Origin of the sequence: Roseibium sp. (assembly GCF_965233565.1) — a bacterium.
Classification (GTDB): domain Bacteria; phylum Pseudomonadota; class Alphaproteobacteria; order Rhizobiales; family Stappiaceae; genus Roseibium.
Window position 1 is genome coordinate 790,683 of record NZ_OZ247494.1, and the last position, 914,278, is coordinate 1,704,960.

The 914,278-nt window shown below is 59.7% G+C and carries 863 protein-coding genes, 4 tRNA genes, 2 other RNA genes, 2 pseudogenes and 1 riboswitch (2 of these 872 only partly in view); of the genes and pseudogenes, 424 read left to right on the forward strand and 447 right to left on the reverse strand.

Annotated elements, in window-relative coordinates; all coding sequences use genetic code 11:
- The 4 genes from ACO6TG_RS03800 to ACO6TG_RS03815 all read left to right on the forward strand — a co-directional run.
- Positions 1-277, forward strand: the 3' portion of a protein-coding gene (locus ACO6TG_RS03800; protein ID WP_422376937.1) for a curlin. Its footprint begins 158 nt before the window's first position; 277 of the gene's 435 nt are visible here — the last part of the coding sequence; its start codon lies off the left edge, out of view; its stop codon occupies positions 275-277.
- 78 nt (positions 278-355) lie between these two features.
- Positions 356-745, forward strand: a complete 390-nt coding sequence (gene csgH / locus ACO6TG_RS03805) for a curli-like amyloid fiber formation chaperone CsgH (RefSeq protein WP_422376938.1) — start codon at positions 356-358, stop codon at positions 743-745.
- 26 nt (positions 746-771) lie between these two features.
- Positions 772-1,176: a curlin gene (locus ACO6TG_RS03810; protein WP_422376939.1), complete on the forward strand. Its 405-nt coding sequence runs from the start codon at positions 772-774 to the stop codon at positions 1,174-1,176.
- Positions 1,177-1,411: 235 nt separating this feature from the next.
- Positions 1,412-1,795: a hypothetical protein gene (locus ACO6TG_RS03815; RefSeq protein ID WP_422376940.1), complete on the forward strand. Its 384-nt coding sequence runs from the start codon at positions 1,412-1,414 to the stop codon at positions 1,793-1,795.
- 29 nt (positions 1,796-1,824) lie between these two features.
- On the opposite strand, the gene ACO6TG_RS03820 is transcribed toward ACO6TG_RS03815, so the two are convergent.
- Together ACO6TG_RS03820 and ACO6TG_RS03825 are read right to left on the reverse strand one after the other, a co-directional pair.
- Positions 1,825-2,118 carry a hypothetical protein gene (locus tag ACO6TG_RS03820; protein WP_422376941.1) on the reverse strand — a complete coding sequence of 98 codons (294 nt, stop codon included), beginning with the start codon at positions 2,116-2,118 and terminating at the stop codon, positions 1,825-1,827.
- A gap of 195 nt (positions 2,119-2,313) precedes the next feature.
- Complete coding sequence (locus ACO6TG_RS03825; RefSeq protein ID WP_422378836.1) at positions 2,314-3,699, reverse strand: homospermidine synthase; 1,386 nt, start codon at positions 3,697-3,699, stop codon at positions 2,314-2,316.
- A gap of 52 nt (positions 3,700-3,751) precedes the next feature.
- Between ACO6TG_RS03825 and ACO6TG_RS03830 the strand changes: the two genes are divergently transcribed.
- Entirely contained in the window at positions 3,752-4,588 is an 837-nt protein-coding gene (locus tag ACO6TG_RS03830; protein WP_422376942.1) for a hypothetical protein, read from the forward strand.
- 246 nt (positions 4,589-4,834) lie between these two features.
- Here the strand turns inward: ACO6TG_RS03830 and ACO6TG_RS03835 are convergent, their stop codons facing one another.
- The 3 genes from ACO6TG_RS03835 to ACO6TG_RS03845 all read right to left on the reverse strand — a co-directional run bounded on the left by ACO6TG_RS03835 (position 4,835) and on the right by ACO6TG_RS03845 (position 7,936).
- Positions 4,835-5,386 carry a GNAT family N-acetyltransferase gene (locus ACO6TG_RS03835; protein ID WP_422376943.1) on the reverse strand — a complete coding sequence of 184 codons (552 nt, stop codon included), beginning with the start codon at positions 5,384-5,386 and terminating at the stop codon, positions 4,835-4,837.
- An 11-nt stretch (positions 5,387-5,397) separates the two neighbouring features.
- Positions 5,398-6,528 carry a type III PLP-dependent enzyme gene (locus ACO6TG_RS03840; RefSeq protein ID WP_422376944.1) on the reverse strand — a complete coding sequence of 377 codons (1,131 nt, stop codon included), beginning with the start codon at positions 6,526-6,528 and terminating at the stop codon, positions 5,398-5,400.
- A 517-nt stretch (positions 6,529-7,045) separates the two neighbouring features.
- On the reverse strand, positions 7,046-7,936 hold the full coding sequence (locus ACO6TG_RS03845) for a LysR family transcriptional regulator (RefSeq protein ID WP_422376945.1): 891 nt from the start codon (positions 7,934-7,936) through the stop codon (positions 7,046-7,048).
- 104 nt (positions 7,937-8,040) lie between these two features.
- Here ACO6TG_RS03845 and ACO6TG_RS03850 point away from each other — a divergent pair, with 104 nt between their 5' ends.
- From ACO6TG_RS03850 to ACO6TG_RS03860, 3 genes are all read left to right on the forward strand, one after another.
- Entirely contained in the window at positions 8,041-8,331 is a 291-nt protein-coding gene (locus ACO6TG_RS03850) for a putative quinol monooxygenase (protein WP_422376946.1), read from the forward strand.
- A gap of 354 nt (positions 8,332-8,685) precedes the next feature.
- Positions 8,686-9,243 carry a thioredoxin family protein gene (locus ACO6TG_RS03855; protein WP_422376947.1) on the forward strand — a complete coding sequence of 186 codons (558 nt, stop codon included), beginning with the start codon at positions 8,686-8,688 and terminating at the stop codon, positions 9,241-9,243.
- Complete coding sequence (locus tag ACO6TG_RS03860) at positions 9,243-9,623, forward strand: VOC family protein (protein ID WP_422376948.1); 381 nt, start codon at positions 9,243-9,245, stop codon at positions 9,621-9,623. The genes ACO6TG_RS03855 and ACO6TG_RS03860 overlap by 1 nt, the downstream gene beginning before the upstream one ends.
- A 268-nt stretch (positions 9,624-9,891) precedes the next feature.
- Here the strand turns inward: ACO6TG_RS03860 and ACO6TG_RS03865 are convergent, their stop codons facing one another.
- Both ACO6TG_RS03865 and ACO6TG_RS03870 read right to left on the reverse strand, forming a co-directional pair.
- Positions 9,892-11,541: a pyridoxamine 5'-phosphate oxidase family protein gene (locus ACO6TG_RS03865; protein WP_422376949.1), complete on the reverse strand. Its 1,650-nt coding sequence runs from the start codon at positions 11,539-11,541 to the stop codon at positions 9,892-9,894.
- A gap of 74 nt (positions 11,542-11,615) precedes the next feature.
- A complete protein-coding gene (locus ACO6TG_RS03870) occupies positions 11,616-12,236 on the reverse strand; it encodes a glutathione S-transferase family protein (RefSeq protein ID WP_422376950.1) in 621 nt (206 codons plus the stop codon).
- 166 nt (positions 12,237-12,402) lie between these two features.
- On the opposite strand from ACO6TG_RS03870, the gene ACO6TG_RS03875 reads away from it, so the two are divergent.
- Positions 12,403-13,299 (forward strand): LysR substrate-binding domain-containing protein, encoded by an 897-nt coding sequence (locus ACO6TG_RS03875; RefSeq protein ID WP_422376951.1) that lies wholly within the window; start codon positions 12,403-12,405, stop codon positions 13,297-13,299.
- A 2-nt stretch (positions 13,300-13,301) separates the two neighbouring features.
- Here the strand turns inward: ACO6TG_RS03875 and ACO6TG_RS03880 are convergent, their stop codons facing one another.
- The 7 genes from ACO6TG_RS03880 to ACO6TG_RS03910 form a co-directional block, all read right to left on the reverse strand.
- Positions 13,302-14,909 (reverse strand): HAMP domain-containing sensor histidine kinase, encoded by a 1,608-nt coding sequence (locus ACO6TG_RS03880; RefSeq protein ID WP_422376952.1) that lies wholly within the window; start codon positions 14,907-14,909, stop codon positions 13,302-13,304.
- Complete coding sequence (locus tag ACO6TG_RS03885; protein ID WP_422376953.1) at positions 14,906-15,619, reverse strand: response regulator; 714 nt, start codon at positions 15,617-15,619, stop codon at positions 14,906-14,908. The genes ACO6TG_RS03880 and ACO6TG_RS03885 overlap by 4 nt, the downstream gene beginning before the upstream one ends.
- 65 nt (positions 15,620-15,684) lie before the next feature.
- Complete coding sequence (locus ACO6TG_RS03890) at positions 15,685-17,922, reverse strand: VIT and vWA domain-containing protein (protein WP_422376954.1); 2,238 nt, start codon at positions 17,920-17,922, stop codon at positions 15,685-15,687.
- 19 nt (positions 17,923-17,941) lie between these two features.
- Positions 17,942-19,405: an exosortase T gene (gene xrtT / locus ACO6TG_RS03895; protein ID WP_422376955.1), complete on the reverse strand. Its 1,464-nt coding sequence runs from the start codon at positions 19,403-19,405 to the stop codon at positions 17,942-17,944.
- A gap of 63 nt (positions 19,406-19,468) precedes the next feature.
- A complete protein-coding gene (locus tag ACO6TG_RS03900; protein WP_422376956.1) occupies positions 19,469-20,269 on the reverse strand; it encodes an ABC transporter ATP-binding protein in 801 nt (266 codons plus the stop codon).
- Positions 20,262-21,281 carry a FecCD family ABC transporter permease gene (locus ACO6TG_RS03905; RefSeq protein WP_422376957.1) on the reverse strand — a complete coding sequence of 340 codons (1,020 nt, stop codon included), beginning with the start codon at positions 21,279-21,281 and terminating at the stop codon, positions 20,262-20,264. Before ACO6TG_RS03905 ends, ACO6TG_RS03900 begins: the two co-directional genes overlap by 8 nt.
- On the reverse strand, positions 21,281-22,270 hold the full coding sequence (locus ACO6TG_RS03910; RefSeq protein ID WP_422376958.1) for a FecCD family ABC transporter permease: 990 nt from the start codon (positions 22,268-22,270) through the stop codon (positions 21,281-21,283). The genes ACO6TG_RS03905 and ACO6TG_RS03910 overlap by 1 nt, the downstream gene beginning before the upstream one ends.
- 94 nt (positions 22,271-22,364) lie before the next feature.
- On the opposite strand from ACO6TG_RS03910, the gene ACO6TG_RS03915 reads away from it, so the two are divergent.
- From ACO6TG_RS03915 to ACO6TG_RS03925, 3 genes are all read left to right on the forward strand, one after another.
- A complete protein-coding gene (locus ACO6TG_RS03915) occupies positions 22,365-23,273 on the forward strand; it encodes an ABC transporter substrate-binding protein (RefSeq protein WP_422376959.1) in 909 nt (302 codons plus the stop codon).
- Positions 23,274-23,404: 131 nt separating this feature from the next.
- Positions 23,405-23,782 (forward strand): VOC family protein, encoded by a 378-nt coding sequence (locus ACO6TG_RS03920; RefSeq protein ID WP_422376960.1) that lies wholly within the window; start codon positions 23,405-23,407, stop codon positions 23,780-23,782.
- A 67-nt stretch (positions 23,783-23,849) separates the two neighbouring features.
- The gene (locus tag ACO6TG_RS03925) at positions 23,850-24,434 is read left to right on the forward strand and encodes a YceI family protein (RefSeq protein WP_422376961.1); all 585 of its coding nucleotides are present in this window, start codon (positions 23,850-23,852) and stop codon (positions 24,432-24,434) included.
- Positions 24,435-24,444: 10 nt separating this feature from the next.
- On the opposite strand, the gene ACO6TG_RS03930 is transcribed toward ACO6TG_RS03925, so the two are convergent.
- Both ACO6TG_RS03930 and ACO6TG_RS03935 read right to left on the reverse strand, forming a co-directional pair.
- Complete coding sequence (locus ACO6TG_RS03930) at positions 24,445-25,446, reverse strand: hypothetical protein (RefSeq protein WP_422376962.1); 1,002 nt, start codon at positions 25,444-25,446, stop codon at positions 24,445-24,447.
- Between the two features lie 468 nt (positions 25,447-25,914).
- On the reverse strand, positions 25,915-26,901 hold the full coding sequence (locus tag ACO6TG_RS03935; protein WP_422376963.1) for an EF-hand domain-containing protein: 987 nt from the start codon (positions 26,899-26,901) through the stop codon (positions 25,915-25,917).
- Between the two features lie 223 nt (positions 26,902-27,124).
- On the opposite strand from ACO6TG_RS03935, the gene ACO6TG_RS03940 reads away from it, so the two are divergent.
- Both ACO6TG_RS03940 and ACO6TG_RS03945 read left to right on the forward strand, forming a co-directional pair.
- The gene (locus ACO6TG_RS03940; RefSeq protein ID WP_422376964.1) at positions 27,125-27,865 is read left to right on the forward strand and encodes a response regulator; all 741 of its coding nucleotides are present in this window, start codon (positions 27,125-27,127) and stop codon (positions 27,863-27,865) included.
- Complete coding sequence (locus tag ACO6TG_RS03945; protein WP_422376965.1) at positions 27,862-29,301, forward strand: ATP-binding protein; 1,440 nt, start codon at positions 27,862-27,864, stop codon at positions 29,299-29,301. The genes ACO6TG_RS03940 and ACO6TG_RS03945 overlap by 4 nt, the downstream gene beginning before the upstream one ends.
- A gap of 11 nt (positions 29,302-29,312) precedes the next feature.
- Here ACO6TG_RS03945 and ACO6TG_RS03950 read toward each other — a convergent pair whose 3' ends face one another.
- Genes ACO6TG_RS03950 through ACO6TG_RS03965 form a run of 4 tightly spaced genes read right to left on the reverse strand, consistent with a single transcriptional unit; the run spans position 29,313 to position 31,337 of the window.
- Positions 29,313-29,735 (reverse strand): (R)-mandelonitrile lyase, encoded by a 423-nt coding sequence (locus ACO6TG_RS03950; RefSeq protein ID WP_198338384.1) that lies wholly within the window; start codon positions 29,733-29,735, stop codon positions 29,313-29,315.
- On the reverse strand, positions 29,732-30,652 hold the full coding sequence (locus ACO6TG_RS03955) for a DMT family transporter (RefSeq protein ID WP_422376966.1): 921 nt from the start codon (positions 30,650-30,652) through the stop codon (positions 29,732-29,734). Before ACO6TG_RS03955 ends, ACO6TG_RS03950 begins: the two co-directional genes overlap by 4 nt.
- 11 nt (positions 30,653-30,663) lie before the next feature.
- A complete protein-coding gene (locus ACO6TG_RS03960; protein WP_422376967.1) occupies positions 30,664-31,008 on the reverse strand; it encodes an antibiotic biosynthesis monooxygenase family protein in 345 nt (114 codons plus the stop codon).
- The gene (locus ACO6TG_RS03965; RefSeq protein ID WP_422376968.1) at positions 31,005-31,337 is read right to left on the reverse strand and encodes an NIPSNAP family protein; all 333 of its coding nucleotides are present in this window, start codon (positions 31,335-31,337) and stop codon (positions 31,005-31,007) included. Before ACO6TG_RS03965 ends, ACO6TG_RS03960 begins: the two co-directional genes overlap by 4 nt.
- Positions 31,338-31,429: 92 nt before the next feature.
- Here ACO6TG_RS03965 and ACO6TG_RS03970 point away from each other — a divergent pair, with 92 nt between their 5' ends.
- Positions 31,430-32,116, forward strand: a complete 687-nt coding sequence (locus tag ACO6TG_RS03970) for an ArsR/SmtB family transcription factor (protein WP_422376969.1) — start codon at positions 31,430-31,432, stop codon at positions 32,114-32,116.
- 425 nt (positions 32,117-32,541) lie between these two features.
- Positions 32,542-33,183 (forward strand): LysE family translocator, encoded by a 642-nt coding sequence (locus tag ACO6TG_RS03975; protein WP_422376970.1) that lies wholly within the window; start codon positions 32,542-32,544, stop codon positions 33,181-33,183.
- Positions 33,184-33,307: 124 nt separating this feature from the next.
- On the opposite strand, the gene ACO6TG_RS03980 is transcribed toward ACO6TG_RS03975, so the two are convergent.
- The 4 genes from ACO6TG_RS03980 to ACO6TG_RS03995 form a co-directional block, all read right to left on the reverse strand.
- Positions 33,308-33,451, reverse strand: a complete 144-nt coding sequence (locus tag ACO6TG_RS03980; RefSeq protein ID WP_422376971.1) for a hypothetical protein — start codon at positions 33,449-33,451, stop codon at positions 33,308-33,310.
- 220 nt (positions 33,452-33,671) lie between these two features.
- Positions 33,672-37,400 (reverse strand): methionine synthase, encoded by a 3,729-nt coding sequence (metH, locus tag ACO6TG_RS03985; RefSeq protein ID WP_422376972.1) that lies wholly within the window; start codon positions 37,398-37,400, stop codon positions 33,672-33,674.
- Between the two features lie 233 nt (positions 37,401-37,633).
- Positions 37,634-38,545, reverse strand: coding sequence for a methylenetetrahydrofolate reductase [NAD(P)H] (gene metF, locus ACO6TG_RS03990; RefSeq protein ID WP_422376973.1), 912 nt, complete (start codon positions 38,543-38,545; stop codon positions 37,634-37,636).
- A gap of 1 nt (position 38,546) precedes the next feature.
- Positions 38,547-39,557, reverse strand: a complete 1,011-nt coding sequence (locus ACO6TG_RS03995; RefSeq protein WP_422376974.1) for an ArsR/SmtB family transcription factor — start codon at positions 39,555-39,557, stop codon at positions 38,547-38,549.
- A gap of 319 nt (positions 39,558-39,876) precedes the next feature.
- Here ACO6TG_RS03995 and ACO6TG_RS04000 point away from each other — a divergent pair, with 319 nt between their 5' ends.
- The gene (locus ACO6TG_RS04000; protein ID WP_422376975.1) at positions 39,877-41,076 is read left to right on the forward strand and encodes a multidrug effflux MFS transporter; all 1,200 of its coding nucleotides are present in this window, start codon (positions 39,877-39,879) and stop codon (positions 41,074-41,076) included.
- 100 nt (positions 41,077-41,176) lie between these two features.
- Here the strand turns inward: ACO6TG_RS04000 and ACO6TG_RS04005 are convergent, their stop codons facing one another.
- From ACO6TG_RS04005 to ACO6TG_RS04015, 3 genes are all read right to left on the reverse strand, one after another.
- Entirely contained in the window at positions 41,177-42,052 is an 876-nt protein-coding gene (locus ACO6TG_RS04005; protein ID WP_422376976.1) for a hypothetical protein, read from the reverse strand.
- 7 nt (positions 42,053-42,059) lie between these two features.
- Entirely contained in the window at positions 42,060-43,109 is a 1,050-nt protein-coding gene (locus ACO6TG_RS04010) for a hypothetical protein (RefSeq protein WP_422376977.1), read from the reverse strand.
- A 159-nt stretch (positions 43,110-43,268) separates the two neighbouring features.
- The gene (locus ACO6TG_RS04015; RefSeq protein ID WP_422376978.1) at positions 43,269-43,835 is read right to left on the reverse strand and encodes a hypothetical protein; all 567 of its coding nucleotides are present in this window, start codon (positions 43,833-43,835) and stop codon (positions 43,269-43,271) included.
- A gap of 58 nt (positions 43,836-43,893) precedes the next feature.
- On the opposite strand from ACO6TG_RS04015, the gene ACO6TG_RS04020 reads away from it, so the two are divergent.
- Entirely contained in the window at positions 43,894-44,031 is a 138-nt protein-coding gene (locus ACO6TG_RS04020; RefSeq protein WP_422376979.1) for a hypothetical protein, read from the forward strand.
- Between the two features lie 7 nt (positions 44,032-44,038).
- Here the strand turns inward: ACO6TG_RS04020 and ACO6TG_RS04025 are convergent, their stop codons facing one another.
- The 3 genes from ACO6TG_RS04025 to ACO6TG_RS04035 form a co-directional block, all read right to left on the reverse strand.
- Complete coding sequence (locus ACO6TG_RS04025) at positions 44,039-44,605, reverse strand: hypothetical protein (RefSeq protein WP_422376980.1); 567 nt, start codon at positions 44,603-44,605, stop codon at positions 44,039-44,041.
- Positions 44,606-44,721: 116 nt separating this feature from the next.
- Positions 44,722-47,118: a mechanosensitive ion channel family protein gene (locus ACO6TG_RS04030; protein ID WP_422376981.1), complete on the reverse strand. Its 2,397-nt coding sequence runs from the start codon at positions 47,116-47,118 to the stop codon at positions 44,722-44,724.
- 158 nt (positions 47,119-47,276) lie between these two features.
- Positions 47,277-48,362, reverse strand: a complete 1,086-nt coding sequence (locus ACO6TG_RS04035; protein ID WP_422376982.1) for a DUF2336 domain-containing protein — start codon at positions 48,360-48,362, stop codon at positions 47,277-47,279.
- 448 nt (positions 48,363-48,810) lie between these two features.
- Here ACO6TG_RS04035 and ACO6TG_RS04040 point away from each other — a divergent pair, with 448 nt between their 5' ends.
- The gene (locus ACO6TG_RS04040; protein WP_422376983.1) at positions 48,811-49,029 is read left to right on the forward strand and encodes a hypothetical protein; all 219 of its coding nucleotides are present in this window, start codon (positions 48,811-48,813) and stop codon (positions 49,027-49,029) included.
- Positions 49,030-49,115: 86 nt separating this feature from the next.
- Here the strand turns inward: ACO6TG_RS04040 and ACO6TG_RS04045 are convergent, their stop codons facing one another.
- Entirely contained in the window at positions 49,116-52,637 is a 3,522-nt protein-coding gene (locus tag ACO6TG_RS04045; protein WP_422376984.1) for an indolepyruvate ferredoxin oxidoreductase family protein, read from the reverse strand.
- Positions 52,638-52,784: 147 nt separating this feature from the next.
- Here ACO6TG_RS04045 and ACO6TG_RS04050 point away from each other — a divergent pair, with 147 nt between their 5' ends.
- Positions 52,785-53,264, forward strand: a complete 480-nt coding sequence (locus ACO6TG_RS04050) for an Lrp/AsnC family transcriptional regulator (protein WP_006939550.1) — start codon at positions 52,785-52,787, stop codon at positions 53,262-53,264.
- A gap of 130 nt (positions 53,265-53,394) precedes the next feature.
- Here ACO6TG_RS04050 and ACO6TG_RS04055 read toward each other — a convergent pair whose 3' ends face one another.
- The 4 genes from ACO6TG_RS04055 to ACO6TG_RS04070 all read right to left on the reverse strand — a co-directional run bounded on the left by ACO6TG_RS04055 (position 53,395) and on the right by ACO6TG_RS04070 (position 56,280).
- Entirely contained in the window at positions 53,395-53,670 is a 276-nt protein-coding gene (locus tag ACO6TG_RS04055; RefSeq protein ID WP_422376985.1) for a PepSY domain-containing protein, read from the reverse strand.
- A gap of 111 nt (positions 53,671-53,781) precedes the next feature.
- The gene (locus tag ACO6TG_RS04060) at positions 53,782-54,354 is read right to left on the reverse strand and encodes a helix-turn-helix transcriptional regulator (protein ID WP_422376986.1); all 573 of its coding nucleotides are present in this window, start codon (positions 54,352-54,354) and stop codon (positions 53,782-53,784) included.
- A 200-nt stretch (positions 54,355-54,554) separates the two neighbouring features.
- Positions 54,555-54,863 (reverse strand): PepSY domain-containing protein, encoded by a 309-nt coding sequence (locus tag ACO6TG_RS04065; RefSeq protein WP_422376987.1) that lies wholly within the window; start codon positions 54,861-54,863, stop codon positions 54,555-54,557.
- Positions 54,864-55,011: 148 nt separating this feature from the next.
- On the reverse strand, positions 55,012-56,280 hold the full coding sequence (locus ACO6TG_RS04070; protein ID WP_422376988.1) for an NAD(P)/FAD-dependent oxidoreductase: 1,269 nt from the start codon (positions 56,278-56,280) through the stop codon (positions 55,012-55,014).
- Between the two features lie 107 nt (positions 56,281-56,387).
- Between ACO6TG_RS04070 and ACO6TG_RS04075 the strand changes: the two genes are divergently transcribed.
- The 3 genes from ACO6TG_RS04075 to rpe all read left to right on the forward strand — a co-directional run bounded on the left by ACO6TG_RS04075 (position 56,388) and on the right by rpe (position 58,967).
- On the forward strand, positions 56,388-57,353 hold the full coding sequence (locus tag ACO6TG_RS04075) for a sodium:proton symporter (protein ID WP_422376989.1): 966 nt from the start codon (positions 56,388-56,390) through the stop codon (positions 57,351-57,353).
- 77 nt (positions 57,354-57,430) lie between these two features.
- Complete coding sequence (locus ACO6TG_RS04080) at positions 57,431-58,174, forward strand: DUF2259 domain-containing protein (RefSeq protein WP_422376990.1); 744 nt, start codon at positions 57,431-57,433, stop codon at positions 58,172-58,174.
- A 121-nt stretch (positions 58,175-58,295) separates the two neighbouring features.
- A complete protein-coding gene (gene rpe, locus ACO6TG_RS04085) occupies positions 58,296-58,967 on the forward strand; it encodes a ribulose-phosphate 3-epimerase (RefSeq protein ID WP_422376991.1) in 672 nt (223 codons plus the stop codon).
- Positions 58,968-59,166: 199 nt separating this feature from the next.
- Here the strand turns inward: rpe and ACO6TG_RS04090 are convergent, their stop codons facing one another.
- Positions 59,167-59,511, reverse strand: coding sequence for a GIY-YIG nuclease family protein (locus tag ACO6TG_RS04090; RefSeq protein WP_422376992.1), 345 nt, complete (start codon positions 59,509-59,511; stop codon positions 59,167-59,169).
- Positions 59,512-59,886: 375 nt separating this feature from the next.
- Here ACO6TG_RS04090 and ACO6TG_RS04095 point away from each other — a divergent pair, with 375 nt between their 5' ends.
- On the forward strand, positions 59,887-61,497 hold the full coding sequence (locus ACO6TG_RS04095) for an APC family permease (protein ID WP_422378837.1): 1,611 nt from the start codon (positions 59,887-59,889) through the stop codon (positions 61,495-61,497).
- 41 nt (positions 61,498-61,538) lie between these two features.
- Here ACO6TG_RS04095 and ACO6TG_RS04100 read toward each other — a convergent pair whose 3' ends face one another.
- Positions 61,539-61,880, reverse strand: coding sequence for a hypothetical protein (locus ACO6TG_RS04100; protein ID WP_422376993.1), 342 nt, complete (start codon positions 61,878-61,880; stop codon positions 61,539-61,541).
- Positions 61,881-61,963: 83 nt separating this feature from the next.
- The gene (locus ACO6TG_RS04105; protein WP_422376994.1) at positions 61,964-62,446 is read right to left on the reverse strand and encodes an NUDIX hydrolase; all 483 of its coding nucleotides are present in this window, start codon (positions 62,444-62,446) and stop codon (positions 61,964-61,966) included.
- Between the two features lie 159 nt (positions 62,447-62,605).
- Between ACO6TG_RS04105 and purB the strand changes: the two genes are divergently transcribed.
- From purB to ACO6TG_RS04120, 3 genes are all read left to right on the forward strand, one after another.
- Positions 62,606-63,934 (forward strand): adenylosuccinate lyase, encoded by a 1,329-nt coding sequence (gene purB, locus ACO6TG_RS04110; protein ID WP_422376995.1) that lies wholly within the window; start codon positions 62,606-62,608, stop codon positions 63,932-63,934.
- Positions 63,935-64,117: 183 nt separating this feature from the next.
- The gene (locus ACO6TG_RS04115) at positions 64,118-64,867 is read left to right on the forward strand and encodes a metallophosphoesterase family protein (RefSeq protein WP_422376996.1); all 750 of its coding nucleotides are present in this window, start codon (positions 64,118-64,120) and stop codon (positions 64,865-64,867) included.
- A 77-nt stretch (positions 64,868-64,944) separates the two neighbouring features.
- Positions 64,945-65,463: a BA14K family protein gene (locus tag ACO6TG_RS04120; protein WP_422376997.1), complete on the forward strand. Its 519-nt coding sequence runs from the start codon at positions 64,945-64,947 to the stop codon at positions 65,461-65,463.
- Positions 65,464-65,477: 14 nt separating this feature from the next.
- On the opposite strand, the gene ACO6TG_RS04125 is transcribed toward ACO6TG_RS04120, so the two are convergent.
- Positions 65,478-68,945, reverse strand: a complete 3,468-nt coding sequence (locus tag ACO6TG_RS04125; protein WP_422376998.1) for an autotransporter domain-containing protein — start codon at positions 68,943-68,945, stop codon at positions 65,478-65,480.
- A gap of 535 nt (positions 68,946-69,480) precedes the next feature.
- On the opposite strand from ACO6TG_RS04125, the gene ACO6TG_RS04130 reads away from it, so the two are divergent.
- Positions 69,481-70,035 carry an RBBP9/YdeN family alpha/beta hydrolase gene (locus tag ACO6TG_RS04130; protein WP_422376999.1) on the forward strand — a complete coding sequence of 185 codons (555 nt, stop codon included), beginning with the start codon at positions 69,481-69,483 and terminating at the stop codon, positions 70,033-70,035.
- 18 nt (positions 70,036-70,053) lie between these two features.
- On the opposite strand, the gene ACO6TG_RS04135 is transcribed toward ACO6TG_RS04130, so the two are convergent.
- Positions 70,054-70,860: an HpcH/HpaI aldolase family protein gene (locus tag ACO6TG_RS04135; RefSeq protein ID WP_422377000.1), complete on the reverse strand. Its 807-nt coding sequence runs from the start codon at positions 70,858-70,860 to the stop codon at positions 70,054-70,056.
- A gap of 285 nt (positions 70,861-71,145) precedes the next feature.
- Here ACO6TG_RS04135 and ACO6TG_RS04140 point away from each other — a divergent pair, with 285 nt between their 5' ends.
- A complete protein-coding gene (locus tag ACO6TG_RS04140) occupies positions 71,146-71,340 on the forward strand; it encodes a hypothetical protein (protein WP_422377001.1) in 195 nt (64 codons plus the stop codon).
- A gap of 223 nt (positions 71,341-71,563) precedes the next feature.
- Here ACO6TG_RS04140 and ACO6TG_RS04145 read toward each other — a convergent pair whose 3' ends face one another.
- The gene (locus tag ACO6TG_RS04145) at positions 71,564-71,887 is read right to left on the reverse strand and encodes a DUF1476 domain-containing protein (RefSeq protein WP_422377002.1); all 324 of its coding nucleotides are present in this window, start codon (positions 71,885-71,887) and stop codon (positions 71,564-71,566) included.
- A gap of 320 nt (positions 71,888-72,207) precedes the next feature.
- Between ACO6TG_RS04145 and purC the strand changes: the two genes are divergently transcribed.
- The 6 genes from purC to ACO6TG_RS04175 all read left to right on the forward strand — a co-directional run bounded on the left by purC (position 72,208) and on the right by ACO6TG_RS04175 (position 75,057).
- Complete coding sequence (purC, locus tag ACO6TG_RS04150) at positions 72,208-72,972, forward strand: phosphoribosylaminoimidazolesuccinocarboxamide synthase (RefSeq protein WP_422377003.1); 765 nt, start codon at positions 72,208-72,210, stop codon at positions 72,970-72,972.
- Positions 72,973-73,088: 116 nt separating this feature from the next.
- Complete coding sequence (locus ACO6TG_RS04155) at positions 73,089-73,628, forward strand: hypothetical protein (RefSeq protein ID WP_422377004.1); 540 nt, start codon at positions 73,089-73,091, stop codon at positions 73,626-73,628.
- 107 nt (positions 73,629-73,735) lie between these two features.
- On the forward strand, positions 73,736-73,975 hold the full coding sequence (purS, locus tag ACO6TG_RS04160; protein WP_094071342.1) for a phosphoribosylformylglycinamidine synthase subunit PurS: 240 nt from the start codon (positions 73,736-73,738) through the stop codon (positions 73,973-73,975).
- 14 nt (positions 73,976-73,989) lie between these two features.
- Entirely contained in the window at positions 73,990-74,097 is a 108-nt protein-coding gene (locus ACO6TG_RS04165; protein WP_422377005.1) for a phosphoribosylformylglycinamidine synthase-associated small membrane protein, read from the forward strand.
- A 17-nt stretch (positions 74,098-74,114) separates the two neighbouring features.
- Entirely contained in the window at positions 74,115-74,780 is a 666-nt protein-coding gene (gene purQ / locus ACO6TG_RS04170; protein ID WP_094071344.1) for a phosphoribosylformylglycinamidine synthase subunit PurQ, read from the forward strand.
- A gap of 22 nt (positions 74,781-74,802) precedes the next feature.
- Positions 74,803-75,057 carry a DUF2164 domain-containing protein gene (locus tag ACO6TG_RS04175; protein ID WP_422377006.1) on the forward strand — a complete coding sequence of 85 codons (255 nt, stop codon included), beginning with the start codon at positions 74,803-74,805 and terminating at the stop codon, positions 75,055-75,057.
- 182 nt (positions 75,058-75,239) lie between these two features.
- On the opposite strand, the gene ACO6TG_RS04180 is transcribed toward ACO6TG_RS04175, so the two are convergent.
- A complete protein-coding gene (locus tag ACO6TG_RS04180; RefSeq protein WP_422377007.1) occupies positions 75,240-76,043 on the reverse strand; it encodes an AraC family transcriptional regulator in 804 nt (267 codons plus the stop codon).
- A gap of 110 nt (positions 76,044-76,153) precedes the next feature.
- Between ACO6TG_RS04180 and ACO6TG_RS04185 the strand changes: the two genes are divergently transcribed.
- On the forward strand, positions 76,154-76,690 hold the full coding sequence (locus ACO6TG_RS04185; RefSeq protein ID WP_422377008.1) for a peroxiredoxin-like family protein: 537 nt from the start codon (positions 76,154-76,156) through the stop codon (positions 76,688-76,690).
- Between the two features lie 175 nt (positions 76,691-76,865).
- On the opposite strand, the gene ACO6TG_RS04190 is transcribed toward ACO6TG_RS04185, so the two are convergent.
- Positions 76,866-77,093, reverse strand: a complete 228-nt coding sequence (locus tag ACO6TG_RS04190; protein ID WP_422377009.1) for a DUF1127 domain-containing protein — start codon at positions 77,091-77,093, stop codon at positions 76,866-76,868.
- Between the two features lie 101 nt (positions 77,094-77,194).
- Between ACO6TG_RS04190 and ACO6TG_RS04195 the strand changes: the two genes are divergently transcribed.
- The 9 genes from ACO6TG_RS04195 (at position 77,195) to ACO6TG_RS04235 (ending at position 84,648) form a co-directional block, all read left to right on the forward strand.
- Positions 77,195-78,697, forward strand: a complete 1,503-nt coding sequence (locus tag ACO6TG_RS04195) for a PLP-dependent aminotransferase family protein (RefSeq protein WP_422377010.1) — start codon at positions 77,195-77,197, stop codon at positions 78,695-78,697.
- Between the two features lie 109 nt (positions 78,698-78,806).
- Positions 78,807-79,250: a hypothetical protein gene (locus ACO6TG_RS04200; protein ID WP_422377011.1), complete on the forward strand. Its 444-nt coding sequence runs from the start codon at positions 78,807-78,809 to the stop codon at positions 79,248-79,250.
- 148 nt (positions 79,251-79,398) lie between these two features.
- The gene (locus tag ACO6TG_RS04205) at positions 79,399-80,364 is read left to right on the forward strand and encodes a calcium/sodium antiporter (RefSeq protein WP_422377012.1); all 966 of its coding nucleotides are present in this window, start codon (positions 79,399-79,401) and stop codon (positions 80,362-80,364) included.
- Positions 80,365-80,493: 129 nt separating this feature from the next.
- On the forward strand, positions 80,494-82,692 hold the full coding sequence (purL, locus tag ACO6TG_RS04210) for a phosphoribosylformylglycinamidine synthase subunit PurL (protein WP_422378838.1): 2,199 nt from the start codon (positions 80,494-80,496) through the stop codon (positions 82,690-82,692).
- A gap of 43 nt (positions 82,693-82,735) precedes the next feature.
- Positions 82,736-82,969, forward strand: a complete 234-nt coding sequence (locus ACO6TG_RS04215) for a BolA family protein (RefSeq protein WP_094071352.1) — start codon at positions 82,736-82,738, stop codon at positions 82,967-82,969.
- Between the two features lie 98 nt (positions 82,970-83,067).
- A complete protein-coding gene (locus tag ACO6TG_RS04220; RefSeq protein WP_422377013.1) occupies positions 83,068-83,199 on the forward strand; it encodes a hypothetical protein in 132 nt (43 codons plus the stop codon).
- 13 nt (positions 83,200-83,212) lie between these two features.
- The gene (gene grxD, locus ACO6TG_RS04225; protein ID WP_094071353.1) at positions 83,213-83,548 is read left to right on the forward strand and encodes a Grx4 family monothiol glutaredoxin; all 336 of its coding nucleotides are present in this window, start codon (positions 83,213-83,215) and stop codon (positions 83,546-83,548) included.
- 86 nt (positions 83,549-83,634) lie between these two features.
- Positions 83,635-84,147: an NADAR family protein gene (locus ACO6TG_RS04230; RefSeq protein ID WP_422377014.1), complete on the forward strand. Its 513-nt coding sequence runs from the start codon at positions 83,635-83,637 to the stop codon at positions 84,145-84,147.
- A gap of 219 nt (positions 84,148-84,366) precedes the next feature.
- Positions 84,367-84,648, forward strand: a complete 282-nt coding sequence (locus tag ACO6TG_RS04235) for an antitermination protein (RefSeq protein WP_422377015.1) — start codon at positions 84,367-84,369, stop codon at positions 84,646-84,648.
- Between the two features lie 14 nt (positions 84,649-84,662).
- Here ACO6TG_RS04235 and ACO6TG_RS04240 read toward each other — a convergent pair whose 3' ends face one another.
- The 4 genes from ACO6TG_RS04240 to ACO6TG_RS04255 form a co-directional block, all read right to left on the reverse strand.
- Positions 84,663-86,291 (reverse strand): DUF427 domain-containing protein, encoded by a 1,629-nt coding sequence (locus tag ACO6TG_RS04240; RefSeq protein WP_422377016.1) that lies wholly within the window; start codon positions 86,289-86,291, stop codon positions 84,663-84,665.
- A 27-nt stretch (positions 86,292-86,318) separates the two neighbouring features.
- A complete protein-coding gene (locus ACO6TG_RS04245) occupies positions 86,319-86,960 on the reverse strand; it encodes a GDSL-type esterase/lipase family protein (RefSeq protein WP_422377017.1) in 642 nt (213 codons plus the stop codon).
- A gap of 112 nt (positions 86,961-87,072) precedes the next feature.
- The gene (locus ACO6TG_RS04250) at positions 87,073-87,675 is read right to left on the reverse strand and encodes an NAD(P)H-dependent oxidoreductase (protein ID WP_422377018.1); all 603 of its coding nucleotides are present in this window, start codon (positions 87,673-87,675) and stop codon (positions 87,073-87,075) included.
- A 106-nt stretch (positions 87,676-87,781) separates the two neighbouring features.
- Positions 87,782-88,276 carry a nuclear transport factor 2 family protein gene (locus ACO6TG_RS04255; protein ID WP_422377019.1) on the reverse strand — a complete coding sequence of 165 codons (495 nt, stop codon included), beginning with the start codon at positions 88,274-88,276 and terminating at the stop codon, positions 87,782-87,784.
- A gap of 211 nt (positions 88,277-88,487) precedes the next feature.
- Between ACO6TG_RS04255 and ACO6TG_RS04260 the strand changes: the two genes are divergently transcribed.
- The 7 genes from ACO6TG_RS04260 (at position 88,488) to ACO6TG_RS04290 (ending at position 92,223) form a co-directional block, all read left to right on the forward strand.
- Positions 88,488-89,399, forward strand: a complete 912-nt coding sequence (locus tag ACO6TG_RS04260) for a LysR family transcriptional regulator (RefSeq protein ID WP_422377020.1) — start codon at positions 88,488-88,490, stop codon at positions 89,397-89,399.
- Complete coding sequence (locus ACO6TG_RS04265) at positions 89,396-89,713, forward strand: MazG-like family protein (protein ID WP_422377021.1); 318 nt, start codon at positions 89,396-89,398, stop codon at positions 89,711-89,713. The genes ACO6TG_RS04260 and ACO6TG_RS04265 overlap by 4 nt, the downstream gene beginning before the upstream one ends.
- Before the next feature lie 135 nt (positions 89,714-89,848).
- On the forward strand, positions 89,849-90,193 hold the full coding sequence (locus tag ACO6TG_RS04270) for a hypothetical protein (protein ID WP_422377022.1): 345 nt from the start codon (positions 89,849-89,851) through the stop codon (positions 90,191-90,193).
- 120 nt (positions 90,194-90,313) lie between these two features.
- The gene (locus tag ACO6TG_RS04275; RefSeq protein ID WP_422377023.1) at positions 90,314-90,592 is read left to right on the forward strand and encodes a hypothetical protein; all 279 of its coding nucleotides are present in this window, start codon (positions 90,314-90,316) and stop codon (positions 90,590-90,592) included.
- Positions 90,589-91,053 carry a DUF411 domain-containing protein gene (locus tag ACO6TG_RS04280; RefSeq protein WP_422377024.1) on the forward strand — a complete coding sequence of 155 codons (465 nt, stop codon included), beginning with the start codon at positions 90,589-90,591 and terminating at the stop codon, positions 91,051-91,053. The genes ACO6TG_RS04275 and ACO6TG_RS04280 overlap by 4 nt, the downstream gene beginning before the upstream one ends.
- A gap of 7 nt (positions 91,054-91,060) precedes the next feature.
- Complete coding sequence (locus ACO6TG_RS04285; protein WP_422377025.1) at positions 91,061-91,726, forward strand: L,D-transpeptidase; 666 nt, start codon at positions 91,061-91,063, stop codon at positions 91,724-91,726.
- Positions 91,726-92,223 carry a c-type cytochrome gene (locus ACO6TG_RS04290; RefSeq protein WP_422377026.1) on the forward strand — a complete coding sequence of 166 codons (498 nt, stop codon included), beginning with the start codon at positions 91,726-91,728 and terminating at the stop codon, positions 92,221-92,223. Before ACO6TG_RS04285 ends, ACO6TG_RS04290 begins: the two co-directional genes overlap by 1 nt.
- A 42-nt stretch (positions 92,224-92,265) precedes the next feature.
- Here ACO6TG_RS04290 and ACO6TG_RS04295 read toward each other — a convergent pair whose 3' ends face one another.
- On the reverse strand, positions 92,266-93,690 hold the full coding sequence (locus ACO6TG_RS04295; RefSeq protein ID WP_422377027.1) for an aldehyde dehydrogenase family protein: 1,425 nt from the start codon (positions 93,688-93,690) through the stop codon (positions 92,266-92,268).
- A complete protein-coding gene (locus ACO6TG_RS04300) occupies positions 93,687-94,679 on the reverse strand; it encodes an NAD(P)-dependent oxidoreductase (protein ID WP_422377028.1) in 993 nt (330 codons plus the stop codon). Before ACO6TG_RS04300 ends, ACO6TG_RS04295 begins: the two co-directional genes overlap by 4 nt.
- 118 nt (positions 94,680-94,797) lie before the next feature.
- Between ACO6TG_RS04300 and ACO6TG_RS04305 the strand changes: the two genes are divergently transcribed.
- Both ACO6TG_RS04305 and ACO6TG_RS04310 read left to right on the forward strand, forming a co-directional pair.
- Entirely contained in the window at positions 94,798-95,673 is an 876-nt protein-coding gene (locus ACO6TG_RS04305; RefSeq protein WP_422377029.1) for a LysR substrate-binding domain-containing protein, read from the forward strand.
- Between the two features lie 103 nt (positions 95,674-95,776).
- The gene (locus ACO6TG_RS04310; RefSeq protein ID WP_422377030.1) at positions 95,777-96,403 is read left to right on the forward strand and encodes an HAD family hydrolase; all 627 of its coding nucleotides are present in this window, start codon (positions 95,777-95,779) and stop codon (positions 96,401-96,403) included.
- 41 nt (positions 96,404-96,444) lie between these two features.
- Here the strand turns inward: ACO6TG_RS04310 and ttcA are convergent, their stop codons facing one another.
- Positions 96,445-97,386, reverse strand: a complete 942-nt coding sequence (gene ttcA / locus ACO6TG_RS04315) for a tRNA 2-thiocytidine(32) synthetase TtcA (protein WP_422377031.1) — start codon at positions 97,384-97,386, stop codon at positions 96,445-96,447.
- 226 nt (positions 97,387-97,612) lie between these two features.
- Between ttcA and ACO6TG_RS04320 the strand changes: the two genes are divergently transcribed.
- The 4 genes from ACO6TG_RS04320 to ACO6TG_RS04335 all read left to right on the forward strand — a co-directional run bounded on the left by ACO6TG_RS04320 (position 97,613) and on the right by ACO6TG_RS04335 (position 100,061).
- Positions 97,613-98,101, forward strand: coding sequence for a LysM peptidoglycan-binding domain-containing protein (locus ACO6TG_RS04320; protein ID WP_422377032.1), 489 nt, complete (start codon positions 97,613-97,615; stop codon positions 98,099-98,101).
- Between the two features lie 118 nt (positions 98,102-98,219).
- Complete coding sequence (locus ACO6TG_RS04325) at positions 98,220-98,405, forward strand: hypothetical protein (protein ID WP_422377033.1); 186 nt, start codon at positions 98,220-98,222, stop codon at positions 98,403-98,405.
- Positions 98,406-98,553: 148 nt separating this feature from the next.
- Positions 98,554-99,174, forward strand: a complete 621-nt coding sequence (locus tag ACO6TG_RS04330) for a hypothetical protein (protein WP_422377034.1) — start codon at positions 98,554-98,556, stop codon at positions 99,172-99,174.
- Between the two features lie 47 nt (positions 99,175-99,221).
- Complete coding sequence (locus ACO6TG_RS04335; protein WP_422377035.1) at positions 99,222-100,061, forward strand: hypothetical protein; 840 nt, start codon at positions 99,222-99,224, stop codon at positions 100,059-100,061.
- An 80-nt stretch (positions 100,062-100,141) separates the two neighbouring features.
- On the opposite strand, the gene rpsD is transcribed toward ACO6TG_RS04335, so the two are convergent.
- Positions 100,142-100,759, reverse strand: a complete 618-nt coding sequence (gene rpsD / locus ACO6TG_RS04340) for a 30S ribosomal protein S4 (protein WP_422377036.1) — start codon at positions 100,757-100,759, stop codon at positions 100,142-100,144.
- A gap of 479 nt (positions 100,760-101,238) precedes the next feature.
- Between rpsD and ACO6TG_RS04345 the strand changes: the two genes are divergently transcribed.
- On the forward strand, positions 101,239-103,035 hold the full coding sequence (locus ACO6TG_RS04345; protein WP_422377037.1) for an EAL domain-containing protein: 1,797 nt from the start codon (positions 101,239-101,241) through the stop codon (positions 103,033-103,035).
- A gap of 164 nt (positions 103,036-103,199) precedes the next feature.
- Here the strand turns inward: ACO6TG_RS04345 and murI are convergent, their stop codons facing one another.
- Genes murI through ACO6TG_RS04360 form a run of 3 tightly spaced genes read right to left on the reverse strand, consistent with a single transcriptional unit; the run spans position 103,200 to position 105,748 of the window.
- Positions 103,200-103,991, reverse strand: a complete 792-nt coding sequence (murI, locus tag ACO6TG_RS04350; protein ID WP_422377038.1) for a glutamate racemase — start codon at positions 103,989-103,991, stop codon at positions 103,200-103,202.
- A gap of 9 nt (positions 103,992-104,000) precedes the next feature.
- Positions 104,001-104,813, reverse strand: a complete 813-nt coding sequence (locus tag ACO6TG_RS04355; RefSeq protein ID WP_422377039.1) for an RNA methyltransferase — start codon at positions 104,811-104,813, stop codon at positions 104,001-104,003.
- A 53-nt stretch (positions 104,814-104,866) separates the two neighbouring features.
- Positions 104,867-105,748 carry a LysR family transcriptional regulator gene (locus ACO6TG_RS04360; protein WP_422377040.1) on the reverse strand — a complete coding sequence of 294 codons (882 nt, stop codon included), beginning with the start codon at positions 105,746-105,748 and terminating at the stop codon, positions 104,867-104,869.
- A 92-nt stretch (positions 105,749-105,840) separates the two neighbouring features.
- On the opposite strand from ACO6TG_RS04360, the gene ACO6TG_RS04365 reads away from it, so the two are divergent.
- From ACO6TG_RS04365 to ACO6TG_RS04375, 3 genes are all read left to right on the forward strand, one after another.
- Positions 105,841-106,920 carry an L-dopachrome tautomerase-related protein gene (locus ACO6TG_RS04365; RefSeq protein WP_422377041.1) on the forward strand — a complete coding sequence of 360 codons (1,080 nt, stop codon included), beginning with the start codon at positions 105,841-105,843 and terminating at the stop codon, positions 106,918-106,920.
- Positions 106,921-107,107: 187 nt separating this feature from the next.
- The gene (locus ACO6TG_RS04370) at positions 107,108-107,923 is read left to right on the forward strand and encodes a substrate-binding periplasmic protein (protein WP_422377042.1); all 816 of its coding nucleotides are present in this window, start codon (positions 107,108-107,110) and stop codon (positions 107,921-107,923) included.
- 261 nt (positions 107,924-108,184) lie between these two features.
- Positions 108,185-108,619: a DUF2267 domain-containing protein gene (locus tag ACO6TG_RS04375; RefSeq protein WP_422377043.1), complete on the forward strand. Its 435-nt coding sequence runs from the start codon at positions 108,185-108,187 to the stop codon at positions 108,617-108,619.
- A gap of 37 nt (positions 108,620-108,656) precedes the next feature.
- On the opposite strand, the gene ACO6TG_RS04380 is transcribed toward ACO6TG_RS04375, so the two are convergent.
- Entirely contained in the window at positions 108,657-109,334 is a 678-nt protein-coding gene (locus ACO6TG_RS04380; protein WP_422377044.1) for an AraC family transcriptional regulator, read from the reverse strand.
- A 60-nt stretch (positions 109,335-109,394) separates the two neighbouring features.
- Here ACO6TG_RS04380 and ACO6TG_RS04385 point away from each other — a divergent pair, with 60 nt between their 5' ends.
- The 7 genes from ACO6TG_RS04385 to ACO6TG_RS04415 all read left to right on the forward strand — a co-directional run bounded on the left by ACO6TG_RS04385 (position 109,395) and on the right by ACO6TG_RS04415 (position 116,413).
- Entirely contained in the window at positions 109,395-109,934 is a 540-nt protein-coding gene (locus ACO6TG_RS04385) for an STM3941 family protein (protein ID WP_422377045.1), read from the forward strand.
- Between the two features lie 7 nt (positions 109,935-109,941).
- Positions 109,942-110,610 carry a hypothetical protein gene (locus tag ACO6TG_RS04390; protein WP_422377046.1) on the forward strand — a complete coding sequence of 223 codons (669 nt, stop codon included), beginning with the start codon at positions 109,942-109,944 and terminating at the stop codon, positions 110,608-110,610.
- A gap of 86 nt (positions 110,611-110,696) precedes the next feature.
- Positions 110,697-111,206, forward strand: a complete 510-nt coding sequence (locus ACO6TG_RS04395; protein ID WP_422377047.1) for a hypothetical protein — start codon at positions 110,697-110,699, stop codon at positions 111,204-111,206.
- 178 nt (positions 111,207-111,384) lie between these two features.
- Positions 111,385-113,610, forward strand: coding sequence for an NADP-dependent isocitrate dehydrogenase (locus tag ACO6TG_RS04400; RefSeq protein ID WP_422377048.1), 2,226 nt, complete (start codon positions 111,385-111,387; stop codon positions 113,608-113,610).
- Between the two features lie 334 nt (positions 113,611-113,944).
- A complete protein-coding gene (locus ACO6TG_RS04405; protein WP_422377049.1) occupies positions 113,945-115,138 on the forward strand; it encodes an RNA ligase RtcB family protein in 1,194 nt (397 codons plus the stop codon).
- A complete protein-coding gene (prfH, locus tag ACO6TG_RS04410) occupies positions 115,135-115,776 on the forward strand; it encodes a peptide chain release factor H (RefSeq protein ID WP_422377050.1) in 642 nt (213 codons plus the stop codon). The genes ACO6TG_RS04405 and prfH overlap by 4 nt, the downstream gene beginning before the upstream one ends.
- A 490-nt stretch (positions 115,777-116,266) precedes the next feature.
- The gene (locus ACO6TG_RS04415; RefSeq protein ID WP_422377051.1) at positions 116,267-116,413 is read left to right on the forward strand and encodes a hypothetical protein; all 147 of its coding nucleotides are present in this window, start codon (positions 116,267-116,269) and stop codon (positions 116,411-116,413) included.
- Between the two features lie 96 nt (positions 116,414-116,509).
- Here the strand turns inward: ACO6TG_RS04415 and ACO6TG_RS04420 are convergent, their stop codons facing one another.
- Complete coding sequence (locus ACO6TG_RS04420; RefSeq protein ID WP_422377052.1) at positions 116,510-118,603, reverse strand: putative bifunctional diguanylate cyclase/phosphodiesterase; 2,094 nt, start codon at positions 118,601-118,603, stop codon at positions 116,510-116,512.
- A gap of 296 nt (positions 118,604-118,899) precedes the next feature.
- Complete coding sequence (locus ACO6TG_RS04425; protein WP_422377053.1) at positions 118,900-120,330, reverse strand: MFS transporter; 1,431 nt, start codon at positions 120,328-120,330, stop codon at positions 118,900-118,902.
- 133 nt (positions 120,331-120,463) lie between these two features.
- Between ACO6TG_RS04425 and ACO6TG_RS04430 the strand changes: the two genes are divergently transcribed.
- From ACO6TG_RS04430 to ACO6TG_RS04445, 4 genes are all read left to right on the forward strand, one after another.
- On the forward strand, positions 120,464-120,913 hold the full coding sequence (locus ACO6TG_RS04430; RefSeq protein ID WP_422377054.1) for an Rrf2 family transcriptional regulator: 450 nt from the start codon (positions 120,464-120,466) through the stop codon (positions 120,911-120,913).
- A gap of 24 nt (positions 120,914-120,937) precedes the next feature.
- Entirely contained in the window at positions 120,938-121,429 is a 492-nt protein-coding gene (locus ACO6TG_RS04435) for a hypothetical protein (protein WP_422377055.1), read from the forward strand.
- A 42-nt stretch (positions 121,430-121,471) separates the two neighbouring features.
- Positions 121,472-121,993 (forward strand): hypothetical protein, encoded by a 522-nt coding sequence (locus ACO6TG_RS04440; RefSeq protein ID WP_422377056.1) that lies wholly within the window; start codon positions 121,472-121,474, stop codon positions 121,991-121,993.
- A 178-nt stretch (positions 121,994-122,171) separates the two neighbouring features.
- Positions 122,172-123,389, forward strand: a complete 1,218-nt coding sequence (locus ACO6TG_RS04445; RefSeq protein WP_422377057.1) for an NADP-dependent isocitrate dehydrogenase — start codon at positions 122,172-122,174, stop codon at positions 123,387-123,389.
- Between the two features lie 94 nt (positions 123,390-123,483).
- Here ACO6TG_RS04445 and ACO6TG_RS04450 read toward each other — a convergent pair whose 3' ends face one another.
- The 3 genes from ACO6TG_RS04450 to ACO6TG_RS04460 are packed head-to-tail and all read right to left on the reverse strand — an operon-like array spanning position 123,484 to position 126,999.
- The gene (locus ACO6TG_RS04450; RefSeq protein WP_422377058.1) at positions 123,484-124,311 is read right to left on the reverse strand and encodes a hypothetical protein; all 828 of its coding nucleotides are present in this window, start codon (positions 124,309-124,311) and stop codon (positions 123,484-123,486) included.
- Positions 124,312-124,334: 23 nt separating this feature from the next.
- Positions 124,335-125,318 (reverse strand): hypothetical protein, encoded by a 984-nt coding sequence (locus tag ACO6TG_RS04455; RefSeq protein WP_422377059.1) that lies wholly within the window; start codon positions 125,316-125,318, stop codon positions 124,335-124,337.
- The gene (locus tag ACO6TG_RS04460; protein ID WP_422377060.1) at positions 125,308-126,999 is read right to left on the reverse strand and encodes an Hsp70 family protein; all 1,692 of its coding nucleotides are present in this window, start codon (positions 126,997-126,999) and stop codon (positions 125,308-125,310) included. The genes ACO6TG_RS04455 and ACO6TG_RS04460 overlap by 11 nt, the downstream gene beginning before the upstream one ends.
- Positions 127,000-127,158: 159 nt before the next feature.
- Here ACO6TG_RS04460 and ACO6TG_RS04465 point away from each other — a divergent pair, with 159 nt between their 5' ends.
- Positions 127,159-127,422: a hypothetical protein gene (locus tag ACO6TG_RS04465; RefSeq protein WP_422377061.1), complete on the forward strand. Its 264-nt coding sequence runs from the start codon at positions 127,159-127,161 to the stop codon at positions 127,420-127,422.
- 75 nt (positions 127,423-127,497) lie between these two features.
- Positions 127,498-128,136, forward strand: coding sequence for a glutathione S-transferase family protein (locus tag ACO6TG_RS04470; RefSeq protein ID WP_422377062.1), 639 nt, complete (start codon positions 127,498-127,500; stop codon positions 128,134-128,136).
- 35 nt (positions 128,137-128,171) lie between these two features.
- On the opposite strand, the gene ACO6TG_RS04475 is transcribed toward ACO6TG_RS04470, so the two are convergent.
- Complete coding sequence (locus ACO6TG_RS04475) at positions 128,172-129,281, reverse strand: vWA domain-containing protein (RefSeq protein WP_422377063.1); 1,110 nt, start codon at positions 129,279-129,281, stop codon at positions 128,172-128,174.
- 325 nt (positions 129,282-129,606) lie between these two features.
- Here ACO6TG_RS04475 and ACO6TG_RS04480 point away from each other — a divergent pair, with 325 nt between their 5' ends.
- Both ACO6TG_RS04480 and ACO6TG_RS04485 read left to right on the forward strand, forming a co-directional pair.
- Positions 129,607-130,032, forward strand: a complete 426-nt coding sequence (locus ACO6TG_RS04480; RefSeq protein ID WP_422377064.1) for a hypothetical protein — start codon at positions 129,607-129,609, stop codon at positions 130,030-130,032.
- A 16-nt stretch (positions 130,033-130,048) separates the two neighbouring features.
- Positions 130,049-130,507, forward strand: a complete 459-nt coding sequence (locus ACO6TG_RS04485; RefSeq protein ID WP_422377065.1) for a cupin domain-containing protein — start codon at positions 130,049-130,051, stop codon at positions 130,505-130,507.
- Positions 130,508-130,511: 4 nt separating this feature from the next.
- On the opposite strand, the gene ACO6TG_RS04490 is transcribed toward ACO6TG_RS04485, so the two are convergent.
- A complete protein-coding gene (locus tag ACO6TG_RS04490) occupies positions 130,512-131,798 on the reverse strand; it encodes a cyclic nucleotide-gated ion channel (protein ID WP_422377066.1) in 1,287 nt (428 codons plus the stop codon).
- Positions 131,799-131,985: 187 nt separating this feature from the next.
- Between ACO6TG_RS04490 and ACO6TG_RS04495 the strand changes: the two genes are divergently transcribed.
- The gene (locus ACO6TG_RS04495; RefSeq protein WP_422377067.1) at positions 131,986-132,111 is read left to right on the forward strand and encodes a hypothetical protein; all 126 of its coding nucleotides are present in this window, start codon (positions 131,986-131,988) and stop codon (positions 132,109-132,111) included.
- Between the two features lie 183 nt (positions 132,112-132,294).
- Positions 132,295-133,260 (forward strand): glycerophosphodiester phosphodiesterase family protein, encoded by a 966-nt coding sequence (locus ACO6TG_RS04500; RefSeq protein ID WP_422377068.1) that lies wholly within the window; start codon positions 132,295-132,297, stop codon positions 133,258-133,260.
- A 61-nt stretch (positions 133,261-133,321) separates the two neighbouring features.
- On the opposite strand, the gene alaS is transcribed toward ACO6TG_RS04500, so the two are convergent.
- Both alaS and recA read right to left on the reverse strand, forming a co-directional pair.
- The gene (gene alaS, locus ACO6TG_RS04505; RefSeq protein WP_422377069.1) at positions 133,322-135,979 is read right to left on the reverse strand and encodes an alanine--tRNA ligase; all 2,658 of its coding nucleotides are present in this window, start codon (positions 135,977-135,979) and stop codon (positions 133,322-133,324) included.
- A gap of 271 nt (positions 135,980-136,250) precedes the next feature.
- A complete protein-coding gene (gene recA / locus ACO6TG_RS04510) occupies positions 136,251-137,321 on the reverse strand; it encodes a recombinase RecA (RefSeq protein ID WP_422377070.1) in 1,071 nt (356 codons plus the stop codon).
- Positions 137,322-137,653: 332 nt separating this feature from the next.
- Between recA and ACO6TG_RS04515 the strand changes: the two genes are divergently transcribed.
- Together ACO6TG_RS04515 and ACO6TG_RS04520 are read left to right on the forward strand one after the other, a co-directional pair.
- The gene (locus ACO6TG_RS04515) at positions 137,654-138,595 is read left to right on the forward strand and encodes a PfkB family carbohydrate kinase (protein WP_422377071.1); all 942 of its coding nucleotides are present in this window, start codon (positions 137,654-137,656) and stop codon (positions 138,593-138,595) included.
- Between the two features lie 89 nt (positions 138,596-138,684).
- Entirely contained in the window at positions 138,685-139,614 is a 930-nt protein-coding gene (locus ACO6TG_RS04520; RefSeq protein WP_422377072.1) for a pseudouridine-5'-phosphate glycosidase, read from the forward strand.
- 5 nt (positions 139,615-139,619) lie between these two features.
- On the opposite strand, the gene ACO6TG_RS04525 is transcribed toward ACO6TG_RS04520, so the two are convergent.
- Positions 139,620-142,037 carry a DUF3772 domain-containing protein gene (locus ACO6TG_RS04525; RefSeq protein ID WP_422377073.1) on the reverse strand — a complete coding sequence of 806 codons (2,418 nt, stop codon included), beginning with the start codon at positions 142,035-142,037 and terminating at the stop codon, positions 139,620-139,622.
- Positions 142,038-142,532: 495 nt separating this feature from the next.
- On the opposite strand from ACO6TG_RS04525, the gene ACO6TG_RS04530 reads away from it, so the two are divergent.
- The 4 genes from ACO6TG_RS04530 to ACO6TG_RS04545 all read left to right on the forward strand — a co-directional run bounded on the left by ACO6TG_RS04530 (position 142,533) and on the right by ACO6TG_RS04545 (position 146,866).
- Entirely contained in the window at positions 142,533-143,738 is a 1,206-nt protein-coding gene (locus tag ACO6TG_RS04530; RefSeq protein ID WP_422377074.1) for a cell surface protein, read from the forward strand.
- 57 nt (positions 143,739-143,795) lie between these two features.
- Positions 143,796-144,722, forward strand: coding sequence for a DUF6384 family protein (locus tag ACO6TG_RS04535; RefSeq protein WP_422377075.1), 927 nt, complete (start codon positions 143,796-143,798; stop codon positions 144,720-144,722).
- A gap of 37 nt (positions 144,723-144,759) precedes the next feature.
- On the forward strand, positions 144,760-146,199 hold the full coding sequence (locus ACO6TG_RS04540; RefSeq protein WP_422377076.1) for a hypothetical protein: 1,440 nt from the start codon (positions 144,760-144,762) through the stop codon (positions 146,197-146,199).
- Positions 146,200-146,371: 172 nt separating this feature from the next.
- Complete coding sequence (locus tag ACO6TG_RS04545) at positions 146,372-146,866, forward strand: hypothetical protein (protein WP_094071405.1); 495 nt, start codon at positions 146,372-146,374, stop codon at positions 146,864-146,866.
- 141 nt (positions 146,867-147,007) lie between these two features.
- On the opposite strand, the gene ACO6TG_RS04550 is transcribed toward ACO6TG_RS04545, so the two are convergent.
- Entirely contained in the window at positions 147,008-147,436 is a 429-nt protein-coding gene (locus tag ACO6TG_RS04550) for a VOC family protein (protein WP_422377077.1), read from the reverse strand.
- A 108-nt stretch (positions 147,437-147,544) separates the two neighbouring features.
- Here ACO6TG_RS04550 and ACO6TG_RS04555 point away from each other — a divergent pair, with 108 nt between their 5' ends.
- Entirely contained in the window at positions 147,545-148,153 is a 609-nt protein-coding gene (locus tag ACO6TG_RS04555; protein ID WP_422377078.1) for a TetR/AcrR family transcriptional regulator, read from the forward strand.
- Positions 148,154-148,661: 508 nt separating this feature from the next.
- Complete coding sequence (locus ACO6TG_RS04560; RefSeq protein WP_422377079.1) at positions 148,662-149,057, forward strand: VOC family protein; 396 nt, start codon at positions 148,662-148,664, stop codon at positions 149,055-149,057.
- Here ACO6TG_RS04560 and ACO6TG_RS04565 read toward each other — a convergent pair.
- The 8 genes from ACO6TG_RS04565 to qhpG form a co-directional block, all read right to left on the reverse strand.
- A complete protein-coding gene (locus ACO6TG_RS04565; protein ID WP_422377080.1) occupies positions 149,009-149,683 on the reverse strand; it encodes a helix-turn-helix domain-containing protein in 675 nt (224 codons plus the stop codon). The genes ACO6TG_RS04560 and ACO6TG_RS04565 overlap by 49 nt on opposite strands.
- A 61-nt stretch (positions 149,684-149,744) precedes the next feature.
- On the reverse strand, positions 149,745-150,383 hold the full coding sequence (locus ACO6TG_RS04570) for a hypothetical protein (protein ID WP_422377081.1): 639 nt from the start codon (positions 150,381-150,383) through the stop codon (positions 149,745-149,747).
- Positions 150,380-152,107 carry an ABC transporter ATP-binding protein gene (locus tag ACO6TG_RS04575; RefSeq protein WP_422377082.1) on the reverse strand — a complete coding sequence of 576 codons (1,728 nt, stop codon included), beginning with the start codon at positions 152,105-152,107 and terminating at the stop codon, positions 150,380-150,382. The genes ACO6TG_RS04570 and ACO6TG_RS04575 overlap by 4 nt, the downstream gene beginning before the upstream one ends.
- 514 nt (positions 152,108-152,621) lie before the next feature.
- On the reverse strand, positions 152,622-153,713 hold the full coding sequence (gene peaD, locus ACO6TG_RS04580) for a quinohemoprotein amine dehydrogenase subunit beta (RefSeq protein WP_422377083.1): 1,092 nt from the start codon (positions 153,711-153,713) through the stop codon (positions 152,622-152,624).
- Positions 153,714-153,742: 29 nt separating this feature from the next.
- Positions 153,743-154,075, reverse strand: coding sequence for a quinohemoprotein amine dehydrogenase subunit gamma (qhpC, locus tag ACO6TG_RS04585; protein WP_094071412.1), 333 nt, complete (start codon positions 154,073-154,075; stop codon positions 153,743-153,745).
- Entirely contained in the window at positions 154,072-155,508 is a 1,437-nt protein-coding gene (gene peaB / locus ACO6TG_RS04590; RefSeq protein WP_422377084.1) for a quinohemoprotein amine dehydrogenase maturation protein, read from the reverse strand. Before peaB ends, qhpC begins: the two co-directional genes overlap by 4 nt.
- A 17-nt stretch (positions 155,509-155,525) precedes the next feature.
- The gene (gene peaA / locus ACO6TG_RS04595; RefSeq protein WP_422377085.1) at positions 155,526-157,091 is read right to left on the reverse strand and encodes a quinohemoprotein amine dehydrogenase subunit alpha; all 1,566 of its coding nucleotides are present in this window, start codon (positions 157,089-157,091) and stop codon (positions 155,526-155,528) included.
- Positions 157,088-158,434 (reverse strand): flavin-dependent monooxygenase QhpG, encoded by a 1,347-nt coding sequence (gene qhpG / locus ACO6TG_RS04600; protein ID WP_422377086.1) that lies wholly within the window; start codon positions 158,432-158,434, stop codon positions 157,088-157,090. The genes peaA and qhpG overlap by 4 nt, the downstream gene beginning before the upstream one ends.
- 162 nt (positions 158,435-158,596) lie before the next feature.
- Between qhpG and qhpR the strand changes: the two genes are divergently transcribed.
- From qhpR to ACO6TG_RS04645, 9 genes are all read left to right on the forward strand, one after another.
- A complete protein-coding gene (gene qhpR / locus ACO6TG_RS04605) occupies positions 158,597-159,700 on the forward strand; it encodes an AraC-like transcriptional regulator QhpR (protein ID WP_422377087.1) in 1,104 nt (367 codons plus the stop codon).
- 175 nt (positions 159,701-159,875) lie between these two features.
- On the forward strand, positions 159,876-161,477 hold the full coding sequence (locus ACO6TG_RS04610; RefSeq protein ID WP_422377088.1) for an arylsulfatase: 1,602 nt from the start codon (positions 159,876-159,878) through the stop codon (positions 161,475-161,477).
- A 106-nt stretch (positions 161,478-161,583) separates the two neighbouring features.
- Complete coding sequence (locus ACO6TG_RS04615) at positions 161,584-163,296, forward strand: alkaline phosphatase family protein (protein ID WP_422377089.1); 1,713 nt, start codon at positions 161,584-161,586, stop codon at positions 163,294-163,296.
- An 11-nt stretch (positions 163,297-163,307) separates the two neighbouring features.
- Positions 163,308-164,303, forward strand: coding sequence for an AAA family ATPase (locus ACO6TG_RS04620; RefSeq protein WP_422377090.1), 996 nt, complete (start codon positions 163,308-163,310; stop codon positions 164,301-164,303).
- 11 nt (positions 164,304-164,314) lie between these two features.
- On the forward strand, positions 164,315-165,301 hold the full coding sequence (locus ACO6TG_RS04625; protein ID WP_422377091.1) for a DUF58 domain-containing protein: 987 nt from the start codon (positions 164,315-164,317) through the stop codon (positions 165,299-165,301).
- Positions 165,298-165,777 (forward strand): DUF4381 domain-containing protein, encoded by a 480-nt coding sequence (locus ACO6TG_RS04630; protein ID WP_422377092.1) that lies wholly within the window; start codon positions 165,298-165,300, stop codon positions 165,775-165,777. Before ACO6TG_RS04625 ends, ACO6TG_RS04630 begins: the two co-directional genes overlap by 4 nt.
- Positions 165,774-166,760 carry a VWA domain-containing protein gene (locus ACO6TG_RS04635; RefSeq protein ID WP_422377093.1) on the forward strand — a complete coding sequence of 329 codons (987 nt, stop codon included), beginning with the start codon at positions 165,774-165,776 and terminating at the stop codon, positions 166,758-166,760. Before ACO6TG_RS04630 ends, ACO6TG_RS04635 begins: the two co-directional genes overlap by 4 nt.
- Positions 166,757-168,277: a VWA domain-containing protein gene (locus tag ACO6TG_RS04640; RefSeq protein WP_422377094.1), complete on the forward strand. Its 1,521-nt coding sequence runs from the start codon at positions 166,757-166,759 to the stop codon at positions 168,275-168,277. The genes ACO6TG_RS04635 and ACO6TG_RS04640 overlap by 4 nt, the downstream gene beginning before the upstream one ends.
- Positions 168,274-169,539 carry a hypothetical protein gene (locus ACO6TG_RS04645; RefSeq protein WP_422377095.1) on the forward strand — a complete coding sequence of 422 codons (1,266 nt, stop codon included), beginning with the start codon at positions 168,274-168,276 and terminating at the stop codon, positions 169,537-169,539. Before ACO6TG_RS04640 ends, ACO6TG_RS04645 begins: the two co-directional genes overlap by 4 nt.
- Before the next feature lie 11 nt (positions 169,540-169,550).
- Here ACO6TG_RS04645 and ACO6TG_RS04650 read toward each other — a convergent pair whose 3' ends face one another.
- From ACO6TG_RS04650 to denD, 5 genes are all read right to left on the reverse strand, one after another.
- Positions 169,551-170,585 carry a glutathione S-transferase C-terminal domain-containing protein gene (locus tag ACO6TG_RS04650; RefSeq protein WP_422377096.1) on the reverse strand — a complete coding sequence of 345 codons (1,035 nt, stop codon included), beginning with the start codon at positions 170,583-170,585 and terminating at the stop codon, positions 169,551-169,553.
- A 10-nt stretch (positions 170,586-170,595) separates the two neighbouring features.
- A complete protein-coding gene (locus ACO6TG_RS04655) occupies positions 170,596-171,162 on the reverse strand; it encodes a hemerythrin domain-containing protein (protein ID WP_422377097.1) in 567 nt (188 codons plus the stop codon).
- A 138-nt stretch (positions 171,163-171,300) separates the two neighbouring features.
- Positions 171,301-171,999 (reverse strand): HAD-IA family hydrolase, encoded by a 699-nt coding sequence (locus ACO6TG_RS04660; RefSeq protein ID WP_422377098.1) that lies wholly within the window; start codon positions 171,997-171,999, stop codon positions 171,301-171,303.
- A 299-nt stretch (positions 172,000-172,298) separates the two neighbouring features.
- Positions 172,299-173,072, reverse strand: coding sequence for an SDR family oxidoreductase (locus ACO6TG_RS04665; protein ID WP_422377099.1), 774 nt, complete (start codon positions 173,070-173,072; stop codon positions 172,299-172,301).
- Positions 173,069-174,046 (reverse strand): D-erythronate dehydrogenase, encoded by a 978-nt coding sequence (gene denD / locus ACO6TG_RS04670; protein ID WP_422377100.1) that lies wholly within the window; start codon positions 174,044-174,046, stop codon positions 173,069-173,071. Before denD ends, ACO6TG_RS04665 begins: the two co-directional genes overlap by 4 nt.
- 288 nt (positions 174,047-174,334) lie before the next feature.
- Between denD and ACO6TG_RS04675 the strand changes: the two genes are divergently transcribed.
- Positions 174,335-175,639, forward strand: a complete 1,305-nt coding sequence (locus tag ACO6TG_RS04675; RefSeq protein WP_422377101.1) for a peptidoglycan-binding protein — start codon at positions 174,335-174,337, stop codon at positions 175,637-175,639.
- A 46-nt stretch (positions 175,640-175,685) separates the two neighbouring features.
- Positions 175,686-177,152, forward strand: coding sequence for a peptidoglycan-binding protein (locus ACO6TG_RS04680; protein ID WP_422377102.1), 1,467 nt, complete (start codon positions 175,686-175,688; stop codon positions 177,150-177,152).
- Between the two features lie 98 nt (positions 177,153-177,250).
- Here the strand turns inward: ACO6TG_RS04680 and ACO6TG_RS04685 are convergent, their stop codons facing one another.
- The 10 genes from ACO6TG_RS04685 to ACO6TG_RS04730 form a co-directional block, all read right to left on the reverse strand.
- Positions 177,251-177,517, reverse strand: coding sequence for a hypothetical protein (locus ACO6TG_RS04685; protein WP_422377103.1), 267 nt, complete (start codon positions 177,515-177,517; stop codon positions 177,251-177,253).
- A gap of 74 nt (positions 177,518-177,591) precedes the next feature.
- A complete protein-coding gene (locus ACO6TG_RS04690) occupies positions 177,592-178,293 on the reverse strand; it encodes a NapC/NirT family cytochrome c (protein ID WP_422377104.1) in 702 nt (233 codons plus the stop codon).
- A 24-nt stretch (positions 178,294-178,317) separates the two neighbouring features.
- Positions 178,318-178,761: a nitrate reductase cytochrome c-type subunit gene (locus ACO6TG_RS04695; RefSeq protein ID WP_422377105.1), complete on the reverse strand. Its 444-nt coding sequence runs from the start codon at positions 178,759-178,761 to the stop codon at positions 178,318-178,320.
- 21 nt (positions 178,762-178,782) lie between these two features.
- On the reverse strand, positions 178,783-179,694 hold the full coding sequence (napH, locus tag ACO6TG_RS04700; protein WP_422377106.1) for a quinol dehydrogenase ferredoxin subunit NapH: 912 nt from the start codon (positions 179,692-179,694) through the stop codon (positions 178,783-178,785).
- Positions 179,691-180,509, reverse strand: coding sequence for a ferredoxin-type protein NapG (gene napG, locus ACO6TG_RS04705; protein ID WP_422377107.1), 819 nt, complete (start codon positions 180,507-180,509; stop codon positions 179,691-179,693). Before napG ends, napH begins: the two co-directional genes overlap by 4 nt.
- A gap of 23 nt (positions 180,510-180,532) precedes the next feature.
- Positions 180,533-183,025 (reverse strand): nitrate reductase catalytic subunit NapA, encoded by a 2,493-nt coding sequence (gene napA / locus ACO6TG_RS04710; RefSeq protein WP_422377108.1) that lies wholly within the window; start codon positions 183,023-183,025, stop codon positions 180,533-180,535.
- Positions 183,026-183,039: 14 nt separating this feature from the next.
- Positions 183,040-183,282: a chaperone NapD gene (locus ACO6TG_RS04715; protein ID WP_422377109.1), complete on the reverse strand. Its 243-nt coding sequence runs from the start codon at positions 183,280-183,282 to the stop codon at positions 183,040-183,042.
- Positions 183,283-183,299: 17 nt separating this feature from the next.
- Positions 183,300-183,740, reverse strand: coding sequence for a ferredoxin-type protein NapF (gene napF / locus ACO6TG_RS04720; protein WP_422378839.1), 441 nt, complete (start codon positions 183,738-183,740; stop codon positions 183,300-183,302).
- A gap of 181 nt (positions 183,741-183,921) precedes the next feature.
- Positions 183,922-184,725 (reverse strand): SDR family NAD(P)-dependent oxidoreductase, encoded by an 804-nt coding sequence (locus tag ACO6TG_RS04725; RefSeq protein ID WP_422377110.1) that lies wholly within the window; start codon positions 184,723-184,725, stop codon positions 183,922-183,924.
- A complete protein-coding gene (locus ACO6TG_RS04730) occupies positions 184,722-186,254 on the reverse strand; it encodes a class I adenylate-forming enzyme family protein (RefSeq protein ID WP_422377111.1) in 1,533 nt (510 codons plus the stop codon). The genes ACO6TG_RS04725 and ACO6TG_RS04730 overlap by 4 nt, the downstream gene beginning before the upstream one ends.
- Before the next feature lie 398 nt (positions 186,255-186,652).
- On the opposite strand from ACO6TG_RS04730, the gene ACO6TG_RS04735 reads away from it, so the two are divergent.
- The gene (locus tag ACO6TG_RS04735) at positions 186,653-187,198 is read left to right on the forward strand and encodes a LuxR C-terminal-related transcriptional regulator (protein ID WP_422377112.1); all 546 of its coding nucleotides are present in this window, start codon (positions 186,653-186,655) and stop codon (positions 187,196-187,198) included.
- 30 nt (positions 187,199-187,228) lie between these two features.
- Here ACO6TG_RS04735 and ACO6TG_RS04740 read toward each other — a convergent pair whose 3' ends face one another.
- Complete coding sequence (locus ACO6TG_RS04740) at positions 187,229-188,467, reverse strand: DUF1963 domain-containing protein (protein WP_422377113.1); 1,239 nt, start codon at positions 188,465-188,467, stop codon at positions 187,229-187,231.
- Positions 188,468-188,603: 136 nt separating this feature from the next.
- Here ACO6TG_RS04740 and ACO6TG_RS04745 point away from each other — a divergent pair, with 136 nt between their 5' ends.
- On the forward strand, positions 188,604-189,644 hold the full coding sequence (locus tag ACO6TG_RS04745) for a PLP-dependent cysteine synthase family protein (RefSeq protein WP_422377114.1): 1,041 nt from the start codon (positions 188,604-188,606) through the stop codon (positions 189,642-189,644).
- A gap of 15 nt (positions 189,645-189,659) precedes the next feature.
- On the opposite strand, the gene ACO6TG_RS04750 is transcribed toward ACO6TG_RS04745, so the two are convergent.
- Positions 189,660-190,541 carry an alpha/beta fold hydrolase gene (locus tag ACO6TG_RS04750; RefSeq protein ID WP_422377115.1) on the reverse strand — a complete coding sequence of 294 codons (882 nt, stop codon included), beginning with the start codon at positions 190,539-190,541 and terminating at the stop codon, positions 189,660-189,662.
- A 126-nt stretch (positions 190,542-190,667) separates the two neighbouring features.
- On the opposite strand from ACO6TG_RS04750, the gene ACO6TG_RS04755 reads away from it, so the two are divergent.
- Positions 190,668-191,558, forward strand: coding sequence for a LysR family transcriptional regulator (locus ACO6TG_RS04755; RefSeq protein ID WP_422377116.1), 891 nt, complete (start codon positions 190,668-190,670; stop codon positions 191,556-191,558).
- Positions 191,559-191,591: 33 nt separating this feature from the next.
- On the opposite strand, the gene ACO6TG_RS04760 is transcribed toward ACO6TG_RS04755, so the two are convergent.
- Together ACO6TG_RS04760 and ACO6TG_RS04765 are read right to left on the reverse strand one after the other, a co-directional pair.
- Complete coding sequence (locus ACO6TG_RS04760) at positions 191,592-192,338, reverse strand: alpha/beta fold hydrolase (protein ID WP_422377117.1); 747 nt, start codon at positions 192,336-192,338, stop codon at positions 191,592-191,594.
- Between the two features lie 117 nt (positions 192,339-192,455).
- Positions 192,456-193,913 (reverse strand): diguanylate cyclase domain-containing protein, encoded by a 1,458-nt coding sequence (locus ACO6TG_RS04765; RefSeq protein ID WP_422377118.1) that lies wholly within the window; start codon positions 193,911-193,913, stop codon positions 192,456-192,458.
- A 260-nt stretch (positions 193,914-194,173) separates the two neighbouring features.
- On the opposite strand from ACO6TG_RS04765, the gene ACO6TG_RS04770 reads away from it, so the two are divergent.
- On the forward strand, positions 194,174-194,860 hold the full coding sequence (locus tag ACO6TG_RS04770) for a DUF1287 domain-containing protein (RefSeq protein ID WP_422377119.1): 687 nt from the start codon (positions 194,174-194,176) through the stop codon (positions 194,858-194,860).
- Positions 194,861-194,882: 22 nt separating this feature from the next.
- On the opposite strand, the gene ACO6TG_RS04775 is transcribed toward ACO6TG_RS04770, so the two are convergent.
- Positions 194,883-196,067: a mandelate racemase/muconate lactonizing enzyme family protein gene (locus tag ACO6TG_RS04775; RefSeq protein ID WP_422377120.1), complete on the reverse strand. Its 1,185-nt coding sequence runs from the start codon at positions 196,065-196,067 to the stop codon at positions 194,883-194,885.
- 15 nt (positions 196,068-196,082) lie between these two features.
- A complete protein-coding gene (locus ACO6TG_RS04780; RefSeq protein ID WP_422377121.1) occupies positions 196,083-197,660 on the reverse strand; it encodes a trimethylamine methyltransferase family protein in 1,578 nt (525 codons plus the stop codon).
- A gap of 95 nt (positions 197,661-197,755) precedes the next feature.
- Between ACO6TG_RS04780 and ACO6TG_RS04785 the strand changes: the two genes are divergently transcribed.
- The gene (locus tag ACO6TG_RS04785) at positions 197,756-198,727 is read left to right on the forward strand and encodes a LysR substrate-binding domain-containing protein (protein WP_422377122.1); all 972 of its coding nucleotides are present in this window, start codon (positions 197,756-197,758) and stop codon (positions 198,725-198,727) included.
- On the opposite strand, the gene ACO6TG_RS04790 is transcribed toward ACO6TG_RS04785, so the two are convergent.
- Positions 198,719-199,645 (reverse strand): LysR family transcriptional regulator, encoded by a 927-nt coding sequence (locus ACO6TG_RS04790; protein WP_422377123.1) that lies wholly within the window; start codon positions 199,643-199,645, stop codon positions 198,719-198,721. The genes ACO6TG_RS04785 and ACO6TG_RS04790 overlap by 9 nt on opposite strands.
- A 127-nt stretch (positions 199,646-199,772) precedes the next feature.
- Here ACO6TG_RS04790 and ACO6TG_RS04795 point away from each other — a divergent pair, with 127 nt between their 5' ends.
- From ACO6TG_RS04795 to ACO6TG_RS04815, 5 genes are read left to right on the forward strand one after another with little or no spacing between them, the layout of a single operon-like run.
- Positions 199,773-200,933, forward strand: a complete 1,161-nt coding sequence (locus ACO6TG_RS04795) for an acyl-CoA dehydrogenase family protein (RefSeq protein ID WP_422377124.1) — start codon at positions 199,773-199,775, stop codon at positions 200,931-200,933.
- A 2-nt stretch (positions 200,934-200,935) separates the two neighbouring features.
- Positions 200,936-202,030, forward strand: a complete 1,095-nt coding sequence (locus ACO6TG_RS04800) for a CaiB/BaiF CoA transferase family protein (RefSeq protein ID WP_422378840.1) — start codon at positions 200,936-200,938, stop codon at positions 202,028-202,030.
- 1 nt (position 202,031) lies between these two features.
- Entirely contained in the window at positions 202,032-202,877 is an 846-nt protein-coding gene (locus ACO6TG_RS04805; RefSeq protein WP_422377125.1) for an FAS1-like dehydratase domain-containing protein, read from the forward strand.
- Positions 202,871-203,671 (forward strand): HpcH/HpaI aldolase/citrate lyase family protein, encoded by an 801-nt coding sequence (locus ACO6TG_RS04810; protein ID WP_422377126.1) that lies wholly within the window; start codon positions 202,871-202,873, stop codon positions 203,669-203,671. Before ACO6TG_RS04805 ends, ACO6TG_RS04810 begins: the two co-directional genes overlap by 7 nt.
- The gene (locus ACO6TG_RS04815; protein WP_422377127.1) at positions 203,668-204,408 is read left to right on the forward strand and encodes an alpha/beta fold hydrolase; all 741 of its coding nucleotides are present in this window, start codon (positions 203,668-203,670) and stop codon (positions 204,406-204,408) included. Before ACO6TG_RS04810 ends, ACO6TG_RS04815 begins: the two co-directional genes overlap by 4 nt.
- Positions 204,409-204,479: 71 nt before the next feature.
- Here ACO6TG_RS04815 and chrA read toward each other — a convergent pair whose 3' ends face one another.
- From chrA to flgB, 10 genes are all read right to left on the reverse strand, one after another.
- Entirely contained in the window at positions 204,480-205,766 is a 1,287-nt protein-coding gene (chrA, locus tag ACO6TG_RS04820; protein WP_422378841.1) for a chromate efflux transporter, read from the reverse strand.
- 35 nt (positions 205,767-205,801) lie between these two features.
- Positions 205,802-206,620 carry a chromate resistance protein ChrB domain-containing protein gene (locus ACO6TG_RS04825; RefSeq protein WP_422377128.1) on the reverse strand — a complete coding sequence of 273 codons (819 nt, stop codon included), beginning with the start codon at positions 206,618-206,620 and terminating at the stop codon, positions 205,802-205,804.
- Between the two features lie 165 nt (positions 206,621-206,785).
- The gene (locus ACO6TG_RS04830; RefSeq protein WP_422377129.1) at positions 206,786-207,121 is read right to left on the reverse strand and encodes a cupin domain-containing protein; all 336 of its coding nucleotides are present in this window, start codon (positions 207,119-207,121) and stop codon (positions 206,786-206,788) included.
- A gap of 51 nt (positions 207,122-207,172) precedes the next feature.
- On the reverse strand, positions 207,173-209,725 hold the full coding sequence (cckA, locus tag ACO6TG_RS04835) for a cell cycle histidine kinase CckA (protein WP_422377130.1): 2,553 nt from the start codon (positions 209,723-209,725) through the stop codon (positions 207,173-207,175).
- Positions 209,726-209,876: 151 nt separating this feature from the next.
- Entirely contained in the window at positions 209,877-210,956 is a 1,080-nt protein-coding gene (flhB, locus tag ACO6TG_RS04840) for a flagellar biosynthesis protein FlhB (RefSeq protein ID WP_422377131.1), read from the reverse strand.
- A 9-nt stretch (positions 210,957-210,965) separates the two neighbouring features.
- Positions 210,966-211,739, reverse strand: a complete 774-nt coding sequence (fliR, locus tag ACO6TG_RS04845; protein ID WP_422377132.1) for a flagellar biosynthetic protein FliR — start codon at positions 211,737-211,739, stop codon at positions 210,966-210,968.
- A 10-nt stretch (positions 211,740-211,749) separates the two neighbouring features.
- Entirely contained in the window at positions 211,750-212,016 is a 267-nt protein-coding gene (fliQ, locus tag ACO6TG_RS04850; RefSeq protein ID WP_094071449.1) for a flagellar biosynthesis protein FliQ, read from the reverse strand.
- Positions 212,017-212,040: 24 nt separating this feature from the next.
- Complete coding sequence (locus ACO6TG_RS04855; protein ID WP_422377133.1) at positions 212,041-212,355, reverse strand: flagellar hook-basal body complex protein FliE; 315 nt, start codon at positions 212,353-212,355, stop codon at positions 212,041-212,043.
- A 27-nt stretch (positions 212,356-212,382) separates the two neighbouring features.
- Positions 212,383-212,793, reverse strand: a complete 411-nt coding sequence (gene flgC / locus ACO6TG_RS04860; protein ID WP_422377134.1) for a flagellar basal body rod protein FlgC — start codon at positions 212,791-212,793, stop codon at positions 212,383-212,385.
- 31 nt (positions 212,794-212,824) lie between these two features.
- The gene (flgB, locus tag ACO6TG_RS04865) at positions 212,825-213,229 is read right to left on the reverse strand and encodes a flagellar basal body rod protein FlgB (protein WP_094074645.1); all 405 of its coding nucleotides are present in this window, start codon (positions 213,227-213,229) and stop codon (positions 212,825-212,827) included.
- A gap of 421 nt (positions 213,230-213,650) precedes the next feature.
- Between flgB and ACO6TG_RS04870 the strand changes: the two genes are divergently transcribed.
- From ACO6TG_RS04870 to ACO6TG_RS04880, 3 genes are all read left to right on the forward strand, one after another.
- Positions 213,651-215,339 carry a flagellar biosynthetic protein FliO gene (locus ACO6TG_RS04870; RefSeq protein ID WP_422377135.1) on the forward strand — a complete coding sequence of 563 codons (1,689 nt, stop codon included), beginning with the start codon at positions 213,651-213,653 and terminating at the stop codon, positions 215,337-215,339.
- 38 nt (positions 215,340-215,377) lie between these two features.
- Positions 215,378-216,106 (forward strand): flagellar type III secretion system pore protein FliP, encoded by a 729-nt coding sequence (gene fliP / locus ACO6TG_RS04875; RefSeq protein WP_422377136.1) that lies wholly within the window; start codon positions 215,378-215,380, stop codon positions 216,104-216,106.
- A gap of 104 nt (positions 216,107-216,210) precedes the next feature.
- Positions 216,211-217,281, forward strand: coding sequence for a DUF2336 domain-containing protein (locus tag ACO6TG_RS04880; protein ID WP_422377137.1), 1,071 nt, complete (start codon positions 216,211-216,213; stop codon positions 217,279-217,281).
- A 29-nt stretch (positions 217,282-217,310) separates the two neighbouring features.
- On the opposite strand, the gene ACO6TG_RS04885 is transcribed toward ACO6TG_RS04880, so the two are convergent.
- From ACO6TG_RS04885 to ACO6TG_RS04905, 5 genes are all read right to left on the reverse strand, one after another.
- Complete coding sequence (locus ACO6TG_RS04885; RefSeq protein ID WP_422378842.1) at positions 217,311-221,528, reverse strand: hypothetical protein; 4,218 nt, start codon at positions 221,526-221,528, stop codon at positions 217,311-217,313.
- Between the two features lie 172 nt (positions 221,529-221,700).
- Positions 221,701-222,441 (reverse strand): MotE family protein, encoded by a 741-nt coding sequence (locus ACO6TG_RS04890; RefSeq protein WP_422377138.1) that lies wholly within the window; start codon positions 222,439-222,441, stop codon positions 221,701-221,703.
- Positions 222,438-222,992: a DUF6468 domain-containing protein gene (locus ACO6TG_RS04895; RefSeq protein WP_198338388.1), complete on the reverse strand. Its 555-nt coding sequence runs from the start codon at positions 222,990-222,992 to the stop codon at positions 222,438-222,440. The genes ACO6TG_RS04890 and ACO6TG_RS04895 overlap by 4 nt, the downstream gene beginning before the upstream one ends.
- Positions 222,989-224,218, reverse strand: a complete 1,230-nt coding sequence (gene fliM, locus ACO6TG_RS04900) for a flagellar motor switch protein FliM (protein WP_422378843.1) — start codon at positions 224,216-224,218, stop codon at positions 222,989-222,991. Before fliM ends, ACO6TG_RS04895 begins: the two co-directional genes overlap by 4 nt.
- 17 nt (positions 224,219-224,235) lie before the next feature.
- Positions 224,236-224,751, reverse strand: coding sequence for a flagellar basal body-associated FliL family protein (locus ACO6TG_RS04905; protein ID WP_422377139.1), 516 nt, complete (start codon positions 224,749-224,751; stop codon positions 224,236-224,238).
- A 285-nt stretch (positions 224,752-225,036) separates the two neighbouring features.
- Between ACO6TG_RS04905 and flgF the strand changes: the two genes are divergently transcribed.
- The 6 genes from flgF to ACO6TG_RS04935 all read left to right on the forward strand — a co-directional run bounded on the left by flgF (position 225,037) and on the right by ACO6TG_RS04935 (position 231,804).
- Positions 225,037-225,777 (forward strand): flagellar basal-body rod protein FlgF, encoded by a 741-nt coding sequence (gene flgF, locus ACO6TG_RS04910; RefSeq protein ID WP_422377140.1) that lies wholly within the window; start codon positions 225,037-225,039, stop codon positions 225,775-225,777.
- Positions 225,778-225,798: 21 nt separating this feature from the next.
- The gene (flgG, locus tag ACO6TG_RS04915) at positions 225,799-226,581 is read left to right on the forward strand and encodes a flagellar basal-body rod protein FlgG (protein WP_422377141.1); all 783 of its coding nucleotides are present in this window, start codon (positions 225,799-225,801) and stop codon (positions 226,579-226,581) included.
- Between the two features lie 15 nt (positions 226,582-226,596).
- Positions 226,597-227,580 (forward strand): flagellar basal body P-ring formation chaperone FlgA, encoded by a 984-nt coding sequence (flgA, locus tag ACO6TG_RS04920; RefSeq protein ID WP_422377142.1) that lies wholly within the window; start codon positions 226,597-226,599, stop codon positions 227,578-227,580.
- Positions 227,580-228,329 carry a flagellar basal body L-ring protein FlgH gene (gene flgH / locus ACO6TG_RS04925; RefSeq protein WP_422377143.1) on the forward strand — a complete coding sequence of 250 codons (750 nt, stop codon included), beginning with the start codon at positions 227,580-227,582 and terminating at the stop codon, positions 228,327-228,329. Before flgA ends, flgH begins: the two co-directional genes overlap by 1 nt.
- Positions 228,330-228,737: 408 nt before the next feature.
- Positions 228,738-229,634, forward strand: a complete 897-nt coding sequence (locus ACO6TG_RS04930) for a dienelactone hydrolase family protein (RefSeq protein WP_422377144.1) — start codon at positions 228,738-228,740, stop codon at positions 229,632-229,634.
- A gap of 187 nt (positions 229,635-229,821) precedes the next feature.
- Entirely contained in the window at positions 229,822-231,804 is a 1,983-nt protein-coding gene (locus tag ACO6TG_RS04935) for a bifunctional 2',3'-cyclic-nucleotide 2'-phosphodiesterase/3'-nucleotidase (RefSeq protein WP_422377145.1), read from the forward strand.
- Between the two features lie 156 nt (positions 231,805-231,960).
- Here the strand turns inward: ACO6TG_RS04935 and ACO6TG_RS04940 are convergent, their stop codons facing one another.
- The 3 genes from ACO6TG_RS04940 to ACO6TG_RS04950 all read right to left on the reverse strand — a co-directional run bounded on the left by ACO6TG_RS04940 (position 231,961) and on the right by ACO6TG_RS04950 (position 234,711).
- Positions 231,961-233,463: a hypothetical protein gene (locus tag ACO6TG_RS04940; RefSeq protein ID WP_422377146.1), complete on the reverse strand. Its 1,503-nt coding sequence runs from the start codon at positions 233,461-233,463 to the stop codon at positions 231,961-231,963.
- A gap of 246 nt (positions 233,464-233,709) precedes the next feature.
- Entirely contained in the window at positions 233,710-234,126 is a 417-nt protein-coding gene (dksA, locus tag ACO6TG_RS04945; protein ID WP_094071462.1) for an RNA polymerase-binding protein DksA, read from the reverse strand.
- A 165-nt stretch (positions 234,127-234,291) separates the two neighbouring features.
- A complete protein-coding gene (locus ACO6TG_RS04950; protein WP_422377147.1) occupies positions 234,292-234,711 on the reverse strand; it encodes a flagellar assembly protein FliX in 420 nt (139 codons plus the stop codon).
- Between the two features lie 315 nt (positions 234,712-235,026).
- Here ACO6TG_RS04950 and ACO6TG_RS04955 point away from each other — a divergent pair, with 315 nt between their 5' ends.
- The 9 genes from ACO6TG_RS04955 to flaF all read left to right on the forward strand — a co-directional run bounded on the left by ACO6TG_RS04955 (position 235,027) and on the right by flaF (position 244,146).
- Positions 235,027-236,169 carry a flagellar basal body P-ring protein FlgI gene (locus ACO6TG_RS04955; RefSeq protein ID WP_422377148.1) on the forward strand — a complete coding sequence of 381 codons (1,143 nt, stop codon included), beginning with the start codon at positions 235,027-235,029 and terminating at the stop codon, positions 236,167-236,169.
- A complete protein-coding gene (locus tag ACO6TG_RS04960) occupies positions 236,169-236,492 on the forward strand; it encodes a rod-binding protein (protein WP_422377149.1) in 324 nt (107 codons plus the stop codon). Before ACO6TG_RS04955 ends, ACO6TG_RS04960 begins: the two co-directional genes overlap by 1 nt.
- The gene (locus ACO6TG_RS04965) at positions 236,489-236,983 is read left to right on the forward strand and encodes a flagellar protein FlgN (RefSeq protein WP_422377150.1); all 495 of its coding nucleotides are present in this window, start codon (positions 236,489-236,491) and stop codon (positions 236,981-236,983) included. The genes ACO6TG_RS04960 and ACO6TG_RS04965 overlap by 4 nt, the downstream gene beginning before the upstream one ends.
- Positions 236,984-237,243: 260 nt before the next feature.
- On the forward strand, positions 237,244-237,645 hold the full coding sequence (locus ACO6TG_RS04970) for a hypothetical protein (RefSeq protein WP_422377151.1): 402 nt from the start codon (positions 237,244-237,246) through the stop codon (positions 237,643-237,645).
- A gap of 601 nt (positions 237,646-238,246) precedes the next feature.
- Positions 238,247-239,749 carry a flagellin gene (locus ACO6TG_RS04975; protein ID WP_422377152.1) on the forward strand — a complete coding sequence of 501 codons (1,503 nt, stop codon included), beginning with the start codon at positions 238,247-238,249 and terminating at the stop codon, positions 239,747-239,749.
- Between the two features lie 259 nt (positions 239,750-240,008).
- Positions 240,009-241,511: a flagellin gene (locus tag ACO6TG_RS04980; protein ID WP_422377153.1), complete on the forward strand. Its 1,503-nt coding sequence runs from the start codon at positions 240,009-240,011 to the stop codon at positions 241,509-241,511.
- Between the two features lie 287 nt (positions 241,512-241,798).
- Positions 241,799-243,292 carry a flagellin gene (locus ACO6TG_RS04985; protein WP_422377154.1) on the forward strand — a complete coding sequence of 498 codons (1,494 nt, stop codon included), beginning with the start codon at positions 241,799-241,801 and terminating at the stop codon, positions 243,290-243,292.
- 91 nt (positions 243,293-243,383) lie between these two features.
- Entirely contained in the window at positions 243,384-243,881 is a 498-nt protein-coding gene (flbT, locus tag ACO6TG_RS04990; RefSeq protein ID WP_422377155.1) for a flagellar biosynthesis repressor FlbT, read from the forward strand.
- Entirely contained in the window at positions 243,811-244,146 is a 336-nt protein-coding gene (flaF, locus tag ACO6TG_RS04995) for a flagellar biosynthesis regulator FlaF (protein ID WP_422377156.1), read from the forward strand. The genes flbT and flaF overlap by 71 nt, the downstream gene beginning before the upstream one ends.
- Positions 244,147-244,203: 57 nt before the next feature.
- Here flaF and ACO6TG_RS05000 read toward each other — a convergent pair whose 3' ends face one another.
- The 4 genes from ACO6TG_RS05000 to ACO6TG_RS05015 form a co-directional block, all read right to left on the reverse strand.
- The gene (locus ACO6TG_RS05000; protein WP_422377157.1) at positions 244,204-251,598 is read right to left on the reverse strand and encodes a hypothetical protein; all 7,395 of its coding nucleotides are present in this window, start codon (positions 251,596-251,598) and stop codon (positions 244,204-244,206) included.
- A gap of 294 nt (positions 251,599-251,892) precedes the next feature.
- The gene (locus ACO6TG_RS05005) at positions 251,893-253,428 is read right to left on the reverse strand and encodes a flagellar protein (protein ID WP_422377158.1); all 1,536 of its coding nucleotides are present in this window, start codon (positions 253,426-253,428) and stop codon (positions 251,893-251,895) included.
- A 14-nt stretch (positions 253,429-253,442) separates the two neighbouring features.
- Entirely contained in the window at positions 253,443-255,296 is a 1,854-nt protein-coding gene (locus ACO6TG_RS05010) for a flagellar hook-associated protein FlgK (protein ID WP_422377159.1), read from the reverse strand.
- A gap of 73 nt (positions 255,297-255,369) precedes the next feature.
- Positions 255,370-256,758 carry a flagellar hook protein FlgE gene (locus tag ACO6TG_RS05015; RefSeq protein ID WP_422377160.1) on the reverse strand — a complete coding sequence of 463 codons (1,389 nt, stop codon included), beginning with the start codon at positions 256,756-256,758 and terminating at the stop codon, positions 255,370-255,372.
- Positions 256,759-257,064: 306 nt separating this feature from the next.
- Here ACO6TG_RS05015 and ACO6TG_RS05020 point away from each other — a divergent pair, with 306 nt between their 5' ends.
- From ACO6TG_RS05020 to ACO6TG_RS05055, 8 genes are all read left to right on the forward strand, one after another.
- Complete coding sequence (locus ACO6TG_RS05020) at positions 257,065-257,910, forward strand: AAA family ATPase (RefSeq protein WP_422377161.1); 846 nt, start codon at positions 257,065-257,067, stop codon at positions 257,908-257,910.
- Positions 257,911-257,936: 26 nt separating this feature from the next.
- Entirely contained in the window at positions 257,937-258,470 is a 534-nt protein-coding gene (locus ACO6TG_RS05025; RefSeq protein WP_422377162.1) for a hypothetical protein, read from the forward strand.
- Positions 258,471-258,529: 59 nt separating this feature from the next.
- Positions 258,530-259,054, forward strand: a complete 525-nt coding sequence (locus ACO6TG_RS05030) for a SixA phosphatase family protein (RefSeq protein WP_422377163.1) — start codon at positions 258,530-258,532, stop codon at positions 259,052-259,054.
- Between the two features lie 44 nt (positions 259,055-259,098).
- On the forward strand, positions 259,099-260,613 hold the full coding sequence (locus ACO6TG_RS05035) for a YcjX family protein (protein ID WP_422377164.1): 1,515 nt from the start codon (positions 259,099-259,101) through the stop codon (positions 260,611-260,613).
- A complete protein-coding gene (locus ACO6TG_RS05040; protein ID WP_422377165.1) occupies positions 260,610-261,656 on the forward strand; it encodes a YcjF family protein in 1,047 nt (348 codons plus the stop codon). The genes ACO6TG_RS05035 and ACO6TG_RS05040 overlap by 4 nt, the downstream gene beginning before the upstream one ends.
- A gap of 160 nt (positions 261,657-261,816) precedes the next feature.
- Positions 261,817-264,684: a beta strand repeat-containing protein gene (locus ACO6TG_RS05045; RefSeq protein ID WP_422377166.1), complete on the forward strand. Its 2,868-nt coding sequence runs from the start codon at positions 261,817-261,819 to the stop codon at positions 264,682-264,684.
- A 181-nt stretch (positions 264,685-264,865) separates the two neighbouring features.
- Positions 264,866-266,041 (forward strand): vWA domain-containing protein, encoded by a 1,176-nt coding sequence (locus ACO6TG_RS05050; RefSeq protein ID WP_422377167.1) that lies wholly within the window; start codon positions 264,866-264,868, stop codon positions 266,039-266,041.
- Entirely contained in the window at positions 266,038-267,153 is a 1,116-nt protein-coding gene (locus ACO6TG_RS05055) for a hypothetical protein (RefSeq protein ID WP_422377168.1), read from the forward strand. The genes ACO6TG_RS05050 and ACO6TG_RS05055 overlap by 4 nt, the downstream gene beginning before the upstream one ends.
- Before the next feature lie 7 nt (positions 267,154-267,160).
- On the opposite strand, the gene ACO6TG_RS05060 is transcribed toward ACO6TG_RS05055, so the two are convergent.
- The 4 genes from ACO6TG_RS05060 to ACO6TG_RS05075 form a co-directional block, all read right to left on the reverse strand.
- Entirely contained in the window at positions 267,161-267,589 is a 429-nt protein-coding gene (locus tag ACO6TG_RS05060; protein ID WP_094071485.1) for a universal stress protein, read from the reverse strand.
- Positions 267,590-267,656: 67 nt separating this feature from the next.
- Complete coding sequence (locus ACO6TG_RS05065; protein ID WP_422377169.1) at positions 267,657-268,445, reverse strand: AraC family transcriptional regulator; 789 nt, start codon at positions 268,443-268,445, stop codon at positions 267,657-267,659.
- Positions 268,446-268,605: 160 nt separating this feature from the next.
- Positions 268,606-268,803, reverse strand: coding sequence for a helix-turn-helix transcriptional regulator (locus tag ACO6TG_RS05070; protein WP_422377170.1), 198 nt, complete (start codon positions 268,801-268,803; stop codon positions 268,606-268,608).
- Complete coding sequence (locus ACO6TG_RS05075) at positions 268,803-269,186, reverse strand: hypothetical protein (protein WP_422377171.1); 384 nt, start codon at positions 269,184-269,186, stop codon at positions 268,803-268,805. The genes ACO6TG_RS05070 and ACO6TG_RS05075 overlap by 1 nt, the downstream gene beginning before the upstream one ends.
- A gap of 254 nt (positions 269,187-269,440) precedes the next feature.
- On the opposite strand from ACO6TG_RS05075, the gene ACO6TG_RS05080 reads away from it, so the two are divergent.
- Positions 269,441-270,667: an MFS transporter gene (locus tag ACO6TG_RS05080; RefSeq protein WP_422377172.1), complete on the forward strand. Its 1,227-nt coding sequence runs from the start codon at positions 269,441-269,443 to the stop codon at positions 270,665-270,667.
- Positions 270,668-270,952: 285 nt separating this feature from the next.
- Here ACO6TG_RS05080 and ACO6TG_RS05085 read toward each other — a convergent pair whose 3' ends face one another.
- The 3 genes from ACO6TG_RS05085 to ACO6TG_RS05095 form a co-directional block, all read right to left on the reverse strand.
- A complete protein-coding gene (locus tag ACO6TG_RS05085) occupies positions 270,953-271,273 on the reverse strand; it encodes a 2Fe-2S iron-sulfur cluster-binding protein (RefSeq protein ID WP_094071489.1) in 321 nt (106 codons plus the stop codon).
- A 116-nt stretch (positions 271,274-271,389) separates the two neighbouring features.
- The gene (locus tag ACO6TG_RS05090) at positions 271,390-271,752 is read right to left on the reverse strand and encodes an Hpt domain-containing protein (RefSeq protein WP_422377173.1); all 363 of its coding nucleotides are present in this window, start codon (positions 271,750-271,752) and stop codon (positions 271,390-271,392) included.
- Between the two features lie 252 nt (positions 271,753-272,004).
- Positions 272,005-272,319 carry a hypothetical protein gene (locus tag ACO6TG_RS05095; RefSeq protein WP_422377174.1) on the reverse strand — a complete coding sequence of 105 codons (315 nt, stop codon included), beginning with the start codon at positions 272,317-272,319 and terminating at the stop codon, positions 272,005-272,007.
- 276 nt (positions 272,320-272,595) lie between these two features.
- Here ACO6TG_RS05095 and ACO6TG_RS05100 point away from each other — a divergent pair, with 276 nt between their 5' ends.
- Both ACO6TG_RS05100 and ACO6TG_RS05105 read left to right on the forward strand, forming a co-directional pair.
- On the forward strand, positions 272,596-278,262 hold the full coding sequence (locus ACO6TG_RS05100) for an antitoxin (protein WP_422377175.1): 5,667 nt from the start codon (positions 272,596-272,598) through the stop codon (positions 278,260-278,262).
- 1,427 nt (positions 278,263-279,689) lie between these two features.
- The gene (locus ACO6TG_RS05105; protein WP_422374345.1) at positions 279,690-280,202 is read left to right on the forward strand and encodes an Hcp family type VI secretion system effector; all 513 of its coding nucleotides are present in this window, start codon (positions 279,690-279,692) and stop codon (positions 280,200-280,202) included.
- Positions 280,203-280,444: 242 nt separating this feature from the next.
- On the opposite strand, the gene ACO6TG_RS05110 is transcribed toward ACO6TG_RS05105, so the two are convergent.
- Positions 280,445-280,801: a cupin domain-containing protein gene (locus ACO6TG_RS05110; RefSeq protein WP_422377176.1), complete on the reverse strand. Its 357-nt coding sequence runs from the start codon at positions 280,799-280,801 to the stop codon at positions 280,445-280,447.
- Between the two features lie 33 nt (positions 280,802-280,834).
- Between ACO6TG_RS05110 and ACO6TG_RS05115 the strand changes: the two genes are divergently transcribed.
- Together ACO6TG_RS05115 and ACO6TG_RS05120 are read left to right on the forward strand one after the other, a co-directional pair.
- Positions 280,835-281,779, forward strand: coding sequence for an AraC family transcriptional regulator (locus ACO6TG_RS05115; protein ID WP_422377177.1), 945 nt, complete (start codon positions 280,835-280,837; stop codon positions 281,777-281,779).
- A gap of 512 nt (positions 281,780-282,291) precedes the next feature.
- Positions 282,292-283,068 carry a substrate-binding periplasmic protein gene (locus ACO6TG_RS05120; RefSeq protein ID WP_422377178.1) on the forward strand — a complete coding sequence of 259 codons (777 nt, stop codon included), beginning with the start codon at positions 282,292-282,294 and terminating at the stop codon, positions 283,066-283,068.
- A gap of 113 nt (positions 283,069-283,181) precedes the next feature.
- Here the strand turns inward: ACO6TG_RS05120 and argE are convergent, their stop codons facing one another.
- From argE to ACO6TG_RS05140, 4 genes are all read right to left on the reverse strand, one after another.
- A complete protein-coding gene (gene argE / locus ACO6TG_RS05125) occupies positions 283,182-284,384 on the reverse strand; it encodes an acetylornithine deacetylase (protein WP_422377179.1) in 1,203 nt (400 codons plus the stop codon).
- Positions 284,371-285,858, reverse strand: a complete 1,488-nt coding sequence (locus ACO6TG_RS05130; RefSeq protein ID WP_422377180.1) for a tripartite tricarboxylate transporter permease — start codon at positions 285,856-285,858, stop codon at positions 284,371-284,373. Before ACO6TG_RS05130 ends, argE begins: the two co-directional genes overlap by 14 nt.
- Before the next feature lie 124 nt (positions 285,859-285,982).
- A complete protein-coding gene (locus ACO6TG_RS05135) occupies positions 285,983-286,492 on the reverse strand; it encodes a tripartite tricarboxylate transporter TctB family protein (RefSeq protein ID WP_422377181.1) in 510 nt (169 codons plus the stop codon).
- A 26-nt stretch (positions 286,493-286,518) separates the two neighbouring features.
- Positions 286,519-287,493 (reverse strand): Bug family tripartite tricarboxylate transporter substrate binding protein, encoded by a 975-nt coding sequence (locus tag ACO6TG_RS05140; protein ID WP_422377182.1) that lies wholly within the window; start codon positions 287,491-287,493, stop codon positions 286,519-286,521.
- Between the two features lie 154 nt (positions 287,494-287,647).
- Here ACO6TG_RS05140 and ACO6TG_RS05145 point away from each other — a divergent pair, with 154 nt between their 5' ends.
- Positions 287,648-288,556, forward strand: a complete 909-nt coding sequence (locus tag ACO6TG_RS05145; RefSeq protein WP_422377183.1) for a LysR substrate-binding domain-containing protein — start codon at positions 287,648-287,650, stop codon at positions 288,554-288,556.
- Between the two features lie 18 nt (positions 288,557-288,574).
- Here ACO6TG_RS05145 and ACO6TG_RS05150 read toward each other — a convergent pair whose 3' ends face one another.
- On the reverse strand, positions 288,575-289,108 hold the full coding sequence (locus tag ACO6TG_RS05150; RefSeq protein ID WP_422377184.1) for a MarR family winged helix-turn-helix transcriptional regulator: 534 nt from the start codon (positions 289,106-289,108) through the stop codon (positions 288,575-288,577).
- Positions 289,109-289,269: 161 nt separating this feature from the next.
- On the opposite strand from ACO6TG_RS05150, the gene ACO6TG_RS05155 reads away from it, so the two are divergent.
- Genes ACO6TG_RS05155 through ACO6TG_RS05165 form a run of 3 tightly spaced genes read left to right on the forward strand, consistent with a single transcriptional unit; the run spans position 289,270 to position 292,122 of the window.
- The gene (locus ACO6TG_RS05155) at positions 289,270-290,298 is read left to right on the forward strand and encodes a TRAP transporter substrate-binding protein (protein WP_422377185.1); all 1,029 of its coding nucleotides are present in this window, start codon (positions 289,270-289,272) and stop codon (positions 290,296-290,298) included.
- Positions 290,299-290,300: 2 nt separating this feature from the next.
- A complete protein-coding gene (locus ACO6TG_RS05160) occupies positions 290,301-290,810 on the forward strand; it encodes a TRAP transporter small permease (protein WP_422377186.1) in 510 nt (169 codons plus the stop codon).
- A 4-nt stretch (positions 290,811-290,814) separates the two neighbouring features.
- Positions 290,815-292,122, forward strand: a complete 1,308-nt coding sequence (locus ACO6TG_RS05165) for a TRAP transporter large permease (protein ID WP_422377187.1) — start codon at positions 290,815-290,817, stop codon at positions 292,120-292,122.
- A gap of 20 nt (positions 292,123-292,142) precedes the next feature.
- Here ACO6TG_RS05165 and ACO6TG_RS05170 read toward each other — a convergent pair whose 3' ends face one another.
- On the reverse strand, positions 292,143-294,344 hold the full coding sequence (locus ACO6TG_RS05170; protein ID WP_422377188.1) for a non-ribosomal peptide synthetase: 2,202 nt from the start codon (positions 294,342-294,344) through the stop codon (positions 292,143-292,145).
- A 301-nt stretch (positions 294,345-294,645) separates the two neighbouring features.
- Between ACO6TG_RS05170 and ACO6TG_RS05175 the strand changes: the two genes are divergently transcribed.
- Positions 294,646-295,557: a homocysteine S-methyltransferase family protein gene (locus ACO6TG_RS05175; RefSeq protein WP_422377189.1), complete on the forward strand. Its 912-nt coding sequence runs from the start codon at positions 294,646-294,648 to the stop codon at positions 295,555-295,557.
- A 127-nt stretch (positions 295,558-295,684) separates the two neighbouring features.
- On the opposite strand, the gene ACO6TG_RS05180 is transcribed toward ACO6TG_RS05175, so the two are convergent.
- From ACO6TG_RS05180 to folE, 3 genes are all read right to left on the reverse strand, one after another.
- Positions 295,685-296,194, reverse strand: coding sequence for a fasciclin domain-containing protein (locus tag ACO6TG_RS05180; protein ID WP_422377190.1), 510 nt, complete (start codon positions 296,192-296,194; stop codon positions 295,685-295,687).
- 278 nt (positions 296,195-296,472) lie between these two features.
- Positions 296,473-296,949 carry a phosphoribosyl-AMP cyclohydrolase gene (gene hisI / locus ACO6TG_RS05185; RefSeq protein ID WP_422377191.1) on the reverse strand — a complete coding sequence of 159 codons (477 nt, stop codon included), beginning with the start codon at positions 296,947-296,949 and terminating at the stop codon, positions 296,473-296,475.
- The gene (gene folE, locus ACO6TG_RS05190; RefSeq protein ID WP_094071508.1) at positions 296,949-297,587 is read right to left on the reverse strand and encodes a GTP cyclohydrolase I FolE; all 639 of its coding nucleotides are present in this window, start codon (positions 297,585-297,587) and stop codon (positions 296,949-296,951) included. Before folE ends, hisI begins: the two co-directional genes overlap by 1 nt.
- 229 nt (positions 297,588-297,816) lie before the next feature.
- On the opposite strand from folE, the gene ACO6TG_RS05195 reads away from it, so the two are divergent.
- The 4 genes from ACO6TG_RS05195 to ACO6TG_RS05210 are packed head-to-tail and all read left to right on the forward strand — an operon-like array spanning position 297,817 to position 300,816.
- Positions 297,817-298,305 carry a nuclear transport factor 2 family protein gene (locus tag ACO6TG_RS05195; RefSeq protein WP_422377192.1) on the forward strand — a complete coding sequence of 163 codons (489 nt, stop codon included), beginning with the start codon at positions 297,817-297,819 and terminating at the stop codon, positions 298,303-298,305.
- An 8-nt stretch (positions 298,306-298,313) separates the two neighbouring features.
- Positions 298,314-299,543: a CobW family GTP-binding protein gene (locus ACO6TG_RS05200; protein ID WP_422377193.1), complete on the forward strand. Its 1,230-nt coding sequence runs from the start codon at positions 298,314-298,316 to the stop codon at positions 299,541-299,543.
- Positions 299,540-300,529, forward strand: coding sequence for a CobW family GTP-binding protein (locus ACO6TG_RS05205; RefSeq protein WP_422377194.1), 990 nt, complete (start codon positions 299,540-299,542; stop codon positions 300,527-300,529). Before ACO6TG_RS05200 ends, ACO6TG_RS05205 begins: the two co-directional genes overlap by 4 nt.
- The gene (locus ACO6TG_RS05210) at positions 300,526-300,816 is read left to right on the forward strand and encodes a nitrate reductase (protein ID WP_422377195.1); all 291 of its coding nucleotides are present in this window, start codon (positions 300,526-300,528) and stop codon (positions 300,814-300,816) included. The genes ACO6TG_RS05205 and ACO6TG_RS05210 overlap by 4 nt, the downstream gene beginning before the upstream one ends.
- A gap of 51 nt (positions 300,817-300,867) precedes the next feature.
- On the opposite strand, the gene ACO6TG_RS05215 is transcribed toward ACO6TG_RS05210, so the two are convergent.
- From ACO6TG_RS05215 to ACO6TG_RS05225, 3 genes are read right to left on the reverse strand one after another with little or no spacing between them, the layout of a single operon-like run.
- Positions 300,868-301,953, reverse strand: coding sequence for a flavin monoamine oxidase family protein (locus ACO6TG_RS05215; protein ID WP_422377196.1), 1,086 nt, complete (start codon positions 301,951-301,953; stop codon positions 300,868-300,870).
- The gene (locus ACO6TG_RS05220) at positions 301,953-302,630 is read right to left on the reverse strand and encodes an SDR family NAD(P)-dependent oxidoreductase (RefSeq protein WP_422377197.1); all 678 of its coding nucleotides are present in this window, start codon (positions 302,628-302,630) and stop codon (positions 301,953-301,955) included. The genes ACO6TG_RS05215 and ACO6TG_RS05220 overlap by 1 nt, the downstream gene beginning before the upstream one ends.
- 1 nt (position 302,631) lies before the next feature.
- Positions 302,632-303,312, reverse strand: a complete 681-nt coding sequence (locus tag ACO6TG_RS05225; RefSeq protein ID WP_422377198.1) for a cupin domain-containing protein — start codon at positions 303,310-303,312, stop codon at positions 302,632-302,634.
- A gap of 297 nt (positions 303,313-303,609) precedes the next feature.
- Between ACO6TG_RS05225 and ACO6TG_RS05230 the strand changes: the two genes are divergently transcribed.
- Complete coding sequence (locus ACO6TG_RS05230) at positions 303,610-304,158, forward strand: TetR/AcrR family transcriptional regulator (RefSeq protein WP_422377199.1); 549 nt, start codon at positions 303,610-303,612, stop codon at positions 304,156-304,158.
- Between the two features lie 136 nt (positions 304,159-304,294).
- Here the strand turns inward: ACO6TG_RS05230 and ACO6TG_RS05235 are convergent, their stop codons facing one another.
- Positions 304,295-305,179, reverse strand: a complete 885-nt coding sequence (locus tag ACO6TG_RS05235) for a LysR family transcriptional regulator (RefSeq protein ID WP_422377200.1) — start codon at positions 305,177-305,179, stop codon at positions 304,295-304,297.
- 96 nt (positions 305,180-305,275) lie between these two features.
- On the opposite strand from ACO6TG_RS05235, the gene ACO6TG_RS05240 reads away from it, so the two are divergent.
- Positions 305,276-305,746: a c-type cytochrome gene (locus tag ACO6TG_RS05240; protein ID WP_422377201.1), complete on the forward strand. Its 471-nt coding sequence runs from the start codon at positions 305,276-305,278 to the stop codon at positions 305,744-305,746.
- A 16-nt stretch (positions 305,747-305,762) separates the two neighbouring features.
- Positions 305,763-306,323 (forward strand): luciferase family protein, encoded by a 561-nt coding sequence (locus ACO6TG_RS05245; protein ID WP_422377202.1) that lies wholly within the window; start codon positions 305,763-305,765, stop codon positions 306,321-306,323.
- A 66-nt stretch (positions 306,324-306,389) separates the two neighbouring features.
- On the opposite strand, the gene ACO6TG_RS05250 is transcribed toward ACO6TG_RS05245, so the two are convergent.
- On the reverse strand, positions 306,390-307,268 hold the full coding sequence (locus ACO6TG_RS05250; RefSeq protein ID WP_422377203.1) for a LacI family DNA-binding transcriptional regulator: 879 nt from the start codon (positions 307,266-307,268) through the stop codon (positions 306,390-306,392).
- Between the two features lie 326 nt (positions 307,269-307,594).
- Between ACO6TG_RS05250 and ACO6TG_RS05255 the strand changes: the two genes are divergently transcribed.
- The gene (locus ACO6TG_RS05255) at positions 307,595-308,491 is read left to right on the forward strand and encodes a DUF5996 family protein (protein ID WP_422377204.1); all 897 of its coding nucleotides are present in this window, start codon (positions 307,595-307,597) and stop codon (positions 308,489-308,491) included.
- 164 nt (positions 308,492-308,655) lie between these two features.
- Here the strand turns inward: ACO6TG_RS05255 and ACO6TG_RS05260 are convergent, their stop codons facing one another.
- Genes ACO6TG_RS05260 through ACO6TG_RS05280 form a run of 5 tightly spaced genes read right to left on the reverse strand, consistent with a single transcriptional unit; the run spans position 308,656 to position 313,489 of the window.
- The gene (locus ACO6TG_RS05260) at positions 308,656-308,844 is read right to left on the reverse strand and encodes a hypothetical protein (protein WP_422377205.1); all 189 of its coding nucleotides are present in this window, start codon (positions 308,842-308,844) and stop codon (positions 308,656-308,658) included.
- 37 nt (positions 308,845-308,881) lie between these two features.
- Positions 308,882-309,487 (reverse strand): ABC-type transport auxiliary lipoprotein family protein, encoded by a 606-nt coding sequence (locus tag ACO6TG_RS05265; RefSeq protein ID WP_422377206.1) that lies wholly within the window; start codon positions 309,485-309,487, stop codon positions 308,882-308,884.
- Positions 309,488-309,513: 26 nt separating this feature from the next.
- Entirely contained in the window at positions 309,514-311,508 is a 1,995-nt protein-coding gene (locus tag ACO6TG_RS05270) for an MlaD family protein (protein ID WP_422377207.1), read from the reverse strand.
- A gap of 14 nt (positions 311,509-311,522) precedes the next feature.
- Positions 311,523-312,332: an ABC transporter ATP-binding protein gene (locus ACO6TG_RS05275; RefSeq protein ID WP_422377208.1), complete on the reverse strand. Its 810-nt coding sequence runs from the start codon at positions 312,330-312,332 to the stop codon at positions 311,523-311,525.
- An 8-nt stretch (positions 312,333-312,340) separates the two neighbouring features.
- On the reverse strand, positions 312,341-313,489 hold the full coding sequence (locus tag ACO6TG_RS05280; protein ID WP_422377209.1) for an ABC transporter permease: 1,149 nt from the start codon (positions 313,487-313,489) through the stop codon (positions 312,341-312,343).
- A 92-nt stretch (positions 313,490-313,581) separates the two neighbouring features.
- Between ACO6TG_RS05280 and dgcN the strand changes: the two genes are divergently transcribed.
- Together dgcN and dgcA are read left to right on the forward strand one after the other, a co-directional pair.
- Positions 313,582-314,595 (forward strand): N-acetyltransferase DgcN, encoded by a 1,014-nt coding sequence (gene dgcN / locus ACO6TG_RS05285; RefSeq protein ID WP_422377210.1) that lies wholly within the window; start codon positions 313,582-313,584, stop codon positions 314,593-314,595.
- Positions 314,592-315,575 (forward strand): N-acetyl-D-Glu racemase DgcA, encoded by a 984-nt coding sequence (gene dgcA / locus ACO6TG_RS05290; protein ID WP_422377211.1) that lies wholly within the window; start codon positions 314,592-314,594, stop codon positions 315,573-315,575. Before dgcN ends, dgcA begins: the two co-directional genes overlap by 4 nt.
- Positions 315,576-315,760: 185 nt before the next feature.
- Here dgcA and ACO6TG_RS05295 read toward each other — a convergent pair whose 3' ends face one another.
- Positions 315,761-316,930 carry an MFS transporter gene (locus ACO6TG_RS05295; RefSeq protein WP_422377212.1) on the reverse strand — a complete coding sequence of 390 codons (1,170 nt, stop codon included), beginning with the start codon at positions 316,928-316,930 and terminating at the stop codon, positions 315,761-315,763.
- Positions 316,931-317,051: 121 nt separating this feature from the next.
- On the opposite strand from ACO6TG_RS05295, the gene ACO6TG_RS05300 reads away from it, so the two are divergent.
- A complete protein-coding gene (locus ACO6TG_RS05300) occupies positions 317,052-318,239 on the forward strand; it encodes a protein phosphatase CheZ (RefSeq protein ID WP_422377213.1) in 1,188 nt (395 codons plus the stop codon).
- A 181-nt stretch (positions 318,240-318,420) separates the two neighbouring features.
- Here the strand turns inward: ACO6TG_RS05300 and ACO6TG_RS05305 are convergent, their stop codons facing one another.
- The 5 genes from ACO6TG_RS05305 to ACO6TG_RS05325 all read right to left on the reverse strand — a co-directional run bounded on the left by ACO6TG_RS05305 (position 318,421) and on the right by ACO6TG_RS05325 (position 324,055).
- On the reverse strand, positions 318,421-319,134 hold the full coding sequence (locus ACO6TG_RS05305; RefSeq protein WP_422377214.1) for a DUF4272 domain-containing protein: 714 nt from the start codon (positions 319,132-319,134) through the stop codon (positions 318,421-318,423).
- 268 nt (positions 319,135-319,402) lie between these two features.
- Positions 319,403-320,731: a protoglobin domain-containing protein gene (locus tag ACO6TG_RS05310; RefSeq protein WP_422377215.1), complete on the reverse strand. Its 1,329-nt coding sequence runs from the start codon at positions 320,729-320,731 to the stop codon at positions 319,403-319,405.
- A 283-nt stretch (positions 320,732-321,014) separates the two neighbouring features.
- The gene (locus tag ACO6TG_RS05315) at positions 321,015-322,025 is read right to left on the reverse strand and encodes a threonine ammonia-lyase (protein ID WP_422377216.1); all 1,011 of its coding nucleotides are present in this window, start codon (positions 322,023-322,025) and stop codon (positions 321,015-321,017) included.
- A gap of 180 nt (positions 322,026-322,205) precedes the next feature.
- Entirely contained in the window at positions 322,206-323,255 is a 1,050-nt protein-coding gene (locus ACO6TG_RS05320) for a glycosyltransferase family 4 protein (RefSeq protein ID WP_422377217.1), read from the reverse strand.
- Complete coding sequence (locus ACO6TG_RS05325; RefSeq protein WP_094071529.1) at positions 323,252-324,055, reverse strand: UDP-2,3-diacylglucosamine diphosphatase; 804 nt, start codon at positions 324,053-324,055, stop codon at positions 323,252-323,254. The genes ACO6TG_RS05320 and ACO6TG_RS05325 overlap by 4 nt, the downstream gene beginning before the upstream one ends.
- A gap of 236 nt (positions 324,056-324,291) precedes the next feature.
- On the opposite strand from ACO6TG_RS05325, the gene ACO6TG_RS05330 reads away from it, so the two are divergent.
- Together ACO6TG_RS05330 and ACO6TG_RS05335 are read left to right on the forward strand one after the other, a co-directional pair.
- Complete coding sequence (locus ACO6TG_RS05330; protein WP_422377218.1) at positions 324,292-325,071, forward strand: SDR family oxidoreductase; 780 nt, start codon at positions 324,292-324,294, stop codon at positions 325,069-325,071.
- A gap of 612 nt (positions 325,072-325,683) precedes the next feature.
- On the forward strand, positions 325,684-327,885 hold the full coding sequence (locus tag ACO6TG_RS05335; protein WP_422377219.1) for a cation:dicarboxylate symporter family transporter: 2,202 nt from the start codon (positions 325,684-325,686) through the stop codon (positions 327,883-327,885).
- Positions 327,886-328,262: 377 nt separating this feature from the next.
- Here the strand turns inward: ACO6TG_RS05335 and ACO6TG_RS05340 are convergent, their stop codons facing one another.
- From ACO6TG_RS05340 to ACO6TG_RS05370, 7 genes are all read right to left on the reverse strand, one after another.
- Positions 328,263-329,780, reverse strand: a complete 1,518-nt coding sequence (locus tag ACO6TG_RS05340) for an ABC-F family ATP-binding cassette domain-containing protein (RefSeq protein ID WP_422377220.1) — start codon at positions 329,778-329,780, stop codon at positions 328,263-328,265.
- A 423-nt stretch (positions 329,781-330,203) separates the two neighbouring features.
- A complete protein-coding gene (locus ACO6TG_RS05345) occupies positions 330,204-331,454 on the reverse strand; it encodes a hypothetical protein (RefSeq protein ID WP_422377221.1) in 1,251 nt (416 codons plus the stop codon).
- Positions 331,441-332,298 carry a hypothetical protein gene (locus tag ACO6TG_RS05350; RefSeq protein ID WP_422377222.1) on the reverse strand — a complete coding sequence of 286 codons (858 nt, stop codon included), beginning with the start codon at positions 332,296-332,298 and terminating at the stop codon, positions 331,441-331,443. The genes ACO6TG_RS05345 and ACO6TG_RS05350 overlap by 14 nt, the downstream gene beginning before the upstream one ends.
- 207 nt (positions 332,299-332,505) lie before the next feature.
- Positions 332,506-333,768 carry an OmpP1/FadL family transporter gene (locus ACO6TG_RS05355; RefSeq protein ID WP_422377223.1) on the reverse strand — a complete coding sequence of 421 codons (1,263 nt, stop codon included), beginning with the start codon at positions 333,766-333,768 and terminating at the stop codon, positions 332,506-332,508.
- Positions 333,769-334,306: 538 nt separating this feature from the next.
- Positions 334,307-335,407 (reverse strand): TRAP transporter substrate-binding protein, encoded by a 1,101-nt coding sequence (locus ACO6TG_RS05360; protein ID WP_422377224.1) that lies wholly within the window; start codon positions 335,405-335,407, stop codon positions 334,307-334,309.
- Position 335,408: 1 nt separating this feature from the next.
- Positions 335,409-336,215: a bifunctional hydroxymethylpyrimidine kinase/phosphomethylpyrimidine kinase gene (thiD, locus tag ACO6TG_RS05365; RefSeq protein ID WP_422377225.1), complete on the reverse strand. Its 807-nt coding sequence runs from the start codon at positions 336,213-336,215 to the stop codon at positions 335,409-335,411.
- A gap of 32 nt (positions 336,216-336,247) precedes the next feature.
- Positions 336,248-337,021, reverse strand: a complete 774-nt coding sequence (locus ACO6TG_RS05370; protein ID WP_422377226.1) for a hydroxyethylthiazole kinase — start codon at positions 337,019-337,021, stop codon at positions 336,248-336,250.
- A riboswitch (TPP riboswitch) is annotated at positions 337,013-337,123 on the reverse strand. It overlaps the preceding gene by 9 nt.
- A gap of 137 nt (positions 337,124-337,260) precedes the next feature.
- On the opposite strand from ACO6TG_RS05370, the gene ACO6TG_RS05375 reads away from it, so the two are divergent.
- Positions 337,261-337,497: an Lrp/AsnC ligand binding domain-containing protein gene (locus ACO6TG_RS05375; protein ID WP_094071534.1), complete on the forward strand. Its 237-nt coding sequence runs from the start codon at positions 337,261-337,263 to the stop codon at positions 337,495-337,497.
- Positions 337,498-337,527: 30 nt separating this feature from the next.
- Complete coding sequence (locus tag ACO6TG_RS05380; RefSeq protein WP_422377227.1) at positions 337,528-337,941, forward strand: hypothetical protein; 414 nt, start codon at positions 337,528-337,530, stop codon at positions 337,939-337,941.
- Between the two features lie 166 nt (positions 337,942-338,107).
- On the opposite strand, the gene ACO6TG_RS05385 is transcribed toward ACO6TG_RS05380, so the two are convergent.
- From ACO6TG_RS05385 to ACO6TG_RS05415, 7 genes are all read right to left on the reverse strand, one after another.
- Complete coding sequence (locus ACO6TG_RS05385) at positions 338,108-339,109, reverse strand: DMT family transporter (protein ID WP_422377228.1); 1,002 nt, start codon at positions 339,107-339,109, stop codon at positions 338,108-338,110.
- A gap of 232 nt (positions 339,110-339,341) precedes the next feature.
- Positions 339,342-340,601, reverse strand: coding sequence for a peptide antibiotic transporter SbmA (gene sbmA, locus ACO6TG_RS05390; RefSeq protein ID WP_422377229.1), 1,260 nt, complete (start codon positions 340,599-340,601; stop codon positions 339,342-339,344).
- Positions 340,602-340,843: 242 nt separating this feature from the next.
- Complete coding sequence (locus ACO6TG_RS05395) at positions 340,844-343,141, reverse strand: xanthine dehydrogenase family protein molybdopterin-binding subunit (protein ID WP_422377230.1); 2,298 nt, start codon at positions 343,139-343,141, stop codon at positions 340,844-340,846.
- 147 nt (positions 343,142-343,288) lie between these two features.
- Complete coding sequence (locus ACO6TG_RS05400) at positions 343,289-344,350, reverse strand: succinylglutamate desuccinylase/aspartoacylase family protein (protein WP_422377231.1); 1,062 nt, start codon at positions 344,348-344,350, stop codon at positions 343,289-343,291.
- Positions 344,347-345,252 carry a 30S ribosomal protein S6--L-glutamate ligase gene (gene rimK, locus ACO6TG_RS05405; protein WP_422377232.1) on the reverse strand — a complete coding sequence of 302 codons (906 nt, stop codon included), beginning with the start codon at positions 345,250-345,252 and terminating at the stop codon, positions 344,347-344,349. The genes ACO6TG_RS05400 and rimK overlap by 4 nt, the downstream gene beginning before the upstream one ends.
- Before the next feature lie 53 nt (positions 345,253-345,305).
- Entirely contained in the window at positions 345,306-345,779 is a 474-nt protein-coding gene (locus ACO6TG_RS05410) for an ATP-dependent zinc protease (RefSeq protein WP_422377233.1), read from the reverse strand.
- Positions 345,780-345,920: 141 nt separating this feature from the next.
- The gene (locus ACO6TG_RS05415; protein WP_422377234.1) at positions 345,921-346,505 is read right to left on the reverse strand and encodes a VOC family protein; all 585 of its coding nucleotides are present in this window, start codon (positions 346,503-346,505) and stop codon (positions 345,921-345,923) included.
- A gap of 195 nt (positions 346,506-346,700) precedes the next feature.
- On the opposite strand from ACO6TG_RS05415, the gene ACO6TG_RS05420 reads away from it, so the two are divergent.
- The gene (locus ACO6TG_RS05420; RefSeq protein WP_422377235.1) at positions 346,701-347,675 is read left to right on the forward strand and encodes a DMT family transporter; all 975 of its coding nucleotides are present in this window, start codon (positions 346,701-346,703) and stop codon (positions 347,673-347,675) included.
- 1,180 nt (positions 347,676-348,855) lie between these two features.
- Here ACO6TG_RS05420 and ACO6TG_RS05425 read toward each other — a convergent pair.
- Positions 348,856-350,526, reverse strand: coding sequence for a long-chain-fatty-acid--CoA ligase (locus tag ACO6TG_RS05425; RefSeq protein ID WP_422377236.1), 1,671 nt, complete (start codon positions 350,524-350,526; stop codon positions 348,856-348,858).
- A 303-nt stretch (positions 350,527-350,829) separates the two neighbouring features.
- Entirely contained in the window at positions 350,830-351,987 is a 1,158-nt protein-coding gene (locus tag ACO6TG_RS05430) for an AAA family ATPase (RefSeq protein ID WP_422377237.1), read from the reverse strand.
- Positions 351,988-352,068: 81 nt separating this feature from the next.
- Here ACO6TG_RS05430 and ACO6TG_RS05435 point away from each other — a divergent pair, with 81 nt between their 5' ends.
- On the forward strand, positions 352,069-352,611 hold the full coding sequence (locus tag ACO6TG_RS05435; RefSeq protein WP_422377238.1) for a hypothetical protein: 543 nt from the start codon (positions 352,069-352,071) through the stop codon (positions 352,609-352,611).
- Positions 352,612-352,722: 111 nt separating this feature from the next.
- Positions 352,723-353,322, forward strand: coding sequence for a hypothetical protein (locus ACO6TG_RS05440; RefSeq protein WP_422377239.1), 600 nt, complete (start codon positions 352,723-352,725; stop codon positions 353,320-353,322).
- Positions 353,323-353,329: 7 nt separating this feature from the next.
- On the opposite strand, the gene ade is transcribed toward ACO6TG_RS05440, so the two are convergent.
- Entirely contained in the window at positions 353,330-355,051 is a 1,722-nt protein-coding gene (ade, locus tag ACO6TG_RS05445) for an adenine deaminase (RefSeq protein WP_422377240.1), read from the reverse strand.
- A gap of 503 nt (positions 355,052-355,554) precedes the next feature.
- Here ade and ACO6TG_RS05450 point away from each other — a divergent pair.
- From ACO6TG_RS05450 to ACO6TG_RS05490, 9 genes are all read left to right on the forward strand, one after another.
- Complete coding sequence (locus tag ACO6TG_RS05450; protein WP_422377241.1) at positions 355,555-357,399, forward strand: hypothetical protein; 1,845 nt, start codon at positions 355,555-355,557, stop codon at positions 357,397-357,399.
- Between the two features lie 281 nt (positions 357,400-357,680).
- A complete protein-coding gene (locus tag ACO6TG_RS05455; protein ID WP_422377242.1) occupies positions 357,681-359,003 on the forward strand; it encodes an ROK family transcriptional regulator in 1,323 nt (440 codons plus the stop codon).
- Between the two features lie 24 nt (positions 359,004-359,027).
- The gene (locus tag ACO6TG_RS05460) at positions 359,028-360,044 is read left to right on the forward strand and encodes a sugar ABC transporter substrate-binding protein (protein WP_422377243.1); all 1,017 of its coding nucleotides are present in this window, start codon (positions 359,028-359,030) and stop codon (positions 360,042-360,044) included.
- 74 nt (positions 360,045-360,118) lie between these two features.
- Entirely contained in the window at positions 360,119-361,201 is a 1,083-nt protein-coding gene (locus tag ACO6TG_RS05465) for an ABC transporter permease (RefSeq protein ID WP_094071551.1), read from the forward strand.
- Complete coding sequence (locus ACO6TG_RS05470; RefSeq protein WP_422377244.1) at positions 361,201-361,974, forward strand: ATP-binding cassette domain-containing protein; 774 nt, start codon at positions 361,201-361,203, stop codon at positions 361,972-361,974. The genes ACO6TG_RS05465 and ACO6TG_RS05470 overlap by 1 nt, the downstream gene beginning before the upstream one ends.
- Positions 361,975-362,243: 269 nt before the next feature.
- A complete protein-coding gene (locus ACO6TG_RS05475) occupies positions 362,244-363,191 on the forward strand; it encodes a carbohydrate kinase family protein (protein WP_422377245.1) in 948 nt (315 codons plus the stop codon).
- 108 nt (positions 363,192-363,299) lie between these two features.
- Positions 363,300-364,772 carry a glucose-6-phosphate dehydrogenase gene (gene zwf, locus ACO6TG_RS05480; RefSeq protein ID WP_422377246.1) on the forward strand — a complete coding sequence of 491 codons (1,473 nt, stop codon included), beginning with the start codon at positions 363,300-363,302 and terminating at the stop codon, positions 364,770-364,772.
- A gap of 133 nt (positions 364,773-364,905) precedes the next feature.
- Positions 364,906-366,726 carry a phosphogluconate dehydratase gene (gene edd, locus ACO6TG_RS05485; protein ID WP_422377247.1) on the forward strand — a complete coding sequence of 607 codons (1,821 nt, stop codon included), beginning with the start codon at positions 364,906-364,908 and terminating at the stop codon, positions 366,724-366,726.
- A 23-nt stretch (positions 366,727-366,749) separates the two neighbouring features.
- Entirely contained in the window at positions 366,750-367,388 is a 639-nt protein-coding gene (locus tag ACO6TG_RS05490) for a 2-dehydro-3-deoxy-phosphogluconate aldolase (RefSeq protein WP_422377248.1), read from the forward strand.
- Positions 367,389-367,414: 26 nt separating this feature from the next.
- Here ACO6TG_RS05490 and ACO6TG_RS05495 read toward each other — a convergent pair whose 3' ends face one another.
- On the reverse strand, positions 367,415-368,032 hold the full coding sequence (locus tag ACO6TG_RS05495) for a PilZ domain-containing protein (RefSeq protein ID WP_422377249.1): 618 nt from the start codon (positions 368,030-368,032) through the stop codon (positions 367,415-367,417).
- Positions 368,033-368,462: 430 nt separating this feature from the next.
- On the opposite strand from ACO6TG_RS05495, the gene pgi reads away from it, so the two are divergent.
- From pgi to ACO6TG_RS05520, 5 genes are all read left to right on the forward strand, one after another.
- Complete coding sequence (pgi, locus tag ACO6TG_RS05500; RefSeq protein ID WP_422377250.1) at positions 368,463-370,085, forward strand: glucose-6-phosphate isomerase; 1,623 nt, start codon at positions 368,463-368,465, stop codon at positions 370,083-370,085.
- 228 nt (positions 370,086-370,313) lie between these two features.
- Complete coding sequence (locus ACO6TG_RS05505) at positions 370,314-370,583, forward strand: glycine zipper domain-containing protein (protein WP_094071559.1); 270 nt, start codon at positions 370,314-370,316, stop codon at positions 370,581-370,583.
- A gap of 54 nt (positions 370,584-370,637) precedes the next feature.
- On the forward strand, positions 370,638-370,907 hold the full coding sequence (locus tag ACO6TG_RS05510) for a lipoprotein (protein ID WP_422377251.1): 270 nt from the start codon (positions 370,638-370,640) through the stop codon (positions 370,905-370,907).
- Between the two features lie 45 nt (positions 370,908-370,952).
- Positions 370,953-371,222: a bacteriocin gene (locus ACO6TG_RS05515; protein ID WP_094074664.1), complete on the forward strand. Its 270-nt coding sequence runs from the start codon at positions 370,953-370,955 to the stop codon at positions 371,220-371,222.
- A 93-nt stretch (positions 371,223-371,315) separates the two neighbouring features.
- Positions 371,316-371,588, forward strand: a complete 273-nt coding sequence (locus tag ACO6TG_RS05520; protein ID WP_422377252.1) for a hypothetical protein — start codon at positions 371,316-371,318, stop codon at positions 371,586-371,588.
- Positions 371,589-371,626: 38 nt separating this feature from the next.
- Here ACO6TG_RS05520 and ACO6TG_RS05525 read toward each other — a convergent pair whose 3' ends face one another.
- Positions 371,627-371,962: a hypothetical protein gene (locus tag ACO6TG_RS05525; protein ID WP_422377253.1), complete on the reverse strand. Its 336-nt coding sequence runs from the start codon at positions 371,960-371,962 to the stop codon at positions 371,627-371,629.
- Positions 371,963-372,768: 806 nt separating this feature from the next.
- On the opposite strand from ACO6TG_RS05525, the gene ACO6TG_RS05530 reads away from it, so the two are divergent.
- On the forward strand, positions 372,769-373,404 hold the full coding sequence (locus tag ACO6TG_RS05530; protein WP_422377254.1) for a hypothetical protein: 636 nt from the start codon (positions 372,769-372,771) through the stop codon (positions 373,402-373,404).
- 86 nt (positions 373,405-373,490) lie between these two features.
- On the opposite strand, the gene ald is transcribed toward ACO6TG_RS05530, so the two are convergent.
- Entirely contained in the window at positions 373,491-374,630 is a 1,140-nt protein-coding gene (gene ald / locus ACO6TG_RS05535; RefSeq protein WP_422377255.1) for an alanine dehydrogenase, read from the reverse strand.
- 182 nt (positions 374,631-374,812) lie between these two features.
- On the opposite strand from ald, the gene ACO6TG_RS05540 reads away from it, so the two are divergent.
- Both ACO6TG_RS05540 and ACO6TG_RS05545 read left to right on the forward strand, forming a co-directional pair.
- Complete coding sequence (locus ACO6TG_RS05540) at positions 374,813-375,280, forward strand: Lrp/AsnC family transcriptional regulator (protein ID WP_422377256.1); 468 nt, start codon at positions 374,813-374,815, stop codon at positions 375,278-375,280.
- 112 nt (positions 375,281-375,392) lie between these two features.
- A complete protein-coding gene (locus ACO6TG_RS05545; protein WP_422377257.1) occupies positions 375,393-376,283 on the forward strand; it encodes an SMP-30/gluconolactonase/LRE family protein in 891 nt (296 codons plus the stop codon).
- A 29-nt stretch (positions 376,284-376,312) separates the two neighbouring features.
- Here the strand turns inward: ACO6TG_RS05545 and ACO6TG_RS05550 are convergent, their stop codons facing one another.
- From ACO6TG_RS05550 to ACO6TG_RS05560, 3 genes are all read right to left on the reverse strand, one after another.
- Complete coding sequence (locus tag ACO6TG_RS05550; protein ID WP_422377258.1) at positions 376,313-376,537, reverse strand: hypothetical protein; 225 nt, start codon at positions 376,535-376,537, stop codon at positions 376,313-376,315.
- A gap of 32 nt (positions 376,538-376,569) precedes the next feature.
- A complete protein-coding gene (locus ACO6TG_RS05555) occupies positions 376,570-377,157 on the reverse strand; it encodes a hypothetical protein (RefSeq protein ID WP_422377259.1) in 588 nt (195 codons plus the stop codon).
- A gap of 92 nt (positions 377,158-377,249) precedes the next feature.
- A complete protein-coding gene (locus tag ACO6TG_RS05560; RefSeq protein ID WP_422377260.1) occupies positions 377,250-378,080 on the reverse strand; it encodes a rhodanese-related sulfurtransferase in 831 nt (276 codons plus the stop codon).
- A gap of 342 nt (positions 378,081-378,422) precedes the next feature.
- Here ACO6TG_RS05560 and ACO6TG_RS05565 point away from each other — a divergent pair, with 342 nt between their 5' ends.
- From ACO6TG_RS05565 to ACO6TG_RS05575, 3 genes are all read left to right on the forward strand, one after another.
- On the forward strand, positions 378,423-378,950 hold the full coding sequence (locus tag ACO6TG_RS05565) for a PAS domain-containing protein (RefSeq protein ID WP_422377261.1): 528 nt from the start codon (positions 378,423-378,425) through the stop codon (positions 378,948-378,950).
- Entirely contained in the window at positions 378,925-380,262 is a 1,338-nt protein-coding gene (locus tag ACO6TG_RS05570; RefSeq protein WP_422377262.1) for a methyl-accepting chemotaxis protein, read from the forward strand. The genes ACO6TG_RS05565 and ACO6TG_RS05570 overlap by 26 nt, the downstream gene beginning before the upstream one ends.
- Before the next feature lie 145 nt (positions 380,263-380,407).
- Entirely contained in the window at positions 380,408-381,088 is a 681-nt protein-coding gene (locus ACO6TG_RS05575; protein WP_422377263.1) for a GntR family transcriptional regulator, read from the forward strand.
- A 270-nt stretch (positions 381,089-381,358) separates the two neighbouring features.
- On the opposite strand, the gene ACO6TG_RS05580 is transcribed toward ACO6TG_RS05575, so the two are convergent.
- The 7 genes from ACO6TG_RS05580 to ACO6TG_RS05610 all read right to left on the reverse strand — a co-directional run bounded on the left by ACO6TG_RS05580 (position 381,359) and on the right by ACO6TG_RS05610 (position 387,375).
- A complete protein-coding gene (locus ACO6TG_RS05580) occupies positions 381,359-382,228 on the reverse strand; it encodes a dioxygenase (protein ID WP_422377264.1) in 870 nt (289 codons plus the stop codon).
- 9 nt (positions 382,229-382,237) lie between these two features.
- On the reverse strand, positions 382,238-383,545 hold the full coding sequence (locus ACO6TG_RS05585; RefSeq protein WP_422377265.1) for a TRAP transporter large permease: 1,308 nt from the start codon (positions 383,543-383,545) through the stop codon (positions 382,238-382,240).
- Entirely contained in the window at positions 383,542-384,102 is a 561-nt protein-coding gene (locus ACO6TG_RS05590) for a TRAP transporter small permease subunit (protein ID WP_422377266.1), read from the reverse strand. The genes ACO6TG_RS05585 and ACO6TG_RS05590 overlap by 4 nt, the downstream gene beginning before the upstream one ends.
- A 133-nt stretch (positions 384,103-384,235) precedes the next feature.
- The gene (locus ACO6TG_RS05595) at positions 384,236-385,321 is read right to left on the reverse strand and encodes a C4-dicarboxylate TRAP transporter substrate-binding protein (RefSeq protein ID WP_422377267.1); all 1,086 of its coding nucleotides are present in this window, start codon (positions 385,319-385,321) and stop codon (positions 384,236-384,238) included.
- A gap of 30 nt (positions 385,322-385,351) precedes the next feature.
- Positions 385,352-385,810: an OsmC family protein gene (locus ACO6TG_RS05600; RefSeq protein WP_422377268.1), complete on the reverse strand. Its 459-nt coding sequence runs from the start codon at positions 385,808-385,810 to the stop codon at positions 385,352-385,354.
- A 6-nt stretch (positions 385,811-385,816) separates the two neighbouring features.
- Complete coding sequence (locus ACO6TG_RS05605) at positions 385,817-386,497, reverse strand: malonic semialdehyde reductase (protein ID WP_422377269.1); 681 nt, start codon at positions 386,495-386,497, stop codon at positions 385,817-385,819.
- Positions 386,494-387,375, reverse strand: coding sequence for a fumarylacetoacetate hydrolase family protein (locus ACO6TG_RS05610; RefSeq protein ID WP_422377270.1), 882 nt, complete (start codon positions 387,373-387,375; stop codon positions 386,494-386,496). The genes ACO6TG_RS05605 and ACO6TG_RS05610 overlap by 4 nt, the downstream gene beginning before the upstream one ends.
- A gap of 102 nt (positions 387,376-387,477) precedes the next feature.
- Here ACO6TG_RS05610 and ACO6TG_RS05615 point away from each other — a divergent pair, with 102 nt between their 5' ends.
- From ACO6TG_RS05615 to ACO6TG_RS05630, 4 genes are all read left to right on the forward strand, one after another.
- Positions 387,478-387,864, forward strand: coding sequence for a YciI family protein (locus ACO6TG_RS05615; protein ID WP_422377271.1), 387 nt, complete (start codon positions 387,478-387,480; stop codon positions 387,862-387,864).
- Positions 387,865-387,965: 101 nt separating this feature from the next.
- A complete protein-coding gene (locus ACO6TG_RS05620) occupies positions 387,966-389,243 on the forward strand; it encodes a malonyl-CoA decarboxylase (RefSeq protein ID WP_422377272.1) in 1,278 nt (425 codons plus the stop codon).
- A gap of 213 nt (positions 389,244-389,456) precedes the next feature.
- Positions 389,457-390,512, forward strand: a complete 1,056-nt coding sequence (locus ACO6TG_RS05625) for an MBL fold metallo-hydrolase (protein ID WP_422377273.1) — start codon at positions 389,457-389,459, stop codon at positions 390,510-390,512.
- Between the two features lie 143 nt (positions 390,513-390,655).
- The gene (locus tag ACO6TG_RS05630) at positions 390,656-391,522 is read left to right on the forward strand and encodes a hypothetical protein (protein ID WP_422377274.1); all 867 of its coding nucleotides are present in this window, start codon (positions 390,656-390,658) and stop codon (positions 391,520-391,522) included.
- 10 nt (positions 391,523-391,532) lie between these two features.
- On the opposite strand, the gene ACO6TG_RS05635 is transcribed toward ACO6TG_RS05630, so the two are convergent.
- Both ACO6TG_RS05635 and ACO6TG_RS05640 read right to left on the reverse strand, forming a co-directional pair.
- Entirely contained in the window at positions 391,533-392,255 is a 723-nt protein-coding gene (locus ACO6TG_RS05635; protein ID WP_422377275.1) for an HAD family hydrolase, read from the reverse strand.
- The gene (locus ACO6TG_RS05640) at positions 392,252-393,097 is read right to left on the reverse strand and encodes an alkaline phosphatase family protein (RefSeq protein ID WP_422377276.1); all 846 of its coding nucleotides are present in this window, start codon (positions 393,095-393,097) and stop codon (positions 392,252-392,254) included. Before ACO6TG_RS05640 ends, ACO6TG_RS05635 begins: the two co-directional genes overlap by 4 nt.
- A gap of 321 nt (positions 393,098-393,418) precedes the next feature.
- Here ACO6TG_RS05640 and ACO6TG_RS05645 point away from each other — a divergent pair, with 321 nt between their 5' ends.
- On the forward strand, positions 393,419-394,288 hold the full coding sequence (locus ACO6TG_RS05645) for a LysR substrate-binding domain-containing protein (RefSeq protein WP_422377277.1): 870 nt from the start codon (positions 393,419-393,421) through the stop codon (positions 394,286-394,288).
- Between the two features lie 16 nt (positions 394,289-394,304).
- Here ACO6TG_RS05645 and ACO6TG_RS05650 read toward each other — a convergent pair whose 3' ends face one another.
- On the reverse strand, positions 394,305-395,318 hold the full coding sequence (locus ACO6TG_RS05650) for a class 1 fructose-bisphosphatase (RefSeq protein ID WP_422377278.1): 1,014 nt from the start codon (positions 395,316-395,318) through the stop codon (positions 394,305-394,307).
- 226 nt (positions 395,319-395,544) lie between these two features.
- Between ACO6TG_RS05650 and ACO6TG_RS05655 the strand changes: the two genes are divergently transcribed.
- The 3 genes from ACO6TG_RS05655 to ACO6TG_RS05665 all read left to right on the forward strand — a co-directional run bounded on the left by ACO6TG_RS05655 (position 395,545) and on the right by ACO6TG_RS05665 (position 397,766).
- Positions 395,545-396,837, forward strand: coding sequence for a hypothetical protein (locus tag ACO6TG_RS05655; RefSeq protein ID WP_422377279.1), 1,293 nt, complete (start codon positions 395,545-395,547; stop codon positions 396,835-396,837).
- Between the two features lie 127 nt (positions 396,838-396,964).
- Positions 396,965-397,195, forward strand: coding sequence for a hypothetical protein (locus tag ACO6TG_RS05660; protein ID WP_422377280.1), 231 nt, complete (start codon positions 396,965-396,967; stop codon positions 397,193-397,195).
- A 79-nt stretch (positions 397,196-397,274) separates the two neighbouring features.
- Positions 397,275-397,766, forward strand: coding sequence for a phage regulatory CII family protein (locus ACO6TG_RS05665; protein WP_422377281.1), 492 nt, complete (start codon positions 397,275-397,277; stop codon positions 397,764-397,766).
- A gap of 3 nt (positions 397,767-397,769) precedes the next feature.
- Here ACO6TG_RS05665 and ACO6TG_RS05670 read toward each other — a convergent pair.
- Positions 397,770-397,845: transfer RNA gene (locus tag ACO6TG_RS05670), tRNA-Lys, on the reverse strand.
- A 668-nt stretch (positions 397,846-398,513) separates the two neighbouring features.
- On the opposite strand from ACO6TG_RS05670, the gene ACO6TG_RS05675 reads away from it, so the two are divergent.
- The 3 genes from ACO6TG_RS05675 to ACO6TG_RS05685 all read left to right on the forward strand — a co-directional run bounded on the left by ACO6TG_RS05675 (position 398,514) and on the right by ACO6TG_RS05685 (position 402,250).
- Positions 398,514-400,289, forward strand: a complete 1,776-nt coding sequence (locus tag ACO6TG_RS05675; protein ID WP_422377282.1) for an acetolactate synthase 3 large subunit — start codon at positions 398,514-398,516, stop codon at positions 400,287-400,289.
- A 27-nt stretch (positions 400,290-400,316) separates the two neighbouring features.
- Entirely contained in the window at positions 400,317-400,889 is a 573-nt protein-coding gene (gene ilvN / locus ACO6TG_RS05680) for an acetolactate synthase small subunit (protein WP_094071589.1), read from the forward strand.
- Positions 400,890-401,434: 545 nt separating this feature from the next.
- The gene (locus tag ACO6TG_RS05685; protein WP_422377283.1) at positions 401,435-402,250 is read left to right on the forward strand and encodes an arylamine N-acetyltransferase family protein; all 816 of its coding nucleotides are present in this window, start codon (positions 401,435-401,437) and stop codon (positions 402,248-402,250) included.
- Between the two features lie 30 nt (positions 402,251-402,280).
- Here ACO6TG_RS05685 and ACO6TG_RS05690 read toward each other — a convergent pair whose 3' ends face one another.
- Positions 402,281-402,763, reverse strand: coding sequence for an SRPBCC family protein (locus tag ACO6TG_RS05690; protein ID WP_422377284.1), 483 nt, complete (start codon positions 402,761-402,763; stop codon positions 402,281-402,283).
- Positions 402,760-403,200, reverse strand: a complete 441-nt coding sequence (locus ACO6TG_RS05695; RefSeq protein ID WP_422377285.1) for an SRPBCC family protein — start codon at positions 403,198-403,200, stop codon at positions 402,760-402,762. The genes ACO6TG_RS05690 and ACO6TG_RS05695 overlap by 4 nt, the downstream gene beginning before the upstream one ends.
- A gap of 45 nt (positions 403,201-403,245) precedes the next feature.
- Between ACO6TG_RS05695 and ACO6TG_RS05700 the strand changes: the two genes are divergently transcribed.
- Both ACO6TG_RS05700 and serA read left to right on the forward strand, forming a co-directional pair.
- Entirely contained in the window at positions 403,246-403,578 is a 333-nt protein-coding gene (locus ACO6TG_RS05700) for an ArsR/SmtB family transcription factor (protein ID WP_422377286.1), read from the forward strand.
- Positions 403,579-403,722: 144 nt separating this feature from the next.
- Positions 403,723-404,967 (forward strand): phosphoglycerate dehydrogenase, encoded by a 1,245-nt coding sequence (gene serA, locus ACO6TG_RS05705; protein ID WP_422377287.1) that lies wholly within the window; start codon positions 403,723-403,725, stop codon positions 404,965-404,967.
- A gap of 120 nt (positions 404,968-405,087) precedes the next feature.
- Here the strand turns inward: serA and ACO6TG_RS05710 are convergent, their stop codons facing one another.
- From ACO6TG_RS05710 to ACO6TG_RS05720, 3 genes are read right to left on the reverse strand one after another with little or no spacing between them, the layout of a single operon-like run.
- Positions 405,088-406,146 (reverse strand): cupin domain-containing protein, encoded by a 1,059-nt coding sequence (locus ACO6TG_RS05710; protein ID WP_422377288.1) that lies wholly within the window; start codon positions 406,144-406,146, stop codon positions 405,088-405,090.
- Positions 406,146-407,144, reverse strand: coding sequence for a 4-hydroxythreonine-4-phosphate dehydrogenase PdxA (pdxA, locus tag ACO6TG_RS05715; RefSeq protein ID WP_422378844.1), 999 nt, complete (start codon positions 407,142-407,144; stop codon positions 406,146-406,148). The genes ACO6TG_RS05710 and pdxA overlap by 1 nt, the downstream gene beginning before the upstream one ends.
- Positions 407,144-408,202 carry a four-carbon acid sugar kinase family protein gene (locus ACO6TG_RS05720; protein ID WP_422377289.1) on the reverse strand — a complete coding sequence of 353 codons (1,059 nt, stop codon included), beginning with the start codon at positions 408,200-408,202 and terminating at the stop codon, positions 407,144-407,146. The genes pdxA and ACO6TG_RS05720 overlap by 1 nt, the downstream gene beginning before the upstream one ends.
- 75 nt (positions 408,203-408,277) lie before the next feature.
- Here ACO6TG_RS05720 and ACO6TG_RS05725 point away from each other — a divergent pair, with 75 nt between their 5' ends.
- On the forward strand, positions 408,278-409,162 hold the full coding sequence (locus ACO6TG_RS05725; RefSeq protein WP_422377290.1) for a LysR family transcriptional regulator: 885 nt from the start codon (positions 408,278-408,280) through the stop codon (positions 409,160-409,162).
- A gap of 337 nt (positions 409,163-409,499) precedes the next feature.
- Here ACO6TG_RS05725 and ACO6TG_RS05730 read toward each other — a convergent pair whose 3' ends face one another.
- Complete coding sequence (locus ACO6TG_RS05730; RefSeq protein ID WP_422377291.1) at positions 409,500-410,129, reverse strand: hypothetical protein; 630 nt, start codon at positions 410,127-410,129, stop codon at positions 409,500-409,502.
- A 14-nt stretch (positions 410,130-410,143) separates the two neighbouring features.
- Between ACO6TG_RS05730 and ACO6TG_RS05735 the strand changes: the two genes are divergently transcribed.
- Positions 410,144-410,908, forward strand: a complete 765-nt coding sequence (locus ACO6TG_RS05735; protein WP_422377292.1) for a hypothetical protein — start codon at positions 410,144-410,146, stop codon at positions 410,906-410,908.
- Between the two features lie 181 nt (positions 410,909-411,089).
- On the opposite strand, the gene ACO6TG_RS05740 is transcribed toward ACO6TG_RS05735, so the two are convergent.
- The 7 genes from ACO6TG_RS05740 to ACO6TG_RS05770 all read right to left on the reverse strand — a co-directional run bounded on the left by ACO6TG_RS05740 (position 411,090) and on the right by ACO6TG_RS05770 (position 415,649).
- Positions 411,090-411,359, reverse strand: coding sequence for an Lrp/AsnC ligand binding domain-containing protein (locus tag ACO6TG_RS05740; protein ID WP_422377293.1), 270 nt, complete (start codon positions 411,357-411,359; stop codon positions 411,090-411,092).
- Positions 411,360-411,386: 27 nt separating this feature from the next.
- Positions 411,387-411,554 (reverse strand): AsnC family transcriptional regulator, encoded by a 168-nt coding sequence (locus tag ACO6TG_RS05745; RefSeq protein WP_422377294.1) that lies wholly within the window; start codon positions 411,552-411,554, stop codon positions 411,387-411,389.
- Between the two features lie 28 nt (positions 411,555-411,582).
- Positions 411,583-411,894: a cupin domain-containing protein gene (locus ACO6TG_RS05750; RefSeq protein WP_422377295.1), complete on the reverse strand. Its 312-nt coding sequence runs from the start codon at positions 411,892-411,894 to the stop codon at positions 411,583-411,585.
- Positions 411,895-411,918: 24 nt separating this feature from the next.
- Positions 411,919-412,662: an SDR family NAD(P)-dependent oxidoreductase gene (locus tag ACO6TG_RS05755; protein WP_422377296.1), complete on the reverse strand. Its 744-nt coding sequence runs from the start codon at positions 412,660-412,662 to the stop codon at positions 411,919-411,921.
- A gap of 116 nt (positions 412,663-412,778) precedes the next feature.
- Positions 412,779-414,059, reverse strand: coding sequence for a TRAP transporter large permease (locus ACO6TG_RS05760; protein WP_422377297.1), 1,281 nt, complete (start codon positions 414,057-414,059; stop codon positions 412,779-412,781).
- Between the two features lies 1 nt (position 414,060).
- Positions 414,061-414,591, reverse strand: a complete 531-nt coding sequence (locus ACO6TG_RS05765) for a TRAP transporter small permease (RefSeq protein WP_422377298.1) — start codon at positions 414,589-414,591, stop codon at positions 414,061-414,063.
- Positions 414,592-414,656: 65 nt separating this feature from the next.
- On the reverse strand, positions 414,657-415,649 hold the full coding sequence (locus tag ACO6TG_RS05770) for a TRAP transporter substrate-binding protein (protein ID WP_422377299.1): 993 nt from the start codon (positions 415,647-415,649) through the stop codon (positions 414,657-414,659).
- 554 nt (positions 415,650-416,203) lie between these two features.
- Between ACO6TG_RS05770 and ACO6TG_RS05775 the strand changes: the two genes are divergently transcribed.
- Both ACO6TG_RS05775 and ACO6TG_RS05780 read left to right on the forward strand, forming a co-directional pair.
- Positions 416,204-416,920, forward strand: a complete 717-nt coding sequence (locus ACO6TG_RS05775) for a ribonuclease activity regulator RraA (protein ID WP_422377300.1) — start codon at positions 416,204-416,206, stop codon at positions 416,918-416,920.
- A 26-nt stretch (positions 416,921-416,946) separates the two neighbouring features.
- Complete coding sequence (locus ACO6TG_RS05780; RefSeq protein ID WP_422377301.1) at positions 416,947-417,627, forward strand: FadR/GntR family transcriptional regulator; 681 nt, start codon at positions 416,947-416,949, stop codon at positions 417,625-417,627.
- 21 nt (positions 417,628-417,648) lie between these two features.
- Here the strand turns inward: ACO6TG_RS05780 and ACO6TG_RS05785 are convergent, their stop codons facing one another.
- Complete coding sequence (locus ACO6TG_RS05785; protein ID WP_422377302.1) at positions 417,649-418,071, reverse strand: Lrp/AsnC family transcriptional regulator; 423 nt, start codon at positions 418,069-418,071, stop codon at positions 417,649-417,651.
- Between the two features lie 230 nt (positions 418,072-418,301).
- On the opposite strand from ACO6TG_RS05785, the gene ACO6TG_RS05790 reads away from it, so the two are divergent.
- Positions 418,302-419,363 carry a saccharopine dehydrogenase C-terminal domain-containing protein gene (locus ACO6TG_RS05790; protein WP_422377303.1) on the forward strand — a complete coding sequence of 354 codons (1,062 nt, stop codon included), beginning with the start codon at positions 418,302-418,304 and terminating at the stop codon, positions 419,361-419,363.
- A gap of 270 nt (positions 419,364-419,633) precedes the next feature.
- On the opposite strand, the gene ACO6TG_RS05795 is transcribed toward ACO6TG_RS05790, so the two are convergent.
- The 3 genes from ACO6TG_RS05795 to ACO6TG_RS05805 form a co-directional block, all read right to left on the reverse strand.
- On the reverse strand, positions 419,634-420,260 hold the full coding sequence (locus ACO6TG_RS05795) for a DUF1826 domain-containing protein (protein WP_422377304.1): 627 nt from the start codon (positions 420,258-420,260) through the stop codon (positions 419,634-419,636).
- On the reverse strand, positions 420,257-421,471 hold the full coding sequence (locus tag ACO6TG_RS05800) for a GTP-binding protein (RefSeq protein WP_422377305.1): 1,215 nt from the start codon (positions 421,469-421,471) through the stop codon (positions 420,257-420,259). The genes ACO6TG_RS05795 and ACO6TG_RS05800 overlap by 4 nt, the downstream gene beginning before the upstream one ends.
- A 320-nt stretch (positions 421,472-421,791) precedes the next feature.
- Positions 421,792-423,051, reverse strand: coding sequence for a diguanylate cyclase (locus tag ACO6TG_RS05805; protein ID WP_422377306.1), 1,260 nt, complete (start codon positions 423,049-423,051; stop codon positions 421,792-421,794).
- A gap of 353 nt (positions 423,052-423,404) precedes the next feature.
- Here ACO6TG_RS05805 and ACO6TG_RS05810 point away from each other — a divergent pair, with 353 nt between their 5' ends.
- From ACO6TG_RS05810 to ACO6TG_RS05835, 6 genes are all read left to right on the forward strand, one after another.
- Positions 423,405-423,830: a thiol-disulfide oxidoreductase DCC family protein gene (locus tag ACO6TG_RS05810; protein ID WP_422377307.1), complete on the forward strand. Its 426-nt coding sequence runs from the start codon at positions 423,405-423,407 to the stop codon at positions 423,828-423,830.
- Complete coding sequence (locus ACO6TG_RS05815) at positions 423,823-425,529, forward strand: DUF4166 domain-containing protein (protein ID WP_422377308.1); 1,707 nt, start codon at positions 423,823-423,825, stop codon at positions 425,527-425,529. Before ACO6TG_RS05810 ends, ACO6TG_RS05815 begins: the two co-directional genes overlap by 8 nt.
- Entirely contained in the window at positions 425,493-425,966 is a 474-nt protein-coding gene (locus ACO6TG_RS05820; RefSeq protein ID WP_422377309.1) for a hypothetical protein, read from the forward strand. Before ACO6TG_RS05815 ends, ACO6TG_RS05820 begins: the two co-directional genes overlap by 37 nt.
- A 117-nt stretch (positions 425,967-426,083) precedes the next feature.
- A complete protein-coding gene (locus ACO6TG_RS05825; RefSeq protein ID WP_422377310.1) occupies positions 426,084-426,833 on the forward strand; it encodes a pyridoxine 5'-phosphate synthase in 750 nt (249 codons plus the stop codon).
- Positions 426,834-427,418, forward strand: a complete 585-nt coding sequence (locus ACO6TG_RS05830; protein ID WP_422377311.1) for an HD domain-containing protein — start codon at positions 426,834-426,836, stop codon at positions 427,416-427,418. It begins immediately after the preceding gene.
- 59 nt (positions 427,419-427,477) lie between these two features.
- The gene (locus ACO6TG_RS05835) at positions 427,478-428,101 is read left to right on the forward strand and encodes a LysE family translocator (protein WP_094071612.1); all 624 of its coding nucleotides are present in this window, start codon (positions 427,478-427,480) and stop codon (positions 428,099-428,101) included.
- 23 nt (positions 428,102-428,124) lie between these two features.
- On the opposite strand, the gene ACO6TG_RS05840 is transcribed toward ACO6TG_RS05835, so the two are convergent.
- On the reverse strand, positions 428,125-428,589 hold the full coding sequence (locus ACO6TG_RS05840) for an Lrp/AsnC family transcriptional regulator (RefSeq protein ID WP_422377312.1): 465 nt from the start codon (positions 428,587-428,589) through the stop codon (positions 428,125-428,127).
- 153 nt (positions 428,590-428,742) lie between these two features.
- On the opposite strand from ACO6TG_RS05840, the gene ACO6TG_RS05845 reads away from it, so the two are divergent.
- Positions 428,743-429,762, forward strand: coding sequence for a 1-aminocyclopropane-1-carboxylate deaminase (locus ACO6TG_RS05845; RefSeq protein WP_422378845.1), 1,020 nt, complete (start codon positions 428,743-428,745; stop codon positions 429,760-429,762).
- A gap of 59 nt (positions 429,763-429,821) precedes the next feature.
- Here the strand turns inward: ACO6TG_RS05845 and ACO6TG_RS05850 are convergent, their stop codons facing one another.
- From ACO6TG_RS05850 to ACO6TG_RS05865, 4 genes are all read right to left on the reverse strand, one after another.
- Complete coding sequence (locus tag ACO6TG_RS05850) at positions 429,822-430,619, reverse strand: siderophore-interacting protein (RefSeq protein ID WP_422377313.1); 798 nt, start codon at positions 430,617-430,619, stop codon at positions 429,822-429,824.
- Between the two features lie 711 nt (positions 430,620-431,330).
- Entirely contained in the window at positions 431,331-431,825 is a 495-nt protein-coding gene (locus tag ACO6TG_RS05855) for a YHS domain-containing (seleno)protein (RefSeq protein WP_422377314.1), read from the reverse strand.
- Positions 431,826-431,977: 152 nt separating this feature from the next.
- A complete protein-coding gene (locus ACO6TG_RS05860) occupies positions 431,978-432,568 on the reverse strand; it encodes a TetR-like C-terminal domain-containing protein (protein WP_422377315.1) in 591 nt (196 codons plus the stop codon).
- Complete coding sequence (locus ACO6TG_RS05865; RefSeq protein ID WP_422377316.1) at positions 432,561-432,929, reverse strand: darcynin family protein; 369 nt, start codon at positions 432,927-432,929, stop codon at positions 432,561-432,563. The genes ACO6TG_RS05860 and ACO6TG_RS05865 overlap by 8 nt, the downstream gene beginning before the upstream one ends.
- Before the next feature lie 165 nt (positions 432,930-433,094).
- Here ACO6TG_RS05865 and gatC point away from each other — a divergent pair, with 165 nt between their 5' ends.
- From gatC to ACO6TG_RS05880, 3 genes are all read left to right on the forward strand, one after another.
- On the forward strand, positions 433,095-433,382 hold the full coding sequence (gene gatC, locus ACO6TG_RS05870; protein WP_094074670.1) for an Asp-tRNA(Asn)/Glu-tRNA(Gln) amidotransferase subunit GatC: 288 nt from the start codon (positions 433,095-433,097) through the stop codon (positions 433,380-433,382).
- 48 nt (positions 433,383-433,430) lie between these two features.
- A complete protein-coding gene (gene gatA, locus ACO6TG_RS05875; RefSeq protein WP_422377317.1) occupies positions 433,431-434,915 on the forward strand; it encodes an Asp-tRNA(Asn)/Glu-tRNA(Gln) amidotransferase subunit GatA in 1,485 nt (494 codons plus the stop codon).
- 199 nt (positions 434,916-435,114) lie between these two features.
- Positions 435,115-436,215, forward strand: a complete 1,101-nt coding sequence (locus ACO6TG_RS05880) for an NAD(P)/FAD-dependent oxidoreductase (RefSeq protein ID WP_422377318.1) — start codon at positions 435,115-435,117, stop codon at positions 436,213-436,215.
- Between the two features lie 3 nt (positions 436,216-436,218).
- Here the strand turns inward: ACO6TG_RS05880 and ACO6TG_RS05885 are convergent, their stop codons facing one another.
- From ACO6TG_RS05885 to ACO6TG_RS05905, 5 genes are all read right to left on the reverse strand, one after another.
- A complete protein-coding gene (locus ACO6TG_RS05885) occupies positions 436,219-436,569 on the reverse strand; it encodes a ribbon-helix-helix domain-containing protein (protein ID WP_094071621.1) in 351 nt (116 codons plus the stop codon).
- Positions 436,570-436,934: 365 nt separating this feature from the next.
- Positions 436,935-437,528: a DJ-1/PfpI family protein gene (locus ACO6TG_RS05890; RefSeq protein ID WP_198338394.1), complete on the reverse strand. Its 594-nt coding sequence runs from the start codon at positions 437,526-437,528 to the stop codon at positions 436,935-436,937.
- Positions 437,529-437,754: 226 nt separating this feature from the next.
- Positions 437,755-438,435: a DUF998 domain-containing protein gene (locus ACO6TG_RS05895; RefSeq protein WP_422377319.1), complete on the reverse strand. Its 681-nt coding sequence runs from the start codon at positions 438,433-438,435 to the stop codon at positions 437,755-437,757.
- Positions 438,436-438,844: 409 nt separating this feature from the next.
- On the reverse strand, positions 438,845-439,615 hold the full coding sequence (locus ACO6TG_RS05900; RefSeq protein ID WP_422377320.1) for a class II aldolase/adducin family protein: 771 nt from the start codon (positions 439,613-439,615) through the stop codon (positions 438,845-438,847).
- The gene (locus ACO6TG_RS05905; RefSeq protein ID WP_422377321.1) at positions 439,612-440,742 is read right to left on the reverse strand and encodes a TauD/TfdA family dioxygenase; all 1,131 of its coding nucleotides are present in this window, start codon (positions 440,740-440,742) and stop codon (positions 439,612-439,614) included. Before ACO6TG_RS05905 ends, ACO6TG_RS05900 begins: the two co-directional genes overlap by 4 nt.
- 167 nt (positions 440,743-440,909) lie before the next feature.
- Between ACO6TG_RS05905 and ACO6TG_RS05910 the strand changes: the two genes are divergently transcribed.
- Complete coding sequence (locus ACO6TG_RS05910) at positions 440,910-441,806, forward strand: LysR substrate-binding domain-containing protein (RefSeq protein WP_422377322.1); 897 nt, start codon at positions 440,910-440,912, stop codon at positions 441,804-441,806.
- Between the two features lie 36 nt (positions 441,807-441,842).
- On the opposite strand, the gene ACO6TG_RS05915 is transcribed toward ACO6TG_RS05910, so the two are convergent.
- The 3 genes from ACO6TG_RS05915 to ACO6TG_RS05925 all read right to left on the reverse strand — a co-directional run bounded on the left by ACO6TG_RS05915 (position 441,843) and on the right by ACO6TG_RS05925 (position 445,007).
- Complete coding sequence (locus tag ACO6TG_RS05915) at positions 441,843-442,286, reverse strand: hypothetical protein (protein WP_422377323.1); 444 nt, start codon at positions 442,284-442,286, stop codon at positions 441,843-441,845.
- A 113-nt stretch (positions 442,287-442,399) separates the two neighbouring features.
- Complete coding sequence (locus tag ACO6TG_RS05920) at positions 442,400-444,373, reverse strand: putative bifunctional diguanylate cyclase/phosphodiesterase (protein ID WP_422377324.1); 1,974 nt, start codon at positions 444,371-444,373, stop codon at positions 442,400-442,402.
- A gap of 241 nt (positions 444,374-444,614) precedes the next feature.
- On the reverse strand, positions 444,615-445,007 hold the full coding sequence (locus ACO6TG_RS05925) for a L,D-transpeptidase (RefSeq protein ID WP_422377325.1): 393 nt from the start codon (positions 445,005-445,007) through the stop codon (positions 444,615-444,617).
- A 320-nt stretch (positions 445,008-445,327) separates the two neighbouring features.
- Here ACO6TG_RS05925 and ACO6TG_RS05930 point away from each other — a divergent pair, with 320 nt between their 5' ends.
- Both ACO6TG_RS05930 and ilvC read left to right on the forward strand, forming a co-directional pair.
- The gene (locus tag ACO6TG_RS05930; protein WP_094071629.1) at positions 445,328-445,978 is read left to right on the forward strand and encodes a TetR/AcrR family transcriptional regulator; all 651 of its coding nucleotides are present in this window, start codon (positions 445,328-445,330) and stop codon (positions 445,976-445,978) included.
- A 98-nt stretch (positions 445,979-446,076) separates the two neighbouring features.
- On the forward strand, positions 446,077-447,096 hold the full coding sequence (gene ilvC, locus ACO6TG_RS05935; protein WP_094071630.1) for a ketol-acid reductoisomerase: 1,020 nt from the start codon (positions 446,077-446,079) through the stop codon (positions 447,094-447,096).
- A gap of 83 nt (positions 447,097-447,179) precedes the next feature.
- Here ilvC and ACO6TG_RS05940 read toward each other — a convergent pair whose 3' ends face one another.
- On the reverse strand, positions 447,180-450,917 hold the full coding sequence (locus ACO6TG_RS05940) for a tetratricopeptide repeat protein (protein ID WP_422377326.1): 3,738 nt from the start codon (positions 450,915-450,917) through the stop codon (positions 447,180-447,182).
- A gap of 412 nt (positions 450,918-451,329) precedes the next feature.
- Here ACO6TG_RS05940 and ACO6TG_RS05945 point away from each other — a divergent pair, with 412 nt between their 5' ends.
- The gene (locus ACO6TG_RS05945; RefSeq protein ID WP_422377327.1) at positions 451,330-452,487 is read left to right on the forward strand and encodes a GGDEF domain-containing protein; all 1,158 of its coding nucleotides are present in this window, start codon (positions 451,330-451,332) and stop codon (positions 452,485-452,487) included.
- Positions 452,488-452,493: 6 nt separating this feature from the next.
- Here the strand turns inward: ACO6TG_RS05945 and ACO6TG_RS05950 are convergent, their stop codons facing one another.
- From ACO6TG_RS05950 to ACO6TG_RS05970, 5 genes are all read right to left on the reverse strand, one after another.
- Positions 452,494-453,390, reverse strand: a complete 897-nt coding sequence (locus ACO6TG_RS05950; RefSeq protein WP_422377328.1) for a D-alanyl-D-alanine carboxypeptidase family protein — start codon at positions 453,388-453,390, stop codon at positions 452,494-452,496.
- Positions 453,391-453,418: 28 nt separating this feature from the next.
- Positions 453,419-454,180 (reverse strand): ABC transporter permease, encoded by a 762-nt coding sequence (locus ACO6TG_RS05955; protein ID WP_094071636.1) that lies wholly within the window; start codon positions 454,178-454,180, stop codon positions 453,419-453,421.
- Between the two features lie 14 nt (positions 454,181-454,194).
- Positions 454,195-454,668 carry a GNAT family N-acetyltransferase gene (locus tag ACO6TG_RS05960; RefSeq protein ID WP_422377329.1) on the reverse strand — a complete coding sequence of 158 codons (474 nt, stop codon included), beginning with the start codon at positions 454,666-454,668 and terminating at the stop codon, positions 454,195-454,197.
- Between the two features lie 6 nt (positions 454,669-454,674).
- On the reverse strand, positions 454,675-455,598 hold the full coding sequence (locus tag ACO6TG_RS05965) for an ABC transporter ATP-binding protein (protein WP_422377330.1): 924 nt from the start codon (positions 455,596-455,598) through the stop codon (positions 454,675-454,677).
- 161 nt (positions 455,599-455,759) lie between these two features.
- The gene (locus ACO6TG_RS05970) at positions 455,760-456,410 is read right to left on the reverse strand and encodes a pyridoxamine 5'-phosphate oxidase family protein (protein WP_422377331.1); all 651 of its coding nucleotides are present in this window, start codon (positions 456,408-456,410) and stop codon (positions 455,760-455,762) included.
- Positions 456,411-456,815: 405 nt separating this feature from the next.
- Between ACO6TG_RS05970 and ACO6TG_RS05975 the strand changes: the two genes are divergently transcribed.
- From ACO6TG_RS05975 to ACO6TG_RS05990, 4 genes are all read left to right on the forward strand, one after another.
- Complete coding sequence (locus ACO6TG_RS05975) at positions 456,816-457,718, forward strand: pirin family protein (protein WP_422377332.1); 903 nt, start codon at positions 456,816-456,818, stop codon at positions 457,716-457,718.
- 91 nt (positions 457,719-457,809) lie between these two features.
- Positions 457,810-458,736, forward strand: a complete 927-nt coding sequence (locus ACO6TG_RS05980) for a cobaltochelatase CobT-related protein (RefSeq protein ID WP_422377333.1) — start codon at positions 457,810-457,812, stop codon at positions 458,734-458,736.
- A 68-nt stretch (positions 458,737-458,804) separates the two neighbouring features.
- Positions 458,805-459,956, forward strand: a complete 1,152-nt coding sequence (locus tag ACO6TG_RS05985) for a GNAT family N-acetyltransferase (protein WP_422377334.1) — start codon at positions 458,805-458,807, stop codon at positions 459,954-459,956.
- 255 nt (positions 459,957-460,211) lie between these two features.
- Positions 460,212-461,123, forward strand: coding sequence for a PhzF family phenazine biosynthesis protein (locus ACO6TG_RS05990; protein ID WP_094071642.1), 912 nt, complete (start codon positions 460,212-460,214; stop codon positions 461,121-461,123).
- 20 nt (positions 461,124-461,143) lie between these two features.
- Here the strand turns inward: ACO6TG_RS05990 and ACO6TG_RS05995 are convergent, their stop codons facing one another.
- Both ACO6TG_RS05995 and ACO6TG_RS06000 read right to left on the reverse strand, forming a co-directional pair.
- Entirely contained in the window at positions 461,144-462,043 is a 900-nt protein-coding gene (locus ACO6TG_RS05995; RefSeq protein ID WP_422377335.1) for a DMT family transporter, read from the reverse strand.
- Between the two features lie 157 nt (positions 462,044-462,200).
- Positions 462,201-462,851, reverse strand: coding sequence for a glutathione S-transferase family protein (locus ACO6TG_RS06000; RefSeq protein WP_422377336.1), 651 nt, complete (start codon positions 462,849-462,851; stop codon positions 462,201-462,203).
- Between the two features lie 147 nt (positions 462,852-462,998).
- On the opposite strand from ACO6TG_RS06000, the gene ACO6TG_RS06005 reads away from it, so the two are divergent.
- Genes ACO6TG_RS06005 through ACO6TG_RS06015 form a run of 3 tightly spaced genes read left to right on the forward strand, consistent with a single transcriptional unit; the run spans position 462,999 to position 464,541 of the window.
- A complete protein-coding gene (locus ACO6TG_RS06005; RefSeq protein WP_247646213.1) occupies positions 462,999-463,322 on the forward strand; it encodes an ArsR/SmtB family transcription factor in 324 nt (107 codons plus the stop codon).
- On the forward strand, positions 463,319-463,831 hold the full coding sequence (locus tag ACO6TG_RS06010) for an SRPBCC family protein (RefSeq protein ID WP_422377337.1): 513 nt from the start codon (positions 463,319-463,321) through the stop codon (positions 463,829-463,831). The genes ACO6TG_RS06005 and ACO6TG_RS06010 overlap by 4 nt, the downstream gene beginning before the upstream one ends.
- A 2-nt stretch (positions 463,832-463,833) precedes the next feature.
- The gene (locus ACO6TG_RS06015; protein WP_422377338.1) at positions 463,834-464,541 is read left to right on the forward strand and encodes a DUF899 domain-containing protein; all 708 of its coding nucleotides are present in this window, start codon (positions 463,834-463,836) and stop codon (positions 464,539-464,541) included.
- An 87-nt stretch (positions 464,542-464,628) separates the two neighbouring features.
- On the opposite strand, the gene ACO6TG_RS06020 is transcribed toward ACO6TG_RS06015, so the two are convergent.
- Complete coding sequence (locus ACO6TG_RS06020) at positions 464,629-466,602, reverse strand: AAA family ATPase (RefSeq protein WP_422377339.1); 1,974 nt, start codon at positions 466,600-466,602, stop codon at positions 464,629-464,631.
- Between the two features lie 724 nt (positions 466,603-467,326).
- On the opposite strand from ACO6TG_RS06020, the gene ACO6TG_RS06025 reads away from it, so the two are divergent.
- From ACO6TG_RS06025 to ACO6TG_RS06060, 8 genes are all read left to right on the forward strand, one after another.
- A complete protein-coding gene (locus ACO6TG_RS06025) occupies positions 467,327-468,883 on the forward strand; it encodes a 2-isopropylmalate synthase (RefSeq protein ID WP_094071646.1) in 1,557 nt (518 codons plus the stop codon).
- A gap of 520 nt (positions 468,884-469,403) precedes the next feature.
- A complete protein-coding gene (locus ACO6TG_RS06030) occupies positions 469,404-470,321 on the forward strand; it encodes a hypothetical protein (protein ID WP_422377340.1) in 918 nt (305 codons plus the stop codon).
- A gap of 92 nt (positions 470,322-470,413) precedes the next feature.
- Positions 470,414-473,545, forward strand: a complete 3,132-nt coding sequence (locus ACO6TG_RS06035) for a DUF2169 domain-containing protein (protein ID WP_422377341.1) — start codon at positions 470,414-470,416, stop codon at positions 473,543-473,545.
- The gene (locus tag ACO6TG_RS06040) at positions 473,538-474,659 is read left to right on the forward strand and encodes a pentapeptide repeat-containing protein (RefSeq protein ID WP_422377342.1); all 1,122 of its coding nucleotides are present in this window, start codon (positions 473,538-473,540) and stop codon (positions 474,657-474,659) included. The genes ACO6TG_RS06035 and ACO6TG_RS06040 overlap by 8 nt, the downstream gene beginning before the upstream one ends.
- Positions 474,660-474,694: 35 nt before the next feature.
- Positions 474,695-475,060, forward strand: coding sequence for a PAAR-like domain-containing protein (locus ACO6TG_RS06045; RefSeq protein ID WP_422377343.1), 366 nt, complete (start codon positions 474,695-474,697; stop codon positions 475,058-475,060).
- Between the two features lie 78 nt (positions 475,061-475,138).
- Entirely contained in the window at positions 475,139-475,780 is a 642-nt protein-coding gene (locus tag ACO6TG_RS06050) for a DUF3540 domain-containing protein (protein ID WP_422377344.1), read from the forward strand.
- Positions 475,781-475,813: 33 nt separating this feature from the next.
- Positions 475,814-477,658, forward strand: coding sequence for a tetratricopeptide repeat protein (locus tag ACO6TG_RS06055; RefSeq protein ID WP_422377345.1), 1,845 nt, complete (start codon positions 475,814-475,816; stop codon positions 477,656-477,658).
- Between the two features lie 159 nt (positions 477,659-477,817).
- Positions 477,818-478,363: an adenylate kinase gene (locus ACO6TG_RS06060; protein ID WP_422377346.1), complete on the forward strand. Its 546-nt coding sequence runs from the start codon at positions 477,818-477,820 to the stop codon at positions 478,361-478,363.
- Between the two features lie 52 nt (positions 478,364-478,415).
- Here ACO6TG_RS06060 and ACO6TG_RS06065 read toward each other — a convergent pair whose 3' ends face one another.
- Positions 478,416-478,889, reverse strand: coding sequence for a hypothetical protein (locus tag ACO6TG_RS06065; RefSeq protein ID WP_422377347.1), 474 nt, complete (start codon positions 478,887-478,889; stop codon positions 478,416-478,418).
- A 30-nt stretch (positions 478,890-478,919) separates the two neighbouring features.
- Positions 478,920-479,336 (reverse strand): 4-oxalocrotonate tautomerase, encoded by a 417-nt coding sequence (locus ACO6TG_RS06070; protein WP_422377348.1) that lies wholly within the window; start codon positions 479,334-479,336, stop codon positions 478,920-478,922.
- Positions 479,337-479,453: 117 nt separating this feature from the next.
- On the opposite strand from ACO6TG_RS06070, the gene ACO6TG_RS06075 reads away from it, so the two are divergent.
- The gene (locus ACO6TG_RS06075; RefSeq protein ID WP_422377349.1) at positions 479,454-480,044 is read left to right on the forward strand and encodes a TetR/AcrR family transcriptional regulator; all 591 of its coding nucleotides are present in this window, start codon (positions 479,454-479,456) and stop codon (positions 480,042-480,044) included.
- Positions 480,045-480,047: 3 nt separating this feature from the next.
- Here the strand turns inward: ACO6TG_RS06075 and ACO6TG_RS06080 are convergent, their stop codons facing one another.
- From ACO6TG_RS06080 to miaA, 4 genes are all read right to left on the reverse strand, one after another.
- On the reverse strand, positions 480,048-480,578 hold the full coding sequence (locus ACO6TG_RS06080; RefSeq protein ID WP_422377350.1) for a GNAT family N-acetyltransferase: 531 nt from the start codon (positions 480,576-480,578) through the stop codon (positions 480,048-480,050).
- Positions 480,579-480,663: 85 nt separating this feature from the next.
- Complete coding sequence (locus ACO6TG_RS06085; RefSeq protein WP_422377351.1) at positions 480,664-481,179, reverse strand: GNAT family N-acetyltransferase; 516 nt, start codon at positions 481,177-481,179, stop codon at positions 480,664-480,666.
- An 82-nt stretch (positions 481,180-481,261) separates the two neighbouring features.
- Positions 481,262-481,804, reverse strand: coding sequence for a GNAT family N-acetyltransferase (locus ACO6TG_RS06090; protein WP_422377352.1), 543 nt, complete (start codon positions 481,802-481,804; stop codon positions 481,262-481,264).
- A gap of 203 nt (positions 481,805-482,007) precedes the next feature.
- The gene (gene miaA, locus ACO6TG_RS06095; protein WP_422377353.1) at positions 482,008-482,964 is read right to left on the reverse strand and encodes a tRNA (adenosine(37)-N6)-dimethylallyltransferase MiaA; all 957 of its coding nucleotides are present in this window, start codon (positions 482,962-482,964) and stop codon (positions 482,008-482,010) included.
- Here miaA and serB point away from each other — a divergent pair.
- Positions 482,963-483,853 carry a phosphoserine phosphatase SerB gene (gene serB / locus ACO6TG_RS06100; protein WP_422377354.1) on the forward strand — a complete coding sequence of 297 codons (891 nt, stop codon included), beginning with the start codon at positions 482,963-482,965 and terminating at the stop codon, positions 483,851-483,853. The genes miaA and serB overlap by 2 nt on opposite strands.
- Positions 483,854-484,047: 194 nt before the next feature.
- Entirely contained in the window at positions 484,048-484,992 is a 945-nt protein-coding gene (locus ACO6TG_RS06105) for a pyridoxal-phosphate dependent enzyme (protein WP_422377355.1), read from the forward strand.
- Between the two features lie 241 nt (positions 484,993-485,233).
- On the opposite strand, the gene ACO6TG_RS06110 is transcribed toward ACO6TG_RS06105, so the two are convergent.
- The 6 genes from ACO6TG_RS06110 to ACO6TG_RS06135 all read right to left on the reverse strand — a co-directional run bounded on the left by ACO6TG_RS06110 (position 485,234) and on the right by ACO6TG_RS06135 (position 490,419).
- The gene (locus ACO6TG_RS06110; protein WP_422377356.1) at positions 485,234-486,721 is read right to left on the reverse strand and encodes a DegQ family serine endoprotease; all 1,488 of its coding nucleotides are present in this window, start codon (positions 486,719-486,721) and stop codon (positions 485,234-485,236) included.
- 139 nt (positions 486,722-486,860) lie between these two features.
- Complete coding sequence (locus ACO6TG_RS06115; protein ID WP_371681844.1) at positions 486,861-487,034, reverse strand: DUF2065 domain-containing protein; 174 nt, start codon at positions 487,032-487,034, stop codon at positions 486,861-486,863.
- Positions 487,035-487,042: 8 nt separating this feature from the next.
- On the reverse strand, positions 487,043-487,978 hold the full coding sequence (hflC, locus tag ACO6TG_RS06120) for a protease modulator HflC (protein WP_422377357.1): 936 nt from the start codon (positions 487,976-487,978) through the stop codon (positions 487,043-487,045).
- 2 nt (positions 487,979-487,980) lie between these two features.
- Entirely contained in the window at positions 487,981-489,171 is a 1,191-nt protein-coding gene (gene hflK / locus ACO6TG_RS06125) for an FtsH protease activity modulator HflK (RefSeq protein WP_422377358.1), read from the reverse strand.
- Between the two features lie 228 nt (positions 489,172-489,399).
- Positions 489,400-489,861: a GNAT family N-acetyltransferase gene (locus ACO6TG_RS06130; protein WP_422377359.1), complete on the reverse strand. Its 462-nt coding sequence runs from the start codon at positions 489,859-489,861 to the stop codon at positions 489,400-489,402.
- Between the two features lie 45 nt (positions 489,862-489,906).
- Positions 489,907-490,419, reverse strand: coding sequence for a dihydrofolate reductase (locus ACO6TG_RS06135; RefSeq protein WP_422377360.1), 513 nt, complete (start codon positions 490,417-490,419; stop codon positions 489,907-489,909).
- Positions 490,420-490,580: 161 nt separating this feature from the next.
- On the opposite strand from ACO6TG_RS06135, the gene ACO6TG_RS06140 reads away from it, so the two are divergent.
- Genes ACO6TG_RS06140 through ACO6TG_RS06150 form a run of 3 tightly spaced genes read left to right on the forward strand, consistent with a single transcriptional unit; the run spans position 490,581 to position 493,050 of the window.
- A complete protein-coding gene (locus ACO6TG_RS06140) occupies positions 490,581-490,955 on the forward strand; it encodes a TfoX/Sxy family protein (protein WP_422377361.1) in 375 nt (124 codons plus the stop codon).
- Positions 490,952-491,641: a DUF2461 domain-containing protein gene (locus ACO6TG_RS06145; protein ID WP_422377362.1), complete on the forward strand. Its 690-nt coding sequence runs from the start codon at positions 490,952-490,954 to the stop codon at positions 491,639-491,641. The genes ACO6TG_RS06140 and ACO6TG_RS06145 overlap by 4 nt, the downstream gene beginning before the upstream one ends.
- A gap of 59 nt (positions 491,642-491,700) precedes the next feature.
- Positions 491,701-493,050: a GH1 family beta-glucosidase gene (locus ACO6TG_RS06150; RefSeq protein ID WP_422377363.1), complete on the forward strand. Its 1,350-nt coding sequence runs from the start codon at positions 491,701-491,703 to the stop codon at positions 493,048-493,050.
- A 192-nt stretch (positions 493,051-493,242) separates the two neighbouring features.
- Here the strand turns inward: ACO6TG_RS06150 and ACO6TG_RS06155 are convergent, their stop codons facing one another.
- Positions 493,243-494,313, reverse strand: a complete 1,071-nt coding sequence (locus tag ACO6TG_RS06155; RefSeq protein WP_422377364.1) for a serine hydrolase domain-containing protein — start codon at positions 494,311-494,313, stop codon at positions 493,243-493,245.
- Positions 494,314-494,473: 160 nt separating this feature from the next.
- Here ACO6TG_RS06155 and ACO6TG_RS06160 point away from each other — a divergent pair, with 160 nt between their 5' ends.
- On the forward strand, positions 494,474-495,859 hold the full coding sequence (locus ACO6TG_RS06160) for a multicopper oxidase domain-containing protein (protein WP_422377365.1): 1,386 nt from the start codon (positions 494,474-494,476) through the stop codon (positions 495,857-495,859).
- Between the two features lie 57 nt (positions 495,860-495,916).
- On the opposite strand, the gene ACO6TG_RS06165 is transcribed toward ACO6TG_RS06160, so the two are convergent.
- Together ACO6TG_RS06165 and ACO6TG_RS06170 are read right to left on the reverse strand one after the other, a co-directional pair.
- Positions 495,917-496,888, reverse strand: a complete 972-nt coding sequence (locus tag ACO6TG_RS06165; RefSeq protein ID WP_422377366.1) for a hypothetical protein — start codon at positions 496,886-496,888, stop codon at positions 495,917-495,919.
- Between the two features lie 89 nt (positions 496,889-496,977).
- The gene (locus tag ACO6TG_RS06170; protein WP_422377367.1) at positions 496,978-497,772 is read right to left on the reverse strand and encodes a thymidylate synthase; all 795 of its coding nucleotides are present in this window, start codon (positions 497,770-497,772) and stop codon (positions 496,978-496,980) included.
- A 152-nt stretch (positions 497,773-497,924) separates the two neighbouring features.
- Here ACO6TG_RS06170 and ssrA point away from each other — a divergent pair.
- The 5 genes from ssrA (at position 497,925) to ACO6TG_RS06195 (ending at position 501,236) form a co-directional block, all read left to right on the forward strand.
- Positions 497,925-498,295: a transfer-messenger RNA gene (gene ssrA / locus ACO6TG_RS06175) on the forward strand.
- Positions 498,296-498,469: 174 nt separating this feature from the next.
- On the forward strand, positions 498,470-499,051 hold the full coding sequence (locus ACO6TG_RS06180; protein WP_422377368.1) for an SspB family protein: 582 nt from the start codon (positions 498,470-498,472) through the stop codon (positions 499,049-499,051).
- Positions 499,052-499,077: 26 nt separating this feature from the next.
- Positions 499,078-499,287: a DUF4169 family protein gene (locus ACO6TG_RS06185; protein WP_422377369.1), complete on the forward strand. Its 210-nt coding sequence runs from the start codon at positions 499,078-499,080 to the stop codon at positions 499,285-499,287.
- A gap of 6 nt (positions 499,288-499,293) precedes the next feature.
- Positions 499,294-499,521, forward strand: coding sequence for a ribbon-helix-helix domain-containing protein (locus ACO6TG_RS06190; RefSeq protein WP_422377370.1), 228 nt, complete (start codon positions 499,294-499,296; stop codon positions 499,519-499,521).
- A gap of 113 nt (positions 499,522-499,634) precedes the next feature.
- The gene (locus ACO6TG_RS06195; protein WP_422377371.1) at positions 499,635-501,236 is read left to right on the forward strand and encodes an EF-hand domain-containing protein; all 1,602 of its coding nucleotides are present in this window, start codon (positions 499,635-499,637) and stop codon (positions 501,234-501,236) included.
- 13 nt (positions 501,237-501,249) lie between these two features.
- Here ACO6TG_RS06195 and ACO6TG_RS06200 read toward each other — a convergent pair whose 3' ends face one another.
- Both ACO6TG_RS06200 and ACO6TG_RS06205 read right to left on the reverse strand, forming a co-directional pair.
- Complete coding sequence (locus tag ACO6TG_RS06200; RefSeq protein ID WP_422377372.1) at positions 501,250-505,062, reverse strand: AsmA family protein; 3,813 nt, start codon at positions 505,060-505,062, stop codon at positions 501,250-501,252.
- A 194-nt stretch (positions 505,063-505,256) separates the two neighbouring features.
- A complete protein-coding gene (locus tag ACO6TG_RS06205; RefSeq protein ID WP_422377373.1) occupies positions 505,257-506,681 on the reverse strand; it encodes an FAD-binding oxidoreductase in 1,425 nt (474 codons plus the stop codon).
- A gap of 129 nt (positions 506,682-506,810) precedes the next feature.
- Here ACO6TG_RS06205 and ACO6TG_RS06210 point away from each other — a divergent pair, with 129 nt between their 5' ends.
- Positions 506,811-507,311: a thioesterase family protein gene (locus ACO6TG_RS06210; RefSeq protein WP_422377374.1), complete on the forward strand. Its 501-nt coding sequence runs from the start codon at positions 506,811-506,813 to the stop codon at positions 507,309-507,311.
- Positions 507,312-507,428: 117 nt separating this feature from the next.
- A complete protein-coding gene (locus tag ACO6TG_RS06215; protein WP_422377375.1) occupies positions 507,429-509,072 on the forward strand; it encodes a chloride channel protein in 1,644 nt (547 codons plus the stop codon).
- A 30-nt stretch (positions 509,073-509,102) separates the two neighbouring features.
- On the opposite strand, the gene ACO6TG_RS06220 is transcribed toward ACO6TG_RS06215, so the two are convergent.
- Both ACO6TG_RS06220 and ACO6TG_RS06225 read right to left on the reverse strand, forming a co-directional pair.
- Positions 509,103-510,137, reverse strand: coding sequence for a phytanoyl-CoA dioxygenase family protein (locus ACO6TG_RS06220; RefSeq protein WP_422377376.1), 1,035 nt, complete (start codon positions 510,135-510,137; stop codon positions 509,103-509,105).
- A 64-nt stretch (positions 510,138-510,201) separates the two neighbouring features.
- A complete protein-coding gene (locus ACO6TG_RS06225) occupies positions 510,202-512,016 on the reverse strand; it encodes an aminopeptidase P family protein (protein ID WP_422377377.1) in 1,815 nt (604 codons plus the stop codon).
- A 351-nt stretch (positions 512,017-512,367) separates the two neighbouring features.
- Between ACO6TG_RS06225 and ACO6TG_RS06230 the strand changes: the two genes are divergently transcribed.
- Positions 512,368-512,571, forward strand: a complete 204-nt coding sequence (locus ACO6TG_RS06230; RefSeq protein ID WP_422377378.1) for a hypothetical protein — start codon at positions 512,368-512,370, stop codon at positions 512,569-512,571.
- 96 nt (positions 512,572-512,667) lie between these two features.
- Here ACO6TG_RS06230 and ACO6TG_RS06235 read toward each other — a convergent pair whose 3' ends face one another.
- Entirely contained in the window at positions 512,668-513,558 is an 891-nt protein-coding gene (locus ACO6TG_RS06235) for a 50S ribosomal protein L11 methyltransferase (protein WP_422377379.1), read from the reverse strand.
- Positions 513,559-513,697: 139 nt separating this feature from the next.
- On the opposite strand from ACO6TG_RS06235, the gene ACO6TG_RS06240 reads away from it, so the two are divergent.
- Positions 513,698-514,264, forward strand: coding sequence for a tetratricopeptide repeat protein (locus ACO6TG_RS06240; RefSeq protein ID WP_422377380.1), 567 nt, complete (start codon positions 513,698-513,700; stop codon positions 514,262-514,264).
- A 90-nt stretch (positions 514,265-514,354) separates the two neighbouring features.
- Here ACO6TG_RS06240 and ACO6TG_RS06245 read toward each other — a convergent pair whose 3' ends face one another.
- A complete protein-coding gene (locus ACO6TG_RS06245) occupies positions 514,355-515,707 on the reverse strand; it encodes a sensor histidine kinase (protein ID WP_422377381.1) in 1,353 nt (450 codons plus the stop codon).
- Complete coding sequence (locus tag ACO6TG_RS06250; protein ID WP_422377382.1) at positions 515,691-516,419, reverse strand: response regulator; 729 nt, start codon at positions 516,417-516,419, stop codon at positions 515,691-515,693. The genes ACO6TG_RS06245 and ACO6TG_RS06250 overlap by 17 nt, the downstream gene beginning before the upstream one ends.
- A gap of 202 nt (positions 516,420-516,621) precedes the next feature.
- On the opposite strand from ACO6TG_RS06250, the gene ACO6TG_RS06255 reads away from it, so the two are divergent.
- Positions 516,622-517,089 carry a hypothetical protein gene (locus ACO6TG_RS06255; protein WP_422377383.1) on the forward strand — a complete coding sequence of 156 codons (468 nt, stop codon included), beginning with the start codon at positions 516,622-516,624 and terminating at the stop codon, positions 517,087-517,089.
- A 569-nt stretch (positions 517,090-517,658) separates the two neighbouring features.
- On the opposite strand, the gene ACO6TG_RS06260 is transcribed toward ACO6TG_RS06255, so the two are convergent.
- From ACO6TG_RS06260 to ACO6TG_RS06375, 24 genes are all read right to left on the reverse strand, one after another.
- On the reverse strand, positions 517,659-520,097 hold the full coding sequence (locus ACO6TG_RS06260) for an ATP-dependent helicase (protein ID WP_422377384.1): 2,439 nt from the start codon (positions 520,095-520,097) through the stop codon (positions 517,659-517,661).
- 1,355 nt (positions 520,098-521,452) lie between these two features.
- Positions 521,453-523,510: a methyl-accepting chemotaxis protein gene (locus ACO6TG_RS06265; protein ID WP_422377385.1), complete on the reverse strand. Its 2,058-nt coding sequence runs from the start codon at positions 523,508-523,510 to the stop codon at positions 521,453-521,455.
- Between the two features lie 276 nt (positions 523,511-523,786).
- Complete coding sequence (gene ligA, locus ACO6TG_RS06270; protein ID WP_422377386.1) at positions 523,787-525,943, reverse strand: NAD-dependent DNA ligase LigA; 2,157 nt, start codon at positions 525,941-525,943, stop codon at positions 523,787-523,789.
- A gap of 8 nt (positions 525,944-525,951) precedes the next feature.
- Positions 525,952-527,619: a DNA repair protein RecN gene (gene recN, locus ACO6TG_RS06275; protein ID WP_422377387.1), complete on the reverse strand. Its 1,668-nt coding sequence runs from the start codon at positions 527,617-527,619 to the stop codon at positions 525,952-525,954.
- Between the two features lie 103 nt (positions 527,620-527,722).
- Complete coding sequence (locus ACO6TG_RS06280; protein ID WP_422377388.1) at positions 527,723-528,535, reverse strand: outer membrane protein assembly factor BamD; 813 nt, start codon at positions 528,533-528,535, stop codon at positions 527,723-527,725.
- Positions 528,536-528,799: 264 nt separating this feature from the next.
- Entirely contained in the window at positions 528,800-529,744 is a 945-nt protein-coding gene (lpxC, locus tag ACO6TG_RS06285; protein ID WP_422377389.1) for a UDP-3-O-acyl-N-acetylglucosamine deacetylase, read from the reverse strand.
- A 256-nt stretch (positions 529,745-530,000) separates the two neighbouring features.
- On the reverse strand, positions 530,001-531,767 hold the full coding sequence (gene ftsZ, locus ACO6TG_RS06290; protein WP_422377390.1) for a cell division protein FtsZ: 1,767 nt from the start codon (positions 531,765-531,767) through the stop codon (positions 530,001-530,003).
- Positions 531,768-531,882: 115 nt separating this feature from the next.
- Positions 531,883-533,205: a cell division protein FtsA gene (gene ftsA / locus ACO6TG_RS06295; protein ID WP_094071688.1), complete on the reverse strand. Its 1,323-nt coding sequence runs from the start codon at positions 533,203-533,205 to the stop codon at positions 531,883-531,885.
- The gene (locus ACO6TG_RS06300) at positions 533,202-534,116 is read right to left on the reverse strand and encodes a cell division protein FtsQ/DivIB (RefSeq protein WP_422377391.1); all 915 of its coding nucleotides are present in this window, start codon (positions 534,114-534,116) and stop codon (positions 533,202-533,204) included. Before ACO6TG_RS06300 ends, ftsA begins: the two co-directional genes overlap by 4 nt.
- On the reverse strand, positions 534,104-535,030 hold the full coding sequence (locus ACO6TG_RS06305; RefSeq protein ID WP_422377392.1) for a D-alanine--D-alanine ligase: 927 nt from the start codon (positions 535,028-535,030) through the stop codon (positions 534,104-534,106). Before ACO6TG_RS06305 ends, ACO6TG_RS06300 begins: the two co-directional genes overlap by 13 nt.
- A complete protein-coding gene (murB, locus tag ACO6TG_RS06310; RefSeq protein WP_422377393.1) occupies positions 535,031-536,002 on the reverse strand; it encodes a UDP-N-acetylmuramate dehydrogenase in 972 nt (323 codons plus the stop codon).
- Between the two features lie 12 nt (positions 536,003-536,014).
- Positions 536,015-537,415 (reverse strand): UDP-N-acetylmuramate--L-alanine ligase, encoded by a 1,401-nt coding sequence (gene murC / locus ACO6TG_RS06315; protein WP_422377394.1) that lies wholly within the window; start codon positions 537,413-537,415, stop codon positions 536,015-536,017.
- Positions 537,412-538,518 (reverse strand): undecaprenyldiphospho-muramoylpentapeptide beta-N-acetylglucosaminyltransferase, encoded by a 1,107-nt coding sequence (murG, locus tag ACO6TG_RS06320; RefSeq protein WP_422377395.1) that lies wholly within the window; start codon positions 538,516-538,518, stop codon positions 537,412-537,414. Before murG ends, murC begins: the two co-directional genes overlap by 4 nt.
- 17 nt (positions 538,519-538,535) lie before the next feature.
- On the reverse strand, positions 538,536-539,693 hold the full coding sequence (locus ACO6TG_RS06325; protein WP_094071693.1) for an FtsW/RodA/SpoVE family cell cycle protein: 1,158 nt from the start codon (positions 539,691-539,693) through the stop codon (positions 538,536-538,538).
- A 1-nt stretch (position 539,694) separates the two neighbouring features.
- Positions 539,695-541,098 carry a UDP-N-acetylmuramoyl-L-alanine--D-glutamate ligase gene (murD, locus tag ACO6TG_RS06330; protein WP_422377396.1) on the reverse strand — a complete coding sequence of 468 codons (1,404 nt, stop codon included), beginning with the start codon at positions 541,096-541,098 and terminating at the stop codon, positions 539,695-539,697.
- Positions 541,099-541,102: 4 nt separating this feature from the next.
- A complete protein-coding gene (gene mraY / locus ACO6TG_RS06335; RefSeq protein WP_094071695.1) occupies positions 541,103-542,188 on the reverse strand; it encodes a phospho-N-acetylmuramoyl-pentapeptide-transferase in 1,086 nt (361 codons plus the stop codon).
- A 15-nt stretch (positions 542,189-542,203) separates the two neighbouring features.
- Complete coding sequence (locus tag ACO6TG_RS06340; RefSeq protein WP_422377397.1) at positions 542,204-543,634, reverse strand: UDP-N-acetylmuramoylalanyl-D-glutamyl-2,6-diaminopimelate--D-alanyl-D-alanine ligase; 1,431 nt, start codon at positions 543,632-543,634, stop codon at positions 542,204-542,206.
- Positions 543,631-545,100: a UDP-N-acetylmuramoyl-L-alanyl-D-glutamate--2,6-diaminopimelate ligase gene (locus ACO6TG_RS06345; protein ID WP_422377398.1), complete on the reverse strand. Its 1,470-nt coding sequence runs from the start codon at positions 545,098-545,100 to the stop codon at positions 543,631-543,633. Before ACO6TG_RS06345 ends, ACO6TG_RS06340 begins: the two co-directional genes overlap by 4 nt.
- A gap of 100 nt (positions 545,101-545,200) precedes the next feature.
- Positions 545,201-546,913 (reverse strand): peptidoglycan D,D-transpeptidase FtsI family protein, encoded by a 1,713-nt coding sequence (locus ACO6TG_RS06350; RefSeq protein WP_094071698.1) that lies wholly within the window; start codon positions 546,911-546,913, stop codon positions 545,201-545,203.
- Positions 546,914-546,923: 10 nt separating this feature from the next.
- Positions 546,924-547,277 carry a cell division protein FtsL gene (ftsL, locus tag ACO6TG_RS06355; protein ID WP_094071699.1) on the reverse strand — a complete coding sequence of 118 codons (354 nt, stop codon included), beginning with the start codon at positions 547,275-547,277 and terminating at the stop codon, positions 546,924-546,926.
- 2 nt (positions 547,278-547,279) lie between these two features.
- A complete protein-coding gene (gene rsmH / locus ACO6TG_RS06360) occupies positions 547,280-548,317 on the reverse strand; it encodes a 16S rRNA (cytosine(1402)-N(4))-methyltransferase RsmH (protein WP_422378846.1) in 1,038 nt (345 codons plus the stop codon).
- The gene (locus tag ACO6TG_RS06365) at positions 548,317-548,784 is read right to left on the reverse strand and encodes a division/cell wall cluster transcriptional repressor MraZ (protein ID WP_094071701.1); all 468 of its coding nucleotides are present in this window, start codon (positions 548,782-548,784) and stop codon (positions 548,317-548,319) included. The genes rsmH and ACO6TG_RS06365 overlap by 1 nt, the downstream gene beginning before the upstream one ends.
- Before the next feature lie 447 nt (positions 548,785-549,231).
- A complete protein-coding gene (locus tag ACO6TG_RS06370) occupies positions 549,232-552,270 on the reverse strand; it encodes a hypothetical protein (RefSeq protein ID WP_422377399.1) in 3,039 nt (1,012 codons plus the stop codon).
- A 196-nt stretch (positions 552,271-552,466) separates the two neighbouring features.
- Positions 552,467-553,465: an AraC family transcriptional regulator gene (locus ACO6TG_RS06375; protein WP_422377400.1), complete on the reverse strand. Its 999-nt coding sequence runs from the start codon at positions 553,463-553,465 to the stop codon at positions 552,467-552,469.
- A gap of 161 nt (positions 553,466-553,626) precedes the next feature.
- Between ACO6TG_RS06375 and ACO6TG_RS06380 the strand changes: the two genes are divergently transcribed.
- Both ACO6TG_RS06380 and ACO6TG_RS06385 read left to right on the forward strand, forming a co-directional pair.
- Positions 553,627-554,073, forward strand: coding sequence for a cupin domain-containing protein (locus ACO6TG_RS06380; RefSeq protein ID WP_422377401.1), 447 nt, complete (start codon positions 553,627-553,629; stop codon positions 554,071-554,073).
- 32 nt (positions 554,074-554,105) lie between these two features.
- Positions 554,106-555,593, forward strand: coding sequence for a flavin-containing monooxygenase (locus ACO6TG_RS06385; RefSeq protein ID WP_422377402.1), 1,488 nt, complete (start codon positions 554,106-554,108; stop codon positions 555,591-555,593).
- Positions 555,594-555,608: 15 nt separating this feature from the next.
- Here ACO6TG_RS06385 and rnpB read toward each other — a convergent pair.
- An RNA gene (gene rnpB, locus ACO6TG_RS06390) (RNase P RNA component class A) lies at positions 555,609-556,009 on the reverse strand.
- A 466-nt stretch (positions 556,010-556,475) separates the two neighbouring features.
- Here rnpB and ACO6TG_RS06395 point away from each other — a divergent pair.
- The 4 genes from ACO6TG_RS06395 (at position 556,476) to ACO6TG_RS06410 (ending at position 559,111) form a co-directional block, all read left to right on the forward strand.
- Positions 556,476-557,042 (forward strand): carboxymuconolactone decarboxylase family protein, encoded by a 567-nt coding sequence (locus tag ACO6TG_RS06395; RefSeq protein WP_422377403.1) that lies wholly within the window; start codon positions 556,476-556,478, stop codon positions 557,040-557,042.
- 52 nt (positions 557,043-557,094) lie between these two features.
- A complete protein-coding gene (locus tag ACO6TG_RS06400; protein ID WP_422377404.1) occupies positions 557,095-557,691 on the forward strand; it encodes a TetR/AcrR family transcriptional regulator in 597 nt (198 codons plus the stop codon).
- A gap of 116 nt (positions 557,692-557,807) precedes the next feature.
- The gene (locus tag ACO6TG_RS06405; protein WP_422377405.1) at positions 557,808-558,461 is read left to right on the forward strand and encodes a CoA transferase subunit A; all 654 of its coding nucleotides are present in this window, start codon (positions 557,808-557,810) and stop codon (positions 558,459-558,461) included.
- Positions 558,461-559,111 (forward strand): 3-oxoacid CoA-transferase subunit B, encoded by a 651-nt coding sequence (locus ACO6TG_RS06410; protein ID WP_422377406.1) that lies wholly within the window; start codon positions 558,461-558,463, stop codon positions 559,109-559,111. Before ACO6TG_RS06405 ends, ACO6TG_RS06410 begins: the two co-directional genes overlap by 1 nt.
- 29 nt (positions 559,112-559,140) lie before the next feature.
- On the opposite strand, the gene ACO6TG_RS06415 is transcribed toward ACO6TG_RS06410, so the two are convergent.
- A complete protein-coding gene (locus ACO6TG_RS06415; protein ID WP_422377407.1) occupies positions 559,141-560,619 on the reverse strand; it encodes a PLP-dependent aminotransferase family protein in 1,479 nt (492 codons plus the stop codon).
- 82 nt (positions 560,620-560,701) lie between these two features.
- Here ACO6TG_RS06415 and ACO6TG_RS06420 point away from each other — a divergent pair, with 82 nt between their 5' ends.
- The gene (locus ACO6TG_RS06420; protein WP_422377408.1) at positions 560,702-561,376 is read left to right on the forward strand and encodes a pyridoxamine 5'-phosphate oxidase family protein; all 675 of its coding nucleotides are present in this window, start codon (positions 560,702-560,704) and stop codon (positions 561,374-561,376) included.
- Positions 561,377-561,451: 75 nt separating this feature from the next.
- Here ACO6TG_RS06420 and ACO6TG_RS06425 read toward each other — a convergent pair whose 3' ends face one another.
- Positions 561,452-562,084, reverse strand: coding sequence for a transglycosylase SLT domain-containing protein (locus ACO6TG_RS06425; protein ID WP_422378847.1), 633 nt, complete (start codon positions 562,082-562,084; stop codon positions 561,452-561,454).
- A 442-nt stretch (positions 562,085-562,526) separates the two neighbouring features.
- On the opposite strand from ACO6TG_RS06425, the gene ACO6TG_RS06430 reads away from it, so the two are divergent.
- Positions 562,527-563,225, forward strand: coding sequence for a hypothetical protein (locus ACO6TG_RS06430; protein WP_422377409.1), 699 nt, complete (start codon positions 562,527-562,529; stop codon positions 563,223-563,225).
- Positions 563,226-563,263: 38 nt separating this feature from the next.
- On the opposite strand, the gene ACO6TG_RS06435 is transcribed toward ACO6TG_RS06430, so the two are convergent.
- Positions 563,264-564,028, reverse strand: a complete 765-nt coding sequence (locus ACO6TG_RS06435; protein ID WP_422377410.1) for an N-acetylmuramoyl-L-alanine amidase — start codon at positions 564,026-564,028, stop codon at positions 563,264-563,266.
- On the reverse strand, positions 564,025-564,717 hold the full coding sequence (locus ACO6TG_RS06440) for a TerB family tellurite resistance protein (RefSeq protein WP_422377411.1): 693 nt from the start codon (positions 564,715-564,717) through the stop codon (positions 564,025-564,027). Before ACO6TG_RS06440 ends, ACO6TG_RS06435 begins: the two co-directional genes overlap by 4 nt.
- Before the next feature lie 266 nt (positions 564,718-564,983).
- Here ACO6TG_RS06440 and ACO6TG_RS06445 point away from each other — a divergent pair, with 266 nt between their 5' ends.
- Positions 564,984-567,176: a putative bifunctional diguanylate cyclase/phosphodiesterase gene (locus tag ACO6TG_RS06445; protein WP_422377412.1), complete on the forward strand. Its 2,193-nt coding sequence runs from the start codon at positions 564,984-564,986 to the stop codon at positions 567,174-567,176.
- Positions 567,177-567,184: 8 nt separating this feature from the next.
- On the opposite strand, the gene arsH is transcribed toward ACO6TG_RS06445, so the two are convergent.
- The 7 genes from arsH to ACO6TG_RS06480 form a co-directional block, all read right to left on the reverse strand.
- The gene (arsH, locus tag ACO6TG_RS06450) at positions 567,185-567,928 is read right to left on the reverse strand and encodes an arsenical resistance protein ArsH (RefSeq protein ID WP_422377413.1); all 744 of its coding nucleotides are present in this window, start codon (positions 567,926-567,928) and stop codon (positions 567,185-567,187) included.
- A complete protein-coding gene (gene arsC, locus ACO6TG_RS06455; RefSeq protein WP_422377414.1) occupies positions 567,921-568,325 on the reverse strand; it encodes an arsenate reductase (glutaredoxin) in 405 nt (134 codons plus the stop codon). Before arsC ends, arsH begins: the two co-directional genes overlap by 8 nt.
- 15 nt (positions 568,326-568,340) lie before the next feature.
- The gene (locus ACO6TG_RS06460; RefSeq protein WP_422377415.1) at positions 568,341-568,679 is read right to left on the reverse strand and encodes an ArsR/SmtB family transcription factor; all 339 of its coding nucleotides are present in this window, start codon (positions 568,677-568,679) and stop codon (positions 568,341-568,343) included.
- A 65-nt stretch (positions 568,680-568,744) separates the two neighbouring features.
- Positions 568,745-569,203 (reverse strand): winged helix DNA-binding protein, encoded by a 459-nt coding sequence (locus tag ACO6TG_RS06465; protein ID WP_422378848.1) that lies wholly within the window; start codon positions 569,201-569,203, stop codon positions 568,745-568,747.
- 201 nt (positions 569,204-569,404) lie between these two features.
- Positions 569,405-570,709, reverse strand: coding sequence for a TRAP transporter large permease (locus tag ACO6TG_RS06470; RefSeq protein ID WP_422377416.1), 1,305 nt, complete (start codon positions 570,707-570,709; stop codon positions 569,405-569,407).
- A complete protein-coding gene (locus tag ACO6TG_RS06475; protein ID WP_422377417.1) occupies positions 570,709-571,266 on the reverse strand; it encodes a TRAP transporter small permease in 558 nt (185 codons plus the stop codon). The genes ACO6TG_RS06470 and ACO6TG_RS06475 overlap by 1 nt, the downstream gene beginning before the upstream one ends.
- Positions 571,267-571,549: 283 nt before the next feature.
- Positions 571,550-572,545 carry a TRAP transporter substrate-binding protein gene (locus ACO6TG_RS06480; RefSeq protein WP_422377418.1) on the reverse strand — a complete coding sequence of 332 codons (996 nt, stop codon included), beginning with the start codon at positions 572,543-572,545 and terminating at the stop codon, positions 571,550-571,552.
- A 220-nt stretch (positions 572,546-572,765) separates the two neighbouring features.
- On the opposite strand from ACO6TG_RS06480, the gene ACO6TG_RS06485 reads away from it, so the two are divergent.
- Positions 572,766-574,220 carry a glycosyltransferase family 39 protein gene (locus ACO6TG_RS06485; RefSeq protein WP_422377419.1) on the forward strand — a complete coding sequence of 485 codons (1,455 nt, stop codon included), beginning with the start codon at positions 572,766-572,768 and terminating at the stop codon, positions 574,218-574,220.
- Between the two features lie 17 nt (positions 574,221-574,237).
- Here ACO6TG_RS06485 and ACO6TG_RS06490 read toward each other — a convergent pair whose 3' ends face one another.
- Entirely contained in the window at positions 574,238-574,477 is a 240-nt protein-coding gene (locus ACO6TG_RS06490) for a hypothetical protein (protein WP_422377420.1), read from the reverse strand.
- Between the two features lie 211 nt (positions 574,478-574,688).
- Here ACO6TG_RS06490 and ACO6TG_RS06495 point away from each other — a divergent pair, with 211 nt between their 5' ends.
- The 4 genes from ACO6TG_RS06495 (at position 574,689) to ACO6TG_RS06510 (ending at position 581,744) form a co-directional block, all read left to right on the forward strand.
- A complete protein-coding gene (locus tag ACO6TG_RS06495; protein ID WP_422377421.1) occupies positions 574,689-578,273 on the forward strand; it encodes a hydantoinase B/oxoprolinase family protein in 3,585 nt (1,194 codons plus the stop codon).
- Between the two features lie 165 nt (positions 578,274-578,438).
- Positions 578,439-580,298 (forward strand): methyl-accepting chemotaxis protein, encoded by a 1,860-nt coding sequence (locus ACO6TG_RS06500; protein WP_422377422.1) that lies wholly within the window; start codon positions 578,439-578,441, stop codon positions 580,296-580,298.
- 299 nt (positions 580,299-580,597) lie between these two features.
- Positions 580,598-580,795, forward strand: a complete 198-nt coding sequence (locus ACO6TG_RS06505) for a hypothetical protein (RefSeq protein ID WP_422377423.1) — start codon at positions 580,598-580,600, stop codon at positions 580,793-580,795.
- 49 nt (positions 580,796-580,844) lie between these two features.
- Entirely contained in the window at positions 580,845-581,744 is a 900-nt protein-coding gene (locus ACO6TG_RS06510; protein ID WP_422377424.1) for a diguanylate cyclase, read from the forward strand.
- Between the two features lie 31 nt (positions 581,745-581,775).
- On the opposite strand, the gene ACO6TG_RS06515 is transcribed toward ACO6TG_RS06510, so the two are convergent.
- Positions 581,776-582,396 carry a DUF1062 domain-containing protein gene (locus ACO6TG_RS06515; protein WP_422377425.1) on the reverse strand — a complete coding sequence of 207 codons (621 nt, stop codon included), beginning with the start codon at positions 582,394-582,396 and terminating at the stop codon, positions 581,776-581,778.
- A 335-nt stretch (positions 582,397-582,731) separates the two neighbouring features.
- Positions 582,732-583,508 (reverse strand): HugZ family protein, encoded by a 777-nt coding sequence (locus ACO6TG_RS06520; RefSeq protein ID WP_422377426.1) that lies wholly within the window; start codon positions 583,506-583,508, stop codon positions 582,732-582,734.
- A 184-nt stretch (positions 583,509-583,692) separates the two neighbouring features.
- On the opposite strand from ACO6TG_RS06520, the gene ACO6TG_RS06525 reads away from it, so the two are divergent.
- On the forward strand, positions 583,693-584,127 hold the full coding sequence (locus tag ACO6TG_RS06525; protein WP_422377427.1) for a BA14K family protein: 435 nt from the start codon (positions 583,693-583,695) through the stop codon (positions 584,125-584,127).
- 96 nt (positions 584,128-584,223) lie between these two features.
- On the opposite strand, the gene ACO6TG_RS06530 is transcribed toward ACO6TG_RS06525, so the two are convergent.
- Both ACO6TG_RS06530 and ACO6TG_RS06535 read right to left on the reverse strand, forming a co-directional pair.
- Positions 584,224-585,444 carry an alanine racemase gene (locus ACO6TG_RS06530; RefSeq protein WP_422377428.1) on the reverse strand — a complete coding sequence of 407 codons (1,221 nt, stop codon included), beginning with the start codon at positions 585,442-585,444 and terminating at the stop codon, positions 584,224-584,226.
- Between the two features lie 72 nt (positions 585,445-585,516).
- Positions 585,517-586,296 (reverse strand): extensin family protein, encoded by a 780-nt coding sequence (locus ACO6TG_RS06535; protein ID WP_422377429.1) that lies wholly within the window; start codon positions 586,294-586,296, stop codon positions 585,517-585,519.
- A 92-nt stretch (positions 586,297-586,388) separates the two neighbouring features.
- Between ACO6TG_RS06535 and ACO6TG_RS06540 the strand changes: the two genes are divergently transcribed.
- Positions 586,389-587,015 (forward strand): LysE family translocator, encoded by a 627-nt coding sequence (locus ACO6TG_RS06540; RefSeq protein WP_422377430.1) that lies wholly within the window; start codon positions 586,389-586,391, stop codon positions 587,013-587,015.
- Positions 587,016-587,018: 3 nt separating this feature from the next.
- On the opposite strand, the gene ACO6TG_RS06545 is transcribed toward ACO6TG_RS06540, so the two are convergent.
- The 5 genes from ACO6TG_RS06545 to ACO6TG_RS06565 form a co-directional block, all read right to left on the reverse strand.
- Positions 587,019-588,164: a DUF2336 domain-containing protein gene (locus tag ACO6TG_RS06545; RefSeq protein ID WP_422377431.1), complete on the reverse strand. Its 1,146-nt coding sequence runs from the start codon at positions 588,162-588,164 to the stop codon at positions 587,019-587,021.
- Between the two features lie 733 nt (positions 588,165-588,897).
- The gene (locus tag ACO6TG_RS06550; RefSeq protein ID WP_422377432.1) at positions 588,898-589,494 is read right to left on the reverse strand and encodes an FMN-dependent NADH-azoreductase; all 597 of its coding nucleotides are present in this window, start codon (positions 589,492-589,494) and stop codon (positions 588,898-588,900) included.
- Positions 589,495-590,148: 654 nt separating this feature from the next.
- Positions 590,149-590,496, reverse strand: coding sequence for a hypothetical protein (locus ACO6TG_RS06555; protein ID WP_422377433.1), 348 nt, complete (start codon positions 590,494-590,496; stop codon positions 590,149-590,151).
- Complete coding sequence (locus ACO6TG_RS06560) at positions 590,493-590,957, reverse strand: lysozyme (RefSeq protein ID WP_422377434.1); 465 nt, start codon at positions 590,955-590,957, stop codon at positions 590,493-590,495. Before ACO6TG_RS06560 ends, ACO6TG_RS06555 begins: the two co-directional genes overlap by 4 nt.
- Positions 590,947-591,246 (reverse strand): hypothetical protein, encoded by a 300-nt coding sequence (locus ACO6TG_RS06565; RefSeq protein ID WP_422377435.1) that lies wholly within the window; start codon positions 591,244-591,246, stop codon positions 590,947-590,949. The genes ACO6TG_RS06560 and ACO6TG_RS06565 overlap by 11 nt, the downstream gene beginning before the upstream one ends.
- Before the next feature lie 572 nt (positions 591,247-591,818).
- Here ACO6TG_RS06565 and ACO6TG_RS06570 point away from each other — a divergent pair.
- Entirely contained in the window at positions 591,819-592,028 is a 210-nt protein-coding gene (locus ACO6TG_RS06570; protein ID WP_422378849.1) for an integrase core domain-containing protein, read from the forward strand.
- Positions 592,029-592,229: 201 nt separating this feature from the next.
- Here the strand turns inward: ACO6TG_RS06570 and ACO6TG_RS06575 are convergent, their stop codons facing one another.
- The 16 genes from ACO6TG_RS06575 to ACO6TG_RS06650 all read right to left on the reverse strand — a co-directional run bounded on the left by ACO6TG_RS06575 (position 592,230) and on the right by ACO6TG_RS06650 (position 608,695).
- Positions 592,230-592,751, reverse strand: coding sequence for a hypothetical protein (locus ACO6TG_RS06575; RefSeq protein ID WP_422377436.1), 522 nt, complete (start codon positions 592,749-592,751; stop codon positions 592,230-592,232).
- A complete protein-coding gene (locus tag ACO6TG_RS06580) occupies positions 592,748-594,733 on the reverse strand; it encodes a hypothetical protein (RefSeq protein WP_422377437.1) in 1,986 nt (661 codons plus the stop codon). Before ACO6TG_RS06580 ends, ACO6TG_RS06575 begins: the two co-directional genes overlap by 4 nt.
- Positions 594,734-594,843: 110 nt before the next feature.
- Positions 594,844-596,322, reverse strand: coding sequence for a hypothetical protein (locus ACO6TG_RS06585; RefSeq protein WP_422377438.1), 1,479 nt, complete (start codon positions 596,320-596,322; stop codon positions 594,844-594,846).
- The gene (locus ACO6TG_RS06590) at positions 596,315-596,839 is read right to left on the reverse strand and encodes a virion core protein, T7 gp14 family (protein ID WP_422377439.1); all 525 of its coding nucleotides are present in this window, start codon (positions 596,837-596,839) and stop codon (positions 596,315-596,317) included. The genes ACO6TG_RS06585 and ACO6TG_RS06590 overlap by 8 nt, the downstream gene beginning before the upstream one ends.
- A gap of 2 nt (positions 596,840-596,841) precedes the next feature.
- The gene (locus ACO6TG_RS06595; RefSeq protein ID WP_422377440.1) at positions 596,842-599,199 is read right to left on the reverse strand and encodes a hypothetical protein; all 2,358 of its coding nucleotides are present in this window, start codon (positions 599,197-599,199) and stop codon (positions 596,842-596,844) included.
- A 71-nt stretch (positions 599,200-599,270) separates the two neighbouring features.
- Positions 599,271-599,858, reverse strand: a complete 588-nt coding sequence (locus tag ACO6TG_RS06600) for a hypothetical protein (protein ID WP_422377441.1) — start codon at positions 599,856-599,858, stop codon at positions 599,271-599,273.
- A 26-nt stretch (positions 599,859-599,884) separates the two neighbouring features.
- Complete coding sequence (locus tag ACO6TG_RS06605) at positions 599,885-600,244, reverse strand: hypothetical protein (RefSeq protein ID WP_422377442.1); 360 nt, start codon at positions 600,242-600,244, stop codon at positions 599,885-599,887.
- Between the two features lie 75 nt (positions 600,245-600,319).
- Complete coding sequence (locus ACO6TG_RS06610; RefSeq protein WP_422377443.1) at positions 600,320-601,357, reverse strand: hypothetical protein; 1,038 nt, start codon at positions 601,355-601,357, stop codon at positions 600,320-600,322.
- A gap of 165 nt (positions 601,358-601,522) precedes the next feature.
- The gene (locus ACO6TG_RS06615) at positions 601,523-602,539 is read right to left on the reverse strand and encodes a hypothetical protein (RefSeq protein ID WP_422377444.1); all 1,017 of its coding nucleotides are present in this window, start codon (positions 602,537-602,539) and stop codon (positions 601,523-601,525) included.
- Between the two features lie 30 nt (positions 602,540-602,569).
- Positions 602,570-603,091 (reverse strand): hypothetical protein, encoded by a 522-nt coding sequence (locus ACO6TG_RS06620; RefSeq protein ID WP_422377445.1) that lies wholly within the window; start codon positions 603,089-603,091, stop codon positions 602,570-602,572.
- 244 nt (positions 603,092-603,335) lie between these two features.
- Positions 603,336-604,313 (reverse strand): glycoside hydrolase family 73 protein, encoded by a 978-nt coding sequence (locus ACO6TG_RS06625; protein WP_422377446.1) that lies wholly within the window; start codon positions 604,311-604,313, stop codon positions 603,336-603,338.
- A 463-nt stretch (positions 604,314-604,776) separates the two neighbouring features.
- On the reverse strand, positions 604,777-605,520 hold the full coding sequence (locus ACO6TG_RS06630) for a hypothetical protein (RefSeq protein ID WP_422377447.1): 744 nt from the start codon (positions 605,518-605,520) through the stop codon (positions 604,777-604,779).
- A 134-nt stretch (positions 605,521-605,654) separates the two neighbouring features.
- Positions 605,655-605,966 carry a hypothetical protein gene (locus ACO6TG_RS06635; RefSeq protein ID WP_422377448.1) on the reverse strand — a complete coding sequence of 104 codons (312 nt, stop codon included), beginning with the start codon at positions 605,964-605,966 and terminating at the stop codon, positions 605,655-605,657.
- On the reverse strand, positions 605,956-607,659 hold the full coding sequence (locus tag ACO6TG_RS06640) for a portal protein (RefSeq protein ID WP_422377449.1): 1,704 nt from the start codon (positions 607,657-607,659) through the stop codon (positions 605,956-605,958). Before ACO6TG_RS06640 ends, ACO6TG_RS06635 begins: the two co-directional genes overlap by 11 nt.
- Entirely contained in the window at positions 607,659-607,886 is a 228-nt protein-coding gene (locus tag ACO6TG_RS06645) for a hypothetical protein (protein WP_157738880.1), read from the reverse strand. The genes ACO6TG_RS06640 and ACO6TG_RS06645 overlap by 1 nt, the downstream gene beginning before the upstream one ends.
- A 410-nt stretch (positions 607,887-608,296) precedes the next feature.
- Entirely contained in the window at positions 608,297-608,695 is a 399-nt protein-coding gene (locus ACO6TG_RS06650) for a rhodanese-like domain-containing protein (protein WP_422377450.1), read from the reverse strand.
- 78 nt (positions 608,696-608,773) lie between these two features.
- On the opposite strand from ACO6TG_RS06650, the gene ftrA reads away from it, so the two are divergent.
- Both ftrA and ACO6TG_RS06660 read left to right on the forward strand, forming a co-directional pair.
- Positions 608,774-609,778 (forward strand): transcriptional regulator FtrA, encoded by a 1,005-nt coding sequence (ftrA, locus tag ACO6TG_RS06655; RefSeq protein WP_422377451.1) that lies wholly within the window; start codon positions 608,774-608,776, stop codon positions 609,776-609,778.
- Between the two features lie 339 nt (positions 609,779-610,117).
- Positions 610,118-611,782, forward strand: a complete 1,665-nt coding sequence (locus ACO6TG_RS06660; protein WP_422377452.1) for a B12-binding domain-containing radical SAM protein — start codon at positions 610,118-610,120, stop codon at positions 611,780-611,782.
- Here the strand turns inward: ACO6TG_RS06660 and ACO6TG_RS06665 are convergent.
- The 4 genes from ACO6TG_RS06665 to ACO6TG_RS06680 all read right to left on the reverse strand — a co-directional run bounded on the left by ACO6TG_RS06665 (position 611,757) and on the right by ACO6TG_RS06680 (position 616,894).
- A complete protein-coding gene (locus ACO6TG_RS06665) occupies positions 611,757-613,415 on the reverse strand; it encodes a hypothetical protein (protein ID WP_422377453.1) in 1,659 nt (552 codons plus the stop codon). The genes ACO6TG_RS06660 and ACO6TG_RS06665 overlap by 26 nt on opposite strands.
- A gap of 932 nt (positions 613,416-614,347) precedes the next feature.
- Positions 614,348-614,815: a hypothetical protein gene (locus tag ACO6TG_RS06670; protein ID WP_422377454.1), complete on the reverse strand. Its 468-nt coding sequence runs from the start codon at positions 614,813-614,815 to the stop codon at positions 614,348-614,350.
- A gap of 44 nt (positions 614,816-614,859) precedes the next feature.
- Positions 614,860-616,440, reverse strand: a complete 1,581-nt coding sequence (locus ACO6TG_RS06675; protein ID WP_422377455.1) for a hypothetical protein — start codon at positions 616,438-616,440, stop codon at positions 614,860-614,862.
- Positions 616,355-616,894, reverse strand: coding sequence for a hypothetical protein (locus tag ACO6TG_RS06680; protein ID WP_422377456.1), 540 nt, complete (start codon positions 616,892-616,894; stop codon positions 616,355-616,357). Before ACO6TG_RS06680 ends, ACO6TG_RS06675 begins: the two co-directional genes overlap by 86 nt.
- A gap of 436 nt (positions 616,895-617,330) precedes the next feature.
- On the opposite strand from ACO6TG_RS06680, the gene ACO6TG_RS06685 reads away from it, so the two are divergent.
- The 6 genes from ACO6TG_RS06685 to ACO6TG_RS06710 are packed head-to-tail and all read left to right on the forward strand — an operon-like array spanning position 617,331 to position 623,938.
- Entirely contained in the window at positions 617,331-618,545 is a 1,215-nt protein-coding gene (locus tag ACO6TG_RS06685; protein ID WP_422377457.1) for an ROK family transcriptional regulator, read from the forward strand.
- Complete coding sequence (locus ACO6TG_RS06690) at positions 618,545-619,804, forward strand: M20 family metallopeptidase (RefSeq protein WP_422377458.1); 1,260 nt, start codon at positions 618,545-618,547, stop codon at positions 619,802-619,804. The genes ACO6TG_RS06685 and ACO6TG_RS06690 overlap by 1 nt, the downstream gene beginning before the upstream one ends.
- 25 nt (positions 619,805-619,829) lie before the next feature.
- A complete protein-coding gene (locus tag ACO6TG_RS06695) occupies positions 619,830-620,900 on the forward strand; it encodes a substrate-binding domain-containing protein (RefSeq protein ID WP_422377459.1) in 1,071 nt (356 codons plus the stop codon).
- 60 nt (positions 620,901-620,960) lie between these two features.
- The gene (locus ACO6TG_RS06700; protein ID WP_422377460.1) at positions 620,961-621,914 is read left to right on the forward strand and encodes an ABC transporter permease; all 954 of its coding nucleotides are present in this window, start codon (positions 620,961-620,963) and stop codon (positions 621,912-621,914) included.
- Positions 621,915-621,926: 12 nt separating this feature from the next.
- The gene (locus ACO6TG_RS06705) at positions 621,927-623,138 is read left to right on the forward strand and encodes an alanine racemase (RefSeq protein ID WP_422377461.1); all 1,212 of its coding nucleotides are present in this window, start codon (positions 621,927-621,929) and stop codon (positions 623,136-623,138) included.
- Positions 623,135-623,938: an ATP-binding cassette domain-containing protein gene (locus ACO6TG_RS06710; protein WP_422377462.1), complete on the forward strand. Its 804-nt coding sequence runs from the start codon at positions 623,135-623,137 to the stop codon at positions 623,936-623,938. Before ACO6TG_RS06705 ends, ACO6TG_RS06710 begins: the two co-directional genes overlap by 4 nt.
- On the opposite strand, the gene ACO6TG_RS06715 is transcribed toward ACO6TG_RS06710, so the two are convergent.
- Complete coding sequence (locus tag ACO6TG_RS06715; RefSeq protein ID WP_422377463.1) at positions 623,935-629,214, reverse strand: choice-of-anchor D domain-containing protein; 5,280 nt, start codon at positions 629,212-629,214, stop codon at positions 623,935-623,937. The genes ACO6TG_RS06710 and ACO6TG_RS06715 overlap by 4 nt on opposite strands.
- Positions 629,215-629,875: 661 nt before the next feature.
- On the opposite strand from ACO6TG_RS06715, the gene ACO6TG_RS06720 reads away from it, so the two are divergent.
- From ACO6TG_RS06720 to ACO6TG_RS06740, 5 genes are all read left to right on the forward strand, one after another.
- Positions 629,876-630,376 carry a phage tail protein gene (locus ACO6TG_RS06720; protein WP_422377464.1) on the forward strand — a complete coding sequence of 167 codons (501 nt, stop codon included), beginning with the start codon at positions 629,876-629,878 and terminating at the stop codon, positions 630,374-630,376.
- Between the two features lie 12 nt (positions 630,377-630,388).
- Complete coding sequence (locus ACO6TG_RS06725) at positions 630,389-630,907, forward strand: phage tail protein (RefSeq protein WP_422377465.1); 519 nt, start codon at positions 630,389-630,391, stop codon at positions 630,905-630,907.
- A gap of 9 nt (positions 630,908-630,916) precedes the next feature.
- A complete protein-coding gene (locus ACO6TG_RS06730) occupies positions 630,917-631,441 on the forward strand; it encodes a phage tail protein (protein ID WP_422377466.1) in 525 nt (174 codons plus the stop codon).
- 67 nt (positions 631,442-631,508) lie between these two features.
- Positions 631,509-632,732, forward strand: coding sequence for a hypothetical protein (locus ACO6TG_RS06735; RefSeq protein WP_422377467.1), 1,224 nt, complete (start codon positions 631,509-631,511; stop codon positions 632,730-632,732).
- Positions 632,729-633,298, forward strand: a complete 570-nt coding sequence (locus ACO6TG_RS06740) for a GNAT family N-acetyltransferase (RefSeq protein ID WP_422377468.1) — start codon at positions 632,729-632,731, stop codon at positions 633,296-633,298. Before ACO6TG_RS06735 ends, ACO6TG_RS06740 begins: the two co-directional genes overlap by 4 nt.
- A 12-nt stretch (positions 633,299-633,310) precedes the next feature.
- On the opposite strand, the gene ACO6TG_RS06745 is transcribed toward ACO6TG_RS06740, so the two are convergent.
- Entirely contained in the window at positions 633,311-633,604 is a 294-nt protein-coding gene (locus ACO6TG_RS06745) for a DUF6916 family protein (RefSeq protein WP_422377469.1), read from the reverse strand.
- A 257-nt stretch (positions 633,605-633,861) separates the two neighbouring features.
- On the opposite strand from ACO6TG_RS06745, the gene pnuC reads away from it, so the two are divergent.
- On the forward strand, positions 633,862-634,461 hold the full coding sequence (gene pnuC / locus ACO6TG_RS06750) for a nicotinamide riboside transporter PnuC (protein WP_422377470.1): 600 nt from the start codon (positions 633,862-633,864) through the stop codon (positions 634,459-634,461).
- On the forward strand, positions 634,458-635,462 hold the full coding sequence (locus ACO6TG_RS06755; protein WP_422377471.1) for an AAA family ATPase: 1,005 nt from the start codon (positions 634,458-634,460) through the stop codon (positions 635,460-635,462). Before pnuC ends, ACO6TG_RS06755 begins: the two co-directional genes overlap by 4 nt.
- Positions 635,463-635,493: 31 nt before the next feature.
- Here the strand turns inward: ACO6TG_RS06755 and ACO6TG_RS06760 are convergent, their stop codons facing one another.
- The 3 genes from ACO6TG_RS06760 to ACO6TG_RS06770 form a co-directional block, all read right to left on the reverse strand.
- A complete protein-coding gene (locus ACO6TG_RS06760; RefSeq protein WP_422377472.1) occupies positions 635,494-635,838 on the reverse strand; it encodes a DUF6362 family protein in 345 nt (114 codons plus the stop codon).
- Between the two features lie 66 nt (positions 635,839-635,904).
- Positions 635,905-636,084 carry a hypothetical protein gene (locus tag ACO6TG_RS06765; RefSeq protein WP_422377473.1) on the reverse strand — a complete coding sequence of 60 codons (180 nt, stop codon included), beginning with the start codon at positions 636,082-636,084 and terminating at the stop codon, positions 635,905-635,907.
- Between the two features lie 153 nt (positions 636,085-636,237).
- The gene (locus tag ACO6TG_RS06770; protein ID WP_422377474.1) at positions 636,238-636,654 is read right to left on the reverse strand and encodes a hypothetical protein; all 417 of its coding nucleotides are present in this window, start codon (positions 636,652-636,654) and stop codon (positions 636,238-636,240) included.
- A 558-nt stretch (positions 636,655-637,212) separates the two neighbouring features.
- On the opposite strand from ACO6TG_RS06770, the gene ACO6TG_RS06775 reads away from it, so the two are divergent.
- The gene (locus ACO6TG_RS06775) at positions 637,213-637,947 is read left to right on the forward strand and encodes a LexA family protein (protein ID WP_422377475.1); all 735 of its coding nucleotides are present in this window, start codon (positions 637,213-637,215) and stop codon (positions 637,945-637,947) included.
- Between the two features lie 198 nt (positions 637,948-638,145).
- A complete protein-coding gene (locus ACO6TG_RS06780; RefSeq protein ID WP_422377476.1) occupies positions 638,146-638,460 on the forward strand; it encodes a hypothetical protein in 315 nt (104 codons plus the stop codon).
- 29 nt (positions 638,461-638,489) lie between these two features.
- Here ACO6TG_RS06780 and ACO6TG_RS06785 read toward each other — a convergent pair whose 3' ends face one another.
- Positions 638,490-639,431, reverse strand: coding sequence for a GlxA family transcriptional regulator (locus tag ACO6TG_RS06785; protein WP_422377477.1), 942 nt, complete (start codon positions 639,429-639,431; stop codon positions 638,490-638,492).
- 77 nt (positions 639,432-639,508) lie between these two features.
- Here ACO6TG_RS06785 and ACO6TG_RS06790 point away from each other — a divergent pair, with 77 nt between their 5' ends.
- From ACO6TG_RS06790 to ACO6TG_RS06815, 6 genes are read left to right on the forward strand one after another with little or no spacing between them, the layout of a single operon-like run.
- Complete coding sequence (locus ACO6TG_RS06790) at positions 639,509-640,669, forward strand: acyl-CoA dehydrogenase family protein (protein WP_422377478.1); 1,161 nt, start codon at positions 639,509-639,511, stop codon at positions 640,667-640,669.
- A 3-nt stretch (positions 640,670-640,672) separates the two neighbouring features.
- Positions 640,673-642,700 carry an acetate--CoA ligase family protein gene (locus ACO6TG_RS06795; protein ID WP_422377479.1) on the forward strand — a complete coding sequence of 676 codons (2,028 nt, stop codon included), beginning with the start codon at positions 640,673-640,675 and terminating at the stop codon, positions 642,698-642,700.
- The gene (locus tag ACO6TG_RS06800) at positions 642,700-643,482 is read left to right on the forward strand and encodes a carnitinyl-CoA dehydratase (protein ID WP_422377480.1); all 783 of its coding nucleotides are present in this window, start codon (positions 642,700-642,702) and stop codon (positions 643,480-643,482) included. The genes ACO6TG_RS06795 and ACO6TG_RS06800 overlap by 1 nt, the downstream gene beginning before the upstream one ends.
- A 9-nt stretch (positions 643,483-643,491) precedes the next feature.
- Complete coding sequence (locus ACO6TG_RS06805) at positions 643,492-644,409, forward strand: 3-keto-5-aminohexanoate cleavage protein (RefSeq protein ID WP_422377481.1); 918 nt, start codon at positions 643,492-643,494, stop codon at positions 644,407-644,409.
- A 2-nt stretch (positions 644,410-644,411) separates the two neighbouring features.
- Entirely contained in the window at positions 644,412-645,176 is a 765-nt protein-coding gene (locus ACO6TG_RS06810; RefSeq protein ID WP_422377482.1) for an SDR family oxidoreductase, read from the forward strand.
- The gene (locus ACO6TG_RS06815) at positions 645,173-646,597 is read left to right on the forward strand and encodes a carnitine 3-dehydrogenase (RefSeq protein WP_422377483.1); all 1,425 of its coding nucleotides are present in this window, start codon (positions 645,173-645,175) and stop codon (positions 646,595-646,597) included. The genes ACO6TG_RS06810 and ACO6TG_RS06815 overlap by 4 nt, the downstream gene beginning before the upstream one ends.
- Positions 646,598-646,618: 21 nt before the next feature.
- On the opposite strand, the gene ACO6TG_RS06820 is transcribed toward ACO6TG_RS06815, so the two are convergent.
- From ACO6TG_RS06820 to ACO6TG_RS06845, 6 genes are all read right to left on the reverse strand, one after another.
- Positions 646,619-648,031: an exonuclease domain-containing protein gene (locus ACO6TG_RS06820; RefSeq protein ID WP_422377484.1), complete on the reverse strand. Its 1,413-nt coding sequence runs from the start codon at positions 648,029-648,031 to the stop codon at positions 646,619-646,621.
- Entirely contained in the window at positions 648,031-648,552 is a 522-nt protein-coding gene (locus tag ACO6TG_RS06825) for a hypothetical protein (protein ID WP_422377485.1), read from the reverse strand. The genes ACO6TG_RS06820 and ACO6TG_RS06825 overlap by 1 nt, the downstream gene beginning before the upstream one ends.
- Before the next feature lie 50 nt (positions 648,553-648,602).
- Positions 648,603-650,432, reverse strand: coding sequence for a DUF294 nucleotidyltransferase-like domain-containing protein (locus ACO6TG_RS06830; protein ID WP_422377486.1), 1,830 nt, complete (start codon positions 650,430-650,432; stop codon positions 648,603-648,605).
- Between the two features lie 105 nt (positions 650,433-650,537).
- The gene (locus ACO6TG_RS06835) at positions 650,538-652,325 is read right to left on the reverse strand and encodes a sodium:solute symporter family protein (protein ID WP_422377487.1); all 1,788 of its coding nucleotides are present in this window, start codon (positions 652,323-652,325) and stop codon (positions 650,538-650,540) included.
- Positions 652,326-652,339: 14 nt separating this feature from the next.
- Positions 652,340-652,600 (reverse strand): DUF4212 domain-containing protein, encoded by a 261-nt coding sequence (locus tag ACO6TG_RS06840; protein WP_094071759.1) that lies wholly within the window; start codon positions 652,598-652,600, stop codon positions 652,340-652,342.
- 487 nt (positions 652,601-653,087) lie between these two features.
- Positions 653,088-653,609, reverse strand: coding sequence for a CBS domain-containing protein (locus tag ACO6TG_RS06845; protein ID WP_422377488.1), 522 nt, complete (start codon positions 653,607-653,609; stop codon positions 653,088-653,090).
- A gap of 84 nt (positions 653,610-653,693) precedes the next feature.
- Between ACO6TG_RS06845 and ACO6TG_RS06850 the strand changes: the two genes are divergently transcribed.
- On the forward strand, positions 653,694-653,876 hold the full coding sequence (locus ACO6TG_RS06850) for a hypothetical protein (RefSeq protein ID WP_094071761.1): 183 nt from the start codon (positions 653,694-653,696) through the stop codon (positions 653,874-653,876).
- Between the two features lie 2 nt (positions 653,877-653,878).
- Here the strand turns inward: ACO6TG_RS06850 and nqrM are convergent, their stop codons facing one another.
- On the reverse strand, positions 653,879-654,118 hold the full coding sequence (nqrM, locus tag ACO6TG_RS06855; RefSeq protein ID WP_094071762.1) for a (Na+)-NQR maturation NqrM: 240 nt from the start codon (positions 654,116-654,118) through the stop codon (positions 653,879-653,881).
- A gap of 18 nt (positions 654,119-654,136) precedes the next feature.
- The gene (locus ACO6TG_RS06860) at positions 654,137-655,174 is read right to left on the reverse strand and encodes an FAD:protein FMN transferase (RefSeq protein WP_422377489.1); all 1,038 of its coding nucleotides are present in this window, start codon (positions 655,172-655,174) and stop codon (positions 654,137-654,139) included.
- 168 nt (positions 655,175-655,342) lie between these two features.
- Between ACO6TG_RS06860 and ACO6TG_RS06865 the strand changes: the two genes are divergently transcribed.
- From ACO6TG_RS06865 to ACO6TG_RS06895, 7 genes are all read left to right on the forward strand, one after another.
- Positions 655,343-656,686, forward strand: coding sequence for a Na(+)-translocating NADH-quinone reductase subunit A (locus ACO6TG_RS06865; RefSeq protein ID WP_422377490.1), 1,344 nt, complete (start codon positions 655,343-655,345; stop codon positions 656,684-656,686).
- Positions 656,687-656,689: 3 nt separating this feature from the next.
- A complete protein-coding gene (locus ACO6TG_RS06870; protein WP_094071764.1) occupies positions 656,690-657,889 on the forward strand; it encodes an NADH:ubiquinone reductase (Na(+)-transporting) subunit B in 1,200 nt (399 codons plus the stop codon).
- The gene (locus ACO6TG_RS06875; protein ID WP_422377491.1) at positions 657,882-658,694 is read left to right on the forward strand and encodes a Na(+)-translocating NADH-quinone reductase subunit C; all 813 of its coding nucleotides are present in this window, start codon (positions 657,882-657,884) and stop codon (positions 658,692-658,694) included. Before ACO6TG_RS06870 ends, ACO6TG_RS06875 begins: the two co-directional genes overlap by 8 nt.
- Positions 658,694-659,347 carry an NADH:ubiquinone reductase (Na(+)-transporting) subunit D gene (locus ACO6TG_RS06880; RefSeq protein WP_094071766.1) on the forward strand — a complete coding sequence of 218 codons (654 nt, stop codon included), beginning with the start codon at positions 658,694-658,696 and terminating at the stop codon, positions 659,345-659,347. The genes ACO6TG_RS06875 and ACO6TG_RS06880 overlap by 1 nt, the downstream gene beginning before the upstream one ends.
- Positions 659,347-659,955, forward strand: coding sequence for an NADH:ubiquinone reductase (Na(+)-transporting) subunit E (nqrE, locus tag ACO6TG_RS06885; protein ID WP_094071767.1), 609 nt, complete (start codon positions 659,347-659,349; stop codon positions 659,953-659,955). Before ACO6TG_RS06880 ends, nqrE begins: the two co-directional genes overlap by 1 nt.
- 12 nt (positions 659,956-659,967) lie before the next feature.
- Positions 659,968-661,188, forward strand: coding sequence for an NADH:ubiquinone reductase (Na(+)-transporting) subunit F (gene nqrF / locus ACO6TG_RS06890; protein WP_094071768.1), 1,221 nt, complete (start codon positions 659,968-659,970; stop codon positions 661,186-661,188).
- 226 nt (positions 661,189-661,414) lie between these two features.
- Complete coding sequence (locus tag ACO6TG_RS06895) at positions 661,415-661,849, forward strand: carboxymuconolactone decarboxylase family protein (protein ID WP_422377492.1); 435 nt, start codon at positions 661,415-661,417, stop codon at positions 661,847-661,849.
- Positions 661,850-662,168: 319 nt separating this feature from the next.
- Here ACO6TG_RS06895 and ACO6TG_RS06900 read toward each other — a convergent pair whose 3' ends face one another.
- The 5 genes from ACO6TG_RS06900 to ACO6TG_RS06920 form a co-directional block, all read right to left on the reverse strand.
- Positions 662,169-662,636 carry a DUF2165 family protein gene (locus ACO6TG_RS06900; protein ID WP_422377493.1) on the reverse strand — a complete coding sequence of 156 codons (468 nt, stop codon included), beginning with the start codon at positions 662,634-662,636 and terminating at the stop codon, positions 662,169-662,171.
- Positions 662,636-664,063 carry an MFS transporter gene (locus tag ACO6TG_RS06905; RefSeq protein WP_422377494.1) on the reverse strand — a complete coding sequence of 476 codons (1,428 nt, stop codon included), beginning with the start codon at positions 664,061-664,063 and terminating at the stop codon, positions 662,636-662,638. The genes ACO6TG_RS06900 and ACO6TG_RS06905 overlap by 1 nt, the downstream gene beginning before the upstream one ends.
- A gap of 176 nt (positions 664,064-664,239) precedes the next feature.
- Positions 664,240-665,157 carry a sigma-70 family RNA polymerase sigma factor gene (locus ACO6TG_RS06910; protein WP_422377495.1) on the reverse strand — a complete coding sequence of 306 codons (918 nt, stop codon included), beginning with the start codon at positions 665,155-665,157 and terminating at the stop codon, positions 664,240-664,242.
- 149 nt (positions 665,158-665,306) lie between these two features.
- Entirely contained in the window at positions 665,307-666,173 is an 867-nt protein-coding gene (locus tag ACO6TG_RS06915; RefSeq protein ID WP_422377496.1) for an NmrA family NAD(P)-binding protein, read from the reverse strand.
- 36 nt (positions 666,174-666,209) lie between these two features.
- Positions 666,210-667,634: an MATE family efflux transporter gene (locus tag ACO6TG_RS06920; RefSeq protein ID WP_422377497.1), complete on the reverse strand. Its 1,425-nt coding sequence runs from the start codon at positions 667,632-667,634 to the stop codon at positions 666,210-666,212.
- Positions 667,635-667,726: 92 nt separating this feature from the next.
- Between ACO6TG_RS06920 and ACO6TG_RS06925 the strand changes: the two genes are divergently transcribed.
- Complete coding sequence (locus tag ACO6TG_RS06925) at positions 667,727-668,584, forward strand: LysR family transcriptional regulator (protein ID WP_422377498.1); 858 nt, start codon at positions 667,727-667,729, stop codon at positions 668,582-668,584.
- 648 nt (positions 668,585-669,232) lie between these two features.
- Here the strand turns inward: ACO6TG_RS06925 and ACO6TG_RS06930 are convergent.
- From ACO6TG_RS06930 to ACO6TG_RS06945, 4 genes and pseudogenes are all read right to left on the reverse strand, one after another.
- Positions 669,233-669,358 (reverse strand): annotated as a pseudogene (locus ACO6TG_RS06930) (BA14K family protein); the annotation flags it as partial.
- Between the two features lie 244 nt (positions 669,359-669,602).
- Positions 669,603-669,914, reverse strand: a complete 312-nt coding sequence (locus tag ACO6TG_RS06935) for a BA14K family protein (RefSeq protein ID WP_422377499.1) — start codon at positions 669,912-669,914, stop codon at positions 669,603-669,605.
- Positions 669,915-670,183: 269 nt separating this feature from the next.
- Positions 670,184-672,463 carry a nitrate- and nitrite sensing domain-containing protein gene (locus tag ACO6TG_RS06940; RefSeq protein ID WP_422377500.1) on the reverse strand — a complete coding sequence of 760 codons (2,280 nt, stop codon included), beginning with the start codon at positions 672,461-672,463 and terminating at the stop codon, positions 670,184-670,186.
- A gap of 176 nt (positions 672,464-672,639) precedes the next feature.
- Entirely contained in the window at positions 672,640-673,338 is a 699-nt protein-coding gene (locus tag ACO6TG_RS06945; protein WP_422377501.1) for a Crp/Fnr family transcriptional regulator, read from the reverse strand.
- A 124-nt stretch (positions 673,339-673,462) separates the two neighbouring features.
- Here ACO6TG_RS06945 and ACO6TG_RS06950 point away from each other — a divergent pair, with 124 nt between their 5' ends.
- Together ACO6TG_RS06950 and ACO6TG_RS06955 are read left to right on the forward strand one after the other, a co-directional pair.
- Positions 673,463-673,975 (forward strand): FecR domain-containing protein, encoded by a 513-nt coding sequence (locus ACO6TG_RS06950; protein WP_422377502.1) that lies wholly within the window; start codon positions 673,463-673,465, stop codon positions 673,973-673,975.
- Entirely contained in the window at positions 673,972-675,819 is a 1,848-nt protein-coding gene (locus ACO6TG_RS06955; protein WP_422377503.1) for a CHASE2 domain-containing protein, read from the forward strand. Before ACO6TG_RS06950 ends, ACO6TG_RS06955 begins: the two co-directional genes overlap by 4 nt.
- Positions 675,820-675,837: 18 nt before the next feature.
- Here the strand turns inward: ACO6TG_RS06955 and ACO6TG_RS06960 are convergent, their stop codons facing one another.
- The 3 genes from ACO6TG_RS06960 to ACO6TG_RS06970 all read right to left on the reverse strand — a co-directional run bounded on the left by ACO6TG_RS06960 (position 675,838) and on the right by ACO6TG_RS06970 (position 677,581).
- Positions 675,838-676,056: a GDCCVxC domain-containing (seleno)protein gene (locus tag ACO6TG_RS06960; RefSeq protein ID WP_422377504.1), complete on the reverse strand. Its 219-nt coding sequence runs from the start codon at positions 676,054-676,056 to the stop codon at positions 675,838-675,840.
- A 117-nt stretch (positions 676,057-676,173) separates the two neighbouring features.
- Positions 676,174-676,743 carry a cytochrome b gene (locus ACO6TG_RS06965; RefSeq protein ID WP_422377505.1) on the reverse strand — a complete coding sequence of 190 codons (570 nt, stop codon included), beginning with the start codon at positions 676,741-676,743 and terminating at the stop codon, positions 676,174-676,176.
- 154 nt (positions 676,744-676,897) lie between these two features.
- Entirely contained in the window at positions 676,898-677,581 is a 684-nt protein-coding gene (locus tag ACO6TG_RS06970; RefSeq protein ID WP_422377506.1) for a hypothetical protein, read from the reverse strand.
- A 107-nt stretch (positions 677,582-677,688) separates the two neighbouring features.
- On the opposite strand from ACO6TG_RS06970, the gene ACO6TG_RS06975 reads away from it, so the two are divergent.
- Positions 677,689-678,432, forward strand: a complete 744-nt coding sequence (locus ACO6TG_RS06975; protein WP_422377507.1) for an SDR family NAD(P)-dependent oxidoreductase — start codon at positions 677,689-677,691, stop codon at positions 678,430-678,432.
- A 10-nt stretch (positions 678,433-678,442) separates the two neighbouring features.
- On the opposite strand, the gene ACO6TG_RS06980 is transcribed toward ACO6TG_RS06975, so the two are convergent.
- Complete coding sequence (locus ACO6TG_RS06980) at positions 678,443-680,053, reverse strand: alpha/beta fold hydrolase (RefSeq protein WP_422377508.1); 1,611 nt, start codon at positions 680,051-680,053, stop codon at positions 678,443-678,445.
- A 122-nt stretch (positions 680,054-680,175) separates the two neighbouring features.
- On the opposite strand from ACO6TG_RS06980, the gene ACO6TG_RS06985 reads away from it, so the two are divergent.
- The 3 genes from ACO6TG_RS06985 to ACO6TG_RS06995 are packed head-to-tail and all read left to right on the forward strand — an operon-like array spanning position 680,176 to position 683,484.
- The gene (locus ACO6TG_RS06985; protein WP_422377509.1) at positions 680,176-681,003 is read left to right on the forward strand and encodes a hypothetical protein; all 828 of its coding nucleotides are present in this window, start codon (positions 680,176-680,178) and stop codon (positions 681,001-681,003) included.
- A 58-nt stretch (positions 681,004-681,061) separates the two neighbouring features.
- Positions 681,062-682,504: a VWA domain-containing protein gene (locus ACO6TG_RS06990; RefSeq protein ID WP_422377510.1), complete on the forward strand. Its 1,443-nt coding sequence runs from the start codon at positions 681,062-681,064 to the stop codon at positions 682,502-682,504.
- A 44-nt stretch (positions 682,505-682,548) separates the two neighbouring features.
- A complete protein-coding gene (locus ACO6TG_RS06995) occupies positions 682,549-683,484 on the forward strand; it encodes a hypothetical protein (protein ID WP_422377511.1) in 936 nt (311 codons plus the stop codon).
- 39 nt (positions 683,485-683,523) lie between these two features.
- Here ACO6TG_RS06995 and ACO6TG_RS07000 read toward each other — a convergent pair whose 3' ends face one another.
- Genes ACO6TG_RS07000 through ACO6TG_RS07010 form a run of 3 tightly spaced genes read right to left on the reverse strand, consistent with a single transcriptional unit; the run spans position 683,524 to position 686,976 of the window.
- Entirely contained in the window at positions 683,524-685,137 is a 1,614-nt protein-coding gene (locus ACO6TG_RS07000) for a 5-guanidino-2-oxopentanoate decarboxylase (RefSeq protein ID WP_422377512.1), read from the reverse strand.
- Positions 685,125-686,321, reverse strand: coding sequence for a pyridoxal phosphate-dependent aminotransferase (locus ACO6TG_RS07005; protein WP_422377513.1), 1,197 nt, complete (start codon positions 686,319-686,321; stop codon positions 685,125-685,127). The genes ACO6TG_RS07000 and ACO6TG_RS07005 overlap by 13 nt, the downstream gene beginning before the upstream one ends.
- A 10-nt stretch (positions 686,322-686,331) precedes the next feature.
- A complete protein-coding gene (locus tag ACO6TG_RS07010; RefSeq protein WP_422377514.1) occupies positions 686,332-686,976 on the reverse strand; it encodes a TetR family transcriptional regulator C-terminal domain-containing protein in 645 nt (214 codons plus the stop codon).
- Positions 686,977-687,218: 242 nt separating this feature from the next.
- Between ACO6TG_RS07010 and ACO6TG_RS07015 the strand changes: the two genes are divergently transcribed.
- The 6 genes from ACO6TG_RS07015 (at position 687,219) to ACO6TG_RS07040 (ending at position 693,554) form a co-directional block, all read left to right on the forward strand.
- Positions 687,219-687,992 carry an ABC transporter ATP-binding protein gene (locus tag ACO6TG_RS07015; RefSeq protein WP_422378850.1) on the forward strand — a complete coding sequence of 258 codons (774 nt, stop codon included), beginning with the start codon at positions 687,219-687,221 and terminating at the stop codon, positions 687,990-687,992.
- 115 nt (positions 687,993-688,107) lie between these two features.
- The gene (locus ACO6TG_RS07020) at positions 688,108-688,887 is read left to right on the forward strand and encodes a transporter substrate-binding domain-containing protein (RefSeq protein WP_422377515.1); all 780 of its coding nucleotides are present in this window, start codon (positions 688,108-688,110) and stop codon (positions 688,885-688,887) included.
- A gap of 80 nt (positions 688,888-688,967) precedes the next feature.
- Positions 688,968-689,696, forward strand: a complete 729-nt coding sequence (locus tag ACO6TG_RS07025; RefSeq protein ID WP_094071784.1) for an ABC transporter permease — start codon at positions 688,968-688,970, stop codon at positions 689,694-689,696.
- 1 nt (position 689,697) lies between these two features.
- Positions 689,698-690,513 carry an ABC transporter permease gene (locus tag ACO6TG_RS07030; protein WP_422377516.1) on the forward strand — a complete coding sequence of 272 codons (816 nt, stop codon included), beginning with the start codon at positions 689,698-689,700 and terminating at the stop codon, positions 690,511-690,513.
- A gap of 14 nt (positions 690,514-690,527) precedes the next feature.
- Complete coding sequence (locus ACO6TG_RS07035) at positions 690,528-691,691, forward strand: M20 aminoacylase family protein (protein ID WP_422377517.1); 1,164 nt, start codon at positions 690,528-690,530, stop codon at positions 691,689-691,691.
- Between the two features lie 291 nt (positions 691,692-691,982).
- Positions 691,983-693,554 carry a glycosyltransferase gene (locus tag ACO6TG_RS07040; RefSeq protein ID WP_422377518.1) on the forward strand — a complete coding sequence of 524 codons (1,572 nt, stop codon included), beginning with the start codon at positions 691,983-691,985 and terminating at the stop codon, positions 693,552-693,554.
- On the opposite strand, the gene ACO6TG_RS07045 is transcribed toward ACO6TG_RS07040, so the two are convergent.
- Positions 693,551-694,471, reverse strand: a complete 921-nt coding sequence (locus tag ACO6TG_RS07045) for a formyltransferase family protein (RefSeq protein WP_422377519.1) — start codon at positions 694,469-694,471, stop codon at positions 693,551-693,553. The two genes, ACO6TG_RS07040 and ACO6TG_RS07045, sit on opposite strands and share 4 nt — an antisense overlap.
- Positions 694,472-694,748: 277 nt before the next feature.
- Here ACO6TG_RS07045 and rffA point away from each other — a divergent pair, with 277 nt between their 5' ends.
- Both rffA and ACO6TG_RS07055 read left to right on the forward strand, forming a co-directional pair.
- A complete protein-coding gene (rffA, locus tag ACO6TG_RS07050; RefSeq protein ID WP_422377520.1) occupies positions 694,749-695,927 on the forward strand; it encodes a dTDP-4-amino-4,6-dideoxygalactose transaminase in 1,179 nt (392 codons plus the stop codon).
- Positions 695,928-696,029: 102 nt separating this feature from the next.
- Positions 696,030-696,809 carry a class I SAM-dependent methyltransferase gene (locus ACO6TG_RS07055; RefSeq protein WP_422377521.1) on the forward strand — a complete coding sequence of 260 codons (780 nt, stop codon included), beginning with the start codon at positions 696,030-696,032 and terminating at the stop codon, positions 696,807-696,809.
- A 52-nt stretch (positions 696,810-696,861) separates the two neighbouring features.
- Here ACO6TG_RS07055 and ACO6TG_RS07060 read toward each other — a convergent pair whose 3' ends face one another.
- Both ACO6TG_RS07060 and ACO6TG_RS07065 read right to left on the reverse strand, forming a co-directional pair.
- Complete coding sequence (locus ACO6TG_RS07060; RefSeq protein ID WP_422377522.1) at positions 696,862-698,361, reverse strand: B12-binding domain-containing radical SAM protein; 1,500 nt, start codon at positions 698,359-698,361, stop codon at positions 696,862-696,864.
- 50 nt (positions 698,362-698,411) lie between these two features.
- Positions 698,412-699,545 carry a PAS domain S-box protein gene (locus ACO6TG_RS07065; RefSeq protein WP_422377523.1) on the reverse strand — a complete coding sequence of 378 codons (1,134 nt, stop codon included), beginning with the start codon at positions 699,543-699,545 and terminating at the stop codon, positions 698,412-698,414.
- A gap of 346 nt (positions 699,546-699,891) precedes the next feature.
- On the opposite strand from ACO6TG_RS07065, the gene ACO6TG_RS07070 reads away from it, so the two are divergent.
- From ACO6TG_RS07070 to ACO6TG_RS07100, 7 genes are all read left to right on the forward strand, one after another.
- Complete coding sequence (locus tag ACO6TG_RS07070) at positions 699,892-701,460, forward strand: ABC transporter substrate-binding protein (protein WP_422377524.1); 1,569 nt, start codon at positions 699,892-699,894, stop codon at positions 701,458-701,460.
- Positions 701,450-702,253 (forward strand): ATP-binding cassette domain-containing protein, encoded by an 804-nt coding sequence (locus ACO6TG_RS07075; RefSeq protein WP_422377525.1) that lies wholly within the window; start codon positions 701,450-701,452, stop codon positions 702,251-702,253. The genes ACO6TG_RS07070 and ACO6TG_RS07075 overlap by 11 nt, the downstream gene beginning before the upstream one ends.
- Positions 702,254-702,260: 7 nt before the next feature.
- Positions 702,261-703,064, forward strand: coding sequence for an ABC transporter ATP-binding protein (locus ACO6TG_RS07080; protein ID WP_422377526.1), 804 nt, complete (start codon positions 702,261-702,263; stop codon positions 703,062-703,064).
- Entirely contained in the window at positions 703,061-704,068 is a 1,008-nt protein-coding gene (locus ACO6TG_RS07085; protein ID WP_422377527.1) for an ABC transporter permease, read from the forward strand. Before ACO6TG_RS07080 ends, ACO6TG_RS07085 begins: the two co-directional genes overlap by 4 nt.
- Positions 704,065-704,946: an ABC transporter permease gene (locus ACO6TG_RS07090; RefSeq protein WP_422377528.1), complete on the forward strand. Its 882-nt coding sequence runs from the start codon at positions 704,065-704,067 to the stop codon at positions 704,944-704,946. The genes ACO6TG_RS07085 and ACO6TG_RS07090 overlap by 4 nt, the downstream gene beginning before the upstream one ends.
- Positions 704,947-704,948: 2 nt before the next feature.
- Positions 704,949-705,836 (forward strand): DMT family transporter, encoded by an 888-nt coding sequence (locus tag ACO6TG_RS07095; protein WP_422377529.1) that lies wholly within the window; start codon positions 704,949-704,951, stop codon positions 705,834-705,836.
- 230 nt (positions 705,837-706,066) lie between these two features.
- Positions 706,067-706,837, forward strand: a complete 771-nt coding sequence (locus ACO6TG_RS07100; RefSeq protein ID WP_422377530.1) for a substrate-binding periplasmic protein — start codon at positions 706,067-706,069, stop codon at positions 706,835-706,837.
- Here ACO6TG_RS07100 and ACO6TG_RS07105 read toward each other — a convergent pair.
- The 11 genes from ACO6TG_RS07105 to ACO6TG_RS07155 form a co-directional block, all read right to left on the reverse strand.
- Positions 706,827-707,237: a universal stress protein gene (locus tag ACO6TG_RS07105; protein ID WP_422377531.1), complete on the reverse strand. Its 411-nt coding sequence runs from the start codon at positions 707,235-707,237 to the stop codon at positions 706,827-706,829. The two genes, ACO6TG_RS07100 and ACO6TG_RS07105, sit on opposite strands and share 11 nt — an antisense overlap.
- Positions 707,238-707,345: 108 nt before the next feature.
- Positions 707,346-708,353 carry an Ldh family oxidoreductase gene (locus tag ACO6TG_RS07110; protein WP_422377532.1) on the reverse strand — a complete coding sequence of 336 codons (1,008 nt, stop codon included), beginning with the start codon at positions 708,351-708,353 and terminating at the stop codon, positions 707,346-707,348.
- A 55-nt stretch (positions 708,354-708,408) separates the two neighbouring features.
- Entirely contained in the window at positions 708,409-709,590 is a 1,182-nt protein-coding gene (locus ACO6TG_RS07115; RefSeq protein WP_094071801.1) for a UxaA family hydrolase, read from the reverse strand.
- A gap of 12 nt (positions 709,591-709,602) precedes the next feature.
- Positions 709,603-709,893 carry a UxaA family hydrolase gene (locus ACO6TG_RS07120; protein ID WP_094071802.1) on the reverse strand — a complete coding sequence of 97 codons (291 nt, stop codon included), beginning with the start codon at positions 709,891-709,893 and terminating at the stop codon, positions 709,603-709,605.
- Positions 709,894-709,903: 10 nt separating this feature from the next.
- Positions 709,904-710,911 carry a zinc-dependent alcohol dehydrogenase gene (locus tag ACO6TG_RS07125; RefSeq protein ID WP_422377533.1) on the reverse strand — a complete coding sequence of 336 codons (1,008 nt, stop codon included), beginning with the start codon at positions 710,909-710,911 and terminating at the stop codon, positions 709,904-709,906.
- A complete protein-coding gene (locus ACO6TG_RS07130) occupies positions 710,908-711,660 on the reverse strand; it encodes an SDR family NAD(P)-dependent oxidoreductase (RefSeq protein ID WP_422377534.1) in 753 nt (250 codons plus the stop codon). Before ACO6TG_RS07130 ends, ACO6TG_RS07125 begins: the two co-directional genes overlap by 4 nt.
- A gap of 4 nt (positions 711,661-711,664) precedes the next feature.
- Positions 711,665-712,978 carry a histidinol dehydrogenase gene (hisD, locus tag ACO6TG_RS07135; protein ID WP_422377535.1) on the reverse strand — a complete coding sequence of 438 codons (1,314 nt, stop codon included), beginning with the start codon at positions 712,976-712,978 and terminating at the stop codon, positions 711,665-711,667.
- An 8-nt stretch (positions 712,979-712,986) separates the two neighbouring features.
- Positions 712,987-714,318, reverse strand: a complete 1,332-nt coding sequence (locus ACO6TG_RS07140; protein ID WP_422377536.1) for a TRAP transporter large permease — start codon at positions 714,316-714,318, stop codon at positions 712,987-712,989.
- A gap of 11 nt (positions 714,319-714,329) precedes the next feature.
- Entirely contained in the window at positions 714,330-714,845 is a 516-nt protein-coding gene (locus ACO6TG_RS07145) for a TRAP transporter small permease (RefSeq protein WP_422377537.1), read from the reverse strand.
- 114 nt (positions 714,846-714,959) lie between these two features.
- On the reverse strand, positions 714,960-716,102 hold the full coding sequence (locus ACO6TG_RS07150) for a TRAP transporter substrate-binding protein (RefSeq protein ID WP_094071807.1): 1,143 nt from the start codon (positions 716,100-716,102) through the stop codon (positions 714,960-714,962).
- Between the two features lie 33 nt (positions 716,103-716,135).
- Positions 716,136-716,315, reverse strand: coding sequence for a hypothetical protein (locus ACO6TG_RS07155; protein ID WP_422377538.1), 180 nt, complete (start codon positions 716,313-716,315; stop codon positions 716,136-716,138).
- 111 nt (positions 716,316-716,426) lie between these two features.
- On the opposite strand from ACO6TG_RS07155, the gene ACO6TG_RS07160 reads away from it, so the two are divergent.
- The gene (locus tag ACO6TG_RS07160) at positions 716,427-717,545 is read left to right on the forward strand and encodes a LacI family DNA-binding transcriptional regulator (RefSeq protein WP_422377539.1); all 1,119 of its coding nucleotides are present in this window, start codon (positions 716,427-716,429) and stop codon (positions 717,543-717,545) included.
- Positions 717,546-717,861: 316 nt separating this feature from the next.
- On the opposite strand, the gene ACO6TG_RS07165 is transcribed toward ACO6TG_RS07160, so the two are convergent.
- Positions 717,862-718,578 carry an HD domain-containing protein gene (locus ACO6TG_RS07165; protein WP_422377540.1) on the reverse strand — a complete coding sequence of 239 codons (717 nt, stop codon included), beginning with the start codon at positions 718,576-718,578 and terminating at the stop codon, positions 717,862-717,864.
- Positions 718,579-719,448: 870 nt separating this feature from the next.
- Between ACO6TG_RS07165 and ACO6TG_RS07170 the strand changes: the two genes are divergently transcribed.
- Complete coding sequence (locus tag ACO6TG_RS07170) at positions 719,449-721,083, forward strand: hypothetical protein (protein WP_422377541.1); 1,635 nt, start codon at positions 719,449-719,451, stop codon at positions 721,081-721,083.
- A 288-nt stretch (positions 721,084-721,371) separates the two neighbouring features.
- Here ACO6TG_RS07170 and ACO6TG_RS07175 read toward each other — a convergent pair.
- Positions 721,372-721,448 (reverse strand) — tRNA-Ile (locus tag ACO6TG_RS07175).
- 213 nt (positions 721,449-721,661) lie between these two features.
- Between ACO6TG_RS07175 and ACO6TG_RS07180 the strand changes: the two genes are divergently transcribed.
- Positions 721,662-722,729, forward strand: coding sequence for an AI-2E family transporter (locus ACO6TG_RS07180; protein ID WP_422377542.1), 1,068 nt, complete (start codon positions 721,662-721,664; stop codon positions 722,727-722,729).
- 5 nt (positions 722,730-722,734) lie between these two features.
- On the opposite strand, the gene ACO6TG_RS07185 is transcribed toward ACO6TG_RS07180, so the two are convergent.
- On the reverse strand, positions 722,735-723,313 hold the full coding sequence (locus ACO6TG_RS07185; protein ID WP_422377543.1) for a hypothetical protein: 579 nt from the start codon (positions 723,311-723,313) through the stop codon (positions 722,735-722,737).
- Between the two features lie 214 nt (positions 723,314-723,527).
- On the opposite strand from ACO6TG_RS07185, the gene ACO6TG_RS07190 reads away from it, so the two are divergent.
- Complete coding sequence (locus tag ACO6TG_RS07190; RefSeq protein WP_422377544.1) at positions 723,528-724,274, forward strand: SIMPL domain-containing protein; 747 nt, start codon at positions 723,528-723,530, stop codon at positions 724,272-724,274.
- 12 nt (positions 724,275-724,286) lie between these two features.
- Here ACO6TG_RS07190 and ACO6TG_RS07195 read toward each other — a convergent pair whose 3' ends face one another.
- From ACO6TG_RS07195 to ACO6TG_RS07210, 4 genes are all read right to left on the reverse strand, one after another.
- A complete protein-coding gene (locus tag ACO6TG_RS07195) occupies positions 724,287-725,171 on the reverse strand; it encodes a substrate-binding periplasmic protein (protein WP_422377545.1) in 885 nt (294 codons plus the stop codon).
- 183 nt (positions 725,172-725,354) lie between these two features.
- Complete coding sequence (locus ACO6TG_RS07200) at positions 725,355-726,125, reverse strand: substrate-binding periplasmic protein (protein ID WP_422377546.1); 771 nt, start codon at positions 726,123-726,125, stop codon at positions 725,355-725,357.
- Positions 726,126-726,356: 231 nt separating this feature from the next.
- The gene (locus tag ACO6TG_RS07205) at positions 726,357-726,944 is read right to left on the reverse strand and encodes a GNAT family N-acetyltransferase (protein WP_422377547.1); all 588 of its coding nucleotides are present in this window, start codon (positions 726,942-726,944) and stop codon (positions 726,357-726,359) included.
- Positions 726,945-727,100: 156 nt separating this feature from the next.
- Positions 727,101-728,198 (reverse strand): NAD(P)/FAD-dependent oxidoreductase, encoded by a 1,098-nt coding sequence (locus ACO6TG_RS07210; protein WP_422377548.1) that lies wholly within the window; start codon positions 728,196-728,198, stop codon positions 727,101-727,103.
- A gap of 382 nt (positions 728,199-728,580) precedes the next feature.
- Between ACO6TG_RS07210 and ACO6TG_RS07215 the strand changes: the two genes are divergently transcribed.
- Positions 728,581-729,270: a dimethylsulfonioproprionate lyase family protein gene (locus ACO6TG_RS07215; protein ID WP_422377549.1), complete on the forward strand. Its 690-nt coding sequence runs from the start codon at positions 728,581-728,583 to the stop codon at positions 729,268-729,270.
- 691 nt (positions 729,271-729,961) lie between these two features.
- On the opposite strand, the gene ACO6TG_RS07220 is transcribed toward ACO6TG_RS07215, so the two are convergent.
- From ACO6TG_RS07220 to ACO6TG_RS07250, 7 genes are all read right to left on the reverse strand, one after another.
- Entirely contained in the window at positions 729,962-730,813 is an 852-nt protein-coding gene (locus tag ACO6TG_RS07220; RefSeq protein WP_422377550.1) for a transglutaminase domain-containing protein, read from the reverse strand.
- A gap of 11 nt (positions 730,814-730,824) precedes the next feature.
- On the reverse strand, positions 730,825-731,940 hold the full coding sequence (locus tag ACO6TG_RS07225) for a permease (RefSeq protein ID WP_422377551.1): 1,116 nt from the start codon (positions 731,938-731,940) through the stop codon (positions 730,825-730,827).
- On the reverse strand, positions 731,933-732,289 hold the full coding sequence (locus tag ACO6TG_RS07230) for an ArsR/SmtB family transcription factor (protein WP_422377552.1): 357 nt from the start codon (positions 732,287-732,289) through the stop codon (positions 731,933-731,935). The genes ACO6TG_RS07225 and ACO6TG_RS07230 overlap by 8 nt, the downstream gene beginning before the upstream one ends.
- A gap of 101 nt (positions 732,290-732,390) precedes the next feature.
- On the reverse strand, positions 732,391-733,197 hold the full coding sequence (locus tag ACO6TG_RS07235) for an SDR family NAD(P)-dependent oxidoreductase (protein WP_422377553.1): 807 nt from the start codon (positions 733,195-733,197) through the stop codon (positions 732,391-732,393).
- A 4-nt stretch (positions 733,198-733,201) separates the two neighbouring features.
- Positions 733,202-734,188, reverse strand: coding sequence for an LLM class oxidoreductase (locus tag ACO6TG_RS07240; RefSeq protein ID WP_422377554.1), 987 nt, complete (start codon positions 734,186-734,188; stop codon positions 733,202-733,204).
- A gap of 18 nt (positions 734,189-734,206) precedes the next feature.
- Positions 734,207-734,992, reverse strand: a complete 786-nt coding sequence (locus ACO6TG_RS07245) for a CmcJ/NvfI family oxidoreductase (protein ID WP_422377555.1) — start codon at positions 734,990-734,992, stop codon at positions 734,207-734,209.
- Positions 734,993-735,042: 50 nt separating this feature from the next.
- Entirely contained in the window at positions 735,043-735,345 is a 303-nt protein-coding gene (locus ACO6TG_RS07250) for a DUF1330 domain-containing protein (protein ID WP_422377556.1), read from the reverse strand.
- A gap of 120 nt (positions 735,346-735,465) precedes the next feature.
- On the opposite strand from ACO6TG_RS07250, the gene ACO6TG_RS07255 reads away from it, so the two are divergent.
- Entirely contained in the window at positions 735,466-736,374 is a 909-nt protein-coding gene (locus tag ACO6TG_RS07255) for a LysR family transcriptional regulator (protein ID WP_094071826.1), read from the forward strand.
- Between the two features lie 72 nt (positions 736,375-736,446).
- Here ACO6TG_RS07255 and ACO6TG_RS07260 read toward each other — a convergent pair whose 3' ends face one another.
- Both ACO6TG_RS07260 and aroQ read right to left on the reverse strand, forming a co-directional pair.
- Positions 736,447-737,520: a Gfo/Idh/MocA family protein gene (locus ACO6TG_RS07260; protein ID WP_422377557.1), complete on the reverse strand. Its 1,074-nt coding sequence runs from the start codon at positions 737,518-737,520 to the stop codon at positions 736,447-736,449.
- The gene (gene aroQ / locus ACO6TG_RS07265) at positions 737,517-737,984 is read right to left on the reverse strand and encodes a type II 3-dehydroquinate dehydratase (protein ID WP_422377558.1); all 468 of its coding nucleotides are present in this window, start codon (positions 737,982-737,984) and stop codon (positions 737,517-737,519) included. The genes ACO6TG_RS07260 and aroQ overlap by 4 nt, the downstream gene beginning before the upstream one ends.
- A 149-nt stretch (positions 737,985-738,133) precedes the next feature.
- On the opposite strand from aroQ, the gene ACO6TG_RS07270 reads away from it, so the two are divergent.
- The 7 genes from ACO6TG_RS07270 to ACO6TG_RS07300 all read left to right on the forward strand — a co-directional run bounded on the left by ACO6TG_RS07270 (position 738,134) and on the right by ACO6TG_RS07300 (position 744,918).
- Positions 738,134-738,829 (forward strand): GntR family transcriptional regulator, encoded by a 696-nt coding sequence (locus tag ACO6TG_RS07270; protein WP_422377559.1) that lies wholly within the window; start codon positions 738,134-738,136, stop codon positions 738,827-738,829.
- Positions 738,830-738,937: 108 nt separating this feature from the next.
- Positions 738,938-739,954 (forward strand): sialic acid TRAP transporter substrate-binding protein SiaP, encoded by a 1,017-nt coding sequence (locus tag ACO6TG_RS07275; protein WP_422377560.1) that lies wholly within the window; start codon positions 738,938-738,940, stop codon positions 739,952-739,954.
- 176 nt (positions 739,955-740,130) lie between these two features.
- Complete coding sequence (locus ACO6TG_RS07280; RefSeq protein ID WP_422377561.1) at positions 740,131-740,637, forward strand: TRAP transporter small permease; 507 nt, start codon at positions 740,131-740,133, stop codon at positions 740,635-740,637.
- Positions 740,634-741,929 carry a TRAP transporter large permease gene (locus ACO6TG_RS07285; RefSeq protein ID WP_422377562.1) on the forward strand — a complete coding sequence of 432 codons (1,296 nt, stop codon included), beginning with the start codon at positions 740,634-740,636 and terminating at the stop codon, positions 741,927-741,929. Before ACO6TG_RS07280 ends, ACO6TG_RS07285 begins: the two co-directional genes overlap by 4 nt.
- Positions 741,926-742,801 carry a shikimate dehydrogenase gene (locus ACO6TG_RS07290; RefSeq protein WP_422377563.1) on the forward strand — a complete coding sequence of 292 codons (876 nt, stop codon included), beginning with the start codon at positions 741,926-741,928 and terminating at the stop codon, positions 742,799-742,801. Before ACO6TG_RS07285 ends, ACO6TG_RS07290 begins: the two co-directional genes overlap by 4 nt.
- 42 nt (positions 742,802-742,843) lie before the next feature.
- Positions 742,844-744,736 carry a bifunctional sugar phosphate isomerase/epimerase/4-hydroxyphenylpyruvate dioxygenase family protein gene (locus ACO6TG_RS07295; protein WP_422377564.1) on the forward strand — a complete coding sequence of 631 codons (1,893 nt, stop codon included), beginning with the start codon at positions 742,844-742,846 and terminating at the stop codon, positions 744,734-744,736.
- Positions 744,737-744,792: 56 nt separating this feature from the next.
- The gene (locus tag ACO6TG_RS07300) at positions 744,793-744,918 is read left to right on the forward strand and encodes a hypothetical protein (RefSeq protein ID WP_422377565.1); all 126 of its coding nucleotides are present in this window, start codon (positions 744,793-744,795) and stop codon (positions 744,916-744,918) included.
- A gap of 133 nt (positions 744,919-745,051) precedes the next feature.
- Here the strand turns inward: ACO6TG_RS07300 and ACO6TG_RS07305 are convergent, their stop codons facing one another.
- On the reverse strand, positions 745,052-745,540 hold the full coding sequence (locus tag ACO6TG_RS07305) for a DUF6428 family protein (RefSeq protein WP_422377566.1): 489 nt from the start codon (positions 745,538-745,540) through the stop codon (positions 745,052-745,054).
- A 72-nt stretch (positions 745,541-745,612) separates the two neighbouring features.
- Here ACO6TG_RS07305 and ACO6TG_RS07310 point away from each other — a divergent pair, with 72 nt between their 5' ends.
- The gene (locus ACO6TG_RS07310; RefSeq protein WP_422377567.1) at positions 745,613-745,939 is read left to right on the forward strand and encodes an ArsR/SmtB family transcription factor; all 327 of its coding nucleotides are present in this window, start codon (positions 745,613-745,615) and stop codon (positions 745,937-745,939) included.
- Between the two features lie 97 nt (positions 745,940-746,036).
- Here the strand turns inward: ACO6TG_RS07310 and ACO6TG_RS07315 are convergent, their stop codons facing one another.
- On the reverse strand, positions 746,037-746,477 hold the full coding sequence (locus ACO6TG_RS07315) for a ketosteroid isomerase-related protein (RefSeq protein ID WP_422377568.1): 441 nt from the start codon (positions 746,475-746,477) through the stop codon (positions 746,037-746,039).
- A gap of 366 nt (positions 746,478-746,843) precedes the next feature.
- Between ACO6TG_RS07315 and ACO6TG_RS07320 the strand changes: the two genes are divergently transcribed.
- The 4 genes from ACO6TG_RS07320 (at position 746,844) to ACO6TG_RS07335 (ending at position 749,269) form a co-directional block, all read left to right on the forward strand.
- Positions 746,844-746,919, forward strand: a tRNA-OTHER gene (locus ACO6TG_RS07320).
- A gap of 1 nt (position 746,920) precedes the next feature.
- A tRNA-Phe gene (locus tag ACO6TG_RS07325) sits at positions 746,921-746,984 on the forward strand.
- A 396-nt stretch (positions 746,985-747,380) separates the two neighbouring features.
- The gene (locus ACO6TG_RS07330) at positions 747,381-748,535 is read left to right on the forward strand and encodes a slipin family protein (protein WP_422377569.1); all 1,155 of its coding nucleotides are present in this window, start codon (positions 747,381-747,383) and stop codon (positions 748,533-748,535) included.
- 188 nt (positions 748,536-748,723) lie between these two features.
- Entirely contained in the window at positions 748,724-749,269 is a 546-nt protein-coding gene (locus ACO6TG_RS07335) for an RNA 2'-phosphotransferase (RefSeq protein WP_422377570.1), read from the forward strand.
- Positions 749,270-749,282: 13 nt separating this feature from the next.
- Here the strand turns inward: ACO6TG_RS07335 and ACO6TG_RS07340 are convergent, their stop codons facing one another.
- Complete coding sequence (locus ACO6TG_RS07340; RefSeq protein WP_422377571.1) at positions 749,283-751,871, reverse strand: KAP family P-loop NTPase fold protein; 2,589 nt, start codon at positions 751,869-751,871, stop codon at positions 749,283-749,285.
- Positions 751,872-752,483: 612 nt separating this feature from the next.
- Between ACO6TG_RS07340 and ACO6TG_RS07345 the strand changes: the two genes are divergently transcribed.
- Positions 752,484-753,941: an MFS transporter gene (locus tag ACO6TG_RS07345; protein WP_422377572.1), complete on the forward strand. Its 1,458-nt coding sequence runs from the start codon at positions 752,484-752,486 to the stop codon at positions 753,939-753,941.
- 12 nt (positions 753,942-753,953) lie between these two features.
- On the opposite strand, the pseudogene ACO6TG_RS07350 reads toward ACO6TG_RS07345, so the two are convergent.
- A pseudogene (locus tag ACO6TG_RS07350) lies at positions 753,954-755,417 on the reverse strand (MFS transporter).
- Between the two features lie 195 nt (positions 755,418-755,612).
- On the opposite strand from ACO6TG_RS07350, the gene ACO6TG_RS07355 reads away from it, so the two are divergent.
- Positions 755,613-756,575: a M91 family zinc metallopeptidase gene (locus ACO6TG_RS07355; protein ID WP_422377573.1), complete on the forward strand. Its 963-nt coding sequence runs from the start codon at positions 755,613-755,615 to the stop codon at positions 756,573-756,575.
- An 84-nt stretch (positions 756,576-756,659) separates the two neighbouring features.
- A complete protein-coding gene (locus ACO6TG_RS07360) occupies positions 756,660-757,226 on the forward strand; it encodes a hypothetical protein (protein WP_422377574.1) in 567 nt (188 codons plus the stop codon).
- 26 nt (positions 757,227-757,252) lie between these two features.
- On the opposite strand, the gene ACO6TG_RS07365 is transcribed toward ACO6TG_RS07360, so the two are convergent.
- From ACO6TG_RS07365 to ACO6TG_RS07380, 4 genes are all read right to left on the reverse strand, one after another.
- Entirely contained in the window at positions 757,253-758,455 is a 1,203-nt protein-coding gene (locus ACO6TG_RS07365; RefSeq protein ID WP_422377575.1) for a DUF930 domain-containing protein, read from the reverse strand.
- 111 nt (positions 758,456-758,566) lie between these two features.
- Complete coding sequence (gene rpoD, locus ACO6TG_RS07370; RefSeq protein WP_422377576.1) at positions 758,567-760,561, reverse strand: RNA polymerase sigma factor RpoD; 1,995 nt, start codon at positions 760,559-760,561, stop codon at positions 758,567-758,569.
- Between the two features lie 465 nt (positions 760,562-761,026).
- Positions 761,027-762,952: a DNA primase gene (gene dnaG / locus ACO6TG_RS07375; RefSeq protein ID WP_422377577.1), complete on the reverse strand. Its 1,926-nt coding sequence runs from the start codon at positions 762,950-762,952 to the stop codon at positions 761,027-761,029.
- Positions 762,953-763,123: 171 nt separating this feature from the next.
- Positions 763,124-763,624: a GatB/YqeY domain-containing protein gene (locus ACO6TG_RS07380; protein WP_422377578.1), complete on the reverse strand. Its 501-nt coding sequence runs from the start codon at positions 763,622-763,624 to the stop codon at positions 763,124-763,126.
- Between the two features lie 246 nt (positions 763,625-763,870).
- Here ACO6TG_RS07380 and carA point away from each other — a divergent pair, with 246 nt between their 5' ends.
- Positions 763,871-765,052: a glutamine-hydrolyzing carbamoyl-phosphate synthase small subunit gene (gene carA, locus ACO6TG_RS07385; protein ID WP_422377579.1), complete on the forward strand. Its 1,182-nt coding sequence runs from the start codon at positions 763,871-763,873 to the stop codon at positions 765,050-765,052.
- A gap of 552 nt (positions 765,053-765,604) precedes the next feature.
- On the forward strand, positions 765,605-766,441 hold the full coding sequence (locus ACO6TG_RS07390; protein ID WP_422377580.1) for a hypothetical protein: 837 nt from the start codon (positions 765,605-765,607) through the stop codon (positions 766,439-766,441).
- 95 nt (positions 766,442-766,536) lie between these two features.
- On the opposite strand, the gene ACO6TG_RS07395 is transcribed toward ACO6TG_RS07390, so the two are convergent.
- Positions 766,537-766,974: a MerR family transcriptional regulator gene (locus tag ACO6TG_RS07395; protein WP_422377581.1), complete on the reverse strand. Its 438-nt coding sequence runs from the start codon at positions 766,972-766,974 to the stop codon at positions 766,537-766,539.
- 806 nt (positions 766,975-767,780) lie between these two features.
- On the opposite strand from ACO6TG_RS07395, the gene ACO6TG_RS07400 reads away from it, so the two are divergent.
- The 4 genes from ACO6TG_RS07400 to ACO6TG_RS07415 all read left to right on the forward strand — a co-directional run bounded on the left by ACO6TG_RS07400 (position 767,781) and on the right by ACO6TG_RS07415 (position 772,778).
- Entirely contained in the window at positions 767,781-768,059 is a 279-nt protein-coding gene (locus tag ACO6TG_RS07400) for a helix-turn-helix domain-containing protein (protein ID WP_422377582.1), read from the forward strand.
- 173 nt (positions 768,060-768,232) lie between these two features.
- Complete coding sequence (gene carB, locus ACO6TG_RS07405) at positions 768,233-771,595, forward strand: carbamoyl-phosphate synthase large subunit (protein ID WP_422377583.1); 3,363 nt, start codon at positions 768,233-768,235, stop codon at positions 771,593-771,595.
- A gap of 122 nt (positions 771,596-771,717) precedes the next feature.
- Positions 771,718-772,191, forward strand: a complete 474-nt coding sequence (gene greA / locus ACO6TG_RS07410; protein ID WP_422377584.1) for a transcription elongation factor GreA — start codon at positions 771,718-771,720, stop codon at positions 772,189-772,191.
- Positions 772,192-772,292: 101 nt separating this feature from the next.
- Positions 772,293-772,778: a hypothetical protein gene (locus ACO6TG_RS07415; protein WP_422377585.1), complete on the forward strand. Its 486-nt coding sequence runs from the start codon at positions 772,293-772,295 to the stop codon at positions 772,776-772,778.
- A 47-nt stretch (positions 772,779-772,825) separates the two neighbouring features.
- On the opposite strand, the gene ACO6TG_RS07420 is transcribed toward ACO6TG_RS07415, so the two are convergent.
- Positions 772,826-773,293: an Lrp/AsnC family transcriptional regulator gene (locus tag ACO6TG_RS07420; RefSeq protein ID WP_094071847.1), complete on the reverse strand. Its 468-nt coding sequence runs from the start codon at positions 773,291-773,293 to the stop codon at positions 772,826-772,828.
- A 198-nt stretch (positions 773,294-773,491) separates the two neighbouring features.
- Between ACO6TG_RS07420 and ACO6TG_RS07425 the strand changes: the two genes are divergently transcribed.
- From ACO6TG_RS07425 to ACO6TG_RS07435, 3 genes are read left to right on the forward strand one after another with little or no spacing between them, the layout of a single operon-like run.
- On the forward strand, positions 773,492-774,490 hold the full coding sequence (locus ACO6TG_RS07425) for a mitochondrial fission ELM1 family protein (protein ID WP_422377586.1): 999 nt from the start codon (positions 773,492-773,494) through the stop codon (positions 774,488-774,490).
- Between the two features lie 52 nt (positions 774,491-774,542).
- Positions 774,543-775,511 carry a thioredoxin-disulfide reductase gene (gene trxB / locus ACO6TG_RS07430; RefSeq protein ID WP_422377587.1) on the forward strand — a complete coding sequence of 323 codons (969 nt, stop codon included), beginning with the start codon at positions 774,543-774,545 and terminating at the stop codon, positions 775,509-775,511.
- 31 nt (positions 775,512-775,542) lie between these two features.
- Complete coding sequence (locus ACO6TG_RS07435; RefSeq protein ID WP_422377588.1) at positions 775,543-776,439, forward strand: LysR family transcriptional regulator; 897 nt, start codon at positions 775,543-775,545, stop codon at positions 776,437-776,439.
- 25 nt (positions 776,440-776,464) lie between these two features.
- On the opposite strand, the gene ACO6TG_RS07440 is transcribed toward ACO6TG_RS07435, so the two are convergent.
- Complete coding sequence (locus tag ACO6TG_RS07440; RefSeq protein ID WP_422377589.1) at positions 776,465-778,156, reverse strand: M20/M25/M40 family metallo-hydrolase; 1,692 nt, start codon at positions 778,154-778,156, stop codon at positions 776,465-776,467.
- A gap of 139 nt (positions 778,157-778,295) precedes the next feature.
- Between ACO6TG_RS07440 and ACO6TG_RS07445 the strand changes: the two genes are divergently transcribed.
- Positions 778,296-778,715, forward strand: coding sequence for an Lrp/AsnC family transcriptional regulator (locus tag ACO6TG_RS07445; protein WP_422377590.1), 420 nt, complete (start codon positions 778,296-778,298; stop codon positions 778,713-778,715).
- 451 nt (positions 778,716-779,166) lie between these two features.
- On the opposite strand, the gene msrP is transcribed toward ACO6TG_RS07445, so the two are convergent.
- Positions 779,167-780,129 carry a protein-methionine-sulfoxide reductase catalytic subunit MsrP gene (gene msrP, locus ACO6TG_RS07450; RefSeq protein WP_422377591.1) on the reverse strand — a complete coding sequence of 321 codons (963 nt, stop codon included), beginning with the start codon at positions 780,127-780,129 and terminating at the stop codon, positions 779,167-779,169.
- A 325-nt stretch (positions 780,130-780,454) separates the two neighbouring features.
- Positions 780,455-782,518, reverse strand: a complete 2,064-nt coding sequence (locus tag ACO6TG_RS07455) for an elongation factor G (RefSeq protein ID WP_422377592.1) — start codon at positions 782,516-782,518, stop codon at positions 780,455-780,457.
- Between the two features lie 453 nt (positions 782,519-782,971).
- On the opposite strand from ACO6TG_RS07455, the gene ACO6TG_RS07460 reads away from it, so the two are divergent.
- Positions 782,972-783,271, forward strand: coding sequence for a hypothetical protein (locus ACO6TG_RS07460; RefSeq protein WP_422377593.1), 300 nt, complete (start codon positions 782,972-782,974; stop codon positions 783,269-783,271).
- A gap of 218 nt (positions 783,272-783,489) precedes the next feature.
- Here the strand turns inward: ACO6TG_RS07460 and ACO6TG_RS07465 are convergent, their stop codons facing one another.
- Together ACO6TG_RS07465 and ACO6TG_RS07470 are read right to left on the reverse strand one after the other, a co-directional pair.
- Entirely contained in the window at positions 783,490-783,969 is a 480-nt protein-coding gene (locus ACO6TG_RS07465; protein WP_422377594.1) for a DUF992 domain-containing protein, read from the reverse strand.
- 101 nt (positions 783,970-784,070) lie between these two features.
- Complete coding sequence (locus ACO6TG_RS07470) at positions 784,071-784,676, reverse strand: hypothetical protein (RefSeq protein ID WP_422377595.1); 606 nt, start codon at positions 784,674-784,676, stop codon at positions 784,071-784,073.
- 197 nt (positions 784,677-784,873) lie between these two features.
- On the opposite strand from ACO6TG_RS07470, the gene ACO6TG_RS07475 reads away from it, so the two are divergent.
- From ACO6TG_RS07475 to ACO6TG_RS07485, 3 genes are read left to right on the forward strand one after another with little or no spacing between them, the layout of a single operon-like run.
- On the forward strand, positions 784,874-785,383 hold the full coding sequence (locus ACO6TG_RS07475) for an SRPBCC family protein (RefSeq protein WP_422377596.1): 510 nt from the start codon (positions 784,874-784,876) through the stop codon (positions 785,381-785,383).
- 19 nt (positions 785,384-785,402) lie between these two features.
- Entirely contained in the window at positions 785,403-785,756 is a 354-nt protein-coding gene (locus ACO6TG_RS07480; protein WP_422377597.1) for a YciI family protein, read from the forward strand.
- On the forward strand, positions 785,753-786,955 hold the full coding sequence (locus ACO6TG_RS07485) for an RNA polymerase sigma factor (RefSeq protein WP_422377598.1): 1,203 nt from the start codon (positions 785,753-785,755) through the stop codon (positions 786,953-786,955). The genes ACO6TG_RS07480 and ACO6TG_RS07485 overlap by 4 nt, the downstream gene beginning before the upstream one ends.
- Positions 786,956-787,003: 48 nt before the next feature.
- On the opposite strand, the gene ACO6TG_RS07490 is transcribed toward ACO6TG_RS07485, so the two are convergent.
- From ACO6TG_RS07490 to ACO6TG_RS07500, 3 genes are all read right to left on the reverse strand, one after another.
- Positions 787,004-788,203, reverse strand: a complete 1,200-nt coding sequence (locus tag ACO6TG_RS07490) for a pyridoxal phosphate-dependent aminotransferase (RefSeq protein WP_422377599.1) — start codon at positions 788,201-788,203, stop codon at positions 787,004-787,006.
- 156 nt (positions 788,204-788,359) lie between these two features.
- A complete protein-coding gene (locus tag ACO6TG_RS07495; protein WP_422377600.1) occupies positions 788,360-789,490 on the reverse strand; it encodes a hypothetical protein in 1,131 nt (376 codons plus the stop codon).
- A gap of 248 nt (positions 789,491-789,738) precedes the next feature.
- Positions 789,739-790,341: a TetR/AcrR family transcriptional regulator gene (locus ACO6TG_RS07500; protein WP_422377601.1), complete on the reverse strand. Its 603-nt coding sequence runs from the start codon at positions 790,339-790,341 to the stop codon at positions 789,739-789,741.
- A gap of 39 nt (positions 790,342-790,380) precedes the next feature.
- Between ACO6TG_RS07500 and ACO6TG_RS07505 the strand changes: the two genes are divergently transcribed.
- The 3 genes from ACO6TG_RS07505 (at position 790,381) to ACO6TG_RS07515 (ending at position 791,578) form a co-directional block, all read left to right on the forward strand.
- Positions 790,381-790,788 (forward strand): RidA family protein, encoded by a 408-nt coding sequence (locus ACO6TG_RS07505; protein ID WP_422377602.1) that lies wholly within the window; start codon positions 790,381-790,383, stop codon positions 790,786-790,788.
- A gap of 307 nt (positions 790,789-791,095) precedes the next feature.
- Positions 791,096-791,317, forward strand: coding sequence for a hypothetical protein (locus tag ACO6TG_RS07510; protein WP_422377603.1), 222 nt, complete (start codon positions 791,096-791,098; stop codon positions 791,315-791,317).
- Positions 791,318-791,374: 57 nt separating this feature from the next.
- Positions 791,375-791,578 carry a hypothetical protein gene (locus ACO6TG_RS07515; RefSeq protein ID WP_422377604.1) on the forward strand — a complete coding sequence of 68 codons (204 nt, stop codon included), beginning with the start codon at positions 791,375-791,377 and terminating at the stop codon, positions 791,576-791,578.
- A 74-nt stretch (positions 791,579-791,652) separates the two neighbouring features.
- Here ACO6TG_RS07515 and ACO6TG_RS07520 read toward each other — a convergent pair whose 3' ends face one another.
- The 4 genes from ACO6TG_RS07520 to ACO6TG_RS07535 all read right to left on the reverse strand — a co-directional run bounded on the left by ACO6TG_RS07520 (position 791,653) and on the right by ACO6TG_RS07535 (position 793,851).
- Positions 791,653-792,147, reverse strand: coding sequence for a hypothetical protein (locus tag ACO6TG_RS07520; RefSeq protein ID WP_422377605.1), 495 nt, complete (start codon positions 792,145-792,147; stop codon positions 791,653-791,655).
- 34 nt (positions 792,148-792,181) lie between these two features.
- Positions 792,182-792,853, reverse strand: coding sequence for a L,D-transpeptidase (locus ACO6TG_RS07525; RefSeq protein ID WP_422377606.1), 672 nt, complete (start codon positions 792,851-792,853; stop codon positions 792,182-792,184).
- 21 nt (positions 792,854-792,874) lie between these two features.
- The gene (locus ACO6TG_RS07530; protein ID WP_094071863.1) at positions 792,875-793,450 is read right to left on the reverse strand and encodes a L,D-transpeptidase; all 576 of its coding nucleotides are present in this window, start codon (positions 793,448-793,450) and stop codon (positions 792,875-792,877) included.
- Between the two features lie 65 nt (positions 793,451-793,515).
- A complete protein-coding gene (locus ACO6TG_RS07535) occupies positions 793,516-793,851 on the reverse strand; it encodes a hypothetical protein (RefSeq protein WP_422377607.1) in 336 nt (111 codons plus the stop codon).
- 535 nt (positions 793,852-794,386) lie between these two features.
- On the opposite strand from ACO6TG_RS07535, the gene ACO6TG_RS07540 reads away from it, so the two are divergent.
- The 3 genes from ACO6TG_RS07540 (at position 794,387) to ACO6TG_RS07550 (ending at position 796,241) form a co-directional block, all read left to right on the forward strand.
- On the forward strand, positions 794,387-794,797 hold the full coding sequence (locus tag ACO6TG_RS07540; RefSeq protein WP_422377608.1) for a DUF3775 domain-containing protein: 411 nt from the start codon (positions 794,387-794,389) through the stop codon (positions 794,795-794,797).
- Positions 794,798-795,086: 289 nt separating this feature from the next.
- Positions 795,087-795,212, forward strand: a complete 126-nt coding sequence (locus ACO6TG_RS07545) for a hypothetical protein (protein WP_256386434.1) — start codon at positions 795,087-795,089, stop codon at positions 795,210-795,212.
- A gap of 84 nt (positions 795,213-795,296) precedes the next feature.
- The gene (locus tag ACO6TG_RS07550; RefSeq protein ID WP_422377609.1) at positions 795,297-796,241 is read left to right on the forward strand and encodes a heparan-alpha-glucosaminide N-acetyltransferase; all 945 of its coding nucleotides are present in this window, start codon (positions 795,297-795,299) and stop codon (positions 796,239-796,241) included.
- Between the two features lie 255 nt (positions 796,242-796,496).
- Here the strand turns inward: ACO6TG_RS07550 and ACO6TG_RS07555 are convergent, their stop codons facing one another.
- On the reverse strand, positions 796,497-797,411 hold the full coding sequence (locus ACO6TG_RS07555; protein WP_422377610.1) for a phosphotransferase: 915 nt from the start codon (positions 797,409-797,411) through the stop codon (positions 796,497-796,499).
- 44 nt (positions 797,412-797,455) lie between these two features.
- On the opposite strand from ACO6TG_RS07555, the gene ACO6TG_RS07560 reads away from it, so the two are divergent.
- Together ACO6TG_RS07560 and ACO6TG_RS07565 are read left to right on the forward strand one after the other, a co-directional pair.
- Positions 797,456-797,746, forward strand: a complete 291-nt coding sequence (locus ACO6TG_RS07560) for a SelT/SelW/SelH family protein (RefSeq protein WP_422377611.1) — start codon at positions 797,456-797,458, stop codon at positions 797,744-797,746.
- A gap of 89 nt (positions 797,747-797,835) precedes the next feature.
- A complete protein-coding gene (locus ACO6TG_RS07565; RefSeq protein WP_422377612.1) occupies positions 797,836-798,582 on the forward strand; it encodes a substrate-binding periplasmic protein in 747 nt (248 codons plus the stop codon).
- Positions 798,583-798,633: 51 nt separating this feature from the next.
- Here ACO6TG_RS07565 and ACO6TG_RS07570 read toward each other — a convergent pair whose 3' ends face one another.
- The gene (locus ACO6TG_RS07570; protein WP_422377613.1) at positions 798,634-799,866 is read right to left on the reverse strand and encodes an alpha/beta fold hydrolase; all 1,233 of its coding nucleotides are present in this window, start codon (positions 799,864-799,866) and stop codon (positions 798,634-798,636) included.
- Between the two features lie 68 nt (positions 799,867-799,934).
- Between ACO6TG_RS07570 and ACO6TG_RS07575 the strand changes: the two genes are divergently transcribed.
- Positions 799,935-800,432 (forward strand): MarR family winged helix-turn-helix transcriptional regulator, encoded by a 498-nt coding sequence (locus ACO6TG_RS07575; RefSeq protein WP_422377614.1) that lies wholly within the window; start codon positions 799,935-799,937, stop codon positions 800,430-800,432.
- A 22-nt stretch (positions 800,433-800,454) separates the two neighbouring features.
- Here ACO6TG_RS07575 and ACO6TG_RS07580 read toward each other — a convergent pair whose 3' ends face one another.
- Complete coding sequence (locus ACO6TG_RS07580; protein ID WP_422377615.1) at positions 800,455-801,114, reverse strand: hypothetical protein; 660 nt, start codon at positions 801,112-801,114, stop codon at positions 800,455-800,457.
- 2 nt (positions 801,115-801,116) lie between these two features.
- Entirely contained in the window at positions 801,117-801,410 is a 294-nt protein-coding gene (locus ACO6TG_RS07585) for a hypothetical protein (protein WP_422377616.1), read from the reverse strand.
- A 275-nt stretch (positions 801,411-801,685) separates the two neighbouring features.
- On the opposite strand from ACO6TG_RS07585, the gene ACO6TG_RS07590 reads away from it, so the two are divergent.
- Both ACO6TG_RS07590 and ACO6TG_RS07595 read left to right on the forward strand, forming a co-directional pair.
- Entirely contained in the window at positions 801,686-804,199 is a 2,514-nt protein-coding gene (locus ACO6TG_RS07590; RefSeq protein WP_422377617.1) for a methyl-accepting chemotaxis protein, read from the forward strand.
- 128 nt (positions 804,200-804,327) lie between these two features.
- A complete protein-coding gene (locus ACO6TG_RS07595; RefSeq protein ID WP_422377618.1) occupies positions 804,328-805,185 on the forward strand; it encodes a LysR family transcriptional regulator in 858 nt (285 codons plus the stop codon).
- 168 nt (positions 805,186-805,353) lie between these two features.
- Here ACO6TG_RS07595 and ACO6TG_RS07600 read toward each other — a convergent pair whose 3' ends face one another.
- Positions 805,354-806,928, reverse strand: coding sequence for an ABC transporter substrate-binding protein (locus ACO6TG_RS07600; RefSeq protein ID WP_422377619.1), 1,575 nt, complete (start codon positions 806,926-806,928; stop codon positions 805,354-805,356).
- A gap of 211 nt (positions 806,929-807,139) precedes the next feature.
- Between ACO6TG_RS07600 and betC the strand changes: the two genes are divergently transcribed.
- Together betC and ACO6TG_RS07610 are read left to right on the forward strand one after the other, a co-directional pair.
- Positions 807,140-808,657: a choline-sulfatase gene (gene betC, locus ACO6TG_RS07605; protein ID WP_422377620.1), complete on the forward strand. Its 1,518-nt coding sequence runs from the start codon at positions 807,140-807,142 to the stop codon at positions 808,655-808,657.
- A 68-nt stretch (positions 808,658-808,725) separates the two neighbouring features.
- Positions 808,726-809,628 carry an HNH endonuclease gene (locus ACO6TG_RS07610; protein WP_422377621.1) on the forward strand — a complete coding sequence of 301 codons (903 nt, stop codon included), beginning with the start codon at positions 808,726-808,728 and terminating at the stop codon, positions 809,626-809,628.
- A gap of 73 nt (positions 809,629-809,701) precedes the next feature.
- On the opposite strand, the gene ACO6TG_RS07615 is transcribed toward ACO6TG_RS07610, so the two are convergent.
- The gene (locus ACO6TG_RS07615) at positions 809,702-810,055 is read right to left on the reverse strand and encodes a hypothetical protein (RefSeq protein WP_422377622.1); all 354 of its coding nucleotides are present in this window, start codon (positions 810,053-810,055) and stop codon (positions 809,702-809,704) included.
- A 326-nt stretch (positions 810,056-810,381) separates the two neighbouring features.
- Here ACO6TG_RS07615 and uvrB point away from each other — a divergent pair, with 326 nt between their 5' ends.
- Positions 810,382-813,249, forward strand: coding sequence for an excinuclease ABC subunit UvrB (gene uvrB / locus ACO6TG_RS07620; RefSeq protein WP_422377623.1), 2,868 nt, complete (start codon positions 810,382-810,384; stop codon positions 813,247-813,249).
- Positions 813,250-813,428: 179 nt separating this feature from the next.
- Positions 813,429-813,803 carry a hypothetical protein gene (locus ACO6TG_RS07625; protein WP_422377624.1) on the forward strand — a complete coding sequence of 125 codons (375 nt, stop codon included), beginning with the start codon at positions 813,429-813,431 and terminating at the stop codon, positions 813,801-813,803.
- 817 nt (positions 813,804-814,620) lie between these two features.
- Here the strand turns inward: ACO6TG_RS07625 and ACO6TG_RS07630 are convergent.
- Positions 814,621-814,794, reverse strand: coding sequence for a hypothetical protein (locus ACO6TG_RS07630; RefSeq protein ID WP_422377625.1), 174 nt, complete (start codon positions 814,792-814,794; stop codon positions 814,621-814,623).
- On the opposite strand from ACO6TG_RS07630, the gene ACO6TG_RS07635 reads away from it, so the two are divergent.
- Positions 814,793-814,921 (forward strand): hypothetical protein, encoded by a 129-nt coding sequence (locus ACO6TG_RS07635; RefSeq protein ID WP_422377626.1) that lies wholly within the window; start codon positions 814,793-814,795, stop codon positions 814,919-814,921. The two genes, ACO6TG_RS07630 and ACO6TG_RS07635, sit on opposite strands and share 2 nt — an antisense overlap.
- Before the next feature lie 164 nt (positions 814,922-815,085).
- On the opposite strand, the gene ACO6TG_RS07640 is transcribed toward ACO6TG_RS07635, so the two are convergent.
- Positions 815,086-816,228, reverse strand: coding sequence for a caspase family protein (locus ACO6TG_RS07640; RefSeq protein ID WP_422377627.1), 1,143 nt, complete (start codon positions 816,226-816,228; stop codon positions 815,086-815,088).
- Positions 816,229-816,344: 116 nt separating this feature from the next.
- Positions 816,345-817,649 (reverse strand): adenylate/guanylate cyclase domain-containing protein, encoded by a 1,305-nt coding sequence (locus tag ACO6TG_RS07645; RefSeq protein ID WP_422377628.1) that lies wholly within the window; start codon positions 817,647-817,649, stop codon positions 816,345-816,347.
- A gap of 194 nt (positions 817,650-817,843) precedes the next feature.
- Here ACO6TG_RS07645 and ACO6TG_RS07650 point away from each other — a divergent pair, with 194 nt between their 5' ends.
- Positions 817,844-819,034 (forward strand): DUF1176 domain-containing protein, encoded by a 1,191-nt coding sequence (locus ACO6TG_RS07650; protein ID WP_422378851.1) that lies wholly within the window; start codon positions 817,844-817,846, stop codon positions 819,032-819,034.
- 90 nt (positions 819,035-819,124) lie between these two features.
- On the opposite strand, the gene ACO6TG_RS07655 is transcribed toward ACO6TG_RS07650, so the two are convergent.
- Positions 819,125-819,499: a hypothetical protein gene (locus ACO6TG_RS07655; RefSeq protein WP_422377629.1), complete on the reverse strand. Its 375-nt coding sequence runs from the start codon at positions 819,497-819,499 to the stop codon at positions 819,125-819,127.
- A 163-nt stretch (positions 819,500-819,662) separates the two neighbouring features.
- Here ACO6TG_RS07655 and ACO6TG_RS07660 point away from each other — a divergent pair, with 163 nt between their 5' ends.
- Entirely contained in the window at positions 819,663-820,565 is a 903-nt protein-coding gene (locus tag ACO6TG_RS07660; RefSeq protein ID WP_422377630.1) for a dienelactone hydrolase family protein, read from the forward strand.
- 206 nt (positions 820,566-820,771) lie between these two features.
- Complete coding sequence (locus tag ACO6TG_RS07665) at positions 820,772-822,262, forward strand: hypothetical protein (RefSeq protein WP_422377631.1); 1,491 nt, start codon at positions 820,772-820,774, stop codon at positions 822,260-822,262.
- Positions 822,263-822,356: 94 nt separating this feature from the next.
- Here ACO6TG_RS07665 and ACO6TG_RS07670 read toward each other — a convergent pair whose 3' ends face one another.
- The 3 genes from ACO6TG_RS07670 to ACO6TG_RS07680 all read right to left on the reverse strand — a co-directional run bounded on the left by ACO6TG_RS07670 (position 822,357) and on the right by ACO6TG_RS07680 (position 825,801).
- Complete coding sequence (locus ACO6TG_RS07670; protein ID WP_422377632.1) at positions 822,357-823,355, reverse strand: NAD-dependent epimerase/dehydratase family protein; 999 nt, start codon at positions 823,353-823,355, stop codon at positions 822,357-822,359.
- Positions 823,356-823,487: 132 nt separating this feature from the next.
- Positions 823,488-823,790, reverse strand: coding sequence for an ATP-dependent Clp protease adapter ClpS (gene clpS / locus ACO6TG_RS07675; RefSeq protein ID WP_094071888.1), 303 nt, complete (start codon positions 823,788-823,790; stop codon positions 823,488-823,490).
- Between the two features lie 274 nt (positions 823,791-824,064).
- Positions 824,065-825,801 (reverse strand): methyl-accepting chemotaxis protein, encoded by a 1,737-nt coding sequence (locus tag ACO6TG_RS07680; protein WP_422377633.1) that lies wholly within the window; start codon positions 825,799-825,801, stop codon positions 824,065-824,067.
- A gap of 338 nt (positions 825,802-826,139) precedes the next feature.
- Between ACO6TG_RS07680 and ACO6TG_RS07685 the strand changes: the two genes are divergently transcribed.
- From ACO6TG_RS07685 to ACO6TG_RS07700, 4 genes are all read left to right on the forward strand, one after another.
- The gene (locus tag ACO6TG_RS07685; protein WP_422377634.1) at positions 826,140-826,706 is read left to right on the forward strand and encodes a chalcone isomerase family protein; all 567 of its coding nucleotides are present in this window, start codon (positions 826,140-826,142) and stop codon (positions 826,704-826,706) included.
- Positions 826,703-828,061, forward strand: coding sequence for an MFS transporter (locus tag ACO6TG_RS07690; RefSeq protein WP_422377635.1), 1,359 nt, complete (start codon positions 826,703-826,705; stop codon positions 828,059-828,061). Before ACO6TG_RS07685 ends, ACO6TG_RS07690 begins: the two co-directional genes overlap by 4 nt.
- A 34-nt stretch (positions 828,062-828,095) precedes the next feature.
- Entirely contained in the window at positions 828,096-828,437 is a 342-nt protein-coding gene (locus ACO6TG_RS07695; protein WP_422377636.1) for a DUF6665 family protein, read from the forward strand.
- 232 nt (positions 828,438-828,669) lie between these two features.
- Positions 828,670-829,674, forward strand: coding sequence for a DUF1402 family protein (locus ACO6TG_RS07700; protein ID WP_422378852.1), 1,005 nt, complete (start codon positions 828,670-828,672; stop codon positions 829,672-829,674).
- A gap of 21 nt (positions 829,675-829,695) precedes the next feature.
- Here ACO6TG_RS07700 and ACO6TG_RS07705 read toward each other — a convergent pair whose 3' ends face one another.
- Positions 829,696-830,334 carry an MBL fold metallo-hydrolase gene (locus ACO6TG_RS07705; RefSeq protein WP_422378853.1) on the reverse strand — a complete coding sequence of 213 codons (639 nt, stop codon included), beginning with the start codon at positions 830,332-830,334 and terminating at the stop codon, positions 829,696-829,698.
- A 247-nt stretch (positions 830,335-830,581) separates the two neighbouring features.
- Here ACO6TG_RS07705 and ACO6TG_RS07710 point away from each other — a divergent pair, with 247 nt between their 5' ends.
- The 8 genes from ACO6TG_RS07710 to ACO6TG_RS07745 all read left to right on the forward strand — a co-directional run bounded on the left by ACO6TG_RS07710 (position 830,582) and on the right by ACO6TG_RS07745 (position 836,924).
- The gene (locus ACO6TG_RS07710; protein ID WP_422377637.1) at positions 830,582-831,667 is read left to right on the forward strand and encodes a DUF1176 domain-containing protein; all 1,086 of its coding nucleotides are present in this window, start codon (positions 830,582-830,584) and stop codon (positions 831,665-831,667) included.
- A gap of 214 nt (positions 831,668-831,881) precedes the next feature.
- Complete coding sequence (locus ACO6TG_RS07715) at positions 831,882-832,694, forward strand: cold-shock protein (protein WP_422377638.1); 813 nt, start codon at positions 831,882-831,884, stop codon at positions 832,692-832,694.
- 160 nt (positions 832,695-832,854) lie between these two features.
- Positions 832,855-833,379 (forward strand): GNAT family N-acetyltransferase, encoded by a 525-nt coding sequence (locus tag ACO6TG_RS07720; RefSeq protein WP_422377639.1) that lies wholly within the window; start codon positions 832,855-832,857, stop codon positions 833,377-833,379.
- Positions 833,376-834,224: a 23S rRNA (adenine(2030)-N(6))-methyltransferase RlmJ gene (locus ACO6TG_RS07725; RefSeq protein ID WP_422377640.1), complete on the forward strand. Its 849-nt coding sequence runs from the start codon at positions 833,376-833,378 to the stop codon at positions 834,222-834,224. The genes ACO6TG_RS07720 and ACO6TG_RS07725 overlap by 4 nt, the downstream gene beginning before the upstream one ends.
- Before the next feature lie 96 nt (positions 834,225-834,320).
- The gene (locus ACO6TG_RS07730; RefSeq protein WP_422377641.1) at positions 834,321-834,767 is read left to right on the forward strand and encodes a cytoplasmic protein; all 447 of its coding nucleotides are present in this window, start codon (positions 834,321-834,323) and stop codon (positions 834,765-834,767) included.
- A gap of 26 nt (positions 834,768-834,793) precedes the next feature.
- Entirely contained in the window at positions 834,794-835,447 is a 654-nt protein-coding gene (locus tag ACO6TG_RS07735; RefSeq protein WP_422378854.1) for a ribonuclease T2 family protein, read from the forward strand.
- A gap of 52 nt (positions 835,448-835,499) precedes the next feature.
- A complete protein-coding gene (locus ACO6TG_RS07740) occupies positions 835,500-836,153 on the forward strand; it encodes a glutathione S-transferase family protein (RefSeq protein ID WP_422377642.1) in 654 nt (217 codons plus the stop codon).
- Between the two features lie 141 nt (positions 836,154-836,294).
- The gene (locus ACO6TG_RS07745) at positions 836,295-836,924 is read left to right on the forward strand and encodes a LysE family translocator (protein WP_422377643.1); all 630 of its coding nucleotides are present in this window, start codon (positions 836,295-836,297) and stop codon (positions 836,922-836,924) included.
- A 27-nt stretch (positions 836,925-836,951) separates the two neighbouring features.
- Here ACO6TG_RS07745 and ACO6TG_RS07750 read toward each other — a convergent pair whose 3' ends face one another.
- The 3 genes from ACO6TG_RS07750 to ACO6TG_RS07760 all read right to left on the reverse strand — a co-directional run bounded on the left by ACO6TG_RS07750 (position 836,952) and on the right by ACO6TG_RS07760 (position 842,513).
- On the reverse strand, positions 836,952-840,131 hold the full coding sequence (locus ACO6TG_RS07750; RefSeq protein ID WP_422377644.1) for an efflux RND transporter permease subunit: 3,180 nt from the start codon (positions 840,129-840,131) through the stop codon (positions 836,952-836,954).
- Between the two features lie 38 nt (positions 840,132-840,169).
- On the reverse strand, positions 840,170-841,660 hold the full coding sequence (locus tag ACO6TG_RS07755) for an efflux RND transporter periplasmic adaptor subunit (protein ID WP_422377645.1): 1,491 nt from the start codon (positions 841,658-841,660) through the stop codon (positions 840,170-840,172).
- A gap of 184 nt (positions 841,661-841,844) precedes the next feature.
- The gene (locus ACO6TG_RS07760) at positions 841,845-842,513 is read right to left on the reverse strand and encodes an outer membrane protein (protein ID WP_422377646.1); all 669 of its coding nucleotides are present in this window, start codon (positions 842,511-842,513) and stop codon (positions 841,845-841,847) included.
- A gap of 366 nt (positions 842,514-842,879) precedes the next feature.
- On the opposite strand from ACO6TG_RS07760, the gene ACO6TG_RS07765 reads away from it, so the two are divergent.
- The 4 genes from ACO6TG_RS07765 (at position 842,880) to ACO6TG_RS07780 (ending at position 847,852) form a co-directional block, all read left to right on the forward strand.
- The gene (locus tag ACO6TG_RS07765) at positions 842,880-843,899 is read left to right on the forward strand and encodes a calcium/sodium antiporter (RefSeq protein WP_422377647.1); all 1,020 of its coding nucleotides are present in this window, start codon (positions 842,880-842,882) and stop codon (positions 843,897-843,899) included.
- A gap of 84 nt (positions 843,900-843,983) precedes the next feature.
- The gene (uvrC, locus tag ACO6TG_RS07770) at positions 843,984-845,942 is read left to right on the forward strand and encodes an excinuclease ABC subunit UvrC (RefSeq protein WP_422377648.1); all 1,959 of its coding nucleotides are present in this window, start codon (positions 843,984-843,986) and stop codon (positions 845,940-845,942) included.
- 127 nt (positions 845,943-846,069) lie between these two features.
- Positions 846,070-847,176: an endonuclease/exonuclease/phosphatase family protein gene (locus ACO6TG_RS07775; RefSeq protein WP_422377649.1), complete on the forward strand. Its 1,107-nt coding sequence runs from the start codon at positions 846,070-846,072 to the stop codon at positions 847,174-847,176.
- A gap of 97 nt (positions 847,177-847,273) precedes the next feature.
- A complete protein-coding gene (locus ACO6TG_RS07780) occupies positions 847,274-847,852 on the forward strand; it encodes a thymidine kinase (protein ID WP_422378855.1) in 579 nt (192 codons plus the stop codon).
- 61 nt (positions 847,853-847,913) lie between these two features.
- Here ACO6TG_RS07780 and ACO6TG_RS07785 read toward each other — a convergent pair whose 3' ends face one another.
- The 10 genes from ACO6TG_RS07785 to ACO6TG_RS07830 form a co-directional block, all read right to left on the reverse strand.
- Positions 847,914-848,330, reverse strand: a complete 417-nt coding sequence (locus tag ACO6TG_RS07785; RefSeq protein ID WP_422377650.1) for a VOC family protein — start codon at positions 848,328-848,330, stop codon at positions 847,914-847,916.
- Positions 848,331-848,374: 44 nt separating this feature from the next.
- Positions 848,375-848,902 carry a 2,4'-dihydroxyacetophenone dioxygenase family protein gene (locus tag ACO6TG_RS07790; RefSeq protein WP_422377651.1) on the reverse strand — a complete coding sequence of 176 codons (528 nt, stop codon included), beginning with the start codon at positions 848,900-848,902 and terminating at the stop codon, positions 848,375-848,377.
- A 9-nt stretch (positions 848,903-848,911) separates the two neighbouring features.
- Positions 848,912-849,613, reverse strand: a complete 702-nt coding sequence (locus tag ACO6TG_RS07795) for an SDR family NAD(P)-dependent oxidoreductase (protein ID WP_422377652.1) — start codon at positions 849,611-849,613, stop codon at positions 848,912-848,914.
- Positions 849,610-850,533, reverse strand: a complete 924-nt coding sequence (locus ACO6TG_RS07800; RefSeq protein WP_422377653.1) for a sugar kinase — start codon at positions 850,531-850,533, stop codon at positions 849,610-849,612. The genes ACO6TG_RS07795 and ACO6TG_RS07800 overlap by 4 nt, the downstream gene beginning before the upstream one ends.
- Before the next feature lie 59 nt (positions 850,534-850,592).
- On the reverse strand, positions 850,593-851,786 hold the full coding sequence (locus ACO6TG_RS07805; protein WP_422377654.1) for an L-dopachrome tautomerase-related protein: 1,194 nt from the start codon (positions 851,784-851,786) through the stop codon (positions 850,593-850,595).
- 69 nt (positions 851,787-851,855) lie between these two features.
- The gene (locus tag ACO6TG_RS07810) at positions 851,856-852,470 is read right to left on the reverse strand and encodes an RraA family protein (RefSeq protein WP_422377655.1); all 615 of its coding nucleotides are present in this window, start codon (positions 852,468-852,470) and stop codon (positions 851,856-851,858) included.
- A gap of 124 nt (positions 852,471-852,594) precedes the next feature.
- On the reverse strand, positions 852,595-853,563 hold the full coding sequence (locus tag ACO6TG_RS07815) for a C-terminal binding protein (RefSeq protein ID WP_422377656.1): 969 nt from the start codon (positions 853,561-853,563) through the stop codon (positions 852,595-852,597).
- Positions 853,564-853,582: 19 nt separating this feature from the next.
- Complete coding sequence (locus tag ACO6TG_RS07820; protein WP_422377657.1) at positions 853,583-854,587, reverse strand: DctP family TRAP transporter solute-binding subunit; 1,005 nt, start codon at positions 854,585-854,587, stop codon at positions 853,583-853,585.
- Between the two features lie 27 nt (positions 854,588-854,614).
- Positions 854,615-855,901 carry a TRAP transporter large permease gene (locus ACO6TG_RS07825; protein WP_422377658.1) on the reverse strand — a complete coding sequence of 429 codons (1,287 nt, stop codon included), beginning with the start codon at positions 855,899-855,901 and terminating at the stop codon, positions 854,615-854,617.
- Positions 855,898-856,410: a TRAP transporter small permease gene (locus ACO6TG_RS07830; RefSeq protein WP_422377659.1), complete on the reverse strand. Its 513-nt coding sequence runs from the start codon at positions 856,408-856,410 to the stop codon at positions 855,898-855,900. The genes ACO6TG_RS07825 and ACO6TG_RS07830 overlap by 4 nt, the downstream gene beginning before the upstream one ends.
- Positions 856,411-856,578: 168 nt before the next feature.
- Here ACO6TG_RS07830 and ACO6TG_RS07835 point away from each other — a divergent pair, with 168 nt between their 5' ends.
- Positions 856,579-857,244 (forward strand): GntR family transcriptional regulator, encoded by a 666-nt coding sequence (locus tag ACO6TG_RS07835; RefSeq protein WP_422377660.1) that lies wholly within the window; start codon positions 856,579-856,581, stop codon positions 857,242-857,244.
- 217 nt (positions 857,245-857,461) lie between these two features.
- Here ACO6TG_RS07835 and ACO6TG_RS07840 read toward each other — a convergent pair whose 3' ends face one another.
- The gene (locus tag ACO6TG_RS07840) at positions 857,462-858,295 is read right to left on the reverse strand and encodes an SDR family NAD(P)-dependent oxidoreductase (RefSeq protein ID WP_422377661.1); all 834 of its coding nucleotides are present in this window, start codon (positions 858,293-858,295) and stop codon (positions 857,462-857,464) included.
- Positions 858,296-858,355: 60 nt separating this feature from the next.
- Positions 858,356-859,240, reverse strand: a complete 885-nt coding sequence (locus ACO6TG_RS07845) for an SDR family oxidoreductase (protein WP_422377662.1) — start codon at positions 859,238-859,240, stop codon at positions 858,356-858,358.
- 95 nt (positions 859,241-859,335) lie between these two features.
- Between ACO6TG_RS07845 and ACO6TG_RS07850 the strand changes: the two genes are divergently transcribed.
- The 6 genes from ACO6TG_RS07850 (at position 859,336) to ACO6TG_RS07875 (ending at position 863,537) form a co-directional block, all read left to right on the forward strand.
- Positions 859,336-860,250, forward strand: a complete 915-nt coding sequence (locus ACO6TG_RS07850; RefSeq protein WP_422377663.1) for a LysR family transcriptional regulator — start codon at positions 859,336-859,338, stop codon at positions 860,248-860,250.
- Positions 860,251-860,448: 198 nt separating this feature from the next.
- The gene (locus ACO6TG_RS07855) at positions 860,449-860,739 is read left to right on the forward strand and encodes an HlyU family transcriptional regulator (RefSeq protein ID WP_422377664.1); all 291 of its coding nucleotides are present in this window, start codon (positions 860,449-860,451) and stop codon (positions 860,737-860,739) included.
- Positions 860,740-860,800: 61 nt separating this feature from the next.
- Positions 860,801-861,373 carry a CDP-diacylglycerol--glycerol-3-phosphate 3-phosphatidyltransferase gene (gene pgsA / locus ACO6TG_RS07860; protein ID WP_422377665.1) on the forward strand — a complete coding sequence of 191 codons (573 nt, stop codon included), beginning with the start codon at positions 860,801-860,803 and terminating at the stop codon, positions 861,371-861,373.
- A gap of 27 nt (positions 861,374-861,400) precedes the next feature.
- The gene (moaD, locus tag ACO6TG_RS07865) at positions 861,401-861,652 is read left to right on the forward strand and encodes a molybdopterin converting factor subunit 1 (RefSeq protein WP_094071905.1); all 252 of its coding nucleotides are present in this window, start codon (positions 861,401-861,403) and stop codon (positions 861,650-861,652) included.
- A gap of 4 nt (positions 861,653-861,656) precedes the next feature.
- Positions 861,657-862,118 carry a molybdenum cofactor biosynthesis protein MoaE gene (locus ACO6TG_RS07870; protein WP_422377666.1) on the forward strand — a complete coding sequence of 154 codons (462 nt, stop codon included), beginning with the start codon at positions 861,657-861,659 and terminating at the stop codon, positions 862,116-862,118.
- A 108-nt stretch (positions 862,119-862,226) separates the two neighbouring features.
- Positions 862,227-863,537, forward strand: coding sequence for a multidrug effflux MFS transporter (locus ACO6TG_RS07875; RefSeq protein ID WP_422377667.1), 1,311 nt, complete (start codon positions 862,227-862,229; stop codon positions 863,535-863,537).
- Between the two features lie 26 nt (positions 863,538-863,563).
- Here ACO6TG_RS07875 and ACO6TG_RS07880 read toward each other — a convergent pair whose 3' ends face one another.
- Positions 863,564-864,646 (reverse strand): alcohol dehydrogenase family protein, encoded by a 1,083-nt coding sequence (locus tag ACO6TG_RS07880; protein ID WP_422377668.1) that lies wholly within the window; start codon positions 864,644-864,646, stop codon positions 863,564-863,566.
- A gap of 65 nt (positions 864,647-864,711) precedes the next feature.
- Between ACO6TG_RS07880 and ACO6TG_RS07885 the strand changes: the two genes are divergently transcribed.
- Positions 864,712-865,257, forward strand: a complete 546-nt coding sequence (locus tag ACO6TG_RS07885) for a TetR/AcrR family transcriptional regulator (protein WP_422377669.1) — start codon at positions 864,712-864,714, stop codon at positions 865,255-865,257.
- 348 nt (positions 865,258-865,605) lie between these two features.
- Here the strand turns inward: ACO6TG_RS07885 and ACO6TG_RS07890 are convergent, their stop codons facing one another.
- Positions 865,606-866,508: a branched-chain amino acid aminotransferase gene (locus ACO6TG_RS07890; RefSeq protein WP_422377670.1), complete on the reverse strand. Its 903-nt coding sequence runs from the start codon at positions 866,506-866,508 to the stop codon at positions 865,606-865,608.
- A 292-nt stretch (positions 866,509-866,800) separates the two neighbouring features.
- Here ACO6TG_RS07890 and ACO6TG_RS07895 point away from each other — a divergent pair, with 292 nt between their 5' ends.
- From ACO6TG_RS07895 to ACO6TG_RS07910, 4 genes are all read left to right on the forward strand, one after another.
- A complete protein-coding gene (locus ACO6TG_RS07895; protein ID WP_247646283.1) occupies positions 866,801-867,310 on the forward strand; it encodes a MarR family winged helix-turn-helix transcriptional regulator in 510 nt (169 codons plus the stop codon).
- A gap of 32 nt (positions 867,311-867,342) precedes the next feature.
- On the forward strand, positions 867,343-868,041 hold the full coding sequence (locus ACO6TG_RS07900) for a response regulator (RefSeq protein ID WP_422377671.1): 699 nt from the start codon (positions 867,343-867,345) through the stop codon (positions 868,039-868,041).
- A 59-nt stretch (positions 868,042-868,100) separates the two neighbouring features.
- Positions 868,101-869,468, forward strand: coding sequence for an ATP-binding protein (locus tag ACO6TG_RS07905; RefSeq protein WP_422378856.1), 1,368 nt, complete (start codon positions 868,101-868,103; stop codon positions 869,466-869,468).
- A gap of 131 nt (positions 869,469-869,599) precedes the next feature.
- Entirely contained in the window at positions 869,600-870,934 is a 1,335-nt protein-coding gene (locus ACO6TG_RS07910; RefSeq protein ID WP_422377672.1) for an 8-oxoguanine deaminase, read from the forward strand.
- A gap of 28 nt (positions 870,935-870,962) precedes the next feature.
- Here the strand turns inward: ACO6TG_RS07910 and ACO6TG_RS07915 are convergent, their stop codons facing one another.
- From ACO6TG_RS07915 to ACO6TG_RS07940, 6 genes are all read right to left on the reverse strand, one after another.
- Positions 870,963-871,694, reverse strand: coding sequence for a DUF1194 domain-containing protein (locus tag ACO6TG_RS07915; RefSeq protein WP_422377673.1), 732 nt, complete (start codon positions 871,692-871,694; stop codon positions 870,963-870,965).
- Between the two features lie 89 nt (positions 871,695-871,783).
- Positions 871,784-872,125, reverse strand: coding sequence for a tRNA-binding protein (locus ACO6TG_RS07920; RefSeq protein ID WP_422377674.1), 342 nt, complete (start codon positions 872,123-872,125; stop codon positions 871,784-871,786).
- Positions 872,126-872,227: 102 nt separating this feature from the next.
- The gene (locus ACO6TG_RS07925; protein WP_422377675.1) at positions 872,228-872,926 is read right to left on the reverse strand and encodes a TetR/AcrR family transcriptional regulator; all 699 of its coding nucleotides are present in this window, start codon (positions 872,924-872,926) and stop codon (positions 872,228-872,230) included.
- A gap of 92 nt (positions 872,927-873,018) precedes the next feature.
- Positions 873,019-873,837 (reverse strand): pyrroline-5-carboxylate reductase, encoded by an 819-nt coding sequence (proC, locus tag ACO6TG_RS07930; RefSeq protein ID WP_422377676.1) that lies wholly within the window; start codon positions 873,835-873,837, stop codon positions 873,019-873,021.
- Complete coding sequence (locus tag ACO6TG_RS07935; protein ID WP_094071918.1) at positions 873,834-874,334, reverse strand: YbjN domain-containing protein; 501 nt, start codon at positions 874,332-874,334, stop codon at positions 873,834-873,836. The genes proC and ACO6TG_RS07935 overlap by 4 nt, the downstream gene beginning before the upstream one ends.
- A gap of 342 nt (positions 874,335-874,676) precedes the next feature.
- Positions 874,677-874,943: an accessory factor UbiK family protein gene (locus tag ACO6TG_RS07940; protein WP_422377677.1), complete on the reverse strand. Its 267-nt coding sequence runs from the start codon at positions 874,941-874,943 to the stop codon at positions 874,677-874,679.
- Positions 874,944-875,117: 174 nt separating this feature from the next.
- On the opposite strand from ACO6TG_RS07940, the gene lgt reads away from it, so the two are divergent.
- The 11 genes from lgt (at position 875,118) to ACO6TG_RS07995 (ending at position 887,138) form a co-directional block, all read left to right on the forward strand.
- Positions 875,118-875,951, forward strand: a complete 834-nt coding sequence (gene lgt / locus ACO6TG_RS07945; RefSeq protein WP_422377678.1) for a prolipoprotein diacylglyceryl transferase — start codon at positions 875,118-875,120, stop codon at positions 875,949-875,951.
- Positions 875,948-877,036, forward strand: a complete 1,089-nt coding sequence (locus ACO6TG_RS07950) for a class I SAM-dependent methyltransferase (RefSeq protein WP_422377679.1) — start codon at positions 875,948-875,950, stop codon at positions 877,034-877,036. The genes lgt and ACO6TG_RS07950 overlap by 4 nt, the downstream gene beginning before the upstream one ends.
- Before the next feature lie 47 nt (positions 877,037-877,083).
- Positions 877,084-877,848 carry a peptidoglycan editing factor PgeF gene (gene pgeF / locus ACO6TG_RS07955; RefSeq protein ID WP_422377680.1) on the forward strand — a complete coding sequence of 255 codons (765 nt, stop codon included), beginning with the start codon at positions 877,084-877,086 and terminating at the stop codon, positions 877,846-877,848.
- A 9-nt stretch (positions 877,849-877,857) separates the two neighbouring features.
- Positions 877,858-879,015, forward strand: coding sequence for a M24 family metallopeptidase (locus ACO6TG_RS07960; RefSeq protein WP_422377681.1), 1,158 nt, complete (start codon positions 877,858-877,860; stop codon positions 879,013-879,015).
- Between the two features lie 88 nt (positions 879,016-879,103).
- The gene (locus ACO6TG_RS07965; RefSeq protein WP_422377682.1) at positions 879,104-879,625 is read left to right on the forward strand and encodes a hypothetical protein; all 522 of its coding nucleotides are present in this window, start codon (positions 879,104-879,106) and stop codon (positions 879,623-879,625) included.
- Between the two features lie 241 nt (positions 879,626-879,866).
- Positions 879,867-880,799: a ribose-phosphate pyrophosphokinase gene (locus tag ACO6TG_RS07970; RefSeq protein WP_422377683.1), complete on the forward strand. Its 933-nt coding sequence runs from the start codon at positions 879,867-879,869 to the stop codon at positions 880,797-880,799.
- Between the two features lie 368 nt (positions 880,800-881,167).
- Positions 881,168-882,175, forward strand: coding sequence for a BMP family protein (locus tag ACO6TG_RS07975; protein ID WP_422377684.1), 1,008 nt, complete (start codon positions 881,168-881,170; stop codon positions 882,173-882,175).
- 95 nt (positions 882,176-882,270) lie between these two features.
- Positions 882,271-883,815, forward strand: a complete 1,545-nt coding sequence (locus tag ACO6TG_RS07980; protein ID WP_422377685.1) for an ABC transporter ATP-binding protein — start codon at positions 882,271-882,273, stop codon at positions 883,813-883,815.
- Positions 883,812-884,894 (forward strand): ABC transporter permease, encoded by a 1,083-nt coding sequence (locus ACO6TG_RS07985; RefSeq protein ID WP_422377686.1) that lies wholly within the window; start codon positions 883,812-883,814, stop codon positions 884,892-884,894. The genes ACO6TG_RS07980 and ACO6TG_RS07985 overlap by 4 nt, the downstream gene beginning before the upstream one ends.
- Positions 884,891-885,835, forward strand: coding sequence for an ABC transporter permease (locus tag ACO6TG_RS07990; RefSeq protein WP_422377687.1), 945 nt, complete (start codon positions 884,891-884,893; stop codon positions 885,833-885,835). The genes ACO6TG_RS07985 and ACO6TG_RS07990 overlap by 4 nt, the downstream gene beginning before the upstream one ends.
- Positions 885,836-885,845: 10 nt before the next feature.
- Positions 885,846-887,138, forward strand: coding sequence for an amidohydrolase family protein (locus ACO6TG_RS07995; protein WP_422377688.1), 1,293 nt, complete (start codon positions 885,846-885,848; stop codon positions 887,136-887,138).
- A 159-nt stretch (positions 887,139-887,297) separates the two neighbouring features.
- On the opposite strand, the gene ACO6TG_RS08000 is transcribed toward ACO6TG_RS07995, so the two are convergent.
- Positions 887,298-888,053, reverse strand: a complete 756-nt coding sequence (locus ACO6TG_RS08000) for a hypothetical protein (RefSeq protein ID WP_422377689.1) — start codon at positions 888,051-888,053, stop codon at positions 887,298-887,300.
- A gap of 86 nt (positions 888,054-888,139) precedes the next feature.
- Between ACO6TG_RS08000 and ACO6TG_RS08005 the strand changes: the two genes are divergently transcribed.
- Positions 888,140-888,688, forward strand: coding sequence for a MarR family winged helix-turn-helix transcriptional regulator (locus ACO6TG_RS08005; RefSeq protein ID WP_422377690.1), 549 nt, complete (start codon positions 888,140-888,142; stop codon positions 888,686-888,688).
- A gap of 15 nt (positions 888,689-888,703) precedes the next feature.
- Positions 888,704-889,396 carry an MOSC domain-containing protein gene (locus tag ACO6TG_RS08010; protein ID WP_422377691.1) on the forward strand — a complete coding sequence of 231 codons (693 nt, stop codon included), beginning with the start codon at positions 888,704-888,706 and terminating at the stop codon, positions 889,394-889,396.
- A gap of 3 nt (positions 889,397-889,399) precedes the next feature.
- Here ACO6TG_RS08010 and ACO6TG_RS08015 read toward each other — a convergent pair whose 3' ends face one another.
- Complete coding sequence (locus ACO6TG_RS08015; protein ID WP_422377692.1) at positions 889,400-889,741, reverse strand: TfoX/Sxy family protein; 342 nt, start codon at positions 889,739-889,741, stop codon at positions 889,400-889,402.
- 309 nt (positions 889,742-890,050) lie between these two features.
- On the opposite strand from ACO6TG_RS08015, the gene ACO6TG_RS08020 reads away from it, so the two are divergent.
- Positions 890,051-890,683 (forward strand): 50S ribosomal protein L25/general stress protein Ctc, encoded by a 633-nt coding sequence (locus ACO6TG_RS08020; RefSeq protein ID WP_422377693.1) that lies wholly within the window; start codon positions 890,051-890,053, stop codon positions 890,681-890,683.
- 119 nt (positions 890,684-890,802) lie between these two features.
- The gene (gene pth, locus ACO6TG_RS08025; protein ID WP_422377694.1) at positions 890,803-891,552 is read left to right on the forward strand and encodes an aminoacyl-tRNA hydrolase; all 750 of its coding nucleotides are present in this window, start codon (positions 890,803-890,805) and stop codon (positions 891,550-891,552) included.
- A gap of 16 nt (positions 891,553-891,568) precedes the next feature.
- Here the strand turns inward: pth and ACO6TG_RS08030 are convergent, their stop codons facing one another.
- Both ACO6TG_RS08030 and ACO6TG_RS08035 read right to left on the reverse strand, forming a co-directional pair.
- The gene (locus tag ACO6TG_RS08030) at positions 891,569-892,150 is read right to left on the reverse strand and encodes an OmpA family protein (protein WP_422377695.1); all 582 of its coding nucleotides are present in this window, start codon (positions 892,148-892,150) and stop codon (positions 891,569-891,571) included.
- 10 nt (positions 892,151-892,160) lie between these two features.
- Positions 892,161-893,855, reverse strand: a complete 1,695-nt coding sequence (locus ACO6TG_RS08035; RefSeq protein WP_422377696.1) for a DUF4384 domain-containing protein — start codon at positions 893,853-893,855, stop codon at positions 892,161-892,163.
- Between the two features lie 230 nt (positions 893,856-894,085).
- Between ACO6TG_RS08035 and ychF the strand changes: the two genes are divergently transcribed.
- The 4 genes from ychF to ACO6TG_RS08055 all read left to right on the forward strand — a co-directional run bounded on the left by ychF (position 894,086) and on the right by ACO6TG_RS08055 (position 897,434).
- Positions 894,086-895,186 carry a redox-regulated ATPase YchF gene (gene ychF, locus ACO6TG_RS08040; RefSeq protein ID WP_094071937.1) on the forward strand — a complete coding sequence of 367 codons (1,101 nt, stop codon included), beginning with the start codon at positions 894,086-894,088 and terminating at the stop codon, positions 895,184-895,186.
- 87 nt (positions 895,187-895,273) lie between these two features.
- On the forward strand, positions 895,274-895,921 hold the full coding sequence (locus ACO6TG_RS08045; protein ID WP_422377697.1) for a DUF255 domain-containing protein: 648 nt from the start codon (positions 895,274-895,276) through the stop codon (positions 895,919-895,921).
- Between the two features lie 66 nt (positions 895,922-895,987).
- Positions 895,988-896,656, forward strand: coding sequence for a pyroglutamyl-peptidase I (pcp, locus tag ACO6TG_RS08050; protein WP_422377698.1), 669 nt, complete (start codon positions 895,988-895,990; stop codon positions 896,654-896,656).
- 94 nt (positions 896,657-896,750) lie between these two features.
- Positions 896,751-897,434 carry a fumarylacetoacetate hydrolase family protein gene (locus ACO6TG_RS08055; protein ID WP_422377699.1) on the forward strand — a complete coding sequence of 228 codons (684 nt, stop codon included), beginning with the start codon at positions 896,751-896,753 and terminating at the stop codon, positions 897,432-897,434.
- 54 nt (positions 897,435-897,488) lie between these two features.
- Here the strand turns inward: ACO6TG_RS08055 and ACO6TG_RS08060 are convergent, their stop codons facing one another.
- The 3 genes from ACO6TG_RS08060 to ACO6TG_RS08070 form a co-directional block, all read right to left on the reverse strand.
- Complete coding sequence (locus ACO6TG_RS08060) at positions 897,489-897,656, reverse strand: hypothetical protein (RefSeq protein ID WP_157738910.1); 168 nt, start codon at positions 897,654-897,656, stop codon at positions 897,489-897,491.
- 172 nt (positions 897,657-897,828) lie between these two features.
- The gene (locus tag ACO6TG_RS08065; RefSeq protein ID WP_422377700.1) at positions 897,829-899,157 is read right to left on the reverse strand and encodes an ATP-binding protein; all 1,329 of its coding nucleotides are present in this window, start codon (positions 899,155-899,157) and stop codon (positions 897,829-897,831) included.
- A gap of 42 nt (positions 899,158-899,199) precedes the next feature.
- Positions 899,200-899,877, reverse strand: a complete 678-nt coding sequence (locus ACO6TG_RS08070; RefSeq protein WP_094071941.1) for a response regulator transcription factor — start codon at positions 899,875-899,877, stop codon at positions 899,200-899,202.
- A 204-nt stretch (positions 899,878-900,081) separates the two neighbouring features.
- Here ACO6TG_RS08070 and ACO6TG_RS08075 point away from each other — a divergent pair, with 204 nt between their 5' ends.
- The 3 genes from ACO6TG_RS08075 (at position 900,082) to ACO6TG_RS08085 (ending at position 902,657) form a co-directional block, all read left to right on the forward strand.
- Positions 900,082-900,441 carry a PepSY domain-containing protein gene (locus ACO6TG_RS08075; RefSeq protein ID WP_094071942.1) on the forward strand — a complete coding sequence of 120 codons (360 nt, stop codon included), beginning with the start codon at positions 900,082-900,084 and terminating at the stop codon, positions 900,439-900,441.
- 71 nt (positions 900,442-900,512) lie between these two features.
- Positions 900,513-900,734 (forward strand): hypothetical protein, encoded by a 222-nt coding sequence (locus ACO6TG_RS08080; RefSeq protein ID WP_422377701.1) that lies wholly within the window; start codon positions 900,513-900,515, stop codon positions 900,732-900,734.
- Positions 900,735-900,881: 147 nt separating this feature from the next.
- Positions 900,882-902,657, forward strand: coding sequence for an SLC13 family permease (locus tag ACO6TG_RS08085; protein WP_422377702.1), 1,776 nt, complete (start codon positions 900,882-900,884; stop codon positions 902,655-902,657).
- A 151-nt stretch (positions 902,658-902,808) separates the two neighbouring features.
- Here ACO6TG_RS08085 and ACO6TG_RS08090 read toward each other — a convergent pair whose 3' ends face one another.
- Positions 902,809-903,708, reverse strand: coding sequence for an AraC family transcriptional regulator (locus ACO6TG_RS08090; RefSeq protein ID WP_094071945.1), 900 nt, complete (start codon positions 903,706-903,708; stop codon positions 902,809-902,811).
- Positions 903,709-903,885: 177 nt separating this feature from the next.
- Here ACO6TG_RS08090 and ACO6TG_RS08095 point away from each other — a divergent pair, with 177 nt between their 5' ends.
- From ACO6TG_RS08095 to ACO6TG_RS08110, 4 genes are all read left to right on the forward strand, one after another.
- Positions 903,886-904,785 (forward strand): NAD-dependent epimerase/dehydratase family protein, encoded by a 900-nt coding sequence (locus ACO6TG_RS08095; RefSeq protein ID WP_422377703.1) that lies wholly within the window; start codon positions 903,886-903,888, stop codon positions 904,783-904,785.
- Positions 904,786-904,923: 138 nt separating this feature from the next.
- Positions 904,924-905,286: a hypothetical protein gene (locus ACO6TG_RS08100; RefSeq protein WP_422377704.1), complete on the forward strand. Its 363-nt coding sequence runs from the start codon at positions 904,924-904,926 to the stop codon at positions 905,284-905,286.
- Between the two features lie 74 nt (positions 905,287-905,360).
- Positions 905,361-905,819, forward strand: a complete 459-nt coding sequence (locus ACO6TG_RS08105; protein ID WP_422377705.1) for a MaoC family dehydratase — start codon at positions 905,361-905,363, stop codon at positions 905,817-905,819.
- Positions 905,816-906,307, forward strand: a complete 492-nt coding sequence (locus ACO6TG_RS08110) for a MaoC family dehydratase (RefSeq protein ID WP_422377706.1) — start codon at positions 905,816-905,818, stop codon at positions 906,305-906,307. Before ACO6TG_RS08105 ends, ACO6TG_RS08110 begins: the two co-directional genes overlap by 4 nt.
- A gap of 39 nt (positions 906,308-906,346) precedes the next feature.
- On the opposite strand, the gene ACO6TG_RS08115 is transcribed toward ACO6TG_RS08110, so the two are convergent.
- From ACO6TG_RS08115 to ACO6TG_RS08150, 8 genes are all read right to left on the reverse strand, one after another.
- Positions 906,347-907,399 (reverse strand): dipeptidase, encoded by a 1,053-nt coding sequence (locus ACO6TG_RS08115; RefSeq protein ID WP_422377707.1) that lies wholly within the window; start codon positions 907,397-907,399, stop codon positions 906,347-906,349.
- Positions 907,400-907,522: 123 nt separating this feature from the next.
- Complete coding sequence (locus ACO6TG_RS08120) at positions 907,523-908,215, reverse strand: FadR/GntR family transcriptional regulator (RefSeq protein WP_422377708.1); 693 nt, start codon at positions 908,213-908,215, stop codon at positions 907,523-907,525.
- 120 nt (positions 908,216-908,335) lie between these two features.
- A complete protein-coding gene (locus ACO6TG_RS08125; RefSeq protein ID WP_422377709.1) occupies positions 908,336-909,436 on the reverse strand; it encodes an ABC transporter ATP-binding protein in 1,101 nt (366 codons plus the stop codon).
- Between the two features lie 5 nt (positions 909,437-909,441).
- Positions 909,442-910,359, reverse strand: coding sequence for a carbohydrate ABC transporter permease (locus ACO6TG_RS08130; RefSeq protein WP_422377710.1), 918 nt, complete (start codon positions 910,357-910,359; stop codon positions 909,442-909,444).
- Entirely contained in the window at positions 910,356-911,237 is an 882-nt protein-coding gene (locus tag ACO6TG_RS08135) for a carbohydrate ABC transporter permease (RefSeq protein ID WP_422377711.1), read from the reverse strand. The genes ACO6TG_RS08130 and ACO6TG_RS08135 overlap by 4 nt, the downstream gene beginning before the upstream one ends.
- A gap of 136 nt (positions 911,238-911,373) precedes the next feature.
- The gene (locus ACO6TG_RS08140; RefSeq protein ID WP_422377712.1) at positions 911,374-912,621 is read right to left on the reverse strand and encodes an ABC transporter substrate-binding protein; all 1,248 of its coding nucleotides are present in this window, start codon (positions 912,619-912,621) and stop codon (positions 911,374-911,376) included.
- A 21-nt stretch (positions 912,622-912,642) separates the two neighbouring features.
- Positions 912,643-913,836: an aminotransferase class I/II-fold pyridoxal phosphate-dependent enzyme gene (locus ACO6TG_RS08145; RefSeq protein WP_422377713.1), complete on the reverse strand. Its 1,194-nt coding sequence runs from the start codon at positions 913,834-913,836 to the stop codon at positions 912,643-912,645.
- 408 nt (positions 913,837-914,244) lie between these two features.
- A protein-coding gene (locus ACO6TG_RS08150) for a hypothetical protein (protein ID WP_422377714.1) crosses the window boundary here: on the reverse strand, positions 914,245-914,278 show its 3' portion. It continues 476 nt past the right edge of the window; the window shows 34 of its 510 coding nt (coding positions 477-510); its start codon lies beyond the right edge, outside the window; it ends in the stop codon at positions 914,245-914,247.

Genomic DNA, 914,278 nt, shown 5'->3' on the forward strand with positions numbered 1-914,278 from the left:
GGACGGCCATCACAATGAAGGTCTCAGCCGACAGTTCGGCAACGGCAACACGGCCGCTATCGGCCAGACCGGCGCTCACCATTTCGCGGACACCTGGCAAAACGGCTTCGGCAATTCCGCAGGTGTCGGCCAGTTCGGAACCGATCACAATGCAATCATGACCCAGGACGGCAACGGCAACATCGCCGCCGGTGTCCAGGTCGGACATGGCTGCGACGCCTCTGTGAACCAGGCCGGCTCCGGCAACGTTGCCGCATTCGTCCAGACCTGCCCGTAAGCCGGGTCTTCCCTGACCCTTCCCGCATTATCGGTGGCCACTCCATGGCCACCGAAGCGACCCTGAGGAGCCCCTCTCATGCGCAACTTTGCAAAAATCGGATTTCTGGCTGTGGTCGCCGCGACGGCGGCCGCCTGTCAGGCGGTGTCCGGATCGAACGCCCAGGAAACGGACTATCAGTCCGCCTGCACCATTGAAACGCTTTCAACATCAGGCGCGACGGTCCTGACCGGCATCGCCAGAGGCGTTCAAGGCGAGACAGGTCTGTACAGGCTGACGCTCAAGGGCGGCGATGGCCGCAACAGCACCAGCACTAGCCAGGGCGGCGCCTTTGCCATCGGATCGAGCGGTGAAGCAAAAACCGGCACCATTCGCCTTGCCAGCTCCGGCGTCTACGACGCAGACCTGCAGATCTCGCTCGCCGGCAAGACACATTCCTGCAGCAAACGCATTGGCAACAACATCTAACTGAACGCGATCCAGGAGCTTCTTCAATGACTTACAAGATCAAATCCCTGTCCGCCGCAGCCGTGATCATGAGCGGCCTGTCCACCTCGCCTGCCCTTGCCGGTGGATCTTTTTCCTTCACGTTGAATCCTCAAAACCACGAGCAGCAGCAATTGATGCGCGCTGGCCTGATCGCCGCCGGCATTGCCAACGAGATGAGCAAACAGGGCGGAATCAAGCAGAACGGTTTCGGCAACGCGGCAGGCATCCTGCAAAACGGTTTCGGCAATCACGGCATTCTTGTCCAGGACGGCAACGGTCATAACGGCACCATTCAGCAGCATGGCAACAATCATGCCTATGGCCTGTTTCAGTTCGGCAAGAACACAAACGGCCATGTGGTGCAAAACGGCTACGGCCAGACCGGAACAACGTTCCAGTTCGGCTGGTAATCAGGTGGCACCATTGCCCCGCCCCACTGCCTTCCGCGCCCCAACGGGTGCCGCCAATTGCCTGACAGCAATCCGGCACCCGGCAAATAGGGCAACAAAAAGATTTGTTTGCGGACCTCTGGCATGTGTATCAATCAATCCCCATCTGCTCCTTCAGCGTTGATTGCTCCTGAACAATATCAATGAACTGACGGCGTCCGGCAGCCCCTTCTGCCCGGAGCACTGAGAGCGGAATATGCAACACTTCGACAAAGTCTGGACCTTTCTGTCCACCTACCACATCGCCGACGCGGGACTGCTGCTGCTGATCACGGGCCTGTTCTGCGCCACCGTTTATGCCTATCTGCGTGTCTCCGGCTTCTTCCAGTCCAGACGCCGCCGGGGTTTCTTTTCCGGGGATGGAATGGCCTTCGCATTGGCGGGCGCCCTGTTCCTGGCTTTCACCGGCAGTTTTCTGGAAATCTTCGCGTTGTCTTTCCGTTTGCCATTCGGTGCCTACCCCGACCTTCTGATCGGTCTGGGGGCCGTTGCCGCCGCCGTGGTCCTGGCGCGGCTGCTGGCACTGAAGGTCGCGAACCGGAAGCTTCAAAAGGCGGTCTCCGACCAACAGCCCACCTGACACGAATGAAACTGCGGGGCGCAAGCCCCTCAGCCCGGGACAGCCGGGACGGCGCGCCGCAAATCAGGCTCGTCATGGATGAAGGTAACGTTGAGCGTAACCCGGATTTCAACAGACGGGGCCCCGGCCGTGCCGGTCACCTTTGCCACGGTCTCCCTGCTCTCCTCATCGAGACGCACCTCTAACGGCTCGAGCTTGTCAGCCAGGACCTGAAGTCCTTTGACGGGAAGTTCAAGCTTGAAAACCGTTGCGATGTTGGACAGCAACGTGTGACCTTCGACCCAACCACCTGAGTGCAAAACAGCGTCATTCACCTCGGTCATCACCTGGTGTCGATCTTTCCGGGTCACCCCCGAAAGCATGATGATCCTGTTCCTCAAACGCCCTGTTCCAAAATCTTTGCCGGAGAGCATTCCGATCTGGCGGATTGCCCCTCTATCCTGCCCAACGGGGGAGACACCGCCCATTGGGGCGGTGTCTTCAAAAACCTATCTTTGGGCGAGACGTCGCTGTCAGACTTATCGCACAAGGATGTTGCGGAACTGCCAGGGGTCCTTGGTATCAATGTCTTCCGGATAAAAACCCGGCCGGCCTTCCAGCGGTGTCCAGTCGGTATAATACCCCTTGACCGGACCGAGATAGGGCCGCTGGATTTCCAGGCAGCGCTTGTAGTCCATCTCGTCGGTTTCAACGATGCCGGCTTCCGGATTCTCCAGCGCCCAGACCATGCCGGCGATGACGGCGGAGGTCACCTGCAGGCCGGTGGCGTTCTGGTAAGGCGCCAGCTTGCGTGTCTCTTCAACCGAGAGCTGGGATCCATACCAATAGGCATTTTTCTTGTGGCCGTAGAGCAGGACGCCGAGCTCGTCGATGCCATCCTGAAGTTCATTTTCGTCCAGAACATGAAGCTTCTGCTGGATCTTGCCAGCCGACCCGAACAGTTCGTGCAGCGACAGAACCGCGACGTTGGCGGGGTGATAGGCATAGTGACAGGTCGGACGATAGCTGACCTTCTTGCCCTCGCCGACGGTGAAATAGTCGGCGATGGAAATCGCTTCATTGTGGGTTACCAGGTAGCCGTACTGGGCACCCGGTGTCGGGCACCAGGTTCTGACGCGCGTATTGGCGCCCGGCTGTTCCAGGTAGATGGCTGCCTTGCAGCCCTTCTTGTGTTTCCTGGCGTTGGACGGTTTCCAGGTTTCATGGGTCCCCCAGCCGAGTTCCGCCGGCTGAAAGCCTTCTGACAGAAAGCCTTCCACGGACCAGGTGTTCCAGAATTCACCGGCCGGTTTCGGTTCCTTGGCTCGCTGGGTGTCGCGCTCCGCAATGTGGATTCCCTTGACGCCGACCTTCTTCATCAGCTTGCCCCAGTCCTTGCGGGACTTGGGCTCCTTGAACTTGACGCCCGTCTCCGTGGCAATGTCGACCAGGGCCTGTTTCACGAACCAGGAGACCATGCCCGGATTGGCGCCGCAGCAGGACACGGCTGTTGTACCGCCCGGTTTCCTGGCTTTTTCCTTGCGCACGGTTTCGCGCAAGGCATAGTTCGTCCGGTCCGCCGCAGAAGCGGTCTCGTCGAAATAAAAACCAAGCCACGGTTCGACGACGGTGTCGATATAAAGTACGCCGAGCTTGCGGCAGAGCTTCATCAGATCGAGCGACGACGTATCGACCGACAGGTTGACAACAAACCCTTGCCCCTCTCCTTCGGTCAGGAGCGGTGTCAGGATGTCCTTGTAATTGTCCGGCGTCAGCGCAACCTTTTGGAACGCGTAGCCACGGTCCGTGACCAGCTTTGCGTCCGTGTCGACCGGGTCGATCACGGTGAAGCGGGAGGCGTCGAAATTGAAGTGCCGTTCGATCAGCGGCAACGTGCCCTTGCCGATGGAGCCCAGACCGATCATCACCACCGGACCGGTGATGGTGCCGTGAATCGTCCCTTTCGCAGGTCCCGCTTTGGCTGCGGGCTTTCTGGCAGGTGCTTTTGCAGCTGTAGCCGGCTTTGCCACCGTTGACTTGGCCGACGGTTTCGCAGCAGCAGGTTTCTGCGTCGCCGGCTTCTTGGCGGCCGCTGCCGTCTTTGGGGCTGCCGGCGCCTTGGCGGCCGGCTTTGCGGTTGCCTTGACAGTGGCCGGTTTCCGGGTGGCTGCAGGTTTTCTGGCGGTCGTTTTCATGGGCGCAGCCGCTTTTGTCGCGGCGGGCTTGCTCGCTGCCTGTTTCGCAGCAGGCGTTTTCGGCGTGGCCGGTTTCCGGGCAGCTGCATTTGTCTTTGTTGCGGCCGGTACCTTGGCGGCTGCCCTTGACGTGGCTGTCTTGGTGGTGGCCGCCTTGGTGGTGGCCGCCTTGCGGGTTGTGGCTGGTTTCTTGGCCGCCGCCGTTTCTGACGCTGCCGGTGCCTTTGCGGTCGCAGTCTTTGCCGCCGCAGGCGGTTTTGCGGCGGTCTTCGTGGCAGCTGCCTTGGTGGCAGCCGGTTTCCGGGCAGCGTTTGACTTGGTGGCTGCAGTCGTTTTGGCTGCGGCTGGCTTTGCAGCTGCCGGCGGTCTGACCGCAGACGACGTTTTCGTGGATTTGCTTGAAGCGGCCCTGGCGGCCGGTTTCGCCGCGGTCTTCGCTGCCGCAGACGGTTTGGCGGCTGTCTTGCGTGACGTGGAGCTGGCCGATTTGGCAGCGGCTGGCTTGCCCGTTGCCGCCTTCGTCGCCGGTTTACGCGCCGTAGCCGGTTTCCGAGCTGGTTTCTTTGGCACGCCGCCGTTGCTGTCGTCGGTCATTCTCAAGCTCCAATCTTGTCCATGATCGCCGCCCCCTCTCCTGGAGCTGGGTCCGGCCCGCTGGGAATCCCTTCATTCACCAAAGCGCACTTAATGCGCCTTTTCTAAGGTGTGACCGGTTTCTGCTGAAATTTCAAGTCTTGCGTCCGCTTTTCCTGGTCAGGACGATCAACAGACTTTTGCCTGTTTGTACTTCTCAGCAAACAAAGTCAGTCAGGAAAACGTAAGAGATGGCGGCGAAGAAATCACAGCCTTCCGTCGGGACTGCAAGTCAAGCAAGCTTTGATACCGGATAAAGATCTTGGGTCGCTGCAGTCGGTCCTGCAAGGTCTGCAAGCCCGGCAGCTGACAGCGGACCGTTCAGGCCAGCCAGATGTCCAGCCGCAAATTCAAGGCCAAGAAACCGCTCCCGGGAAACCGGACCCGGCAAACTAGCCTCGTCCAGCCGCCCCGCCTCGAACCCGAAACGCGTGTAATAAGGCAGATCGCCGACCAGGATCACCGATCCGTGGCCATGGAGTGCGCACTGGTTGAGCGCATGACGCATCAACCGGTCTCCCACCTTGCTTCCCCGGCAGGCCGGGTCGACGGCAAGAGGTCCGAGCAACAGACATAGTTTGCCGTTGCGGTCCGCCACAGACCAGAGCCTTACCGTGCCGACCAGCCTGCCAGATTCGTCCAACGCTGAAAATGCGAACACGGGCAGACGGCCCTCACGCAAGCGCTCCGAAGTTTTTGTGAACCGCTCGTCGCCGAAACAAAGGTCGAGCAGCGCTTCGCGGGCGCCGGCGTGAGCCGGCACCTCCTCGACAATGTCGATCATGGCAGGAGGCCTCAGATGACGTGGGATGCCAGCGGCGCGAAACCGTTGAAGCCAACCGTGGAATAGGTGGTCGTGTAAGCCCCGCAGGCTTCAATCAGCACCTTGTCACCGATGGAAAGGCTAACCGGCAAATGGTAGGGCGTCTTTTCGTAGAGCACGTCGACACTGTCGCAGGTCGGGCCGGCCAGCACGCAAGGTTCGGTCCGGTCGCCGTCGCGGGCAGTCCGGATCGGGTAGCGGATCGCCTCGTCCATGGTTTCGGCCAGGCCGTTGAACATGCCGATGTCGAGATAGACCCAGCGGGTTTCATCCTGTTCGGATTTCCGCGAGATCAGCACCACTTCGGCCTCGATCATACCGGCATTGCCGACCATGCCGCGGCCCGGCTCGATGATGGTCGACGGCAGCTGGTTGCCGAAATGCTTGGTCAGCGCATGGAAGATCGCTTCGCCATAGCTCGGCACACCCGGAATGTCTTTCAGGTAACGGGTCGGGAAGCCCCCACCCATATTCACCATCTTCAGCTCGATGCCGCGCTGCGCCATTTCCTTGAAGACCCCTGCCGCCATGGCGAGAGCGAAATCCCAGGCTGAGAGGTTGGCTTGCTGGGAGCCGACATGGAAGGAGACGCCATAGGCGACGAGGCCGAGACGGTGCGCGTGCTCAAGGACGTCGGGCGCCATGTCCGGGTCACAGCCGAATTTGCGGGAAAGCGGCCATTCGGCGCCGGCACCGTCACACAGGACCCGGCAGAAGACTTTGGATCCCGGAGCGACGCGGGCGATCTTTTCGACTTCTTCAACACAGTCGACGGCAAAGAGGTGGATGCCATGCTGATAGGCGCGCGCAATGTCCTTCTCCTTCTTGATGGTGTTGCCGTAGGAAATGCGGTCGGCGGTGGCACCGGTGGCCAGCACCATTTCGATCTCGCCAACGGAGGCGCAGTCGAAAGAGGACCCCAGGCTTTCCAGGAGCGACAGGATTTCCGGTGCCGGGTTGGCCTTCACGGCGTAGTAGATGGACGTGTCCGGGAGGGACCTGGCAAAGGCTTCGAAGTTCTCGCGCACAATGTCGAGATCGACCACAACACAAGGGCCATCGTCGTCCCGTCGGCGGAGGAAGTCGCGGATACGGTCGCTCATGGGGAATTCCCCTTTCTCAAATCAATCTGCAAACGCGCATCAAGTCGGTTGGCGCGCAGCAAGTCACGTCGCAGGGTGCTGCGGAACGCACCGGGCCTCCCCCGGGATGGAACCGGAGGCCGGGTTGACCGCAGCGACGGTTGGGCCTTGCAGCTGGGACCAGCGCAAAACTTTCCCGCGTCGGGAATGCCGTTGATTGGATCGGAGAGACCGAGCCGCACGTCGGGCAAGGATGTAACAAGTGCCTCTTCAGTGACCCCGGAGGTTGGAAACCCCGGCCGAGACTAAAAAAGCCCTCTTACGTCGTTGCTTTAAGCCGTCCGGACCTGCAGCCCGCCCCTTGGCGGTTGAATTGGCTGCTGCCCCTTAAGAGATGCCTTGTGAGACACCCCATGAACGACCACGGGCACGTGCGAATTTGGGCAGCGCGTGTATGCGCCCGTTTGTCCGATGGCGCAAGGAGAAAATCTTCGTTTCAGATATTTTTTTTCCGCTGGTTAATCGGCCCGCTCAAACACTAGCCAAACGTTTTGAAGGCCGCGGTGACATGATCCGCAAATGCCTTCACGCGTCGCGGCGCAGCCTTGCCGGGTGGAAAGAGCAACTGCAAAGGCGCAGTCGACATTTCAAATTCGGTCAGCAGCTCGCACAGACGTCCACTGCGCAGATCCTCCCGAATATCGAATTCGGATTTCAGCATCACGCCGCGGCCTTCCAGTCCCCATTGGCGCACCAGCGCGCCGTCATTGGCAACGAGAAAACCGGGCACCGTCACGGCCTGCCTTGAGGCGCCCGATCCAAACACCCACAGATTGTCGATGTTCTGGCCGAACCGCATGATCAGACACCGGTGACTTTTCAGATCTTCCGGTGTGGTCGGGGCTCCGAACCTGTCGAGATAAACCGGTGCTGCACAGACGATGCGCCGCTTGGCGGGCAGTGCCCGCACCCGGAGCGAGCTGTCTCCGATCGCCCCGAAGCGCACCGCAAGGTCGAGGCCGGAGCCAACGATGTCCACATAACCGTCTGACAAGGTAAGGTCGATCGAGATGCCCGGATGTTGCTCCTGAAACGAACGGATGGCTTCGGAGATAATGGTCCGGCCGAGATCATTAGGTGCGCTCAGGCGGATCTGGCCTGATAGTGTCCGGGCACCGAAACGAATCCTGTTTTCAAGATCCGAAACCTCCTCCAGCACGGGTTTGGCGCCTTCAACCAGCATGCGCCCTTCTTCGGTAAGACTGATGGAACGTGTCGTCCGATTCAACAAGGTGACGCCATAATGACCTTCCAGCGCAGCAAGCCGTTCTGAAACGGTCGTCGGGGACACCCCGATCTCCCGACCAGCGGCAGCCAGGCTGCCTTTTTCCACGATCAGCAGGAAGAGTGAGATGTTGTCGAGCAGCATTATACGGAAATTCCGGATTAACAATCCGATTTCTGACCGTTTATCCGACAATGTCAAGCGGCTACTCAATGAACATCAATGTTCAGACACCAAGGAGACAGGCCATGACCAAACTGACCATCGTTGCCAATATCAAAGCACATCCGGACAAGATCGACCTTGTCAAAGCCGAACTGCACAAACTGATCGACATCACACGTGCGGAACCCGGATGTCTCAATTACGACCTGCACCAGGACAATGAAAATCCGGCACATTTCATGTTCTACGAAAACTGGGAAAGCCGCGAGCTTTGGCAGACCCACATGAATGCTCCGCACCTTGCGGCCTACATGACTGCAACAGAGGGCGCCGTAGCCGATTTCACCTTGAACGAGATGACCGTGATCGGCTGAACCGGCAATCACTGAAACGAGATTTGTTGAAAATTCTCGTCGAAACTCTTTACGGTCAGGCCTCACCAATTTGATCGAAATGGCGCGACAATCGGCAACAAGCTGCAAGGAAAAGCAGGCTTGCGGCAGTTGATCAAACTCGTTTGTGAACTCTTGCGACATAAGGTGAATTTGAGAGGCGAAGTCGTTGCAAATCTTGGGAAGTCGGACGGTTCCCGCAGTATTGCGCCTCGTCTCCGAGCAAATTTGTCCCTATCATTTCACTCAAACTAATGGGTCCTGACCCTAAGCACTGGGAAGCCGGCGCGCCGGCTTCTATTGTTCGATGAAACGCATCAGCGAAAAGAGGTTCCAATGGCTGCCCTAAACCCTCCGGTCTGCGATTTCGACTGGCAGGCACCCCATTTCCAGTTGCCCGCAACAGATGGCGGTCTGCACAGTCTTGACAGTGTCCGGGGTGAGAACGGCACGCTGGTGATGTTCATCTGCAACCACTGCCCGTTCGTGCTGGCCATTCTCGACAAGATCGTTCGTGATGCGGATGAACTGAAGCAACACGGCATCGGTGTGGCCGCGATCTGCTCCAACGATCCGGTCGCCTACCCGGCGGACAATTTCGAGAACATGCAGAAGATGGCCCTGGAGCGCAGCTTTTCCTTCCCCTATCTGCACGATGCCGATCAGAGAATTGCAAAGGCCTATGGCGCCGTCTGCACGCCGGACTTTTTCGGGCTCAATAGCGATCACGGCCTGCAGTATCGTGGCCGTCTGGACGCAACCCGCATGGGGGCTTCCTCCCCGGACCTGCGTCGCGAGCTTTTTGAGGCGATGAAGCAGATTGCCGAAACGGGCAAGGGCCCGGCCGAGCAGGTCCCCTCCATCGGCTGCTCGATCAAATGGAAGGCAGCCTGATGCAGATCGGCAAACTGGACCATGTCAACCTGCGCACGACGCAACTCGACGCGATGATCGCCTGGTACGGTGACATCCTGGGCATGAAGCCCGGTCCGCGTCCGGATTTTCCCTTTCCAGGTGCCTGGCTCTATGCTGGCGACGCGGCCGCCATTCACCTGGTCGGCATCGACGGCGGCCCGGCCGTCGGGTCGGAAGAGCGGCTGAAGCTGGAGCATTTTGCCTTCACCGCGACGGGCGCCGAAGCCTTCGAAGCCCGGCTCAAGGAGCGTGGCGAGACCTACCGCCGCTCCGTCCAGCCCGGGTTCGGCAGGGTCTCGATCAATGTCTGGGACCCGGATGGAAACCACATCCATATCGACTTCGCACCGGAAGAGTGACGAGCAGGTTCGAACGGCAGCTGACATTTTCAATTCGGCACTTACGCGAACCACCGGTGTCACCCCGGACAAGCGAAGCGCAGATCCGGGGCCCACTCGCCGCAAAGCTTGCTGAAACTGATCGAAACTCTTCCAACACGTGCTGCAAAACAGCAGCGCTCTGGAAATGAGTAGGCCCCGGGTCTCGCTTTGCTCACCCGGGGTGACACCGGTGGGTAGCAACGCGGGATACGGAGCGACGGGTCCCAGGATCTGGGCCTTAACTCGTTCAAAACGTCTCGAACGAGATCCTGTCCTCCGGCACGCCATGCCGCTGCAGGTCTGCGGTCACTTCAGCCAGAAATCCGGCCGGACCACACAACAGGTAGCGCGCATCGGGCTGGCTAACGAGGTCAATCAGAAACTTACCTGATACCCTGCCCTGCGTGTCGAAGGAGCGCTTTTCCAAATCGATCGCTGATGGCTGGCTGTAGACGCTGTGCAGCTGGATGTTCGAACGCGTCGACGCGAGCCTTGCGGCCTCTTGTCTGAACGGGTGATGGGCTCCGTCACGCACACCCTGCACGAACCAGACTGGCCGTGTGTCGCCGGCAGAGACAAGTTCGTGCAGCATGCTCATGAGCGGCGTGATACCGATCCCGGCACCGACCAGAACCAGCGGTGCAGCATCCTGCGGCAAAACAAAATCACCCGCCGGCTTGCTGCTGCCAATGATCGAATCGACTTCCAGCGCATCATGCAGAACCCGCGACACCAGCCCTCGCGGTTCGCGCTTGACCGAAATCCGATAGTGCCTGTCCGCTGGTGAGCCGGACAACGAATAGCTGCGCTGAACCTTGCCGAGATCGCCGGCAAGATGCAGTTCGATCGGCAGATGCTGGCCCGCCCGAAACGGGGACAGCGGGCCGCCGTCGCGGGATTCAAGGTAAAACGATGTGACATCCGCGCTCTCCCGGACCTTGTTGACCAGGCGCAGGTCCCGTGCTGATGCCGCGTCCTCCTGCCAGCGCAGGCGCAGCATGGAGCGCAGCTCCACGATCTCGTCGATTTCCAGCGTGATCAGCTGGCGCGCCCCCGGCACTCGAGCAACGGCGCTGGAGTCCCAGTCGATGCTGGCCCGGCCAGTCACTTGCAAGAGGCTGCCGGAGGCAAAATCGACGAACAAGAAGCCCACGCGCGGGTCCTTCAGGATATTGCCAATCGTGTTGTAGAACCGGTTGCCGGCATAGTCCGGAAAGCGCAGGGTTCTCTCGTCCAGGACCTCGACAAAACCGGCCTCGCCGCCACGGTGCGAGATGTCCATGCCGTAGGCGGGATTGTCGTCCTCGCCCCGATAGCCGGAAGCGATGAAAAACGTGTCGGCAGCTCTGATCCAGGCTTGCTGGCTCTCCGTCAACGCGGCGCCCCGGGTCGCTGAACCCTCGGGTTTATCCGGCGACCACCAGTATTTGCGGGCACGGATATATTGCGGGCAATTGCCAAAGGACTGGCCGAGCGCGAAACGGATACCGCCACCATCGTTCGCCGCCACCCGTCCATTAGCCCGGTTGCGGCGGCGCGTTGCCAGCTCGATGCCGAGGAGGCCGATATCGGCTCCCTCTGCAAAAGCCCCGTCCAATGCATCGCCAGTCATAGGACGGGCCGAGATGTCGAGCGTGGTTGCTTCCGGCGACTGCACAAAACCCGGGCCGCCCTCTAGAAGCGTGGCCCACGGCCGTCCCTCGCCGTCCCGACCGGAAACGACAAGAAACGGCTGTTGCTCGAAAAAGACCCTGTGCTGATCTGGCATGAAGCTGCGAATGGCGCCACTTGCCCAGCGCTGCACATCGCTGTCACCGAGCTTTGCCTGCACATGACGCTCACCGTCGTGAAAGGGCGACGCGGCCGTTTGTGCTCTGGTCTGGTCTGGGTCAAACATGTCCGATCCTCACAGGTTTCAGGAATGGGTTTGGGGCCGGAAGTCTCGGAACACGTCCGGCCCTTTGATCGCACTCAGGCAGCAAGCCCGACCGGTGTTGCCGGCATGGCGACAAAGCCCGGCAAGGCCTCGACGCGCTTCAGGAAAGCCCGGATGTTGGGATAAGGCTCCAGCGAGACATTTCCTTCCGGTGCATGGGCGGTGTAGCTGTAGATCGCGACATCGGCGATGCTCGGCCGGTTGCCGACCAGCCAGTCGCGGCCGTCCAGAAGCCCCTCGAGCAGATCGAACGCATAGGCCGCGATCCCCTTGGCCTTGTCGGCATCAAGCTGCGCGCCGAACACGGTCACGAGGCGCGCCGCGGCCGGTCCATTGGCGATTTCATTGGCCGCCAGCGACAGGTATCTCTGGACAAGCGCCTCTTGCGCCGGATCAGCCGGCAACCAGTCCGGGGCGTATTTACGGGCAAGATAAACAAGGATCGCGTTGGAATCGGCCAGGACGAAGTCGCCGTCCTCGATCACCGGAACCTTGCCGGCCGGATTGAGTGACAGGAACGGCTGCTGCTTGTGCTCACCGGCTGCAAGGTCGACCTTGATCAGCTCGTGATTGAGCCCGGCAAGCCCGGCAAAGAGCTCGATCCTGTGGCAATGGCCGGAGAGCGGAAAGGTGTGAATGCGAATGGCGTTGGACATGACGGTCTCCATTTGACTGAACTTTCGCGGCGGCGGGGTGGTCCTGCCGGATCCGCTGACCGCAATATGTCACCCAACGCCATCAGAGATAATCCTCGACTTCATTCAATGATTGTGAACAAATTGAGGACAATACGAGTATTCGATTTCCAAACGGAGACCGGCCTTGGACAAGATCGAAACCATGCGCGCCTTTGTGGCAGTGGCGCAGGACCAGTCCTTCACCGCAGCCGGCAAACGGCTCGGACTGTCGACCAAACTGGTCAGCAAATATGTCCAGCACCTGGAAAGCCAGCTGAAGACACAGCTCTTCAACCGGACGACGCGCAGCGTGTCCCTGACCGACGTTGGAACCGCCTACCTGGAACGCTGCCGGCCGATCCTGGAGCAGATGGACGAGCTGGACGATCTCGTGCGAGAAAAACAGGGCGCACTGGCCGGTCCGATCCGCCTGACCGCTCCGACCGGATTTGGCAGCACCAAGCTTACGGAGGCGCTGATCCCGTTTCTGCAGGCCCATCCTAGTGTCGAACTTGACATGAAACTGACCGACAGCCGGGTGTCCGTCGTCGAGGAAGGTCTCGATCTGGCGGTCCGGATCGGCGCCTTGCGGGACTCCGCCCTGATTGCCCGGAAACTCGCCGACATGCCGCTGGTCTTGAGCGCCTCCCCGGACTATCTCAACCGCAACGGCCGGCCGCGCAGCCCCGAGGCGCTTGCCACGCACACCTGCCTTGTCAACAGCAACCAGATGGAACCCAATATCTGGCGTTTTTACAGAAGCGGCAAGGAGCATGTGATCCGCATGCAGGGCGCGGTCACGTCCAATTCACCGGCCGCCCTTGCCCGGATGGCCATTGGCGGTCTGGGCATAGCCATGTCGCCCTTCTATCCGGTCGAGACCGCACTGCGCGACGGGCAGCTGGAACGGGTCCTGCCGGATTATGCTACCGACACCTATGGCGTCTATGCGCTTTACCCGCCCAACCGGCACCTGACGCGGCGACTGAGAGCCCTGATAGACCATCTGGCGGCTGAGTTCAGTGCACGATGGACTGACTGACATCAGTTCCGCATCGGAAGCTCCAGCTCGAAACAGGCACCGACATTGTCTGCCGGCAGCAGGCTGATCGAAGCGCCGTGGGCTTTCAGAAGGGCCTGGATGATGCCGAGCCCCATGCCCGTACCGCCACTGTCACGCCGCGTGGTGAAAAACAGATCGAAGATCTGATAGGCGTTGCCGGCGGAGATGCCTTCGCCATTGTCCTGTACCCTCACCTGCAGATGCTGACGGTCCGTCGTTATCGAAATCGTGACATGGTCAGCCCCGTGACGCATGGAATTGTCGATCAGATTTTCAAACACGATCCGCGCATTTTCCGCCGACATCGGCAGTCGGGCCTCTTTCGGGCACGCGATCTGAACGCCTTCAAAACGGCTTCGCAGGTCGGCAACGACCGACGCCAGCTGGCAGGCCCCCGCAATCTCGACACTGTCCGCCCTGGCAAGCTCACGCAGCCTGTTCAAAAGCAAGGACGCCCGGTCCGTGTCGCGCAGGATATTGTCCAGGAAACGCGCCCGGTCCGCGTCGCTGAGGTCACTGCCGCCATCTTTCATCAGCTCCGCTGTGCCCTGGATCGCGGTCAGCGGCGACTTCAGTTCATGGGTGACGTGATTGGCGAAGGTGTTGATGTAGTCGTTGCGCTCAAACAGCTTGCGCGACATGTCGAGCATGCTTTCCGACAGCGCGTGGATTTCCCGGTTGCCGTGGATGGCGAGCGGCTTCAGGGCGTCGCGATCGCCGGCACCGATCTGGAGCGACCGGCGGGTCAGGGCCCGGATCGGTCCGGAAATCGCGCGCACGAAAATCAGGCCGACGATGAAGGTCGCGCCCAGCACAAATAGAGCCAGCCAGAAGACCGCTTCCCGCTTCAGGAACAGTTCCTTCAGGATGTTGCTGGGCGTGCGCGAGGCATAAACAACGCCCGCGACCTTGTTGTCCACGATGATCGGCATCGCGATGAAAACGCGGACACTGGTGCCGCGGCTGATGGAATAGATCGGCTGCGGGTTGCCGACAACCCGCTCGCGCAAGGCACTGGCATAGCGGCCGGTCAGCGCCTGTTGCACCTCTTCGACATGAGCGAGGGACTGGCCCAGCTCGTCGCGGCCCGCGATCACCGTACCGTTGAAATCGAGCAGCCGAAACCCGGCCAGGGTCAGCTTCTGGGTTTCAAGCAGGATCTGGTCGAGATGGCCTCCGGTCTCCTCATAGACCGGATGCACGGCCTCCGTTGCCGGCAGCGGATCGGGCCGGCCCGGCAAAATTGGCGTCTTGGTCAGATCGAGACGGGTCAGAACCGGGGTCCACCCCCCGGTCAGATATTGAACGACAAGACCGCCGCGGTAGGACTTGGCGGGCGCACTGGCAACGGCCTCGCCAAGTGGCAGATCGGTGCCACCAAGTTCCTTCAGCCGCTGCGCGGTCGCCGCGGCAATTGCGGCCGACTGGGTAATCAGTTCAGCTTCCGTCGTTTCGATCAACTGGTTTTCATAGACCCGGAAAAAAAATATCCCCGCCAGCGGCACCAGCAGCATGATGCCGAGGACGGCCGCCACCACCAGAAACAGGGGCGGCCGCCATTTGTCGGGGAACGTCCGGGAGAGGGTCATGCGCTTTCAATCCGGCAGGGCCCGAGACGAAAGCCGACACCATGCACCGTTTCAATCGCATCACGGCACCCAGCGCCGGTCAGCTTGGCGCGGATGTTGCGGACATGGCTGTCTATGGTCCGGTCCGAAACGTGGATGTTGTCCTTGTAGGCCTGCTGCAGGATCTGTTCCCGGGAAAAGACGATCTTCGGCCGTGCAAGCAGCGTGGCGAGGATATCGAATTCGATCGCGGTCATGGAGACGGGAGCCTCGCCCGCCGTCACCTCGCGCTGAGCCTTGTCGAGGCGCAGGCCGCCATGCTCCAGCACGGGCGCCTCCTTGCTCTCCTGGTCTTGGACGGGCGCACCATAGCGTTTCAGGATCGCGCCAACCCTGGCAATCAGCTCGCGCGGGCTGAACGGTTTGGTGACATAATCGTCTGCCCCGAGTTCCAGACCCACAATCCGGTCGATTTCATCGTCCCGTGCCGACAGGAACAGGATCGGCACTTCGGAGGTCCGGCGAAGGTGCCGGCAAACATCGAGGCCGTCCATTTCCGGCAGGCCGATATCGAGCACGATCAGCGCAGGATCATGGAGCGTTGCCTTGTCCAGCGCCTCCTTGCCATCGGCGGCCACTTCATAGCGATAGGAGGCTTTCTGGAGGGCGAAACAGATCACGTCCCGGATGGCCGGGTCGTCATCAACAACGAGAATGGTCTTGTCTTGCAATGCAGTCTTCCTGAAAAGAGCTCCCGCGGCTGGCCGCGGAAGCGTTATCAATAGCCGAGCGTCGATCAGCTTTCCAGCCACCAGCTGTCCCGACGCAGACCTCTGGGAAGCCGCCGGTCCAGAGCCAGGGCGGGCTCATCCGAGGCATTGACTTCGGACCGCTGGATCCTTGCCACCCGTGTCCTCAAGCGAGACGAGATCTGCTTCCGGAAGCGAGCGAGCAGCGCCAGAAGGATCATCATCACCCCCAGAATGCCTTCCGGTTCCGGCGCCGAGCTGCCACTCAGGTTGAGCGACGGATAGGCCGCTTTTGAGACGCCAGACACCTGCGGCAGCGGAACGTTCTTCTGACTGGCCGAGGCCGGGTCCGTATTGGCCACTTTTTCCGACACCGCAACGAAGGAGGTAAACCGGGACTGAAGCGCATAGGTCAGACCAAGCTCGGTGATTTCCTGTTCAAGCTGCCTGTCCCGGCTGCCACCGATCGTATAGGCGCGGTTCTTGTCGAAGATCTGTTCACGGGCCCAAAGCAGCGGCAGCGCTTTTGCCGCCTGGTCGCCTGCAGCAGCGGTGCCGGGAAGGTCGATCTCGATCGGCAGGCTGGCAGCCCGGCCATTGACGAGGCCATTGACGAAGGCCGTGTGTTTGCCGCCTGCCTGATAGCGGCCCAGTAGCCGGACAGCACCACCTTCGAACAGATCCGGGATCCTGGCCGGTGTCTGGTCTGCCACCTTGAGCCCGTTCCAGTCGATGGAAATATCGGTCAGGAGCGGCGACTTCAGTCTGGCGGCAAAGGCCTCGGCGGCCACCCTGGCCTCTTCGCCTAGACCGACATACCGGGCATATCCCCTGCCCTCTCGCGCCATCGCATCCAACAGAAAGCGGTTGACCGCATCGCCAACACCAAACGCATAGATCCGGGCATTGCCGATCCGCCGCGCGATGGAGTCAATCACGTCCCGCTCGGCGCCAATGTAGCCGTCGGTCAGGAACACCACGATACGTGTCGTCTCTTTCACCGGGGCAAGATCAAAGGCAGTGTTGATCGCCCGGTTGAGCTCCGTGCCGCCATCTGCGCTCAGACCGGCAACAAAGTGGAGTGCCCTTTGCTTGTTGCGTTCTGTTGCCTTGACGGCACCGCGGGCAAACTGGGACGTGGTGTTGGAAAAGCGCAGGATGCGAAAGTGGTCTTCAGGCCTCAGGCCCTTGATGGCCTCTTCCATGAAGACCTTGCTGGCCTGAAGCGGCTCGCCGCTCATGGACCCGGACGTATCCAGCACGAAGACCAGTTCCCGGCGCCCGATCGTGTCTTCTGCCGGCAGTTTCGGTGGCTCGATCAGCATGGAGAAATAGCCGCCGCGTTCTGCGTCAAAGAATGCGGAAACACCCGCTGCCACATCCTGTTCAGCCGACAGCTCGTAGCGCAGCACGAAGTCGCGGTTGTCGATGGCCTTGTTGCCGGCAAACCGGATGGTCTTGACCTTGCCCTCGTCGGCCACATCCAGCGCATGGGTCTTGCTCCAGAGCGCGGTGACCGGCATCGGCGCCGTCAGCCTGAGGTCAAGCGAGACCCGTTTCGGATCGATCTCGTCCGGCGCGTCCTGACCGATCACGGGCGAATAAGCCGGAAGCCTGTCGATCTGCCAGCCGGAAACTGTCTCGGTCCCGGAAACCGAGACAATATCGTCATCATAGGCGATGCGGTCGTCGGTTTTGGTGCCGCTCAATTGAACATCGGTCTTGAGGTCCGGCCCGTCAAAGCGTGGCCCCACCAACAGCGGCACGACCAGTTCGTAGGCGCCATCGATCTTCGGCACATGCTGAACATATTCCAGTGTGATCCGAACCGGACGGCCGGGCATCAGATGAGCGATGTCCTGGGTGAACATGTTAGGGCGGTGCTGGGTCAGGAGCGCCGCGGCCTTGCCCTCGGCCTTGGCCGCTTCGAAGGTTTTCTGGGCCTCGGCCTTTTTCTGGATGCGGGCAATGACGGTCTCGCCGTCCAGATCCATCTTCATGGCGTGGATGGCCGCCTTCTGGTTCAGGGGAAACAGATAGGTCGCATGAAGCGGTGTCCGGGTCGGGTTGAGAAAGGTCTGGGTCAGTTCGACATGAGCGGCATCACCATCGATCCGGACGGAATAGTCCGATGAAAGCAGCGGCAGGTGGATCTCCTTGCCGTCCACATTGGCAACGACGCTGCCGGCAAGGTCATCAAGGTCCGGGTCGGCGGCAGCCGGCCCCAGGCCGAACGTCAGCGCGGCAAGCGCCAAAGGCAGCATTTTCTGGAACGACGTCAACATGGAGGCAACTCCTTCTGGGTCAGAGTTCCGGGGAGGTCAGGTCAAGTGCGGCACGGGTGGCCGCTTCGAAGGCCGTCTGCCGATCCTCGGCAAGAGACCAGGGTGTGATGCGCTGGATGCTGGTCCAGCGGCTGCCGGGCGCTTTGAGCCACAGCCAGATCGCTTCGGCGATGTTGTGCGTGACCGCACCCGTGCTGGACGTGAAGGTGACCGCGACCCGCCAGTCGCCGCCGTCCGCGGAGGTCGCGCGGTAGTAGGCCGTCGGCACCGGATCGAAACGGGTGCCGAGAAAGGTCACTTCGAAACCCAGACCGCGCAGGCAATCATCCGGCGCGTGCAGATGCCGCAAGGGTGAGGACGTATGCACCAGCGTCAGCGCCATCGGCCCGTAGCGGCGTTTCTGGGCGTGGCCGCCATAAAGTTCGAAATAGCGCTGTTCGACCGGCAGCAGGGCTTCATCCATGCCGATCTCGCCACCAAGGCGAACCGGCAGCGGCTGAGGTTTTGTTGTTGCGGAGACATCAAGTGCCTGGCGCGGCAGCGACACGATCACGGCGGCAAGGCTGAGGAACAGGAGTGCGGACAAGGACCGGGCCGCTCTGGACATCGGCGGCAAAGGCATCTGCCAGATCGCGGCTGTGTGTGCCTTGGCCTTCGGCCGATAGAGGACAAACACCGGGACCATCGACAGGGCGAGCGTCAGATATCCGATCAGGTCATGCAGCGGCCCTGCCATGACATCCGCCCCGAGCACCGCCTCCGGAAAGGCAAGGCCGACTGCAAGCAGCATGATCCTCAGCGCATTGCCCAGCACCGCGAAGAGGAAGGCGAGCCCCAGCCAGAGGACAGCGGTCATCAGGGCCGGCCGGTAGAGCGCGTTCAAAAGCACGACAAAGGCCATGGCAAGCATCAGGCCGGAGGTCCCGGAACATGGCAGATCGACCAGCACATCGCGGCCGGCCAGCGCAATGCGAATGCCGGAACAGGAAAGATCTGTAAAAAACAGGTCAAGGCCCGCGCAGGACAGGTTCGCAGACAATTCCTGCAAGGGATAGCCGATCAACCGCTGCAGGATCCGCTCCACCGGCAGCGTGAACAGGAACAGGACCGACAGCCAGAAGGGCGACACGGCCCGGCGGCGTTCACCGGTCTTGAAAAAGGTTGCCAGGGCGAACACATCCAGCGCCAGGGCCAGACCGCCGATCACGTTGATGGCCAGCACCTGGCTGGCCAGCCGGATCAGCGCCGAGGCGACCAGCAACAGCACGGCGATCTGCCGATGGTGCGTCTCTGCGGTTTTGACCGGACTTGAGAGCGACCAGACACCCAGCGCCAAAAGGGCTGCGAGATAGATCAGTCCGCTGGAGGCATAGGACGGGTCCTGCCAGGAGCCCAGCAGCCAGCGCAGCGGCTCATAGGCCAGAATGGTGGAAGCCAGAACGAAGGCGGTGGAGGTCGGTGAAAGATTTGCCAGACGGGTCATGGCGGTCTTTCTGCCGGACCCGGTTGCAGGGCGTTGTCAGCCTATGTGCAGATTTTGCGCAAACTACCTTTCAGTGAGCTTTTGGCCCCACGACACCAGCACCGGGCGCTCCAGTCCTTCCAAAGGCAAAATCCGGCAGGCAACGCCGAAGACGGACGTGACACGTTCTTCGGTGAGAATGTCCAGAGCCGGTCCGCTGGCAGAAACCTGGCCCCTGTCGAACAGGACCACGTGATCGGCGTAGCGCATCGCCATGTTCAGATCATGCAGGACGATCACGAAGCTTCTTGCCTCAATTCGGCTCAAACGGTGGACGAGATCCAGCAGTTCATAGGCATGGGCAATGTCGAGATGGTTTGTCGGTTCGTCCAGGAAGATGCGGGGAGCTTCCTGGGCCAGCACCATGGCCACCCAGGCCCGCTGCAGTTGACCGCCGGACAATTGCGACAGGGCGCGGTCCCTGAAGTCTGAAAGCTCGGTCACCGCAAGCGCCTTCAGACAGCTTTCCTGGTCCTCTGTCGTCGGGCCGGCAAACCGGTTTCTATGTGCAAAACGCCCCATCATGACCAGATCGCCCACGGTCAGGTCGGACGGCGCCTCGGGCGACTGGGACAGCATCGCAACCTGTTGTGCCAGATTCCTCGGCGTCCAGTCGGAAAGGGCCTTGCCGGCGATCGTGACCTCGCCGGCATCCGGTGCATGCAACCCGCGCATCACCTTGAGCGCGGTCGACTTGCCACTGCCATTGGGGCCGCAAAAGGCAACGATCTTGCCGTCCGGCAAATCGAGAGACAGCCGGTCGAGCGCCAGGGCACCACCATAGGCGGCACGCACATTCGCAAGGCTTGCCATCAAGTCAGGCATGAGAGCGGCGTCCTTTCATGAGGAGGTACAAAAACAGCGGCGCCCCGACCAGAGCAGTCAGGGCGCCTGCCGGCAATTCCAGCGGCGGCGCAATGATCCGTGCCAGGATATCGGCGCCAAGAACAAGAGCACTGCCGGTAAGCGCGGTTGCCACCAGATAAACCGGCCGGAACTGCCCGTACCAGACACGCGCAAGATGCGGTGCGATCAGACCGACAAATCCGATTGCGCCGACATGGGCGACCGCAGCACCGGTCAGAAAAACCGCAATCGCCAAAAAGGCATAATTTGCGCGATCGACGGAAAGCCCCGTCACTGCGGCGCTGTGCGGATCAAGGGCGAGCTGTTGGAAGGTCAGGCGAAGCGCAACGAGCAAGGGCAGGCTCAGAAGGAGGCAGGCGCCAAGCACAAGAACATCCTGCCAGTGCGCCGTGCCGACAGATCCGGTGAGCCAGGTCAGGGCCTGGCTGGCGCGGTATACGGGACCCAGGATGATCAACAGCGTAACGGCCGCCTTGGCAAGAGCCGCAAGCGCGATGCCGTAGAGCACCACTGTGAGCGTCCGGTTGCCGCTCCGATCTGCCGCCGCAAGCCATAGAACCAGCCCGCCAAAAAGAGCTGCCCCCTGAAACGCGGCCAGCGGTTGCCAGTGAATGGAAACCGTCAGCGTGTTGGCCTGGTCGGAAAACAGCCAGAGAAACAGCACAACACCAACGGCAGCTCCATCCGTTATCCCAAGAACGGACGGTGACGCCATCGGATTGCGGACAATGCGCTGGAGCAAGGCCCCGGCCAGAGCCAGTGCTGCACCGGCCAGAATGGCGAGTGCGACACGAGGCAATCGCAGCTTCCAGAGGATGACCTCGTCCATCCGGCTGCCCTGCCCCAGCAGCGCTGCGACCACACGTTCGGGGGACATGAAACTCGATCCGATACCCGCTGCTGCGACAGTCAGCAGGGCGAGCGCGGCAAAAAGCGGAACGAGCCGGGAAAAGGAATTGGGTAAAACCATCAGTTGGCCAATCCTTTTCGCCGCCTGAGAATGTGGATCAGCATGGGAACGCCGATCAGCGCCAGCACTGCGCTCATCGGAGCTTCACCGGGTGCCACGACGACGCGCGCCAGGATATCGGCGGCAACAGCAAGATTGGCTCCGGTCAACGTGGTCAGGACAATCAGCTGCCGGGTCGACGGCAAGACGTTTCCGGCCATAAGCCGCGCTAGATGCGGGGCTGCAAGCCCCAGGAACATGATCGGCCCCGCCATGGCAACCGTCCCGGCCGCCAGCAGGGCCGCCAGGGTCAGCGCGCTCAGCCGCACCGCGGCAACATTCAGGCCCACCGCTTGAGCACTCGCATCGTCCAGCCGCAAAACATCCAGCGCTGTTGCAAGAAAAAGACTGCCGCATACACCGACAACCAAAAGCGGCGCCCCCAGCCACAACAGGTGCAACGGCCTGTCAGCAAAACTGCCGGACAGCCAGAAGAGCAGCGTTTCCAGGGCGCTCTCGTCAATCAACAGCAGGGTCTGGCTGAAAGAGGCCGTCAGCGCGGCAACCGTGAAACCTGCAAGCAGCGTCGTCGCAGGGTTGCCGACGCCGCCTGACGACATGGAGATCAGGAAAACCAAGGCCGTTGTCAGAAGCGCACCGAGGATTGCCGCGATCCCCAGTCCTGCAAGGCCCGTTCCCCCCAGGACAATCACACAGAGAATGACGGCAAAGGCGGCGCCGGAATTGACGCCGAGCAAACCTGGTTCGGCGACGGGATTGCGGGTGACCGACTGCATCAGGAGGCCAGACAGCCCCAAAGCCGCGCCGGCCACAAGACCGATCAGCGTGCGGGGTAAACGAAGCGTTGTGATGATTAATGCTTCGGCGCTTTGTCCATCGGCAAAGGCATCCCAGACCTTCTGCGGTCCGTAAAACACCAGACCTGCATGCAGGCTGAGCAATACTACCGCACAGAGCGCAAGGCCCAACGCCAGAACCAGCCGCCCCATTTTCCCACTCTCCCGATAATTGACAATCCCGAACGTTCGTCACATACACGGGAATAATACTGGAGGCAATTACTCAACTTTTGGAGTCGTTCTAATGAAGACTGTGCTTGCGCTCCTGCGCGCCCTGCCCCTTTGTGCCGCGCTTGTGGCTGCCCCCGCCCTTGCCCGGGATGTCACCGACAGCATGGGGACCGTCGCCGTGCCGGATGAACCGAAGCGTGTCATCGTTCTCACGAATGAGGGCACGGAGGCTCTTCTTGCGCTTGGAGTGACGCCGGTCGGTGCAGCAAATTCCTGGCTGGGAAATCCCTGGTGGGATCATATCCGCGATGGAATGGAGGGCGCGGAACCGGTCGGCAAGGAAAGTGCGATCAACCTGGAGCTTGTCGCAGCGCTCGAACCGGATCTCATCCTCGCCAACAAGCAACGTCACGAAGAGATCTATCCGCAGCTGACAGCGATTGCTCCGACGGTCATGTCGAAAGAATTGCGTGGCGACTGGAAGATCAATTTCCGCCTTTATGCAGAGGCACTTGGCAAGACAGAAGAAGCCGACGCCGCCATTGCCGACTATGATGCTGCCGTCGCCGGACTACGTGGCAAGCTGGGTGACAAGCTGAATGAAGAGGTCTCCGTGATCCGCTTCGTGCCCGGGCAGATCCGGATCTACCAGCTCGACAGTTTTTCCGGCGTTCTCCTGAAAGATATCGGTTTCAACCGTCCGGCCAATCAGAATGTCGAGGAATTTGCGATCCGCACCGGCAAGGAGAGCATTCCCAACATGGATGGCGACCGGATCTTCTATTTCACCTATGACAGCGGCGACGGCAAGGGCACATCGCTGGAAGAAGACGTCCTGGCCGATCCACTCTGGCAGTCTCTTTCCGCAGTTGAGGCAGGCAAGGTACACCAGGTCAGTGATGCCATCTGGAACACGGCGGGCGGCATCCTCGCTGCGAAGTTGATGATCAAGGATCTTGGCAAGATTTACGAGGTCGACTAAGTTTTCAAGGCTCCGGTTTCGGCCGGAGCCTAACCATTCCAGGCACCGCCCTGGCATTGCGCGCTGCATTTGGCCAAACCGGCATCGCCCGGCGCCAACCCTGCGCGTTTTCCAGCAAAGGTGGGTTCGCCATGACACCTGACCCCTCATCCAGTCTCCGGCTAGGCCGTATCGCAGCAACACTCGGCGTGAGCGATATCCAGCGCGCCAGTGCGGTCTATCAGGCCGTCTTCGGCTTCGAAAAGGTCTTTGAAAACGGAAATCCGACCGGTTTCATGATCCTGCAGAAAGACGACGCGGAATTGCATCTCTCCCTGCAAAAAACCTACAAGCCGCCGGCCTTCAACCAGGCGCACATGCTGGTATCGAATGCCGACGCCGCCTACAAAGCCTGTGAGGCCCATGGCCTCAGGATCATCAGGCGCCTTGAAGACAAGGACTATGGCTTGCGCGCCTTTGTCTTTGCAGATCCTGACGGCAACCGGATCGATGTCGGTCAGATCGTCTGACCCCATTGCCTCCACGCGAAACCGCGCTAGCTGGGATCGGGTGGGGGCAGTCAAGACGAGGTGGGTCATGCGGAACGTGTTTGGAAGTGCATTTGCAATCGGTCTGATGGCCACCCCTGCCCTGGCCGAATCTCACCGCTATGAACTTGATCCCGAACACACCACCATCGCCTTCATGGTCGATCACCTCGGTTATGCCGACACGCTCGGTCTGTTCCTGGAATTCGAGGGCGGGTTTACCTATGACATGGAAAGCCAGGAACTGTCCGATGTCTCAATCACGGTGCAGACCGCCAGCGTGAATTCCTTCAACGCCGCGCGCGACAACCATGTGCGCAACAAGGATTTCCTGAATGTCGAGACCTTCCCGGTGATGACCTTCACGGCGACCGGCGGCACGCCGACGAGCGACACAACAGGGACTGTGGAAGGCAACCTGACCCTCTTGGGCCAGACCCATCCGCTGACGCTGGAAGTCACCTTGAACAAGGCGGCCAACTATCCGTTTGGCCATGGCCGGTTCACGCTTGGCATCAGTGCCAGGGGAACCGTGATCCGCAGCCGGTACGGCATGACTTATGCGGTCGACAATGGATTTGTCGGCGATGAAGTTCAGCTGATCCTGGAAACGGAAGCCATGCGGGTCGAGTAAGACCGTTTCGTCAAAATGCCTTGTCCAGAAGCGGCTGCAGGGAAGGATGAATGGTCGGGCTTTCTTCGCGCAGAAAACGCAGGAGCGCCTTCTCATTCTCGTGCAACTGCCCGTCCCGGCCGATGCGCTCCACCAGCCAGCCGGTTTCGTCACCGGTGACCACCTCATTGACCGCGATTTCGGTTTCCATGGCCGCGCCGCGTTCCGCAAAGGGGTCCGGCTGGTCCCGATAGGCCTCACGCACACCGCTGACACCGCCGGAGACCATCTTCTTGAAAAATCCGCCAATGCCGCCTTCAAAACCACCGGGCTGCTCGAGCCAGTCTTCCCGCGCCAGGGCCACTTCGCGCGGTGGCGGGGCAAATCCGGACAGCGCCATCAAATGATTGGCAACGGCCTTGGTGAACAGTTCCGACCAGGCCGGGGCGTTTTCCGCTTCCACCGTCGCATCGTTGAGATCGAACAGGACTTCCGCCTCCGCCCTGGAAATGGCCATGCCACCGCAGCCGGCGCCGGCATAAAGCACACGGCGCAACAGCTCCACCTCCCCGTCGGAGATCACACCCGGCTTCAGCTCCGCACCGGAGCGCGTGGCCCCCGTCCCGGAAATCACGGATTGAGCCACCGCACGCAGCGCGAACTGTTCAAGATTTTCCGGCGCCTTGCGCGCTCTTTCCAGAATGTGCAGGACCGCATCCAGCTCGGTGCGGCTGCAGACATGCCCGTCCGCCGTCACCTGCCCGATCAGCCAGGCGGCATTGTCTTCGGAAACATAGCCAGAGGGCCGGACCTGATTGACAAGAATGTCGGCCATCGCTTCGGGAAATAGGTCGTACCAACTGTCTGGAAAACCCTGCGCTGCCGCGTTCAATCTGAACAGGGCAGCCCCTTCCTCGAGCGAGACGACCATGTCGCTATAGATGTAACGGCGCAGCGTGATGACATCATCTTCGCTGACGACGCCCTCCGCGATCTTCGCCTCGACAAAATCCATCAAACTCGGCTTGGTCATGTCGTCCCCCGGATGTAACCCGGGCGGGAGAATGGCCGAAAATCCTTGAAATTCCCGTAACGCGCTACAGCACCGCGCGATGCAGCTCTATTACTGAAGCAATCGCAAAAGTCAGATCAGTTCAAGCAGTTCTCCCTCCCCGACCGTCATCCTGAGGAGGGCCACCAGGCCCGTCTCGAAGGATGGGCCGTGACAACGGGACAAGACAAGTGGCCCATCCTTCGAGACAGCGCGGCCGCGCTTCCTCAGGATGAGGCGGTTGTTGCTGACCGCATTTGTGCGAAAACAACCTTTGAGCCTTTCACGGTTAGATCGAAGCATCGGGCGGCGTCTTCCGCATTCTGTGATGGCTGCCCAAAGTAGAAAAAAGGAGCCGCGGCTGCGGCTCCCAAGATGTCTCCCCGCAAGGAGGGGGTATGGAAGAGCGGGGAAACGGCTCCGGAGGCGGGTCCGGAGGGTGCTTCAGGCTTAGCCGCGCTGGTTCTTGTGCCAGCCCTTGCCTTTGCCCTTGCCTTTCTTGCCGCCCTTGAAGTCGGCCTTGGTGATGACGCCGTCCTTGTTGCGGTCGGCGCGGTCCATCAGCTTGTCCAGGCGCTTGTCATGTTCCTCGGCTGTGATCCCGAGGCTGCCATCAGCATCCGCACGCTGGAACATGTTGACGATGCGGTTTTCATTCAGCGCCAGCCACAGCGGGCCGAACTCTTCGATGGTGAAGGAACCGCTGCCATTGGTGTCGGCAAGCGCGAACAGTTCGGCGCGCTTGGCATCGAAGTCTTCGCGGGTGACCTGGCCGTTGCCGTCGGTGTCGAACAGGCTCAGGAACATGGCGCCCTGACCACCGCGGCCACCACGGCGTCCGCCGCGTTCGCCCCGCTCGCCCCGTTCACCGCGGTCTGCGCGCTGCTGGCGATCCCCTTCTTCGGCGCCCTGGCCACGATTGCCACGGACACGCTCGACAACGCCGTTGCCGTCCCGGTCGAGCCGGTTGAACATACGGTTGGCGACCGCGTCGACTTCAGCCTGGGTCACGGTGCCGTCACCGTCACTGTCCAGGAACTGGAAGGCACGGACCATGCGGTCATTCGACCGTTCCATGAAAGCCGCCTTGAATTCCTCCAGGCTGATCTCGCCATTTCCGTCGGTATCGGCCGCGGCAAAATCCTGCGCCCGGACTTCCTCGATTTCGGCCTGGGTGATGACGCCATCCTTGTTCACGTCGAAGCGCTCGAACAGGCGCTCTGCGCGCCGCTCGCCGCCGCGATGGCCACGGCCCCAACCGCGTCCGCCGCGTTCTCCCTTATGGGCCATGCGCTGGCCCTCGGTCTGCTGAATCTGTTTGCCCCCGTCCCCGGCTGCTGCCGTGTCCTGGGCGAGAGCGGGAAGGCCGGCGGTCAGCGCGGTACCCGCGACGCTCGCAGCCAGGGCGGCAATTGCAATCTTCTTGAACGGTTTCATTCCAACAACTCCTTGGTTCGTTGATGAGCTGAAGGTAAGAAGCAATTGTCGCAGGATTACCCGTGGAAGAGGCCCGAAGTGTCGCCATCTGTCCCCAAGGGCTGCTGCGATACACTTTGTTACAAGTTCGGCTCGCACCTTTCCGCGCGGAAGACTATTTTACCCATAGAAACAGCAAGATCCGTGGCTTCGCAGATTCAATGTCTGAAAGGACGCCACAAGAATGGAGACAGATGTGAGCGACCCGAGCCCGCATATCCTGGTCGTCGACGATCATCGCGACATCCGCGAGACACTGGCGCGTTATCTGGTCAAGAACGGTCTGCGCGCAACGACGGCCGAAAATGCCGCCCATGCACGCAAGGCGCTCAAGGCCGCCTCCATCGATCTGGTGGTGCTCGACATCATGATGCCGGGGGAAGACGGCTTGTCGCTGTGCCGGCACCTTGTGGAGACCGGATCCATGCCGGTCATCCTTCTGACCGCCATGGCCGATGATACCGACCGGGTCATCGGACTGGAGATCGGCGCGGATGATTATGTCACCAAGCCCTTCAACCCGCGTGAACTGCTGGCCCGGATCCGGGCGGTGCTGCGGCGCACATCGCTGGTTCCAAGAGAACGTGACCCGATCGAACAGGACAGGCTGCATTTCGACGGCTGGTCGCTGAATGTTGCCCGCCGCGAGCTACTCGATCCGGAGGGAACCTCTGTCGCCCTGTCCAGCGGGGAGTTCCAGCTGCTCTGCGCCTTTTTGAAACGCCCGAAAATGGTGCTGAACCGGGACCAGCTCATGGACCTGACGACCGGCCGTACGCCAGCCGTCTTTGACCGGTCGATCGACAACCAGGTCTCCCGCCTGCGCCGCAAGATCGAGGAAGACCCGAAAGAACCCAAGCTGATCAAGACGGTCTGGGGCGGTGGTTACATGTTCACGTCCGAGGTGAAAGACGCCGCCGAATGAACCGGACCGCCCTCCCCCGCAAGATTGCAGCGTTTCTCTGGCCCAGTTCCCTGGCCTCCCAGCTGATCGTGCTGATGCTGGCCGCGATTGTCGCCGCCCAGGCGCTCAGCATCTGGATCTTCCAGGATGAACGCCGCATCGCACTGGTCGCCGCGGCCCGTGACAATCTTCTGGCCCGCGCCGTCGCCCTGTCGGAGCTGATGGAGGACACGCCGGTTGCCCTGCAGGACCGGATCCTGGAAGCCAGCAGCAGCCGCTACGCCGTCTTCTGGCTGGGCGATACACCGCTTGCGCCCGAGCCGGGCACCTCCCGGTTCGAACAGCGACTGCAAGGTTACATGTCCCGCGACCTCGCCACGGGCCAGGTAGTCCATCTCAACATTCACGCAGACGAAAAGCGCGGTCCCGGCAGGCGAGAGGCCAGGGACGACGACAAGGCCAGCTGGCGTGACGTTCCCAAACGCGAGCGGCCGCACAATTTGCGCAAGATAATGAACAAGCCGGAAGACCTGTCCCTGTCGATCCAGATGACCAACGGCCGATGGCTGAATGTCGCGACAAGTTACCGGCCTCCCTCCGGTGCGTTCTTTGCTCTCATGGTACAACTCGGCCTCACTGCTCTGCTGACGGTGCTCATCATCGGTCTTGCCGTGCGTCGTGTCACACGGCCGCTCAAGGATCTCGCCACAAGTGCGGAAAAACTCGGCCGCGGCGAAGAACAGGAACCGTTGACACCGAGCGGACCCAGGGAAGTCCGTGCGCTGACCTCTGCCTTCAACGACATGCAGGACCGGCTGACACGCTTCGTCCAGGACCGAACCCGCATGCTGGCGGCCATCAGCCATGATCTGAGAACCCCGATCACGTCTTTGCGCCTTCGGGCGGAATTCATTGACGATGACGAAAACCGCGACAAGATGATCGAGACCCTGGATGAAATGGCGGCCATGACCGAAGCTGCCTTGCGCTTTGCCAAGGACGAGGCTCAGGCGGAAACGGCCGAAAACGCCGACCTGGGGGCGCTTCTGGAAGCGATCGCGGGTGATCAGCAGGATCTCGGTCACAACTGCAGCGTGGAAACGAGCGAGCGTATTATTGTCCCCTGCCGTCCGATGGCCCTCAAGCGGGCCCTGCGCAATCTGATCGAAAACGGCATCCGCTACGGCGAAGCCGTTTCCATCAAGGCCAGCAAGAAAGGACAAGAGGCGATCATCCGCGTCCGTGACAAGGGACCCGGCATTCCTGACGACCGTTTGAAGGACGTCTTCGAGCCGTTCGTTCGACTGGAAGAATCCCGTAGCGAAGAAACCGGGGGCATTGGGCTGGGCCTTGCCATTACGCGTTCCATCATCCACGCCCATGGCGGGCGGATCGATCTGCGCAACCGTGAGGCAGGTGGCCTGGAAGCCGAGGTGCGGTTACCGCTCGGAAGCTGAAGGGCCGCCGGTCAGCGGCGCGCCTCGATGCCACCGGCATAGGTGGCATCATCGACAGCCTCGAGCCACTCGGCCACCGACCCGTCCAGCTCTTCCTGGATCGCCAGATGCACAAGCGCGGTTGTCGGCCCGGCGCCGTGCCAGTGCTTCACACCAGGCGGGATCCAGATGACATCGCCCGGCAGGATCGAGAGTTTTTCCTGCCCCCACAAATGCACAAAGCCTGCCCCCTCGAGCACCTGCAAGGTCTGCCCGAGCGGATGCGTGTGCCAATGCGTGCGCGCACGCGGTTCGAATGTCACCCGGATTGCCCTGACCCGCGCCGGCGCCGGAGCCTCGATCACCGGATCCTGCCAGACCGTGCCGGTGAAATAGTCCGGATTGGCGCGTTTTGTCGGCCGTGACCCGGCCTCGAATACCGTCAGCACACTCATGACACCTCCTTGCCCGGACTTGGGGCGGCCTGACGTTTTGCCTTCTGAGGCCAGTTGATCAGAACAACCCCGAAAATGGCAAGGCAGATTCCGGCAAAGGTTTCCAGATCGAGGCTTTCCGACAGGAACACGACGCCCAGAAAGACGCCGACGCCGGAGCGCAGATAGGCCTGGCTGGCGGTGCCCATGGGGCCAAGCGTGTTCAACAGGCGGAAATAGATCAGGAAGGCGAAAGCCGTACAGATGACGCCCAGAATCAGCGCCGACAGAATGCCGGTTGCGTCCAGTGTCTGCTCCCAAGGGCTCTCCGTTAGGAGGCTCAACGGAACAAGCACGGCAGAGGCACAGATCAGCGTGCCGGTAGCAGCGACAATTGGCGGATACTCTGCAAAGAGCGGCCCGCGCAAAGCGGCGATACCGTATAGGACCGCTCCCAGAAGCACCACGAGCTGCGGCACGAGGGTTTGCCCGATATCCTGAAGCGCGCCGACCCCGACGATCAGAACGATGCCGCCAAAGCCGAACAACGCGCCGATCAACTGAAGCACGCCCGGCCGCTGACCTCTTTGCAGAAGCAGAAAGGACAAGGCGAACACCCAGAGCGGTGAGGTCGAATTAAGCACACTGGAAACAGCCGTCCCCGCATATTGCTGCCCCCAGGCCAGCATCAGCCAGGGACCGGTGCTGTTGACCAGCGACTGCACCATGAACAGCCGCCAGCTGCGGCCATCCTTCGGCAAGGCAATGCCCTGGGCAGCAAGGATAGCCAAAAGCACCAGCGAAGCCGACAGGACCCTGATCGCAATCAGGGTCGCAGGAGGAAAGGAGGGCAGCGCCAGGGCGATCCACATGTAAGAGGAGCCCCACAGCAGGGCGAGAACACCCAGCAGGAAGAACTCGAAAGATCTGGAAGGCATGAGACGCGGCTTTACCCGTGCAGCTCACGGCTGTCGGCCGGGGCCTCCGCTCGCTCGTCCATGCCGTAATCCCTGAGGACATGCGCAATGCGCAGCCTGTAGTCCTTGAAGTAAGAGGTCCGCCCGGCGGTCTGGGCCTTGCGGTGCTGTGTCAGCTGCCGCCATTCGTCGAGCGCTGCCTCATCGCGAAAGAAGGACAGAGAGAGAAGTTTTTCAGGATTGGTCAGGCTTTGAAACCGCTCCACCGACAGGAAGCCGTCGATTTGATCGACCAGTGGCCGCATTTCAGCTGCCACGTCCAGATAGTCCTGTTTCTTGTCCGCATGCGGCATCACTTCGAAAATCACGGCTATCATCGTCCACTCTCTCCCCTCGCATGCGGTGCGGAGGCCAGTTTCAGGAAGGTGCGGTCTTCCCGCAAGATGAATTTTTCCGCCATGGCGAATTCATAATTCTCCCTGCCGAGTGAATCGGCGGCCAGCCGCGCCCGATAGGCTTCATAAGCTGCCAGGTTCTCGACGGAATAAACGCCATAGGCGAGCGTCGTGGAGCCTTCATGCGGTGCGTAATAACCGATCAGGTCGGCCCCGCAACGGGGGATCGCCTGCCCCCAGTTGCGGGCATATTGCTCAAAGGCGGCCTTCTTGGTCGGGTCGATGTGATAGCGGATGAAACAGGTAATCATGGAGCGGTCCTTTGCGCTGGTCTAACGATCCGCTCTATGCCATGCTCCGCGACGCGAATGCTTCGACAGCGATCGAACCATGGAGGCTGAATATGAAGGAAGGACCGGACATTGCCCGTATTGGCGCCCTGATCGGCGATCCTGCCCGCGCCAACATTCTGAGCGCGCTTTTAAGCGGCAAGGCGCTGACGGCAACCGAACTGGCAACGGAAGCCGGCATCACCGGCCAGACCGCCAGTTCACACCTGAAAAAACTGATGGAAGGAGGCCTGCTCGCCCAGGCCAAACAGGGCCGCCACCGCTATTTCACGCTGGCCGGGCCGGAAGTCGGCACCGTTCTGGAAGCCATTATGGGGCTTGCCGCCCGCAAGGGACATCTACGCACGCGCACCGGCCCCCGCGATCCTGCCATGCGTGCCGCTCGTGTCTGCTACGATCACCTCGCCGGCGACATGGCGGTCCGGATCTATGACAGCCTGCAGATGCGGGACATGCTGACAGCCTCATCCGACAAGGGCGGTCTCGCGCTGACCGAGAAAGGCGCCACCTTCATCTCGGAGATCGGCATCGAACTTGGCGCCCTGAACGCGAGCCGCCGCCCCATGTGCCGTGCCTGTCTCGACTGGAGCGAACGGCGCAATCATCTGGCCGGCAGCCTGGGTGCGGCCCTCCTCTCCCATTTCCAGGACCAGCGCTGGCTGCGCCGGGAAGAGAACAGCCGCATCGTGCATATCTCGCCCAAGGGAGAAGCGGCGATGAAGGAGCTGTTTCCACTTTGATTTGCAACTTCGGGCCGCCCCTAACGTTCGAACATCATCCCGAGGAACCGCATTAGCGGCGTCTCGAAGGACCGGAAGCATGGTCCCTACCCCGTGGCCCATCCTTCGAGACGGACCTGGCGGACCTCCTCAGGATGACGTCGATGGGCGTGGCCGATGCCGTCAAAAACGAACAATCGATTGTCACCCCGATTTAATGCAGCCAAGACCGGGATCCAGTAGGGCGCAGCGCGATATTCCAAGAAAGCGCCAGTGACTACTGGATCCCGGCTCTCCGCTACGCTGCGGCCGGGATGACAAACCGGGATGCGCGGGCTGTCCTTCAAGCGATTGTTTTTGATTTCTGTCACACTTCGATCCAGACCGAGGCATTACTCGTCCATATCCTCTTATGGTGCTCTGACCAGACGACAAGAGAGACGATCATGGACCAGCTTTCCCTCTACCTGCCGGGCATATTGCTCGCCTATTCCGCTTTTCTGCTGGCCATCGCCAGTCCGGGCCCAAACATACTGGCGGTCCTTGGAACATCCATGAGCGCCGGGCGCAGATCAGGCGTAGCACTCGCGCTTGGCGTCGCCACAGGATCCCTTACCTGGGCCATGTTGACGGTTCTGGGCCTCTCCGCCCTTCTTGCCACCTATGCCTCCGCACTGACGGCGATCAAGATTGCCGGCGGGCTCTACTTGCTTTGGCTGGCCTGGAAGTCGCTGAAGTCGGCCTTGTCACGGCACGACATCGACGCAAAACAGCTGGCTGGGGGCCCGCGCACACCGATCGGTTATCTGATCAGGGGCTATGTGATCCAGATGACCAACCCCAAGGCTGCTCTCGCCTGGATCGCAATCATTTCCCTCGGTCTCAAGCAGGATGCGCCTGTCTGGGTCGGCGCGGTGATCGTGCTGGGCACCTTCGTGCTTTCCGTCCTTGTGCACGTGCTATACGCAGTCGCCTTTTCAACACCGGCTATGCTCCGGCTCTACGGCAAGGCCCGCCGCAGCATTCAGCTGCTGCTCAGCGGTTTCTTTGCATTTGCGGGTGTGAGACTTCTTTTGAGCAGATCCTGAACCCGGAAGACAAAAAACCCGGCCGAAGCCGGGTTCTGTAAGGATGTGGTCGGACATTTGGGGCAACGAAACGTCCGTGGGCAATTTTATTGTTGTCGTTGGGGCCGAACGAGGTCTGGCCCGTTCAGGCGGCCTTTGAAGCCTCCTGATCCTTTGGCTTCGCTTCCCGCCAGGAGCGGTAAAGACGTGACGGCAACCACGAAAGGCGGTCCCGGTTGTAGTCCTGGCGGTGGTCCACCAGAAGCATTCTGGCGATTTGCACAGTCATTTTTCTTCTCCTTTGGCGAACGCGAACCTGCAGTGCATTCGCCTTATGCGTTTATATATACGCGCACTTTGTGCACCTATCAAGAGCGCACAATGTGCATTTTTTCAAAAAAACGTGTTATTTTCCTTACGTCATTAAATTCACAGACAAAAATAAACGGCCTCCGGGATTTATCCACCGGAGGCCGTTCAGTTTTTAATCGGTTTTAGGAGAAACGCGCCTATTCGGCTGCAATCATGCGCGCCGGATCGTAGTTCAGAATCGGGGCCAGCCAACGTTCCGCATAGGCCAGATCCCAGCCCTTGCGCAGCGCGTAGTCCTCCACCTGGTCCTTTTCGATCTTGCCGACACCAAAATAGTGGCTGTCCGCATGGCCGAAATAGAGACCGGATACCGAAGACCCCGGCAACATGGCCTTGCTTTCCGTCAGCTGAATGCCGGTCAGGCGCTCCGCATCGAGAAGCTTGAAAAGCGTGTCCTTTTCCGTGTGGTCCGGCTGGGCCGGATAGCCAGGCGCCGGGCGAATGCCCTGGTACTTTTCGGCAATGATGTCCTCCACGGACAAGGCCTCGTCTTTGGCGTAGCCCCAAAGATCCGTGCGAACGATCTGGTGGAGCTTTTCCGCAAAGGCTTCCGCCAGCCGGTCCGCCAGAGCCTGGGACAGGATCTTGTTGTAGTCATCCCCTTCCCGGGCATAGCGCGCGGCAAGCTCGTCTTCGCCGTGACCGGCTGTCACCGCAAATCCACCGATCCAGTCGGAGATGCCGCTGTCCTGCTGCGCCACGAAGTCGCTCATTGCAACATTCGCGCGCCCGCCGGCGGAACGCGCCATCTGCTGGCGCAGGGTGTGGAAGGTTGCCAGGGTCTCGGACCGGGTCTCGTCGGTAAAGACGCGGAGGTCGTCGCCCACGGCATTTGCCGGCCAAAGTGCGGCGACACCACGCGCGGTCAGCAGCTTCTTTTCGACGATCTCGTCCAGCATGCGCCGGGCGTCGTCATAAAGCGCCTTGGCTGCCGGGCCATAGCGATTGTCCGTCAGAACGGCCGGATAACGGCCCTTGATTTCCCAGGTCGCGAAGAATGGTGTCCAGTCGATCAGCGGCACGAGGTCTTCCAGCGGGAAGTCGTCGAAAACCGTTGAGCCCGGTTTCTTCGGCGCGACCGGCGGCTTGCCGGTAAAGTCCGCCTTGAAGGCATTGTCCCGGGCGGCCTTCAGCGACGTGCGCTGCTGGTTGCCCCGGCCGGCAGCATGTTTTTCGGCAATGTCGGCATATTCGGCACGGACGTCTGCATAGTAAGGCACCCGCCCGCCTTCGCTCATCAGCTTGGACGCCACCCCGACCGCCCGGCCGGCATCGGTCACATAGATCGCCTGGCCGCGGGCATAGTTCGGATGGATCTTCACAGCCGTGTGGATCTTCGATGTGGTCGCACCGCCAATCAGGAGGGGCACATCCAGGCCTTCACGTTCCAGTTCGGCCGCGACATGGCACATTTCATCGAGCGACGGCGTGATCAGACCGGACAGCCCGACCATATCGACCTTTTCAGCCTTGGCCGTTTCCAGGATCTTGGCAGCCGGCACCATCACGCCGAGGTCGATCACCTCGAAATTGTTGCACTGGAGAACCACGCCGACGATGTTCTTGCCGATGTCGTGGACGTCGCCCTTCACGGTCGCCATCAGGATCTTGCCGGCCGACGACTGGCCAGTGATGCCTTTTTCTTCCTTTTCCTTCTCCATGAAGGGCATCAGGTAGGCGACGGCCTTTTTCATCACTCGGGCGGACTTGACCACCTGGGGCAGGAACATCTGGCCGGACCCGAAGAGGTCACCGACCACATTCATGCCGTCCATCAACGGGCCTTCGATCACGTGAAGCGGCCGGTCAAACGCCTGCCGGGCTTCTTCCGTGTCCTCGACCACGAAGTCATCGATCCCGTGCACCAGGGCATGTTCCAGCCGCTTGGCCACACCCCAGGTGCGCCAGGTCAGATCGGCTTCGCGTTTCTTGCCGCCCTCACCTTTCCAGCGTTCGGCCGCGTCCAGCATGCGATCCGTTGCATCGTCCCGGCGGTTCAGGACCACGTCCTCGCACAGCTCGCGCAATTCGGTGTCCAGATCGTTGTAGACCGCCAACTGACCGGCATTGACAATGCCCATGTCCATACCGCGCTGAATGGCGTGATAGAGGAACACGGAATGCATGGCCTCGCGCACGGCCTCGTTGCCGCGGAAGGAGAAGGACAGGTTCGAAACGCCGCCCGACACATGGGCATGCGGCAGATTTTCGCGGATCCAGCCTGTCGCTTCGATGAAGTCGACACCGTAATTGTTGTGTTCCTCGATGCCTGTGGCCACCGCAAAGATGTTCGGGTCGAAAATGATGTCCTCCGGCGCGAACCCGACCTTCTCCGTCAGCACCTTGTAGGACCTTGAACAGATCTCGGTCTTGCGCTCGAAGGTATCTGCCTGACCCTTCTCGTCGAAGGCCATCACCACAACGGCGGCGCCATAGCGGCGTACCAGCCTGGCATGCTTGATGAACTCCTCCTCGCCTTCCTTCAGCGAGATTGAGTTCACGACCCCCTTGCCCTGAATGCATTTCAGGCCGGCTTCAATGACGGTCCATTTGGAACTGTCGATCATCACCGGCACCTTGGCGATGTCCGGCTCGGCGGCCACCAGGTTGAGGAAGGTGACCATCGCCTCTTCGGAGTCCAGCAGGCCTTCATCCATGTTGATGTCGATAATCTGCGCGCCGTTTTCGACCTGCTGGCGGGCGACATCGAGCGCGGTCGCATAGTCGCCTTCCTTGATCAGCTTGCGGAAGCGGGCCGACCCGGTGACGTTGGTGCGTTCGCCGACATTGACGAAATTGGTTTCCTTGGTGACCACGAACGGTTCCAGGCCCGACAGGCGCATATGCCTGTCGATTTCAGGGATCGCACGCGGTGTCTTGTCCGCAACGGCCTCCGCAATCGCCTTGATATGCGCCGGGGTGGTGCCGCAGCAGCCACCGACAATGTTGACAAGCCCGGCAGAGGCAAATTCCTCGATCAGCCCGGCCATGTGCTCCGGGCTCTCGTCATATTCGCCAAACTCGTTGGGCAGACCGGCATTCGGATAGGCGCAGACCAGCGTGTCGGCAACCCGGCCAAGCTCGTCCACATGGGCGCGCATTTCTTTGGCGCCAAGGGCACAGTTGAGGCCGATGGCGAGCGGGCTGGTGTGACGTACGGAATTCCAGAAGGCCTCCGGTGTCTGGCCGGAAAGCGTACGGCCGGACAGATCGGTGATGGTGCCGGAGACGAGGACCGGCAAGGTCGTGCCGACCTCTTCAAAGACTTCCTCGATCCCGAACAGGGCCGCCTTGGCGTTGAGCGTGTCGAAGATCGTTTCGACCAGAAGGACATCAGCGCCACCAGCAATCAGACCGCGTGCAGCTTCCGCGTAAGCAATGCGAAGATCATCAAAGGAAACAGCGCGGTAGCCGGGGTTGTTCACATCCGGCGAGATCGAAGCCGTCCTGTTGGTCGGGCCAAGGGCCCCGGCGACGAAGCGCGGCCGCGACGGGTCCTCGGCCATGACCTTGTCACAGGCTTCCCGTGCCAGTTTGGCGCTCTCGAAATTGAGCTCATAGGCCAGTTCCTCCATGCCGTAGTCGGCCTGGGCAATGGTTGTGGAGGAAAACGTGTTGGTCTCGATAAGGTCGGCACCGGCATGAAGATAATCGACATGGATCTGCCGGATTGCGTCGGGCTGGGTCAGGCTCAAAAGATCGTTGTTGCCTTTGACGTCGCTCGGCCAGTCCTTGAACCTGTCCCCGCGATAGGCAACTTCATCCAGTTTCAGGAGCTGGATTTCAGTTCCCATGGCGCCGTCAAGCACGAGAATACGGGTCTTGGCGAGGTCACGAAGGCGCTCAAAGGCGTCGGACTTGGTCACGGGATCATTCCTTCCAGAAGCTCTGGTTCAATGTGGTCAGGCGCCTTCCTGCATGGAAGGCGCGGATAATCGTGTCGTGTCACCTGCCGAGGAATTCGGCGGTCGAACTTAGAACCCGTTTTGCCCCTCCGGTGGGGAACAAGAGAAGCGTCGGGTGCCCCGTCAAAAAGGCTGGGCCCCTTCACGGGCATGTCCTGCGGGCCGCAGGGTCAAACCTGACAGGCTGCCTGGTTTCAGGCTGCCAGGTTTTCCGGTTCCTGCCGTCCCATGCCAAGCATGTGGCAGATGGCATAAGTCAGATCGGCGCGGTTCATGGTGTAGAAGTGGAAGTCGTTGATGCCCTTGTCGACGAGATCCATGACCTGTTCGCAGGCCACCGAGACACCGACCAGCTTGCGGGTTTCCGGATCGTCCTTCAGGCCGGCAAAGCGACGGGCAAGCCATTGCGGGATCGAAGTGCCGCACTTGGCGGAGAACACCATGGTCTGCTCGAAATTGTGGATCGGCAGGATGCCCGGGATCACAGGAATGTTGATGCCGGCGGCCGCGATCCGGTCGAGATAGGCATCAAAAAGATCATTGTCGAAGAAATACTGCGTGATGATCCGGTCGGCCCCGGCATCCACCTTGCGCTTCAGATTGTCGATTTCTTTTTGCCAGGAGCCGCTTTCCGGGTGCTTTTCCGGATATCCGGAGACGGAAATGTCGAAATTGGCGATCTTCTTGATGCCTGCGACGAGATCGGTCGCGTAGGCATAGCCGCTTTCATGAGGCACGTAGCGCGAGCCGATTCCTTCCAGCGGATCTCCGCGCAGGGCCACCAGATGGCGAACGCCCAGATCCCAGTATTCCCGAACGATCTCGTTGACTTCGTCCTGAGATGCCCCGACGCAGGTCAGGTGAGCCGCAGGCGCAAGATCCGTTTCCTTCAGGATCCGTTCGACAGTCTTGTGCGTGCGCTCACGCGTCGACCCGCCGGCGCCATAGGTCACGGAGACAAAGGACGGCGCAAGCGGGGCCAGCCGCTGAACCGTGTTCCACAGCGTCTCGGCCATCTTGTCGCTCTTGGGCGGAAAGAACTCGAACGACGCGGTGATCGGCGACGGAGCCGCCTGATGCGAGCGGCGGTTGGACGTGTCAGTCATTTCAGGCGACCTCTCGGGACGTATCTCTTGCTGGCAGGTCGGTGACGATGCGTCGATCACGGGCAAGCCAGAGGGTAACGGTCAGGTTGGTTTCGTTGTCTTCTCCAGGAACCAGGTCGGTCACCTGTTCCAGATCCAGTTCAAGCGCATCCAGCCAACGCTCCATCTGGTCATGGGCAAATCCAAGACGGCGATGGGCATGGTTGTCGCGCAGGAATTCAAGCTCGTGCGGGGCAAAATCGATGATCAGCAAGCGGCCTCCGGGGCGCAGCGCCCGGGCAGCTTCACTGAGCGCTCGTGCCGGTTCATCCAGAAAGTGCAGCACCTGGTGGATGGTCACCACATCAAAGGAGCGCGGCGGCACGTTGAGCGCATAGGCGTCGCCATGGCGCACCTGGGCATTGGAAAGGCCTGCCTTGGCAAGATTGGCCCGGGCAACAGCCAGCATGTCGTGGGAGGCATCGATGCCGAGGGCTGTCGTGTACTGGTCCGCGAACACCTCGAGAAGACGGCCCGTTCCGGTCCCCAGATCGAGAAATGACTGGAACGGTGTGTCGCCAAGCGCCGCCCGCATGGCGGCCTCAACATCCTCTTCTGAGACATGCAGCGACCGCTCGCGATCCCACGTGAGCGCGCGCGCGGCAAAATAGGCAGCCGCCTCTTCCGCCTTGGCCTTGCGAATGCCTTGAAAGCGCTCCTGGTCGGCAGCCAGGACAGCGTCATCGGTCGAGATGCGGGCGACAAGGTCACGCGCCAGCTGCCCGGCAGGGCCGTCGGCCAGCCGGTAATAGACCCAGGATCCTTCCGGATAGCGCTTGATCAGATCGGCCTCGGCAAGAAGCTTCAGATGGCGCGAAATACGGGGCTGGCTCTGACCGAGAATGGCGGTCGCATCCTTTACCGTGAGCTCACTCTCCGCCAACAGGGCGATCAGGCGAAGACGTGTCGTCTCGCCCACGGCCCGAAGGGCTGTCAGAGTGTCTTCCACGGAAAGGGTATGCTCATCAGTCATCAGCTTCGCCATCAATGTCGATATAAAGATATCTTTATATCAAACGCTCAGTTGATGCAAGCGATCAAAACATTTGCGACATGGATTGGTTTATATGCGCCTAATATGACCAAATTCACCGGGTAAAAAGCCGTGTTCCGCCTCATGCAGCGGCCAGTTTCCCGACACTGCGTACGCACGTCGAAAGGACCAGCCACAGATTACCATTGCAAATTGGATCGGCGGTCTGTTGTCTGGGGAGGCTCGAGATGCAGAACGGCGTTGTCATCGGCACCGACAGCTCATTGTTCAATTTCGCTGACCCAGATGTGCCCCGATCATGCAAAGTCCCGCCGCCGGCCCACGCCTCTCCACCTTGATCCTGCTGTCGGCCCTTTGCATCCTTCCCATCAACATCTTCCTGCCATCGCTGACCAACATGGCTGCAGAGTTCGACGTGGATTACGCCATTGTCGGCCTGTCCCTGGCGGCCTATGCCGCCGTCTCGGCCATCCTGCAACTGGTGCTTGGGCCGCTCTCCGACCGATTCGGCCGCCGGCCGGTCATCCTGGGCGGACTTGTGATTTTCCTGGTTGCAACACTCGGCTGCATTCTGGCCCGGGACATCTGGTGGTTCTTGACCTTCAGGCTGATCCAGGCCGTCATCGCCCCGACCTATGCCGTGGCACTCGCCGTCGTGCGCGACACGACCAGCAAGCAGGATGCCGCCAGCAAGATCGGCTACATCGCGATGGCCTGGGCTGTTGCCCCCATGCTCGGCCCCGGTTTCGGCGGCCTGCTGGACGAAACCTTCGGCTGGCGGGCCAGTTTCTGGTTCCTGGCAGTCTTTGGTGTCTCGGTGCTGGTATTGTGCTGGTTTGACCTCAAAGAAACCAACCGGTCGCCTTCCGACACGATCCTCGAACAGTTCCGGACATACCCTGAGCTCATAAAATCACGCCGCTTCTGGGCGTACACGGTCTGCATGGGCTTTTCGATCGGTGCCTTTTTCGCCTTCCTGGCCGGCGCGCCGCTCGCGGCCAACGCGGCCTTCGACCTGTCACCGGGCGTGCTTGGTCTTTTCATGGGTTCCATCACGGGCGGCTTCATGATCGGCAGTTTTCTGTCCGGACGGTTTGCCGGCCGCGTTCGGCTGACCACAATGATGCTCACAGGCCGGATCATTGCCTGTACAGGCCTCCTGCTTGGTCTTGGCCTCTACGCGACCGGGGTAGACCATGTTCTGGCCCTCTTCGGTCCCTGCATGCTTGTCGGGCTCTCCAACGGCTTGACATTGCCCAGCGCCAATGCGGGCGTTTTGTCTGTCAGGCCCAAGCTCGCCGGAAGCGCGGCCGGCCTGGCAGGGGCTTTCACGGTCATGTCAGGCGCAATCATGTCCTGGATCGCCGGGATGACCTTGTCTGATGAAAATGTCCGCTATGGCCTGCTGGTGATCATGCTTGGATCGGCAACGATCGCGCTCGTTGCCGCCGTCGCGGCCCGTCGCTACGAACACTTTTACGGCAGCGAGGGCACGTAGGTCGCGCCCGACGGGAGCGGTTCGAAGGCCCATGACCTGCTGTCACGGGAGGTGAACACCGGGCGCCCCTTTGACCGACCTATGCTCGCGGACGCTTGTCTCAGCTTGCCGGAGCCCGTTCGCCGGTCTCCAGCATGTGAGCAAATGCTCCGTCGCGGGCGCAGCGCGGCAAATCCTTGAGCGGAACAAGTTCGGTGCCGATCAGCTCCCGCTCGTAGAGCTCCTCGATGTTGCTGGTATCGACCGTCTGCCCGTGCACCACGGAGGCAAGCTTGGTTCTGAAAGCTTCAAGTCCCCCCATCGACGAGAAGTGCCACCCAGCATCGGGAACAATCGTGACCGGACGGCTGATGCCGGAGAGGTTGTTGTTGCGGATCCTGAGGAAAGGCTGGGTCAGAAATCCGGGAACATAACTCTTCTTGGTCAGCCGCGCCTTTGTGCGCCGAAGCTGCTGCGGCGTCGTCAGGTATTTCTTTTCGATCATGCGCGAGCCGAGCAGCCAGGTCTTGCCGGGAACGATCCGGTTGAGATGATGCTTGTGCAGGCTCTGCTCGAAGACCAGAAGGCGGTTCCTGTAAAGCCTATCGTTCAACACCTTCGCAAGGACAGGCTTGCGGATAACTTCATCCACATCCGACAACAGGATCAGGTCGTCCGGCGCACAGTCTTCGAGCGCTTGGCCGATGCAGTTGCGCTGATAGTTCTCGCGCTCCCAGTCTTTTTTGCGCCGGTTCTTGTAAACCCCGAGCGCCGGGGGCAATTCCGCCGGAAACTCGATTTGCAGGTCGATGATCTTGTCGGCCCAGGGCGCAAAACGTTCCCGGTTTTCGGCGAAATAGTAAGGTTTGGCGCCGCCGCGCTGCGTCTGGTTGGCTTCCACGAGGACAAAATGGTCGACATGGTCCTCCATTTCCCGCAGACGGATTTCCAGGAGATCAAACTCGTTGTGAAAGACAAAACAGTCGTAAAGCTTCATGTCCGGCCTACAGGCTCTTCCATAGTCTGAATTGCGCCCTGAGCGCCTTTTCCTGGAGATAGCGCTTGATCTTGAACGAGGCCGGCAATGTGAGACCGTCCGCAGACCATTTCCCGGACAAGAACACCTCGTCAAATTTCTGCATGACGGGACCCGGCAGATAGGCCGCCACGGAATCACGTGCAAGATCGGAATCCTGCAGGGACGGCGTATAGTGTGACAGCAGGCGCACGAGGTCCCGCTGCGTCCGGTAGATCCACTCCGATTTGGGTGTCATGACGACATGGTTCTGATCCATCCCGCCGGCCCAGCTGTAAACCGGTTTGCCGAACATCAGGAATTCCGCGATGGCCAGTCCGAAACTCTCGCCGATTTTCTTGGCGTTGAGCCCGGCATCGCAGGTTGCAATGAAACGCGACTTTTCCAAGGGGTCGATGATCGGCGGCAGAAACAGCGCGCGTTCGTGATCGATAAACTTGTGCGTGTTGACGAACAGAAACCAGAGATTCGCCCGTTTGCCCAATGCCTCTTCAACAGCTGCCTGCGCAAACGGAATGTTGAACTGGTCAGCGCCGCCATAGCGTCCCACCACATGAGCGTCCGCCGGAATGCCAAACTCGGCGCGCAGCGTGCCGGTCGGTAACGGCAGATCGACAATATGCGGTACGGCCGGGGCAAGTCCGCCGGTCATCCAGTCGGCCAGCCAGTCCGACACATAGGCATAGACATCGCCATGCGGCTCGAAATGGCGGAACACGGAATGAACGCCTGATCTGTTCGCGGCAACGTCCAGCGGACCAAGGCGCCCCTCGCGAATGTAGTAGCAGAAGTCGAGTTGCAGCGGCTCGCTGACCCGGCGAGCGTCAACTCCCGGTTCGACCGGCACCATGGTCAGGGACTGTCCGAATTTCTCCACCACGGATGGTGTGCTCTTGGCTGCCTTGTAAAAGACGAAGGCCTCGTGACCGAGCTTGTCCTGGACCCCAAGCGCATAGTCGTGAAGCGCGACACTCATGCCACGCTCGTTCAAAGTGCCTGCCTGAAATCCAATCCGCATTCCGGTTCCGTTGTCTCGCACCAATGCGCGTCAGCTCATAACCTTGCGCCGCCGCGGATTGGCATTCCCGCCGGGAGCGATAAAGGATTTCGCGGCAGAGGTCCACGCCTTCATGTGATAACACGCCATTGCACCGGTCTTATCCTGCCGTTTGCACGATCACCGGACGACAAAAGGCAAAGCAGCCGTCGCCTCATCTTTGCCGATCTGGTCACTGATTTTCACAAGAAAAGTGTAGTTCCCCGCGCGCGCGTCGGTCAGGTCCAGCTTCAGGTTGGCATAGGAACCCGGATCGGTTCCCCGGCTCTTGATCTTCATTTCGCCGAACCGGTCATTGTTCATGATCGGCGTGCCATCGGACAACTGAACCTGCGCGCTGATCACATAGTCCACAGAGTATTGGCCATCTGCGAAAACCAGGTCCAGTCCCTGGGGTTCCACGAAGAGCCGCAATGTTTCCCCGCTCGAAAAAACATGGCTGCCGCGTTCTTCAGGTCGGCCAAGTGGACCGACCGTGTCGGTGACATAGGCCAATCTGGCGATGGCCACGGGCAGGTTCTGTCGCGCCTCCAGAAACGCAGATCGCATGAGCGTCACCGCAGCCAGAGTGTCTCCGCGGTCAATTGCCTCTTCCACCGCAACAGCCTTGTCGACAATCGTACCGGCCTGAGCCGGTCCGACACACATGGCGCTTAACAGCAGCCCTCCAAAGAATTTCAAAACCATTGCCAGCTCCAAAACATGATCAGGTCAGCAAAACCTGACGGAACTGGCAGAAAAGGCTGTGGCCTCCATCACAAACACCGGTGACTGCCGACACTTCCTGACGGGCCAATGCAACGTGCTGCATTTCGGCGTTCTGAAAGAGCAAGTCCTGACCCTTGCCTGGGCCAGAGAGTTGCTTCAGTCGAAAGACAAGTAAATACGGCCTACTTGATCGAGAAAGGCAGTTCGACTTTCGCCGAACCACCGCCATGTTCGTCATTGACCGTCAAGACAAGCACATAGTCACCGGCGGGTGCACCGCTGACATTCAGTGTCAGGTTCGCCATGTACTCGGTGTTCGGCACGTGGCTCTTGAAATCGAACCGGCCAAAGCCCTTCTGACCGGCGAGCACCTTGCCGTCCGGGGACGTCAGATCGAAATCGACCGTCAGAAGGGAGTTGTAAAGCCCGTCCTGCTGCTTCCAGTCAAAGCCGACCGGCTCAAGATAGATCAACAGTGGTTCACCTTCAGCAAAACTGTTGTCGTCCCGCGCGGTGTAGATGCCATAGCCGTCTGCTGGGGCCACGACGTAAGTCGACGTCGGAATGGCGAGCGGCGCCTCCTTCCAGACGTCAGACAGAGCTTCCCGCATCAGCTGGATGGCTTCAACGCCCTTGCCTGCAGCCAGCGCCGTTTCCGCGTCCCCTGCCTTGTCCTGCAAGGGACCCGCCCAAGCTGTTCCGGCAAGTCCGAGACCGAAAACCATTCCGGCAAAACCACTTCTGAGCATGCTTCCCCCCAATGCCTGGACCTGGTGAGAGGGAAGCATATCATCGTGACAGAGCCTTCGCACAAAGCAATCGTGCGGCTTCGTGCAATCAGGCCGTTTTGCCGGTGGCGTACCGGTCAGATCTGGTCCGTTCCGCCACCGTTGTCTCCTTCAAGGTCATCGAAGCTGCTATGGGCTGCACCGCCGGCGAGCGCTGCCTGGGCTGCGGCCTGAGCGGCTGCTGCCCGTTGAGCGTCCGTAGGCGCCTCACCGTCCTCCCCTGCGACCCGCACGGTCACCTGGCGATGCGCAAACTTGATGCCGTTCTGTTCAAACAGATCCCGAAGGCCGGCATAGACGATCTTCCTGAGCTCGAACTGCTTGCCCGGCTTGGTGGTGAATTTCACCCGTGCGATCATGGCGCTGTCTTCCATCGACATGATGCCCTGGGACTTGAGCGGAGCCAGGAACATCGGCCCGTAATACTCGTCGTCCAGAAGCTCCTTGCCGAAATTCTTGATCAGCTTGCGCATCTTTTCCACGTCCGTGTCGTACGTGACCCGGAAGGCGAGTTTCATAACGGCCCAGTCGCGTGAGAAATTTTCCACCTGCTGGATTTCCCCGAACGGGATCGTCGTCAGCGCGCCGCGATGGTGGCGCAGCTGCATGGACCGGATCGAGATTTTCTCGACCATGCCCTTTGCGCTGCCGATGTCGATATATTCGCCTTTCCGGAAGGCATCGTCGATCAGATAGAAGGCGCCAGAGAAAATATCCCGGATGAGCGTCTGGGCACCGAAGCCGATGGCCAGACCGACAACACCCGCACCGGCAAAGAGCGGCGCAATATTCACCCCGAGTTCCGCCAGCACCACCATGGCCGCAATCACCACGATGGTGATCAGCAGGAAATTCCGGAAGATCGGCAACAGCGTTGCAATCCGGCTTTCGCCCGCGCCGCCAACCTCGGCCTCTTCGTCCTTTTCGGCAGGCGCTTCCTTGGCAATCTGGCGATCAATGACGATCTTGACCGCCTCGTAGGCCATGTAGCCCAGGAACACGACCAGCAGCACCTCGATGAAGGAGCCGATCAGGGAACCGCTGCCGGCAAGCGGCACGCCCCATTGGTGAGCCAGTATGTCAATGGCACCGAAAACGACAATGATCGCGGCCCCCCGGTCGAACAGGTCCCGGAAGGGGGATCGCATCGCTTCTCGTTCGGCGGCTTCCGCCCGCGCCTGAGCCTGAGCGCTTTCCGGATCTTCGTCTCCCGCTCCTTCGTTCTCTTCGGCGCGCTGAATGTCTTCCGCGATCTTCGCCTGCGCGTCGGCCGTATCGAGACGTGGCAGCAACACGCGGTCGATGATCAGGATCAGCAGACCGTAGACGATCGCAGCCAACAGGATCACCTGGAGCGGCGCGCCGACGAGGCCGGTGGCATCCGGCAGATCAAGCAGGATGCGCACCGCGGAAATGCCCCAGGCGATCACGAAATAGAAAATCGCGATGTAGTGCCAGGACCCGGCGATGAAGCGCCGCCAGACGGGCACGTCCCCCTCGCCCCGGATCAACCGGGCGATCGCCTTGCGATACGCAAGAGCGATGCCGCTCAGAATGATCATGGACAGGGCCGACGCGCCGATGAGAGCAACCTTGTGCGCGTCCTCATTCAATCCGAGTCGTTCCATCCAGAGACAGAAAGCGACCGCAAACAGCGAGACACCTGCGCCAACCAGAAGGCTCTTGTAAAGGCCGTTCGCCTCGGCGTTGGTAAAGGAAATCAACCGGTGGCTTTCCGCATCAGGCACCAGAAGATTGAGCCAGATGATCCTCAGTGCCATGAAGACTGCGACCACTCCGAACACGACCATGGCGGTTTCGTTGGCCGCTTCCAGTCCGGATCCGATCAGGAGGAAGACTACGACTGAAACGGCGAAGAACAGAATGACGCCGACGATCATCAAAAGGGCGCGCAGATAGAGATAGATGATCTTGTCGGACCGCGAATAGACATCCTCCTTGTACATGGAGGCAAACTGGCGCCGTCCCCAGCGCGCAAGCAGAATGGACGCTGCAATGCCGAAAGCGGCTGCAATGACGATGTCGATCAGTGCGGCGGGAATCCAGCTCAGCCCCTGCCCCTCACCTTCGTCCTGCAGCGTTTCCAGCATCGTGTCGTGGATGGTCGGAATTTCCTTCAGGATGGATTTGAAGACGTCCCTAGCCGCAACCGCCTCATCGGCAAATTCGTCGACGGAACCCAGAATTCCACCGCCTTCTTCGTCGCCCTCTTCATGAGAGGCTTCGTCATCATCCGTTTCGGTGGCCACCTTGCCGTTTTCAGGTTTGTCCTCCGTTTCGCCTGACGCGGCCATGCCGGAGATCACACCGGTCAGGCCCTGTGCTTGAACAGGCAGGGATGCGGCGCTGAAAACAAGCAGGATAGTGAACAGGACACTCAGAAACCGGACCCCGTGCCAGACGCGGGCAGGTTTCAGATCGAGTGAATGATTGGGCGTATAAGGCAGACGCATGAGAGCTCCGTGTCGAGTCGCATGAAAAACTGCGTCCTTCTTTGCACGGATCTGTTTGATTTGAAAGAAACTGGGCCAAAAGGGACCGGATCAAAAAACAAACCCGGCTCTGACGAGCCGGGCTTCAGGTCTCAGCAGGATGCGCCTCGCTGGTAAATTCAGTGCAGAACGTTGTTGCTCCAATGCGCCATCTTGCGCTTGGCTTCTGCGATGGTCATGCGTTCGAAGGTTGCCATGGCGTCGCTGCGCACTTCCGGCGTCAAACGGTGGCGCCAGGGGCCGATGCCGAGCAGCGAGCCGACCGTGATGGAGGAAAAGCCCGAGGCCTTGGCCAGGATAACGAAGGGCTCCGGATCCGGCCGGACCATCCAGTGGCTGACTTCCTCGACCCCGCAGCGCACCAGCCAGGCAAATGTCGCCACCGCTTCGGCAAACCGGTCCTCGGAGGCAAACCGGCGCAGCGCCGCTTCATTGACCATGCCGCGCTTGGCCAGGAGCAGGATCCGGCTGCGCGCGGTTTCAAAGTCGTACCGGCCCAGCCAGTACTGGTTCGACATGCGCTGTGCGGCGACGTCTGCGGCTTCGTCGACCCGTGCCGCCTCCTGTCCGCGACCCTGCGCATGCAGCTTGCGCCGCACTTCTTCGCTCGCCACGGAGATCAGGCTGGCAATATGGGCTTCTGCCAGGTCGGCGCGTTCGCTCAGCGAAAGCTGCAAAGTGGCATCGGACGCCGCATCACTGATCAGGGAGATGATCGACAGGTTCGACAGGCTGGCACCGTCATTGCTGGCAACCTTGCGCTTCACCTTCAGGTCGCCCTGGCGCACCAGAACATCCGTCAGCTGTTCGGAAAGCACCTCGCGCTGCGCAATTGCAAACCGATGGGAGTTGCCCCGCTTTTCCGCGATCTTGATCAGGTCGGTGTCTCGCAGAACGGTTGACCGCAGCAGGATCGGTTCGGCAACCTCAATGTCGTCATCTGCCAGGCGGCGGATGGTTTCTTCCGGTCCGCGGCGCAGACTGGCCATCTGTTCGGCAACGTAGCGACGCACCTCGGATTCGACCATGTCAACAAGACGCAGCAGCACGCTGTCATAGATATCAACCTGTTCATCCGAACAACGGTCGGAGGTCAGGGCGAACAGCGTTGCGACATGCCGGGCCAATTCGGCCCGACGGGCGCTGCCAGCTTCACCGGTCAGCTCCGAGAAGTTCACCAGTTCTGTTTTCAACGCTTCAGTCATTCTTCGATACCAGTTGTCAAAAGGGTGCCGGTCCGGCGTTGGTACCGAAAATGAAGGTGAGATTTAAAGAAGGTCGAAACGCGCTTTTCGAGAATGTAATCGTCTTTTTGTAAAACTTTCTGAGAATTCTACACATATGCCATGTATTCAGTATAGGTAGTTGATTTTTATATATTATTCCTTTTTTCCAGCAAGGAAACGATGGGTAAATAGCCAGCTGAAATTGTAAAAAAATAATTGCGAAAAAAGCTTCCGGGCAGCGCTGGTGCGCGACTTGGGTGGTTGGCATTTACCCACCTGTTAAAGAACCAAATGCCGGTTTCTATCGCGGAAAACCGCGACGGATCGCCATGCGTAACTGAATTAAAAAATAATTTTCTTTCCTTATTGATGAGTTGATTTGCCTCCCCATATAAAGAAAGGAAATTCTTTTTTAATGGAGAGAGCCATGCCCCGCCCGCACCCCGCACACCTTCATCTGGTCCCGCCCTCCAGCGATTCCCGCGGTCTCGAAAACTGGGCGACGGCTTTGAAACAGCTGTTCCGGAAAAAACCGGCCTATGGTGCAATTCCGCATGACCTGCTCGCCGACGTTCTGGCAGACAACGGATTGCGCGCACGGGAAGAGGAACGGCAACGGCCGCAAATCAGCGGTCTCTGGAGCTGAAGTCGCCGAAAGGCATTCAAAAACAAACAACCCGGCGCCCTGTGGCACCGGGTCTGAGTTCATCATGTTCCGAAGGAACGTCCAGCCTATTCCGCCGCTGCCAGAAATTCCTTGGTCCCCACCTGATCGTCGCTGCCATCGTCATTGCTCTTGTGGAGCTGGCTGAGCAGGTGGCGGCGTTTGTCGGCGGCCTTTTCCAGATTGGCCTCTTTCACGGGTCCAAAGCCCCTTACGAGATCCGGCACCCGGGCAAGTTCGACCAGCAGACCGTAATTTCTGTCCGGTAACCGGTTGAGGATTTCGGCAATATCGGCCTCGTATTGAACGATCAGCGCTCGTTCGGCCCTGCGCTCGGCGGTGCGGGCAAACGGATCGTACCATTTGCCGCGCATGCCCTTGAACCCGGCCAGCAGCCTGAACGCACTGAAGATCCAGGGCCCGAAGGCGATCTTTTCCGGACGACCGGTCTTGGGATCAATCCGGTGCGCCAGCATTGGCGGCGCCAGATGCACTTTCAGCTGCCGCGGATTTTCAAATCGCTGCGCGATCTTCTCCTTGAAGGCCGGATCGGAATAAAGCCGGGCCACCTCGTATTCGTCCTTGTAGGCCATCACCTTGTAGAGCATGTCGGCGACGGTCTGGGTCAGGCGCAGAGTGCCGGGGCCGTGAGCTTCATCGGCGGCTTTTACCTTGGCAATCAGAGAAAGATACCGGTCCGCATAGGTGCCATCCTGATAGGCGGTCAGCTCGGCCGCGTTGAACGCAATCTTTTCGTCCAGCGAAAAGACCCGTGGCTTGGCTTCCGACGGCAGCGAGGAAAGCAGTTTTTCCGGCTCGGCCGCCAGGACCCGCCCGGCCCGGAACGCCTTGATATTGTTCTTCACTGCAGCGCCATTCAGCTCCAGCGCGGTCTCGATGGCGTAGTCGGAGATCGGCAACGCACCACTCTGATAGGCCATGCCCACAAGAAGCATGTTGGCGTAGATGGCATCGCCCAGCAGTTTTTCGGCAACATCAGCTGCATTCACCGGCAGATATGTGCTCGACGCCTGGCGCAGGGCATTGTCCATACGCTGCTCGTCGAAGGACAGCGTCTGCTTCAGGACAAATTCCGCAGTCGGCGCCACCTTGGTGTTGGCCACCGTCAGCGTATGACCCCGATGGGCGAGCGCCAACTGGTCCGCATTGGCAGCGACCACCATGTCGCTGGCAATCAGAAGATCCAGGCTTGCCGCCGGCACACGCGGTCCCTCGATGGATTTGTCGAGCGCGGCAAAGCGGACATGGGAGGTGACCGGACCGCCTTTTTGCGCCAGACCGGTCATGTCCAGCGTCGAGGCCTGTTTGCCATCGACATGAGCGGCCATGGCCAGCACCGCGCTGATCGTGGTCACACCCATGCCACCGATACCGGCAACCAGCGTGTTCTGCGTGCGCTCCAGCGACGCCAACTCCGGCTGCGTCAGCGCTTCGACCAGGACGTCGACATCAACATCGGCCTTTTTCGGCTTCTTGAGCGCGGCGCCGTCGATCTCGACAAAGGAGGGGCAGAAGCCCTTGATGCAGGAGAAATCCTTGTTGCAGCTGGACTGGTTGATGGTCCGCTTTTCTCCGAACGGGGTCGGCAGCGGTTCCACCGACAGACAGTTCGACTGGACCGAGCAGTCACCGCAGCCCTCGCAGACGCGATCATTGATGAACAGACGCATGTCCGGATCCGGGAAGGAGCCGCGCTTGCGCCGGCGGCGCTTTTCTGCCGCGCAGGTCTGGTCATAGACAATCACGGAAACGCCCGGATATGTCTGCAACTCTTCCTGCACATCCATCAGTTCATCGCGGTGATGTACCTTCGTGCCCGGCGCAATCGGCGACCAGGAGCCATAGCCTTCCGGGTTTTCAGAGACAATGGCAATACGCTCTACACCTTCTGCTTCCAGCTGGCGGGTGATCTGCGGCACGGTCAGCTGGCCATCGACCTTCTGACCACCGGTCATGGCAACGGCGTCGTTGTAAAGCACCTTGTAGGTAATCGGCACCTTGGCCGCGAGCGCCTGACGGATGGCCAGGATGCCGGAGTGGAAATAGGTTCCGTCACCGACATTGGCAAAGACGTGGCTGTCGCCGGAGAACGGCTGCTGGCCAACCCAGAGCACCCCCTCACCACCCATGGCGATCTGCCCCTCGGTTGTGCGGCCCGCCATTTCGGTCATGGCGTGGCAGCCGATGCCCGGCATCGAGCGGGAGCCTTCCGGTGTCCTGGTCGAGGTCGAATGCGGGCAGCCGGAGCAAAAATAGGGAATGCGGGCGGCGCGTTCCGCGTGCCCCTGGGCCCACATGGCCTGCTTGTTCATCCGCGCAGCAACGGCGCGCATTTCGTCGTTGACCACGTCCGCGGGCAACCACTTCATCAGCCCTTCGATGAGTTCGGCGACCGAAATCTCCAGTACGTCGGACAGGAACGGAGCCCCGTCCGGGCGGCGCTTGCCCCAGATTTCCGGGCGGCTCATTTCCGGCCAGTGATAGGAGACTTCCTTGATCTGCGTTTCCATGAAGGCACGCTTGTGCTCGACCACCAGCAGGCGTTCCGCACCGCGGGCAAATTCGCGCAGGCCGAGCGGTTCCAGCGGCCAGGTCATGGCGACCTTGTAGACCCCGAGCCCCAGACGCCTGGCGAAATCCTCGGTGATACCCATCAGGTCGAGAGCCTGAAGCAGATCCCTATAGGCCTTGCCGGAGGTCACGATCCCCAGTTTGGCGTTGCTGCGGGTGCCGAAGGCGACCCGGTCGAGGCCATTGGTGCGCACATAGGCCTGGGCGGCCGGCACACGCAGATCGCGCACCAGACGCTCTGTTTCCAGCCGGTTGCCCAGAAGCAGGTCGCGGTTCTGGCGGTAGTCCTTGCGCGGATCGCCCTCAAGCGGACGCACCAGCCGCAGCCGGTTGGGCGCTACGTTGATGGTGGCAGACGCATCCATCGTGTCTGCGACACAGATCAGTGCGGTCCACAAGCTGGTAAAGCGTGACATTTCCAGCCCATGAAGGCCGTAGTCGAGCACTTCCTGAATGTCTGCCGGATTAAGCACAGGCATTTCGGCATGTTCGAAGAAGAATTCACTCTGGGCCGGAAGAATGGAGGATTTGGCCAGGTGATCGTCCCCGGCCAGCGCGAGAACGCCACCGTTGCGGTCGGTTCCGGACGCATTGGCCTGACGCAGAGCGTCGCCGGCACGGTCCACCCCGGGTGCCTTGCCGTACCAGATCCCGAAGACCCCGTCATAGGCGGTTGGCCGGCCCACACCACCTTCACCGCGCAATTTCTGGCTACCCCAGACGGCCGTTGCACCAAGCTCTTCATTGACCCCGGGCTTGAAGACAACGTCATAACCCTGGAGATGTCGGTGCGCGCGCATCAGTTCGGTGTCATAGCCTGCAAGCGGCGAGCCGCGGTACCCGGAGATGAACCCACCGGTCTTCAGACCGGCCTCCCGATCCAGACGGGCCCGGTCGAGCGCCAGCCGGACCAGTGCCTGTATGCCCGTCAGATAAACCCGCCCTTCCGTGGCGACATATTTGTCCTCCAGGGTCACGGTTGGCATATGCACATTCATCCGAATTCCTCCTCATACCGCACCTGGGGCGGCCAGGCCCGGCGGCAACCTCTCTTTCAGATTAATATCATCCTTTTCTCCGGCAAATTCTGTGCTATCGTCACGGGCAATCATCCAGGGGCAGAATAAAAATTCCTAAAATAACCAATGACCGACAAATATCTTCTCGACCCGTCTGACATACGTGTCCTGCGCGTCCTGCAGCGGGATGCTTCGCTCTCCATTGCCGAAGTCGCAAAGGAAGCGGGCATGAGCCAAACACCCTGCTGGCGGCGCATCAAGCGCTTGAAGGAACAGGGGATCATCCGCCAGATCACCGCCATTATCGACCGCGAATCCGTCGGTCTCGGGTTCGTGGCCTATTCCTTCGTCAAGCTTGCTGTTCCCAGCCGCGAGAACATGGAAACTTTCGACAAGCTGGTGCATCACTGGCCGGAAGTCGTCACATGCGAGCGTATCACCGGTGCCGTCGACTACCTAATCAAGGTCGTCACCGATGATATCAAAACCTACGACAATTTTCTGCGTTTGAAACTGCTCGACAACACGCTGGTGTCCGACGTGCAATCGCGTATCGTCGTCAATACGGTCAAGGATACGGTGGCTCTGCCTTTGCGCGAGAGCTGAGACAGGGCCAGGGAAGGACGCGGACGCCAACAGTGCGTCTGCGTTTTGGTCCCTCGTCAGGTTCTGGTGCACCCAGTTCTAGTGGACCCGGTTCTAGTGGCCCCGGTTCTCGTGCACTCAGTGATCGCGGCTAGTCGTGTTCAACGCGCGTGACGAGGCCCGACTGAGGATCGACCTTGATCTCCAGTTTCTCGCCTTCGATCACAACCTCAACCTCGACACGGTCGGGTTTGACCTCGATCTCCTGTATCTCGTAACCATTGTCCTCAAGGCTCCTGGCAATCTCGGAAATCTTCAGGCCGACCGAATGACCGGGCTGCACCTGTGCCAGGGCCACCTGCCCCGAAACCACCAGAAAAGCAGGAACAATTGCGGCCACAAGTCCATGGCGCAGGGTTGGTAACATCTCGTGTCTCCCGTTGGGTTTTCACCATTGTTCGGGACACAGATGGGAAGCCCGGGCAACTTTCCTAATTACAAATGGGACACGTTGGGCCAAGCCGGAATGCAATCCACATCAAACCCTTTGCGGGTGTGAGGTCGAAACTGACCCGGAGGCGTCCGGTTTCTTTGTATCCGGATCATTTTCAGAAATCAGGGAACCATAGAGCAACTCGTCAATGAACAGGGACAGCAGCTGCGGACGGCCCGACACGCCGGCTTTCCTGTAAATCGCGTTGCACTGAGCCTTCACGGTTCCTTCCGCGGTTTTGCGAATTGAGGCGATTTCAGAGATTGTAAACCCCTTCAACGCAAGCAGGGCAACGTCACATTCGGACGGTGTCAAACCCCAGGTCTCGAAATGCTCTTCCAGCATCGTGGCAAAGGCACCGGAGGCGGCTTTGACCTGTTGTTCCAGACGTTTTTGACGGGTCATTGTCTTTCGTACTTCAAAGCCGGTGGCCACCAGACTGACGACCAGTGCCGCCACGACCAGGTTTTCCACGATGTCGTTGCCGATCACCGAAGCAGGGTTTTCCCCCCAGACCCAGTCGACCACTTCCTCCGTCACGAGAAAAAAAACGCAAATCGCCTGCAGACCGAAGAGAAGCCAGGGCCAGGCAATTTTCCAGTTGGGCAAGGTCGGCATAATTCGAAATCATCTCCCTGAAGGCAGGCATGAGAGCGTCAGCCGCGACGCCGGTCTGATGGGCCGTATGATGCGGTGTTTCCAGGGGTAAACCAAGGCTGTTTATCGGATGGTGCACCGATGGCAGAATTCGGGTTGGCCCCCGGCCGGGTGGTCGGGGCGGACCACGGCGGGTCCGGCCGGGGTTGGCCGGTCAGATGTCAGTCGTCGTCTTTCTCGCCATCCTCGTCCTGATCGTCCAGTTCCATTTCCAGAACCAGGCCGGACTTGGCATCGACAACAACTTCCATCTCCTTGCCATCCAGAGAGACTTCGGCCTCAATTTCACCTTTCTCGGTTTCAATCTCTTCCACCTTGTAGCCTTCGGCGGTCAGCGCGGCGCGGATCTCCTCCTCCGTCGTGCCAAGCGTATCGCCGACGGAAACAGCGGCCATGGCAAAGCTTGTCCCGGCCAGAAATCCGGTTAAGGAGAACAGGGAAAACGCGGTAGATTTGATCGGGAGCGTCATGGGGGTGTCCTTTGGCGGTTGGAAATTCGGGCCAACGGCAATGTCAGCGCCGTTGCTCCCGATTTGCCCGTCGAACGCCGGGCGCACCATCCCTCAAAGGCTTATAAACCCGCGGCTCAACCAAGGTTTAGGCAGGTTTAGAAGAAGATTATTGAAAGAAACGTCCCGGCGACAGGCCAGCCGGATCGAGCAACGGGTCCTTGCCCGCGATCATTGAAGCGAGCAGACGTCCAGTAATCGGTCCAAGCGTGAAGCCGTCATGGGCATGACCGAAATTCAGCCACAGGCCCGGCGTCAACGGAGACGGCCCCACGACCGGCAGGGAATCGGGCAGGCACGGCCGGCATCCCATCCAGACTTCGTCTTTCAGACTTCGGCCGAGTGGGAACAGCTCCTCGGCCCGCCTTTTTGTCCGTTTCAGGACCGCCGGATTCGGCGGTGCGTCACGCGCCGCAAGTTCCACACCTGTCGTCAGGCGAATACCGTTGTCCGTCGGTGTCAGGGCAAACCCGTTTTCAACATCGACGACCGGACGAGACAGCGACGCCCCGGACAGAGGCCGGTAATGCATGTGATAACCGCGTTTGACGGCAAGCGGATAGGTTTCGCCGAGCCGCGTCAGGAGGTCGTCGGACCAGGCACCCAGCGCCACCACGGCCTGGGAAGCCGTGATCTCACCGCGCTCACAGCTTAACTGCCAGACGCTCCGGTGGCGGGTCAGCCGCCGCGCGTCGCCCCGAAAGGAGCTGCCTCCTTCCCGAATGAAACCTCGCCAGAACGCGTCGACCACTGCCCCCGGATTGGAAACGGAGCAGCTTTCCAGCCAGTGCAGAGCCTTCAGCCCGCCGGTTTTCAGTCCGGGCTCCAGAGCATTGATCGCGCTGTCTCCAAGTTCATCATAGGCAACGCCGAACACCCTGGCGTATTGGCGCTCCGCATTGCTCTCCTTGAAGCCATCCTCGCTACGATAGAGATGCAGCCAGCCACCCTGGCGGTAGAAGCGGTCGGCATTGGTGCTGCGTGCCAGCTCCAGATGCTCTTGCACCGCGAACGCTCTCAAGGGCGCAACCACTCTTGAATAGATCTCCGCACCGCGCTCGCTGCCCGCCTTCTGGAACTGCCTGATCCATGGCAGCAAGCGGAGCACGGTGGCCGGATCAAGCGAAACTGCGCTGGACTGGCCCAGAAATATGCCAAGCAGCTTCAGCGGGTGCGTCGGCACCTTGTGGGGGACGAATCCGTTGCGCTGAACAATGCCGGCATTGCCAAACGATGCTTCCTCCCCCGGATGTTTCCGGTCGACCAAAGCCACTTCCAGTCCCAGGCGGCGCAAGTGCAGGGCTGTGGTAACGCCGACGATGCCGGCGCCAAGCACGATCACGTCAAAGGATTGCGTCTGTCTTGTTTTTGCTGTCATACCTGTTCCGGTCGGTCCAGGGTCATTGGGTCTTGCTTGAGGTCCCGCCATCCGTCAATTCGGGCCGAGACACCTGCCAAGAAAGCCACGCCAGGAGACAACACTAGATGATTCGGATGATCGGGGCAGGCCTTGCGTGGATTGGACGCCACGGTACGGCCGCACTTGTTGTGAGTATCTTTATCGGCGTCGCCCTGCCCGCCCTGTCCGCTTACCTGCGCCCGTATCTCGCCGTCGCTGTGTTCAGTCTGCTGACGCTTGCTTTCCTGCGCGTTGACCAGGACGCCATCGTCCGTCGCCTGCGCCGCCCGGCTCTGCTGATCGCAGCTCTTGTCTGGACAATGCTTGGCGCGCCGCTCCTGACCTGGCTGGCCATTCTGGCCATCGGCCCGGACACCCTTGGCCCCGACATCGTCCTTGCGCTCTATATTGCCACCGCGGCACCGCCCGTCATGGCCGCTCCGGCCTTTATCTACCTGCTGGGCCTCGACGGCACGTTGAGCCTTGCGCTCTCGGTCGCCGCACTGATCGTCACCCCTCTGACCGCTCCCCTTGTCGGGGAACTCATGCTGGGCGCGGCGCTGCCCTTGAGCGTCGGCGGCCTGGCCCTGCAATTGTCCGCTCTTCTGGTCGGCGCCTTTCTGTTGTCATTTGTCTTCCGCCGACTGGCCGGGCGTGAACGGCTGGCACGCTCTTCCCACCACATCAGCGGACTGAACGTTCTGCTGCTTCTGGTCTTCGCAATTGCTGCCATGGACGGGGTCGCGGCGAGCTTTGCGGCAAAGCCTGGCTTTACGCTTGGACTGACCGCCCTCACCTTTGCGCTGGCGCTTGTGCAGATGCTGCTGTCGCTTGCTCTCTTCGCGCCCGCAAGCCGCGAAGACGCCTATGCCATCGCACACACCTGCGGCACCCGCAACATGGGCCTGATGGTGGCCGCCCTTGGCGGCACCTTGCCCGAACTCACCTGGCTTTGGTTCGCCGTTGGCCAGTTCCCGATCTACATGCTGCCGATGATGCTGAAACCCTTCGTGCGGCTCTACTGCGGGCCGAACGCCGGAAGTGTGACGTAGCTGGTCTTTTCGATGGCCATGCTATGCTTATCTGCCGCTTCAGGATGACACCAACCGACCCTTGAAGGAGCCTGTCCGTGACTTTTCTCCGCGCACTCAGATGCCTGTCCCTTCTCGTCACTGCCGGTCTTCTGTCCCCGGCAGCCTTTGCCGGCGACACGGCGAAACTTCATGTGCTCGGCTTTTCCAAGACCGGCAGTTTCTTCGCCTTTGAACAATACGGCTTCCAGGATGGCTCCGGCTTTCCCTATTCGGAAATCTTCGTGGTGGATGTCATCGGCGACAGCTGGGTGAAACCCTCGCCTTTCCGCCTGCGCAAGGACGTCGATGTGGGCCTGGGGGACGCCGCCGACAACGCACTGACGGCTGCACGCTCTGAGAACCGCCTTGCCGCACAACCACTTCTGAAGGACAAGGCAATCGCCGGCAAGGGCGACACGGTCGGCTTCAGTCCGCTTACGGAACTGACATCCGATCCCCATAAGATGGTCGTCGCCCCACGTGTGTTCTTTCAGGAGGGGGACAGCCCGGTGGAGCTCACCCTGTCCGAATACGCGCTGCCCGACGCGAAGTGCCAGGGCTACGGTGCGGAAACCAGGGGCTTCCGCCTCACCATGGTGCATGACGGCGTTACGCGCATTCTCAACGAAGACAAATCCGTTCCCAAGAGCCGCAAGTGCCCGCTCAGTTATCGGATCGAGCGGTTCGTGACCTTCTTCCCTGCCGAAGCACCGCCGGTTTTTGCCGTCCTCCTTCAGATGGACAGTGTCGGATTTGAAGGTCCGGACAGACGGTATCTGGCGATTACCGGACGGCTTTGAGCAACTAAACCGATTGATGCCTGCCGCGCCGCCTTGCCCGCAAGGGCCAGAAATGCTAGCGCGGCGGCACAAGATTTCCGCGGCCCAAGTCGAGGCCGCACGGGCCATTCGGGAGACTGCCATGCCGCGCGACATCAAGATCGCTCCGTCCATCCTCGCCTCCGATTTTTCCAAACTCGGCCAGGAGGTCCGCGACGTGGTGGAGGCCGGCGCCGACTGGATCCATCTCGATGTCATGGACGGCCATTTTGTTCCCAACATCACCTTCGGCCCGGACGTGATCGCAAAACTCCGGCCCCATACCGACAAGATCTTCGACACCCACCTGATGATCGAACCTTGCGATCCCTATCTGGAAGCCTTCGCCAAGGCCGGGTCGGACATCATCACGGTGCATGCGGAAGCAACCACCCATCTCGACCGCTCGCTCCAGGCCATCCGCAACCTCGGCAAGAAGGCCGGCGTGTCGCTCAATCCGGCCACCCCTGAAAATGTTCTGGAATATGTGCTTGACCGGCTCGACCTCATCCTGGTCATGACCGTGAACCCGGGGTTCGGTGGACAGAAATTCATCGAGTCCCAGGTCGAAAAGACCCGGCGCATCCGCGAGATGATCGGCGACCGTCCGATCGATCTGGAAATCGACGGCGGCGTCACCCCCGCGACCGCCCCGCTCGTGGCCGCTGCCGGCGCCAATGTGCTTGTGGCCGGCTCTGCCGTCTTCAAGGGCGGGTCCGTGGAGAGCTACCGGGAGAATATCTCGGCGATCCGCAAGGCGGCGGCAGAAGCTTAGGGAAATGGCGTAGACGGCCGCAAACGGCCGATCCTTCGAGACCGGCCTGCGGCCCTTCTCAGGATGAGGCCGTTGATTGCTGCATTGCCAGAATTTGCAGGATGAACCGATACCAAAGATTGCCGTCTGAGCCTTAAAGTCCCACAAACCTAACTGTTCGGTAGTGCCACACCCTCAGACCTCATCCTGAGGAGGACCGCTAGGTCCGTCTCGAAGGAGGGGCCGCTCGCTCCCCGTTTTCTCCGGCAATATTACTGTGTTTTTTCCCTCGCCGAGAAAGCTTCGGAAGCGCTTCAAAATCGCCCCGGATCAGCGCCTCCTTCTTTTCTCGCCGCCATTTCTTGACCTGACGCTCAAAGGCAATCGCGTCCGTGATCCGCTCAAAGTGACAGTTAAAGACAAGCGTCAGCGGCCGACGGCGCGCTGTGAAGCCGTCATAAACACCTTGCTGATGTTCACTTAGGCGGGTTTCAAGGTCCTTTTCAGTGACCCCGGCATAGTAGCTGCCATCGGCACAGCGCAGAATGTAAACGGTCGCACTCATACGACATGCTTAACACAGCAGTCACAACCATTGCGAGAAACACTGAGCAAGTAGCCCATCCTTCGAGACAGCGCTAACGCGCTTCCTCAGGATGAGGTCTGGAAGTTGGCTGTCACTGGAAAGAGATGGACGCTAAGCGCTGTTTCAATCGGCAGAAACCGAGCGGTTACCAAACCCAACAATCTCTTCCTCAGGAGGGCCACAGGCCCGTCTCGAAGGATCGACCGCTTGCTGAAGGAGATCTAAAGCCTCAAAAGTCAGGGATTTCCGCGCAACACCATCACAACCGCAACAACCCGTCTTCCCGATGAGACACTCCCTCGGTTAAGCTCCCAGTTCGAAGACAAAGATCCGGGGGGATTCGTCTTGGCACATATGGAACGCAGTATCGGGTTGCTTGGGCTGACTTTTGTCGCCATCAGCGGCATTCTCGGCTCTGGCTGGCTGTTTGCCCCGCTTCTGGCCGCCCAGGCGGCTGGCCCCTCGTCCCTGATTGCCTGGATGATCGGCGGCTTTGCCATGCTGCTTTTGGCCGCGACCTTTGCAGAGATCGCAACGATCCTGCCTGTGGCCGGCGGTATTGGCCGGGTGCCGCATTTTTCCCATGGTTCGGTCGTTTCCATGACCATGGGCTGGACCGCCTGGATCGGCTACAACACGACGGCAACAATCGAGGTCGAAGCCGTCTTGCGCTACTCGAAGAGCATGGCGCCCTGGCTTTACGGACCGGATGGTCTGCTGACACCCGCCGGGCTTGGAGTCGCCTGCCTGCTCTTGCTGTTTTTCACCGTGCTCAACGCCTTTGGCGTGAAGTTCTTTGCCAGGATCAACACGGCACTCACCTGGGTCAAGATCGTCATCCCCGCCCTGCTTGCCGCCGTGATCCTGACCTCCGAGTTCCGCTACGCCAATTTCAGCGACTATGGCGGTTTCGCACCGGAAGGGCTCAAGGGGATCCTGTCAGCCATCTCCACCGGTGGCGTGATCTTCGCCCTGATCGGTTTCCGGCACGTGATCGACATGGCCGGCGAAGCCCGGAACCCGAAAGTCAACGTGCCCTTGGCGCTTGTGCTGTCACTCGTGGTCTGCCTGGTGATCTACGGCGGTCTGCAACTCGCCTTTCTGGGCGCGCTGGATCACGCACAGCTGTCGGATGGCTGGCCGGCGCTGCATTTTACCGGTGAACTCGGTCCCATGGCAGCCCTTGCGACAGCGGTCGGCGCACTCTGGATCGTCAGCATTCTGGACACCAGCGCACGCATTTCCAGCTTCGCCTCGGGGCTTGTCTCCGTTGGCTCCAACGCCCGCCTGGGTCTCGCCATGGCACAGAACGGCCTGTTCCCCAAATTCATGGAAACCTTGTCCGCCCGTGGTGTGCCGCTGTTTTCGCTTCTGGTCAATTTTGCAGTCGCGTCGCTGTTCTTCGTGCTTCTGCCCTTCAAGGAAGTGCTCGCGCTCAACACCTCCTCGATCGTCCTGTCGTTCATTGTCGGACCGATCGCCGTTTTGTCCTTCCGGCGTTTGCTGCCCGACACACCTCGCGCCTTCGTCCTGCCCGCTGCCCCGATCACAGGCTGTCTTGCATTTGTTGTCGCCAGCCTGATCATCTACTGGAGCGGTTGGCACACGATGCTGCATCTCGGCATCTGCCTTGCCATCGGCTTTGCGCTCATGCTGGTGCGCAGCAAACAGGGCGGGTTCGACAGTCTCGACTGGCGCGAAGCGGCCTGGCTGCCGCCTTACCTGATTGGCCTTGTGTGCTTTTCCTATCTGGGGTCTTTTGGCGGAGGCTCCGGCATGCTGCCGGTTGGTCCCGACATGATTGCCATAGCCCTGATGGCCACGGGCATCTACCTGCTGGCGGTCCGGCTCAGCCTGCACAAGGACAAGTTCAACCGCTATATCGCCGAGGAAGAACTCGACGAGATGCTGGAATATGACAGCGTCGACGACGCCCCGGTCGAACGGTCCGACTTCAAGCGCTGAAGCAGCCGATATGTCGCGCGTGAACCCGCCGCCGAGCGGGCCTAGGGCAACTGTGTCAGGCTCTCCAGATACAGCACACCACCGTAATTGACGAATTTCGCCAGCACGCCCTTGTCGTAAAGCTCTCCGGCCTCGTCTCCGCCAGGATCATACTGGCAACCGACATAGACGTGGTCCGGGTTTTCCTTGTCGAGATCCGGATCAAAGCCCAGGGACCATTGCGGCGTTGTCGCGCAGGGTCCAAGGCTGCCGATGGCCGCACTCAGTCCGGCAGCACCGGAGGGCGACGCCATGAACCTGGAAAAGTCAGGCTCTGCCGCCAGAGCCGACCCGGCACTGGTGACAAGGGTCATGACAGCGATGGCAAGAGGGCGAAAAATCATCTGTAGTCCAATCAATCAATGAAGTCGGCCGCAGTCGGTACGGCCAGTTTGGTTATGAGGCTCAAAGGGGGAGAGCAACCGGGTCAGCTGAACAAACGGCCGGGTTTCTGACCCGGACTGGGTGGGGAAAGTTTTTGCGCGAGGCCCGCCGGGTAGAGTTCCAGCCCCTTGGCGGTGAGTTCCTCAAGTGTGATCCACTTTGCCGTGCCCATGGTATCGTCATTGATCTCGTAAATGACGGTATCCATGCGGTAGTAACTGCTGTCCGTGAAATGGGCATGGCACAGGAAAACGATCTCGTGACCCGTGACACCGTGATGCTCATAGATGTTTTCCATCACGAAGTGATTGTCGAGCAGTGTAATCCGCGTGCCCAGCTCTTCGAGAAATTCACGCTGAAGCGCGTCACGCCAGGGCTCACCGAACTCCACGGATCCGCCGAGCGGGCGCATGCCCGTCACCCGGCCGGCGTCATCACGGATTTCAGACAAGAGCAAGGCGTCATCCTGCCAGATCAGGGCCATTGCCTTGACCGTTATGGAACTGGACGGGCGCCAGATCGTCATGCACCGCTCCTTTTGAACAGCTAAGCCACGGGTCTGAGAGGTAAAATTCACATTGTACGGCGGCGCTGCAAGCAAAAACCGCCGTGCCGCATTGAAGCGCCCTCCTCCATTTGCTATGCCGCAGCCAGAAATTCTCTCAAAAATGAGGTCCTGCCTGCGATGATCCCGCGCTATTCCCGTCCCAACATGGTTGCCATCTGGTCGCCGGAATCGAAATTCCGCATCTGGTTCGAGATCGAGGCCCATGCTTGCGACGCACTGGCGGAACTCGGTGTGATTCCCAAGGAAGCCGCCAAGACCATCTGGGAAAAGGGCGGCAGCGCGACGTTCGACATTGATCGCATCGACGAGATCGAGCGGGAAACCAAGCACGATGTCATCGCCTTCCTGACGCATCTCGCCGAAATCGTTGGCCCGGATGCGCGTTTCGTGCACCAGGGCATGACCTCTTCCGACGTGCTCGACACTTGCTTCAACGTTCAGCTGGTCAAGGCGACCGATCTCCTGCTCGCCGACATGGACGCGCTGCTTGCCGCGATCAAGCGCCGGGCCATGGAACACAAGGACACGGTCTGCATCGGCCGGTCCCACGGCATTCACGCCGAGCCGGTCACGTTCGGCCTGAAGATGGCCGAGGCCTATGCCGAGTTCAACCGCTGCAAGACTAGGCTTCTGGCCGCCCGCGAGGAAATCGCCACCTGCGCCATTTCCGGTGCCGTCGGCACCTTCGCCAATATCGATCCGTCCGTTGAAGAGCATGTTGCCAAGGCCATGGGCCTGCAGGCCGAGCCGGTTTCCACCCAGGTGATCCCGCGTGATCGTCATGCCATGTATTTTGCAACGCTCGGCGTTATCGCCTCGTCGATCGAGCGCGTGGCCACCGAAGTCCGGCACCTGCAGCGCACCGAAGTGCTCGAAGCCGAGGAGTTCTTCTCCAAGGGTCAGAAGGGCTCGTCGGCCATGCCGCACAAACGCAATCCGGTCTTGACCGAAAATCTCACCGGCCTTGCCCGCATCGTGCGCGGCTATTCCATCCCGGCCATGGAAAATGTGGCGCTGTGGCACGAGCGGGACATCTCCCACTCTTCCGTGGAACGCATGATCGGCCCGGACGCAACCGTCACCCTGGATTTCGCCCTGGTGCGCCTCACCAACGTCATCGACAAGCTGATGGTCTATCCGGAGCGCATGATCGGCAACATGGACCGTCTCGGCGGCCTTGTGCATTCCCAACGTATCCTGCTGGCCCTCACCCAGGCCGGGTCGTCCCGTGAAGACGCCTACCGCCTGGTCCAGCGCAACGCCATGAAGGTCTGGGACAGCTACCAGGTGGCCGGCTCCGCGTCGGTCGATTTCCTGAGCGAACTGCTGGCGGATGAAGACGTGCGCAAGTACCTGTCGGAAGAAGAGATCCGCGACCGCTTCGATCTTGGCTATCACACCAAGAATGTCGATGTGATCTTCGAACGGGTCTTCGGGGAAAGCTGATCGGCGACACTTCGCGGTCATCGGGTCCCTGTCCCCAATCAAGGCACAACACGGTGGCGGCAATCGGTCTGATCCTGAGGAAGCGCGCTGCGCTTCCTCAAAATGCGGTCTCGCGTTAGGCAAACCCGCGCATACCTGGTCTTCCAGGTTTCCCGTCGGCAACGGAATTACCGGAGCGCATTCATGAAAATCGCAGTTGTGTCCGACATTCACGGCAATGTCCTTGCGCTGGAAGCCGTTCTGGCGGATCTCAAGCTGGAAGCCCCTGACCTCGTCGTTAATCTGGGTGATTGCGTGTCAGGCCCGCTCTGGCCGGAGGAAACGGCCGCAATTCTGCGCGAAACCGGCTGGCCGACCATTCGCGGCAATCACGACCGGATCGTGCTGGACAATCCCATCGACAAGATGGGACCCACAGATGCTTTCACAGTCGAGCGCCTGAGCGATGCGAGCCAGGACTGGCTGTCCACCTCCCAGCCGACAATCCGGCTGACGGAAGACATCTTCCTGTGCCACGGCACCCCGGACAATGACGACCGCTACCTGACCGAGAAGGTCGATGGCCCGAAGGGCCACCTGCCGGACGAGGAGACGCTTCTCGCCGAGTTGAAGGGCGAAGCCGCTCCGGTCGTCTGCTGTGGCCACACGCACATTCCCAGGGTGATCCGGTTGCAGAAAACCGGTCAGATCCTGCTCAATCCGGGCAGTGTCGGCCTGCCGTCCTACGAGGACGACCATCCGCACCGCCATGTCATGGAGGCCGGCAGCCCGCATGCACGCTACGCCACCATGACCAACAACAACGGCGCCTGGAACTTCCAGGAAAAAATCCTGAGCTACGATTGGGACAAGGCCGCGCGCGAAGCTGAAAAAAACCGCCGGTCGGGCTGGGCACGCTCGCTTCAGCACGGCTTTTATGGCCCGCTCTCCTGAACTGACCGGACAAACACCAAAGCGAGAGTTGACGTTGCGTAAATAATCCGGGAACCATCATCGGATAGTTTCATTCGATGCAGTCGGAGACCGGAGTGCCGTTGCCCAGTTCCTTTTTGACATTTCTGCTGGTTGGAAGTCTTGCTTTGTGGCCAACGCGCGCCCTGGCTGGCGGCATTGGTCTAACGGACACTGAAAGGCACTTTTCCGCGTCCGGCGAAGCACCGGTCCTGCAGATCGACCAAAGAAGCGGAAACCTTTCCTATCACAGACGGCGCGAGCATTTTCTGGGTTACCGTGGTGACCCGAAATATCATCCCGGCTATCGCTGGTACGATGGTTGGTGGTATCCACCAACGGCCTTCCGTTTCGGGTTCAATGTCGTCCCGCCGCCAAAAGAAATCATTCGCCCGCCCCTCGAACTTGGGCCGGCCAGGAGAGGTTCTTTTCAACCGCCTGACATTGTTGTCCCGGCTCTGAGCCCGGCCCACTATGAATGGTGCGACCGGCGGTACCGCTCCTACCGGGCCGCTGACAACAGTTTCCAGCCCTACAAGGGCCAAAGGCGGGCTTGTCTCTCGCCTTATGGCCCCTGAGTCGTCTTGGAGGCTCAGAACTCCAGCGAAAACCCGGCGCGCGCGCCATGATCCTGGGCACTGTTGCCAAATTCGCCCGTGTAACCCAAATCAAGGCTGAGGGCGCTGCCATGACTCCAGGTCATGGCAGCGGAGATCTGTGCCGTATCCCGGTCAATCGGCGTCCCGCTGACAGTAAACGCGTTTCCGCCATCAAATCGCATGCTGTTTGCCGGCGTCACGTCGCCGAATGTATGCCGCCAGGCCAAAGACCCGCTGAAATGCAGGAAACTCTCACCCAGGAGAAGCGGAGCGGTTTCTCCGCGCACACCAAGTGTGGTCGTGCCTGTGGTTTCCTGTCCGGATGACACTTTCAACGCTGCGGAACCGCCTTTTTCAGAAAAGCCGTCGCTCTGCGTTGAAACGATCGATGCCCCCAGGAAGGGCGACACCCGGACCTGCTGGAATTCAACCGTATAGGCCGCCTCGGCAAAGAGCTGGCCCGTCCAGGCGGAATAGTCGGATGTCAACGTTTCGTTCAGACCGGTAAAGCGTACACTGCGGGTCATGTCGACCCCATGCCAGGTAAGCGACGAACCGGCGTGCAGGTTTATGGCTCCCAGGAGATGGCCGGAATAGACACCTGCGGTCAGATTGGTGGTGTTCCCGCTTGAGGCGCGCGCATCGACGTCAAAGGAGGTGGTCCCGAATCCGCCAAAGGCTCCGAGGCGCCACGTGCTGCTCACGGCCTTGTCCACACCCGCCACGAGGCCGCCGCCGGAGCGCGTATACCCGGCCGAATTGGCACTGCCGTCACGCTCTCCCCAAGCCCCGTAAACCTCGCCCCACAGCTGCCAGCCGCCTGTCAGATCCTGACTGATCTGCCCGTTGAAAGCCGTCTCTCCCAGCGCCGCAACGCTGTCAAATCCGGACCGGATCCGGCGTTCCACCGCGTCCTGGGCCGGACGAACATCCTGCGAAAGCTGACCACGCACGGAGGCATGGGCTTCGCCGGAGAGTGCGTCAAAGGCTGCTTCGGTTTCGCCGTCCGGCAACAGCAGAACGGCGTCGAACAGCGTTCCTGACCCCAGCGAGGCGACGCCTGCAGAAGTAGTCCTCTGATTTCGGGTCGTTGTTCCGGCGGCGAACACGGCTTCGGGCGTATCCGTCTCGCTCCTGGCCAAGGTGAGATAGACCGACGTTGGATCGTAGGTCAGCTCAGCGCTCAGAAAAGCGAATGTATCGGTCACCGAGCCGAAGGTCCCGGTTATGCCGTCGCTGGACTGGAGTATGGTGTAGGTAGTCTCCGCGGCGTAGCCTGCCCCGGTATCCGTCCGGTTTTCAGCCAGGACGGCAACGCTGGCAGCGGAGTCGATGGTCGTGCCGTTTTCGACGATCGTCAGGTCCGAATTGCCGGAAGAATCCACCTCAACCTCGTAGACGGACCCTGCACCAAAAGCCAGGCCACCGGAAACGCGTGACGTTCCGATCGAATTGCCCGGGGCAAAAATGCCGCCATTCTGAATATCCAGACTGTTGAAGGTTCCGGCGCCGGAAAGAATGCCACTGCCGCTGACCGAAAGCGCCCCATCAAAGAGGCCATCGTAACTGAACCTGCCCGCCTCCACGGCCACGTTGCCATGAAAGCCGCTCAGGTCCCGAACGGTGAGCTGGCCTGCGCCCGCCTTCACAAACTCCCCTGATCCGCTCAGGAGGCCGCCATAGATGCCATCTTCACTTTCATCAAAAACCAGCCGGCCTTCATTCTCGATCGGACCGGTCAACATCGAGCTGGCGGCCGTCAGCGTTGCCCCCTCGTCGATGCCGACGGTGCCGGCAAAACCCGTTCCACTGCGCAATGTCGTTGAGCCGCCGGCAACATTCATGTGTCCGCTGCCCGACAGGTCCGTCTCAAGGAGATACGCCTCGCTTGAGTGATTGAGGATAAGTTCCCCACCTGTCTCAACCAGGAGGCTCGGCGTCGTCAAAGTCCCCGGCGCATAAAGATCCCGCCCTTTCGGCGCTCCGATGAAGAAAAGACTGTCCGATCCAACCGACAGGCCACCTGCAGCAGTTAGGGAACCGTTCTCAACTAGGGCGACAGCTCCGACGCCGTCTCGGCCGATTTCCATCGTCTCTTCGAGCGACAGATGGCCGCCATAGAGGATCAGCTCACCGCCACTGTCTTCTGCGCTGCCCATCACAAGGGACCTTGCCGTCATTCGCGCCCCGTCGGCCAGCATCACTGCCCCGCCACCGGACTGGCCAATAACCAGATCGCTTTCGACGGCCAGCAGTGTGTCCGTGCCCTCAAGTTGCAGAACGCCAGAACCGGTTCTTTCCGCGCCGAGCACAAGTGACTGCATCGACATATGCGCACCGTCCTGTGCGCTGACGCTGCCTTCGCCGTCCTGGCCAAGTGTGACGGGTCCCTCTGCTGCCCAACGCACACCAGCACCGCGCAGATCAATCGTTCCCTTACCATCTTCGTTCGAGCCAAGCACCGTTTGCCCACCTGTCTCAAGGACGCCGTTGTCGCTCAGGAGGACATCGCCAACTCCGGTCTGGCCGACAATCAGGTTCGCGCGGGTGGTCAGCGCACTACCGTCGCCATTGATCGTTACTGTTCCACGCCCCTTGCCGTTTCTTCCGACCGTGACATTTCCCGCCTCAAGCCGGCCTCCGTCCAGAAGCTCCAGCTCACCATCCGAAACATCACCAACCACAACACCGCCGGCCCGTGATTCCCAAATGGAGTTTTCACCGGTTACCGTGACCAGCGCGGCATTGTCTTCTGTTCCGGAGATCTGCATGCTGGCACTGATCAAAGCACCGCCATCTTCAATTGTGAGCGCGTTGGTGCCACCGCCGCTGATGTAACCGCTACCAGCCATGATCAGGCTCGAGCCTTGTCCGGAGATCGTCACCATGGCCGCCGACCTCTCCGCGGCTGTCAGGCGCAGTGCAGAGGTTTCCGCCTCAGCACCATCGCTGATCAGAACCGAGGCATGTCCCTCGTCACCAAGTCGCAAATCACCATTCACGATCCAGGCGGATCCGCTCCCCGTCAGCACCACATCGCCCTGACTGCCGACGCCAGAGCCAATTGACGTTTCACCGCTTTGGACTGTCCCGCCATTGGCAATGGTCAGACCAGCAGTGGTCCCGTCACCACTGCCAAGCACCAGGGCACCTGAGGTCTCCCACGCAGAGCCTGCACCGGAAACGACCACAGACGCGTCGGAGTTCTGCCCAAGGACACCGGTTGTATTGGTGACCCGGCCGCCCTGCGAGATTTCCAGGACACTTTCCGTGCCGCTGCCGTCGCCCAGTGTCAGACTGTTGCCGATGTCCCAGTTGGCAGGGCGTGTGCCGCTGCCATCACCAATCACGGTTTCATGGGTTCCATCGATCACCTCTTGTGCGTGAAGGGCATGAACAAGCGAAACGCTGACGAGAGCTGATGTAGAAAACAGGACGAGACGGAAATAGCTCTTCCGCATGGCAATTCCTTTTCAGGCGCGATCAAATTCAAAAAACGCCCGCAGAAATAACCAGCAACAAAGAAGAGTCAACGTTAACATCAATGCATTTACTTGATGACAATCACTGACAATTTCATTTTTTCATGATCATTATTCAGGTAATCAACTTGAATTAAGTATTAAAATTGAATACATGCTGACAAAACGAAAAACGTCACATAAATACAGCAAACAATCACTCCGAGACACCAAATCTCAGCCACTTTTGTTTGAGTGGCCATGAAAGTGCCGCAAAGACTTTTTGCAACAGATCCCCATTGGCAAAAGTGACCTAGTGTTCCTGCTGACATGTTGAAAAGAAAGGATGTTTCGACTTCAGAAACACTCCTGACGCACCCTGACGCCTCCCGGTGCTCCCTCTGCAAGGCTGATCGGTGCACATGTCTCGATGCACCACGCTGGAATCAGTCTGGTCGACACCGGTTCGAATTGACATTTTCGGCATCAACGGTATGCAGACGCCTGCGCTCTACAAGGATGGGACCCAGTTACTGTGAAGATCTCAGAAACCGACATTCTGCTTGTTCCCGGCTACGGCCAGATTCTCCCTGGCCACTGGCTGCTGCGCTGGCGCGACAAGATGCCGACTGCCAGGGTCGTCAAGCAGGCCGAACTGCATCAGCCTGAGCGCAATGACTGGCTGGACACGCTGGTTGCCGAAGTCGAAGCCTGCGACAAACCGGTCGTTCTGGTCGCCCACTCTCTGGGCTGTATTCTGGTGGCTCACGGCGCGCATGCTTTGAGGGACAAGATCCACGGCGCCTATCTCGTTGCCCCGTCCGACTGGGACAGGGACGGTCTGGTTCCGGAATTTGATGGTGGGGATTTCAAGCCCGTGCCATTGCAACCCCTGCCCTTCCAGGCACATCTGGTCGCCAGCCGAAACGATCCTTATTGCGTCTATGAGCGCGCGCAGGCCTTTTCAAAGGCCTGGGGCACAACGTTTCAGGACGCAGGCGAAGCCGGCCACATCAATGTGGAAAGCGGGCATGGTCCCTGGCCCGAAGGCCTGATGTCCTTTGCCCATTTCATGAAACGGCTTGACTGAGGCCGGCACGGGCTAAGCTCAATACCCCGTTTCCGGGCGATCCTTGACGTCTCCCAGCCAGGCAACTTCCCTGAGGCAGGTGCGAGCGGAATGATCCAGGAATATGGTGTCGATGCCATGCGACATCAGGCGAAAGCCCTGGTGATAGGCTTCCTCGACCTTGTCGGCGTTCAGACAGAAGATGCCGGCCAGCTTTCCGGCGGCCAGGGTCTTTTCAGCTATATCCGCGCAGGCTTCCGAAGTCCGCGCGCCATTGGGATCAAGCGCCTCGCCTTTTGACAAGGCCAGGGACAGATCACTCGGCCCGACAAAGACGCCGTCCAGACTGTCGACGGTCAGGATGTCATCGAGCGCGTCCATGGCCTCCTCGGTCTCGATCATCGCTAGCGCCAGGGTCTGCCGATTGGCGTTTTTCAGATACTGGTCGCTGGTCTGTTCGCTCAGCATCGCCGCCCGGAACGGCGACCAGCTGCGCTCACCGTCCGGTGGATATTTGACAGCCCTTGCAAATTCTTCCGCTTCTTTCCGGGAATTGATCATCGGCGCGATCAGGCATTCCGCGCCCATATCCACCAGCCGTCCGGCCAGCGCATTGTCACCGACCGGAATGCGGGCGATACGGTGAGCGCCGCCAAGGGCGATGGCCGCCAGTGTGGTGCAGGCGTCATCAAAATCATACATGCCGTGCTGCAGATCAATGGTCACGGCGTCATAGCCGGCCCTGGCAAACAATTCAGGCACCATCGGTTCGGACAGAAGCGACCAGCCGGTGACAACGGCCTGTCCGGAGCGCAATTTGTCGGCGAGAAACAGTTTGTCGGTCACGTCGGGCCTCCTCGTGTTGCGCCTATCAAACTGGGAGTCCTTGAGGACTGCAAGCGCCAAGTTTGTGAAAATCCCGCAATCCGCTCAATTACTTGAACGCCGCTGTTCCTGCGAAGAGTACGCAGCCTCCCAATCTGGTGGAAAGTGACCCCAATTCTCCATTCGACAAAATTACGCCGTAAATCTTGCCAATGAGGACCGCTTGGCTGTGTCAGCCAATCGGCAGGAAGTATCAACACAATTTCACGGCAACCAGGGCAATCAGCCGCGAAACAGGAAGACAACATGAAAAAGAACTTCATTCTTGCGGCAGCTGCGGCGGCCCTGACACTGTCCGTTGCTCAGGCGGCTGCGGAAGACCTCGATTTCTCCCTTGTCAACGACACCGACACCCCCATCACGGGTTTCTTTGTTTCGCCAGCCAGTTCGAATGACTGGGAAAACAACCTCATGACCGGAGGCATCCTGGATGCCGGGTAAGAAACCGACGTCTATATCGCAGATGGCCTGAGCACCTGCGTTTACGATATCCGTGCGGTTTTTTCAGACGGCGAAGCCCTGGAGGACTACGGTCTAAACCTGTGTGAGCTTGGGTCCTACACGTTCGAATAGACGTCTCGAAGACACTTGCGCGAAAACAAAAAAGGCGCCCGCCTGCAAAGGTGGGCGCCTGTTTCATGGCCAGGTTAAAACGTGGCGCTGATCAGCCTTCGTTCTGGAGCTGGTCGACGGCAGTTGCCATCAGTTCTTCCATGTTGCGGCGAATCTGATGGTCGGACTGCTCGACATTGTTCTTGTCGAAATCTTCGCGCAGCTTGCGGAAGACATCTTCGTCGCCCGGCTCTTCGAAGTCGGCACGAACGACTTCCTTGGCATATTCCTCGGCCTTGTCGCCCTCATAACCAAGAAGCCCGGCAGCCCACAGGCCCAGCAGCTTGTTGCGCCGGGCGTTTGCCTTGAACCGCAGCTCCTCGTCATGCGCAAACTTGTTTTCAAATCCCTGCTCGCGCTTGTCGAATGTGCTCATATTCATCGTCTCCTGAACTGCGCTGATGCACTGCCCCCTATATGGGGTTGATTTGGCCTCTTGCATATCCCCGCAGGGCCAGCAAATCAACGCAGTACCTTCACTCATGCGTCAAAAGCATAACGGCCCCGCAAAAACCTTAGGCATGGTGCGGGAAACCAGGATTGTACTTTTCTCCCGCTTCGGGTAAGTTCCGCGCCGCAAAATAGGGCTTGCAGCCTTAGGGCGCCCGCCGGTTGACGTAAAAAACTCCCAGCGGATGGACGACAAGGTGAGCAGGAACCCGCTACAGGTTTCTCTAATAACAAACGGTATAGCCTATGAACCGCCGCCGGCGCATTTACGAGGGTAAAGGCAAGATCCTTTACGAAGGTCCGGAACCGGGAACCCTGGTTCAGCACTTCAAGGACGACGCGACCGCCTTCAACAACAAGAAGCACGAGATCGTTGACGGCAAGGGAGTGCTCAACAACCGCATCTCCGAATTCGTCTTCAATCATCTCAATGCCATTGGCATCCCGACCCATTTCATCCGCCGCCTCAACATGCGCGAGCAGCTGATCCGGGAAGTCGAGATCATTCCGCTGGAAGTCGTGGTGCGCAATGTCGCCGCCGGCTCCATCGCCAAGCGGCTCGGTCTGGAAGAAGGCACGCAGCTGCCCCGCTCCATCATCGAGTTCTATTACAAGAACGACGAGCTCGACGATCCGATGGTCGCCGAAGAGCACATCACGGCCTTCGGCTGGGCCACGCCTCAGGAACTGGACGACATGATGGCACTTGCCATCCGTGTCAACGATTTCCTGTCCGGCCTGTTCCTGGGTGTCGGCATCCGTCTGGTCGATTTCAAGATCGAATGCGGCCGCCTGTTTGAAGGCGACATGATGCGCATCGTCGTTGCCGACGAGATCTCGCCTGACAGCTGCCGTCTGTGGGACATCGAGACCAACGACAAGATGGACAAGGACCGCTTCCGCCGCGATCTGGGCGGCATGCTGGAAGCCTACCAGGAAGTCGCCAAGCGCCTCGGCATCATGCTCGGCAGCGAACGGCCCGTAGGGTCAGGTCCGACCCTGGTGAAGTAACAGTGATGCAATCGGGACACATGTCGGATTCTATTTGACAAATCGGACCTTGCGTCACGATTGCTCCTGTAAAAAACACCCATTAAACGCCCTCTTGTTTTCAACAAGGGGGCGTTATGTCTTTTCAATCAAAATCCATTCTCAAGGCGGTTGCCGTCACATTGCTTTGCGGCCTTCTGGCTGCCTGTCAGACGACTGGTCTGAAGCCGGGAAGCATTCAGACGAACTACGCACCGGCCGGCTGGACCAAAAAAACATCGAACGGCTTCACTGGCTATGTCTGCCATGCGCCACGCTGCAAGTCGGATCGCCTGATCGCTCACGGCCCGGTCAAGGTGTCCGGGGACATGGAAAAGGCAATCAAGGACGGGGTTCTGTCCCGTGAACTCTTCAACGCCATCGCCAATGTCTACAATATTGCTTCCAAGGATCAGGAAAAGATCACGATCACGCGGCGCGTCGTGAAAAAGGACTACGCCGGGTTTGATTTCACCGCCTACTTCAAGGACCGTGAGGGTCGTATCTGGATGACGGGCCGTTTCATTATCCAAAACAACCGGGGATCGGTTCTCGTTGCAGCTTCGCGCTCACGGAGTGTCGCGAACACCTATTTCAAGCGGTACCTGAGCAACACGACCATCAAACGGCTGCCGTAAACCACCGCTTTTGTCCACATTGCTCTTCCTCTTCTGGGGCTCCTCGTGTATGGGGAGCCCCAAACTGTTTGTTTTGCGCTCAGCGCAAGTGTTGCGGGGACCCACACATGAAAGCACGCGTCATCGTCACCTTGAAAAACGGTGTGCTCGATCCTCAGGGGAAAGCCATTGAAGGCGCGCTTGGCGGCCTCGGATTTGGCGATGTCGGTTCCGTCCGTCAGGGCAAGGTGTTCGATGTCGAGCTGACGGGTTCCGATGAAGCGGCTGCCAAGGCCGAGCTGGAGCAGATGTGCGAAAAGCTGCTCGCCAACACCGTTATTGAGAATTACGCCATCGAGATCGCCTGAGGCCGGGAGCCATCATGGATGAAGACGCCCGCAAGGCGATGACTTTTCTGGCCCTGAAGGCGGCCATCTTCATCCTTGTGCCCGCCCTTGCAGCTCTCCTTGCCGTATTCTTCCTGCTCTGACTTCCGGACCCAAACACATGAAAACCGCTGTTATCGTTTTCCCAGGCTCCAACCGCGACCGAGACATGTTCCACGCCCTGGAACTGATCACCGGAACCCGGCCACAGAGTGTCTGGCACACGGAAAGTACGCTGCCCGATGTCGATCTGGTGGTGGTGCCGGGCGGCTTTTCCTATGGCGACTATCTGCGCTCCGGCGCGATCGCCGCGCGCTCGCCAATCCTGAAGGACCTGGTGGCCAAGGCTGACAGCGGTGTATCGGTCCTGGGCGTCTGCAACGGTTTTCAGATCCTGACCGAAGCCGGCCTGTTGCCCGGTGCACTGATGCGCAACGCCGATCTTCACTTCGTCTGCAAGGAAGTGATGATGGAAACGGTCAACACGGCAACCCGCTTCTCCTCCAAATTCGAGAAGGGCCAGGTCTGGCGCTGCCCCGTCGCCCATCACGACGGTAACTATTTCGCCGACGAAGACACGCTCAAGCGGATCGAGGACAACGGCCAGGTCGTGTTCCGGTATGCCAACGGCACCAATCCGAACGGCTCGATCAACGACATTGCCGGCATCATGAACGACAAGGGCAATGTACTCGGCATGATGCCGCATCCGGAAAACCTGGTCGAACCGCTGCATGGCGGCCTCGACGGCCGGACGCTGTTCGAGAGCCTTGCCGACGCGGCCTGACAGATCACACAGGGAGGCGGGAATGACGGAACTTAAGCTCGACAAGGACGTCCGACCCCGCCTCGCCCAGCAGATCAAGCGTTATCTTGACGAAGACCTGGACATCGATATCGGCAACATGGATGCCGAGCTGCTGATAGATTTCCTCACGCCGACCCTGGGCGCGCATTTCTACAATCTCGGCCTGAAGGACGCCCAGGCGCTGTTCGCACGCAAGGCCGACGATATCAATGACGAACTTTATGCCCTGGAGCGCCGTATCGACGAGCGCGGTTAGGACCGGGCTCTGCGCAAATAGTTGGTCGTCATCGTCAGGCCTGATCCGGCAGTCCCTGTCGCCTCCACCACATAGTTGCCAGGTGCATGCGGAACCTCAATCGGCAGGAAAGCCATGGTCTATCTGTGGCTTGACGACGGGGCAATTCCGGCAAGGATCCGAGCTGTCGCTCTCTATGTTCCTCACGCAGCTTCAACCGGACGCTTCTTGGGCGAATAGCCGAACCGGCGGGAGAAGGCACGGGAGAAAGCCGCCGGACTGGCAAAGCCACATAAAGTGGCAACGGCCTTGACCTGCCGCCCGGCTTCCAGCTCCGCACGCGCAATGTCCAGCCGCCAGTTCGACAGATAGCCCATCGGCGTGATACCCACGAGGTCCTTGAAGGTCACCGCAAACTGGGTACGAGACATGCCGGCCGCAGTCGCCAGTTTTTCAAGGGTCCAGGCTTCGCCGGGTGCCTCGTGAATCGCGACCAGCGCGGCGGCGATCCGTGGATGCGCCAGTCCGTTCAGAAGGCCCGTATCCGCCTTGCCTTCCTCCATCGCGTGCCGCAGGAGGCGGATTACCACCACTTCGCAAAGGCGCTGAAACACGGCCTGTCCGCCGCAGCGGGGCTGCGTCACTTCCTCAATCAGGGGCGTCACCACCGCATTCAGATAGGGCTCTTCGGCAAGCGGCACGGAAATGCAGTCCGGCAGCGCGTTGATCAGCTGGCGGCCAATGCCTGAAATCGTGATCCGCGCCGCAACAAGCGTCGTTTCCCGCTCGCAGGGTGCCACGTCGGCGCAATCGCCAATACCGTCTTGCCGCAGCGGACAAAAAACAAGGCGCAGCGCCTCGTCGTCAGACTTGTAGATCCGGAAATTGGCCGTATCCAATTCGGTGCCACCTGCAAGAGTATTGGCCACGTGAACGCGTAGCCGGTCGATCAGGGAAGACAGCCGGTCCAGTTTGCCATTGAAGGATGTGCGATAGGGAACCTGCATTTTCCGTACTCCAAGGCAACTTTTTAGAATGTTTATGTCACAATCGTTCACTAACTTAGGGGCATCCGCAAGGAAAAAACACGCCTTGCCCAATGGAAAAGAGGTAAACCATGCTTGTACCCCGCCAGTCCGTTCCTGCGCTGACCGTCGAAACGCTTGAAAACGGAACCTTCGACCTGTCCGGCGATGGTGCGGATTTCGCGACTCTGGTCGTGTTCTATCGCGGCCTGCACTGCCCGATCTGCGCCACCTATCTGAAGGAACTCGGTCGTCTCACCGAGGATTTTGCCGCCAAGGGTGTCAAGACAATCGCGATTTCCTCCGATGATCAGGATCGCGCTCAGAAGATGTCCGACAAGGTTGCCCAGCCAGGCCTGCGGTTCGGCTATGGTCTGCCGCTGACGGTCGCACGTGCCTGGGGGCTGTTCATCTCCACCAGCCGGGGCACGACCTCGATCGGTATTGAGGAACCTGCGCTGTTTTCCGAGCCGGGTGTGTTCCTGGTCAAGCCCGATGGCACGCTCTATTTCGCCTCTGTCCAGACGATGCCGTTTGTGCGCCCGCATTTTCAGGAGATGGTCGGCGCGCTCGATTTCGTTCAGAAGAACGACTATCCGGCGCGCGGCGAATATACCGGCGCGGTCTGAACGCGAAATGCCGGACACGGGACTGCATCCGTGTCCGGCAGTCAACAAGGCTCCGCCGGGGGCAGCGGTCCTTGTCAGGGGCTGAATTGCTCAGGCCGGGGCTTTTGCACCAGGGCCTTTCCGGGTCAGACAGGTCTGGTCTGACCCGGAAAGACCCTGGTTTGGAAAATGGGCTTCAAGACAGGCCCTCGCGCCGGTCGCCAATGTCCCAGAACGGACGCATGGCTTCTCTCCGTGCGGCTTCCCGGCTCAGTCCGAGATCTTCCAGCTCATGATCGGTCAGTTCCAACAAATCCAGCCGCGTCCGCCTTGCCCGCAGGAACAGGAACAATTGGGTCCTGATCTCCGACAAGAAGCTTGAAGGGGCGCTTGGCGCGCCGGTCAGCGTGTGTATTGCACTCATTTCTTACTCCAGAGGGTTACAATTTGTGTTGCACCAAACATTGTAGCGCTACAATCATATGAATTGACTCAATGACGGATGCAATATATTAAATTGTCACCATGACAAATTGGCACCCAGAAATCCCGGACGGCCAGGGGCCGCTCTATATCCGCCTTGCCGACCGGATCGGTGAAGACATCGCCACGGGCGCACTTGCAGCCGGCGCGAAGCTGCCGCCGCAACGCGACCTTGCCTATGACCTCGGTGTCACCGTCGGCACGATCGGACGCGCTTATGCAGTGATCCGGCAAAGAGGTCTTGTGAGCGGTGAAGTTGGCAGGGGCACATTTGTACTTGGCAGTGCCCCGGAACCGACGCTGGAGGAAAACACAAAGCCGGATCTCGACAGACCGCCGCACGCACCGGCCGGCAGCGCCTCCCGGGCGACATCCTGGCTGCAGGGCGCCATGGCCGCCCCCCGCGACACGGCCTTCGCCGGAACACGGATCTCGGTCCCCTCCCCGGAAGCCATCCGGTTCGACAGCACCTCCGCGCCGGAAATCGGCCAGGCAGAGGCGATCTGCAGTCTGACGGCGGAGATCACGCGGGAGGCGGCCTACGAAATTGCCAGCTATACTCGCACCGTGCCGGACAGCTGGCGGCAGGCCGGGCGCATCTGGCTGTCCCGCGCCGGCTGGGAACCGTCGGAAGGCAGTATTGTGCCGACAACCGGCGCCCAGGCCGCCATCATGGCCATCATTGCCGCCACAACGGCGCCCGGTGACCAGATCGCCTTCGAGGACCTCACCTACAGCTCGATCGCCCGCGGCGCAGCGCTTAGCGGCCGGCGGCCAATCCAGGTTGCCCGGGACAATGAGGGCCCCTTGCCGGAGGATCTGGCGCGGGTCTGTGCACAAAAACACCCGAAGCTGATGTTTTTGATGCCGAGCATGCACAATCCGACCGTTCGCGTGATGAGCGCCAGGCGCCGGCAAGAGATTGCCGACGTGGCCCGGCAGCACAATCTCTGGATCATCGAGGACGAAGTCTACGGCTCCTTGCGCGAGGCCGACCTTCTGCCGATCGCCGCCCTTGCCCCGGAACGCACCTTCCATGTCGGGTCTCTGTCAAAGTCGGTGACCGCAGGTGTGCGTGGCGGCTGGGTCTCCAGCCCCCTCTCCCATGCCCAGCGGGTCTATACGGCGCACAAGATGCTGACCGGCGGGATTTCCTTTCTGCTGTCGGAACTCTCCGCCCGCCTGGTCCTGTCCGGTGCCGCAGAGGATTTCCGCAAGAAGATCCTGGCTGAAATCGCGGCCCGTCACGCTCTGGTGAAGACGCATCTCGGCAAATACGAGATGGAGGCGGCCCCGGATGCGCCGTTCCTCTGGCTCAAGCTGCCCGAGCCCTGGCTCTCAGGTACTTTCAAGGCCGCTGCCGCGTCGGAAAACGTGCTGATCGACGACGAGGACGAATTCAAGGCAGGCCGCTCCGGCAAGGTCTATCACCGGGTGCGCATCGGCATCACCAATCCGCGCAGCCGCGAGGAAACCGCCAAGGGCCTTCAGGTCCTGCAGGACCTGCTGGAAGACAATTGTGTCTGTTACGACAGTTTCGAATAGAACCTGCCGCCGATCCTGACAGCGAACATTCCGCGGACCGACGACGCGAATCTGGGCTAGACTACGAGCTCAAACGCGCAGGTGCTGTGCTCAAAAGCGGTGGTTGCCCATGTCCGAATCCGGTCTAGTCGCCCTGATCATCCCAGGATTTCTCGTCGGCTTCACCTTGCTATGGTCGGCAATCGTGTTTGCATCGGCCCGCATCAGCGGCTGGGCGTCGCTGGCGCGGACCTATCCGGGAACGGAGCCCGTCTCAGGCCAGAGCTGGCATTTCACCAGCGCCACTTTCGGCAGGTTGTCCAGCTATCGAAACGTGCTCACGGTGATGACGTCGCCCTCCGGCCTCTATATGCGTCCAATCCTGCCGTTCCGGATCGGCCACGAACCGCTCCTGATCCCCTGGAACGCAATCGCCGAGGCCGACCGCATCAACCTCTTTTTCACGCAGGCCCTGCGGCTTGAAATTCGCGATCCGCGCATCGCCGGGACCCGGCGGGTCACGTTTTACGGCAAGGGCCTGGTGGAGGCGCTGGAAGCACAAATCGGGGGATGAAGTGAAATGGATGCAGACACGCTTTCCTTCTGTCCTCGTGCCTAGAACCAACTTTGCTGGCTGCGCCTGGTAGGCTCCCGGACCTTAGCCATTGCAAACCGCAGCGGCGCCTCCTATCTGCCGATCGCATTTCCATTGGATCTCGACCATGACCGTCCTTGAAATTCTGCTTGGCCTAGTGCTTCTCGTGGCAGGTGGTGACCTGCTTGTGCGCGGTTCCGTGGGCCTCGCGCAGCGGTTCGGCATTTCCGAATTGCTGATTGGTCTGGTTCTGGTCGGTTTCGGCACCTCGACACCGGAACTCATGACCAGCATCCTGGCCGCCCTGAACGGTTCACCCGGCATTGCCGTAGGCAACGTCGCCGGGTCGAACATCGCCAATATTCTATTGATCCTTGGCCTGACCGCGCTGATCTGTCCCTTGCGCGTCGATCCAGCTGCCCTCATGCGGGACGGTCCTGCAAACGCCTTGGCAGCACTCGCCTTTACCGGCCTTGCCCTGGCCGGCCTGATCGGCCGGGAAGCAGGCCTTGCGCTCGTACTCGCCCTTGTCACCTATCTTGTGATCACCTACCGGATGGAAAAGGGTCAGAAAACGCCTGCGGCAGAGCTTCATCGCAGCGGGACAGAGCTTGTCATCCCCCAGCCGAAACCGTCGCAGTTGCCACTTAATCTGCTCATGGCCTTTGGCGGCCTTGTCATGATTCTCGGTGGCGCGCATTTTCTGGTGGCCGGCGCAAGCACGATTGCCAGGGCAGCCGGTGTCAGCGACGCCGTGATTGGCGTGACGATCGTGGCCGTCGGCACCTCGCTGCCGGAACTTGTCACTTCAGCCATGGCCGCGCTCAAACGCCAGACAGACATCGCGCTCGGCAACATTCTGGGCTCGAACCTCTTCAACATCCTGGGCATTCTCGGCCTGACGGCAGTGATCTCTCCCTTGCAGGTTCCGCAGGAAATCATGCGGCTCGACATCTGGGTATTGCTCGGTGCAACCGCTGCCTTGCTGGTCTTTGCCATGAGCGGATGGCGCCTCAGCCGCCGCGAAGGCGCGCTCATGCTGCTGGCTTATGTCGGCTATACGGGCGTTATTCTGGCGAAAGCTCTTGGATGAGCGGCAATTTCCGGATTTTCTTTGAACCGCGAGGCTCCCCATTTCCCGGACAATCTGCTAAAGGGCGGCATCACTGCCAGCCTGCGCCAGCGCGGCCCCGCCGCAGCGGCCTCAAATGACCGGACCGACATGATCCCGAACGACATCAAGATCACGCCCGACCTGATTGCTTCCCACGGCCTGAAGCCCGATGAATATGAGCGCATCCTGGAGCTGATCGGCCGCGAGCCCAGCTTCACCGAACTCGGCATCTTTTCGGCCATGTGGAACGAGCATTGCTCCTACAAGTCTTCCAAGAAATGGCTGAAAACCTTGCCTACGGAAGGCCCCCGCGTCCTGCAGGGACCGGGTGAGAACGCCGGTGTTGTCGATATCGGCGACGGCCAGGCGGTCGTCTTCAAGATGGAGAGCCACAACCACCCCTCCTATATCGAGCCCTACCAGGGCGCTGCGACCGGGGTCGGCGGCATTCTGCGCGATGTGTTTACCATGGGCGCCCGTCCGGTGGCTGCCATGAACGCATTGCGGTTCGGCGAGCCTGATCATCCGCGCACCAAGCATCTGGTCTCCGGTGTCGTGTCCGGGGTCGGCGGCTACGGCAACTCTTTCGGCGTGCCGACAGTCGGCGGCGAAGTCGAGTTTCACGCCCGCTATAACGGCAACTGTCTGGTCAACGCCTTTGCAGCCGGTCTTGCCAAGTCCGACGCGATTTTCCTCGCCAAGGCCGAAGGTGTCGGCCTGCCCGTCGTTTATCTCGGCGCCAAGACCGGACGCGACGGCGTCGGCGGAGCCACCATGGCCTCGGCCGAATTCGACGATACGATCGACGAAAAACGCCCCACGGTTCAGGTCGGTGACCCGTTCACCGAAAAATGCCTTCTGGAAGCCTGCCTTGAACTGATGGAAACCGGCGCAGTCATCGCCATCCAGGACATGGGCGCCGCCGGTCTCACCTGCTCCGCCGTCGAAATGGGCGCCAGCGGCGACCTCGGCATCGAACTTGATCTCGACAAGGTGCCGGTGCGCGAAGAGCGCATGAGCGCCTACGAGATGATGCTTTCCGAAAGCCAGGAGCGCATGCTCATGGTGCTGCGTCCGGAAAAGGAACACGAGGCCGAGGCCATCTTCAAGAAATGGGGCCTCGACTTCGCCATTGTCGGCAAGACCACCGACACGCTGCGCTTTGTCGTCAAGCACCAGGGCGACATCGTTGCTGACCTGCCCATCAAGGAACTGGGCGACGAGGCTCCCGAATATGACCGGCCCTGGGTCGAGCCCAAGAAGCTGCCTGTCCTGACCGCCTCGGATGTCGCCGAGCCGGCGGACTATGCCGAAGCTCTGAAGACGCTTGTCGGCAACGCCAACGGTTCGTCCCGCCGCTGGGTCTATGAGCAATATGACACGCTTATCCAGGGCAACACGGCGGCAACACCGGGCGGCGACGCCGGCGTCATCCGTGTGGACGGCGGCCGCAAGGGCCTGGCCTTCTCCGTCGACGTGACGCCGCGCTACTGCGAGGCAGACCCGTTTGAAGGCGGCAAACAGGCCGTGGCCGAAGTCTGGCGCAACCTGACTGCCGTTGGCTCCGAACCGCTGGCAGCGACAGATAACCTCAATTTCGGCAACCCGGAAAAGCCGGAGATCATGGGCCAGTTCGTCGGCTGCATCAAAGGCATCGGCGAAGCCTGCCGCGAACTGCAATTCCCGATCGTTTCCGGCAATGTCTCGCTTTACAACGAGACCCATGGCGAGGCGATCCTGCCGACCCCGGCCATTGGCGGCGTCGGCCTGCTGCCGGACGTGACTGTCCGAGCCGCGGCTGCCTTCGCGCAAGAAGGCGATGCGATCCTGGTAATCGGCGGCCTTGGTACCCATCTTGGCGCGTCCCAGTATCTCGCAGACATTCTCGGCCGCGAGGAAGGTGCTCCGCCGCCGGTAGATCTGGCCGCAGAAAAACGCCGTGGCACGCTGGTCCGCCAGCTGATCGGCGCAGCCCGCCTCACCGGCGTACATGACATTTCTTCCGGGGGCCTGGGCGTTGCGCTTGCCGAAATGGCCATGGCCGGCGGCCTCGGCGCCACGGTCAAGGTAGACGGCCCCGCCCATGCCGCGCTTTTCGGCGAGGACCAGGGCCGCTACGTTCTGACCGTCGCGCAGGACAAGGTCGAGGCTGTGATGGAAGACATTCTGGACGCCGGCGTCGACGTTCAACAAATCGGCACAACGGGCGGATCGGATTTGACTGTGGAAGGCATCCTCACCATATCCGTTGCAAACTTGAAAAAAGCGCACGAAGATTGGTTCCCGAACTATATGGCGACGGCTTAAGCTCGTTGCCGTTCAGGCGCTTATACAAAAGGACTGATGCACAATGCCGATGAACGCGAATGAGATCGAAACCCTGATCAAGGAGGCGCTGCCCGACGCTCAGGTGGAGATCCGCGACCTGGCCGGCGATGGCGATCACTACGCGGCCAATGTCGTTTCCGAAGCCTTCCGGGGCAAGAGCCGCGTCCAGCAGCATCAACTGGTCTATGAAGCCCTGAAGGGCAACATGGGCGGTGCCCTGCACGCCCTTGCGCTTCAGACCAAGGCTCCGGATTGAGCAAAAACGGCCTGACAGGTTGCCGCGCAGGCGCATGAACACTTGATTCTTGCCTCTCACCTGTCCAGATAGCAGGGAAGTCGATCGGAGATCTGAACATGATGCTCGCCTTATTGCTGACCGTGTCCTTGCTTGCCATGCTGGTCATGGAACTGCGGATCTGGCGCTCCGTATCGAAACTGGTTTACCGCACCGGCAAATCGCTTCTGGCGCCGCCGGCGAAACAATGAGGACGTGAAACCCATGAGCATCCAGGACTGGATCAAGAACGAAGTCGACAGCAACGATGTTGTGCTGTTCATGAAAGGCACCCCGAACTTCCCGCAATGCGGTTTTTCCGGGCAGGTTGTGCAGATCCTCGACTATGTCGGCGCGCCGTACAAAGGCATCAACGTGCTGGAAGACGATGAGCTGCGCCAGGGCATCAAGGAATTCACCAACTGGCCGACCATTCCCCAGCTCTATGTGAAGGGTGAATTCGTCGGCGGCTGCGACATCATTCGTGAAATGTTCCAGAACCAGGAACTGCAGGGCATGCTCACCGAAAAAGGCGTCGAGACCAGCCAGCAGACGGCCTGAGCCGCCAGCACCTGCATGAGTCGAAGTTTCAAGGGGCGGTTTTCCGCCCCTTTTTTTGCCGATGTCTTGCCCATGAGGACAAGGTTTTGACCAACACCGCCGACCGAGTTCATTTCTTTTGGAGCGGGCCGTTCAGCCAGTGGCAGAAATCCGCGTTCGATCTCGACGGCAAGACCTTCAACACCGCCGAACAGGCCATGATGTATTTCAAGGCGCTTCTGTTCGATGATCTCGAAACGGCTGCCAAAATCGCGGCCGCTTCAGATCCGGGGCGGCAAAAAGCGCTTGGCCGGCAGGTCCGCAAATTTGAGGAAACTATCTGGCAGGCCCAAAGGGAAGAGATCGTTTACCGTGTGAATCACGCGAAGTTCAGCCAGAACAAGGGGCTCAGGCGCAAGCTCTTCCAGACAGGCGACAAGCTGCTCGTCGAAGCCAGCCCCACCGACCTGATCTGGGGCATTGGTCTTGACGCGCAAACGGCGGCCCGGACCGAACCGGAAAACTGGCCGGGACAGAATCTTCTGGGCAAGATCCTGACCGATGTCCGGAACCAGCTTCGGTTGGAGCATCCGGACGAGGTGACCCAGACGGAGCTCTGACACCCCCGTCAAAACCACCTAGACTTGCGTTTTATCCAACGTTAACCCGAATCGAAATCGTAGCTTCTGGCGCCAAACCTCGGCAATATCAGACGAATCGCCTAAGCTGAACGTCAGGTGAATGCGGATGTCAGGGTGAGTACAGGTGTGTTCCGCCATTCTCCGTCCATATCACGAGGCCCTTGAACTGTTCGGGGCCGGGAAATGGGACCGGGGACAATGAAGAAGATTGCTGTTGCAGCCACCACCACTTTCGCGCTTGCACTGGCCGGCGTGAGTCTCGCCTTGTCCGGAGGCGTGAAAACCGACACGGAACTGCGCCGAGTCGATTGCCAGGCCATCACCATGTTCACGCCCGCTCAAAAGAAGAGCGCTGAAGAGCTTTGCGCCAATTACGGCGGCGTCGCCGCAAAGAACGCCGGACCGTCCGACGAAGGTCTCGTGATCCTGGTGCGCAACCAGCCGATGGGCGGGTTTGCAGGCGAAAAAAGCCTTCACTGAACCGGGAACGAACTTCAGTCTTCAACGAATACCGTACTGGCCGCGATCCGGTCCTTGACATTGTGCAGCTCCACGCCGCCAAGACTGTCGGTCCTGAACCGGCCCTCCACCGCAACCTCGTCCGTTGCCACCACCGGCTGGCCGATGACCTTGCCATATTCGCCAAGCCGGGCAGCAACATTCGCCGCACTGCCGATCACCGTAAAATCCAGCCGTTCCTTTGACCCGACATTGCCATAGGTCACCTCGCCATAGGCAATGCCGATGGCGCAGGATAGCGACATGTCATTCGTCTCCGGATCCGGGTCCTTCAGCCTTGAGACAATCTCATGCGCACTTTCCACCGCATGGGCGCAGGCCGCCGCATGTCCGGCCCCGGCCGGAAAGATCGCCAGCACTGCATCGCCGATGAATTTGAGCACCTCGCCTTCATGCGAGTTGACGATGTCCGTGGTGACTTCAAAGAAGCGGTTGAGCTGCTCCACATAGGCTTCACGGCCCAGCTCCGTCTCCAGCCGTGTGGAATGGCGCAGGTCGCAGAACAGGATTGCCGCGTCGATGACATCGCCGTCGCCCCGGCGGATCTCTCCGCCCAGTACCCGGGCACCTGTGCGTTTGCCGAGATAGGTTTCCAGCAGCGAGGTCGCGCTGGAGGTCAGGGCAAAGACCTCAAACAGGCGGCTGATCAGGGCGGAACACTCAAAAATGAGCCCGAGATTGGCGGTGGTGAAACCATTCGGATGATCGGATGCAAGCGTCAGGACGTTGATGCGCCCGTCGGAGAACGGCAAGGGCATCGCGACATAATCGGTCACGCCCTTCTCCTTCAGATCTTCCATGATCGGGAAATTGAATTCGTCCGGATTGGTGTCGAGCTTCTGACGCACACCGCCGAGGCCGTCGGCGACGTGCTGGAACGGGCTGTCGGTAAAGACCGGGCTTTCCAGAATCTCGTAGGACGGATAGCGGCTGATGACTTCGTCTTCGTCGCGCGACCAGATGCAGTTCTGCCCGGCGATCATCGGATGCAGGGACCAGATCAGAATGCTGAGGCGGGAAACGGCAACGCCGTCCTCAACCAGTTTACGGCCGAGCGCTGCCAGCAGCTCGTCCGGCGACTTGGCAAGCCAGGCCTCGCGCAGGAGCCAGTCGACCACCGGCCCGGTGATATTACCGATCGGCAGCGCCTCGATCTCCGCGCCCTCATGCTCGATCCGGTCTGCAACACCGGGCATGAAGGCAAAACAGCCGTCGACCGCCTGGCCTTCCGGCAGGGCCTTGGGATAGTGCCAGGCGCCGTTTTCCATGCGCTCCTTGCCGGCCTTCACATGGCTGTAGGACGCCGTGCCCTTGAAAGGACAGAACGTCTTGTGCTCCGGTGCCGGCTCCAGCTCCGCCAGAATGTCCTCTTGCGGGAAATAGACCACCGGCGACAGCCGGGTCTCATACATGACCTTCGCCCTGTTGGAACGGGCTATGACCTCTCCGCGCCGCCAGGCAATCACTTCGCCGGCAAGCGGTTCCACGACGATACCGTAGTCATTGGATGTCTGTTGTGCACGCAAGGTCATGGGAAAGAGATAGGGGATGGTTGAAACGTCGTCCAGCCGCTCACACCGACGCTCCGCCGAAAAGATGAGCAAGACGCTTCAACTCAGCCCCGTCCATTTCTACACCTTGAACCAGTCCGACCAGGCGGGCCAGGCATCCACCAGGTCCGCAATCCGGGCATAGCCCTGTCCGTCCGGATGCATTCGGTCTCCTCGGGTCAGGCTGTTTAGATAGGCTGTATCGCCGAGCAGAGGGGTCTGAATGTCGAGATAGGCAACGCCCAACGCGGAGGCCAGGTCCTCGAAGGCCCTGTTGAGTGCAATCGCGTCTTCCTGGCGAAAACTGATTTCAAGCCCGGCGCTTGGATGCATCGGAGAGCATGCGACATTTGCCGGTGGCAGACCGACCCACAAGGTCGGGTAGGCCGCTGCTGCTGCCGAAACCAGCTCCGCAGCGCTCGCAAGAGACACTTCGGGGGCAACATGCCGCCCCTGCCCGGTAATCACGGCAACATCATTGATGCCGAACTGCAGAACCACCCGGTTGTCGGCGCCCTCCGGCAGCCGCGGTGTGCACTCGCTATGCCAGCGTGCGCCGATCTGATCGGTGGTTTCCCCGCGAATGCCGAGATCGTAGCGGGTCAGGCGCAGGTCCCCGGAGGTTCGCCGGGCACAAAGACGCCCGGTCCAACCGAGGCCTGTTTCGTCTCCGCTGCCATTTACATAGCTGTCGCCCACAAAACAGATCCGCAAATCCCGCATGTCACCTCCCGCAAGTCCGCTTCCCAGCAGACTGGCCCGAACGGCGCACCGGGTCCAGTCTTGAGGAGGGGAAGATGCGGGCGGAGCGGCGGACCCCGCCTCTGGCACTCACTCAGCTGACCGCAGCAGCCTTTTGAGGATCTGCTTCAATCTCGCGCAGCAGTCGGGACAGCCGGACCTTCGGATCAAGTTCGGCATCCGTGATATGGGCCAACATCTCAGACCGACTGGCTGAAATCACTGCCGGATCAGCCTGGGCCAGGCCATGAAACACGAATGGGCGCAGATAGGTCATGCCGGTTAGATTGGCGGTTTGCTGGAAAGGTTTCAGAAATTCATCCATGGAGAAGCTGTTATAGCCGCCGGCGTGATAACTGCTTTCAGGTCCGCCCGTTGAAACCAGGCAAAGAAACTCGCGCCCTTTCAGCTTGTCACCTCCCGGCCCATAGGCAAAACCGTAGCTGAGCACGGCATCCATCCACGCCTTCAGGACCGGTGGAGAGGAATACCAGTAGAACGGAAACTGAAACACAATGCGGTCATGAGCAAGCAGCAAGGCCTGCTCGTCGCGGCGGTCAAATGTCATCATCGGGCCACCGACCGCCGTCAGGTTGCGCGCGGTTACGCCGGGGCTTTGCATCAGGGCCTGATACCAGGCGCGGTTTATCCGAGAAGACGACAAGTCGGGATGGGCGGTTAGAACGAGGATTTTCATCTTGTTTCGCTCCGTTGTCGCAAGCACCGTCAGCATGCTTGGCGGCAGGTCTGTCAGAAGGAACAGGGTCTGGGATCGCAAGCCGGAAAAGCGGCATCAGGCGAATTCATCTGGCCAGGCGCTCCGGCACCGGTGCCAGACGGTACTGAGACCAGAAAAACGTGTTGGCAGCATCCTGGTCGGCGCTGAGATTGGTCGCCTCAACGATCTTGCCATCCTCAATGCGATAGACCAGGGCCCAGATCGTATCGACATTGGGCTTGTCTGCCACGTTGGACCACCCCCGGTGAATGTCCACCACATGGGTCTCGTCCGCCCCGAAATAGATCGGTTCGGCCTTGAACCCCGCCGCGCCAAGTTCCGCGAAAAACGCAAGGACTTCGTCCCGGCCGGTCTTGGTGCCTGAGAGCGGGTGGCGCCCGGGGATATGCCAGCGCACATTTTCGTCCATGACCGCGGCAATGCCATCGAGATCATTGGCCCCATATGCGGCAAAGAAGTCCTGCACCACCTTGACGTTTTCATCGGGAGATCCGGCAAGCGCCGGTGTTGCGGCAAACAGCGCGGACGCAATTGTGATGGTTTTCAAGACAGAGTTCATACCAGCCTCCTCAGGCATTCGGCTGCAACCAGCAGACGGGTTTCGCCGTTGTCGCTGCAGTTTGGAAACGGAAACCGGATCACAGGTGTCCGGTTCAGGGCATGCTGGCCAGCACAAGAGAACCCTAAAGAACTTGACTGAGTTCATGAATTACCCGATTTTTAATCACACTCATGTATAAAATCGAATAATGACTCTTGCTGGAACCTGGATGCGTCTCCCCCTCGCAACACTCGAGATTTTCATTGCGATTGCGCAGCACGGGAGCCTGAAAGCGGCGGCCGACGCGCTGGGGATCAAGCCCTCGACGGTCAGCCATCAATTGCGCAATCTTGAGGAAAGGCTGGGAACAGCGCTCTTTGTCCGCACGACGCGCTCAGTCAATCTGACGGAAGCCGGCCGTACCCTGATGCGCGGGGCAGGCCCTGCATTCGAGCAACTCGCAGCCGCCCTGGAAAGCGCACGAACGACCGGGCATGCCGCCCGCGGCAGCCTTCGGCTGGCCGTGCCGGACTTCGCCTACAGGCTTGTGCTCGCGCCGATCATGAAATCCTTTCGAAAAGCCTTTCCTGAAATCGACCTCGAACTGTCTCTGACGGATGCCCTGTCGGACCTTCTCGATGAAAAGCTGCATGCCGGCTTTCGCATCGGAGATCGCATCGCCGACGACATGATCGCCGTCAGGCTGACACCACCGCTTCGTCTGCTGGTCGCCGCCAGCCCAGAATACGTCGAAGAGCATGGTCGCCCTGAAGCCCCGCAGGAGCTGCTCCACCACAGCTGCATCAGTTATCGTTTCCAGACATCTGGAAAAATCGCCGAGTGGCGTTTTTCCGGTCCCGATGGCGACTACTCGGTTGCCACGGGAGGCAATCTTGTTGTCAACACGCTGCCAGCCTCGGTCGACCTTGCCAGACGGGGACTTGGTCTGGTCTATACGTTCCGGGATTTCTGTTCAGAAGATATTGCCGCGCAGCGTCTGATCCCGGTTCTGGAGGACCACCTCTCAAAAGCCCCGGGCCTTCATATCTATTTCCCGCGCGAATATAAAAACATGGTCCCGCTCAGGCTGCTGATAGAACATCTGCGCGGGCCGTCCAAACAGGCACCGGTGAAAACATGACAGAGACCACGTCAGCCGAAGATATTGCAGCCTTTTTGGCCAGACACGGCCTGAATTGCGCTCCGGAGCAGCGCCTGCTCGACATCACCAGCGAACTTGGTGAGGTCAGCAAGGAAGTCCTGAAGGCTTCAAACTACGGCCGGTCCAGACCTGACATCACCGCCGATCTGAAAGAGGAAATCGGCGACCTGCTGTTCGCCGTCCACGCGCTCGCCATCGAATGCGGCCTCGATCCGGAAAAGAGCCTGCTGGCCGCTTTGCGGAAATATCAGGCAAGAGCCGACCTGAAGGGTGACATCGGATCAGGACGCTAGACCGATCCGTGCACCAGTCGCCGCCAACAGCGCTTCAGTCACGGTTTGACCGCAATTCGCCCTTACCTGCGGGGTCAGGCTGCATTGGCTCAAGTGGTGAGTCTGTGCGGGCAAGAAGTGGAAAACAGGTCAGGCATGCGCGCCATCCTCGTCACATTGCTGTTGCTGTTGTTTTTGGGGGTCAACATGGCCGCCGCCTTCAGCGGTGCCAAGACGACTGCCGGTGCCATTGTCCCGCTTGAGACTGGCGTTTCATCAACAACGCCTGCTCTTGAACTGCCTCATCACGCATGCTGTGAACAGGGCGGCCGACAGGCTCCCGGCACCAAATCCGCCCAATGCAGCGCGGACTGTCTGTCTTTGCTGCTGGCGTCTCTGACGCTTCCCGTGGCGGCCGAAGTGGAAATCGAATCAACCTCATCGCCCCTCCTGATCGCGCATGGGCCTGGCCCCGTCCTTCAGCCTCCCATCGGTTTCTGATCACTCGTCCCCGGTCCGACAGGCCCGGGATCATCAGAAACTGCAAGGTTGAACGAAGCTGATCCGGGCGCCTTTACCCGGCCCGGGCTTCGCCTCACCTCACATACAGGTAATCGCTCAATGAGCTTTGAGGACACCACCAATCGGGCTCCGTCCGCCACGACACCGATCGCCGGTCGCGGCTTCCTGAACGCCCACACGTTTTTCATGGCTGCCTGCTGTCTGGCCATGCTCGCCGGCACGGGGCTCCTGATCTATTCGGCCCCTTCCGGACTGACCTGGACGGAAACCCTTCTCCTGGCCGGGCCGATGCTCGGCTGCGTTGCCATGCATGCGGTCCTGCACCGTTTCATGGGCAAATCCTGCCAGGCCACCAACAAGACCGGAGCCGACCAATGACCAAGACCAAATTGATGCTTGCCGCACTCGGCAGCGCCCTGTTCCTGTCTGCCGCAGCGCAGGCCGGGGACGAGACGACAATCACTGTCTACAAGACGCCCTGGTGCGGCTGCTGCGAGGTCTGGACCGACGCCGTTGAAGCCGCGGGCTACACGGTTGTCGTCGAGAACCACGAGGACCTCACCGCGATCAAGAAACAGGCTGGCGTCCCGGACGACGTGCAGGCCTGCCACACTGCGGTGATCGGCGATGAGCGCAAATACATCCTCGAAGGCCATGTGCCGCTGGAGGCCATGGAAAACCTGATGAGCGAGCGCCCTGACATTCGCGGGATCGCCGTGCCGGGAATGCCGCAAGGTTCCCTCGGCATGGGGCACGACCCGAATGCCCGTTACACCGTCTACGCAATCGGGGCAAAAGGCTCTGAAAGCGCCAAACCCTACATGGAAATGGGTCAGTAACAACAAGATGAAACACCTGACAAGAAGACACTTTCTTGCCGGTTCGGCGAGCCTTGCAGGGCTCGCCGTCACCGGCTGCGCGTCGACCAGCAAGGCGCCCGTTCCCCTGTCGCCCGCAGAGGATCCGGCCAATCTCGCCATGTATCGCGCCATGCCGGAAGAGCGATTTTCGCTGCCGGCGGTCGATCTGAAAAAAGTGCCCGAGCGTTTCTTTCGACAGCAGGTCGATTACCCGACCAGTGAACGGGTCGGGACCCTGGTGGTCGACACCAACAACTATTACCTCTACCTGGTCCAGGAACAGGGCAAGGCGATGCGCTATGGCGTCGGTCTTGGCCGGGCCGGGTTCGAATGGTCCGGACGGGCCAGGATCGCCCGCAAGGCCGCCTGGCCGAAATGGACGCCGCCTGAGGAGATGATTGCCCGCGAACCGGAACTGGAGCAGTGGAGCTGGCGCAATGGCGGCATGCCGCCGGGATTGCAGAACCCGCTTGGCGCCCGGGCGCTCTATATCTTTCAGGGCAACAAGGACACGCTCTACCGCGTTCACGGCACGATGGAATACTGGACCATCGGCTCCGCCGTCTCCAGCGGTTGCGTCCGGCTGATCAATCAGGACATTATCGACCTCTACAGCCGCGTTCCCGACGGCTCGCCTATCGTTGTGCTGTAATGATCCTTCGGCCAAAAGTCGTCTGGCCGGCATGCGCGGCCTTGATCACCGCCGTGGCTGCGGCGGTCGGATACGTCACCTGGCCGCAAGGGTCTTCAAACTCTGCTTCGGCCGGCCTTCTCCGCCCGGACGATCCGGCGCTGGTCCGTCAGGGTGCCGGCATCTATGAGCAGGCCTGCGCTGCCTGCCACGGCAATCAGCTTCAGGGAGAACCGGACTGGCAGACCGCGAATGCCGACGGCACGCTGCCCGCGCCACCGCATGACCAAACAGGCCATACCTGGCACCATTCCGACGACCTTCTCTTCCGGATCACCAAATTCGGAACCCGAAAAGCGCTGGGACTGGAGACCGTTGCCTCAAACATGCCGGCGTTTGAAGAGACGCTGACAGACGAAGACATCGTCGCGGTTCTGTCCTTCATCAAGGCCAGCTGGCCGGAAGACATCCGCACACGGCACGACCTGCTCAACAGGTCGACGGACACTAGGAACTGATCCGGCAGTTCGACGTCAAACCGCAAATGCGGCGTTCAAACGTCAGCCCGTAATCGCCTTCAGCTCCAGGAAATCCTCCAGGCCGAATTCGCCATATTCCCGGCCGTTGCCCGATTGCTTGTAGCCGCCGAAAGGCACGTCCCAGTCCGGGCTGGCGCCATTGATGTAGACACTGCCCGCTCTCAGCTTCCGCGAGACACGTTTGGCCCGTTCCGGGTCGCTGGTCTGAAGATAGGCGGCCAGGCCATAGGGCGTGTCATTGGCCATGGCAATCGCCTCGTCTTCCGTTTCGAAGGGGATCATGACGAGAACGGGTCCGAAAATCTCGTTGCGGGCAATCGACATCTCGTTGGTGACATCGGCAAAGACCGTCGGCTTGACGAAATAGCCGGTCTCGAACCCGTCCGGTTTTCCCGGACCACCGGCAACAAGCCGGGCGCCATCGGCAATGCCGCGCTCGATATGCCCCTGGATCTTTTCATATTGCAGATCACTGATCACGGGACCGACGTGATCGCCGGGCCTGGCCGGATCGCCCACCCTGGTTTCCGCCGCGATTGTTCCTGCAAGAGCAACTGCATCCTCATAGACGCTTTGTTCCACCAGCAGGCGGGTCGGCGCGTCGCAGGACTGGCCGGTATTGGAAAAGCAGCTGCCAAGGGAAAAACGCAGAGCGGTTTCCAGGTCCGCATCCGCAAACACCAGGTTGGCCGACTTGCCGCCCAGCTCCAGCGCCACGCGCTTGACTGTCTCCGCGGCGTTCTGCGTGACGGAGATGCCGGCTCGGGTGGAACCGGTGAAGGACATCATGTCGATGCCGGGATGGGACGACATGGCAGCGCCAACCCCGGGACCATCGCCATTGACCAGATTGAACACGCCCGCCGGACAGCCGGCCTCGTCCAGCATCTCGGCAAAGAGAAGCGCGGACAGCGGCGCTATTTCGCTCGGCTTCAGAACCATGGTGCAGCCGGCGGCGAGCGCCGGGGCCACCTTGGCGGCGATCTGGTTGATCGGCCAGTTCCAGGGTGTGATCAGGCCGCAGACACCGATCGGTTCGTGGCGCAGAAGGCTGCCCCCGCGCGGGCTGGGTTTTTCGAACCGGTGGTTCCGCAACGCTTCCAGGGTGGCCTGCAGGTGGCCCGTCCCGGCAGGTGTCTGCTGCTCGCGGGCGAAATCGATCGGCGCGCCCATTTCCAGGCGGATCGCCTCGTCCATCTCGCCAGACCGGCGCTCATAAATGGCAATGACCCGCTCCAGCAGGGCCGCCCGTTCCTCGACAGAGGTCTGCGACCAGGTGTCGAAGGCAGCCTGCGCGGCAGCAACGGCCCTGTCGACATCGGCAGCGGTGCCGAGCGAAATCACGGCAACCGGCTGCTCGGTGGCCGGGTTGATCACGGTCAGGTCGTTCGGCTCAATCGGCTCAACCCAGGTGCCATCGATGTAAAACTGCCGCTTTTCGATCATCCGCCTGCCGCTTCCCGTTTGTCTGACGCCGGTTCACCCCGATGGGGCACAACTTCATAGCCGGATTCTTCCGGCTCGTCGTCAAGCATTTCAGCGGGAAAACCGGGCGCAAGCACATTGAGGCTGGTTGCGTCTTCGAGCCGCTTGATGATGTTTGGCGAGAGCTCCCGCGGGCCATACCGCTCGATGCCATCGGCAAAAATCCGGTTCAGCAGGGGCGACAGTTCCAAAGGCACGTCATTGTCCTCGGCAATCTTCTGAAAGAGACCGATATCCTTGGCCACCAGGTCCATGGTGAAGGAGATGTCGCGCGAGCCGTTCAGGATGACCTGGCTCTCCGTCTCGTGCACAAAGGAATTGCCCGAGGAAATCCGGATCGCCTCATAAGAGGTGTTCAGATCCATGCCAGCGGCCTTGCAGGTGGTCAGCGCCTCCGCAAGAGCGACGAGATTGGCCGTTGCCAGGTAGTTGGTCACCACTTTCAGGATCGAGGCCGATCCGATGTCGCCCGTATGCAGCACGCGTCGGCCGAGCACGGTCAGGAACGGCAGCGCCTTTTCAAAGGTGGGCCGCGCGCAGCCGGCAAAGATCGAGATGTTGCCGGTCGCCGCGCGGTGGCATCCACCGGAAACCGGACATTCGATCGCCTCCGCCCCATTGGCGATCACAAGCTCTGCCAAACGCCTGGTCTCAGCCGCGTCGGTCGTCGACATCTCCGCCCAGATCCTGCCCGGGCCGATCCCTTCAAGAATGCCGTTTTCGCCTTCGACCACGGCAGCACACGCCGCCGGGCTCGGCAGGCAGGTGATGACAACATCGCAGCTTTCCGCCAACTGTTTCGGACTGTCGCCGCGTGTTGCGCCCATGGCGACAAAACTCTCCACCAGCAGCGGGTTGAGGTCGAGCACGGTGAGCTCGAAACCGTTGCGCAGGATGCTGCCGGCAAGTTTGCCGCCGACATTGCCAAGACCGATGAAACCGACACGCATGAGACGCAGCCTTCTGAAGGAGTGAAACAGGAGCTCTCAGCTTGCGCCTCGCCAAATCAAAATAGAAACGATATAATCTGACAAGTTTACTTCGAATTTTTTATGAATAGGCTGCCTGATGTCCTCCCTCCCCAATATGCAGTGGTTGCGAAGCTTCGAGGCGGCCAGTCGGCTGGGCAGCTTCACCGCGGCCAGCGCGGAGCTTGGCCTGACCCAGGCCGCCGTCAGCAACCATGTCAGCTCCCTGGAAAACCAGCTCGGCCACCAGCTTCTGGAACGCACCACGCGCAAAGTCGATCTCACCGCAAGCGGGCGCGCCTATTTGCCGTCCGTGCGCAAGGCCTTGCTGGACCTTGCCGCAGCCACCAACTCTCTCTTCGGCACCAGGTCATCCGGCACGGTCACCCTCCGCGCTCCGATCTCCGAGGCGGCCCTGATCATCGCTCCTGCCCTGCCCGCCCTTCAGCGACGGCACCCGGGTCTTTCCATCCGGCTTCTCTCCGCCATCTGGGCGGACACCATGCTGGAAACGGGGATCGATATTGAAATCCGGTTGGGTACAGGCAACTGGCCGGGAGCGCAATCCGAAGCCATCGGCACGGAAACCATTCTGCCTGTCTGCCATCCGGACCTTGGAAAGCAATTGCGACAACCGGAAGACCTTCTAGGCCAGCCCTGGATCAACATTCTGGGTTTTGACGATCACTGGCCGAATCTCCTCGAGACTGCCGGTTTGAAAGCCCCGGACCAGCGCCGTGGCATCACGGTCGACACATCTCTTGCGGCGGTTGAACTGGCTGCCTCCGGCGGCGGTATCGCCCTGCTCCTGGGCAAGGTCGCCAGACAGCTGGAAAGAAGCGGCCGCTTAGCGATCCCGTTCAACATCACCCTGCCCTCGACACGAACACATCATCTGCTTCATCGTGACAGCGCACGCCCGGCAAGACCGGCGGTTCGAACGGTCGAAAGCTGGTTGAGGGAGATTTTCGCCTAAATCCGACCTTGCAACGGGTTTTTCATGAATTTCACCAGACAGACAGACTGGCTATGCTTAGCTCAGCCCAGATTTCCCGCATTTTCAAAGGATCAGATCAAGAATGGTGCATCTAGATCGGGCGTATTCGGCGGTTCTGTTCGATATGGACGGAACGCTCCTGGATTCCAGTGCCGTCGTTGAGCGCGTGATGACGGATTGGGCCGTTCAGAACGGTATCGACCCTAAGGCCTTGCTCGCCGTTTGCCAGGGCCGACGGACAATCGACACCATCCGGGACTTTGCACCAGCAGACATGGACTGTGAAGCGGAGGCCGCAAGACTTGAGGCGGCAGAGGTCTCGGATGTGCGCGGCATCATCGCCGTCCCGGGCGCCGCCGATCTGCTGGACCGGTTGCCACCCGACCGGTGGGCCATCGTGACATCCGCGGGACGCGATCTCGCCACCCGGCGCCTGACGGCCGCCGGTTTGCCGATTCCGGAAGTGTTCGTGACGGCGGAAGATATCCAAAAGGGCAAACCCGATCCTTCCGGCTATCTCCTCGCCGTGAAACGGCTGAGCGTGCCTCCCCGGGCGTGTCTGGTGTTCGAGGACGCCCCTGCCGGGATCGAGGCTGGCCTAAGGGCAGGCTGTGACGTTGTCGCAATCGATTTTGCGCGTCCCGAAGTTGCAGCGCACGACTGTCCGCGGGTTTCAGACTTCCGGGAGATCACATTCAGCTTGAGCTGAGGACAGCACACATTCGCAATTTTCGAACTTTCGGCTGAATGTCACTCCGCAGCAAACAGCTTGGCGGTCATGGCGAGGCTTGCGCCGCAGGGTTCCTCAGCCTCGCCGCTTTCTTCCTTGCCCTGCCCCTCCGCCGGACGCAGGTTGATGAAGTCATAGAGCGTGCGGTCGAGCAAATGCGACGGCCGGGTGTGGCCAAGCGCCCTTGCCATCACGCCGAGGCGGCCCGGGTTGGCCTTTTCCCAGCCCTGCAGCATGCGCTTGACTTCTTCCCGCTGCAGACCGTCCTGCGAACCGCAGAGATTGCACGGGATGATCGGGAACTGCATGCCATTTGAAAACTTGGCAATGTCGCTCTCAGCCGCGTAGGCCAGCGGGCGCAGAACAAGAAGATCCCCCTCGTCGTTGATCAGTTTCGGCGGCATGGAGGCAAGACGGCCGCCATGGAAGAGATTCATGAAGAAGGTTTCAAGAATGTCTTCCCTGTGATGGCCCAGTACGATCGCCTCGCAACCCTGCTCCCGCGCCACCCGGTAAAGAATGCCCCGGCGCAGGCGCGAGCACAGCGAGCAATAGGTGCGATGCTCGGGGATCTTGTCCGTGACGATCGAATAGGTGTCCTCGCGGATGATCAGGTGTTCAATGCCATTGTCTTCAAAGAATTTAGGCAGGACATCGGCTGGAAACCCCGGCTGGGCCTGGTCCAGATTGCAGGCAATCAGGTCAACCGGCAGCAGGCCGCGCCATTTCAGCTCGATCAGGACGGCCAGCAGCGTGTAGCTGTCCTTGCCGCCGGACAGGCACACAAGCCATTTCGGCTTGTTCTCCTGCGTTGCCTGCGCAGACACCATGCCGAAGTCGCCGATCGCCTCGCGCGTCTGCCGCAGAAGCCGCTTGCGCAGCTTCTTGAACTCCACGCTTGAAGGTGCGTTTCGCAGGAGCGCCGGAACATCCGTGTCGGCGGTATCGGCAATGTCGTTCATGATCGCGGCCTTGGGGCTCTGTGGCTGTTTGCGGTGACATAGCGGATCGCTGGCGCAGGGAAAAGCAAAAAGCAGCCGCTTTCAAAGGTCCACCAGGTTATCGTTCGCGCCAATCCCTCACGCCCTCCTAGTGTGCCGAACACGTTTTCGCCCAGAAATTGTGACTGACTAAGCACCTGTCGAGGGCAGTTTTGACATCCGGAGCACGTATCAGGAGGCAATCGAGATGACCGTGACACTCGACATTCAGCAGCCACAACCCTTCGACCTCGTCGGCCCAAGGATCTTGATCGCGGGCAATGCAACAGCCTTTGAAGGTACGCTCAGTGTCCGCGTTTCCGAAGGTCACGACGAATATGCGTCGTTTGTCCAGGTCGGCTCCCTGGGCCTCCGGCAGTTTCAGGGTTTCATCGACATTCCGGACACCAACAGCTTCGAACTGACCCGCCTGTTTCTGACCCTGGCCGACGACAGCGGCAATGAGAACGGCCCCTCGGTGGTGATCCCGGTCCTCTTTGGCCCCAGGATCCTGTCCGGCTATCGCGGCTGGCAGCCCTATACCGTCAGGCCCGGCGACACTTTGACGAAGATCGCGCAACAGCACTACGGCAACACGATCTATCAGCCGATCTTTGAAGCCAATCAGCATCTACTCAGCAATCCCAACCTGATATTGCCCGGCCAGGTGCTTCGCATTCCGCGCAATGACATCTGACCCGGTGGAGGACGATCAGCCGCGATACCGCAGGGATGTGCCGAAGATCACACAACCAGAATGACATGTTTGCTAAGGTGCACCCGTCACATTCATTCAGCAATGCGAGTTGGTTCAAATGAACAATCTGATGTCGAACGACCGGATTTTCGCACGCCTTGCCCCTTTGCAGGACGCCCCGAAGGTCACGGTTACCGTCTGGAGCGGACAACCTGGCTCCGATCACACGGAAAGCCCCCGGGAACTGTTTCCGGTCGCCGCAGCCTCGGGCCGCCGTACCGCCAGTCCCAAAACCGTCAACTGACCGGCCTCGTTGCCAAAGGCCGCAAAGGCCTTGAGCAAGAGGCCTCAGGAGGCTGCGTGAGCAAGGCGGCCTTCCGTCGAGGCTCAGAAGGGAAGCAAGGCCCCTAGAGGACTGGGCCATAGGATACCGTTGAAGAGGAGACCGGATCATGAGCAGCTCCGCCTCGAAATGGATCTCAATCGGCCTCGTCTCGGTTGCGATCGGCTATTTTCTGATACACATGTTTCGTGGAACCGGGCCGCTGGAGACGACTGAAGCAGACAGGCTTCTGGCAAGGAAACTTCAGTTTTCGCCGGCCGAAGATGTCTATGCGATCGCGCCAGATGGCGCGTTCGTTCAAGCCTCCACCCGGGAGATCAACGACTATCGCGCAATCGCCTGCCCCAAACTCGGCAGCGATTTGGGGTCCTTGCCAGGCAGATACGGGACCGGCGGCAAGACCTATGGCGTCGCGGTCTTTGAGTGTCTCTTGAAAGGCAGAACCCAGTCCGGCATTGAGCTCCTCACCTCGATTTATGTCTATCGGTCAGCAGATCCGGCTCAAAAGGGCCTCTATGACGGACACCACTTCAGTTTTCAAAGAGAGGCCAAAACCCGCGCCTTGATGAGGCAGCTCAAGCAGACAACGCGTCATCATGAAAAGGCGGAACAAACGGCCCTGTGGACCAGTCTCGCCGACGATGGCGTCTATGTACCTGCCGACAAGACCCAGAAATCGCCGATCGAAAAGGCAATGGATCTGCATATGAAAAGATTGCGCGCTCAATAGCCCGGGCCCGACTGACTTTGGCCTCATTTGCCCGGCCACAGTCGCACATGACTTTTCTTTTTGCCTATTTTATCGTTTTGCTCCTGCTCATGACCATTCGACTGGTCGACTGGCGCGCCCCTGAGTGCATGCCGGCAATGCTGGTTTACACCCGTTTCTGGGCGACTTGCCTCATTCCTCCAATCGTGTTTCTCGCCTTTCTGTTTTGGCTCGGTCTGGAAACTGGGGCGATGTTTGCCTTAGTTGGCCTTTCACACGTTTTGGTTCTTTTTGTGCAATTCGCAAGAGGCCGAAAATCCTATGGATTTGTCCTGGCACCGCTGTTTGCGCTTCTGGGTTTTCCCTTTCTCTGGGACCTTGCAACAACGGGAGGCTTCGGCCTGATGATGATGCCATACCATCTGGGTATTCCCTGGGTGCTAATCATCGGCTGCCTCACTTTGACTCTTACCGCACCTCTTTTTTTGCTTGAGCCCGGAGCCTATTTTCGCCTCCAAGTCCTGCCCCGCAACTGGCGGCGCTCCGGTCCGGCAGCGGCCCTGGCCCTTCTCGTCGCCGGTCTGGGTGTCTGGCTCTTTTTCATCGCAAGTGTCGGATATCAAGCACGTGCGCTTGCAGAGGGCGCCGGCTGGTGCCTACAGGATGGCAATGACAACAGGACCCGCAGTGTCCTGGATCTTGTGCCCAGCCAGGTTCTGCTTCTGAACCGGCATGAGACTGTGATCCGGCCTTACCTGTTGCTCCGGGTTGATGGCCATGGCTGGGATCACCACTGGAGCTTCCGCTCCGGCGGCTTTGTGGAACACGAGGACCCGGCCCCTTTCCAACAGGCAAGAAATTTCTTTCGCCCTCCGTCGGAGGACACGGATTGCGGCAACAAAGACTGAGACCGATGAACCGGCACCCGCTCAAAAGAAAAGGCCCGCCAGATGGCGGGCCCTTCCCTTCAAACCATATTCGGCGCTGATTAGCGCGAATAGAATTCGACGACCAGGTTCGGTTCCATCTGCACCGGATAAGGTACATCGGAGAAACCCGGAATGCGCGCGTAGGTCGCGGTCATCTTGTTGTGGTCGACGTCGACATAATCCGGCACGTCACGCTCTGCGGACTGGACAGCTTCCAGGACCAGGGCGAGCTGCTTGGACTTTTCGCGGACTTCGATCACGTCACCCGGACGCAGCTGGTAGCTCGGGATGTTGACGCGCTTGCCGTTGACCTTGATGTGGCCGTGGTTGATGAACTGACGGGCAGCAAACACGGTCGGGACGAACTTGGCACGGTAGATGACGGCGTCGAGGCGGCGCTCCAGCAGACCGATCAGGTTCTCAGACGTATCGCCTTTCAGACGGGACGCTTCAGCGTAAACCTTGCGGAACTGCTTTTCGGAAATGTTGCCGTAATAGCCTTTCAGCTTCTGCTTGGCGCGGAGCTGAACACCGAAGTCGGACAGTTTGCCTTTGCGGCGCTGACCGTGCTGACCCGGGCCGTATTCACGCTTGTTGGCCGGGCTCTTCGGACGACCCCAGATGTTTTCGCCCATCCGGCGGTCGATTTTGTACTTAACGCTATGGCGCTTCGACATATCGCGGTTTCCTTTGAATTCGCGTTGTTATTTAAAAGGAAACGCGCCCTCCTTTATCGTCACAACCTGCTTATGCGGGAAGATCGGATCGACAGGGACCCGGCTAGACGGCGCCGGCCGGATGCCCACGGGTGCGTAGATCCGGAAGACAAAGCCCACCGGACCGCGCGGAGATACAGAATGGGTCCACGAATGTCAATGCACGAACCAGGAAACTCGCCCGTGCGAGCCTGTTTTCGCAGGTTTTTGTTGGACAACTTCGACTTTCAGGTCGCACCTAAAAGGATATCCACCCCTAATTGATGACGTTACGTTCACAAGACGCGGAAAACAATGCATACATTTAGGAAATTTTAATTGCAGCTTTTCACTATGCAATCGCCGTTACAACCCTAGAGAATAATAGCAGGGAAACGGCACTCTCAAATCCCCATCACACAAGTGGAAGCATATCGGCCGGACGAGGCACAGGAACAAGCATGTCAGCGAACAGTCAATCAGCTCTGCAGGCAGAACCGGACGATACCGGTGCAGTCTGCTGTGCGCCGAAAGACACGCTCGACGCGCTCGATTATGCCCTGCAGCCGGTCGTCGATATCGGCACGGGCGTTGTTTACGGGTACGAGGCTCAGATCCGCAATTGCGACCTTGTCGGGGCCCGGTCGGTAGATGATCTGATCGACGAGGCACACGCATCCGGGTATCTGCCGGAGCTGGAAGCGAAGCTGATCGAAAAGGCCCTTGCCCGATTCGCCAGCCTCAAGATCGCACAGGGCACCAAACTCTATTTCAAGCTGGACGGACGCGACCTCGGCGAGGAAAACGATCCTCGTATGAACTTGAGCGAGATCGTGTCCAGGGCCGGACTGCAGATAAATCAGATCTGCCTGGAGTTTTCCGAACGCCATCAGCAGACGTTCACCGACGTCACCCATCACGCAATCAACGACTTGCGTCAGATCGGGTTCCTGATTGCACTGGACGATTTCGGCCGCGGCTCTTCCGAGCTGCGCCTGCTGCACGACATGTCACCCGACTATGTCAAGATCGACCGCTTTTTCCTGAACGGCATCGACAGCGACGCAAGACGCAAGCTGTTTGTCACGACGGTTGCCAACCTCGCCCACGTGCTGGGCGCCAGGGTTATTGCCGAAGGCGTGGAGACGGAACGCGAATTCAAGGCGTGCCGGGAAGCCGGCTGCGACCTGATCCAGGGCTATTTTGTCGCCAAGCCGTTTCAGAAGGCCTCCTCTGCGAAACTGTTTTACGACCACGTGCGGGCACCGGGCACCGGCGGCAAGCGGCGCGAGGAACAGGACCGGATCCGCAATGAGCTGGTCCAGCTGCCGACAATCAGGTTCGACGCGTCCATGAACGAATTGCTCGACATGGTCGTCCACAATCAGGATGCCAGCGTGGTGCCTGTGCTGGACAGCAACAACGAGCCGCGCGGGCTGATCCACGAGCGCGATCTCAAGGCATATCTTTATGCCGGGGGGCCGGATGACGACGACGCCAAGGCCGCGCTCGATTTTCCGTTACGCTCATTCGTCCGCGCCTGTCCGATTGCCGACATCGATTCAAACGCCGACATGCTGCTGGTAACCTTTGCCTCTTCGATCAACTCGGACGGCATTATCATCACGGAGAATTTTCGATACGCCGGCTTTCTGTCGGCAACGTCTCTTCTGAAGATCATCCACGAAAAGCGCCTTCAGGAGGCGCAGGACCAGAACCCGCTGACCCGCCTGCCCGGCAATGGTGCCATTGCCAAGTTCATCGCCGATTCCGCGCGCAAGGGCACACAGGACCGACATCTGGTCTATCTCGATTTCGACAATTTCAAACCGTTCAACGATACCTATGGCTATCGTCAGGGGGACCGGGCCATCATCCTGTTCGGCGAGCTCCTGCAACGCCATATATCAGGCTCCGGAACCTTTCACGGCCATATCGGCGGCGACGATTTCTTCGTCGGCTTTCACAACATCGACCAGACCGATGTCGCCGCGCGCATGCTCGCGCTCAAACGCGCTTTCCGGCTCGATGTGGAAAGTTTCTATGAGCCCGAACACCGGGAACGCGGCTATATTGAGGCCCAGGACCGGTTTGGCACCACCCGGCAATTCCCTCTGCTGCAGTGTTCGATTTCGATCCTCAGCCTTGCCAAGGGCACAACCGTCCATCCCGAAACGCTCAACCATGAAATCATGGAACTGAAGCGGGCGGCCAAACGCTCCGACGACGGCCTCGTGGTCAAGAGCCTGGCGGCCTGAGCCCAACTAGATGCAACGTAAACACTTGTTCAGCGTTGTCCTGAGGAGCGCGCCCGCGCGTGTCTCGTGGGACCGGCTGCAAATTCAGATGCTTGTGGCTCATCCTTCGAAACAGCGCTAACGCGCGTCCTCAGGATGACGCCTTGGGTTGGGGTTTCCGGCCTTCAAACCAAAGCCAGCCCGAACCCGGCAAGCAATCGGATCAGCACGGCGCTCTGCGACCTGGACGTGAAAACAGCCCGGTCCGGCCCAAGTGACGGCTGCGTCGCGGCCCCCGCCCCCAGAACGCGCACCAGCTGGCGGGCAATGGCCTCGGCCGGATCCAGCCAGTCGACCGGCCAAGGGGCAATCTTGCGGAAACGATTGGCGAGAAACGGATAATGCGTGCAGGCGAGCACGACGATATCCGTCCGCAGCTCATTCTGCTCCAGGAAACAGTCAGAGATCTCGGTCAGGAGCTCTTCGTCAGCGACGCTGTCGCCGCGCAGATGCCGTTCGGCCAGCTCCGCCAGCATGTCGGACCCGACCAGGCGCACATGGCACTTGCCGGCGAAGCTGTCGATCAGGCTTTTGGTATAGGCTCGGCGCACGGTCCCCGGCGTCGCCAGTACCGAAATCAGCCCGGAGGACGTCCGTTCTGCCGCAGGCTTGATCGCCGGAACCGTTCCGACAAAGGGGATATCAGGATGGGCTTCCCTCAGGGCCTCTCCGGCCAGCGTGAAAGCCGTGTTGCAGGCAATCACCACCGCCTTCGGTGCATGACGGGCGATCAAATCGTCAAACAACGCCAGGAGCCGTGCTTTCAGCTCCACCTCCTGCCAGCGTCCGATCGGGAAGGCGGCATCGTCGGCAACATAAAGGAACTGCTCGTAGGGCAGCAGGTAGCGTGCCTCACGCAGAACCGTGAGCCCGCCAAGACCTGAATCAAAAAACAGAACCGGTCCCGAGCCGCTCACGTTCCGCTCCTAGTCTTCTGTTTCCGAAGCGCCCTTGTCCTTGCGCGGACGGGTTTCGCGCTTTTCCAGGCTCGCAATGACACCGCGGAGCGCGCGGACTTCCTGCTCGGTCAGTTCCGCTTTCTGGAAGATGTTGCGCAAGGTGCGCACCATATGCGGGCGCCGTTCGGGCGGGCGGAAGAAAGTTGCCTTGTCGAGCGCACCTTCCAGATGTTCGAAGAAGCGCAGGATATCGTCCTTCTTTGCCGGCGGATGTTCTTCTTCGGACAGGATAAAGGGCAGCGCACCGGATGTTGCGGTCTTGCGCCATTCATAAGCGCAGACCAGCACGGCCTGGGCAATGTTCAGCGAGGCAAAGTCCGGATCGACCGGCAAGGTCACGATCTCGTCGGCCAGTGCCACTTCCTCGTTGTTGAGACCCCAGCGCTCCCGGCCAAACAAATAGCCGGTGGCGGCTCCCGTCTCACCGAGTTCAACGGATTTTTTCGCAGCTTCATCCGGCCCGCGCACAGGTTTCGGCACTTCGCGAGAACGCGCCGTGGTGGCGTAGACAAATTGCAGATCGGCAATCGCGGCCTCGACGCTGTCGAACACCTGAACCTTGTCGATGACGTGATCGGCCCTGCTGGCGGCCGCACGTGCCTTTTCACTCGGCCAGCCATCACGCGGATTGACGATCCTGAGATCGACCAGTCCGAAATTCGCCATGGCCCGCGCCGCAGTGCCGATGTTTTCACCAAGCTGCGGCTCACACAGGATCACCGCCGGCGGCCGGGCGGTCACGGCCCGGGCTTCATCTCTGATATGTGCGTTTTTGCTCATGGGCGGGGGATGTACCCGGTTCTGCCGAAAATGGGAAGTTGCCGACCGCAATATCAACGTCGAAAGGCCACCCGCGCAAGGTCCAGAAACGCCCGCGTCTTGGAGCTGCTGCGCGTTTCAGCCGAATAGACAAAGGAGATCGGCGCCTCTGGCGCGTGCAACCGGCCCGGCATCACCTCCACCAGTGCGCCCGCATCAAGTTCGTCCTGGACCGCAAGGCGCGATTTGACCGCGAAGCCCAAGCCTTCGATGGCTCCCGCCGTCAGCATGTCGGAATTCGACACAGCCACGCTGCGAGCAACGGAGATCTGCCGTTTTCGCCCTTTCCGATCAACCAGATCGAACCGTGTTTGCCAGGGCAGGCATACCCAGGGGGCGTCTCGCAGGTCTTCAATCAGTTCCGGTCTTCCCTGCTCCTCCAGGAACCGCGGCGCCGCGCAAATGATCCTGTGGTTGTCACAGAGTTTCGCGGCGATCAGGGAACTGTCGGCCAGCTGTCCGACACGGATGGCGCAGTCCTGTGCTTCCTCGACCAGCGGCACATAGCGATCAACCGCCAGGAATTCGACCGACAGATCCGGATGCTGCCGGCGAAACTCCGGCAACACCGGCATGACAAACCGCGACAGGATCCAAGGCGACATGGTCACCCGCAAATGGCCCCTCAGCTGAGCGGTTCCGCTGCCGATTTCCAGTTCCGCCTGTTGCAGCTCTTCTAGAATGGTCTCCACCCGCTCAAGGAAGAGCTGCCCTTCCTCTGTCAGGCGAAAGCTCCGGGAGTTCCTGTGAACCAGCGTCACGTTCAGACTGCTTTCCAATTTGGCCAGCCTGTGGCTGGCCGTCGCGGCCGAAATGCCCTGTTGCGCGGCGGCCGAGGTGATGCCACCGGATTTGGCCAGCGCCACGAAGCTCTGCAGATCTGCGATGTTGTACATTTGAATTTTTCGAATGCTGCTTTAGATTTTGAATATCTTACTCTCAAAATCCAAAAACTTTAAACCCTCCCCATCAACCGATGGAGGAGTGAATGAAACATATTCTTGCTGCAGCCATGATGTTGTCCGCCCTTGCTGCGCCGGCCAGTGCTGAAGGTCTGGAAACCTATCTGCAATTCGACAAGTCCATGCCGCCCGGCAATCTTGCCATTGGCCCGGATGGCCGCATGTTCATGTCCGTACACGAGTTTTATGGCCCGGAACTGCGCGTTGTGGAGGTGTTCCAGGACGGCACGACAAAACCCTATCCGAGCGAAACCTGGGCAAGAGCGCCGGAAGAGGACGGCAACGGTCTCAACGGTGTTCTGGGCCTGAGGGCCGACCGGAACGGCATCTTGTGGATGCTGGACGGACAGGGTGAAAACCAGACCGGGCGTGTGGTCGGCTGGAACACCAACACCGAACAGCTCCATGCCATCCACTATATCGGCGCGCCGGTGGCCCGTCCGACGTCTTTCCTCAACGATCTCGCGGTCGACCGGGATCACGGCGCAATCTACATTTCCGACACGGGAGACGGCGTAAACTCTGCCCTGATCGTTCTGGATCTGGAGACGGGCCGCGCACGCCGCGTTCTGGAAGGCTCCCGCTTCACCACACCGGAAGACACGCCGATGGTCATTGACGGGCGCGAAATTCTGCTCGGCGGCAGTCCGGCCAGGATTGGTGTGAACCCGATTACCATCGATCCGACCAATACCTGGGTCTATTTTGCGCCCATGACGGCCAGCGCCATGTACCGGGTCCAGACAAAGGATCTGCTCAACGAAAGCCTGAGCGAAGAGGACTTGATCGAACGGGTGGAGCGCTACGGCGACAAACCGATCTCCGACGGCTCGACGGTGGACACGGGCGGCAATGTCTACATCACCGCCATGACGGACAATGCCATCGGTGTCACAAGACCGGATGGCAGTTATGAAGAGCTTTTCCAGTCGGACGAGGGATTGCCCTGGCCAGATGGCTTTTCCATCGGAGCCGACGGCTATGTCTATGCCACCATCAACGAGCTACACCGCTCACCTGTGCTGAATGGCGGCGAGGATGCTTCACTCGGCACCTATCGCATCGTGCGTTTTCCGGCCCTCAGCCCGGCGGTCAGTGGTCGCTGATCCGGGCATCCAGGCAACGAAAGGAGGGGTGCGGACAGGATCTGCACCCCTTCACTTACAGGCTCGGCGTGCAAAGCGGACCAGTACCACTTTATCTTATTAAGTAATAATACCAAGACTGAAATTGTTTCGACTTTTTTACAGTCTAATCAAGAGTAATTTCACGTTTCAAAGCCATGTTTTACGCATGCACAAGGCCCGAACGAGCCCTATCACCAGCAAGTCCCTGGCAGTGACGTGCGTCCTGCTTGCGCTTTGCGTCGCGCTGCCGGGACAACCAGCCCACGCTGTGGACTGTCCGCGGGACGGCACCCTGATCGCAGGGGCCGGAGACTACAGACCCTACAACATCGTGGAGGGGAATGCGGTCAGCGGCATGGATTTCGAGGTCATCGAAACCATCCTGAACAAGATGGGTTGCCGGCTCACCAAGGTGCCCCTGCCCTGGGCCCGCCATCTGAATGCCATGCAGAATGGCACGGTGGATATTGCGACGCCTGTCACAAAAACGCCGGATCGAGAGGCATTCGCCCATTTCACCGCGCGATATATTGTCGCCGACGAAATCCTGTTCGTCACCGCCGGCACCAGGCCGCGTTACAAGTCCCTGGCGTCCTTCTTCGAACAGGGCAACCGGCTGGGCGTCATCCGCGAATACGCGTATGGCGGGGACTTTCCGAAGCTCAAGGAGGCTTATTCCGGGCAGATCGAGACAACCGACAGTCTGGAACTCAATCTGAAACAATTGGTGCTTGGCCGGGTCGACGCAATCCTCGGTGAAACCTTTGTCGTGTCGGCGGAAATCGCCAAACTGCGCCTCGCCGACAAGATCAAGGTGACGGACGTCGTCGTCGCCTCGGAACCCAATTACATCATGTTCGCCAAGAAGAGCGTGTCGGCCGAATTCGTCGCTGCATTTGATGCAGAGTTACAAGCCATAAAGGACAGTGGCGACTTCGAGCGGATCACCGGGAAATACAGGTCCGCCGAGGTGCTTTATTAATCCGGAACAATGCCGTCCTCTCCCTGAGCACGCTCATGGGTTTCTGAAACGGTCATTTTCATCCCGGTTTGGCGTAGCCAAGGCCTGAACCCAATAAGCTGTCGTCCTTGCGCTTGTGCATAGAACCTCCCACCGTGTGGCCCGGATCCCTTATCGCCGCCGCACTGCATGCGGAATGACAATCACGGGCAAGCATGAGGGTGACAGACAGAACGAGCCGGGACAGACTGGAGGACAAACGAATCTTCCCCGGTGCCTGCCATGCCGATGCCCCAGACCTATTTCCTCGCTTCCCAGGACTTCGATGCCTTCATCAAAGACGTGCGCGACACCTGCATGCTGCAGACCCATCATCAGGCCTATCACACGCTGCGCGCCGTTCTGCACACCTTCCGCAGCCACCTGACCACGCAGCAGGCTCTTGTATTTGCAAATGTGCTGCCGGCCGTGCCACGGGCGATCTTCGTCGAGGACTGGACGCTCTCAGACACCCCGCCCCCCTTTCCGGACCGGGCGTCGCTGATCCGGGAGATGAAATCCGTGCGCAAGGATCACAACCTGGCCCCGGAAAGCGCGATCGAAGACGTCGCGGCCGCCCTGCGCCGGTCCTCCATTGATGAGCGGGAGCTGGACCGGGTGTTGGCGGGACTGCCGGACGGGGCGGTGGCGTTCTGGAGCGCTGAAGCACGTTTCTAAACGGCACCCATTCGGTTTCACTTCCAGTCGTCGTCCATCAGGCCTTTGGATGGAAGTGGCTTTGCGGCAACAAGTCGGCCTGCAGGAACCCGCCCTGACCGGCAATAACCTTGCCCTTCGGGATGGTGAGATTGCGAGCCGGCCCACTTCCCTTCAGCAAACCGCCTCTTAGATCGGGATCAGGCTCGTCATGAGAGCCGCCGCCTTCCAAGACGCAACTGTCCACGAGGATACTTCCCAGGAGCTGGCAGCCATCACCGAGTGTCGTTTCCCCAAAAACGCTGGGATTGTTCTGATAACGGCCAACATCTCCGATCTCTATCCGCGCCCCTTGCCGGTTTGCCTTGGCGATAAACCCGCCCTCACCGAAACAGTTGCCGCTTCCAACGATGATGTCCCCCTGCGAGGCTTCGAAGAGGCATCCTGCATGGAGAAGATTGCAATCCGCCATCACCAGTCTGGAAGAGCCGGACGCCTTGAGCGTGACCCCGGGATAGAGAATGTTGCCCTTTCCAAGTTGAACGCCTGCCGTCACGAGCGTCGAAAACGGATCCAGTACATGGTTGCCTTCCAGCGTTTCCATCATGGCTTCGACGGTCAGATAGCCGCAGGCTACCCGAGCGGAATCAATTTTTTCAAGGAGCGTGTTCATGCCGAGGAGATGGACAGAGACATGGGCTTTTGACAAGCCTGCAGGTAAAACTCGCTTTGCCATCCATCTCATCAATACCAGCCGTGGCTCGCCAACCGCGCACGTCCAGAACCGCAAGATCACATGACTATCGACCCCAACGAGACACTCCGCTTCAAACGTTCCCTTGCCAGGACGCTGCTGCTGTTGAGCCTGAGCATCCCTTTCGCGGGTCTTGGATACGTGCTGACAACGGGCGTCTTCGACGCTCCCGGCAGCGAGGGCGACGGCCAGGTCCTCGGCATTGTCTGCATGGCGTTTTTCGGCGGTCTCGGCCTTTTTGGCGCGATCCGCCTGCTGCTGAAGCCCGATCAGGCCATCGAGATCGGCCCCGAGGGCATCCGGGACGAACGGATTTCAGCGGACTGGCTGCCCTGGGCTCACATCACCGGGATATCCACCTGGCGAAGCCGCGGCTCATCCTTCATCATGCTGGACCTCGACGAGACCTTCGAGGCCACCTTGAATCAGTCTGTCGTCTACAAGGCTTACCGGCTCGCAAATGCGCTGGTCGGTGCACAAGGGCATTGCCTGAACCCGATGGGTTTTGGTGTGTCCTTCAGGGACTTGCAGTCGATCGTCCTGGCCTACGCCGAGGCGCATGGAGCGCCTGCAGTAGGATAGTGCTGAAATGCGAACAGCCGACGGGCCCGCCACACCTAAAAGAACACCACAACCTCCTTCACAACTTATATTTAACCGCGCGCGCCTATGGTCAACTCGCTTTTTCAATACCGGCGAATTTGACATGGAAATAGACACAAACAAGAAGCGAAAGTTCTATCGATCAGCAGCAAAATTCATCGTAAATTTCTTAATAGTAATTGCTATGACTTTCGGAATGATGCTCGCCACCTACAACGAATACATTGAAGGCAATATCTTAGAAGATAAAGGAATATTGGCAATTTCCGTCACTATATTTCTCCTTATATTGGTTCTAGGTATGTTTTATCAATTGGCAATTTTCAATGACAAGCCGTGGCTAGAACTCAGTCCGGAAGGGGTTACTTACGTACACCAACATTGGTTCGTCCCCTGGCACGCAGTTACGCGCATTCGAGTACTTTATATCGCGCGAGGTAGACTAAAGCATCTTGTGCTCTACACGGACGAATTGCACTACACGAAAAACCCTTCATCAGTTGGAAACACGTTGCGCAATCCGACGAAGGTGTTCACCAAACGCGATGTAGCCATCATGCTTTACGGCTACAAGCTCTCACGCAAAGAAGTCGAACGCATGATACGCGCATACGCCAAGGCGCATGGCGCTCCCGCCACGAGTGACTGGGACTAGCCCTTTTTGTTCGCTCTGCGTATGCGACTACTGGAAATTTACTTCGGGCGAGTATCCGACGCTACCAACAGAGCCAAAGACGACCTATGGAACTCACCTACTCCAAAAAACGGATCTCATTTTTCAAATGGGCGTTTGGGATTTTTTTCGCATCGACCATTGTACTTGCGCCTATATTCGTCGCTGAAGTTTTCAAGGGGGAAAGATCAGCTTGGGATCTGGTGCTTCTGCCGGTTGGCGTCTCGGTCATCGGCTATTTGTTCTTCCGCTTGAGATCCCTACAACGGCACGAGGGGCCTGATGTGATCCTTTCCGGAAAGGGCCTCGCATTTCCTGAGACAGGAACCGCTCTAGTTCCCTGGTCATCCATCAACGCAATTTGGGCCCAGGAGGCACAGCTGATCATCAAGTTGAACCCCGGAGAAATTGAAAAGTTGGGCCTGCGGGACTGGAACACTTTGACCAGAAAGCTGGACCTGATCGGCGGAGACCGACTTTCCATCAGTTTGTTGCTTCTGAATATCTCGGAATTCGAACTTTTAAACGAAATCAGAAATCAGGCGCGCGCCGCCGGTGCGGACCACATCGACATCTGACCACCGCCTCTCCCCCGTTTGCCTTTTCCCACCCGTTTGCTAGAACACCGCCGGACAATTCGCCCTACGCCTTCCGAAGGGCTTTCAATTGATTGCGTACAATTGTATACGCTAGTCGAAATTCCAGTCGGGCCGGTGTCGTGCCGCCCCGAAAGACCCACTTCGAACACCGGGAAAAGTGACCGCCATGGCTGATATCATCTACACCAAGGTCGACGAAGCGCCGGAACTGGCAAGTGCCTCGTTCCTGCCGATCATCCGCTCCTTCACCAAGGCTGCCGGGCTGACCATCGGCACCCGCGACATCTCGCTGGCCGGCCGTATCCTGGCGAACTTCCCGGACTATCTCACCGACGACCAGAAACAGTCGGACGACCTTGCCGAGCTCGGCGAAATGGTCAAGCAGCCGGACGCCAATGTCATCAAGCTGCCGAACATCTCCGCTTCCCAGCCGCAGCTGAACGCGGCCATCAAGGAGCTGCAGGAGCAGGGTTACAAGCTGCCGGACTATCCGGCCGATCCGCAGTCGGATGAGGAAAAATCCGTCAAGGCCCGCTATGACGCCATCAAGGGCTCCGCCGTGAACCCGGTGCTGCGCGAGGGCAATTCCGACCGCCGCGCACCGAAGGCCGTCAAGGAATATGCCAAGAAGAACCCGCACCGCATGGGGGAATGGGTCAGCTCCTCCAAGACCCATGTCGCCACCATGGGTGAAAGCGATTTCCGCTCCAACGAGAAATCCGTGACCGTTGGCGCCGCCTCCGCAGGCACCGCCAAAATCGAATTCGTTGCCAAGGACGGCAGCGCCACCACGCTGAAGGGTGACTGGCCGCTGGAAGACGGTGATGTCATCGACGCGACCTATATGAGCGTGCGCGCGCTGGCCGACTTCCTGGAGCAGCAGATCGAGGACGCCAAGAACCAGGGCATCCTGTTCTCCCTGCACATGAAAGCGACCATGATGAAGGTCTCCGACCCGATCATCTTCGGTCACTGCGTGAAAGTGTTCCTGAAGGACGTCTTTGCCAAACACGCCGCCACTTTTGCCGAGCTCGGCGTCAATCCGGATCTCGGCATCGGCGACCTGGAAGCCAAGGTTGCCACCCTGCCCGCCGACAAGGCCGCCGAAATCCAGGCGGACATCAAGGCTGCGCTCGACAACGGTCCGGCCATGTACATGGTGAACTCCGACAAGGGCATCACCAACCTGCATGTCTCCTCCGACGTCATCATCGACGCCTCCATGCCGGCCGTCATCCGCGCAGGCGGCAAGGGCTGGGGCCCGGACGGCAAGGAAGCCGATACCAAATGCGTGATTCCGGATAGCTCTTATGCGGGCGTCTATTCCGCCGTCATCGACTTCTGCCGCGAGAACGGCGCGCTTGATCCGGCCAAGATGGGCACCGTGCCGAATGTCGGTCTGATGGCCCAGAAGGCCGAGGAATACGGCTCCCATCCGCAGACCTTTAAGGCCCCGGCCGACGGCACCATCCGGGTCGTTGATGCCGCCGGCACCACCCTGATCGAGCACGGTGTTGAAGAAGGCGACATCTGGCGCGCCTGCCGCACCAAGGACGCTCCGATCCGCGACTGGGTCAAGCTCGGCGTCACCCGCGCCCGCCTTTCCGGCATGCCGGGCGTCTTCTGGCTGGACGAAACCCGCGGTCACGATGCGGAGCTGATCAAGAAGGTCAACGCCTATCTGCCGGATCACGACACGTCCGGTCTGGACCTGAAGATCATGGCACCGACCGAAGCGGCAAAATACTCCACCGAGCGGATCGCCCGCGGTGAAGACACGATCGCCATCACCGGCAACGTCCTGCGCGACTACCTCACCGATCTCTATCCGATCCTGGAAGTCGGCACCTCGGCCAAGATGCTGTCCATCGTTCCGCTGATGAATGGCGGCGGCCTGTTCGAGACCGGTGCCGGCGGTTCGGCTCCGAAACATGTGCAGCAGCTGCAGGAAGAAAACTACCTGCGCTGGGACTCGCTCGGTGAGTTCTGCGCCCTCGGCGCGTCGCTGGAGCACCTCGCCAACGTCAAGGACAACGCCAAGGCCCAGGTTCTGGCCGACGCGCTCGACAAGGCGATTGAAGGCCTGCTCGACAACAACAAGTCCCCGGCCCGCAAGGTGGGCGGCCTCGACAACCGTGGCAGCCACTTCTACATCGCCCTCTACTGGGCCCAGGCACTTGCAGCCCAGGACCAGGACGCCGAGCTGAAGGCGCATTTTGCGCCTGTCGCCGAAGCCCTTTCCAGCAATGAGGACGCCATCGTGGCCGAGCTCAATGGGGTCCAGGGCGGTGCAGCCGACACCGGCGGCTACTACCATGCGCCGCAGGCCAAGGTCGATGCGGTCATGCGCCCGAGCGCGACGCTGAACGGCATTATCGGCTGACACTGTTTCAGCTGATTACTCTTGAAGGGCGGCCTCGGCCGCCCTTTTTGCGTCCAGGGACACGTGACCGAATTGCCACAGGAGCAGCGCGTCGATCGCGCTCCGCCTGAAAGACCCTTGCGCACGCTCAAGCGGGCGCTTATCTCCCTCCCACCCGCGACAGGCGGCACCAACGATTTCTTTTGAAAACGGGACACCGGACATGACGACCATGCACCGCGCGCCCTCAAGGGCAGCACCCCTCCGCTAATCCGCGTTCGCGGTGCGCCGGAGGCACATCAGGACAGGCAAGGCCTGACCCTGTGCTTTACCCGTTTTCAAAAAGGTTCCCGACATGGGCACTTCTCCAAAGGCTGGGGCTGCGCAAGAAGGCGCGGCGCCCATCCATCGTTATTATTCAAGTCAGGCCTGGATCGAGGGCGCTGCGGAAGACCAGCTCGCCCTTGTGGCCGGCATGGCCGGCGTGTCTGCCGTCGCCGCCTTTCCGGACCTGCATCCTGGAAAATGCGGACCGGTCGGCGCGGCAATCCTGGCTGACCGGATTTACCCTCAGCTGATCGGCAACGATATCGGCTGCGGCATGAGCCTTTATGCGCTCAGCCTGCCTGCCCGCAAGCTGCGGCTGGACAAGGCCGCCGCCAGGTTACGCCAGCTCGAAAGCGTCTGGGACGGCAATGCCAGGGCGCGCCTCGCAGCCAGCGACTTGCCGACCGGACTTCACGGCCAGGCCCTTGGCACGATCGGTGGCGGCAATCACTTCTGCGAGGTCCAGCAGATTGACGACAGCACCAATGCCGGCGCGCTGAAGGCCGCCGGTCTTGCCAAGGGAGACCTCGTTCTACTGGTTCATTCCGGGTCCCGTTCGCTGGGCATGGCAGTGTTTGAAACCGTGCTGAACCGGTTCGACGGCCTTGCCCCGGAAAGCCCCGACGGCAAGTCCTATCTGGAAGCGCATGACCAGGCGGTGCGATGGGCTACCCTGAACCGGGCCCTGATTGCGGAACGGGCGGCTGACGCCCTGCGCTGCGAAGTCAGCCTTGTCGCCGACGCCCCGCACAATCTCATCGAGGGTCGAGGCGACGGCTTTCTGCACCGCAAGGGGGCTGCGAAGGCCGATCGGGCGCTTGTGCCACTCGCCGGATCGCGCGACGCGCTCAGCTATCTGCTCGCCCCCTGCAGCGGGCGACCGGAGGCACTGGCCTCCCTTGCCCATGGTGCAGGCCGCAAGTTCGACCGCCGCTCCATGGCCGGGCGGGCGGGCGATACAAGGTCGGCCCGGGAGAAACTCGCCCGGACATCATTCGGCGGGATCGTCATCTGCGAGGATCGTCAGCTGCTGATCGAGGAAGCGCCGAATGCTTACAAGGACCCGTCGCAGGTCCTCAATGACCTGCAATCAACAGGACTTGCCGCACCTGTCGCCGCCCTGAAACCGCTGCTGACCTACAAAAGGGCCGTTCCGCAGGCGGTTGAAAGCGCCCGGCAGGACAAACGCAGGCGCCAGATCGAACGCAGGGGGTTGCGATGAACACAGCTTCACACCAGCACCTTCTGGTGACCAGCGGTGACGGTCCCCGGGAGTGCCGCAGGGCGGTTTTGCTTGTGCTGCGCAGGATCGAGAGGGAAGCGTTGCTGAAAGGGCTTCGCTTCTGTGCCACCGTTCCGGACTGCAGCTGCGAACGTGATCCGGCATCGGCCCTGATCACGTTGACGGGACCGGACGCGAACGGTCTTGCAAGTGCCTGGTCGGGCACCGTCAAGTGGACCTGCAAAAGCCCGTTCCGGCCGCATTACAAACGGCAGAACTGGTTTGTCGGCGTCTTTCCCGTGACCCGGCAGGAACATGGCGATCTCCGGTTGGACCCCAAGGACCTTCGGATCGAGACCTTTCGGGCCGGCGGGCCGGGTGGGCAGCATCAGAATACAACAGACAGTGGTGTCCGGATCACCCATCTGCCGACCGGTGTCTCCGCCCAATCGACCGATGAGCGCTCCCAGCATCGCAACCGGCAGGTGGCGCTGGACCGGTTGCGAGCCCGTTTCCTCTTGAAAAGCCAGGAGCAGGCCGCCCGGAACAGATCCGATCATTACCGCAAACACAGGCAGCTGGAGCGCGGCAACCCGGTCAGAACCTTCAAGGGGGAGCGCTTTGAAGAGGCACGATGACGCCGCCTTACCGGCACCAGCTCCTTTGCAGTCAGAACGCCCAGGTCCTTCCCGGCACGAATGTGCCGGGAAGAAACCTCCTTCTGCCGGACCTGACTGACTTGCGGACCGCACTCCACCTCCGGGCGCCCAAGTCGTGCAAACTCAAGGTGCAGCTGCGTCTGTTTCCGAACTGGAAAACAAGAAATTGCCAGCCCTATCTGTAGATAATCTATTGCTTTCACACCGTAATATTTTGTTTTTCCTCAATATTAGCAGGAGATCAGGAAATGAAATTCGAAATATACTTCTAATATAATTTGCATAAAATTTTCATCATTTAGTAATTTACGATTTTATACTTGCAATAACAATAACAATTGGTAACCTCGAAGGCATACACTAGACTTCGAGAGACTTCGCAATGCCCTTTACCAAATTGGGAACGTTTATCGCTGGAGTTGTATTTTTCCTTGGCTGCATGCAAGTTGGCCTGGCCATCAGCGTTGCCATGGATATCGTAACCGAGCCTCGCCCCGGGCTGTTTCTGGGAAACATGCGCCCGGAACAGGCGATCGACAGCGGTCTCCTGAAGATCATGGCTGCCGTGGCTTTTGGTGTGATCACCGAAATCAGCCGGTCGGTAGAGCGAAAATAAGCGGTGCTTTCGAAGTCACTGTGACCTTCGATTGACATGGCGACTTCGCCGTCAAGGGGCAGTCCTATTGTGGTTTGGCGGCAGGTGGCCTGGCGCTCAGGAGGCCGCTGCCTGTGGTGCAGTCAATCCAGCCTCCTCCGGATTGAGTACCATTTTCCGGAACTCTCCATAAGGTACGGCCGGGCTCCACAAATAGCCCTGTCCGAGCGTTCCGCCCCACAGATTGATGTAATCCATCTGCAACTGGGTCTCGACCCCCTCCGATACCGTGGTCAGGTGGAGCTGCCGTGCCATCATCAGGATCAGTTCGACGATGGTCCGCCGGTCTTCCGACTTGTCGATATCCATGATGAAGGACCGGTCGATCTTGAGCGTGTCAAACGGCATGCTGGCAAGGCTGTGGAGCGACGAATAGCCGGTACCGAAATCGTCGATCGCAAATTTCACCCCTTCCCGCTTGATCGGCATGATCTGGTCAAGCAGCGTCTGGGAGTAATCGACAAGGCTGGACTCGGTCACTTCAAGTTCCAGCCGGCGCCTTGAAAATCCGCTGTCCTTGATGATGCCCAGTGTCCGGTCGCAGAAATCGGGGGATTGCAACTGTAACGGTGCGACATTCACCGCGACACACACATCAGCGCCATTGTCGTTGAGTGCCTTCATGTCGCGCAGAGCTGTCTCCAGGACAAATTCACCGATCGGCCCGATGAGACCGCTCTCCTCTGCCACCGGGATGAACTTGAACGGCGGCACCTGGCCAAGCTCCGCATCCTTCCAGCGCAGCAGCGCTTCCGATCCGGCGATCCTGCCGGTCGAAAGGTCGACCTTCGGCTGGTAATGCACGGACAGGGACCGCTCTGAAAGCGCCGTTTTCAGCCTGTCACGGATCTGTTCGCGCTCGGTCATGCGTTCGCGGATCTGGTCATTGTAGGTGACTGACTGTGCTCTTCCCGACGCCTTGGCCTCGTACATCGCCATGTTGGCGTTGCGCAGCACTTCCTCAGATGTTTTGCCATGTTCGGGATAGCGCACGACACCCACGCTGACGGTGACCGACAACGACAGACGACCGATCCTGTGCGCACCGCCCAATCGGTCCACGACGGCTTCCGCCAGGCGTTCCAGGGCGTCCGGATCGCTCAGGCCGGGAAGCAGAACAACAAATTCATCACCGGAGAACCGGGCCACGCAGGGCGGTTTCGAGGTCATGGGCCCGGCCATCTGGTCGATGAAACGCGACAGGCGGACGGAAATAAGCCGGAGCAATTTGTCGCCTGTAGCATGGCCATGCAGATCATTGATCAGCTTGAAGCGATCAAGCCCGATATAGAGCACGCTGCCCTCGCCATTAGGGCGCAGGTCGATCTGTGTCAGCGCCGAATTGTCCAGCTTGGCGCGGTTTGGCAGGCCGGTGATCCGGTCTGTATAGGCGAGCTGCTCGATCTTCACGATGTTTTCGCGCAGCTTGATCATCATGCCGCGAAACGCGGATTGCAGATCGCCAACCTCACCGGGGGCGTCCGTCTTCAAACCGCAATCCAGAAAGCCGGCCGCCGCCTCATTGGCGGCCTGCGTCACACGGCTGACACCGGCGGTGGCCCGGTACATCAAAAAGACCAGCACCGGAACAAAGGCCAGGAGCAGCAGCCCGAGCACGATGGCGACCTGCATGATCTTGTCCCGCAGGATGCCTTGCATCTCGGTTTTGGAAATCCGGACCAGAACGCTGCCGACCGCCTCACCTCCCAGGAATGCGGGCAGCAGGTATTCGATGGTCGTGGCGGTCTCGATATGCGCCGACTGGCCCGTCTGCGCTGCCGTCAAAGCGGCTTCGTTCAGGCTGACTTCACTGGAGGGCGTGGCGGAAGTGAAATCACTGGCAAACTCATGCCCGAACCGGTTGTAGACCTTGGCAGCGACGATGTAGCGGTCACCGGCAATGGCGTTCAACAACCGCTCCAACTCGCCGTAATTCTTGTTCTGGATTTCGCGGGCCGCGATATTGGTGACGAACAGCGCCTTGTCATGTGCCGTGCGTGCCAGCCGATCGCCGATCTTGCTCATCTGCGAATAGTAGTCGATGACGATCAGGGCCAGCGAAAACGCCACCAGACCGAATACTCCATAAAGAGTGGCCCGGACAAAAACACGCTTGAAAAGCTCGTGAGACCAGAAACGAAGAGCACTCAACACAAAACAGCTCCCGAGTAACAAAGAAATGCCGCGTCTGCCAGCGGCCGCCCAGCCCTTTCAGTGTTCCCTTCGCCCCTCAACAAATTATAAACGCAGAAGTAGAATCACGGCCCTAATTTCGTATTTCCCGACGAAACGAAATAAAGTTTCCAAACCTGATAATTTTCACATGGGGCAAAACGCATATAACTCTACGAGCTTTTTCAATTAAAGACATATGAACCGATCCCCGCACCTCAAGAAGATGACCTAAGACTTGCTAAGCGCGATGGCGACATGTCTCGGACGCCTGATTAATTGTCCGGCGTCCTGCGAAATCTCCACCACACGACCCAGGCCACCGCGAGAAGCCCTGCGAGCACACCGACCGGATAGATCAGCGTGACCGCGGCCGCCTCCGGAAAGGCACCTTCTTTCCAGCTTGCTCCAAGACCGCCGAAGAAGATCTGCCCCTGAATGGCGATGCCAAGCGCCATGCCGATCTGCTGAAAGGCCTGTAAAACGCCGGACCCGGCCCCGGCGTCGCTTCCGGAGACCCGCGACAGGACCAGCTGAAACAAAGCTGGTATCCCGGTTCCGACACCGAGGCCGACGGCCAGCAGCGATACCAGAAAAAAGGCTTCTGCCAATTGGGCAGACACGGTCGCGCGCAGCGCGACCAGACCACAAAGAACAATCAGGCAGCTGATCACGATGCGCCCGTTCAGCCAGCGCGTACCCAGACGGCCCGTCAGCGTCGACGCCAGGATGACTCCCACCGGATGCGGCGCCAGCAAGAGACCGGCCACAAGAGGCGTATGGCCCTGACCAGCCTGGAGAAAGATAGCCAGCATGAAAAACATGCCTGCCATGGCGGAGAAAAACAGGGCAATGAACAGGACACCGCAGACGAATACGGCATCACGCGTCAGCGGGATCGGCAGCAACTGCGGCTGTGCGCGTTTGTATCTGTGCCTCTGCTGACCATAAAACAGCCCGCCAAATACACATCCAAGCCCGATCAATCCGTAGCACCAAAGCGGCCAGCCGAATTGCCTCCCTTCAACCAGCGGAAACACGAGAGCCAGAACGGCCGCAGCGAACAGCGCCGTGCCGGTCCAGTCCGGTGTCAGACGCCGATCGACCTGCAACTCAGGCAGAAACCGCAGGGCACCGACAATCGACACAAGTCCGATCGGCAGGTTGATCAGGAAGATCGGCCGCCAGCCAAGGCCAAAGAGATCGGCAGACACCAGCACCCCGCCAACCAGCGGTCCGGCAACGGCGCCCAGCGCGCTGACGGCGCCGAAGAGCCCCATTGCCCTGCCCTTCTCCTCCCCGGTGAAAAGCACATGCACGATCGCCAGGACTTGCGGCACCATCATCGCACCGCAGAGACCCTGAAGGCCACGCGCACCAATCAGGGTCTGAATATCCGGTGCCAGGCCGCACATAAGCGAGCTCGCCGTGAACCCGGCAACGCCCCAGAGGAACAGACGCTTTCGTCCCAGGACATCGCCAAACCGTCCGAAGGGCAGCAGGCCTGCGGCGAAGGTCAGGACATAGACCACCAGAACCCATTCCAGTTCCGTGTCTGATGCGCCGACATTTGCCTGAATGGAAGGCAGCGCCAGATTGACCACGGATACGTCCAGAATGTTCATGAACATGGCGAGGTAAAGCGCTGCAAGCGCCACCCATCGGCTGCCAGGGCGCTGCCCGGCCTCCGTGCAAGAGACAGACATCAGTAACTCCAGTCGGAAAGGAAATTTCGTTACTTTATAAGTAACATGATTTCGCATGTCAATCTCTTGTGCTTTTTGTTGTCACAAGAAAGGGCCGCGCTTATAGTCCGGGCATTGATACAAGGAACCAATGATGCGCACCGACAGCCGCCTTCCCCGCGTTCTTCATGTTCTTCTGCACCTGGAACAGATCAGGGAGCCGGTTACGTCCGATCAGATCGGCAGCATGCTGAACACCAATCCGTCGCTTGTCCGCCGCACCATGGCGGGTCTGCGCAAGGCCGGTTTTGTCACGGCCACAAAGGGCCATGGCGGCGGCTGGGTGCTGGAAAGGCCGTTGTCCGAGATATCCCTGGCAGATGTCTATGCGGCACTTGGTTCGCCCCAGCTCTTTGCTCTCGGCCAGTCCGGCGACGCACCGGACTGCCTGTTGGAACGGGCAGCCAATACCGCGACCTCAAACGCGCTTGAGGCCGCGCGACAAACCTTTCAGGCCGAGCTTCAGAACGTGACGGTGGCAGATATCGTTGCGCCCTATGCGGAAGAGATTAAGGCCTTTCAGGAGCAGCGCGGATTGCAATGACTCAAGGAGAACTGGATTTTCCGCATGGGTTTCCGTAACGTTTCGGTCTTTGAAGCAACAAGGCTTTTCATCGACCCGTTTTCAGAAAAGGCTGTTCTGCACATGATCCGGTTTCTGCTTCTGTGTTTTCTGTTCTTGTCTTTGTCAGTAGCAGCTTCAAGCGCCAACAACTGGATTGAAGCGGATCTTCCGGCCTATGCCGATGACACGGAATTTGTCGCGATCGGCACTGACGGTCTTCTATATTCGGTTAGCGCCAATCCAAACGGCTATGTGTTCACGTCCCTGCAGGACGCCTATCGGTTCGAACCGTCTGGCGATGGCTTCACCGGACGCATCCTGTCGGCAAGGAAAGTCTACTATCTCGGCGCCAGCTGCGATGCCGCCGGCGAAGGACTGACCGGCTCCTGGACGGTGAACGGCACCGGCCTCGCCTTTGCCATTTCAGGCCCGGCCGGGGTGCTTCAATCCTTCCACCTGTTGTCGACTGGCCTCACCCCAAACCACAGCTGCTGATCGCCGTCAGCCGGCACTCTCCACGGCACCTCGGAGGACATGATGTTCAGACGGATTATCGCACCCCTCGTCCTGGGACTGGTCATGACAGGCAGCGCTGCGGCCGCGCCCCTGGAAGCCTATTTTGCCAGCACCGACAGCTGCTACGGCCGCAGTTATTCCACTGAACATCTTGACCGGCATCGCGGGCAGCAGGTGATCGACTTTGCCATCAGCCATTTTCCGAACCGGCAGGAACTCCTGGGCATGGACAGTCCCTTCCAGCCCTATCCGGACACGCCAAAGCTGGTCCTCAGGCTCGATGTCTGGTTGCGCGGTCAGGACCGGTCCTGGCAGGACCACGCCATTTGCGAGGCTTCGGGTGAAGCCCTGACATGTGCCATCGAGTGCGATGGAGGGTCCTTCGAGATCCATGGAAGGTCAGACGACCGGCTGCTGGTGAAGCCGGACAAGGATCTCTTCTTCGCACAATGTGATGCCGGCGATGCGGTGATCCGCAAGACCCCAGAGGATTCTTCCTATCTGCTGTCACCCTTGCCACGGTCGCATTGCAAGGCGGAGTGAGGGTCTTAACCCGACTGGCTCCAGAGAGTTTTTCCGGCAATCGATTGAAAGATCAATACGCCCTTGCCTCTCACCAGATGATTGTATACAAGCGCACACAATAGAAATCCGGTACAAGTCTGTACCGTGCGTTTCCCGATTGCCCGATCCCTTTTAAAGACCGCGAGGCCACCCTTCCATGGCAAAGATCAAAGTCGACAATCCCGTTGTTGAACTCGACGGCGACGAGATGACCCGCATCATGTGGGCCTTCATCAAGGACAAGCTGATCCATCCCTATCTCGATATCGACCTGCTCTATTATGACCTGTCGATCGAAAAGCGCGACGAGACCGATGACCAGATCACGGTCGACGCCGCCAACGCGATCAAGGAACATGGTGTTGGCATCAAATGCGCCACGATCACGCCGGACGAGGCGCGGGTTGAAGAGTTTGGCCTGAAGCGCATGTACCGCTCGCCCAACGGCACCATCCGCAACATTCTGGGCGGCGTGATCTTCCGCGAGCCGATCATCATGCAGAACGTGCCGCGCCTGGTACCGGGCTGGACCCAGCCGATCATAGTCGGCCGCCACGCCTTCGGCGACCAGTATCGCGCCACCGATTTCACCTTTCCGGGCAAAGGCAAGCTGACCCTGAAATTTGTCGGCGAAGACGGCACCGAGATCGAACGCGACGTCTTTGACGCCCCCTCTTCCGGTGTCGCCATGGCGATGTACAATCTCGACGACTCCATCCGCGATTTCGCACGCGCCTCGCTGAACTACGCCCTGCAGCGCAAGGTGCCCTGCTACCTCTCCACCAAGAACACGATCCTGAAGGCCTATGACGGCCGCTTCAAGGACCTGTTCCAGGAGATCTACGAGGCCGAATTCAAGGACGAATATGCCGAGGCCGGCATCTGGTACGAGCACCGGCTGATCGACGACATGGTGGCAAGCGCCCTGAAATGGTCCGGTGGCTATGTCTGGGCCTGCAAGAATTATGACGGTGATGTACAATCCGACACGGTCGCGCAAGGGTTCGGCTCACTCGGTCTGATGACATCGGTCCTGATGACACCGGACGGCAAGACGGTGGAAGCGGAAGCGGCGCATGGCACGGTCACGCGTCACTACCGTCAGCACCAGGCCGGTGAAAGCACCTCGACCAACTCCATTGCCTCGATCTTCGCCTGGACGCGGGGCCTCGCCCACAGGGCCAAGCTGGACGGCAATGACAAGCTTGCCCGCTTCGCCAAGACACTGGAAACCGTCTGCATCAAGACCGTGGAGTCGGGCTACATGACCAAGGATCTGGCGCTACTGGTCGGCCCGGACCAGGGCTGGCTGACCACCACCGGCTTCCTCGACAAGATCGACGAGAACCTGCAAAAGGCGATGGCGGAACTCTGAGCTCCAAGCTTATCGGGTAATTCTGGCGCCCCGGAGGACACTCCGGGGCGTTTTGGCATCTGGGGCCGGCCATGTTGACTGCTTGTAAAGCGCTTTAGCGCCGCATCAGGACGAACATGATCACCAGAAAGGAAACGCCCGCCGCCCCTCCGGCCAGCAGCTGCCAGATGCTGTCCTTTTCCAGAAACTGGGCTGCAACACCGAGCGGGATGCCAACAAAAATGGCAATGCCCATGATCCAGTCCCAAAGCGCCATGGCTTCGCGTTGATGCTGCTGCCGGGTTTGCTCGGCGCCGATCAGGAACGAAATCGCCATGCTTACCAATTCAGGACGCCCGGCATTCTTTTCGATGCCCCGGTAATCCGTCAGCCAGTCGAACCGCGCCGCCATCGCTTTCATCAGTCCCGGCGTGATGTCATTTGTAAAGGACGGTATGCCGCCCTTCTTCATGACCAGCCGGCGATCCAGGAAAAGAACAAGTTCTCGTTCAAGCTGCTTGTTCATCTCCAGGTCATCGAACGCTGTGTCGTTCAGGAGCCGCGTGATCGTCGACACGGTATTATCGCCGAGCCGCAGGCATTGTAGTTCGGCAAGACCGAGCTCTGCTGCCGAAATGATCGGTTCTGCGGGTGCAGGTGCGACCTGTCGGTCTGTTTCCTGGCGTGGCTTCCTTCCGTCAGCCGGGTCGACCAAGGGCTGCGGACCGTCGTGTGGTGTCGCCGGAACAGTGCGCTCACCGTCGACAAACGCCAGCGCGGTTTCCAGCGCATGACGCAGCGCCTGGAAACCTTGAGGGTCTTCGGCTGGGTCGATCTGCTTGAGCCGCTTTGCATAGGCCGATCTGACCTGCTTGCGGCTGACCTCCTCCGGATGGGCGATGCCCAACAGCTCAAAGGCCTCCATGGTGAAAGTGTCGTGCAATGTCCCGTCCCCGGAAATTGATCTCAGGAACGGAAATCATCACGCCGGAACAGCGAACCGAGAAGCTTTCCAACAATCTTGTAGGCAAGGATCGCGAAGACAATCACCACGGCAACCGTCACGATCCAGCCGAGCACCACCTCTGGCAAGGTTCCAGGATCCAGCACGCGTCCAAGGATGCCGCCAAAAAACGATATCAGCACAGCAATCCCCAGCGTGCCGTCAATCGGTGCCATCTTGTCGATCCCGACTTCCTGCCCAACTGCGGGATAGCCGTTGACCGTCAGGAAGATGGCCGCATGCAATATCTCCGGCTGGTAGGTGAAGTCTTCCAGCGCACGATAATCGGCAAGCCAGTGGTAGCGTTCGTCAAGTTTCTGCAGAAACACCTTGGTCACGTCGGGGGCAAAGCGGGGCGTATCATCGTCGCGCCATTCAATGCCCCGTTCCAGGAAGTTGGCGATTACCAGCCCGAGAAGCCTGTTGGCTTCAAATTCGGCGAAGTCCGGATCATCCAGCATTTCGGAGATCTTGCGGATCGCGGTATGGCTCGGACCAAGCGTCTCGATCTCGGCGATGCGGTCGCGCATCTCGACAGGAATGCCGTTTTCCAGCGCCAGATCGCGGTCAAGAGCGATGGCGGCCTCAAGCTGCCCAGCCGGAACCTGAGCGTCCGGAGGCAAGCCGCTTTCGTCGGACAGGTTCGTGGATTGCGTGTCCACTCCCGCGTCTTCTCTTTGCCCATGTCCGGGTTCACTTCCGGCCAGGGCACCATCGGATCGTCCGGTCTCAGCCTCACTTTCAGACGCACGTTCACGCAGCTCGACGAGATGCAAAGCCAATTCCAGAGCTCCGCGCAGTTCCTGAAACGCCTCGGCGTCGCTGGCCTGGTCGATGGATTTCAACTTGCGGGCATAGGCGCTCTTGACCTGTTTGCGGGTCACGGTGTCCGGCTCGTCGATGCCGAGCACGCTGAAGGGAAAGGACTGGTCGTTCTCAAAGGACATAGCTGGCCTCGAACTGGTCAAGAAGCGGAGCGATGTCCGTGCGGAAACGCTCGATTTCGGATTGATCCTGGTTGGCCAGGACGGCATCAAATTGTGTCAGCAGCTCCGAGAACTCGGCGCGTTGGTCCAGCCGTGCCATGGAGAAACACTGTTCGATCCGCGCGCGCAGCAGGATGTTGACTTCCTCTTCCGCCGGATGGGTCTTGAGTTTGGACAGTTTCTTGCGGGTCGCCTCGATGTCCTTGTCACTCATGTGACCGGCAAGGTTCTTGATCAGGAGACTGGTTGTTTTCTCATCGTTCAGCGTCGTGACATCGACATCCAGGAGCCCGGAGACATCATAGGTGAACCGCACCGAGGCCGGCTCCAATTCACCCGACTTGTTGCGCGGCAAATTCACCGTGACGCTGCCCAGTTTGACATTCGATTTCACGTCCGGCGCTTCCCCCTGATAGACATTGACCTCTATCGCCGTCTGGCCGGGATGCAGCGCGCTGATGACCTCTTCCCGCGACACCGGGATCACCGTGTTGCGCTCGATGATCGGCAGAAAATAGCCGTCAAAATGACGGCCACCGATCTGGCGCGCCGTCTCGACGCCCAGCGAATGTGCGGTGACATCCGTCATGACGACGTCGCTCAGGGCCTGGTTCTTGCCGACAAGGCCGGCCTGTACGGCCGCACCTAGAGCGACAGCGTGATCGGGATCGATATGGGCATCAGGAAAATGCCGCAAGGTCTTGGCCAGCATCGAACGGATTACCGGCATCCGCGTGGCCCCGCCAACGAGCACGACCTTTTCCAGATCGGAGGGCGCCAGCCTGGCATCGTGCAGAACCCGCTCAAGCGGTCTCCGCAGCCTTTTCAGGAGAGCGGCACTGAGGTCCTCGAACTCGTCCCGAGTCACATGCGCCGCCAGTGACAGGCCCGGGCGGTCGATCTTCACCTCTGCCGCTGGCCGTTCGGTCAGCGTGCGCTTGACCTCTTCGGCGATCTTGGCAACCGGCACCCGGTTCGCATCGGTCTGCTGGTCCTTTTGCAGTTGGGAAAAAAGATGTTTGGCGAGCACATCGCTGAAATCCTCACCGCCGAGAAAGGCGTCGCCGGAAGTCGCCTTGACCTCCATCACCCCCTCAAAGACCTCGAGCACCGAAACGTCGAAGGTACCGCCACCGAGGTCGAACACCAGGAAACAGCTTTCCGCATCCAGATCCTGAAGGCCATAGGCAAGCGCGGCCGCGGTCGGTTCGTTGATCAGCCGGACCGGATTGAGACCGGCCGTTCGCGCTGCCGTCGCGACGCAGCTCCGCTGCATTTCGTTGAAATAGGCGGGTACGGAAATCACCACATCGCCAACCGGCGCGCCGAGCGCTGCCTCTGCGTCTTCCTTGAGCGTCGCCAGGACCGCGCTCGACAGTTCGACGGAGTCAAATCGCTTGCCGCCGATCTTGTAGTCTTTTTCCGTGCCCATGGTGCGCTTGAATGCGGTGACAACCTGGTCGGGATTGGCGACTTTGCGCGCCAGTGCCGTTTCGCCGACATAAAGCTGCTTGCCGTCGTAACCGACGACAGAAGGGGTGAGAAATTTTCCAAGTCGGTTGGGCAGAAGTCTCGGTCCGGCTTCCTCGAACACGGAAATCAAAGAGTTGGTCGTACCGAGATCAATTCCAATATGGGTCAAAAGAAGCACCAAAAAGCAAAGTTGTGATCATGTTCTGCATCAAATACGCTGGCAATTCAGGGCAGATGCCAAAAAGGGTTTAAGTATGCAGAACCGGGCATTGCAAGACATTTTTACCAATGGCAATTGTTACTGGACAGACGGGACCACGTCGTCTGCATGCTGGAGCCCCGCTCTCAAGTGCTCACATTCACCCAGTTGAAAACACCCCTGATCGGCCCCATCGACTTGGGAGTCGCGCCGGGTGCCTTTGGCACTCTCTCTGGTCCATTCGGTGCGGGCAACTCCTTGATCGTGCGAGCGGTTGCGAACCTGAACAGAAATACCGGCCCTTTCATGCTGAACAATCTTCCCCGTTCCCATACGCCGACGCCGGAACCGCGCCCGAATATCGCCTATGTTCAGGTGGAACGCGGCTGGTGACCAACAGATGCGAAACCGGTCCTAAGTTTCTTGGCCCCACAGGGCGCGTCTCGACCGCATGTCCGAAGGATCTTCATGCTTGAACTTTATGGCGCCGACTATTCCGTCTATGTCCGCTCCGCACGGCTCGCGCTGGCGGAAAAGGGTCTTGCCTACAAACATGTTCCGATCGATGTCTTTGCGCCGGAAGGCCCGCCTTCGGACTATCTGGCACTGCAGCCCTTCGGCAAGATCCCGGCCCTGAAACATGGTGACGAGACCCTTTATGAAACGGTGGCGATCCTGCGCTATATCGATGAAGCCTTTGACGGCCCGCCACTGCAACCAGACGACCCGCTCGGTCGGGCCCGCATGACCCAGATCCTGTCCATCCTCGACACTTACGCCTATCGAACCCTCGTCTGGGATATTTTTGTCGAGCGCATTGTGAAAACCCGGGATGGCACTCCGGCAGACGAGGTCAAGATCGCTGCTGCCATGGGGGCTGCCAGAACCATTGTCACGACTCTGGAGGGCCTTTGCACCGGCAGCTCGTTCCTGCTGGGCACCAGACCCAGCCTGGCCGATTGCCATGCGGCTCCGATGTTTGCCCTCTTCCAGATGGCAGAGGAAGGCTCCCTGTTGCTCAAGACAGCTCCCAGACTGTCGGCGTGGCTTGCGCATTTTGCGGCCCGGCCCAGTTTTCAGGAAACTGCGCCGCAGTCACGCGACTGAGCAGACGGGAGGCTCCTGGCCGGAGCCTCAGGTCTTCAGTTCAGCTGCTCTTCCAGAATGCGGCTGACTTCGGTGTCAAAGGCCGGCGCGGCAGACGCTTCGCTCTTTCTGGCATCCGCGACATGGGCGTCCCGCTTGGCAACAAGTTCTTTCATCTGTGCGGACAATTCACGCCGTTCTGCCAGTTTCTGCGCAACGAAGGCGCGTTGCTCCTCTTCAGCAAGGTCAGCAACCGCTTCGGGCAACTGATCTTTCGGCAGGGTTTTCAAGTCGACCCGGCCAGCCTCAAGATCATCGACAAGATCGCCATCTCCGGTGGTCACCTTGCCCTTGCCGATGAGATAGGAAGATTCCGCGACCGCGCCATGATCCTTGGCGTAAGACTTCGTGGCGATGCGCGCCTGCAACTGCCTTTGCTGCGCCCGATTGCCATAGGGCACCACGGTCTGGTCGATGCGCCGCTGCAAGTCCAGGATCTCATCATCCCAGGGGCTGTCGTAATGCGTGGTCAGCCCGCCATCCTGTGCGATCGCGATATAGCTGCCGCCCCCCATCCGGGCGATGGTCTGCCAATATTGACGGGTTTCATACCAGTCACCGGCCTGCACCGTGTTGACGGTGATATCGCGCTGACGCGCCTCCTTCAGGATCTCCGGATAATTCGGCCCCTGATAGTCCATGTGCGGCGGCGCATCGCCAACCAGGAACAGGAGCCGACGGGTGTTGCCCGACCGGGACCACGCGATCTCCGAGACACCGGCATCCAGCGCCTCGTTCACAGCCTCCGGACCATCGCCGCCGCCAGAGGCTCGAAACTTCCACAGCAGAGCATTGACCTCCTGCAGGTCCGGCGTCATCTGAAACGTCCGCACCACATAGTCATCGCCAAAATCGCGATAGGCAACCAGTCCCATGCGGATATCCGCATTCGGATTGGCGCGGGATATGGTGTTTGCGATGGACCAGATCTTGCGGCGTGCATTGTCGATCAGACCGGACATCGATCCGGTGGTATCAAGCACAAAGGCAACCTCGATCCGGTCAGCATGCGGCTGGCTGTGGGCCAAGGCCGGTGACGATGCAAAGGCAAGACAGGCAACGGCGGTCCCGAACCATGCGGTTCTGGTGAAAAGGCGGGCACACATCAGCAGGCTCCTCCATCTACAAGCACGGTCAGATCAGGAGAGCAGGCCAGAAGGCTCAAACTTGGGCGCCGATTGGGCGATTTGTGGGCAACTTGCCGACCACCACGGGGCGGATGTCAGGCATTGTCAGCCCATCCTGGGTTGAAGCCAAACCACCGCCTCTTGAACAGACCTGATCCGAAGAGGAACGTGATAACCACCTGCCCGGCAGGATGGCGCATTTCGTGCTACCTTTGCAGCTGACTGGGCCTGACACCACCGTCACACGGGGAACACCATGTTTGAATCATTTTCTGAAGCAAATTCTTTTCTCAAAATAAATCAAATGATTAAAAGACTTTTCTTATGTGTCTTTCTAACACTTGCACTCGGCCTGAACGCCTTCGCGCAATCCGTTCATGAACCCGCGCGCGGAACCGCCGAACGATCGGAAATCCTCAACGCGGTGCGGCCCATGCTGGAAGCGCGCGTGGGCCCGCCGGTCGAATTCGTGGTCGACTGGATGCGTTCCGGCAGTGGCTGGGCTTTCGTTCAGCTCAGCCCGCAGCGTCCGGGTGGCGGCGCAATCAACCTTTACCAGACCACCTATGCCAACCAGGCCGAATATATGGACGGCGTCTTCACCGTTGCCCTTCTGAAGTTTCAGTACAATCGCTGGAACCTGATCGATTTCGCGGTCGGCCCGACCGATGTCTTCTGGCAGGGCGATCCGCTCTACGCCCAGCTTCCGCCGGGTCTGGTGCCCTATTGAGAAGGCTTTGCCCGATATGACCTCCAGTTCGATCGACGCGGCGCAACTCGCTGTCTATTGGCATCTCTGGACCGACACGGATGGCATCACCCATCAAAGCAAGTGCCGGTTTGACAAACTGGAACTCAAAAGTTTCGCGCCGCCTGCCAAAGATCTTTGGGTAAGACGCCTTGCAGCAGAGCCGGAGGACATCACGATCCTGGAGCTGCAGCCAGGCACCTTGCAATGGCACCGAAATCCCAAACCGCAATGGATTGTGCCGCTCTCCGGAACCTGGTTTGTGGAAAGCATGGATGGCACAAGGGTCGAGATGGGGCCCGGAGAGTTGTCCTTCGGAGAGGATCAGCTCGCGCGGGAAGACGCGAACGGACGGGCCGGCCACCTGTCCGGCGTCGTCGGGGAGGCCCCTTGCGTCATGATGCTCATTCAGGTCCAGGACCCACCCAGGCAAGGGGTGGCCTGCCGGATCGACTGACCGGCTATTTCGCCGGATCCCTCTCAACGACCGATGCGCCCCCTTCAAACAGCTCAGGTTCCGCGTCGGCGCGCTCGGCAGACGCAAAGACCCCTGCCTGCTGCAATTCCTCTTCCGCAATCTCGCCAAGGACTTTCTTGCCCTCGGAGACGCGCTCCCTGGCTTCCTCCATGATCTTCTGGGCCAGTGCCTCGTCCCGGTCCATCAGTTGTTGAAGCGCCCCGGCTTCAAGCACCATCAGCTGACAATCGCTATAGGCGGTGACCACGGCCTTGCGGGGTGTCTGATTGATCAGGGCAAGCTCGCCAAAAAAGTTGCCTTCACCAAGATAGACAGTGTCATGTTCCAGCTTGATCGCGACTTCGCCGTCGGCAATGAAGAACATTTTGTCCGCAATGTCCCCCTTGTCGGCGATGGTAACCCCCTTCTTGACACTTTGCGCCTGAAGAAGCTTGGTCACTTCGGCAATCTCGGTGGCCTTGAGATCCTCAAACAGCGGCACCCGGGCCACCATCGCCCAGGTCACCACGAAATCGCGGCTATGGATCTCACGTGCAAAGGCGGAGGCTATGATGCCGACGGGCAAGGCGATCAGACCGTATCCCATCATCATCACGACACTGCCGACCATCTTGCCGAGATTGGTCACCGGCACGACGTCACCATAGCCCACGGTCGTCACCGTCGTGATCGCCCAGTAAATGCCGTGCAGGATGCTCCGGAACTTCTCCGGCTGATCATCATGCTCGACCAGATACATCAGGGTCGCCGCCAGCAAGATGACCCCGGCGATGATCATGGTGGAACCCATCAGGGCGTTGCGTTCGGCAACCACCGCCGAAATCAGAGAACGCAGCGCCGGAGAATAACGGGCCAGCTTGAGAAACCGCAGCAGGCGCAAAATCACCACGATGGTGACCGCCTGGTTCGGCAGGAACAGGACGAACAGCAGCGGTAGCGCTCCAATGAGATCGATCACCGCGTCGGGCTGAACCGCATACCGGTATCTGGACCAGAACGGTCCGTATCGACGCAGGGGCGGATGAAGGTCTGCCACGTAAAGGCGCAACACGTACTCGATGAGAAATACAAAGCCGCTGGCGAGCTGCACGAAACGCAGATGCGGGCCAAAGGTTTCCTTGACCTGGGGCACCGTCTCCAGGACGGCCAGCCCGATATTCAACAGGATCAGGAACACGAGAAACTGCCTCAAAGACCGGGCCGCCAGTTTCTGTTTGCCCGTGTCCTCAAGGACCTCGTAGATTTTCCGCTTGAAGGTCTGCTCTGCCACCAGAACCTCACGTCATCGAACTTCACTCACATCATTACCGGATAAGAGTGCGGGAACAAAGCCTTGGAGTGCAGCTCTTCACATGGTGTGCGCAATTCCGTGACATCGGGACGCGACATAGTGATTGGGCAAGATTGCCGCAGGTCCCCATCTGTCCTTGTGTAAGCGAAACCAAAAGGAGATGACGATGACCATTGAAACCGACAAGGCGCGGGCCGGTGAAACCACGCAGCATCACGTGGTGCTGAAAATGTTGATTGCCTCAACCTTCCTTACGGCCATGGCCCTTGCACTGGCAGCAGCCCTGAGCTGATCAAATCGGTATCTGACTGAAAAGAGCGTGCCAGATGGCACGCTTTTTCAGTTTTTGTCCCCGGAAATGCCCTCAATTAACGCTCATGATGGTGCCGACCGTATAGTCCCCGTCTCCGTTCAGCCACAGTCTCACGGAAAGACTCGCAGCTGGTTTTCCAACTGAGTCTTCCGGCTGTAGTCAATGTTTCGAAAAAGTCTTGTCGCCGCCGCCCTTCTCGGGCTGGTGCTTTATGTCGTCAACGCATCCTGGCTTGCTTCTTCGCCCGCAGATGGCGACCTGACGATCATTTCCCATCGTGGCATCCATCAAACCTATGACCGGACGGATCTTGGCCGCGACACCTGCACCGCCGACCGGATTTTTAAACCCGAACACGCCTTTCTGGAAAACACGCTCGCCTCGATGGAGGCCGCCTTTGCTGCCGGGGCGGACATTGTCGAACTCGACATCCATCCAACCACCGACGGTCATTTTGCCGTTTTTCACGACTGGACCCTGGACTGCCGGACCGATGGTTCGGGTGTCACGCGTGAGCATAGCCTTTCCGCCCTGAAGGCGCTCGACATCGGTTACGGCTATACGGCCGACAACGGCCAGACCTATCCCTTCAGAGGCACCGGACTTGGCAAGCTGCCCTCCCTCAGCGACGTTCTGGAGGGATTTCCGGAAGGCAAGTTCCTGATCAACTTCAAGAGCCGGGATCCTGCGGAAGCGGACCGGCTCGAAGCCCTATTAAAGACCCATCCGGAGTGGGAAACCCGTGTCTGGGGCGTTTACGGCGGCGAAGCACCAACCGCGAAAATGATCCGCCACCGGCCGGGCCTGCGCGGTTTTACAAAAGAGGACACCAAATCCTGCCTGCCGCGCTACATCGCCCTTGGCTGGTCAGGCTTTGTCCCGGGAGCATGCCGCAGCAAAACGATCCTGGTGCCATCCAATTATGCGCCGTATCTCTGGGGTTGGCCGAACCGCTTCCTGGCGCGGATGCGCGCGCATGACACCGAGGTGATCTATTCCGGTCCGCCCAAGGGCACAGGCGGGATCGATACGCAGGAACAAATGCAATCGGTTCCGGATGGATTTCAGGGATATATCTGGACCAACCGGATTGAACTCATCGCTCCTGCGCTGAGCCAGCAAAAGTGACATGAAAACGGGCGGCCCGAAGGGACCGCCCGCTTCATCATTCAAGATTGGCTGAAGATCTTCAGAGGCCTGCCAGATGGCTCTCGATCGCGGCGATGGCGCCATCGGCCTTGGAGCCGTCGGGGCCACCGGCCTGTGCCATGTCCGGCCGGCCGCCGCCACCGCGACCGCCCAGGGCTTCGGATCCGATGCGCACCAGATCAACCGCGCTGACCTTTTCCGTCAGATCCTTGGTGACAGCGGTCACGATCGCCGCCTTGTTGTCTTCAGCAACGCTGATCAGCACCACCACGCCGGAGCCGAGCTGGGCCTTGGCCTCATCGGCCATGCCCTTCAGGTCCTTCGGATTGATGCCATCAACCGTTCGGGCCATGAGCTTGAACGAACCGGCATCCTTCACCGGAGCGCCCTCGCCCGAGCCGCCACCCATGGCAAGTTTCTTCTTCGCATCGGCCAGCTCTTTTTCAAGCTTGCGGCGTTCTTCCACAAGCTGGGCCACCCGCGCCGGCACATCCTCTGCGCCGGTTTTCAGGATCGCGGCCACTTCACGCATGCGCTTGTCCTGACCATCCAGGTAGGCCCGGGCTTCAGCGCCCGTCAGGGCCTCGATGCGGCGAACGCCGGCAGCAACGGCGCCTTCGGACACCAGGGTCACAAGACCGATATCGCCGGTGCGTTTCACATGCGTACCGCCGCAGAGTTCCAGCGAATACGGCTTGCCTTCCTTGTCCCCATGGAGCGCAGTGCCCATGGAGACGACCCTGACTTCCTCGCCATATTTTTCGCCGAACAGCGCCATGGCGCCGGCCTCGATGGCATCGTCAACGGCCATCAGGCGCGTCTCGACAGGGGCATTCTGCAGCACGATCTCATTGGCGAAGGTCTCAACGGTTGCAAGCTCGTCATCTCCGACCGGCTTCGGATGAGAAAAGTCGAAACGCAGGCGCTCCGGTGTCACCAGCGAGCCCTTCTGGGCAACATGGCCGCCCAGAACTTCCCGGAGGGCTTCGTGCACCAGGTGTGTGGCTGAGTGGTTCGCCCGGATCGACGTGCGGCGGCCGTGATCGACCTTCAGCTCAAGGGCGAGGCCCGGCACCAGCGTACCCTCTTCCACGGTCACCGCATGCACAAACAGACCATCGGCCTTCTTCTGCGTGTTGGTGACAACCGCCCTGACGCCATTTGCCAGCATCAGGCCGGTATCTCCGACCTGACCGCCGCTTTCTCCATAGAACGGGGTCTGGTTGAGCACAACGAAACCGCTCTGGCCGGCTGTCAGGTCAGCCACTTCCTTGTCCTCAGACGCGAGACCGGCAACGACGCCTTCGGCACTCTCGGTTTCATAGCCGAGGAAATCGGTGGCGCCGTGTTTTTCCTTGAGCGCGAACCAGACAGCTTCCGTTGCCGCGCCGCCGGAACCGGACCACGCCGCCCGGGCTTCGGCCTTCTGGCGCTCCATGGCGGCATCGAAACCGTCGGTGTCGACCGAGATGTCCCGTGCACGCAGGGCGTCCTGGGTGAGGTCCAGCGGGAAACCATAGGTGTCATAGAGCTTGAAGGCCGTCTCGCCATCGAGCTGGCCTCCGGCTGTGAGGTCGTCCGTTGCACTGTCGAGCAGGCCGAGGCCGCGTTCCAGCGTCTTGCGGAAACGGGTTTCTTCCAGCTTCAGCGTTTCGGTGATCAGGTCCTCGGCGCGGCCGAGCTCCGGATAGGCCCGGCCCATCTCGCGCACCAGCGCGGGCACCAGCTTGTGCATCAGCGGCTCGCTGGCGCCGAGCAGATGGGCGTGGCGCATGCCGCGGCGCATGATCCGGCGCAGCACATAGCCCCGGCCTTCATTGGACGGCAGCACGCCATCGGCGATCAGGAAACTCGTGGACCGCAGGTGATCGGCAATCACCCGGTGGCTTCCAAGTGCATCGCCTTCCGCGTCCACGCCCGTGGCATGTTCGGAGGCGGCAATCAGCGCCTTGAAGAGGTCGATGTCGTAGTTGTTGTGAACGCCTTGCATGACAGCGGCAATCCGCTCGATGCCCATGCCGGTGTCGATCGACGGCCGCGGCAGATCGAGCCGCGCTTCCGGCGTCTGCTCATATTGCATGAAGACCAGGTTCCAGATCTCGATGAACCGGTCGCCGTCTTCCTCGGCAGAGCCCGGAGGGCCACCCCAGACGTGATCGCCGTGGTCATAGAAGATTTCCGAACAGGGTCCGCAGGGTCCGGTGTCGCCCATGGACCAGAAATTGTCCGAGGTCGGAATGCGGATGATGCGGTCTTCGCTGAGACCGGCAATCTTTTTCCAGAGATCAAACGCCTGGTCGTCCTCGGCATAGACCGTCACCAGCAGCTTGTCGGCTGGCAGGCCGTACTCCCTGGTGATCAGGTTCCAGGCGAGCTCGATGGCACGGTCCTTGAAATAATCACCGAAGGAAAAGTTGCCGAGCATCTCGAAGAAGGTGTGATGCCGGGCGGTGTAACCGACATTGTCGAGGTCGTTGTGCTTGCCGCCGGCACGCACCACCTTCTGAGCCGTGACCGCTCGTGAATAGTCGCGCTTTTCCAGGCCGGTAAAGACGTTCTTGAACTGATTCATGCCGGCATTGGCAAACATCAGCGTGGGATCGTTGCGCGGCACCAGAGGTCCGGATTCGACCACCTCGTGATCGTTTTTCTTAAAGTAGTCCAGAAAGGCGGAGCGGATTTCATTAACGCCGGTCATTCAGGTCTCGCATCGGTCCAAAGCCCTTGGGATCGGGCCGGTTGTAAATCTTGGGAGCCCCGATCCCGAAGTTGGATCGCGGCCGGAACAGCCTTTTAACTTTGCACTTTTGCGCTGTCCAGCAATTGCGGCACCATTGGGCCCGTCAAGCACGTAACGATGACCTCACATGTCCCTTGAATCGAGAAAGGCCCCCTCCTGAACAACAGGAGGAGGCCTCTGGAAGGCCGACCATGGGCCGGCAAATCGTCATCAGGTCACGATGGCGGACTTAATCGTCGCCGTCTTCCGCGCCACCGGCCGGATCAATGATCGCATCGGCAATGAGACCGGCATTCTGGCGGATCGCCAGTTCAATCTCGTCGGCCACTTCCGGATTGTCCCTCAGGAACTGCTTGGCGTTTTCCCGGCCCTGGCCGAGACGCTGGCTGTTATAGGAGAACCAGGCCCCGGACTTCTCGACAATATTGCCCTTGACGCCCAGGTCGATCAGTTCGCCGGTCTTGGAAACACCTTCGCCATAAACGATATCGAATTCGACCTGACGGAAGGGAGGCGCCAGCTTGTTTTTCACGACCTTGACGCGCGTCTGGTTGCCGACAACCTCGTCGCGGTCCTTGATCGACCCGATGCGGCGAATATCGAGGCGCACGGAGGCATAGAATTTCAGGGCGTTACCACCGGTGGTCGTTTCGGGTGAGCCGAACATCACGCCGATCTTCATACGGATCTGGTTGATGAAGATGACCATGCAGTTCGACTTGGAAATCGATGCGGTCAGCTTGCGCAGCGCCTGACTCATCAGGCGTGCCTGCATGCCCGGCAGACTGTCGCCCATCTCGCCTTCAAGCTCGGCCTTCGGCGTCAGGGCAGCGACCGAGTCGATCACCAGAACATCAATCGCGCCCGAGCGAACCAGCGTATCGGCAATTTCAAGTGCCTGTTCACCGGCATCGGGTTGCGAGATCAAGAGATTGTCAATGTCGACACCCAGCTTGCGGGCATAAATGGGATCAAGCGCGTGTTCTGCGTCAACAAAAGCGCAGATACCGCCATTCTTCTGGGCCTCGGCCACCGTGTGCAGCGCCAGCGTGGTTTTACCGGACGATTCAGGACCGTAGATTTCAACAATTCGCCCCCGCGGCAGACCGCCGATCCCAAGAGCAATATCGAGACCGAGCGATCCGGTCGAAACGGCCTGGATCTCCACGGCCTGGCCCTGGCCCATCTTCATGATGGAGCCCTTGCCAAAGGCGCGTTCGATCTGGCTGAGCGCTGCATCAAGCGCTTTTGTCTTATCCATCTGGCTGCTTTCTACGAGACGAAGTGTACTTTGTGACATGGCTCACGCTCCTTATTCCACGATGGACGCGCCGTTTCAATGAGAGCCTTTGTACACATTTTGTTCTCATTTTTCAAGTCACCAAAACCGATTGGTATTTAAATGGAAATGCGTGTTTGTTTCCAATATGTTCTCATCAACGCTGACAAAAACTGACGCAGCGTCAACAAAAAACGGAACATCTCGTGATTCTGTCTTTCGGCAGAATCAAGCGTCCTGCCCGGCACGCTTGCCGCCCCGATGCTAATCTGCTAGCCCGCGCTGTTCTGAAGTTGAGTGCCGCAAATGCCAGTGCCTGGCTGATCGGCCCCCGAAATGAGATCTTGCCGGACGTGACCGACATAAAGCCCTTTCCAGTCATTGCCATTGGCGCAATTCATTACGATACGATTGCCCATGCCAGCGAGACCATCCGGCCGGAAACCTCGACCCCTGCCCGATTTGCCGCCAGACCGGGCGGCGTCGCAACCAATCTGGCCAGGTCCCTTTCGCGGCTTGGCGTATCCGTTCGTCTGGTGGGCGCCATCGGCGACGATGGTGCGGCCCGGGAACTCAGCCGGCAGCTGACAGGTGAAGGCCTCCAGCTTGAAACCGTGCCGCGTCCGGGATTTGCGACCGGTCAATATCTGGCACTTCACGATCCGTCCGGCGCACTGGCGGCGGCCTGCGTGGATGACCGGGTGCTCGCCGAAGCTCCGGCCGATCTGTTTGATAGTCTCCTGGCGCGACTTACCGCGGACATGCCGTCCGAAACGCTCTGGTTTGCGGATGCCAACCTGCCCGCCGACATGCTGCGCCGCCTGGTCGCCCGGGTCCGTCCCGCCCGGTTGATCGCCAATGCCGTCTCTGAGGCGAAGGCGATCCGGTTGAAGCCACTATTGGCCGACCTCGATTGCCTGATGCTCAATCGCGGCGAAGCCGTCGCCCTGACAGACCTGCCGCGGGACACCGCCGCCGAGGACCTCGCCTCCGCGCTGGTCAGCGCAGGCCTGAACCGGTTTGTGCTCACCAGCGGGGCCGAAGACGTCATGGTTCTGGAGGATGGCGCGGTCAGCAGGTTCCAACCTAGGGCAACCCGGATCATCGACGTGACCGGCGCCGGAGATGCGCTCATGGCCGGCACGCTCGCGGCACTTGCCCGTGGCAGGAAGCTAACGGCTGCCATGCCCTTCGGCCTTGCTGCGGCGGCCCTCACGCTGTCCAGCACCGGTGCACTAGCAGATGGGCTTTCATGGCAGGCCCTTCACCAATTTGACCAAATGGACAAAATCTGATCTTGGCGCCCTGAGTGGCGCCGCCTATAAGACAGCCAACTCCGTCCGGCTGAAAACCGCCGGACCAACGAACCAGAAAGGCTACTCCTGTGACCAGCCCTGCCCCGGCCGCGCTTGCGGATCTGATTGTTTATAACGACGAAGTCCGAGACGCCCTGTCGACCGGCAAGCCGGTCGTCGCCCTGGAATCGACCATCATCACCCACGGCATGCCGTTTCCGAAAAACGTCGAGACGGCACGACAGGTCGAAGCCGACATCCGGGCCGAAGGCGCCGTACCGGCAACCATCGCGCTGATGGACGGCAAGATCATGGTCGGACTGTCCGACGCGGATCTCGACCGCCTCGCCCAGGCCAGGGATGTGATGAAATGCTCGCGCGCCGACCTCACGTTCGCCCTGGCGACCGGCCGCTATGGCGCGACAACCGTGGCCGCAACCATGATGGCGGCACATGCCGCCGGTCTGAAAGTGTTTGCCACCGGCGGCATTGGCGGCGTTCACAAGGGTGCGGAGCAGAGCTTCGACATTTCCGCCGACCTCGATGAACTCGGCCGCACGCCGGTCTGCGTCGTTTCCGCCGGCGCCAAGGCGCTGCTCGATATACCCAAGACCCTGGAAGTCCTTGAAACCAAGGGCGTCCCGGTCATTGCCTATGGCACGGAAGAGCTGCCGGCGTTCTGGTCACGCCAGAGCGGCCTTGCCGCGCCATACACCCTCAACTCCGCAGAAGAGATCGGCGCACTGTTGAAGATGCGCTCGGCTTTTCCGGACCATGGTGGTGTCCTGATTGCCAACCCCGTGCCGGAGACAGATGAGATTCCGCGCTCGGAAATGACCGGTTACATCGATGCGGCCATCGCCCAGGCCGAGACGGACGGCATCCGCGGCAAGGAAGTCACGCCATATGTGCTCGGCGCCATCCTTGATCTGACGGCAGGCCGCAGCCTCGACACCAACATCGCCCTAGTGCGCAACAACGCGCGGCTTGCTGCGCGGATTGCAGCCGAGCTGGTCTGATCCGTTCAGGAAGCCCGCGCCGGGCCGGCTTCCTGCTTGCGCTCCAGGAGCGCCAGAAGCTTGTCGATATCCTTGACGTGGAGATCCTGTTGCGGAAACGGGATCTCGATGCCGGCCTTGCCGAGCTCATTGTAGATCGTGAAATAGAGGTCGGACTTGGTCGTCAGGATGTTGTTGACGTCCTTCAGGTAACACCGCAATTCGAAATTCAAGGCGCTTTCGCCAAGCCCGCTGAAAAGCACAAAGGGCGCGGGATAGCGCGCGATTGTGAAGTGTCCGCGGGCGGCATCGGTCAGGATCGACTTGACCTTCTCAAGATCGCTGCCATAGGCGACCCGCACCGGCAGCAGCAAACGTCCCGACTTGTTGCTGAGGGTCATGTTGCGAACCGTTCCGGCTATCAGGTCCGAGTTCGGAATGATGACATCATGCCGGTCAAATGTCTCGATCCGGGTCGAGCGGACCGAAATCTTGCGCACATATCCCGACTGGCCGGAGACTTCGATCCAGTCCCCCTCCTTGATCGGGCGTTCAATCAGGAGAATGATTCCGGACACGAAATTCGACACGATGGTCTGCAGGCCAAAACCGATGCCGACCGAGAGTGCCCCGGCAACAACGGCAAGGCTGGAAAGATTGAGCCCCGCTGTCGAGACCGCGATCAGGGCGGCCAGTGTGAGCCCTACGTAACCGGTGCCGGTGACGATGGCCGTCTGCGCGCCGCTGTCCATGCGGGTTTGCGGCAGAACAGAACGCCTTAGCAGGTTCTTCAGCCAGCGCGTGATGAATACGCCGAGTGAGAACACCACGGCCAGCACGATCAGCGAATCCAGCGAGAGCCGGATATCGCCGAATTGCACGCCGTTGACAAGGAGACGCCAGGCATCGGCGATATCCGTGGCGCGCGCGCCCCATGTCAGGGCAATCAGCGGCGCGAACACGGCGACCAGCGCCAGCACCAGTGCGATGCTGACGAGGATTGGCGCCGGCGCGGCCTCGTCCCTGTTGGTCGCCGCCTTCACGAGCGTCTGTGACAGATGATAGAACATGAAACCGAGGCCGAGCTGCGCCACCGTCATGATCATCGGGATGATCGCTGCCCTGGCGAGCTGCACATAACCGGCAAGCGTCACGGTCACGGCCAGAACCGCCGACGCCTTCATCAAGAGTGACAGGAAGAAGAGAAAACCGGATTCCTGCGGTTTGACAGAAGCCTCGTCCGCCTCCTCGCCGTCTTCCACCTCTTCCCCTTCGCCCGGACCAGGCACGGCATCTGCCCGTTTGTTGCGAAGGGTTCCTGCAAGAGCCCAGAGCAAAACGGCTGCCATGACGATAAGCGGAACGGACATGGCTGAAATCGCGGCTTCGCCGAAGGCATTGTCCAGCTGCAAGGCCTCCAGCACGACTTCCAGCATCATGAAGACACCGAGCCCCTGGCAGAGCCGCAGGCCGAGTTTGGCTTCGCGTTCCTCAAGTTCCAGCAATCGCCATCTTGTCTGCTCAGGTGCAAACAACGTGTGCCCGAGCCAGTTTGCGATCACCATCACGAGGGCGACAACAGGTGTTGCGGTCAGCGCAATCCGCGCGGCATTGGGATAGATGTCCAGCACCGGGATCACCAGAAGCAGCGCAAGCGCACCTATAACCGGCAACAGCAAAATGGAAAGGTTATAGACAACCGCCAGGGCGACCGCACGCACACCGGGTTCCTGCTTCAGGCTGATCTTGAGCAGGATCCGGTGTATGGGATGCCGCAGCACCAGAAGAAACAGAAGTCCGAAAGCGATCAGCCCGAGTGCGACAGGCACGGTTTCTCCAAGTGCCTTGGAAACGCTGGGACGTGCCAGCTCAGCCTGGATATCCCGGTTCAGTCGCTGCCAGAACTGCTCGATTTCCTGCCAGCCCGAACTCCAGGTGGAGGGAAACACGGGCGACGGATAGCGGGTCAGCAGGCTGTCGATCTTCCTCGCCCGGATCTGGCGGTCGGCCTCTCGAATAAGCACATTCGCCAAGTTGGTGATTTCGCGCGCTTCCCGGATCGGGGCATTCGCGGCAGCCAGTGCATTGGTCAGGTCCCGGCGCCGCTCGGCAATCTCCGCAGGTTCGTCCTGTCCCTCCGGCTGCGGACCCAGCGCCCTGAGCTGGGCTGCGAGCGTCTCGGCTTCGATGCTGCCTTCCGCGACGATGATCGCATTGCTGTCCCGCACTTCAACAAGTTGCCTGCGCAACAGTTCCAGCGTTTTCTCCGAAACAATCCCGTTCTCGAGTGCCGTGGAGGCACGCTCAAACAGATCGAGCACGGTGGGCTGGGCTGAGACCGGAGCCCCAGCCGTCTCCTGGGCCCTGGCGACATCCTGAAAAACACCGGCCGTTGCCAGAACAGCCAGGAGACAGGCAAAAAGGAACGTCTGATATTGCTTCATATCCATAGCCTTGCCGACACGGCCCTGCCCCGGTCAAGCCCCGGCTGACATTTTCGACTTACCTTGCGTCCGTCGCGACCGCTGCAGCGATTGCCTGTTCCCCCCAACAGAGGAATGGCGTGCCTTGAAACCTGGAGGACGCGGTGTCCACCGGGCGAAGCGTGCGCCCCCACATGACAACGTCATTGCGGCGGTGCGGATACCTTAAAGTGCGGCAACCGGGCCTCCCCAAGTGAGCCGGGCAAGTTTTTCGGTCAGTTGCCACAATGAACAAGGCGGACGAGACATGTCTGTCGCATTCGGCGCGTAAGGCTGTTCCCGGGTCAGCGATAATGCCTTTGGCCGTCTATTGCGAAATCGGCGCGGCTTAAGCCGTTGACATTGCGGCGTAAGCCTGACCTTACTTGCCGCAAGATTTCATTAAGGAATAGGCTTGGGCCGGGATCCAATCCGGACGGCCAAGAGTTCAGGTAGCGTTTTTCGAGGAGGTCAGACATGACAGACGCGGCAGCCCCAGAAACCCCGGAAAATGCGGCCGCTCCGGCCGGAAGTTTTTCCCCGCTTCAGTATCTCGACCGCGCGCTGTCGACGCTGCGTGACATCGGCATTTCGCCGGAAAGCGAAAAAGACGCACCGATCAACGCGCTGCTGGAACAGATCTCCGACATGTCTCCGGACAAGGTCCTCGTAATCTCGCGCACGCTGGCCCAGGCTTCGAACTTCAATGAAGTGGTCCGGTCCCAGGTCCAGCAGATGGATATTGGCCAGCGCTACGAAGAGATCACGGAAGCTTTCAACACCATCCGCGATGACGCCAAGACGCTTGTCGACCAATTGGCAGACGGCAAGATCTCCTTCACGGAAAACCTTGCCAACAAGTGGCGCGACATGCGCCGCGGCACGATTTCCGACCGCTTCGACGATATCCGCTCCACCTACAAGGACGTCGCCAGAGCCACCAAAGACCAGATCGAGCGCGAGCAGACCATCCTGGAAGCCTATCGCGACTTCCGCGGGGCGCTGAAACAGGCCGAGGTCACTGCCCTTGAACTGCTCAACATGGCCACGGAAAAGCTCTCCGCGGCCAAGGCAGCCCTGGAAGGCGCTTCCGGTGAGGTCGAGGCCTATGCAGGCGACGATCCGGCTCAGAAAGCCCGTCTGGAACTGGCGCGGGACGAAAAGCTGCGCGAGATGCAGGACGAGGAAAAGCGCTATCAGATCGCCAAGGACCTCTCCGACAACCTGACGGTCGGCTACAACACGTCGGAAGTCATCATGGCGCGCCTCGTACAGACCACCAATGCCAAGGAACGGGTCTACGCACAGTCGGTCAGCTTCTTCTCCACCAATGAATCGGTGCTGACGGCGCTCAATGCGTCTTTCACGGGCCTGCAGGGCCTGCACGAATCCACCGAAACGCTGAACGCGATGAAGGATGGCATCAACAAGAGCCTGGAGACCCTGGCCGAAATCGGCGACGCCGTGCAGCAGGAGGCGCTCAAGGCCGGTTACGGACCGACGGTCGCCGCCGCATCGGTCAAGAAGCTGGTCGACAGCGTGGTCAATTTCCAGGTCCAGTCGCGCGAGATCATCAACGAGATGCGTGACATGTCGACCAAGAACTCGGAAGAAATCCGCAACGCGGTCGAAGATGGCAAGCGCCGTCTCGCCAAATTGACGGCACAGGGCCAAGCACTGTAAATCGCCGGCTCAGGCGGACCGGCCATCCGGTCCGCCGTCAGGAGAAGTAACGCGTAAATGGCAAGCAAATCCGACGCCCCGCTCGACGATCTCATGATGGCGATGGACGTGGTCGACACGTTGCGCCACGAAGAAGGCCAGGTTGCCCGGGAACTCAAGTCAGACGAGCGCGACGCGGCCATGGTCGAGCGGTTGCGTCAGGTCTATGCCTCCCAGGGCATCGACGTTCCCGATCACATCCTGAAGGCCGGCGTTGAGGATCTGAAGCGCGACCGGTTCGTCTACGCCCCTCCGTCAGCAGGTTTCCAGCGCACCCTGGCCATGATCTACATTTCGCGGAGCACCTGGTCCAAGTGGCTGGCGGCCGCGATCGGTGTCATCGTGGTTTTCGTGGCCGCCTGGTACTTCATCGTGAAGCTGCCGGCCCAACGCGCGGAAGCCGATCTGCAGGCACGCCTGCAGGCCCTGCCGACGACTTATACCGAACTTGTCGAACGCGTGGACACGCTCACGGACAACGCGGAGATCGAGGCAGAAGCACAACGCCTGGCCGACGATGGCCGCCTGGCACTGACGGACGGCAAGAACGAAGCCGCCTTCAAGGCGGAAACGGACTTGCGCGATCTGGCAGCAAAACTGCAGGAAGTCTTCGAGGTCAGGATCATTTCGCGCGAAGGCATCCCGACCGGCGTTGAGCGCATTCCGGAGGCCAATCCGGAAACCCAGAATTACTACATCGTCGTCGAGGCGGTCGATCCGGACGGCAATGTCCTGGAACGCGATATCGTTTCCGAAGAAAACAGTGCGGCCAAACGTGTCGACAAATGGGGTCAGCGGGTCTCGCAGACGATCTACGACGCGGTGCGCCGCGACAAGATGGAAGACGGTATCGTGCAGAAAGGCGTGCTTGGCCAGAAGCGGCGCGGTGACCTTGAGATCAATTGGCGCAGCGGCGTGCAGGACGGAGCGATCACATCATGGTAACGGCTAGCATGCCCAAGCCCCGGAAGGAGGCCAGCCCATGCTGACGGGACGCCAGACCCTTGGCACGATCGAACAGTCGCTGACCGATCTGCGCCGCGAGGAAGCCGAGCTCAGCAAACGCATCGAACGTTCGACGCGTGCCCTGACCGACTTGCAGGAACGCCAGAGCGAAGCCTATCGGGATCTCGCCCGGTTCCGTCTCGACACCGACAGTGCCGGCTCGCTCAACACCCGCCTCGACAGTGCTGCCCGCGAAGCCCGGCGCCTGCTGGACAAGCGTAGCGCGGACTACAAGGTGCTGACCGACCAGTTGCGCCAGTGCGAAAGCGAGCGCAGCCAGCTGCAGAAGAAACGCGGCGAACTGGATGCCGGCCGCGATGCGGCCGAAAACCAGATGGATGAGCTGATGGACGCCGTCGACAGCCGTCTGGAAAAGGATGCCGGCTATCAAGACCAGCGTGAGCGCACCGATGCGGCACTGGCCACTGCCGAGGCCGCAGCTTCCAAGGCGGCAACCTCCGAACAGGACCGGCAGCAAAAGGGCAAGGCCTACGAGGCAGACCCACTGTTCATCTATCTGTGGCAACGGGGCTACGGGACACCGGACTACAAACGACGCGGTCTTGTTCGCTCGCTGGACAGATGGGTTGCCGGCCTGATCAGGTTCACCGACGCCCGGGCCAATTATGCGATGCTGACAAGCATACCCGAGCGGGTTGCCAGACACGCCGAACGCTGTGCCGAGATTGCACGTGAAGAGCAGGAAAAACTGGCCGATTTCAGCAGAAACGCCATGACGGATGCAGCCGGTTCGGACCTCGTCGGCACGATTGAAGACCTGAGCGCCGACATCGACCAGATCGACGGCGATCTGGACAAGCTCGACCGGCGGATCGAAACGCTGTCCGAGGCGTTGGCCGAGTTTTCCAGCGGCGAGGATGCAGATTTCCAGAAGGCGGAAGAACACCTGGCCGTTTCGCTGCAGGCCGACGATCTCAATGATCTTTGGCGCGCCGCGCTCGAAACCCCCTCCCCGGAAGACGAAAAGATTGTCCAGCGCATCGAGGAACTGAGGGAACGGGTCGAACAGATCGCCCGGGAAATCCGCCAGGACAGGGAGCTGCAACGCGACATTGGCCGGCGCCGCACGGAACTTGCCGATGTCATCAAGCGTTTTCGGTCCCGGGGCTATGGCAGCTGGGAATCAACCTTCTCCGACGACAAGCTGACGACCGTTCTCCTCGGAGAACTGGTCAAGGGTGCCATTACCGGCGCGGAATACTGGTCCCGCGCGGAACGCTCGCACAAGCGCCGCAAGCCGCGCGGACGGCAGGTGGCATTTCCAAACGGATCCGGACTGCCCAAATCCATGGGCGGATTTGGCGGCAGTCGGCGGAACAAACCCTTCGGGGGCGGCGGTTTCAAGAGCGGCGGCAGTTTCGGTGGTGGCGGCTTCAAGACGGGCGACACATTCTGAAGCCTCTTGGGAAGCTTGCGCCGCCCTGCTCTTGTCACAAGGCTTCGTTAGGAGTGTTATGTCAGTTTATTGCTGGAACATTGCCGTAGATTACGTGTCATCTGTTGTCATTTGACAGTAAGCCGGATTAGAAGCTGCACTTTGAAAGATTAAGACAAGCTCGGGACTGCACATGCGACGCCTTCTTTTCATCAGCCTCAGCGCGCTCACCCTTGCCGCCTGCCAGTCCGGTTCGTCGCAGCGCACACCGCTGCCCGAACAGCCGCAGCTGACAGTTCCGGCAGGAGCGCAATCGGTCAACATCGCGGCCGACCCGATGACCGTCCGCAGTGCCCTTGTTTCCAGTGCCCAGGAGCGCGGCACGATCGTCATCCAGGACCAGCCCAACATGGTGGTGATGGAACGCGCGATGAGCGGTGAGAACCCTGCCCTCGATTCCCAGTTCGGCCCGTCCGACAACGGCCAGCGGGTGATCCGGATTCGGGTGCGTTTCACCGGCACGCCCTGCCAGACCCTTGCCGTGCAGGACCTGGCCGTGATCAACAATTCGCGCACCGCGCTGGAACAGAGTTTCGTGTTGCCGGGCAATCCGAACACCATGCAAAGCCTGCAGGGTCTCAAGTCCCGCGCCGAACAGAACAGCTCTTGCCCGCCCATCACATCGTAACCGGCGACAGCTTTCCATTTGTCAAAAACATGAAAGGCGTGACCGGACACCGGCCACGCCTTTCTCATGCCGCCTTTCGCAGGACCGGTTCACAGCAGCGGGAAACGTCCCCCGGCCCCGCCCGGCATGCTCTTTGGCTGCCTAGGCCGGCAGGGCCTCTGGCGCGAACTGCCTCAGGAATTCCTCACTGGGCGGAATCGGCTTGATGACATCGATCAGGACACCGTTCGGGTCCTTCGTGATGAAATGGCGCTGGCCAAAAGGCTCGTCGCGCAGCGCTAGAAGGATCGGCAGGCCCTTGCTCTTTGCCTCTTCATAGATGGCATCGACATCCTCGACCTCGAAGTTGAGCAGCATGCCGCCGGCGCCGTTGCCCCGGCCCTCCTCCGGAATGGTCTCATGGGTCTGATCGAGCACCGCAAGATTGACCTTGTCATCGTCTTCGGACTGCAGATGCACATACCAGTCAGCCTCGAAGATGGCCTTGAAGCGGAAATTGTCCTGATAGAACCGGGAGGTCTCGGCGACCTTGGAAGTCATCAGAACCGGGTAATACTGCGTGCATTTCATCGCTCTTCTCCTGATGGGCCCGAACCCGTTCTGGCAGGGGCTATGCAAACCAACAAAAAAGACATACAGTCTGTATGTAATTTTTCAACTAACATACAGGCTGCATGTATGCAAGAAAAAAACGAACGGGACTCAGGCGGCCGTCGCACCCAGGCCGAACGACGCGCGGAAACCCGCCGGGCGCTCTTGGAAGCAGCGCGGGCTCTGATCGTGGAAAAAGGCTATGCGGAGACGGCAACACCGGAGATCGTCAAGGCGGCCAATGTCACGCGGGGCGCGCTCTATCACCATTTCGCCGACAAGGCCGATCTGATGCGGGCGCTGGTGCTGCTGGAGTCGGAAGCCATTGCCGCCGATATCAACGCGGAAACCGACACCAGCCAGACGCCGCTCGATGCCTTCATGGCAGGCGCCCAGGCCTATTTCACGGCCATGTCCGTGCCCGGCCGCGCCCGCATCATGCTGCTCGAGGGACCGACCGTCCTGGGCCTTGCCGAAATGGCCGAGATCGACCGCCAGACCGGTGGCGCCACGCTCTTGGAAGGTCTGCGCCACGCCGCCAATCATGGCGCCCTGAAGGACATTCCCCTGGAACCACTCGCAGACCTCCTCTCCTCCGCCTTCGACCGGGCGGCACTGGCGATTGCCAATGGCGAAGACCGCCAAGCTTATGAAACGGCGACCCGTAAGCTGCTGGCGGGCATCTTGAAGGAGTGAGTGTTGGCGGTAAGCAGCTCCCCCGTTGGCGGAAGAACGCCCGGCAACCACCTCTCCTCTATACGATAGGCATGTCCCCACCCCCGATGTCATCCCGGCCGGAGCGCAGCGGAAAGCCGGGACCCACTCGCGGAGCCGCTAGCCAAAGCGTCCGTCTTGTCGTCGACAAGGGCCAAACCCACCGCTCTGCGAACGAGTGGGCCCCGGGTCTCACGTTGTTCGCCCGGGGTGACACTGAGACAAAACTTCTGTGTTTCTCAATTGTCATCCCCGCGAGAGCGGGGTCCCAGGAGTCCGTGAGACTGGCGGCTGGATCCGCGGGCTCACGGCGTCCTGGGTCCCTGGTCTCCCTGCGGTCGCCTGGGATGACAGGAGAAGGATACGTCTCGTCTCTCCGGATGGATTTGCCTTGCCTTCAAAGAGAAACCACCCGTGTCGCGATCCTTCAAGACAGGCCCTTCTATCCGGCGCTAGAAACGTGTCGAACCAACTCGACAGGAGCCCAAAAGTGATTTTCCGGTATTCGATTTTGTACGTCGACGATGTTGCCACCGCGCTTGATTTCTACGAGCGCGCCCTCGGTTTCAAACGCGCGTTCCTGCACGAAAGCGGCGACTATGGCGAGCTGGCCACCGGAGAGACCAAGCTTGCCTTTTCCTCCAAGGCGTTGATGCGCCAGCTCGGCAAATCTCCCGGCACGCCGGATCCGGAAAAGCCGGTTTTCGAACTGGCCTTTGAAACGGACGACGTGGCCGCGGCTCTCAAGAAGGCCATCGCAGCGGGCGCGACGCTGGTCCAGGACGAGCGCGAAGAGCCCTGGGGCCAGACCACGTCCTATGTCAGCGATCCTTTCGGTTATCTCGTCGAGATCTGTTCGCCGGTCCAGTTGCCGAGCGCAGGCTGACAAATCTGCTCAAGGAGACCCGGGCGGGCCTGCAGCGCGCTCGGCGTCTGTCCGAACCAGCGCCGCATCTCGCGTGAAAAATGCGCCTGGTCGCTATACCCGCTCGCATAGGCGATCTCGGTCAGGGATTGCCCGCCCTTCAGGAGCCCGGCGGCCCGCCGGGCCCGTGCCAGCAGGCGCCAATAGTCCGGTGCGGGCAATCCCAACATCCTGACCTGCCTCTGCAACGTGCGTTTCGACACCCCCAGATCCGCCGCAACGCTCTCGACACTGGCCCCGGGTTCGACCAGCGCCAGCAGGATTTCCTCACCTGGCCCTCCGGCACCTTCCCGGGCCGCCAGTTCATTGCCGAGCATCTCCTCCGCCCGGCCGCAATCGCGCTCGATCTCGGCCAGAACGGTCGGCCTGATGGTCGCTCCGGGCCGTAACCTGTAGCCGGCAATCTCCGTTCCGGCAGCAAGCTCCGCCACGCGTGGCCGCAGATCCAGCTCCGTCAGAACGATTTTCTCGCGCGCGCCGGGCGCACGGACAATCAGAACGTCGCGGCAGCCGTCGGGGTAAACAGGCGCGCGTTCAGCCGTGGCGGTGCGATGGTACCAGGGTTGGAAGGGAGTGGAGGGTGGCATGCCTTCAGGCATAGCAGGAGTGGCGCTTTGATGGGAGGTCCGAAGTAAACCGTATTTCCGGCTATTCGACCGAAGCGATACGTCGCTCCCGCCCCCTGTAACGAACGAATCCCTCGAGACAGGCCGACACGTGGTCCCTCTCCCTCTCACATGCCGCCAGCAGCCCCGCCACATGCGCCGCCGCCGGGCTGGCGCCGCGGATGTCCGGATATCCAGCAGCCTCCGGGCACGCGCCAAAAACCGCATGCGGCAGGTCGAGGCGGGAAAGCTCAACCGGGACGCAGCGGGCGTCCCCCTGGACGGAGAGAACGCCGTAGAGTGCGGCCGGGTAAACCAGTTCGCCGCGTGCCGGAGCCGAAGCGATGACAATGGTTCCGGCCTTCTGCAGACGGGAGACTGCGATGCTCAGGTCCACCGAAGAACGGGCCATGCCGAAAGCGCAAAGGACAAGGTCGGGCGGCGTGTCCGCCAGCCAGTCCAGGGCCGTGCGCACATAAGGCAGACGAGTGGCCAGCCGCCCCGGGAAGACCACTGCGTTGACGATTGCAGCTTCAGGCGCATGAGACTGGATCGTACGCGCCATGGCGGCTGCGTGTTGTCCGGCATGGGGGGTGCCATCCGCCTCGCAGAGCCAGGCCTGACGTTCCAGGCCCGGCCAGTCCGCCGGCAGTGCACCATCTATGAGACCGATGCGGGTCATGGTGTCCCTCCCCCTCCTGTCGCGTAGTCTTTGAGGTCCAGTTCAAGGTCGAAAGTGCCATAGCGCGCCGGCTCGCCATGCGTGACGATGATCCGGCTGCAGCCCTTGTAGCAACGATCGATCGCGGACATGATCCGGGTGACCCGCACGCCATCGACTTCCGAGAGGCTCTCGTCCAGTACCAGGACGCTGAAGGGTTGCAAAAGCGCCCGGGCCAGACAGAGCCGCTGACGCTCGCCACCCGAAAGCTCAAGCCCGCCCTCGCCCAGCGCTGTTGCCAACCCGTCGAAAACGAACCGTTCCTCCAGTTCAACGAGTTGCAGGACCTTCAGCATGTCCTGGTCCGTGGCGGTCGGACAGCCGAGACGGAGATTGTCGGCAAGCGTCCCGGAAAAGACGTGCCCTTTCTGCGGCACCAGTGCCACCGCGCCGCGCAAGTCCTTCAGTGCCAGCTGTCTGAGATCGATGCCGCTCAGAAAAACCGTGCCCGCAGCCGGATCAGCGTGACGCTGCAGCAAGGACAGGAGCGAGGACTTGCCACTCCCTGAGGGCCCTGCAAGCCGAAGCTTGCACCCCGCGGGGACACACAGGGACAGGTCCTGAAACAGCGGCGAACCATCTGCCGGCGTGTAGGCGACGTGGTTCAGAACCAGATCGCCCGGTCCGACACCGAGCGGAACGGGCGCTGCGGGATCGCGCACGTCCGGTGTGGCGCTCATGATCTGGTCCAGCCTGTCGAGCGCGGCTTTCATGCGCGCCTGGCCGTGCCAGAGGGAGATCAGAGACTGCATCGGTCCGATAAGGAAACCGAGATAGGCGATAAAGGCGATCAGTGAGCCGAGCGGCATGGTGCCGTCGATGACGGCCAGCCCGCCGACCAGAAACACCGCTCCGCGCAGGATCGCGGTCAGCACCATCGGCACGGCACGGGTCAGCTCCGACCACATCTGCGCTTTCATCAAGGCGTCGACCAGGGTGGTTTGGCGGATCTCGATCCGGCCGGCAGCCGCGTCGGCCGCATTGAGCGCTCGGAGGGCACCAAGGCCCGTGATGGTCTCCGCAAGGCCTGAAGCCAGATGACCGCGCGCCCGACGCACCTCCATTGCCTTTTGGTGCGTGACCGGTCGCGCTCTTGCGAAGAACAACAGCTCCAACGGTGCCAGCGCCAGAGCCAGCAGAGCGAGCTTGGGTGCCAGCACGAACAGCATCACCAGCCCGCCGGCAAGCCGCAGCACGCTGCCCGCGCCGGAGACGAGAACGGCGAAGGTGAATTGCTGAACCTCACCGGCATCGCCATCGAGCCGGCTCATCAGTTCACCGGTCTTTTGCCGCGCCTGCCAGCGGGGCGATTGCTGAAGGATCCTTGCGACCGCCGCCCGGCGCAGATCCGCCAGCAACCTGGCAGAAAACTTCAGATGCAGCAGGGAATTCAACGCGCCCAGCGCCAACGCGGCAAGACCAATACCGAACAGGGCAGCGGAAAAGACAACAAGCGCTTTTCTGTCGCCGGTCATCAGGCCCTGATCGATCACCAGCTTGGTCAGATAGGGCGGCACCAGCCCCGCCGCCGCCGTTACCATCGACAAGGCAAACAGCGCGGCCAGCGGCCCGCGATACGGCGTTACCAAAGGCAGCAACCAGGCAGCTTCCCGGTCGCCGAACAGGCGGTTGAACAGCCCGCGCAGAAGCGGCCGGTGTTGCGGCGTTTCCTTTGCGTTCGTCAATATCTCTGCGAGAGGCGTTGCCTGTTTCATTGCTCTGCCATTTTCAAAACCATCTCTCCATTGTCATCCCCGCGAAGGCGGGGACCCAGTACTCCGTGAGGCCAGCGGCAAGACCCGATAGCTTTCGGCGTACTGGGTCCCGGGTCTCCCTTCAGTCGCCCGGGATGACAACGGGAGGGCTGTACGCGCCTCAAGATCTCCGCCTCCTCAATTGTCATCCCCGCGAAGGCGGGGAGCCAGTACTCCGTGAGACCGGCGGCAAGACCCGATAGCTTTCGGCGTACTGGGTCCCGGGTCTCCCTTCAGTCGCCCGGGATGACAACGGGAGGGCTGTACGCGCCTCAAGATCTCCGCCTCCTCAATTGTCATCCCCGCGAAGGCGGGGACCCAGTACTCCGTGAGACCGGCGGCAAGACCCGATAGCTCTCGGCGTACTGGGTCCCGGGTCTCCCTTCGGTCGCCCGGGATGACAACGGGATGACTGTACGCCCGGTTCAACCAAGGGCATTGCCACCTAACTCCCGGTGTTGATCACATGCATCGTGCCTGCGGCCATGTCGCCGCCGGACGGCAACAGGATCTCGCCAATGCGCTCCAGGCTGTCGGCGTCGTAGATGCCGATGTCGTCATTGGTACCGCCGACATAGATCTCCTTGCCGTCAGAAGAGATGTTGATGCAGTAATAGGTGTGCGGCAGGTCGACCCGCTTGATCAGCTCTTTCTTGTCGACGTCATGCTTGGAAAGCTGTGTGTAGACGCCATAGAGCTTGGAGGTGTCGTTCGGATCGCGGATCGCTGAGAACATGATCACTTCAAGGCTGGCGAAATCCTCGATTGTGCTCTCGCCGGTGCTGAGGTCGACACTCTGATAGCCCCAGACAAAATCGGCGATTTCGCTGAAGGTCTCGTCGGTGAATTTCGCGGCCGAATAGAGCAGCATGAACTCGTTCGCCTGGGTGCCGATGGGCCAGAAGGCCAGCACATCCGGTGGGGAATAGGTCGGCCGGTCCCAGCTGGCATTGGCGATCTTGACCGTGCGCTCACCCGTCTTCGGATCAAAGGCATAAATGTCATGCCCGGCGGCATAGACCTCGCCGTTTTCACCGGTTGCCATCACGGTGACCCGGCGCGGGCTCGGGAAGGTCCGGGCCGGCGCAGCGTCGAGGCCTGCCGCCGTCTCGTAAACCGCAAATTCCGGTTCCATCACTTCATAGCGATCAGAGAGCAACCGCACCGGGTTGCGCACGGTGTAAAGCTCCTTGCCGTCCTTGGAGACCGCAAGCGAGGCGATCGTCTTGCGGCGAATGTCCCCTTCGGACTGGTGCGCGGAAAACACCGTTTTGCAGGTGGCCAGTTCGATGCCGAAGACATCTTCCCAGCGGTTGCCGAGGATGTAGGCGATGGAATTGTCCGGCGACATCACGATGACGCCGGGCATCAGGTTGAAGTCGAGCTGGCAATCGGTTTCGATCGTGCGTGCCTTGGCATCGATCACATAAAGCCTGTCAGGCTTGGCGACGGTGACGATCAGGTCCCTGGCCTGTGCCGGCAGACCGGAGAGCCCGAGGCAGAGCACAGCCGTCGCGGCTGCGAAAAGAGTTCGCATGGAATTACTCCTTGGGTTTTGTCGGGCCATCAGGTTTCGCTGTCGGCCGGGAACACCGTGCCGAGCGAGCGCCAGTCCTTGCCGGCATTGTCGGCGCCGTCGTTCCAGTCCTTGTAGGAATTCATGGTGTCCGGCACCTGGGCCGGCCACCAGCACGGATCGGAACAGCCGTATAGATCAGCCTCCATCGGCTGGCACAGGGCGGCAACGCCGCCGAACGGGTCGACCTCCCAACCCGGATCAAGGGTCGAGGCGCAGCCGGCAACCACCGTCTGCATCGCCCGGACCTCGTCCATCTTGTCGCTCTCAACGGCCGCAACCACGCGGTCGGCTTTCTGGTTCAGGGGTTTCAGATGTCTCATTTGCCGTATGCCCTCCGCGGCATGATGTGATCGGAAAAGAAGGCAGGCGCGCCGGCGATCAGCTCGCCATAGACGCCAATGCCAAAATCGACCCAGTCGCGCATCAGGTCGCAATAGTGGTAGGTCGGCTTCATCGGGTCTGAGAAATGGGCGTAGCTCTCGTGGTAGCAGCCACCCGCACAAATGTTGCGGATGCGGCAGGTCGAACAGCCCTTGTCGGTGCGATCGGCCCGGTCCTCGATGAACCGTGCCAGCTTCTGCTTTTCAATGCCGCTGTCCACCGAGCCATAGGTGTCCATGTCGGACCCGGTGAACCGGTGACACAAGTTCAGGCCGCCCTCATGATCGACTGCCAGCATGCCCAGTCCCGCCCCACAGGGAAGTGCCTTGGAGCGACCTTCATAAAGATCGTTCATCAGCTGGTGCATGTTGGAAAAGCCGATGTTGCGGCCGAGAAGCGCCTCGTCCCGGTAGTGTCGGCCGAGCCGCTTCATTTCCTCGAACACCGTTATGAGTTCGTCCCCGGTAAGGTTGAACGGCGTAACGGGGCCGGAGGTCACCGGCGAGAAGCCCACCTCGTGAAAACCGATCTCGTTCTTGAGATGATCCCAGATGTCGTAGACGGCCGTGACGCCGCTTGTCAGCGTCACCCGCCCGCCAACAGGCCGGGAGGAGTAGCGCTCCAGCAGCATCCTGGTCTTGCGGGCGACCACGTCGTAGGTGCCTTTGCCGCCGACGGTCTTGCGGTTCTTGTCGTGGAGTGCCCTGGGCCCGTCCATGGAGATTGTCAGGCCGAATCGATGGGTATTCAGCCAGTCGACATTTTCTTCGGTCAGCAACGTTGCGTTGGTGGTCAGCGAAAAGTCTACTCGCTTGCCGAGGCTGCCAAAGCGCTCCTCTGCATAGGCGACCACCTCGCGGATCAGCGCCAGATTGCTCAACGGTTCGCCGCCAAAGAACACAACGTTATAGCTGTCCCGGTCCGAGCTTTCGGCCAATAGCAGCTCAATGGAGCGTTTGGCCGTCTCAAAAGCCATGCGCCGGCTTTTCGACGGCGTATCCAGGTCCTCCTTGTAACAATAGGTGCAGGACAGGTTGCAGCCCGTGTTGACGTTGAGAACGATCGTCGTCAGCGGAAAGTTCTCGATGTGAACCGGCGGCCGTTCGGCCCTGGGCGCGCCGCCGTCGGTGATGATGTCGAGGTCGAGCAGAGCCCGCAGACGCTCGGTGACGAGATCCGGGTCCACCCGGCCCTCGAACCGATCCCTGACGTCGCTTTCGGTGACCTGTGACCGGTCCCGGAAGAGATCGATCACGTCGCTGTCGAGCCTGTCGATCTCAAACAGGGAGGTCGTCGGCACGTGAAACAGCAGCTGCCGTCCGTCCACCTCGACCCGGTGCGCATTTTGCGGCTGAAAAAAGAGATATCCCATGATGCATTGCTCCTTGTTCAGCGGATCGGCGGATCGTTCCAGCGCTGGACGGTGACGATCAGTTGTCCCTCGCCGGTGACATCGCCGTTCGTTGCCAGCACTTTCAGATTGCCCGCATTGTTGGTGGAAAACGGCCGGTCCGGATTGGGGCCGGCGACACCCGGCACGAAGATACCGAGCTCGGTATCCATCTGGCCGGCATGTTCGACATCCTTCAGGTGTTCAGCTTCCTCATTGAAGGGTTCAACCGACCATCTGGCGGGCACGACCCCGATGCGGATGTCGTCTTCCGTGCCGGCTTCGCCGTCCGGACCTTTCCAGTAGCCGACCGCGTCGAAACGGGCCGGGACCTTGCCGGCCGAACCGCCGCCACCGCCAACCCGGGCGACGCCAAAGGCAGGCTCGACTTTCAGGCTGTCGATATGGCTGTAGACGGCAATCGCGTTTTCCGCAGCTGCTTCACCGGACGCGACGCTGATCAAGCCATCTGTGTCATCTGCGGGCGCGACCTTGATCGACGCGCCGTAGAGGTTAGCCGCTCCGCCGGATGCCTCCAGAGCGCCGGAAAGGGCAACATCGCCAAGACCGGTGCCGACGACCTGAACGGTTTTCTCCGACCCTGCCGGCAGTGTTGACGGCACGACGCCGGCAATGGCTGTTTCGCCACCTGCCTTGACCGCCCGGAAGGCGCCGCCAAGGCTGTCCTCCGCATGGAGGAACTGCCGGCCGGAAAGACGGTCTCCCTCCTCCGACATCGCCAGGATCTGCCGATACTTGTCGCCGCCAATATCCAGATTGGCCCGCCATTCATAGCCTGTATAGACATTGAGCCTGCCGGAGACCGGCAGTTCCTCGCCCGCCGCTGTCACCAGCGTACCGGAGACGGTGAATGGCTGGGCATCGCCCGACACCTCAAGGCGGCCATAGGCTTCGCCCTTGTCCGGCAAGGTGGTGGTGAACAGCCAGGTACCATTCGCCTCCGGTTTCCGGGCTTCAAGCCAGGCCGTCCAGGCATCCGATTCCAGCGGATAGCGCTCGGCCAGCAGCGGCACGATTTCCTCGCGCGCGATCTTCAGCCATTCCCGGTCCCGTCCAAGCGCCTGGTATTCCAGCGTCTGGAACTGGCCGACATGGAAATCAATGTGAAGATCCCACTCTTCCTGTGTGCGCCGTTGAAGGGTGAAGCGGGCAGCCGAGTGGCAGCGTGAGCACATTTCTCCAAAAGGAGCATCGACATCCTCGACGACAGAAGGTTCGCGCTCCAGGATATAGCGATAGTCCGCTGCTTCGCTCGGTGCGAGGCCCTGCGTCTCGGACAGGTAATGCACCAGTTTGCCCTGATCCTCCGGCGTGATTTCCATGCCGTGGAAGAGCCGCATGCGTACGATGGTCATCAGCCAGCCTTCCGGCGTTTTCCGCTGGCCCTTGACCCGGCTGAGGGCACCTGTCTCGTCGGCCGCATGGCAACCGCCGCAATTGGCATCAAGCAACGCCGGCCCGTCCTCGGCAGTGGCCGGCAATGGCATCAGGAGCAGGAGACCGGCCAGGCCGGCGAGATGCCCCTTTCGCAAACTGGGTATCATGCTGTTTCCCTTGTTCTGGTTGATTGCTGATTGGATTGGCTTGTCCCGCCATTGATCAGACCCCGGCTTCGCAGCCATGGATAAGCGGCCTGGAGCGCCGGAGACGGCTTGCCAGTGACAGATTTTGGAGTGAGATCCCCCTTGAACGTTTTCAGAAGGTCAGCGACCGGAAGCCCGGCAATGAAGGCCACTCCGCCCGGATCCTGCGGTGTGATCAGAACGTCCCGCTCAACAAGGCGGTTGTTTTCAACCACAACACGGGTCTCCAGCCGGCTCTTGTCCGGGACCTGGTGCGCTGGGCGGTTGTCGGGCCAGTTCGAACGGCGATCCCAGAAGGCGTGACCGGCGAGATCCTGTTCAAGGGCGTAGAAATCGCGGCCGATGCGCGCCTGGCGCCAGAAGGTCTCGACCACCCTGGCGCGATAGAACCGCGCCGCCAGAAAACCGCCGCTTGCCGCATTTTCCAGGATTGTCAGAACCATCGGCACGGCGGCCAGTGCAGAGGAAAGCGCCCAGAAAAGCCCGTGACCGGAGAGCGGGTCGATCGCCACGGCCGCATCGCCAACTGGAATAACCGGCAGTGTGAGCTCCGGCGCAGAAAGAACCAGCCCGGCTGGCCGCGCCAACAGCGATGACCTGAGGTTGAGCTTGGCGAATTGAGACCTGAGCTGCGGCTGCATCAGGAAACGCTTCAACCGGTCTTGAAGTGCAGCCTGGCCACCGCCGACAAGACTGTCTGCTTCCACGCAGATCTGGAGCCAGCCGCCAAGTCCCGGCGCCCTGGCCAGCCACATCCACCCCTCAGGCGACGACGCGACATATGTTCCAGGTGCCTCGAACGCTCCGTCGATCCGGCCGCTGATGGCCAGCGTCTGAGGCCCTTTCAATCGGCGGGATGACGGCGCCTGGCGGCCGCGCGCATCGATCACCAGTCGCGAGCAGACAGAGGTTCCGTTTGAAAGCGTGACGATAACGCCCTGATCCGGGGCGCTTTTATCGATCCGGCCAAGTCGCGCTTCAATCACGTCCGCCCCAGCCTCGACAGCAGCAGACCTCAGGGCCTGATCGAATGCCGGGCGGCGCACGAGACGTTCACCATTGGCACTGCTCTGCAGTCCTGCCCAGTCGACTTGCCGATGTCCCGGTTCACTGGCAGTTGCCATGGCGGCCGACAGGTAGCGGCCCTCAAGAAGCCGTGCAACACGGTCGCTCAGGCCTTCCAGGCGCGTTGATCCCATCGCCGGATCGACGATCAGAACCTTGCAACCGGCACGCGTCAGCTCACGCGCTGCGAAGGCACCGGCGGGCCCGCCCCCGGCGACGACACAATCGTAATTGATCACCAATACTGTTCCCTCGTCCGGCCGCCCAAGTGTTCAAGGTGCGAAGCCAGATCTCTCTGTGGGCGCCATTAGGGGAGCGGTTCGGATCTGCTTTCCCGACAATTTCGGCCAATCTTTTCCGAAACGGCAAAAACGCCCGCTCATCATTTGCATGACCTGGGAATGTTTGATGTAGTCGAGACAACAGCCCGCCGTTACCTGCGGCAGGTTGCGGAGGAGAGGCTTCGAACCGAAGCGAGGAACATGCCGAAAAGCGCAACCATCATCTCGGGCGCGTTGAACGGTCTTCAGGCGGTGTTGACGCAACAGGGCCTGGAGCCGGAAGCACTCGGCCGCCAGAGCGGCCTTCCCGTTTCGGTCTGGAAAGACACCGGACACGAGATCCCGCTCTATGCCTTTGTCCAGATCTATGAGAACGGCGCGGATCTGCTCGGACAGCAGAGCCTTGGCTGGCAGTCCGGCCCGCTTCTGGACCTCCATGACCTGGGCGACCTCGGCGATGCTCTTTTGACCGCTTCCACTGTCGGCTCTGCGCTGCGTACTTTCGAGCGGTTCATCAAGTTCATCCAGAGCGAGACCGATCTGCAGCTAGCCGTGGAAGACGGGGTTGCCACGCTGACCTATCGCATTCTCAATCCGGATATCTGGCCGCGCAGGCAGGATGCTGAATTCACACTGTCCGTCTTGATCGAGCTGATCCGTCGGGGAGCCGGAGCCGCGTGGTCTCCCGATCTGGTATGTTTCGAACACACCGCATCACGGTCTCAGGCCAGCTCGATGGCCGCGGCCGGAAGCTTCTGCCTGTTTGACTGCGAGACCAATGCCCTCAGTTTCCCCGAAAGCGTGCTCGCGCTGCCGATGCCGAAAGATGACAGCCTGCGCCATCGCAGCGTGCTGCAGCACTTGAGCCGGGAACTTGCGCAAAAGGCCCGTGCCCGCTCCCTGACGGCACGCACCCGTACGGCGATCTACGAGACGCTTGGCACCGGCCAGGCCGACCAGGAGACCATTGCCCGCCAGCTCGGACTGTCCCGGCGGTCCCTGCATCGTCATCTTGGTGAAGAAGGCACCCGCTTTTCGATCCTGCTGGACGATTGCCGCTACCGCGTGGCCCGCCACGCTCTGATCGATACGCCGCACACCCTGGCCCAAATCGCCTGCGAGCTCGACTATTCCGATCAGACCGCCTTTGAACGGGCCTTCAAACGCCGCACAGGCGTGACGCCGAAACAATTCCGGCAGGCGCTCATTCGGCGATCCGGTTGATCTTCAACACCGCTTTGCTGAACCGGCTAGGCGCCGGAATAATCTGCCCCGATTACAACCTTTCCTCTTGTTGACTTAGCGTAATTTTCATCGTTTGATTGCATTCGCCAATTGCCAACTTATTGAATAACCTTGGTTTTGCGGCGCACAAAGTGCACAGGGGAAGGACCCACCCATGACAATTTCCTTTAAGAATTTGGCCGCAGCGCTGGCCGTGTGCGCCTCTGGCGCGCTCGCGCTGCTGCCAGCAGATGCGCGCGCGCAATCTGCAGACAAGCCCAACATTCTCGTCATCTGGGGCGATGATGTCGGACAATCCAACATTTCGGCCTACACGATGGGCCTGATGGGGTACCGCACGCCCAATATCGACCGCGTCGCCGATGAAGGCATGATCTTCACCGACTATTATGGCGAGCAGTCCTGCACAGCCGGACGCTCTTCCTACATCATGGGCCAGAGCGTGTTTCGCACCGGCCTGTCAAAAGTCGGTCTTCCGGGCGCCGATCTCGGCATGCAGGAAGAAGACCCGACAATCGCCGGCCTTTTAAAGGCGCAGGGCTATGTCACCGGCCAGTTCGGCAAGAACCACCTGGGCGACAAGGACGAGCACCTGCCGACCAACCATGGCTTCGATGAATTCTTCGGCAATCTCTATCACCTGAATGCCGAGGAAGAGCCCGAGAACGAGGACTATCCCGGCGACATGGTGCTTGCGGACGGTAGGACGTTCCGCGAAGCCTTCGGACCGCGCGGCGTCATCAAGTCGTCGGCTGACGGGTCCATCGAGGACACCGGTCCCCTGAGCAAGAAACGCATGGAAACGGTTGATGAGGAAACCGTCGCGGCGGCCATCGACTTCATCAAACGTGCACATGAACAGGGCCAGCCCTTCTATGTCTGGTGGAACGGCACCCGCATGCACTTCCGGACGCATGTGAAGGACGACATGCGCCAGCAGGCCAACCAGATCGCCGGTCGCAATGTCGACGAGTACACGGCCGGCATGATCGAGCATGACCTGCATGTCGGACAGTTGCTCGATCTTATCGATGAACTCGGCATTGCCGACAACACCATCGTGCATTATTCGACCGACAACGGTCCGCACTACAACACCTGGCCAGACGCCGCCGCGACCCCGTTCTTCGGCGAGAAGAACACCAACTGGGAAGGTGGCTGGCGGGTCCCGTCCATGGTGCGCTGGCCTGGCAAGATCGAAGCAGGGTCCGTCTCAAACGAGATCATGCACCACATGGACTGGTTGCCGACCTATCTGGCAGCGGCCGGTGTTCCGGACATCAAGGAACAGCTGAAAGCCGGCGGTGTCCAGGCAATCGGCCGCGAATACAAGGTTCACCTCGACGGCTATAACTTCCTGCCGGTGCTGACCGGTGAGACCGACAAGGGACCAAGAGCGGAGATCTTCTATTTCTCCGACGACGGCGACCTGACGGCACTTCGCTGGAACGACTGGAAACTCGTGTTCATGGAGCAGAAGGAATACCAGACCCTGCGCGCCTGGATCGAGCCCTTCACGGAGCTGCGACTGCCCTTGATCTTCAATCTGCGCCGCGATCCCTACGAGCGGTCCTACCGGACGTCCAACACCTATTATGACTGGCTGATCGACCGGGCCTACATGCTTGTCCCAGCGCAGCAATATGTCGGCAATTTCCTGGCGACCTTCCAGGAATTTCCACCGCGCCAGAAAGCCGCCAGTTTCTCGCTGGAGCAGGTCATGGACAAGCTGACAGCCCCGGGCGGCGCTCAGTAACCAACGCAGCAAATGAGGTGGCGGTAAGCGCCACCTCCACCTTTCCGCCGGTTGACCGCAGCGCGGTAAACCGGCGTTTGTCGCATTGCCTCGCCGGGAGCCACTCATGCAGATTTCCACGTGTCTTTGCACAGTCCTGATGGTGACGGCGGCCACGCTCGCATCCGGAGCCTCGGCACAGGACATCTCTGCTAAGCCGAAGCTGGTGTTACAGATCACGGTTGATCAGTTGCGCGGAGATCTTCTCTTCAGAAATGCCGCTCATTTCGGCGACGGCGGCTTCCGCTATCTCCTGGACAACGGTCTCTATTTCACCGACGCCCATCACCGGCACGCCAATACCGAAACGATTGTCGGCCACACGACGCTTGCGACAGGTACGGACCCGGCGGTACACGGCATGGTCGCCAACGTCTGGTTCGACCGCAAAACCGGCCAGCCGAACTACAACGTCCAGGACGGCAATTATGCCCTCCTGGCCCATGCCGGCATCGATCAGTCAACCGAGATCGACCCGACGCAACGGGCCGCCACCACGGACGGCCGCTCCCCCAGCGCAATCCTCTCCTCGACCCTGTCCGACGAGATCGCCATCGGCATCGCCGGCAACCCGAAGATCTTCGCGGTTTCGGTCAAGGATCGTGGTGCCATTTCGATGGCCGGGCACACCGGGACGGCGTACTGGTTCTCCAAAAGCGAGGGCCGATTCGTGACCTCGTCCTACTACATGGACGCCTATCCGGACTGGGTCGATGCCTGGAACAGCACCGGGCACGTCCTGTCCTATGCGGACACGGACTGGGAACTTTCCGACGCGCGAGGCAGCTACCGGTTCGGCGACATGGATGACATGGAATGGGAAACGGATTTCCCGGGTTTCGGACGGGTTTTCCCGCATCCTTTCGGTCCGGCCAGCCAGAAATACTACACCACCTTGCTCACGCTCAGCCCGGCCGGGGACGAGCTGACCGCAGACTTTGCCAAGTCGCTGATCGACAACGAGGCGATCGGCACGGATGACGTCACCGACTATCTCGCCGTGAGTTTCTCCTCAACCGACTATGTCGGCCATATCTTCGGCCCATCCAGCCTTGAGGCCGAGGACAACCTGCGCCGGCTCGACCGCACGTTGTCCGACCTTCTGGCCCATGTCGATCAAAAGGTCGGGCTCGACAGGACGCTTGTTGTTCTGTCCGCAGATCACGGTGCCGCCGAAGTTCCGGGTTATCTCAAGTCTCTCGGTATTCCGGCCAGCTATTTCAGTTTCGACGACATCGATAAGCGCGAAGCGGCCGAAACGCTGACGCGGGAATTTGGTGCAGCGAAGGAACTCATCGAAACCTTCTCCCAGCCTTACGTCTATCTGAACGAGGACTATCTGGAGCAAAACGGCCTTGAAAAGGAAGACGTTGCCCGGACGCTCGCAACAGAGCTTCAGAAAATGCCGGGCATCGCCCAGGCAGTTTCGAGCGAGGACCTGCGCGCAGGCGCTGTAGCTCAAACCACCATCAGCAGTGCCATCCTGGCCAATTTTCACCCCGAAAGATCCGGCGACATTTATGTGGTGTTCGAGTCCCACTGGTTCGTCGGGGATTTTGACGGGCTGCAGGTCGCCTCGCATCACGGTTCGCCCTGGAGCTACGACACGTTTGTCCCCCTGATTTTTGCAGGTCCGGGCATTGCCCCCTCCAAGGTTGCCCGCCGTGTGGAAACCGTCGACCTCGCCCCGACGGTCGCAGCCTATCTCGGCATCAAGCCACCCAGCGGCGCGCGCGGTCAGGTGCTGACGGAAGTGCTGGCCGGGCGCGCAGACAATTGAACGGACCCATCATGAGCGACACGCTTTCCAGGATTGAGGACCTCAAGGCGCGCATGCAAGAGGCCATTATCGGCCAGGAAGGCGTGATTGACCGGCTGATCATCGGCCTCCTGGCAAACGGCAATCTTTTGGTCGAGGGCCTGCCGGGTCTTGCCAAGACACGCGCCATCAAGGCGCTGGCCAGGAACCTGGAAGCAGATTTCAGCCGGATCCAGTTCACACCGGACCTTCTCCCCTCCGATGTCACCGGAACCGATGTCTACTACCAGGCCGGCGGCAGCGCCGAGTTCCGCTTCGAACCCGGCCCCATCTTCGCCAATATCGTGCTGGCGGACGAGATAAACCGGGCGCCTGCCAAGGTCCAGGCGGCCCTGTTGGAGGCCATGGAAGAGCGGCAGGTCACTGTCGGCGGCAAGACCCACAAGATGGAACCGCTGTTCATGGTGATGGCGACCCAGAACCCGGTGGAACAGGAAGGCACCTACCCGCTTCCCGAGGCGCAGATGGACCGTTTCCTGATGCATGTCCTGATCTCCTATCCACCCGTTGAGGACGAGGTGGAGGTGATCCGGCTGATGCGAGGCGAAGAAATCGCAGCCCTCGGCGAGAGAAAAGAAGGTGCCTCAACCGTCTCACAGACAGCACCAGTTTCGCAGGAAACCGTGTTTGCCGCGCGGCGGGAGATCGCTGCCATTCATGTCTCCGAAGCGATGGAGCGCTACATGGCCGATCTCGTCAATACGACCAGGTTTCCAGAGGCTTACGGCGACAATCTCAAGCGCTGGATCGAAATCGGAGCCTCACCCCGCGCCTCTCTTGCCCTCGACAGATGCGGGCGCACTCACGCCTGGCTCAGCGGACGGGACTATGTCGACCCGGAAGACGTTCATGCCATCGTCGCCGATGTTCTGCGCCACCGGCTTGGGCTCAGTTTCGAGGCCCAGGGTGAAGGCATCGATCCGGACAGGGTGGTTGAGGAGCTGAGAATGCAGGTGGCACTGCCTTAGGGAGGGAAACCATGCGGGACAGGGCCGCGCGCCTGCGCAGCGGACTTTCACCAAAGTCGCCCGGTTCGGAAGAAGCCGATCCGCGTGTGCGCATCGATCTCGCTCACCTCCTGTCCCTGGAAGGCAAGGCGCGCGGCCTGACGTTTCTGCCGCATCAGCCAGCTCGCAGCATCCTCAATGGGCGTCACGCATCGCGCCTGCGCGGACGCGGCCTCAATTTCGAGGAACTGCGCGACTATCTCCCCTCGGACGATGTTCGATCCATCGACTGGAAAGTCACCGCGCGCACCGGCAAACCTCATGTGCGTGTCTTTACCGAAGAGCGGGACCGGCCCGCCCTGATCGTGGTGGACCAGCGCATGTCCATGTTCTTCGGCTCCCGGCTTAACATGAAATCGGTCACAGCGGCCGAATGCGCCGCTCTTGCCGCATTCCGGATCTTTGATCAGGGCGACCGCGTCGGCGGCCTGGTCTTCGGGGATGAAGCCATCGCGGAAATCCGTCCGCGCCGCAGTCGCTCGTCCCTGACCAGCTTTCTGGCCGCAATCAGCGAAGCCAACGGCCTCCTGCGCGCCGAAGCCCCGTCGGTCTCGCCCATGCCGCTCAACACGGTTCTCCAAAATGTCGCACGCATTGCTCGGCGTGACCATCTGGTTCTGGTATTTTCCGATTTCGACGAAATCGACGAGACAACACACCGTCTCGTCGCCAACCTTTCACGGCACAACGACCTCGTCCTGTGTCTGGTGTCTGACCCTTATGCGGACATGGTGCCTGCCGGCATCCGCATCATTGTTTCAGATGGCACGCTCCAGGCAGAGATCGACACCGGCGACCGGTCGGTGCACCAGAGGCTGCGGGACATGGCCATGGGACGGCTGGCGGAAATCCTGGACTGGCAGCGGCGCTACGGTTTTCCTGTCATGCCGCTTTCCTCCGGCGAGGACAGCATCGCGCAGATGGCGCGGCTTCTGGGCAGGGTGGGACAACGCCGATGAGCGACACCGGCACCAACCCAGTGACCCTGGTCGACCTGCTGGACCGCCTGGCCGAACCGGCCGACCCGGGCCCCGTCTCCATGGTTCCCCAGACCTGGGGCTGGATTGCCCTTGCCATCCTGTTTGCCTTTGGTGTCGCGGCCATTTTGGTTCGGCTACAGCGCCGCTACCGGGCCAATGCCTACCGCCGAGAGGCCCTTGCCGAACTGACAAATATCGCGGAGAACCCTGCGGATATTGCCTATCTTCTCAGGCGAACCGCACTCGCGGCCTTCCCTCGACAGGACGTTGCCGCCCTGACCGGCCCCTCCTGGATCGACTTTCTGACGCGGACCGGGCGCGACTGCACGTTCGACGGCAACGCTGCGGAAGCTCTTCTTGGGGCTCCCTATCGCGCCATGCCGCAGCCGTCACCCGAATTGACTGCCCTGGCCGAACGCTGGATCCGCACCCATCGGCGGGAGGTGCCCGCATGATCGGGTTTGCCTTCCCATGGGCCTTTCTTGCCCTTCCCCTGCCCCTTCTTGTCCTCTGGTTGGTGCCCGCCCACAAGGAACAGGTCCCGGCGCTGCGGTTCCCGTTTTTCCGGCGCATCACCAGGACTGCGGGAACAATGCCTGGCCCGGGAGCCGTTGTTCTATCGAGATCTCGCCTTCAGATGGGCGTGGCGGTGCTTGTCTGGTGTCTTCTCTGCCTTGCCATGGCCCGTCCCGAACGCATCGGAGACGCTGTCGAAGTCACACGCGCGGCAAGGGATGTTGTCCTGGCCATCGACATCTCCGGATCCATGGACACCCGGGATTTCCGGACACCGGACGGTGCCCCCAAACAAAGGCTGGCCGCTGTCAGGGACGTCGTTGACGGCTTCATCGCCGGACGGGACGGTGACCGAATGGCGCTCATCGTGTTTGGAACAAAGGCCTATGTCCAGTCACCGCTGACAGAAGACCTCGACACGATCACCACCCTTCTCGGGCAAACTCAGGTCGGCATGGCCGGCCCGCACACGGCACTCGGCGATGCCGTCGGCCTTTCCATCCGAACCTTCGAGATCAGCGACATAGAGCAGCGTCTGCTCATCCTCCTGTCGGACGGTGCGGACACCGGCAGCCGCATGAGCCCTGTGAATGCAGCAGAGATCGCTGCCGGAAAAGGTATAGAAATCTACGCCATCGGCGTCGGCGACCCCAAGGGGTCGGGTGACAACCGGGTCGATCTGGAGACGCTTAAAGCCATTGCCTCGCGCACGGGCGGGGAGTTTTTCTTTGCCGAAGACGAAGCCGGATTGACCGATGTCTATGACCGGATCGACACGCTGGCACCGCGTGAGACCCGGTCCCTGTCCTATCGCCCCAAAACCAGTCTGGCACATATCCCGCTGGCGGTCGCCGCAGCGATCGGCATTCTGGCAACAGGTTTCCTGGCTTTTTCCGGAAGGATCGGGAGGCGAACAGCATGAGCGAGCTCGGCTTTATCCTCTCCGAACTCCACTTCATTCGGCCTCTCTGGCTCTTGCTGCTGATCCCGGCTCTCCTGGTCTGGTTTCTGGTTCGGCGCAGAGCAACACGGCAGGGTCCGGAGATTGACGGTCTCGCGCCGCATTTGCGCGCAGCTCTGACAGTCGGGTCCGGCAGGAAAAAACGGCTGCTGCCAATTGACGGCGTTGCGCTGGTGCTGGTTCTGGCCGTTCTGGGTTCGGCCGGTCCGACCTGGTCACGCCAGCCAGATCCGTTTGTCGCCCAGACCGCCCCGATGGTCGTTGTTCTGAAGGTAACCCCGTCCATGACGGCCAACGACATTGCGCCAACGCGGCTGGAGCGCGCAAAGCAGAAGATCACGGATCTGCTGGCTTTGCGCGCAGGCGCGAGAACCGCCCTGGTCGCTTATGCCGGCACGGCCCATTCGGTCGTCCCCATGACCAACGACCCGACCGTGATGCAGCCTTACCTGGAAGGACTGGCCCCCGACGTGATGCCCCGGGAAGGCGATGATGTGGCCGCGGCTCTGGACCGCGCCAGGTCCATGCTGGCCTCTGCGGACACAAGCGGTGCCATCCTCCTTGTTCTGGATGCGCTCGACCCGGCAGATGCAAATGCCCTGGCCGGCGACGAAAACGCAGACGTTGCCATCGGAGTTCTCGCCATGTTGCCAACCGGGGCGAGCGATCCCGGTCTGGACGCAGTCGACAAGGTCAAGGTCCGCGTCACACCGGATGACAGCGACCTGCGCACGCTGGACCGATCTCTCAATGCAGATTACCGCCGCGCGCTCAACGAAACAGGAAGTCAGCCCTGGGACGATCGCGGCTGGATGCTGGCCATCCCGGCAGCGCTTCTGACGCTGATCTGGTTCCGGCGTGGCTGGACCATGCGCTGGTCGGCCTGGGCACTGGTGGCCGGCTTGACGCTGAGCCTGCCGGATCAGGCGAAAGCCGGTGTCGCCGACTGGTTTCTGACGCCGGACCAGCAAGGCCAGATCGCCTTCAACAACAAGGAGTACAAACGGGCTGCCGCGCTTTTTGTCGATCCCATGTGGAAGGCCCGCGCGCTTTACAAGGATGGGCAATATGAAGAGGCGGCGCGGACCTATGACCGGCTTGACACCGCAGAAGCTGCTTTCGCCAAGGGCATGGCGCACATGCGCAGCCGGGGATATCGTGACGGCATCGCGGCTTTTGAGGAAACCCTGAAACTTGATCCCGATTTTCCGCAGGCCGCCGCCAACCTGAAGGCCGCCCGGGAAATTCTCGACTACATCGAAACCACACGAGAGCAATCCGACACCGGCGAAGAGGCAGGCATCGGCGCTGACGACACCGTCTTCGACAATGAGGAAGAGCGCGGCACGGAGACGGAGATGAACGTTTCGGAAGACGGCGACCGGCTTCTGACCACGGACCAGTGGATGAGCTTTGTGGACACACGCACCGGCGATTTCCTGCGTCAGCGTTTTGCCATCGAGGCGGCCGAGCAATGACCCGCAGCGCGTTTCTCACACTGACCGCATTGCTCTGGCTGTTGCCGCAGCTTTCACTGGCGGCCGATCTGCCTGAGCCGATCGTCGAAGTCGAATTCGAAAAGACCCAGACGATACCGGGTCAGTTCCTGCCCTTGCGGATCACCGTTCTCGTTCCGACCTGGATGCCGCAGCCTGCGGTCTTTCCCACGCTGGACGCCCCGAATGTGCGTGTCAGACTGCCTGAGCGCGCAACATCGCCGACAAGCAGGCGCATCGACGGTGAAGACTGGTCCGGCGTCAGCCGGCGCTATATGATCACGCCCCTTGTACCAGGCAAGTTCTCGCTTCCGGGCGGGGCCGTCGACATAACCTATGCCGATCCGGACAACACATCCGTGCCGCTGACAACCTCTGTGGATCTGGGGCCGATTGAAATCGAGGGGATTGTACCGGAGGGAGCGGAACAGCTCACACCTTTCATTGCTGCGAAGACGCTGAAACTCACTCAGGAAATTTCCGGCGAGACCACGGACCTGAAACCGGGGGACAGCATCCGCCGCACGGTTACCGTGGCACTGACGGGCGCGTCTCCCATGATGCTTCCGCAACTGACGGAAGTTCCGCAGATCGAGGGCTTTGCGGCCTATGCGGAGACGCCGGTGCTGGAGGAAAAGGACGATCGCGGCCTCCTCTCCGGCAGCCGCAAGGAAGTGGTGACCCTGATGGTGCAGGGCAACGGACAAGGGGATCTGCCTGCCATAGAGCTCTCCTGGTACAATATCAGCTCCAAGACGGTTGAAACCGCCTCCCTGGAAGCCGTCTCCGTCTCGGCGACGGGAGCGCCTGCCCTTACCCGCGAGAGCCTCACCCGGTTCGACGCACGGACAGTCCTTGCCATGGCGACAGGTCTCATTGTCCTCCTGGTTTTGGCTTATCTTTGCTGGCCACACCTTGCCCGATTGAGAAGGGAGCGCCGGGCCAGATATCAGAAAAGCAAGGCCTTTGCCCGCAGGCGCCTCCTGGCGGCAATCGAAAGTCAGGACTATCCGGCGACTGTAAAGGCCTTGAAAATCTGGACAGAGCGACCACCCCATCTCAGACAGAAGGATCAGACCAGGATCAGGGAGGCCCTCCACCTGCTTGGCGCAGACCGGTATGGAGACCATCCCCGGAAAACCGGACAGGAGGGCTGGCGCATTCTGGCCGACGCGGTCCGCCGGTCGGTTCCGGACGAAAGACAAGATGCCGACAAACACGCCCTGCCCCTGTTGAACCCGTAGCGGCAAGACCGTTACCCGTCTGCAAGCTCCGGATGGTCATACGCCTCGGGATAGGGCATGGGCCTGATGGGTCCGAGCGGCACGACGCCGTTCCAGGACCGCCCGAAATAGCCTTGCCGGCAATGGACGAGCGAGTTGCTGGCGGCAACGCCCGGCAGGGCATGGACCCGGCACAGCCAGCGCCAGAGGTTCGGATAATCGACAATCCTGGCTCCGTTCAACTTCATGCGCACCGCGTAAACCGGGTCATGCCGGTAGAGCGTCGGGAAGAGACGCAGGTCCGCTTCCGTGAACCGGGCACCCGTCAGAAAGGGGCGGCCATCGTCAAGGCGTGCCTCCAGCTTCCCCAGCATGTCGAAATAGGCCTCAAAAGCAGCAGCATAGACAGACTGATCGGAAGAAAACCCGGCCTTGTAGGCGCCGTTGTTGATGGCCTGGTAGATCTGTTCGTTGAGCGTGTCGATTTCAGAACGCATGTCCTTGTCAGCCGGGTAGAGATCCACTCTCGCCGCATCCTGACTGTCGCTCCCGAGCGCAAGGGCATGGGCGTTCAACATGCGGATGATCTCCGCACTTTCGTTGCTGACAATCCGCTTTTGCCGTTTGTCGTAGAGAACGGGAACCGACTTTTCATCGGACCCTTCGGCCCGGTAGATGTCGCGCACCAGGCGGTATCCCTGCCCTGTTGCCGTTTCGTGCGTGCATTCGGGAAGAGTAGCTCCGGTCAGGCTGGCGATCTTGTCCGGTGCGAATTGCCAGAAGTTGGGTCCTTCCGGATCCTCTTCATCGGTCCGCCCCGGAAAGGCGATGTCCAGCGTGATCGCGTTTTGAAGCCCGAGAATGTTGCGGGCCAGTGTCACCCGGTGACACCATGGGCAGTTGAGCGCAACGAAGAGGTGATAGCGCCCCGGTTCCGGCGGAAACTCCGGATCGCCGATTTCGGACCGGAAACCGCTGACGCCGCGCACGAATTCACCTCGCGCGCGGCGCCCGGCCGCATCTGCCTGACTTTCTTCCACTGCATTGTCCGGCGTCTTGTCCGACATGGGTCTTCCCTTATCCTCGCAGGCGGTGATGTAGAATGATCGGCACTGCCAATTCTTCTTCATCGCCCAAATGCCGGTCGAGCAATGTTTCAATCATTTGTGCGGCAGGCAGTAACTTGCCGGCTTCCTCACGCGCCTGAGCCTCGTCCAGCTGTGTCAGCTTGATCGCACGATTGGCGGTGCCGGCAAAGCCATGCAACACCTGGTCGAGCGTTTCATGATCCTTTTCCAGGATCTCCAGCCCTTGATCGAACCGGGGATCGGCCGCCGAGAGTTCCGGAAAATAGCTCCGGTCCTCCCACGTGTGATGGCCGTGCAGATTGCCCACCAGCAGGTTGCCGAAGCGGGACAGGCGCAGGGCGAATTCTTCCGCGCCCATGGATTTGTCCAGATAGGCTTCGGTGTCGCTCCGCACCAGCTCCGACAAACGCCGAAACCCCTGATGCGCGCCCAGCCAGTTGCGGGTCTTTTCATGGAAGCCCGGATGTCCGTCCCAGCTCTCGCGCGGATATTCCGCCAGGAGAAGACGCATTTCGTCCGGCATGTCCGCGGTTCGAATGTCCAGATCTGCAAGCATGACGTCTCCTTTCTGTCTCGGGTCATTCGGACGGGGCAAATCCCGTTCGATCGGCAGGTAAGTTGTCCACCTGCCAGTCACCAGACGCAAAAGATCGATCACACTGTTCAAGAATAGAGAACGATAAGAAGGCTGCTTTCAGCCGAATGCAGTTTGCCTTGCCTGACCATAGACGGCGTCCAGGATCACATCAGGGCTCAGTACCGGTGTGATGGCCGTCGCCAGGGCAAAGTCGTCGCCATAGACATTCTCGCCGGGGAAAGCGACGGTGGCAATGCCGGCGTCCACCGATGCGCTCAGGCTTGCGGCGCTGTCCTCAATGGCAACGGCATCGCCCGGATCAAGGCGAAGTTTGTCCAAAGCCAGATGATAGGCTTCCGGATCAGGTTTTGGCGCGTTTACCTGGCTGCCATCGGTAACGATGTCGAACATGTCACGGGTGCAAGCCGGCGCCAGCGCCACCAGCAACCGCTCGATATTGCCACGGCCGGTGGTGGAAACCAGGCCCAGCCTGATGCCGTTGTCTCTGGCCCACAAGATCGTTTCGGCAACACCTGCACGCAAGTCCAGCGGCTTTTCGGCAAGAAGCTGATGATAGATCGCGGTTTTGGCGACATGGATGGATCTGGCATCGACCACCTGACCGCGGCTGAGCGCAAAAGCCTCGATCCGGTTGGCACCGCCCGTGGTTTTCAAGAGCGCCTGATAAAGGGAGCGATTCCAGCGCCAGCTGAGCCCGGCCAGCGCAAACGCCCGGTTGAACGCTTCGCGCTGCATTTCCGAGGTTTCGGCCAGGGTTCCGATGGACCCGAACAGAATTGCTGCCGGCAGTGTCATCACACATGCCCCTTTGTTTCAAAACGCCACAATGTATGCGTTAACACTTTACTTTGCAACCAGAAGGTTTATTTGCCGTAAAAACAAGTAAGCAAATGGTGTATTTCCCGTTTCCCTCAATCCAGACATGAAAGGTTCCAGCAGGCTGGCCGCTGAGAACAGTCAGAAAAGGTCTGTCCCGGCCTCAAGCCGGGAACCAATGGTCGTTAAATCGCGCTGAAAACCCTTGGCGGCGCGATCGCGTGCCGCCAGTTGGGCAAACTTGCCAGAGGTCTCAAGAGCCCGAGGCAGACGGTTGCCTACCCCCGTCCGACAAAGGGCATTTTCGTCGCCATCACGGTGAGCGAGAGAACATTGGCATCAAGCGGCAGGGATGCCATGTAGACCACCGCATCGGCGACATGAGCCGGATCGATGGTCGGTTCTATCGCCGTCTCGCCATTGGCCTGGGGAACGCCTTTTTCCATTTTCGCGGTCATGTCGCTTGCGGCATTGCCGATGTCGATCTGGCCGCAGGCAATGTCAAAGGGGCGACCATCTAGGGCCGTCGATTTGGTCAGCCCCGTGATGGCATGTTTGGTGGCCGTATAGGGGGCCGAGAAGGGCCTGGGGGTCGTCGCGGAGATTGAGCCGTTGTTGACGATCCGTCCGCCATGCGGGGTCTGTTTTTTCATCAGCCGGAAGGCTTCCTGGGTGCACAGGAAGGCGCCTGTCAGATTGGCGGCAACAACCGCGCTCCATTCCGCATAGCTGATCTCCTCCAGCGGGACGGCGGAGTTGGATATCCCGGCATTGTTCACCAGGAGATCAAGCCTCCTACATCGGTCCTCGATCACGCGAAACAGCGCCCTTACGGAGGCCGGGTCGCCGACATCCGCGGCAACACCCAAGACGTCTCCACCGGTCTCGGCGGAGATTGCAGCAGCGGCTTCGTCCAGGACAGACTGCCGCCGTCCACTCAGGACAACGTACCAGCCCGCGCGGCTCAATCCTGTCGCCACCGCCTTGCCGACCCCTGTGCCGCCTCCCGTGACCAGCGCGATCCGCGCGGCCGTTTCCCTTGCCTCGTTCAAACCTCTGTCCCTTCGTCTTCCAGATGCATGCGGATGATCTCGTCAAACCCGGCGTCCACCTGAAAGCCAAGTTCTGACGCCCGTTTTGCATCGAAATTCCTCGGCCAGCCCTCGACAATCTTCTGGATCACCGGGTCTGGTTCACGCCGGATCAGCTTCACTGCGGCCTCCCCTGCGATACGCCCAAGCGCCTCGATTTCTTCGGCAACCGTAGCCGACAGGCCCGGCATCGTCAGGCTCCGGCGCGGACCGATGCGGCCCGTTTCCATCCGGGCGGCCTGAAGGAAGAAGCCGACGGCCGCGCGTGGGCTGGCGAACCAGTGGCGCACGTTGTCCGATACCGGCAGCACCGCCTCTTCTCCCTTCAGTGGTTCCCGCAAGATGTTGGAAAAAAAGCCGGATGCCGCCTTGTTGGGGGCACCTGGCCGGATACAGATGGTGGGAAGGCGCAGGCCGATGCCGTCAAAAATGCCCTTGCGGGTGTAATCAGCAAGAAGCAGTTCGGTGATCGCCTTCTGGGTGCCGTAACTGGTCAAAGGCGCTGTCAGAAACTCATCCTCGATCCGGTCGGGAAACGGAGCCCCGAAAACGGCAAGGGACGAGGCAAAGACCAGCCGCGGGCAATAGGGTTCGCGCATGGCCTCGTGCCGGATCGCCTCAAAAAGGTTCCTGCTGCCATCAAGGTTGACGCTATAGCCTTTCTCAAAATCGGCTTCCGCTTCTCCGGACACCACTGCTGCCAGATGAAAGATCAGGTCCGGCCGCCCCCCGATCAGTCGCTCCGCTGTTCCAGGAGCCGCCAGATCAATGGTCAAGGCCTTTGCCCCTTGCAGCCCTTTCGGCACCGAGGGCGCCACGGCATCGGCCAGCGTCAGCTCCCGGATGTCAAAACCCAGCACCCCAGGTTCGGCGGCAATCCGTGCCAGGAGCTTCCGTCCGACCATGCCGGCAGCACCGATGACGAGAACATGCATGAAAGACCTCCCGGAGATTATGGCAAAGCCATGAGACGACCGGGAGAGACTTGCGAAGATTGGCACAAAGAGCAAGCGCATGTGGTTTGCGAAACTGTGAAACGTCTCCTTATCACCGCCCTTTCCTGGCCGGCTTCGCTGAACGCTGCCAATTCCCGCGACGCCAAACTCTTCAAACCGGCCAAGCGTGATCTGAGTCACTTCGCGCCGAGACGATCGCTGTAAAGTGCAAACGCATTAGTTGCACTGTCCGTGATTGCACCACCGGACACAACAGCAGGTTTTGCCATGACCAGCGAAAATTTCAGTCTCAGCGACCATCCGCGGCTTCAAAGCGCTGCCCGAAATGCTCCCCCCATGCGCTGGGGCGAACGCGGGCAGGCCATCGCGATGGTTCAACAGGCCTATGCGACGGCGGGCTTTGCGATGCCCGGCTCCATCCGGACTGACGGCTCAGCGGACGGGATCTTCGGCAAGGAGACCTATTCGGTCACTCGGCACTTTCAGGTGAACCAAAACCTGTCCGTGGACGGCATTGTTGGTCAGCAGACCCTGACCGCTCTCGCCGACATTCTGGGCGGCAACACGCCTGGGGACAGGCCGGTCACGCCAGGGCCGAACGGTCCCGTTCATCCTGTGAAGCCCGGGCCGCATAATCCCGGAGGCCCTCCTATCGTTCCCAAGGGCCCAAAACCTGGTCCCAAACCCGGCAAGCATCCGCAATTCGCAGAGGAGCGAATTGCAAGCGGCTTCGACAACACGGTGGTGCCGCCCTGGCAGATGGTACCGACCGCCATTCAACCGAACAGTTCGGGCGGCGGCGGCGCGATTGTCAGGCTTCTCCATGGCGAAGGTCTGACCGTGACCAGCGACAACAGTCTCATCAAGGTTCATGAAATCCCGAAAAGTTTCCCAGATGGCAGCCGTCATTTCCGCCTCACCAGCGAGGTCGACGGAGCGCGCGCCATGATCTCAGCGCGTAGCGGCACGCATACACTTGCCAGAATGGAGGCGGAAGCAACCAAACCCTATGTGCTGACGGTCGATTTTTACATGGTCAGCGACAAGGTCCGCAAAACCAAACGCCCCGTCAGCGAACTCGCTCAGCTTGTGAAGGACACCAGCAAACTTCTTGCCCAGCAATGCAACATCCACCTGGAGAAAAAGCATGTCTATGCGGAAAAAGTGAACGCCGATCTCGGCGAAGTCATTCTGGTACGGGACATGCAGAAACGGGTCGAGACGCAGGACGTCTACCTGATCTACCAGGCGTGCAAGCACACGGCCGATCTCAGTGTTTTCTGTGTCTGGGAATATGAGATGAACGCGGAGAATGCCGAAAAAGGCGATACGCACACCGGCCTGTGGTCCGGTCAGGGCCGCATCATCATCGAAGACGACTTCGTCACTGCCAAGGTCAACAAGAAGGTCGGCAAGTGGACGCTGATGCACGAGGTCGGTCATGAACTGGGTCTCAAGCACAGGGACAAGACGATCATGGCCGATATCGGCCAGACCATGACGTCCTATCTGCGCAAGACGCAAGTCCACGAAATGTGGAAGCACGCCAAAAAAATGGCCAAGAGCGGCTGATGACGCGCAGTGCAGTTTCAATCTGACGACGAGGAAAGGCAAGAGCATGCAGACGCCAGGCAAGATCCGACTGAAAACCGCCGTTTGCAACGCACCGCCGATCAAACGGGGTGAACGGGGCCCCGGAGTTGTTCTGCTGCAGGACGCCTATGTCGCACTCGGTTACGCGATGCCCGTTTCAACCGGACCCGGCGGTTTCCTGGACGGCATCTTCGGCAAGGAGACCGACGCGGTCACGCGGCATTATCAATCCAGGAACGGTCTTGCGATCGACGGCGATGCCGGCGAGAAAACGATCACCTGTCTGAATACCGAACTCGGCGGCACGTTGCTCGACGACCCCGCTCCCGGTCCGGTCAATCCACCTGATCCGAACGGCCCTATTCCAAACGGGCCGGCGCCCATAGACCCAGGCTCCGGGGGCACTGACCCCAAACGTGTGGTTCCGGTTCATCCCTTTCCAAAGCCGCCTGTCCCCAGGCCGCCGAAGGCAGACCCCGGTCATCCGCGCTTCGTAGCCGGCAAAGCGCTCAACGGCTTTGACGACAGGGGCGGCCTGCCCTGGCAGATGGTTCCGGCGAATGGAAACCGCATCGTTCAACTTATCGGCGGTCAGGATCTGACGGTGACTGCCCTCGACCCAAATGTCACCGTAACGGAGATCCGTCCGCGCGCCATTACCAGAAGTCGCCTCTTTCTCCTCTCAGGCCTGCACGGCTTCACCGGTCTTGAAGACAGGCGGATCGTCGCCCGCAACAGCAAGGGACAGATCCTTGCCCAGCTTGGCGTCGACGTCCTGCGCAATTTCTCCGTCAAGGTGACCTTCCACCTCGTTCAGGACGACCATGGCGGGTCGACCCGCACCGCGGCGGACGTCACGACCAGCCTGGAAACCGCGAACCGCATTCTCTTCGGCCACGCCAACATCCATCTCCAGGTCCATGACATCCGCCGCGTCGACCACATCTTCGGCAAGGCCGTCAATTACATCGAGGCGGGTGAGAAAAAGGATGGCGAAGTGGACGAGTGGGATTATCTCGACACCTACAGGGATCTGACCGCGGATATCAACGTCTTCTTCGTCAACAACATCCTGACCTATGAAGAAGAGGCGCGGAACAAAAAGCTGGTGGCCTACGGCGTCACCAGCGGCACCTCGCCGACCATCCTGATCCGGGATCCGACCAAATACCGCCGCGCCTTCGCCGCCGGTGAAGTCCTGGCCCACGAAATCGGCCACGCTCTCGGCCTCGACCACCCAACGGCCATGCCCCTTCCCATGCCTGGCCATGGCAGCATTGTCGTGCCGGTCGAACCGCATATGGGCCAAATCGTCGGCGGCAAGAACCTGATGATGCCAACGATCAGCCAGGTCGACGCCCAGAACAATGTCATCAAGACCGATTTCACCCTCACGCGCGGCCAGATCCGCCAGATGCACCAGAGAGCAACCGGACTTGGGATCAATGGCGCGCCCGGGCTGTTCAACACGAATGTGGCGTTGCCGGGGTAAGGCCTATTCGGTCGGAAAATGCTCTATCGCACCGCCTGCCGGCGGTGCGATGAAGAGGTTCTTCACAAAGGATGTTATTTCCGGTCAAAGACCTCCCGTCAGGCCGTCGCTCCCCTGTGACGGATTGCGCAGCCGAGGCTGCCGGCAAGCACTCCGACCAGGACCGCGATAGCCAGATCGAAGCTGCCGATATCGCCAAAGCGGAACCCTGCGAAAACAACGGTTTCGAACACCCCGACGAGCCCGCCGAGAATGGCGGCCACCACCCAGTTCCGGGTTGTCATTCCAAGCGCGAGTCCGAGGATCCCCGGCAGGCTGAGCACATTGCCTCCAATGGTTCCGAGCAGATCGAGAATGCCAAGCATGTCATTGCCTTTTCTATAATGGTCTGATGGCTGACGCCCGGCCGGTTTTGCCAGCCGGGCGCTCCTCGCAGGTCTTAGTTCGGCAGGCTGCCGACATAGGATTTCATGGCCGCAACGTCGTCGGTCCGGGGTGTCTGCGGAGCATTTTCAGCCTGCAGTTCCTCGGTAACACGCTTGTATTCCTCCAGATAATTGGGCGGCAATTCATGCGCGATGCCCTGGTGGCAGTCAATGCAGGTCATGTTCTCGTCGATGGCCCGCTGGTGCTCGGAGGCTGCCCGGGCTTCCTGGATGGTGAAATCCATGTAATCGAAGTTGTGACAGTTGCGGCATTCGCGGCTGTCGGAGGCTTTCATCTTCCGCCAGACGAGCGAGGCCATGGCAAGCCGGTGCTCTTCATATTTCTCCGGTGTCGAGATCGTTCCCATGATCTCATGATAGACGTCCTTCACCGCAATAATCTTGGCCTTGACCTTGTGCTGCCATTCATGCGGCACGTGGCAATCGGAGCAGATCGCGCGGACACCGGAATGGTTGTTGTAGTGGATCGTTTCCCGGTATTCGCCGAGATTGGTTTCCATCGTGTGGCAGCCGACGCAGAACTCTTCGGTGTTGGTCAGTTCCATGCTCCAGTTGAACGCCCCCCAGAACAGGATTCCGCCCAGAAAACCGCCAATCGCGATAAAGCCGACACTGAAGGCGGCAACCGGGCTCCAGAAGCCGTTCCAGAGCCTGCGGATCAGGCCGCCCTTCGGCTTTTCATTCGGATCTGACATGATCTCTTCTCTCCTGTTCCCGCGTCAGCGAACCACGTTGGAAGGTTGGAAGTCGTTGCCGACCAGTTCGGGGGCGTTGGCCTGGGGAACATGGCACTGATTGCAGAACCAGCGGGTACCGGCGACCGTGTCGAGCTGGTTGCCATCCCGGTCGAGATAGTGGGTCATGGAAAGCGTCGGGGCGCCACGCTCACCGGCCACGGTCCAGTCATGACAGCTCAGGCACTGGTTGGTGCGTTTGTCCATCTGGTACTGCGACACGGAATGCGGGATCAGCGGCGGCTGCTGGCGGTAATTGCGCGCGATCCGGCCTTCCATCTGCTTGTGAACACTGTCGGCAGGCAGCGACTGATCGATTTCGGCGCCGCGAAGGCTCTGGACGGGGCCGGAAGATTGCGCAATCGCGAGCCCAGCCAGAACTGTCGTGATAGCAAGGGTGGATATTCCCACAAGGACCGGCAGTTTCATGTCAATTCTCCGTTGCTCCGTTCAAGCGGCATATTCAGAAGGCACGTCTGCCGCCGGTTTGGCGGCCTCCCTGACGCGCTGGTCAAATCGGCGGGTGAAAGCGAAAACATCGACGGCGCAGACATCTATGCAGCGGCCGCAATTGGTGCAGTCCGGTGACAGGATCACCGGCGTATCGCCCGGTTTTCCCTTCAGTGCGGGCGAGATCACGTGGTTTTCCGGGCAGACGGCATAGCAGTCCATGCAATCGTCGCAGGCAGCGCGGTTGGCGGCGCTGACGCGCAAGACACTCTTGGAGCCGACAAGGCCGTAAAAGGCGCCAACCGGGCAGATGTGGCTGCACCAGCCGCGCCGGGACACAAGAAGGTCAAACAGGAACACAGCCGCCACGACAACCCAGGCAAAGCCCATACCGAAGATCAGTCCGCGATGCACGATCGTGACCGGGTTGACCAGTTCCCAGGCGATCGTCCCGGTCAGCGCGCTGACGACAAGGACTGACCCCAGGACCCAAAGACGGGCCGATCGCTTCGGTTGCCAGCCTTTCTGCAGGCCGAGCCGGTCATGAAGCCAGTGCGCCGCATCGGTCACCGGATTGATCGGGCAGACCCAGGAACAATAGACCCGCCCGCCGACCAGCGCGTAAACAGCAAGCACGATGATCGCCCCGACGAGCGCGGTCAGTTCCGGCAGGTGTCCGGCGGCAAGGCTCTGCAACAGGACCAGAGGGTCGGTCAGCGGCAAGACGCCAAAGGTGCGCGAGCCGGCGAGTGTCCCGGCCACCCACCAGATGCCGAACCACGGCCCCAGCAGGAACAGACCAAGGAAAAACGCCTGCGAGAAACGGCGCAGCACCAGGTATCGATGCGCACCAAACCAGCCTTTTGCGCGAATGGCTTCGAGCCCGACCGGGAGGTTGGTCCTGGCACTCATTGGCCGCCTCCCGGAACCTTGAAGGCCGGTTCAAATCCGCCGGTGGCATCCGGTGCGCCTCCTGCCGGTGCCGGCATCCGGTCGGGCAGATCGATGATGCCCTCCACCAGCGGTGCGCCCTTGCGTTCCTTTTCCTCCCAACCCTTTCGGTAATGGTCGGCGGAGGAGCCGCGTGCCAAACGGACCGGCAGCACCTTGATGGCCGCCTCCGGCAAGACGCAGCTCTTTTCGCACAGCCCGCAGCCCGTGCACCGATCCGCGTGGACCGTCGGTGCGAAGATGGCGTGTTTGCCCGATCTCGCGTTGTGAGAGGTTTCAAGAGTGATGGCCTCGTCGATCACCGGACAGACCCGGTAACAGACATCGCAGCGCAGTCCGAGGAAGTTGAGACAGTTTTCCTGGTCCACCAGAACGGCCGTGCCCATACGGGCATCGTCTATGAGGTCCAGTTTCGGATCGAGCGCCCCGGTCGGACAGGCGGCGACACAGGGAATGTCGTCGCACATCTCGCAGGGCACCTCGCGGGCCGTGAAATAGGGGGTTCCGGTTGCCGGGCCATCCTCGCCGAGTTCGGCGAGTTTCAGCGTGTCATAAGGACAATCGCGCGCGCACAGGCCGCACCGGATACACGCCGACAGAAAATCGGCCTCCGGCATGGCGCCAGGCGGGCGCAGTGCCTCGGCAGGCAGCGCGCGGGCATCGCGCGCCACATAGGCCAAAAGCGTGCCCGCAACCGCACAGCCACCGGCAACGCGCGCCGTTTCCGTCAGGAAACGGCGGCGGCCGGGAGACTTCAGCTGTGGGCTTGCGGACATGGCTGGCGACCTTCAAAGCACCTTTAGGCGCGTTCGACCTTACAGGCGCATTTCTTGAAGTCTGTTTCCTTCGACAGCGGGCAGGTTGCGTCGAGCGTCAGCTTGTTGATCAGCTGGCTTTCGTCGAACCACGGCACGAAAACAAGACCCTTCGGCGGCTTGTTGCGGCCGCGGGTTTCCACCCGGGTCAGCATCTCGCCCCGTCGCGTCGAGAGCAGGATCTCCTGACCGCGGCGCACATCGCGTGCCCTTGCATCGTCCGGATGCATGTAACAGACAGCCGACGGGTAGGCCCGGTGCAGCTCGGGCACCCGGCGCGTCATCGAACCGGAATGCCAGTGCTCCAGAACACGGCCTGTGCACAGCCACAGATCGAATTCCTCGTCCGGGCTTTCCGCCGCGACCTCAAAAGGCGCGAAGATGATCTTGGCCTTGCCATCCTTGTGACCATAGAACTGAACGCCCTTGCCTTCCTCGACATAGGGGTCATAGCCCTCGCGGAAACGATAGAGCGTTTCCTTGCCGTCCACGACCGGCCAGCGCAGGCCGCGCGCCTGGTGGTAAGTGTCGAAGGACGCCAGGTCGTGCGCATGACCGCGGCCGAAATCGGCATACTCCTCGAACAGGCCCTTCTGGACATAAAAACCGAAATGCTCGGCTTCGTCGTTGTGGAAGCCCTCCGCAGTTTCCGACACGGGATACTTGTCGACAACGCCGTTGGCGAAAAGCACTTCGTAAAGCGTCTTTCCGGCCAGTTCCGGTTTCTTCGCGATCAGTTCCTCGCCCCAGGCTTCTTCGACGGTGAAGCGCTTGGAGAACTCCATGATCTGCCAGACATCGGACTTGGCTTCGCCCGGGGCCTTGACCTGCTGGCGCCAGAACTGGGTGCGGCGTTCCGCATTGCCGTAGGCGCCTTCCTTTTCCACCCACATGGCGGTCGGCAGGATCAGGTCAGCGGCCATGGCCGTCACGGTCGGATAGGGATCGGAGACAACGATGAAGTTTTCCGGATTGCGATAGCCCGGGAACCCTTCCTCGTTCATGTTGGGCGCTGCCTGCATGTTGTTGTTGCACTGAACCCAATAGGCGTTGAGATCGCCGTCCTTCAGCTTGCGGTGCTGCAGGACTGCATGGAAACCGGGCTTCGGCGGTATTGTACCTTCCGGAATGTTCCAGGCGGTCTCGCAGATTTCGCGGTGCTTGTCGTTGGCGACCACCATGTCGGCCGGCAGGCGGTGCGCAAAGGTACCGACTTCACGCGCCGTGCCGCAGGCGGACGGCTGGCCGGTCAGCGAGAAGGGCGAGTTGCCCGGCTCGGAAATCTTGCCCGTCAGAAGGTGTACGTTGTACATCAACCCGTTCACCCAGGACCCGCGGGTATGCTGGTTGAAGCCCATGGTCCAGAGCGACATCACCTTGCGGTTCGGATCGGCATATTGCTGGGCCAGTTTTTCCAGCGCCGCGGCCGGAACGCCGGAGAGTTCGGCCACCTTGTCGACCGTGTATTCGGACACCGCATCCGCATATTCGTCGAAGCTCATCGGCGACAACTTGCCGGAATTCGGATTGGCGGCTTCCTGCTGCAACGGGTTACTGTCCCGAAGGCCATAGCCGATGTCGGTGTCGGTCTTGGTGATGTTCACATGGGCATTCATGAAGTCCCAGTTCACCGCATCATTCTGGATGATGTAGTTGGCGATGTAGTTCAGGATCGCCAGATCGGTCTGTGGCGCGAACACCATGCCGTTATCGGCAAGCTCGAAGGAGCGGTGTTCAAACGTCGACAGGACATGGACTTCACAGCCTGGCTTGGTCAGGCGGGTATCCGTCAGGCGCGACCACAGGATCGGGTGCATCTCGGCCATGTTGGAGCCCCAGAGCACGAAGGTGTCCGCATGCTCCAGATCGTCATAGCAGCCCATCGGTTCGTCAATGCCGAAGGCACGCATGAAGCCGACCACGGCGGAGGCCATGCAGTGACGCGCATTCGGGTCGATGTTGTTGGACCTGAGGCCGGCTTTCATGAACTTGGCGGCGGCATAACCTTCCCAGACCGTCCACTGGCCGGAACCGAACATGCCGACGGAGGTCGGGCCTTTCTTCGCCAGGGCCTCTTTCCATTTCTCGGCCATGATATCGAAAGCTTCGTCCCAGCTCACCGGCTCGAATTCGCCATTCTTGTCGAAGACACCGTTGGACTTGCGCAGAAGCGGCGTGGTCAGGCGGTCCTGGCCATACATGATCTTGGACAGGAAATAGCCCTTGATGCAGTTGAGGCCGCGATTGACCGGTGCGTCGGGGTCGCCCTGCGTGGCGACAACCCGGCCGGCCTTGGTGCCGACCAGAACCGAACAGCCGGTGCCGCAGAAACGGCAGGGCGCCTTGTCCCAGCGAATGTCGGATGTCTGGGCCTGGGCAGCCGCCGGCCCGGTGGCCAGGGGCAAACCGGCAGCCGCCGCCGTGCTGGCAGCAGCCGTGGCTTTCAGGAAATTACGGCGGGATTCCGAGATGGTCATGACGGCTCTCCGGCTTAGGATGACGCGCAACCGGCAGGCTGCGAAAGGTCTTCGAAATGGTGGTAGGTCAGCGTGACGGAAATCACGCCGGGAATCTGGTGCATGGCCATGATCTGATCGGCAGCGGTCGCGGTCGCGGTATCCTCGACAACAACGACAATGCGGCCGTCGTCACCGGCCGCATGCACTTCGGCGCTTTCAATGGCTTCAATGGCGCGACGGACATCGTCCGCGGCCTCCAGAGTTGCGTGAACCAAGCAGCCGCAGATATTCATTATTGTTGGCCTTTTCCGGAAGGAATGTGCTTTTCGAACGAGATGGCACTAGCTGGACACGAGTGTGCGCAAGCGCCGCATCCCGAACATTGATTTAAGTCAATGACAGGATAGGATTTGCCTGCCTTGGCCAGCCGGAACCGGATGGCCTGCGGTTCGCACACATCTTCGCAGGTTCGGCAGGTCACGCCCTGCATGGACAGGCAGCCTTCGCTGACCTCAGCCCGCCAGTCCCAGATATGGGCCGTTTCAGGGTTCAAGGCACCAGATGGACAGGCCTCCACACAGGCAACGCAAAAGGTGCAGGCCCCCTTGTCGAAATCCACAAGCGGGCGTTTGTCCGGTCCGTTGACGAGGATCCCTTCCGGGCAGGCCGACACGCAGTCACCGCATTCGGTACAGACCCGGTCAAAATCGGGAACGGCGCCGGGCGGCCGCATCACGTCGGATTCGGTCGCGCGGAAATTGCCTCTCAGAAAATTTCGACGGCTGGGGTTGGGTGTCGTCACGATGCCTGACCTGCCTGCACAAACTGCAATCACTTGATGCAAAGGTAGGCAGGCTGTCAGGAAAGGTCCTTGCGAAAAATCAAGACACAGTCGTCTTGCTCAGTAAAAGTATCTATTGTGCCGTCCAGCCGCCATCCACTGGGATGGTCACGCCTGTGACATTGTGGGCAACCGGGGCGCAGAGCCACAAGGCCAGGGCGCCGATTTCGGACGGATCGGAAGTGCGTTGCGATGGCTGCTTTTCTTTCAGAAGGTCGGCAATGCCCTTGTCGCGGTCACCGCCGAACAGGGCCGCCCGGGCTTCGACCTGGGGTTCGATGATCGCAGTCTCCGTCCAGCCCGGCGCAATGCAGTTGACCGTCACTCCTCCGGAAGCCTTGGAACCTTCGGCGGCGAACTCAAGGGCGGCCACCTTGCTCATGCCGACAACACCGAATTTGGAAGCAACATAAGGCGCCTTGTTCACCGAAGCGACCAATCCGTGAACCGAGGCAATGTTGATCACACGGCCAAACCCCTTGTCCGCCATTTTCGGCAAGGCCAGCCGCATGGTGTGAAAGACGCCCGAGAGGTTGACCCCGATGATTGCATCCCAGGTCGATGCATCTAGCTCTTTCAGGCTTGCCGTCTTCTGAATGCCGGCATTGTTGACGAGTATATCTGCCCCGCCCCAGGTTTCCACATCCGCCATCATGCGTTCGATTGCCGTGACATCGCGCATGTCAGCGTCAAAAAACCGGGCCTCCGGTGCTCCGGCTTCGCTGATCTCCGCAACAGCCGCATCCGCCTGGTCCCGTGTCGCAAGACCGTGCACGGCGATACGCGCCCCGGCCGCAGCCAGCGCCTTGGCGACCGCCAGACCAATGCCCTGGACAGACCCCGTGACCAGAGCCGATTTTCCGCTGAGATCCGTCATGCCGTTTCCTCCTCCTTGATGTGCTGTCGCAGCTCCGTCTTCAGGATCTTGCCGTAATTGTTCTTCGGCAGGCTGTCGACGAAACGATAAGTCTTGGGCCGCTTGAACCGCGCGATGTTGTCCAGGCAAAGCTGACTGAGTTCGTCTTCCGTCACGCTGTTCCCGCCATGGCAGGCGACAAAGGCGACAACCACCTCCCCCCACTCAAGATCTGGAGTGCCAACGACCGCCACTTCATGCACAGCCGGGTGAGCCAGCAGCACCTCTTCCACTTCGCGCGGGTAGATGTTGGAGCCCCCGGAGATAATGACGTCCTTGGAGCGGTCCTGAAGCGTGACGTAACCGTCTTCGTCCATCCGGCCCATATCGCCCGTCCAGAGCCAGCCGTTCTTGAGCGTTGCGGCAGTGGCGTCCTCGTTGCGCCAATAGCCCTTCATCACCGTCGGGCCCTCAACAACGATCTCGCCAACCTCTCCGCTCGGCAACGCATTACCCTTGTCGTCGACAATTGCGACACGCACCACGGACTGGGCCGTCCCGACGGAATTGAGCCGCTCTCGCCAAAATGGATTGGTCCGGTCGCTGACCTCGTGACGCGCCAGGGTGGTGATGCCCATCGGGCATTCGCCCTGACCGTAGATCTGGACGAAGCGTGAGCCCATCACCTCGACGGCTTCCAGGATATCGGCTTCATACATCGGCCCGCCGGCATAGACGATTGTCCTCAGCCCCTTGCCCGTGCCGCCAGACTGTCTGGCAGCATCGACCAGACGGCGCACCATCGTCGGGGCCGCAAACATGGATATCGAGCCGAGCAGCGGCGCAATCTGCAGGATCTCCTCAGCGTCAAATCCTCCGCTCTTCGGAACCACGTGACGGGACCCCTTCATCACATGCATGAAATTGTAGAGCCCGGCGCCATGGCTCATCGGCGCGGCATAAAGGGCAGCATCCTGCGGCTTGACGTCGTCGACATCGACAAAATAGCTCAAGGCCATCGACGCCAGATTTGAGCAGGTGAGCATCACTCCCTTGGGTTTGCCGGTGGTACCGGAGGTGTAGAAAAGCCAGGCAAGATCACCTTCGGCCAGCGGCACCGGCAGCGCACGGGGCTCGGTCAGCCGCATGGCATCAAATTCAGCACTTTCCAGCGAGACGAGGGTCGTGCTGTCGCCCTTCAGGTGGGCTGACAGAGCGGCGGCTGATTTGCCATCGGCAAAAACAAATCGCGCGCCGGAGTTCTCGATCATCCAGGCGGCTTCACGCGCGTGCAGCTTGGCATTGATCGGAACGGCGGCGGCACCGGCCCACCAGATGCCGTAGAGCGCTTCCAGATACCGCGTGGAATTGGCGGCGAAAAGGGCCACCCGGTCTCCACGGACAAGACCATGACCGGTCAGGGCCGCGCCAATCGCACCGGCACTTCGGGCGAATTCCGCGTAACTCGCCCTGCGCTCCGTTCCTTCCAGAAGAGCTGGTGCGTCCGGGGTCCTGAGCGCTGTTCTCATCAGCCATTCAGCCGGATTCATTGGTCATTCTCCCACCCGTTTCTGCCCCTCTGCGGAGAAACCGCAAGGTTGCAGTTTCCCGTGGCTTCCTTCCCGCGCCGGGCACACCCAACGCGAAGCGGATAGGTCTCATCCTGGAGAGCGCTGAACGCCGCGTTTCGACTGGACGCCAAGTTCCGGACAGGCGGTCCGTTCAACGCACATGAGGGCATGGCACCCACACAAGCGGGGCCGATGCATCAAAACGCCGGCAAAGCGCTCCCCAGGATGAGTGGGTGTGGCGGTGCAATCCCGGGCAGCTTTCCTCCCGGCAGCCTCAGGCGCACCCACGCACACAACCAATCCCCCATAAAGCGCTATTGAGATACAATCCGAAGTCCCCCGCCGGAAATTCCGGCAAAACACGTAACGGAAACAAGATGGAAGACTTTGCAGCGCTCGCGTTCGACAATGCACCGGTTGGCTTGATCTTCTCCGAAAACCGGCAGATCCGGCGCTGCAATCCGCGATTTGCGGAGATGTTCGGCTATGCGCCCGAGGAACTGGCCAACGCTTCCCTGTCGCTGCTGTATCCGTCTTCGGAAGAATTCCAGCGCATCGGCCGAATCGGACTTGAAATCATGCGGGGTGTCGGTCGCTACCGGGACGAACGCATCATGCGCCGCAAGTCGGGAGAGAATTTCTGGTGCCGGGTGCGCGGCCAGTCCCTGGACGCCGACGCCCCCTTCGAAAAAGCCGTCTGGAGCTTCGCCGACATTTCCGAGGATCGGCCTCTGGCCGAAATGAGCCTGCGCGAGCGCCAGGTGGCCAAACTTCTGGCGGAAGGCAACACCACCAAGGAGATCGCCCGCCTTCTGGAATTGTCGCCGCGCACTGTGGAAGTACATCGAGCGCGGCTGATGAAAAAGTTCAGCGCCCGCAACAGCTTGGAGCTGATCGCCCATATTGCAGGTATCCCGCTTTAGGGACTGAAGGCCTCCAGGACATTCAGAGGCTCAGCAGCCCGCCAGGCGCAACTTCACCTTGTGCCAGGCTCGATCACGAATATCGTCCGGATGCATCCAGAATTGCACGACGCCCATATCGCCCCAGGACAGTCCCAACACGGTGTCGCAGGCCAGATGCAGCAGCGGCCGGCAGCCGGCAAAGCCGTCTTCGAGGAGTTGCGGTGACGGCCCATCTCCCAGGAAAATATGCGGCCCAGCGGCGGAATGTGGATTGGCGTTCCAATGGTCCACCACCGTTTCCGGCAAACGTTCGGGTTGCGGCTGCGCTCCGAACGCGAGGTTGCCGAGCACACCGCGCATGTGACGTTCAAGGCCTTCGGTCACAAGGCTGGAGGAAAATCCCTCCCGGCCGATCATTCCGAGAACCGTGTCATAGTCCTCCCGCGACATCGGAGCATGCGCCTCGCCATCCCGGGCGATCCGAGCAAGTTCCGCCATCAGTTTTGGCAGTGTCTCCCGGCTGCGCAGCGCCGACCGGAGACTGTTTTGCGCCCCTTGGAGGTGTTTCTCGCGCCCGGCCTTGGCGCGGCCGGGGAATTGCTCAAGCCCGTGAAACCCTGCTGCGGCCATCGCAGCCTGGAAGGCCTCGCCCTCAAGATGCTGATGCTGCTCAATTGCATCCAGGCTCTCGCGCAAACGGTCGACAGCCTTCTGGTTTTCCTCAATGTCGAACCGGATGGCGTTCCGGTCCTGCGCCCGCTGCAGCGACACCAGCAATCCGGCCGCAGCTTCGCGAAATGGCATGCCGTCCCGCTCGGGGTCAAACACACTGGAATAGCTGACGCACGCCTGTCTTGCGATCGCGGCGGGGTCGCCGTCTCCAATATCGACCAGCGACACCGGACTGCACAGGAACCGGTCGCGCGGATGAAAGACGTGATACGACAAAGCGTATGTGAAATCCTGCCCGTAGGGCTCAGGCAGGTCAGGCGGCGGCGCGCACGGCTCTGTCAGCGCCTCGCTATGGATGACACAGGCGGGAAAACCGTTCCGGACCGCCGAATTTGAAAACTCCGTATCCGCAAAGAAGCTGAGCCAGCCCCTATCCGGCAGCCCCGCCTTGGCGGCGGCGTCCGGCACCTGCGCCAGATCGATCTGGGCCAGAAAATGCAGGGGCAGCCCCGTTGCCGCACAGCGCGGCCACCGGCTTGCCTCGATCTTGGGCAGCCCCCCGATCCAGTTGGTGGAAGTCTCGCCGAGTGGACGGCGCGCAAGGAGATAGGACATAAAGAACGACAGGTTTGATCAATGTGAAATTGCACCGCAAGATGCATCTAAATGCCGCTTGAGCACAACCTGGGCAATATCAGGTTCGGGTGATGTCTTGTGGATGACCCTGGGCCTTTGAATTGGGAGGACGCCAATGGACAAATGGGTGCATGACGCTGTCGCGAAAATCAACGCGGACGCCCACCGCTCCGCCGACACGCATCTTTTCAAGCTGCACGGGCTGAAGCTCGACGGTATCGATATCTATCTGAAAGATGAGAGCACCCACCCAACCGGCAGTCTGAAACACCGCCTCGCCCGCTCCCTGTTTCTTTATGCGCTCTGCAACGGGAAGATCACCGAGGGAACCCCGGTGATCGAGGCGTCCTCGGGCAGCACGGCGGTGTCGGAGGCCTATTTTGCCCAGATGATCGGCGTGCCCTTCATCGCAGTCGTCCCGAAATCGACTGCGCACAGCAAGATCGAGCTGATCCGTCTTTACGGCGGCGAACCGCATTACGTCGGTTCCGCCCCGGAAATGCATGACGCTGCCGTTGATCTGGCCGGCAAGCTGGGCGGCCACTTCATGGACCAGTTCACCTATGCGGAACGGGCAACGGACTGGCGCGGCAACAACAACATTGCCGAAAGCATTTTTGAGCAGATGGCGTTCGAACCGCACCCGATCCCCAGGATGCTGGTCATGAGCGCCGGCACCGGCGGCACGTCGGCCACACTGGGACGCTACATCCGCTACAAGGGACATGAGACGGGCCTGACCGTCGTCGATCCCGAGAACTCGGTCTTTCACGATGCATATCATTCAGGCGATCACAGTCTTACCGCCGACTGTTCCAGCCGCATCGAGGGTATCGGCCGGCCGCAGGTGGAACACTCCTTCGTGCCGGGTGTCATCGACCGGATGATCAAGGTGCCGGACGCCGCCAGCGTCGCCACCATGTTATGGCTGGAAAAGCTGATCGGCCGCAAACCCGGCGCCTCGACCGGCACCAACCTGTGGGGCACGCTGCAGATCGCGGCGGAGATGCGCGGCCGCGGCGAGACCGGCTCAATCGTTTCGGTCATGTGCGACAGCGGCCAGCGCTATCTCGACACCTATTACGATCCGGACTGGGTGTCCGCACATATCGGCGACCTGACGCCTTTTTCTGCGGATCTTGAACGGTGGAGCTGACCAGCCCGGCGGACGCTATCCCAAGGCGGCAATCCTTCCTGAAGAAGCAGGTGCGCACCTGTCCAGGAAACTTCGCAGAAGCTTCCCGATTTCTTCAGGTTGATCTTCCATCGCAAAGTGACCGCAATCCGGCAGGACATGCAGTTCGGCTCCGGGAATGGCGGATTTGAGCTTGTAAGCCCAGTCGACAACCTGCCAGTTGTCATTCTCACCCCAAATAATCTGGACCGGGAGACCGGCGAGCTTACCAAGATGCCTGCCGGCCTCTGACGTGTGCTTGGGATCGTAATGCCTCACCTGATGCTGAAACAGACTCGCCTGCCCTACCGGGTTCGACAACAGATCCAGGAACGTGTCGAGACTTGTCGCCTTGAAGCGATCCTTGTTTTCCACGGTTGACAGCAACCACTCCCGGAAATGCGCACGGTGCTCCTCGGCCGGCGCTGCGATGAGGGCATCAAGACCTGCCTGCATCTGCTCTTGCGTTCGCTGAGAAGGCCAGCTGTCGAAACTGACCACGTCGATCAGTGTCAGACTGCGAACACGGTCTGCTGCCTTAAGGCAGAATTGTTGGGCTACACCGCCGCCGATGTCATGCGCAATCAGATGACAATCGGCAAGGCCCCAGTGCTCCATCAGCGCTTCCAGTATGGGCACCTGCCCGCTGACAGACGTGTCGATGTCAGGGGCCCAGGGGCGCTCGGACAGACCGTAACCAAGCAAGTCGAAGACATGAACCTTGTAGCCACCAGCAACCAGCGCGGGGATCACATTCCTCCAGATCAAGGAGGAAGAGGGTGTGCCGTGAATCAAGACCACCGGTGCTCCTTCGCCCCGGATACCGTGCGCGATGCGGCAGTTTTGGATGAGAACATGTCTGTCTGCGATGGGTTTCATGAGGCAAGGTTCCGCTCTGTTTTAAACTCGAGAAAGACTGCCGGCTCCGCGCAGTTGAAACAAATGAATTGATTTCCTAAAATGATCGAAATTTGTCATGAGATCTATCCGCGCGAAGGAGAAGACATGGCCGGCAGACTCGACATTGAAGCCCTTCGTGTGTTTCAGGCGATCGTCGCACAAGGAGGTGTGACGCGCGCAGCAGATCATGTCGCTCTCTCACAATCGGCCGTAAGTCACAAAATCCGGCGTCTGGAGGACAATCTCGGCTGCACGCTTTTGAGCCGACGCTCGGGTGCACCGCTGCTCACCGAAACCGGCACCCGTTTGCTTGACTACGCGAACCGCATTCTGGCGCTGCATGACGAGGCTCTGCTTGCACTGGGCGCACGCCCGGTCACGGGCAATATCAAACTGGGAACCACTGAAGACATCACGAGCGCGCATCTCGCCCGCATTCTCGGGCGCTTCTCTCGGCTCTGCCCGGGCGTCAGCGTGCGCACGCATATCTCCCAGAGCCTGACGCTGCAGCAAGACCTTCAGGACGGCCGGATTGATCTCGCGATCATGCAGGTCTTCACCAGGGACCTGCGCCCGTCTGATATTGCTCTTTTTGAGGACGACGTCTGCTGGGTCCGCTCTGCCGACAGCACCTTTGACCTGACCCTGCAAATCCCGTTTCTCGCCTATGACGACAATTGCATTTACAAGAAATGGCTGCGAGCCGAAGCGCAGACGGACGCGCATCAGTTTCGCACGGCGCTTGTGTGTTCAAGCAATGCGGGTTTGATTGCAAGCATTGAGGCCGGACTCGGCATTGCCCTGCTGGCCCGGCACCACGTGACGCGGGGAATGAAGATTATCGAAACCCCTTTCCCCACGCCCCCCGCCATTACCTATGTCATCAGAACCGCTTCCGGCGCCGGCCAAGAAGCCGTCAGAGCACTCATCGAGGAAGTTAGACGGGAAACTTCAATGACGGGTGTCCTGCCCCCGGCAGCGCGGAGCAGCACCTGATCAGCGACAGGACGGCCTGTACAGATATTGCAATCACGACAGGTCAGCCATTTTTGCAAGCGCTGCCTCGATCTCAGCGGCAAGACGCTCTGGCTGATCCACACTTGGCCAGTGCGAGGCCCCCTGCAGAACAACCTGCCTCACATTCCGGCCCAGGAGCCAATCCAACGACGCCTGCGGACAGTTTACGGGATTGTAGAAATAGGTCACGTCTGCCGCCGCAAGCAGAGTTTCTCCAGGTGCTGTTTCACCGGAAAACCGCCGGGCGTCACGCCCCAGATCCCAAAGCGCCTGTGCATCGGCACGGGCGACCTTCTCGCGGTATCTTGCAATGACCGGATTGTCTTTTGCCATGTCGTCCAACCGCGCCAGGAACGCGGTCCGAAACGCCAGCGGGTCGTCATGGTCTGCTGCCGTTCCCGAAAAATAGGCGTCTTCTGCTGTCAGGTTCCCCTCCAGGGACAGGATTTGCTGCAAGGGGCAGTCGGGCTGCGCTGCTGCAAGCGACGCAACGATGGATGCAACGGAATGCGCGACAATAATCCGGGCCTCCTCCTGGCGAGCGACCTCTGCCACGTGGTTGGCAAGAGTTTGCAGGCTTGTTGTTTCCAGGGCCGCTGCACCAAACCCCGGCAAATCGGTCGGCAGCAGCCGAAAGGAACGGGCCAAAGGCGTCTGCAGGAGGGCGGAATACATCTCCGATGTATCGCCAAATCCGGCGATAAGCAGGATTGCAGGCCGGGCCTGTGAAAAATCTACGTCGGATTGTTCTTCAACCATCTCAGCTCCACCGTTTCGGCCACCTGGCTGACTCTTCTGCATCGTTTTTCAGGAATTGGCCAGTGGCGGGCGGGCCTTGCACCTTTTTTGCACCCATTGGTCCGACGCCGCCCGGCTTCAGCTTGCTGCGCGCATTCGGAACGTCTTGTAGGTCAGAACGTTGGAGCCGCTCTTTTTTGCCTGGTACATGGCCTGGTCGGCGCGCTTGATGAGCTCGGTCGCCGTATCGGCATCGTCCGGATAATAGGAAATACCGATGCTGACGCTGATGGAGATCGTCTTGCCCTGGATCTCCGTCGGTTTGGAAATCTCGCGATAAATCCGGCCCGCACAGGACAAGACGTCATCCTCGCCGCAATAATCCCCGATGATGACCGCGAACTCGTCGCCGCCAACCCGTGTGACGATATCTCCGTCACGGGTGCATTTCTTGATCGTTTCGGCCACTTCCTGCAGGAGAGCGTCCCCCACCGGATGACCGTGGCTGTCATTGACGGGCTTGAACGTGTTCAGGTCCAGCATCATCAGCGCGAATTTGCGGTTCTCGCGATCGGCGATCCGGACATTTTCCTCCAGGCTCTGGCTGAAATGGGCCCGATTGGACAGGCCGGTCAGATGGTCGGTCATGGCAAGGCGCCGGACCGCTTCTTCGCTTTCTTTCAGCACGGTAATGTCCGCGTGGGTCCCCGACATGCGCAAGGGCTCGCCGTCCTTGGTCCACTCGACCACCCGGCCGCGATCCAGAACCCACACCCATCGGCCGTCCTTGTGACGCATGCGGATTTCACAATCATAGGCCGGCACCTTGCCGGCAAAAACCTCTTCCAGCTTCTCCTGAGACTTTTTCACGTCGTCCGGATGCGCGAGCTTTTCCCAGGTTTCCGTGCTGACCGGTTCCAGTTCTTCCAGCCTGTAACCGACAATTTCTGCCCAACGCTTGTTGTAAACCGCAGCTCCCGTCTGCACGTTCCATTCCCATGTGCCGACATTTGTCCCGAATATGATTTCCCTCAGGCGCTGTTCTGAAGATCTCAAGCGCCTGTGCGCCGCGTTGCGTTCAAGAAACAGGAATCCGACGGCGATCAGCGAAACGGTAAGCGTTATCACCAGCGCCAGCATCCAGCGGTCCCGGGTTTCGTTGGCGGAGGCAAGCTCCTGGCTTTTTGCGTCCACCATCTCTTCGAGCCGGTTCTTGTAATGCCAGAGTTCCTCCTGACGACCGCGATCTGCTGAAATGTCGTGAATGATGGACAATAGTGCGGGCCGGCCGCGAAACTCCAACGGTGTGGAATGAACTTCAACGGTGCGCACGGACCCGTCAGCCAGCTTATGCCGGAAGATGAAGAAATTGCGATCTTCGCGTTGCGCCAACTGGCGCTCCGCCAGCACTTGCTCTGCCGTTAGCTGATTGATGGTCTGAATGGCCATACTGCGCAAGGTCGCGCGGTCGTATCCGTAAAACTCCTGTGCAGCCTTGTTGGCGTCGATGATCGCCCCGCTGGCCGGTTCAACCATCAGCATCGGTGCGCTGTGTTTTTGAAAGACTTGTTCGTAAGGCAAATAGTCCTGCGCCACAGCCGCAGGGCCTGAATACAGGAAAACCCACGCAAATATCGTAATTATTGACAGTGTTTTTTTGTCAAACATTCGATTGCACCGCATATTCACAAAGTAAAGCCCGATCTGATTAAATTTCCAGAAACAAAAGAGAGAAAATTACTAAGTCATGGTTGCAAGGGGCTGCTTTTGGCAGTCCCTCCGCCACATCTCGCAGGTTGCCGCCCTATTCCTGTCCAAGTGCCAGCCTATCGCTGGGGCGGAACCTGGAGGACGGAATGAACCGGCGCAGCTTTCTGATCGGATCTGGCTTACTGGCCGGAAGTGGCCTTGCCGCCGTCGCGCAAATCGCCGCAGATCCACTCGAAAAAGGTCTTCGATTGGCGCAGGCGAACCCGGGCAGGCCGGTTAATGCTTGGGGCCACACTTCCCCCTTTGCAGAAAAGCTGATCGCCGCCGCTGAAAGCCAGATCGGGGTTACCTTGATCTATGACCCGGCCTATGCCGGGCTCTCTTTTCCAAATGGAGATATTCCCCGGGAACGCGGAGTTTGCACCGATGTTGTCATCCGTGCCTATCGCGATGCGTTCGGTTACGATCTGCAGCAAGCCGTCAATGCCGACATGAAGGCACATTTTTCGGCCTACCCGAAAATCTGGGGCCTGAAGCGTCCGGACCGCAATATCGATCACCGCCGGGTGCCGAACCTGCAGGCCTTCTTCAAACGCAAGGGCGCAGAGCTGCCGGTCAGCGACCGGCCGGGCGATTATGTTCCCGGCGATCTCGTTTCGCAGATGCTGCCCGGAAACCTGCCCCATATCGCCATTGTCACCCAGCGGCTCTCGCCCGACGGCAAAAGGCCGATGGTGGTTCACAATATCGGTGCCGGGACACGGCTGGAAGACCGTCTGTTCGACTTTGAAATCACCGGTCGCTATCGATTCCAGCCTGCACACGCGGCCTGATTGCCTCCCTGGCTTTCCCGGTTCAGTAAAGTGGCAAGGTCCGGTGATGGGTTGGCCTGGCCGGATCGTGGAAATGGCTCATCGGCCCCTCGTCTTCGAAAAGCTTCGCCCAGCGCCTGAATTCGACCGGATCCAGTTCAACGCCCAGCCCCGGCCCTTCCGGCACCCGCACAACATCATTGGTCTGCCGGAACGGACCATCTCGGATTACGTCGCCGATCTGCCACCGGAACAGGGACTGCGAGGCTTCCGAAATCAGAGGGGTTGCCGCGGAAACATGCAGATAGGCCGCCGTCATGATGCCGAGATCGTTGGAATAACACCAAAAGCCCTTGCCCATCGCCTCACAGGCGGCAATGAATTTCAGGCTGCGTGAAATCCCGCCCAGCGCGGCGAAATTACAGACAAAATTGTCCGGCGCGCCGAGCGCGACCGCCCGTTTCAGATCCGGGACGTGGGTCGAGAACGGAATGATGCTGTGCTGGCGCAGCGCCGCCATTTCCTCAAATGTGGCAACCGGATCCTCGTAATTGCGGATGTTGAAGGGCTCCAGCTCGCGCAGCAGCCAGCGCGCTGTTGTCAGCGAATATTGCATGTTGCTGTCGAGCTTGATCTCGGCCTTCTCACCCAGCGCCTCGCGCAACAGTCTGACCGTTCTGATCTCCAGCTCCGGATCGCCCAGGATCAGTTTGCCCTCGAAAATGGACGAGCCGTGCTCCTCCCGCATCTTCAGGCAGTAGTCGCGGATAGCCTCCGCGCTCATTTCCCCGCCGGCGCCATTGTGCTCGGGGCGGAAGGAGAAATACTCGGAGAACTTGATGTCCTTGCGCACGGCGCCGCCCAGCAACTTGTAGAGCTGTTGCCCGAACACCTTGCCCTTGATGTCCCAGAGCGCCAATTCAACGGCCCCGAAAGCAACCGAAGCCGCTCCCTCCCCCGTATTCGCCGTGATTTGCCAGGGCGGCACGCAGCGGGCTTCACAATCGGCAAGGTCCAGCGGATCTGCCCCGATCAGCGCCGGAGCAATTTCAGCCTTGATCACCTCGCCGAAATGATACCAGGGCGCTTCACCAAGCCCGACGACGCCTTCGTCCGTCTCCACCTCGATGATCGACTTGGACGCGCCGGGATAAAGCCCGCCAGTCCACCAGAACGGCGCATCAAACGGCAGGTTGACGTGTGTGACACGGATGTTTGTGATCTTCATTTTGTCTTCCCGGCCTCAGTACCAGCGGTCTTCCATGGAGGCTTTCCGTCTCTCGACAAAATCGGCCAGCTGTTCCTTCAAACCGGCGTCGAGCGGTGGCGCTTCATAGGCGGCAAGCGTTTCCTTCCAGGCCCGGTTGGCGCGGGTGGCAGCGTCCACCGAACCGTTTTCCTCCCAGGTCTCGAACGGCGTGTTGTCGGCGCTGGCCGCGTCGAAAAACGCAGTCTCGTAATTGCGCATCGTATGTTCGCAGCCAAAGAAGTGATTGCCCGGGCCGACTTCGCGGAAGGCGTCCAGCGCCAGTGTGTTGTCGTCGATGACAACGCTGCCGAGATAGGTGTGCAGCGCACCGCAGAAATCCGCGTCCATCATGAATTTCTCGTAGGACATCGACAAGAGCCCATCGAGAAAACCAGCGGAATGCAGAATGAAATTGGCCCCGCAATGGATGGCCGAGAGCATCGACATGGTGCCTTCGTTCATGGCCTGGGCGTCCGGCAGTTTCGACGTGGTGAAGTTGCCGGCACAGCGCAGCGGCAAGCCGGCCCGGCGCGCCAGCTGACCGACAACAAGGGAGCCGGCCGCCGGTTCCGGCGTGCCGAAAGTCGGCGAGCCGGAGCGCAGGCTCATCGACGACAGGAAATTGCCATAGATCACCGGTGCGCCGGGGCGCACAAGTTGGGTCAGCGCACATCCTGCCAGCGTTTCCGCATGGGCCTGGGCGATCGCTCCGGCCGTTGTGACCGGCCCCATGGCTCCGCCCAGAATGAATGGCACCAGTACCGTTCCCTGATTGGCCGCTGCATAGGCGCGCAGGACGCTGGTCATCGTGCCGTCCCAGACCAGCGGCGAATTGACGTTCAGGTTGCCCATGATGACGCAGTTGCTTTCCAGGAACTCAGCGCCAAACACCATCCGGGCCATCTCGACGGAATCTTCGGCGCGCTCCTGCGCGGTCACCGAGCCCAGGAATGGCCGGTCTGACAGCGTGATATGGGCCATGACCATATCGAGGTGCCGCTTGTTTACCGGCACATCCACCGGTTCGCAGATCGTGCCGCCGGAGTGATGCAGCCAGGGCGAGGACTGGGCCAACTTGATGAAATTTCGGAAGTCCTCGATCGTGCCGTATCGGCGCCCCTCGTCGAGATCCATTACAAACGGGCTACCATAGGCGGGCGCGAAGACGACGTTGTCGCCACCGATCTCGACACTGTTGACCGGATTGCGGGCATGCTGGGTGAACCGGCTCGGTGCTGTTTTCAGAAGTTCCGGTATCAGCCCCTTCGGAAACCGGACGCGGACCCCGTCCAGCTCGGCACCTGCTGATTTCCAAAGTGCCAGACTTTCCGGGTCGTCCCGGAACTCGATGCCGATTTCCGCCAGCAGCGTTTCCGCAACTGCCTCGATCCGCTGAAGGCTCTCTTCGGAGAGGATGTCATGAGGTGGCAGCTGCCGGACGATATAGGGCCGGCCGACTGGTGCGACACTCACCGAACGCTTGGCCCGGCGACCGGCGCGCCCTCCGCTGCGCCCGCCCCGAACCGCTTCGTTTGCCCCCCGCCGATCGGCAGTCTCGGAAACAACGGCCATAACATCCTCCCAGTGCCATATCCTGGTTCGATGCTAGACGCGTCAAATTGCGTTGTGACGCTTGAAAATTGTCATGCTTGGCATAAAATTCTCTCATGGCAAACCTGCGCAGACTTCTACCCTCCTTTCGCGGCCTGGTCGCCTTTGAGGCTGCTGGCCGGCTCGGGTCCTTCACAAGGGCCGGCGAAGAACTTGGCATGACCCAGTCTGCCGTTTCCTATTCGATCAAGGCTCTGGAGGAGGAGATCGGCCAGCCGCTGTTTCAGCGCGGTCACCGGGAAGTCCGCCTGACACGAGCAGGTGACCGGCTTCATGCGGAAGTGACGCGCGGGCTTTATCTGCTGGCCGACGGCATTGGTGCGGTGCGGACCAAACCGGCGGACGATGTCGTCACAGTCTCGGTATCGACGGCCTTCGCAACCTTGTGGATCGCCCCCCGCCTGCAGCTCCTGCGCACGGACCTGGCGGATATCGAACTGCGGCTTCACACGGCCGATCGGGATCTCGATATTGTTGTAGAAGAGATTCCACTCGGTATTCGCGGTGGCCGCCCCAAGGACTGGCCCGGCTATGCCTGCGCCCGTTTCGAGACCGAGGAAATCATCGCGGTCGCCTCCCCGGCTTATCTGGAAAAACACGGCACTCCCGAGCAACCGCGCGATCTTCTCTCACACCACCTTGCCCATCTCGACGAACCTTATCGCTACGCAGCCACCTGGAAGGACTGGCTGCGGTCCGCCGGTGTTCCCGGCGCGGACAAGGTGCGTGGCTCGCGTGCGAACGAATATGTCGCCGTGGTGCAGATGGCACTGGATGGCGACGCCGTTGCTCTGGGCTGGCGCCATCTCGTGGAAGCCTTCATCGACAATGGCCGCCTCCGGAAAGTCACCGGCCACACGTTCCGGACCGGCAATGGCTATTACGTTGTCTGGCCGAAGGACAAGGATCTGGATGACAATGCAAGCGCCGTCCGAGACTGGATGCTGAGCCAGAACCTCACCGAAGACAACAGCAACAGTTTCAGGCATTTGAACGTGGTTCAGGACGGGTCATCGCCGTCACGATGACGGCACCCGAGCCGCCGCCCAGGCGCCCTTGTCGCGCAGATCGATAATCACTTCCCTCAGGAGATCGCGAACCGCAGCCTGGGCGCGCGGCACGGGACGCCCACCGCGCGACATCAGATGGGCGCCGCGCCAGAGACCCGGCGACGCAATATGGCTGACCTTCAACGCACCGGATGCCACTTCCTCTGCGACCGAATAAAGCGGCAGGATCGAAGGTCCAAAGCCTGCCGCGACCAGCCGTTTGATATTGTTGAAGGAATCGATTTCCATGGCGATTTTTGGCGCGAAACCGAGCCCCTGACAGGTCTGATCGATCAGCACCCTCAGTCCATGAGCGCCGCTCGGCAGGACCATCGGCTCTTCCTCAAGCTTTGCCAGATCAAGCGTCTCCGGCGGCGAACTGCCCGCCGGCCACACCACCACCAGTTCTTCTTCCAGGAGAAGATCGGACAGGATCTGCGGATCTCGCGAGCGGCTGTAGAGCACGGCAAGGTCAATCTTGCCCTCCGACAGCCATTCACCGATGACACCGCTCATCGCTTCGGTAATGTTGAGCGTGATCCGCGGATAGCGCTGACGGGCCGCCAGGATCAGCGGCAACGACACCATGGCGCTGATCGTGCCTGGAAACCCGAGACGTACAATTCCGGCCGGATCTCCGTCGAGGTTGCGAATGTCATCCTCTGTGCGCGCCAGATCGTCGAGGATGCGGCGCGCCCTTTCCACCAGAAGGTCGCCCGCCTCCGTCGGCCGGACGCCTGCACGCCCGCGTGTCAGCAATTGTGTACCAAGCTGTTCCTCCATGTTCTTCACATGGAGCGACAGCGCCGGCTGCGCCACATGCAGACGCTCCGCCGCCTTTGTCAGCGACCCCTGTTCGGCAATTTCGAGGAAATAGCGCAGCTGCCTGATATCCATCGCAATCTCTCAAATAGAAACTGCCTTCCATATAATTAATGTATACCAAAGATCCAAAACATATATTTGTTTAATGCTGATTGGCGGGCTTAACTGCGCTCACTCCGGTTCCAGCAAGAAGCCCAAAATGACCGCCCAACCAGACACCTATCAGGATATCCGAGACGGGATCCGGGCCCTTTGCGCCCAGTTTCCCGCCGAATATCACCGCAAGATCGACGAAGAACGCTCCTACCCAGAGGATTTCGTTTCCGCATTGACCCGAGAGGGCTGGATGGCCGCGCTGATCCCAGAAGCTTATGGCGGCGCCGGCCTCGGTCTGACAGAGGCGTCGGTGATCATGGAAGAGATCAATCGCGCAGGGGGCAACTCGGGCGCCTGCCACGGCCAGATGTACAACATGACAACCCTGGTCCGGCACGGTTCTGAGGAACAACGCCGGAAATACCTGCCGAAAATCGCGGCCGGCGAACTTAGGCTGCAGTCCATGGGGGTCACGGAACCGACCACCGGCACCGACACCACCCGGATCAAGACCACAGCGGTGAAAAAAGGCGACCGCTATGTCATCAACGGACAGAAGGTCTGGATCAGCCGGGTCCAGCATTCCGACCTGATGATCCTGCTGGCCCGCACGACACCCTTGAAGAATGTTCAGAAAAAGTCCGAAGGCCTGTCGATCTTTCTCGTCGACATCAAGGACGCCATGACTTCCGGCATGGAGGTTCGACCGATCCCGAACATGGTCAACCATGAGACCAACGAGCTCTTTTTCGACAATCTGGAGATCCCTGAGGAGAACCTGATCGGCGAGGAAGGCATGGGGTTCAAATACATCCTCACGGGCCTCAACGCCGAGCGCACGCTGATTGCCGCCGAATGCATCGGTGACGGCTACTGGTTCACCGACAAGGTGACGGATTATGTCCGCGATCGCGAAGTGTTCGGCCGTCCGATCGGCCAGAACCAGGGTGTTCAGTTCCCGATTGCCGAGGCCTTTATCGAGATCGAGGCGGCCAATCTGATGCGTTACAAGGCCTGTGCCCTCTATGACGATGGCGCCGCCTGCGGCACGGAAGCCAACATGGCCAAATACCTGGCCGCCAAGGCGAGCTGGGAAGCCGCCAATGCCTGCCTGCAATTTCATGGCGGCTTCGGATTTGCAGCCGAATATGATGTTGAACGCAAGTTCCGGGAGACCCGCCTTTACCAGGTGGCACCGATTTCGACCAATCTCATTCTGTCCTATGTCGCCGAGCACGTGCTCGGCCTGCCGAGGTCCTACTGATGGTGCTACCGCTTGAAGGCCTGAAGGTTGTTGCTGTCGAACAGGCAGTTGCCGCCCCCTTTGCCTCCTCCCGTCTTGCCGATGCCGGCGCTGAAGTCACCAAGATCGAGCGTCCGGAAGGCGATTTTGCCAGAGGCTACGATGATGTCGCCGCCGGCCAGTCGAGTTACTTCGTCTGGCTCAACCGGGGCAAGAACAGCGTCACCCTGGACCTTGCCTCGGATCGGGGCAAGAGCGTCCTGGGCGAGTTGATTGCCGATGCGGACGTCCTGATCCAGAATCTGAAACCCGGCGCCCTCGCCCGTCTCGGTTGCGATCCGGCGCAGCTCATCGAAACGCACCCCCGCCTGATCACCTGCTCCATCAGCGGCTTTGGCGAAACCGGACCGATGGCAGATCGCAAGGCCTATGACCTCCTGATCCAGGCCGAGACCGGCCTCTGCTCGATCACGGGCGGACCCAACGAACCCTCCCGGGTCGGCATTTCGGTGGTGGATATAGCCACGGGTGCGACCGCTTATGCCGCCATCCTGGAAGCCCTGATCCAGCGCGGTATCACAGGCAAGGGTGCTCAGATTTCCATTTCCATGTTTGACGTTCTTGCAGACTGGTTGACCGTACCCCTGCTCAATCATGAGGGCGGTCACACACCGAAGCGGATCGGCCTCGCGCATCCGTCGATCTCCCCTTACGGAGTCTTTTCCGCAAAAGACGGAACACCGATCCTGATTTCCATTCAGAGCGACCGGGAGTGGCGCGTGCTCTGCAGCGATTTCATGAGCCAGCCGGAGCTTGGCACCGACCCGCGCTTTGCCACCAATGTGGCCCGCGTTGCCAATCGTGCGGAGACAGACGGCGCTGTCGCAGATGCCTTTGCAACGCAGGATGCCGCGACCGCGATCGAACACCTCACCAAAGCTGGGATCGCGCTGGCGACCGTCAACGACATGGCGGGTCTCTCCGGCCATCCGCATCTGCGCCGGATGACCGTCGACAGCCCGGGAGGGCCTGTCTCCTTCCCCGCACCTGCAGCCATCTTCAAGGACGAACCGCGAACCTACGGCCCTGTTCCGGCCCTTAAACCGCTGGAGAGCTGACATGGATCTCGATATCGACCATCTGCGCCGCTGGATCGGGCAAGAGGACAGTGCCTCCGAGACCTTGAGCCCTGCACTTGTGCGCCAGTTCAATGCCACCTTCGACCGTTCATCCGGTGAAACGCCGGGAGATGCGGCACCGCTCCTGATCCACTTCTGTCTGGCCCAGCCTTCCGTCGCCACTGCGGAACTCGGACCGGACGGCCATGCCGCCCGCGGCGGTTTCCTGCCCCCGGTGCCGCTGCCCCGGCGCATGTGGGCCGGCGGCGCCTTCGCCTTTCACGGCGACATCCTGATCGGAGATGAGCTCACACGGCGCTCCACCGTCAAGGACGTGGTTCTGAAACAGGGGCGCACCGGTCCCTTGTGCTTTGTCACCGTTCAGCACGACGTCACGGCAAACGGCCGGCCGGTCCTGACCGAACGACAGGACATCGTTTTTCGCGAAGCGGCCTCTGTGCAGGAGACCACCACAAAGCCCGCCGTCGAAGCCGCAGCACAAGGTGACCAGTTCCGGCGGATTGCCCCGTCTGCCGCATATCTGTTTCGCTATTCCGCCATGACCTTCAACGGCCACCGCATCCACTATGACAAGGACTATGTGCGCGACGTGGAAGGCTATCCAGGTCTGATCGTGCATGGCCCCTTGCAGGCGACGCTGCTTTGCCAGTTTGCCGCCGACCTGAAAGGCAGCTGCCCGGCAGAGTTCAGCTTTCGCAGCATCGGCACTATCTTCGACACGGCTGATTTCACCGTCAATGCGGCGGACGCGGAAGACGGCAGCCTGCGGCTCTGGTCAGCGCAGGTCGGCGGCCCCGTGGCGATGGAGGCAACCGCGTCATGGTGACAATCCTTCAGGTGCCTCTTTTTGTGCCCGCAAACCGGCCGAACCGCTTTGCCAAGGCTGCCGCAAGCAAGGCAGATGCCGTCATTATTGACCTTGAAGACGCGGTTCCAGCATCAGAAAAGGACAGCGCCCGGGCCAATCTGACAAGGACGTTCACCGACAAACCGGTGATCGTCCGGGTCAACGCGGCCCAGACGCCGTTTTACGCCGCCGACATCGACACCCTGAAGTCACTTGAGATTGATGCGGTGATGCTGCCCAAGGCAGAAGACCCTGCAGATATCGACAAGCTCTGGACGTCTCTGGGTCGCAGGGTGCCGGTCATTGCCCTGATCGAAAGCGCCAGAGGGCTTGCCAATGCGCGCAAGATTGCCGCTCACGAAGGTGTTGTCCGGCTCGCCTTCGGTTCAATCGACTATTGCGCTGACCTCGGCTGCGCGCATCGCCGGGAGGTCCTGCTGCCTGTTCGTTCCGAGCTGGTGCTCGCTTCGAAACTTACCGGCATTGCCGCGCCGATCGACGGTGTCACCGCGGACCTGACCGACCCCACCATAGCTCATGAGGATGCTGCGCATGCCCGGGACCTCGGCATGACCGGCAAACTCTGCATTCATCCAAGGCAGGTCGCCGATATCCGCAGGGCGCTTGCACCAGGTGTTTCCGAGATCGCGTGGGCCCGCAGGGTTGTGAGCGCCGGAGATGGCGCCGTCGTCGTTGACGGAGCCATGGTCGACGAACCGGTCAGGATCAGGGCAAGGGCCATTTTGGCCACCGTTCCGGAGGATACCCGATGACCCTGCCACAGATCGTGCTGATACCCGGGCTTATGAATGATGCCGATCTCTGGCGTGACCAGGTTGCAGACCTTCGGGACATTGCCCAACCCCGCGTTGCCGACATCACCCACGGCACATCGCTGGCGGTGCTCGCCGAAATGGTTCTGGCAACCAGCGCCGACACCTTCGCCCTCGCCGGTTTCTCCCTCGGTGGCACCGTGGCCCTGGAGGTGATGCGGCGAGCCCCGGAACGGGTCACCCACCTGGCACTACTCGACACCACCATGCTGCCGGATACGCCGGAGCGCAGTCGGGAGCGCGAACAGCTCATCGCCCAGACCGCAAAGCCCGGGCGCTTTCACGGCTTCGGCCGCAGGCTAGCCCGCTCCTATCTGTCCCCAGACAATCAATCCAACATCGCCCTGATCGACCGCGTTCGCGCCATGACCAAGAGGCTCGGCCCTGAGGTCTTCATTCGCCAGTCCCGGATCGAGCGCCCGGACAGCCGTCCCTCGCTCGCCCGCATCACCTGCCCGACACTGGTACTGTGCGGCCGCCACGACGTCCTGACCCCACCCGACCTTCACAAGGATTTGGCAAACCGAATTCCGGGAGCCGACCTCTCCATACTGGAGGAGAGCGGCCATCTGACACCAATCGAGGAACCGGACGCCGTGAGCGCAAACCTGCGCGCGCTCTTGAGGCGCCGAACCCGGTCGCCCCTCAAAGTTGCCGCTGTGGAAACAAACACTTGAGCTCAAGCTCTGAATCAGTTTGCCAGCAACCTGAATCAATGCCTAAACCCGCTCCGGACCGAACACCGGCATCAGATCTGCGACAGCAGCACCCCGCCGAGAGCCGACGCCAGGAGCACCCAGATCAACCCGGCATGAAACCGCAGCAGCAACACGCCACACAGCGCCGCCAGGACGGGCACCCGCCAGTCCAGGCTGGCAAGGTCCGGCAGCCAGAGCGTCAGCCAGCCCCATTTTTCCGCCGTGACATCCGCAAAAAAGACATGCAGGGCGAACCAGACCGAGAGGTTCAGAATGACGCCGACCACGGCCGCGATGATTGCGCTGAGAGCCGATTTCAGCCTCGGCTGGGCCGAGATCCATTCCAGATAGGGAGCCCCGGCAAAGATCCAGAGGAAACACGGCACGAAGGTAGCCCAGAGCGCCACCACGCCGCCGGCAAAGCCGAGCGCCAGGCCGCCTTCATTGGCAGCGGCGAGAAAGCCGACAAACTGTGTCACCAGGATCAGCGGCCCCGGCGTTGTTTCAGCCAGACCCAGACCGTCCATCATCTCGCCGGCGCTCAGCCAGCCGTGAATGGTCACAACGTCCTGAGCCATATAGGCGAGCACCGCGTAGGCACCGCCAAAGGTGACCACAGCCAGCTTGGAGAAGAACCAGCCTAGCTCGCTCAGCACCGGTATCCCCGTTGCCCCCTCAAGCACGGCGAGCGGTCCAAGCCAGACGACAAGCCAGATAGCCACGGTCCGCAGTGTTCTGGAAATCGATACGCCAATTGGAGGGCTGCCGCCTGTGCCGAGATGCGCTGAGGAAAATACAGCGCCGTAGAACCCTGCAGCGAGGACGATCAGGGGAAAGGGCAACGCCAGAAAGAAAATGGCAATGAAAGCCAGACCCGCGATTACCCATTGCCGCTGTTCCGTCAAAGCCCGCTTCGAGAGCCGCAGGAGCGCTTCAAGCACCACGATGAGGACGGCGGCCTTGATGCCGAGAAACAGCTGACTGACCAGCGGCACGTTGCCATAAAGCGCGTAAACCGTTGCCAGGGCAAAGATCGCCAGGGCGCCGGGCACCACGAACAGGAGCCCGGCCAGCAAGCCGCCGGCCACACCCCGCAGCTTCCAGCCGCAATAGGTCGCCAGCTGCATGGCTTCCGGCCCCGGCAGAAGCATGCAGAAGCCGAGCGCGTTGACGTAGTTTTTCTCCGACAACCAGCCGGTCTCATCGACCAGCTTGCGGTGCATGAGGGCAATCTGCGCTGCCGGTCCTCCGAAAGACAGAAGGCCGATGCCGCCGAAAACGGAGATCAAACGTCCCCAGGACGTATCCTGCCCGTCTGAGGGCGCGGCGCCGGACATTTCCGGTGCCGTTTTTTGATGTGCAGTCACAACAGTCAGCCCTTCTTGCTCGGCGTCGGCCAGTCATGGCCTTCCTCTACCGCATCCCGGGCCCAACGGTAATAGGCATCATAAAGCGCCATGCCTGCCTCGAGCTGCTTGAGGTCATCCTTGTACATGCGCGACAGACCAAGGGAGGCCGCAAGAAGCCCGGCGGCCTCGGGCGCCAGGTCGTGCCGGTTGGTATCCGCACCGCGCACGATGGTCGCCAGACGCTGAAGCGGCTCCGTTGTCAGGCCGAACTCGCTCACCATTGTATCGAAACTGCAATAGTCTTCCCGGTGGCTCCAGAAGACGCCTTCAACATCAAACGGCGTGGCGTTGAAGCGTTCGGCCACACCGGCCACTTCCGACGGCGCAACAAAAAGAAACCTTGCCGACGGATCGACAAACCGCCTGATCAGCCAGGGACAGGCAATCCGGTCGACCTTCGGCCGGTGCCGTGTCACCCAGACGGTCTGCCCCTTTTCATTGCGCGCCGGCAGGCTTGCTGCGGGCACAAGCGGCAACCCGGCCTCCCGCCAGGCGGTCGCTCCGCCTTCCAGGATCTGAGCCTCGATCCCCTCGGCACGTAAAATCGCGGCGGCTCCCGCGCTGAGTTTCAGCCCTTTCCAGCAGACCACGACCACCTTCCGCCCGGCCAGGCGCGGCACCAGCGTTTCAATCTCGTTGAAGGGGTGCCGAACGGCTGAGGGAAGGAAGAAAGGGTCGTTGTCAAAGTCCTCGTCGATGCGCACATCGACAATCACCGGTGCGTCCGGCAGGCCTATCAATCTGTTCAGCTGAGAAACTGTAATCGTGTTTGGAGACGGCATGGCGCGTCCTCCCGTCAATTGAGGGTCTATGGACGCGAAACTTCAGCTGACGCCTCACGGGGTGTTCGCATGCCCCATGCGCAGATCAGTGCCAAATCGGGTCGGGAGTGTCAAGCACGGGCAGGCCGGAAATCGCCGTTCAGACCAGCCCGGCCCGGGCCCGGTTCAGGACCTCAGCGGATACCGTTCCGCTTCTTCGAAAACGTCGATCACCTTGGTTCCCGCCTTGATGATCGCACCATGCTCGGCGCCGCTCGGAATGTCATAGATAGCGCCGGGGCCCAGGGTCCGGGTCTCGCCGGCAATGGTGAACTCTATCTCGCCACTCAGAACAGTACCCCATTGCGCCAGATGGGAATGGGGCGGCAGGACCATGTCTTTGACAAAGTCGAAAAAGACGACGAGCCCGGCATCGGATTGCACCGCATACGACTTGACGACGTCCTCCGGAAAAGGAACGTCAAGTGCTGGAAACTTCTGAATGAATTCCGGAAACTGCATGCGATCATCCGCCCTGTTCGATGAAACAAGGCGAAGTCTGCACCGGCTTTTCTAACCGTTCAAGACATCCTTCACGGTGGTCGCCAGCTGCTTCAGCGTGAACGGCTTGGGCAGGAAGAAGAACTGCTCGCCTTCCGGCAGGTTTTCCTCAAACGCATCCTCGGCATAGCCCGACACGAAGATGATCTTCAGATCCGGGCGGGTCTTGCGCAGCTCGACCAGGAGGGTCGGTCCATCCATTTCCGGCATCACCACGTCGGAGACCACCAGGTCGACCTCACCATCGGTTTCTTCCATCACCTCCAGTGCTTCGTTGCCGGAGCCTGCCTCGTAGACGGTATAACCGCGTGAAGCGAGCGCACGCGCGGCAAACGCCCGCACGGCCTCTTCGTCCTCGACCAGCAGGATCGAAGCGGAACCGGTGAGATCGGCGACCTTCTCCGGTTCACTCTCCTTCGGCTCCGGCTTCTTCTCTTCCACCACTTGCGGGATATGCCGCGGCAGGAACAGCCGGAACGTCGTGCCGAGATCGACCTCGGAGGTGCAGAAGATGAACCCGCCGGTCTGCTTGACGATGCCATAGACGGTGGACAGACCAAGGCCGGTCCCCTTGCCGACTTCCTTGGTGGAAAAGAACGGATCAAAGATCTTTTCCATGATCTCCGGAGGCATACCGTGACCGGTGTCCTCGACCTCGACCAACGTGTATTCGCCCGGAGGCATGCCGCGGGTGTTCTCGAATTTCGTGCTCTCGGCCTCGGTGACATTGCGCGTGCGAATGGTCAGGCGGCCGCCATCGGACATGGCATCGCCCGCATTCACGGCCAGATTGACGATCACCTGCTCGAGCTGGTTGAGGTCGGCCATGACCGGCCACAAATCGCGGCCATGGATCACCTTCAGCTCCACCTTCTCGCCGAGCAAGCGGTCAAGCAGGATGGAGAGATCCGCGAGAACGTCGTTCAGTTCCAGCTGCTGCGGACGCAGCGTCTGGCGACGCGAGAAGGCCAGCAGCTGCCGCACCAGACCGGCGGCCCGGTTGGCGTTCTGCTTGATGTTCATGATGTCCTGGAAGGACGGGTCGGTCGGCCGGTGGCTGGCAAGCAGCAGGTCCGAGAATCCGATGATCGCGGTCAGGACGTTGTTGAAATCATGCGCAACGCCACCGGCCAGCTGACCGATGGCCTGCATCTTCTGACTCTGGGCGAATTGCGCTTCCAGCGCCCGTTGCTGCGTGGTTTCCAGGGCATAGACGATGGCTGCCTCGCCGTCGCCCTCGCCTTCCTGAACCGCGGAGACATAGAAGGTTGCCGAGCGCGGATCGTTGCCTTCCACAAGTGGAATGTCGACGGGGGCGATTTCACCGATTCCATTGGCTGCCGCTTGCAAGGATCTTGCGAGCTCCTCGCGGCCATTGTCGGCCACATAGGCTTCCAGCTTGGGCGACTCGTCATCCGTATCGACAGCTCCGAAGAGCTTCAGGAACGGCGCATTGGTCCTGAGCACCCGGCCTTCCTTGTCGAGCGAGGCAATCGCGATCGGCGTGTTGTTGAAGAAACGCGCAAAACGAACCTCGGCCGCCCTCAGCGCCTCGGACGCTTCTTCGCCCCTTGACCGGTTGAGCACCAGCGTCCGGCTGTCGCCTGGTTGCCCGTTCTCGCCGAAAGGCACCCGGTGCAACAGCCGCACAGGCAGGCCGCGACCGTTGCGGGTGACAAAGTCGAGATCGAAGGTTTCGCTCTTGACCTCGCCGGCCTGGCCCTTGAGAGACCGGATCAGCTCGGTTCCGTCACCGCGCACGATGCTGGAGAGATCAAGGTCACCGGCGTCGAACTGGGCCAGATCATACCCCAGCCAGTCGGCCAGTGTGGCGTTCAGATAGACGATCCGGCCTTCGGCATCGCAGGAAAAGAACCCGGCCGGCGCATGATCGAGGAAATTGATGACCCGCTGCAGCTCCTGGAAGGAGTTTTCCTGTTCGGCGCGGTCGCGGGTGATGTCGGCCAGCTGCCACACAGCCATGGGTTTGCCGCCGCCCCGCTCCTTGGACACCTGGAGCGGACGCACCGACACCCGGTACCAGCGCGCGGTGCCGTCCGCCCGTCCGAGCGGGAACGGCATGCGGATCTCTTCCTGGGCCCTGCGGCCGTCGCGCATGGCCTGGGACAGGCGGAAAATGGCATCGGCTGCATCCGGATCTGAAGAGAACACCCTCTCAACCACCCGAATGTCGGCAGCGGTTTCCGCGCCGGTCAGATCGGCGTAGGCCTTGTTGGCATAAACCAGCCGCCCGTCCAGATCGGTGATCAGGGCGCCGTCTTCAAGCGTGTCGACAAAAGCGGATGCAAGCGGATTGGATTCGCCCGGACGCGCGGACAGGCGCAGAAAGCCGATCGCGCCGGCAAAGAGGCAGAACACGCCGACCACGGCCAGAATGCCCAGAAGCGCAAGGATGAACGGCTGCGCAACTTCACGGTCCATCACCGCAAAGGCAGCAGCGGCGCCGACAAGCAGCAGCGCCAGGCCGATCAGCAGCCCTATATTGCCGGACCGCTCTGGGCGACTGATCATCGGCCCGCTCGGCGATCCGTCCATGTCCTTCATTCGTCCTGTCTCCCCGGCCCGATTCGCATCTGAAAGGGCCGTACATAAGCATTCTGTGCTTAATAGCGTATTTCAACTGATATGCGACCAAGTCCTGTTGAAATTCACCTGTTTGACTTGGGAGCTGTCATTGCGTGTTGCTTTGATGCCGTCAGTTTGCCCGCCACTTGGCGCGGTTGCGCATGCGGAAGACGAAGCCGATCACCTCGGCAACAGCCTTGTAATGCTCTTCCGGCACTTCCTGATCGATGTCGACGGTGGCATAGAGCGCACGGGCAAGCGGCGGGTTTTCAACCACCGGCACCTCATGCTCCTTGGCGATCTCACGCATTTTCAAGGCAACGGCGTCCGTTCCCTTCGCCAGGCAGAGCGGCGCGCCCATTCCCTCTTCATATTTGAGCGCAACAGCATAGTGGGTCGGGTTGGTGACAACCACGGTCGCAGCCGGCACCGCCGCCATCATGCGCTTGCGCGAGCGTTCCATCCGGAGTTGCCGGATCTTGCCCTTGACCTGCGGATCGCCTTCCGTCTGCTTGAATTCTTCCTTGACCTCACGCAGCGACATCTTCTGTTTGTTGAACCACTTGTTCTTCTGGTAGATGAAGTCGGCTGCGGCAACGACCGTCATGACGGCCAGGATAGCGGCAAGGCATTGCAGGATCAGCACCCGGGCTTCCTGCAGAATGACGCTGGTTTCCGCGAAGATGATGATGTCGGCCTCGTCCCGGTGCGGCCACATCACCGCGACCATGACTGCACCCACGATCACGATCTTCGCCATTCCCTTTGCGAAGTTGACCAGGCTGTCGACGGAAAACAGGCGCTTGAAGCCCGAGAGCGGTGAAATCTTGGAGAGCTTCGGCTTAATGGTTTCGCCGGTAAACAGCGGCTGGTGCTGCACGAGGTTGCCTGCAACCGCCATGAGAACCAGCGCCAGAAGAGGCAAGCCGGCGATCAAGGCAACCGACTGGCCCGTGTCGCGCCACAGGGCCTTCAGAGCATAACCGTCCACCGGGATCTGGTGGGCATGCTCCAGATAACCTTTCATCAGGTCGCCCAGCGCAGCGGCCGCTCCGGGCGCAAGCAGGGCAATCATCAGGGTCGCCCCGGCCAGCGTGAACCAGGTACTGACTTCCTGAGATTTCGGTACGTCCCCCTTGTCATGCGCTTCCTTCAAGCGCTTTTGCGTGGGGTCCTCAGTTTTCTCCGAATCGTCGGTATTGTCAGCCATTGCGCGGCATCACCCCACAATGAACTTGCCGATGGCCTGCTGAAAATGATCCAGATAGAACATCATCAGCGTGACAATCAGCACCATGAGAAGAAGGAACCCGATCGCGATGTTCACGGGCATGGCGATGAAGAAGATCTGCATTTGCGGCATCAGCTTGTTGAGCAGGCCGAGGCCGAAGTAAAACACCAGACCGACCACCAGAAACGGCGCGGACATGCGCACCGCGATGGTAAAGATATGCGCCACCGTATCCGCCGCGTTCTGGGAAAAATCACCAACGGGCGGCGGCTTTCCCGGCGGAAAAAGAGTGAAACTGTCATGCAGCGCAGCGATCACCAGATAGTGGGTGTCGGTCACGAAGATCAGCGTGATACCGAGGATTGACAGGAAGTTGCCGTAAAGCGCGCCCTGCTGGCCCTCGTTGGCGATATCCGTGCCGAGCGCGAAGGCCAGCCCCGACTGGTTGGCCATGATCACACCCGCGATCTGCAGGACGGACGTGATCATCTTTGCACAGAGGCCGATACCGAACCCGATGGCCATTTCCCCGAACAAGAGCATGGCGAGTCGTGGTGCATTCGATGTCAGGTCGGCCGGATAAAGTGATGCAGCAACCGGATAAAGCACCAGCGTCAGGGCCAGTGCGATCGTCAGCCGAAACCGCGTTGGAATAGTGCTCTCTCCGAGCCCCGGCAGCAGCATGATCATCGTGCCCAGTCGCGCGAACATCAGCATGAACGCGGCGGCAACATCGGGCAGGAAATCAAGCTGGATCGTCATGAGCGCACGCCTAACCGGTGGTCAGGATCAACTCGCTGATACGCCCCATGAAGGTCTGGAGCACGCTGCTCATGAAGGGCAGCATCACAAGGATTGTCGCAAAGATCGCCAGGATCTTGGGCACGAAGACCAGCGTCATTTCCTGAATCTGTGTCAGCGCCTGGAACAGGGCGATCACGATACCCACCAGAAGGCCGATCACCATGACCGGCCCCGCCACCAGGATCATGGTCCAGACGGCTTCGCGTGCCACATCGAGAACTTCAGCACCGGTCATGAAATGCGCCTTTCAGTTTGCCAATCAGATCGGCATTCTCATGATTTCCTCATAGGCGGAAATGACCCGGTCGCGCACCGCGACCATGGTTTCCAGGGCCACCTCGGTCTCGGCGATCGCCGTCACGACATCGACCACATCGGCCTTGCCTTCCACGAGGCCGACAGCCTTGTCGTCGGCAACACGTCCGGCCTCAACCACGTCCCCGACCGCTTCCTGCACCATCTTACCGAAATCGACAGCCTCTGGACGGGGCGCGGTGTCTTCCAGCGCCCGCGCCTGCTGCTGCAGCTTGGCCGCCATCTGGTAGGCATTGTTTGCAATCGACGCGGTCGACATGGCTTAGGCTCCTTGCAACTCGGCGGCTTACGCCCTCAGAATATCGATGGTCTTCTGAAGCATCTTGCGGGTTGAATCGATGACGTTCAGATTGGCTTCGTAGGACCGCTGCGCTTCGCGCATGTCGGTGGTCTCGATCAGCGTGTTCACGTTCGGCTGGCGCACATAGCCCTTCTCGTCCGCGGCCGGATGCCCCGGCATGTGCACGGATTTGAACGCGGACGTATCCTCGGCGATCTTGCCGAGCTCAACCTTGTTGGCCTCCAGCTCGCGATCGAAATGAGACTGGAAGGTCGGGATCTTGCGTCGGTAGGGCTCTTCCTCGGGTGTCCTGCCTGTCGAGTTGGCGTTGGCAATGTTCTCCGCGATGACTCGCATGCGCCCGTTTTGCGCTTTCAGTCCGCTTGCGGAGATGAACAGGGATTTGAGCAGGTCCATGGATCGGGTCCTTTTCTAGTCAGGCCACGTGTCAGACGCTTTTGGAAAGGGCTTTCCGGATCAATCCGAGTCCCTTGGTGTAAAGCGCTGTCACCGCCTGGTAGTCCATCTGGTTTTCGGTGATCTTCATCATCTGCTCTTCCAGATTGACGCTGTTTCCGCTCGGTGTGATTTCGAAAGTGTCGCGCTCTTCCGCCTTGACCTTGCCCTGGCCCGATATCGCCACTTCGATATGACCGGCCTTGGTGGTGGCCGTTGTCAGGCCGAAAGACTGACGACCGATATGCTCCTGGAAGGAATAGGCCTTCACTTCCCGGGCCTGGTAGCCAGGCGTATCAGCATGGGCAATGTTTTCCGCAAGCACGCCCTGCCGTGTCTGATGCCATTGCATCTTCGACTTCAGCGCCTGGAACAGCGGCAGATCGGTGACGGTCATGCGATTCACCATTCGTTAACCAACTCGGCAATGATTGCCGCTCAAATGGTTAATGAAAGGTTAACGCTCACACCGAGCCTCAGCACGCAAACCTTACAAAAACCAGTGGAAGGGACAACATTCCTTTGCATTTCGCAAAAAGAGCCATGGCCCCGACAGGCAAATTTTGCCTGCTTCTGTTAACTTTAAGGCCTAGTGAGATTCGCAGCGGCTCAGCAAGCAACCGGCAATCAGATTTCCATAAGGAGCGCGGCTCCGGCACTGAGAAAAGCAAGGCTACCGAGTGCGTTGGAGAGCCGGGCCGTCCGAAGCGAAGCATCAGGAATTACTGGGGATAAAGGCGTTCTTCCCCAATTGAGGCAAGAAGCCGGGGTAACCTGCAATCGAGTTCAATCCGCAGGCGGGGCGGCACGAGGGCAAAATGTACAACTGGATCGAAACCACATTCAATGTGAGCGGGGGCGTCACGCAGGCCATTGCCGTCATTCTGGCGCTTGCAGTCGTCTTGCTGCTGTTTGCGCTGTTCATTTTCATCCTCAAGCGCCTCATGGGCGGCCAGACCAGCCCGAACCGCAACCGGCAACCGCGCATCGCCGTCATGGACAGCGCCACGATTGATGCCAGACGGCGCCTTGTTCTGGTGCGACGCGACAATATCGAACATCTCATCCTGATCGGTGGGCCGAGCGATGTCGTTGTTGAGCAGAACATTCTGCGCAATGCCCCGCTCACACAACAGCGCCCCGGACAGACGGCCAGCCTTGGAAACCAGGCTCCGGTGAGAGCACCGGTCGCCCCTGGCCCCGACATTCCGGCACGACCGGACGATCTCGCCGCCCAGAACGAGCCCGTCCCCCCGCTTCTGGATCAGGCCCGCCCCCCGGCGCCGTCCGTTGCCGCGAGCCCTGCCCCCCCGCCTGCGCGCGCTGTCCCTGTGCCTCAGACGCGCGAGATGCCGTCTGCCAGCGCGGCGCGCCCGGCTTCTCCGGTCTCGGCCAAATCCGCTGAAACGTCGCCGCCGCCGCAAGCGACACCGCCCATTGCCAGCCCGGCGGCGCCTGAAACGCCGCTCGCAACTAGTTCCAGTGCAGGCAAGCGCCCGGACCGCGCAGCGGACCTCCTGAAAGCCGCCGCCCAGAACGGTTTCAGCCGAACCTTCGGCAAGGATAAAAAAGAGCCGACGAAAACGTCCGAGAACCTGGCCAGCCCGAGCAAAGGGGAAACAGCGGCGCTTGCCCAAGCGGCTGCCAGCCCTCTGGAGACACCCTCCGCTGCTTCAGGTTCGTCCGCCAGTTCGAAATTGAAATCCCTTGCAAGGCCCTTCAGTCCACGCGAACGGCCGTCTTATGGCGGGCATTCGATTTCCCCACCGGCCTCCGGTCCGGCGGCGCGTGCCAAAACAGCCTTGTTGAAACCAAGGGAAACCGCGAGCGCACAGGAAAAGGTCGAGCCGGTTATGAGCGCTGCAGGCGCACAGTCCGAAACCGAGACATCATCCACGGAAACCTCACAGGCAGCCGCGGTCGTCGCCGACAATATCCCAGACGCGCATGCGTCGACCGCCGGTGACGCAGACGCTCAGACCGCTCCCGCAGCTGCCGAAACCGCTTCTGAGATCAAAAAGGACGTTTCGGAGCAAGCCGAGGGCAACACAGGTACAGACCATCAGGACGAGGCCAATCAGGACAAGATTGACGTGGCATCCGGGACAGATGACAAAACCGCAAGCGATGCCTCGACACCAGACGCGAGTGGTCCTGAACAGTCGCCGGATATCACCCTCGACATGAACGACCTTCTGGAGGATCTGCCGCAAACCGGGACGCCGGCTGCTGAAGCCGCCAGTGAAGAGAAAGCGCCAGCCGGCTCCGATCAGACGCCAGCCGAGCAGGATACGCCGGCCACCCAGGATGCCTCGGTCAAACAGGACACGCCACACCAGGCGCCGACCAATACCGCACCCGCCATCCAGCACCGGCCAACCGAACAGAAAAAGCCGGCCGAACCGGTGAAGGCTGCCCCCCGGCCCACCGGAACCCTTGGAGACAGGAACCCGATCGAAGACGAAATGGCCAAGATCCTGGACGAACTGGGTGGGCCCTCGAATTGAGGACGAGTGCCCTTCTATATTGCTGCCGGCACTGGAAGGTGGGGACAGCCACACTTCTGGGAGCGCTCCTGCTCCTGACTGCCGGGCCTGCCTTGGCGCAGGAAATTTCCGTTGGTTTCGGAGACGATGCCAGCCTGACGGAACGAGCAGTCCAGCTCGTCATTCTCCTGACCGTTCTGTCCCTTGCCCCTTCGATCCTCATCATGGTGACAAGCTTCACGCGCATTGTGGTGGTGCTGTCGCTGCTTCGCTCCGCCATCGGGCTTCAGACGGCCCCCCCGAACATGGTGATGGTCAGCCTGGCCCTGTTCCTGTCAGCTTTCATCATGATGCCCACACTCCAGGCAGCCTACAATGAGGGCGTCCAGCCGCTTGTCGACGGCGACATCGAAATCGAGCAGGCCTATGAACGCGCTTCGGATCCGTTCCGCAGGTTCATGTTGTCCCAGGTGCGCGAAAAGGACCTCGCCCTGTTCCAGGAGCTCTCCGGCCAGGACGCGCCGGAAGGGCCCGAAGGCCTGGCGATGGCCACGCTCATTCCCGCTTTCATGATTTCGGAATTGCGCCGCGCCTTTGAAATCGGTTTTCTTTTATATCTGCCCTTTCTCATCATCGATCTGGTCATTGCCTCGGTGCTCATGTCCATGGGCATGATGATGTTGCCACCCGTGGTGATCTCGCTGCCGTTCAAGCTGATCTTCTTTGTTCTTGTCGACGGCTGGAACCTGGTGGCCGGTTCACTGGTGAAGAGTTTTGGCGGTGGCTGACGGGCGAGCAGCCCTGCCAAAAGTAGAAGAATATTAAGAAGAAACTGAAATATTGAACTTCCCAGAGGGGAGACGTCTCTCCCATTTTTAATAGCGGCAGGTCAGTGTTAAGAGATCAGCTTGAACAGCTCGCAAGGATAAAGGAACCCGAGGCGCGGTCGAAACTCATCCGAACGCTTGTCGGCGAGTATGCCCGTTCGGAGGAGCACGACCCGACCGAGACCGAACGGGAACTGTTTTCCAGGATCGTGCTCTCGGTCTTCGACCAGCTCGATCGGGCTGCCCGTTACGAACTGGTCGTGCGGCTGGCCAAAACGGACCGGATCATCCCGGACCTGGCCGACAGACTGGCACAGGAAGACTACGAGCTGTCGGAACCGGTGATCGAGTGTTCGCCCATGATCAGCCAGGATGCGCTCATGGCCCTGGCCAAGAACGGCGGCAACAACAAGCGTCTGTCCATGGCACACCGCGCCGACCTGAGCGAGGAAATCACCGACACATTGATCGCGCGCGCCAGCAGGAATGTCGTGCATGCGCTCCTCGACAATCTGGAAGCCCCCTTTTCCATCAAGGGCACACTGGCTCTCCTGATCTTTGCAAATACCGAAGCTGAAGTGCTCGCCGGGATCGCAAGACGCGCCATGAACGACGAAGAATTCATGGAAATGCAGATGGACATTCTGGAGACCAATTGTCCGCTGGTGCCTCCCCCACTCAAATCAGCCCTGGAAAGCGGAGACCTGATCCGTCTTGCCAGCACCATTGAGGGCGCTCAGCGCGACGGTGGTGTCGAACTGGACGGCATGCACTATTCGAGGCATGAGGCCAGCATACAGATTGCCAATGGCGAACTGTCATTCGACGCGATCCTGCGCACCCTGTTCGAACAGACCCGCCTGGATGCGGCAATCTGGCTGATCGGCCGCAAGATCAATCTTGCAGACGATGTGGTTGCCGACACCCTGAAATCCGATGCGGACGGCGCCATCATGCGTCTGATGTTGCAAACCGGCATCCATGAAAAGACCTATCGTGATTTTCTGAAAGCGCGCTGCGAATGGCTCGACCGCAGCACAAGGTCAATTCCCGAACTGGTCATGCGCTACAAGGCGGAACTGAAAAAGCCGCGCAGAACCGCAGCTCAGCCCGAGATGCAAAAGGTGGCGACCTAACTTATCCGGATTTCATGAACCGGGAAGGCTCAGCCGGCTGCATCCGCTGTCTGATCTGGACTGCGGTCTGGTGACATGTACTGCCTGCGATACTCCGCAAGGAAGGTTTCAAGGGAATCCGTATCTGCCAGCCTGTTGGCGACCTCAAGGAATTCAACTCCCTGCGCTTCGATAGGCCGGGTGACGACCTCGAAGGCGAAGGCCTCGGCGCTGTCGGCCATCTTGTTCATATACTTGTTCTGCAACCGCTCCAGGCTGAGCTGGTCACCGGCAAGTGAATAGGCAATCGCGGCCCGCAGAATGTCCCTGCGCTCGAGGTTGTCCAGCGGAATGTTGTCGGACCAGCGCGAGCCATGCATGGCCTCCAGCTGCTCACCGGCATCGCGCCAGCTTTCCGCCGCCCAGAACGTGTCGGCACGCAGCCGGTCGACGTCGGACCCGCGCATGTTGCGGACCAGTTCAAGGGCAAGGTCAGGCCGACCGCTCTCGGTCAATGCACGCGCTTCGACGATGTTGCGCTGACGCTCAAGGGTCGAAGGCAGGCTCGCCTGCCGCGTCCTGTTCAGAACGCGGAGCGCTTCTTCCGCCTTGCGGTCCATCAGGTAGATGGCAGCCAGGTCTGCCGCGATCTGCGCCCGTGCCGCGCCCTTCAACCGGTTGTCGACCTGGTGACGCAGCAGCTCCGTCGCCTGGTCCAGCAGATCGACCTCAACCAGCCTCTTGGCGAGCAGACGTACCATTTCGTCGCCCTGACGGCCAATCGGCGTCATCTCGCGGAAATCGTAGAACAGGGCCAGAGCCTTGACCGCCGGCATCTCTTCGGCCCTGCCATCCAGGAACAGGGCGTTGAAGAGGCCGTTCATCTCTTCCTGCAACAATCGCGTCGTGTCGGCATCCGGCTCGGCCTGCACGGCCGACTTCATCGCCTCGAACGCTTCCCGGTACTGCCCACGCTCCGCATAAAGCTGTGACAGGAAGCGCAGTGTCTTGAGTTCGATCTCGTCCCCGCGCCAGGACGTGGCCAGGCCAGCAAGCTGGTCGATGGCCTCGTCAATCGTCAGTTCTCCGTCCCTGTAGCGGATGCGCAAGGCACGATATTCTGCCTCCGCCGCCCGCGGGCGGTCGTCGGACCGGGTCACCAGGTCAAACACGGTCAGGGCTTCCTGCGACCGGCCAGAAGCATCGGCAACCCGTCCGCGCAGAATGTCGTAGCGCGCGGCCTGCGTCCGTGTGACTTCGGACGGTTCGATCTCTGCCAGAATGCCATTGGCGACGCCAAAATCATTGACCTCGACCATCGCCTGGGCAGCCGCCAGTTTGAACTCGGTCTGGATGGCAGTCGGATAGTTGCCCACGACGGCGCGGCCCCGCGGCATGGCGATGCGCGCAGAGGTCCAGTTGCCGAGCTTGACGTCGACGAGCGTTTGCCAGACAGCAGCGTCCGGGCTGTTTTTCAGATCCGGCCGGTTGAGATGCGAATAGGCCAGTTCAGGCCTGTCCGCCATTGTCTGGGCTGCGCCCATCATCAGGTTGAATGAGCTGTCCTCGGCAAGGGCCGGCTCTTCTTCCAGGGCAAGTTTCATCAGGCCGAGCGCCTCCTGGGCGAACTGGTGCGCCAGATAGAAGCGCGCCAGGGCAACAAGAGGTTTGCGGCGCCGGCCTTCCGGCGCACGGGAGAGCTTGTCCTGCAGCTCCAGCAAGCGAGAGCGGTACGCACCCGGTCCTTCGGTGCTGAGGGAAACGAACTCGACGTAGTTTCCATCATCCGGATCGACGATATTGTTCAGAGCGCCCGTGCCACCACGCAAATAGTTGTTGGAGAGAGCCAGCCCCCCCTCTTTCTCGATGATGACATCGTCGCCGAGGATCTTCATCTTGACGCCGTCGGACTTTGAAACCACGGCGATGCCCTGGGCTGAGCTGAGCGCTTCCAGATCGACAAAATTCTGTGGTTTCAACAGCCCGCGCGGGGGACCAAACCCCGTGACCAGAGAAATCGAGTCGCCGACAAACGGATCGGTCACCTGGCGGATGTTTTGCGGGTCCTGGTACAGCACACGGAGCACAGAGCCCCCGTCCCCCCGCACATTCCGCTCAAGCTGCAAGGGCCGCGAAGGTTCCAGGATTAGATCGCCGATCACCAGCGACCAGGCATTGCCGTCCACGCCGACAGTTGCCAGAACCGGGTCATTCATGTCCAGACGCAGGATCTGGTAGTCGTCAAACTGTTTGACTTCGATGGTCTCAGCCGTTTCGGCGAGCGCTGACACCATGCCGCGTGTGTCGATGGTGGCATCGGTGTCGAACACCAGCCAGATGCTGTCATTGCGGCGGAAGACGGCACTGGAGACAGGTTCGGAAAACGGAAACACCACCCGCACCGTGTTGCCGATGCGCCGGGCTTCGGCCGATACGAAGTTGCGCACTTCCTGCGCAAAACTTGCCGGTGGTGTTTCGGGAGAGGCCGCAGGTTGGTTGAGATCACGGCCGCCATTGGCGCGCCAGGCCTCCTGGGCCGGGGCCGGCTGGTCCGGCAGCTGAATACCCGCCGGCACATCGCTGCCGCCGAGCGTGGGGTTGTTCTGGATCTGAACCGGCGCCGCCCTGTATGGCGCATTGGGCTGTTGTCCGCGATTGATCGCCTCGGCAGGCTGCAGGGTCGGGATGCCGTTGTTTTCCGGCACAGCCTCCGCCTGTGGCTCTTCGATCTGCTGCTGTGACAGGTCCAGCATCGGCGCCTGCCGTTCAAAATCTTCCTGTGGCATCGGTTCCGAAAGCGGCAAAGCGCCCGGATCGACCTGCGCGACCTGCACCGCACCCTGCGGCAGCACAGGCCCACTGTCGCTCTCGGCTTCTCCCGAAACGGCTGCCGGTGAAATAGCGGCCGTGGTCAAGGCATCGTCAGCTGCTTCTTCCGACCGGGGCAGCGCCTGGGCGGCAGCAAGCTCCGGGGCAGGAAGCGTTTCGACCGCCGGGGCGGTCGTCGGGTCAACAGGTTCTGCAGCAGCGATGTCCGTTTCAGCGGAAACTCCAGAGCCTCCGTCGTCGCCATCCTGTGGAGGCCCTTCTGCGGTCACAACCGGCTTGGTTCTGGGCACCATTGCGGTTTGCGCCGGTTCCGCGGTCGCCCGCCCGGCTTCCGGCGACGGTTCGCCTGTCACCGCAGCGGACTGGTCGGGCGCCTGTTCACCCTGTGCGGGGGGCGCTGGCGCTCTCGCACCGTCGGCACCGGCCGGATCGCCGATGGGGATGACTGTATAGGCCGGCGATTCATCGGCCCGCGATTCTTTCAGGACACCGCCACTGGCTGTTGTGGTTGCGCCCGCCGGCGGCAGACCGCGTGGATTTTTCACCTCGCGCGTGTCGCGCAGACCCGGCGCTGTGATCATGTCCTTGCGGTTCTCGTTGTCCGCAACAGACAATTCCTTGTTGATCAGCGCGTTGGCCGGATCATTGGCTTCCATGTTTTCCGGAGTGACATCGATCACATAGGTCTGCTCTTCCCGGAAAGCGCGGATATCCACGGAAGGCTCGACGCGCATCAGAAACTTCAGTTTGCCCTGATCCAGGAAGGAGGTTGCGTCAATGACACCTTGGGGCAGGTGCGCACGCAAATGGGCAATGTCGAGCTGGGCCGGGTGATTGAACGTCACCTTGATGATGTCGTTTTCCCGCACGAATGCCGTGTCGAACTTGATCGACCAGTCGAACACCAGCCGGGTAAAGGTCGGGTGCTCACCCACATGAAGCGTGACTTCCGGTCCTTCCTGGGCCTTTAGGCGTGCCTGCTCCAGGGCCCGCACCTTGCGCATGGCCTCTTCGGCGCGCTTGGCCAGGTCGCGAACGACATCATCCGGCAAGCCAGGCGGCAGGCCCTGCCAGGTCATTGGCAGGATGTCGACAAAAAGCTTCTCACCCGCCTCAAGCGTATTGATCTGATACTGACTTTTAAGCGCAAACCGGATCGCACTGCCATCCGGGTCGCGGCGGGCGATGGTGACATAGTCGCCAAGATCCAGCGGCACGTCGTCTACATTGATGTCGATCGGCTCTTCAAACGAGATCCGCAGGACGCCGCCGGTAATCACGGCATCATAGATCGGCAGGAGCGTCCGGTCCTTGAAGGTCAGCACGATACGGCCGAAGCCTTCTTCCTGCGAGACATTGAGTTCAACGGGCTCGAGAGGCTGGGCCTGCACCGGCCGAACGGCCATCATGAGCATCAGGACAAACCAGAAGCCGGCCATCAGATACAGCCAACGCGGCGTACCGCCGGCAACGGCAGTACGGTAGCTGTTTTCTGATGTCAGGAACGGTCCTGGCAAAATGGTAAATCCTCGGATGACGCCAACACTCTATTTTAGGTCTGGTCTTGTTAACGCGCCCTTACGCGTTCCGCGCAAATACAGCCTTTTCAGGTCAGTTTGAGGGGATCTTCGGCAAGGTATCCTGCGCCGGCGCCTGTGCCCGCACCGGCTGAGCCGGCTGGACGGGCTCGGAAGCGTTACTGGCGATTGCAACCGTCAGCCTCTCTGCGGCTTCCGGATGCATTTTGGCCAGAATGTCCGCCATCTTCCGGGGCTTCATCTGACGCACGACCTTCATCAGGATCGGCAGGCTCAACCGGTCGAAAATCCGCGCCGCATCCTTTGGTTTCATGTTTTCATACATGGTCACCAGGCCGGCAATCTCGTTTTCTTCCTGCTTCTTTTTCTCTTCGACGGCAGCCTCGATCCGCTCTTCCAGTTTCTTCAGCTCGTCGACACGTTTCTGAATGCGCTCTTCGGTGGCCTTCAGCAGCTTTTCACGCAGGTCCAGCTGCCCTTCCTGCTGCTGCAGGGACTCCCGCCGTCTACCGAGGCTTTCCAGCACAGCACGTTCGGCAGCCGACCCGCCGATTTCGAGACTGTCCGGCAGAACGGGCTGGTCCGGGAGCTCCCCTGGCGGCGGCGGCGGTGCCATAGCGGCGCCCTCGCCTTGCCCATCGGCCATTTCCGGCATGTCCATGGTCTGCTGATCACCACCCGCCGGCGTTTCCTGCGCGACTGCCCCATTGATGGAAATCTCGCCGCTTTCCGGCCCGAGCGTCAGGCCAAGCAGCTTCAGGGCGAGCAATGCGCTCGCCGAAACTCCCAATAATGGCAGCAGTCTCAAGTTCATGCAGCAGCACCATTGCGTTTACGGAACTGTTCCAGCCGTGCGGTCGCTTCCGCAGCAGCACTGCGGATATCAGAGGCCCGGCTGCTCCGACGCGGTTCCGGTTCCGCCGCTGGCACCGGTGCAAAATCCTCCGCCACGGGCGCATGGTATTGCGGTTCCAGCGAGGGCTGAGGTGCATAGCCATGCTGCCGGGGCGCGGGCTCGCGTTGCGGCGACGCCATCCGGGCTGCGTCGGCAATCTGGGATATTTTGGTAAAGACTTTCTCACCTTCGCCCAGTTGGCCAGCAAGGGTATGAGACATGGTTTCCGCTTGCTTAAGGCGATGCCCCAAAGTTTTATCAGCTTCCGCTGCCGTGGTCTTGAGACCCAGGATCGCCCGTTCGGCAATCTCCGTTGCTGTCATCAGTTCAGAGATGGTCGCGCGAAGCACTTCTTCGTCCGCCCGCAGCCGCTGAAGACGGCGGTTCAGCGTCCAGCAGTAACCGATGGTGATCACCAGCAGGACAGCAACCAGACCTTCAATAATCATCCCGAGTGGCAAAGTGCTCATTGGTCCCCCATTTCGCTCTGCATGGCGCGCTCGAAAGCCGCCAGTGTCATTTTGGGCTTGCGCAAATTCTTTGCGACGCGGATGGCAATCGTGTCGTCCACCTTGCCGAGCGTTCCCTCGGTCAATGGGACATTGCCGCATTTGATCATCACCGGATCGCTCGGCTCCTTGTCGAAGACAAGCGTCTGACCAATGTCGAGACTGAGCACCCGCCCGAGCGGCAGGTAGGTCTCGTAAAGCACGGCATCGATATCAACCTCGGCTGCGTGGATTTCCGTTGCCAGGTGCCCTTCCCAGATCGGATCGCGGCCAAATTTCTCGCCCATGAACATCTGCAGGAGCAGATCGCGGATCGGCTCCAGAGTGGCATAGGGCATCATGATCTCGACCGAGCCGCCACGGTCTTCCATGTCGATGCGAAGCTCGACAAGAATGGCGGCGTTGGCCGGTCGGGAAATCGCGGCAAAGCGCGGGTTGGTTTCCAGGCGCTCCAGGTTGAAATGCACCGGCGACAGTGGCGCGAAGGCCTGCTCGGCATCCTGAAGGATCAGCGCCACCATCTGCTGCACCAGACCGGTCTCGATGGTCGTATAGGGCCGGCCTTCAACACGCACCGCCGACGTGCCTCGTCCGCCGCCAAGCAGAACGTCGATGATGGAATAGATCAGGCTCGATTCAACCGTGATCAGGCCGAATCCGTCCCACTCCTCCGCCTTGAACACGCCCAGAATGGCCGGCAGCGGGATGGAGTTGAGATAATCGCCGAAACGCACGGAACTGATGGAGTCCAGTGACACTTCCACGTTGTCGGAAGTGAAATTGCGCAAGGAGGTCGTCGTCAGCCGCACCAGGCGGTCGAAGACGATTTCCAGCATCGGCAGGCGCTCATAGGAGACCATTGCCGAGTTGATAAGGGCCCGGATGCCGCTCTGGTCGCCGGCGATCGTGTCTTCAATGTTGAAGCCGAGGAGGTTGTCGATCTCCTCCTGGTTCAGGACACGGTCAGCGCCCCGCGTGGCATTTTCCAGATCCGGCTCACTGTCGTCGATCATGGCCGCCCACTGGGCTGCCATATCGTCAGAGTTCCCGGCGCCCTGCTCCTCTAGAGCAGCACCCCAGGCCGCAGCGAGATCTTCATCATCGTCCCCGCCGGCGCCCTGCTCGGCAAGAGCCGCGCCCCACGCATCCGCCATGTCCTCTTCGGACAGATCGTCATCGTCGTCGATGTCAGCCATTCAACGTCTCACTGAACAAGGATTTCCTTGAACAGCACCCCTTCAACCTTTGCCGGATAGACCGACAGATTGATCCGCCGAAGCAATTCTTCCTTCAAGCGGAACAGACCAGCAGACCCTTCCAGGTCCGCAGGGCGCAATTCGCGGAGGTAGATCTGGAATGCATCCAGAATCCGCGGCAGATACGGCTGGATCTGCTCGATCATTGCACGATTCTCGACTTCCAGCGCGATCCTCACCTTCAGGTAGGTGGTGCGCCCGTCCGTCGCCAAATTGACCGTCATTTCCGGCAGGTCGTAAAAGACCACCGGTTTTTGAACCACCTGAGGCTGGTCCGGGTCTCCCGGCATGGGCGCCGGCATGCTGTCGCCCATCATGAAGAAGTAATAGCCCGCGCCACCTGCAGCGAGCAGCAGAACCAGGCCAATGCCGCCAAAGAGGAACAGCTTTTTCTTGCCGCCCCCGGCGGCACCTTCCGCACCATCATCGCCGTCGTCGTCGGCTGCGGCGTTTTCGTCAGTCATTCCGCACTCCGCTTACAGCCTGGCGCTCGCGCGCGCTCTATTTATTACTAAAGAGTTAATGGTTAACGATTGGTTACCAATCCATTCACGCGAGTCACCGGGCAAAAATTGCCAAGTGGTTAACTTCTGCCGGAATCTCTTGCCGCACGCACCTGCCCCGTTGGTCTTTTACCCAGATTTCCCAAGGATTTAAAAACTGGCACGCCTCGTGCATTAACCTTAACGAGCCCGAAGGTCTGGGGAGATCCGGCGGCTCATCGGGGAGCATGAAGGGAACCGTTCACGATGGAGAACGCACAGCTAGTCGGCTTGTCACGGCAAACGGCCTTACGGAATCAACTGAACGTGGTCGCCAACAACATGGCGAACATTAACACATCGGGCTTCAAGACGCAGAACCTGCTGTTTGAAGAGTATCTGATGCCGGTGGCCGAAGCGACCGAATTTCAGACGCAGGACGAAACCCTTTCCTACGTCCATGACTACAAGACGCATACGGATTTCGCCAATGGCAGCTTCAAGCTGACCGGCAACGACCTCGACATGGCGCTCGAGGGAGACGGCTTCTTCGTCATCCAGATGGAGGACGGAACGGAAGCCTATACGCGCAACGGTGCCTTCCACCTGGATTCGACGGGACAGCTGGTCACCTCCGAAGGTCGCCCGGTCCTGACATCGGCAGGCGCCCTCACCTTCACACGCGAAGATGGGCTGATCGAGATTGCCGAAGACGGCACGATCTCAACAGAGCTCGGCGTCCGCGGCCAGGTCCGGGTCGTGGCCTTTGAAGACAATCAGGCACTGCAGAAACTGAGCGAAACCCTTTACCAAGGCGAAAACGCGGGTGTGCCCGACCGGTTTCGTGTGGTGCAGGGCGCTCTGGAGCAATCGAATGTCGATGGCATCTACGAGGTGACCCGTCTGATTGAAATCACCCGTGCCTATGAATCGGTTTCCAAGTTCCTGAAGGACGCGGACGAACTGCGTCAGCAGGCCATTTCGACGCTTGGCAGATTCCAGGCCTAACCGGCAGGAGGGAAGACGAACATGAAAGCACTCCACATTGCCGCAACGGGCATGAAGGCCCAGGAACTGAACGTCGAAGTCATTTCCAACAATGTCGCCAATATGCGCACGACGGGGTTCAAGAAGCAGCGCGCCGATTTTCAGGACCTGCTCTATCAGAACCTGCGCCGCATGGGCACGGAGACCTCCGATGCCGGCACCATCGTCCCGACCGGCATTCAGATCGGCTCCGGTGTGAAACTGGCCTCGACCACGCGCATCATGTCCCAGGGGTCCCTGGAACAGACCGGCAAGGACCTCGATGTCGCCGTCCGCGGTGAAGGTTTCTTCCAGATCGACCTGCCGGACGGCACCACGGGCTATACCCGCGACGGATCGTTTGAGCGCGACGCCGACGGGCAGCTCGTCACCGTTGACGGCTACACAGTCAACCCCGGCATCACGATCCCCGAGACGACCCAGGACATCACGATTTCCAACACGGGCGTGGTGCAGGGGGTCGACCAGACCGGCACCACGGTTCAGCTCGGCCAGATCCAGCTGGCCCGCTTCGTCAACAAGGCCGGCCTTGAAGCCATCGGTGACAACCTGTTTCTGGAAACCGACGCCAGTGGCCAGGCCGAAACCGGAAATCCCGGTGACAACGGCTTTGGCAGCACGCAGCAATACTTCCTTGAAATGGCCAATGTGGATGCGGTGACGGAAATCGCCGACCTGATCTCGGCCCAGCGCGCCTATGAGATGAACTCAAAGATCATCCAGGCTGCCGACGAGATGTATTCCACAACGACCAACCTGCGCTAACCGGGAGGGCTTGAAATGATAAGACGCCTTGCCAGATGCGTACTCGGCCTGCTGCTGGTGCCACTTGGCCTGTCCCTGGCCCTGGCGGACGAACGCCCGGTGCTTCGCTCGCAGGTCATGACCCTGTCGGACATCGTCACAGTGGGTGATTTCTATTCCAATGCAGGGCTCTTGTCGCAAAAGCCCCTGTTCCGGTCTCCGGATATGGGCACTTCCGGCAATGTCCCGGCCACCCTCGTGGCCGAGCGCGCGCGGGCGGCTGGCCTTGAAACCGCAGGAACCGACGGTCTCAGAACGGTGGTCGTCTATCGTGGCGCCACCAAGTTGAACAGGGATCAGCTGGCCGGTCTCGTACGCACGGCACTTTCCGAGCGCAATGCCGGACTGGATGCCGACAATCTTGAAATCCGGCTCCTGCAGGCTCCGGACCAGGTCCTGGCAGATCCAAAGGTTCATGACCCGATCCGGGTCGACCGGGTCGAATGGTCCGCAGGCAATGGACATTTCACCCTTCATGCCTCCGTTGCCGTGGAATTCGGCACTGAACGGCTGATCCTGTCGGGCGTCGCCACCGAAATGATCGAAATTGCCGCCCTGATGCAGCCGGTCCGCCGGGGTGACATTCTGAAAGAAGGTGATGTCGACAGGCTCCGCCTGCCCCGCAACAAGGTCCCGGCCGGTGCGGTCAGGGACGCAAGCGAGATTGTCGGCAAGCAGGCCCGGACCAACATCCGCGCCAACGCGCCGCTGTCGCACAGGGACTTCCAGCGCCCCGTCCTGATCAGGCGCGGCGAAAAAATCACGGTCACCTTCGAAATGCCGGGAATGAAACTGACCTCCCGGGCCCAGGCCATGGATGACGGCGCCAAGGGCGACGTGATCGATGTCATGAACCTTCAGTCCCGGCGGATCGTGCCGGCGATTGTTATCTCCCGCGGCCAAGTACGCGTTCATGCCGCCAACCCTGTTATCGCAAGCTTGAACAGCGAGACCGATTAATGTTGAGCACATTCCCCAGACAGCTTCTGGCGAGCATCGCGCTTTCCGCCCTCGCCGCCGGTTGCGGCACCGCAGACAAGCTGGCCAATGTCGGCCAGCAACCGACCCTGAATGCCATCCAGGATCCGACCACGACACCGGGCTACCGGCCGGTGCAAATGCCCATGCCCGACCCGGTGCAGGCGCATTACAATCCCAACTCCCTTTGGCAATCGGGCAGCCGGGCTTTCTTCAAGGACCAGCGGGCCAGCCAGGTCGGCGATATTCTGACCGTGGTTGTCACGATCAATGACGAGGCGGAGTTCGAGAACGACACAGCCCGCAGCCGGACGGAAACCAGCGGCGCAGGCGTCGGCGGCGCCGTCGGCACCGCCATTGACACGATCTTCATGCCGGCCGGAGCAGCCGCCAGCGACTTGGCCAATGTCAACAGCAACTCCAACTTCACCGGTTCGGGCAGTGTCGAGCGCGAGGAAACCCTGCAGACGACCGTGGCGGCGGTGGTTACTCAGGTCCTGCCCAACGGCAATATGGTCATCGAGGGACGCCAGGAAGTCCGTGTGAATTTCGAAGTGCGTGAGTTGATCGTCGCCGGCATCGTGCGGCCAGAGGACATCACCTCCAACAACCGCATCGCCAGCGAGCAGATCGCCGAAGCGCGCATCGGATATGGTGGCCGCGGTCAGATCACCGATGTCCAACAGCCGCGGGTCGGCAACCAGGTCCTGGATATCCTGCTGCCGTTCTAGTCTCCCCCACATACGGTCCCCCGGCCAAACTCCGGCAACGTGTTCTAGAAGCGTTGCCGGGCTTGGCTGACGACGGGCACGGCATCTCGCTCCCCGAGTGCCGTGCCCGTTCTCAATTCAGGTCAGGCGAACGGCTGGCCAGGGCACCAAGTGGCACGCCACATATTGTAGGCAGCCGGGACCGGGAACCCCGGATTTCAAGCGCTCCTGGACCGTGCTATCAGCCACCGATCCGGAGCAAGCCTCCCGGGTCTTTGCCAGCCGCTTCGCAATTCGTGTAAGATGCGCCCACTCTGTGCGTATTTCCATTTGGGTGGCAATGGCCGAACGGCACGTTTTCAGCCGGACACTATAAAAACAATATCTGCATGCTGTTGGCACCCGCCTGTTTTTAAGGAGGTTGCTCATATGCCTTTGTTTAAACGTCGCAATATTGCGCCCTATGCTGCGTTGTTTTCCGTTCTTTGCGCCATTGCGGTGACAAAGCCCTCCCACGCACAGGATGCAGGCCTGCATAACAGTACAAAAGTGTTTTCAGCGCCTGCCGATCTGACCTGGAAACACTGGGACGATCCGGATGAACTCGAGCGGACGTGGAAGGCAGCTATCGTGCGTGTGCCTGCCGGGCCGGGCCGGTCCACACGAGCGACAACCGAAGATCTGGAACGGCAGACCGCTGCGACAGGCCAAAAGCTTCCGACCGTCATCTATCTGCACGGCTGCAGCGGCATCTGGTCCGGCACCCACCAGCGCATCAGGTTCCTTGCCGAAAACGGCTTTCTCGTGATTGCCCCTGCCAGTCTGGCACGGGACGTCTATCCCCGGTCCTGCAACGTGGAAACGCGTGAAGGTGGACTGTTTCGGGGAACGGTGGTGCTCAGGAAGAACGATGCCGGATACGCCATTGAAAAAGCCAGGCAGCTTTCGAGCGTCGATGCCGACAATATTGTCCTGATGGGTTTCAGCGAGGGCGCCCTGACGACCGTGTTGTTTGAGCCCCAGAACGAACGCCAGTTTGTGAGGGCAAGAGTTGCGGAAGGCTGGACCTGTCACGCAGGCTGGCTGGAATACAAGGGCGTGCGTGCACGTGAAGGCGAACCGGTTCTGACGCTCGTTGGGGAGAATGATCCCTGGTACCAGGATCAGTGGACCAAAGGCGACTGCACGCCATTTCTGGACCCCGAAAACGGGAGCAGATCCATCGTCTATCGAGACGAAAAGTTGAAACACAGGCACGGCTTGCTGGATGTCGAGCCTGTCCGGGAAGATGTTCTGGGCTTCCTGAAGGAACACGTGGATTTCTGAAGCTCCGAATTGTCTATGGTCGGGCCTGGTCGGTGCCGGGCCTTCCACAGCTGCTGTGGCGGATCGCGGGTCGGCAACACTTTACCTTGACAAAAGTGACGGGTCAGGCAGCCTGATCCGTCACACGGTTGTAACGGCAGCGGTGCAAAACCCGCTGCCGGCCGTCCGGCCGAACAGGAGCTATCTCATGCCTATCAAAAACGATTTTTCCCTTTCCAGGCGCAGCCTGCTCATGGGCGCCGCGGCCACCGGTTTCGCCACTGCGCTGCATCCCTATTCGGCGCTTGCCAAGGATGGCACGGCCCACATCCGGTTGATGGAAACCACCGACCTGCACGTCCATGTGTTCCCGTATGACTATTATGGCGACCGGCCGGTCGACACGGCCGGCCTGGCCCGTACCGCGACGCTGATCCGCCAGATTCGCGAAGAAGCCACCAATTCCGTCCTGGTCGACAATGGCGACTTTCTGCAGGGCAACCCGATGGGGGACTTCGTCGCCTATGAGCGTGGCATGCGCGAAGGTGACGTTCATCCGGTCATCAAGGGCATGAATGTCCTCGATTTCGACGCCGCTGCGCTCGGCAACCACGAATTCAACTACGGCCTCGACTTCATGATGAAGGTGCTGTCGGGCGCCAATTTCCCGTTCGTTTGCGCCAATCTTGTAAAGGGCACGACGCTCGCCTCCAATGCACGCGACGACACCCTGTTTCTGAAGCCCTACGTGATCGTCGAAAAGGAGATCACCGACGGCGCCGGTAACAAGGCCCCGATCAAGATCGGCTTTATCGGCTTCGTCCCGCCCCAGATCATGAACTGGGACCGCCGCCACCTGGAAGGCAGCGCCAACGCGCGGGACATCGTTGCATCGGCAAGAGCCTTCGTGCCGGAAATGCGGGAACAGGGCTGCGATCTTGTCATCGCCCTCTCCCACTCTGGTATCGATGCCAATGATTATGCCGAAGGCATGGAAAACGCATCGCTGCATCTGGCGGCCATCGACGGCATCGATGCGGTATTTACCGGCCACCATCACCTTGTGTTCCCCGGCCCGCAATATGAAGGCCTGCCGGGCGTGGATGCCGAAAAAGGCACGCTCTTCGGCAAGCCGGCCGCCATGGGCGGGTTCTGGGGCTCGCATCTGGGTGTCATCGACCTGATGATCGAGCGGGACGGCAATGGCTGGCGGGTCGCCAACTTCATGACCGAAGCCCGGCCGATCTTTGAAAAGGAAGGCCGCAAGGTCACACCGCTCGTCGAGAGCCAGCAGGACGTTCTGGACGCGGTCAAGGAGGATCACGAGGCAACGCTGGCCTATGTCCGCCGCCCGGTCGGCAAGACCTCCGCACCGCTGCATTCCTATTTTGCCCTTGTCGCCGACGATCCAAGTGTGCAGATCGTCTCCAAGGCCCAGACCTGGTACATCGAACAGATGATGAAGGGCACGGAATGGGAAGGCCTGCCGATCCTGTCCGCCGCAGCTCCCTTCAAGGCCGGTGGCCGTGGCGGGCCGGACTATTACACGGACGTTCCTGTCGGCGATGTCGCCATCAAGAACGTTGCGGATCTCTATCTCTATCCGAACACGGTCCGTGCCGTCGCCATCAAGGGCAGCACAATCAAGGAGTGGCTGGAACGCTCTGCCGGCATCTTCCGGCAGGTGGAGCCTGGCAAGGCCGACCAGCCGCTGATCAACCCGGAGTTTCCGAGCTACAATTTCGACGTCATTGACGGTCTCACCTACGAGATCGACCTGACCCAGCCGTCGAAATACGATCCCAAGGGGGAACTGATCAATCCGGACGCGAACCGCATCGTTAAACTTGAATTCGACGGCAAGCCACTGAATTTCGACGACACGTTCATCGTCGCGACCAACAACTACCGCGCCGGCGGCGGCGGCAACTTCCCCGGCATCAACGACGACGTCGTGGTGTTTGTCGGCCCGGACACCAACCGGGATGTGCTGGTGCGTTACATTGTCGAACAGGGTACGATCAACCCGTCGGCCGACGCCAACTGGCGGTTCCGGCCGGTTCCGGACACCACGGTTCTGTTCGAAACCGGCCCCGGTGGTGCAGAACATGCGGCCTCCGTCGAGGGGGTACGCATCGAACCGGCCGGCGACGGCGCTGACGGCTTCGCGCAATACCGGATCACGCTCTGAAGTGTAAAGGCTGACCCTGCTTCAGGGTCAGCCGCATTCCTGCCAAAGGCAGCGACATCAACACCAGGTTACGCTCAATTCGCAACACGGGACAAAACAAAGCGATACCAGTGGTGCGGCAAGTTTAACTGTGCTCACGGTTAACGGCGATCGAACCTACCTATTCACTTCATATACAGATCTCACTTTAGGGAGCAGCCGCAAAAGCAGAATGGCGATAATCAGGCTTGCGACAAACACAAAAAGCATCACGAACAGCTCTAAGACGCTTGAAAGAATTTGCGGATTAGCTTCTGAATATTCAAAGTTTGCCAAATAGAAATCAAACCCGAACCTATAAGCAACACACCCGATAGAGACTACAGGCAGCAAGACGAGGCTAGACACTGACAAAAACCTGGACAATAAATCTTTGTAAAGAACGATCCAGATGATGTCCTTGTCACTATCCGGCTTTTCAGTGCGAACGAACTGCCGAGCATGGGTGTAGAAATATACAAGTAAAAAAAGCACCGCCACAGACCCGACGAGCTTCACGTTAGGGGCAGTTACTTTGATACCAGCAAACTCCAAGGTCTCGGAATTCCGCTTGGACAGCGCGCTGAAGATAGTAACAAGCTCATCCAGGGAAAACTCTCCAAATCCCTGGGAGTAGGAATTCAGGGTTTGAAACTCCTCCTCAAACATTTTCGGGTCAACGGCATCAGAAGCATTGCCTGCAAGCGTGGGGATCAGACTGACCTTTTTCAGATCCACCGGCGACACTTCAGCGATGATGGACTGCTCCAAACCGCTGATAAAGTTCGTAAAAACCGCTGTCCCATCTTCCTTCACGCACAAGTGAAAAACCAGGTTCGGCAAGTTTTCCTGCTCTGAATTTGTGAGAACAGCTGGACCGCTTTGCGCAGAAAGTTTTGCTTCAGCAACTTTGATCCCCCCATCTCTGGCAAAGACATGCAGCTCCAAGTCTTGAGCATTCAAACTCTCGAAGGAAACCATCCCACCAGAAACGGCTGCATCCCAAAGCAGTTTTACGCCGTTTAGCGAATTTCTTTCGTTCTCAATCTCATCGGGGCTCACGCCTTCGAGCAATCTGGCCATGTTGAAAACCGGCCCCGTCAGCCCCTCATCTCGACACCCGCTTTTTAGAATTTTCGAGTTTAGCGGAACCCATAGATTTTTCTTGAACGTTACATGAACGTTTTCTTGAAAAGATGATTTTTCGGGATCGAAGATGTCCAGTATCCGGTCAACCGATGCCAGACTAACTTCAATCTCGTCATAGGTCTTCCTGTTTGCCCCAATGAAATCTCCGTTCGCAAATTGTACCTGTACGCTATATTCCAGTTCAGCTGCGAAGCTTTTAAAGATCTCCGAATCTTCGATATTTGGACGATCATCAAGTTCGCCAACCCGACTAAGCATAAATCCAATCAATTCAGATTCTCTGTAGTATTTATCTAAATTTGAATCCGCATTTTCCAGTGCAGCCTGGTTTATTCTTTCAACAAGGTTTTCGGCATTGAATATCTTCTTGAGCAGGGAAACTTGCTGCAATGCGATTTGTTCATTGCTCGGCGGCAGCAAGACCGTAAGACAAAACAAGCCAACACTGGCTGCTATGATAAAAAAGTGAATCTTTCGGAGAACTGCGACCATCCCTCCCCCCAATTCAAAATTGAATATCTAAAAAAAATTCTCGTGCTTTTGGCACAATCCTACAGTGTAAGCAGGCACTATTTCAACGGTCACAGAGTGAAGATCAGGCACAGCCGCGCGCCTCGACAACAAAAGCGCCGGGCAAAGAACGGACTGTCCAAGGACAAAAAAACCTTCCCCAATGGGGAAGGTTTTGTAAGTCGTTCGGTTCCACTTTTGCAGGTGGATCGGCCGTATCAGGGAAGATCAGTCGTCGCGATAAACCTTTTCCCGGCGCTCATGCGCTTCCTGGGCCTCGATCGACAAGGTCGCGATCGGGCGGGCTTCCAGCCGCCGCAGGGCGATGGGTTCCCCGGTTTCTTCGCAGTAGCCGTAGCTGCCGTCAGTAATCCGCTCCAAAGCGTCATCGATCTTTGAAATCAGTTTACGCTGACGGTCCCTGGCCCGAAGCTCGATGGAGCGGTCGGTTTCAGAGGACGCACGGTCGGCGAAATCGGGGTGGTTCTGACTTTCCTCCTGAAGGTTGGTGAGCGTTTCCTTGCTCTCCTTCAGGATCTCTTCCTTCCAGGCAAGCAGCTTGTTTCGAAAATACTCGCGCTGCCTGTCATTCATGAACGGCTCGTCTTCCGAGGGTCGATATTCAGACTCAATTTCAACCGTCATCGATAGCTCCGGATTGCCGATATGCCGGGCGCAATATATAGCCGCTTCCTCCTCCCGACAACGGTTCATTTGTTAAAAATGGCATCAAAGAAAGTTTATATCTTTCAATTCGTTGCGTAACTTTTAGCTAGTTTTGCGGCAAATTTTAACGGAATTTCCGACCGGTCAGTCAATGAATCTGCCCAGCTTTGCGAGCTCAACTTTGACACGCAACTCGATCTCTTCCAGCACGGAATCGATCCGCGAATCGCCACTCTCCTGACGGTTGACGACCTGCCTGGCCAGAAGCTCCAGCCTGTCCTCCGACACCTGACCCGCAAGAAGATCGGTCCGCACGGCCTCAAGCGCATCCAGTAGCGTGTGCCCGTGCCGCGCAGCACGGGACCGGCGCTCCGCCAGCGCATCAACTTCCTGGAGCGCAAGAAGGGCGTCCATGCCCTGGATCGCAGCGCCGCCCGCAGTCTGCGAGGACTGCACGACCTCGCTTCCCATATCGGGTGCAAACTGCTCTGAAGCAGAGGGTTTCCCCTTTTTTGCGCCCTTGCCCTGAACGCCAGTGATGGGCTTGTTGCCAGTGATACGCATGTTCGCTCTTCCAGTCCGGCTGACGGCACTCCCCACGCGAACCGCGGACCTGCCTGTCAGATTCTGCCGGGAAGGGTAAATGAGTCCTTATCATGGAGGCAATATTTGCCGCCCGGCAAACGCATTTCTTTAACCCGTCCAGACAGTTTTGCGTGGATAGGCTTTCAATCATAGCAGCAAACAGCGCAGAATCCGGGCAGTTTCGGGAAAAGATTTGCTGAAGCTTGGAAAGTGGCACGGCTCTCGCATTGCGCTAGCCGGGACAATCCTTCCGGCGGGACAGGCCGGCTCACAGATGGCGGACCAGACTCAGTAATGCGAAACTTCAGTAACAGGTTCTCTGAAAAACTCTGCCGGCTGGTCTACGCAGCCGCGGTTGCTGCAATCTGCGCCCTGGCCTTCACGGCGCCGGCGGAGGCCGCCTCCCGCATCAAGGACATCGCCGATTTCGAAGGCATCCGGGAAAACCAGCTGATCGGTTACGGGTTGGTTGTTGGCCTGAACGGCACCGGTGACTCGCTGAACAATTCGCCTTTCACCCAGCAGAGCCTGCAGGCCATGCTGGAACGTCTCGGCGTCAACACCCGCAACGTGGATCTCAACACCAACACTGTGGCTGCGGTCATGGTGACAGCCAATCTGCCGCCTTTCTCGACGCAGGGAACGCGCATTGATGTCAATGTCAGCGCCCTTGGCGATGCAGATTCCCTGCAGGGCGGCACCTTGCTGGTCACACCGCTGGTCGGCGCGGACGGAGAAGTCTATGCCATCGCCCAGGGGTCGGTCGCAATCGGCGGCTTCTCCGCGCAGGCAGATGCAGCATCCGTCGTGCGCGGCGTGCCAACGGCCGGCCGCATTGCCAATGGCGGCCTTGTCGAGCGCGAACTGGAGTTCAAACTTGCATCGCTGACAACCCTGCGCCTGGCCCTGCGCAACCCGGACCTGACCACGGCCCGGCGCATTGCCCTGTCAATCAACGAACTGATCGGCATGCCGACCGCCGAACCGCTCGACCCGGCCACTGTCCGCCTCGATCTGCCCCAGCAATATGACGGCAACATCGTCGATCTCCTGACCGATATCGAACAGCTGATCGTCGAACCGGATCTGGCCGCCCGCATCGTGATCGACGAGAACTCGGGTATCATCGTGATGGGCCAGGATGTGAAGGTCTCGATGGTCGCGGTTGCCCAGGGCAACCTGACGGTGACCATTGCCGAAACGCCTCAGGTGTCGCAGCCCCTGCCCTTTGCAAATGGTGAGACAGCGATCGTGCCCCGGTCGGAAGTCAACGTGAACGAGGATGGCACCAAACTGGCGATCGTCCCGGAAACGGTCACCTTGAAGCAGCTGGTCGATGGTCTCAATGCCCTGGGCATCGGTCCGCGCGACATGATCTCCATCCTGCAGGCCATCAAGGCGTCCGGCGCGCTGCAGGCCGATATCGAGGTGCTGTGATGCTGGATCAGATCACACCGCAGATTTCGCCGGCGGCCGTCAGCTCCAATCCCCAGGATGCCCTGCGCGGGGTTGACCGGAACGACAAGACGGCGGTGCGCGAGGCAGCTGAAGAATTTGAAGCTGTGTTCCTGAACACCATGCTCCAGAACATGTTTACCGGCCTCCAGGAAGGCGGCACCTGGGGCAACGGGGCCGGTTCGGATGCCTGGCAGGGCCTTTTGATTGACGAATATGCGCGTACCATTGCGGAAAGTGGCGGCATCGGTCTCGCCGATAGCGTGGAACGCGAACTGCTTGCACTGCAGGAGGGCGCAAGATGACTGCACAGCCTAACACAACGGCTTTTCCGTTTTCTCTGGAACGGCCAACCAGCCAGCAGGACGCGGAAAACTTCTGCTCCGCGCTTTCGGGCACGATGGAAGCGCTGCTGTCGGTAATCGAGATGGAAACCGACCTTGTGCGCGCCGGCAAACTCAGGGAAGCGGGTGAGCTTCAGGCAGACAAGGCCCGGCTGATCCACGAATATACAAGGGGCATGATGACGGCCAAGGAACACGCCGTTGCGCTCGGCAATCTGGCGCCGGCTGCCACACAGAACCTGCGTCGGCAGCATGGCGAATTCCAGCCTGTCCTGCGCATCAACCTGGCCGTTCTGTCGACCGCACGCGATGTTGCCAACAACATCGTGTCGACGGTGGCGAAAATTGCCGGTGCCAAGAATGCAGACGCACCAACGACCTATGGCCGCAACGGTGCTGCGCCGAATGGTCCGCAATCGGCCCGGGGCATCGCCGTCAATCAGTCTCTCTGAGAAGCTGCCGGTCGCCCCGGCGGGACAGACCTGTTATTAGAGACGCTCCCGGTATCGGGAGCGTTTTCATTTCACCTAGAGAAACCTGCCAAGGGGGTGAAATAGCCAGCAAAACGCCGCGGTCAAAACGAATCAGGAACGAAGCCAATCGGCTAAAGCGACTTCCCTAAAATTCTAATCATTCCGTTAACAGAGGATTCATTCCCTTACGTTATATTTGACGGTGAACGGGTATATGTATCGAGCACCCGGAGGGAAAGATGTTGGACACGGGACTGGCCCGGCCGCCATCGCCGACGTACACGGCGATTACGCCGGCAACGCGGGCTCCGGAACAAAATGAATCGTCGGCCACGACGGAATTGCCGCCTGAAGAAACCGTTACGCCCTTAAGCGAATCGGAAGACAGCCAGCGGTCCGCCAACAATGAACGCGAGCAGCGCTCGTTGCTGGAACGTTTCACGCCGACGGTCGAGCGACAGAATGTCATCGATCCGGACAGCGAAAGCCTTATCTATATAGCGACCAATACGGAAACCGGACAGGTTGTCAGGCAAGTACCTGCCGAGACCCTGTTGCGCCTGCGTGCCTACGCGGAAACGCTGTCGAGTCAGCAGGAACAGGCCCGGGACAACCAGGGCTCTGTACAAACGGTCGCCTGAGGCCTTTGCCGGGCTGGCCCATCTTATCCAGTCGACCATTTCTATACGTTCGCGACGGCCCCGCCGTTTGCGATCCGTCTCCATTGTTACCTCCCCCGAATTGCCGAACCTCTTGCCCCCCTATTCCGGCTCATCCAGCCCGATACAGCATCGGCTCTTTGCCGGCAGCAACCTGACCGACCCGTTCCACTCCGATGTCGGCCTTCCGGCTTATCCGGGTGACATCTCCAGGTGACATCGCTGTGCGGACACCTGTCCAGACGGAAACTGCCCTTCACGAGCCCGTTGCAAAGCCGCGATCGAAACCCAACCGCCACGGGACGATGCCGGGTTTGTTAATTTCGGCTCCTCAAACGCACCGCCCGGGAACGCCATCGTGTTTCGTGTCCTGTTCAGGCGGTGCCTTCCTTTAAAAGATGGCTGTCGTCAGGACACTGATTTCATGCGCAAAGCGCCTTTGCCATGCCGCAATATTTAACAAGAATTAAGGTTAATTCTCGCTAACCATGTTTCTTTAGAAATTGTTTCAAGTAAACGCGGATAGATGTGCGTCGGACCCAGGAAGGGTTCCTGTATCTCGTATTCCTAGAAAGGAAACAAAATGGCTGACATTACTCTGTCCAGCGCGGTTCGTTCGAACCTAAATACTCTCCAGCAGACCGCTAGCTTCATGTCCGATGTCCAGAACAAACTGGCCACCGGTAAGAAAGTGAACTCGGCACTGGATAATCCGAACAGCTTCTTCACGGCTTCCGGCCTGACTTCCCGTGCAAATGACCTGTCCACGCTTCTGGACGACATGGGCCAGTCGGTTCAGACCCTGAAAGCTGCGGATGACGGCATTTCGAGCATCACCAAGCTGGTCGAATCCGCCAAGGCGAAAGCCAACCAGGCCCTGCAGACGCAGAGCCAGTACGAGCGCAAGCAGTTTGCGTCTCAGTACAACGAACTCCTGACCCAGATCGAAGACCTGGCAAAGGACGCTGGCTACAAGGGCAAGAACCTGCTGGCTGGCGACGGCAACGACCTGACCACGATCTTCAACGAAGACTCCACGTCCAAGCTGACGATCGAAGCGGTCGACTACACCGATTCTTCCCTGTCCACTGGCCTGAACCTCTCGGATCTGGCTGAAGGTCAGGGTGCAACCACTTCCTTTACCCTTCAGGGCGGCAAACAGACCATCACGCTGACCGACGGCACCACGACGCTGAACTCCAGCTCCGCTCTGTCGGATTCCAACGTGATCTCGACCACGACCACCCTGGAATTCGTCGACGCGATCGATTCTCCGAATGCAATCATCTCCGGCTCCGGTACGGTGACTGCGGGTGCGACGGTTCAGGATCTGGTTGATGGCCTCAACGCCATTTCCGGTGTACGTGCCGAATTTGACGACACCAGCGGTGAGCTGACCATCTACAGTGACCAGGACTTCCACATCTCTGACACTGTCGACACGCACTCCGCCGCCCTGTCCACCTTCGAAGTGGCTGCTACGGCACTGGCTTCCACCGGCGCCCTGCTCTCCGACACCGGCTCCTTCGCGGTTGGCGACACGCTGACCCTGACGGACGGCAACGGCTTCGAACTGGGCTCGCTGGAAATCGAAAGCGACACGTCGGTCTCCGACCTGACGAACTTCGTCAACGACTTCCAGGGCGTTTCGGCGTCGTTCAACGCCTCTTCGGGCCGTCTGGACATCACTTCAGAAGTCGATCTGGCTCTCACCAGTGACAATTCGGACTTTGCAAGCGATGCCTTCACAGCGAACACCAGCGGTGTCTCGCTTTCGGCAATCTCCGACAGTGGCTTTGCAACCGATTCGGACATCAACCGCGTGGTTGACCGTCTGAACACGGCGCTCGGTTCCCTGCGGACCCAGGCTTCCGAGTTCGGTACCAACCTCTCTATCGTGGAAAACCGTCAGGACTTCACGTCGAACCTGATCAACACGCTGGAAGAAGGTGCTGGCCTCCTGACCCTGGCAGACACCAACGAAGAAGGTGCAAACCTGTTGGCCCTGCAGACCCGTCAGAGTCTTGCGTCCACCTCGCTGTCCTTCGCAGCGCAGGCCGACCAGAACGTTCTGCGGCTCTTCTAAGCCAAAGGCACTCAAGATTAGCGAAAGGCGGGCTTCGGCCCGCCTTTTTGCGTTTCTGCGCAGCTTTCCTGCCCTTCCCGCCCGACTTGGCGTCTCTACAGGCTTCATCCCGTTTTCAGGTGCACCGTCAGCGCGTTAACGGCTCGTTAACCCTAAAATGCGATCCGATTAACCAATGATTAGGGTTAACAGGAGATGATCCTAATCAACCTGCTCAGGAAGAGCAGCTGTACATGTGACCCAGGAAAGGGATAATCAGATGCAGGATATTACCCTGTCAGCTGCCGTACGGCAGAACCTCCTCACGCTTCAGTCCACCGCAGATCTGATGTCCGGCGTCCAGAATAAACTGGCAACCGGCCTCAAGGTGAATTCTGCTCTCGACAATCCGAACAGCTTCTTCACGGCATCGGGCCTCAACTCTCGTGCCAACGATCTGTCCACGCTGCTGGACGACATGGGTCAGTCTCTGCAGACCATCAAGGCCGCCGACAAGGGCATCCAGACCATTACCGATCTGGTTGAAACTGCGAAGGCGAAAGCCAACCAGGCGCTGCAGACGCAGAGCCAGTACGAGCGCAAGAAGTTCACCGAACAGTATAATGACCTGCTCGAGCAGATCGAAGATGTCGCAAAAGACAGCTCCTACAAGGGCAAGAACCTGCTGGCTGGCGACGGCAACGACCTCACCACGATCTTCAACGAAGACTCCACGTCCAAGCTGACGATCGAAGCGGTCGACTACACCGACACGTCCCTCTCCACTGGTCTGAACCTCTCGGATCTGGCTGAAGGTCAGGGCTCAACCACATCCTTCACCCTTCAGGGCGGCAAGCAGACCATCACGCTGACCGACGGCACCACGACGTTGAATTCGGCTTCCACGCTGTCGGAATCGAACGTGATCTCGACCACGACCACCCTGGAATTCGTCGATGCGATCGATTCTCCGAACGCGATCATCTCCGGCTCCGGTACGGTGACCGCGGGTGCGACGGTTCAGGATCTGGTTGACAATCTCAACGCCATTTCCGGTGTACGTGCCGAATTCGACGACACCAGCGGTGAGCTGACCATCTACAGTGACCAGGACTTCCACATCTCTGACACTGTCGACACGCACTCCGCCGCCCTGTCCACCTTCGAAGTGGCTGCTACGGCACTGGCTTCCACCGGCGCCCTGCTCTCCGACACCGGCTCCTTCGCGGTTGGCGACACGCTGACCCTGACGGACGGCAACGGCTTCGAACTGGGCTCGCTGGAAATCGAAAGCGATACGACGGTCTCCGACCTGGAGAACTTCATCGACGACTTCAACGGGGTCGAAGCCACGTTCAATGCGGCCTCCGGCCGTCTCGACATCACCTCCGATGTGGATCTGGCTCTCACCAGTGACAATTCGGACTTTGCAAGCGATGCCTTCACCGCGAACACTTCCGGCGTGACACTGTCGGCCTTGTCGGACAGCGGATTTGCAACGGATTCAGACATCAACCGTGTGGTTGACCGCCTGAACACCGCTCTGTCGAACCTTCGCTCTCAGGCATCCGAATTCGGTACAAACCTTTCGACTGTTGAGATCCGTCAAGATTACACCAAGACGATGATCAATACTTTGCAGGAAGGTGCTGGTCTTCTGACCTTGGCCGATACCAACGAGGAAGGTGCAAACCTGCTGGCCCTTCAGACCCGTCAGCAGCTCGCATCGACATCTCTGTCCTTCGCCTCCCAGGCAGACCAGACGGTGCTATCCCTCTTCTAATTCAGGCAGAATCAGTCTGGCGGCTGATTCACCTTCGAAGACTTGGAAACGGCGGACTTTTGGTCCGCCGTTTTTGTTTTTGGGTTCGCGACTCAGAAAAGAGAGGAAAAAATCTCATTTAGAATCAGATATTTAAAAGAAACCTTTTGGTAACTTTTATTTACAGTAAGTTAACTGATGCATCAGCGATTAACTTTCCATTTAGATTTACGAAGAGGGCGTTTGCTCAACTTGACGGCTCGGCAGGCTCTCTCGACGCGTATGGAACAGGAAAGCGGTGAAGTCTGATGCCTGATATTGTTCTCTCCAGTGCTGTCCGGGACAATCTCCTGTCTCTGAAACAGACGGCGGATCTGCAATCGGTCACGCAAACCCGACTGGCCACAGGCCTGAAGGTCAACACGGCGCTCGACAATCCGAACTCCTTCTTCACGGCGCAGTCCCTGAACGACCGGGCGAGCGATCTGACCAACCTGCTCGACAATATGGGCCAGTCGGTTCAGACCATCCGCGCGGCCGACAAGGGCATTACCTCCATCACAAAACTCGTGGAGTCCGCCAAGGCCATCGCCAACCAGGCTTTGCAGACGTCCAGCGAATATGAGCGCAAGCTGTTCACCAGCCAGTACAATGACCTGCTTGAGCAGATTGAGGACATGGCCCGGGACTCAAGCTACAAGGGCAAGAACCTTCTTGCAGGCGCCGGCAACGAGCTGGAAGTGATCTTCAACGAGGACAGCACCTCCAATCTGACGGTCGACCCGGTCGATTTCACCGACACGACTTTGGACGACGGTCTTAATCTGGACGACCTCGACACAGGCGGCACAGGCACGGCGTCCTTCAACCTTTATGGGGGCACGACCACGCTCAGCCTGGGCGGGCTACAGGCGTCTTCGAACCTGAACGAACTGACAGACTGGGCCGATACCAACGTGGTATCCGTCACGGATTCCTCCGGCACCACCACCTTCACAGTCGGCACGGACATTGTAACGGTCCAGGACTATGTCGATGCACTCAACGGCTTGAACGGTGTGCAGGCCAGCTTCGATGAAGCAACAGATTCGATTACCATCACCTCCGGTCTCGACAACCCGCTTTACATATCCAAAAACGCAACAGGCGGCGGCGCGATTACGGACGGTGGCGACACCGGCGGCACAACGACAACTTTGACCGTCTCCGCCCTGAGTTCAACCGCAACGCTGATCACCTCAGGTGGGTTCCAGGCGGGTGACACCATCACCATTACCGACGGCAACGGTTTCGAGCCGGCATCGATTGAGATTGACGAAGAAACCACCGTCAGCGACCTGGTGACGTTCATCGACAACGTGAAAGGCCTCGACGCGACCTTCTCGGGCGGCAGCATCTCGCTGATCGGTGAGGTGTCGTTCGACATCAGCAGCAGCAATGCCGATTTCAACAGGGCAACGCTGGCAACGGGCAGCGGCACAGTCGGGCTGTCGGCAGCAGCGTCCGAATTCAAGACCGACACGGATATCGACCGGACGCTGCAAGCCATCAACGCGGCGCTGGACGAGCTCCGATCAGCGGCCCGGGCCATGGGAACCGCCTTGTCCACCGTTGAAATTCGAACGGATTTCACACAGAATCTGATCAACACGCTCGAGGTCGGCGCAGGTGAACTCACCATCGCCGATATGAACGAAGAAGGCGCGAACATGCTGGCGCTTCAGACCCGCCAGCAATTGTCGTCGACCGCTCTGTCGCTTGCCAACCAGGCCGATCAGAGTGTTCTGAGCCTGTTCGGTTAACATCGGCAGCAGGAAACATTAAGGTATCGGGAAGGCGCGTTAACTCTTTTGTTAACGTTTCACCGCGATACTCACGCTTGGAGGTCACGGAATGGCGCTCAAGGTCGAGCTAAAACCGGGCGAAAGAATTATCATCGGAGACAGTGTCATTACCAATGATAATCAGCGCACGCGCCTGTTTATCGAAGGCCAGGCACCCATTCTTCGAGAAAAGGATATTCTCACTCCGGCCACCGCTGATACACCGGCAAAACGGGTCTATCTAGCCGTTCAGCTGATGTATCTATCGACGGATATCGAAAGAATTCAGGAGAATTACTTCACTCTCGTCAACGATATTGTAAAGGCCGCGCCGAGTACGATCCCGTACGTTACCAGGATTAGTAACTCCATCCTAACCGGCGCCTTTTACAAAGCTCTGAAAGAAGCACGTAAGCTCATCGAGTATGAAGGGACGCTGATCAGTCATGTACAAGCAGGCAGCTCAGGCTTACCAGAAGACAAGCCAGGTGGCAGCGGTGTCGCCTCGGGAACTGGAAGCAAATCTGCTGATGAAAGCCGCAGCACGGCTTCAGTTGATCAAGGATGAGTGGGAAGAGTCCTCACTCGCCGAAAAAGATGATGCGCTGGTCTATAACCGCAAGCTCTGGACAATCCTTGTAACCTCGGCAACAAGCGCGGAAAGCGAGTTGCCGCAGGACATCAAGAACAATATTGCCACCTTGGGCGTGTTTGTTTTCAAGCAGACGATGTCGATCATCACGACCGACGACGTCAACAAGATCGGTGTGCTCATCAACATCAATCGGGCAATTGCGGAAGGCTTGAGATCCCAACCGGCCGACGCCGAGTAAATCTCCCTCCAGCAAGCCACAATCAAGGCCGGCGCTCAAAGCGACCGGCCTTTGTTGTCAGCCCACCTCACCTGCTTCACCGGGTTCTTGCCTGACATCATCGAGTTTCGGAGAAAAGTCGGTAGCTTTTCCGATCTTTGACAAAATCGCGTCCACCACCATTGCCTGCCCATCCTGACGCGTACTTACATGAACGATCTCGTCCCGCAGAACCGTCATGTCTCCTTCCTCTTCATTGAGATAGGCTCCGGGCAATGCGAAAAACTCATCCCCGGTGAAAAGATCAGTAAATCTACCGGGACGTCGTTGGTCGCTGCCAAAGCTGGCCACGAGTATCCGTTCATTGTCAGCGAGACCATCTTCGGGAACCATCACGGCATTGACGACACTTGGCCTTTCTGCTCCCGGGAGGAATTGGCAAAACAGCCGTGCGCCGGGGCCGAAACGGTCATCAAATCCGAGCATTTCAACCAGTGTTGCCGGGAGATAAGCTTGGCCCCGCTCACCGTCAGGGTCTTGAATTTCAACGAAACCGTAACTTGGATTTTCATTCAGGCTGTCGAGCGAGGCTTCGGTCCACGGCAACTTCTTGATGTTCCTCCGCACGGCCTGCGACACTTGCAAGTTCGTGCGATTGTCCCGTTGCAGCGAAAATTCCACCGGCATGGATTTCGTAATCTTGTCCGCCTCCACCTGGAATGCAGCTGCGTTAAAGCGGATTTCGGCACTGCGGTCACGGATCATAACGATTTTGCCGAAATCTTTCTCCTGATTGTAGAAGGCGACATACCCCTCGTGAAACCAGTCATCGTCGTGCGGTGCGCGTTCGAACATACCCGGTGTGAGGGCTTTGGACTTGGTTTCCAGGACCGTGAAGCGAACCTTGTCACCAAACTTCAGATCATCAGCCCCCCTCTCCCTGAGCATCCACCTGGGGAAGGAAACACGGTCTTCCGCGCCCAACACCCGGAACAGCATCTCATCGACCAGCTGACCATCCTGATCTTCGGAACGCGGCCCCTGATAAAACCCGTATTTCCAGGGCGCACGTTCGTTTTCCCGGACTGCATCCAGCAACCGCCATTTGCCTTCGTACAAATAGGCCTTCACCGATAGATACTGTCCGGGCATCTCATCACAAAGCCAGTTGTAGGCATAATGGCTCTTGTGCACGAAGATCTTTATATCGCCATTGGCGCTTTGCAGAACCCTGCCTTCTGCCCCGGTTCGTGCCGGAAGCAAATAGCACATCAAATCGTTGTGCCCTTCCCTATGGTTGAACTGCACGAAACTGATGGAGCGTTTGTCTCCAAGCTCAGCAATCTGGCAAGCCACGGGCAGGCCAAGAATATGCCGGTCGGGAAGTCCCGCATCTAGAATTGCATTTTGGCTGAGCTTGATGCGTGTGCCATCCTCGAGTTCTACAAAACCAAAGCGCCCGTTCTTTTCGAAGGCATATGGCGCGCCTTCTCTGAAGGGCACGATTCGTCCGTTTGCCAATGGACCGGGAATACGAGGCACCTGATGCAGATCACAGACGGCATATCCTTTTGGTGTGGCCGCAATCTTGGCCCGCTTCCAGATCGCCTCGCACTGGTCCAAATGCCCAAAGCAATCATGCAGCTGAGGAGGTATTAGCGCACTGAGCTGCTCGCCATTGTAAGAAAAATTCAGAAAAAGGAGGTTCCCGTCCTGGGCGCTGCTCACTTCCCCTAGGATCCAGCGTCCCTGGTCAAGAAGATCCATGTGCTGCACACGCGTGAGGGAGTACCGATTGTTCGGCTCCTCTTGCATGGTCAAATGTACCTTTGCGCCTTCCGGCAGACACGGAAACTTGTAAAGCTGAGGAAGCGCAGCCTCATGGAGAAACAACGGCTGCAAGCCCTTTTTCAGGCCCCTGTCCTGAGGACGCGAAATTTCGACCAGCCAGCAACGCCGACCGCCGTCAGGTTCCAGCTCCCACTTGATGGTACCCTCAATGTCCCAGTAGATTCGTCGACTGCATTCCAACAGCCGGCTAACCACCGGGAAACGCCAGTTGCTGCGCACAGTCGCCGACACGGCGTCACCGGATTGCAGCCTGTGGTAGCCAATGCGCCTCAGCATGGCCATGGGCAGTTTGACCAGTCGGTCGACACCTTCGCCCTCCAGGTAATAGGCATCATTTTTGGGGGAGAAGTTCAGAACGGTCAGGTCTTGCCGTGTCAGCAGGTTTTGCTCCCCTCCTGGACCTTTTACATAGGTCAATATGGGCAGGTCAGCATCATCTCGCCTGACTTCACACAGCAAGACATCTCCGACGGTCAACTTGCGATGTATTGCGACTTCGGCAAACTGCAAGTTGCCCTCCACTGTCGCGAATTCATTGACGTCAAGCTGACGGGAATCCATAGGTACCTGAATTTTGAACCGTTGCGCAGACCTGTCGATATCAAGGACCGTGAATTCCTCCAGATCTTTGTGAGCTATGTGGAACGGCTTCACATCGCTGACTCTGTAAGTTTCACCGTCCCTGTAGACCTTGCACCAGAGGGATTGTCCCAAGACAATGACGAGGCCACTTCTCCTCAACACATCTGCTGACAGCGTTACCTGAATGCCGTCCTCATTCGCCAATTCGGCACCCTGCACCCTTCCGGGACGTCCCTTCAGGCGTTCAACAACAAGTCTTTGACGGCGGCGTGTGTCGAGCTCTTCCGGCTCGAATTCTGTAATCTGCTGATCTAGATTTTCTTCGAAGGCCTGCCCTTCGCTGCCAGCAACGCTCCTTACCCAGAAGCCATCCGGTCCTGAAATTCTCGGCATTACACCGGGAAACAGCTTCTTGAACATCGAAATGAAGGTTCGATCTTTTCTCGGATCCCTGTTTTCCTCTTCGTCTCCAAGAAAACGTGCATTTCCGCCGGTAAGCTCAATCAGGCTCAAGGACTTGTAGGCAACCTTCCTGAACTCCTCGATTTCGGCAATCTTGCCCTGCCTCCCCGACAGAGGAGAAGTTTGGCTCAACGTTATTCTACGCAGGCCCAAGGAAGATTTAAGCGCATTCAGGAACCAACCGTCGCCACTCAAGAGCACCGTTTTGTGTTCAAGTGGCAGGAAACAAAGTAACCACGAGTTCGATGCTCCGAGTGCAAGACGAGACCCCATAGCACCGTTGCCAATTACACCCGGATACAGAAGATCGAAGGCGGCCATGACATGCTGCCACCCTCGTTGAGACACCGGCAGAAAACCCAGTCTTGGCTTCATGAGGGAGACCAGCAACCGACTTGGCGGTTCAACCGTCTCTCGAGCTCCCGCCAACGCTTCTGACAAGGGCACCGCTGTTTCGCCAAACGCTTCCTCCTGGTCCGGCTGCCCCTCCTCCTCCGGACCAGTCTCTCTGTCTTCCTCGCCTGTTACCTGCAACCGGTGATATTCCTGCACAGAGATCAGGTTGGATGCCAGGGACACCTCGTGGCCACCCCACTTGCCGACAATCGCCTTACCTGGCTGATTGCCTGGACCATTCGTTGCCAGCTTCTCGGTTATCTCGTCAAAATCTGCAACGAGCAGGTCTCCAGGATAAGGTTTCGGCGGAACGGGGAACCGGTACAGGACGTCAAGCAAATCGTCGACAAAGGTCTCGGTGCTTCCTTGAGCGAATGTCTCGAGCCAGCCCTCAGACGGGGGAATTCGCGAAACAAGTTGCTGGCGTTTGGCTGCCCTCTGAGCCTGTAACCCCTGCCAGACTGCGGCTGCATATTCCCTGCGGAGTTTATGCCGCAATTGGCTGTCTGCAGGCAATTCGGGTTCAAGACTGATCAGGGCTGCAGCCAAGATGCGCGTTGCCCGGTCCCACGACTCCTGTTCCAGCCGAGCCTGATATGTTTTGGCAGCGAATAGAGCGCTGTAACCACTTTGCTCACTCGGGTTATCTGCCAAGTCGATGGAGAGCCGGCTGATCGCTTCCGGTTCGACATCGAGCTTTCTTTGCGGCTCCTCCGTGAGTGACAAGTAGAGCACCATCCCTTCAGAGTAGCTCCGCAAGTCGAGCGGTTGAGCGTCGAGCACCAGAGGTAGAAATTCTTCCAAGAGCCGAACTGCTTCCTGCCTGTGTTCACTCGAGATGTCGGCAGCTAGTCCGACAAATTTTGCGAGTTCGTTTCCGGACCAATTGTCTCTTAATTCCAGAACCCCCTCGCCGTTGCCAAAAAAGGTGCCGGTTTCCGCCGCACGGCGGATCTGTGCTTCCAGCACGTAACCTGCAAAATTTTTCCTCGCGGACGCAAATTTGGCGGCTTCTTCATGTTCCTCTGGACAAAGATCGATCGCTTTTATCGCGTCGACAAAGACAGGATTTTCAAGGCTGGCGCCTCCCTCTGCCCGGAGATGCGTCCGCCAGAGCTTTGCAAGGATAATGAGCCAACGCGCCTTGCCAAGTTCGCCTTCAATCCGATCGGCATTTGTGGTGACGACCTCCAAAAACCGCCTGGCAAGCGCAGCATTCAATTGCGCCAGGCGGTTGATTTCATGGAAGGCGGGGTGGCCAAGATGAATTTGTCGCTCGCGCAAGGTCTCGATTACATTTGCGACAACTCCGACAACAAGATCGCTGTCGATGCCCTGTTCCTCGGGTTCAAAATGACCTCGAATTCCCTTATAAATCTCGGCCGTTTTTCTGACGGATTTGATGTAAAGCCGCAACAACTCAAAAGGGGCGGATTTGGGGTTCGCAACAAGCTCTGCCAAGAACATGTAGTTTTCCTTCAGAAGCCTGTCAGCCTCTTCCGGCATTGTTTCGTTGTCAGCTGCTTCTGCGATGTAACTTCGCGCAAGCCGGATCTTCGCCTTTTCAAGCCAGAACACTATGCGCTGACTGCGATGGCCTCGGTCGACGAAACGGCTCAAGTCTTTGACCGTTGCGGAATAGTCCTCGAGAGAAAGTGCGCCATTGTCGACGTCGGGGTCGTTGTCCACAAGCTCTTCGACCACACTCAGGTCAGCGGGAAAATCGGCATAGAGCTTATGCGCGATTTCCTTGCTCTCGTTGGCGAATTTCCTTGATGAAGCATAGCTTGACCGACGTAACTGTTTGGAAACACTTGACAGAATTCGCGCTTCCAGAATGCGGTGATGCCTTTCCACCGTTTGATCGATCTCACCTTCAGTTGCCTTGATCAACGCTTTGAAATCATCCAGGCAACGCAAGGTCTGGGTCAGGCTGACACCATGGTTCAACGCCCCAAGATACCCCGCGCCGCGGGCATTGCTCCAATGCGGCGACAACCGGTTCTCCAATAGCTCCGTTCGCAGGAGCCAGTACCGATTCATGGCAGGTGACAACGGGCTGACAAAACGCTTCTCGGCCAGATGAGTTAGCAGTTCCCGGGAATCGAAAAGATAATCGCGCGCATCAGCCGGTTCGTATCTTCGGCCAGCTGTACAGGAAATTTCTGCTGCGAGTTCATTGGCGCGCACAAACAGCAGAACGAAGGCCGCCAAATGGGGCCTGTCATTGTCTTTGGAGAGTAGGATCTGCGACAGCGCCCACTTGCGCAATCCCAGGATCTTCTTAAGCCAGAGGCTCGGCGCTTCCTGACGAATGGTGTCTTCCAGGAAATCGAACCAGGTATTGAAAATTCTGGAAAGCTGTTCGGTCTGCCATCTTCCAGAAAGAAGTCTCTTGTCAGTGTTTGACTTGGAAGTTCCTGACAAAACGCACGAATTTAACAGATCGCCAACGGGCACTGCCATTTGGTGCAAGGGCACTTCTTTTCGTTTTTGATCAATGTGGCGCTGCAAGGCGTCCGCGAGGATGACACGATCATCGGCAAGCCGGTAGTCAGCGCGAGAATCCGACTGCTGGTCCTGATTTCCCCCCTCTTTCCTGCGAAGGTCCCACAGCAGTTTCTTGTAGTGATGCTCAACCTTGAAGTAACCCGGCTCATCCGCTTCGACAATCATTCCGCTGCCAAGTACGTGATCCAAAAGGGTTTGGTGAACAGCAACATTCAAAGAATCGCAAATTGTTTCCAGAATCGACCGATCAAATGCTGTGAGGTACCAAAGTAATTTTAGAATCCGTGCTTCATCTTGCGGCTTGTTGGCCATGATTTCTTCAAAAAGAAGACTGAATGAGTTTAAAAATTTTGCCTTGTCACCCGAAATCCGCCCCAGGTTTTCTTTCAGGTAGGTCAGCTTTGCATGTAATTCGAAGGGCAATGATGTCGTTTCGAGGATACCTTCCATGGCTGGACAGTGAAGGTGTTCCGACATACCCAGCCTGGCGACGAGATCGAGCTTCTCGGCGCGTGTTTCAAAGCCGTGCAATGGAACAAGAACCACTTCACTGAATGACCCCTCCCCTGATGTGGGGTTGGAGCCAGCGGTGTCTTCAATCGCCTGTTCAGAACCATTTGCAAACGGCAGGTCGAAAATGTTCCCAAAGGACGCTTCGTCTTCCCAGTCGCTGGCTGAGCGCAGGGGGGCTCCTTTTCCGGCCCCAAAATAATCCTGAGACGACGAAGACAGCAGGACCTGTCCTGTTTCGTTCATTTCAGAAAGAGCTTTTCCTTCCTTGAGCCAGTCGATCTTGTACTGGGAAAACAGTACGATTGTTCCCGTTTTCAACTCCTCGCAGAATGTCCGTATCAGACGTTCGAGATTACCGCCCTGTTCGGGACTGGCATGAGAAAAAACTCGGTCATGCCCATCGATCAGGAGCACGGTTTTGTTGTGAGGAAAATCCTCGGCCAGCTCGTTCAGGTCCCTGGCCAGGAACAGTGGCAACCGTTCCAGGCACTCATCAACACCCCAAAGATGGGCGCCTTCGAACTCCACCGCGAATTTTTTGAGTGCATCTTTCATCAAGTATTGTTCTCCGACCGCGCCGAAGAACTTGAACAAGGTATTAACCGGCGTATCTTCCACGACTTGCGCAACAAGCCCCAAGCTCGACGTCGCCGTTTCAGTGACTGGGGTTTCAATGAACTTGAGAAAACTGTCGACAAGCCCTTCTTCAACGGCGGCAACGTATTTGTCGTGGGAGAAGAAACCACCATATTTTGGGTGTTTAAACTCCTTCCCCTCTAGCGTGCTCAAGATCATGAACAGGGTGTCGAAGCGCTTAAAATACTTGAACTGCGACGATAGCCGCGACTGCACGCCAAGATTGAACTTCGTATTCAGTCTCAAGGACGCAAACCAAGACAGCTGCCGCTCGTTATTCCTGTCGAGCGACAGAAAAGTGTAACAAAAACCAGGTAGGCCCGCAGAGCTGGCAAGCTTGTGTTTCTCAGCGAGCCTGGCTTTCAGGTGCTCAAAGAGCCATGACTTGCCGCTTCCGCCATCACCGTGGAACAACAGTCCGCATTTTCGGCGAAGTTCTGAGCGTTCCAGAAGCTCATTGAATACCCGTTGTTGAGATTGTCTCTCGACGTAGTGCTTAACGTTGTAAACAGGTCTAACCACAGTTTCTTCCAAACAAAAAATCAAGAAAAATCACCAAGAGAAGCCATCGATTTCTATAAAACCGCATCAGATTAGACCAACGGATTTGCAGGAGCCAAAAGGCACGCATGCAATCAGCAGATGATTTCAAGTCCAAGAAACCGGCGCTTAAACTCCCCAACGGAAATTTACTATGACGTTTTTTGGATTGACAACCTAAATTAGCAAAAAGAGACTTCGTACAATCACCAAAACAAGAAAAAGCCGGCTCCTTCAAGCCGGCTGATCCTGAGAAAAATGTGCGCGGGCCTGCGTCTACAGATAGTCGGATAGCGACAGGTTGAAGACGATGGAGGACGCCCGGTAGGACACTTCGATATTGGTCTGAAGCTGAAGGATTTCAGCGGCCACGCGGTCCTGGTCGATGCCTTCGATGTCGGCGATCGTGCCTTCATAGGTGCTTTTCATTTGCACGTGGCGGTCTTCGGTCAGCGAGACCGTGCGATGGGTGATCGCAATATCGGTGGCGATGTCCACGATGCCGGATTGTTCCACGCCCGGTGGATGCAGTGTGGCCCTCAGATTGGTTGACAGCGCGTTGTAATATTCTTCGTCAGTCTGCGTGCCGCCTGAAAAATCAGCGGCCACAAAGGCTGCCAGCGACTGCACCAGCTCCTGCAACGCGGTTTCATTGGCCCTTACGCCGTAATTGACCGTCAGGTTGCCGTCGACCACGGCGTTCTTGTCGTCCCGCGGGTCGGTCACTGAATCGTTGCGGCCGGTATACCATTCGACGGTTGTCGAGCCGCCCGCCGTCAAGGCCGTTGCCGTGTCATAGGGCGGGCCATCGATGCGCTGCGGTTCCTCGCCGCCAAAGGTGGTAAAGAACTCCTCTGCCGCCCATTCGTCTGAAACGGCGCGCAAGGTGGTTTGCGCCTGGCTTTCGATTTCAGCCGCCAGCGCATCCCGAAGGTTCTGCGCGGTTTCCTCCAGATCCGCCCCGATGGCAAAGGTGCCCTCGTTCTCAGCCGTTGCGGCCGCGGTAAATTCGATCGTGACCGTCTCCGTATGGTCCGGAGGCAGGGTCAGCTCGACGGAGATCGTCTCACCCAGATTGGGCTGCCCTGTGAACTGAACGTCGAAACTGTCGGGGTCCGCCGCCAGCGGGCCGGTGACGGCGACGTTTGTCAGCGTCGACGTAACCGAGGAGATGTCGAAACCGAAATCATGCGCACCGTCCTCGGCAACCGTGAAGGTTGAATCGGTTGGCACGGCGCCGGCGTAGTTTGTGGTCAATGCAGACGTATCGACCCGTCCATTGTTGTTGGTGCCGAGATTGGCTTGCGAAAATTCGCTCAGATAGGTGCGTAGCCCGTCACGCCCGTTCTCGCCGTCCAGGATGGCCTGCAGGCTGGCCACCGGATCATTCACGGCATCGGTTCCGCCGAAGACGTAATAGCCCGCGACTTCCGTATTGAGGATGTTGACCGCCTCGTTGAGCAAGAGCTCTGCCCGCGACTGGGTCTGGGTCTGGCCGTCATCCTGCAGGATGAAGTCGTTGGTATCGAGGGCTGACTTGGCATCCTGGCGCAGCTCTTCCAGCCGGTCCAGCGACATGGTCGCCGTCTGCAGATGCAGGTTGGAGATCGTGATGGTCTGCTGGTAGGTCTCGATCATGCTGACCTTCTGGGTCAGCTGAATGTCCAGCAGACGGCGATCGCCGATTTCACCATAGGTATCGCCCACCTTGCCGCGCGCAAGCTGCGTTGTTTTCTGGGCAAGCGAGTCGTTGAGTTCACCCAGCTGCTGGATCAGATATGTCCGGGATGTGGTGACTGTAGAGACAGGCATGACGCACCTAAACCTTATACAATGTTCAAGAGCTCATCGAAGAGCTCCTTGATCGTCTGCATGACACGGGCATTGGCCGCATAGGCGTTCTCAAGCTGCACCATGAAGGCAAGTTCCGTATCCAGATCAACCGCGTAGCTTTCCTCGTAGCGGATCGCCAGGTTCCTGGTCAGCGTTTCCTTGCTGTCCGAATAGGTGGCGGCATCCTCCGCCTGGTTCCCCTGAAAGGCGACGGTCTGGTTGACGAAATCGATGACACTGCCCTGGAAGGGGGTCGACGAACTGCCGATGCCCGACCCCGGGTCATAGTACGTCGTGGTGGACGTCAAGGCTTCGGACAGATATTGAGCGCGGGCCGGATCGTTCGCAGTGTTGGCGGTCGGCGTGGTCTGATAATTCACCAGAAGAGCACTGTCTGCCAAAAGGTCCGGATTGACGGCAATCGCGTTGGCGTAGCCAAGCCGCTGACCGCTGTCCTCGAGCGCGTCCGTGAACAGTTCGGGCGCGTCCCGGCTGTCCACGAAAATCGCCAGGCCAAGCCCTTGGTCCGTGTGGGCCGTGACGGTGACATCGGCCGTCAGGCTTTCAACCGTGGTTGGCCCTGTATTGTCTCCCAGAACCCGCAGCTGATCGGAACCGTTGTTGCTGACCTGCAACCCGGTGGCCCCCATCGCGGCAATGATGTTGGTGATGATTGTTGCCTGCGTCCCGCTGGAAATATCAATGCCGAAAACCGTGTCATTCGGATTGGCCGTCGCGGAATTGTCCAGGGGCAGCAAGGTAGCATCCTCGACCCCGACCAGCGTTACCGTCTGCGCCGTGCCGCCTGTATCCGTGTATTCCACCGTGATGGTATTGCCGGCCTGCAGGGCAGAGATATCAAGATCGAAGCCGTCATCCAGGCCGACCGTCACTGCCGTGCTGTCCACGGTGACGTTGGAAAAGGCCAGCGAGATTTCAGCAGCAATGGTGTCGAGCTGTGTCTGCGCTTCGACCAGGATGTCGTCCCGAAGTTCGGCCGTGGCCACCATGAGGCCGGATCTCGATCCGGCAATCAGGTCATAGCTGGTTCCACCCGGCGTTGTCACCATGACGGAGTTACCGGTCTGTCCGGGCTGCAGGGAATGAGACTGCGAGAAAGACAGGGTTGAGGCCTGGTTGTCCGCGTAAAGCTGCTGGCCATCCGCGGTCTGGATGAACAGCGTATCGTTGGAACCTTCGGAGACATTGACGTCGAGATATGCGGAAAGCTGCTCGATCAGCCGATCGCGCTCGTCTTCCATGTCCGCTGTCGAGATACCCGATTGCGCCGCGTCCCGGATCGCTTCGTCGATGTCCTCGATGCTGCTCAGCACCCCATTGACGGCGTCCGTCTGCGTTGACAGGGCAGTGTCGGCCTCCTGACGCAGGTCAGCAATCTGCTCGTAGGATGAGTTGAGTTCACGTGCAAACGCATCCGCAATCGCAACAACGTCGTTCTGCGCAGCATAATTGCCCGGATCGTTCACCAGAACCGCGAGTTTTGAGGACAGTTCACCGGCAAGCGATGTCAGGCTGCTCTTGTCGCCGATGGTCCCGAAGATATCGTCGAGACGATCTGTGAAATCCGCGATCTGCTTGGCGTAATTGGTGTCGGCCAGCGAGTTGAAATAGTCCGCCTGAATTTGTTCATCGACAATGCGCCGGACTTCCGTTGCATTCATACCTGCAACGTTGCCGAGACCATCGAAGAAGACTTCAGCGGAAATAATCTTTTTGGAATAGCCGGCCGTATCAGCGTTCGCGATGTTGGTCGCTGTCACGTCCAACTGGCGCTGATTGTAGGTAATGCCGAAAACCGCTGTGTTCATGGCACTGCTCAGACCCATGGCGGCTTCTCCTTCCTTTTACGCGACTAGACCAGGCGAACCGGCGGGCTTGAGCCCGCCGGCGGAGCCCGAATTACCGGACCATGTTCAGGGCGTCATCGAGCATTTCGTCCGCGGAGGTGACGATCCTCGAGTTTGCAGAATAGGCCTGCTGAGTGATGATCAGTTTGGAGAACTCGTCGGCAATATCGGCATTGGAGAGCTCCAGTTTCTTGGCAAGAATCTGGCCGCCACCGGACAGATCCGCATCACCGGAAGAAGCGGTCGCCGCAAAGGCTGCACCGTCGACACGCTGCAGGTTCTGTTCTGCTTCAAATGTCGCCAGCGGAATCTGGTAGACCGCACGCTGCTGGTTGTTCGAATAGCTTGCAACCACGCGGCCCGCATCATCCACTGCAACTCCGGTCAATTCACCGGCAGGATAACCATCCTGGTCGAGTGAAACGGAGCTGGCCGTTCCATCGGGATCCGAGAACTGGGTCAGGGAGCCATTGGCAAACGAGAACTCAACGTTGTTTGCCGTGGTGCCACCGATGGTCAGTGCAGTGATGGTGAAACCGTCGCCGGTTCCGTTGACAGCAGTGCCAGTCATGCCACCGGCCGTGAGGGTGCCCATAACACCAGTGGAATCGAACTCAATGTCGCCGACATCGTACCAGGAGTCCGTCGCATCACCGCCTGTGCCGATATACATGCTCCAGGTGTCATTCTGCGGCACACCGGCATCTTCATTGAGCCGTTTGGCGTAACGCACCTCGACGTTCATCGCTGTACCGTTTTGGTTGTAGATGGTGATTGAACCGCCGGAAATGGAAGAATCCAGGAAATCCTGCTCATTGGCTACGGTAATGTTGCCAACACCGACACCTGCATCAAGCAGCGCAGTATCTTCGTCGGAACCATCATAATCTGTGGTATCGGGAACACGTGGCAGGTTCGCCTGATATTCAACCGTGGTGGTCGCCGAAGCTCCCAATGGCTGGTTCTCGATCTGGATCACGGTCGGATTGTCACCGATGGCGTTACCGGTATCGGGGTCTAGCGGGAAGCCTTGAAGGTAATAACCGGAGGCGTTGATCAGATACCCCTCCTTGTCGCGTTCGAAATCGCCGCCGCGCGTGTAATAGGTTTCGTCTGCAAAGGTCGTGGACCCGTCGACAACGTCGGACGCCTTCGTCACAACGAAATACCCTTCGCCGTTGATGGCCATATAGGTGTCGACATCAACGGAGGTGATATCGCCCTGAACGGTATTGGTGGCACGCGACGTTGCAAAGGTCGTACCCGACACTTGCTGCGCCTGCACCGACCCACCGCCGGAAACGAGATCGGAGAACGTCGTGTCGAGCCGCTTGTAACCGGTGGTCTGCGAGTTGGCGACGTTACCGGAAATATTCTCCAGAGCCGTGGCCTGCGCCGCCAGTCCGGAAACGGCCGAGTTGATAGCCCCATAAATACCCATGTTCGGTCCTCTTTATAGATCGGGCACTGCTACGCGGGCTTTCGCCCATAATCGGCTTCCATCCGCAAAGGGCGTGCCAGAATCGAACCGGGAGTTTTTCTTCAATTTTTTCAAATAATTAGAAAACTAGTCCTTGTGGAAGCATTCGCCCGAAGACCGGCAATCCACGTCCTGCCGGGCAAAATCTTCCCCTCAAGATGGGCAAGACTGTCCCTCCTTGCCGCCTGCCGCTCCTTGCCTTTATTGGCTTGCGTCCCGCCTCCGGGCCTGCCAACTTGCCGCCGACTGACGAAGGACAAATTGCCCATGCGCTTTGAAGGAACTGAGAACTATATCGCCACGGAAGATCTGCGCGTTGCCGTCAACGCGGCGGTTGCCCTGGAGCGGCCGCTTCTGGTGAAAGGCGAGCCGGGTACCGGCAAGACCGTTCTGGCCCAGCAGGTTGCGGCCGCCCTTGGAGCACCGCTGATCGAGTGGCATGTCAAATCCACCACCAAGGCCCAGCAGGGTCTTTATGAATATGATGCCGTCTCGCGCTTGCGCGACAGCCAGCTTGGCGACGAACGCGTCAAGGATATCAACAATTACATTCGCAAGGGCAAACTCTGGGAAGCTTTCGAGGCTCCGGAACGGCCGGTCCTCTTGATCGACGAGATTGACAAGGCCGACATCGAATTCCCGAACGATCTCCTGCTGGAACTCGACCGCATGGAATTTCATGTCTACGAGACCGGCGAGACGGTCCGGGCAGTGCGGCGCCCCGTCGTGATCATTACATCCAACAATGAAAAAGACTTGCCGGACGCCTTTCTGCGCCGCTGTTTTTTCCACTTCATCAAGTTTCCGGACGCGGAAACCATGACGGAAATCGTTGATGTGCATTTCCCCGGTATCAAGCAGCGCCTGCTGTCGGAAGCACTGCGCCTGTTCTACGATGTACGTGATGTGCCGGGGTTGAAGAAAAAACCATCGACATCGGAATTGATCGACTGGATCAAGCTGCTTCTGAACGAGGACGTTGACCCGGAAACGCTTCGTCAACAAGATAGTTCCAAGCTGATTCCACCGCTCCACGGGGCCCTTCTGAAGAATGAACAGGATGTTCACCTGTTTGAGCGGTTGGCGTTTATGGCACGAAGGGAACGGACCTAACACGGGGAATTGCGGTGGCGCGACAGGTGTCGGACATAGGCTTCAAGGCAGGGCTGCTGATAGCTGTAGCCATGGGCCTGTCGCTACCGGCTTCCGCACAGGTGCCACCGGAGCAGGACGCAGGCTGGCAAAGCGACGTGGAGGGGCTGCGCCATTTCACAGGCCTGCGCTGTCCGGACATGATCGGCCCGTTTTACCGGATCAAGGTGATGGAGGGCGATCAGGTGAGCCTGGCCGGCTGTATCTATACCGGCCGGGACGGCATCACCGCGGTTTTGCGCAAACACGTGGAAGGTACAGGGCGCCGCGAGGCTCTGACCTTCTCCCGCAACTACAAGGCCGCCGGATTTGAGCCAATCAAACTGACGGGGGCAGCGGCCTCCGGCATCTCCTTCAGAACGCGCAGCTGGACGCCGACAAGCCTTTGCGAAACGTTGTGGTATTTTTCCGGTGCCAAGGCCGATTATACGCTGTGGCTGTCCTACACCCTGCCGACGCAGGAAGTTGATATCGGCCCCGCAGTGACCTCCTTCACCCAGGCCCTTGCCAACCAGAATTGACATCAGGTTTCTGGCCTTTACGCCCTCGCGTCCGCAACCGACCAACATCTGGAAACAAAATGCGGCTCTTACTGCTCAGACATGCCAAATCCGACTGGGGCGATCCGTCCCTGGAGGATATCGACCGCCCCCTGAACAGCCGTGGCAAGGCTGCAGCCTCGCGAATGGCGCGATATCTCAGGGAACACGCCCTGCTGCCCAACCAGGTTCTCTGCTCCACCTCCTTAAGAACCCGGGAAACGCTTGCCCGCGTACTGACAAGCCTGCCGCAGGAAGCCCAGATCCACCTGTTGTCCGATCTCTATCGGCAGAGCGAAGACGATTACCTGTCTCTCATCCGAAAACATGGCGGCCGCGCACAAAATCTTATGGTGATCGCCCATAATCCCGCCACCGAAGAAACGGCGCTTTCCCTGGCCGGCACGGGCGCTCCGGCGGCGATCGCGGATCTGAAGGAAAAATACCCGACTGCGGCCCTTGCCGTGATCGATTTCGATATTGCCGACTGGTCTGAACTTCAGCCCGGAACCGGTCACCTGGAGCGTTTTGTCAAACCCCGTGACCTGAAGGACGATCTCGGCTGACCGCAAACTGATCGGCGATTGCAACTGCTCCGGCCAGCGCTTACATGAACGCGCTGGAGGTGCTCTTGAACCCGTTGACCACACTGAAGGAAGAGTCCCGGCTTGCGCTGGCAAACCTGGCCGATGCAGCCGTTGACCTGACCGTGCCGAGCGTTCGGTTGGGCGTGACCGGCCTTGCCCGCGCCGGCAAGACCGTTTTCCTAACCGCCCTTGTTCACAATCTTGTCCATGGTGGCCGACTGCCCCTTTTTGCGGCCGCTGCCGGACACCGCATGACCGGTGCGCAGCTTCAGCCCCAGCCGGACGATGCCGTGCCGCGCTTCGACTACGAAGCCCATGTGCAGGCGCTGGTCAAGGACCGGGTCTGGCCGGCGTCCACACGCCAGGTCTCGGAACTGCGTCTGACCATCGATTACGAGAGCTCCTCCTATTTCTATCGCAAGCTGGGCCCGGGGCGCCTGCATCTCGACCTGATCGATTATCCGGGCGAATGGCTGCTGGATCTGCCCCTGCTCGGCAAGGATTATGCGACCTTTTCAGCCGAGGCACTCGCCCGCGCACGCGTCCAGAACCGCGTTGACATTGCCGCCCCCTTTCTCAAGGCACTGGAGGAAGCAGACCCGACCGCACCGGAAAGCGAACCCGCGGCCCAGAAACTGGCGGCCTGTTTCAAATCCTACCTGGCAGCCTGCCGGGCGGATGCGCACGCGCTCTCGATGCTGCCACCTGGACGGTTTCTGATGCCAGGTGACCTCGACGGCTCCCCTGCCCTCACGTTTGCGCCATTGGACATTGCGGCCGATGCTGCGCCAGCACGGTCCGGCACCTTGCGTGCAATGATGGAACGGCGCTACGAGGCCTACAAGGCCCATGTCGTGCGTCCCTTCTTTCGGGATCATTTTGCCCGGCTCGACCGCCAGATTGTCCTGGTCGACGTCCTGCACGCTTTAAATGCCGGACCTCATGCGATCACTGACCTTGAGACGGCCTTGAGTGAAGTGCTTGGTGCGTTCCGGCCGGGCAAACGCAGCTGGCTGTCCTCCATTCTGACCCGCAGGATAGACCGGATCCTGTTCGCCGCCACCAAGGCAGACCATTTGCACCGCTCCGATCACGACCGCCTTCAGGCTATCTTGAAACGGCTGGTTGCACGCGCGGAAGAAAAGGCCCGCTTCAAGGGCGCTGAGGTGGATGTGCTTGCGATGGCTGCCGTCCGCGCAACACGCGAGGCAACCGTCAAACACCGGGGTGAAGAGCTTCCCGCTATCCTCGGCACTCCGCTACCCGGTGAGCGCCTGAACGGCGACACCTATGATGGCAAATCGGAAATCGCTATGTTTCCCGGGGACTTGCCGACAGATCCTGAATCACTTTTTGCCGAAGGTGACTCTGTTTCTGAAGACCTTCGACCGAGTTTTCAGGCCGCTCAGGCAGATCTTCAATTTCTGCGTTTCCGGCCGCCGGCACTGGATACCACGGCAGAGGGGCTGACCCTATCTTTGCCGCATATCCGTCTGGACCGAGCCCTTGAATTCCTGATTGGAGACCGACTGGCATGACCGGATCGACCCCACCTCCTGGCCGCAAGCCAACTGCCTTTCGTCTCGATGACAGCAAGGTGCGTCTGACCGACGACGAGACCCGGGAACCCTCAGCCGGCGAGGCACTCGTCACCCAGGCCTATCTGGAAGAGGATGAACCGCGTCTGCCGCGAGATGCCAGCACTCCAAAATCCCGTTTCGGTTTCGGCAAGTGGATCATGGTCGGCCTCACGGGCCTGGTCTCCCTGGCAATCGGCCTTGCCATCGATAGCCTGATCCGGGATCTGTTTGCCCGAACCGACTGGCTTGGCTGGCTGGCAGTCGCCCTTGCGGCCATTGCCGCCCTCGGGTTGACCGGACTGATTATCCGCGAGTTTGCCGGACTGGCTCGGCTCGGCAAGATCGACCATCTGCGTGCAAAACTGAAAACAGCAGCCGACGAGGACGATGCGAAAGCGGCAACGGCCGGCCTGAAGGACCTCATGACCCTTTACGCCGACCGGCCCGAAACGGCGCAGGGCCGCAAGGCACTTGCAGGTCACATGCAGGAGGTCATCGACGGACGCGATCTGGTCATCCTTGCGGAACGCGACCTGTTGCGCCCTCTCGATCAGGAGGCGAACCGCATTGTGCTCAACAGCGCCAAGCGGGTGTCGCTGGTGACCGCGGTCAGTCCCCGCGCCCTGGTCGACCTCCTGATGGTTCTGTTTGAGAACCTCAGGACCATCCGCCGCGTTTCCACGCTTTACGGCGGCCGGCCGGGCACACTTGGCTTTCTGCGGCTCGCCAGACATGTTGTCTCGCACCTGGCCGTCACCGGCGGCATGGCAGCTGGTGACAGTCTGGCCTCCGAATTTCTGGGCCATAGCCTAGCCGCCCGCTTGTCGGCGCGTTTGGGAGAAGGCGTCATCAACGGGCTCTTGACCGCCCGCATCGGAATCGCCGCCATCGCGGTGTGCCGTCCGTCTCCATTCGTCGCCGACAACGGCCCGAGCGTGAAGGAATTCATGGGTGAACTGACGTCACTGGCAAAGAAACAGGAAACAGATGGAAACAACTAACCTGTTGTAAAATATATATTAAACGTAAGTTTAGCGCCTTTGGACGCCACATTTGTTGTGCCTGGGTCACAGCTCCACTAAGACCTGACCCCATACTTCGTTTTCGCTTCGTCAGCTTGACGAAATGCGTTAAGAAATAGCAAACAACAAGGCGTCAGGAATGATCGGTACGACCGAAAAAGGCTGCGGGGCTCATCAGATCAAACACGCGCTCATGGCAAGCTGTGCCATGTGGCTGGTCCTGCCTGCCGTTGCCTTCGCCGCCGACATCACCATTCCGTCCGGCACAACGGTCACGACAACCCAGACGCTGACAGATGTTGGCGATACCGGCACGATCGACAGTGGCGGGACCATCGACGTCACCGACGAAGACGGTCTGGTACTGGGCAATGATGATCAAACCGCCATCAACAATGGCGTCATTGACGTTGAAAACACGGGCGGCCCTTCGTTTGCAGGTATTGGTTCCACGGGGGCCAATTCACGTATCACCAACAATGGCGACATAACCGGCACCGGAAACTTCATCTTCGGCATCGTCACCAACGACGATGACGCGGTTGTTGTCAATTCCGGGACAATTGACCTCGACGGTGATTTCAATCTCGGCATCTCGCTGGATGGTGACAATTCCAGCGCTGAAAACTCCGGGGACATCACGACCAACGGGTTTCGTTCGGATGGAATCTACGTGTTCGGTGACGACGGTTCGGCCACGAACAGCGGCACGATTGTGACAAGCGGAGAAGATGCCTTCGGGATTTATTCCGACGGCAATGCCTCAACCCTGATCAACACGAGAACGATCACCACCACCGGCGACGATTCTATCGGCATTGGCGCTGACGGCGACAGTGCCACCGTTTCGAATTCAGGTTCGATATCCACGGCGGGCGAGGATGCAGACGGCATCAAGATCGCCGGAGACGATTCCAGCGCGACCAATTCCGGCACGATCAACACAACCGGTGAAGACGCACACGGGATCGATGCGGACGGTGCCAATGCTGTTGTGAACAACAGCGGCACAATCACGACGACGAGTGATGACGCCACAGGTATCGATTCCGACGGCGGTGCAACCAACGCCTCCATAACCAACAGCGGTACCATTTCCGTGAACGGGAATGACGCTTTGGGGATCGAGTCGAAAGGCAATGGCAGCACCATCACCAATACGGCATCCGGCTCGATCACGACGCAGGGCAGCGGTGCGCCTGGCATTGGCTCCCAGGGAAATGACTCGACCATCAGCAATGCAGGCAGCATCACGACCAATGGCTTCAGTTCTTTCGGGATTGGGGCCCTCGGTGACCGGGTGTCGATCACCAATACAGGATCCCTCTCCACGTCCGGCGACCAGTCCGACGCAATTTACGCGTCGAATGATGGCGCAACGATCAACAACCAAAACACGGTTTCAACAAGCGGCGAAGATGCTCACGGCATCGGCACCGACGGAGACTCGGCCAACATCACCAATTCCGGCTCCATCACCACGACCGGCAACAGCAGTGACGGCATCGACAGTGACGGAGACTCCATCACGGTCACCAATTCCGGGACACTGACGCAGTCGGGTGAAGGCGGAAACGGGATCGATGTCAACGGCAACACGGCAACGGTATCGACATCCGGCAGGATCACAACATCCGGCGCAGACAGCAACGGGGTTGAAATCACTGGCAACAATGCGACAGTCACCAACTCCGGAACTGTAGAAAACACCGGCTCAAGAACCGGCAGCGACGCTGCGGCCGGGCATGGCATATCGGTTGTCGGCGACAATGCAACCGTCACGGTCACCAGTTCAGGAACGACATCCTCCGAAAACGGCTCCGCAATCTATATCAACGGCGCGAACGCGACTGTTACACTTCAGAACGGCTCGCTTATTGTCGGAGACCTGACCTTCACCGACGCCTCCACCGCGTCCTTTTCCTACGAAGGCAGCCGGACCGCTATTTACGGTTTCTCCAGTGTCCCCGGCACGCTGACTTCTGATGGCCTGGTCATCAATACCAATGGCAACACGGTAACTTTCTTCAATCCGGATGAATTCCAGCTGGGCACAACATCGCTCACCTTCAACGCGCTCTCACGTGAGCTGGCGGACGTTGTCGAGGAGCAGATGAATGCGGGAGGCCTCAACGGCTCCGCATTCGTTGCCACCAATGGAACGCCAGCCGAAACGGTTTCAGACAGGTGGTCCGTCTGGGCGTCGCCTTTCGGCGGATTGTTGAACCGGGATGGCAATGACGGTTTTGATCACAGTTTCGGTGGCCTGATGGCCGGTGCCGAGCGCGGCTTCGGAGCCGACTACCGGGCAGGTGTCGCCGGTGGTTTCTCAATTGGACACACCGACAGCAACAACGATGTGCACTCGGCAGACACGTACAGCCTTTTCGTCGGTGCATATGCCTCGCGGAACTGGCAGCAGACCTTCGCCCAGGTCAGCCTGCTCGGCGGTTATCTGAACAGTTCCGAGGATGTCACGGTTCTGAACAACATGGTTGCCGGCGGCCTGCAGGACCTGTCGATCGACTACGACTACCTCTTCCTCACGCCAAGTGCCCGTCTCGGCCATGCCTTCGCCCTGACGCAAGGCACGCTCACACCGAGCGTGCGAGCCCGGTATTCCGGGCTGTGGCAATCGGGCGACGCAAGCGAGACGACCTCGGGCCTGACCGTCTCCGGGCGTTCGTTGAACGTTCTGGAGCTTCGCGGCGAGACTGCATTTGATTTTGCCCCCGTCGCTGCTGACACCGGGGCCCTTCATTTCGGCGTTGCAGCCGGCATCGACGGCATCTTCACGCTGAGCGACAATGTCGACGGCAACCTGTCCGGAACCGCGCTCAATCTGTCCACCGACAATGACGACGCTGTCGTGCGCGGCTTCGGCCGGGCAGACGCCGTCTGGAAATCAAATGGCGGCGCAGCGTTCCTTGCCAGTGTCGAGGGCGGCTATGACAGCACCGAGACCGTGTCCGCCACCATGCGCCTCGGTGGCAAGATCAGTTTTTGAAAATGACCGACGGCATTGGACCAAACCGGCCCGGCCCTTCGGGTTGATGTCTGGCGGACGGCTGTTTGTCGTGCCGCTCATCCATCGCCCCTCCATGGCTTCACGTGGCTCCACGCATCCATCTCTCCGGACAACAAACAGAACGCTTCAATCTGACAGCGAAACGCTCTAGGTTCGGCTCATGTTCATAAGTTTCTTCACCGAACTCAAATCGGCGGGCATCCCGGTCTCGCTGCGCGAATACCTGACGCTGATGGAGGCGCTGGACAAGGATCTGGCGGAGAAAAGCGTTGAGGATTTCTATTATCTGGCACGTCTTGCGCTCGTGAAGGACGAAAGCAACCTGGACAAGTTCGACCGGGTCTTCGCCCATGTCTTCAAGGGCCTTGAGCTGATGAGCGACGTGCCCCTGACCGACATTCCCGAAGAGTGGCTGCGCAAGCTTGCCGAGAAACACCTGACGGATGAGGAAAAGGCGCAGATCGAGGCCCTTGGCGGTTTCGAGAAGCTGATGGAAACCCTGCGCGAACGCTTGAAGGAGCAGGAAAAACGCCACCAGGGCGGCAACAAGTGGATCGGTACGGCCGGCACATCGCCCTTTGGCGCCTACGGTTACAATCCGGAAGGCGTGCGTATCGGCCAGAAGGAAAGCCGGCACCGCCGGGCGGTCAAGGTCTGGGACAAACGTGAGTTCAAGGATCTGGACGACACCCAGCTTCTGGGCACCCGCAACATCCAGGTTGCCCTGAAGCGGCTCAGAAACTTTGCAAGGACCGGCGCGGCCGAGGAACTTGATCTCGACAACACGATCCGGGCAACGGCGCACAAGGGCCTTCTGGACATCAGGATGCGCCCGGAGCGGCACAATGCGGTCAAGGTGCTCCTGTTCTTCGACATCGGCGGTTCGATGGACGACCACATCCGAGTCTGCGAGGAACTGTTTTCGGCCGCGCGCTCAGAATTCAAGGTGATGGAGCATTTTTACTTCCACAACTGCCTTTACGAGTATGTCTGGAAGGAAAACCGCCGCCGTCACACCGAACGCATTCCAACCATGGACGTGCTGCACAAATACCCGTCCGACTACAAGATCATCTTCGTCGGCGATGCCTCGATGAGCCCTTACGAGATCGCTTATCCGGGCGGCTCTGTCGAACACTGGAACGAGGAACCAGGCTCTGCCTGGATGCAAAGGATCACAGGCCTTTACAACAGCGCGGTCTGGCTCAACCCGGTTCGTCAGCAGCACTGGCATTACACGCAATCCATCCAGATGCTGAACGAGCTGATGGAAGGCCGCATGTTCCCGATGACAGTCGAGGGGCTCACAGAAGCCATGAAGGAACTGGCACGGTGAGCGCGTCTGAAGACACCCCTGCCTTCTCGCCCCACAGCACCACGTCCGGCATGGTCGGCGGCGGCTTTTACAATGCCAATTCGTCTCCCCAATGGAATGCCATCGAAGCGGTCCTGCCCTTGCTGGACCAGGCGATCAATTCCCTGTCTGTCGAGGGAGCTGGCCCGGTCTGTCTGGCGGATTTCGGCTGCTCGGAAGGGCGCAATTCGATTGCGGTAATGCAGCGCGCCCTCACGTCCCTGCTGCCCCGCACCCACCGCCCGGTTCAGACCATCCACTCCGACCTGCCCACCAACGACTTTTCCAAACTGTTCGTGAACCTGCAACCGGGCGGCAAAAGTGTTTTTGAAAGCGACAGGGTCTATTCCGCAGCAGTCGCCGGCTCCATGTATGACCAGCTGCTGCCGGACCGCTCGTTGCATCTGGCAACCACGTTCAATGCGATCGGTTTTCTGTCCCGCCGTCCGGTCAAGGCCTTGCCTGGATACATTTTTCCAAACGGCCCCAGCAAGGAACGGGCGAACGGTTTTGTTGCTGACGAGGATAGGAATGCCTTTGCAGCGCAGGCGAAACAGGACGTCGGAACGTTCCTGAACAAACGCGCCCGCGAACTGGTCCCGGGAGGCAAACTCCTGGTCCAGGTCTTTGGCGCCAACGACACCGCAAGCACCTGCAATGGCCTTTACGATCTCCTGAACGATGCCGTCCTGGCCCATGTCGACTTGGGCGAGGTCAGCCGGGAGACCTATGAGCGCTATTATCAGCCGGTCTATATGCGAACGCTGGACGAGCTGATCGCTCCTGTGACCGACGAGACCTATGGCGCACGCGGACTGTTCGACATCGAGCAGACCAGGTCCTACGAGATTATCGTGCCGTTCAACGAGCGCTTCCAGTCAGACGGTGACCTGGACCGTTACGCTACGGACTATGTCAATTTCTTCCGCGCTTTCACGGAGGCGGTCCTCTCTGGCGCCCTGCCCGAAACGCCGGACAGGGGCAAGCTTGTTGAGCGCATCTATGACACGGCCGTTGATCTGCTCAAGGCCTATCCGGACCGCTACCCGTTCCGCTACATCGCCATTGCCATGCTGCTGACGCGAGTGGGCTGAGCGCTCGTCAGCTTCCGCGCAGCACAAGCACCGAACACGGTGCGTGCCGGACAATATGGGCTGCGTTCGATCCGACGAAATAGGTCGACAGGCCCGGTTTGTGCGAGGTCATGAGAACCAGGTCACAGGCGGTCCGCTCTGCTTCTTCGATCACTTCGTGGTAGACCGAGCCCATGCGGACGGCCACATCGACAGCGCCTTCCGGCGCATCGAGACCCGCCGCGATCTTGTCGAGGATCTGCGCCGTTTCCTGGAACTCCCGTTCCTGCCACCCCTCCGGCAACTGGCTGGCGACAAAGCTCTGAACTTCCGGGCAGACTGCCAGAAGGTGGACCTTGGTGCCATAATCGCGCGCCATCTGGGATGCCTTTGCCAGGGCATCTTCGGCAAACCCGGCTTCGGCGGGATCCACGGGAACGAGGACTTTCTTGAACATTGAATGACTCCCAAAAGTGGTTCTTTCCTCTTTTGGGACGGCGGGCAATTTGCCGCCATGAGAAAAATCAATCACTCACGTCGCCAAAATACCGGCCAGGTGTCACGCCGAAGGCCTTTTTGAAGGTCGCGACAAAAGCGCTCGGCCCCTCATACCCGAGTTTGTGAGATACGTCTGACACGCTGCGGCCGGCGGCAAGCAGCTCCAGCGCCCGGAACAGTTTCACCTGCCGGCACCAGGTGCGGTAGCTGAGACCGGTTTCCGCCTTGATCCGCCGTTCGAAAGACCTGACGGAGGTCGTACAGCGCGACGCCGCCTCGCTCAGCGAGGGAATGTGAGCAGGACAGCGCACGACCCCGTCGCACAGAGCCCGCAATTTGGGATCCTGTGGCATTGGCAGCTGTAAAGGTGCCGCCGGCAGCATCTTGAGCTGATCCAGGATCACGGCCGCGATCCTGGCGGCAGGCCCTTCCACGCTTGCCGCCCGCGGGTAGGACATGAATTCGAGGATCAGCGCCCGCAGCAAGGTGGTGACTTGGATCACCTGCGGCGTTTGCGGCAGGCCCTGCGTGTGGTCGAATTGCACATAGACGTAGCGGATTTCGGTATCGGTCAGGTAGCGGGTCTGGTGAGACAGCCGTGAGGGCAACCAGACAGCCCGTTCGGGCGGTGCGAAAAACGTGCCCATTTCGGTATCAATCGCAATCGATCCCTTGACCACATGAAAGAGCTGCGCAGCATCGTGGGAATGCCAGCCATTATGTCCGATGCCCGCAGGCTGGCTCTTGGCATAGCCGATCAGCGGACCGGGGACGGCTTCGGTCGGAAATTCCGAGAGTTCGGGATGAATGCTCATGGGCGAATGATAGCCACCTTTCTGCAGATTGCCCAGTTGCTGAACCGGGCCAAACACCCGAAGCGGCCTGTCCACTGGGCGCGTTCAACCGGCTCAGGCTCAGCTGGAACGATGCCAGGGAAAGCGCCCTGGACCGGTCTGACCGCCTTCGGACCCGGTCTCAGTCTTCATCGGGGTCAAACAACTGTTCAATAGGCAGGTCAAAGACACGTGAAATGCGGAAGGCAAGCGGCAGGCTGGGATCGTACCTGCCCTTCTCCAGCGCGATCACGGTCTGGCGCGTCACGTCAAGCCGTTCGGCGAGATCCGCCTGGGACCAGCCACGCTCGCCCCTCAGGGTTTTCAGATGGTTCCGCATCACATCTTCCAGCGAACGCCAGCCGTGGCAACAGACCACATGACAAACAGAAACGCGGCGAAATAGTTGAGGTCGACCGTCAGCACCGCTTCCAGCTTTGCGAGGAAAAGGGCTGCCAGGACACCAACCAGCAAGGTGATCGACCCGGCCACGGCCATGATCAGCCGCTCACGCTCGTCCACCTTGCGGTAATATCTGACCAGGGCCCACAGCACGAGAAACATCGGCAGGGTTGCAAGACCGGACACCAGAACATGCGTAGAAAAATCGGACGCGTTGGTGTCCAGATAGTCCTTTGCCCAAAAACTGGACGCAACAAACAGGGCGGTGGCCCCGAGCGTCTCGGCGACATACTGCAAGGAAAGACGGTCAAACCGGGTCATTGTCGGCTCCTGAAACGAACAAATGTAAAGTGACCTTTACATTTCACATCAGAGGCGAAAAGTAAAGCACGCTTTACATTTTTTGTTGCAGATACACATTTGGCCGGCTTGGAGTCCGCCGATCTTTAACCACCCACTCAAAATTTGGCGGGTCAGAGACATATCCTGACAAAACACCGCTAACACGCAAGGCGCGGATCGGCCTAAAAGCAGGCAACAGCGCTGTCGGACTGTTTCTCTTATCTGGCTACGGAATGACCTACTTTACCCAAAACGCCCACCCGGACGAGATCAAGGGCTGGCGCTCGCCGGCCGTTCTCCTGATGATCATGGCAGGCGCCATGCAGCTCTCGTTTGCGGCCTGGTGGAACCTCATGAACAATTTTGCGGTTCAGGAGCTGGACTTTACCGGTCGCGAGATCGGCATCCAGCAGTCGATCCGCGAAATTCCGGGTTTTCTCAGCTTTCTCGCCGTCTATCTGCTGCTGCTCATGCGCGAGCAGACCCTTGCCTATCTGTCATTGCTCCTGCTGGGCTTCGGTGTTGCCATTACAGGCTATTTCCCGACGGCGATGGGCTTTTACATAACCACCCTGATCATGTCGATCGGCTTCCATTATTACGAAACCATGGCGCAGTCGCTGTCGCTGCAGTGGCTGCCCAAGGCAACGGCTGCGGCCAGCATGGGCAAGATCATCGCCGTCGGCGCCTTCGCCCAGCTGATCGCCTACGGCCTGATCTTCATCGCCTGGAAAACCTTCGATCTGTCGTTCACCGCCGTCTTCGCCATTGCCGGCGGCCTCACCCTGGTGGTGCTCGCCTTCCTGATGATGGCCTATCCGCATTTCCGGGAGGGCGTGCCGCAGCACAAGAAGCTGATCCTGAAGAAACGCTACTGGCTCTACTACGCCCTCACCTTCATGGCCGGCGCGCGCCGTCAGATCTTCACCGTTTTTGCAGGCTTCCTGATGGTCGAACGGTTTGGCTATGACGTGCACGAGGTTGCGCTTCTGTTTTTCCTGAACGGCGCCTTCAACATGTTCCTGGCCCCGAGCATCGGCAAACTGATCGTGCGGTTCGGCGAGCGCAAGGCACTGATCTTTGAATATGTGGGCCTTGCGGGGGTCTTCGTGACCTATGCCTTTGTCACCAACGCGACACTGGCCGCTGCGCTTTATGTCATCGACCACGCCTTCTTCGCCATCGCGATTGCGATCAAGACCTATTTCCAGAAGATCGCCGATCCGGCGGACATCGCCCCGACCGCAGGTGTCGCCTTCACAATCAATCATATCGCGGCGGTGTTCATTCCGGTTCTGTTCGGCCTGATCTGGCTGGTTTCGCCGGCAGCCGTGTTCCTCGCCGGAGCCGGCATGGCCCTGGTCAGCCTGGCGCTCGCCAGCCTGATCCCGAGCAACCCGGAAGAAGGTCGCGAAGTGGATTTCTGGTTCCGCAAACCGGCGGCCCAGCCAGCGGAGTGACCCGGCAGCGCTCTGTGCTGACCATTGAGATCAGTTACAAAAAGGGCGGCCATTCGGCCGCCCTTTCCGATTGCTTACAAACGCTCAGCTCGTCCTTTCGGACAGGTGCAGCGACGCTGCGCGCCGATCCGGAACCCGGCGCGTCAGTACGAGCGACAGCGAGCACAAACCAGTCAAGCGTCTGAATTCTCTGGTAAAGACGCGCCAAGGGCGCGGTTTCCTTCGAGACGCGCGCAGGCGCGCTCCTCAGGAGGAGGCTGAAAGTATTGACAGTTTGCCTGGAATTTAAGCCTGGCGTTCCGGCACGTGCACGACGAGACCGTCAAGCTCGCCGCTCACCTTGATCTGGCAGGACAGGCGCGAGGTCGGCTTCACGTCATAGGCAAAGTCGAGCATATCCTCTTCCATCGGCTCAGGCGACCCGGTCTTGTCCTTCCAGGCGTCGTCGACATAGACATGACAGGTCGCGCAGGCGCAGGCGCCGCCGCATTCCGCTTCAATTCCCGGCACCATGTTCTTAATGGCGTTCTCCATCACCGTCGAGCCTTCGGCGGCATCGACTTCGGTCTGGTTTCCGTCAGCGGTTACAAATGTGATCTTCGGCATATGTCGCGTCCAAGCCTTGAAACAGAGGTTCTCCGACGACCGAAATAAAGAATAAACGCAAAAGGTCAAGGACCGTGCCGTATCTGTGCGGCAATGGGCCCAAAATTCAACGCAAATCAGCTGTCCAGAAGATCGCGGATATAGGCATTGACCTCCTCGACCGCGTCCGCAAGGCCATCCGTATCCGCATCGGCCCTGTCTCGCATGCGCCCCTCAAGCGCTTCGCAGACGATCGCCACACGTTCTGCCCCCACAGCGCGCGCCGAGCCTTTGAGCGTATGGACAAGATCCCGGCGTATGCCCGCGTCACTTTCGCGGTTGAGCCGTTCCAGGGTGTTGGAGGATTGCGACTTGAACAGATGAAGGACCTGAACTTCCAGATCGCGATTGCCCAGTGTGTTCGCCGCCAGCTGCACCAGATCGATCGGTGCGTCGGGACCGGACCGGCCGGCAACACGGGCCAAAGAAGACGAGGCCATGGGGATACTCCAAACTTGACCATGCATGCCTGCCGACGCCCTGTTGCATTCGCAGGCTCACGTTAGAGTGATCTCCAATCCGCAAACACCCGGTTAAACCGATCTCACAAACTGCCCGCTGACGAAGAAGTCCCCAAAAAATTCGATTCGTGGTTAACGCGTTTTAACGTGGCTATCAAAACAGGATTCAAAAAGCCCTTGCATTTCTGCTGTTTTCCTGAATCGCTAAAATTTTAATGATCTGATTCGGCGTTAACTTTTTTTGCCTTTTTGACTTGCGGTCAGAGCCTCGATTGCTGCAGGCGTCAGCTTGCAAACCAGCCAATCGGGCTTGATTGGGTTGGAAAACCAAGGCTCTGCCCAGCCTGCTTCGATACAGGCGCGAATTGTGCGTGCCGGAATTTCCCGTCCCTGATCGTCGAACAGAGGCAGCTTGCCGCCGGGCTGATCGAGGCCCTTTTTCAACCAGCGCTTTTGCGGAGCCGTCAATTTGCTCGTCTTGAGTGCATCCGCAACAGCTGCGATTTCAGCTGCTTCCGCCACGTCGCCTGCCTTCGATTCTGGCATCCTGACCGCCCCCTAAGTGACTCACGCTATTGCCGTTTCTTGTTCGTTAGGAGAGATTGTGCCATTACAGTTACTGATGCGGCAAGGTGGGGAGAGAACCGTCGAACGAAAAGTTCGCGGTCGGTCAGCGGCGGCCCTCTCCACGTACAGGTTTTGCGACGCTGTCTGGTGGGCGGCGCGCGACGAGGACGCATCCGGTAGACAACTGTAACAGGCTGAAAAATCAGCCTGGCTTGGTACCGGTGTGTAATGAGTACGGATGTGAGGCGACCCTAAATGGCAAATCCGACAAAGGCAAAAGATCCGGCGGAAGCGGCTCTGTCTGCTGTGGAAGAGGCCCTGAAACTGGATTTCGGCGGCCCTGAAACGGCATCGGCCCCTGCAACAGACACGAGCGCAGCGGAGCCGGCAAAGCAGCCCCAGGCGGACACACGCGACACCAACCAGCGCGAGGAGCGCCCTGCGCGTCGTCGCGGCCGCGGTGGACGCCCGCCGGCGGCCAATGACGACCGCCGCAATATCGGCAACCTCATCTACGCCTTGCAGCGCCGTCCCTCTTCCGCGCCTTTCTGGGGCGCCCTTGCCCTGAGCGCCGTCTGGGCCGCACTCGGCAGCAGCCTGTTCATGAGCGCCTTCTCGGACAAGGTGACTTCCCTCACCGATCCGCAGGCCCTGATGTCCTCGCCGGAGATGATCCTGGCGGCGGTCGGTATCGTCGTGCCGATCATCTTCTTCTTTGTCATGGCCATGATGATCTGGCGCGCGCAGGAAATGCGCATTGTCGCCCGCGGCATGACCGAAGTCGCCCTGCGCCTGGCCGAGCCGGAAGACATGGCCAAGGAAAGCATTCTCAGTGTCGGCCAGGCCATCCGCCGCGAAGTCGCCGCCATGGGCGACGGCATCGAACGCGCCATTGCCCGTGCCAGCGAGCTGGAAGTGCTCGTCCACAACGAGGTCTCCTCGCTGGAGCGCTCCTATAATGACAATGAACTGAAAATCCGTGCCCTGATCGAGGAACTGGTCAGCCAGCGTGAATCCATTGTCATGAACGCCGAACGTGTGCGCGAGACCATCGCAGGTGCCCACGAGAACTTCGCCTCACAGCTCTCCAGCACGTCCGGTGAACTCGGCAACAATGTCGATCTCGCCACCCAGCGCATGATCGACGCCGTCAACAGCCGCGTGGAAGAACTGACCGCGACCGTCGACAGCCGCATCGAATCCCTCGGCGCCACGCTGAATGCCTCCGGCAACGAACTGGTCGACAGCCTCACCGTTCGTGCGGAAGACTATGTGGCGCGTCTGTCCACCACGGGCAACGACCTGGTCGACAGCCTGGCGGAAACCGGTGCAACCATGTGGGAGACGCTGACCGCGCGCGGCAACGACGTCAATGCACGTTTTGCCGACACGGCCAACACCTTCGTGGAAACACTTTCCGCGCGCAGCACCGAAATCAACGACACCCTCGCCTCTTCCAGCTCGTCGGTGATCAACACCTTGAGCGAGAAGGCGGACGAGTTCCGCGTCACCCTGGAAACCACCGGCACGACCGTTGGCGACACCATCACGGCCCGCGGCGAAGAGATCAACGCCAACCTTTCGCTCACCTCCGGCCGCCTGATCGACACCATCACCTCGCGCACCGAGGAACTGGTCACCACTGTCGACAGCCGCGTCACCTCGCTGGATGAATCCCTGGCCGAAACAGGCAACCGGGTTGTCGAGAGCATTTCCGAGAAGGGCCAGACGGTCACCGACACGATCTCGATCCGCGGTGCGGAAATCGTCGAGACCTTGTCGAGCCGCTCCACCGAAGTCGCAGAGATCCTGCGCGGCACGGGAGAGAGCATCGTGGTCGACCTCAGCCTGCGCGGCGGCGAAATCGCCTCCAAGCTGGACGAAACCGCCGGCTCCCTCACAGAGACCATTTCTGTGCGCGGCGGCGAACTGGCAGAGAAATTCGACAACATCTCCGAGCGCATCTACACCGCGATCTCCATCGACGGTGCGGAGCTTGACCAGCGTCTGGCAGCCCGCAGCAACGAGATGGCCACCATTCTGGAACAGCAGACAGTCGGCTTCCGCGAAACCCTGGAAGGCGTTTCCGGTCAGTTTGCCGCCGGCCTCGGCGAGCAGACCAATTCGCTGACCCTGAAACTGGCGGAAACCGGCACCCAGCTGGCCGAACTGATCGGCAGCCGCGGCGACCGGGTCGCCGGCGACATCAACCAGATCAGCGGCCAGATCGCCGAAACGCTGGAAGTCCGCGGCCAGGCCCTGCAGGAAGGCCTGTCGACCCGTCTCACCGAACTGGAAACCATCGTCACCGACCGTGGCGGCCAGCTTATCGATGCGTTCGACACCAAAACCCTGCTGCTGTCCGAAGCTCTGGATTCGCGCCTGGGCACGCTCGACTCGACCTTCGCGGCCCGCGTCGATGCCATGGACGCATCGCTTGGAGACCGCATCTCGGCCATGGACGCCTCTCTCGAGCAGCGTCACTCGGCGATCGACGCGACCCTGGGCGAACGTCTTGGCACGATCGACAGCTCGCTCGAGCAGCGTTTCACCGTGATGGATGCAACGCTCACCGACCGCATCAGCACGATGGACACCTCGCTGGAACAGCGCCTCGGTTACATCGACACCTCGCTTGCCGACAAGATCGCCACCATGGACACCGCACTGGAGCAGCGCTTCACGACCATGGACGCTTCGTTCAGCGACAAGGTCGCCACGATGGACACAGCACTTGGCGAGCGGATTTCCACCATGGATGCCTCTCTCGGCAGCCACATCAACACGCTGGATCTGACGCTGGATCAGCGCACGGCCGCCTTCGAGGCCACGCTCGAGGCGCGCACCCAGATCCTGTCCGACGCGATCGAGAACCGCACCACCGGCATCAGCGATGCTCTGGAGGAAAAGACCCGCAACATCACCGATGTTCTGGCCGACCGCTCCGATGCCATCACGCTGCAGCTCGGTCAGCGCATCGAAGCTGCCGGCAACACCCTCGCCGAACGGGCCGAGGACATCGGCAACACGCTGTCCGAACGGGTCGACGGTGCCGCGACGTCCATGGCCGAGAAGGCGGAACTCCTGTCTGCGTCCATGACCAGCGGTACGGACCGGATCGACGAAACCCTCGACGCCCGCGCCCGCCAGATCTCCGAGACCCTGATTTCCCGCACCAAGGAAATCGCCAAGGCTTTTGTCGACGGCCAGGACGAAATGACCTCTGCTCTCGACAACCGTCTGGCGGAAGCCGGCAGCGTGCTGGGCAAGCAGAGCGAAGAGCTGACGGAATCCCTGTCCGAACGGATCGCGGAGATCAATGTCTCGCTCGGCGCCAAGGTGTTCGAGGTCGCAGAAACCCTCGACAGCCGCGCAACGCAGCTGGAAACCATCCTGAACGAGCGCCTGGAAAGCATTTCCGGCACGCTCACCGGCGAGAGCGAACGCGCCCGCGACATTCTCACGGCCGTCATCTCCGAAGCTGGAGCGACGCTCTCCACCGAGAGCACCCGCCTGCGCGACGTGGTTCAGGAAGCTGTCACGGCAGCCGTCCAGACCCTGGCGGACGAGCGCACCAAGACGGTTGAAATCGTCGATGGCGCCCTCTCCCAGGCAACCGAGAAGCTCACCGGCGAAGGCGACCGTATGCGCCAGATCGTGCTGGGGTCCGTCGGCGAAGCCCGCGGCGTCCTGGTTGGCGAAAGCCAGAAGGCTGCCGATACGGTGACCGCCGCCATGCAGCAGGCAACCGGTGCAATGTCGGGTGAAAGCGGCAAGATCCGCGATCTGGTTCTGAGCGCGGTCGGCGATGCCGCCCGTGCCATGGGCGCAGAGAGCGAAAAGGCCCGCACGCTTTATGCCGGCACCCTTGCCGAGTTCACCGGCTCCCTGACCGGCGAAAGCGAAAAGGTCCGCAACGAGCTGGCCGGCCTCATTGCCGAGATCTCCGGCAACCTGTCCGCGGAAAGCGAACAGGCCCGCATCACCCTCGCCAGGACCCTGGAAGACATTCGCGGCCAGATGTCGAGCGAAGCCGGCATGGTCCGCGCCCGGGTCAACAGCGCGGTGGCCGAGGCAGCAGATCTTCTGGTCGGTCGCGGCAACGAAGTTGCCAACGAGCTGCTTGAAAAGGCAACCAGCCTCAACGAAGCCTTCGGGGCCCGTTCCGGCGAACTTGCCAAGATTGTCGGCACGGATGGCAACGAGCTCATCAGCGCCATCGAGATGCGCGCCAATGATCTCACGGGCCGCCTCTCCGAGGTCCACACCGCCATCCTCGACGCCATCACCGTCAAGGGCCGCGATGTCACCGACACCTTTGCGCATACCGGCCTGGACGCGACCCGTTCGCTGGTCGAAGCCGGCGACCGTATCGTCGCCAGCATCAACGAGCGCAGCGCACAGGCGACCAGCCTGCTCAGCGATACCAAGCAGCGTCTGGAAGCGGACGTCACGGAGATCCTCAACAAGATCGAGACCTCCAACGCCAACCTGCAGGGTATTGTTGCCACGGCAGGCGAGAACCTCAACGAGGTCGAAGGCAATCTGGCCCGCCGGGCCGGCGAGTTCCGCTCCGCGGTCGACCGTGCCGTGACGGACACAAATGCCACCACGACGCTGATCTCCGAGCAGGTCTCCAACCTGCGCGATGTCACCGACACGACGTTGGCAGATATCCAGAACCTGACCAACCGCTTTGGCGATCAGTCTGAAGAACTGACCAAGGCCGCCCGTCACCTGGAAGACACCAACCGCTCCGTCGAGGGCCGCGTCTCCGAGCGCCGCACGGCGATCGAGGAAGTTGCCGACACGCTTCTGGCGAAGACCGAGGCCGTCGACACGCTCATGCGGTCGTTCACTTCGACCCTGTCGGAAACGCTGGAATCGGCCGACGACCGGGCCCGCGAGGCGGCCAACATGCTGTCGGCGGCTGCGGAAGCTGCCACCAAGCAGGTGGCCGAGCAGTTTGAATCGATGCGCCTGACCGCCGGCATGGAGGGCCAGAAGGCCCGCGAAGCCATCCGCTCGGCCCAGGACGACATCGTTTCGGAAATGTCGCGCACTGTCACAGACGCTTCCGAACGCTTCAACGATGCGGCCACCCGCATGCGCGATGTCGCCCGCGAGGTGCACCGCGAACTGGAAGCGACCCGCAGCGAACTGAAACAGGGCGTCCTCAACCTGCCGGACGAGGCGGAAGAATCTTCCGCAGCCCTGCGCAAGGTGGTCAACGAGCAGATCCGCGCGCTGACGGAGCTCTCCGAGATCGTCGCCAAGCAGTCGAACACGCTGGACATCTCCCGCCCTGCCGCGCACGCGGCAGCCAGCGCGGCCCCTGCCCCGCAGCAGCCGGCTCCGCAACCTGCTCCGGCAAGCTATGCACCGGCAGCCCCGGTCGCCGCCGAACCGCGGCAGCAGCCTCAGCCGGCACGCCCGGCCGAACCGCGCCGCCAGCAGCCGGCACCGGCCGCAACCGGAGGAACATCCGGTGGCAAGGGCTGGGTGGCAGATCTGCTGCGCCGGGCTTCGCGTGACGAAGATGCCAGTTCGGACACCGACATGAGCCGGACGCCACTGCAGACGGTGGAGAGCCTCAACTCGCTGTCTGTCGACATTGCCCGGGCCATCGATCACGAGACCTTCGTCGATCTGTGGAACCGCTACCGCAATGGCGAGCGTCACGTCTTCACCCGCCGTCTCTACACGCTCCAGGGCCAGCAGACTTTTGACGAGATCCGTCAGAAGTATTCCCGCGACCCTGAATTCCGCACGGCGGTGGAACGCTACGTGGCCGATTTCGAGCAACTTCTGGCCCAGGTGTCGCGCAACGACCGCGACAACATGCTCGGCCAGACCTACCTCACCTCGGACACCGGCAAGGTCTACACCATGCTGGCCCATGCCAGCGGGCGCCTCGACTAAGCGGCGCTTTGAAATGGACACGAAAAAAGGCGGCCACTGGCCGCCTTTTTTGATTGCGAGACACGCGCAATGCGCAACCCAGTTCAGAGCCCTCGCTAGCCCCTCCAGTGTCACCCCGGGCGAGCTGCGCGAGACCCGGGGCCTACTCACTTCCAGAGAGCCTGATCCTCTCGCAGAGCGGATCCGCGGAAATTTGGATGCCCTGCGCTTCAGCAAGGGGGCCTGCGAGTAGGCCCCGGCTCTCCGCTACGCTGCGGCCGGGGTGACACAGGTGCGAAGGCCGCACCACGTAATTCGGAGAGGAAAAGCGGCCTGATTTTGCCGGTCCCACTTCGCCTCGCCGTCTCCTCCAGTGTCACCCCGGGCGAGCTTCGCGAGACCCCGGGGCCTACTCGTTTGCAGAGCGCCTGGTCATTTCGCACAGCGGATCTGCGGCAATTTGAATGCCTTGCGCTTCAGCAAGTGGAGCAGCGAGTAGGCCCCGGCTCTCCGCTGCGCTGCGGCCGGGGTGACACAGGTGCGAAGGCCGCACCACATAAAGCAGAGCGGAAAAGTGGCCTGATTTTGTCGGCCCCACTTCGCCTCGCCATCTCCTCCAGTGTCACCCCGGGCGAGCTTCGCGAGACCCGGGGCCTACTCACTTCCAGAGAGCCTGATCCTCTCGCACAGCGGATCCGCAAAAATTTGAATGCCTTGCGCTTCAGCAAGGGGCCCTGCGAGTAGGCCCCGGCTCTCCGCTGCGCTGCGGCCGGGGTGACACAGGTGCGAAGGCCGCACCACGTAAATCAGAGCTGAAAAGTGGCCTAATGTTGCCGGTCCCACTTCGCCACGCCGTCTCCTTCGGTGTCACCCCGGGCGAGCTGCGCGAGACCCGGGGCCTACTCGTTTCCAGAGAACCTGATCCTCTCGCACAGCGGATCCGCAAAAATTTGAATGCCCTGCGCTACAGCAAGGCGCTCTGCGAGTAGGCCCCGGCTCTCCGCTGCGCTGCGGCCGGGGTGACACCGGGGTTTGCAAGAACCTCAAGGGAAAAGCGGAACAGTTGGCACTAGACGGAGCGATTCTGCGCACTCGACTGCAAAAAAGTGCTGCAAGTGGCTCAAACCACTTGTCCAATACCGCGACATTCCACGCCCATTCTCCCTCACTTGCCCCTCCAGAACCGCATTTTGTGATGTTCGTCACACTTTGCCTGCGCGTGTTTCTTCGCAGTCCGGAGGCGACTGTGCAGAAAACTGCACAGTTCCATATTTTAACACTTTCGCTGGGGAGAGAATTTTCGCTGCGAAAACAATCACATCACGAAAGTTACGCAAGTTGGCACACCCGTTGCAATTCTCTCCCCATCGGCTCCAGACAACGAGCCCCGGAAGTCAACAACAAGAACACACACTCACTGAACGCACAGCCAGGCAGGAGATTTCAAAATGTCCAACATCGCTTACATCACCATCAAAGGCGCAACCCAGGGCGACATGACGTCCGACGCAACCACCGCCGACAGCATCGGCAACCTGTGGCAGGAAGGCCATGAAGGCGAATCCCTCGTCTATGCCTTCGAACAGAACGCCATCGTGCCCCGTGACCCGCAATCCGGTTCGATCATCGCCACCCGCCGCCACATGCCGACCACCTTCATGAAGCCGGTCGACAAGGCCACGCCGCTCCTGTGGCAGGCCCTGGCCACCGGCGAGAGCCTGGAAATCGAAGTCCAGTTCTGGCGCACCTCGACTGCCGGTGTTCAGGAACACTACTACACGATCAAGTTCGAGGACGCGGTTCTGGTGGAAGGCAAGACGATCCTGCCGGACGTCAATGACGAAGCCAACGCGTCCCGCGGCGACACCGACAAGTGGTCCTTCACCTACCGCAAGTGTGACTGGACCCACGAAAAGGCCGGCACCAGCGCCTCCGACGACTACCGCGCCCCAGTCACCTAAGCCCGGTCACCTAAGACCAAAACGCCTCCGGGCTGCGACCTGCAACGCAGCCCACCTGTCGGACAGGGTGCCCCTCCTGCCGGCTCAAACCGCCCGGTTCTGCGACCGGGCGGTTTTTTCGTGCACACAGTCGGCACATCACCAACTCCAGTCCCGAAAACGCTAGACCGTGGCCTCAAAAACGCGCAGCCATAGCCGAACAGCCGCAAGAGTTAAGGTCTGTCTCCCTGCCGCAGCACAAATCAGATTCGGGGCTTGGGAGCCGGTTGCCTGTCGGAATCCCCGGAATTTGGTTCCCCCTTCGGTTCGATCAGCAGCACCTTAACCTCCTTGTCTGCTCTCGGCCGATGGACAACACCCTTGGGGACGATGAAGAGCTCGCCGGCCTTAACTGTGCGCGAGGGCTCTCCCTCGATATCCATCTCCATTTCACCTTCCAGCACATAAAAGAAGTCATCCGTCGTATCGTGCTTGTGGAATGCATATTCGCCAATGAATTTCACGACCATGACGTCATTGTCGTTGTAATCGGCGACTACATGAGGATCCCAATGGCTTGAGAAGCGGTTCAGTTTTTCTGAGAGGTTGACTGTTTTCATCTGCGGTGTCCTTTTTCGTGTGAAGACCAGCCTTTGACCTGGTTCGATTGGTGCAAAGCGTCCGCGCGGCTGCAATGGAGAAATCCGATTTCGACGACGCCAATACCTGGAGATGATGAAGCACGAGATCCGACACCGGGTCTTGAACGATCGTGCGCATTTGACTGGGTTCGCGTTGCACCTTGGCAATACGGCATTCAGCGAATTGAAGCCTTCTTCTCTGGCGAGGCCTACGCCCCACATCGGCACGACACGTATTCCATCGGCTACACGATAAGAGGCGTGCAAAGCTTCGACTACCGCGGAGCTCGCGCGGATAGCACCCCAGGGCAGGTCATGGTTCTGCACCCTGATGAGATCCACAACGGGGAGGCTGGAACCGAAGACGGCTTTCATTATCGGATGCTCTACATCGAGCCGTCTCTGGTGCGCGAGGCCCTCGGCCCTTCCGCCGGCGCGCTCCCCTTTGTGAAGGATGCCGTCTTCGGCGACCCAAGGTTATTGAGAGCCATTCATGCAGCCTTCGGTGATCTGGACTCTGTCTTGGAGCCTATTGCGCTTGATGAAATCACCATGGCCCTGGCGGACGGCCTGCTGGCAAATGACCCTTCGGCACATCGGTCGGCCCAATCGTTGATCGACTTCAGCGCGACCCGTCGGGCGCGCAGGTTTCTCGAAGCCAATCTCGACCGGACCGTAACCTCGGACGAACTTGAGGCCGTGACCGGGCAGGATCGCTATTCACTCGCCCGCCAGTTCCGCAAAGCCTATGGAACTAGCCCGTACAGGTTTTTGATGATGCGCCGACTTGATCGGGCTCGCGCCGGCATTGCAAGTGGGTGCAGTTTGTCAGAGGCGGCGCTTGCGGCCGGCTTCAGCGACCAGTCGCACATGACCCGGCGGTTCAAAGCAAACTACGGCATTTCTCCTGGAAACTGGCAGCGCCTCGTCGCGAAAGCCGATCGGGTCGGCCCATAAGGCGAAGTTCGATACTTCTTCCAAAAACCGACTTCGGCGCGAAGGCGAAGAATGTGCACCCGGTTCGTATCGCTAACCTGCGTGGTTGACTGTCCGGATTTCAAGGGTTCCGCCGAAGGCGTTGGACAGCATCCTTCTGGTTATGGATACACGCCCTGGCAAAAGCTTGCTCGCCGGCGCCCTGAAACAGCGCCACGGATAACAAATAGTAATACTGAGTATTATTGACATTTCTTTCAATTTTACTGACTAATACATATACATATATAGTATATTCAATCATTTATACTTTATTTTAACATTTTCACGTGATACTGTTTCCCGATCCTGCAGAGAAGCTATTCAAAACAGTTGTCGTTCCATGACGCTTTTACTTAAGCCTCGTGGAATGCAGGATCACTCTGCCCTTTGAATGCTCTGCCTGCAGAAGATCAGCCAAGTCAAACCACAGTCGGCCCGAGAGGGGCGCTGGTCCCATGGGTTTATGACAGCCCCTGTCTGGAGGAGAGCAAATGAACAAGCACCTGACCAAGATCAGACACTTTCTGAGACTTTGCACAGTCGGCATTTTCGTGACGACGGCAACGGGAGCGACTGCAGAAACAACCGTTCGCTTTGCACATTACGAAGCCTATCCCCCGATTACCTTCGGGAGTGGCGAAGCCGTTCAGGGCATCCTTGTCGACTCGATCAAGGCGATCTTTGAAAAGGTCGACGGCGTCTCTCCCGAGTTTCACGGTTATCCCTGGGCGCGGGCGCAGAAGCTGGTGGAAAGAGGCCAACTGGATGCCTTTTGCACCGTCGCCACCGCCAAACGCCAGGAATATGCCGTTTTCGGCAAGGAAAAGGTCTGGGGACCGGAACGCGTTGCCTTCTATTCATCCGGTAATCCGCGCGCCGGGGAAATTCAGGAAATTGCCGCCATGGAGGATTTCGGCAAGTTCGAGATCGTCGATTATCTCGGCAACGGCTGGGGAGAATCAAACCTCAGGGACTATTCCGTCTACAAGGTCGACAACCTCGCCAACGTGTTCCAGCTGGTCAACAGCAACCGGTCTGATATTCACGTCAGCCCTTATGCCATCGGGAAACACCAGCTCAATGAACTCGGTTTCGATTTGCCGGTCGTCGAACTCCCCTTTCTGGAAAACTCCTCGCGGTTTGTCATCGGCATCCGCAAGGACTTTCCAGGTGCAGAAGACCTGGTCGCCAAGCTTGACGAAGCGATCCGGGAACTGACCGCGGAAAACCGGTTTGAACAGATCCGCGACGAGTGGCTCGCCAAATAACATCAGCCTGCAACACAAGAAGAAGACTGCAGCCACCTCACCTGAACGCCCTTTTCAAGAAAGGGCGTTCTTTTTTGCATGGAACTATCGCCGGAAAACCGGCTGCCACCAATTCAATTGGACTGTTTCAATCGGCCGGTCATTTGGCGCAGGAACCCGAGACACTTGTCCAGTTGTTCGATCTCGATGAATTCGCCCGGCTTGTGAGCCTGGGCAATCGAGCCCGGCCCGACGATGATGGAGGGAATTCCGCCCACCTGTTCAAACACACCTCCTTCCGACCCATAGGAGACCTTGCCCGACCAATCGGGCATGATGTCCCGAAACAGCAGGAAGCCCATGGAATCCGTCCCGTCTCCCATCGCCGGGTAGGAAAAGATCTCCTCAAAAACGACGCCGGTTGCCGGATTGATGTCCTGCATCTCCGGAACCAGCGTCCCGGCCACATCGGTCATCAGGCCGGCCAGCTCAGCCCTTGCGTCGTGGACCGGCAGGCTGCGGATCTCGAAGGTGAAACTGCACCTCTCTGGCGTGATATTGGTTGCGACCCCACCCTGGATCATGGTTGCCAGCATGGTTGAATGCGGAACGGTGAAATCCGGATCGAAGGGCCCTTCGCACCTGAACCGTTCGGCGCGCGCGGCAATGAGCGATACGATCCGGGCGGCATAGGCGACGGCGTTGACATGATCGGGGGCAAAGGATGAGTGACCGGACGTTCCATGAACGTGGCACCGCATGGCAATCTTGCCTTTCTGTCCCGTGACAAGTCTCATCTCCGTCGGCTCGCCGACGATTGCCAGAAAAGGCGGCACTGGGCGCTTGGCCAGCCAGGAGGCGATGGCCGGCGCTCCAAGACACCCGACCTCCTCATCGTGGGAGAGACAGATCCAGATTGGCCGGTTGATCCGGGCTTCGACGAATTCCGGTACCATCGCCAAAATGCAGGCAACAAACCCCTTCATGTCGCAACTGCCTCTGCCGACGAGCCGGCCGGCCGTCTCGACGAGCTCGAACGGCCGGGTCCGCCACCCCTCCTCCAGGGCCGGCACAACATCCGTGTGGCCGGACAGGACAATGCCCGGGCGGTCCTGCGGACCGATTGCCGCAACGAGATTGGCCTTTTTTCCCGTTTGATCCGTCAGGATGGTCGCCGAGACGCCGAACGCTTCCAGGTAATCGGCAACAAAGTCGATCAACTCAAGGTTTGATTTGTGGCTCGTTGTGTCGAAGCTGACGAGATCCGAAAGGATCTGCTTGGATCTTTCAAGGGGGGACAGATTGCTGTCCAGCACGAACGACTTAGCTTTCAGCACGCTTTTGCCTCAGTTTTTGCAGCTCCCAACGCACAGTCAGGGCCAGGAAAAAGACGATCAGACAGACAAAGAGCCAGGAGATCGGCGATTGAAAGAAGATCGACAGGTCGCCTCTGGAGATGGCCAGGGCCCGGCGCAGGTTATCCTCGAACATCGGCCCGAGAATGAACGCGATCAGGAAGGGCGCGGCAGGTATCTCCAGGAGCATCATGACAAAGCCGACGCCGCCCATGATCAAGAGCACGGTCACGTCAAAGGTATTGCTGGATATCGCGTAAATGCCGTAGATGCACAGCATCAGCACAACCGGTCCGAGGATCACCTGCGGGATCGCGGCAATCCTGGAGAAATACCGGACAGTCAGCTTGCCGGCGATGAACAGAAGCACCGATGAGAACATCATGCCGATGAACAGCATATAGACTTCGTTGAGATTGTTCTGGAAGAGCAATGGCCCGGGCGTCAGTCCCTGGATCATGAAGGCACCCAGCATCACACCTGTGATGACGTCACCGGGCACACCAAGAGCAAGCAACGGGATCATGGTGGAACCACAGCAACCGTTGTTGGCCGATTCAGATGCCGCGATCCCCTCCAGCTCTCCCTTGCCGAAATTGTCCCGGTTCGGCGAAGACCGGCGGGCTTCACCGTAAGAGAAGAAGGCCGCCGCTGACGGACCGATCCCGGGAATGGCTCCCAGCACAACACCGATAAAGCTGCCGCGGATGATCGACTTGAAGACGCGCCGGACTTCGGTCAGGGTCAGGTGATTGTCGCCCAGCTTCATGGCCATGCCCTGCTGCCCGTCCCGAAACACGATCAAGCGGATCAGCTCAGGCAGCGCAAACAGGCCGATCAGAACCGGCGCAATCGACAATCCGCCTTTCATGTCCTCCGTCATGGCAAAGCGGAAGGATCCGTAGATGTCTTCGCCGACCGTTGCCAGCAGAAGCCCGAGGCACGCGGAAATGATGCCCATCAGCAGAGAATTTCCGGATATCGAGGCCACCATGCAAAGCGCAAACGCCATCAGCATGAAATACTCCGCCGGGCCGACACGCAGGGCCAGCAGGGCAAGCGGTGCGGCCAGGAAGATCAGCGAGATGTTGGAGATGAAGTCGCCGATACAGGAGGACACAAGCGCCATGTTGAGCGCTTTTCCAGCCTTGCCCTGTTGAGCGAGCGGCCAGCCGTCAAGGATCGTACAGGCGGCAGAGGCCGTTCCGGGTGTCTTGATCAGGATCGCCGATATGGAGGCGCCATAGGTGCTGCCCTTGTAAAGGGCAACCAGGAGAAGGATGCTCGTCACCGGTTGCATGTAAAAGGTGAAGGGCAGAGCGAGCGTCACCGCCATGGTTCCGGTCATGCCCGGAATGGCGCCGATGACCACGCCGGCCAGGATCCCCGCACACATAGCAAGAACATTTGCAAACGTGGCGACGGAACTCACGGCGATTAGAATGTCATTCCACATGGGTCTGTCTTCCGTGGTTGATGAGGCACGGGTGTCCCGCGCTCGGCCGAACGCAAGAAACCTGATCCAAGGCTTTGTGTTTTTGACTTTGGTTTTTCCGGCCTTGCCGGCTGCCAGCCCTTGCCTAACGCAGGGCCGGCAGCACGTCCCAACTGCCCGCCGGGAACGGCGTGTACATCACGTTCGCAAAGAACAGCTGCAAAAGGACCGGAAGCATCAGGGCCAGCAGGGTTGCCAGCAGCCGGTACCGGAAGCCCCCTGTCAGGGAAAAGGTCGCCAGGGCCAGAAGAATGGCACTTCCCAGAAACCCCAGACGCGGCAGCATCCATGCAAACCCGGCAAAGACCGCCGCCACCAGTGCGAGCCGCAACAGGGTCTCCGCGCGCAACTGCAACTGCCACGGTACGGGCGCGATCTTCCCGGTCGCCTGGCGGCTTTCCATCACGGCCGTCGCGATAGAAAAAAGGCCGATACCCATACCAAGCAAGGAGACAACACGCGGCCACATGTCCGGCGGTGGCGCAAAGCCCGGAATGAAGGAAGGTCTGGGCACATGGACAGGGATCAGCACGAAGTGAACCAGGCCGAAGAAAAGCGTTATCAAAACGCCTCTGATGACATACTTGTTGATCATGCCGAGACCTCCCTTTGCGCGCCGGATTACTTCACGTAGCCAAAGTCTTTGGCCATGCCGTTGAAGAGTTCATATTGCGACTTGGCAAAGGCGGCCATATCGCCCTCGCCAGCTGTCGAGATAGAGCCTCGCCGGCTCGCCAGAGTGAGCCAGTCCGGATCGTCACCGACCTGCTTCAAGACCGTTGCCCACTGTTTGACCACGTCTTCTGGAAGCCCCTTCGGGCCATAAAGCGCGCTCCAGCCGGAAATCTGACCGGCCTTTTCGAAACCCAGTTCCGAGGCCGTCGGCACGTCCGGCAATTTCTCCATGCGCGCAGGGGCATAGACCATGAGAGGGCGCATCTTGCCGGCCTCGATATGGGGCATCAGCGAGCCCGCTGCGACCGCCAGAAAATCGACATGCCCGCCGAGCAGCGCCGTCGCAAGCGCACTACCGCCCTTGTAAGGGACCAGGGTTGCCGCTTGCAGCGGGTCCAGCCCATTGTCCGACAGCAGCGCCTGAACGGTAAAACCGTCGATCGAAGTTGCCCCTGAAGCCCCATATGTGAGCGGTGAAGCGCCGGATTTCAGCGCTCCGATCAGGTCCTCCATGGTCTGATACGGCGAGGTTTCGGACACAGCCAGGATCATCGGAGTTGCCTCCAGCGACCCAAGGAACGTGTAATCATCCCAACCAACCGGTGCGCTTTCCTGAACGGCCGGGTAGAGCGCCATACCGACCCGGGCAAGAAGCAGGGTGTAACCGTCCGGGGCACTCTGCGACACGTACCTGGCGCCATTCATGCCGCCATTGCCGGTCTTGTTGATGACCACGACCGGCTGATCGCCGAGATAGTCGCGTGCGACATCGGCCAGCGAACGGGCAGCCAGGTCGGACGCGCCACCGGCACCATAGGGCGCAACCACGGTCACGGCCTTTTCCGGATAATCGGCTTCAGCCACACCTGTAGCGATGGCGAGCGCGCAGCCCGCCAGGAGGCTTTTCAGAATTTTTGACATTTTGTCCTCTTTGAGAAGGTCACTTGTTGTTGCACCGGAAGTCCGGTGCCGCGTGTCTTCAACGCACGCACATCTTTATTACACAGTATGCTTTACAATGCAAATTAGTTGCTTTAGTATTACTTTTATGCATACTGGTTATTGAGGTGAATACATGAACTTGCGGCAACTCGAGGCCTTCGATGCCTTCATGACAACGGGCTCAACCACGCGGGCTTCTGCGGAATTGAAGGTCAGCCAACCCATGGTCAGCCGCCTGCTCGGGCAGCTGGAGGAGAATGTCGGCTTCCCGCTGTTTCTGAGGAAACGGAATCAGCTGGCACCGACCCCGGAAGCAGTCCTGTTCCACGCCAAGGTGTCCCGGTCTCTGGCTGCTTTCCAGGATCTCGATCGCGAGGCACGTGCCATATCCAACCGGCAGGTTGGCCGCATCATCGTGGCATCGCAGCCGGTTTACCTCGATACGTTTCTGTTGGATGTGGTCGCCAGTTACAAACAGATACATCCGGATGTGGCCATCAAGATCATTGATGCGGGCCTGGAGGACCTGTTGCGGATGTTCCATGAGGGCAGCTGCGATCTGGGTGTTGGCATCACGCTCGACGCCAGCCCCTATGGCGCCAGCCTGCTGCCCCTTGGCACGTGTGCAGCATTGTGCCTGGTGCCGCGCGGGCACAGGCTGGCAACAGCAAAAAGCGTCAATTTGGACGACATCAGCAAGGAGGTTTTTGTGGAGCTATCGATTGGCAGCCCGCTTCGCACGCGCGTCGACTACATGATGCAAAACTCCGGAGGTCAGCGCAAAATCGCAGCCGAAGCCCGCACGAACAGGGCTGTTCACGGTCTGGTGCGCCGTGGCGTCGGCATTGCCATCGTCGATCCGCTGACCAGCCTGCTGACCGTCGGAGACGATGTTGTCGCGCTGCCGATCGAGCCGAAAATCGAGTGGGAAATGGCCGTATTTCAACATGACGACCGCCCATTGAGCCGGATTGAGACAGCCTTTGTCGACACCATTCGAACGGAGATCGCAAAACTGCAGGAAAAGGGTGTCCTCTCCTAGCCTCTGCCGCCAATCACCTCAGTCGCTCACCCCGTCGAGATCGCCGGCCAGGTTCTCCCGGATCTTTCTGGTGACCGACAGGAATGCGGTGATTTCGTCGGCCGTAAGACCGTCCAGCATCTGCTGTTCGACCTGCTTAAGCTTCGGTCCAAGGTCCTCATAGACGGCCCTGCCCTCGTCGGACAGTTTCAACAGGAAGCTGCGGCCGTCGGCCTCGTTGCTCTCGCGCACAAGGAACCCGCGCTCCTCCATACGCTTGACGGCACGGCTGACCACCACCTTGTCCATACTGGAGCGCGCAACGATCTCCGTTGCCTGCAGCCCGGTGGAGGAAGAGCCCAGGATCGCCATGGTGCGCCACTCCGCCGGCATCATGCCGTAGTCGCGCTGATAGACCGCCGACAGGGCGCGGGTGACATCTGAGTAAAACACGCGCACCTGGTAGGGAAAGAACGTCTCCAGCTCAAACGCAGATACCGGACCAGCTTCAGTTTCCGCAAGGAAGTCAATGGTTTCTGGCGTTGTTTTGTCCGCTTCGGTCAACTTGTTCATCCGTCTTCCACGTTATCCGTTCGGCGTAATCATGCGATTTTCGATTGACTTAGTTTCACATGTAACTATTTTGTTTCATATGTAACTATGTTTGGCGCCGCGTTTCAAGTCCGGATGATACCGGCAAGAACGGCCATCATGAAAGGTGGGAGGAGAGACCCTTGAAACAGTTGAAGTGCATTTCCATTCTGGCCGGCGTTGCCGCCACCGCGCTGACGGGCCTTGTCGCAACGGCCAGCGCCGACGAACTGGTGCTGTCATCCTGGCTGCCGCCGAAACATCCGATCGTCACCGGCGTTATCCAGCCCTGGGCGGATCAGGTCGCCGAGGCAACGGAAGGCCGCGTCACGGTGCGCATCCTGCCAAAGCCGGTCGGCTCGCCGCCGGAGCATTTTGACCTTGCCGCCGAAGGCATTGTCGACATCACCTACGGCCTGCATTCCTTCACCAAGGACGACCGGTTCCTGCGCTCGCGCATCGGCCAGTTCTCCTTCATCGCCGACACGGCGACCGAAGGCTCCAAGGCCTACTGGGACGTCTATGCCGGCACCATGGACGCACAAGCCGAGCACCAGGGCACCAAGCTCCTGGGCCTTTGGGTGCATGGGCCGGGCATGTTCCACAACAACCAGCGCAAGATCGAGACCCCGGAAGACTTCTCCGGCCTGAAGGTGCGCACGCCGGGTGGTTACATCGCAGGCCTGGCCCAGGAACTCGACATCATCACCCAGTTCATGGGGCCGGGTGAAGTTTACGAAAAGCTCTCCCGCGGCGTGATTGACGGTGTCACCTTCCCGATGGAAGCCCTGCAGGCCTTCAATCTGACCGACCATGTCAAATACTCCATGCGCGTCCCGGGCGGCATCTACAACACCTCCTGGTTCATGGTCATGAACGAAGACATCTGGGACGGCATCTCCACCGAAGACCAGTCCGCTATTGAAAAGGTTTCCGGTGCAGCGCTGGCCGAACTGGCAGGCTCCGTCTGGGACGGTGCCGACACGCGCGGCGCGGCCTATATCGCCGACAAGGACATCGAGGTTTACGATGCCCCTGCCCCGGTCCTGGCGGCCCTGAAGGAGCTGGCTGCCAAACACGAAGCCACCTGGGCCGATGCTGTCCAGAAAACCGGCTTTGACGGCACGGCTGCCCTTGCCGAATTCCGCGGCAAGACCGGCATCAATCCCTGATCATGCTGCCGCAACCTAACGATAAGGCTCCGGGCCGGATTGCAAAGATCCGGCGCGGAGCGAGTTTCCTGCTCGGCCTGGCCTGTTTACTGGTCCTGGCCGGCCTGATCGCACTCACCTGTGTCGACGTCGTTGCCCGCTATGCCTTCAACAGTCCGGTCACCGGTGCTTACGAGCTCACCGAAATCCTGCTGGCCACACTGATCTTCCTGGCCCTGCCGCTGACAACAGCCGCAGGTGAACATATCGAGGTGGAGCTGCTGGACGGTGTCAAAAGCAGCTTCCTGAAGCAGCTCGGAACGCTCGCCGCTGCCCTGTGCACCATCGGTGTCTTTGCCCTGATTGCCATGGAACTGCTCGAACATGCCGACAAGTTGCAGCGCCGCGGCCGCGTGACGGATTCGCTTGAAATTCCGCTCTTTTATGTCGGCTGGCTTGGCGCTGCTTCCTTCGCCGTGTCGGCGCTGGCGGCCCTTTACTTCTTCACCAAACGTTTCCGGGAAAAGGCCTGAGCCCGTGCTTGAAGCTCTGATCGGATTTGGCGCCCTGTTCGCCCTCGTGCTGGTGCGCGTGCCCATTGCCATTGCCATGATCATCGTCGGCACCGCCGGTTTTGCCGCTTTGCGCAACTGGAATGCAGCGCTGAACCTGCTTGGAAATGCCGCGTTCGAGACCGGCCTGTCCTTCACCCTGTCGGTGATCCCGCTGTTCATCCTGATGGGCAACCTGCTCACCATATCCGGCGTCAGCCAGTCCCTGTTTTCAACAGCGCACCATTTGCTGCACCGGATGCGCGGAGGCCTCGCCATGGCCGCGATCGTCGCCTGTGGCGGCTTTTCCGCCGTCTGCGGCTCGTCGCTGGCAACGGCCGCAACCATGTCAAAGGTCGCCATGCCGTCCATGCGCAAGGCAGGGTATGCCGACAGCCTGGCCACGGGCTCGATTGCCGCCGGCGGCACGCTCGGCATCCTGATCCCGCCGAGCGTCATCCTGATCATCTACGGGCTATTGACCGAAGCCGATATCGGCAAACTCTTCATCGCCGGCATCATTCCGGGCCTGCTCGGCGTTGTCTTCTATCTCGCGGCCGTTTACGTCACCGTCCTTCTGAAACCGGATCTCGCCCCGCAAGGCGCAGAGGACCGGAAACTGGAGCGCAAGGATGTCTGGGGCGTGCTCTCCGTGCTGGGCCTTTTTGCCGTGATCATGATCGGCATCTATGGCGGCTTCTTCACACCGACCGAAGCCGCCGGGATCGGCGCGGCCGCTGCCTTTGTCATTGCGCTGGTTTCAGGCGGGCTGACGTGGAAGAAACTCTATACTGCCGGTCTCAACTGCGCCCGCACCACGGCCATGATCTTCGCGATCATCATCGGCGCGGAAGTCTTTTCCAACTTCATCAGCTATGCCGGTGTCCCCGATGCCCTTCTGACCTTCGTCCAGTCGCTCGACGTCAACGCCTATGTGGTGATCCTTGTGCTGGTGCTGATCTATGTGGTTCTGGGGGCCGTCCTGGAAAGCCTCTCCATGATCCTGCTCACCGTTCCGGTATTCTTCCCGCTGGTGACCTCGCTCGACTTCGGCGGCGGCCTTCTGGCAGATCCGGAGATGGTGCTGATCTGGTTCGGCATTGTGGTGGTCGTGGTCACCGAGATCAGCCTGATCTCGCCGCCGATCGGCCTCAATGTCTTCGTGCTGCGGTCGGTTTTGACCGATGTGCCCCTTCGAACCATGTTCGCCGGCATCCTGCCCTTCTGGCTGGCCGACATTCTGCGGCTCGGCCTCTTGATCGCCGTGCCGGCGCTATCCCTGATGCTGATCTGACCGGAGAGCCAGCCGCAGCCTCAAAGCCGCGGCTGGTCCTTCAGAAGCTTGCGATTGATCTTGCCCGACACCGTCAACGGCATCTCGGCCAGGAAACGGACATCCTGGGGCACATAGAAGGGCGGGCATTTTTCCGCGACAGCGGCCTTGATCGCAGCAGCAGCCGCATCGCCGGCGGCCTCCGCAACCACATAGGCGACCAGGGATTTCTGGCCCTGATTTTCTTCCGCAACCACCACCACGTCCCGGATACCTTCAGCAGAGCGGATGGCGGCTTCGATTTCCCCAAGCTCGATGCGGACGCCACTGATCTTCACCTGGAAATCATTGCGGCCGAGATACATGATCTCGCCGTCGGGACGGAAATAGGCTAGATCGCCGGTGCGGTAAAGCCGCCGGTGCGGTGCGTCCTCGACAGGACACGGGATGAAGCGTTCCGCGGTCAGATCGTCCCGGTTCCAGTAGCCCCTCGCCAGCTGAACCCCGCCGATGTGAAGCTCACCCGGAACACCGACCGGGACCGGCTGGTCATATTCGTCCAGCACATAAAGCCCGGTATTGGTCACCGGCTTGCCGATCGGAATGCTGTGATCGCCGGACTTGCGCGGGCAGGCAAAATAGCTGACATCGACCGCCGCTTCCGTCGGGCCATACAGATTGTGGACCTCGACGCTGTCGCTCGCCTTTTCGTAAAAGGCCTGAACCAGATCGAAGCCAAGCGCTTCGCCGGAACAGAACAGCTTCCTGATCTGGAGCTCGTCGAGAGACGGTGCCAGCAGGAACAGCCGCAGCATCGACGGCACGAAGTGCAGATGCGTGACGCCGGATTGCTTGATCTCGCGTTTCAGATAGCGGATCGACATGTGACCGCCCGGAATGGCCACCACCAGGGTCGAGCCGACGGCAAAGGGCCAGAGGAATTCCCAGACGGACACGTCGAACGTATAGGGCGTCTTTTGAAGGACCCTGTCTTCCGGCTCCAGGCCATATTCCTCATGCATCCAGACAACCCGGTTGTGGATCGCCTCGTGTTCGACAATCACGCCTTTCGGCTTTCCGGTCGAACCGGATGTGTAGATCATGTAGGCAAGGTCCCCGGGGGCGATCTCCAGACCCAGATTGTCCGCCGCAAACGCTTGCGCCGTATCTCCGCCCTCCGGCAGGACAATCACCTCGGCAACATCTGTTTCGATCTTGTCCGCAAGATGCGCCTGGGTCAGAACGGCAACCGGCTTGCAATCCTCGATGATTTCCGTCAGGCGGCCGGACGGATCTTCGGTGTTGAGCGGCACATAGGCACCGCCGGCCTTGATCGTCGCCCAGAGCCCGATCACCATTTCCAGGCTCCGGTCCATGAAAAGCGCGACAAACCTGTCGGGACCAACGCCTTTCTCCCGCAAGAGACGCGCCAGACGGTTTACCCGGGCATTGAACTCGGCATAGCTGAGCGTCGCCTCCTTGAAGATCAGCGCGGGGTGATCCGGGGTTGCCGCCGCGGCTCGCTCCATCATCGCGACGAGACCGCCTTCATAGCCGTAGTGACGGTCTGTCGCATTCCAGGTCTCAACAACCGTCTTGCGCTCGTCCGCCGACATGATCGGCTGATGCACCAGCGGTGTTGCCGGGTTGCTGGCCAGTCCGGTCGCGAGTGCCGTCAACCGTTCCAGGAACAGCTCGACTAGGCCGTCCCCAAGGCTTGCCGGATGAACAAGCGTGAGGCTGCCGTCGGCCGAGATTTGAAGCTCCAGTGCCGCAACGATTTCCTGTGCCGAACGAGCCCCTGCACGGACCAAAAACGGCAACGGGACCCCTGCGGGAAGGTCTGGTAAGCCGGAAAGCCCAGTGGCCGCACCAAAGCCGCTGCGGGTCACTTCCGACAATATCTCGGCGAAGGGTTTCTCCGCCGTGAGCCCGGTTTCAAAAACCCCACTGCCCTGACCATCCGGGCCCGCTTGTGCCAGCGCCAGGACGGCGACGCGGTTTTCGCTCAGTCGAGCGGCGAAAACGGCAAAGACGGCAAGTGCAATTTCAGCCGGAGCAGCGTCTTCAATGGCTGCATCAAGCGTCTGAACAGCTTCCGCCCAGGCCTCCGGGCTGCGGGTCTCTTGCGAGCTGTCTGACGTGCTGCCAGATCTTGCGAGACCCAACTCTCCGGCTTGCGTGAACTCTACCTCCAGCTGGTGCGCCGTCGCCGTTGTCTCGACCAAATCAGATTGCGTCATGCCACAAGCCTCTCTGTTTAGGGGCGCCCGGAGGACCGGTCGACCAGCTTCCCATCGGTCAATTTACCTAAGGATATTTCGTCCCTGTATAGGGTTGAAAACTTAAGAGGAAAATAAGGGCGCCGGGAGGTTGTCTGCCAAGATCCCGCGTCCTGCCGACCGGCGCCTTAGAACGGTCACCGTCAAACTTTTTCATGGATAAACCGTTGTCGCACCAGACCTGACGCGACACATTGCGTTTGGGAAAAAAGACACTGTGGCGTCATCCGGTTTCGGAGCGCAAAGGCAGGAGAGATCGGACTTGACGAAGATAACGATCCTTGATGGCGGCATGGGCCAGGAACTGGTGCATCGCACCGGGCGCACCCCAACCGGGCTCTGGTCCTGCGAATTGATGATGGAACGCCCCGATCTGGTCAGTGCTATCCATGACGATTTTTTCGCGGCAGGCGCAGAGGTCGCGACAGTAAACAGCTATACGCTTCATCGCGACCGCTTACGCCCGGCTGACCTGGAAGACCAGTTCGAACAGCTGCATCACCTGGCCTGCGACCTCGCACGGCAATCGCAGCAGGCGCACGGCTCCGGCCTCATTGCGGGCTGTCTCGGCCCGCTCGGCTGGTCCTACAGCCATGACGGCGCCCCCTCGGAGGCCGCTTCCACCGCACTCTACGAAGAGATTTGCCGATTGCAGAAAGACAAGGTCGACCTTTTTGTCATCGAGACGATTGCCTCGCTGTCACAGGCACGGGCGTCGCTGTCGGCGGCACAACAATTCGGCAAACCGGTCTGGATCGGGCTCACGGTGGACGATCAGAATGGCAAAGAGCTGCGCTCCGGTGAACCGCTGGATGTCGTGCTCAAAGAGCTTGAAAGGTTCGAACCCGATGCGGTGCTGCTCAACTGCTCTGTGCCGGAAGCCATCACCACCGGACTGGGCATTTTAGGTCAGTCCGACTTCAGAACCGGCGCTTACGCCAATGGCTTCACCGCGATCAAACCCGAATTCCTGAAAAAAGGCAGCAGTGTCTCCAAACTCTCCGCCCGAACGGATCTGACGCCGGGCGCTTATGCCGACCATGCCGCCACGTGGATCGATCTTGGTGCAACCATCATCGGCGGTTGCTGCGAAGTCGGGCCCCGGCATATTGCCGAGCTTTCACGTCGGTTCGCGAAGGCGACGGCAAGTGATACCGGTGCTGCCCACCATTGAAGCGGTGATACAGGCCCGGTCCTGAGGGGCGTTCTGCAGTCGTCGGACGCAAAGCTGCTCCGGTAACTCTGCCTCAGCCACAAACAAAAAAGAGCCCGCACAATGCGCGGGCCCCTTGATTGAAGGCTCAGTGGCAGGCGGGGCGGTCGCCCGGCAAAAGCACCTTGTCGATCACGTGAATGACGCCATTGTCCGCCTGAATATCGGCGATGATGACATTTGCGCTGGCGCCGCTGCCATCGGCAACCTGAACACCGTCACCCGACCGGGTGATGCAGGTGCGCTCGCTGGTCAGCAGCGGCTTGAAATAGTTGGAACCTACCGGAATGTCACTCGCCGTCAGTTTGCGATCATCGACATGATAAAGAAGGACGTTGGTCAACTGGTCCTTGTTTTCCGGTTTCAGCAAGGTCTCGACAGTGCCTTCCGGCAGAGCGGCAAAGGCATCGTTGACGGGAGCAAATACCGTGAACGGACCAGGTCCCTGCAAGGCATCCTGAAGTCCGGCAGCCTGCACGGCAGCAACAAGGGTGCTGAACCGGTCATCGCCAGCGGCAATGTCAACGATCGTGTTGGCCTTGGCGGCGCCAGCCAATAGGCAGAAAGAAGCTGTAAGGGCAAGCAGACTCTTTTTCATGTCGATTACTCCTGTTTCGACGAACTATGCTGATCGGTACGGAGTAATTCGGCAAACAGATGATGAAATATCGATTTTCCTTCGGAATAAGTCTTACGGCAGTTAAACCGTTGATCCCGGAAAATCTTGCTCCACGCGCGCGGACGCCACCGGCCGTGTGAAAACGACCAGCAGCGGCGACAAAGCCCCCGGCCCAATAGGCCTGCGTGCTATTTCAACAATCAAAAGGACCCGGAGACACCCCGTGTCCTTTCCAGGGCAGACTGCAAATACCGGCGTCAGAGCTGCGTCGGGTTAGGGGCGTCGCCATAGACTTCGACCGGGTCAAAGGCCTTTTCCTGTTCGGTAAAACGCAACTCGACCGAACCGCCTTCGACCTCAACGGGGACCGCGCGATAGAAACAGGAACGGTAGCCGACATGACAGCTGGCACCGCCGTCAATGGCGACACGGAGCCAGACGGCGTCCTGATCGTCGTCGATGCGCATCTCCACCACTTTTTGCACCAATCCGCTGGTCGCCCCCTTGTGCCAGAGCACCTTGCGGCTACGGCTCCAGTAGTGGGCCTCGCCAGTCCTGATGGTCTGCCTCAGAGCCTCCTTGTTCATGACCCCCATCATAAGAACCTCGCCGGACGAAGCGTCAGTTGTGACGACCGGTATGAGGCCATTTTCATCGAACTTTGGTGCAAGCTGTTTGCCTTCTTCCACCTGCTCGATGGAAACACGCTGCGCGAAGGGAATGGATTCATTCATCAGACCTCTCCTTTCAGGGAACTGGAAATGGAAGACAGAAAGTCGCGGCGCAGATCCGGGTCGGTCTGGAATTCCCCGAGAAGGCGGCGTGTCAGCATGGAAACACCCGGTTTCCTGATGCCTCGTGTGGTCATGCACATGTGCGCTGCCTCAATAACAACAGCAACGCCGCGGGGCCGCAGCACGTCCTGAATGGTATCGGCAATCTGGGATGTCAGCGTCTCCTGGATCTGTAGACGTTTGGCAAAAACCTCCACGACCCGCGCCAGCTTGCTGATGCCGACCACACGATTGGCGGGCAGATAGGCGATATGGACCTTGCCGATGATCGGGACCACATGATGCTCGCAGTGGCTCTCCAATCGCATGTTTCGGAGCACAATTAAATCGTTGTAATCATTGGTCTCTTCAAAGGTTCTGGCCAGCAGCTCCGCTGGATCGATCGTATATCCCTCGAAAAACTCTTCATAGGCCCGAACGACACGGGCCGGTGTGTCGACAAGCCCCTCCCGGTCCGGATCATCGCCCGTCCATTCCAGCAAGATGCGGACGGCTGCTTCTGCGTCCGCACGCGACGGACGCAGGCCGTGTTCCTTCCTGTACTCTGCCATGGCTGTAACAGTCGCAGCGTAATTCATTGTCCTAGAGACCTCCGTCAGAAAAATTCCGGCAGAGATGCAACGTTATAACATATCAGTCAATCATCGTTTTTGACGTGCGACGTCTACGGCATCCCGCACCTTCGCGAGCCGGTCCTCTGAAACCGGGCGATTTCCCGTGGGAAAACCGGCGCGGTCATCACCTTGATTTGACCACAATACGTTATAACATTACCAAGCAATAGTGAGGCCTGTGGGACAGGTCCCGGTGTCCGGCACGTCAACTGTGAACCCCATGATTTGTTCACCCAAGCAGATTCAGGAACAAGAATTGGAACAGAATTTTGGTCAGCTTGCTCACGCCCGCAAAGCGTCCGGCTTCGATGAAGCTCGCACGGCTTTGAACCGGTGGACTGAGGCCGTCACATCCAACCGGATCGAGACGGTTCTCACGCTTTATGCAAAAGACGCCGTCCTGGTGCCAACCTTGTCCAACGAGATCCACGTCACTGAAGCTGGGCGCCGCAGTTACTTCGAGTTCTTTTTGTCCCGGCAGGTGCTCGGTTGCACTGTCGAGCAGGAAGTTGTCCGGGCAGATCCTGCGCACGGCACTGTCGCAATCGGCGGCATCTACACATTCTCGTTTCGGACGGAAGATGGGGGTGCGGAAGCCGTACCCGCCCGCTTCCTGTTCACCTATGCACAGATCGACGGGCACTGGTTGATCACAGGCCATCATTCATCGCGCTGTGTGTGAGACACGCCATGAGTACCTCGGCTGCAACAGACCAACCAGCAACCAAGACTGGGCCTGATATGCTTTTTCCCGATCGCATACCCGTTTTTTTGCTCAGCGGTTTTCTGGGCTCCGGAAAATCGACGCTGTTAAACGCCTTTTTGAACGATCCGGCAGTCAGAGACACTGCCATTATCATCAATGAATTCGGCGACGTACCCGTCGATCATCTGCTGGTCCGCCAAGGCGAAACCGCCATTCAGCAGGTATCAACCGGCTGCCTGTGCTGCGTGGGCACGACAAATCTCCAACAAACGTTGTCCGACCTGAAAACCGCCGCAGACAGCGGCCGGACCCATGGCTTCTCGCGCGTCATCGTGGAAATGAGCGGGCTTGGCGACCCGGCACCGTTGGTCAATGCCCTCACCTCCGGCACGCGCCCTGACAGCCCGCTTCAAGATGCGGATCAACGCGCGGTCTTCTATCTGGCAGGCGTTGTGACCCTCTTCGACGTCGTCGCCGGGGTGAACTCTGTTGAGCATCATTTTGAAGCCGTGAAACAGATCGCGTTCGCAGATCGGATCGTCTTGACGAAAACGGATCTTGCCCAGGACAGCAATCCGTCATTCGACAGCTTTACGCTCATCCAAGACCTTCGCACACTCAACGCCGGTGCAGAGGTCTTTGACCGGTGCACCGCCGACCTCGCCACCCTTTTTGCGCCCCGGCCTTATGCCACAGTCGAGCGAGGTGAGGATGTCGTTGGGTGGCTCGCCCTGGAGAGCGCCCTGGCGCAGGACTCCGGACATGGTGCGATGCCAGGAACGGTAAACCCGGCGGCTCGGCATGGCACCGGCATTCGCACGTTCAGTCTGGTCAGGGACTTTCCTCTGTCCGGAGACCGGCTGCAGCGCTTTTTGACGCTTCTGCAAGGGTCCGCAGGCCAGCGCCTGTTGCGGGTCAAGGGGATTGTCGCGACGGCGGATGCCCCCAACGAGCCGATGATCATTCATGCTGTCCAGCACGTTCTGTCCGCCCCTGTCCGCCTGCCGGCCTGGCCTGACGCGGATCGGCGCACGCGGCTCGTTTTCATTACGGACGGCATAGACCCCGAGCCGGTCAAAGAGCTTTTCAGCGCCGTGATCGACTCCGAGCCAAGCTCTTTCACAAAGTTTCTCAAGTCTGCAGCGGGTGACTTCGTTGCAGCGTTTTCACAAGCTTTCTCAACACTTAGCCGCTTGTCCCGGAGGTCAAAATGACTGAATTGAAAAAGACACCTGTCACCGTGCTCACAGGGTATCTGGGCGCGGGCAAAACAACCCTGCTCAATCGCATCCTGACGGAAAATCACGGTAAACGATACGCGGTCATCGTCAACGAGTTCGGCGAGGTCGGCATAGACAACGACCTTGTCGTCGATTCCGACGAAGAAGTCTTCGAAATGAACAACGGCTGCATCTGCTGTACGGTGCGCGGGGATCTCATCCGCATCATCGATGGACTGATGAAACGGCGAAACCATTTCGACGCGATCCTGATCGAGACCACGGGATTGGCCGATCCGGCGCCTGTCGCCCAGACCTTTTTCGTCGACGACGATGTGCAGTCCAAGACCAGCCTTGATGCAATCGTCACTGTCGTCGACGCCAAACACCTGCTCGACGAGATCGACAAGGCCCACGAGGCCCAGGAACAATTGGCCTTCGCCGACATCGTTCTTCTCAACAAGACCGACCTGGTGACCGAGAACCAGCTTGCAAATGTCGAGCAGCGCATTCGCGGGATCAATCCGACGGCAATCATCCACCGCAGCAAGCGCTGCCAGGTGCCGCTGGACAATATTCTCGGGCGCAATGCCTTCGACCTGGACCGGGTGCTGGAGATCGAACCCGAATTCCTGGACCACCATCATCACCACCATCATGATGATCATGTCTCGAGTTTCTCGCTGCTTAGCGACGAGCCGCTTGATCCGCAGCGCTTCTTTCCGTGGATCCAGACGATTGCCCAGGAACATGGTCCCGACATGCTGCGGATGAAAGGTATTATCGCCTTTCCGGGCGACGATGATCGGTTTGTCATGCAAGGCGTCCACATGTTGCTAGAAGGTGACCATCAGCGCCCGTGGAAAGAGGATGAAGCCCGTACCACAAGGATCGTCTTTATCGGTCGCGACCTGCCCCGGGAAGCGATTGAAAACGGCTTCAGGCAATGCGTCGCAGAATCTCAGGAAGCGGCCGAATGAGCGGATTCGTCAATCCGCTGGCGCCCAAATTCACACGGCTGAAAGCCAAGTCAACAGAGATCAAGGGTTGGGTCCGGGAGCTTCTGGAGCTCCCGGAAGACACGGCGATTACAGTTTCAGAACTGGCCTGCCGGGACGATGGCTGCCCGGACATCGAAACCGTGATCGGCATACTCGAACCGGACACACCGATCGCGACGATCCGCGTTCACTGCCCGATGAGTGACGTAACCAGGGAAAACGTTGTCGAAGCGGTGCCGCCGCGCGGCAGGGCTGAAGACCACTAACGGCCAGGCACCGTCACCTCTGACGATAAAGTCGGCAGACAGCACACGCTTCTAGGCTCCCTCGGGAACCCTTTGCCTGATTGCCCGGGCTGTTCTTTCTGCTGCCTCAAGCGCACCTTCCAGAAAACCGCCGAAGGTCGGTGCAGTCTCGGTGGATGCGAAATGCAGCCCACCCGTGCCGAGCGTCTGCAGGCCGGCCGGCAGACCATAGTCGGGATGGCCTCCAACCGGGGTCATGTCCTTTGACCGCGCAATTTCCGGCACCTTTGCCCAGTCCTGCAGCACGAGCTCCAGGGGCTCGGCCATTGCGGGGCCGAAAAGGTCCACCAGCTGGGATCGCGCAAGATCCATCAACTGCGCCTCGCGTGTCGCCCGGACCTGCGCGGGAACGCCGACAAAACCGAACAGCGCATAGGGGCCTCCTTCCACCGGAGAAGCATCATGGATTTCCACCATCGGCCCGTAATGGCTCATGGCATCCCCCGACATTCCCGCCATCCGCCAGTGGGGCTTGTCGTAGACAGCGAGGATCTTGGCCTGCCCGGCCATCCAGGTCGGGATTGCGCGCAGGGCCGCCACCTGCCTTTCATCAAGCGCGGGATCAAAGGACACCATCTCGGCGATCACCCGCGGGGGAAGCGCAAGCACAACGTCCCGGGCCTCGATCGTCCGGGGTAAGCCTTGTTGCAGGATTGACGCCGTGTGACCGCCCTCTCCATGGGCAAGCGCTGCCAATCGGCTGTTTGTCAGCACGCTTTCGGGTGCCAGGACGTCGCCAAGCGCTTCGATCAACCGGCCCATGCCCCCTTCCAGACGGTAGGAGCCCTGCATGGACGCAAAACCGCGACCACGCTGAACGGCACCGCTCTGGTCCTGATAGACGAGATCGCCCGTCTCAAATTGCTCGAAGACCGGTATCCCGAACCTGTCCGCCAGGGCTGCCATCCGCGGTTGACCGGGCCAGAACCAGGCCGGACCAAGGTCGAAGGCGCCGCCGTCAAGGTTCCTGGTCAGGATACGTCCCCCAAGCCGGTCCTGTGCCTCGATGACCAGGTGGTCGATACCCTCGCGCGTCAACTGATCGGCGAGCGCCAGACCGGACAGGCCCCCGCCGACAACCAGCACATCCGTTTTCATCAGAACGCCTCCCCCATGGGCCTGAGGTCAAGCTCGTGGGTCCAGGTGGATCCCGGCTGGTCGGCAAGCGCCAGATAGGCCTTTGCAATATCTTCCGGCTGCATCATCCTTGCGGGGTCCAATGTGTGCAGAGCGCGGCTTGCGGCCGTGTCCACGATCCCGTCCAGGATCACGTGAACAACGTGTATGCCTTTGGGCCCGTATTCGCGCGCCAGGGACTGGGTCAAGGTGCGCAGGCCAGCCTTGGCAGAGGCAAAAGCGGCAAAGTTTCGGCCCCCGCGCAGGCTGGCTGTGGCCCCCGAGACAATGAACGTGCCGCCGCCTGCTGCCACCATGCCCGGCAAGACGCCACGTGCAAGATTGACTGCCGACAGGACCATCGACCGCCAGGCGGCTTCGAAATCGGCATTGGAGGTGTTTTCAAAGTCGGAGATCAACAGCTTTGCGGTGTTGTGCACCACAAGTCTTGGCGCGCCATGTGCCCGGAGAAGCTCCGACAGCACATTCGCCGTTGCCGACGCGTCGGTCAGATCGAGTGCCTGTGTGGTTTCAGCCGCCCCGTCCGGCACGGAGCGGTTGAGACCGACCGCGTGATATCCGCTGTCATAGAAGGTACGGACCAGACATTGACCAAGGCCGGCTCCGGCGCCGGCAACAAGAGCGAAGGGATGTGTCATTTCAGTCTCCGATTTGCGGGGCGGTCTGCGGTTCTGCCAGATGCCCCGATTTCACCCAAAGACGTGCCCCGGCCTCACCCGCCTCGGCTTTCAGTGGTCTGCCGGGAGGCAGCCGCAGCCAGGAATTGGACCGGAAGGTTTCGCCGCCTTCCACAAAGCTGCCCTTGATCACCAGCGCCTCGAACCCGTCATGCGCCGCAACGGAGATTTCGGCCCCCGGTTCCCAGAGCTCTATACGCACCCGCTCGCGCGCATCTTCAAACAGGGGAATTTCAGAAACCCCGTCGCTCGCCGGCCTGGGGGTCTCCCTGTTGGTGTCAATTGTGACCTGATGGCGATCCTCCATGTCGAACTGCCAGAGCTTCACGAAGATCGTTGCTCCCGGTGCCGAGCTTGGCGTGTGGGACGAAGTCGGCGGATTGCGCACATATGTGCCGACCGGAAAGTCGCCATGCTCGTCCTGAAAGACGCCGTCCAACACCAGAAATTCCTCACCGCCGGTATGCGTATGCGCTGAGAACGCGCTGCCGGGCGCATACCGGACAATCGTTGTTGCCCGCGCAACCTCGCCGCCCACACGGTCCAGCATTCTGCGATCCACCCCTTTCATGGGCGAGGCGATCCAGGGCTCCTGATCCGCATGGACTGCGGCCCGCCGGTCGAAATTCGCATTGAGTTCCATCTGTCTGCCTTTCCCTCCCCGCGGCCTTTTCATGGCTGCGAGCCTACCGGTTCACTCTGTAGCCTTGCTGCTGCGGTTTGCCCCAGCGCAGAGCCGGTCAGGCGGGCCGTCGCCAGCCTTCCCATTTTGCATGCGCCGGAGCCTGCTCCTTCACCACTTTCTCATTCACATAGGCTCCGGATCATCCGGGACCTACCTCATCATCAAGAATTAATCTATCTATCGATAGATACTTAGTTAGGAGTTGCCCCGAGACAAGTCAAGAACTATCTATCACTCGATAGATTGGAGAGAGCCATGTCGCTGACGATGAAGGAAAAAATACTGGCGGCCGCGGAAAAGCGGGTCCGCAAGGCAGGGTTCGCAGAAATGAGTTTCCGCGACCTGGCAAGCGATGTCGGCATCAAGAGCGCCAGCGTGCACTATCATTTCCCGACCAAACACACACTCGGCGAAGCTCTTGTCGACCGCTACGCAAAGAACTTTCAGGCTGCCCTGGAAGATCTCGACACCGGCACGCTCCGCGCTGCCCTGAAGGGTTTTGTGGGCCTTTATGCCAATGCATTGGTGCTGACAGAATCCATCTGTCTTTGCGCCGTCATGGGCGCCGAAGCCAATGGTCTGCCGGAAGACATAAACCGCAAGACGGCGGCTTTCTTCAAGGCCAACAGGGTCTGGCTTGAAGCCCTGCTTGAGAAACACGGCATTGAGCACGCGGGTGACAAGGCTCTCACGCTTGTCGCCGCCCTGGAAGGGGGCATGATCATCGCGTCGGCCTCCAACGACAAGACACTGTTCGACAAGGTCGCGGAGACCGCACTCCAGGCAACGATCGGCGGCAGCTAGGACCGGGCGCGGTGGTGCCGGATGTCACGTCCGGTGCAAAATCCTGCCGTCGGGTGACACGCATAGGAGAAGCGAGCAGCCACGACGTCATTCTCCAATAAAGATGGCCAGGCCAAAAGATCGCTCGATCCCGAACCTAACCTGCTTGCCGCAGCCTCAAGGCAGCCCCAAGCGCTTCAGCGAAAAAACTCAGCAGCACTTCAATGTCGGCCTGCTGTCGAAAATCCTTGTGGGTCGCCACCCAGATGCCGATTTCGGGCCCCTCCGGAAACTCGGGAACCGCAACAAGCCCAGGTGTCTTCTGACCGACAAAAGTCGGTAGCAGAGCCAACCCCATCCCCTCGGCGGCAAGATTGGCCAATGTCAGAAAACTGTCGGCAGAGACCTCGAAGCCAGCCTGGTTGCGGGAAAACTGCCATTCCCCCGCAGTCGACTGCGCAAAATCCGGCGCAGCACCAAGCCATCGCTGGTGTTCAAGGTCAGTTTGCTCACTCCGGCGCAAATAGTCCGCTGATGCAAAAACACCAAAGGCTACAGAGCCCGCATGATACCCGCTGAGTTCCCGGGGCAGGTTTTGCCCCGGTCGCACAAGGATTTCCGCGCCGGACATCGATAAATCGATCGGATCGTTGGAAACGGCAATCTCGACATTGATGTTCGGGTGCTTCAGCCGCAGCTCGGCAAGGTGTTTGGGCAGAAGAAGACAGGCAATCGCGTCCGTTGTCGCAAGCCGAAACGTTCCCTCCAGCCCCTTGGCCGCAAGCGCAAGGCTCCGCCTGACCCGCTCCGCAGCATGATCCATCCGTTTGAGAGGCTCCAGCAGGGCACGACATTCAGGCCGTGGCCGGTAGCCATCATTCGCACGGTCGAACAAGGTGACGTTGCTGGCAGCTTCCAGCAAGGCAATCCTGCGCAAGACCGTCGCGTGATTGACGCCAAGGGCACGCGACGCCGCCGACAGTGACCCGTGTTCCGCAACTGCATGAACGAACTGCAGGTCACCCCATCTCATGCTGTGCATTTTTGCACACCTTTCCGCCTGTTTTTTTCGAATTTACTGCCACAATCAAACATGGAGAATGAAAACTGTTCAATCCTGCACAGTCAAGGAGGTCCCATGAAATCCGTCGTCAAACTGATATGTTCGCTGCTCGTTGCCGGTTCCACGAGCATTGGTGTGGCATCGGCCCAGGACACATTCGAAGGCCCCATCAAGGCCCGCAAGGCCGTCATGGCGCTATATGCCTGGAACCTGGGACAACTGGCAGCCATGGCCAAGGGGGAGATGAATTACAACCCTGAAGCGGCAGCCACGGCAGCCGAGAACATCCGGGTCCTCGCATCCATGAACAACGGGGCTGCCTGGCCACAGGGCTCCGACAGCACGGCTCTTCCCGGGGCAACCCGCGCCAAGCTTGAAGCGTGGACCACCTATCCGGAAAGCGCGGAGATCAACAAGTCGCTCGCTGACGCGGCTGCTAAAATGGCAGCCGTCGCCGCTGACGGGCTGGACGGCGTTCAGGCCAATATCGGGGCGATTGGCGGTGCCTGCAGTGCCTGCCACAAGAAGTTCCGGGAAAGCCAATAGTCCTGCGAGTTCACCCATGAACAGATCCGCTTCTGCAATTGGAATTGCAGCACAGCTGCTGGCTATAGCCGTCTTGTTGCCGGGAGGCGGCTTTGCGCAGAACACCCCCCTTCCAGAGCGGGAAGGGCCACTACCCGAAACCACCCGGTCTGTTCCCCACATTCAGCTCGGCGCGAAACCTGTTCCGGAATTGTCGGACCGTCTTTTGAAGCTGGTCGCCACACTGCCCGGTGTCGACATTCGAAGGACGGTCATTTCCTTGCCGGGTGCCCGGGGCTTCTGGCTCGATGAAGACCTCGACCTGGTGCACCCGGAAGCCATTGTCGGCGGTCGGGAGTTTGCGCATCTCCACCCCGATGGCAGCCTGCATGCCTCCCTGCCGCCCCGCCGTGCAATGGAAGCCGTCAAAACGGGCTGGGCGACACTGCATCCCTGGGCGAACAGCCGGCCTGGATGGGAAGGGTTTGTGCTGCTTTACACGCCAAGATCGGTTGAAGAAACAGATGTCGTCTTCCAGCTTCTCGCCGAGGGCTACACCTACATTACCGGCCGGACCGTTGACCTATCCACTCGGTAAAGCCAGGGGGTCGGCCCCATCTGGACGGAAAACCAGGAGAGCCGAAGAGAACGGTCTTTGCACAGCCTAGCTCCATTCGCTTGGAGGTGCGGTCGATTCGCGGATCACCAGGGAGCCACGGATCGCGTAGTCGGTCGTGAACCCGGTTTCGGAAAGCACCCTTTCAAGCGCACCGGAAGCAAGGTCTTCAATCGGCTGTCGCAATGTTGTCAGCCGGGGAACCACCAGTGACGCCATCGCAATATCGTCGAAGCCGATCACCGAAACATCCTGCGGCACATGCACGCCGAGGTCACGGGCGCATCTCAGAACACCGATGGCCTGTTGATCGCAGGAGGTCGCAATCGCGGTAATCCGTCCGCCCTTGCGCACGGATAGCAGGATCTCGCGCCCGATCGCCTCTCCTGTCTCGGAATCGAACGGGCCCGACTGGACGGTCATTTCAATCGGATCTTCGGGACGCGAAAGCGCCTCGACACGCGCTACAAAACCATCGCGGCGCTGCCGGGCAACCTCTGTTTCAAGTGGCCCTGCAATGTAAGCCATATGCCTGTGTCCAAGACCGTGCAGATGTTCGGCCAGCATGCCCGAGCCGTGCCACTGGTCTGTCGTTACCAGCGGGTAGCTGCCATAACGCCGGTCGACGGAAACGATTGGAATATCCGTACTGAAGGGAAGGCTGGCATCGGATGTCGAGACCACGATGATGCCGGAGATCGAGCGGTCATACATCGCCTTGATCTGCTTGCGCTCGATGGCCGGGTCTTCATGGGAGTTGGACAGCATCACCATGATCCCGCGCAGAGCGGCTTCCATCTCGATATGCTTTGCGAGCTGGGCGAAAAACGGATTGGTGATGTCAGGCACGATCAGGCCGACGACGTCCTCGCCAAGGCTCCTGGCGGAACCGGCTTCTGGGTCTGCATCGTATTCCAGTTCATGCATAGCCTGTACCACCTACCGATGCAGCGTTCGCGAACAAGAACGTCATCTGCGGGAACATGACCCTGTTTCATGCTTTTTGTCACGTTCAAAAGCATCGTGACGCAAGACACTTAACTTATAGTGATAGGCAAACAAGAGCCCGATCAGGCTGCGGCTTTCAATCCTGACAATTCTGACAGGCTGCGCAGGAAATGCCGGACTGGCCTTGCAGTCAGGAGATAGGCCCTCATCCGGCAAAAATAATCTTTTTGAAAAGACCTGTTCCCTCGCAGCCGGCCCCGCCTATTTCCTTAAGTCCCAAGTTGCAGCCAACCGCCGAGACTGCCATGACGACACTCCCCACCCTGCCCTATGCCAGCTGGTTCGACAGCAAGGACACGTTGCATCTCTTCTTGCAGATAATCGGCAAGATCCGCCTCAAGGCGCATCCCAAGATGAACCACTGGTGGCATGTCACGCTCTATCCGCATGTCCGCGGATTGACCACAGGGCGGATCCCTTACGGGGAGAGCGGCTTCGAAATTCTCTATGATATGCTCGATCACCGCGTGACGATCAGCCTGAACGACGGCCGGCAGGCTGCATTCGATGTGCCTGGGCTGACCGTCGCTGAATTCCACGAAGCCCTGTTCACACGTCTCGAAACACTCGGCGTGGCGGTGAAAATCGTCGGCGTACCCTATGACAATAAATCGAAAGTGCCTTTTGCCGAGGACACCGCTCCCAGGCTCTACGACGCGGCAGCCATTTCAGACTTCTGGCGGGCGCTCTGCTCCATTGCCGGCATCTTTGAAAACTACCGGTCCGGTTTTGTCGGCAAGCAGACACCGGTTCAGCTCTATTGGCATTCGTTCGATCTGGTTGTCACCCGGTTCTCCGGACGGGCACACCCTCTTGAAAGCGGCACCCAGTCGGACAGGGAGGCCTATTCCCACGAGGTCATCTCGATCGGCTTCTGGCCCGGCGACGACAGCTTCCCCGAAGCCGCCTTTTACGGTTATGCCTATCCCGAACCTGCCGGTCTCAATCAGGTTGCCCTGGCACCCTCAGAGGCTTTCTGGGCAGAGAAGAATGGTGGCGCACTGGCTATCCTGAAATACGAGGACGCGCGAACGAGCGACAATCCGTCTGCAAACATCCTTGCGTTTTTGAACAGCCTCTATGACGGAGCCGCCGCAAAGGCGAACTGGCCTGTGGCAGAGCTGAAACACGATCACGTTTGAGGGTGTCCGTTGTGCCGCTTGAAGCAACTGGATGACACGGTATGTTGCACCACACCAGACAGGGAGCGACCAGTCCATTGAACACCGGCCCCATCAGCGACCACGACCTCAAAGCCATGCGGCGGCGCTGTGACGCGGCAACACCGGGACCCTGGACTTCTTTTCTAGAAGGACGTGACCATACCAGCGGCAGTGACTTCATCAGGACCGGAGAGGATGACACACGTGGCCCGGATCTTGAAATACCAGGTGCCACGCATGCGGATCAGGATTTCATTGCACACGCCCGCCAGGATATTCCGCGCCTCCTGGCCGAAATCGATCGTCTGAAAAACGAACTCCGGATGCGCCAACCTTGATTTAACAGCAGGTCGACCGGCACGTTTTCGTTCAAACGTTCCTGAGTGTCCAGGCGGCCATTTCGGCAAACACCCGGTCGGCGGAGGCGTTCATCGCTTCCACCGCCTTGTCGACCGATGTGCTGCCGGAAGGGGTTTCGGCGCGGAACACCTTGGTCGCGACCGTACGGCCGTTGCGATCGTTGACGACACGGGCGGAGATCTCGACAAGGCCACGGTCGGTGCCATCGACCCGGAGCTCGAAGGCCCGGATTTCGGTCTGCAGCTGATAATCGATCAGGAGACCGTCGCCCGGTACGCCGACGCCGCGCAGGCGACCGGTGTTCTGCAGGGTTTCCACCAGCTTCAGCTGGACCACATTGGGCAACGTGTCCGCCCAGGCGCTTTCCGGGAAATAGCTGTAGACCGGCCCCTTGTCGACCACTGCGATATAAGTGGTATCAAGCGCTTTTAGCGCACGCGGCGCGGCAACCAGCACCTGAACACGGCTGGAACGGCCGGCAAGGCCTCCGACATCGGCCGCGGCGATGCTGTAATAGGCGGAAGGCGTGTTGCTGGCACAGCCGGAGACCAGCACGCCGAGCCCGAGCGCTCCGAGAACGCCCCGGCGGGTCATGTCTGTCGGTGTCTTCGTCATGCGTCCCAGCCCTTAACCATCGTCTTTTACCTGCGCCGCCCGCCTGAATAGGTCGGCACGTCCTCTCCACCGAAAATCACCCGGTTCGGACTGCGTTCGAAACTTTCGGCAGCGCGCTGGATCGAGATCAGCGTGCGGTTGACCTGCGCCAGAGCAGCCGTGAAATCGGCTGATCCTTGCGTCGCGAACTTGGAAAGTCCGCCGGCAATTGAATCCGCCCGGCTTTCAAAGGCAACCGCGATCTTGCGGATCGCCTGGGCTGCAAGGGTTGCTTCCTTGATCAGGCCCTCGCCATCGCCGTCGACCATGGTCGAGACCTTCTCCACCAGGCTCTCGACCCTCACGGAAGTTGCGTTCAGCGTCGCCGTCATCTGCTTGGCATCCGTGATGATCTGATCGACATCCGGCGTACGCTTTTCCAGGTTCGCTGTCATCTGCTGAACGTTGTCGGCCGCCTTGCGCGCACTTTGCAGGATCGCCGGAATACCGTCTTCCGGATTGGCAAGGCCGGAGGCCGCCGTTTCGACCGAACCGACAATATTCGCAACCTTCTCCGGATCGACAGCCTTCATGAGATCATTGGCCGTTTCCAGCGTTGTCGAGAACCGTTCTGCCGCCGCCTGAACATCGGTGATCAGCGCCGCAATCCGGTCATCCTGCCCCCGCACGGTCGCGGAGACAGCTTCGAAATTCTGTACCGTCGACTTGGTGGACGCGATGATCTCGTTGATCTGCGTTTGCTGATTGTTGAAGTTGTCGACAATGCTGGAAACATTGTCGACGGTCTGGCCAATCTGGTCCGGATCGACGCTTGCCAGGATCTCGTCGACACGCAGCAGGGAAGCGTTCATGCCCTCCGTGAAGACGGAAACATTGTTGACCACCTGATCGATTTGAAGCGGATCGATTGCCGCTGCAATTTCGACGCCCCTGGTCATGATCGCATCGACCTTGGCCACCACATCGCGGCTGCCTTCCAGGATTTCAACGACCGTGCCTTCGCGCTGCTGCACGACTTCTACGATCTGATTGACATTCTGCATGGTTTCGCTGGTTGCCGTGACCAGCTTGTCGATGTCGCCGGAGCGTTTTTCAAGCACATCGCCCAGCGCGGCGGCCCCCGCCATGACTTTTTCAATGTCTTCCGGCTTCACCGCCTCGACGATCTTGTGAACGTTGTCGAGACCCGCATTCAGGTTCTTGGTGAAGGTCTCCAGTTCCTTGGCCGCATTCTGGGCGTCCGCCACAAGCAGGTCGATATCCTTGCTGGCATTGCCGAGGCTTTGCGAGAACTTGCTCAGATCGTCAACGATCGCAGTCACCTTGTCGGAGGGAACCGCAGCCAGAAGGCGCTCACCCTGATCGACCAGTTTTTCCAGGCGCCCTGACAGGCTGGAGAAGGATTCGGATGCCTTGCCGATACTCGCCATGAAATCCTTGACGCCGTCAGAGTTGGCGGCAAGAGCACCGGAGAAGGTCTCGACATTCTGGACGATTTCATTGATCGCCGGTTCGTTGTCCTTCAGGAGGTCATCGATGGTCTTCATTGTGGAATCGGCGCGTTTCAGAACGTCACGCGCACCATCGACAATGTCGTCAAAGAAGGACCGTTCGGCTTCGATAACCGGCACCTTGCCGTCCGCCCGGCCCAGAAGCTTTGGGGAATCGGATGTGCCGCCGGTCAGGTCCACATAGGCAACACCGGTGAGGCCCGTGAAATTCAGGGTCGCCTTGGTATCCTCGCGCAGCGGTGTGGATGGCCGGATACTGACCGTGGCGACAACCTTGGTTGGATCGCCGGGGGCGAAGTCCAGCGACTTGACGTCGCCGACCTTGATGCCGTTGAACAGCACCTGCCCCCCGACCGGCAATCCGGTCACCGGGCCGGGATAGAGGATTTTCAGTTCCACGTTCTGACGAGACTCGGCCGAAACGGCCTTCCAGTAAACAAACCCGAACGCACCGAACAGGATGGCAACCATGAAAGCGCCGATCAGAATGTAGTTTGCCCGGGTTTCCATTCAGTCAGTCCAACCTATACTCGGCGCAATGCCCGCTCTCCGCGGAAGTAAGACGTGATCCATGGATCATCGTTTTTCATCATATCGTCCAGTGTTCCAATTGCCAGAACACGCTTTTTCCCAAGAACAGCAATGCGATCGCAGATGGAATGCAGGCTGTCGAGGTCATGGGTGACCATATAAACGGTCAATCCGAGAGTCGAACTCAGGTTTGCAATCAGCGAATCAAAAGCAGCCGCCCCGATCGGGTCCAGACCGGATGTCGGCTCGTCCAGAAACACCAAATCCGGATCAAGTGCAAGGGCACGGGCCAGGCTGGCGCGCTTGACCATGCCGCCGGAGAGTTCCGACGGCAGTTTGTCCGCGGCATCCTGGGGCAGACCGACCAGTTCAAGCTTCAGCCCTGCCAGTTCGTCCATCAACTGCGGCGACAGCTTCAGGTGCTCGCGCATCGGCACCTGGATGTTCTGCTTGACCGTCAGCGACGAAAACAGTGCGCCCTGCTGGAACAGGACGCCCCAGCGACGTTCGATCGCCTTGCGTTCCTTCGCATTCGCCGTGGAGAGATCATGACCGAATACCGAGATCAATCCGGTCCGTTTGGGCGTGAGGCCCAGAATGGTGCGCATCAGAACGGATTTGCCCGTTCCCGACCCGCCGACGAAGCCAAGCACCTCCCCCCGGCGAACGTCCAGGTCCAGATCCTGCAGGATGATCTTGGAGCCAAAACCGACGGTGATGTCGCGGACGGACAGCACATAATCGGCATCTTCACCGGTTGAGACGGTGTTTTTGACGCTGGTGTCAGGCGCGCGCAGCTTCATCGATCCGGTCAAACTCCAATGGCGGCAAAGAACATGGCGAAGAAACCGTCCACCACGATGACCAGGAAGATCGCCTTGACCACGGACATAGTCGTATGACGCCCGAGCGATTCAGAGGACCCCTCGACTTTCAGACCTTCTACACAGGCAATGAGGCCGATGATCAGGGCCATGAACGGTGCCTTGACCAGGCCGACCACCAGCGTATCGATGGTGATCGCAGCCTGAAGCTGGGTCAGAAAGGCCGCCGGCGGTATGTCGAGATAGACCCAGGTCACGATACCGGAACCGAAAAGCGCCGCCATATCGGCAATGAAGGTCAGGATGGGCAAGGCGATCATCAGCGCCAGAATGCGCGGCAGCACCAGCACTTCGGTCACATTGAGGCCTATCACATGAAGTGCATCGACCTCTTCCTGCATGCGCATGGCCCCGAGTTCCGCCGTAAAGGCCGACCCGGACCGGCCGGCCACCATGATGGCCGTCAGGATGACGCCGATTTCACGCAGCACCAGGATACCGGCCAGGTCGACAACATAGATGTCGGCCCCGAACTGCCGGAGATAGAAACCGCCCTGCTGGGAAATGATCGCGCCGATCAGGAAACTCATCAGCGCCACGATCGGCACTGCCCCGATGCAGCTGCGTTCGAATTGCACGGCAATGGAAATGCTGCGCAGGCGCTTGGGCTGCAACAGAACCGTGGACAGAACCAGACCGAGCGACCCCAGAATATGCAGCATGGCCATGGCGTCTTTGTAGACGTCCACCATCTGGCGGCCGGTCGTTTCCAGGAAACCCACTATGGAAAAGCCGCCACGCTCCGGTTTCCAGCTCGGCGGGTGATGACGCTCGATCTCGTCAAACAGCGTCTGGCGCACAGGCGTGACACCCGTCAGTCCGACACGTCGCCCCTTGAATTCCAGACGGCCGCGCGTGCGGTGGATCAGCCAGGCACCGCTCGTATCCAGATGATCGATGCCCGAGACGTCGATACAGGTGAGCTGATCCCGGGCCACATTCAGCTCGGCAAGGTCACTTTCGGCCTCACCAATGGTGCTGACGGTCCAGTCGCCGGAAAGGGCCAGAAGCTGATGCTCGGCACCGTCCGCCTCTAACGCAATCGTCGGTGCCGTGTTTTTCTCCAAGAATGCCATTCCGGCTGGCTGCCCTCTTGCCGCTGGTTCGTCATCCCTCGTATACCTGATTGAGAAGTTTAACGTCCAGCAGCCACTTGAAAGCTTTGTCCATGGAAATTGCCCGTCCTTACCTTTTGTTCCTCGGTGACGTTCCCGATGCCCTAGCGGCAAAAACCGCCATCGGCATCGTCGATTGGCGCAGGGACTGGTGTCTTGGGCAGGTGCGGCTTGATGGCTGCGCCGCCGACACCGGCCTGCCGGACACAAGTATTTCAGATGGCGCCGCTGCCGGCGCCCGGACCCTTGTCATCGGCGCCGTCAATGCCGGCGGACAGCTTCCGGACCATTGGGTCGATTCGATCGTGGCTGCCCTCAAGGCCGGGCTCGACGTCGCCTCGGGTCTTCATGTGCGCCTGGCCAGCATTCCCGCAATCAGGGCGGCGGCGGAAGAAAATGGCCGCCAGCTCCACGACGTACGCCACAACACGGAAACTTTCGCCACCGGCAAGGGCACCAAACGGCCGGGCAAGCGCATCCTGGCCGTCGGCACCGATTGTTCGGTCGGCAAGAAATACACCGCGCTTGCCATGGACAAGGCCATGAACGAGCGTGGCTACAGGAGTTCCTTCTGTGCAACCGGTCAGACCGGTGTGTTCATTTCCGGCCGGGGCATCTCTCTCGACGCCGTCATCGCCGACTTCATTTCCGGCGCCGCGGAATGGCTGTCCCCGGCAACCGAGGAAGACCATTGGCAGATCATCGAGGGGCAAGGCTCGCTGTTTCATCCGTCCTTCGCCGGGGTGACGCTTGGTCTCTTACACGGCTCGCAGCCGGACGGCTTCATTGTCTGCCACGAACCGACACGCACCAGGATGCGTGGCGTCGAGACCCCGTTGCCGACAATCCAGCAGGTCATTGACATGACCGTCCAATGCGGCCAGCTGACCAATCCGGACATCCGCTGCGTCGGCGTTGCCGTCAACACTGCCGCGCTCGACGATGACGAGGCACTCGCCTATCTCGCCAAGGTCGGCGAAAAACATGGCCTGCCGGCGACCGACCCGGTCCGCTACGGTATGGATGCCATCGTCGACAAGGTCTCCGCGGAGTTTGGTGCCCCATGAGCATTTCCGTCAGCATCGAAGCACAGCGCTTCGAAATCGCGGGCGGTTTCAAGATCTCCCGCGAAACCCGCACCCATGCGCAGGTCGTTGTGGTGAGCCTGGAGGACGGCACGTATAGGGGCCACGGCGAATGTGTGCCCTACCCGCGCTACGGCGAGACGCTTGAAAGCGTTCAGACACAGATCGATGAAGTTGCCGAACTTCTGAAAGAAGGCCTGACACGGGAGCAGCTGCTGCACCTCATGCCGGCCGGGGCGGCCCGAAACGCCGTCGATTGCGCGCTGTGGGACCTGGAGGCCAAACGTTCTGGCAGACGGGCCGCAGATCTGGCCGGTGCCGGCCTGCTCAAGCCGGTGACGACGGCCTTCACCATCAGCGTCGACACGCCTGATGTCATGGCAGAGAAAACCCGTGCGGCCGCCCATCGGCCATTGCTCAAGGTCAAGCTGGCAGGACCGGGCGATGACCAGCGCATTGCCGCCGTGCGCGCGGCAGCGCCCGACAGCACGCTGATTGTCGATGCCAACGAGGCCTGGGATGATACCTGCTTCCAGATCAACATGGCTGCCTGCGAAGCCGCCGGTGTTGCCCTGATCGAACAGCCGCTGCCATCGAAAAACGACGGCCTGCTGGCCGGATTGGACCGAAAGGTCACCATCTGTGCGGACGAAAGCCTGCATCCGGGAAAGAGCATCGACGGCCTTGCCGAGAAATACGATGCGGTCAACATCAAGCTCGACAAGGCGGGCGGCCTGACAGCGGCGTTGAAACTGGTCGAAGACGCGAAGGCGCAGGATCTGAAGGTGATGGTCGGCTGCATGCTCGGCACATCCCTGGCCATGGCCCCCGCCGTGGTGATCGCGCAGACCGCCGATTATGTGGACCTCGACGGCCCATTGCTTCTGGCTGAGGATCGCAACCCGGGACTGCGCTTTGAAGGCAGCACACTTTACCCGCCGGAGCCGGAGCTTTGGGGCTAGCCCCAGCCCATCAGCGCCTTCGGCAAGGACAAGAGACCATCATACACACCACCTCATCCTGAGGAGGGCCGTCAGGCCCGTCTCGAAGGATCGGCCACCGTTTCCCGATCGGAATGCCCATCCTTTGAAACGGCGCTGACATGCCGCCCCGGAAACAGGCTCTCAAGGTTGTGTAGCGGCAAGCGTCAGTCACTCGCCCCCATCTGCCGCCGCACCAACGGTGTCAGCGCCATCATGATCAGCGTGCCCACCAGCGCGACAACCGCCATCAGATAAAACGGCCAGTCATGGTTGAGGTCATAAAGCGCGCCGCAGATGCTGAGGCCGATGGCCATCTGGATGCCAACCGACGTTGCCAGGAAGCCCTGTCCGGTCCCGGCCCAGCGAGCCGGCACCACCTTGGCCAGGATGGCCACCGCGCCCAGATGCGCCGCCCCGAAGGACAGACCGTGCAGCAATTGCAGCGCAGCCATGGCCGGCAATGTGTCGGCAAAGGGAAACAGGGCCCAACGCAAGGTGGCAGCCAGGCCGGCCGCAAACAGGAACACCGGCGGATCAAAGCGTTGTGCGATTTTTCCGGCAACGCTGAACAAGGCAATTTCAGCCACAACGCCAACGGCCCAAAGCACACCAATGGCAACATCCGGTACCGCCTTGGCCTGCCAGTAGAGCGTCCCGAAGCCGTAAAAGGCAGCATGGCTGGCCTGGAACAGGCCGAGCACGGTCACCACCGGCCAGAACCAGATGCTGCGAAACGGTGTCTCCGCGTCCGCGGCCGGCGAACTCGCTGCCCCATTGTCCCGCTGCTGGCGCGGGAGTGACATGGCCACCGCACCCGTCACCACCCCAGCCGAGACAATCGCCAGCACGAGCATCCAGGACGTTCCCTCGGCGGCAAGCACGCCGCCGACCAGATTGGCTATGACGAATCCGGCCGAGCCCCAAAGACGCATCCGCGCATAGTCCGCCCCCGTATTGCGTTGAACATCCAGCGCATACGCATCACTCAGGGGAACGATCGGTGCGTTCATAACCATGTATCCGATGACGGCAATTCCGAGCATGACCGAACCGCCGGGCAAGAAGAACCCGCACAGGAACGCTGCCCCCAGCAGCGAATAGATCAGAACGGACAATCGCCTTTGACCCGTCCTGTCGGAGAGATTCGACAAGGCCGGGCTCGCTGCGATTCTCGCGATTGTCCCTGCCCCCAGGATAAAACCGATCTCCGCGGCAGTTAAGCCGCTCACGCCCAGAACAACCGGAAAAAACGGCAGAAACAGGCCAAATCCGAAGAAGTGACCGGCAAACAGCCCGGACACGCGGGCACTGATCGGAATTGAGTTAAATGCCATGAATTAACGTGCGGGAAGCCGTCCTAAAAAGGATGTTAACGATTTTCGCCTTACCCTGAAGGATAAGTTGTCCGCGTTGCGGCAACAGATGACCCTTAGGCAAGTTGAGATACGCGTCCACATGAAAGCGGAAGCAGTACAGGAAGAGCAAGGGCTGATCGGCGAAGCCGAATACCAGACCCTCGAACAGACCCTGATGGAATCCGATCGCGGGCGTCGGTTTCTAAAAGAGTTTCTCAATCGGAACAAGACCCCGGAAACCACAGAGATTCTGGGGGCCATCCACCGGCTTGAGAAGGTGGTGACCCGGCAACGCAAGGTTCCGGACCTCGACAAGATCCGTCTCGACATTGCCGACATGCACGAGGCGATCGAACGGACCAAGTCCGAGATCGCAAACATCAAGCAGGAAGGCGACGACAGCAACCGCTTTGTTGATGCCTCCCATGAGCTCGATGCCATTGTCACGCAGACGGAAGGCGCAACCCAGTCCATCCTGGAAGCCGCCGAGCAAATCCAGGAAAAAGCCTGGGTGCTGCGCGAAAACGGTGCCGACGATGCGACTTGCGACGACATCGACGCCAAGGCGACCGAGATCTTCATGGCCTGTTCCTTCCAGGATCTCACCGGCCAACGCACCAACAAGGTCGTTCAGGTGCTGCGCTACCTGGAAAGCCGCATCAACCTGATGATCAACATCTGGGGCATCGAGGACATGGATGCGGACGACACCGCCGGTCCTGTCGATACCCGCCCGGATGCACATCTGCTCAATGGTCCGCAGCGGGACGGCGGCGGCGTTTCCCAGACCAATGTCGACGAACTGTTCTCTGCAAGCGACGATGTACTCGACGCCGCAATCAAGGAAACTGGCGCTGAAATGCCGGCCGCACCGGTCCATGCCAGCGATGCCGATGTCGACGCCATCATGGCAGCAGCCGACGAAGCCGAAGAGGCTGTCGCCGACGAGGTTGATATCGACGCGATCATGGCAGGCGGCGACGAGCCGATGGACGCAGCCGCAATCGACGACATGTTCGCGGCGACCCCGGCGGCCGCGGAAGAAGAAGCTGAAGAGGATGTGCCTGAAGTCGTCGCAGCCGAAGACGAGTTCGATGTTGCAGATCCGGACGCCACGCTTGACGAAGCCGCCATCGAGGCCCTGTTCGACAGCGAAGTCAACGCAGAGGCTGAGGCCGAAGCTGAAGCGGACGCAGACTGGGAACTGACCGAAGAATCCGCAGCCGAGGACGGTGACGACCCCCTGCAAAGCCTTTCCGAAGCAGAGCGTCAGGCCCTGTTCAACTGATAACTGCCGGAAGCGCTTTCGCGCCGCTCCCAAAAGAGCCACCCGCTTTCAAATATGGCCCGGTGAGTCATCCTCACCGGGCCATTTCGCTTTCGGGCCAAGGCAGACCTTTTGCCAGGCGTCATCGACCAGTTGTAGAAGCGTAATCCTGCACAGGCTCGTGCCAGACTTTGGACCGTGTTCAGGTGTCTGTGGAGATGTCATCCCAGGACTGGCCTGAGTAGCCGATCAGCCAGTTCAGAGTATAGTGGCGCTCATAAACAACGCCCGGATCAAGGGAGGTTGGCGCTGCACGGCCGTTGATGCGCGCATCGACAACAGCCCAGTGATATCGATAGATCAAATCGGCAGCATCCAGGATTTCAGCCTGTGAGCGCAGCCTTGCGCGTGCACGCAGGCCGTCAGGACCAAGGTCACGCAATGTTTCCGCCAGAAGAGGCACATCCGTGATCACACCGGCGGACCCGATCTCGTCATAGACCCCCATTGCCCAGAGCAACACGTGAACCGCCTCGTACCGCCACACGAACTGAATACGCTCCTGCTCCGTTGGTGTGCGATCTTTCATGAAGGCTTCTTCGTGGGGCGTAAAAAACCCTTCCGCCCCGAACTGCGCGATCAACTCCTGACCCAGGGAATAGTCGTCCGTCTCCGCCTTGACCGCGACGATGGCAAGCGCAAGCGTTCGCCTTACGACGTCTTCCTCCGTTCGCCGGAGGCTCTCGTCAACAGTCTCGATCTTCGGCAGGTGATCGATGTATTTCACACCTTCTGAACGCAGGATTTCAATGGAACGTGCCTTGCGTTCTGCCGCTTCTTCCGCCATGGCAGAACCCATGCTGACAATCAGCATGGGGATCAAGACCAACGTCAGGAACCTCAAAACCGCTCTCATAGACTTCCCCCGATCTTCTGTGGCAGCTGGCGTTCAGGTCAGCCAGAACCGGACTGACTTCGAAGATCCAGTCTTCAAAGAGGTTTGAACCAGCTACCTCCGGAAAGCCTTTTGAAGCAACAGAGAGGAGCGCTCAACAAAAAGGTGAGCAACGCGACGAGGGCAATTGCCCGGTTGAAGAGCCTGTGTCCACCGGGGCTACGCCCTGCAACAGAAAACCTCCGCAACCTGAGAGGTGGCGGAGGTCAATTCCGTCAGCGATCCTGGATCAGCCGTTGATCCTGTCGAAGAACTGGTCGGCCTGAAGCCCCAGGTGATCTGCCTGGCTTTTCAGGGACGTCGACAGGCTTCGGATCGACCCGACCGAACCGCCAACTGTCTCCACGGAACCACGCACCGCCGTGATTTCGTCGGTGACCGCCTGGGTGCCCTGGGCAGCCAGCTGCACGGAGGAGGAAATCTCCGCCGTGGCGGCGGCCTGCTGTTCCACGGCCGAAGCAATGCCCGTCGCAATTTCCGACAGTTCGCCGATGATCGTGGTGATTCCGTCGATATCCTGCGCCGATTGCTGGGTCGCCTGCTGGATGCTGGCGATCTGCTCCGTAATGTCTTCCGTCGCCTTGGTGGTCTGGCTGGCCAGTTCCTTGACTTCCGAGGCAACGACGGCAAACCCCTTGCCCATCTCGCCTGCCCGTGCTGCCTCGATCGTGGCATTGAGTGCAAGCAGATTGGTTTGCGCTGCGATGTCGGAAATGAGGCCGATCACCGAGCCCACCTGCTCGGCAAAGCGTGCCAGTTCCGTCATGGATTCATTCGTATTGCGCGCGCCTTCTACGGCCTTAATCGCCATTTCGCGGGACTGCCCCGCCTGCCGTCCGATCTCGCTGATGGACGCCGTCATTTCTTCCGTGGCCGTGGCGCTTGACTGGACACCGCTGGCCGTTTCCCCGGATGAACTGTCCATGGCGACGATCCGGGAGCTGATCTCTTCCGTCTCGCGGCTCAGGCTGCCGAAGGAGGTATCCAGTTCGTCCGAGGCTGAGCGAAGCGCGCCGATTGTGCCGCCGAGCGTGTCCTGGAATTCCTGGATGGCGGATTTGAGCCCTTCCTCTCGCGCAACGGCCTCCGAAACCATCTTGTCGTGATACGTCGAAATGGCGAGGTCCATGTCGAGCATGATCAGCTTGTTCAGGAGCGCCAGCGCCCGGCTGCGCTTGGCATTCGACAGGAAGCGCTTCTTCATCAACAGGTCGCTCATGCGGGTCAGCACAAACGAGTAGCCGCCGATGTACCAGCTGGGATCCAGCCCGATGCGCACATGCGCCAGTCCTATCCGGACGGCACGTTCCTCATAGGCAGCGTCCGGTCCATCGGAAAACAAACCTTCCCAATGGGCCATCTGTGCGGCCACCAGACGGGATTGCTGTTCGCCGACAAGGTCCGCCAGATGCGGCACGGTTTTGACGTGGGCATAAAAGTCCTGAAGAACCTGGGGCAAGGCAGACTTGATCAGCGGCCAAAGAGATCGCGCCAGGGCGCGGTCTTCTTCCTCATACCGGAAGAATGTCAGCCGGTCCTTCAAACTGGTGTGTTGCATTGAAGCCTCTTAACTCATTTGTGCACACGCTGCTCCGCACCTCTGGCGACCTGTGCTCGAGGTCGCGCAGATTTGCCGGCGCCAAAGCAGCGTCACGGTCACGTCCCGGCGATGTTAGGAGAAGCGGATCGCCTGCATTCAGCGCAGACCATCCTTGCTCAGGCCCTGCATTCCGTTCGTCCCGTCTCGACGAATTGAAGACGGTGCATTCCCCGGAACCCCACTCCCGGTTGCAGATAATCCGCCTTCACTTCCGCTCTACAAAAGAGGCTCTAAGAGAGCGTTAACGGGCAAGCGCCGTCATCAGCATCTGTGGATCAATATTGCCACCGGTCAAGACGACACCAACCGTCTTGCCGGCAACTGGCAGTTTGCCGGAGAGCAGCGCGGCCAGAGCCACTGCCCCACCCGGTTCCACAACGAGCTTCAGCTCGGTGAAGGCAAAGGCGACGGCAGCAAGGGCTTCCTTGTCGGTCACGATAAGCCCGTCTCCGGCCAGCTGCTTCAGTATCGAAAAACCGATTTCCCCGGGCGTTTCGGACAAGAGCGCGTCGCAGACCGAACCGGACTTTTCCACGTTGCTCAAGCGCTCCCCTGCGTCAAGCGAGCGTTTGTAATCGTCGAAACCCGCCGGTTCGACCGTGTGAAACCGGGTCTTGGTCGACACTTCCGAAAGAGCCAGCGCGATGCCGCTCGACAGACCGCCTCCCCCGGTGCAGGCACACACGTCGTCGAGCGCCAGGCCAAGGTCTTTTGCCTGACGGGCCAGTTCAAGGCCAACAGTGCCCTGGCCGGCAATCACGCCGGCGTCGTCAAAGGGATGAACGAAGGTCGCGCCGCTGTCGCGGCACAGTGCCGCAGCGATCTCGTCCCGGTCTTCCGTAGCCCGATCGTAAGTCACGACCTCTGCCCCGAAACCACGCGTCCGCTCCAGCTTGATCGCGGGCGCATCTGCGGGCATGACGATGGTGGCCGGCATGCCGAGCAACTGCGCACCTGCCGCCACACCCTGGGCATGGTTGCCGGAAGAACAGGCAACAACGCCCCGCGGACGATCCGCCGCCGGGATCATGTTGAGGCGGTTGAAGGCGCCTCGGAACTTGAAGGATCCGCTGCGCTGAAGGTTCTCGGGCTTGATCAGAACGGTCGCGCCAACCGCTGCATCCAGAGCCGGATGCCGCAGGACCGGTGTCACCACCGCTTCACCACGGATGCGCTCGGCCGCAGCGCGGATGTCATCGATCGACACCGCCGCAGGAGACGTTTCAACGACTTGGGAGTGGAGGTCCGTCATGTGGGCTCTTTCTTGGGTCTGAAACAGAAAACAGCCATTCGCATGCCTGGGCACGCGAACAACAGGCCCGCCACCTGGGGCTGGCATTCAGCAAGAAATTTCACAGGAGAGCGGACCGCGCCAGCAGGAAATTGTCCGGGTGTCAATTTAGCCGTTTGCGAACACGGCACCAGCCGCCTGTTACTCGGCGGCCTTGGCGTCGCCGTGGACGCTGTTGTAGATGTCCCGTGCCTCGATGCAATTGTCCAGGAACTGACGCGCGCTGGCGGCCCATGTGTAATTCAGGGCGATTTTCCGGCAATGATCGCGGGGAATGTCCAAAGAGGCGATCGCGGCCTCGCGAAGATCTTCGGACAGCACGCCGGCACCGGTGTCACCAATCACGTCAAGCGGCCCCATGACCGGATAGGCCGCGACCGGAACACCGCAGGCGAGCGCTTCCAGCATCACATTTCCAAAGGTGTCGGTCAGCGAGGGAAAGACAAACACGTCCGCATCGGCATAGTGGCGGGCAAGCTCCTCGCCCACCTTGGCTCCCGTGAAATGCACCTTTGCATACTCGCGGCGCAGACTGTCCAGTTGCGGCCCGTCGCCGACGACCACCATCGATCCTGGAAGGTCGAGATCCAGGAAGGCCTTGATGTTCTTTTCAACGGCAACCCGCCCGACATACATGAAAACGGGGCGCGGCAACTCTTCAGGCAGAACCGAGCCCTCATAGGGCTTGAAAAGCTGCTCGTCGACGCCCCGGGACCAGCGCATCAGGTTGTTGAAACCGCGATCCCGCAAGTCCTGTTCCAGCGAGCGCGTGGCCACCATGCAGCCACAGCCGGCATTGTGGAACCGCCGCAGCCAGCTGTAGGACCAGGCCAGGGGAACCGGCAGGCGCGCGGAAACATATTCGGGAAACCGGGTGTGGTAGCTGGTCGTGAACGGACGCCCGGTCTTTTTCGCAACACTGGCGGCCAGCAGGCCCAGCGGCCCTTCTGTTGCAATGTGAAGATGCTCGCAGCCATACTCTTCGATCTTGCGCCGAACGATGCCGCGATGGGTCAGGGACAGCCTGATTTCTGGATAGGTCGGACACGGCAGGGTCTTGAATTCCTGCGGCGACAGGACTTCGACCCTGACACCGATGGCCTCAAGCTCTTCCGCGGTGCGTTCCAGCGAGCGGACCACACCGTTGATTTGCGGATGCCAGGCGTCCGTCACGATAAGAATGGAACTCATGCGGCGACCGGTGCTTCCTTGGATTTCGGCCGCACCGCTTTCGTCTGGGTCTTGTCCACCCATCTGATCACCTCAAACGTGCCATCATGGTGTTCGGCGACCGCAGTACAACTCTCTACCCAGTCACCCGTATTGATATAGTGGATCCCGTCGAGATCCCTGTCGGCCGCGTGGTGGATGTGACCGCAGATCACACCGTCAACACCCTGCCGGCGCGCTTCGTCAGACAGCGCCTCTTCGAACCGCCCGATGAAACTTACGGCGTTTTTCACCTTCAGCTTCGCCCAGGCGGACAGGGACCAGTAAGTCAGTCCAAGGTTCCTGCGCACAAAATTGACCCAGGTGTTGATGCCAAGGGCGGTCACGTATGCCTTGTCGCCGAAAAAGGCCAGCCACTTGGCGTGCCGGATAACAACATCGAACTGATCGCCGTGGATCACCAGGTAACGCTTGCCGTTGGCGGCCTCGTGAATGATGCTGTCGGTCACCTCGACGCCGCCGAAATGGGTACCGAGAAAACTGCGCAGGAACTCGTCGTGATTGCCGGGGATATAGATGATCCGGGCTCCCTTGCGGCCCTTGCGCAGAATTTTCTGAACCACATCATTGTGCAGCTGCGGCCAGTACCAGGACCGCTTCAGGCGCCAGCCATCGGCGATGTCGCCGACCAGATAGATGGTCTCGGCATCGTGATCCTTCAGAAAGTCGAGCAGCATCTCCGCCTGGCAGCCGCGCGTGCCAAGATGAACGTCTGACAGAAACAATGCCCGGTAATGCCGCGATCCCTCGGCGGTCGACATGGCAATTCTCCAAATTCCTATTGGGGCGCTATAGACGCGATTCAAGTATCACTATTATGACAATTAAGCCGTCTTCCTTCTCTGATTTTGTTTTCCGCCTTCATGATTAATACGTGGACACGCGCCGGATTTACATCGCGATGTCTCAGCGGCAGGCCTGTAGCAGCTTCCCGTTTGACACTGCGCGACCTGAGCGTCCACAAAGACGCTCAAATTGATCTGACGGGAGACATTCCATGGACCTTGGACTGAAGGGCAAAAAAGCAATCATCTGCGCATCCAGCCGCGGGCTCGGCCGGGGTTGCGCCGAGGCACTCGCCGAAGCCGGCTGTTCCGTCGTCCTGAACGGGCGCGACGAAGCTGTTCTGGCGGAGACACGGGTGGCACTGGAGACCCGCTACGGCGTTGAGGTCACCGCTGTTGCGGCCGATGTCTCGACCCAGTCAGGCCAACAGGCCCTGCTTGCCGCCTGTCCCGACCCCGACATTCTGGTCAACAACAACGGTGGCCCGCCCCGCAAGGACTATACCGAGCTTGATCGCGAGGCGCTGATCAGCGGTGCGATCCAGAATTTCGTGACTCCGGTTGAGCTGATCCAGGCGGTAACGCCCGGCATGAAGGCACGTGGTTTCGGCCGTGTCGTCAACATCACCTCGCTGTCGGTCAAGATGCCGATCGAGGGTCTCGACCTGTCGAGCGGCGCGCGCGCCGGCCTGACGGCCTTTCTGGCGGGTGTCTGCCGCCAGCTTGCCCCGCACGGCATCACCATCAACAACCTGTTGCCGGGCAAGATGGACACCGACCGGCTGAAGGGCGGCTTCACGCGCACGGCTGAACAGACCGGCCGGAGCCTCGACGACGTCCGCGCCGAACAGGCAGCCGGCATCCCTGCCAAACGCTTCGGCAATGCGGAGGAATTCGGTCAGACCTGCGCCTTCCTGTGCTCGCGCCACGCGGGCTACATCACCGGGCAGAACATCCTGATGGATGGCGGGCTCTATCCGGCGGCGTTTTGAGGGGGAGAGCCACAGACGTCGATTGCACATGGCGACGTCTGCGAAGGGGCCGGGAGCGGACTGCGAGGTTTTGTCGTTGAAACAGCAAAGCGGACATCGAAGTTGCACCTGGGTGCGGGCATTAATGGCCCTGAGCTGCCGTGTGGTTTGATGCAGTGAAAGTCCGTTTGAAACAACGGCTGCTTTCAATTCATTCCACTAAACAGAAGCTCTGCGCTGGACAGGTCAAGAACCAACCACCGTGAGGCACCAAAATCACGCGATAAAGATCAAAACAACTTAGGTCAGGAATGCGCCAATATGCTCTCCACCCGGCAGCGGGGTGTTGGCTCATCGCCAACCGTTGCGGAGAAATGTGTCACGCTTGAAACTTCGGCCTGATTCTGCAATTGGCTACCACGCGCCTATGCGAAGGCATCACCTAACGAGACCGACAGTACAAAAAGCGATTGCCGCAATCGCCTGCCCTAGCGCCAATGCATTGGGACCTATTCCCAGCACCGTGACTCTTCCCCCCAAACGCGCTTAGGTTACCCTATGACTCGATTCCGCAACCCCGGCATAAGCACTTGACGTGCATCTTGTCTTGCGAAAGAAAATGGTAAGAAACCCATGCGTCTAGCCAGAATTGATCTTGCCCTTCAGGTCTTGATTGGTTTGGTCGCCGGCCTCGTCACAGGTCTCTTTCTGGGGGAACTTGCAGCGCCACTGAACTTTGTTGGAACGGCGTTTATTAGGCTCCTGCAAATCACGGTCATACCCTACATCATGGTGGCGCTCATCACAGGTTTGGGCCGCCTCGAGATCGTCGAGATTGGAAAACTGGCCCGCAGTGGCGGCGGTGTGCTAGGTCTACTTTGGTTGCTTGGTATCTGCCTTGTTCTGGCAATGCCATTGGCCTACCCGGACTGGCCGCAAAGATCGCTGTTTCAGAAATCGTCCCTTGAGGCGGGAACGCCCGTTGATTTTCTTTTGCTGTTCATTCCCTCCAACCCGTTCCATGCGATGGCCAATGCGATCGTGCCGGCAGTTGTGGTGTTCAGTATTTTTATCGGCTTGGCACTGACGGTCACGCCCCGGCGGGAGCTGATCATAGACCCTTTGTTGGTCCTGGGTGATACCTTGTCAAAGGTCACTGGTGTCGTCTCGCGGTTGTCTCCAATCGGTGTTTTTGCTCTTGTCGCAGCCCTCGCCGGCACGGTCAGCGCCGAAGACCTGTTCAGATTGCAGGTTCATGTCGTCGTGTCCGCTGCACTTGCAGTCATTACAGCGCTTTGGCTCCTTCCCGCCGTTGTTTCAAGTGTGACGCCGCTAAGACATTTGGAGATGTTGCGTGCCCTGCGCGCGCCCATGCTGACGGCCTTTGCGACCGGAAGCACGCTCGTGGTTCTCCCGATGCTTGCAGATGCCTGCAAACGGTTGATCGAAGCGTCTGTGTCCGAGCGCCCTAGGCTGCTTTCGCAGGACGAAGCCGATGAAGAGCGGGAAGTACAGTCCTCCGTGGATGTTTTGATCCCCACCTTTTATAGCTTCCCGACAATCGGAAATGTTCTTGCCCTTGGATTTATCGTTTTTGGAGGGTGGTACATCGGCACCCCTATTGAAGTATCGCAATACGCGGTCATGATCCTTGGCGGGATTGCCAGTCTGTTCGGTGGCACGGCAATTTCGATCCCGTTCACGCTCGATCTTGTCGATCTTCCGCCAAGTCTGTTCAGCGTGTTTTTGTCCATCGACTTTGTTGGCAGCCGGTTGTCGTCCCTTGTCGGCGTTATGCACTATGCGACGATCGCTCTGATTGGAACTTTCGCGCTGCAAAATCAGATCTGGTTTCGGTTTCCGGTTTTGTTCAAGACTTTGCTTCCGGGCGTTTTGATCGCGATTGCACTGCTGCTGGGCTTCCGGCTGGTCTACTCGAATTACATCGTTGTGCCCTATACGGCAGCCGACGTTCTGTCCGAAGCAAGACTGCTGGGTCCCGAAACGGACGCGGTGGTACACATTGGAGAACCGGAAGCATCATCTCCAGGTGCTCCGAGGCCCTATGAAGATATCGCAACCTCCGGCACAATCCGGATCTGTTACATTCCAGGCAACTACCCACTGTCCTTTTTCAACAGCGACAACCAATTGGTGGGCTTCGACATCGAAATGGCGCTTCGATTTGCACAGCGCTCTCGTCTAACACCGGAGTTCCTCCCACTTGGCCGGATCGATACCGCGGCAGCCAAACTCGACAGCGGCTATTGTGATGCTGTCTTTAATTCCACCGCCGTTTCACTGGATCGGACAGCAGAGACGCTGCAATCAGAGCCTGTGGGGATCGCAACGCTTGCGCTGGTTGTCCCGGACGAACGACGCAAAGCTGTCGAGACATGGTCGAAAATACTTGAAACGGACGGTCTCACACTCGCAGTCGGAAGTTATCATGCGTTTCCGAGGGCCGCCGAAACCAATTTGCCGGATGTCGATTTTGTCTCCCTGGAAGATCTCGAGGCGCAGCGATCGTATTTTGAAAGCGGTGGTGCCGGGGCAGATGCCTTCATCGATACGGCTGAAGAAGGCGCGGCCTGGACACTGTTGTATCCACGTTTTTCGGTTGTCGTGCCAAGACCCGTGACGCGCGTCCCTATGGTCTACCTAACATCGAAGCAAAGCCCGCTGGTGTTGAAAGCCCTGAATACATGGCTCCTCATAGAACGGGAGTCCGGCGGTATTGAGGAACTGGAACAATACTGGATTGAGGGTCGCCGGGATGCGGTTGCGGAGCCAAGGTGGTCGGTCATCCGAGACGTTCTCGGTTGGGCGAATTAGCCGACAAGACGATTTAGTAATCTAACTCGTTCAAGGTAAACCAATATCGGACCTCTGCTCAACCCGCAACGAAAGCCCGCTTCCCGCCCTCAGCGGACCTTCGGTCGAACCGCAAAGAATGGCAGCGCCTCAGACTGGGTCGAATACCAGTGAACACCCAACTTGAGAGCCCGAAACGGACGGGTCACACATCTCGTTCCGACCGCAGTCAATTGGCTAAACCGGATCTGCCGGATCGCCGGCAAGACGCTGGAACAATCGCCCACCGCACCAATCCCGACATACCGAAAACCACGTTCCTCGCCGACGTCTGCCGCCGGCTTGCCCAGAACGGCATTCCCTTCAACTCTCTGCTGCCGGGCAAGATCTCCGCCTTATTACCCCGCCCTCATTTCGTCGCTCAAATAGGCCTCGGGACTATCGATCTCCTCAAGCTTTCGATTGTTGATCCACCAGAAGCGGTTGCCGACATTGCGCAGGAAACTGCGGTCATGACTGACGAGAAGACAGGAAACGCCGTGGTTGATCAGCTCCGCCTCGAGCGCTTCCTGCCCCTCGATATCGAGATGGTTGGTCGGCTCGTCAAGCAGGTAGAAATTCGGTTGCTTCAAGCGAAGCATCAACATGGCCAATCGTGCCTTCTGCCCGCCTGACAGCGCCCCAATTCTGGTGCCCTGCATCTGGATAGTGACGCCGGCGCCCGCCAGAACGGCGCGCGCCCGCGTGTCGCCGATGCTGAACTGGCCCGTGACCGCGCCAAGCGGCGTCTCCTCGTCGTCCAGCTGGCTCAGATGCTGGTCGGAATAGGCGGCGACGACGGACGGGGCGCATTTCACGGTTGTCTCCTGGCCCGCCAGGGCCCGCTGTACCGCCTTGATCAGTTGCGTCTTGCCCGTGCCGTTTGTGCCCAGCAGGACGACGCGATCCCCGCGAACCAGATATTTCTTGCCGGTCCTGTACAGCAGGCGCCCATCCGGCGTCTTGACCTCAACATCATCCAGCGTCACCAGAGCCTTTGCGTGGGTGCCGCTATTGGCAAGCCTGATATCACCGGCCGATTGCTCCCGGTGCACCGGCCTGGCGGCCGCCTCGAGCTTGTCGGCGCGCTCCTTCAGCTGTTTTGTCTTGGTCAGGAGCAGATCGGACCCGGAATTTATGCCTACATTTTTCAGCTTCGCAGCCTGCCGCCGCAACTGCCGGGCCTTGTTCATGTCGTTGGCCTGTTGCCGTTCCGCCGCCGCGTCTTCCTGTCTCAGGACGGCGCGCGCCTCGCTGAACGGCAACGGAAACACCCGCGAGTGCTCGGGTCTGAGAAACAGGGTCCGGTTTGTCACCGCATCAAGAAACGCCCTGTCATGGGACGTCACGACGAGCGAAACGTCACTGCGTATCTCCGAAAGCCAGGCCTCAAGCAGAGCAATACGGCTCAGGTCGAGATGGTTGGTTGGCTCATCCAGCAGCAGGACGTCCGGCTCCTTGATCCAGGCCGCTGCCAACATGGCTGTCCGCTGCCAGCCGCCGCTGAGCTGCCCCAGCAACCGATGCTGAAGGTCAAAAGGCACCTGCAATTCGTCGAGCACCACATCCACCCGCCAGGTTTCGTATTCGGCCTGGTCGGCAGGCAGTGCGGTTTTCACCCAGTCATAAAGGGAGACGGTTAGGGCTTCTGGTGGCAGGATCTGGCGAACAAGGCCGACACGCAGGCCTCTGGACCATGTGATCTCCCCAGCGGTCTGGTCCAGGTCACCGGCCAGACATGCCAACAAAGTGGACTTGCCGCGACCGTTGGCGGCCACCAGGCCAATGCGGTCGGATTTGGAAATTGTCAGGTTGAGGTCGCGAAACAGAGACTCGCCAAGGGTCATGCCCACAGCATTGAGATTGATGACAGTCATTGGAAACTCGGGTCAAACGGGTAGCGCCGCGATGCGGCTTATGAACCGACCGTCGAAGGGTGTTCTCTGGCCAGCCCTGCAAACGTATTCACAGGGCGTAGCGGGGACCATGCTGAAGGAGGCGTTTGATGCGCATGCTCAGCTGGTGCCCTCCCGTTGTTTAAATTGACCTTCGCGACACCCTAGGAAACCCCGCCATCACTGGCAAGCCATATTTCCAATGGGTATCCCGGAATGCAGATGCGACGCGGGCCTGCGGCCCTCCCTGACACATCACGCGTGGACCGCCTCTCGGGGCTGTTCTTTCTGAAAGGAAAGTCGCTTCGACAAATTCAGCAAAGAACCTCCTCGACTATCGGAGCCGATCATTCTCGCCCACCAGAAGCCAGCATTCAGGCTCCGGCTCCGACCGAACGTTCGCAATCAGTTCTGAAAGGCGCTACCACTCGCGAATTGCGCCATGTTTGTCGTGTTGTGATCTTCATCGCTCGGCCCGGTATTCACCCCGACAACAACAACTGCATCCTCGTGCTTTTGCACCAGAATTCCACCGCTTGCGCCCCTGGTTGTCTGGCAAGTGTGCAGCATTTCGCCAGTGCCCCCATCGTACTGAACAACTGTGCACAATGCACTTGAATCAATCCAGTAAAGGGCAAACTCTTCCGGGAGTTCATTTAGTTTACTCACCTCGTTGGCCAACAGTGCGAGGCTATTGTTGCCTGCAAAAATGGTTGGGACAAACTCCCGGGCCTGTCCTGTACTCAAGGGGTAAGCATCACCTTGCAGGAAAGCCAATGCATCGTCTGACTCCAAGAAACTGAAATCTCCTGATGCATGAAATGGTCCGTCGTCTGTCTTTGTAAACCTTTGCTCCACAGCGTACTTGCGATGAAATCCACTGGTAAGCTCGTGATCCTTTACGCAATGGCCGGCTGTCGCGAATGCAATCTGGCCGACATGCGAAAAGGATGCGACGTTGCACAATGGCTGTTCAGAAGTGCCACCACCGCTTAGCGAAGTGTAATTGAAATCCTTCAGTCCTTGACCGGAGTAACACGCGGTTCCGTAGTCAGACACCACGGCAACACAGGATTTCGCGTCATCGACGTTGCTATGCTTCGTCACACAGCTGCTTTTGTATTCCTCTTCCAGATCGCATTTTTTCGTGTCTTGGCAAACACGTTCATGGAGCGCTGCGATCGCTGCTTTGCAGGTTAACAGTCCGGCCGACCTCTTTGCTTTTTCCGAAGCCTTCACACGCTGGTTCCAACCGGTATTTCCGGTATCGGGATCCTGGTAGGTGCCCGTTGCCGCGTCCGGATCAATTGGCTGCTGATCCACGCCAGAAGGTGGCCCGAACCCCACGCCTTCCAAACGGTCCAAATATCCCGCCCAGTCACTTTCATTCCAATCTAGCGCCCACCTTGAGACAACCGAATTCTGGAACTCATCATAGAGCTTCGCAGTTTTCACTTCCATTGGAACGTAATCGAAGGTCTCCGGCCCGTTTTGCAGCGCGTAGCCGAAAGTGTCACCGACAAGAGACTTAAACCTGGCTTGATCATAGGAGTTGGAGAAGGTCGGTTGGGAGAGTTGCCCCTGCGCCGCCGCTTGTTCTGCAAGAGCAAACATGAGCACGACAACCAAAACGGCGCTTTTGCTAAAATGCCTCATTTTCAACCCCCGGGTCTCGGAGAAGGGATTCACTTGAAACATCTGGCGTATTTGCCAGAATTCTTCTGATTTCGCCTTCGATGGTTGTGGGCTCGTTTTTAAGCGTTCGCTCAAGCGCAGCGATCTGTCTCCGAGCCTTTTCGTTGAGGTTGCAGCCTGCAGCGGTCATCAAAGAATTAAAATCGGGTGCGTTCTCGGGCAGCGGGATCAACAGAGTGTTCATTCGAAGATCAAGATACTGCATGACCCATTTGTTTCCCGAAAACCTCGTGATCACCTTCCGGGCATCATCATCAAGCTTCGCAATCTCATCCAGTGTTTCGACATAAGCCTCTGGCGCAGTTCGTTTGCAATTCCCCGCCTCCAGCGCAAGGCGCGCAATCGCGCGCGTTTCTTCCTGCCGGTCAAGTCGACGTACGCGCAGCGCCTCCGGATTGAGCGCCAACTGCGAAATCCGTGCCTCGCTGACTGCTTTCGGGACGCCGACAGCCCGACCGATAGCGATCAGTCGATAAGCATCCACTTTCTGTTTGGAGCTCAAGTCGGCAAGTTCTGCGGAAAGCCTGTAGCTATCGGCCAGATACAATTTCGTTACGCCCCAACCGGCCCAATAGCCCGCCAGAACGGCAAAAATAATTGCAGTTAGCGCCGGCAAGGTCTGACGCAACACGATGGCTGTCGGCAGTTTTCGCCCGGTTCCGGCGACCAGACCAACAGCACTTGCCGCAATCGTACCCAGGATTTGCAAGACAGCCGATGAAACGGGGGAAAGCGATAGGCCGTGCAATGCACCAACTGTTGCACCAAGTAGAAAAACAGCTGCGTAAAAAGGCTTATACGGCATCGTCTTTACCTAAAAGATTAACGATAACTCTTTTCTCATTCCTTGGCTAGGCTTGGGGCGCGGTAAAAAAATATAGTTCAAGTTGTAACAATCCGCCTGCTGATACCGGTTCAGCAGCAATCCGTGCCGACGATGAAATCCTCGCAACCACACACAAAAGGCCGGAGCAATGCCCCGGCCTCTCGTCAAGACGCTGCTGAGCTGGTCTTAGAACTTGTAGCGCAGCGATGCGGAGATGATGTTGACGTGGCTGTCAACATCGGCGGTGTAGGTGCCGAAGGTGGCATTGTAGTCCTGGTGACCCGGAGCAATGTTGATCTTGGTCGATTCCGGAATGATGTGGGTGTAGCCCAGATCGAACGACATATGCTTGTTGAAGTCATAGGTCGCACCGGCGGACAGCCACCAGCGATTGTTGTCCGGCAGGCGGGTGGAACGGATGTCTTCGTCGATCGGCGAGATCTCGTAGCCGAGACCGGCCCGAAGGGTCAGCTGATCGTTGAAGTCATATTCACCACCGAGCGAGAAGAACCAGCCGTCATCATAGTTGAAATGCAGCGTGGTCAGTGCCGCTCCACTGGTGTCGGAGATTGCGCGCGGTGACTTCAGACGGCTCCAGTTGGTCCATTCGACCGTTCCCAGAACGCGGATCTTGTCGGTGATCTTCTGACGCGCAGAGATGTTGACCATGTCCGGCGTCACGACGCCAAGGCCGATCGCGCTGGTGACACCGCCCACGATCAGGTCGCCATCAAGGTCATGACCAACGCCGGAGCGATAGCCGATGCCGATTTCGGTACCTTCCCACGGACGCACGGTCAGACCGGCAGTGACACCGAAGCCGACATCGTCGCCCTTGATTTCGTTCGAGCGCGGGAAGCCGGCACCAGACGTGGCGTCAGCGGATTTCAGTGAGACTTTCAGGTACTGGACCTGAACACCGACCGCGATCGACACCATCTCGTTGATCTGCAACGCGAGCGCCGGGTTGACGTTCATCGAGAACACGGACGAGGAGCGGGAATAGAACTGCCCCGCCCAGTTGAAGTCCGGTTTGGTGGAGAGACCGAACGGGGCGTTGATGCCGACGCCGAAGATGACCTGGTCATTCAGCCGGTACGCCGCATAGGACGCCGGGATGAAGGCGTCGGACGCGATGTCGCCACTGCCGACGGAAGAAGTTCCCAGAAAGCCACCTGACAAGGTTCCGTTGATCTCTGACACCGGGAACAGCCCCGTGTTATGCGCCTCGACTGTCAGGCCCTGCTGCGCCCCCATCAACGAAGCCGGGTTCCAGTACATGGACGAAATGCCACCGCCCGTTGTGCCGTAACCGGCAAATGACATGCCCTGATAGTAGGAGCTCTGCTCACGCAGGGCGAAACCGCCCGCATGCGCTGCGCCTGCAACCATGGATAGCGCGACCGCGGTCGACGCAAATAGAACTGTTTTTTTGTTTGCCCACGACATGGTGTTTCCTCCCATCCCCTTCCCGCTGGGTGATTCATGACAACTGATGACAGAATTCCCGGAGAAGGCGCCCGGTTTCAACACAATATTGGGGCCCGGCACCGGCAGAAAATCGCTTGCTGCATTGCAATATAGTCAGGAAATTCCCTTAGGTTTCGGGTGAACGTCCGCTCATCACCCAAAAATCGACAAGTTCAGAGACACTTCGTCACATGATCGACACAAGTTGACTCTTTTGCCCAAAAAAGAGGCAGAAAAAATACCAGCTTCCGATAACGTAAATTAGCCATTGAACGTTGCGGCTTTGCCACACGTGTCGTTAGGGAACACGGGTAGGTTGTTGGACAAATACCCTGAAGTCCCTCGGTAAAATCACCGATGAAATGACTTTACGGCAGCCCTTTGCCCCAACACCTGTGACGGCGCTGAACCAACGAGCCAGTGGAAAAATGTCAGGAGCCACAGCGAGGATGGGGGCGAAGGACGGCGACACCGGCACCGCGTTTTTTTGCGCGCTGCCGGTCATACCGTCGACTGCCTAGGCGTCCCGCGCCGCCATAAAACTGCGCATGGCGATGCTGCTCCACGGGGCCAGGCGCTCCCGTGCCGCCTGATGGCTTTCCTGGATGCGCCCGGCCAGCGGATCCTTTTCCGCGAATTCAGCCAGAACGTCAGTAGCCGTTTGCCTGAGCGCGGCCAGAACCGGTTCCGGATAAGGGCGCACGGTCACGCCGTCCTCCTCCTGCAGCAGTTTCAGGCTGCCGGCGTTCTGCCAGTCGCTTTCCGCCAGCGCCCGACCGTTCTCGGCCCGGCAGGCTTCCAGCACGATGGTCCTCAGCTCCTCCGGCAACCCGTCCAGCGCAGTCTTGTTGAAGAGGGCCTCGCCCGTGCCGTTCGGCTCGTGGAACCCAGGCGAATAGTAGTTGTGCGCGACCTTCTGAAACCCCATCGCGCGATCCGACCAGGGCCCCAGGAATTCGGTCGCATCCAGAACACCGCTCTGCAGGGCCTGGAACAATTCACCCGGCGGCAGGCTGACCGGCGTGGCGCCGAGACGGCGCATCACCTCACCCCCGAGGCCCGGCATGCGGATCTTCAGCCCTTTGAGATCGTTAAGGCCCGTGATCTCGCGCTTGTACCAGCCGCCCATCTGGACGCCCGTATTGCCTGCCATGACCGGCTTCAGACCAAACGGTGCATAGAGTTCGTCCCAGAGCGCCTGCCCGCCGCCCTGCTCGATCCAGGCAATATGTTCATGCGGCAGGAGACCGAAGGGTACGGCCGTGAAATAGACCGAGGCCGGGATCTTGCCCTGCCAGAAGAAGGAAGCCGTATGGGCCATCTGGGCTGTGCCGGCCGAGACGGCATCGAATACGCCCAGTGCAGGCACCAGTTCTCCGGCGGCAAACAGGCGCACACGCATGCGGCCACCCGACATCAGCTCGATCTGGTCTGCAATTCGCTGCGCGGTGATGCCGGGACCCGGCAGGTTCTTCGGCCAGGAGGTGACCAGCTTCCATTCCAGCGTTGCCTGTTCCTGAGCAACAGCTGGCGCTGCCAGACCGGCTGCTCCGGCCGCTGTCGCACCAAGCAAGGCGCGGCGGTTCACCTGTGTCCTTTGGCCACTCGTCTTGTTCATCTCACTTGCTCCAATAGCCGTGGAAATGGTGCACGGGGCCATGCCCGCTGCCGATCTGAAGCGTGTCTGCGGCCGCGATCGCGGCCTGGATATAAGCCTTGGCATCGGCAACCGCCTGAGCCATCGAAAGCCCCTTGGCAAGGCCGGCCGCGATGGTCGACGACAGGGTGCAGCCGGTGCCGTGGGTGTTGCCGGTGTCGATCCGCCTGTCGCGCAGCCAATAGGACGTCCCGTCTCTGGTCAGCAGCAGGTCCGCACTCTCTGCGCCTTCACCGTGCCCGCCCTTGATCAGAACAGCCTTTGCGCCCAGCCCCAGCAGTTTCTCGGCCTGAGCCTTCATGCCCGCTTCATCACCCGCAAGGCCGGTTTCCAGCATGCGGGCGGCTTCATGAAGGTTCGGCGTGATGATGTCGGCCAGCGGCACCAGTTCGGCCATCAGCGTCGCAACGGCACTGTCGGCGAGCAGCGGATCGCCGGAGGCGGCCACCATGACAGGATCCAGCACAACGGGCCCGGGGGCGTGGGCTTTCAGCCCTTCGGCCACGGCCTGAATGGTGTCCACGCGCGACAGCATGCCGATCTTGGTCGCCTTGACGGCCAGATCGGAATAGACCGCATCGATCTGCGCCCGCACAAACTCCAGCGGCACGTCGTGAATGGCGCTGACGCCAAGCGTGTTCTGGGCCGTCAGCGCGGTCAGCACGCTGGCGCCGTAAACACCGTTTGCAGAAAAGGCTTTCAGGTCGGCCTGGACACCGGCGCCACCGCCGCTGTCGGACCCTGCAATGGTTACCGCAATGGCGGTCATCTGCATCTCCCGGGATGTGATTGCAATTGAAGTCAGGCAGACTGGAGTCGTGTCTCGATATCGCGCAAGCAGAGGCCGTATAGCGCATCGAGCAATTCCGGAACCAGACTGCCGGGCCCGCCGGCCCGCATGGCAGCCAGCTCACCGGCAATATTGAAGACGGAGAGGCCGCAGGCCGCCGCCAGCGCCTTGTCGCCCTCCACGGCGCAGAAGGCGGCCAGAACCGCCCCGCCGGCGCAGCCTGTCGCCGTGACGCGACTCATGAGCGGGTGTCCGTTCAACAGACGGAAATCCTCGCCTTCGCTCTCGATCTTGTCTTCCGCGCCCGTCACGGCCAAAACCGTTCCACCGGCAATCAGCGCGTCCGCCTTTGCCCTTTCCGGAAACAGGGCCTCGAGTTCCGCCGTATTCAGGCGCACGAGATCCGGCCGGGAAGCCATCAGGGTCAGCGCAAAGGCACAGCGTGACGGAGACCTGTCCACAAAGACCGGATCGATACAGACCGGTCTTCCGGCAGCGCAGGCAGCCTCGATCGCCAGGGGAATGGCGGCACGCCGGGTTTCATCCAGCGTGCCAAGATTGACCAGCAATGCGTCTGCGCTTGCCGCAAATCCTGCGACCTCGTCCGGCGCAAGCGTCATTGACGGAACAGCACCAAGCGCCAGCAGCGTGTTGGCCGTGAAGGCCTGGGCCACCGCATTGGTGATGGCATGAACGCGCGGCTGTTGCCGTCTGACCTTTTCAAGCAGTCCGTAAACCGTTTCGGGCGTCAGCGATTGCGTGGTGGCAGCGATGGAAAGTGTCATGATCTCAAGTCCCTCCGCCGGTATCAGCCGGATCAGGTTCAAGGAGTTGGCAGGCTGCCTCTCAGCCCGATCCGGAATGGCCGGGCACCCCCATGAGACGCCTGCACGGTTAACAAGCGACACGGGCGATTGCAAGTGCGGCTTTCCGTCTTGCCGGCCTGGCGTTCAACGATTGACTGAAACGCCCAGATAGGCGATGTCCATGGGCATCATTTGGAACAGCAATTCCGGAGCACCGCATGATACCGTTTTTCGTGATGATCAAATGCCAGTTGGGCAAGACCTACCAGGTCGCCAATGCGATTGCCGATGCGGAGATTGCGTCCGAAGTCTATTCGACCAGTGGCGACTATGACCTGTTGGTGAAGTTCTATGTCGATAACGGCGCTGATATCGGCCATTTCGTCAATGAAAAGGTGCACCCGATCGACGGCATCCAGGACACCAAGACGATCATCACCTTCAAGGCTTTTTAGAGCCTGTCCGCGTTCCACGGAGACTGTTTCATGCAATTTCTGAAATCGACAGCCCTTTGCCTCGGCCTCGCCCTTTCGTCTGCCGCTATCGCCGCACCGGCCTCCGCGCAGGGCATGCCACCGGAGCAGATCAAGCAGATCCTTGACCTGACCAAGGCCAACTGGGTCGCCTTTCGCGACTGGCAGGGCCAGGAGCTGATCTATTTCACCCACCTGGAATCCTGGAAATGCGGGATCGACTATGTCTTTTACGGCCTCAATGACGGCCCGATCGACCAGGAGTGGGAACTGGAAGCGTGCAACCCGGACAATCCGAACGCGGTCCTGAAGGACAAGCCCTATCTGGAACGGCCGGCCGGCTCGACCCAGTCGATCAGCGTTCAGCTCATTTTCCCGGACGGCACCAAGAGCCAGGTCGAACGGTTTGAATACAAGCCGCAGTAGGGTGGCAGACAAAATCCCTCTCCCTTGTCCTCCCGGATTGGCGCAGCCAAGTCCGGGACCCAGTAAACACGAGCGCCAGCGGCTCCAGCCGGTGCCGGGGCTACTGGATCCCGGTCTTGCCGCTTCGCGTCAAACCGGGATGACAAGAGAGAGGTTGGTCTGCCCATTACGACCGCGACGGCGTTGACGCCCTGCGGGCCTTGGTGCGGTCGAGGCCCAGCTTGTGTTCGCGGTAGATGACGAAGATCCCGGCCGCGATCACGATCAGCGCTCCCAGAACCACTTCGCCAACCGGCGTTTCGGAAAACACCAGCCAGCCGATGATGATCGCCCAGAGCATGTTGACATAATCGAACGGTGCGATGGTCGACGCATCGGCGAAGCGATAGCTCTGGGTCAGCAATATCTGACCGACGCCGCCGGCCAGTCCGATCAGGACCAGGAGACCTGCCGTTGGTGCGTCCGGCAGCACCCAGGCCTGCCCCGGCAGCATGAGCCCGAGCGGCAGGGTCAGCAGCGCCAGCAACGTGGAGGCGCCGGCGAACCATGTAACGATGGTCGAGGTGCGTTCGGTCTCGCAAAGCTTGCGCACCGTGATCATGGCCAGCGCCGCAAACCCGGCCCCCAACACGCCGATTGCCGCGCCGAAGGTCGATGGGCCGTCAAGATGAGCCTCGCCGAGATGTGGCGACAGCACCACCAGGATCCCGACAAAACCGACCCCGACCGCGCTCCAGCGATAGATCCGGACCTGTTCGCCCAGCAGGAAAAACGCCAGAACAACCACAAATAGCGGCGTTGCAAAGCCGATGGCGGTGGCATCCGGAAGCGGCAGCAGCGACAGCGCCGTGAACATGCAGACCATGGCCGACAGACCGATGGTCGCCCGGATCAGGTGTCCGCGCGGGTTCTGCGTCTGAAAGGCCAGTCCCAACTCCCCACGCATTGCCACCATCAGCAGCACGGGAAACAGGCCGAAAAAATTCCGAACAAACACCAGCTGCCCGATCGGCACGGTCTCCGCGGCGATCTTCAGAGCGGTGGCCATGACAAAAAAGATAAGCGTCGAGGCCACCTTCAGCGAAATCCCGAGGAGCGGAGCCTGCCGGGTCATGCCGGTGGGGGCCGGCTGGCCAGAGAAGCGGGATTTCAGGCTTGAAAGCGGCATGTAGGACATCCGGGACCTGACAAACAAAAGAGCTCCTCCGACCCACAGGTCCGAAGATCGAAAGGAGAAAAAAGGGCGACGCACGACGCGTGGGCAGTCCACGGGAGGTGGCGGACAAGGTGAGGCCGGACTGACACGACAGGTTCGCCGTCAGCCGGTGCCATCAGTATCCAGCGCCAACGCTGGCTTTGCAATCCATCTGGGCTGTTTTTACGGATCCCCGGCCAAGCCGTCAGAGCCTTGCTTCTTTTTCCTCCAGCATCTTGGCCACTTCTTCGGGCGTCATGCGCTCCCTCTCGGCAATCGACACCTCGAAGCCCTTCAGACGTTTATAGATCGACAGCAGTTCGATGATCGTCGACCAGGAGTTCACAAGATACTGGAACGAGTTCGACACCTGGCCGAATGCGGTCAGGATCTGCTGGACGATACCGTAGGTGATTGTGCCAGCCACAATCGTCGGCACCAGAATGAAATAGGTGAACAGGTTGTCGGCCTGAATGTAAAAGCCTCTGGCGAGGTTGAAATAGAGATAGTGGAAATAGAGCCTAAAATAGTTCCGCCGTACGTTGCTGAAGAGTTCGGTCAGAGTAAGCGGCTGTGCCCTGTGTTCATGATCCTCGCCATAGACAAGCTCCTTACGATAGGCCGCTTCCACGCGCTGATTGTGAAACTCCAGCCCGGGCAGCTTGATCCCCACGACCGCCAGCAGCACTGTTCCGAACAGGGACCAGACAATCGCCGCCGTGAAAAGCGGTGCCGGTATTTCGCCAACGATTGGCAGCGTGCTGACATAACCTGAGAGCGAAAACAGCACGGGCAAGAACGCAATCAGGGTCATGACCGCATCGATCATGGAGACGCCGAGGCCTTCCATGATGGACGCAAAACGCATTGTGTCTTCCTGAATACGCTGCGAGGCCCCTTCAATGTGGCGAACGTTTTTCCATTTGGCGACGTAATAGTCGTTCATCGCCGTACGCCAGCGGAAAATGTAGTGGCTGACAAAGAAACGGTTCAGCACAAACATGCCCATGGAGAGGCCAGCAATCTGCGCGAACATCAGCATCAGAATGTAGAAGTCGCTGGCAACGACGCCCTTATCGCCTTCAAGCGCATTTTGAAGCGTGTCGCCAAACGGACGGCGCCAGTTGTTGATCGCGACGGAGACCTGAACCGAGAAATAGGTCATGAAAATGATCAGCGAGGAACCCCAGACCGACCAGAGATGCCAACGGTGATCGCGTGAAAACACCCACCAGAAACCGCCGAACACCACGGTGAAGAAGGCGTAATACGTGTAGAACCAGAGGAAGGTCGGTGTGACGAAGTAGGTTAGATCAATCGGCGGCGGCCCTTCCGGATCCGTTCCAAAACCGAGCGTCTCGCCGAGATCGCTGGCAAAACCGTACCAGATGAGAACCGCGGCCATGGCCCAAATAGCGGCGGACAGGAAGAACAGCTTTGGTTTCGGAAAGAAGGATTGAAACACAGGTTTATTCCTGATTCTGCGATTGATCGAAAAATGCGCTTCTTTGGTAATAACGCAAGCGATGACCAAGACCAGCCGAAACAGCCCGAAAGTGCAATAAAACGGTGCACACAAGTACGGGAGACCAATGAGAGTTGAGGGTTTACCTGCCCATCACCACTTTGGGTCCGCAGCTGGTCACATGAGCCTTGAAGACGTTACCGCCAAAACAAAGAGGCGACCGTCTGGTCGCCTCTGAAACTTCACTTCGCCGACTGGATCGCCTCCCAGACCCTGATCGGTGTCGCCGGCATGTCGACCAGGTCGCTGACGCCGGCGCCGTCCTTCAGAGCCATCTGAACGGCATTCATCACCGCCGCACAGCCGCCGATCGTGCCGGCTTCGCCGGCGCCCTTGATGCCCATGGCATTGGTGGTCGACGGGATGTTCCGGGTCTCGAAATGGATGTCCGGCAGGTCGGCGGCCCTCAGCATACGATAGTCGAGCAGAGAGGCGGTCAGAAGCTGGCCATCCTCGTCATAGACCGTCTGTTCGCACAGCGCCTGGCTGACGGCTGACGCCGCCCCTCCATGCACTTGACCGGCGAGCAGCAGCGGGTTCACCGTGACGCCGAAGTCGTCGATGATCACGTAATTGACCAGATCGACATCGCCAGTGTCCGGATCGACTTCCACCTCACAGACATGCGTGCCGTTCGGATAGGTGTTTTCCGACTGCTTGACCTCTTCGCGCGCCGACAGGGTCTCGCCGGCTTCGGCGACGATCTCTGCCAGTGTCACCTGCTGGTCGGTTCCGACAACACGCACCAGGCCGCTGTCGAGCTCCAGATCCTCGATCCCGGCCTCCAGCCGGTCGGCAGCCAGTTCCTTGACCTTCTTGACCAGCGTGCGGCCCGCTTCGCGCACGGACGGCAGACCGATCGGGATCGAGCGGGACCCGCCGGTGCCGCCGCCCTTGCGCACCCGGTCGGTGTCGCCCTGGATCACGTCCACATCCTCAATGGTGACACCGAATTCCTCGGCGACCACCTGGCTGTAGGCGGTTGCATGGCCCTGACCGTTGGTCTGTGTGCCGATCAGCAGCGTCAGGCTGCCTTTTTCGTCGAGCTCAAGGGTTGCTTCCTCGCCGCCGGCAAAGGCGCAGGCCTCGATATAGGAGCAAAGGCCGATGCCGCGATATTTGCCGGCTGCGGCGCTTGTTTCCTGGCGGTCCTTGAAGCCCGCCCAGTCGGCCACGTCCAGCGCCTTGTCGAGATGTCCGGCGAAATCGCCGGTGTCATACATGCGCCCGGTCTGGGTCGTGTAGGGCAGCTGGTCCTGCCTGATGAAATTGCGCTTGCGGATCTCTACCGGGCCAAGGCCGGTTTCCTCACCCGCCTTGTCGATCAGCCGTTCGATCAGATAGGCCGCTTCCGGGCGGCCCGCGCCGCGGAAGGCATCGGTCGGCACGGTGTGCATGTAGACACCCTCGACCTTCGCAAAGACCGCGGGAATATCGTAAAGCCCGGACGACATGGAGGTGCCGACAAAGGGGATAAACGGCGCGAACTGGTGCAGATAGGCGCCCATGGCCGCCTTCACATGCACCTTCAGTCCGAGAATACGGTTGTCCGCATCCAGCGCCAGTTCCGCATGGGTGAGATTGTCCCGGCCATGGGCGTCGGTGACGAAGTGATCCATCCGCTCCCCGGTCCAGCGCACGGGGCGGCCAAGTTCCTGGGCCGCGATCATCGCCAGCGGATATTCCCGGTAACAGAACATCTTGGTGCCGAAACCGCCGCCGACTTCCGGCGTGATCACCTGCAGCTTGTCCTGTTCAAGCCCCAGAATGCCGCAGATGACACCGCGCAGGCCATGTCCGCCCTGGGTGCCCAGCGTCAGCTTGAAACGATCTGTCTCGGGTGAAAACTCGGCGACACAGCCGCGCAGCTCCATGTAATTGGCGACGATCCGGTTGTTGACCACGTCGATGGAAACGGTCTTCGCGGCCTGGGCGAAGGCCTCGTCGGTCTTGGCGGCATCGCCCTGCCCGAAGGTGAAGGCAACGTTGCTGTCAAACTCGGGCCAGACCTTGACCGCGTCCGGCGCCAGGGCGTCCTCGATCCCCACCACGACATCAAGCGGATCGTAATCCACTTCCAGCATGTCCGCCGCATCGCGCGCCGCGCTGACGCTGTCGGCCACGACAAAGGCGATCGCATCGCCGACATAGCGCACTTTATCCGAGCACAGCACCGGCTGGTCGGGCACGGGGAAACTGCTGCCGTCAATCTGCTTCAGCCCGACCTGGCAGGGCATGGTCTTGCCGGCGAGTTCCGCGCCGGTCAGCACCAGATGAACGCCTTCCATGGCGCGAATGTCATCGACATTTTCCAGGCTGATCTTTGCATGCGCCATGGCAGAGCGCACAACCACCGAATGGAGGCAGCCATCCGGCATGTAGTCTGCTGTATAGATGCCCTTGCCCGTGATAAGCGGAGCATCTTCTTTACGACGCAAAGGCGCGCCGACACCGAATTTCGGAGTGACCATCTGGTTCATCGAATTGGACCTGCTTGTTTGGGAAGGCAATCCCGAGACGAATTTGAAGCACCATGCACGGTGTCTATATCGTACATAGTGTTCTGAAGCTTGTGAGGCCAGAGGGCGGCCATCGCCTCCCTCTTTGGAGGAATCTTCCCGACTATCTTAAATGATCTCGTCCTCATCAAACAAGGGATCGGCTTCAAGTTGTGAGACAAGGCTGTCGAGCGTCAGTTCCGCATCGTATTTCTCGCTGACGTCGGCAATGTGAAACAGGCCATCGCCTTCATTGACGACAGGCAGATTGGTGCGCCCGATGACAAGCCCGCCGTAATCTGCAATCACCTCGCGCTCATTCTCGCCGAAGGGATCCGAGACGATGCCGAGCAGCATCTGTGGTTCGACCACATCGCCGATATATTTGAACGGCCGCAGAAGCCCGCCTGCCGGTGACCGCACCCAATAGCTGGACTTGGTCAGGATCGACGGCGCCTTCGGCCGGGTAATGCCCTTCGCGCCAAGCATCTTCAGCGCCCGCATCACACGCAGGATGCCGGAAACGCCCGCGCGGATCGCCATCTCGTCAAAACGAAGCCCCTCGCCTGCCTCGAACACGAGAACGTCCGTGCCCTTGGACTGGGCCGCCTCGCGCATGGAGCCTTCTCGCAGCTTGGAGGTCAGAACAACCGGGGCTCCAAAGGCCTTTGCCAGCGTCAGCGTTTCCGGCCGCGACGGCGACACGCGGATCTGCGGCAGGTTGATCCGGTGGATCGCCGCCGAATGCAGATCAATGCCGAAATCCGAGCGATTGACGATCTCGGTCATGAACAGGTTCGCAAGCCGTCCGGCCAGCGATCCGCGCTGGCTGCCGGGGAAGGACCGGTTGAGGTCGCGCCGGTCCGGCAGGTAGCGGGAATGGTTCAGGAAGCCGAAGGCATTGACGATCGGCACCACCAGCAGCGTGCCCTTCAGCTTCTCCAGCTCCTGGGCCTCGAGCTGCGGCGCCTTCAGGATCCGCCGCGCGATCTCCACGCCGATGACCTCGTCTCCGTGAACCGCCGCGCTGACAAAGAGGACGGGTCCGGGCCGCCGCCCGTGCAGCACATGTACCGACATGGTGACGGGCGTGTGATCTGACAGCACGCTGACCGGCAGGTCCACCGTGCGCCGTGTCCCGGGTGCAATGGAATGCTCACCGATCAGGAAGGGGTCGACTGTCTTCTTCACCCGCGCCCCTTCGTCTTGGTCTTGCCGGCCACCGCATGTTTGGCGAGAAAATCGATGATCTTCCCGGCCGCATCAATCCCGGTCGCTTTTTCAACGCCCTCCAGGCCGGGCGAGGAGTTCACTTCCATCACGACAGCCCCGTGATTGGACCGGAGCATATCGACGCCGCAGACATTGAGCCCCATGGTCTTGGCCGCCCGAACGGCGGTGGAGCGCTCTTCCGGGGAGATCTTGATCGGCTTGGCGCTGCCGCCGCGGTGGAGATTGGAGCGAAACTCACCTTCAGCCCCCGTCCGCTGCATGGCGGCGATTACCTTGCCGCCGACAACGATTGCCCGGATATCCGAGCCCCCTGCTTCCTTGATGAATTCCTGCACCAGAATATTCACATTCGCACCGCGAAAGGCCTCGATGACCGACTTTGCCGAGCGTTCCGTATCGGCGAGGACCACGCCGATGCCCTGCGTGCCTTCCAGAAGCTTGATCACGACGGGTGCCCCGCCGGCCGTCTGCAGCACTTCCTCCGTCATCTTCGGATCATGGGCAAAGGTTGTCACCGGCAGGCCAATGCCGTCCCGCGCCAGCAGCTGCATGGACCGCAGCTTGTCGCGCGAGCGACCGATGGCAACCGATTCATTCAGCGGATAGACGCCCATCATCTCGAACTGGCGCAGCACCGCCAGGCCGTAGAAGGTCACCGACGCGCCGATCCGCGGGATCACCGCGTCATAGCCGGTCAGCTTGTCACCGTTGTAGTAGATTTCGGGTCGCCTGGAAGCGATGTTCATGTAGCAGCGCAGCGTGTTGATGATGTCCAGCTGGTAGCCGCGTTCCTCCGCGGCTTCCTTCAGGCGCCGGTGGGAATAGAGCTCCGGGTTCCGCGCCATCATTGCAATCTTCATGAATCTCATCCCCTGCTCTCGGCCTTCAAACAGGCCGCTGCCTGACATCGACTTCAGTGTTGGGTAACCGGTGCGGGCTTGCCGGCCAGAAAGGACCGGCCGGCATTCACCAGGACATTGCGCCGACGAATTGCCGTTCGCCCGAGGATCATGTCGAAGCCCATATTGCTCCGGTCCGCGAGCGACACATCCACGTGCCAGTGATGGGTACCAAGATGAAGCAGGGTTCTTATCACCACCCGGCTTTCCGGCACGCCGCTTGTGTTCTTGATGTCCCGCTCATCCAGAACGGGTACTTCGACCCGAAAGTCACTATGATGCCTGGAGGCCGGAACCCGGAAACGCACCCAGCGTGTGCCATCCCGGTTAAACAGTTCCTGCTCCTCGGCGTGAAGTGCGGATGTGCGGGCACCGGTGTCGATCTTGGCTCGCATGTCGAAGACGCCAAGTTCCGGCAGGCTGACAATTTCACGCCAGCCGATAATATCGGCCGTAACGGCCGGGCGGACTGATTTTGTCCTTGTCATTCAATAAGTTCCCAGCACCTTCTTCTGCGGAAGGCATGTCGCGACCACCCTCGGTTTCGAGCATGGCACGGCATCGGGATCGGCGCAATACGGGGGCGCCACCAGGCCCGACCCCAATCAGCAACCGGCCCCGTCTCGGGATCAGGAATAAGGGTTTTTCGGGCTTCGGTTGTCCGACAGGCTGCGCCGTGTCTCCCGCGTCAGAAGTTCGATCGCATCGGCCAGATGAACCTCCTGGATATTATAGTCGCCGCGCGCCACCCGGATGCGATGCGCCTCCAGCATGACTTCGCCCATCTGGACACCTTCAGGCGGTTTGAACCGGTAGCTTGCCAGCTCGATCAGGAGACCCAGCGGATCCCGGAAATAGATGGAATCCATAAAGCCGCGATCCTTCGGCCCGCTGTGTTCGATGCCGCGCGCCTCCAGCCGTTCGGCGATCTGCCGGAAGGTCGCCTGGGAAACATCGAGCGCCAGATGGTGGACGCAGCCGATGGACTGCGGCGCCGGCTCCGGATCCGGCTTGCGCTCTTCGTTGGTGAAGATCGTGATCAGCCGGCCGTCACCCGGATCGAAATAGAGATGGCTCTGGTTGGGATCATCCAGATTGGGCTGTTCGAAAACAAAGGGCATGCCAAGCACGCCTTCCCAGAAATCGATGGATGTCTGCCGGTCTGCCCCGGTCAGCGTGATGTGGTGAATGCCCTGGGTCTGGATTTTCTGCATGGCCTTCCTCCCTCGGTTTTCCAGAAAAGTATGGGCCACCCGGCGCAGAAGACAAACGGAGCCTCTTCCTTTCGCCCCCAAAACCGCTAGACTTGTTGCAAGCGCAACAATCCGCTCCTCTTGAGCCACGCCCCTGCTCCGGCCCTGTCGGGACCGCCGCATGCGCATGCCGTCCGGCAAGGAACACAAATGGACATGCCAGCCAAGGACCCCGCGCCCGACGAGGCGCGCGGCAACCCGCTCCAGCGCAAGCTGATCCGCATGACGGCCAACCTGCCGTCCAACACCATTGGCGCGCTCTGGATCCTGCTGGCCGCCTTCCTGTTTTCGATCATGGTCACCATGATCAAGTTCCTGGGCCAGGACCTGTCCGTTTTTCAGATCCTGGTGGTCCGCCAGGCCATCATGCTGGCCATTGTTGCACCCACGATCCTGCGCGGTCTGCCCGGGTCGCTGGCCACCAAACGGCCGGGCCTGCAGCTGACCCGCATTCTGTTCGCCTCCACCGCTATGCTGTGCGGCTTCACCGCCGTCATCGAAATGCCGCTGGCCGACGCTACGGCTATCAGCTTTTCCAAGACCTTCTTCATCACGATATTCGCCATCTGGCTCCTGGGTGAAACCGTCGGGGTGCATCGCTGGGGCGCAACCATCATCGGCTTTCTCGGCGTTGTTCTGATGTTGCGCCCGGATGGTGAAGGTCTGATCGATCCTTACGCCCTGCTGGCAATTGCCGGGGCCGCCTGTGCCGGAATGGTGATGATCGTCGTGCGCCTCCTGACCCGCACCGACCCGCCGGTGACCATCCTGACCTACCAGGCATTTGGCGTCGGCCTGATCATGGCGGCACCTGCGGTCTACACCTGGCAGGCACCGACCCTTGGCCAGTGGGGCCTGCTCCTGGTGATCGGTGCCATATCCTGGGCCGCGCAAATGGCCAACATTCGCGCCTTCAAGGCCGGAGAAGCCACGGCGATTGCCTCGCTCGACTACACAAGGCTGCTCTACGCAACGATCTTCGGCGCGCTGGTCTTCAGCCAGTGGCCGCGGGTGGAAACGCTGATCGGCGCTGCTATCATCATCGCGGCCTCGATCTACACGGTCCGCCGCGAAGCCAAGCGCGGCCGGGAACTGGCCCGGGCGTCTGACGGGCGCGGGTATAACAGCTAGGAAAACTGTCTGTATTTCAGAAGTTTGGGCGGCAGCCACCAAGCTCTCGATTGTCATCCCCGCGCAGGCGGGGAACCGGCACACTTAAATGGCTGCCATTCAACACTACGGCAAATTCCCCGGGTGTCCCGGGTCCCGGGTCTCCGCTGCGTTGCATCCGGGATGACAAACAGCAGGCGCCGAACGTCAGGGCGCACCAACAACGCTCGCTCGCACTGCCTTCGTCATCCCATGGCTTGACCATGGGATCCATGCCATGGGCTCTCCGCGGACAGGGCTGCGCTCGAGACGACGAAACGGCATGGATTGCAGGGTCGAGCCCTGCAATGACGAAAATGGATAGACCGTGCGGCAGTCTTGCCATGTCATCCCCGCGTAAGCGGGTATCCGGGAAGCCTCATAGTCTCTGTTCGTATCCGTCTGTTACCTCCCAGGTGTCCTGGGTCCCGGATCTCCTCTGCACCGCATCCGGGAAGACAAACAGCAGGCGCCGAACGTCAGGGCGCACAAACAACGCTCGCTCGCACTGCCTTCGTCATCCCATGGCTTGACCATGGGATCCATGCCATGAGCTCTCCGCGGACAGGGCTGCACTCGAGACGACGAAACGGCATGGATTGCAGGGTCGAGCCCTGCAATGACGAAAATGGATAGACCGTGCGGCAGTCTTTCTATGTAATCCCCACGAAAGCAGGGACCCGGAAAGCCTCATGATCTCTGTTCGTACCCGACTGTTACCTCCCAGGTGTACCGGGTCCCGGGTCTCCTCTGCACTGCATCCGGGATGACAAACAGCAGGCGCCGAACGTCGAGGTAAAGGAACAACGCTCGCTCGCACGGCCTTCGTCATCCCATGGCTTGACCATGGGATCCATGCCATGAGCGCTCCGCGGACAGGGCTGCGCTCGAGACCACGAAACGGCATGGATTGCAGGGTCGAGCCCTGCAATGACGAAAATGGATAGACCGTGCGGCAGTCTTGCTATGTTTTCCCCGCGAAAGCAGGGACCCGGGAAGCCTCATGGTCTCTGTTCGTACCCGACTGTTACCTCCCAGGTGTCCCGGGTCCCGGGTCTGCGCTACGCCTCGCCCGGGATGACAGCCAGGGCATGCGTTGGTCCAGAATGACGAAACGCGCGTCGAGGACGCGCGTTTCAGGACGGACAGATTTTAGCCTGCCTCAAGCACTCTTGGCTTCCGCCATCGCCCGTTTCTGGGCTTCTTCTTCGACAAGTTCCTTCTTGGAGAGCTTGCCGACCATGGTCTTGGGCAGCTCGTCGCGGAACTCGAATTCCCTTGGCAATTCAATGGTCGACAGATGATCCTTCAGGAAAGTCTTCATCTCATCGCCGGTCATTGAATACCCGTCCTTCAGCTTGATGAAAGCCTTTGGCGACTGGCCGCGATATTCGTCCGGGACGGCAATGACGATGGTCTCGTCAACGGCCTCGTTCTGATAGATCGCTTCCTCGATGACACGCGGATAAACATTGTAGCCGGAGCACAGGATCAGGTCCTTGATGCGGTCGACGAGATAGATGAAACCGTCCTCGTCGATATAGCCGACATCGCCGGTATGCAGATAACCGTCCTCGGTGATTGTATCGGCCGTGGCGTCGTCGCGCTTCCAGTAGCCCTTCATGATCTGGGGGCCGTGCAACATCAATTCGCCCTTTTCCCCCTGCGCCACCTCGGTAACCCGGTCCTCGATGCTGACGAAGCGTGCCTTGGTGCCTGGCGCCAACTGGCCGATAGAACCCGCACGACGGTTTTCATCGAGCGGATTGACGGCAGCAACAGGTGAGGATTCCGTCAGGCCATAGCCCTCCACCAGGACGCAGCCGGTGATCTTCTCGAAATTCTCCTTCACCTCGACCGGAAGCGGTGCCCCACCGGACAGACACAGCCGGATGCTGGTCAGATCGTATTTCTCGGTCATGGGCGAATTGTTGATCGCCGTATAGATGGTCGGCACGCCCGGAAACAGCGTCACTTTTTTGCGCACGATCGCATCCAGCAGCGCTTTAAGCTCGAAGCGCGGCTGAAGCACCATTTCAGCGCCCAGGATGATGGAGAGGTTCTGGGCCACCGTCATGGCGAAGACGTGGAAGAAGGGAAGTACGCAGAGCATCCTCTCTTCCCCTGGTTTGGCCTTTTCGAAGATGCAGCGCATCTGCTCGATATTGGCCGCCAGGTTCTTGTGCGTCAGCATGGCGCCCTTCGGCACACCGGTCGTGCCACCTGTATATTGCAGGACGGCAATGGACTCGTTCACATCAATATCGACAGGCTTCGGCGTGTTGCCGCTGGTCTGCAGGTCGTCGAACCAGATATGCGCGTCATCCTTCGGGATGTCGGCCAGCTCCTTGCGCTTGAACAGACTGAACAGCACCTTCTTGACGCTCGGCAGGCAGAAACTCATCGGACAGACGATGATCTTGTCGAGGATCTTTTCCTTCCGGACCTCTTCAACCTTGTCGTAGATGACCTTCAGATCCATGGTCACCATGATCCGAACGTCGGCGTCGCGTGCCTGGAAGGAGATTTCCCGTTCCACATAAAGCGGATTGAAGTTGGCAACCGTGGCACCGATCTTCAGGATCGCGAAATAGAAGATCGTGTAATAGGGCGTGTTGGGCAGGCACAGCCCGACATTGACACCGGGCCCGACGCCCATCGCCTGAAGGCCGGCTGCGGTGCGATCGACCAGTTCGCCGATCTCCGCATAGGTCCAGACCTTGCCCATGAAATCGGCGGCCGGGCGCGCACCGAACTCGGAAACGGTCGTTTCGAGATACTCGTGTACTGGACGGGGCACAAACGCCGCGTTCCACTCCTCCGCAGTCGTCATAAAGTTCTCCAACGCGTTTTTATGCCACTCGTGCGGGCGGGTCTTCGACCTGACATCCGGTTCTGCGCCTCCACGCGCCAACCGGACATTCCCCCCTCCGGATCCCGTCCGCCAATGTGGCATTGCCTCTTTGGGTGCCTCCTGACATGACGCAACCTTCCGCAAACGTCAACTCGCGACGTAACGACACCTCGGCACTTTTTTGCACCTGCACAGTCTGATCTGTTAGATAAGACGGCGGTAGGAAATGGCAATAGCATCGCCAAATCAAAAGCTTATCCCGTTGGAAAGCTTGCCGGAAAATTATCGCTTCGGCCAGGCCCATTTGGGTGTATCCGCGCCATCCACAACCGTCTCACCCAGTTCTTTTCGCAAATCATAGCGCAGACAGCCGGGTTCACAGGCCAGTTCGTCGACCAGGACACCGGCATGCGACACGACGATCACCTGCGTCTTTTGAGCCGCCTTTGCGATCAGCCGGGCGAGCGGTTCCAGCAGCGCCGGATGCAGACTGGTTTCCGGCTCGTTCAGCACGATCAGCGGAGCGGGTCTCGGCGACAGAAGGGCTGCGGTCAGGAGCAGATAGCGCAGCGTACCATCGGAGAGCTCACTCGCCCGAAGCGGCCTTAACAGCCCCTTCTGCCGCATCAGCAGTTCAAAATAGCCGTCATTCACCGAGATCTCGATGGCAGCGCCCGGAAAGGCATCGTCGATGGCCTCGGCCAGCTCCTGTTCATCGCCGATCTCCTGGATGGTCTGAAGCGCGGCAGCCAGATCGCCGCCATCGCCGCTCAAGACGGGCGTTCGTGTGCCGATCTTGGGGAACCTTGCCGGTGCCTCTCGATCGGTGCGCAGATGATCGTAGAAGCGCCATGCCCGCATGCGTTCACGCATCACCAGCAGTTCCAGCCCATCCTTCGGATCTGCCGCATGGGTCATCATGCTGTCGAAGCGGGCCAGGGTCTGCAGCACCGGGATCCTCTGTCCCCGCTCGTTCAAGACCCTGACGGTCGGACCGTTGCGCCCGGCGATCTCGTTGGATCGCGACAGGGCCTCACCTGCCCACAGCACTTCCGCCTTGATCTCCGGATCCATGGAGAACAGCGAACCGCCCGCATCGGCCGGCAATCCGAGATCGATGGCATAGCCGTAATCCTCGTCGGCAAAGCCGAGTTTCAGACTGACGACATTCTTGCGCACGGTGCCCTGCACCGGCACTTCGCCGCGTTTCATCGCCCGCGAAATGGCTTCCGGTCCCGCCCAGAGAGTTGAGTTCAAACCGCCTTCCGCAGCCAGCGAGGCAATTGCCTGGCCCTGGGCGACTTCGGCCAGCAGCCGGATTGACCGGTAGAGACTCGATTTGCCGCTGCCATTGGCCCCGGTCACCAGTGTAATCCGGTCCAACGGCAAAACCAGGTCGCGCAGGGAACGGTACCCGGAGACCGCAAGGGTGAGAATCATGGCACGTGAACCTCACGGAATTGCATATTTGCTACCTTTAAGTGCATATCTTGTTGCGATATTCGATTAGGAGTTTCTTTTATGTTCAATCCCAAAGAAGCAGCAGAAGACAGTCATGCGCTCAACATGGCCATTCTGTTTTTTGCGGCTTGCGCGATCCTCTTCTCAATTTATCTCCACCACGATAGCGGATTGAAATATTGGTTGCTGAAGGGCTTTGGCGTGTCCGCCCCCGGACGGGTTCTGGTGATAATCGATGATACGCCGGACTGGGACAAGGCGATGGCCCACTATCGAGCCAGTCCCCGCAACACCCTGAAAAACATAGAAGACTGGGCAAACGAGAGAATTGTTGTCGAGTTTGAGCCCATTGATGCCGCGCCCGTAATACTGGATTTCAGGATTAAGCCTGGTGAGATTATCCGCGAGACAACGGGTGCACTGAACATTACCTATCTGCCGCTCAACCCGAAAATCGCATTTCCCTCCCGCAGCCTGCACAAGTTCTCGCTGGACAGCCAAATCCTGCTCTGGTCTCTCATTGCAGGGCTTGTCGTGTTGTTCTTCGCGATCCGCGCTGGTCGGAAATGGGCCGGTTTCAGAACCCGATTGCGCCGGTATTGACGGCCCACCTTTACCGATTGGCCTTGGATTGATGGCACGAACGCACAAGGTCGGTCTCATGAAAGAACTGCCTTAAACCTGAAAATGTGCCATCATGCCGGAAATGGGGAAATGGCCGGACCTTGCGGCGTTTTCGTTCTGGTCCGGCAACAGGTGCCGGGGCCGATGTTTAATCCGCATGAAACGCAGGAAGATGGTTTTGCCCACAAGCTGGCCATGCTCTTCTTCGCCTCCGTGCTTGTGTTGATTTCCCTGTTCCTGCACTTTGACAGTGCCCTGAAATATTCCCTCCTGACCAGCTTCGGCGACACGGTCGAAGGACGCATTGTCGCCCTTCAGAACGCCCCTCAGGATCCGGCCGTCATCGAGAAACGAAAGCGCGAGAACCCTCGGAATTTCCTGAAAAACCCGAGCACCTGGACCCGGGGCGACACGTTGGTGATCGACTACCGGCCGAAAAACGAGACCCTGCGAACCCTGGTGGTGACGCTGCCAGCCAATCTTGTCGACAAGAAGACCCGCGAAGCGATCGATGTCGTCTATCTGCCGGTCAATCCGAAGATCGCCTATCCCGCCGAGTTCCTTGCCGGTTTTGCCTTTGACAACAAGGTGTTCAAGATCTCCCTGATCATCGGCCTCGTGCTTTTCTGGCTGGGCCTGGAAGAAGGCTGGGCCTGGGCCCGTTTCAGGCGGCGCATGCGCCGCTACTGAGCCCTCTTCAGGAACCCTGATCGATCAGCTCGAACTTGTTGACGTCGAACATGCCGAAATCCGTGATCTTCAGATGCGGGATTACCGGCAGCGGCAGGAAGGCCACCTGCAGGAAGGGTTCGGCCAGTGTGCAGCCGAGTGACTTGGCGGCGGCCCGAAGCTCTTCCAGATGCTCCTTGACTGTTTCGAACGGTTCCAGGCTCATCAGTCCGGCCAGCGGCAGCGCGAGATCTGCCATGACGCCTGTCTCGTCGGCCACGGCAAAGCCGCCCTTCATCTCGATCACCCGGTTGACGGCATGGGCCATGGCCGCCTCGTTGGCGCCGACTACACAGATATTGTGGCTGTCATGACCGACGGAGGACGCTATCGCGCCGCGCTTCATGCCGAAGCCGTTGACAAAACCGAGGCCGATATTGCCCGTGCCCTTGTGACGCTCGACCACCGCCACCTTCAGGACATCCTGGTCAAGGTCTGCCAGGGTCTTGCCACCGGTGACCGGCAGGGTGCGTTTCAGATGCTCGGTGATGATCTTGCCCGGCACCACGCCAATCACATCGGCTTCGCTGTTGCGGGCCGGAATATCGAATTTCTCCGCGGAGACCGCGGCAACCTTGACGCTGTCGAGACCAACGGGCGAAACGATGGTCCGACGTGAAAAGGCTTCATCTCCGGCGATCACGCCACCGCAGATCACCTCAGCCACCCGGCAATCCTCAAAATCGCTCAGAAGCGCAATATCCGCCCGTTTGCCCGGTGCAATCACGCCCTTGTCCTTCAGGCCGAAGGCATTCGCAGCGGACCAGCTGGCTGCCCGATAGGCATCGAGCGGCCGGATCCCCTTGGCGATCAGCCGCCGGATCATGCTGTCGAGATGGCCTTCCTCGGCAATGTCGAGCGGATTGCGATCGTCCGTGCACAGCGCAACAAAGGCCGACACATCCGGGGTCAGGATCGGGGCAAGCGCCTCCAGATCCTTGGAGACCGACCCCTCTCGCATCAGGATGGTCATTCCCTTGGCAAGTTTTTCAAGCGCTTCCTCGGCGGTCGTTGCTTCGTGATCGGTGCGGATACCGGCCGCGAGATAGCCATTGAGTCCCATACCTACGAGAAGGGGCGCATGGCCATCAATATGCCCGTCCTGGAAGGCTGCAAGCTTGGCGAGCACCTTTGGATCGCGCGCCAGAACCCCCGGGAAATTCATGAATTCCGCGAGGCCAATCACCTTGGCATGACCGCGGAACGGCAGCAGGTCCTCAATCTCCAGACAGGCGCCGGCGGTCTCGAAAGCGGTCGCAGGCACACAGGACGACAGATTGACCCGAAGATCCATGACGGTTTCGAGCGAACTGTCGAGAAAATACCGAATTCCTTCCGCACCCAGCACATTGGCAATCTCGTGTGGGTCGCAAATCGCTGTCGTCACGCCATGCGGCAGCACGCAACGGTCAAATTCAAACGGGGTGACCAGCGAGGATTCCACATGCAGATGCGTGTCGATGAAGCCCGGCACGGCCGTCAGACCAGAGCCGTCAATCTGCTCCTTGCCGTCATATCGGCCATGTGTACCAACGATCCGGTCGCCGACCACGGCAATGTCTGTCCGGGTTGTCGTGCCATCGACAACGCTGAACATTGCGACATCCTTGATTACCAGGTCTGCGGGCTGTTCCCCTGCTCCGGCGGCAATTGCCTGTGCCAGAAAAGCTTCATCGTGATGGACCGGCATGTTTGTTCTCCGATTCTTTTTCTGCCTTCGACAATACAGAGCACAGGGCGAAGCGCAAAAGCTGAAAGACCAAAACAGCGCCACACCCCTTTTACACGTTTTGAGTGCATTTAAGAAAAACGCCCCTCAATGACATCACCCAGAATGAAGTACGTACCTCAGAATCGTGATCACACCTCGCCAAGTTTCTAAATCATATGTAGAATCAATTTTTATTACTACCCAACTCAGCCGGAGGAGCCTGGCATTTCAAATTTCTCCAAAATATAATCTTATATCGACCCCATAGTATTATGTATTAATCTAAATCAATCTTTTTTAAACTGCATTTTTCACCCAATAAAACAAAAATTTGACTCACTTGATTCTATTTTCTTCTTATGGAATCAATAAGACAATTCAGACAAAGCGAACAACCGCACAGAGAGTTTGCAGATTTTCTATCGAGATCTGCAAAAACGTGAACGTTTGCCGTTCACACAATTTAAAGTGGAGGAACTTAAATGAACTATCACAGGCAGCATGCTCATACCCTGTCGTCTGGGTTTTGGGGCAACGACAGTTTTCAGTTTTCGTTCGACGCTGAACCGGATGGAATCGGCAGTGCCCTCGCCGCTCTCAAGGCGCGCCTTGAAGCCAGATCCAGCGACGCGTTGCCCGGGTTTGTTGAGGAAACGGTGGAATGGGCCCAATCACACACAAACTCCCAGCAGAGCTCGAACCCCTTCGAAACTGAACTGAACCGCCTGATGTCCGATGCCGAGCAACCTCTGGCAGCTCAGGACTGGAACACGTTGAAAGCCATCGTCAGCCTGGCTGACAAACTGGAACAGGACATCGTCGACGCGAACAATCCGGCGCTGGACGGCCTCCTTGACCAGACCCGCAGTTTCATCGACTCCGTCATCGATGTTTTCAATGAAAACAACATCTTCCGCAACGGCCCAAGCTACGAAGCAAGCCATGTGAACTGGATTCTGGGCCAGAACCTGGAAACCTTCGAGAGCGTCGACGGCGTCTGGTTCAACGAGGGCAACATCGATTACTTCAACGTCAACACCGGTGGCCGGGACAATCTTTACGGCGAAGGGTTCCAGGGAGCCGGCAACAACAACGTCAATGCCAGCCTGAAGGCAGCCAATGCGGGCAGCACCATGACGGTCGGCATCGAATTCCAGTCCTATGACGGTCGGGAAATCAGCGGTGTCGAAGCGATGAATGCCATGTGGCTGGAATACGAAACCCGCAAGGCGAATGGCGAGACTATTTCGGTTCTGGACATCGTCACGCAATACTCTCAGGGAGATTTCGAACCCTTTACCGACCTGATCAACGGCACCTGGACACCGGATCAATGGGAGTTGCAGGCCGATTCCCTGCTCTCCTTTGCCCAGATGCTGCGCGACGACGGCGCCCATATCGGCTCCATCCATGTCCGGCCGGGCTATGAATTCGATGCAGAGTTCAATGACCACGCGGATATCAGCGGCACCGCCGCCGAATACATCAACTCCTTCAAACTGGTCGCAGAACTTTTGAAAGCCCCGGACAGCATGGGGCTGAGCAATGTCGAAATGGTCTGGCAATCCCAGTCCGGTGCGGAACGTGAACCTGGAAATCCGATTTACGATGAAGCCAACGGCGCCGATGCACCGATCACCAAACAGGACGTCTATGATCACCTCGACCTATGGTACCCGGGCGACGACTATGTCGACATCGTCGGCGTCTCCTATTTCCAGTCTGAGGAATCTGCCCGCAGCTGGTCCTTTGCCGACGGAACGGCCGACACCGGTCAGGATGTGATCGACGACTTCGACGTCTTCTTCCAGGCCTTTGCCGATTACGCGCGTGATCACGGCAAGAAACTGGATATCTCGGAATCAACACCGGCCGGGGTCTACACAGATCGGGACCAGTTCAACGAGGTTGTCGCCACACGCCTGGAAGAACTCGGGCCCGACTATGACGGTCCGATCCGCTTCCTCGAAGAAGGGGAACTTGCCTATGCCAAGTTTCATGCCGTTGCAGATGCATCCGGTGACGACACCGGCGTGCTGATCGACCAGTTTTTCGACGAGAGCGACCCGCTGTTCTACATCTCTTCAACCGCACAGGTCTGGAACGAGTTTTTCGTCCCCTTTCTGCAGTATGTCGGCCAGAATGCGGACATTGTCGATAGCGTCAACATGATCTCCTACAACTGGGATGAAATCTCGGTGTTCGACTCTCTGGAAACCGGCGAAATTGATCGCAACAACAACGTCAATTTCGGCAGCGGGAACTGGTGGGAGAATTCCGAACTGGCGCCCTATGTCAACGCCTTTGCATTCGATCTTTTCGGCTGAGAGCAACGGTTCCGCTTCCAAATTGAAGGCGCGCGCATTTTTTCGCGCGCCTTTTGCGTCGCTTCACCTATATTAATTGACCTAACGTCACTTTTTTGGTTCACGTCTCAAGATTTTCTGATCGATTTTTCAAAAACTTACCGCTTTGCGACATTGAAACTACGCGATGCAAAAGCGAATTCGAATTGACAGGAAGCGTGAACCGGCGAATAATTTCATCAAGATAAATTATTCTGAACCACTCCAAAAGAGAGTGATGGGGATCCGGAGGAGCGACAAGGGTGGAGGAACCTCGCAAAAGCGGGCGCGGCTCGAATTCCGCGCAGTTGCGCCGTTATAACGAGCGCATCGTTCTGCAGATCCTGCGGCGCGCCGGCGAAGCCTCCAAGGCGGAACTCGCCCGGGCCGTTCAGCTGACCAACGCGGCCATTGGCGCGATCATCCAGGACCTGATCGAAGAAGGGCTGATCGTTGAGGCCGGCAAACGTCATGACGGCAGCCGGGGACAGCCGGCGACCATCCTGCGTCTGGCACCGGGAGGCGCCTATTCCTTCGGTGTGCGTCTTGACCGCACCAACATGGAAACGGTGCTGATGGACTTTTCCGGCCGGCTTGTCAGCCGCCGCCTGCACGACCTGATCCTGCCCGCACCGGAACGCGCCCTGGAAATCCTCACCGAAGACATCCGGATCCTGCGCGAAGAACTGGGTTCCGACGAGCAGACCCGCATCACCGGGATAGGCCTTGCCCAGCCGTTCAATCTCGGCGCCTGGCTGCACGAACTGGGCCTTCCGGAAGCCGACTTCAAAAAATGGGACGACTACGACCTCGCCGAAACGCTTGAGACGGCGACGGGGCTGCCGGTCTTTAGCGAAAACGACGGCACGGCCGCCGCAGTTGCGGAACTGTTTTACGGCCTTGGCCGCCAGAACGACCATTTTCTCTACCTTTTCCTCGGACCGGCCATCGGTGGTGGGTTGATCCTGAAAGGCGATGTCATTCGGGGCGAGACAGGCAATGCCGGCGACGTGGCCATGATGCCGGTCCCCCCCAGCAGCCTTCCGACGGCACCGAAGCCGCGCAACCAGTGGGACCTGCTGCTCACGCGCGCCTCTCTGGTCGCCCTCGCCCGGCACATGGCGCCGGACGACTTCTCCAGGCTGAACAGGACCGATCTGCAAGATGCGGTCGAGACGAGCGACATAAGATACCGCGAATGGCTGCAGGACTGCGCGGACGCCCTGGGGCTTGCGCTCAGATCCGCCTATGCGCTTCTGGACGTGCCGCTGGTTGTCATCGACGGCGATCTGGGTGGCCCATTTCCGGCAGCATTCCGGTCAGCCTTGAAGGAAGCCGTGGAACGCGCAGCGCCCGAAAAACGGCACTCACCCGATATCCAGGTCGGCAGTTTTGGCCACGACGCCGGTGCGATCGGCGCAGCCAGCCTGCCGCAATTCTTCAACTTCTCGCCCAGGGCCGCGATCCTGACAGGCGGGAAGGACACCGGACCCGCAGGCGCTGGCAGCGCGGAGGACAAAGCCAGCTTTCCTGCACGGGCAGCACGGTTGGGGTCACATCTGGCCGCACCCAACCGTCAGACTTAATCAAGGCCAGGGAGGAAACCGCACATGATCCGTAAATTCCTTGCGACAGCATCCGTGCTTGCCGCCATGGCAGCAGCCCCGGCAGCCGCAGCAGATATTTCTGCCTGCCTGATTACCAAGACCGACACCAACCCGTTCTTCGTGAAGATGAAGGAAGGTGCCACCGCCAAGGCAGAAGAACTCGGTATCGAGCTGAAGTCCTTTGCCGGCAAGATCGACGGTGACCATGAAACCCAGGTTGCTGCCATCGAAACCTGCATCGCCGATGGCGCCAAGGGCATTCTTCTGACCGCATCCGACACGTCATCCATCGTTCCGGCCGTCAAGCAGGCCCGCGACAACGGCCTCCTGGTGATCGCGCTCGACACCCCGCTGAGCCCGATCGATGCAGCCGACGCTACGTTTGCGACGGACAACTTCTTGGCCGGTGAACTGATCGGCAAATGGGCCGCAGCCTCTCTTGGCGACGACGCGGCCAATGCCAAGATCGGCATGCTCGATCTTGCCATCAGCCAGCCGACTGTCGGCGTTCTGCGCGACCAGGGCTTCCTGCAGGGCTTCGGCATCGATCTCGGCGACCCGAACAAGTGGGGCGATGAAACCGACCCGCGCATTGTCGGCAACGACGTCACCGCCGGCAACGAGGAAGGTGGCCGCAAGGCAATGGAAAACCTCCTGGCCAAGGACCCGATGATCAACGTCATCTACACGATCAACGAGCCGGCGGCCGCCGGGGCTTATGAGGCTTTGAAGGCCATTGGCCGCGAGAACGATGTGCTGATCGTCTCCGTGGATGGCGGTTGCCCGGGCGTGCAGAACGTCAAGGACGGCGTCATCGGCGCCACCTCGCAGCAATATCCGCTGCTGATGGCCTCGCTCGGCATCGAGGCGATCAAGAAGTGGGCCGACAGCGGCGAAAAGCCGGAGCCGACCCCGGGCAAGGACTTCTTCGACACGGGCGTTGCCCTGGTCACCGACAAGCCGGTTGACGGTGTTGAGTCCATTGACACCGCCAAGGGCACGGAGCTCTGCTGGGGCTAAGGCTTACGCCACCAAAACGAAGGGGGCTTGGGCGACCTGGCCCCCTTTTTCAGAGGCACAGAGGGAATTCGGGCATGACCTCAGACACAAAACCGGCCGATGGACCGGCGGATTTCGAAACCGCCGCGGCATCCGGTCCGCAGGCAGTTGCATCATTTGACGAACACCACCGCGGCCTTGGCCAGAAGATCCAGCACACGCTTCATCAGACGCCGAGCCTGGTTCCGCTGATCGTCCTGCTGCTGTCCCTGATCGTCTTCGGGATCATGCTTGGCTCAAAGCTGTTTTCCCCCTTTGCGATGACGCTGATCCTCCAGCAGGTTCAGATCGTCGGCATCGTGGCGGCAGCGCAAAGCATCGTCATCCTGACCGCCGGCATCGATCTGTCCGTTGGCGCCATCATGGTGCTCTCGTCCGTCGTCATGGGCCAGTTCACCTTCCGATACGGCCTGCCGGTTGAAGTCGCAATCGCTTGCGGCCTGATCTGCGGCACCATCTGCGGTTACATCAACGGCTTTCTCGTGGCTGTGGTGAAGCTGCCGCCCTTCATCGTCACGCTCGGCATGTGGCAGATCGTGCTCGCGACGAATTTTCTCTATTCCGCCAACGAGACCATTCGCTCTCAGGACATCGCAGCCCAGGCCCCGTTGCTGCAGTTCTTCGGCAACAAGATCAATATTGGTGGTGCCATCTTCACCTATGGCGTGATCTTCATGGTGATCCTGATCGTGGTGCTGGCCTATGCGCTGCGACAGACCGCCTGGGGCCGGCATGTCTATGCCGTCGGCGACGATCCGGAAGCCGCACAGCTGTCCGGTGTCCAGGTCAAGAAAGTGCTGATCTCCGTTTACATGCTCTCCGGCCTGATCTGCGCCTTTGCCGGCTGGGCCATGATCGGCCGCATCGGCTCCGTGTCACCGACCACGGGCCAGCTCGCCAACATTGAATCGATCACCGCGGTGGTGATCGGCGGCATCTCGCTGTTCGGCGGCCGCGGCTCGATCCTCGGTACGCTTTTCGGGGCGCTGATCGTTGGCGTCTTCACCCTGAGCCTGCGCCTGCTCGGTGCCGATGCCCAGTGGACCTATCTGCTGATCGGCATTCTCATCATCGGTGCGGTCGCGATCGACCAGTGGATCAGAAAGGTATCAGTCTGATGGAAGCTGTTCTTCAAGCCAAAAGCCTGGTCAAGCGCTATGGCCGCGTGGTCGCCATGGATCATGCCGATTTCGAACTTTATCCGGGCGAGATCCTGGCCGTCATCGGTGACAACGGTGCCGGCAAGTCCACCCTGATCAAGGCGCTCAGCGGCGCGGTTCAACCCGATGACGGCGAGGTGCTTCTGGACGGGAAGCCGATCCATTTCACCTCCCCGATCGATGCCCGCGAGGCAGGTATCGAGACGGTCTACCAGACGCTTGCCATGTCACCGGCCCTGTCCATCACGGACAACATGTTCATGGGGCGCGAGCTTCGGAAATCCGGGTTCCGCGGCAAGGTCCTGCGCCAGCTCGACCGCAGCAGGATGGAAGCAATCGCCCGCGAAAAGTTGAACGAGCTTGGCCTGCTTACGATTCAGAACATCAACCAGGCCGTGGAAACGCTGTCGGGCGGCCAGCGCCAGGGTGTGGCCGTGGCCCGGGCGGCGGCTTTCGGTTCCAAGGTGGTGATCATGGACGAACCGACGGCAGCCCTTGGTGTCAAGGAAAGCCGGCGCGTGCTCGACCTGATCAAGGACGTCAAGGCAAGAGGCCTGCCGATTGTCCTGATCAGCCACAACATGCCGCATGTGTTTGAGGTCGCCGACCGCATCCACATTCATCGGCTGGGCAAACGTGCCTGCGTGATCAAGCCTTCGGATTTTTCCATGTCCGACGCCGTGGCCATCATGACCGGTGCCATGGACCCGCCTGAGGACCTTGCGGCGTGAGAGGGGACCCGAAACTCTTGTCCAAGATTTCGACTGGTCGTCATGAATGCGCGTCAACACGGCCTGTCACCTGGGAAGCTCCCTCCTCCTGAGGGGGACCGCCAGGTCTGTCTCTAAGGATCGGCAGCAAGCTGTGCTCTAGTGGCCCATCCTTCGAGACATCGGCGGCACGGCTCCTCAAGATGAGCTGGTCTGTCTGGCAAATCTGTTTGTGCAACAACGTCTTCCGGCGTAGTGCCCTGCGCCCAATCTGAGAGTAGAAAACCAATATGTTTCTGATTTGCGGCGAAGCCCTCTTCGACCTGTTTGGCGACAACTCGCCCGGCGACAGTGTCGCATTCGACGCCCGCATCGGCGGCTCCCCTTTCAACGTTGCCATGGGGCTGGCCCGTCTTGGCGAAGAGGCCGCTTTCTTTGGCGGCATCTCCAGGGATGCGCTCGGTGAAAAGCTGGTCGATAAGTTCCGAACGGAAGGCGTCTCCGAGCGCTATATTCTCAGGACCGACTACCTGACCACCCTGAGCCTTGTGCAGAAGGACGCACATGGCTCCCCGGCCTATACGTTTTATGGTGCCAATGCGGCCGACCGGATGGTGACGGAGGCAGATCTGCCCATATTCGACACTCCTCCCGCCTTTTTGCATATCGGATCCTACACGGCGCTGGTGGAACCGGTGGCAGGCGCCCTGAAGAGACTGATCGCCCGTGAAAAACCCCACACGCTGATTTCCTTCGATCCGAACATCCGCCCGACCGTGGTCTCCGATATGGACCTCTGGCGCAACAACACAGAAGCGCTGGTTCCGCTGACGGATCTCATCAAGGTCAGTGATGAAGACCTGGAACTGATCGCACCGGGTGAACCGGTCGACAAGATCGCGCGCCACTGGCTCGCGGCAGGAGCAGGTCTCGTGATCGTCACCCGGGGCGGCGACGGCGCGACAGCCTTCGCTCCAGGTATTGAGATCGATTGTCCAGGCGTCAAGGTATCGGTCGAGGATACAGTTGGCGCCGGCGACACGTTTCAGGCCGCCCTGCTTGCCGGATTAAGGCATCTCGGCGCGACAAGCCGGACCGCATTGGAAAATCTTCAGCAGGAGCAATTGCGCCGGCTGGTGGAATTTGCTGTAACGGCAGCAGGGATCACATGCTCGCGCCGGGGTGCGGATCTGCCGCGCAAGGCGGAGCTTGAAAAAGAATGGGCTGGCCTGAAATAACAGCTGACAAGTGAATTAAATCGATTTAAAAGCCTGCTTTAGGTGCATTGCAAAAAGCGGATTGACCTGTAATCCGCTTGTAAGACAGCTGCTGAGAAGGGATGAACCATGGCGGTACGCGTCATTGAAGTAGATGAATTCGACCTGGTCGTGTTCGGCGCATCCGGAGATCTTGCCAATCGCAAGCTTCTGCCAGCGCTCTATCATCGCGATGCTGACGGCCAGATGCCGGAAGACGCGCGCATCATCTGCAGCGCCCGCCGCGATTACACCGATGACGATTACCGTGACTATGCCAGGAAGGCGCTGGTTGAGCACGTCAAGGACCTCGACGATGCGCATCTGGATCAGTTTCTGAAGCGCCTGCGCTACGTCAAGATCGATATCGCCACGGCGGAAGGGTTTGAAGACCTGAAAACAGTCCTCGACGAGCGCAGCGATGTCATCCGTGCCTTTTACCTCGCGGTAGGTCCCGACCTTTTCGGAACCATCTGCGAAAACCTCGGTCGCATCGGTGTTGTCAATGAAAACGCCCGTGTCGTGATGGAAAAGCCGATCGGCAAGGACGGCGCTTCGGCCAAGGCCCTCAACGACACAGTCGGGGCCGTCTTTGACGAACACCAGATCTTCCGTATCGACCATTATCTCGGCAAGGAAACGGTTCAGAACCTGATGGCGTTGCGCTTTGCCAATGCCCTCTTCGAACCGCTCTGGAACGCCGCCCATATCGACCATGTCCAGATCACGGTCGCCGAATCCCTCGGCACCGGCGGCCGCGCCGGCTACTACGACACGGCCGGCGCCCTGCGCGACATGGTCCAGAACCACATCCTGCAGCTGCTCTGCCTTGTCGCCATGGAGCCGCCGGAATCCATGAATGCGGACAGTGTCCGCGACGAGAAACTCAAGGTTCTGAAGGCACTCGCCCCCATCAACGAGCAAAGCGCCGACAAGCTGACGGTGCGTGGCCAGTATCGTGCAGGAGCCTCTGCCGGTGGCGCTGTCCCCGGCTATCTGGAAGAACTCGGCAATGACGAGAGCCGCACGGAAACCTTTGTTGCTCTGAAGGCGGAGATTGCCAACTGGCGGTGGGCCGGCGTGCCCTTCTACCTGCGGACCGGCAAACGCCTGGCCCAGCGCGTCTCGGAGATCGTGGTCCAGTTCCGCCCGATCCCGCATTCGATCTTCGACACGGAAGCCGGATCGATCACTGCCAACCGGCTGATCATCCGCCTGCAGCCGGATGAAGGCGTCCAGATGCAGATCATGATCAAGGACCCCGGCCCCGGCGGCATGCGCCTGCGCAAGGTGCCGCTCGACATGAGCTTCGCCGAAGCCTTCAAGGTGCGTAACCCGGATGCCTATGAGCGCCTGATCATGGACGTGATCCGCGGTAACCAGACCCTGTTCATGCGCCGCGACGAAGTCGATGCGGCCTGGGCCTGGATTGATCCGATCCAGGCTGCCTGGGCGGCCTCCAAGGACACTCCCAAAGGCTACACCGCCGGCACCTGGGGCCCGTCGGCCTCCATCGCTCTGGTGGAGCGTGACGGCCGCACCTGGGCCGAAGACGGCATCTAAGAAACGCTCACAGGATCCCATCCTGTGAGTTTTCTGTCGTTTAAATCGATTAAAGCAGGGTGCGAAAACGGAATTTCGCCCTATCTGCCAGAAAACAGCCAAGCCAAGACCGGCTAGCAAAGGATTTGACAGCATGACCATTCAGGACCGCATTGGCGACGTCACGGAACGGATCGTCAAACGCAGCCATGACAGCCGCTCGATCTATCTGGAACGGATCGGCAAGGCGGCCGAGCAGGGACCTCAGCGTTCCCGCCTTTCCTGTGGCAACCTCGCCCACGGATTTGCCGCCTGCGGCCTTTCCGACAAGAAGGCGCTGTCCGGCGACGTTGTGGCGAACCTGGGGATCATCACTTCCTATAACGACATGCTGTCGGCGCACCAGCCCTATGAAACCTACCCATCCATGATCCGCGAAGCTGCCCATGAGGTCGGCGCTGTTGCGCAGGTCGCCGGCGGCGTGCCGGCCATGTGCGACGGTGTCACCCAGGGCCAGGACGGCATGGAACTGTCGCTGTTCTCGCGCGACGTCATTGCCATGGGGGCGGCGGTCGGCCTGTCGCACCAGATGTTCGACGCAGCCGTTTTCCTCGGCATTTGCGACAAGATCGTTCCGGGCCTTGCCATTGCCGCCCTGTCCTTCGGCCATCTGCCAGCCGTCTTCGTACCGGCCGGCCCGATGACCACCGGCATTTCCAATGACGAGAAGGCCAAGGTCCGCCAGCTTTATGCGGAGGGCAAGGTCGGCCGCGATGCGCTGCTGGAAAGCGAGTCCGCTGCCTATCATTCGCCGGGCACCTGTACCTTTTACGGCACCGCCAACTCCAACCAGATGCTGATGGAAATCATGGGCCTGCACATGCCCGGCGCTTCCTTCATCAATCCGGGCACCCCCTTGCGCGACGCGCTCACCAAGGAAGCCGCCAAACGCGCCCTGGCTATCTCCGCTCTTGGCAACGAATTCACGCCTGCCGGTGAAGTCATCGACGAGAAAGCCATCGTCAACGGAGTTGTCGGTCTGCACGCCACCGGCGGCTCGACCAATCACACAATGCACCTTGTGGCGATCGCCGCCGCGGCCGGCATCAGGCTCACCTGGGACGATATCTCCGACCTCTCAGACGTGGTACCGCTGCTCGCCCGCGTCTATCCGAACGGCAAGGCAGATGTGAACCACTTCCAGGCAGCCGGCGGCCTGCAGTTCCTGATCCGGGAACTGCTCGGCGACGGCTATCTGCACCAGGACGTCAAGACCGTCTACGGTACGGATCTGTCCGGTTACACAGCGGAAGCAAAGCTGGACGCGGAAGGCAATGTCCTGCGGCAGGAAGTGCCGGAAACGTCCGGCGACGAAACCGTTCTGGCCCCGATCGCCAAGGCTTTCCAGCCGACGGGCGGTCTGAAAATGCTCACCGGCAATATCGGCAAGGCGGTCATCAAGATTTCGGCCGTCGCCAAGGAGCGTCACGTCATCGAGGCCCCTGCCCGGGTCTTCCACGACCAGAACGACTTCCTGGCTGCTTTCAACAACAAGGAACTGAAGGGCGACGTCGCCGCCGTGGTCCGTTTCCAGGGTCCAAAAGCCATCGGCATGCCGGAACTGCACAAGCTGACGCCCTGTCTCGGCATCCTGCAGGATCGCGGCCACAAGGTGGCCCTGATCACGGACGGACGCATGTCCGGCGCCTCCGGCAAGGTCCCGGCCGCCATCCACGTCACGCCGGAAGCAGCCGATGGCGGGCCCATCGCCAGGATCCGGGACGGTGACATGATCCGCATCGACGCCGTCACCGGCAAGCTTGAAGTTCTGGTGGACGAAGCCGAGTTCAACGCGCGGCCTCTGGCCGAAGCCGATCTGAGCCAGCACCAGTTCGGTGTCGGCCGCGATCTCTTTGCCGCCTTCCGGGCCAATGTCGGTACCGCCGATACCGGTGCGCATGTGTTTGGTGCCTGACCTGCGAATTCGAGGAGAAGCCTGTGGCCCAGGACATTGAAAAAATCGAAAAAGTAATGTGCGCTGCCCCGGTGATCCCGGTTCTGGTGGTGGAAGACCCGAAAAAAGCCGTGCCGATGGCAAGGGCTCTGGTGCGCGGCGGTCTGCCTGCCATCGAGATCACGCTGCGCACACCGCATGCCCTTGAAGCGATTGACGCGGTCAATGAGCACGTGGAAGGCGCAATCGTCGGGGCCGGAACGGTGCTCGATGGCAAGCAGTATGATGCCGCCGTATCCGCTGGTGCCCGTTTCATTGTGTCGCCTGGCGCGACAGATACCCTGCTTGATGCGGCTGACGAACACAGTGTTCCGCTACTTCCGGGCGCGGCAACGGCCTCTGAGGTCATGGCACTGCTTGAGCGTGGCTATCAGAGACTGAAATTCTTTCCGGCCGAACAGGCAGGCGGCGCCCCCTACCTGAAATCCCTCTCCTCACCGCTGGCGGCAGCCAAGTTCTGTCCGACGGGTGGTGTTTCCCTGGACAAGGCTCAGGACTACCTCAAACTGCCGAACGTCCTGTGTGTCGGGGGATCCTGGATTGCCGATGCAAAGGCCATCGCAGCCGAAGATTGGGCCGGCATTGAAGAACGTGCCCGCGCTGCCGCAACTCTGAACGACTGATCAGGCTCGCCTGAGGCATTTCAGCCTCAGGCGCTTTGCTGTTCCTCGTCGCCGGCATCAGCGTCGGCATCGGCGTCATCTTCGCCGTGTTCGTCTTCGTTCTGCTCCAGGGTGCGGTTCCATAACAGCCGCAACCCTGCCGAGGTTTCGTTCCGCCAGGCAAATTCGGCAACCACCGGCTTGTCGAACTTCTTCATGGTGAGCAGCACTTCTTCCGGCATTGCGGTCAGGCCCTTGGCGGTGATGCGCACACCATTGTTGCCTGCATCCACAATCCGGCCTTCAATTTCCGTGATGCCTTCCAGGTCAGCGATTTTCACCGGAATGCTGACATTGTTACGTTTCTCGCGGCGTTTGTCGGAGACGGACTTTTCGCTCTTGGCAAAGACCAGGGCCGCATCGCTGCCTTTCACCGAGGTGACCTGAGCCTTGACCAGCGTGTCCGCGTCCTTGGGCCAGATGCCGACATTCTTGTAAAGCCTGGAAATATCCACTGAAGTCAGACGGCAGCCCCATTCGCTGACATTGGTAACGGTGGCGTGCAGGACTGACAAATTGTCAAAATCCATCACCACCACCTCTTCTTCTGCACCCGGTTGGTCCTGCAAATGCACGAGGCCATGTTTTTTAGTTTCGGAGCTCATGATACGGCTTACCCAAAGACGGTCTTCGTTTCGCCTGCCCAAAGCGGCAACGACTCAGATTCTCTCAAATATTCAAGCAGAACTGCCGCGTCACGTATAGACAGGTTATTCTTGCAACATGATCTCGCCGAGGCTTTCCCAGAAGCCATTCACTCAAGACGTCCCGGTGCCAAGCCGTCTCGAGCCCGTGCGGCAGGTAAATCGCTTCTTCCCCTGGTGAGAACTTCAGTCCAGCCTCTTGCACTCCAACTGCGTGAATGCCCGCTTGGGTCGGTTATCGCCCCCCGGCCTGCCGACAGCTTGCCGGACACGAGCCTGGCAGCCTTGCCCACATTTTCTGCTCCCTCTTCCGGGGAGCCTGTGCTATCTGGTGCGCACCATCGAATTTTGCCCGAAAAGCGGCAGCTAAATCGATTTAAGGAGATCGTTCATGGCTCTTCACGCAGCGTTTGATGCGCTTGCCCGGCAGGCGGACAACCTAAAGAACACCACGCTGCGGCAGTTGTTTGCCGCCGACCCGGACCGGTTCACGTCCCTCTCTGCGCGCTGTGACGACCTTCTCCTCGATTATTCCAAGTCGAAGCTTGACGGCAAGACCCTTGACCTGCTGCTCGATCTGGCGAATGCCGCGGATGTCGAAGGCCGGCGCAATGCCATGTTCGCCGGAGAAAAGATCAACGCTACCGAGAACCGGGCGGTGTTGCACACGGCCTTGCGCAACAAGTCGGACAAGCCGGTTCTGGTCGACGGCGAGGACGTCATGCCGGACGTGCGCGCCGTGCTCGACGCCATGGCTGATTTTTCCGAGGCGATCCGGTCTGGCGATCTGACATCGTCCAGCGGCGACGCCTTTACCGACGTCGTCAATATCGGCATTGGCGGGTCGGATCTCGGCCCTGTTATGACCACGCTGGCGCTCAGCCCCTACCATGACGGGCCGGAGCTGCATTACGTCTCGAATGTCGACGGTGCGCATATCGCCGACACGCTGGAAAAGCTCGACCCGGCCACCACCCTGGTCATTGTCGCCTCGAAGACCTTCACCACCATCGAGACCATGACCAACGCGCAAACCGCGCGCAATTGGATTGCCGGGGCTCTCGGCGAAGAGGCCGTTGGCGACCACTTTGCCGCGGTTTCCACCGCCCTCGACAAGGTCGCAGCCTTTGGCATTGATGAAACAAGGGTGTTCGGTTTCTGGGATTGGGTCGGCGGCCGCTATTCCGTCTGGTCGGCCATCGGATTGCCGTTGATGATCGCCATCGGTCCGGATGCCTTCAATGACTTTCTGGAAGGGGCCCATGCCCTCGACACCCATTTCGCGGAAGCCCCGCTGGAGAAAAACCTGCCTGTCCTGATGGCCCTGATCGGCGTCTGGAACCGCGATTGTCTGGGCTATTCCGCCCGCGCCGTGCTGCCTTACGACCAACGTCTGGCGCGCCTGCCGGCCTATCTGCAGCAACTCGACATGGAATCGAACGGCAAGCGCGTCAGGCTCGACGGCAGCCCGGTCACAGAAGAAACAGGCCCGCTTGTCTGGGGCGAACCTGGCACCAATGGTCAGCACGCCTTCTACCAGCTGCTGCATCAGGGCACGACCGTCATTCCGTGCGAATTCCTGATTGCCGCCAACGGTCACGAAGACGACCTCAAGCATCACCATGAACTGCTGATCGCCAATTGCCTGGCACAGTCGGAAGCGCTCATGCTGGGCCGCACGCTGGACGAAGCAACCGAGCTGCTGAGCAAGTCAGGAATGGCATCCGAAGAGGTTGCCCGCCTTGCCCCGCACAAGGTGTTTCCGGGTGATCGCCCCTCCCTCACCCTGGCCTATGACAAGCTGACACCATTTGCGCTCGGCCGCCTGATCGCTCTTTACGAGCACCGCGTCTTTGTCGAGGGCGTCATCTGGGGCATCAACTCCTTCGATCAGTGGGGCGTGGAGCTGGGCAAGGAGCTGGCGACCGCTCTGTTGCCAATGGTGAAGGGCGACACGGCAGCTGATTCGAAAGACGCATCGACACAAGGTCTATTGGCGACCCTTCGGAGCTGACCCTCCCTCCATGCGTCAAATTTGTTAACGAAGTTCCGGGCGCCTTACTTTTGCCCAACCGGCGCTTTCTTTGTCGGACAACGGGCCTGGTCCGGTGCGGCCGGGCCAGGGTGCAGGTTCATTGTTCGAATTGCGACATTGCCCCTGCGGTCAAAGCAGCTTAACCTCTGTGAGACTTTATTCTATTGAATTCGCGGCCTTACGCGAAGTGGAAGGGAGATACCTTTTATGAAAAAGTTTGTTTTGCTCGCAGCAGTCGCCCTCGCGCTGGCAGGTTGCCAGTCTGACAGCCAACGCGACCGTGCCTTGGTCGGTGGCGGCCTGGGCGCGGCAACGGGTGCCGCCATCGGCGCAGCCGCAACGGGCGATGTCGGCGGCGCACTGGTCGGAGCAGCCATCGGTGGCGCTGGCGGTGCCATTGTCGGTGGTGCGACCACTCCGAAAAACTGCGTTGCCTACGACCGTTACGGTAATCCTTACCGCGTCGCTTGCCCGTAAGGCAGCGATCGCCTCTTGAGTGAGCCCGGCTGAGGGGCCGGCAGGATGGACAAGATGAAAAAACTGTTTTTGATCGCCGCCGCAGCGGCCTTCCTCGCCGGCTGCCAGTCTGACAGCCAGACAGACCGGGCGCTTGTTGGTGGCGGTCTTGGCGCTGCTACCGGCGCCATCATCGGTGCCGCAGCCGGCAATGGAGCCGGCCCGGCATTGGCCGGCGCCGCCATTGGTGCTGCCGGCGGTGCTATCGTGGGAGCCGCCACCACGCCGAAGAACTGCGTCGCCTATGACAGGTACGGCAATCCCTATCGTGTCGCCTGCCCGTAAGGCGGCACGGCATTCCGTAACGGCCTCGGGGCGCAAGGACATACGATGAAATCCTTTCTGTTGATCGCTGCAGCGGCGCTTCTCCTGGCCGGCTGTCAATCAAGCAGCACGCGCGACCGCGCCCTTGTGGGTGGTGGTCTGGGGGCTGCGACGGGCGCCATCGTCGGTGCGGCAGCTGGAGCCGGTGCAGGTCCGGCACTTGCCGGGGCTGCCATTGGTGCAGCCGGCGGGGCTCTCGTGGGGGCTGCGACCGCACCCAAGAACTGTGTGGCCTACGACCAGAACGGCAACCCGTTCCGGGTCCGCTGTCCATAGGCACCTGAGCCTTGGATAAACGGCCCCTGGTAAGGATCTGTTAACCATACCTCTTCACCCTTGTCGGGATTAGATTCCGTCAAGGGCTGCTCCATGAAACCTGTGCTCGTTGCAACGCTATCCGCCATTCTGCTGGCCGGTTGTGCCAACACCGAGAGCCAGCGCGACCGCATGCTGATCGGTGCAGGTCTTGGGGCTGCCACCGGAGCGACCATTGGCGCTGTTGCGGGCTCCACCGTAAACGCCACTCTGGCAGGCGCGGCCCTTGGTGCCGTTGGCGGTGGTCTGGTCGGCGTCGTCACCACGCCGCGCAATTGCATCGCCCATGACCAGGACGGCACCCCCTATAAAGTCAGGTGCCCCTAGAGCATTTCAGACCAAACTGGGGCCTTCTGCCGGACGCGTCAGTCCTTGTACCGAAGCGCGATGTAACATTTGTCTGGATTCTTGGCGCTTTTCCGACAGTTTTTCATGGCAACACGGTCCGCTTCCGCCTGGGTTTTCTTGCCATGTGCCCACCCGCACCCTTTCATTCCGGTGATGGTGAAGGCGCGCCCCTTGGCGAATGCTGCGTATTTCATCAAGTGTTTGTCGTGTGCGTTGATTGCGGATTTGAACGATCGAAACACTTCGCTGCAGAGGAACTTGTTATCCTTGGCGTTTGCTGCTTCAAGAGGAACGCCAATGAAACAGACGGCTATTACAAAGATTTTGGCCAAAACTGAAAATTTCGCGGACATGCAATTCACGACCCTTCAACGTGCGATTTAATACGAGGTCGCGATAGCCCGCGGAAGCTGCAAAGTCAAAGGACCTTTCTCAATACCGCCACGGGTTTCAAAGGGATAACTATCTCGGCGCCAGACCGATCTGCCGCCAACAGCCGTTCCGCCAGGCCTCCCAAGTTTGATAGAATGGCAAACCGCATGGCGACGAATTGCACGAAAAAGTGCGACAAGCGGGTTTGCTGCAGCTTTGTGCCACATATCTGGACGAATTCGTCCCGCCCATTTTTTGGATCTGGGGCTCAGCCCTCAGATCATTCCGGCCTTTTTCATTTCCGCCATTGTGTCCAGCACAAACAGGGCGACGCCAAAAAACGCCAGAACGCCCCCGGACAGAGACAAGAAAAAGCTTTTCTTTTTCCATCCTTGCACCGCCAAAACGATACCAGCACCGAAAAGTCCGGCAAAAACAATCGAAACGAGCAATTGAAATCTCCCGGTGAAAACAGCAATGGTGAGATCTATTCGCTGAAGAGATTAACATTTATTCGATAATCGAAGTAAAATTTGTTTTGTTGATTGGAAAGCTTTCTGCGCACAAGCATTTATGTCGAAGTGGGCTGTGCCTTTGGCAACATATGTCATCTGAGTTGACGATCCTGAGGCGTACGTCCTTTTGGTGTGATCAGCATCACACCCTGAAAGTTCGATACCTCTAGGTTGACCTCAGGAGGCGAGGACATCCGGCTGATATTCCCTCCCCTTGCTGGGTGCATCGCGCCCCGTTTTCCAAGTCATCTATTTCAGAAGGAGTTATCGCCATGACCCAAGCGACCGAGCAGAACTTCAAAGACGTCGCCGCCGACATGCGGCGCCACCTGAATGTTTTCTGGTTCGGAGGAGGCGAAGTCGGTATGATTTTCTTTGCAGCCGAGATGCCGGATGAAGACGTCGAGACCCAACAATTTCGCGGCCTTGAAGACTATGCACCAGGTCTCAAACCAGGCAGCAGGAAGTCATGTCAGGAATTGTCAAAAAGGCTGGAACCGCACCTGGTCCGCTTCTTCCAGGAAGCAAGGCTGGATCCAGGCGATTATGACGTTCCCATCGCACACTTGCGCAATCCAGTAACCGGTGTCCTCGATATTTCGGTCCGGTACATGAACTATGTCCAGGTTCCGGACGCAGACACCATGGACTTCACAGTGACGAAAGATCATCTGGTGCTTCTGAAAAACCTGAGACTAGGCGATTTGGGCGGGATGCTGGCTTCTGACATCAAACGCCCTTACGGAGACATGACCTACTTCGCCCTCGACATCGCCTATCTGCTGGGCGAACCCGATCCCGTCGGAGAGGAAGGCTATTTCAGCAAGGAGCGCGAGACGCGCTACGAGCGGCTGCACGAGGAAATGCTGCTTGCGGCCCAGGCACTTTGGAGCTTCGGCAAGCTTTAGGGCCAGGACTTTTCAGCCTGCAAATCACATCGCAAAAAGCCGGCCTCGAGGGACCGGCTTTCTCTTGCAGTTCAGTGCATGACAGCTCAGGCAGCCGCCGCGTCCTTGGCCTGTTCCAGCGCGACCTTCGGGTCGACATAGTCGTAGCCAAGCGCGGTCGCAACCGCTTCGCAGGTAACCTGCCCGCCGATGACGTTCAGGCCCGGCAGGAAATGCGGGTCGTCGAGCAGAGCCTTTTTGGCGCCCTTGTCGGCAAGAGCGAGCGCAAACGGCAGCGTGGCGTTGTTGAGCGCATAAGTGGAGGTCTTCGGAACCGCACCCGGCATGTTGGCAACGCAGTAATGCACCACATCGTCGATGATGTAGGTCGGGTCGGAATGGGTGGTTGCCTTGGACGTCTCGAAGCAGCCGCCCTGGTCGATGGCGACATCCACCAGAACCGAACCCGGCTTCATGCGGCTCACCAGATCCCTGGAGACCAGTTTCGGAGCTGCTGCACCGGCGACCAGCACGGCACCGACAACGACGTCGGCTTCCAGAACGTGTTTTTCGAGCGCCGACTTGGTCGAGTAGACGGTCTTCAGAGCCGGTCCGAACGCAAGGGCAAGCTCGCCGAGGACTGCGGTGTTGCGGTCGAGAACGGTGACATCGGCGCCGAGGCCGATCGCCATGGTGATGGCATGGGAGCCGACAACGCCGCCGCCGATCACGACAACTTTGGCCGGCTCAACACCCGGCACGCCGCCGATCAGCGTGCCGGAGCCGCCCTGTGCCTTTTCCAGCGCCTTGGCACCGGCAATGACGGACAGGCGCCCGGCCACCTGGGACATCGGCACCAGCAGCGGCAGTGCACCGCGGGCGTCAACAACCGTCTCATAGGCGATGCAGGTTGCACCGGACTTGACCAGGTCCGCGGTCTGTTCCGCATCCGGAGCCAGATGCAGGTAGGTGAAGAGAATGTGGTCCGGACGCAGCATGGCGCGTTCGACGGCCTGCGGTTCCTTGACCTTGACGATCATGTTGGCCGCGTCGAAGACGTCCTTGGCGGTCGCCAGGATCTTCGCACCGGCCGCCTCATAATCTGCATCACTGGCGCCGATACCGGCACCGGCATTGGTTTCCACGACAACTTCGTGGCCGTGGGCCACCATTTCATGAACGCTGTCCGGGGTCAGACCGACCCGGTATTCGTGGTTCTTGATTTCCTTCGGCACACCAATACGCATCTTCCCGTCTCCTCTGGAAGCATTTTGATTGCCGATGAGTCTACGCCCAATTGCCTCGAATGTGCTTGCGTTCCACGCCTCATCGATCGCCCTTGACGCAATTTTCTTGCGCCAATTGGACAAAAGCTCAAATATATTGCTAGGCATGATCTCAATGCCAGCAATATGTGCGGTGCAACAAAATGAAACTCGATCGCCTCGACCGGAAAATCCTGAATGTCCTGCAAAGCGACGGCCGCATTGCCAATGCGGATCTTGCAGACAAGGTCGGCCTGTCGGCCTCGGCCTGCCTCAGGCGCATGCGCGCCCTGGAAGACGCCGGCATCATCGACAAGTATGTTGCGCTTCTGGACCAGAAGAAACTCGGCCGGCACATGGACGTCTTTGTCGAGATCTCGCTTACCGGCCAGTCCAAGGAGACGCTGGAGAATTTCGAGCGCGCCGTCGCCCGGTCCGACGAGATCATGGAATGTTTCCTGATGGCCGGCGACGCCGACTACATCCTCCGTCTTTCCGCACGGGACCCGATCGATTTCGAACGCATCCACCGGGATCACCTCGCGCAGCTCCCCGGCGTTCTCAGGATGAAATCCTCCTTTGCCATTCGCCCGATCGTCAAGCGGACAGCGATCCCGCTGGAGGGCGACTAGGGTTGTTTCGCGCAATGCTCCGGCAAACATCCAAGAACAGTCGACGTTCACCGCAACCCCCGCTATAGTCCGCCTCCGTTCATGGAATTGGCTTTTTAAGGAACCGCCTCCGGTGACCCACACGATCACCCGCTTTCTCGACACAACCTATCAGCTTGCCGAATGTCCAACCTGGGATGACCGGGCCAACCGCCTGCTCTGGGCGGATATTCAGGGTCGCTCCATCCAGTCGATGGACTGGGCAAGTCGCAAGATCACCACCTATCATTTCGACAATGAGGTCGGTTCGTTCGGCCTGACGGATGATGACCGGCTGATTGTCAGTGTCTGGGACAAGATCCTGCTGTTTGATCCGGCGACGGAAAGAAGCGAAATCCTGGCCGAGGTTCAGGCGGACGAACCACGCACCCGCCTCAACGATGGCAAGGTTGGGCCGGATGGGGCCTTCTGGGTCGGCACGATGGACACCAGCTCACCGCGTGAGCCTATTGCCGGTCTCTACCGGATCGACGCCAGCGGCGACGTCGCCGAAATCCGCGATGAACTGCAATGTTCAAATGGTCTCGCATGGACCCCGGACGGGGCCTACATGTATCATTCCGACACCTCGCCCGGCTGGATCGAATGTTACGGCTTCGACCCGTCGAGCGGTGCGCTCGGCTCGAAAATGCTCTACGCCCAGCAGACCAACGACACCGGCCGCCCGGATGGTGCAACGGTCGATACGGACGGCAACTACTGGAGTGCGGGTGTTTCTGCCGGCGTGTTGAATTGCTTCAGCCCGGACGGCAATCTGTTGGAAGCCATCAAGTTGCCTGTCGACAAGCCGACCATGCCCTGCTTCTGCGGACCTGATCTCGATCACCTGATCGTCACGAGCATCAAGCAGCCTGCAGATCCGACAACAATGGACCCCGACACGCTCTCCGGCGGGCTCTTTCTGGTCGAAGGCCACGGCCGGACGGGCTTGAGGTCCTATCGGTTCAAAACCTCTGGCACCTAGGCTCAGGGCGAAGCAAATTGCTTGCCGTGTTATCCTTCCGTCCGGCGGCAGGCTTTCATCGCCTCGATAATCTGCTTCGCCTTGACGCCCCGCACCTGGATCTTGGTCTCACCGATGAGATGCACGACCGCAGTCTCCCCGCTCGCAGACTGTTCATCATAGATGCGGACGGATTGATTTTCCGGGATCAGGACCGCCATGGATCCGTCTTCAACGCTGAGCAGGATCGAAGAGGCAACCAAAGTGCAAATCATCATGTTCCCCCGCTAGGTTAGGCTGAAAACCGTTAGTACCGGCAACCGCGGACACGCACCGGTTTCCAGACAGTCTGCGCCGGCTGAACAAGAACCTGTCGACTGACGGTCCGGTAGACCGCCGGCTTATGAACGCGGTGACTGGTTGCCGGTTGCACGAGAACCTTTTCCCGGACCGAGCTGTAAATCGCCGGCTGGCGGACGGCCACTTTCGAAGCCGGCTGCACGAGAACCTTTTGACTGACGGTTCTATAGACGGCCGGGTGCTGCACCTTGCACAGGATCTTGCGGCCCTTGATCATGCGATATTCCCACCCGACGCTGGCCGGCTGTACCAGAACCTGGCTTTGCCGTGTCTGGTAAACAGCGGGCGTCTGCCGGTAGCTGACACGCTCGGCCTGCACGAGCACCCGTTTGGTCCGGTAACTGTAGACGGCCGGCTTCTGCACCACATAGCTGGAGGCGGGCTGCACAAGAACTTTTTGATGCACGGTTCGATAGACAGCCGGGACAGTCGCTTGTTCATAGCAGGACAAGGCCTGCCCGCCTGCCACAACCGAAGAACTGAGAACCGGTGTGAGAACCAGCGCGACGGCCGCGCTCCAGAACCTGTGACGCATCAACTTATCCCCCAGTCTGGTGCAGAAAAACGCTCTGCACCATGACTTTAGGGAAGATGTTCAAGGGGTTAAAGCGAAAAAGTTAACAGTCGTTAAGAAATTGCTTCCACCTCGGCGGCCGCATCGGTCTCTGCCCGCGCGCTTTTTTCGTAGTCGGTGTCTTCGTTGATGATGTGCCGGGCTTCTTCGGGAACCCAGGAACCCCAGCGCGGCTGCAGCTGATGGTCGACGGAGACCCGGTCATCAAAGACGAAACACTCCCCCTTCCAAAGGCTGTTTTCCTCCGGAACCTTCTCCAGGTAGTTCAGAATGCCGCCTTCCAGGTGATAGACATCCTCAAAGCCGTTTTTCAGCATCCAGGCGGTCGCCTTCTCGCAGCGGATGCCGCCGGTGCAGAACATCGCGACCTTGGGCTTCTTCTTCAGGTCTTCCTGGCCTTCCACCCAGTCGGGAAAGTCGCGAAATGCCTGCGTTTCCGGGTTGAGCGCCCGTTCAAAGGTTCCGAAGGCAAATTCGTAGTCGTTGCGGGTGTCGATCACCACCACGTCCGGATCGGAAATCAGCGCATTCCAGTCTTCCGGCTTGACATATTCGCCAACGATTTCGTTCGGATCGATGCCATCGACGGCCAGACGCACGATTTCCTGCTTCAACCGCACTTTCATGCGTTTGAACACGTGCCGGTGCGTCCACGCCTCCTTGTGGGTCAGGTCTTTCAGGCGCGGGTCGGCCCGCAAGTGCGCCAAAACCGCACGCACGCCCGCTTCCGGTCCGCAAATCGTGCCGTTGATCCCTTCCTGCGCCAGAAGCAGGCTGCCGCGCACATCCCTTGCCTTGCAATAGGCCTTGAGCGGGTCCCGCATCGCCTCAAAGTCGTCGAGCGGCGTGAACAGGTAGAGGGCAGCAACGAGAAAGTCGTTCATTGGTCTTGTTCTTTTTCTGGACAAGGTGCCGGAGGGGCTGGCCTGACGGCCGAGCGCACATTGGGTCCGGGCGGTTGGCGCTCTCTATACAGAATGTCGCCCTGTCCTGCAAAGTCCGCAGTTTATCGGATGCGCCGGTCCCGGCACCGCGCAACACCGGGCCTGTCAGGAATTCTCCGCTCAGCTGCCGCGTCACAACCGAAACCCTCGTCAAAAGTGCATATACCCCTAGTTGATTACAACCGCAAAATGCACCCTTTCTTTAAGGATCTTTAAGCCTGCGGGGATAGCGTTGTCCGACAAACGCGACTCAGGTCGCACCAGGAAGCGGGCAATGGTGGGATGACACATTACAAGGTTCAGCCAACCGGGATTGAGCGATTTTTCTCAGAACGGGACCTGATCGTCTCCAAGACCGACACGCGCGGGCGCATCACCTACGCGAACAACGTGTTCCGGGACATTGCCGGCTTTGACGGCAAGGCGCTGGAAAATGCGCCCCATAGCCTAATCCGCCACCCTGATATGCCCAGATGCGTGTTCAAGCTGCTGTGGGACACGATCGAAGCCGGCGGCGAGATCTTTGCCTACGTGATCAACATGTCGGCCAATGGCGACCACTATTGGGTTCTGGCGCATGTGACGCCAAGCTATGACGAGCGCGGCGCGATCATCGGATACCATTCAAACAGGCGGGTTCCGAACCGCCGGATTGTCGACGACATCATCACGCCGCTTTATGCCCAGCTTCTTCAGACCGAACAGACCGCAGACAACCGGAAAGCCGGCATGCAGGCCGGTCACGACCAACTGGTCTCTCTTCTTCAATCCAAAGGCGTGAGTTATGACGAGCTCATTCACACTCTCTAACGCTGTTCTTGGCGCGGCCCTCGCCGCACTTGCCGGACTTGGCGCCTGTGTCAGCGCACTTGTCGGCTGGACATTCGCAGCAGCAATCATGTCCGGCCTAACCGCCCTTTCAGCGCTGTTCGTGGTCCTGGCCGTGCAGCGCTCCAGAAAGGGCCTTGCGGCAGCATCAAAAGTCTGCAGCGAGGTCGGCTGGGGGAATTTTGAAGCCCGCGCCAAGGATTATGCCGAGCATGGCGACATCCGCGAGTTGATGATCGCCATGAACCACATGATCGACAGGACGGACGCTTTCATGCGCGAGGCCGCCGCCTCGATGACCGCCATCCAGAACAATCAATATTACCGCCGGATCCAGCCCGGCGGTCTCAATGGCAGCTACCTGCAAAACGCCGGGATCATGAACGATGCCATTGAAACCATCAAAGGCCGCGTGGGCGCATTTCGCGAGTCGACCGACTCCTTCGAAAGCCAGATCAGCCAGATCGCAGAAAGCCTGATGTCCTCGGCCAACAGCATGACCGGCACCGCAGGTGACATGGAGGCCTCTGCCCAATCCAACGCCCAGGTGGTGACAGCGATTGCCGACGCAGCCAACCTGACCTCCGACAACGTCAATGCAGCAGCGGAGGCCGCCGACCACCTGTCACAATCCACCACCGAGATCACCGGCCAGATCGGCCGGTCCATCGAGATTGCCCGCGAAGCTGTCAATCAGGTCGCACAGGGGCAGGACAAGGCCAACAGCCTGAAGACCTCGGCAGAAGCCATCGGCGAGATCATCAGCCTGATCTCCTCGATTGCCGATCAGACCAACCTGCTTGCACTGAATGCCACCATTGAGGCCGCAAGAGCCGGCGAAATGGGCAAGGGTTTTGCCGTCGTTGCCGCCGAGGTCAAGGAACTGGCGAACCAGACCGCGAAGGCCACCCAGGAAATCACCCAGTCGCTGGAGGAAGTCGACACGGCCAGCCGGGAAACAGCAGAATCCTTCGACACCATTTCCCAGACCATTACCGAGATCGAAACGATCACCGGCATGATTTCAGCTGCCGCTGAAAAGCAGGCCGAGGCCACACAGGCCATTCAGGACAACGTTTCCAGCACGGTGAAGTGCACGACGGACGTCACCAATACGGTCGACGGTGTTGCCGAAAACGCGGCCACCACACAGGCCGCTTCCAAGACCGTCCTGAGTTCCGCTGAAACCATGAGCGCCAATGCCGGCCAGCTGACGGATGCCGTTGCCGCTTTCTTCCGGTCCTTGAAAAAAGGGCCGCTTGAGCAACAGGATGAGCACGGGCGCGCCGCTTGAAATGCGGCTGCGCCTCATTGCTCTGACAGCTTATCTGACCTTTCTGCCGCCAACCGGCGATTTTCCGCGATTCCAGACTTGACCTTGGTTGATAAGACGGTAGTTAAAACTGGCAAATCGTCAGAAAAATCGATATTATCAGCCCATGAGCATTCAACCGCATATCGACCCCGCCCAGGAACCTTCCGCCACCCAACGAGCCTATCTGGCGATCAGACGGATGATCCTGGTCGGCGAACTGGCGCCCGGTGAAAAACTCAAGATCGAGAACCTGCGCAAGATCCTGGATATGGGTGGCTCGCCCATCCGCGAAGCCCTGACGTTGCTGGTGTCGGACCTTCTGGTGGAACGGCTTGACCAGCGGGGGTTCCGGGCCGCGGAAATCAGCCCGCAGAATTTTACGGAAATCCTGAAACTGCGCTGCCAGCTGGAAGAGATGGCGCTGCGGGAAAGCCTGCAAAGCGCCGACCACGCGTGGGAAGACCGGCTGGTGATCAGTCACCATCGGATGATGCGCGAGCCCCGCGCAAATGTGGAACGTTTTGAAGAGCTTCACAAGGCCTTCCACATGAACCTGATCAGCGCCTGCCATTCGCCGGTACTGCTGAAATTCTGCAACCAGCTCTACGACCTCAACATCCGATATCGCTATCTTGCCGGAAGGGCGCTGAACTACTCCAAGCGCGACATTGGCAAGGAGCACACGGACATCATGAACGCGGCCGTCGATCGTGACATTGAGACCGCCTGCCATCTTCTACTCGACCACTACCGCAACACCGGCGCGTTCCTGGAAAAACATTTTGTGGCGGAAGCTGCGGAGTAGCCGCGAGGCGCGCAATCTCGCCTCAATTGTCATCCCGGCCGGAGCGCAGCGGAAAGCCGGGCCCCGGTAAACGCGAGCGCCGATTGATATGCTTCCATCAGCACGGCGTACTGGATCCCGGTCTTGAAGACTGCGCTTCAAACCGGGATGACAATCGATGGAACACGGTCTCCAAATGACCTTTCCAAGGTCATCCCGGACGAAGTGAAGCGACGGCTCCGGAAAGACGAAGGGTAGGTGCAGGGATGCGAAGAGAGCTAGCCCCTCCCCTCATTCCCTGACCAACACCAGATCGAACGCGGCCTTGAGCCACGGCCCGTCCACCTGACCGGAGAGCTCGAAACCTTCCTCCGGAAAGGTCCCTGCCGGCTGTTCGACATAGGTCATGACCAGGTCGTCGCGCACACCGAAAACCGTGTCCTGATCGAGGTAAGGGTCGTCATCCGGGAAGATCTCCGTCACCAGGGTGCGGTAGCCCGGTGCCTTGACGATGTAGTGCAGGTGGGAAGGCCGCCAGGGATGGCGCCCGCTGGCATTCAGGATATCACCCACCGGACCATCGCTCGGCACTGTGTAGCAAACCGGCTTGACCGAGGTGAAGGCATAGCGGCCGTCCTTGCCGGTTGTCTGAAGGCCGTGGAACGAATAGGTGTCCTGGTCCGGGTCCTGACTTGAATAAAGGCCGTTGGGCGCCGTCTGCCAGATATCCAGCTCCGCACCTTCGATCGGATTGCCGTCCGTGTCGCGGATCGTGCCTTCGGCCAAGAGCACCTGATCGCCGAAATCCTTGCGCAGGTCAGCACCGATCGGCAACGGTGGCGCCCCCGTGATGTGGAACGGTCCGAGCACACTGGAGCTCGTGCCTTCCGGATGCGAGTGCAACATGTCGACCAGCGAGGACAGGCCCAGAACATCGGACAGAAGCACGAATTCATGCCGCTCGGCATCCGAGATATTGCCGGCCCATTCCAGGAATTCGATGCCCTTGCGCCATTCGGCATGGGTCAGATTTGTCTCGCGGGCAAAGTCGTGCAGATGCGTGACGAGGCTCTTCAGGATCTCCTTCAGCCGCGGATCTGTATCCGGACCGAAATACCCCATGAAGACGTCGGTGATGTTGTCCTTGGTGACGTGACGCATGGAACCCTCTTAGTTCAGAATGGCAAGGCTGAGCGACGGCCAGCGGATCAGTGCAATCAGCACGATCAGCATGACCAGTGCGAACGGGAACGCACCGACAAAGACATCTTTCAGCGAGATGCGCGGATCGTTCAGCGTCGCCTTGATGACAAAACAGGAAATGCCGAGAGGTGGTGTCAGAAGGCCAATCTCGGCGCCGACCACGGTGACGATGCCGAACCAGACCAGGGACAGCCCCATCGGCTCCACCAGCGGCAGGAACAGCGGCACGACAATCAGGATGATCGACGCCGTGTCGAGGATCGTTCCGAGGAAGATCATCAGCAGAACGTAGATAACCATGATCCAGAAGAAGGTCAGCTGGGTATCGGTCAGAAGATCGCCGAGTTCGTTCGGCAGGCCGGCAAGCCCGAGCATGCGGCTGTAGATCGACGCGGCCGTGATCAGGAACAGGATGGATGCGGTGATATGCCCTGTCTCCAGGAGCGCATGCCAAAGAGACGTCAGCGTCAGCTTCTTGCGCAGAGCCGCGATCACCAAGCCCAGCAAGGACCCGGCTGCCCCGGCCTCAACCGGTGTCAGCCAGCCGGTATAAATACCTCCAAGCACAGCAACAATCAGGACAAGGGTCGGCAGGGTCTTGTCCGCAATCTCCAGCGGGGACATCCATTCCGTTTCCTCTGCCGTACGGCCACCGACATAGGCTGGCGTCAAACGGCCCATCAGGAAGATCGCGGCGACATAGGCAGCGGCCAGCATGAGCCCCGGCACGACGCCGGCCAGGAACATGTCTCCCACACTTTGCTCGGCGACGAAGGAATAGATGATCAGCATGGCCGACGGCGGAATGATCATGCCCAGAACGGACGACCCGGCAACCACGCCGACGGCGAAGCGCGGATTGTAGTCGAATGCCATCATCTGAGGCACGGAGACCTTGGAGAAGACCGAGGCGGAAGCGATCGACGAGCCGGTGACGGCTGCAAAGACAGCATTCGCACCGACGGTGGCCATGCCAATGCCGCCCTTGACCTTGCGAAAGCCGCTGTTCATCACCTGATAGATATCCGCCCCAAGCCCCGCCTTGGAGACAATCAGTCCCATGAAGGTGAAGAGCGGCACCGTGGCAAAGGTGTATTCCATCACGCTGTCGCCAATGGCGATCTTCAGAAGGTTGATTGCCAGGTCGAAATTGTCCCGCATCAGCAGGATGGAGACGAAGGAAACGAGGCCGAGGGCAATCGGAATGTAAACGCCGAGATAGACGAGAACGACAATCGCGACGACCGATAGAATGCCGATTTCAAAAGGTGTCACGAGTCTTCCTCTGCGTGTTCGTTGAGACGCACGGGCTCAACCTTGTGGTCCGGTATCAGGACCTTGATGAAGAACAGGAGAGCGCACATGAGAGCGCTCAGAAAGATGGCGAGCTTGATCGGCCACCAGGGCGCGGTGAAGATGCCTGGAACGCCAAAAAAGTCTTTTGTTTCATACATTTCAAGGAATTCCGGCCAGATCGCATAGGCCACCAGTCCCATGAAGACGGCGGAGACGAAGTTGATCGTCCGCCGGATTGAGTCCGCAGAGCCGGGCCGCGTCGTCGACAGGATTGTCAGAAAACCGTCGGACCGTGTCAGCCGGTTCATGCGCACGACATCGGGGAGCTGCAGGAAGACGATCAGCACCATGGAGAACTGGACCACTTCATAGGCACCCCGGAAGGGGGCGTTGAAGAGGCCGCGCGCCACGACGTCGTAATTCACGATCAGAACCAGGCCGAGCACGATGAGCGTGCCGACTGCGTTGGCGCCGATTGCCACCCAACTGATCAATTTCGAGAAGGCGCGTGCCCCGCCGGTCAAGAATTCCAGCATTCCAGCAACCCCGCTTGTGCCGTCCAGTTTTTTTGATTTTGCACGAGGAAGGAAATCGGGTCACCTGCCACTTGCCTGCAACCCGTGTCCGGCGCATGCCCCCGTTCGGGCGGCATGCGTCTTGTCTGGTGACTTACTGGGTCAGCTCGGAGGACCAGTCCCGCACCGGGGTGTAACCGGCCTCGGCGAGCTTCGCCATATAGGCCTTCAGCATGTCGCTGCCCGGCTCGCCCTTGGTGTCGAGGTTCGCGGCCCATTCCACGGCAATGTTCGGCATGGCGGCCGCCCAGGCTGCACGCTGTTCCGGATCCATCTCCACCACGGTACCACCGGATTCCACATAGGCGGCCCGGCTCGCTTCCGCACGGTCCATGGCAATGCCGGCAACATGGTCGCGATATTCAACGGCCACTTCCTGCAGCACGTCTTTCACCTCGTCCGGCAGACCATCCCAATAGTCCTTGTTGACGGTGATGGTCTTGGAGTTCACGGCACCAAGATCGGCCTTGAGCATGTAAGGTGCAACCTCCGCGATCTTGAAGGTCTTGGCAGCTTCCGGCCACAGCATGGCCTTGTCGACCAGGCCGGTCTGCAGCATGTTGTAGAAGTCGGTCAGGCCACCGCGCACACCGGCCGCGCCGTCGATGCCCTCAAGATAACGCAGGTTCATGCCGGCACCGGCAACCTTCTTGCCTTCCAGGTCGGCAAGCGAGTTGATCGGCTCCTTGGAGAACACCTGGTAGGTATCAAGCACCACGCCGGTGGCGAGGTAGACCTGGTTCTGGGCTTCGAATTCCTTCTGCATGGTCGGGAATTCCTTGGCGATCTCGTCCACCGCCTTGGCCACAGCGCGGGAATCCGGCGCGATGAAGGGGGTCACGGCAGAAATCGCCTGGCTCGGCAGTTTCGAAGAGTGGAAGATGGTGGTGACGATACCGATGTCGCCAAGCCCGAGCTTCACACCTTCCAGGACACCCTTCGGCTTGACGATGGACCCGCCATAGCTTTCCTGCCAGTCCATCTTGTAGTTGCCGGTCTTGGCAAGCCGCTTGTCGACTTCAGGAATGAAGAAGTTTGTGAACTCCTTCACCCAGAGAGCCCGGGCCGGATAACCGTCAATCACCACCGCCTTGATGGTTTCCGTTGCAAAGGACGGTACCGAGGTGGCGCTCAGAAGCGCAAGAGCCAAGGCGCTCCGCCGTGTCAGTTTTCCAATCATGACATTCTCCTCCCAAAAGAACGAGACCGGTCAGGCTTTCTGCCAGACCGTCTCAAGTGCAGTCCCCGACTGTTCAAAGAGCTTGGACAGCGGGCAGTACTTGGCGACGTCGCCTGCGACTTTCTGCAGGTCGTCTTCACTCAGCGACCCGTCGCAGGTCACCACCTGGCGCAGCGCGACAAAGGGAACGTCGATCTCCTCCTCAAGAGTGACGCCCCTGCGGTCGAACTCGCAGGTAATCTCGATTTCCATGTGACCGATATCAACGCCGAGCCTGGCGGCGCATTTGTGGCCGATCACGTTGGTGCAGCCTGCCAGGGCAGCAACGGCTGCCTCTGTCGGTGCAGGTCCAAGATTGGTCCCGCCGCGCGCCGCCGGTTCGTCAATGGAAAAGGTCAGGTCACGAATGCCGACATCTGTCCGCGAATGCGACAGACCGGTGCCCCTGGCCCGCAGCTTCACAACCGTTTTTTCCTTCAAGGCCACCATTTTCCCTCACAGAAACTTGCAGGCCGTGTCGAACGGCAGACGGGGCAGCTTCTGAAACAGCGCCGTCTCGTCGGCATATCCGAGATTGCACAGGAAGTTCGACTTCAGTGTCGTTCCGGCAAAGAACTCTTCATCGACAATCTGGTTGGAAAAGCCGGACATGGCGCCGACATCCAGCCCGACGGCGCGGGCGGCGATCATGAAATAGGCCCCCTGCAGGGTGCCGTTTCGAAACGCCGTGACTTCAGAGTGTTCCGCTTTGCCTTCGAAATGCGGCCGCCGGTCCTCATGCGGAAAGAGGTATGGCAGCTCCTTCCAGAACTCCAGGTCGTGCGCGATGATCACTGTCGATGGGGCCGACATCATCTTGTCGATATTCTTGTCCTTGAGCGATTTCGCCAGTCGCTTCTTGGCTTCGATCGTCTCGACGAAGAAAAACCGCGCCGGACAGGTGTTCATGCTGGTCGCACCGGCCGCCGTGATGTCGTAGATCGTCTCCAGCAGCTCACGCGGAACCGGCTTGTCCTGCCAGGCATAATGCGAGCGCGCCGTCCGGAGGATCAGATCGATGCCGTCATCGTCGAGCCGCCCGACCCGCTCACGAAGTGAGCGCACGGCCTCCTGCGCATCGGCGCGAAGCTTGGCAAGTGCTTCTCCGGTCGGGGCTTTCGAGGCAGCCATGCTCATTCCGCCGCCTCCGTTGCCTGGACATCTTCTTCGGCCACGATCGGATTGGCGCAGATGCCGATGCCTTCGATCTCCACCTCGACCGTCTCGCCCGGCCTAAGCCAGCGCGGCGGTTTCTTGGCATGTCCTACGCCCGGAGGCGTGCCCATGGCGAGATAATCGCCCGGCTCCAGCGTTGTGTATTCGGATACCGTCGCAATGGTGCGCGCAACGCTCCAGAGCATGTCGGAGGTGGTTGCGCTTTGGAGGATTTCGGAGCCAACGCGGGACTCGATCTTCAGGCCGTCTGCGCCTTCCGGCAGCTCGTCCGGCGTCACGATCACCGGTCCGACAGGGCCGGTGGCATCGAAATTCTTGCCAGGCGTCCATTGGTGAGTCTTGCGCTGGTATTCGCGCACGGAACCGTCGTTAAACAGCGTGTAGCCAAACACGTGGGACAGAGCATCTGCCTCGGAAATGTGCTTGCCGCCCTTGCCGATGATCACCATCAGCTCGGCCTCGTAATCAAGCTGCTCGGAGCAGGAGGGACGCACCATCGGCGCTCCGGCCGGGATCATGGACGTGTTGGAGCGCATGAACAGGGCCGGATAAACCGGCACGTCGTAGCCCCCTTCCTTGATGTGATCGACATAGTTCAGGCCCAGGCAGATGATCTTGCCCGGGCGGGCAACCGGCAGGCCAGGCGTGAGCGAGGCAACCGGCTCTGCATCGACCTTGGTGCGCGCGTCAGCAATTGCTGACGGGTCCGCCACGCCCTCGATCAAGGCCATCAGGTCCGTGCCGAACCGCTCATCCGCCTTTGTCAGGTTCCACGCCCAGTCGCCTTCGACAACATAAACGCCCTGCCCCGACACACCTGTCCCAACAATGAATCGCATAACCGCCTCGGTGTTTCCCAATTTTTTGACACTTTGACGACTATTTTTAAGATTGTCAAATAATATCGATTTTTTTAGAGTGCAGGAAACAGGAGGTGCAACATGCCCAAATGGACTGAGTACAAACGGATCGCAAAAGAGCGTGGCGCGCTGGCGTTGGAGCTTTATGTCGTCAACACGGTGCCTGCCGGTCCGGACGTTGATCTGCCGGGAACCCTGCCCGACCATCTGGCTTATCAGGCAAGGCTGGAAGCAGAAGGAAAGCTTGCGTTTGCCGGACCGGTTTCGGATGCGTCGGGAGAAAACATGACCGGAGAAGGCATGATCATCTACCGTGCCGCCTCGCTTGAAGAGGCAGAAGCGCTTGCAGCTGCTGATCCCATGCACAGCCGGGGCGTCAGGAGCTATTCCGTGCGCCGCTGGCTGATCAACGAAGGCAGCTTTTCGCTGTCCGTCGGGCTCTCCACCAAGGCTGTCGATTTTTCCTGACGCCGACGCGGCCGTTCTTCCTTTGGACAATTGGGGGCACGCCGAAGGTTTCTTATCTTAAGGGCAGCCGTGCCCTCGGAACCAGATGTCTGGAGATCCACATGTCCCTCTTCGGCGACCTGCTGTCGACCATCTTCGAACGCCGCAATCTGCCGTTTTCACCAGGCCGGCAGGACGCCCGGCCAACGGAGGAACTCATCGGTGAACTCGTCGGCGCCGCCGGTGAAATCACCGGCCTCGCCGCGGCCGGCAGCATCCTGCAGCGCTTTGAGGAAATGGACGACGACGGCAAGCTCACCTTTTTCAGGCATCTTGCTGCAGACATGAATATAGACCCGGAGCATGTGCGCTCAACGCTCGACGCTTATGAAGCCGACCCCAGCAAAAAAAGCTATCGTGCCTTCATGGCCGCTGTAGAACCGGACCGGCAGGAACTCATCCGCCGCCTGAATCAGATACCAGGCGCCACCGAACGGTTGGTTCGCATGCGCTCGGACCTGTTGCGGCTGGGCGGTACGGACCCTGCCCTTCAGGCACTCGACCAGGATTTCCGGCATCTGTTCCTGTCCTGGTTCAACCGCGGTTTTCTGGTGCTGCGCCCGATCAGCTGGGAAAGTCCGGCCCATATCCTTGAAAAGATCATCGCCTATGAGGCAGTCCACGAAATCGAGAGCTGGGAAGATCTCCGCCGGCGTCTGGTGCCCGTTGACCGCAGATGTTTCGCCTTTTTCCACCCCTCAATGCCGGACGAGCCGCTGATCTTTGTGGAAGTGGCCCTGACAGCAGAGATCCCCGGTTCCATTCAGGGCCTGCTGGCCGAAGACCGGGAACCGATCACGGCCGAAGAAGCCAGAACCGCGGTGTTCTATTCCATCTCCAATTGTCAGGAGGGGCTTGCCGGAATTTCCTTCGGCAACTCCCTGATTAAGCAAGTGGCCGCCGATCTGTCGGCGGAACTGCCGGGACTGAAGACCTTTGTCACCCTGTCGCCGATCCCGGGCCTCACCAAATGGCTGGTCGGCAAAGACATTCCCTTTGCCGAGGCGGAGCCAAAACAGCTGCGCCAGCTGGCTGCGCATTATCTGCTATCCGCCAAGCGGCCCGACGGACTGCCGCTCGACCCCGTGGCACGGTTCCACCTCGGCAATGGCGCCCAGGTCCACGCAATTCACGCGGATGCGGACATTTCGGAAAAAGGCAGGGTTCAGTCGGCCGGCGTCATGGTCAACTATCTCTATGACCTTGGTCGCGTTACGCAGAACCACGAGCGCTACGCCACACAAAAAGAAGTTGCGGCGTCTTCGGACATCCGTGGATTGGAGTCTGCCGCCCGGAAACAGGATTTCAGCCGACAAGTGGCCGAACCACCCGCCGTATAGAAGCGCCTCTTGGCGTCCTTGTTTCCGCAAACACCCACGCAAGTTCGACATGGGCGCGCATAGCGCACACCCACCCGCTTTTCCCGTCACGCCTTCCCATGATCGTATGAAGCGACATGCCGACAATGAGCCAGAACAATCGATGCTTCATTGCGTTTTCTACTAAAATCGATATTATATTCTCATAACAATATAAATCGACAGGAGGAGAGAATGGCACGGAATCTGGTTCGGGCATTGGTGCTTGGTGGCGGTCTGCTCGCCGCGTCAGGCGCATGGGCAGAGACCTGTCTGAAGGTGACGTTGACCGGCACCCAGGGCGGACCACCCGTCTATCAGGGACAGGCGGGCGCCGGCACACTCGTGCAGTTCGGCACGGTGGAGAATAAATGCAACGACATGCGCCTGCAGTTCGATACGGGCCGCGGCACCACCCAGCGCCTGAGCCAGGCAGGCGTGCCCGTCGGGCAACTGGACGCGATTTTCTTGAGCCATTTGCATTCCGACCACACGGAGGGGCTCGCCGACATGATGCAGCTGCGTTGGCATTTCAACTCCGGCGGTCCGAAGGTGGATCTTGTCTGCAGCGAAGAAACCAGGTCACCTCTGGGTTTTGCCCTGAGTTGCGAGCGGTTTGCCAAACATATTGGCGATGCGTTGATCCAGTCGGGAGAAATCGCTCAGCGACTGGCTGAGAACAAGAAACGTCTGCCGGGCGGCCCGGCGGAACTGATCGAGGTGAAGGACTTCAAACCGGAAGACGAGGCCAAGGAGGTCTGGTCCAAGGGGGACGTCACAGTCAGTGCCATTCGCTCCACCCATATTGCCGGCCACGCGTCCTACCGGGTCGATACGCCAGCGGGAAGTGTTGTCATCGGCGGGGATGCCGGCAATGACGTGCGCAAACCGCCCCGGGAAACATCCACATCCGGCCAGGTTGAGAAACTGGCGCAAGGGGCAGATATCGTGGTGCATTCCACCATTCACCCGGTAATGGGGCCGGAGGGCGGCACCGGTTTTCCGCCACCGATCTTCTTCCGCCAGTCGAACGCCACCGATCTCGGTCACCTGGCCCGGCGCGCCGGGGTGAAGCATCTGATGCTGACCCACCTGATCCCACCGGTCGGCGCGCCGCGCCAGGGTCCCTACAAACTGCCCGACGGTGCCTTGACCGAAGACGATTACCGCAACGCCGTTGTCGACAGCGGTTTTGAAGGCGAAACCGTGGTCGGCTCCGACCTCGCGTCGGTCACCCTGACGGCCCGGTAACCGGCCCCTGTTCCACGCGCCCGCGGTCTGCAGGGCAGACCGCGGGCGCGTGGCCGCATCAGAACCCCGGTAGTTTTTTCAGGATTGCCGCTTCCGGAGAAATGCGCTGAACTGTCCGTGGCATCAAGCGCAACGGGCAAACAATGCAAGATCGAAACGGTGTTTCCGGGCACGCGGACCTGACCGCGCTTTACCAGACCGCAACGCGTTTCGACTGCGGCTTTCTACTCGATTTCCATTGCTACAACATGTTCGGACACACACAGCCGGACGCGTTGCCGGCCCACCGGCGGAGCGAGTTCGCAGCGACTGCGCATTCCGACATTCTCTGGCAGTCTCCACCCCGGCCGAAAACATTCGCCACAGAAGCGCCAGAAGGGTTTTCAGATGGAGACGCCTTCATCGAACCGCAACCCATTTCCCATGTCGAACAGGGACTGGCCGGCGACATGGCCCAGTTTCTTTACCGGACCTGGCTCAAGAACAAGGGCGTTGTCTTCGGCGACAGCGAACTGACCCGCCTCTGCCCTTGGCTTCTCCTGACGCTGCCCGGGGCACCGCAAGGCGAAGTGCCGCATGTCACCTTTGTCGGCAAGCAGTCCAACTTCTTGAAATTCTATCCTCAGGCGCTCGACGACCTGAATCATGTGTCGCCGGCCGCATGCCTGCCAGATGGCTACAGGCATGCCATTGCGGAAGCCTATCATTGGACCATGCAGGGGGAACCCAATTTCGACATTCAAAGAACGGGGCAAATTCTGGGCGAGTCTCTACCGGATATGACTTTGCAACGGCTTTTGCTGCGCTTCGAAACCAAGACCGGCTTCACCAGGATCTTTTCCCTGGTCACGCTTGTCGAGATGCATTCCCGTCCGTTCAGCTCCAACCGGAGCGACCATCACCGCTGGCGCCGTGACGGCCTCAGCTGGCATCCTGCCTATCAGGTCTCCGGCGCAAGGCCCGGAGCGCGCCGGCGCGCGCTCTTTCCGGCAAGGTCACCCAAGGCATAGGGTCAGGTCCCTAGACCTCTTCCGCAAGACCATGATGCCGGGGCAAATGGCTTATATCCGGCAGGACCGCCGTGGCGAAGCGCTCCAGCTCTTTAAGCTCCGCCGGCCCGCTGAGAACCGCCAGCCGCTCGGCCAGTCCTGCGTTGCGCGCAAATTCCATATCGTGAACGCTGTCGCCGACCATGGCCGTTTCGGCCGGAGAGATTCCACTCGCCCGGCCAAATCCCTCGGCCATGCCGGGGCCGGGCTTGGCGCCGTATCCGCTGTCAGAACCGGCAACAAAGCCGAAAAGCTCCGACAGGCCGGCATGCGCAAGCTGATCGCGGGCGGATGCTTCCGTGTCATTGGTGGCCACACCCAGAAAAATGCCGTTCCGGTGCAAATTCTCAAGTGCTACGCGAGCACCCGCAACAGGCACCAGTGGCAATGCTCTGACCGCCGCTTCATGAGCCCGCCGGACCTTGCCAAGACCTCCCTCCCCCAGTCTCCCGGCCCAGAGGCGCAGCACCTCTTCCGTACTGCCGGCGACGATCACCGAACCCGGGACAAAGGTGCCTTCCCTGCGGTCGTATCCGCAGATCTCGGCCAGCTCGTCGCTCAACGCTTCATCCGACCCTGTCAGCCGATCGAACATGCGTTCGCAATAGGCCATCCAGGTCGCGTCAAAGGAAAACAGCGTGCCGTCCTTGTCGAACAGGATCGCCCTCACGCCAGCCGGAGCTCGACCCGTCATTGCCCCGCAGCCTTGTTCATGAAAGCCGGTCGCATGCCGCGTGCGGGATCGACACCCAGGCGCGCCAGAAGCGAGGCAGCCAACTGTAGCTGGTTCAACCGGCCGTCTTCGGTCGAGACATCACCATCGCCGAAATAGTAGAACGGCACTTCGGTTTCGACCGACGACGTGCCGCCATGGGCCCCTTCCGCGGACATGCCGTGATCGGCGGTGATCATCACCTCATAACCTGCAGCACGCCAAACCGGCAGCACCCGTGCCAGGGCGCCATCAATCATCATCGCCTGCGCCCGGTATTCGGCGCTGTCACCACCAAACGTGTGCCCGAGCGTATCGGCGGCGCACGTGTGCAGCAGCAGATAGTCCGGCTGATGGTCCTCAATAAGACGGATGGTCTGGGCGCAAAGATCGATTTCCGCCGGCGCAACCGCATTTGCCCGGCCATAACCTTCCATGGAATAGAACCGCCCGTACTGGAGATCGCCGTTTTCGTTGCAATGTTCGACGGAGCGCAGCGGATCCCAGGCCTCGCCGGCATAAAGCTTGTGGAAGTAGGAATGGGCGACCGCAGCCGTTGCGCGGCCCGCGGCCCGTGCCACGGAGAAGACGTTGTCCTTCTCAGAAGACCGCATGGCATGGTTGCAGGTGATGCCGTGTTCATAGGGCCAAAGACCGGTATGAATGGTCTCATACATCGGGCCGGATATGCTCGGCGTTGCCGTTACCATCTTCCAGCGGCGGGCGATGCCAAGCGACACCGCGCTTTGCAGATAGCCGCATTGGCTGACGGCCGTGTCGTAGCCGACGCCGTCCATGATCACCAGAATTACCTTGCCGGACATCTCATGCTCCGTTCTTTGGTTGGCCGTCAAAAAGCTCACTGGTCTCGCTGGCGCTAACCAGCGACAACACCAGTGAGGGCATCAGCGCGACACTGAGTCTGATCAATTTTCTAATAGAAGGGAAATTCAAACTGCAACAGCTTCCGGGACCACTCATGTCAACGGAGAGTAATATGCGTGTTTTTCCGATATTTTTCAGATATTTGACGAAAGCAGTTATTTGATCGAATTCGATCCTTAAGGCGACATCGCGCTGAACCTCTCATCGCTTGACGCGCTTTTGCATTCTTCTAGATTAAAATTCTAATCAAAGAGCAGATTATGTCCCGAATTCCGATGTCCTGGCTGGCCACGTTCGAAGCCGCAGCCCGCCACTTGAATTTCACCAAGGCAGCCACCGAGCTTGGCCTGACCCAGGGCGCGGTCAGCCAGCAGATCGTCAAACTGGAACAGGAGCTCGATGCACCGCTGTTCGAACGGCGTGGCCGGCGGGTCTTCCTGACCGAAATCGGCGAAGCCTATCTGAACCAGTTAAGCGGCTCCCTGGCCGATATTCGCAGCGTGACGGAAGACCTCTTCACGCGGCCCGAAACCGAGCGCGTCCGACTTGCCTGTTACTCCCCGACCTTCGCGCATCTGTGGCTGGCGCCCCGCCTCGGCGCCCTCTATTCCGATCTTCCCGGCATCGAGATCCAGATCAGTGTCAACTATCAGCTGGACCCGAGCGTTCCAGGCTCCTGGGACATCGTCTTTACCTATGAGGATCTCGCCAGCTCGTCCGCCGGTTTTCTGCCCTTGTTCCGGGAGCGGATCGTTGCGGTGGCAACACCGGAGCTTGCCGCTCTCTGGCCCTCGAACCTGCCGGAATCGCCCTGTCTGGTCCAGACCGCCGGCCCACGCGGCACCTGGCAGTCCTGGCTGGCCGCCGCAAGCCGACCCTTGCCGGCACCGAGGTTTGCGCTCGTCAATTCCATGCACTGCGCCTTGCAGATGGCCACCGGCGGCACCGGTTTCGCCCTTGGCGCGTACCCTTTCATAGAGGCGGAGCTTGAGAGCGGGCGCCTGCAGGTCATTGAACCAGAGGTCCAGCTCGCCGGCAGGCATCACGGCCTTGCCGTGCCGGCCGGCGCCAGCGCCTCACAGCCGGTGAGGCGCGTCGTGGAATGGATCATGGACGCGGCACTGATCTGACCCGTGTCCAGCGCCGTCAGTCGTCCGCTTCGGCGTGGTACCGGTCGATCAGCTCGACTTCGTCCCTGCAACCGAGAATGACCGAGACGCGCTGGTGATGCCCTGTGGGTGCCACGTCCAGGATCCGCTCGCGGCCGGTCGAGGCCCGGCCACCGGCCTGTTCAACAATGAAACCCATCGGATTGGCCTCGTAGAGCAGGCGCAACTTGCCGCCCATATGGGCATTCTCCGAATCCTTCGGATAGAGAAACACCCCGCCGCGCATCAGGATCCGGTGAACCTCTGCCACCATGGACGCGGTCCAGCGCATGTTGAAGGCCTTGCCGCGCAACCCGTCCTTGCCGTCGATACATTCTTCCACATACCGGCGGACAGGCCCGTTCCAGCTGCGGTAACGCGATGCGTTGATCGCAAATTCGCCTGTTTCCGCCGGCAGTTTCATGTCCGGGAAGGTCAGCAGGAATTCTCCCGACCCGATCTTGTGCGTGAAGCCGTTGACACCATGGCCGGTTGAAAAGACCAGCGAGGTCGATGGACCGTAGAGGGAATAGCCGGCGCAAATCTGCCTGTTTCCCTTGATGAGAACCGCCTCGTTGCTGAGCTCGGTCAAGTCTTCTGCCAGTTCCACCACAGAAAAGATCGAACCGACCGACAGGTTGACATTGAGGTTCGAGGACCCGTCCAACGGATCGAAATAGACGAGGTAGTCGCCCTTTTTCGGCTCTTTCTTCAGCCAGATGACGTCATCGATTTCCTCCGACACCAGCGCTGCCACCCGCGCACAATTGGAACAGTGGTCGAGGAAAATGTCGTTGGCGATGATGTCGAGCTGTTTCTGGGTTTCCCCTTGCACATTCTCCGTCGATGCTGCGCCCAGAATATCCAGGAAGGGACCGTTGCGGATCTGATGGGCGATGATGCGGCACGACGTGGCGATGTCTTCCAAGAGCAGCATCATGTCCTGATCGAGGCCGTGTTTCTCCTTTTCCTGCAGAAGGAACTTGCGTAGCGTCAGGCGATCGATGGTCATGGCGACATTTCCCGTTGATGTGCAGCCCTCTCCCTAAATGCAGGGCAGACGAAAAGCCAGAACTTCATGCAGCCCGGTCAGCATAGGCACCGGGTTATCCGCCTCGGCAATTCTTGCCGCCCTTTACCCTGCCCTGTGCATATCCGCAAAGGAATCAGCCGGCCGAATTGCTGGTGTCACGGCGAAGGCGCAGGGTTGCAGTGCTGTACGACCGAAAGAGGGCACCATGGCAACTCGGGACATGCTGGCGGGCCAGCAGCAGCTGGCGCTTGAAGAACAGTCGGAGCGCTCCCTGCCGCCGACCTACGCGAATTACGAATGGACAGGCGAAGGCCTTTGTGAGCGCTCCGGCAGCGACACGATCCTCTATTCCTATTGGGACCAGCCCTTTGCCTGCACGATCCGGCGCCAGCACCGCGACCCGGAGGACTTTCTGCCTGCCTGGGCTGTGCTCGACGCCCCCGACTACGGCCGCATCGCAACACAAAGGAGCGTCCTGGCGCATCACCCGAGAACATTGGGCACAGGCATTGCCGCAGGCCCGGGCGCGGAGAAGGCCCTGGCGGAATACATCGCAACACTCCCCCGGCTGCTCGTCGCTCTCGCCGCGCCGTTCGGCGCGCAGCAATGGCTGTTGCTCGATCTATTCCGGCGCGCGCCGGGTCTCTGGAAACAGGTCCACCGCCAGACCGCGTTCGGCCGCCTGGGCACCTTGTCGCTGACCTTGGAGCTCTTTTGCGCCGCCGGACGAACCGCACCGCGGCAGCGCCAGGCTTTTGCGGACACTTTGAACCTGGAAACGCGGGAAACGCTTCTGCACCGGTTTCTCAAGGCAACGCCGCCTCCGGCCCTGTTGGCATTTCTGGAACAGTTCCCGCCGGGCAGCGACCTGCTTGATGAGCGTAGCATCAAGTCGGCGCTTTCGCAGGCTGGCGCGCCTCAGGTGTCCGAAGACCTGACCCGCCTGCAACAGCGGTCTTTCAGCGCAATCCTCTCAGAGACGGAGTGGGCCGGCATGACACCTGTCCAGGCCCTGATCGACCAGGGGGTACCCCTGTCCCGCCTGATCGCCACGATCAAGTCCGGCCTGCGCAACCTGACAGCCTCGGAACGGCCGGCCGCACTGGCCGGTCTCAAGAAGTTACAGGCACCCCAGGCCCTGCAATGGTGGTTGATGCACTGGACCACTCTGGCGGGCCGCAGCCGCAGCTTTCCGGCACCGCCAATTCCGACGGCACCGATGCTGACCCCAATCGCAAATGCCGCCCAGCTGCAACGGGAAAGCCAGCGCATGCGCAACGGCGTCGACCGGTATCTCGCCGATGTCCTGGCGGGAGACCTCTATTTCTATCACTACGACGGCCAGCCGGCCGCCACGATCTGCCTCGCGGCCACGGGGACAAATGACTGGCTGCTCCTGGAAGTACTGGGCGAAGACGGCACGCATCTTCAGGACGGAACCTGTCAGGAGATTGTGCCCTCATTGCTTTCGCAGGACGCCTTGAAGGGACACGCTTGACCTCCCGAAAATTTACAATGCAAAATCACGCGGTTTCTTTGAGCGCCTTCCTGACAATCGTGTCCTAGGATCGCTTCATTGGCTCACAAGCCGGAAGTGACGACACGAGCATTGCAGGAGGCGCCCTATGTCAGACACATCGCCGAGGATCGACCTTTCCGTCATCTGGAACAGGCTTTCAGAGAAGGAAACGGTTCCGTTTTGTCGCGGCATGGTCATCCCGACGGCAGAAACGGACGACCACGACGTTTTCCCGTCCGAAGACCATCTTTTCTGCCAGATCCTCTTCTACGAACAATCCCATGGATCTCGTCAAATCACTGTCTCTGCACGCGACGGGGCGATACAAGCCTGTTGAACAGACCCGGCAGAGACTTTGTTCACGAACGTGACATTCGCTAGTCTTTTGACTGAAAAACATGATGGGCAGGGGCGGAATGGACAATCGGGAAACGAAAGCAGGAACCGTGCTGCCGGAAGCGGATCGCGGGCGGGCCTTCGCAAATCTGGTTCACCGCACCCTGACAGGCCGCGGAAAATCGGAACTGGACCGTGTCGCGGACGAAATGGGCATGAGCTATGCCGCATTCTACAATCGGCTCCGCCATGCAACGCCCTTTTCGGCCGACGAAATCCAGAGACTTCTGATCGTGATCGACGATCCGGTCATTGCCGATTTTCTGCTGGCGGGCACACCCTATGTTCCCGCCGAACGACAGATCGGGCCGGACACGGCGTCATTTGAGGAAAATCTTGCGCGCGGCGCGGAAAGGATCGTGATCGAAGCGGCTGACGTTCTGCGTGCGGCCCATGAGGCCCTGGTCGACGATCACATTGACCACCGCGAGGAAATCACCATCCGCGAAGCCATCCGGGAAGCGGAACGCGCGCTCCTGTCGCTGCGCGGTCATCTCGATGCTTTACGCTGAAAATGGTGGGTGAGTGGGGGCTCGAACCCCAGACCCGCTGATTAAGAGTCAGCTGCTCTACCAACTGAGCTACACACCCATCTACGGCGGAAGGGCCGCTTTGGGCAGCGGCGCGCCGGATTGCGGGTGTATATACCGCGCCCTTCCCCAAGGCAATGGACTTTGTGACACTTTTTTGTCAAAGCCGCCATGCGCTTAACGCAGTTCGCTCGTGAATTGACGCAAGCGGAAGGATTGCACAAATGCAACGCCCTCAACGAAACTTTCAAAAACATCTGAAAACTTTGGCGCAATAAATGAAATTAAGGCTTGACCGGTTCAGACCGCCTGACTAGTGTGCGCCGCATCAAGCCCGGACGGACGTGACGGGTTGATGCTGGTATCGCCCAAGAAGGTGCAGACAGAACAATGTCTTGTACGCAGTTTTGAAGGTGAGGCCAGCGGGGCAACCCGATAACACTGTCCAGAGGCCTTTTGGCCTGCAGCATCAAGGGACCGGGACGACATGGCGATGTCGCTCATTCTAATCGTAGTAGGAAAGCGCGCCTCCGCAGCGGGTTGAATCCCGTACGGACCAGATGGCGCGCGACCAAGGCTCCCCGAGGGGCCTTTTTTTGTACCCGCCCTCTGAACCCGCCCTTTCCTTCCGCGTAGACCGGACCTTTGACGCTACAGGCGACAGGCCCAGAACATAAAGATGACGAGAGCCAAGGCCCGAAAGACGGGCAAAATGCAAGGACGGAACGAATGACACGGGAAATGACCGGCGCCGAAATGGTCATCCAGGCGCTGAAAGACCAGGGAGTTGACACGATCTTCGGCTACCCGGGCGGCGCAGTGCTTCCCATTTATGACGAGATCATTCAGCAGGACGGTCTGGAGCATATTCTCGTACGCCACGAACAGGGCGCCGGCCATGCCGCCGAAGGATATGCCCGCTCCACCGGCAAGCCGGGCGTTGCCCTGGTCACTTCCGGCCCGGGTGCAACCAACATGGTCACCGCCCTGACCGACGCCATGCTGGACAGCATCCCGCTGGTCTGCATCTCCGGCCAGGTGCCGACCCATCTGATCGGCAACGACGCCTTCCAGGAATGCGACACGGTCGGCATCACCCGCCCCTGCACCAAGCACAACTGGCTGGTGCGCAATGTCGACGACCTGCCGCGCATCCTGCATGAGGCCTTTTATGTCGCCACCTCCGGCCGTCCCGGCCCGGTCGTCGTCGATATCCCCAAGGACGTTCAGTTCGCCACCGGCACCTATCAGGGACCGACACCGAACCCGGCGTCGGCCCACAAGAGCTACCGCCCGCAGCTGAAGGGCGATGCCGCCAGCATCCGGCAAGCCGTTGAACTGATGGCAGCCGCCAAAAAGCCGGTTCTTTACACCGGCGGCGGCGTGATCAATTCCGGCCCGCAGGCCTGCCAGCTGCTGCGCGAACTCGTCTCCCTGACCGGTTTTCCGATCACCTCCACGCTGATGGGGCTCGGCGCCTATCCGGCTTCCGGTGAAAACTGGCTGGGCATGCTGGGCATGCACGGTACCTACGAAGCCAACATGGCGATGCACGACTGTGACCTGATGGTCTGCATCGGCGCCCGCTTCGATGACCGTATCACCGGCCGCACCGACGCCTTCTCGCCGGGCTCCCGCAAGATTCATATCGACATCGATCCGTCCTCCATCAACAAGACCATCAATGTCGACCTGCCGATCATCGGCGATGTCGGCCATATTCTGGAAGACATGGTCCGGATCTGGCGGTCCTCGTCCAAGAAGGCCGACGAAACCGCGATGAAGGCCTGGTGGCAGCAGGTCGACCAGTGGCGCGCGCGCAACTCGCTGGCCTACAAGCCCAATGAAGACATCATCATGCCGCAATACGCGATCCAGCGGCTCTATGAACTGACCAAGCATCGCAAGACCTTCATCTCAACGGAAGTCGGTCAGCACCAGATGTGGGCGGCCCAGTTCTACGGTTTCGAGGAACCGAACCGGTGGCTGACCTCCGGTGGCCTCGGCACCATGGGCTACGGCCTGCCGGCCGCCATCGGCGCCCAGACGGCCCACCGCGATGCGCTGTGCATCGATATTGCCGGGGACGCCTCGATCCTGATGAACATCCAGGAAATGTCGACCGCCGTTCAGTTCGGCCTGCCGGTCAAGGTGTTCATCCTGAACAACCAGTATATGGGCATGGTCCGCCAGTGGCAGCAGCTGCTTCATGGCAACCGCCTGTCCCACTCCTACACCGACAGCCTACCGGACTTCGTCAAACTGGCGGAGGCCTATGGCGGTGTCGGTTTCCGGGTGGAAAAGCCGGGCGATCTGGATGGCGCCATTGAGGAAATGATCGCCGTGGACAAGCCGGTCCTGTTCGACTGCCGCGTCGCCAACCTCGCCAACTGTTTCCCGATGATCCCGTCGGGCAAGGCCCACAATGAAATGCTGCTGCCGGATGAGGCCAATGACGAGGCGGTCGCCAACGCGATCAGCGCCGAAGGCAAATCCCTCGTTTAAGTGCCAGGCACAAGGATAGACAAAGTCATGAACGCCCAGAATGTTGATGCGCCTTCCGCCTATTTCCTGGCCGAAGTCAGCAATGAAATCGAAACCCACACCCTATCGCTCCTCGTCGACAACGAACCGGGCGTGCTCGCCCGCGTGATCGGTCTGTTCTCCGGTCGCGGCTACAACATCGACAGCCTGACCGTGTCGGAAACCGAGCACGAGAAACACCTGTCGCGGATCACCATCGTGACCACAGGCACGCCGATGATCATCGAGCAGATCCGCCACCAGCTCGATCGCCTCGTACCGGTGCACCGGGTGACTGATCTCACCGTGCGCGCCAAACGCGCCAACCAGGACAAGCCGCTGGAGCGGGAACTTGCGCTGGTGAAGGTTGAGGGAACCGGCGAGAAACGCCTGGAGGCCCTGCGTCTGGCCGATGCCTTCCGCACCACGGTGATCGACGCCACGACCGAGCATTTCGTCTTCGAGATTACCGGCCGCACCTCCAAGATCGAGCAGTTCATCTCGATCATGAAGCCTCTCGGCCTGGTCGAAGTGTCCAGAACCGGCGTCGCCGCCGTGCAGCGAGGTCCGGAAGGGCTCTGAGCAACTCTTCAGCAACAGATGTCAGGAGCCCGCCGCAGGAATGCGGCGGGTATTTTGTTTAAAAGGTGCCTCCGTCATTCCGGACGGTCTGCAGCAGAGCTGCATGACCAGTTCCGGAACCCAGCGAATATTTCGCGCCCCAGGCGCGCCTTTTTCAATAAAGTCAGATAATTGATTGACTTTGTGCTCGCTTTCACTCGCGCTGATACGCTGGGTTCCGGATCAGCATGCAGCAACGCTGCACTCGTCCGGAATGACAGGCTGAGGGATTGTCGGCAGCCTGCCCCGCTGCAGGAATACGGCAGGCCTTTTTAAGCTCACCCAACCCCAATTGCTTGGTCATGCCGGACGCGGCGCAGCGGAGAGCCGGACCCGGGGAGCCGAGGGCCGGTCGACGGGTCCGCGATACGGCGGCACGGACCTTTGGCACTCCTGTCCCGTCGTGCGCCTTTTGAGGTTGGAAAGACGTTGGAGAGGAACGCAAGCTTGGCAAGGTCTCCCCTGCCACCTACATCAAGCCTACCCCGCCCCTACCGGACCCAGCCATGCCCTTCGACCTTTCCACCTATCTCACCCGCATCGGCCTTCAAACCTGCACACCGAACCTCGCCGGTCTGAAGGCCCTCCAGGCGGCGCAGATCAGCGCCATCCCCTTCGAGAACGTGCTGCCATTTCTGGGACAAGTTCCGGAGCTCGATCCGGAAAGCCGCTGGCAGAAACTCGTTTTGGAGCGTTGCGGTGGCTATTGCTTCGAGCTGAATTCCCTGCTGGGTGAGGCTCTCGACGCCCTCGGGTTCCATGCAAGGCAGGTTCTTGCCCGCGTGCGGCAGGGTGCGGCGGAAGGCGGCGCCCGTTCACATCTCGCCTTTGTCGTCACGCTCGACGGTTCCGAGTGGCTGGTCGATGCCGGCTTCGGCGGACAGGCGCCGGCAGAACCGGTCCGGATATCCGAAGACGCCCAGCCGATCCGCGATCAGACCTACCGGATCCGCTTTGAAGAGACCTCCGGCGAACATGTGCTGGAACGACTGACCGACGAGGGCTGGTTTCCGCTTTACGGTTTTGACCGGGTCGACGTTCGGTCCGCCGACATTGAAGGCGCCAATTTTCTCTGCGCGGCTTCGCCGAAAATGCCCTTTGCCAACAGCATCAAGTTCTATCGTCTGACGGAGGACGGTTTTTTCAGTTTTCTGGACGGCCGGGCCAGGCTTGTGGGCAAGAGCGAAAACCGGGAGTGGCAGATCCGGGAGGCCGGGGAACTCAGCCGGTTCCTGCAACAGGATCTCGGTCTCGGCTATGACGAGGAAACTATTTTCAAGATTGCCAGCCGCCTGGAAGGGCGCGCACAGTCCAATTCGTGAACCCGGCACGGCGGCTATCCAGCGACAGGTCTAGCCGTAGAAGCCTTCCCTCAGATTGACGCCGTGTTCCAGCCAGCCTTTCAGGGCGCAGAGCATCTGCGTCCAGCCTTCGCAATTGCCATAAGACGCCTTGAGGGCACCTGGCGTGTCACGCCAGCCCTCCTCGCTGATCGTGACCAATGTGCGGCCGTCCTCAAGCGGCTCAAACGTCATGGTGACAATTGTGTCGTAACCGACCGGCTCCGGCAGCTTGCCGGTGGAACTGACCTCGCCTTCCTCTTGTGCGGCCCAGCGGAAGACAAGCAGACGGTCTTTTTCAACCTTGTCCACCTTGACCGGGAACCGTCCGGGAAATTCGCCAAAGGCCCAATGGACGGTGACGCCAGGTTCAAGCCGTCCGTCCGCGCCGCCAGTCGTAAAGTAGGCGGAGAGCCGATCCGGGTTGACGACGGCTTCGAACACGTCAGACACCGGCTTTGCGATCCTGCCTGCAATCCTGAAGGATGGTTTCATCTCCTCCCGCCTCCCTTTCCCATGGTTTGCTCTGCATGCTCGACAAGGTTCCTCAGATGCATGGCCCAGCCCCCGCGATGCGCATGCATCAGCGGCACCTGTCGCTCAGCTGCCGCATGCTGCCAGCCTTCATGACGCAGCTCGATCCGGCTGCCCGTTGCGTCTCCGGACAAGCTGAAAGACACCCGTGTGTCGAAGTCCCAGTCATCATCGCGCCAACTGAGACGCAGACGGGACGGCGCTTCGATGGCAAGCACCTGGCCGCGTGTGTGGTGTTCGCCTTCGGCATCCCGCCAGGGTTCGTGAAAAGCGCCCCCCGAATGGGGTTCCAACAACACCCCTTCGCCCCACCAGAGGCTCGGCGTGAGCAGCGTTGCCCATAGCCCGTCAACCGGGCTTCGGCAGGCCTGTTCCAGTTCAATGACAAGTTCGCCCATAACTGCTTCCTTGTTTCAGGAGATTTAATGTTATAAAAATATAACATGTCAAGCACAGACGATTCGGACAGAATTTTCAAGGCACTGGCGGACAGCCGCCGGCGACGGTTGCTGGATCTTTTGAAAGACGCACCGCAAACCACCGGAACGCTTTGCGCGGCTTTCCCGGAACTGGACCGCTGTACGGTGATGCAGCACATGAAAGTGCTGGAGGCAGCAGACCTGATCATTGTCCAGCGCAAGGGGCGTGAACGCTGGAATCATCTCAACGCGCTGCCGATCAAGAAAATTTATGATCGCTGGATCGGAGATTACGCGGAAAATGCCGTCAATTTGCTGACCCGGCTCAAAACCGATCTCGAAACGCCGCCGAATTGAAACCAAACGCTTTTCTTGCGCAGATCGGCGCGGCTTTCTGCCCCGCCCACCTAGACGCGACACGGTGGAGCGCGTATACGACACCCGCGTCAGAGGCGCCGGATCGGCGCCATCCAAACCAATCAGATCAAAAGGCACTTCGCCATGATGCACGGTCTCTCCCGACCGAAAAACCAGATCCGCTGGCTGCTGCTGGAAGGCATTTCGCCGACCGCGCACGCGGTTCTTGAAAAGAACGGCTACACCAATGTGGAGGTCCTGTCCGGCGCGCTGGAAAAGGACGCGCTGATCGAGAAACTCCAGGGTGTCCAGATGCTCGGCATCCGCTCACGCACCCAGGTAACCGAAGAGGTTCTGGAAGCGGCCAAGAGCCTTGTTGCCGTCGGCTGTTTTTCCGTCGGCACCAACCAGGTCGACCTGACCGGCACGCTGACACGCGGCATCCCGGTCTTCAACGCACCGTTCTCCAACACCCGTTCTGTCGCGGAACTGACGATTGCCGAAATCGTCATGCTGATGCGCGGTGTTTTCCCGAAATCCTCCGCCGCCCATGAAGGCCGCTGGCTGAAGACCGCAACCGGCTCGCATGAAGTCCGCGGCAAGACACTCGGCATCATCGGTTACGGCAATATCGGCACGCAGCTCTCCAACCTTGCCGAGGCCATGGGGCTGCGGGTGATCTATTTCGATCTGGTCGACAAGCTGCAGCACGGCAATGTCGCGCCGGCCGAAAGCCTCGACGCGCTCCTGGAAGCGTCCGACGTTGTCTCCCTGCACGTTCCGGACACGCCGGAAACGCGCAACATGTTCGGTGCCGATCAGATCGCCAAGATGAAAAAGGGCGCCTTCCTGATCAACAACGCCCGCGGCAAGGTGATCGACATCGATGCCCTGGCCGCAGCGCTGACATCCGGTCATCTGGCAGGGGCCGCCATTGACGTGTTCCCGGTCGAACCGAAATCCAACAAGGACGAGTTCATTTCGCCGCTGCGCGGCCTCGACAACGTCATCCTGACCCCGCATGTCGGCGGTTCAACGGAAGAGGCCCAGGCGCGGATCGGCGAGGAAGTCTCAAAGCGTCTCGTGGAATATTCCGATGTCGGCTCGACCATCGGCGCGGTGTCTTTCCCGCAGGTCCAGCTGCCCAAGGGCATCGACGCGACGCGCTTTATCCAGGTGCACCACAACGCACCGGGCGCCATGCGCACGCTGAACGATCTCTTCACACGGCACAACCTCAACATCTTCGCCCAGTACATGCAGTCCCATTCCGACATCGGCTATGTGGTGCTGGATGTCGACAGCCCCGTAGAGGACCCGGTAAAGATCCTGGAAGAGATCCGCCAGCTGCCGAACACCATTCGCGCGCGGTTGCTCAACCGGGTGTAACCACCGTCTTCAGAACGAACCAAGGCCCCGGTCACCGACCGGGGCTTTTCTGTTTGACGCCATCCCGTCAGCGCATCACTTCGGACAAGTGCACCAAGACTGCAGAGGCGGACGGCCCCCTCAGACAACTGCCAGCTTGTCCACCCGGCGCGCGTCTGCAGCCGTGCCCGTGTTGACCGTGGTTCCGGGCTCCAGCAGCACGACCTCGCAAGTCTCCGTCAGGGCGACGGGGCAATGTTCGATGCCGTGGGGAACGACGATGAACTCGCCCTCCTCCAGGATTTCCTCACGGTCGCGGAATTTCATCAGGAGCCGTCCTCGGTGGACCAGAAAGAGCTCGTCCTCGGTTTCATGAAAATGCCAGGTGAAAGCGCCGGAAAACTTGGCGAGCTTGATCTGCATGTTGTTGATCTGCCCAGCGATACGCGGCGACCAGGTGTCTTCAAACGAACCGAAGGCCCGGTCCAGGCTCTTCTTGCCGAAGGGCGACAGATGCCCGTTCAGGTCCGCGACATCGCGGACGATGGCCGCAAGCTGGGTGGCGAGCGTCTTGTCCTCCGCCGGATAGGCGCCATCGAGCGCCGCCGTGCCGATTGTGAAACCGGCCGCACCAGCGTTCTGCACGGCTGCGATGCGCGCCCGGTCGGCGATGGACCCGGCGACAATCACCGGCTTGCCGGCGGCTTCGCAGACGGCGGCAATCATCGCCGGAATGTCCGGCAGCGGCGACCGGTAGGCCAGAAGGTCGAGACCATGCACCCCGTCATGGGCAACAAGCGCGCGCGCACTTGCTGCAATTTCTTCGATGCTGCCTTCCAGAACGCTCGGATGCCCGGTGATCTGCCCCGGAAACGGGAAATATTCGATCTCCGTGCCCTTCAGGATCGGCAGAACGTCCGCGACACGCGTTCCGCCCAGCAGGACGTCAACCCCGATATCGACGGCAGCGCGCGCGGAAGCGGTCTCGCTGTCCCGGTCCAGGCTGACCACTTCCAGGTAGGACGTCGCCCCCTTTGCCTTGATCCGGGCATTGAGCGCTTTCAGGTCTTCAACCGGCAGGCCGATATCCTTGAAGCCGATATGACGCACGCCAAGTTCAAGCGCCGTTTCCAGATGGTTGGCAGCCTCCGGCACGGTGCGGTCGTCCCGGGTGAGCATGAAAATGAAACGCAGGCCCATCAGGCTGCCTCCTCGCTGGTTCGGCGCATCGCGGCAAGGCGATGCGCATAGGCAATGGCGGTGGACAGGCTGGCGGCATCGGCCACCCCCTGCCCGGCAATGTCGAACGCGGTGCCATGATCGGGCGATGTGCGCACGAAGGGCAAGCCGAGAGTGATGTTGACGCCAGTTTCCACACCCAGATATTTCACCGGGATCAGCCCCTGATCGTGATACTGGGCAACCACCACATCGAATTTGCCGCGCCGGGCCGCCATGAACACCGTATCTCCCGGCCAGGGACCGGTCACATCGATGCCCTCAGCGCGCGCAGCGTCTATGGCGGGCGAAATGATATCGATCTCCTCCCGCCCGAACAGCCCGCCTTCGCCGGCATGCGGATTGAGCCCGGCAACGGCAATGCGCGGCGCCGCGATACCCAGATCCAGGCAGGCCGACTGGGCCAGGCGGATGGCATTCATCTGCGCTGAAAAATCGGCGCTTTTGATGGCATCGTGCAGGGACTGGTGGATGGTGACCAGCACGGTCCGGATCTCGTCATTGGCGAGCATCATGGCCACCCGGTCCACGCCGGCACATTCGGCGAGGATCTCCGTATGACCGGGATACGTGTACCCAGCTGCCGACAGCGCTTCCTTGTTGATCGGCGCCGTCACGATTCCGGAGGCGCACCCCGTCTTTGCCAGGTCGATCGCGCCGATAACCGCCTCGAACGCGGCCCGCCCGCCGGCCGCGGACACCTTGCCGAAGGGAACACATTCTGCGTCCTGCGAGATTGGCAAAACGTTGATCACACCGGGCTCCGGCCTCCCCTCTTCAATTGAGGTGATTTTTCGGATTTCCAGATCGGCACCGACAAGCTGCACGGCGCGTTTCATGACCGAAGGACTTCCGGCCACAACACAGTCAGGAGCCTTACCGGCGACAAAGGCTTTGGCGACAATTTCAGGGCCGATGCCGGCCGGATCGCCCATGGTGATGACAAGTGGGGGCTGGATCACGAGTTGCGTTCCTTGCTTCGGGTGAGACATTCAACAGCGTGCCGGAACGTGTCCGGCCCGCCAAACCCGCCCGCCTTCAAGCCAAGGACAAGCGGTCGCCCTTTATATGTTGCCTGCGCCGACGGGAAACCGGGTTCGAATTCGCCCAAAAGCGCAAAGCGCTCGATGCCGGAGGCCTCCAGAAGGGCTGTCATCGTATCGCCGCCCGTTGCCAGAAGCGCGCCATAGCGGCCGGACTGAAGCTCGGCCAGGGCATCGCCCGTCAAGGCCGCCAGCGTCTCGAGCGGATCGCCCCGGTGCAACGGCGCGCTCAGGACGGTAACGCCTGGAAACCCGAAGAGCCTTGCCGTCTGATCTGTGCTCACCGGATTGGCGCTGCCAACCACAACAAGAACATCACCGGACGTCTCTGGACAAGTTTCCGGGCCTTCCCCTCCCCCAACCAGCTGCGACAAGGCGATGGCCAGTCCAGGCGAACCGACCCAGAGCACCGTTTCCCGCTCGTCAATCTCCGCCACGCGGGCGGTCAGCTCCTGCTGGGTGTCCGCATCCAGAATGGTGACGTCCTGGATCGTATCAGGCACCAGCTCCGCCAGCTCCGAGCTTCTGACCGGATGAACCGGGTCATTGGCATAGGGGCTTTCGGCCACCGGGACACCCTCCACCAGCTGCACGCCGTCCCGCGTCACCCGCCCTGCTGCGGGAAAAGCCGGCGCCAGGACCAGACGCTGGCGGCAGCTGGCGGCAAAGGCGGCGCTGATTTCAGCACGCACATGGCCGCGCAGCGTGGAATCGACCGTCTTTACCAGGAATCGGCAGCTATCTAGGGAGCGAGCGAACCTCGCGGCCCGGGCCATCGCCTCTGCGACCGGCAGGGAGCGTGTTGCCATGTCGATGGCGATCACCTCCGCCTGTGATTGTGGCTGCGTCTGCGGCACGTGGCCCAGGCCGACACTGGCCCGAAAGCCGCGTGCAACAAAGGGGGCGGCACCATCTGCGGCGCTTGTCAGATCATCGGCCAGAATGCCGAAAAGGGGTGGGCTCGTTGAAGTCATACTGGTAACGTCTGCGAAAGTGTCTTGCAGGACAAGCAATGATTTGGCACCAGAATATGTGACAATAAATCACCAATGAAACGCTCTGACCTCCCCTATCTCGACGATCTGCGCGCCTTTGATGCAACCGCACGCACCGGTTCCGTCCGATCCGCTGCCGAAGAGCTCTCCCTCACGCATGCCGCCGTCAGCCGCCGCGTCTCAAGGCTGTCGGAGGCCGTCGGCGCCCCGCTTCTGGAGCGGGACGGCCGCGGTATCCGGCTGACGGGGGCGGGCGAGGCCCTCAGCGATGCCTGCCGGCGCAGCTTCGATGATCTCACCCGCACGATTGCCACAATCCGGGAGGCACAGCAGGAGGGACCCGGCGCCGTCCTGCTCTCCTGCGAACGATCCGTTGCCATGCGCTGGCTGATCCCGCGCCTTGCCGCCTTCGAGGCGGCCCATCCCGATATCGCCATCCATCTGTCGGTTGGTGGCGGCGCCATGGATCCACGCCGCGACGCCGGCATCCTCGCCCTCCGCCGACTGGATTTCCCGCTCGACCCAGCCTGGACCGTCCGCCCGCTCTTTCCCGAACGGGTCGGCCCGGTGATGACCGCCGCAATGCACGCCCGCTTCACCGCCGGCGACTACACCGCGCTCATCTCGAAAACCCGCCCCGACTCCTGGGACACCTGGCTCGCCGCCCACCCGGACGCCCCACGCCCGAAAGACCGCCGCGAACTGGACCATCACTTCCTCAACGCCGAAGCCGCCTCAAGCGGGCTCGGGGTTGGGTTGTTGCCGGAAGTGGTAGCTCTGGATGATATCGGTCGGGAGCGGCTGGTGGCGCCGTTTGGATTCAGCGCGGATGGGTCGCGGTATGGGCTTATCCATCGGGGGGCGCTAAGTGCGCAGGCGAAGGTGCTGGTGGGGTGGTTGGAGGGGATTGCTGGGGAGCTAGGATGGGTCTTGGTGTAAAAAGTAGATGCCGGGTCCTATCAGTATGTAAGAGAAATTTTCGGTAGCATTGACGCGTTCGGGTGTATGCCGAGATCGATTTATTTGGCACAGTGAGCAGTGAAGTAATTGGCTTCTTACCGGCATAGCCGCAAACCGAGTGCTTGATTTCAGCTTTGTGTCGCCAAATCAGAATTCGCCTTGCCCCTTACCCCGATTGCAATCCCAAAAAACAACATTCAATAGATCAGAACAAATGGCAGATACTCGGACAAAATGTACTTCTTTTCCGGCTTCGCTAATGACCTCTTTTTCACAGAAAAACTTTGCTGTCGCTGAAAAAAATGCCCTAATTAAGCTATGAGCAGATTTTTGACAAAACTCCTGCCAATTGATCAACCGCTAGAAGATCAAGATTTTTATGCCACTTTTTCGGGTGATAATTACCTGTTACGAATAATCTATCATCCGGCTGGCCATACCGAGATCTGAAATGTCGTGCCCAACCGGATGGATTTCGCATTAAAGATCGGCTGGAAATTACCAGAATTACTTCAGAGTTTTCTTTCCAGAGAAGGCGCAGAAAAAACTCGAATCGTTCCCTTTCAAATTCCGGTTTGTTTTGATCGTAAAATGTTGAAAAGTGTATAAATACTACACTCGGGACACTCGGAACAAATAAATCCTTAGCAAAATCACTAATGTGTTGCTTAACCAATTCTCCAGAGCGACCCCCTGAAAGCGTATTATCAAACAAAGCAATACGAGTATTTGGAAACTTGGTCGACAGCAAAGACCTTAGACGCTCAACGGAAGTTGAGCGATTACCTTTCCTTTGATTGTACGTTGCACCATCCACAATGACGGCACTCACGCGCGCGCAGTCGACAGCATTGACTTCTGACACTGTCGAGAACAAAATTACTACGGCAGTCGAAAGTAAAAACGCGGAAAACTGATACAAGTTTTTACACAAATGCATGGACATGAGGTAAATTTGGCATGAGTGAGGAAACGAATCAAGTACCAAGACAAGGAGATTTAGATATAGGCGCAATGCGCCGTCTATGCACTTATTGCATAGCAATTGGCGTTCAAATAGATGATAAATTAGTCGATAGATTGTATAGACTAGATAACTCACATGGAAGCGAAGAAAATCAAGCGGAAGCCACAAAAATTTTGAAAGAAATTACTGCTGCAACTAAACCAATAACGATTCTTACTGTGCCATCTTTTACGCCAGAAGATGTAAAGCGATACAAGAACTCTATACTAAATATTGCAATATGGGCGCTCGGTGGCCTTGCCTTCACTACAGCAATTTGCATAGTTTTTCGCACGAGTATCTTGTCAGATCCTGACTGCCAAGCTTCTTACTGGTGCTATCCTACGTGGAGTATCGCAATCATATTGTTTGGCACTGCCTTGGGTGTGATTGGAGCCGCATGCGCGGAGCTTTTCGCAGCATCGGCGTATTCAACTTCTGATGTGGCAGCACATTTCGATGAGTATCAGGGAAAATCGAGAATTATCTTGGGTTCAATTTTGGGATGGGTTGTTACACTTACGATTTCACGAAGTTATCTTGACGTTGTTTTCAACTTTCAATCTACAGAAGATCAAAGCGCCTTAGAGATCAGTCACTATGCAATGATATTGTTGCCGTTTTTGATGGGCTACAGTAGTGGATTGGTGTCAACCTTGCTCCGAAACCTAATTTCGGCAGCTCAGGCGATGTTCGGCGCGTCGTCATCACGCGGGTAACGTTAAGTAAAACACTGCTGCATTTTGTACGCGACACCCGTCAATTTGGCCGCCGACCAATAGTTTGCCACTCAATGCAAGAGTTTAGACCTGCGCGCGGTAAAACCAACGCGACAAGGTCAGACGTATATTCGCATACGCAAGCTGAATACCGAAGGGCTCATAGTCCCAAAACTCCCCCTCACCGCCCCGCCGACGCCAACCGGATATGGCTCTGCGTTTCCGCCACTTCCGGCAGGGCCCTGATCTCGTCCAGCGTCCTGTCCAGCAGTTTCAGCGAGCGCATCCGCAGCTCCGCGACCAGGTCGAACGCGCCGCTGAGCGTGTGGATGTCGGTGATCGCCTCGATGCGGCGGAGCGCGGCCTGGGTGGCGCGGCAGTCGTCGGCGGTGAGGCGGATCAGGGGGAAGGCGCTGATCTGGTGGTCCTCGTCCGAAGGGCCGAGCTCCACCTGTCAGCGGTGAACCAATTTCTGAGGCTACATCCGGTCGACCCGGCTCTGGACGGAACCGCGCGAGACGCCCAGCTTTTCCGCAAGATCGGTTACGGACATATGGGCATCTCTTGTCAGCAGAGGAAGCAGACAGCCGTCGTGACGGCCCTCGAGCCGCCCCTGCCCACTGAAGCAGGAATGCAGAGACAGCACGCTTGGCCCCTCACAAGACCGGCATCCCTTAGAGAAAGTCATCCCGTCTTGGCGTGAAGCAGTCGACCAGGCGGCCGGGTTCCAGGCAGACACAGCCATGTGTCAGCCCGGAGGGAATGACGAAGCTGTCCCCGGCCGAGACCTCCCGCTGTTCGTCTCCGAGGAAAAACCTGAACCGGCCGCTTTCGACAAAGGTCGACTGCACATGCGGATGATTGTGGAGCGCGCCTTCGGCGCCTGCATGGTCGAAGCAGAAGGCCACCATCATCAGGTCCGGATGATCGGCCAGAACCTGGCGGGTGACCCCGTCCCCTGTTTTCACGACTTGAAACTCGGTCACTGTCGGTTTCCTTCCCTTTCGCGATCAGCTGAAAAACAGGCCGCCATTGATGTCGACATTGGCGCCGGTCACGAAGGACGCGGCGTCCGTTGCCAGAAAGGCAACGAGATTGGCGACATCCTCAGGCGTGCCCTGTCGCTTCAAGGGCGTCGCTGCCTCCACGGTCCTGCGCACCTCCGGTTTGGTGAAGATATTGTGGAAGTCGGTGTCGATCATGCCGGGACAGAGCGCATTGACCCGGATATCCGGTCCGAGCTCCTTGGCAAGCCCGCGGGTCAGCGTCATGACGGCGCCCTTGGACGCCGCATAGGCCACAGCGCCGCCGCCGCCGCCATCGCGCCCGGCCTGACTGGCAATGTTGACGATTGCCCCCGACGTCATGTGGGGAAGGCACGCCTTGATCATCAAAAACGTGCTGGTCAGGTTGAGATCCATCACGGCCCGCCAATGCTCCAGCGACATGTCGGCAATGGTCTTGCGGGCAATCAGACCGCCGGCATTGTTCACAAGCACATCAAGCCCGCCGAATTCGGCAACGGTTCTGTCGACCAGTGCCTGAACGCCGGATTCACTGTTCAGGTCGCCTTGAAGTGCGAAGGCCCTGCCGCCCGCCGCTGCAATCGCGGCAACGGTCTCCTCTGCGCCCGCGCTGCTGGAGAAATAGTTGATGGCGACAGCTGCGCCTTCTTCGGCAAGTTTCAAGGCGCAGGCCCGGCCGATATCCCGGCCGCCTCCCGTGACGATGGCGGTTTTTCCCTCAAGTTTCATGACTTTGTCCCTGAACTGGTGTGATGTCGCCGGGAATCCCGGCAGCGAGTGGTGTTTCGCCCATCTTCGCGGCCAGCGGGCCGCGGCTTGAAACCTTTCCTTTTCCATCCGGCCGTTCACTCGAACAGCGAGGGCAGGAACATGGAGAAGGCGGGCACGTAGGTGATCAGCATCAGCGCTACGAACAGCGCCAGATAGAAAGGCCAGATGGATTTGAGCGCTTGCTCGATCTTTATCTTGCCGACCGCACAGCCGACGAAGAGGCAGGTACCGACCGGCGGAGTGCACAGGCCGAGACCGAGATTGACCAGCAGCATGATGCCGAACTGGACCGGGTCCATGCCGAGTTCTCTGGCGATCGGCAGGAAGATCGGCGTACAGATCAGGATCAGCGCCGCCATGTCCATGATCATGCCGAGCATCAGCAGCATGAGGTTGATCATCAGCAGAATGACGATTTTCTCCTCGGAGATCCCGAGCAGGAATTCACTGAGCTTTGCCGGCACCTGATAGAGCGCCAGCAGATAGGCAAAGGAACTGGCAAAGCCGATCAGGATCATGACCATGGCGGTCGTTCTGAGCGCCGACGTCACCGACACCACGAAACTGTCCCAGTCGAGGCTCCGATAGGCAAAGGCTGTCAGCAGAAGCGCGTAGATCGCGCCAAAGGCACCGGATTCGGTGACGGTAAACACGCCCGACAACACACCACCGACAATGATGACCGCGGTGATCAGCCCGGGAATGGCAGCAATCGCCGTCTGCCCCACCACGCGCCAGCCCGGAAAGGGTTCGGACCCGTAATTGTGTTTCAGAGCCACGGCATAGGCAGCGATGGCCAGACAGACGCACATCAGGATGCCGGGAATGACGCCGGCCAGGAACAGCTTGGAAATGGATATCCCGCCACCGGCCGCGACCACGAAAATGATCATGTTGTGGCTCGGCGGGATGACGATCCCGGCAATCGAGGAGGTTACGGTGACATTGACCGCGTAGTCGGGTTTGTAGCCCTTGCCCTTCATCACCGGAATGAGCAGTGAGCCAAGAGCGGAAATGTCGGCAATCGCCGATCCGGAAATGCCGCCGAACAGCATGCTGGAAAAGATATTCACCGAAGCCAGGCCACCGCGGACATGCCCGACCAGCGCCGAAGCAAGCTTCACCAGCCGAGCGGCAATGCCGCCATGCAGCATCAGTTCACCGGCAAAGACGAAAAACGGGATCGCCAGCAACGAAAAGGACGCAACGCCCGAGATGGACCGCTGAAACGTCATCAGCAGTGGAAAGCCTTCGTACCAGAACGCCGCTGCGGCCGAGATGCCCATTGCAAAGGCGACGGGAACGCCCAGAAGCACACTGATACCGAATACGCCAAGCAGGATTGCGAGACCCATTTTAGATTACCTTCCTGTCTTCGTAGATCTCGCCGCGCAGCAGGTAATGCCCCCTTAAAAGGACCCGCGCTCCGGCAAACACAATCATCAGCCCGCCGCACAAGACGGCCGAGAGAGTTCTGAAACTTTCAGGAATGTTCAGCATCGGCAGCCGCGTGGACCAGCCGAATTCAAAGAGCTCAAGACACGCGGACAACATGACGGCGCCGAACAGCGCCAGGCACAGGTCGGTCAGGAGCAGAAGCCCCTGCCGCAGGCGCGCGGGCAACGCATCCCGCAGCAGGGTAACACCCAGATGAGACTGCTCATGGACGCCGATGGCAGCCCCGAGAAAGGTGATGTAGCAAATCAGCAACAGAGCAAGTTGCTCGACCCAGGTCGGGGTCTGGTTCAGGACATAGCGTCCGAAAACCAGCCAGCCGAAGGTCGCGACCAGAACGACCAGGGCAACCGAACCAACCAGAACGCAGAGGCGCTTCAGGCGATCAAGCCATATTTCGAGCTGATGCCAGACGTTCACATGATGCGGCATTTTTGCGGCTCCAGAACCTGCAGGGCCGCGCCGGAGGAGTTGGCGCAGCCCCGGGGTAACGCTGTTTACTGCGCGTTTCTGAACAGGTCGACCAGGCCGACCAGGTTCGGGTTCTGCTCAAGGAAGGCATCATAGACCGGAGCCATGGCTGCCTGGAACGCAGCCTTGTCCTCAACCGTGTTCACGGCAACACCACCTTCCTCGACCTTGGCCATGCTCGCCGCTTCGCGGTCCTGCCAGAGCTTGCGCTGCAATTCCGTGCTGTTGCGGCCTGCCTCCCGGACAATGTCCTGCTGCTCCGCCGTCAAGGCATCGAAGGTCTTTTTGCTCATGCAAAGGCATTCGGGAATGATGAGGTGCTCTGTCAGGGAATAGAACTTGGCAACCTCGAAGTGATTGGTGGATTCATAAGACGGCGGATTGTTTTCCGCCCCGTCCACGACGCCCGTCTTGATGGCCTGATAGACTTCAGCAAAAGCCATCGGTGTTGCATTGCCGCCCATGCTGTCCACCATGCCAACAAACAGGTCGTTGTTCATGACGCGGATCTTCATGCCCGCCAGGTCTTCCGGCTCCTGAATGGATTTCATCGAGGTGTAGAAGGACCGGGCACCGGCGTCGTAATAGCCAAGCGCGACGATGCCCTTCGCTTCCAGTCCCTTGCTCAGGGCCGCCCCGGCCTCGCCGTCCATGAGTTCATACATCTGCGGCACGCTTTTGAAGATGAACGGCAACGAGACAACATTGGTTTCGGGAACCACCTGCCCCATCGGCCCGAGGCTGAACACGCCGAAGTCCACGACACCGAGCCGGACCTGCTCAATGGCATCCGGCTGGGATCCGAGCACGCCGCCATGAAAGACCTTGCCGGTGATCTCGCCATTGGTCTTTTCACTGACCTCCTTCACAAAGGCTTCCATGCCGTGAGAGACGGGATAGTCCTCCACATGAATGTTCCAGCCGCGCAGCTCCTTCGCCTCGGCAGACAGACCCGCCGCGGATGCCGCGATTGCGGCAACAAAGGCGACGCCCAGCTTCAATGATTTCATACCGGTCATGAGTTCCTCCCTGTTTGACCAGGCTAGACGATACGTACTTTACAAATTTTTACAAGTTGAAAAATGAAGTGAACAAATTCTTTTTGAAGAACGACACTAAGTATCTGTTTTAAATAATGTTTCCCATATCTTCAGTTTATGGTGATAGGTGTTTCGGCTTGTAAATCAGCTCTTTTTAATCGATTTATTTTTCCGGACAGTTCGATATTTCAGTCCCGATTGCGTCTCCCAGGCTGTCCGCCCAGGCGTGTTCCAATCAGCCGGAACTGAGCCATGGCGAGAGCAATCCTCTCTGGTGCCGGGATCGAAACTGCAGCATTTAAAATCGTATAACTTATTAGAATATATTGATTATTAAGATCATGAAGTTTCTCTTCAGCTCTCGATTGTCACGACCTTCCAATTGGAACAGGTCCACCGTCACTTGTAGAGCGAAACAGAACCAACAACCCGCAACTCACAAAAATTACAACTTATTGACAAGTTGGCGATCTAAGAGTAGTCGTTTCAAACGACGACACACCCCTGGAATACACAGATGATGGACCCTGCCGATGTCAGACCTTGAAGAAGGGGCTTTTGACAAGCTCATGAGTGTCAGCACCGCGACGCTCACCACGGTTTTGTTCAAAAGAGGATTGAAAAACATCTACTTGCAAGGGGTTTCCAGACTGCGCCCGGGACCGAACATGGTCGGGCCCGCCTATACTCTGAGATACATTCCCGCACGCGAAGACCTGGATCATCTTGCCTCTTTCGCGGATCGTAACAATGCCCAGCGCAAGGGAGTGGAGGAATGCCCGTCTGGCGCCGTATTCATGATCGACTCGCGGATGGATGCATCGGCCGCATCCGCCGGCTGCATTCTCGCCACACGGCTTCAGGCGAGAGGGTGCCGCGGCATCGTCACGGACGGCGGCTTCAGGGACACGCCCGACATTGCGGAACTCGACATGCCCGCCTTCCATTCCCGTCCGAGTGCACCGACCAACCTGACGAAACACCACGCAGTCGCCGTGAATGATCCCATTGCCTGTGGCGGGGTCTCGGTCTTTCCCGGCGACATCATTGTTGGAGACAATGAAGGTGTTGTGTGCATCCCACGCCATATGGCAAACGAAGTTGCAAATGAAGCTGCAGAGATGACTGTCTTCGAAGACTTCGTGCTAGACATGGTCAAACAGGGGGCTTCTACATTTGGGCTCTACCCTCCGACAGATCCTTCAACCAAGGACAGGTTCAACACGTGGCGTCTGGCAAAAGGAAAATAGAGAAAAAAGCGGCAAGTGACGGTTCCATGCGCGACCGGTCGCTGTCCGACCGCGCCTATGAGAATATCCTTGCCAAGATCATGGACGGCGACGTGCCGGTCGGTGCAAAACTGCCGTCCGAACAGGTTTTGTGCACCGAATTCGGCATGTCCAGACCAGTGCTTCGCCAGGCCCTGAAACAGTTGCGCGAAGATGACGTCATCGTTTCCCGGCAGGGCTCCGGTTCCTTCGTCAAGCGGCGCCCCGAAGGCGCGGTCCGTGACTTCGCGCCGGTCGGCTCGATCGCCGACATTCAAAGAACCTTCGAGTTTCGGGCCGCTATCGAAGGGGAAGCCGCCTTTTTTGCCGCGCAGCGCCGGACTGACACAGACCTTGCCGACATGCGCGGCACTCTGGACGAACTTGACCGATGTATCCGGGAAAGCGAGTTGGGTGTCGCTGCAGACGAGGCCTTTCATGTTGCGGTGTGCAATGCCGCCGACAACAAGTATTTCGCAGCCGCCCGGTCCTCCATGCAATCGAACATCCTGACCGGCATGAACCTCACCCGCAATCTGTCGCTCACCAAACCGCAGACGCGCATGAAACTGGTTCAATCGGAACATTACGACATCTACGATGCGATCAAGGCGTCCGATCCCGAAGCCGCCCGGCAGGCGATGCGCGATCACGTCGAAAATGCCAGGAAACGCATTTTCGAAGGCTGATCTTTCCAGGGAACTGCCCCCTCACCGCCCCGCCGACGCCAACCGGATATGGCTCTGCGTCTCCGCCACTTCCGGCAGGGCCCGGATCTCGTCCAGCGTCCTGTCCAGCAGTTTCAGCGAGCGCACCCGCAGCTCCGCGACCAGGTCGAACGCGCCGCTGAGCGTGTGGATGTCGGTGATCGCCTCGATGCGGCGGAGCGCGGCCTGGGTGGCGCGGCCGTCGTCGGCGGTGAGGCGGATCAGGGTGAAGGCGCTGATCTGGTGGTCCTCGTCCGAAGGGCCGAGCTCGACCGTGAAGCGGTGGATCACCTTCTGGTGCTGGAGCCGGTCGATCCGGTTCTGCACCGTGCCGCGCGACACACCAAGCTTTTCAGCCAGATCCGTCGCAGACATGCGGGCATCGCGCGTCAGAAGGTGAAGCAGGCGGTGGTCGAGATCGTCCATGTGGTTTCCTGAAAGCCGGGTTTATGGGCCGCACCAAGCCTGACAAAATGTCAGAAAACTAGCTTTTTGAAAAGTTTTTTGCCGTTTTGTTTGGCACCAAATCAGCTCCTAATAGGCCCAACGGGCGTTTTTCGACCCGTGCTTCGGCGCGGGTGGAAAAAACGCCGTCAGGGGAACAATCGGGCAAGGGCAGCTCCGAAGAAGGGCGCCTTTCGCCAGGGAGCAGAGACATGAAAAAAATCGCGGTACTGGGTCTGGGCAAAGTGGGAGCGCTGGCCGCGCGGCTATTACATGACAGCGGCTTTGAGGTCATCGCCTATGACCAGCACGCCCCGCGCGAGGAGATGCCGTTTGACATTCGCTCGGCAGACCTGAAGGCCTATGACAGCCTGGAAAAGATCGTCGCGGATGTCGACGCCATCCTTTCCTGCCTGCCCTATCAGCTCAATGTCGGTGTTGCGACCGCCGCCCATGCCGCCGGCATTCACTATTTCGATCTGACCGAGGACGTGCCGACCACCAAGGCGATCATAGAGATGAGCGAAACCGCCAAGGGCCTGATGGCGCCGCAATGCGGTCTTGCGCCGGGCTTTGTCGGCATTGTCGGCGCCAAGCAGATCGGCGACTTTGATGAATGCCGCTCCTGCCGCATGCGTGTCGGCGCGCTGCCGCAGAACCCGACCGGGCTGATGGGCTATGCCTTCAACTGGTCACCGGACGGGGTCGTCAACGAATATCTCAATGATTGCGAGGTGATCGAGGATGGCGTGCGCAAATGGGTCTCGCCGATGGAATGGCTGGAGACCATCTATATCGACGGCATGAAGCTGGAAGCCTTCACCACCTCCGGCGGCCTCGGCACCATGTGCGAGACCTATCTCGGCAAGGTCGCCAATATCGACTACAAGACCATGCGTTACCCGGGCCATGCGGAGCTGATGAATTTCTTCTTCCACGAACTCCTGATGCGCGAGCGGCGCCAGGAGGCCGGCGAGATCCTGGTCCATGCCAAACCGCCGACCGACAACGATGTTGTTTATGTGCATGTGGCGTCCGAAGGCACCATCGACGGCCGTGCGCGCCGCGAGGAATTCGTGCGGGCCTATAAACCCATCGAAATCGGCGGCAAGATGCGCACGGCGATTGCCTGGACGACATCTGCATCCGTCGTTGCCGTCATCGAAATGGTGCGCGACGGCAAACTGCCGGACCACGGCTTCCTGCGTCAGGAAGACATCCCGCTGGAAGCGTTTTTGAAGACACGCACGGGCTCGCTTTACGCGGCAGGGTAAGCCTCTCTGCCGGCTGGAAAGCAAGACCTCTCCCTGGCACCGAGGACAAACAAAGCGCAGATCCGGGGCCCGGTTTGCCGGAACGTCCGCGATCAGACAAATAAATCCCGGTAATGACCGGATCCCGCTCCTGGCTGCGCCAAACCGGGATGACAATGGTGGGTGGCGGCGCGAGACCGCCGACACTTGACAAACCTTCCCCGGTCCCCTCTTTCGCGGAGAGGAATGTGCTGCCGGGGAAGCGGTTCACGCGTCACCCTGCCTTCGGGCTCAGACCACCGGATCAATCACCAGAAGCAGCCTTGCGCCGATGTCCTTCGGCATGGCGGGCGAGCGGTGCAGGAGGCCGGTGCTGTCCACATCAGGCCAGAGCCGTCCCCGAAAGAGGCCAACAGCCCCGGTGCGGACCTGACGGATCCGGCCGGGATCGCCTTCCGCTCCCTCCGGCACATAGTCCGTCCCCGGCCCGCGATAGCTGCACAGCAGCCGGGCGACCACATTGTCGATGTGAAATTTCGGGCACATGACCTCTTCGGAGACATCAAGGCGGAGGCGGATCTGGTCCACCCGCAGGGTCTTGGCCACCATCAAGGCCAGGGCGCCAACGTCGCCGGCCAGCATGTCCAGTTCCGGCCCGGTGGGCGTTCCGGCCGTTTCGGCAGCGGCCAGTACGGCCGCCTCGGCGAGATGCACCGGGACAACGGTCGCCAGTTCCGGCAGCTGATCGACGGTAAGCCCGTCGATCCAGCCCTGGAAGTCCGGCGCCGGTGTGCGCGCCCAGATCGAGGCGGCCACCGACGGCAGATGAATGTCATCGAGAATATCCGGCTCGCGGCCGATAAGGACATCGCGGGCCAGCTGGTCTCCGGCTGAATATCGGGTCTCTGCCAGGCTCATGCCGCGGCCTCGGCCCGCCTGAAGGGCGGGAACGGATCCGGCAGGCCGGCAAAGGCTGCAAGATCGTTGCCCTGAAGTTCCGGGATCAGGCAGGCGTCGAGGCGGCTTTTCAGCGCCGGCCAGTCGATGCCCGCACCGATAAAGACCAGTTCCTGACGCCGGTCGCCGAATGGCTCGACCCATTGGGCGCGGGCATAATCGTGGGCGCGCGGGTCGTTCGGCCATTTCTCCGGCGGCACCGAGGCCCACCATGTGCCCAGCGGGCTGATGCTGGACAGCGCACCTGCCAGTGAAAACTCGATCACGAAATCGGGCCGGCTACCGATCCAGAAATGCCCCTTGGCGCGGATGACGCCCGGCAGTGCATTGTTGAGCAAGGTGTGTATCTTCTGCGGATCGAAGGGGCGGCGCGCCCGATAGACGAAAGACGCCACGCCGTATTCTTCCGTCTCCGGCACGTGCTCGGCAAAACCATAGAGTTCCTTGGCCCACATCGGGTGTTCATGGGCCTTTTCAAAGTTGAAGAGACCCGTATTGAGGATCTCCGACGGGGCGACCTCGCTGTAGTCGGTTTCCAGGATCCGGGCATCGCCATTGAGGCTGCGGATAATCTTGCGGGCGGCGTCCACCTGGGACGGTTCGGCGACGCTCACCTTGTTGAGTACGACCACGTCGGCAAATTCGATCTGGTCGGTCAGAAGATGCACCAGCGTGCGCTCATCTTCCTCTCCCAGGACCTCGCCCCGGTCCCGCAGGAAGTCATGGCTTGAATAGTCCTTCAGCAGATTGACCGCATCCACCACCGTGACCATGGTGTCGAGGCGGGCGACATCGGCGAGGCTCTGGCCGTCTTCGTCGCGAAACTCGAAAGTGGTGGCCACCGGCAGCGGCTCGGAAATGCCGGTCGACTCGATCAGGAGATAGTCGAACGCGCCCTCTTCGCTGAGCCGTCGCACTTCCTGCAGGAGATCGTCCCGCAACGTGCAGCAGATGCAGCCATTGGACATCTCCACCAGTGTTTCCTCGGTCTGGCTGAGCTCCGCACCGCCGGCCCGCACCAGATCCGCATCGATATTCACCTCCGACATGTCATTGACGATGACGGCGACTTTGAGGCCTTCCCGGTTGTTCAGGATCCGGTTCAACAAGGTGGTTTTGCCAGCGCCCAGAAATCCCGACAGCACCGTCACGGGCAAACGTTTGTCCGGCATGACATCTCTCTCCATCAGATGTTATGTTATTACATTTCACCTCCCTACACCAATAGGTGTTTCGCTGGCAAGCTGGTTTCGGTGATCGTCCAGAATGGCATCATGCCAGAGAGGCCCTTATCGGCCTGAGGTGGCGGGGCGCGCACGTCTCCTACAGGTCTCACGACTGAACGCAGAGACCGCCGGTTGTCCGGATGCTTTGACGCAAAAGACGGGAAGTCAGGAACCTGTCGAGCGGTTCATTCGGCGCGCCATCCCAGGTTTGGACTTCAGCAGAAAATCCTGTTCATGGGCGCTCAGCGTGGCCTGACCGCCTGGGGTCAGGCGGCAGCTCCCGGGCCGATCACCCGATTGCGGCCGGCTTCCTTGGCCTCGTAGAGCCGCTGATCCGCCGTCCGGAACAGGTCCTCGACCGTGTGACCGTCAATCGGGGCCGACGCGACACCGACACTGACGGTCACCTTCTCCGGCAGATAGACCTTGGTGAAGCGTTCGATGGTCTTGCGCAGCCGCTCGGCGAGCGAAAGCGCTCCGTCGACAGGAAGTTTTTCGCACATAAGTACGAATTCCTCGCCGCCCACCCGATAAAGGTGATCGTCGGAGCGCAGATTGTCGGTCAGAAGCCGCGAGACGGTTTTCAGCACCTCGTCGCCGGCCTGATGGCCAAGCCGGTCATTGACCTGTTTGAAATGATCAATGTCGATCACGAGCAGCGACAAGGGGCGCTCTGCAAGCAGGTTCCGCTCCAGAATGCCCGGTGCATTCTGGTCATACTGGCTGCGGTCCAGCGCCCCGGTCAGATGATCGCGGATGGAGGCTTCCAGCAGTTGCTGATAGCGTTCACGGTAGGTCAGAACCTGGAAGACATCCTTCAGCGGGCGGTTGGTCAACCAGCCCTTTTCCGTGTCGAAATATTTCAGATAGAGGACGAACAGCACCGTGTAGACAACGGTCGCTACCATCTTGGCGGCCCAGCCGCCGAAAAACACATGGCCGGGCGCGCCGGAGACATAGTGCAGCGCCAGGAAGAACCCGGCCTGATCGAAGGTCAGCACAACCGCGCCGCAAATCAGAAATCGCAGCCCCAGATGGCGCCCGAGCCAGTCGCCGAGCCGCTCGTAGAGAATGATGATCAGGATGCTGTCGAGAAACAGCAGCACTGTGCCCCAGACCATCAAAAGGCCCATTTCGTCGATAAAGGCGAAGTCCGGACTGTTGCCGTTGGTGACGTTGACCGTGTCATGGTAGCGCAGGATCATCACCAGCCCGACGATCAGGAAGTTGCCGATCAAAAGGCCGTAGATCGGCTGGCGCACCACAAGCGCATCCTCACGGATGTAGAGCAGCAGGATCATCAGCAGCTTGCCGGAGAACAGCACGGTCGAGCCCGGCGAAACGATGCCGAAGGGAAGCTGAATGTAAAAGACGCTGGCAAGATAGGTTTCCAGAAAATGCATGACGCCCAGCGCGCACATGAACACGCCGATACCGATCGCCTTGCGCGCCCTGAGCAAGCTCATCATGACGGTGAAATAAACAGCCGCCTGAGCGAATAGAAGGAGTGCGTTGGACGTGGCCATGAACAACCCGGATCTGGTTACTGGAATAATGTATGCATCGATTCCCGTTCATCGCGAAAACCAAAACCGGTTTTGGTGATGCAAACGCTGGAAATCATTCGAATCGGCAGAATTCTGCGCCCCGCGCGCTCATACTGCAAAAGCGGGACGACGCATATTCCGGAGAAATACGGTATCGCAGCGCTCACGGCAGCCCGGTTTTCCAGGCAGTGCAGTGACGGAGGCTGGACTGCGGCAAATAGTGGGCTCCCAAACGGCATCAATCTGGTATGAGATCCCACACCAGATCCTTGCAGCCCAAGCAGTGAGTTTCCTGCATGCAGCAACAGGCGAATAACAGCCAAGGCCACTCAGTGCCTTCGCCCCTTGAGGCGCAAGCCTATCTGCCACAGGGCAATCTGATCGTTTTCGACGGGATCTGCATTCTGTGTTCCGGCTTTGCCCGTTTCATGGCCCGGCGTGACAGAAAAGCCGGGTTCCGGTTTGTCGATGCCCACTCCAAAACCGGACGTGCCCTTTACCTGGCCCATGGGCTCGACCCGGATCTGATGGAAACCAACATCGTTCTTCTTGATGGGAAGGCTTTTATCAAGCTGGCCTCGTTCACTGCCGCCATGCGCAGCCTGGGCTGGCCCTGGCGGGTTCTGACGGTGCTTGACCTTCTGCCGACCGGTTTCGGCAACTGGCTCTATGACCGGATTGCACGGAACCGCTACCGGTTCGGCCAGCGCACCTGCCCTTTGCCGTCAGCCGAACTCAAGGAACGATTGCTTGACTGACGCCCCTTCCAGGAAGCGGATCGTTATTCTCGGCGGCTATGGTGTGTTCGGCGGCAAGCTGGCCATGGCCCTCTTGCGAAGCAAAGACTTTGAGGTCGTCGTCGCGGGGCGCAGCCTCGAACGGGCACACATCTTCTGCAACAGCCATGGCGGCAGCCCTGCAGTGCTGGACCGGGCAGCCCCGGATTTTGCGCAAGGCCTGAAAGCCCTGTCCCCGTTCGTGACCATCGATGCCGCCGGCCCGTTTCAGGCCTATGACCAGGCGCCATACAGGGTCGCAGAAGCCGCCCTTGCTGCCAATAGCCACTATCTGGACCTCTCCGACGATGCCAGCTTTACGGCCCGCATCAGTGCCCTGGAGGAGAGGGCAACTACGGCCGGTTTGACCGCCCTGTCCGGCGTCTCCAGCGTTCCGGCACTTTCTTCTGCCGCGGTTGAGGCGCTGATCGAGAATTTCTCCCGCCTCGACCTGATCGAGAGTGCGATCCTGCCCGGCAACCGCGCCCCGCGTGGTCTCTCCGTGATGCGCGCCATTCTGGACCAGACCGGGCGGCCCCTTGCCGTTTTTCGCGACGGGTCTGAGGTTGCCGTTTCCGGCTGGTCCGGGCTTGCCCGGCGCCGGATCGGCCCTGGAGATGCGACCGGCCTGCCATTGCGCTGGACCAGCTTCATCGGCGCACCGGATCTCGCGCTCTTTCCGGACAAATACGGCGCTCGCACCGTTCTGTTTCGCGCCGGGCTTGAGCTCCCCGTCATGCATCTCGGCCTCTGGGCCCTCTCCTTTTTGGCGCGCCTGCGGCTGATGCGCTCGCTGGAACCGCTGGCACGGCCTCTGCAGACAATCGCCGACTGGCTGGAACCGCTTGGCACCGACCGCGGCGGCATGGAAGTGCGCCTTGCCGGGCTCGATCTGGAAGGCAAGCCGCTTGACCGGCGGTGGACACTGATCGCGGAAGCGGGCGATGGTCCGCATATTCCGGCCGTTGCTGCTGCGATCCTGTGTCAAAAGCTGGTCAAGGGCACAGTTCCCCCCGGAGCCCGTGCCTGCCTCGGCGAGATCTCCCTGGAGGAAGTCTCGGAAGCAACGCGTCATCTCAGTGTCACCACGCATATCGAGATCCAGCGTCAGCCCAGCCTGTTTCAGCAGGCACTCGGCCCGGCCTTCGAGGCCTCGCCCCAGCCGGTCAAGGATCTTCACACCGTCTTCGACAAGCGCTGCTGGTCCGGCGAGGCCAGGGTCACGCGCGGCAGCTCTTTCCTGGGCAGACTGGTCTGCCGGGTCGTCGGCTTTCCAGCGCAGACTGACAGCACACCGGTCTCGGTGACAATCGAGCGGCGCGGTGACTGCGAGATCTGGGAACGAGACTTTGGCGGCAAGGTCTTCACCTCCGTACTCAGTCTGAAAGGCAAGCCAGGCACCGGCATCGTGCAAGAGCGGTTCGGGCCGATGACATTCGATATTCATCTGAACGGCCAACATGGAACCCTGGCCTTTCCCGTGGCACGCGGCCGGGTTTTGGGCTTGCCACTGCCGCGCTGGCTGCTACCGGTCAGCGAGGCAACGGAGACAGCCAAGGGCGGTGTCTTCCACTTTGATGTCAGAATATCGCTGCCCCTTGCCGGGTTGCTGGTGCGCTACCAGGGAAAGCTGGAGGAGACTGCATGCCGAAAAACAACGACCGTCAGGCCTGCTGGTTGAAGCGCAACGCTTGGCGCTTTGTAATTGCGATTGAGTGTGCCTGCGCCGGCGCTGCGGTGTCCCTTGCAATTGCAACGACGTTGTTCGCGTCTCGAGCCAATGATTGGGCAGAACTGGCGTTTTTCGCGGCGATAGGTGTCGCGGGAGGCTTTCCCGCTGGCCTTGTTCTCTCCGGAGGTTTCGGCCGCTCGGGTCAAGACGGCTGGATACTGGCCACGGCGACCGCGTTTTTCTGCCCAATCCTGGCTGGTGCCCTTATCGGAACGCTCGTCTTTCCTGGGATTGGCACTGTCGTCGGTGGCGCGATCGGCTTTCGAACCTACACATTTCCGCTTTCCTTCGCCGTTTGGCTCGTGTGTCTGGTGCTCATTCAGCTGCATGCACGTCAAGTCCGTCCGCGCCGGATCACGGCCCCTGCCAAGAGACAAGTACCTTGAAAACATTGTCTCTAGTGACAATTTCTTGTTTGACTTCAAGACCTTTTGAAACAATCTTTCGATCCTGACCCAACCCCTTCAACCTTGATCGCAACCGTTTCAACCGGAATTCGAGCCATGTCCGCCGTCTCGCGCCTGTCCGTCAATGTCAATGCCGTCGCCATGCTGCGCAATCGCCGCAACCTGCCCTGGCCGAGCGTCACCGGTCTGGCCGCTCTTGCGATGGAAGCCGGGGCTAAAGGCATCACCGTGCACCCCCGACCGGACGAGCGTCACATCCGCAAGACCGATGTGTTTGAGCTGTCCGAACTGATCGAGGACCGGTTCCCGAACAAGGAACTCTGCCTGGAAGGCTACCCTTCACCTGATTTTCTGAAGCTGGTCGAAGACGCCCGCCCGGAGCAGGTCCTGTTCGTGCCCGACGATCCGGAGCAGACGACTTCCGATCATGGCTGGGATTTTTCAAAAGACACCGGCGCGCTTGAAACGGCGATTGCCGCGTCCAAGGAATGGGCCGTCACGGTATCGCTGTTTTGCGATCCGGACCCGGCGGCACCGGAACACGCTGCGCGGCTCGGCGCGGAACGGATCGAGATCTATACCGGTCCCTACGGCGCCTGTTTCGACGATCCGGCGAAAGCCGACAAGGAACTCGACCGGATCGTGGCGACGGCCGAGGCCGCACGCGCCAACGGCCTTGGCGTCAATGCCGGCCATGACCTGACGGTCGACAACATTCCGGCGCTTCTGGCACGCGCGCCCTTCATCCGCGAAATGTCGATCGGACACGGCTTTACGGCCGATGCCTTGATCCACGGCTTTGCCGGCAGCGTCGAGCGGTTCCGCCGTGCCATGGGCGAGGTCTGAATGGAGGCTTCGCTGGAGCGGCAGATCGGTTTTCTCCTGGAGACCGACAAGCTGAAGGAAGTGGTCCGGCTCAACCAGCTGGCCGGCGGCAACCGCCGGGAGACCACCGCCGAACATTGCTGGCATGTGATCCTGCAGACGCTGACCCTTGCAGACCACGCGCTGCCAGGGACCGATATCCATCACGTGATCAAGCTGCTTGCGGTTCACGACCTTGTGGAGATCGACGCCGGCGACCATTGGGTGACCGATGCCAACCGGGCCGACATCAAGGCGCGTGAACAGGCGGCTGCCGAGAGACTATTCGGCCTGCTGCCTGAAGACCAGGCATCGGAATTCAAGGGCCTCTGGCTCGAGTTCGAAGCCGGCGAGACGCCGGAAGCCCGGTTTGCCAATGCCATGGACGCTCTGCATCCCATGGTGCTGGTCTTTGCCTCCGGCCAGCCGGAGCCCACCCATGAACCCTTGTCGGCCGACACCATGCGGCAGACGAAGGAAGCCCGCCTCTCGCCCTTCCCGGGGCTTTGGTCTTATGCCCAGGATCTCCTGGCAAAGGCCGTCCGGGACGGCCGCCTCCTGCCCTGACGGGCCCGCTTTTTTTTGATCCGGCCTGCCCCGCTTCAGGCCCCTTTAAGGATTGTCCGATGCCGATTGATCTTTGGCTGCTGTTTATTGCTGTTTCCCTGCTGCCGGCCATCAGCCCCGGCCCGGCCGTCATGCTGGCGCTGTCCAACACGCTGCGGTTCGGCCGCAACGCAACGCTTGCCTCAGCCAGCGGCAATGCCCTTGGCCTTGTCGTACTCGGGTTCGCCGTGGCGCTCGGCTTTGGCGCAATCATGGCAGCCTCCGCTCTTGCCTTCACCGTCCTGAAAATCATCGGTGCCGCCTATCTGATCTTCCTTGGCATCAAGATCTGGCGCGACAAGACAACCTTTCAGCTGCAGGACGGCGTCCTCACCGCGCGCAAGAGCTCTTGGAAATTGTTCCTGGAAGCCTTTCTGGTCTCCGTCACCAATCCAAAGGCCATCCTGGTGATCACGGCCCTCTTCCCGCAATTCATGCGGAACGACCGTATCGACCTGCTGGAAATCACCGTGCTGTCGGTTACCTATGCGGCGCTCTGTTTTGCCAACCATGCCGCCATCGCCTTCGCCGGCGGCCACATGCGCCGTTTCCTGACCTCCGCAAGGCGCATGCTCTGGGTCCGCCGTGTCACCGGCGGACTGTTTGTCGGCTTCGGCGCAGCGCTGGCCTCCGCCAGCCGCTAGGCCGCAAGAGCGCCCCTCCCCGCTTAGAATGGAAGCGGGGCATTGTCCGTCACTTCCTTCATGACAAAGAATGTGCGCGTTTGCCGGACGCCCGGCAACGCAATCAGCTTCTCGCCGTGCAGCTTGTTGAAGTCGGCCATGTCGCGCGCACGGATCTTCAGGAAATAGTCGAAGTCGCCGGCGACCAGGTGACAATCCAGAATGAAGTCCGCTTTGCGGATCACGTCTTCAAATTCGGCAAAGCTCTGGGGTGTAGACCGGTCGAGAACCACACCGACGATCACCAGCGCGGACCGGTCGACCCGCTCGGGATCGATCTGGGCATGCACGCCCTTGATATAGCCGTCTTCGAAAAGACGCTGGGTGCGCCTGTGACAGGTGGCCGGGCTCACATTGACCAGACCGGCAAGATCCGCATTGCTGAGGCGGCCATCCTGCTGCAAGTGTTTCAGAATCTTGCGGTCAATCCGGTCGAGCGCATCTGTCATGAAAAAATCTTCCGATTTGCAATCAATTCTTCAAATTAAACACAATTTCAACGCCAAATCATCTTCCTAAAGACTCAAAATCACACCCGCTTTCGAGAGCACCTTTCATAAAGAAGCTGCCATGATTCAGACCTCTTTCGAACAGAGGTGCCAATCATGAATCTTGAAAAGTTTAAACGCTACCCGCTGACATTCGGCTCGACCCCGATCGAACATCTCCCGCGCCTTTCCGAGGCCCTCGGCGGCAAGGTGGAGATCTACGCCAAACGGGAAGACTGCAATTCCGGGCTGGCCTTTGGCGGCAACAAGCTGCGCAAGCTCGAATATATCGTGCCGGATGCCATTGCCTCGGGCGCCGACACGCTGGTCTCCATCGGCGGCGTCCAGTCCAATCACACCCGCATGGTGGCGGCCACTGCCGCCAAGATCGGCATGAAATGCGTGGTGGTTCAGGAAAAATGGGTACCGCACCACGACGCTGTTTACGACCGTGTCGGCAACATCCTGTTGACGCGTCTGATGGGAGCCGATTCACGCCTCGTCGAAGATGGTTTCGACATCGGCATCCGAAAAAGCTGGGAGGAGGCCATGCAGTCGGTGCGGGACAGCGGCGGCATCCCCTATGGCATTCCGGCTGGCGCTTCGGTGCATAAGTTCGGTGGCCTGGGCTATGTGCGATTTGCCGAAGAAGTCAGGACCCAGGAAGAAGAACTGGGCTTTTCCTTCGACTACATCATCGTCTGTGTCGTCACCGGTTCGACACAGGCCGGCATGATTGTCGGCTTCGCCGCCCAGAACCGTGCGGACCGGGTGATCGGGATTGATGCTTCCGGAACCCTGGAAAAGACACGGCAACAGGTGCGTCAGATCGTCGACACAACGGCAGAACTCGTGGAGCTCGGCCGGTCGGTGCGAGAAGACGAAATCCTCATCAACCCGGACTACGCCTATCCGGCCTATGGCGTGCCGTCGGAGGAAACCAATGCCGCCATCCGCCTTGCGGCAAAAACGGAAGCCATGATCACGGACCCGGTCTATGAGGGCAAGTCGATGCAGGGCATGATCGACCTGGTCCGGACTGGCAGCATCCCGGCAGGGTCACGGGTTCTCTACGCCCATCTGGGCGGCGCCCCTGCCCTCAACGGCTACAGCTCCTATTACAAGGACGGCTAGGCAGCGCGAAGCCGGGACAAAAGAGCATTCAGGACGTTCCTGAATGCTCGCACGGCCTTTCAGGCCGCCTCGGCCCGCTTCATCTTCTGATGCTCGTCCTCCACCAGACCAATTTTCCAATAACCGGAAATATAGGTATCACGTTTGGGAACCTGCCGCTCATTGTGCAGGTGATCCCGCAAGGCCCGGATCACCGAGCTTTCGCCTGCAATGCAGGTCTGAACAGTCCCGCTCGGCCAGTCGAGGGACTTGACGAGGTCCACCTGCGCCATCGACGCACGGTGCTGCTCCGGCTGGACCAGCCAGCGCAGCTCGATGCCGGCCGGCGCGGCGATGTCACGAATGTCCTCTTCGGTCGGCACTTCGAAAACCGCCAGCCCCTTCGCATCTGACGGCAGGGCCTCCAGGGTGGCTTCAACCACCGGCATGGCCGAGAGATCGGCGGCCAGCAGGTACCAGTCGGCGTAAAACTCGGTCAGTTTCGGTTGGCTCGGCCCCATGAAGCCAAGGAAAGATCCGGGCTTTGCCGCCTGTGCCCAGCGGGTGGCCGGACCATTGTCACCATGCGCGACAAAATCAATGTCGAGTTCCTGGCTGTCTTCCCGATAGGCACGAACCGTATAGGTGCGCACGGCGTGGATCTTTTCCTTCGGTGCGTCCGGGGCGAAATAAGCCTCGAATTCAGCCCGGCTTTCACCGTCGCGTGGCAGGACAAGCTTGCAATTGGCGCCGTGATGGCCCTTCGGAAACCCTTCCAGCTCGGGACCGGCAAAGGTCACCCGGATCAGGTTCGGGCTGAGATGATAGGCGGTTTTGACAGTCAGAAACCGGGGACGGCGTTTCGGAAGCCTGGCCAAGGGGCACCTCTTAAATGCTGAGTTAATTTCTCAGGATTTAGCACTTGTGGCGCGGGAATAAAAGGGGGGTGGCTGAACGAAGGGAGAAGAGAGGTGAAGTTACCCGCGTTCCTTCCGTTGTCATCCCGGTTTGGCGCAGCCAAGACCGGGATCCAGTAAGCCGAAGAAACAGTTGTTTTGCACTGGACCAATCCGGTCGTTGGACCCCGGCTCTCCGCTGCGCTGCAGCCGGGATGACACCAGGGCCTGCTTGAGCCTTCCAGAGAGGCGTTGCCGTGTTGGCCCTCCCTTGCGAATGCTCGCCACCGCCCTCCCAAATCGAGAGGGTCTCCCCAGGTGTCACCCCGGGCGAGCGAAGCGAGACCCGGGGCCTAATCGTTTCCAGAGAGCTTGATCCCTTCACAGCGAGCCTTCTCGGAAGTTTAGACATCTTGCGATTCAGCAAGCAGGCCAGCGAGTAGGCCCCGGCTCTACTCTGCGCTGCGCTTGGCCGGGGTGACATTGAGGCAGAACGGCGCACCACTTGTGACGACCTGAAACAGTGTCTCCAAGCTGCCGGTCCCGCCTCGCCACACCGTCTCAGTCGGTGTCCTCATCCCAATGAATTGATGACAAAGAAAGGCTTGATGCAGCGCTCCCGCTCACTGGTAGCAAACAAAAAAAGCCCGCCTGGCGGCGGGCTCAAGGAGAGGAGAATACAGGGAGGGAGCATCAATCCCGGATGATCGGCTCGGTCAGCTCGCTCGGGTTCTTTTCCTTGATGATGTCCCAGTTGAGCGTCGCCTTTCGGATATAACCCGGAATGTCTTCCTCGAAACGCTCCTGAACCTTGTGGGAGTTGTTCAGGTAGAGCTTGCCGTCGACGATCGACCAGGCATCCGGGATGACCGGAACCTTGAAGCCCATGGCCGCGCCAAACGCGCAGAAGCCGCCATATTGCGGGGCATATTTCGCAGGATCGGCTGCGAACTTGTCGCGGTTTTCTTCCGAAGAGAATTTCCAGGTCACTTCGTCATAATCGTAGGTGAACTGGTCGGACCCGGCAACGGGCTTGCCTTCGGTGAAATAGGCAACCGGATCAGTGCCACCAATGGCAGCCCCATCCTTGGTGAAGGTGGTGATTTCATCAGCCGATGCTGTGAAGGCGGCGGCGGAAAAGAGGGCAGTGAGCCCCAGAAGAACGGATTTGGACGTATAGAGCGGCATCAACGTCTCCAAGAGGTGTGATCGGGTCGTGGCGTCCGGCGCATGCCTGCACCGCGCTGGTTAAAAAATGTGCCATGACGCCCGGGAAGACCAATCACCCTTGATCACAGAAGTGACAGCAGCCGGCGAGGAGATCGTGAACGACCCCGCGATCACATTCCGGGGAGACCTGCAAACCTTTCCGGATCACGCGGCGCCACCAGGCCCAGGACCAGATAGATCGCCGTTTCGATATCCGCTTCGGTGACCTTCAGCCCCCGGATCAGCAGCCGGAAATAGATCAGTCCGAGCAGCAGGTCGATGCGGGTTTCCATGTCTGCCTCAAAGGGTGTTGCCACGAAGATCTGGCGCAGGATCAGGCGGCGCCCCTCCTCTGCCGCATCCAGAACGTCGGCCAGATCCGGTTTTTGGCGATGCGGCACCAGGGCCCTGAGGGCCGCCCCGAGCGGTGTTTCCTGCAATGCAGCCGCCGTGTTGCCGAGACAAAGCCGCAGGTCTTCGGCAACGCTGCCGCGCTGTGGCGGGCCCGGATTGGCCGCCGCGAGCGCCGCTTCAATGGCCGCGGCGACCAGTGCCTCCTTGGTGTCGAAACGCCGGTAAACAGCCTGTTTGCTGGTGCGCGCACGCGCGGCAATCGCGGCAATGGTGGCTTTCTCAAACCCGTTGTCAGCAAGTTCCAGGAGTGTCGCCTCCAGCAGGGCTGCCGTCACCCGGGCCTGTTGAGGACGGCCAGCCTCAGCCATCGGCCGCTCCCGCCAACGCGGCCTCATAATCCTGAAACCCGTTTTCAATGCCAGTCGTGACATTGACGATCCGGGCAAAGGGATGCGCGAAGATCTCGGTATCGCGCAGCTCCTCCCACAGGTGGTGATAGGCGCGCATGTCGGAAAACCGGCAGATGGCAAAGTCGGAAAAACCGCCTGCCAGCGCGTCGGCATCGAACCATTCGAAGGAGACCTTCGGGTGGCGCGCCAGGATCGCGCCGATTCTTTGTGCATGCGCGCCTCGTTCTTCGCGCGAGAGCCCCAGCCAGGCAGGCTCGAATGCCAGATAGACAATAGCAGCCATCGGCAGCGGGCGGATCGGTTCCTTGGTCTTTGTCACGGCAAAACTCAATTTCGGTTATAATTGGTACCGTATTATGAGAATTTCGGCTGGAAGACAAGACGGACCGCTTGATTTTGCGCCGCGGTCACCGCAAACAGGCCGGGACCAATGCCCGTGGCCGGAAGTGATCCTGGCCACGCCAGCCAGACCAACGAGGACACAATGTCAGTTGATACCGATACGGTGAAACGCGTCGCCCGCCTGGCACGCATCAAGGTGAGCGACGAAGACGCAACCCGCATGACCGGCGAACTGAACGCCATTCTCGGCTTTGTCGAGCAGCTCGACGAAGTGAATATCGACGGCGTCGAGCCCCTGACCTCCGTCGTCGAGCAGACCATGAAAAAGCGCGTGGACGGCGTCACGGACGGCAACAAGGCCGGTGACATCACCCAGAACGCCCCGGCCTCCGAAGATCATTTCTTCATGGTGCCGAAAGTCGTCGAATAAGCCGCCCGCTCCGCTTTTGGCCGTAAAGGCCCCGATTGAGAAAAATTCATGACCGACCTGACCAAACTCACGATTGCCGAAGCCCGCGAGGGATTGAAAAACAAGGACTACACGTCCCTTGAGCTGACCGACGCCTTCATTGCCAATATTGAAGCGGCCAACAGCCAGCTCAATGCCTATGTCACCGTGACGGCCGACCAGGCCCGCAACATGGCCAAGGCGTCTGACGAAAAACTGGCCGCCGGCACCGGTGGTGCTCTGGAAGGCATCCCGCTCGGCATCAAGGACCTGTTTGCCACCAAGGGTGTGCACACCCAGGCCTGCAGCCATATTCTGGATGGCTTCAAGCCGCCTTACGAGTCCACCGTCACGTCCAACCTCTGGGCCGACGGCGCCGTCATGCTCGGCAAGCTGAACATGGACGAATTCGCCATGGGCTCGTCCAACGAAACCTCTTATTACGGCCCCGTGATCAACCCGTGGCGCAAGACCGGCTCCAACCAGGACCTGGTCCCGGGCGGCTCGTCCGGCGGCTCCGCGTCCGCCGTCGCCGCGCGCCTGTGCATGGGCGCCACCGCCACCGACACCGGCGGCTCGATCCGGCAGCCGGCAGCCTTCACCGGCACGGTCGGCATCAAGCCGACCTATGGCCGCTGCTCGCGCTGGGGCGTCGTTGCCTTTGCCTCCTCGCTCGACCAGGCCGGTCCGATCGCCCACACGGTCCGCGACAGCGCCATCCTTCTGAAGTCCATGGCCTCCGTCGATCCGAAGGACACCACCTCCGTCGACATCGAGGTGCCGGACTATGAAGCTGCCATCGGCAAGTCGGTGAAAGGCCTCAAGATCGGCATTCCGGCCGAATACCGCATGGACGGCATGCCGGGCGAGATCGACGAATTGTGGCAGAAGGGCATTGAATGGCTGAAGGATGCCGGCGCGGAGATCGTCGACATCTCCATGCCGCATACCAAATACGCCCTGCCGGCCTATTACATCGTCGCGCCTGCGGAAGCCTCTTCCAACCTCGCGCGGTATGACGGTGTTCGCTACGGCTTGCGGGTACCGGGCAATGACATTGTCGAGATGTACGAAAACACCCGCGCCGCAGGTTTCGGCGAAGAGGTCAAGCGCCGTGTCCTGATCGGCACCTACGTTCTGTCCGCCGGCTACTACGACGCCTATTACCTGAAAGCCCAGAAGGTCCGCACCCTGATCAAGCGCGACTTCGACCTGGCCTGGCAGAACGGCGTCGACGCCATCCTGACCCCGGCAACACCGTCGGCTGCCTTTGGCGTCGCCGATCAGGACCTTCATTCCGATCCGGTGAAAATGTACCTGAATGACATCTTCACCGTGACCGTGAACATGGCGGGTCTGCCGGGCATCTCCGTTCCCGCCGGCCTCGACAAGTCCGGCCTGCCGCTCGGCCTGCAGCTGATCGGCAAGCCGTTCGACGAGAGCACGCTCTTCCAGGTCGGCCAGGTCATCGAGGACGCCGCAGGCTCCTTCGATCCGGAGAAATGGTGGGGCTAACCGACTGAGGCCTCCCTGCCGACCCCGGCAGGGAGGCCCTCGCCAGCTTTTCGCATCGGCGCTTTCCTGGCGTCATTCCTGCCAAAGCGGGACCCCATTACCCCGCATGGCCGGGGCCTTTGACCAACTGCAACCTTCCGGGGTTCCTCGGTCCCGGGACTTCGCAGCGCTCCGTCCGGGATAACAAGCAGAGGTTTCTATGCCAGACATCGAAACCATCGTGATCGGCGCCGGTGTCATTGGCCTGGCAATCGGCCGCGCCCTGGCACAAGCGGGCAGAGAAGTGCTCGTTCTGGAGCGTCACGGCCTGATCGGGTCTGAAACCAGCGCCCGAAATTCGGAAGTCATTCACGCCGGCATCTATTATCCGACAGACAGCCTCAAGGCGCGGGTCTGCGTCTCTGGCAAACAACAACTCTATGACTTTTGTGCCGAAAACGACGTTCAACACGAGCGGCTCGGCAAACTGATCGTCGCGGCCAGAGAAGATCAGATCCCGGAGCTTCAGGCCCTGAAGCAGAAGGCGGCAGACAACGGGGTCACGGATCTCGCGTTTCTGGACCGGCGGCAGATGCTGGAGCTGGAACCGGCCCTTGAAGGCGCCGGCGCGTTGCTGTCCCCGTCCACCGGCATCATCGACAGCCATGGCTTCATGCTGGCGCTTGAGGGCGGCCTCGGCGCCGGGGGTGGTCAGGTGGTTTTGAACACAAACGTGACGCAGATCGCGCCGGACCCGGCCGGAGGCTATCGGGTCGAGGTTTCGACGGAAGAAGACGGCGATTATGCACTCACCTGCCGGGAGCTGATCGTCTCCGCCGGTCACGACGCGCCGGGCCTCATGGCAGCTCTGCCTGCCTCAAGGGCGCCGAAGGCCTTCCTCGCCAAGGGCAACTATTTCAAGCTGCAGGGCAAGTCTCCCTTTTCCAGGCTGATCTACCCGGTCCCTGAACCCGGCGGCCTTGGCGTTCACCTGACCCTCGACCTGCAACACCAGGCCCGGTTCGGGCCGGACGTCGAATGGGTGACGGAAAAGGACTACGCGGTCGATCCGTCCCGCGGCGACACGTTCTACGCCGCCATCCGCAGTTACTGGCCGGATCTGAAAGACGAAGCGCTGATCCCGGACTACAGCGGCATCCGCCCGAAAATCGCCGCCCCCGGCGAACCGGCCGCCGATTTCCGCATAGATGGACCGGAGGCGCACGGGCTTGAAGGACTGGTTGCGCTCTATGGCATGGAGTCCCCGGGCCTGACCGCGTCCCTGGCCATTGCGGACGAGGTTCTGCTACGCCTGAAGTGAGCGCTAGTGCACCCGCCCGCTTTCCGCCTCCAGAATGTCGTCCGCATCGAGCCCGGCAATCGGCAGGCGCGTGTCGGTGGGCACGTCGCCGGAAAGCTGAAGGGCCAGGTAACGGCCGCAGCAGACCCTGAGAAAACTTGTGAAATTGCCGAGATCATGACCGGCATCGATGCTTTCGTGATGCAGCCTGGTGATCAGCTGCACCACGTTCATGTCGTCGCGCGCCGCTATCTCGTCGAGCACTTTCCAGAAGAAGGTCTCCAGACGCACGGAGGTCACCATGCCGTCGATCCGGAGCGATTTCGTGGTGCTCTCCCAAAGCGCCGGATCGGCTTCGATAAAGAGTTTGCACATGTCGGTTTCCTCCGGGCGTTTCGCTTGTAATCGTTCCGGCAGCGGCTGCACGGGGAACGTACACTTTCGCCAGAACGGCAGCCTAGTCCCCTTCCCCCTTGTGGGGAAGGGCCAGGGATGGGGGTATTCGGCGAAGCCGAACAACTGGCAGAAGCGGCAAAGCCCCCCTTGCCCTCCCCACAAGTGGAAGGGGAAGTACCGGTGCACGTTCTCCGCCAGGCCCACCACGTCATCCTGAGGAAGCGCGTCAGCGCTGTCTCGAAGGATCGGCCACAAACACCAGAACAAGATGCCGATCCTTCGAGACGGACCGGACGGTCCTCCTCAGGATGACGCTGTGAGTGCGGCTAGGCCGCTGAACGCAGTTACGCCGCCAGCGATCCGGCCGCTGCGCCTTTCAGCAGCGCGTTGAACTGGGACAGCCACGCAGGATGAGCCGGCCAGGCTGGCGCCGTGACCAGGTTGCCATCGGTGACGGCTCCATCGATGGCGATGTCGGCATAGGTGGCGCCGGCAAGCTCGACTTCAGGACGGCAGGCCGGATAGGCGGAGACGGTCCGCCCTTCAATGACCTTGGCAGCGGTCAGGATCTGGGCACCGTGGCAGATGGCGGCCACCGGCTTGCCTTCGTCCATGAAATGTTTGACGGCGGCAAGTACGCTCGCGTCGAGGCGCAGATATTCCGGTGCCCGGCCACCCGGGATCAGCAGCGCATCATAGGCAGCCACGTCGATGTCCGCGAAGCTCGCATTCAGGGTGAAGTTGTGACCGCGCTTTTCCGTATAGGTCTGGTCACCTTCGAAATCGTGGATGCAGGTGGCAACCGTCTCACCGGCCTTCTTTCCGGGGCAGACCGCATCGACCTCATGACCCATGGCCAGCAAGGTCTGAAACGGCACCATGGTTTCATAGTCTTCGGTGAAATCCCCGGTGATCATCAGGATCTTCGTCGCACTCATGCTCTGTCCTCCAGCTTGGCAAAAAGCGATGGACGAACGCTAGCAGGCAAAGAAACGAAACGGGTATTAGGCGGGTACTACAGGGCGTTTTTGTCAGAACCAGCGCTGAATTGCGGCAGCAAAATCCGCGTCTGCCTCATTGTCACCCCATGCGAACGCAGCGAGACCCGGGGCCCACTCATTTCCAGAGAAATGGCGTGTGGCAAGTCCGGCTTCAGAAGCACCTTCAGATTTGGCGTGTGGACCGGCGAGTAGGCCCCGGATCTGCGCTGCGCTTGTCCGGGGTGACATCCACTTGCGCGGCCTGACGGGACAACGCGACCCCAATCCGGATCATCCAGAGGTAGAGCAGCCCCTCAAGCACTCTCTGGAAAAGACCCGCATAGCCCTGCGACAGAACCGTACCGGCCAACAGGCCTGCTCCTGCGAGAACAAGCAGACCGGCTGTTCGGTCTGACACTGCACCGCGCCCGTCCCGCCTCAAGCCGGTCGAGATCAGGAAGAGACCGCAGAGCCCGGCGGCATAGGCCGACATTCCGGCACTGACATGGATCAGATGCGATCGGGTCGGCTCCACCGGCCGGCACTCGAAATCACAAGGGAAAAAAGCGGCGATCAATAGCAGGAACGCATAGACCGCAAGCAGCAGCAGTCCGGCCAAGGCAACGCCGTTTCCAATAAAGTTTCTTCCGGCCAGTGCCACAAACAGCAGCACCCAGACCTCGGCCCCGGCAAAGACGAGCAAATTGACCCAGGCGCCATGGGTCGTTCCGGATGCTCCGAGCTCGCTCATGAACTGGCCGAGATGATCGTAGCCCGGATAGTAACGGCCCGCCAGGACAACGCCACTCGCGAGCCAGAGAAAACTCAGCAACGGCAACAGGATGAGAGGATTGAGTTTCGCCATAAACGACGCTTAACACGCCACCAGGTTGCAATCATCCAAATCCGTCTCATTACCCGGGGACGAAACTGGTCCTATCCCGCGAAGGCAGGGACACAGTATGCCGTGAGGTGTCGATTCCCTCGGCCTCACAGCCTTCAGGACCCTGGTCTTGCCATCATACCGGCTACCGGGATTGTTTGTTGAGGAGAGTGTTAGTGTAGGGTTGGTCTGACGGAGCGCAATTCCGGGAGACCAGTGCCACATAGCAATCTCTCCGTTGTCATCCCGGACGAAGAGCAGCGGAGATCCGGGACCAAGTACTCCCTGTGGCGGCTGGAGCTGCGGGCGCTTGCGTCTACTGGATCCCGGACCCGGCAGTGCCAATTCGGGAAGACAATGATGGTTCGCACAAAGGCCCCGAAGTCAGCCCTCAGTCCCTGTAGTCGGGCTCGGTCCGGTCGAGCTGGCGTTTCCAGTAGTCGAAATGTTCATACCCCATGCCCTTGTAGGGCTCCCACTCCGCGGCGGTCTTGGCGGCGAGATTGTCGGACATCACCGCCAGCGGCTGACCGCTGGCATAGGCCTTCAGGAGGATCTCCGCCGCCCGCTCAAAGAAATAGAGATGTTCGAAGGCTTCCGGGACGGTTTCGGCCGCAATCGAAACACCGTGATTGCCCATCACCAGCACCGGTTTGTCACCCAGCGTCTCGGCGATGCGGCGCCCCTCCTCTGCCTCGTCGGCCATGCCGCCAAATCCGAGATCGACCGCCACCTTGCCGAAGAAGCGTGCCGTGTTGAGGTCGACCGGTTTCATCGACGGGTCGGCAAGGCAGGCCAGTGCGGTGGCATGGGGCGGATGAACGTGAAACAGGACGCGGGCCTTGGGGTTGGTCCGGTGCACCGTGCCGTGAATGCACCAGGCCGAGGCATCCGGGGCATCTGGCCCGTCCATGACCGTGTCGTCATGGGCGTCGAGCCGGAGGAGATCACTGGCCCGGACTTCGGAAAAATGCCGCCATTTCGGGTTCATCAGAAAGGTGGCGCCATCTTCGGATACGGCGGCCGAAAAGTGGTTGCCGACGGATTCATGCCAGCCCATGCGAACCGCGATCCGGAACGCTGCCGCAAGATCCTCTCGCAGCGCCTCTTCGCTCTGCCGGTCGGCAGCCCCTTTGAAGGCAACGTCAGTCACGACACTCATTTGAACCGCCTTTCCCCGGCAAGAACCCGGTAGGTGGAGCGCAATTCGCCCCGATCGGTATAACAGCCGCGCAGGTGCCGGCTGCCGCTCGTGGCCGAATAGGCAGCGCGGCCATGCACGATGCGATGATTGTCGAAGACGATACACTCGCCCGCGTTCAGGCGGAAGCGCATCAGGTACTTGTCGTCGCGCATCATCCGGCCAAAGCGGCAGAAGGCCGGGTAGAACCGGTCAAGATCCTTTTGTGGCAGGTCGAAAATGTCCGCGTGATGCTGGCTGATGGTGACGCCGGAGATGTTGCCATGGGCATCCAGTTCGATCACGCGCTGGCGGGCGCGCATGTCGAAGCTGTCATGCTCACAGAAATAGGGCACATCGGTTTCGACCAGGAGCTTGAACTCCTCGGGATAGAGCGCCCGGAAATCCTCGGCAACGGCCAGACCATCGGCGAAGATCGAGTTGCCGCCCGCCACCGTGTTCGCCAGGCAGTGCAGAAACTGGATGCCCGGCGCCAGATCCTCATCAGGCAGATCCGTGTGCAGCGGCAGCGCCTTGGAAGTGAAGGCAAGGTTGGTCGGCTTGATATGGGTCTTCACCTCGAACACCTTGCCGAAATAGCTCGGCCGCACATGCCCGATCAGACCGGCCGTATCTGTCAGCGCCTCGTCCGTGTCCGGCAGACCGGTCAGCAGCGCCACTCCATCCGTCAGCATGACCTCAGCCCAGTCGCGAATATGGCTCTTGTCGGCCATCAGGTCGGCATGGGCAAAGCGTGCGATCTTGTCGTAGTGATCGCCATACCAGGCTTTGCGCGGCAGGTCGGCATTGTCGGGCCGCCTTGAGCCACCGGCATAGGCGGATAGCTGGTCCAGGGGCAGACGGCTGACATGACCGGAGCCCTGCCAGTGAATTTCCAGCATGCCACCCGAAATCGCGGCCGAGGCCGCTCTCGGGGCTTCCGCCATGTCAAAGACGTCAAACACCCGTTCCCGGGTTTCCGGATCGAAGGAACTCGGGCAATTGTCGCGCAGCCAGTAGTAATTGAAATAGGCCGCCTTGCCATCACTCATGGGCACATCAAGCCCCTGCTCGCGCAGCAGCACACCCGCGTCACCCGTCCCCAGCATGGTCCAGTCCTTTACTTAAGAAGACCTCCCGCAAGGGCTCCACAAGCCGGAATGCGAGAAGCGAATGAATTTCATGGTCTTGAAAGATAAATGCGCTTGCGAACGCGATTTGAAAAGACGATAAAATCGAAACTTAACTTAAGCCATAACTTAACTTGAGGCATCGTATGGACCGCTTGCCACCCCTTCGGCTGCTGACGGTCTTTGAAACCGTCCAGCGCGCCGGCAGCGCCAAGGCCGCGGCCGGAGAACTCAATGTCTCGCTGTCGGCAGTCAGCCAGTCCCTGAAACAGCTGGAAGCCCATATCGGCGCGCCGCTGCTTGACCGCAGCACCCGGCCTGCCAGCCTTACAGAGGCAGGAGCGATCCTGTTCCGGGCCGTGGTCGAAAACCGGGAGCGCCTGACCGAAGCCCTGGACGATATCAGAGCCCTTGCCGATCCGACGGGCGCAACCGTGACGGTCGCCTGCACCATGGGGTTTGCCACCTACTGGCTCATGCCCAGACTGGAAGCCTTTTACCTGGAGCATCCGGATGTGGCGGTGAATGTGCTGACGTCGGTGCAGGAAACACCGCTCCTTGCGCCCGGCACGGACATTGCCATGCGCTATGGCGATGGCCGCTGGGAGGACGGCGCCGTCGAATTGCTGTTTCACGAGAGGGTCGAGCCGGTCTGCGCGCCTTCCTATGTCCGCCGCCTCAAGGAAACCGGCGGTAGCCTCGGCACGGCTTTTCTGATCCATGTGGAGACCGGTGACCGGCGCTGGATTTCCTGGCCCGACTATCTCGCCCGCACCGGCCAGAAGGCGGCAGGCTCCGCTAAGGGCCTGCGCTTTTCAAATTACGTCCAGGCCACCCAGGCAGCCCTCTCCGGCCACGGTGTTATGCTCGGCTGGCGCGCCATCACCGGCGATCATGTCGCCAACCGCCAGCTGATCCCCGCCGGCCTGCCGCCGCTCACCCCCAACAACGCCTATCACGCGGTGCTGTCGCACAGGAGCCGGAACAGGGAAACGGCGGAGATGCTGGCGGAGTGGTTGAAAGAGGCAGCCGATAGAGAATAGCTGCGTAAGCCGCGCGGCCAAGCACACGCGACAGCACTACCAGTCGACCGTATAAACGTGAGGTTTCGACGTTGACGCCCCGATCCTGATCCTGTCACCCGGGGCGAGATCTGCCTCGCCAACAGTTCCGAATCCCTGCAACCGCCGTCCGTTCACCGGCGAGGTGTAGTTGAAGGCAATATCGCTGGACACATCGAAGCGAAATCCCTGGCGCTCCAGGTCACGCGCAAGTGGCGTTTCGAGAAGGGTGCAATCAATGTCCCTGGTTTCAACCCGGTGCGACTTCAGCGTCCCGTTCGACTTCCTGGCGACACAGGAGCGCTCAACCCTGGTGATCACGGCCGTGACCTCGGCAAAGCCGGAATAGAAGTACAGATAGGATGCTGCTGCTGCAGCAAATAACAGCCCGGGGATAATGAGCCATCGGATCGCAAATTCAGCGCTTCCAAACCACTCAAGACGTTTCTTGTGATCGTACACCGGATGCCCGCCTGACGTTTGCCTCGTTTCAACGTGGGCAAACGCCGGGACTTTTCAAGCCCCTACACCCTCTGGCGTAGGGGCTCTTGCTGCACAATTAAGTAGCGCGATACCTAACCGGCATCCCTGGCTGGGCCTTCCGGTTTTTCTGCGAGACGCAGCTTGTGTGCACCGCCCTTGCGTCTGGCCGTTTCAATCGTATTCGAGATGAACGGCGCCAGCTCCTGTGCCGGCATTGGAACACCGTAATAGAACCCCTGGAAATGGTCGCAGGACAGGCTGTTGAGCGCTTCGACCTGCGCTTCCGTCTCGATGCCCTCGATCGTGACGGTCATGTCGAGGCGGTGACCGAGCGAAATGATGGTGTCCAGCACGTGGCGCGACTTGCTGTCCGCTCCGGTCAGGGAGCTGACGAAGGACCGGTCGACCTTGAGCTTGTTGAACTTGTACTTCCAGAGATAGCCAAGGCTGGAATAACCGGTTCCAAAATCATCCATGGCCAGGGAGACCCCCAGCGCGTTCAGGGCGTTGAGCTGGTGGATGATCTTGTCCTCCTGCTCGATGAGCATGTTTTCCGTCACCTCCAGCTCTAGCCTTTCCGGAGCGAGACCGGACCGTTCCAGGCAGGCCTTCACGCACGCGACAAGAGTGCCCTCCTCGAATTGCCGGGCGGAGAGGTTGACGGAGACAAACAGGTGGTCCGGCCAGGTGACCGCGGACCGCGTCGCCTGATCAAGCACCCAGGCGCCGATGGCGGCGATCTCGCCGGCCTCTTCGGCAATCGGGACAAATTCCGCCGGCGGAATGTAGTTGCCGTCACCATCGGAGAGACGCAGCAGTGCTTCGAAGCCGACCACCTTCAGGGTCGTCTGCTCGATCAGCGGCTGATAGTGAACTTCGAACCGGTTCTGCGGGAAACCCGCGACGATGCATTCTTCGACAAATTGCCGCCGTGCGATCTTTTCCTCCAGATCCGGCGTGAAGCGAACCCAGGTGTTGCGCCCCATCAACTTGGCCTGATAGAGCGCGATATCCGCCTTGTGCATCCGCTCTTTCAGATCGAGCCCCGGAGCCGGGTCAAAATGCACGCCAATGCTCAGATGACCGGTCAGGGCAATGCCGTCGACTCGGACCGGCTCGCTCACGGCTTCTCTCAGATCTTCAATCAGACGCTCGACAGCCGGCATGTCCCGTTTGCCGGAGATGATGATGAACTCGTCTCCGCCGAGACGCGCCGCCAGGTCATCCGGCGTCAGGCTGCGGGAAATCGCATTCCCGACGTGACGCAGGAACTCGTCCCCCGCCTTGTGACCGAACGTGTCATTGATGGTCTTGAACTTGTCGAGGTCGATAAAGATGACGGCCGCCTTGCCAAGATCCAGATCCCCGGCGTCCAGCGCGTCCTTCACCTTATGGAAAAAGGTGGCCCGGTTGTGCAGCCCCGTCAGCTGGTCGCGAGACGACAGCAGCCGGACTTTCTCGCCGGTTCGGACCTGCTGCCGCATCTTCAGGACATAGGCGACGAAGGGCACGCCGAAACTGGCAAGAACAACAAGCCCAAGCGCCCCGACCAGATAGAGATAGTTCCGTTCAAACAGGGCCGCGACAGGGGTCTGATCCAGATAGACCTCGACCACGCCGATCGGCTGGCCTGCTGCCGAGACGATCGGCACATAGGCTTCCACATAGAGATCCGGCCGGTTGTCCTTTTGCCGGCCATCCTGCAAATCGATGACAGGGTTGCCCGTTGTCAGCACGGTCAGGGCGTTGCCGTTGTGGTCGGTCTTCGCCCCGGCTTCCAGGGGCCTGTCCAGTTCGTCGGAAATCAATACGACGCGGGCCTCTTCGTCGAAGAGTTTGAAACGAAAGACATCGGCCACCTGGACCGCCTTGTCGATAACAGCAGTCTGCGCCGCTGTTGGTTCGCCGGACTTGATCAGGTTCTGCAGATCCGGAACCGATTTGACAAGATAACTCGCCCAGGTGCCCGCCTTGCGCTCCGCATTGGCTTCGATCACGTCATCAACGGCGCCGGATATCACGAATTTGCCGACGACGAGCATGACCGCAATAAATGCGAACAACATCGACAGATTTAACCAGATACGCGCATTCCCTGACTTTTCGAACATAAGGACACCCGGACCATTTTGAAGACTGTATCTGAACATCGGCAAACTAATATTTCAATAATTTGAATAATTGTCAGTTTTTACATGAAAAACAGTTCAGGCTTCTCGTTTCAGCGAGTTGAACAAACTGCCGTCGCCTTGCCTCAATCAACGCAAACACATACCGCCTTGAGCAGGCTATCTGATGTCGCACTCGCTACTTCCGGATGACAACCCGGGCATTGCTGCGCCCCACCTGGCGGACCAGATTGAACAGGTGTGCGGCATGTTTCGGATGCAGGCGGATGCAGCCGTGCGAAGCTGGGCGACCGAGTCGTTTTAGGTCCGTGGTGCCGTGAATGGCATAACCGCCATAGAAGAAGACCGAATAGGGCATCGGGGCCCAGTTGTACTTGCGCGAATGCCAGTCGCGCTCCAGCCGGGTCGGGCGCCAGCTGCCCGTCGGCGTGCGGTAGCCCTTGCGCGCCGTCGACACAGCCCATTTGTTGCGCAGTCGGCCGTCGACATAGAGATAGAGCCGCTGCTCGGACAGGTCGATCGTTGCCGTCACCCTCTGCGCGGTCAAGCCGGCCACAGTACTGATAAGCAAGAACCCGACCACCAACTGCGCGACCAGGACATGTTTACAAATCGACATATCAATACCCCCTCAATTTTCTCCAATAATCTCCTATTGAATATTCGACATCCGGTCTTTCAAATACTTTAAAAAGACGAGACAAAAGACTGAATACGCGCCCCTTCATTTTCACGCCACGTAAAAGGCTCAAAGGTACCTCTAGGGAAATTCGCATTTGCAAAAGAGTCAAATTCTCTCTTGACCCACCGCCCGAGCTTTGCCATAAACCGAACCGTACCGTACGGTTCACCAAAGAAACACCTGCCCCGCAAGCAAGCGACCAGACCAAGATGCCCGCAGCCGCCTTCGACATTGCCACCTCCCGCCCGGACGCCGCGCCCGAGTTTTCGCCGCGCCAGCAGGTGGTGTTGCAACACGCGCTGACGCTTCTGGTCGAAGGCGGGGAAAAGGCTCTGACGACTGCGGGCCTGGCGCGCACCGCCAGCTGTTCCAAGGAAAGCCTTTACAAGTGGTTCGGCGACCGGGACGGGCTGCTGGCCGCCGTTGTCGCCTTCCAGGCCAGCCAGGTCCAGTTCCCGTCCGAGACCGGCGCAACCGCCGATGCCGAGACGTTCCGGGCCCATGTCACCGCCTTTGTCGAAGCCCTGCTCGGCGTCCTCTTTTCCGAAAGTTCGCTGGCTTTGAACCGCCTGTCCATTGGTCAGAGCAACACCAATTCCAACCGTCTCGGCCAGCTTCTGCTGGTGCGCGGCAAGCACATGATTTCCACCCGTGCCCGCGCCATGCTCGACAGCGGCCGCCGCCACGGGCTCTTGAAATTCGACGATTCCGAGGATGCCTACCAGGTGCTCTATGGCCTGGCGATCCGGGACGTCCATATCCGCCTTCTTCTCGGTGAGGCCGCCAGCCCGGCCGAGAAGGATCTGAAATCCCAGGCCGAAACGGCCGTCGACCGCTTTTACCGGCTGTTCGGAGCCTGACGCTTCCAGCCGGTGCCACTGGGGAACACCTCAACAAACACGACCGGGCAAAACCCCGGCGCCTGAACAAACGAACTGCAGACGGGAGAAAGGAACCCATGCGCGTTTATTACGATCGTGATGCTGATCTCAACCTGATCAAATCCAAGAAAGTCGCCATCATCGGCTACGGCTCCCAGGGCCGTGCCCATGCCATGAACCTGAAGGACAGCGGCTGCACCGAGATTGCGGTTGCGCTGCGCGCCGGGTCCACCACTGCGCTGAAGGCCGAAGCCGACGGCTTCAAGGTCATGACCGTGGCAGAAGCTGCCGGTTGGGCCGACCTGATGATGATGGCCACCCCGGACGAACTCCAGGCCGACATCTACAAGGACCACATTGCCGGCAACATCCGCGACGGCGCAGCCATCGCCTTTGCCCACGGCCTCAACGTCCACTTCGGCCTGATCGAGCCGAAGGCCTCTGTTGACGTCCTCATGGTCGCACCGAAAGGCCCGGGCCACACCGTGCGCGGCGAATACCAGAAGGGCGGCGGCGTGCCGTGCCTGGTCGCCGTTCACCAGGACGCTTCCGGCAACGCCCTTGACCTTGGCCTCTCCTACGCCTGCGGCGTTGGCGGCGGCCGCTCCGGCATCATCGAGACCACCTTCCAGGAAGAGTGCGAAACCGATCTCTTCGGCGAACAGGCCGTTCTGTGCGGCGGTTTGGTCGAGCTGATCCGCGCCGGTTTCGAAACCCTGGTCGAAGCCGGTTACGCGCCGGAAATGGCCTATTTCGAGTGCCTGCACGAAGTGAAGCTGATCGTGGACCTGATCTACGAAGGCGGCATCGCCAACATGAACTACTCCATCTCCAACACCGCGGAATGGGGCGAGTATGTCACCGGTCCGCGCATCGTGACGGCTGAAACCAAGGCGGAGATGAAGCGCGTCCTGACCGACATCCAGACCGGCAAGTTCACCTCCGACTGGATGCAGGAATACCGGGCCGGCGCTGCCAAGTTCAAGGCAACCCGCCGCCTCAACGACCGTCACCAGATCGAGGAAGTCGGCGAAAAGCTGCGCGGCATGATGCCGTGGATCAAGTCCAACGCCCTCGTCGACAAGACCAAGAACTAAGCTCAAGGCGCCCCATCAGCCACAAGACAGAACCCCGCCGGTTTCCGGCGGGGTTTTTCATTCAAGGGCCTGTCCGCAAGGAATCAGTTCTCCAGGATCCTGTATTTCAGGGGTGTACCACCGCCCAGAGCCTGATAGTCGATGTTCAGTCGCCTCAAGGCCTCAAAGGCCGGATAGTTCTCGTAATCGGCAGCCCGTTTATAAAGCTCAATTGCCCGATCGAGATCTTGCGGCAGGTGAATGCCTTCTTCTAGCACCTTGGCCTGCAGATAAAGAGCGTCCGGCACCTCTTGTCCCGCGGCCTCTTCAATGGCCTTCAGCCCGGTTTCGACATCCTGGTCCACGCCCAGGCCCTTCAAAGTCATCCAGCCGATCTGGGCTGCGGCCTGGGCAGACCCTCGTCTTCTGGCTTGCCGCAAAAGGTCCAGGGCCTTGTCGCGATCCCGGGAGACCCCGGCACCGTCCCGATAGAGCTTGGCCAGCTCGACCATGGACAGAAGGTCGCCTTCATCCGAGTTCGTGCGCAGCAGATCCGCTGCCCGCGCCGGATCTGCTTCAACGCCGATCCCGTACCGAAACAGCCATGCCGAATAGAGCCTGCCATTGTGATTGCCGTACCCGGCAGCCATCAGGTAGTGATCCCTGGCCTTGGGGTAGTCAGGCTTTCCCTCACCGCCATAATAGTAATAGTCGCCAAGAGCCACATTGCCGACTGCCGAATCCAGCTGCCAGGTCATCTGAAAATAGTGTTTGGCACCAATCGGATCGCGCTCAAGGCCCCTGCCCCGCAAGGCGGCGACACCGAGACTGTAATGGGCATAGGCATCGTTTTGGCGTGCTGCGGCCTGCAGCCACTCGACCCCTTCCTTGAGATCTGCCTCGTCCTGAAAAGCTGACGAGGTCAACAAGATGCCCAAAGACGCCTGGGCGTCCGACAGCCCGGCGTCTGCTGCTTTCGTCAGCCAATGGCGAGCCTTGTTCACATCCCGGGCACCAATCATACCCCAGGCAAAACTGTCTCCGAGCGTTTGCATCGAAAAAACGTTGCCGGCGTCCGCACCTGTCGTCAGATAGGAATACGCCTTTTGCCAGCTGCCATCTTCAAGGCCGCCGTTGAGGTTGAGCCAGCCAAGCAGAGCATAAGCGTCGGCCTCGCCAAATCGAGCCGCCTTTTCAGCATAGTGAACGGCTTGAGGCAGGTCTTGCCACTCTCCATGCCTGGACAAGGCCGTTGCCAGGCTGAAGGCCGCCTTGGCATCACCTGCCTCCGCCATGGATTCGAGCATGCCCAGTGCGCGTTGCGGGTCAGTGCCCTCAATATCGTTGGACAACGCAATTTCAGCGAGCCGGCGTGCCGCCAGATCTGAATGAGACGCCGCCAGCCGGTACCAGAAAGCTGCTTTCTCGTGGTGCGGTTGACTGAAGTAGCCATAGTCAAAATTCTGCGCCAGCTGCAGCTGTGCCGCGAGGATCCCACGATCGGCGGATTTTTCCAGGAGCGGATAAATCTCGCCCTGCACCACCGGCAGGCTATCCCCCCTTTCGATCGACACCTGCGCCAGCGCAAAAGGGGCCACATCCGGATAGTCTTTCGCCTCAGCAACCTTCTTCAGATAGGATTCCGCTTGCTCAAAATCCTGCGGCAGGACGATGCTGTAGAGATGCGCGAGGCCCAGGAACAGGTCTCGCTCTTTCGCCTTGTGCGAAGAATAAGCGGTTTCTTCGGCCTGATCTGTCATCCAGGAGAAAGCTCCGAGCAAAGAGAGCGGTTTCTCCTTCGCCTGTTCGCTGAGTTCATAGATACCGGCAAAATAGTCTGCCCCCGGCACCTCCCCCAGGATCTGCATCCGAGCCCATTTCACCGAGGCGTCCAGATTGCCGTCGTCTGCGGCAATCCGGTAAAGCTCGGACGCCTTGCCGAGATCCCGGTGAAGCGGATCGTGAAAAAGCGTTTCGGCCGCCTTAAAGGCCAGGGCAGCATCGCCCAGTTCACCTGCCCGGATCTGCCATTTCAACGCCTTTGCCTCGTTTTCTGAAGTGGCGTCACTGGCGGAAAAAATCACCATCAGCCGCCGCGCTGCAAAAAGACTGTCGCCGCTGGCGGCCGTCTCATAGTGGCGCAGAGCATTTTTCATGTCCTGCGGACCGCCAAGTCCTTCCTCTTCCAGGTAACCGAGATAGGACGACGCCAGCCAGTACCCGTTCTCTGATGCTTCCTGCAAATAGCTGCGTGCACGCGTCAGATCTTCTTCAAGCCAGTCGCCATCGAAATAGGCCTGTCCCAGGATCATCGCGGCGACGTCGACCTCCGCGCCGTGCGCCTTCTCCAGATAGTCAAGCGCCTTGTCATAGTCGCGGCCTGACCAGGCATCATTGGTATAAAGAACGCCGAGGTCGATCAGGGCGCGCTGATACCCCGCATCGAGAGCCTGTTGGTAGAGCTCGAACGCCCGGCTGAAATCCCGCTCGACCTCATTGCCATTCTCGTAAAAATCGCCGAGCGAACTCATTGCCTCCGGTTCGCCGATGGCAACGCCCCTTTCATACCACCGGATCGCTTCAACGGCATCCGCTGCAACGCCAATGCCTCGTTCATACATGTCCGCCAGGGCGAGGATCGCCGATGAATGGTTGTTTTCGGCCGCCTCCCTTAACAGCCTGCGCCCGGCATCGACATCACGTCCGGTCATCTGAGACCCGTTTACGTAAGCCAGGCCAAGCTCGGTTTTTGCAAATGGCTCGCCTTTGGCCGACGCTTCTTCGTAGAGAGATCTGGCCTCCGTCAGGTCCTGTTTGACGCCCTTTCCCTCCTGGTAGAGCCAGGCCAGATAGGCAAGCGCACGCGGATAACGCTCCTCTTCAAGAGCCTGCCGGTACTGGTCCGCCGCCTTGGCGAAATCCTGAGCGACGCCTAAGCCTTGTTCATAGGCAAGACCCAACGAGATATGGGCCCTGGCGTAGCCCTCTTCGCTGGCTGCCCTGTACAGGGAAACCGCCTGCGTGCGGTCTTCTTCAACGCCAATACCCCAGTAATACATCGTGCCAAGATGGTGCTTGCCCATGGCATTGCCCTGCTCGGCAGCCTTTCTGTAAAGCTCGACGGCCTTCGCCGGATCCTTTTGCCCCAGCTCTCCATGTTCATGCAGAAGCCCAAGCAGGACCCAGGCGTTCGCGGCGCCTTCTTCACCTGCCTGCCGGTAAAGACGGGCCGCCTGATCCATGTCGGTTTCGGTGCCGATTCCGTTTTCATGCAACCAGCCGAGCGCAGCGGTGGCCTCCGGAACGCCACCCTTGCGGGCCCAGTCGATCCAGAAATAGGCCTGACTGTCCGTTTTGCGGACGCCGTTTCCGTCCAAGTAAAGGTATCCGAGCCGGAGCCCTGCCCAGCTGTCACCGAAATCCGCACCTTCCTGGTAATAGGAGACGGCCTTCTTGTAGTCCTGAACGCCTGCAAGACCGGTTTCGTAATAGTAGCCGAGCTGTGCCTTGGCATAGGGATAGCCCAGCGCTTCGGACCGCTGGAAATACGAAAACGCCTTCTGATAGTCCGGCTTCCAGAGCGCCGAACTCTCATAGGCGAGCCCGAGACGGTAAAGGTCCTCCGGATCCTCGGCAGCCTCACGCGCCAGCAGTTTTTCCAGTTCCCGCGCGTCGGGAATGTTTCCAGGAGACTGGCGTGCAAAATGGCCCGGCGCGGAAAGCCCCTGCCTCAGGCTCAGCTCACCACGACCGAGTTCGCGCCCTCCGTCCTTTCCCGACACGGCATGCGCGGGCAACATCGGCAGCAAGACGAGGAGAGCAGCAAGTCCAATCGATTTCATATTCCACCCAACAAGGCGAGACGACCATGCAACAGCAGATGGCCTGCCCTGTTTCCCGCTCGAAACAAACACCATTTGTCACTGAATTTCAGTGGCCTCTTGCAGGTTCCTCATAGCGCGGGCACGCCTGCGAAACAACTTCCGAAGCGTCAGTCTGCTCCCTGCCACTTCCACTGGTGCAGCCTGGTTGCATGGTGGCTGTGCCCCATGCCGGATCAACGCTGAAAGGGCCTCGAAAAACGAACAAACGCAATAGCAGCAAGGATAAAATTTACGAGGCATTTAAATGAAAATTGCCACCCAAGTACCTCAATTCTCGAAAGTTTTTCCGCATACACTAACCGGATCTCAAGATTTTTTGCCGTAACGTAAGCAAACGCAATTCATTCGACTCAAGACCGGAGACCTATTGATGGATGCATCGACGCTCTTCTCGGCCAACGTGCTTTTGCTGTCGATCTTTGCCATCACCTTCCTGGCGATGTCCTTTCAGGTCTCGCCACGCGCTCATTTTCTGAGCTGGTCTGCCGCCAACGCCCTTCTGGCCCTTGCGCTCCTGTGTTTCGCATTGGACGACCACCTGCCGATCCTGGCGGCCTATCTTCTTCCCAACGCGCTCCTGTTGCTCGGGTTCGGCTGTCACTGGCATGCCGCGCGCCAGATCGCGCAACTTCCCAGCCGGATCAGTAATGTCGCCGCGCCGACTTCTGCCTACCTTCTCGTCGCCTCCACGGCCTTCCTGCTGTCCGACTACACCCTCGCCTATATTGCGTCGAACGTGGTCTTCACCATTCTTGCGCTGCTCACCATCACGGCTTATGCAAGAGCCCCGTTCCGGGGGTTGCTGTCGCCGGTCGGACTGATCCTGGCATTCTTCTTCCTGGGAGCCGAAGGCGTGCTGCGCACGGTGCTCGGCCTTTTTTCCGGCGGACCTCAGGGACCCGGAATGCTCAACGACATGACCCTTGACATCCATCTGATGAGCGCTCTGGTCTTCGTATCGCTTACCGGTGCGTTTTCCCTGGCCCTGTCCTTTGAGTTGATCGCCCGCGGACACAAGGAAGCCGCCCGCCGTGATCCGCTCACAGGCGCCTTCAACCGGCGCGAGTTTCAGGCGCGGCTGGAGGACATCCTTCAAGGCAGCCCTGAAGAGGATTTCGGCCTGATCCATTTCGATCTCGACCATTTCAAGGAAGTCAACGATCGCTATGGCCATGTCGCCGGCGACGAGGCACTGGTCAGGATCACCTCCGCCGTGAAGGCCCAGCTTCGTCAGAACGATTGTTTTGCCAGGCTCGGCGGTGAGGAATTCGCGGTCCTGCTGCCGAGCGTTTCACGCGACAATGCCTACAAGATCGCCAACCGGCTGCGCGAATGCATTTCAGGACTGCGCTTCGAATTTGCGCCGGAGGATTTCCGATTGACCGCGTCTGCCGGGATCTACCATGGCGACGGTGAAGCCCTTGCCTCCACCGACATTCTGCAGACGGTCGACAAAGGGCTCTACAAGTCGAAAAAAGCCGGCCGCAACCGGGTCTCCTTTGCGGATCCCGCGCCCGAAGCCACCTGACATTTCTCAGGAATAGGCTTCGATCAGCCGGGTAACTTCCCTGTCACGTGCAGCCTCGCTCTGGCCGCCAATCACGACCACGATCAGGCGCTTGCCACCGCGATTTGCGGTCGCCACCAGATTGTAGCCGGACATGCGGATATAGCCGGTCTTCAGACCGTCGACGCCGGAGACCTTGCCGATCAGATTGTTGGTCGCGCGGAAGGAACGGCCATTGTAGGAGAAGGACTTTGCCCGGTAATAGCTGCCATATTGCGGAAACCGGCTTTTCAAGGCCATGCCGAGCTTGGCCATGTCCCGGGCAGACGTCACCTGAGACGTATCAGGCAAACCGGTTGCGTTGACGAAGCGTGTTTTTGACAGGCCCAGCGCCCTGGCCTTCGACGTCATCTGGCGCGCAAAGGCCGCTTCGCTGCCTGCAAGGTTTTCCGCCACGACAAGGGCCACGTCATTGGCCGATTTCACCGCCAGCGCCCGGGCCGCCTGTTCCACCGTGATGGTCGATCCGGCCTTGAGACCGATCTTGGCAGGAGGCTCTGCCGCTGCCTTGGCCGAGACCTTCAGCGGCGAAGACAGGGCATAACGCCCGGTGCTGACGGCCTCGAACAACAGGTAAAGCGTCATCATCTTGGTCAGAGACGCCGGAAAGCGAGGTGCGTCAGCTTCGACGGCATAGAGCTCCTCGCCTGTCGACGCATTCAGAACAAGCGCCGAGAAGCCGCGTTCAACCGCAGTGGCCGGTGTGTAGCTGAGTGTCGGAAGCGAAGCCGTTTGAACCGCTGGTGTCGCGGTCGCCGGGACCGGGGCCGTGGAAGTGGCTGGTCCTTGAGCCGTCTGACAAGCCGCCAGCAGCGCGGCAAGACCAATGACAAAAGCGCGTTTCAAAACATTGATGCGACTCATACCAAACCCGTTTCCTGGCCGGCCGACCTCAAGGTTTCAGGCGGTAACCGGTCTTGAAAATCCAGTGCACGACGGCCAGCGAACCGCCGAGAAAGATCATTGTTGCCAGCAGCGACAGCCAAAGGCTGACATCCGCCTGGCCATAGAAGCTCCAGCGAAAACCGGAGATCAGATAGACCACAGGATTGATCAGCGTGACCTTTTGCCAGAACTCCGGCAGCATGTTGATGGAATAGAAGCTGCCGCCCAGAAAGGCCAGTGGTGTCACGATCAACAGCGGCACAAATTGCAGTTTTTCAAAATTGTCGGCCCAGATGCCGATGATGAATCCGAGCAGCGCAAAGGTGATCGCGGTCAGCATGAAGAAGGTCACCATCCAGAAGGGATGCTGGATCTCGATCGGCACGAAGAAGTTGGCGGTGATCAGGATGATCAGGCCGACCAGGACGGACTTGGTCGCCGCAGCCCCCACATAGGCAACAGTGATTTCCAGGAAGGAAACCGGGGCCGACAGCACCTCGAAGATCGTGCCGGTGAAGCGCGGAAAATAGATGCCGAAGGACGCGTTGGACAGGCTCTGGGTCATCAGGGACAGCATGATCAGGCCGGGCACGATGAACGCGCCGTAGCTGACCCCGTCGACTTCGGAGATGCGCGAGCCGATGGCGGCGCCGAACACCACGAAATAGAGCACCGTCGAAATCACCGGCGAGATGATGCTCTGCATGATAGTGCGCCTGGTGCGCGCCATTTCCGCGATATAAATGGATTTGACCGCTTCGAAATTCATCCGCCCCGTTGCCCTCAGCCCAGTCTCAGTTCCATCCGGGGCAATGTGCGCCCGGGAATTGAGCCGGACGGTGTCCGGCCAGTCGTTTGAAAGCCCAACCGGGCATAAAATGGCTCGGCATAAGGATCTCCGTCCAGAGCAACCGTAACCAGTTTGAGGTCCCTGGCGCGCCTGTGAAGCGTGTCGAACAGGCGGCGCCCGACCTGGCGTCCCTGCCAGTCCGGATCGACAAAGCAGGTCTCAAGCTCCCCTGTGACGCCATCCTCTTCCACCGAAAGCCGGATACAGCCGACAGGCCTGCCGTCGCTCGCTTCCGCCAGCCAGAAATCATTGTCGAGGATCCAGCTGTCACGGACCCGCAGCTCTTCCGCACACATCGCCATGAAGGCATCGTCATAGCCGTTGGACTGCTTGGAGCGCATGCACAGATCCGTGAGTGCGTCACGATCGTCCAGTCTCGCTCTGCGAATGGAATAGCCGCCCGTCATCACCCCCTACCCTTGCCTGACCAGGTCCACGAAAATGTCTTCCAGCGACGACTGGTCCGTCTGCAGGTCCTGAAAACGAACGCCCGACTTGGCAAGATCCGTCAGCAACGCGGTAATGCCCGTTCTGTCTGCCTGGCTGTCATAGGTATAGACCAGACTGTGTCCATCGTCTTCCAGGCTCAGATCATAGTGCGAAAGTTCGTTCGGGATCACGGTGATCGGCTCGTTCAGACTGAGGGTCAGGAGCTTGCGGCCGAGCTTGCGCATCAGTTCCGCCTTGTCCTCCACCAGAATGATTTCACCCTTGTTGATGACGCCGACCCTGTCGGCCATTTCCTCGGCTTCCTCGATGTAATGGGTCGTCAGAATGATGGTGACGCCCTTGGCCTTCAGCTCTTCGACAATGCGCCACATGTCATGTCGCAGCTCCACGTCGACACCGGCCGTCGGCTCGTCCAGGAACAGGATCTGCGGTTCATGCGCCAACGCCTTGGCGACCAGCAACCTGCGTTTCATGCCGCCGGACAGCGCCATGATCGGATTGTCGCGCTTGTCCCAGAGCGTCAGGTCCTTCAGGATCGTTTCCACAAGGTTCCGGTTGGGTGGAAGGCCGAACAGACCGCGACTGAAGGCAACGGTATCGCCGACCATTTCGAAAGGCGCCGTCGGCATCTCCTGCGGCACAAGGCCGATCAGCTGGCGGGCCGCCCGGTAGTCCTTCAGCGCATCATGCCCCCCGACCGTGATGCTTCCCGATGTCGGCTTCACAAGTCCGCAAATCGTGCTGATCAGGGTCGTCTTGCCGGCACCGTTGGGACCGAGAAGCGCAAACACTTCACCTTTCTTGATATCCAGGGACACCGACTTGAGTGCCTGGAAGCCACCGTCATAGGTCTTTTCAAGATCGCGAACGGACAAAATCGGAGACATGTTTCAAACCGGCTAGAAAAAGGATTTTGACCGATTGGCCAAACAGGCGGGCACCCTCGCATGTGGGCGGTTCAGTCGCAAGATGCAAGGTGACCGGGAACCGTCCGCTGATCTGGAGATCGCACCACGTGATCGACAGACCACGCATCTGCTCCGCGCACTTAGTAGAGAGTGCGTTTATAGTCCTCTTCCAGCGCCTCCGACCGCCTTGTCATGTCCTGGCTGTCACCTTTCTCGCCGGTCGTCTGTTCATGGATGATCTCAATCAGCGACGGCATCTCCTTTCTGTTCTGGAACTGATCTGGATCCCAAAGGCGGGAGCGGCGGAACGCCTTGGCGCAATGCATGAAAACCGTTTCCACCTTGACCAGAATGGCAAGTCTTGGCGGGCGACCATCGACACTCAGGCCCTCGAGCAGCCAAGGGTCCCGAACAAGCTGCGCCTGACCGTTTATCCGCAAGGTGTCATCGAACCCCGGTATAAGGAACAAGAGGCCAGTTGACGGGTTTTCCAGAATGTTGCTCAGACTGTCGAGCCGATTGTTGCCTGGCCGGTCAGGTATGGCGAGCGTTTGCGCGTCAAGAACCTTCACAAATCCGGGCAGGTCACCACGCGGACTGACATCGGCCTTGCCCGAACGGTTCTGCGTGCCCAGACACAGAAACGGAGACCGGGCAATAAAGTCCCGGGAGTACTTGTCGACCGAAGTCAGGCACTTCTTGATGGCAAGATCATGCGTCGGCGGAAACAGTTTGCGAAGAGCGGCTTCATCCTGAATGACAAAGTCCGGGTCTAACTTCGAAACCACCATGACTTCCTCCCATTGATCCAGCGGCCTGATAGAATGACCTTGCAAGGAGATCCTGCCGGTCCTGTGTTGCCCCACCACCGTTTGCCAAGCGCATACGCGGCGCTCGACCCTGTCGGCCGGCTGGACAAAGCATACTGAGGTACGCACCTCATCGCAAGGCAGGACACTGGCTTGAAGGAACGAAATCCTTCCGGTCTTCGGTCACTGAGCGCAGGCCCGGCGCAAGCAGCCAGCGTCATGGCTTGTCGCCGGCGCTGAGAGATAGCTGCGCAGTGCCAAACCCACCTTTTCAAGACGTCACCATTGTTTCCGTTGTCTGAACACTGCGTCTTTCGCGCTGCGCTGGGTTTCCGGTGAAACACCTCTATCTTCAGGTCCAAACGGAAATCCTCTGAAGGAAAAACCATGTCGATCCGCCCCGTCACACATATCGGCTCCACACAACCGACGCTGGAAGGTGCCGGCGTCCGGCTTGACCGCGTCTTCGGTTTCCAGGACCCGGAAATGCTGGATCCGTTCCTGCTGCTGGACGATTTCCGCAATGACCGCCCCGAAGACTACCTGAAGGGTTTTCCATGGCACCCGCACCGGGGCATCGAGACCATCACCTATGTACTTGCCGGAACGGTGGAACACGGCGACAGCCTGGGCAACACGGGCAATCTCGGTGCCGGGGACGTCCAATGGATGACCGCCGGACGCGGCATCATGCACCAGGAAATGCCCAAGGGCGACGACAAGGGCCGCATGCACGGCTTCCAGCTCTGGGCCAACCTGCCTTCCTCCCTGAAAATGACCGAACCGCGCTACCAGGACGTCACCGCAAAGGACATTCCTGTTGTCGTCGACGATGACGGATCTTCGGCCCGGATCATCTGCGGCAGTTTCTGGGGCAAAAGCGGTCCGGTGGACGGCATTGCCGCCGATCCGCAATATCTCGACATCCATGTGCCTGCGGGCCGGAAAAAGCGGTTCAAGGTCGACACCTACAAACAGACCTTTGCCTATGTCTTTGAAGGCTCCGGTACGTTCGAGGGCGCGTCCGATCCGTTCGGTGTCCTGACCGAAAAGGAATTCGGCGGTGAGGAACTGAAGATCCGGGACGAAACCGGCAACCGCACGCTGGTGATTTTCGGCACAGGCGACGAGATCGTGGTCCAGGCAGGCGACCACGGCATTCGTTTCCTGCTGGTGTCGGGCGCCCCGATCAAGGAGCCGGTCGCCTGGCACGGTCCGATCGTCATGAACACCCGCCAGGAGCTGATCCAGGCCGTGACCGAGTTGCAGAACGGGACTTTCATCCGCTAGTACATTTTTCGGCCAAGTTGCAAACACCTTCCAGAGGCTGCAATGCCCGACACATTGAACCGCCCGCTGAACCCCTTTAGAAGAACCGGGTTTGAAGTCCTACGATCTGGCGGTCACCGTGTTTTGGAAAAAGATTTTTAGACCCAGGGAAAAAGACGCCGAAAAGAGCAGCCCCTACAAAGTCTTCACCAGAGAATTCGATGTCGAGAAAACGGGAAAACAGCTCACGGAGGACTTGCCGAAGGAAGAAAAACGCGCGTGGAAGCAGGAGCTTGAAGTTTATGACGCTCTGACGCGGCCTTTTCGAAACAAGCTGGATTTCTATGATCTTGGAAAACAGACAAGATCGGAGCCGTTTCCGCAAGCCAGCGACACGATCACGTCAATCCTGATAGATCATTCGGGCTCCCTCAAGGGCTTGCCCGCGATGATGTCCTGTTTTTTAGTCGAGTGCCTGGCAGACTATTTGAGCGGCGCCGGCGTGAAGCACGAGATACTGGGTTTCACAACCAGCCAATGGAAGGGAGGCTACTCGCGGCTTAAATGGAGGCAGCGAAACTGCCCCAGAAATCCGGGACGTCTGAACGACCTCTTGCACATTGTCTATAAGTCGGCTTCAGCGCCCGAAAGAGGGGCCCCCTTTGAGGTGCGGCACCTGCTCAACAAACCTCTTTTGAAAGAAAACGTCGATGGAGAGGCTCTCCAGTGGGCCAAAGGCAGGCTCGATAAGCTGCAGGCCCGTGAAAAAGTGATCATCGCGGTGTCCGACGGCGCCCCTGTGGACGACGCCACACTGCTCGCCAATCCCGGCGACTGTCTCTACGATCACCTGTTGGAAACACTGGAGCAGATCTCCGCCGATCCCGTATTTCGGCTGGCTGGCGTCGGCATCCGACACGATGTCTCTTCCTTCTACCCGGCAAATATCACCGTGGACGACCTTGAGGACATTGCCGAAAAGGTGCCGGATTTTCTACGATCGGTTTTTCCGCCCCTGGTCGTCCCCCTTCAGCGGTAAACCCGGCAGAGTCACACAAACCTCACACTCTGGCTCCAAACTCACTTCACTTTTATAGCTGACCATCCATGCCCCTGAAACTCCGCCCCGCCAAACTTTCCGACGCCCCGGCTCTCACCGACATTCTCCACCGCGCGAAAGCGTCTTGGGGTTACCCGCCGCACTTGATGGCGGAATTTCGCGACCACTGGAGTATCGCCGAGGCGACCATCCGATCTCTCACCGTGACAGTTGCCGAAAAAGACGGTGTGCCCATCGCCTTCTCCGGCGTGACCCAGCAAGGAGACGACACCCTGCTAATCGACTTCCTGTTTGTCGCGCCAGAAGCCCAGGGACACGGGATCGGCGGCCTGTTGCTGACCCGAGCCGAAGATCGTGCACGGGAAATGGGCCTGCCACGTCTTTACCTGGAATCCGATGCCCATGCCGGGTCCTTTTATGAACAGCGCGGCTTCAGAACGGTCGCGACGCGCCCAAGCGAAATGTCGCCGGGCAAGGACATTCCGATGATGGAGAAGATCCTGCCTGCCAGCGTGCAAAAGATCAGTAAACTGGACATATCCGTGTCTCCAGAGCCATGGGCGTTCGAAAGCGCTCACGAGCGGGAAATCCAAGAGTATTTCGAAGAGGCCAGAAAACGCATTGCTTTGCTGTGGAATGGGCGCACCTTGAAACTGACCGGCTACCGGTTTGAAGCCGGTGTCTTTCAGGGGACCTGCAAAGAAAGTTCTTTTGCTGCGCATCTCGCCTGGCGGGACTGGGGCGCTCCGGACGCGTCTGCCTTCAACCTCTTCGGATCAGCCATATTGCGCTCCGAAGATGGCGCCCTGCTTTATGGCGTCATGTCCGACCGCACAGCCACTGGCGGATTAATCTATCCACCCGGCGGCAATCTCGACCCGACAGACCTGTTGCCGAACGGCAAGGTGGATGTCGTCGGCGCCATCTACAGGGAACTGGAAGAAGAGACTGGCCTTAAACCGGCGGACGTTGCGGCAAGGGATCTGTTGATCACCTTCGACGGCCCGCGCATTTCCGTGGGACAGGTTCTGGAAGTGGCCATGCCGGCCGAGCAGTTGCGCGACGCGATCCTGCGTTTTTCCGCAGCATCGCGAGAGCAGGAGCTTGCGGACATGCGCATCATTCGCTGCCGCGAAGACCTGCAGGACCCGGCAATTGTGTCTTATGCCAAGGCTGTCGGGGACTATTTGCTGCCGTAGCTGCGCTGAATTCCAGCTACGCTCCTGCAAGAATTTGTTCACCATCTTGACGCACTTAGCACTGGAAGGACGTGCATTAACATGCAAAAGTCCGCTCAATTTGATGGAGTCGGTCGCCAGCTCAAGCGCTCATCACATGTCACAGAGCCCAGGTGATTTGCTCCGGCCGGATGTTCGAACACGTTAGAAGCAACCAGCTTTTGGCCTCTCTTCCCATTCCGGTTGAGCGGTCGCTGCTCTAGGGAGATACGATACATGAGCCGTCGCTACGCGATCCTGGATGTCTTCACCAACACAAGCCTGGCCGGCAATCCCTTGGCTGTGGTTCTGGATTCGGAAGGCCTTAGCGACGAGCAAATGCAGAAGATCGCCGGCGAGTTCAACCTCTCCGAAACCGTGTTCGTGTTTCCGCCCGAAAATCCGGGCCACTCGGCCAACATGCGCATCTTCACGCCCAAGATGGAGCTGCCCTTTGCCGGCCATCCGACCGTCGGAACCGCCATCTTGATGGCCAAGGAGCGCTTTGGAGACATCGCCGGAGAACAGGACGCCGTAGTTGTGCTTCGGCAGCAGATCGGCACCGTGCGCTGCGCGGTCATTCTACGCGAAAACGCGGCCGCCTTCGCCGAGTTCGACGTTCCGCAACTGCCCGAGCCGGCAGGACCGACCCACAATGCCGAACTGATCGCTGCCGCGCTGAACCTGGAACCGAGCGATATCGGTTTCGAGAACCATGCTCCCTCCCGCTTCCAGGTTGGACCGCCCTTCACCTTCGTGCCGGTGCGCGATCTGGACGCCCTTGCCAGGGCCAAGCCCGTGCCGTCCATGTGGAAAGCCGGCTTTGGCAAGAACGGCCACACCGACGCCTATGTCTATTGCCGGGAAACACGCTCCCACGACAGCGCCTTCCACGCCCGCCTGTTCGCGCCCGACATGGGCATTCCGGAAGATCCGGCAACAGGCTCGGCCGCAGCCGCCTTTGCCGGCGTGGTCGACTATTATGACGACCTGCCCAACGGCACCCATCACATCCGCATTGAGCAAGGCTTTGAAATGGGGCGCCCGTCGCTGATCGATCTGGAAATCGACATTGAAAACGGCGGCATGCATGCCGTCAGGATCGGCGGCCAGGCCACGCTGGTGGCTCGAGGCGAGCTCTTTCTGTAGAATTTCCGGGGGGGGGGGGGTCAGATCTCCTGACGATCCCGTTTCGCGAATAAAGCATCTGCTAGACTTGGCAGGATGACCGCCGCGATGATCAGCGCGGCCCCCGTCAGCATGTCCAGAGTGACCTGTTCACCCAGGACAAAAAAGGCTGCAAGGAACGTAAAGACGACCGACAGGACAACCAGCAGGGAGGCCATCACGGTCGACACCGTTGCCATGGCCTCATACCAGAAATAGTAGCCGAGCGCGGTCGAGAAGACGCCAAGTGCAAGCAGCACGGACACATCGACGGCGGTGACCGAAAGCGGGTAAAACAGGAAGGTCGGCGTCAGCACAACCGCACAGGGCAACAGGATCTTCAAGAGAACGGCCATTCGATCCAGGGTCGTTTGCGTTTTCTTGACAGCCGCGGCGCTGCCCACGATGAACAGGGCCCAGCTGACCCCTGCGCCCAGCTCCAACAGGTCGCCGGCCCGGTTGCCGGTATCCAGGTCGAAGTCGTGCCGAACGGTCAGGTAGACCCCGAAAAGCGCCATGACAATTGCAAGCCCGTCCGTCCAGCGAACCCGCTCCAGCCCGGCGGCCACCAAAAAGAGCAGCACAAAAACCGGTGCGGTGTTCTCGATCACCATCGCATTTGTGGCGCTGGTTTTCTCAAGACCTATGTGGAAGGTGATGTAGTTCAGCGTGAACCCGAAGATCGCCAGACACTGGTAGCGGTCATAAGGAAACAGGTCCAGCTTGTGACCTTTCAGGCGGAGCAGCATGAAAATCACGCTGCAGGCGACCCAGAGCCGAACCACTGCGATCTGAAGTCCATGCATGTCGGTTGTCAGAAACCGGACAAAAACGGAATTCAGCCCCATCAGGACCGCAGCTAGTACACCGAAGGATAACGCTACGAAATAGTATTTTTTCATTGCCGGCTCAGCTTAGCCGGAGCCGCTTGGATAAGAAAGCAGGCAGGACCGGCGGTTTCGACGCGCAAAGACCAGGACCCGATGGATTTTGCGAGGTGCCGGCAGCTGTATTCCTGACGTGCGGTGGCGGCCACGCAGGCCGCCACCTCTCATAATATCACTCGGCAGCTTCTGCCGGTGCTCTTGGTGCGGTGGCCTGCCAGGCCGGAACGCCCTCTAGCCGCAGATACCAGGCCTTGACATGCGGGTAGTCGTCCAGTGGCACCTGTGACTGAGGATGCAGCGCGAGCGCAGAGACCGCGCCGACCGCAAAATCCGCCACCGTCACGTTCTCCCCGAGAATGAAATCGCGGCCCGCGAGATGGTCGTTCAGCACAGCGGCAAAGCGGTGGTAATTCTCGAGCGCAGCGTCAATCTTCTCCTGGTCCGGCGCGCCCATGCCGAATGCCGGCTTGGCCACGGTTTCCCAGACGATGTCCCCCAGGGCACGGTTGTAATGCTGCACTTCCCAGGACATCCAGCGCAGGACCTCTATGCGCCCGCGCGGATCTGACGGACAGAAGCTGTCTGCGCCGGCCTTGTCTGCCAGATAGATCATGATCGGATTGGCTTCCCAGAGATTAAGGTCGCCATCTGTCAAAGCCGGCACTTTCAGGTTCGGGTTGACCGCCCGAAAGGCCTCGGTGCGCTGCTCGCCATTGAGGATGTCGAATTTCTGGATCTCAGTTTCTCCCTTGAAACCAAGGTGACCCAAAGCGGCCAGGACACGGCGGCTGTTGGGCGACAGATCGGTAACGTAAAGCTTCATCGGTACAACTCCTCGATTGGTTTCCGCAGCTTTCCTGCGGCCGGATGAGCCCGGACCACGGACCAGCCCTTTACTCAACCTAATGGTTGACTATAATGGAATGAGATGATAGTCAACCAAAAGGTTCACTTTATGACTGTGACGCACATGCCCCAACTCGACGCCACATTTGCAGCTCTCAGCGACGGCACGCGGCGGGCGATTGTTGCCCGCCTGGCAGATGGTGAGACACCCTTGTCGGAATTGGCGGCACCGTTCGACATGTCGTTGACGGCGGTTTCCAAGCATCTGCGGGTGTTGTCGGATGCCGGACTGGTCGATATCGAGAAGCGCGGTCGAACCCGTCACTGCCGGCTGCGCGGCGCTCCAATCAAGGAAGCTGTCGACTGGCTCAGCAAATATGAGAGTTTCTGGATCGACCGCTTCGATGCGCTCGCCCGTCATCTTGCCAAGGAGGACACGCAATCATGACCGCAGATCAGCCTTCCAGGGAATACCTGAAATCGGCACCGGGCCGAGACCCGATCATCATTGAGGGCCTGTTCAGGGCTGCACCGGAACGTGTCTTCAGGGCCTTCACCGATCCGCGTGACGTCTGCAGCTGGTTCATTCCGAAGTCCGGCAGCCTGGAAGAGGTCCAGATCGACCTCAAGGTGGGCGGCAAATGGTGCTTCGTGATCGACCGGTCCGATGAAAAACAGATCCATTTCGAGGGCGAATATCTGGTCATCGACCCGCCCAGCCGCCTGGAGTTCAGCTGGCGGCACGTGAAGGAGTTTGCCGACGGAACCCGCGAAACCACCGACACATCCAAAGTGGCTGTGACCTTTACAGCCGCAGGCAAAGCCACCGAAGTCAGGCTGTGCCATGAGGCCATCAAGACCGAAGACGCCCGCCATGGTGTCGGTGCCGGCTGGAACGGCTGTTTCGAGCGGCTTGCCGATTTTGTCATGGAACTGGAACGCGAACCGGGAGAATGAAAATGTCCGCACCGCAGATTGTCAGCCGGGCCGAATGGCTGGAGGCCCGCAGGAAACTCCTGTCCAGGGAAAAGGAATTTACCAAGGAGCGCGATGCCCTTTCCGCGGCCCGCCGCGACCTGCCGATGGTCATCATCGACAAGAACTATGTCTTCGAGACACCGGAGGGCAAGAAGACACTCTCCGACCTGTTCGGTCCGAGCAGGCAGCTGATCGTCTATCACTTCATGTTTGGCGAGGACTGGGAAGAAGGCTGTCCGAGCTGTTCCTTCTGGGCGGACAATTACGACACGCTGGATATTCACCTGGCAGCCCGTGACACGGCCCTGGTCGCCACATCGAATGCCCCGCTATCCAAACTGGACGCCTACAAGAAGCGCATGGGATGGAGTTTTGACTGGGTGTCGACCGCCGGAAACGACTTCAGCACCGATTTCGGCGTCACCTTCCCGGGCAAGGAAGTCCGCAATGGCCAAGGCTACAACTACACGGGCGCCGCCTTTTCCGAGGAACTGCCGGGCGTCAGCACTTTTTTGAAGCTGGAGGACGGGCGCATTGCCCATTCCTATTCCACCTATGGCCGCGGTCTCGACATCCTGAACATGGCCTATAATCTGCTCGATCTGACGCCGATGGGCCGTCACGAAGACGGTCTTCCCTGGCCCATGGCCTGGTTGCGCCGGCGGGACCGGTATGACGCGGAGGCCTGACTGGCAATGAAGAAAACCCCGGCCGAGAGCCGGGGTTTTCACTTTTATGCACCGGAGAACCGGTTTGAGGCCATGCGCTCATGTGGATCAGCTTCCCAGGAAACCGATCGCCATCCCGGTCTCCGGCTTCAATCGCGCTTCCCTCACCAGGGCGGACGCGATGTCCCGAACGGAAGGGTCCGCCGTGAAGCGTAGCTGCTTTTTCACCACCGCAAAGTCGCCCGGCGTCAGATTGCGCAGGCAGAGAACCTCCTCAGGCGCCTCTGAACCGAAGAATTTGCGGAACGCATAAGCAAGACCGGTCCGCTCCAGGGGTTTCAGCTCCAGCTTGAAATCAAACCGGCGCAGGGTCGCCGCATCCAGTTTGGCGGCAAAGTTGGTCGCGGCCAGAACAGGCTGGTCATGACGGTCGAGCCAGGAAAGCAGCTCATTGACCTGCCCCGCCTCCCAACTTGCCTGAGCCGTGCCCCGGTCGAACATCAGGCTGTCCGCCTCGTCGAAGAACAATACCCCCTGTTCATAGCGCGCGTCGGCAAAAGCGTCCGCGATGTTGCGCTCGGTTCCACCAACCCACTTGGACAGCAGATCCGAGGCCCGCTTCGTCAGCAACGGCTTGTCCAGGCGCTCGGCAAAGTGATGGGCGAACGCCGTTTTGCCGGTTCCCGGGGGACCGCTCAGCAGGAGCGAGACATCGCTGTGGCCACACGAGGCGATGCCGTCCAGCACCGTGCTGAGCGAAGGCTCGGTGTTAAAGAGGTCCAGGTCGATGCCCTGAGCATTATTGTTCGGCAGCACACCGCCGCGCAGCGTCTTGACCAGCGCAGTGGCGGCCTGCTCGACATTGCCGTCCTGACCGGCCAGCTTCGACGCCCTTGCGGCGTTGCGCAGGATCGTGGTCGTCTCTTCAGCGCTTTCAACAAGCGCCGCAATGTCCTGCGAAAAGGCCACCTGCTCGTCCTTGCAGATCGTCTCCGCGATGCGCCGGCGCGCTTTGCGTGTCGGATAGTCCATCCTCAGCACATAACTCATCCGGCGCAGGATGGCGTCATCCATGTTGCCGACGGCATTGGTCGTCCAGATGACCGGAACCGGGTTGTTTTCCAGCATCCGGTTGATGAACACCTTGCTGCCGTCCCGGCGCATCATGAAATCGCCCGGGCTTAGCTGGGCATCGCCGATGAAATCCTCCATTTCATCGAACAGAAGCACGGCCTCTTTTTTGTCCTTCAGAACGCGCTGTGCCAACAGGAGCGCACTGACCCGGTCGTAGCGCGTCGGTTCCTCGCCATCGTCATCGACCTCGCCAACGGCATGGAGACGCAGCTCCGCCGCAGCGCAGAGCACGCGAGCGAGTTCCGTTTTGCCCGTGCCAGGCGGTCCGTGGACAAGAATGTTGACACCCTTGGCGCCTTCCCTGACGGCGCCGGTGATCAGGCTTGCCAGGAAAGACACGTCCGGGACTTCGGCGAAGTCCTGCAGAGACAGGCTGGTCTGATGACGCGGACCGATCAGGGCATCGACAAATTCGTCGCCCTGGCTCGGCGCCCGGTCGAGCAGTTTCTCAAGCGTCCACTTGATATCGACGGCAACCGCCCCGGACCGGCAGACCTCAAATCCGATCAAACCAAGCCGGAAAACCGGGCTGCGCCGGACAAAGCGCAAGGCCTCGTGCGGCGAGACACCGCAAAGCTCCGCCAGCAGGACCGGCAGGTCGACGCCCTTGGCCGTCACCGCCTCCGACAGGCTCTGCAGTTTCGGCAGCCGGTCGCAACCGATCAGCAGGGCCAGCAAGGTGCTGTTTTCCGTGTCCAGCCCAAGAAGTTCGGTCAGCGTGTCGGCGATCTCCATGACATAGGGTGCCGGCGCTTCAGGCAGTCGCCAGCCCTGCAGCACTTTTTGCAAATTGCCCCAGTTCTTGGCGTCGCGCTTGCGAATGCCAAGGTCAAGCCAGACCAGATTGTCGAGGCACCAGTCCTTCAGCGCTTTTGCCAAAGGGGCCTCTTCGGCAAGCCCGCGGCTCACATGGAGCAGCATGGCTTTCACCAATTGATATTCGTTCATGATCGTCCCATGACCCAGATCGGATCGCCACCGGGGTCATTCACCCGATGCGAAATCCAGTCGGTTTCTTCAGTTTTGAGGGTTGCACGGTCGTCTCAGATCCTGTCCCGACCGCAGCACATGGGAATGTGTTTACGGCAGCGACTGGAAGGCGGCGAAGCGCAGACCCGGCAGGGTGTCTAAATCCAGCAATGCATGTCTCCTCGTTACGCCGCATTGGTGGCGCGGGATGGCGGTTACATACCGGCCAGACGTGCCGGCATCAACCGGCAACACTGGTCCCAGATGCCAAAAAGAGACACCGTTGCACATGGGTCACATCTCATTGCTGCGCGAAATCGCCTGAGGACAGCCCGGCAAAAGCCGGTTGCAACATTTTCCAAGCTGACTTATGAACAGAACCCGTTAACCGTCGGGTCACGCTTTTGCGCCACCTTTGACGGACGACCAGTTTGAAGACGACCAAAGGCCCAAGGCAGACCCATGATCGCGGCTCGCGACATTTCCGGTTCTTCTGCGATCGCGCTGACCCAGCGCGGCGGCCTCCTCCTACTTGGCGATCTCCTCCTTCTTAGATGCCCCTGAGCGTCGGCTGCTCCGCGTGATCTTCAGCGGAACGGGCACTTAGGGGAGAGTTTTTCAAAAACCGCATCACGACAATCGGATCGCGCCCGCCAGCCCAACACCGCCTTTAAGCGCCGATCCAAGCCAGGGACGAAACATCATGACGACCACTTCCGAGAAGGACCAGATCCGGATCTTCGACACCACCTTGCGTGACGGCGAACAATCGCCCGGCGCATCGATGACGCTGGAAGAGAAGCTGCAGATTGCCGAAATTCTCGACGACATGGGCGTCGACATCATCGAAGCAGGCTTTCCGATCGCGTCAAACGGCGACTTCGAAGCTGTCAGCGAAATCGCCCGCCGCTCGAAAAACTCTGTGATTGCCGGTCTGGCCCGCGCCATCCACGCCGACATCGACCGATGCGGCGAAGCCGTCAAGCACGCCGGCAAAGGCCGCATCCACACATTCGTGTCGACCTCTCCGATCCATCTGAAGTTCCAGATGAACAAGACCGAAGAGGAAGTGTTGTCGATCATCACCGACACGGTGACCCGCTCGCGCAACCTGATCGACGATGTCGAATGGTCCGCCATGGACGCGACCCGCACACCGATCGACTATCTGTGCCGCTGTGTGGAAGCGGCCATCAAGTGCGGCGCCACCACCATCAACCTGCCGGACACCGTCGGCTATGCGACGCCGGAAGAATACAAGGCCATGTTCGAGCAGATCCGCGAACGCGTGCCGGACAGCGACAAGGCGATCTTCTCCGTCCATTGCCATGACGACCTGGGCCTGGCGGTTGCCAACTCCCTGGCAGGCGTCGCCGGCGGCGCGCGCCAGATCGAATGCACCATCAACGGCCTCGGCGAACGGGCGGGCAACGCGGCGCTGGAAGAGATCGTCATGGCAATCCGCACCCGCGCGGACGTTCTGCCCTACGCCACCCAGATCGATCCGCAATTCATGGTGCGCGCGTCCAAGATGGTCGCCGGCGCCTCCGGTTTCGCCGTCCAGTACAACAAGGCGATTGTCGGCAAGAACGCCTTTGCCCACGAGAGCGGCATTCACCAGGATGGCATGCTGAAAAATGCCGAGACCTACGAGATCATGCGCCCGGAAGACGTCGGCGTGAAAGCCACGTCCCTGGTCATGGGCAAGCACTCCGGCCGCCATGCCTTCCGCGACAAGCTGAAGGAACTGGGTTTCGAACTGGGCGACAACGCCCTGCAGGATGCGTTCCGCCGGTTCAAGGACCTGGCCGACCGCAAGAAGCATGTCTATGACGAGGACATCGAGGCGCTGGTCGAGGACGAGATCAACATCCTGGGCGAAAGCACCAAGGTGATCGCGCTGACCGTGATTGCCGGCACCGGCGGCCCGCAGAAAGCCATCCTGACCATGGATGTCAACGGCCAGCACATCACCAAGGAAGCCACGGGCGACGGCCCGGTCGATGCCACCTTCAACGCCATCAAGGGCATCGTGCCGCATGAAGCGACCCTGTCGCTCTACCAGGTGCACGCGGTCACTGAAGGCACGGACGCACAGGCGGAAGTCTCCGTGCGCCTGGAAGCTGAAGGACGGATCGCCACCGGCAAGGGCGCGGACACCGACACGCTGGTCGCCTCCGCCCGTGCCTATGTCTCGGCCATGAACAAACTGGCCCTGCGCCAGCAGACCGGCAATCCGGGCGCCCTGCAGGCGGTCTAACCGCCTGTAATCTCCAATCAGGCTTAACGAACCGTCAGCCCCTGCAGCCATGCCTTTCAGGCAGGTGCTGCAGGGGCTTTCCTTTGGCCGGGAACCTCATGAAAACACGGCCTTGAGGATCGCTGCGCGTCCTCGCCCCTTTCGCAGAATTCCCTGGGGCAGCAGCCGGAAAGTTCTTCGACGGCTATTTTTTTGTGGTCGGGATTTTTCAGCCTCTTGAAATTTACCAATGGCGTGATCAAGTGCAATGTTACAGCCATGTGACGACGATGGGGCATCGGTCACACGGCAAATGTGCCGAATAAACGAAGGATATATGTACTGACCCTGGCTCGGGTGCCACACAGAAAGCGAACCGGACCTTAACCCTTTCCGCACTATCACTCTACGACATGGTGCGGTTCTGTGACATAAGCGCCGGCTTGCAAGACGCGGACCTTCCGCACCCGACCAACAAGGAATTGACTGCTGCAGGGCTGACAAGTTCCAACAGAACAAAAAGACACTTGGAGACATACCCATGGCTCGACGCCCCCACGGTCACAATGCCCCCCCTGCCCGCCGGACGATGTTCTATCTCGTTCCGTCCAACAGCAATTCCGCCTCAACCGACAATGTCGGTGCCTTCCTGCGGCTCGGAGAGTATTCCGACGTCGAAAAACGGGTCTTTGATCACAATCATCAGAGCGACCTGTTCCCCTCGCAACATATCACCGACGAAGGCAATGACAGTTCCGTCTATACCAATGCCGCCGGCGGTGCCGAGGGCATCATGATGTCCTGCGACGGGCGTGTCCTCGTCAAGGCCGCCGAGCGCATGTACCTGGAAACCGGGAACTATCACCAGAAAACCAACGGCAGCCATACGATGGATGTCAATGGGGACATGTCTCACGCGGTGCAGAACAATTATGCCCTGACGACCGAAACCGGCAACATGACGGTGACCTGCGCCAAGAAGCTGAAGGTCGAGTGCGACGAAGAAGACCGCGACATCAAAGGCAAGTCCAAACACACTTATGAGAAGTGGCACCTGATCAAATACAAGGACTCCTACGAAACCCACAAGTTCGGCTGGGACTTCAACAGCATCTACGGCTTCAACATGACCACCTATTACGGCGGCGTGATGGAATCCGTCTACGGCGTGCGCATGCAGTTCGACAAGTTCAACTTCATGTCCGATTGGGTCTCCCTTAACTGGAAGGGCACCCAGATCGACCTGAAGGGCATCGTCATGAAAAAACTGACGGCCAAGTTCGGTGCCACCGATTGCTCTGCCGAATGGGACGAGATCATGGTCGGCCTGCAGGGTCTGAAAGCCGAGGCGACCCGGCTGGAAGCCAAGCGCAAGGAACTGCATGTCCAGAGCGTCCAGGCGGAACTCAAGAACTTCGGCTGTGACGTCAAGCTCGGCAACCTCAGCTGTTACGTCTGAACCGGTCTCCCCGTATAATGCATGGCCTGCCGTCAAGCCTCCGGGCGTTTGCGGCTGGCCCAAAAACAAACAGACCACGGTGAGAGAGCAGCTTGCCAGCAATCATAAAACCCTCACGGATCTCTGTGGCCCAGCAGACAGAGCTGTCCTGGGACGGTGCCCTGACCACCGTCTCCGCCCATGCCCTGTTTGATTTTTCGGATCCGAAGCGGTTCCTGACCGAACAGGCGCTTTGGCCGATGGTCGCCGAGCAGATGCCAAACGGTGCCATCTTCGACAAGGGGCAGGCCAAGCCGAAGGCTGAGCTGATCATCGCCGGCTGCGCGCTCTCGCCCACGGAAGCCCCTGTCGAGGGTGTCGAAGTCACCGCCCGGTTCGGATCATTTCAAAAGAAGCTGGCTGTTTTCGGTGACCGGTACTGGCGCCTGACCGACCAGGGCGTCCAGATGAGCCGGCCAGCGCCGTTCCTGAAAATGCCGATCGGCGACATTCAGGCCTTCGGTGGTCAGGGCTTTGCCCATAATCCGCGTGGCAAGGGATATGGAGCCTCCATACTTCTGGAATCCGGCTTTGATGCCCCGCTTCCCAACGTTGAAAACCCCGCGCGTTTGATCAAGTCCATAGAAGATCGCCCCACGCCGGTCCATTTTGGTCCGATCGCAGCGGATGATCCGGCACGGATTACCTTGCTTGGCACCTATGACCAGCACTGGATCGACAAGGTCTCACCGCTGAAACCCGAAGACTTCAACCCGCTTTATCACTGCGAAGCGCCGCATGATCAGCGATTTGACGCGTTTTTCGACGGGGGGGAAAGCTTTGCGATCTCCGGTATGTCACGCGGAGAAACAACGGTGGGCGGTCAGCTGCCGTATTTGACGGCGCGCTGTTTTTACGAGCTGGTAAAGGACGGCTCGCTGCATGAAACCGGCATGCACTGCGACACTGTCACCTTGTTCCCGAATCTGCAGAAGGCCGTCCTGACATTCCGCGGCCTCATTCGGGCCGAGGACCGGTTTGCAGAAGACATCGCCTCGATCATGGTCGCGGTGGAAGAAACCGGGCAGACGTCGCGCGACCACGCCTATTACGCGGATATTCACCGGAAACGCCGGTCCAAGGAAGACGGTCACAAATACGCACTCGCCGATTATCAGCTGATGCCCGAAATTGATGCCGCCATCTGGAACGGACGGCAACAGGCAAAGCTCGACAAGGCGGCAGCCGACCGTCAGAAGTTCAAGGACAATCAGGACTGGGCCATCGGCAAGATGCTCGAGGACGAAGGCCTGCCCAAGGACATCTTCCCTGAGCAGCAATCCGGAATTGCCGACGACCTTCCCCTGATTGCCCAGCCAACCCGCGAAGACCTGGAAAACGGTGAACTGGACGTCGCCGCCCTGCTGGACGACGTCAAGGCCGTGGAAGAAGCGCTTCTGGAAAAACGCGACCGGGAAATGGTGCGCGCCGAGCTGCAGCGGCGGGCCGTTGTTGCCGCCGCCCCTTCAGGACGCCTGCCGGCCAATCTTGAAAACCCGATTGTCGACGATGACCTGGTCCAGCGGTATGCGGATGTTGAACTGGATCCGGAACTTGCCGACGGATTGAACCAGCTCAGCAGTCAGCTGAACGCGTTGAAAGCGCAGCGGGAGACGGCCAGTGACGCGGGGGCGGACGCAACCACCGGCCTCGAACCTTCCCTAGACGGCCTCGCCGAATTGTTCGGTGAACCGCAAAGCGCCTCACAGGATGACATCGAGGTGGCATACGACAAGGCGGTGGCCCGCGCGTTGCGCCAGCCGGAAGGCAGCATTCTGGCGGATCTCCGGCAGGCGCTCAGTGATATGGACCTTGCCGGTCTCGACCAGCTGGACACCGATACCCAGGCCACCGATGACGTTCAAAAGGCCGGCGCCAGCCTGGACGGGCTCGACAAGAGTGCTCTGGAAACACAGCTGGACCAGACCCTGAGCCAGACCGGATCGCTTCCGGTGGCCAAAGACACGTTCAACGACATGCTGGACGCACTGATGGGCAAGGCGGCCGAGGCCGATACCGGAGCCTTGCAACCCACGGCCGGGCAAGCCCCGTCTGACGCGGTTCCCGCGGCTGTTGACATGACCATGGCCCGGCTTGAAGAAGCCGACGTCACGGTCGACGAGAACATGGCCATGGCACGCCACCAGTCGCCAACACCACTTTTTCCGCTTGATCCCCTGCCGGAAGGCGTGCCGGTGCGCCTCGGCGCCCTGATCGCGGACAAGCTGAAGGCCGGTCACGCGTTCCAGGGTGCGGACCTGGCCGGCGCAGACCTGCGCGGCGTTGATTTCAGCGGACTGGACCTGACCGACACGTTTTTTGAAAGAGCCGATCTGACCGGCGCCAGCTTTGCCGGTTCAGACCTGACCGGCGCCGTCTTTACCGGTGCGACGCTCGACGGGACGGATTTTACCAAGGCCGACCTGACCCATGCCAATCTCAGCCGGGTGTGCGCCAAGAACATGCGTCTGGACGGGGCCAGGCTCGTTGATCTGATGATCTTTCAGGCCAATTTCTCCGGAACTGCAGGCAGTAACGTCGAATTGGACAAGGTTCGCTTCATCGAAACGACGCTGGACAATGTCAAACTGACGCAAAGCCGGATCACCGACTGCCAGTTCCTGTCCGGAAGTGCCGATGGTATTGGCCTGTCCTCTTCCAAAATCCTTCGCACCATGTTTGTCATGGTGCCGATGACGGGCATGGACCTGACCGGCAGCGACCTGGAACGGATCGGCTTTGTGGAAGTCAATGCTGCGGGAGCCGACGGCCGGAACGGCAAATGGCTTTCCGTCGGTTTCATGGGCAATTGCGATCTGACCGGGGCCCGTTTTGACAGGCTCGACGCAAAGGAAAGCTCCTTCAACACCGCGAAAATGGCGGAGTGCTGTTTCCTGCGGGCGAAAGGGGACACCTGTTTCTTCAATGCCTGTGACCTGAATGGCAACGACTTCCGATTGGCCGCTTTTCGCAATTCGATGTTCGGAAAATCCGATTTCCAGGGCAGCGACTTCTTTGGCGCCAATCTGTTCATGGCGGCACTGACCGGAGCGGATCTGCGGAATTGTTCGATGCGGGCGGCCAATCTCTATGCAGCAAACCTTCTGGACACCAAACTGGCAGGTTGCGATCTGACCGGCGCAAATCTGGGACTGACCCTGATGGAGCAACAGAGCCATGCCTGACAAACCAGACAGAAAGCCGATATCGCGCGAAGACGTTCTGGCCTTTCATGCTCATGAACAGCCGATCATGATGCGAGATGCGGCGGGTCACTCCTTCGCGGGTGAGGACCTCAGCGGCATCCGCTTCATCGACTGCAACCTCACGGGCTGCGACTTCTCAGGCGCCGACCTGTCCGAAGCCCAGATCGTTTCCTGTCGACTGAATGCGGCAACGTTCAACCGCTGCAATCTCTACAACACCCAGCTTGTCGGCTGCGACCTGCCGGGAGCACAGCTGCGGGACACTCACGTCGAACGGCTTCAGCTCGTGGGCGGCGATGCCAGTGGCTGCGCCTTTGAGGGCAGCACTTTCACCGAGATTTCCTTCGCGCAGCCGAACCTGTCCAACGCCGATTTTTCAGGCACTCATTTTTACCGGGCAGCGATGATTGCACCGGACATCAAGGGCGCCAGTTTCGCCAACGCGACCCTGTCGAATTTCATGCTGAGTGAAGCCGACCTGCGGCCGGTCGACATTACCGGGGCGCATATCGACATCGCCCTGTTCGCGGACGCCAACCTGTCGGGGCTCGATCTTGCCGGCCAGTCCTGGCAGCATTGCACATTCCACAAGGGCGCTTTCAAGGGCACCCGGATGGACGGTGCGAACCTGACAGCGTCGGTGTTCGCCGAATGTGACTTTGAAGGTGCCAGCCTGAAGGGTATCACGGCCAACACGACCGGCTTCACAAACAGCAAGCTGGATGGTGTCGACCTGTCCGGAAGCCAGTTGTCTTTGGCGAATTTCGCCGGCGCGGGCCTGTCCGCGGCCCGTTTCAGCAGGTCCCAGATGTTCTCCGCCGTCTTTCTGGAAGCCGATTGCCGGGCTGCGCTCTTTGACGAATGCGACCTTGCCCAGGCGGAACTCTCACACGCGGACCTGTCCGGTGCATCGCTGTCTGCAAGCCGTTTTTACAACACCAAGTTTCACGGCGCCAAAACCGAACAAACTGTGATGCTCGGCACATCAGGCAGCCGCATAGACACCGACACTGAACGACTGATTGCAGAATTGTACCGGACAGACCAGGTCGTCTTGGAGGGCGAGACGCCGGCAAAAGGAGAACAGTATTAATGCCTTTCGTGAACACGCAGGGACCTCTGCCCGGCATGGATTTCTCGGTCCCCGATGTCTACCTGCAAACCACGCCCGCTGGTCCAATGCCGATGCCGCTGATGTCCATGGGTATGCGCGCGACCGAAATTCCGACGTGCCTTCGCACCTATGTCATGTGCACGCCGGTGCATAACATGGCCAATATTGCCCCGGTGACCATCAGTGGTCCCGGTCCCGGTGTCGCGTCCGGCATGGTGTGTTCCAACAGCCGCAACATCCTGGGCTCGTTCAAACTGTTTTTCCAATGCATGCCCGCGACCCGCTCGCTTATGGATCCGACTGCTCAAAATGGCCTGTCGCCAAATTCCGTCGGAATGACACTTTCTCCGTCACAGATTCGGGTCTTGTGCCTGAGTTGATCAAACTGGACCTACGGCCTCTCGGTTCCGCCGAAATCTGATAGACTTGACACACCCTTTCGAGACAGCGAGCAGCTCATGACCCTGAAGACCCAGAGCCAGACGGAACCGGTCGCAAGAACGGCGCAGCAGGATCCAGCATCGAGCGCCGGACTTCAGACCGGGACGGTCAAGGCGCTCCTGACAGAAGTGGAAGCCATGGTGACGCTGGACACGGGCGAACAGATCCATGCGGTTCAGGCCACAAGCTGCCTGCTGGCGCCCGTCATTGGCGACACGGTTCTGGTCTATAGCGGCCCCGAGCAGTCCTTCATGCTATCCGTTCTGGCCCGGGAAGCCACTGTCACGGCTGAAATCGGCGTGACGGGTGCAAAGGATGTCGCCCTGACCACCAAGGGCAGCCTGGCTCTCTCCGCTCCGGACGTGAAGGTGAGTGCCCGCCGGCTAACCGTCCTGACCGAAAGCCTGATGCAGACCGGCAAGCAGCTGGTGACCAATTTCAGCCGGTCCCTTGAGACTTATGTCGACAAGATGGTCAATGCCCGCACTATCACCACGACCGCGCAGAGCCGCAGCAGTGCGATCAAGGAAACCGAGACGCTCAAGGCCGGTATTCTGGTTCAGAACATCGACAGTGTCGCCACGCAGAACAGCGACGTGTCTCTGATCACCGCCAAGGAAGATGTTCGTCTTGATGCCGAACGTGTCAGCATCGGCTGATGCTGCAGCAGGAACAGGGCGACAGGGTAAACAATGCTTCTGGTAGATGACAGACTTCAGGCTGCTCGCGACCACGCGGCCGCCGGCAGGCATGACAACGCAGCCTTGCTGTTTGAAAGCATCCTCGACATATCCCCCGGACATCCGGAAGCCCTCACCGGCCTGATCGAGACAAGCCTTTCCAGAGGCGACCTGCAGTCGGCCCAGTCGCTGCTGACCAAGGCAACAGCACAGAGTGAGCGGGATGCCGGTTTCCTGGCCCTTGCCGCAAAAGTGGCCCTCGCCGGCAACAATCCCGGCGAGGCGGAACGTCTGGCCGATCGGGCTCTGGCGATCGATCCCTTTCATGTCCAGGCCGCGCTGCTGAAAGCCGAGTTTCTGGCCGCTGCCGGCGCCCTATCCGATGTGGAAGTCCTTTTGAAAACCGTTCGAGAGCAGACAGAAAGCCAGGACATCCTGCATGGCATCGCCCGGCTCTACTTCTCGATCGGTCTGTTTGCCCCCGCTCTCGCCTCGGCACGCGAGGCCCATGCGCTGGATCCCGACGATGCTGCTCTCAACGCTCTTGTCGGTCAGCTCCTGACTGTCCTGTCGGATCACGGGGAAGCCGCAGGCTTTCTCCAGAAGGCACACTTGCAGGACCCGGCCAACCCGGAATACCTGCTTGCACTGGCCGATAATGCCGCGGCAACCGGCCAGTTGACGGAAGCGTTGCGGTTTGCCGACCGGGTCAAGACACTGTTTCCAGACTCCATGCCCGCCTGGCTCTGTTACATCCGGATCAAGGCAGAACGGGGTGAGGCAGAAGAAGCCCTGCGGGACTTCGCACCGGTTGCCAAGGCGTCGAAGAACCGCATGGAAGCCGTGCTGACGCTGGGAACCGCCTACGGTCTGGCCGGGGAACCGGAAAAGACCTTGCAGCTACTGGAACCGCTGCTTGGCAACAGCGACCGGCTGGAAGAGCCTGACAGGACCCGGCTGTTGAGCGTGCTCCGGGAAGCGTATCTTGCAACGGGTCAACTGGACAGGCTGCCAGAGGTGCTCAATCTTTCCGGTTCGGACGCGGCCAAGAAGCCGGACGAGGAGGCTCTGGCGAACCATCTCCGCTCTTCGGCGATGGTGGTCGATCCCGGTCTGAGCAACCTGGAATTCATGGTGATGGCCCGGTTTATCGGCGCCGCCGGACAAGGAACACAAACGCCCGTGATTGGTGCGGCAACTCTGGCCGGCCTTGTGCGGCTGTTCGATTTCGACACCTTTCTGCCGAGCGATGCCCGGCTGGTCGCTCAGCCTCATCCGGAAGTTTCTGGAACCTTTCCGGTCTCTGGTCTGCTGGCCGTGCCGGCTCAAATGCGTGGTGGTCTGACGGGCACCACACCTTATCTGCCGGCGCGCGAAGACCGCCTGCAACGCTGGCGCGACGCCTTGTCGGAGTTTCCGAAACCCTGGATCGGAATCGCCTGGAATGAAGCCCCGCCCGGACTGACCCTGGGCAGCCTGCTTTCCGGCCTGCCCCAGCTGCCCGGAACCCTGGTCAGCACCATCTGGGACCACAGCCGGTCCCAGCTTGCAGGCCACAAGGGTATCATCGACGCCGGACGCCACGTCGAACAGCTCGAAGATCTCGCTGCACTGGTGCAGGTGCTGGATTATGTCGTCGGTCCGGACGGCATCGTTCTGCATGCGGCGGGTGCCTCCGGAACGCCAGGCCTGGCGCTCGTCCCGCGTGTTGCGCCCTGGTACTGGTTTTCAGAAGAGGGTCGCAGCATCTGGTATCCGAGCCTTGATGTCATCCGCTCTCCAAGGGCCGGCCATTGGGCAACGCTCCTTCCCGAACTCTCCGAAGAAATTGCCAGGCGGTTTCACAACGGGATCTGACCAGTCGGGTCGCTCCATCCGCCCCGCTGACAGCGGTGCTGATGAAGTGCTATGAAAAGTACTGGAACGGCCGTTTTCCGGCGCCCTCGGCTTCGCCCCTGGAACATTCGCTGTGCTATCGGCCGATCCTGGTTGCGTGGAACCAGGGAGCGGAGGGCGTTGGAGCAAGGACTGACAGCCCAGAACATGAACAGGGTCCTGATTGCCGGATGCCCGGGCTCCGGCAAGTCACAGGCTGCGCGCAAACTCGGCCAGCTAACCGGGCTGCCGGTCATTCACCTGGACAGCCATTACTGGTTGCCGGGCTGGCAACGTCCGACAAAGGCAGCCTGGCGTGCGACCATTCAGGAACTCGTCGCCAGACCTCGATGGATCATGGACGGCAACTTTGCCGACACGCTGGACCTGCGCCTCGCGGCAGCGGACACGCTGATTTACCTGGATTTTTCCACTCTGCTGTGTGCCACAAGAGTGGCGCGGCGCACCTTGTTCGGACGTGGCAAATCACGTGAAGGCGAATTGCCCGAAGGCTGCGTCGAGCGGATCGACTGGCCATTTTTCCGTTTCGTTCTGAACTACAGGGAAGACCACCGCGAGAAAGACCTTGCGGGCATCAACTCATTTGCCGGCAGGAGCTACATTTTTACCAGGCCACGGCAGTTAGGACGTTTTTTTGCCGGGCTCAAAAAGTCGATCGGCATCTGAAACTCCCTTTGCCAGAAAAAGGGCCGCAACACGGCCCCTCTCCTCTGACCGGTCACTTGCAGAGTTCACCGGAATAGCGAACAAGGCCCTGCAAATCCTGCGGATTGCGCAGGTCCACCAGGCCGTAGCTTGAAAAGCTTCCGCCATAATCGGACAATGTGCCCCGACCCTGGCCTTCCTGAACATCATAACTGATTTCAATCATGTAGCGACCAGGCCTGCCCGGAACTGCGGTCAGGATGCCGACATCTTTGGTGTAGATCGCTCCGCCATCCGCACGGCCGAAATAGTGTTCCATCTCCATCTCAAGTCCGGTCTCCGTGGCGCGCTGCTCCAGGATCTTGCCGGACGCATTGGTCACCGACCCCATCAGCGTCGCGGAGATAATCACCGGCTTTCCTTCGCCTTCGGCAAAGAAATTCGGAATGGCGACGCCACCGATTTCCAGGCAGTCATCGGCCATGGCAGGCAGAGCCGTCATCAACATGGCAGCAGCTGCCGCCAGTGTGGTTCGAAACGTTTTCATGTGTTTGATCCTGCGATTTCTGTCTGACACTCAGCCTTTGGCAAGGCGCTCGGAAAGCTGCTGATTGGTCATCGCCTCGCCGTCCAGGTTCCAGGTCCCGTCCACCGTGTGAACGAGGTTCGACCAGATCTTCTCCCGCGGCAGCCGCCCCTCGGCGGCATCGGCGATGATATCGGTCGCCTCCTTGAAGAAGCCGACCTGGATGTCCCGGTCGGCCAGGGCAAAGGATGGTGTCTTGCATTCCAGCCAGGCACCCTTGACCGGTTCGCCCCCGGAGAGGGCTCCACCGTGCGGCAGCGCCTGGATCTGCATGGTGACGTTGGGTGTCATGACGGCGTTGCCGGCAAGCCCGTGCCATTTCAGGAAAGCTTCCGTGATTTTCTTTCCGGCCAACCGGCCAGCTTCCGCGGTCAGGACACCTTCCGTGTAATTCAATGCGAGTGGCATGGTTCTGCTCCTTCTAAAAAATATAACGTTCGTTATATTTAGTTGCGAGGCTTATTTATGTAACGATCGTTATTTTGTCAAGATTCAAATAACGATCGTTATAAAAAGGCAGACAGCATGGCAAAACAGCAGCTACGCAAGGCGGAGACACATCGCGCACTTCTGAACGCCTCCAGCCGGGCGTTTCGCAGCGAAGGTTTTTCCGGCGTTGGCGTGGACGCGATCGCAAAGGCGGCGGGCGCAACATCCGGGGCGTTCTACGCCCATCTTGGGTCCAAGGACGGAGCTTTCCACGCAGCTCTGGAGCTCGGCCTGAACGAGGTGATCGAGACTGTACCTGCCTACCAGGATCAGCATGGTGCGGGCTGGGTAGAGGCCTTTGCCCGGTATTATCTTGGAGCGGCCCATCGCAAGGACAGGGCCTGCGGCTGTGCCATGACCGCCATGTCGCCGGACGTGGCCCGCGCCAAGCCGGACACACGCGCTCTTTACGACCAGAAGATGCGGGCGATTGCGGCACTCATCGCCAAGGGCCTGCCAGGGGAAACCGACGTGCTGCGCCTGAACCGCGCCTGGGCCTTTCTGAGCGTCCTGATCGGTGCCCTGACGACCGCCCGGGCGCTGTCCGATGACCAACTCGCGGAAACGCTGACATCTGCCGCGCTTCCTGTTGCCCTGGCAGCCGCGACGGGCGGTTTCCTGTCCTAAGAGTTAAAGACGGCTTCCAGGCTCACCGGCCCGGGAGAGTGATGCGTTAGCCTCTGTCAGGAACTGGCGACGCGTAACCCGGAAAATCCTGCAGGCAACCCCGTCGATTTCGCGATCCTGCCAGAGGTGAAGCCCGGCTTTTTGCAACACCCTTATCGACGCATCATGCGCCTCCTCCGCAGTTGCAAACAGCTGCGGTTCAGCGGTTTCTTCGAAGAACCAGGCAACCAGGGCACAGGCGATCTCTGTGGCATAACCGGCACCCCAGGCGTTTCTCTGCAGCACATAGCCGAGTTCATAACCTTCGGGATCTTTCAGCTTGGAAAAACCCGCTCGTCCGACCAGAACGCCGTCCAGTGTCTCCAGCTTCCAGCCGGAGATCTTGTGCCGCCGGTTGTCTTCCAGATAGCGGTCAAGACGGTCACGCACGTCCCCGGGCTGGAGTGCAACCGGACCTGACGCCAGGAAACGGTTGACCTCCGGATCAGCATGCAGCGCGACAAGCGCAGGCAAGTCGTCCTCGGAAAATGGCATCAGTCGCAGCCGGTCTGTCTGAACCACAGGGTGAATCAAGGTCTGGACTTTCCGGTTTGAAGGTCTGGACAATACATGATCTTGATCAGGCCATCGCCCTTTCCACCCGGTAGAACCGGCAGGCAAGCCCGTTAATGTCCATGTCCCGCCAGAAGCACATGCCGGCTTTCTCCATGACCTTCAGGGAGGCCTCATGTTCCCGCACCGCATAGGCGATGAGATGATCCTGGTCGGTATTGTCGAAGAACCAGGCGACAAGCGCAGATGCAATCTCGGTCGCATATCCCCTGCCCCAGGCCGATCTCCTCAGACTGTAGCCGAGTTCATACCCATCCGGATCCGACTGCCAGGAAAACCCGGCGCGGCCGACAAAACGGCCGTCAAGGGTCTCCAGTTTCCATTTCGAGATGCCCGACTGGACGTGATCCTCAGCATAGTTTTTCAAGCGGCGATGCACTTCCTCCGGGCTCATGACCACCGGCCCCGGCGACAGGTACCGATTGACCTCCGGGTCGGAATGCAGCTCCTGCAGTTTCAGAAAATCATCTTCGGTGAATGGCGTCAGGCGCAGCCGTGCCGTTTCCAATACAGGCTTGATCAAAATGAACACTTTCAAAAAAAGGGACCGTGTCGAACACGGTCCCAGGCAAACAACCGGGCGCCAACAGGCGCCGGCGCACTGCCTATGCACTCATGAGATAGGATTGCATGGACGGGCTGAGCAGCTGGAACACATCCGCCTGCATACCGTCAATCACCTTGCTTTCGCGATGATAGAATCCGGCATCCAGGACGACATCACGCATGAGACGGTTATCGGTCCGGACGACGGCAACAAGATGCGAGAAATAGGTATTTTCGAAGAACCAGCCCGACAGCGCAGCGCACAGACGGGTCGGCAATTCCGGATCCGCGTCGAGCACGTCGTTGCGCAGACAATAGTTCAGGCTGATCTCCGAGGTCTCGGCGACCGGTGTGAACCCCGCCCAGCCCAGAAAGTCGCCTTCCGGAGAAACCGCTTTCCACTTCGCGAAACCGAGGTCGTCCTGGTTTTGCAGAGCCGAACGCACCAGCTCGGCTGCGTCAACGACCGTGCAATTGCTGGAGAATTCGTGACATCGGTTTCCATACGGGTCGGAATGAAGGTCTTTGACGAGATGAATATCCGCCGGCGAAAAAGGGACAAGCCGCACTGCGCCGCATTCGAGATAAATCGTCTGCACCATGTCCTCCCTGGTTCTGAAGTCTGTTTGACCGCCACCGCCTCATTCCCGAAACGATTGCAGACAGGGCGATTCATATAACCCTGAATTGTGCCAACCCGATGGCAGACAAAAGTATAAGAACAAAATCGGAAAAAATAAATTCGTATTACCAACAGGTTAACCTGATACTCGACGCTGCAGCGCACACTTGATATGTTAACCAACTATCCGGAAAATATGCCTTGCCAGTTTTCCAGGTTGATTCCGGCCGACGGATCAACCCGTTGCCAACCGCCCATCTGGTTGCGGAACCAGGTTTCCTGACGTTTGGCGTATTGCCGCGTTGCAACAGTCAGCCTGTGGAGCGTTTCTGAATAATCGGCTTCTCCAGCCAGGAAAGCGCCGATTTCAGCGACCCCGATAGCCCGCATTGCCGGAAGTTTGTCTGAAAGGTCCTTCTCCAGAAGCGAACGCACTTCGGCCTGACCGGCTTCCGCCAGCATCAGCTCCGCCCTTTGCGCAATACGCTCGTGCAGCCAGGGCCGGGGCGGCGCCAGCACGATCCGGCAGCACTCTTCCGGCCGCAGCAATGGCGGCGCCTGATGCGCCTTCTGCCAATGTGCGAGCGACTTGCCCGTGGCCATCAGCACCTCCAGGGCGCGGGCGAGACGCTGCGGATCGGAAAGTGCCTCAGCAGCGGTCTTGTCGCCCAGCCGGGTCAGCTCCTGTCTTAATCCTTCCACACCCTGCCGGTCCGCCAGATCACGGGCCTGACGGCGTATCTCCTCCGGTATCTCCGGCATTTCGGCAAATCCTTCGGTCAGCGCCTTGAAATAAAGCCCCGTGCCGCCAACCAGGATCGGCATCTGCCCCCTCTCTTCTGCTGAGGCAATTTCGGTCCCGACAAGCCGCAGCCAGGCCCCGGTCGAGAAGGCCTGGGACGCCGGAAGGATGCCATAGAGACGATGAGGCACGTCTGCCTCTTCTTCTGCCGACGGCCGGGCGCTGACAAGGCGGAGCTCCCGATAGAGCTGCATGGAGTCGGCATTGACAATGACACCATTCAGTTTTTTTGCCAGATCCAGAGCCAGGGCGGACTTGCCGCTGGCCGTCGGCCCGGCTATCAGAATGACGCGCCTGTTCAAAGCTTCTGTCCTGTTGCCTTCCAAGGAACTGTCCATGTCTCTCGTTGCCACTTTGGTGTCCACGCCGACTGCGCCCGCTGTCGATCAGGAACTGCTCGTCGGGGCTGCCGACACCCTGGGTGCCACAGAGGCACCGGTCGTTCTCAGCCCCGGTGTTGCAGCCGATATCCGGTTTACCGGTGCCGATGCAAGAGCTGCCGAACAGGATCTGCGCAGCATCATCGGCTCACAACCTGTCGACGTCTTTGTGCAGGCAGACGGAGATCGCCGCAAGCGCCTGCTGATTGCCGACATGGATTCCACCATGATCCGCCAGGAATGCATTGACGAACTGGCGGCTGAACTCGGCCTGAAGGAACGCATCTCGGAGATCACCGAACGTGCCATGCGCGGCGAAATCGAGTTTGAGCCGGCGCTGGAGGAGCGTGTCGGCCTTCTTGAAGGCCTTCCGGTCTCCGCGATCGGTTCCGTCCTGAGCAACCGCATCCAGCTGATGCCAGGCGGCCGCACGCTGGTCCAGACCATGAAGGCCAACGGCGCCTATTGTGCACTCGTTTCAGGCGGCTTCACCCATTTCACCAAGGCGATTGCAAATATGATCGGCTTTGACGAGAACCAGGCCAACACGCTGTTGGAAGCGGACGGCAAACTGACCGGCAGGGTTGGTCAGCCCATTTTGGGGCGCGACGCCAAGCGGGCTCGTCTGGAGTTTCTCGCAGCCGAAAAAGGCATCTCGTTTGAGAACACGCTGGCCGTCGGCGATGGCGCCAACGACCTGGCCATGATCGAGCGCGCCGGCACCGGCGTTGCCTACCGCGCCAAGCCTGCGGTCGCTGAAGCCGCCGATTTCCGGATCGATCACGGTGATCTGACGGCCCTGCTCTATTTGCAGGGCTATGCGGAGAAGGATTTCGTGTTGAGCTGAAGTGGCGCAGCGTTTCCTGGCTGCTCGACAGCCCCCGCGACGCATGCCACTTATCAAGAACTGTCTCGACCCCGAAGACATTTCACCGTGCCCCCTGGTCCAACCGCGTTTCACGCAGAAACAGTGCCTCCGGGCCCCTTGCAACGCACTCGCGTCTTGATGAAGACCATCCGCCAGTTTTGAAACATGCCAAGATGATTGCCATTCAAGAAATCCGTGCCGCAGCTGATCGCATTGCCGGGAAGGTGCTTGTCACCCCCGCGATCGAGGCTCCGGTTCTGTCAAAGCTGCTTGGACGACGAACCGTTCTCAAACTCGAGAACCTGCAAATCGGTGGATCTTTCAAACGAAGGGGCGTGTTGAACAGGCTCCTGTCCACGGATACCGAAGCCGAAAGCGCACAATTTGTGGCTGTCAGCGGCGGAAACTTTGGCATCGCGCTTGCGGAAGTGTGCGAGACACTGGGCCTGGCTGTGACAATCGTCCTGCCTGAATCTGCTCCTGTGGCATCCGCACAGCGCATTGAAGCGGCCGGGGCAAAGGTGATCTGGACGCCGGATGTCGCGTCTGCCTTTGCCAGGGCGGATGAGCTCGCTGCAAACGGCTATTCATTGATCGACGATTGCGATGATGTCCAGATCGCAGCCGGATCCGGCACATTGGCGCTGGAATTTCTGGAAGCAGCGCCCCAGATCACGGACATTTTTGCCACCATCGGCGGCGGCTCGATGATTTCCGGTGTTGCCACGGTGACAAAGGCCCTCTCCCCGCAGACCAGGGTCTGGGGTGTCGAGACGCATGGATCCGACTCGATGGCCAGAGCCATGAAACAACGCGCGCCCGTCACCATCGATGTGACGACCGCCATATCGACGCTTGGCGTCCCGATCGTTTCCGGTGTGTTTCTGGAGTGTGTTCTGGAACTGGTCCGGGAGGTTGTTGTGGTGGAAGACCGGGAAGCCTTCCAGGGCGTCATAGACTTCGCCGAGAAAGAACACATCTGGGTGGAACCGGCGGCAGGGGCACTGATACCTGCAGCGCGGCGCGTCGCCGCCAATTTGCCAGGTGATGCCGTCATAGGCCTTGTGATCTGTGGTGGCAATGCAACCGTCTCGGATGTGACCCGGATTTCAGGCTGAGCGCCCGGGCTCCCATGAAGTGGGTATCGACTTGATGCGCAAAACCGCAATCCATCTCGACGGAATTCCGGTCACTTGCAAGTCCGGCTGAGCCGGCCTTCAGTAGGATCAGCAACAAAGCAGCCCATCCTTCGAGAAGGTCGTTACGGTCCTTCTCAGGTTGAGGAAACCGGGTGGAGCCTTGACACAAAAAAGGCGCCGTTTCCGGCGCCTTTCTCAGATCCAAATTCGTTGACCGAACTTACTGGTCTTCGATCCGCACCGGTACGAAACGAACGTCGCCGGTCGGGTTGGACAGAAGCAGCAGTGCCGAGCGGCGGCCGTCTTCCTTGAGTTTCTTGATCTGGGCCTCGACATCGGCCGGCGTTGCCACGGGCTCCTGGGCGACTTCCTTGATCACGTCACCCGCCATCACCCGCTTTTCTTCGGCGGACGAACCGGACAGAACTTCGGTGACAACAACACCGGAGACGTCTTCCTCGATCGAGAACTGCTCACGCAGCGCATCGTCCAGTTCGGCAAGCATCATGCCGAGCACTTCGCTTTTTTCAGCCGGCTTGTCCGCGGGCTCGTCCTCGGTGGTTGCGCTTGCCTCGGTGACTTCATTTTCCTGAAGGCGCTCCAGCGTCACGGAGATCGTGACTTCCTCGCCCTTGCGCAGCACGACGACTTCAACTTCCTTGCCGATGGCGGTTTCTGCAACCATGCGCGGCAGTTCCCGCATGGCTTCCACCTCCTTGCCGTCGAACTTGATGATCACGTCGCCCGGTTCGATCTCGGCCTTGGCGGCCGGACCGTCCTCGGTCACGCCGGCAACCAGCGCGCCCATGGCCTCTTCCATGGCCAGGCTGTCAGCGATTTCGTCGGTGACTTCCTGAATGCGTACGCCAAGCCAGCCACGGCGGGTCTCACCGAACTCGCGCAGCTGGTCGATAACGCGCATGGCCGTCTTGGCCGGGATCGCAAAGCCGATGCCGATTGAACCGCCGGACGGCGAGATGATCGCGGTGTTGATGCCGACCACGTTGCCCTGCATGTCGAACAGCGGGCCACCGGAGTTGCCCCGGTTGATCGACGCATCCGTCTGGATGAAATTGTCATAGGGACCGGAATTGATATCGCGGTTCCGCGCCGAGACAATACCCACGGTGACCGTTCCGCCAAGACCGAACGGGTTGCCGATGGCCATGACCCAGTCACCGACACGGATGGTGTCGCTATTGCCGAAATCGACCGCTTTCAGCGGCGTTTCCGGCTCGACCTTCAAGACAGCAATATCGGTCTTTTCATCGGTACCGATGATTTCAGCACGCAGCTTGGTGCCGTCATTGAAGTTGGCGGTGATTTCATCGGCGCCTTCAATCACGTGATTGTTGGTGATGATGATGCCTTCCGTGCCATCGATGACAAAGCCGGAGCCCAGCGACTGAACGCGGCGCGGCTGATCGTCGTCGCGGTTCTGCCGGTTGAAGAATTCCTCGAAGAACTCCTGGAACGGCGATCCGTCCGGAACCTGCGGCATCGGCACCGAACGGCGCCCTTGAACGGTCTGAGCCGTGGAAATGTTCACAACCGCATCTGCAAGGTTTTCCGCCAGATCGGCGACGGACACCGGTCCCTGCGCATGGGCTGTGTTGACGGGCTGCACCAGTGCCATACCGCCAAGCAGAATACCCGCAGCAGCGGCTGCAACGCGGGTCATCCGACGGCGCATCATTTTTGGAGCCATTAGGCTTTCTCCTCATCCCGGCCGGTGGGATCGCCAGCCATTCTTTCACGGGCCGGCATCCGATGGGTGTTTTAAGGTTCGTTTCCCAGAATATAGAACGGGCGGGAGGATTTGGCCCCTCCCGCCCGAAAACTTTTCGTTATCCGCGAATGATCCACACAAGAAACACGCCGATCACGGCCGCAATCAGGCCCGTCAGGCGCAGGGTCTGGTCCGGGGTCTCCAGCGCGCTGCGCATGATGGCTTTCATGCCACCGGGCACCAGCGCGTAGAGCACACCTTCAAGCACAAGGACCAGGCCCAGTGCGGTCACCAGCTCGCTCATTGAGAGGCGAGAGACGGCGACCGGTCGGACACGCCTTGGCTGCCATTGTCATTGGCGGCCGGATCAAGGTTCTGCCCCATCGGGTCCTTGAAGAACCGGAAGAAGCTCGAGTCAGGCGAGAGCACAAGGCTGGTATCTCCCGACTGCAAGCCGGCTTCATAGGCCTGCATGGACCGGTAGAAGGCAAAGAACTCCGGATCGGCGCCGAATGCTTCAGCAAAGATCTTGTTCCGCTCTGCGTCACCGTCACCGCGGGTGATTTCCGAATCCCGCTTCGCTTCAGCAACCAGAACCGTCGCGTCGCGATCTGCGCGCGAGCGGATCCGGCGGGCGACTTCCTCACCCTGGGCGCGGATTTCGGTGGCTTCCCGCTGACGTTCCGTCTGCATGCGGGCGTAAATCGCCTGGGAGTTGGCATCCGGCAGGTCGGCCCGGCGGATCTTCACGTCGATGACCTCAATGCCGAGTTCCTTGGCGTTTGCGCTGACGTCCTTGCGGATCGCTTCCATCACTCCGGAACGGTCGTCGCGCACGAGCGCCACGAAGCTGGTGCGGCCAAGCTCGGACCGGAGCGAGGACTGCAGCAAGGTCGACAGGCGGCGGTTGGCCGTCTGCACATTGGCAACACGCTGGTAGAAGAGCACCGGATCGGAGATCTTGTAACGCGCAAAGGCATCCACCACGAGACGCTTCTTGTCCGAGGAGATCGGCTCGAGCGGCGGCATGTTCAGGTTGAGAACACGCTTGTCGAGGTAAACGACGTTCTGGATGAACGGATACTTGAAGTAGTAACCGGGCTCCGTTTTCGGTTGGTCGACAATCCGGCCGAGCTGCAGGACGAGCGCCTGCTGGGTCGGGTTGACGATGTAGATCGACATGTAGCCGAGCACGGCCACGCCAATCAGGAGAATGGCAAGAATTCCACTGCGCATGATCAGTTTCCTCCGGTCCGTGCCGTCGTGGCACTGCCGCCACGCGGGTTCAGGTCATTGAGCGGCAGGAAGGGCAACACGCCCGATCCGGAGGACTCGCTGTCAATGATGATCTTGTTGTTGGCACCCAGGACTTTTTCCAGGGTCTCGAGGTAAAGACGCTCGCGGGTGACATCCGGAGCATTCTTGTACTGTTCATAGATCTTGGTGAAACGCTGGGACTGACCGGTTGCCTCGGCAATGGTCTGGTCCTTGTAGGCGTTGGCCGCTTCCAGAACGCGGGCTGCTTCACCACGCGCTTCCGGAACGACCCGGTTGGCGTAGGCTTCTGCCTCGTTGCGGATACGCTCCTGGTCGGCGCGGGCTGCCTGCACGTCGCGGAAGGCGTCGATGACCTGTGCCGGCGGGTCAACCCGCTGCATCTGCACTTCGGCAATCTCGATACCCGCCCGGTAGCTGTCCAGGGTCGTCTGCATCAGCGTGACGACGTCGTTCTGGATGGCAACGCGGTTCTCGGTCAGGATGGAGTCGATGTTCGAGCTGCCTACGGCTTCACGCATGGCGCTTTCGGCCACCGCCTTCACCGTCGCTTCAGGATCCTGAATGTTGAACAGGTAGTCGCTGATGCCATCGCGAGTGTTCTTGATACGCCACAGAACCTTGAAGCCGACATCAACGATGTTTTCGTCGCCCGTCAGCATCAGGCTTTCTTCCGAGACGTCGCGCGCACGCACCACACCGGAGCTGCTCACGGTTTCTTCCGTGCCAACCGTTGTTTCACGCTGCAGCTCGACTTTCGGCTTGTAAACTTCGCCGATCGGGTAAGGCCAGTTGTAGTTCAGGCCCGGAGGGGTCTGGTCGTTGACTTCACCCAGAACCAGCTCAACGCCGACTTCACCTTCGTCCACGACATAAAAGCCCGTGGCCAGCCAGCCGATCACGACGACACCGGCAACGATCAGCACGCCGATGGCACCCAGGCCACCGCCGCCGCCACCAGGCAGCACGTTTTTCATGCGGTCCTGGGTGCGTTTCAGGAGCTCTTCCAGATCCGGCGGGTTGTTACCACCCCGGTTCGGGCCGCCACCGCCCCCCCAGGGTCCGTTGTTGTTTCCGCCGCCGCCCCATGGGCCGCCGCCGTTCCCGCCACCTTTCCAGGGGCCACCGCCACCTGACTGATTGCTCCAAGGCATCAAAACTTCCTTCTTCGAGATCCGGCGATGGGTGCCGGACATGGGCTGGTGCCCGTTCTGACTCACCGTTGGTTATAGGGAGGTTACTGGCCGCTTTCAACGGAAAGCGGGGCGCAAGATCCTCCCGAAACCAATAAGATTTCCCGTGCCGCAGGTGGGGCCTGAGACCGTATGTGTCAAGCGGCAAAGGCACAATATGCCGCAGCTGGGCTGCAGCTTGCGCGAAAATCAGGACCGGATCATGTCGATATGCGGAATGCCATCTTCGATGTAGACGTCGGAAACGGTCTTGAAGCCAAGAGATCCGTAGAACTTTTCCAGGTAGGCCTGCGCCGAGACATGGACCTCGCATCCTGGCAACAGGTCAAGCGCCTTGTCGATCCCGGCCTGCATCAACAGGCGCCCGAGACCGGTGCCGCGTGCTTCTTCGGCAATCACCACGCGGCCGATGCGCGACATTGCCTTGTCTGCGTCCGTCAGGAGACGGATGGAGCCCAGCAAGGCGCCTGTGTCCCGGTTCTGGATCAGATAGTGCAGTGTCTCCTGATCCTTGCCGTCGATATCGGCATAGAAAGACTGTTGCTCCAGGATGAAGACCTGCTGACGCAGGCGCAACAGATCGTAGAGCTCTTGCAGGCTGAGCTCGTCAAAGGCCGCCCAGCGGGCAGTCATGGTCGCAGAAAGGGTCATTCACTCAGGTCTTTGGCTTTTGGTGTTTATCTCCTGATCTTCGGATCAGGGTTTGCGGCGATAGGTGACGAATGTGAAATCCGCGCTGTCTTTTTCCGTTCTGATGCCAGCATTCCGCTCCGTTTCCCGCCAGACCGCCGCATCAATGTCCGGAAAACGCGTGTCACCGGCCGGTTCGGCGGCAACCTCGGTGATTTCCAGCCGATCCGCCCGCGCCATCGCCTGCGCATAGATCTGGCCGCCTCCGATGCACATGATTTCATCGACACCCAGGCCGGCAGCCAGCGCGCAGGCGCGGTCATAGGCCGCTTCGAATGAGGTCGCGCTTTCTGCCCCCTCCGGCGCATAGTCCGGGTCGCGCGAAATGACCACATGCGGCCGGCCCGGCAGGGGTTTGCCGCCGAAGGACAGAAACGTCTTGCGGCCCATGATCACCGGCTTGCCGAGTGTGAGTTTCTTGAAATGTTTAAGATCGGACGACAGCTTCCAGGGCATGTCATTGTCCGCTCCGATGATGCCGTTACGCGCAACGGCCGCGATCAGCACGAGTTCGGGCAAGGTTTTCTCCGAATCCGGTTTTCATTTCACTGACCGCCTCCTAGCATGAAACGCTGGAGGAATGGCATTGCCAGCGAATTTCTTTGCCGGTGCCTGTCGGAATTCCGGTGCACCAACCGTCTTTGACAGGTGATCTTGCCGGAACAAGGAGAATTGTGAAGATGTCGGAGCTGATGGAGACCGTCCTGATCGAGCGCATCCGCGCCCTGATCCCCGACGACAGGGTGGAGCAGAAACGCATGTTTGGCAGCACCTGCTTCCTGGTGAACGGCAACATGCTGGTCTGTGCGTCCAAGCGCGGCCTCATGGCGCGTGTCGGCAAGGACCAGGAGCCGCTCGCCCTGTCCAGACCGCACGCCACGCAGTGCCGTCCAACCGGGCGGCCGATGCCCGGTTTCATCCGGGTCCAGCCGGAAGGGATCGAAACCGACGACGATCTGAGAGACTGGGTCGAGATGGCCCGAACCTTTGTCTGTGCCTTGCCGCCCAAGGCCGCCAAGTCGAAACGTCCGAAACCGGCAAAGGCAGCGCAATGACCCAATCAGACTTCGCAGCCTTTGAGCCAGGCTCGTTCAAGTTCCTGACCGATCTGGCTGAGAACAATAACAAGGAATGGTTTGACGCCCATAAGGCCGATTACCAGAACCTTGTCAAAAAACCGTCCGACCGGTTCCGGCCAGCCCTTGCGGACGCGCTCGGCGCACGTACCGGGCGGGAGCTGAAATCCAAGCAGTTCCGCATCAACCGGGACCTGCGCTTTTCCAAGGACAAGACCCCTTACAACACCCATATCCGCATGGCGTTCTGGCCCGCGGGTGCCGCCTTTGAGGGTAAGGATGCGCAACCGCCAAGCTTCTTTCTGTCGATCGAAACCGGCCATATCCGCTTTGGCACCGGCTGCATGGCTTTTTCCAAATCCGGGCTGGGCGCCTACCTCAAGGCGCTTGAGACCGGCAGGGGCGAGGAAATCTCCCGATTGCTCACTGAGCTGACGGGACAGGGATTTGAAATTTCCGAACCGGATCTGGCCAAACCGCCGCGGGGCTTCCCCAAAGATCATGCCTTTGGCGATCTTGCCCGGCACAAGGGGCTGGCTGCCTGGAAAACGCTGGCGGACCCGGGGTTTCTGACAGGTGACACCGCTGTTTCAGGGCTTTGTGAAGCCTGGGAACCGACCTTGCCGTTCTGGACCTGGCTTCTGGACATGCAGGAAAGGGCTTGATCCAAAGCGCTTTGAAGCCTATCACCTCGGCATCTTCCCCAACGCCGAGATGAGAACCCATGGCCTCTCCCAAAGATCTGGCACAGCGCTTTCCAGAAGACTTCCTGTTCGGTGTCGCCACTGCCGCCTATCAGATCGAGGGCGCGGCCGATGAAGACGGCCGCGGCCGCAGCATCTGGGACGCGTTTTCCAAGATGCCGGGCCGGGTGTTTGAAGGGCATAGCGGCGACATGGCCTGCGATCACTATCATCGCTGGGAAAGCGACCTTGACCTGATCCGGGATCTCGGCGTCGGCGCCTATCGTTTTTCCATCGCCTGGCCGCGCATCCTGCCAGATGGCAGGGGCAAGGTGAATGAGAAGGGTCTCGATTTCTATGACCGTCTGATCGACGGGCTGGTCGGCCGCGGTCTCAAGGTCTATCCGACGCTCTATCACTGGGACCTGCCGCTGACGCTCGCAGGCTATGGCGGCTGGACCGCGCGCGACACGGCCGAAGCCTTTGCGGACTATACGGAGATCGTGGTCAGACGGCTGGGCGACCGTATGGACGCACTGGCGACCATCAACGAACCCTGGTGCATCTGTCACCTGAGCCATCTTTACGGCATTCACGCGCCAGGCGAACAGAACCGGGCTGCCTTTGCCGTCGCCGTTCATACGCTCAACCGCGCTCATGGCCTGAGTGTTCAGGCGGCACGCGCGGTGAAACCCGACCTACCGATGGGTATCGTTCTCAATGCCTATTCGATCTATCCGGCGACCGATACACCCGAAGACAGGCTTGCTGCCCAGCGTGCGTTCCAGTTCCACAATGGCATCTATTTCGGACCGCTGTTCGAAGGCGCCTATCCGCAGGAGGTGCTGGAGGATCTTGGCGCGGCCATGGACATCCGCGCCGGCGACCTGGAAACCATCCGGCAGCCGCTCGACTGGTGGGGCCTCAATTACTATACGCCCTGGCGGGTGCGCGAGGAGGCTGACCTGGACGCTGACTATCCCCAGGCGGCGGCCGTCCCGCCCAAAGGCGATGTTCCCGTCACCGATATCGGCTGGGAGGTGGACGCAACAGGGCTCTCCGATCTCCTGAAGGATCTCCACGGCCGGTACACCCTGCCTGACTGCTACATCACAGAAAACGGTGCCTGCTACAACGACGAACCGGTGAACGGCGTGATTAAAGACCAGCGCCGGATTGACTATCTGGACGGTCATTTCGGCGCCGTTGCCGATGCGCGCGATGCCGGCGTTCCGGTGAAGGGCTATTTTCTCTGGAGCCTGATGGACAATTTCGAATGGGCCGAGGGCTATCGCATGCGCTTCGGCATCGTGCACGTGAACTACGAAACCCAGGTGAGGACACTGAAGGCAAGCGCCCACTGGTACATGGATCTGCTGGCGGCGCGGTAGGAAAGACCACGTTGGTGCTTGCGCCCGCCTTGTTCATCAAGCGACTGATATGCCGACTGGCTACCAATTTCCTCGTCATTGCAGGGCTTGACCCTGCAATCCACGCCGTTTCCTCACATCTGAGCAAGGACGCCAGGTCACGGCATGGATGCCATGGTCGAGCCATGGCATGACGAAGTACTGTCTGCCTGACTACACGCTCTCCAGGTTCGCCAGGATGATTTCGGTCCAGACCCGGGTCGGCGGGATCCAGGCGGTCCAGTTGTTGTAGTCGCCGGAAAAGATGACGGCGGCCACATCCGCCCTCGGGCAGAGCCACAGGCGCTGACCGCCATTGCCGAAGCCGGCGAACCATTGTGCTCGTCCCTCAAGAGCCGGCACGGGTGCCTGGCCGCAAAACCAGAAACAGCCGTAATCCGGCCCCTCCCCTGTGGCGATCACCGGCCGGAGCGACGCGGTCAGCCAGGCTTCCGGTACGATCCGGTGATCCTGCCAGGTGCCATTGTTGAGCACCATGCGGCCGATCTTCAGAAGATCAGGGGCCGTCAGCCGCAATCCCGAGGCTGGTGAATGCGTCCCATCCGGTCCGGCAGCCCATTCAAAGCGCTCGATCCCAAGCTGTGAAAAAAGAGTTTCTACGGCAAAGTCCGGCAGTTTCTTGCCGGTTCCCCGCTGCAGGATTTCGCCGACAAGCGCAGTCGCACCGCCGCTGTAAATCCAGCGCGTGCCCGGCTCCGCCAAGATGGGGCGCTCCAGAATGAAGCGATAGCGGTCCGGCGCTTGTTCCATCGCGATTTCGCTGTTTTCCGGATCCGTATAGGGGCGGGCTTCATCCCATTCCATGCCCAGCGTCATGGTGAGCGCATGTTCGATGGTCAGCTTCTGCCGTGCCGGATCGCGCGCAAGATCCGGATAGTCGGGGAAGAGCTCCAGGATCGGGGTATCGAGCCGCGGCACCTCGCCGCGTTCCAGCGCAATCCCGTAAAGCAGGCTGACAATGCTTTTGGAAACCGACCTCAGATCATGCAGGGTTTCGGCGTCAAACCGGACGTTGCCAATCGGCCGGCCCCAATTCTCGTCCGGCCCGCTGCCATAGCTTTCAAGAACGGTCTCACCGCCCCGTTCCGCCAGAACAGCGTGCAGATGCGGCAACAGCCCCGCCTCGACACCTGCGCAGAGTTTGCGGCCAATGGCCGTGTCAAACCCTTGTCGCTCGGCAGCAAGGGCATGAGGTGACAGGGAAAGGCTGGTGGATGAACCCATATTTGAAATCCCTTCATGAAAACTGGGTTGAGACTGTCAAGTCTCCGCAATGAATGCGAGCATTATTATGACACGGGAAGTCCGTACTCTTGACCCTCCCCTTGCTGGAACCATCATTTGAAGCTCAGGGCAGTGCCATCAGCAGCCTGGGAGAGACCAAGTGAACCGCAGAACTTTTCTGAAAACCACCGCAGCGGGAATTGGCGCGGCTCTGTTGCCGACATTTTCGCTGGCCCGGTCAGCTGACGGTTTTTTCGAGCTGACGGCTGAAAAGGGCCAGGCTCGGCTTTACGGCAAGGATGGCGGTTTGTCGGATCTCTGGCTCTATAACGGCCGCCTGCCGGGACCGGAGATCCGGGTGAAACGCGGCGAGCGGGTGAAGGTCAGGTTCCTCAACAAGCTGGACGAGGCTACTTCGGTCCACTGGCACGGCATCCGGATCGACAATGCCATGGACGGTGTCGCCGGCCTGACCCAGCCCGCCGTGAAGCCTGGCGAAAGCTTCGACTATGACTTCGTCGTGCCCGATGCAGGCACCTACTGGTATCACGCCCACACGATGAGCTGGAACCAGGTGCCGCGCGGCCTCGCCGGCCCGCTGATCGTCGAGGAAAACGAACCGGTCTTCGATCCAGCCAGCGACATCACCCTGATGCTAAACGACTGGCGGCTCAACGAGGACGGCACGCTGGAAACGGCCAGCTTCGGCGCGCGCCACGATTTTTCCCATGCCGGCCGCCTCGGCAACTGGCTGACCATCAACGGCGCCTCCATGCCGGACATTTCCTTGCAGCAGGATCGCTGGCACCGGATCCGGCTGATCAACTCCTCCGCGTCCCGCGTGCTCGACATCGCCCCGTCCCGCTTCGGTGCCAAAGTGATTGCGCTTGATGGCCAATCTTTTGACGAGGCTCGTGACATTGTCGGCACGCTCCAGCTGTCACCGGCACAGCGCATGGATCTGGTGATGCGGCCGGAAACGGCGGAGGACATTGCCTTTGAAACCATGACCGGCCAGCCCTTCCAGTTTGCGACCTTCAAGGTCTCGGAGGCGTCGGCGCCGGATCTGCCGTTCACCATGCCGGCCGCCAACACCCTGCCCGAACCGGACCTGGCGGCGGCCCGAAAAGTGCCGCTCAACATGGCCGGTGGCGCCATGATGGGCATGCGGGCGCTGATGGAGGAGAAGAGCGAAGACGAAATCCGCCAGATGATGGACAACGGCATGTTCTGGGCGTTCAACGGCAAGCCCGGCATGGACGACACGCCGCTGTTCAGTGCCAAAAACGGCGAGTCCATCGTGATTGAAAGCCGCAACGACACCAGTTTCGCGCACGCCATGCATCTGCATGGTCATCATTTCAGGGTCCTGGAACGAAATGGTAAAAAGCTGGAACATCCCGACTGGCGCGACACGTTCACCACCCAGCCCCGGGAAACGGTCAAGATCGCCTTTGTCACGGACAATCCGGGCAAGTGGCTGATCCACTGCCACATGCTCGGCCACGCGGCTTCGGGCATGATGACCTGGTTCGAGGTGGCGTAGCCTCACCTCGAAGATTGAGTTTAGAGGCGTTTCCTGCCTGCACCTGTTGCCGGCCTCTCAAGCAGACCAAGGTCCGGTATGTTGCGGCTTGGCACGGCCCGAAAGCTTGTAGTCGTAACTCTGAAGCAACCCTTCCAGCCGGTCCTGTTCTTCAAACAGCTCGTCACCGAGCACATCCGAGACAAGATCTCTCAGCAGCTGCGCTTCCGTGCCGAATTCCAACAACCACTCAAGGCAACGCGCCGTGTACAATCGTCCGGAAACATATGTCTTTCCAGGAATGTTGGATGGCATCCGCACGCCGACAGAGGTTTTGAACTTGGAAACCAGATAGTCCCACTCTTTCGGCTCGAGCGGAAGAAATTTGCAAAGCACGCGGAAAGCATTTTCCCGCTTGTAGGCATCTCGATTGTGATCAAGTTGATCTTTCAGGAATGGAATTACGTTTCGGCATTTCAAAAAATAGAAACCGAACAAACTAACAATGTCATCAAGATATCGAATTTCTTCCAGAGAACAGTTTTGCAGGTCTATGTTTTTCGACCTGCGAACTATCGCCTCGGCAATCGACGCCTCGTCCGGATAAACAGAACAGATTTCAATGACGACCCGCGGCACCGTCACTTCGTCGAAATCTGTTTCTTCTCTTTGAATGAACCTGAGAGCAAAATCGACCGCCTGATCTTGTGACCAGAACGTTTCGATCAGAGCCTGCCAGGCATTTGCCTGCGGACCGAAGGCAGGCAAAGGATTCCCATAATCTCCTATATCCAGGTCAACGTATCGTCCGTCGCACTCGTAGTAAGCGTCCTGGAACACGCGGTCGTATCGGTCTGTATAATCTTCGCTCACTTTGTAGTCGGCGCAAAGATATCGTTCGAGAAGCTCTCGCACCGCGTCCTTGTCATGATCGCACTGGAGCTCCGCGAGCAGGTCTCTGACAGCTTGTTCTCTTTGCTCGTAAGGCAGCGTCGTATCATGGGTGGTCAAAAGCCTGTCAACGAACTCCCGCGCACTTGAAGCAGCCATTCGCCTCCCCCCTGATCGGCGTTGCAATATGTCTTTCATCGCCCGGCGCAATTTCGCGCGAGCGGACATGTGGCCGGCAACGAGAGCCTTTAAACCGCAATCGGCGCAGCGATATGCGGGTGCGGATCGTAGCCCACCAGTTCGAAGTCCTCGAACCTGAACGCAAAAAGATCTGTCACGTCCGGATTGATCTTCATCTCCGGAAGAGGACGGAAAGACCGGGTCAGCTGTTCGCGCGCCTGATCGAAATGGTTTGAATAAAGATGGGCATCACCGAAGGTGTGCACGAAGTCGCCGGGCTTGAGGCCGGTGACCTGGGCGACCATCATGGTGAGCAGCGCATAGGACGCGATGTTGAAGGGAACACCTAGAAAGACATCCGCCGAGCGCTGGTAAAGCTGGCAGGAAAGTTTGCCGTCCGCGACATAGAACTGGAACAGCGAGTGGCACGGCGGCAGCGCCATTTCATCGACCAGGGCCGGGTTCCAGGCCGAGACGATCAGCCGGCGGCTTTCCGGATTGGTGCGGATCATGGTGAGCAGATTGGTGATCTGGTCGATCGAGCGGCCATCCGGTGCCGGCCAGGAACGCCATTGATAGCCATAGACCGGACCCAGTTCACCGTTCTCGTCCGCCCAGTCGTCCCAGATCTTGACGCCGTTTTCCTTCAGGTAACCGATATTGGTGTCACCGGCGAGGAACCAGAGCAACTCGTGAATGATCGACCTCAAGTGCAGCTTCTTGGTCGTCACCAGCGGGAAGCCATCGGCAAGATCAAAGCGCATCTGATGACCGAAGATGGAGCGCGTACCGGTGCCGGTGCGGTCGCCCCGGTCGGTGCCCTCTTCCAGGATCTTGGCCATGAGATCGTGATACTGCTGCACGGCGGCGGCCCCTGCTCTCTTGTTTCCGGTGTTGAGGTTAATGTCGCAGATTTTAGCGAAAACACAGCCCTTGGCAGGCACTTTCCCCAGCTTCGGACCGGTCTGTGGATGGCTCCCCAATAAGCCGGCAAAGCAAGGCATTGATTGAAAAGGCCCTTTTAATCCGGCCCCAAACCGCCTATATCAGCAGTGCTGGTTCGCCAGCTATGGCAATAAACTGTCAGTGCAATAAACCTATCGGACCCGGGGGCGGTACCCGGCGCCTCCACCCAAGCCCATGAGGCTTAAGCTCAGGAAATCTCATGGGTTTCGGCGGGGGCGAAATAGGATCGACGAGGGCGTAAAGACTGTGCTTTTGCTCGGCATTGTACCACCGTTATCGGGCTGTTCTAATAGTTGCAAACGACAACTATGCTATGGACAACGCTGTCGCAGCGTAATGCTGCGCCGGTAGTCCACTAAGTCCTGTTGGTTAGCACCTCCAGGCGGGGTTCGGAGGCACCTGGCAACAGAAGCCTCCACTTGATCTTGCTCTCCCCAAGCCTTGACCTGGACAATTCTGTCATGAGACGGAGCGTTCTTGATGAGCAGGACACATTAATCTGGGTTCACTTTGAAAAGAGCCTTTTCTTTTTGATCGCGGCCCGTCAATGTGCTCCAGAGAGACGATAATCCAAGCGAGATTCGAACGAAACTGATGTCTGAAGACCTTCTGCGATACGACATTCTGATCCAGGACGCGCTGCGTGGCGCGGTCAAGAAAATCCTTGCCGAAGTCGGACGCACCGGGTTGCCCGGGGATCATCACTTCTACATCGCCTTCGACACCAACGCGCCGGGCGTGCGCATCTCGCAGCGCCTGAAAGAGCGCTACCCGCAGGAAATGACCATAGTCCTGCAGCACCAGTTCTGGGATCTCGCCATAGGTGAGCATGCCTTCGAGGTCGGCCTGTCCTTCGGCGGCGTGCCGGAAAAACTGCTGGTGCCCTTCTCTGCCATCAAGGGTTTCTTTGACCCCTCTGTTCAGTTTGCGCTGGAATTCGATCCGGGCAAGACCGCCGAGGAACTGCCGGAAGAACTCCTGGAAGCCGTGGAAGAACTTGCCAAGGCGGAACAGGACCACGAAGACAGCCAGTCCAAAACGGACGGTGAACAGGATGACAGCCAGGAAGCTGCAAGCGCCAAGTCCGACAAGAAGGATGACGCAGCGGCGGACACCCCTGCCGGCGACGGTGGCGGCGAAGTTGTCTCGCTTGACGCCTTCCGCAAGAAGACCTGATTTCAGTATCAGCCGGGGAGCTTCCCATGAGCGCGGAGATCATCAATCTGCGCATGGCGCGCAAACAGAAGCAGCGCCAGGACAAGGATAAGGCTGCGGAAGACAACCGCCGCAAATACGGCCGCTCCAAGGCCGAGCGCGAAGCCGCCCGCAAGCGGCGTGAGGATCTTGAAAGCCATGTCGACGGCCACAGGCTGGCCCAGGATGATCCATCCGGCAACGACGCCGACAGTTGACCTTGCATGGCCCTTCTCAAACGCTCCCTCTCCCTACACGGCCACCGCACCAGCCTTGCGCTGGAGCCTGAATTCTGGGACGTGGTCGATGGGTTCATTGCGGCCGAGAAACGATCGCTGGCCAGCTTGATTGCAGAGATCGACGACACCCGGGATCCAGAGGACCCGCTATCCTCTGCGGTACGGGTCTGGGCGTTGAAGACGTGCCTTCAGACCCAAGCTTCTGGCGCTTGAGAGCGGTTTCGGCTCTCCCGTGCAGCATTGAGAAAATTCACCCGGCACGCTTAAAACTTTCTAGAGATCTATCAGCCTAAACACACTCATTAAGTGTGTTTAGGGAGATTTTCATGCCATCCTTTTCCAATAAAAAATGCGGCGAATATCTGCGCGCAATTTCTTGTGGCGCTTTGTGTTTCACCAGCGTTCTTGCCGGGCCCGCCAACGCTTCCGATGCACTTTACGCGGAACTCCGGCAACATTGGCAAGCGAGATACGGTCAAAAGATCGCTCCCAAAGATCTGGACACGCGCGTCGAACGGCTGTTCGACAGCCTGGACCTCCACCATGACGGCATTGATCAGAACGACATCGACCTCTTTGTCAAAAGGGAACTCGCCAGAACACGCGCGCAAGTTTTTCACGAGTATTTGAGGTTCGACCTGAATGGTGACCAGTCGATCGAGCGCGATGAAACTGAAGTCGTTATGCGAAGCGAGTTGGGCAGCCGGGCCGGAAGACATCCCGCCCGGGTCGAAAGAACCATTCAGCGGAGCCTGAAGAAACTGTTTGATCATGACCCGAACCAGGACGGGACGATTAGCTTTTCCGAACTCACGATCATCGCCGAAAAGAAGAACGGCAAACCACCTCGGCAGGAAGCCGAACTGGTGTTGATCCTAAAAAGCCTTCTCGAACTGGACCCGGACAAAAACGGCAGACTGGAACTCGCGGAAGCTCGGGACACGCTCAGGAAAGCGTTTACTGCGGACACTTATGCATCCGCATTGCAGATGCAGGCACCATCAGACACGGCCTGTACCGCTCCCGAAGCTTCCGCGGACTCTGACATCCTGCTTGTAGGGTCCTACGAGGGGAGCAGTGTTCCTTCCGTGACCGTTGCCGGCCAGGATGCCGAAACCTCGACCGGAACAATCCGGATCGAGCCAGGAGAAAAAGGCCTTTATCTGGTTCTGGTCAGCTACACGCCAATGATCTGGCAATTCGAAGGTGCAACGGACCGGATCGAACATGTCGTTCTTGCAGGTAGAACGTCAAAGGCCGGAAAAATCAAGGCTGGCCTGACAGGTGTAGCGCCGTCCAAGTCGAGTTTCCTCCCGGCGGAGGACTGCATCACCTATTTCTGGGAAACTGGTGCTCTCAAGGAAGTTAAGGCACGTATCGGTGTGACGAGCCTGGCCGGTAAAGCCCCAATCACGTCCTTTGGGCAATACACATTGCACGACCTTTCATTGCCTTCAGGCTCCACGCGCAAGATCAAACTGCCACCACCGCCTGAGCGTGAAACACGCATTCCAGTCAAGACGGTATCCGCTTCCAAGAAGACATTCGAGCCCAGCAAGGCAATCAACAGCCTGATGTCTCAAACGGTCCCGGACGCGGTGTTCTATCCCATATACATTTACAATCGTGGCGGTGTCATAAGCCTGGACAGAGAGGAGATTGTCAGTGACGCTCCAGCCGAAGACTATATCGTGCTGCCTCAGGAAACCGGGCTGGCGCAACTCGTTGCAGAACGGAAGCTCAAATTACTCCGCAGGGGTCAGTTCCGCATCGTGGATGAAATCCGCATTCCCGCCTCGCTCGCCGGAGCACACAGAGTCGATTTCATTCTGTCGCAAGGCGTTGAGGTCCCGAAGGGGGACCCTGGCCATTCCTGTGTTCTTTCAGAGGACGCGGGCGGATACATAATCAACAAGGCCTGCGAATAGCGTAGACAAGTGCCTACTGCGGCAATCCCGGCAGAATCAGCGGACCACCGACATCCTGAGTGATCAGGTCCTCGATTGAGACCGGCGGATCAAGCGGCGGCAGGCTGTTGGCGGGTTTGGCGGCCGGGACAGTTGCAGGTGGCGCAGCGATTGCCTCGCTTCCCGGTGTTTCCAGAACGGCGCGGATGCGCTCGGCAAAGGGCGCAGCCGGCTCGGCCGGCGTCACACTGCTCTGCTGCCGGGGGGCTGGAGCCTCGGGAACCGCCGCTGGCTGGAGGGCCGAGTTTTCCTGTTCCTCGGAGGTCTGATCTTCGGTGCCGGACTGGTCCTGTTCCAGCCGGAGCCGTTCTTCCTCGGCGCGTTGCGCGGCTTCCGCAGCGAGCCGTACGCGCCGGTCGGCAGCTTCGCGCTGCGCTTTCAGTTCGCGCACCAGACGGTCCCGCTCCAGGATTTCCGCCTGCAGCTTTTCCACCCGCTCGACCTCCTGCTCGAAGGCGCGCAGGGTCAGATAGGCCGTGAAGGGGGCGATATCCACGCGTCTGACCGGCCCATCGACCGGCCCCTGGAACAAAAGCCCGACCTGCGGCTCGGCGCCGGTGACGGCTTCTTCGCCCGGGTCGACTTTCAGCGAAAAATCGGCATCCAGATCGTAGCTGCCAAGATCCACTTCCGCAGAGCCGAAGATTTCAGCACGCTCTGAATCCACCACCACATTGCGGGCACTCAGGCGTCCGCCGACCAGCGTCAGTGTTCCGTCAACCCGTTCAAACGGCAGGCTGCCGGCGGCCATGTGACTGACAAAGACATCGCGGATCTTGTCGTCCGCAAGTTCGAGTCCGGCATCGACCGCACGGGTCACAAGCGGAAACGCCTGCGGATTAAGGCCCCGGAAGTCGCCCTTCTCCATGGAGAAGGTGCCGCCACCGCTGAGCCCGGTGACAATGGCGGAAATCGATCGGCCGGCGCCCTCAAATTCCAGGAAGAGATCGAGTGTGCCCGAGGCAACCGCCCTGCCCCCCGGGCGCCAGGAGAGCTGGCGCAGGTCGGCCTTGTCGAGCTTGACCCTGCCGGACAACGCGGCTTCCGCCTCGCTGCGCCGGATCGACAGGCTGCCATTGAGCCTCCCACCAGCAAAAGCACCGCTCAGCCCATCCAGCCGCATCAGCGACGGCGACAGACGAAACTCTGCGCGCGGCCCGGTTATCTCGTTTTCGTCGTCCAGCAGAAGCCTGTCCGCCTGGAACGCAAGACTCACATCAAATCCGTGAAGCAACGGCGCCCCGAACGGATCAACCGGCCAGATGCTGGAGCCGTCCCCGGTGGCAAACCACTGGTCGGGCCCGAGAACAAGTTCGGTCAGGCCGCGCAGGTCCGCCTGGTTCAAGGTGAGTTCGCCGGAGAACCGGCGATTGCGCTCACCCGGAGCCGGCTCCAGATCCCCTTCAAGGCGCGCCTCGAACCTGGTCTCACCAACAGCCCCTTCCGCCCGGCTGATGGCAATCGCACTGCCGACACCGTCAAAATCAACCGCAAGCTCGGCCGGGATCGTGCCGGTCATGACCGGTAGAACACGGCCTGCCATAAGGGCGAGTGGGGCGAGGTCATCGGTTTCTGCCGACAGGGCAAAGCGGTATTCAGGCTCCGCGTCAGGCGCGAGCCTCAAGCTACCGCTGCCGCTGAGCTGCGAAGACCCCACAACAGCCAACAGACCAAGCTTGAGCTGCTCTTCCGGTCTGCCCGCAGCCGTGACGTCCAGCCGTCCCGTTCCCAGAGCCTCGACCGGAATGACGTCAAAGCCGAGCTGCTGCAGCATCTTGCCGCCATCCGGCCCTTTCAGGGCAAGCGACAGATCTAGATCGGCCGCCTGCCATTCATCGACCCGGCCCTTCAGCGCAGCGGTAAGCGCCGTCTCGGCGCCGCCCGCCGTGCCGTCAAGGCGCAGGGACATGTCGGTCTCCCCGCCAACCGCCGCGGCCCGCAATTCGGCATCGAATTTCGCCGGCACCAGGCTGGCCGCCGCCGTTTCAAGCCGTTCGACAAAGGCTGCATCCGGGAAAAGGCTGCCGGTAAGCGCTACAAGACCGGAGAGGTCGCGGGCGTCCAGCGTTCCGGACACTGCCCCTTCCGGTGCGGAAAAGAGATTCCGGATTTCTCCGTCAACATCGAGCCGCGCTCCGGCCAGATCATCTGCAAACAGCCGGTCGATGCGCACACCGCCATCGGAATATTCCGCTTCGAGCGTCAGACCGGCCCCTTCAACGCCCCGCGCGACCACTTCCCGCGCCCTGAGACGCAGCGATACGTCGAGGCCTTTCGGATCCCGGGTCGCACCCGATGCGTCTCGGTCCGGACGGATCAGGGCCACCAGGCCTTCGATCTGGTCCAGGTCGACACGTTCCGCATCAAGGCTGAGCGAGAACACGGAATTGCCGTTACGCGGTTTGCGATAAGCGAGGCCGCCACGCGCCTCCGCACCGGCAAGGGTCAGCCGAAGATTGTTCAGCGCAGCGCCTTCCGGCACCAGGTTCAACCGGCCTTCCATCGACACCGGATCCATCGCGCTGACGCCAAGATCCTTCTGGCGCCACCAGCTCAGAAGCGAACCCGGCTGATCGGAGCTGACAGACACTGCCCCGCGATAGGTCATTGAGGGTTCCAGACCCAGGTCCCCCTGCGTGGCAACCAGCGTCCGACCGGGCAAACGGCCTGCGAGGCGGGCAATGCGCCAGCCACCCAGCATGGTTTCAAGGTCCAGCCGCACGTTCTGGATGATCCCGCCACCGGCAACCAGCGCCGGGACGTCCATGGAAATCGCGCCATCGATCGACGGCAGCGGCACCGCACGCAGGGCGGCGACAAGGCGCTCACCGGCCGCCTCGATCTCAACCGGCGCCTGCGGCCCGCCCCCAAGCAAACGGTCAAGATCGACCTGCTTGGACTTGGCGCGGATTTCAAAACGCTTGTCACCGGCATAAACCAGATCCGCATTGCCGGTCATGCTGAGGCGCCGATCCTCCGGACCGTAGCGAAACTCGAATTCCGGGATCGCGACTTCAGCAATATCGGCAGAGAACGCGCCTTCGGCCTGCCAGCTGTTCTGATCCGCTTCGTCCAACGCAACGGACGCAATGGTAAAACGGCCCTCGAAAGCCGGTGTTGCATCGACTTCCTGCAACATGCCGTCAAAGGCAAAATTGACCGGACGGTTGGTCGGGGTCACCTCCCCCTTGATCCGGATACCGCTTTCCTGCCGCGCCTGGCCGGTCGCAAGGCTGACCGTGAAAGGAGCACCGTTCAGGGTGAGGCTGCCGGACGCCTTGAAAGGGCCGGCAAGCGTGCGTGCGGAAACGGCCAGATTGCCATTGTCGACCTGGTGCGTTTCGCCCGAGCGGGCATCAACGATGGTCAGAGCGCCATCCCGGATGGTGACCTTTTCAAAGGCCAGGTCTTCCGGAGCCAGCTTGGCAAGCGCCCCGTTCGAGGTCATCGCGGTCAGCCAGTCCAGACGGCCCTCTTCATCAAGCGCCAGCGCCAGATGCGGCCGGTCCAGCTCCATTTCTATGACGCGGATCTCACCCTTCATCAGAGGCGGCAGTTCCACCCGCATATCGAATTTGGAAACAACGAGAAGCGGGTCTTCCGCCTCGCCTACCCGGACGTCGGAAAAGCTGATCGACGGCGCTGGCAACAGGCGAAGGTCGGCCTCGCCCAAAACGGTCACCTTGTGGCCGAGAGCGCGCTCCGCATAGACCTCAAACGTGGAACGGTAATTTGTCCAGTCGATAAAGAATGGTCCCACCAGTGCTGCCACCAGCACCAGGATCACCGTTATGCCCAACGTGATATAGACGGAGTTCAGGCCTCGTCTCCTTGCTTTCCAACGTCACCGGAAACCTTGCCGGACAGGTGTACCCGATCCTTGCTGCACCGCAAACACGGTTTTGTCACCGCCAGCGTGCCTTTTTCAAAACCGACCAGCAAAAATCCAGATCGAGCTTATTGGTCTGATTCGATACAATATCATGACTGCGGCAGGATCTTGCCGGGATTCATCAAATTATCCGGATCCAAAGCCTGTTTCACGGCCCGCATGACATCCAGCGCTTCGCCGTGTTCGCGGGCCATGTATTTCTGCTTGCCCTGCCCCACGCCATGTTCGCCGGTGCAGGTACCGCCCATGTCGATCGCCCTCAATGACAGGCGCTCAACAAATTTCTCCGTCTCGCGCACCGCCTCCGGATCATCGAAGTCGACCAGCACCTGGACATGGAAATTGCCGTCGCCGACATGCCCGACGATCGGTGCCAGGAAGCCGTGTGCACGGATATCCTCCGTCGTCTCTGCAACACAGTCGGCCAGCTTCGAGATCGGCACGCAGACATCCGTCACCATGATCTGCGCCTCCGGTTTCAATGCCTTGCCGGCCCAATAGGCATCATGCCGGGCCGCCCAGAGACGTGTTCTGTCTTCCGCGGCCGTCGCCCATTCGAACGGTCCGCCGCCGAATTCGGACGCAATCTCGGAAAACATTTCCGACTGCTCCTGAACGCCAGCCTCGGAACCGTGAAACTCAAGAAAAAGAGTGGGCGTTTCAGCAAGGTCCAGCTTTGAGTAGATGTTGCAGCCTCGCACCTGAACCTCGTCAAGCAGCTCGATGCGCGCGACCGGAAGGCCCATCTGTATGGTCATGCTGACGGCCTGACAGGCAGACGCAACGTCCGGGAAGGGACAGATCCCGCCGGAAATCGCTTCCGGCTGTCCATGAAGCCGCAAGGTGAGCTCGGTGATCACGCCGAGCGTGCCTTCCGAACCGACATAGAGCCGGGTAAGATCATAGCCGGCAGACGACTTCTTGGCCCGCCCCCCGGCCCGGATGATGCGCCCGTCCGGCGTGACCACCGTCAGGCCGAGCACAGCATCCTTCATTGTGCCGTAACGCACCGCGTTGGTGCCGGAGGCGCGCGTCGCCGCCATGCCGCCGAGCGAGGCATCCGCGCCCGGGTCAATCGGAAAAAACAGACCGGTGTCTCGAATGTAGCTGTTCAATTGTTTGCGAGTCACGCCGGCCTGCACGCGGCAGTCAAGATCGGAAGCATTGACTTCCAGGATCGCATTCATGCGCGACAGGTCGATCGAAATCCCACCCAGCGGCGCATTGACATGCCCCTCCAGCGAAGATCCTGTTCCAAAGGGGATAATCGGCACCTTGCCGCCTTTGCAGATCCTGACAATCTCGGCCACTTCTTCCGTGGTTTCAGCAAAAACGACAGCGTCTGGCGGTTGATTCTTAAGCCAGGTGGTGGTGTGGCCATGCTGTTCGCGCAGGGCCAGCGACGTTGCACAACGGTCCTGGAACCTGTCCTTCAACTGCGCAACAACGGCTGCGACGCCAGTCTGTGTGTCGCCTGATTGCGCTGATCCCGGCACGTTGGCCACTTCCGGCATAGTCTGTCCTCCACGATGCGCGGCTATGGCCACGCCAGTTTATTTTTGAATATGTTAGTGCAAAGCCGAAAGGTCAAAGGCAAACGCACCCGAGACACAACTCTATCCGGAATCACGCGGAGAAACTGCATGACAGGCCTCTGGAAATGCGAACCGGTCACAAGCGCCGTCATGACGGTCAGGGACGACTGGATCGACTATAATGGCCATTTGAACATGGCCTATTACAATGTTCTCTTCGATACGGCGGTTGACGAGGTCTTTCACCGATTGGGCCTGGGACCTGATTACGTCAAGGACCGCGGCGCGTCCTTTTTTACGGCCGAGGCACATGTCTGTTACCTCAGAGAACTCAGCGCGGGCATGAAAGTGACCGTGACCCTGCAACTCGTCGACTTCGATGAAAAGCGCGCGCATTTCTACCAGGAACTACATCACGCGAGCGAAGGCTGGCTCTCGGCAACGAGCGAACAACTGAGCCTTCACGTCGACATGACGGCACGCAAGGTGGTTCCCTGGCCGGAGGATATCCTTGCCAATCTCACGGAGCTTGCCGATGCCCAGAAAGGCCTGCCCCGACCGGAACGCGCCGGACGTCATGTCGAAATCCGGAAAAAACGCACAAATTGAGCCACCCGATGACGCAAAGGTCTGTGAACAGGCCATAAATCCGGTTTGCGGGCCTGTTCTTTCCCACCGACTCGGGCAAAATGTTGTCAGCCGAAGCCTCCTGCCCGCTCGTGAGTGATGCGCAAGATACTGGAAACCGCCGCTCAGCTTCCCACCATCCTCGTCAGCTGGATTACGCCGAACGTGCGCCAGTTCCGGGCAAACCGGCTGCATGTCACCTGGGGTCTTGCGATTTTTGTCGGTGCTCTCGTCGCCCTCGCCGCCATCGCTTTTCGAACTGCCATCGGCCTGTTTCAATGGCCCTGGCTGCGGACCACGACCGAACTGACCTGGCAGGCCGCGGCACAACAGCCGTGGTGGGTGATTCTCCTGGCCCCGGTTGTCGGTGGTCTGATCGTCGGCTGGATCCTGCAGCGATTTCATCCCCAGCAGCGTGCCGGAGGTGTCGCAGACGTTATCGAGGCGCGGGCCTATGGCGGACGCGGTTTGCCACTCAAATCGGGCCTTTGGTCTGCGCTGGTCACTTCAATCTCTCTCGGCAGTGGAGCCAGCGCGGGGCGCGAAGGTCCGGTCGTTCATCTCGGCGCCACGCTCGGAACTGCCGTCTGCAGCTTTTTCAACTTGCCCGATTCCGCCCGTCGCATCCTGCTTGGATGCGCCGTCGCAAGCGGGGTGTCGGCATCATTCAACGCGCCAATTGCGGGCGTTCTGTTCGCTCATGAAGTGATCCTCGGCCATTACGCCGTGTCTGCTTTTGTGCCGATCGTGCTCGCCTCCGTGATGGGAACGCTGCTGTCCCGGCTTTGGTTCGGCGATATCGCTGCCTTCGAAATTCCCGCCTATGAGATCACGTCCTATCTGGAAATCCCGGCCTTCGCTCTGCTCGGCCTGACCTGCGCGGCCGTTGCGATCATCTTTCAGTTCGCCCTGATCGGCACCGACTGGACAGCCCGCAACATTACCATGCCGCTTTGGTTCCGCCCGGTGATCGGCGGCCTGGCTGTTGGCACGCTCGGCGTTTTCTTCCCCGGAATTCTCGGTGTTGGCTATGAAGCGACCGACCTTGCCCTCAAGCAATCACTGCCGATCACGACCATGCTGACGCTGCTCGTGGTCAAGACGGCGGCCACAGCAATCACGCTCGCCTCGCGTTTTGGAGGCGGAATCTTTTCACCCTCACTCTATCTCGGCGCCATGACGGGGGGCGCCTTCGGCCTGATTGCCGCCTCCGTCTTTCCTGAAGTCGCCTCCAGTCACGGCCTCTATGCCATTCTGGGCATGGGGGCAGTTGCCGCCGCCGTGCTGGGCGCACCGTTTTCCACCACGGTGATCGTGTTTGAGCTGACCGGCGGCTATGCGCTCTCGATTGCGCTGCTTCTGGCCGTCTCCATTGCCACCGGCCTGACCCAGGCCGTTCATGGCAAATCCTATTTTCACTGGCAACTGGGCATGCGCGGCTGTTTCGTGAACGAAGGTGTTCACCAGTTCCTGAGCGAAACAGTGAAGGTGCGCGATTTCATGGATCCACCGCCGGAAGCGGAGGAGGATCGTGCCTTCAATCCGGGCGAGGACGGACCATATCTTCACGACACTGACACGCTGGAAAGCGCTCTGAAGAGCTTTGACAGCTGCGGCAAAGCGGCCCTGCCCGTTGTCGCCAAGGGCGATGCGTCCAAAATCATCGGAACTGCGCGGCACGTACGTGGATTGCGTTATTTCAATGCGGCGCTGATCAAGGCGACCAAGGAAGAGCACAACTAGAACGCTTCCCGGTTGCCGCCTGAACCGTTTTCAGAACCTTGAGGGTTCGGTCGCCAGGATCTTGCCGGCATATTTGTGCGACGTCCTGCCCTTCAGACGAACGTCGAGATTCTTTTGCATCATGTGGATCTGCGCCTGCCGGCCCTTGAGACCCGGCAGGGTGAAAACGTCCAACCCCGTCCAGGGCAGGAACGGGTTCCTGCGCAAGGAACCGTATAGTCCGACCCGCACCGATGCTCTTTCGCTCGCGGCGCGCGCGTGAAACCCGTGTGTGTCCGCCACGACCAGCGTGTTCGCCGGGACCGAGAACCGGGTGGGTTGCGGATAGTTCAGCTTGTCGAGTTCATGCGCCGCAAGCCGGAAGGAGCCGCGTGCATGTAGCCGGTTCTTGTCCGTGGACGCCGTCAGGCTATGCTGCCGCTCCCAGTCAAGACGTTCCTTCGTCAACCTGTGCGACCCGGCAATGTAAGTAAACGGTCCCTCTGCATCGTCGATGTCATAGAGAAAGAACCAGCATTTGGCCGTTTGATGGAACGTATCAGAATGAAAGGCTGTCTGCGGATCCGCCTTCCGGTTCTTGGCCGGATCTGTCATGACGATGTGCAGATACATCAGCGGGTCGCCATTGGTCGAAGCGACATACCGCAGGCCGTTCTGGATCGCCTTGCTCCAGACCACCGATTTCAGATAGGGCAGCCCCTTGAGCACCTTGGGTGGAAGTGGAATGAAGCGCGTCACGGCATTGCCCTGGCGCATATCCCAGGCATCAAAGCGGGTTGTTTCGACTTCCCGACGAAGCCCGGCAAGCTCCTCGGTGCTGACCAGGTCCCGTGTCGCGATGAAGCCGTCCCGCTGATAGGCGGCCCTGTCTTCCTCGCTCATCAGATGTGCCAACCGCTTGCGCCTGGCATCAGCCATCTGTTCAGCCAGCCTGATCCGTTTCACATGCAGGCCCGCTTCGTTGAGACGCCGGCTGCCAATGAGCGGGTTGTCACAGAAGGACTTCGCCCCTGTGGCAAGCTCTGCCGCATAGAGTGGCATCTTCAAGACATCTGCCGCGCGCATTCAAACCTCAACAAGACTATGCAATATCATGGTGGGGGACCGAAGAATTCTGTCCACCGACCTTTTAGATCTCTTTGGTCGCCTGTTCCAGCCAGATCCGTTGACGGGCCCCAAGCAGCGGGCCGATTTCCGACCGCACGCGCGCGTGATACCCGTTGAGCCAGTCCCGTTCGGCGCGGGTCAACAGGGCAGGTTCCACCAGGCGCAGGTCCATTGGCACAAGGGTGATGGTTTCAAAGCCGAGCATCGGCCGTTCGCCGCCTGCAATGTCCCTTGGCTCCGTGACGATCTCGAGGTTCTCCAGGCGGATGCCATATTCACCGGCCGGATAATACCCCGGCTCGTTCGACAGGATCATGCCCGGCTTCAGCGGTACGGTTCCCGTCTTGGCAATTCGCTGCGGACCTTCGTGAACACCAAGATAGACACCGACCCCATGGCCCGTGCCGTGGTCGAAATCGAGCCCGGCCTTCCAGAGATCGATCCGCGCAAGCGTATCAAGCTGCGCGCCGCTGGTGCCTTCCGGAAACTTTGCCGTGGAAATGGCGATATGCCCCTTCAGGACCAGCGTGAAATGACGCTTCGTTTCCGCGCTGACTTCACCGACGGCGAGCGTCCTCGTGATGTCTGTGGTGCCGTCCTCGAACTGGGCGCCACTGTCGATCAGAAAGGGTTTGCCGACCGGGATTTTGAGGTTGCTGGAGCGGCTGACCCTGTAGTGGCAAATGGCCCCATTCGGTCCGGCCCCCGAGATCGTGTCGAAGGAGATATCCTTCAGAACGCCGGTCTCGCGCCGGAACTCTTCCAGTTTCTCCGCCGCCCCGATCTCGTCCAGCTCGCCTTTGGGGGCTTCTTCGTCAAACCAGCACAGGAAATTGATATAGGCCACAGCGTCCCGGACATGCGCCGCCCTTGCCCCGTTCAGCTCTGTCTCGTTCTTGACGGCCTTGGGCAGCAGAACCGGATCCTGGGCCTCGACAAGCGTGCCACCCGCATCAACGATTGCATCGGCGATGCCGATGCCTGCCAGTGCAGGATCGATCAGAACATCGGCGCCGGCAGCACCCAGCGCTTCGAGACCAGACTTGAAGCTGCCGGGTTCACTGATCTCCGTCAGGTCCGACAGGGCGTCACGGACCGAGTTGGTCAGTTTTCGGCCGTCGATATAAAGCGCCGGTTTGCCGTCACTCGGCACGGTCGCAAAGGAGAGCGGCAATGGCGTGTGGGTAACATCGGAGCCGCGGATATTGAACAGCCAGGCAATGGAATCAGGCTGCGTCAGCACGCAGGCATCGGCTTTCTTGTCCTTCAGCGCTGCCTGGATCTCGGCGATTTTGTCCGCCGCTTCCCGGCCGGCAAGGCTCACCGGATAGAGCGAGACCTCGCCGAGTGGCGGCTCCGGCCGGTCATTCCAGACAGTATCGACCGGATTGTCCTGAAGCGTGACCAGTTCCGCCCCGGCTTCCTCGCAAACGCTTTTCAGACGGCGCACCTCGCGCACAGTGTGCAGCATGGCGTCGATGCCGAGCTTCTGCCCCGGCTTGAGACGTGCCGCCAGCCAGTCGGTGACCGGTTCGTTGATCAGGTGACTGGCCGGAAAAACCTCCATGTCGACCTGCTCGCGCACCTGAATAGTGTAACGGCCATCCACAAAGATCGCGGCGTCCTCGCCCAGAACGGCCGCAAGGCCCGCCGAGCCGGTAAAGCCGGTCAGCCATTGCAGGCGGCAGTCATGCGGCGGCACATATTCGCCCTGATGCGCGTCGGCACGCGGGATCAGAAAGCCATCGAGGCCGCGGCGGGCAAGTTCGGCCCTGAGAAGCGCTGCATGCGGCGCCCCGCAGGAAGGATCGCTGAGATCGTCAAAGGTCTGAAACATGCGGCGCACGGTAATTTGGCCAATGGCAGGGATCAAGACGGATAATTTTTCCCCTTCAAGCTATTCAGCGGAAGTTTCATTCAATTTTACCGCAATGCAATATACGCCTTCGCATATGCGAAGAGCGCAGAGCAGTCATGCGCTCAGGGCCCTACCTGACGCGGATGGGAAAGCGCATATTGAGATCACACAAGAACAAAGACGTTTCTCCCAAGATCAGCGGCTATCAAAGCGGGTCGCTTGGATAGCCAAAAAGCTGATCGCTTCTAATGAGCAGAGCATCTTGTCTGTGTTCGAGCGAACACAGGATGCTCTGGGGAAGCTCTGAAACTTCAAATGGGAAAGATCACGATGACCCTGAAAACGACCACTTCGACCCGCGCTGGCAGCTCCTTCATGCGCCGTGCATTCGACCGCATGATTGAGGCCCGTTCCGCCCAGGCCCGCCGCTATGTCAACGGCTACCTTCTGTCGCTGGACGACGCCACACTGGCAGCGCACGGCTACAACCGCGACGAACTGGAGCGCGAAGGCACCAGCACCCGCGGTTTCTAAGGGGCTCAGGACGTATTCATAAATACGCTGTGCACTGAAAAAGCCCGCCGGATTGTCCGGCGGGCTTTTTCGCATCTGCGTTTCAGTATGTTGTCTTCACGCCACCTTGCGGCCTCTCACCAGGGTCAGCGTCAGCCAGCCGTCTTTCTCGCCGCGGCGGTCCAGGACAAATCCCTGGCAACGATAGGCAAAGAGAATGCGCGGCCCGTCTTCGACCCTGAGACCGGACAGCACCAGTGTCGCGGTCGATGTCATGTGTTCGCCGATGGATTTTGCCATTTTCATGAGGGGCCGCGCCAGGATATTGGCAATCACAAGATCAAACGGCCCGTAGAGACGGAAGCGCCGGTCTTCCATGCCGTTGGCTGTAAAACCCTTCACCAGGTGTGACGCGCCGTTGAGACGGGCATTCTCCAGAGCCGTCTGGGTCGCAACCGGGTCGATATCGGTTGCCAGAACGGTTTGCCGCGCCTTCAGGGCCGCTGCAATCGCCAGAACGCCGGTACCGGTGCCCAGATCCAGAATGCTGTCATATTCGCGCAGCGACAGGAGCCGGTCGATTTCTTCCAGGCAGCCCGCTGTGGTGCCATGATGCCCGGTGCCAAAGGCAAGCGCTGCCTCGATTTCCAGACCGATGGCGCCTGGAACAACCTTGTCCCGGTCATGACCGCCATGCACGATAAACCTGCCCGCGCGCACGGGCTTCAGACCTTCCAGGCTTTTTTCCACCCAGTTGATATCCGGCAACTCTTCAGCCTCCAGCGGAGCCGCAAAGGCGTCTGCGCCGACCCGGTCACGCACGGCCGCCGCAGCAGCGTCCGGTTCCATGTCGAACAACAGGATTTCCGCGGACCAGATCCGGCCGTCGGGCGAGGCCTCGTAGATGGTCACCGGATTGCCATCCTCCTCGAAGGCCCGCTCCAGGATCTCTGCAATGCGTTTGGCTTCCAGTTCTTCGGCGGTGATCCGCACCCGGATGGTTTTCATGACAGAGTTGCCTCAGGTGGTTGGCTTCAAAGCGTGCGGTATAGCGGGAAGCCGGTCGCGAAACCAGCGCCTTGACGGCAAAAGACTGGGCATTTCGGCAGAGCGCCCCATTTCCTGACAAGGAGAAAGGAACTGAGCGATGTCACGCCCTTCGATTTTCACCCCGCTCGGCCAGACCTGGCAATTGGCCTTGTTGGCACTCACCGGAATTCTTGTTCTGGCCCTGCCTGTCTCCGCCGCCGACGATATGGACGCGTTGTTCAAGGCTCTGAAAAACGCGCCAAGTGAACAGGCCGCCGAGTCAATCGAAAGCCAGATCTGGGAAAACTGGCTGGACGCAGCGCCCACACCTGACATTCGCGCAAAGGTCGACGAAGCCATGAAGCGTCGCGGCGTCTATGACTTCCAGGGCGCCAGAGACTTGCTCGATGAAGTCGTTGACGCTGCCCCCGACTATTCGGAGGGCTGGAACCAGCGCGCTTTCATCCTGTTTTTACAAGGGAACTACGACGAAAGCCTAGAGGACATCATGCGCGTCCTGGAGCTGGAGCCGCGCCATTTTGGCGCGCTGAGCGGCAGAGCCATGATCTTCATGACCCAGGGCCGGGTCAAACTTGGTCAGAAGGCCTTGCGGGAAGCGGTGGCAATTCATCCCTACCTGAAGGAACGCAGCATGTTGATCAAGCCAAAGGGCGTGGACCTCTAGCTGAACCATACCCTGTAGGGTGCCTCCTTCACGGTGAAGAGGACTGGCAGCGCGGGATTCACCGGTCTGCCTCACAAATGCCAGGCTGACCTAGGTCGGACCGTCTTCGATCGCCTGAAAGAAAAGACAGACTGTAAGTCCACCTCCTGGCGTTTCGGTCAATTCCAGACGACCTCCATGCGCCTCGACGATGGACTTTGCCGTCGGTAGGCCCAGACCGAAGCCCGTGCCTTCGCGGATCCGGCGCGCCTCGTCGCCGCGCTCGAAAGGCTCCAGAAGCCGTGCCCTGTCCTTCGCTTCAATCCCCGGCCCATGATCGACCACGTCAATCCGGATCATCCCAGCATCCCGGTATGTCAGGACTTCGGCAGCGGTGGCATAGTGCAGCGCGTTGTCGATAAGGTTGCTCATGGCCCGGCCAAGCTCGGTGCTGCGGGCCATCACCGACAGGCGGCCTTCATATCTGAGCGAGACGAGACTGCCGGTATCGGCATATTGATCGCACAGGGACTGCAGGAAACTGGGCAGATCGATGCGCTCAAGCGGCTCCGCCGTTGCGCCGTCGCGCAGAAATGTCAGGGCTGCGTCGATCTGCTGTTCCATCAGGTTGAGATCCTGCAGGCTCTTCTCGCGCAGGTCCTCTTCTTCCAGGAGATCGAGACGCAGACGCAACCGAGTCAGCGGAGTTCTGAGATCGTGGCTGACCGCCGCCAGCATGCGCGTGCGTTTTTCCAGAACATCGTTGATCCGGAGCTGCATGCGGTTGAAAGCCTCTGCCGCTTGCCGCACTTCTTTTGGACCGCCTTCGCGAACCGGCACCGGGTTGGTCGAGACCTCGCCGAAAGTCCGCGCAGAAGCTGCCAGATCCGCCAGGGGACCAGCCAGACTGCGCGCGGCCCAGATCATCAGGCCACAGAAACTCAAGAGCAGAAAACCCAGAAACAGATAGAAGGGCGGCCCGAGCACGGGAGGAGGCGGCGCCCGCGTTCCCCACTCTGCGGCCAGAAGCGCCCCGTCCTGCAACCGGATATAGACCAGCGGAGGTTCCCCGCCGCCGCGTTCGCGGGGCCCGAGTACATGTTCGATCCGCATGCCCAGCAAGGTTTCTCCGGTCACAAACGGACCGAACCGCCGACCGTCGCTGGCACCGCCGTCCTGCATCAGCGCTTCTTCCGTGACCAGCTCCAGGGTCACGTCCGGCAGACCCGCTTGCAGCGTCTCCAGCATGGCGGCCCGCTCCTGGACCGGCGTCTCGTTGAGCTTGGTCACGGCAACGCTGACGAGGTGACTGTTCATCACCGGGCTGTTGCTGTCATAGCTCCGTTTGGCAAACAGAAAGGCGACCGCACCGGCAGCGACCATGAACAGGCCCGCTGCGGCCAGCAACACCAGGATCTGGTGCCGCATCGTATCGGGCCAGACAAGCTTAAGCAGGCTGCTCATCGCGCGCCACCGGTGCGACAAACTCATAGCCGCCAGCCCGAACCGTTCGAATATACTGGTAGGCCGCACCGCCTGCCTCCAGTTTGGAGCGCAGCCGGCTGATCAGGATGTCGATGTTGCGGCCGTTGGTGGCTCCGAACTGGCCAAGCGTGAGTTCAACCAGCTGTTCCCGGCTCAGCACCCGCCCGCTGCGTTCTGCCAGAACCTGAAGCAGGTTGAATTCTGCTGGTGTAAGCGAGACAAGCGCATGCTCGCCATTGTGCAACGTGCGCAGACGGCAATCCATCTGCCAGCCCTCGAAGGTAAGCCTGCCATTCGATGCCGGTGCAGCAAGACCGCCCAGTTCGACGCGCCGAAACAGCGCCCTGACGCGCGCGATCAGCTCACGCGGATTGAAGGGCTTGGGCACATAATCGTCCGCGCCCACTTCCAGCCCGACAACACGGTCGATATCCTCCCCCTTCGCCGAGACGATGATGATCGGCACCGAACTCGACGCCCTGAGGCGCCGGCAGATGCTGATCCCGTCTTCACCGGGCAGCATCAGGTCGAGCAGGATCAGATCGACCCTGTTGCTGGCCAGAAGCCGGTCCATCTCGGCGCCGTCCCGCGCCAGGGTGACCTTGAAATCATTGGCCACCAGATGGCGCTTGATCAGCAATCCGATCTCGGAATCGTCTTCGACGACAAGGATGTGTGAAGGTGTTCGCATGGCTGGACCTTATGCCGTCTGGAGAAGGAATTGCATCCGCTTTTGAAGGTTAATGTGACACGGAAGTGTTTCCCACTATTTCCGCAAAATATCGCAGAAACAGGCCGAAAACCCACTCCGGAACGGTTAAGACACCGTTAACTTTTCCAGCATCACGGTCCTTCCAGTAACGGCGTAAACACTCATGCAGGAGCGGAACGAGATGCAGATTGGTTCTATGCCCATGATGCCACAGGGCGCATCCCCCAGGGATCAGGTGGCCAACACTTTGAACGCGCAGGTCGAGGCAGGTGACATCACCTCAGAAGACCAGGACGCCATGATGGCGGCACTGGACGCCATCCACACCGAGCGTATGGAGGCAGGGCGTCCGGAGCCTGGCGGCACCCCACCCAGCCGGGAGGAGATGCAGGCCAGTTTTGAAAGCATGCTGTCGGACCAGGTCGAAGCCGGAACGCTCGATCAGGACCAGGCGGACCACCTTGCCGAGATGTTTGAGGAAGGTGAACTCGGCCGGCCGCCGAAGCCAGGCCTGGGCAGCGGCCAGGGCGGCGCTGCGCAGGAGCTGTTGAGCGCGATCTTGAGCCAGCTTCAGAGCGGTTCAACCTATGACGGCTCGGGAGAACAATCCGGAGAAGTTGCTTCGCTGCTGGCCGACTACACTGTCTGACACTGCGGAACGGTCTGGCCGCCATCCCCCAAACTGGCAGCCAGGCCAGGTTTCCCGAGCACCTGTATTCGTGCCCACAACCTGAATGCGATTGCATGCCCCACTCGGGAAACCGGCCGGCCACCTTCGGGTGGCCGGTTCCGTTTCCGGGAAATCGCAGGGATGAAACGCGGGCGTGCGGTTTGGCGAAGCAATGCGGCAACGGAACTGCATCCCCCGCATCAGCGGCCTATCGATTGTCATCCCGGATTGGCGAAGCCAAGTCCGGGATCCAGTAAACGCAAACACCAGCGGCTCCAGCTGCCACAGGGCGTACTGGGTCCCGGACCGCCGCTACGCTGCGTCCGGGATGACAACGGAGAAGCAGCGGCACGACAAAGAGGCCGCAACCAGCCCGTCGACAACCTATCGATTGTCATCCCGGATTGGCGAAGCCAGGACCGGGATCCGGTAGACGCAAACGCCTGCGGCTCCAGCGAGCACAGGGGTTACTGGGTCCCGGATCTCCGCTGCGCTGCGTCCGGGATGACAACGGAGAGGCAGCTGCGTAGCGAGAGTTGCTGCAGGGCTCAATGCCGCTCGACGAAGCTGTCGATGACCTTTTTCACACCGGCTTTTTCGAAGTCGATGGTCAGTTTGTTGCCCTCGATCGACTTGATGGCGCCATAGCCGAACTTGAGATGGAACACCCGTTCGCCGAGGGCATAGTCGGAAGGTGTTTCGCTGACGGACTTGGCAACCAGTTCGCCTTCGATGGTCAGCGGTCCCTGGCGTTTCTGGCGCGCGGACTGATAGCCGCGTCCGCCCCCCTCGGAAAAGCCTTCGGAGGTTTGCCGGTTGCGCTGCGCCCGTTTCCAGCCCGGTGTCGAATAGCTGCCGCCGTCGAACGGATCGTGGCTGTCGAAACGCGAAGGTCCGTAACCGCCGCCCGCATAGCCGCCATAATTTGAGGACGGTTCCGCGATCTCCACATGGTCCGGCGGCAATTCGTCCAGAAAACGGGACGGCACGGTGGATTGCCAGAGCCCGTGAATGCGCCGGTTGGAAGCGAAATAGAGTTTGGCCCGTTTCTTGGCCCGGGTGATGCCGACATAGGCAAGCCGTCGCTCTTCCTCGAGCCCCGCCCGGCCGCTTTCGTCAAGGGCGCGCTGGTGCGGAAAGAGGCCCTCCTCCCAGCCCGGCAGGAACACCGTGTCGAATTCCAGCCCCTTGGCCGAATGCAGCGTCATGATGGAGACGGCATCGCTCGTATCCGCGCTGTCCCGGTCCATGACCAGCGAAATATGCTCCAGGAATCCGGCCAGGGACTCGAACTCTTCCATCGAGCGGATGAGTTCCTTCAGGTTGTCGAGCCGGCCGGGCGCTTCGGCGGACCGGTCGAGCCGCCACATCTCGGTATAACCGCTCTCATCCAGAATGATCTCGGCCAGCTCCGTATGCTTGAGCTGGTCGAGCTGGCGCCGCCAGCGTTCGAAATTGTCGAGCACGGTTTTCAGTGCGTTGCGCGGCTTGGGCTTGAGCTCTTCCGTGTCGATCAGTTGGGCAGCTGCCTGCATCAACGGAATGCGTTCCGCCCGCGCGACGCCGTGAACCAGTTTCAGCGTCGCATCGCCCAGGCCCCGCTTCGGCGTGTTGACGATGCGTTCAAAGGCAAGATCGTCGGCCGGCTGCACCACGCAGCGGAAATAGGCCATGGCGTCGCGGATCTCCATGCGCTCGTAAAAGCGCGGGCCGCCGATGACACGGTAGTTGAGGCCAAGCGTGACAAACCGGTCTTCGAATTCGCGCATCTGGAACGAGGCGCGCACCAGCACCGCCATCTCGTTGAGGCTATGCCCCCTGGTCTGCAGTGCCTCGATTTCATCACCGATGGTGCGGGCTTCCTCTTCGCTGTCCCAGACGGAGGCCACCGAGACAAGGTCATGATCCGGCTCGTGAAAATCCGTGAACAGCGTCTTGCCGAGCCGGCCCTCATTGAAGGAAATCAAGTGGGAGGCGGCGGCCAGAATATGGCTGGTGGAGCGATAATTGCGCTCCAGGCGGATCACTTCCGCTCCCTTGAAGTCGTGTTCGAAGCGCAGGATGTTGTCGACCTCCGCCCCGCGCCAGCCATAGATCGACTGATCGTCGTCGCCAACACAGCAGACATTCGGGTTGCCCTGGGCAAGCAGGCGCAGCCAGAGATACTGGGCAATGTTTGTGTCCTGATATTCATCGACCAGCATGTAGCGGAACCGGCGCTGGTATTCCTTCAGAACATCCGGCTGGGTCTTGAACAGCGTGATCACATGCAGGAGCAGATCACCGAAATCGGCCGCGTTCAGGATCGATAGACGTTCCTGGTACTCCTCATAGAGCCTGCGGCCCTTGCCATTGGCGAAGGCCCGCGCCTCCCCCTCCGGAATATCCTTTGGCCCAAGCGCACGGTTCTTCCAGCCGTCGAGCATGCCGGCGAAGGCCTTGGCGGTCCAGCGCTTGTCATCGAGGCCCTCGGCCTGGATGATCTGCTTGATCAGGCGGATCTGGTCGTCCGTATCGAGGATCGAGAAGGACGACTTGAGCCCGACCAGCTCGGCGTGCTTGCGCAGGATCTTGACGCAGATCGAGTGGAACGTGCCGAGCCAGGCCATGCCCTCGACATTGCCGCCGACAAAACCGGCAATGCGCTCCTTCATCTCGCGCGCGGCCTTGTTGGTGAAGGTCACCGCCAGGATCTCGGACGGCCGGGCCAGTCCGGTTGCCAGGATATGGGCAATGCGGGTGGTCAGAACGCGGGTCTTGCCCGTGCCGGCACCGGCCAGCACCAGAACGGGGCCTTCCGTGGTTTCCACCGCCAGCCGCTGTTCGGGGTTCAGGCCGGTGAGATAGTCCGGCGCGCGCCGGGCCGCCATGGCCCGCGCGGCAATCCCGCCTTCCGGCCGTGCGGGCACGGGCGCGGGTTCGGCTTTCGTACCGATCGGCTGAAAGGGATCGTCAAATGGATCGTCGTACCCGTCCGGGTCGGTCATGATGTACTGGTCCGGTGTTCTCAAGCGCTCTTGGTGGAGAACAATATAGCAACAAAGCGGCGCTGGCGAGGCTGAACCGGAGGATTTGGTGGGGACAAGATGGCAGGGGACAGGCTCTCGGTTTTCTTGGCCTGCCATCGGAAATGCGCTGCAAGGCTCTGCGACTGGCACCCCGAACCCCGCCAAACCAAAACCGTGGCCCAGTCATCCTGATCTGCGAAGCCAAGGCAGGGTTCCAGGAAACGCCGGCGCCTGCGGCTCCAGCCACCACAGGGGTTACTGGGTCCCGGATCTCCGCTCCGCTGCGTCCGGGATGACAAGTGAGGGCAACGGCGCAGGACAGAGGCAGCAACAAGTCCATCGACATCCTGTCGATTGTCATCCCGGATTGGCGAAGCCAAGTCCGGGTTCCAGTAAACGTGAACGCCTGCGGCACCAGCCACCACAGGGCTACTGGGTCCCGGATCTCCGCTGCGCTGCGTCCGGGATGACAAGCGAGGGGCAACGGCGCAGCAAAGAGGCAGCAACAAGTCCATCGCCATCCTGTCGATTGTCATCCCGGATTGGCAAAGCCAAGTCCGGGATCCAGGAAACTCCGGCACCAGCGGCTCCAGCCACCACAGGGGTTACTGGGTCCCGGATCTCCGCTCCGCTGCGTCCGGGATGACAAGTGAGGGCAACGGCGCAGGACAGAGGCAGCAACAAGTCCATCGACATCCTGTCGATTGTCATCCCGGATTGGCAAAGCCAAGTCCGGGATCCAGGAAACGCCGGCGCCTGCGGCTCCAGCCACCACAGGGGTTACTGGGTCTCGGATCTCCGCTGCGCTGCGTCCGGGATGACAAGCGTGAGGCAGCGGCGCAGGACAGAGGCAGCAACAAGTCCATCGACATCCTGTCGATTGTCATCCCGGATTGGCAAAGCCAAGTCCGGGATCCAGGAAACGCGAACGCCTGCGGCACCAGCCACCACAGGGGTTACTGGGTCCCGGATCTCCGCTCCGCTGCGTCCGGGAAGACAAGCGAGAGGCAGCGGCGCAGGACGGAGGCTGCAACAAGTCCATCGACATCCTGTCGATTGTCATCCCGGATTGGCAAGCCAAGTCCGGGATCCAGGAAACGCCTGCGGCTCCAGCCACCACAGGGCGTACTCGGGCCCAGATCTCCGCTGCGCTGCGTCCGGGACGACGAAGGAGAGGTTGATTGAGGACGCAGTCCTGCCGCGAAGAAAGAACCTGGCGGGACCCGGTCAACGCGAGGCTATGCGGGTCCTGCGTCCCTTTCGGGGTGGACCGGGTCCCGTTTGCCGCCAGGCGGCTTCGAAGTGATTGTGCTATCTGGCACGTACCAATGGCATCAGGCCGCTTCTTCGTCCCGAACCTCGTTGAGGAACTGGTCCACAGCGCGGGACAGGTTCGTCGCCACTTCGCCGAGCTGTTCGGCAGACTGGCTCATGACTTCCGACTTCTGCCGGGTCTGGTCGATGGAACCGGACACCCCGGCCACATTGGACGCTGCCGATGTGGCCCCGTCAGAAGCCAGCGTGATGCTCTGCGTGATTTCGCCAGTGGCGGCATTCTGCTCGTCGACCGAAACCGAGATGGTCTCACTGACGGACCGGACTTCTTCGATACGTTCAACGATCGAGCGGATTGCGTTCACGGACTTCTGGGTCGAACTTTGAACACCGGAAATCTGCGACGCGATTTCGTCGGTCGCCTTGGCGGTCTGGGTCGACAGCTCCTTGACCTCGGCAGCAACAACGGCAAAACCCTTGCCGGCCTCACCGGCCCGCGCCGCCTCAATGGTGGCATTCAGCGCCAGAAGATTGGTCTGTTCGGCAATGGCGCGGATGATTTCGACAACCTCGCCGATCTTGTCGGCCGTTTCCGCCAGGATCGATATGTCCTTGTCGGCAGCGACAGCGGTTTCGGCCGCGGCCGCGGAAATCTCGGTCGCCGTGATTGCCTGGCGGGCGATCTCGCCAATGGAGGCCGACAACTCTGCCGCCGCCGAAGCAACCGTCTGAACGTTGGTGGTCGCCTCTTCCGTTGCCGCATTGGCGGCGCGCGCACTCTCGTCCGCATGCATGGCAATCGTGACCATCTCGCCGGCGCCGGCGCGCATATCTTCGGTTTCGCTGCTCAACTGCTCCTGGACCGTCTTGACGGACGTCTGGAAATGTTCAATTGCACTTTCGAGCTGCGCCGCGCGTTTGCGGCGTTGCGCCCGCCCGATTTCGGCTTCCTCTTCCAGCTCTTTCTGACGGATCAGGTTGGCCCGGAACACTTCCGCGGCCCGGGCAATATCACCGATCTCATCGGGACGATCCGTATCCGTCACATCGACCGTGAGATCCCCTTCGGCCAGACCGGAAATAGAATCGCGCTGACGCCCGAGAGTGCGGGTAATGGAAAGCACCTGCCAACCGACAAGCGCCAGGGTCAACAAAGTGCATCCGACAGCAATCACGGTCAGCCAGAAGATTTGCGTGTTCAGATCTGCCGTATCCTTGTCGGCAGCGGCTTCGGCCCGGTGGATAAAGTCGTCCGAGACCTGTTTCATCAGGTCAAGACGTTTGGTCGCCTGGGCGAACCAGGCCGCACCTTCAATGCCCTGCGCGTCCTTGGTCTGGGGCAGTTCCTGGATCACATACCGCCAGGCGAGCGCCTTGTCGACGTCCGGCCCCTTGACCGTATCGGCATAGAGCTTTTTCTGGTCGGGCTTTGCCACAGAGGCAAACTCCTTCAGAAAAGCATTCTCACCGCCATAGTGAACGATCACGTTCTTGAAGGTTGCCGGGTTCACTTCACCCGTCTTATTGAACTCCTTCAGGAGCGCCGCGCCGTTGGCACGTTCCAATCCGCCGGATTCCATCGCTTCGACAATGGTGAGATAGGGCAGAAGCTCCGAGGTGATTTCCTGTGACGGGCTTGCTTCCGTCGTTACTCCGATCACATGGATCAACTCGTGAATTTCGTGGCTGTATCCCTTGACCACGTCCGCGGCACTGAGCTGTTTCGCATCAACGGCGCTGCGGAGCTTGTCCGTCTTGTGGACCTCCTCAGCGACATGCTGCAGGTCCTTCAGCAGTGCCTCGTCATTGAGATCGAGCGACGCAAGATGCTCGTCGAAAATCTTGAGGGCCGCATCCGCGTTAGGACGCTGTTTGGCAAGGTTGGATGCGATGGCAGGGTCATAATCCGACTTGATCAGACTGACACTCATGCCGCGTTCTTTTTGCAGCTCGTGCACCAGATTGCCTGCGTCTTCCGCGATCCGGGTCAACGGCTTCATGAATTCATGATGCGACCGCTCGATCACCTTTTCCATGACACTCATTGTGGCAAAACCAATGACTGCCAGCATCGGCACGCCCGCCAACACGGCAATCTGCATTCTGATGCGTTTCATTTCCGCAGCCCCTCCAGACCGAAACCAATTTCGATCAAACTGAATCGGCCAGATTACCTCTTACTTAACGGAAGCGGGAAATTTGACATTTTGCGACACTAAAACAGCTTCATGTCAATAGAATCAATTATAGGTGGTAAAGTTAAATCCAGATGAGCCTGTCATTATTAACAATGTGCAAGTTCAAAACTTTTCGGAAAAATCTTTTTAATTTTCAACAATTTGGAAAAAATCTGATTCGTTTGGGTTCAGCAAATTACCTGCTCGGGTTTCCGATCAAGCGCCCACCAAATCGAACCAGTCGTCCTCGGAGATCACTTCAATGTCCAGCTCCTGAGCCTTTTTCAGTTTGGATCCGGCTCCCGGACCGGCGACGACGAGATCGGTCTTCTTTGAAACGGACCCGGAGGTCTTGGCGCCGAAACGTTCGGCCATGGCCTTGGCCTCGTCACGGGTCATGCGTTCCAGGGACCCGGTGAACACCACCGTCTTGCCGGCAACCGGAGACCCGCTGGCATCAATCTTTTCCGGGTCCTTCGGACTGACTTCCGCCAGCAATGCGTCGAGCTGGGCACGATTGTGCTGCTCGGCAAAGAACTCGACCAGAGCGTCGGCAACGATGTGACCAATGCCGTCAATGTCGTTCAGCTCCGCAAAGGCCTCGCCCGCCGGATCATGGGCGGCCTGCATGGCCTGGTAAAACGCCGCCCAGGAACCGTAGGCACGGGCGAGCAACTTGGCATTGCCTTCGCCGACATGACGGATACCAAGGGCAAAGATGAACCGGTGCAGATCGATATCGCGGCGGGCATTGATCGCCTCGAACAGATTCCTGGCCGAGACAGCGCCCCAGCCTTCCCGGTTGCGCAGCTTGGTCAGCGAGCGCTTGTCGCGCTCTTCCAGCGTGAAGATGTCTGCCGGCGCCATGACCATGCCGTCCTGATAGAAGGCATCGACCTGCTTGTCGCCGAAGCCTTCAATGTCGAAAGCGTTGCGGGAAACAAAATGCTTGAGCTTCTCGGTCGCCTGGGCCGGGCAGATCAGCCCCCCGGTGCAGCGGCGCACCGCATCGACCCGTCCGGTCTTTTCGTTCTCCTCGCGCACCGCATGACTGCCGCAGGCCGGACAAACGGTCGGGAATTCAAACGGAACCGCACCTTCGGGGCGCTTGTCCAGATCGATATCGACGATCTGCGGTATGACATCTCCGGCGCGCTGGATCTTGACCGTGTCGCCAATGCGCAGATCCTTGCCCTCGCGGATCGGCTCACCGTCCTGTCCGATGCCCTTGATGTAATCCTCGTTGTGGAGCGTCGCATTGGAAACGACAACGCCGCCAACCGTGATCGGCTCCAGCTTGGCAACCGGCGTCAGCGCTCCCGTTCGGCCAACCTGGATCTCGATGTCGTTGAGCACAGTGAAGGCCTGCTCGGCCGGGAACTTGTGTGCAATTGCCCAGCGGGGCGAACGGGACACGAAGCCGAGCCGTTCCTGCAGGTCCAGCCGGTCGACCTTGTAGACGACACCGTCAATGTCGTAATCGAGCTGCGCGCGACTTTCCTCGATGCCGTGATAGACGCCAAGCAGTTCTTCAACCGTCTCGCAGCGTTTCATCAGCGGGTTGATCTGAAACCCCCAGGCCCGCATCTGTTCGACCATGTCGAACTGCGTATCGGCCGGCATGGCGCTCATCTCGCCCCAGGCATAGGCAAAGAAGCGCAGGGGCCTGGACGCGGTGATTTCCGACTTCAGCTGACGCAGGGATCCCGCCGCCGCATTGCGCGGATTGGCAAAGACCTTGCCGCCATTGGCCTCCATGCGGGCGTTCAGCGCCTGAAAGTCCTTGTGCGCCATGTAGACTTCACCGCGCAGCTCCACGACCTCAGGCACGTCACCGGACAGCGTCTCCGGGATGTCCTTGATGGTCCGGGCGTTGGCGGTGACGTTTTCACCTGTGGTGCCGTCGCCACGCGTGGCGGCATAAACGAGCTGACCGTTTTCATAGCGCAGCGAAAGGGACAGGCCGTCGATCTTCGGCTCTGCCGTCACCGCCAGAACACCCTGCAGCGGATCGAATTTCAGGAAGCGGCGCACCCGGCCGACAAAGTCCTGGACGTCTTCGTCGCTAAAGGCATTGTCGAGCGAGAGCATCGGCACCCGGTGGGTGATCTTGCCGAACCCGGACGCCGGCGCTGCACCGACATTCTCAGACGGTCCGTCGGCCAGGACCAGATCGGGAAACCGCGCCTCGATCTCGTTGTTGCGACGGCGCAGGGCGTCGTAGTCGGCATCGGAGATGGTCGGGGCATCTTCCTGGTGGTAGCGCCGGTCGTGCTCTGCGATTTCAGCCGCAAGCCGTTGCAATTCGACCTGGGCTTCCTTCTGGGTCAACGTGTCCACACCGATGCCCGAGGTGCTGCTGTTGTCGCTCATGCCAGGCCCTATTCCGCTGCCGTCAAAAGTCTGCGAGCTGCCGCCCGCGCCTCTTCGGTGATCACGCTGCCTGCCAGCATGCGCGCGATTTCCTCGCTGCGGTGATCATCGCCGATACGTTGCACACGGGTTGCCACCCGGTCCTTTTTCAAGGCTTCCTTGGCGATCAGGAAATGACCTTCCGCGCGCGCCGCGACCTGCGGTGCATGGGTAACCGTCAGCACCTGAACACTGGCTGCCAGGCGGGCGAGCCGCAGGCCGATTGCCTCAGCAACGGCGCCACCGACACCCGTGTCGATTTCATCGAAGACCAGGGTCGGCGCAGATCCCTTGTCAGCCAGCGAGACTTTCAGGGCCAGAAGAAACCTCGACAATTCACCTCCCGAAGCGACCTTCATCATCGGGCCGGGCTTCGTGCCAGGGTTTGTCTGAACGTGAAATTCCAGCTGATCGATGCCGCTACGCCCGCGGCTTTCGGGATCGCTGTCAAATTCGACGATGAATTTCGCGCGCTCCAGTTTCAGGTCCGGCAGCTCGACTTCCACGGCCTTTTCCAGTGCCTTGGCGGACTTGCGGCGCTTGTCCGACAGTCGCGCGGCCTTCTTGTCGTAATCCGCCCGCGCCTGGCCAGCCGCGGTGATCAGTGCAGCAAGCTTGTCCTCTCCGGCATCCAGATCGGACAGATCCGTCGACATCCGCTCGCACAAGCCCGCCAGCTCTTCAACGGGAACGGAGTATTTGCGGGAGGCGGCGCGCAGTGCAAACAGCCGCTCCTCGACATTTTCTAGTTCTCTTGGATCGAATTCGGTTTCCCGGAGAGCTGTTTCCAGGCCGCCGCGTGTTTCCTCCAGCTGATCAAGAGCCTCTGCCAGATGACGGACCGGTGCGCCAAGGAGATGCGGCACCTGATCCGCCTTGCGCTCCAGTCGGCGCAGCAGGCTGGCAAGTTCCGGAATGGGAGATGCCGTGCCGTTCAGCGTTTCAAAGGCCTCGTTAAGGTCACCGGCGATCTTCTCCACCGCCATCATGTCGGTGCGGCGGGCGGCGAGCTGCTCCTCTTCGCCCTGTTCGGGCTTCAACTGGCGGAGTTCATCGACGGAGGCGCGCAGGTAATCGGCTTCGTTGCGGGCCGCTTCGATCCGCTTTTCGTGATCGCTCACCGCCTTTTCGGCCGTCTTGAAGGCGGAATATGCGGACGCGACCGCCTCCGCTTCCCCCGTTAACCCGCCAAAGACATCGATCAGCGCACGATGGCTTTCCGGATCCACGAGGGCGCGGTCATCATGCTGGCCATGGATTTCGACCAGGAGACCGCCCGCCTGGCGCAACAGGCCGGCGCTGACGGGCTGGTCATTGACAAACGCCCGCGTGCGGCCATCCGCAGTTTGAATACGGCGCAGAATGACGTCGCCGTCGTCGTCGACGTCGTTTTCCTTCAGGAATCCCCGCACGGGATGCCCGGCAGGCACATCGAACACGGCCGTGACCTGCCCCTGGGCCTCGCCATGGCGCACGAGGTCCGCATCCCCGCGCGCGCCAAGCGCGAGGGACAGGGAATCGAGAAGAATGGACTTGCCCGCACCGGTCTCGCCGGTCAGGACCGACATTCCGGCCGTAAAATCGAGATCAAGACGGTCAATCAGAACGATGTCACGAATAGACAGCGTGACCAGCATAAAGGTCGCTCCATAAAGTTCGGCGCGGCCCACCATATAGGAGGACCGCGCCGTCTTGAAAGAGCCTGTTAGGGCATTTCAACCTGATTATCGACGCACCGCGTCAAATACTGCGGAAGGCGCGGCTGATCCAGCTGCCGGCGTCTTCGCTCGGTGAATAACCACCCTTGTTCAACAGCGAAAACGCGTCCTTGTACCACTGGCTGTCCGGGTAGTTGTGCCCCAGGACCGCAGCTGCTGTCTGAGCCTCATTGACGACACCCAGGGCGTAGTAGGCCTCGGTCAGGCGGAACAGTGCCTCTTCGACATGGCGGGTGGTCTGATAATCAACGACAACAGTCTTGAAGCGATTGATGCCGGCGATGTAGTTGCGCTTCTTCAGATAGTAGCGCCCGACCTGCATCTCCTTGCCGCCAAGCTGATCCTTGACGATGCGCAGTTTCTTTTCTGCATCCGGAACGTATTCAGATTCAGGGTAACGCTGGATCAGTTCGGAATAGGCCGACGCCGCCTTGCGGGTCACGGCCTGGTCGCGCGTGATGTCCGGCATCTGCCGGAAGAAACTCTGGCCGGCGAGATAGAGCATGTAAGCCGAATCCTCGTCGCCCGGATAAAGCGTCACGAACCGGCGGGCCGCGGTCACCGTTTCGGTGTATTTGCCGCGCGAGTAGTTCAGGAAGGCAAGGTTGACCAGGGACTTCTTGGAATACTCGGAATAGGGATAAAGCTTGTCCAGCTCTTCGAATTTTTCGGTCGAGTCGCGCAGCTTGCCCTGTGCACGCAGCGCCAGTCCCTCATTGAACAGCACTTCGGGCGGCGTGTCATTGAGCGCAAGCTCATCCAGATCGTCCTTACCCCCGCAGGCGGCAAGCGCAATCGGCGCCGCCAGAACGGCCATTCTGAGAAAATTCTTCATACGGTTGGTTCTGCCCAAATCAGAACCAGTCTCAATTCCGTTCACGCCTATGCTCCCGGACCGCCCGGCCCCACAGACCACCCATTATGCAGGCAGTCTTCCTATTTATTCGACAGGAGTGTTTAGCGGACTTTACCTGCCCCCGTCACGTCCTGATCGGCGATGTGACGCTTTTTTTGAGCAATTTTATGGCAATAGCGCCAAAAAGCGCCGCATTCCGCACAAATGAAAACGGCTGCTGAAAACAGCAGCCGTGGATTAACCTCAGGAAACGTCGGGGCCGAACACCGCAGCGGCGGCAATCCCGCCCTTGTCGACCTGTCCAACTTGCCGGAACGCAGGCGCCTCGACAATTTCGAACGCGCTCGGGTCCTCAAACAGCTTGACCAGGATGGCATGGTTCATCTTGTGACCGCCCTTGTAGGACCGGTAGAGGCCGAGGATCGGCAGACCGGCCAGCGCCAGGTCACCAACGGCATCCAGAGCCTTGTGACGGGCGAACTCGTCCGGCCAGCGCGTTCCTTCAGGGTTCAGCACCTTGTCGTCTGCGATGGCAACGGAGTTCTCAAGCGACGAGCCGAGCGCAAAGCCCATTTTCCAGAGCTGTTCGACATCCTTCACGTAGCCAAAAGTGCGTGCGCGAGAAAGATCATCGCGGAACACGTCCGGCGTGATGTCGTCAACGAACTGCTGCTTGCCGATCAGCGGCGTGTCAAAATCGATCGTGATGTCAAATTTCGTGCCGTCATGCGGGTGCAATTCACACCAGGCGCTGCCATTGTCCACACGCACGGTCTTGTTGACCTTCAGATACCGACGGCCGCGATCCAGTTTCTTCAGGCCGACCTGCTCAATTGCCTCGACAAAGACCGAGCTGCTGCCATCCATGATCGGCATCTCAGGACCGTCGATCTCGACTATCAGATTGTCGATGCCCATGCCGAAAAGTGCGGCCATGAGATGTTCGACGGTCGAAACCCCGTCCTTGGAGGGATCGCCCAGAACCGTGCAAAGTGCGGTCTGCGTGACCTTGTCCCACCGGGCCGGAATTTCGCAGGCATTGTCCTGGTCGGTACGGGTGAACACAATCCCCACACCAGCTTCGGCAGGTACCAGAGTGATCGACGCCGGCTTGCCGGAATGAACGCCAATACCGGTCAGGGTCACCTGATCGGCAAGCGTCGTCTGTCGGTCAACATAAGTGGTCATGAAACCCTGCCCTTCCAATTGCGGTCGCAAATGTCCGGGAATTACTCCTGAGGAGTTACGGACTTTTAACGATCCCACGTTGGCTGGGAAGATAGTCCCGTTCTGCTGCAGAGCGAAATAAAGCTTTATTACGGTTTGTAACGATCCACAGGCCGGCAAATAACTGAAAAATATAAGGAAATTCGTTCTGTTACAAAAACAGCCCGAAGCGTGAGCCTCGGGCTGTTGCGATCAGGGAAGAAGATCGCGTGTCGAATCAGTTGGCCTGCCGGCGCAGGAATGCCGGGATTTCCAACTGTTCGTCTTCGCTGGCAGCGAGCGGCTTGGGAGCGGCCCGGCCCGTGTTGTCGAGCTGGCCGGTCGCGCCCTGTGCAGCGGGGCGTTGCTGCGGTGCACGCGGTGCCGGCTGCTGCATTTGCGGAGCCTGACGGGCAACCGGTGCCGGTGCCTCATGCTCGTCTTCGTCTTCTTCGCGGCGCCCGAGGCCGCTTGCGAGACGACGCAGCAGTCCCATCGGACGGCGGTCCTCCTCGTCATGCTCGGCAAAGGGTTCGGCCTGTTGCGGCTGCGCAGGCGCGGCTGCCGGTTGCTGAGCAGCCTGCGGCTGGGCCGGTGCCGTATCCTGCTGCGCCCGGATTTCACGCTGAGCGATCGGCGGGAAGTCCTCGACCCGCGGCATACGCGGTGCCGGATTGTGGGCTTCAGCCACAGGCGGGATATACGGCTGGCTGACCGGGGTGTCTTCAACAACCTGAGCCGGAGCCTCGTCCTCGATATCCATCATGGCAGGCTTGGCCGAGAGCGAAGCGCTGCTGGGCTGAACCTTCTTGATTTCAACGGCCGGATCGCTGGCGACGGCGACCGGAGCGGGATCCGGCAGAGCCAGTTCCTTTTCCAGGTTGGCAACAGCCTTGGCGGCCGCATCCTGTGCGCTGGCCTTTTCAGGCGCCGGCGCCGGTTTGGCGGTGGTGATCTCCGGCGTGCGGGCCAGAACCGGCGCTTCGGCCTTCAAAGGCTGTGCTGCAGTGCCGGGAAACGGAGCGGCGGCAAGGCCCTCCTCCCGGTCAATGCCGGTGGCCACAACGGAAACCCGGATGATGCCGTCCAGCGTCTCATCGAAGGTCGCGCCCAGGATGATGTTGGCGTCGGCGTCCACTTCCTCACGGATGCGGGTAGCGGCTTCGTCGACCTCGAACAGCGTCAGATCATTGCCGCCGGTGATCGAGATCAGGAGGCCCTTGGCACCCTTCATGGAGGATTCGTCCAGCAGCGGGTTGGCAATGGCCGCTTCCGCAGCCTGTTGTGCACGCTTCTCGCCGCTGGCCTCACCCGTGCCCATCATCGCCTTGCCCATGCCGCGCATCACGGAGCGGACGTCGGCGAAGTCGAGGTTGATGAGGCCTTCTTTCACCATCAGGTCGGTGATGCAGGCAACACCGGAATAGAGCACCTGGTCGGCCATTGCAAAAGCATCGGCGAAAGTGGTCTGGGCGTTGGCAATCCGGAACAGGTTCTGGTTCGGAATGACGATCAGCGTATCGACATTGCGCTGCAGTTCCTCAATGCCGCTGTCCGCGATGCGCATGCGGCGCGCACCTTCGAACTGGAACGGCTTGGTGACCACGCCGACGGTCAGGATGCCCTGCTCGCGTGCGGCCCGGGCAATCACCGGCGCTGCACCGGTGCCGGTGCCACCGCCCATGCCGGCGGTGATGAACACCATATGGGATCCGGACAGGTGGTCGTTGATCTCGTCGATCACTTCCTCAGCCGCGGCAGAGCCGACTTCCGGCTGGGACCCGGCGCCGAGACCTTCCGTAACTGCAACGCCCATCTGGACGAGCCGATCGGACTGGTTCATTGCCAGTGCCTGGGCATCCGTGTTGGCGCAGACGAAGTCGCACCCCTGGAGGCCTGCTGTGATCATGTTATTGACGGCGTTTCCGCCCGCGCCGCCGACGCCGAAGACCGTAATGCGCGGCTTCAGCTCCTGAATGTCGGGCATCTTCAGGTTGATGGTCATATTATCCTCGCGACCCACTGGTGCCCCCGCTACGGGAGAACCCTCTTCTTCCCTAAGTTCCTCTGCCACAACGGGCAGTTCCAATTCCTGGCTGTCGTCTTCTTGGCTCATGTCGTCAGAAGCTTTCCCTGATCCACTGGCCAACACGGGCCAGGTAACCAGATTGCCCGCCCCACCCTGACCGTCCGTTCTTGTGTTCGAACTGTTCGATCTGAGCGACCTGCGGATAAATCAAGAGGCCAACCGCGGCGGCAAATGCCGGACCTTTGGCAGCCTCGGGAAGACCGGCGACACCAAGCGGCCGGCCAAGACGGACGTTGCGCCCCAGGATGTGACGCGCAACTTCTCCAAGACCCGTGAGCTGACTAGCGCCCCCTGTCAGGACGATCTGCTTGCCCACACGTCCGGCAAAGCCGGACGCCGTCAGCCGATCTCTCACAAGTTCAAGGATCTCTTCCACACGCGGGCGAATGACCCGGGTCAAAGCCGAGCGCGGGATCTGGTTGGGCAGGTCGCTGTCGCTTTCCAGCGGCGGCACCGTGAGCATGTCACGATCGTCCGAGCTGGAAGCCAGCGGCGAGCCGTAAAGGGTTTTCAGGCGTTCCGCATCCTGCAGACGGGTCGCGAACGCTCTTGCGATATCCGTGGTGACGTGGTTGCCGCCAACGGCGATCGCATCAAGATGCACCATGTGACCGTCGACGAAGACCGACAGTGTCGTCGTGCCGCCGCCCATGTCGATACAGGCGACACCGAGCTCCGCCTCGTCGTCAACAATCGTCGACAGGCCGCTGGCAAACGGCGTTGCCACCATGGTTTCCACATGCAGGTGACCGCGGTTGATGCACAGTTCCAGATTGCGTACCGGCGGCACTTCCGCCGACACGACCTGCATGTCCACGCCGAGCTTGTGGCCCATCATGCCGCGCGGATCGCGGATGCCGCGGCTGCCGTCCAGCGAATAGGAAATCGGCAACGCGTGAGTGACGGCCCGGCCATCGGTGATGGAGTGGCTGGAACCTGCGGACAGAACCCGCTGAATGTCGGCTTCCGACACGCTGTCGCCGGCAAGCGGCACGCTGGCGCTGTAAATCTCGCTTTGCAGGCGGCCGCAGCTGACATTGGCAATCAGCGATTCAACGGTCACGCCGGCCATGCGTTCGGCGCTATCGACCGCAAGACGGATCGCATGCTCGGCTGCATCCATGTCGACCACGACGCCGGACTTGATGCCGCGCGAGCGCTGATAGCCATAGCCAAGCACTTCGACCTTGTGCGAGCGGCTCGACAGGATCGTCTTGTCTTCCTGCGGCACCAGCTTTGCAATCAGGCAGCAGATCTTGGTCGAACCGACATCCAGAACCGACATGATGACCGAACGACGGCTCGGCAGCGGCCGCATCTTCGGCAAATAGAGATTGCTTGAGGAACGGCTCATGTATCCCGCTCCCTTTTTGCATTCCGCCCGTTGCCGCCGGTCATGATCTTGCGTTCTTCCGCGGTTTCGTCGGAAAGGCGCACCGTGACCCTGTCGGCAAGGCGCATGTCGATTGCAATGATGTCTCGCGACAGCAAGCCGCTTTCCTTGTCCATTTCCATCAGATCGGCCAGGGCCGCATCGATATTGTCCTGTGGCAGCCGGATCGAGATGCCGTTCTCCAGCTGCAGATCCCAACGGCGGTCCGACACGAGAAACGCTGCACGCACCCGCGGGCGCAGATCCGGCACTTTCTCCAGCGCCGTGTTGATTTCCGTCGCCCGACGCTGTGCGCCATGATTGACCACCAGCAGCAGGTTGGCGTAGCGGCCGTCGACCTCATCCGTGATCACGTCACCGGCTTCGTTGACAATGGACACAAGATCGCCGCGCTGCCACAGGGCGTAGGGGATCCGTTCCTCGATATTGATCTGGAGCGTGCTCGGATAAAGCTTCATCACCGAGGCGTGCTTGACCCAGGCCATCTTGCTAAGACGCTCGCGGGCGCCATCCGCGTCGAACAAGGCCAGCGATGAACCTTCATGGATTTCCAAAGCTTCCAGGATCTGGAACTCGTTGATTTCCCGCTGACCGGAGAGCTTGACGGCCTCGATACCGAACCCGGCCGCCGACAGGAACGCATCGGAGACGATACGGCCGTGCCCCCCTATGACTATTCCATAACCAATTGTTAAGGTTAAGAACCCCAGCGCAGCAGCAGAACCGGTCCAGCGCGGCAGATCGGTCAGTCGTCCGGCCGAGCGCCAGACCGGTTGACGATGCAGACGCGCAACGCCGCGCCCCCGCGGAGCCAGTTCGGCTTCCAGCGGGGTCAGCAGGTCCCGGGTCTTTTTGCGCGCTAACGACAGCAACTCGCGTCCTCAACCATCCAACTCACCAGGTCCTTGAAACTCATCCCCTTGTGGGCCGCCATTTCGGGCACAAGAGAAGTCGGCGTCATGCCTGGTTGCGTGTTCACTTCTAGGCAGATCAGGTCTCCGGAACCGTCTTCGCGTTCATCGAATCGGAAATCGGCCCGGGAAACACCGCGGCATCCCAAAGCCTGATGCGCCTTAACCGCTAGTGTCTCTATGGTTTGGTAAACAATCGGTGAAATTTTTGCAGGAAGAATGTGTTTTGAACCGCCTTCTACATATTTTGCATCATAATCGTAGAAGCTGTGGCCCATCGGCACGATGTCGATGACGCCAAGGGGCTGGTCCTCCTTGACCGCACAGGTGAGTTCGCGCCCCGCAATGAACTTTTCGCACATCAGGACATCCGGGTACGGCCAGTCGGTCCGGGACAGCTCCTGCGGCGGAAACTCTTGATCTTCCTTGACAATCAAGACACCGAAGCTGGAGCCCTCGTTGATCGGTTTCAGCACATAGGGCGGCTTCATCGGGTGTTCGCGCTGGATGTCGTAACGGTTCACAATCAGGTGTTCGGTGACCGGAACACCGGCGGCCTGCATCACCGCCTTGGCCTTCACCTTGTTCATTGCAAGGCCCGAAGCCATCACCCCGGAATGGGTATAGGGAATGTTAAGAAACTCTAATATTCCCTGAATGCAGCCATCTTCCCCGAAAGGTCCATGGAGCGCATTGAAGGCCACGTCGGGCTTCAATTTGGCCAGAACGGCCGAGACGTTGCGGTCGACATCGACCTTCGTGACCTTGTAGCCGGCCTCTTCAAGGGCGGCAGCGCATTCCCGGCCGCTGGTCAGAGAGACCGGCCGCTCGTTGACCCATCCACCCATCAGAACGGCGACATGTTTCTTGGCCATCTACGCGGCCTCCCCTTCTTCACCCAAAAACGGTTCGATCGCTCCTTGAGGCCCGAACGCTCCCAATCGCTTGATTTCCCATTCCAGCCGAATGCCACTGTGTTTCAGAACCCGCGCCCGCACGGTTTCACCAAGGAGCTCCAGGTCGTGGCCGGTGGCATTGCCGGTGTTGATCATGAAATTGCAGTGCATTTCCGACATCTGCGCCCCGCCGACGGTAAGCCCCCGGCACCCGGCCGCGTCGACTTCCTTCCAGGCGGAGGTGCCAGGCGGATTCTTGAAGGTCGAGCCACCGGTCTTTTCGCGGATCGGCTGCGCCTTCTCGCGGTGTGCGACCACATCGGCCATGTCCTGACGAATGTCGGCCTCGTCCTGCGGGATCCCCTCAAACACCGCCGAGGTGAAGATCAGGTCTTTCGAAGCGGCCGAATGACGATAGGCATAACCCATGTCGGCGTTGGACAGGACGTGTCGTTCTCCGTCACGATCAACCGCCGTGAGTTCCACCATGCGCTCGCGGGTCTCTGTTCCGTGAGCGCCTGCATTCATGCGCAAGGCACCACCAAGCCCGCCCGGGATGCCCGTATAAAACGCAAATCCACCAAGGCCGGCCCTGGCCGCAGCTTCCGCCAGACGCTTGTCCGGAACCGCAGCCCCGGCCAGCAGGCGATTGCCGCCAAGATCATCAATGCCGCCGAAGCCCTTGGCACTCAGCCGAATGACGACGCCTTCCAGACCACCGTCGCGCACCAGAAGGTTCGATCCCAGGCCTACCGGCAGGACCGGTATCCCGTTCGGCAGTTTCTTCAGAAAGGCAGCCAGATCGTCTTCGTCGGCCGGCTGAAACATCAGTTGCGCCGGCCCGCCAGTGCGAAACCACGTCACCGCGGATAGCGGCTGATTGGCCGTCAGTTTGCCCCGGATACCTTCGCCCAGGTCCGGATGCTCCTCAAGAAGATCTGGGAAACTCACGAGCCGTCTCCTTCAGAGATCTTCAAGCTGCTTCGGCAGGGCATAGGCCCATTGTGTGATATTGCCGGCGCCGAGGCAGACGACAAAATCTCCTGGTTCGGCCATGTCCTTGATGAGGGCCGGAATTGCCTCCGGACCGTTGACAGCCTGAACGTTGCGGTGACCGCGTGTTTTCATGCCTGACACGAGATCCGTGTGCAGAGCCCCTTCGATGGGCTGTTCGCCGGCTTCATAGACAGGCGTGATGATCACGCTGTCGGCATCGTTGAAACAGTTGGAGAAATCATCGAACAGGCTGTGCAATCGCGAATAGCGATGCGGCTGCATCACTGCGATCACCTTGCCTCTGGTTGACTGGCGGGCCGCGTGGAGCACGGCCTTGATCTCCACCGGATGATGCCCGTAGTCGTCAAAGATCTGAACGCCGTTCACAGTGCCCGTGTGGGTAAAGCGCCGCTTCACGCCACCGAAGGAGGAAATGCCCTTTTCAAGGTCTTCTGCCCCGACGCCCAGTTGCGAGGCGACTGCGATCGCCGCTGTTGCATTGGAAACGTTGTGAAGGCCCGGCATCGGCAGCACCAGATCCTTCAGCTCGGTCACCTGGTCGCTGCGCCGGTCCCGAATGCTGACGGAGAAGGTCGATTTGCCGCCATCCATGGAGACATCGGTAAAACGGACATCGGCCTGCGGATTGGTGCCGTAGGTGACCACGCGCCGGTCCTCGATTGTGCCGATCATGGTCTGGACTTCCGGATGATCCAGACACATCACGGCAAACCCGTAGAAGGGCACGTTCTCGACAAACTGCCGGAAGGCCGCGCGTACGCCGGCAAAATCGCCGTAATGATCCAGATGTTCCGGATCTATGTTGGTGACAATGGCAATGTCGGCCGGCAGCTTGATGAAGGTACCGTCGCTTTCATCCGCCTCGACCACCATCCAGTCGCCCTCGCCCATGCGGGCATTGGTGCCATAGGCGTTGATGATGCCGCCATTGATCACGGTCGGATCCAGGTTGCCGGCATCCAGCAGAGCAGCAACCATGGAGGTGGTCGTGGTTTTGCCATGGGTGCCACCGACCGCGATGGACTGCTTGAAGCGCATCAGCTCGGCGAGCATCTCAGCGCGGCGCACCACCGGGATCAGTTTCTCCCGGGCAGCGACCAATTCCGGATTGTCCTTCTTGATCGCCGAAGAGACCACCAGAACCTCGGCGTCCCCGAGATTTTCTGCGGCATGGCCGACAGTGACCTTGATGCCGTTCTGGCGCAGCCGCTGGACATTGGCGTTTTCCGCCATGTCCGATCCCTGAACCTCATAGCCGAGTGTTTTCAGCACTTCGGCAATGCCGCTCATGCCGATGCCGCCAATGCCGACAAAATGAACCGGTCCGATATCCTGCGGCATCTTCATGGCCGTTCTCCTTTTGAATTGGCAACTTCCTCGACCAGATCCGCAAGCCGCTTCACCGCATCGGGCCGTCCGACACTACGGGCATTTTTGGCAGCGTCTTTCAGCATCTCAGGTGTTTCCATGAAGCGGACAAGCTCCTTGGCAAGACGCTCCGGGAAGAGATCCACCTGACGGATCGGCCAGGCCCCGCCAACTTTCTCCAACACCTTGGCATTGGCGGCCTGATCCTGGTCGATGGCGCCCGGCAGCGGCACCAGGATGGACGGGCGCCCCAGAACGCCAAGCTCGCTTACGGACGACGCTCCGGAGCGACAGAGCACCAAATGGGATTGCGCGATGCGCTGGGGCATGTCCTGGAAGAACGGCGCGCATTCGGCCTGAACGCCCAGATTGTCATAGACTTCCTGGACCCGTTCCATATCCTCCGGCCGGCATTGCTGCACGATCTGAAGCCGCTTGCGTTTGTCCTCCGGCAGCTTTTCGACCGCCGGCGGCACCAGATCGGAGAAAAAGCGCGCGCCTTGTGAACCACCAAAGACCAGCAGTCTGAACGGACCGATTGAATCCGGAACGGAATAGAAGATTTCCGAGGCATCTATGACTGCATCGCGCACCGGATTACCGGTCTCGGTGAGCTTGGACTTCAGGTCTCCCGGCAATTCATCCATCGGTACGCTGGTGGCAATCGCCGTCACGCCCTTGGCCAGCATCTTGTTGGCCCGGCCCATGACGCCGTTTGCTTCATGTAGAATGGATGGCGTCCCCGACAGCCGCGCCGCAAACATCGGTGGGAACGTCGGATAGCCACCGAAACCGGCGACAACATCCGGCTTGAGCGATTTGATGACCTTGCGCGCCTGGACCGTGCCCCAGAGCAGTTTCAGGGCTGTCTTGGCAATGGCAATCGGGTTACGGCCCCGAATGGTTTCCGAGGCGATGATATGAACGTCTCTGGCCGGAAAGGCGCTGCCATATTTGTCTGCCCGCTCGTCTGTCGCCAGTTCGACGGTCCAGCCACGCCGGATCAGTTCACTGGCAAGAGCCTGTGCGGGAAACAAGTGGCCGCCGGTACCGCCGGCCGTCAATAAAACTGTTTTGCTCATGGAAACCGGCTTTGGGCTTACATTAGGGACGAGGGCGACAACCGGCTGACGGTGACAACGTCGCCGCGCGACGGCTGAGGCCGCCTGCGCGTGAGCGCCAGAATGGCACCGGCTGTCATGGCCGAGGACAGAAGCGATGAACCGCCATAGGAAATGAATGGCAGTGTCATGCCCTTGGACGGCATCAGGTGAAGGTTCACGGCCAGATTGATGGTGGCCTGCAAACCGAACAGAACAACAAGTCCCGCAGTGGCCAGACGGCTGAACGCGTCCTGGTCGCGGCTGGCATGTTTCAGACCGCGCAGCACGATAAAGGCAAAGACAGCCACCAGCAGCAGGCAGATGAGAATTCCGAATTCTTCGCCGACAACGGCAAAGACAAAGTCGGCATGGCTGTCCGGCAACACCCGTTTGACGGTCCCCTCGCCCGGCCCCTGGCCGAACCAGCCCCCGGACAGGAAGGAGTCGATTGCCGCATCGATCTGGTAGGTGTCCCCCTTGCTGGGATCCATGAACCGGTCGACACGTGTCGTCACGTGCGGGAGGAAGGCGTAAGCCGCAAAGAGCCCGACGATACCGATCAATCCGAGCGCCACGATGATCAGCCAGGAAATGCCGTTAAGAAAGAAGAGACCGGCCCAAACCAGCCCGAGCAGCATGGTCTGACCGAAGTCAGGTTGGGCGATCAGCAGAGCGGCGCAGATCGCAAACAGCACGAAGGCGAACAGGACACCCGGGATCTCGCGACGGCGCCCGCTTTCGGACAGCAGGAACGCGATCAGGATCACAAAGGCCGGTTTCAGGAATTCCGAGGCCTGGACAGAGACACCCGCCACATAGATCCACCGCCTCGCGCCCTTGGTTTCGAACCCCATGAACAGGGTCGCGATCAGCAGAAAGACCGATATGGCGAATACGACCAGCGCGGCCCGGCGCACCATGCGCGGCGTCATCAGCGAGGCAGCCAGCATGATGGCCAGTGCCGGCACTACAAACATTGCCTGCCGCTTGACGAAATAGAGCGACCCGACGCCGATCCGTTCGGCCACCGGCGGACTGGCGGCGAAGGCGAAGACCACGCCTGCAACGAGCAGAAGTCCGAACGCGGCGAGCAGGTAATGATCGACGGTCCAAAGCCATTCGGCGAATTTGCTGCGATCGGCGCGTGACACCATCTTACGCAACCTCCTCCTGAGTGTTTCCAGCGTCAGGCAAGGCACGCACCGCGTCTACAAAAGCAGCGCCCCGCAATTCGAAGTTCGGGAATTGATCAAAGCTCGCACAGGCCGGCGACAAAAGTATGGCGATTTCCTCTGCCCCGTCTTCCGCCGCCTCCGCGGCGGCATCCTTGACAGCCTGCGTCAGCGTTCCGCTGATCGTGTGCGGCACCCGGTCTTCCAGTGTCTTGGCGAAATCCCTGGCTGCCTCGCCAATCAGGAATGCCTTTGCAATCTTCGGGAAATACTCGTCGAGCGACGAGATGCCGCCGGATTTGGCCCGGCCTCCGGCAATCCAGTAGATCCGGTCAAAGCTCGACAGGGCCCGCGCCGCGGCATCCGCATTGGTTGCCTTGGAGTCGTTGATGAACAGCACCCGTCCCTGCTTCGAGACGACTTCCATCCTGTGGTGCAGGCCGGGAAAGGACTTCATGGCGTAGGAAATCTTGTCGGCCGGAAGCTCAAGCGCCCGGAGCGCAGCAAAGGCAGCCGCCGCGTTCTGGCCATTGTGGTCGCCCCGCAGGCTGTCGATACCGCCGAGCAGGGCCACAACGTTCTGCGCCCCGTCATGGGCTTCGATCAGTTTTCCCTTATGAGCGTAAATGCCATCCGTAAGCTCCCGTTCGCCGGCAATGCGGCAGACAGGCTTGCGCGCCATGTCGAGCCGGTCGGCAATGTCAGAGGACAGCCGGTCGTCAACGCCGACCACGGCGACCTTGGCTCCTGCGACCAGCCGTTCCTTGATCGCTGCATAGTTTTCCATTGAGCCGTGCCGGTCGAGATGGTCCGGCGACAGGTTCATGTGCACGCCGACCGTCGGATCGAGCGTCGGCGCCAGATCGATCTGGTAGGACGAGCACTCAATCACATAGTGACGTCCGGGCTGCGGCAGCTCGAGTTCGAGGACGGGCGTTCCAATGTTGCCGCCCATTTGAACATCAAGTCCCATCTCCTTCAGGAGATGCGTCACAAGCGCGGTCGTGGTCGACTTGCCGTTCGTGCCGGTGATCGCGATCAGGGGCGCAGACGGGCAGAGATTGCGCCGCTCCCGGCAGAATAGCTCCACATCGCCGATGATTTCGACGCCTGCATCCCGGGCCAGATCGACAGACCAGTGCGGAACGGGATGGGTCAGCGGCACGCCAGGCGCGAGCACCAGCGCGGCAACCTCGGTCCAGTCGAGTTTCCTCAAGTCACCGGTCGTGAGCCCCTCGGCTGCCGCATCGGCAACACGGTCTGCATTGTCGTCAAAACACACTACATCGGCCCCACCGGCGCGAAGCGCCCGCGCGGTCGCGAGCCCGGACCCGCCAAGTCCGAACAGGGCGACCTTCTGGCTCATGAATGTGGTGACCGGGATCATCGCCTTACCTCAGCTTCAAGGTAGCAAGGCCGATCAGGGCCAGGACGACGGAAATGATCCAGAAGCGGATGACAACCTGGCTTTCCGTCCAGCCCATGATCTCGAAATGATGGTGGATCGGCGCCATTCGGAAGACACGCTTGCCGGTCAGCCGGAAGGAAATCACCTGCACGATCACGGAGACGGCTTCCAGCACGAACAGGCCTCCGATAATGGCCAGCACGATTTCATGTTTGGTGGCAACCGCAATCGCGCCGATCATGCCGCCAAGCGCCAGCGAACCGGTGTCGCCCATGAAAATGGCGGCCGGGGGCGCGTTGAACCACAGAAAGCCGAGGCCGGCACCAATCACCGCGCCGCAGATGACGGCCAGTTCCCCGGTGCCCGAAACGTGATGGATCTGCAGGTAGTTGGCAAACACCGCGTTACCCGAGAGGTAGGCAATCAGACCGAAGGAGGCGCAGGCAATCATCACCGGGACGATGGCAAGACCGTCAAGCCCGTCGGTCAGGTTGACCGCATTGCCCGCCCCGACCATCACAAAGGCCGCAAAGGGAATGAAAATAATCCCGAGATTGAGTGTGAAATCCTTCAGGAAGGGGAACGTGATGGCCTCGGAATATTCCGAGGTATCGAGCATCGTCACGGCAAAAGCGGCCGTGGCCGCGATGATGAACTCGAGCCCGAGACGGGCCTTGCCGCCAAAGCCCTTGTGCGAGGACTTGGTGACTTTCAGATAGTCGTCGTAAAAACCGATGCCGCCGAAGCCGAGCGTGACCCCGATCACCACCCAGACATAGGGGTTGGACAGATCCGACCACAGCAAGGCCGCCACCAGCGCGCCGGACAGGATCATCAATCCGCCCATTGTGGGCGTGCCCTTCTTGGTCAGAAGATGGCTTTCCGGGCCGTCAGACCGGATCGGTTGGCCATGGCCCTGCCGGATCCTGAGGCTGGCAATGATTTTCGGACCGAAGAGAAAAACGAAAAACAGCGCGGTCATGATCGCGCCGCCGGTCCGGAACGTGATGTAGCGGAATACGTTCAGTGCCGAAATCTGATCCGCAAATTGCCCCAGGAAATAAAACATTCAGTTCAAAGCCCCTTATGCCGCCTCTGTGTCATCGACAGGCGGATATTCCTTTTTCAATGCCTCGACAAGCGGGCCCATGCGGGTTCCAAGAGATCCCTTGACCATGACGACATCGCCTGCACGCACATCGTTCAACAAAACCTCTTCCAGATCCGCAGCGTCCTCGCAGTAATGCGCGCGCAGATCATGCGGCAGCTCCTGCCAGAGCGCATGCATATGCGGGCCCGCGCAATAGACCACGTCGATCTCTGCGTCCCGGATTGGTTTCAGCAGTTCCGCATGAAGCCGGTCCGCATCGGTCCCCAGTTCGCGCATGTCGCCGATGACGGCAATCCGCCGACCCGGCCGGGTCACCGGTGCTTCGCCCAGCACCGCGAGAGCAGCGCGCATGGAGGCCGGGTTGGCGTTGTAACTCTCGTCGATCAGGTTGAGTTCGCCGTTCGGCACCGGCAGGCGCGACACTTCCCCGCGGCCCCTAGGGGCCCGCATCGTATCGAGCGCCAGTCCGGCTTTTGCCAGGTCGGCGCCGAGATCGGCAACGGCGGTCAAGACGGCCAGGCTGTTCTTGACGTGATGCTTGCCCGGCGCCCCGATCTTGTAGGTGATTTCCTGGCCCAGGATCGCAGCTTCGACACTGGAGCCGGCAGGATAGCTGACAACCTTCTGCGTGTGGCTGTCGGCAGCCGGGTTCTCACCGAATGTCTGGATTGTGGCGATGCCCTTGGTGGCGGCCAGGAACTTCAACAGGTCGAATTGAAGATTGTCCCTGTTCAAAACGGCGATACCGCCCGGTTCCAGGCCATCAAAGATTTCGGCCTTGGCCTTCGCGATCTGCTCGACACTGTCGAAGAATTCCAGATGAACGGCCTGCACCGTGGTGATGATTGCCACATGCGGGCGCACCATCTGAACCAGCGGGGTGATCTCGCCGGCGTGGTTCATGCCGATCTCAAAAACGCCGAAATCGGTCTCGGCCGGCATGCGCGCCAACGTCAGCGGCACGCCCCAGTGATTGTTGAAGGAGGCGACAGAGGCGTGCACCTTGCCTGAAGGCTCCAGCGTCAGACGCAACGCTTCCTTGGTGCCGGTCTTGCCGACGGACCCGGTGACCGCAACAATGCGCGCGGATGTCCGCGCCCGTGCCGCAATGCCGATCTGGCGCAGTGCTTCGAGCGGGTCTTCAACGACCACATACCGACCGTCTTCGGGCAGCTCTGAAAGACGGCTTTCGGCCACCAGGGCAACGGTCGCACCGGCTTCCAGCGCAGCCGCCACGAAGTCGTGCCCGTCAAACCGGTCCCCCTTGATTGCCACGAAGGCGTCACCCGGCTGAAGCGTGCGGCTGTCGATGGATATTCCGGTGATGTCAGCGCCAGCCTCGCCCTTGAGGCTGCCGCCGGCAGCCTCGACAAAGGCGTCCAAGGTCCAAAGCGGTTCGCTCATGTGTTTCCTTCAAGGCTGATGGCGCGTTTCACTGCTTCGTGGTCGGAAAAGGGAATCACTGTGTCGCCAACAATCTGGCCCGTTTCGTGGCCTTTTCCGGCAACACACAGGATATCGCCCTTCTTGAGCCGGCGAACCCCCTCGGCAATCGCCTCGTAACGGTCACCAATTTCCAGCGCATCCGGCGCGCCGCCAAGAACCGCCTTGCGAATGCTGGCAGGATCTTCCGAACGCGGGTTGTCGTCGGTGATGATAACCAGATCGGCATGACGTGCCGCGGCCTCTCCCATCAACGGACGTTTTCCGGGATCCCTGTCGCCGCCGGCCCCGACAACAACGGAAAGCCTGCCGCCGGCAAACGGCTTCAAGGCGGCCAGTGCATTGTCGAGTGCGTCCGGTTTGTGCGCGTAGTCGACGAAGACCAGCCCGCCCTCGCCTGTCTTCCCGGCAAGTTCCAGCCGCCCCGGTGCGCCCTTCAGGTTTTCAAGGGCGCGCAGAGCGGCGCCCGTGTCCATCCCGGAGGCGATGACAAGACCAGCCGCGATCAAGGCATTGGAGACCTGGAACCGGCCGATCAGCGGCAGGGTCACCTTGTATTCGCCGCGTGCGGTCTGAAGGGTCAGCTCCTGGCCGGCACCGGCCGGTTTCAACCCGGTCAGTTTCAGGTCCTTGCCGGTTTCACCGACCGTAAACACCGGAAGGCCGCGCTCTTCGGCAACGGCCAGCACGCGGTCCGCATATTTTTCACCCGGATCGACGACAACCGTCCCGCCGGCCGGCAGCAATTCGGAGAAGAGCCGCAGCTTGGCGCGCAGGTAATCCTCGATCGTCGGGTGGTAATCCATGTGGTCGCGGCCAAGGTTGGTGAACGCGGCAGCCGTCAGGCGCACACCATCGAGACGATACTGATCGAGCCCATGGGACGAGGCTTCCATGGCCGCATGGTTGATGCCTTCATCTTCCAGGGCCGCCAGTTGCTGATGCAGGGCAACCGGATCGGGCGTCGTCAGTCCGCCATAACTCTCGCCATCCGGCTTGACCATGCCAAGCGTGCCAAGGCTGGCAGCGGGGTGACCTGCCCCCTGAAAGATCTGCCGGACAAAATGGGCGACCGAAGTCTTGCCGGCCGTTCCGGTGACGGCGACGATCGTGTCGGGCTGTGCGCCAAAAAACCGTGCCGCCATTCGGGCAAAGGCCTGCCGTGGCTCACCCGCACCGAGGACGATGACGTCACCACCGCAGGCGGTGCGCACGGCATCGGCGGCCTCTGCAGCGCACAGGATCGCGACAGCTCCGGCTGCAACGGCTTTCGGGGCAAATCTGGTGCCGTCGACAGCGGCACCCTTGAAAGCTGCAAACAGAAAGCCGGGCTGAACCTTACGGCTGTCGGCCGTAAGCCCGGCTATTTTGAGATCCCTGGCCGCATCCGGCACCGCAAGGCCGGCGGCAAGATAGTCAAGGTCCATGTTGTCCGATCATCTTTGTGCGTCGTCGTGATGTGGAAGCCTTGTCGATATCCGGAAACAGCTGCGACCCCGCCGGATATCAAGGTTTCAAGGTCTCTCCTTAATAGGAAATCTCGATTGGTTCATCCCCCTTGCCGAAGCGTGGCATCACGCCGAGCATCGGCGCAGCCCTGCGAATGATAGCGCCGGTGACCGGTGCCGTGTTCAGACCGGCCGTCGCGCCGATGCCTTCACGCTCCGGCTTCGGCTCGTCGATCACGACCAGAACCACGTAACGCGGGTCATCCATCGGAAAAGCTGACAGGAAGGAATTGCGGCGCTTGTTGCGCACGTATTTGCCGTTCTCGATCTTCTCGGCCGTGCCGGTCTTGCCGCCAACCGTATAGCCCGGCACGTCGGCACGGCGGCCGGAGCCGGACAGAACATTGAGGCGGAAGAGGTAACGCATCATCCGGCTCGTTTCCGGAGAAATGACTTGTTTTCCAAGCTTTTGAACATCTTCCTGGCTGCGCGGCATGAAGGTTGGCGGCAACAGCACACCCCCATTGACCAACGCCGCCGCGCCCACAGCCGTCTGCATCGGTGTTACCGAGATGCCGTGCCCGAAGGAGATGGTCATCGCCGCAAGCTCGTTCCATTTCGGCGGCAGCAGCGGCGCGGCGTTTTCAGGCAGTTCCGTTGTCAGCCGGCTGGTCAGATGCAGACGTCCCAGGAATTCCTTCTGGCGTGCGACACCCGTCGCCAGCATCATTTTCGCCGTGCCGATATTCGACGAATAGATGAAGACTTCCGGCACCGACAGGATGCGGTTTTTCCCGTGGAAATCGTTGATCGTCCGCCCGCCGGCCCGGATCGGGCGGGTCGCATCGAAGCTGTCATTGATGCTGACCGCCCCCGAATCCAGCGCCATGGCCGTTGTGAAGGTCTTGAAGACCGACCCCATTTCGAAGACGCCACCTGTTGCACGGTTCAGCCGGTCTTTCTCCAGAGCCTGCGCGCGGTCATTCGGGTCGTAATCCGGCAGCGAGGACATGGCCACCACTTCGCCGGTCTTGGCGTCCAGAACGATGCCGGCCGCGGCAATAGCGCGGTAGCGCTCCATGGCTTTGACCAGCTCGTCGCGCACGACATGCTGTACCCGCAGGTCGACGGAGAGCCGCACCGGCTCCATGGACCGGTCTGCCGTGAACCCGAGCGACTGAAGATCGGACAGCCAGGAATCGTCGATGTATTTTTCAATCCCGGCCAGGCCCTGATTGTCGACATTCACCGACCCGACAATGTGACCCGCCGTCGGGCCACCTGGGTAAAACCGTTGATTTTCCGACAGGAAACCGATGCCCGGCAGGCCCAAATTATGGACCTGCTCGGCCTGTTGCGGCGTCATTTCCCGCTTCAGCCAGACGAAGCCTGTGCCGCTGCCCAGACGACGCCGGACAAGCGGCTCATCCAGGTCCGGCAACACACGGATCAGGCCTTCAACGGCTTCGTCTACATCCAGGATGCGGCGCGGTTCGGCATAAAGGGATGCGGTCTTGATATCGGTCGCCAGGATCTCTCCGTTACGGTCGATCAGGTCCGGCCGCGAAGCGGACACGGAATCCTGGGCGGAGATCCAGGCGCGGGACGGTGCTTCTTCCATCTGCGCCAGCATGACCAGACGTCCGGCAATCGCGATGTAGACGCAGGCAAAGGCCAGCATCGCCACATAGACCCGAGATTTCACCGCGCTGGAAGAAACGGAACTGCGGGCCGCCCTTGGATGGGTGCGCCGCACCTGAAGAAAGCTTGCCGGTTCGCTTACCATCGTCATCGCCGCGCCCTCACTGAATGACCGCCGATGAGCCGGCATAGCCGCCCATCTGGTTGCCGCCGATCGGCTCCAGCATGACCGGACGTGCCGGAAGGTCTTCCGGGGTCACGATCTGCTTCACGTCAAGCGGCTCCAGCTGCAGATAATCGTTGTATCGTTCGACCAGCGTCTGCAGCCGGTCGGGTTTGTTCAGGAGGCTCCACTCTGCTTTCAGATGGCGGATTGCATCGCGTTCCTCATCGATCTGACGCTGCAGTTCGGCGACTTTTTCAGCCGATTTCGTCGCTGCAAGCTTCATGTCGTAAACCGTCGCGGCACCAATCAGGACCGCGAGAATGAACAGGATGTTCAGCGTTCGCACCATTGTCAGCCCCCTAGTCCGTGAAACGCCGCAAGCCGCGGCACGCCGGCCTCGTGGATATCGAGATCGCGTGCCGGTGCCTCGGTCCGCCGCCCGGCCCGAAGTTTCGCGGAGCGCGCACGCGGATTGACATCCGTTTCCCCGGCCGCAGCTTCGACCGCCTTGCGCGTCAGCATTTCAAAAGTCGCCGGCGGAACCTCTGCCTCCGGCATATGACGAGACCCGCCGCCACGGGTCTTTGTACGGTCCTGGAAGAACCGCTTGACGATCCGGTCTTCCAGAGAGTGAAAGCTCACCAGAACCAGACGGCCGCCCGGCTTCAGGATGCGCTCGGCAGCCCCAAGCGCCTCGGCAGCCTGATGCAGCTCGCCGTTGACGTAGATCCGGAGCGCCTGGAATGTGCGGGTTGCCGGATGGATCTGTGCCTTCTTGGGAGACCGGCCGAGCACCTTCTCGATCAGGCTTGCCAGTTCCAGCGTGCCCTCAAAGGGCTTTTCCTGCCGCGCGCGGTCAATTGCGTGCGCAACACTGGTTGCACGTTTTTCTTCGCCCAGGAGACCGATCACTCGGATCAGGTCCCGGACTGGCAGCTCATTGACCACATCCGCAGCCGACGGCCCAGCCTGCTCCATACGCATGTCGAGCGGCCCGTCGCGCAGGAACGAGAAGCCGCGCTCGGCCTCGTCGAGCTGCATGGAGGAGACGCCGAGATCCAGCACGACGCCGTCGACACCATCAAAGCCGCTTGCGCGGGCATGTTGTTCCAGGTCTGCAAATTGCCCGGGCACAAGGATCAGATCGCCATCCGCCTCACGCACCAGCTCCTGGCCACCGGCAATGGCATCAGGGTCCCGGTCGATCCCGACCACCTTTGCGCCGCGTGCCAGCAGCGCACGCGAATAGCCGCCGGCGCCGAAGGTCCCGTCGACAACCACTTCGCCCGATTGCGGAGCCAGCCACTCCAGCACCTCGTTCAGGAGAACCGGCACATGGCGCTCGGGTCCGCCTGCGGCAGAAACAGCATCTCTGTCGCCGAGCGCCATCATACCGGCTCTCCCTGAGAGGGTGCGGGGAGCTGCCCCGACAACATCGCGAGCGCACGCTTTTGGGCCTCTGCGCGATACTCGCGAAACTTTTCCGGCTCCCAGATCTGGAACTTGTAGTTCATGCCGACAAAGGTGACCTGGTCGGTGAGCCCGGTGTGATCGCGGATCATGTCGGAAATGGTCATGCGGCCATCTCCATCGATCCTGGGGTTTTCGCTGGCGCCGAAGAGGGCAACCGCAAGGGCATCATGATCCGGGGAGAGTTTTGCAAAGGCTTCCGAGCGCTTGTTGATCTCGGCCAGCAGGTCATTGCCGCCAGCGTCAACCGCGGCGCAATGAGGAGAAGCAATGCAATAAAGACCGTCAAAACCATCTCTCGCCAGAACCGCACGGAAGGGCGCCGGGATCGACACGCGACCCTTGGCATCCAGCCGGTTGGTAAAGTGAGAAACAAAGCCGGCCATCAATCCCCTCGAAACGGGTTCTCACCCGTTCAAATCCCCGAAACACCCTAGAACGAAGGAAAGGCCGGCAACTCGCCGGGACATGCAATTTGCAAAGACAGCTCTTGCCGAGCCGTTAAACCGATGTCCCAAGCCCTACTGAAATGGGCCCGCGCTCCCCTTTCTGGGTATCTATGGGATACCATGGGATTTCATGGGCGGTCAATGGAATCTCATGGATTCCAGCTCGATTTGATCGCACACGACCCCGTCGAACGACCTTACGTCGAACATGCTTAATGAAGCCTTGACACAAATGAAGAATCGGATTCGCAGGAATACGGAGATTTTCGATTTCAGCCACCCCGAAGGCGGCAAAATGTGCCTAGTTGCAAAGACTTGTGGAGAACGGGAAACGCCGCGCTGTGGCGCGGCGTTTCGTTTTCTTCAACCGGCTGCCCGGATGACTTACATCAGCAGATCTGCGTTGCCGAGCGACGCAAGCTGGTCGGCGATGCCGCCATTATCCGTGACGACGGAATTCCAGTTTGCCGCGGTCAGGTTGGCAATCGACAGGTCTTCCGCCTGCAGACCTTCCAGCAGGTAACCGTGACCACCGTTGTTCTCGACGGTGATCAGCAGGTCTGCGCCGACCTCCTCCAGGGTCACGTCGGAGGCCGCCAGGCTGCCGAAGTCCAGAATGTCCTCGGCCGGGTTGAAGTTCTGGACCGCGAACATGCGCCCCCAGTCCCAGGTAACCTGAACGGTCTCAGCCCCCGCCCCCAGCACGATGTCGTCGGATGTCGACGGCGGCACCACGGGCTCGTCCGGCGTGTCGGGCGTATCAGGTGTGTCCGGTAGATCCGGATCAGGAGAGACACCTGTCCCTTCCCGCACCTGGTGGCCGTCGGTCGTCTCACCCGGAGGCGCTTCAGGCGTCAGAAGGGCCTCACGCGATACCAGCGAGACGTCGTTCTGGTCGATCCCGAAAGGCGCTTCCAGATTGTCTTCCATCACCTGGTCGAAATGGAACTCCAGATTGCCGGCGATCAGGTCCGATTTGGACACACCGGTGAACAGGAAACCCTGCCCGCTCGGCAGCGAACTGATCACCATGCCTTCGGAGGTATCCTCGACACTCAACCGCTCCCGCGTTCCGAAATAGAGGAAGCTGATCTTCTGCGTCGCCGGATCAAATCCGTCGATCACCTGAAAAGCTCCGTATTCGTGAGACCGGATATAGACCGTGTCCGCGTCGCGTGGCCCGATGCCTTTTTCCCAGGAGAGGATGCCACCGAGATCCTGGCGCAGATGTTCGTTGCCGACAACGCCGAAATTCTCGATCGAGAGGTCGGACAGCTGGACACCTTGCAGGATCTGCATGTCCGGTCCCCAGGGATTGTCGATCACCGGCTCGCCATTCGGCGTCATCGTCAGGATCAGACCATGCACGGACGCATTGCCGAAATCGATCTCGTCAGCCGCCGGATTGAACCCGATAATATCGTCCGCGCCAAATTCGGCCGGCCATTTCACGCCGCCCAGATCACTGGCGCCTGACGGCACCGGCGGATTGGAACCGTCATTGTCGTAGATGACATCAAACCCGCCCGTATCCGGGGTCACCACAGCCGTCCCCAGAAGCGTTGCCACCTCGTTGAGTGCGGATTCTTCGGCGACCATGAAGTTGTTCATCGACAAGTCGGACGCATCGATGCCAACCAGAACGGTCTCACTGGCAATCTCGCCGGTGGCGGTCAGAACCCGGACGGTCAGCCCGGCGGCGACATCGGCTATCGTCTCCGGATAATCCGCGAACTCCAGCCGCTCGGCAATCACGCCCGCTTCCAGATGCAGCATGTCTGTTGCCGGATTGAAGTCCGTGATCACGCGCGAAGGACTGTCCGGCATGATCATGATCATCTGCGGCCCGTCGGGTGTGTCGGGCGTATCCGGTGTGTCGGGGTCGTCCGGCTCATCCGGTTGATCGGGATCGGTGGCGCCCGAGCCGACCTGACCGAGGATTTCCTGGCCGGTGGCCGTGCTCTGGATCGTGAAGTTTGCCGGTGACAGCTCACTCAGCGAGATGCCGGCCAGGGTCAGCGTCTGGTTGTTGGAGGCCATCGTGAAGACCGTGTCGCCATTCACTTCCGCCACATCGATCGCTTCCGGGCCGAACCAGTCGATGAAGATCGTATCGCTGGCCGGGTCGAAATCCGTGATCGTGCGGTTGGTGCCCCAGGCCCAGGTGATCACAACAGTGGCAGTTGCCGCCGTCACACCGGCCGTTCCGTTCCAGCTGTCAGGCGTGACCGGTGGTGTGTCCGGCGTGTCGGGCGTATCAGGTTCGTCCGGCTCATCAGGTGTATCCGGTTCGTCGGGCGTATCCGGCTCATCCGGGGTATCAGGCTCATCCGGCGTGTCCGGTGTCGTTGATCCATCGCCGACCAGTGCCAGCACCTCGGCTGCGGTTCCCGTGTCCAGAATGGTGAAATTGGCATCGCTCAGATCGGACAGCTGAACACCGGCCAGCGTCGTGGTCTGATTGTTGGACGGAACCGCAAAGACGACGCCCGCAGTGGTTTGGGTGACGTTCAGGTCCGCAGCGCCGATCCAGTCGATGAAGATCGTATCCGTTGCCGGATTAAAGCCGTTGACCACCTCATCCTGACCCCAGGACCAGGTGATCACCACATCGGCATCGTTTTCACCGACACCGGCCGAGCCGTTGCCACCATCGCCTCCTGTGTCTCCCGTATCCGGCGTGTCGCCATCTCCCGGAGTGCCAAGCCCCTCGTCACCCGTCAGGCGATCCTCATAAAAGGCAATCTGGTCGGCGATCGACGGGGCGTCGTAGCCGCCGAACTGATCGATATATTGCAGGATCGACGTGCCGTATTCATCCGTACTGACGGCACCGTTCTGTAACAGGGTCGCCGTACCCCAGGCACCACGCAGGTGTGCTGCTGCCAGAATGCCGGTCAGCGTCAGTTCCACGGTCACCGTCTGGCCGTTCTGGGTGTAGCTAGCCGTCTGGCCGATGAAATCGCTCAGCGATTGCCCGCTGCCGGCCAGCTGTCCTTCAAGAACCTGAAGGTTGTAACCGAAGGCCTCCTGGATCGCGACGGTTTGCGCCTCCTTGGTCATGAAGTCTTCGAGCGAGTTGACACCGTTCTTGCCCGTCCAGGTGCCCTGCCACGTGTTGGTTGACGCGCCATTGCCATAGAATGTGGTCGCATCGTAATAGCCAAGATCAATCAGCAATGCCTCGCCGAACTGGAAACCGACAAAGCCAAGTGAATTCATCGACTGGTAGGCCATTTTCTCCCACTCGGCATCACTCAGCTGCGACCAGCTCGAGTAGCCCGGGAAATGATCCTGGACCGGGCCGCCAGCCCACTGGTCCAGCTGCCAGTCCTGGATGACGCCGGCGTTGTACCGGTCGCGATCCCACCCCGATTCAAAGGCCAGCAGTGCGGCCAAGAAATCCTCGAATGTTCCTTCCATTTTTCATCCCGCCTGTTTTGAGTAGAACAAGACAAGGCTAGGCAGACCGAGGTGCAGAAAAATGGACAAAACATTAAAAGTTCAAGGTATTACTGTGGCGAGCTGACCGATTTTCGCCCGATTTACTTCGCACCTGCAAAAGCGATCAGACAAAACACGTGAAATCGTGTTTTCATCCCGAAACAACCATAGAGTTTCAGCTGAACAGTCTAGCGCTGCGCGTGTCTCTCGGAGATTCGCCGAAACGCTTCTTGTAGCCGACGGAAAACCGGCCGAAGTGGCGGTGCCCCGAGGCCTCCGCGATTTCGGCAATCGAAAGACTGTCCGCGTCCGCCAACAGCAAATGGCGCGCATAGGCCAGGCGCGTGTCGTGCAACTGCTGAACCGGCCCTGCCCCGTATTCGCGTTTGAACAGGATCTGCAAGTTGCGCGGCGTGGTCCCGGCATGGGCGCTGATGTCGAGCAGGCCGATCTCGTCCCGGAACCGCTCCTGAATGAAGGTCCGGGCGCGCTTCAGGATGGCCGGTGCTGCACCGCTCTCCCGTCTCTCCAGCAAGGACGACGCGGTGTTTGCCTGGCACGCCAGCAAAGAGCCAACCAGCGCCTCTTCCAGCAGCCGCTGGCGACGCTGATCCCCGCTGTCAAAGGCTTCACCGGCTTCCACCGCCTGAACCAGGCCGCGAAAACAGCGGCTCCATGCGGCAACATCCGTCCTTGCCAGATCGAGCCCGGCAGCAAACCTTATCCGGGCCAGTGGAAGCCCGGCCATTTTCTCGGCAACGGCATGCAAGAATGCGCGATCTATCTGCAGCAGGATTTGTTCGCACCCCGCGTGCCAGCGCATTTTCGTGTGGCGGTCCGGGTTGAGGACGCTCGCCAGTTTTGGTGTCGACACGAGTGACTGCCGGCCGTTCGTAATATCGGCGCTCCCACGGAGTGGGACCTGAATCAGATAGAAATCGGTGAGCTCCCCGGGTTCGATACTCACGTCAGCGCCATACCGGATGTAGTTGAGTGAGACGCGCTGTCCGGCCAAGCGGTTCTGGCAGGCATCGAACCGGCCGGAGGCAGAGGCCCGGTCCAGCCTGTGGCTGCAGAAGTGCCGGCCGACAATCTGCCGCGCCTCGTCGACATCCTTCGTCTCGAAGCTGCGAAACCGGTCAAGCGGCCGTTTGAGATATGCGTCAGCTGCCATGGCAAAATCATGCCGCCTGCCGCATCGGCAGGCAAGCGAATGCCGGCATGCAATGCGGCATTTCAGAGCAGATGGCCAAGTAATTTCGTTTTCCGGATAAAACTTTCGCGCCTCACAAGCTTAGCCTTTCCCGGTCATCCGATAAGCATGAGGGGAACAAAATGCACAACGGAGCAGGCATTACCGCAGCCAATGCGGGCCTCGACACGATCAGCTGGAACGTGGTCGGTCACACCTACACACCGAAGGTTCTGAGCAACAACGCCTTTATCTGGCACGCCGTCATTCCGGCAGAAACCTTCGTACCGCCTCACATTCACCCGACGCAGGACGAGTGGATCGTCATGCTGGACGGTGAGCTGGAAGTGGAAATGGGCGGCGCCGTTCACAAGGCAGGGCCTGGCGACACGGTGCGCATGCCAATGGGCGAGGCGCACGGAATTTTCAACCGGTCCGGCAAGACGGCGACCTGCGTCTTCGGTGTGGCGCCGACGCGCAAGCTTTTCGATCTCTTCGGCGCTCTGGACGGTGTCACCGATCCGGCCGAACTCGTGCGTCTTTCTGCTCTGCACGAAGTCGATTTCCTGCCACCGCCCGACCAAGGCTGATCGCGCAAGACACAGGCAGGAGGACATCGAGAATGACGAAACGCAAGACTGTCGCCGTGATCGGCGGCGGCGTGAGCGGACTTGCGGCTGCAAAGGCTTTCGACGAACGCGGCCACAGGGTGCTTGGCATCGAACGCAGCCACGATTTCGGCGGGGTCTGGGAGCTGTCCCGCTCCTATCCGGACGTACAGACCCAGTCTCCGAAGGACCTTTACAGGTTTACCGACCTCCCGATGCCGGAGGATTATCCGGAATGGCCGAAGGGACCGCAGGTTCATGCCTATCTGCATGCCTATGCCAGGAAACACGATCTGGCCCGCCTGTTCCGTCTCAACACCAATGTCGCCTCCATGGATCGGCGAAGCGACGGCAAGCCGGGATGGCGTCTGACGCTGGAGGCCGCCGGCAAGAGCTGGACGGAAGATGTCGACTTCGTCGCGATCTGCACCGGGCAGTTCTCCGACAAGAACGTCCTCACCCATCCGGGCCAGTCGGATTTCGAGGCTTCCGGCGGTCAGGTGATGCACAGTTCGGAATATACCGATCCCGAGTTTGCCCGTGGCAAACACGTGGTGGTGCTCGGCGGCTCCAAGTCGGCGACGGACCTTGTCGTGAATGCGTCGAAGAACGGCGCGAAATCGGTGACGATGGTCTATCGCGAACCTGTCTGGCGCGTGCCCTATTTTGTCGGCGGCATCAATTTCAAGCGGCTTCTCTACATGCGGGCGCAGGAACAGCAATTCAACAGCTGGGGGCGCTCTGCAGCAGCCAAAGCCGTTTTTACGGCCTTCAAGCCGCTGATCTGGGCGAATTTCCGCGGGTTGGAAACGCTGTTGAAGTTCCAGCTCAACTTGAAGAAATGGGACATGGTGCCTGATATCCCGATCGAGAAGGACGCGTCATGCTCGCTGCCGATCGTTACGCCGGGCCTGTTTGAAGGATTTGAAAGCGGAACCATCCGCCCGGTGCGCGGGACGTTTACGGCCTATGAGCCGAGGCACGTGGTTCTGTCGACGGGGGAAAAGATCCCCTGCGATCTGTCGGTCCTTGCGGTCGGCTGGAAACTCGGCATCCCCTATCTGGCAAAAGAATACCGCGACAAGCTTGTCGAGGCTGACGGCCAGTACCGGGTCTATCGACTCTCGGTCAATCCGGATTTGCCGGACATGGGGTTCGTCGGTTTCAATTCCAGCTTCTGCACGGTGCTTTCGGCCGAGATGATTGCCAACTGGCTGGTGCGCTATGCCGACGGCCAGCTTGCCAACCAGCCGAGCGACGCAGAGATGCGACGCAGTATTGATGAGATGCTGGTCTGGCGCCGAAAGGAACGGCCGGCCGCAAAAGTCTATGGAGGGCTCTGTTCAGCGCCGTTTCATTTCCGGCATTTCGACGAGTTGCTGGCCGACATGGGAGCTTTGAAACGCAAGCGCAGCAATCCGCTTGCGGAACAGTTCTCCTATCCGAATGCGGATGCCTATGGCGGCTTTCTGAAAAGCACACCGAGTTATTCAGTTGCCTGACAGACGCCAGGAAAAAAAGCCAGCCGGCCTGTAAGCCGGGTTCTGTATGGCCCGTTTTCACGGACGTGACAGCCATTCATCTGGGGTGCCTGTCGCCAGGCACCTCACGCAACCAACCCGGACAGCGGGCCTGGAAACCGGCCTGGCCCGAAGGCCGTGCTGTCCCTATTCGGTCTTGCTCCCGGTGGGGTTTACCATGCCGCCGCTGTTGCCAGTTGCGCGGTGGGCTCTTACCCCACCCTTTCACCCTTACCCCGGTTGGATCTTTCGATTTGACCGGAGCGGTTTGCTTTCTGTGGCACTTTCCCTAAGGTCGCCCTCGCCGGGCGTTACCCGGCACCGTGTTCCCATGGAGCCCGGACTTTCCTCCCCCGCGGCCTTTCGGCGCTTGCGGCAGCGGCTGTCCGGCCGACTGGCGCCTGCGGACTTAAGTGCGTTTTCCGGCAAGGTCAAGCGACTGTACCTTGCCCTGCCACTCTTTCCCTTGAAACTTATGACGCTTTCAAATGGTGGCAGGCCGTGTCCGGCCAGAAGCGGTGGAGCGTATAGAGTCTCAAAACCCGCCAGAGCCGGATCTCCTCTTGCCCGTGATCCAGATCCGAGACAATCCGTTGTGCCGTTTCACGTCGCTCACCCGGATCCCGGTTCCTTCAACCTGACAGTGCAGCCCGCGCAAAGTTCAACAAGACCGTCGCGGCAGTCCTTTCGTCTTGCCGCGACGCCAAAGACCGGGTTTCACGATTTCTTGAGCACATGGAAGAACCGCCGATTTTGGCGGTTTTCCTCGTAGTTTTAATTTTTGACTACTAAGTACAAAATACCCACATGTGATCAGCCGGCAACCAACCCGCGATACGACCGGCGCAGAACATGGAGACTGGAATGACCGATTTTACGCTGCACACGCAGGACACAGCACCTGAGACCAGCAAGCCTCTTCTGGACAATTCCCTGAAAGCGTTCGGCATGGTGCCGAACCTGCATGCGGTTATGGCTGAATCTCCGGAACATCTGGAGGCTTATCAGAAGCTTCACGAACTTTTCCAGAAGACCAGCCTGACACCGGCCCAGCAGACGGTGGTCTGGCTGACCATCAATGTGGAACATGCGTGCCACTATTGTGTTCCCGCCCATACCGCGATCGCCCATATGCAGAAAATCAACGCTGGTGTGATTGACGCGCTGCGCGAGGGAGCGCCGCTGGAAGACGAAAAACTCGAGGCTCTGCGCCAGTTCACACTAAAGGTGGTGCGTCAGCGAGGTGTTGTTGCCGATCAGGACGTGGAGCGCTTCCTGAACGCGGGGTATTCGAGACGCCAGGTTCTTGACGTCATTCTTGGTGTCGCCCAGAAAGTGATGTCTAATTACGTCAACCACCTGGCGGACACGCCGGTCGATGCCCCCTTCCAGAAGTTTGCCTGGGCGCCGGCCGCCGCTGCTGCCGAATAACAGTCCCGGTCTCCGGCGGTCCCCCGCCGGAGACCGGACCGAAAGTGAGCCCATGGCAGGCCGCCCGAAATCCTTCGACGTCGATACCGCGCTAGACGCGTTTGTGGATGTGTTCTGGACAAAAGGCTACCAGGGCACTTCCGTCGACGACCTGCAGGATGCCATCGGCATCAAGCGCGGCAGCTTTTATGCGGCTTTCGGCTGCAAGGATGACGTCTTCGCCGCAGCCCTGGAGAAATACTGGACCGAGGCGACGGAAACCGGACTGTCCCTGCTGGAGCGAAATGACGATCCATTGGCGGCCATTGCCGATTTCATCCGACATGTTGGCCGCTTCATGACAGAGAACACGCCTCGCGGATGCCTGCTGCTGTCATCCGCGACCGGTGCCGTACCAATGGCCGCGAAGGACTACGCACTGGTGCGCGCGAAGATGGACCGGATCGAGGACCGGCTGCATGACGTCCTGGGCCGGCAGGTGACCCCGCTTTCGAGAAACGAAGCCGAAGCGGTCACCAGCTTCGTTCTGACCGTGATCCTGGGTCTGAATGCCATGGCCAGGACCGGGATGGAAGCAGACAGAATACTGGCCGCAGCCGACTTTGCATCAAACAGCGTCCTGCAGTCGAGATGCCCCGGTCAGCCATGAGCTTAGCCACCGCGGCCAAGACTGCGTAGTATTACGGCCTCGCACAATCTTCATTTAACTGACGTCAATCAGCGTTTAACGTCCCCGGACTTGGTTGCAATCCGGGGAGCGCTCGCATGAAAGAGGCGACAAAAATACAAGAGGCTGCGGAACTCATTCCCGACGGGGCCGTTCTTCTGATTGGCGGGTTTATGGGCGTGGGCTCACCCCATCGGCTGATCGACGCCCTGGTGGAAAAGGGTGTCAAGAACCTGACGGTGGTGGCCAATGACACGGCAATGCCGGGCCGTGGCATCGGCAAGCTGATCACGGCTGGAAGCGTTTCCAGGGTCATTGCCTCGCATATCGGCCTCAACCCGGAAACCCAGCAGAAAATGATCTCGGGCGAGATCGACGTGGACCTGGTGCCGCAGGGCACACTGGTGGAGCGGATCCGGGCCGCAGGCGTCGGCCTCGGCGGCATCCTGACGCCGACAGGCCTTGGAACCCTTGTCGAAGACGGCAAGGAAAAGATCGTCGTGGACGGCAAGGAATATCTTCTTGAAACACCCATTCACGGTGATTTTGCCCTGCTCGCGGCCTACCGGGCCGACTATGTCGGCAATCTGGAATACTCGCTGACCGCGCATAATTTCAATCCGATCATGGCCCTCGCCGGCAAAACGGTGATTGCCGAGCCTCACACGATCGTCCCGGTCGGCGTGATCTCGCCCGACAGCGTCAAGACCCCCGGCATTCTGGTCGACCATCTTCTGGAAAGGGCTGCCTGATGGATGCAAAGGAAATCATCGCCCGTCGCGTGGCGCAGGAAATCGCCTCGAACACACTGGTCAATCTCGGCATCGGCCTGCCCTCGATGGTGGCCAACTACCTGCCAAACGACGTACATGTCTTCTTCCAGGCGGAGAATGGCGTGATCGGTCTCGGCGCCCGGCCGCCGGAAGGCATGGAGGATCCGGACCTGACCGATGCCGGAGGCGGGTTTGTAACTGCGGTTCCAGGGGCCGCTTCCATCGACAGCGCCATGAGTTTCGGGTTGATCAGGGGCGGCCATCTTGACATGACCGTGCTCGGCGGTCTTCAGGTCGACGAACGCGGCTATCTGGCCAACTGGATGATCCCTGGCAAGATGGTGCCCGGGATGGGCGGTGCCATGGATCTTGTTGCAGGGGCCAAACACGTGATCGTGGCCATGGTTCACACAGCCAAAGGCAAACCGAAAATCCTGAAGGAATGCACGCTCCCGCTGACCGCCCAGCGCCGCATCAGCCTGATCGTCACGGAAATGGCCGTCATTGAACCGACGGATGACGGTCTTGTCCTGAAGGAAATCGGACCAAACACCAGTGTGGATGATGTGATTTCGGCAACCGATGCGAACCTGATCGTGCGGGGCGACGTACCCAGGATGCGTCTTTGATCCGGTTTAGTTGGCCGTTCTTGCGTCCTCTAGAGCAATTTGGTCGGAAATTGCTCTAGCAGACTGGCAAGGGCATCAGCTCCCTGATCGATCTGGTCCCGGGTCGCGCCGGCAAAGCCGATGATGAGGCCGCTTTTGCGGGGTGCTTCCATGTAGCAGTTGCTCAGCGCCGAGACAGCAAAGCCCCGCTCCTGCATCGCCAACGCGATCCCGATGTCGTCCACCTGTTCCCGGAACAGGACAGCGACCTGAACATTTCCCGTTGGTGGCGTAACTTCAAGCCGATTGCCGAGGCGGCGCTGCAGAATCTCGACCAGCAGATTGCCACGCTCCTGATAGAGCTCCCGGATCTGCTTCAAGTGCTTACGATAGGCGCCGCTGTCCATGAACCAGGCAAGGGCGGCCTGGGCCTGGACATTGGCCGCGCACCCCATGTTGCGCATCATCTGTTGAAGTGGCTCCGTCAGGACTTTTGGAACGACACAATAGGCAATCCGGAGGCCTGGTAGCAGGCTCTTTGCAAAGGTACCGAGATAGATCACCCGGCCTTCCGGTGCGAGCCCGTGAAGTGCGGCAACCGGACGGCCGGAGAACAGGAACTCACTGTCATAGTCATCTTCCAGGATCACCGCACCGGCGTCTTCCGCGGCCTGTATCAGGGAAAGCCGGCGTGCAAGCGGCATTCTGACCCCCAGCGGATACTGATGAGACGGCGTGACATAGATGAGTTTCGGGGCCGGCGCTCCGGATGCGACTTTCGAGGCGTCCGCACCCTCACGATCGGTCGGCAAGGGCCGGATGACGAGACCCGCCCCGTGAAAAGCCGTACGCGCGCCGAGATAGCCCGGTTCCTCCAGCCAGACGGCATCTCCGGGATCGGTCAGTACCTGCGCCAGAAGAGACAGGCTCGCCTGCATCGTGCTGGTGATCAGGATCTGCTCCGGCTCCGCCCTCACCCCCCGTTCGGCCGCGAGATGCCTGACCAGTTGCTGCTTGAGGGCCTCGACACCGCAGAAATTCTGGTAATGAAGATCGGAGCTTCGTTCGAGCCTGGCGGCACGACGCAGGCATCTTGCCCAGTCCTCGAACGGAAAACTGTCAAGAGCCGGGGCGCCGGGCTGAAGGGCGCCGGGTTGGCGAAACCAGCCCTCTCCGCGCAAGTTCTCAGAAAGCAGTTTACCCCGCGTTGACAGCGCCGGTGCGGCCGTCCCCGGCACGACTTCGCCCGCCGCACCCTCTGGCGGCAATTCGGCCGAGATCCTGGGCGCGGCGCCACCTCGAATGCTGATCACACCTTCCGCCTTGAGAAGCTCATAGGCCGTGTTGACAGTGTTCCGAGCAACCTTCAGTGAGGCGGCCAGACGGCGCGTCGATGGCAATCTCGTACCTGCCGTCAGGTGCCCGGCACGCACCGCCTCACGGAAGCAGCGATAAATCTGCTCCGCCAGCGGCACAGGGTCGGTGCGGTCCAGCGTAAGAATGCCTTCTGGTAAAACTGGTTCTGCCATTTTCTTTAAACCGGATCTTTTTCAGAACCAATTTATCGCGCAAACAGCAAAACACAAGACGACACACCATTTGGAGGCACCCATGTCCTCATTGGACAAGCGGCAAGGCAAAGATCTGCCGCGCTACGCAAAAATTCGTCAGATGAACCGGGGCAGCTATGACCGGGACCTGGCCTTCGACATTCTCGACAAGGGCATGGTGGCCCATGTCGGCTTTGTGCATGAAAATCGTCCGATGGTCATTCCGATGGCCTATGCCCGTATCGGCGACAAGCTTTATATCCATGGCGCCAGTACGACCCGGATCATCAAGGCCAATGGCGGCAGCGCTCCCGCAAGCCTGGAAGTAACCCTGATTGACGGCATCGTTGTTGCCCGGTCCGGGTTCCATCACTCGGTCAACTACCGCTGCGCCATCGTCCATGGGACGGCACGACTGGTGGAAGACCGGGAGGAACAGGTTTCGGCGCTCGCTGCCATCACAGATCACCTGCTTCCGGGACGGTGGGATGAGTGCCGTGAGATGACGTCCCAGGAACTCAAGGCAACCGGGGTACTTGTGCTCGACATTGAGCATGTCAGCACCAAAGTGCGCACCGGCGGACCGGTCGACGACAAGGAGGACCTGGGCACCGACATTTGGGCGGGGGTTGTTCCGGTCGTAACAGCGATCGGCCAGCCCCTTGCCGCTGGCGATGTTCCAGCGGAGACCAAGGTGCCGGCTTCCGTCCCGGCTGCTCGCAAGAAATTCGCCTGACCCGGCAAGATCAGAACGACAAAAAACCCCGCTGGAAAGCCAGCGGGGTTTTCGTGCCCACGACAGACCGCCCTGTTAGCTTGACGCCAGGATCCGTTTGACCTTGGAGCAGTAGCGGCGGCTGATCGGGTTCATACGCTTGGCGTAGTGACCGGCGTTGTAGCGCAGGATCGTGCCGCAGAGGTCGCCACCAGCCCTTTGGTGTGCACCTGCAAGATACTTCATGCCCCATTCCAGATTGGTTTCCGGATCGTAGAGCGCCTTGGTCGAACCGCGATAGCCGATGCCGCGTGCGGTTGCCGGTTTGATCTGCATCAGGCCGACCTCCCCTGCGCTGCCGCGTGCGCGCGGATTGAAGTTGCTTTCAACCTCGACCACCGCCTTGGCGATCTTGACCGGAACGCCGTGCTTGGCTGCCGCCTTGCGGATCAACTTGGCGTAGTTGTCCTTGGAAACGCTTCGGGAAGCCGTTTTGGCGCCAGAGCTCTTGGACGTCTTGTGCGCCGACCTGGATTTCTTCGATGTCGGCTTTTTCTTCACCGATGCAGCTTTTGTCTTTGCTGCCGGCTTATTATCGGCATCGGAAGCGATCACATGCAGGATCGGCTTGGATCCGGAGCCAACCGAATCCTTGGTTTCCGGCGTGCTCGCCTGTTTCGCCGGATCAATAACATGCAGGATCGGATCGGAACCCGAGCCGGCGGCCATCGCCGTCGGCGCGGCGAGAGAGGTTGCGTAGGCGAAAAGGCAAAGCGCCCCAGTCAGTTTCGAGAATGACCGTAACATTCAGTCCAGCCCTTTTTGGTTTTCGTTGCGTTGAATTCGGGGCGGAGAAATGCCGGAGCAGTGAGACGAAAATGGGCGCTATCCAATCACGAATTATTTCAATTTATTGCAGAACATTACGAGAATTTCATACAAAAACATGTCAGTTTCTGTGCTTTGTGGCGAAAGTGGGCAAGCCCCATGTCAGGAGTTTGGCGATCCAAAGAAACACTGTGACGCCTGCTGACAATTTCAATCGAATTTTGCTGCAGTGCAGGAAGCAAAAAAGACCGTTGACCGACTGTTTGCCTCTTCAGTCTAAACTTATTCTATCGACGCTGTTGCTGCAGCGGGACCGGGAACAAAGACGGGAGCGGCTGTACTCTTGGCGACCATTCGAAAAGGTCTGTTCGGCGTCCTTCTTGCTCTGTTCGCAGGAACAACAACCTCGGTTTCAGCGGACGACCCCTGTCTGAAAATGGTATCCGCCTTTCAAGGTGGGGACCATGTGATGTTGCCCAGCTTGCAGAGCGCACTGACCCGCCACGGTCTTTGTTTTCACGTCAGCTATGTGCCTGGCAACAGGGCGACTGTGCTGATGCGCGAGGGGCAGATAGACGGTGAACTGTTTCGTGTCAGCGAATATCAGCAGGAGCTTGGCACCGTCGGGATTCGAGTTCCCACGGCCATCTTCGAGGCTCACGGGCTACTGGTTACACTTTCCCCGAGCTTGCTCGCGCTTGAAAAGATGAAAGGCAAACCAGTGGCGGTTTTGCGGGGAACGCTTTGGCAGCAAAGAGTGTTGCCGCAGCACGCAATATCAGTCGAGATCGATGATTACAAAGCAGCATTCTCGATGCTTGAAACAAATCGCGTCGACGGTGTCTTGATCGATTCCTTGTCACTGATCCAGATCAGCAAACGCCCGGCCAATCTACACACCCGGCGCGTTACCCCAAAAACCGCGGCATTTGTCTACCTACATCATCGACACAAAGACCTGGTCCCGGCACTGGATTGGGCACTCCAAGACTGGAAAGCTGGCTTTCAGGCAAAACCGGACGCGGCCGACGGGGCGCTGTAAGGGCAAGCCACTCCTCTCGAAGCAAGGCGCATGGCGCGTCAAGTCGCCAGAGTCGGAAGTTTGCGAAGAAGCGTGTTCAACGTTTCAATGGTGGATTCGTCGACGACACCATCGACCTTCTCCTGCCGGAAGTGCCGCTGGAAGGCAGTCACCACCTGACGCGTCCTTTCGTCGAACTTGCCGTTGATGTCGATTTCATAGCCGTAGAGCGCCAGCATGGACTGTACTGCCTCGACCGGCTGGCCAACATCGCCTTCCTGCATCAGAACGCCCGCCCCCAGCGGAAAAGGCGGCACCCAAAGCCCGATCCCGGCTTCTGCAAGCCGGTCCCACGGAAACAATTCGCCCGGGTCTTCCTTGCGGTCAGGAGCGATATCGGAATGGGCCAGAACCATCCAGGGATGGATACCGTGGCGTTGGCAGACATCGCGCAACAGGGAAATGACCGCCTCGATCTGTCCGTCCGGGAATGGCCTGTAGCCGAACTCATGTCCCGGGTTGACGATCTCGACACCGATCGACCTGGAATTGATGTCGCTTTCCCCCTTCCAGAAGCTGCGCCCGGAATGCCAGGCGCGGCGTGATTCCGGGACACATTGCAAAATGGAGCCGTCTTCGTGGACGAAATAGTGGGCGGACACCTCTGCCCGCGGATCGCACAGGCGCTGCAAGGCCTCGTCGGCAGTCTCCATGCCCGTGTAGTGAACCACCACCATGTCGATCGGAGCGCCTTGCGCTCGCTGGCCATGATTGGGGGACGGGTGAATTCTTGCTTTTACACCGGTGTCAGTCGCAACGCTCATAGACCTCTTTCCGCGCAGATCTTTGCCCAGGCTTCGTTCAATGCAGCAAGACGGTCGTTCGCGATCCGTACGAACTCTTCCGGAACCCCCCTCGCGATCAGCCGGTCCGGGTGGGTTTCCTGCACCTCACGCCGGTAGTGAGCTTTCAGATCCGCATCACTTGCTTCCGGCCCGAGACCAAGCACATCGTAAGGATTGCCGTCCTTGCGCACATGTCGGGCGAGAATCTTCGAAAACTCGCGATCATCGATACCGAAGGTCTCAGCCACCTTTGAAAGGTAGCCTATTTCGCTTTCGTGGACGACGCCGTCAGCTTTCGCAATGTGAAAAAGCCCATCAAGAATATCCAGCAAGGTCTTCTGGTCATACGGAAACAGGTCTGCCAGCTTCTTGGCGTAGACCTCAAAACCGGCGATGTCTTCCTGTGCCAGGTTGAAAAGGCGGGTCACGTTGCGTTCTTCTCCTTGCGGAACATCGAACAGCTCTCGGAACGCGATTATCTCGTCCGTGGTCACGACGCCATCGGCCTTGGCCATCTTTGCCGACAACGCAATCATGGCCACCGTGAAACCCACGCGGCTTGTGCCTTCGGGGCGTGCCAGAACGAGCTGCACCAAACGGTCGACGATTTGAACGCCTCCGGTCCCGATCGAACTTACAATCGCCCCGAGATTGCTCCAGACACTCACACATCAGCTCCTGCTGGATCGGAAAAGGAATACAGGCCAAACGGCAGTCACTGCCGGAAATGAATCAACTTGCAGCTCCAGTCTTATCGGCACAGTCGGGATTTGACCAGATCACCCAGGTCGCCCGGATGAATTCGCGGTACGGGTGTGTCTCACCGAGATACCCAATTTTCAGCGCAGAAAGCCGCGGAAAAGCGATTCATGATGGTTAAAGGAATTGAGCATAGTCTTGTCAGTCACTTGTTCGCAAAATGGTGCCTCAGGGGATGGCAGCTCCCATCGTAAGAAGCAACATTGTTATTTTCTTCATCTCCATGTCGCTGGTGCTCACACTGGCGCTGGGGGTCTACGCGAGCAATCGTCTCTTGACTCACTGGCTTGTCGTAAGAGGGCTTGAACAGGCATTTCTTCCGCAAGATAGGTCGATTGGCAAAATCCTGTCAGACATTGCCAACCAGCAGGTCGCTCCCGCACCACCGGGATTGCGGCTTTCCCCGCAACAGGGCCAACAATCTCGCATTCCTGCTGCCGAGCTGGCGGCACTCAAGGCACTGTCTCAGCAGGAAAACGGCAACTCGTCTGTGGTCGATGCAGCCCTTGTATATCCAGCCACGGCTGACAATGCCGGACGCTTTACCAACCCGGCGGACGTTCCCTGGCACAGATTTGAGCTCTTGCGGTCGCCGTCTGTGCTGGGACTGGTAAACAAGGCCTTCAGTTCGAAGAAAGAAATCGTCGCCCTGCCCGACATGACGTGGCAGGGAAAATTCGGCCAAAACGCTCTCATCACCTACCGTCCCAGAAATGCCGGTCCCAACGACCCGGGTCTATTGCTTCTGGTGACACAGAACGACATGTTGAAGAGCCTGACGCCGCTCATCTGGTCGATCAGCGCTGCGATAGGTGGCCTGTGTCTGGCTTCCTTCGTTTTTGCCGGCATTCTTCTTTGGATGCGGTTTTACGATCAGGTGCGGACCAATCGTGACATTCAGTTCCTGGCGCACCACGACACGCTGACAGGCCTCCCGAACCGTGCGGTATTCAACGCCCGTCTTACCGAAGCCTTGCGTCTGGCTCAGGCAAAGGCCTCCAATATCGGCGTGATGCTGATCGATGTCGACAAGTTCAAGGAAATCAACGATACGTATGGACACGGCATCGGAGATGTCTTTCTTCAGATCGTCGGTGAGCGATTGAAGGCGGTCTTCGGCAATCATTTGGTGGCGCGCCTGTCCGGCGACGAATTTGCCGTGATGCTGACATCAATTTCCGATCCCGGTCGGATGACCCGCCTTGCCGCCGATATGATTTCGGCAACCGAAGCCCCCTGTTCGATCGATGGCAAGGACATCAAGATCTCCCTATCCATTGGACTTGCCAGAGCCACAGACGGCTCGTGGCGTGCCTCCAGGCTGCTGCATTGTGCCGACCTAGCGCTCTACCGGGCGAAGCACAGTGGCCGCTCCACCTTCTCGTGGTACACCCCGGGCCTGGATGCCGAGGCCCAAAAACGCAAGGAAGTTGAAGAGGGCCTGGTCAAGGCGTTGAAATTCAATCAGTTCAAACTGCTGTATCAACCGCAATATGCTTTGAAGGATGGCAGTTTGAAGGGCTTTGAGGCACTGATCCGTTGGGAACACCCAACCAAGGGAATGATCCGGCCCGATATCTTTATTCCAATAGCGGAGGACACGGGTCTGATTGAGGAGATCGGGACCTGGGTTCTCAATCACGCCTGCCAGGAAGCCGCGCTCTGGTCCGACCGCAGCCGCCGCGTTGCGGTCAATGTGTCACCGGCGCAGTTTATTGCCGGCGAAACCCAGAAGCGGGTCGCCCAGGCGCTGCAGAACTCCAAGCTGGACCCGCGTCGGCTCGAAATCGAAATCACGGAAAGCCTGCTGATTTCCAATACGGACGCTGTAATTGAGACATTGCGGCAAATCCGCGACATGGGCGTTTCCATCGCCATGGACGATTTCGGCACAGGCTATTCCTCCCTCAGCTATCTGAGCCTGTTCCCGTTCGACAAGATCAAGATCGACAAGGCCTTCATTCAGAACCTGGGCAAGGATGCCAGTACGGACGCCATCGTAACCTCGATTGTCGGTCTCGGCCGCTCCCTCGACGTCACGATCACGGCCGAAGGGGTGGAAACCGAATCTCAGACAATCCTGTTGAGCGCGGCGGGCTGCGACCTGGTTCAAGGTTACATGTTCGGCAAACCGGACACAGTTGCCAAACACGAAGCCGCTTACCCCATTTTCCCGCTGAACACGTCCGGGGGGCGCTGGTTTCCGCAACAACAGCAGCAGGATCGCAAAGCGACAATCGCTTCACCCAAGATCAAGCTATCCCCAAAGCTGGCTCAAGGGGCAAAGGTGGTTCCGGCCCGGCGCGTGGCCGCCAAAAAACCACAGCGCCAAGACGTGGAACCACTCCCGCTCAAGTCGACCGGTTGACGAACCGCTTATTGGCCGACCGCCTCGCGAATTGACGTTTCGGCCGCCAACCGCTTTTCCCGCTCTGCCTTCCGCTCCGAATACCGGTCGACCAGATAGTCGGACCGTCCACGCACGAGCAGCGTGAACTTCATGAACTCTTCCACCACATCCACCACGCGGTCATAGAGGGCAGACGGTTTCATGCGGCCGTTTTCGTCAAATTCCTGATAGGCTTTCGGCACAGAGGACTGGTTCGGAACGGTGACCATGCGCATCCATCGTCCCAAAACACGCATCTGATTGACCGCATTGAAGGATTGGGACCCGCCGGACACCTGCATCAGGGCAAGGGTCTTGCCCTGGGTCGGCCGGATCGCACCGACGCTGAGGGGAATCCAGTCGATCTGCGATTTCATCACGCCCGTCATGGCACCGTGGCGTTCCGGTGAACACCAGATCTGCCCTTCTGACCAGGCACAAAGCTCCCGCAATTCTGCGACCTTCGGATGGTCCGTTTCCGCGTCATCCGGCAACGGCAGCCCCGAAGGATCGTAAATCCGGGTATCCGCGCCGTAGGCTTCCAGAAGACGCTGCGCCTCCTGAGCCAGAAACCGGCTGTATGAACGCTCTCTCAAGGATCCATACAGCAGGAGAATACGGGGCGGATGACCCAATTCGTCCGAGGCGAACAGACTTTCTTTCAAGACTGGTCGAAGATCTTCAACAGACACGTTGTCGAGCGCAGTCACATTCATTCCGGTCTCAGCCATTCGAGGTGACAACCTCACCGTCTTCCTTCGTAAATGAGCCGATGTCGGCTGCCAGTAGATCCAGAACCTTTTCGGACGGACGACAGAGCCGGACGCCCTTTTCGGAAACGACAATTGGTCGGTTGATCAGGATGGGATGCTCCATCATGAAGTCGATCAGCTGATCGTCGCTCCATTTGTCCTCGCCAAGACCCAACTCGTCATAAGGGGTGCCTTTCTGCCGCAAGAGGTCTCGAACGGAAATTTCCATGCGGCCGATCAGGTCGACAAGTTCGTCCCGGCTCGGAGGCGTCTTCAAATACTCTACAACCTGCAGCTCCTCACCGGATTTTCGGATCATTTCCAGGGTGTTGCGAGAGGTTCCGCATTTGGGATTGTGATAGATCTTGATCGTCATGGATGTAGGGTCTCGTCATTGGCCCGCAGGCACGGAAAAATCGTCAGGTGTGAAGCCACAAATGGCAGGATTGTTGCCGCAGCAGTCTTCCATCAGAAAGCTCAGAAGCAACCGCATCCGGTCATAGTCGACCGCATAATGAATATGCCTGCCCTCTCTTCGGGCCGTCAGCAGACCGGCTCGCTCCAGTGTCGTGAGGTGAAACGACATCCGGGTCGGCTGTATGTCCAGCCTTTCGGCAATAGTGCCCGACGGCAATCCATCGCTGCCTTCTGCCATCAGCAATCGAAAGGCCGATAACCGGTCTTCCTGCGCAAGGGCGCCCAGCGCCGCTATGGCGTCTTGATCCTTCATACTTCGATCCTACAAGAAATTTTGTAGCAATCAACGCAAAATGTTGCTCCGCAGCAATTCAGCAATTACATGGCGGCAGCAGCTCTTGCAGCCTGATCGTAGTTTCCGGAAACGAGGCGCAGCGTCGCGGCCAGTCGCGAGAGCTCGGTTTCATCGAGCCCAAGTGCTTTCATGGGCTCCACCAGCAGGGCCTCGCGCAGCCGCCGGTATTCCAGGCACGCCCTTTCGCCTTCGCTGGTGATTTCAGCTGTTTTTTCCTTGCCTCGGCGCCCGGAGGCGATGAGTCCCGCCTTCTCAAGTTTTTTCAAGGCATAGGTAACGGTGTGGGTGTCTTCGATATTGAGCACGAGGCAGATATCGGAGAGCGTCTTTGCCCGTCCCCGGTGATTGACCGAGTGCAGCACCAGAACATCGAGCGGACCGAGACCTTCAGAGCCACTTGCCGCCATGCAGCGGACCATCCAGCGATGATAGGCATTCACCATCATCGTGACGGCAAACTCAATTTCCGAGAGAGCCGGCATCGCGCCGGAAGCCAGATGGGCGGCCGACACCACCGGGCCGATGGGCAGCTCGGCGTTTTTGTCTGTCTTGTCCGTCACATCCAGTCTCCAGAACGATTGATCAAAAGCATCCGGCACATGCAGCCCGTTTGGATTGCATGTGCCGGTTTGTTTTTCAAGTTAAGACGCCTTAGTGCGCCCTGGAACAGAACGCAAGCGGCGCTAGCGTCCCTGCATTGCTTCCGGAAGCCAAAGCGCCAACCCCGGGAACGCGACAATCAGCACGACGGCCACGATCATCAGCAGGAAAAACGGCAGGGCCATCTTGGCGACCTTGAAGATGTTGTGCCCGGTCATGCCCTGAAGGACGAACAGGTTGAAACCCACCGGCGGCGTGATCTGGCTCATTTCCACGACCAGGACGAGGTAAATGCCAAACCAGATCAGGTCCATGCCGGCCTGCTCGACCATCGGCAGGATCACCGAAGTTGTCAGAACCACCACCGAAATGCCGTCCAGAAAGCAGCCCAGCACCACGAAAAACAGCGTCAGTGCGATCAGGAGCGCATAGGGCGAGAGGTTCATGGCGCCGATCCAGGCGGCCAGCTCGCGCGGGATGCCGGTATAGCCCATGGCAACCGTCAGGAAGGCGGCCCCGGCCAGGATGAACGCGATCATGCAGGATGTGCGCGTCGCCCCCATGAGCGCTTCGGAAAAGCTCTTCCGATTGAGTGTACCACTGACCCAGGATAGCAGCAGCGACAACATCACGCCGATGGCCGCGGCTTCAGTCGGAGAAGCAAGTCCGGCATAAATGGAGCCGATAATGCCAACAATCAGGCCAATGACCGGCAACAGACGCAGGGTTGCGCGCAGCTTCTCTCCGAAGGGCATAGCCTCTTCCTGCGCCGGCATTTTCGACCGGTTCAACAGGGCCCAGATGGCAACGTAGCCCATGAACAGCACACACAGCATCGCTCCCGGCAGAACACCAGCCATGAACAGCCGCGCGATCGACTGTTCTGTGGCCGCGCCATAGACGATCAGGATAATCGACGGTGGGATCAACAGGCCCAGCGTACCGGAACCGGCAAGCGTGCCGATGGCGATGCGCTCATCATAGCCGCGCTGTTTGAGCTCCGGCAGCGACATGCGCCCGATCGTCGCCGTGGTCGCAGCGGATGAGCCCGAGACAGCGGCAAAGATGCCACAACCGAGAATATTCACATGCAGAAGACGGCCCGGCAGGCTGCGCATCCACGGCGACAGGCCTGCAAACATGTCCTCTGACAGGCGCGAACGGAACAGGATCTCTCCCATCCAGATGAACATTGGCAGGGCGGTCAGGTCCCAGGAGTTAGCAGCCCCCCAGACCGTGGTAGCCATGACAGGCCCCGCCGGGACAGACACCAACGCCATCATGGCGGCAAGCGCGACGGCGAAAAGCGCGACAGCAACCCAGATACCGGTAGCAAGTGCCGCCAGCATGCCGAGACCGAGGAAGAATGCGATCATCGAGAGGTCCATTATTCTTTCCCCTCAATCAGATCTGCCTTGACGGCTGTTTCGAAACTCGGTGCCCGACCTGTCAGGGAGACGATCAGGTCGTCCAGCAGGGAGATGCTGAACACCAGCAACCCCAGTGTCATGACGCTCTGCGGGTAAACCAGTGGTACGGGAACGACACCGTAAGAGGTTTCGTTATAGGTGTAGCTGTCGAGCGCCAGCAGCGCGGCGTTCCAGGTAAAAAACGCAGCCAATGCGAAGGCGATCGCGATCACCCAGATATTGAGCAGCCGCGCAGCGCCCGGCGGCACAGCCTGAAGCAACATGGAAACGCGAATGTGGTCATTGTTGCGAAGCGTCCCCGCCAGTGCCAGAAAGGAAGCACCAACCAGAAGAAAGCCGGCAAACTCCGCAAGCGACGGCACCTGAAATCGGAGTGGTTCAAGCCCGAATTGAATGAGTGCCCAGTCGGCAATGCGCCCCAGCACCTGGAGTGCCACGAGCGTGGCAATGACAAGCAGACAACACGCGGCCAGGACCGTCGCCGTCTGATAGAGAATATTCAAAGCCTTTCGCATCGGCTTCCCCCACCGGTAAGAGCAAGTTGAATTTGTAGTTGATCGTTCGACCGGATCGCAATTGCCTGACGGCAGGGCGGCGCAACTTCCCGATTGGCCACGAGGGCGTTTGCCGGAACTCCGGCACCTGACGGACAAGCTTTTCAAGGAGTGGCGGAAAGCACTCCCAAAATGTCCGATTCGCGCGCGATCCCACTTCCGCCGTCAAACAGCTCAATCCAGACATACCTGCTCTGGTCAGCTGATAAGAAGACGCCGGGCACTTTGGCCCGGCGTCGTATTCTTAGTTCTTGTAAGCTTCGAGGATGGCAGCACCTTCTTCGCCGGCCTGCTCCTGCCATTCGGCGGCCATAGTCTCGCCGATACCGGCAAGGTCCTGGATCAGCTGGCTGGAGGGCTGGACAACGGTGATGCCATTGTCGGACAGCACCTTGGTCTTTGTCTTGGTCTCGACCTTGGAAGCTTCCCAGCCGCGCTTTTCCGCGACGCCTGCGGCTTCCATGACAGCAGCTTTTTCAGCATCGCTTAGAGCATCAAAGGCACCCTTGTTCACGATCACCATGTTTTTCGGCAGCCAGGCCTGCGTGTCGTGATAGTGGCTGACAAAGTCCCAGGCCTTGGAATTCGCACCGGTGGAGGGTGAGGTGATCATGGCGTCGACACGGCCGGTCGAGAAGGCGGTCGGAATGTCCGGAGCTTCGATCTGTGCAGTCACACCACCAGCAAGGATGGCCAGACGCTCGGTCGCCGCGTTATAGGCGCGGATCTTCAGACCGCTCATGTCGCCGATTTCGGTGACTTCCTTCTGGGCGTAGATGCCCTGAGGCGGCCACGGCACGGCGTAAAGCAGTTGCAGCCCCTGTTCGCCGAGCTTTTCTTCCATGGCCGGCTTGGCCGCCTCGTAGAGCTTCCAGGCCTGATCGTAAGACGGCGCCAGGAACGGCACGGAATCAACGCCGAACACCGGATCTTCATTGGACAGGCGAGAGACAAGGACTTCACCGATCGGAGCCAGCCCTTTGCGAACGGCGTTCTTGATTTCCGGGTGCTTGAACAGCGAGCCTGCAGAATGGATCTGGATGACCAGCGAGCCACCCGTCTTGTCTTTCACATCCTCGGCAAAGGCGGCGATGTTCTGAGTGTGAAAATTGCCATCACCATAAGGCGTTGGCATGTCCCACTTGGTTTCGGCGGATGCGGCGGTGAAACCGGCCAGCGTGAGAGCGGCGGCAGCGGCCAGATGAACACCGGCACGGGTCAGGAAACGAGATTGCAGCATATTGTTCTCCTCTAGGATGCGGGTCATGCCCGTCGCGATGCTGCTCCGGGTGCGTTCTTGCCGGCACCCTGGAATGTGCATCTCCAGAAAGAGTAGACTCAAAATCTGAAAACATCAACAATTTATCGATAAATTCTTGATGTGTGCGTGAACTCTATCCCTTCTTTCTTCTCGTTCCCGGATTGGATAGCGTTTGTCCAGCAAGGTGGGAGACAGAAATTTGAAGCAAGATGATACCGGGCAATTGCAGACCGGATGGCGCTGGGAAACCTTTGTGTTGCTGTTCATTCTGGTCGTCGCGGTCTTGCTGAGATTTCCCGATCTAGACCGCACCAGCCTCTGGTATGATGAGGCGGTAAGCTGGGACCAATCAAATGGCACATTCACCGAATTGCTGACGGCCGTCGCTGCGGATAATTACCCTCCCCTTCACAATGTTGTTCTTTGGTTGAGCATGCCGGTTCTTGGGGACAGTGAAACTGCGCTCCGGCTGCCATCTGCCTTGCTTGGCCTTGCGGCTGTGCTGCTCATGTACCCGCTTGCCAGCCTGATGGCTGGACGCACTGCAGGACTGGCAGCGGCAGCACTTCTCGCGGTCTCGCCGTTTCACATCTGGTATTCGACAGAAGCGCGCATGTATGCCTTGCTTGCGGCAACGGGTCTGGCCTTCCTTCTGGCAACTCTTAAGCTTTTGCAGCGCGCCTCAGGCCGCTGGCAGATCGCCCTGACCTTCAGCGGCACGCTGTTCCTCTACAGCCATATCTACGCCGTACTGGGCTTCGCCGCAGTAGGTCTGGTCTGTGGTCTATTCGCGCTGGTGGACATGTTCCGGAACAGATCCGTCAGCGGATCGAGTGCCTTCAAAGCCTGCCTTGCCATGCTTGGCAGTGTCTTGCTGTTTCTCCCCTGGTTGCTGATTCTGGCGAGCAGGGTGCGTTCCGTCGCAGAGGAAGGCTTCTGGATCGCCTATCCGGATGTCGCATTTCTGAAAGGAGTGCTTTTCAGCATCTCCGGTTCGCTCTTCCTGTTCTGGCTGCTCGCCTCGCTGGCTCTCGTCGGGTTGCTTCAGGTTCTGATCCAGCCGAGCCGGCACGGCACCGCGCCTTTCCCATCAAGGGGACTGCTTGTTTGCATGGCCTATACATTCGGCCCTCCCCTTCTCGCCTATTGTTACTCCGTTCTTGTCCAGCCCATTTTATTCGACCGGTATCTGATCGCTGCGTGGCCCGGCCTTCTGTTGCTCGCTGCAATCGCAGCCCAGCGCCTGCTGCCACAGATCGCACCGCTGGTGCTTGTGGCCACCGCTCTATTGCTTTCCTTGCCGGAACTCAAATTCACCTTGCAGACGAAAATCAGGCCGGAATGGCGGCTGATTGCAGACGACTATCAGTCTCAACGTCAGCCGGATGACCGGCTGGTCCTCTACAAGGGATTTGCCGCGCCCGCTCTCTCTTACTACCTGCGCACGCCCGAGGCATTTGTAACAGTCGAGGAGGCTGAAGACCTGAAGACGCTGGACCGCAAGGACAAGTGGCTCCTGATCGTACACAGCAACGACACGGAAACCACCTCCGTACTCCGAGCATTCAACGCAGACGAAAGCACCATTGCTTCACAGCGTTTCGGTTGGGGTGCGAGCGGCCTGCGGCTGGTCAGGCCACCGGCGGCTGACTAAAACCGGCATCCCAAAATTCAATCGGAAAAGAAGAACATCACAACGGCGCCAAGCAGCGCAACCACCGTCAACACAGCTGTCCCTATCAAAAGCTCCAGCAACACGCCAACCAGAGAAGCTCCAAGGACCAGTGCCAGCAGAAACGCAAAGACAACAAGACCGAGCTCTGCATCTAGGAGACCGACGACGGTTTCAACGCCATTGGCAAGGCGTAACAGAAACGGATCGCGGTCATTGGACCTATTGTCGCCGGACATTGCTATCCCCTGAGTTTCCAAATTTCGCTTTGCGTTCAATCTGATATGGCGACTGCACGGGCAATAAAAAGATCAAATAGCCCCCTATTCAGATTTTTTCATCGACATTTTATCGATAAAATGTCAGCATAAACTCACCAGCAATCAAGAAAACGCAATCCGGGACTGAATCGCACAGGCGGTTTGAACCGGCAGAATCAGAGGGAAGATCATGACAGCCAAGTGGGATTTTTGGATCGACCGGGGCGGCACATTCACCGATATCGTAGGCCGTGCGCCGGATGGAACACTGCATCCGCACAAGGTTCTTTCCGAAAATCCGGAAGCCTATCGTGACGCTGCCATCCAGGGCATTCGTGAGCTGCTCGGCGTGGAAAAAGGCGCTGCCATCCCCTCCAACAAAGTCGCCACAGTGAAGATGGGAACAACCGTTGCCACCAACGCCCTGCTTGAACGCAAGGGTGAGCGCACTGCCCTCTTCATCACCAAGGGCTTTCGTGATGCGCTGGAGATCGGTTACCAGGCACGGCCGCATATCTTCGCCAAGGAGATCATCAAGCCGGAACTGCTCTATGAAAGCGTTCACGAGCTGCCGGAACGTGTTCGGGCGGACGGCACTGTGGAGATCGCGCTCGACCAATCCGTTGCCCGCTCGGAAATGCAGGCGGCCTGGAACGCCGGCATCCGCTCGATCGCCATCGTGCTCATGCATGCCTATGCCTTCCCCGCTCACGAACAATCTTTGAAGGCAATCGCGGAGGAAATCGGATTCCCGCAGATTTCCGTTTCTCATGAGGTTTCGCCGCTGATGAAGCTGGTCGGCCGGGGCGACACAACCGTGGTTGACGCCTATCTTTCGCCGATCTTGCGCCGTTACGTGGACCAGGTACAGGAAGAGCTTGGCGCGGGCCCGCGCCTGATGTTCATGCAGTCCTCAGGAGGTCTCACGGCGGCCGACCTTTTCCAGGGAAAGGACGCGATCCTATCCGGGCCGGCGGGCGGCGTTGTCGGTGCGGTTGAAACGTCGCGCATGGCTGGTTTTGAAAAGATCATCGGCTTCGACATGGGGGGCACCTCAACCGATGTTTGCCACTTTGATGGTGACTACGAGCGCGCCTTCGAGACCGAAGTTGCCGGTGTGCGCATGCGTGCCCCCATGATGATGATCCACACGGTGGCTGCCGGTGGTGGATCGATCCTTCACTACGCCGACGGCCGCTTTCAGGTTGGGCCAGATTCTGCAGGCGCCAACCCGGGCCCGTCCTGCTACCGTCGGGGCGGCCCGCTGACGGTGACCGATGCCAACCTTATGACCGGCAAACTGGTGCCGGAATTCTTCCCGAAAATCTTCGGCCCGAACCAGGACGAAGCGCTAGACGGCGAAATCGTGCGCAAACGTTTCACGGATCTCGCCATGCGCATTGGCGATGGCCGCACACCGGAAGAAGTCGCCGATGGGTTCCTGAAGATTGCCGTTGAAAACATGGCCAACGCGATCAAAAAGATCTCGGTGCAGCGCGGTTATGACGTCACTGAATATGCGTTGACCTGTTTCGGTGGTGCCGGTGGGCAAACCGGTTGCCGGGTGGCGGATAGCCTCGGGATGAAAACAGTGATCCTGCATCCGTTCTCGGGCATTCTTTCCGCCTACGGTATGGGTCTCGCAGACATTCGGGCTGACCGTCAGAAAGCTGTTGTCAAAACTCTGACCGAAGAGCTGCTGCCGGAACTGGCCGCCTTGCGCGACGGGCTTGCCGCCCAAACTGAAGCCGAACTGGAAAAACAGGCCATCTCGGCGGATGCTCGCCGGACCACCGCGACTGTTCATCTGCGTTATGACGGCACCGACACTCCCCTTCCGGTGCCGCTCGGCTCCGTCGCGGGCATGCGCGAAGCCTTTGAAGACGCGCACAAGAAACAATTCGGCTTTGCCTATGACAACAAGCCAGTAGTGGTAGAAGCTCTCGAAGTGGAAACCGCAGGAGGCGGTGCTGGTCTGACTGAACCGGATCTCTCGCTGATCTCCCAGGACCCGCTAGCAGCTACCTCCACAAGTGTCTACTCCGACGGCGGATGGCACAAGGCAGGTGTCTTCAAGCGTGAAGGGCTGAAACCCGGCATGAAAGTGACTGGCCCGGCCGTGATTATCGAGCCGCACGCGACCATTGCCGTTGAGGACGGCTGGCAGGCAGAAATCAACGCCAAGGACCATGTGATCCTGAAGCGCATTGTGCCGCTCAAGCGTGCGGAAGCTATCGGCACCCATGCCGACCCGGTCATGCTGGAAGTGTTCAACAACCTGTTCATGTCAATTGCGGAACAGATGGGCGTGACACTTCAGAACACGGCCTATTCGGTCAACATCAAGGAACGTCTCGACTTTTCCTGTGCGGTCTTCGACGCAAGCGGCGCTCTGGTTGCCAACGCTCCGCACATGCCGGTGCATCTGGGGTCCATGGACCGCTCGGTGGAAACGGTGATCAAGCTGAACAAGGGCAAGATCAAACCTGGAGACGTTTTCGCTCTGAACGCACCCTATAATGGCGGCACACATTTGCCGGACATCACCGTGGTCTCTCCGGTGTTTGATGATGACGGCAAGGAGATCCTGTTCTGGTCTGCATCCCGCGGGCACCATGCCGATGTCGGCGGTTCCGCGCCTGGATCCATGACCCCGCGCGCGACTAATGTGGACGAAGAGGGCGTCCTCTTCGACAATTTCAAGATTGTCGATCAGGGACGTTTCTGCGAGCAGGAGCTGGTTGAGCTTCTGACCAACCACCCCTACCCGGCCCGAAATCCGCACCAGAATGTTGCCGACCTTTCCGCCCAGATCGCGGCCAATGAAAAGGGCATTCAGGAACTGCGCAAGATGGTCGCCCATTTCGGTCTCGATGTGGTCCAGGCCTACATGGGCCACGTTCAGGACAATGCGGAAGAAAGCGTGCGGCGGGTCATCGAAGCCCTGAAGGATTCCGAATACGAATATCCGACCGACCAGGGCTCGGTGATCAAGGTCAAGATTACCGTCGACAAGGACAAGCGCGAGGCAACCGTCGACTTCACAGGCACATCGGGTGTGAAACCCAACAACTTCAACGCTCCTGAACCTGTGACACGTGCAGCGATCCTTTACTGCTTCCGTGTCATGGTTGACGGCGACATTCCGATGAATGCAGGCTGTCTCAAGCCGATCAACATTATCATCCCGCAGGACTGCATGCTGCGTCCCTCTTACCCGGCAGCTGTCGTTGCCGGCAATGTGGAGACGTCCCAGCACGTTACCAATGCGGTCTTCGCTGCGCTTGGCGCCATGGCCAATGCGCAAGGGACGATGAACAACCTGACCTTCGGCAATGACACCTATCAGTACTACGAAACCATCTGCTCCGGCTCACCGGCCGGTCCGGGTTTCAACGGCACCGACGGTGTGCACACCCACATGACCAACTCCCGCCTGACGGACCCGGAAGTTCTGGAATTCCGCTTCCCGGTGCTCCTGGAGGATTTCCACATCCGCAAAGGATCCGGTGGCAAGGGGCACTGGTCGGCAGGCGACGGCACACGGCGGACGCTGCGTTTCCTGGAAAAGATGGACTGTGCTATTCTCGCCTCCCACCGCACCGTTCCCCCAAAGGGGCTCGATGGCGGCAGCGACGGCGAACTCGGCCGCACCGAGGTCCGCAGGCTTGATGGAAAGATTGAGAAGCTCGAAGGCTGCGACCAGACCATTCTGGAGGCCGGTGAAGCCGTCACTGTCATCACACCGACAGCAGGTGGCTGGGGATCAGCCTAGATCTTTCAGACAACAAGAGACATTCAAAGCCGCGCCCTGTGCGCGGCTTTTCTTTTGGATCACAGCGAAACACACCGCAGCGCCTTCCGCAGAAAACCTCGATTGATAGTCAATCTGGACCAAGCAGAATAGACACTCGAATTTCTACCTATGAGAGAAATTCATTTGCCATACGTTGAAAAATTAACCTGCTATTCAACTTTAAGTAGGTTAATCCTAGGAGAATTACGTAACGTCTTCAGCAACCTGACTGCAAATGCGGGCATCAAGATGATTACCTCAAATCCGATTTCATCCTCTGTCGCGGCCAAGATTCTATCACTGGTCGGTTTTTTGTGCCTGGGCCTGGCACTCGTTTCGGTTGTCGCCATCTTTCAGATGCATCAGATCGGCAAGGAGCTGGCAAACATCGCTGAAAAGGACATCCCCCTCACCGAAGCCATCAGCCATGTCACAAATCACCAGTTGGAACAGGCGGCGCTTGTCGAACGGATCATGCGATTGTCCGGCCTTCGCTCCGAAAAGGAAGAGGCCGCATTAGTCCCACTGAAGGCGACGCTCAGGAAATTGGAAGACCAGGTTGCAGAGGAAATCCTCAAGGCTGAAGAGCTTGCCGAAAAGGCGCTGCTGAATTCCGACACAGAGGCCGAGCAGGCCGAATTCACGATGGCGCTCGAACAACTGAAACGGATCGAGCAGGAGTATGCACAGTACAAGTCCCACCTGGACGAAATCATGGAGCTGATTGAGCGTGGCGACTTCGCCTCTGCGAATTCACTGCTGGTTCAGCTGGAAGAGGAGCAGCAGAGACTGGACCGCGAATTGATTGCGCTTCTGGAGGAAATCGAGCATTTCACCCAAACTGCCGCTCTTACGGCCGAAGCCCACGAAAAACAGGCACTTCGGCAAATTACCTTCACAGCGATTGCAACCTTCGTGATTTGCATTATCGGGTCGGCCCTGTTTGCTCGCCTTGTGATTTCAAAACCGCTGAACCAGGTGACGGACGGACTGCTTGAACTTGCGCAGGGTAACACCGATGTCGAGGTCCATGTCCGCTCACGAGATGAAATCGGAAAAGTGGCGCGCGCATTCGAAACCTTTCGAGACAACACGATCGAAATGAAACGGTTGCAGGAACAGGCGCGAGAAGAAGAGAAACAGGCCGAAATTGATAGACGAGAGACGAGACTGAGGCTTGCTGACGAACTGGAAAAACTGCTCATGACCAGCTGCAACGCAGTCATCTCAGCGGTGAGGGATCTGGAAACAGGGGCCGATCAACTTGCGCAGAACAGTCACGAAACCATTGAGCGCTCCCATACGGTTGCCGCGGCGGCAGAACAGGCAAGTGCGTGCGTTCAATCAGTCGCTTCCGCCTCTGAAGAGCTTGCCAGCTCGATCCAGGAAATCAGCCGGCAGGTGACCCTTGCAAACACATCTACGACACAGACATCTGAACAGGCCGAGGACACTGGCAACACAGTCAGCGATCTGTCGGCATCAGCAGAGGAAATCAACGAAGTGCTGAAACTGATCAGTGATATCGCGGCACAGACCAACTTGCTTGCGTTGAATGCAACCATTGAGGCTGCGAGAGCGGGGGAAGCAGGGAAGGGATTTGCCGTCGTGGCATCTGAAGTCAAGGCACTTGCTAACCAGACGGGTCAGGCAACTGATCAGATCGGGGCGCAGTTGAGTGGTGTCCAATCCGGCGCCACGAGTTGCTCCGGATCAATTCTCGCCGTGGTGAGATCCATGGCTGATATTCGCGACCAGATTTCCGGAATAGCTTCGGCCATTGAAGAACAAAATGCGGTGACATCCGAAATCGCCAAAAATGCCAGCGACGTCGCAGCAGGCAGTCAGGACATTTCTTCAAATATTGCGGCTGTGAACAAGGCTGCCCAGACATCCGGAGAGAAAGTTGAGCAAGTTGTCATCCGGGTCCAGGACGTCTCGCAGCAAATCGGTACAATCCGCGACGGACTGAGCGACTTTCTGGGACACTTGCGCGCAGCTTGAAGGGGACCCGGGCATCACGCGTGGCCGCTGCCGACATACGTGTTCAAGGAGGTCCATCAGGCCCTCAAGAAAGGTCACGCAGAAAGGCGCGGCTTTTCTTTACGCGAAGAAGTTTAACTAGAAAATAACCCATTACTATTTCACAAAATATTCTAAATTATTATAAAATAACATAACCCCCGAATTCTGTTCGTAAAGGGAAAAAGTTTGCCGTTTGCCTCCTGATCCTACAGAAAAGAGCATAACGGATTTTTTCCGTTGCGCAGACTGTGGGAGCGTTCGAGAAGGCACGCCCCCTCTTGACCGAGAAAATTGCGCGCATCGATGTGCCAAGCGCCCCGTTCGAAAAAATGGCAAGCATGAATCCCGGCAGCACTGCGCCAGCACCAACAACAGATTGCAACATATCCGATTACATTCTCGTATTCGTAAAAAAGAACAAGAAAAATGAGCTTTTCTTGTCTAAAGCAATTGTCGCCATTAGCACTGTTCAGTAAGAATCATAGCAGTTCTTGTGGATTTACCAGACGGGCGCATGGCGCATAGATGATACCTTTGCAAACCAGGAAGCAGGAAGAAACGGCTCAAGAGCTGGACAAGATGTTGAACAGCCACCGAAACTGGGTCTACCGGCTGAACAAGACCTTGATTTGCGGCCTTGAACCGACGAACGAGATGGTCGCCACTGACGCTCATGTCCATTGCGCGTTCGGGCATTGGTTGGAAACGCGGGCAAAAGAGCTGGATCTGGATGCCGCAACGCTCGACAATCTGGTCAACCGGCACAAGAAGGTTCATGACTTGGCGCGCGACATGGCTCTGACTGTTTCCAGCGGCGGGACGATCGAGGAAGCACTTTACGACGATTTTCTACAGTCTTCAGAACGGTTTGTTGGCCTCATTGAGGCGGCCTACGATGCTCTCATCGCGTCGATTAATGCCACGGACCCACTCACGGGAGCGGAAAACCGATCATTGATGACCGTGCGTCTTGAAGAGCGAAAACGGCTGGCTGGGAGCAAAAACAACAAGGCCTGGGTGGTCATGATCGATCTGGACCACTTCAAATCAGTCAATGACGATTATGGCCACGAGATCGGCGATCAGGTTCTGAAAGGCTTCGGAGCATTGGTCCGGGACCATATCCGCAGCGACGACCTGTTTTTTCGTTATGGTGGCGAAGAGTTTCTGCTCTGTATCAGCGGCGTTACTGAAAACACCGTTGCCCGGGTAGCCGAGCGATTGCGAAAGGCCAGCGCGCAAAAAACCTACAAGGTGAAAGGCGACGGTGAATTGTCGGTGACAGCGTCCTTCGGCATCGCCGACCTGACGGCACATGCAGAGCTCAGCGGCGCCATCAACGCCGCTGATTCTGCCATGTATGCAGCCAAAAGAGCCGGTCGCGACCGGGTCGTATTCGATCAGGTGACCGTGTCCGCTTCCTGACCGCGCTACACATTTTTCGGTTTTGGCACCACTAATCCAGCTCCCCGTCGGCCATCTTCACCCAGTCAGGTACCCTCGCAGTCTGGACTTCAATATTCAAAACAGCGGGCACGGGCCGGCGGATGGCTTTTTTGGATTGGGACTGAACCCGCACCAGCCCCGTCTCTATCAGTCTGGCCACCTCTTTCCTGTTGGTTTTCAACCCTCTCGCCAGAACTTGATCGAGCCTGATACGGCCCAGATCCGGATTTCGCAGTATGAGCAGTCCCGAACCGTTCGCATTTTCAGCGCAGGTGAGCCGCCTGCTGATCAGGGTAAAACCGCTGGCAGGTTTCTCGAGCCCTCCGGCCGTTTTCAAAGGCGCACGAGCGAGCTGCTCAGCAAATACTGGATCATTGTATTGCAGGGCCGCCAGATCTTTCATAGGCACAATTGCAACAGGCTTACGGGCGAAAACCGTCCTGTTCCAGGTCTTTCCGCAATTGGTGCAGCTATAGATCAGCCAGGCATCCAGCTTGCTGCCATTGGCATTGAGACGAAACTTACCAGTGGATTGGAACGGAACTGCCTGCCCGCAACGGCCACAAGGACGAATGATGGTGGGAGAAGCGGTACAACAAATGGTCCACTCGACTTTGAACAAAAACGACATTCCGTGGGTCTTCCTGAATAGGAAGTCCGTCAACGGGCTGCCGGGACGGTGTGGCGCGCAGATCCAACTGACCTGGGGACAGGTCGGCTTCACAATAGCCATGGCGATGTATCGGAAAAATCAGATACGGTTGGGCAATGCCATACCGGTCCCGATCCGCCACCATGACGAACAAGTCAAATTGCGCATTCCAAGAATGCAAAGCGGGATCGAAGACCGGTCAGAGCGTAGGCAAAACAATTCGTCCTGAAGAAAATAATGTTGAGTGTTAGACTGGTTCCCTGTACCGGACAAGCCACATTCCAGAGTTTCCGACAGGCGCAGGCAATTGAGTTTCAGGTGTTGCGCGCTTGCAAGGCCAGCGCCACAAGGGTCGGCCGCAGATCTTCAGGCCCGGACAGCCTTTTCGCGAACCAAAGCCGTTCAGTCCAGTCACCTGCAACCAGATCCAGGCCCTCTGGGTCAAGACACGCCAGGCGCCAGTTGGCGGCTTCGGCCTTCAGCAGCACTTCGGCATAGAGTTTCACTGCATCAAGGTGAGCTTCATTCATATGAATGACTGCCCCCTCTTCCAGAGAGGCCCATGTCGGAAGGTCTTCAACAGGAGCTATCAAGTCGGACGGATCAAGTTCGAACGCCTTTCCAAAACCCCCATTCAAACTGGCGCCCATCAACTCCAGGCGGAAAAATGAGAAATCGCCAAAATCGGCATAGAGCGCTGCCTTGGGATGGCGCGACAGATAACGCCGGCGAAGCCTCTTATGCTCCACGCTTTGCCGCATAATTTGTTTAGCGGAACAGAACAGACTCACTCTTGGATGGGCAAGCGGATCTCCTTTGCCGGGTTCCCCAACCAGAAGCGAACAGGACGGTGTTTGGCATATGGCTTCGGTATGCCCGGACAGCATGCTTGTCAGAATGACGGGTGTTCCATCCATATCGGTCGCAACAGACACCCGGCTTGCTACCGGATGTCCAGTCGCGGCGTCGATTGCGGCCAGGGCGCCAAAGCGTGCGGTGCGGACGAGTCCTTTTGCTTGCAGACGCGCAGTGTCATCCGTCGGTCGAATCAAGGACTTTTGGTCTTTGCGGGCGTCATCCGAATTCGCCAATCCTGTCTCCAAGCTGCTGCAAGTGATCCTGTTTGCATAAGCATTGTCAAACCTGGCGAGCCCCCACAAGAGAAATCTGAACGTTAGATGAACGGGCATCTCAGAACCCGTTCAGGGCTCCTGTGCGAGTTTCCCGCCATCAGTTACAGCGCCCATGATTGGCGCGGCACATTGGAGAAACCCGATGAACAACACAAGCAAACGCCTCTTGGCAGCCGCCCTGACCGGTGCCCTTCTTCTTCCGACGGTTGCCACCGCAGAGGCCGGCCCCCGCAACGGCTGGAACGACCGTGGCGGGCATCACCACCATCATCGCAAACACCATAAGCATCGGCGTCACAAGAATAACGACAATCTGGGCGCTGCGGTCGCAGCCGGGGTGATTGGCCTTGCGGCCGGCGCAATTCTCCTGGGAGCGACTAGCCAACCCTCCTACGCAGCCCCGCCGCCGGTAAACTACTACCCGCCGGCTCCTTATCCCGGCCATGTACGCGGCCCTATTGGCTATCAGCCCTGGAGCCCGGCCTGGTACCAATATTGCTCTTCCAAATACCGGTCCTTCAACCCATCGACTGGCACTTACACCACCTATCGGGGTGTCCAGCGCTTCTGCCAATAAGGTGCAACCACTTTAAGCCAAGCCCCGTGCACCTGCTGCAGCGAGCAATGGTCAGCCGAACTGCCCCCGCTTGCTGCAGCTTTTTCCTGGGTTGGTTCAATCCGCCATCGTTTCGATCGAGGCAAAGCCCTCCGGCGCCACTCCGGCATCAAACGGAGTGACCACTTCGATCACTTTGTCCGGATAAAATCCGTTGAACCGTGTTCGCAGGGACAGGCTGTAGGCCCCAATGTGACCGATTTCGATCCAGTCGCCCGTGTCAATAGTTTCAGGAAGCCAGAACGGCCGCGACAGAATATCGACGCTGTCGCACGTTGCCCCGCAAACCTTGAATGGAACAATCTTGTCCGCCTGACCTGACCGGGTCCTACGGGCGGGATCGGGAATGAACCGGGCCGGTAGGGTTATCTTGCCCGTCCAGCTATCGGAGAGCGACGCCCAGATCCCGTCATTGATGTAAAGGCGGCGCCCCTTTTTCAGAAGCACACGGACAATTAGCGAAATCGACCGGGCGACAATCACCCGTCCCGGTTCCGCGACCAGCGGAAGTTGGTCGAATTGCCACTCCGCAATGTCCTTCTGCAACTGGTGCATCAGCTCCTCAAGCGAAGGCAGTTCAGGGACTTTCCGGCGTGGGTCGTGACCGTATTCGGCCGGAAAACCGCCGCCGACATCGAGTTCCACGATCGGAACACCTGCGCGTGACCGGATCCAGTCCGCCGAAGCAAGAGCCCGTTCGTAAGTTTCCGGTTCTTCGATCTGGCTGCCGACGTGGAAACACAGGCCGCATTTGAAGCCGATCCGGTGGATCCGCTGCAACAACTCCACGGCGTGGCCAGGTGCCGCGCCGAATTTCTTCGAAAGCTCATAGGCTGCATGCCCTTTCGTGGCGATGCGCACAAAAAGGGTGATCCTGCCCGGGTCGATATCCAGTGCCCGCACGATGCGCAGGATTTTTGCAACTTCGTCTTCGTGATCAAGCGACAGTGTTCGGATACGGTATTGTTCCAGCGCAAGCCGGATGTCCGACTGCGCCTTGATCGGATGCATGTAAAGCATCTCCGCTTTCGGCGCCGCCTCGCGAACGGCTGCGAACTCCGCCGGAGACGCCACGTCAAAACAGGTGATCCCGGCCTCCGCGAGAGCCTTGAGCACAAACGGTTCCCCATTGGTTTTCACCGCATACGCAGTTTTTCCGGGAAACAGGTTTTGAAACTGCTGCGCATCCCGTTGCAGCACGCCCGGACGAAAACAATAGACAGGCTGATCCGGGCGCAGATCGAGCGCAGCATCAACGGCAGTTTCGTAGCGTTCCATTCAGCGTCCCGTCGTTTGGAGTCAGTGCCTTAAGGGAACAAGCTTCCCGCCGAAATGCAAGTTTGGGTCGGTTTATTGGCAAATCAGATAAGTGCAATCCCGGCCATGGCATCCGGTATCCAGATGAAAGTGAGACTTGTGGTTGGGATCGGCATCTGGCCCGAGAACCGTAGTAAATCGCTTGCAGGCAGCAGCATGAATTTCCCTCAGAAACGCGCCTTCTGCAGTTTCTGCTGACCAGTCTTCTTCCACAGAGACCGTTAAGCCCCCCTCTAGTGTGAGGTGCGAGATGTCGATCGCATTGCCAGTGGCGTGTTCGGAGAGTTTGCCGTCGGCAAGATTGTTGCGCCGCCGACACTGGTAGCCCGGTCCGCTGCCAACTCCGGTCAAGGCGCGGTCGAGACGGTCACGCGCGGCAGGAACCACATCTTGTATCAGCCAATCGGTTACGACCTGCGCAAACTCACAGGAGACAAGCACGTTTTCGAGGAAGTGAACCTCTGACCGCGTTGTCCCGACGGACACAAGGCGGACCGGGCTTGCAATGCCACATGCATCATCGTCCAGGTCGCTCTTTTTCAGAGCTCCTGAAAAAGGCTCTGTGCGTTCGATCACCGCGTCCGACACAGTGCATTCAGGGCGAGGCAACGTCGCGTTGGCGCTTTCCTCTGTGGTCCGGTCTGCCTCTGAGGGCTTTGCACGCGGCAGCCGCTCGCGTTCGTCCATGTCTTCCGCGGAGTGCGTTTGAAGCGGCTTCGGCACAGGGCTCGGGACAGCGGCGCCCGCAACAGACATGTTTGCGGCCAGCAGCCAGGTCAGCAAAACGCCATGGTCCCAACCGGGAAACTTCATGTCACTGATTCCTGCATTCACCCCTTGCCCATGATTGAACATTCACAGCACAAGGTCTATCGTTACGGGCCAGTTTCAGCAGGGCCTTTCCAGTGACACTTGAACTTTATCTTGCCTATGTCGTCGCGACGCTCGTGGTCTTGGCCATACCGGGCCCGACAATCATGCTGGTTGTCAGCTATGCCCTCACCCAGGGCCGCAAGTCGGCATTTGCCAGCGTCATGGGCGTCGGCCTGGGCGACGCCACCGCGGCCGCCGGATCCCTGATGGGGCTCGGAGCGATACTTGCAACATCGGCGACAGCCTTTGCCATCCTCAAATGGGTTGGTGCCGGCTACCTCATCTGGCTGGGCATCAAGATGTGGCGCTCCAGACCCAAGGCCCTCGGCCCGCACCAGGTGGCTGATGTGTCAGCCAGGAAGATCTTCTGGCATGCCTATGTTGTTACGGCTCTCAATCCAAAGGGCATCATTTTCTTCATGGCATTCTTGCCGCAGTTCATCGCCCCTCAGGCTGCCGTTGTCCCGCAACTTTTCCTGCTTGGCACGACCTTTGTAATACTCGGCATTCTGAATGCTGCGGTTTACGCATTTGCAGCAGCAGCTCTCGGCCAGAAACTCCGCAGCCCTTCCTTGTTGCGATTGATCAACAAGGTAGGTGGAACCTTCTTGATATCCGCGGCTGCCATGACGGCAACATTACAGAAGACCAGCAGCTAGGTTTCAGCGACTGGAAGCAAAGGGGATATTCTTTTTCGCTGGGTCGGCCTCGTCTGAAGATTTGTCTGCACCGGTTTTCAATCCGAAGACGCCACCAGACTGTTTGAGAGTTTCAAGCGACCTTATGGCCCCGGCCTCACTCAAAGCAGAATATCTCTGAATAGCTGCGTTTAGTTCCAGTCCCCCCATGCGAAGCCGTCGGGCTCTCATGGTGAGTATGTCCTTATAAGCCTCAGATGTAACGCCATTGGCCTTGCAAAGAATGATCAACGGCTTGTCACTTGCACTGAACAGCAACTGGGAAACGGCCGCTGGCGGCAAGTCACTGACGCGCGCCAGCAACATGCCCAATTCGGCAGTACGGTCAGATCTCGCGAACTGTGTGATCGCATCATCAATTTTAGTTTTCTTGCTGACCACATCCTTGATGAGCGCGTTGGATTGTTCCCGCGCTTCTTCAAGTTTATTCGCGCGCGCCGCAACTTCGGTTGCTGCCCGTTCGGCAAGCAATTGTACCAGCGTGCTATCCGCGCCGAGCGAACTAATCCGCTCTTTAAGCTCCTCGGTCAAAAACGGCAACAAGGCATGTGCGGCCTCTTCCGGGAGATCCGAGCGACCTACAAGCGCGGCCTGAATGCTCTCATTCGAACGGGCCTTCTCAACGAGTTTCAAGAAGGATCCGTCCGCGATCTCTGCGCCCTTGTTCTCTGCAACCTTGCTCAACACTTCGGAATCACCACGGTCGACCAGAACGGTCGTTACGGCTTTGTCAACGACCTGGCGTCCTGCAATCGCCCCCAAATGCTTCATCGACGCAGACGAGGCAATTGCCACCAGGTCTTCCGACGTTAAGGCAGGCGAGTTCTCCAGGACGGGTTCAGCTACAGTGATCGTATCCTGGGCCAATTTGACCATGAGGTCACGTGGTGCCGCCTTTTCACCGCAAACTCTTTTGGAGAGGATAATTCGGGTTTCCTCTTCCAGCTGCCCCAGGACCTTCAACACGATATCGCCGAAAAGCAGGCTGATTTGTTCGTCACGATCGTCTCCCGACCCAACAAACAAATCCGTCAGCGCACCGATCAGGCTCTTGCGACCTGAGGCGCTTGGATCCCTCGCCATATCAGCAAGTTTTGCAAGACTGATCATCGAAACTCCGACACGCTGAACGCGTTGCCGAAAAATCTAGCAGCAGGCTCTTAACATTAACCTACTTGGATTTGACTGGATGAATCCGTTCAGTGACGGATTGAGCGTGATCAGTCCGACGTTCTTTCTGAAACCCGATGCAGGTCAGCACCACAGCACTTAGCCGGTGAAAAATTGTCGCACAATCGTGAAAGCGCCAACCGTTTGCTATCAAGGCTTTACTTAACAAAATCCCAAAAAACACAACCTGTGCATGCATTTCCACGCTGCAATGCAACATCTTTTTCGCTTCGTTTCCCTGAAAGCCTGGCATAGTATCGCCCGGTCAGACAGAGGTGAACGGGAGTGAAAAGATGACTCTTGCACGGAACCTGAACTTCATTGCCTTTTTGGCGGCGTTCGCATTTTTGGCTGCAATCGTAGTTGGTGTGATCTGAACCAACGTGCGGAACCCAAGAATGCCATGAAAAGTCTACATTCAGGTAGGCTTAAGAGATCTGGTATCAATTAAAAATACTGTCAAGCGGAGCTACGCCAGACGACTTGGATCGCTTGTTCCTGAGCGCCACGTCCTGCTGGATTGCCCCGCCCAAGACGCTTGTAAGGCAACAAAAGCACGGTGTCCTTTAGACCTTCCGAACGGGCACGTTCAGCCACAACCAGAAATTGCTTGAGCGACCACCCCCGTTTCGGCAGGCTGGCCAGAACAACAGCCGCCCCGATCACACCAGACCTATGCCGCCAAATGCAGTGCTTTCGCTAGTGCCGCCTCGCGCTTCGCCGGGTCAATCATCAGTTGGTCTGCGGCGACGAAGGTAACGTCGGAAATACCTATGAAGCCAAGCACATGCTTCAGATACGAGCCGGCAAAGTCGATTTCAGAGCCAAGTTTCGTTCCTCCGGAAGCTACAAGTACATATGCCTTCTTGCCATTCAAGAGCCCAACAGGCCCGTTATCCGTATAAAGGAATGTTTCTTTGGCCCTGGCTACAAGATCGATCCATGCCTTGAGTGCTGCCGGAACTGAGAAATTATAGATTGGGGCCCCGATAACTATCGTATCTGCCGCTTTTAGTTCACCGACAAGTGTATCCGACAACGCCAGTTTCAATCTTTGCTCAGCGTGTCTTTCATTCGGATCAGTGAAATTTGCTCCAATCCAGTCTTCGTCAAGAAAGGGAAGGCCCTGGGAAACATCCCGGCTGATTACTTTGGTGTCGGGTGCATTTTCGAGCAAGCGGGTCACTAGAACGTCGGACAGTTCTCGCGTCACCGAACCGGATTTTCGCGCTGAGGCATTAATCTGAAGGATCGTTTTTTCTGAGGTCATCGTTTTATCTCCAATCGTCCCAAACGATAGCTATCACATCGTTTCAAAATTTGAGATAATAACTAAATTTTGCTAGCACTAGGGTAAAATTTGTGAACAGTATGTTTCTTCTTTGGTCACAACTGATTTTGTGGTGCACACGATCCTGCTGCGTCAGTTTCGCGAACAGATTTACTGTTCCAAATCAACCTCGAAGCCAGATTGGAATGTCCAGAGAACGGCATTTCTCCAAGGAACGCTTTGAGAACTTTGTCCTTGGTGCTGAATGTAGTCACCTGCAAATCTTGCAACAATTCACAAGCTGCCGAATCTCCCAAGAATGTTCTAGTGTTTAATGCCATGGTGCTAAACACGTCTCGTGTCGCCGAGTGCCCCCTGCCATACTACCTTTACAGCGCGCACCCGCACTTCTTCATCCGCTATCCGCTGTCTCTCGCAAATCCAGCCTTGAGCGTATCGTACCAGCGACTGCAGCTACTCAATCGCTTGTTCGCACGATCAAGCGCACGATCCGTTCGAAGCAATGCCAAATCGAGCGGCTCGCCCGCCCGGACTCCCGAATTTTCCAGTTTTCGACAATCAATCGGATAGTCCGGCAATCGTGCGCTGGCCTGCACCAAGTCTTGGTTTAAACCTGTGGCTCCAGAAATGCCCTCACCCGTTGCGCAGGCGCTTGCGGAGAGCAGGGTCAACAATGCAGTTATCCTCAACGGTCGAAACATAATGCTCCAATTCCCTCGTGGCCTTCTTGGCTTGTTCCTTGGCCTGTTCCATTTCGATTTCCAGACTCTTGTTGGCGAAATCCGTCACGGCTTGCCGGCGACTGACTTCGCTCAGGCTGGCCCTCAGAGCTTGCAGTTCGGCTTGTGCGACATATTCGGCAACGGCTTTGCGCACTGCACTGGTTTTGTCGGCAAGATGCCAAACAAAAAGACCGCCGAAAATGACGATCACGGTCAGTAGAGAGCTGGCGGCGCGACTTTTCAGCAATAACGCCATCATCCGACACCCTCCAGGCACAAGTCGTGTTCTGCCATGCGTCGATTGATCAATCCACGAATGGTGCGCCCTCCTGCCTTTCGGAACCAGGTCGCGGCATCACATGCTCCCCGTAGATCCCCAGCATCAAGGCGCTTCCGTGCCGTCGATCGGCAAAACGCGTTGACGCCGATGTTGTAGGTCAGGCTGACAAACGCGACATAACTCTTCTCCGGAATACTGTCCGGATCACGCAAGCAACGTCGCATTCCAGCTTCATGTTTCATAAGCGACGTGAGAAGGATGGCGTCACAGTCTGCCCTGCCATACTTGTCTCCCATCTGAACCCCGTGGGTCTCCCCATAACAGATCGTCGGCACGCCAACCACATCACGATAGGCAGTCAACCGTAGCCCTTCCCACATACCCACGAAGGCGACGGCAAGAACCGCAACGCCCCCGGCTAGCCGAGTCCTACGCTTCATTCTCAAATTCCTTCTGCGCTAATATCCGGGCCACAAATGCCCCTGCTGTTGAAAGGCCAGAAAGCGCTGCGAAGTAACCAGCTTCAACGCTTCCCTCACCCAAAATGGGCGTTGCAACTTCAGCCGCGGATAAGGCCGCGGCAAGTACCATGAAACGCACACTCCACGTTTTTCGAAGCACGCGACGCCAATTCACAATCACCGTCATAATGTAAATCCTGAAACGATACCCTTGATCAAAAAGGGTGAAACTTCCGGCGTAAAACACACCAACAAAAACACTAGCCACACAAACGTTTTAAGCTGCCCCCCTGAAAACTCCTCAATTTTTGATTAGTCTTTTTCCTATTGAGGAAAAAGAAGATGAAAAAGTCCAAATTCTCAGATGAGCAGATCAACGACTTTTTGAAAGAATACTAGGCAGCTACTTCGGTCGCCGGATTATGCCGCAAATATGGCCTCAGCGATGCTACGCTCTAGAAGTGGCGCTCAAAGTACGGTAGCACGGAGGTGCCCTAGGCCAGCTGAAAGAACGTTTGCCGGTTCTTCAGGGAAATTCGTCTCATCATATGCAAGCGCGGCGGCCGGAAAAAAGCCAAGGGTACGCGTGCTCCAGTGACTGCACCGCAAACTAGCAATCTGCGCCTGACCCTCGACTTTGTCTCCGATGCTCTGATTGATGGATGGCGCTTCCGTATCCTGTGTGTCATTGACCAAGTCAGTCAGAAATGTCTGGCAGCGATCATCGAAAAGTCAATTTCCGACGCACGTGTAGAGCGCGCAAACTGACCGGGATCGCGGAGCGACATGAACGCTTTCTTCCTAGGTAGGTCAGCGACAACGGCACAGAGCTCACGTCAAATGCCATGCTCAAATGGCAAAAAGACCGAGGCGAGGCGAGCCGAGGCATGGCATCACACCGTCCGGGGTAAGCCGATTCAGAATGGCCCTGTTGAAAGCTTTAATGGAAACCTGAGTGACAAATGTATCAACGAACACCTATTCCGCAGCTGTCTTCATGCCCGAAACATCGTTGAAAATTGGAGAAACGACAAAAATCTAAGCCAATAGCAAACGAACCTTTAAGGGCTCATGCCAAACAATTTCGAAGCGAACTTCTACAAAGATCACGTCGTGAACAAAGCTAACTCTTAAACGTGGACAATCAGGGAGCAGGCCATACGTTTTCCATCAACGTTTCCGATAGCTCATCCCAAACGGCTTAAGATGCTGGCAACACAAACGACTTTGAGATAAAAATAGTCAACACGCCTAGTACTTTATTGACTTATCCCAAAACTCATCCACGAACTCTTGCGAATAACCCAGTTGATTAAATAGAAATTCTATTAATGGACTCATCCTAGAAAAATCTATCGAATACTCCCATTCAATCTCATATTTCTTTCTTTTATCTGAGCAATCAATTTTTTGAATAAGTTTTTCAACTCTTATCTCGTTTTGTATTATGTTGAGCATTCCCAACCGAAATTGCCGGGCCGTCAAAGGTTGGAAATTTTTTCTTCTCTCAAGTGGTGTTGGCTCCTTCCAGAGTGGAATTGTGTTTCCTTCCGCAACCCAAGTTCTTAGGACGGAAATAATTTGGTGAGTGGCACAATTGCTTTGTTGATTGTAATTAGCACTATCACGTCTTGATATTCCATACGAATATTCTCCGATAGGATCATGTTTTAGTACACGCCCTACAAAATTAACTACCCCCGAAAAGGTCTCAGGCGTTGTTCCAGAAGTAGAATCTGGTTGAATTTTTGTGAGAAAGAATATCTCCATCACGCAACTCGCTCCATCAAACATGTCAGGTAACCGTTAACATGGCCTCCGCTCATCCCCCTGTTTCTCCAAGTACCCGATAGCGCGGCCCCCTTGAGGCTCGTATTGGACCCCACGTATTGTATGCTTGAGCCAGACCTCAAATAGACACCGTACGATCCATTCCGATTGAATGCAGACTGATTAATAACAATTAGCACATGCCCTATGGGAAAATTAGTTGCTCCTGCGCTAGACTGAGTGTCGGTCATTGAGACCTTGTGAAGCCCCCCATCATTCTCCTCCATGACGAAGCAGTTTTGACTGTCATCCCATCCGAACGATCGCCAGGCATTGCTGTTGTCGTCATAGAAAAGATGCCAGCTGTCCCCACCACCGTTCTTGCCTGAATACATGTTGCCATGCACGGACAGATTGGACGTGATCGTGTAGCTGCCAGCCATTGTGTCGGAAGTGTCCGCGCGTACAAACTGGGAGCTGTCGAGACCGTCGAGTGTCCCGGCGTTGTAGCTTGTAGAACCTGAAGGCCCTTGTGGTCCTTGCGGCCCTGTCGCACCGGCTGCCCCAGTTTCGCCCCTTGTGGCCAGCAGACCCCAATCATCCGGCGAAGTGCTGGGATTCTTGCCGATGTTGAGCCTCAAGGAAATGAACGAAGACCCATTATAGGTGACCGTTTCATCGGAAGTGTAGGTTTGCGCCGAAGACCATATGCCTCGGTATACTAGGCCCGGGTCGCCCTGTGCACCTTGCGGACCTTGTGCTCCAGTCGGCCCTTGCGCCCCGGGGTCTCCTTTCGGCCCCTGAACGCCTTCAGGTCCTTGAGCCCCTTGCGGGCCTTCCGGGCCTTGAATTCCCTGTTGCCCCTGCAGGCCGCGTTCACCCCGGGAGGCCAACATGTCCCATTCCGCAACATCTACGTGCGGCTGGACATCGCTGTTTTCGGTTAGGCAAATGAAATAGGAACCGTCGTGAAACACTGTGTCTTTCACAGCATAGGCAATCGAACTGGCCCAGGTGCCACGATGGTTCAAACCGATCGGACCAGCCGGCCCCTGGATCCCTTGCGGGCCCTGCAGTCCCTGCGGACCCCGGCCAAACGGGACACCCGATGACCATGCACCAATGTCGTTGGAAAGCTTGAAATAAACGGTTCCGGTTTCCACGTCGAGAAACGAGAAGTTTGCGGCTTCGGCATTGTAGGCATCACGATCAGCCGTCAGGCCCGATGCATCCGGATCGAAGGACTTGCCGACGGGTCCTTCTGGTCCTTGAGGCCCCTGAGGTCCGATCGGTCCCTGTGAACCGGTTGGGCCCGTCGGGCCTTCGGGCCCTCGGGGCCCCTCGGGGCCCTGGAGACCAGTGGGCCCCCTTGGCCCTTCATAACCGACTGGCCCACGCTCCCCTTGCGGTCCTTGCGGACCTTCCGGGCCTTGCGCTCCAGCCGGGCCGACGGCTCCCTGATCGCCGACAGGCCCCTTCGGACCCGGAGCGCCGGGAAGAGCTGCAATCTCCAGCACCTGCTGCAATGTGGGCAAGTCATTGTTGTCGGCCGCTTCAAGGCCATTCACAACCCGTCGCCCCTCCAGGTCATAGCCGCCGTTCTTGTCCAGAAGCGCCCGAGATGCCACCGATTGCATGTTGATGGCAGAGCGGTCCATGGCTTTCTCCATAACCGCCGGGTCAATTTCGCCGCCTGCAAGACTGTATGGCTGCCGGAAATCGCTTACCAGAATTACGGTGAGTGTCTCCCCCGGCTTCAAGGCTGAAGGTTCGAAGAAGACCGTACCAGTCGCAAAATCCCCGCCGGTGTAGGACCAATTTCCCGGCGCCTGTTGGTATCGCCAGATTTCGGTATTGCCGTCGAGATCCCGATGAATCACTTCTAGGTTATTTTGATCGATGAATTGAAACGGCAAATCGACACGATCTGCCGTACCGTCGCCCTCAATCTGGACGCGGCCTTCTGATAAAGCTGCAATTGTCATGGGTTGCCCTTCAAACTCCTGCCAGACTTTGGCCTGGAGTAGGTGTTTCCCTCAGTTTTAGAGGGCCTGAAGTGAACTAATGTTCACCGTAATCTTGATCAACGCCGTGTTCAGAAGCCGTCGGACAACGGCTTTTGCGCTGATATCCTTTCCAGGAGAAACCGGGTGCCGTGCTGATTTGCCAACAGGTCTTCTGTCGCTCCCGATAGGCGATCGTTCAAAGTTCTGCGCAGGTTGGGATCGTTGACCTTGGCAAGTTTTTCTGCAGCTTCGGCCGGACTGAAACCTATACGATTGGTCAAGAGATCCCACTTTAAAAGGCTGTCCTGCAGGCGAGCTCCGGCAGAGCCCGTTGGGATTGCCCCCGGATCAATCTGTGAAACACCGGAGAGATCTTCGTACGCCGCCTGAAGGACCGTAGCATCCGTCCCTCGCATATCTTTCATCAGACCTTCTGCATAGGTATCCGGAAGCACACGCTTGTCTCGCAGAAGCGCCTTCGCTGCCTGTTTGGCCTCTCCTCCGCGAGCGCGGAGATACCGAAATGCGAGATCAGACAATTCGCGATCTTTGCGCGAATAAGGATTACCAGTCGCTGCTTCGCGGCTCCAACGGACCGCATTCTGGTTCATGCCCGTTTTGGCCGCCTGCTTTTCCCAAATGCGCCGGAGGCGTCTCTTGCTCTCTGGCCCGAGGACCTGATTTTGATCGACCTCGTCTGGGTCAAAACCACCTGCTTCGCTGATGATCCTGCGCACCAGCTCTTCACCTTCCCGGTGTTCGGCGAAGACAATCTCGACCTGAGCCTCTTCGCGAAGACGACTGCGTGTTGGCGGCGGCAAATCCCGTACCAGATTGCGTCTAACCTGCGAAATGTTGTTGACCGTTTCGTCCGCGCTCGGCTCTGCCCCATCCCCCTTGCCGCCCTCCCTCTCTAGGTGGACAAGCCTGCTGTGTGGCTCAAGTGTCCTGATCCAGGTTTCGACAAGACTGTTCTGTCCTGCCTGCCGAATGGACTCCTTTGCAGCGGTGGGCAGGGTTACGGCGTCAACCAAGGTCGTAAACTTCGCGATGGCACCATCGAGTCCATTCGGATTTTCAGTCACTGAAGCCGTCTGCACCTGCAAGAGCTCGTCGAGCCGTCGGCGCAAAAAGCGTTGACCTTCAAGATACTCACTCGTTGCAAACCGAGTGGCATAGTGATCATCCTGCGCGTCGAAGTCTCGAGCAAGCTGTAGCTGCAGACGTTCGGGTTGCGCCAAAGTCGCGTCTTGCCGCACCTGTGCGTAATGCGACGACATGGTGTCGGCATATCCGACGGCTCCCGGTTGCAGGTTTTCCCGTTCTTCCGCTTCTTTTTCTCGAACTCTTGCATCGACGCGTGCCTTCACAACTTCCCGTTCGAGCGCGTCAAATTCCGCCTGACGTTTTAGCAACAGGTCACCGAGTTCTCCTGCCTGTCGGGCAGACCGCTGGATTTGGCGCCCGAAGGCTTCAGTTGCCTGCCCAACAGCTGTATCGGCGACAACGGCTGGTCGGCGCACATTTGGAAGCCCATCAGGGCCTTTGAATTTTCTCAACCTAGCCAATGGAGGTCGCCTTCCTTGAATTCGGTTGCTTGCGCGCATTGTAGATCGCGCTGCCGAGCGAGGTTGCTGCGTTTGAAAGGCCGCCCAAAATTGCGCTGCCGGCACCGATGCGGCCGGCGGCTCTGTGAGAGTGGGCCCGTTCCCGGGCTGTTACGGCTTCAAATGCCAGGTTGCCACGCTCACCTTCAGCTCCATACCGAATGGCTTCGATATGTAACGCTTCTTCCCTGGCGTTATCGTTGAGCACATCCGTCGGCGACCCGGCTTCAAACAGCCCCCGTTCCGCAACGGCTGCGCGATTATTGCCGATGACGCGCTGATATTTTTCAACAGAACGCTTTCGCTCAAAGGAGGCACGTGTCTGGTTCACGTCCTTCTGACGTTCGGCAAATTCAGCACGGCGTTCTTCGGCCCTGGCATTGGCTTCGGCCTGCTGGCGAATTCCTTGAGCTTGAGTAGCTGCTCCAGCCAGCGAGCCGGCAACGGATACCGCAGCAACAATTGCAGGATGGCACATGACTAGGGTTCTCCGTCTTTTCCAAAATTTATGGCCAGGATTGTTGATGGTTTGCCGCCGTTTGCCTCGAGGGTCAGCTGTCCACCGCCTTCCCATCGGGTCTCTGGCACCGGCTGAAGAACGCCCGTGCGCAACGGTGCAGGCGCACCAGCCTGATCGCCGGCGCGATAGTGAATCAGCTGATCAAGGTGCGTGACTTCAGAGCCGACTTTCAGCGTTCCGGTTTCAAGGACGGCAATCGCGCAGGTATCAACCCTCAGCTTGCGGCCCAACGTAGCTCCATCTTGCGCATTGACCGGAAAGGGGAGCGTTTTCGCCGTTGCACGCACATCGAGACCAACCAGGATTTTTTCAGCGGTTTGACCGTTGGGCAGACTAATCTCACCACCATGAACTGTGGCCTGATAGTCTGTTCCATCCGCGTAGAGAACGACCTCCTCCCCCTCCAGGTAGCCGAGGCCGGATAGGGTGTTGACCGGCGGCCCCTGGTACCGGGAGGCGCAATCAAGATGCCAGGCATCTTCTTGAGCACCGCCAAGAAAGGGTTTCTGCATCACTTCGATATACCGCCGGACCTGACCGTTGACCGTCCTTTTGACGATCATCCAGATTTCGTCGGCGCCAGCCGCAGAAAGATCAGCCATACATTCGACTGCACCGCCAAAATCGTGACGGTGCATTCCGTAGACCTGTTGTTCGCGTTCATACGTGAAGCCAATCCCGCGTCCGGAACTGTCCCAGAGCCAAAGGATGCTGTCGGGATACTGCTGATAACTGGCACCGAATATTCCCGCCTTGAACAGGTGAGACTGCACCTCACTTACCGATTGCGAAACGCGTCCGTCGGCGGAAAAGTCATAGGCGATCTCGCGCATATCCGTGCCATAAGAGCCAAAATAGAGCAGCACCGATCCAATCTTGATGGGACTGATACCGTTGGCTCCGAAGTTGGTTTCCGGTCGCTGGTCAACATTCTCCGGGCCATAGGGGTCCTGGTCTGTTGCTTTGCCGAGTGCTCGCACGGCGCGTGTCGTGCCAACGATGAGGTCATTGTCATCTACAAGCCACTGAATGCGGTTTACCTGACCAGACAAAATGGCCGCGGTAACTGCGTCAGATGCCTGCAGCACATGAGACACCGAGAAATTGGTGTAATCCTCTGTCTGGCTCTCCCAGACTTTCTGCGGTTCTTCACGCGTACCGGCAAAAGCAAGACGGCTTTTGTGCCAGCCCACCGTTTCCGGCCAGCCAGTTGTCCCGGACCAGGCCCCCAACCGCCAGGAAGTTTGCGCCTTATCATCAAGCAGGGCTTGGCCGAAAAGCTGGACCTTGACCTTTTTCGTTGAGATTCGGCTCGAGATCTTGAACCAGCGCCAGAATCCGTCAGATCCACGAAACCGAATATGACGCCCCACATCTGTCGCCTTGAAACCATCCCCCCCATTGATGCCAGCCGTGTTGGAGGCTGTCAGATCAAACGGCGTCTGGTCTTGACCTGCCTGATGAAAGACAAGTTGCCCGATGGCGGCGTTGTCGCCATTGGGCCCGCCACCCTGACGAAAGCTCAGGCGGTACCGGGTGAACCCTGTTTCGTTGTGAAACGCATATTGCCGCCATTCATTCGAGGCCCAGGTGTCTTGCCCGTCTTGAGTGTCCAGGATCGTCCAGTTGGTTCCGTCGTTGGACGCCTCTATGTTCCATTGCCAGGGCATGTCGTCGTTCTGGCTGTTGTCATTGGGTGCCTGAAGCATGTAGGCGTCAATAACCACGGCAGAAGTAAAGTGGTATTGCAGCCAGCCGCTCGCACCACTGGACAGCACAACCTTTCCCTCCGAGCGGTCGAACACCTGCCAGGCGGCGCTGCTGTTGTGGGACGCGCTTGCACTCCCGTTCTGCGCCGAACTTGACGTCATTTTCGGTACCGGGTTGCCAAGGTCGGAAGGTTTGAGATTTGTAGGTGCTATATTCACATCCAGGTATGGACCGTCCTGGAAATCCATAGGCTCGATGACCCAGGAGGTTTCCGCACGCCGCTTCAATGCCTGGGGTGCGATCTCCCCTCCGGTGATAAACAAGGTGTCGGTAGACTGGACGAACTTCAGTTTGGAAAGATCCGAAACGCTATAGGGCGTTGGGACTTCGACACCTTGGATCCTGCCGCTGCTGGTAAAGACGCGAAAATAGCCTTCACCGAATTCCAGCATGTAGGATTGGCCGTTGCCGAATTCGAAGGGGATCAGCCAGCCGCCTTGAAGACTGTTCTTCAGTTCCGCGACGAAGCGGGTTCCCCCGCGCCGGCGCAAACCACCCCGCTTCAGCGTGATGAAGTTTTCGCACTGCGCTAGGGCTGAGCGAAACAATTCAAGATCGGAGCGATAATGCAGTTCCGGATCCAGTTCCCCGCGGCTGAAGGTGGCCTGTAGGTGATAACTCATCGGTCAGTAATAAGGTCCAGATCGATCATCGGAAGAGGTAAGCCTTGACGGGCATCGGCAAGGCCTGCTTGTTCAAAAGCGTCGCGCGCCGCCTCTCGCAGACTTTCTGCACGACTGTTTTTTCCGGTTATGACGTGCGCACAGCCTGCCGCCAGAAACAATGCCAGGCCTTGCACGAAGAGCGGCGAGAAATCTGTCTCTCTTTCCACTCTTCGTACATATCGCAACGGAAAGGGAGGACCCTGATTGCTCAGGATTCTTTGGCCAATGACCTCGAAGGGGATCAGTTTTCCGCCCGGCTCACCCCGCTCGCTTTGCAAGGGCAGCCGCAGGCAATCGGCCGGCTTTCTGTATTGAAACGCCCATCGAAATGGCGGACGCTCCGTCTCCGCGGACAACCAGACAAGCGCATTGGCAAAGTCCCAGTCATGCATGGCGAGATAGGCATCCCGATGGGCAGCATAGTGGTTCTTGAACCATCTTGACGCCACTGACGAATAGTCGAAATCCCGAATGGGTGCCTCTTTGAGATGAGCCAGCGCCAGATTGGCCATCTCAACGGCTGTGTTGACGGTACCGGACATCGATCCTCTCAAGATATGGGGAAACTTCAGGCGGCGGGCGGAAGGTCTGGTTCCCCCTCATAGGCTTGCAGCGCCGCTACGGCCTCGGCCTTGTTGGACGCGCGCACACCGGCATAGTCGAACGCCATCGCCTGTTGCGTCTTCCAGTGTTCGCAGCGCCATCCCCTGGGCAGTTCTCGTGTCCCGGTCGTCGGGGACGCTGCCGCTGATGATTTTGCAGCCGCTTTCTGCTTCCTGTTCCAGTCAGCAGCTATGGCATCGGACAAGTGGATCACCTTGCTGTCGGTTTCCACGTTCTGATGACCGAAGCGTGCCCAGAAATCTCGATTGTGATCGGCCTGCAGGCGTTTCAGATGACGCACCCTGCGTTCGCAAATTTCGCTCATGAAGATCTCCTTGAATCAAAAAAGGCAGCCGAAGCTGCCTTGAAGCCTGCTGGTTTATCGCGCGCCGCTGGCGGGTCAGATGTTCACCTTGAGACAGGCGAACTTGACGTTCTTGCGATTGTATTTCCGGTCCCAATTGGCTGCGTTTCGCAACTCGCCCAGTGTCGCGCCCTGGGATTTGGCCAGCGAGGTTCCAGTGAAGTCCATGCCGGCCGGATGGATCATTTCAAAGCGGCGTGTGGTCAGGTAGTCCGCACCACCGCCATCACCAATATCCGGATCACGGGTGATTTCCGTCCCCTCATTGCCGTAGATTGTCGTCCGGTTCGGCACTTCATCGATATGCATGAAGGCCCCTGGAGCAAACAGAAAGCAGGAATACTCGTCTGCGCTGGCGCCCGCCGTGACCGGCATCATTTCCGAATGCACGACCATCATGCCGGCGTAATACGGCACCTCGAACGGCGCCTCGGAAGGTTTCTTGAATTCAATCTTCTCGTCGTCAAGCAACGTGCCATAGACAAAGCTGTGCATGGCGATCACGCGCAGGTCGTCCAGGTTCTCCCCCATGGTCAGACGCGCCCTGTTGATTGCCTGGTAGCTGATCCGGTTGGCCGCAGTCGGCGAACCGACATCGGAATAGATCGAGTAGACCATGTCGCCGCCATCGTTGGCGACGTTGTCCGCAAGAACACCTTCGGCCGTGGCAATGATGCGTTCTTCCTTGCGGCGTCCCCAATAGGCGCCCACACGTTCTGCAACGCGGTTCATCGCGCTGTCGCCCCGGCCGGTGGCCGCATAACTGGTGACCGTCTTGGCACCGTATTTTTTTGCCAACCGGTGTTTATAAGCCTTCATGTCACTGGCGCTGATCTTCGATACAGAGATCTTGTTGTCGCTGTCGTCCATGATTGTTGGCTCGGCGTCATCAAGGTCTTCCCAATAGGGCACCTCGATCTGATTGCCACCAGCCTTGAACCGCTTGGCAATGTCCGGCGCTGGCGCGGCGAGAATGCCTGACTTTTCAAGAAGGACGAGTTTTGCTGGTTTGTTTTCCGCCATATAAGGCGTGAAAACGCGTGGTACGACAATATCTGAAATTGCAGAAGTCATTGAGTTTCCTTGCTTGACTAAAAATGGGTTCGAAGCCGAATTGAAATAAGTCCGCGACGGCAACACCTTCGAAGCGTGCCGGCGAATTGCTCCCAACGGCCTGCGGATACATCCGGTTGGCCGGTTCGAAACATGCTGATGGGGTTTGGTGAAAGAACGCTCGCTCTAGAGCCGGAACAACGATGGATTTCGACCGGCAGCTTCAATCAGTCGCCTGGCCAGAACCGGGTCGGTATCCAAAAGCTCCGCTTGTCTGCGCAGGTCTTGACCGTCCAGGTGAAAGGGGTTTTTTGCGATCGATTGCCCGTTCCAGGGTTCGATAGGACCATTCAAGTGAACTGGCTCGGACTTTATTTTCCGAAGCAGATGGTCCTGCGTCGGACGTTCCGGAGCTCTGCGCGGCGCCGACTTGTCGATCTGCTGCCGGGCATGTGTCTGATTTTCGCCTGGGCCGGAGCTTTGAGGAACGGCATTCCCTGCAAACGGATGCCCTTTCCTGCGGAAAGCGCCGTTTTGGCTCAGGTCGCCGCCGGTCTTGAGATGATTGGCGATTTCCTGCCTCGATTTGCCGTTGTGCAAGGCCGAATACACCCCTTCAGCAATCGGATCGCCAGTCGAAATCTCAAGTTCCTTGAAGGGGAACAGATCGAATTCCATGTCCGGATCGAGTTTCACACGCCCGGATTCATAGATCTGCGATCCCATTCGGATATTCGGTGGGTTACGCGGATTGTTCCACCAGTCGCCGGACGTGTCGAGGTTTTCACCCTTCGCAAACTTCTTCCAGGCGTTGTAGAAGCCTCCACCCATGACAGAGATCTCTTCATCCACACCGGCCGCACGCATGGACAGCCCGAAGTGAAACGAAGCAATATCCCTGAAGTCCTCGACAAATTCGTGGCCGCTGTTTCCAACCTTGCCGTTATAGCTTCGCTGCAGGTCCTGTTGTCCTCCGGCCCTGAAGATTTCAATAATCTTTTCGTATTTGTCTGAACTGGTCAGCCGGTACTGACGCAAACGCCGTCCAACTGAGATAGCATCCGCAACAGAATAACTTGCAGGCGCAATGTATGGAGCGTTTGTTCGTGGATTGATGATAAAATTCCCGGAAGAATCCGTCAGGTGTTTTGCAGGAACTTGCCTCCCTTTTCCATCCTTGACGTAAAATATGTTTTTGGACATCTGACTTCCATCTTAAAAAAGCACATTGTTTCAACACCAGCCTCTGACCACAACAAAATCCGGGTGCACTCTGCTTACGTCCAAAGAACACCTTTCGGAGAGATGGTCAAAACCTTCCTTCTTCAGAAGTAAGTTAATGTCGGAGAGCTCTCCGGAACTGCTTCTTACAAGTAATGTTTCATAATTATACTGATAGAAAGGTGGCTCTCCCCACCTCATCACATCCGAATTGATCGTTCCCGCCGCAACAAGGTTTCGAACTCGCAAATAATCTATGACTTCAATTTCAAAATCGATCAGCCAGGCAGAGAGAAATGCCGCCAGAACAATGGCGGCCAGAATGAGTTTTCTCTTGATCAGTAAAACGACCACCAAAATCAGTAGAAAAAGAAAAAAAACCGCATAGGGAAATATTATCAGAACACTGAAATAGTCATAATGAACCATGTAATCAAAAATGGATTGCGATAAAAAGACACCCAGAAAGATGAATAGGTAAACAGAAATCCGAGTTATTCTCACAGAACTGTTGGTGGCTGTGTCCGACGTCATCACGCTATTCCCCTTGTGCCCCCTGTGACTAACAGCAATCTGAAAAGCATGGCAATCTAGACATGTTTCTATTTTGTTCTCAAGTTTTTTTAAATCAAGAATTGCAATTGCGACGTAGAAGGAACCCGGGTCTCCGGGCGCCCCTTGCAAGGCTGTGGGAATCCAGCGAAGCTAGGCGTTAACGTGTCACCACAGCCTGATTTTCGAAAATTACCAGGCATTGAGGGTTTCAGACTGACCCCTCCTACAGTCCGAACAATCTAGGGTTCCGTCCCGCCGCAAAGATCAATTGTTCTGCCAGAGCAGGTGCGCTTTCAATGAGGGCGGCTTGCAGTCTGAGGTCGGGTTGTTTCAGGTCGAAGGGATTGTGGTCGCGTGTTTGGTTTGAAAGCTTGGCCGCCTCAAGTCGTTCTTTGGTCTGCGACTGCTCCTGACGATTTCCTCGCCCCGACTGGCCCGACTGAACGGCGCTTTCACTTGCGGAGAAGATCGCCGGCAATACCGCGTTCGCTCCCGGTAAAAGGGGTAAGTGCGATAGCGGATATCTGGAAGCGCCCCGCCGGGGTTTTGGTTGCGGCACCGGGCCGTCTGGACTTGACCCCGAAGACCCCGGTTTTTCCCTTGGTACGGGTGTCGCGTCGGTGTTCAACGAACCAACACTATGCGTATCAAATATGCTTGGCGAAGTTGATATTCTTTTGTCACCCGCAAGCAGGTTTTGAAGGTCTGCATCGGCCTCGGTGCGTCTGACAAATTGCTCCAGCACCTCAGACGGTGGTGAATAGGCGTCCCCGATCCGGCGTTCCACAAAGGCCAGTTTTTGTCCGTACTGGCTGTCGGTTGCATATCCGCCGCGCTTGCCGTAGCGCAGTCCCTCCACCGCCGCTTCAAAACTTTTTGCAGACATCGCCTCAGGCCAGCGTGCAGAGACCGTCTTTACCCAGTCTTTCAGACTTTCTTCCAAACTGTTGTACTTGCGGAACCTGTCACGGATGTTGACACGATTTCCATTTTCCTCCTCCCAGGTCTGAAATTCTTGAACCTTTCCTGTCCAGGAGCGTCCCGCTTTGATACCGAAATAGTTGTGCCCCTTGACAGATCTTCCGTAGCCGGTTTCTACTGAGGATTGTGCTGCGGCTAAACGCGCTTGCGGATCCGCCAACCCGATATTCCTTGCCGCAATATAGATGCGGCGAGAAAAGTCATTAACTTTGGACCCCATGAAAAAAGTTTTCCTTTTGGCTTTTATGCTAGCAAATCCTGCGGCTGCACAGGAGAAATACTGTCCGGAACCCGAGCTTCCGTATACATTTACAATGTTCGAAGATGTCTTGCTGATTAACCGGGCGTATCACCGGGCCTTCTGTCAGCAGGTTGATGGAACCAAGTACGAGTGTTTGGAAAAGTGGCCTGGAGACACGAACCCAAGCGTCTACACGGTCCGCGCTGAACGGCTGGAGACTGGCGATCTTTCGTTTTCCCCGCCCCTCTCAGGGGAAAATGAAGACCCCATGGTTGTGCCGAAGTGCGAGTAGGAAGCGGATCGGTAAAATGCGCCCGCCCTCCTGCGGTGGCGACTTGTTATCTCTCGTTCGATTAGTCGACGCGACTTCCCTGCCTTCGCTCCCGTCAGAGATCAGTGGTGCAGAGCGAGACCTCGCCTTGTCAGCAGCTGGACACTGATTTTACAGCCTGAACAGACCGGGGTCTCGTCCGGCTGACACGATCAGCCGCCGGGCTTGCGCGGGATTGCGCTCCAGCAGATCCGACTGCCTCTTGAGGTCAGGATTTGCGGCATCGAATGGGTTGCCGTCTCCTCCGGTCTCGGTGAACCCGTCAAGGCTGTCTTCCGCAAAAGCCCGGTCGTGAATGAATGCCAGCAGTTTGACCGCAGTTGGATCGGATACCTGCTGCTGGCCGTTTTCATCCGCTTGCGTCAGAGCGCCCTTTCCGACAAACCAGTCGGACAGATCAACCCCCGCAGACTTGAGCCCGGTCAAAGCCCTGTCCGCCCTGGCAACCAGGTTCTGGTATCCGTCACTTCCTGCCTCGCCATATTCCCGGACAAGCGACTCATGGGCCCGATGAATGGCCTCGGCCTGGGCAGCAGTCTCCGCGCTTGCCGCATCTTGTTGTTCGGCATGGTGATCCGACATCTTGTTGAGCCAGCGATCATGCAGTTTTTGTGCGGCAGAGGGCGGAAGGCCAGCCTCTTTGAACCAGCCGCCGACCTCTTCGGCGAAGGCTTGGTCATAGGGGAAAGTCTCCGGAAGCGTCTCCGGCAGCTTAAATTGATAGCCGTCTTTCGGTGTCCAGCGCGAAGCTAGTTCCCCGAAAAATGTTTCGATTTCGTCTGGGCTTGCCGCCTCACCCGGCAAAGTAACGAAACGCTCTTGTTGCCCGTCGTGGCCATGAAGACGCTCAGACATGTCCGCCGGGTTCCCTAAGCTGTTTTCGCCGGCCGCTGGGTGGTGGTTTTCGACAAAAACTCCTGGAGGGGTCTCTGTACCAGAGCTGGAATAGGCTGCGTCGTCACGCTGGTTGCCTGCCAAGTCATTCATCCTCAAAAGTCCTCATCGGTTTCATAGTCTGGCATCGTCTCCAGCCGCGCAGCCTGTTGGAGCGCGGCATGTTCTTCCGGTGAGATCCGGATCATGGCAAGGATACGGGCATAAAGCGCTTTCCGCCCGTCCAGATAACCGCTGGCACGGACACTTAGGTCCGCGGGGGGCGCCTGATAAATCCCACACTCGGCAGCAAGATCTGCCAGGACGAGCTCGCCCTCGGCACATAAAAAAACGGACCTGTAGGCCCGTTCGATAGCAGCAGGTCTGTCCTTGCGCCGGACAGCCACACGTTTAAGGCTACGCCACATCGGTTTTGCCTTCTCCCTGTTGTAGGGTTTGCAGGATCGGTGCACCGTCCTTGGCTATACGCGCCATGCTCTCCCCTGCCGCAAGCTGTTGTTGTTGCGTTGCTGTCTCCTCGCGTTCCTCTCGTAAGGCATCTACCTCATCGGGCCTGCGTTTCAGCTTTGCTGGCAACCCCAGCGCGCGGCGCGTCAGATCGTATTCCTCGTCGCGATCATGCAGATCAAGTATCGACGGGTCCGCAGCGGCGGCCACCGCAAGATACTCCTGGAACCCCATGATCGCTTCGAAATGACCAGCCTCGCGCATCTGATCGATCGGGGCAGTCGACGTCAGCGTGACATCGCCCGCCAGCACCGTGTCGGGAGGCTCGAGCGGAGAGCCTTCGGAGAAAGCGCCGCGACGACCCAATATGCCAATCTCCCGCTCGAACAGGTTTTCGTTGCCGGCCAGAATATTGGTCGAGAAGGGGCCGATCATGTCGGCCATCTCCTTGCGGCGAATATTGACTTCCGTAGCCGTGCGGCCGTTGCCTTCCAGCAGCGTCTGCCAGAGATCCCCATAAAGACCGACCCGCAGTTTTTCGCGGATGTTCTCGATCTGGCTGTCCGCGGCACCCGGATTGACCGTCTCGATCATTGGGCGAAACAGCGGCCGGCCCTGTTCGTCGATCAGCCCCGGATTGGTCCGTCCGGGATTCAGGTCGAGCTGACGTTCTTCCCGATGGGTGGCAATTGGCGGGCGAACCGCCTGTGAACTGGCAATCAGACTGTCGCGCGCCAGGCTTTGCAGGCTCTTGATATCGCTCATCAGTTTGGCCTGAGGTGGCGATCCGTAGGGCGACAGTCCATCCCGGTCCCAACGGCTGATCACCAGCGGGTATTCGAAAAAACCAGCCTTCCGACAGATATGACCGCTCTGCTCCTCGAAATGGATGCTTTCGTAGCGCGACTTTCTGATGTCTGCTGCATCGGAGTGGCCACCCTCTCGCAGAAAACAGGCATGAACGAAGACGTGTTCTCGCGTTTTGCGTTTCGGATCCTCGGCGTCCTCTTTCACGCGCTCGGAGACCTTGCCGCCATATTCCTTCACAGCCTGCCAGGCCGCCAAGGTCCGCACACGGAAGAAACCGCAGTCATTTCCCTGCGCATCAACGATCAGATATATTTCATAAAGCGGGACATAGCGGTAATGGATCGGTGTCCGGATGTCGGCAAGACTGTTCTCGTTCTCGACCGGATAAAGCACTCCCGTCCCAAGTTTGACCGTCGACAGAATGCGGGAGCGGTTGGCGAGTGCGAAGCCGGACCGGCCGGAATAGCGCACCCGGAACAGATGATCCCGGACCAGTTCGAAAAACTCCTCATCGTCCTGGGTGGGCGGTGGCGCGAACGGATCACCAAAGCCGATGCCGTGCCAGGAAAACCCCTCGGGCATCGTCAGCGAACCAACGCCGGATGCCAGACGGTCAAGCAGCCAGACCGCTGTTGGATCGAACAGTTTCCGCGAGCGGTTTCGAGCAGCAGAATGCCGGAAGACACTCATCCCGTCCGACGAAGTCACTCCTCCCGCCCGATTGAACCCACGCTCCATATCGGGAGCGGTGTAGGTGACATAGTCCTGCCAGTCATCTTCCACCCACTGGCGTTCCGCACGTGCAGACTGCAACTCGGATTTCAGGTCTTCGATGATCCCCATCAGGCACGCCCGAGAAGAGTGACACCCGGACGCGAGGCGCTGCCGAAATCGGGAACGCCGAGCGGGCTCGTCAGGTTGGTTGCACGCGAACTATAGGCCGCAGCCCGCCGACGCCGGCCGTTTTCCTGAAGGTTCCTGGCCTGGCGCTGTGGATCGGGCTGCCGCGGCGGCGGCGGTGTCGGTTCAGGTTTCGGCTGCTTCGCGCCGCCGCCTCCAAAGAGACACATGAGGTGCTCCTTTCAGATGAGTTGGATTTAGGGATTGGTCTCCAAAGCGCTCCCGCAAAAAGTCTCGACGGGTCAAACAATGGTGATGCGTCACCACGTGAGACGAGAACGGTCAACGATTTTGCAGAATGGATCGACATGGAAGGCTGAAGGCGGGTCCAATGTCCCGATCGTTCAGCCACACTTTTCCAAGGTAACTTTGTAAGCCCTGTTTTAGAGCTGTTTTGACGACCCGTCCAGCTTGTGAACGGGTCTCAAACATCTGTTTAGACGTGACTTTTCGGAAAAACTAGCTCAATCAACAGGCTCCGCCATTTCAGCCTTGCGCGTTGTACGCCAGATTTTTTTCAAGCAGTCTGTCCGGCGGGCGCGCATAATCGTCGAAGCACATTTTCACGGTCGTTACTGTCTCACTGCGCTTCGTTTTCCAACTCGAATCCTTCGTCGATCCAACCGGTAATCCCCCCGGCCATGATCTTCACGGGACGTTCAAGTTCTGCGAGCCGCAATGCGCCGCGCGCCGCACCATTGCAATGAGGCCCAGCACAATAGGTCACAAACAGGGTGTCTTCCGGCCAATGGGCCAGCTTGGACCGTATGATCTTGCCATGCGGCAGGTTGATGGCCCCCGGGATGTGTCCCTTGGCAAAAAGAGCGGGACTGCGAACATCCAGGAGCACAAATCCGGGATCACTTCTCAAGGCATCGTGGACGTCCCAGCAATCTGTCTCGAATGCAAACTCCGCGGCAAAATGTTCCGCGGCCAGGGCACTCGAAGCTGCGGGTATCTTGGTAACATTGTTGGTCATGAGGTCTCCTTTCCAGAAGGTTCTGTCCTGGAGCACTGATCTTGGCAATTGGCACGAAAGACGATATACGTAAAAATCATGCCAAACATCACAACTTCCGCTCAACTGCCTCCCACGACAGCCCCAACCGGACCGCTCGTGGTCGCTCTTGTCTATGACGGCTTGTGCACTTTCGAGTTTGGCCTCACGGCGGAAATCTTCGGCTTACCACGGCCGGAATTCGGTGAGGACTGGTACCGCTTCGCCAGCTGCGCGATCGAGGATGGCCCTTTACGGGCAGCTGGTGGACTAAGCATTTCTGCAGATCAGGGCATTGACGCCCTTGACCATGCCGACGTCATTGTCGTTCCGGGTTGGAAGCGTGCTGACGCGAAAGTCCCTGAAAATCTCAGGGACAGGCTGGTTAGCGCTCACCGGCGCGGCGCCCGGCTCGTATCGATCTGTTCCGGCGCGTTTGTTCTGGCCGCGACGGGCCTGCTCGATGGCAAGACAGCCACCACCCACTGGCGTTATGCAGAACAGCTTCGCGCCCGTTTTCCCTCCATTTCGGTGGACGAAGCATCGCTTTACCGGCTTGAAAACCGCGTCTGTACATCAGCCGGCAGTGCGGCGGGCATCGATCTGATGCTCGAAATCATCAGACGTGACTATGGACCGGAAAAGGCCAACAGTGTTGCAAGGCGCCTCGTAGTGCCCGCTCAGCGACAAGGGGGGCAAGCCCAGTTCCTGGAACGTCCGGTTTCCTGCAGGCCAGAGAGTGCGATCGCCCCGCTCCTGGAAGATGTGCGCCGCCGGCTTGCGAAGAACTGGACAATCGAAGGCATGGCGGCGAGCTGTCACATGAGCGCGCGCACCTTTCAGCGGCGTTTCATTGATGCTGTCGGCCTGACGCCGGGCGATTGGCTGACCGGAGAGCGCATCGAAGCGGCCAAGGAAATCCTCATCACAGGGCGCCAGGACATGGAAACGGTGGCGGCAATGGTCGGCTTTGGAAGCGCCCACACGCTGCGCCATCATTTTCGAAAACGCCTTGGATTGAGCCCGACAGACTACCGGCACACGTTTCGCTCAGATGTTGCCTGAGCGCCGGCAATCCGGCTCTTGCTGCCAATCCACGTAAAATGCTGCGATAAACACCGGCCACGAATGTGACCTTAAACAATCCAGTGCTTCCCTGACATAGAGTTAATTGCTAGAATAAATCACACACACCACAGCACAAATAAAAGAGTGAAATGTCGAGACTGGCGAGGGACAGTTATGGCGACAGACAAATTTCACATTTTTCTTATTCGGCCAACCAAATATGACGATGACGGCTATCCGATTCATTGGCACAAGACCACAATCCCAGCCAATTCGCTTTCCTGCCTTGTTGGAATTTCATTAGATTGCAAGAAACGGCAAGTCCTTGGCCCCGATGTGGAAATTTCAATCCACGCCATCGATGAAGGCAACACCCGCATACGCCCGCAACAGATCATCAAAGAGATCCGGCACGACGGGGCTCGTGGCCTGATCTGCTTCGCCGGCGTCCAGAGCAATCAATTCCCCCGCGCCATCGACCTCGCCCAGCAATTTCTGGCGGCAGGCCTGCCCGTCTCTGTCGGCGGGTTTCATGTGACCGGCTGCATGGCCATGCTTGAGAAAATGCCAAAGGACATGCGCGACGCATTGGACATGGGCATTTCCTTCTTTCTCGGCGAGGTCGAAGGCAGGCGCTTCGACGCGGTCCTGAAAGATGCCTATGCCGGTGCCCTGAAACAGGTCTACGACCACACCAAGGACCTGCCCTCACTGCCTGGTCAACCGGTGCCTGTCGTTGAAAAGGCACAAGTGGAACAGTCGACACTGGGGTACGGCAGTTTCGATCTCGGTCGCGGGTGTCCGTTTGAATGTAGTTTTTGCTGCATCATCAATGTTCAAGGCAGAGGCAGTCGATTTCGTTCCACCGGGGACCTTGAGAAGATCATCAGGGATCACGCCAGGATCGGTGTCACCAAGTTCTTCGTCACGGACGACAATTTCGCACGCAACCGGAACTGGGAAGCCTTTCTCGATACGCTGATCCGGCTTCGCGAGGAAGACGGGCTCAGATTCACCCTGATCATTCAGGTCGATACCCTGTGCCACAAGATCCCGAATTTCATAGACAAATGCGTTAGAGCCGGTGTCGATCAGGTGTTTATCGGGCTGGAAAACATCAATCCGGACAACCTGGCCGGCTCCAAGAAAAGACAGAACAAGATCACCGACTACCGTGAGATGTTCCTCGCCTGGAAGCAACACCCCGTGGTCCTGACTGCCGGTTACATCATCGGGTTTCCCAACGACACCCGAGAATCCGTCCTTCACGATATCGATGTCCTCAAGCGCGAGCTTGCTGTCGACATACTCTCACTGTCGATCCTCACGCCGCTGCCAGGCTCCGAAGACCACAAGAACGCCGTGGCCGCAGGCACCTGGATCCATCCGGATCTCAATCGCTACGATTTGACCCATAGTGTGATCCGGCATCCGAACTTGCCCGGCGACGAGCTCGACAAGCTCTACATCGAAGCCTGGGCAACCTTCTATTCCCCGGACCATTGCCGCACCATCCTGCGCCGTGCGGCTGCGCTTGGAAGCAACAAGAAAATTGCGACCATGAACCGGCTGCTGGTCTATGGAACCGGATCACGGCTCCACAATGTCTTTTCGCTCGACGGCGGATTCTTGCGATTGAAATACCGTCGTGACCGCCGCCCGGGTTTGCCGGTCGAAAGCCCTCTGATCTTCTATCCCAAACATGCCTTTGAAACGGTGCGCAACATTTTGCTGCTGATGCTCACACGCTGGCGTTACCTGCGCTTCATCAAGGCACTCTGGAGCGACCCCGGGCGCTTTGACTACGTGGATGCGGCCATTGCACCGGTTGGCGCGGGCGATTTCGAGAGGCTGAAACTCTACACCGCAACAAGAGGCGGACAAGAAGCTGTTGCCAATCATCGCAAGATGGAAGCCATCAAGAAAAAGGCTCGGTCAAAAGCACTTGCCGGCACCTTAAAAACGAAAATGGGTGTCACATATCCTGGCCCGCATTCATAACCGGCTCATTCGACGGAATTTCATCCGTGTCAGATGTCGGTGCAAAGGCCCCGCGCACATTCGCTTGGAAGCTGTTTGTCACCAGGATCTGTTCACCGATCTCATCGGTATAGGTCAGGGTCATGCGTGGGCCAAACCCTTCGTCATCGGTTCCACCCTTTTTCCAGTCGCTTCCCGTGTGCGCGTTTGGCATCAATGACCATCGCCTTGCCGTGATGCCAAGTGTTGCCAGAAGTCCCTCCACTTCCTTGCGGATGTAGTCACGGTTTGTCCCGCTCGTTGCCGGGTAGACCTTTTCCACCGGGTGTTTGAACACGACACCCTTTGCCTCGGATGCAAATTCCGTCAGGCCCCATGTGTTGGAAAACCGCGCGAGCGCCAACGCTTCTGCCGCTTCTTCGTCACCGCCCATATCGAGAAAACTCTGCTTCCAGAGTTTGGCATGTTCCTCCAGTGCTTCGGCTTCCTCTTCGGCGGTCATGCCAAGTTGACGATACCGGTCGAAGGATGTTTCGCGGGCCGGAACAGGGACCGGAGGCCTTCCTGGTACCGAATGAATTGCGTGACCGCCTGGCTGGGCGGTTTCCTTGTCCAGGGCCAGATCGGCCAGTGCCACGTCCTGAGCTGATGCGTCGAGGTAAAGCCGCGCTCCTTCGCTCCCAAGTGGCACCTGTCTGTCGGGCTCACCTGCCTCGCCCCCTGGCGTCGCTGGTCCATCCAGGTAGATGAAGTAGCCGCCATATTTGCGTGCGAAATCCTTTTTCCAGGGCATGCCCAGTGACCTCGCCGTCGCAAGTTCGCCAAGGATGGAGGACGCCAGTGTAGGATCGCTCCGGTGAAGCCGGCGAATGTTGTCCTCCGTTGCGCGCCAATCGACATCACCAAAGTCTTCGGCGATGTGTTCCGGAAAGATGCTGTCTCCAAACAACTCGTCCCAGAGACCTTCGCCATCGTTCGACGGATCCGAACCGTCGGGAGTTCCCTGCCATACCTCGTTCAGAAATTCGAGGGACCGGTTGGTCCTGTTGTCAAGGTCATGGATCTGCCCCTTGTGTTTCTGGACAAACCTGTCTTCAAGGCGCTGATAAACGGCGGCATAGCCAGCCGCATGTTGGCCTGCTGCATCGTCAAAATGCGTAGACAGAAACTCTGAAACCGGCGCCTCGAAGGCCCTCCTGTTTTCAAATCCGGCCGCGGGACGGCGCCGCTCCGAAGGTGGCAGGCCCTCCTTTGTAATATTGATGTCGACAGAAGCCAGTGCGGCGGACACGAGCCCGTTGCTGTTGACGATCCAGTCTGAGTTGACGTCGCCGACCGCCGCAAGCGTGTCGTAATCCACTTCCGACTGCTCAACCAACTGGGCGAAGAAGGCCATCTTGAGATATTTTTCTTCAAGATCCTCTCCGCTTTCCAGAACGACGGTGTCTTCCAGGGAGCGCTCGGCAGGCGGAACCCAGTCCCGGGACCGTTCCGAATAGGGGCCGATTTCCACGTCGATGTTCCCGACGACAGACAGCGGCCCCGGTCCGCCCCGAATGACAAATTCTTTTCCTTCGTTATTCGTATAGATGATGTAGAGATGCCCGAAATCCTTCGAAGCGGCATCCGTCACACGAAGCTCGATAGTTTCCATTTCAGTCTCCGAAACTGGCATCAGACAGGCTTTCGGCAAGCGGTTTGCCGTACAGTAATTGCCACCGTTGCTTCAGGAGCAGGCTCCGAAGGCCTGCGCGAAAGTTCGATGCGCTGCATCATTCACACGACACCTTGGCCGGAACATCTTGCAATGCCGTCCTGCCCACTCTTGAGAGCAGTTGAACGGCCGGAGCATCTTGCTCCGACCAGGCTGTTAGCTGAGAAATTCTGCAGGACTACATCTGGCGGCTTTGCGAGTCGGTGTCTTGTCGATTTGACCTCGCCCCCCTAGCCCGCAGGAAGCAAGTCGCCACCAGTGCGCAGGATGGTCTCGGCCCGATGACCGGGCACTTCAAAAAGCGCGTGATTGCAACCGGTATCAAGCCAGCGATAAGGCGGAAAGGGCGGCGGCTTGAAACACGCAGTAAAGCAGCAGCACAGAGAGTATGCGTCTTGTCCATGTCACTCTTGCGGCCCGTCGTGGAAAGCACCGGATCAACTGGATAACACTGAGTGCAATGTCGGCAATAAAAACCGCGAATACGTAATTCCGATAATCGTTAAAGAAGAGAGGAAGTAGGTCACGATCGAAAAAGATGCAGAGATACAAATAGAGAAAAAATGCAGTACTCAACACAACAACGCTGTCGGAGAGGCGGCCTATCTTGGAAGTGTCAGGCCCCAGCACTAGGCGGACATTGAGATATATTCTGAAAAGAAGTGACAAGGGCCAGAACGCCAGGAACCCAAAATACGCAACAAGCTGCAGATACTCGAGCCATTCCATCGCTTGCACCGTTCAAATACTTGTTGCAGCTCAGTTTCAGCGCCTCGCCGTCCTAGCGCTGCTAGCAGAGGGCCAACGCCTCTGGCTGCTCAGATAGAGCCATCATATGTTCTCTAATTGTTCCATTGCAATAAATCACAGTATCAAACGCATTGCACCCAAAAATTGTCCCGTTCCCCATCACGCGCACCGTCGCTCCCGGTCCAGGCATAGATCAGGAAGTCCTCACCGCCGCGGCCGTAGGACTTGAGTCGGCCTTCCCGTTCCGCCCCGAGCGCCTCGATCCAGCGATGGGCAATATCGTGCCCACGCATCGTGATCACCTGAAGTCGCCGGCAATCACGTTCGATCTGTGGGCGCAACGACAGGATATGCCGCGTGATCACCGGCACACAGCGCTTGAATCGCTCTGTACCAAAAGCCCAGGCCTGCCAGTGCTGCGGATCGAAAGCCGACGCCTGGCTGAAGCCGAAGGCTGCCGCCGGCTGGCCGTCATACCAGACTGACCAGACCATGCCCGGCACTGCCGTTTCGATCGCGCAGACACCCAGGGCGCGCGTGTCCCAGACCGCCCAGAGACACGAGATTTCCTCATAATCCTGCTGACGCATGTTCGCTGCAATGTAGCTGACATCCCGCAGACACAGGTCCTTTATCAGAAGCCGCCGAGGGGATCGTCCAGCGGCTTCATCTGGCTTCGGCCTGTATTCACCAGAACTTTTTTCAGATCCGCCCTGTCTTTCCATCCCCATGCCTCGACTATCGCATCGGCTTCGTCCGGTGACGCACCGAGCCGTTCCTTGATGTCTTCCTTGCTTTCGATCAGGATTCGGCCGCCCTTCATCTTCCAGCGATGCGCCGTCAGCTGCGCCTTGATCGTGGCGGAGCGCCTGATTGCGAGCCCCGCCCCGCTTTTGGGGTGAAGCGCCTCTCGAAACCGCCAGTAGAGCTGGGCCCGCAGATTATAGAAGGGGATACGGCTGTCTTTTGCGGTCTCGCCGGACTGGGCGGAGAAGACGCATTTTTCGACAGGAAGACCGTTTTCACGGGTCAGAAATCCGACCGTGTCCCCACCCCAGCCGCCAGTACAGTCGACCACGATCAGCGCATTGTCCCTCCGCTCCCGGATGATTAGTGCACCGACATCTGCCCCGTCCTTGGTATCAGCCCCCTTGCGGACAATGTTTTGCTCAAACCGCCGGCCATGCAGAGGCTGCAGGACAGTCTTGTCCTTGCCACCCTGTGCGACATCCACCGCCAGCACATCCATCGGCCGGTCCTTGTCGATCCCCTCGTCATAGCGCTGAAAGGCCAGGTCAACCCAGTCGGACGGGATCACCTGCCAATCATGGTCCTGCCGGGCAGCCAGAAAGTCGCCGGTCTTCAGCGCAGTCCGCATCGGTTCCGGCATCTGGTCAAGCTGCGCATCGTAGTCTGCGCCCAGAAACCGGTTGTCCTGCCGCCGCGCGGGAATAAAAGTCCGGCTTTTTGGCGTGCGCAATTCGCCCTCGATCTCGACCGGTTCCGGCCCGTCCACCCAGACGGTGCGAATTGCGTCGCCATCGTCGATGAAAACGGCCCAGAGCAGGTCTCCGGGCTCGACCTTGCCATGGAGCGGGTGAAGCGGGTCGAGCCAGGGCCCGAACCAGTCACTCAGGTAATCTCCTTGTCCGCCAATTGGCGGATTGGTGGCGATCAGACCGCGGCAACGTTGTCCTTTTCGGCTGCTGCGCAGCCAGCCGAGCACAAAGATGATCTTGCGCGGGTCCATCTGCGCACCCTCATCGAAGGCCTTCAGGTCATGGTCGCGTCCTTGCCAGTCTTCTTCAGCACCGGGCAGCCCCAGATGACCAAACTCGATCAGACGTTCGTCCGGGCCGACCCAGCGAGGCGGGTTGCCGGTGATTTTTCCCATATCCGCCTGCCGCATCAGCGTGTTCATGCGTTCGATCAGACCTTTCAGCGATTTTAGTGATTGCCGGAAGATGACGGCCTTGTGATGGGCGAACAGCGCCAGGCCGGCGATCAGGTCCGTCTTGCCGCCGCCGGCGGCACCACCATAGAGTGTCAGATCAGCCTTTGAGAAATAACCGTCCGCCTGGGGGCCATGTTGCGGCCGCCAGACGTCGAACTGGTTGAGCACCCCGGCTTCATCCAGTTTCTTTTGCAACGCGACGCGATTGGGTGGCTCCATCTTGTCGATGGTTCTGATCAGTGTTTCCAGGGCCGTTGTCATCTTCCGAAAGGTCCTTTGCGGTCAGAAGTGCCATCACGCCCAGCGCGATTTCATTCGAACTTCGTGGTTTCAACGCCTCGAGCTGTCCGGCGTCCTCCGGCCCTGCCAGGATGTTCCAGCTCTCAAGCTCCGAACGGTCCCGCCACCCGGCCCGGTTCTTCATGTTCAGCGCCCAGGCGCTGGCGTTGAACTTTGGCAACTCCCCCTGGCTGCCAGCCTTGCCAATGCGTTCCCATTCCAGAAGCCCGCGCCGTGCGGCCGCTTCAAGTTGTTCAGCTGGAAAGTCCTCCGGAAACTGCTCTGCGTAGTACCGAAGGGTCTTGCGGTCCGCGCCTGGAAAACTGTCGATCGAAAAGCCAGCGGCAATATGGTCGCAGAATGCGCTGCAGGCCCGCCGCCTGTCTTCCGGCGTCGGCCATGGCAGCGCGCAAGCGCCGCTGCCCATTTGAGCCATGCGTCACCTCGCTCATCTTCAGTTGAAAGAAAGTCACCCTCGTGCGGCACGGTCGCGCCCATCGAAATCCGGCATACGAGCACGTGAAGTGTTCGATGGATGCAGTTTTCCAGGATGACTTGATAAGACCTCTTATAGCTCCGTTTTGACGAGCCTGTCCAATCGCCAGAACCAACTGAACCACCTGTTTAGATTGATCTTTTCAGTTTGTTTTGAGCAATCAGGACTTTGGCAGAAGCCGGCATTATGCGCTTCGGAAGAGACTTTTTCCGTCCCCACCTTCAGAACCTTCGGAGGACCACCACTTCTTTGCCGGAGCCATGCATTCACCAGCTTCATCACCCGTCCGGACCTGCCAGACTTCGCAAACCGCACTTGACTCAGATTTCAATTTATAATTAGTTCGGTAACTGAACGAACTAATGAGGTGCCCATCTTGGCCAACCCTTCCAACATCTCCCGGCGCATGTCCCTGAGTGCAGTGGTTCAGGCGATTGCCAGCTACAGCCCGATCTCCCGCGCAAGCGTGTCCAAGATCACCGGCCTGTCCAAGCAGACCGTGTCAGAGATTGTCGGCAATCTGGAAGAAGAAGGCTGGGTCAGGACCGTTGGGCAAACCGAAGGCCATGTCGGCCGCCGGGCCGTCGTCTACGAGATCGTGCCGGAGGCCGCCTCCGTTGCAAGTGTTGATCTCGGCGGCACCAAGATCCGTGTCGCCATCTGCAACTTGACCGGCGCCGTTGTCTCCGAATTGGTGGAGCCGACCGACAAGGCCGGCGGAAAGGCCGTGATCGATCAGGTCGCCGACCTGATCCGGCGCACGGCCACCCAGGCCGGAACCACCGCAAAACTCCCGCGCGTCGCGGTGATCGGTGTCCCGGGTGCCCCGGACCGGGAAACCGGCAACATCCGCATGGCGCCAAATATCCCAGGTATCGGTGATCTCGATGCACCGGCCCTTTGGCGCGACGCCCTCGGCATCGAGGTCTTCGTCGAAAACGACGTCAATCTGGCGGCGCTTGGCGAACACTGGCTGACCAAGCGCAGCGACAAGGACGACCTGATCTACGTCTCCATCGGAACCGGCATCGGCGCAGGCATCGTCATTGGCGGTCAGCTCCATCGCGGACTGAACGGGGCTGCTGGCGAGATCGGCTATCTGCCCTTCGGTGCCGATCCCTTCGAGCCGGAGAGCCTGGAAACCGGCGCCCTGGAACGGGTCGCCGCCACACACGCCATCACGGAACTCTACGCGCGAAAAACCGGCAGGACCCTCGGCGTGCCCGCCATCTTCGAAGCCGCCAATGACGGTGACACGGACGCGTCCGAGACCCTTGACCAGACGGCCCGCCAGGCGGCGCGCGTGATGGCAGCTTTGGCAGCCGTGCTCGACCCGTCCTGCATCGTCATCGGTGGCTCAATCGGTGCGCGCGAAGAATTGTTCTCAAGGGTAGAAAATCAGCTGAAAGCCTGTTTTCCGCGACCGGTCCTGATTGAAAAGTCAACGCTCGGCAATCATGCCGCACTTGCCGGTGGCGCCTCTGTCGCCCTTTCCCGCCTGCACCTGTCCCTATTCACAGAGGGATTGAAAGGGGTGGAGATCGCCGTGCCGCCGCCTTCCATCGAGACGTTCAGGAAGGGAGCAGCCTGATGACGTCTGAGTTCCTTCAAGCACTGAGCGACCGTCAGGACCGGGACGCGGACCTGAAATTGCTCCAGGAGGCCATCGGCCATGAAAGCATCACCGGTAATGAATCCGGTTTTGCCTCTTTCCTGAAAAGCCGGATGGACGGGCTCGGACTTCAGACCGGATCGGGTGACTTTCTGCCTGGACGCCTGAATGTCTGGGGGGAAACAAAGGTGGCCGGTGCGGAGGCAAAACGGCTCCTGTTTGTCGGCCACACCGACACGGTCCATGTCCGTGGCTGGCAAGACAACTGGTCAGGTAAACCGCAGGAGAACCCGTTTTCGGGCGCACTGATGGACGGCCACATCTGGGGTCGGGGCGCTTGTGATCTAAAGGGCGGTATCTGTGCGGCGCTGGCCGGCTTGCGCCTGTTGCAATCCGCAGGCTACCAACCTGCAGGCGGCCTCTCCTTTGCCTTTATCGGCGACGAGGAAAGCGGAGAACCCGGAACGGGCGTCAGCGCCGGAGCCCACGACCTTGTCAAACGCATCCAAGCCGGCGAAATCGCCAAACCCGATTTCGCAGTCTATGTCGAACCGACAAAGCTCGACGTCTATACCGCGCAGATCGGCTTTTTCATTGCAGATGTCACCATCACCGGAAAATCCGCCTATTTTGGCACACCGGAGCTTGGCACCGACGCCCTGAAAGCCACCCACGCCATCCTCGAACAGATCTGGGCGCATGAGGCTGACCTGACCGCCGGGCCGAAACATGACCTGGTTGGTACGTCCTCCGTTCTCGTCACGGATATACGCGGCGGCGGCTATATCGCAGTCCCAGGCGAATGCCGCTTTTCCCTGATCCGCAAGTTACGCCCCGGCGAAGATCTGAACGAGGCCGTTGCGGCACTGGAAGCAGTCATCCACGCAGCTCCCGTTGCCGACGGCATCACCCTTCAGATCGACTATCCCGCAGGCCGGGACCACAGGTTTGGCGGCTCGCCTGTTGAGATCGACCGAGACCACCCGGATGCCCGGCTGCTGGCTCGTTGTGTCGGCGATGTTTTGGGATCGGGCGGTGCCCTCGGCGGCGCGCCCTATTGGTCGGAAATGCCGTTTCTCGTCAACGAGATCGGTTGTCCGGCAGTTTACTGCGCACCGGGCGACATCGCCCTGGCGCACACATTCGAAGAGCGCATCGAGGTGGAAAGCTACCTGGCAGCCGTCAGGGCTTTTGCGCTGTTCGTGGCCGAATATTGCGGCCTGGAAGAAGCACGGTAACAACCAACAACCAGAGGGTACCGACATGAAATCTGCAGCAAGACACCTGGCGGCTTCCGCCCTGTTCACACTGATGAGCGTCAGCGCTCTGTCACCCGCCGCCATGGCCCAGACCGTCGGCCCGGGCGGGGAAAGCGCGACGCCGTCCGCCGAAGTCGTCGTCGGCGATGACAGCCTGGAGGCGATCCGCGGCGCGGGCTACAAGGCCGCCCTGCTCTGGCACGACCAGTCCGATTTCGTCAACGCCGTCAGCGCCGGCGCGAAGAACGAATTCGAGCGACTTGGTATTGAGCTGGTGGCCACCACCAGTGCCGGTTTTGACGCCGCCAAGCAGCGCAGCGACATCGAAACCTCGCTTGCCAAGGAACCGAACATCATTCTCTCGTTGCCGCTCGACCCCGTCACCTCCGCGGCTGCCTTCAAGGAAGCCCGCGACGGTGGGGTCTCCCTGGTGTTTCTCTCCAACCTGCCGGCCGGATACGAGCATCCGCGCGACTATGCCGCCATCGTCACCGACGATCTTTTCCAGATGGGCAAGCAGGCCGCTGACGCCCTGGCAAGCGCCATGGGCGGCAAAGGCACCGTCGGCTGGATCTACCACGATGCCGACTATTACGTGACCAACCAGCGGGACAACGCCTTCAAGGCGACGATCGAAAAGGACTATCCGGAAATCTCCATCGTTGCCGAACAGGGCATCAGCGACCCGGCCCGCGCCGAAGAGATCGCCAACGCGATGCTGTTGAAGAACCCGGACCTCGGCGGCATCTATGTCACCTGGGCAGGTCCTGCGGAAGGTGTGCTCGCGGCGCTGCGCGCGAACGGCAACAAGACCACGAAAATCGTCACGCTCGATCTGTCTGAGCCGGTCGCACTCGACATGGTCCGGGGCGGCAATGTCGCTGCCATCGTCGCCGATGAAGCCTATGAACTCGGCCGCGCCATGGCAGCCGCCGCAGCGCTGCGTCTTGCCGGAAAGGATGTGCCGCCTTTCGTGACAGCGCCTGCCATCACGGTAACCGCAGACACGGTGGTCGAGGGATGGAAAAAGTCGCTCAACATCGACGCGCCGGCAAGCGTTTCCTCCGCGCAGTGACCGGCAATACGGCGGGCAGCTCTCTGCCCGCCGGAACTTCCTTGCAGCAAAGAGACTGACATGACCACCATCGCAGCGCGCCTGCAGCGCCTCGATCTGCAGCGCTCCGTAATTTATCTCGGCTTTCTGGCGATCTTCCTGTTCTTCGCGATCACGCTTCACGATGACGGCTTCCTGACCAGCCGGAACCTGACCAACATTGTTCTTCAGACGGCTCCGGCCACCATCATGGCCATCGGTCTTGTCTTTGCGCTGTCAGCCGGAGAGATCGACCTCAGTTTCGGCTCGGTGGTCGCCGTGTCCGCGCTTTCCGCCGCCGTTGCCATGCAATCCTACCCGATGGTCGTCGGCGTCATGGCCGGTCTCGGTGCCGGTGCGCTCATCGGCGCCGTCAACGGTGTCCTGGTCGCCTATCTGCGCCTGCCGTCCTTCCTGGTCACGCTCGCAACCATGGGACTTTTCGCGGGCATCGCACGGTCCATGACAGATCTTCGCTCCATCCCTGTGCTCAACGATACGTTCACTGGCATATTCGGCTCTGGCGCTCTGTTTTCTATTCCCTCGCTGGTCCTCTGGACCATCGCTGCGGTCATCGTCGGCCACATCGTTTACCGCAACACGCGTTTCGGCGCGCATGTGCTGGCAACCGGCGACAATGCCCGTGCCGCACAGGTCTCCGGCATCAAGGTGCCACGCATTCGTCTCAGTGTGCTGATGCTCTGCGGCACTATGGCCGGCCTCGCCGGATTGCTCTATGCCGGCCGCCTTCAGGCCGCAAAATACACGCTGGGTGAAAGCGATCTGATGACCGTGATTGCCGCGGTCATTGTCGGCGGCACGGCGCTCAATGGCGGCAAGGGCTCGATTATCGGCGCTCTTTTGGGCTCGCTGCTGATGGGCATGCTCAACAATGGCCTCATCCTGATGGGTCTAGATGTCTCGGACCAGATGATCGTTCGCGGTCTCATCATTCTCATTGCCGTCGCCGTCTCCCTGCGCGACACCAGCCGTTAAGCGGAGCTTTCCATGTTTCTAGACACCTTGATCCGCCGCAACCCGGCCTTCATCGAAGCGGCGATGGCCCTTCACCAAAAGGGCGAGATCCCGGCCAATGCCTATGTGCTCGATCTTGACGCGGTAGAAGACAATGCCCGGCTCTTTCAGAACGAAGCGGCTAAGCATGGCCTGAAAACCTTCGCCATGACCAAACAGGTGGGTCGGCACTCCGGTTTCTGTCAGGCGGTCCAGAAAGGCGGCATCGACCGGTCGGTCGCCGTCGACATGGCCTGTGCGCTGGCCTGCGACCGGGCCGGTCTGAAGACAGGTCATCTCGGCCATCTGGTCCAGATCCCGCGCCGGGAAGCCGCCTTTGCAGCCGCAAAACTGCAACCGGACTACTGGACGGTCTTTTCCGATACCAAGGCTGCCGAAGCGGCAGGCGCAGCGCATGAAGCCGGGCGCGTCCAGAAACTCCTGGCCCGTATTCAGACCGAAGGCGACACTTTCTACCGCGGTCACGAGGGCGGCTTCGCGGCGGAAGAAATTGTCGAGGTGGCAGCAAGGCTGGACGCCCTCGACGGCGCAGCCTTTGCAGGTATCACCACCTTTCCGGCCCTGCTCTTTGACCTGGAGACCCGCAAGGTCAAACCGACCCCAAACCTTGCCACTCTGGGCCGGGCGGCCGATGCGCTGGCCAAATCCGGTCGGCCCGGCATCGAGATCAATGCTCCGGGCACCACGTCCTCTGCAGTTCTCGGCGCCCTGGCCGAAGCCGGTGCAACCCAATGCGAACCCGGCAACGGCCTTCATGGCACGACGCCTCTCCATGCGGTGGAAGACTTGCCGGAGAACCCGGCGGTGCTTTATCTTTCAGAAGTCTCGCACCACCATGGCGGCAAGGCCTATTGTTTTGGCGGCGGGCTGTACATCGATCCGGTCTTTCCAAAATACCAGGTTCAGGCCCTGGTTTCCGCCGAACCGACCGCCAGCCTGTCCGCGCTGCGTGACGTCGAGTTCCCGGACTATTCGGCTATCGACTATTACGCCATGATCGACGCGACGGGCCCTAAGCAGCCGGGACCCGGAGACACGGCTGTCTTCGGCTTTCGCGGTCAGGCCTTTGTCACCCGCGCACTTGTTGCCGGCATCTCCGGTATCAGCAGCGGAAATCCGGTCGTCACCACCATCGAGAACAGCTTTGGCGATCCCGTCAGCTGGCCGGGAGCGCTCCAGCAATGAACGTGTCAGATCCAGTCCTTTCCCTGACCAACATCCACAAGGCCTTTGGCGGTGTGGTTGCCATCCAGGACTTTTCGCTCGACCTCAGGGCCGGCGAGATCGTCGCGCTTGTCGGTGACAACGGCGCCGGCAAGTCCACGCTGGTGAAGATCATTTCGGGAGTCTACAAGCCGACCTCCGGCGCGATCCGACTGGACGGCGAGGAAGTCAGCTTTTCCGATGCAAGCTCCGCCCGCAGCCGCGGCATTGAAGTGGTCTATCAGGATCTGGCCCTGGCCGATCAGCAGCCGGTCTATATGAACATGTTTCTCGGGCGCGAACTCACCAAACCGCCCTTTGGCCTGCTCGACAAGAAGCGTATGCGCCGGGAGTGCCAACAGCTGGTCGATGAGCTGGATGTTCGCATTCCATCTGCTGGTTCCACCATCCGCGATCTCAGCGGTGGGCAGCGGCAAGGCATCGCGATTGCAAGAGCGACCCACTGGGCCTCCAAGCTGGTTCTCCTGGACGAGCCGACCGCAGCCCTGGGTGTCGCCGAAACCGCGAAGGTGGAAGAGCTTGTCGCGTCTCTGAAAAAGAAAAACCTCGCCATCCTGATCATCAGCCACTCGCTCGACCAGGTCTTCCGCCTCTCCGATCGCATTTGCGTGCTGCGCCGCGGCCAACAGATTGGCATTCGCGAAACGGCCGAAACCGACAAGAACGAGATCGTCTCCATGATTACCGGCGTTGCGGACCGAACCACAGATCCCGGCAAAAGTGCGGGCACCTCCGCCAGATCAGCAACGGCCGGGCTTTAGAACGGGATGGTGACGTTCAGAGTAAGGCCATAGGACCGGAAATCATCCGTGCCGATGCCGTCGAAATACCCCTCACCCGATATACGAATTCCGCGGCCGGGCATCAGCAGCCCGGCTCCGGCTTCAAGCCGGGCCCGCAGATCTTCGTCAGAGGACGCCAGCGTGGCATCGGTCGGCGTATCGTCCTGCAGCTTGTTGAAATCATAGATACCTGACAGGGACAGGAACGGCGAGAACAGGATGTCGTTCAACTGCAGATCCCAGGAAACCTTGGGCCCGAATTCAATTCGGCCGAGGTCGAAATCCTGTGAGGGGATCAGGCGGCCGAGCGTATCGGTATAGCTCTCCTGTTCTTCAAAATAGTAGGTGATGCGGGTAAACGGGCTGATGCGTGTCGTCTCATTCAGCTTGAAGTTACCGGTCAGACCACCTTGCAAGAGGAACCGCTGGGTTCGGAAGTCGTCTTCAAACAGGCCCAGCGCATTGACGGTGTTGTAGGATTGTCCGTAGGTGAAGAGCCCGTCGATATAGAAATTCTGGTGCACCCGCAGCACACCATAGGGTCCCGCCATCCAACCGACACCATTGGCAGACGTATTTGCCGACCCGTTGGTCTCCTCGGTGATATCGAGCTGTCCCATCAGGCCGAAGGCGGCCCGGTCCTTGTAGCGATAGTCGACGCCGGCAAAGAGAAGCCCGGTGTGACTTTTGCTGTTTTTGTTGTCGGTGATCGCGAAGGTGCCCTGTGCCCAGAAATCCCAGCCAGACGAGTGCTCGGCTGTTTGCGCTTCTCCGGCAGGCGCCGCGCCATTGGTCCCGCTCAGAATTGCAAGCGTATCCTCTTCAGCCAATCCAGGGGAGACCGCCGTGTAGCTCATGGTCCCAGACGATGTGAAACTGTCGAAGGCTGCGTAGCGATCCTGCTGCCGGCTTCCCGGCCGGTATCCAGGATCGTTCGCGGGCCCTCCCGACGCGCCGCCGGACCCGTTGCGCAGCGCATTCAGGAAAGCCCTGTAGGAGAACTGGAAGTCCCCGGACTGGCTAGAGGGGGTCACATTGAAATTGAAGCCGTTTTGTCCACTTTGCCGGCCGAAAGGTCCATTGGTCAGGCGCGAGACAATATCCGGCTGGCCGGACACGATTGCATTGGCGCGATTGATAACGAAAGACGCAATCACTTCCTTGGTCTTCTGGATATCGGCCTCTGAGTCCCGTTCATTGGTGAGCGAAAACGAAACGCTGGTCAGGCCCGACGCGCTGGCCGTTACGGAATAGGCCTTGAGCGCTCCGCCGTCAAAGCTGGAAGCCGTGGAATTCGCCGTCATCGCCGAACTGGTCGCCGTTCCATCTGCCGCCGTTGTCACTGTTTCCGTGTTCGTCCCCGTATTGGCAAAGGTCAGCGACGCTCCGGTCGCCGGCGCTGTGAAAGTGACACTGACCCCGGCGACCCCGTTGTTGCCGGTATCCGTGACAGTGGCGACGAGGACAGAGTCGAATTGAGTATTGATCTCGGTCGATTGATCGGACCCGGAGGTCACCGCAAGTCCTGCAACGTTGCTGCCGGCTGTGCCGCTGACGGTGACATTAAACGGATTCTCGTCCGCATCATTGTTGGCGAAACTGAAATCGAACCCGAAGGTCCCACCGCCGGCCGGGGTATAGCTGACCTGCAACGTTGCTGTGCCGCCACCGCTGGCGACCGTATTGGAGCTGAGCGAAAAGCTGTTCACCGTCACATTGGTCGTGCTGCTGACATTTGCGCCGACCGTCGGTGTCGTCACGCTGAGCGCGCTCGAACCCGAGTTGGTGATCGTATAGGTGATTGTCGCGGAAGTGCCGGCGGTGGCGGTACCGGACACTGTGTCGGTGCCGCCATCGGTGACCGCACCGCTCTCGGAAGAGGACACGACGATTTCCGCTGCGCCCGCCGCAGTCCCGCTCACCAACAGGTCATAATTACCCTCATCCGCGTCGTCGCTGACGATGTCGATTTCGAAGGAAAAGGCGCCTGCGGCAGTCGGCGTGTACTGAACCGTAAAGGTTGTTGTCGCCCCGCCTGCCAGTGAGCTTGACCCGGGCGCTGAAATGGAATCCACGCTGACATTGCTGGGCGAAGCGCTGGTGGGCGTTCCGGTCAGGGTAAGTGTCGCAGAGCCGGTATTCTCAATGGTATAGGTCAGCGTCTGCTGAACCCCGAAAGTCACGCTGCCCTGACTGTCCGTGCCACCGTCTGCAATCGAGCTGGCAGCGGGACGCTGCACATCGATTTCAGGAGAGGCAACGGTCAGAGTGTCGGACGACGTACCCGAATTGCCCAGGCTGGATGTCAGGTCTCCGGTCGTGTTGACAAAGGCACCGTCGCTGGGCGCAGTCACGTCCACAGTCAACGTACAGGTCGCCCCGGCGCCGACCGTTCCACCTGAATAACTGATCACGCTTGAACCGCTTACCGCCGTCAATGTACCGCCGGTGCAGGTTGTGGAGCCGTTGGAAGGCGTTGCCACGTTGACACCCGCCGGAAGGTTGTCCGTAAAATCCAGAGATGTTGCGGCCGAGCCGTTGGCCGAGTTGTCGATCGTGAAGGTGACCGTTGACGTTCCGCCGGAAAGAATGGTGCTTGGCGCGAAAGCTTGCGAGAACGTCGGAACAGCGGTCGCCGTTCCGCTGACAGTGAAATTGTATGGATTCTCATCGGCATCGTCGTTGACGAAAGACAGGTCGAATGAAAAGGCACCGGCGGCGGTCGGCGTATATTGCACCGTGAAGGTCTCGGTGCCGCCGCTCGGCGACACGGTCGTACTGGACGGCGCACCGATCGAGTTGACCGTCACATTCGAAGGGCTGGAAGAAGTAGCCGTGGCAATCGTCAGATCGTCCGTGCCGGAATTGGTCACCGTAAACGTCAGCGTCAGCGCGGTTCCTGAAACCTGCGTCCCTTGAGCAAGCGTTCCGCCGTCTGCGACCGCCCCTTGGCCCTGGCCTGTTTCGGAAACCGATATCTCAGGGGCGCCCGTCGCCGTTCCGCTGACGGTAAAATTATACGGATTCTCGTCGCTGTCATCATTCACGAAGGACAGGTCAAAGGAAAAGGCACCGGCAATGGTCGGCGTATACTGAACCGTGAAGGTCTCGGTGCCGCCGCCGGACGACACGGTTGTGCTGGACGGCGCACCGATGGAGTTGACCGTCACGTTGGAAGGGCTGGAAGACGTCGCCGTTGCAATCGTCAGGTCCCCGGTCCCTGAATTGGTCACGGTGAATGTCAGGGTCAGAGCGGAACCGGCCGCCTGACTGCCCTGCGCCAGCGTGCCGCCATCGGCGACCGCGCCCTGCCCCTGACCTGTTTCGGAAACCGATATTTCAGGTGCTCCGGTCGCCGTTCCGCTCACGGTAAAATTATAGGGGTTCTCGTCGCTGTCATCGTTCACGAACGACAGGTCGAAGGAAAAGGCACCCGCAACAGTCGGCGTATACTGAACCGTGAAGGTCTCGGTGCCGCCGCTTGGCGACACGGTTGTGCTGGACGGTGCACCAATGGAGTTGACAGTCACGTTGGAAGGGCTGGAAGACGTCGCCGTTGCGATGGTCAGGTCGTCCGTGCCCGAGTTGGTCACGGTAAAGGTCAGGGTCAGAGCGGAACCGGCCGCCTGACTGCCCTGCGCCAGCGTGCCGCCATCGGCGACCGCCCCCTGCCCCTGACCTGTTTCGGAAACCGATATCTCGGGGGCGCCCGTCGCCGTTCCGCTGACGGTGAAATTATACGGGTTCTCGTCGCTGTCATCGTTCACGAACGACAGGTCGAAGGAAAAGGCGCCGGCAATGGTCGGCGTATATTGCACCGTGAAGGTCTCGGTGCCGCCGCTCGGCGACACGGTCGTACTGGACGGCGCACCAATGGAGTTGACCGTCACATTCGAAGGGCTGGAAGACGTTGCCGTGGCAATCGTCAGATCGTCCGTGCCGGAATTGGTCACCGTAAACGTCAGGGTCAGCGCTGAACCGGCCGCCTGACTGCCCTGCGCCAGCGTTCCACCGTCTGCGACCGCGCCTTGGCCCTGGCCTGTTTCGGAAACCGATATCTCGGGGGCGCCCGTCGCCGTTCCGCTCACGGTGAAATTATACGGGTTCTCGTCGCTGTCATCGTTCACGAAGGACAGGTCAAAGGAAAAGGCACCGGCAATGGTCGGCGTATACTGAACCGTGAAGGTCTCGGTGCCACCGCCGGACGAAACGGTTGTGCTGGACGGCGCACCTATGGAGTTGACCGTCACGTTGGAAGGGCTGGAAGACGTCGCCGTTGCAATCGTCAGGTCCCCGGTCCCTGAATTGGTCACGGTGAATGTCAGGGTCAGAGCGGAACCGGCCGCCTGACTGCCCTGCGCCAGCGTGCCGCCATCGGCCACCGCGCCCTGACCCTGCCCGGTTTCGGCAACCGATATCTCGGGCGCGCCCGTCGCCGTTCCGCTGACGGTGAAATTATACGGGTTCTCGTCGCTGTCATCGTTCACGAACGACAGGTCGAAGGAAAAGGCCCCGGCGGCAGTCGGCGTATATTGAACCGTGAATGTCTCGGTTCCGCCGCCGGACGAGACGGTCGTGTCAGACGGTGCACCAATGGAATTGACCGTCACATTGGAAGGGCTGGAAGACGTCGCCGTCGCGATGGTCAGGTCGGCGTCGCCGGAATTGGTTACCGTGAAGGTGAGCGTTAAAGCGGAGCCAGCCGTCTGAGACCCTTGCGCTAGGGTACCGCCATCGGCCACGGCGCCCTGGCCCTGGCCGGTTTCAGACACGGAGATTTCTGGTGCTGTCGGTCCCGCCGTGACGGTTGAAAAGGTAATATCAGTGTCACCCGCCCCGGCGGCGTTCGTCATGGAGAAGCTGAAGGCGTCGGCATCGTCTTCGGTTCCGCTCACGCTTATGGTGCAGCCCGCTGTAGGATCACAGCCGACAAAAGCGGTTGCGCCATTGCCGTAGGCACCATTCCCTGAGGTGCCGCCGGAAACGGTGGCGCTGGTAATGTTCTGGAAGAAGATAATGACCTCGGGCGTTCCCTGGTCCAGGTCATTCGCGATAACGATATCGTGCGTTCCGGCACCGCCAAAATCGTCCGGTGTGGCACAGGTTAAACCGTCGAGATCAATGCCGGCCGTGTCCGTCCCGGTCGCGGGAAGCGTGAATCCGCAGCTGATTGTGGCAGCGTCCGCGGAATTCGGCGCCACAAGCAGGGACAGCGCCGAAAAAAATGCGAGCACAACCAGTACGAAAACTCTCACCTTCCCAAGCCCCCCCAATGGTCCCCTAGAATTCCCAGTCAAAACGCAGGACCACACGCAATTGAAAGTACCAAGGGTGCTCACCCCGACTTCCAGTCAAACGGCATCCGGCCGGATCACATCCACAATCAATAAATGCAAATTTCGACCTAAAGATTCACAAATAAAAATTGCTATTAAAAGTTTATATTTGAGTTTGAGTATTCCGCAAGGACAACCGAAGGTCGTTTCGATGATTGTGAACCAATTCACCCATCAGTTGCATATTTGCAACTAACGGGCGTGTAGGGTAAAAAATTTTCAGAATTGGATGTTTTATCTGGATTTTGTCAACGCATTCCGTAAATGCTTGAATCTTAAATCAAAATCATAAGACAAATTAGGCGTACAAATGATCAATTTAGATTTTGCCTAATCTTTGTTTTGCTTATTAAAACAGAATCAAAATTGAAACACCACGCCTGAAAAAAGAAATACGCAAGCATTCGGACATTCAACGAAATTGCACAACGCCTCTCTGAATTTTTGCTTGTTATGTGAAATACATCTAGGTAAGGTTGTGTAAAATTTGAAATAGTCGCTTGGAATTCGTTGCGTGGGTCATCGCATCTTCAATCCGCACAACACTTGATTGCAGTTCTGCATTGACAGGGGGAGAACCATGTCAGAGCCTTTTCTTGCCGAAATTCGAATAGTTGGTTTCAACTTCGCTCCGCGCGGTTGGGCATTCACCGACGGGCAAATCCTGCCCATCAATCAGAACCAGTCTCTCTATTCTCTCCTCGGCACCACCTATGGCGGAGACGGAAGGACTTCCTTTGCTTTACCGGACCTGCGCAGCCGAACCCCGATCCATCGAAGCGACGGACACACGCTCGGACAGAAGAGCGGTGCTGAAACTGTGACCTTGACCGCCGCGGAAATTGCCGCCCATACGCATGCGGCAGTGGCGGTGTCACAACCCGGGGACCAGAGAAGTCCGCAAAACCACTATCTGGCGTCCGATGATGCCTATCGCTCCCCGGAGGCCGCGAACGACCGCGCGCTTCGAAGCGGCACTGTCACAAATGCGGGCGGAGGGCAGGCCCATAACAACATGCAGCCCTATCTCACCCTTTCCTTTTGCATCGCCCTCCAGGGGCTCTTCCCGTCGCGGAACTGAGGAGGCCATAAGATGTCTGAACCCTTTGTGGGCGAAATCCGTATGTTCGCCGGGAATTTCGCACCGCGCGGCTGGGCCTTCTGTGATGGCCAGCTGCTTGCGGTCTCGCAGAACGATGCCCTGTTTTCGCTCCTGGGCACCATTTACGGCGGCGATGGCCGCACGACTTTCGGCTTGCCTGACTTGCGCGGGCGCATTCCCCTTCATCAGGGCACCGGCCCCGGACTGAGCCCTCGAAGGCTCGGCAGCAAGGGCGGCGCGGAAAATGTCACTCTGACCACAAATCAGCTGGCCAGCCATACGCACGACTTCAACGCCAATGTCGCGCCCGCGACCGTCGCAACCCCGCAGGGCCACCTATTGGCGCAAACCGCAGCCCTCAGCATTTACCGCGCAGAAGCGCAAACCGTGAGCATGGCGTCCGGGTCGATCCAAAACACCGGCGGGTCCGGGCCGCACACCAATCTTATGCCGACACTCTGCATCAACTTCATCATCGCGCTCTTCGGCATTTATCCAAGCAGGCACTAGGAGGCGGAAATGTCAGAACCCTTTATCGCTGAAATCCGCATTTTCGCTGGAAACTTCGCGCCGCGCAGCTGGGCTTTTTGTGATGGTCAGCTGCTGCCGATTGCACAGAACACGGCGCTGTTTTCCCTGATCGGAACGACCTATGGCGGCGACGGGCGCTCAACAACGGCCTTGCCGAACCTTCAAGGCCGGGCACCGATGCACCCGGGCCGAGGCCCCGGCCTGACCGCCCGCCGCCTGGGCGAAAGGGTTGGCACGGAGACCGTCACGCTGAGCGAGGCTCAGATCCCCTCGCATTCGCACACTTTGCGCGCGACGTCGGGTCGAGGGAACACAACGACCCCGTCCAATCAAACCTCGATTGCGGCAACCTTTCCGCAGGTCTTTTATTCAGATTCATCCGCGAACCATGTGGATCTAGCCAGCGAGGCCATGTCGACAACAGGCGGCGGTCAGGCCCACACCAATCTTCAGCCCTTTCTGACGCTGAATTTCATCATCGCGCTTCAGGGGCTTTACCCGTCCCGCAGCTAGCCACAGCAGGCCGGGCCTATCCAAAGCCTGAACAGGCCGACTCAAGATCAGCCAAAGGAATTGCACCATGTCAGTCGAAGATGCTGCACCTGAGGAATTTGAAGGCAACGTCACCACATCACCCAGCTATTTCCGGATTTTCTTCGCTGCGACCACACCCGGCGGGGTACTGGAATACAAGGATCAGACCCAGGAAAACGGCGGCTTTGCTGCCGATTTCACGCAACTGACCCAAGAAAGTTTCAAACCGGCGCCTCTCAATACCTCCATTACCCAGGACGGTTATGTCTCGGTGATGGCGGCAGACGCCTCGTCAGGCGATTTGATCTACATTCGCGAAAGCAAGAACGAAGATGCCCCTGAACGCTTCGCCGAACCGGTCAATCTCGGCAAACCGGACGGCGTGCCAGATTTTCTGGATACGGTTCTCACCATCGGATTGACCGGCCGCCAGAATGTCTTTGTCACCAGTTCCGCGGCCGGAAATGCCATCTGGTGGAAGTACCAGAATGCCAACACCGTCAAGGAAGAAACCTTTACCGTTGTTCCACCGGGGACCGACACGCCGGTGGAAATCACCGTTCCCGTTGAAATCCCGCCTGCCCAGCCCTGGTCCGACTGGCAACAACTGCCAGGTGGTCTGTGCAGTCTCACGGCCACCCAGAATGCCGACGGCCGCATCCTGCTGGCCGGCATCAACGCGGCAAGCGTTCCCTATATGAACCTTCAGTCGAGCGATCACCCGTTTCTGCCGGAAGGCTGGGAGGGCTGGAAGGACATCAGCGGCGGTCTCGACGGTTTCGAGCAGTTGATCTGCGGTATTGACGGCAATGCCCTCGTGCACATCTTTGCCCGCATCGGCAACAAGATCTACATGATGGTCCAGGATGAGGTGAGCTCCAGCACCTTCTCCCCATGGGCGCTGTTTGCCTCGTTCAACGAACCGGTCCAGACCATGACGCTCGCGACCTCTTCGAATGATGGCCTGTATGTCGCAGCCCAGGTCGGTTCCGGTCCGAACAGCCCGGTATATGCGAAGTACCAGACAGGTGGCGCCGACGACAACTGGTCGGCCCCGCAGATCATTGCCCATGTCGCCAATGACAGCGCCCTCCTGCTCCAGCCCAATGCGGACACGCGCCTCAGCCTGTTTGCCCTGGAAACAAGCACCGGTAACGCGTCGGTTCTGACGCAACAGAGCCTTGCTCATTGGTCCGCAACCTGGACGCCTCTCGGAGGGCCCTTGTCCGCAATGGCCGTGACTCAGGACGTGACACCCAATCCGGCATGAGCGACCTTGAAATGGCGGACTGGCCGCTTTCCCATGGCAAGGCTCCTTTGCCACCGCGCCCGCGTGCGGTGGCTTTGAATATTGACTACCGCAATGTCAGTGCAGACGACTTTCCATTCCTGCTGAAGCTGTATCGGTCAACCCGCGAACCGGAACTGGCCCAGACACCGTGGACAGAAACCGAAAAACAAGCCTTCATCGCAATGCAGTTCGAAGCGCAGCATCGGCACTATCAGACCCATTACCCGGATGCGTTGTGGCTGATCATCGAGAAGCAGGGACAAGCGATCGGCAGGCTCTATCTGGAGCGCTGGAACAGCGAACACCGGATCATTGACATCGCACTCTCGCCCGAACACCGCGCAAAAGGCCTTGGCCGAGCCATTCTGGAGGATCTGATCGACGAGGCATCAGCTGCCGGAAAAGCACTCGGTATTCATGTCGAAAAGCAGAACCCGGCGATGCGCCTTTACCTTCGCCTCGGTTTTGAAAAACGGGAGGACAAGGGGGTTTATGATTTGCTGGCCCACCCGTGCGAAGCCGCAACAGCCGGCTCCGCAACCTGAGCAGCTGTGCAGTCAGGTAAAGACAGCCTCGTACTGAATGCCGACGTCCTTTTCGGCCACAGGCACAAGGAAGACCTCCTGTTCGCCAAAGTCCGGCTGATACAAAGTGTAGATGGATTGCTCCAGCACCGGTTCCACCGGGCCCTGCCAAAGCACGGAAAAGGCTCCCCCGTCTCGCTCCCCAGACCCCATGGCCTTGACTTCCAAAAGCGACAATTGCAGCTTCGTTGGCGTCGACCTTACCTCGAACGCAGCGTCCACCAGTTTTTCAAAGTCCTGGATCGTCAGCGTCCTCAGGTCCGTCATTTGATACTCTCCTCCGCCAGCGGGTAACCGCAGCAACAATTGAAATCGTCATAAGTTGTAGAACAGGACAAGCTCAACCTCAAAAGACTTTTTGCCGGAATGGTCCAAACAAGGATGACACGCAGAATCACGTCGGCGCGCCAGTTAATGGACAGGACCTCTGTCTCCCGCTCACACGACTGGTCAACCGGGACTTTTCCCGCGCCTCGGTCCTGTGAGAGCCGGCCCGCAACCGCTTAACTGATTGGACGGCTGCAATGATAACTTTTTTGTTCGCAATGATTGGATCGACACCGATTGAATGGATAGCGGTCGCCTGTGGCATTATGAACGTCATTCTGATCATTCGGAGATCGATCTGGAACTACCCATTCGGTTTCGTCATGGTGTCCCTCTATTTCTTCATTTTCTGGGACTACCGCCTCTATAGCGATGCTCTGCTGCAAATCTACTTTTTCGCCATCCAGATCTACGGTCTCTGGTACTGGTTGAAAGGACGGGCAGATGATGGATTGATTGTGGTCGCGCCCCTTGCACCACGGCTCTTCTTGTCCTACCTGGCCGGCACAGCAGTAGCCTGGCTGGTGATCGGTTGGCTGATGGCCCGTTACACCGATGCAGCCGCGCCGTTCTGGGACGCTGCGGTCGCAGCTTTTTCGGTCACCGCCCAATTCCTCCTGTCCAGGCGCCATCTGGAAAGCTGGTATCTTTGGATCACAGTCGATGTGCTTGCCATCGGCTTGTTCTATTCTCGGGATCTTGCCCCAACCGCCGCGCTTTATTGCATTTTCCTCGTGCTCGCCATTTGCGGCCTTTTGCAATGGCGACGTGCGCCGAGCGAAGAAAGACAGGCATGAAACGCGGTTTTATGCTCGGCAAATTCATGCCCCCCCATAACGGCCACCTCTTCGTCTGCGATGTCGCCTTGCGGCATGTCGATCAGCTCACCGTGCTTGTTTGCAGCAACGACGCTGAACCGATCGACGGATGTTTGCGGGCGGATTGGATGGGCAGATGCCTTAACCGCCCCGGTGTCCGGGTCGTACATATGCACCGCGATATCCCGCAGGAGCCGAAGGATCATCCGAATTTCTGGGCAATCTGGCAGGCCGCCTGCAGGGAACATCACCCGGAACCAATCGATTGGGTGTTCGGCTCTGAACCCTACATTGTCCAGCTCGCCGACGTGCTCGCAGCAAAACCTTTCCAGGTCGACCCGGACAGAAGCATTGTGCCCGTCTCAGCCACGCAGATCCGTCACGCTGCGCATCGGCACTGGAAGCATGTCCCGGGCCCAGTCCGGACCTATTACCAAAAGCGCATCACATTGCTCGGACCAGAAAGCAGCGGCAAAACGACCTTGAGCGACAGCCTGGCCAAGCAATTCGGAACTCTTGCCATACCCGAATACGGCCGGGCGTATGACGCTATCTTTCGGCAAGGCAGCGGATGGACGGAAGCGGATTTTCTGAACATTGCGAACGGCCATCTGGCATTTGCAGATGCGATCGCGGAACGTGCCGGTCCGCTTGTCTTCGAGGACACCGACCTCCTTCAGACAGTCGTTTGGGCCGAAGCCCTCTTGGGCGGCGTTCCGGAGCCCGTTGCGAACCTTCTGAAGACGCGTGCTTCAAGACAGCATTACCTGCTGCTTGGACCTGAAATGGGTTGGGTGGATGACGGCACACGTTACCACGTTGGTCACGATCAACGGCTCTGGTTCCTTAACCGCCTCCGCCATTGGCTCCAAAAAGTCGGCGCTCACTGGACACCCGTAACTGCGGCAAACTGGCATGGTCGCACTCAAGAGGCGATCGCCGCAGTGGAGATTATCTGCGCCGGATCCAGACAGACTTAGGCCCGGACCGGCACAGTTATCGCACGCGACTTCAGGCTCGCAGTTTCTGCGCCAGTTTGCGCAAGACCGCCCGGTTCCGGCTGGTCACAGTTGTCCGCTTCCAACCATACTTGTCACATACATTGCTGAATTTGCCGCCCCCGGCTTTGCACATGACTTCAAACTGCAAGGCGCGGCGGGCATCAACGTCCTCAATCAGGGAGAACCATGTAATGGCTTCCTCGGCCTCGCTGATCACTCGGGGGGGAAACGTCCTGCGCCGCTTGCCGATTTTACGCCGGTATTCCGGCCAGGCTGCCAGGACCGCACGTGGCCCGTCCCCCTTGCCGGTGGCAGCTATCACTTCCACGGCTTCCACAAGCCGATCAAGGACCATTTTTGACGCATTACAGGCCATGAGCACCCCGCAATCCGCCAATGAGGGTCTGCTTTCCCTGTCCGTTCAGCCGGCGTCGGCGCGCCGGGGGCCGCAATCCTGTTCCTTGAGGTAGCCCTCTTCCCAAAGACCAAAATAATCGGCCTCTGGCGGATAGGGATTGTCTTGCCGCCCTTTTCCCTCCCGGAACGCCTCCACGCCCCGTTCGTAGGCATGAAGCTGCGCCTTGGTCAGGTAACCGTTCATCCTGCAAATCCTCAATCAATGAGTAAATCAAACGCCCGTCGCCAATCCCGGCACCCAGTCGACGCAATTTCTGCGCGCAGAAATCGAAAAACGCACCACAGCCAATGATTGACTCGCGTAGTGTAATCTCAAGAATTTGTCTGACAACTGCTTTCATGCAGCCCGCTCCAGAAAGGGTTGCTGCAACCGTTTGTCGAGCTCGTAAGACAAGAGCACGGACAGTGTCACAGTGGGTGCAGAAGGATTGATTTCCTTGGATTTTTCCAGGAGCGCCTGCAAATTGATCTTGTCGAACCGATCCAGGAAACCGCGCCGCTCGATCCAGCTGGGCTTGTTGAGAACCAACCAGGAGACAGCCGTGAAACACTGGGCTGACCAGTTGCCGCGATTCTCTGCGGTGTTGATCAGACCGAATACCAGCCGCAAATGTTCCGGCCCGTGCTTCTTCAGCAAAGTCAGACAGGTTCTTCGTGCTTTCGACTGATGACGACCTTCCACCCTGCGCGTGTGGGCAATGAAGTGCACACCGAACTCCGCAGCGATCCTGTCGACCAGACCACCTGATGCCATTACTCGGCCCCTCCCTTGTCGGTTCGCTTTTGATTGAGCGCAGCAAACAGTTTTTCCGCCTTTTCTCGCGGTGCGCTGAGTTTTTGATCCCGTTTTGTTCCAGCGGTTATTCGCTCGCCAGTCCTGCTTCGTTGCGACCGCGGTATGTCCGCTCTGCGCCCATGGCCCGCGCTGCCAGCCAGCTTCAATTGCCGCAGTTCCAGCGTCAACAAACGGTTGCGCGCTTTTTCGAGGGCAAAGTCGTCCTCCAGTCTGGAACCGGGTCGCTCCGCTCGAATCCTGCAGTGAGCGACCTTGGCTCTGGCTTCCTCGATTTCGTCCTTGACGCTTCTCACCACGCGCCCTCCCGGACCGATAATTTGCCCCCCCGAATTGTCCATCCTTGCCGACAGGACATCGGCCCTGTCGGTGAGATTTCATTACGTTCCATTGTCGCTCCCACGCTTCTACATTCGACATCGCCCAAACGTACGCATTTAGCGTATACATGTCAACATGGACTCCGTACAGATTTGATGATATAGCGTACGCGACATTCCTGCACAGGCGGAATTTTTTATGGACACGAACCAACATTCGGCGATCTCGGGCCACTTGGTGGAGCTGAAAGATCGCAGCGGCCTTTCAATCCGGGCGATCGCCCGGGCGATGGGCTACCAGAACGCCTCTTCGATCCAGAGATACTTCAGCCCGGACTACACCAAACCGGCCCTACCGGCTGATTTTGTTGCCAAGCTCCTGCCTGTCCTGGTCGGCAAAGGCGAAACGCCGATCAGCCGCGAGGAGGTTCTGGCGCTGGCCCCGACAAGCCTCACCGAACTGGAAGCCTCGCATGCACCAGCCCGTGCCGCCATAGCGCTTGACCTCAAGGGGCAGGTGGCCGCAGGCCTTTGGATGGAAGCTGGCCTTTTCGAAACGGATGCCGTGCGCAAGGCCACAATTTCGGGCGACCTGCGTTTCCCGAGCGAATGCCAATACCTGTTGGAAATCAACGGCGAAAGCTTGAACAGGATCGCACGAAACGGCGACCTGATCCTCTGCCTCGACTATTTGGATGCCGGCATTGAAATCAAGTCGGGCGACCTTGTGGTGGTCGAGCGCTCACGGGATGGCGGCCATACGGTCGAACGGACCGCAAAACGCATCATCCGCAGGAACAACGTCATAGAACTACAGCCGGAATCCGACGACCCCCGCTTTCAGGAGCCTGTGGTTTTCAACGAACATGACGAGGAAGCCACGGAAGTCCGCATCATTGCCAAGATCCTGAGTGTCATCCGACAAATCGACTAGCCACACAGGGCTTTTGAGGCACTCCTCAGCCAAAGGATGCCCCTGCCACCAGCCCCACAGATCGCCTGCCTCCGGCACAAACTTCTCCAATCCGCCCGCTCGACCAGAATGTGAACGTATTTGCATCCAATCCATTCTTCCTGACTTGAATTTATACGCAATATGCGTATATTCATATCTTGTATTGGGAGACTGTTTATGAGTTTGAACCTGGACCGCAGTTTTTTTTCGGTCATTTGCGACCTTGGAAGCTGCTTTTACGCGGCGGAGCATGACCTTGGTGACATGAGCCTCGCCCGGATCATTGAAGATGTACGGACTGGGCAACTGGAGCGCGTTCAGGCCGTGATGGAGTTCAACCCGGTTGAAGGCTGGTGCAACGACGTAACAGACCCCGTGCTGGCCGCCGCGTTTCCGGAAAGCGCCACGTCCTTGGATCCGGACTGGTCTGACTACCGGGACGAACGCATCGATGGTCGGCGTGCCGGCATCTCACTCAGGGCCGCGGCCTGAGGCTTGTCTCAGGTCCTGCGATACAAGGCCTATTGTCTGTGCGCACGCGGCGGCTGGCCGAATTCCAGTCGGTACGCCCGCGTCATCGCACTCGAATTGCGATAACCGCATCTCTCGGAAATCTCCGCAATGCTGAGCCGTGTCAGTTCGACAAGCCTCCGGGCTTCACGCAGCCGGATCGCCTTGTAGACACCGAGCGGCGTCATGCCGACCTCCTGGCGAAAATGGTCTTCCAGGCTTCTCTGGTCGATGTTCAGCCGGGCTGCCAGTTCGGCGATCGTAAGCGGCGTTTCCAGCGTTCTGCGCATGAGGGCCGCCGCGCTGCGCACCAGGCTGTCTGCCGTCAGCCGCAGGCGCGGATCCTGCCGCTCAAACGCGTCGCCATGCATGAAATTGGCGGAGACCTCGAGTGCAAACAGGGCACCATGTTGCTGTTTGATCAGCTCCAGTGTCAGCTCGAAAGTGGTCGACGCACCACCGCAGGTGCAGGTGTCCCTGCCGGCAACGACACGGTCCTCAACCACGTCCACCTCCGGGAAGGTTTCGGCAAAGAGAGACAGTTCGTCCCAGTGAATGGTCGCCTGGCGACCATCCAGCAGACCGGCCGAGGCCATCAGCCAGGCACCGGTATCCATGCCGACGAGGGTTGCAAAACGCCCCCTCGCCGCCCGCAGCACCCGTTGCATGCGGGCACCGGCATACTGCGTATAGTCATAGCTCGGCATCACGAAAAGGAAATCCCCGGTCGGCATGGCCTCTGCCCAGGACCGTGTGTCCACCGGCAGCCCGCTGGAAGAGGTGACGGTGCCTCCGTCCAGGCTGACATGCTCCCAAACATAGAGCTGCCGGCGGGCAATCGTGTTGGCAGCTCGGAAGGGCTCAACGGCATTGGCAAGGCAATAGACCGAGAACTTGTCGAACAGGAAAACGCAGATTTTTCGGGAAGCGGAAGATTTTTCCGAAATCTGCATGATTTTTCTCCAAAACGGCACACTGACGTTTCCCTGCTTGTCTCACTCTCTGTTGCAAGAGGCAAGAGGAGATCCCGATGGAGTTTGGTCTGAGCGAAGAGCAGGAGATGATCGTCTCAACCGTCCGCTCTTTCGTTGAAAACGAGATCTATCCGCACGAGGACATGGTCGAGAAAACCGGTCAGGTGCCCCTGGAGCTCGGTGAGGAGATCAAGCAGAAATGCATTGATCTCGGCTTCTACGCCTGCAATTTTCCGGAAGAGGTCGGCGGCGCCGGGCTCAGCCATCTGGATTTCACGCTGGTCGAGCGTGAACTCGGTCGCGGATCCATGGCCCTCAACCACTTTTTCGGCCGTCCGCAGAACATCCTGATGGCCTGCAGGGACGAACAGCGCGAGCGCTATCTGCTGCCTGCCGTGCGCGGCGAAAAGATGGACGCGCTGGCCATGACCGAGCCGGATGCCGGCTCCGATGTGCGTGGCATGAAATGCCAGGCCGTGCGCGACGGCGGCGATTGGGTGATCAACGGCTCCAAGCACTTCATCTCCGGGGCGGAACACGCAGACTTCTTCATCGTCTTTGTCGCCACCGGCGTCGACGAGACACCGAAAGGCCCGAAGAAACGCATCACCTGTTTCCTGGTCGACAGAGGCACGCCGGGCTTTGAAGTCCGCGATGGCTACAACTCCGTCAGCCATCGCGGCTACAAGAACTACATTCTCTATTTCGACAAGTGCCGCTTGCCGGACGCACAGGTTCTTGGCGAGGTTGACGGCGGTTTCGACGTCATGAACGAGTGGCTTTACGCGACTCGGCTGACCGTTGCGGCCATGAGTGTCGGCCGCGCCCGCCGCTGTTTCGATTATGCCGTGAATTATGCCGCTGAACGCAAGCAGTTCGGCCAGGCCATTGCCAAGTTCCAGGGCATCGGCTTCCAGGTCGCCGACATGATCACCGAGATCGATGCGGCGGACTGGCTGACACTGGTCGGCGCCTGGCGCCTCGATCAGGGGCTGCCCGCCAACCGCGAGATCGCCAGCGCCAAGGTCTATGCCACGGAAATGCTGGCCCGTGTCACGGACACGACCTTGCAGATCTTCGGCGGCATGGGTCTGATGGACGACTTTCCCATCGAACGCTTCTGGCGTGACGCAAGGGTCGAGCGCATCTGGGACGGCACCAGCGAGATCCAGCGCCACATCATCAGCCGCGACATTTTCCGGCCGCTCGGGGCCTGATCCATGCGGTCCCTGGAACGTCTGCTCCGGCCGAAATCCATTGCCGTCATCGGCGGCGGCACCTGGTGCCAAAACGTCATCGGAGAATGCCGCAAAGCCGGTTTCAATGGTGCGCTCTGGCCCGTCCATCCGAGCCGAGACGAGATTGGCGGGATCAAAGCCTTCCGCTCGGCAGACGAGTTGCCATCCGCACCAGACGCGGTCTTTATCGGCGTCAACCGGAACACTACCATCGAGGTTGTGGCCAGCCTGGCGCGTCTTGGCGCCGGCGGCGCGATCTGCTTCGCCTCCGGTTTCAGTGAAGCCGCGAAAGAGCTCGCCGATGGCGCGGACCTGCAGGCAGCCCTGGTTGACGCAGCCGGGGAGATGCCGATCCTTGGCCCGAACTGCTATGGTTTTCTGAATGCGCTCGACGGCGCGACACTCTGGCCGGACCAGCATGGCCTGACACCCGTGGAAAGCGGTGTTGCCATCATCGCCCAGTCTTCGAACATCGCCCTCAATCTGACCATGCAGACCCGCAGTCTGCCGATCGCCTACCTGATGACGGTCGGCAACCAGGCACAGACCGGTCTGTCGGACATCGGCGATGCGCTTCTTCAGGATGAGCGCGTCACGGCCATCGGTCTTTACATCGAGGGCCTTGACGACCTTGCGGCCTTTGAGGCCTTTTCGCGCCGCGCTCATGCCCTCGGCAAACCAGTCGTTGCCCTGAAGATCGGCCGATCGGAGGCCGCGCAAGCAGCAACACTTTCTCATACCGCATCGATGGCCGGCAGCACGGCCGGCTCCGATGCCCTTTTCAAACGCCTGGGCATCGCGCGTGTTGACAGCCTGCCCGCGCTCCTGGAGACCCTGAAACTTCTGCATGTCGCCGGTCCGCTCGAAAGTGCAAACATTGCGTCCATGTCCTGTTCCGGGGGCGAGGCCAGCCTGATTGCCGACACCGCGGTCGGCCGGAACGTGACCTTCCCGGCGCTGACCGACAGCCAGCGCGCAGCTTTGACCGATGTCCTCGGCCCCAAGGTCGCGCTCGCCAACCCGCTCGACTATCACACCTATATCTGGGGTGATGAAGCTGCCATGAGCCGCTGCTATACGGCCATGATGCAGGGCGATCTTTCGCTCGGGCTCGTCATTCTCGACATTCCACGGCAGGACCGGTGCGATCCCGCGGCATGGCTGAAAGTGTTCGACGCGGTGGAAGCGGCCCAGACATCTTCCGGTCGGCAGATGGCCATTCTGAGTTCCCTGCCGGAGCTGATGCCGGAGGCAATTGCAAGCGAGCTGATCGCGCGGGGCATCGTCCCGCTCTGTGGTTTCGAAGAAGCCCTCACGGCCATCGAGGCCGCTGCCCTGTTCGGGCGCCCGCTGCCGGCCGATCCAGTGCATCTGCCCGGCCCGGTCCGTGATCCGGAGCTTCTGGACGAGAGCGAGGCCAAGACGCTCCTTGCAGAACACGGGCTCAGAATACCGAAACACCGCAACGCCGCCAATTCTGTGGAGGCCGCAAGCTGCGCTGAGGAAATCGGCTTTCCGGTTGTGCTCAAGGGCACCGGCATTGCCCACAAGACCGAGGCAGGTGCTGTCGCGCTCAACCTGACATCCGCCTGCGCAGTCCAGGAAACCGCTGAAAAAATGCCGACGGCGACATTCCTTGTGGAAGAGATGGTCACCGGAACGCTGGCCGAGCTCCTGATCGGAATTGTCCGAGATCCGGCCCATGGCTACGTTCTGACGCTTGCTGCGGGCGGCACCTTGACCGAGCTTTTGAAAGACAGCGTCTCGCTGATCCTGCCTGTCGGCGATGAGGACATCCGCACGGCCCTTGAGACCTTGAAGATCGGCCGCGTGCTGACGGGCTATCGCGGCATGCCTTCCTGCGACACCGAGGCGATCATTTCTGCCGTTCTTGCCATCCAGGCGCTTGCCTGCAGCGCACCGGTCGAGGAAGTTGAAATCAATCCCCTGCTCTGCGGCAGGGACTTTGCCATCGCCGCCGATGCGCTGGTGAGACTGGGAGGAAACTGATGGAAGGTCCCATCAAGACCGAAAGACGTGGCCATATTCTGGCCGTCACGCTGGACCGGCCCAAGGCCAATGCCATTGACCTGGCAACAAGCCGGATCATGGGCGACGTCTTCACCGATTTTCGCGATGATCCGGAGCTGCGCGTCGCCATCGTTACCGGTGCAGGCGAGAAATTCTTCTGCCCGGGCTGGGATCTGAAGGCCGCTGCCGACGGCGATGCAGTCGACGGCGACTATGGCAAGGGCGGCTTCGGAGGTCTCCAGGAACTGCGCGGCCTTAACAAGCCGGTGATTGCCGCCGTCAACGGCATCTGCTGCGGCGGCGGGCTGGAGCTGGCCCTGTCCGCAGACATCATCCTGGCCGCAGACCATGCCACTTTTGCGCTGCCCGAGATCCGTTCCGGCACGGTTGCCGACGCCGCCAGCATCAAACTGCCGAAACGCATTCCCTATCACATCGCCATGGAAATGCTGTTCACCGGCCGCTGGATCAATTCGGACGAAGCGGCCCGCTGGGGCATGATCAATCACATCCATCCGGCGGCCGACCTGATGGATCAGGCCTGGAAAATGGCCGAGCTGCTCGCCTCCGGCCCGCCACTTGTCTATGCCGCGATCAAGGAAATCGTGCGCGAAGCCGAAGACATGAAGTTCCAGGATGCGCTCAACCGCATCACCGGAAGCCAGTTCCAGACGGTGGAAGCACTTTACCGCTCCGAGGACCAGATGGAAGGCGCACGCGCCTTTGCCGAAAAACGCGATCCGGTCTGGAAAGGCCGCTAGGAGACCCGAATGCCCCTTCAAATGAACCGCGACGTCTTCATCACCTGTGCCGTCACCGGCTCCGGCGGCACCCAGGACAAGTCTCCGCATGTGCCGCGCAGCCCGAAGGACATTGCCGACAGCGCCATCGATGCTGCCAAGGCAGGCGCAGCCATCGTGCACTGCCACGTGCGTGATCCGGAGACCGGCGCGCCGTCCCGGCGCCTGGACTACTACCGTGAAGTCACCGACCGCATTCGCGATGCAGATGTCGACGTGGTCCTGAACCTGACGGCCGGCATGGGCGGCGACATTGTCTTCGGTTCGACCGAGGCGCCCCTTCCGGTCAATGACAGCGGCACGGACATGATCGGTGCCACCGAACGCATGGCCCATGTGCGCGAGTGTCTGCCGGAGATCTGCACACTCGACTGCGGCACCATGAATTTTGCCGAAGCCGACTATGTCATGACCAACACCCCGGGCATGCTGCGGGCGATGGGCGCCATGATGACGGAGCTGGGTGTCAAACCCGAGATCGAGGCCTTCGACACCGGCCACCTCTGGTTTGCCAAGCAGCTGGTCAAGGAAGGCACACTTGCCTCCCCTGCCCTCGTTCAGCTGTGCATGGGCGTTCCCTGGGGTGCGCCGAACGACCTCAACACCTTCATCGCCATGGTCAATGCCATTCCGCAGGACTGGTCTTGGTCGGCCTTCAGCCTCGGCCGGGACCAGATGCCCTATGCAGCGGCGGCGGTGCTTGCCGGCGGCAATGTCCGTGTCGGGCTGGAAGACAACCTGTTTGTGGAAAAAGGCGTTCTCGCCACCAATGCCCAGCTGGTGGAAAAGGCCGTCGGCGTTGTTGAAGGCATGGGTGCCCGGATCATCGGCCCGGACGCCGTGCGTGCGCAACTTGGCCTTACCAAGCGCGCACCAGTGGCGGCCTGACCATGAGCCGGCGGGTGCTCATCACGGCCGGCGCCTCGGGCATCGGCCGCGCCATTGCCGAGCGGTTTCTGGCAGATGGCGACACGGTCGCCATCTGCGATGCCGATCCGGTTGCGGTCGAAGCCTTTTCCGCAGCTCACCCGGGGGCGGTCGCTGCAATTGCCGATGTCACCTCGGAAGAGGACATGAAGGCGTTTCTGGCGGCGCTGGAAGCTGATTGGGGCGGCGTGGACGTGGTCTGCGCCAATGCCGGCACCGGCGGACCTGCGGGTTCCATCGAGACACTGGACTATGACGAGTGGCAGCGCTGCATTGCCACCAATCTGCATGGTGCCTTTCTGACCTGCCGTTGGGCGGCCAGGGTGATGAAGGCGCAAGGCCACGGCCTGATCGTGCTGACTTCCTCGACCGCCGGTCTTTACGGCTATCCGTTCCGCTCTCCCTACGCGTCCGCCAAATGGGCCATTGTCGGCCTCACCAAGACTCTCGCCATGGAACTCGGCTCCCACGGTATCCGCGTCAACGCGGTCTGCCCCGGCGCGGTGGAAGGCGAGCGTATGGACCGGGTCGTTGCCATGGAAGCCAGGGCGCGCGGCGAGACCGAGGACATCATTCGCGACAGCTATGTCAAAGGCGTTTCCCTGAAAACCTGGGTAACGGCAGACGACGTTGCCGGCAGCATTCACTTTCTGGCGTCCGATGCCGGCGCCCGCATTTCCGGACAGATTCTGGCCATTGACGGCCACACGGAGACACTCGCACCATGACCCAAAAAGCATGTATCGTCGGTGGCGGCGTAATCGGTGGTGGCTGGGCCGCCCGCTTTCTTCTGAATGGCTGGGACGTGGCGGTGTTCGACCCGGACCCGGAGGCCGAACGCAAGTTCAACGAGGTGCTGGCCAACGCACGCCGCAGCCTGCCGTCCCTTTACGACAAGCGCCTGCCGCAGGAGGGCAACCTCACCTTCCACACAGATCTGGCGGACGCCGCAAAGGGCGCCGACTGGATCCAGGAGAGCGTGCCGGAACGGCTGGAGCTGAAGCACAAGGTCCTTGGCAGCCTGACGGAGCTCGCCTCCGTCACCACCGTTATCGGCTCCTCCACATCCGGTTTCAAACCCTCCGAACTCTGCGAGAAGGGTGCACGCGCCATCGTCGCCCACCCGTTCAATCCGGTCTATCTGTTGCCGCTGATCGAACTGGTCGGAGAGCCAGGCGAAACCGGGCGCGCCGCGGAGATCCTCCGGTCCATCGGCATGTACCCGCTGACCGTGCGCAAGGAAATCGACGCCCATATTGCCGACCGTTTTCTGGAGGCGGTCTGGCGCGAGGCCCTGTGGCTGGTCAAGGACGGCAACGCCACGACGGAAGAAATCGACGAGGCCATTCGCATGGGTTTCGGCCTCAGATGGGCGCAGATGGGGCTCTTCGAGACCTACCGCGTTGCCGGCGGCGAAGCGGGCATGAAGCACTTCATGGCCCAGTTCGGTCCGGCGCTGGAATGGCCCTGGACCAAGCTGATGGACGTGCCGGAATTTACCGACGAGCTGGTGGATCTGATCGCCGGTCAGTCGGACGCCCAGTCGGGCCACCTGACCATCCGCGAACTGGAGCGTCTGCGCGACGACAATCTGGTCGGCATGATGCGCGCCCTGAAAAAGAACGGCAGCGGCGCCGGTGGTGTCCTGCTGCGCCATGAGCAGGCCCTCGCCAACCCTGATCCGGTTGAGCTGCCGGTCACTGTGGACCGGCAAATCCCGCAAAGCTGGACCGATTACAACGACCACATGAACGAGGCCCATTATCTGGAAGCCGGCGCGGCGGCCACCGACCGTTTCATGGAACTGATCGGCGCGGATGCGGCCTATATCGCCTCCGGCAAGAGCTACTTTACCGTTGAAAACCACCTTCGCTATCTGGATGAGCTCAAGGCGGGTGAGCGCCTGATCGTCACCACGCAGGTGCTTCAGGGCGAAGGCAAGAAGATGAAACTGTTCCATTTTCTGAAAAACGGCGCTGGCGACGTGGCTGCCACCATGGAAACCATGCTGCTCCATGTCGACCTGACGACACGGGCGAGCTGCCCGCCGACACCGGATGTCGAGGAAAAGCTGACGGCGTTTGCCAAGGCCCATGCGGTGCTGCCGCTGCCTGATGGCGCCGGGCGTTATGTCGGACAGCGGGGCTGAACGGAACGCTCCGCCGAAACGTCAATTGAGATCCTTCAGCAGGCGCCCGTGTTTGCGCGTCTGCTGAATGACATCGCCGAAAGTGTCGTAACCCTGTGACGACAGGATCGGCAGCAGGCGGCACAGGGCTTCAGCTGTGGCATAGGCATCGCCCAACGCCGTGTGTCTGAGTTGCTCCGGGATTGTCACACCCAATCGAGCACACAGGGCGTCCAGCGTATGTTCCTCGTTGGTGCCGAACACCACCGCCGAAAGCAGCACCGTGTCGAGGATCGGGTGATCCCAGGCCAGGCCGGAGCGCCGCCCGTGTTTCTGCAGGAAAGCCATGTCGAACGGTGCGTTGTGGGCGACGATCACCGCCTCCCGGGCAAAATCGTGGAAATGCGCGACCGCGACCGCCGGCTCCGGTGCATCAGCGACCATCTCGTCAAAGATGCCGTGAACTTTCGTTGAGGCAGGCGGTATCGGCCGGCCTGGATTGACCAGCTGGTCCAGCGCCTCACCTTCCACAATCCGGCCATTGACCACTCGAACGGCACCGATCTGGACGATCTCGTCCTTGTTCGGCATCAGTCCGGTCGTTTCCGTATCGAAGACAGCGAAGGTCAGGTCTTTCAGCGGTGTGTTTTCGATGGCCCGTTCGCTGCCGCGTTCAGACAGATCGAAATCGAAGATCAGCGGCCGCGCCGCCTCCGGCGCCAAACGGGCATCGGCGCCGTCGATCAGGATCATGTAACCCGAAGCTTCGCTGAGTTTCTTGAGACGCAACTGAAATGTCAGCCTGTCACGAGCACCGCGCACACTGACATCAACCTCTTTCCGGCTGCCCTCCAGCTGAGCGAAGGCGTCGAGCAGATCGTTTTTTGAAAAATAGTCGAAGATCGACGCACTCAGCCGCGGCACCTGCACCTGGCCGAGAATATCGGCCGCCTGCCCGTCATAGAGCATGATCCTGTGGGCGGGGCTGACCAGAACGATCGCGACGGGGATCTCCGTCAGGAGCAGCGCCAGATGCGCTCGTTCGGCCATCAGGCGCGTCGTGTCTTCACCCGCAGTCCCGTCTGTTTCGTCCGACATTTCCGAAAGCCGGCCGGTGACAGCCTGCAAGGCAGGTGCAAGATCTCCGAGATAGCGCGCCTCTTCCAGATCGAGCCCCGGCGCGACATCGGCATGCGCGCGCGTCCGCATTGCCGCTGCCAGACGGTTGATCGGCTTGGCGACATTTTCGTCGAAGAGCAGCCAGACCCCCACCAGGATCGCCATAAGGCCAAAGGCGGACAGAATTCCCGCAAACAGGAAACCCGAGCCGATGTCCGTTTCGTCGATACGCCTGTAGCCGACATAAAGCGCTGCCAGAACCACCAGGCAGCTGGCGGCGGCGACGCCTGCGAACATCAGGAAGATGCGAAGCCGCAGATTGACCCCGGTCAGCATCACCCTGTCCCGCACACCGTGGCAACGATGGGGTCTTCTTTCGAAACATGCGTCCAGGTGATCCCGGTCACCTCACCCGCGGCCTCGAAATTGACGCCGTCCACAAGAGCGGCCCGGCGCAATTCCGTGCAGTCCGCGATGACCGGCAGCTTGTTGACCGGTGACCAGCGCCCGAAGAAATAGGCCTCGACCAGTCGCAATCCGGGTTGCTCGGGATGTGTCTGAAGCGATGCCATGTCGATGGCGACAAATCTTTCGACGAACGGCACGATGTAGGTCCAGGGACGGTAGAAGGCCTTGCTCTCGACGGTTTGAGCCACGACCACCTCTGCCGGCAGCGACTGCCGCGTCCGGTCATACCAGCCATATTCATTGGCGATCGTCGTTACGATCATGGCCGCCCCGGCGGCAACGGGCGCAAACCACCTTGGCAAGCGCCCGCCCAGTAGCCGGTTGAGCAACATCACCAGCCCGGCCCCTGCCAGTCCTGCTACCAGCGTTGCGATCAGTTCCACAAACATCGTTTCCTCCCGGCGGTTTCGGCCCGTGCTCCGGGCGCTGTCCTGTCCGCCTAGCTCAGCATGCCGCGTCCATGGCCGACGGCCGACTGCATGGTCTTGACCACAACAAACGCGTCCCGCAAATGACTCCGCTCAAAATCGGAGAGCGTCGACGGCTGCAGGAAATTGTCGGGTGCGGCGCCCTGCTTGACCAGGTTGGCCTGGTGCAGCAGGCGTGTTTCGGCAATCAGATCATAGGCATCCAGAAGATCGCCCGCACCGGACTGGCTCAGCTGCCCCGTCTCGCGCGCTTCCTCCAGGCGGGCCCGCGTGTTGACCACACCGATCTGTCCGCGCAAAGCGTAGATCCTGGCAAGATCGACCACCGGCACAACGCCGTTATGTTTCAGGTCCAGCGTATTCTTGTTTTCGCCCGAGCGGATCGTTGCAAGGCCCCTCAAGAGATTGAGCGGCGGCGTGTGTTTCAGCGAATTGCTGATCATGTGGGCCACGAAGATCGAATTCTCGCTGGCTGCTTTCAGCGTTTGATCCTGCAGGTTCTCAAAAAGGCTTTTGTCGCCTCCAATGGGCCTGAGATCGAACATAACCGAACTGAGCATCTGCGCTTCCGGGTTCGGCTTTGCGATCCAGCCCTCAAAGTAACTTTTCCAGACCCGCATCGGCTGGCACCAGCGCGGGTTCGTCGCCATCATGTCGCCCGGACAAAAGACATAGCCGCAGGTGTTCAGCCCGTCCGTGACCAAGCGGGCAAGCTCGGCAAAATAGCCGGTCTGATCGGCTTCCGTCACGCTGTCATCCAGGAACAGACAATTGTCCTGATCGCTCACGCCGGTCTGTTCCTGCCGGCCCTGCGAACCACAGGCGAGCCAGAGATAGGGAACCGGCGGCGGTCCGAGTGTTTCCTCGGCAAGCGCCAGAAGCCGGCGGGTTGCCGTGTCCGCGATATCGGTGATCAAACGAGTCACCACTTCATGGCGGCTGCCACCGGCCACAAGCTGCACCAGCAGCTTCGGAATGCGGGCGGTCACCCTGGCAATCTCCTGCGCGCTGTCGCAGCGGGAGATCTCGCCAACCAGTTCAGCCGAACTGACCGCCTGAAACGTTGTCAGGTCTGTTTGTGTCACGATGCCGGCAAGCCGCCCGGCTTCGACAATTGGCACATGCCCGATCCGCCGCTCCATCATCAGGTGCAGCACGTCGGACCCGATCGCCGAAGGCGGCAACGTCACCGGATCGGCCGTCATGACGGCGCTGACGGGTGTTTCCGGACTGCGCCCTTCCGCCAGCACCTTTCCGGACAGATCCCGGATCGTCACGATGCCGGTCAGGGCTGCATCGGCGCCTGTCACACAAAGCGAGGACACATGATTGTCGCGCATGACGCTGGCGGCAAACTGAACCGTATCGTCCGGCCGGCACGTCAGCGGTGCCGACGACATCAGGGTCGCGGCGCGGGTCATGGCGAGTTCATTGCCCCGGGCCTGATTTTTCCGGGCCCGGTCGAAGAACCGCGCGACCGCTGGCTGGGAGCGCATCAGGCCGTGAAAGACATCCGGTGGCAAGACGAAAAGTGTTGTGTCTTCGGTCGTCCGAGCCGAAGTCACCGCAATGCCGTCCAGCATCAGACCGCGCTCACCGAAGGAATTGCGCTGGCTCAGCTGGCTGAGGATTTCGCCATTTTCGTCGCGAACCTCGACACCGCCTTCATGAATCAGAAACAGCCCGCGCAGCATGTCGCCGAGATCATAGACGACAGTGCCTGCCAAAAGCCGCCAGGGCTCGATCTGGCCCGACAGCACCTCCTGGTCGGTCTCCGGCAACGCATCGTAGGGATGCACTGTCTTCAGGAACTTCAGGATCTGATCAGCGGTCAGGGTCATGAACTTGGCCTGGCTTATGAAACCGAAAGATCCTGCCCGGTGCGGACCGGGCAGGACAAGTCTGGGAGGTCGGGGGAGGTGTCAGTCTCCTCCCCCGGAGCTTTGTCAGTGCGCCTGGGCGACACCCGCACCGCGCGGTACCCGAACGCTTTCGACCAGGTCCTTGATCTCCTGCGGAGTTTCCTTGGTCATGCCGGTCACGATATAGGCCACCACGAAGTTGACCGCCGCACCGATGGCACCAAAGGAGGTGGACTTGATCGTGCCAAGCAGCGGATCAGCATCGGTGAAACTGTTGGTGCCCGGGATGAAGAACCACCCCTTGTGCAGGAAGATGTAGACCAGGGTCACGACCAGGCCTGCCAGCATGCCGGCAACCGCGCCCGTGTTGTTGATGCGGGTCGAGAAGATCCCCATCATCAGCGCCGGGAAGATCGAGGCTGCTGCCAGTCCGAAGGCCAGCGCCACGGTTTGCGCCGCAAAGCCTGGTGGATTGAGCCCCAGATAGGTTGCCACCACGATCGCGACCGCCATGGCAATTCGTGCGGACAGAAGTTCCTTGCGCTCCGAAATGGCCGGATTGATTGCCCCCTTGATCAGGTCATGACTGACCGCCGAGGAAATCGCCAGCAGCAAGCCGGCCGCCGTAGACAGGGCCGCGGCAAGACCGCCGGCAGCCACCAGACCGATCACCCAGCTGGGCAGGTTGGCAATTTCCGGGTTTGCCAGAACCAGAATGTCCCGGTTGAACTTGGTCAGCTCGTTACCGACCCAGCCCTTTTCCTCGGCAAGCGCCTGCATCTCGGCATTCTTGTCGTTGTAGTACTGGATCTTGCCGTCACCATTCTTGTCTTCCCAGTCGAGAAGACCGGTTTTCTGCCAGGTGTCCATCCAGTCATACTTGGGATCGTCTGCGATCTGCTCCACGGCAACCGCACCGCCATTGATGCCGCCATTCGGCCACATCATCTCGGTGATGTTGAGCCGCGCCATGGCGCCGACGGCCGGGGCCGTGATGTAGAGCAGCGCGATGAAGACCAGCGCCCAGCCGGCGGACCAGCGTGCGTCGGACACCTTCGGCACCGTGAAGAAGCGCATGATCACATGCGGCAGACCGGCCGTACCGATCATCAGCGACAGGGTGAACAGCACCATGTTGAAGGTGTCGGAATGGTGGGATGTATAGGAGTTGAACCCAAGCTCGGTCACCACCTGGTCCAGCTTGGTCAAAAGCGGCACACCGGAGGCAACGTCGTCACCGAAGAGGCCGAGACCCGGGATCGGGTTGCCGGTCAGCTGCAGCGAGATGAAGATCGCCGGAATGGTATAGGCCGTGATCAGAACCACATACTGCGCCACCTGCGTATAGGTCACGCCCTTCATGCCGCCGAACACCGCATAGGCGAAGACGACACAGGCCCCGATCAGCAGACCGGTCGTGTTGTCCACTTCCAGGAAGCGGCCGAAGGCCACGCCAACGCCGGTCATCTGGCCGATGACGTACGTCGTCGAGGCGACGATCAGACACACAACGGCAACGATGCGGGCGGTCTGGCTGTAGAACCGGTCTCCAATGAATTCGGACACGGTGAACTTGCCGAACTTGCGCAGATAAGGCGCAAGCAGCAGCGCCAGCAGCACATAACCGCCGGTCCAGCCCATCAGGAAGGTGGAATTGTCATAACCGGTGAAGGCAATCAGGCCGGCCATGGAAATGAAGGAAGCCGCTGACATCCAGTCGGCGGCGGTTGCCATACCGTTGGTGACCGGGTGAACCCCGCGGCCGGCAGCGTAGAATTCGGACGTGGACCCGGCACGGGCCCAGATCGCGATGCCGATATAGAGAGCGAAGGAGCCCCCCACAAACAGCAGGTTTATCGTAAACTGATCCATCGTTTCAGGCCCCCTCAGTCCTCATCCACGCCGTGTTCCCGGTCAACCCGGTTCATCCAGAAGGCGTAGAAGAAAATGATCGCCAGGAAGACCAGGATGGAGCCCTGCTGCGCGAACCAGAACCCCAGGTCCGTGCCACCGACAGCGATGCCGCTCAACATGGGGCGCAGCAGGATGCCGAACCCGAACGAAACCAGCGCCCAGATGACGAGGCTGATCGAAATGATGCGCATATTGGCCGACCAATATGCATTGTTGGATGGTTTTTCGGACATGCAGTCTCCTCCGCCCTAACCCGTTACCTCCAGTCAGGCGTGACTCTGCTCACGACCTGATTGCTGCAACGCAGTGTAGTACCAGCGCCACGGCTGCATTCAAGACTACTTAGGTAGGCACTACTTCCGTATAGCAATACTTAGGTCTATAAACACTTCGATTAACTGATAAGTATTTACCCTGACACGACAGAAAACCAAGAAATAATGAGGCCAAACGACGAAAGTCGAAGTAAAAAACATAATTCACCAAACCAAATCGAAACCTCACACCGAATTTTCGAGACAGGTCGCCATTGTTACGCAAGATTCGACGCAATTACCTGAAAACAACACTGCAATCAAAGCCTGTAAAATTAGAAAACCCAACCAGTCTGCACTGCAAGACAGGTGGATGGCAGATACAAAAACGCAGCCGTCGAGACGACGACTGCGTGCTGGAACACCGGACTTCGCAGCTGCCCGGTCAGCTGGATAGCCTTCGTGGTCAGCCGACGATCAGCTGTTTCAGCTGAAGCGCTTCGTATTCGAGTTCGGTCAGCCGATAGTTGACCACGTCACCAATTGTGATGATGCCCACTAGCACTCCATCGTCGACGACCGGCATATGCCGGAAACGGCCGGCGGTCATTTTGCGCAACACGGAAATCAGGGCATCGTCCGGCTGACAGACCTCGACGGTCTTGGTCATGATGTCCTCGACCTGTTGCGGAAGTGTCTGGCCTGGCGTCTCCGCCAGCCTGCGCACGATGTCGCGCTCCGACAGGATGCCCTGCAATTTGCCCTCCGCATCCTTCACCACAACCGCGCCGATCTTCTTGTCGCGAAGCATCACCACGGCTTCGTGCAGCGTGTTCTGGGGCCGCAGGGAAAAGACGTCGGATCCCTTCTTTTCAAGAATTTTCCGGACGGTCGCCGTCTCGTGGGTGAGATTCGACTCTGTTGTCTGGCTATGCGTCGTAGCCTGCATCTTGTCTTTCCGGCTGGGGGCCTGATAAGAGCTTGGCATGTAAATGGCTCCTTGCTGACTGTTCGCCACTGGCGGGCAAGGACCAGCTTAACCGAAACATGTCGGCCTAAGGAACTCTCCAAATTGGCAGATTTTTTTCTGACGCCCCTGACCGCGACGATCTTCTTCGTGCTCGCCTGTCTGGCGGGCTATCAATATCGCCGCGTCTGGGTGAAAGAGGGACCGCGCTGGAAGCTCTGGCTGTTTGGAGTGATCGCGGCACTCTGCCTGGGCATCGTGGCGTTCATACCGGTGTCCGCGACCTGATTTCAGGCCTCTTTGGCTTCCATTTCAGCAAGCATTTTGCGGGCTCGGGGACACTGGAGCCGGTCGCGCAGCGGGCTGTTCGGATCGATCTCCTTGCTGCAGACCACACAGTGATCCGCATCGGAAATCGCGTTCAGACCGCCGCAGCTGCCCTTGATCGTCCTGCCGGAAAACATCACGCCAACCGCCATCCCGACGATGACGGTCAACAAGAGAGCAAAGGCAAGGACAAAGGTCGCCACGTCAGTTTGGTCCCGTGATCAGGCCTGCAGCTCCTGGAAGCGGCGGCTGGAAGTAGAGGCAAACGTCTTGTCGCCCGCTTCTGCGCTGCGATCAATGAACAAAACCGCGAGGTCCTGCTGGTCGGCGATCTCAAGACCGCGTTCTGTGCCGAGAACGAGCAGCGCTGTTGCCCAGGCATCGGCCAGCATCGTGTTTTCTGCAAGCACGGTGACAGACGCGGTCCTGTGCGTGATCGGCTGGCCGGTCTTGGCGTCGATAATGTGCGAGAAGCGCTTCCCGTCCCGCTCAAAATAGTTCCGGTAATCGCCGGACGTCGCCATGCCGAGATTGCTCACGCTTGCGACCTGGTAGGCCTGACGTGTATGTGCATCCGGCGTTTCAATGCCGATCTGCCAGTTCATGCCGTCGGCATTGCGGCCGGACACATAGATGTCGCCACCGATTTCCACCATGAAGTCGGACAGGCCGAATTCCCTGGCCACCTTGGCCATCTGATCGACACCAAAGCCCTTGCCGATTGACGGCAGGTAGATTTCCGCGTCCGGGTGGCTCTTGCGGATCTGGGAACCGCTGACCTCAAGACCATGGGTCTGACCGGCGACTTCCCGCGCAGTGGCCAGGACAGCCGCGTCAGGGGTGGCGCCATGCGCGCTGCCTTTGGCACCGAAGCCCCAGGCCTCGATCACCGGGCCGAGCGTGATGTCGAATTGACCGTCACTGGCCGCATTGACGTCCCGGGCTGCGCTGACCACACGTGCCAGGCTTTCCGAAACGGTCATCGGATCGGTTGATTTGAACGCGTTGAACCGCGACACTTCAGACTGCGCGTCCCAGTTCGACATTTGCGCGTTGACGTCGGCAAGGCTCTTTTCGAGCGCCGCTTTCAAGGCCGCCTTGTCGACAAAGCGGTCATGGTCGAGGCCGGTAACGGAATAGCTGGTCCCCATTGTGGAGCCGGAAAGCTCGACAAGTTCCGAACCGCCCTTACAGGCGGCAAGGGTCGTCAGCGACATCAGAATGAAGCTGCGCCGGGAGAAAACGATGTTAGTAGCCACGGTACCGTCTCCGATAGATCCTGAGCGACATGGGTCGCGTCCATGGCGCTTTTCATTTGTTTCGAGAGGCAATTCAACAAAAAAATTTCCCTAACCGGCATAATAGTGCTTTTTACGGGAGCAAAAACGTAGCATATGGCGGGCTGTCGAATTCTGGAGGCCAGATGCGTGCAAAGCTTTAAGCTCAAAAAAGGTCTTGATCTGCCTGTGCTGGGGGCACCTGTTCAAGAGATCAGTGGCGAATATGAGCCCGGAACCGCAGCAGTTCTGGCGGAGGACTATATCGGTCTGAAGCCGAGACTGGTGGTTCAGGAAGGTGATGTGGTCGGTGTCGGCGCTCCGGTGTTTTTCCACAAGGACACACCGGACGTCATGGTCACGTCCCCTGTCTCGGGCCGCGTGAAGGCTGTCAATCGCGGCGCCCGGCGCGTCCTGATCAGCGTCGAGATCGAAGTGGATGCCGGCGCAGCCGAGCCTGTGGATTTCTCCGGTGTGGGCGACGCGACGACGCCGGAAGGTCTGACCGAGCGCCTGTGCGCATCCGGCCTGTGGACCTCGTTCCGGACCCGTCCCTATTCCAAGGTGCCCGATCCATCCACGAAACCGGCCGCAATCTTTGTGACCGCAACGGACACCGAGCCGCTGACGGCCGACCCGGCCGTGATCATCGCAGATGCCGGTGCCGCCTTTGAAAAGGGGCTTGAAGCCGTTGCATCGCTGAGCGCGGGCAAGACCTATCTCTGTGTCGCTTCCGGCGCCTCCATTCCCGGACGCGACGTTGCCGGCGTCGAAACGGCTGAGTTTTCCGGACCGCATCCGGCCGGCCTTGCCGGCACGCACATCCATTTTCTGGACGTGCCGACGTCCGAAAAGTCTGTCTGGACCATTGGTTACCAGGATGTCATTGCCATCGGCCGTCTGCTTGAGACCGGTCGTTTCGACCCGAGCCGGGTCATCGCCCTGTGCGGCCCGATGTGCCAAAATCCGCGCCTCGTCAGAACCATTCTCGGCACGTCCATGGAAGAGATTTCCGAAGGACAATTGTCAAGTGACGCGCCGGTTCGCCTGATTTCCGGCTCGATCCTGAGCGGCCGACTGGGCGAAGGCCCGAGCGCCTATCTTGGACGGTATGCCCGTCAGATCACCCTGATCGAGGAAGATCACAAGCAGATCCCGCTGGGCTGGATCCGGCCGATGCCATCCAAATTCGCGTTCCAGCCGGTGCTTGGCTCCGCGTTCTCCAAGAAGCTCTATGCGCTGACGTCGAACCTCAATGGCGGCCGGCGCGCCATGGTCCCGCTCGGCACCTTTGAAGAGCTTATGCCCCAGGACTATCTGCCGACGCAGCTCCTGCGCGCGCTTCTGGTGATGGACACCGACCAGGCCCAGGCCCTCGGCGCCCTGGAACTGGACGAAGAGGATCTGGGACTGGTCGGATTTGCCTGTCCCGCAAAATATGAATACGGCATTGCGCTGCGCGACTGCCTCACCAAAATTGAGAAGGAGGGCTGATCCTTGGGCCTTCGCAACTTCTTCGACCGTATCGAGCCCTATTTCGTAAAGGGTGGCAAATACGAGAAGCTCTTCCCCGTTTACGAGATGGTGGAAAGTTTCATCTACACGCCCAAGACGGTCACGACCGCTGCACCGCATGCCCGGTCCTATGTCGATATGAAGCGGATCATGACCTATGTGGTCATCGCGACGATCCCCTGTATCCTCGTCGGCCTCTACAATGTCGGCTTCCAGGTCAATTCCGCCATCGCCGTTCACGGCGCGTCGGGCTGGCGCGCCTGGGTCATCGAGCTGCTCGGGATCGGTTTCGATCCGGCCAATCCGTTTGCCAACTTCATGCACGGGCTGCTCTATTTCCTGCCGATCTACATCACAACGCTGGTTGTCGGCGGCATCTGGGAAGTGCTTTTCGCGACCGTCCGCGGCCATGAGGTCAACGAGGGTTTCCTCGTCACCTCGATGCTCTATGCCCTGATCCTGCCGCCGTCTGCGCCGCTCTGGCAGGTGGCGCTGGGCATTTCCTTCGGCGTCGTCATCGGCAAGGAAGTCTTCGGCGGCACCGGCAAGAACTTCCTCAACCCGGCCCTGACCGGCCGCGCCTTCCTCTATTTCGCCTATCCGGCGCAGATGTCCGGCGACACGATCTGGACCCCGGTGGACGGTTTCTCGGGTGCGACCGCCCTTTCGGTCGGCGCTTCCGACGGCTACCAGCAGCTGGCGGCCCACGGCCTGACCTGGTTCGACGCGTTCATCGGCATCATGCAGGGCAGCATCGGTGAAACCTCGACGCTTGCCTGCCTGATCGGCCTTGTGTTCCTGCTCGTCACCAAGATTGCCAACTGGCGCCTCATTGTCGGCTGTCTGGGCGGGATGATCGCCTTTTCCACGTTGCTCAATGTCATCGGCTCCGACACCAACCCGATGTTCGCCATGCCCTGGTACTGGCACCTTGTGGTGGGCGGCTATGCCTTCGGCCTTGTTTTCATGGTCACCGAACCGGTGTCCGCCTCCCACACCAATCTCGGCCGCTACATCTACGGCGCCCTGATCGGTTTCATGGTGGTGATGATCCGCGTCATCAATCCGGCCTTCCCGGAAGGCATGATGCTGGCCATTCTCTTCGGTAACGTTTTTGCACCCTTGATCGATTATTTCGTGGTGCAGGCAAACATCAAACGCAGGGCGAAGCGCAATGCCTGACGTGAATGGAAACAACAACAAGGGGTTCATCCGGCGTTTCCTGGATCTGCCGGCGGATTCCGTTCCCAAAACCGTCTTTGTCGCGGTCGCCCTCTGCCTGGTCGCCTCGATGGTCGTATCGGCGGCAGCCGTCGCGCTGCGGCCCATCCAGGAAGTCAACAAGCTCCGCGACAAGCAGATCAACATCCTGCAGGTTGCCGGCCGCTATGATCCTTCCGTGGACATCACCGAAGCCTTCGCCGAATTCGAGCCGCATGTTCTGGAGCTTGCCACCGGCAAGTTCACCGACGCCTTCGATGCCGCCACCTTTGACGACCGCGCGGCGGCCGACGATCCGGCGACCTCCATCGCCCTGACGGACGATCCCGCCTCGATCGGCCGTCAGGCCAAATTCGTAACGGTCTATCTGCTGCGCAACGAAGACGGCAGCCTCGACAAGGTGATCCTGCCGATCCACGGCTACGGTCTCTGGTCGACGCTTTACGGCTATATCGCGCTGGAAGAAAACGCCAACGACATCTTCGGGCTGCAGTTCTACAGCCATGCGGAAACGCCAGGCCTCGGCGCGGAAGTCGACAATCCGCGCTGGAAATCGCTGTGGCGCGGCAAGAAGCTGGCCGATGACAGCGGCGATCTTCTGATCACGGTCGCCAAGACCGCCCCGCCCCAGGGCGAGGACTTTCATGTCGACGCCCTGGCCGGCGCAACGCTGACGACTGTGGGTGTCGACAACCTCGTGCGGTTCTGGATGGGCGAAGCAGGCTATGCTCCGTTCCTTGAAAACATCAAAGCAGGAGAGATCTGATGGCTCAGACCAAGAGAAGCATGCTGATCGATCCGCTGGTCGACAACAACCCGATCACCCTTCAGGTGCTCGGGATCTGTTCGGCGCTCGCGGTCACCTCTTCGCTGCAGGTCTCCTTCGTGATGGCCATCGCGGTGACCTTCGTGACCGCCTTTTCCTCCATGTTCATCTCCATGCTGCGCAACCACATTCCGGGCGCGATCCGGATCATCGTGCAGATGGTGATCATCGCGTCGCTGGTGATCCTGGTCGATCAGGTGCTCAAGGCCTATGCCTACGAGATTTCCAAGACCCTCTCGGTCTTTGTTGGCCTGATCATCACCAACTGCATCGTCATGGGCCGCGCCGAAGCCTTCGCCATGAAGAACCCGCCGATCCCGTCCTTCATCGACGGCGTCGGCAACGGTCTCGGCTACGGTCTGATCCTGATGCTGGTCGGTTTCTTCCGCGAGCTGTTCGGCTCCGGCAGCCTCTTCGGCCTGACGGTCCTGCCGACCGTGAACAACGGCGGCTGGTATGTCCCGAACGGCATGCTGCTGCTGCCTCCTTCGGCCTTCTTCATTATCGGCCTGATCATCTGGGCGTTCCGGACATGGAAACCCGGTCAGGTGGAAGAGCGTGAATACAAAATCCAGACGGTGGACGCACACTGATGGAACAGCTGGTCTCCCTTGCCGTTAAGGCAATCTTTGTCGAAAACCTGGCGCTGTCCTTCTTCCTGGGCATGTGTACCTTCATCGCGGTCTCCAAGAAGATCTCGACGGCGATCGGCCTCGGCATTTCGGTGATGATCGTTCAGGCGATCACCGTGCCCGCCAACAACCTGATCCTGACCTATCTGCTCGCGCCCGGCGCGCTGTCCTGGGCCGGTTTCAGCGACGTCGACCTGACCTTTCTCGGGCTGATCTCCTATATCGGCGTGATCGCCGCCCTGGTGCAGATCCTGGAAATGGTGCTCGATAAGTATTTCCCGCCGCTCTACAACGCGCTCGGCGTGTTCCTTCCGCTGATCACGGTGAACTGCGCCATCCTCGGCGGATCGCTGTTCATGGTGGAACGCGACTACGATTTCAGCGAATCCGTCACCTACGGTCTGTCGTCCGGCTTCGGCTGGGCCCTGGCGATCACCGCCATGGCCGGTGTTCGCGAGAAGCTGAAATACTCCGACATTCCCGACGGCCTCCAGGGCCTGGGCATCACCTTCATCACCGCGGGTCTGATGGCGCTGGCCTTCATGTCCTTCAGCGGCGTCAAACTGTAAGAGGAGAGCTCCGTGGCGACATTCGGACTGGGCATTCTGCTCTTCACCCTGATCGTGCTTGCGCTCGTGACGATCATTCTCGCGGCCCGCTCCAAGCTGGTTTCGGTGGGCAACGTCAATATCAGCATCAACGGCGAGAAGACCATTTCCGTTCCCGCCGGCGGCAAGCTTCTGCAAACGCTGGCCGAACAGAAACTGTTCGTGCCTTCGGCCTGTGGCGGTGGCGGCACCTGCGCCCAGTGCCGGGTCAAGATCTTCTCCGGCGGCGGCTCGATCCTGCCGACCGAGGAAAGCCACATCACCAAGCGTGAAGCAGCCTGCGGCGATCGCCTGTCCTGTCAGGTGGCCGTCAAGCAGGACATGGAAATCGAGGTTCCCGAAGAGGTCTTCGGCGTCAAGAAGTGGGAGTGCACGGTCCGCTCCAACGAGAACGTTGCCACCTTCATCAAGGCGCTGGTCCTGGAACTGCCGGAAGGCGAGGACGTCAACTTCCGCGCCGGCGGCTACATCCAGATCGAGGCCCCGGCCCACCAGCTCAAATACACCGATTTCGACGTCGAGGAAGATTATCGCGGCGACTGGGACCGCTTCAATCTCTGGCAATATCAGTCGGTTGTCGACGAGCCGGTCGAACGCGCCTATTCCATGGCGAACTACCCGGAGGAAAAGGGCATCATCATGCTCAACGTCCGTGTCGCGTCGCCGCCTCCGGGCACCGAAGGCATCCCCCCCGGCAAGATGTCGAGCTACATCTTCAACCTGAAACCGGGCGACAAGGTCACGATTTCCGGTCCGTTCGGCGAATTCTTCGCCCGCGAGACCGAAAAGGAAATGGTCTTCATCGGCGGTGGTGCCGGCATGGCTCCGATGCGCAGCCATATCTTTGACCAGCTCAAGCGGCTCAAGTCCAAGCGCAAGATCAGCTTCTGGTACGGCGCCCGGTCCAAGCGCGAAATGTTCTTCGTTGAGGATTTCGACCAGCTTGCCGCCGAAAACGAGAATTTCGAGTGGCACGTCGCCCTGTCCGACGCCCTGCCGGAAGACGACTGGACCGGCTATACCGGCTTCATTCACAACGTCCTTTACGACGAATATCTGAAGAACCATCCGGCGCCGGAAGACTGCGAGTTCTACATGTGCGGTCCTCCCATCATGAACCAGTCCGTGATCAACATGCTGCTCGACATGGGCGTTGACCGCGAAGACATCATGCTCGACGACTTCGGCGGCTGACACAGCAGGCTGAGATCAACCGAAAAGCCTGGCGCTGGGTCCCCATCGCCAGGCTTTTTGACTTTTCTGACCAGCAAGCGCCCTTCCAAAGCGGAAAACAGCAGCCACCTCCGGCAACACGGCCAGCCGCCTGTCGCGTCAGCCCCCAACCGCGTCTGGTCAATGTCACCTTCCGCGCGCCTGGTTCGTCCCACGTACATCCTTCCCAACAGACGGAGTACAAAGGATGGAACTGAATACAAGCGCTGTCGTGCATGAAGCCCGCCAGCCCGACCTCATCCAGCATCTTGGGCAAACCCATGTGCTAATGGCGGAAAAGGGTCTTCCCCGGTCTCTCTCGCATCTCATCGAATTGCGGATCTCGCAGATCAACGCATGCGCCTATTGCGTCAAGATGCACAGCGGGGATGCGCGCAAGGACGGCGAGAGCAGTGAACGCCTCGACCGCCTCGCCGCCTGGCGCCATATGCCCGATTTCACCGCAGCGGAAAAGGCGGCCTTTGCCTGGGCCGAAGCCTTGACCTATCTCGACCGCAACACCGATTTTGCGGCGCTCCGCGGCGAGCTCCGCAAACACTACACGGAGGAACTGATCACACTGATCACCACCTGTGTGAGCATGATCAACCTGTGGAACCGGGTCCAGATCTCCAAGTACTAGACGCAGAAAAGGGGCAGCACGGATACGCTGCCCCTCAGACTGCTGACAAAGGTTCTCCGTCATTCCGGACGGTCTGCAGCGCAGCTGCATGACCAGAGCCGGAACCCAGCGTTTACTTCGCGCCATAGGCGCGTCCTTATTCCCAACGTCATACACTGAGTTGATTTTGTGCGCGTTCTTGCGCGCGCTGATACGCTGGGTTCCGGATCGGCGTGCCGTCGCACTGCACTTGTCCGGAATGACACGCAGAGGGGCAACGTTGAAGCGCTGCCCCTCTTTTTTGACGTCTAAACAACAAGGACGGCTCTGGGTCAGGCCCCTAGATGGCAATCATGCCCGCAAGCGCCACCAGGATCATCACAAAATGGGTCAGTTGCGCCTGTTCCATATGAGCATAATAGGCAAACCAGGACCCGCTCACGAGCAGCAAAAATGCCAGGCCCATAAAACCGGTCAGCGCGCCGAAGGCGGCCAGCTCCGACAGAGCGGGGCCGAACATCACCACTTGGGCCAGAGCGGTCCAGAGCAGCGCCGCAACCGCGATTTCGACCAGAATGATCGCTCCGAAGGCCAGCTTGTGGACCCGTTGTGAGCGAACTGCCCGGGCGGTCAACGGATGGTCCGGCGCATCCGGCATGTCGAGAGCCGACATGCCCATGATGAAGCCGACATAAAGCGTTCCATGCCGGAAGGCGCGCAGATTGTTGAACGCGGCCAGCGATGTCCAGCTCGCCAGCCCTGCGAACAGGACAATCAGGTTCAGGTGTTCAAGAGCGAAGAAGGTCATCAATCGGTCTCCCGTTGAGCGTTGTGTTTCAGAAACTGGAGCGCGCAGAGCCCAGCGAGAGCAGGCGCCAGTAGAAACAAAAGGCACATCCAGAAGGCCGCGGCGGAGATCCCTTCCACTCCACCTGGCTCGACCAGTCCCGCAGCATTCACGGTGAGCCCGGCGAGCGCAGCGCCAAACGCGGTGGCAAACATCTGCACCGTCGTGATCGCCCCTGCCGCAAGATCGGTCTCGCCGGCAGGAGAGGTCTTGTAGATCTGCGTTGTCAGATGCGGCCAACAGAAGCCGATGCCGAAACCGACCAGGGCAAGCCCCAGACACACGGCCGCAAGAGCCCCGGGAGAGCCTCCCCCCGACGGCAGCAGGAGCAACTGGATCAGAAGACCGAAGAAGCTCAACAGGGCGCCCTGCAGGATCGTCCGCCGGGCCCTCGCGCCGGTAAATCCGGCCGACACCATGGACCCCACCGTCCACCCCAGCGCCATCAACGCCCCGATATAGCCGGCCACCAGGGGCGACTGACCAAAGAGAGACTGCAGGAAGAAGGGAATGAACGTTTCCGGCTGCATGCCGATCAGGAGAAAGGCGACACACAGGTAAAGGGCTCCCAGCTCCGACAGTGGATTGAGTGCACCACGGGGCAGAAGACGCCCGCGCGATCTGGTCTCGATCCAGCAGGCAGCTGCGGCCAACAGCAAACTGCCCCCTGTTGCGGCAAGTACGGTCAGCCTGTCCGGTTGAGCACTTGCCAAGGAAACCGAGAGGACAATACCGATCAGAAGCGCCAGCTGAAGCGCAGGGATCGGCGCGGCATGCTCGTCTTCCGTCTTTGTGCCGCTCAGCTTGGCGACGCTCAAAACCGCAATTGCCAGGACAACCGGCAGCAGCGCAAAAAACGCCATGCGCCACTGCCCGATTTCAGCGAAATAACCGCCAAGAGCCGGTCCCAACAGCGTTGAGACCCCGAACATCATCGTGATCAATCCGATTGCGATCGCCCACAGACGTTCGGGAAAGACCGATCGGATCACCGTATAGGCCAGTGCGTAGAGCAAACCGCCTCCGGCGCCCTGAATGGTGCGTCCGAAGTTCAAGAAGGCGATGTTCCCGGCTGCCCCGCAAAGGATCGTGCCGAGCGCGAACAGTCCCAGCGCCACCAGGTAGGCATTTCGGGCACCCAGCGCGCTTTTCAGCCGCGAGGTAAGGGCGGCGCTGACAATGGAGGCCACCACGAACAGCGTCGTGCTCCAAGCATAATAATCCAGCCCGCCAATGTCCCGGACAATGGATGGCAGGATCGTTGTCGATATAAAGATGTTCAGCGCATGCAGCACCACGCCGCCGCCAAGTATGAGGGAATGGGCGAGATGATCGCGTGCGAATAGGTCCAGCCACCTGGGTGGCAAAACGTCCGTCTGCAAAGTCATTGAGTGTCTTTCCGGCAGAGAAATCAGTCAGGTTCAGCATGAGGACGAATGCGCGGCAAAAAAGGTGACAGCTTGTGGGACGTTTCGTGGAAACCGGCTGTTTTCCCGCAAGTCAGAACCTCTAGTGAGGCATGCACCCTCCTCGCCAGGACCGTCGCCTGGACGAAAAGCGGCCCCTAGTGCCGCTGCAACTCGCCCTGATCCGTCACCCGATAGCTTTGCATCAGAAAGCGGTCGATTTTCTCCGGATTTCGAACGACGAAGATGTTTGAAATCCGGCCGCTCGCGTCAAATCCAAACGTGACGATTGCGTGGATGGCCAGGGGCTCAAGCAAAAGCAGCCCCAGTCCGCTGTTGGTCCTGACAGGCTTCGCCCGAAGCCGCGACCATGCAGCCAGCAAGGTGCCGGAAATAAAGTCGGTCACCGCATGACGCCCACTCACCACCTCCGTGACGGCGGTTACCTTGCCTCCGCTGTCGGCCCGGAAATCCGCATCCGCGCTCAAGGCAGCGGCCAGGCCCGTCAGATCGCCGGTCTGAAGGGCAACTTGAAACAGGTCCAGGAGCTCCCGTTGCCGCGCCTCGCCGGGCAGGAACCGAACGTTTTCGCTTTGCACCAGCTTGCGCGCCCTAGAGGCCAGTTTGCGGCAGTGCAGTTCGCTCAGCTGCAAGGTTTCGGCGATCTCCCTGAAAGCCATGCCAAAGATGTCATGAAGGAGATAGGCCGCTCTTTCCTTGGGTGTCAGCCGCTCAAGAAGCAGCAGGAAGGCACTTGTGAGGCTTGCGGTCCTGTCGAGCCGTTCCGACAGATCCGGTTCGGGATCGACAACGAGCTGATCCGGGAGCCAGGGACCGACATAATCGGTCTTGCTGACCCGCGCGGAGCCGAGAATGTCCAGACACCTGTTCGTGCAGACCCGGATCATCCAGCCGAGCGGATCCCTGATGGTCTCTTCATTTGCAAGAAGCCATTTCGCCGCTGTGTCCTGAACGGCGTCTTCCGCTTCGGCGGATGATCCCAAAAGGCGAAAGGCAATGCCCATCAACCGGGGACGGGCCTGCTCGAACAGGCCGGGCTTGTCGAGTTTTTCCATGCGTTTTCTTCCTGATGCGTCGGCTTTTGCCAGATAGACGAACCAGCGCCTCAATATGTGACAGGCAGGATGCCCCGGTCAGCACACCGCCGCACCGGATAAAGCGGCAAAGCTAAAATTCCGGCGCGGCTTAAAGCGTGTGCCCGAAGTCAGACCGGGCGAAAATGGTCAAGATTTGCACGCACGAAATCGCTCAAGGACCGCCGTTTTCTGCCGGTTACCTCGAAATGGCGATCCTTGCCGGTGGAGAAAGCGCCGACAGCCATCAGCTGAAGCACTTCAAGCTGTTGCGAAACCATCCAGCCGGGCATGCCTGCAGCCTTCATGCCTTCTGCGGCAGCATCGAGCGTCACCTGGTCGTAGGTCACCTCTTGTCCAAGGACATGCGACAGCAAAAGGGGAAAATCGCACATCAGGTAGCTTTCGCCTGCAAGTGACACCACCTCCCCCTTGAACGCCCCTTCCACCAGGACCACGGCCGCGACCGCAGCGATATCTGCCGCATCGATCATGCCCACCGTCATGTGCGCCGGAACCGGCAGCGCGACGGAACGAAACTCGCGGATCGCCGCAGCCATTGCCAAATAGTTCTGCATGAAAAATCCGGGCCGCAGCATTGTCCAACTCAGGTCACCGGCCATCAGATCCTGTTCCACGCGCCAGTGTTCCCTGCCGATCTGCGAAGCCGACGTTTCAGACACTACCGGATCGCCGGCAGAGAGCTTCACCACGTGTTCAACGCCGACGTCTCGGGCCGCCTGCAGGACCGGAAGTTGCTGGGTCGAAAGGTGCGGATCGGCACCTGTCAGCAGGAAAAGCGAACGGCACCCCGAGAGCCCCCTCTTCAGCGTCTCGGGCTGGTCCAGATCGACTTGCACGACACGCGTGGTTCGGCCTGTCTTAATCGATGCCTGCGAAGACCGGCGCTGAAGACAGGTCACGGGCACCTTCAACTCTTCCAGGTCTGACACCAGGTATCGGCCGATTGTGCCTGTTGCTCCGACGATTCCAATCATCTCGAATTCCTTCTTTTGGCGTGAGGCAATGACCGGTCAAAGGGGCCGGGACCTGCTTTTTAAAAATGTCCTGTTGATGTGCTCCGAGGTGTTGCGCCGGAATGGCCCGGTCCTGCGGAAGAACCGCCTGATCAGAATTCCGCCAGTCAGCAACACGCCCGCGCCGTATCCCAGCAACACGCCGGCCGGTCCGAAACCGGCCCAAAACCCGAGGAACCCGGCGAGTGGCAGAGCAAAAAACCAGTAGGTCAGGACGCAGATGAGGTTGGGGATTCGGTTGTCCGACATCCCGCGCAAAGCACCAAGCGCGGTCGATTGAAGGCCATCGGCCGCCTGAAGAAAGACGGTTACCAGGAACAAGAGGGCGGCCAGTTCGCTGACGGCCGGTGTCGCCCCCAGAACTTCGGCAAGCGGATGGCGAAGAAGAATGACCGCCCCGGCCACCAACAGGGACCAAAGACTGATCAGAAGGGTTGCAGCAAACCAGAGCGGTCTCAAATCGGCGGCATGTCCCGAACCGAAGATCCGGCCGCAACGGATGGAAACGGCGATCATCATGCCGATGGGCACCATGAAGAGCAGGACGCCAACCGAATGTACGGCCTGGTGTGCAGCAAGTGCTGTTGTTCCCATCAGCGCAATCAACATGCCGGTCGCCGCATAGGCCCCGCCATCGCTGACGCTGCCGAGGGCGACAGAGATCCCCTCACGGAAATCGGAACAGACACGGCTTCTGACGACGTTCAGCTGATGTCTGTAGCGTTTCAGCGCAGGCGAAAGGGCGAAATGACCGGCAAAGACAACCAGCGTCAGCGTCTTTGCGGCAAGGCTTGCCCAGGCAGCGCCCTGGACGCCAAGGCCGGACCATCCGCCCACCCCGTGAATGAACATCAGATTCAGCGGAATGTTTGCGGCAACGCCGAGAAAGGTGAACAGAACGGACAGCCAGGGCCGGCCAAGAGCCGTATAGGCCCCACGTGCGCCGGCCAATCCCGCATGTGGAAGGGCGATCAGTGCCAGGACGAGCCAGTAGCCCTGAAAGAATGTACCGACCGTCTCGTCGGGCGCCAGGGTCACCAGCAAGGGCATGAAGAGAACCATCAGGATGCCGGCAACCGTGCCGGTCACCCCGGTCAGCACGAGACCGGAGCCCATGACCCGTGCCACCTCACTGTCATTCCGCGAGCCGATTGCCTGCGCCAGACCAACGCTGAAGACGGAGGCAAAGCCGAGAAGTGCGGCACTGACGATAATGAAGAGAGAGGTTGCCAGGCCGACCGCAGCAACGGCCGCCGCCCCCAACGAAACCAGCATGAGCGTGTCGATGACGGTCATCAGCACGCCGGAGAGCAGTCCGGCCGTGACCGGCAGAGCCAGGCTGAGCACCGCCTGCCCTTCTGCGAGCACGGTCTGCGCATAGGAGCGACATGCAGCTGCTTGAGAGTGTTTGACGGTGTGCATCGGGGCATCCTTGTTTGATTGCCCCTTATCTGCATGCGGAAAATTGTTATATAAAGCCAAGCAGACTGACACTGGATGCGCGTTTTTGCAGCATGGAACACTGGACGGAGATCAGAACGGCGGCTTGTGTTGCGCGCCTCGGCAATGTGAGCGCCGCCGCAGAGGAACTCGGTCTCCATCGTGCAACGGTGACCCGGCACATAGACGCTCTGGAAGAAGAACTCGGTTCAAAACTGTTCCAGCGTCACCGCCGTGGATTCACGCCGACGCCTCTCGGGCTTGAATTGCAACGGCGCGCCGAAAGAGCGGACAATCAGTTCGGGGAACTGCCGCGTCTTGTCAAAGGTGAAAACGAAGCCTTGACCGGCAAGCTCGCTGTGACGCTGGTGGACGGCCTCGTTCCCTGGACCCTGCCGGTACTGACCGCCTTCTGGCAGCAACACCCCAAGGTCGAGATTGACCTGATCAGCGATGACAAGGTCCTGAAGCTCGAACGCGCCGAAGCCGACATTGCCTTGCGGATCGGAGCAAGACCGGACCATCCGGACTATGTCGTTCTTCCGGTTTCGCGTCTTGAGATGGGATTTTTCGGTCTGCAAAACCTGAAGCACCTTGCCCTGGCGGATTTTCCGCAAGGCTGTGTTGCAGCTCCCGGACCTTCCACGCCCGGAGCCCCCTATTTCGACTGGCTGTCGGAACATCTGCCCGAACACGCTATTGCCTTGCGGTCCAACAGCATTTCGGTGATCTGGGAAGCGGTTCGATCCGGCACGCTTGCGGGCTTTCTGCCTGTCGCTTATGCCCGGCCGCATGGCTTTACGGAACTGGCGGAGCGCCGGGAGGACTGGCACGAAACCATCTGGCTCGTGACCCATGTCGACCTGCACCGTACGCCCGGAGTTCAGGCTTTTGTTCGGTGCGTGAAGCATCATTTTGCGGGCGTTTCCTGAGACTCGCCCCGCGGAAATCCCTCGATCGACCATACGAAAAGCCCGGCGCTGGGGACCCATCGCCAGGCTTTTTCATAAAAAACGGGCTGCGCCCTCTCCAGGAGGCAATGAGCACCGCCAGCTGGCGGCGGCACCTGCCAGGCCTGAAGGACCTGCCTCTCGTCAGTTATCAGTTGTCTCCGGATTTTTCTGGTCCTCCGGCTGGGCTGCAGCCGAGCTGGATGGATCATCCGATATCGGCAAAACGGACTGCACGCTGCCAGCGTCCGCATCGGATTGCACGCCCGCGGAACCGTTTTCCGCCGCACCCGGTTGTGCGTCGGGTGTCGCGACGCGTGTCCCCTCGCCTTCGTCCTTGGGAGCAATCACGAGCTGCGGAACCTTCGCAGGCGCTGCTCTTTCCGCAGAGACCGGTTCGCTGCCGGCTGGAACCTCTGCACCCAGCGCGGCCCGTTCAGGCAGGTTGCCGAATTGGTCTGCCTGCGCAGGAGTTCCGCCGTCCGTCGACGCCCTCGCCGCTGTTCTTTCCGGCAGATTGCCGAACGGATCGCCTTCTGTCGGCTCAGGCGTTGCACCCGCCTGGTCCCGAAACAGGATCTCCGGCGCCTGGTCCGGATAGCCGACAAAGAGCGCACGCCGCTCCTGCTCATAGGGCGACAGGCATTCCTGGCGCGGACCGTGATAGGGCTGGAACGTATTGTCCATCAGCCGGTAGGAGCGATACCGGTTGAAACACCAGGCCAGGTGCCGGTTGCTGCCGACATAAACCTGCTTGCGCGTTGTGTGACGATTGGGGGCATGGGCTTGGTACCCGCTCCAGCCGGTCTGGCTTCCATAGCCGAATCCACCTGCCATGGCGGTGGCAGAGAGGGGGATCGTAGCGGCGGCTACAGTCAGCGCCAGCGTTACGTGTGAGAAGATCTTCCTGGCAATCATTTCAAGCACCCTTGGGCAGCTAACGAGTGGAGAGAGACGCGGGTCCCTTGAAAGACCCGCGCTGTCGGCAATCTCAGTTGGTTCAGCCGCTGATGTAAGGCGACCAGCACTGGGCACGCGGACCGCTGTAAGGCTGGTAGGTGTTGTCATAGGTGTTGAACGTCTTGAAGCGGTTGTGGCACCAGCTGACGTGTTTCTTCCAGATATGATCCTGAATATGCGCAAACGGGCGCTTGTGGTGCCCCTTGGCGTAGCCATGCTGCTTGTAGGAATTGTAGTGCGGCTTGTAGCCGTAGCCGTAATTGCCGGCGGAGGCGGTGGACGCGGCGGACACGGCAACAGTCGCGGAAATGATGGCCAGAGCGGCGGTTTTCAAAATGGTCTTGCGAAACATGATCAATATCCTTCTTTGGTTTTGGTACCGGCGACTTGTCGTCCGCCGATGACCTAGACCTAAGAAGGAACACATGGTTTGACCTGTGACGTGCGACACGCCCCAGACAAGCCGTTGAAAGAAAAAAGATTTCCAGATGGAAACGAAGGGGTGGTCGTCATTCGCCGTCTTCGCGGCAAAGATCATTCCCTGGCACCGGACGCGTTTGATCGGGAAGACAGATCCGGGCTCGATTGCCGCCGTCCGGATCAGCCCCCGGCATTATCAGCCTATTGCTGATCGCCGGAGCGCCGGTTCTGTTCCTTGCGCTCGCCAAGTTCCTGCCGGACCTTTTCAAAGTCGACGGCTGTGGCGGTATCCTCCTCCGCCAGGCACGCTACGGTCACCTGGTTCCGGCCGTTCGCCTTGGATGTATAGAGCGCATCGTCAGCAACCTTCATCAGATCTTGCGGGATCGATCCGTGATCCGGGAACACGGAGATACCAACAGAGATAGTGACCTTGGGCAGGTTCTTTTCGCCATAGCGAACAGAGATCCGCTCAATCGCCGCGCGAATATGCTCCGCACGTTTTTCGGCCTGGCTGACATCGGCGCCCGGCAGAAGCAGCATCAGCTCCTCGCCGCCGAGCCGGCAGGGAATTTCGTCGCCATCGCACTCTTTTTCCAGAGTAGACCCAACCGCGCGCAACACCATGTCACCCGCATCATGACCATGATTGTCGTTGAAGCGCTTGAAGTGATCGACGTCGATCGAGACCAGCGCGAAAGGCTGGCCCGACCGCTTGGACTGTTCCAGCCGCAATCGCAGCGCATCAATGAAGTGGCGCCTGTTATAGAGCCCCGTCAGCGGATCGCGGATGGATTGCTGGTGAAGCTGATCGCGCATTTTGCTGTTCGCGATCGCCAGACTGATCTGCTCCGCCGCCAGTTGGGCAACCCGGAAATTCTCGAAAAAGTCCTCTTCGGATATGTCTCCATAAGGGGTCAGGTGCATCATTCCAACGGTTTCACCATGGGCCAGGATCGGCAAGCAGGTATAGGGGCTTTCGTCATGGGGCTTGGTGTGTTCGCAGGCGAACTTGATGTCCTGCGAACGATAGGAATAACCGCGTCCACGCCTCAGGGACCAACAGTCGCCCGGCCGGATATGTTCATGCAGCATACCCCCGTTCCACGAACATGTGCCATCCAGTACGTCGCGGGAATTGGAGTAGACATAGACACTGCCGCTGCAATTCGGCAGCATCTTGGTCATGAAGGTGCCGATCATCTCGTAGAGTTCATGCGTCGATGTGCTGGACTGCAGCCACTCATTGAGATCGGACAGCAATTTCATTTCGCGCGTCTGAGCGCGTTCGCGCGTGGTCCGCTCTTCGTCCTTGACCCGATTCCATTCCAGACGGGTCCGTAACTCGTTGAATGTGCGCGCCAGTTCGCCAATGCCGTCCTGCCGGTCGGCCTCCTCCAGGTCAGGTACTTCCTTGTCTTCCGACCAGGCCCGCATGGATTTGATGATCCGCGCAATCGGCGGCTGGATTTCCCGGTAGACCCAGATCGAGGTGATCGTGGCGCCTAGAATGAGAAGCGACAGCAGAGTGGCCAGATAGGTAAGCGACAGGAACGCGTTTTGAGCATCGGCCTGTGCCCGCGCGTGCAGGTATTGTGACAAGCGCTTCTCGATGGCATAGAGCGCGTCAATCCGGCTCGTTGAAGCGGTCCACCAGTCGGAGGCTGAAACACCGGTGACAGAAGTTCCAAAGGGCGCTGCCTTGGCGATGTCGCGATAAACACGGACCTGCTTTTCCACCTGGCTATTCTGGTGCTTGTTCAAAAGGACCAGCGCTTCCGATGGTGCATGATTGGAAAAATGCGCCAGCAGAAGTTCCTGATTGGCAATCAGGCTCAGAAAGCGTTCATAGGTGCCGAGCATAAATCGCCCGGAGCCGAAACCGACGGATCCCATGGCCCGCTCGAGCCCGGCCTGTTCCTTTGCGTGCAGCAGGTTCACATAGGCATTGATCGGACGCAGGGTGTCCGTGCTGTCCACCGCGAATTTCATGTTTTCGATGGCTGCGAGCAACTCTGCGATCGTCGTCGTGTAGAACTCGGCAAGTTCAGCAACCTCGACATCGATCCCGTCGACCCGCGCCCGCATGCCGTCGAGTTGTTGCAACTTGTCGGCAGCCCTGTCAAAGGGCGCGGTGAAGCCGGCAAAATCGAGGGCGCTGCCCATCACGCTGATGTCGGCAAGATGGCCATCGATTTGCGCATCTGTTGCCGCACGCACATCCGCAAGGTCTCCACCAAAGGAACTCCCCCCCGAGCCGACATAGCCTGCAGACACACCACGTTCCCGTTGCAGATTGTGGACGAGTTCCGAGAGCGTTGGTGCCACCGCCAGGACCTCTTCGATCGCCCGGGCCTTTTGCCAGCTTCGGTATTCGGAATAGAAATCGTGGAGGCTGATAACGAGCAGTGCCAAGACCGGCACCCAACAGACAAGCGCAAGCTTGAAGGAAAGCGACCGGTTGGCCATGAAAGACTGCATTGCGGCACTCCGAATGATTTCGAAGTTCACCGTCAGCCCAAATTTTTAAGATAGAGACAAATTACAGGGTTAACGACTCGATATTGACGAAAAGGAAGACGTCTATTCTTTCGTTATTTGCATTGTAATTTTTCAGAATTTCAAATTTCTAGACAGGCAACGCTGCGTCAACAGCACTATCCATCTGCCAGAGCCTCCAGCCGCGCACGATCCCTGATGATCAGCCAGCCATCCTTGAGATCGACCAGCTCGGCCTTCTGCCAGCGGCGCAGGCACCGGTTTACGTTTTCCCGGCTATTGCCAATCATGCCGGCGAGCTCCGATTGGGACTGTGACAGCTTGGAAAGCGGTTTGTCTTCGGACGCCGGTGCGGTCACCGTCAGACGCAGCACAAGCTTGGCAAGACGTGCCGGCAAGTCCAGAAAGGCAATTTCGATCATGCGTTCATCCGAGCGGCGCACGCGTCGGCAGAGCAGCTCGATCAGCCGGATCGAAAGGGCTGGATTGCGGTTCAGAAGATCCAGCAAGGCGCGCCGCTCCAGGACCACCAACGTACAGTTGGTCAGAGCCTTGACGCTGGCAGACCGTTCCTGACCGTCCAGCATGGCGATCTCACCGAAGACATCGCCGGCCTGAAGATCGTTGAGCGTCACTTCCCGGTCGCTGGGTGTGAACATGCTCACCCGGACAGAGCCTTCAGCAATGGCCATCATGCTCTGGCCAGGCTCTCCCATGGTGAAGATCGTGTCACCGGCCGTGTAGCGTTTGATGAAGGAGAAATTCGCCAGCTCCTGCCGGGCGTGGTCGTCCAGCGCTTCGAAAATGAAACTCTTGCCGAGCAGTTTTTCCTTTTTAAAGTCGCCGTCGGTGCTCATTTTCGTTCCGTCTTGCCGTTTGCAACAGTACAACGCTAGTGACAGCAATCACAGCCTATGCGTTAGAAGGTCTGATGTATGGGCATTCAGGGGCGCTTGAAAAGCACAAACTGGGAATTTGACGATGAAAAAACTGGCAATTTTCACGATCTGCTTCCTGCTGGCGCCCGTGGCGGCGCAGCCTCTGGCAGCACAGACCTTGAGCGGGTGCACCAAAACCGACCTTCAGGACCCGCCCCGCAGCATCTATCAATGCGCAGGCGGCGTCACCCTTGAAGCCGAGGCAGCGACCGCGCTGGGCATTGTGGAACGCGAAGCCGATGACCGGCCAACCGACATCGAGCTGTCCTCCGACGGGCTTTACATCGAGATCACGCCAGGAAGCGGTCCGTTCCAGATCCAGACACCGCATGCCATTGCGGCCGTGCGCGGCACGGTCTACGTCGTCGACGTCACCGACGAGATGACCGCGGTATTCGTTCGCGAGGGAGAGGTCAGCGTGTCGCGCGCCGACGGTTCAGATACGGTGGTTCTGACAGAGGGTCTGGGTGTTGAAGTAGCCCCGGGCGCGGTGCTCGAAACCCGGCGCTGGCCGCAGGCGCGGGTCGACAGCCTGCTGGATCGTTTCGGACGATGAAGCCGACCCTGCCTGTCGCGGTCACCGCGCTGGCACTTTGCCTCGGCCTGATCTGGGCGGGCCTGCTGGTGCGCACGCATCTCGCGGGAACCGCAAGCGTGGCCGACCGCTTCGAGACGGTGTTGCTGGACCTCAGGATTGCCCTGGCCGGACAGAAACCACCGCCGAAAGATGTCGTCATCGTCGCCATCGATGATGAAACCATAGACGCTGTCGGCCCCTACCCGTTGCCGCGCGACGCGCTTGCGGCGCTGGTCGACCGGATCAGGGAGGCCGGAGCCAGGGCGCTCGCGGTCGATATCCTGCTCTTTGGCGCCTCGGACGAAACGGCCGACGGGTTGTTGGCGAACTCTCTGGCAAGCCTGCCGACAGTGGTCGCGGGCGCGGCCCGCATGCGTGAAGGCACTGCACCGGCTAGCGGTGTGCCGGTCGTTGAGACCATGCTCTCACCGGCCCCCGCCCTAGCGGCGGCAACCTCGACAGGCCTTGTGAACATCGTCACCGACAGCGGCGGCACGCCGCGTCATGTGCCGATGCTGTTCCTGACCGACTCAGGCCTGCTGCCATCCTTTTCCCTGCAGGCCGCAGCGAAATACCTGAGCACATCGCCGAACATCACCGAAGCGGGTGTTACGCTTGGCGGCCGTGCCGTCGAGCTGGACAGCGGCTGGCACCTGGCCCTGAACTATGTCGGGTCCGGAGGCTCCATCCGCACCCTCAGCGCCGGAGACCTGCTCAATCCACCGGCAGGGTTTTCAGCGGAGCTGGAAGGCCGCATGGCGGTTCTCGGCGTCACCGCGACTGCCGTGGGCGACCGGTTTTCAACGCCGTTTGATCCTGTCATGCCCGGGGTCGAGGTGCAGGCAACCGCGATAGCCAATCTTCTGGAAGCGGCTCCCCTGGTGCGCACGGCGGGCGTTCGCAAACTGGACAGCGCCGCAGCGCTCCTGATCACGCTGGGAGCGATGATCGCCGTCATCCTGCTGCCGCTCGCCCCCGCATCGATTTTCTATCTGATGCTGCTTTCCGGATGGCTGATCATCTGTGTGGTGTTTTTTGGCCAGGGGCTCTGGCTGAACGCGACCCTGCCCTTTGCGGCCAGCCTGCCGCCGGTTGTTGGTCTGCTGATCACCCGACAGGTGACCGACCGGATCGAAGCGCGACGCCTGCTGCGGGCCCAGGAGGCCCTCAGCCGCTTTCAGTCACCGAGATTGGCCGAGCGCATTTCCGAAGATCCTTCCTTCCTGGCAACACCGAAGGAAGAGACGGCAGCGATCCTGTTTGTCGATCTGTCCGGTTACACCAGCCTCAGCGAGCGTCTCGGCGCTGCCAGAACACGGGACTTCCTGAAGGAGTTCCATACGATTGTTGTGAATGTCGTGAGCGACGAGCACGGCATCGTCCTGGATTTCATGGGCGACGGCGCGATGCTCGGCTTCGGCATACCTGAGGCCCATCCCGACGATCCGGTACGGGCCTGCCGCTGCGCCTTCGCCCTGGAGCGGGACGTTACCGCCTGGCTCAAGAAAACCGGACGGGACCGTGACATCAGCTCGGTGCGGGTCGGCGCCCATCTGGGACAGGTTGTGCTGTCGCGGCTCGGCCACGACCGGCAGCAGCAGATCGCAGCCACCGGCGACTGCGTCAATGTCGCAAGCCGTCTCCTGGAAGTCGCCAAGGACCAAAAGGTGTCCGTCGTCCTGTCGGCGGATCTCCTGGCGGAAGTCGAAAAGATCGCGGGATCTTTGGAGACACTCCGGATGGAAACCGTGGCAATCCGGGGGCGTCAGCAAGAGTTGAAGGTCGGCCTCTGGGCGTCCGGTGAGGCACCCGCTCTCGGCTGAACGGAACCTGAGAGGCAGTCAGCCGCAGCAGCCCTGTCCTGCCTGGATCGGCGGGCAGGCCACGGTTCCATAGGAACAGAACACACAGCAGTCGCCGGGTTTCGGCTTCAACAGGGCGGCGCAGTTCCGGCATTCATAGAACCACTGGCAGGCATCTGTCGGCATGACTTCGACCTGCGCATGACTGCATTGCGGGCAGGTGAGCTCACTTTCCAATATGGCAGAGTTTTCGGTCATCCATTCGCTCCCCACCAGCCTGCATGCGCCATTCAAGTTCGACAGAATAGTAAAACGGCCGGTGCACGAGGCGCCAGCCGTTACACGCACTATTGAAGGGAGCTCAAGACCGCGGCCTTACAGCATCCGGAACAGCGTCTTGTCCTTGCGAACGACGTGGTGCATCAGCACCGCCCCCAGATGCAGTCCCAGCAGGCCGAGCAGGATCCAGGCGCTCCAGGAATGAATGGCGGACAGGGTCCAGGCAATGTCGGGGCTTTTGCCGAGCGGGCTCCAGATCTCGACAAGACCGAACCATTTCAGCGGAAAGCCATGCGCGTTGGTTGCCAGGAAGCCGCTCACCGGCATAATGATCAGGAAAGCATAGAGCAATCCGTGCACGCTGGCGGCGGCGATGCGTTCGTGAAGCGGCCCTTCGGCCTCCGGAGCCCGAGACAGCAGTTTGTTGCCAACCCGGATCAGCATCAGCCAGATCACGATGAAACCGAGGCTCTCATGTAGGAGGTAGAAATTCATCACCACGTCTTTTTTGGCATAACCGATCATCAGACCAAGCGGCCAGGTCGCCAGCACCAGAACCGCCACGACCCAGTGCAGAAGCCGCGCGGCACCGCCATAGCGTGCGACCGGCGCTTGCGGGTTGGTGTAGAAATCCTGTTGGCTGTTGGTCACCGCTTCTGCAGACATGATGGCCCCTTTCCTCATGATTTGTTGCCAGTGGCGGGTACGCATGCTGCCCGCGTCGTGTGACAAAGAATAGAGGCTGGGGTGGCACATGCCCTGTGACGGGCGGCACACTAAAAACCGCGAGCCTGGGCCATCGCGGAATTTTCCGGAAGCGTCAGACCGGCCGTTTCGGATACAGCTTGTCCTCGCCACCAAGCTTGTTTGCAATATTGGCGCGCGACTGCCGGTAAATATCCATCAGGCAGATCCCAGACCCGGACGATAATTCGGAAAGAAGCTTGAATCTGCCGCCGCTCGTCCAGCCTCCCAGGCCAAGACCTTCAAGGACCCGGCAACCGGTCAAGACAGCAAACGCGTGAAACCCGTGTCTTGAAGACGTCTGTGACCAATCCTCCGAACGCAGATCAAGGTCGTTCACCAGCTTATCAAAACTTGAACCGCTACAGCTTTTGACGTCGCCGAACCGTCCGGCATCCCAGTCGATCAGAAAACACAGTACCAAAACGAGATCGAACGCCGTCGGAGCACCGGCGTGACGTTCCAGAGACAAGGGTCTTCCTGGCAACCAATTCGTCGGGAATATGTGCCGAAGACCCGAGCCATCCTTGTCCGTCATCAGATCAAGACGGCACAAAACATCAGCTGGCTCTTGGAGGTCATTTTCGGCAAAATGTTCAAATTCCGGAACTCCGTCGCCGTGATCCGTGCGGCGTGCGAAAATTAACAAGACAAGCGGCCAGACGATGTCATCGTAATTTGTCTCAGCGCTCAACATTAAACGAGGTCCAAAGGTTTGTGCATGACGTCGCAATTCACTTTCAAAACAACCGGAGATCAAGGTTCACCTCTGACACACCAGCTGCGCATCATCAAATCAGAAACTCAAGGTCCGCAGACGCGGCCCTTCAACGGATCATGTCCAAGTGACGAGCGAGAGATCTGTCTATGACATCCGACTTCTCAGGAAAAACCGTTCTTATCACCGGTGCCGCCAGCGGCTTCGGCAGGTTGCTGGCCGAGCGGCTTTCCGCAGCGGGGGCAAATCTGGTTCTGGGTGACCTCAACGCCGCCGGCCTCGACGAACTGGCAGGCGACCTTTCCGGCAAGATCGTTCCCGTCTGCTGTGACGTCACCCGCGAAGGCGACGTTCAGACACTGTGCGAACGGGCATTGGATATGCTTGGCGGCCTCGACATTGCCGTCAACAATGCCGGATTTGCTCCGCCGATGAAGGGGCTCCTGGACACCAGCGAAGACGATCTCGACAGGGCCTTTGCGGTCAATGCCAAGGGCGTCTTCTTCGGCATGAAACACCAGATCCCCTTGATGAAGGAACATGGCGGCGCCATCTTGAACGTCGCTTCCGTTGCTGGTCTCAATGCGGCACCGAAACTGATCTCCTACGCAGCGGCCAAACACGCCGTCGTCGGCATGACCAAGACCGCAGCGGTGGAATTTGCACGCGACAATATCCGCATCAACGCCATTTGCCCCTTTTTCAGCCCGACACCGCTGATGAGCGAAAGCGGCTTTGCCGACAAGCAGGATTTCCTCAGTTCAGGCGTCCCGATGAAACGCCTCGGCGAACCGGCCGAAATCGTCGAAACCATGATGTCGCTGATCCATCCGGGAAACACTTACCTCACCGGGCAGGCCCTGGCCGTTGATGGCGGTGTCATGGCGCTGTAACGCCGTTTCTTCAAGTGATCTTCAGAAACGGCAGGACCGCGTTCCAATGACTGAAAGGCAACAGGTGCCCCGCCCCGGGCACCCAGCTCACCTCTGCCTGGAAGTTTTGTGCCAGGGTGGTGATCCGCTTTGCTTGAATGGAAACGTCTTCCGATCCGTGGACAAATCGCAGGGGCACCTTCAAGGGGGCAACCTTGCCGATCCAGTTGGAGGCAATCAGGCGGCAGTCATTGATGAACCCGTCAGACCCCTTCTCGACATGAAAGTGATGACCGGTCCACATGAGGTCGAGGATTTCCGGGTCCTTGCAGGCTGCAAGGTCCGCCCGGGATCCGCCCAGCACCGTCTCTGCAAAGGCCGACCGGCCCTCCTTCTTCAGCTTGCGGTCTCCCAGGACCGAGAGATACCGAAGCAGCGGCGGCGACACCCGCGCAAGCGTTGCGAAAATGCGCTGCTGCTGGGGCGCTGAGGCAAAATCCCGCAAGCTGAACACGGGCGGCTGCGCGGCCGCGCACAGCACCGACGTCAACCGCCCCTCAAGTCGGTCGGCAGCGCAAAGCGCATAAATCGCACCAACATCGAAAGCCAGCACTGAAAACGTCGCAAGACCAAGGTGATCCGCAAGCGCAAGGAGATCCTCCGCATAAGCGCCCGGCTGTTGCAGCAGGCTGGCACAACCGGCAGATTGCCCGTGCCAGGGACGTGCCGGCGCAATCAGACGAAGGCCCGCCCGCTCAAGGGCGGTCGCGGCGCCCCGCGGCAGACGCCGCCCCCCCAGACAGCCATGCAGGAAGATGACGGCCTCGCCATCCGCGGCACCCTGCTCGGCATAATCCAGAACTCGGCCGTCGGACAGAACCAGACTGCCCTCCGCCGGGCCGCTCGGTTTGATCTGCCGGGTGCTCGACGAGGAGACGGCAACCGCCCGTGCCAGGTGAACGGCATCCTGGGTGCCGTTCACCTCCAGTTTCAGCAAGATGGCACGGATCTGCTGGCGCACGGTTTCGACGGATCGGCCTCGCAAGTCGGCGACCTCCGCCGGCGCATGTCCGATAGTCATGAGACCGAGCACCTCGGCTTCCGAGACCGTCAGACCATAGAGCACCCTCATCGCCCTTTCCGCAGCCTCGTGCCACAGGACATCCATCCCTGCGACCCGCGCACGCCCGTCCCCTTCGGCCGTCTCCACAATCAGCACCAGCGGTTTGGCAGTGTCCTTGCCCGGCAACCGCAAGACGGGCGCATGCTCAACCTGCCCGGAAGCAAACCGGCACAGCAAAGTCGCCGTTTCCGGATCGTCGATCAGGTGTTCAAGTCGTTCGCCGCCGCGCAGGGCGAACAGCTCACGTGCCACCTGGTTCGGTGCCTCGATGCGCCCGCTGGACGTGACGTCGAAGACGGGCCTTCCGGGAACCTCCTGAGGCCCGGGTCCAAGCGACCGCATCAGTTTCTCCGCCTGAGCAATATGGCGTTCACATTCCCGGCGCAGCACCTCGAACTCTTCGACATGTCCGTCTTCGCCGACGAGCGTCGTTTCGGCCAAGGTAATCAAGTCATTGAATTTCTGGTCATCCAGAGCCGCAAAATAGAGCGACCCGAACAGGTCTGGAATTGAATTCATAAACGAAGCTGTATCTCGAAAACCGGGTCAACCGGGCAAACATATAACCAATGTTGGGCATGTCAAAAATGTCAGGTCCGTCTAAGGCCAATACGTCATTGAATTTGGTGAAGGCTTTGCCAGTGTTTCGTTCTCTTCTTTTTGGCTGCGCCCTGTGCCTGGCCCTTGCTGCAAAGTCCCACGCAGCCGATTGCAATCCGGCAGTCATCACCATTCAGTCCGGCAAGACACCCGCCTATTCCGTTCCCGACCAGGCCGAGCTTGCAGCCAAGACAGAAAAATATGGCGAACCGGTTCGCCAGAACCAGGTCCTGGCCATCGACGCCAGTGACGGCAGCGGCTACTGGATCGACCGCTCGGCCATTGGCGACACGGTGTTTCTTCTGGACGGCGACACCAGCGCCTATCGGTATTCCGGCCCGGACCATTGCGCCCCATCAGACCTTCCCATCGACCTCACAAAAAACGACATGGCGCCACAAGACCAGAAAACCGATCGGCCAACACAGGCCGGCACGCAGCCCCTGAGCGGCCAGTGGCAACTGCTCCAGGGACAGCCTCAGATCGAAACCTGCCCGGAGATGATGCGCGCCGCCATGCTGGGACCGGTCGGAGGCCCGCTGGAAGAGTTCAGCGCGCCCCGGCCCCTCTCCCTGACCCAGCCGTTTCATCCCGACCAGCTGGAAATGACCCGCAAGATGGGCGTCACCTGGAAAAGCATCGGACCGGGCCACTGGCGGACACAGGCGCTTGAGTCAGCCTTTTCGCAGTTGCCACAAAACGGGGGCAAGGGCTCGAACATGACCTGGGATCTGCACGTGCTGAGCCCGGACAGGATCCGGCACCACACCCGACTAACGGTCGTTATCCCACCGGAAGCCGCTGCCGCATTTGGCACCGATGTCTGTGTGGTCACGACCAGCAGCGACTGGGTGCGAACCGGGTCGTGAGACCGCATCTGCGCCTGAAGCACAGCCAACTTGCCTGATGTCACATGAGGACTAATCGATGATCAAACCTGTGTCCCTTTGTCTGCTGACCGGATTGACGGCACTCGCCCTGCAAGGACCGCTGGCCGCGGCGGAAACAGCGCCGCGAACCACACTCGTTCTGGACGCTTCCGGCTCCATGTGGGGTCAGATCGACGGGGTCGCCAAGATCACCATCGCCAAGGAGGTTGTCGGCGATCTCATCCGGCGCCTTCCCGACGAGATGGAAGTCGGACTGACAGTCTATGGTCACCGCCGCAAGGGCGACTGCAATGACATTGAGACTCTTTTTGCGCCCGCTGCCCATCAGAAATCTGACATCGTCTCCAGCGTGAACGGCATTTCGCCGAAAGGAAAGACGCCACTCTCGGCCGCCGTCCTTAAAGCCGCCGAAGCCTTGAAATACACGGAAGAAAAAGCCAGCGTCATCCTGATCTCCGACGGCGAAGAGACCTGCAGTCTCGACCCTTGCGCAGTGGCCCGCGATCTGGAACAGGCGGGCATCGACTTTGCCGTTCACACGGTCGGCTTCGATGTCATCGATGCGGAAACCCGGCGCCAGCTGCAATGCCTGGCGGCCGAAACCGGCGGTACGTTCCACAGCGCACATGACGCCGCAAGCCTCGCCAAGGCGCTGAACAGCATCGCGGAAGAAAAACCGGCTCCCGAGCGGGCGCATCTTGATGCGCCGGCCTCAGCACCTGCCGGTGCGCCCGTTTCCGTTGGCTGGGAAGGCCCGGCCAAGGAAGGCGACTTCCTGGCTTTCGTTGAACGAGACGGGAACGCGGACACCTTGCTCTCTTCCGCCGATTTGCGGGAGGGCAGCCCCCTGTCGGTGCAGGCGCCGCCTGCGCCCGGACCGCACGATCTGATCTATGTCGATTATGCCACCGGCAGTGTTCTCGCGCGGGCCCCGATCGACATCCAGGACGTCGCAGCCAGCCTGTCTGCCCCTTCCGTCGCCAGCGCCGGTGGCCTCATCGAGATCAGCTGGCAGGGCCCGGCCGGTGGCGGCGACTATGTCACCATCGCCAGAGCGGGTGCACCGCTGCCCGAATCCGGCTTTTATTTCGACGTCGCGGAAGGCAGCCCTGCTCAGCTGCAAATGCCCTCCGCCCCCGGCGACTACGAGATCCGCTACATCACCAACACGGACCCAAGGGTCATTCTGGCCCATGTCCCGCTGACCGTCGAAGACGTCGACCTGACCCTGAAAGCCCCTGCAAGCGCCAAGGCGGGCACCTCCGTCAAGGTTCTGTGGAACGGAACGACAAACCCGAAGGATTACATTGCCTTCGCGCTGCCCGGCGAACCCTTGCCACATGTTGTGAGCATGGCGGAAACCGGAGAGGGCAACCCGCTCTCCGTACCCGTGCCGGACACCCCTGGCGCCTATGAGCTGAGATATTTCTTTGCCGAAGGAGACAGGATCGTTCAGCGCATTCCCATCACAGTGGAATGACCACGCGAGCATCAGCGCCCTGATCGATATCCGATGGTGATCTCATGACGTTTCTATCCCCCCTTCTTGCCGGCATCGGTCCAGCCGGAACCAGGATCGGCCGCCTGCTGCGCGCCGGTGTCGATGTCATCGGCAGCGACCGCTTCCTGGTTCTTCCCTTTGTCCTTCTGTTTCTGGTCAAGGCCGGGCGCGCGGCGCTGCTCCTGACCCTGCTCTATCTGGGCTTTGTCACCAGAGACTGGGACACCGCCTTCCCGCTCATGCTGATTGCGCTGGCTTATGTCCCCTTCGAAGTGCTCTTGCAGACGTTTTGCCAGGCAGCCCTGTCGAAGATGACCTATGACACGCTTCGCAAGGGCCGGATCAGTCTGGCCGCAACCGGCGGGGCGCTCTTGCGCCGGGTCTTCACGCTGTTTTTCATCGGTCTGGTCAGCACACTGGTGCGCTATGTCTCAGACGCCAAACAAAATGGTTTCTTCGGTTTTCTGCTCGCCCTCCTGCTCTTTGCCGTCCGGGAGGTCTGGGACCTGATTTCCAACTTTGGAATTGCCGTCATCATGGTCGAAAGAGCGTCGCTCGGAACCCTGGTCGACAGGCTGAAGGCCTTGCGCCAACACGTGCCGGAAACCCTGGTGGGTGTTATCGGGATCGATCTTGCAGGCAGTCTTGTCACCAGCCTTTTTGCAGGCGGCGTTGTGCTCGGGCTGTTCGGCGGCGGGGCGGCCGGCTACATCTTTGCCGATCAACTGCCCGGCGCTTTCCTGGCAAAGTTTGACGAGGTCGGCGTCAACACCTTGCCCACGCTGGCGATCCTGATGATCAGCTTCACCTTGAGCGCGCTGGTTCAAGCCGCCACAGTCTGCGCCAAAAGCGTCTATTTCACGCTTCTATATGTGATGGTCGTACGCCCGGACGAACTCCCCGCCGACCGCCGGGCGCCTCTGGAGGCTGTTGTAGACGGCATGCCCTCCCCCGCCTGATCGTGCCTGCGTGACCGGATGCGACGTCGATGTCGACCCTCAGGCCGACAGCCCGCGCGTTCCGGTCTCATGCACCTCGATCAGGCTTGGCCCGCCCTTTGCTGCCATCGCCTGAAACGCCTCGGCAAGTTCTGCGACATCTGCCAGCCGCCTGGAGGGTAGTCCGTAAGCGTCCGCGATTTTCAGAAAGTCAGGCGCACTTGGCGTGACGCCCTCCGGCTCGATGCCGCAGTCTTCCATATAGGTGCGGATCTCGCCGTATCCGTCGTTGTTCCAGACCAGGAAAATCACGTTGGCGCCGCAGTCCCTGGCAGAGCCGATCTCCGCGAGTACGAATTGCAGGCCGCCGTCGCCGGTGAGACAGACCACCGGTGCGTCCGGATCGCCAAGGCTGGCTCCAATGGCCGCCGGCGGACCATAGCCCAACGCGCCGAAGCCGGTGGCCGCATTGAACCAGCCGGAGGGCCTGCCCGCCTCGAAATATAGATTGCCGGAATAGATCGCCTGGGTGGAATCGCCGACGATGCGACACCCCGGCAAAGCCTCGCGGATGATATCCAGAACGGCGATCTCGGCACGCATTTTGGGAGAAAGCCCGGCCAGCGCTGCCTCCCGGCAGGCCCTGGCCCGCTCCGCACCACCGGCCCCTGCCCGATGATCGGCAAGCAGCGGCAGGAGGTCTTCCAGAAGCTGGTCGGCCGTTGACAGCACCTTCAGCGACGCCGCGGCGCCGCGGGTCAGCTGCTCCGGATCGATATCGATCCGCACCAGGCTGTCCAGGTCCGGAAAGCCGCCATCGGCATACATGTCGTAATCGGTCTGTCCCATCTGCGTGCCGAGTGCAATCACCAGATCGGATCCGGCCAGAAAATCCCTAACGGCGGCAAGCGACGGGCTGGCCGGCACCGACAGGGGATGCCCGGCCATCAGGCCGCGTGCATTGACCGTGCTGACAACGGGCGCATCAAGCGTCTCGGCGAGCCTTTTGACCGCAGCGGCCGCCGACACGGCGCCGCCACCACACAGGATCGCCGGTCGTGACGCCTCCCGACAAAGTTTTGCAAGTGCACGCACCTGATCGGCGGAGGCCCGTGGCCCGGTGGCCTGAACGGCCTGAAGAGGCCCAAGCGAAATCTTTTCCGCCATGACATCGGTCGGGATCTCGATATGCACCGGCCCCGGCCGGTGCGATGTCAGGATGGAGAATGCCCGCTCCATCACGGCAGGCAGATCGCCCGGTTCCAGAAGCGTGTGCGACATTGGCGCAAGGGTCGATATCATCGCCTGCTGATCGGGCAATTCATGCAGTTTCCCGGCGCCATGCCCCAGACTGGCGCGCGCATTGACCCCGGAAATCACCAGCATCGGAATGGAATCCTGGTAGGCTTGCGCCATCGGCGTGATGGTGTTGGTCAGTCCCGGTCCGGTGATCACAAGGGCAACGCCCGGCTTGCCGGTGACACGGGCATAGCCATCGGCCATGAACCCGGCGCCCTGTTCGTGGCGCGGCGTGATGTGCCGGATCTTCGAGGCCGCCAGCCCCCTGTAAAGCTCCACGGTATGGACACCTGGAATACCGAAAACGGTATCGACACCATTGGCTTCAAGAATATCGATCAGCGCCTCACCGACGGTCTTGGTCACGACGCCCATTTTTGGTCCCCTTCCCCGAGCGCATCGGCAAAAGCAGCGATCCGGTCGGTTGCTTCCGCCAGCACCTTGTCGTCAACGGTCAGCGACAGTCGGATGAAATCCGCGGCCTGATCGCCGAAGGAGGCACCGGGCATCACCGCAACCTGCTTGTCCTCCAACAGACGTTCCGCAAAGGCCGCACCGTCCAGTCCGGTGGCCCTGACGTCGATCAGGAGAAACATACCTGCTTCCGGCCGCATCGGCCGCAGCATGGTGTGGCCCTTGAGATGATCCAGGATCAGATCGGCGCGACGCTGGTAGTTCTCACGCATCCGCGTTGCCGTATCGAACTCTCCCGACACCGCCATCGCGGTCATGTCGGCAATGAAAGGCTGCCCGCCAAAGAGCATGGTTTCCGAGACAGCCAGGAGCCGCGTGCAGAATTCTTCCGGGCCGACGGCCCAGCCGGACCGGAACCCCGGCGCCGCATGCGACTTGGAAATCGATGAGACGACGATTGTGCGTTCCGCAAGCTCCGGCAGGTCGAAGGGGGAGGCAAATGTGCCGCCGTCAAAGATGATCTTCTCGTAGACCTCATCGCAGACGATCCAGAGATCATGGCGCCTGCACACCTCGCCGATCGCAGCGATCTCGTCCCGTGTCAGCGTGGCGCCCGTCGGGTTGTGCGGCGTGTTCAGCAAAAGCACCCGGCAGTCCGGCGTCACCGCCTGTTCCAGATCGTCCGCCTGCAGGTGAAAGCTGTTTTCAGGTCGCAGGGGCACCGGCACCATGCGCGCGCCGGAGGCAGCAATCACGCCTTCATAGGTCGCATAGAGCGGGTCCCCGACGAGCACCGCGTCCCCCCCCTCCACAAGGCCCAGCATGACGGCAAAAAGGGCCGTCTGGGTTCCCGGAAAACAAAGGATATTATCATCGCTCACATCCGCACGCCGCTGGCGGTATTTCTCGCGCAGCGCCGCCACAACACCCGGCTCGCCGCGGCCGTTGGAATAACGGATCCGGCCAGCACGCATGGACCGGTCCGCCTCATCCATCAGCGCCTCGTCCGGCTGGATATCCGGTTCGCCGATGGTCAGTTCAATGACATCCTTGCCCGCCGCGATCATATCGCGGGCCTTCAGGTGCACGGTCCATTTTCCCGAGCCCAAAGGGGCAAGACGATCGGTGATCGACGCGTAGCGCATGGTTGATCTCTCAGCTTGAGGGGGTCGTTTCAGACAAGGAGATGCCGCCCAGAAGGGCTTCGACGGAGCGAATGGCGATGCCCGGAAGAGGCGTTTCGGAAAAAAGGTCGCCGACCAGCGTGCCCTCCAGCCAGAGCCCGTCGATCACGCCGTTGATGGCAATGGCCAGTTCCTGGCACCGGCGCTTGTCCGCGGCTTGGCCGACTTCGACAAGCACGTCTCCGACAAGCTCCTCAAGGGCGGAGCGGAAGGCCAGGTAACTTTCGCGGTGGATCTCCGCGAACGTGGGGTCGACGCGCACGTGACTGATGAAAGCCGCCCAGAGCGACAGCTTGGCAGGGTCGGCCACCGGCGGTGTCAGGTTGGCAACGATGAAATCATGGAGGCGCGCCCGGGCGGTCTGCTGCTGTGCATCGGCAGCTGCAACCACAGCCGTGGTCATACCGGTCATGACTTCCCGGTAGGCATCCTGAAGCATTTGCTCCTTACTGGAAAAATAATGCCGGATCAGGCCCGGCGTGACGCCGGCGCGGGCTGCAACCTGGCGCACGGTCGCGCCCTTCAGGCCGCTTTCGGAGATGCACTCCAGCGTCGCCCGGATCAGGTCCTGGCGCCGCTCGGCCTCGCCGATACGATGAAACGGTCGACGACTCATGGGCTGGCCCGAGCCACCTTTTGTTCCGCTTTCAGCGCCATTCGATCTCCTCCAGACGGCTGCCAACCCATATCGGACCAGTTTGATTTTTTTCTTATTATACGGTTGAATAATTAGGAGACAAGTGCAAAGCTGACGAAATCAACCGGGCGAAAGGCTGACATCGCACCGGCAAAAAAACAGCGTCAGCTGGGAACAGTAACAACAGTTGCACCGGCCATGGGCCGGGCATTGGCGGTATGATGGAAGCTGCGGCGCCAGCCATTGAGGTGCGTGACCTCTTCAAACGTTTCGGCCCTCTGGAAGTACTCAAGGGGGTATCGCTCACCGCCCGCCAGGGCGACGTGATCGCTATCATCGGCGGCTCGGGTTCCGGCAAATCTACCTTCCTGCGCTGCATCAACATGCTCGAGCTGCCCAGCGCCGGATCCGTGTCGGTCCATGGCGAGGCGATCGAGCTCCGGGATGACGGTCACCACGGCCTCAGACCCGCCAACCGACGCCAGATCGAGCGCATTCGCAGCCAGCTCGCCATGGTGTTCCAGAGCTTCAATCTCTGGCAGCACATGACGGTTCTGCAGAATGTGATCGAAGTGCCGGTGCATGTGCTCGGCATGAAGCGCGACGAAGCGGTCGCCATCGCCGAAAAGATCCTGCGCCGTGTCGGTCTTCATGAAAAGCAGGACGCCTATCCGGCCTTTCTGTCCGGCGGCCAGCAACAACGTGCGGCCATCGCCCGTGCGCTTGCGGTTCAGCCGCTTGCGATGCTGTTCGACGAACCGACCTCCGCCCTTGATCCGGAACTCGTCGGTGAAGTCCTCAGCGTGATCGGGGACCTGGCCCGCGAACACCGCACCATGATCCTGGTCACCCACGAAATGAAATTCGCACGTGAAGTCGCCAGCCACGTCATCTTCCTGGACAGCGGTGTGATTGAGGAACAGGGTCCGCCGGACCAGGTTTTCGGCGACCCGAAATCGGAGCGTCTGAAAAAATTCATCAGCTCGGTTCACTGACGCGGGAGGCGACAGACCCGGGCTGCAAGAAAATACGGAATTGCCCAGCATCTCTGAGGGGGCTGGGCCAGCGAGCCGGACAACCGGCACAAAGTCGACAAGACAGGGGAACAGCATGAAACAGATTGTCAAAGCAGCATTCGTAGCAGCCGCCGTGACGGCTGCAGGCGTCACCGGCGCCATGGCCGACCAGGTCAAGGTCGGTGTCGCCGCCGAACCCTATCCGCCCTTTACCTCGCCGGATGCCAGCGGCAAGTGGGTCGGCTGGGAAGTCGAGTTCATGGAAGCGATCTGTGCGGAAGCCAAGCTCGACTGCGTCATCACCCCGGTTGCCTGGGACGGCATCATTCCGGCCCTGACATCGGAAAAGATCGACATGATCGTCGGCTCCATGTCGATCACCGAAGAGCGCCTGAAGACCATCGATTTCTCCGACAAGTACTACAACACCCCGACCGGCATCATCGGCGCTAAAGGCGATGATTTCGAGCCGACTCCGGAAGGCCTTTCCGGCAAGATCCTCGGCGTTCAGGTATCCACCATCCACGCCGACTATGCCGACAAGTATTTCGCTGCAACCGCCGACGACATCAAGCAGTACCAGACCCAGGACGAAGTGAACCAGGATCTGGCCGCCGGCCGTCTCGACGCCGTTCAGGCCGATGCCATTGCACTTGACGCCTTCCTGAAATCCGATGCCGGCGCCTGCTGCGAACTCAAGGGCAATGTTGCCGATGACCCGGCGATCCTCGGTGCCGGTGTCGGCGTCGGTCTGCGCAAGGGCGATACTGAGCTGAAGGACAAGGTAAACGCTGCCATCGCCGCGATCCGCGCCAACGGAACCTACGAAGAGTTCTCCAAGAAGTATTTCGACTTCGACATTTACGGCGGCTGATCGCCCCGCCCGCTCACCCCGCTCCGCGCCGTTTCAGGTGCGGAGCGGGCCTCCTCACGTCAAGGGGCTGACCGCTGCCGATGGCTGCTGACACCGGTTTTCTCAATCTCGATCTGCTTGCCTTGTCGCCTCCCGGATGGGGCGGTGTCCTGCTGGCAGGCTTCGCTGCCTCGCTGCAGCTTGCCGTCGGCGGCTACGCGCTCGGTCTCCTCATCGGCATCGGAGGGGCCTTCGGCAAGCTTTACGGCGGGCCCATCCTGCGTGATCTGCTGGAGGTCTACACCACCGTCATCCGCGCCGTGCCGGAACTTGTCCTGATCCTGCTGCTTTATTACGCCGGCACAGACGCGGTGAACGCCCTTCTGGTGACGGTCGGACTGCCGCGCGTCGACATCAGCGGCCTGGCTGCCGGCATCTTCGTCATCGGCATCGTCCAGGGCGCCTATTCGACCGAAGTGCTGCGCGGTGCCATCAAGGCCGTGCCGCCGGGACAGATCGAGGCCGCGCGCGCTTACGGCATGTCGCCGTTCAAGACGCTGCGCCGCATCACCTTGCCCGCCATGCTGCCCTTCGCCATTCCGGGCCTTTCCAACCTCTGGCTGATTGCCACCAAGGACACGGCGCTTCTGGCCGTGGTCGGTTTCTCCGAGCTCACCCTGGTGACGCGCCAGGCCGCCGGCAGCACCAAGGCCTACATGCTGTTCTATTGCACGGCGGGGCTGATGTATCTGACGCTCACGCTGGTCTCCAACCAGGTCATTGCGCGCATTGAAAAGCGTGCAAGACGCGGTATCGCGGGGCCGGCCTGACATGAGCGACACCAAAGTGACCATGCCCGCCTATGTGCCACCACCGCCCCGCAGGCTGCTGGAACCGCACCGGATTTTCCTGCTTGCCGTCTTTGCCGGCATTGTCTTCTGCATTGTCTGGTTCATGCGCTGGGACTGGCTGCCGAAATACCAGTGGAAGCTGATCGAGGGCATCGGTGAAACGCTGTTTCTGCTGTTCTCGACGGCCGCGGTCGGCTTTCTGCTCGCCCTGCCGATCGGCCTGGTCCAGGTCACCGGTCCGCGCCCGCTCGCCTGGCTGGCCCGCAGCTTCTGCACCCTGATCCGAGGCACCCCGCTCTTGCTGCAACTCTGGCTGCTCTATTACGGGCTGGGGTCCGTCTTTGCCCAATATCCGGAAATCCGCCAGTCCGAGCTCTGGCCCTATCTGCGCCAGGCCTGGCCTTACGGCTTCACCGCCCTGATGCTTTCCTTTGCCGCCTATGAGGGCGAAGTGATGCGCGGGGCCTTTGCCGGCGTGCCGCGCGGCGAACTTGAAGCCGCCCGCGCCTTCGGCATGGGCCGGTTCACGATGTTCCGCCGCATCTGGCTGCCGCGTGCCTTTTACCGCGCGCTGCCCACCTTGAGCGGCGAGACCGTGCTGCAGCTGAAATCGACCCCGCTGGTGGCCACCATTACCGTGGTTGATGTCTACGCGGTCATTTCAAGGGTCCGGCAGGATACCTATCTGACCTACGAACCATTGCTGCTGCTTGCGCTCATCTATATGTGTCTGACGGGAATCCTGGTTCTTTTCTTCCGGTTCCTGGAAAACCGTGTCCCCAGCCGGGGCGCTTAAGCCCGAGTGAAATCATGACCCTGCAGACGTCGAACATCATGCCGGACCTTGTCGCAACGCGGCGGCACCTGCATTCGATCCCCGAACTCGGCCTGTCCGAGTTCAAGACGTCCGATTTTGTTGCCGCCGAACTGACGGCTCTCGGCTATGACGTCACGCGCGGCCTTGCCAAAACCGGCATTGTCGCCACGCTGCGCAACGGCACATCGACCAAGAGCATCGGCATCCGTGCCGATTTCGATGCCCTGCCGATCCAGGAAGAAACCGGTGCCGACTACGCCAGCACCCATCCGGGCCTGATGCATGCCTGCGGCCATGACGGTCACACGGCCATGCTGCTCGGCGCGGCAAGACTGCTCGCCGAACGCCGGCAGTTTGACGGCACGGTCCATCTGATCTTCCAGCCCGCGGAGGAAAACTTCGGCGGCGCCCGCCTGATGATGGAGGACGGCCTCTTCGAGCGTTTTCCCTGTGACGCCGTCTTCGGTCTGCACAACGAGCCGTCTCTGCCTTTCGGTCATTTTGCCTTTCTGGAAGGCCCGATGATGGCGGCGGCCGACGAATGCAAGATCACCGTTGTCGGTCAGGGCGGTCATGGTGCGGAACCGCATGCCGCCGCCGACCCGATCGTCTGCGGCGCCAGCATCATCATGGCATTGCAGACCATCGCCTCGCGCAACATTCACGCGCTGCAGTCCTCCGTGATCACGGTCGGTGCCTTCAACAGCGGTGTTGCCAGCAATGTGATCCCGGAGCGGGCCGAGATGAACCTCACGGTGCGCGCACTTGAAAACAACGTGCGCGATGAACTGGAACACCGCATTCGCCTGATTGCTGAGGGGCAGGCCGCCAGCTACGGCATGCGCGCCGAGGTCGACTACGAGCGCGGCTACCCGCCGATGGTGAACCACAAGGCCGAGACCGATTATGTCCGTGCCTTTGCAAAGCGGTTTGCAGGCGGCGACAAGGTCTCCGACCTTCCCCGCCCGTTCATGGGCAGCGAAGATTTCGCATACTTTCTGGAAGAGCGGCCCGGCACCTATTTCATGCTCGGCACGGCCAAGACTGGCAACGACCCGGCGCTGCACAATCCCAAATACGATTTCAACGACGATATCCTGCCGGTCGGGGCAACGTTCTGGACGGAACTGGCCGAAGACTTTTTGAGAGGCGCGTGAGCCAGTCCCGGACACCGGTCGCTTTCAGATAGAAGTAACAACCGGTCTGGCCGATCAATTCGTCCCAATGCGGGTATCGACCGTTCTCGCTTCGACCAGGAAACCTCGCGACGATCAAGCGAACCGGCTCACCTGCGAAGATGGAGTTCCACACCACCACTAAGCTCAGGAAAGAATTCCCAGCCAATTTTATCGACGAATCAAGTCAGCAGGGGTATATTTCACCCGTCTGATCAAATGCTAAATTGTTTTTCTCTTCTTCAGGCAATATTCTTCGATCGGAGCTATGATTTGAGCTATCAGAAATTTTTTAAAGTCTTGCACACCCTTACACGTGTCGCCTCAACTGCTCAGGATCGGACATTTTTGCAAATAAATGCCGCAAAAATGATCAATCACTATGCGGCTTTGAACGCAACTCAGAAGAAACAACTTGTTGACACACTGACGGCATTCTCCAGAACCGAGCAGCTACCGACACGTGTGTTCCTGCTATCCCTGCTCTTCAATCTGACTTTGGAAAAGAGCTATCTGCAAAGCGCCATCTTAGACTATCGCAAGCTGGACCCAGGCCACGTTGACTACATCAACGACTACTACACGCTGAGCAATCTGTCCTTCTTGTTCCCCGAGTTGAGGCACGAGGGAATCATTTCCTCGGACCTGCTGCGCAAGATTTATCTGAATGCGGTTACCGGAATTAAGCAGAAATTTCCGCCGCCAGATTCCTTCCGCCCCAATCCGTCGCGCATTGTCGTCATGCTTGATCAGTTACTCGGCAAAAAGCATGCACCTTCATTTCGCGCAATCAGGTTCGTGCAAATATTACAGGAAGACTTCCAGAAAGAAGTATTGCTGTTAAACACCAACATGTTTTCACAACTGAATTCAGGGTACCTCACCCGCCGAATCACGCCAACCGTTCTCAAGTCTCTTTCTCAAGTAAAAAGTGAGGTCGTGGACGGCGCGGTGATCAATCTTTTTCAGCCTGCCCCTCCCACGTTGAGCGATGCATCCATCAAGGCTGTTCTGGACACAATTACGGCGTTCGGTCCGTCTGGCATCCTCGTGGTCGGAAACCAGTGCGCTATCGCGGAAGTCTTTGCCAGGGACTGCTTCACGCTCTGTAGTCCATTGAACAATGACGTCATTCCCGATTGCCTTGAGGTCAATTACCACGCCCATATGAGTGCACCGGGCGGGAACCGGCAAAGCAGCGAAAGCAAGGGACAACCCGGGGATCAACGATCCTTGTTTCAGTTCGAAGGCCCCTATGACGTACCCGAAAAGACAACATCCGTCTCGCGGCAGGAACTGAACCTGCCGGATCACCGACCCGTCATAATCGTTGTCGGCTACAGGCTTGGTTTTGAAATCGACGACGCGTTTCTTCAGATGCTGGAAGACGTCGTTTCCAAGAGCGACGCCTTTGTCTACTTTCTCGGCCGGTATGCTGATTATACGCGGCTGAAAACCGAGAGACCTCTTCTCGACCAGAATTCGGAATACTGCACCTTCCAGCCTGACATTGTTGCGGTCTATGAACACTGTGACCTGTACCTGGCTCCAACGCGTGTTGGTGGCGGCAGCTCTGCCGTTTACGCCATGGCCTCGGGCCTGCCGGTCCTGTCCGTCTCCTATGGGGACATTCAGATAACAACACAGCACTTTCCGAAACTCGAAACCTACGAGGAGGTCGGCGCCGCGGCCCTGCAAATCCTGACAAGCCCAGACAAGATGGCCGAGTACAGGACCTTTGCCCAGGAGGGCGCAAAGGCCATAAAGGACAGCAAGGCCCTGATGGCGGAATTTTTGAAACATCTGGATCAGTTCAACGAAACCAAAGCCGAGATGTGTCTTTAGACACCAGCGGCCCTCGCGAATTCCAGTGACTGGAACCTGATCCGAAAGTTTCTGACCGGCAGAAAATCAACTGGCCCTCCGGGCGTGACCAGCGAGGCTTTTTCAATGCGCAGCAAACCTGCGCCGCAGATCACCGTTGGCGCACCTTGTTCGACGAACAGGACCTTGCCCGGATGCCTCAATTCGCATGCAACATCAGCAACCTCAACGGCGTCTTCGATCACAACTTCTTCGCCCCTGGATGTCATGGTTCTTGCGCCGGCATAGGGTGAACCGACAGCGTCGATCATCCGTCTGATGTCCGAAGCGGACCGGCTCCAGTCAACGAAGTAATCATCCCTGTCACGCCAGATCGAATAACTGGCGTCGGCCTCGTTCTGCGGCTGGCCGACCAGTGGTTTCGAATTTGAAATCAGTCGAACGATCTCTTCGGCGAGGTCCGCATAGTTCCTGTTGTTGATGCGAATGGCGTCTGCAATCCTGATTGGATAGGTAATTTCAGTCCATCGCTGCGCGATGATATCGCCGCGGTCGTAGTCCTGCGCTCCAAAGACAGCAGAAACGCCAATTCTGGTTTCACCATTGATCAACATGTTCACCAGCGGAGAAAAGCCACGATACTTTGGCAGCAACGAGTCGTGAAAGATGATCAGCCTGGCGCTCGGATGCACAATCATCCACCGCCAGGAAACAGCCAGGACAAAGGTATCCTCTTCGACGTCCGGAGCATTCTCGCGCGCAAAACACCTTATCCTTGCGGCTGTGCAACGCGCCTCGATCTCGTCACCGTGATCCATCTTGAGGTTTGAATCCCGGCCGACAACCACATGGGACACGATTGACGGGTCCACCGAAAAAATGCGCTCAAGAACTTCAAGCCCCTTTTCGGTCATCAGGTAGAGCGCGATTTTTGCCATTGTGGATCCCGTCTGCTGCAATGTCTCAACGCCAAAATACAAGCACTTACAAATCGTTCTGGCCAGGAGGAGACGATGGGACTAAATCTCAGCCCGACGATACGGAACCGCGCCAAACGCGCTTATCGTTATGCTCATCTGGTCAACCACAGACAAGGAGCCCACGCGAAAGCTCCGATTGATGTGGACAAACAGAAAACACAATTGAGTTCGAATGAACGCCACTACCTGACGGTGCATAATTGTTTGATTCTTGATCAACACAAAAGATTTTTGGATGAACATAGCATTTAACAAGCCATATTTGGCCAACAGGGAAATGCACTATGTTGCCGAAGCCGTTTCGTCAGGTAAAACTTCCGGAGATGGCAAATACGGCAAAAAATGCCAAAGAATACTTGAAGAGATGATCGGCTTTGACTGCCGTGTCCTGCTAACCACCTCCTGCACGGCAGCTCTGGAGATCGCCGCCCTTTTGCTTGATATCAAGGAAGGCGATGAAGTCATCATGCCTTCCTATACTTTTGTGTCGACGGCAAATGCCTTCTGTCTTCGTGGCGCAAAACCCGTCTTTGTAGACCTTCACCCCGAAACGATGAATCTTGACCTGGAAGGCGTCAGAAACGCGATCTCTTCCAGAACCAGGGCAATTGTACCGGTTCACTATGCCGGGATGAGTTGCGACATGGATCAGCTCATGGCTCTGGCGGAGGAGAACAACATTCCTGTCGTGGAAGATGCCGCCCAGGCAATCACGTCCAGCTACAAGGGGCGGCCGCTTGGCAGCTTCGGCGCGTTGTCGACCTTCAGCTTCCATGAAACCAAGAACATCAGTTGTGGCGAAGGTGGTGCCCTCGTCATCAACAACAAGGATGTCCTTGAGCGCGCCGAGTTCATTCGCGAAAAAGGAACCAATCGGGCCAATTTCATTCGGGGCAATGTCGACAAGTATACCTGGGTGGAGATTGGGTCGTCCTACGTCATGTCCGACCTGCTGGCAGCTTGCCTGGCAGCTCAGCTTGAGGAAATCGATCAGATCCAAAATGCCCGACTGAATGTCTTCGGTCTTTACATGAAGGCATTGCAGCCCCTTGCGCAAAGGGGGTGGTTTCGACTTCCTGCGACACCGGAATACAATCGTGGCAACGCGCACATGATGTACCTGATCGTGGAAGATGGAGGGACACGGAACGCTCTTATCGATCACCTGAGCCATCACGGCATAGGTGCGGCTTTCCACTATGTACCACTGCATTCGAGCCCTGTCGGCAAGCGATACGGTTATGGGGATGGCGACCTCCCGAATACAGAGAACCTCGCCGGCCGGCTGATCCGCCTCCCCATGCACGCGTCGCTCTCGGAAGCGGAAATTCACCGTGTGATCGAAGAAGTTGCCGCGTTTTTTGAGCCGGCAAGGACAGAAATCCACAGAACTGAAACATCTCTGGCCTCCTGACGGACCTCATCAGTCACACCAGGAATAGTCGTTCGGTTTTGCAGGGCCCCGATCACCTCATTGATACCTTCGTCAACACACGGCTCAAACTTAGGAAGCAGAATGAAAGTCATAGAAGCAAACAGGACAGCGATCTATTCGATCTTGGCCCACATCTACGGAGAACTGGGCGTCAGACCGTCCATCGCGGAAGTCGGCGTCCTGAGTGGGAAAAACGCTCAGATCCTGTTCGATGCCTTCAAGCCGGAAAAAATGTTCCTGATCGATGCCTGGTCTGCCGACGTTTGTTTCTCGGAATATCAACTGATCAACGCGCATCGAGAATGGGTAGACCACCCCTCCAAATACGCGGCCTATTTTGGCGGACCCGTTGAAGAGCAATCGACTTTCGACGCCATTTTCGAAGAAGCAAGATCCAAGTTCTCGGACAACCCGAATGTCGAATTCATCAAGTCAAACAGTCTTGACGGATTTAACGAACTAAAGAAAAAGGAAGCTAAAGACTTTCATCTGATTTACGTTGACGCCAACCATCACTATGAAAAGGTTCTGGATGATCTGATGTATTATTCAGAGCTTCTGCATCCGGAGCTGGGGTGTCTTCAGTTAAATGATTGCTGTCATTCCGAGGCAGGCGTGAAACAGAACCTGGGTGTTCTGGAAGCGGCGAACAAGTTCTGCAAGATGAAGGATTTTGTTCCGGTGCTTGCGATCAACCGGAATTTTACCGACGTGTTGCTGGCGCCGCGCAAGTCGCCAATGGTGAACAATATCAGCATCGTGGTGGAATCAAACGATATCGTGTTCGTTGAAGTTCCCAACGAGCTCTTCGCCAATATGAGCGTGAAGGTCGGCAAGCGTCCAAACATCTCATTCATGTGAGCGACGGGTTTCCACCCGTCCTCCAGGGAGCGCCCAACGGCCGTGTCACCGGCTATGCATAGACCCGCTGGTCGATTGCCTGCATCGCCACGGGTGTCAACGCGCCGTCCTCATCTGTGAGGTGAAGCGGCTCGAAGTCCCGGGCGTATTTGGCATCGAGCCTTTGCGCCGGCCGGTAGGTAACACTCAGCGGGTCGGTCATAGAGCAGAAGGTCCGGCGCGGCTCGCGCCAGGTCTGCCGCATCTGCCTGAAATTGCCGAGCCTGAAACCGGCACAATAGCGTGCGACCGGCCCGATCATACTGATCAGGGTCTGCTCCAGGTCGAAGGATTGCCGACGGGACCAGGCGTGGCGCACCGCGTGACGCGTGATGGACAGCTTGCGGCCGCGGAACTGCAGCAAGTCGGAAAGATAGGCAACCACCTCTTCCAGCGGTTCCTTCGGCCATTCGACAAGCTTCTGGCCGTCGAGATCGCTCAGTCTCAAATTCGGCATCAGACGCCCGGCGCGTGCAACTTCCGCAAAATGCGGGGTGCCGAGGATCGGTATGGTCAGCGACAACAGGGCCGGGAACGGCGTTTCGGTGCTCGCGAGCAGCGCCTCGATCTGGCTGTCGACGTCTTCGATCGTCTGCTGACCGAAGTCCAGCATCATGCCGTAGTCGAACAGGATGCCGTGTTCGGCGCAAAGCCTGCCCAACGTCAGAGGGTCCGAAGAAAGGCTGTGTTTCTTGTTGTAGGTTTTCAGAACTTCCGGATCGAGCGATTCCACGCCGGAGAAAAGCGCCTTGCAGCCATTGGCGGCAACCTTGGCCAGATTGTCCGGGTTCTTGAAAAAGTCGCCGGTGACCAGGGCACCCCAGCCCTTGAAATCTCCGCGGCGCCAGCGCTCGCCAAGCACAGCGACCCTGCGTTCGAAATCAGATCGGTTGTTGCCGTAGAAATTGTTGTCCAGCACCATCAGCATCATGAACCGCCCCTGGGCATCGAGCTGCTGGTTGATGTCCTCCGTCGAATAGGCCTGATAGGCCCGCCCCTCGCCGGTCAGGGAACAAAAGGCGCATTTGAAATTGCAGTTCCGGGTCGTTTCCACGAAGCCGAGCCCGTAGGACCAACCGGCCAGATCGAACCGGGGCACCGGGTAAGCCGACAGGCAATCGGCGCCGAGTTCTGCCTCGATCAGCTCGTCGAACGCTTCCACATCGCCGTCAAGAACATGATCGAAAACCTCAGCGCACAGATCCGGCAAGGCGCGCGCGATGGGCCCGCCGATGGCCACACCGACAGCCGGGTTGGCAGACCGGAAATAGGCAGAGAGCTGCCGCGCGCGGTCAAAAGCCGCCGTCAGACCCGTAAAGACAACCAGATCCGGCCAGGCAAACAGCTTGGGATCCAGAAGAGCACCGTGATGCACTTCGTCATAGACCCGCACATCGACCGTTTCGCGACTCAGCCGCCCGGCCAGGTAATAGGGAGCCATCGCCCGGGGAATGAACAGACGCATGGGCGCCGCCGACCGCCACGGATCGACATAGGCGTTGACGATCAACACCTTCGGCCTCCTGCTGGATGTGACTGTCATTCCGGTCAATTCGCTCCGCCTTACACCTGATCCAGTCCGGCGAAGATGCCCAGAATGAAGATCGCATAAACGCCGATAATCGCATGCGAAACGATCGGCGTCACGACACTGCCCGAGCGCATGAACAGCCATCCCCAGAGAATGGACGGCGCAATCACGGCAAGAGAAACGATCGGATTGAGATGCGCGTGCAGAACCGCAAAAAGCAGCGTCGATACCAGATTGGCGATCCATCCAGCCTGTCTGACAACCCCTGTCAGGAAACTCTGCAGCGGCGCCTGGATGGCGCAGCGGATCGCGAATTGCTGAAACAGCACCGAGATCAGATAGATGGCAAGCGCCGCCAGATAAAGTCCGGTGCTGTGAACCCGGGTGCCATCGTCAAGGACGAGAAAGCTGAACAGACGCGGCTGGATCTCTGTGGGATAGACCTGAAAGGCGATCAGCAGAAACTTTCCGACCGTCATGAGCCCGCAGAAGCCGAGCGACCAGACGATGCTTTCGATCACGTAGCGTCGCTCCGGGCGCAGGTTCAGGACAAGTGTCCGCGCCCCGGGCGAGGCCCATCTGTCGAGGAAAAATGCGATCACGACGAGCGTCAGCAGCGCAATCACCGGTCCCAGATCATAGACCTGGGCCTGCGCCAGTTTCTGGATCGGTTCCAGAAGCAGGGTGAACACGGAAAAGATCGTCAGAACGGCCACGATAAAGCGCCCGGTCGCCGCCCGTTCGCGCTCGCGCTCGGCGGTCCGCGTCAGAAGTTCGACCCGCTCGCTTTCATCGGCCAGCATGACCAGGACACCAATGCGTTCCTCGGATCCCTTTCGGTGCAGCAGCACCGCCCGGACACTCAGGTGAAGCACCCCGTGCGCCCGCTTCAGACTGATCGTGGCCACATGCTCCTTGTCCGGCTGCCGCACGGCCTCCAGAACGCAATCGGTAAAGGCATCCAGATCTTCCAGCGGCAGAAACACCTCGGCAACGGTCAGGCCGACGACATCTTCAGCCTTGAGGCCGAAAATGGCTTCGGCACCCGGGTTGAAGGAGGTCAGATTGCCGTGTGGATCGATGGTCAGGATGCCGTCGCGCGACGATGCGACAATGTCCTCCGTCATCGCGGAAGGAAGGGCTGACACGCTGTTCGTATCAGTCACGGCGTGCACCGCTTCCGTGGACATGAGGGAGGAGAGAACAATGAATTGACATGTGACAGCGGCAAGATCGACCTTGTTAAGTGCATTCTAAAGGATTCGCGCGCGCCAGTTTGCCCTCCGGCTGATCAAAATGCACCGTTAGACCTCCGATAAAATCCTTCAGTTGCCCGGATGGGCACGATGTTGGCGACAGGTCAAGGTTGCATTCTGCGCCGGAACTCCCAAAAATTGCCTGATTCGAAATAGCACTTGGTAAATTCACCAGTGACCCGCATTGTAATGAAATAACATTACTGATACCCGTAGCGGCTTCTTTCTCTGTTTCATCCTTTCCAGGAGAGCTTCCATGAAGAAATGGAACCTGACATCCGCGCTTACCGTTTTGATGGGCCTTTCCGCCGTCGCAGCAACCGGACTTGCGGCCACAACACAGCCGGTAGCTGCTGCTGACAAGACCCTTCGTATTGCCGTTCCTTTCGGCCCGAAAAGCTCCGCGCCGGATCCGCGCGCACGCCAGAACGGCTGGCTCAGCAACCGGGCGGGGGTCTCTGAAACGCTGATCGGCCTCGGGCATGACATGACCATGCAGCCGCGCCTGGCGGAAACTTTTCAAAATGTATCGCCGACCGAGTGGCGCCTGGTGCTCAGATCCGATGTCAAGTTTCACGACGGCACGCCTATGACCGCCGAAGATGTGAAGGCTTCGTTCGAAAAGCTCGATATCGAAGGCCACCCAGGACACAATCCTCGCCTCTCCAGGCTTTTGGGGATCGAAAGCATCACCGTTGAGGGCGACAATGCCCTGCTCTTCAAAACCAGGAAACCCAACTCGGCGTTTCTCTGGTCACTGACGGAACCCTCTGCTGCCGTCATGAAGGAAGGCACTGAGGAGCTGCCGCTGATCGGCACCGGCCCCTTCGTGTTTGTCTCTGCCGAGACCGACAAGAGTTACGAAACGCGCAAGTTCGCCGACTATTGGGGCGGTGAGCCGAAGCTCGACCGGATCGTCATGGATGCGCTGTCGGATCCGTCTGTTGCCAAACTGGCGCTACAGGCTGGTGATGTTGATCTCGTCACCAACTATCCCGAGCCTGATTTTGCAGCCCTCAAGGAGGCCGGAGACGGTCAGCTGTTTTCCAATCCGACGACCCGCCTTTTCTTCTTTCAGGTGAGAACGGCCGATGGCCCCCTGGCCAACAAGGCCCTGCGCCAGGCGGTTTCGCTCGGGCTGGATCGCGACACGATCGTGGCAGCGTCCCTCAGCGGTGTCGGCGGTGAAAAAGCCAACAGCATCTTCCCGGCTTCTATGGCCTCCTGGGCGAACAAAAACCTGACGCTGGACTATGACCCGGTCAAAGCCGCAGCACTGCTGGACGAGGCCGGCATCAAGGACACCAATGGCGACGGCAACCGGGAACTGGACGGCGAGGAAATCACCCTGAAGCTGCGCTCCTATGAGGGCCGTGCCGCGCTGCGCCCGACGCTGGAAATCACGCAGGCCCTGTTGCAGCAGATCGGCATCAACGCGGAAATCGCCATGGGCGAATATGACGCCAACAACGAGGCGCTGAAGGCCGGCGAGATCGACATGCATCTGCAGGCCTGGGGCACCGCCCCGCAGGGTGACCCGGACTATTTCCCGAGCACGCTCGCGGAAAGCGGCGTCAGCTACAATTTCTCAGGCTATGCCAACCCCGAACTGGATGCACTCCTGGCCAAGGGCCGCGAGAATTTCGACGACGAAGTGCGCAAGAGCCACTACGACCGTGTTCAGGAGATCATCAACGAGGACCTGCCATTGATCCCGGTCTTCCACAAAACTCAGGTCTCCGTCGGCAACGGCAAAGTCGAAGGATATGCCATCCACCCGGCCGAAACCTACCTCGTGACGCCGGACCTGGACCTTGTCGACTGACACTGCCCCCCTTCTGAATCTGGACAACCTGTCGGCCCGCATTGGCCGGCAGGTGGTTCTGGACAAGGTCTGCCTGACACTCGACCCCGGTGAATGCGTTGCAGTGGTCGGCGGTTCCGGCGCTGGCAAATCCACGCTTCTGCGCTGCGTCATGGGCCTGACCCGGCCGGCCAGACCCTTTGAGGGAAGTCTGACCTTCAACGGTTCCAGACTCGACCTCGCAGCCAGGCCCAAATCGCGCAATCCGCAAGGCATGGCCTATGTGCCGCAGAACCCGGACTACGGCTTTGACCCGCTCAAACGGCTTCGCTGGCAATGGCGCCAGGCGGAACGGCAGGTCGCGGCCACCGGCGTCACGCCGACGGAAAAGGAAAAACTCTTTGAGGCGCTTGGGCTCAGCGATTTCGGATCCCGCTTTCCGCATCAATGGAGCCGCGGCATGCAACAACGGCTGTTGCTTGCCATGGCTTTGCTGGGCGCGCCGCACCTGCTCATTCTCGATGAACCGACCTCCGCTCTGGATCCTCTGATAGCGGCCCAGGTTCTGCGTCTGGTGAGGGATCATGCAGCCCGGCACAACATCGCTCTGCTCATGGTCACGCATGACCTTGCGCTCGCAAGCCGCTATGCCAATCGAACCGCCATCATGGCCGAGGGACGGGTCGTGGAATTCGGCCCGACAGAGCGGCTTTTGAACGCACCGGCATCCGATTTCGGCAAGCTGCTCGTGTCCCACAGATCCTGGCGCCGTGCCAATACCGCTTCCAACACCGAACCTGTTGCCGCCGAATAGCCGATCGATGCTTTCTGTAAAAAATCTCCATCTGAACCTGAACAGCGCCATCATCCTGGAACAGGTTTCCTTCACCCTGGAAAAGGGCGAAACCCTTTGCGTGATCGGTGAAAGCGGATCCGGAAAGACGAGCCTGTTACGGGCCCTGCAAGGCCTGCTGCCTGCCCGGTTTGATGACCTTCTGTTTCGCGCAGACGGCGCTGACCCGATCCGTCATGAAGGCAAATGGCACGGCGCTGCCGGTTTGCCTCACAGCCGCTGGGTGATGCAGGATCCGCTTGCCGCCCTCAACCCCCGCCAGCCTTTGGGTGTCTCCATCGCCGAGAGCCTCTACCGGCAGAAACGGTCGCGCCGGGAATTGGACAGTGCGGTTGCGGATGCGCTGCAGAGCGTCGATCTGCCCCATCACTTTGCCGCAAGACGCCCGTCCGAAGTCTCCATGGGCCAGGCCCAGCGCGCCTGCCTGGCACGGGCGCTCATTGCCAGACCGTCGCTGATTTTCTTCGACGAACCGCTGAGCGCCCTCGACACCGTCGTCCAGAAACAGGTTGCCGTCACCATGGACCGGATCCAGCAACAACATGACCTGTCCTATGTCGTTGTCACTCATGACCTCGGTTATGCCGCCGCCTATGCGGACCAGATCCTTGTCCTGCGTCATGGCAAGGTCGAGGCCTGCCAGCGCGCAGACGCATTCTTCCGCGCGCCGGGAAGTGCCTATTGCGAAGCCCTGATTGACGCCGCCCAGGTGCTCGGTGAACTTGCACCGCCCCAGGGCGCTGACACTCCCGGTCTGGAGGCGCGCCCGTGAACGCACGCCAAAAACCCATGCAACAGGTTCTGGTCAGCGCCGCAGGCAGGCTTGCTGCACTCGGCAGCGTCCTCTTTGGCGTCAGTCTGATCACCTTTGCGATGACCTATCTCGCGCCGGGCGACAAGGCAGCCGCCATCGCCCATGCGCGCTATCCCGACACAAATGCCTTTTCACCTGAGATACTGGAGGCAATCCGCGAAGAGTTTTCCCTGAACGAACCGTTTTTTACCCAGTTCTTCCTCTGGCTCTCCCGGTTTCTGCAAGGAGATTTCGGCAACTCCTTTGCCTCCAATACCCCTGTCTGGGACATCTTCCTCGGCAACGCTGCCGAAACCCTGACCCTCACCCTGACAGCATTGGTCATTGGCCTCTTGTGTGCCTTTATCTTGAGTTCAGTAGCAGCCTGGCGTCCGGGCAGTCTTGCGGACAGGGTCGCCGTTGCCCTGGCGTCCATCGGGGCGGCCATGCCCAATTACTGGCTCGGTCTGCTGCTGATCCTCCTCTTTGCCGCCACCTTGAACTGGTTGCCCGCCTACGGCACCGGAACCCCCGCCCATCTGGTGTTGCCCGCCCTGACGCTTGCCTTCTGGATCACGGCCTCCCAGACCCGCCTGCTGCGCAGCTTTTTCCTGGAAGCGAGGTCGGCACCCTTTATCGAGACCCTGCGGCTGCGCGGTGTCAGCGAACGGGAAATCTTCTTCCGCCATGTCCTGCGCCATGCTTTGGTGCCCGCTCTCACCATGATCGGTCTGGACATCGCCGCCCTTCTGGAGGGCACGGTGATCGTTGAACTGACCTTTGCACGCGGCGGCCTCGGTTCCCTGCTGGCAGGTTCGGTTCTTTCAAGGGACTACCCGATGATCCTGTTTCTGGTGCTCTTTTCGGCGCTCGTCTATGTGCTTCTGAACACGCTGATCGAGATCCTGCAGGACATCCTGGATCCGAAGTCGTCTCTCTTCACAAAGCAGTCGGCCAAAATAGCCACCGGAGGCCGGTCATGAGCACAGCGCTGGACAGTCTGCCGGCCGAGCAACAGGACTTGCGCAGCCAAAACCATGACAGGGCCGCCGCCCGTTTCCTGCGCAGCCTTGCCTTCGGATTGGCGGGTCTTGGTGTTCTCATCGTCGCCGGTTTCGCGCTGACGCCCTATGGTCCGACCGATCCGGATTTCCTGAACAGGCTCTCGGGTCCCTCTCCTGAACACTGGTTCGGGACCGATCAGCTTGGGCGCGACATCGCCACGAGACTGCTATACGGCGGTCTCTGGTCGCTCGGCCTTGCCTTTCTGATCACCACCGTGGGCGCATTGGTCGGTGTGATTGTCGGTCTGGCCGCCGGGCATTTCGGCCGGTTCGCCGATGTCGGCCTGATGCGCGTCACGGACAGTTTCTTTGCCTTTCCCGAACTGATCGCTGCGGTCACCATTGCAGGCGTGCTCGGCCCCAGCACGACCAATATGGTGCTCGCCCTGATCCTGGTGTCATGGATGAAATTCGCACGCCTTGTGCGCAGCCTGGCTATATCGATTGCCCATCGCGACTTCGTTCTTCAGGCGCGTCTCAACGGGTTGCCCTCCTGGCTGATCCTCTGGCGCCACGTCCTGCCGAATATCGGTCCGAGCCTTCTGGTGCTCTGGACCAATGCCTGGTCGCGCAGCATCCTCTCCATTTCAGGTTTGAGTTTTCTGGGTTTCGGCGTACAACCTCCGCATGCAGAATGGGGCGCTATGCTGCTGGACGGCAAAAGCTACATGCAGACGGCACCTCACGTCATGATTTTCCCCGGGCTGGCAATCCTGCTGGCCGTCTTGTCCATAAACCTTATCGGCGACCGGCTTCGCGACCTCTTCGCAAGCCAGGATGGCCACCTATCGGATTGACTATGAGCTCGGAATTCAAGGGCATTGCCCTGCGCATCGGAGCCACGGCGTTTTTCACGCTGATGGTTGTTTTCATCAAGTTTCTTGCCGACACCGTTCCGGTCGGACAGGTCGTCTTCTATCGCAGTGCCTTTGCGCTTATTCCGCTAGTGCTCTACCTGATGCTTACCAGGGAGTTTCCCTCCGGCCTGCGCACCAAACGGCCAGGTAGCCACGTCCTGAGGTGCCTTCTTGGCTGTATGGCCATGTTTGCAAGTTTCGCATCTCTGAAATTCCTGCCGCTTTCCCACGCGTCCATCATCGGCTATCTGGCGCCGGTTTTGGCCGTGGCCCTGGCGGCTGTTCTCTTGCGGGAAGTCGTCAGCAACGCCCGCTGGTTCGGGGTCATCTTCGGTCTGATCGGTGTTCTGATCCTGGTCCTCCCAAGCGCGACGGCGGCAGAGGTCGACCGGGCCTATCTCATCGGCGTCGGGCTGGCGTTTGCCATGGCTGTCCTGACCGCAGGTGCCAAGATCCAGATCCGAAGCCTGGCGCTGACAGAAAACGCCGGTGCCATCGCCTTCTATTTCGCGCTCACCTGCACCGTTGCCGGGTTGGCAACGATCGGCTTTGGCTGGGTGACACCGACCTGGGAACAATTGGGCCTTCTGATCTGCACCGGTCTTGCCGGTGGTGTCGCCCATATCCTGATGACGGTGAGCTACCAGCACAGCGACGTCTCCAAACTGGCTGCCTTCGAATATCTGTCCCTGATCTTCGCAGTCCTCGCGGACGCTCTTTTCTTCGACATTCTGCCCGAACCGGTCTTTTACCTCTCTGCCGCTCTGATCATCGGCGCAACGCTGATCGTTGCCCTGAAGGACACGCGCCGGAAGGAGCAGACTGCCTGAGCACCCCAGGCGAGAGGCAAGCCCAGGAGGCGGACGACGTCTTCGAATAGACGCGCAACACCCAAGTCAACTCGTTGAAGTTGCAAGTCAAAAAAGGACTTGGGACAGAATGCTCTGACCGCTATCCTAGTTCAAAAGACAAGGCCATCGCAGACTCATGTGCGTTCGCAGGTGGCTGACAGTGACACGCTGACAAGCTGGTCGCTGAAACAACAACGGAGGAGCGGTCCTTGTCCAGCTTACGCGCAATTTGCAAAGTCGCGTTTGCCCTGACAACAATCTCCTTGTTGTACGATCCGGTCCTTGCCGAAGACACGCCTTCGGATCCGATCGTGCTTCGCACCGGACAGGCCGAAGACGGATATCTGCCCTTCCTGTTTCCGATGGGAGCGCCTCGACGTGGTATCTATGCCGAGATTGCCGAGCGTATTTCCGATCTGACCGGAATTGAGATCGAGTGGGGGGTTTATCCCGCAACCCGAGGACGCTACCTGTTCGAACGTTGTAAGCTACACCTCGAGTTCGGTGTCTCTCCGTCCTGGTACTCCGACGAAGAACGCGCCAACTCTCTGTTTTCCATCCCGTTCACGTCGCACACCGATGCCCTGGCCTATGCCGGCCCGGACAAGGGACTGGACCATATTGCGGTAGAGGGACAACCCGTTCTGGCAGTGCTCGGCTACCGCTATCCCACCTTCGAATTCGACGAACGGTTTGACGTCGATTCAGAACGCACGATGATCAGGATGCTGGCAACCGGACATGCCGAGCTGGGCATCCTGCAAAAAACCGTCGGACAATATCTGGCAAAGGACATGGGCGTCGAGATTTCCTTCGCCCAGGACGTCCAGTCAACGGACCTTTCGTTGCGCATTCACAACTGCGCCGCAGAGCATCTTCCAGCTTTGAACAAAGCCATTGCCGAACTGAAATCCAGCGGCGAGATCGACCGGATCGTCGAGCGGTATCTGGAGCCCGCGCAGGCGAAAATCAGTCCCTGACGACGAACACCGAGCACCCTGCCCGGCGCACAACGCGTGCGGCGGTCGATCCCAGAAAATAGTCCTGGGCAGACGGATGGTGCGATCCGACAATGATCAGGTCTATGCCCTTTTCTTCCGCATATTGGGCGATCTGAACGCCCGGCTTGCCTGTCACGACAGCGCAGGAAATCGTGTCGTCGCCACCGGCAGCCTCACGCAGTTTTGCTTCGATCTTGCCGGTCAGGTGATTGTCGATCTTCATCGTCACAAATTCGGAGACAAAGCCTGGAATGTTCTCCAGCACGGTCAACAGGGTGATCTTGCCGCCATCGCCGAGCAGATGCCGCGCATTTTCCAGTTTGCGGTCGATCAGCGTTTCATGGTCGAGCGCGACCGGGATGAGGATATGCTTGTACATGTCTTTCCCTCCACTAAGGGACCCGCGCCGCATTTCTTCTGCAGACGGGCCCGGTCTCGGGCGGGGAAACAGGACAAGCGTCTTGACCGCGGCAGGCAGTCTTTCCCGTCAGGCGTTTCCGGCCGCCAGTTTTCGAATTCCCGTTACATAACGGGACGGGACTTCAATTCCGTTCTCTTCGGCAGCGCGCATCGCCGCCAGACGTCTGGTTCCCGGAAGCCGTGCCCCCTCCATTGTCTCGATGCCCACCAGCAACTGCTCCAGCCGCTCGGTGAAAAGCGGGCTTTGCGGTTTGAGCGCGATCAGGAACTGTCCGACCCCCGGCGGCGGACCGTCCGCGGAAAAGAAAGAGGATGCCTCGGTGCTCAGGGCTGCCCCCGTCATCACCGTGGCCAGGATCTCCACCATCAGGGCGAGCGCCGTGCCTTTTGCGTCGCCGATCGGCAACATGGTGCCTTCCAGCGCTTCGCCCGCATCGGTGGTCGGGTTCCCGTCCCTGTCCTGCGCCCAGCCCTCGGGAATGGGACGCCCGGCCTTGTGGGCGTTCATGACCTTGCCGCGGGCGACCCGGGACAATGACAGATCGACTACCAGTGGCGCCGCGCCGGCCCGCGGCGCGGCAAAGGCAATCGGGTTGGTGCCGAAGACCGGCGCCTTTCCCCCGAAGGGCGCCATGGCCGCGGGCGCATTGGTGACCATGATCGCAACCAGTCCCCTCTTGGCCAGTTTTTCCACCTGAAGGGACAGCGCGCCGCAATGGTGGGACCGGGTGATGCCCATGGCACAACACCCGTGTTTCAGGGCGATGCCGGCTCCCCTCTCAATCACCTTGTCGAGCGCGGGATAGGCAAAACCGAACCCGGCATCGGCCAGAAGGCTCGTCGTTCCGACCTCCAGGATCCCGATATCAGCATCCGCCACGATCTTTCCGCTTCTGACCTGCGCGAAATAGTCCTCCACCCGCGAGAAACCGTGGCCAACCTGTCCTTCCGCCTCGGCGGCAACAAGCGCCCTGGCAACGGACAGCGCCGTCTCGCCCGGAACGCCGGCCGCTTCAAAAGCGCTGCGGATCAGGTCCGTCGCTTCGGTGAGACTCAGGCGTTCGCTCGCTTCCATTCCGTGTCCTTTCGGCAGGCGACCGACACCGGGGCCGGTCACCTGCCCGATCGGTCTATGCGCTGCGGTAGAGTTTGGTCATCGAGAACTCCCGGTGACCCAGGGCCTCGGCCGCGGTGTTGCGGCCGTTGGCCGTGCGGCAGATCATTTCGATCAGAGCGTCGCCTGCTTCGTCAATGGTCATTTCACGGCGCAGGATGCCGGAGACATCCACGTCCACATGTTCCGACATCGTGCGCACGGTCCGCGGGTTGGCGGTGATCTTGATGACCGGCACAATCGGGTTGCCGACCACATTGCCCTGCCCGGTCGGGAAGGTGTGGATGACGGCACCACCGGCAGCCATCAGGGTCACGCACTCGGCGGCGGCGGAAGAGGAATCCATGAAATAGAGACCCTTGCCGGATTTCGGAGCCTCCGCCGGGTCCAGGATATCGATATACTGGGACGTCCGGCCGATCTTCTCCAGATTGCCGAGGGCCTTTTCCTCGATGGTGGTCAGCCCGCCTTCGATATTGCCCTTGGTCGGCTGACTGTCGGACAGGTCGTCGGTCTGGTGCGCGAAGATGACATCGTCCTGATAGGCCTTCCACATCTTGTACCAGCGCTCACCAACCTCCTCGTTGATGGCCCGTTTCTGACAGATATGCTCCGCGCCCGTGATTTCCGAGGTTTCGCCGAAAAAGCCGGTGATGCCTTCCGGCAGGAGCTTGTCGTACATGTTGCCGACAGTCGGGCACGAACCAAGACCGGTGGTGGTGTCGCTTTCGCCGCATTTGGTGGAGACCCAGAGCTCTGAAATCGAGCACTCCTCGCGCTGCAGCTCGGTCGACCAGTGCACGAATTCCTTGGCTTTCCAGGAAGCCGCCCGAATGGTCTCGAAATCGCCGTTCTGCTCGATGGAGAATTCGGCGACCGGCTTGCCGGTCTCGCGAATGCCGTCGGCGATCCGCTTGGTCCAGCCTGGCTCAATGCCGATGACCACGACGGCGGCTACATTCGGGTTGGCGCCGGTGCCGATCATGGTGCGGAAATGCAGTTCAAGATCCTCGCCGAACTGCAGCCGTCCATAGGCATGCGGGATCGCCATCGTGCCCTTGACGTTGTTGGCAACGGCTTCGCAGGCCGCGTTTGAAATGTCGTCGACCGGCAGGATGACAACGTGGTTTCTGACGCCGACGCGGCCATTCTCGCGCCGAAAGGCTTGCACCGTCATGTTGGAATATTTGGATGACATCTGAGCGGCTCCTTACCAGCGCTTGGTTTTGCAGTTGTGGGTATGGACATGGCCGCCCTTGGAAATGTCGGCGATGATCTTGCCGATGTCCTCGCCGTATTTGATCGCCGTGTCGCCGTCCTTCAGATCCTTGAGCGCGATCTTGTGGCCGATCGGCACATCGGCGCCCGCCGTCAGGCGAAAGGTCGAATTGTCATGGGTGACGCAGCACAGCATGTCCGTGCCGGCTGTCAGGCCTTCCACGACGACAACACCGACATTGTCGGCATGTTCGTGGACCAGCAGATGAGGGATTTCGGACATGACTGTCTCCTTAAATATCCGGTGTGAGTAGAATTTTGGGAACCGCGACCTGGCCGGAGCGCAGGTCGCTGAAGGCGCGTTGCCCCTCGGCAAGGGGCCGGGTCTCGACCCAGTCGAGCGGGCCCAGAAGACCGTCGAACATGGCCTTTGCCGTGTCGCGGAAATCCTGAGCGGTATAGGTGTAGGTGCCGATGAAGGTGATTTCCTGCAGCGTCATTCTGCGAATATCCAGCCCGCCCTCGGCGGAACCGAGCCCGATATGAACGATGATGCCACCGGGTTTGGCCCGATCAGAAGCAGCCGCGCGGGTCGCGGCAAATCCGACCCCGTCAATGACCAGATCATAGTGGCCGCTGTCGTCGGCTTCTTCCGGTGTCAGCACATCAAGGGCGCAGGTGTCGGCGAGATAGCGCGCGCGCTCCTTGTTGGGTTCAACCAGCCGGACATCATTAATGCCTTGGGCCTTGAGAGAAAGAGCCGCGCCCAGACCGATGGCACCGCCGCCGATCACCAGGGCGCGCGCCCCGGCCGGGTTTTCGCCCGCACCGCCGGCCAGAGCCGTCCGCGCCAGGCGGACCGCATGCCAGCCGCAGGCAATCGGCTCGGCAAGCGCGGCCTGCGCATCCGATACATGATCCGGCACCACCACGAGATTGCCCTCCGGCATGGCCAGGCGTTCTGCAAAGCCGCCTTCGCGCGGCGGCATCGATATGATCTGCCGGGTCGGACACAGATTGTCCCGGCCGGACCGGCAGGCTTCGCAGGTTCCGCAGGTCACGAGCGGATTGACGGTCACCCGTTTGCCGGCAAGCGCGCCGGACAGAACGGTGCCGGCCACTTCGTGCCCCAGAATGAGCGGTGCCGGGCGGCGGTCGTCATGCCCTAAAAAGGCATGCATGTCCGATCCGCAGATCCCGGTATGGGCCACCTGGATGAGCGCATCTCCCACAGCGGGAACAGGGTCTTCCACGTCCCGGTAAGACTGCGCCTCGGGCCCGGTATAGACAAGCGCCTTCATTTTGCGGTGAACCCTCCATCGACCATCAGCACCTGTCCGGTGACAAAGCGCGAGGCATCGGAACTCAGGAAAAGCAGCGGTCCGTCAATGTCGTCTAGATTGCCGTTGCGGCCGATACAGGTCTGGGCTGCGTTGCGCGCCGCACGGTCATCATCGCCAAAGACCGCAGCAGTCAGTTCCGTTGGAAAGAAGCCCGGCCCGATGGCGTTGGCGTTGATGCCGTCGCGGGACCAGGCTTCCGCCATGGCCCGGGTCAGCTGGCTGATCCCGCCCTTCGACGCGCCATAGGCGATCCCGCCCGGAAAGGCGCGCTCGCTCTGGAGCGAGGCAAAGGTGATGATACGGCCCCAGCCCTGGTCCCGCATCGCCGGCACAAAGGCCTGACTGAGAAAAAACGGGACCGTCAGGTTCAAGGTCATGGTGATGTCCCAGCCTTCCGGCGTCACCTGGTCGGCCACCTGGCGCGTGTTGATGCCGGCGGCATGGACCAGGATCTGCGGTGATCCGAAGGGAGCCGCGATCTGCGCGGCCACCTCTGAAAGCTGTGCCCGGTCGCTCAGATCTGCGGACACACAGGCGGTGTCTGTGCCCGCTTCCGCGCGCCAAGCCTCCAGATCCGCGGCGCGGCGCGCCACGCCGACGACGCGCGCGCCGGCCTGCGCCAGCACGGTCGCCGCGCGGCGGCCGAGACCGGAGCTTGCCCCGGTCACGCAGGCCACCTTTCCAGAAACATCGAACAACCCGTTCATGCCGTCAGGCTCCGGCATCCGCGGTCAGATCGAAACTCTCGTCCGGGAAATACTTCTTCAGCCGGATATCCGCGGTGCGCGCATGGCCTTCCATGCCTTCCAGCCTGGAAATCCGGGCCGTGGCTTCGGCAACCGGCTTGGCGGCGTCGCGGGTTGCCCGCTGCCAGGTGACGATCTTCATGTATTTGTGGACCGAAAGCCCGCCGGTATAGGTGGCAGCACCTGACGTCGGCAGCACGTGATTGGGGCCGGATGCCTTGTCGCCGAAGGCAACGGTGGTCTCTTCTCCGAGGAACAGCGAGCCGTAACAGGACAGACGCTCCTTCCACCAGTCGAGATCCTGGGCCTGTACGGTCAGGTGTTCGGGCGCATAGGCATCGGACGTGGCCGCCATTTCCTCGCGCGTGTCGCACAGGATGACTTCGGCATAGTCGCGCCAGGCCGCTGCGGCATTGTCCCGGTTCACCTCCGGCAGATCGTCGATCAGCTTCGGCACCAGTGCCATGACCTCTTCAGCCAGCGCGCGCGTGTCGGTCACCAGCCAGACCGGTGAGTTGTAGCCATGCTCAGCCTGGCCGACGAGGTCGGCAGCCACCACTTCGGCGTCGGCGGACCCGTCCGCCAGGATCAGACTGTCCGTCGGTCCCGCGATCATGTCGATGCCGACGCGGCCGAACAGGATGCGTTTTGCCTCGGCAACGAACTGGTTGCCCGGCCCGACCAGGATGTTGGCCTTGGGCAGGCCGAAGAGACCGAAGGTCATGGCCGCAACGCCCTGGACACCGCCCATGGCGAGGATCTTGTCCGCACCGCAGACCTTGGCGGCATAGATGATGGCCGGGTTGATGCCGATCCCCGGACGGGGCGGCGAACAGGCGATGATGTTCCGGCACCCGGCAACCTTGGCCGTTGTGACGGTCATGATCGCGCTGGCAATATGGCTGTACCGACCGCCCGGAATATAGCATCCGGCCGTATCGACCGGGATGCTCTTCTGGCCGGCAACAAGCCCCGGAATGATCTCGACCTCGACATCCTGGCAGGTTTCCTTCTGTGCCTCGGCAAAGCGCTGCACATTGGCGTGGGCGAATTCAATATCCCGCTTCAGCTTGTCGGGAACCTGCGCCGCGGCAGCCTCAATCGCCGCATCGGAGAGGAGAATGTCGCCCTCGTACTTGTCGAACTTCGCCGCATATTCAAGCGCCGCTTCATCGCCGCCGGCCTCGATCGTATCGAGGATGTCCTGAACGATCTTGGTGGTTTCGGACGCGTCGGTCTTCGAGGTCAGAACCGCTTTCTTCAGATATTCCACAGACATGGTGGGCCCTACTTGTAAATCTCGGGAAGCAGCGTTGTGGAGATCGCCGGCACATAGGCGATCAGCAACGTCACGAGGAGCATGAAAAAGACGAACGGAACGGCGCGGGCGGCGATCTTCAGGATCGACTCCCCGGTCAGTCCCGACACGACGAAGAGGTTGAGACCCAGCGGCGGCGTGATGAACCCGACGCCCAGCGCGGTGATCATCATGATGCAGAACTGGATTTCGTTCATGCCGATATTGTCGGCCAGCGGCTTCAGGATCGGCGCCAGGATCACGATATTCGGCGTGGTCTCCATGACGCAGCCGGCCGCAATCAGGATCAGGATCATCATGAGGATCAGGATCGCCGGTTCCTCGGTGATCGAGGTCAGGGCATAGACGAAGCCTTGCGGCACACCGAGGATCGCCAGCGCCTGTGCCAGCGGCAGGGAGAAGGCAATGATCGGAACGATGACGCCGTTCACCTTGGCCGAGCTGACCAGCATGGCCGGAAAATCCGAGAGTTTCAGTGTCCCCAGGATGAAGCCCATGCCGATCGTGACCACCACGGCCACCGCGCCGGCTTCGGTCGGTGTCAGGCGACCGGAAAAGATGCCGTAGAAGATGATGCCGGGCACGATAAAGGCATACCAGCCGGACTTCAGCGCCTGGCCGAGATTGGCGGCCCACTCGCCGACGGTCATCAGCCCGCCGCCCTCATAGGCATAGATCCGGTTCATGACGATGTTCGTCACCAGGATCGAGATGAGGATCGCAAGCCCCGGGATCACCGCGGCCAGGAACAGGGTCGAAGCGGAAATTCCGAGCACGAGGCCGATGATGATATAGGCGATCGATGGCGGGATCAGGATACCGGTACAGGCCCCCGCGGCGACCAGCGCACAGGCATAGGGACGCGGATAGCCGCTTTCCACGAGCCGCTCGATGGTCATGCGGCCGACCGCTGCAGCGCCTGCCGCATCGGACCCGGAAATGGCGGAGAACATGCCGCAGACCAGGACGGTGGCCGAGCCGAAGCCGCCTTTCGCCCAGCAGGTCAGCGCTTCGGCGACATCCAGGAACTTGCGGCTGAGACCGGTCCGCACCAGAACGTCTCCGGTCAGGATGAACAGCGGCACCGCGGTCAGCGCGAAGTGGTCGATCCCGTGAAAGAGGCTTTCACCGACCAGCGACAGCGGCAGGGCGCCGGAAATCATCAGCATGGCGATGGCAGCCGCGCCGATGGCGGCCCAGACCGGAACGGCCAGCGCCACGAGCAGGACGAAGATCAGGACAGGACCGTAGAACTCCCAACCGAGTTCGACTGTCTGTTGTTGCAATTGTTGCCAGAGCATCTTTGCCTCCCTCAGTCGAACAGCTTGTCGCCTTCGTAGACGGGCCGGCCGTCACGAAAGTCGCGCAGATCGCGCAGGAGAGACTGGGCGAGGCGGAAGAGCACCAGGCCGAAGCCGAAGGGCACCGCCATCAGGAACCAGACCTGGGAAATCCGGAGGCCATGGGTGACCGAGCCGAACTTGGCGGAGACAAGAACCGTTTCCAGAGACCAGTAGAAGGCCACGACCGCGACGGCCGCCATCACCAGATCGCCGAAGATGTAAAGGAGCGCCTTCACCTTGGGACCGACATACTGCATGAGCACGTCGATGCGGATATGGCCGCGTTCCTTGACGGCCGCCGCGGCCCCGACCCAGGCCAGGTAGATGAAGGAATAGCGGACGATCTCTTCACCCCAGATGGACGAATAGGCGAAGACCTCGCGCCGAACCACTTCGACGAACATGGTCAGGACAAGCGTGACGTAGAAGACCAGCAGCAGCCAGCGTTCGCCGTTCCGGTCCAGGGTGTGAAGAATTCTTAACATGGGCACTCCTCTGCCGTTCCCGTCAGATGGTGTCTGACGCGGCGGTCGAGTGATAGGGACATGTGCAAGGATCAATGGCCGGCGCCAGCAGGCGCCGGCCGGAAGAGCGACGTCTTACGCGTCGTGGACGTAGTAGCGGCCCATCGTGTTGGCAGCTTCTTCAAGGCGCCCGAAGGCATCCATGGATCCGGCCAGCTCAACCTTGAACTGGTCCCACTCCTCGCGCTGATAGCCACCGGCGGCTTTCCATTCGGCCAGCTGGTCTTCTGTCAGCGAATGGAATTCCACACCGGACTTGACCAGTTCGGACATGGCGTAGGAGCGCGCGGCCGGCACCTTGGCTAGGTTCTGCTGAGCGGTGATTTCACCCGCAAACTCGATGCCTTCCTGAACGTCGGCCGGCAGGGAGTTAAACCACTCCAGGTTCATGGAATAGACCTGGCTGTCCGGCACCGCCTGGGTGAAGGTGACGTGGCTCAGGATGTCCTTGAAGCCGAAGACGTAAAGCGCGCCGACGGACGGGTCGAGTGCATCGGCAACGCCCTGCTTGATGGCCGAAGGCGTCTCGCCCCAGGCAACCGGCGTCGGGTTGGCGCCGACCATGCGGTAATATTGCTGCAGCATGGCTGAGCCGGGCACACGGAACTTGACGCCGTCGAGATCGGCCGGCGTGATCACCTTGTTGCCGCCCTTGCGCACCGCGACCACGCGCGGGTCGATCACCACATAGAACAGCGCCTTGAAGCCCGAGGCCTCGATCTTCGGATGGACTTCCTTTTTCCAGGCATCCGAGGTCACCAGATTGGTGAACCGCTGATTGGAACCGCAGAAATACGGCATGTTGATCAGATCGACAGCCGAAGCAAAGGGAGCGAAGTTCGACAGGGAATGCTGGGCTGCCTGGATGGTGCCGCCCTGGACAGCCTGGGCCAGCGCACCACCCGCACCAAGCTGACCGCCCGGCGCAAGCTTGACATAGACCTTGCCGTTGGTCGCGTTCTGAATGTTCTCCTTCAGGTCCAGCTGCATGATGGGGTAGCTGCGCGAGGCGCCGAGAATATAGGCGGTCGCAAGCGTCATGGTGTGCGCGGCTGCCTTTTCGCGCTCTCTTTCTTCCTGCGCGGTCTGCGCGACAGCTTCATCCGACCACAAGGTCCCGGCGGCGCCTGCGACCACGGCCGCGGTAAAGCCACCGGCACTGGCCAGCTTCAAGAAATTACGGCGCTCGCGCGACGCGAGGTCTTCTGTCTTCTTCATGATTTCCTCCCTAAAAGTCCGGCATCGGCCGGACTACTTGCCGGAGCGTTCGTTTGCTTCTCTCCTGAGCACTGCCGCCGTGAACATGATGGACACGGCAAACAGCAAGATCATCTCTCCGACATTTCCGAAAAACGGCGTCCCGCCAAAGGAACCGATCGTTACGTTGATCGCGAATACGGCAAATAGAGCGGCCGCCAGAGCCAAAAGCATGATCACCTCCCAACGATCAAATTACCCGGCTGCAGAAAAATGTAAGCGCTTACATTTTAGGATGCAAGCGGAAAAATGGTTCTCCCGAACCGAAAATGCCTGTAAGGCAGTTTGAATGAACTTAAGACCGATCCGCGTTGGCAACGCTCCGACATGATGGAAGACCGACCGAAACCACCGGCGTCGCAGGTGCCGACGCTCGCCGATGTTGCTGTTGCAGCAGGGGTTTCGACGGCCACGGTTTCCAGATGCCTCAATTCTCCGGACCGGGTCACGAAGAAGACATTGCAGATCGTCATGGAGGCGGTCGACCGGCTCGGATATTCGCCGAACTATAGTGCGCGCGCGCTCGCCGCCGGACGCACCAACACCATCGGCGCTATCATTCCGACCATGGAAAACGCGATCTTTGCGCGTGGCATCCAGGCCTTTCAGGAGGAGCTGCAGCAGAACGGCTGCACGCTCCTTGTCGCCAGCTCGTCCTACCGGCCGGACCTGGAGGAGGAGCAGATCAGAACGCTGACCGTGCGCGGCGCGGACGCATTGCTACTGATCGGCTACCAGCGCGACGAACGCGTCTATGAATTTTTGAAAAAACGAAAGATCCCGGCGGTGATGACCTGGGTTGCCGATCCGGAGAAGGACCTTCTGTCTGTCGGGTTCGACAACAAGCAGGCCATGCGCGCGCTTGCCGACATGGTTCTGGAGCACGGGCACCGCTCCATCGCCTGCATTTCCGCCGAAACCGGCGCCAATGATCGTGCGCGGGATCGTGTCCACGGCATTCGCCAGGCCATGGAGGCGGCCGGCCTCGACCCGGCAGACCTGAAAGTCGAAGAGACCCAGTATTCCATTGAGAACGGCGACAGCGCCTTTCGAAAGCTGATGTCCGGTCCCCGGCGACCGACGGCTGTGATGTGCGGCAATGACGTGCTTGCGGTGGGCGCACTGCGGGCCGCAGCCGCCATGAACCTGCGCATTCCCGAAGATGTGTCGATCACCGGCTTCGACGACATCGAATTGGCCAGCGTTGCCCCGGTGCCGCTGACGACGGTCCACGTTCCTCACCGCCGCATGGGCCAATGCGCGGCCCAGACCCTGATGTCGGCGCTGGAAGGCGGCAATCCCGAAAGCATCGCTTTGCCGACCACCATCTGCCTGAGGGAGACGCTCGGCGCTGCGCCGGGACTTGCCAAGCCTGACAGGACAGAACATCGCGTTGAGAAGTGACAGGCAAGCAGAAAGCACACCCGATCGACAGCTGCGGTCAGTCAAAAACCTCCTGGCAACAAACAAGTGAAATGGATCACCCTTGCCAAATCTCTTGCTGCTCGGGGCATTTCACAGCGCCGGTCGGCTTTGCTTCTGGTTGATTGGGCTTCGGCCAGGCAGGGATGCTCAAGATCAGGCTCCATTGACGTAAAAGACTGCCCTGATCCCCTGTTCAACTGACGGCAATCCGCAACAGCCTTTTCAGTGTCAGGGCTCGTGTGGACTATTTGGCAGCACCACGTGGGCAGAGTTCGGAGCAGTTCATCCGGCCTGCTTAAGCGCTTCGGGCCAGTCGACAGCTTCCACGCGCCGCGACTTTCTCGAACAGACTGTCAATGTCGGTGAACAGGCTCCACCGGTCGGACTGCAGCCGGCTTGCCATCTCATCGATAATCCTGAGCTCCAGATCCACTTCTCGCTTTCCTTTCCAGAGCTTGTCTGCAGCAGCGACCAGCAGCTCCTCGAAGGAAACCGGCATGCTGTTGAAACGGGCGTGACTCAGGCAGCACCGCGCCAGTCCTGGATCAACGCCGCCCGCGAGCAACAGCGCCTGACCTGCCGGCTCGTGGAGGTTCCCGGGATGATCGAGCTCTTCCGGGTGGGTTATTTTCCCGGCGTCATGGAGGGCAATCCCGATTTCGACAAACTGACGGTCAAATGGAACCTCCAGATCGGACAGGCCATCGGCGAGTTCCTGGCCCGCCTCCCCCACCAGCGCCACATGTGTAATCAACCGCGCCGGCGCCTTCAGTGACCGCAGGAGTTCCAAAGCCTCGGACGCAGAATTGACTGTCATTCCCATTGGTCTCTTCGGTTTGGCTGCCAGGTCCCTTCGTATGATGTCGCCGTGTCCTGTTGAAGGGGGAGAGTCAAGTTTTTGATTGTTGATGCCCCTCACCACGATTGCCCGGATAGTCGTTTCAACGAACCCTAAAGCTTTGACCTTGTCGTTGAGCTGAACGCCAGCCAATCGACCGGGACGGCCCCGCATTTCCCGCCCCTGTTAGTCGGCATTTGTCCGTGTTTCGGTATCGACGGTCCATGCCCCGCATCGCTGCATAGGACATTGCGCGGAAGAGATGCCGGTGTCGGCCCCGGTAGTCGCGACGCTTGAGCGCATCGGCTCGCCAATCAACATCTGCTTGGCGGACATGTTTGGACAAGCACAGTGACGCGATGACGCTGACATAAAGGTCGAACCTGAGCCATCGTCAGGCGATAGCTGACTTCGTCTGATATTGAAAATGGTGGGCCCGGAGGGAAAAGGCTAAACAGCTGAAAGGATTATATTTTTCAAATAGGTAAGAAATTTATAAGAACCAGCTTGGAGTAGAGTCACACACTCAAACAAAGCTCGCAATCGATTACACGGTCCAGGGACAACTGGAGATCTGTGCATTAGGAGTAACATGCTCCCTTCCCCGCGCGAAGACCATATTGCAGCGCCCACCACATTAGGTGTTCGTAGCTCTCAACGCGTTCTCCGAAACCAGACACTGCTTGAGATCAATACTAATTGCTGAGATACCAACTTCTTTCACGTTCGACTGAGGTCCAACCGAGCGTAGACGGCCCTCTTAGCTGTAATTCGAAGCCTTCAAGCGCATTTCCATTTCGCGTATTTATGTTCATCTGAACAGCACCAGGTATGTCGCAAAAGTCGATATTTTTTTAGTTGTACGCGGACTTTTATACGTATGGGTCGATAGCAATGAGCGAAATTCGAGACAATCCGGAGAATAGAGGCGATGGGTAACCGGCTGCAGAGATGAGTTGTGATACTGCATACAGGAGTGTTGCAAGCGTCCTCCGCTGACACTCAGGACTGAACACCAACGAGTGTAAATGGAAAAACGGTACAATGGACGAAGAACATCGCGATCTTGGCGGTCTCGGGCAATCTGAGTTCGAGAGCTTGTGCAACGACTATCCTGGCGCAGTGGCGAACAAGGCCAACAACGATCGACGCGGTTGGGATTACATCGTCGAATTTCCCTATCCGTCGCACAAACTTCCCCTCGACATGAAACCGTCGCCGCCAGTGGCGGTGGTGCAAGTGAAAGCGACGGAAGGGGAGCCCGTGGTCCAGGTGAAGCTGTCGAACGCCATGCGCTTTGCCAGCCGTCCTGACCCTTGTTTTTATGTTTTGTTTGTTTTTGAACCCGGCAACCGAAAGCCGAAAGCGATGTACGTCCGACACGTGTGGGACGACTTGATCGAACACGCCATCCTGCGTTCCCGCGAGTTGGAAGTAGATGAGCGCATAGACCACCACAAAGCAACTGTAACGATACGGTTCAAAGACGAGCACCGGATCAATGATTCCGATGTGATGTCCGTCCTCCATCGGATCGCCTCAGAGCAAGGAACGGAATATGCGAAGGAGAAAGCCAAGCAGCTCTACTTCTCGGGCGTCGGAGAAGAGGGCTTTGGCCAGTTAGGCCTGCGCTTCCCAGAAGGAGTAACAGAAGAGGACCTTATCGACCTTTCATTAGGCATTAGAAAATCCGTGCCATGCGACGGCACGGTCGCTTACAGTGAACGGTTCGGCATCCGGTTACGCGCACCTATGTTTGATGTTGGACCGGGCCATTTGAGCGTCGATACGAGTTCGCCTACCAGCTCGACGATCGTGTTCTCTGGGCTCCCAGGTGGCGATATAGCTTGCCCGGTGGGCGTGCTCGCACCGCAGTTTTCTTTACAAAATGAAAGCAACCGCCGCATCCGGGTTCGAGGAGTGTTCCTTGATCTCGTCTTCAAGCTCAGCGATTTGACAGCGATCGACACGACCCTGGCACTTCCCGTTGATAGGCAGGCTTCGCTTGATGAACTAGAACAGTATCTTCGGCTGGTTTGTGAAGCAGCTGGCAAGGAGATAGCGTTCCAATTGTGGATTGACTCAAAGCCCGCGCTCTGGGGCAACTTGCGTCTGCCCGCAGACCCCGAAGGAGTACGGAATCGGCAGTCCATCCTGCCTTTTGTGCAGTTGTTGCAACGGTACATGCCAAGAGCAACAGTTCCCGAGGGGTTTGGCTTCTCGCAGACCGAGATCATCGACCACGGTGAGGCGATCCTGGCGTTCCTGCGGTTGACGTTGGAGGAAAAGATCATCGCCACCAGCGGCGCTCCCCAGGAGGTTCGGTTCAGCGAAGGTGATCGAGCGAGTGTATTTTATTCGGCAGCCGTACCGGTTGGTCAGTACGTGATTTGTGCGCAGATGGTACGGCTCGGTGAATTTGGCTCAGCCGGAGTCGAAAGCATTAAGCTGACAATGAGTAAACCAAAGATTTTAGCAGCGCTTGCGTTCGAAGGAACGATAGGGCCGACCGAACTAAAACAGATTCTCCAACTAGACATGCGGAACCGAGGTGAAGTTGTAGAAAAGCCCTACGAAAATATTGAGGATGCAGTCATACTCGACGGCCTGTTTTCGTCGACACCTTCGACGTCGACTTACAGGATAGATGCAAATGACACATCTGTAAGATCGTCATAATTACTGCTTCGCCGAATGTATAACCGATGGCAGGTCGGCGGCCTTCGGCTTCACGTTAGCTATTTTTCAAAACGCAGCTAGTAAGCGCTTTGTGCCCTCAGATCGGTGGTAGAAGTCGAACCTATCGTGTCCTGAAAAGAGAGTGCGCATCCGCCCGTGATCATTACCGCAAAGCTCGTGTGCTTGTAGCGGCACCAAAGGGCGCCAACAGCCTATTTGAAATGAAGCAGGCCAAACAAAGCTATGAATTTCAATAACTTTTTGACTTGAAAAGGAAAAAAGAGAGTGTGGTGGGCCCGGAGGGACTCGAACCCCCAACCAATCCGTTATGAGCGGACGGCTCTAACCAGTTGAGCTACAGGCCCACGGCAGGTTCCAGCGCATGCCGTGCCTGCATAATTCTCCCTATACCATGGCGGGAAAACGGGGCAAGGGATTTGCGGCGGCAAAGACAAAAAGGTCTGGAAAGGCAACCGGGACACGGGGGCCGGCTAGCCGCAAGCGGCAAAAACGGTTCCGTTCCCGGACGCAATCGGTCTAAATGAAAGCCTTGCCCCACGCCTCAAACCGGAGCCGCCATGCGATCCCCGCTTCTGTCCGTCACGCTGAGCGTTCTTCTGGTCTGCATGGTCGGCTGGTTGCTGGTGGTCGGGCGCTCGCTGATCCTGCCATTCGTGATCGCCCTGATCGTCTGGTACATGATCAATTCCCTGGCCCATCTCTTTGCCGCCATCCCCATCGGACGCTGGCGGCTGCCCGGTTTTGTCGCTTTTCCGCTGGCTCTCCTTGCCATTTTTGCCGCGGCCACATTCGTCCTCGATATCGTCACGGTCAATCTGGCTCAGCTTGCCCAGGACGCGCCCACCTATCAGCGGCGCCTGGAGGAGCTCTTTAACCAAGTCTCCAAACACCTGGACCTGAACGACCCGCTCGAACTGAAGGATCTCCTGCCGGATTCCGTCGTGCCGCGCATGGTGACGGCCGGTGCCAGCCTGGTGACGACGCTGGCGGGCTCCGCCAGCCTGGTCTTCATCTATGTGCTGTTCCTGGTCCTGGAACAGTCCACCTTCGACCGGAAATTCGAGCGGCTGTTCGCCACTCCGGAACGGGCCGAAGCCGCCTTTGCCATGCGCGCGGAAATCAACCGCTCGATCATGCACTACTTCTCGATCAAGACGGCCGTCTCGGTGGCGACCGGCGCGCTGACCAGCCTTGTCCTGCTGGCCATAGGCCTGCCCTACGCGGCCCTCTTCGGCTTCATCGCCTTCCTGCTCAATTACATTCCGACCATCGGCTCGCTGATCGGCGTGATTTTCCCGAGCCTGCTCGCCATTGTCTATTACGACACGCTCGGCCCGTTCTTTGCCATCGCCACCGGCCTCGGCCTGATCCAGTTTGCCGTCGGCAATCTCGTGGAACCGCGTCTGATGGGCTCCAACCTCAATCTCTCCGGGCTGGTGATCATGTTGTCGCTGGCCTTCTGGGGTGCGATCTGGGGTGTCGTCGGCATGGTGCTGTGCGTGCCGCTGACCGTGATGATCGTAATCGTCTGTGCCCGGTTCGAAGGCGCCCGCCCGATTGCGGTTCTTCTGTCGGAAACCGGCGACGTCGGGCCGCTGCCGGGAGAAACGCAAAAGGCGTCCTGATCCTTTCAGGACCCGCGTTTGCCAAAGGCCCTGGCCGGTCGTCCTGTCATGATTGGCTGCCGCCGGTCCGGTACAGCCGACCTTGAAGGAGTGTGTGGTGCATCGACCGGAAGCCCGCCTGGACCGGCCGGGTCGGCCGGAACGGCCCGTCCGCGCGGACCGGCACGCCAGAACCCGTGCCCGGCCGCAGGGACCAGCAGGATCGCCAGCCAGGAGACAAACGTTGCAATACGGAAAATAGCGGGCGTGAAGAACTCCGCCTCCGGCGTCACCAACGCGAACACCATGGCATCGAAAAAACCGACCAAGAGCAACGGCACACCATAGGCAAGGGCGAACCACACCGATACGCCCGCATCTTTCAGCCTCAGCATGGCGGCTACGATGCGGGCCACCAGCATCACTGCAAAGAGAGCCAGCACCCACAGGCTGGCATCACCGCGCGCCGCGCTGTGTTCAAGATGCCAGGTCGTCTGCCAGCCGAGAAAAAGATCAATGATCAGGAATACGCCGGCAAGCTCGATCAGGAATATCAGCACGCTCACCAGTAGGAACAAACGCCGGCTCATTCTGGGAAGTGTCATGACAGCCCCTGGAAACATCCACCTGCCAATTTCCTACACGCCGGGATTTAACGAAGCGCTACCCAGAGGTTGAAATTCCTAAACACCGCCCCCATGAAGAGAAGATGGGGTCCGGCTGGGTGAACCGAAGATGAACGCGGCGGTCATGACCGCGCCGCAATCAGTGATGACAGTCCGGCACCGAAATTCAGGTGTTTTTCAAGGAAGAGATCATATGAAAGTCCGCTATTTCCTGCCCGTCCCGCTGCTGCGCAAGGCCGTTCTGGCCGCGGGACTGAGCGCTGCCCTTGTGGGGGCAGCGCCTGCCCTTGCGCAGGACGAGGCTCCGGCATCCGGCACCATCACGATGGAAGGCCGGGGCAGCGTGGCCGTTGCGCCCGACATGGCCGTGATCTCCACAAGCGTGGTGACGACCGGCGAGGACGCTGCGGACGCCTTGTCCGGCAACAGCGCGGCCATCGCCAAGGTCATCGATGCAATCAAGGCCAATGGCATCGAGGCCAAGGATATCCAGACGACCGGTTTCGGCATCTATCCACGCTACGATCACTCCAAGTCTTCCGACCGCCAGCCGGATATCGTCGGTTATGAGATCCGCAATGGTGTTGAAGTCAAGATCCGCGATCTGACCAAGCTCGGTGACCTCCTGACGCTGGTAGTGAACAGTGGCGCGAATGCCGTTGACGGCATCCGCTTTGAAGTCAGCGACCCGGCGGAAAAGCTGGATGAGGCCCGCAAGAAGGCCGTTGACGCAGCCCGGCACAAGGCCGAGGTGTTCGCCGCTGCCGCCGGTGCGGAACTTGGCGGCATTCTGACCATTACCGAAACCGGCGTTCAGATGCCCCGGCCGGTCATGATGCGCGCTGAATCCATGATGTTGGCCAAGGGCAGCCCGGTTCCCGTCGAAGCAGGCGAGGAAACCATCGCCGCCAACGTCACCATCAGCTGGTCGTTGAAGTAAGGACCGGAACGGTCAGGATCCCGTGTCGCCGAGGTCAAGGCTCTCGGCGACAAATCCTTCTTCTGCCCGGAACTGCAGCGGAACCCCGAGACGGCCACTCCAGTCCCGGGCGGTTCTGTCGAAGAAATCCGTCAGCAGCAAGTCCGCATAGGCCTGGCGCCACGCGGCCAGCACCGCAGCATCGGTTCCCTTGGAGACCATCAGGTAGGAGGGCGACCGGCGCACGGTGTGGACCGGCACAACAGCATCCCCGCGCTTGCCCAGCTCCATGAGCACAGCAGAAGCCTGCAGGCGCGAGGTGAACCAGAAATCGACCCGGCCGGCCAGCAACATCCTGGCGGCGGTTGCGTGATCTTCGGTCTCCACTGCCTGGATACCGGCCTCAGCGATCATCTTGATCTGCCAGGAGCCGCGCACCCCCGCCACCGTCAATCCCTTGGAACGGACGTCCTCAAGACTTGCCACGTCAACCTGATTGTCACGCGGCGCCAGCAGGACATGCGACCACATCACGATGGGGCCGATGAAATCAAACCCCATGTCGAGCCGCTCCTGGGTGCGCCCTGCTGTGAACAGCATCACGTTGGGGTTTTGCTGCGCGGTGAGATAACCGCGGGCCCAGGGGATCACCTCGATCGGCGCCGTTTCGCCGACCCGCTCCTTCAGCGCTTCGACCACGGCCACGCTCAGGCCTGTCGGTCGGCCGTCCTCCGACAGGTAGTTGGAGGGAGGCCAGGGAGACGTGATCAGCCGCAACCCTTCCGCCCGAAGCGGTGAAACGCCAAGGCTTAAAACCATCAGGAATTGCCAGAGAAGCACGGCGGCAACAAGCCGAATGCGTAAAATCTCAATCGATGTCAGAACGATGCCGCACCTGTCAGGTGCTTCTTTGATCATTCAAGTCCCGCCCATGTCCTCTTGGTTTCCGGGCCATGGTATGGCCTGCCGGAACCACGCCTTTTCGGCAAACAAACTGACGCAACCAGGTTAACAATTCCAACCAAATGCATGTGAGGCCGCTCCGTATCTTGCGGAGCGGCCACGATTTCGGATCAACAACAGAAAAACGCCGGGAAAGCCTCAGCGATATTTTGCAATGATGGCGTCGAATTCGCCATTGTCCTTCATTTTCTGAAGCTCAGCGCTGAAGGCAGCCACGAACTCTTCCGGAACGCTCGCTTTGGAGAACATGAAGTAGGAGGGATCGGAAGAGATGACGGTTTCAGAGGCAACCACCTTGTCCCCAAGGCCCAGCCTCTTGATTTCAGCGCCGACGACAAATTCCTCCCCAAGGGTCGCATCCACCCTGCCAGCGGCCAGCTTCTTCAGGTTGGATTCCAGACTGTCGGTTTCATCGACCTGGCCCGCATGGGTCTCCTTCAGGGTCATGTAGTCGCCGCCGTAAGCATATTCACGGATGGCTCCGAGCTTGCCGCCTCCTGCGAAGAAGGCCGTCAGGTCGACCGAGGCCGTTTCATTGCCCGGCGCGACAAACAGCAATTGCCGCGCATTGACATAGGGACTGGTGAAATGGGCGTAGCTTTCCCGTTCTTCGGTCTTGGAAACCGGCGAGGCAATATCCACCGAACCGTCCTGAATGCCTTTCAGATGGCGCGCCCAGGGCAGAGCGTCGATTTTCAGACTGCAGCCGAGCTTGCCGAGCACGGCTTCAAGCACTTCCACATCCATGCCGGAGACATCCTTGCCCTCCACCTTCTGATAGGGGCGATAATCACTTGCACCCGCCAGCAATGTGCCGCCGCGCGGGCAGTCCACCGCCTCTGCAACGGTGACTGCTGCAAAAAAGCAGGCCCCGAAGCCTGCCAGAAAACGAAAGGTCCGCACCAACATGATCGCTCTCCTTGCCCTTGCCACGTCGTGGCTCATCTACAAATTCGAAAGATACTGCTTTCAAGGTCAGGAAGACTAAGCAAGAACAATGATTACATTCTTAAAAACAATTTATAGGCAGTATTATCATGGGCAAGAAAACCATGAACTACTTGAATGATACCTGCGGTTAAAAAATAATCCTCCGCAAACGGTGAGATTGCCGTGGCACGAAGCGCGCCACGAAAACCGTCACAGCTTCCGGTACCAGACCTGCATCGGCTTATCTGTTTCGTTCGTGTCGCCGACATCGAGCCAGGGAAAGGTCACGATGACATCCTGCAGTTTTTCGTAGCCGCGTTTCCGCCAGAACGGATCCAGCGGCGCATAATCCGCCGGTTTCAAGGGGTGGTTCTCCGGCCGGATCACCGCACAGAAGACCGCTTCGTCAAAGCCGAGTGAACGCGCATGGGCCTCCCGCTCATCAAAGAAGCGATGCCCGATGCCCTGTCCGCGATAGACCGGATCGAGCACGGATTCGGCCATGTAGAAGATCCGGTCGAGGTTGAACCCGCGGGCTTCGAGTGGTGCGCGAAAGTCTTCCAGTTCCTCGCCCAGCGGTTCGCCGGTTGCCGCCCCGACCAGCCTGTCGCCGTCATAGGCGCCGACGATCACCGCCCCCTCCGTCTCGGCATAGCGCTGCAGGTATTTCGCCTCGTACTCGAGTGTTCCCTCATAAAGGTAGGGCCAGGCACGAAACACGGAGATCCTGAGCCCGGCCAGCGCATCGAGCGCTGCTTTCAGGTCCCCGCCGGTCAGGCGTTTGATTTCAATGGACATGGCTTGGTCCTTCTTGGCCGCAGCTTTCATTTCTCCGTAAGCTTACCCGCAACTGCCGAGGTGTTGCCGGTCTTTGCCGCCTGGCTTCGGCGGGAAACCGTCCGGAACGGCATGCCAGCCAGTCCACCTCTATCCCAGCACAAAAATCTTCCAGGCTCAGTCCCTGGCCTCCAGCCACAGACGGGCCGTCTTCATGTCGCCGGTCACAACGCCTTCCGCCAGTTTCTGCCCGACAACGGCGCCGAACTTGTACCCATGTCCGGAACAGGCGGACACGACGGTGACCTTGTCTTCGCTGACGGCGAAAAAATGCTCGTCGGCGGTGAAGGTATAGGCACAGGTCACGACATCATCGACCCTGTATTCGCCGATCCGGGCAAAGGGCGGCGAGAAATAGTCCCGCAGGGTTTCGCCCTCGCCCGTCCTGGCGACCCGGTCCTGATCCGGAGCTGCCTTGTATTTGTGAATGCCTGCGCCGAATTTCAGGCCGGTGCCGGCAACCGGCGGCAGCACATAACCGTCGATCGGCCCGCCCGGATCGAGGATCGCCGGCGCCCTTTCCCAGGCCGCGCGCAGATCCTCCGGCGGGGTCAGATAGACAACGGCCGTGCGGTAGGTGGTCAGGCTGACATAAAGCTTCGGGAAGAGGCCGAGCGTCCAGGCACCGGCTGTCACGATGACATGCTCTGCGGAAAGCTCTGCCCCATCGGCGAGCGTGACGGTGCCGGCGCTTGCATCGACAGCCGTGACCGGCGTGTTTTCCCGCACATCCGCCCCGGCCTGACGCAACCAGTCGCGCAGGCCGGCGGCAATCTTCTGACACAAAAGCACGCCCCCTTCCGCGCTGGTGGCGCCATAGCGGATCGTTGCCGGATCGACAAAGGGATAGCGGGCTGCGGTCTCTTCCGGTGACAGCTGCTCAAACGGATAGCCGCCCGCACGCAAACCCTCGCGATATTCATCGCCGCCGTCGCCTTCCTGCTGCGACATCAGCAGAAAGCCGGTTTCAGCCAGGTGTTTCTGACCGAGATCGGACCACATTTCATCCCAGGCGGCATAGGCATCGCCGATGCGGCGCTGATACCCGCCCTGACCGCCATAGGCCCGGCGGATGATGCGGTGCTGGTCGCCTGAGGCCGACAGCGGATTGGGGATCGGCCCCTGCTCCAGAAGCGTCACCTCAACGCCCCTCTTGGCAAGGGCCCAGGCGGTGGAAAGGCCGGAAATGCCGGCGCCGACAATCAAAACAGTCATGGGATTCGTCCTGCGGTGTGAACCGGCAGAGTATCGAGGCAAATTTCTTGCGCAAGCCATTGCCTGGGGACAGGCCCATTAATTTGATCGGAATGGCGCGGCAAACGGCGAGGAGCTGCAAGGAGAAACCCGATAAGCGGGCTTCTTGCCCGGCAACGTCGTTGCAACTCATTGAAAACCGGACGGTTTCCTGCAGCTTCGCGCCTCGTATCCGAACAAATTCATCCCTGCCATTTCACTCAAATTCATGGGTCCTGCCCCTAGTCACAAAAGACACATGGCGGATATGTGTTTCCGGTTGCCGCACAAAAGGAAGGCGCTACCTTGCGCAGGGTTAGGGTGACACGGTGCCGAATTCGGCCGTCCGGCAAGAGGAGCCACAATGCAAGATCCTGAAATCTCCCAGGCGGACACCGTGGCCCAGAAGCGTCTGTCCGACTATCCGGACTGGGGCTATCTGCTGCGCGAGATTTACGAAGCCTACAGGTTTCTGTCCTCCGGCGGCAGCGACAAGATCCGCGCTCATCAGCGCGCCGTGCGCGAGGCCATCAGCCGGGTCAGCAGGTCCAAGGCCGAAATCCGGTTCGACGCTCCGGCGCAAAAGCCGGTCACGGCCCATCTGAAACGGGCGCTCGACGAAGGCCGGCTGGAAAGAACTGCGCCGTTGATCCGGGCCGTGGAAAGCATTCAGGACCATCTGATCTGGCAATATGGCTATGAGAAGGTGCCGCGCGGCCTCGACAAGACCTATGCCTATGCGGAGATCTGCGGTCCCAACGGCCCGATCCTGACAACCGAGGTCATCCTGGGCCTGGTGCTGTTCGCGCCCGGCTGCACCTATCCGGCCCATGCCCATAGCGGCATTTCGGAAAGTTATCTGTGCCTGTCGGGGGCGGTCTCTGAAAACCACCAGGGGGTTTATGCGCCCGGCTCGATGATCTTCAACCCGCCTGAACATACCCACCGGATCACGGTCTCCAAGACCGAACCGGCGCTGCTTGCCTATGCCTGGATCGGTCCCCAGGACCGCCTTGCCAACCAGAAGATGGTGTTCAGCCGGAAACGAGGGTGACACGTCTCCTCCGCTCCCATCCCGGCAAACTCTCTGCGTTGTCATCCGGGATGCTGCTTGGCGGAGGTCCGTAACCCAGCACCCCCGGTGCCGGCTGGAAGCGCAAGGGCCTGCGGGTACTGGATCCCGGACTTGGCTTTGCCAATCCGGGATGACAACAGAAATGCATTGCTAGCGTCGTATCGATCTTGTCGCGCGGCTGCCTCGCGTTTGTCATCCCGGACGCAGCGCAGCGGAGATCCGGGACCCAGTAACCCCGGTGCCGGCTAGAAGCGCAAGGGCCTGCGGGTACTGGATCCCGGACTTGGCTTTGCCAATCCGGGATGACAACTGGGGAAGACATGCGCCGAACCCTCAAGGCCGTTCGCTTTGAAAATCCCTTTTCTTCGTCATTACCGGGCCTGCCCCGGCAATCCATGCCGTCGCCTCTCGGCGGGTAAATCCATCACTTGAGGCAAGGGCATGGATGCCATGGTCGCGCCATGGCATGACGAAAAAACGGAAACTTTGCCCCCATCCGCCAGCGCGCTCCCGCCCCGGCAGGCCTTCACATTGTCATCCCGGACGCAGCGCAGCGGAGGTCCGGGACCCAGTAACCCCGGTGCCGGCTGGAAGCGCAAAGGCCTGCGGGTACCGGATCCCGGATTTGGCCTTGCCAACTCCGAGAGGACAAGCGGGAAAGGAAGCCGCCCTAGGCCGCGACCTCGTCCGCGCCGATAATCTTGCGGCTGATGGTGACGTCCGCCTTGTCGAGGCGGCCGTCGGGGCTGATCCAGGCGGGCTCGCCTATCAGTTTCTCGCAGGAAATACCAAGATCCGGGAAGGTGAGACCCATGGAATGGGCGACAGCGACGCGGTCGCCCGGCTTGGGGTTGAGCCCGCAGCAGACATCCCGCGTGCCCATTTTCAGATGATGGGCAATATCCCACTCCAGAACCACGCCGTCATGCCGTGTCACCACCCAGCAATGCATGTCGCTGCAGCAGCCGTTTTTCTCTTCCGGAAAGAAATAGCCGGTGACATAGCCTGCCTCGAACCCCGCCGCCCGCAAGGACGCGATCAGGTAGGTGTTGATGTCGACGCACGACCCTTCGGTCAGGCCGCAGGCCAGATAGGGGATTTCCTTGCAGCCGTCGTTGAACCGCACCTCGGGATGCGCATAGCGGAATTTCTCCGCCGCCGCGTTGACCAGAGCCTGGATGCTTGCGTGCCCATCGGGCTGCGCGTCGGCGATGTTGATTGCATCGAAGACAAGATCCCGGGCGGCCTGCGTGAACCTGTTCCGGTGCGGGGTAAACAGCCCATCCGGATAGCCCGGCCCGCCGCCCAGATAGCTGTAGCTGACCTCAACCGTAGCGCCGGGCTCCGGCGTCACGAGGGCTGCCATCTGGCCGGTGGTGCTCTCGCCCGTCAGGGTCATGCTGCCACCGGCAATCTCGAACCCGGCCGGCAACTGGTACGGTGTCGGCAGGCCGATCGGGATCAGCAGTTTGCGGTTTGCGTCCGCCTCGGGAGCAACGGCAACGGAAACAAGGGTGCGCATCATCATGGTCCTCAGATCACCATTTGGAAAATCAGGCCGGACAGAACGGCCCCGACAAATCCAAGCCCCAGATAGGTCGCAAAGACCTGCGGTTTGACCAGCGACCAGACCGCCGCCATGGCGGGAATGGAGCTGACCGCACCGGCAATCATGAAGGCCATGGCCGCACCGGCGCTCATGCCCTGGTCCATCAGGCCGGCCAGAAGCGGCGGCGCCACATAGGAGTTGAGATAGGCGGGCATGCCGACAAGCGCGGAAATCACGATGGAGCCGAGCCCTTCGCCGCCGACGACACCGGCAATCAGATCCGCCGGAACATAAGTTACCAGCGCCGCTTCCAGCACATAGGCGAGGGCCAGCCATTTCACCAGAAAGAGCGCATTGGTCTTGAGCTCTTCCCCGAACCGTTCCTTACGCTCGGTTTCACGCCAGAACTGCCAGACGGGCCGGCCGGTTTTCGGCGACGCACCACAGCCGCAGCCACCAACGGAAGAGCCGATCTTGACCGGGTTCGCAAAGACACCCGTGCGCAGCAGCAGCGAGACCAGGAACCCGCCAAAGAGACCGAGGGCGACGGCAAACACCGCCTTGCCGATGGCAAAGGGCCAGCCCAGCGCACCGGCCGTGATCAGCAATGTCGGCGGATCGATCAGCGGGGAAGACAGCCAGAAGGCCATGATGGCGGAGAGCGGCGCCCCGACCGCCAGAAGACCGGCAATGAAGGGGATGACTTCGCAGGAGCAGAAAGGCGCAAGGCCGCCGAAGAGCGCAGCCAGGAAGATCGCCTGGGTCTCGCGCCCTTCGAAAGCCTTGCCGACATAAGCTTCCGCTCCGGCCGCCTTCAGCCATGCGATCAGCGCAACCGCAAAGGCGATATAGGGCAAGGTGCCGCCGAAGGCCTGAACGGCAAAGCTGACAAAGGGAATGAACTGCGCCTGATCGAGCAAAAGAACCAGAAGCGGCCCCGCAACAACGATCGCCCAGGTCGACAGAAGATATTTTCGGCCCGGGAAGGACTTGAAGGTCCATCTGGGTTTGGCGTCCGCGCCGGTCGACGGCGTCGATGCGCAGCAGCTGCTCGATGCGGATTTCTCCGCAAGCTCGATGGTCTCCACCGTATCAGTCATGGATCAGTTCTCTTTCCTGCAACGGGTCGGCGCAGCCGTTCTCGTCGGAACAGCATTCTTTCAGGATGTATCCGGCCAGGTTTTCCAGGTGATCGAACGCGGCCCGGTTGATCACCGAACGGCCGTCCTTTTCCTGATTGACCAGTCCGGCGGAAGAGAGAAACTTCAGGTGATGGGCCAGCGTCGACGCGGCCATGCCGGTCCGGGACTGGATGTCCCCCACCGTCAACCCCGTCTTGCCGGCCTTGACCAAAGTCAGCACCACCTGCAATCGCGCTTCAGAACCAAGGGCCGCAAAGCCCTGGGCTGCCACTTCCGGATCCATCGTCGCCTCACTCAATATAACCATATTTCTAGTTATATAGTTTTTTAAGCGCCTGTCAACAAAGCCGGACCTGCGATTTTAGCAGATCCGGCTTGCAGGATGTCAAAGAGAGTTGGGAGCTAGGGTCAGGCGTGGGCGGCGAGGAGCTCCGTTACCTGATCCATCAGCTCAGCGGTGCGCGCGTCATTCAGCCCACCTGGATGCGGATCGGAAAAACGGCCGCTGTCATTGTCGAAATAAAGGCCGTTCGCCGAGGCAAATTCCTCGGAGACCGCCGCCCGCACCAGAACATCCGCGCCGATGCCAAGATCGTTGCCGGCAATGCCGAAGCCTTGCTTGACCATCTTGCTGGCCAGAAGCGAGCCCGGATTGACCGCAACGATCAGCGGTCCCTTGCCCGCAAGGTCCTGTGCCAGATGCCGCGTCCACATGGTCAGTGCCAGCTTGCTCTGGGCATAGGCATCCATGGCGGAAAGCTGTTTCTTGCCGGCGAGCGCAGCTGGATCGACCGGGGCCTGTGCCGCGGAGGAAAGATTGACCACCCGGCCGCCCGGTCCCATCAACGGCAGCAGTTTCTGCGTCAACAGGACCGGCGCCAGCAGATTGACGACGAAACGGATATCAAGGCCTGCCGGCGTCATCTCCACCGGGCTTTTCAGGATACCGGCATTGTTGATCACAACATCCAGCCGCTCATGCGTCGATGCAATTTCGCTGCCCATGCGGGCAACGTCGGCAAGATCGGAAAAGTCCGCCAGCCAGGTCTCCACCTCGCCCGCGCCGGGTTCTGCACCGACGCGCGCCTTGGCTGCCGCGAGCTTGTCCGGATTGCGGCCGTGCAGCAGCAGCGTGTGGCCGGCCGCGCTCAGTTTGCAGGCGGTTTCCAGACCGATGCCGTCGGTTGCGCCGGTGATCAAAATGGTCTTGCTCATGGTCTTACCTGTCCCTCGTTTCATGGGCCGGGAACTCCGCCAGAAGCGCGTCGGCCAGTTTTTTAAGTGTGTCTTCTACGTCCGGCTGGTTGAAGCGCAAATTGAGCGCAACGTGGTTGACGCCAATCTCCTGCAGCACCGCCAGATAGGATTTGAGATGATCGACCCCGAGCCGGAAGCCCAGATGGATCGGTCTTGGCGGCGCATCCGGCTCCGGGGCAAGATCGACATAGAGCGGCTGCATCACCGGCTTGTCGAACCCGCCCTGCGCCAGAACGCGGGACCGCCAGTCGGACACCACCTTCTCCTGCAGCGTGAAGGGCCGCGGATAGGTCATCCAGCCATCGCCATGGGCCGCAGCCCAGTCCGGTGCCTGTTGGCTGCCACCGGTGATCAGCATCGGCAGTTTGCCGGCGACCGGCTTCGGCAGCATGTCCATGCCACCGCCCGGGCTGCCATAGGAATTGAAGATGGACCCGGCATCTGTTGCCATCTCGCGGATATAGTCAAAGCTGTCGCGGAACCGCGCGCCCCGGTTTTCAAACGGCAGGTTCAGCGCCGGAAATTCTTCCGGCCGGTCGCCCGAGGCAACGCCCAGAATAAGCCGCCCCCCCGACAGCACATCCGCACTTGCCGCCGCCTTGGCGACATGAGCAGGATGGCGAAGCGGCAGGACGATGCTGGCAACGCCCAGAGCGATGCGGGTCGTTGCCGCCGACAGGAACCCAAGATAGGTGAATGGATCGAAAGTCTGCCCGGCATCACCGAAAGACGGCACGTTGAAAGGAACGTCACGCAGCCAGACCGCCGCAAAGCCGAGCTCATCAGCGAGCTTCACACGCTCCAGATGGCGCTCCAGCTGCGGCACCGGGCCATATGGATAGCTCTCCAGCGGCGCTACCAGCCCGACACTCAAACGGCCCTGCCGGAACACCCGGTCAAAGCCCTTGTTGAGGGGCTGAAAGCCGGTCTCTGAAACACGATCAAGCATGACGTCCTTCTCCCTTTCCTAGCGCGCGTAGCGAACCAGTGTCCGGCTCTCCAGGCTCATTCTGGGAACGCTTGCGTGCCCGTCGGTGTCCAGATCAAGGGCGCTGTGGGCGATCGAGGCAAGGCCCCGATTGTCGTAGATATTGAAAATCGCGGCTTCGTCCGGTGTCATCGCAGACAGGTAGACCCAGTCATGCGCGCCCTGGTGAACCAGTCCCATGATCTGGCCGATGCGGTCGGGATAGACCAGATCGAGCGTGACCCAGTCGGCATCTTCAACAGAGCCGGGCAGGACAAAGCCCAGCGGCGCACTGGCGATCGGGTGCCGGATCGGACGCCAGACATTGACGAAGCCGAAATGCCCCTCGCGCCAGTCCGCAGCGCCGGTATCGCCAAGCAGGTCCTGCAGGCGTTGCTGCGCCCCCGCTTCGCTGTAGTCACTGTGAACATTGCGCGCCGGTTTGCGGTCGGACGTCGGATCGTCAATGCGCACCGTGTGATCGAAGATGACCACGTCCTGCGCGCCGATCTCCTCTGTCAGAAGCTCCGCAAGCTGCCGGTCATAGGCCTTTTGCCAGGCGTTGTCGTCGCCATAGATCGTCTCATCGCTCGGGCGTTTCACAAAGGCCAGGCTGTCCCGGTCGAACCGGACGCGATCTTCCTGTCCCCGCAGATCGCGCACGGACACTGTCTGACGGTCCTGTACCGGCGGCACCAGCTTGCCCGTCACACCGCCCGCATCAATCAGATAGGCTTGAGGGTCCGGGCTGTGGACATGATAGTTGACGTTGGCTGCAATCTGCATGGGATGTCATCTCCGATCAGAGCGTTGGCAAAGGACTGTGCAAGCGGCGCTCAGGCCAGATCGTCCTTGCCTTCGATCAGGAAGTGAAAACTGTTGGAGCCCTTGGTGCGGGCCGCAAGATGCGGGGCATAGTCCGCGTCTTTCATGAACCCTTCCGCGGCTTCTTTGGATGGCCATTCAATGACGATGCGCAAAGCGGCGCTGCTCTCTTCGCCTTCCAGCTGGCTGTGGCTTGCGGTTCTGGCCAGATATTTGCCGCCATACTGGGCGACCAGCCTGTTGGCCGGGCCGATATAGTCCGGGATCCAGTCTTCGGAAGTCGGGGTGACGGCAAGGACGGAATAATAGGCCATTGGGCGGCTCCTCTTGATCTGTCTTGTCTCTCTTTCAGGACCACCCCTAGATAATTCGGCCTCCTCACTATATAAATCGACCAAACACGAGTTCATAATTCTGATTTTGGATATAATCGGATGGATACCGACAGCCTGCGCCTGTTCGTTCTGGCGACGGAAAAGCTCAACATCAGTGCTGCCGGCCGCGAGCTTGGCCTGGCACCGGCTGTCGCCAGCAGCCGGCTGGCCAAGCTGGAACAGACGGTCGGGGCGGATCTTCTCCATCGATCGACGCGCAAGGTGGCATTGTCGCTGGAAGGGGCCGAATTCCTGCCCTTTGCACGGGAAATCCTGGCCCAGGAAGACGCTGCACGCGCCGCGCTGGGCTTTGCCAGCGAACATGTGACCGGCACCTTGCGCTTTGCTGCTTCAAGCACCTTTGCCCAGGCCTATATCATTCCGCTGTTGCCGGAGTTTCTGGAGCGATACCCGGGCATCGATCTCGATCTGCGCCTCTCCGATTTGCCCTTTGATCTGATCGAAGGCAGCTTCGATCTTGCCTTGCGCAACGCCGCGCTCCAGGACAGCAGTCTGAAGGCGCGCAAGCTTGCCGACGACACAAGGGTGCTGGTTGCCTCACCCGATTATCTGGCCCGTCATGGCACGCCGTCGGACCCGTCCGACCTGGCCGCGCATCGGTATATCGCCTTTCGCAGCCGCTTGCCGAAACAGCTGCGCGGACCGGACGGCAACATTCATGTCTTTGATCCGGCGAATGCGGATTGCCGGCTGGTGATGGATGACGGTCTCAGCCTCAAACTGGCTGCCTGCGCCGGTGTCGGCATCGGCCTGACCGCCCTTTGGAACGCCGCCGAAGATATGCGGGAAAACCGGCTGGTGCGCGTTCTGCCCGACTATGAAGTGCAGGACGATACGGGCCTGTGGCTGATCTACCCGAAGTCCAATGTTCTGACCGCCAAGGTCCGCGTCTTCATTGATTTCCTGCTGGAACGCATCGGCCGCAACCCGCCCTGGCTCACGGGTTGACCCGGTCCGGATCCATCGCCCCGGCAACCAGCGCTTTTGCCGAACAGCCTTGAAGGTATTTTTTCTGAACAACTACGCGGACCGTTTTTCCGCCTCAGCCCCCTGAGCACCTGACAGGAAAACGACGTCACCGGATTTTGCCGAGCTCTGAATGGCGTCGATCAGCTCCATCGAGCGCAAGCCTTCACGCGCCGAAACAAGCGGCGCTTCATGCCCCTGAACAACGTCCGCGAAGTGGCTGATCTGACGAACCAGAGGATCGCCGCTCGGTTGAGGAAACAAATTGGCGCTGATCGGTTCCCACCAGCTTCGCTTAGCGGGATTGGACCAGAGTTTCATGTTGGGCAGCTCCAGTGAACCGTGGGTGCCGCCAATGAAATAGCAGGACTGCCCGGTCGCCGGGTATGCAGGGTTTTCCGCAGCTGTCAGTTCCCAACTCCACGGCGCGACGGCGGTGTCCGTCACATTGAAGGTTCCAAGCGCTCCGTTTTCAAAGCGCAGAAGGATCGCACAGGTTTCTTCTACAGGGTGGCCCCGCACGATGCTGGAGGCCTGCGCCTGGACGGAAACCACTTCCCCCACAAGATGCCGCAGCAGGTCGATGTCGTGAATGAGATTGACGAGAACCGGTCCGGCGCCCGGTTGCCGGCGCCACTCGACATCAAAATAGTCGTCCGGCTTCATGAGCCAGAACATGCCGTGAACCGAAACAATCGTCCCCAGGGCACCTTCGTTCAGTTTGGATTTTGCAGCCGCGATAAGGGGATTGTGACGACGATGGTGGCCGACCAGCAGTGCCACGCCTTCTGCTTCCGATGCCTCCGCCAGTCTCTGCGCACCTGCCAGATCGCTGGCCAGGGGCTTTTCGACCAGTGCCGGAACGCCGGCATCAATACATTCAAGCGCGTTCGAAACGTGCAACTGGTTGGGGGTGGCGAGAATGACGCCATCCGGCTTTTCTTTGCTGAACAGAGACGCCAGATCGGGATACCAGGAGACGCCCCTGCTGCGGGCAAGCTCCTGAACGCCGGCGGCAGGGTCGACAATCGCCGACAGATTGGCATCGGGGACAGCATCAATTGCCTGAATATGGCGTTTGCCAATCAGACCGGCGCCGGCAACCGCAAGGGAAACGCGTGCCGTCATGCCGCCGATCCCTCCCTCAAGGTTGAAAGGCCGAGAACATCCGCAATCCGCTGAAGCGCCAGCACATAGCCTTGCGTGCCAAAGCCCGCGATGACGCCATCAGCCCGAAGCGAGACATAGGAACGATGACGGAAACTCTCCCGTTTGTGCACATTGGTTATATGCACCTCCAGGACGGGACCGTCGAACGCGTTCAGGGCATCCAGTATGGCGATGGAGGTGTGCGTGAAGGCTGCCGGATTTATGATGATTGCCGCACCGACATCCCGGGCTTCGTGAATCCAGTCAATAAGCTGACCTTCACTGTTCGACTGGTGAAAGCGGATGTCGAAACCCCGGCGGGCGCCCTCCGCGCGACATGACGTTTCCACGTCGCTCAAGGTCTCGCGGCCATAGATCTCCGGTTGCCGTTTGCCTAGCAGATTGAGGTTAGGCCCGTTCAGAACAAACACTTTGGAGGTCAAAACTCTGGATCCTCGAACAGGAAGGTTACATTGAGCCGGCTTTGCGGATAGGTTTTGGTCGATGGGGACGTGTTTTTTGAATTTCCTATATTCAAAGAAATATCCTATATTTTTAAAAAACGTCAAGAGCAAGACCAGGCAGGAGCGGAATGATAGAGGCGGCAGAGGGCGATACGGTCGGGGACAGTGCCTATCGGAACATAAGGAACGACATTGTTTTCGGGCAGCTGAAACCGAGTGAACGGCTGCGGTTAGAACCGCTGCGAAAGCGCTACAATGTGAGTGTCACCACGCTTCGCGAGATCCTTAACCGCTTGACTTCAGATGGTTTTGTCGTTGCAGAAGGACAAAAAGGCTTCGAAGTCGCTCCGGTTTCAGAGGACGATTTGAGAGAAATCGCCGACCTCAGGATCCTGCTGGAAAGCCACGCCCTCAAACGCTCTTTCGAAAGGGGTGACCTTGACTGGGAAGCCGGAGTGGTCGCGGCGTATCACAAACTGCATGTGCTGGAGAAAAAGATGCTGTCCGGCGAGACCTCTGTCCGGGAACACTGGAAGAATGCCGACTGGCAGTTTCACCGCGCTCTGATTTCCGGATGCGGATCCAGGGCGCTTCTGGAAACTCACGGAGCTGTTTTTGATAAATATCTTAGATATCAGATGCTTACACTGACATTTCGCGGCGAAGAAGCCGCACAGGAACACAAGATGCTGCACGACGCAGCCTTGGCGCATGACGCAGAAACGGCCGGAAAAGTGCTTGAAGCACATATCCTTGGCGGCGTTGAACACAGCATCGCCAACCGGGAGGAAAATCAACCCAACTCGAGACGAAAGTCAAAATAGCCTATAAAATTAAAAATGTATGTTGTATTGATTTTGCCTCTGTGTAATTGATTGTGATGGAGTGGTCGGCTGCGATTTTGCCGGCCCGCCGCATATGGGAGGAACCACATGAGGAAATATCTGAACCGCCGCGCATTCGTTGCGACAGTCGCGGCCCTAACAGTTTCCGCTACGGCGCTCGGCGGAACCGCCGCAAGCGCGGCAGACAAAGTCAAGTTGCGCCTGTCCGCGCCCGCTTCTGCAACCGATCAACGGGCGGTTGCCATGACGGAAGTCTTCGGACCGGCTGTTGCCGAATTTGCCGAATTCGAACCGCATTGGAACGCCACGCTGTTCAAGCAGGGCACCGAACTGGAAGCGATTGCACGCGACAACCTGGAAATGTCGATCACGTCCGCACAGGAACTGGCCGTCTTCTTTCCGGAATTTTCGATATTCACCGCAGGCTATGTACATCAGGACGCCGCACACCAGGTCGCCGTTTTCAACGATGAGCTGATGGCCCCCTTCAAACAGAAGGTGGAAGACGAGCTCGGCGTCAAACTGCTGTCCGTGATGTATCTCGGCCGCCGCCAGGTAAACCTTCGTCAGAACAAGGACGAACTCACCGTCAACACGCCTGAGGACCTTGCCGGTGTCAATCTGCGCATGCCGGGTACGGATGCCTGGCAGTTCCTTGGCAAGGCTCTTGGCGCCAACCCGACTCCCATGGCGTTCACCGAAGTCTACACGGCCTTGCAGACAGGAGCCGTCGACGGACAGGACAACCCGCTGCCGACCGTGGTCGACGCGAAATTTTACGAAGTGACCAACCAGATCATCCTGACATCCCATCTCGTGGATCTCAATTACATCGCCATCTCCAAAAAGGTCTGGGACAGCCTCACGCCGGATCAGCAGGCGGTCGTTCAAAAGGCTGCAGACGATGCGGCTGAGGCAGGGCGCCAGGCTCAGCTGAAGAAGGAAGAGGATCTGGTGTCGTTCCTTCAGGAGCAGGGAATGGCCATCTACGAACCGGACGTTTCAGCGTTCCGCAACCGCGTTCAGGGCATGTATCTTGAAAGTGATTATGCGGCCAACTGGCCGGATGGCCTCCTGGAAAAAATAAACGCACTCGGCAACTAAGTCCGAGAATTCGACAGGCGGCAACACCGGATCCCACTCCGGCACTTGCCGCCTGACTCCCGGCCGGAGCGTGCCCGACTGCCGGCCGGTTTCTTTTCCGGCGCCCATGCGGCTTGAGCTTTTTCATCCAGACAACAGACTGGCCTCATCAGACAACACCGATCGGGAGGAGAAGCATGTCCCTTCTTTCAAAATGGGCAATGAAGAGCGGTGAAGCTGTCGCTGCCCTCATGCTGGGGGCACTGTTCCTGACCTTTCTCCTGCAGATTTTCTCGCGCTACGTGATGGAGCAGCCCTTTGGCTGGACGCTTGAGCTTTGCCTGGTGCTCTGGGTCTGGATCGTCTTCTTCGGCAACGCGTTCATCGTCCGTGAGCGCGATCACGTCAGTTTCGACATTCTGTATCTGGCGGCTCCAAAGGGACCTCGAAAGGTCATGGCGATGGTGTCGGCCCTTGCGATTGCCGTGGCGCTCGCCTGGTCTCTGCTGCCCACATGGGACTGGATCGACTTCCTGAAGATCAAGAAAAGCGCCACGCTGAAGATCCCGATGCGGACCATCTATTCCATCTACGCGGTCTTCCTGGCCGTGATCGTCCTGCGATACGCCTGGACGTTCTTTCACGTGCTGCGGCATGGCGCACCGGACGAAACTCACGAAATTCATGTGGGAGAAGAAGGATGAGCCTTCAGCTGGCACTTTGCCTTCTGACACTCTTTCTGCTGGCTGCAATCGGCACGCCCATTGCCTACGCCATTCTTGTTGGGTCGCTGGTCTATCTCGCCGTTGCCGGACAGGATCTGGCGCTTGCCGGAGAACAGATCCTCGCCGGCCTCTATGAAAGCTTTGTGCTGCTGGCAGTCCCCCTCTTCATCGTCGCCGCGAACATCATGAACGCGGGGACCATCTCCGAGCGATTGCTTCAATTCTGTGTCGCGACGGTCGGCCGGTTTCGGGGCGGCCTTGGCCACGTCAACGTCGTCGCCTCGCTGATCTTTTCCGGCATGTCCGGTTCGGCGGTCGCGGATGCCGCCGGAATCGGCAAGATCATTATCGACATGATGATCAAGAGCGGCCACTACACCAGAGGCTATGCTGCCGCGATCACCGCTGCGTCAGCAACGATCGGACCGATCATCCCGCCGTCCATTCCCATGGTGCTCTACGCTCTGGTTTCCAATCAGTCGATCGGATACCTGTTTCTGGCCGGCATCGTGCCGGGTGTCCTTATGGGCGCGGTGATCATGGCAATGAACACCTACATCTCCACCCGGCGCGGATTTACCCACGAAGACCCTGTCCCCTTGAAGGATTTGCCGGGGCATACAATCAACGCCTTCCCCGCGCTGTTGATGCCCGCGATCCTGCTTTACGGAATTTACGGCGGCGTCACGACACCGACGGAAGCCGCGGCCGTTGCGGCCGCCTATGCGCTCTTGCTGGCCGCCCTTTTTTACCGCGCTTTGAGCGTCGGCGCGCTCTACCGCATTCTGGTGGAAAGCGCACGGTCCTCAGCCGCGGTCGGACTTGTGATCGGCGGCGCGCTGATCCTCAACTATATCGTCGCCTCGGAGAACATTCCGAATATGCTGGCTGGAACACTCGTCGGTCTCGACGTGTCGCCGATCGTGTTCCTGCTCGGCGTAAACCTCATGTTGCTTGCGCTTGGATGTGTCCTCGACGCGACCACGATCATTCTTGTGATCATACCGCTGTTTTTACCGACCTGCCGCGAGCTTGACATTGACCTGGTCCATTTCGGCGTCGTGGCAGTGGTCAATTGCATGATCGGCCTGATCACACCGCCCTATGGCATCCTGCTCTTTGTCATCAATGCGGTCAGCAAGATCCCGCTCAAGGAAATCATCTCGGAAATATGGGCTTTCCTGGCGGCGCTCGTTGCAGCGCTTCTCGTCCTGATCTTCTTTCCCGATCTTGTTTTGTGGCTGCCGCGCATCTTCGGATATCCCGGATGATCGCGGACTTTCAACCGCTCGGCACACCTCAAACCATCCTCGCCGGCCTCGTCGGCAGCGGGATCGCGCGCTCACGCACGCCGGCAATGCACGAAGCCGAAGGTGCTGCCAACGGCCTCCGATACGTCTACCGCCTGTTCGATACCGACCGGATTGGCCCTCCTCGGCTGTCGATCGGAGACATCGTCTCTTCGGCCGAAAACTGCGGCTTTTCCGGATTGAATGTGACCTATCCCTACAAACTCGCGGTGATGGAACATCTCGATCATTTGTCAGAAAACGCTCAGGCCGTCGGGGCGGTCAATACCGTCGTCTTCCGTGAGGGAAAACGCATCGGCCACAACACCGACCATTGGGGCTTTGCGGAGAGCTTTCGGCAGACCCTGTCCGGCGCAACGGCCAGCCGAACCCTGCTTGTCGGAGCGGGAGGTGCCGGCGTGGCCGTCGCTTTCGCGCTTATGGACAACGGGGTCGAACACCTGTCGGTTTACGACAAGGACCCTGAAAAGGCGCAAGCACTCGTCCAGGCCGTCTGCCGTCAAAACGGCGCCGGGTCAGCCTCCGTCACCGATGACATTGAAACAACATCCCGGGCCACTGACGGACTGGTCAATGCGACACCGGTCGGGATGGACAAGCTGCCTGGTTTGCCCGTCCCGCACGCCTGTCTTCGGCCCTCCATGTGGGTTGCCGATGTGATTTATTTTCCGATGGAAACCGAACTTTTGAAGGCGGCCAGGGCCGTCGGCTGCCGGGTCATGGGCGGTGCCGGCATGGCGGTTTACCAGGCCGTTCGGGCTTTTGAGCTCTTTACCGGCCTTTCGGCCGACGCCGATCGCATGTCCTCCCGTTTCGCCGAACTTGGCGAATAAGGCAGGCGCATTCCGCCCCATTTCAAACGAAGGATCGAGGCCATGAAAACCGCCATTGCCACTGTTTCCATCGCCGGAGATCTTGCCGAAAAGCTTGGAGCCATTGCCGCTGCCGGCTTCGATGGTGTGGAGATCTTTGAAAACGATTTTCTCGCCTTTGACCGCAGCCCCAGGGAAGTCGGCCAACTGGTTCAGGACCATGGACTTGAAATCTCCCTGTTTCAGCCCTTTCGAGACTTCGAGGGCATGCCCGAGCCTCAACGCGCCCGCACCTTTGATCGGGCCAGGCGCAAGTTCGACCTGATGAAGGAGATGGGGGCCGATCTGGTACTGATCTGCTCCAGCGTCTCTCCGATCGCGCTAGGGGGCATCGACCGCGCGGCTGCAGACCTCAATGAGCTTGGCGACCTCGCGGCTCAATACGACATACGCATCGGCTACGAAGCGCTCGCCTGGGGTCGGTTTATCAATGACCACCGGGACGCCTGGGAAGTTGTCCGGCGGACAGATCATGCCAATGTCGGCTTGATCCTGGATTCCTTTCACACATTGTCACGCAAGACAGACCCGGACACGATCCGGGCGATACCCGGCGACAAGATCTTCTTTGTCCAGCTTGCCGATGCGCCTGCATTTGACATGGACCTTCTCTACTGGAGCCGGCACTTCCGCAACATGCCCGGCGAAGGCGATCTTGACGTCACCGGTTTCATGCGGGCCGTCGCTGCAACCGGCTATGACGGCGTTCTCTCGCTGGAGATCTTCAACGACCAGTTTCGCGGGGGCTCCCCTAAGTCAATTGCCGTCGATGGGCACCGTTCGCTGCTGTACCTGATGGACCAGGTCAAACGCACAGAACCTGATATCCGCATTCCGGTGCCGGACATGCCTGAAAGAGTTCCCGTGGGCGGCATCGAGTTTGTCGAGTTTGCCGCCGACCGGACGGAGGCCAGAGATCTCACAGCCATGCTTTCAACGCTGGGCTTCAGAAAGACGGCCAGACACATTTCCAAAGATGTCGAGCTCTGGCGTCAGGGAAGCATCAACATTGTCATCAACACAGACCCCAAAGGCTTCGCGCACGCATCGTATCTGTCCCACGGCACCAATGTCTGCGACATCGGCCTGAAGGTGGCCGACGCGGAGGCAACCGTCGCCCGCGCCGAAAGTCTTGGCGCAAAGACCTTCGACCAGCCGACAGGTCCTGGCGAACTCAGTATCCCGGCGATCCGCGCACTTGGCGGCAGCGTGCTTCATTTCATTGACGGGAGCCACGCTCTTTCAAGGGTCTGGCAAACGGAATTCACCGCTGTCGAAACGGATCCGGTCACTTGCGATGCGGGCCTGACCCGGATCGACCACATCGCCGAGACCATGAATTACGACGAAATGCTGTCTTGGCTGCTGTTTTACCGCTCGATCTTCGACACGGACAAGACGGCCATGGTCGATGTCATCGACCCGGCCGGACTGGTACGCAGCCAGGCCATCGAAAATGACGACGGCACCTTGCGCATAACCTTGAACGGGGCTGAAAACCGCAAGACCCTGGCCGGGCACTTCATCCAGGAGGGCTTCGGCTCCGGTGTCCAGCACCTCTCCTTCAAGTCAGACGATATCTTTGCAACCATGAAGGCGCTGAAGGCCAATGGTTTCACGCCGCTCAGCATTTCACCGAACTATTATGACGACCTCGACGCCCGCTTCGGTCTCGAAGACGATTTGCTGGACACGCTCAAATCTTCTGGAATGCTCTATGACCGGGACGAAAAGGGCGAGTATTTTCAGCTCTACAGTCCAACCTATGGCGAAGGTTTCTTTTTCGAGATCGTCGAGCGCCGCGGCGGCTACGCAGGATACGGTGCCGCCAACGCCCAGTTCCGGATTGCCGCTCAAAAACGCCACTTCCGCGCCAAGGGCATGCCGGCGCGGTAGGTTTGCAACCGAAGCCGCGACGACCTTGCCAACTCTCCGATTTGCCCGACTATGAAGTGCAGGGTGAGACGGGTCTGTGGCTGATCTACCCGGAGTCCAATGTTCTGACCGCCAAGGTCCGCGTCTTCATCGATTTCCTGCTGGAACGCATCGGCCGCATCCCGCCCTGGCTCACGGACTGACTGACACGGCGAACATTGCCACAAAGAGGACCGTACGCGAAAATCGCAACGCCGGGATCGAGGATGAAAACCTCTCGGTCCCGACGTTGCCCACTTTCTTTCCTTCGAACGGAAACGCGTTCTCGCCGCCGGCCTACTGGCAGCAACCGGCTTCGTTCGCCGCATTGGCGCCGCAACAGCCGGCAGAGCTGCCGAGCGCCGCCTTCCTGTCGAGCGCGGGTTTGCAATGGGCCCGTGTGTCCCGCAAACCGACAAGGACCCGACCGGCGGAGAGTTCCGGCGTCGCAAGCCGGTAGATCTGCCTGGCCCTGTTGCCATGCGCGAATTCGACCTGCAGCGGCGCGTCGCCAAGGCCACTCACCTTGGCAATGCTTTGCTTCAGGATGCCGGCAAACTTGCCCGCCGGCATGTGACCGCCCCCCTGTCCATCAAGCAGCTGCAGGGTCGCTTCGCTCCAGTTGGACAGGCGCGCTCCGCAGTCGATCCCCGTCACATGTGCCAGCTTGAACTCGGTAACGTGATAGCCGTCGCCGATCTCTCCCTCAGGGGTTTCAAACACCAGCGGTGCGTCCCCGGGCAGGGTCTCAAGGGTTTCCAAAAGTGAGTTGCAGGTCATGGTCATGCCTTTCATTTCAAAAATTGTTGAAATATAGTCGTGACACAAAAGAAATGTAATTTCAAGAAAGTTTGAAATATGAAGGAAGCCGATGCCCTGGCCGCGCTCTCTGCAATCTCGAGCGCGCCCCGCCTGCAAATTCTGAAAAGACTTGTTGCGGCCGGCTCCGCCGGACTGACGGCGGGAGACATTGCGGCCGCCATCGGCGCGACGCCGTCTCGCGCCTCGTTTCACCTGTCGACCATGGCAGAGGCCGGCCTTGTCAGCGCGACCCGCCAGTCCCGGCAGATCTGCTATCAGGTAGATTTTGAGGCCATGGGCACATTGATCCGCTATCTTCTGGAAGATTGCTGCGGCAACAACGAGACCGTACGCCAATGCTGTCAGCCCGGAGGCTGCTGCTGACATCTTCGCCCAGTCGAGCTGTAACGGAGCGCGCCGGGATGAAGCGGACTGGACTGAGCCGAGCAGGGCACTACCCGGCCGGTATGAAGCGCCCTCCTCAGGCGTCTTCGGCCACCTTCTCGCCTTCCCCTTCCTTCACCTGGTCGATCCAGTTCTGAAGGTTGTAATAGGTGGTGATGCGAGCGATCTGGCCGTCGCGGATCTCGAAAAAGCTGCCCGCCGGCAACTTGTAGGTCTGCCCCTTCGCCTCCGGCAGACCGGTGTCCGTGTCGATATAGGAGCCGTTGACCACAAACTCGGCAGCGGCCCGCGTGCCTTCCTCGTTGACGAACAGTTCGATATCGGTGAGCCGTTCCTTGTAGCAGCGGGTCATGTGCACGTTGAACGACCAGAACGCGTCCTTGCCAACGCGCCTTTCGCCCTGATTGACGTCGTGGATTAAATCCTCCGCGACCAGGCTTTCCATCTTCTTCGTATCGCCCGCATTGAAGGCTGCAAAATATGTGTCGATCAGAAACCGGGACTGCTTGTTGGCCATGGGTCCTCACTGCCGCAAACTGCAATTTGACCGCGAGTTTGCCTGCGCGCCAGCCCGTGCGCAAGTGGGTCACCGGAAAGCGGTTTACGCTTCTTCACCGAAACTGCTTCAAAGCAATCAATGAGAACCTCCACCCGGCCACCCCAACTTAGCAAAGTTGCAAAAATACAACACACTGTTACCAGTTGGCAACAAATCAGACTTGTCATGAAATTGTCAGTTGCGGCGGCAGCCGTTTTGGCGTTATCACTTTTTCACCGGTCGCCATGCTGGCGCAGACATCAACGGTTCGGCTATTTTTTGCCGCCCGCATGATCCGGCCCTGCCGCTTCATGTCCGGATGCTGTTCTGGCGGATCGGATTGCCGCGCATGAAGTTCAACGGTTGAACGCCGGGCCTTGTGGCCCGGAGGCAACAGGTTCGACTCCTGTTCTGCGCTCCATGGATAGCTCAATGGTAGAGCATCAGATTGAAAATCTGAGGGTCGCGGGTTCGACTCCCGCTCCAACACCCGGTTCACACCCGGACTGGCCTGACAAGCCAACAGCTTTAGGTGCTGTCTTTCAACGGGACCTGAAGAGAACTTGCAGACGCAGGCAAGGATTGCGCCCCGGCGTATCCCGGTTTGCGGATGCCAGGTGCCCTCGCCCGGCCTTGTGTGAAGGCTTTGCCGCGATCGCGCCGGAACCGTCTGTTTTCGAACGGGCGTGACCCGCGTAGCCGCCGCGATGCCCGCTGACCCAACGCCCGTCGGGAGATCTCGTGTTTTCTTCAGGTCTCTCTTTTTATTCAAGTTTTCACCCCGGCCCTTCTTATGGAATAGCCGCTTCTTTCAACCCCCAACAGACTTCAACCCACAGAAAGGACATCCAAGTGCCTTAGCGCAATGGAAGGATTATCGACATGACGACTTTTCTCGACAAGATCCGCGGTCGCACCCGCGTTGTGATTTCAGAAACCGAGCGGGCCCTGCACATTTGCAAGGGCGAACTCCGGGGCATTCTCGGACCGGGAGAACACAGCCTTGAAAACGGCCGTGGCACTCTGGTGGTCGAGCGCCACGCGTTGACAACACCCACGTTTCGGTCTGCCTACGAGAAGGCGCTGTTCGATAAGCTTCCCGAAGTTGCCGAAGAGCACCTGACCGTTGTCCGGACCGGTCCTGGCGAAATCGCCATCGTCGAACGGGACACGCGGATCGCCATGGTGATCGGACCGGACCAGCGGCTTGTGCTGTGGACCGCTGCCGGCCCGTGGACCTCGACGCTCATCGACACCGAGGCGGAACCGGCCGTTCCGCGGAAGCTGATGCGCCGGCTGGGCGAAGCCCGTCTGACGGATCAGGTCGTGACTGCGCCGGTGACGGAGGGCAGCGTTGCGCTGCTCTTCATCGACGGTGTCCTGACCAAGGTGCTGGAAGCCGGTGTGCATGCTTTCTGGAAGGCCGGCCGCACGGTCACGCAGAAGGTCATCGACCTGAAGCGTCAGGCGCTCGACGTCACTGGTCAGGAAGTCCTGACCCTTGACCGCGTCACCATCCGGATCAACCTCAGCGCGGAATACCGCGTTGTTGATCCGGTGAAGGCCGCAACCGAGGTCAAGGACTTCGCCGACACGCTCTACCGGGCGCTGCAGGTGGTTTTCCGCAAGCAGCTTGGCGCGCTGAAGCTCGACCAGATCCTGGAAAGGAAAGGCGAGGTCAATGCGGAAGCGGCCGAAAAGATCCGAACCGACATGGCCGCGATCGGCGTTGAGGTCAGCGACATCATCCTGAAGGACGTGATCCTGCCGGGTGAAATGCGCGAGATCCTCAACAAGGTGGTGACGGCGGAAAAGGAAGCCGAAGCCAACGTGATCCGGCGCCGGGAAGAAACGAACGCGACCCGTTCGCTTCTGAACACAGCCAGGGTCATGGCCGAAAACCCGGTCATGCTGCGCCTCAAGGAGCTGGAAGCTCTGGAGACCATTGCCGGCAAGGTCGATCAGCTGACGGTCCACAACGGCACCGGCGGCCTGATGAACGACCTCGTCCGGCTGCGCGACGACAGCGCTGCTTGAGCCGGGAACGGCGCGGGACCTCCCGCGCCGTTTCTGCTTGCGTGCGGTCCAGTTCATTCCAGCCGAAAGACACCTTGCCGTTCGTTTGTCATCCCGGTCTTGCCGCAACACGGCAAACCGGGATGACAAAGACAGAGCCGCGGAAGCAACCTGCGCTCGCAACACCAAATCTATTTGAAGAAAAGACAATGAAAACAGATACAAAGATTTCCAAACGCCTCGCCCTCTGGCTGAGACATCAACCCCAGGACGCCGGGCTGACACTGACCGAAGACGGCTGGGCAAATGTCGCTGAGGTCTTGAGTGCTTTTGATCGTCTCGGGCTAGTCTGCGATCGAACCCAGCTGCAACGGGTGGTCGACACCAATGACAAGAAGCGCTTCGAACTGTCCGAAGACGGCACGAAGATCCGCGCCCGGCAAGGACACTCCGTCAAGATCAACCTTGGCCTTGCCCCGCTGACACCGCCGGAATTTCTCTACCACGGTACGGCCACGAAAACCTTGCCGCTCATCTTGAGCGAAGGGCTCAAACCGATGAACCGGCATCACGTGCACCTCTCTCCCGACACCGCCAGTGCCGTGAAGGTCGGCATGCGCCACGGCAAACCGGCAGTTCTGAAAGTCGCTGCCCGTGTGATGCAGGACGCCGGCCATGTCTTTTTCCGGACCGACAACGGTGTCTGGCTTGCGGAGAGCGTTCCGCCGGACTTTCTGGAACTGACCGGGATGTGAGGCGGCCGCGCGCCTAGGCAGCTTCCGCCTCCTCCTCGGTAAAGCCGCGTGTCAGCCGCCGGATCACCTGCGGTGTCAGTACGGCAACCTCGCCGCTCTTGAGCAGTTTCACTGCCATGTTCTTTGCGCAGAAAGCGACAAGGGTGTCGGTCAGGTTGGAGAGGTCTTCACCTCCGTCAGCATCGACCGCCAGAAGCTGATCAGCGAGGCCGGGATCTCCGGTGAGTTCATCGGCGACCGCCGGATAGCATTGCTCAAGGATCGTCCAGCGGGTCAGCACGTCATAGTCAAGCGCCTGCTGTTCCAGGATGGCTGTTGCGACCGACATGCCGAAGGCGTTGATAATGCGCTTGATCACCCGCGGATTGTCCGGCAGCAATTCCAGATACTGAAGCAGAAAGTGCTCCGCCTCCCGCTGAGCTGCTGCAGAGGTCGTATATTCCAGTGCCAAGGCCGCCTGAAAGGCCGGATTGGCGCTGCCGTCTCCCGTCGACAACATCCTGACCGTCTCATGCGTCAGGCCTTGGGGCTGCGTCGAACGGATCTCGCCGCGCAGGCGTTCGACTTCAAGATCCTCCACCTGTTCGTCCGGCAGCGCGGCGTCGCCCGTGCCCAGGCCTGTTCCGGTGCCGTTTCCGGTTCCCGTTCCTGTTCCAGCGAAAGAAAGATCGCCTGCCCCGGCACCGCCGGAACCGGTCCCCATCAGGCCGAGCCGCGCTTCCAGATAGCGTTTTTTCCACGCCGCCATGCCCGGCAAAGGCACGTTGAACTGGAATATCTTTTCCAGGAACTGATAGCCGAGCGGCTGGGTCCGGTCGGCAGTCTTTTCGCAGAAGCTCGCATATTTGTCTTCAAAGCTGGTCTTGATCCAGAACTTGTCGGCAGCCACCACATAAGCGACTTTCCGGTGCCGGAAGGAGGTCTGCAGCCCTTCCAGGAATTCAACCACAAAGTCGTTCTGGCAGCGGTCGAGATCGTCGATGAAGATACAGACCGGCGCGTCCGCCGCCTCGATCATGTCCTTGAACAGCACCGAAAGCTTCTCCAGGGGATCGCTGGCAAAGTCGTGGTAGAGCGAGGCGCTCTTTTCCGATCCGAAAAAGGCCTTGCGGGAATAAAGCGAGACTGTCGCCAGGAGCGTAAAAACGCCGCCAACGGCCCCCAGAACCGTCTTGAAAACATCGCTGCTGCCGGACAGGAAGAGGGTCAGGAGAATTGCAACGACCAACAGAACCACAAAAATGGGAAAGGCCTCCGCCTTGAACTTCCATTCGTTCCAGGCGTGCCGCACTTCTGCGGCCCGCGTACGGCGTTTCTGCGCCGTCAGGCGATCCGACAGCTGGCTCTTGACGGTTTCCAGAAAGGGCCACCAGGGCGGTCGCCGGTGCTCGTGCTGCCAGGCATTGAAGTCGATCACCACCCAGCGCTTGTCTTCAGGCAGCTCCTCTGCCTCCAGGAAGCCTTTCATGAAATAGAGGACCGTGGTCTTGCCGGCTCCCCAGGGTGCGTGAAGGTTCACCGCCAGTCCGTCCGGCCCGCCGCCTCCATGCAGCTCACCGATCCGTGCCGCCAGGATTTCTGCAAATCGCTTGCGGCCCAGCTCGTCCTTGCGGGCAAACTGGTCGAACTGGACAGCGACATTGATTTCGGCGGGCGGTTCCTTCTCGTCCTTGGGATCGGTCTCGGGATCGTCCGGCGTCCCGCCGGCATCGGTCTCATCATCCTGAGGGTCGTCGTCAGCCTGCTTTCGCCTGGGCTCCAACGTGCCCCCCCGGCTTAGCAGCTCGAGATCCTCCCAAATGGCACCTGTGTCCCTGTCATCGGTCGCCTTCCAGAACTCGGCAGGCTGGGACGCAATGGCAAGATCGGCCTCTTCTCCGAAGGCGCTATTGGAAACGTCACCTTCGATGGGAACCAGGTCCTGGTACCATTGGGAGATCAGCCGGCAGGCCACCGTGCCGGACCACTCGCTGTTGGCGAAAGTCTCGAATGCACGAACAAGCCAGGCGGGCTGGTTGGCGGTAAACTCGCTTGTGGCCAGTTCCTCAAACCACAACGGCTGGCGGACGAGATCGCTGGGAGCCATGTCTCCCAGGAGACGGAGGCAGTCGGCTGAAATCGAATTCAATACCAGTGCAGCTTCATGCTCCAAACCCAACGAATTGGCGAAAGTCTGGGCCGCCAGTCTTCCCGCGTCGGCGATATCTGCAGATGATGCTGAGGCGATCTCTAAATGAGCTGCATATGCTGCCGCTTTAGCGGCGGCCACACCTGCCACCAACTCAACTGGAGCGCTTTCGGATTGTGACTGGCTGACCCGGTCGACGGCACTGGCGGCCGCCTCGTAAATCGCAAAGGAGCCAAGCTCCGGTTTTTGGAAGAAACAGGCGACACGGGAAATGAAAAGAGCCCGAAAGATCTGCAGCACCAAGTTCCTGCGTTGGTCGGCCTCAAGTGCTTCATCCGGAACAGAAGCACCACGCAAGACCAGCGGGAACACCCGCAGCGCCATTCGCACCGCAATCACCTGAGCCCATTCCGGCGGTCGCTCCACCAGGAACTCGCCGACATCATCAGGCTTCTCAAAATACAGAGCGTCCATGTCTTTCGCCCCCGCTGCATCCGACCTTCAGATTGGCAAGGCGTTGGGGCAACTGCAACTGCAAATGGGCACAACCAGGCCACAACCACCGACGTTCGACAACAGTCCGGCAGACACCAACGGCGCTGCCAACCCCTGCCCCAACCTCCTTCCGGGTCATCCCGGACCCGATCCGGGGTCCAATCCTTTCCAGAGCCTTTATCCTTCTTGGTCCAAAAGATGCGTGAGGTCCCCAGGTCCGACAAAAGCCAGCCAGCGCGGCGCGGCCATTGGATCCCGGCTCGAGGCCGGGATGACTGGGAGTTGGTTGCTTTGGGGCGGGCCTAACCGGCCCTTGAGCGCAAGGACGTGCCGCCAGAGCCTATTGAAACCCCTCCGCCCCACACTCAACCTCATCCTGAGGAGGACCGGCAGGGCCGTCTCGAAGGATCGGAGGCTAGCTCCGAACCTGTTGCCCATCCTTCGAAACAGCGCTCACGCGCTTCCTCAGGTTGAGATTGGGCGCGGGGTCAGGGTGAGCGCAGGATCATCCGCAAAATAAAAAAATAATTTCCTTTCTTTATAGATTGCACCCGCATATAAAAAGAAAAATCTTTTCTTATTGAGGTTGCCATGACCGTCACGTCGCCAGCGCCATTGCCCGCCAGCCAATCCATATTTTCCCCGGACCGCGCCGCCGGCACCCTGGCCCTGATGCTCGGGGTCGGCTCGCATGCGATCAATGGGTTTGTCACCACCGCCGTGTTGCCGGACATCATTCGCGACCTCGGCGGCCAGGACCGCGCCTTCTGGGTGTTTTCCTCCTTTGAGATGATGGCCATCCTCGCCGGCTGTCTGACCGGCGCCTCGAAAGTCAAATTCGGCGCCCGCCTGCCCTTCCTGGTGGCCACGCTGCTGCTTGCCGGCGGCTCGGTTCTGGCCGGCCTGTCGACATCTCTTGAGGGGCTCATTGCAGGCCGGGCGCTGCAGGGTTTTGGCGAAGGTATGATCATCGCGCTGTGTTATGCGCTGATCCCCGATCTGTTCCCGCAGACGCTTGTGCCCCGCGTGTTTGCGCTTCTGGCCGGGGTCTGGGCCCTGGCCGCCGGCCTCGGCCCGGTCTCCGCAGGCCTCCTGTCCGAACTCTGGTCCTGGCGCGCGGCCTTCCTGGTCAACCTGCCCCTGGTCGTGCTGTTGTTTGTGCTGATGAACACCGCCCTGCCCGCCAGCACCGCTCCTGCGGTGGCCCCGGCCAGCCATGAGGGCAGGCATGGCCGGTTCGTGCTGCGGCTTGCGTTGCTCGCCGTCAGCATCTTCCTTTTGACCGTCATCGGCGAGCTGCATGAGCCCCTGCCTCTGGCCCTGACAATCCTGGCCGGGTTGACCGTCGCCGGACTACTGTTGCGGATTGATGCGGCCAGCCCCCGGCGGCTCTTCCCGCGTGACGCCTTCCGCATCCGGACACTCATCGGCCTTGGCACCTGGATCGTCATCCTGATCTCGGTGGCCGCCGCAGTACGCGCGATTTTTGTCACCACGATCGGTCAGGTGCTTTGGGGCCTGAGCGTCACCCAGGCAAGTTATGTTGCTGCCCTTCTGGCTTTTTCCTGGTCGCTTTTTGCCTTCATCTCGTCTCGGGCACCCGACCGCCAGCGCGAACTCCTTTATCTGGCGCTGGGACCATTCCTGATCGCAGGAGGCATGACCCTGACAGCCCTGGCAATCGACAACGCCTCGCTTCCCGCCTTCGCACTGGCTGCCATCGTCACAGGCGCCGGCCACGGGCTCTGCAACCAGATCCTGATGCGTTCGCTGATGTATGGTGCGACCGGGGAAGACCAGAACCTTGTTTCCTCGATCCTGCCGACCATCTCCTCTGCCGGCATCGCCATTGGCGGCGGACTAACGGGCCTGCTCGCCATCATGACAGGGCTTGTTGCACCGGGTGAAGCAACCCTGGTCACAAGGGATGCCGTCATCCAGTCTGGCGCCTCCATATACTATCTCAATGCCGGAATTGCGCTGGTTCCTGCCCTCGCCATGCTGGTGCTGCGGCAACGGCTGATCCGGCGGGAACGGGTCCTGGACTGACGGCGCGGCCTGTCAGTCCAGTTGCGCGCCGCGCGTCTCGATGCGGTAACACCAGGTGACGACGGCGCCCAGGACCGAGGTCACCACCAGAGCGGTTAGCAGTGTGCCGATGCCATGGTCCTTCAGGAAGATCGGGAACAGGAACGCGGTCATCACCGCGCCGATCTTCGCGAAGGAGGCCGCAAACCCGGCCCCGGTACCGCGATAGGCAACCGGAAAGACCTCCCCCGCGATCAGATAGGTCTGGGCGTTCGGTCCCAGATTGGTCATGAAATTGAACAGCATGAAACCCGCGAAAATCAGTGGGATCTGCCACTCCGGGCCAACAGCACCGCTGACCGCGGCAATGGCCAGCCCGGCAGCACAGCCCAGAAACCCGATGACCTGCAGTTTGACCCGGCCGAGCCGGTCGGTGAGAACGATCGCGAAAAGGATGCCGACAATCAGAAGCACGTCGATCAGCGCTGCTCCCCTGGCCGCCAGAAGATCGTTGTAAACGAGATCGGCCACCGAACCCTCATGGGCTCGCTTGGCACCGATCGCGCTGGCCAGGATCACCGGTGTGAAAATCCCGATGCCTTAAGTGCCAAGATCCTGCAGGAACCAGGGTAAGGAGGCAAAGAGGGTTGCGCGGCGCAGCTTCCGGTCGCGCAGGAAGTGTTTCAGGCCAATTCTGACTTGCACCGGGTCGCCGGTGCCGGCTTGCCTCGCGAGTTTGATCTCGGCCGGGTAAACCGGCTGCCTGTGCAGCAGCTTCAAAAGCGCGGCCTCGGCGTCTTTCACACGGCCCTGCACCATCAGCCAACTGGCACTTTCCGGCACGAAAAAGCGGCCGATCAGCACAAGAGCAGCCGGCAGGACGGCCACCAGATACATCCAGCGCCAGGCATGCAGGTCCGGAAACCAGGTCAGCGTCAGGAACGCAATCCCCGTGCCGCACATGGCACCAATCGCCTGAAAGCCGAATGCGCCCAGAACCATCCTCCCGCGGGCCCGCGCCGGGATGTTTTCCGAAATCACCATATGCGCGGTCGGATAGTCACAGCCGAGCGCCAGGCCGATACCGAAGAGTGCCAGCAACGTCACGACAAGTCCGGGAGCAACAGAAAGAACCAGCAGGAATACAATGAACAGGACCATTTCGACGATGAACATGAAACGGCGGCCGAAGCGGTCGGCCAGGCCGCCAAGCGCCGTGGCACCAATCAGAATGCCGAACAGCACCGCGGAACTGACCAATCCGTGTTGCAAGGCTGTCAGTCCGAATTCACGGCCGATCAGGGGCAAGGCGATGCCGGTCATGAAGATGACCATGCCTTCGAAAAACTTCCCCGCGCAGGCCAGCCACCAGATCCGCCACTGCATTCCCGTCAGGACGGATGCTTCAACCTTTGTACCGTCCCGCCATTGCGGCATTTCCTCAATATAGGTTTGAGGGCGCAGGCCTCCCGCATGGTTCCGATGCGCCGTGTCCATCCTGCCCCCATTACCGTGCGCGGGTTTCAAATCAGTCCAGGGACCTGCCGCAAGTTCAGGTCGGCATATCTGTCCAAACCGATCCCCCTGCGCGGAAGCTTACACCGGAAGCGTAAAAGTGTGACGTAGCGTCATTGACTAAAACCGGCCCGCATCTGAAAATTTACTGCAAGTTCATCTGACGGCGGAAGTTTCATGCAGTTTCCAGCAGCCCGCATTCTCGACATGCATACCTGCCCCATGTGTGCAGGCGTTCCAGCGCCGATTGTCTACAAATGCGCCTGGACGGTCCTGACCGGCATGATGCCCCAGGCACGCATCACCGATCTGTGTGTCTGCGTTGGCCCGCCACCTCCCATGGGCGGCGACCCGATCATCACCGGCGCCTGGACCGTTCTGGTGGAAAACCTGCCGGCTGCTCGGATGACCGACCTGACCCTGAAAGGCGGCGCTATCGTCACCGGCTTCCCGACCGTGCTGATCGGCACACAGGGGGGCGGCGGTGCGGGCGGCGGCGGTGGGGGAGCTGGTATGGGCGCCCCGTCCAGCCTGACGCCGAAGCAGATTGCCGATCTGAAACGCAAGGCCTTGATGAACAAGATCAAGAACGGCCAGTCTTCCATCAAGATCGAAGGCACCGACGCGTTCAAGGAAAAGGCTCTGGCCGCCCTCGACCGGCTGGCCCAGTCCCCGACCGGCATGAAACTGCTGCAGGCGCTCGATTCCAGCGACAAGACCACCACGATCAAGCAGGCCCCTGCAGGCAAGGGCAACACGGAAACGGCCGCCGACTGGAACAAGGGTCTTTATGACACCACCAACAACAAACCGGGGCCGGGCAGCGACAGCACGGTGCTGTTCAACCCGGACCGCGACAAGCTCAACGGTGAGGACTGGATGACCCGCGATCCGGCCATCGGGCTCGGCCACGAGCTGATCCACTCCTATCACGATGCCAACGGCACAACGGATGGCCGCAGCGAAGTGGAATATACCGATGCCGACGGCAACAAACGCAAGGCTCCCGGCTATGAACTGCAGACCGTCGGCCTTGGCGAATACAAGGACAGCGAGCTGACGGAAAACAACATCCGCAAGGATTTCGACGAGCATGAAATCGGCAAGAATGATGAAGAGCACCAACGGCCGCGCTATTGACGCCGTTTCGGCGGACACGGCAGCCTCGCGCTGCCCGGCTATTTATGATCAAGTGATTGCAATCGAAATCAGGAGCGCGCGCCCATGCTGACCCTATCCGTCAAAACCGTTACGGCGGCCTATATCGCGCTGTCCTACCAGGTGACCAACACGGAGACGACCGATATCTATGTGGCCGACCTCCTCTACCAACCGGCAGCGGACGGCAGTCTGTCGATCGACCCAGGCACCGCCTATGTCATGCCCCAGGCCGACGGCACGCTTTATACCGGCAAGCTCATCATGCGGATCCCGGATGGCATGAAGGTGGAAAGCCCGGAACTGCCCTATTTCCAGCGGCTTGGACCGGGTGAAACCATCTCCGGTGAAATCGTGCTCACCAACCCGGCAAGAGCCTATCATCCTTATGACAGCTACCGGCTCGGCGAAACGCCTCAAGCAGTTAGACGCATCGTGTTCCAGATCGGCGTCATCCGCGGATCAGATCTGAAGCCCGGCGAAGCCACGCTGAGCCCCGCGCCTCAGGTCGGCCCCGGCTATTTCAAACCCGACTACGGTTTCGGCCTGGAATACCAGGTCACCGAACAGGCCGAGGCGGCGGCACTGCCGCCCGGTGCAAGCTTCTTTCCGGTAGAGGCAATCGAACGCTGATCCGGTCGGCGCTTGCTGAGAGCCCGCTAAAACCCGGTCAATCCACGTTCCAGCCACTGGCTCTGCGGGATCTCGTTGCCGATCTTGAAGGCGAATTTTTCAACGCGCGTCACGCCGCGATCCGTTTCGCAACGAAAGGCAACGTCGAACCAGCGACCAAGGCTACGGAAAGCTGCCGTTCGGGGTTGAAGCACATTGCCTGGCGGCGGGCGAAATCTCGGCAGCAGCTCCGGCGGCAGGGCGCTGACCGCGGAAATCTGGGCTCGCAGTTCGGTCATGCACAGAAGGTTCAGCCGCTGACCTTCGGACATGTTGCGCATGTCGCTGCGCGCCCGCGGATCATCCAGAATGACACGGGAAAACAGTTCACGCGCCGGCAACATGCCCGCCGGCACGCCTGACGATTGACCGGAATTTTGTCCAGTGTCCTGACGGCGTGCCGTCCGGACGGGCGCCGCCGGTTTCACTCTTGGCGTTGCATCGGTTGCAATCGGACCGACAACGCCGAAATCTTCCCGCGTCGCTTCCTCCGCAATACCGACATCCTCCGCCGCTTCCGTGCCCGAGGCGGCTTCTACGTCCTCTTCAACCGGCAGCGAAGCCGTCTCGACGCTCTCCGCCTCCTCCGGTTCGGTTTCGGTCTCGGCTGCGGTTTCCGGTTCGCTCTCCAACGGATCGGCCTCAGCCGTATCAACCTCCGCCTCTGCCTCATCTCCCGCAGGATCGGTTTCGGCAGGCTCCGCTTCGGCAACGTCCTGCTCGGAGGGCGTTGTTGTCTCCTCGCCCTCAGCCTCGGCAACGGCCTCCTCAGGCTCGGTCTCTTCGGGCGGCGTTTCGTCAGCGGTTTCCAGCGGCGCAGTGTTCTCTTCGCCAAACTCTTCCACCGCCTGTTCGATCGGCACCTCGGCAGGCGCTTCGACGGTCTCCGGCGGCGCTGGAGGCAGTGGTGGCGGCGGGGGAACTTCCTCCTCCTGAGCAGGTTCCGGTTCGGGCGCTGCTGCCTCCGGCACCTCTTCCGGAACGGGCACCGTCTCTACAAGCGGCGGCACCAGCTCCACTTCAACCGTATCCTGCAGGGGCTCGGTCACATGACCGGTGATGATCCCCGTCATCAACAGGGCGGCAAGGCCGTGCAGGACAAACGACACCACAAGGCCCCAGCCGAATTCCTTGCGGTCATCGGGCCGGGGCGGCTCGTTGAAGTGGTCCATGTCGGCAACAAGCGCCAATTCAGTGTCCTTGTTTCCAAAGCGCGGTTCGCACTCTGTCATCCTGCACCAAAAAACCCGGCGTTGCCGCCGGGTTTTTCAAATTGTTTGCTGTCAGGTCCCGGCCAGCTCCTAGCTGTCCAGGAACGAGCGCAGCTTGCGCGAGCGGCTCGGGTGTTTCAGCTTGCGAAGCGCTTTCGCCTCGATCTGGCGGATACGCTCGCGGGTCACCGAGAACTGCTGGCCGACTTCTTCCAGCGTGTGGTCGGTGTTCATGCCGATGCCGAAACGCATGCGGAGGACACGCTCCTCGCGCGGGGTCAGCGACGCCAGCACGCGGGTGGTGGTCTCGCGCAGGTTCGACTGAATGGCCGCATCGATCGGCAGCACCGCGTTCTTGTCCTCGATGAAATCGCCGAGATGCGAATCTTCCTCGTCGCCGATCGGCGTTTCGAGCGAGATCGGCTCCTTGGCGATCTTCAGTACCTTGCGCACCTTTTCCAGCGGCATCTGCAGCTTCTCGGCCAGCTCTTCCGGGGTCGGCTCGCGGCCGATCTCGTGCAGCATCTGGCGTGAGGTGCGCACGATCTTGTTGATCGTCTCGATCATGTGCACCGGAATACGGATCGTGCGGGCCTGGTCGGCAATCGAGCGGGTGATCGCCTGACGGATCCACCAGGTCGCATAGGTGGAGAACTTGTAGCCGCGGCGGTACTCGAATTTGTCGACCGCTTTCATCAGGCCGATATTGCCTTCCTGGATCAGGTCGAGGAACTGCAGGCCGCGGTTGGTGTATTTCTTGGCGATGGAGATCACGAGGCGCAGGTTGGCCTCGACCATTTCCTTCTTGGCGATGCGGGCTTCGCGCTCGCCTTTCTGCACCATGGCCACGATGCGGCGGAATTCCGTGATTTCCAGGCCCGTCTCGGTTGCCAGCGTCTGGATTTCCTGACGCAGCTCGCGGACATTTTCCTTTTCCTTGGCGATGAAGTTCTTCCAGCCGCGGGTGGAGAGATTCGCCACCTTGCGCAGCCAGTTCGGATCCAGCTCGGCGCCCTGATACTGCTTCAGGAAGTCGGTGCGGTCGACATTGTAGCTGTCGGCAAGGCGCAGCAGACGGCCTTCATAGCCCATCAGACGCTTGTTGATGTCATAGAGCTGGGCCACCAGAGCGTCGATACGGTTCTGGTTGAGCGACAGGCTCTTCACATCGACAATGATGTCTTCTTTCAGCTTCTTGTAGCGGCGTTCCTGGCTCGGGGAGAGCGTCTTGTTGGCCAGCTTGTTTTCAACCAGCTGATCCTGCAGGCGGCGCAGCTTCTTGTAGTTGTCGGCGATGTTGTCGAAGGTTTCCAGAACACCCGGCTTCAGCTCGGCTTCCATGGCCGACAGCGAAACGTTGGATTCGAACTCGTCGTCATCCTCTTCGCCGTCGCCTTCGCCGTCTTCGCTCTCCGTCTCTTCGGAGGTTTCGCCGGATGCCGGTTTCTGTTCCCCTTCGCTCGGAGCCACATCGTCATTGGCAACCGCCGGACCGGCCTTGGCATCCGGGCCGGCGTAAGTCGCTTCCAGATCGATAATGTCGCGCAGGAGAACCTGGGCTTCGTTCAGTTCGTCGCGCCAGATGATAATCGCCTGGAAGGTCAGCGGGCTTTCACACAGCCCGGCGATCATCGCTTCGCGACCGGCCTCGATCCGCTTGGCGATGGCGATTTCGCCTTCGCGGGACAGAAGCTCGACGGACCCCATCTCGCGCAGATACATGCGCACCGGGTCATCAGTGCGATCGGCCGGCTCCTTGGTGTTGCCGGTTTTCGCCACAGCCGTGGTGGTCGTGGTTGCCAGCTCGCCACCGTCAACTTCTTCCGGACCGTCTTCGGCTTCGTCGGAATCAATCACGTTGATGCCCATGTCGGACAGCATGGACATCGTGTCCTCGATTTTTTCCGAAGACACCTGTTCCGACGGCAGAACCTCGTTGAGTTCGTCATAGGTGACATAGCCGCGCTTCTTGGCGGCTTTGATCATCTTCTTGACGGCAGCATCCGACAGGTCCAGCAACGGGCCATCCGTGCCTTCCCCGCTCTGTTCCTGAGTTTCGTCTGCTTGTGTCGCTTTGGCTACCATGTCGTGCTCCAGTTCGTGGCCTGACGGGCCACGCCGCGCCCCTAGTTTGGCTTCAACCCACGTCTTCCTCAGCGCGCCAGCTTCTGACAGCGGCGGCGTTCAAAGGAATCAGTGTGGATAGGTTTGTAAGCCGTGTCCCTTAAGTCCCAATTAACCGTAGCTTTTTCGACATTGACATGTTTCAGCATCGAGGCGGCGCACGGTCTTTCAAGTCCACATTCGAAGAACGAATGCCGAAGAGGTGTTCAAACGGGTTGCAGCTTTTATTAGACTATTGCCGCGAGCAGGCTCAAAGGCTGCGGCGCAGGAAGGCTGCAAAGGTTCTATTTAGCTCGACGCGCACGATTCGCAAGTGTGATTCGTCACAGGTCAATTGGAAAATGCGTTTTTTTGAAGCCGCAACCGCCTGAAACCGGAAAATGAGGCGTTTTGCGGGCCGGCAAACGACCGAAATCTCTCACGCATCTATCCCGTGGCCGCGGCTGGTGGCGCGGTCCTGATCTTCTTGGCGCGTTCCGCCAGATCCCCCTCGTCCCGCGCGCATTCTTCGCGCCGACGGCTGAGATCCTGGGTCAGCGCCTGTATCCGCGACCAGGAATGCTCGTCCAGTTCGTCATCGGCAACCGCCAGTTCAGACGCCAGTTCCTCTTCCAGCGCATTAAGCTCAAGCACGTCGAGGAAGTGTAGAAAAGCCGCCTCGATGAAATCTTCCGGCGGATTGGATTTGAGCAGCGGGAAGCGGTGGATCAGGGCGGAAAATTCTGCACCCTTCTGTTCCTGCAGACCGATGGTCTCCGCCATCATCTCCGACATGATATCCCGGAGCGGTTCCTCAAACCCGCCCGTCAGATCGGCAATCGGGGCCACTTCTAGATCGTCGACAATACGGCACAGGACGTCACGCAACTGGGCATGCAGCTCGTTGGCGAACGGGATCCTTGAGAAACGTTCGAAGTTCCGGTCGAGCAAATGCGGGTAACGCATGCTCAACCCCAGCACCAGGCGCTCCGTGCCGAAGTCATCGCTGGCGGCGACGCGTTCACGGGCGATTCCGAGTGAAGGGACGGTGTCCGCAGCCTTGCCGCTTTTTCGGCTTTGCCGGGACTGTTCGAAAAAAAAGTTCGACAGCTTGAATTTCAGATCGAGCTGATAGCGCCGGCGCACCCTCTCGTCGCGGATGGTCCCGATCAGATCGTCGAACCGCTTCTCCAGAGCGGCTTTCCGCTCCGGCGTGTCGAGGCGCGCAACAGACGTTTCCCGGTCCCAGACCACGTCGAACAGGGACTGCGCGCGGGCGACCTCCTCGTGAAACCCGCTCAGGCCGCGCTGCTTGACGAGATCGTCCGGGTCCATGCCGTCCGGCAGAAAGCTGAACTGGAAGGAATAGCCGCTCTTCAGTACAGGAAAGATGCGGTCGATCGCGCGATGCGCCGCCGCGACGCCAGCCGCGTCGCCGTCGAAGCAGATCACCGGTTCGGGTGCGAATTTCCAGAGCCGGACCACCTGGTCCTCGGTGAAGGCGGTCCCGAGCGAAGCGACAACGTGGTGGATACCTGCCTGCCACAGCGCGATGGCGTCGAGATAGCCTTCAACCACCACTGCCTCGCCCGACTTGAAGGCCGGCTCCCGCGCCCGGTGCGCATTGAACAGCATGATGCCCTTGTGAAAGAGCGGCGTTTCCGGCGAGTTGAGATATTTCGGCTGCCCGTCGGGCGACAGGGTTCGCCCGCCAAAGGCAACCACGCGGCCCCGGTCATCCTGGATCGGGATCATCAGACGCCCGCGAAACCGGTCATAGGTCGGCCGCCCGTTTTCAGGCTGGATCACGAGCCCCGCCTCGATCATCGCCGCTTCGGGGATTTCCCGCGCCGCCAGGAAGGATTTCAATGCGTCCCGGCTGTCCGGCGCAAATCCAAACCGGAATTCGCGCAAGGTCTCTGCTGCAAGACCGCGTTTGGCGCAGTAGGCCCGTGCCGTTTCCCCGCGCGGACCGGCATATTCATGCTGGAAGAATTGGGCAGCCATCTCGCAGATATCGGCGAGGCCTGCCCGCTTTTTTTCCCGGCGTGCAGCTTGCGGATCCGGTGCCGGAAGCGCCACACCGGCCTGTTCGGCCAACCGTTCCACCGCTTCGGGAAAATTCAGTCCTTCGGTCTCACAAACGAACGTAAAGTGATCGCCAGACGCTCCGCAGCCAAAACACTTGTAGCGGTTGCGCCGGTCATCGACGTGAAAACTCGGGCTCTTTTCCTGATGAAACGGGCAGCAGGCCCAATAGTCGCCTTTGCCTGGCTGTGTCTTGCGCCGGTCCCAGGTCACGCGCCGGCCCACTAGATCCGACAGGGTCAGCCTGGCGCGGATTTCATCGAGAAGACGCGGCTCAAAACGCATGAAAAGACAACATTCCGATCATCAGAGAAGGCGGGGCTTTGGTGGACACATCTTGTCCCACCAAACCTGTTTACAAAATAGAATGACTTTGAAGACGTTTCCAGAGCCGCAACGCAGTCGGTTCAGAACTCTGGATGAACTGTGCAGAACCCTTAAGGTTCAGCGTCCGGCTCAAGCGTTTCCCTTGCCGTCCGAACCATTTTCCGTTTTGCCGCTGTTGTCGGCCCGCAACATGTCCTTGACGACGCTGGAAGCCTGCATGAAGTCCATTTTTCCGGGATAACGGGTTTTCAACTCGCTCATGCAACGGCCGATATCTCTGAGGCCGTGGGCATCGATATCCTTGACCATCTCCTGGCAGATTGTGCGCATCTCGTCTTCGCTTAGCTGCTGAGGCAGAAATTCCCGGATAATGTCCTGCTCGGTCCGTTCCTGTTCGGCAAGATCCAGCTGACCGCCGCTTTCAAATTCCACAGCCGAGATTTCCCGCTGGCTGATCATTTTCTGAAGAATCTCAATCACTTCAGCTTCGTTGACGCCATCTTTGCCCGTCTCGCGGGCAGCCGCCTCCCGATCCTTGACCGCTGTCTGCATCAACCGCAGGGTCGCGCATCGGCGTTTGTCGCCATCATCTTGCGCCACCTTCAGGGCAGCATTGATTCTGTCGCGCATTTCCTGGCGCATGGTTTAACCCCACCCCTGCCGCGCTGAGACACGGCGCGTATCGGCGCCTACTGCAACTCTCAGCCAAGTCATTGAATTTTAAAGATCTTTTTTCAGAGGATCAATATTGACGATCCAAGCCGCTTCCCATAGAGTCCCGCGCTTAATGCAGACGGCCGTGTGCAGCCATTTAGGCCTGCTCCAGACGCCCTTCCTGCAGCGCATGATGTCACCAACAAGATCTGGATACAAGACATGACGACTGCAGACGCATGGTCCAAGACCCCGGCGACCGCCCTGCTTGTGCTTTCCGACGGCAGCGTGATCGAGGGTCAGGGCCTCGGCGCCACGGGCCAAGCCGTTGGTGAGATTTGTTTTAACACCGCCATGACCGGCTACCAGGAGATCCTGACTGACCCGTCCTATTCCGGTCAGATCATCACCTTCACTTTTCCCCATATCGGCAATGTCGGCGCCAATGACGAAGACATTGAGACCGTCAACATGGCGGCCGAGAGCGGCATTCGCGGCGTCGTGCTGGCAGCCGGCATCACCGATCCGGCCAATTACCGCGCAGCCAAACACCTCGATGCCTGGCTCAAGAGCCGCAACCTGATCGGCATCAGCGGCATCGATACACGCGCCCTGACCGCTCTTATCCGCGAAAAGGGCGTGCCCAACGGCGTTATTGCCCATGCACCAGACGGTGATTTCGATCTGGACAGCCTGAAAACAGCCGCTGCAAACTGGCCTGGCCTCGTCGGCATGGATCTGGCCAAGGACGCCTCAACCACCCAGTCTCACCCGTGGTCGCAAACCACCTGGAAGTGGGACGAAGGCTTTGGTGAGGCTGCAAGCAGCACGTTCAAGGTTGTTGCCGTCGATTATGGCATCAAACGGAACATCCTGCGCCTGCTCGCAGATGCCGGTTGTGATGTGACGGTACTTCCAGCAACAGCAACGGCAGACGACATTCTGGCCCATCAACCGGACGGCGTGTTCCTGTCCAACGGTCCGGGTGACCCGGCTGCGACCGGTGAATACTCGGTCGCGGCCATTCGCGGGGTCGTGGACAAGGGCGTTCCGACCTTCGGCATCTGCCTTGGCCACCAGATGCTGGCACTCGCGCTCGGTGGCAAGACCGTGAAGATGCATCAGGGCCACCATGGGGCCAACCACCCGGTTTTCGACCACACCACCGGCAAGGTGGAAATCACGTCGATGAACCATGGCTTTGCCGTCGATGCCGACAGTCTTCCGGACAATGTCGAGCAGACACATGTTTCCCTGTTCGACGGCTCCAACTGCGGCCTTGCGATGAAGGACAAGCCTGTCTTTTCCGTCCAGTACCACCCGGAAGCCTCTCCCGGCCCGCGGGACAGCCACTATCTCTTCAAGCGGTTCACCGGCCTGATGGAAGACGCAAGGCAGGGCTGAACCCTCCCCGGAGCACATCGATAGACCTTGATGAAACGCCGGTTCACCAGAGCTGGCGTTTTTCATAGCAGTGCGGTGAAACGGGCGCGGCACCTATGCGGCGCTGAAAGACGCGCCGCGTACCGTTGCAGATATCTTGCCGCACCCCGTGAGACAGGGCCGTGCGTGCACGCGGTGGCGCCGCCGGTCTTCCGTCGCGGCGGCTCTACCGGCTTCTGTCAGCCCGTCCGCGCGATCTGCCTCGGTGCTTTACGCTCGGGCTGGATATCGTCTTGTGCCCTCGTACGCACCCCTGTCCCCAACCGCGCCCGTGCACCCACCCGCGGCTTGCTCTCAGACGCGCCCTGAATTGACCTCTTTTCCAAATCGGTGTAGCAAGCCGTAATTGCGAACGAACGTTCGCTCAATATCTTCAAATGTCGGCCCGAGGCCCTTCCACCGGGCTTAGAGGGCAGACGCAACACAGAGGTCGTGGCGCCGGCACAGCATGCATTTCGCTGACTTGGGCGCTGTGCCGGTCAGATTTCGAACAAGTCATTTAAGGGACAATCAATGCAACTCGGTATAACGCAAAAATTCCTTCAGACGGTCCTGGCGCTGGCACTGCTTTCCACGTGCCCGCAGGCTATGGCCCAAACACTCAAACACTACGACCTGCTTCTCGACGAGAAAAAGATCGGAGGCGTCACGATGAAGACAGAAGACCTTGCCCAGGGAGGACACAAGATCACGCAGTTTCTCCGGATCAAGACCGGCGGCTTCTGGGGCAAGATCGATATCCGCGGCACGCTGGAAGAAAGCATTTCCGCTTCAGGGCAACTTCTGGAAGCCAGCAACGAGCTGAAAGAAAACAGGAAGGTCTTCTGGAGCAAGCTTCAGCTCTCGGGTGAGGAATACCTGTCCTTCCGCTCCCAGATGAAGGACAAGGGCGAGAAGGACATGGACGAATTGAAAGACCTGGCGACAGGCGTTGCGACCTTTCTCGTGCCGGAAGTCGGTGACGTCATCGAGATCGGCACCTTGCTCCTGTCCGACGACAAGAATACACCCCGGAACGACAGATTGACCGCCAGCAGTTTCGACACCAGCCTTGTCGGGCTGCCCTACTATTGGCAGCGCAATGCCTTTCGCCTGCCCGGCAACCTGCGTATTTTTGACACGCAGGACATGGTAATCCTCATGGCCAAGGTGGAGGATCTTGGAACAGAGTACCTGGTATTCGGCACGAAGCAGGTTCCCGCCAGACATTACAGGCTGAAGGTCAAGGGAACGGACCCGATCGACGTCTGGTTGTTCCGGTCGGCCGACGGCAGAGCGTATTTCGCAAAACTCACCGGGAAAGAAGACGGCAGTCTGTTTCAGGTCAGCTTGCAGGCCGGCCAGCAATAATCCCGGCAATCCACCGCAGAAACAAATCGGGAAATACAAACAAAAAGACCCGGCATGTCGCCATGCCGGGTCTTCTATCACTCAATCGCTTTGTATCAAGCAACAAGCTCGTCAAAAGCCGACAGGATCTGTTCGACTTCAGCGACCTGCTCATCAAGCATTTGCTTCTGCTCGATCAGGATATCCTGCTGAGCGCGGCAGATTTCCTGAAGCTCTTTATACTGGTCATTACGATTGCCATTGCCTTCCACCAGCTTGATCACCCGGCGGATCTCGGCAAGGGTCAGACCGATTTTCTTGGCCTGCAGGATGACCCGCATCCGCGAGACGTCCCGCGCACCGTAAAAACGGCGAGCGCCTTTGCGCACGGGATTGAGAAGACCTTTTTCCTCATAAAAACGGAGTGTCCGGAGTGTCACATCAAACCGCTCCGACATTTCGGAAATCGCAAGGGCGCGATCTTCCAAAACCACTTCCTGCCCCGGACCTGCAATATCCGGGACCACGACCATTTTGGTTGCTACATTGTTCATACTTTTAAGCCCGATCTTGTCTTTTTGTTCCAAGTCTGGCTGGGTCTTGCAGCACTCCCGACCTTCCGGTCCCACCTCCGGTCAATCGGGTCCCACTAGCACGGCAATAACAGCCTCTGTAGCTTGAAGCGCAATGCTCACCGCTCGAGAAGCTCCCAACAGCAAACTCATAGGAGACTAAGCAGTAGTCTAATACACCGGATCGATAGTTAAAATCTACGGAAAAATTGGAAATATTGCAGATTTTCCGCAGAAGTTTCAGATAAGGAAAAACAAAATCTCACCACCAAACCAAAAGAACACGCAACAGGGAATGTTTATTTCCAAAGATAATTACCCATAATGGCCATAAATATGAATTATCGATAATCTAAATCTAATAAATAAACTTTTTTGGAATTGGGTTATCCCCGGCAAATTTTCTTAACCTCACGGCAGCGCACACCGGAAAACTACTTAAATCTCTTTGTGTTAACCCTGACATTTATTACAGGATGCTAAAAACCCTTAGGGCATATGTAGAATATAATTACAAACCAAACAGTTTGGAATCTTTCCAAAAACTTCCCTACAGTCCGAAATTTCAAATCCGGATCGATGTGTTGCTCAAGCGTTGCTGTAATTCTGCATTGTCTTATTCATTTCTGCATTTTGAGCACCTCGGCGTGATCCAAAAGCGCACAAAAAGAGCACATTGTGCACTTCTTGATTGACAATTCGGCATCAAGGTTATTTCTGTCAGGGAATATGGGACGTGCGCTGCAACAAGCGATGCATGAAACCAAGGCATTCCGGAATAAGACAAAATGGCCGATTCGAAATCAAAAGACCCTGTGCCCGGCATGACCCCGCAGCAATTCCGCCACTGGCGGCGCGCACTCGGCTTGAAGCAGAAAGACGCCGCGGACCGGCTGGGTCTGAAGAAGCGCATGATCCAGTATTACGAAAAAGGCAATCGAGACGGCCGACCGGTCGAGATCCCCAAATCCATCCGTCTTGCCTGTTATGCCCTGTCCAACGGAATAGGCGACTTTGACGGTCAGACGACCATTCCGCTGCCGCTTGAAATCAAAGACTCCGAATAAAGTCGCATTTCCGCTCCGGAAAACGTCATCTTCCGGTCCAGGCGGGGTTTCCTAGCGCGCCGCTTTTCCCTATAAGACGCGCTCAGCCAACATTGTCATTCACCTCAAGTCCGAGTCAGACCGAATAGCGCACGCTCGTTATCCGGACTGGCCGCTGCGAGCTGCGAGCCGAGATGCCCAAACGCACAGATATCTCTTCAATCCTGATCATTGGTGCCGGCCCGATTGTTATCGGCCAGGCCTGCGAATTCGATTATTCCGGCACCCAGGCCTGCAAGGCGCTGCGCGAAGAAGGTTACCGTATCATCCTGGTGAACTCGAACCCGGCGACGATCATGACTGATCCGGACCTGGCCGATGCCACCTACATAGAGCCAATCACGCCGGAACTCGTCGCCAAGATCATCGAGAAGGAGCGCCCCGACGCGCTGCTGCCGACCATGGGCGGCCAGACTGCGCTCAACTGCGCGCTTGATCTTGAGGAAATGGGTGTCCTGGAACAATACGGCGTCGAGATGATCGGTGCCCGCGCCGACGTCATCGAGAAGGCTGAAGACCGGGAGAAGTTCCGGGCCGCCATGGACAAAATCGGGTTGGAAAACCCGCGCGCCGCGATCGCCTCCTCGCCGGCTATCAGGGACGACAACGGCAAGATCAGCGGCTATGACCGCAACGCAGGCTACCTGGAAGCCATGCGGGCCCTCGACGAGATTGGCCTGCCGGCCATCATTCGCCCGGCCTTCACGCTTGGCGGCACCGGCGGTGGCGTTGCCTATAACCGGGAAGAATACGAGACCATCGTGCGTTCCGGCATCGATGCCTCCCCGGTCGGACAGGTCCTGATCGACGAGAGCCTTCTCGGCTGGAAGGAGTATGAGATGGAAGTGGTCCGCGACAAGGCGGACAACTGCATCATTATCTGCTCCATCGAAAACGTCGATCCCATGGGCGTGCATACCGGTGATTCGATCACCGTCGCACCGGCACTGACCCTGACCGACAAGGAATACCAGATCATGCGCGACGCCTCGATTGCGGTGCTGCGCGAGATCGGCGTGGAAACCGGCGGTTCCAACGTGCAGTTCGCCGTCAATCCGGACAATGGCCGCCTGGTCGTCATCGAGATGAACCCGCGCGTGTCGCGCTCCTCCGCGCTTGCGTCCAAGGCCACCGGCTTCCCGATCGCCAAGATCGCCGCAAAGCTGGCTGTCGGCTATACGCTGGACGAGCTGGAAAACGATATCACCGGCGGCGCGACACCGGCCTCCTTCGAACCGACCATCGATTATGTGGTCACCAAGATCCCGCGCTTTGCCTTCGAAAAATTCCCGGGCTCAGAGCCCTATCTGACCACGGCGATGAAGTCGGTCGGCGAAGTCATGGCAATCGGCCGGACTTTCAATGAAAGCCTGCAAAAGGCCCTGCGCGGCCTTGAAACCGGCCTGAACGGTCTCGATGAGATAGATATTCCGGGACTGGATCAGGGCGACGACCGCAACGCCATGCGTGCGGCTGTTTCAACGGCAACCCCGACACGTCTTCTGAGCGTCGCCCAGGCCATGCGGCTGGGCATGAGCGTGGAAGACGTCTACCAGGCCAGCGGCATCAACACCTGGTTCCTGGAGCAGATGGCCGACATTCTGGCGATGGAAGCCAAGGTGCGCAACATCGGCCTGCCGCAGGATGCGGACAATCTGCGCAAGCTGAAATCGATGGGCTTTTCCGATGCGCGGCTGGCCAGCCTCGCCGGCCTCGACGAAAGCGACGTCAAGAAGCTGCGTCAGGATCTGGATGTGCATCCGGTCTACAAGCGCATCGACACCTGCGCCGCCGAATTCGCTTCGCCCACTGCCTATATGTATTCAACCTATGAAGCCCCCTTCATGGGCGCACCGGCTTGCGAGGCAGATCCGTCCGACAGGAAGAAGGTGGTGATTCTCGGCGGTGGTCCGAACCGGATCGGTCAGGGCATCGAGTTCGACTATTGCTGCTGTCACGCCGCCTTTGCGCTGGAGGACGCCGGCTATGAAACCATCATGGTCAACTGCAACCCGGAAACCGTCTCCACCGACTACGACACCTCCGACCGGCTCTATTTCGAACCGCTGACGGCTGAAGACGTTCTGGAAATCATCCGCAAGGAGCAGGAGAACGGCACCCTTCACGGCGTTATCGTCCAGTTCGGTGGCCAGACCCCGCTGAAACTGGCCCAGGCGCTGGTCAAGGCCGACGTGCCGATCCTCGGCACCTCGCCGGACATGATCGACCTTGCCGAAGACCGTGACCGGTTCCAGAAGCTCCTGATCAAGCTGGACCTGAAACAGCCGGAAAACGGCATTGCCTATTCCGTCGAACAGGGCCGCCTGATTGCCGGCCAGCTCGGACTGCCGCTTGTTGTGCGCCCGTCCTATGTTCTGGGCGGCCGTGCGATGCAGATTATCCGCGACGAGGAAGCCCTCAATTCCTACCTTCTCGGCACCCTGCCCGAGCTGGTACCGGCGGAAGTGCGCGCCAAATACCCGAACGACAAGACCGGCCAGATCAACACCGTGCTGGGCACCAATCCGCTGTTGTTCGACCGCTACCTGGACGGCGCCATCGAAGTGGACGTCGATGCGCTTTGCGACGGCAAGGACGTCTTTGTCTGCGGCATCATGGAGCACATCGAGGAAGCCGGTATCCACTCCGGCGACAGCGCCTGCTCACTGCCGCCCTTCTCGCTCGGCGAAGACATGCTGAATGAGCTGAAGCGGCAAACCAGGGCGCTGGCCCTGGCGCTGGAAGTCGGCGGCCTGATGAACGTTCAATACGCCATCAAGGACGGCGAGATCTTCGTTCTGGAAGTGAACCCGCGTGCCTCCCGGACCGTTCCGTTCGTCGCCAAGACCATCGGGGCTCCGGTTGCCAAGATCGCCAGCCGTGTCATGGCCGGCGAGAGCCTGGCCTCCTTCGGTCTTAGCGATCGCACATATGACCATATTGCGGTCAAGGAAGCCGTGTTCCCCTTCGCTCGTTTTCCAGGTGTCGACACCATCCTCGGTCCGGAAATGCGCTCCACCGGTGAGGTCATGGGCCTGGACACTGCCTTCGGCAAGGCATTCGCCAAATCGCAGATCGGCTGCGGCACGGGTGTCCCGGGCGAAGGCACGGTCTTCGTTTCCATGCGGGACCAGGACAAGGCAGGTGTGCTTGAGGCCGTGAAGAGCCTGGAAGAAGCCGGCTTCACCATTATCGCCACCGGCGGTACCCAGAAATTCCTGGAGGAAAAGGGCATCGCGGTCAGGAAGATCAACAAGGTGCTTGAAGGCCGACCGCATATCGTCGATGCTATCAAGAACGGAGAAGTTCAGCTTGTCTTCAATACAACCGAAGGCGCGCAGGCTATCTCCGACAGCCGGTCGATGCGCCGGGCGGCCCTCCTGAACAAGGTTCCGTATTACACGACCCTTGCAGGTTCGGTTGCAGCGGCCAAAGGCATTACCGCCCACAAAGCGGGGAGCCTTGAAGTAAGACCTTTACAATCCTACTTCGGCTAAGGCTAATATACTCATTGACCGGCCGGGAAAGCGCGCCTTTCCCGGCTTGGTTTGTTTTTGTTAAAGCGCGGTCCTTGAAGAAGAGCAAAATAAGGACCCAATAAGTTGAAGGTCTGAGACCCATGGAAAAAGTTCCGATGACCTCCGCCGGTTACAAAATGCTTCAGGTCGAACTGAAGGAACGTACCACGGTTGAGCGTCCGCGCATCGTTGATGCGATTGCTGAAGCGCGCGCGCATGGCGACCTGTCGGAAAACGCCGAATACCATGCGGCGAAGGAAGCCCAGAGCCTTAACGAAGGCCGTATTGCGGAACTGGAAGACAAACTCTCACGCGCCGAGGTCATCGACGTGACCAAACTGAGCGGCGACACCGTGAAATTCGGCGCAACCGTGTCCCTGATTGATGAAGACACGGAAGAAGAGAAGAAATACATGATCGTTGGAGATGTCGAATCCGACGTGAAGCACAACAAGGTCTCGATTTCTTCCCCGATTGCACGTGCTCTGATCGGCAAATCGGTGGGTGACAGCGTTGAAGTCGCCGCTCCGGGCGGTGCCCGCTCCTACGAGATCGTTGAAGTTCAGTTCGTCTGATCCCTTGTCTGCCCCGGTTTGTCCCGGGCAACGGATATTCCCCTTTGACGCGTGCCGGTCGCCCGCTAAGGTAGCAGTCGATACGTGTCGGAGGGTGATTGATGGTCTTTCACGCAATCGCGGTATGGCTGCTGGTCGCGTCGGTGCCCCTGTGGGCCTATCGCTGGTTTCTTTATGCCAAACTGGATGAGCGCGAACGCCAGATTTTCAAGCGTCTGGTGACGAAGCGTTATGAGGGTGCTTTTGCCTTCGGTGCGCGCATGTTCGGTTTTCTGGTGGCGCTGGCCGCTGCCGTGCTGTTCCTGGTCTATGGCCTGCGCTATCTCAAGCACGGTTCGCTTGAACTCGGCGTCTACAAGGAAACCGTTCGCACCCGTCTCTATTCCGGAATGGAGCCGGTCGACCAGGCCCTGAACACCTTCCATTACGAACAGCCGCTGCCGATCGCTATTTTGACCACGTGTTTCCTGCTCAGCGTGGTGTTCACGCTGGTCGCAACGGCCCTGCGCGATGTGGCCACAATCCTGCGGTTGCGCAAGAAACTGGAGCGCATCCAGTCCGGCCGCAGCGACACGCAAACGACCTGACAACGGGGCTCACGCCTGAAGACTGTCCGGCAACGAGGTGTTCAGCCTCAGTCGATCGGCACCACCGGTTCATCCTTGGTGCGCCGAATCGTCAGGGCGGTGCGCACGCTGTCGACATTGGGCGCGGCGGTCAGCTCACGGATGATAAAGTTCTGGAATGTCTGCAGGTCCGGCGAAACGCATTTCAGAAGAAAATCGACCTCCCCGGACAGCATGTAGCTTTCCCGCACAAGCGGCCAGTTCTGCACCGTCTGTTCAAAGGCGATCAGGTCGGCCTCCGTCTGGCTGTGCAGACCGACCATGGCGAAGGCCGTCACGTCATAACCGAGCTGCTTTTCGTCCAGCAGCGTGCGGTATCCGAGAATCAGGCCGGCTTCTTCAAGAGCCCGGACCCGGCGGAGACACGGAGGCGCGGAAATGCCGACGCGCCGCGCCAACTCGACATTGGTCATCCGTCCGTCTGCTTGCAATTCCTTCAGGATCTGCCAGTCAATGGCATCGAGCCGCGCTTTCACACCTGTCTCCTTAAAGCTTCCAACTGGACCCGGGTGTGGGCAATTGCCACCGAGCCGGCCCCTCGTCTTGCGGAATGGGAGAATCCCGCGTTAACGTGTGTTTCAGGTGCCGAGTTATGATTTTTTGCGCGTTTGTGCAAGACTATAACAAAAATGCGCACGATTTCGAAAGATTACGATAGGGGAACTGCTCCTTAAATGCCACAGTTTGAGGAGATCGCGCCGTCGACCGCATGGGTCCTGACCGACGGCAAAGCCGGTGATCTTGCACAATGCATCGGCGTTGTCGAAACGCTCGGAGTTCCCTACGAAACCCGAACCGTCGCACCAAAACCACCCTTTTCCTGGTGGCTTCCCTTCGGCCCGGTCGACCCGCGCGAATGGGAATCACGCCCACAAAGCCCAATCGCTCTCCCCTATCCGGATATCGTCGTTGCCTCCGGCAGGCGCGCAGCCGGGTATCTGCGCCGGATCAAGCGGCGTTCGGGAGGCAATACCTTTACCGTCTTTCTCAAGGACCCCCGCACCGGCCCGGAGGCCGCCGACCTGATCTGGGTGCCGGAACACGACAAATTGCGCGGCCGCAACGTGCTGGTGACCCCGACCTCTCCTCACAGGTTCTCCGCCACCAAACTTGCCGATCTGCGCGCCGAAGCACTCGTCGACATCGACCGGCTGAACCACCCGCGTGTGGCGGTCCTGATAGGCGGCGACAGCCGTCATCACACCTATCGTGAAGAGGACCAGAAGCGCCTGCTTGCAGGCCTGCGCGATCTGGCGCAGTCCCAAAATGCGTCGCTGATGATCACGGCGTCGCGCCGTACGCCCCCGGATCTTGCCTATGGACTTTCCAGCCTCGCAAGATCAGGCCCCCATCTCTACTGGTCTGGCCAGGGGCCAAATCCGCTCGGACACTATCTTGCAAAAGCGGATGCGATCATCGCCACGGCCGATTCCACCAACATGATCGGTGAAGCCACAGCCACCGGAAAACCGGTTCACGTGTTTCACCCTGCTGGTGGTCACGACAAGATCACCGGGTTTTTGGGGACTTTGGAACGGATCGGTGCAGTTCACCCCTTTCCAGGTCCGCTGAAAACCACTACCTACGAGCCGATAGATGCCACCCCGGTCATCGCGGACCGCATTCTCGCGGACTACGCAAGCTTTCGGCGGCAAGACTCACAGGAGCCCTGAAGACGGGCAACCGGACAAAAAGAGCCGGACCAAAGACAGGAAAAGGTGCGCCATGAGCACGGAACACAGCAAACTTCTGATCATCGGCTCCGGCCCGGCGGGTTATACGGCCGCCATTTACGCCGCGCGCGCCATGATCGAGCCGACCCTTGTGGCCGGCATCCAGCCGGGCGGTCAGCTCACCATCACGACCGATGTTGAAAACTATCCTGGTTTCGCCGACCCGGTCATGGGCCCCTGGCTGATGGAACAGATGCAGAAGCAGGCGGAAAATGTCGGCACCAAGATCGTCTATGACACGATCATCAAGGCAGACCTTTCCCAGCGTCCGTTCCGGCTGGAAGCTGACAGCGGCACCGTGTTCACGACAGACACGCTCGTGATCGCGACCGGCGCCCAGGCACGCTGGCTCGGCCTTCAGTCCGAAGAGGATTTCATGGGCGCCGGCGTCTCCGCCTGCGCGACCTGTGACGGCTTTTTCTACCGCAACAAGGAAGTGGTCGTGGTCGGAGGTGGCAACACCGCCGTTGAGGAAGCCCTCTACCTGGCCAATCTTGCGTCGAAGGTGACGCTGGTGCATCGCCGTGACAGCCTGCGCGCGGAAAAGATCCTGCAGGACCGCCTGTTCAACAACCCGAAGATCGAAACGATCTGGGACAGCCAGGTCGACGAGATTCTCGGCGGCGGCATTCCCAAGGCTGTCACCGGTGTGCGCCTCAAAAACACCAAGACCGGCGAGCTGTCGGAAATTTCCACAGATGGTGTTTTCATCGCCATTGGCCACGCGCCGTCCGTTGAATTGTTCAAGGACCAGCTCAAGCTGAAGCCGAACGGCTACATGGAAACCGCGCCGGATTCGACCAGAACGTCGATCCCGGGCGTCTTCGCCGCCGGCGACGTTACGGACGATATTTACCGCCAGGCGGTGACTGCCGCCGGCATGGGCTGCATGGCCGCGCTTGAAGCTGAGAAGTTTCTGGCCGAACATGAGGCCGCATCGACCAAACAGGCAGCCGAATAAGGCTGCCTGCAACGCCCTTCGGAGGGGTCGCATGGACTGGGACAAGCTACGTATCTTTCATGCGGCCGCTCAAGCCGGCAGTTTCACCCATGCCGGTGACACGCTGCATATGAGCCAGTCCGCTGTCAGCCGGCAGGTCAGCGCGTTGGAACATGATCTGGGCGTTCCCCTGTTTCACCGCCATGCGCGCGGCCTGCTGCTCACGGAACAGGGCGAATTGCTCTATCGCACAGCCAGCGACGTCCTGATGAAGCTGGAAGCTGTCCAGTCAAGCCTGACGGACAGCAAGGAAAAACCCTCCGGCATTCTCCGGGTGACCACAACGGTCGGCCTCGGGTCCACCTGGCTCACCTCGCGGATCAAGAACTTCATCGACCTTTATCCCGATGTCGATCTGCACCTGATCTTTGACGACGACGAGCTTGATCTCGGCATGCGCGAGGCGGATGTGGCCATCCGCCTGCGCCAGCCGACCCAGCCGGACCTGATCCAGCGCAAGCTGTTCACCGTGCATTTCCATGTCTATGCGTCGCCGGAATATCTGCAGCGCTTCGGCGCCCCCGTCTCGATCGATGATCTCGACAATCACCGCATCATCACATTCGGCGAACAGGCTCCGGCCTATCTCAGATCCATGAACTGGCTGGAAACAGCAGGACGTGTCGCGACAAGCCCGCGCCGTTCGGCCCTGAAGGCCAACAACATCGTGGCCATCAAACGCGCTGTCCGGAGCGGTGCCGGCATTGCCATGCTGCCCGACTACATCATCGACCAGTCTTCGAACCTGGTACCTGTGATGACCGAACAGGAAGACAAGGTGCCCTCCTTCGACACCTATTTTGTCTACCCATCGGAGCTGAAGAACACAGCCAGGGTAAAGGCTTTCCGCGAGTTCCTGCTGGCCAACGCCCAGAACTGGGTCTACTAGGGCGAAGTTCTTCCGCCCCACCCGGTCACGCGTCCGCCAAAAACCGGTCGCTGATTTCAGCCAGGATGCGGGGCAGCTCGTCAAAGGCGTAAGGGGCGTAAACACGCTCGAGCCGTTGATGGAACTCTCGCCCCCAGGGACCGATATTCACCATGGGACATCTGAGGCTTTTCGGGCCTGGCCGATCAATCAGCCAATCCGGTGGTGTGTTCCTGGCAACCAGCGCAGAAGAGCGGCCCTCCATGGAGCCAAAGAAGCTCATGTCGGAAATGCCTTCAAAACAGGGGCGCCAGATCAAGCGTCGGGACGGGTCATGCTGCCGCGTTGCCATGACGGCCGATATCGCGGTCTCAAGTGCGGCATCGTGCGCATGGTTTCGGTCGAGCCGAGTGGACGGATAGTGCAGACTGGCAAAACCGGTCACGATCACCGGTCCGGAGAGCCTTGCACGATCCACCAGCCAGATCACCAGCTCGCGGCTGACGGTCATCGGATTATCGACGCCTTCAAGCGCGGACTGTTTTGCCATCAAGGCATCCTGGAAGCGATCACCAAGCTGGCGGGCCGCTTCTGCCTTGAGATCCGCGTAGCTCAGAATGGGCATATCGGCAGGCTCCGGTCCGGCGGCGCTCCCCGACAGGTCGTAAAACCGGCGCGCATTGTCCCCCAGTCTGGCAACACCGGCCTGTGCGGCAGTCTTCACCTGGTCGACAAAGCTGGCAAAGAGGTCCTCCGGGTCCCGGGAATGGTAGAGCCAGTTGAAGGCAAGCCAGGTCCGTTCGGGGGTTGTCACCTCGTAAACGTCGCGCAGGTCCCTTGCTTCCAGACAGATCGGCGGCGGTGACACTGCATCGCCGCCCCGGTCGCTGAGGTCGGGATTGGCTTCAATCCGCCGCACGATCTCGGCTGCGATCATCTGGGCGCTGACGCCCTCATAGGGATAACTTGCATGCGAGCTCCTGCCGACCACCAGTGCAAAAGGCATCAGCTTGCCGATGGTGCCGGCAAAAACGGCGCGCCCCTCGCTTCCGTCGCCCTGGTCCGAGGTCACGTCCATGTTGATCGCCCCGGCAGGCTCCAGGCCCATGTCAGCCATCAGCTCCGGCAAGCTGTCGCGCAATGCGCGCATGCCCCGGCTGTCACGTTCTTCGTCCGGACTGCAGCAAAGCACCAGATTGCCTGTCCGCTCGCTCTGCTCCGCGAACTGCTCAAGCACGGCAATGCCGGCTGCAAGACCGCTTTTCATATCCAGCATGCCGCGCCCCGGCAGGAAATCGCCACTGGCCAGATCAGACTTCGCACGCTCCTCCTGCGGCGTCAGGTTTGCCCTGTCCAGATCCGCAAGCAGAGCCGTCCTGAGTTCATAAGGCTCCCGGCTGAGCTCCTTGAGATCGTGATAGTTTTCAACGGACACAGTGTCATAGTGCCCTGTCAGCAGCAGGGCCTTGCGGCCGGAGCCGCGAACCACTGCCACGACGTTGCGGGCCGGCGTGCCCTCCAGCCCTTCCACCAGACGGATGTCAGCCGGGTTGTCGCGGAAATACGGTATCTCGCTCAAAAGCGCTACAAGCTGCCGTGCAAAGGCGGCTTCGCCGGGCGTTCCCGTCTCGCTCGGAAGACGGACCAGCCGGCAGGCGAGCTCCTCGACACGGTCCGCCGGTTGCCAATCTCCATAGGTGTGAGTTGCATCCGCAGCCCCCGCTGTGTCCGGTGTCATTCCCGTTCCTTCCCTGTCTGGCCTCTTTGCCAAAACATCCTCCGGAAAAGGGTCAAAGAATACGCAAAAACCTGTCAAATTATCTAGTATTCTGCGTATTCTGTCAGTCCGTTCAACGAAACTGACAGCGAAGACAGATATGATGGATGATCTCGACCGCAGACTGATCGCGGAATTGCGCATCAACAGCAGGGCATCTCTGCCCAAGCTTGCCGAGATCCTGAAAGTCGCACGCGGCACGGTTCAGACCCGACTGGATCGCCTGATTGCCAATGGCACGATCAAGAGCTTCACCATCCGCCTGAGTGACGACATGCCCGAAAACCTGCTGCGCGCTGTCATGCTGATCGAGTTGAGCGGCAACAACCTGAAGAACACGGTCGCCACGATCAAACGCATTCCCGGCATTGCGAACCTCTCCAACACCAATGGCGTCTGGGACATCATCGCGGAAATCGAAGTGGCCAGTCTGCCGGCAATGAACAGTGTCATATCGGAAATCCGCATGATGAACGGCGTCGGAAAGTCCGAAACCTTCATGCTGCTGGGCCCGGCCTAGTCGCCAATCGCGGGGACGAACAAAAGGATCAGGTCAAAAAATATGCAAAAACCTGAGTGCAATTTTGCCAGGCAATCAAACCAGACCCGGGCTTACGCAAAGAAATCCTGACAGGAAACACCAAAAAAACACGGCGCCACCGATTAATTCAACAGGATTAACATATTGGAAAACAATTCTTTTTTGCATCCGCCAAAGCCTGAAAACACAGCCCTGCGCAAAATGCATAGCAGGTCTGCGCACCTGCCTCTTGTTTATGCGGCTTGTGCACTGCATATAAGCATCACTGTTGGTCACACGGACGTCACGTCCTCCTCCCAGTGATGTCCAGACCAGCTGTTCCCCTCTGGAAGGTGATTCCACTGGTTTCAGTGAATCAAAATAAACTGCCGGGTCCTTAAAGACCCGGCTCTTTTTTTGCCTATACTTTGCTGCAGTGCAACCCCCCCCCCTACATGAACAGAAGCTCACCCTTCATGTCCTTGTAGAGATGTGCCACCTGCTCCTCGTATCCATTATAGAGCAACGTGTCCCGGCGCTCATCCGTGCCCAGAATACGTTCCGAGGCCTGCGGCCAGCGGCGGTGTGGCACCGACGGGTTCACATTGGCCCAGAAACCATATTCCTTCGGCTGGATCTCTTCCCAGAAGCTGACCGGACGCTGGTCCGTGAAGGTGATCTTCACCACCGACTTGATGCATTTGAAGCCGTATTTCCAGGGCGTCACCAGACGCACCGGAGCGCCGAACTGTTTGGCGAGCGGCTTGCCATAGACACCGGTCGCCATGAAGGCCAGCTCGTTGGTGGCCTCTTCCAGGGTCAGGCCCTCCACATAGGGCCAGGGATACCAGGACTGTTTCTGACCGCTTGCGACCGACGGGTCGTGGAACGTCTCGAAACGCAGATACTTTGCACCCGTCTGAGGGCCCGCAAGCTTGACAAGGTCCGCCAGTGCAAAGCCCGACCAGGGCACGGCCATCGACCAGGCCTCGACACAGCGGTGCCGGTAGAGACGCTCTTCCAGTGGCATCTTTGCCAGCAGATCGTCGATGTCGACGGTCTGCGGATTGTCGATCATGCCATCCAGCGTCACCGTCCAGGGCCGGATCTTGAGGGCCTGGGCCGCCGGCCAGATCTGCTTGTGTGAGCCAAACTCATAAAAATTGTTGTATTTGGACGCGACGTCTTCGGCGGTGAGGTCCCGGTCCAGCGTGTAGGCCGCATTGCGCTTGACCGGATAAAGGCCAGCGCTTGGGTCTTCTTCGGCAAAGGCCGGCCGGAGGCCGAGGCCGCTGCCAAGAAGCGCACCGCCACCGACAAGACCGGCCAGAATCTGCCGCCGGTTCAGGAAGACGGATTCCGGCGTCGCCTCTCGCTCGTCAAGGTCCCAGCTGCGTTTCTTCAGGATGTTCATGCGTCGCACTCCATTTGCCCCGCAGGAAACCGGAATCGGTCTTCAATGGCAAATAACGCCCTGGTGACCTGCGGCAACGAAACGGTGAAGATGATCGGGGCCAATTCAATGAAGCGCTCAGCTCACGGCCTCATCCTGAGGACAGTCAGGTCTGTCTCGAAGGATCAGCGACATGGACCTGAACAAGTGACCCGATCCTTTGAGACAGCGCTGGTGCGCTTCCTCAGGATGAGTTGCTGCTGGAAGGACGGGCTGGCACAGCTGGATTGCCAGCACTTGCCAGCGAATGGAAAAGAGGAGGCATCAAGCCTCCCCAATTCTTTGCTCAAGCCGCCTGTTTGCCCGATCTTTGCAGAGCCTGATCGGCCGCCTTGCCGGAGAGTTCAGCCATGTGGTCGAATTCCGAGGTGTAGCTGGCCACACCTGCCGTCGCCGAGCGCAGCTCGATGATCAGGTCGCCGATTTCGGCTTCCGGCATCAAGGCCTGCACCTCGTCCCAGCCGGTCCAGCCGGGCCTGGCGTCAAAGCCCAGCAATTGCCCGCGCCGGGCCGAAACAATGGCGTTGACCTTGGCCGTCGCCTCATTCGGACAGGTCACCACCACTTTGTGGATGGGTTCCAGCAGCACCGGCTTGCACTCCGGCAGCCCCTCGCGGATCGCCAGGATCCCGGCCATCTTGAACGCCTGATCGGAGCTGTCCACCGAATGGTAGGAACCATCCGTCAGGCAAACGGCGACATCGACCACCGGAAAGCCGAGCGGCCCCTGCCCAAGCGCTTCCAGAACCCCGTCCCGGACGGAGGGAATATACTGTTTCGGCACAACACCTCCGGTGATCGTATCGGTAAACTGGATCCCCTCGCCGCGCGGCAGTGGCCTGATCTCCAGAACGGCATCGCCGAACTGGCCATGGCCACCAGACTGTTTCTTGTGCCGGCCGCGGATCTTGGTGCCCGACCTGATGGTCTCCGAATAGGGCACGTGCGGCGTATGGGCCGTGATGTCGAGGCCGTATTTCCCGGCCAACCGTTCCTGCGCCACTCTGAGATGCATTTCGCCCTGCCCCGCCAGCAGGGTTTCGGCCGTGGTCTGGTTCTGGGTCACCGTTAGAGAGCGGTCTTCCTCGACCAGCTTGGCCAGCGCCGTGGAAAGCCGGACTTCGTCCTTGCGCTGCGAAGCCGCGATGGCGGTTGCCAGCACGGGACTGCGCGGTTCGGGCGTTTCCAGGCTGGAAATCCTCCCGGCCTCGAAACACAGGAGATCCCCGGTCTGCACCTCATCAAGCCGGCCGAGACCGACCAGATCGCCCTTGCCTGCGGTGGCGATCTTGTTCGCCTGTTGACCGAAGATCGAAAACAGGCCCGAGACCTTGATCTCCTGGTCACCATTTAAGAACAGGCTGTCGCCATCCGACACCACACCGTCCAGGATCCTTGCAACCGACAGCTTGCCGCCATGCTGGGTATGCAGTGTCTTGACCACCTGAAGCGCCGACCGGTTTTGCGTGTCGAGAACCCGCCGCGACAGGCGGTCGACACCTGGTGCTTCGTGGCGAAGCGCCTTCAACAGGCGCCCGACACCATTGCCGTGTTCCGCCGAGCCGAAAAACACCGGACAGATCAGCCCGTCCTGCATTTCATTGACCAGATCCGCAAAGACCTGATCCCGGTCCGGCGCGATATCCTCAAGCAGCGCCTCCATCAGATCGTCGTCGTGATCGGCAAGCAATTCCAGCATGGTGAAGCGGGCTTCGTGCTCGCGCGCCAGGTCCTCGTCGGACATGTCGATCTGCGTGCTGGCTTCCTTCTCGTGATAGACATGCGCCCGCTCCAGCGCGAGGTCGATAAAGCCGGTTGCGTGACCGTCTTCCCAGATCGGGATCTGCCTCAATACCAGTGGCACGGCCGAGGCCGGTTGCAGCAGGTTGAGCACATCCCGCACACGGCGCGTGCTCTTGTCGATCTTGTTCAAAAACAAAACCCGCGGAATGGCGCGGGCTTCAAGAGCTTTCAGGATCAGCTGCAAGGCGGGAACCTTGCGTTCGTCATCCTCCGCGACGACCACCGCCAGATCCGCCCCGCTCAAGGCGCCGTCCATCTCGCTCAAAAACTCAACGGATCCGGGACAATCGGCAAAGACAAACCTGTCGCCCATAAAGTCCACATCCGCGATATTCACTTCCACGCTCATGCCATGGGCACGCGCTTCCGGAGCGCCATCGCCCACCGTGTTGCCGTCGGCAACGGTGCCCTGCCGGGCCACCTTTTCGGTCCGTGCAAGCAGCGCTTCCATCAGACTGGTCTTGCCGCTGCCGAACGGCCCGACAAGGGCGATGCAGCGCGGCGTACCGCCGGCAGAAGTTCCCTTTCCATGTGTCGTGATTGCCATATTGAGCCTCCCGTTTGCTCGAGGTCATCCTCGCAACAACGCGGCTCGGCCGGCAGGAAGAACGAGGCGAGTCCGAAGTCCCTCCCCCACTCAACTCGTTCCAACGACGCGGGCCCGCCGCGTCACGCCCGGATGGGATCGAAGGCCATGCCCGGCTCCGGAGGAACCGGACCCCGTCTTGGCAGTCCTTCGACCAGGGGCGGTTTTCCATGGTCGCGCCGATAGCGGCTCAAACGCAAGGGAATCTTACGCGGCAGCGCAGCATTTCGGGCAAAGCGCATGTCTCTTTCATCGGGGTCCGGCCCGGATTTCCGTGTATGATGACAGGGCACCAGACGGCAAAGATGTGTCGCGGCGATTTGGCCGACCTTCTGTTTCTGGATAATTCACCCGCTCACGCTATGATGGTGAGGACAAGCACCAACAGGCAACAACAGGCCGAAGAGGCGCGTCATGACACTTCGCATCATTCTTTCCAGTGCCTTGCTGTCGGCCTTTCTGGCTGGTCCGACCCTTGCCCAGACAAACACGCTGCGCGGCCTGAGCGACGCAACGCCCAACCGGCTTCCATCTGCCGGTCAGCAACTCAATCAGAACCTCAACCGCCAGCAATCGGACTTCTCCACCAGGCAACGGATCGAAGGCGCCAACGATCTGAACCGGACAAATCAGATCAATCGGCTGAACACGCAATCCGGTACAAGCGGCTCGAACTGCCCCAGCGCCAATGCGGCCTGCAACCAGGGGCGCTAGGATCAGTCCTGTCTTCTTGAAACGGTGTCTGGAGCACGTCCCGGTGAGATTGGCTCAGTCTGTTTGAAGTCTGGCGAGACGATCTGCGCGGAAGGGCGTGAAGTCAATAGCGGGGCTATGGGCAAGCGGCCCGACAAAGCAGATGTCCGCCAGACACAAACCCCGGAGGGCCGGGCCGGTTTGGCCCAATACCTGCGGAAGTTTCTTCGACCGTGCGGCTAGTTGATCGGCTCGAGAGTGAGCTTGCTGACGCCCAGTGTCAGGTTGGTGCCGGTCTGGCTTTCCAGGCTGAACGGGTTCAGCGCAATCGACCGGTCAAAGCCACCAAGCAGTGCATTCGCCTTGATGCCCGCGCCAACGCTGGCGCCAGCGGTCAGCCCGCCATAGGTCCCGGCAAGCAGCCCCGGCTTTCTGTCCGCGGACGGCGCCAGAACCCCCCAGACCAGCGTTGCTTCCTTGGTCTTGCCGATATCAAGACCATAGTCGCGCACCTTGCCGCGGTAATATTCGATTGCACCGCCATCGACCGGCTTGAAACTGCAGCCGAGCGTCGCGGAAGAGCCGACAATGAAGGAATGTTCGCCTTCAACCAGGCAGTTCAACGTACCGATCTCCACCTTCGGACTGTTTTCCGAGGCCAGCGCCGGTGTGGCCGCGGCAACCAAGGCGGTGGCAAGAACGGTTTTCAGAAATCGCATTGAAAAATCTCCTGGTGAGCTTTTGAACAGCCGGGGCAAAGCCACCGGCCGAAGTCATATGGGTGGCCATAACGTCAAAATCGGGGCAGCCCCCAAAAGGGTCACGCCGCCATGTCCGCGGTGTCAAAGCTCCCGCCCGACGCGCCCAGGACAATACCGATACGCGTGTGATTGGCCCTGTCCGCCCATGTCGCCAGCACAAACCGCCGACCGAGGATCAGGACGCTCAACGTTGCAATAACCGCAAGGAAGCTTTGCGCCGGAACGAGCAAGGCCCAGCACGCCCCGGCGGAGGAGAGGATGAGCATGCCTGCTGAAGCGGTTCGACAGAGCATCGGCGAGAGATCTGCGGCAAGGAAACCGCGCCTGGAAAAGAGGGACAAGAACAGTCCGGTCACCGTGACGGTAAGAAGAACAGCCCCATGTGCATGGGCGGCGAACAGCCGGCCCGTTTCGACAAGACCGGCTTGAAACAGACCCCAGATCACCGGCGTTGCCAACAGGAGGTGGAAATTGACGCCGAGCAGAACCGGGTTCATGTGCACCCGAAGATAACGCAATCCGGCAAGCGCAATGAGAGCAAGCCCCGCCCCTGCCCAGCCCGCAAGTTCCAGGTCGCCGCTCTGGCGCCATAACAAGATAAAGACGATGGAGGGAAGTCCTTCCAGCACATCTGCCAGCAACTGCTTTTGCTTCGAGCCTGTCAAAACGGTCTCCTCCTGATCCGACGCCCGTAACCCTGCCCTGCAATAGCTGTCTTTGCAACCGGACCTCCAGTTCTTCTGCTGAACAGCCCCTCCGGGAAAGTTCGGCAAAAATTTTTTTGAAAAAATGTCCATTCGCCTCAAGGCCGTTCGTCACCCCGGTGAACGCACGCTCGCGTTCGCCAACCGGAGTTAAGACCATGACACTCGAAATCCTCTTGATCGGCGCCGCCGGCCTGATCGCATTAAGCCTGGCTGCAACCTTTCTGTTGCCCCGCCACGTTCACGTCGAAAGAACCGCAACGCTTTCCGCGTCCCCGGGAGACATTCTGTCGCTTGCCCGGTCCAACCGCGGATTTCAGAAATTCAATCCCTATCTGACGGCAGATCCGAACCTGAAAATCGACCATTTCGGCCCGGAAGACGGTGTCGGCTCCGGCTTTCATTTCAACGGCAAGGACGGCAAGGGAAGCCAGACGGTGTCATCGGTCACCCGGGATACCGTCGCCTACCGGATCGACCTCGGTGCGATGGGACAGCCTGCGCAGAGCATTTCCGCAAAAGAAGGTCGGGACGGGACCCGGGTCACCTGGTGCATGGACATGGATCTCGGCCGAAACCCCGTCGCCAGGGTGTTCGGGCTTTTTCTGGAAAACATGGTAGGTAAGACCTTTGAACAGGGTCTTGAAAACCTCGCCTCCGCAACCTGAATAAAATCGAGATTTTACAATGCGCTACACTTTTCTCTTGTACACCGACCCTGCAGATTTGGCCCACATGACGGCAGAGGACTGGGCTGCTGAAAAGGAAGTCTATGGAGACTATATCAACGCCCTTCAGGAAGCCGGTGTGTTCGTCGACACCGACTGGCTGCAGCCCGTCACCACGGCAACGACCCTGTCCCTGAAGGGTGGCACGCGGCAGGTGCAGGACGGCCCCTTCGCCGACACCAAGGAAACGCTCGGCGGCTATTTCGTGGTTGAGGTTCCCGATCTGGATGCTGCCATGGCCTGGGCCGAAAAATGCCCCGCTGCAAAATCAGGCAAAGTGGAAATCCGGCCATCGGCAATGGGCAGCCTGTGAACCAGGAATTCCGTGCCGCCGAACTGGCGGCACGGCAATCATACGGCAAGCTGCTTGCTATCCTCGCCGCAAGGTCCCGCGACATCGCGCTTGCCGAGGACGCTCTGGCCGATGCCTTCCGCAAGGCGCTTGAAACCTGGCCGGTCTCCGGTGTTCCATCTTCGCCGGATGCCTGGTTGCTCACGGTTGCGCGCAACGGTCTGACAGATGTTCAGCGGCGCAGTGCCCGCTTCCCCGTGGAAGACGATATTGCCCCACAGCAACAGGAAACGCCTCATCAGCCGGAGACCCTGCCGGACGAACGTCTCGGATTGTTGCTTGTCTGCGCACACCCGGCCATTGACCGCGACCTCCACACACCGCTGATGCTGCAGACCGTGTTGGGGATCCATGCACACCAGATCGCCAGACTTTTCCTTGTGTCTCCCGCCGCTTTGAGCAAACGCCTGGTGAGGGCCAAGACCAAGATCCGCGACGCTGGCATTTCCTTTGAAATTCCGGATGCAGGCGCGTTGGCGGATCGGTGTGGAACCGTCTTTGAAGCGATCTATGCGCTGCATGCCCTGGACTGGCTCGACCCGGCCGACGGGATGGGCGAAGAAGCCCTTTATCTGGCAGATCTGATGTCACGGCTGCTGCCAGGGTCGGCGGAAGCGTTTGGCCTGTCGTCGCTGATCGCTTTCAGCCATGCAAGGCGCATGGCGCGGATTGAGGACGGCGTGCTCGTGCCAACGCTTGAGCAGGACACGGGCCTTTGGGACGACACGCTGATCGCCTATGGCCAAAGACAGTTGAGGACGGCCGGGACCTTCAAACGTCCGGGCAGGTTCCAGCTGGAAGCCGCCGTCGAAGCGGTGCACATTGCCAGAAAAGCCTCCGGAAGACAGGATTGGCCCGCCCTCAACAAGCTGTATCTGGCCCTCCTCAAGATCGCCCCAAGCGCCGGAGCACTGGTGGCACAGACGGTAGTGACCTCCGTGCTGCACGGGGAAACCGAGGGCCTCAGGCAGCTCGACATGCTGGAAGAAAAAATCGGATCTGGATTCCAGCCGCTTTGGGCCGCGAGAGCCGACATGCAATCAAAGGCCGGCAGGCCCATTGAGGCTGCGGAGAGTTATCGAAAGGCCATTTCGCTGGCAACCGATGCGCCGGCGATCCGGTTTTTGCGGGCAAGGCTGGAGCAGCTGCCCCCGAAATGAAAGAAGGCGGCCAAGGCCGCCTTCCTGAGTGTCTCGCAGAGAAACACCTTATTTCAGATTGCCGCAGAAGCGCTGAATGCGGGTGCAGGCTTCTTCCAGGGCCTCGGTCGAGGTCGCATAGGAAATGCGGAAATTCGGACCAAGTCCGAAGGCCGAGCCGTGGACGACGGCAACGCCTTCAGCCTCAAGCAGCTCGGAGACGAAGTCCTCGTCGCTTTCGATGACCTTGCCGGAGGGCGCCGTCTTGCCGATGGTGCCGGCACAGGACGGGAACACGTAGAACGCCCCTTCCGGAACAGGACAGGAAATGCCGTTGGCCTGGTTGAGCATGGACACCACGAGATCGCGGCGGCCCTTGAAGATTTCGTTGTTCTTCGGAATGAAATCCTGGGTACCGTTCAGCGCCTCAACCGCCGCCCACTGGGCGATGGAACACGGGTTGGAGGTCGACTGGGACTGAACCTTGGCCATGGCCTTGATGAGATCGGCCGGGCCACCGGCATAACCGATCCGCCAGCCGGTCATGGCATAGGCCTTGGACACGCCATTGACGGTCAGCGTGCGCTCATAGAGCTCGGGCGCAACCTGGGCCGGCGTGGTGAACTGGAAGTCGTCATAGACGAGATGCTCATACATGTCGTCGGTCATGATCCAGACCTGCGGGTGCTTCTTGAGCACTTCGCACAGCGCCTTCAGTTCCGCTTCCGTATAGGCGGCGCCGGACGGGTTGGACGGTGAGTTGAAGATCAGCCATTTGGTGCGCGAGGTGATCGCGGCATCCAGCGCTTCGGGAGTGATCTTGAAGGTCGACTTGTCGGCTTCCACGATCACCGGCTCGCCGCCTGCAAGCAGCACCATGTCCGGATAACTGACCCAGTAGGGCGTCGGAATGATGACTTCGTCGCCCGGGTTCAACGTAGCGATCAGGGCGTTGTAAAGCACCTGCTTGCCGCCGGTGCCGACGGTGATCTGGTTGGTCGCGTAGGTGAGACCGTTTTCCCGCTTGAATTTCTCGACGATGGCCGCCTTCAGCTCCGGAATGCCATCCACGGCGGTGTATTTGGTCTTACCGCCATTGATCGCTGCAATGGCAGCTGCCTTGATGTTTTCCGGGGTGTCGAAATCCGGCTCGCCAGCACCGAGACCGATCACATCGCGGCCTGCGGCTTTCAGCTCGCGTGCCTTGTTGGTGACGGCGATGGTCGCAGAAGGTTGTACACGCGCCAATGCGTCAGCAAGAAAGCCCATAATGTCCTCCAGGGGGAAACGGGAATAACAGCGCGCGGACCGTAAAACTGTGCGCTGCGGAAGACAAGGGCCTCATGACTGCAAGTATGACAAAATTGCAAAGAATTGCCGACCAGACGGGAAGAGCTTAGCGATACACCAACAGTCAGCGCGCATTTACATCCGCGTTTCGAGGATCAGTTTCGGATCTTTTGTATCCTCATCGACCAGGCTGCACTTGAAGCGCTTCTTCTTGGTCTGGCCATTGAGGATCGTCACCGGCACCGACACGGGCACGTCGGAATCCTGTTTGGCCGCCCCGAGCAGCTCCGTATAGTTGCTCGCATGTAGCAGCGTCTCAGTGATCGGCTTGCTTTCGATGACTTCGTGCGTCAGGTGATAGGTCTTCATGGCCGCATTGTTGGCTGCGATAATCATGCGCGACTTGGCGTTGACCACGAGCATCGGTGCGCTGCAGATCTCAAACACCTTGGCGAAGTCGACATCACCGCCCATATGGCCGGCGGAAAACAAAACCCCGCCAACCGTACCGCCAATGCGGAAATACATGGCTTCATATTTCAGGTCGGTACTGTCGCCACTGGCCAGCAGGAACTTGCCGCGGCCTGTTGCGCTTGCCCTGCGCGTCAGCGACGCAAGCGCGAGAGAGACAATGGTCCGGCCGACCCGTCCCTGAATATGAGCAACATTTCGCCCCAGGATCAGGCGGGCATCTTCAATCTGAAAGGTTTTCAGAAATCCGTCACTGGCGAAGCGGACATATCCGAAATTGTCGACCAGCAGCACGATCCGGGTGGAGGACGCCACGAAATGCTGCAGGATCGGCGCCAACCCAAGAGCGACCCGCCCCGGATTGTCGTCATGTTCGCCGATAGAGGGAAAACAGATCGCCAGAATGCGCCCATCGGGAAGTTCATAGCGATTGGCGACGATTGGAACACCGGGAATGCGGTGATCCGGCCCGCCGCCGACATCGAACGGCCCCGCCTGGCCGTCTCTGATCGCGCCCTGCACGAGATGCAGGATTGTTTTCCGGTCTTCAGGCGACAGGTGCCGCAACGCTTCATTGGACGGCGCTTCCTGCAGATCCTTGACTTCGCTGTTGAAATTCTGCGAACCGACCTCGTGCCAGAGAATGGTTTTTTTGCTGATATCGGCGATGAAGAATTGCAACCCAGCCAATGACAGGGCGGGCATTTCCCCGGCAGGCTTTGGTGCGGGTGCCGGCGCCGTCGCGGCATCGTTCGGCTTTGCCGCCGTGGCGCGTTGCGCTGCATTAACTGTCATTCTAGGCCTGGTCTTTTTGCAAAAGCTCTCCCGAAACCACACTATCCCGCTCAATTCCAAACAAACACTAAAATCAGGCCTTAAAAACGTAGGCCATCGTAAATTTTGGCGAACATATTCATGTAAATTTCAAAATATGTTTAAAACTGTACTCTAGATTTAACATTTCGTTTACTTAAATTTTTGCATTCAAATGGAAGAAACCACCCAAAGAAAACTCGAAATCGGACGCATGCCACACGCCTAGCTTAGAGAATGGACCGGAACACGGAAGCAACTTGTTCCGTCGTCGGCTTCGGCCCTTGACCAGTGGCATACATCAGCGAGATGCCGTCAATCAATCCGGCGCAGGTCTCGATCGGCACATCCTTACGGCCGTCCGCAATTAGCCTGAGAAAAAATGCGATCGGACGGCGCGCTGCAGCACTCAACTGCTCGCCGACCTCGGCAAGTTCGGAACGCCGGGCAGCCGCTATCGTCAGTTCCATCCGTGCCAGAAACAAATGGCGGGAGGCGTCCGTATAACTTACAAGTTCGTCTGCCACAAAGGCGATAGCCTCCTCGAGCCCCTCCTTGGCCGCCTTTTCAGCGAACCTAACCTGCAAATCATCGCAGTCTTTTTCAAGAAGGCTTGCGAGATGTTCAGCCGCCGCAGTCAAAAGCTCGGCTTTTTTGGGAAAATAATAGGATGTGGACCCCTGCGGCAAAGCAGCTGCCTCGTCGACAGCGCGATGGGTTACGCCCTCCAGCCCCTTGTCCGCCAACAGACCGATGACCCCATTCAGGATGCCTTCGCGGCGTTCGGTTTTCTTGTTTGACATTTTTCCTCTACAGATGTAGTAATTTTCCATTCAAATGAGTAGCCACACTCTACCTAGGTAGTATTTCTTATGACACAATCCATTCAGCGAATGAACCCGCCATCGCTTCCCGACGCAAGTACGATTGGCTATTCCCAGATCTCGGTCGTTGAGAGCGGCCGCCTTGCCTATGTGTCTGGACAAGTCGCCTTGCGCCCCGACGGAACGCCTCCCCCCGCAGATCTGGGCGGACAGGCGAGAATTGTCGCAGCAAATGCCAAAGCCGCGCTTGAGGCATTGGGCGCAACCCCGGAAGATATCGCCATAGCCCGCTGTTTTGTCACCGACCTTACACCGGAAAGGCTCGAAGAGGGTTTCACCCCGATCCTAGATCTGTTTGCCGGCGCGCAGCCGTGTGTGACCGGTGTTGGCGTCGCCGCCCTGGCTGCCCCGGACCTCCAGATCGAGCTGGAATTGACCGTGAGATTGCCAAACTAAACCCGCGCGGCTGAGCTAAGCCTCAGGGCATTTGACCCGATAGGATCACCACACGGTGAGACTTGCGGAGCAAAATAAGGGAGAGTGGGCAACCTTCTCTCCCACATTCATTGCCGAGTTTTGCGAAAAGGCTCCTTCCTCAGAAACAAATCTCACAACCCTTTGTGGCACACCGCTCCCCCACCTGCCAGCTGGTGGCAAATGCCGCAAAATGGTCATGAAATCACTCAGGGCCCGTCAGATTCGAGTCGGTCTGCCAGCACAATTGCGAGCCACATTGAAGCTACCCTAGCTGATGGAGGCCAATATGGTTGACACCGTGATTGAGACTGAAACCCGGACAACAATGTCAAACGCGTTTCCGCCCGTGGTGTTGTTCGTTCTGGCCGCCGGTGTGCTGATGCTGATGTCAACATGGGAGCCCCGGCTGGCTTTGCCTTTGGTGGCGTTTTTCGCCATGGCCGTCGCAACCCGGCTGCTTGGCAAGCGCCTTTACCGCGACCTCACCGGCACCCCTTCCAGCGACTAACAAACCAAGTCGTCAACGCCGACCATCGCCCCGAAGCCTGCATTTCAGAAAATAGTCATGTCCAACGCTGATACGTCAAACCGCCGCAAGAGCGGATCTCAACAGACCGAAATGAACGCCGCCCGGCCCTTGCTGCAAGCCATTTTTCTGGGTGTCGTGCTGGCGGCAGCCCTTGTTGCCGCGGCAGTCATGGCAAATCCGGACGAGATGGGTGCACCGCCACTGCCCGTTCACCAGCAAAACTCGTACAGCCAGTACTAAAGCCGGAGACAGTACAAGCCTGCGGAAGACGCCAATCGGCTCCGCAGGCCTGCCCGATGCTGAGCGTCTTGAACCTAGGACGCGACAAGTTCTTCAAAGGCGGTCTTCAGCTGGTAAGACCCACGTTGCCCTTGCAAGATGTCCTGAAGCGCGCCCTCCTTGTCGAACAAGAGCAGCGTGACATGCTGCACTCCGTAACGGGTCGCGAAACTTCGCCCCTTTTCGGTTCTGATATTGGCAACCACGTAATCGATCTCTTCACCTTCAAGCATGTCCAGGGCCTTGCGGGTCTCCTTCTGGAGCGCCAGGCACAAGGAACATTGCGGATCATGGATCTGCACGATAGTTGCGCGCCCGTTCCCGACACGGTCCAGATCATGTTCGTGCATGGTATTCATCACGTTCTGAGCGAAGACGTAGCCGGTGCCACCGAGCAGGGCCGTGCCGATCGCCACGTTGCGCAACAGGCGCAGGACACCCCGCCGATCCGGTCCCGTTTTTTCGGCCTGAGCGGAGGTCTGAGCGGCACGTTTTGCCTTTCGGTTGCTGTTTTTCCGTTGCTTTTTCATGTCTCACCTGTTTCCAACAGTTGGATATTCCGTGTCAGCTCACGACAATCTCGGCACCCGGCCGGACCCTGTCGAAAAGATCGATCACGTCCTGGTTCACCAGCCTGACGCAGCCTGAAGAAACGGCCCGACCGATCGACGCCGTCTCGGCGGTGCCATGCAGCCGGTAGAGCGTGTCGACCTTGCCCTGGAAGATGTAGAGAGCCCGCGCGCCCAGCGGATTGTCGAGGCCCGGAGCCATGCCACCATTGCGGGCGCTGTATTTTTCAAGATGCGGTTCGCGCGCAATCATCTCGTCTGGAGGTGTCCAGGTCGGCCAGGGCCGTTTCCATGCGATCCTGGCCCTGCCGGACCATTCGAAGCCCTGCCGCCCCAGCCCGACGCCATAGCGCATGGCCGTACCGCTGGGCTCAACGAGATAGAGATAGAAGTTTCTGGTATCGACGATGACCGTTCCAGGGGCTTCCCCGGTCAGATAGGATATACGCTGGCGCCGAAACGCGGGTTTCAGCTCCGCGGGATCGACTGCCGGCACTGGGAAAGGTTCCGACGGGCGTGGCCCATAGGCCAGTTGAAAGGCAGGGTCTGCCAGAGGGAGAACCGGCTCGGGCAAAGGAACCTGCCGGGTGGTGCAGCCAGCCAGCGTCAGTCCGGCCATGCTCAAACTACCCGCAAGCATCTTGCGGCGTGTCATTACGGTTTTCATCGGGTCTTGTCCGGGCGCCTCTTAAAGAACCACAACCCGGGTTCCAACCGGCACCCGTTCATAGAGATCGATCACATGGTCATTGATCATCCGGATGCAGCCGTTTGAGACGGACCGGCCAATTGAGGACGGCTGGGTGGTCCCATGGATCCGGTAGTAGGTGTCGCGGCCGTTGCGATAAAGATAGAGCGCTCTGGCACCAAGCGGGTTGTTGACCCCTCCCGGAACGCCATTCGCATAGCGGGCGTATTTCTGCGGTTCGCGGCGGATCATGTTCTTCGTCGGTGTCCAGCTCGGCCATTCCGCCTTGCGCTGGACTATGGCGCTGCCCTGGAAAGCCAGTCCGGCTTTTCCGACACCAACGCCATAGCGCCGCGCCCGTCCCCATCGTTCCATGAGGTAGAGAAAATGGTTGCGCGGATCGACCACGATCGTGCCTGGCGCATAGGTCATTGAATAAAAGACACTTTGCGGCACATAGGCAGGATCGAGCTTGAACGTCTTCTTGAACTTTTCGGTGTGATGGGCCTGAGCGACACCAACCGGTGCTGCGAGCAGCATTGCGCCGCCAAGCAGCAAATCTCTTCGCTTCAACATGGAAGATCTCCTGATTTATCTGGACTGTTGGCCGATGGTGTCGGCCGGATGACAGGGACAGACGATCAGGAATTGGGGGGACGTGGCTCCAGGCGGGTCGCGACGGAGCTCCGCCGGATGGGTCTTATCGTATCAGGCGTTTCGGCTGCATTGAACGCCTCCAGAAACGCGGTGCCGATAACGGCCTTGCAGTCAGAGGATTTGCAGTAGCTCGGTGCTGTGTCCGCAGTACCGGGTTCCTCCGCCGGTTGACCTGCCTCCACGCCGTCAAGGCCCTGGAGACCAGTTCCCTGAAGATGGACCACGCCAGTTTCCGCTTCCGGAAACTCGACATTGCCGCGCGCAAGGCTTTGCTGGAGACCGGCAAGCAGCAATCCGACAATGATGAGAATCCGAAACATGGCGGCAGGTTAGCGGTGATTTCCGGCAATACCCAGACACCGTCTTTCACACTCGCGTGAGCAGGTGCAGACTGTCTTTGGCGCTCCGGCATCTTCATGGAAAGAACCCGGCGCCGAGAGGCGCTGCAAGCAGCCGGAACATGCCACACAAAAGCAGAGGCCCGGCTCCACGTGCTTGCGTGAAAGCCGAGCCTCAAGTGCCCGGTCCGCCCCCGGTAAACTGTCCCAACACGTCACCATTCCCACTCGGAAGTCACACTGCGTGTGAGCAACGGAGCTCAATGTTGATCCCCGTCAAAGACAGGACTGTGTTTATCACTCAAGTAAAGCAATGAGGACGTCTGCCCGCAAGACCGACCCGGTCCTCCAGGGCACATGCGCCATCGATTAACTTAAACCCCGTTCACTGCGGCGGTTTCCGGGGGATAACCCTGGGGAAAGCCTCTCGGGGACCTGGAAGGGAATTCGCGCCATGACCATTGCCAACAGCCCAAAGTGGATCGATAAAGAAAACTCAGGCTCGTCGGAGGCAGCAATGGACATCAACCTCACACTCTCCGCAGACACGATCCGAATGTTTGCGCAAAAGGCCCGCGCGGCCGCCTCATCCCTTGAAGACAGTTTCGAAGACGGTCACGAAGGTGACGTTGAATTTGACGCGGAAACTCTCGAGGAAAGCCACAATCACGACGGCCTCGCGGAAGAGGAAAACGACGACCTTTCCGACGAGGAGCTGCGCGAGTTGATCGAGGACCTCAATGTGGACGAGGCCGCCGAACTTGTCGCCATCACCTGGATCGGCCGAGGCGATTTCGACGCCGAGGATTTCGACCAGGTTGTTGATGAAGCGCGTGAACGGGCCGTGGGTTCGACGGCCAAGTATCTCCTGGGCATGCCCTTGCTGGCGGACTATATGGAAGCGGGCCTCGACGCACTCGACCTCTGAGCGGCGCCGTTTCCTCCCTGGTTTCAACGTGTTCTGCAAGGTCAAGCAGAGCGGGCAAACTTTACCGCCTCCTCCACAAGTTTACGCTTTCCTTGGGAAAACCGGTTAGGATTTGATTTACCATCTTTTCGCCGCCGGGCAATTGCCTCACTCTCGCCTGATTGATGGTTGGGACGAGAGCAATCGGCCTGCTGAAGTCAGCCCTTTGCTCTCTCAATTTGGAAACGCTCAGCGTCAGGTCACGCGATAGCAAACGATTGACTGTTGCTGAAGTTGGGAGTTGAGGGCAATGCTGCAAGACCCGGCAAACCATGATGTTTACGATGCCCATCGTCCGTCACCCTGGCCCTTTGTCGGCGCCATGATCGCCGCCTCGGCGCTGATCACAACACTTGTTGTTGCCTTCAGCGGCTAGCTGTTTCGCGACCGGCCTGCTGCACCTCTGGCAGGCAAACGTCTGTCCGGTCCAGCTGGCCGTTGAAATCAGAGAGATGTGAGAATGCGCGCTCCGCGTCTGGCCGTGATCGATCTTGCGCGCGGGCTCGCGGTCATCGCGATGGTGATCTACCACTTCTCGTGGGATCTCTCCTGGTTCGGATTCGTTCATTGGCCCGTCGCTCAAGGTTTCGGCTGGCGCCTGTTTGCCGGTTCAATCGCGGGCAGCTTTCTGTTCCTTGCCGGAATCAGTCTGGATCTGGCGCATCATGAGGCCATTCGCTGGGGGGCGTTCTGGCGCCGCCTGGCAATGATTGCCGCGGCCGCGGCAGCTGTCTCATTGGTCACCTTTTTCGCGTTCGCCGACAGTTTCGTCCGCTTCGGCATTCTGCACAGCATCGCTGCCGCCAGCCTGATCGCTTTGCCCTTTGCACGCCTGCCTGCCTGGATGGCCCCGGCCGCTGCCCTGTTTTTTCTGACGCTGCCGCTCTGGGCCACATCTTCCGTCTTCGACGGACCGTTCTGGTTATGGACCGGGCTGGGCAAAACGGGTTTTGCCAGTGTCGACTACGTCCCGGTAGCACCCTGGACGGGGGTGACGCTCGCCGGTCTCTCCCTGTCGAAGGGTTTCCGAAAATTCGGCGTCTGGCAAAAACTGGCGTTTTTTGGTTTTGCTGGTGCCTCTGGCATGGGGCTTCGCCTGGCCGGCCGTCATTCCCTGACCATCTACCTCCTGCACCAGCCGATTCTCTATGGGCTGGTCTGGAGCGCTGCCCAGGTCACGCCTGAACTTGACCGGGCCAGCAATGCATTCATCCGGAACTGCACAATCGCCTGCCAGGATACCTATGCTTCCCCCAGCGCCTGCAGTGCCGCCTGCACCTGCACAGTCGACAGGCTGAAAACGGACGGTAACTGGGAGGATCTCAACAAGGATCCCCTGAACCAGTCTCTCCGCCAGCAGATGAACGAGACCTATGCCATCTGCCTTGCGGAGCCCGGAGATTGACCGCGCGACTACCAGGGGAAGGGGCTGAAAGGCGCGCGCAGACACCCCCAACGCTCGGACGACAACCGTGAGGGCTCCAGAAGCCCCAAAATCTCGAACAGGTCGCGCGAAACCGGATCTACCCAGACCCCGGCAAGAACAGCCGCGCAAAGCGCAGCAAAAATCTGCCTGACGTGAATTCGTTCGCCGCGCGCCATAGCCCTACCTCACATTACACCCCAAGCGCCCGATAGCTGGTTTCGAACTGGCCTCGCTCTAGCCGGGCAGATCCGGCAACCGCCTCAATCGGCAAAGCAACCTGTCGCGCCGCTCCCTTGCGAAGGGAAGAAAAACTGTCTCATCACGCCCGGCCAACAGTTGCTCAAGAGCCCAGAAAGCCGATACTGCGTCACACCGGACCTTCATGACATCAAGTTCCAACGCCGACGGACGTAGGTGTCCGGCCCCCGCCGCGCAATAACTCTCCAGAAGAACCGTTTCCGATCGGGCACAAAAATCGTGCTCCAGAATAGCATAGGCAAGGTCCCAGGCAGGGGGCGCCATGGCGGAAAACTCCCAATCGATCAGCCAGAAACCGCCAGCGGCAAGAAGACAGTTTCCTGGAGAAACATCCCCATGACTCGGAACCAGCAAGGCCGTCTGTTCGCCAGCCTGTTTCCCAAGCGCGGACAACGCCCTGGCCAGGTCTTGCCATTCGACTGACAGAACACCCTCCTGCGGCAAGCGTGACAGTTGCTCCCGATTGATCTCGCCGGGGTCCAGCTTGCCTTTGAAGAGCTCTGCCGATGCGTGCAGTTTTCCCAAGGCGGCGCCGAGCCGCTGCGGCAAGGTTGTTGGCGGCGGATCGGCAACCGCAACGGCCCGCGTCAGCAGGATCGCGTCCTCGACATCGCAGTAGAGGGGCGGCACGGCGAGGCCCAGCCGGGCTGCAAGGGCCAGATTGTGCGCCTCGGCAACCCGGTCGACCCGGACAGCCTGCTGTTTGAACGGCAAACGCAGATAAAACGTCCCCTGCTCCGCCTCAAGTCGAAAAACGCGATTGCTCAATCCCTGACTGATTGTGACCTGAAATGGCTTGCCGCACGTTTCCAGCAGGCCGGGATGGGCCTGGAAGGCAGCGGAGACTTCAGCAGGAACAGCCTCTGGAAAATCGGAAGGAAGCTGTGGCACAAGCAGACCGTATCCGGGATCAAATCGGGAGAACAGCGCACGCCATGGACAACGTACCGTCCCCCCATATCATCATCACCTATTGCCGCCAATGCAATTGGCTGCTGCGATCTGCCTGGATGGCACAGGAAATCCTGTCCACTTTTTCTGAAGAGACAGGTGCCGTAACGCTGGTGCCGGGCACAGGCGGAATATTCACCATCACCTGTGACGGAACCACGGTCTGGGACCGTCAAGCGGACGGCGGTTTTCCGGAAGCAAAGGTCCTGAAGCAGCGGCTGCGCGATCAGCTATGGCCTGAAAAGGATCTTGGGCACAGCGACCGCAAAAACTGAGATTATGGACATATTACTTTTCATCAACACATATGAGAGTATAATCATTACAAATTCACCGCAATCAACGCAATAAAAGAACCATAGATATGCGGAAAGCCCCATCTACACGCACCGCTCTCTCCGTTGTTTTTGCCGGAATATTATGGGCTGCGGGACTAAACCCTGCATTTTCTTTAGACGGAGCTCAATCAAGGATTGTAATCTACACCGAAGACTACAAGCCACTTTATTTTCAAGACGAAAACGGTGGCATCCAGGGAAAGCTCGCGGATCTCATTCGGGAGATTGCTGCCGAAGCCGATGTGACTTTTGATCTTCACATTCGTCCTTTCAAGCGCGGTCTGAATGCGGTGCGGAACAATGCCGATCATTGTTTCCTTGCGCTCTGGCGCACCACTATGCGCGAGCCCAATTTCAAATGGGTCGGCCCCTTGGCGGTGGATGGCTACGGGCTGTTTGCACTCAAGGGCACCGAAATCACCCTTTCAGAACTCTCCGACAGCTTCGGCTATGCAACCGGTGCCGTCAGCGGCTGGACCAGCACCGTGGAAGTCCAGGATGCTGGTCATCCCAATCTGGTGATCGTTTACGAGGACAATCTCAATGTGAACATGCTGAAACAGGGGCACACTCAGCTTTGGCTGGGAGGACTGGTTTCCACCCCCTTCGTCGCGCAGCAGCAAGGGCTCGAGGTTCAGCTGCTCCTGACGGTCAAACAAGTGGATCTGGCTCTGGCCTGCAATCCCGACATCGATCAGGGCGTGATTGACCGGCTGCAATCTGCCCTTTTGGCGCATAATTCCTCCACATCGACGGATCGCCTGACACAGTGACCGGCCCCTGGCGCCGCTCGGCGGATGGGCCGGCTCCCGTGCCCTGCGCCGTTAACGCAACTGGTCCACAATCCAGCTCGCTGCCATTGCCTCGCGTGAGTCCCGTTCCGGACAATGTCCCGGCGTATCATAGATGACGCGTTTGACATTGTTGCCACGCGCCAGCAGCGCCTCAAGATCTTCCAGTGGGATAACCGGATCGTCATTGGTCACGATCGCGAACATCGGGGTCGCGATTTCAGCACCGTCAAACAGTCCCTGTCGTTTAAGCGAAAGCGTCTCGGCAATAGCAGCAATCTTGTCAAAACCCGCTGCCGGCTCAAGACCAAAGCGGGTCCGAACCCCGTCCATGGTGAATTGCGGGAAATGGGCATAGACCTCAGGCGGTGCCACCAGCGCGCTGTGCACAGGTCCGCACATGAAAATGGCACCTGCCAGATCGAGTTCCGGCCGCGCGAGCCACGCCCGGGCGACCGGGTGCCCGCCGAAACTTGCCCCTTGCAGGAACAGGTTTCTGCCATCGATGTCCGGAAGCGTCCGCAAGTGATTGATGGCAGCGACATGCAGCTTGTCCAGATCCGGCGAAGCGCGCCATACGGCGGACGTGCCCATGCCCGGCAGATCGAGGGACAGCATCGCAATGCCGCGGATGGCAAGCTGTTTTTCGAAGTAAGGTAGCAGCTCCTCCTTGGCGACATCCGACCCCATGGAGACAACCACGGCAGGTACCGGCCCATCGATATCGGGCTTGTGCAGCCAGGCCTTGAAGCTGCGATCTTCAAACGGGATCTCGATTTCTTCAATACTCAGCGGGTGAAGACCGGCAAGTGCCCGGTAGCTGTCCTGCGCGCGCTTCAAGGCGCCGCGCTGCGCCGGATCATCCGTATGTGGCGACGAAGCCTGGAGAAAATAGGTCACGGCTGCCCGAAAACGCCGCTGCGCTGCTGCCTCATCGCCTGCCACTTCGAGGGCACGTCCTTCCTTGAAGGCCTTCTCGCCCGCAGCACGCCATTCTGCAAGCCAGCTGCCCGCACCCTGATAATCCGGGGCGTCCGGCGGGGTCCTGTCCTGCCCCGCATCTGCGATCCGGGTCAATACCCCGTCGATTTCAGAGGCGACGCCGCCAACATGCACCCATTTTTCCGGTTCTACCGGGTGATACCAGGTTCCTTCCTCCGGCGCGCGAAACCGTGCGCCGTCAACCTCCTGCGCCCCAAGCGGTACAGCGCCGACAGAAACCATCGCCCCAAGTGCCAGTCCCCAAATCCCAAATCCAAAACGCATCATCACCTCCATTTTGTCAATCATAGTTGACATTTGACAATGTGATGACGGATTGGGAATTGTCAAGCATGAATGACAGAGCACCGACTCACCCGCCCCGCGCCTCGATCCGCGGCCTTGTCGCCGACCTGTCGGAAGAGCTGGACCGGCGCATGATCGAATTGCGCAAGGGAACGGGTCTTGATGCTGCAAGGCCCGCAGACGCCAATCTGTTCATGATGATCTGCCGAAATCCGCGCACCATTTCCGAACTGGCGCGCGACCGGGGCGTCACCCGCCAGGCCGTACATGCGGCCGTGGCCCGCCTTGTCGAACTGGGTGCGCTTCGCCTGGAGCCCGTGCCGGGCAACAAGCGCGACAAGCGCCCGGTTCCGACGGAACTGGGCCAGCAGGCGCGTGTGAAGGTGGGCAGCCTGGTGCGTCAGCTGGAAGGGGAACTGGAGGCCAGGCTGGGTTCGCAGGACCTGGAGACCTTGCGCGGCCTGCTCCTGCGCCTCCTGGCACCGGCTTCAGACGAGAATACCTCGACCTTGCAGCCCAAAGAGAAGGGGAAGGAAGGCACTTAAGCAGCGCCTTCCTTGAGGGCACTCAATCGGCCTTGGCAACCAGATAGACAAAGGAAAGAAGATGCGCCTTGTTGAAGGCGCCGACCTTTTCGAGAACGGCCCGGTTGGCCGCCCGGAAACGATTGCCCGCTTCAGGACTGTCATAGAAAAGTGTCACCACTTCATCGGGCGTGCGCAGCCCCAATGCCCGATGAACCTCGAGGAAGCTCTCGGTCCTGTAAGGATCGTCGAGGGGGGCAACAATTTCAGCCAGCGTGGCGAGGTCCTTCGACCGTCCGACCGGATCGGAATTGGTGTAGTAGCTGAGTTTCAGAAGATACTCGCGCTGATCAGCCTGTGATCCCCCCGCCACGTCGAACTCCTGTAGATCGCCCTCCAGAAGAAGAAACGGTTGGGCAGTGTCCGGCAGGATGGTTTCCAGTGCAGTCGACTTCAGCGGGCTCTCAGCACAGCTGAGCACGGCAAACCGGTCGAGCTGCGGCAAATCCAGATTGCCTTGCCGTGCCAGCACTTTTCCCGCACGGCGGATGGAACAGTCGTGGCCGGCCGTCATGGCGTTCAGTGCACTTTTGTCTCCCTTATAGAGGGCCACGACCCCGACCGTCTCGGCCATTGCCTGCGCGTTGGCAGCCGCGAACAGCAGGCCACCCGCGGCGACGAAGCGGGAAATTCTGGACAGCATGGTCATCCCTCTACCTCGATCGAAACCTGGTGATCCTTGAACACATCGGTCGGCCTGACATGGGCTTCGGTCTTCAGCGCCTGGATCGCGGCAATCGGTTTTTGCAGCAACACCACCGGATGAGCCGGATGCGGCAGGCCCGGTGCGTTGCCGACAAAGACAGCCGTGAACTGCTTGTCATCCCAGCGATACTCCAGTTCCGCCACCTGGTTGCCTTCATGCACAAGGCCAAGGCGCATATCGCCCTGCATGGGTTGCGGTATGTCCGCGTGAAGCAAATTGATCTGATAGGTCATTCGGGTCTCCTGTGTTTCGGATGCCCTGTCCTATCGCGCTCAAGCTGGTTCGAAAACTATCCAAAGATGATACAACCCGTCGCAAACTTCATCCACCGCCTCCCTCGTTTGCAGCCCCCCAATTGCCGCCACGACGGCGGCATCATTGCTCCTGGGACGCTAACGTCTTGGTATTACTGGCTGGGTGTCTTTATCATTGATTCAGTCTTTCTTTGGCTCTTTTTAAGGGTTTTGCGGCAGAATCGGACCACTTGCAGTTGCCTCGGAGCGCGACCATGACGTTCAAGATGCCGCCCCTCAGGAAGAAGGCCACGGGAACTCCCGCCGAGAGGTCCAGTGGGGGCCCCAAGCCGCGTCTGTTCCTCGACTGGTCGATCAAGACGCAATTGCGGGTCGGTTTTGGAGCTCTGCTTCTGTGTACGATCGCTGTTGGCGCAGGCGGCCTTATCGCCGGGTCTCAGGTGAAGTCTTCTGTGACAACCGCAAAAGCCGCCAATGAGCTGCTTGGCAGCGTGCCGTATCTGCAAAACCACGCTCAGGCCTTCAGCCTGGATGGCAGCAATGCGGCAGCCGATGCAGTTGAGATCGAACTGAACTCAATCACCGACGAGAGCCGTCTTCTGGCCAGCGGACGCCCGCAAGCCGCCGCAAACCTGGAAACGGTTGTCGCTGAATTGAAGGGCGGGTTCACAAAGCTTCGCCAGACACGAGCAGACCGGGACGCGGCAGTGTCGGAGTTGGATACGCTGACTTCCTCTATGGTGCAAACCACGGACAACGCCTTCGAGGAATTCAAGAAACTTGCTGCCTACCGCTCGGCTCTGGCCATCACCAACGAAGGCAAGATGAACGACCTGTCCAAGGTCGCGCCGCGCCTCAGTGACATGCGCATTGCCACGATCGTGCTCGCCCAGGAAGCGGAAGCCTTTGCTGCCAATCCGGACAAGGCCCTGGCCAAGGCCCTCGGCGATCGGGTGAAAGATCTCGACAAGGACGCCAAGGCCGTTCGCAGAACCGTGAAAACCAAGGCGATCAAGGACGACGTCAAGAAGCTCACCAAAGGCTCAAAGGCCTATGCCAAGCTTCTGAAAGCTCATATGAAAACTCCGGAGGCCGACGCCTGGAAGACCACCATCCAGCCGGCCACCCAGGAACTGGTCGCTCTGACCGATGGCATCATCAAGGCTGCCGAAGAGCCTATCGACGCGTTGAGAAAGGATCTGCGCGATTTCGACAAGGCCTCCGCCGACATTGCGCTGCTCTCGAACTACACCCAAAGCGTCGCCCGCAATGTGCTCGGTGTGCGCAGCGCTTATGCCGACTTCCTGAACACCTCGTCCCCGGAGGCGTCCGGCTCCTTTGAACGTTATCTGGCGGAAGCGCAGCTGGAACTTGAAAATCTTGAGAAAGTGCGGACGGCGGCCGGCAAGAACACCTCCGACAAAGCCTTGACCGATCTCCTCAATGGCCCTTTGAAAATTCTTGTCGCTGCCGGCAACAAAGACCTGCCGAAACTCGGAACATCCTTCGAAACCGTCAGAACAGCGACAAGCACGCTGCAGAGCAGCCAGCAGGACTTTGCGACGGCGGCCGCGTCTCTGACGGAACAGGCGGAAGCGATCAGCGCCTCATCCGGGGAGACCGCCGTTTCCAGCGCAGCCGCGGCCCAGACCCAGATTTCCCTGACGCTTGCGCTCGCGATCGCTCTCGGTATTGCCTTCGTCATCCTGCTGTCCGTGGCCATCGTGCGCCCGATCCGCAGCCTGACCGAAGCGATGCTGAAACTGAAGGACGGCGACACCGACCTCGACCTTCCGGCGGCCATTCGCAAGGATGAACTCGGCCAGATGGCCAAGGCTGTCGCCACGTTCAGCGACCGGGAGCGCGAACGCATGCGCCTGGAAGCGGAAACCGCAGCCAGCCAGGAGCAGGTGCGTCAACGCCAGGACACCGTCGATGCCCTGGTCGCCGAATTCCGCCAGGACATTGAGACCGCCCTCGACACCGTCACCGGCAACATGCAGCAGCTCGACAACACGGCGGAACAACTGTCCGAGATCGCGCGCACGACGACCAGCCGCAGTGAAGATGTCAGCTCCGCTTCCAGCCAGGCCAGCCACAATGTGCAGACCATTGCGGCCGCAACCGAGGAACTGAGCGCATCGGTCCAGGAAGTGGGCCGCCAGGTCGGCGACACGCTCACCCGTGTCGAGGAAGCCTCCGGCGCCACCAGGACCTCCAACGAGCAGATCCGCGGCCTGTCGGCCTCCGCCGAACGCATCGGCGCCGTGGTTCAGCTGATCCAGGACATCGCCGAACAGACCAACCTGCTGGCGCTCAACGCAACCATCGAAGCCGCCCGGGCCGGAGAAGCGGGCAAAGGCTTCGCCGTCGTGGCTTCTGAAGTGAAATCCCTTGCGGGCCAGACCGCCAAGGCAACCGACGAAATCTCCAGCCAGGTGACCGAAATCCAGCAGGCCACCCATGCTGCCGTTGAGGCGATCAGCGGGATCATGACCATGATGGAGGACGTCAACGAAACCGCGGCTGCCATGGCCAGCTCTGTGGAACAGCAGGCGGAGGCGACTTCCGAGATCTCCAGCGGCGTCTCCCAGGCGGCCGGTCAGACGGCCAGCGTGTCGGAGAACATTGGCGACCTTTCCAGAGGCTCCGGCGAAACCAGCCAGTCGGCCCGGGAAGTCGAAGACATTGCCGAGGCCGCCACCAGCCATCTGGCCGAGGTCACGACACGGATCGACCGTTTCCTGAAAGATGTTGCGGCCGCCTGACAAGTCGGCACATGGCTCCCAAAAGGCGATAGCCAACAGTGAAGCGGTCCTGGCACCGCTTCACTTGGTTTGAAAAATCATCCATAACATCGGCAGCATGTTCGAAATATCATCCAGTTGACCGACCAATGCATTGGGATCATCTCCGCGCCTTTCTGACCTTCCTGCGCGAGGGCTCCGTCCGGCAGGCGGCCAGAAGCCTCAATACCACCCATTCCACTGTCGCCAGGCAGCTCAAGGCACTGGAAGCCGATCTGGGTGGCGCGCTGTTCGAGCCAGGCCCGAAAGGCCGTGCCCTCACGCCGCTCGGTCGCCGCATTCTGCCGCTTGCCGAACGCATGGAACAGGACGCGGCCGCCATCGGACGGGCCGCCTTTGCCGAGGACACAAGCCTTGCCGGTCCGGTCTGCCTCTCGGTTTCTGAAAGCCTTTACCTGAGTGTTCTGGCACCGGTGCTCGACCGGTTTTTGCACCAGTTCCCGATGATCACTCTCGAGCTGGCAATGTCCGATCATCTCTCCAGCCTGTCGCGCCGGGAAGCCGATGTGGTGATCAGGATCACGAAGTCACCGCCAGACAGCGCAATTGGCCGAAAGGTGTCGACCAGCCCGCTTTGCGCCTATGCGGCCCCGGTCTATCTGGAAAACAGGCCCAAACTCGATCGCTGGATTGCGATTGACTATGACCCCTCGCTCAAGCCCGTCCTGCCGGCGCGCACCGTCGCGACCACCAGCACACTGCCATCGGCTGCGCGGCTGATGCGGGACGGTCAGGGCATAGGCCTGATCCCCTGCTATTTTGGCGACACGGATCCGGGCCTGGTGCGATTGCCCGGCCACGATCCGGTGCCGGATATGGATATCTGGGTTCTGACCCACGCGGATCTGAAAACCAATCCGCGGGTGCGTGTCCTGATGGACTTTCTCTATGACGCCTTTGGTGAACTCGCCCCGATCCTTGCCGGAACAGGCCCCTCATCTACCTGACAGTCTGTGCGGCTGATCGCTGGAACAGCGGTTGCCGACGCCAAGAAAAAGCCGGCGGGTGGGAGCCGCCGGCCAGTCAGGAAACTCCGAAGAGCAAACACCAAAATTCTGTCCCGGCCGAAGAAAGTCTCCGGCCGGTTCCGGCTTATGGCTGCCGTTTGGAGATCATCAGGCGAACCACCAGCGCTCGATGGCGCGGAAACCGTCCAGCGTCCAGTTGGCGGCCACCTTGTCCGGATGCTGGACCTTGTCGTTATGCGCCATCACATAGCTGGCAAACATCGGAATGATCACGCCACCATCCGTGCGCACCATGTTCTGCATTTCGGCATACATGTCAGCGCGCTTGGTCTCGTCCAATTCGGACCGGGCACTGACCAGCAGGTCATTGAACCGCTCGTTTTCCCAGAACGTGTCGTTCCACGGCGCACCCGAAGCGTAGGCGACCGAGAACATCCAGTCTTCCGTCGGCCGGCCACCCCAATAGACCGCGCAGAACGGCTTCTTCATCCAGACATCAGACCAGTAACCGTCATTGGGTTCACGCACCGGCTGGATGTCGATACCGCATTTATCGGCGGAACTGGAGAAGAGAACGGTTGCGTCGACAGCACCACCGAAGGCGGCATCCGCCGCGGACAGCTGAACCTTGAGCGAATCGAGACCGGCCTGTTTCAGAAAGTATTTTGCCTTGTCGGGATCGTAGGTCGTCTGCTCCAGATCCTTTGCATAGAAACGGTTGGACGGGCTGATCGGATGATCGTTACCGACCGACCCGTAGCCAAACAGGATCTTGTCGACCAGTTCCTGACGATCGATGGCATGCTTCAGCGCCATCCGCACATTGACGTCATTGAACGGCGCCGCGCGCGTGTCCATGGCAAAGGTGTAATGCTGGGTTCCGGTGGTCGACAGGATGCTCACATTCGGCGCACGCTGGAAAAGGGCCACCGTCTTCAGATCCACGCCGTCAATGACGTCGACATTGCCGGTCATCAGCGCGGCCTGGCGTGCGGCCGGGTCGACGATTGCCATCAGCACAATGCCGTCGAAATGGGCTCGGTCGGTCTTCCAGTAGTCCGGATTGCGGGTCATTTCGGCGATGTAGCCCGGCGTGTAGTTCGTCACCTTGTAGGGGCCGCAACCAATGGCACTGGTCGGATCGATCGCCCCGTCCTTGGATGGCAGGATCGGCAGGTGATAGTCGCTGGCCACAAACGGGAAATCGGCATTGCCGGCTTCCAGGGTGAAGACAACATTATCGCCATCGACGCTGATGTCCTGGATCGGATCGACAAAGGGTTTGGCCGCCGACGTGCTGTCCTCACCGCGGTGATAGTTGATCGACGCGACCACATCCTCCGGTGTGACGGTGCCGCCGTCATGGAAGGCAACGCCCTTGCGGATCTTGAAGGTCCAGGTCTTTGCGTCCGGTGAGGCTTCCCAGCTTTCCGCCACTTCACCGACCAGCGAGCCGTCTGCGGCGATTTCCACAAGGTAGCCGTTGCGCGCCGTGCCGAAGACCTGAACATAGGCATTGTCCCAGGTGCCCGGATCATAGTTGTCGTTGGTATTGCCATGCGCCATGCCGACCCGAAGCACGCCGCCTTTCTTGGGCTGGGCTGCCGCCGGGCTGACACCGAACTGGCTGGCAAAGGCTGTCGCCCCCAAGGCAGCCGTTCCCTGCAGGATGCTTCGCCGGGACACCCCGCCACTCAGATCGAATTTCTTGTCTTTGGTCATTCTCCTGTCCCCTGTTCTGGTTCTCGTTCAAGAAAATGCCGATGGGTTTCTGTCGTGCACAGGATTTGTCTTTTCTGATTTGCTCTCTCCCGCGGCCCCTGCCCGACAGGAAGGCGCCTGAAAATCAGTCTATGCCGTTTTTAATTGATCGCTCAATTAAAAAAAAGCTAGACAATTTAACCTGTGGACTTAACGGCAGCGGAGTGACGGCATGGCGAAGCGTAAGAACATCCTGATCCTGATGGTCGACCAGTTGAACGGGACGCTATTTCCCGACGGTCCCGCCGACTTTCTGCACACGCCCAATCTCAAAAAGCTGGCGGAGCGCTCGGTTCGCTTTGAGAACACCTACACGGCGTCGCCGCTCTGCGCGCCGGGACGCGCAAGCTTCATGTCAGGCCAGCTGCCCAGGCGCACCGGCGTCTATGACAATGCTGCGGAGTTTGCGTCCGACATCCCGACCTATGCCCACCACCTGCGCCGGGCCGGTTACACTACCTGTCTTTCCGGCAAGATGCATTTTGTCGGCCCGGACCAGATGCACGGCTTTGAAGAACGGCTCACCACCGATATCTACCCAGCCGATTTCGGCTGGACACCGGACTACCGCAAGCCGGGGGAACGCATCGACTGGTGGTATCACAACATGGGTTCGGTCACCGGTGCCGGTGTCGCGGAGATCTCCAACCAGATGGAGTATGACGACGACGTGGCTTTCCAGGCCGTGCGCAAGATCTACGACTATGGCCGCGGCAATTACGATCGGCCCTTCTGCCTGACCGTCAGCTTCACCCATCCGCACGACCCGTATGTTGCCCGCAAGAAGTACTGGGATCTCTACGAGGATTGCGAACACCTGCTGCCGCCGGTTCCGGCCATGGACTATGACGATCACGACCCGCATTCCAAGCGCATTTTCGATGCCAATGACTGGCGCAGATTCACCATCACCGAAGACAATATCCGCCGCTCGCGCCGGGCCTATTTCGCCAATATCTCCTATCTCGACGACAAGATCGGTGAAATCCTGCACGCGCTGGAGGCCATGCACCTGTCAGAGGACACGACAATCCTGTTCGTCTCCGACCATGGCGACATGCTTGGCGAGCGCGGTCTCTGGTTCAAGATGTCCTTCTTCGAAGGCTCCTCCCGCGTGCCGCTGATGATCGCCGACAAGGATCTGTCTCCGGGTCACATCTCTACGCCGGTCTCGACTCTCGACGTGCTGCCGACGGTCTGCGATCTCGGCGGCATCGACATGAGCGAGATCATGCCCTGGACAGACGGCATGTCGCTGGTGCCGCTGGCAGGCGGCACGGACCGCACCGAGCCTGTCCTGATGGAATATGCCGCCGAGGCCTCCTATGCACCCCTGGTCGGTATCCGCGACGGCGACTGGAAATACGTCCATTGCGAGCTCGACCCGCCCCAGCTTTTCAACCTGGCCGACGACCCGCATGAACTGACCAATCTGGCGGCAGATCCGGCGCATGCAGAACTGGCCGGCGACTTCGCGGCCCGCGTCGAACACCAATGGGACATGGGCGCCTTTGACGGCGAGGTTCGCCAGTCCCAGGCCCGGCGCTGGATCGTCTATGAAGCCCTGCGCAACGGCGCCTATTTCCCCTGGGACTACCAGCCCCTGCAAAAGGCCTCCGAACGCTACATGCGCAACCACATGGACCTGAACGAGGTCGAGGAAGGCCAGCGCTTTCCGAGGGGCGAGTGAGGAAAAATTGACAACCGAAATCAGTCGGATAGGTTGTATTCCTACAACAACATACAATCCATCCGCTTATGAACCCTGCGATCTTCTATTACAAACCCGACAGTCCTTATGACGACATTAAGGGCGTCCAGCACCATTTTCCGAAGCGGTATCTGAAAACTGTCGAACAGGCCCTTGGTGACTGGATCGTCTACTACGGACCGATTTCAAGGTTGCCGAGCAGGTATTACACCGCGATAGCGAAACTGGTTGACATTCGCGAAGACACCAGAACACCTGATCACTTTTTTGCCACTCTTGAAGGTTGTTTGGATTTTGATAGACCGCTCGAATATACTGAATTAGGCGGATATGAAACGGGTTTCATCATGGACGACGGCAGACCTAACGGAGGTATTGCCGTCAACGCCATTCGCGCTCTGAGCAATGCAGATTTCAGAAAAATTATTGAAAACGGTTTTTCTGAAACCGAGGAGTGGCCTGCAAGGAATGACGAGCCAGAAGGTCGCAAACCACAAGTGTTTTTTTCGGATAATGAACAGTCTCCGATTACCGGGTTTCCAACCGACCGAAAAATCTTAACTCAGATCATTAATCGCCCTTTTCGGGACGCTAAATTCCGACAACACATCAGAAAACTCTATGACCGCACATGTGCCTTTACAGGACTGCGTCTGATTAACGGCAAAGGACGTCCGGAAGTCGAAGCAGCGCACATTATTCCTGTCGAATGCGGTGGCAACGATTCTGTTCAAAACGGCCTTGCCTTGTCTGGAACAGTGCATTGGATGTTCGACCGCGGCCTATTGAGCTTGTCCGATGAATTCGACATCCTTGCATCTCGCCAACTCAACTACGATGTCTCTCACTTGCTCAACAGAGACATGAAGGCCATTTTGCCAAACGACACATCATCGCGCCCTCATCCGCACTATTTGCATTGGCATCGTACGAATAGGTTCAAAAACTAGCGCGACTGAAAACCCAGACGAACCTAATGTTGGCTCGCCGTCAAAACCCACAGTCGGAGCAAGCGCTACCGCGCTAACATCCGTTCACATCCGCCGCACAGTAGAACCCGTCGGTCGAGTTGCCGCAGCAATAGGTATAGCCGGGCGAGTCGCAGTAATAATCCGAGGAACCGCAGCGGCCGGCAATCTGCAACAGCGGGGCCGGATTTGCCGCATCGGGTTGCCGGGCAAAGTCCGGGCTGACAATCCGCGACGACATGTTCGGAAGCGCAGGCACCTCCAGGTCCCGGTGCAGGCTGGCCAGCACAATGCGGGCGGCGCTCAAATCGGGCGTGTCCCTGAAAGAGGCCGGGTCAGCCTGGGTCGGCGACGACAGGCCGAGCGCCAGAACCAGCGCGCTGAGCTTGAGCGTAACTTGAGTGTTCATCTTTCGCCTCCTCCGCGCAAGATGTTGATTTTCCGACTGTTCTGAACGCCTTTACTTATAGCACAATCGGGCGCCTGCAGACATTCAGCAAACTACGCAGCACGCATAGGTGGAACGGTTACGTTTGGCGTTCAGAGGGGGAGAGCGAAACAGGTCGCGACCCTGAAACCCGAAGATCGACCGCGACAGCGACCAAGGACATGATGTTCTTGAAAAGCCACTTCCTGACACCCTCATGTCAGGAGACTGACAGGAAGTGGCGTAAAGCGGAACAAAGCCGCAACAGACCCCTTCCCTCGCGCGCGCAACCGGACCATATTGCGCTGATGAGCAAGCGCCCGAAAAATCCTTCCGCCGACGACACCGCCAGCGACGAAACCAGCGGCTTCGGTGAAGCCCCGCAAAAACCGCTGTCAGGAGCGCCCCTGAGCGGCTCCATCAGCGACTGGGCCGCCGAGATTTCCGAGGAAGCCGACAAGCCCGCGCCAAAGGCCGCAGCGAAAAAGGCTGCGAACACGAGTGCCAAAAAATCCAAACCGACCAAGTCGTCCCGCGGCACCTCCATCGGCAAGGCCGACAGCGTGCGCGAACGGGCGGCGGGCGGGCTCAATCCCGTGGCCGGGCTCGACATTTCGCTGGAAGAGGCGGAAAAGCTCGAGGCCGAGCTGAAGGAGCACAAGAAGGCCAACAAGAAGAAGGCCAAGGAAAGCAAGTTCGGCGAATTGACCGGCAACCAGGGCGCCACCGCCACGGTCGAGGCCCTGTCCGCGCTGATCGAGAGCGGCAACCCGCTTCACAAGAACGGCGAAGCCTGGATCCCGCACCGCCCGGAACGCCCGCCGAAATCGGAAGGCGGCGTCGAGATCGTTCTGAAATCCGAATATGAACCGCGCGGCGACCAGCCGACTGCGATTGCCGATCTGGTCGAAGGCATGGAGGGCGGCGAGCAGACCCAGGTGCTGCTTGGTGTCACGGGTTCGGGCAAGACCTACACCATGGCCCAGGTGATTTCCCGCACCCAGCGCCCGGCGCTGATCCTGGCACCGAACAAGACCCTTGCCGCCCAGCTCTATGGCGAGTTCAAGGCCTTCTTTCCGGACAATGCGGTCGAGTATTTCGTCTCCTACTACGACTATTATCAGCCGGAAGCCTATGTCCCGCGCACGGACACCTATATCGAGAAGGAAAGCTCGATCAACGAACAGATCGACCGGATGCGCCACTCCGCCACCCGCGCCCTTCTGGAGCGCGACGACGTCATCATCGTCGCCTCGGTGTCCTGCATCTACGGTATCGGCTCGGTCGAGACCTATACGGCGATGACCTTCGCCATCGAGGTCGGCGAACGCATGGATCAGCGCCAGCTGATCGCCGACCTTGTGGCCTTGCAATACAAGCGCAACGATGCCGCCTTCCAGCGCGGCACCTTCCGGGTGCGCGGCGACACGATCGAACTCTTCCCGGCCCACTACGAAGACCGCGCCTGGCGCATTTCCATGTTCGGCGACGAGATCGAGGCGATCACCGAATTCGACCCGCTGACGGGCCAGAAATCTGGCGAGCTGAAAAGCGTCAAGATCTACGCCAACTCGCACTATGTCACGCCCAAGCCGACGCTGAACCAGGCGACCAAGTCGATCAAGGAAGAGCTCAAACACCGGCTGGACGAGCTCAACAAGCACGGCCGTCTTCTGGAAGCACAGCGCCTGGAACAGCGCACCATGTTCGATCTGGAGATGCTGGAGGCCACCGGCTCCTGTGCCGGCATTGAGAACTATTCCCGCTATCTCACCGGCCGCAAGCCGGGCGAACCGCCCCCCACCCTGTTCGAATATCTGCCGGACAATGCCATCGTTTTCGCCGACGAAAGCCATGTCACCATTCCGCAGATCGGCGCCATGTACCGGGGCGACTTCCGCCGCAAGGCGACGCTGGCCGAATACGGCTTCCGTCTGCCCTCCTGCATGGACAACCGGCCGCTGCGCTTCGAGGAATGGAACGCCATGCGGCCGCAATCCATCGCGGTCTCCGCCACGCCCGGCTCCTGGGAGCTTGACCAGTCCGGCGGCGTCTTCGCCGAACAGGTGATCCGTCCGACCGGCCTGGTCGACCCGGTCATCGACATCCGCCCGGCCACCAGCCAGGTCGACGATCTCCTGGGCGAGGTGCGCGAGGTTGCGGCCAAGGGCTACCGCACCCTGGTCACCACCCTGACCAAGCGCATGGCCGAGGACCTGACCGAATACCTGCATGAAAACGGCGTCCGCGTGCGCTACATGCATTCCGACATCGACACGCTGGAGCGCATCGAGATCATCCGCGATCTGCGCCTGGGTGCCTTTGACGTTCTGGTCGGTATCAACCTGCTGCGCGAGGGCCTCGACATCCCGGAATGTGCGCTGGTCGCCATCCTGGACGCCGACAAGGAGGGTTTTCTGCGCTCGGAAACCTCGCTGGTCCAGACCATCGGCCGTGCCGCGCGAAATGTCGACGGCAAGGTGATCCTCTATGCCGACCACATGACCGGCTCCATGGAGCGGGCTATTGCGGAAACCGAGCGCCGCCGAGAGAAACAGCTCGCCTATAACGAAGAGCACGGCATCACGCCGGAAAGCGTCAAGCGCAACATCGCCGACATTCTCGACAGCGTCTACGAGCAGGATCATGTCACCGTCGATGCCGGCTTTGCCGAGGAAGGCTCGCTGGTCGGCCACAATCTGGCGGCCCATATCGAGGATCTGGAAAAACAGATGCGCGACGCCGCCGCCGATCTCGACTTCGAGACCGCCGCACGGCTACGCGACGAGATCAAGCGCCTGCAGGAAACCGAGCTGGCCGTCGCCGACGACGCCATGGCCCGCCAGTCCGACGTCGACAGCAAGACCGGCGGCTACCGCGGCGACCGCAAATTCGGCGCCGGCGGCACCAAGGAAGGCGCCAGCGGCAAGAAGAAACTCACCGCCAAGGACAAGGCCAAAGCCGCCAGAGAGAAAAACGCCCTGCCCTCGCCAAGTGCCAAGGTGCGCAAGAACGCGCTGGACGAAATGACGGTCGGCCGCACCGAAGTGCCGCTGGGGTCAGACGATCCGAAACCGGTGGTGCGCGGCAAGATCGGCGCGGGGTCCTACGAGGACCCGGCGGAAGAGAAGCGGCGGCGTGGCCGGCCGAAGAAGAGCGGGCGGCCGGGGCAGTAAACATGAAAAGGGCTCTTGGAGTGAATGGGCCCCGGATCAGGTCCGGGGTGACATCAGAGGGTTTGGCACAGCCTGCGCATTCAACAGCAAAGGCCCAGTCGCAAAAGCTGCTCCAATCGCTATGCAGCATCTCCTTCACCGACTAAGCTTTCCCAAAAGCCTGCGGGGGAGACCAACTCATGCGCGCCATCCTCGCCATTCTGGGTGCCATCGTCGGGGCCGTTGTCGGTTATATCGGCGCGTTTTTCACCGCGTACCCGATCTTCGTTGCCATCGAAGGCAGCGACATGAATGGCGGCATTGCCATGGGCGTTGCGGTCACTGTCGGGCCGCTGATGGCGATCGTCATGGCAATCCTCTTCCTGTTTCTGGTGTTGAAGCTGGTCAAGCCGAAGCCCCGGCCGGAACCGGTGATCGATCCGAACGAGGACCCGGACGAAAAATTCTTCCGCCCACCGCCTGGCAAGGGCCCCGGCCCGGACACCCAGACGCTGGTGGCCGTCGGGGTCGTCATTTTGATGATTGTGCTCGGGGTGAACTGGCTCTGGGGGTGAGCAAACGTCCTCCATTCGCCACCGTCATTCCGGACAAGTGCAACGTAGCTGTGTGCCGATCCGGAACCCAGCGTGTCAGCGTGAGCGCAGCGAACTCATAAACGACGGGCGAAACAGCATTGAACAAGGACGCGCCAAAAGCGCGAAGGATTTCTGGGTTCCGGATCTGGCCATGCAACTGCGTTGCAGACCGTCCGGAATGACGATGGTGAATTTGTTTGCGCCCCGCTCCACCGTCATTCCGGACAAGCGCAGCAAAGCTGTGCGCCGATCCGGAACCCAGCGTGTCAGCGTGAGCGCAGCGAACTCAAGAGCCAGACTGCAAGCAACGCTAAAAAAGTGACGGCACCCAGGGCGTGACCGATCTCCAAGCTCCGGATCTGGACAGGCAACTGCGTTGCAGACAATCCGGAATGACGGTGGTGTGTTTGTTTGCGCCATCTCCACCGTCATTCCGGACAAGTGCAGCAAGGCTGCACGCCGATCCGGAAACCAGCGCATCAGCGTGAGCGCAAGCGAACTCAAGAGCGAGACTGCAAGCGACACCAAAAAGTGAACGCGCCCAGGGTGCGACCGATCTCAAGGTTCCGGATCTGGACAGGCAACTGCGTTGCAGACCGTCCGGAATGACGATGGTTGGTTTGTTTGCCCCCCTTTCCGCCGTCATTCCGGACCAGCGCAGCTCAGCTGCGTACAGATCCGGAACCCAGCGTATCAGCGCGAGCGCAGCGAGCTCATTTTCAATTCCGCACCAACAAAAAGGCCGCCCGGTCGTCTCCAACCAGGCGGCTTCGTCTCTCAAACGCAAAGTTGCTGCTCAGATCCCCTTGAACAGCACACCGGCTGCCAGAACCGCCCAGGAGGCGATCAGGATGTGGACGGTGGAGAGGCCGATGCTGGGAACGGCGATGCCGGCGAGCGGCAGGACGGCGACAACAAAGAGCGCAAGGGAAATCAGGAAAACGAGAAAGGACGGGGGTGTCAGTCGCATGGGAACCTCCTGGGAAACAGACGAGACGATCCGGCACCGGTCCGCTGCCCAGGACGGCTTCCGGCGGGATCGGGAGTTTTTCGCCGCCCAGCCCCAAATGCCCGGCCGGTCCGGCGCGGCCACCTGAGCGAGCCACGGCGAAATTGTCAATGTCGGAAATGACGGGGCGTTGTCGGGTCCAGAGGTTTTTGCAACGAATGCGCGCTCTGTTGGATCGAGAGCGTCCAAGCAGCGTTCTGTGGCCTGCACAAATTGTGACCCCGCACCCGGCAATCAGGCCAATGTCAGGACCTAGAACGTCCAGGCCGTGTTGATCCAGGAGATTTCGGCGCCTTCGATATAAACGCCGATTTCAGCGGCCGCGGACGCGTTTGCCGGGTCGGCGTAGAACCACAGATGCGCGTCGCGGCCATCGCCTGTCTCGAAATAGTAGCCCGAGCCGCCGCGATCCGCGTTGCGCAGATCCCCTGCCCCGAAGCGCTCGTCATAGCGGCCCTGAACCAGGATCTCGCCGTCCTTCAGACAGAGTTGCAGGAGCGGCGTCCCCTTCTCCGAGATCTTGAGGCTTAGCGGGCCCTCGGCAAATTCCAGGTAGCGCTCAGCCTTGTCCACGGCCAGAACATCGCCCTGTCCCGGGCAGGCTGCGGCTTCAGGTGCCGGCTGCACCGGCGTTTCCAGGGCGAATTCCAGATGAACCGACAAGGTGCCTTCGGTATAGGGCAGCTGCCGGTCAGCGGTCTTGGTGCGCACAAAATTGGTGATGTCGATCAGGGCCTCGGTCAGGCGCACCGTCTCCTTGGCGGTCAACACCTCGAAGAAGGCCTCCATGAAGGGGCTGTTGTCGCCCTCTCCATCCAGCGCCTGGTGATCGGGTTGAGCGGAATAGACCACCATAAGGTCCTGCAGCTGATGATTGACCCGGGCAAGGCCCCTTGCATCGGAGGAGAAGAGCTTGGTCAGCGACCGTGTCGCTTCGAAGGGATTGTCCCGGCAGGCATCGACGATCAGCAATTTGACGCCCTTGGCCACTGACAGCGCCTCCAGCAACTCGTCCATCCGGACGGCCGTCTGCTGGAACACCTCGCGCGTTTCCGCGCCCGTATCGGTCGCCAGCAGATAGTTGATATTGTCTGCCTGAACGCCATGTCCGGCAAAGAAGATCGCCGCGACCTCGGCCGTGGCGGCACTGGCCTTGAAGTCCTTAAGGGCAGCCCGCATGGTGGCCGCGTCCGCGTCCAGCACCACCTCCGTCTCAAAGCCGAGCGCGGCAAAGGTCCTGGCAGCGAGATCCGCGTCCCGCACAGGATTGTCCAATGGCGCAACACTTTGATAGGCGCTGTTGCCGATGATCAGCGCGGTCCTGGCCGCGTGCACCGTTCCCGACAGACCGACCCAGAAAACCAAGGCCAATAGAACTCCGACAGCTTGCAGCATTCCAGCCTCCTCGGCCGACTGATCTTTGCAGGGAGAGCTCGCTCTCTCAATCCGGCACAGTCTAGCGCGAGTGCGCGCAAGCGGCTCATAAAAATGACGTTAGGGAAATTTTCTGATCAAGGCATGGTGAGTGAATAGACCTCAACCGGCACTTTCAGACCGCGGAGCTGCTGCGGCCCCTCCGCGACCAGCTGGTTGGCCGGCAGCTTTTCCGCCAGGGCGGCATCCAGCAACACGGCCCGCCCCAGCACCTTGGCATGAGCTTCCAGGCGCGCCGCGCGGTTGACGGTATCGCCATAAACGGTAAAGGCCTGCCGGTCCGAAGACCCGATGCTGCCGGCCGCAACCGGGCCCGCCGCCAGTCCGATGCGGATGGCGAAACCTGCCGCCTGCGCTTCGCCGATAAGCGCATTGCCGGCCGCAACCGCCTCCTGCTCGGGCCTGTCGCTTTCAATCGGCGTGCCGAAAGCGGCCATCAGGCCATCGCCGGTGAACTGAATGACCACCCCACTGTGACGGCTGATCTTTTCTGCGCAACCGGACAGAAAGTCGTTCAGATGTTCGATCACTTCCGTTGGCGGGCGGCCCGCCGAGTAGCTGGTGAAACCGGCAATATCCATCACCAGGATCACGGCGGGCCGCTCCTGCGGGGTCAAGGCTTCCGGATCCTCGATCAGGCGCTTGGCAATGGCTTCGGGCACATAGCGGCCGAGGGTTGCCGCGATCTGCTCGCGCTCGGCCTGAGCCGCGACCTGCGCCAGAAACACGCGGCGCGCCCGCGCCACTGCCAGCGCGAGGATCAGGGTCGCAATCATCAGGAAACCGGTTTCCTCGATCCGGTTCCCCCGGCCGATGAAATCGGCAGACAGAAACAGGGCTTCGTAGTCGGCGCGCGTTGCGCCGGGCGTCAGGTCTGACCAGGACAATCTGCGTTCCATACCGGAAATCGCGATGAAGAACGCGGCGAACCAGCCCGCCACGGCCACACCGCCCGCCCAGAGCACCAGGCGCGGCGACAGCGACAGGGTCGCCATGGCAACCAGCGGGAACAGATAGTAGATGCCATACGCACGGAAGGCGAGGATCTGCGGCACGTCTTCTCCCTGGATCACGGGCAGAAAGGCGAAGGTTGTGCAGATGGCCAGAATGTCGATCGTGTAGATGGTATATTTCATCCACCAGCGATCGAACCGCGTGCCGATCACGCTGGCATGCGCGATGCCGACAGCGGTGAACAGGCCGAGAACCAGGAAGATCAAAGGATTGGGGTAAAAGCCGAAGGCGAGCCAGGAACCGCCAACCCATAGAAAAGCGGCACCGACTGCAACCGTCCGGCAAACGATCGCAAGGCGTAATCCGCGGCGCTCTGCCTTCAATAGCCGCGTTGTGTCCGGAGCGGTCCGGGGGATGGCCTGGGTCATGAAATGCTGCTCACCCGTCGGTAGATAAGGCATGTTTGGGCAGAGTGTAGGCTGCCCCCAGCGGAAGTACCAATTGACTTCACGGATCGCAGCGGCATGCTGGCTTTGGCGACCGGCTCAGGTCGCATTAAGGCCAGAGGGGGGCTGACACGGTGTATCGCAGTTTAGGGTTTGTGGGTTTGTCATTGGGACTTGTGAGCGGCGCGTCCGCCGAGTTGCCCAAAACCAGTTTCGGCGACTGGTCGGTCTCCTGCAACGCGAAAAACTACTGCATTGCTGAAACCGATGGGGAAGCCTCCAACGGCGAAGCTTTCCGGCTGAAGATCGAACGCAGCGCCAAGGCGGATGGCCAGGTTTATGTCACCTTCGATCCGGCAACCGCCCTTTCCGAAGGTTTGCCTGCGCGCATCGAGATCGAAAGTCTCGAAGAGGACAATTACGGCTATTTCGGCAAGGTTTCTAAGGTCTACAAGGGCAACGAGATGACCTTTGGCGGCGATGCCGACCGTGACCTGATGGAAAAGCTCCGGATGGGTGAAGATGCGGCGATCCAGATCGAATTCGGCGGATCGACCGGCACCCTCACCTATTGGGTTTCGCTCAAGGGCATCACCCATGCGCTGCTGAAAATCGATGAAGAACAGGGGCGCGTCGGCCGGCTCGACGCCATTGTGGCCTGGGGTGGCCTGCCGTCGGACAAGGACAGCGGCATCTCGGCCAATGCGTCGGCCGCCGCCCGGCCCGCCACCAAACGCAAGTCCCAGACGGCTTCCAACGATGCAGCTGCGTCGAATGCGGCGAGCGCCCGCGACACAGCGTCCAGCGCTGCCCCCGCAGCACCGGCCAATGACTTGCCGCCACCGGTCATGCCGTCCCAGGACTTGGCGGCCGGTCCGCGCGGATTGGTCTATAACGTCAGCGAGATCCCCGACAGCGTCCAGATGATGGGGTACCGCACGCTCGACTGTCAGCTGGAAGAAACGGTGCCGGCTTTCGGCGCGCAGTTCTATGCCGAAGGCGATGTCGAGACCTGGGTCGTCCCCTGCCAGATGGCCGATGCCAACGTGCCCTATTACATGGCGATCCACATTCCCTTTAATCCCTCGCTTGACGAGTGGAAGGAGTTCGAAACCCCTCCAGGGTTCAACCAGCCCAATCACGCGCTGGTCAACAACCTCTTCTTCGATCCGGCGACGAGCCAGGTCACCGGCACGACCTACTATTCGCCGAATTACGATTGCGGCGCCTTCGAAAGACACGAGATGGAAGCCGAAAGCGGCAACTACATCCTGATCGAGTACCTGGAAAAGGGGAACTGCGACGGCGTTGGCGGCCCGCCCGAAGCCTGGCCGCTCAGCTGGACCATCGACGAAATGGGTGGCTGAGGGTTTGAGCCAGAACGCTGATAGCCGAGGTCAGGTAACCGAAGCTATCAGCGTGAGCGCAGGCGAACCCCAAAACTCGAAGGCCTCGTCTTACCGGCCTTCCTGGAACAGTCCGTAGAAGGTTGCACACTGCAGGACGAGCACACCGTTCATGGTGGTGGAATTCATGTCGATGACGATTTCCGCATAGGCGCCATCGACGCCCTTGATGTATTCCAGCTGGGTCTTGCACTCATCGAGACCACCATCGGACTCGATCAGGATCTCGTCGCTCATGCCGCCGGTCGGTACGACCTTCAACGTCATGGCAGCCGGGTCTTCATCAACATGGTCTGCCATGGTGATCGCAAGAATGTCCTTGCCGGCGATGCGGTAGGTCAGGAACTGCTGATAGGCAGACGCTGTCCCGGCCAGGCAGAACCCGAGCAGGAAGACAATCAGGCGGGCCACAAGTCGCATTTGCATCGGTTTCTCCAGCTTGAACGAAGGTCGATTGCCATTGGTGCATAGTCCGGCGCCGGAACAAAGAGCTTTCCGGCGCGAGGCTTGATTCCGGGCGGCAAGCCCGGCACTGTTCGGACCATGGTCAAATCTGCCGATAAGAGCGGAGGACACCATGGAGGAACCAATGACGAAGATTTTGCTGTCCGGGCGTTTGCCCGCGCTTGTAGTCGCCCTGTTTCTTTTACCGCTGATGCTGCCGACCAAATTCGTGCAGGGATCAGCTGTCGCGCAGACAGTCACTTTCGAATTGCCGCGCGCTCCGCTGACGCCGCTGCAGCAGAAACGTCTGAAGACAACAGCCACAAACCTATCCCAGGGTCATTTCTCTGGTGACCTGCGTCTGCCGAAGGGCGACGGGCCGCATCCCGCGGTCGTTGTGATCAGGACCTGTCATGACGCGGCCCACTACGCTCCCTGGCTCGACCAGCTCGAGAACTGGGGCTATGCGACCCTTTCCTTTTCCCGGTGCCAGCCACCGGATCTTGTACCGGACGATGCCGAAATTCCGGCGCTGGACTGGAAACGCGGGTCGCTGGCAGCGCTCGGTGCCCTGCTTTACCTGGCAGACCGGCCTGAGATCGACGCCGACAGGATTGCCATCATGTCCTGGTCGCGTCTTGGAATGATCCCGCTCAGCACCTTGCAATATGAAGGCTTTGCGCAGTTTTTCGAGGCGAAATTTGCTGCCGGTGTCGCGCTTTACCCTTTCTGCTCCTTTGCCCGCGGTCCTCATATGGGGCCGATCCTCATCGTTTCCGGCAAGGAGGACGACTGGGTCGACAACACGGTCTGCCATCGCGTGGCCGCCGAAAGCAGATCGGATGAGCATCCGGTCAGGGCCGTCTTTCTGGAGAACGCAGTGCACGGCTTTGACATAGCGGCCTTTGGCGCGCCCAGAGCCGTCGAAGCTGCTGTCATAAATCCGGATCGGTTTGCTGCCGGGGGCGGCACGCTCGGGTATAATCCGGCCGCCGCAAAAGCGGCCCAAGGGGAAATTCGGCAGTTCCTGGACCGGCATCTGAGATAGGTCGCTGGAAGGAGACCGGTTAACCATATCGTCAAAATGGTTAAAATGCCGGGGATATCTGTCTTTTTGGGGTAACACTTGCCGATGTATTCTGCAGGCCGATTTGTGTGAGTCGTTGAATTCGCACGCCCTCATGGGTTAAGAAAGAGTAAACGTATTGCGTATCTTTCGCCGGGCGGCGCCGGCGCGGAAGTCAGGAGACAGGAATGGGCATTTTCTCGAAATCCTCGCGCCCGGGCGACGGTCAGGAGCAGCAGGTCGAGACCAGGACAGAGGCACCCCCGGCCCCGGAGACACCTGAAGTCTCCGAGAAGGCCAATGTCGAGCAGCTTTCGCCTTTCGCCCTGAAGATGCAGGAGAAGATGAACCAGCTGGACGGGCTCAAGTCCCGGGTCGGCGGTCTCAATCAAACCTTCGAGCAGATGCAGGCTTTCGCCATGGAAAGCCAGACATCCATTCGCATGATGTCGGAATTTCTCGAAGTCTCCCGTTCAAGCGTTGAAACCGAAGTCCGGCTGAAATCGGAAAATGCGAAAATCTCGACCGATCTGCTCGATGCCGAGCACAAGGTCAAGACGCTGACCACGCAGCTGGAAGACGCCCAGGCGGAAGTCCATTCCCTGCGCAAGCGCGCAACGGAAACCCGCACCGCCCTGGAAACGGCGCGCAACGACATTGTCTCGATCCGCGACAACAACAAGAAGGTCAACGAGGAGTACCGGCTCCAGAGTGCTACCTTGGTCGAAGCGAATTCCCAGGTGGCCGATCTGTCCGGTCAGCTCAACGACCTCAAGGCCAAATTCGAAACCCTTGAGAAACACGCTGAGAGCCTCGGATCCGACCTGGAGGCCGTCCGTCACCGCGAGAAGGAACTCCAGCAGAACCTCTCTGAAAGCGCCAAGCTTCTGGAAGACGAGGTCCGCAAGAACAACCAGGTCACCAGCGAGCTGGAGGCCGTCAAGCGTGAGCTGGGCGAATTCCGCAACGACAATATCGACCTGAAGTCTCATCTGGACGTCGCCAACCAGGAACTGGTCTATGCCAAGTCCCGGCTGGAGGAAGAACAGCGCAAGCACGACAACGAGGTTTATGCGCTCAATGCGGAAATCGAGAACCTCTCTTCCCAGCGCCGGATCGGTGCGCAGTCTTTGCAGGAAATGGCGCGCGAGAACTCCACGCTGAAGGAGCGCAGCCGGGATCTTCTGAAGCGCATGCAGGAAATCGAGCACCTGCTCGACAGCGCCCAGAAAAACCACGAGAAAGACCGCAACGAGCTGATGGCGACCACCGCCAAGCTGCGTGAACTCAACCTGCGTTACAATTCGGCCCTGACGGACCTCAATCACCAGCGCAACCAGAACCAGAAATTTGCCGACAATCTGGAAGACCTGATCGAAGAGAACAAGCGTCTGCAGCGTTACAAGATCCAGGTCGACACCGCCAACGAGCAGATCGTTCAGCTCAAGTCGGTGATCGCGAATTACCAGATGGCGATGGAAGGCAGAGGCCCGGCAGAAGAACTCGGTCTGACCGAGACCGTGGATCCGGCCAGCGATCTCGGGATCACCGAACCCCTGTCGAGCGACCTGGAACCTATGGATATCGACGATTTGACCATGGATCCGGATGCAGACAACGGTCCGGATGATGACAAACCGAGCGGCGGCGACGACAAGGTCGTGAAACTGCGCGATTGATTGCAGTCGCAGACACAACGAGCAATCCGCCCCCGGACCCTAAATCCGGGGGTTTGTTTTTTAAAAACCCGGTCAGGCGTGGATTGCGACTGTGCTACAAGGCAGCGCGCAACTTTCGGGCTCGCGTGCAATAGACATCGCGGAGAGCCCGCAACTCGGCATCGACGCTGCCTGACTGCCTGTAGCCGAGGCCGCGAATTCTGGTGTCATCGATCCTGCAGGCCGCGGCGTTCGCGAGCCGATCGCGCAGAAAGTGGCGCCCGGCGCTTCTGCCGGTGACCTCGGAGACATGATCGGCCACGTCCAGGACGGTCAGGTCTTCGGCCCCGGACACGTTGTAGACACCGAGATTGTCCTGGATGGGCGCAGTGAGAACCAGGGCGATCGCGTTGGCCAGATCGCCAACTGGCAGGAAAGTTCTTTCCTGATGACCGGATCCCTCGATCGTCAGACGCTGCCCCAGCAAGGCACGCATGACAAAGCGTGGAAACAGCTTTTCTGGGTTCTGCCCGGCCCCGATGGCGTTGGTCGGCCGCAGGATGGTTGCGTTAAGCCCTTGCTGAGCGGCCATCATCACGGCTTCTTCCGCCATGGCCTTAGACGAGGCATAGGGCGTTACAGGGCGCAGCGCTGCCTCTTCGCGCAGGGGATCAAGCGCAGGGCCGTAGACCTCACTTGAACTGACGTGAATGAACCGCTTTACCCCTGCTTTGAGAGCTTCGCTGAGCAGGGTTTCGGTTCCGGCGACGTTGACGTCGAAGAACAGATCCGGTTCCGCATAGGCCCGGGGACCATGTGTCTCCGCCGCCAGGTGAATGACGGCATCGCATTCGTGAAGGGCAGCTGCGACGTCAATGCGGGACCGGATGTCGCCGCGAATGACCGGCAGCTCCCCTGCTTCGCCGGCCGGAGCCAGTCTGCGAAAATCAGCGGCATAGGACACACGATCCAGGATTACGGTTTCCGCGACGCTCTCAAGTCTTGAAACCCGTCGAAACACTTGCGAACCGATGAATCCAAGGCCACCGGTGATCACCACCTTGCGAAACAAGTTGTCCTGTTTAGACGCAGCTGACGTTTCTTCACGTTCCATATTGGCACAATTCCTGAGAGGCGCGGTCGTTCCCCGGTCTCACAGCAGAATTCATGCCAGCGCTGTTCTGCAGAACAAACAAAAGCCCGGGAAGACCCGGGCCTGCAAACAACAAACGTGTCCTGAAAGCACCTATTCCGGTTCGACGGTGAACTGCAGCGGGTAACCGAGCTGTCCGGCTGCATCGATCGCCCGGGTTGCCTTGGTTTCTGCAACGTCTCTCGGATAGACGGAGACAACGCAGGCCCCCTTCTGATGCGCTGTCATCATCACCACCTCCGCCTGCGCGGCGTCCAGCCGGAATTCGGCCTTCAGGATCAGGGTGACGAATTCCCGTGGCGTATAGTCGTCATTGAGCAGAATGACCTTGTAGAGGTTCGGTTTCTGAACCTTCGTCTTCTGCTTCAGTCTCGGTTTCAGATCGATGTTACTCATGGCACTGGCCTAAGCTATCGCCTCATGGGTCGCGTCGAGCGATTTCACCTGGGGTCCTGTTGTCCCCGGCATTCACTGCCGGTCCTTTATCTCAGGCCTTGCGATGAGTGGGCGGTAGCTGTCCGACCTAGTCTCCAACCGGCCTGCTGTGATGCCACTATAGTGCATTGCGAAATCGAAGAAAACATGACGATTGCGGCAAACACGGTCACGTTTTCAAACAAAACCCCCGCGCCAGGCGCGAGGGTCTCAATTGCTTCTGAAGTTCAGTAACTTAGACTGCAGCGACCTGATTCAGGAAACCGTCGATGCGCTCTGCCAACTGGCGGGTGTTGTCGGCCACCTCCGAAGAGGTGCGCGATACGTCGCCGGCAGACTGCGATGTGTCGTCCACGGCGGATTTCACGCCGGTCATGTTCTCGCTGATTTCGCGGGTACCGGAGGCAACCTCCTGGATCGAGCTGCTGATTTCTGCGGTTGCAGACCCCTGCTCCTCGAGAGCCGCGGTAATCGAGGTGGTGAACTCGTTCACCTTGACCATGATGTTGGCGATCTCTTCAATCGCTGCAACAGAGTCGGAAGACGCGCCCTGAATGGCATTGATCTGGGCGGAGATTTCCTCGGTTGCCTTGGACGTCTGCGTCGCCAGTTCCTTGACTTCGGCGGCAACAACAGCAAAGCCCTTGCCGGCCTCACCGGCACGCGCGGCCTCGATGGTCGCGTTCAGCGCCAGGAGATTGGTCTGTTCGGCAATATCCTGGATCAGCTGCAGGACCGCACCGATCTTCTGAGCCGAAGAGGCAAGGCTTGCCACCTGTTCGTTCGCCGAAGTTGCCTTGGCATTTGCAGACGACACCACATCGCTTGTTTCAGCGATCTGACGCGAGATTTCACCGATCGAGGCAGACAGCTCTTCGGAGGCCGAGGCAACCGTCTGGACGCTGGCATAAGCCTGCTCAGTCGCGGCGGCGACTGAAGCCGTTCGCTCCGTGTTGCTGGAAGACAGATCCATCAGAATGGACGAGATGGTGCCCATGTTCTCGGTGGATTCGGTGACCGGCTGAAGCAGTCGCTGACTGTCTTCACGGAAACCTGAAATAAGCTGTTCGAGAGATGCCTGGCGCTGGCGTTCGTTTTCCATATTCTGCTGCTGTTCGTCCTCCAGCTCCCGCTGGCGCAGGCCGTTGTCCCGGAACACCTCGACAGTACGTGCCATCTGCCCCATTTCGTCAACGCGCTCAACATAGGGGATGTTGATGTCGTAGTTGCCGTCTGACAGCGTGGTCATGGTTTCAGACAGATTTCCGATCTGACCGGTGATCCGGCGGATGAGCGCAACCAGAACCAACGACACGGCAACAATCGCAATCAATGTGATGATCAACGCGGTCATCAGAGCTTCGCTGCGTGCGGCTTCAATTCCGGCAAGATCGAAACCGACATAGATGTAACCGAGTGTCGCAACCTGATCACCGTCGCTGCGGGTGATCGGCTTGATGCCGATTTCATATCGGGAGCTGCTGAAGAACGACGTATCGGCCGAGGCGTTTTCGCCACGCATCTCTGCAGGAATGAGTCCCACCAGGCCATCCGCCAGTTTTTCCGATTTCTTTTGCTCGTTTAACTCTTCCCACTTTTCGCCGCTTGGCAAAGAGGCAATGACCACCGGCTCGATGGCCGTTCTGACTTCATCGCGCATCAGCGACGAAAAGACGCCATCCAGTGTGTCCGGTTTGTCGTCGGTTTCGTGCACGACGGCCCAGGAGAAGTTCTTGTTGTTGAGAAGCGGCGCAAGAAGGCTGGCGGCCAAATCCTGGTCAAAGTCCCAGATCGCATTGCCAAGCGCCTGGTTGGTCAGGTTTGCGCTCATGCTGATCTGTTGCTCGAAAGCATCCTGTACCGCCGACACGCGCTGGGTCGAGGTGATATAGGCAAAAGCGACGAACGCGACTGCAACGACAGCGACAATTGGCACCGTGGTGGTGAATTTCACAGATTGCCAGAACTTCATAATGTCCCCCAATAAGGTTTGTTTCACTAATACGGGGACTGTCCAAAAAATGTCTTAATCGGGCAGCGATTTGCCTGAATCACGATGACTTTTCTCTAAACATCTTTTGGCTCTTCAATAGATGTATCGCCGGCTGAACTAAACCAATACGCGAACAATCGCAAATTGTGCCTATGCAGTTCTCCGGGTTCGGCACCTGACATAACGCCACCTTTCACAGCACCTACGGAAATCAACCCACTTCGACCGCGCAGCGAAATTCTGCGTGGGCCAATCCAATTGCTGTCGGGCCTCGTATTCATCACAGTCTGAACTGAACGCGACACGAGGAAGTCGTCATGATCTTGACCCCGAAAACGATGCCCCGCCGCGGCAAGACGATAGGCGCTCTGCTGCTCGGTCTGTTTCTGACAATATCCCTACCAACGGCTTCAGTCCTTGCCGATCTTGGCGCTGCCGCCCGCTCCGTGCCGTCGGCCCAGCTGGTCGGCAAGGGGCGAATGACCTATCTCGGGTTCAAGGTTTTCGATGCGGAGCTCTACGCACCGGGTGGCACATACAGCGCTTCGTCGCCGTTTGCCCTGAAGCTGACTTACCTTCGCAATTTCAAGGGCGCTGCAATTGCCGAGAGCTCTGTCAAGGAAATGCGCCGTCAGGGCGCCGTTTCCAAAGGCCAGCTCGCCTCCTGGGAAAAGCAGATGCAGGCGATCTTTCCAAACGTCTCCAAAGGCCAGTCGATCACCGGTGTTCGAACCTCCAGCGGAAGCACCGTCTTTTACATCGGAAACAGGAAGCTCGGCACCATCAATGATCCGGCCTTCACCAGGAAATTCTTTGCGATCTGGCTCGGCAACAACACCCGAAATCCGCAGTTGCGCGCGCGTCTCGTCGGGGCCGGTTCGTGACAAAAGCGATTGGCGGGGCCAAGGCCCCGCAGCAAGCAAATGACAACCCGGCAATCGAAAGGACGCTTGAAGAAGACAACGGGCCTGCTCGTCTTCGCTGGCCAGACCTTTTTGCCTATGGCGCGATGGCCTTCCCTCTGGCCTTTGCAGGTCTGCCAATCTATCTCCATGCGCCAGACTTTTATGCGGTCACCATGGGCCAGTCCGTTACCCTGCTCGGGACAGTGCTTCTGGTGCTGCGCCTTGTCGATGCTGTGCAGGATCCGATCATCGGCAGCCTGAGCGATCGCTTTCACAGCTCCAGAGCCACCATCCTCGCCTTGGGAGCCGTGCTTCTCGGCGCCGGTTTCTGGATGCTGTTTCATCCAACTTCCTCCGCAACGCTGGTCTGGTTTGCCGCTTCCGTCTTGATCTGCACGACCGGATTTTCCGTTGTTTCCATCAATTTTCAGGCGTTGGGCGGATTGTGGCGAACACGATCTGCAGACCGGACCGGCGTAACTGCCAGCCGCGAGGCTTTCGGGCTGGTTGGGCTTCTGGTGGCAGCCGTCGCACCGCCGGTCCTGATGCACCTCTCAGGTCCGCAAGACGCCTTTCACTGGTTGGCGCTTTCCTACCTGCCGCTTCTAGCGCTCGCCTATTGGTTTCTGGTGCGCTGGATGCACAAAGCCCCCCTTGCAGTGCCGGAGACAACGCAACAGGACGTCGGGTGGTGGACACTGATAAGAGACCGCTGGCGCGGAACCTTCTTCGCACTCATGGCACTCAACACGTTCGCAAGTGCCATTCCCGCCGTACTTGTACTGTTTTTCATTCGCGACCGTCTCGGGGCAGAAGCCTATACAGGACTGTTTCTGTTGATCTATTTCCTGTCCGGCGCCTTATCGATGCCACTCTGGACACGCCTTGCAAGAAAGTTCGGCAAGATACGAACCTGGCAGATATCGCTTGGCGTTGCCGTCCTGACCTTTTGCTGGGCGATTTTGCTCCAACAGGGAGACATCGCTGCCTATGCGGCTGTCTGCGCTTTTTCCGGCCTTGCGCTGGGTGCGGATCTGGCCTTGCCTCCGGCGATCCTCGCCGATCACATCGACGCTGACGAGCGGCAGGGAGACGCCTCCCGCCTGTTCTCGATCATGGCATTCCTGTCAAAATCGGCGCTGGCGCTTGCAACCGGTCTGGCGCTTCCGCTGCTTGGCCTGTTCGGGTATCAGCCCAACGCGCCCATGACCCTTGAGCTGAACTTCGTGCTCAGCCTCACCTATGCCGGCCTTCCCTGCATTTTGAAACTCATGGCCCTGATCGGTCTCATCGTGGCTGAAAAAGACCTTGCCCGGAACCGTTCACCCGTGTGAGCCTGAATCATCGTCGAAACAGTCTGGTGCTTCCATGGCCGTCCGTCCTCCGCAACTCACCAAACCCGCTGACAAGGACCCGCTCGCCGCGGTGCTCGAGCAGGAAATCTTCAACGAAAAGGCGGCGACGCTCTCCCGGCTGAACAAGAAACTGGAAGAGGCGCTGCAACGTCTGGAGGCATCCGGCTCTGCCCAGGCGATGACAGAAGAAGACCTGTTGCCCCTGCTGGCCGAAGCCGGAGAAGCGCTGTGGCACGTCACCATTCAACGTGAATTGTGTGGCCTGCGCGAGCACAAGGCCTTTTATGATTTTCTGGGCGTCCCAAAGTCCGTTCGCCTGAGAATGGGGCCCGCAAAGAGCTACCAGACCTCCTGAATTTTACGAATTGCTGACAGCTGTGACTGGCATCACTTCTTTGTTGATGGGCCCGTCCTAGGAAAAGGAACCAGTTGCATCTTTGGTGCACGAGTGGTTTTTTCTGGGGGCTTTTTGAAAGATGCGTTATTTACAGTCGCAAATGACGAGCTATGTGCAATGGATGTGGCTCGCGGGCGCGCAGACATGTGTCCAGCGCCATTTAAAAAACAAGGCCAGGCGCAAGACGGTCATGATGTGCAGGAAGACCCATCGGTTTAAACATACCGCCCGATTGCTGGCGGCCGGTCTGGCTATTGCGGTGGTGTCGTGCCCCGTAACCCTTCCGCTGGCGACCGCGACACAGGCTGAAGCCCAATCCGTGCGCACGGTGCCCGAAGGCAATCGCTACCGGTCGCAGCCCAAAATTCCCTTTGCCTCTTCCAGGCGCACTTCTGCCTCCAAATCATCCTACGACGCCAAATTCGACAAGGTGCTCGCGGTCCTGAAACGAGATCGCAGGCTGATGGGATCGATCAAGCGGGTGGCATCGAAATACGGCATCGACCCGATCCACATCGTCGGCGCCATCGTGGGCGAACACACCTACAATTACGACACGCTGGACAGCGCCCAATCCTATTATGTCAAGGCATTGTCCTATGCCGGCATCCGTTTCGACTTTGAACTGAACGGAGAACATGTCGACGCTTTTGTCGAACGACCCCAGTTCGATCGCTGCCGCAAGGAACATATTCAAAAGAGCAGCGACCGGCGTTGGTCATGCTACGAAAACGTCTGGAACAGCAAGTTTCGCGGCCGCAGTGTCGACGGTGTGCGCTACCCCAAGAAGAATTTCAACGAGGCCTTCTTTCAGCCGCTGTTTTCCGGCCAGAGTTTTGGTTTGGGTCAGCTGAGCCCGCTGACAGTCCTGAAAATGACGGACCGGGTCTCCCGACAGAGCAGCTATCGCAAACTGAAAGCCTCCGACCCCAAAGAGGTCTACAAGGCCACCATGGATCCCAACATATCGCTGCATTACATGGCAGCGATCATTCAGGACGCCATCGCGGCCTACAAATCGGTCGGCAAGGTGGACATCTCCAACAATCCGGGCCTGACCGCAACGCTCTACAATCTCGGCGACCCCTGGAGCCGCGCAGCCAAATTCCGGCGAAGCGGGCAGTCCTGGCCACGTGAAAACTACTACGGCTGGCTGGTCAACGACCGGATCGACGATCTGCGGGCGCTGATGTAGCGCCCGGAACCGTCTTGCCAATCACTGCAGGAACGGATTGTTTTCGCGTTCATGACCGATGGTCGAGGCTTGGCCATGCCCTGGCAGGAAAGCGACATCGTCGCCGAGTGGCAACAGCTTCTCCTGGATGGACTTGATCAACGTGGCATGGTCGCCGCCGGGGAGGTCCGTTCGTCCGATTGACCCGGCAAACAGCACGTCTCCAGAAATCGCGAAACGCAGCTCCTTGTCGACAAAGACCAGATGTCCGGGCGAATGGCCTGGACAATGCAGCACGTCGAAGGACCGTCCGGCAATCTCGACCGTGTCTCCTTCCACCATCCAGCGATCCGGTGTCACGGGCTTGACATCGTCGACACCGAACTGTGCGGCCTGCTCGGCGACCCGGTCGATCAGCGGCTTGTCGGCTTCATGCGGACCTTCAACCGGAACGCCAAGAGCCGAGGCGAGATCCGCAGCACCGCCGACATGGTCGATATGTCCATGCGTCAGCACGATCTTTTCGACCGTGACACCCTGCTTCTGGATCGCAGCCTGGATCCGGTCTACATCGCCGCCCGGATCGACAACAGCCCCACGCAAAGTGGCCGGGTCCCAGATCAGCGAGCAGTTCTGCTGGAACGCCGAGACCACGATGACCATCACCTGGATCGGCGGCATGCCGTCCTCTCCGGCCTCCTGCGTTCCGTCCTGGTCCGATGTGTTGCCTTCCTGCGGCATGATTGCCTCCTTATCGCGGCACCTCCACAGGTGCCGACCCCTTGTAACAAATACGGGACAACGCTGTCCGGTGCCGTGATTCTGTGCACTATCGGCTTCACCTTGCCGCGCGCATTTCGTACAAGATGAATGGGCCTGTGAGAAGATGTCCTAATAAATCGGGTGACCGGACCTAATGACGCCAAGATTGTTGACATTGCTGATCTCCGCGACAACGGCGCTTCTGGCAGCCTCAGCTTCGCTGGCGCAACCCGGCCGCACGGTGCCCAGCTTTGAAAGCTGGACGGTGGATTGCGGCAACACAGGCGTCTGCTTTGCCTCCTCTTACACCCGCAGCCAGTCGGTCTGGGTGGATCTTCGCATCGTCCGGGACTGGCAGGCGGAAGCCCAGCCACTGGTTCGCCTGACAACCAACAGCGAGCTGCCGAAGGAAGGCACGCTTCAGTTTGCGGTCGATGGCACGGCGATCGAATCTCTTCCGATCGAACAGCTCCGGGAAATGCAGCCCGCAGTCAAACCTCCAGCAGGTTTCCGTCCGCTTGGAGGCGAAGGCTTCTGGTACCCGACCGGGCCGGCAACCCTCACCCTTTTGGAAGCCATGCGCTCCGGCAAGGAACTCAAGATCATTCTGCCAGCTGTCAACGGCTCGGATCCGGTCACCGTTCCCGTACCCTTGCATGGCCTGAAATCCAGCCTTCTGTGGCTCGACAACCGCCAGGACCGGACCGGAACCGTTTCGGCGATCGTCGCGCCCGGAACCGACCCCGCCAAGGATGCGCCTCATGCGGTCTCGCTGATGAGCGCCGACCAGCTGCCGCCGGAAGTCGCGGCGGTCTGGTCCGCCAACCGGCTGTGCTCGGAAATCGACCCGACCATCTTTGCCGGACTGAACGCCGTCCGGGTGCCTTTTGCCGATGGGGCATCGCTCTACATCATCCCCTGTGGCGCACCGACCGCCTATAACAGTCCCTATGTCGCAATCCTGGCTGGGAAGGAAGGCGCTGCCCGTCAGGTTCATGTTGCCCGCATGTCGGAAAAAGGCCCGATTGCAACAGATCTGATCTACAACGCAAAGTGGATTCCCGCAGATCAGCAGCTGGTCAGCTACTTCAAGGGCTCCGGTGTCGGCGAATGCGGCCTCTGGAACCGGTGGGTCTGGAACGGCACCGGACTGGTCCTTCTGGAGGAAGCCGCCAGAACGACCTGTGACGGAACGGAGCCGGACTTGTCCAATTGGTCAAGCAGCTGGCCCCTCAAAAAAGCCTCCAATTAGGGCTTTGCCCAAGGATTTTCTTGCGATTTCGCATTTCCCGACCTTATGATGCTAACGCAGCGGCTGGAGTGGGATGTGGCGAGTTTGTTTCAACCCGCTCTTCAAGTGTTGATAGGACGTACAGGGTGCGTCTGAGTGAAGTGACTCGACTGTGAAGGCGGGTGAGGTTGGTCGATATGTGCCGGACTGGCACAGAGATTAAGGTGATTTGGTAATGCACGATGGCGATTCGGACCGGAGGTCGCGTGGTCGGCGCGGCGGCAAGCGCGAGTTTGGCGGTCCGCAAGACTTCGGCAGTGATTTTGGCGGCAACGATTTCGGTGGTGATTATGGCGGTGGCCGTGACGGGGGCTACCGAGGCGGACGCAGCAATGATTTTGGTGGCGGCTACGGCCGCGACGACAGAGACGGCGGTGGTCGTGGCGGTTATGGCGGTCGTGATGGCGGCGGCGGTCGCGGCGGTTATGGCGGCGATCGTGACGGCGGCGGCGGCGGCGGCGGATATGGCGGCGGCCGTGGCGGTTATGGCGGCGACCGAGATGGTGGCGGTGGTTACGGCGGTGGCGGCCGCGGTGGTTACGGCCAGCGTGACGGTGGCGGCGGTGGCGGTTATGGCCAGCGCGAAGGCGGCGGCGGCTATGGTGGCGGCGGTCGAGGCGGCTACGGCCAGCGTGACGGCGGAGGTGGCTACGGCCAGCGCGACGGTGGCGGTGGCTACGGTCAGCAGCGCCCGCGTCGGGATGGCCCACCCATGGAGCGCGGCCCGCGTCAATCTGGCACCGTAAAGTTCTTCAAGTCCGACAAGGGCTTTGGCTTCATCACACCGGATGAGGGAGATGCGGACGTGTTCGTTCATATCTCCGCGGTTGAGCGCTCAGGTCTGTCTTCCCTGGACAGCGGCATGCGGATTTCCTTTGAAACGGAACCCGATCGTCGCGGCAAAGGACCGAAAGCCGTCAACCTCCAGGTCCTCGAAGAAGACGGCAGCGAACCGGCCGGCGATGACGAGGCTCCTTCCGAGGAGTGATGTGCTGAGCGCTCTGTCGCTCCGATGAGTAAACCGACCCAATCCATCAGGGCGCAGCAAATGTTGCGCCCTGTTTTTATGCCAATCCGCAAAAGCACCTCCTTTTCAAGCCCCGCCCCGCCGCCTATAAGGCAGATCCCGTCCCTTTCAGGTGATCCTCATGGCGTCAGACATCTCTTCCCAGGCAACCGTTCGCCCCTTTCTACCCGGCGATCTCAGCACGCTTCTGACAATGAACAATGCGGCCGTGCCCGCAGTCAGCGAGGTGACGGCAGAAGAGCTTCTCGACCTGATCAACCAGGCGCTGATCTGCCTCGTTGCCGAAGTAAGTGGCGAACCGGCAGGTTTTCTGCTGTGCCTCGGAGACGGTGTGGATTACGACAGTCCAAATTACGCCTGGCTGAGCGCGCGCGTCACCAATTTCGCCTATACCGACCGTATCTGTGTCAGTGAGACCATGCGCGGCCGCAAGATCGGCGATGCGCTCTATGCCGCCCTGTTCGAACACTACGCGGGAACAGGCCGCAGTTTCCTGTGCGAGGTCAACGAACGTCCGCCCAACCCTGGGTCACTGCGCTTTCATGGCCGGCTCGGCTTTGAGGAAATCGGCAAGGCAGACCATGGTGACAAGGCGGTTGTCTATCTGCAGCGTCCCGCCGAACCGAAAGCCGACAACGGCTCATGAATTACCGTCACGCCTATCATGCAGGCAATATCGGCGATGTGCTCAAACACATCGTCCTGGCGCGACTGATCACTTATTTCCAGCGCAAGGACAAGCCATTCCGAATTCTCGACACCCATGCCGGGATCGGCCTTTATGACCTGACCGCCGTCGAAACACAGAAGACAGGCGAATGGCAGCAGGGCATCGCCAAGGTGCTTGAGGCCGACATGCCCGCTTCGGTCGCCGAGCTCCTGGCACCATGGCTTGGCGTCGTACGGGATCTCAATCCCGATGATCGGCTCGAACGTTACCCCGGCTCTCCGCAGGTTGCCCGCCAGCTGCTGCGCAAGATCGATCGCCTGACCCTGACCGAACTCCACCCGCAGGACTTCCGGACCCTGTCCGAGCGCTTCACGGGAGACCACCAGGTCAAGACCATTCATCTCGATGGCTGGCTGGCCATGGGCAGTTTCCTGCCGCCCAAAGAAAAACGCGGCTTTGTCCTGATCGATCCGGCCTTTGAGGTGACCGACGAATTCACAAGAATGACAGACGCCGTCCTCAAGGCCTGGAAGAAGTGGTCCGGTGGCACCTATGCCCTCTGGTATCCGCTGAAAGACGCCAGGGCGATCCGCCGCATGCACGAGGACTTCGCCGCAGCCGGCGTGAAAGACGTCTTGGCCCTGAGCTTGAGCGTTGGCAAAAGCGGCCCAGACACACGCATGCTCGGCTCCGCCATCACCTTGATCAATCCACCCTATACGTTGGCGGACGAGATGAGACAGGTTCTTCCCTGGCTCGCCGAAACACTGCATCAGGGGCCCGGGAGCGGCTGGGACGTGACACAACTGATCGGCGAATAATCAGCGCACGGGCACTTTTTCAAGGGATCGAAGCTTGACCTTCAGAGCGGCCTCCCCCATCGTCTCATTCACTGTTTGCCTTCCGGAGTTCTTGCCGTGCGTATTGCCCGTTTTGCCTCTTCGACCTTGTCGGCCCTGCTCATCGCCGGCAGCCTCGCTGCGCCGGCCGCTGCCGACGAGAACCGGGTTTATTTCTCCTTCTCCGGCGAAAAACGCCTCCCGGATTGCACGGCGGGTTCCGTGACCGGTGCGGTACGCAATTCGGTGGCGAGGGCCTACGCCGACTATTATGGCGGCGTCAGGATCACGAGTGTCGACGAAATCCGCGAGGTTGCCTATCGCGACCACGGTGTCAGCCCGGTGGCGCGCCGCTATTGCAGCGGCAAGGCCAGCCTGTCGGACGGGTCTTTCCAGTCCGTTCACTACATGGTTGAAGAGCATGCCGGGTTTGTCGGCGTGGGCTGGAATGTGGAAGCCTGTCTCAGCCCGCGTGACAAATGGCGGGTCTATGGAGCCCGTTGCAGCACGGTGCGCCCGCACTGATCGCAGCTTGGAAGGATCAGCGGATGATGCCGGCAGCCCGTTTCCGGGTGCTTTGCGCCCTCCTGACAATCGTTTGCTTCCTGCAACCGGCACGCGCCGACACGGCCGGCGAGTTCGACTTCTACGTTCTCGCCCTGTCCTGGTCGCCGACCTATTGCAAACAGGAAGGCGCAAGCGCCAGCCGGCATCAATGCGATGTCGCCACCCCCTTCCGCTTCATCGTGCACGGTCTCTGGCCGCAATATGAGCGCGGCTATCCGGAGAGCTGCCCGGGCGCACCGACACGCATCGACCGGGATATCGCCGTTTCGATGGAAGACATCATGCCGAGCCATAATCTGGTCTTTCATGAGTGGCGCAAACACGGCACCTGCTCCGGGCTTTCGCCGGAAGCCTATTTTGACCTGACACGCGAAGCCTTTGAAAAAATTAACATTCCCGGCGCCTTCCGCACACTGACCAAGCGGGGCAAGGCTGCTCCTGCAACGGTTGAGAAAGCCTTCCGGCTTGCAAATCCCGGTCTGACGGAGGACGCCATGGCCGTCACCTGCGACCAGGGAGAGCTTGAGGAAGTCCGGATCTGCCTGTCCAGGGACCTTGAGTTCCGCGCCTGCCAGGAAGTCGACCGCAAGAGCTGCCGAGCAGACAGTCTCTCCGTCCCGCCGCCGCGCACCCGCTGATCTTCCGCCGCGACCGCGGTACGTCCACCGTTTCTTTGTTTGGAGCCGCATTATGATGAAATTGCGTTCGTCCCCCCCTTCGCCTTTCGGCCGCAAGATCAAAATCGCCATGGCGATCCTGGGACTGAAAGACCGGATCGAGATCGAAGACGCCAACACCGCGGATCCCTCCGACAGCCTGCGGAGCCAGAACCCGCTTGGGAAGATCCCGGCCCTGATCCTGGAAAACGGCGACGTTCTTTACGACAGCGCAGTCATTCTGGAATATCTCGACTTTCTGGCCGGTGGCGGCAAACTGTTTCCGGCCGGCGAAGCCCGCTTTGCGGTGTTGCGCAACCAGACCCTTGCCGACGGCATCATGGAAGCAGCCATTCTGAGGGTCTATGAAAAGCGCTTCAAGGAACCCAAATACCGGGATCCGGCCTGGGACGCCTATCAGGGCGCCAAGATGGCGCGCGGCCTGGCCTATTTCGAAGAAAATGTGCCGAAAATGCCTTCCTCGGCAGACGACATTGATGCCGGAACGCTGACATTGGCCTGCATGCTTGGCTATCTGGATATACGTTTCGGCAACGACAACTGGCGGGACGGGCATCCGAAACTGGCCGCCTGGCTCGAGGCTTTCGAGGCCGCCGTTCCAGCCTTTGCGACCACAAAGATACCCCCCGCTCCGGTGCCCGATAACGATCCTGCCCTGTTGCAGTAGTCTCTGGAAATGCCGCAGGTCTGGCCTCGCCCTTCAACAAGGTGCCCGTGTCAGACCCGGAGCACAGCCATTTCCGTGCGCTGAACTCTCCAGACGATTTGGACGCAAACGCATTTTCAGACCATCACAGGATTTAAGATCATGGACGCCCCTCACTGGTTCATCTTCCTGGCCACAGTCCTTGGCGTGTCCCTGATCCCAGGCCCCAGCACTTTCATCGCTTTCGCCCATGGCGCTGCTTATGGATGGAGCCGTTCGGTCCTGACAGCATTCGGCAACACCACTGCTTCGGTCTTGCAGGCGGTTCTGGCCTCTGCCGGGCTGGGCCTCGTCGTCACGAGTTCAGCAACGCTGTTTCTCGCCATCAAATATGCCGGTGCGGTTTACCTGATCTATGTCGGCATTCAGCTGTGGCGCAGCGCGGCCCGACAAGTGTCGCTTGACGGCGGGCAAGAAGGCACGCGGGAGCCATCTCACAGGCTGTTCACCGCGGGTTTCACCGTGGCGATGAGCAACCCGAAAGCGATTGCGTTCTTTACCGCACTGTTTCCACAATTTCTGTCGGTGGACGGCAACAGCCTGGAGCAATTGGCCGGCATGGTCTTGCTCGTTGGGCTCAGCGCGTTTTCCGTGGCCCTCTTTTACGGCTGCGTCGGCGCATGGGTTCGCGGCCTCAAGCTGTCCAGGGCGATCATGACAAGGATCTACAAGACCACAGGTGGTCTCTTCGTGGCCAGCGGGATCGGCCTGGCAGCATCAAGAAGTTCCTGAGAAAGCCGCCAACCACAATCGAGCGTCTTACGACCCGGGCCGGGCAAGCGCCTTGCGGCCACGCGCCTTCAAAAGCCGCCGGCCGCTCGCGACCGACTGGCCGAAATCCCGCTGAGCCGCCAGAAGCGCAGGAACCAGCAGGATCACCAGAAACAGCCCGACGCCCAGACCGTAGGACAGTGTGATCACGGTCGGTTTCAGGAATTGTGCCTGCCGACTGGTCTCAAACAGGAGGGGTGCCAGGCCGAATACGGTCGTGGCCGTTGTCAGGACGACGGCCCGAAGCCTGTCGCAAACACCATTGACCAGAGCCTGCCGGAACGGATGGTTCTTGGCGTATTCGTCAATCGTGGTCACCAGCACGATGCTGTCATTGATGATGATGCCCGCCATGCCGATGAAACCGACCACGGAGAACATCGACAGCGGCACGCCGTGAATATAGTGCCCCCAAAGCATGCCGATCGAGCCGAACGGAATGATGATCATGATCATCAAAGGCCGGGTCCAGCTTTCGAAGATCCAGCAAAGCGTGAGATAGATCCCGGCAAGGCAGAGAGCGAAGCCGATCATCGCGTCTGACAGGAACGATCTTTCCTGCTCTGCCAGACCCGCCAATTCGCTTTCAACATCAAACTCCGCAGCCAGTTGCGGCAACAAGTCGTTTTCCAGAAGCGCAGTGACACGTGCGGCGGCCTCCGGGTCGTCCTGTGCGATGTCACCGGTTACCTGCAGGGTCCTGAGGCCGTCGTTGCGGCGAACCGAGGCAAAACCGTAGCTGCTGTCGACATTGACGATCTCGCTCAGCGCGACGTAATTGCCGTCATTGGTCCGGACCCTGGTCGTATAGAGAAACGCCGCATCCGTTTCCTCGTCCGGCATCAGGACCTTGACCTTTGCCGTGCGCCGGCCGACGGGAAATTCCGCAACCTCGACGCCTTCCAGCCTGTTGCGCAGGATCCGGGCGACATCGTCCGTGGTAAAGCCAAGCGCCTCGCCCCGCGCCGTCAGCGTAAGGCTCAGTTCGGGCTTGTCATAGGCAAGCGTATCTTCCAGCGCACTGACCCCCTCCATGGGGGACAGGGCCTGTTTGAGATACTCCGCGGCAGCCTTCAGATTCTCCGTGGACGTTCCGTAGAGACGCACGTCAATTGCGTCTCCGCCCGGCCCGGAGCGCTCGCCGCGCAGCGCAAGTGTCTCCAGCATCGGAGGGCGCTGGATCTCCTTGCGCCAGTCGCCAATGAACTGGAACGCGGAATAGGGCCTGAGGTCAGGATCAAGCAGTTCAATGGAAATCCCGCCCAGCTGGTCGACATCCTTGGAGTCAGCACCAGACAATCCGCGCCCGGCCGTCCCCCCGACCGTCGACAGCACGAAGAGGACAGGCTCTGCGCCATATTCGTCCGCGTAGCGTTGATTGACCGTATCGAGTGCCCGCTCCAGTTCGGTGATCATGGCCTTGGTGTCGTTTCGATCCGCGCCAGGCATCATGGCAATGCTGGCGGACACGATCGACCGTTCCGGCGCGTTGAAGAAACGCCAGCGCACGCTGCCATCGAAAAACAGTGACAACGAGAGCAGGAGGACCATCACGGCAAAACCCAGTGCCGGGTAACGCACGGACATCAACCAGGTGACGAAGGTGCGGAAAGGCTTGTCCCGGAACCAGACAAACCCTCTGTTGAAGGCCCTGTTGGGGTAATCGTACCAGCGCTGTTTCTTGCTCGCCGAAAGGGCATGGTTCATGTGCGCGGGCAGGATCAGGAAGGACTCCACCAGACTGGCGATCAGCACCACGGCAACGGTGAAGGGAATGTCTGCGATCAGGCTACCGAAGCGGCCACCGATGGCGATCAGCCCGATAAAGGCAATCAGAGTGGTGATGGAAGCGCTGAAGACCGGCGCCGTCATGCGCCTTGCGGCAAGGCTCGCCGCTTCGGCTGGCGGATAGCCGCGCCGATGCAGGAAATCGGCGTGTTCCCCGACCACGATGGCGTCATCCACCACGATACCGAGACAGATGATCAGCGCGAAGACCGAGACCATGTTGAGGGTCAGACCAAAGGCATACATCAGCCCGATGGTCGCCGCCATCGCCACCGGAATGCCTGCGGCCACCCAGAACGCCGTGCGCGATGACAGGAACAGGAACAGGAAGGCCAGCACAAGTCCAAGACCGAATGCACCGTTTTCAATCAGGATGTTCAGCCTGTCGATGATGTTCTGGGAGCGCGTGCGCGTCAGCTGCACGACCACCCCTTCCGGCAGGGTCTTCTGGAACTCCGCCGTGATGCGTTCGACATCCCGCTGGATGGAGATCGTGTCGCCCTGGGCGCTGCGGTCGACCCTCAGAACAACCGCCGGCATGCCCCTGTGGTAATAGGCGCGTCCGCTTTCCACCCCTTCGGTGACAATATCGGCAACAGACCGAAGGTGGAGCTTCTCCCCCTGCAACGGTGCCTTGATCACGATCTCGCCGAGTTCCTGTTCGGACCGGCGCGTTTGTCCGGTGCGCAGTCGCGCACCACTGCCACTGACATCGCCGGCAGGCGTCGTTTCCATTTCCGCCGACACCGTGTCTGCGATCTCGGCAAGCGTCAGCCCGTGCCGCACCAGCATCTGCTCACCGACATTGACGCGAATGATCGGGTTCGCCAGGCCCTGGATCGACACCCGGGTCACGCCCTGGCGGAAGAAAACGGTCTGCAGATCTTCAGCAAACCGCGCCAGCTGATCGATATCGACCGGGCCATAGACAACCACATCGGTCACCCGGTCCCGATAGACACCCCGGGTGACAACCGGCTCGTCAATGCCATCTGGAAGACTGGATCTCGCCTGATCGACGGCGGCCTTCACCTCGTCGGTGGCCTGCCCCATGTCCCAGCCGTCTTCAAACTCGATTTCTATGCTGACCCGGCCTTCGCGCGCAATCGACGTCGTTTCGTCTACGCCATTGATCGCAAGCAACTGAGGTCCGAGTATTTCGACCACAGACTGGTCGAGATCTTCCGGCCCGGCACCGGGCCAGTTGATTTCGACATCCACCTCTTCCCGCACGAAGTCCGGAAAGAACTGGGTCCGGATCTGCGTCCCGGCGGCAATCCCGCTGAGCAGCATCAGGGCCAGCAACAGGTTGGCCGCCGTGCGGTGGCGGACCATGTAGTCCAGCAGTGAAGCGAATTGCGATCCGCCAGGTGAACGCATGTCGGGATACTCCAGTCAGCGCAGGCGCCTCGCCCGTGTCAGCCGCGGCGGCCGCCCCGTTGTTCGAGCCGTTCAATCAGGTCCTTGGGCACCATCGGTTCATTCAGAAGTGCCAGCAACCTTGCTTTCCGGTTTTCCGGCATGTTGGAACTGTTCAACTGGGCGATCAGGGCCGCGCGGCGCTCGGGATCGAGCGCAACCAGATCACCGGATGGGCGCTCACCGCCGGCTTGCGGCGCCTGCTGCGGCCGCTCGTCCTGTCCGTCCGTTCGGCGTGGCGTCACTTTGAGACCGGTGCCAAGCTGAGGCAGACGTTCGCGGACATAGTCCCTGCCAAACGGCACGTCCGCCAGCACCACGTCGTTACCCATCCTGCGCAGCACCCTGGCCCGGATTTCGCCGATCCGCTCGTCTTCTCCGACGATCAGCAGTCGGCCGTCCTCCGTCACAGCGGCGGCTGGCACAAGCGCTACGTTCAAAAGCTCGGGTTCTTCAACGGCAACCAGGACAAAATCGCCGGGACGCAGAACAGTCCCAGGCTCGATATCAAGCGTTGCGAACAGAGTGCGGCCGGCCTCGCCTTCCGACACCACAGCCGCGGACCGATCGATATTTCCGGGTACGGTGATCGATCGCCCTCCGAGCTGCAAGGTCACGCTGACCGGCACCTTGATCAACTTGCCACGATCGTCGAGCAGGCGGGAAAACTCGGCCGTCGACAATGAGAACCTGACCTCCAGAGCGGCCGGGTCAATCAAATGCGCCAGTGTTTCCGACGGGCTGACCCGCCGGCCAAGTGTGGCATTCACGTCGGAAAGATATCCGTTGAAAGGGGCGGTGAGTGTCGTTTCGTCGAGCACGCGTCGTGCGTCTTCCAGGGCCAGCGCTGCCCGCTTCACCGTCAGGTCCATGCGTTCGATACGCTTGCGGGCCGTGATCACCGCTTGCAGGCGGTTGCTGAGAGATTGCTCCAGCGAGGCCACGCCGAGCTCTTCTGTTTCCACCTGGACGGCGGTCGAATAGCCCTTGTCCTTCAGTTGCCGCTGACGCTCCAGCGCCTGGCGTCGCAGCTCCAGCTGGCGCCGGGCCGCTTCCAGTTCCTGCTCGGCTCCGACAATCGCTTCTTCCGCCTCGGCCTTCTGAGCCTCCGCATCGGCAAGAGCTGCCTCCGCATCCAGAACCTGGAATTCCGCATTTGCCGGATCGATGCGCAGGAGAAGTTCGCCTTCCGCGACCGCAGCTCCGTCTCTGAATTTGCTGGCCACATCGACCAGCCGGCCTTCGGAGCTTGCCCGGAGTTCCAGTGTCCGCCAGCTTTCAATCGTGCCATAGGCTGTGGTAACGGGCGCGACGGTTTGCGGAACCAGTTCAGCCACATTGACCGAATAGCTGCGCTCCCGGGCGGGACGCTGGCGTACCTGCTCCTCAGCCGTCATGGCTTCGTAAAGCCGGTAGCCGCCGAACCCGGCAAACCCGATCATCACTGCCATCAATGCCAGACCTACCAGTCCGCGCATCAGGAACCGCATTCAACTCTCCCACAGAACCGCTTCAAGGCCCGCATCAGCACACGGTCCCACTTGCCGCAGGTAGTACAGCATCGTTAAAATACCATGCTTGTGGGGCGAAATTCTGAAAACCTTGTAACCACTTGTAACAAAACGGGCCCGGCACCTGAAGGTACCGGACCCGTTTCTCGGTGTCACCGAATGATCAGAACTTGTAGCCGAGACCGAGTCGAACCTGGGAATTGTTGAATTCCGAGCTGACGCCGGTTCCGTTCAGGTTGAAATCCTGGCTGCCGAAGTCCTGGTAGACATACTCAAGACGGGCGCTGATGTTGTTGGTGATGGCCGCTTCGCCACCGGCACCTACCGTCCAGCCGAGAGCGGTCTTGCTGTCCTTGTCCCCGGCCGCAGACACTTCCAGGTCGGCAAGCGCCAGACCGCCCGCACCATAGACCAGGTAGCGGTCGAAACTGTAACCGACACGCGCCCGGATATTGGAGTTCCAGTCCGATTTGGATTTGACGTTGAGACCGCCATTGGTACGCGATTCTTCCAGGTCCGTGAGGCTGAAGTCAGCTTCGGCACCGATCACCACATTGGGCGTCACCTGGAAGTTATAGCCGGTGTAAAGGCCGCCGCCGACGCCATTGGCGTTGGTGCCAAGACCCGTGCTGCCAGACTTGTTGTCGAAATTCCCGAACGCCCAACCGAGATTACCGCCGAGATAGATCCCGGACCAGTCAATCGTCTGTTGCGGAGCCGGAACCGCCTCGTAAGCCGGTGCCGGGGCCTGGGGCAGATCCGCGGCCAGAACCGGCGCGGCTGCGGCCGATGCTGCGGTCATTGCCATGCCAGCAAGTGCAAGACGTTTCATTTCAGATACTCCAGATCCACATTTTCTTTCTGAATGGCCCCCTTTTCAGGCAGGCCTGTTGTGAGTCGGACGGGGGTTGCCGCGTCCTCACTCTCCCCCTGTCAGCAGATATGGAGAGCGTTTGTGGCGGATCGGGATTGAGATTTAGGAGATTTGGTGACAAATGCTGGCAACAATCTGGCAGCATAAATGCCTCGTTAAGACCATTGCAATTTGCATTCCGGGTCGCCATTTGGGCGGTAGAAAGTTCCTTGTCACTGACTTTCCCCGAACCAATCTATTGCGTATAAGGCGCCCAACAGGAATTGGGAGCCCTTCCCGAAACCGTGCACGACGCCCACGCCAGACCGAAACCGGAACTCATAGATGCTGTTTGACTACATAAGCCTCGCAGGCGGACTGGTTGTGCTGATCATTGCCGGTGATGTTCTGGTCAGGGGTTCTGTCGGCGTCGCGCAGCGCCTTGGGATTCCGAACCTTGTCATTGGCTTGACCATCGTCGCCTTCGGAACCTCCGCCCCGGAACTGGTCATATCCCTGAAAGCCGCCCTTGAGGGCGCGGGTGGTATCGCCATCGGCAATGTCGTCGGATCCAACATCGCCAATGTTCTGCTCGTTCTGGGCATGCCGGCCCTGATAGCAGCCACACCCTGTGGCGAAGCCGGAGCGACCCGGAACGCGCTGTTCATGGTCACCGTGACGCTCGTTTTCATCGCCCTGTGTTTCTACACCCCGATCGGCTTGACCGCAGGCCTGGTCCTGCTGACGCTGCTCGGCCTTTTTCTCGGCGCATCGACCATCGTCGCCCGGCGGCATCGCAAGGAACAAAAAGCCATCGCCGCTGCTGCGGCCGGTGCAGCTGTGGCCGACGGCGCATTGATCGACGAGGACGATGACGGCCTTGACGAAGTCGAGGATGTGCCGGACAGCATCTGGATCGCGATCATTTACATACTGCTGGGTCTGGTCGGCCTGCCGCTCGGTGCGCATTTTACCATTACAGGTGCAACTTCCATCGCCACCGCCTGGGGCGTCAGCGAAGCCGTTATCGGTCTGACCGTCATTGCGCTTGGCACATCGCTTCCCGAACTTGCAACCACCGTCATGGCCGCCATCCGCCAGCATGGTGCCGTCGCGATCGGCAATGTCATCGGGTCCAATATCTTCAACCTGCTCGCCATCATCGGCATTACGGCGGTCGTCGTTCCGATCGACGTGCCGCAGGAAGTGCTGAAACTCGACATCTGGGTGATGCTGGCCTGCGCGTTGCTGTTGACGGCGCTTGCAGGCTTCCGCATTTGCCTTGGCCGGATTTCCGGCTTTGCCATGACTGCCGCCTATGTCCTCTACATCGCGACGGTCTACATGCTCGGCCATACCACCTGAAACTTGCGCCCTGCAGACAACGCACTTCTGAACAGGCCCCTTTCCTGAACGGCCCGAGGCGCTTAAATGTCTGGCATGCAGGACATGTCTGATTCTCAACCTGACGAGACCTCGGAAGAGGGCAAAAACAGCGAAGCGCCGCGCAAGGGTGTCGAGGTCATCGCCGACGAGGTCAAGCGTCTGCCCAACGGGCCGGGCGTTTACCGGATGCTCGACGAGAACGGTGAGGTTCTTTATGTCGGCAAGGCCCGCAGCCTGAAAAAGCGGGTGACCAGCTACACCCGGCTCCAGGGCCAGTCGAACCGCATCATGCGCATGATCCTGGCAACCGCGGCGATGGAATTCGTGGTCACGGAAACGGAACCCGAAGCGCTGCTGCTGGAAGCCAATCTGATCAAGCGCCTGCGCCCGCGCTTCAATGTGCTGCTGCGCGACGACAAGTCGTTTCCCTATATCCTGGTCACAGGCGATCATGAATCGCCCGCCATTGTGAAACACCGCGGTGCCCGCAAGCGCAAGGGCGCCTATTTCGGCCCCTTTGCCTCTGCAGGCGCGGTCGACCGGACGATCAATGCCCTGCAGAAGGCCTTTTTGATCCGGACCTGTTCAGACAGCTATTACGAGAACCGCACGCGCCCCTGCCTGCAATACCAGATCAAGCGCTGCGCTGGCCCCTGTACCGGTGAAATCGGGCCGGAGGACTATGCCGGCCTGGTCTCGGAAGCCAAGGCCTTCCTGTCGGGCCGCAGTCAACTGATCAAGAAACAGCTGGCGGAACAAATGGAAGCGGCCTCCGCCGACCTAGAATTTGAAAGGGCCGCCATCTACCGCGACCGCCTGTCGGCCCTGTCCCACATTCAGGCGCATCAGGGCATCAACCCGCAATCGGTCGAAGAAGCCGACGTTTTCGCCATTCACCAGGAGGGCGGCCAGACCTGCGTGCAGGTGTTCTTTTTCCGCACCGGCCAGAACTGGGGCAATCGGGCCTATTTCCCCAAGGCGGACAAATCCTGGGAAGAGACGGACATTCTGGAAAGCTTCCTGGCCCAGTTCTATGACGACAAGCCCGCGCCGAAGCAGATCCTGTTGAGCCATGCGCTCGGCGAACAGGACCTGCTTTCAGAAGCCTTGAGCGAACGGACCGGCCGCAAGGTCGAGGTGCTCGTTCCCAAACGCGGTGAAAAGAAGGAGCTGGTCGATCACGCTCTAACCAATGCGCGCGAAGCCCTGGGCCGACGTCTGGCGGAAACCTCCAGCCAGGCGCGCCTGTTGAAGGGGGTCGCCGAAGCCTTCGATCTGGTGGCATCGCCACGCCGCATCGAGGTCTATGACAACTCCCACATAATGGGCACCAATGCGGTTGGCGGCATGATCGTTGCCGGGCTGGAAGGTTTCACCAAGGGCCAGTATCGCAAGTTCAACATCAAGTCCGAAGACCTCGTACCGGGCGACGATTACGGCATGATGCGCGAAGTGCTCACGCGCCGCTTTTCTCGCCTCCTGAAAGAACATGCCCGTACAGAGCCGCCTCAGAGCGGTGAAAGCGAGAGCGAAGGCGCCCCGGTCGAAGAGCCGCCGGCTTCTGCCGAAATGCCGGCCTGGCCCGACCTGGTGCTGATCGATGGCGGCCAGGGCCAGTTGACGGCTGCGCGCGAAACCCTGGAAGGCCTCGGCATCACCGACGTGCCGCTGGTCGGCATTGCCAAGGGACCGGACCGGGACGCGGGACGGGAGAAGTTCTTCATTCCCGGCAGATCGTCTTTCATGCTGCCGGAGCGCGATCCGGTGCTCTATTTCGTGCAGCGCCTGCGCGACGAGGCCCACCGCTTTGCCATCGGCAGTCATCGGGCGCGGCGCAAGAAGGACATCGTCAAGAACCCGCTTGACGAGATCGCAGGCATCGGGCCGACCCGCAAGAAGGCCCTGCTCACCCATTTCGGAACCGCCAAGGCCGTCTCAAAGGCGGGCGTTGACGATCTGGCCGCTGTTCCAGGCATCTCCGAAGCGATCGCCCGGCTCGTTTATGATCACTTTCATGAGTGAGCCAGACCGCGTGTAAGGTCTTTGCCCCCCATGTTGGGCACATCCCATTCGATGGTTTAGCTGACACTGCCCCGGCAGTTCGTGCTAAGCACAGCGGCTGTCTGCTCCTTCAGCCGGAAAGGCCAAGATGCTGCTCAACCGCTCAAAGCCGCGATCCCTGATCGACACCGGCCTGTCGCTTCTCGGCTGGCTCGGCAGCCTTGGCGCACTTGCTGTCTGCCTGATGGGCCTGGCGGCCTATCTTGCGCCCGACTTTTGGCTGGCGGACAATATGAGCTTTTTCCTGCGGCAATTCCTGGCCGCGGGCCTGGCCGGCATTCTGGGCGGTACGATCGGGTTCCTGGTCCGCCACCGGCTGGCCTGGCTCTACCGGATGACCTGGATGCTGGCCCTTGCGGCCTGCATTGCCCTGGCCGGGCTGACTGGTGCCCGCACCCTGGCAAACACCAAACCGGCCGGGCCCCTTGCTGCCGGAGACCAGCCGCTCAAGATCATTTCCATCAACATCGAGCACCTGTTTCTGGGCGACAAGGTGCTGCAGAGTTTCCTGGAACAGGAAAAGCCGGACATCATCGTCCTGCAGGAAGTGCTCTGGTGGATTCAGGAAAGGCGCTGGGAACGCCTGGGCCTGCCTGCCGGCGGCGCCGGGCGAAACGGTTTTCCGGACTATCTCAAGGTCGGCGATCTCGGCGGTCTCGTGGTCTATTCCCGATTTCCCATCCTGAAGGCCGAAGAACAGGTCATCCACGGCGAGCTTCCGCCTGGCGCCAATGTCTATTACGACGCCGATCGGGAGCTGCTGTCGTTGACACTCGACACCGGCAAGGCCCCCTTGCATCTCGTGGTCATTCATCCGGACAGTCCGCGCACCGAAGCTCGCTGGCTCAACAAACGCCGCTATTTCGACGCGGTCGATGCCGTTCTTGACCGGCTGGAGGAGGAAAACGGCGACAATATCCTGGCGATCGGCGACTGGAACAGCGCGCCTTGGTCCGCCCGGTTCCAGGAGACCCTGACCAGAAACGGGCTGAAGACCGCTTATCCGGACGGCTGGCCGCAGACCACGCGTTTCTTCTTCGATTATCGCCTGCACTGGATACTCGGCGCACCGGTCGACCAGTTCGCCGTTTCAAAAGACCTGCAGCTTGTGAACGTCTCTCTGGGTCCGCATATCGGCTCGGATCACCTGCCGCTGATTGTCGAACTGGGTCAGACAAAATCGCGCCAAAGGTGAAACATTGCCTGTGACTTCAACCGGAAAGTGTTTGAGGCCTCGGCCGGATTTTTGAAGACTGCGGGAACCTTTCGTGACCGATTCCCGTGATCCCCAGATGGCCAAGCTCTATTTCAACTATTCCACGATGAACGCCGGCAAGTCGACCTTGCTGCTGCAGGCCGCCTACAATTACCAGGAGCGCGGCATGAACACGCTTCTGATGATCGCCTCCTTCGACGACCGGGCCGGCACAGGCCGCATCGCCTCGCGGATCGGACTGGGGGCCGATGCCGACGTGTTCTCCCCGCAGGACGATGTGTTCGACCACATTGAAACCCGCAGCAAAGCGGGCAAGATCGATGCGGTCCTGGTCGATGAAGCCCAGTTCCTGACGGAAGCACAGGCCTGGCAACTGGCCAATGTTGCCGACCAGTTGCGCATCCCGGTCATGTGTTACGGCCTCAGAACGGACTTCCAGGGCAAGCTCTTTCCCGGCAGTGCTGCCCTGCTTGCGCTTGCCGACAATCTGAAAGAGGTCAAGACCATCTGCTGGTGCGGCCGCAAGGCCACCATGGTCGCCCGCCTGGATGCCGACGGCAACATTGTCGAGGAAGGCAACCAGGTCGAGATTGGCGGCAACGACAAATATGTCTCGCTGTGCCGCCTTCACTGGAGCAAGCGACAGCTGGGCTGAGGGACAGCTCGCCAAACCGCGTGGTCAACGTGTCGCCCCTGTCGCCCTGTGCCGGTCCCTGCTACCAGTGACCGACATTCCCCATCGATGCCCAGGGCTCTTCTGGCGGCAACGCCTCTCCCTTTTGCAGAAACTCGATCGAGTGATTGTCGGGCGTGCGGATGAAGGCCATGCGTCCATCCCGTGGCGGACGATTGATGGTAACACCAGCAGCCTGAAGGCTGGCACAGGTCTCGTAGATATTGTCGACCTCATAAGCCAGATGCCCAAAGAACCGCGCCTCCCCCAGATCTTCCGGATCATAGTTCCAGGTGAGTTCCACCGGTGTATCCTCTCCTCCGGGAGGCGCCATCATGACGATGGTGAACCGCGCTTCGGGTTCGTCGTAACGCGCGGTTTCAGCGAAGCCCAGAAGCTTGAAGAACGCGATCGATGCGTCGAGATTGCTGACGCGCAGCATCGTGTGCAGGTATTTCATTTTCCCCTCGTTTCAAAAAACAGTCTGATGTCGGTCACCGTCGATCAGCGAATGAACTGATCGACAAAATCTTCGCCGAGACCAACCTCGGCATAGTGTTTCCGGCACATGTCGATCTTGGTGAAAACGTCTTCGTAGCCGAGGACCGTGCCCACCGGATCGACATAGACCATCACCCCGTTCACCTGGAAAAAGGTGATCATCTCGTCGACATCCTCCGGGACAACCAGCGTATGGGTCTCTCCCGGCGGCTCAAAAACGTAGCCGCCCGCCCGCGCCTCCCAGTCATGTTCCAGATAGTGCCAGCGGCCCTTCAACACGAAGCCGTGCACCGGCTGCGGATGCCGGTGGCGGGACAGGACACCGGATTTGCGAACCCGCAGCAGGTTCATCCAGTATCCCTGCGACCGGTTCAGGCACAGCGGCCGAAAGGCAACATTCTCGGCCTGGGGAACCCAAAGCCGCTCGTCTTCGGGAATGGCATCCGGAATGACGATCTCCTCAAGCGCATCTTTGGGAAAAGGCAGCTGGTAAGGCTGCATCGGGTTCCCGTCATCTGATTGCAAGGGCATCTTTTCCTCCTAAACCGCGGAATATCCACCATCGACAGGATAGATGCTTCCTGTCACGAACCCGGCCTTGTCCGACAGAAGCCAGGCAACAAGTTCCCCGATCTCTCCGGGTTGCCCCCAACGGCCCATTGGCGTGCGCGCCAGAATGGCCCCATTGCGCGCGGCGTCTGCCTGCAGCGTCTCGGTCATACCCGTATCGATCCACCCGGGCGCGACCGCGTTGACGCGCACACCGTCTTCCGCCCAGCCGGCCGCCAGCGACTTGGTCAATTGAGCAACGCCACCCTTCGAGGCGGCATAGGCCGGGACGAGAGCGCCGCCGAAGTAACTCAGCATGGACGCGGTGTTGACGATGGCGCCGGAAGTCTCTTTCAGCAAAGGCTGGGCTGCCAGGCACATGCGCATCGTGCCCACCAGATTGACTTCCAGAACAGTCCTGAAGACCTCCAGATCGTATTCCTTGCCGCGCATCAGAACACCGGCACAGTTCACCAATCCGTCCAGGCGGTCGATTTCCGCTACGCAGTTCGAGACGGACAGATCATCCGTCACGTCGAGACGCAGAACCGTCAGACCGGGCCGTTTCGGACATTTGGCGATTTCCGTATCGCTCAGACCGGTCGCAATGACCTGCCACCCTTGCCCAAGCAGAACCTCACAGACCCCGAAGCCGATCCCGCTGGTTCCGCCAGTTACAAGTGCCGTTTTCACGCAGCTTCTCCCGTCGTCAAAAAGTCCCTGACCTTATGACGATCCGGCATTGGCGCAACAGCGCCAAATCCCTGCGTGGACAGGGCGGCGGCAGCATTGGCATAGGAGGCAGCCTCGAACGGGTCTCGTCCGGCCGCCATTTCCGCAAGAAAGGCACCGTCGAATGTGTCGCCTGCTCCAGTGGCGTCAACGGGTTTGACCCGTTTGCCCTTGATCCGCCTGCGCTCCGTTGGCAGGGCCACGAGAGTGCCCTCAGACCCGAGCGTCAGGGCCACCACCTCACATCCCAGTCCGAGATAGAAATCCGCGATCTGGTCCGGATCCGTCAGCCCGGTAAGCTGGACGGCATCTTCCAGTCCAGGCAAGGCGATCTGGGCCTTGGACATGCCCGCAGTGATGACGGCCCGAGCGCGCTCCAACGGCCAGAGCGCCGTCCGCAAATTGGTGTCATAGGCCACCCAGCCACCGGCCTTCCGGCAGAGTTCCATGGCGGCAAACACCGTATCGGCGGCGGTTTCCGAAATGCCCTGGCTAATGCCCGAGACGTGAAGCACCTTGGCATTGCGAATATAGTCTGCCGGCAGGTCCTGCGCCGTCAGCCGGCTGGCGGCAGACCCTTTGCGCAAATAGGAAAAGTGATGTCCTTTTTCGTCATGACTGACGAAATAGACCCCTGTGTGGGCCGACGGATCGCGGATCACACGGGACGTGTCGATCCCCTCAGCCTGCCAGAGGGACAGAAACTCGTCGCCGAAGGCATCTGCTCCAAGGCGGGTCAGGTAGCCGACCTTCGCCCCCTGGCGCGCGGCTGCAATGGCCACGTTCGATGTGTCACCGCCGTGGCCTTTCAGGAAGCGCCCGTCCGGTTGCTGGTTGAATTCCAGCATGGGTTCGCCAAGACAAACGATTTCAGGCTGCATAGCTCTCTTTCCGCAAAAAAGGCTGCGCCGCGTCCGGCGCAGCAAGTTGGTCGGGAGGGTTATTCGCTGGTGTAGCTTTTGCCGACACCCGGGATCTTCCAGATCCTGAAGTTCGGGATCTCCGGTGCCTCGAAGTCCATCTCGCCATCCACCCAGACATGCAGGTGGTTGGAGACGACATACAAAGCCCCGTCCGGTCCCCAGGCCAGCGTGTCCGGCCAGTTCATTTCAGGGTGATGGATGAAGCGGGACACCTGACCGGTCGCACCGTCCAGCTTCATGATCCCGTCCAGCGACAGCGCTGTCATATAGATGTTGCCTTCGCTGTCACCGGTCATGCCATCGGTGTTCGACGGCAGCGATGTCACGACATCGACAGCATTCTCGATGACCGTTTCGGAGGTTTCGAAATTGCGCAAAAGATCGGTGTCGAGGCTGTAGAGCGTGTTGCCGGTCAGGTTGGTCCAATAGACCGTGTCCTTGTCGGCCGACAGCGCAATCCCATCGGCACCCGTCTGCATACCGCCGCCCTTCAGAACCTGACGGTCATCGATGTTGAAGAAAAAATGCGGTTCGTTGTTGGTGAACTTGTGCTGATCCAGGATGCGGCGCGCCGTGTTGGTGTTGCTGTCATAGATCAGCAAGCCGCCATGCAGGGGATCGCAGAAAATGCCGCTGTCGGCGATATAGGCAAAGCCGGTATCGTTATCGACGGCAAGGTCGTTCAGGAACGAGCATTCCCGGTTCGCCAGCTCGTTGGGAAAAACGAACCGCTGGATTTCCTTGTTCTCCTTGATGTCCCACAGAACAAGCTTGGCATCGCCTTCTTTGAACGGAGGCCCGGCCACATGCCCCTGGTCGAGGATCCACATGACGTCGTTCCGGTCGATTTCAAAGCCGAGGACCGCCTTGAGCCCCGCCTTGTTGGCAATGTTGTTCATCTCCTCCGACGGATAGGCTTCCAGCTCCCAGGTTTCACCGTTCCTGACAAGTTTGGAAAGGGTGGAGGGGATCTCCGGTCCGCCCCAGCGCGCCGTCGACACATAAATGTTGCCGGCACTGTCCAGCTTGGCGCCCTGAACCAGGGCCTGGCCATGAATTTTCGAGTCTTCCCAGGCGGTCCTGGTCGCCTCGTCCTTGACCGCATATGGCAGGCTATTCCATTCTGCCACGACTTCCAGCCCGTCTTGCGCGGCTGCAGAAGTGACCAGCGCGACCGTAAGGGCCGCAGTGTTGAGCAACTGTTTCAGCATCTCATCCTCCCTTGCTGAGTGTTGGCGGTCCGCAGGTTGTTGCCGCAACCTGCGGACACTTGACCCGAATTAGATGCGGCCGTATTTCGCCAGACCTTCCCGAAGCGATCCGTTCTGAATGATGAGTTTGGCCTGCTCGGCCTCGCGTTCGTCGATCTCCTGCGACATCCGCAGAACCTCTTCGGCATGCTCGCGCGGCACGACAACGACACCGTCGACATCGCCCACGACGATGTCGCCAGGATTGATCATCACTTCACCGATGGGCACTTCGACATTTGAGGCAATGGTCTTGAAACGCCCCAGCGTGGTGCCGGGGGAAACAGACCGGGCAAAGACCGGAAAGTCGTAATCGCGCTTGATCTCGACCAGATCGCGGACCGCACCGTCCAGGATCGCTGCCTCGTGTTTGTTGGCAACGGCGCCTGCCGTCATCAGGCCGCCCCAGACCGCCACGTTTTCCTCGCTATTGACCGAAATCACGATGACCGAGCCCTCGTCGGCCTCGTCAATGGCATCCAGCGCATGTTGAGGTGGCAGAAATTCCTGGGTCGGTCCTTCCAGGATGGTGACCGCAGGTCCGCAGATTTTCCTGTCGTTGATGCGCGGCTTGATGGACTGGTTCAGGAAGCCGGTCTTGCCCGCGACCTTGTCGACGGCATCGGCCACGGAGGCCGTGGCCACGTCTCTAAATCCTGCAATTAACTCAGCGAGCGTCATATTGCATTCCTTTGTTGAGAGTTGAAAAACACCCGGATTTGGCGTCAGTCCGGATATGAGAGCGAAGGGAACGCCAGGGTGTGGAGCCCTACCACTGGTTCACCCAGTTCTTCGGCGTCTGGCCTGTAAGCACCCTTCGAACTTCCTGGGCGGCGTTGCGCTGGAGCACTTCAACGGATCGCTCCGAGTACCAGGCCGCATGATCGGACAAAATGGTGTTGGGCGTCGTCAGAAGGGGATGATTTTCCCGCACGGGCTCCTGCTCGAAGACATCGATACCGGCCCCGAATATCCACCCCTCGCGGAGGGCTTTGGCCAGCGCCGTTTCATCGACGAGCCCACCCCGGGAAACGTTGACCAGTATGGTCGATCGTTTCATCAGAGCCAGATGCGCGGCATCAATAATGTGCCGCGTTGCCTCGGTCAGCGGCGCATGAAGACTGACAACATCGGCGCTTCGGCAAAGCTCCTCGAGACTGACGAGCTTCACACCCGCCGCGCGCGCCACCTCTGCCTTGAGGAATGGATCGTAGACAAGCGTTGAACTGAACCCGAAAGCCCCGAACTTGCGTGCAGTTTCCAGGCCGATACGCCCGCCGCCAACGAGACCCAGGATGGCTTTTTCCCGCCCCGGAATGACGGCCTTCTGTCCGATGTCCCACTTGCCCTGCCTGACTTCCGCATCCCGGGTCAGCAGGCGTCTCTGGACCGCGAGATAAAGGGCAACCGCATGTTCGCTGACCTCGATCTCGGCGCCATAGTCGGGCACATTTGCAACATAGATGCCGCGCCCGGTCGCATGCGGAATGTCGACATTGTCGACCCCGACCCCGTAGCGGACAATCACCTTGAGGTTGGGGCAGCTGTCGATGACCGCGGGTGTCATGGCGCTCTCACGCACCATGACACCAACCGGATCGAGAACGCGCAGGGACGAGATCACGTCGTCGCTCGGTGCCACGGGAACCACCCGGGCATTGGTGTCGGAAAGAACACCTTTCTCTGTCTCGTAGCTGGCATAACCAGGCTCGAGAACGGCTACGTTACTGATTGACATCGGTGATCTCTCTACGTCCTTATTCGCCGCGATAGGCTGCGACCGCAGCGTCCAGACGATCCGGCCACTCCGCGCCGATTTCACCGACGATGTACTCACGCACCGCCGGCTGTGCCGCGGCCCGGAACTTTGCTTTTTGTTCCGGTGTCACCGGCACCACTTCCATGCCCTTTTCAGACAGGATGGCGGTGGCATTGGCATCCTGTGCCGCAGTCATGCCACGATGGATCGTCTTCGAGATTTCCACGCACTCGGCAACGGCCGTCTTTTCGGTGTCGGTCAGGCTCTCATAGAAGCTGTCCGCCATCAGGTAGGCGTGCCAGGAGAACACATGCCCATCGAGGGAGACGTATTTCTGGTGCTGATAAAGAGATGCGTTGACGATGTTGGTGACACCGTTTTCCTGGCCATCGACAACGCCTTGTGCAAGCGCGCCCGGCAGTTCCGGCCAGGGCACGGGCGTGGCCGATGCCCCGAGACTTTCTACCAGGGTGACCCAGACCGGCGCCGTCATCACACGCATTTTCATCCCGGCCATGTCCTCCGGCTCATCCACCGGGCGCACATTGTTGGTGAAATTCCGCACCCCGTTATCCGCCACCCCGAAGCTGCGGATCCCTGTCTTCTCGCGCATGTCTTCGGCAAGCGCCTGACCAAACTCGCCGTCCATCACCGCCCAGGCCATGGCCTGATCGTCAAACAGGTACGGCATGGCCAGAACGGAGAACGGCTTGTAGATCGCGGAGATCGGGCCGTCGTGAATGGCTGCCATCTGAACCGCTCCCAGCTGCAGGCCTTCCATGATTTCCGCACCGCCCCCCAGCTGGCTGGCCGGAAACACCTGAACATCGATCGACCCGGAGGTCTTGCCCTCGACACAGCTTTCAAATGCGAGTGCGGCTGCATGTTTGGGAGAGCTCAGATCGGCGGATTGGAAGTGAGCGTATTTCAGCTCCTTTGCGGACGCAGCGCCTGCAGAGACTGCGATGGCCATCGTGGCCGTGGCAGCAAGAAGTTTCGACATGAGTTTCATAAGGTCCTCCCTTTCATGTCAGCTTGAAAAACCGAAATAGTTCGGCACGAAAGTGCTGATACCGGGCACCAGGATGACCAGAAGCAGCACGAACAGTTCGGCCAGCAGCAGCGGCAGAACCGCGCGAGACAGGGCTTCGAGCTTGAGCCCGCCGACCGTTGAGATAACGAAGAGCACGGGGCCGACCGGCGGCGTGATCATGCCGATGGTCAGATTGAGAACGAGCATCATCCCGAATTGCAGCGGGTCGATGCCCGCGCTCGCGGCAATCGGTCCGAGCACAGGCGTCAGGATGATCAGCGCAGGCAGTGTGTCGATAAAGAAACCGCAGACCAGCGTGAAGGCCGCCAGGATCAGCAGAACCACGAGCTTTTCCTGAGAGATCGAGGCAATCGCCTTGGCCAGCTCCTGCGGGATCTGCAGATAGGTCAGCATCCAGGCGAAGATCGACGCCATCGCAACAATCAGGAAGACCGAAGACGTGATGACGGCGGCACGGACAAAAGCCCCGTAAAGCCCCGACAGCGAAAAACGCCTCAGCAGGAAGCCCAGCAGCAAGGCATAGGCCGAGGCGACGGCACCGGCTTCCGTCGGGGTAAAAACACCGAGCAGAATGCCACCCAAGATGATTGCGGGCATCACCAGTGCCGGCAGAGCCAGCCAGGCGCTCTGCACCAACTCGCCTGCGTCCGCCCGCTGTTCCCGGCCGCGATAATCGTGCTTTGCGGAGACAAACTGGTTGGCAACGGCCAGCGCAAGGCCAAGCAGCAATCCCGGCACGATGCCGGCAAGGAAAAGCCCGGCAACCGTGACGCCCTTGGTGGAGATGGCATAAATCACGGCCAGAATGGACGGCGGAATAATCGGCCCGATGGTTGCCGTGGCCGCAGACAGGGCGCCGGCGTAGTTCTTGTCGTAGCCCGCCTCGCGCATCATGCGCATCACGATGGCCGACGGGCCGGCTGCATCCGCAAGCGCCGAGCCGCTGATCCCGGCAAACAGCATCGACACAAGAATGTTCACATGTCCCAGCCCGCCACGCACATGCCCGACCAGGGCATTTGCAAATCTCAGGAGCGCGCTGGTCAGGCCGCAGGCGGTCATCAGTTCCGATGCGAGGATGAAAAAGGGCACGGCCATCAGCGGAAAACTGTCGATCCCGGCAAACATGCGCTGCGGCGCGACCAGCGGACTGAGCGACGTTCCAGTGACCAATGCCACAAGACCGGCGATCCCCATGGTGAAGGCAACAGGGACACCAAGCGCCAGTGTCGCGAAGAAAAGGATGATCAGCGTGTTGGTCATGCCCGCCGCTCTCCGGTCTCGCTGGATACCGCCTGGTCAGACACGAATTCGCCGGCAACAAAACGGCGCGCAAACAAGGCCAGATGCACAAGGAACAAAGCGCAGCCGAGCGGAATGGCCACATAGGGCAATCCGCGCGGCATGCCTGTCGACATGGTTTCCTTGGGCCAGCCGAAGGCGACAAACTCAATGCCGAGCCAGGTCATGACACCCATGAAGGTTGCCATGATCAAAACAATCAGCCACTTCAGGGTGAGAGACAGTGTCAAAGGCAGCAGGTCCGCAAGCATGGTGATCGCGACCAGCCGCCCTTCGCGCAGCGCAAGCCCGGCACCGCAAAATGCCCCGAGCACCATCAGATGCCGCGCGGCTTCCTCCACCCAGGCAAAGGAATTCCCAAAGCCGTAGCGCCCCAGCACGTTGATGAAGACGATGCTGAAGACCAGGGCCAGCACAAGTGCGACCAGTGCCCTGTTCAAGGCGACAAAAATTCTCTCAAACCGCTCCAAGACCCCTCCACCCGTGCAACTTCTGTTCTCTCATCTTCACTGGCATACTGTATGCCAGTTGAAATTAATGCACAGCGACACAATTGGCATACTGTATGCCAGTTGTCAAATCATCGGTATATTGTATGCCAGAGCAAGCTGCGTTAGGGTCCCGCCAAGGAGATCCCGATGAAGTCAATTAAACGCCCGAAATCACTGACCGAATTGGTGACGGAAACACTGCGCGAATGGATCGTGAGCGGTGATCTGGAACTTGGCGAACACCTGTCGGAGATTCGCATTTCCAAGGAGCTGGAAGTCAGCCGCACCCCCGTTCGGGAAGCCGTCAACCGACTGGAAATGGAGGGATTGCTGTCAGTCGAACCGATGCGGGGAACCTTCGTCTTCAGCCTGGAACCGTCCGAGCTTGCAAAACTGTGTGACGCCCGGGTCTGTCTTGAGACAGCCGCTCTCAAGGAAGCAATCCGTCTCAACCCGGACGCCTTGCACGACGTTCTGGTCAAATGCGTCGAGGACATGACCAGGGCACGGGAACAGAAAGACGATTCGGCCTATCTGGCTGCCGATACCGTGTTCCATCAATGCCTGTTCGACCAGTCGGATAACCGGTTCCTGAACGATGCCTATCAGGCGATTGCCAAAAAAATGGCAGCCCTGCGGAACCGCCTGGGCCGGCACCCGGATCACATGGCCAAATCCTATCGCGAGCATATCGAACTGACCGAAGCCGTAAAAAACCGCGACGTCGAAAGGGCCATGGAGATCCTGAAGTCTCACATCGACCGCAAGGAAGGGTCTTACTGGAGCCAGGCGACAGTCGCCGAAAACGCCTGACTTTGTGGCTGAGCGAGACAGTTTTTTGCGCCCGGATTTGAGCACTCGGCTTTAATGATGCCGCCTGAAAGCCGTAACGTTTCTTGCGCCGCAAGAAACCGGCCCCACTGAAATGAACGCACAAGCTCGCACAGGCGCCAGGAGCGCTCCGGTATCAATGTCTCACGGGGTTCACCATGCGGGAACAGGATCCCAATGGCACGAGGGACCCTGGTACTCAGGCTTTCATGAAATCTGCAAAGGCATTTTTGTAATCCGGATGCCAGCGGCTGAGCGGCGGACGGTTTTCAATAAGATCGCCGGCAGCCCAGGCAATGCGCTTCTGGTCGATCTCCCGAGTGACATCATTGTCCGGGCAGAGGATATAAAAGTCGCCCTTATCCATGCTTTCGATGAAGTAGGCAGCCGTTTGATCCGCCGTCCAGGCCGATGCCGGTTTTTCAGGGGCGCTGATCATGCCCGTATAGACGAAGCCGGGGATCAGGAGATGCGCCGTGATCTGGTTTCCAGGCGTCGTCCGCAGTTCATGCGCCAGCGCCTCGGTGTAGCCTTTCAAGGCGGCCTTTGAAACATTATAGGCCGGGTTTCCCGGCGGTGTGGTAATGCCCTGTTTGGATCCAGTGTTGATGATCGCGCCTGGCCGGCCGCGGGACATCATGTTTGGCGCAAAAACCTGGGTGCCGTGGATCGCCCCCCACAGGTTCACACCCAGCATCCGTTCCCAGGGTTCCTTTGCTCCGGTGGTCGAAGACCGACCTCCGACACCGGCATTGTTCAGCAGGATATCCGTTCCACCGAAGCGCTCGGCGACCTCTGCTTCGAGCGTTTGGAGTTGAACGCGGTCGGAAACATCCAGGTCGGCAACCAGAACGTCCTTTGCCCCGGCGCCGCGCAACACGGCCTCGGTTGGGGCAAGACTGTCCGTTGCCTGGTCGGCGATTACCAGACGCATGCCCATGCGTGCAAATCGTGTTGCAACCGCAAGGCCGATGCCGGATGCACCACCGGTGATCACGGCGACAGAAGCGGAGGTGAAAGCGGAATGGGTCATGACAAATCCTTTTCTGCTCAAGAGCAGCCGGCCGGCCTCATGGCCGACCGGCTGCAAATCTCAGGCTGCCTTGGCGGCAGCGGTGTTCAGCTGAAGCAGGCCGTCCATGCCATAGGCTGTGAACAGGGCTTCAGTGACCTTTTCCGCCTGTGCGTTGTAGGGAATGACAGGATCGGCCATGCCGCTGCGATCCACCTCCGTGCGGAACGGTCGCTCGCCGGGCACGGTCGAGATGAGTTTCACGACCGCGTCGGAAACGATCTGCGGCGACTGAAGCGGGTTGGCGGCAAGGGACTTGCCCATTTCCTCCAGCATGGCCTCGGGCGCAGTTGCCAGCTCGCCATAGCCCGAATCCCGGTCGCGCAACGCAGGCGCGATCAGATTGCCGAAGAAATTCGTCGGGAAGCCCCCCGGTTCAACAACGGCAACGTCGATGCCCAGCTGGCTGAGCTCCCACCGGTAGTTTTCGCTGAGCGCTTCAACAGCCCATTTTGCGGCGTTGTAAGGGCCCAGGAACGGTATGGTGACGCGGCCCAACAGGCTTGTGACATTCAGGATGAGACCTGATCCACGCTGGCGCATCTGCGGCAGGACAGCCCGGATCATCCGCTGGACACCAAAGACATTGATGTCGAAAATCCGCCTGAAGTCTTCTCCGGAAAAATTCTCCTGCAGGCCATGTGCCCCGGCACCTGCGTTGTTGACCAGGACATCGATGCCACCCAGGACTTTTTGAGCAGCGGCAACGCCCGCCTCGACCGACACATCGTCGGTCACGTCGATGTCGACGATTTCAACGCCGATAGCCCGCAAGGATGCCGCAACGTCGGCATTGCGTCCTTCCGGATCGCGTACGGTACCGGCAACCCGGTGCCCCGCCTTGACCAGATCGGCAACCATCAGGTTGCCAAATCCACTGCTCGCACCAGTGACAAGAATATTCATGTGATCGCTCCTGTTTGTTTTCCAGATCGGGTTCAAGTGATGGATCGAAGATAGGCGTTGCCAAAAAATCGCAACAGATGTAGAAATTTGAACCTATGGTTCACGATTATAGAACGATAGGTCTACCGGCCCTGCTCAGCTTTCACACCGTTGCCCGCCTGGGCGGCATCAGCGCAGCCGCCGATCATCTCGGCATGGCAAAATCCGGTGTGAGCCGGCATGTGTCGCAGCTGGAGACGCATTTTTCGGTCAAACTGCTGGAGCGCGGCGCCAGGTCCGTGAAACTCACGCCGGTTGGCGCCCGGCTCGATCAACGCATCCGGTCCATCCTGGCTGAGATGGACCTGCTCGACGATATTGCCCGGGAAGAAAGCGGCGGCGTCTCCGGCCAGGTCAACCTGGCAACGACGCCGGATTTCGGCTCCCTGCTCGCCTCGACCTTGCTGCCGGCCGTCAGGCAGCGACATCCGGACCTCAGCCTGGTGATGCAGGCCGCCTATCATTTTGAGGACATGCAGGACCCGAACACGGACCTGGCCTTTCGGATCGGCACCTTTCAGGACGACCGGCTCGTTGTGAAGGAACTGGGGCACTTCCGCTTCTGGCTGGTCGCCGCTCCGGATCTGCCCGGCAGGCACCACCTGAAAGCCCCCCAAGACCTCAAGGGGCTGCCCTGCCTGACCTTTCGGGACGACAAGCCGGAAACGACATGGACGTTTTTCTCTCCGGAAAACGTCTCCACGATCAAGGTTGACGGCCCCTTTGCCTCACGAAGTTTTGCGGTTCTCCACGACCTCGCACTTGCCGGAGAAGGCTTTGCGTTCCTTCCGGAATTCATGTTGGGTGAAGCGCTCGAACAAGGCTGGCTGGTCCGCTGTCTGACCGAGTATGTGTCGCGTCCCTATCCTGTCTTCCTGACCTACCGGCCCGGCGCACGGCGTATTGCCCGGGTCGACGCGACCGCGACCCTCGCCGAGGAACTCATCCCGGCCGTGTTGTCATCCCACTGACAGGGAGCTCATCGTCGCAACACCGCTGGAGCGTATACCTGTCGCCAGTTCCGAAAAGAACGCCACTCATTAAATCTGAACGTGGTTCCCCATCACCTCAGGCATTCTCGAAATTCTACAGCTTTTCAAAACGGTCTCCCCCTTGAAGCCCCCCGCCGTGCCGCCTAAAAGAAGACAAACACCAGATTGAGGCTCCAGATGCTCGGCAAGATGTTCAAATCCCTGTTTTCGTCCTCAGGCGAAGGCGGTAAGGGTAAATCGAAGGCGCAAACCGTGGATTATGACGGTTTCCTGATTGTCGCCGAACCCCAGCAGAACCAGGGCCAGTGGCAGGTCTCGGGGCGCATCGAAAAACAGGACGGTGACAAGAAGAAGGTGCACACCTTCATCCGTGCCGACACCTTGCCCGAAGAAACGGCAGCTGCAAACGAGATGATACGCAAGGCCAAAATGATGATTGACCAGATGGGCGAGAGCATATTCGATTGACGCTGGGCGGTCCGGCCGGCCAAGGCCTGGCCCATCTGCCTTCCGCTATCTGAAAGCCGACATGAAACGCAATATTGTTCTGAGCCTGCCCAATCTCCTGACCTACGGGCGCATTCTGGCCGTTCCGGCTGTTGCCTTCTGTTTTTATTTCGAAGGCACCACGCCGCGCTGGATCGCGCTTGCCCTGTTCGTGGTGGCGGCCATCACCGACTTCTTCGACGGTTATCTGGCCCGCGCCTGGCAGCAGCAATCCGCGCTCGGCCGCATGCTGGACCCGATTGCCGACAAGTTGCTGGTCTCCGTCAGCCTGCTGATGCTGGCCGGCGACGGCACGATCGGCGGCTGGTCGATGATCGCGGCGATTATCATACTGTGCCGGGAAATCCTGGTCTCCGGCCTCAGGGAGTTTCTGGCCGAACTCCAGGTCAGCGTACCGGTGACCCAGCTGGCCAAATGGAAAACCACGGTCCAGCTGGTCGCCATCGCCTTTCTGCTCGCAGGTCCGGCCGGCGACACGGTGTTCCCTTATACAACCGACATCGGACTGGTCTCGCTTTGGCTCGCCGCCTTGCTGACCCTATATACGGGATACGACTATTTCCGCGCCGGTATCGGTCATCTGATCACCGAGTAACCGGCCGTTCGAAGCTTGAGGGGCGCCATGAACATCCGTTATTTTGCCTGGGTCCGCGAACGGGTGGGTCTTGAGGAAGAAGAGATCGACCTGCCTGCTTCTGTGAGCACGGTCGCCGACCTGATCACGCATCTGAAATCCCTCGATGAAAATCATGCTGCGGCCTTTGAAGAAGAGGACGCGATCCGGGTCGCGCTCGACCAGGAGCATGTCGAAACCGATGCGGCGCTCGAAGGTGCCCGGGAAGTGGCCTTCTTTCCGCCGATGACGGGTGGGTAGAGCCATGCCTGTAGTTCCGCTTGTTCGCGTCCAGGCAGACGATTTCGACGCCGCGGCCGAGGCCGCCCGATTGACCACGGGCCGCAAGGATGTCGGCGCCCTGGTGACATTCACCGGCCTTTGCCGCGACGAGGCCGGAACGCTGGAAGCCTTGGAACTGGAGCATTACCCCGGCATGGCCGAGGCCGAGCTGACCCGGATCGCCCGGGAGGCCGCCGATCGATGGCCCCTGACCGGCCTGACGGTGGTTCATCGCTTCGGCAAGATCCCGCCTGGCGAGAATATCGTTCTTGTCATTGCCGCCTCGGCTCATCGCAGGGCCGCGTTCGAAGCAGCCGATTTCCTGATGGATTACCTCAAGACCCGCGCGCCGTTCTGGAAAAAGGAGCATCTTTCGACAGGCGGCAGCAGCAACTGGGTCGAAGCAAAGGCCACCGACGACAAGGACGCCGCGCGCTGGACCTGAGCTGCATAAGCTCCTAAGGTGACCCATCTTTTGGCTTTGTGCCGCAGGTTTTCTCTACATCACGTTCCCGGGCCCACACCCGCCCGCGCGTACGAACTGGTCCCGACCTTGAAACACGACAGTGCCTCTTCCGAACCGGCAGCCAAAACGGCTGCTGCAAGCCGCTCCGCTTCCGCCGACAACAGCGAAGTTCTGCGCGAGCCCGGCATTCCCTTTGCAGAATTTGTCACCATCATCGCCATGATCATGGCGCTCAACGCCATGGCCATCGATGTGATGCTGCCCGCTTTGCCGGCCATTGGTGACGCGCTCAACATCGTGGAAGAAAACAACCGTCAGCTGGTCCTGCTGTCCTATCTGGTCGGGTTCGGCGGCGCCCAGTTTTTCTTCGGCCCCGTCACGGATGCGCTCGGACGGCGTCGCATTCTGGTCGGTGGTCTTGCTCTTTACAGCCTTGCCAGCATCGCGGCGATCTTCGCCTCCGACCTGACCGTTCTGCTGATTGCCCGCGTCATTCAGGGCATCGGCTGCGCAGCCGCACGCGTCGCAGCCCTGTCCGTGGTGCGCGACTGCTACACCGGACGTCGCATGGGCAAGGTCATGTCTCTGGTGATGATGGTGTTCATGGCGGTGCCCATCGTTGCGCCGTCCATCGGTCAGGCCGTGCTGCTTGTGGCCGGCTGGCACTGGATTTTCGCGCTGCTGCTGTTCTCAGGCGCTGCCATGATGGTCTGGTCGGCCTATCGCATGCCCGAAACCCTTGCCGTTGAAAAACGGCGCCCCATCGTGCTGTCGACGGTACTGGGCGCCTACGGGACGGCCCTGGGAACACGGGTCTGCCTCGGCTACTCGGTTGGCACCGCCTTCATCTTCGGCGGGCTGTTTTCGTTCCTGGCGATGTCCCAGCAGATCTTTGTCGATGTGTTTGGCCTTGGCACCCTGTTCCCGATCGTCTTTGCCGCGATCGCGGCGACAATGGCCGTCTCCTCCTTCACCAATGCCCAGCTGGTGGAGGCAATCGGCATGCGCCGCCTGTCGCACGGGGCTGCCGTTGTCTATACCGGTCTAGGTTTCCTTGTCTGGCTGCTGCCTGCCCTGGGCGTGGAAAATTTCTGGCTCTTCATGATCCTGACCACGGCAATCATGACCAGCTTCGGCTTTCTCGGTGCCAACTTCAACGCCATGGCCATCGAGCCGTTGGGCGCCATCGCGGGCACCGCCTCTTCGGTCATCGGTACCATCTCCACCCTCGGCGGAGCTCTTCTGGGCTATGTCATGGGGCAGCTTTTTGACGGCACCACACAGCCGCTGGGTCTGGCCTTTTTTGTCTACGGCCTGGCCGCCATCTGCTGCATCCTCTATGCGGAACGCGGCCGCATGTTTCACGCGCTGCATGATACGCAGACGGCCAGCGACTGAAGACGGAAGGCAAACCGTTTCTGCGATCAGTCCTGTTGCGCGACTTCGATCCCGATCTTGCCGACAAAGGATTTGGCCAGAAAGGCCTCCTGCGCCGTCCGCAACTCGCGCAGCGGATAGGTCGCGGAAACGACCGGGCGGATCTCTCCCGCCTCGATGTAGCTCACCAGGTCCGTGAACACCTTTGCCGGCTGATAGGTGCTGCCCAGCAGCGACAGGTCTCTCAGGTAAAGCGTGCGCAGATCGAGTTCCACGATCGGACCGGCAATCGCCCCGGAGGTGACATAGCGGCCACCGTTGCGCAGCGTCCCGATGAGTTCCGGCCAACGCGGACCGCCCACAAGGTCCAGCACCACATCAAAGGCACTTTCAGGCAGTGCCTCGTCGCGTCCCAGGATATCGGCGGCACCCAGTGACCGCAGCTCAGCCGCCTTCGACGGGCTGGTCATCGCGGTGACATGCGCCCCCCGGCGCCTGGCAAGCTGGATGGCGGCGGAGCCGACACCACCGGACGCCCCGGTGATCAGCACCTTTTCCGCCCCAAGGCCGCAACGCTGGATCATGCCCTCTGCCGTTGAAAAGGCGCAAGGGAACGTCGCCAGTTCCAGGTCGGTGAGATCGGAATTGACGGCAATTGCGTCATCGGAAGGCGCAGTCGTGAATTCGGCAAACCCGCCGTCGCGTTCAGAGCCGAAAGTCCGGACAGTCATCCCTTTCGCGCCGTCGTCGACTGGCCGCATCGGCCGCACAAGCACACGCTCTCCGATCCTGGAAGGATCAACCCCCGCCCCAACAGCGACAATCTCTCCACAGCAATCGGCGCCCTGAATGCGCGGAAATGCCAGCGCTTCACCGGACCAGCTGCCCTCGGCACCTTCTCCCGCAGCATAGCCCTCCGCTGCTCCTGAAGACGTGTCCCCCCGCACCTTCGGCGAGTACCAGCCTGTCCGTGTGTTGACGTCGGTGTTGTTCACCGCCGCCGCACCGACACGGATCAGCACCTCACCAGCCCCGGCGACCGGAAGCGGCAGATCGGTGCGCCACACCAGCTTGTCCAACCCACCGTGTCCGGTCAGAACCATACCGCTCATCGTGTCGGGGTGTGTCATGAGAACTCCATGTAGAATGACCTTTCTACTTGCTCATGTAGAACGATCATTCTACATAGTCAAGCATGTCGGATACGAGGATCAGAATTGCTGCCGGGCTGGAACGGGCATTCGCCGAACACGGCTTTGCCGCACCAAGCGTCGGCGATCTGCGGGACGCTGCTGGTGTCAGTCTGCGCACGCTCTACAAATACACCCCGTCCCGGGAAGAGATGGTCTATGCCGCACTCGAACACCGGCACCAGCGTTATCTGGAAAAGGTCTTTGGGGACCTGCCTGAAGCAGGCGACAGAGCCCTTGCCGAGATCTTCCACCGGATCGGCGCCTGGATGGGAACGGAAAGCGCAAGGGGGTGCCTGTTCCACGCAGCGGTCGCCGCTGCACCCCAGGACAAACGCCTGATCGCGCTGCTGCAGGAGCACAAGGGCGAGGTCGCGCGTCTCGCGGCCAAGGCAGGCGGACTGGAAGGCAGGGAAGTCGAGCTGATGCTCATCCTGGAAGGCCTGACCCAGACCTGGCCGCTGCACGGCACGCATGCGATCGACTCCGCGAACAGGATGTCGACGGCGTTGAGACAGGCGCCCCTGCCGTCAACCGTTTCGGCGGCCTGATGTTCGGTCGCTAACGGCAAGAATCCGCTGTCCCGGCACAAAAAAGGCGGGCCGAAGCCTGCCTCAGTTTGTTGCCAAACCTTCATCCTGTCATTCCGGACAAGTGCAGTGTGACTGCACGCCGATCCGGAACCCGGCGTATCAGCGCGAGCAATAGCGAGCACAAAATCAGTTCAGTGCCTGACTTTACGAATAAGGGCGCGCCTGTGGCGCGAAGTAAATGCTGGCTCCCGGGTCTGGCCATGCAGCTGCGCTGCAGACCGTCCGGAATAACGGAGTAACTTTGTCTGCAGTCTGAGGCGGGCCAGAGCCCGCCTCGATGTTCGCATTTCAGGTGAAGCAGCGGAATTAGCCGGCAGCTGCCTGCAAGGCCGGTGCGTCCGGCCGAACGGCAGCATCATAATCTTCCATCAGCGTCTTGATGATCTCACCGACTTCGAAGGTGTTGCCGGCGATTTCAGAAACCGGTGTAACCTCTGCCGCTGTTCCGGTCACGAAGCACTGCTCAAAACCGGCAAGCTCATCCGGCAGGATGGTGCGCTCGATCACTTCGATGCCCCTGTCCCTTGCAAGACCGATCACGGTTCGCCGCGTGATGCCGTCCAGAAAACAGTCAGGTGTCGGCGTGTGGATCTTGCCGTCCTGAATGAAGAAGACGTTGGCTCCGGTCGCTTCCGCAACATGGCCGCGCCAGTCGAGCATCAGGGCATCCGTGTAACCCTTTGCTTCTGCCGCATGTTTGGAAATGGTGCAGATCATGTAGAGACCTGCGGCCTTGGCCTTGTAGGGCGCGGTCTGCGGGTCTGGCCGGCGGTAGTCCGCCATGTCCAGGCGGATGCCTTTCAGCCGCTCTTCGGGCTTGAAGTAACTCGGCCATTCCCAGGCAGCAATCGCAAGATGGATCGTGTTCTTCTGGGCCGAGATGCCCATCATCTCACTGCCGCGCCAGGCCACCGGCCGGATATAGGCGTCCGTGAGGTTCATGCGCGCCAGGGTTTCTTCCTTGGCCGCGTTGATCTGTTCCGCGGTCCAGGGAATGTCGAAACCGAGCATCTTGCCGGAGGCCAGCAGGCGTTCGGTATGTTCTTCGGACTTGAAGATGCGGCCACCATAGGCCCGCTCCCCTTCAAAGACACTGCTGCCATAGTGGAGCCCGTGGCTCAGCACATGCAGTTTCGCTTCCGACCAGGGCACGAAATTTCCATCGTACCAGATGTCGCCACTCAGCTGGTCAAAAGGCGTTCCAGCCATTTTTTATCTCCCGCACGCTCTATCAGCGTGTTTTCTCTTTAGATCACAGAGGCAAATGACGCCAAAGACTTGCGGCTCTTTCACCACTGTATTTTTTGCACAGCACGCAAACTATCGGTATCCTGATAGCCGCCACGATCCTGAACGGATTCGTTTAACATCTGATGCTCAATACGGCATCAAAACGACCGATCATTTCGTACGCAGCCATATAGAAGTAACAATCGACCAGAATTAAGTCAATATGACTGACATAAATTTCAAACCGGCACCGTCTCCTCTCAAACAGGACATGGAAGAGGCCGAACCGGAGCGGATAAGCGCCGAGCGCGATCCGGATCTGCCCTATGATCTAATCGAGCTCTTGTTTTTTGCCTATCGCGACTTCACCGGCGATCCGGACGACGTGCTGGCCGAATACGAATTCGGCCGGGCACATCACCGCGTGCTGCATTTTGTCGAGCGCAATCCCGGCATCATGGTGACCGACCTGCTCGGCATCCTGCGCATCACCAAGCAGAGTCTCGGTCGTGTCCTGAAGCAGCTTGTGGATGTCGGCATCATCGAACAGCGTGAAGGCCACCACGACCGGCGGCAGCGGTTGCTCTACACCACCGAACGCGGTCACGCGCTCGCTGTGGATCTGGCAAAACTGCAGCAAAAACGCCTTGAACGTGCCCTAATTGGGTTGCCTGATGGCAGTCACGAAGTTATCCGCAAGTTTCTGCTGCAGATGATCGATCCCGAGATGCGTCCGGAAATCCTGCAGCTGATCCGCTCTGCCTTTGACCTTCAGGATTAAGGCCGCCAAAGGACAAGGACCGAATTGACACGATGAATGCCCAGGTGCCGGACGATAACGCCAATCACATTCTGCTGGTGGACGACGACAATCGGATCAGGGACCTTCTGTCCAGGCTCCTGAAGGAGACAGGCTATAGAGTGACGACGGCGGCCAATGCAGCAGATGCGCGCAGATGTCTGTCCGGACTGGAATTTGATCTGATCATTCTGGATGTGATGATGCCCGGTGAGACCGGCCTGCAGTTGGCAGCCTCGCTCCGGCAATCCTCCGAAGTGCCGATACTGATGTTGACGGCACGTTCTGATGCCCCGGACCGCATTGCCGGTCTTGAGGCCGGGGTCGATGATTACCTGTCCAAACCCTTCGAACCGCGCGAACTGATGCTGCGCATTGCCGCCATTCTGCGCCGCGGAAACCAGCAGCCAACCGTTGTCACGGAAGAGATCAGGTTTGGACCTTTTTGCTACAATGCTTCGCGGGGCGAGCTCAAGAATGGCGACAGCATGGTCCGGCTGACCGACAGGGAAAAGCAGATCCTGGCCATATTTGCCGAGCAACCCGGCGCAACGGTGCCCCGCCACAAGATCGTCGGCGATGACAGCGGCCTTGGCGAGCGGACTGTCGATGTGCAGATCAACCGGCTCCGGCGGAAAATCGAGTCCGATCCCGGCAACCCGATCTATCTGCAGACGGTGCGCGGCATCGGCTACAGGCTGGCATGCGACTGACCTGGCCCCGACTGGCGGATCTGGGATCCCTTAGAGGCAAACTCAGGTTTGCCGAACGCATGACAACGTTGCTGCGGCCGTTCAAACCGCTTCTCGGTCCTTACAAGGCCATCTCCCGGTTCATGTATCGGGTGATGCCCAAGGGTCTCTTCACCCGGACGTTCCTGATCATCGTTACGCCGATCGTCATTCTGCAATCGGTGCTGGTGTTTGTCTTCATGGAGCGGCATTACCAGCTTGTGTCGCAGCGCATGTCGGAAGCCGTGGTCCGCGAGATCGCCGCTGTGGTCTACGTTCTGGAACATTATCCGCAGGACCCGAACTACGCCAATGTCGAGCAACTTGCCTCCCGTGCCCTCGGCATGTCGATGACCGTCACACCGCTGGAACCACTGCCGCCGCCCGCGCCCAAACCCTTCTTTGACGTCATCGACCAGGAACTGAGCAAGGCCATCAGCCAGAAGATCGGCAAGCCCTTCTGGATTGATACGGTCGGACGCTCCCGTTTCGTGGAAATCAGGATCCAGCTGGAAGATTCCATCCTGCGGGTCTTCACGCGGCGCAGCCAGACCTTCGCGTCCAACTCGCATATTTTCCTCGTCTGGATGTTCTCCACGTCGCTGGTACTGGTCATCATCGCGCTTTTGTTCCTGCGCAATCAGATCCGCCCGATCATTCGCCTGGCCGACGCCGCCGACGCCTTCGGCAAGGGGCGGCCGGTCGAAAATTTCCGGGCCAGCGGCGCGCGCGAAGTGCGCCGGGCCAGCCTCGCCTTCATCGACATGCGCCGACGCATCGAACGGCAGATCGAACAGCGCACGACCATGCTGGCCGGTGTCAGCCACGATCTCAGAACCATCCTGACCCGGCTGCGTCTGCAGCTTGCCTTCCTCGGAGACACGCCCGAGAGCGAAGCAATGCGCAAGGATGTCGGCGAGATGAGCAACATGCTGGAGGATTATCTCGCGTTTGCCAGCGGCGACGGCGACGAAGACATTCAGCAGACAGACATAGCTGCGCTACTGGAGGAGCTGGAAGAAGAGGCCGAGATTTCCGGCCTGGATCTCAAGGCCCGCTTTGATGGCGACATGGACGCCGAGGTTCGGCGGCTGTCGCTCAAACGCTGCCTGTCGAACCTGATCACCAACGGCTGCAAATACGGCAACCGGGTGGAAGTCACAGGATCCATCGAGAAGGGCTGGCTTGTCATCACCGTGGATGACGACGGACCGGGCATTCCCGAGGACCAGCGGGAACTGGCCTTCCAGGCGTTTCACCGGCTGGATCTGGCCCGCAACATGGACGAATCCGGCAGCGGTCTGGGTCTCGCGATTGCCCGGGACGTTGCACGCGGCCATGGCGGTGACCTCTATCTGGAAGACAGCCCGCTGGGAGGCCTCCGGGCCCGGATCCGGATCCCTGCCTGAAGACCGGAAGCCCGCGCGCGGCTTGACACCACCGGTTCATTTTCCGTACCAATTTGGGGGCCGGTTCTTACCCCCGTTTTCCACCGGCCCTACTGACGCATTCCTATGAGACGGGGACCAGAGGACTGCGTTTGCCTGAAATTCTCTTGAAAAATGCCGATACCGTCCTGACCATGGATGACGACCGAAACGAATATTCGGGCGTCGACATCCGGATAAGGGATGGCGTCATCGCCGAAATCGGCCCCGATCTTGAAAGCAGTGGTGAGGTTCACTCCGCCAGCGGATGCGTTGTCACGCCCGGCCTGGTCAACACCCATCATCATCTCTACCAGAGCCTGACAAAGGCCGTCCCGGGCGGACAGGATGCGCTCCTGTTCGGTTGGTTGCAGACCCTTTATCCGATCTGGTCCCGTTTCGGACCGGAAGAGATGTTTGTCTCTGCCCAGACCGGCCTTGCCGAACTGGCGCTGTCCGGCTGCACCCTCACATCGGACCACCTCTACCTGTTTCCGAACGGGTCCAGGCTCGACGATACGATCGCAGCGGCCAGGGAGATCGGGTTGAGATTTCACCCGACCCGCGGCGCAATGAGCATTGGCGAAAGCGACGGCGGGCTTCCACCGGACGATTTGGTCGAAAAGGAACAGGATATCCTGGAAGACTCCATCCGTGTCGTTGACGCTTTTCACGATCCGTCCGAAGGCGCCATGGTGTGTGTTGGCCTTGCCCCCTGCTCTCCCTTTTCCGTCAGCCGTGACCTGATGCGCGATGCAGCGCTGCTGGCCCGTGACAAGAAGGTGATGCTCCATACCCATCTTGCGGAAAATGACGAAGACATCGCCTATTCGCAGGAAAAATTCGGTTGCCGCCCGGGCCAGTATGCAGAAGATCTCGGCTGGACCGGAGCTGACGTCTGGCATGCCCATTGCGTGAAACTAGACGGCCAGGAGATCGCGCTCTTTTCAGCCAGTGGCACGGGGGTCGCCCATTGTCCCTGCTCAAACTGCCGGCTTGGCAGCGGCATTGCGCCGGTGCGGGCCATGCGCGACGCAGGTGTGAAGGTCGGTCTCGGGGTAGACGGCTCGGCCAGCAATGATGCCGCCAACCTCGTTCTTGAAGCCAGACAGTCAATGTTGCTGCAACGGGTGGCCAATGGCGCCGACGCCTTGTCGGCCCGCGAGGCGCTTGAGATTGCCACACGCGGCGGCGCTGATGTGCTAAACCGGCCCGATTGCGGCCGGCTGGCCGTCGGCAAACGGGCGGATGTCGCGATCTGGGACATTTCCGGCGTGGAAAGCGCCGGAAGCTGGGATCCGGCAGCCCTGCTGCTGGCAGGACCTACCCGGGTGAAACACCTCTTTGTCGAGGGGAGGCAGATCGTCAATGACGGCAAGGTCACCACGATTGATCTGCCGAAGGTGATCGAGCGCCAGAACACCCTGGCACGTGACCTTCGTTTCTGAAACCGACTTGCGCTGCCCCGAAATAGGGTCAGCGCAACCCCGCAAATCCGTAACCCAGGATTTCGCGGATCAGCTTTCGGGTCATGGCCTCGGTATAGTCTTCATAGCGCAGCGTTGACTGGATAAACGCGCCAGGTCCGGTGATGACCTTGTCAGTGTAATAGTTCAGGGTCATGTCGTCCTTCAGGATCACAAGCGCGTTGACCGTAACCTCGCTGAAGTCGAGGGTCGCGTAAACGAACCGGGGCTCCTCGCCCTGGTTGTTGATACCGTCGGCGGACACATCGATCACCTGCCGGTCACATCGCTGCGGTGCCGTGTTGAGGATGCCGCGGGCATGAACCAGCGCCGGGCCGAGCGCCGTCAGAAACTCCCGGCTGTCTCTTGTGTTGCTCAGGATTTCGTCCGCAGCGGCATGAGCGGAAGCCTCGTCACTCAGAAACCGCCAGTCCAGCAGCGTGTTCTGCTGATAGCGGCCACTCCATTCGAAACTGTGCAGCCAGATCCCGCCAACGGTCTCGATCGCTTCGAGCACGGAAGGGTCCCGCAAGGCACCGGCGATACCGCGTTGCTGCAGGTCATACTCGGTTTCTGAGATACTGGCCGAGACGTCAACCGCCACCACCAGCGCCAGGGAGCAGGCGGACGCCGGCACACAGAACAGCCAGAGTGCGACGATCGCAGCCAGGAGCCGCCCGACATACTGAACGCAGCGCATCCGCCTCAACGTCGCAGGTAAACCTTTCGATACAGAGACCATCGGATCTCTCCTCTCCGAGGAAAGTATCGCTGCTGGTCATCAAAAACCAAAATCACGCTTTGTCGATAAGAACGGTGTGCCGGAACCGGTTAGTAAAGCCGGCCGCCGACAGGCACATCCTTGTCCGGGGTCAACAGCACCACTTCGCCGTCCTCGTCGGGCACGCCGAGTGTCAAGACCTCAGACATCACCGGGCCGATCTGGCGCGGCGGAAAGTTGACCACAGCCATCACCAGCTTCCCGACCAGCGTCTCAGGTGTGTAATGCCTGGTGATCTGCGCAGACGTTTTCTTGATGCCGATATCCGGGCCGAAATCGATCTTCATCTTGTAGGCCGGCTTGCGGGCTTCCGGAAAATCCTCGGCCTCGACCACCCGGCCTACCCGCACGTCCACTTTCAGAAAATCATCAAAACTGATCTGGTCGCTCACGAAACATCCCTCGCCGTTGTTTGCCGCGAGCGTGGCGGTTCAATTGGCACCGCGCAAGCCCGGTTCGCGTTCAAGAGACGTTTCTAACGTTAAGTGTGTCCATCACGCACCCGCCGGCGCCTCACCGTCGAATTCGGTATCGGGATCGGTCTCGCGTTGCCGGTCCTTCCAGCGTTTGCGCCCGCCGGACGCTTTCCGCAGAAACGAACGCACGCCCTTTGCCAGACCCTCGACATTCTTCAGCCGTTTCATGAAATCGGAGCCCTTGTCGAGCTCCTTGTCGAGCCGGGCCATGGTGCGCGGCATGCCCTCGTCCTCTTCGTCGAGCCAGACATCCACCACGCGGCCAAAGGCAAACGCGAGACCCTGGGCGACAACGGTCGCCTTGACGCCGGAAAGGTCGATCCCGGCGGCAATCAGCATCCATTTCTGTGAGCGCACATGGAGCGCATTCAGATCAAGGGCCAGGGCCGGATCCTTGGCCGCAGCCTCCTGTAGGGCACGCACGGCGTCCCTATGTTCGGCAAGTGCATCAATCCGGGTCATCAGGATATCGAACAGCCGGTCGCGGGCGGGCTGGTCGCCCATGTCCTCGTCCCGTTCATCCAGAACGGCCGTGTCCACTTGTTCCAGGAAAGCCGCCACCAGCTTCAATTTCGAACTGTAGGCGCTGCGCATGTCGGAGAGTTTCACCTTCGCCGTCTCGGCAATGAGCGGCAGCGACACATCTTCGTACGGGTGCTCTGCGAGCAGCTCCAGAAAGGTCTGAAGGATTTTCTGCTTTGTCTTTGCGGTCGCCATGGGTGCCTCCGGCAGTTTGACTGCCCTCAACATAGGAAACCGGACCCACGGCGAAAAGGGGGACCTTCCGCCGCAGGCCATCTGAAGCCCTGTTATTGTGCGAGTTCGCGCGCCCGTTTAACCGCTGCAGCAACGGCCTCGGTCATGACGGGTTGCAGCCCCTCAGCATGCATCAGCACATCAAGCGCTGCCGCTGTGGTGCCGTTCGGGCTGGTGACATTCTGACGAAGCGTCGCCGGATGATCACCCGACTGGTGCATCAGTTCCCCGGCGCCGCAGACCGTCGCAACCGCCAGCTCGTGTGCAAGCTCTTCCGGCAGACCGGCCGCCATGCCCGCTTCGCTGAGCGCTTCGGCGAGGAAAAACACATACGCAGGACCGGATCCGCTGACGCCTGTAACCAGGTCGATCTGGTCCTCGCTGTCGAGCCAGACAACCTTGCCAACGGCCGACAAGAGCTTCGTCACATCCTGTTTCTGGCCTTCCGAAACCTCAGTGGTCGGGTAGACAGCCGTGATGCCGCGCTTGACCATGGCCGGCGTGTTCGGCATGCAGCGGCACACCGGAACAGGGCCAAAGTGTTCCTGGAATTTCGTAACCGGTGTCCCGGCTGCAACCGACATGACCAGCGTGTCCGCCTCAACCGCGGATGCAAGACCCGGCAGGACCTGGTCCATCATCTGCGGCTTGACGGCAACCAGCACGATCGCGGCTGTCAGATCGTCCGGCACGGCCGCTACATGGCGGATACCGTGCGATTTCAACAGTCCGTCCATCTCGTCGGACAGACCCGGATCGCAGACCACGACGGAAGCAGGATCGATCCCTTCCGCCATCCAGCCTGCGAGCATTGCCCCACCCATCTTGCCGGCTCCGACAAGAAGGAAGGGGCGCTCCTTTGAAAAACTCATGCTTCTCCTGCGGTTTCGAACAAGGCCGTACTCAGCGCCTCGGCAGCCGAGTGACCGGCCCAGACAACGAACTGGAAGGCTTGATAGAAACGTTCGCAGTTTTCAAGGGCATTCGTCAGCATCGCCTCGATTTGCGCTGCAGACGCCTCCGCGCCGCCGGTCAGAAGCAGTGACTGACGGAACATGACGACATTTTCCTTGCTCCAGAGGTCGAAGTGCCCCATCCAGAGCTGCTCGTTGACCAGGGCCAGAAGCCGCAGGACCTCGGTCTTGCGCAATTCGGTCACTTTCAGGTCGAAGGCACAGGCCAGATGAAGGGCTTCAACTTCCTCCATCCAGGAGAAGGAGACATGATAGTCGCACCAGCTGCCTTCAAGGGAGATGGTGATCTCATCCTCGTCCGACCGCTCAAAGGCCCAGTCGTTCAAGGCGGCGACAGTTTCGATCATGTCGACGGGATTGCCAGGTCGCTCGAATTCGATCTCGATGAGGCTCATGATGCCTTCTCCCCTTTCGAGCCGGGGCCGAGTACCCGATCAGGATAACCGGGCGGGCCGCCGGGATATGTCCCATGCCGGAGGAGCAATACGCACCTTTGATGGCCCTTTCACGAACCGGTTCCGTCTTGCTCCGACGAATCCCTGTTGTCTTTGAGTATAGGTGCAGGAAGAATTTAAACGATACATGCCAAGCCGCCCCAAAAGCCGAAACTTGTGGACGACTCAGCAACAAAAGTAGACAAACTGCTCAAAATCACTGCATTTCTGCCGGGTTTATCCGTCGCAATTCTGTCATCAACAATTAACAGAAAACGCTCACGACAGCGTCAACGCGCTGCTTCAGGCGTCTCCTGCAGCATCCTTGTCGGATTTTTCAAGCGCAGCCAGCCGCGATTCGAGCTCTTCGACCTTGTCGAGTGCACGCACGGCCATTTCCTTGACAGCTTCGTGTTCCTCGCGGGACACCACATCCATTTCCGACAGGAAACGCTCCGCCTGTGCTCTGAATGCCGTTTCGACTTCGCGGCGGGCGCCCTGGGCAACACCGGCGGCGTCGGTCATGAGCTTGGCAAAATCATCGAGAAGACGGTTGGGACCCTGGGTCATCGGACCCTCCTTGATCGGCGGTGAAAAAGATGCCTCACAGGTATGAGGGATTGCCCGCAACTTCAAGATCCAATTCCGCCGCACCCGGCCGCGCTGCAGCTTGCCTTGACGGCGGCACAAAGTTCCGCCAAGCGTTCTGCCGGAAGCTGCCACCGGTCCAGACAAGGAAACGCCGTGCCGCCTGTATTCGCCCTGCCCTTTCCCGCCATCGACCCGGTGATCGTCGAATTCGGCCCCTTTGCCCTGCGCTGGTACGCGCTCGCCTATATCGTCGGCATTCTACTTGCCTGGCGGTACATGCGGGCCCTTGCAGCAAACGATCAGCTTTGGGGCACCGCAACACGCCCAAGCCGGGCGGACATTGACGACTTTGTCCTGTGGGGCACGATCGGCATCATTCTTGGCGGCCGCCTCGGCTACGTCCTGTTCTACAATCCGGGCTATTATCTCGCCAATCCGGGCGAGGCACTGGCCGTCTGGTCCGGCGGCATGTCGTTTCACGGCGGCTTTGCCGGCACCGTGATCGCGATGGTCCTGTTTGCCTGGAAACGGGGCATCCCGCTCTGGACCCTGTTCGATCTGGCCGGCTGCGCCGCGCCGATCGGGCTGTTTTTCGGCCGGATTGCCAATTTCATCAATTCAGAACTCTGGGGCCGCCCCACAGATGTGCCCTGGGCCTTTGTCTTCCCGACCGGTGGGCCGGAGCCACGCCATCCGAGCCAGCTCTATGAAGCTGCGCTGGAAGGCGTGATCCTGTTCCTGGTGTTGCGCGTGTTGAGCCACCGTTTCAAACTCCTGCAAAGACCCGGTTTCCTGGCCGGCGCCTTCGCCTTCGGCTATGGTGTCGGCCGCTCGATCGCAGAACTCTACCGGGTACCGGACGCCCATATCGGCTATCTGAGCGGCTTCCTGACCATGGGCATCCTGCTGTCTCTGCCAATGATCCTGGCAGGTCTCGCCGCCATGATCTGGTCTGCCCGCCGATCCAAAGGCGCGGCAGCCGCGTGACCGGCCTTCTCGACAAGCTTCGCGCCCGGATCGCGGCGGAGGGTCCCCTCACCGTCGCGCAATACATGTCCGTCTGCCTGAGCGATCCAGAATATGGCTATTATTCAACGCGGGAACCCTTTGGCGCAGCCGGTGACTTCATCACCGCTCCGGAGATCAGCCAGATGTTCGGCGAACTGGTCGGCGCCGCCTGTCTGTCCGCCTGGGATGCAATGGGCCGGCCAGACCGGTTCGAGCTTGTTGAACTCGGACCGGGTCGCGGCACGCTGATGGCAGATCTTCTGCGCGTCGCCGCCCTGCGTCCGGCTTTCCTGAAAGCGGCCCGGCTAAACCTTGTCGAGACCAGTGACCGTCTCAGGAAGATCCAGAACGCAACACTGAAGGACGCTTCCGTCCAGCCAACCTTCCGGGACCGGTTCCAGGATGTGCCGGAGGGACCATTGCTCCTGGTTGCCAACGAGTTTTTTGATGCCCTGCCGATCCATCAGTTCGTCAAGACCCCGGATGCCTGGCAGGAGCGCCAGGTTGGCGTGAACGAGGCTGGCGACCTGATCTTTGGTATCGGCACCGCCGCTTTGCCCGAGGCAGCTGTTCCGGCTTCTGCCCGAACTGGCCCTGATGGCTCCATCCTGGAAACCCAACCGGCCGCCAATGCCATTGCCGAGGACATCGGGCGGCGGATTGCAGCAGGCGGTGGAATGGCGCTCTTCATCGACTACGGCTACCTGAAGACCGCACCTGGAGACACGCTGCAGGCGCTCCATAAGCACCGCTATGATAACGTCCTTGCCCATCCCGGAGAGGCGGACTTGACGGCACATGTCAATTTCGAGAGCCTCGCCGCGGCAGCCGTGAACGGCGGCGCAGCCGCACTGCCGCCACTGACGCAAGGCGACTTCCTGCTTCGGTCCGGCCTGCTTGAGCGGGCCGGAGCCCTCGGGTCGGGCAAGTCCCACGATGAGCAGGAAGCGATCCGCGACGCGGTCGAGCGGCTTGCCGCACCGGACAAGATGGGCAACCTCTTCAAGGTCCTGGCTGTGACAAACTCTGGATTAACGGTCCCACCGTTTGACAGCGCGCTCTGAAGCCCCAAGGATCAGGCGGTTTGCATTTCCCGTGAGCAGGAGCTCCCATGAAACTTGAATCGGATGACCTGAAACTGGACGGCCTCGCGCACGGTTTCTTCACGCGTGAAGGCGGTGTTTCCGAAGGCATCTATGCCGGCCTCAATATCGGTCTGGGCTCCGACGACAGGCGTGAGCATGTTCTTGAGAACAGAAGCAGGGTGGCAGCGACATTCGGAACCGGCGCAGCACAACTGGTCTCGCCCTATCAGATCCATTCACCGGATGTGATTGCGGTCGATGCGCCCTTCGCCGCGGATGCAGACCGCAAGGCCGACGCCCTGGTGACCGCAACCCCCGGCCTCGTACTGGGCATTTCCACGGCTGACTGCGGCCCGGTTCTTTTCGCCGATCCGGAAGCTGGTGTGATCGGCGCGGCACATGCCGGCTGGAAAGGCGCGGTTTCAGGTGTGTTGCAGAACACCGTAACGGCCATGGAAGACCTTGGAGCCTCCAGAGCCAACATCACCGCGGTTCTTGGACCGACTATCTCGCAAGCCGCCTATGAAGTGGGACCTGAATTCCAAGAACGGTTTCAGATAGAAGACAGCGACAACGCGGCTTATTTTGGAGCCTCCGAAAAGCCGGGCCATTTCATGTTCGACCTGCCGGCCTTTATCACGGCCAGGCTTGCCTCGCTGGGGTTGAAGACGGTCTCCGACATGGCGCTCTGCACTTATTCCGACGAACAACGGTTCTTCTCCTACCGCCGGACGACCCACCGGCAGGAACCGGATTACGGCCGCCAGATCAGCGCAATCGCGATTCTTTGAGGACACATCATGGCCCTTCATTTCACCGAAACCGAATTCGCGAACCGCTTTGACCGGCTCAAGGCGGTCATGGAAGCGGAAAAACTCGACGCCATGCTGCTTTTTGCGCAGGAAAGCATGTACTGGCTGACCGGCTACGACACGTTCGGCTTCTGCTTTTTTCAGTGCCTTGTCGTGACCGCAGATGGCCGCAAGGTGTTGCTGACCCGCTCCGCCGACGAACGGCAGGCCAAGCACACGTCCAACATCGAGGACATCCGCATCTGGATTGATCGCGGTGCGGCCAGTCCGGTTGGTCAGCTGAAGGAAATGCTGTTCGACATGGACCTGCTCGGCAGCCGGCTGGGCATCGAATACGACACCCACGGCATGAACGGCAGGATCGCCCTTCAGATCAACGAAGAACTGTCGAGTTTTGCCGATATCCGGGACGCCTCGCCGCTCGTTCCGGAGCTTCGTGCCGTCAAGAGCTCCGAAGAGATCGCCTATGTCCGCAAGGCGGCCGAACTTGGTGACAAGGCCTATCACGCCGCGCTCGACGAAATCCGTCCGGGAGCCGACGAGGGCCGCATCCTCTCCGCCATGCAGGGCGCGATCTTTGAAGGCGGCGGTGATTATCCGGGCAACGAGTTCATCATCGGGTCCGGCCGGGACGCACTGTTATGCCGCTACAAGGCCGGCCGGCGCACGCTCTCCGACCAGGACCAGATCACCCTGGAATGGGCGGGAACCTACCGGCACTATCATGCCGCGCTGATGCGCACCGTGGTCATCGGCACACCCACCGACCGGCACCAGGAAATGTACCTGGCGACCCGTGAGGCGCTTGCGGCCGTCGAGACCCAGCTGGTCCCCGGAAAGACCTTCGGTGATGTCTTCGATGCACATGCCGAACGCATGGATCATCATGGCATGATGCCCCACAGGCTGAACGCCTGCGGCTATTCGCTGGGCGCGCGGTTTACGCCAAGCTGGATGGACATGCCCATGGCCTACAAGGCGAACCCGGCCGAAGTGAAGCCGAACATGGTCATTTTCATGCACATGATCCTGATGGATTCCATCACGGGAACAGCCATGACCCTTGGCCAGACATATCTGACCGGTGAGGGCGCGCCGGAATGCTTATCCACGCTGCCTCTCGACCTGCCGGTCAAGTCAGGCTAAACCATGTGCACCTTTCGCGGCCCGGCCTGTTTGAGTCGGTTTCAGGGGCCGCATCCAGACCGTTACTGACCGCGAGCGCCAGGCCTTCATGCAAACTCCGTCCCGTTCGAACCGTTTCTTTTATCCGCGCTTCGTCGCCGGCCTTCTTCTGGCCGCCGGCCTCGCAGCCTGCCAGGCCACGCCGCAGCCACCCAACCCGGTCTCGACACCGACCCCTGTTCCGGCCCTGTCCGGCCCGGTGGATCCGGAAGAAGGCGTTACGCTGGCGTTTGAACCTTTCACCGGCGCGCCAGGCAACATTGCAGACGAACTTTCCGAATTCATCGGCTCGGAAGCCCGCAAGCAGGGCATCACGCTTGTCCGGCGGATCGGCGCAGCGGCAACCTATCGCGTCAACGGCTATTTGTCGGCAACGGGGCAACCTTCGAACGGCACGGTGTTCTACGTTTTTGACATCGTCGACAGCAGCGGCCGCCGGCTGAAGCGAATCTCCGGAACGGAAGCCACCGGAGGCGCTTCCGGCGATCCCTGGCAGTCGGTGAATTCCGGCACCCTGTCGCGCATTGCAAATCGCTCCATGGTGGAAATCAAGGCCTGGCTCAACCGATAATGAATTGCTTTGCCGGGCAATTACCGCGCTGCGTCATAAAAATTCAAAAAAAGCGGCAGTTCAGCACGAACGGCTGTTGTCGTCCCGGTGCTTGGTTGTTACAACGCCGCCGCCTGCCGAGGGTTTCCGTCAGGGACTCGCGGCACCCGGCACTCGACTTACGACCTAAGCCTGTTCCGCGTGTTGACAGGGCCACCTGACCCTCGTCGACCCGCCGTCGCACCAGAAGGACTTGCGGCTCATGAAGATCGTCGCGGGCAATTCCAACCGAGCCCTGGCTGAGGAAATCTCCAAATATCTGGACGCTCCTCTTGCCAAATGCCAGGTCCGGCGGTTTGCCGACCAGGAAATCTTCGTAGAAATCCAAGAAAACGTGCGCGGCGAAGACGTCTTCGTCGTGCAGTCGACCAGCTACCCGGCAAATGACCACCTGATGGAACTGCTCATCATCATCGATGCGCTGCGCCGTTCCTCCGCCCGCCGGATCACCGCCGTGCTGCCCTATTTCGGCTATGCCCGCCAGGATCGGCGCGCCTCCGGCCGGACACCGATTTCGGCCAAGCTGGTCTCCAACCTGATCACCGAAGCCGGCGCAGACCGGGTCCTGACCATGGATCTCCATGCCGGTCAGATCCAGGGTTTCTTCGACATTCCGACCGACAACCTGTTTGCCGCGCCGGTCATGACCCGCGACATCAAGGAGCGTTACGCCACCGACAATGTCATGGTGGTCTCGCCGGATGTGGGCGGTGTGGTCCGGGCCCGTGCGCTGGCCAAGCGTATCGAAGCTCCGCTCTCCATCGTCGACAAGCGCCGCGACAAGCCTGGAGAGTCGGAAGTCATGAACATCATCGGCGATGTGAACGGCTACGACTGCATTCTCGTTGACGACATTGTCGACAGTGGCGGTACGCTGTGCAACGCGGCCGATGCATTGCTAGCCAAAGGTGCCAAGTCGGTCACGGCCTACATCACCCACGGCGTTCTGTCCGGTGGTGCCGTTGCGCGCGTCACGTCCTCAAAGCTGAAGGAACTGGTGATCACCAATTCCATCGAGCCGACCGCAGCCATCGACGCCGCCGCCAATATCCGTGCCATTTCCATTGCCCCACTGATCGGCGAAGCCATCAACCGCACGGCCCTGGAGAAATCGGTCTCGAGCCTCTTCAACTGAGACTGACGGTTTTCGACAGTTAAAAGCGCCGGCTCGTCCGGCGCTTTTTTGTTTTGCAACCGTCTCCCCCAAGAGCGTCATGCTTCTTTGCAATTGTTGCAAACAGTCAGTCCGGAAAGTCGCAGCGATGCAGATCGGCCGGAAGGACGGTCCTCTGTTTTTCGTCGGTCCATTAAAGATCCATCCTCGCAAGTTCGACCCGTCAGTTCAGGTGGTATCATCGTCCCTTTCAACCTGCCCGGCAGCGTTCGCCTAAAAAATTTTCCCATTTGTTCAAAAAATCAGCTTCTCCACCACCTGCCCAGCTTGTGGGCACGCATAATCTGTGTTCAAATTTTGTGGTTAAAAAAGACTTCCAGGGGTTCCAGATGATCAATTCAAAACCGTTTTCAAGGGCCCGCCGGGCCTTGTTGTCGGCCGCGCTGGCCATCACAGTCACCGCCGGGCTTGCCTATTCGCCCGTCCAGGCCGCCGACCCGATCAAGGTCGCCGCGATCTACACCGTCCCGGTCGAGCAGCAATGGGTCAGCCGCATCGACAAGGCGCTCAAGGCCGCCCAGGAACGCGGCGAGATCACCTACACCTTCTCAGAGAACGTCGCCAACACCGACTATGAGCGCGTCATGCGCGAATATGCCGAACAGGGCATGGATCTTGTTGTCGGCGAAGCCTTTGCCGTGGAACGCGCTGCCCGCAAGGTCGCAGCCGAATATCCGGAAACGGCTTTCCTGATGGGCTCCTCCTTCGGACCGGCCAAGCCGAACTTCGCCGTCTTCGACAACTGGATCCATGAACCGAGCTATCTCTCGGGCATGATTGCCGGCGCCACCACCAAGTCCAACGTGATCGGCATGGTCGGCGGTTACGCCATTCCGGAAGTGAACCGGCTGATGCATGCCTTCATGGACGGCGCAACCTCCGTCAACCCGGACGTGAAGTTCCTCGTGACCTTCATCAACTCCTGGTACGACCCGCCCAAGGCCAAGGAATCCGCCTTTGCCATGATCGACAAGGGTGCCGACATTCTCTACGCAGAGCGTTTCGGCGTTTCCGACGCCGCCAAGGAAAAGGGCATCCTGGCCATCGGCAACGTGATCGATACGGCCGGCGACTATCCCGGAACGATCCTCTCCTCCGCGCTGTGGCACATGGAGCCGACCATCGACAAGGCTGTCGGCGCCGTCGTTGAGGGCAGCTTCGAACCTGCCGACTACGGTCCCTACAGCTTCATGTCCTATGGCGGCGGCAGCTTCATCGTCGATGAAAGCCTGGCACCGGCCGACGCGGTTGCGGCAGCCAAGGAAAAGGAACAGGAGATCCTCGATGGCCTGTTCCGCGTGAACGTCAATGACAGCGAACCGAAGTCCACCATGTAATGGGAATTTCCGGTGGCCGGGGCCTACTCCCGGCCACTGCTTTTCTTGCCGCGCCCCCGCTGCGGCCCCTTAGAACCCGATTTCCGGAGCTCCGCATGACGGAACCCGCTGAAGAGGCTGACGTCGTCCTCCGGCTCGACGGCATCACCAAGCGTTTTGGCGCGCTGACCGCAAATGGCGACGTTTCCCTCGACCTGAGCCGAGGCGAGATCCTTGCCCTGCTGGGCGAAAACGGTGCCGGCAAGACAACTCTGATGAACATCCTGTTCGGTCATTACGTGGCTGATGAAGGCCGGGTGCTGATCAATGAAGGCGGCAGACTTGTCGAACTCGAACCTGGCTCGCCCCACGCGGCGCTCGAAGCCGGCATCGGCATGGTCCACCAGCATTTCACGCTCGCGGAAAACCTCAGCGCGCTCGACAATATCCTGCTTGGCACCGAACGCCTTGCGGCGCTGGCCTCCGCGCGAGCCCCCGCCCGGATGAAGCTGGAAGATCTGATGGACCGGTCCGGCCTGAATGTCGCGCTGGACACCAGGATTTCCGACCTGTCCGTCGGTGAAAAGCAGCGCGTTGAGATCCTCAAGGCTCTTTACCGGGATGCACGCGTTCTGGTGCTTGATGAGCCGACCGCCGTCCTGACACCGCAGGAATCCGAAACCCTGTTCGCCACCCTGAAGAAGCTGGCAGCGGCCGGGCTCGGCATCATCTTCATTTCACACAAGCTCGCTGAAGTCGTGGCGTCTTCGAACCGTGTGGCGGTCTTGCGCGGCGGCCGCAAGGTGGCCGACCTGCCGACGGCCGAAAGCGACCAGCGCAAACTTGCCGAGCTCATGGTCGGTCACGAGATCACGGAGCTGGTCCGGTCTCCGGGAAAGCCGGGCGCAACGCTGTTTTCCCTTGCGAATGTCTTTGCCGGTCATGGCCGCGACGCGCTGCTGGACGTCGATCTCGACCTGAGATCAGGGGAAATTCTGGGTATTGCCGGCGTATCGGGCAACGGCCAGACGACACTCGCGCGCGTTATCTCGGGACTGGAAGCCGTAACTGCGGGCACCCTCAGCCTGGAGGGAGCGCCTCTGACCCACGCCGATGCCCGGCACATGATCGATCTTGGTCTTGCGCGCATTCCGGAGGACCGGCATCACGACGGTATCGTGGGGGCGATGAGCGTTGCGGAGAATCTTGCCATTGAGAGTATCCGCAAACCCGAAAACCAGCGTTTCGGCCTGTTGCGCTTTGCAGCCCTGCGTGAAAGGGCCAAGGCCCTGATCAGCACCTATGACATTCGCTGCCAGAGCGAAGCCAGTCCCGCACGGCTGTTGTCCGGTGGCAACATTCAGAAAATTGTGCTGGCCCGAACCCTGGAAGCCAAACCGAAGGTCGTGCTTGCCGCACAGCCCTCGCGCGGACTGGATGTCGGGGCAACATCCGACGTGCACAAGCGCCTGCTGGCCGCCCGCGAACGCGGCGCCGGCGTCATTCTGATTTCCGAGGACCTGGACGAACTCATGCGCCTTTCCGACCGCATTGCCGTGATCCACCGGGGACACCTGTCCCGGGCGGAGGCGACGGAAACACTTGATCGCGCAACGCTTGGTCTGCGCATGGCCGGGCATGGCGGCGAGGCGGCCGCATGATCCGGTTCGAACCAAGAGGCCCTGTTCCCGTCACCCGTGTCCTGGCTGTCACGCTGGCCGCCGCGGTGGCGGCCCTGTTGCTCGCGGCGATACCGATGGCTTTTGCCGGGCTCTCGGTCTTCGAGGCCTATGGCCTGATGGTCAAGGGCGCCTTCGGCTCGGTCTTTGCGTTTACCGAGATGCTGACCCGGGCAACGCCGCTGATCCTGACAGGTCTGGCCGCGGCAGTCGCCTTCCGGGCGAAACTCTGGAACATCGGCGCGGAAGGCCAGCTTTATGCCGGTGCGCTCGCCGCCGTTGCGGTCGGCACCGGCCTGGTTTCGGGTCCCTCCTACATTCTGATCCCGCTGGTCGTTCTGGCAGGTGCACTGGCGGGCGGGCTCGTCATGCTCGGCCCGACCCTTCTGAAGACCCGGCTTGGCGTCGACGAAGTCGTCACCACACTGCTGCTCAATTTCGTCATTCTGCTCTTCGTGCAAATGATGCTGGAAGGGCCCATGCAGGACCCGATGGGCATGGGCTGGCCCCAGTCGGAGCCGATCCTGGACGAAGCCGCCCTGCCCAAGCTGATGGCACGGATGCGCATCCACTGGGGCCTGATCCTGGCCCTGGTCGCGGCGCTCGGTGTCTATTTCCTCCTCAAGCGCACGGTCTGGGGCTTCGAGATCCGGGCGGTGGGTGAAAACGCCGCCGCTGCGCGCCATGCCGGCATTCCGGTCACGGCCACCTTCATCCGGGTTGGTCTTCTGTCCGGTGCTCTCGCCGGACTGGCCGGTGTCGGCGAGGTCGCCGGTCTGAAAGGATATCTCACCGCAGATCTCTCACCGGGCTTCGGCTATTCCGGCATTGTGGTGGCCATGCTCGCCGGCCTCTCGCCGGTCGGCGTGGTGCTGGCAGCGCTTTTCATTGCCAGCATTTTTGTCGGCGCCGATTCCATGTCGCGCGCCACCGGTGTTTCCAACTACCTTGCCGATCTCATCGTCGCGATGGCGCTGCTCTGCGTTCTGGTGTCCGGCCTGTTCTTGAGGTTCAAGATTCGCTTTGTCGGTGGCCCGGCCACGAAGGAGGCTGCCGAATGATGGAAATCCTCGATATTCTTCTCTCGGCGAATTTCTGGGCTGCTTCGCTCCGCATCGCCACCCCTTTGATTTTCGGAGTGATTGGTGCCCTGATCTGCGAGCGCGCCGGCGTTCTCAATCTGGGCATCGAAGGCATCTTCACCGCAGGCGCCATGGCCGGTTGGATGGCCGTCTGGCTGGGGGCCGGCCTGTGGGGCGGGGTCCTGGTTGCCGCCATGGCCGGCGCCTTTTTCGGACTGATCCATGCCATCCTGACGGTACCGCTCGGCCTCTCCCAGCATGTCTCCGGGATCGGGGTGACACTGTTTGCCACCTCGCTCAGCTACTTCATCTACAGGACCGCCCTGCCCGATGTCTCTTCGCCGCCGCGCATCGAGGCCTTCAAGCCGCTGGACATTCCCGTTCTGAGCGACCTGCCCTTTGTAGGTCCCGCCCTGTTCCAACAGACATCCCTGACATTCCTGGCGCTGGTTCTGGTTGCCGTTACGGCCTATGTGCTCTACCGCACGCCGTTGGGCCTGGCGATCCGGGCGGTCGGCGACAATCCGTCCGCTGTCGAATCCCAGGGCCTGTCGGTCTATGCCATTCGCATGTGCACCGTTGTCGCAGGATCGGCGATCATGGCGCTTGGCGGCGCTTTCCTGACCATGTCCGCGTTCGACGCCTTCTTCTTCGGCATGGTCAACGGCCGTGGCTGGATCTGCATTGCGCTGACCGTCTTCGCCTCCTGGCGGCCCGGCAAGGCCCTGATCGGAGCGTTGCTCTTCGGAGCTTTCGACGCGTTCCAGGTTCGTCTTCAGACCGAAGTCGGCAGTTTCATTCCGGGCCAGGTGTTCCTGATGATGCCCTATCTTCTGTCCATTGCCGCGCTGATTGTGGTCGCCCGCAAGGCCGACTATCCAAGGGCGCTGCTGGTGCCTTACTTCCGCGGTCAACGTTGAGAGGACCGATATGAGTTTCGACCTTCTCGTCAAGAACGCCAACCTGCCCGACGGCCGCCATGGTCTCGACATTGCCTGCAAGGACGGCCGGATCGCGGCCGTGGAAGCCGGCATTGCCGCGGAAGCGGCACAGGTGATCGACGCCGGCGGCAAGCTGGTCTCGCCGCCCTTTGTCGACAGCCACTTCCACATGGATGCAACGCTCTCCCTCGGCCTGCCGCGCATGAACCGCAGCGGCACCCTGCTGGAAGGCATTGCGCTCTGGGGAGAGTTGAAGGAGATCCTCACCGTTGAGGCCGTCGTCGAACGAGCCTTGAAATATTGCGACCTTGCGGTCTCGCAGGGGCTGCTCGCGATCCGCTCCCATGTCGATGTCTGCGACGACCGGCTCACCGGTGTCAAAGGCCTCCTGGAAGTGCGTGAGAAGGTGAAGGACTATATCGACCTGCAGCTCGTCGCCTTCCCGCAGGACGGCCTTTACCGGTCTCCCAACGCGGAAAAGAACCTCCTGACCGCCCTCGACATGGGCGTCGATATTGTCGGCGGCATTCCCCATTTCGAGCGCACCATGCAGGACGGTGCCAGGTCCGTTGCCCGTCTTTGCGAAATTGCAGCCGAACGCGGACTGATGGTCGATATGCACTGCGACGAGACGGACGATCCGATGTCCCGTCATATCGAGAGCCTGGCCTTTGAAACCCAGAGGCTCGGCCTTCAGGGCCGTGTGGCCGGTTCGCATCTGACCTCCATGCATTCCATGGACAACTACTATGTCTCCAAGCTGCTGCCGCTCATCGCCGAGGCCGAAATTCACGCCATCGCCAATCCGCTGATCAACATCACATTGCAGGGCCGACACGACAGCTACCCGAAACGCCGTGGCCAGACGCGGGTTCCGGAACTGCGCTCCTATGGGGTCAACGTTTCCTTCGGCCATGACTGTGTGATGGACCCCTGGTATTCCATGGGCTCCGGCGACATGCTCGAAGTGGCCTCCATGGGGCTGCATGTGGCCCAGATGACCAGCCGCGAGGCCATTCGCTATTGCTTCGACTGCGTCACCAGTCACCCGGCCAAGGCGATGGGGCTTGAGGGTTACGGCCTGGCGAAGGGATGCAAGGCGGATTTTGTTCTCCTGCAAGCCGAGAACCCGATTGAGGCCATCCGGCTGAAGGCAACGCGCCTTGCGGTCGTCAAAGGCGGCCAGGTGATTGCCGAAACGCCGCCGCGGGAAACACGGCTGTCGCTGCCGGGCCGGCCTGAAACGGTCGACCCAGCCACCTATGCGCCGCATGAGGGGTGAGACGCTTTCGCCCATCCGCCTTCGTCATTGCCGGGTTTAACCCGGCAATCCATGCCGTGAACCTGCCGGTCCTGTAGCAATGGCGAGGGAACGGCAGGGATGCCATGGGCAAGCCATGGTATGATAAAATGCGGTGGAGGGCTTCAGCCCTGTGGCGCCTCAGTGATGCTTGATCGCACCCGGCAGGCTGAGATCCCCGGACGCAACATCGAAGACATCGACAACGCAGAGCAGCGGCGCATGGACATTCTGGTTCACGCGCAGCGCCGATGTGACCCCATCGTATTTCAACCCTTCGACCGCGCTGTCGTCGGCGAAGGAGACATTGATGGTAATCTCTTCAGCCTCCAGAACCGGTGAAAAGCCCGGGCTGTCAATGTAGATCGGCAACCCCGGCCAGGTTGCCGGCATCTTCGGTGTGGCGCCGTCAGGAATGTCCTTGACCGACAGCGCACCCGGACCGCAAGCGTCATTTGGTGCCAGAACGACCCAATGGGAATGCCAGTCGGCACCGTCATTGGCGACATTGCCGTCGCCGTTTTCGTCAAAAAGCGGCGTGTCGTCGAAATCCGGGTGGCTGGTGGCGACCAGGGCCAGGATGCCCTCAGCGCCTTCAAAGCCGACCGTTTCGGGCGACAAGGACGTCGGCCAGACATAGGCCTCGACGGGCGCCCCCGCCAGTTCGCCAGCCGGTTCCGGAGTGGTTGCACCGGCTGTTCCCTTCAGGGTCATGTGAAAGGTGACAACGCGCCCCTTGCGATGCACATGCGCTGCGAGGATGTCGTAATTCGGGTCGACTTTCGGATTGTCATCCGACAAGACCGCCCCTTCCTGGTGGAGCGCATGGGAGCCGCCTGCAAGGGCAGCGGCCGGAAGTCCGGCGATCAAGAAACTTCCAAGGATTGATTTCAGCATCTGGGTTCTCCCTGTTTGAGGATGCAGCCTTAATAATAGCGAGTCGAAACTATTGCAAGTTTAATTTCGACTCGATACAAAGAGGCATGAGCGAGCAAAACGACACCCAGACGATCCGCGACCTGGTCGACCGGCTGACACGACTGCATGCGGCAGAGGAGTGGAACGGCCCGCTGAACCCTTCTCAATTTGCGGCACTCAGCTATCTTGCGCGGGCCAACCGTTTCTCGCGCGCGCCTTCCCATGTCGCCGACTTTCTGGCGACGACCCGCGGCACGGCCTCACAGACCCTGAAGGCGCTGGCACGCAAGGATCTGATCGAGGAAACCCGTTCGGAAACCGACAAGCGCAGCATTCGATACGACGTGACCGCTGAAGGTCGCTCGCTGCTTGCGACCCCGTCGGAGCTGGACGATGTGGTGTCCCGGTTACCGGCAGAGGTCTCGGCCTCTCTTGCCGCCTCCCTGAAATCCCTGGTGCTGACAATGCTGCATCACCGGGGAGGCCGGTCCTTCGGCATCTGCAACACCTGCCGCCATCACGAGGCTGACGGTACCAAGGGGTATTGCCGGCTGTTGCAAGTCCCGCTGACGGCCGCTGAAACCAGCCAGCTTTGCCATGAACACGCCTCCTGACAGGAACCAAACTCGATGACCGAAACAGCAACAATCCTTGGTCTTTTCCTCGGCAAACCCGAACAGCGCTGGGACGGCAAGGATCCGTCTGCCATCCGCAAGACCCTCGCAGATGGCGTCCTTCAGGTGACACGGACCGGCCTTGTTGGAGACCAGCAGGCGGACCTGGCTGTGCACGGTGGGCCGGAAAAGGCCCTGCACATCTACCCGTCCGAGCACTATGCCCATTGGCGAGAAGTGTTTCCTGACAAGAGTGAGATCTACCGGAACGGTGGTTTTGGTGAAAACCTCTCCACGCAAGGGTTCACCGAAGCAGATCTCTGCGTTGGCGACATTTTCAGCGCCGGCAGTGCGCGGCTGCAGATCTCGCAAGGCCGCCAGCCCTGCTGGAAACTCAATCTGCATACGGACAACCCCGCCCAGGCTGCATCTTTCCAGAAGACCGCCAGGACCGGTTGGTACTTCCGGGTCCTGGAAGAGGGCGCGATGGAGGCCGGTGACACGATCGAGGTCATCGACCGGCCCTGCCCCGACTGGAACCTGCGCGAGGTCATCCTCGCCCGCTTCAACCCTCGGCTGGATCCTGCCATTGCGTCCGCTCTGTCGCAACTCGATGAGCTCGCCGAACCATGGCGGGCGTCCTTTGCCAAAAAAGTTGATCCATCTTTTCGGGAGGACATTTCAAGGCGGCTGCCAAACGGCGCCTAGTCGTTATTTTGGCGGTAGTGAGAGAGCATTTTCCACGGCAAGATCCAGCCAGGTTTGAAGAACGCTGTCGGGGGCCTCATCCTCTCTGACAAAAAACAGCCCGCTCATGGTCCGACCGCCCTGGACCATGGGTACGGCGCCCGGCAACGCTCTGGCCTTGTCATGATTGTCCTTGCCCACCCTGAAAATGAACCGCCGCTCGCCGTCTTTTGTTCGGTCGGCTCCACCGATCATGTGGCCGTTCAGGAGAAAACAGAGGCCGCCCATCATCTTCTTTTCAGACAGTCCGGACCGGCCTCCGAGAAATCTGCGCAGCCGGTCGTTCAGGTCTTCATCGATGGCCATGTCATCAATCTCCTCAAGCGCCAGTGCCTTGATCACACTTGACCCGAACGGCCCCGTCAGTCAACCATTCGGTTCACTTTTATCCAAACAGACCAAAATACGCGGCAGCCGGCAGGTGTTTTTTGGCGGTAAAGCCAGGTATTCTTGACGGAACAACGACTGCAGGCTTGCACATTTGCCCGGCTTTCTGTATACCCCCGCTCGCGCCTGCACCCCTGGAGGAGGCGCTCATGGACCGATCCCGGACAACTTGACGTCAAGCCACGGTGTTCGCCGGTCCGTTACCTATACACTCGAAGGAGTTTTGCCATGGCTTCCAGCTATGAGCTGAAGGCGTCGGCACGGGAACGGGTGGGCAAGGGGGCCGCTCGGGCACTGCGTCGCGAAGGCCTTCTCCCCGCCGTAATCTACGGCGACAAGAAACCTGCCCTGCCGATCACCATTCCGGTGAAGGAAACCACGATCACCCTGCACAAGGGTGGCTTCACCTCGCAGATCGGCACGATCGACATCGATGGTGAAAAGCACCGTGTCATCGCCAAGGACTATCAGCTGCATCCGGTACGCGACGACGTCCTGCATGTCGATTTCCTGCGTGTTGCCAAGGGCGCAACGCTGACCGTTGAAATCCCGGTTCACTTCCTGAACGAAGAAATCTGCCCTGGTCTCAAGAAGGGCGGTGTTCTGAACATTGTCCGCCACACGGTTGAAATGACCGTTCCGGCCGACAACATTCCGGAAGCCCTGGAAATCGATCTGGCTGAAGCACAGCCGGGCGACAGCCTGCACATTTCCGCCGTCAAGCTGCCGAAGGGCTGTGAGCCGACGATCACCGACCGCGACTTCACCATCGCAACGATTGCTGCGCCGGCCGGCGTGCAAGAAGCTGATGAAAGCGAAGAAGGCGGCGAAGCAGAAGCTACGGAAGCCGAAGGCGAATAAGCCGCTTCCTGAGCAAAAGGCAGGAGGCGTCCCTCGCCTCCTCCCCCCCTGCAAAAGGGGACTTGAAAGGCAGCCGCAAGGCTGCTTTTTTGCATCCGGACTGATTGTAAAGGTGTCTCATGAAACTGATTGTCGGCCTCGGCAACCCGGGCGCGAAATACGCCGGTAACCGGCACAATATCGGCTTCATGGCGGTCGACGAGATCCATCGGCGCCACTCCGGCTTCCAGCCCTGGCGGGCGCGCTTCCAGGGCCAGGTCTCCGAGGGACGTCTTGGCGCTGAAAAAGTCCTGTTACTCAAGCCAAACACCTACATGAACGAATCCGGACGGGCCGTTGGAGAAGCCATGCGCTTTTTCAAGCTGGAACCGGAAGACATCGTCGTCCTCTACGACGAGCTGGACCTGCCGCCGGCGAAGTTCCGCATGAAGAAGGGTGGCGGTCATGGCGGGCATAACGGCCTTCGCTCCATCACCGCTCACATAGGCGCAGACTATCGTCGTCTGCGTCTTGGCATCGGCCATCCCGGGGACAAGAAACTTGTCTCCAACTATGTGCTGGGCGATTTTGCCAAGGCCGATCGGGACTGGCTCGAGCCGCTCCTGACCGAGATCGCCGACCAGGCCGACCTGCTGGCCGAGGGCAAGGACAGCCAGTTTGCCAACAAGCTGACGCTTGCACTCGAACCGGACAAGGCGCAGCGCAAGCCGAAGCCTTCCGCGGAAGTCAAAAAGCCGGCAGGACAGAAATCCGCCCCGCCAAAAGGTCAAAGCCACATCCGCCAGGCCCGTCAGGCAAAGCCTGTCAGCGTACCGAAGTCCGGCCCGATGGCGGATATGCTGAAAAAGCTGCTCGGCGGCAAGGACTGAGCAATCAGCTTAACCTTCAGGACAGCGGCTGGACGTTGATGATTTCCACGCGCCGGTTGCGCCCGCTTTCCGGATTGGCCGGATCGACAGGCCGGCTTTCGCCATAGCCGACCGGCACCAGCCGTTCCCGAGGAATGCTGTAGAAAGCTGCAAGAAACTCGGCAACCATGAACGCCCTGCGGTTGGAGAGGTCCAGATTATAGGCCGCCGTGCCTTTGAGATCGGTGTGCCCGGCGATCTGGAAACGCATGTTGCGCAACCTCGGATCGCGCAGGGCTTGCCCCAGTGCCTGCAAGGTCAGAATGCCGTCATTGGTGAGAGACGCGCTGTCGAATTCAAAATTGACCGTCAGGTTGATGCGCGGCAGATCCGCTTCGGGTGGCAACTGGCCCTCGATGCTGATCCCGCGAAGGGGATGCGGCTCCGCCTTGCGGAAGGAGCGCACCTTGGCCGCTCCGCCATCTGGCAAGAGCGCCCGGATAATGTCTTCGCTGGTCACGTTTTGAGCCGAAACGGCAGACGAGAACAGTCCGCTCAGCAAAGCCAGAGCAACACCCGCGGTCAGCAATCTGCCCAGGACGTTCGAAATGATCCTCATGTCGTTTCCCTCACTCGTCCCGGATTGTCAGATGCAGCACGGTGGCCGTGATCTCGCGCGGCAGACGGGCCTCATAAGGACGTTCCGCCAGCCCCGCCCGCAAAGCCGTCAGGAAGAACCGGTCATCCGCCAAACCCGATTGGCCGTCCGCGCTCACAGGCATAGAAAACTGACCGCCACCGCTGGCCTCAAGTGCCTCCAGCTGGTCAATCGGGCTGCGCGCCGCAATCACCACGATCGCCTCGGATCCGGCTGGTGGCGACACCGTATATTTCTGGCGACCCTGGCGGCCATCGCCATAGATGAAGGTTTGGCCAAACCGGACCTGCTCGCGGACCGGTCCGCGGCGGGGCAGCAGATTAACCACCGTGCCGTCGGCCTGCAGGTAAACGATGTAGAGAAAGGAAGCGAAGTCCGGCGCCGTGACCTCAAATGCCAGACTGTCCCCATAGGCAAGATCGGACCGGCCGCCCAGAAGGCGAATCGACGGACGCGAAGGCTCCGCCAGAGGCCGTTCCAGGGTCTTCAGCACCTCGCAGACCGGCCAGGGCCGCACCGCAATCTTCTGAATTTGCTCCGGTGGAAATTCCGCGCGTAGCTTCTTCAGCGTCTCCTGTGAGCTGACGAACCCGCCCAGCAGCGGCATGCCACCGGGCGCATCCTCTGTGACATAAAGATTGCTGCAATCGTCCCCCTTGAATGCCACCTGGTTGCCATGGTCGAAACGGTCGAGACCCGGGACCGGTTTGGGGGGCTGCGCAAAGGTGCGCATCACCGAGGCATTCCGCAGGTCAGCCTTGGTCGCGTCGTAACTGATCCAGCCATAACCGTCGCCCGCCCAATATGGCCCCCAGGAATTCTGAACCAGGAAGGCCTGGCGCCTTTCGTCATAGCCGACCAGCACCATCTGATGACCGCCGCCCAGGCCGGCATTGGGACCGAGCGAGCCCTGATAGATCTCGCCCGCCTTCAGATATTGCAGCACGGAGCCGTCAGGCGTTCGGGACGATGGCACGACATCGACCATGCGATAGCCCGCTGCAACGGGGTGCCCGGCTGCGAGCTGCTGCTTGATCGCATCCAGGTCCCGGTTGCTGACGGGACGTTCGTCGCGCTCGAGCACGTAGATAAATTCAAAGTCGCGTATCTTGAAGCGGTCCGGCGGCGACGTCGGCCGCTCCACCCGCTCCGAGCACATGGCGATGTCCGGAATCGCATCCAGATCCGGCGCGCCCCGTCCCTTGAAATAGGACATGGCATAATAGGCGTGGCTGCCGGCGGCCTCGCAGCTTTCATCCTTGTCACGGATCTGGGAATGCAGATAGGCAGGGCTCGGTGTATAGGCCCTGGTGCCCGGCGAGACGTTGTTTTCCAAAGCCGCATAATAACCACGCATGGCATAGCCGACTGCGTAGGACACACAACTGCCGTGGATCTGCAGCAGCGGGGGTGGCATCTGCGGCGACAGGTCGATCGCATCCGGGATATAGGCCCGTGTGACCTCGGCCCGGCCGACAGACTTCAAAAGGGCCGGGTCAATGGATGTATCGCCGTAGAGACCGGTGAGCGCGCTTGGATCGAAGGCCTGCCCTTCGGCAGGACTGGCGTAAGGCAGCGAGCAAAGGAAAGTGGCGGTGGTCAGGACCCCGGCCAGCCGGGCCAAATCCACCCGGCACATGCCAGTCTCCAGGAGACTGAAAACCATCAGTTTCAATTCCCAATACAAAAGCCCGAAACACCGGGGCGAGTATACAAGAACGCCAGTTTGAGGAAAGCGCCGGAAGTTGCCTAACGGCTTATCTTGTCGAAATTGCGGATCTGTGCTGACAGGCTGCTGCCCCGGGCCGCCATGACCCGCGGAAAGCCTTGACCTGATGACCGGCCTCGGGCATGTAGCGCGGCAACAGTTTCAGACCAGACCGAAAGCGAATTCCCATGGGTTTCCAGTGCGGCATTGTCGGACTGCCGAATGTCGGCAAGTCCACGCTCTTCAACGCGCTCACCAAGACCGCAGCCGCCCAGGCTGCCAACTACCCGTTCTGCACCATTGAACCGAACACCGGTGAAGTGGCCGTGCCGGATCCGCGCCTTTACGCCATTCGCGACATTGCCGAATCCAAGGAAGTCATTCCGACCCGGATCACCTTTGTCGACATTGCGGGTCTGGTGCGCGGTGCGTCCAAGGGCGAAGGCCTCGGCAACCAGTTCCTGGCCAACATCCGGGAAGTCGACGCGATTGCCCATGTGCTGCGCTGCTTTGAGGATGACGACATCACCCATGTGGACGGTGCCATCGATCCGCTGGCCGACGCGGAGACGGTGGAAACCGAACTTATGGTCGCGGACATGGAAAGCCTTGAGCGCCGCATTGCGCCCTTGAAGAAAAAGGCAACCGGCGGCGACAAGGAAGCCAAAGTGGTTCTTCCGATCATGGAAGCGGCCCTCGCCCTCCTTCAGGACGGCAAGCCGGCCCGTGTGCTTGAGGTTGCCGATGCCGAAGAAGCCAGGCTGCTCAAGGGACTCAATCTCCTGACGTCCAAACCCGTGCTTTATGTCTGCAACGTCGACGAGGCATCAGCTTCAGAGGGCAATGCCCTGTCTGCGAAAGTTGCCGAAAAAGCCAAGGAAGAAGGCGCCGTTGCCGTGGTGATTTCCGCTGCCATCGAGGCAGAAATCTCGCAGCTCGACAAGGAAGAACAGGACGAGTTCCTGGAAACCATCGGCCTTGAGGAGCCGGGCCTCGACCGCATGATCCGCGCCGGCTACGACCTTCTGGGCCTGATCACCTATTTCACGGCCGGCCCGAAGGAAACCCGCGCCTGGACCATCACAGAAGGCACCAAGGCCCCGGGCGCGGCCGGCGTCATCCACACCGATTTCGAACGCGGTTTCATTCGCGCGCAAACGATTGCCTATGACGACTATGTCGGTCTTGGTGGGGAAAGTGCTGCCAAGGAAGCCGGCAAAGCCCGCGACGAAGGCAAGGAATACATCGTCAAGGACGGCGATGTTCTGCTCTTCAAGTTCAATACATAAATTCGAGTTGAACTCGACACTGCAAACCAGTCTGGAGCACTTGAATCACACCGGTTCAGGTGCTCCTTTTTTGACCGGAGACTTCTTTTGAGAATACTTCTAGCCGCATTTCTTACCATTAGCAGCATTGCCATCGCGAAAGCTGAGAATTTCACTAAGCTCCCGGCTGAACTCGACGAGAATTGCCGATACGGGCTTGCCAAACTGTACGACGAATGTGCCGACCAGCGTGCCATCTTCGATCAGGCGCTGCAAAATGCGCGAAGAGAGGGGAAAACGATACTGGTTTCCTACGGCGCTGAATGGTGTATCTGGTGCCACGTCTTTGATGCTTATCTAAGTGGTACAAAAACCAAGTTTGAATATGAATTTGAAGATCCGGACTCTCCGGGCGATCTCTATTCGGCAACGCTCTATGAGCGCGAGCGTGAAGACGTCTCCACACTGGCCAGTTCACTGAACGACTATGTTCGGGAAAATTTCGTTCTGGTGCATATCGAAGGCCAATATGCGCCAAATGGCGACGCAGTGTTGCAGAACACGGGTGCGTTCGAGCACTATTCGGGAGGCATTCCCTTTGTTTTTACCGTCGATCACAACGGTCAGTTTCTGCAGAAAATCAATACCAGCGCCATTGAGACACGCAGAGATTCATTTTGGGACTGGTATCGGGGATACAAGAGAGTCTTTCTGCTGGAAGAACTCCGTCAGGCCCGGCGCAAATCGACCGAGTAAGGCAGCGAAGGCGGTTACTTCTTTGCAGCCCAGGCCAAGGGCGGGATCACGTTTTGAGAGGTGAACATGAAGACCATCCTCCTGACCGGCTTCGAAGCCTTCGGCACGACGCCGGTCAACCCCGCCGAACAGGTTGCCAGACATCTCGATGGCGAAACCGTTGCTGGGGCAAGAATTGTCTCCCGGATCATTCCGAACACATTTTTTGTCTGCATTGATGTGGTCAAACAGGCGCTGACGGAAACGAACGCCGACGCCGCGGTCATGATGGGTGAATTCGGCGGTCGGGCGACCATCACGGTTGAACGCATCGCCCTCAATTTCAACGACAGCACCCGCTACGGGCTGAAGGACAATGCGGGCGTTGCGCTGCAGGGCGATCTCACCGCACCTGATGGTCCGCTTGCTTATCAGAGCACGCTACCGGTCCGCGCCATGGTCAAGGCCATGCGAAAAGGCGGCATTCCGGCAGACATATCCGACGCGGCAGGCACCTTCTGCTGCAACCATCTTTTCTACGGTATCCTGCATCACCTCACGGGCACCGATCAGTCGATCCCCGCTGGTTGGGTGCACCTCCCGCATCTGCCGGAAGTCGCCGCCCTGGAACACAATCTCGGTGCCCCGAGCATGTCCGTGGAAACAGCTGCGCAGGGACTGCGCCTGGCCCTCGCTGCGTTGGTGAGCCACCCGCAGGATATCGAGGAACCTGTTTCAGGACGATTGCAGGTCTAGGCCGCAGGCGCGCCGCTTCGTGTCGCAGGCCACTCGACATTGTCGCAGGAAACGACCTAAAAGCTGAGTTCCTTTTCCAAGCGAAAGACCAGCGATGAAAACCGTTATCCCGGCCCCCTATCCCGTCCTTCTGCCCGTCAGCGAAAGCCGGGCGGAGTTTCCGGTTCGGCGGGTCTACTGCGTCGGTCGCAACTACGCCGCCCATGCGGTCGAAATGGGTCATGATCCGGACCGGGAGCCCCCCTTCTTCTTCCAGAAAAATCCTGACAATCTCGATCCGTCAGGCACGTTTCCCTACCCGGCCTTGAGCACCGACGTCCATCATGAGGTGGAACTGGCGGTGATGCTGAAATCGGGAAAGAGCAACATCCGCATCGAGAATGCTCTGGAACATGTCTATGGCTATGCGGTCGCGCTCGACATGACCCGCAGGGACCTGCAGGGCGAGGCCAAGAAGGCCGGTCGTCCGTGGGAAGCCGGCAAGGCGTTTGAACACTCCGCACCGGTCGGGCCGATCGTGCCGGCTGCCGACTGCGGGTTCCTGCATGAAGGACGCATCGCCCTGACCGTCAACGGAGACCTGCGCCAGGAGGGAGACCTCAACCAGTTGATCTGGAAGGTCCCGGAAATCATTTCCAAACTGTCGGAACTGTTCGTGCTCGGGGCCGGTGATGTCATCCTGACGGGCACGCCGTCCGGCGTTGGTGCAGTCGACCGGGGAGATGTGATGCGGGCGACTGTCGATGGTTTGCCGGAACTGGACGTGACCGTTGTTTAGTGCGGATGTCCTTGAAAGCGGAAAACCCCGCCGGTCTCCCGTCGGGGTTTTCTGCTAGCTGCGATCCAGGCCTTTCAGGACAAGCGGGTTCGGACCTTTCTGGTCCTGCCATTTTGCGCCCTGTTTGCCCTGGCGCAGGCGCGGCGTCCAGTTGCTTCTGGGCGCGCCATATTTCTGCAGCAGCGTGTCGACTTCAAAATAATGACGATTGCCAAGTTCCATGGTTCTGTCTCCCTTCTTGCAGAGCGAAATGCCCTGCCTGTGAGAGGCATGTGGGTGGCAATCCTGACGAAGATGTGTCGGCAACATTAAGCTTTGGTCATGTTCTCCCGAAGCTGCAAGGTATCGGAACTCCGCCCGGCTGAGGCGGGTGAAGAGGGCGAAGATTGCCCGATCACGAGAACCGGATCTCGATCCGTAGCCCTGGGAATACAGACCCTGTTTGCGGGTTATCGGACAGAACCACCTCCGCCTGATGCAGATTGGCAATCGCCTGGAACAAGGCAAGACCCAGCCCGGCCCCAGGTGTTGTCCGGCTTTCCTCAAGCCGGAACATCGGCTCGAACACCCGTTCCCGAAGCTCTGCAGGAATCCCGGGTCCGGTATCGGTGAAAACCAGCATCTTGCCTTTGACTTCAAGACCGATCTGCGTTTTCGCGGGCGTATGTTTCAGGCTGTTTTCAATGAGATTGGCCAATGCCTGGATGAGGAGCCGGCGATCGCCCTGCACGGTCGCGGTTCCCGACGCCTGAAACTGGAAGCTTCGGCCGCTGTCTTCGATAACGGCGCGATAGATATCTGCAACGTCTTCCACCACCGAAGCCAGTTGAAGCGTCTCGAACCGCTGCCTGTGCTCACCACTCTCCAGTTTGGCCATCCGCAACAGCGCTTCAAAGATATGGATGACCTCGTCGGTCTGGGCCAGGGCATTTTCCACCGCGTCCGTGTCTGTCGTACGCTCTTCAAGACTTTCCAGTTCGGCACGCAACCGCGTGAGCGGTGTTTTGAGATCGTGGGCAATGTTCGTTGTGAGATTGCGGGTCTGGCGCATCAGGACTTCCAGGCGCGCCGTCGTGTCGTCAAGAGAGCGGGCCAACCGGCCGAAGTCGTCGCGCCCCGCCCTGTCGCCGACGCGCGCCGACAGGTCGCCCGCCGCCACCCGGTCCAGAACACTGGAGATGACGGAGACACGTTTCTGAGCCCGCCACCCGAGAAGACCGCCAATCGCCAACATGACAACAAGCGTCACGCCCCCGGAAACAGCAAAGATGTTGATCAGAACCTCCAGATAGTCTTCACGGTTTTCCAGGTTGCTGCCGACCAGCAGAAGACCGTTCGGGATTGGTGTTGCATAGACACGCCAGGGGCCTTCGAGTTCTTCAAATTCTTCATCTTCCTTGAAATGAAAGGTGGCTGCTCCGGGCAGTCTGGCAATTCCATTGGTCATGCGCCTTGCAAGGCGAGTGTTGTCACTCAGGATGACAGCAAACCGGTCCTCTGTTTCGTAGAACATGTTCCGGTCCGGCCCAGTCGCGGCCAGTCGTGTCGCGATATCGGCGGCTCGACCCTGAAGCTCCGTGTCAATTCGCGCCGTAATCTCGCGATCGACAAAAAGAACGGACACCAGACCGGCCACACAGACGATCACGAGAAAAACCAGCGTCAGCTGCACGGCCTGGCGAAGCGCCGACATCTGCAGCAATTGTCGGAAACGTTTCAACAAACCGTCCGCTCCCGCCGCTGGAAGAGTTGAACAGCAAACTGTCTAGGCTTCAAACACATATCCCGCCCCCCGTTTCGTGCGGATGAGCGTGTCCCCGAAGGGCTTTTCGATCTTTGCCCGCAACCTGCTGATATGCGTTTCTACGACACTGCTGGTCGGATCGAAATTGATGTCCCAGACCCGTTCCAGAAGCATGGCGCGGGTCAGGACCCTGCCCCGGTTGCGCATGAACACTTCCAGGAGCCGGAATTCCTTGGCATTCAGATCGATCCTGGAACCTTGCCGAACGCAGGTCTGCTTCAGAAGATCCAGCTCCACGTCGCCCGCATTCAGTTTGACCGGCTCCGACTGAGCGGCTGGAGCTGCCCGGCGGCCCAGCGCCCCGACCCGTGCCAGAAGCTCGGTCGAAGCAAAGGGCTTGGTCAGATAGTCGTCGGCCCCGGCTTCAAGGCCTTCAACCCGGTCATCAACGGCTTCCATGGCGGTGAGGAACAGAACCGGCGTCATGTTCTTCGATGCCCTCAGGGCCTTCAGAACCGACAGGCCATCAATGCCGGGGGTCATGCGGTCCAGAACGATCACGTCGAATTCACCTGTCGTGGCACTGGCCAGCGCATCGCGCCCGTCCTCGACCCAGTCGACGACATGACCGGCATCGCTCAGACTTGAGTGAACCCACTTGCCTATACCGGCGTCGTCTTCCAACAGCAGAATTTTCATTGACCAGCTACCAGCGCCTCTCGTTGCAGCGGATAGATAACCGCCTGTCTTTCTATGGCCTACAAGGTCTGGACGCACGGGTGAAAGGAAAAATCGCTTCTTTACAAGATTGTAAATTTCGCGCCAGAGGCGGGAAAACCTGCCCGCCTATCTCTTGTTCACCGGACGACGCCGGGTCGCCGGACCACTTGAGAGGAAACTGACATGAAAAAGACCACTGCAAAGATCCTTGCCGCCACTCTGATCGCCACTGGCCTGACCGGCACGTCTCTCGCCGTTGCAGCACAGACCGACACCAACGAAGCGCCGCTCACATCCGACCTGTCGATCAGCCAGGTTTCCGAGATTGCCCTCGGCGCTCAAGCCGGCACCATCGAGGAAATCGAACTGGAAAACGAAGACGGCAAAGCGGTCTTCGAAGTCGAGATCAAGACCGACACCGGTGAAGTTGAAGTCATGATCGACGCCGCAACGGGCGATGTCCTGTCCATGGAACAGGACGATGACGGTGATGATGACGAAGACGACGACGATGGTGAAGACGACGACAAGCAGAAAGGCTGACGCTGAACTGAAAGGATGGCGGGCCCTTGCCCGCCGCACTTCCCTGACATTTCCCAAAACCGGAGACTGACATGACGACCCTGAATTCCGTTCTTGAAACCAGTAAAATGGCCGCGCAGCGCTTTGGCGCAGGCGTCGCCGGAGTTCTCGCCCTAATCGCAGGCTGCCTGCTCCTGTCAGCCTTCGCGACATTGGGACTGGCGATCCTGGGGATCGGCGCTGTGGTGACAGTTTTGACGCTTGCCATCAGCGCCCTCAGCCCCGTGAAGGAACCGCAGGCCGAAGCGGCCTGACGTCAAAACAATCCCGCCTGCCCCTCAAACCGCTCAGCCCGGCCCCGCGCCGGGCAAGAGCTGTTCTGGCCAACGGCTGGATAATTGTCCGGCTTCGGCCTAAAACGAATGGACCCTGTCTTCTCCCGCCCAAGCTGGAGCTCTCCTGTGTCCTTCGAGCAATCCGCCCTCTTTGTACTCTTCGGCGTTGTCTTCGCCCTGCTGGTCTGGGGACGCATTCGCTTCGACCTCGTCGCCTTTGCCGCCCTGATCATCGGCGCCCTTCTGGGACTTGTCCCGTCTGGTGAGATCTTTTCCGGCTTCGGCCATCCGGCTGTCATCATCATTGCCCTCGTGCTGATTGTCTCACGCGGCCTGATGAACTCCGGCGCCGTCGAACTGGTCGCCAAGTATCTCCTGTCCGCCACCAGCGGTCTTGCAAAACATATCGGGCTGCTCTCCGTTGTCGGTGCCGGCCTGTCCGGCATTATCAACAATGTCGCCGCACTTGCCCTATTGATGCCGCTTGATCTGGAAGCCGCCAAAAAGGCCGGCCGCTCACCCGGCCTGTCGCTGATGCCGTTGTCCTTCGCTACCATTCTTGGCGGCATGATCACCCTGATCGGCACGCCGCCAAACATCGTGATCGCCGAGTACCGGTCCGATGCGCTCGGGGCGCCCTTCACCATGTTCGACTTTGCGCCCGTCGGGCTGGTCGTTGCGATCAGCGGCATTCTTTTTGTCGCGTTGATCGGCTGGCGATTGCTACCCAGTCACTTTCGGGACAAACCCAAGGAAGACGGTTTTGCGGAGAGCCTCTATTCGGCCGAACTCAAGGTCGGCAAAGTCTCAAAGGACAAGCCGATGACCGTCGGCGACCTTTATCCGGTTGCCGAGGACAAGGATGTCGCCATCATCGGCCTGATCCGCAACGGCCGCCGCATTCGTGGTTTTGCCCGGCGGGAGCCGATCAAGGAAGGCGACTACCTCTTTGTCGAGGGCGATCCGAAGGCCATCGAGGCTTTCATGGGCGCTGCAAAACTGGCTTTTGCCGGTTCTGAACGTCACAAGGGTGGCCTCACGGGCAGCGCGCTCACGCTGATCGAAGCCATTGCGCCTGACAACGCGCGCATCATCGGCCAGTCGGCATTCGACATGCGCCTTCTCTATGGTCAGGGGGTCACCCTCTTGGGCATTTCACGGCAGGGCCGACGCATTCAAAAGCGGGTCCGCCACGAAACCATCCGTGCAGGAGATGTGCTCCTTCTTCTGGGCACACCGGACCGTCTGGAAAGTGCCAGCAGCTGGCTCGGCGTCCTGCCACTGCAAGGCCGGCAGACCGGCATGATCCAGCGCAACAAGGCCTGGATGGCCATTGCCGGCTTTGCCCTCGCAATCACGGTGGCCGTGGCCGGTCTCGCCTATCTGCCGGTCGCCCTGGCGGCCTGCATCATCTTCTATGCTGCGACCGGTCTGGTCAGCGGCACGGAAGTCTATCAGTCCGTTGAATGGAAGGTCATCGTGCTGCTCGGCTCGCTGATCCCGCTTGGCCAGGCCTTTGAACAGGCTGGCAATGCACAACTGATCGCGGACGGCATCACGTCCTTGACGGCCGGCGCGCCGGCCTGGGTCACGCTGACGGTCCTGATGATTGTCACCATGACCTTGTCAGACTTCCTGAACAACGTCGCAACCTGCCTGATCGCAGCGCCGATCTCTGTTCAGATCGCCAATTCGCTCGGCGTCAATCCGGACCCGTTCCTGATGGGGGTCGCCGTTGCCGCCTCCTGCGCCTTTCTGACGCCGATCGGGCACAAGAACAACACCATCATCATGGGACCGGGCGGATACCGGTTCGGCGACTACTGGCGCATGGGCCTGCCGCTGGAACTGTTGGTGCTGGTTGTCTCCATTCCCGCGATCCTTGTCTTCTGGCCGCTGTGAAGTCAGTACGTCCCCCGAAAAAGGAGCAAGCGCTCCAAACTCCACATCATCCTGGACCCGACCGTAAGATCCGTCTCGAAGGATCGGCCTCAACTGATAGTCTTGAGGCCGTCCTTCGAGACGCGAACAAGCTCCGGGCACGTAGCCAGCATCAGGCCGCGGGTTTAAGCGGCAGGCAGATATCCGTCAGGAGATCGGCCGGTGCCGTGTCGCGCGGGTTGTTGAGATAGATCTCCATGCAGGGCGCGTCGGCCGGCTCGCGGCCCGACTGGGTCAACCATTCGCCATAGAGCCAGGTATAGGCCTTTTGCATGTCCGCATAAGGGCCCTTGTAGCGAAGCACGGCATAGTCGCCGGCGCGTGTTTCCAGTGGTTCGAGGGGGGCGTCCACGGGAAATCCATCCGTGACCGCCACGCCCGCAACCGATTCCAGCTCCTCTTCCGGCACCCGGGTCGGATCGGAGTAATATAGCGCTTTCATTGCACCGGCCTTGCCGATCAGATTGCGGCCGACAAGAACGCCGACCAGTTTTTCGAACGCCTGCCCGATCTGCATATAGGGGCCCTTGTGATGCAGAACGGCAAGCGTTTCGGACGGCAGGGATTTGACTTCAACATCATGCATGAGATTGGCTCCTGTGTGTTTGGGGATCGGGGCTCCGCCATGTGCGGGCTGCAACTTGCTTGAAGCCCTTTCGGCGCGATAGGCCGATGGGCTTTGGCCATAGGACTGTTTGAAACTGCGGGAAAAGGCTTCCTGGCTGCCATAGCCCGCCCGATGGGCCACCTTTAGGAGCGCCATGTCGGTATAGGCCAGATCGGCCGCAGCGCGGTGAAGCCGCAGGCGCTTCACTGTCGCAACGATGGATTCGCCATAGGCGGCCTGCCAGACCCGGTGCCAGTGCCAGGGAGACAGCGCGGCCACCTCGGCCAGCGTCGCCAGATCCGGATCCTCGTCCAGATTGGCGTAGATGTATTCGATCACCCTTGTGAACCGGCGGATGTAGCCGCTGTCCTTCGGATCGATCATGGTCTTTTCGTGCTGGGTCATAGGCTGTCCTCAAGATGTGAACGGACCCTAACACCGCCCCGAATGATAAATCTTGCGGACTTGGTCTCGCTCCCGCTTCAAGTCACAAAGATGTTGCAGGCGGCGACAAAATCGCACTGGCATCAGAGGCTGAATTGCTCATGATGAACGCAACTGAACCAAAGCGGAGCACTCCACATGAGCACCCCGAAACGGATCCTGTTTACAGGCGGCTCCGGCAAGGCCGGCCGCCATGTCATCCCCTACCTGCTCGACAAGGGGCACCGGGTCGTCAATGTCGATCTGACACCGCTGGACCATCCCGGGGTCGACAATCTGACAGCCGACATCACCTCGTCCGGCGAGATGTTCAATGTCATGACCAGCTACGCCAACTTTGATGAGCTGGAACCGGGAACCGGCGTCCCCGCCTTCGATGCGGTGGTGCATTTCGCGGCAATCCCGCGCATTCTGATCCAACCGGACAACAGGACCTTCGAGGTCAATGCCGTCGGCACCTACAACGTGATCGAAGCCGCCGTGAAGCTCGGCATCCGCAAGGTCGTTGTCGCCTCCTCCGAAACCACGTACGGCGTCTGTTTTGCCGACGGGGTGGTCAACCCGAAGGTTCTGCCCGTCGAAGAGGATTATGACGTTGACCCCATGGACAGCTACGGCCTGTCGAAAGTCGTGAATGAACAGACGGCCCGATCTTTCCAGCGCCGCTCCGGTTTCGACATCTATGCGCTTCGGATCGGCAATGTCATCGAGCCTCACGAATATGACCGCTTCGCCGATTTCTTCAAAAACCCGGCCCAGCGCCGCCGCAACATCTTCTGTTATATCGACGCACGCGATCTCGGCCAGATCGTAGACCTTTGCCTTGAAAAGGACGGGCTCGGCTTTCAGATCTTCAATGCCGGCAACGACACCAACTCCGTCGACATTCCCAACACCGAAATCCTGGAACGCTTTTTCCCGGGCGTGCCGCTCTCAAGAGAACTCGAGGCCCATGAAGCCCTGTTTTCCAACCGCAAGATCCGGGAGGTCCTGGGCTTCCGGGAAGAACACAACTGGCGCAACTATATCAGCGCCTGAGCAGGCTGCCGGATACGGCAATCCGGTTCACCAACCAGTCCTTTAGTTGGTCTTCAGGGCAATTTACTTCTTATCCGGCAGCGACTAGCTTCTGGGAACAGTATTCAAAAAAGGGCAGCTCGCTGCCGGGGAGAGAGTATGAATTTGTTGAAATCGTCGATCATCGGCCTGGCCCTCCTGGCATCAGCGCCGGTCGCTCTCGCACAGGGAACCGGCTCGGAAGGCTATTTCCAGCTCTACAACAACACCGGCAACAACATCGTCGTCGGGTTCTACACCAATGACGGCAGTGGCTGGAGCGACAACTGGCTGTCGGATGCTCTCGCACCCGGAGAAAGCGCCACAGCGGAATTCACCGCGGACACCGGCAATTGCGATCAGGTCTTCCAGGTCGGCTGGCTTGCCGAGGACGACAGCGAAGTTCTGGACGATCCGATCAGCATCGACATCTGTGCTGCCAGCAACGTCTATATGGACGACAACGAAATCTACTACGACTGATCCCACCGGACAGATTTTCAACATCGGAAACGCGGCGCCTCCGCGTTTCTTCCCTTTTCCTATGGCAATGTTTCATGTCCGATCTCATCCATTTTGAAGATTTCGAACCGGGGCAGATCTATGACCTCGGCTCCCTCACCGTCTCCCGCGATGACATCGTCACCTTCGCGGCCGAATTTGATCCGCAGCCGTTTCACCTGGACGAAGAGGCCGGCAAGGCATCGATCCTCGGTGGGCTCGCGGCTTCCGGCTGGCACACGGCCTCCCTGGTCATGCGCCTGCTCGCGTCCAACCTTCTGAACAAGACCGCGGGCCGCGGCTCGCCGGGCATCAGCGACCTCAAATGGAAACGCCCTGTTCTTCCGGGTGACACACTTACGGCCAGGGCGGAGGTCATGGAGACAAAGGCGCTACGGTCCAAACCGGATCTCGGCATCGTCACGGTGGAAGTGACTGCCAAAAATCAGGAGGGAGCCACAGTCCTCACCTGGGTGAACCCGATCCTGTTCGCCCGTCGGGAGGCAGGCGTATGACGGACTTTTTCGAAGACATCAAGATCGGCGATACGCTTGAGCTCGGCGAACACACCTTCACACGGGACGAGATTCTCCGTTTTGCGGAACAGTTCGACCCCCAGCCCTTTCACCTGAGCGAAGAAGCCGCAGCGCAGACCCATTTCGGCCGGTTGTGCGCTTCTGGCTGGCATACCGCATCCGTCTTCATGAAATTGTGGGTGGCAGCTCACCAGAAGGTTCAGGAGGAGGCTGCAGCGCAAGGCAAGACACCTGCAAAGCTCGGCCCATCGCCGGGGTTTGAAGACCTGAAATGGATCAAGCCGGTCTATGTCGACGACACGCTCAGATACAAGCGCGTCGTCACCGGCAAGACGGAAAGCCGCAGCCGACCGGATTGGGGCCTGATCCATTCCGATATGCTTGCCGAAAACCAGGACGGCAAGCTGGTGTTTTCCTTCAAGGGCACAGTGTTTGTGGAACGACGCCCCGCCGGTACCGGCAGCTGAGCTGCCCGACCCTTTTTCGGAGACTGCACCAGGCCAAGATCATCCGATGGTCTGGCGCAGCACACGCATCCAGTTTCCGAGGGCGAATTTTTCAATGCTTCGGCTGGACCAGCCGCCCTTTTCCAAGGCAGCAAAGATTTTGGGAACGCCAAGCACGTCACCAATCTCATCGGGCATCATCACGCCGTCAAAGTCCGACCCAAGCGTCACACCGTCCTCACCGAGGTGATTGGCCAGATAACGGATGTGCGCCAGGACCTGTTCCAGTGGCACGGCGCTTTCAAGCAGACCGTTGGCAGCCAGAAAACACGGCGCCAAATTGACACCAACGACACCGCCCGTGTCCGCAATCGCCCTTAGTTGCCGGTCGGTCAGATTGCGAGGTGACGCGCAAAGACGGTGGGCATTGGAATGTGTGGCAATGAGCGGCCTCGAGCTGAGGCCGGCAACATCCCAAAAACCCTTTTCATTGAGATGCGACAGGTCGATCATGATGCCCCTTAGGTCGCATTCCAACACCAAGGCCTTTCCCTGTTCCGTCAGGCCGGCACCGATATCGGGCGGCGCCGGAAACTGGAACGGCACGCCATGGCCAAAGATATTGTCGCGGCTCCAGACCAGTCCAATGGATCGCAATCCGCGCACGTAGAGCACATCCAGGAACCTGAATTCCGCGTCGATGCAGTCTGCGCCCTCGATATGCAGAACCATGGCAAGCTGGCCCCGATCGATGCAATCCCGGATCTCTTCGCTCTGCCTGCAGATCCGTGCGCCGCCGGAAGACATTGTCTCGATCTCTTCAGCCACACCAACCATCTTCAGTGTGGCATCTTGTGCCAGTTCCGGGGCCAGCGGCGGCGGCATGGGCACGCTATAGCCCTTGTCCGACTGAAAGTCCTCGAAATCATAATGCTCCGGTGACGGCGCGAACATGGCAAACAGGCCTCCCGCAAAACCGGCCCGGCGCGCACGCGGCAAATCCAGCTGGGTGTCCGGCGTTCCGTCAACAAACCGCGCAGCCCCGCCAGAGGCACCGGCGCGCAAAAGGCGCAGCAAGACATCGTTATGGCCGTCGAAGAATGGCAAGCTCATCAGTTCTGTTCCTTTGAAGATCCGAGGCCGATTGACCAGCCGGTGACATGCGGCGGCAGGAACTAGCCTGGCCGACGGCGTGTGTGTGCCAACAAAAGATCTGGTATGGGAAAACGGGTGGTGTCAGTCCATCATGCGCAGGTCCTGCTCGACGAGATCGAGCAGTTCAACCGTTTTTGCGCGGCTTCTCTCCGGATCGCGGTCGGCGATCGCCTGATAAAGCTCGCGGTGCAAGGGAAACGAGCTTTCGCCGATCCGTGTGGACTTGACCGCATTGGAAAAGAACTTGAGAAACGGCCCGCGCATGTTCGAGATAATCTGTTCAAACAGAGGGTTCTGGGCTGCTTCATAGATCGATCGGTGAAACGCCTCATCTTCCTCCAGCGCGGCGCCCTTCGCCTGATGAACAGCTTCCATCGCCAGAAGTTTTTCCTCGATATTCGCGATATCTGCGTCTGAACCGCGTACAGCGGCCAGTGCGGCGGCCTCGCTTTCCAGTGCCCTGCGCAGATCCAGAGCGAGCAGAAGAGCGCCCCTTTCCTCGCCAATGGCCAGCGGCACGAGAATTTCCCCCGGCTGAATGGTGCGCCGGACAAACGTGCCGGCACCATGACGGATCTCCAGGGCGTTCAGCGCCTCCAGTTTGCGTACGGCTTCGCGCACGGAGGAGCGGCCCACACCCAACGCGTCCATCAGCTCCCGTTCTGACGGCAACCTGTCACCGGCCGAATAACGATTGCTGCTGATGAAATCGACCAGCCTGTCAACCACCGCTTCAAGTTTGCTTTTTGCCGGAACCGGTTGCAGTTCATGCATGGTCGATCATTCCCGTTTGAATTCCGAAAGCCGAGACTGGGCCAGGGCCTGCCGTCTGCGAGCACCTCCCCGGCCGCCTCCCGTTCCCCAGGGTGAATGGGTCGGTCTGGATGGGTAGCGTCATAGGCGCAGCCCGGACTTTAAGTCGAACAGATTGAGTCTGCCAGTGTTGAAGCAGGCCTCGACCATGTCCCCGGCGCGAACCTTCTCGTCCGGCGGGATCCGCATGCAGAAGCGTGAGGATTTGGAAACGACCCAGACAATCTGTTCGGATCCGAGCATTTCCACCAGGTCCACTTTGCCGGAGACCGCCGGCCGGCCGCTGGATGCGCCCGTGCAAAGCGTGATGTGTTCGGGCCGGACGCCAAGATCCACCTCGCGCCCGGCAGTCATGGCAGACGCAGTTTCGTAGCCGGAGAGATCTATCGTCAGCTCATCGGACCAGAAGGCCGGTGCACCGTTCTGATCGGCAATCGCACCCCTGAAGAAATTCATGCTTGGCAGACCGATAAACTGGGCGACGAACTTGTTGGCAGGCTCGTTGTAGATCTCTTCCGGTGGCGCCAACTGCTGGATCACGCCGTCTTTAATGGCCGCGATCCTGTCTGCCAGCGTCAGGGCTTCAACCTGGTCATGGGTGACATAGATCATGGTCGCGCCGAGCTCCTGGTGCAGGCGTTTCAATTCCACGCGCAATTCGGCGCGCAGCTTAGCATCCAGATTGGACAGCGGCTCGTCGAACAGGAAAACATCGACATGGCGCACCAGCGCTCGTCCGATGGCGACACGCTGGCGCTGCCCGCCGGAAAGCTCGCTGGGACGGCGATCCAGAAGATGGCTGATCTGGAGGATCCGTGCCGCCTCGTCTACCTGGTCGGCGATGTCCCGCTTGGGTGTACCGTTCATTTTCAGGGCGAAAGAGAGATTTCCGCGCACGGTCATTTTTGGATAAAGCGCATAGGACTGGAACACCATGGCCAGTCCCCGGTCCTTCGGCTCCTCCCAGGTCACATTGCGGCCGTCGATCAGGATCTGGCCGCCGCTGGCGTCCTGCAGGCCCGCAATCGTGTTGAGAAGCGTCGATTTCCCGCAGCCGGATGATCCCAGCAAAACGAGGAATTCACCTCTGTGAATGTCGAGATTCAATCCCTTGAGAACATCGACTGCACCAAAGCTGACACTCAGATCCTTCGCGCGTACATGTGCGTTTCTGTCGAGCATATTGATCACCCCTTGACGGCGCCGGCTGCGATACCGCGCACGAACCAGCGTCCGGAGAAGAAATAGACGGCCAGCGGCACCAGGGCCGTCAGCAGCGTGGCGGCCATGTTGACGTTGTAGGCAACATCGCCGCGCGCCGAATTGACGATGTTGTTAAGCTGCACGGTCATCGGAATGTTGTCGCGCCCGCCGAAGATCAGGCCGAGCAGATAGTCATTCCAGATACCGGTCACCTGTAGAATGACGGCAACGATCAGCATCGGCGTCGACATCGGCAACAGCACATGAAAGAAGATCGCGAAGAAGCCGCCGCCGTCGACGCGCGCGGCATTGAAGATCTCCTTTGGAAGCGAGCTGTAAAAGTTGCGGAAGATCAGTGTCATGATCGGCAGGCCGAAGATCGTGTGGATCAGGACGATCCCGGCAAGGCTGCCGTAAAGACCTGTCACCGAAAAGATCCGGATGATCGGATAGATCATCACCTGGTAGGGCACGAAGGCACCGAACAGCACGATGAAAAAGAACAGTTCCGAGCCTTTGAACTTCCAGTAGCTGAGCACATAGCCGCAGATCGCACCGGCCATGATCGACACGAAGAGGCTCGGGATCAGGATTTTCACCGAGTTCCAGAATCCGACCTTGATACCCTCGCAGGTGAGCCCGGTGCAGGCGCTGTCCCAGGCAATGATCCAGGCTTCAAAAGTCCAGATTTCGGGCCATTCCAGAATGTTGCCCAGGCGGATTTCCGGCATCGTCTTCAGCGAGGTCAGCACCACGACATAAAGCGGCAACAGAAAGAACGCCGCGGCCATGACGAGAAACAGATAGATCCCGATCCGGCTTGGCGTGAGTTTGCGCGGCGGTTTGCCCTGTGGCCCGGTATCAACGCGCGTTCCGAAGGATTTGGCTGGGATCTGATTCATGACGCCCTCCTCTTGCGCATGTTCTGGGCGTAGAGCCAGGGTGCGAGAGCCGCGATCACGGTGATCAGCATGACGGTTGCGCCCGCCATGGCGAGGCCGATATTGGCGCGCCGCAGGATATGGTCGAGCACGAACTTCGCGGGCACTTCCGTTGCAATGCCCGGTCCGCCATTCGTCATCGCCACCACAATGTCGTAGCCCTTGATCACGGACAGCGACAGCAGAACCACGCTGGTGAAAATCACGGGCCCAAGGATAGGCACAATCACGTGCAGATAGACCCGCCAGGGTCTGATGCCGTCGACCCTGGCGGCCTTCCAGATTTCCGGTTCGACTGATCTCAGGCCCGCCAGCATCAAGGCCATCACCAGCCCGGACGCCTGCCAGATGGCCGCGATCACGATCGTGTAGATCGCCATCTGCTGGTCGACCAGCCAGTCGAACGTGAACCCCTCCCAGCCAAGCTCCCGTACGCTTTTTTGAATGCCGAGCGACGGGTTGAGCAGCCATTGCCAGGCGAGGCCCGTGACCACGAACGACAAGGCATGCGGACACAGGAAGATCGTCCGGAAAACGGATTCCGCGCGCACCTTCTGGTCGATGAACACCGCCAGCAGAAAGCCGAAGACCAGGGAGCCGCCGACAAAAAAGATGCCGAATGTAACCATGTTCTGCAGCGAGACGAGCCACCGGGTCGTTGCAAACAGGCGTTCATACTGGCGCAGGCCAACATAATCGTGGCTTGGCAGCAGTTTTGAACCGGTGAAGGAAAGCTGCACCGACCACAGGACGCAGATTACGAAGATGGTCACCGCGACAATAACAAAGGGCGTAATCACGAGCCTTGCCGTCAGCTGTGACGAACTCAAGCGTAACATGTTGGTTTCCCGATTGGAGTCTCATGGGTTCCAGGCAGTTAGAAGCCTGAAAGCGCTGCCCCCGGACGAATGCCCTAAAGTGTCCTGGCTGTGTCCGGGGGCGCAGGCGCCGCGGGAGGACGGCGCCGCTATCGCGTCAGTCGATGGATTTGAAGGCCGAGTTCATCAAGGACAGAACATCCTCTTCGCTCATGCCCTCGGAGTTCCAGTACTCGGTGTAGATGTCCTGAAGCGCTCCGGCGAGATCCGGCGAGATATACATGCTGGTCGAACCGACATGGACCTTCGCATCGCTGGTCAGCTTGATCGCCTGCTGGCCGCAGGCATCCATCTGCGAGGCATCCACATCCGGCCGTACGGGAACGGACCCCTTGACGTTGTTGAACGCCACCTGGACCTTCGGATCGAGCATGGTGGTCGCCATCAGTGATTGGGCCTCGCGGTCCGCATCACTGCCGGTCTTCGGGAACACGAAGACATCGCCGGAGATCATGTAGGTCGAGCCGGGCAGGACGGCCGGGACACAGCCATAGTCCTTGCCGATTTCCTTCTCGGCCGCAATGAATTCGCCCTTGGCCCAGTCGCCCATGATCTGCATGGCGGCCTTGCCGGAAATGACCATATTGGTGGCGTCATTCCAGGACCGCCCCGGCGAACCGCTATCGGTTGCCCGCACCAGATCGCGCAGCCGCGTATAGGTCGACACCACCTGCTTCATCTCGTCAGATTCAAGCGCAGACAGATCCCGATCCTGGAACAGGCGCAGATAGAGATCCTGGCCGCCGATCGTCAGAAGAACCGCGTTGAAAGTCAGACGCTCCTGCCAGGCCTGGCCACCCAGTGCGAGCGGTACGATACCGGCTTCCTGGAGTTTCTCGGCCGCGGCAAAGAAGCTGTCCCAGTCGCTGGGCGGCTCCACACCTGCCTGTTCCAGGAGATCGATGTTGTACCAGAGCCAGTTGGAGCCGTGGATATTGACCGGCAGCGCATAATAATGGCCATTGCGCTTGACCAGATTGTCGATGATGGGCGGGAAAAGCTCGCCCCAGTTGCCGGCCTCCGCTTCGACATCGATATTGTTCAGCACGCCCGCGTCGATGAGCTCCTCGAACTCCCGCGATGTGTTGAACTGGCCAACCTGCGGCGGGTTTCCGCCCATCAGCCGGTTGGTCAGCATCGACTTCGCCATGTCGGTGCCACCGACACCGGAATCGATCCATTCGCCGCCGGCTGCATTATAGGCCTCGGCAAATTGCTTGATGGCCGCAGCTTCGCCCGCAGAGGTCCACCAGTGCAGCACTTCCGCCTTCTTGGTGTCGGCTAGGGCCGGCATGGCGACCGCCGCGACAGCAACACCTGCCAGCAGGGTTTTGATCAGTTTCATGTTCTCCTCCAGTGTCATCAGTTACCCACCCAGCGCACTCTCCTTCACCGCCTCTTGATGCCAGGCGGCATCAAGAGCTGCGGTGATGTCCTCCAGAAGCGCGGATGCACCTTCGAGCCCGGCAAAGAACCGGACCGAATTTTTCGAAATTTGGAATGCGTTCAAGGCGTTCGGACCCGAATCCTGCCGGTTGGCAATGGCAGCCGGCAGCACCAGGCTTTCAAACCCGCCCCAACTGACGCCAAGGCGGAAAATCCTGAGGGCATTGCAGAATGCCCGGATATCGACCCCCTCCTGAAACGTCAGGGTGAAGAGACCGCCCGCGCCGCTCAAGGTTTCGGGCAGCGGTTCGGCATGCCCGGGACGGTGAATTCTGGCAATGCGCGGATCGTCTTTCAGCCGCTCGACGATCCAGTCCGCGGTCTGCGTGTGCGCGTCGACACGCAGCGCCAGGGTGCGCAGCCCGCGCAGGATCAGGGAGGCTTCCATGGCTGACAGTTTGGCGCCAAGCAGCGGCACCGCCGTTGCGCGGATGCGGTCGATGTAAGTGGGATGACCGATGACGCATCCGGCAACGACGTCACTATGTCCTGAAAGATATTTTGAAGCGGAATGCACGACCAGATCGATGCCTGCCTCGATCGGTCGCTGCAGCACGGGCGACGCGAAGCTGTTGTCGGTCAGGGTGATGACGTTCTTCGCCCTGGCCAGCGCCGCAACCTTGCGAAGGTTCAAAGTCTCGAAAACGAAGCTCGACGGGTTTTCCAGGAAGAGCAGCGCTGCGCCCTCAAGGTGGTCCTGAAGAGCCTCCAGGTCCGACGCATCGACATAGTCCGTTTCGATACCAAAGCGCGGCAGCAGCACTTCGAACAGGCGATACGCATCTGAATAGGCATTTCGGATGCTGACAATCCGGTCACCAGCCTTGAGCAGCCCGAGCACCGCGCTGGAGATCGCCGCCATTCCGCTTGAAAACGCGATGGCCTTGCCGCCGCCTTCCAGCCTGGCCAGCTTGTCTTCCAGCAGCCGTACCGTGGGATTGCCGGTTCGGGAATAGAGGTCTGCGGAACTGGCACCGCTGTAACAGTCCTCAAGCGCCTCATAGGTCTGAAACAGGAAGGTCGAGGTCTGAAAAATCGGCGGCACCGCCGCGCTGAAGGCAGCTGCCGTCTCGTCCTGTGTCAGCACCAGATCCAGACCAGAGGTATGCCGCATGAGGTGTGCCCGCTCCATCAACAATTCAATTCACAAGACATCAGACGTCTGATGTCTTACCAAAAACATGTTTTGCCCACGGATTGTCAAGCGGGAAATGAGACGTGCTTCGTCGCTATGTCCGAAGGGTCCCGGTTTTCCGGGCTTTTTCGGGGTCGCTTTTTTCTGAAAATACGCTTCGACGTCACCTGGTCGGTCAGACAAACGCGGAGCAAAAACGGCAATGCCGCTTTGGCAGGCAAGAGAAAGACGACTGTGAATCGGCTCCTGACGCTGGTCTCAGCGGAGCAGCTGGAAGGATTTGCAACCGGACTGGAGCTGCATCAACCGTGAAACAGGCGCCAAAACAGGGGGCGGCTGGTGAACCGCCACTCTCAACAGCACCGTTCTGTCAATGTAGTAGGACGCTTACCGCCGTAGCAGGATCTCCGCCACCCTGCCA

Coding starts and splice junctions, on each gene's coding strand:
- ACO6TG_RS04260 (WP_422377020.1), top strand. CDS start 88,488: ATGCGTCTCCCCCTCGCAACACTCGAGATTTTCATTGCGATTGCGCAG.
- ACO6TG_RS06875 (WP_422377491.1), top strand. CDS start 657,882: ATGCCTGACGTGAATGGAAACAACAACAAGGGGTTCATCCGGCGTTTC.
- ACO6TG_RS05975 (WP_422377332.1), top strand. CDS start 456,816: ATGTCGATCCGCCCCGTCACACATATCGGCTCCACACAACCGACGCTG.
- dksA (WP_094071462.1), bottom strand. CDS start 234,126: ATGACGGTTGAAATTGAGTCTGAATATCGACCCTCGGAAGACGAGCCG.
- ACO6TG_RS05270 (WP_422377207.1), bottom strand. CDS start 311,508: ATGGAAACCCGGGCAAACTACATTCTGATCGGCGCTTTCATGGTTGCC.
- purQ (WP_094071344.1), top strand. CDS start 74,115: ATGAAAACCGCTGTTATCGTTTTCCCAGGCTCCAACCGCGACCGAGAC.
- ACO6TG_RS07205 (WP_422377547.1), bottom strand. CDS start 726,944: ATGTCCATTGAAATCAAACGCCTGACCGGCGGGGACCTGAAAGCAGCG.
- ACO6TG_RS07525 (WP_422377606.1), bottom strand. CDS start 792,853: ATGAAAACCGTAATGACACGCCGCAAGATGCTTGCGGGTAGTTTGAGC.
- ACO6TG_RS08020 (WP_422377693.1), top strand. CDS start 890,051: ATGGCTTCCAGCTATGAGCTGAAGGCGTCGGCACGGGAACGGGTGGGC.
- ACO6TG_RS06240 (WP_422377380.1), top strand. CDS start 513,698: ATGTCACGCCCTTCGATTTTCACCCCGCTCGGCCAGACCTGGCAATTG.
- ACO6TG_RS03900 (WP_422376956.1), bottom strand. CDS start 20,269: ATGCCTGACTTGATGGCAAGCCTTGCGAATGTGCGTGCCGCCTATGGT.
- ACO6TG_RS06545 (WP_422377431.1), bottom strand. CDS start 588,164: ATGATCAGTCTTGCAAAACTTGCTGATATGGCGAGGGATCCAAGCGCC.
- qhpC (WP_094071412.1), bottom strand. CDS start 154,075: ATGAGACATCTGAAACCCCTGAACCAGAAAGCCGACCGCGTGGTTGCG.
- ACO6TG_RS05960 (WP_422377329.1), bottom strand. CDS start 454,668: ATGACGGGCGGCTATTCCATTCGCAGAGCGAGACTGGACGATCGTGAC.
- flgF (WP_422377140.1), top strand. CDS start 225,037: ATGGAGAACGCACAGCTAGTCGGCTTGTCACGGCAAACGGCCTTACGG.
- csgH (WP_422376938.1), top strand. CDS start 356: ATGCGCAACTTTGCAAAAATCGGATTTCTGGCTGTGGTCGCCGCGACG.
- ACO6TG_RS06920 (WP_422377497.1), bottom strand. CDS start 667,634: ATGCACACCGTCAAACACTCTCAAGCAGCTGCATGTCGCTCCTATGCG.
- ACO6TG_RS07400 (WP_422377582.1), top strand. CDS start 767,781: ATGGCCGATTCGAAATCAAAAGACCCTGTGCCCGGCATGACCCCGCAG.
- ACO6TG_RS03945 (WP_422376965.1), top strand. CDS start 27,862: ATGAACCGGACCGCCCTCCCCCGCAAGATTGCAGCGTTTCTCTGGCCC.
- ACO6TG_RS05080 (WP_422377172.1), top strand. CDS start 269,441: ATGACCTACTTTACCCAAAACGCCCACCCGGACGAGATCAAGGGCTGG.
- greA (WP_422377584.1), top strand. CDS start 771,718: ATGGAAAAAGTTCCGATGACCTCCGCCGGTTACAAAATGCTTCAGGTC.
- ACO6TG_RS03865 (WP_422376949.1), bottom strand. CDS start 11,541: ATGTTTGACCCAGACCAGACCAGAGCACAAACGGCCGCGTCGCCCTTT.
- ACO6TG_RS03810 (WP_422376939.1), top strand. CDS start 772: ATGACTTACAAGATCAAATCCCTGTCCGCCGCAGCCGTGATCATGAGC.
- ACO6TG_RS04030 (WP_422376981.1), bottom strand. CDS start 47,118: ATGCGTCTGCCTTATACGCCCAATCATTCACTCGATCTGAAACCTGCC.
- cckA (WP_422377130.1), bottom strand. CDS start 209,725: ATGAAGGACATGGACGGATCGCCGAGCGGGCCGATGATCAGTCGCCCA.
- ACO6TG_RS06965 (WP_422377505.1), bottom strand. CDS start 676,743: ATGTCTGCAGAAGCGGTGACCAACAGCCAACAGGATTTCTACACCAAC.
- ACO6TG_RS06740 (WP_422377468.1), top strand. CDS start 632,729: ATGAGCGACCTTGAAATGGCGGACTGGCCGCTTTCCCATGGCAAGGCT.
- ACO6TG_RS06950 (WP_422377502.1), top strand. CDS start 673,463: ATGAAAAAACTGGCAATTTTCACGATCTGCTTCCTGCTGGCGCCCGTG.
- ACO6TG_RS07360 (WP_422377574.1), top strand. CDS start 756,660: ATGCTGACCCTATCCGTCAAAACCGTTACGGCGGCCTATATCGCGCTG.
- ACO6TG_RS05780 (WP_422377301.1), top strand. CDS start 416,947: ATGCGCGACCGGTCGCTGTCCGACCGCGCCTATGAGAATATCCTTGCC.
- peaA (WP_422377085.1), bottom strand. CDS start 157,091: ATGATACCCAGTTTGCGAAAGGGGCATCTCGCCGGCCTGGCCGGTCTC.
- ACO6TG_RS04220 (WP_422377013.1), top strand. CDS start 83,068: ATGATGCTCGCCTTATTGCTGACCGTGTCCTTGCTTGCCATGCTGGTC.
- ACO6TG_RS05565 (WP_422377261.1), top strand. CDS start 378,423: ATGACACATTACAAGGTTCAGCCAACCGGGATTGAGCGATTTTTCTCA.
- ACO6TG_RS04730 (WP_422377111.1), bottom strand. CDS start 186,254: ATGAATCCGGCTGAATGGCTGATGAGAACAGCGCTCAGGACCCCGGAC.
- ACO6TG_RS07595 (WP_422377618.1), top strand. CDS start 804,328: ATGCATTGGGATCATCTCCGCGCCTTTCTGACCTTCCTGCGCGAGGGC.
- ACO6TG_RS05315 (WP_422377216.1), bottom strand. CDS start 322,025: ATGACGGACCTCCACTCCCAAGTCGTTGAAACGTCTCCTGCGGCGGTG.
- ACO6TG_RS07750 (WP_422377644.1), bottom strand. CDS start 840,131: ATGCGTTCACCTGGCGGATCGCAATTCGCTTCACTGCTGGACTACATG.
- ACO6TG_RS05135 (WP_422377181.1), bottom strand. CDS start 286,492: ATGATCAACAAGTATGTCATCAGAGGCGTTTTGATAACGCTTTTCTTC.
- ACO6TG_RS07965 (WP_422377682.1), top strand. CDS start 879,104: ATGCAAACTCCGTCCCGTTCGAACCGTTTCTTTTATCCGCGCTTCGTC.
- ACO6TG_RS07515 (WP_422377604.1), top strand. CDS start 791,375: ATGTCCAACGCTGATACGTCAAACCGCCGCAAGAGCGGATCTCAACAG.
- ACO6TG_RS04635 (WP_422377093.1), top strand. CDS start 165,774: ATGATCGGGTTTGCCTTCCCATGGGCCTTTCTTGCCCTTCCCCTGCCC.
- recA (WP_422377070.1), bottom strand. CDS start 137,321: ATGTCACAAAGTACACTTCGTCTCGTAGAAAGCAGCCAGATGGATAAG.
- ACO6TG_RS03860 (WP_422376948.1), top strand. CDS start 9,243: ATGCAGATCGGCAAACTGGACCATGTCAACCTGCGCACGACGCAACTC.
- ACO6TG_RS05995 (WP_422377335.1), bottom strand. CDS start 462,043: ATGAAAAAATACTATTTCGTAGCGTTATCCTTCGGTGTACTAGCTGCG.
- ACO6TG_RS07535 (WP_422377607.1), bottom strand. CDS start 793,851: ATGTTTCGGATTCTCATCATTGTCGGATTGCTGCTTGCCGGTCTCCAG.
- purS (WP_094071342.1), top strand. CDS start 73,736: ATGAAAGCACGCGTCATCGTCACCTTGAAAAACGGTGTGCTCGATCCT.
- ACO6TG_RS07110 (WP_422377532.1), bottom strand. CDS start 708,353: ATGGAAGCGAGCGAACGCCTGAGTCTCACCGAAGCGACGGACCTGATC.
- serB (WP_422377354.1), top strand. CDS start 482,963: ATGTCTCTCGTTGCCACTTTGGTGTCCACGCCGACTGCGCCCGCTGTC.
- ACO6TG_RS06775 (WP_422377475.1), top strand. CDS start 637,213: ATGGACACGAACCAACATTCGGCGATCTCGGGCCACTTGGTGGAGCTG.
- ACO6TG_RS07240 (WP_422377554.1), bottom strand. CDS start 734,188: ATGCTTGATCGTGTTTCAGAGACCGGCTTTCAGCCCCTCAACAAGGGC.
- ACO6TG_RS04475 (WP_422377063.1), bottom strand. CDS start 129,281: ATGTGTGCCCGCCTTTTCACCAGAACCGCATGGTTCGGGACCGCCGTT.
- ACO6TG_RS06615 (WP_422377444.1), bottom strand. CDS start 602,539: ATGTCCAAAAACATATTTTACGTCAAGGATGGAAAAGGGAGGCAAGTT.
- ACO6TG_RS04545 (WP_094071405.1), top strand. CDS start 146,372: ATGCGACGCCTTCTTTTCATCAGCCTCAGCGCGCTCACCCTTGCCGCC.
- ACO6TG_RS04625 (WP_422377091.1), top strand. CDS start 164,315: ATGCGGGACAGGGCCGCGCGCCTGCGCAGCGGACTTTCACCAAAGTCG.
- ACO6TG_RS06380 (WP_422377401.1), top strand. CDS start 553,627: ATGCACAACGGAGCAGGCATTACCGCAGCCAATGCGGGCCTCGACACG.
- ACO6TG_RS03880 (WP_422376952.1), bottom strand. CDS start 14,909: ATGACCCTCTCCCGGACGTTCCCCGACAAATGGCGGCCGCCCCTGTTT.
- ACO6TG_RS03870 (WP_422376950.1), bottom strand. CDS start 12,236: ATGTCCAACGCCATTCGCATTCACACCTTTCCGCTCTCCGGCCATTGC.
- ACO6TG_RS05840 (WP_422377312.1), bottom strand. CDS start 428,589: ATGACAGATGCGCTCGACCGGATTGACCGCAAGATTCTGAAACACTTG.
- ACO6TG_RS07895 (WP_247646283.1), top strand. CDS start 866,801: ATGGAAGAGGCCGAACCGGAGCGGATAAGCGCCGAGCGCGATCCGGAT.
- ACO6TG_RS07395 (WP_422377581.1), bottom strand. CDS start 766,974: ATGAACAATGTAGCAACCAAAATGGTCGTGGTCCCGGATATTGCAGGT.
- ACO6TG_RS06900 (WP_422377493.1), bottom strand. CDS start 662,636: ATGACCTTCTTCGCTCTTGAACACCTGAACCTGATTGTCCTGTTCGCA.
- murG (WP_422377395.1), bottom strand. CDS start 538,518: ATGAGCAAAACAGTTTTATTGACGGCCGGCGGTACCGGCGGCCACTTG.
- ACO6TG_RS08140 (WP_422377712.1), bottom strand. CDS start 912,621: ATGAAACTGATCAAAACCCTGCTGGCAGGTGTTGCTGTCGCGGCGGTC.
- ACO6TG_RS04615 (WP_422377089.1), top strand. CDS start 161,584: ATGCAGATTTCCACGTGTCTTTGCACAGTCCTGATGGTGACGGCGGCC.
- flgB (WP_094074645.1), bottom strand. CDS start 213,229: ATGACCGTCACCGATCTGCCGCTGTTCCAGGCGCTGAAGTCGAAGATG.
- ACO6TG_RS07900 (WP_422377671.1), top strand. CDS start 867,343: ATGAATGCCCAGGTGCCGGACGATAACGCCAATCACATTCTGCTGGTG.
- ACO6TG_RS03855 (WP_422376947.1), top strand. CDS start 8,686: ATGGCTGCCCTAAACCCTCCGGTCTGCGATTTCGACTGGCAGGCACCC.
- ACO6TG_RS06020 (WP_422377339.1), bottom strand. CDS start 466,602: ATGAACGAATATCAATTGGTGAAAGCCATGCTGCTCCATGTGAGCCGC.
- ACO6TG_RS07705 (WP_422378853.1), bottom strand. CDS start 830,334: ATGCCGCCGATCCAGGTGATGGTCATCGTGGTCTCGGCGTTCCAGCAG.
- ACO6TG_RS04055 (WP_422376985.1), bottom strand. CDS start 53,670: ATGTTACCAACCCTGCGCCATGGACTTGTGGCCGCAATTGTTCCTGCT.
- carA (WP_422377579.1), top strand. CDS start 763,871: ATGACGACTGCAGACGCATGGTCCAAGACCCCGGCGACCGCCCTGCTT.
- ACO6TG_RS06210 (WP_422377374.1), top strand. CDS start 506,811: ATGACAGGCCTCTGGAAATGCGAACCGGTCACAAGCGCCGTCATGACG.
- ACO6TG_RS05300 (WP_422377213.1), top strand. CDS start 317,052: ATGAAAGCGGAAGCAGTACAGGAAGAGCAAGGGCTGATCGGCGAAGCC.
- ACO6TG_RS05305 (WP_422377214.1), bottom strand. CDS start 319,134: ATGAGAGCGGTTTTGAGGTTCCTGACGTTGGTCTTGATCCCCATGCTG.
- ACO6TG_RS04525 (WP_422377073.1), bottom strand. CDS start 142,037: ATGAAGCAATATCAGACGTTCCTTTTTGCCTGTCTCCTGGCTGTTCTG.
- ACO6TG_RS07740 (WP_422377642.1), top strand. CDS start 835,500: ATGATGAAATTGCGTTCGTCCCCCCCTTCGCCTTTCGGCCGCAAGATC.
- ACO6TG_RS05145 (WP_422377183.1), top strand. CDS start 287,648: ATGAACTTGCGGCAACTCGAGGCCTTCGATGCCTTCATGACAACGGGC.
- ACO6TG_RS04005 (WP_422376976.1), bottom strand. CDS start 42,052: ATGAAGCTTTACGACTGTTTTGTCTTTCACAACGAGTTTGATCTCCTG.
- ACO6TG_RS06630 (WP_422377447.1), bottom strand. CDS start 605,520: ATGTCTGAGCGTCTTCATGGCCACGACGGGCAACAAGAGCGTTTCGTT.
- ACO6TG_RS07855 (WP_422377664.1), top strand. CDS start 860,449: ATGCTCGGCAAGATGTTCAAATCCCTGTTTTCGTCCTCAGGCGAAGGC.
- ACO6TG_RS08080 (WP_422377701.1), top strand. CDS start 900,513: ATGACGACCCTGAATTCCGTTCTTGAAACCAGTAAAATGGCCGCGCAG.
- msrP (WP_422377591.1), bottom strand. CDS start 780,129: ATGAACATCCTGAAGAAACGCAGCTGGGACCTTGACGAGCGAGAGGCG.
- ACO6TG_RS06180 (WP_422377368.1), top strand. CDS start 498,470: ATGTCTGAAGACCTTCTGCGATACGACATTCTGATCCAGGACGCGCTG.
- ACO6TG_RS05675 (WP_422377282.1), top strand. CDS start 398,514: ATGACACGGGAAATGACCGGCGCCGAAATGGTCATCCAGGCGCTGAAA.
- ACO6TG_RS07480 (WP_422377597.1), top strand. CDS start 785,403: ATGCGCTACACTTTTCTCTTGTACACCGACCCTGCAGATTTGGCCCAC.
- ACO6TG_RS07765 (WP_422377647.1), top strand. CDS start 842,880: ATGCTGTTTGACTACATAAGCCTCGCAGGCGGACTGGTTGTGCTGATC.
- ACO6TG_RS05570 (WP_422377262.1), top strand. CDS start 378,925: ATGACGAGCTCATTCACACTCTCTAACGCTGTTCTTGGCGCGGCCCTC.
- ACO6TG_RS04685 (WP_422377103.1), bottom strand. CDS start 177,517: ATGCTTGGCATTCTCGATCTGCTCGGAACCATTGGAGGCAATGTGCTC.
- ACO6TG_RS05020 (WP_422377161.1), top strand. CDS start 257,065: ATGCGCTTTGAAGGAACTGAGAACTATATCGCCACGGAAGATCTGCGC.
- ACO6TG_RS04215 (WP_094071352.1), top strand. CDS start 82,736: ATGCCGATGAACGCGAATGAGATCGAAACCCTGATCAAGGAGGCGCTG.
- ACO6TG_RS05940 (WP_422377326.1), bottom strand. CDS start 450,917: ATGAAATCGATTGGACTTGCTGCTCTCCTCGTCTTGCTGCCGATGTTG.
- ACO6TG_RS06080 (WP_422377350.1), bottom strand. CDS start 480,578: ATGCCATTTTCCGAGGACGACTTGCCTGCGCTTGTCGCGCTGCATGCT.
- ACO6TG_RS05965 (WP_422377330.1), bottom strand. CDS start 455,598: ATGTCTCCGATTTTGTCCGTTCGCGATCTTGAAAAGACCTATGACGGT.
- ACO6TG_RS07345 (WP_422377572.1), top strand. CDS start 752,484: ATGACCGTCACGTCGCCAGCGCCATTGCCCGCCAGCCAATCCATATTT.
- ACO6TG_RS07445 (WP_422377590.1), top strand. CDS start 778,296: ATGATGGATGATCTCGACCGCAGACTGATCGCGGAATTGCGCATCAAC.
- thiD (WP_422377225.1), bottom strand. CDS start 336,215: ATGACCGCCATTGCGGTAACCATTGCAGGGTCCGACAGCGGCGGTGGC.
- ACO6TG_RS06140 (WP_422377361.1), top strand. CDS start 490,581: ATGTCGGAGCTGATGGAGACCGTCCTGATCGAGCGCATCCGCGCCCTG.
- gatC (WP_094074670.1), top strand. CDS start 433,095: ATGTCAGTTGATACCGATACGGTGAAACGCGTCGCCCGCCTGGCACGC.
- ACO6TG_RS07975 (WP_422377684.1), top strand. CDS start 881,168: ATGATCAATTCAAAACCGTTTTCAAGGGCCCGCCGGGCCTTGTTGTCG.
- napF (WP_422378839.1), bottom strand. CDS start 183,740: ATGCGGCCGCCCGGCGCCGTTCCCGATTTTGACCGGGTCTGTACCGAA.
- ACO6TG_RS06800 (WP_422377480.1), top strand. CDS start 642,700: ATGGAAGGTCCCATCAAGACCGAAAGACGTGGCCATATTCTGGCCGTC.
- ACO6TG_RS03930 (WP_422376962.1), bottom strand. CDS start 25,446: ATGACCAAGCCGAGTTTGATGGATTTTGTCGAGGCGAAGATCGCGGAG.
- ACO6TG_RS04500 (WP_422377068.1), top strand. CDS start 132,295: ATGTTTCGAAAAAGTCTTGTCGCCGCCGCCCTTCTCGGGCTGGTGCTT.
- ACO6TG_RS07995 (WP_422377688.1), top strand. CDS start 885,846: ATGAGTTTCGACCTTCTCGTCAAGAACGCCAACCTGCCCGACGGCCGC.
- ACO6TG_RS04010 (WP_422376977.1), bottom strand. CDS start 43,109: ATGCGGATTGGATTTCAGGCAGGCACTTTGAACGAGCGTGGCATGAGT.
- ade (WP_422377240.1), bottom strand. CDS start 355,051: ATGCCGGTCCATCACGATGAAGCTTTTCTGGCACAGGCAATTGCCGCC.
- ACO6TG_RS07745 (WP_422377643.1), top strand. CDS start 836,295: ATGGACGCCCCTCACTGGTTCATCTTCCTGGCCACAGTCCTTGGCGTG.
- ACO6TG_RS04310 (WP_422377030.1), top strand. CDS start 95,777: ATGGTGCATCTAGATCGGGCGTATTCGGCGGTTCTGTTCGATATGGAC.
- ACO6TG_RS07905 (WP_422378856.1), top strand. CDS start 868,101: ATGACAACGTTGCTGCGGCCGTTCAAACCGCTTCTCGGTCCTTACAAG.
- rffA (WP_422377520.1), top strand. CDS start 694,749: ATGAACATAGCATTTAACAAGCCATATTTGGCCAACAGGGAAATGCAC.
- ACO6TG_RS07030 (WP_422377516.1), top strand. CDS start 689,698: ATGAGCGACACCAAAGTGACCATGCCCGCCTATGTGCCACCACCGCCC.
- ACO6TG_RS06880 (WP_094071766.1), top strand. CDS start 658,694: ATGGCTCAGACCAAGAGAAGCATGCTGATCGATCCGCTGGTCGACAAC.
- ligA (WP_422377386.1), bottom strand. CDS start 525,943: ATGAGCGACAACAGCAGCACCTCGGGCATCGGTGTGGACACGTTGACC.
- ACO6TG_RS04205 (WP_422377012.1), top strand. CDS start 79,399: ATGACCGTCCTTGAAATTCTGCTTGGCCTAGTGCTTCTCGTGGCAGGT.
- ACO6TG_RS04250 (WP_422377018.1), bottom strand. CDS start 87,675: ATGAAAATCCTCGTTCTAACCGCCCATCCCGACTTGTCGTCTTCTCGG.
- ACO6TG_RS08060 (WP_157738910.1), bottom strand. CDS start 897,656: ATGGAACTTGGCAATCGTCATTATTTTGAAGTCGACACGCTGCTGCAG.
- ACO6TG_RS07170 (WP_422377541.1), top strand. CDS start 719,449: ATGGACGAAGAACATCGCGATCTTGGCGGTCTCGGGCAATCTGAGTTC.
- ACO6TG_RS05015 (WP_422377160.1), bottom strand. CDS start 256,758: ATGGGTATTTATGGGGCTATCAACTCGGCCGTTTCCGGACTGGCGGCG.
- ACO6TG_RS04975 (WP_422377152.1), top strand. CDS start 238,247: ATGGCTGACATTACTCTGTCCAGCGCGGTTCGTTCGAACCTAAATACT.
- ACO6TG_RS06265 (WP_422377385.1), bottom strand. CDS start 523,510: ATGAAACGCATCAGAATGCAGATTGCCGTGTTGGCGGGCGTGCCGATG.
- ACO6TG_RS05380 (WP_422377227.1), top strand. CDS start 337,528: ATGCAATTTCTGAAATCGACAGCCCTTTGCCTCGGCCTCGCCCTTTCG.
- ACO6TG_RS05955 (WP_094071636.1), bottom strand. CDS start 454,180: ATGAATTTCGAAGCGGTCAAATCCATTTATATCGCGGAAATGGCGCGC.
- ACO6TG_RS06730 (WP_422377466.1), top strand. CDS start 630,917: ATGTCAGAACCCTTTATCGCTGAAATCCGCATTTTCGCTGGAAACTTC.
- ACO6TG_RS04535 (WP_422377075.1), top strand. CDS start 143,796: ATGGCAAGCAAATCCGACGCCCCGCTCGACGATCTCATGATGGCGATG.
- ACO6TG_RS07655 (WP_422377629.1), bottom strand. CDS start 819,499: ATGCAAATGCGACTTGTGGCCCGCCTGATTGTCTTCCTGCTCGGGTTC.
- ACO6TG_RS04465 (WP_422377061.1), top strand. CDS start 127,159: ATGCTGGAGCCCCGCTCTCAAGTGCTCACATTCACCCAGTTGAAAACA.
- ACO6TG_RS06155 (WP_422377364.1), bottom strand. CDS start 494,313: ATGGGTTCATCCACCAGCCTTTCCCTGTCACCTCATGCCCTTGCTGCC.
- purL (WP_422378838.1), top strand. CDS start 80,494: ATGATCCCGAACGACATCAAGATCACGCCCGACCTGATTGCTTCCCAC.
- ACO6TG_RS07660 (WP_422377630.1), top strand. CDS start 819,663: ATGACGAAGATTTTGCTGTCCGGGCGTTTGCCCGCGCTTGTAGTCGCC.
- ACO6TG_RS04305 (WP_422377029.1), top strand. CDS start 94,798: ATGTCCTCCCTCCCCAATATGCAGTGGTTGCGAAGCTTCGAGGCGGCC.
- ACO6TG_RS05560 (WP_422377260.1), bottom strand. CDS start 378,080: ATGAACGACTTTCTCGTTGCTGCCCTCTACCTGTTCACGCCGCTCGAC.
- ilvC (WP_094071630.1), top strand. CDS start 446,077: ATGCGCGTTTATTACGATCGTGATGCTGATCTCAACCTGATCAAATCC.
- arsH (WP_422377413.1), bottom strand. CDS start 567,928: ATGGCTGAGACCGGAATGAATGTGACTGCGCTCGACAACGTGTCTGTT.
- ACO6TG_RS04755 (WP_422377116.1), top strand. CDS start 190,668: ATGGCCGGCAGACTCGACATTGAAGCCCTTCGTGTGTTTCAGGCGATC.
- proC (WP_422377676.1), bottom strand. CDS start 873,837: ATGAGTTTTTCAAAGGAGCGCCCCTTCCTTCTTGTCGGAGCCGGCAAG.
- ACO6TG_RS06530 (WP_422377428.1), bottom strand. CDS start 585,444: ATGGAACGCTACGAAACTGCCGTTGATGCTGCGCTCGATCTGCGCCCG.
- ACO6TG_RS05920 (WP_422377324.1), bottom strand. CDS start 444,373: ATGTTGTTCGCATTTATTGCGGTCATGCTCGTCGTCGGCAAATTCGTG.
- ACO6TG_RS07980 (WP_422377685.1), top strand. CDS start 882,271: ATGACGGAACCCGCTGAAGAGGCTGACGTCGTCCTCCGGCTCGACGGC.
- ACO6TG_RS04415 (WP_422377051.1), top strand. CDS start 116,267: ATGGATATCGTAACCGAGCCTCGCCCCGGGCTGTTTCTGGGAAACATG.
- ACO6TG_RS05280 (WP_422377209.1), bottom strand. CDS start 313,489: ATGGCATTCTTGGAGAAAAACACGGCACCGACGATTGCGTTAGAGGCG.
- ACO6TG_RS04940 (WP_422377146.1), bottom strand. CDS start 233,463: ATGGTCGCAGTTCTCCGAAAGATTCACTTTTTTATCATAGCAGCCAGT.
- ACO6TG_RS07380 (WP_422377578.1), bottom strand. CDS start 763,624: ATGCGCGACAGAATCAATGCTGCCCTGAAGGTGGCGCAAGATGATGGC.
- ACO6TG_RS06805 (WP_422377481.1), top strand. CDS start 643,492: ATGCCCCTTCAAATGAACCGCGACGTCTTCATCACCTGTGCCGTCACC.
- ACO6TG_RS05785 (WP_422377302.1), bottom strand. CDS start 418,071: ATGGACGATCTCGACCACCGCCTGCTTCACCTTCTGACGCGCGATGCC.
- ACO6TG_RS08015 (WP_422377692.1), bottom strand. CDS start 889,741: ATGGCCATCGATGAAGACCTGAACGACCGGCTGCGCAGATTTCTCGGA.
- ACO6TG_RS07270 (WP_422377559.1), top strand. CDS start 738,134: ATGATAGAGGCGGCAGAGGGCGATACGGTCGGGGACAGTGCCTATCGG.
- ACO6TG_RS08110 (WP_422377706.1), top strand. CDS start 905,816: ATGACGGACTTTTTCGAAGACATCAAGATCGGCGATACGCTTGAGCTC.
- ACO6TG_RS06205 (WP_422377373.1), bottom strand. CDS start 506,681: ATGCCGGAAGTGGCCAACGTGCCGGGATCAGCGCAATCAGGCGACACA.
- ACO6TG_RS06110 (WP_422377356.1), bottom strand. CDS start 486,721: ATGGCTCCAAAAATGATGCGCCGTCGGATGACCCGCGTTGCAGCCGCT.
- ACO6TG_RS06780 (WP_422377476.1), top strand. CDS start 638,146: ATGAGTTTGAACCTGGACCGCAGTTTTTTTTCGGTCATTTGCGACCTT.
- ACO6TG_RS07870 (WP_422377666.1), top strand. CDS start 861,657: ATGCCTGTAGTTCCGCTTGTTCGCGTCCAGGCAGACGATTTCGACGCC.
- ACO6TG_RS05210 (WP_422377195.1), top strand. CDS start 300,526: ATGAGCGGATTCGTCAATCCGCTGGCGCCCAAATTCACACGGCTGAAA.
- ACO6TG_RS06445 (WP_422377412.1), top strand. CDS start 564,984: ATGGCAGCTCCCATCGTAAGAAGCAACATTGTTATTTTCTTCATCTCC.
- uvrC (WP_422377648.1), top strand. CDS start 843,984: ATGTCTGATTCTCAACCTGACGAGACCTCGGAAGAGGGCAAAAACAGC.
- ACO6TG_RS06785 (WP_422377477.1), bottom strand. CDS start 639,431: ATGCAGATTTCGGAAAAATCTTCCGCTTCCCGAAAAATCTGCGTTTTC.
- ACO6TG_RS06245 (WP_422377381.1), bottom strand. CDS start 515,707: ATGAGCAGCCTGCTTAAGCTTGTCTGGCCCGATACGATGCGGCACCAG.
- ACO6TG_RS07440 (WP_422377589.1), bottom strand. CDS start 778,156: ATGACACCGGACACAGCGGGGGCTGCGGATGCAACTCACACCTATGGA.
- ACO6TG_RS07425 (WP_422377586.1), top strand. CDS start 773,492: ATGCCACAGTTTGAGGAGATCGCGCCGTCGACCGCATGGGTCCTGACC.
- ACO6TG_RS06325 (WP_094071693.1), bottom strand. CDS start 539,693: ATGGTGTCACGCGCCGATCGCAGCAAATTCGCCGAATGGCTTTGGACC.
- ACO6TG_RS05930 (WP_094071629.1), top strand. CDS start 445,328: ATGCCCGCAGCCGCCTTCGACATTGCCACCTCCCGCCCGGACGCCGCG.
- ACO6TG_RS05370 (WP_422377226.1), bottom strand. CDS start 337,021: ATGACACTTTCCATCGCTGCCACCACGCAATCGCTGACGCCCGAAACG.
- ACO6TG_RS04385 (WP_422377045.1), top strand. CDS start 109,395: ATGACTATCGACCCCAACGAGACACTCCGCTTCAAACGTTCCCTTGCC.
- ACO6TG_RS06045 (WP_422377343.1), top strand. CDS start 474,695: ATGGATTTCTCGGTCCCCGATGTCTACCTGCAAACCACGCCCGCTGGT.
- ACO6TG_RS07220 (WP_422377550.1), bottom strand. CDS start 730,813: ATGCGCACCCTTGTTTCCGTTGCCGTTGCTCCCGAGGCGGACGCAAAC.
- ACO6TG_RS03940 (WP_422376964.1), top strand. CDS start 27,125: ATGGAGACAGATGTGAGCGACCCGAGCCCGCATATCCTGGTCGTCGAC.
- ACO6TG_RS07200 (WP_422377546.1), bottom strand. CDS start 726,125: ATGTTGGTGCGGACCTTTCGTTTTCTGGCAGGCTTCGGGGCCTGCTTT.
- ACO6TG_RS07490 (WP_422377599.1), bottom strand. CDS start 788,203: ATGGGCTTTCTTGCTGACGCATTGGCGCGTGTACAACCTTCTGCGACC.
- ACO6TG_RS05230 (WP_422377199.1), top strand. CDS start 303,610: ATGTCGCTGACGATGAAGGAAAAAATACTGGCGGCCGCGGAAAAGCGG.
- ACO6TG_RS05510 (WP_422377251.1), top strand. CDS start 370,638: ATGAAAAAACTGTTTTTGATCGCCGCCGCAGCGGCCTTCCTCGCCGGC.
- xrtT (WP_422376955.1), bottom strand. CDS start 19,405: ATGACCCGTCTGGCAAATCTTTCACCGACCTCCACCGCCTTCGTTCTG.
- ACO6TG_RS07140 (WP_422377536.1), bottom strand. CDS start 714,318: ATGCTCTGGCAACAATTGCAACAACAGACAGTCGAACTCGGTTGGGAG.
- ACO6TG_RS04485 (WP_422377065.1), top strand. CDS start 130,049: ATGACCTCCAGTTCGATCGACGCGGCGCAACTCGCTGTCTATTGGCAT.
- ACO6TG_RS04195 (WP_422377010.1), top strand. CDS start 77,195: ATGACAAATTGGCACCCAGAAATCCCGGACGGCCAGGGGCCGCTCTAT.
- ACO6TG_RS06790 (WP_422377478.1), top strand. CDS start 639,509: ATGGAGTTTGGTCTGAGCGAAGAGCAGGAGATGATCGTCTCAACCGTC.
- ACO6TG_RS04275 (WP_422377023.1), top strand. CDS start 90,314: ATGAGCTTTGAGGACACCACCAATCGGGCTCCGTCCGCCACGACACCG.
- ACO6TG_RS08115 (WP_422377707.1), bottom strand. CDS start 907,399: ATGAGCTTGCCATTCTTCGACGGCCATAACGATGTCTTGCTGCGCCTT.
- ACO6TG_RS06670 (WP_422377454.1), bottom strand. CDS start 614,815: ATGCGTCAGCAGGATTATGAGGAAATCTCGTGTCTCTGGGCGGTCTGG.
- ACO6TG_RS04640 (WP_422377094.1), top strand. CDS start 166,757: ATGAGCGAGCTCGGCTTTATCCTCTCCGAACTCCACTTCATTCGGCCT.
- ACO6TG_RS06570 (WP_422378849.1), top strand. CDS start 591,819: ATGCCATGCTCAAATGGCAAAAAGACCGAGGCGAGGCGAGCCGAGGCA.
- ACO6TG_RS04320 (WP_422377032.1), top strand. CDS start 97,613: ATGACCGTGACACTCGACATTCAGCAGCCACAACCCTTCGACCTCGTC.
- edd (WP_422377247.1), top strand. CDS start 364,906: ATGACCATTCAGGACCGCATTGGCGACGTCACGGAACGGATCGTCAAA.
- peaB (WP_422377084.1), bottom strand. CDS start 155,508: ATGGGATATCTCTTTTTTCAGCCGCAAAATGCGCACCGGGTCGAGGTG.
- ACO6TG_RS06830 (WP_422377486.1), bottom strand. CDS start 650,432: ATGACCCTGACCGCTGATCAGATCCTGAAGTTCCTGAAGACAGTGCAT.
- ACO6TG_RS04290 (WP_422377026.1), top strand. CDS start 91,726: ATGATCCTTCGGCCAAAAGTCGTCTGGCCGGCATGCGCGGCCTTGATC.
- ACO6TG_RS07255 (WP_094071826.1), top strand. CDS start 735,466: ATGGATACCGACAGCCTGCGCCTGTTCGTTCTGGCGACGGAAAAGCTC.
- ACO6TG_RS04565 (WP_422377080.1), bottom strand. CDS start 149,683: ATGCCACCCTCCACTCCCTTCCAACCCTGGTACCATCGCACCGCCACG.
- ACO6TG_RS08005 (WP_422377690.1), top strand. CDS start 888,140: ATGAGCGAGCAAAACGACACCCAGACGATCCGCGACCTGGTCGACCGG.
- ACO6TG_RS06470 (WP_422377416.1), bottom strand. CDS start 570,709: ATGGACCTCTCGATGATCGCATTCTTCCTCGGTCTCGGCATGCTGGCG.
- ttcA (WP_422377031.1), bottom strand. CDS start 97,386: ATGAACGACATTGCCGATACCGCCGACACGGATGTTCCGGCGCTCCTG.
- ACO6TG_RS04000 (WP_422376975.1), top strand. CDS start 39,877: ATGCAAAGTCCCGCCGCCGGCCCACGCCTCTCCACCTTGATCCTGCTG.
- ACO6TG_RS05105 (WP_422374345.1), top strand. CDS start 279,690: ATGTCCAACATCGCTTACATCACCATCAAAGGCGCAACCCAGGGCGAC.
- ACO6TG_RS07215 (WP_422377549.1), top strand. CDS start 728,581: ATGCAAGATCCTGAAATCTCCCAGGCGGACACCGTGGCCCAGAAGCGT.
- ACO6TG_RS05310 (WP_422377215.1), bottom strand. CDS start 320,731: ATGCAACACACCAGTTTGAAGGACCGGCTGACATTCTTCCGGTATGAG.
- rimK (WP_422377232.1), bottom strand. CDS start 345,252: ATGAAGATTGCAATGATGGCGCGGAACCCGGAGCTCTATTCCCACCGG.
- ACO6TG_RS07725 (WP_422377640.1), top strand. CDS start 833,376: ATGAATTACCGTCACGCCTATCATGCAGGCAATATCGGCGATGTGCTC.
- ACO6TG_RS03890 (WP_422376954.1), bottom strand. CDS start 17,922: ATGTTGACGTCGTTCCAGAAAATGCTGCCTTTGGCGCTTGCCGCGCTG.
- ACO6TG_RS05350 (WP_422377222.1), bottom strand. CDS start 332,298: ATGCCGTATAAGCCTTTTTACGCAGCTGTTTTTCTACTTGGTGCAACA.
- ACO6TG_RS06695 (WP_422377459.1), top strand. CDS start 619,830: ATGAAATCTGCAGCAAGACACCTGGCGGCTTCCGCCCTGTTCACACTG.
- ACO6TG_RS04155 (WP_422377004.1), top strand. CDS start 73,089: ATGTCTTTTCAATCAAAATCCATTCTCAAGGCGGTTGCCGTCACATTG.
- ACO6TG_RS06975 (WP_422377507.1), top strand. CDS start 677,689: ATGACATCCGACTTCTCAGGAAAAACCGTTCTTATCACCGGTGCCGCC.
- ACO6TG_RS04075 (WP_422376989.1), top strand. CDS start 56,388: ATGATTCGGATGATCGGGGCAGGCCTTGCGTGGATTGGACGCCACGGT.
- ACO6TG_RS07825 (WP_422377658.1), bottom strand. CDS start 855,901: ATGACCAACACGCTGATCATCCTTTTCTTCGCGACACTGGCGCTTGGT.
- ACO6TG_RS05665 (WP_422377281.1), top strand. CDS start 397,275: ATGGACAATCGGGAAACGAAAGCAGGAACCGTGCTGCCGGAAGCGGAT.
- ACO6TG_RS04965 (WP_422377150.1), top strand. CDS start 236,489: ATGACTGCACAGCCTAACACAACGGCTTTTCCGTTTTCTCTGGAACGG.
- ACO6TG_RS07355 (WP_422377573.1), top strand. CDS start 755,613: ATGCAGTTTCCAGCAGCCCGCATTCTCGACATGCATACCTGCCCCATG.
- ACO6TG_RS07000 (WP_422377512.1), bottom strand. CDS start 685,137: ATGGGCGTCGTGACCAAGACCGTCGGTGAGGCGCTGATCGATATTCTT.
- ACO6TG_RS07695 (WP_422377636.1), top strand. CDS start 828,096: ATGGCCGTCCGTCCTCCGCAACTCACCAAACCCGCTGACAAGGACCCG.
- ACO6TG_RS05110 (WP_422377176.1), bottom strand. CDS start 280,801: ATGAAAACAGTCAACCTCTCAGAAAAACTGAACCGCTTCTCAAGCCAT.
- ACO6TG_RS06465 (WP_422378848.1), bottom strand. CDS start 569,203: ATGCCGGCTCTCTCGGAAATTGAGTTTGCCGTCACGATGATGGTGAAT.
- ACO6TG_RS05600 (WP_422377268.1), bottom strand. CDS start 385,810: ATGGTGGCCTTGAAGGAAAAAACGGTTGTGAAGCTGCGGGCCAGGGGC.
- ACO6TG_RS07590 (WP_422377617.1), top strand. CDS start 801,686: ATGACGTTCAAGATGCCGCCCCTCAGGAAGAAGGCCACGGGAACTCCC.
- ACO6TG_RS05430 (WP_422377237.1), bottom strand. CDS start 351,987: ATGATTCTCACCCTTGCGGTCTCCGGGTACCGTTCCCTGCGCGACCTG.
- ACO6TG_RS04370 (WP_422377042.1), top strand. CDS start 107,108: ATGCACAAGGCCCGAACGAGCCCTATCACCAGCAAGTCCCTGGCAGTG.
- ACO6TG_RS07885 (WP_422377669.1), top strand. CDS start 864,712: ATGTCGGATACGAGGATCAGAATTGCTGCCGGGCTGGAACGGGCATTC.
- ACO6TG_RS06640 (WP_422377449.1), bottom strand. CDS start 607,659: ATGGGGATCATCGAAGACCTGAAATCCGAGTTGCAGTCTGCACGTGCG.
- ACO6TG_RS04830 (WP_422377129.1), bottom strand. CDS start 207,121: ATGCAGTTTCCGGAATTCATTCAGAAGTTTCCAGCACTTGACGTTCCT.
- ACO6TG_RS06260 (WP_422377384.1), bottom strand. CDS start 520,097: ATGACCGACCCGGACGGGTACGACGATCCATTTGACGATCCCTTTCAG.
- ACO6TG_RS06405 (WP_422377405.1), top strand. CDS start 557,808: ATGAAAGAGGCGACAAAAATACAAGAGGCTGCGGAACTCATTCCCGAC.
- ACO6TG_RS07280 (WP_422377561.1), top strand. CDS start 740,131: ATGTCCCTTCTTTCAAAATGGGCAATGAAGAGCGGTGAAGCTGTCGCT.
- ACO6TG_RS04015 (WP_422376978.1), bottom strand. CDS start 43,835: ATGGTTTTGAAATTCTTTGGAGGGCTGCTGTTAAGCGCCATGTGTGTC.
- ACO6TG_RS05150 (WP_422377184.1), bottom strand. CDS start 289,108: ATGAACAAGTTGACCGAAGCGGACAAAACAACGCCAGAAACCATTGAC.
- ACO6TG_RS06795 (WP_422377479.1), top strand. CDS start 640,673: ATGCGGTCCCTGGAACGTCTGCTCCGGCCGAAATCCATTGCCGTCATC.
- ACO6TG_RS07755 (WP_422377645.1), bottom strand. CDS start 841,660: ATGCGGTTCCTGATGCGCGGACTGGTAGGTCTGGCATTGATGGCAGTG.
- ACO6TG_RS06510 (WP_422377424.1), top strand. CDS start 580,845: ATGATACCTTTGCAAACCAGGAAGCAGGAAGAAACGGCTCAAGAGCTG.
- ACO6TG_RS05735 (WP_422377292.1), top strand. CDS start 410,144: ATGAGTGAGGAAACGAATCAAGTACCAAGACAAGGAGATTTAGATATA.
- ACO6TG_RS07130 (WP_422377534.1), bottom strand. CDS start 711,660: ATGAACGGGTTGTTCGATGTTTCTGGAAAGGTGGCCTGCGTGACCGGG.
- ACO6TG_RS07565 (WP_422377612.1), top strand. CDS start 797,836: ATGCGGAAAGCCCCATCTACACGCACCGCTCTCTCCGTTGTTTTTGCC.
- ACO6TG_RS05245 (WP_422377202.1), top strand. CDS start 305,763: ATGAACAGATCCGCTTCTGCAATTGGAATTGCAGCACAGCTGCTGGCT.
- ACO6TG_RS07540 (WP_422377608.1), top strand. CDS start 794,387: ATGGACATCAACCTCACACTCTCCGCAGACACGATCCGAATGTTTGCG.
- ACO6TG_RS05800 (WP_422377305.1), bottom strand. CDS start 421,471: ATGCCGGACAAACGTTTGCCCGTGACGGTGCTGTCGGGATTTCTGGGC.
- ACO6TG_RS04905 (WP_422377139.1), bottom strand. CDS start 224,751: ATGACTGACGAAAACGCCGCAGCCGACGACGACGGCGATGATGGTGCG.
- ACO6TG_RS06280 (WP_422377388.1), bottom strand. CDS start 528,535: ATGAAGAATTTTCTCAGAATGGCCGTTCTGGCGGCGCCGATTGCGCTT.
- ACO6TG_RS08105 (WP_422377705.1), top strand. CDS start 905,361: ATGTCCGATCTCATCCATTTTGAAGATTTCGAACCGGGGCAGATCTAT.
- ACO6TG_RS05050 (WP_422377167.1), top strand. CDS start 264,866: ATGTTCATAAGTTTCTTCACCGAACTCAAATCGGCGGGCATCCCGGTC.
- ACO6TG_RS04805 (WP_422377125.1), top strand. CDS start 202,032: ATGGATCTCGATATCGACCATCTGCGCCGCTGGATCGGGCAAGAGGAC.
- ACO6TG_RS04440 (WP_422377056.1), top strand. CDS start 121,472: ATGTTCAGACGGATTATCGCACCCCTCGTCCTGGGACTGGTCATGACA.
- pth (WP_422377694.1), top strand. CDS start 890,803: ATGAAACTGATTGTCGGCCTCGGCAACCCGGGCGCGAAATACGCCGGT.
- ACO6TG_RS05795 (WP_422377304.1), bottom strand. CDS start 420,260: ATGAGCCTGGCAGAGACCCGATATTCAGCCGGAGACCAGCTGGCCCGC.
- ACO6TG_RS06835 (WP_422377487.1), bottom strand. CDS start 652,325: ATGGATCAGTTTACGATAAACCTGCTGTTTGTGGGGGGCTCCTTCGCT.
- ACO6TG_RS07080 (WP_422377526.1), top strand. CDS start 702,261: ATGCTTTCTGTAAAAAATCTCCATCTGAACCTGAACAGCGCCATCATC.
- ACO6TG_RS04790 (WP_422377123.1), bottom strand. CDS start 199,645: ATGGATATCAGGCAGCTGCGCTATTTCCTCGAAATTGCCGAACAGGGG.
- ACO6TG_RS05425 (WP_422377236.1), bottom strand. CDS start 350,526: ATGACGACTGCGGAGGAGTGGAACGCGGCGTTTGTGCCCCGTCCAGTA.
- ACO6TG_RS04390 (WP_422377046.1), top strand. CDS start 109,942: ATGCGAACAGCCGACGGGCCCGCCACACCTAAAAGAACACCACAACCT.
- ACO6TG_RS04855 (WP_422377133.1), bottom strand. CDS start 212,355: ATGTCGACCGCGTCGATTGCAAACAATGCCTACCAGATGGCGGCCAAG.
- ACO6TG_RS07210 (WP_422377548.1), bottom strand. CDS start 728,198: ATGACTGTTTTGATTGTCGGCGCCGGCATTTCCGGCCTTTCCACCGCC.
- ACO6TG_RS06535 (WP_422377429.1), bottom strand. CDS start 586,296: ATGAAGTTTCCCGGTTGGGACCATGGCGTTTTGCTGACCTGGCTGCTG.
- ACO6TG_RS05355 (WP_422377223.1), bottom strand. CDS start 333,768: ATGTCGTGGGCAAACAAAAAAACAGTTCTATTTGCGTCGACCGCGGTC.
- ACO6TG_RS06105 (WP_422377355.1), top strand. CDS start 484,048: ATGATTGCCATTCAAGAAATCCGTGCCGCAGCTGATCGCATTGCCGGG.
- ACO6TG_RS05170 (WP_422377188.1), bottom strand. CDS start 294,344: ATGACGCAATCTGATTTGGTCGAGACAACGGCGACGGCGCACCAGCTG.
- ACO6TG_RS05030 (WP_422377163.1), top strand. CDS start 258,530: ATGCGGCTCTTACTGCTCAGACATGCCAAATCCGACTGGGGCGATCCG.
- ACO6TG_RS03975 (WP_422376970.1), top strand. CDS start 32,542: ATGGACCAGCTTTCCCTCTACCTGCCGGGCATATTGCTCGCCTATTCC.
- flgG (WP_422377141.1), top strand. CDS start 225,799: ATGAAAGCACTCCACATTGCCGCAACGGGCATGAAGGCCCAGGAACTG.
- ACO6TG_RS04190 (WP_422377009.1), bottom strand. CDS start 77,093: ATGAGTGCAATACACACGCTGACCGGCGCGCCAAGCGCCCCTTCAAGC.
- ACO6TG_RS03850 (WP_422376946.1), top strand. CDS start 8,041: ATGACCAAACTGACCATCGTTGCCAATATCAAAGCACATCCGGACAAG.
- ACO6TG_RS07055 (WP_422377521.1), top strand. CDS start 696,030: ATGAAAGTCATAGAAGCAAACAGGACAGCGATCTATTCGATCTTGGCC.
- ACO6TG_RS06235 (WP_422377379.1), bottom strand. CDS start 513,558: ATGAAAACCATCCGGGTGCGGATCACCGCCGAAGAACTGGAAGCCAAA.
- ACO6TG_RS05950 (WP_422377328.1), bottom strand. CDS start 453,390: ATGAGTCGCATCAATGTTTTGAAACGCGCTTTTGTCATTGGTCTTGCC.
- ACO6TG_RS06745 (WP_422377469.1), bottom strand. CDS start 633,604: ATGACGGACCTGAGGACGCTGACGATCCAGGACTTTGAAAAACTGGTG.
- napH (WP_422377106.1), bottom strand. CDS start 179,694: ATGAGTGCCAGGACCAACCTCCCGGTCGGGCTCGAAGCCATTCGCGCA.
- ACO6TG_RS04950 (WP_422377147.1), bottom strand. CDS start 234,711: ATGCGTATCACTGGCAACAAGCCCATCACTGGCGTTCAGGGCAAGGGC.
- flgA (WP_422377142.1), top strand. CDS start 226,597: ATGATAAGACGCCTTGCCAGATGCGTACTCGGCCTGCTGCTGGTGCCA.
- ACO6TG_RS05540 (WP_422377256.1), top strand. CDS start 374,813: ATGAAACTCGATCGCCTCGACCGGAAAATCCTGAATGTCCTGCAAAGC.
- ACO6TG_RS07600 (WP_422377619.1), bottom strand. CDS start 806,928: ATGACCAAAGACAAGAAATTCGATCTGAGTGGCGGGGTGTCCCGGCGA.
- ACO6TG_RS06980 (WP_422377508.1), bottom strand. CDS start 680,053: ATGAATTCAATTCCAGACCTGTTCGGGTCGCTCTATTTTGCGGCTCTG.
- rpe (WP_422376991.1), top strand. CDS start 58,296: ATGCCGCGCGACATCAAGATCGCTCCGTCCATCCTCGCCTCCGATTTT.
- ACO6TG_RS07500 (WP_422377601.1), bottom strand. CDS start 790,341: ATGGAAAATTACTACATCTGTAGAGGAAAAATGTCAAACAAGAAAACC.
- ACO6TG_RS04435 (WP_422377055.1), top strand. CDS start 120,938: ATGGGTTTCCGTAACGTTTCGGTCTTTGAAGCAACAAGGCTTTTCATC.
- ACO6TG_RS04630 (WP_422377092.1), top strand. CDS start 165,298: ATGAGCGACACCGGCACCAACCCAGTGACCCTGGTCGACCTGCTGGAC.
- ACO6TG_RS08095 (WP_422377703.1), top strand. CDS start 903,886: ATGAGCACCCCGAAACGGATCCTGTTTACAGGCGGCTCCGGCAAGGCC.
- pgsA (WP_422377665.1), top strand. CDS start 860,801: ATGAAACGCAATATTGTTCTGAGCCTGCCCAATCTCCTGACCTACGGG.
- ACO6TG_RS08075 (WP_094071942.1), top strand. CDS start 900,082: ATGAAAAAGACCACTGCAAAGATCCTTGCCGCCACTCTGATCGCCACT.
- ACO6TG_RS03825 (WP_422378836.1), bottom strand. CDS start 3,699: ATGATCGGTCTGGGCTCCATCGGCAAGGGCACGTTGCCGCTGATCGAA.
- ilvN (WP_094071589.1), top strand. CDS start 400,317: ATGAACGCCCAGAATGTTGATGCGCCTTCCGCCTATTTCCTGGCCGAA.
- ACO6TG_RS06550 (WP_422377432.1), bottom strand. CDS start 589,494: ATGACCTCAGAAAAAACGATCCTTCAGATTAATGCCTCAGCGCGAAAA.
- ACO6TG_RS06395 (WP_422377403.1), top strand. CDS start 556,476: ATGACCGATTTTACGCTGCACACGCAGGACACAGCACCTGAGACCAGC.
- ACO6TG_RS08135 (WP_422377711.1), bottom strand. CDS start 911,237: ATGTTACGCTTGAGTTCGTCACAGCTGACGGCAAGGCTCGTGATTACG.
- ACO6TG_RS04090 (WP_422376992.1), bottom strand. CDS start 59,511: ATGAGTGCGACCGTTTACATTCTGCGCTGTGCCGATGGCAGCTACTAT.
- pcp (WP_422377698.1), top strand. CDS start 895,988: ATGAAGACCATCCTCCTGACCGGCTTCGAAGCCTTCGGCACGACGCCG.
- ACO6TG_RS06590 (WP_422377439.1), bottom strand. CDS start 596,839: ATGTGCCATCCTGCAATTGTTGCTGCGGTATCCGTTGCCGGCTCGCTG.
- ACO6TG_RS07960 (WP_422377681.1), top strand. CDS start 877,858: ATGGCCCTTCATTTCACCGAAACCGAATTCGCGAACCGCTTTGACCGG.
- ACO6TG_RS07020 (WP_422377515.1), top strand. CDS start 688,108: ATGAAACAGATTGTCAAAGCAGCATTCGTAGCAGCCGCCGTGACGGCT.
- arsC (WP_422377414.1), bottom strand. CDS start 568,325: ATGACGATCAAGATCTATCACAATCCCAAATGCGGAACCTCTCGCAAC.
- ACO6TG_RS07585 (WP_422377616.1), bottom strand. CDS start 801,410: ATGACCTATCAGATCAATTTGCTTCACGCGGACATACCGCAACCCATG.
- ACO6TG_RS05225 (WP_422377198.1), bottom strand. CDS start 303,312: ATGGAACTCAATGCGAATTTCGACCGGCGGGCCGCAGTCCATGCGGAT.
- ACO6TG_RS05525 (WP_422377253.1), bottom strand. CDS start 371,962: ATGTCCGCGAAATTTTCAGTTTTGGCCAAAATCTTTGTAATAGCCGTC.
- ACO6TG_RS05695 (WP_422377285.1), bottom strand. CDS start 403,200: ATGGGCGAACTTGTCATTGAACTGGAACAGGCCTGCCGAAGCCCGGTT.
- ACO6TG_RS07985 (WP_422377686.1), top strand. CDS start 883,812: ATGATCCGGTTCGAACCAAGAGGCCCTGTTCCCGTCACCCGTGTCCTG.
- murC (WP_422377394.1), bottom strand. CDS start 537,415: ATGAAGATGCCGCAGGATATCGGACCGGTTCATTTTGTCGGCATTGGC.
- ACO6TG_RS04060 (WP_422376986.1), bottom strand. CDS start 54,354: ATGCCGACCTTGCCCAACTGGAAAATTGCCTGGCCCTGGCTTCTCTTC.
- ACO6TG_RS05590 (WP_422377266.1), bottom strand. CDS start 384,102: ATGCTGGAATTCTTGACCGGCGGGGCACGCGCCTTCTCGAAATTGATC.
- ACO6TG_RS04140 (WP_422377001.1), top strand. CDS start 71,146: ATGAAAAAGAACTTCATTCTTGCGGCAGCTGCGGCGGCCCTGACACTG.
- ACO6TG_RS05045 (WP_422377166.1), top strand. CDS start 261,817: ATGATCGGTACGACCGAAAAAGGCTGCGGGGCTCATCAGATCAAACAC.
- ACO6TG_RS07015 (WP_422378850.1), top strand. CDS start 687,219: ATGGAAGCTGCGGCGCCAGCCATTGAGGTGCGTGACCTCTTCAAACGT.
- ACO6TG_RS05235 (WP_422377200.1), bottom strand. CDS start 305,179: ATGCACAGCATGAGATGGGGTGACCTGCAGTTCGTTCATGCAGTTGCG.
- ACO6TG_RS04200 (WP_422377011.1), top strand. CDS start 78,807: ATGTCCGAATCCGGTCTAGTCGCCCTGATCATCCCAGGATTTCTCGTC.
- ACO6TG_RS06435 (WP_422377410.1), bottom strand. CDS start 564,028: ATGAGCGTTGCGACTGACACCGGTGTAAAAGCAAGAATTCACCCGTCC.
- ACO6TG_RS07630 (WP_422377625.1), bottom strand. CDS start 814,794: ATGCGACTGACACCCCCGTCCTTTCTCGTTTTCCTGATTTCCCTTGCG.
- ACO6TG_RS05335 (WP_422377219.1), top strand. CDS start 325,684: ATGCGTCTAGCCAGAATTGATCTTGCCCTTCAGGTCTTGATTGGTTTG.
- ACO6TG_RS05805 (WP_422377306.1), bottom strand. CDS start 423,051: ATGGCCACGTCCAACGCACTCCTTCTATTCGCTCAGGCGGCTGTTTAT.
- hisI (WP_422377191.1), bottom strand. CDS start 296,949: ATGAATGAATCCATTCCCTTCGCGCAGCGTGTTTCCATCGAGCAGGTG.
- pgeF (WP_422377680.1), top strand. CDS start 877,084: ATGAAACTTGAATCGGATGACCTGAAACTGGACGGCCTCGCGCACGGT.
- ACO6TG_RS07390 (WP_422377580.1), top strand. CDS start 765,605: ATGCAACTCGGTATAACGCAAAAATTCCTTCAGACGGTCCTGGCGCTG.
- ACO6TG_RS06250 (WP_422377382.1), bottom strand. CDS start 516,419: ATGCGAACACCTTCACACATCCTTGTCGTCGAAGACGATTCCGAGATC.
- ACO6TG_RS06770 (WP_422377474.1), bottom strand. CDS start 636,654: ATGGCATCAGGTGGTCTGGTCGACAGGATCGCTGCGGAGTTCGGTGTG.
- ACO6TG_RS04555 (WP_422377078.1), top strand. CDS start 147,545: ATGCAAGAAAAAAACGAACGGGACTCAGGCGGCCGTCGCACCCAGGCC.
- gatA (WP_422377317.1), top strand. CDS start 433,431: ATGACCGACCTGACCAAACTCACGATTGCCGAAGCCCGCGAGGGATTG.
- ACO6TG_RS06475 (WP_422377417.1), bottom strand. CDS start 571,266: ATGCGAAAGGCTTTGAATATTCTCTATCAGACGGCGACGGTCCTGGCC.
- ACO6TG_RS06820 (WP_422377484.1), bottom strand. CDS start 648,031: ATGCTGACCGGGGTCAATCTGCGGCTTCGCATCTTCCTGATGTTCGCA.
- ACO6TG_RS03815 (WP_422376940.1), top strand. CDS start 1,412: ATGCAACACTTCGACAAAGTCTGGACCTTTCTGTCCACCTACCACATC.
- ACO6TG_RS06610 (WP_422377443.1), bottom strand. CDS start 601,357: ATGACTTCTGCAATTTCAGATATTGTCGTACCACGCGTTTTCACGCCT.
- hflK (WP_422377358.1), bottom strand. CDS start 489,171: ATGCCTTGGAGCAATCAGTCAGGTGGCGGTGGCCCCTGGAAAGGTGGC.
- ACO6TG_RS06065 (WP_422377347.1), bottom strand. CDS start 478,889: ATGAAAACGTTTCGAACCACACTGGCGGCAGCTGCTGCCATGTTGATG.
- ACO6TG_RS04825 (WP_422377128.1), bottom strand. CDS start 206,620: ATGCCGTCTCCAAACACGATTACAGTTTCTCAGCTGAACAGATTGATA.
- napA (WP_422377108.1), bottom strand. CDS start 183,025: ATGACCATCTCGGAATCCCGCCGTAATTTCCTGAAAGCCACGGCTGCT.
- ACO6TG_RS07145 (WP_422377537.1), bottom strand. CDS start 714,845: ATGTTAAGAATTCTTCACACCCTGGACCGGAACGGCGAACGCTGGCTG.
- ACO6TG_RS05580 (WP_422377264.1), bottom strand. CDS start 382,228: ATGCGTCACGTCACCAAGGACAACATCACCGACGTCTTCATGGGGTAT.
- ACO6TG_RS04770 (WP_422377119.1), top strand. CDS start 194,174: ATGAACCGGCGCAGCTTTCTGATCGGATCTGGCTTACTGGCCGGAAGT.
- ACO6TG_RS05895 (WP_422377319.1), bottom strand. CDS start 438,435: ATGGCGAAACTCAATCCTCTCATCCTGTTGCCGTTGCTGAGTTTTCTC.
- ACO6TG_RS05855 (WP_422377314.1), bottom strand. CDS start 431,825: ATGCCGCTCTATACGTCCAAATCCGTTCTTCTGGGGCTCACTGCCCTC.
- ACO6TG_RS07800 (WP_422377653.1), bottom strand. CDS start 850,533: ATGCAGCCTGAAATCGTTTGTCTTGGCGAACCCATGCTGGAATTCAAC.
- ACO6TG_RS04870 (WP_422377135.1), top strand. CDS start 213,651: ATGTACAACTGGATCGAAACCACATTCAATGTGAGCGGGGGCGTCACG.
- ACO6TG_RS04780 (WP_422377121.1), bottom strand. CDS start 197,660: ATGGCCGTTGTTTCCGAGACTGCCGATCGGCGGGGGGCAAACGAAGCG.
- ACO6TG_RS07245 (WP_422377555.1), bottom strand. CDS start 734,992: ATGCAGATTGCAGCCAACGTCAACTATCATGTCCACAGCCCGGACCCT.
- ACO6TG_RS06075 (WP_422377349.1), top strand. CDS start 479,454: ATGGCAAAACAGCAGCTACGCAAGGCGGAGACACATCGCGCACTTCTG.
- ACO6TG_RS05775 (WP_422377300.1), top strand. CDS start 416,204: ATGTCAGACCTTGAAGAAGGGGCTTTTGACAAGCTCATGAGTGTCAGC.
- ACO6TG_RS05710 (WP_422377288.1), bottom strand. CDS start 406,146: ATGGGCCTGCGTTTCATTTTCATGCTCACCCGGGACGACCGCACCGTG.
- ACO6TG_RS07330 (WP_422377569.1), top strand. CDS start 747,381: ATGACGACTTTTCTCGACAAGATCCGCGGTCGCACCCGCGTTGTGATT.
- ACO6TG_RS07940 (WP_422377677.1), bottom strand. CDS start 874,943: ATGACCCAGGGTCCCAACCGTCTTCTCGATGATTTTGCCAAGCTCATG.
- ACO6TG_RS07340 (WP_422377571.1), bottom strand. CDS start 751,871: ATGGACGCTCTGTATTTTGAGAAGCCTGATGATGTCGGCGAGTTCCTG.
- denD (WP_422377100.1), bottom strand. CDS start 174,046: ATGCATGTTCTCGTCATCGGTGCTGCCGGCATGGTCGGACGGAAGCTC.
- ACO6TG_RS04540 (WP_422377076.1), top strand. CDS start 144,760: ATGCTGACGGGACGCCAGACCCTTGGCACGATCGAACAGTCGCTGACC.
- ACO6TG_RS05200 (WP_422377193.1), top strand. CDS start 298,314: ATGAGTACCTCGGCTGCAACAGACCAACCAGCAACCAAGACTGGGCCT.
- ACO6TG_RS05320 (WP_422377217.1), bottom strand. CDS start 323,255: ATGAGTTCCATTCTTATCGTGACGGACGCCTGGCATCCGCAAATCAAC.
- ACO6TG_RS06070 (WP_422377348.1), bottom strand. CDS start 479,336: ATGCCACTCGCATTGAATTACACGGAAGGTGTCCTGACCGCGGAAGCT.
- ACO6TG_RS04360 (WP_422377040.1), bottom strand. CDS start 105,748: ATGTACAACATCGCAGATCTGCAGAGCTTCGTGGCGCTGGCCAAATCC.
- ACO6TG_RS05640 (WP_422377276.1), bottom strand. CDS start 393,097: ATGTCCGGCAAGGTAATTCTGGTGATCATGGACGGCGTCGGCTACGAC.
- ACO6TG_RS04180 (WP_422377007.1), bottom strand. CDS start 76,043: ATGCAGGTTCCCTATCGCACATCCTTCAATGGCAAACTGGACCGGCTG.
- ACO6TG_RS07625 (WP_422377624.1), top strand. CDS start 813,429: ATGCGCGCCATCCTCGCCATTCTGGGTGCCATCGTCGGGGCCGTTGTC.
- ACO6TG_RS05090 (WP_422377173.1), bottom strand. CDS start 271,752: ATGGCCTCGTCTTCTTTGGCCCGTGTTGCCGGCCGGTCCGGTCCCGAC.
- ACO6TG_RS06690 (WP_422377458.1), top strand. CDS start 618,545: ATGACGTCTGAGTTCCTTCAAGCACTGAGCGACCGTCAGGACCGGGAC.
- ACO6TG_RS06990 (WP_422377510.1), top strand. CDS start 681,062: ATGATCAAACCTGTGTCCCTTTGTCTGCTGACCGGATTGACGGCACTC.
- ACO6TG_RS06015 (WP_422377338.1), top strand. CDS start 463,834: ATGTCCGCACCGCAGATTGTCAGCCGGGCCGAATGGCTGGAGGCCCGC.
- ACO6TG_RS03950 (WP_198338384.1), bottom strand. CDS start 29,735: ATGAGTGTGCTGACGGTATTCGAGGCCGGGTCACGGCCGACAAAACGC.
- ACO6TG_RS05010 (WP_422377159.1), bottom strand. CDS start 255,296: ATGGGTCTGAGCAGTGCCATGAACACAGCGGTTTTCGGCATTACCTAC.
- ACO6TG_RS05495 (WP_422377249.1), bottom strand. CDS start 368,032: ATGAGCTCCGAAACTAAAAAACATGGCCTCGTGCATTTGCAGGACCAA.
- ACO6TG_RS03910 (WP_422376958.1), bottom strand. CDS start 22,270: ATGGGGCGGCTGGTTCTGGCGTTGGGCCTTGCGCTCTGTGCGGTAGTA.
- ACO6TG_RS07970 (WP_422377683.1), top strand. CDS start 879,867: ATGAAGATCGTCGCGGGCAATTCCAACCGAGCCCTGGCTGAGGAAATC.
- ACO6TG_RS07230 (WP_422377552.1), bottom strand. CDS start 732,289: ATGGTTATATTGAGTGAGGCGACGATGGATCCGGAAGTGGCAGCCCAG.
- ACO6TG_RS07495 (WP_422377600.1), bottom strand. CDS start 789,490: ATGACAGTTAATGCAGCGCAACGCGCCACGGCGGCAAAGCCGAACGAT.
- ACO6TG_RS06220 (WP_422377376.1), bottom strand. CDS start 510,137: ATGCGCGCGGCAGATGTCTTGAAGATGCCACTCTATGCGGCAGAGCTT.
- ACO6TG_RS07305 (WP_422377566.1), bottom strand. CDS start 745,540: ATGACCATGACCTGCAACTCACTTTTGGAAACCCTTGAGACCCTGCCC.
- ACO6TG_RS04265 (WP_422377021.1), top strand. CDS start 89,396: ATGACAGAGACCACGTCAGCCGAAGATATTGCAGCCTTTTTGGCCAGA.
- ACO6TG_RS04300 (WP_422377028.1), bottom strand. CDS start 94,679: ATGCGTGTCGGTTTCATCGGTCTTGGCAATGTCGGCGGCAAACTTGCC.
- ACO6TG_RS04325 (WP_422377033.1), top strand. CDS start 98,220: ATGAACAATCTGATGTCGAACGACCGGATTTTCGCACGCCTTGCCCCT.
- ACO6TG_RS06400 (WP_422377404.1), top strand. CDS start 557,095: ATGGCAGGCCGCCCGAAATCCTTCGACGTCGATACCGCGCTAGACGCG.
- ACO6TG_RS07090 (WP_422377528.1), top strand. CDS start 704,065: ATGAGCACAGCGCTGGACAGTCTGCCGGCCGAGCAACAGGACTTGCGC.
- ACO6TG_RS04035 (WP_422376982.1), bottom strand. CDS start 48,362: ATGACTGAAGCGTTGAAAACAGAACTGGTGAACTTCTCGGAGCTGACC.
- ACO6TG_RS05555 (WP_422377259.1), bottom strand. CDS start 377,157: ATGCGTCACAGGTTCTGGAGCGCGGCCGTCGCGCTGGTTCTCACACCG.
- ACO6TG_RS05065 (WP_422377169.1), bottom strand. CDS start 268,445: ATGAGCATTCATCCCGAACTCTCGGAATTTCCGACCGAAGCCGTCCCC.
- ACO6TG_RS04620 (WP_422377090.1), top strand. CDS start 163,308: ATGAGCGACACGCTTTCCAGGATTGAGGACCTCAAGGCGCGCATGCAA.
- ACO6TG_RS08120 (WP_422377708.1), bottom strand. CDS start 908,215: ATGCATGAACTGCAACCGGTTCCGGCAAAAAGCAAACTTGAAGCGGTG.
- ACO6TG_RS05790 (WP_422377303.1), top strand. CDS start 418,302: ATGAAAAAAATCGCGGTACTGGGTCTGGGCAAAGTGGGAGCGCTGGCC.
- ACO6TG_RS05140 (WP_422377182.1), bottom strand. CDS start 287,493: ATGTCAAAAATTCTGAAAAGCCTCCTGGCGGGCTGCGCGCTCGCCATC.
- miaA (WP_422377353.1), bottom strand. CDS start 482,964: ATGGACAGTTCCTTGGAAGGCAACAGGACAGAAGCTTTGAACAGGCGC.
- ACO6TG_RS05765 (WP_422377298.1), bottom strand. CDS start 414,591: ATGCCGCATCATGTGAACGTCTGGCATCAGCTCGAAATATGGCTTGAT.
- ACO6TG_RS04690 (WP_422377104.1), bottom strand. CDS start 178,293: ATGTCAGATCCGAATGAAAAGCCGAAGGGCGGCCTGATCCGCAGGCTC.
- ACO6TG_RS04480 (WP_422377064.1), top strand. CDS start 129,607: ATGATTAAAAGACTTTTCTTATGTGTCTTTCTAACACTTGCACTCGGC.
- ACO6TG_RS05180 (WP_422377190.1), bottom strand. CDS start 296,194: ATGAAAAAGAGTCTGCTTGCCCTTACAGCTTCTTTCTGCCTATTGGCT.
- ACO6TG_RS07275 (WP_422377560.1), top strand. CDS start 738,938: ATGAGGAAATATCTGAACCGCCGCGCATTCGTTGCGACAGTCGCGGCC.
- ACO6TG_RS06650 (WP_422377450.1), bottom strand. CDS start 608,695: ATGACCAACAATGTTACCAAGATACCCGCAGCTTCGAGTGCCCTGGCC.
- ACO6TG_RS07115 (WP_094071801.1), bottom strand. CDS start 709,590: ATGTCATCCAAATATTCCAACATGACGGTGCAAGCCTTTCGGCGCGAG.
- ftsZ (WP_422377390.1), bottom strand. CDS start 531,767: ATGACCATCAACCTGAAGATGCCCGACATTCAGGAGCTGAAGCCGCGC.
- ACO6TG_RS08035 (WP_422377696.1), bottom strand. CDS start 893,855: ATGGTTTTCAGTCTCCTGGAGACTGGCATGTGCCGGGTGGATTTGGCC.
- ACO6TG_RS07520 (WP_422377605.1), bottom strand. CDS start 792,147: ATGAAAAAGCAACGGAAAAACAGCAACCGAAAGGCAAAACGTGCCGCT.
- ACO6TG_RS06815 (WP_422377483.1), top strand. CDS start 645,173: ATGACCCAAAAAGCATGTATCGTCGGTGGCGGCGTAATCGGTGGTGGC.
- ACO6TG_RS05340 (WP_422377220.1), bottom strand. CDS start 329,780: ATGACTGTCATCAATCTCAATGCTGTGGGCATGACCCTTGGCGAGTCT.
- ACO6TG_RS07035 (WP_422377517.1), top strand. CDS start 690,528: ATGACCCTGCAGACGTCGAACATCATGCCGGACCTTGTCGCAACGCGG.
- dnaG (WP_422377577.1), bottom strand. CDS start 762,952: ATGCGTTTTGAGCCGCGTCTTCTCGATGAAATCCGCGCCAGGCTGACC.
- dgcA (WP_422377211.1), top strand. CDS start 314,592: ATGAGCATTTCCGTCAGCATCGAAGCACAGCGCTTCGAAATCGCGGGC.
- ACO6TG_RS06305 (WP_422377392.1), bottom strand. CDS start 535,030: ATGGCCAAGAAACATGTCGCCGTTCTGATGGGTGGATGGGTCAACGAG.
- fliR (WP_422377132.1), bottom strand. CDS start 211,739: ATGACGATCCAGCTTGATTTCCTGCCCGATGTTGCCGCCGCGTTCATG.
- ACO6TG_RS03820 (WP_422376941.1), bottom strand. CDS start 2,118: ATGACCGAGGTGAATGACGCTGTTTTGCACTCAGGTGGTTGGGTCGAA.
- ACO6TG_RS06645 (WP_157738880.1), bottom strand. CDS start 607,886: ATGTGTCTCTTTGGAGGCGGCGGCGCGAAGCAGCCGAAACCTGAACCG.
- ACO6TG_RS05700 (WP_422377286.1), top strand. CDS start 403,246: ATGTCAAGCACAGACGATTCGGACAGAATTTTCAAGGCACTGGCGGAC.
- ACO6TG_RS07635 (WP_422377626.1), top strand. CDS start 814,793: ATGGGAACCTCCTGGGAAACAGACGAGACGATCCGGCACCGGTCCGCT.
- ACO6TG_RS03995 (WP_422376974.1), bottom strand. CDS start 39,557: ATGACTGATGAGCATACCCTTTCCGTGGAAGACACTCTGACAGCCCTT.
- pgi (WP_422377250.1), top strand. CDS start 368,463: ATGGCTCTTCACGCAGCGTTTGATGCGCTTGCCCGGCAGGCGGACAAC.
- ACO6TG_RS07615 (WP_422377622.1), bottom strand. CDS start 810,055: ATGAACACTCAAGTTACGCTCAAGCTCAGCGCGCTGGTTCTGGCGCTC.
- ACO6TG_RS08090 (WP_094071945.1), bottom strand. CDS start 903,708: ATGACCCAGCACGAAAAGACCATGATCGATCCGAAGGACAGCGGCTAC.
- ACO6TG_RS04795 (WP_422377124.1), top strand. CDS start 199,773: ATGACCGCCCAACCAGACACCTATCAGGATATCCGAGACGGGATCCGG.
- ACO6TG_RS06955 (WP_422377503.1), top strand. CDS start 673,972: ATGAAGCCGACCCTGCCTGTCGCGGTCACCGCGCTGGCACTTTGCCTC.
- alaS (WP_422377069.1), bottom strand. CDS start 135,979: ATGACCGGCGTTAATGAAATCCGCTCCGCCTTTCTGGACTACTTTAAG.
- ACO6TG_RS07790 (WP_422377651.1), bottom strand. CDS start 848,902: ATGCCCTTGCAATCAGATGACGGGAACCCGATGCAGCCTTACCAGCTG.
- ACO6TG_RS07665 (WP_422377631.1), top strand. CDS start 820,772: ATGGGCATTTTCTCGAAATCCTCGCGCCCGGGCGACGGTCAGGAGCAG.
- chrA (WP_422378841.1), bottom strand. CDS start 205,766: ATGTCCGGCGCCGCGCCCTCAGACGGGCAGGATACGTCCTGGGGACGT.
- ACO6TG_RS05645 (WP_422377277.1), top strand. CDS start 393,419: ATGTCCCGAATTCCGATGTCCTGGCTGGCCACGTTCGAAGCCGCAGCC.
- ACO6TG_RS03960 (WP_422376967.1), bottom strand. CDS start 31,008: ATGATAGCCGTGATTTTCGAAGTGATGCCGCATGCGGACAAGAAACAG.
- ftsL (WP_094071699.1), bottom strand. CDS start 547,277: ATGGTGCGAACGCTGAACATCCTGTTCATTCTCGCGGTCCTGATTGGT.
- ACO6TG_RS05120 (WP_422377178.1), top strand. CDS start 282,292: ATGAACAAGCACCTGACCAAGATCAGACACTTTCTGAGACTTTGCACA.
- ACO6TG_RS04070 (WP_422376988.1), bottom strand. CDS start 56,280: ATGACAGCAAAAACAAGACAGACGCAATCCTTTGACGTGATCGTGCTT.
- rsmH (WP_422378846.1), bottom strand. CDS start 548,317: ATGGCGCTCGGCGACAGAGATGCTGTTTCTGCCGCAGGCGGACCCGAG.
- ACO6TG_RS04405 (WP_422377049.1), top strand. CDS start 113,945: ATGGGCACTTCTCCAAAGGCTGGGGCTGCGCAAGAAGGCGCGGCGCCC.
- ACO6TG_RS07185 (WP_422377543.1), bottom strand. CDS start 723,313: ATGACACTTCCCAGAATGAGCCGGCGTTTGTTCCTACTGGTGAGCGTG.
- prfH (WP_422377050.1), top strand. CDS start 115,135: ATGAACACAGCTTCACACCAGCACCTTCTGGTGACCAGCGGTGACGGT.
- ACO6TG_RS06720 (WP_422377464.1), top strand. CDS start 629,876: ATGTCAGAGCCTTTTCTTGCCGAAATTCGAATAGTTGGTTTCAACTTC.
- ACO6TG_RS07835 (WP_422377660.1), top strand. CDS start 856,579: ATGAAGTCAATTAAACGCCCGAAATCACTGACCGAATTGGTGACGGAA.
- ACO6TG_RS05730 (WP_422377291.1), bottom strand. CDS start 410,129: ATGTCCATGCATTTGTGTAAAAACTTGTATCAGTTTTCCGCGTTTTTA.
- ACO6TG_RS05070 (WP_422377170.1), bottom strand. CDS start 268,803: ATGCGGAACCATCTGAAAACCCTGAGGGGCGAGCGTGGCTGGTCCCAG.
- ACO6TG_RS04280 (WP_422377024.1), top strand. CDS start 90,589: ATGACCAAGACCAAATTGATGCTTGCCGCACTCGGCAGCGCCCTGTTC.
- ACO6TG_RS06905 (WP_422377494.1), bottom strand. CDS start 664,063: ATGACTTTGCAGACGGACGTTTTGCCACCCAGGTGGCTGGACCTATTC.
- ACO6TG_RS06415 (WP_422377407.1), bottom strand. CDS start 560,619: ATGGCAGAACCAGTTTTACCAGAAGGCATTCTTACGCTGGACCGCACC.
- ACO6TG_RS05505 (WP_094071559.1), top strand. CDS start 370,314: ATGAAAAAGTTTGTTTTGCTCGCAGCAGTCGCCCTCGCGCTGGCAGGT.
- ACO6TG_RS04040 (WP_422376983.1), top strand. CDS start 48,811: ATGCCCCGCCCGCACCCCGCACACCTTCATCTGGTCCCGCCCTCCAGC.
- ACO6TG_RS07310 (WP_422377567.1), top strand. CDS start 745,613: ATGAAGGAAGCCGATGCCCTGGCCGCGCTCTCTGCAATCTCGAGCGCG.
- rpsD (WP_422377036.1), bottom strand. CDS start 100,759: ATGTCGAAGCGCCATAGCGTTAAGTACAAAATCGACCGCCGGATGGGC.
- ACO6TG_RS04445 (WP_422377057.1), top strand. CDS start 122,172: ATGGCAAAGATCAAAGTCGACAATCCCGTTGTTGAACTCGACGGCGAC.
- ACO6TG_RS05470 (WP_422377244.1), top strand. CDS start 361,201: ATGGAAGCTGTTCTTCAAGCCAAAAGCCTGGTCAAGCGCTATGGCCGC.
- ACO6TG_RS05625 (WP_422377273.1), top strand. CDS start 389,457: ATGGCACGGAATCTGGTTCGGGCATTGGTGCTTGGTGGCGGTCTGCTC.
- ACO6TG_RS05075 (WP_422377171.1), bottom strand. CDS start 269,186: ATGACCCGGTTTGACCGTCTTTCCTTGCAGTATGTCGCCGAGACGCTC.
- ACO6TG_RS05595 (WP_422377267.1), bottom strand. CDS start 385,321: ATGATTGGAAAACTGACACGGCGGAGCGCCTTGGCTCTTGCGCTTCTG.
- ACO6TG_RS06600 (WP_422377441.1), bottom strand. CDS start 599,858: ATGTCCGGTACCGTCAACACAGCCGTTGAGATGGCCAATCTGGCGCTG.
- ACO6TG_RS05770 (WP_422377299.1), bottom strand. CDS start 415,649: ATGACCGGTATGAAATCATTGAAGCTGGGCGTCGCCTTTGTTGCCGCA.
- ACO6TG_RS07315 (WP_422377568.1), bottom strand. CDS start 746,477: ATGGCCAACAAGCAGTCCCGGTTTCTGATCGACACATATTTTGCAGCC.
- ACO6TG_RS05690 (WP_422377284.1), bottom strand. CDS start 402,763: ATGAAACCATCCTTCAGGATTGCAGGCAGGATCGCAAAGCCGGTGTCT.
- ACO6TG_RS04890 (WP_422377138.1), bottom strand. CDS start 222,441: ATGAACTTGAGACTGCTGCCATTATTGGGAGTTTCGGCGAGCGCATTG.
- ACO6TG_RS06910 (WP_422377495.1), bottom strand. CDS start 665,157: ATGGAAAAACTCGACAAGCCCGGCCTGTTCGAGCAGGCCCGTCCCCGG.
- ACO6TG_RS06940 (WP_422377500.1), bottom strand. CDS start 672,463: ATGCAGTCTTTCATGGCCAACCGGTCGCTTTCCTTCAAGCTTGCGCTT.
- ACO6TG_RS05450 (WP_422377241.1), top strand. CDS start 355,555: ATGAACTATCACAGGCAGCATGCTCATACCCTGTCGTCTGGGTTTTGG.
- ACO6TG_RS07915 (WP_422377673.1), bottom strand. CDS start 871,694: ATGGTCTCTGTATCGAAAGGTTTACCTGCGACGTTGAGGCGGATGCGC.
- ACO6TG_RS04985 (WP_422377154.1), top strand. CDS start 241,799: ATGCCTGATATTGTTCTCTCCAGTGCTGTCCGGGACAATCTCCTGTCT.
- ACO6TG_RS06050 (WP_422377344.1), top strand. CDS start 475,139: ATGACCCTGAAGACCCAGAGCCAGACGGAACCGGTCGCAAGAACGGCG.
- uvrB (WP_422377623.1), top strand. CDS start 810,382: ATGAGCAAGCGCCCGAAAAATCCTTCCGCCGACGACACCGCCAGCGAC.
- ACO6TG_RS06005 (WP_247646213.1), top strand. CDS start 462,999: ATGCCCCAACTCGACGCCACATTTGCAGCTCTCAGCGACGGCACGCGG.
- metF (WP_422376973.1), bottom strand. CDS start 38,545: ATGACTGACACGTCCAACCGCCGCTCGCATCAGGCGGCTCCGTCGCCG.
- ACO6TG_RS06895 (WP_422377492.1), top strand. CDS start 661,415: ATGGAACTGAATACAAGCGCTGTCGTGCATGAAGCCCGCCAGCCCGAC.
- ACO6TG_RS05240 (WP_422377201.1), top strand. CDS start 305,276: ATGAAATCCGTCGTCAAACTGATATGTTCGCTGCTCGTTGCCGGTTCC.
- ACO6TG_RS06915 (WP_422377496.1), bottom strand. CDS start 666,173: ATGATTGGAATCGTCGGAGCAACAGGCACAATCGGCCGATACCTGGTG.
- peaD (WP_422377083.1), bottom strand. CDS start 153,713: ATGCGAACTCTTTTCGCAGCCGCGACGGCTGTGCTCTGCCTCGGGCTC.
- ald (WP_422377255.1), bottom strand. CDS start 374,630: ATGCGTATTGGTGTGCCGAAGGAAATCAAGAACCACGAATACCGGGTC.
- ACO6TG_RS03970 (WP_422376969.1), top strand. CDS start 31,430: ATGAAGGAAGGACCGGACATTGCCCGTATTGGCGCCCTGATCGGCGAT.
- betC (WP_422377620.1), top strand. CDS start 807,140: ATGGCGAAGCGTAAGAACATCCTGATCCTGATGGTCGACCAGTTGAAC.
- ACO6TG_RS05220 (WP_422377197.1), bottom strand. CDS start 302,630: ATGACACATCCCTTCGCTCTTGTTGCCGGCGCCGGAGCCGGCCTTGGT.
- ACO6TG_RS05085 (WP_094071489.1), bottom strand. CDS start 271,273: ATGCCGAAGATCACATTTGTAACCGCTGACGGAAACCAGACCGAAGTC.
- zwf (WP_422377246.1), top strand. CDS start 363,300: ATGGCGGTACGCGTCATTGAAGTAGATGAATTCGACCTGGTCGTGTTC.
- ACO6TG_RS05005 (WP_422377158.1), bottom strand. CDS start 253,428: ATGCCTGTCTCTACAGTCACCACATCCCGGACATATCTGATCCAGCAG.
- ACO6TG_RS06365 (WP_094071701.1), bottom strand. CDS start 548,784: ATGGCCGGCTTTGTTTCTCACTTTACCAACCGGCTGGATGCCAAGGGT.
- ACO6TG_RS06945 (WP_422377501.1), bottom strand. CDS start 673,338: ATGAGCACCGACGGCGACTTTAAAAAGGAAAAACTGCTCGGCAAGAGT.
- purC (WP_422377003.1), top strand. CDS start 72,208: ATGAACCGCCGCCGGCGCATTTACGAGGGTAAAGGCAAGATCCTTTAC.
- ftsA (WP_094071688.1), bottom strand. CDS start 533,205: ATGAGCCGTTCCTCAAGCAATCTCTATTTGCCGAAGATGCGGCCGCTG.
- ACO6TG_RS06190 (WP_422377370.1), top strand. CDS start 499,294: ATGGCCCTTCTCAAACGCTCCCTCTCCCTACACGGCCACCGCACCAGC.
- ACO6TG_RS04270 (WP_422377022.1), top strand. CDS start 89,849: ATGCGCGCCATCCTCGTCACATTGCTGTTGCTGTTGTTTTTGGGGGTC.
- murD (WP_422377396.1), bottom strand. CDS start 541,098: ATGATCCCGGTCACCACATTCATGAGCCAGAAGGTCGCCCTGTTCGGA.
- ACO6TG_RS07780 (WP_422378855.1), top strand. CDS start 847,274: ATGGCCAAGCTCTATTTCAACTATTCCACGATGAACGCCGGCAAGTCG.
- ACO6TG_RS07610 (WP_422377621.1), top strand. CDS start 808,726: ATGAACCCTGCGATCTTCTATTACAAACCCGACAGTCCTTATGACGAC.
- ACO6TG_RS04930 (WP_422377144.1), top strand. CDS start 228,738: ATGCCTTTGTTTAAACGTCGCAATATTGCGCCCTATGCTGCGTTGTTT.
- ACO6TG_RS05515 (WP_094074664.1), top strand. CDS start 370,953: ATGAAATCCTTTCTGTTGATCGCTGCAGCGGCGCTTCTCCTGGCCGGC.
- ACO6TG_RS06555 (WP_422377433.1), bottom strand. CDS start 590,496: ATGATGGCGTTATTGCTGAAAAGTCGCGCCGCCAGCTCTCTACTGACC.
- ACO6TG_RS04660 (WP_422377098.1), bottom strand. CDS start 171,999: ATGACACTGCCGGCAGCAATTCTGTTCGGGTCCATCGGAACCCTGGCC.
- ACO6TG_RS05100 (WP_422377175.1), top strand. CDS start 272,596: ATGGCAAATCCGACAAAGGCAAAAGATCCGGCGGAAGCGGCTCTGTCT.
- ACO6TG_RS05375 (WP_094071534.1), top strand. CDS start 337,261: ATGATACCGTTTTTCGTGATGATCAAATGCCAGTTGGGCAAGACCTAC.
- ACO6TG_RS08145 (WP_422377713.1), bottom strand. CDS start 913,836: ATGCGGCATACCTCTGGTCTGGATCTGGTGCTGACACAGGACGAGACG.
- ACO6TG_RS06490 (WP_422377420.1), bottom strand. CDS start 574,477: ATGTCCGGCGACAATAGGTCCAATGACCGCGATCCGTTTCTGTTACGC.
- ACO6TG_RS05215 (WP_422377196.1), bottom strand. CDS start 301,953: ATGAAAACGGATGTGCTGGTTGTCGGCGGGGGCCTGTCCGGTCTGGCG.
- purB (WP_422376995.1), top strand. CDS start 62,606: ATGATCCCGCGCTATTCCCGTCCCAACATGGTTGCCATCTGGTCGCCG.
- ACO6TG_RS04245 (WP_422377017.1), bottom strand. CDS start 86,960: ATGCGGGATTTGCGGATCTGTTTTGTGGGCGACAGCTATGTAAATGGC.
- ACO6TG_RS06995 (WP_422377511.1), top strand. CDS start 682,549: ATGACGTTTCTATCCCCCCTTCTTGCCGGCATCGGTCCAGCCGGAACC.
- ACO6TG_RS05395 (WP_422377230.1), bottom strand. CDS start 343,141: ATGAACCAGATGGTCACTCCGAAATTCGGTGTCGGCGCGCCTTTGCGT.
- ACO6TG_RS07840 (WP_422377661.1), bottom strand. CDS start 858,295: ATGACCCATTCCGCTTTCACCTCCGCTTCTGTCGCCGTGATCACCGGT.
- ACO6TG_RS06925 (WP_422377498.1), top strand. CDS start 667,727: ATGGAACACTGGACGGAGATCAGAACGGCGGCTTGTGTTGCGCGCCTC.
- ACO6TG_RS07165 (WP_422377540.1), bottom strand. CDS start 718,578: ATGCGGGGCCGTCCCGGTCGATTGGCTGGCGTTCAGCTCAACGACAAG.
- ACO6TG_RS07435 (WP_422377588.1), top strand. CDS start 775,543: ATGGACTGGGACAAGCTACGTATCTTTCATGCGGCCGCTCAAGCCGGC.
- ACO6TG_RS07925 (WP_422377675.1), bottom strand. CDS start 872,926: ATGGCGACCGCAAAGACAAAGCAGAAAATCCTTCAGACCTTTCTGGAG.
- ACO6TG_RS04095 (WP_422378837.1), top strand. CDS start 59,887: ATGGAACGCAGTATCGGGTTGCTTGGGCTGACTTTTGTCGCCATCAGC.
- folE (WP_094071508.1), bottom strand. CDS start 297,587: ATGAATTACGCTGCGACTGTTACAGCCATGGCAGAGTACAGGAAGGAA.
- ACO6TG_RS06385 (WP_422377402.1), top strand. CDS start 554,106: ATGACGAAACGCAAGACTGTCGCCGTGATCGGCGGCGGCGTGAGCGGA.
- ACO6TG_RS07935 (WP_094071918.1), bottom strand. CDS start 874,334: ATGAGCCTCATCGAGATCGAATTCGAGCGACCTGGCAATCCCGTCGAC.
- ACO6TG_RS05420 (WP_422377235.1), top strand. CDS start 346,701: ATGCCAGCCAAGGACCCCGCGCCCGACGAGGCGCGCGGCAACCCGCTC.
- ACO6TG_RS03920 (WP_422376960.1), top strand. CDS start 23,405: ATGACACCTGACCCCTCATCCAGTCTCCGGCTAGGCCGTATCGCAGCA.
- ACO6TG_RS07335 (WP_422377570.1), top strand. CDS start 748,724: ATGAAAACAGATACAAAGATTTCCAAACGCCTCGCCCTCTGGCTGAGA.
- ACO6TG_RS04895 (WP_198338388.1), bottom strand. CDS start 222,992: ATGAGCACTTTGCCACTCGGGATGATTATTGAAGGTCTGGTTGCTGTC.
- ACO6TG_RS05885 (WP_094071621.1), bottom strand. CDS start 436,569: ATGTGCAAACTCTTTATCGAAGCCGATCCGGCGCTTTGGGAGAGCACC.
- ACO6TG_RS06755 (WP_422377471.1), top strand. CDS start 634,458: ATGAAACGCGGTTTTATGCTCGGCAAATTCATGCCCCCCCATAACGGC.
- fliQ (WP_094071449.1), bottom strand. CDS start 212,016: ATGACCGGTGCTGAAGTTCTCGATGTGGCACGCGAAGCCGTCTGGACC.
- ACO6TG_RS07505 (WP_422377602.1), top strand. CDS start 790,381: ATGACACAATCCATTCAGCGAATGAACCCGCCATCGCTTCCCGACGCA.
- ACO6TG_RS04165 (WP_422377005.1), top strand. CDS start 73,990: ATGGATGAAGACGCCCGCAAGGCGATGACTTTTCTGGCCCTGAAGGCG.
- ACO6TG_RS04395 (WP_422377047.1), top strand. CDS start 110,697: ATGGAACTCACCTACTCCAAAAAACGGATCTCATTTTTCAAATGGGCG.
- ACO6TG_RS03925 (WP_422376961.1), top strand. CDS start 23,850: ATGCGGAACGTGTTTGGAAGTGCATTTGCAATCGGTCTGATGGCCACC.
- ACO6TG_RS04935 (WP_422377145.1), top strand. CDS start 229,822: ATGCCTATCAAAAACGATTTTTCCCTTTCCAGGCGCAGCCTGCTCATG.
- ACO6TG_RS05610 (WP_422377270.1), bottom strand. CDS start 387,375: ATGCGATTCATTGTTGGGACAGGTGTGTCGGGGCAGGGCGTTTATGTT.
- ACO6TG_RS06495 (WP_422377421.1), top strand. CDS start 574,689: ATGACAGCCAAGTGGGATTTTTGGATCGACCGGGGCGGCACATTCACC.
- ACO6TG_RS05435 (WP_422377238.1), top strand. CDS start 352,069: ATGTTCAATCCCAAAGAAGCAGCAGAAGACAGTCATGCGCTCAACATG.
- ACO6TG_RS07845 (WP_422377662.1), bottom strand. CDS start 859,240: ATGAATATTCTTGTCACTGGTGCGAGCAGTGGATTTGGCAACCTGATG.
- ACO6TG_RS07805 (WP_422377654.1), bottom strand. CDS start 851,786: ATGCTGAAACAGTTGCTCAACACTGCGGCCCTTACGGTCGCGCTGGTC.
- ACO6TG_RS08000 (WP_422377689.1), bottom strand. CDS start 888,053: ATGCTGAAATCAATCCTTGGAAGTTTCTTGATCGCCGGACTTCCGGCC.
- ACO6TG_RS06030 (WP_422377340.1), top strand. CDS start 469,404: ATGGCTCGACGCCCCCACGGTCACAATGCCCCCCCTGCCCGCCGGACG.
- ACO6TG_RS06350 (WP_094071698.1), bottom strand. CDS start 546,913: ATGACGATGGTAAGCGAACCGGCAAGCTTTCTTCAGGTGCGGCGCACC.
- ACO6TG_RS06765 (WP_422377473.1), bottom strand. CDS start 636,084: ATGAACGGTTACCTGACCAAGGCGCAGCTTCATGCCTACGAACGGGGC.
- ACO6TG_RS07025 (WP_094071784.1), top strand. CDS start 688,968: ATGGCTGCTGACACCGGTTTTCTCAATCTCGATCTGCTTGCCTTGTCG.
- ACO6TG_RS03840 (WP_422376944.1), bottom strand. CDS start 6,528: ATGAGCGACCGTATCCGCGACTTCCTCCGCCGACGGGACGACGATGGC.
- ACO6TG_RS07150 (WP_094071807.1), bottom strand. CDS start 716,102: ATGAAGAAGACAGAAGACCTCGCGTCGCGCGAGCGCCGTAATTTCTTG.
- ACO6TG_RS04695 (WP_422377105.1), bottom strand. CDS start 178,761: ATGAAACTGCCGGTCCTTGTGGGAATATCCACCCTTGCTATCACGACA.
- ACO6TG_RS04115 (WP_422376996.1), top strand. CDS start 64,118: ATGAAAATCGCAGTTGTGTCCGACATTCACGGCAATGTCCTTGCGCTG.
- ACO6TG_RS04375 (WP_422377043.1), top strand. CDS start 108,185: ATGCCGATGCCCCAGACCTATTTCCTCGCTTCCCAGGACTTCGATGCC.
- ACO6TG_RS06090 (WP_422377352.1), bottom strand. CDS start 481,804: ATGGTGCAGACGATTTATCTCGAATGCGGCGCAGTGCGGCTTGTCCCT.
- grxD (WP_094071353.1), top strand. CDS start 83,213: ATGAGCATCCAGGACTGGATCAAGAACGAAGTCGACAGCAACGATGTT.
- ACO6TG_RS07295 (WP_422377564.1), top strand. CDS start 742,844: ATGAAAACCGCCATTGCCACTGTTTCCATCGCCGGAGATCTTGCCGAA.
- ACO6TG_RS07700 (WP_422378852.1), top strand. CDS start 828,670: ATGATGTGCAGGAAGACCCATCGGTTTAAACATACCGCCCGATTGCTG.
- ACO6TG_RS04345 (WP_422377037.1), top strand. CDS start 101,239: ATGTCAGCGAACAGTCAATCAGCTCTGCAGGCAGAACCGGACGATACC.
- ACO6TG_RS04980 (WP_422377153.1), top strand. CDS start 240,009: ATGCAGGATATTACCCTGTCAGCTGCCGTACGGCAGAACCTCCTCACG.
- ACO6TG_RS04815 (WP_422377127.1), top strand. CDS start 203,668: ATGACCCTGCCACAGATCGTGCTGATACCCGGGCTTATGAATGATGCC.
- ACO6TG_RS07510 (WP_422377603.1), top strand. CDS start 791,096: ATGGTTGACACCGTGATTGAGACTGAAACCCGGACAACAATGTCAAAC.
- mraY (WP_094071695.1), bottom strand. CDS start 542,188: ATGTTTTATTTCCTGGGGCAATTTGCGGATCAGATTTCGGCACTGAAC.
- ACO6TG_RS07850 (WP_422377663.1), top strand. CDS start 859,336: ATGGTTCACGATTATAGAACGATAGGTCTACCGGCCCTGCTCAGCTTT.
- ACO6TG_RS03915 (WP_422376959.1), top strand. CDS start 22,365: ATGAAGACTGTGCTTGCGCTCCTGCGCGCCCTGCCCCTTTGTGCCGCG.
- ACO6TG_RS05725 (WP_422377290.1), top strand. CDS start 408,278: ATGAAACGCTCTGACCTCCCCTATCTCGACGATCTGCGCGCCTTTGAT.
- ACO6TG_RS04550 (WP_422377077.1), bottom strand. CDS start 147,436: ATGAAATGCACGCAGTATTACCCGGTTCTGATGACTTCCAAGGTCGCC.
- ACO6TG_RS04050 (WP_006939550.1), top strand. CDS start 52,785: ATGACCGACAAATATCTTCTCGACCCGTCTGACATACGTGTCCTGCGC.
- ACO6TG_RS07560 (WP_422377611.1), top strand. CDS start 797,456: ATGGACAACGTACCGTCCCCCCATATCATCATCACCTATTGCCGCCAA.
- ACO6TG_RS05620 (WP_422377272.1), top strand. CDS start 387,966: ATGTCCCTCTTCGGCGACCTGCTGTCGACCATCTTCGAACGCCGCAAT.
- ACO6TG_RS07570 (WP_422377613.1), bottom strand. CDS start 799,866: ATGCGTTTTGGATTTGGGATTTGGGGACTGGCACTTGGGGCGATGGTT.
- ACO6TG_RS04750 (WP_422377115.1), bottom strand. CDS start 190,541: ATGAAACCCATCGCAGACAGACATGTTCTCATCCAAAACTGCCGCATC.
- ACO6TG_RS04570 (WP_422377081.1), bottom strand. CDS start 150,383: ATGACCCGCATCGGTCTCATAGATGGTGCACTGCCGGCGGACTGGCCG.
- ACO6TG_RS06845 (WP_422377488.1), bottom strand. CDS start 653,609: ATGCCAAGCTCTTATCAGGCCCCCAGCCGGAAAGACAAGATGCAGGCT.
- ACO6TG_RS04760 (WP_422377117.1), bottom strand. CDS start 192,338: ATGGTTGAAGAACAATCCGACGTAGATTTTTCACAGGCCCGGCCTGCA.
- ACO6TG_RS04100 (WP_422376993.1), bottom strand. CDS start 61,880: ATGATTTTTCGCCCTCTTGCCATCGCTGTCATGACCCTTGTCACCAGT.
- ACO6TG_RS05720 (WP_422377289.1), bottom strand. CDS start 408,202: ATGACTTCAACGAGCCCACCCCTTTTCGGCATTCTGGCCGATGATCTG.
- ACO6TG_RS04145 (WP_422377002.1), bottom strand. CDS start 71,887: ATGAGCACATTCGACAAGCGCGAGCAGGGATTTGAAAACAAGTTTGCG.
- ACO6TG_RS06225 (WP_422377377.1), bottom strand. CDS start 512,016: ATGTTTCAGACCTTTGACGATCTCAGCGATCCTTCCTGCGGGGCGCCG.
- ACO6TG_RS04530 (WP_422377074.1), top strand. CDS start 142,533: ATGACAGACGCGGCAGCCCCAGAAACCCCGGAAAATGCGGCCGCTCCG.
- ACO6TG_RS06340 (WP_422377397.1), bottom strand. CDS start 543,634: ATGAGCGAACCGCTTTGGACCTTGGACGCCTTTGTCGAGGCTGCCGGC.
- ACO6TG_RS06145 (WP_422377362.1), top strand. CDS start 490,952: ATGACCCAATCAGACTTCGCAGCCTTTGAGCCAGGCTCGTTCAAGTTC.
- ACO6TG_RS05520 (WP_422377252.1), top strand. CDS start 371,316: ATGAAACCTGTGCTCGTTGCAACGCTATCCGCCATTCTGCTGGCCGGT.
- qhpR (WP_422377087.1), top strand. CDS start 158,597: ATGTTTGATGTAGTCGAGACAACAGCCCGCCGTTACCTGCGGCAGGTT.
- ACO6TG_RS07415 (WP_422377585.1), top strand. CDS start 772,293: ATGGTCTTTCACGCAATCGCGGTATGGCTGCTGGTCGCGTCGGTGCCC.
- trxB (WP_422377587.1), top strand. CDS start 774,543: ATGAGCACGGAACACAGCAAACTTCTGATCATCGGCTCCGGCCCGGCG.
- ACO6TG_RS07715 (WP_422377638.1), top strand. CDS start 831,882: ATGCACGATGGCGATTCGGACCGGAGGTCGCGTGGTCGGCGCGGCGGC.
- ACO6TG_RS05945 (WP_422377327.1), top strand. CDS start 451,330: ATGGATGCATCGACGCTCTTCTCGGCCAACGTGCTTTTGCTGTCGATC.
- ACO6TG_RS05130 (WP_422377180.1), bottom strand. CDS start 285,858: ATGTGGAATGACATTCTAATCGCCGTGAGTTCCGTCGCCACGTTTGCA.
- nqrE (WP_094071767.1), top strand. CDS start 659,347: ATGGAACAGCTGGTCTCCCTTGCCGTTAAGGCAATCTTTGTCGAAAAC.
- ACO6TG_RS04680 (WP_422377102.1), top strand. CDS start 175,686: ATGCAGACGCCAGGCAAGATCCGACTGAAAACCGCCGTTTGCAACGCA.
- ACO6TG_RS05160 (WP_422377186.1), top strand. CDS start 290,301: ATGCTGCCGCAACCTAACGATAAGGCTCCGGGCCGGATTGCAAAGATC.
- ACO6TG_RS05040 (WP_422377165.1), top strand. CDS start 260,610: ATGACCGGATCGACCCCACCTCCTGGCCGCAAGCCAACTGCCTTTCGT.
- serA (WP_422377287.1), top strand. CDS start 403,723: ATGATGCACGGTCTCTCCCGACCGAAAAACCAGATCCGCTGGCTGCTG.
- ACO6TG_RS06345 (WP_422377398.1), bottom strand. CDS start 545,100: ATGGACCTTGACTATCTTGCCGCCGGCCTTGCGGTGCCGGATGCGGCC.
- flhB (WP_422377131.1), bottom strand. CDS start 210,956: ATGGCTGACAATACCGACGATTCGGAGAAAACTGAGGACCCCACGCAA.
- ACO6TG_RS06705 (WP_422377461.1), top strand. CDS start 621,927: ATGTTTCTAGACACCTTGATCCGCCGCAACCCGGCCTTCATCGAAGCG.
- ACO6TG_RS06185 (WP_422377369.1), top strand. CDS start 499,078: ATGAGCGCGGAGATCATCAATCTGCGCATGGCGCGCAAACAGAAGCAG.
- ACO6TG_RS05440 (WP_422377239.1), top strand. CDS start 352,723: ATGGCCGGACCTTGCGGCGTTTTCGTTCTGGTCCGGCAACAGGTGCCG.
- ACO6TG_RS06370 (WP_422377399.1), bottom strand. CDS start 552,270: ATGGAAGGAACATTCGAGGATTTCTTGGCCGCACTGCTGGCCTTTGAA.
- ACO6TG_RS06230 (WP_422377378.1), top strand. CDS start 512,368: ATGACCCTGAAAACGACCACTTCGACCCGCGCTGGCAGCTCCTTCATG.
- ACO6TG_RS06935 (WP_422377499.1), bottom strand. CDS start 669,914: ATGTTTCGCAAGACCATTTTGAAAACCGCCGCTCTGGCCATCATTTCC.
- ACO6TG_RS05970 (WP_422377331.1), bottom strand. CDS start 456,410: ATGGTGGTTTCGAAGTTAGACCCGGACTTTGTCATTCAGGATGAAGCC.
- ACO6TG_RS04655 (WP_422377097.1), bottom strand. CDS start 171,162: ATGCTTGCAGATCTGGACATTCGAACCGCGGACATGCCGGACGAAATG.
- ACO6TG_RS04255 (WP_422377019.1), bottom strand. CDS start 88,276: ATGAACTCTGTCTTGAAAACCATCACAATTGCGTCCGCGCTGTTTGCC.
- ACO6TG_RS06625 (WP_422377446.1), bottom strand. CDS start 604,313: ATGGGGTCCAAAGTTAATGACTTTTCTCGCCGCATCTATATTGCGGCA.
- ACO6TG_RS05205 (WP_422377194.1), top strand. CDS start 299,540: ATGACTGAATTGAAAAAGACACCTGTCACCGTGCTCACAGGGTATCTG.
- ACO6TG_RS07285 (WP_422377562.1), top strand. CDS start 740,634: ATGAGCCTTCAGCTGGCACTTTGCCTTCTGACACTCTTTCTGCTGGCT.
- ACO6TG_RS06675 (WP_422377455.1), bottom strand. CDS start 616,440: ATGACAACGGCCCTGGAAACACTGATCAGAACCATCGACAAGATGGAG.
- ACO6TG_RS06195 (WP_422377371.1), top strand. CDS start 499,635: ATGCCATCCTTTTCCAATAAAAAATGCGGCGAATATCTGCGCGCAATT.
- ACO6TG_RS07680 (WP_422377633.1), bottom strand. CDS start 825,801: ATGAAGTTCTGGCAATCTGTGAAATTCACCACCACGGTGCCAATTGTC.
- dgcN (WP_422377210.1), top strand. CDS start 313,582: ATGGAAATTGCCCGTCCTTACCTTTTGTTCCTCGGTGACGTTCCCGAT.
- ACO6TG_RS05575 (WP_422377263.1), top strand. CDS start 380,408: ATGAGCATTCAACCGCATATCGACCCCGCCCAGGAACCTTCCGCCACC.
- ACO6TG_RS07475 (WP_422377596.1), top strand. CDS start 784,874: ATGACACTCGAAATCCTCTTGATCGGCGCCGCCGGCCTGATCGCATTA.
- ACO6TG_RS06150 (WP_422377363.1), top strand. CDS start 491,701: ATGGCCTCTCCCAAAGATCTGGCACAGCGCTTTCCAGAAGACTTCCTG.
- ACO6TG_RS05910 (WP_422377322.1), top strand. CDS start 440,910: ATGGACCGCTTGCCACCCCTTCGGCTGCTGACGGTCTTTGAAACCGTC.
- ACO6TG_RS05990 (WP_094071642.1), top strand. CDS start 460,212: ATGAGCCGTCGCTACGCGATCCTGGATGTCTTCACCAACACAAGCCTG.
- ACO6TG_RS05655 (WP_422377279.1), top strand. CDS start 395,545: ATGGCAACTCGGGACATGCTGGCGGGCCAGCAGCAGCTGGCGCTTGAA.
- ACO6TG_RS07575 (WP_422377614.1), top strand. CDS start 799,935: ATGAATGACAGAGCACCGACTCACCCGCCCCGCGCCTCGATCCGCGGC.
- ACO6TG_RS04455 (WP_422377059.1), bottom strand. CDS start 125,318: ATGTCCTTTGAGAACGACCAGTCCTTTCCCTTCAGCGTGCTCGGCATC.
- ACO6TG_RS07070 (WP_422377524.1), top strand. CDS start 699,892: ATGAAGAAATGGAACCTGACATCCGCGCTTACCGTTTTGATGGGCCTT.
- flgC (WP_422377134.1), bottom strand. CDS start 212,793: ATGGACCTGCTCAAATCCCTGTTCATCTCCGCAAGCGGACTGAAAGCG.
- ACO6TG_RS08130 (WP_422377710.1), bottom strand. CDS start 910,359: ATGAATCAGATCCCAGCCAAATCCTTCGGAACGCGCGTTGATACCGGG.
- ACO6TG_RS04775 (WP_422377120.1), bottom strand. CDS start 196,067: ATGAAGATCACAAACATCCGTGTCACACACGTCAACCTGCCGTTTGAT.
- ACO6TG_RS04355 (WP_422377039.1), bottom strand. CDS start 104,813: ATGAGCAAAAACGCACATATCAGAGATGAAGCCCGGGCCGTGACCGCC.
- ACO6TG_RS04960 (WP_422377149.1), top strand. CDS start 236,169: ATGCTGGATCAGATCACACCGCAGATTTCGCCGGCGGCCGTCAGCTCC.
- ACO6TG_RS05255 (WP_422377204.1), top strand. CDS start 307,595: ATGACGACACTCCCCACCCTGCCCTATGCCAGCTGGTTCGACAGCAAG.
- ACO6TG_RS06410 (WP_422377406.1), top strand. CDS start 558,461: ATGGATGCAAAGGAAATCATCGCCCGTCGCGTGGCGCAGGAAATCGCC.
- ACO6TG_RS06680 (WP_422377456.1), bottom strand. CDS start 616,894: ATGGCTCAAATGGGCAGCGGCGCTTGCGCGCTGCCATGGCCGACGCCG.
- ACO6TG_RS04470 (WP_422377062.1), top strand. CDS start 127,498: ATGCTTGAACTTTATGGCGCCGACTATTCCGTCTATGTCCGCTCCGCA.
- ACO6TG_RS05860 (WP_422377315.1), bottom strand. CDS start 432,568: ATGGCTGAGGCTGGCCGTCCTCAACAGGCCCGGGTGACGGCAGCCCTG.
- ACO6TG_RS05250 (WP_422377203.1), bottom strand. CDS start 307,268: ATGCATGAACTGGAATACGATGCAGACCCAGAAGCCGGTTCCGCCAGG.
- ACO6TG_RS07640 (WP_422377627.1), bottom strand. CDS start 816,228: ATGCTGCAAGCTGTCGGAGTTCTATTGGCCTTGGTTTTCTGGGTCGGT.
- ACO6TG_RS07760 (WP_422377646.1), bottom strand. CDS start 842,513: ATGAAACGTCTTGCACTTGCTGGCATGGCAATGACCGCAGCATCGGCC.
- ACO6TG_RS06620 (WP_422377445.1), bottom strand. CDS start 603,091: ATGACGTCGGACACAGCCACCAACAGTTCTGTGAGAATAACTCGGATT.
- ACO6TG_RS05360 (WP_422377224.1), bottom strand. CDS start 335,407: ATGAACAAGACGAGTGGCCAAAGGACACAGGTGAACCGCCGCGCCTTG.
- ACO6TG_RS06605 (WP_422377442.1), bottom strand. CDS start 600,244: ATGAGCGAAATTTGCGAACGCAGGGTGCGTCATCTGAAACGCCTGCAG.
- ACO6TG_RS05835 (WP_094071612.1), top strand. CDS start 427,478: ATGCCGATTGATCTTTGGCTGCTGTTTATTGCTGTTTCCCTGCTGCCG.
- ACO6TG_RS06700 (WP_422377460.1), top strand. CDS start 620,961: ATGACCACCATCGCAGCGCGCCTGCAGCGCCTCGATCTGCAGCGCTCC.
- ACO6TG_RS05605 (WP_422377269.1), bottom strand. CDS start 386,497: ATGAGCATGGCTGCCTCGAAAGCCCCGACCGGAGAAGCACTTGCCAAG.
- ACO6TG_RS06760 (WP_422377472.1), bottom strand. CDS start 635,838: ATGGTCCTTGATCGGCTTGTGGAAGCCGTGGAAGTGATAGCTGCCACC.
- ACO6TG_RS05265 (WP_422377206.1), bottom strand. CDS start 309,487: ATGACGAAGACACCGACAGACATGACCCGCCGGGGCGTTCTCGGAGCG.
- ACO6TG_RS05060 (WP_094071485.1), bottom strand. CDS start 267,589: ATGTTCAAGAAAGTCCTCGTTCCCGTGGATCCCGCCGAAGCCGGGTTT.
- ACO6TG_RS07465 (WP_422377594.1), bottom strand. CDS start 783,969: ATGCGATTTCTGAAAACCGTTCTTGCCACCGCCTTGGTTGCCGCGGCC.
- ACO6TG_RS07545 (WP_256386434.1), top strand. CDS start 795,087: ATGCTGCAAGACCCGGCAAACCATGATGTTTACGATGCCCATCGTCCG.
- ACO6TG_RS05900 (WP_422377320.1), bottom strand. CDS start 439,615: ATGAGTGTCGTGACTGACGTTGCCTTCAAAGGGGCTGCCGACCGGCAG.
- ACO6TG_RS07530 (WP_094071863.1), bottom strand. CDS start 793,450: ATGTTGAAGCGAAGAGATTTGCTGCTTGGCGGCGCAATGCTGCTCGCA.
- ACO6TG_RS03965 (WP_422376968.1), bottom strand. CDS start 31,337: ATGATTACCTGTTTCATCCGCTATCACATCGACCCGACCAAGAAGGCC.
- ACO6TG_RS03905 (WP_422376957.1), bottom strand. CDS start 21,281: ATGGTTTTACCCAATTCCTTTTCCCGGCTCGTTCCGCTTTTTGCCGCG.
- ACO6TG_RS03935 (WP_422376963.1), bottom strand. CDS start 26,901: ATGAAACCGTTCAAGAAGATTGCAATTGCCGCCCTGGCTGCGAGCGTC.
- ACO6TG_RS07235 (WP_422377553.1), bottom strand. CDS start 733,197: ATGAGCAAGACCATTTTGATCACCGGCGCAACCGACGGCATCGGTCTG.
- ACO6TG_RS04285 (WP_422377025.1), top strand. CDS start 91,061: ATGAAACACCTGACAAGAAGACACTTTCTTGCCGGTTCGGCGAGCCTT.
- ACO6TG_RS05615 (WP_422377271.1), top strand. CDS start 387,478: ATGCCCAAATGGACTGAGTACAAACGGATCGCAAAAGAGCGTGGCGCG.
- ACO6TG_RS04650 (WP_422377096.1), bottom strand. CDS start 170,585: ATGTCGGACAAGACGCCGGACAATGCAGTGGAAGAAAGTCAGGCAGAT.
- ACO6TG_RS07880 (WP_422377668.1), bottom strand. CDS start 864,646: ATGACACACCCCGACACGATGAGCGGTATGGTTCTGACCGGACACGGT.
- ACO6TG_RS04125 (WP_422376998.1), bottom strand. CDS start 68,945: ATGCGGAAGAGCTATTTCCGTCTCGTCCTGTTTTCTACATCAGCTCTC.
- ACO6TG_RS05760 (WP_422377297.1), bottom strand. CDS start 414,059: ATGGGTCTCGCAATCCTGCTTGGCGTATTCGGTATCAGTGTGCTTCTG.
- ACO6TG_RS06165 (WP_422377366.1), bottom strand. CDS start 496,888: ATGGCTGCTTCAAGTGCGCGGGAGTTCGTTGACAGGCTTTTGACCACC.
- ychF (WP_094071937.1), top strand. CDS start 894,086: ATGGGTTTCCAGTGCGGCATTGTCGGACTGCCGAATGTCGGCAAGTCC.
- ACO6TG_RS06215 (WP_422377375.1), top strand. CDS start 507,429: ATGCGCAAGATACTGGAAACCGCCGCTCAGCTTCCCACCATCCTCGTC.
- ACO6TG_RS07010 (WP_422377514.1), bottom strand. CDS start 686,976: ATGAGTCGTCGACCGTTTCATCGTATCGGCGAGGCCGAGCGGCGCCAG.
- ACO6TG_RS07820 (WP_422377657.1), bottom strand. CDS start 854,587: ATGTCGAAACTTCTTGCTGCCACGGCCACGATGGCCATCGCAGTCTCT.
- ACO6TG_RS05460 (WP_422377243.1), top strand. CDS start 359,028: ATGATCCGTAAATTCCTTGCGACAGCATCCGTGCTTGCCGCCATGGCA.
- ACO6TG_RS04885 (WP_422378842.1), bottom strand. CDS start 221,528: ATGGCCGGCTTCTGGTTTGTCCTGATGCTCATGATGGCCGTTCGGCCG.
- ACO6TG_RS06525 (WP_422377427.1), top strand. CDS start 583,693: ATGAACAACACAAGCAAACGCCTCTTGGCAGCCGCCCTGACCGGTGCC.
- ACO6TG_RS06515 (WP_422377425.1), bottom strand. CDS start 582,396: ATGTCGTTTTTGTTCAAAGTCGAGTGGACCATTTGTTGTACCGCTTCT.
- ACO6TG_RS03980 (WP_422376971.1), bottom strand. CDS start 33,451: ATGACTGTGCAAATCGCCAGAATGCTTCTGGTGGACCACCGCCAGGAC.
- ACO6TG_RS07180 (WP_422377542.1), top strand. CDS start 721,662: ATGCGATCCCCGCTTCTGTCCGTCACGCTGAGCGTTCTTCTGGTCTGC.
- ACO6TG_RS05755 (WP_422377296.1), bottom strand. CDS start 412,662: ATGAAACTTGAGGGAAAAACCGCCATCGTCACGGGAGGCGGCCGGGAT.
- rpoD (WP_422377576.1), bottom strand. CDS start 760,561: ATGGTAGCCAAAGCGACACAAGCAGACGAAACTCAGGAACAGAGCGGG.
- ACO6TG_RS04745 (WP_422377114.1), top strand. CDS start 188,604: ATGGACAAATGGGTGCATGACGCTGTCGCGAAAATCAACGCGGACGCC.
- ACO6TG_RS05385 (WP_422377228.1), bottom strand. CDS start 339,109: ATGCCGCTTTCAAGCCTGAAATCCCGCTTCTCTGGCCAGCCGGCCCCC.
- ACO6TG_RS04175 (WP_422377006.1), top strand. CDS start 74,803: ATGACGGAACTTAAGCTCGACAAGGACGTCCGACCCCGCCTCGCCCAG.
- ACO6TG_RS06825 (WP_422377485.1), bottom strand. CDS start 648,552: ATGTTTGTGGAACTGATCGCAACGCTGGTAGCAGGACTGGCAGGGGCC.
- ACO6TG_RS05410 (WP_422377233.1), bottom strand. CDS start 345,779: ATGACAAGGACAAAATCAGTCCGCCCGGCCGTTACGGCCGATATTATC.
- ACO6TG_RS04675 (WP_422377101.1), top strand. CDS start 174,335: ATGACCAGCGAAAATTTCAGTCTCAGCGACCATCCGCGGCTTCAAAGC.
- ACO6TG_RS06580 (WP_422377437.1), bottom strand. CDS start 594,733: ATGACAATTGCAGCTTTATCAGAAGGCCGCGTCCAGATTGAGGGCGAC.
- ACO6TG_RS05820 (WP_422377309.1), top strand. CDS start 425,493: ATGCCGAAAAACAACGACCGTCAGGCCTGCTGGTTGAAGCGCAACGCT.
- ACO6TG_RS04295 (WP_422377027.1), bottom strand. CDS start 93,690: ATGATCGAAAAGCGGCAGTTTTACATCGATGGCACCTGGGTTGAGCCG.
- ACO6TG_RS05550 (WP_422377258.1), bottom strand. CDS start 376,537: ATGATTTGCACTTTGGTTGCCTCTTCGATCCTGCTCAGCGTTGAAGAC.
- ACO6TG_RS08055 (WP_422377699.1), top strand. CDS start 896,751: ATGAAAACCGTTATCCCGGCCCCCTATCCCGTCCTTCTGCCCGTCAGC.
- ACO6TG_RS05890 (WP_198338394.1), bottom strand. CDS start 437,528: ATGAGTGCGACGAAGATCCTGATGATCACCGGGGATTTCACCGAAGAC.
- flgH (WP_422377143.1), top strand. CDS start 227,580: ATGTTGAGCACATTCCCCAGACAGCTTCTGGCGAGCATCGCGCTTTCC.
- ACO6TG_RS06665 (WP_422377453.1), bottom strand. CDS start 613,415: ATGGAAACTATCGAGCTTCGTGTGACGGATGCCGCTTCGAAGGATTTC.
- ACO6TG_RS06025 (WP_094071646.1), top strand. CDS start 467,327: ATGACGACCACTTCCGAGAAGGACCAGATCCGGATCTTCGACACCACC.
- ACO6TG_RS04610 (WP_422377088.1), top strand. CDS start 159,876: ATGACAATTTCCTTTAAGAATTTGGCCGCAGCGCTGGCCGTGTGCGCC.
- ACO6TG_RS07670 (WP_422377632.1), bottom strand. CDS start 823,355: ATGGAACGTGAAGAAACGTCAGCTGCGTCTAAACAGGACAACTTGTTT.
- ACO6TG_RS06255 (WP_422377383.1), top strand. CDS start 516,622: ATGCAGATTGGTTCTATGCCCATGATGCCACAGGGCGCATCCCCCAGG.
- ACO6TG_RS05345 (WP_422377221.1), bottom strand. CDS start 331,454: ATGAGGCATTTTAGCAAAAGCGCCGTTTTGGTTGTCGTGCTCATGTTT.
- ACO6TG_RS04120 (WP_422376997.1), top strand. CDS start 64,945: ATGCAGTCGGAGACCGGAGTGCCGTTGCCCAGTTCCTTTTTGACATTT.
- clpS (WP_094071888.1), bottom strand. CDS start 823,790: ATGAGTAACATCGATCTGAAACCGAGACTGAAGCAGAAGACGAAGGTT.
- ACO6TG_RS04045 (WP_422376984.1), bottom strand. CDS start 52,637: ATGAATGTGCATATGCCAACCGTGACCCTGGAGGACAAATATGTCGCC.
- ACO6TG_RS07125 (WP_422377533.1), bottom strand. CDS start 710,911: ATGAAGGCGCTTGTCTATACCGGGCCCGAGGCGCAGTCTTACCGGGAC.
- ACO6TG_RS07120 (WP_094071802.1), bottom strand. CDS start 709,893: ATGTCCGAAATCCCTCATCTGCTGGTCCACGAACATGCCGACAATGTC.
- ACO6TG_RS05650 (WP_422377278.1), bottom strand. CDS start 395,318: ATGACCATCGATCGCCTGACGCTACGCAAGTTCCTTCTGCAGGAAAAG.
- ACO6TG_RS06425 (WP_422378847.1), bottom strand. CDS start 562,084: ATGGCCGCCGGCTCGGGTTCCGATCCGATCCTGCATGTTATTGATCCG.
- ACO6TG_RS07095 (WP_422377529.1), top strand. CDS start 704,949: ATGAGCTCGGAATTCAAGGGCATTGCCCTGCGCATCGGAGCCACGGCG.
- ACO6TG_RS07260 (WP_422377557.1), bottom strand. CDS start 737,520: ATGACGGCACGCGTTTCCCTTGCGGTTGCCGGCGCCGGTCTGATTGGC.
- ACO6TG_RS04810 (WP_422377126.1), top strand. CDS start 202,871: ATGGTGACAATCCTTCAGGTGCCTCTTTTTGTGCCCGCAAACCGGCCG.
- ACO6TG_RS04735 (WP_422377112.1), top strand. CDS start 186,653: ATGGAAGACTTTGCAGCGCTCGCGTTCGACAATGCACCGGTTGGCTTG.
- ACO6TG_RS07195 (WP_422377545.1), bottom strand. CDS start 725,171: ATGATCAAAGAAGCACCTGACAGGTGCGGCATCGTTCTGACATCGATT.
- ACO6TG_RS07045 (WP_422377519.1), bottom strand. CDS start 694,471: ATGGCAAAAATCGCGCTCTACCTGATGACCGAAAAGGGGCTTGAAGTT.
- ACO6TG_RS06000 (WP_422377336.1), bottom strand. CDS start 462,851: ATGAAGCTTTACGTTACCGATCTGTCGCCCAACAGCCGCCGTGTCCTG.
- ACO6TG_RS04105 (WP_422376994.1), bottom strand. CDS start 62,446: ATGACGATCTGGCGCCCGTCCAGTTCCATAACGGTCAAGGCAATGGCC.
- ACO6TG_RS06635 (WP_422377448.1), bottom strand. CDS start 605,966: ATGTGGCGTAGCCTTAAACGTGTGGCTGTCCGGCGCAAGGACAGACCT.
- ACO6TG_RS07775 (WP_422377649.1), top strand. CDS start 846,070: ATGCTGCTCAACCGCTCAAAGCCGCGATCCCTGATCGACACCGGCCTG.
- ACO6TG_RS04025 (WP_422376980.1), bottom strand. CDS start 44,605: ATGCTCAGAAGTGGTTTTGCCGGAATGGTTTTCGGTCTCGGACTTGCC.
- ACO6TG_RS05880 (WP_422377318.1), top strand. CDS start 435,115: ATGCCAGACATCGAAACCATCGTGATCGGCGCCGGTGTCATTGGCCTG.
- ACO6TG_RS04740 (WP_422377113.1), bottom strand. CDS start 188,467: ATGTCCTATCTCCTTGCGCGCCGTCCACTCGGCGAGACTTCCACCAAC.
- ACO6TG_RS07735 (WP_422378854.1), top strand. CDS start 834,794: ATGCCGGCAGCCCGTTTCCGGGTGCTTTGCGCCCTCCTGACAATCGTT.
- ACO6TG_RS07580 (WP_422377615.1), bottom strand. CDS start 801,114: ATGCTGTCCAGAATTTCCCGCTTCGTCGCCGCGGGTGGCCTGCTGTTC.
- ACO6TG_RS06840 (WP_094071759.1), bottom strand. CDS start 652,600: ATGTCCGAAAAACCATCCAACAATGCATATTGGTCGGCCAATATGCGC.
- ACO6TG_RS04380 (WP_422377044.1), bottom strand. CDS start 109,334: ATGGCAAAGCGAGTTTTACCTGCAGGCTTGTCAAAAGCCCATGTCTCT.
- hflC (WP_422377357.1), bottom strand. CDS start 487,978: ATGCGCAGTGGAATTCTTGCCATTCTCCTGATTGGCGTGGCCGTGCTC.
- ACO6TG_RS04335 (WP_422377035.1), top strand. CDS start 99,222: ATGACTTTTCTTTTTGCCTATTTTATCGTTTTGCTCCTGCTCATGACC.
- ACO6TG_RS06420 (WP_422377408.1), top strand. CDS start 560,702: ATGTCCTCATTGGACAAGCGGCAAGGCAAAGATCTGCCGCGCTACGCA.
- ACO6TG_RS05465 (WP_094071551.1), top strand. CDS start 360,119: ATGACCTCAGACACAAAACCGGCCGATGGACCGGCGGATTTCGAAACC.
- ACO6TG_RS04785 (WP_422377122.1), top strand. CDS start 197,756: ATGGCAAACCTGCGCAGACTTCTACCCTCCTTTCGCGGCCTGGTCGCC.
- ACO6TG_RS05035 (WP_422377164.1), top strand. CDS start 259,099: ATGAACGCGCTGGAGGTGCTCTTGAACCCGTTGACCACACTGAAGGAA.
- ACO6TG_RS07105 (WP_422377531.1), bottom strand. CDS start 707,237: ATGTACAAGCATATCCTCATCCCGGTCGCGCTCGACCATGAAACGCTG.
- ACO6TG_RS07155 (WP_422377538.1), bottom strand. CDS start 716,315: ATGCTTTTGGCTCTGGCGGCCGCTCTATTTGCCGTATTCGCGATCAAC.
- ACO6TG_RS05660 (WP_422377280.1), top strand. CDS start 396,965: ATGTCAGACACATCGCCGAGGATCGACCTTTCCGTCATCTGGAACAGG.
- ACO6TG_RS07890 (WP_422377670.1), bottom strand. CDS start 866,508: ATGGCTGGAACGCCTTTTGACCAGCTGAGTGGCGACATCTGGTACGAT.
- ACO6TG_RS06010 (WP_422377337.1), top strand. CDS start 463,319: ATGACCGCAGATCAGCCTTCCAGGGAATACCTGAAATCGGCACCGGGC.
- ACO6TG_RS05330 (WP_422377218.1), top strand. CDS start 324,292: ATGGACCTTGGACTGAAGGGCAAAAAAGCAATCATCTGCGCATCCAGC.
- ACO6TG_RS07815 (WP_422377656.1), bottom strand. CDS start 853,563: ATGTCAATCAGTAACGTAGCCGTTCTCGAGCCTGGTTATGCCAGCTAC.
- ACO6TG_RS04725 (WP_422377110.1), bottom strand. CDS start 184,725: ATGACGGATCTCAGCGGAAAATCGGCTCTGGTCACGGGGTCTGTCCAG.
- lpxC (WP_422377389.1), bottom strand. CDS start 529,744: ATGACCACTTATGTTGACCGACAGACGACGCTTGCCGATCAGGTGACC.
- ACO6TG_RS05825 (WP_422377310.1), top strand. CDS start 426,084: ATGTCCGCCGTCTCGCGCCTGTCCGTCAATGTCAATGCCGTCGCCATG.
- ACO6TG_RS05905 (WP_422377321.1), bottom strand. CDS start 440,742: ATGCTGGGGACGGGTGACGCGGGTGTGCTGCTGCGCGAGCAGGGGCTT.
- ACO6TG_RS06710 (WP_422377462.1), top strand. CDS start 623,135: ATGAACGTGTCAGATCCAGTCCTTTCCCTGACCAACATCCACAAGGCC.
- ACO6TG_RS06375 (WP_422377400.1), bottom strand. CDS start 553,465: ATGGCAGCTGACGCATATCTCAAACGGCCGCTTGACCGGTTTCGCAGC.
- ACO6TG_RS06735 (WP_422377467.1), top strand. CDS start 631,509: ATGTCAGTCGAAGATGCTGCACCTGAGGAATTTGAAGGCAACGTCACC.
- ACO6TG_RS04970 (WP_422377151.1), top strand. CDS start 237,244: ATGTTGGACACGGGACTGGCCCGGCCGCCATCGCCGACGTACACGGCG.
- ACO6TG_RS06960 (WP_422377504.1), bottom strand. CDS start 676,056: ATGACCGAAAACTCTGCCATATTGGAAAGTGAGCTCACCTGCCCGCAA.
- ACO6TG_RS07290 (WP_422377563.1), top strand. CDS start 741,926: ATGATCGCGGACTTTCAACCGCTCGGCACACCTCAAACCATCCTCGCC.
- ACO6TG_RS04430 (WP_422377054.1), top strand. CDS start 120,464: ATGCGCACCGACAGCCGCCTTCCCCGCGTTCTTCATGTTCTTCTGCAC.
- ACO6TG_RS05685 (WP_422377283.1), top strand. CDS start 401,435: ATGCCCTTCGACCTTTCCACCTATCTCACCCGCATCGGCCTTCAAACC.
- ACO6TG_RS04235 (WP_422377015.1), top strand. CDS start 84,367: ATGAAGAAGATTGCTGTTGCAGCCACCACCACTTTCGCGCTTGCACTG.
- ACO6TG_RS05635 (WP_422377275.1), bottom strand. CDS start 392,255: ATGACGGGTCGAGCTCCGGCTGGCGTGAGGGCGATCCTGTTCGACAAG.
- ACO6TG_RS07225 (WP_422377551.1), bottom strand. CDS start 731,940: ATGACTGATACGGTGGAGACCATCGAGCTTGCGGAGAAATCCGCATCG.
- ACO6TG_RS04185 (WP_422377008.1), top strand. CDS start 76,154: ATGCTTGTACCCCGCCAGTCCGTTCCTGCGCTGACCGTCGAAACGCTT.
- ACO6TG_RS06810 (WP_422377482.1), top strand. CDS start 644,412: ATGAGCCGGCGGGTGCTCATCACGGCCGGCGCCTCGGGCATCGGCCGC.
- ACO6TG_RS08100 (WP_422377704.1), top strand. CDS start 904,924: ATGAATTTGTTGAAATCGTCGATCATCGGCCTGGCCCTCCTGGCATCA.
- ACO6TG_RS05415 (WP_422377234.1), bottom strand. CDS start 346,505: ATGCAGAAAATCCAGACCCAGGGCATTCACCACATCACGCTGACCGGG.
- ACO6TG_RS05830 (WP_422377311.1), top strand. CDS start 426,834: ATGGAGGCTTCGCTGGAGCGGCAGATCGGTTTTCTCCTGGAGACCGAC.
- ACO6TG_RS07550 (WP_422377609.1), top strand. CDS start 795,297: ATGCGCGCTCCGCGTCTGGCCGTGATCGATCTTGCGCGCGGGCTCGCG.
- pnuC (WP_422377470.1), top strand. CDS start 633,862: ATGATAACTTTTTTGTTCGCAATGATTGGATCGACACCGATTGAATGG.
- hisD (WP_422377535.1), bottom strand. CDS start 712,978: ATGTCTGTGGAATATCTGAAGAAAGCGGTTCTGACCTCGAAGACCGAC.
- ACO6TG_RS04955 (WP_422377148.1), top strand. CDS start 235,027: ATGCGAAACTTCAGTAACAGGTTCTCTGAAAAACTCTGCCGGCTGGTC.
- ACO6TG_RS04495 (WP_422377067.1), top strand. CDS start 131,986: ATGACCATTGAAACCGACAAGGCGCGGGCCGGTGAAACCACGCAGCAT.
- ACO6TG_RS05295 (WP_422377212.1), bottom strand. CDS start 316,930: ATGGCATTTAACTCAATTCCGATCAGTGCCCGCGTGTCCGGGCTGTTT.
- carB (WP_422377583.1), top strand. CDS start 768,233: ATGCCCAAACGCACAGATATCTCTTCAATCCTGATCATTGGTGCCGGC.
- ACO6TG_RS08010 (WP_422377691.1), top strand. CDS start 888,704: ATGACCGAAACAGCAACAATCCTTGGTCTTTTCCTCGGCAAACCCGAA.
- ACO6TG_RS04425 (WP_422377053.1), bottom strand. CDS start 120,330: ATGTCTGTCTCTTGCACGGAGGCCGGGCAGCGCCCTGGCAGCCGATGG.
- ACO6TG_RS07685 (WP_422377634.1), top strand. CDS start 826,140: ATGATCTTGACCCCGAAAACGATGCCCCGCCGCGGCAAGACGATAGGC.
- ACO6TG_RS05275 (WP_422377208.1), bottom strand. CDS start 312,332: ATGAAGCTGCGCGCGCCTGACACCAGCGTCAAAAACACCGTCTCAACC.
- moaD (WP_094071905.1), top strand. CDS start 861,401: ATGAACATCCGTTATTTTGCCTGGGTCCGCGAACGGGTGGGTCTTGAG.
- ACO6TG_RS05325 (WP_094071529.1), bottom strand. CDS start 324,055: ATGTCGACCGCCGAGGGATCGCGGCATTACCGGGCATTGTTTCTGTCA.
- ACO6TG_RS07250 (WP_422377556.1), bottom strand. CDS start 735,345: ATGGCCTATTATTCCGTCCTTGCCGTCACCCCGACTTCCGAAGACTGG.
- ACO6TG_RS07190 (WP_422377544.1), top strand. CDS start 723,528: ATGAAAGTCCGCTATTTCCTGCCCGTCCCGCTGCTGCGCAAGGCCGTT.
- ACO6TG_RS03955 (WP_422376966.1), bottom strand. CDS start 30,652: ATGCCTTCCAGATCTTTCGAGTTCTTCCTGCTGGGTGTTCTCGCCCTG.
- ACO6TG_RS06040 (WP_422377342.1), top strand. CDS start 473,538: ATGCCTGACAAACCAGACAGAAAGCCGATATCGCGCGAAGACGTTCTG.
- ACO6TG_RS07005 (WP_422377513.1), bottom strand. CDS start 686,321: ATGCGCTACGCGTCGATCACCGATCGTCTTGCCCCTTTGGGCTCGGGA.
- ACO6TG_RS05095 (WP_422377174.1), bottom strand. CDS start 272,319: ATGCCAGAATCGAAGGCAGGCGACGTGGCGGAAGCAGCTGAAATCGCA.
- ACO6TG_RS06460 (WP_422377415.1), bottom strand. CDS start 568,679: ATGAAGGATCAAGACGCCATAGCGGCGCTGGGCGCCCTTGCGCAGGAA.
- ACO6TG_RS06560 (WP_422377434.1), bottom strand. CDS start 590,957: ATGAAGCGTAGGACTCGGCTAGCCGGGGGCGTTGCGGTTCTTGCCGTC.
- ACO6TG_RS06480 (WP_422377418.1), bottom strand. CDS start 572,545: ATGCTGCAATCTCGTTTCCTGACCCGTGCCGGTGTTCATCTGGCCGCT.
- ACO6TG_RS07990 (WP_422377687.1), top strand. CDS start 884,891: ATGATGGAAATCCTCGATATTCTTCTCTCGGCGAATTTCTGGGCTGCT.
- ACO6TG_RS05985 (WP_422377334.1), top strand. CDS start 458,805: ATGCCCCTGAAACTCCGCCCCGCCAAACTTTCCGACGCCCCGGCTCTC.
- ACO6TG_RS07645 (WP_422377628.1), bottom strand. CDS start 817,649: ATGACCCAGGCCATCCCCCGGACCGCTCCGGACACAACGCGGCTATTG.
- ACO6TG_RS04365 (WP_422377041.1), top strand. CDS start 105,841: ATGAAACATATTCTTGCTGCAGCCATGATGTTGTCCGCCCTTGCTGCG.
- ACO6TG_RS07720 (WP_422377639.1), top strand. CDS start 832,855: ATGGCGTCAGACATCTCTTCCCAGGCAACCGTTCGCCCCTTTCTACCC.
- ACO6TG_RS04645 (WP_422377095.1), top strand. CDS start 168,274: ATGACCCGCAGCGCGTTTCTCACACTGACCGCATTGCTCTGGCTGTTG.
- flbT (WP_422377155.1), top strand. CDS start 243,384: ATGGCGCTCAAGGTCGAGCTAAAACCGGGCGAAAGAATTATCATCGGA.
- ACO6TG_RS04330 (WP_422377034.1), top strand. CDS start 98,554: ATGAGCAGCTCCGCCTCGAAATGGATCTCAATCGGCCTCGTCTCGGTT.
- ftrA (WP_422377451.1), top strand. CDS start 608,774: ATGCCAAACATCACAACTTCCGCTCAACTGCCTCCCACGACAGCCCCA.
- napG (WP_422377107.1), bottom strand. CDS start 180,509: ATGTCCGCAAGCCCACAGCTGAAGTCTCCCGGCCGCCGCCGTTTCCTG.
- ACO6TG_RS05630 (WP_422377274.1), top strand. CDS start 390,656: ATGCAAGATCGAAACGGTGTTTCCGGGCACGCGGACCTGACCGCGCTT.
- ACO6TG_RS07785 (WP_422377650.1), bottom strand. CDS start 848,330: ATGAAATACCTGCACACGATGCTGCGCGTCAGCAATCTCGACGCATCG.
- ACO6TG_RS07455 (WP_422377592.1), bottom strand. CDS start 782,518: ATGGCAATCACGACACATGGAAAGGGAACTTCTGCCGGCGGTACGCCG.
- ACO6TG_RS08070 (WP_094071941.1), bottom strand. CDS start 899,877: ATGAAAATTCTGCTGTTGGAAGACGACGCCGGTATAGGCAAGTGGGTT.
- ACO6TG_RS08125 (WP_422377709.1), bottom strand. CDS start 909,436: ATGCTCGACAGAAACGCACATGTACGCGCGAAGGATCTGAGTGTCAGC.
- ACO6TG_RS05530 (WP_422377254.1), top strand. CDS start 372,769: ATGACCCAAGCGACCGAGCAGAACTTCAAAGACGTCGCCGCCGACATG.
- ACO6TG_RS05475 (WP_422377245.1), top strand. CDS start 362,244: ATGTTTCTGATTTGCGGCGAAGCCCTCTTCGACCTGTTTGGCGACAAC.
- ACO6TG_RS07460 (WP_422377593.1), top strand. CDS start 782,972: ATGACACTTCGCATCATTCTTTCCAGTGCCTTGCTGTCGGCCTTTCTG.
- ACO6TG_RS06055 (WP_422377345.1), top strand. CDS start 475,814: ATGCTTCTGGTAGATGACAGACTTCAGGCTGCTCGCGACCACGCGGCC.
- ACO6TG_RS06725 (WP_422377465.1), top strand. CDS start 630,389: ATGTCTGAACCCTTTGTGGGCGAAATCCGTATGTTCGCCGGGAATTTC.
- recN (WP_422377387.1), bottom strand. CDS start 527,619: ATGCTGGTCACGCTGTCTATTCGTGACATCGTTCTGATTGACCGTCTT.
- ACO6TG_RS06130 (WP_422377359.1), bottom strand. CDS start 489,861: ATGACCCTTTCTGCGACCATGACTGCCCGCTGGGCGGCCTTTGACGAG.
- ACO6TG_RS04065 (WP_422376987.1), bottom strand. CDS start 54,863: ATGACGCTCCCGATCAAATCTACCGCGTTTTCCCTGTTCTCCTTAACC.
- ACO6TG_RS03845 (WP_422376945.1), bottom strand. CDS start 7,936: ATGCTGCTCGACAACATCTCACTCTTCCTGCTGATCGTGGAAAAAGGC.
- ACO6TG_RS03835 (WP_422376943.1), bottom strand. CDS start 5,386: ATGATCGACATTGTCGAGGAGGTGCCGGCTCACGCCGGCGCCCGCGAA.
- ACO6TG_RS08030 (WP_422377695.1), bottom strand. CDS start 892,150: ATGAGGATCATTTCGAACGTCCTGGGCAGATTGCTGACCGCGGGTGTT.